The organism is Leucobacter luti (assembly GCF_019464495.1).
Classification (GTDB): domain Bacteria; phylum Actinomycetota; class Actinomycetes; order Actinomycetales; family Microbacteriaceae; genus Leucobacter; species Leucobacter luti_A.
In genome coordinates this window covers 287,417-1,210,162 of the sequence record NZ_CP080492.1, presented here as the reverse complement: position 1 = coordinate 1,210,162, position 922,746 = coordinate 287,417, and the positions used below count along the sequence as shown (strand labels likewise).

The following is a 922,746-nucleotide window of genomic DNA, read 5'->3' as shown; positions in this document are numbered from 1 at the left end:
GAGTTCAACCTGTGGGACTCAGCCGCACCTTACGCGACCCAGCTGCTCCGTGCAGAGGGCAGCAACCTCCTGGGAGATATTGCACAGCAGGCCCTCGCAATCGCGCGCGTCTCCCTGCGTCTTCCGCAGCGAGTCGACCGTCTCGTGACCCGGATCGAAGACGGCTCCATCGCCGTCTCGACCCCGAGCTTGGACCGCCGCATCGCGACGCTGGAGCGCACCGCGCGCCGGTTGTGGTCGGCGGTGCTCTTCGGCGGGCTCCTGATTGCGGGCGCGGTGCTGAGCGCGTCGCACCATGTGCTGGGCGCAACACTCATGGCGCTCTCCGTGCTCCCGTTGCTGCATACGCTGTTCTCCGGTCGCGGGCCCCGGTAACGGAGGCGGACGGTCAGCCGCGTTGGGGACCACTCGCGGCGTCAGCCGGAGGTCCCGCTGCCCTCAGCCGCCGCGAGCTTCGTGGAGCGCGCAGCTGCCTCGAACCGCGGCTTTCATCCCACGGTGCCAGGGCCAGTGCCAGTGGCCGTACTCGTGCCAATGCTAGCGCCGTCGGAGCCGCGAGCCGCGCTGCCCCCGACCATGTGCATCGCCGTCTGCACGAGCGTCGCTTCGATGCTGTTCGGCGTCATGAGCCCGGTGAGTGCGTGAGTTGCGAGTCCGTCTTCGAGCGCAACGAGATTGATGGCCACCGTGTTCGGGTCGAGCGTCGCACGGAATTCCCCGGTACGCACGCCGGCATCGATGATCGACCGAAACAGTGCCGTCTGGCGGCTGAAGAACTCGCGACTCCAGGTCGCGGCGTCGGCGTTGTTCAGAATGAGTGGCTGGAGTTCATAGAGCACGCGCGCCGCTTCTTCGCGGGCCCCAGGATACGGTGTGCCCAGCGCGAGGCAGCGCTGCAATTGTTCTGTCGGTGAGATTGCCTCGGTGAGCAAGAATTCGCGCTTCTCGAGGAACTCCTCGGTGGCCGTGCGGTACGCCGCCGCGAGGATCTCGTCCACGTCGGCGTAGTAGTACAGAATCAGCGCGGAGGAGAGGCCCGCCTGGTCGGCGATGCGCTTCAGGTTCACCCCGGTGACGCCGCGAGTGTGGATAACGGCCTTGGCGGCGCTGAGGATCTCGCTCCTGCGCTGATCCTGATTCTTCGGCCGCGCCACCTGCACCCTCCCAGCCTCACCCAAGTTCGGAACACCGTGTTGCGCGACGCTCGGCCAGCGCAAGCGACGCAACACGGTGCTCCGAATCCTATTGGGCGGCGCTGTCGATTGCGAGTTCGGGCGGTGCCTGCCGGAAGCCCCGCGTGAGCACCGCCAGGTACCCGACGCCGATGACAAGCCAGGCAGAGCCGAGCAGGAGCGCATGGCCATCGAGGCTGATGAGCAAATACAGCGTGACGACGGTTGCGAGTGCGGCGACGATGATCTTCAGTGTCCGCCAGCGATCACCTGCGCTGGAGCGCCAGGCGAGCACGATCGCAGAGACGTTCACTGCGGTGAACGCGGTGAACGCGCCGAAGTTGATGAACGAGGTGGAGGTTGCGAGGGTCATCTGCGTGGCGATGAGGCCGATCGCGCCGGTCAACGCGATATTGAGCACCGGGGTCTTGCGGGAGGGGGAGACGTAGCCGAAGAAGCGGCGCGGAAGCACCCCATCGCGCCCCATGGCGAGCAGGAGCCGTGAGGATCCTGCCTGCGCCGCAATCGCGGAGGCAAAGCCGCCGAGCACGAGCGCGGCAACGATCGCGGACGCCAGCAGGTTGCCACCAATGTGCGTGGCGATTTCGAACGCCGCTGAATCCTGCTCGGTGATTGTCGTGGTCGAGGCCCCCAGCTCGGCCGCAAAGCTGACGACGGTAAATACGGCGCCCATGATCAGCGTCGTGAGGATGATCGCGCGCGGGATCGAACGCTTCGGGTGCTGGGTTTCGCCCGTGAGGGTCGTGATCGCGTCAAAGCCAAGGAACGAATAGGCGGCGATTGCGGCGCCAGCGGAGATCGCGAGAAACGACGAGTCCGCGTTCCACAAGGGAGCGAGCACTGAAACGGGCTCTGCGCCGAGTGACCACTGCTGGAATGAGAGCGCGACGAACACCACGAGCACGATCGCGACGAACGCGAGCAGGACCGTGTTCAGGCGATCCGCCAGCTTGATCCCGAACACGTTGACCGTCGACACGATCAGCGCCTGCACCACGATCCAGACCCACATCGGCACTGCGGGGAACTGCGCCGTCAGGAATGAGGCACCGATCAGCCAGATCACCATCGGGAGGAACAGATAGTCCAGGATCAGCACCCACCCGGACAGAAAGCCGACGTGGGATCCGAGCACCCGACGCACGTAGCTGTAGGCAGAACCCGAGAGTTGATAGCGCCGGGATAGTGTGGCGTAGCTCGCCGCGGTGAGGATCATCGCGGCAGTGGCGAGGAGGTAACTGCTCGCACTCGAAGCGTGGCTCACCGCCGAGATGACGCCGAACGTTGCGAGCACAACGGCCGGTGCCATGTACGCGATTCCGAACAGCACCAGCGAGGTCGTCTTGAGGCGCGGGCCGCCTGAAGCTGCGGCGGACGGGGTGGGTGTGCCTGCGGGACCGGTTTCTGCGGGTCCGGGGGCAGCTGGTGGCTGGGCGGGTGGTGTCGACGGGGTCGGCGGGGTGGAAATCATGGTGCTCCTTTGCAACGGATGGTGGGAGGCGAATGAGACGAGTGAGTGGGTCAGGCGTCGCGGGCGATCGGCGAAGGCTGAATCACGCCACCCCGATACATCGGGAGGGCGATCGGGGAATGGTCGAGCTGTTCCCAGACCCGGTTGACTCCCGCGGTTCCGGTGCGGCGCACTCGTCGTGAATCTGCGAGGTCGATCGTGTCGACGAGTTCCTGGGGAGAAGCATCGACAGCGCGCACCCGGGGCCGTCCCTCGGCGTCGACGGCGATGCTCTGGCCCCGCGATCCCGGGCTCGCAGCGTTGACGCTGAGTACGCTGAGCTGATTGGCGATCGCCGTCGCTTGGCACAGGACGAGCTCCTGCTCCCGGTCGTTGGTGCCGGTGCGCACCACATTCACGAGGAGATCGGCGCCGAGCCAGGCGAGCTGGCGGGCGTGCTCGGGAAACCAGATGTCGTAGCAAATGGACAGGCCAACGCGGCCAAATTCGCCGAGCTGGAAGACGGTGAACTCGGAGCCCGGCGTCGACTGCTCGTACGGCTGCCACGGGAAAACCTTGCGGTAGCTCGCGACTCGCTCACCGGAGGGCGAGTAGGCCGAGACCGTGTTGAAGGCTGTCGCTTCTCCGCTGTGTAGAGTTGCCGCCGCTGCGTCCTGGATGTCCGGTCCCGGCGCCGCCTCGTAGACGCTGCCGGGGATCAGCCAGATGCCATGCCGCTGCGCGGCAGCGCGGAAGCGTTGATCGCGGGGGCCGTCGAGCGGCTCAATGAAGTGAGTGAGGCCCGCGAGTGCGCCGTCGGCCTCGCCGCCGCACACGTGCATCTCCGGGAACACGAAGAGCTGCACTCCCGGGTGCTCCGCCACGAGCGCCGCGAGTTCGTGCTCGAAGGCGTCGAGCGATGTCACTGGCTCGTGCTGGACGAGGCAGTAGCGCAGAGAAGTGGTGGACACGGTGCTCCTTCGGTAAGTTCTTTTAATAATATTCAAAGAATGAAGAAGCGCAAGTTGAGCGGTGTGTGCTCTGAGCGCAGGAGAGCGACGTTGGTAACGCTCCGACGAGGCCCCATGCGTTCGGGGTGGTCGAGTAGCCCGGAGGAACGGGCCTGGGCACATGGCGGGAGCTGTGACTGTGGCCACCGGCGCCAGGGTGTACCGGGGTTCTCTGGTCAGCGCCCGAGGTGGGGTGGGGAAGTGCTCACGGTGACCGTCTGGTCGGCACGTTCAGCACCGGGAGCAGGGGCAGGAGCGATGGTGGTGATGGGGTCGACGACGGCACGTGCTCCCGTTGTGGTTCTCTCGCTGGAATGGAGGGGTGTAGGTGTGGCGCGTGGGGAAGGGTGCGGGGCGGAGAGTGCGTCTCCGCGAAGCGGGGAGCGGGAGCTAACGAGCTTCGGTGAGGTCGCGTACCGCGCAGAGGAGTGGCTCTGGTGTGGGGGAGAAGTAGGCCCATTTGCCGCGCTGCTCCCGGGTGACGAGCCCGGCCTCAACCAGGATTCTCATGTGGTGAGAAACGGTTGGCTGTGAGAGGCCGACTGGTGCTGTGAGGTCGCAGATGCACATCTCGCCGGACGGTGAAGCTGAGACCAGGGAAAAGAGCTTCACGCGGGCCGGGTCGCCGAGTGCCTTGAATATGTGCGCGAGATCGGCAGTGCGCTCTGGGGTGAATGTCACCGGGGCGCTGGTGGTGCCTGGGGTCGTGGCGGGCTGCGAGCTGACTGCCGCGGCCGCAATTGCAGTCGCAGTTGTTGCACCCGCACCCGCACCGCACCCGCACCCGCAGCCGCAGGTGCAGGTGCGGGTGCAGATGCGAGCGCGGCTGTTGGTGGGTTTAGAGCTCGGGTCACCGTCCCAGTCTGCCTTACGTATTGACATTTGTCGATGTGTGCGAAAGTCTTTTCGCATCGAAGTTCATCGATATGAGGAGATTGTGATGGAATTGCCCGTCGTCGTGATTGGAGCGGGTCCACAGGGGCTTGCTGCGGCAGCTCATCTGCTGGAGCGCGGCATTGAGCCACTTGTGTTTGAGGCCGGCCAGCGCGCCGCGGCGTCAGTGTCGGCGTGGGGGCATGTGCGTCTCTTCTCGCCGTGGCCCGAGCTCATAGACCCTGCTGGCGCACGCCTCCTCGGATCCACCGGGTGGAACGCGCCGAAGTCCGGGTACCCCACAGGGCGCGAGTGGATTGACGGCTACCTTGCGCCACTCGCAATAGCCCTTGGTCACCGCGTGCGCACGGGTGCGCGCGTGGTGGGTGTGACGAAGAAAGGACGCGACGTATCAGTCGATGCGGGTCGCTCTGAGCAGCCCTTCATCGTGCACATTCAAGACGCCGACGGTGGGGAGTCGCTTCGAGAAGCGCGGGCGGTGATCGATGCGTCAGGCACCTGGGGGACTCCGGCTCCGGCCGGCGCGAGTGGGCTCCCCGCCCTCGGCGAGGGCGCGGCTCGCAACGCCGGACAGCTTTCGCATCGGATTCCAGACGCGGCGGAGTCAGGCTCTTGGGTCGGTGGGCACGTCGTAGTGATCGGGAATGGACACTCTGCCGCCACCGCGATTGTGCAGCTCGCCGAAGTAGTGCGCGCTACTCCCACAACGCGAGTGTCATGGGTGCTGAGGCGAGGGGCCGTGGGAAACACCTTCGGCGGTGGCAGCGCCGACGAACTCGTGGAGCGAGGCGCACTCGGCACGCGCGCGCACCAGGCCGTTACCGAGGGACTCGTCACACTGCTCACGGGATTCCGAACCGTTCAGATATCCGATGCTGGAGGCCGCCCCGTGGTGCACTCCGAGGACGGCAGACAGCTCGAGCCAGCGGACCACATCGTCGTCCTGACCGGCTTCCGTCCTGACTTCTCGTTCTTGTCAGAGATCCGCCTACACCTTGATGTGCGGCTTCAAGCGCCAGCGAGTGTCGCAGCCGAGGTTGATCCCAATGTGCACTCGTGCGGCTCCATCCAGGCGACCGGTGCAGCGGAGCTCGCCCACCCCGACACAGGTTTCTTCATCGTTGGTGCAAAATCGTACGGTCGAGCTCCGACGTTCCTCGCAATGACCGGATACGAACAGGTGCGAAGCGTGGTCGCGGCACTCGCGGGCGACACTGAGGCTGCTGCTCGCGTGGATCTCGCGCTCCCAGACACCGGCGTGTGCGGTGGATCGGGCCTGTTCGATGCTGTCCAAGCAGACGCGGGCAGCTGCTGCGGAGTCCCGCAACTGGCACGCGCGGGGGACAGCTCCGGGTCGGACCGCTAGGAACGGGGCGGGTGGTGGGATCCGCGCGCATCAATCGTGGCAAGCTCCCACCCTGCCTCTCCCGCGCTGTCTTTGAGCTGAGATACCTGACTGGGCGGCCGAGACAGCAGCGCCAGCACCGCAATCACGAGCGCGCAGGTGACCGCCGTCCACACGATCAGACCTGGTGTGAGCGGCCGCACGAGGAGGAGCAGCGCGGCGGCGGCCGCGGCGACGAGGAACCGCAGCGTCACCTGCCAGCGAGCCAGCCACACGCCGAAGCGGCCCGTGGTGATGCCCTGCTGTTCGGCCCGGCTTCGAAGCCTCGCGAATCCCGCCGCGAGAGTGCCGCGCAGCGTGTGCGCCCACCTCCACGGACCTGCGAACGCGGTGACCACCAGCACTGTGGCGGCGAGCACCGCCACGAGCAAGACCATGTTCGAAGCGAAGCCGAGAACGCCCGAGTACAGCACCAGCGCGGCGTCGTGCGGCACACTCGCGGCGACGGCGATGGCGAGAGCTCGCGGCCGACGACCACCCCGCTGCCCGTGAGCGCCATCGACGCGAGCAGCGCAGCGGATCCCCACACGAGCGCGACCGGGCGTCGCCGTGCCACGAGCACCCCGGCGGCAATCAGCAGCAGTGACGCCCACGGCAGCCAGGCCCCCACGGCGACCGCCACGCGATAGACGGTGAGCACCAGTTTGATCGAGTCGGACTCCGCGAGATCGATCGTGTGCGAGACCGCCGGGATCCGATCTGCCAGCGCAATACCGTTCTCCACGAGCTGCGATTTCACCGCCGCGACAATCGGGCCGAGCTGCAAGCTGATCACCTGGTCATCGCTCACGGTAATGGCCGCGTCCTGCTGCCCCGCGGCTGTCTTCAGGAACTGAGCGTGGGTGATCGTGAGCGTTTCTTTCCAGATCTGCGCGAAGGCATCGGAACGCACCAACTGGCCCACTGCATCGCTGATCAGTCCCTTGGCACCGGCGGCGGCTGGTGCCTGCAACAGACCGAGCGCGGCTCGCGCACGAGGCGCAAGGTCGAGTTCGTCGAGCCCAGAGAACACATCGTCAACGAGCTGGTCAATGTCCACCTGCGATTCGATCACCGTCACGGCTTCGTCCGCGAGGAAGCGCTGTACGGCAGGATCCTCCGCGAGCGGCGCAAACGTGTCAACGAAGTAGGCGGTGTCGCTCAGTTCGTGCTGCGCCCACACGGAAACGACGGCGACGGGCGCAAGCAGCACGCCGATCGTGATCAGCGCCGTCGAGAGCACGGTCCAGGCCCAACTGCGCGTGCTGCGGGGTGCGGATCCTCGACTGGGGGCGGTACGAGAGCGCTCGTGGGCGAGCTGCTGTCTGAGACTGGCAAGCTCGGCCTGCAGTTCTTCTCGGGTGAGATCCACGATTCTTTCTTCCTGCGGTGGTGCCGCGTCGGTGCGGCAGAGTCGGTGCGGCGGAGTCGGTGGAGCGGTGGCGGATCCGGCTGCGCGGGGCCCGCCACCGAAGTGCCGTACTAGCTGAGTAGCCGGGCCTTGGCGGACTCGAACTCGTCAGCACTCAGTATGCCCTGCGTCCTGAGCGCGCCGAGTTGTTGGAGCTTCGCCACGAGATCGCCGTCGGCTGCTGTTGCTGTTGTTGCTGTTGCTGTTGTTGCTGCTGCTGGCGCTGTCGGCCCCAAATCCGCAGCTGCATTCTGCTGAGCTGCCGCCTGAGGTGGCGTGGAGAGCTGCTGCACGCTCTGCCGCTGCGCCGCCTCGTACTGAGCGGCCTCATACGCGGTCTGCGCCTGCCGCTGCCGGTGCGCAAGAATCCCTCCGCTCACTGCGGTCGCGGTGCCAGCAACCACGGCAGTCCGTGCGGCGAGTCCGATCAATCCGGGTCGGCCAAATCTCCTGATCATGCGAGTCCTTCGGGGTCCAGTGCAAGCGAATCGATGAGGGCGTTGACGACCGGTGCGGGAATGCGCTCGTATCCAAGCAACGTCGCGCCAGACTCCACTGTGCGGGCAGCGAGCCTCCGCTGATACGCGAGTTCGACGGCGACGATCAGCGCAGCCGACCCCGCGGGAACCACCGTGGCAAGCTCAACCACGTCGTCCTCGCCGATAAGTCCCGGAGCCTTGAGTGCCCGAGCATCGATCCCGAACGCGGCCTGATCCGGCACCGCTGCGAGCTCAGTGATCGTGTGCTGTCCGTGATCATCCGTGGTGACCAGCACCAGATCCAGGAGGCGGAGCAGCCCGGAGTCGACGAGTTCGAGCAGCGCTGTGAGCGCTGCCGGATCGGGACGGGCACTCGGCAGGCCGATGACGTAGAGATCGACCGGCCCCAGCCAGGCGTCGCTCACGAGAGCGCCCGGGTCTTGAGTTGCTCGTACTCCTCGGCGCTGATCGATCCGGCCTCGAGCAGCGCAGCGGCGGCCGCAATCTCCTCACTGGGGCTCTTCCCTGCCACTGTGCGGATGTAGGACTCGGTGGCGTGCTCGGCGGCTCGTGCCGCCCTGTCGCTCCGCTCGGCCATGCCGTCGCCCCGAGCGATGAGGTAGACGAGGGCAGTGAGGAACGGGAGGAAGATCAGGAAGATGATCCAAAGCGCCTTCCACCAGCCGTTGAGCTGGCGATCACGGAACAGATCGCCAATGATTGCGAAGAGTGCAAACAGGTAGCCGATGAAGACGACTGACCAAAGCATCCAACCGAGGATTTCCCAAACGTTCATGTGGTTCTTCTTTCTCTCTGAGTGGGGGTAGAACTGGGTGGTGTGGGTGTGGGGGCGTGCCGCCGCCGGCCTGTGTGGGCCAGCCGCTGACCGCGCAGGCTACAAGCGGGGCCGAAACGCTGCGACGGCGGCTCGATTCGTGTCGAACACGATGTCCGTGGGCTGCACGATCTCGAAGTGCTCGAGGCGGCCGCGTGCCCCTGGCCGCACGCGGCTGAACGCGAGCGAGATTCCCGCGCGTTCGAGCCACTCGCGGAGCCCCGCGAACGCCTCGGCACCGGTAACATCGACATCGGTGACAGCCTCCATATCGATCACGAGGTGGCGTACAGAGGAAGCTCCGCCCACACGGGTGATCGCTACTTTCACGGCTCGCACGAAGACCGCACCGTTCGCGAAGAACAGCGGCGCGGCCATGCGCACCACGATCGTCCCGTCTGCGGTCATGTGGCCGGTCGGCGCATCCTCCAGGAGTGAGTCCGCCGGGTTGTCATCTTGCGCGAGCACATCGATCGCCGGCTGCGCTGCCCGCCGCGCCAGATTGATCAGAGCCAGCACAAATGCGACGAGGATCCCGGCGATTGCCCCGACCAGCAGCGTCACCGCAAAGCAGGTGGCCCCGATCCAGAACTCGAAGCGGGAGAGCCGCCACAGGCCGCGGAACTCCCGGAGCCCGAGCAGCGGCAGGACCGCAACAGCCACGATGGCGCCGATCGCTGGTGACGGGATCTCAGCGAGTAGGCCAGTGCCGAACAGCAGCAGGGCGAGCGTGCCGATCGCCAGTACCAGCGAGGGGAGCTGCGTGCGAGATCCGAGCTGATCCATGGCCGCGGTGCGACTGGTGGAGGCACCCATCGCAAAGGATCCGCTGGCGCCAGCCGCGACGCTCGCAGCGCCGAGCGCGAGGAGATCTCGGTTGGGCCGCGTGGGGTACCCGCGTTTCTCACCGTATGAACGCGCGACCAAGAGCCCCTCCGCAGACGCAACCATCGTGAGAGCAAGCGCCGAAGGGACGAGCGCGAGCCACTGCGCCCAGTCGAGCATCGGCCAGGTCAGCACGGGTGGGCCAGCGGGGATCTCCCCGAGCACGGTCACACCTGCCGCTCCCGCGTCGGTGAGCGCGACCACGACCGTGGTGGAGACCAGCGCGACGAGCGCCCACGGGACAGCGGGAGCGAGCTGACGACCGGCGAGCAGGAGGGTGACGGCTGCTGCAGCGATGAGGGCTGACCAGGGGTTCGTCGCACCGATCCCCGAGACGAGCCCCGTGAGTTTGTCGAGAAACTCGGTCCCAGGATCGAGATGCACCCCCAGCATTTTGGACACCTGTGACACCAGGATGTCGAGTGAGAGGCCGCCGACGAAGCCGATCAGAATGGGTTTGGAAAGAAAATCGGCGAGGAACCCGAGTTTGAATACCGACATCAGAAGGAAGACGCCGCCGCAGATGATGGCCTGTGCCAGTGCCATGGTCGCGTATCCTTGCGATCCGGCAGCGGCGAGCCCCCCAATCGAAGACGCAACGAGCGAGGCCGCTGCGGCGTCGGGCGATACGACGAGCTGCCGCGAGGAGGAGGCGATCGCCCAGACCAGCGTCGGCACCACGAGCGCGTACAGGCCCGCCGTAGCGGGGAGCCCAGCAATCTGCGCATAGCCGATGTTCAGCGGGACCGCAATGGCGATCAGCGTGACGCCAGCAAGTACCTCGCGACCGAGGTTCCGGCGCTCTAGGCCAGGCAGAAGTGCGTTCATGTGTTGCAATGGTGGCGCGAGACCGGGGGACTCGGGGCGAGCCTCATCCTCTGCGGATGAGGCGGAGCTGGGGGTTCGCGTGGTGGGCCGTGTGGTTTCAGCGGGGGAGGCGGCGTCAGCGAGACTGATTCAGTGCTGCGCTCCTGCATAGAGCCCTGCTCGGCTGCACGGCGCTGCGGACGAGTGCGAGGTAGGCTCGTCGAATGCCTCCCCGTTCTCCGCTTCCCCCGCGACTGGGGCTCGACGCCGCGTGGCTGTGCACTGAGGACAAAGACGGTGGGGCGCCCCGGCCCTGGCCGCTGATGCGAGACTGGCTCGTCCATCGTGTCGGTGCCCACATCGACGTTGACGCGTTCATCGCTGAGGGGCGTTTCGTTACCGAGTCTGGGGCGCCAGTCCGCGCGAGCGATCCCTACGCACCTCACACGTTCGTGTGGTTCCACCGCGAACTCCGGGAGGAGGCCGCAGTGCCGGGCGAGGTGCGCGTCATCGCCCGCGACGAGCGGATCGTGGTCCTGGACAAGCCTCCGTTCCTCGCCTCGATTCCGCGTGGCAGACACGTGAGTGAGAGCGTCGTGGTGCGCATGCGTCACGAACTCGGGCTGCCAGAACTCACGCCGATGCATCGGCTGGACCGCATCACCTCCGGACTGCTCCTCATGGCGACCGAGCGACGCTGGCGCGGTGCCTACCAGTCAATGTTTATGCGCGGAGAGGTGACAAAGACCTACCACGCAGTTGCCGCGATCCGGGAAGACCTCGCGTTGCCCGTGACCGTGCGAAATCACCTGACCAAAACTCGCGGCGTGTGGCAGGCCGCGGTGGATCCAGACGCAGCTCCCAACTCTGAATCGTTCATTGAGCTGGAGCGAGAGCTGAATCCAGCAGAAGAAGCGGTGCTGGGCGAGGGGCCGCGGCGAGGGATCTATCGACTCACTCCGCGCACCGGAAAGACGCATCAGCTGCGCATGCACCTGTGGGGTCTCGGGATTCCGATCGAGGGGGATCCGCTCTATCCGACAGTGCTGGACGCCCCCGTTGACGATTTCAGTACTCCATTGCAGCTGCTCGCTAGTGGGCTGCGCTTCACGGATCCCGTCGACGGCACTGCGCGAACGTTCGCGAGCACGCGCGAGCTGCCCGTGCAAGGAACCTCGCACACTACCTGACCAAAGATTCATCGGTGTCCCAGGCAGTGGACAGAGATCGTAGCCTCGGCGACTGCTTCATTCCGTTTCGAGGGAGAACCGACTACATGGCCGGCGTCAGTTCGCTGACCTCGGTTCGGCGGCGAGAGACGACTGTCAGCTTCGGCGCGACCGAGGGTGTCTCGAATCAGACTCGGGTCACGCGCAGATCCGGGCATCCCGCCGACGGTATTCTTGATTGGTGACAAGCTCCAGAGCTGAGGCCGCGTATCAGCGCGCGGTGGCAGCGTTCAAGAACCCAACGCTCGACCTGCTCCACGGCAGGTACGCGCCATTCGTCGTATCGGTGCTCACGATCATGTTCTCCGCTGAGCGGCCGACAGTTCCGATCTCAGACGCCCACATCGAAGTGGGGAATTTCGTCGATGAGCTCCGCTCTGCGGGCTACGACCGTGACGACCGCACACTGCCGAATGGCTCGGGGCGAGACATCTGCCGGTACTGGGCGCGAGTCGGCTGGCTGGTGCCGCAGATCCAGGATGGCGTCGAGCTGTATCGACTCTCCGCGCAGGCGGTGGGGGCCCTCGACATTGCCGGCCGCGCGGGTGGCGGCCGCGCGAAAGTCTCGCGCTCGCGCGTGCGTACTCTGCTTGAGTCCGTTGAACAGCTCACACAGAGCGCCGAAACGGATCCAGCGAAGCGCCTCGCAAGACTCCGCGAAGAACGCAACACGCTTTCCGTGGAGATCGCCCAGATCGAGGGCAACGACGGATCATTCGACCCAATCGACGATGACCAGCTCCTCGAAGACACCGAGAATGTGTTGCACCTCTCCCGCGAGCTCCCGGCTGACTTTGTGCGGGTTGCCGAGTCGATCAACGCCATGCAGCGCGATGTCATCGCAGAGCTGCGACGTGATGAACGCCCAGCGGGCGAGGTGCTCCGTGAGTATCTGCACCGTGGTGAACACGTGATGGACGCGACGCCAGAGGGTCGTGCGTTCTCCGGTGCGCTGAAACTGATTGGTGATCCGGAACACATCGATCACCTCACCGAACAGCTGCAGTCTCTCCTCGGACTCCCATTTGCCCGCCTCATGTCGGCGGAGCAGCGCGGTGAGCTTCGTGCCATCGCGAAGCGGGTGGAGCAGGGCGTACAGGAGGTCTTGAACGCGCAGCGTCGGGCCTCGCATGTCATCACCACGCAGGTACGCACACACGATCCGATCAGGGATCGCGAAGTCGATGAGCTGCTCCGAAGTGTCATGTCCGGGCTGCAGGCCTGGGTTCCGGAGTCGAAAGCCAGCGACCGCGTGACTCCGCTGCGCAGCTTTCCCACCGCGAAGATTCGACATCTGCGCCAAACGCTCAGCGATCCTCGCCCGCCCAAAGTGCCGGCGCCGCTGCACGATTTCGCGGATCAGGCCAAGTTCGCGGACGCCGACACTCGCGCATGGGGCGGCCCCAACTATCAGGAGCTCGAAGCCTACGTTGCTGGACTCGACGGGGAACGCTACGACCTTGGCACCGCTTTTGCGGGCATCGCGAACGAGGACACCCGGAGGCCTGCGGATCTCCTCGGGTTGCTGGAGATTGCGCACCGATCCGGCCTCATCGATAGCGACGAAGTCTCGGTCGTTGAGGCCCTCCGCCCAGACGGCACCTCCCGTCGCTTCGCCTTTGGCGCGGTCACCGCGCGCACACTGAAAGCAGAACCGAATGAGTGAACAGCTTGCATCCTCGGAGCCGATCGACGCGGGTCCCGGAACGGAACAGGGCGCGGAACCCGGCCGTGAGCAGAACACGGGACCCGGCAGTGAGCCCTTTATTGCGACCGTCGCGATGGAGGAAGACCCCGAAGAGTTCTTCGCGGGGGATCGTGGCGTGCTCGATCCTGAGGTTCGTCGTGTGCTCGCGCGCCTGCTCCAGCGGCGCGCGATCTTCGCAGATCGGCACGCCGATGATTGGTCGGTGCTGATGGAAAACCAGCAGGTGATCGAGTCGCGCCTCCACGACCTCTTCATCAGGCTGATCGTTGATCCCGAGCGCGGGGTCGCCTATAAGCAGCAGGTCCGCTCAGAAGAGCTCGAGGTGCCCGTGTTGCTGCGGGACGAGTCCTACAACCGCTCCGAGACGCTTGTGCTCGTGTACTTGCGCACGGTCTATCAGCGCGAGTCGACAGCGGGGGAGCCCTCGGTGCGCATCGATGTCGAGGAGATCGAGCAGACCGTGCTCAGCTACTTCAGCGAGAGTGAGGGGAGCACCGCGGCGCGGCAGAAGACGATTCGCGCTGCGCTCGGCAGGCTCAAGCAGGAGGGCATCATCGAAGAGGAGTCTGAGAGCCGGTATCGGGTGACTCCGCTGGTTGAGATCGTCCTCAGCGCGGACCGGATGCGGGAACTGCAGAGCTGGCTCCGCGAGCAGGTGGCGCAGGGCACCAACCCGGCGCCAGGGTCAGCCGCATCGGACCTCAGTCAGGATCAGGGGCACAGCCAGGGGCTCGCACCGGGGCAGGATCAGACCCAGGAGCAAGCCCAGGATCAGGCCCAGGATCAGGAGTTCACCATCACCGAGCAGGACCGAGAGGGCTCCGCATCATGACCATGCTTGACACGCTCTTTGGCCTCATCCCGGCCGCCTCGCGGGGGCAGCAGTGGGTTGCGGACGAACTCCAGCTTGTGAATTGGGGTGGCTACGACGGGGCCCACCGCGTTCGGTTCTCGCCTCAGGCGACGCTGCTCTGCGGCGGGTCCGGGTCCGGAAAATCGACACTCATGGACGCCTACATCGCACTCATGATGCCGCACACGACCCCCTTCAACGGAGCGTCGAACGGAGGGGTGACCGGACGTTCGCGTGGCGACGAGCAGCGCAACATCCTGTCCTACGGCCGCGGCAAGCTCGACGAATCGCGCACCGATGAGGGCACGCGCGTGCGGGTGCTGCGCGGGGACGGGGAGGACACCTGGACGGCGATCGCCATGACCTGGACGGACCACGATGGCTCGCAGTTCACGGCGGTGCGTGCCTGGTATATCCCGGCTGCTGCTCGCGTGATCGAAGACACCGTGCGCGTGCGCGCCACGATCGATGGCCCATTCAGCCTGGGCCAGCTTGAGGCCGCTGCCGGCCAGCGCCTCACCGACGCAGCAGTGCGCGCCGCCGGCCTGGAGTCGTTCACCACGGACCGTGAGTTCTCCGCCAAAATGCACTCGGTGCTGGGGATCGGGGCCGCTGGCGCAGGGTCGAAAGCGATGAGCTTGCTCGCCCGGATCCAGGCCGGCCAACAGATCACGACTGTCGACGAGCTCTACAAACGGATGGTGCTTGAGGAGCCCGACACGCTTTCCACCGCCGACGCTGTGGTGGAACACTTCGATGAACTCGAGACCACACGTATGCGGATGGTCACGGCGCAGCGCCAGGTGCGAGCGCTGCGCCCGATTCGGGAGTTGCGCGGCCGGATCGAGGCTGCGGCGGACCAGCTCCGCCTGATTGATGAGATCGGGAGGTTCTCTGATCCGGAGTCGCTGTCTGCGCTGTGGCGCACGGACCGACGGCTTGCGCTCTTGCGCGAGGTGGAGACCGAGCTGCAACAGGACAAGGCTCGCGCCGATGCTGAGGTGCGCACACAGCAAGCGCTCGCGTCCGCAGCGGAGGCCGAGCGTGACGGACTGATCGAGGTGCTGCGCAATTCAGGAGGGGATCGGGTGGAGCGCGCGGAGCGCGACCTGTCGATCGTGGAGAAACGGCTCGAAACCGTGCAGGAGGCGAGGCGTCGCTTTGACGCCGCGGCCGCTGAGCTGTTGGAGGACGCGACCACGGAGCGCGCGTTCCAGGCGCTCGCCGCCCGAGCTCGTGAAGCACTCACCGATCCAGCCGCCAAGGCCACCGCGCGCGACGCCTACGCTGACGCGCGCGGCGCGACAAGCGCGCTGCGTGCCGAGCTGAGCAGCCTCCAGTCCGAGGTGCGTCTCACTGAGGGTCTGCGCGGCAATATCCCGAGCGCCCTGCACGAGTCGCGGGAGTTGCTGGCACAGGCGGCTGGGCTCCCGGTGGAAGAGCTGCCGTTTGTTGGAGAGCTGGTGGAGGTCCGCACCGAGTTCGAGCCGTGGCGGGAAGCGTTCAACCTCGCGCTCGGCGGATTCGCGACGACGCTGCTGATCGACGCAGCCCACCTGCCGCAGTTCCGCGCAGCGATCAACGAGATCCGCACGCCCACGCGGCTGCGCTACGAGGGCGTCCACACGGGCCGGGAGCGGCACGCACGGCCGGATCCGCAGCAGCTGCCCGGCCGGCTCGACTACCGCGAGTCGCCGTTCACCGGATGGCTGACCGACCGGCTCGAGGAGCAGTTCGGGTTCGTCTGCGTTGAGAGCGCCGAGGCACTCTCTCAGCACCGGATGGCGCTGAGTATCACGGGTCAGATGTCGCAGGGGGCCAGGGGTGCGCACGGCGGACACGGGCGGAAGAACGTGCTCGGGTTCTCGAACCAGCGGCGCCTCACGGATCTCGCGGAGCAGATCGAAGCGCTTGAACACGAAGTTGAGGCCGCCGCTGCGGCCGAGCAGACCGCGGCCGCTGCGCTCGACGCGCTGGATGCCAGGCACGCGGCCTACGCAAAGATCAGCGAGCTGAGCTGGGACCAGATCGATGTTGGCTCGCTGGAGCAGCAGCGTGACAACTGGACGAAGATCGTCGGCGAGTTGATCACTGGGAGCCCGGAGATTGAGACGCTCACGAAGCAGATTGCTGGTCTGAAGCAGAAGATTGAGCTCCTGCAGCGGCTGGTTGGCCGCGCCGAGGAGCAGCAGGAGCACATCGCGGAGCGCTGGGCACGCATTACCGACGAAGTCGATGATGCGCAGCAAGCAATCGACGATGCTGAGCGCGCCGGACGCGAGCTCGCACCTCACCACATCGCCTACCTCGATGAGCGCTTCGATACGCCGGTGACCGCACGCGAGCGCAGCAGGGCGGAGACTCTGGCGAGCTTTGACGCGGCGCTCCACACCGCGTCGAAGCTGCTGCTCGACGATCAGGCCACCGCACAGGACACCCTGGAGCAGCAGCGTGACCACCTGCGGCGCGCGCTCGAGAGCTTCCTTGAGAGCTGGCCGAATCCGAACCTGCGCGCCGATCCGGATTCCTCACTGAAGGACTTCGAGCGGATCCTCGCGGAGCTCGAAACGAGCGGGCTGCACGAGCTGGAGACCGAGTGGAAGCACAGCCTGCTGAAGCTCTCCGGCAACGACCTCACGAACCTCGACTCGACGCTCAGCAGATCGCTGCGAGAGATCCGTGAGCGGATCGAGCCGATCAACGGGATCATGCAGGATCTGCCGTTCTATGACGATGAACACCGGCTGCAGATCACTCCGCGTGAAAACCAGTCAGAGGCCCGCCGCCGCTTCCGCAGTGAGCTGCGGGAGGTGCGCGGCCTGATCAGCGGCGCACAAACGGATCAGGATCGCGAGCAGGCGTACGAGCGGATGAAGAAGTTCATCAACAGGATCCGGCGCACGGCTCCCGATTTCGCCGAGCTTGTCGACGTGCGCAACCACGTCCGCGTGAGCGCGGAGAAGGTGCACGCTGAAACGAAGCAGCACGCCGCGCTTTACGATCACATCGGCGAGAAGTCGGGCGGTGAGTCGCAGGAGCTGATTGCGTTCATCGTGGGCGCGGCGCTGCGCTACCAGCTGGGCGACGCCGATGCGGAGCGCCCGCGCTACGCTCCGGTGTTCCTCGACGAGGCGCTGATCAAGGCGGACGCCCATTTCACCAAGCGGGCGATCGGCGCGTGGCGCGGCCTCGGATTCCAACTCGTGATCGGCGCCCCGAACGACAAGTACAGTGCGATCGAACCGCATGTCGACGTGGAATACGACATCCTCAAAGACACAAGCGGTCGTTCATGGGCGAAGCCGAAAGTGGGAGTCGCGTAGATCAGAGCTGCGGGGCTGCTCCTGAACGTGGTGCGGGCGGTGCGTCGCCGAAACGGCAGCGACGGGGGTATGCGGTGCGGCGGCGGTGCGGTGAACCCAACAGATCGCCTTCGCCGCGCGTGCCTTCCCGCTACTTTCCGCTACTCCCCGTCGAAGATCTCCGGGTGCGCGGCAAGCAGTGCTTCCTGCTCTCGCCAGGAGAGGCCCGCGATGCTGAGCACCACGTTGACCGCCGTTGCGACAGTGGTGGCGCCGATGACACGCCGCTCGCGCAGGGTCGCGCGGGCAGTCTCTTCGATCAGGAAGGCCAGCAGTTCGGGCGTCATATCAGCGCGGAACGCTCCGGACCCGACACCGGTCTGCGTCAGCTCCGTGAGTCGTCTCCGCAGTGGTTCAAGCGCCTGAGCCGTCTCCGCCTGGTACGCATCGTCGGCTGCGATGTTCGCCGACGCACGCACCGCCGTCGCCTCGCGCCACAACCTGGCCGCGAGGTGCGCGAGAGAGACCCGCGGATCATCGTCGACTGTGGCTTCCGAGATCGCGCTGAACTGGCTGGCGCCCACGGCGATCACTTCGCGCAGCAGCGCGTCCCGATCCGGGAAATGCCCGTACAGCGCGCGCCGTGAGAGCCCGGCGGCCTGCGCCACCGTGTCCAGCGACGCATTGGGGTAGTCGGCCAACGTCGCCTGCGCCGCGCGCAGCAGTGCCGACCGATTCTGCGCGGCGTCGCGTCGCTGCGCTCCGCCACCGCCGTGTGTGGCCGCTGGTCCATTGCCGATCTGAGCTGACACTGGTGACTCTCCCACTACATCAACTTCGTGGACTCGAGAGCCTCGCTGAGACCTCGGTTGAAGGAAATCATCGGTCGCCGCAGCACGATCCCGAGGAGCAGCGCCGGGAGCACGAACAGCGCAAGCGTGCCGAGTGCGATCCAGAAATCACCAGCGTAAATGCCTGCGACCGCGGCGCGGAGCGCCTCGATAGCGTACGTCGCGGGAAGGAATGGGCTGATGTTCTGGAACCACGCGGGCAGCAGCTGGAGCGGGTATGCTCCGCCGGATCCGGAAATCTGAATCACGAGCAAGAGCACCGCGAGCGCCTTGCCAGCATTCCCGAACGCCACGACAAACGTGTAGATGATGAGGGTGAACACCAATGAGATCACCCACCCTGCAAGCACGAGCAGCAGCGGATGCGCCGGCTGGATCTGAACGAATAGGATCAGGCCGAGCGTCAGCAGGGTGCTTTGAGCGAGCCCGACGAGCGCGAAGATCCCGTACCGGCCGAGGTATTTTTGTGTCGGCGTGAGCTCCGGCCGATCGGGGAGCGTCTGCTGATTGACATCGACACGGATCGTTACGGTCATGAGCAGCGCGCCAACCCACAGCGCGAGCACTGTGTACAGCGGAGCCATCCCAACGCCGAAGCTCGTCACCGGGAACACCGCGGTGCGGTCTACGCGAATCGGCTCGGCCAGCGAGGTCGCGAGCACACTGGGATCCGATCCGATGATCTCCGAGAGCTCGCTCAAGTCGCCGGTATCAGCCGCCTTCGCCAGCACTCCCTGCAGATCGCTGAACTTGTCTGCGGCGTCTGTCAGCGACTTGGACAGCTTCTGGGTAGCCTCCCGCGCGGTGTCCAGCCCAGAGATGACGGACCCGCCAGATCCTGACAGCCGTTCCTTGGCCGCCGCCAGATCAGCGCGGATCGAATCGACATCGGTGCCGATGGTTGCGAGCGTGGCCGCGAGCCGGTCGAGCTGCGGCTTGAGCCCGTCCGTGTAGGCGCCCTGCGCCTCGGTCACCGCCGCCTTTGCCTCAGCGATCGACGCCGCAATGGCCTCGCGTGACTGCTGTGCGGAGGCGTTGCCGTCGACGATGTCCTGCGCGGACTGTGTGAGTCGATCCCGCACTGATTCCTGCTTCGCGATCGAATCATCGAGTTTGGCAAGCACTCGGGACAGCGCCGCTTGACCGGACTCGGGCAGTCCGGGGCCCACTTCGGTTTCGAGCTTTGTGCGCAGCGCAGTCGTCTGGTCGATCTGCTGCTGGACAGAGTCCGCGAGTGTGGTGAGGAGCTGCGCCTGGCTCGCGCTCGTCTGATCCGCGTTCGCGAGAAGTTCGTCAACTCTCGTTCCCACGACGTCGTAGCTGCCGGCGGTTGCAGCGAGCGCGTTCGACAGTGCTTCTGTGGCGCCGTGCAATGCCGACTTCAGGTCGTCGGCAGCGGCAACGCCCCCTCCCACCGCGTGAGAGGTGTCGCTGAAAGCGCTCCCCGCTGTGGTGGTCAGCGCCTCGGCACCCTGCACGAGCGGGATGCTCGAATCGAGCAGTGTGGTGAGGGTGTCTGCGGTGCGCGCGCCAGAGCGCAGCTGCGTGCCGATACTGCCAACGCGGGCTTCGATCCGCGTCAACGCGGCCTGTGTGTCTGCATCGCCCAAGTAGTCAGAGACTGAGGTGATGAGGCCGAGCGCCACGTCGCCCAGCGTCACGGTGAAGGCCTCGCTGATTTGCGAGGAGACTCCCTCTGCGCCCTGATCGGTGATCTTGGGGGCGAGGGCGTTCTTCTTCTGGTTCGTGAAGTAGTCGATGCTGGTGCGCTCGGCGCCGTCGGCGTAGAAGGTCATCATGTCCGTGCTGAATGATGGGGGCAGCACGATCGCCGCATAGTATGCACCTGATTTGGTGCCGTCGATCGCGTCTTCTTTCGACGTGATCACCCAGTCCAGATCATCGTTTGCGCGCAGCTTGGAGAGCACCTGGTCGCCGACGTTGATCCGGATCGGCATGAGGTCGCTCTCGTACCCGGTGTCGGTGCTTGCGACGGCGACCTTCAAGTTGCTCGTATTCGCAAACGGATCCCAGCTCGCGATCACGTTGAACCAGGTGAACAGTGACGGAATGATGACGAGACCGAAGAGCACGATCGACGCCATCACGTTGCGGGTCGCGTGCCGCACATCGCGGCGGGTGAGGTCGAGGATGTTTCTCATGCGCGCTGCCCTCCGTTCGTGGTGTCGGTGTCGGTGTCGGTGTCTCGCGCGGTATCGAGCCGCGTCGTGTCAGTCGTGTCAGGGTCCTCAGTCGTGCCAGGGTCCTCAGCAGTGTCAGGATCCGGAACCGGATCGGGGTCTGGATCGGCGCCCGCCGAGGGCGAGGGGTCTCCGAACCAATCGCTCATCACTTCATCAATCGAGTCGGGCTCTGCGGGCGTCGTGATTTCACCCTGAGCGGATGCGTCTCTGGCTCGTGGGAGCACGGCGGTGGCCGTCGCCACACCGCTGAGCGTGGCGTTCGCACCCGAGTCGCGAGACCTCGCCCGCTCGCCAGGCTCACCAGTTCCGTTCGCGCCGGCAGTGCCATCAGTGCCGGCAGCGCCATCAGCGCCAAGCATCGTGTGCAGCCCGTCGCCCTCGGTGAGCATGGCGTCTCGCAGATCCGAGTCGTTCAGCTCGGCCACCTTCTGCGCGTTCGCGAAGCTCTGCTTGATGTATTCGATGACCACGAGGAAGCCCATGATGAGCAAGCACCATGCCACCCAGACGCCGAGCAGGGGTGCTTTCCCGCCGGGGAGCGCCCAGGCGATGATCGCGAGGACGACCAAGCCGACTCCTCCCACGAGCAGGGTGCCGCGGAGCAGGGCGGGGTAGTGCTGGGTGAACGGGCGGGAACGTCGTGCGAGGTCGTCCCGGTACTCGTGCCGGTTCTGCATGGCGTGGATCACGTCGGTCAGACGGTACCCGGATCCCACCACCTGCACCTTTTCGCCAATCATGAGGTCTGTCGACGCGATCTCTCGGTTGAACAACAGGTTGAAGTTGGCGAGCCTGCGGCGCAGCACGAGGCCGAGCACGAACGACAGGACCATCATGAGCGTCAGAACGCCCATGTACTTCCAATAGTGCCCGCCGTAAAAGCCGGCAATGGTTTCGCGCATTGCGTCGATGCCGTAGGAGAACGGGAGCAGCGGGTAGATCGCGCGGAAGAAGCCGGGCATGAGTTCGATCGGATAGAGCCCGGAGGCACCCGGAATCTGCATGATCACGAGGAGCACACACAGTCCGCGCCCGATATGCCCGAACGCCACGCAGAGTGCGTAGATGATACTCACATAGACGAGCGCGGTGAAGATTCCAGTGCCCACGTAGACGAACGGGTTGACGGTTTGCACCCCGATGATGAGGTTGCCGCTGCACACGATGAGGGCCTGCAGCATGGCCAGCGTGCCGAGCAGATAGAAGCGTCCGAGGTAGGCCTGGCGCACGGTGACGTTCTTGAATCCTTCGGTATCCACCTCGATCTTGAAGATCACCATGAGCACGAATGCGCCGATCCAGAGCGACAGGTTTGTGAACAGCGCTGCCATGGCTGATCCGTAGGAGGTGATGGGGAACACGACCTGCTCTTGCACGGTGACGGGAGCGGACACGAACTGAGCAATCTGATCCGGATCAAGCCCCGTGAGTGTGCTCAGCGCGTTCCATTCTGAGGCAGCGCCAAGCGCCAGCACATCCGCCTTTGCAGACTTCACTCCTCCGGAGATCCCACCGAGGTCAGCTTCAAAACTCTCGAGCGCTGTCGCGGTAGATCCGAGCTGCTCATCGATGCCGCCGAGCAGTGTGTCAGCCTCCGCAAGTACGGTTTGCTGAGATCCGATCGCTGACGCGAACTGGCCGGCACTCGCCGAAAGCTGTGACATGGCCGCATTGACCGCGGGCACTGTCTCGGTGATGACGGTGCGGAGTTGCGTTGCGGCACCACGCGTGTCCTGCGTCGCCTGTGTCAGGGCGTCGGACGCGTCCCGCACAGACTGCACCGCGGCGGCCGCGCTGGAGTTGAGATCGGAAAGCTGCGTGAGCACAGCTTGGTGCTGCGTGTTCTGGGCCTCAAGTGTGTTGAGTACGTCGGTGAGTTGCTGGGCGGTCGCGGGGTCGAGGCTGGAATCGGCGAGCAACTCGCGCAGTTGGGTGATCGAGGCCTCGTTTGATTCCACGACGGCGGTGACCGCCGTGATGGAGGAGCTGATCCGTGCCCCAGCCTGGTCGAGCCCCTGTGTCAGCTCGGTGATTGATACGTGCGCCGAAGCTGCCGCGTCGGACAGCAGCGTGGTGCCTTTGAGGTAGGCGGAAGTTGCAGCGTCGCTGAATGTGACGACTTGCTGCTGCGTTTCCAGGATGATGCCCTGTGCTTCCGTCACCGCCGTCTGCACATCGCTGAGTGTCGTGTCAACGCTCCTCAACGTGTCTCGCGCTGATGCGAGTTCGGTGCGCGACGAGGCGATGCCGTCCTGCAGCTCTGCGATATTGCTGCGCGAGGCGTCGAGGCTCTGTGCGGTCTTGTCGAACACGTTGAGCGTGTTGCTGCGTGCGTTGAGCAGGCGCAGCTCCGCCGAGTCTCCGGCGTCGGTGACGGCTTCGGTTGCGGCGTGCGCGACTTGCTCCTTGAACGCAGACGTGATCTGTTTGTCGAGCTGTGACGCGCCAACATCCGTGATCTTCGGAGCGATCGCACTGGCCTTTTCGTTCACGAAGTACTGCAGAGCGGGCTGCGTGAATGTTCCGGTGGTCATGCTCAACAGGTCTGCGCTGAAATCCGCAGGAATCACAATTGAGGCGTAGGCATCACCGCGCTTGACGGCCTGCATCGCGTCGGCTTTGTCCATGAACTCCCAGCCGAGCTGGTCATTGTCTCGGAGTTGCTCGACGACTTCCTCACCAATGTTCACCGGCCCGGTGAGCTCTGAATCCGCGCCCTCGTCGAGGTTCGCCACCGCAATGGTGATGTTCGAGGTATTGGCGTATGGATCCCAGAACGCATTGATGTTGAACCACGCGTAGAGGGCTGGTGTGATCAGAATGCCGATGACAATGACCCACGTTTTGCGTACGCGAAGAATGCGGGTGACGTCCCGTTTGAAAATCTGCCAGCTCTGTCTCACAGGAGAAGCTTACGCGCTAACTTGCACACGTGTGTGCAAGTTTGCTCAGAAAAGTGACTGGGCGCAGATTCTTCCGGAGGAAAAGCGCTGAGAGTGTGCCAAAAATCCCGTTATGTGGAATTTATGTTGGAAGATTCCAGAAATGGGTACATTCGGTGTCACCTCCCCATCGGTGTGCGAGGAGCTCGCTCACCGAGGGCCCACCTTGAAAGGACCCATCATGAGCGATTCACTTGATCCCCTCGGCCGCCCGTTCAAGCGGATCAGTGTGCAGCGCAAAGACGAGCTGCCCCTTGCTCCGGGACAGACGGCGAAAGCGAAGCGCTACTCCGGCGTCTCTGTCGAGAACACCGACGTGGTGGACCTCTGGTTCGGCCGCGTGCACACCGGCGTCGGAGAGCACTCGGATCCGCACCACCACGGGAAAGCCGAGACCGGTGGCTTCGTGTTGCAGGGCCGTGGCTACATTCGCTTTGGAGCACGCTACGAAGAGGTCATGTACTTCGAGCAGGGCGACTTCGTCTACGTGCCGCCATTTGTCCCTCACATCGAAGGCAATGCGAGCCGTTCACAGGAGCTGATCTGGCTCACCACCCGCAACCCGGACAATATCGTGGTGAACCTCGCCGACGAGGATGTTGTAGACCTCGAACTTGAATATACGGACTAGTTCTTCCATTTGTCCCGATCCGAGTATGGAATCTCCGCCCAGTTCCCCGATCCATTCGCTAGGATCGAGGCATGAGTGAGATGCAGCAGGCGGGAACCGGCGGTGTTGCCCTCTCGAAGGACGTGCTCGCGCCCAGCGTGCAGCGCATCGGGCGCCGCGACATCGAGATCACATTCCTCGGCACGAACGCGCAGGGGCTGCCGACCTGGATTATGTGGAACGCAGATGAACCGTACCTCATCGGCATGCTTTCGCAGGGCAAGATGGGATACCGCCTCGAGCAACGCACCAGCTCAGGAGCATACGTCCACGAGAATATTTCGCTGAGTCGCGTGCAGCGCGCCCTCGGCGGCTAACGCAGCCCGCAGACACAACAGCGGCCCACCCCATCGGGGTGGGCCGCTGTTGTGTGTGCACCAAAGCTACGTGTTTTTCCCGGATCCGTTCTGCTCCGCTGAAGATTACCGTGAGCCACATCCACGCGGGCGAAGAGGTCGTCTCAGGCATCGTCTGAGGGCTTCCTGCCCGGGGGATCGGGGATAGGACAACGCTGTGCTGCCCCGGAAGGATCCGGACAAAAGGTGGCAGTGCCATGACGAACCAGCGATCTCTCCAGACCAACTCGAACGCGCTTCAGTCTGGTCGCTGGCGCAGATTCCGTGGCGGCACGCTCCGCGGCAGCGCCGCGCTCGCCGTTGCCGCCGCCCTGCTGATCCCGAACCTCACCGCCCCCGCGTACGCCGCTGACGGTGACACTGCCCTGGTGGGAGCCGCAGCAGAAGCCGCAGCGCCTGCTCCACCTGAAGCCGCGCCAGCGCCCGTTCCTGAGCCCGCTCCGGTGGAGCCAGCTCCGGAACCCGTCGCCCAGCCAGAACCAGCCCCTGTGCCCGTTCCCGAACCGGTCGTGGTGCCTGAGCCAGCCCCGGTGGTCGTGCCAGAGCCGGCCCCGGAGCCCCAGCCGACACCGGTGGCGGAACCCGCGCCGGTCGAGCCTGCGCCGGTCGAGCCTGTCGCTGAGGCGCCAGCGGATCCGGAGCCGGCACCAGCGGCCCCTCCTGCCGCCACGAAACCGGCTGCCGCGCCAGCCGCTGCAGCGGCGAAGGAAGCCCCGAGTGCCGCTGCGAGCACGGCATCCACTGACACACGCGGGGGCAAGGACAAAGTCACGCTCTGTCACGCGACCTCCTCGACCAAGAACCCGTGGGTGCAGATCACGATTGCGCCTGACGGCTCCGCGAAGGGGCACGCCGGCTCGCACCATCAGTCGGGACGCGACATCATCCCGCCCTTCAGCTACACCGTGAACAAGGTGGTCACGCAGTTCCCCGGCCAGAACTGGGACGCCGCAGGCCAGGCGATCTACGCGAACGGGTGCACGCAGCCGCCGCAGGTGGATCCGGCACCGACCGTGACCCTGACTGTCGGAGCATGCGTCGCGAAGAGCACGTATCCTCCGGTGACGATCACTTTCGGTGGCCTCGTCGCAGGTCAGCCCTACGCCTACCGCGTGAACGGCGGCCAGCTCGTCAGCTTCACCGCAGGCTCCGCGACACAGGTTGAAACACTCAGCGCCGCTCCGGGGGCCTCGGTCACCGTGCAGGTCTGGGGCACCGGGACACGCGCCGCAACCGGAAAAGTGAGCGGATCGGTCGACGTCTCCAAGTGTGAGCAGCCACCTGAGCAGAAAGTGACGCTGTGTCACGCGACCAGCTCCGAATCAAACCCGTGGCAAGAACTCACGCTCCCTGTTGCCGGAGTGCTCAGTGGACACGCCGGAAGCGACCACCATGGTGGCGCCGACGTTATTCCACCGTTTACCTATGAGCAGGACGGTGCAACGCAACAATTCCCGGGCCAAAACTGGGACGAAGACGGGCAGCAACTGCTGCGCGACAACTGCTCCGGCACAATCCCCGAAGCCGATCCGCCACCGACGGTGAAACTCACTGTGGGTGAGTGCGTGGTCGATGCAGACGACACCGAGGTAACGGCGACGTTTGGCGACCTGGTCACGGGCCAGCCCTACAGCTACACCGTGAACGGGGGAACCGCGGTGACGTTTACCGCTGGATCCGGATCCGAAACGAAGACGCTCGGAGCCGCGCCAGGATCCTCGATCACCGTCGAACTCTGGGGGACCGGCCCGCGCGCCGAGCCAGGCACCGTAAGTGCGACCGCAGACGTGGGGACCTGTGAGGAACCACCGGACACCACGGTGACCTTCTGCCACGCGACAGAGTCCGAACAACACCCGTGGAATGAACTCACGCTCCCCGCTGCTGGGGTGCTGAACGGGCACGTTGGGGCTGACCACCACGACGGACGCGACGTGATCCCGCCCTTCGCATATGAGTCCGGCGGAGCAACGCTGCAGTTCGCCGGTCAGAACTGGGACGAAGACGGGCAGGCCCTGTTTGCGAACGGCTGTGAAGAGCCGCCGCCCACAGTGGATCCGCCGCCCACCATCTCGGTGACGCTCGGCGAGTGCCCGGTGCTCGGCGGATTCTCGCCGGTGACCGTACAACTCAGTGATCTCGTGGTGGGAGAGCCGTATCGGGTCGAACTCGACGGTGTAGCCGTGACGCAGACCTCGCCGATCGAGTTCACCGCGGACGCGACCACGAAGTCGATCTCGCTCAGCCCGACCGAGGAAGGCACGCTGCTCGTGTCCGTTCAGGGCACCGGCGCACACGCTGGCGACTCCGATGAGGCAACCGCAACCGTGGAGGAATGCCCTGCCCCCGAAGCGCCGACGCTGACGCTCTCGGTTGATCAATGCACCGCCTACGGTGAGCCGCTGCCGAATGAGCTCGTTGCAGTGCTGAGTGATCTCGTTGATGGGGTCGACTACACGGTGACGATCGCCGCAGCAGGCGGTGGTACACCGTACAGCACGCGCACCGTGCACGGCGGAGTGAGTGGGACCGCGGACGTGGACCTGGATCTCTCCGGAGCCGGCACGTACACGGTCACCGCGACCGTGGGTGAGCTGTCGGTGACCGAGGAGATCACCGTAGAGCCGTGCCCGGCAGGGGCATACGATCTGTCGCTCGTGAAGACCGCAACGGCGGGTGAAGAGGGAGTCGCCGAAGTGGGCGACACGATCCACTACTCGCTGGTGATCACGAACGCTGGCCCGGATGCCGCGCAAGACCCGGTGGTGACTGACACGCTGCCGACAGGGCTGACGCCGGTTGCCGGATCGGAATCCGCAGCGAGTGGCTGGGATGTTTCCTTCGCGGGGAACACGCTCACCGCCAGCTACAGCGGGGTATTCACCGGTGAGGCAACGATCTCCTTCGACGTGACGGTGACAGCGGCCCCGGCAAACGGTGAGCTGACCAACACGGCGTGTGTGGCGGCCTCCGGTCCGGCGTTCCCGCAAGCGGAGCGGAGAGTGAACCCTGAATCGGACCTCGTGGTGCTCCTCAACGGGGCTGAGGGGCCCGGTGATGAGGTTCCCGGCGAGGTGCCTGGTGAGAGTGACGGAGGTGACACGAACTCCGGCAATGACTGCGGATCCGCCACGACCACCGTTCGCGCGGTCGTCGTGACCGGCGGGGCCGTGTGCGTCAACGACACCCCGTGGTTCAACTTCGACATCACCCCGAGCGGGATCGGTGACACCGCTGACCTCCCCATCGTGATGATCTGGTGGACCGCTGAGGCGTACGCGAATCGCGACCCATCGATCCCAGCTGGAGACATTGCGGCGATCCTCGCAGACGGTGCATCGCAGGTGGACCCGATCGCGTACCCGGCCGGGTGGCAGAGCGGTGACGCGGTGACCGGGCAGATGCTGTGGCCAGGCGCCACAATCGATGCGGACGGCAACCCGACCGGATGGCCAGGCTGGACGCTGAAGAGCGACGGCACGTGGGTGCTCGACCCGAGTGCTCCGCACTACGACCTGCGAAGCCAGGCCGTAGTGGAGATCCGGATCAACCCGACCGCGAGTGAGACGACGGTGTACCCGCCGGCGACGCCCAACTGTGCGGCGCAGCCTCCGGTCACGCCGCCGGTGACGCCTCCGGTCACACCTCCTCCTGCGGCGGTGGTTCCTGGAGTGACACCGACAGTGGTGCCAGCGCCAGTCGCCGCGGCTCCGGCTCCGGCTCGTGCTGAACTGGCCCGGACAGGCGGGGATCCCAACCTCTTCGGAGGCGCTGGAATCGCCCTGGTGCTCCTGGGAGCGGCCGCTTGGACGCTGGCTCGCAAGCGCCACGAACGGGCATGACAGGCGGGCTCAGCGGCCTGCTGGCACACGCCCCGGTCCCCACGTCTCATCGCGTGCGGGGCCGGGGCGCTCCAGTGGGTGGGCTGGCTCGCCTCAGGGCGTGGGGCTGGGGGCGGGCGCGCGGCGGGCTGGCTGCGGGGCGTGGTTCGGGCCGCTCCGGGACGTGGGGCCGGAGTGCTGCGGGACGTGGGGCCGGGGTGCTGCGGGGCGTGGGGCCGGGGTGCTGCGGGACGTGGGGCCGGGGTGCTCTGGAGCGCAGGATTGTGGGCTCCCGTCTGCGGGGAGTCCGGGCGTGTGCGCCGCGCGGAGGGGCCGGGGCTCGGGGAAGGGGCTCTGCGACACGCCAGGGATACCGTGAAATGGGGCCACGATTTGCACAGGGGGTGAAAGTCAGCATAGTATTTCATCTCGGTAGCAAGCGCGAAAATCGCTTCGGCCCCATCGTTTAGCGGCCTAGGACACCGCCCTTTCACGGCGGCAGCACGGGTTCGAATCCCGTTGGGGTCACTAGATACTGAATACAACTAAATACAACAACACTATGGCCCTGTGGCGCAGTTGGTTAGCGCGCCGCCCTGTCACGGCGGAGGTCGCGGGTTCAAGTCCCGTCAGGGTCGCCAAGGTGGAGAAACCCTTCTTCGGAAGGGTTTCTCTGTCTCTGGTGATCGCCATAAGGTGAATACCAGGCTCTGTAGCTCAGTTGGTAGAGCGTTCGACTGAAAATCGAAAGGTCACCGGATCGATGCCGGTCGGAGCCACGTAGCGGAGATTACACCGCTACTGAACCCTCGCAGGGCTTCTACCTGCGGGGGTTCTTTTATTTCCTGGGAGCCTCGTCGTGCGTGCTCCACACGAACGCGGTGACGGTAACCTCCCATTGCGTGGAGGCGGCTCCTGCCCGCCACACACCCCACAGCGTCGCTGAGCTTGCGCTGAGCTTGCGCTGAGAAGCCAAGCTGCAGGTGGCCCCAGGGCGCGTTGCGGCGTCCCAACGGCGTACACTCGATCCCATGAGCTATCGAGAGCTGTATGCGCAGCGTCAGGAGGTCGTCGGCGAGGCACTTGCCGACGGTGAGTAGCTTCCCCGCTCCGGCCGCGCCCCTTCTGGAGGACGCGGCGAGCTTGGCGAACCTTCGATACATCTCTGAGGGGTGCGATCTGATCCCGCGGTGAATCCGCGAGGCTGATGTGCACCCTCGAAAGGCATACTCATGCAACCCCTGACTGAATCACTCATCCGTGCCTCCTTTATCAACGCCTCTCGCAGAGAGGTCAAGGAGCTGACTCTGCCGAGCGGACTGGAAGACTGGACCGAGGAGAGCTGGGCGCAGCTCGATTTCCTGGGCTGGCGCGATCCGAAGTTCGGGCGACGCGCTTACGTCGTGCTCCCACAACTGGACGGTGATCCCGCCGGCGTGCTCTTGACCCAGGCCGAAGCCTCTCCGCGGTCCCGTGCCATGTGCAACTGGTGCCAGGACGTGCGGCTTCCGAACGAGGTCGTATTCTGGAGCGCCAAGCGCGTGGGCGATGCAGGCAGGCGCGGCGATACCGTCGGCGTGCTGGTCTGCCGCGAGTTCCAGTGCTCCCGAAACGTGCGCAATGTCCCACCGCCAGCCTATGAGGGTTTCGACACGGCGGCGGCCCGCGAGCGGAGCATCGACAATCTGCGGCTCAAAGCAGCTGGCTTCGCCGATATGCTCCTGACCGGGCGCTAGCGGGTTGGGGTCGCGCGAGGGGCTCGAACGCGAGAACTACCGACGTAGCTCGCGCGTCATCGGGACGTCCTCCCGGAGCCCCGCGACCCGTGCGCCGAGCCCCGTGCGCTGTGACCCGCGACCCATGCGCCGTGACCCGTGACCCGTGCCCCGAAATCCGAGACTGGGCAGCGCTTGTGCGCAGGTCACAGGAGCTCCCATCGCCGCAGTGCGATGGGAGCTGAACGCCGCTCCGCCTCACGGAGCGGCGTACCTCCCGCGGGAATGGTGCTCTTCGGCAGAGAGCGGTGCTCCTCCGAGGAAGGAGCACCGCTCTCTGCGGGCACGCACCTTGCGGCGCAGGCAAGCCGTCCGCTACTCGGACGTGCCGTCTGCCTGATTGCGGCGCTTCGGGGCGAGGACGAGCGCGCCACCGCCCAGGATCAGAATTGCCAGGAACCCAATCGTGAGACCGACAGGCAGAGATGGTGCCCCCGTCGTAGCGAGCGCCGCCGCGCCAGCGACTGTCGGCTTCAAGGTATTGGAGATCGTCGGGCTGGTGGGCGGACCAACGGGAGGATCGACCGGCGGCACGACCGGTGGGGTGACCGGCGGATCAACCGGAGGCGTGACCGGGGGATCCACGGGTGGCACAACTTTCGCCGCATCGACAGTCACCGCATATGACCGGTCGATCATGTTGCCGAACGCGTCGGTGCGACGCACGTCGAGCGTGAACGTCCCGTCCTCGGCGGGCGTGCCAGCGAGCACGCCATCCTCGGCAAGTTCAAGCCCAGGGATCGACCCTCCGGTGAGCGTGAACGGCCCGTCCTCGAACCCGGAATCGACGGTGAACTGGAACGAGTATGCGGTGCCGACAGTTGCGGTGAGGAGGTCCCCATTCGTGAAATCGGCCCGGGTGAGCGGGTATGAGAGCAGCGCAGAGTAAGTCGCGCCGGAGCCGGGAAGCGGATCGCCCGAGACTGTCGCGGTGAGCTCGGTGGCGTCCTCAGCGATGTGTTCCCACAGGGTGAGCCCCTCGGCGGTGGTCGTTGCGTCGCCGCCTGCGGTCAGCACCACGTCTTCCAACATCCGGAACGGTGCGGTGACGGCCTGTGTGGTGCGATACGTCGATTCCGTTCGCGACGACACCACAGGGAAGCCAGTAACGCGCTGATTGAGGAACCCAACCTGCCGGAGGCCGGGCCAGGTGTTCACCATCGAAAGGTCAGAAACTCGCGCCCCATTGACATTCACAATCGCCAAGCGCGGGAGACCGGCAACGGGACTCAAATCCGAGATTTCAGTGTTCGGTGCCGAAAGAGTGTAGAGCTTCTCCAACTGCTGAAGCGGGGAAAGGTCGCTCACGGGTGTCTCTTGGAAATACAGCTCGCTCATGTTGATCAGACCACGCACCGGATCCAGATCCGACACCCGGGTGGCGGCCAGCTCGATCCGCCAGAGCTGGATCTTGTCGCGAACGGGCTCAAGATCAGACACGTCAGTCCAGTTGAACTGAAGATAGTTGATCTCCGGCATGGTCGCTACGGCCGAGATGTCCGTGATGAGTGTGCTGCTGACATTGAGCTGGCGGATCGTGCTCAGTCCGCGCAGCGGCTCGAGCGTCGTGATGGGGTTTCGGCTCAGGTCCACGATGCTCAGTTGAGAGGCATACTCGAGGCCGGTGAGATCGGCGATTCCACTGTTAGGGGCCTTCAGCGCTTGGAGCTTGCGGATCGAACCGCGGGTTAGCGTAGATCCACCACCCACCTGCGCGATGACCGCTGAACGAAGCGCGGCATCTGGCATCTCTACAATCTCATTGTCGTCGGGCAATGCTGCACGAGTGCTCCGTGAGGGGGTCTCAACAGTTGCAGCGGTTGTGGGGGAATGAGCAGTTTCGATCTGCGCTGGGTCGACCAGGTCGAGCGAGATGTTCTGCAGCGGTGCCGCAACGACGGCTCCGGCCGGCAGATCCGTCGCGAGAGCCGGAGCAGCGGGCGCGAGCAATCCGAGTGTGAGCGCAGCGGCGGTGAACGTGCGTATTGGGAGTGAGGTCATCGTCCGTTTCAAACTGTGAGGTGTGTGGATGTGGTGTGAGGCTTCTGAGCAGCGGCGTGTGCGGCGACGGGGCGCAGCACACGCGGCCTGGTGGCTGTCAGCGATTTAGACAGCGGCCGCGGAGGTGCGCTGGCGCCGGGCCCGGTGCCGGGTGAGCGCGAACGCCCCCAGCCCAAGTTGCAGCAGTCCGAGTGCCATGAGTACAGCGACCGTCGGCTCAACGGATCCTGTTGCCGCCAGCGTTGCTGCTTCGGTGCGCTGACTCCTCGGGGTCTCGGGCGTTGCCGGAAGTGCACCGTCCGGATCCGCACCGTCAGTGGGGTCCGGATTCACCGCCGGTTTCACCGCTGTGCCAGAGACCTCTGCCAGCACTGTGGTGTCGCTCGCGAGATCGGTAAACGACAAGTGTGCGCTGAGCGTTCCTGAACTGGTGGGGGACCAAGTGATCTCTGGTGAGACAGATTCGCCCGCCGGCACCACAACGGTCGCCGCAGTGGTGAGTCCCGAGCTCAGCGAACCCGGGTTGAGCGTGAGCGTGATCGGGTGATCGGCCGTGCTGGTGAAGGTGAGCCGCTCGACGCGACGCTCACCCACCGGGACCGTGCCGAAGTCCAGCTGAGAGACCTGCACCGCCGGCGCGGGAGAAACCGCCGTTCCTGTCACCTGCAGTGAGATCGGGGCGAGCGGGCCGTGAGTACCCGCGGGATCCACCCAGGGAGCGTGGGTGATCTCGATCGAGTCTGCAGGAATCGCACCCGCGCTCTCGGGCGTCCAGGTCACGGGTGTCGAGAGCGTTTCTCCGGCTCGCAGTGCGGTGCCGTCTTCCAAGCTCACTGAGATGCCTGACGCATCCAGCTCGAACCGATTCGAGATCGAGACGGTCGTGTCGGTCGCGCCGGTGTTCGAGAGCGTGAGGTCTTGGGTGCCCTGCGTTGCGATGTCAACGTCGCCAAAGCGAATGTCTTCGCCAGTGAGCGTGATGGCAGGCGCAGTTCCGATTCCGCTGAGACGAGCGAATGGATCCAGCAGGAGTGTGCCGGTGTTCATCGCGGTGTACGCCGGCACAGGGGAGCCGATGGCTTCGCCCAGCAGCGTTGGGGTGAACGTCACCGGGATCTCGATAGATTCACCCGGTTCGAGACCGTGAATGCCAGCTGCCACGGCAAACGGCCCCGCCTGGAGATGCATGGTGAACCCGTAAGGCGTTGGCGAGTACGCATTGGTGACACGGATGTTCCGCGTCGCGGTGGTGCCGATCTCGGTTTCGCCGAAGTCGGCTGTCGTGACTGCGAATGGATTCGGGTAGAACACCACCGCTTGCCGCCGAGCTTCTTCGATGGCGCCGGGAAGCGGAGCACCGAATTCATCCGTTGGGAGTGCGAAGTACGGGACGGTAGCGAACGCTATGGTGTACGCGGGAAACTCGTCGAACCCAAAGCGGAGCACGACGTCACAGCTCTCGCCCGCTGGCAGGAACGTCGCCCCCCGGAGTGAACACGTTGACTCAGATGAGATCCGGTAATCCGGCGAGCCGACGAAGTTGTCTTTGGCTCGAAACTGCACGTGAGATTGCGCGGTGAACGTGAACGCTGCCCGAACTTCGCTCCCTGGGGAGGCCGTCAAGTACGCCTTTGCCCCGTTGGTGCTTGCTCCGTGAGTATCGATGGTGACGAGTGGCGCGTCCGCTTCCGCAGGCGCATCCATTGTGATGAGTGCGCCTCCGCTGAGCGTGAGCACCGCGAGGACTATGCGTGCTGTGCGTGACACCAAGCTGGTCATGTAAGGCCCCCTGTTCAGATTTCATCTCCGCGGTTCAAGCCGGAGGTCGGCCTTACTCTAAGTTGGGCATCTCCAAATAGGGGGTCGTTTGAGTGCTTCTGTGCCTTGCTGGCGGGGCAAAATAGGTACTTGCGGTGCGTGATGAGCTTGAACTGAGTGTTTTGCCGGTTCACACTCAGTGATCACTGAGTGCGGGGTGCCACGCTGTTGCGCCGCTGTTCTCTGCAAAGCATGCGAAGCTGAGAAGCGTGGATCTTGAAGTGACAGCTGCGTTGATGATCCCGGCTGCTGAGCTGGGGTGGAGATTCTCGCGCTCTTCTGGCCCGGGCGGACAGCACGTGAACACCTCGGACAGTCGCGTCGAACTGAGTTGGTGCGTCGAAGACTCCGCGGCACTCACGGAAGCTCAGCGCGACCGACTCTTGGATCGGCTCGGTCCGCGCCTCATCGGAGGTGTCATCGTGGTGACTGCGTCAGAGCGGCGATCACAGCTGCGCAACCGGGAGATCGCCCGTGACAAGCTCGCCGACCTGCTGCGGCAGGCGCTCGCTCCCGGCGGCCCACAGCGTCGAGCCACTCGTCGCACGCGCGGGTCGAACCAGCGCAGGCTCACGGCAAAAGGGCAGCGCTCACAGACGAAGCAACAGCGAAAACGCCCCGCTTCCGAATAGAAGCGGGGCGTGAGCGGGTGGTCGCAGTGAACCCGCTAGCGCACCACGGAGACGCCGAGCGTGGCGAGCACCCCGAAAAGAACTCCCCACAGGATGATTGAGATGATCTGCCACAGAATCACCTGGTTCTTCGAGGCCCCGAACGACACCATGGCAGCCGAGGTGATCTGGCTCGGGAGCAGCGTCTGGCCGAGCAGGCTCACGCCGGGCACTCCGTAGCGGTCGAAACGCTGCTTCAGCTTTGCGCGCCGGGGACTCTGCGGGCTCGGGGCCGCGCTGGTCTTCACGCGTGACCGCACGCCGTGTGCGGCGAGCACCACGATCAGCATGGACAGAATGTTCCCGATGGTCGCCGCGATGACCGCGGCGACCGGGGTGACGCCAACGACAATGCCGAGCGCCGAACCCAGATATGACTCGACGAACGGGATCGCGCCGGCCAGAGCCACTCCGAGTAACTGAAGCACCTCGGGGAGCGAAGCGATGAATTCCTGGATGGTCGTCAGCATGGCGGCCTTTCGAAGCAGGGAGGAGTGTGTGGAAATTGGTGCTGCTTCGACTGTTCCGTAGCGGCGCCCGTCCCAGTAGTGGCACGGTGTCATCTCTGGGGGTGACACGCGGCACCCACGGATCGTGACAGATGTCACGGGTTTGGCGGATCCGCTGACCCGCTGCAGACCAGGGAACGTAGGCTGGATGCGATGTCTGCACACACGAAGGAGCCGACCCCCGGTGCGGGGGTGAACGCGACGTGGAATTACACGCTCGGTTCAATCGTGTTTCTCTTCGTTGCGATGGACCTGATCATTATTCTCGATCTGCTGGGGCGATTTTCTGAGACGCGCAGCGGCACGGATCTCGCGCTCGTTGCGGTATGTTCGCTGGCAGCCGCCGTGCGGATCCGGTTCTGCTGGTTCCTGCGTGATCGCAGAGACGGCGCGCTGCCCGAAACGTGGTGGACCGTCGCGCTATTCGCTCCCGCCCTCGTGGCGTGGGGGCTCGCGTTCGTTGCGCCCGAAACTGCACTGTTCGCTACAGTGCAGCTCTGGCTCTCCGGAGTGCTGTGGGCGTTCTTCGTGCGCTGGCGACTCCGTCTCGTGGCCCTCGCACTCCTGCTCGGAATGGTGGTGACGCCCGTAGCGGTGCACGCGGCACAGGGAATACCCCAGACGAGCCAGATATTTGGTGCGCTGAGTGGCTTTGTGCTCTTCTACGGAGTGATGCTGCCCGCCATGTTGTACGCGAGCTTGTGGATGTGGCGGGTCGTGTGGCGGCTTGACGAAGCGCGGCAGCTCGGCGCCGAGCTTGCCGTCACTCAGGAGCGGCTCCGCTTTGCCGCAGACTTGCACGACATTCAGGGACATCATCTCCAGGTGATCGCCCTGAAGGCCGAGCTCGCTGAACGCACGATGGGGAGCGCTCCTGAGCAAGCGGCGGCCCAGCTCAGTGAGATCCGGATTATTGCCAAAGAAGCGATGGAGGAGACCCGGTCGCTCGTGGCAGGTTTGCGAGAGGTCGGGCTGCAATCTGAGCTCGAGAACGCGAGTGAAGTGCTCACACTCTCCGGTGCGGCGTGCACGCTTGCCGTGAGCAGTGATCCGGCAGCGCCTGAGGCGCAGCGTGTGCTCGCGTTCGCCGTGCGGGAGGCGACGACGAATATCCTCCGGCACAGCAACGCGAGCTGGGCTGCGATCAGCCTGACTGATGTGCGCGGCGGAACGGAACTGGTGGTCACAAACGACGGGGTGGCTGGAACGCCTGAACGCGCGGGTGGGGGATCTGGACTCGTGGGTCTCCGCAAACGGGTGCAGGCCATCGGCGGGACGCTCGACGCGACTGCTGGCACTGAACGAGGTTCTGAACCGGCGCCACACACCTTCGAACTGCGAGTCTGGATACCCGAAGGAGTCTCAACGTGACCGAACGGACCACACCGCCGTCCAAGGCCGACAGGATCCGGCTCCTCATCGCCGACGACGAACACCTGATCCGTGGTGCGCTCGAGGCGCTCCTCGGGCTCGAGCCGGACATCGAAGTCGTTGCGGGTACGGACAACGGGACCACCGCCGCGGAGCTCGCTCTGGAGCTGAGTCCGGATATCTGCCTGCTCGATCTGGAAATGCCGGGTGCGGACGGGATCGAGGCCGCTACACGGATCCTCGCCGGGGCGCCCGACACACGTGTGATCATCGTGACGAGACACGCTCGCCCCGGGGTGCTGCGCCGGGCGCTGGCCGCGAAGATCGCGGGGTTCGTGCCGAAATCGACGCCGGCAGGGGAGCTTGCCCAAGTGATCCGCGACGTGGCGGCAGGCAAACGCTACATTGACCAGGAGATTGCCGCCGCAGCGCTCGCCGCAGAGCGCTGCCCGCTCACCGATCGCGAACTCGACGTGCTGCGTGCTACTCGAGCGACGTCGAGTGTGCAGGAGATCGCTGAGGAACTCTTCCTCTCCCCAGGCACGGTGAGAAACTACCTCTCGGCTGCAATGACCAAGCTCGGCGAAAGCAATCGTCAGGACGCCGCGAAGCACGCATGGCAGCAGGGCTGGATCTAGCGGCAATGCGGGACCCAGGGTCACGAGGGAAGGGGTGTTTTACGAGGGCATGGGCGTTTTGCGGGAAATGACCCATTCCCTCGTAAAACACCCATTCTCTCGCGGTGCGTCGCTGCTCACCGCGATCCGCTCCGCTCGAACGCCTACGGCACACCCGCACCGGAGGAGCCCGTACGCTTAACGGATGACTGCAACTCTGGTGGCACAGGCGATCGCTGGCGGCTACGCGCACCGCACGCTGTTCGAGGACCTCGACTTCACAGTCGCGCCCGGTGACGTCATCGGCGTCGTCGGCGTGAACGGGGCGGGGAAATCAACGCTGCTCGAGATCCTCGCAGGCGAGTTGCAGCCGCTGGGCGGCGCGATTCACCTCGCGCCAAGTGACGCCTTCGTGGGCTGGCTGCCCCAGGAGCACGAGCGCATCGAGGGTGAGACGGTCGCCGCCTACGTTGCGCGCCGCACTGGCTGCGCCCAGGCCACGATCGAGATGGATGCGGCCGCGGCCGCCCTGGGCGACGTTTCGCCACGGGCAGCGGGAGATCCTGATCCCTCCGATGTCTACTCAGCAGCCCTTGACCGGTGGCTCGCAAGCGGCGCAGCTGACCTTGAAGATCGCCTCCCGGCCGTGCTGGCAGAGCTGGGCCTGAGCCCAGCGGGGGACCCCAGTGACGTGAGTGCCCCCACGTCCGGTGTCTCTGAACACTCCCTCATGTCCGCGCTCTCCGGGGGCCAGGCTGCGCGCGTCGGCCTCGCGGCGCTCTTGCTCTCACGCTTCGATATCGTCTTACTCGACGAACCCACGAACGACCTTGATCTTGATGGGCTTGAGCGGCTTGAGCGTTTTGTGCAGGGCTTGCGTGGCGGCGTGGTCCTAGTGAGCCACGATCGTGAGTTCCTCGCACGCTGCGTGACCCGCGTGCTGGAGCTCGACCTCGCGCAGCACAGCACCCGGATGTTCGGCGGCGGGTACGATGCGTACCTCGAAGAGCGGGAGATCGTGCGGCAGCACAAGCGAGACGAGTATGAGCAGTTCGCGACGCAGAAGGCGGACCTCGTCGGTCGCGCACGGACACAGCGCGAGTGGTCAAGCCAGGGCACGCGGAACGCGTTGAAGAAAGCGCCGGACAATGACAAGATCCGCCGTCGCGCTGCGTCCGAGTCCAGCGAGAAGCAAGCGCAGAAGGTGCGGCAGATGGAAAGCCGGATCCGACGTCTCGAAGAGGTCGAAGAACCGCGTAAAGAGTGGCAGCTCGAGTTCACGATCGGTGCCGCACCGCGCTCAAGCGCCGTTGTCGCCACCCTGAACGCAGCCGTCGCGCAGCAGGGAGACTTCGTCCTCGGCCCGGTCTCGCTCCAACTGAATGCCGGCGAGCGTGTTGGCATCACCGGCCCCAACGGCGCAGGGAAATCGACACTGCTCCGGCTGTTGCTTGGCACACAGGATCCGGATGCCGGATCCGCCGCGCTCGGCTCCTCGGTCGCCATTGGCGAGATCGACCAGGCACGCTCGGCATTCGCTGGGGAGACCCCGCTCGCTGAGGCCTTCGAGGCGCTCGTGCCCGCAATGGCGTCGGGTGAGGTGCGCACGCTCCTCGCCAAGTTTGGGCTGCGGGCAGATCACGTGCTGCGACCGTGCGGTGAGCTCGCCGGGAGAACGCACCCGCGCTGGCCTGGCGCTGCTCCAAGCACGCGGCGTCAACGTGCTGGTGCTCGATGAGCCGACGAACCACCTCGATCTTCCCGCGATTGAGCAGCTTGAGCAGGCGCTCGAGAGCTATGCCGGCGCGCTGCTGCTCGTGACCCACGACCGCCGCATGCTCGGCACCGTGCATCTGGATCGCCGCTGGCACGTCGAGGCCGGTGCGGTCACCGAGCTGTAAGACGCGAGACAGCGTTGCGGCGTTGCGGCGAGGCAGTATTGCGGCGCCCGGGATGCTGTGCTGACCGGCCAGTGCGAGGTCCGCTAGGCGGACGGTATACATCGGATGAACACGCTTCGACTGTTAGTATTTGGCGGAGATAGGCGATGCCAGCTGTGCAGCCGAAGCTTGATCAGGAGAGTCAATGGCTACCGTGAACACCGTAACCGCGAGTCCGAGTGAGACTCCGGAGGTGGACCGACCCGCGGCAGATCGCTTTATGCGACGCTTGCTCCGGGTTGAAGGGGCGAAGAAGACGCCGTTCATCAACCGTGACGCGCACCGCAGCTTCCGGGTTGCGATCATCGTTTCGGGCGTGCGGTGCCTCATCACGTACCTCCTGATTCCCATTCTCGTGCCGATCATCGGGGTCGCCGGTGTGCTCGCCGCGCCGATCGGGATCGCCCTGTGTCTCGTTGCTGGAGTCAATGGCGTGATCAGTGTGCGCAGGTTCTGGGTGAGCGACTACCGCGGCAAGTGGATGTACACGTGGTTCATCGCGTTTGTGTTCGTGGTGCTCGCGATTTCTTTGGTCTCAGATATTTCCCGAATCGTGAGCGCGGCATGAGCGTGCCGCAGCCGTCACAAACGCCACCGGTGTCGGAGCGCGAAGGCCTCGCAGGGGAGTCCGCTGTTCCCGGGGCTCCCGAGGCTGAGTCTGAGCATCCGGAGAAGCTGCCGATGGGCACGTGGGTGACGCTCAGCATGTTTGCGCTCTTCGTCGTGGCGTTCGGGACCTGCGCCTCCACGTTCCTGTTCAACTAGCGACCGCTGGGCCGAGCAGCAGCTCCGCTGGGCTGTGGGTGACCCGCTTCGCGAAGCTCGTCGACCCGTCGTGCTCGACGAAGCCGAGCCGCTCATACAGGGTGTGTGCGCCGCTGGGGTTCTCCGCATCGACATCGAGGTCGACACTGGTGTGTCCGTTCCGCTGATGCGCGGCAAGTGCAGACGTGATCAGTGGTCGGGAGAGCCCGGTTCCGCGCCAGTCGCTCACGACGCCGATGGCGTCGAGGCGACCGACACGCTGTCCGTGAAGCGGCCACTCCGCCCGATTCACTTCTGACAAGACGAACCCGGCGACCCGGTGCGGGTTGCGCAGGGTCCCGCTGCCCGAAATGGCGAGGCGGGAGAGCCGGGCGACGAACAAGGGGTTGTGTCCTATCCGGCGCCACTCACGCGCACTCACCGGAGTGAAGCCCCAGTGGTCGCGGAACGCGTCATTGAGCGCGATCCGCGTCGCCTCGGAGAAGCGCAGTGAAAACGGCCTGATCCGAATCCCGTCAGGCACCGTGAGCTGCGGCAGTGGCGAGCCGAGCGCACGACGCATCGTGCGCCACTCCCGGACCGGAGCGTACCCGGCCGCGGCGTAGAGGCGCGCGGCGGAGGTGGCTGTTCGGTTGGCGTGTGTGGTGAGCAGCGCGGGCAGCGTCGTTCGGATACCCGTGAGGAGTTGGCGACCGCGCCACTCCTGCCATGCGAGGAGTGCGCGGCCGATTCCGCTGCCGCGCACGCGGGGGTGCACCGCGCCTTCGAGGTGCACGGCGACGTGGGGCTCAGGTGCACCGCCATGCTCGATCTGGGATCCCCCAGAGTGTTCACTCTGGGGTGCCGCGGAGTGATCGCCCTGCGGTGCCCCGCCGAAAGCCCCGCTGGGGAGGTGGGCTTCGGGGTGCGGCAGCTCGGTGACACACGCGCCGTAAGCGAGAGCTGTGCCGGCGGGATCGAGTGCGATCACGCCGTCAGTGTGCGGCGTGAAGCCGGGTGAGCGCAGCGTGCGTGAGAGCGCGGATCGGTCGTGGCGCGCGGTGGGATGGTCGTTTCGGTCGACGGCTGCGAGGAGCGGCATGAGGAGTCCCGCGTCGCGGGCGCGCAGTGGACGCCAGGTCACGGGAAGGCCGCCGGCGCTGTGGGGGAGCGGTGAGCGCTTGTGTGGTGGGTGCATGGAATCTGTGATCTGCGGAACGGTCGTCATGGTGTGGGTCTCTTCCGTGCGGTGTGGAATGGCCGAGCTGGGGTGGGGTGGTTGCGCAGGGCGGACACCTCACTTTCGTGAATCTATCTTTCTTGATACGATCGTGTCAAGAAAGATAGTTTGCGAGTCTGTGGGCACGCGAGAGAGTGGGGACACGATGGAATCGAGCGAGAATCTCGGAACCGGCACCGGGGCCACCGCCGGAACCAGAACCGGAACCGGGACGGGAACCGCGTCCACCTCCGGAGCCGATACCAATTCCGGGACCGGGACCGGGACCGGGGCCAGGGCCACCGCCGGAACCGGAGCCGGGACGGGAACCGCGGCCACCTCCGATTCCGATTCCGGGACCGGGACCGGGGCCAGCTCCAGCTCCAGCACCGGAACCGGGGCCGAGGCTGAGTCCGTGCTCCGCATGCAGCTCGGGACCAGGGTTGGTGTCTGGCTGGTGTGCAGCGGCGCAGGAGTCGCGCTGGGGTATGTGCTGCCCTGGGTGCTGCAGCACCTCTCCACGTGGCCCATTCCCTACCTCGATGTGCTCACCTTCTTGGGGTCATTCGAACACCCGGTCATGGTGATCGGCCGTCCTGCGGTGCTCGGACTTGTCGGGCTGATTTGTGCATTCGTGATCACCTCCCAGAGTGCGGAGCTCACCCTCAGCGCTGAGCGGATCCAGATTCGTGAGGGTGACGACGCGCGTGAGATCGCGCGCGAGAACGTCGGTGGGGTCTACCGGCACGGCAGCAAAGTGCGGATCGAGTCAGTTGCGGGCCGGGTGCTCTTCGACGATGACGTTGAGGGGGGACGGGAAGCCATCGCCGCAGCGTTCACGCGGCACGGATATCCGTGGGAGAGTGTTCATACCCGGACGAAGGGGGAATCAAAGTGACTGGCTCGACCATTGACGTTTCGGCGCGCACCGTGATTGAGGGGTGCTTCGACGCGACCGGGCAGGCCGAGCTCTCGTTGGTCTACGACGTCGGACTTGCTCTCGGGCTTCCCGAGCAGCGTGTGCGGCTCGCAATTCGCCGGCTTCAGGCCTCCGGCACACTGCAGCAGACAGGTCGGGGGCGGGCGGGTCGCCTTGAGCTGACTGCGGCGGGCCTCGCGCACTTCGAACGGGAACACGGGTATGTCGAGTTTGCCCGTGCGCAGGATGCTGGGTTGGCTCCCTGGGACGGCGGCTGGTGGCTGTACTCTTTTTCGATCCCAGAAACCGAGCGCGCGGAGCGGGACGCGGTGCGCGGTGCGCTTACGACGCTGGGGGCCGCCGCGCTCGCCGCAGGGCTGTACGCGTCTCCGCACGATCTTCGCACTGAAGTCGCAGGGATACTCGAGCCTCGGGGCTTCGCCCCACGATTGATCGTGGCGGCAACAACGCAGCTCACCGTCCCCGGCTGTGCCACCGCGCTCGAGATTGCCGAGCAGCTGTGGCCGGCCGCACGCACGCGTGCCGCATACGAGCCGCTCGCCGCTGTGCTCGCTGGCTACCGGCGGCCCACTCCAACTGATCCCGTGCAGGTTGCGGCTCAGGCGCTGCGACTCTCTGAGGGGCTTGATGTTGCGCTTCGGGTGGACCCGCTACTCCCTCCTGAACTGCGCCCGCTCGACTGGGAGCCCGCGGAAGTGCGGCGGCAGTGTTCGTTGCTCTGGGGGGAGCTGTCTCAGCTCGCACCTGAACTCCCGGTGTTCCAGGATCCTCCGGTGCGAGAAGCTAGCGCATCTCGGCGAGCTTGAGCTGCAGCCAGAGGGTGAGCATACGATCTGGATCGTCAAGATCGATGCCGAGACGGTTCGTGGCTTGGCGGATCCGGTAGCGCACGGTCTGCTCGTGCACATTGAGACGTTCCGCCACGCGTGGTGCGCTGCCGCGCTCTTCGAGCCAGGCGAGCAGAGTGGCGCGAGTCTCTGCTTCGCCCTCGGCAAGCAGCAGTGTCGCCTCCGGCAGCTCAAGATCCGTGGCACGCAGCGCGTCAGCGCACTCGCGCAGGATCAGTTGCGGTTGCACGTCATCCGGAGTTGCAACGGGCAAGCGCAGAGAGCTCGCGCACTCTGCGACTCGCACGGAGCGCTCGTAATCCTCGGAGAACGAGGTACTCGGACGCCGTGGCACGCTCAAGCCGCAGTAGCACGCGCTGCCCGTCAGCCGGAACAGTTCGGGCAGAAGCCGCTCGAGTGAGCGAGTGATCGGATCTGTCGCGCTGCTCGGCACGAGCGCGACCACTTTGCCTTCCAGTACCGTGCAGATGCTTCCCGGGAAGTACACCGAAAGATGCCTCGATGCAGCGGTGCGGATCTCGCTCAGATCGCCCTCCAGCACGGCCCCACTGTCAATCGCGAGCACGACATAGTTCTTGTCCGGGCGCACGCCGAGCACGGTGGTGTCGTTCTCGTGTGGGGTTCCAGCGAGCAGCCGGCGCAGCGCAGTCTCTTTCGACCGCTCGTCACCGTGATCAAACCGCCACGCATCGACGATGTAGCCGGCTGCGATCTCGGCTGCGCTCTCCAGCACCTCACGCTTTTCCGCTGAGAGCGGCGTGCCGAGCTCGTCTCCGTGTGGGTCGATCACCCAGATCGAACCGAGCGGGATGTTGCCTGCCCGGAGGGGGAGCGCGGCTCGCGGGGCGAACTGGTTCTCGGTGGGAAACCGGGAGATGCCATCGGTCGCGAACACCTGTCGGTACCGGATCTCGTTCAGCGGGCCGTCAGGCGTGCGGCGCGTCAGGATTCCGTTCGCGCGCAGGCTGTCGATCGCCTGGCCGGGCAGCGCGGAGTACGCGAGGATGTTCCTGCGGTGGTCCTCGATCGCGACTGAGCCGCCGAATGCCTGCGCCACCGAGTTCGCGAGCGAGAATAGCCGGTCCCCTGAGTTCGTGCCGAGCTGCAAGCCTGCGCCATGCTCGCCGAGCAGCCGACTCACGAGTGCATCGAATTCACGCCAGCCGACAGCGGAGGTGAGTCCGAGCAGCTGCACATCGTGCTGCGCGCACGCTGCGATGAGGCGTGCGCCCTCTGGGCCCTGCGCTGAGCGAGCCACGATCCCACTCGCCTGCGCTCGCCGCAGCTGCTCGCAAAGCACGTCGAGTCGCTCAGGGCTGAGCTCGGTGTGTGCGGTGAGCATGACGAGCTGGCCGGTGAACTGCTGATCGTCGATATCAGTGTCGTAGTAGGTGACGCCGAGCAGAGCTGCAGGGCGCTGCGGGGCGTGCAGCACCGTGAGCACTCCGCGCCCCATCTGCTCGATCAGGCTCTGGACGGGGAGTCCGTTCGAGATCGGAAGGAGCGCACTCGTGCGCGAAATTGATAAAGCCACCATCAAAGATTATCGAGTTCGACAACGGATCGGGGGGAATCGCTTTCTACAGTCGGTAGGGACAACAACAAAGGAGTTACGACGTGACAGCAAGCGGGTTCTACGATCCACGGTTTGAGCGGATCTTCCCATCGAACGCCGCCGTGCGCGCCGATGGCGTTCTCGAGGTCGGAGGCTGCTCAGTCCCCGCCCTCACCGAGGAGTTCGGCACCCCGCTGTACGTGATCGATGAGCAGGGCTTGCGAGATCGCATGCGTGCGTATCGCGAGGGCCTTGCCGCGCGCTGGCCGAACAGCCAGGTCGCGTTTGCTTCGAAGTCGTTCCCGGTGCTTGCGGCATACGCGATCGCCGCGTCGGAGGGGCTCGCGATCGATGTCGCTGGGGCAGGCGAACTTCTGCTCGCGCTCGAGTCTGGTGCCCCACCCGAGCTGATTCACTTGCACGGCAACGCAAAGAGTCACGAGGAGCTCGTTCTCGCGGTCGATGCGGGAATCGGCGCAATTGTGCTTGACGGCGAGGCCGACGTGCAGCGGCTCGATGCGCTGCTGACACGGCCGCAAGACGTGCTCGTGCGGATTATCCCAGGCGTTGACCCGCGTGTACCGAAGGCCATTTCGACGGGCGGCGCAACGTCGAAGTTTGGTCTCCCCATCCCGCAGGCCAAAGAGCTGATCGCACGCCTCGCGGCGCACCCGTTCATCAACGTGGTCGGGCTCCATCTCCACATCGGATCCCAGGTGCTCGAAGTTGAGCCATTTGAACGCGCGGTCGAGGCCGTACGCGAACTCGGCGAATTCCCCGTCTACAACATCGGCGGTGGCCTCGGAGTGAACTACAACGTGCGGCACAATGCGCCCACCCTCGACGAGTACCTCGATGGCATCACGGCGGCAGCCAGCCGCGTGCTCCCGAAGGGCAGCCGGCTCATTATCGAGCCGGGCCGCTCGCTCGTGGCACGCAGCGGGATGACGGCCTATCGGGTGAACAACGTCAAGCGCACCGGGGCAACGTTCGTTGCCGTTGACGGCGGGTTGGCCGACCAGCTGAATGTGGCGCTGATGAACATGGAGTTCACCCCCATCGTCGCGGATCGCGCGAGTACGCAGCCGGACACGACCGCGCAACTCGTCGGACGCCAGTGTGAGTCGGGTGACCTCCTCGTAGACCAGGCTGCACTCGCCGCACCTGCCCCAGGCGATACGATCGTCCTCGCCGCCACCGGCGCCTACGGGTACACCCTCTCGAATAACTACAACGGTGCACTGAAGCCTGCCGTCGTGTTCTGCCGGAACGGCGAGAGCCGACTGGCCGTGCGGCGCCAGACGTATGCGGAATTCCTCGGACATCACGTCGGCCCATCAGAGGAGTCTTGGGCGTCATAGCGCCGATTCACGCCTCCAGACCGCCCCGGCCTCAGCGACCCACTTATTTCATTCACCATCACATCCACTATTCCCCAAGGAAGAGGAACCACCATGAAGAAGATTGTTCAGATCTCCGCGGCGGCGACGCTCGCCGCACTGCTGGGACTCACAGCGTGCTCGAGCGGCGATGCGGCAGCACCGGCTGACAAGCCGGCCGAGCAGCTCACCTCCGGCGTTGACGACGCAGCGGCAGCCGCGTTGCCCGCTTCGATCCGCGAGGCAGGCGTCATTCGCGCCGCCGCCGGGATTCCCTACCCGCCGTTCATTCTCCTCGACGGAGAGACGCAGAGTGGGCTTGATCCCGATCTCGCGCAGGCACTCGGCGAGAAGCTCGGTGTCGAGTTCAAGATCTCGCACCAGGCGTTTGAAACCGTGATCCCCTCGCTCCAGGCGAAGAAGTTCGACATCATCATGTCGGGGATGAACGACACTGTCGAGCGCGAAGGCACCCTCAACTTTATCGAGGAGATCTACGCTGGGTTCACGATCGTTGTGAAAGCTGGGAACCCCGAGGGCATCACGACTCTGGAAGACCTCTGCGGCCACCCCGTCGCCGTGCAGAAAGCGAGCGCGCAGCTCGGTCTGCTCGAAGAACTCGCCGATACCTGCAAGTCGAGCGGGAAGGGCGAACTGACGATCCAGCAGCTGCCAACGGCACAAGATCCCCAGACGGCGCTGAAAGCCGGCCGCGTGGTCGCCTACCCGGTCGACGCACCCGTCGCCGCCTACACCGTTGCCACTGCTGGCGATGGCAAGGATTTCGAGATGATCGAGGATCCTGAGTTCCCGGCTGGCATCAACCCCGTCTACACGGGCATTGGCACGCTCAAGGAAAACACGGAGCTGACCGAGGCGCTGCGGCTCGCGCTGCAGGCTCTTATCGAAGAGGGCGTCTACCAGGACATTCTCGACAAGCACAACCTCGGCAGCTTTGCGACCGAAGAGGCGATCGTCAACGGCGCCTCCACGGAGGGATAGAACCACTTATGAGTACCTCAACTGTGACGGCGCCGGAGCAGGATCGGAGCTTCGACATTGAAGCTCTCCCGCTCCGGCGACCGGGGCGGTGGATCTGGGCCATCGCGCTCATTCTCTTCGCCGCCTGGTTTGTCCAGGCACTCTGGACGAACAAGAACATCGATTACGCCGTTGTCGGGCAGTACATGTTCAACCCTGAGATCGTCTCGGGCGTGGGAACGACGCTCCTGATCACCGCCATCGCAATGATCATCTCGACGGTGCTCGCCGTCGTCCTTGCGGCGATGCGCCTCTCGGGGAACCCCGTCGCAGTCGTGTTCTCGTCGTTCTACGTCTGGGTGTTCCGCGGTACCCCGCTGCTCGTGCAGATTGTCATCTGGGGCTACTTCGGCCTGATCTTTGAACAGATCTCCGTGGGAATCCCGTTCACCGACATCGTCTTCTGGCAGGTGGACACGAACGTTCTCCTCACCGCGTTTGTCGCAGGCATTATCGCGCTGACGCTCAACGAAGCGGCGTACTCCGCCGAGATCGTACGTTCGGGAATGCTGTCGGTCGACTCTGGCCAGAAGGAAGCCGCCGCGTCACTCGGGATGAGCCCGCTCGCGACGTTCGTGCGGATCCTGCTTCCGCAGGCGATGCGCGTCATCATCCCGCCGCTCGGCAACGAGTTGATCTCCATGATCAAGAACACGTCGCTGCTCTCGCTGATCGCGGTGATGGAGGTCTATACGCGGGCGACGCAGATCTCGGCGCAGAACCTCAAGCAGGTGGAGCTGCTCATCGTCGTGAGCATCTGGTACCTCCTGATCGTCTCCATTCTGTCGATCCCTCAGTTCTACCTTGAGCGGTACTTCGGGCGCGGGGTGGAGCGCAACGCTCCCACTTCGACGCTGCAGAAGGCGAAGCAAATGACGGGCGCGATCGCGGTGCAGTTCCAGGGCAAAAAGAAGGGAGCTCGCAATGACCGAGCTCAGTGATACCGCACTCGTTCAGCTCCGCGGAGTGCGCAAGCACTTCGGCAGCCTTGAAGTGCTGAAGGGCATCTCGATGGACGTGCAGGCCGGCGAGGTGTCGGTGCTCCTCGGGCCTTCCGGATCCGGCAAGTCGACGCTGCTACGGTGCATCAACCATTTGGAAACAATCGACGGAGGCCGAATCACGGTCGACGGAGAGGTCGTTGGCTACCGCGACCACGGCGACCGACTGCGCGAGATGCACCCGCGTGAGGTCGCGAAGCAGCGGCGCTCGATCGGCATGGTCTTCCAGCGTTTCAACCTGTTCCCGCACAAAACCGCGATCGAGAACATCATCGAAGCCCCGATGGTCGTGTCTCGGCTGAGCCGCTCGGACGCGATTGCGGAGGCGCGGCAGCTGCTACGCCGGGTAGGCCTCGAAGCGTGGGCTGATCACTATCCTTCGCAGCTCTCAGGTGGACAGCAGCAGCGGATCGCAATCGCGCGTGCGCTCGCGATGAAGCCGAAGCTGATGCTCTTTGATGAGCCGACCTCTGCGCTGGACCCGGAGCTCGTGGGTGAGGTGCTCGACGTGATGAAGGAACTCGCACATGAGGGAATGACGATGATCGTGGTGACTCACGAAATCGGCTTCGCTCGTGAGGTCGCGGATCAGGTGGTCTTCATGGACGGCGGTGTCGTCGTGGAAAGTGGCGCACCCGTCGATCTCATCGACAATCCGCAGCACGCCCGCACGCAGGGCTTCCTGCACAGCGTGCTGTAGCCGGCGCCCGATGCCTCCGGATTGCAGGCGTGGGGGAGTGCCGCGCCGGAGGGAACGGGGTCGTCGCAGCGACCGCAGGTGGGTGTTCGGAGACGGGGCGGGCTGCGGCGTTCGCGGGCGCGAGGGCGCGAGGGCGCTGCGCGTGCTACCGCTGGGTACTGGTGCGAGCGCCGCGCCAGATGTCGATGCCGCGATCGACAGCATGCAGATCGATCGCGGTGAGCTCTTCGTCCGAGAACGCGAGAGTGTTGAGCGCATCGAGGCTGTCGTCCAGTTGCTCCGGACGGCTCGCGCCAATCACGAGCGACGTCATCCGCTCGTCACGAAGCGCCCACGCCAACGCCATCTGAGCAAGCGATTGGCCACGCGACTGGGCGATCTCGTTGAGCGCACGCAGATGGCCCAGCGTCGTATCGTCCAGCATTTCGGCGGAAAGTGACTTGCCCTGGGTGGCCCGCGAGCCGCTGGGGATGCCTGCTAGGTAGGTGTCGGTGAGGAGGCCCTGAGCGAGTGCGCTGAACCCGATCACCCCGAATCCCTCTGCCGCCGCGACATCGAGCAGCCCCTCAGTTTCGATCCAGCGGTTCAGCATCGAGTAGGACGGCTGGTGAATCAGGAGCGGAGTGCCGAGATCGTTCAGAATGGCAGCCGCGCGTCGCGCATCATCTGGGCTGTACGACGAGATGCCGACGTAGAGCGCCTTGCCTGAGCGCACGATCTGATCCAGAGCCCCCAGCGTTTCCTCGAGCGGCGTCTCCGGATCTGGGCGGTGGGAGTAGAAGATATCGACGTAGTCAAGGCCGAGGCGGCTGAGTGACTGGTCGAGGCTCGCGATGAGGTACTTGCGGCTGCCCCCTACGCCACCGTAGGGCCCGGGCCACATGTCCCAGCCCGCCTTCGTTGAAACCACGAGCTCATCGCGGTGCTTCGCGAAGTCACTGCGCAAGATCTCCCCGAAATGGGTCTCGGCGGACCCGGGAGGTGGCCCGTAATTGTTCGCGAGATCGAAATGCGTCACGCCGCGGTCAAACGCGCGGCGCACGATCGCGCGCTGCCGATCCATGGGCACGTCTTCCCCAAAGTTGTGCCACAGGCCGAGAGATATGAGCGGGAGCTTCAGACCCGAATGGCCGACCCTGCGGTACTGCATCTCGTCGTAGCGGGAGGGTGCGGGGGAATAGCTCATCGGGATCCAATCGTTGTGCGCGGGAGGTGCTCCTGGTGCACCAGAATACGGGTCAGGCACCGAGAGTAGGCTTTGCGGATGACCGAACGTCGACCGTCACCGCTGGGTGGACGCAAGCCCACCCGCCAAGACCTGCCGCGATTTGCGAGTGCGAACGCGGACGCGCTCGACGATGTGCTCCCGGACCCTGCAGCGGGCCAGATGCGATTGCTCATCGTCGGGGTAAACCCGGGGCTCTGGACCGCTGCGGTCAACGCCCCGTTTGCGCGCCCGGGGAACCGATTCTGGCCGGCGTTGCACCGAGCAGGACTGACCGAGTGGCTCATTGATGCGTCTGCCGGGCTGCAGGCCGCTGATGAGCGTCATCTCGCTGAGCAGAAGATCGGCATCACCAATCTCGTGGGTCGCGCGACCGTTCGCGCAGACGAACTCACCAAGGATGAGCTCAGAACGGGAGCTGAACGCTTGGTGGAGCGGGTCGCACAGCTCCGTCCGCGCACTGTGGCGATCGCTGGAATCACCGCCTATCGCGTGGCTTTTCAGCAGCCGAAGGCGGTGCTTGGCGAGCAGCCAAGCGAGGCGTTGTCTGGCTGGCCAGCATCGACCGGCCTCTGGGTCGTGCCTCAGCCGAGCGGGCTGAACGCGCATGAGAACATCGCGACACTTGCCGAGAAGTGGCGCGCGGTCTGGCAGTGTTCGTAAGGGAGCACATACACCTGAGGTGAGCATCCTCACGAGCTCGTCCGGTCGGCCCGATCGGGCACTGGCACCGGCGCTGACACGGGCATGGCACGGGTCCGAATACGGGCGAGTTCACGGAGCCCCACGAACCGGGCACGGATCTCAGTGAGGCTGCGATCGACGGTCAACACCGTCGCCTCGACACCGTCACCTTGGCACCGTTGCCTTGACGTCGACCTCCGCACACCGGCCGAGGACCCGGGCTGGGTGTCCCTCGAACGCTGGTGCATGGCCTCCTTCGGGGCAGTCAGAGCGGACCGGTGTCTGATTCGTGGGGCTCGGGAAACACTGCCCGTCCGTCCGCTGGGCCGCGGGCGCTGCACCGGCCGGCGGGTGCAGCGCCCGCGGCACTAGTGCTCGCGGAGCATGCGAATGAGCTCAGCTTTCCGCGCGTTTGAGTACCTGGAGAGGCCGAGTTCTTTGGCCCGCTGTTTCAGCTCTCGTACGGTGCGATCCTCGTAGTCTTCCGCGTTCCCTCCGCGTCGGCCAACTGTCCCCCGTCCTTCGCGCGCCGCCGCATTCGAGATCCGGGCGGCTTTCTCCTCTGAGGCACCCTCTGCGCGCAGTCGATCGTAGAGTTCGGGATCTTTCAACTGCGGGGTCGTGCTGTGTGGCATAGTGCGGTACTCCTCTTCTTCTGGTGGTAGTGGTGGGATCGCGAGTGGGGCGGTGGAGTTGATGCGAGCGCGTGCGTGTGTGGCGGAGCGGTTCGCAGCGCGTGGTGAGACCATTCCCGCCCAATCGGGGACGTTCACCACCCGTCGTCGTGATGGCTCGCCCGGTAGAGTCTGGACAGCCCGGGGATTCCCTCATGCTCGAACGTGCGTCGTTGAACATCGGCCGGAGTGCCAGCGACACGAAGATGATCCAGGTACTGTCCAACCTGCTCAGCGTCTCCTGTCCGTGCAAGGGCCGGTTCGATCACAGTGAAGAGCTCGTCAATCCACTCGGAGGAGGCGATCTCCTGGCAGGGCTGCGGGTCGACGAGCACGCGCTGCAGCCCGTCTCGCGCTGCCGTCCACATCGACAGGTTCACCTCTTCGGCGAGCAGCGCTGGGGGAGCTAGGGCAGCCGGATCTCCCGGTGTCTCCGGCTCGGCACTCAGCGTGTCGACCAGCGCGCGGACGATGAGCGCGAACCCCACCGAGTGGCTCGGCGCGAGCTGCGCGTCAGCCACACGCAACTCAATCGTGGGATACCGGGACGAGAGCCGCGCGGTCCAGCTCACGAGCCCGCGGTCGAGGATCAGCCCGGAGCGCAAGAGGCGATCGACGCGCATGTCATAGTCATCGGCCGAGGTGAAGTGCGCCGGGAACGTGTTGAGCGGCCAGGCACACCCGATCACATGCCGCCAACTCTGGAACCCAGTGTCCGCCCCATCCCAAAATGGAGAGTTGCTTGTCATCGCCAGGAGCAGCGGTGCCCAGCGTCCGAGTCCGTTGAGTGCGCGGATCCCCTCCACCCTGTCGTGAATCGAAACGTGAACGTGGAGACCATTGATGTAGTGGGACTGCGCGATTTTGCGCACATCGCTCGCGATCGCAAGATATCGCTCATTCGGAGTCACATGGCCGCGCTCTGCGTGGGCGGGCATGCGCGGAGGCGTGCCTGTCGCGGCGAGCACGAGTCCGTGTGCTTGGGCGAGTTTCGAAGCGCGCGTTCTCATCTTCCGGAGGGAATCCTCGGCCTCGGCAGCCGAGGAGCACGGTGGCGTGGCGGTCTCCACCTGGCTATCCAGAAACTCGTGCTCGACGGGAGTCCGCGTGGTCAGTTCGTTGATGAGTGCGGCGGCCGACCCCGGAACAGGTGTCCCGGCCTCTTCGTCGAGGAGCACAAACTCTTCTTCGATACCCAACATGCGAGGCTGCTCACTGCTCATATGCATCCCTTCGTCAACTCGGGACCCGGGTCTGGGTGTCTGCGGCGTCCGTTCGTGGGGGATCACGGTGTGCGACTACCGTAGGGTGCCGAAGTACGCGGCGGTATCCCCTTGTCCTGATGCCATGAATGGGGTAATTGAACTCGAACGGTTTCGCGCCAGAAGACGACGGGCCGGTGCGGCCAGCTGCACAGTTGCACCAGTGCGCAGCCGCATAGCCGCACAGCTGAACAGCCGCATAGTCGCATAGCCGCACAGCTGAACAGTCGCATAGCTGCACAACTGCATGGCTGTGCACCGCTGAAGTCAGCCACACTTCCGGTTCCACAACGTATTTGTGACGAATTCTCCGCGGCACCCGTCTCAGTAGTGTCGAAGGTTTCGGCGGCACCGCACCACAGCGTGCGGTGTACACACAAAGGAGTTCCTCATGGCGAATGTTTCGAGTGCCGCACCTCAGCCCAAGATCCAGACCGCACAGACCGCGCAGCCCGCAGCCACGGACCCGACCGCGCTGGGCGGGAAGACCACGATTGAGGACGGTGTCGTCGCGAAAATCGCTGGTATCGCCGCTCGTGAGGTGGCGGGCGTCTATGCGCTGGGTGGCGGAGCCGCTCGCGTCGTTGGCGCGATCCGAGACGTATTGAACACGACTGACCTGTCACAGGGCATCAGCGTCGAAGTCGGCGAGAAGCAGGTGGCGGTTGATGTGACGATCGTGGCCGAATATCCGGCAGCGCTGCAGCAGGTCGCTGGCGAAGTGCGCGCCGCCATCTATCGCGCAATGCAGCACCTGGTGGGCATGGAAGTGACCGAGGTCAACGTCACGGTCAACGACGTGCACATTCCGTCGGACGATGATGACGCAGCGGTTGCACAGACGCAGGAGGCGCGAGTCCTGTGAGCAGCGCAACGACCGGCGCCGCAGTCGGCGCGGTACTCGGACTGACCTGGATCATCTTCGGGTTCTGGGCGGCTGTCCTCATTGCGGTGCTGATGCTCATTGGCGCAACAGTCGGCCGGGTGATCGATGGACGGATCGATGTCCGCGCGCTGGCCGACGTCTTCCGCGGTAGGCGTTCGTCACTATGACGATCCAGAGTCCGACCGGGGTTGGTGCGTCGCTCCCTCCCGGGCTCACCGTACTGACGGGGCGGGCGCTCCATCACCTTGCCCTCGGTATTGTGCGTGACGCGGCCCGAGTGCCCGCTCGTGCGGTGACCGTGTCACTCTCGGATAATGGCGGAGCTTTGCGGGCCACCGTGGTGGTCCCAGTGACTCTGAACGGATCCGAACACACGACACTGCGTGATCACGGGACAGCGTTGCGGGAGGCGCTGATCCAGGGGATGGATCAACTCGCTGGGCGGGTGGTCGACACCGTAGACGTGCGCTTTGCAGGGGTGCACCGTGCGCCCACAAGGAGGGTCACATGAGCGTGAATGACACCGTGTACCGGCGCGTGCTGCGCCGGGAAACACATGCCGCGCGTACCGGCCCGGCCGTGAGCGTCGCTGTAGTGCTCGCTGTCGTGTTGACTGCGGCGATCGTGGTGATCGTCTGGGGCCTGGTGGATCAGGACTTCCGCGCAGCGACGTTCGGAGCCGTCGCCTCCGCTCGACCCCTTCCAGGGGTGCTGATTGGCATCGGCGTTGGTCTGCTGGTGCTCGCGGTGCTCCTCATCTTCGCCGCGATCGCACCGGGGCGCCGCAGCCGTCGCGCGCGCACGACGGACCGAGTCGGGCTCGTGCTCGACGACGGGGTATTGGCGGATAGCGCAGCGGCAAGAATTGCTGCCGCGAGCGGACTCTCCATGTCCCAAGTCTCGGTCACCGCCGGGAAGCGGGTGGTCACCGCAGTGGTCACCCCGACAAGTGGCGTGCAGATCGATGAGGAAGCGGTCCGCAAGGATGTGCTCGGTGCACTCAGCGATGCTGGCTTTGCGGCGTCAGCGCGCGTCAAGATCGCAGAACGTGGGGTGGTGTCGTGAACTCAACGAACCGGATCGTGAACCGCGTGTTGTTGCTCGTGGTGGGACTCGCGCTCGCCGCCGTCGGTGCTCTGGCAGTGCTTGTCAGTGCTGGTCCCGAGCGATTGAGCACGATACTCCCCGGCGCTCCCGAGTGGGTGCACAGCGCCCGCACGATGCTCGCGGACTGGGCCGCCGGAAAAGCAGACACGGAGCTGGGATCCACGGCAGCGCTCATCGCGGTCGGTGCCGCTGCCATAGTGGTGATCTTGCTGGTGGTGTTCATCGCGACTCGGGGCGGGGGACGCACCGCCACGGTGATGCGGGCCACGTCTGAAACCGGAGCCACGACAGTCGACCGCAGTGTTGCTGACGCGGTCATTGCGGGAACGCTGCGCGAGCGCCCGGACGTCCTCGCTGCCAGCACCAGCAGCTACCGTGTGCAGCGACAGCCAGCGATCAAACTGACGGTCACGATGCGTCAGGGGGCGCAGTTGCCGCGAGTGCTCAACGCGGTGGAAGACGCCGTGCGCGAGTGGGATGCACTGACCGGGGCTGAGCTGCCCGTGGTGGTGCACCTTGCTGGGCGCGGCTGGCTCGACCGGTGGCGATCGGTCACTCGTGTGCAGTAGCGCGCAACGATCTGCTGGCCCACAGCACGTGCCGCGCTCGCAATGTGCAGCAATAGCGGCAACAATGGCGGCAGACGATCACGAAGCATCGGCGAAAGGGACGGGGTATGTACCGTGACCCGATTTATGAGGCATTGGCAACGGCCGACGACAGTATTGTCGCTGGCCGTGCCGCCGATGGCGACACCGCCGCGTTTGCGGTGCTGGTGCGCAGGTACACCCCGATGATGCGGGCTTACGCCAGACAAATCCTCCCGGGCACTGCAGATATCGACGATGTGCTGCAGGATGTCTTTCTCACTGCGTGGCAGCGGCTGCCCGAACTGGAGGATCTGGCGCGGGTGAAGCCGTGGCTCATGCGCATTACTGGCAGGAAATCGGTCGATCGCATTCGGGCCGGGCGTCCGCAGGTGAATATCGATGACATCGAGCCGCGGGCGGCCGAACGTGCCGCGCCTGCGCGGATCGTGGAAGCCCGCATGGGTACCGCAGCGCTCAGCTCGGCGCTGCGGGAGCTTCCCGATGGGCAGCGCGCCTGTTGGGTGCTGCGCGAAATTGGCGAGTACTCCTACGACGAGATCGCTGAGGAGTTAGAGCTGCCGCTTTCGACGGTGCGCGGACTGCTTGCACGTGCCCGGAAGTTCCTGCTGATTCGAATGGAGGAGTGGCGATGAATGAGGCACACGGTTTCCCCGAGTTGCGTGGGGCACTGTTTGAGCCGGATAGCTTGGACGGCTTTACTCTTGAGCAGCTTTCCGAATATCTTGATGCCGGACGTACTCCAGCGGATCCCGCAATTGAGACGTCACCTGGCTGCCAGTTGGCGCTTGACGCGCTGGCCAATCTGCGCGAATTTCGCGCCGATCTGCTCGCTCGCGACACCGCAGCTGAGGCTCCAGCGGACGAAAGCTGGGTGCAGGGGGTGCTTGCCGGAATCGCACTCGATGCTCGGGCTGGCAGGCGTGTGCCGGTGTCCGCTTCCGACGCAGGGGTTGACCTCGGCATTACGGAGGGAGCGGTGCGGGGGCTGATCCGGGCTGCGGAGGCCCGCGTGCCTGGCGTATTGGTCGGGGGGTGCCGGCTTGACGGCGACGTCACCGCACACGGCGCTCCGACGCGCATCAACGTCGACGCGAGCGTCCGCTACGGTATCCCCATCCCTGCGGTGGTCGCCCAGCTGCGCTCAGAGATTGCGGGGCGACTTGCGACGCACACCGAGCTGAACATCTCGGGGATCGACATCACTATTCGAGACATCCAATGGCTCCCACGAGCTCTCGAGGAGGACCAGTGAATACGCAGGCAGACGTTGCACTTGCGGCACGCATTGAGGAGACAGTGCGCGCCGTGCCAGGGGTGGTCACCGTCTACCGGCCCGGCTCGTTAGCCGCCCGTGCGGTGGCGGCCGGGGCTGCGGCGCTCGCTGGCCTCGCAGATCCGAGCTCCCTCGTGCATGTCGAACGCACGGCCCAGGGGCTGCGCGTCGAGGCTGCCCTCGGGGTGCATGAGGCCGAAAGTGCCGTCTCCGCGATGCGTGACGCGAGCGCCGCGGTGCTCGCGCTGCTCTCTGCGCCTGAGCGTGCAGTGGCCGAGGTCGTGCTCACGGTGGTCCATGTGGAGACTCGGCTGGGAGGCGCGGGGGAGTCGGCCAGTGGCGCGGGTTTGCTCGCGCCCGAAATGAACTGAAGGTACTCGCTGTGAATTCGGAAAGGACTCTCGCTCCATGACTTCCTATAACGTCGGCTTCCTGGTCGGCAGTATCTCCTCCACCTCGATCAATCGTCGTCTCGCACAGGCGCTCGTGAAGCTTGCCCCGCAGGCTCAGCTCTCCCTCACAGAGATCCCGATTGCTGGGCTGCCGTTGTACTCGGCCGATCACGATGCTTCGATTCCGGCTGAGGCTGCCGACTTTAAACGTGCCATTGAAGGCGCGGACGGAATGGTGATCGTGTCACCTGAGTACAACCGCTCGGTGCCCGGAGTGCTCAAGAACGCACTGGACACGGCGAGCCGGCCGTGGGGGCAGAACAGTTTCGCTGGCACACCCACCGCGATCATCGGCACCTCGGCTGGGGCGCTCGCAACGGCAGCAGCTCAGCAGCATTTGCGCCTGATCCTCTCGTTCCTTGATGCGCCGACGATGATGCAACCCGAGGCCTATGTTCGCACCGTCGACGGGCTCATTGCCGAAGACGGTCGGGTGACGGATCCGTCGCTGGCAGAGTTTCTACTCACCTGGCTGCGCGCGGTGCACGCCCATATCGCGAAGCAGGGCGACGCCGGCTGAGCGTGACGTGCGGGGCGGCGCCCTCGCGTTCCTGCTGGGATGAATGCGACCCTCGTCACTATCGGCGAGGGTCGCATCTGTGTTGCATGGGCGCAGGGCATGGCATGCGCTGCGTCGTTCGCATCTGTGTGTTCAGCAGTTGCAAGATACCCCTAGGGGGTATACAGTTGCGGATGTACGCCCCACGAGGGGACACAGGCGCGATCGGAGGGCACCTCATGCACAGCAACGTAGTCGCAGGATCCCGGGTGGTGCTGGCCGCATGAATACCGGTGCGCGCCTCGGACTCTACGGAGCTGGGCTGGTGGTCGCCTTTGGCGGCGCCTTTGGAATCGCCGGTGCACTCGTCCCGGACAGCGTCGTAACGAATTGGACGGAGCAAGCCAACATGCAGGAGCACTCAGAATCAGGTGGCGCGGCTGCACACGAATCGACACCCGCCGCCGCACCCGCAGCGCTTCCCGGCCTCGCGATCAGCGCGGGTGGCTTCGTCCTCGCCGACGTGACGGCGCCAGCGCGCACGGGGGAGCAGGGCCAACTCAGCTTCCAGATCCAAGACGCCAGCGGTGCCGCTGTGACCGAGTTCACGACCGCGCACGAGAAGGGGCTGCACCTCATCGTCGCGCGGTCTGATGGCAGCGAGTTCCGCCACGTGCACCCGGTGCTCGACCACGCCACCGGCACGTGGACGACTCCGTGGGAGTGGGATGCAGCAGGCAGTTACCGCGTCTTCACCGACTTCACCTCGGCTGCTGGATCAGCGCTCACGCTGAGCAGCATCGTCCAGGTTGCAGGCGACTTCACTCCCGTCGCACCACAGCCGACCGCTGTCTCCGAGGTCGATGGCTTCACTGTCAGCCTCGACGGAGAACTCGCGGCCGGCACGAGCAGCGAGCTGGTCATCTCTGTCAGCCGCGGCGGTGAGCCCGTGACAAGCCTCGAACCGTACCTCGGCGCCTTCGGCCACCTCGTCGCACTGCGCGAGGGCGATCTCGCCTTCCTCCACGTGCACGCCGATGGCGCTGATCCGGCACCCGGCCAGACCGCTGGCCCAGAGATCGTGTTCTTCGCTGAAGCTCCCACCGCGGGGCGTTACCTGCTGTACCTGGATTTCCAAGTCGACGGCAAGGTACACACCGCCGAGTTCGTGCTCGATGCCCCGCATGCTGCGCCAGACGCGGCTCCCAGCGCGGCTCCGGACGCGTCACACGGCGACGCGCACTGATCCGGCACACCCATCACGCTGTGAACACCGTAGAGAACAGGAAGAATGAGATGAGTACCTCAGCACCGTCCACCGCCGGCCCGGGCGTCGAGCTCGAAATTGGCGGAATGACCTGTGCTTCCTGTGCGATGCGGATCGAGAAGAAGCTCAACAAGCTCGATGGCGTCACCGCAACTGTGAACTACGCGACTGAGAAGGCCAAGGTCACAGTGCCAGCTGGCTACGATCCCGAGTTGCTCATCGCCGAGGTCGAGAAGACCGGGTACACGGCGGCGCTCCCGAAGCCGAAGCGCGGGAAGCCGGAAGCGGACTCAGACGAGGGCGCAGATCCGGAGCTGACCTCGCTGCGTACACGCCTGATTGTGTCGATCATTCTCACCGTTCCAGTGATTGCGATGGCGATGATCCCCGCGCTCCAATTCACTTACTGGCAGTGGGCTTCGCTTGCCCTCGCGGCCCCGGTCATCCTCTGGGGTGCGTGGCCGTTCCACCAGGCTGCGTGGGTCAACCTCAAGCACGGCGCCGCCACGATGGACACACTGATTTCGATGGGAACATCGGCGGCGTTCCTGTGGTCGCTCTACGCGCTGTTCTTCGGAACTGCCGGGGTGCCCGGTATGACACACCCGTTCGAGTTCGCGCTTGCGCCGTCCGACGGCGCCGCCAACATCTACCTCGAGGTGGGCGCGGGCGTCACCATGTTTATCCTCGCCGGCCGCTACTTCGAGAAGCGCTCGAAGAAGCAGGCGGGGGCCGCGCTGCGCGCTCTGCTGGAGCTCGGTGCGAAAGAGGTCGCGGTGCTCCGCGGCGGGGTAGAGACCAAGATCCCGGTTGAGGATCTGAGCGTGGGCGACGAGTTCGTCGTGCGCCCAGGTGAGAAAATCGCCACAGACGGCATTGTGATCTCGGGCACCTCGGCGGTTGACGCTTCAATGCTTACGGGGGAGTCGATTCCGGTCGAGGTCGCCGAAGGGGATACCGTCACCGGCGCGACCACGAACGCTGGTGGGCGCCTGGTGGTCCGCGCCACGCGGATCGGATCGGACACCCAGCTCGCGCAGATGGCGAAGCTTGTCGAGGACGCCCAGACGGGTAAGGCTGAAGTGCAGCGGCTCGCGGATCGGATCTCCGGGGTCTTTGTGCCGATCGTGATCGTGATCGCCGCCGCAGCGCTGGGTGGTTGGCTCGGTGCCGGCTTCCCCGTCTCGGCGGCGTTCACCGCCGCTGTCGCGGTGCTCGTGATTGCGTGCCCGTGTGCCCTTGGCCTTGCGACGCCGACCGCGCTGCTTGTCGGAACGGGCCGCGGTGCGCAGATGGGCGTGCTCATCAAGGGGCCAGAAGTGCTCGAATCCACGCGCAAGGTCGACACGGTCGTGCTCGACAAGACCGGCACTGTGACCACCGGAAAGATGACGCTTGTCGATGTCGTGCTTGAGCCGGGCACCGATCGCGCTGAGTTGCTGCGCCTCGCCGGTGCGCTGGAAGACGCCTCGGAGCACCCGATCGCCCAGGCGATCGCGAAGGGCGCAACACAGGAGGTTGGCACACTCCGTGTGCCGGAGGACTTCGCGAACATCGAAGGCAAGGGCGTGCAGGGCGTTGTCGACGGCCACGCCGTACTGGTCGGCCGCGAGTCGCTGCTCGCCGAGTGGTCGCAACAGCTGAGTCCCGAACTCGTGGCCACGAAGGCTCGCGCCGAGGGGGAGGGCAAGACCGTCGTCGCCGTTGGCTGGGACGGGGAGGCGCGCGGGATCTTGATCGTGTCTGACACGGTGAAGGCAAGCAGCGCCGAGGCCATTGTGCAGCTCACGGCACTCGGGCTCACCCCCGTGCTCCTCACCGGGGACAACGCTGCGGTGGCGCGCCACATCGCGGCGGAGGTGGGGATCGACGAAGTCATCGCTGAGGTATTGCCGAAGGACAAGGTCGACGTGGTGAAGCGCCTGCAGGCCGAGGGCAAAGTCGTTGCGATGATCGGTGACGGCGTCAACGACGCACCAGCGCTCGCGCAGGCCGACCTCGGGCTCGCGATGGGCACCGGAGCCGACGTGGCCATTGAGGCCTCCGACATCACGCTCGTGCGCGGCGATCTGCGCAGCGCGGTCGACGCAATCCGGCTCTCACGCAAGACGCTCGGCACGATCAAGACGAACCTGTTCTGGGCTTTTGCCTACAACGTGGCGGCGATCCCCGTCGCGGCGCTCGGGATGCTCAACCCCATGCTCGCAGGTGCCGCCATGGCGCTCTCCAGCGTGTTCGTGGTCGGCAATAGCCTGCGGCTGCGCGGCTTCAAGTCTGTCGCGCAGCTGTAGCACGCAGGCACTCCAACGTCACCTCACTCTCGACCATGCACCATTGAAGGGAATACCCACTCATGACAACCGGAACCCAGGCAGGCGCGAGCTGCTGCAGCACCGCCTCAGCTCCTTCAGCCGCGAACCCGGCAGCTGTGACTGCTGGATCGAAGAACTTGCTCGCCGACGACAGTGCCGAGATGACCACCTGCCCCGTCATGGTGGGATCGGCGGTCACCAAGGCTACGGCTGTCGCCGCGGGCCTGTTCCGTGACTTCGAGGGTGAACGCTACTACTTCTGCTGCGCAGGCTGCGGCCCGGCATTCGACTCGGATCCTGCGAAGTACGCGGCCAACATGGCGTAATCCGGGCAGAGCCCCGGTCCGCGCACGGACCCCGCCGAGTGCACAGAACTTGCATTTCTTCCAGCTGGTTGAGTGCAAATACTGTGCACTCGGCGGGGTCTTGGGTTTCGTGCGGGGCTTGGGCTAGGGAAGTTCGAGCTGGTGGATCGGCCCTGCTGCAGCCGAGTGCTCGCGCCAGCGCCGGTCGTGGGTGACCGTGACCACGAGTCCGGGGAAGTCCTGCAGCGCTCGCTCCAACTCCTCAACGAGATCCGGCGCAAGATGGTTCGTCGGCTCGTCCAGAAAGAGTACGTCACAGGGGGCGGCCACTGCCACGGCCAGTTCGAGGCGCCGCCGCTGGCCGGTGGAGAGTGTGCCCACCCGCCGCTCGAAGTCTTCCGGAGGGAAGAGCCCCAGCGTGAACAGCCGCTCCGCAGCGTCGACGAGATGCTGCTGTGTCTGAGTCGCGAAGGATTCACACAGTGAGAGTTCGCCTGCTGCCGCGAGCTCCTGTCGCAGCCACGCGATTCGCAGCTCGGATCGGCGCCAGACATCGCCACGGGCCGGGTGGATCTCCCCTGCGAGCGTGCGCAGGAGCGTCGTCTTGCCTGCCCCATTTGGGCCGGAGATCAACCATCGTTCTCCTGCGCGCAATTCCAGCTCGCGGAGCTCCTGGCGCGGGCCGCCGTTCATCCCGAGCCGGAGGCCTTTCGCGCGGATGAGCAGTGGAGCCTCCTCGCTCTCGTGCTCCGGCACGATCATGGCGTCTGCACCTGGCTGAGCCCCCGTGAATTCAGGCGCGAAGCGCAGTGGTTCGCGCGGCGGCGGTGCGGGATTCGCGCGCAGCTGAGTGATCTGCTGCTTGGCCTGCCGGATCCGGCTCATCGCGCCGTGATCGCGGTTGCGCGCACGGAACGCTCCGTGGCCGAAGCCTGATTTCTCCTGCTTGCGCGGGATCGCCGCGAGGCGAAACGCATTGCCCGAGACGAGGTCCTCACTGCGTGCCAAGTCCTGAAGCCACGTCTCGTGTGCCGCGGCGATCCGGCGCTGTTCTGACTCGCGCGCGGTGAGATATCCGGCGTAGCCGTTGCCCGTGCGCCGCAGCCCGCCGCAGGCGAGGCTGACGATGTCAGCGGCGAAGTGGTCGAGGAACGCTCGGTCGTGGGTCACTGCGACCACAGCGCCGCGGTGCTGTGCGAGTCGCTGTTCGAGCCAGGTGATTCCGGCGTCGTCGAGGTCGTTTGTCGGTTCATCGAGCAGCAGCAGCTCTGCGCCTGAGGTGAGTGCTGCGGCCAAAGCGAGCCTGGCCCGCTCGCCGCCAGAGAGCGTATCCACCCGGCGACTGCGGGTGAGCCGCCCCAGCGAGAGCTGTTCAAGCGCGATGTCGAGCTGATGTTCGACGGCTTCGCCGCCACGGGCATCGCGGCGATCCACCGCGGTGGCGAGTGCTTCGAGTAGCCGTGGCTGCTCAGCGGGCAGGGCAGTGGTGAGACGGTCGGTGATCTCAACTATCGCGGCCTCCAGCGCGCGGATCTCGTGCAGGACCTGATCAATAGCTTCAGCCACCGTGGCTCCTGCGGCGAACTCCGGTCGTTGCTCGGCGAGTGCGAGACCGCCAGGGAGCACGACGTTACGCTCGCCCATGGAGAGCGGAATCGTCCCGGCGAGCACTCCGAGGAGCGTGGATTTACCCGCGGCGTTGTCGCCGAGTACCGCTATGCGGTCGGTGGGCCCGACGGTCAGGGAGAGATCGCTGAGGACAGTGCGGTCAGCGAAGCGCACGGTGCCGCTGCGAATCATACAGGCTCGGTGGCTGGGGGATCGGGCTGGTGCTGGGGTGGACTGTGGGTGAGATGTGCGGGTCATCGGATGACTCCTCTCCGCGAGCGCGGGCGAATCAGCCCTGCAATCGCGGCTCGTGCGCAGCTGGCGCACAGGTGTACGGGAACCTCGCGGACGCGGCGGAGCGCCGCCCGGTGCTGAGGACCCATCGCGGAGCGAACTCGACGCGATGTCCCGAACTAGTGAATCAGCGTACCCATACGCCCCAGCCTACCTCGCCGGTATCCCGCCCGCACCCCGTGCGCACCGCACCCCGTGCGCACGTCCCCCAGAATCGCGCCCGGGAATCGCGCCCGGGAATCGCGCCCGGCAATCGCGCCCTGGAATCGAGAGATCCCAGACGGCTGCCTCATTCTTTCTCGAAACAGCCGTCTGGGTTCCTGGTGGTGCGCTCGTGCGCTCGTGCGTGCACGGGGGCGCACGGGGCCCTGGGTGGACGCACCGCGCACTCCTCGCGAACTACGCCGAGATGGGCGTCTCTGCTGGCGCCGGTGCTGGGCTGGGCGTGCGCATTGCGACTGCCGTGATCACCGCGCCGATGAGTGCGAGTGCGCTGGCGCCGATGAAGGCGGCCGAGTAGCCCTGCGTGAGTTCCACAGCCGAGGGAGCCGCACCAGAGACGCCGTACACGATCGCGGTGAGCACGGCGAGGCCGAGCGCCGAGCCGATCTGGTAACTCGTGCTCACGAGGCCGGACGCGACGCCGGTCTCGGCAGGCGGCGCCGCATTGATCGCGGTGCCGAGCGACGGCACGAACGCGAGCGACATCCCGAGCGCCGCGAGCAGAGAGGCGGGCAGCACGTCAACGGCGTAGCTGCCGTCCGGCCGTACGAACGAGAGCCACAGGAGGCCAGCGGCCAGAATAAGTAGCCCGCTCACGATCAGGGCCTTCGCGCCGAATCGTGCCTGCAGGCGCGGGGCGACAGCGATCATGATGATCACCACGAGTCCGGTCATAGGCAGCAGGGCGGCGCCAGCGGCGAACGCACTCGCCCCGAGCACCTGCTGGAGGTACAGATTCAGGAAGAACCACATCGATACCCACGCGGCCCCGAGCATCAGTTGCGCGTTGTTCGCCGCTGCGAGCAGCGGGGCGCGAAGCAGTCCGAGTCGCAGCAGCGGGTTCTTGCTGCGCGCTTGAATGATGAAGAACACGATGAGCAGCGCAACGCCTCCCGCACTCACGCCAAGGGTCTGCGCGGTGAGCCACCCGACCTCCGGCGCATTGACCACGGCGTAAACAATTGCCGCAAGGCCGAGTGTTACCGTGAGCGCGCCGCCGATGTCGATCGAACCGGCTGCCTTCCGTGGAGTGCGGGGGAGCGCGGTCGCGGTGAACGCGAGCACGAACAGTGCGATCGGCACCGTCACATAGAACACCCACGGCCAGCTCACGTACTCGGTCAGCACGCCGCCAAGGAAGACACCGGCGCTGCCGCCGATTGGAGCGGCAGCGCCGTACACGGCGAACGCCTTCGGGAGGTCGGACGTGCCTCCGAACAGCATCATGAGCAGCGTGAGTGCGGCCGGCGCGATCAATGCGGATCCGGCACCCTGCACCACGCGGCCCGCGATCTCGAGGCCGACCGTCGAAGCGGCACCGGCCATCAACGAGCCGGCGATGAGGATCACCCACCCGAGGGCGAAGATCTTGCGCGCGCCAAACAGATCAGAAAGCCGACCGCCGAGGAGCAGCAGCCCTCCGAATGTCACCACGTAGGCGTTGAACACCCAAGACAACGACTCGGGCGTGAAGCCGAGTTCGCGTTGGATGTCGGGAAGAGCGACGCCGATGATCGACGTGTCCATGATGACAACGAATTGCGCCGTCGCGATGAGCACGAGGCCGAGCCATCGCTTCGCGGCGGATATGGGCTGAGGGGTGGACATGGGATTCCTCCTGAGTGGGACGCGTCGGATACCCGACTGGGGTATACGTTATACCCCTGGGGGGTATCAACCAAACACGCATTTCCGAATATGTCGGCGCGCAAGCTGCGTGAGTCTGCGCGCGCTCGGGTCCCGCAGTGGGGCTGGGGGTGTGATGAGGAGCCCGTGAAGCCCGTAGGGCCCGCTCCAGACCACTGCTACGCTATTCATCTGATGAATCTGTACCAGGAGGCCGACTGGGCCGCGAGCGGGGCATACCCCTCCGCAGTGCGCGAGCCATACCTCATGGGGACCGGGGTGGTTTCCGGTGACGAGGCGAGTGTGCGCCCGATCTCGCCGCCGCACAGTCACCCAGAGGCGATGCTTGCCTGGTGTTATCGCGGTGCAGTCGCTGTGCACCTTCAGGATGCAGTGCTGGGCCTGACGCCCGGGCAGGGCGTGTGGATCCCGGCCGGCGTGCCCCACACTGCGCGCCACGAACGTGACTCTGTCGGGTGCTATACCTACGTGCCTGACGCGGCACTTCAGGCTTCGCTCACCGACGTGACCCGAGTCGTGGTGCCCCGCGCCGTCCAGGAAATGCTGCTGCACCTGGGTATCAACGACATGGATACGGCGCTTCGGATTCGGATTCAGAGTGTGCTGATCGAGATGCTCCAGGTGTCATCTCCGGAAGTGGTGGAGCAGTGGGGTGATGTGCCATTGCCTGGCGATGAACGGGTGCGCACTCTTGTGGAGACGGTGCTTGCGGATCCGGGGGAGGGGCGCACTGCGCGCGAGCTTTTCGCCGCGCACGGCCTGCATGAGCGCACCGTGCTCAGGGTGTTCAACTCCGAGGTGGGCATGAATTTCCGGCAGTGGCGCACGGGGGTGCGGATGAGCTATGCCGCACGCCTGATCACTGACGGGACGCCGATCGGTGCGGCGGCTCATCGCTCCGGGTACGCAACGACGAGTGCGTTCTCCGCGGCGTTCAAGGAGCGCTTTGGGGTGAGCCCGCGCCAGCACGTGACGCGAGTGCGATCGGACTCCGCGCAGCGCTCGTACTGGCGCTAGCGCGACCGGGTGTCGAGTTCGCGACACAACTCGTCTGTTTCGCGACACCACGAGCTGGGTTCCGGATCTACGATCGATCTGTTAGGTGACCCTTTCCTACATCAGATGACTGCGTGGCGGTGTGCTTTCGACACCGGCACGGGCCTGTGCGGGATCTCACCTACCCCCCCCGGGTCGCGGTGTCGCGACCACCGTCCCATTCTCGTAAGGAGAACCATGTCGCTCACCCATGCGCGCCCCCGAGCGAGGCGAGCATCAGCACTCGTTGCAGTTGCTGTCGCCGCGATCCTCACCATCACTGGCTGCTCCACCGGCGGCGGAGACTCCGCTGCTGTGCAGCCGGGCGCCGACGCCGTCGTGATCAAGCACGCACACGGCTCGACCACGATCCCGGAGAAGCCCCAGCGGATCGTCGCCCTCGGATGGATGTCGCCCGACGTCGTCGCGGCGCTCGGCACGAACCCGGTCGGCATCGAAGAGGTCTGGGGTGCTGGCGAGAGCGGCTACCAGCCCTGGTTCGAAGACTTCGTCACCCAGGAATACGGCGAGACTCCCGAAATTATTCCCTATGCAGAAGAAGGCCCGAACTACGAAGCAATTATGGCGCTCAAGCCGGACCTGATCCTCGGACTCTACTCCGGAATCACGGACGTTGAATACGAACGCCTGAGCGAGATCGCCCCGACGGTGCCGTACATCACTGGTCCGTGGAACCCGGGCACGTGGGAAGAAATGACCACCACAATCGGCAAGGCCATGTGGGAAGACGACAAGGCCGCCGAGCTTGTCGAGGAGACCGACGAACTCGTCGATTCATTGGCGGCGGAACACCCCGAATTCACGGACAAGACCTTTGTCTGGGGTCTCACCCTGAATGAGGGGGGCACCGAGCTGGGCGTCTACCTCGAGTACGATCCCCGCGTGCGCATCACCGAGGCGCTCGGCTTCACTTCAACGTCTGCGATGGACGATTTCCTTGCGACCGCAGAGGGCGACAACTGGTACACCGGCGTGAGTCTCGAAAAGCTGCCGGACGTGCAAGCTGACCTCTTCGCCGCCTGGGGGGCCAGCGCTGCCGAGGGCGAGTACACCGTATCGAACAAGGTGATCGCCAACTGGAATCCGGTCGCGAAGAACTCCTACGTGATCTACGCCGACGATGCGAAGGCCTCAGCCATCAGCGCGCCAACAGTGCTCTCGCTGAAATACATCCTTCCTGAGTATGTCGACGATCTCGCAGCAGCGCTGCAGGGCGAACCGACCATCGCAGGCAAGTGACCAGAAGACTGATCGGATTGCTCGTCGCGGGGGCCCTGCTGGTCCTCGCGACGCTGCTCTCTCTTGGCGTGGGACACCGGGCCATTGACCCCGCGACAGTGTTCGCTGCACTCACAGCTACTGACGAGACGAACCCCCTCCACGTGATGGTGCAAGAGCTCCGTGTTCCGCGCACCGTGTTCGCCATCCTCGTCGGCGCAGCGCTTGCGGTCTGCGGCGCACTGATTCAGGCGTTCACCCGCAACCCACTGGCGGATCCAGGAATCCTTGGAGTGAATGCCGGGGCCTCGTTTGCCGTGACCTTCGCCGTTGGCGTGCTGGGCCTCACCGCACCGGGAGCATACGTGCCATTTGCGCTGTGTGGCGCGCTTGTCTTGACGGTCCTCGTCTATGCGCTCGGATCCTTCGGCTCAGCCGGAGCGACCCCGATGAAGCTGACGCTGGCCGGTGTGGCCCTCGGGGCAGCGTTCACCGGGTTTACCACTGCGATCGTCTTGCAGAATCACAGCACGCTGCAGGTGATGCGTTTTTGGGGCGTGGGCTCCGTGGGTGGGCGCACGATCGATCAGCTCACTTGGGCGCTGCCCCTCATCCTTGCCGGCCTGGTGCTCGGACTCATGTGTGCACGCTCGCTCAACGCGCTCGCCCTCGGTGACGACCTCGCCCAGGCGCTCGGCGCTCGCGTCGCCGTCACGCGCATCCTCGTGATCGTTGCTGTGACGCTACTCGCAGGTACGAGCGTTGCGGCCGCCGGCCCCATCGCGTTCGTCGGCATCATGGTGCCGCACGTGGTGCGCTGGTTCACCGGTCCAGATCAGCGCTGGGTCCTCGCATACTCCATGATTGTTGGTCCCATTTTCCTGGTGCTTGCCGACGTCATCGGTCGTATTGCTCTCCCGAACGGGGAGTTGCGGGTCGGCATTGTCACCGGCTTGCTCGGCGCTCCCGTACTCGTCGCGCTGGTGCGCCGCAAACAGGCGAGTGCACTGTGACCGCGCCAGTGCCCGCCGTCGACTTCGGGCGCCGCTACGTCGGCTTTGAATCGCGTCGCTTTGCCGGTCGCGCTCCGCTTCGCACCGTGCTGGTGTGTGTCGCACTGGTGCTCGTGATTCTCGGCGCAGGGCTCGCGTCGCTCACGATCGGCGCGTACGAAGTGAGCTTCGACGCGGTGCTCCGCGCGATTGTCGATCCGGCCTCCGATCCAAACACCCGCCAGGTGGTGTTCGACTGGCGCCTCCCGCGTGTGCTGTTCGCAATGCTCTGCGGTGCGGCGCTCGCACTTTCCGGTGGGATCTTCCAATCCATCACCAGGAACCCGCTCGGCTCTCCGGACATCATCGGCTTCGGGATTGGCGCGCAGTTCGGCGTGACGCTCGTGATGATCGTGCTGAATCTCAACACGTACATGTTCAAGGCGGCGGGAGCCCTCGTGGGGGGTCTGCTCACCGCGCTGATCGTCTACGCACTCGCCACCAAGGGCGGCACCTCCGCATTCCGTCTGATTATCGTCGGCATCGGCGTCTCGGCGGGGCTCGGTTCGCTCACCTCCTGGATCCTGATCTCGGTGAGCGTCGAGAAAGCGATGATGGCCGCGACTTGGGGCGCCGGCTCCATTGCGTCGCTCGGCTTCGATCAGCTTGTGCCCGCAGCAACGGTCTTCGCGTGCATCTTGCTCCTCACGGTTCCGCTGAATCGGCGACTCCCCGTGCTGGAGATGGGCGACGATGCGGCGATCGCGCTCGGGATCAACGCTGGCCGCACCCGCTTCGTTGCGGTCGTGCTCGGTGTCGCGCTGATCGCGCTTGTTGCGGCGGCCGCCGGCCCCATTTCCTTTATCGCCCTCGCTGCACCGCAGATCAGTCAGCGGCTCACCCGCTCAAACACTCCGATGGGTATCTTCCCGGTGATGCTCACCGGTGCAGCCCTCGTGGTCGTCTCAGACGCAGCCGCTCAGCTGCTCATGGTGCCGGTCGGCGTCGTCACCGTCTCAGTAGGTGGCCTGTATCTCGCCTGGCTGCTCGCCGCACAGTACGCGCGCCGCGCATGAAAGGAACACTCGTGACCACCTCGCTGCTCGCCCGCGATATCACTCTTGGCTACGGGGATACCCCGATCATTTCAGAGCTGTCGCTCAAGGTGCCAGACGGCTCGTTCACCATCATTATCGGCCCGAACGCGTGCGGGAAATCGACGCTGCTGCGCGGCTTCGCTCGGTTGCTGAAGCCGAGCACCGGTGCGGTGCTGCTCAACGGAACTGACCTGCGCGGGCGGAAACCGAAAGAAGTGGCGCGCGAGCTGGGATTGCTGCCGCAATCATCGCTCGCGCCCGACGGCATCACGGTCGCTGATCTGGTCGGACGCGGGAGATTCCCGCATCAGAACGCAATGCGCACATGGAGTCGCGCCGACGAGATCGCCGTCGCTGAGGCACTGGCGGCCACGGGCACCACCGATCTCTCAAAGCGACTCGTCGAAGAGCTTTCTGGTGGCCAGCGCCAGCGCGTCTGGGTCGCGATGGCGCTCGCGCAGCAGACAGGCCACCTGCTGCTCGATGAACCAACCACGTTCCTCGACATCGCGCACCAGATCGATCTGCTGGAGCTATTTGCCGATCTGCACCGCGACGGAACCACACTTGTTGCCGTGCTGCACGACCTGAACCACGCTGCCCGCTACGCCACCCACCTGGTCGCGATGCGCGACGGTGAGATCGTGGCGCAGGGCGACCCCCGAGAGATCATTACCGCGGAGCTTGTTGAGCACGTGTATGACCTCCCCTGCACAGTGATCACTGACCCGGTGACCGGCACACCGCTCGTGCTCCCGCTTGGTCGGCGGAAGGCAGAAGGGCGCACCCCGTGACGCGCACCCCGGCGCAGCTGTTCGGGATCGCGCTCGCAGGTGCCGGACGCGGACGTGCACTGACCGCGGCGACGGTGCTGCTGATGGTGCATGCGCTCGCGGAAGCGGCGATCCCCGTGCTCATCGGCCTCACCATCGACCGCGCCGTGCTGCCAGCCGATCCGCTCGCGCTCGCGCTTTGGCTCGCCGTGCTGCTGGGCACTTTCACCGTGCTGACGACGAGCTATCAGCTGGCATCTCGGGTGATGGTGTCGGTCTACGGCTACGGAGAGCAAGCGTTGCGTCACCTGACCCTGTCCAGGATCCTGCGTCCACAGCTTTCGCGGATGCGGCTCACCTCAGGCGAGGCGCTCACCTTCGTGACGTCAGACACCTATCGCGTCGCCGGTGTCGCCTGGTCGGTCGCACAGCAGTGCGCCACGGTTGCCTCGATCGCCGGGGCCGCACTCGCGATGCTCGTGATCTCTCCGCTCGCCACAATTGCCGTCTTCGCAGCCACCGCGCTCATGATGTTCGTGATGCGCGTGGTCTCGAGCCCGCTGGAACGCCGCGGTCAGGCTGAGCAGCACGCGGCAACCGAGGCAGGCGCGGTCGCAGCCGATTTCATGAGTGGCTTCCGCGTACTGGTCGGCATGGGCGCACGCGCTGAGGCCACGAACCGCTACATCGCAGCAAGTGCACGTTCGAAGGCCGCTGCGACAACGGCTGGCCGCTCACTCGCGGGCTACGAAGCGGTCAGCTCAATCCTCGCCGCGCTCACCACGACCGGGCTCGTTGGTGCGTCCGCCTGGTTCGCCTCCGGAGGTCAGATTTCGATCGGTGAGCTGATCACGGTGCTCGGACTCGCGCAGTTCATCAGCGGATCCCTTGCCTTCGCCGGATCATTCCCCTCGAATTGGATCCACAAGCTTGCTTCAGCACGCCGTCTCGCCACGGTGATCAATGCGGAGGATCTCTTGCCGTCGCGCGGCACAGGCGCAGGCGCAGGGTCGGATGCGTCGTTCGGACCCGCAGGCGCAGGGTCGGACGCGTCGTTCGGACCCGCAGGCGCCGCGAGCGATCACGACGTCATCCTCAGCTTCAGCTTCGGCAGCGATGACGTTGAGGTGCGCCGCGGCGAACTGCTCGGGGTACGCCCGGCGGGCAGTGACTCCGCGCGAGAGCTTTCCCGCATGCTCGGAATGCGAACGGGAGCCACGCCAGGTGCAGTAACACTCTGGATCGACGGCGAGCAGCATCGCGCGAGCGACCTCGACCCGCTCGACTATCGTCGGCATGTGGTCGCGCTCCCGCACCGGCACGCCATCAGCAGCGGCACACTGCGTGAATCCGTCCGCGGTCGCGGCGCGGCGCACGAACCGCACACCGATGCGATCGTGGCGGCCGCGCTGCACGACACCGTGATGCAGATGGGTGGTTGGGACGCGCCGGTGGGGGAGGCAGGGAGGCGACTCTCAGGTGGCCAGCGCCAGCGCATCGGACTCGCGCGCGGATTGCACGCCGATGCGAGCGTGCTCGTGCTCGATGAACCCACATCGGCCGTCGACGCTCTCACCGAGACACACATCGCTGCTGCTCTCACCAGGCACGTTGGCACCATGATCGTGATCACGACATCGCCGGTGCTCCTTGCGGCCTGCGATCGCGTGATCGAGATTGGACGGTCTGACACGGGGAGGACTCCTGTGCACACTAGTGGTGGAGCGGCGCCATTGCCCATTGCCAGCGGTGCGAGCGTGCGCGCCGCGGTGCTCGGCCACGCTCGCCAGCACCGCGGCAGCGTGCTCGGCGTTGCGGTGTTGTTCCTCGCAGCTGCGGCACTCGGCCTGGTCATGCCGGCCAGTCTCGGGCGGATTGTTGATGCGGTCACAGCCGGGGCCGGGATCTCCGTCATCGGTTTCTGGGTGCTCAGTGTCGCGACCGGCTCGATTGCCGCCGCACTCGTCACGCTCTGGGGCACCCGGATCCTCGTGCGTCTCGTGCAGGAGATACTGGCCGGCCTGCGCGAGGAGGTATTCGCCGCTGCGATGCGGCTTCCCGCCCGCGGGGTAGACGATGGCGAGAGCGCCGACCTCCTGTCGCGCGTCACCGGCGATGTCGACGCGGTGTCGGAGGCTGGGGGGAACGTTGTGCCCGCGTTGCTTTCGGCAGCGTTCGCCATTGCCGTGTCACTCGTCGCACTGACCGCGCTGAACCCGTGGCTCGCACTGGCCGGGCTTGCCTGTGTGCCGTGCTACGTCCTCGGCACTCGTGTGTTCTTGCGCCGTTCCCGTGTGGTGTTCCGCGAAGTTCGCGAGCGGGAGGCGGCTCGCAGCCAGGCCGTCATCGAAGCAGTCGAGGGGCACGAAACACTCACCGCACTCAATGAGCAGGAACACGCGCTCGCGCTGGTTGCGCAGCGCGCGGACGAATCGATCAGGGTCCAGATCACCGGGGTGAAGCTGCGCAATCGCCTGTTCCTCGCCATCAACGGCGGTGAGGCAGCTGGGCTGATCGCACTCCTGGGCACTGGTTTCGCGCTGCACTCGTACGAAGCGATCACGATCGGTGCGGTCACCACCGCTGCGCTTGTGTTCCACCGCCTGTTCGGTCCCATCGGCCAACTTATTTTCGGACTGGACGATGTGCAGCGGGCCACGATCGGCCTCGCGCGCCTCGTCGGAGTCATCGACCTTGCTGCCACGTCTCCGATCCCGCTGGCCGTCACGCCTGCAGGGCCTGACCGCCAGCAGCCCAAGATCGAATTGCGGGAGATCACATTTCATTACCCGGGTACCGAGCGGGGCGTCGATGGGGTGTCATTCGATGTTTCCCCCGGCACGACAACGGCGCTTGTCGGAGCGTCGGGATCCGGAAAGAGCACACTCGCGCGGATCATCGCGGGGCATGACACCCCGACCGCTGGCACCATACGGATCGATCCGATCGCTGTCCCCTACTCGCTGTCCCAGGAGATTCACCTGTTCCGCGGGGGCATCGCAGACAACATGAGGCTCGTCGCCCCGCACGCGAGTGACGCCGAGCTGGTCAGGGTGCTCACTGATGCAGGAGCTCACTGGGCGGTAGCCGCGCTCGCGGACGCCGGGCACGCCGCTGCGCTCGACCTCGATGACGGGCAGATCCAGCAGCTCGCCGTCGCACGTGCGCTGCTTGCGGATCCGGCTGTCGTGATCCTCGACGAGGCGACTGCTGATATCGGGTTACAACACCGGCCAGCCGTTGACAGCGCTGTGACTGCGCTGCGGGCCGGACGCACCACTGTGCTGATCGCACACCAGCTGCACCACGCCGCGAGCGCAGATCAAATTCTCGTCTGTGCAGACGGTGGCATCGTGCAGCGCGGTGCGCACGCCGAACTGCTGGCGGACGCCGGTCCCTATCGCGCATTCTGGCGCGCTCAACACCCAGACCCCACGACTGATGGTTCGGCAGTGTCCCCGCCAGAACCCCCGACAGAAACGGAGACCCCGTGAGTATCTACCGCGGCATTGTCACCCACACCGACCAGCTGACCCCATCGCTGGTGCGCGTCACACTCGGCGGAGCAGGAGTGGCCGAGTACCTGAGCACGGGGATTGGCGACGAATACGTGCGCGTGTTCTTTCCGCACGGAGATGATCCAACCGACGTTTCGCTCCCGATCCCCGATGGAGACTGGTGGTCCACGCCCGAGGGCGCCCCTGACGCCCCCATGCGCACCTACACGATCAGCGGGGTCCGCCAGGAGCGCGGTGAGCTCGACATCGACTTCGTGGTGCACAGCTCGGGGGTCGCAGGTCCCTGGGCCGCCGCCGCGCGGCCCGGGCATGTGCTGGGTCTCAACGCCCCGACCGGCCTGTACGCGCCACACCCAGAGACCTCTTGGCAGGTGCTCGTCTCTGACCTCACCGGGCTCCCGGCCATCGCCAGGATCTTGGCGGATGTGCCGGAGACTATCCGCACTCGCGCCGTCATCGAAGTGGCGTCCGAGAAGGATCAGATCGAGCTTCCTGCCGGCCCGCACATCGAGGTGACCTGGGTGCGGGGCGGCAACGGGCACGGACCGAGCGCGCTCGGACAGATCGTGCGGAGCGTGGTCGACGATCGGCTGCCGCTTGGGGAGGGCTATATCTGGGTCGCAGGCGAGACGATCGCGCTGCGCGACGCGCGGAAGTATCTGCGGCGTGAACTCGAGCTGCCGGTGACGCACTTCAAAGTCGTGGGGTATTGGACCCCGATTGCACAGTGGGACTCGAAATTTGCCGCACTGCCTGCTGAGGTGCAGCGCGAGCTCGATGCGATTTGGACGGAGACTGCTGACGCCGATCCGGAGGACGTGCAACTGCGCTTTGAATCGCGACTCGACGAGCTGGGGCTGTAGCGCGAGGCGGGAGTCGAAACTCGTGTTCGGTCTTGCTCCAGCAGTCCGATCCGGATCCAGCACGCCGCGTGAAGTGCCAGAATGAGGACACGCTCCGTTGTCTCCACTGGAGGATCCCCATGTCTGATTCCCGCACAGCCGCCCCCGCAGCCAAAGTCGATTTCAAGAAGGCCCTCGCGAGCTACGTTGCTCCGCGCGGCACGTTCGAGATCATTGATGTGCCCGAGCGGCGCTACCTCATGGTCGACGGACACGGGGATCCGAATACGGCCCCCGAGTACAGTGCCGCGCTCGAGGCGCTCTACCCGGTGGCATACCGGCTGAAGTTCGCGAGCAAGACGCAACTCGGCCGAGACTATGTGGTGCCGCCGCTCGAAGGTCTGTGGTGGGCGGCTGACATGGAGGCATTTACCGCGGCGCGCGACAAATCGCAGTGGGACTGGACGATGATGATTTTGGTACCCGAGTGGATCGAGGACGCGCTCGTTGGCGCAACGATTGCCGGGCTCGCCGGGGCCGACGCGCCAGCGCGACTCGACGATGTGCGGCTCGCGTCGCTCGCCGAGGGACGCTGTGTGCAGACGCTGCATATCGGCTCCTATGACGATGAGGCGGCGGTGCTCGAGCGGATGCACACCGAGTTCATCCCAGCGCAAGGACTGCGCATGAGGGGCACCCACCATGAGGTGTATCTGAGTGACCCGCGTCGAGTTGCGCCGGAGAAGCTCCGCACGATCCTGCGGCAGCCGGTCGTGGGTCCCGATGAGGGCGCCGGTCGGGGCTGAGTGCTGGCGATGGGCGCCGCTTCGGCGTGACCGAGGCGCACGGCGTAGGCAGTCCCGCTCCCGGAGATAGGAGCGGGCTGCCGACGCATACGGCTCCGTCTCGGGGATCTGGAGCGCAACTCAGCGCGGTACACGCAATGTCAGGGCAAAGAGCGCACCGAGGATGCTCACCACTGCTGCGAGGGCAAATAGTGTGGTGAACGCCCCAGCCCCGGACGCTGCTGCTCCTGTGAGCACCGCAGTGGCAACGGGTGCACCGAGCGCTGATCCGACTGTGCGGAGCACGCCGTTCACGCCGAGCGCAGCGGCGATTTCGGTGCGCGGGACGAGGCCCGTAACCAACTCAGCGACGACCGCGAAGCCGATCCCGTTTCCGAGTCCGACAAGTGAGAAGAACGCGACGATCACGGTGAGGCTACCCGGGGCCGCGGCGATTCCGATGCTTCCGAGGCCCATGACCGCGAGGGCGAGTATGGCGGTGCGCTTCGCTCCTGCCCGGCGGATGAGCCAGGGGGCGAAACGTCCGCCGAGGAAGACGAGCACTGCACCTGGAAGAAGCGCGATCCCGGTTTGAGTGACGGTGAAGCCCTGGCCGAATCCGGACGCCGTGGTGGCCTGCAATAGCACGGGAAGCCCGATGTAGAACAGGTACGGCACGAAGCCGAGGAACAGGGTGAGACCGTTCGTGACGGCGAGTGCCGGGCGGGCGAGTGTGCGTACATCGATGAGCGGGGACGACGTGCGGCGTTCAACCACACCCAGCACCCAGAGCGCCGCCACGGCGAGCGCGAGTAGCGCAAGCACTGCCCAGGAGCCCCAGCCCCACTTCCCGCCCTGCGAAATGGCCAGCAGGAGGGCGAGAAGGCCGGTCGAAAGCAGGAGAGTTCCTGGCCAATCGGTGCGTGCCGCTTCGCCGCGGACGGAGGCCGGGACGAACGCGAGGATAAGGACGATGGAAATCGTACCCATGGCAGCACCGGTCACAAACAGCCAGTGCCAGGAGAGCGCTTCGACCACAATTCCGCCGATCACGAGGGCTGCGCCTGCGCCGAGGCCGAGCGTACCGCTGAGCCAGCCGATCGCGGCGCCCTGTGCGGGGCCAGTGGTGTGGCGGCGCACGATGGCGAGTGCAAGGGGGAACGCGGCGGTGCTTGCCCCCTGCAGGACACGCCCCACGAGCAGCACCGGCAGCGTAGCTGCGAGCGCGGCGATGATCCCCCCGAGCACAAAGATCGCGAGACTCAGGATCAGGATTTTGCGGTGTCCGTGCCGATCGCCGAGTGACCCAAGAATTGGCGCTGCGATTGCACCGCAGAGGAGGTAACTCGTGAGAATCCAGCCTGCGAGCGAGGCGTCGATGGTGAACTCGTGCATAAAGGTGGGGAGGGCCGGCACGAGCAAAGTTTGCATCATCGAGAATCCCAGCACCGCGATTGCGAGGGCGAAGACGAGAGCGCGGGTTCGCTGTGGCGGAGCGATGACGGGGGTAGGGGCAGTGTTCGTGGGTGCTGGACTCATGTGTGCTCAAATCTGTGACGGGTGATGCAACAACGGTTGATCGGACCGGAATGTTTCGTTCCGATAGAAGTCTAGGTGAATCGGCGGTACCTTGGAAGAGTGAGTTCTCCAGACACCGACGTCCCTCCGCTGCGCGGCCGCGCCCGCGAGGCGCAGAGCAACGATGAAGCGATTCTCCTCGCAGCCCATGATGTGTTCAGCGAGTACGGCTGGGGCGCGCCCATGGCGGAGGTCGCGGCGCGAGCGCACACGGGGGTCGCGAGCATCTACCGCAGGTATCCCAGCAAAACGGAGCTGGTGAACGCGATCCGGGAACTTACACTCGAGCAGATCTGCGTGCGCGCTGAGGAGTGCGTGGCTGAAGCTCGGGCCGCGCACCCGGGGATCTCAGCGGTGGCACTCTTCCTACGCAGGCACATTCTTTCGGCCACAGCGCCGATGGGCGTCACCTTCGGACGCTATGTGGAGACCACGCCTCAGATCGATGAGCTTGGGGAGCGACTCCACGCCGCGCTGCTCGACATTGTGGCGGTGGATCACGAACTGGGGCTGATCCCGCGCCACTATGGTCCCGCCGATGTGATGCTCACGATCACGCACCTACGGCCGTCGCTCGCCGTAGCCCCCGAGCGCGCGATCGAGATCCACCTACGCGAGCTTGACTATGTCTTGCACGGCTTGCGCGCGGTGGCCGCCCAAAATACCCCTGTTTCGGGGGAGCCATCGAACTGGCAGGAGTGGCTCCGACTCAATAGCACCAACGGGGGCATGGCATCAGAGCGCGCGGCAGACTAGTAGAACGAGCGGAGCAGCGCCTCATTTGACTCAGTGAGATGTTCAGCCATTGCTGCGGACGCGCGCTCCGCATCTCCCGCGATGATCGCGTCGAGGATCTCTCGGTGCGCGGCGAACTCAGTCTCCGAGGTGATGTGCTCGACGGCCTCCGGGAACAGGAAATGCATCCTGCTGGTCTCGTCAAAGTAGGTGCGTAGCAGGCCGTTCGCCCGCTCATTGCGCGCCACCGCTGCGATGAGGCGGTGAAACTCAGGCGCAGCAGCAAGGCGATCCGTGAGCTCGGCTGATCCGTCCCGCTGCAAGGCCAACGAGGCTTCGAGCTGCTCGAGCACCTCGGAGGAGCGCCGCTTCGCGGCAATCGCGGCGAGTGGTGGCTCGATGTAGCTGCGCAATGCCATCACATTCTGAAGGTCGGTAATGCCCACTGGCTTCACCATGTACCCACGGCGCGGGAACACCATCACGAAGTCCTCAGCGAGCAGCCGCTGCAGCGCCTCCCGGACCGGGGTTTTGGAGACGCGGAAGCGAGCTGCAACATCGGCCTCGCGGATCACGCTGCCCGGTGCGAGCTGCGCCGTGACAATTTCAGTGCGGAGCTCTTCGAGCACTCGCTGAGTCACTGAGAGGTCGCCAGCATTCGCGTCTGCCTCGTTCGGTGAGTGCCCCATGTTTGCGTCCATCCTGTGTGATCCTACCGGACAGTATCGCGGGAGGCGGGTGTCGATCCAGGTCCGTGTGGCGATGGCGACGAGTGCCTCATCGCCCCACGGACCTGTCATGTTCGTGCGCAGTCGTGCGCTAGGTGCGAGCTATCGGCCGTTGACGTAGAGATCAGCGGCCTGCGCTCCAATCTTGTTCTCTGTGAGCACGCGTGCGACGGTGCCATCCGCCTTTGCGCGCTCGTAGTAATCGTCGATAGCGGCGGTCATTGCCGTATTGCCCTTTGTGTGCGGCCAGTTGTTTTCGAGGAGAACCGTGAGCTCCGGGTACGCGGGTTCGTCACCCAGGATTTCGGTGACATAGTCCTCGTCACGATCAGTGAAGTTGAAGCCTTGGATGCTCTGCCACGCGACCGCGTCGATGCGGCCCGCCTTCAGATCCTCGAAGGCGTTCGAGTCGCTCTGGTACTCCTCGATGCTGTCCGCGCCGTAGGCGGCTTTCAACGGCTCCACATAGTACGAACCGGAAAGCGTCCCGATCCGCTTGCCCTTGAGGGAATCAATGGTGTCGTACGCGTCGTCTTTTGCCGAGGTAAAGCCGAGTGTTTCGTAGAGGATGCTGCCCTCGGACTGTGCGAAGACTTCTGCGCGCTCGGGGGTCTTCAAGATCAGGCCGCCGAACATATCGGATTTGCCCTCGCGCAGGTCAAGTTGCGCGGCCGCACCGGTCATCGGCTTGAACTTGACCTCCAGGCAGTTCTCGGCTGCAAACTCGGGGATGAGCGTGGCGTCGATGCCGGTGAATGGGCCGCTGTCTGAAAGCGCGTGGAACTTGGGCGCCGCGTTCATCGCGGCGACCGTGAGGACGCCATCCTGGATCGTGGGGAACTCGTGGAGCGGGGTGCAGTCCTCCGCGACAGCCCCACCGGCCTCCGGGGCGGGTTCAGTGGATGAGGCGCAGGACGTCAGCAGGAGCAACGCTGCTCCGGCCGCCGCGACCGTGGCGAGGGTGGCGCGCGAGCGCGTGCCGGGGGTGATCTTCATGGGTTTCTCCTTTGGGTGAACGAACAGGGAGTCTTACGGGTTGGCGGCTGCGATATTGACGACGCGTGTATTGGGGGCGACCCCCTCGGGCCGGCGCCGAGACCCGTCTCGCTTCTTGCGCGGCCTTCGATGCGCGGTGCTCCCGGTGATGCGCTCTGCGCGGCGGTCGGCGAGCACCTCCATCCACCCGAGCAGCGAGGTGACAAGCAGGTAGAGCAGGCCCGCCACGAGCAGCGGCTCGAGGACGCGCAGGTTGGTCATGCCGATCGAATAGGCGGACCCGAGCAGTTCCTTGCCGCCAATGGCATAGGCGAGCGCCGTGCCCTGGAATGTGATGATGACGATGCCGATGAGCGGTGGGACCGCGATGTTCAGCACGTGCGGCACGATGATGCGCAGGGTGATGTCGGTCTTGGAGAGTGCGAGCGCCTCAGCCGCTTCAATCTGTCCCTTCGGCACGCTCGCGATGGAGGCGCGGAAGATTTCGGCGGTGTACGCCGCGGTGGTGAGGCCGAACGCGACCATGATCGATGCGAAACGATCCAGCGTCACGAAGTTCGTGAGGCCGAAGTACACGAGATACAGCGTGAGTAGCGCGGGGAAACCGCGGAACGTTTCGACGAGCACGATCACGATGATCCGGAGCCACCGACGCTGATTGTTGAGGGCGAGGCCCGCGAAAAACCCGAGCGGGATCCCCACCGCGACGCTTGCCGCGGCCATGAGGATGCTTGTCCAGAGGCCAGGGAGCAGTGCGACAACGAGGCTGAAGAACTCCTGCATCAGTGGGCCACCTTCACAGTGCTGCGGGTCCCGAGGTGCCGGGCCAGGATTCCGATGGGGACGGTAACGAGGAGGTAGACGGCACCAATGGTGAGGAACGACAGCACCGGATCCGCGCCGACCTGCACCGCGTTATAGGCGTAGAACACGAGCTCGTTGGCGCCGATGATCGAGGCGATTGCCGTGTTCTTGAGGAGCGTGATCGAGTACGCGGCGATCGACGCGAGCATCACGGGAACGGCCTGAGGAAGCACGACCCGAATGAGGGTGTCCCAACGGGAGAGGCCCACAGAGGCCGCCCCCTCCCACTGGCCGTGGGGCACCGAGTCGAGGCCCGCGCGGATGCTGTCACCGATGTAGGCCGAGTTGATGATGCCGAGCCCAACGATGGCAGCGAGCACCGGCACCTCGGAGATGATGCCGAGGGAGAGTCCAAAATAGATAATGATGAGCCAGGCAATCGGTGGGATCCCGCGCGCAATCCAGGCCCAGAATGCTCCGATTGCCTGTGCCACGGGGTTGCCGGACCGCCGCAGCATCGCCACGGGAATCGCGAGCACGAGCGACACCGCGAGTGCGCCACCCCAGATTTGGAGGGTGATCAGGAGCCCCTCAAGCACATAGCGAGGGTCAAGCATCACACGACCCCGTTCAGCGCGTTGACGAAGCGGCGGATCCGCTCGTGCTCGGGATCCTCGAGCAGCGCTTCGGGGGTGCCGAGGCCCACGACCTCCCCGTCTGCGATGAACATCACGCGGTCCGCTGCCTCGCGGGCGAACTGGATTTCGTGCGTCACCATCAGCATGGTCATGCCGCCCTCGGCGAGTTCTTTCATCACCTTGAGTACTTCCACTCGCATTTCGGGGTCGATCGCGCTTGTGGGTTCGTCGAACAGGATGACTTCAGGATCGAGCGCGAGCGAGCGTGCGATCGCGACCCGCTGCTGCTGCCCGCCCGAGAGCTGTCTCGGGAGTTTGAGCATGTGCTCCCTCAGGCCCACACGATCCAGCAGCTCCTCGGAGCGCGCCGCCGCCTGCGCCTTGTCACGGCCGAGCACGCGGCGCTGGGCCAGGCTGACGTTCTCGAGTGCCGTGTGCGTCGCGAACAGATTGAAGGACTGGAACACCATGCCCACCCGCCTGCGCAGTTCGCGGACGGAAGCGACCGGGGTGCGGCGATCCGCATCGAACACGCGCTCGCCCTGCAGATCAATGGTGCCGGCATCGGGCGCTTCGAGCGCATTGAGGCAGCGGATGAATGTGCTTTTGCCTGATCCGCTCGGCCCGATGATGGCGATGTGCTCACCCTTGCGCACATCGACACTGATGCCGCGCAGGATCTCCTTGTCGCCATAGCTCTTGCGAATGTTGTGCGCGGATAGCGCGAGATCTGTGCTGGGGTTCGTCATGGGGAGGACGCTTCCTTACTGTCGAGCGGGCAGAGGCGCTGCCCCGGGGGCGCCGGGATCGCGGAGGAAATCGAAGTCGCAGCCGTATTCGGGCTGCAGTACGTGGCGGATATGGAGACTCGCGAAGCCGCGAGTCGGTCCGGGCGCCGCGCGGTAGGGCTGTCGTGCCGCAAACTCCTCGGGATCGACGCAGTGCGCGAGCACGCCGGCCTCAGCGTCGAGGATGACCTCGTCGCCGTCGCGCAGGTACGCGAGGGGGCCGCCCACGGCAGCCTCGGGAGAGACGTGCAGCGCGACCGTGCCTGTTGATGTGCCGCTCATTCTGGCGTCAGAGATGCGCACCATGTCGGTGACGCCCTGCCGGTGGAGCTTCGCGGGAATCGGGATATGTCCCACTTCGGGCATCCCGGGGCCCCCACCGCGCCGAGCCCGCGGAGTACGAGGATGCTGTCGGCGTGCACGTCGAGATTGGGATCGTCGATCCGGGCGTTGAGGTCGTCGAGTCCGTCGAACACGATGACCCGGCCACGGTGTGCCGTGAGGGCGACGTCGCTCGCGCCCGCGGTCTTGAGGATCGCGCCGCCCGGGGCGAGATTGCCCCGCAGCACGACGAGGGCGCCGCGTTCGGCGCGCGGGGTCGCGCGCTCCGCGATCGCGGGGGTCGGGGCGTCGCTCGCCGCGGCGAGTGTCTCGGCCCAGGATGTCCCGAGTGCCGTGCGCTCATCAAGGTGCAGCAGATCCTGGATGCGCGTGAGTACGCTGGGCACGCCGCCGGCTGCCGCGATCGCGGGCAGCGTCTCTGAGCCGCCCGGTCGGAGGTTCGCGAGGTACGGCGTGGAACGCGACCACTCCTGGAAATTGTCGAGTCCGATCATCTGGCCTACTCGCCCGGCGATCGCTTCGAGGTGGATCACCGCGTTTGTTGAGCCGCCGAGCGCGGTGACCGTGCGGAAGGCGTTCTCGAGTGAGCCTGGCGTGACGAGATCCCGGGGCGCGGTGCCGCGCTTGACCGCCGCGACCGCCGCGACGCCCGTCTGGTACGCGATCTCGCGGCGCGTGGCGCTCGTCGACTCAGCGAAGGCGCTGCCGGGGAGCGCGAAGCCGAGCAGTTCCGCGATCGCTGCCATGGTGCTCGCGGTGCCCATCACGTTGCAGGTGCCGACATCGGTGTTGAGGTTGCCCTCGAACTCCAGCCACTCGGCATCGTCGACCTCACCCACCCTGCGGCGGTCGCACATGGGCCAGGCGTCGTCTACGGTGACCGACGTGTTGTCGCGGTGGCAGGAGACGGGGCGCGGGCCGGCGACCACCATTGTCGCGGGCTTATTCGCGCTGATGGCGCCCATCAGCTGCGCTGGCACGGTCTTGTCGCAGCCGCCCATGAGTACCACGCCGTCGATGGGAGAGACCGAGATGACCTCCTCGACGTCGATCGACATCAGATTGCGGAGGTAGAGGCTCGTGGGTCGCGTGAACGGCTCGGAGATCGAGATTGTGGGGAACTCGAGGGGGAGGCCGCCCGCGTCGCGCACCCCGCGCTTGACCTCTTTCACGAGGTGGGCGAGTCCCTTGTTGCACGGGTTGAGGTCGGAGGCACTGTTGGCGATCCCGATCACCGGGGTGCGGCGGACATCCTCCGCGCTGGCGCCGCCACCGCGCAGAAACGCGCGGTGCATGAGGCCGTCCTGGCCGTCGTCGCTGAAGAGCGCTCCGCCCGTCCCAGTGATGCCACGTTGCGACATGAAACTCCCTTTGGCTCCCGAACGCGGTGTGCTCTGGACCGCCGCGCCGGACCGACTGCTCTGTCGGACATATAAGAATGTACCAACAAAAAAATCTCTTAAAACACATTAGAGATATATTCGAGATATATCAGTTGGGTCCCTACTCTGGGGGCGGGCCGCCGATCGCGGCCCGTGAGATGTCTTCACCAGTGACTGAGCGAAAAGGACCCAGCATGAACAGCACACCGGTGCGCGTGCACCTCATCGGCGACGCCTACCCCGAACTCCTCGCCGAGCTCGCGGAGACCGGCGCGTCGATCGTCGCTGACCCCGCCGTGGCCGACGGGGTGGTCTTCAGTTACGGCGGCCAGCCGCAGCAGCTCCTCGAGACTCTCGACGCGCACGCGGGCATCGGCTGGGTGCAGCTGCCCAGCGCCGGCATCGAAATGTTCTCCGCCGCGCTCGCGGCCCACCCTGACAAGCTGTGGACCAGCGCGAAGGGGGCCTACGCCCTGCCCGTGGCCGAACACGCCCTCGCCCTCACCCTCGCCCTGCTGCGCGAACTGCCCGAGCGCGTGCGCGCCACCTCGTGGGCGCCGGCAACGGGCACCTCGCTCCACGGGCTGCGCGTTGTCGTCGTTGGGGCAGGAGGCGTCGCCCAGGAGATCGTGCGGTTGATGAAGTGCTTCCGCACCGACGTGACGGTGGTGCGCCGCCGCGCGCTCCCCGCTTCGGGCGCCGACGAGACGATCACCGACGCCGAGTTGCTCTCGGCGCTGCCGACTGCCGACGTGCTGGTGCTGGCCGCCGCGGCGACCCCGGATACGCGCGGGCTCATCGACGCCGCCGCGCTTGCCGTGCTGCCGAGCCACGCGATCCTCGTAAACATCGCCCGCGGCTCGCTCGTCGACACCGACGCGCTGGTCGCGGCGCTCTCCGCGGGTCGGATCGCCGGCGCCGCCCTCGACGTCACGGATCCGGAGCCGTTGCCCGATGGGCATCCGCTCTGGACCGAGCCGCGCGCGCTCATCACCCCGCACGCCGCCGACACGATCGAGATGATCCGCCCGCTGTACGCAGCGCGGGTCGCGACGAACGTGGCGCGCTTTGGCGCGGGCGAGGAGCTCGACGGGATCGTGGAATCGGCGGCCGGATACTAGCCGCCGATTCGGGCGAGACCCGCGGTGCCGCTCAGGCCGCCGGGGCCTCGCCCAGTGCGGCGAGCGCGGTCAGATCGCGGTCGGACCAGCCGCGATCCCGCGCCTCGGCAAAGCGATCGGCGGCGCGCGCGAACACGGGCACCTCGACGCCCGCCGTCGTGGCAACGTCGGTGAGGAGGCGTTGCGCCTCCGCGAGCCCGCCGATCGTTGCGTCCGAAGGCGCGGCAAAGTCGCCGGCGAACACAAGCGGCAGTGCGCGTTCAAGCATCGCGCTCTGTGCCCAACCGCCCGACAGGACGCGGGTGGCGGCCTCCGGGTCGATGCCGAGGCTGCGCACCACGTTCGCCGCTTCCGTTGCGACGGCGACGTGTGTGCTCACCAGCATTTGGTTCACGAGCTTCAGCGCGAGTCCGCTTCCCACGGGCCCGAGCCACTCGACGACCCCGGCGTAGGCGCCCACTACGCGTCGGAACAGCGGCTCAGCCTCGGGCGGGCCCCCGCCATGACCGCGAGGGATCCGGCGGCGGCCGCGACCGCACCGCCGCTCACGGGGGCGTCCACGAAATACGCGCCGCGATCCGCCGCTGCCGCCGCGATCTCCGCGGCGAGGGCCGGGTCGAAGGTGCCGTGCTCCACGATGACGAGCCCGGGCCGCGCCCCCGAGAGGAGCCCGCCCGCGCCGAGGTACACCTCGCGGGTGACCTCGGTGCTGAGCAGGCAGCTGAGCACGATATCGCTCGATTTGGCCAGCTCGGCGACACTCCCCGCGACGCCGACACCGCGAGCTGCGAACGGTTCGGTGCGCGCGACGGTGCGGTTCCACACGCGCAGCGGGAAGCCCGCGTCACGGATGCGGTGCGCCATCGGGGCCCCCATTGCGCCGAGGCCCAGGTAGCCGACCCGGGGGAGCGCGGAGCGATGCGTCATGGTGAGATCCTCCTCAGACAAGTCGTTGCCCGCCGTCGACCGGGAGCACCGCTCCGGTGACGTAGTTGGTGTCGAGCAGTGCAAGGCAGGCGCGCGCGATATCGTTCGGGGTGCCGGATCGCCCGAGCGGGGCGCTCTCGATGACCTGCGTGCGGATCGCGTCCCAGCCAAGGGTGCGCTCGGTGTCGACGAGTCCGGGCGCGATCGCGTTGACGCGCACCTCCGGGCCGAGCGCGACCGCGAGCAGCCGGGTGAGGTGCTCGAGCCCAGCCTTGCTGACCGCGTAGGGGATCGAACTGCCACTCACCGTGGTCGCCGCCATCGAGGTCATGTTGATCACGTTGCCCGCCCCGCTTCGGGCGAGGTCCGCGGCGCACGCCTGGATCAGGTACCAGGGGCCCGCGAGGTTGACGCCGAGCATGCGCTGGAAGAACTCGGGGCTCACCGCGTCGAGGTCGCCGTGCGGCACCGGAATCCCGATCCCGGCATTGTTGATGACCACGTCGATGCGACCGAAGGCACCCCGCGCCGCCTCGGCAACAGCACCGGCCTGCGCGGGGTCGGAGAGATCGGCGTCGACATAGCGTGCGTCACGGAGCTCCGCTGCGAGTGCGGTGCCGGCTTCAACCGTGCCGGCACCGTGCGCGAGGATCCGGTAGCCGCGCGCGTCGAGCTGGCGCACGATGGCCTGGCCGATGCCTCCGGTTGCCCCGGTGACGATTGCCACCGGGGCAGTCGGACTCTCTGCGTGGTCTTTGGGTGACGCAGCTCGCAGGACATGCGTCGTGGGTGGTACGGGCAAGGCGGGCCTCGATCTTTGTCCGTTGTGCAGAAACCCGGATCCGGATCTCCGGCGCTCGGAGCACCTCGGCGAAGCGCTCCCGTACGCGTCACTTCACGATATCCGCATATCTACAGGAGGTAGAAAGATATTTCTTACAGATATCACACTCGGACTCGGAGTGGCTATTCACGGGTACACACCGGTTCGCTTCCACTGCTTGAGCGTCCCGCCGCTACCGATGAACTTCTAGACCCGTCCCACGCTCGTCTGCCCCCGGAGTGAGGAGTCGTGACGCTTCGAGCGGGGAGTCGTGACGCTTCGAGCGGAGGGACTGGATCCTCAACTGCAGATTTGGCGCATGCGGAAGCAAGCAAGCGTTGATTCTGGGACTCTGGCGAGATGAGCGGTAGGGTCCGCCTGCGCGTGCCATCCTCAAGATCTCCTCGTGCGGGCACTGGAAGTTCAATCCCGTCCGCCCCTGCCGGGATGCAGCTCCGTGTGAGCGCCATTCCTGAAGGAACTTGATTCGTTCGTTTTCCGTGCTGAGGCGCTTCGCGCGCACCTCAGGGGCGTGGCCGACGTGTGCCTCTGGATATGTATTCTCGCCGCCAATGCTGCGCGCAGACTGCCGCTATTGCGAGCGGGTGGGGTACCTTGCCACCCCGCCGGGGTCCAACGCCCTGCGCGAGTGAATGACCGGTGTCGCGGCACACCACTTCCGTTCCAGAGTAGGTGGAATCAGTCTCAACTTGAGTATTGCAAACATAAGACGATCGTCTTACGATACTCGAACGCGGCACACGTCGTGAACGAAACGTGAGGAGAAATCATGTCCCCAACGCTTGAAACCATTGATCTCGACGCAGAGCTCCAAGTTCTCTGTGACCCAGAAAGTAGCCGACTTGCTGAATTCACCAGCAAATTCCATGAGTTCCGCCGCTCTCTCAGCCCCGAAGAACAGGACTATCTGGACTTCATTCGCCGAGCGGCTGACGTTGCTGTCGCTGAACACGGTACTGCGCTGCTCAATGACATTGATTCATTCGAGGACCGCATCAGCGTGCTTCTTGGAGACGAGTACCTCGTCCCTGAGATGGGCGGAATCATCATCCGCACGACGGTTGTGCTTCGTTGCGCAACTTGGCTCTTGAAGTGCTGATCCGTTCTCGGAGGAAATCCCCGCTGAGTTCACTATCCAGATAGAACGAAGCAAAGGAGCAAGGAGTGAATCTCGAAGAACGAGTGGATTGGCAGGCGTACTGTAACCGTCTTGGAATCGAGGACCTTCAAGACCTGACCCGCGTGCAGAACGGACGAAACGAAGTAGTTCGCGCCCGACTGGCAAACGGGCGTGAATTGCTTTTTAAGCACGGGAGACAGCGTCTCGCGAACCGGGATGGGAGTTTGCTATCCGAAGGGCTCGCGTATCGCGCATTCAGTCAGCTCGGGCTGTCGGCCCTGCTGCCCCGGTGCATTCTTCACGATCGAAAACGGAACCTGCTGGTCCTCGAATGGGTTGGCGATACGAGCGCACGAGAAAAATGGGCAGGGCAGGAACAGGACTCGATCAAGTGGGCATCGCTGGGCGTCGCATTGGCGCGGCTCCACGGCGCGACCGACGCCACACCTGAATGGGCCGCGAGGCTCCTGGGCGACTTCACTGAACTGATCCCATCAGCAGATCCGGTCGTTCCAGATGACCTCGTTGACTACCCGAGTGCACATCTCCAGCTCATTGCAATAATCCAGGCTGATTCAGCTGTGATCCAGAATCTCAAGCGACTACGGACCCCCACTGCTGTATGCCTTATTCACGGTGACGTCAGGCTTGACAACATCATCGTCTCAGGTCAAGAACACCCTAAGTTCATTGACCTGGAACTCGCTCGCGTAGGAGATCCCTATTTTGATTTGGGCACGCTGTTGGGATCGATCGTTGAGCATGCAACCCGCCAGTTCCCGTTGGGCGAAGACACGAGGGCTTCCGAGTATGCCCGCGTCCTGCTCGAAAGGACAGCTATGGAGCTTCGATCAGTGATTGCCGGGTACCGTGCAGAAGCACGGGGTGCTCAAGACAGAACTGTGGGAGACGAAGCTTACCTTTCACGAGTGGCCGCCTTTGTTGGGGTCCACCTTTTGCATCGATCTGGGGCATTGGCGGAAGAATACTGTGCGGAGACACGTCTGGGGCGAGTACTCGCAATTATGGGCTGTTCATTTCTCAAAAACCCTTCATATTTCCTGCGCCCGCTGAGTCTTGACGCCTCTCATGCCTGGGTGCAGGAGGGGCGAGGTCTTCGTTGACGGAAAACACGATCGCGGCCCTCATCTCCTGCCTTCATCCACTGCTCGTACACGGCACTGTGGATGAGACTGCGAGAGAAATCTATCGCCGAGCTCACCTTCGGACGGGGTACTCGTCAGCCTCTCATGCCGACCCGGGAGAGCACCTGCGTGCGGAGGAGGTGTTCGGGAAGATTGATCGTACTGAGCTTGGGTGGACACTAGCCCGTGGCAGAAGTTCCGGCCACGGAGTTTTCGTGAAGGATGGTCTCCACCTAGAGGTGCCATCCCACCTCATCCAAGCCAGCGGCGCATTGCGGCTGCCAGCAATCCGCGATCGATTCACTCCGGGTTTCGCGGCCCTCCTCTCTAGTCGACCTGTTCCTGTAGAGGGGGTGCGCGTCTACATCCCAGTTCCCTACTCGGCGGCGCGTCAAGTAGGGCGGCTACTGGCACAAAAACTTCCAGATTTGATTGAGCGTTTTGTGCTGAAAGCGCTGACCCAGCCTTCGGAATATCCGAGGTCAGATGCCTTCACGCTTTTCATCTCTCCAGTTGACCTGGAAGTCGTTCTCAAATTCTTGGCGCTTGAGAACTTCGCTGAGCGATTCTGCTTTGCTCCACGATATTCAATGTTCGCTCGCGCGGAGACGAGTGGGGTCGCATGGCTGGAAGGTACTTCATCTCGGAGCAGCGGCTTTGAACGAGCCAATTGCATCGCGCGGGCTTACCACCTTTACTCCACGGACGAAGAGGAACTCGAACTTGAAGGACTCATTCGAGATGAGCTTGTGGACGCAGGGATCGATCCTGGCGCAATACACCTCTACAGGAGCCGGATAGGCCGATGAAGGTTCACATCCCACGGCTGCTACTCGGCATCTCCGCTTCCTCATCGGCGCTCTCGATCCTACCCGAACTGGCAAGACTGAAAGGAAACGTAATCGGGGATATCGATTGCATCATGACTCCCAATGCGGCAGGCCTTCTCTCACCGCTCCTGGTCGGTTCGGTTCTCAGCACGCCTGCATATTCGAGCTTCGCGGAGCTCGCAAAGGACGGGAGATCCTTTACCTCTCTCACCGCCACAGCCGACGCTCTGCTGGTTGCTCCCGCCACGGCAAACACCCTCATCGGTCTCTCGCTGGGCCTGGCAAACAATCTCCTGACGTCTTGCGTCAGCGCATTTGATGGACCGGTTGGGCTGCTTCCCGCGGTGAACGAAGGTGCCAGCGCAAAACCTGCGTTTCAGCGAGCAATCGAGATTCTTCGATCCGACGGTTTCATCCTCCCTGCGGAAGAAGCCGGAGCTGCATCCGACCTCCAAGGAGCCGCTCTTGCGGGGGTCAGCAAATTTGGGCTTCGCCGCTTGATTGTTGTCCTCTCTGCGCAAGTGAGGAGGGAACAGGTTGAGCACAGCACAGGGGGACCTTGACAGCGCGGATCTGCAGAGGCGATACCTCACTCCAGATTTGGTTCGGGGCGTCGCGATGCTGCTGCTTGTACTCACCAACACGCCGCTGATCCTCTCGACGGTGAGATATCAGCAAGCAACGGGCTTCAACCCCTTTCACGGATCCCTCTGGGACGATCTTGCGGCCATAGTCTTCGTAGCTGTGCCGCCGATGACGGGAATGGGATTGTTTGTTCTCGCAATGGGGCAAAGCTTGGTTTCCGCTTCGAGGGGCCAGTCAGCCTACCGAGCAGCACTTGTCCGGTTTGGGGTTCTGGGAACTGTTGGACTCGTTCATGGACTGCTTATCTGGTGGGGAGACATTCTCATGTACTACATGATTGCTGGTTTCATCGCACTGCAATTTCGTGGTTTTGGTCCACGCGCGCAAGCGCTTCTAGGAATCGCTTTTGTATTTCTCCCCTTGATACTGACGGCCTCAGACTTCTCCGCTCAATTGTGGGGTGTGAAAGCAGAGACAAGGGCGGCTCTCGCGCAACTCAGTAGCGGTTTGCAGAGTACTCAGTCGGCTGCTCAAGAGGCCTACACTTCTGGAGCACCGTTCGAGATCGCAGCTCAGCGACTTGTCGACTGGCTTTCGTATTTGCAGGACTTCGCGGTCGTGGGCGTCCCACAGTTGACCGGAGTCCTGCTCATCGGAATGGGAATCGCTCGGCTGCGTGTGCGTTTGAGCTCAGAAACCGGAAGACGCCTCTCGCGCACCGTCGGGTTCAAGTGGGTGTTGAGTATCGCGGCGGTTGGCTACTTTTGTCAGCTTGCCGTCCAGATCTTTGACCCAGCAAATTCGGGCCTTGTCTCCTCGTTCACTTCAAACTTACAGGTGGCTGTCCCACCAATTTTGGCAGTGGGGCTCTTTCTCCTGCTACTTGAGAGGGAGTCTGCGCTTGAGAGCAATCGTCTGGCTCGCTGGGTAGCGGTTTCGGGGCGCTACTCGCTATCGATCTACCTATTCACCAGCTTGTTCTGCGCCTCACTTGCATACGGGGTCCAACTTTTCGGACGCGTCCCTTTCGGCGTCGTTCAGGTCGTCGCAATGGGGATTTTTGTGGCAACGGTTGCGGTTGCCAATTGCCTCGCGAAGGCCAGTATTCAGGGTCCAGCAGAGTGGATGGTTCGTAGAATCACCGTCAATTTATGCGCGAAGCTTCAAACGGGCGAAGGGAAGTAATCACGTGTCTGCATTCAGGAATTTCAGGGCAACGATGCATGAGGCGGGAGTACTTGCTCGTGAGCGAAAGGAAGAACTCAGTGCCTTCCACATAGCGGTCGCATATGCAACGAGCGCAAATTGTATGGATCTGGAGGCAGTTTTGATTCGAAGAATCGGCAGGACGAAAGGCCGAAAGGAGTCTGGCCCGAGTGTCCCCTGGGGCAGGATGAGACCAAAACACTCTCGGGCTCTCCGCTTGGTTGTGAAGCAGGAGGCATCGGTAGGAACACTCTCGATTCCGCGAGCATTGCTCCGGCTGCAGCAACTCGGAGAACTCATCGAACTCGAACGATCCGTGGCTCTCGAAGGCGGCGACCTGCGGCGTTGGCTGGAACAGCATGTATAAGGGAGAGCGAATACGCGCGAAGCTCCAGGTTCGCAGCTTGTCCAAGAGCTTCGGAGCGTTCAGCATTCTTGATGAAGTTTCGTTCAGCTTGTTTCCCGGAGAAGTCGTGGGGCTCGTCGGCCCCAACGGTGCAGGCAAGAGCACCTTGATGAGAGTTCTTGCGGGGGTATTCACGCCGACCTCAGGGGAGGCTGCGATTGATGAGTATGCGGTAGGTACTCCGCCAGCGCGGCGGGCAATGAGTCTCATGCCAGAAGAACCAGATCTCTATCCCGGGCTCAGCGTTCTGGAACATATCAGCCTGATGGACCGGATCAATCTCGTCCCTCGCGCGGAACGAAGATCGCCACAACTGGACCTCGAACGCTACGACCTGCTCGATAAACGTGACGCACTCCCTCACGAGCTCTCACAGGGCATGAAACGAAAGCTTGCGCTTGTCCTCGCGCTCAGGAAGGGCGCAAATCTCTTCCTGTTCGACGAACCATTCAACGGACTTGACCCTCTTGCGTCAAGAGAGCTCCGGCGCGAGATTCGAGGACTGGGAAGTCAAGGAGCCACGATTCTGATATCGATGCATGGGCTTCGTGAACTTGAGGAAATTGCGGACCGAGTTCTCTTCTTGGACGCGGGGAAGCTCGTGCATTCTGCCGATATTCGAGGCCAAACTGCAGAGCCGAGGGGCTCACTGGAGGATCTCTATCTGAGAGTTATCGGGGTACGAAGTGAGCACCCGGGCCGCTAGTTCCGTTTTCATTGAAGTGAGTGTTGGCCTCACTGCTCTGGCAACAATGATGATCCGGTCAAAGCTTCGCGCCTCAGTCGTGCTGCTCCACAACCCACTCCTGTTCATGCTGGGTGCTGCTCTGATCGCGACGTATGTCGTCGTTCTGGTGCTCCACGGTTCTGAAATTGCGAGAGCTCCGGACTCTCCCAATTGGAGCAAGGGTGTTGCGTATGGGTATGGCGTGGTGCTGTGCCTCATCGCATGGAGTGCACAACGAGGATCACCTCTGCGAATCTCTCTTGCTGACGCGTCTTGGTTGCTCCAGAGCCCGCGCGGACCCCAAATTGCCCTCGTTTTTCACGGAATGCTCAGCGCTGTCCTGGCGTTCTTCGGAACGCTCGGGGCATCAACAGTGGCGCTTATCTTTCGCGGTGCACCAGCTATCCACTCCTTGACTGCTGCAACATCAGTTGTCTCGCTCGTATTGTTCGTGAGAGCTGTCTCGTTGCTCGCACATCTCATAGCTCAGAGTAGGTTCCTACTGGCGCGAAAGGCCCTCGCGTACGCCTGCCCAGTGCTCATCGCCGCGTGGACAGCCATCTGTGCCTGGCAAACGCTCACACCGGCTCACGGCAGTGCCCGACCAGTAGATCTCCTCGCACCAATTCGATCTGTCCTCTCTGGGGTCGTGTATCCGGAACTAGGAATACCTGCGATGAGTCTCGTGCTGATTCTTGCTTCGCTCGGACTCCTCGGCGTCGTTCTCAATGGTGCACAGAGGATCATGGAACCTGCGGTGGAAGAGAGCATCCTTGCGCACAAACTCGCGCTCGCTTTTTCTGGCACAGGAGACACACACACGATTCAAGCGCGGGGGTTCAAGACTGGACTTCGTTCCTGGGAACGGTGGCCCGAGGCGAGATCGCTCGCGGTGGCCGTTGGGCACTTCGCTCAGACACGACGTCGAGTGTTTCCCCTTTTGGGGCTCCTTATCGGTTCTCTTGCAATTGTCCTCGCGTCCTTTGTCGCCCGAGACCTCATTCCGATGTACGTTGGCCTGATCGCAGTGCTCTTGCTTGTCGCAGTCGCTGCTCCCGCTCAAGCACTGACTACGGACCTTGACCATCAACATTTGAGACTCTCTGGGGCTCCAGTTCGAGCAATCGGAGCAGTGGCCATATTCCTGAACGCAGTTGCGGATTGCTTGACCATCGCGCCTGCGGTCATGCTGTGGTCGGGGCTCCAATTCATGAGCTTCGGAGTTCCTTGGATTCTGCTCCCCGCGTTCTTCGGATATTGCGTCGTCGCTTCGATCGCTGGGATCGCGTCCCGCGCATTCGCGGATGCGCCGGTGGTCCGTGTCGTTTTCTCGATAGCGCTCTCGATGTTCCCGCTTCTGGCGGTACTCTCTTCGCTTGAGGCCTCCGAGGGCCTCCACGATGCGCTCCGCATCCTGGTGGCTGCCGGAGCAACCTTCGTCCTTGCCTCGGTAATCTATGTCGGGCTTGCCTGCATCGTCGTATCCGAAGCTACGGGAAGGTCACACTCGTGGGGCAAAACCTGAAGCCACTGGTCGGCAAGTTCTTCCGCGAGTGACTCTGCAATTTCCGTTGTGGCTGTAGGGTACCCACGTCGCGATGACGCTCTATCCTTGTTCCTGATGGGTGCTGTGCTTCCAGGGAACCCGGGGAGTCACAGCGCTTCTGGTGGGACGGGGAAACATTGGACGAGAATTGGTCAAATCCACGATGGGCGGGGATCGCCCATGCAGCAGCACGCGCTTTCGCCAACTACGGATATGAAGGCACAAGCATGTCTGCAATCGCTGCGGAAGCGGGCATCGCGAAAGGCGCAATATATTTCAGTTTCAAGACCAAGGCAGAGCTGGCTCAGGTCCTCGTGGAACGGCAACAGGACGCTGTCGAAGACCTGTTTGCAGAGTCGGCCTCGTGGGGGATCGGGCCGACGGAGCGAATAGGCCGAATTTGCGCGCGCCTTGCCCGCCAAGCTGCCACGGACCCGATTATGGGATCGGGAATCCGGCTCTCTCTCGAAATGCCGCGCTTTCAATCAAATCGGAAGCCCTACGAAACCTGGATGAAAGAGATTGTCCTGCTCGCAGAAGAAGGCAAAACCGTTGGAGAACTCAGGGAAGATATCGATCCTGTCACCTTTGCCAGAATCGCACTTTCACTCTTTGTTGGCCTGCAAGTAACAACGCTCACCTTGGAAGATCTCGAAACGCTGGAAACCCAGTCGCGCACCGCTTGGGAATTTCTTCTTGCTGGAGTGGCCTCCTAGCCTTGAGCGTGCCCCGCTCCCAATGAGTGACTTCGCTCCAGGGACAAGCCCAGTTCGAGGGAGGGGGCTCACACGTGGCACCGGGAACCCGATCTCATACGCATCAAGGCTCAGTTCGAGTCTGTTCCAAGCTCAGGTGCGAATCGTTACTGTGCCCCGCCCCTATCGGGTGCGAAAATACGGGAAGGCGGAGTGGCCAGTCAGAGTCGCCCCGAGGGATGGGAGACGATTCGAATGCATGCGTCGCGCGGAGTGCAGAGGTCCAGAACGCTTGTGCCGAGCAAAGTGCACAGCTCCCGAACGCATGCTGGTGTAGCTGCGCTCGCTGCCGTCGGCGTACTGTTCGCGGGGTGTACGTCGGGGCCCGGTGGTGCGTACAGCTCGCGGGATCAGCCTGAAACACCAGCGACTTCCGACGCGATCGAACGCCCTGCCGCACCGTCAGGCGAGCTCTCGGAAAAGCTGCAGGATCAGCTCCAGGCCGTGCTCGAAAAGACAATGGAGCAGTACGGTGTGCCGGGCGCCGCTGCGGGAGTGTGGCTCCCGGGGTCCGGGTCATGGACGACTACGTCGGGGCTCGCGGACATCGAAGCGAAAGCCCCGGTCACCGAGGATATGAGTTGGCCCATCCGAAGCATCACCAAGTCCTATACCGTGACGATGCTCTTGCAACTGGCGGATGAAGGCGCGCTCAGCCTGGATGACACGCTGGAATCGTACGTGCCCGGTGTGACGAACGGCGACCAGATCACACTGCTCGAGCTCGCGAACATGTCGAGTGGTGTGGCAGATTATGTCACCGAGGAGTTCCTCACTGAGTTCGCGAAAGATCAGTTCAAGGTGTACACCCTTGCAGAGTTGAACAGCGGCGTGCTGGGGCAGCCGGCACAGTTCGCGCCCGGCACGAAGCATGTGTACACGAACGCGAACACCAACCTGCTGGGGGCCGTGATCGAAAAAGCCACCGGCTCGGACTACGCGACAGCATTGCAGGATCAGATCCTTGACCCGCTCAGACAAGCCGACACGAAGTACATCACCGATGTGGCGGACTGGACGGCACCGCATGCGGTGGGCTACATGCCGGATCCCGACTCTGAGGAGCGTATCCCGGCAGATCAGAACCCATCGATTTTGGGGGCAGCCGGAGCGATGTTCTCGACGCTCGATGACGGCCGTGTGTGGGCGGAAACGCTCGGATCTGGGGCCCTGCTGCGTCCGGAGACGCAGGCGTTGCGCGAGGTCGGCAACACGATCGAGAAGCCGCCATATGACCTGTACGCGGTGGGGATGGGGGAGACCCATGGGTGGCTCGGGCACAACGGTGAAGGGCTTGGTTTCACAGCAGCGACGTTCCACAACCCTGACTCTGGTGCGAGCATCGTCGTATACATGAACACGTCGAATCTGCCCGATGGATCACACCCGGCAGATCAAGCATTCCGCGCGCTCGCTCAGGTGGTAGCCGATGCTGGATAGGGGGTGCGACCCCGATTGTTCGGGCATCGTGCTCTGGAAGTAGTTCGCGGTGCATCCACATGACAGGCGGTCACGGGCTTGGGTGCTGCGGCGCATCCTTGATGAGGTTCGTGATCCGCATCGTGCAGCAGCGCCTGCCGTCCTCGTCGGTCACCACGATCTCGTGCACGGCGAGTGTGCGGCCCAGGTGCACCGGAGTGCACACCCCGGTGACATACCCGGCCGTGGCAGACCGCGTGTGTGTCGCATTGATATCGACACCGACCGCGAGCCGCCCTGGCCCCGCGTGCAGATTTGCTGCCATCGAGCCGAGCGACTCTCCGAGCACCACATACGCTCCGCCGTGCATGAACCCCACAGTCTGGCGATTGCCGAGCACCGGCATGCGGCCAACGGTGCGCTCGACGGTGTACTCGGTGAACTCGATCCCCATTGCCTCCGCGAGTTCGCCTGCCCCGTTCGACGCGACCCAGTTGTCTGCGGTGGGATGCGCCGTTGCGGGCAGCTGTGCCTCTGCGGCCGCGCCGCTCACGCGTCGGCTCCTGCAGCGCCACCGGTAAACACCGGCGGTCGCTTGTCTTGGAATGCCGCGAAGCCCTCGCGGTAATCGTCGGTGTCGCACAGCGCGGCCTGTGCCCGGTTCTCCGCCGACATTGCAGTCCACAGCCCCACCCGTTCGTCGCGCAACTGATGCACGAGCGCCTTCGACGCGAGGAACGCCTGCGTCGCGCCGGTCGCCGCGGTGGCGGCTGCGGATCGCGTGGCATCAAGCGCTTCCTCGTCGGGGAAGGCCTGCGAGAACATTCCAGCGGCCACGGCCTCCGCTCCCGTCATGAGGCGTCCCGTGTAGATCAGGTCGAGCGTGCGGTGCGCGCCGAGACGCTCGAAGAACAGGGCGTGGCCGCCCGAATCAAGCGTAGCTCCGAGCTTTGCGAACGGGCTCCCGATCTTCGCGGTTTCGGCGACATAGACGACGTCGCTCGCGATGAGGAGCCCGAGCCCCACGCCGAGGCACGCGCCATGCGCGAGGGCAAAGGTGGGGGCGGGGAACGCGCTCATCTGCTCGAGCAGCGGCTGCACGAGTCCGTCGAGATAGCCGAGAACGTCGTCTTCGCGGGGGTCGACCCCGGAGATGTCGCGTCCAGCGCAGAATGCGCGGCCCTCACCGTGCAGCACCAGTGCGCGCACGCCCGCGTCGGCGGCCGCGGAGTAGGCACTTGAGAGCTCGCGGAGCATGTCGGGCCCCAGCGAGTTGAGACGGGAGGGCGCGTTCAGCGTGATCTCCGCGACTCCGTCTGCGATGCTGAGCAGAACGTCTTGTGTCATAGCTGGGTCTCTCTCGGTTACGCGTCGTAGTCGACGACGAGGCGCTCGGACTGCGGGTGTGACTGGCAGGTGAGCACGTAGCCGCGCTCGATCTCATCAGCTTCAAGGGCGTAGTTCTCGGTCATCGAGACCGAGCCTTCGACGACGCGGGCACGGCACGTGCCGCAGACACCCCCCGCGCACGCAAATGGCACATCGGGGCGCACCCGCAGGGCCGCGTTCAGCACGGTCTCATTCGCGGATACGGGGCTCTCGACAGAGGCCGAGGTGCCGTCGAGTGTGAAGTCAATGGTGATGGTCTTTTCACCGCTGCGCACCTCAACGGGGCGCGCGCGCGGTGCGGAGCCTGGTTCGCCTGTCGTGAACAGTTCGAATCGCACCCGTGAAGTTTCCACCTCGTGCTCGGCCAACAGATCGCGGCAGAGCTGCACGAGTTCGAACGGCCCGCACAATACCCACTCGTCGGTCATCGTCACCGGGATCACCGATTTCAGGATCGTGCGCAGCCGATCCTCATCGAGCCGGCCAGAAAGGATCGGGGCCGAGCGCTGCTCGCGCGACAGCACATGGTGCAGGGCGAAGCGCTGCGGAAAGCGATCTTTCAGATCTGCCAACTCTTCGACGAACATGACCTCGGTGCTCGAACGGTTGGTGAACAAGAGGTCGAACCGCGACGTCTCGCTTTGCTCCAGCACGCGGTGCGCCATGGTGATGATCGGGGTGATCCCTGAACCGGCTGCGATCCCCACGACGTGCCGGCCAGCGAGCTCATCGAGGTTCGACGTAAACGCGCCCTGGGGGGTCATCACCTGCAGCGTGTCACCCGGCTTCAGCTCATCATTGACCCAGCTCGAGAACACCCCACCGAAATCTCGCTTGACCGCAACTGAGATTCTGCCGTCGCTCGGTGGGCGGCAGATGGAGTAGGAGCGGCGCACATCTTCCCCATTGAGTGTCGTGCGGAGCGCGAGGTGCTGGCCGGCGAGGTAGTGGTAGTCACTCGCGAGCTCAGGGGGTACCTCGAAGGTGACCTCCACGCTCGAGTCGGTCAGCGGGCGCACCTCTGCTACGCGAAGTTCGTGGAACGTCGCGCGCTTCTTTGCGCCGAGGTTAGTGGCGGCCATGTCTGGTCCCTTCGGAAGACCTAGTGAGTCTTGAAATAGTCGAACGGTTCGAGGCACGCGAGGCACTCGTAGTGTGCCTTGCACGCTGTCGAACCAAAGCGTGCAACTTCGCGAGTACGGGTTGAATGGCAGCGTGGGCACTTGATCGAGAGCTGGAGCCGCACGGGGCCGTCCCCCAGTGCCGAACGCACGTGCGGGGGAGCGATCCCGTATTCGGCGAGCTTCTGCTTCCCCGCAGCGCTCATCCAGTCCGTGGTCCACGCGGGCGAGAGCGTTGTCGTGACGTCGACGCGCTCGTACCCGGCTTCGTGCAACCGGGAGGTTACGTCATCGCGCATCTGGTCGATCGCCGGGCATCCCGAGTAGGTCGGGGTCAGCACGACTCTGGCTCCGTCCTCGGTGACCGCAACAGCGCGGAGTACTCCGAGGTCCTCGATCGTGAGCACGGGCACCTCAGGATCGGGCACCTGTGCTGCGATGTCCCACACGCGCGCCGCCGCCGTGTCATTGGGGCGCAAGCTGGTTACCATGATGCTCCGGGATGGCGCCGCGCGAGCCACTGCATCTCAGCCAGAATGTAGCCCATGCGTGTGCTGTGCTCGCCGAGACGGCCGCGGCACCGGGCCGAGGGGAGCTGCGGCACGGAAAGCTCTGCCTCAGCGAACACGGTTGCGACGGCGTGCTCGAAGCCGGCGCGGAGCGACGATGGCTGCGGTACGACGCCGTCGAGCCGGTCGGTGAGCGGCTGATTGGTGAACAGCTCCTCGACGAATGGCCAGGCGCGGTCGAACGCCGCGATGAGGCGTTCTCGCGACAGCTCGGTGCCGCCGGCGAGTCGGAGCACCCACTGCGCGGCATGGTCGAGGTGGTAGCTGACCTCACGCTCGGCCTTGCCAGCGATTGCCTGCAAGGTCGCATCTGTGCTGCTGAGCAGGGCGCGGTGCAACTGCACTTGGTATGCGGAGAATATGAATAGGCGCGCCATCGTGTCAGCGAAATTCCCGTTCGGCTGTTCGACCAGCCAGCAGTTGCGAAACTCGGGCTCGTCGCGCCAGTAGGCGAGATCGTCCTCGGATCGACCGGAGGCGGTGCCAGCGTAGTGCAGCAGCGCGCGAGCGTGTCCGAGAAGATCGAGCGTCACGTTGGAGAGCGCGAGATCTTCTTCGAGCTCCGGTGCGCGGGAGATCCACCAGGCGAGTTGCTGGGACAGGATGAGCGCGTCGTCGCCAAGCCACATCGCGTACTCGGCGACATCTGCGCTCGCGGTCTCCCCGGTGCCGAGTAGCTCGTCTGACAGCCGCAGCTCATCAACGGTGACGTCACCGTGAACATCGCCGTGGGTATCCAGATCCTGGCTCACAGGTGCTTCACCCCCTCGGCGCGTGCGTAGTACACGGCGTGCCGGAAGTTCTTGCCAGCTGGCGACTCAAAGTAGGCGCCCTTCGAATCGGGGTCACTCGTGGTGATGGCCGCGGCGGGGACGACCCAGATCGAGACACCCTCATTGCGGCGGGTGTACAGATCGCGGGCATTTCGCAGCGCCATCGCTTCATCGGGAGCGTGCAAAGACCCTGCGTGGACGTGGCTCAGGCCGCGGTTGGCGCGGATGAACACCTCCCACAGCGGCCAGGCCTCGGTGCCGAGTTCTCCGGGTGTCGACATCGTCGTCTCCTTCGTTTGTTCTGGTCTAGGCGGCAAAGCGGGCGCGCTCGCGCTGCTTCCGTGCGTACTCTGCTGCAGCCTCGCGCACCCACGCGCCGTCTTCATGGGCGGTGCGGCGGTGGTCGAGGCGCTCGCCGTTGGCCGGCCCCCGGCCGTCGAGCACGGCCATGAATTCGTCCCAGTCGATCTCGCCGGAGATCCACTGTCCGGTCTCCTCGTCAAAGCGCAAGTCTTTGTCGGGGCATTCGAGCCCGAGTGCCTCGAATTGTGGCACGCACATCCCCACAAATCGCTGCCGGAGCTCATCGTTCGAGAATCGCTTGATCTTCCACGCCATCGACTGCGCCGAGTTGGGTGAGGCGTCGTCGGAGGGACCGAACATCATGAGTGACGGCCAATACCAGCGGTTCACCGCATCCTGTGCCATCTGCTTCTGCTCGGGGGTCCCGTGTGAGAGCTCGTAGAGGATTTCGAAACCTTGACGCTGGTGGAACGATTCCTCTTTGCAGATCCGCACCATCGCCCGCCCGTAGGGGCCGTATGAGGCGCGGCACAGCGGCACCTGGTTGCAGATCGCGGCACCGTCAACCAGCCATCCGATGGCCCCCATGTCAGCCCAGGTGGGCGTGTGATAGTTGAAGATTGAGGAGTAGCGTGCTTTGCCGTCGATCAGCTTCTGCGTCATTTCTTCGCGGGTAACGCCGAGCGTTTGCGCTGCAGAGTAGAGGTAGAGGCCGTGGCCGGCTTCGTCTTGCACCTTCGCAATTAGGATTGCTTTGCGCTTGAGGCTGGGCGCGCGGGTGATCCAGTTCGCTTCGGGCTGCATGCCGATGATCTCGGAGTGAGCGTGTTGCGAGATCTGTCGCACGAGGGAGCTGCGGTACTTGTCTGGCATCCAATCGCGCGGCTCGATCCGCTGATCAGCGGCAATAATCGCGTCAAATCGTGTCTGCTCGTCCGCGCTGCCCGCGGGTCCGTGCGTGGTGCGCTCCGGGGTGGTTGTGGGTGCCATCTGCTGCCTCCTTGCGTCAGGGCCCTGCCACTCCCTGGAACTCGGTGGCCCGGACTTTCGGGGCCGTGGCCGAGGTGGTAGAGTGGCGCTTGGGGAATTACTTACCGAACATTCAGTGAGTATAGTCACAGGATATCACGATCGCAACGGAGCGCACATGAGTTCACCGCTGAACCTGTCAACGGCAGCAGCCACCACCACAACCACGGTCGACGAGATCCAAATCGATCTCGATCCCACCTGGTCTGCGACCGCCATGCTCCGCAGCGACACTGCGAAAGCAGCGTTCGGGATCCGCGTCATAGAGCTTGAACGCGGACGAGCTGTGCTCACGATGACCGTGCGCGATGACATGGCGAACGGTTTTGGCATTGCCCACGGAGGCCTGGTGTTTACACTTGCGGACACCGCGTTCGCTTACGCCTGCAACGAGGGCGACACTGCGGTGGTTGCTTCGGGAGCCGAGATCACGTTCACGCGGGCAAGCCACACCGGTGACCTCCTCACCGCGGTCGCCACGCGGCGCTGGCTGTCCGGCCGCAACGGTCTCTACGACATCACCGTGTCGGATCAGAACGGCGAAGTCGTCGCCGAGTTCCGTGGCCGCTCGTTCGCAACGAACCGGCCGCTGCCCAATATCTCCTGACGCCGAGAGCGTCAGCCCCATCACGTGTCCATCGTCGTACACCAGAAAGAAGCCCCATGTCGCCCACACCACACACGCTGCTCGAGTCGGGACTCCATGCCGAGGAGCGGCTGACCAGGCCAGAATTGGAGCGGTTGCAACTGCAGCGCCTGCAGTGGACGGTGCGCCATGCATATGAGAACGTGCCGTTCTATCAGCGCCGCTTCGACGATGCGGGGGTACACCCGGAGGACATTCGTGAGCTGCGAGACCTCGAACGACTCCCGTTCACCACGAAGAACGACCTGCGCGAGCACTACCCGTTTGGGCTGTTCGCCGTACCGCGCAGCGAGGTGCGCCGCGTGCACGCGTCCTCAGGGACGACCGGGCGGCTCACCGTGGTTGGCTACACGGAGACTGACCTGAACAACTGGGCAGATCTGATCGCCCGATCGCTCTACGCTTCAGGAGTTCGGCCCGGATGGACCGTCCACAACGCGTACGGATACGGTCTCTTTACCGGTGGCCTCGGCGCTCACGCGGGCATCGAACGACTCGGTTGCACCGTGATTCCGATGTCGGGTGGCCAGACCGAGAAACAGGTGCAGCTGATCAACGACTTCCAGCCGGACGCGATCATGTGCACTCCGAGCTACCTCCTCACCATTGCGGATGGCTTCGAGCGTGCAGGACTTGATCCGCGAGCCTCCAGCCTGAAAGTGGCCATCTGTGGCGCTGAACCGTGGACCGATGCCATGCGCCAGGAACTCGAGGAGCGGCTCGACCTCAAGGCCGTCGACATTTATGGCCTCTCCGAAATCATGGGACCGGGTGTCGGCAACGAATGCGTAGAAACGCAGGACGGCCCACATATCTGGGAGGACCATTTTCTCCCTGAGATCATCGATGAGGACCTGCGCCAGGTCGCTGATGGCGCGACTGGCGAGCTCGTATTCACGACGCTGACCAAAGAGGCAATCCCGATGATCCGGTACCGCACCCGCGATCTCACGTCGCTGCATCCTGGCACCGCGCGCCCCGCGCACCGTCGCATCGCGAAGATTACTGGCCGCAACGATGACATGATCATTTTGCGCGGCGTCAACATCTTTCCGACGCAGATCGAGGAGATCGCGTGCGGAATCTCGGGCCTCACCTCACACTTCATCTTGGAGCTCTCCAAGCGCGGCACTATGGATCATCTCCACGTGAAGATCGAGCCCTCCGGTGGCGTCTCTCAGGGGGACGCCGAGATCGCGCTCGCGCTGCTCCAGAAGCGGATCAAGGACCGCGTGGGCGCATCGCTCGGTGCCGAGCTCGTGGTTCCCGGTTCACTGCCTCGGTCAGAAGGAAAACTGAAGCGGTTGTATGACCTGCGGTAACTTGGACCCGGGCGGTATTTCCCGCCCGTAGGCAATGCGTGCGGTCTCCAGGGGAGCCGCGCGGAAGGGGAACGCCGTATGGGAGCGATTGAGGTTCCGCAAGCGACTCGCCGAGGTCGACCGGGTCACGACCAGAACAGCATGCTCGAGGTGATTGTGCAGCTGTTCATGGATCGTGGCTATGACGCGTCATCCCTCGACATGATTGCGAAGCGACTCGGTCTCTCAAAATCTGCGGTGTACCATCACTTCTCCTCGAAAGCAGAGATGCTGGAGATCGCGCTTGAGCGCGCACTTGGCGAGCTGGAGCGTGTGTTTGACGAGGCTGAGGCTGAGGACCTCGACGCTGTAGCTCAAATTCGGCGTATCGTGCGCGAGGCCGTGCTCGTCGCCTGCGAGCGGCAGCAGTACCTCGTGCTGTTGCTGCGCCTGCACGGAAACTCCGAAGTTGAGCTGCGGGCGATGGAGCGGCGGCGTGCGCTCACGGCACGGCTCAGCCGGATCTTCGAAACGGCGAAAGCCGAGGGGGATCTGCGCGACGACATTGATCCGCCCCTTGCCGCGCGGCTCACCTTCGGCCTCGTGAACTCGCTCGTCGAATGGTATCGGCCGGACGGCCCCGATGAGCCGGAAGATCTCGCCGAGACCGTGCTCTCGTATGTGCGTTCGGGGCTGCGCGTGAACGAGGTGCGCGACTTCCGCTAATCAGTGAGGGGCGCCACCACTCCAAACGATGGCGCCGCTCACTCCGCCCCAGCAGCGCTATGCCTCAGCCAGCTCCGGCGTCTTCGACACGAGCGTCAGCACGTCGTACGTTGCGACGACCTCGTCGTTCTGGTTGGTGAGCACCGCGTCCCAGTGCACTTCGCCGTACTCGTCCGTCTCGCGCGGCACGATCTGTTTTGCCGTGAGTGCGACGCGCACGCGATCGCCAGGTGAGACCGGCGTGATGAAGCGCAGACTCTCGAGTCCGTAGTTCGCGAGCACCGGGCCAGGCTCGGGCGACACAAAGAGCCCGGCGGCGAACGAGAGCAACAGGTAGCCATGAGCCACTCGGCCAGGGAAGAACGGGTTGGCCGCCGCGGCCTCCTCGTCGGTGTGTGCGTAGAACGTGTCACCGGTGAACTCAGCGAAGTGGGTGATATCGGCGAGCGTCACCTCACGCGGCTCGGAGATGATCTGATCGCCGATGCGCAGCTCCTGCAGTGATTTCCGGAACGGGTGGACGTCCCCCTGTGTCGCCGCGCCGGCATGCCACACCCCGGTAATGGCGGTCAGCATCTCAGGGCTGCCCTGAATCGCGGTGCGCTGCATGTAGTGGAAGGCGCTGCGGACTCCGCCGAGCTCCTCGCTGCCGCCAGCACGGCCCGGACCGCCGTGCACCAGGTTTGGCAACGGGGACCCGTGCCCGGTGGAGGCTCGCGAGCTCGTGCGGTCGAGCGTCAGCACGCGCCCGTTACCCGAGGCGATCCGGCGGGTCAACCGCGCGACAAATTCTGGATCGGCCGATGCAACACTCGTGACGAGTGAGCCGCCGCCGAGCGAGACGAGTTCTGCGGCCTCGTCCGGTGAGTTGTAGCCGATAATCGACGAGACCGGGCCAAACGCCTGGTGTCGTGCACGCGTTCCGCGCGCGGATCGTCAAATCGGAGCAGGATCGGGGTCACAAACGCCGTGCCGTCGTCCGGATCCTGGCCGGCGCCGTGCACGATCCGACCTCCTCCGTCCACGAGGCGCTGCACCTGGCGGAGCACTTCAGTGCGCTGCTCTGTCGATGCGAGCGCCCCCATCGTGGTGCCCTCATCGCGGGGATCGCCCACGACCACCCGTGCGGCAACCCGCTCGATCACTGCGTCGGCGACCGCGTCTGCGAGCTCGGCAGGGACGATCGCGCGACGAATGGCGGTGCACTTCTGGCCAGCCTTCGACGTCATCTCGGTGACGAGCTGGCGCACATACGCGTCGAACTCGGGCGTGCCTGGAGCGGCATCGGGTCCGAGTACCGAGGCGTTGATCGAGTCAGTCTCAGCGCCGAAGATCACGCCACCGGTCTGCACCGCGGGGTGGAGGCGCAGCCCTGCTGCGGTGCTGGCTGAGCCGGTGAACGCAACGACGTCGCCGAGTTTCGCGTGGGTGAACACGTCACGGATCGAACCAGAGACGAGCTGGATCGCGCCAGCGGGCAACAACCCGGATTCGACGAGAATCCGCACCATGTGCTCGGTGAGGTACGCGCCCGGCGTGGCTGGTTTGATGATCGTCGGCATGCCGGCGAGGAACGTTGGTGCGAGCTTCTCGAGCGCGCCCCACACGGGAAAGTTGAAAGCGTTGATCTGCACGGCGACGCCCGGCAGCGTGGTGCGGATGTGACGGCCGAGGAACGAACCGTCCTTCGAGAGCGGTTCGACCGGCCCGTCGAGCTGCACCTTCGCGTTCGGGAGTTCGCGGCGGCCCTTGCCTGAGTAGGTGAAGAGCACCCCAATTCCGCCGTCGATGTCGACCCAGGAGTCGCTTTTCGTCGCGCCGGTTTTGGTCGAGAGTTCGTAGAGCTCAGCCTTGCGCTCTGTCAGCGCCAGCGCGAACTGCTTGAGGAGCACTGCGCGCTGATGGAAGGTCAGCGCGCCGAGTGCGGCCTGTCCGGTCTCTCGCGCGAACGCCATGGCGCCAGCGAGATCGAGCCCTGCACTTGACACATGTGTGACCACCTCGCCGGTGACGGCGTCGCGCACCTCAGCTGCGGGCGTTTGCGCGAGATCAGCTTCGCTCGGGGTCCACCAGGCATCCTTGATGTAGCTGGGAAGTGTGTGCGTCATGGCTGCTCCGTTCGGTGAGCTCAGGGTCACTGGGCTCTGGGGTGAATGTGCTCAGTGGCTCGTGGGGTGTGCGGGGTCGGACCAGTCGTAGAAGCCCTGCCCTGATTTCCGGCCGAGCGCGCCTGCGGCGACCATGTCGCGAAGCAGTTGCGGCGGGGCGAAGTGCTCGCCGAGGTCGCGCTGGAGCTGTTCGGCGATGCCGAGGCGGACGTCGAGCCCGACAATGTCGGTGGTGCGCAGTGGGCCAGTGGGATGGCGATACCCCAGCTCCATGGCGAGGTCAATGTCAGCGGCAGAGGCGACCCCCTGTTCGACCATGCGGATTGCTTCGAGTGCGAGTGCGACACCGAGCCGACTCGATGCGAACCCCGGCGCGTCGGCGACGGTGATTGGCGTCTTTCCGAGCGCGCGCACCCAACTGCGGGCGAGCTCCGGAAGCGCTTCGTCAGTTTGTGCGCAGACGACGACTTCGATGAGCGCCGATGCCGGCACCGGGTTGAAGAAGTGCAGTCCAATGAAGCGGCTGGGGAGACGGAGCGCGCCTGCGAGCTGCTCAAGCGGGATCGACGAAGTGTTCGACGCGATCACGGCTCGGTCTGCCACGATCTGCTCGATAGTGCTCAGCGCTTCGAGCTTCAGATCGAGAAGCTCGGGCACCGCCTCGATCACGAGCTCGGAACTGGCAAACTCGCCTGGTTCGGCGGTGACGCTGAGCGCGCTCCGAAGGGTCTCTGCGTCCCCCGCGAAGCCGCGAGCGAGCGATGCGTCGATGCTCTGCTCGATTCGTGCTCTGGCAGCGGCAGCTGCCTCGGTCGACTGCTCCACTACGGTGACGCTGGCACCAGCGAGCAAGAAGGCGTGCGCGATTCCGCCGCCCATGCGCCCGCCGCCCAGGACACCGACGGTGCCGGGCACCACGGGGTGGGCTCGGGGGTGGGTGCACTCTCTGACGCGGTCATGATGTCTTCTTCCGCTCAAGAAACTCGGTCATGCGCCGCATCTTCTCAGGGCTTTCGAACAGGATCGCCTGCTCGGCCAAATCAATCTCGGGGTGCGCGGATGCGGGAGCGCGGAGCACCCGCTTGCTCGCACGCGTCGCCTCCGGATCGAGTTTCGCGATCCGTGCAGCGATGGCTTCGGCAGCGGTGAACGCTTCGGCGCCGGTGTCGTGCAACTGGGTGATGAGCCCGGCGGCGTATGCTTCGTCTCCGGAGAGCACCCGCCCCGTGAGTAACATCTCCGTGGCGAGCGGTGTCCCGACCAGCTCGCGCAGGCGCCAGCTGGCGCCAGCTGCGGCGATGATCCCGAGTCCGGTCTCCGGGTTTCCCATCCGAAGCGCAGGCGTGCCGACGCGGATGTCTGCCGCGTAGGCGACTCGGCACCGCCGCCGAGCGCGAATCCGTCCAGAGCCGCAATCACGGGCATCGGGAGTTCGGCAACGCGGGTGAATGCGTGCGTGTTGATGCCGGCGCGTGCGTCTGCCGCGCGGCGTTCCCGCAGCTGCGCGATATCGGCACCGGCGGCAAAACTGCTGCCGGCGCCGCGGAGTACGAGCGTCCGGGGCACCTGCTCAAGCTCGGCGCAGAGTGCGTGTAGCGCATCGATCAGGTCCTGATCGATCGCGTTGCGCTTTTCTGGCCGGTCGAGTGTCGCGAGCACGTGAGTGCCACGATCTTCGATCAGAAGTGGGCCGCTCACTGGCTCATCCGTTCGATGATTGTCGCGGTGCCCTGGCCAACGCCGACGCACATCGTGGCGAGCCCGTAGCGCGAGTGCTCGCGCTCCATCCGACCAAGCAGAGTCACCAGTAAGCGTGATCCGGATGAGCCGAGTGGGTGCCCCAGCGCGATTGCTCCGCCGTCACTGTTGACTCGCTCCGGATCGAGCCCGAGCCGTCTGATGCACGCGAGAGACTGTGAGGCGAACGCCTCATTGAGCTCGATCGAGCCGATATCCGCAACCGTGAGGCCGGCGCGCATGAGGGCTTTCTCAGTCGCGGGCACGGGGCCGAGCCCCATGATCTCGGGCGCCAGAGCCGCCGAGACACTCGTCACAATTCTGGCGCGAGGCACCAAGCCGTAGCGCTCCACCGCTTCGCCGCTCGCCACTACCAGTGCAGAGGCGCCGTCGTTGAGTGAGGATGCGTTGCCCGCGGTTACGACACCTCCGCCTGTGACGACCGGGCGCAGCCCAGCAAGGACCTCCACAGAAGTATCCGGCCTGGGCCCCTCGTCGGTGTCGACGAGCCGGGTTTGGCGGCCATCCGGGGCGAGCACGGGCACGATTTCGTCGGCGAAGTGGCCTGCGGCGATCGCGCTGATCGCTCGGCGGTGGCTTTCCACGGCGAAGGCGTCCGCGTCTTCGCGAGTGATCCCGTCGACGCGGGCGACCTCCTCGGCCGTCTCTGACATCGAGAAGGTTGCCTTGTCTCGCGCAGAAAGACGAGGATTGGCGAAGCGCCAGCCAATCGAGGTGTCATACTGCTCGCCAGGCTTCGCCCATGGGCGGCTGGGCTTCTCCTGCACCCAGGGCGCGCGGGTCATGGACTCGACGCCGCCGGCAACGATGAGATCTGCGTCCCCAGCGCGGATCGCCTGCGCGGCGTTCGAAACGGCAGTCATCCCGGAGGCGCAGAGCCGGTTCACCGTGTAGCCAGGCAGCTCATCGGGAGGCCCGCGAGCAGCACCGCCATGCGGGCCACGTTGCGGTTGTCTTCACCGGCCTGGTTTGCCGCTCCGAAGATGACCTCGTCAATTGCGCCAGCCGCGATCGCCTCGGGGCTGAGCCCCGAACGGTCGACGGCAGCGCGGAGAACGAGCGCCGCGAGATCGTCGGGGCGCACGCCCGCGAGTGCTCCGCCGTAGCGTCCAACCGGGGTGCGAACCCCTCCCACGAGATATGCCTCTGGCATGGGCGATGACCTCCTCGTCTGCCCCGAACGCCCGCCACGCGAATTAGTGACTGATCGGTCGGTAATGAATTTCAGGATACGGTGCCACGGTGCCTCCGCGCAAACGCAGAGCCCGCGAGACCGTACTGTACGGCTGTGCGCTACACCCGGGGATAAGCGGTGAGCGGGTGCTCCAGGAGGTCGACGACCGCGCGGAGAAAGCCTGCCGCGTAGCCGCCGTCGCAGACTCGATGATCGAATACGAGCGAGAGCTGGGCAATACGGCGCGGCACTATCGCGCCCTCGACCACCCACGGCCGCTCCAAGATTCGTCCGATGCCCAGGATCGCGACATTCGGGTAGTTGATGATGGCGGCTGATCCATCCACACCGAAGCCGCCGTAGTTGTTTACGGTGAACGTCGAATCGCGCAGTCGCTCGGGCGGCATTTTGCCGTCACGCGCCGTCGCGGCCAGCTCGCGCAGTGCGCCATCAATGGCCGCGAGTGAGAGCGTGTCTGCGCGGGGGATCACGGGCACCATGAGGCCGCGCTCCGTGTCGACTGCAACACCCAGATGAACGCCGTCGAAAAGTGCGAGTTCGGTGCCACCGCCCACGATTCGCGAGGCCAGGAGCGGATACTGCTCCAGCGCGAGCAGGGCGTAGCGGGCGAACAACGCGGTCACCGATGGGGCGCGCTCGCCCGGGGCTGCCATATCCGAGCGGAGTTCCCACAGCCTGGTCACGTCGACGTCCACCCACACGGTGGCCTCTGGAATCTCCGAGCGGCTGCGGCTGAGGGTCGCACTGACCGCCTTCCGCAGTGGTGAGAATCGCTCGGACGAGATGACGGTGAGCTGGCTCGGCTCGGCTCCGAGCGGGGCAACGGGCTCCGATGCTTGTGATGCGGTGTTCTCTGCCGCGCGCAGCACGTCGGCGCGTGTCACTGCGCCATCCGTGCCACTGGGCGCAACTGTTGCAGGATCGATTCCGAGCTCACGTGCGAGGCGGCGCACGATGGGGAGCGTACCGCGACCGGGCGGTCGCCGCGGGGGCGCGCGGCCTCGGGAGCGGCTGAGGATGGTGTGGCGTTCGCTGGTGCTGCTTGCCGAACCGCAGTTCCTGCGCGGCGCCGTCGTCCCTGGCCGGGCCGGCGCCCGTGCCGTATCAATGAGCACGTTGCCCGATCCGGCCTGCTCCTCGGCGCGGTACGCCTCATGTTCGGCGGCGTGTGGCGCGGCTGCTGGGGTGTCTGGGGCTGCCGAGCCATCACCGACTTCGATCACTGGCGCGCCTGTGAGAATCGTCCCGCCTTCCTCGCCGTGTAGTGCGAGCACGGTGCCGGCGTACGGAGTGGGCAGGTCGACGATGCTCTTGGCAGTCTCGACTTCGGCGATGACCTGGTCGAGGACGATCTCGTCACCGACAGCGACGGCCCAGCGCACCAGTACGGCCTCGGTCAGGCCTTCGCCAAGGTCAGGAAGGTGGAACGTCTGCATTACGGTGTCTCCTCCGAGTGAGGTGCGTCATCCCAGTGCAAAGAATCGATAGCGTCGAGCACTCGATCGACATCAGGGAGGTGCCAGTGTTCGAATTTGGGGGAGGGGAAAGGGATGTCAAATCCGGTGACCCGGCGAACGGGGGCCTCGAGATACTCGAAGCACTGCTCAAACACGCGCGCTTGAATCTCAGAGGCGACGCTTGCGAAGCCCTGTGCCTCGGCGATCACGATGGCGCGACCGGTTCCGCGCACGGCTGCCGCAACGGTCTCGTCATCAAACGGGGTAAGCGTGCGCACGTCCACCACCTGCACGCTGCGGCCGTCTGCTGCGGCAGCCTCAGCAGCTGCGAGGGCGACCGGCATCGACGGTCCGTAGCTGATGAGCGTGACATCACTGCCCTCGCGCACCACCTCAGCTCGCCGCAACTCTGCGGTGAGTGAGGTGTCGACGGGCCCCTTTGACCAGTACAGCTTCTTCGGCTCCATGAACACGACCGGATCAGGGGACGCGATCGCGGCGCGTAGCAGTGAGTAGGCGTCCTGTGGGGTGGAAGGTGAGACCACGGTGAGCCCCGGCGTGTGTGCGTAGTACGCCTCGGAGGAATCGCAGTGGTGTTCGACCCCGCCGATGCCGCCGCCGTAGGGGATTCTGATCACGATGGGGAGCCGGGTGCCACCGCGAGTGCGGTTGCCGAGCTTTGCGACGTGGCTCACGACCTGCTCAAACGCGGGGAGAGCGAAGGCATCGAACTGCATCTCGACAACGGGGATGAGGCCATTCATCGCCATTCCGACGGCGCTGCCCATGATGCCCGATTCTGCCAATGGGGTATCGAAGCAGCGGGCCTCTCCGAACTGCGCGGTGAGGCCGTCGGTGATCCGGAACACCCCTCCGAGTGCGCCAACGTCCTCGCCGAAGATCAGGACGCGATCGTCGGCGGCGAGCGCGTCCGCGAGGGCGCGGTTGAGTGCGCCCGCCATGGTCATTGTCTCGACTGGGGGTGCCGGTGTCTGATCAGGAATCTGGTCGGACACACTGGACTCACGCGTGTGTGGGCGTTGGGTCAGCGTTGCGGTGCTCATGCGTCCGCCTCCGTTCGGTCGATCTCGTCTTGGAGCATGCGCCACTGCGCGTCGAGCATCGCCGGCTGTTCGGCAAACACGTGCCGGAAGAGGTCGGCGGGATCCACCTCGGGTTCCGCGTGCATCGTGGCGCGTAGGTCAGCTGCGGTGCGCTCGGCAGCCTCCGTGAATTGTGCTTCGGCCTCGTCGCTGAGGAGGCCGCGGTCGCGCAGCAGTGTGCGCACACGGTTGAGTGGATCCCGTCCGGTCCACGCCTGCACTGCCTCGTGCTCGCGGTACCGCGTGTCGTCGTCTGCGTTCGTGTGCGCGAGCATTCGGTAAGTGTGTGCCTCAATGAGTGTGGGGCCCGCGCCCGCACGTGCACGATCCACGGCCTCCCCGAGCACCGCGAGGAGCGCGGCGACATCATTGCCGTCTACGCGCTGTCCAGGCATGCCGTATCCGATCGCTTTGTGAGCCAGTGAGGGGGCTGCCGTCTGCCGCGACAGCGGCACAGAGATCGCGAACTCGTTGTTCTGGACGAAGAACACGACGGGTAGCTCGAACACCGCGGCGAAGTTCATCGCTTCATGAAAATCACCCTCGCTTGTCGCACCATCGCCGCACATCGCGAGTACCACCGTGTCTTCGCCGCGGAGCTTTGCGGCGTGGGCGAAACCGACAGCGTGCAAGAGCTGGGTGGCGAGCGGGGTGGCTTGCGGGGCGACGCAGTGCTCGTGCGGGTCGTAGCCTGAGTGCCAGTCACCGCGCAGCAGGACCATTGCTTCCGCGGGTGCGACGCCGCGAGAGATAATCGCCACCGAGTCGCGGTAGGTGGGGAAGAGCCAATCAGTTTCGCGCAGGGCGAGGGCCGCAGCAATCTGGCACGCTTCTTGGCCGTTTGACGAAGGATAGACCGCAAGCCGGCCCTGGCGCACCAGTGCATTGCACTGGTCGTTGATGCGGCGCCCAGTCACGAGGCTGGAGTACGCGCGGATCAGCTCGTCGTCAGTCGGTATGGCGTATGCCGGGTCCGGCGTGTGCTCTCCCGCGGCAGTGACGAGCTGAACCGGGGTGTCGCGAGGGAGCAGCGCCGTGGCTGACTCTGGTGACCTCAAGCGGGACATCGGCTCCTCCTTGAGCGATTTGCCTATCCCTTCTGAACGGGACAGAGCTGTGATGCCCTTCAGAGTAGTAATCGTCTTGTGTTTATGTGTATCCATTGGACGTATCGCACTATTCGTGTTAAAAATATGTACGATTGCCGTTTTTGGGGGATCGATGCGACGAATGGATCAATGTGGAACTGGACGTAATTGATCGCGCGATTATTGAAGTCCTGCGCAGAGATGCGCGCGCTTCAATGACCACGCTGGGTGAAGAGGTACATGTCTCACGGGCGGGAGCGCACGCGCGCGTGAAACGGCTGCGTGATGCCGGGATCATCACAGGCTTCACCGTGCGTACGGACCCCGTGCTCTCGGGGCTGCACGCGTCCGCCTATGTGTCGCTCTCTGTTGAGCAGCCGGCATGGCAGGAAGTGCGTGCGCGGCTGATGGAAATCCCTGAGATCGAGCACATCGCGCTCGTGGGTGGCGAGTTTGATGTGCTCCTGCTCATACGGGCACGCGACAATCGAGATCTCCGCCGAGTAGTGCTGGAAGAAGTGCAAGCGATTCCGTCGGTGCGCACCTCCCGTACGCTGCTCATTTTCGAAGATTTTCCGAACGCGCCTGTGGACTAAACCTGGTCGGAGTGTTCGTGTACACTCGCATACCATCCGACCGTTCGGTCAGGATATCGCGGAGGAATACACGAACGATGGAGTTCAGATGACGCAAACGACCCAGGCGACCGCGGCTCGCCGCACTGAAGAGCGGCGTGTGCTCGCTGGCACGGTGGTGGGCACCACGATTGAGTGGTACGACTTCTTCATTTACGCTCAGGCGGCCGGTGCAGTCTTTGCCACGCTCTACTTCGCGCCAGCCGGTGAGACGGTCGGCCAGATCGTTTCGTGGGCATCGCTCGGTATCTCGTTCCTCTTCAGGCCCCTCGGTGCGATCGTCGCTGGGCACCTCGGAGATCGACTGGGCCGCAAGAGGATGCTCGTGCTCACGCTCATCATGATGGGGATCGCGACTGCGCTCATCGGCGTGCTGCCGACCTACGCGCAGATCGGCGTCGCTGCTCCGGTGCTGCTTATCCTGCTCCGCGTGCTGCAGGGATTCTCGGCCGGAGGCGAGTGGGGTGGCGCGGCGCTAATGTCGGTAGAACACGCTCCGAAAGATAAACGCGGCTTCTTTGGGGCGTACCCGCAGATCGGTGTTCCGCTCGGCATGATCCTTGCGACCTCGAGTATGTGGATCATCACCACGGTGCTCACCGAAGAGCAATTCCTCACGTGGGGGTGGCGGATCCCGTTCCTCCTCTCGATCCTCTTGATCCTTGTGGGGTACTTCATTCGCCGTGCGGTCGAAGAGTCGCCCATCTTCATGGAGCTGCAGGAGCGCAAGGGTGAGTCCTCTGCGCCGATCAAGATCCTGTTCTCGAAACACACCCGTGAGGTCATCCTCGCTGCGCTCATTTTCATTGCGAACAACGCAGCCGGGTACCTGCTGATCGCGTTCTTCGCGACCTATGCGACGCGCGACGTCGCGGCCGGGGGGCTCGGGCTCGAGCGGCCACCAGTGCTGCTTGCAACGACGCTCGCGTCCTTCGGGTGGTTGATCTTTACGCTCTATGGCGGGATCCTCTCCGATCGCATTGGCCGCGTCCGTACCTTCCAGATCGGCTATGTGCTGCTCGGGTTGTGGGCGATCCCCATGTGGTTCATGATCGACACCGGCAATATCTTCATGTACTTCGGGGCGTTGTTCATCATGACGATCGGGCTGGGGCTGTCCTACGGCCCGCAGGCCTCGCTCTACGCCGAGATGTTCCCGGCCGACGTGCGCTACTCGGGTGTCTCGATCGGTTACGCGATCGGAGCAATTTTCGGTGGAGCGTTTGCGCCGATGATCGCCGACCTCGTCTTCGGTGCGACAGGAGCATCGTGGACGATTGGCGCCTACATCCTGGGTGTCACGATCGTGTCGTTGATCGCGGTGTCGCTTGTGAAAGAGACGCGTGGCGTCAACCTGAGCACGCGATCGAATGAGGTTGTTGCTCCATAGCGCCGGCGATGGAGTGCTCGCACAGTAGGGTGTTCGCATGACGAACACCGAGGTGCCGCGTGCCGCGGCTGATGCTGCGGCACGCGGCCTCGCGGTCGAGTTCATTCCGCGTGAGGGGAGTGGCCCACCTGCCGGAGGGCTCGTCGGCGGTGTGCGCATCGCGAAAACGGTTGTGGTGCAGCTCGGGAGCGAGTTCGTGTTCGTCATCGCCCCGCTTGCTGCCCAATTCTCGTGGCCAAAACTTCGCGCGCTGCTCGGGGTGAATCGGGTCTCGCTGCCCGATGCTGATGCGGCATTCGCCGCGACTGGCTACGAGCGCGGCACGATTTCCCCGCTTGGAGCCAGCACGCCGTGGCCGGTCTACATTGACCAGGGCCTGATTGGTGCCCGGATCGCGCTCGGGTCTGGCTCCCACGAGTTCGCAGCGCTGGTGGACGCCGCGGAGTTCGTGAGCGCCTATGGCGCGACGGTGGCCGACTTGTCCGCTCGCTAGACTGGCCGCGAACGAAGAGGAGCGCCATGACCGATCGGGAAACGCGGCACGCGGAGCTTGCTGAACGGTATCTCCCAGAGGGAGTGCTGGAACGGTTCAGGGCGCGGGCGGCGGAAACGGATCGCGCGAACGAGTTTTTCAGTGCCGACCTCGCCGAGCTCACCGAGCGGGGGTACCTCACTCTGTTCGTGCCGGAGGCGTGGGGTGGTCCTGGCCTGACACTGCACGAGGTATCACGGTTGCAGCAGCGCCTTGCGACAGCGGCGCCAGCGACCGCGCTCGCAATCAACATGCACCTGATGTGCACCGGAGTGGCACGCGCGATGCAGCAGCGCGGAGATGACTCGCTCACTCGTGTATTCGAGGAGGCGATGGCTGGCGAGATTTTCGCCTTCGGCATCAGCGAGCCTGGCAATGACTGGGTGCTGAGTGATTCGACGACGGTCGCGGCTCCCCAGCCTGACGGCGGGTATCTGCTCACGGGCACCAAGATTTTCACCTCGCTGTCGCCAGTCTGGACCAGGCTGATGACGCACGGCGTTGACGCGTCGACTCCCGAGCAGCCTGAGCTCGTGTTCGGCTTCGTCGAGCGTTCGGCGCCGGGTATCACCGTCTCCGATCGCTGGGACGTGCTCGGCATGCGCGCTTCACAGAGCCGGGCGACCCGCCTCGATGGCGTCCCCATGCGCGCGGAGCGCGTGATCCGGCGCCTGCCTGTCGGGCCGCAGCCCGATCTCTTACCGTTCGCAATTGCCGCGAACTTCCAGTTGCTCATCGCCTCGGTGTACGCCGGAGTGGCGCGGCGCGCGCTTGACGTTGCGGCGGCAGGGCTGAAGCAGCGGCGATCGGCGAAGGCGGGGACTACGCTCGCTGAGGTGCCTGAATCACGCGTGCGGCTCGCAGATGCACACCTCGACTACCTCGTGGTGCCCGCGCTCTTGGACTCAACCACGCGTGACTTCGATGAGCTGATTGACCACGGCGCTGCCTGGTCGCCGCGGCTCGTTGGGGCTCGGCTGCACGCGACCTCGGCCGCGCGACGCACCGCCGAGGTGGCGCTCCTGTGCACTGGCGGCTCCGGCTTCGACAGCGGACACGAGGCGAGCAGGCTCTACCGCGATGCAGCGGCAGGAATGTTTCACCCGCCTGCCGCGGATGCCGCTCGCCCGCTGTTCGCGGCTGCCCTACTCGACGAGGGGTAGCCGATCGGGGCGCCGCGGCAGTGCAGCCTAGTCGCGAGCCTTGCGGTCGCTGAAGTAGGGAATCAAGCCAAAGGCAACCCAGAGCCCCACAGCGTCCACCACGATGCCGCCGCCGAAGAGCCAGAATTCTGCGCCCGGCACGCTGAACGCCATGCCCATCATGTAGAACCCGCCGAACACGAGCGCCGCGGCGATGATGAAGCCGATCACGGTGCTGGCCGAAGCGGGCTCGTGCGGGTTTGGCACAAACGGGGCGTGCTGAGGTGCCTGGCTTTCGCTCGGCGCAGCTGGGGGCGCGGCCTTCGTGCCGGAAGCCTGGTTCGTCATGCTCGTCCTCCAAAAGTATATGCACCAATCATTAGGGCACGAATCAATGATACGCCACCGGTTGGAATCTGCGAAAATGGCGAAATGAGCTCGACTGATCCCCTGACCCTGGAACGACAGGTGTGCTTCGCGCTGACCGTCGCCTCGCGCGGAATCGTCGCGGCGTACAAGCCAGTGTTGGATCCGCTCGGCATCACCCACCCCCAGTACCTCGTCATGCTGGCGCTCTGGGAGCACCGCACCCTTGACCTCAGTACGCTCGCGCGCCTGCTGCACCAGGAAGCATCAACCCTGTCCCCGCTGATCAAGCGGCTTGAGGCGCAGGGCCTGGCGAAGCGGCAGCGAAGCATTGCCGATGAGCGGCGGCTCGAGATCACCCTGACCCCGGAGGGGGAAGCGCTGCGCACGCGCGCGGAGCAGGTGCCCATTCAGATGGCAGCCCGGCTCAAGATGACACCTGCGGAGCTGGGCGAGCTGCACGCATCGATGGTCACGCTGATTGAGGCGAGTCAGAACTCACTCGAAGATCACGACTGATCCCGCCTGGGCGGGTGGTTTTGCACTCAGTTCTGCCACTCTGCTCGTGCGTGTGCGGCAAATCGCACTGTTCCGTGGAACGGCGCCCCGCGTGTGCGTTCCACGAGTGCTACCGTAAACATGGATTATTCTGCCCGGAGTTGCGAAATCGACGCCCCGGGGACGGGAACTGGATGCGAGGCAATATGCAGAAGCGGAAGAACGGCTGGGGGAGACGCGCAGCCGGGGTGGTTGGCGTGTTCGCCATTGCCGCGAGTCTCCTAGTAGGAGGCCAGCTCGCCAGCACGCCTGCGCAGGCGGCAGAACTGCCCACCTGGGATGACGTGCAGGCTGCCAAGCAGAACCAAGCCACTGCGGCCAAGAAGGTCACTGAGATCGAGGGTCTGATCGCCGCTGGTGAAAAGGAACTTGAACGGCTCCGCAACTTGCACTCGACCAAGGTCGCAGAGCTGAACCAGGCGGAAGAGAACCTCGCAGCGGCTGCCGCGAAGGCGGAAACGCTGAACGCACAAGCCGTCGAGAGCCGGAAGCAAGCTGAAGACGCCGCGGATCGCGCGGGAGTGCTGGTGGCGCAGATGTATCGCTCGGGCGGCGTGGATCGCAGTATGGAGCTGTTCCTCGACGCCGACGCGGACACCGCCGATGCCCTCCTTGAGCGTCTCGCGTCGATGTCGAAGGCGACCGAGCGGAACACCCAGCTTTCCGAGGAAGCAGAGCAGGCCGCGAACACCGCTGACACTCTCAGCAAGCAAGCGAAGGCCGCAGAAGACGAGCGCGAAGCGTTGCGCGCAGATGTGAAGGCCAAAGAAGAGGCAGCAGCTGCCGCGATGGTCGGCCAGGGCGAGAAAGTCCAGGCGCAGGAGAAACAGCAGACCGAGCTGAGCGCCCAGCTCGCTGCGCTGAAGGACACCACAGCGAAAACCGTCGACGGCTACGAGCAACGCCTCCGAGAAGAGGAAGCGCGTCGCAAGGCCGAGCAAGAACGCCTCCGTAAGCAGGCGGAGGAGTACGCGAGGCAGCAGGCGGAACTGCTCCGCCAGCAGCAAGAGGCCGCCGAGAACGCGAATAACAGCGGCGGCGGCGGCGACGCTGGAGGCGGCGGTGGCGATGGCGGCGGCGGCGGCGATGGTGGCGGCGGCGATGGCGGCGGAAACAACGGCGGAGGTGGCGTCTCGAACGGCTGGGTGCTTCCCACGGCCTACAGCTACGTCTCTGAAGGTTTCGCGCCTCCCGGACGTCCAGACCACACGGGCATCGACCTCGCAGCAGGCTGCTACACGCCCATTGTTGCAGCTGCTGCCGGCACGGTTCGCGCGACCTACATGGAGTGGGGCGCAGGTGGCAATATGGTCACCATCAACCACCCGAGCGGGTGGCAGACGCGCTACGCACACATGGCTGAATGGGCGTCGGTCGCGCCGGGCCAGTGGGTGGAAGCTGGCCAGTTCATCGGCTACGTCGGTTCCACCGGTGCGAGTTCCGGCTGCCACCTCCACTTCGAGATGCGGTTGAACCAGGACGACGGCTGGTACGGCTTCGTCAACCCGGCCTGGTACATCAACTTCTAGGCGGGATACACAGAAACGGGCCCGGGATCGTGAAGATCCCGGGCCCGTTTCTGCAGTGCGGACCGCTCGCGGCCCGCGGAAATCGGGCTTAGTGCCCCTGCGCAGCGAGACGCTCCTGCGCCTCAACAATGAGAGTTTCCGCGTCCGCAGCCGAGCCCCACGCATCGACCTTGACCCACTTGCTGGGCTCAAGATCCTTGTAGTGCTCGAAGAAGTGCTCAATCTCCTTGCGGGTGTACTCCGGGATATCGGCGACGTCCTGGATGTGCGCCCAGCGCGGATCCTTGTGCTGCACAGCGATGACCTTGTCGTCGCCGCCTGCCTCGTCGCTCATCTTGAGCACGCCTACGGGGCGCACCTTGATCCCCACGCCGGGGTAGACCGGGTAGTCGAGGAGCACGAGTACGTCGAGCGGGTCCCCGTCCTCGCCGAGGGTGTCCTCGAAGAAGCCGTAATCGGTCGGGTAGACGAACCCGGTGTAGAGCACGCGGTCGAGGTACACCCGTCCGGTCTCGTGGTCGATCTCGTACTTGTTGCGGCTCCCCTTGGGGATCTCCACGACGGCGTCGAATGCTGCGGTCATGCGCGCTCCTTCGAATTGTGATTGCGGGTGGGCGGCGCCCGGCCCCAGCTCAATAGTGCAGGCACCAGGCTACCCGACGCGGGATAGCCTGAAGTAATGCACAGAGACCTGCCACTTCTCGACACCCGCCGCGCGGTGCGGCGTGTGCTGCGTGGGCTTGAGCGGAACGGTGAGGGGGAACCGCCGCTCGCACTCGTCGCGCTCTCCGGGGAGCTGACTCGCTTGCGCTCGCTGCTGCGCTCGCATATGAGGCGCCTCGGGTGGGAATCCGCGCGGGAGCCGTCATCGTGGACCACGGCTTGCAGGAAGGCTCAGCCGCTGTTGCTGCTCAGGCCGCGGATCGCGCGATTGAATTGGGTCTCGCGCCCGTGCTGGTGCGGCGGGTTTTCGTGCCGACGCCAGGAGGGAGACCGGAGCGGGGCCCGGTGCTTCGGGTGGAGGGCCAGAAAACGCGGCCCGTGAGGCACGATACGCCGCGCTGGCCACGGCGGCCACTGAGCTTGGGGCCAGCTGGATGCTCACTGCGCACACACGCAGTGACCAGGCGGAACAGGTGCTGCTCGGGCTCGCGCGCGGCTCTGGAACGCGAAGCGTTGCGGGGATCCCGGAAGAGCGGCCTCTCACGGCAAACTGCACGCTCCTGCGACCGTTTCTCGCGCGGGAGCCGGAGATCACGCGGGAGACCACGGTTGCAGCCTGCGCGTTGCAGCAGTTGCGCCCCTGGCAGGACCCGCACAATAGCGACCCAGCGTATACGCGAGTGCGAGTGCGAGATCGCGTGCTGCCGGTGCTCGAGGCGGAGCTTGGGCCGGGTGTGGCAGCGGCTCTTGCCCGCACAGCTGACTTGGCCGCAGAGGACGCCGCCGCGCTTGACGAACTTGCCTGCGCTGCCCTGGAGCGCCTGCGCATCTCGGCAGACCCGGTGACGCTCGACATCGACGGGCTCGCGGCGCTCCCGAGCGCACTGCGCAACCGAGTGATTCGACGGGCGGCGCGCGCCGACTTCGGGGCGCAGCTCGGGCGGGCACACACAGCCACCGTTGCCGCCCTTGTCACCGATTGGCGCGGCCAGGGCCCAGCGTTCGTGCCTGGTCTGACCGTCACACGCGAGGCCGGCGCACTCGTGTTCCGCGCGCAGCGCGGATCGCCTCGTACTGCGCTGTGACGCCGGAAACTGCGTCCGGCGCAGCAAAGAGTGAGGAAGCCGTCAGCGGTCCGGTCTAAAATAGGCACATGGACGCGACTCACCTGGGCAATGACCTCACCGTAGTACTGCACACCGAAGCTGAGCTGCTCGCTCGCCTGGCCGAGATGGCTCGCGAGATTGAGGCCGACTACCCCGAAGAGCCGCCGCTGCTTGTCGGCGTCCTCAAGGGCGCTGTGATGGTGATGGCCGATCTCGCCCGGGAGCTGCGTTTCCACGCGCAGATGGATTGGATGGCCGTCTCCTCGTACGGCGCTGGCACGAAGTCGAGCGGAGTCGTCAAGATTCTGAAGGACCTTGACGCCGACATCGCCGGACGTGATGTGCTGATCGTCGAAGACATCATCGACTCTGGACTCACGCTCTCGTGGCTGAAGGAAAACCTGGAGAGTCGCGGCGCGAAGTCGGTGCGCATCTGCACGATGCTCCGCAAGCCTGAGGCGCTGAAGGTGCAGGTCGACGTTGCGTATGTTGGCTTTGATATCCCTGTGCAGTTCGTGGTCGGCTACGGTCTCGACTATGCGGAGAACTACCGCAACCTCCGTGACGTGGCGGTTCTGGCCCCCCACGTGTACGGCGGCGAGGAGTAGCACCGACCCGGCCCGAGTGTCCCTCGGGCCGGAATCCGCGTGCGCCCTGAGCGGACAAACAGGCTTCACCAGCGTGAAGTCAGCGGTATTGGCTACGCTTGCATCGGCTGGAGATTTCCGGCACGCCTATTTCGAAAGGCCCTGACTTGGCAGAGAATTCCCCGAAGAGCGCGTCGAAGAGCAAGAAGCTGTTCCGCGGCCCGCTCCTCTATTTGGTCCTTGCACCGCTCATCGTGCTCTTGGGCTGGTCGCTGCTGTCCGGCGGCAACGTGCGCGAGGTCTCAACTCAGCAAGGCCTGGAACTGCTTGCCGATGGCAAGGCCAAGCAGGCTGAGATCATCGATGGGGATCAGCGTGTCAACCTCACGCTGACCAAGGCTGACAAGAAGGCCGGCAGCGATGAGGTGTACTTTTACTACGTTTCGCAGCGCGGCGAAGCGGTGGTTGACGCGGTTACTGATGCGAAGCTGAAGGATGGCTTTACCGACAAGGTGCCACAGCCGAACCCGCTGTGGTCCTTGCTCGGATTCCTGATTCCCCTGATCCTCATCGGCTTGTTGCTGTGGTGGATGCTCTCCTCCATGCAGGGTGGCGGCCGCGGTGTGATGCAGTTCGGCAAGTCAAAGGCGAAGCTCGTCTCGAAGGAGACCCCGCAGGTCACCTTCGATGATGTGGCAGGCGCAGACGAGGCCGTCGAAGAACTGCACGAGATCAAAGACTTTCTCCAGGACGCGACACGCTTCCAAGCCGTCGGCGCGCGTATCCCGAAGGGTGTGCTGCTGTACGGCCCGCCAGGAACCGGCAAGACCCTGCTGGCACGCGCTGTCGCAGGAGAAGCCGGGGTTCCGTTCTACACAATCTCCGGTTCGGACTTCGTCGAAATGTTTGTCGGCGTCGGCGCGAGCCGTGTCCGCGACCTCTTCAAAGAAGCCAAGGCGAACTCGCCCGCCATCATCTTCATTGATGAGATCGATGCGGTAGGCCAGCGCCGCGGGCAGGGCATGGGCGGTGGCCACGACGAGCGGGAGCAGACGCTGAATCAGCTGCTCGTCGAAATGGACGGCTTCGATCCGAAGACGAACGTCATCATGATCGCCGCGACGAACCGGCCGGACATGCTGGACCCAGCGCTGCTGCGCCCGGGTCGCTTCGATCGCCAGATCGGCGTCGATGCTCCGGACATGCCGGGCCGCCTCAAGATTCTGCAGGTCCACTCGAAGGGGAAGCCGCTCTCGCAAAACGTCGACCTTGCGGTCGTCGCGCGGAAGACGCCCGGGTTCTCCGGTGCTGACCTCGCGAACGTGCTGAACGAGGCAGCGCTGCTCACCGCGCGCTCGAACGCACAGCTGATCGACAACCGTGCGCTCGATGAGGCGATCGATCGAGTGATCGCTGGCCCACAGCGCCGCACCCGGGTGATGAAGGATCAAGAAAAGTTGATCACTGCCTACCACGAGGGCGGCCACGCCTTGGTGGCAGCTGCGCTGAACCACACCGACCCCGTCACGAAGATCACGATCCTGCCCCGTGGCCGCGCGCTCGGCTACACGATGGTGATTCCGCTCGAGGATAAGTACTCAATCACTCGGAACGAGCTGCTGGATCAGCTTGCCTATGCCCTGGGCGGTCGTGTCGCTGAGGAGATGGTGTTCCACGACCCGACTACGGGAGCGGGGAACGACATCGAGAAAGCCACGAGCACCGCGCGCAAGATGGTTACTGAGTACGGGATGTCCGCCTCGATTGGTCCTGTCAAGCTGGGTCAGGCCCAGCCAGGTGCCTTCATGGGCGAGTTCGGCCAGAGCCGCGACTACTCCGAGGGCGTCGCGGTGTCCGTCGACACCGAAGTGCGCGCGCTGCTCGAACAAGCGCACAATGAGGCGTACGACGCGCTCATGCAGAACCGCGACGTGCTCGATCGGCTCGCGCGCGAGCTTCTCGAGAAGGAGACGCTGGACCACAACCAGATCGCTGAGATCTTCCGCGATGTGCAGAAGTTGCCTGAGCGCCCGATCTGGCTCTCCCACGGGGATCGCCCGGTCTCGAACCGACCCCCGATCGACGTGCCGGCTGTGCTGCGCACAGACGGAGTACTCGCGATGGAGGATGCTCCGGCTGAAGGTGAGGCTGCGGCTGGTGCTGGTGCTGGTGCTGGTGCTGGTGCCGCCGAGTCTGCCCAGAGTGATGCGGGCGCAGGTGAGGCTGGCGCTACTCCTACTGCTGAGCCGGGTGTTGCCGCTCCGGCCGCGCCCGATGCTCCCGCCGCTCCCAGCTCGTCTGAACCGCCCCGCAACCTCGGCGTGCGCCCGGTCACGGACACCGAAGACGGCGGAGATTCCCGGTAACCACTATGAACGAGACCGTTGATCGTGAGCGGATCGCTGCGGCGGTCCGTGAGCTGCTGAGCGCGATCGGATCGGACCCCGATAGCCCGGAACTGGCGAGTACGCCGTTCCGGGTGGCCGACTCCTACGCTGAGTTTTTCGCGGGTGTCGGCCAGGATCCATCCGGTTTCCTCAGCGACGCGGTCCCGGTTGGCGAGGACACCGGAGAGCTGGTGCTCGTCCGCGACATCGTGTTGCGCTCGGTGTGCGAGCACCACCTGCTCCCGTTCCGCGGTCGCGCTCATGTCGCATACCGCCCGGGCGGTCGCGTGGTGGGGCTGAGCGCGATTCCGCGCATTGTTGATGTGCTCGCAGCTCGCCCGCAGGTGCAGGAACGGCTGGGGGAGCAGATTGCCCAGACCCTCGTTGACGGGCTGGATCCGCTTGGCGTGCTTGTGGTGCTCGAGGCGAGCCACGGCTGCGTTGCGGACCGCGGTGTGCGCCAGACGGAAGCGCTCGCCGTGACGGTTGCCTCGCGCGGCACGCTCTCGGATCCGCAGGCGCAGGCCGCAGTGTTCGCTCTGCTTGGCCGAGCCACTGCGCTCGGAAGCAGCTCGGCGTGATGCGTGGCGGCGAGGTGCGCCCCCTGCTACTCGGGGTGCTCAACGTCACGCCAGATTCGTTCAGCGATGGCGGGGTCTATCACGCCACCGAGCGCGCCATCGCGCGCGGGCACGAGTTGGTGGCGCAGGGCGCTGACATTGTGGACATCGGCGGCGAGTCGACCAGGCCCGGAGCGACGCCTGTGTCCCCAGCGGACGAACAGGCGCGCGTGCTCCCAGTGATCACCGCGCTCACCGCCGCCGGCATTGCGGTGTCGATCGACACGATCCACGCGACGACGGCTGCTGCAGCGGTGGCGGCGGGCGCTCGCTATATCAATGACGTGTCTGGTGGCCTGCACGATCCGGCCATGATGGGAGTCGCAGCGGAGGCTAGCCGCGACCACGGCGTGACATTCATTGTGGGCCATTGGCGGGGCATCCCGGACCGCGCACACCAGCGCTCTGACTACGATGATGTGGTCGCAGAGGTCCGCGGTGCCCTGGCCCAGCTCGCAGCTGCAGCTCGCGCCGCTGGCGTCGCCGCTGAGCACCTGGTGCTCGATCCAGGTCTCGGCTTCGATAAGACAGGCACGGATGGCTGGCGCCTCCTCGCCCAGCTCGATCAGCTCACGAGCCTCGGCTATCCGGTGCTCGTGGGCGCCTCGCGCAAACGGATGCTCGCTGAAGTGCTCGCTGAGCTTGCGCCGCAGGCGGGAGCAGGGTCGCACACCGGCGCAGATCCGCGCGATCTGGCGACCGCGGTGGTCAGCGCCCTCGCGGCCGGAGCTGGCGCCTGGGGTGTGCGCGTCCACGACGTGTCAGGCAGCGCGCAGGCCCTCGCAGTCGCCGGGGCGTGGGCGGCTGGCGCTGTCGCCGCTGGCCCCGCTGGCCCCGCAGTCGATCATGCTCCAGCACCCCACAACGCCGATCGCATCACTCTCACCGGGCTTGAAGTGTTCGCGCACCACGGCGTCTTCGACTTTGAGCGAGAGCGCGGCCAACGCTTCGTGATCGACGCCGAGGTGAGTGTAGACCTGAGCGCGGCCGCCGCGGGGGACGCGCTGGCCCAGACGGTGCACTACGGCGAGCTCGCCTCGGCGATCGTCGCTGCGGTTGAGCGCGATCCCGTCGACCTGATCGAGACCGTCGCCGAGCGGATCGCAGGCGTGGCGCTTCGCTTCCCAGGCGTGCGCGAAGCGCGTATTACCGTGCATAAGCCTGACGCCCCGATCGAGGCGACGTTCGCCGACGTCTCCGTTTCCATTGTCCGAAGGCCAGCGCTGTGATCGCACAGGTGGTTCCCATCCTGCTCGCGTTCGAGCGAATCTCGGGGACCGCGGTGAGACGATCCAGGCCGCCCAGGCTGCGCTCGCACGCGAGCCCGGGATCTCGAATCTGCGGGCCTCACCGCTGCGGGAGACCGTCGCGCTCACGACTACCGGGCCTGATCCGGATGCGCCGCGCTACCTCAACGGCGTTGCGACGGCCGAAACCACACTGACGCCGCATGAGCTGCTCGACGTGGTGCAACGGGTCGAAGCAGTGCACGGCCGCACGCGGGAGGTGCGCTGGGGGACCGCACCCTCGACATCGACATTATTCTTTTCGGCGGCCGCGTCATACAGGACGAGCGCCTCACGGTGCCGCATCCGCGCGCACACGAGCGCGACTTCGTGCTGGCGCCGTGGCTTGCGCTCGACCCCAACGCCGTGCTCATGGGTCACGGGCGGGTGGCCGAGCTGCTGCACCGGATTGGCGACACAACGGCCCCCACGCTCGACCGCGACCAGGAGGTTCCCGATGCGCAGTGATGAGCGTATGAATCCGCTCGTGACTCTCGCGGCTGCTGCGATGGGTATCGCGATCGGGCTGGTCGTGCAGTTCGCACTGTCCGGGCGCGGCGCGGCGCCGTTTGTGCCGCCGCTGTCGCTCGCGATCATGCTTGCGTTGATTGCAGGAGTCCTGCTGACGCTCGGGATCAGGCTGCGCCGAACGGTGCTGAAGCGCGCCGGCGCGGTCAACCCGTTCCTCGCGGTCCGGCTGCTCGCGACGGCGCGGGCCGGCCAGCTTGTCGGCGGGTTCCTCGGCGGCTTTGGAGGCGGGCTCGCGCTCTCGCTCCTCGGACGCAGCGTCCCTGCGCCCGTGAGTAGCTGGTTACCGATGGTGCTCGTGTTCGCGACCGGTGCTGCGCTCGTCGTGTGCGCTGCAATCACCGAGCACCTGTGCCGGATCCCGCCTGGCGATGGCGATACGCCTGAGGCCAGCGAGCCAGAGGCCGGCCCTAGCGGACAGACTGCGTACCGCAAACCGTAGCAAGGTGGCCTGCGTGGCCTAGGCTTGAACTGTGACTACAGAAGCCGTGCCGCAGGATGCCGCAACCCCGATTCCCGCGCCCGCAACCGAGTGGCCCCGGGGGCAGCCGAGTGGCAGCGCGTGTCGCCCTCGTATGCCTGGGCAGACCTCATCGTGAACCTCGTGCTCGTGCTCGTCGCAGGCGTCGTGCCCACCGTGCTGGTGTTGCTCAATGCGGAGGATCCGCTGATCCCGCTGTTGATCATCGGCGCGATTGTGCTTGTGCTGCTGGTGAACTCGCTGTTCGCGTTCCGCCGCGTGCGCGCGATCGGGTACATCCTGCGGGAAGATGATCTCCTGTTCCGGCGCGGGATCATGTTCGAGCGCATCGTCGCGGTGCCCTACGGCAGGCTGCAGCTCGTCGATGTGACGCGTGGCCCGCTGTTGCGCGCCCTCGGTCTCGCGACACTGAAATTCGTGACCGCCTCAGCTGCGACCGGTGTGCAGTTGCCAGGGTTGCGAGTCGACGAGGCAGAGGCGCTGCGGGACCGGCTCGTGGCGCTGGCCGAGACGCGGCGGTCCGGTCTGTGAGCGAGCACCACGAACCCGAGCGGGGTGCGGTCGACCCCGCTGCTGCTGATCCTGTAGCTGGTCCTGTAGCTGATCCCGCTGCTGCAGTTCCTGCTGGTGATCCTACAGCCGCCGCGGCTGCGACCGTTGCTCCCGCTGCCGCACTTCCCGGCACAGCGGACGCGGATGGCTGGCGCCGGATGCACCCGCTGTCGCCGCTGCTGCGTGGTGGCCTAGCGCTCGTTGTTGTTGCCGGCATTTTCATCGCGAACTTCCGTGATCGCTTCGTCGAGTTCTTTTTCGCCGATCGGTTCTTCGGTGAGGACAGCTCCTCGGAATTGATGAGCGAGCCTGACGCGATCGACTACATCTTCGAGCGCGGGCTCTTACTCGTGGTACTCGGCGGGATTCTTGCCATCGTCCTCGTGATTGTCGTGTTTTCTTGGGTCTCATGGCGGTTCACGACGTACCGGCTCGGCTCAGAGGCGGTCGAGGCGCGCAATGGCGTACTGTTCCGCAATCACCGCCGCGCTCCGCTCGAGCGAATCCAGAGCGTCAACCTGCAGCGTCCGATGCTTGCACGCGCGCTTGGGCTCACCAAGATTCAGGTTGTCACCGGCGGGCAGGGCGGCACGGTCGAACTCGCCTACCTCGGGCATCGTGACGCGAAGACCGTGCGCGAGCAGATCCTGCGCCGCGCGGCAGAGAAGCGCCGCGGAGATGAGGCGGCCGCGCTTCCGATCACTGAGATTCAGGCCCCTGGCGCCGTCGGATATGACGGTTACGTGCACGCGCCCGACACCGCGGGACTCGCGGGTCGCGCGCAAGAGTTCGCCGATTCGGACGTGGATCCGGAGGCGATCGCCGCGAACGCGCTCGTGAAAGTGCCGGTCGGCCGCCTGGTCGGCAGTATCGCGCTGAGCTGGGAGGCGGTCTGGCTGGTCATTGTGGTCGTGGTGCTCGTCGTTGGCGGCGCGATCATCGAACCCGCCATCATCATTGCGGTGATCCCGATGCTCATCGTGATGGCCGGCATCATGATCGGCCAGTTCAACAAGGGCTTCAATTTCATGCTCTCGCGCGGTCGCGATACGGTGCGCACTGGCGCAGGCCTCACCTCGACGATGACTGAGACGATTCCCTTCGGGCGAATCCACGCAGTTGTTGCACAGCAGCCGCTGTTCTGGCGGCCGCTGGGGTGGTGGAAGGTGCGGATTACAACGGCTGGGCACTCTGCGGCGCAGGCCGGTCAAAACGCCTCTCAGAACGTGGTGTTGCCGGTTGGCACCGAGGCCGATGTGCTGCGTGTGATTGACACGCTGCTGCCCGGGCTCGGCGACGACGAAGCTGAAATCGCCGGGCTGCGCGATGGTCTCACCGGACCAGCTACGGGGTACCTGCGCGCGGGGCGCCGATCCGCCTGGGTGCTGTGGCTGGGCCGTCGCCGCGCTGGGCTGAAAATCGAGGGACTCGGCAGCGAGGATGCGACGCTCCGGATCCGTCGCGGTGTGATGACCCGCACACTCTCGATCATGCCGATCGTGCGCACCCAGTCAGTGCAGTTGCGCCGGCCGCTCGTCCATCGGATGCTCGGTCTGGCCTCGATTCAGGCGCACACGCTGCTCGGGCCGGTGCAGATGACCATGCGCGGGCTCGATCTCGGCTCAGCGCGGGCGGCGTTCGACGCGCTCTCGGCGGCCGTGCTGCGGATCCAGGGCGCCGAGGCTGCGCGCCTTGCGCGGGCCCACGCGGTGGCCATGGCAGCTCCGGCTGTGCGTGAAACAGCCGGTGTTGCTGAGTCTCCCGCTGAGTCTCCCGCTGAGCCTCCCGCTGTGGCTGATGCTGCTGTGGAGGGTCACGCTGCTGCTGTGGAGGCTCACGCTGATGCTGCTCCGCCGAGCTCTCCCGGCAGGCACGCCGAGTGAGCACTGGCGTGCAGGAGTCGCGGCTCGGGGTCGGCATTATTGGTGCAGGCCGCGTCGGGCCTGTGCTCGCGCGAGCGCTCGCTGGCGCCGGACACGCGATCACCGGGATCTCTGCGGTGAGCGAGGAAAGTCGAGAGCGTGTCGAAAGCATGCTGCCCGGCGTTCCGATTCTCGACGTGCCAGAGGTGGTGCGACGATCTGAGCTTGTGCTGCTCGCGATCCCAGGGGACGAACTCGCGTCACTCGCCGCAGGTCTCGCGGCCACAGGATCGTGGCAGCCGGGGCAACTGGTGATTCATACCGCGCCGGAGCACGGCACGGCTGTGCTCGCGCCGGCGATGGCGGCGGGCGTCATCCCACTCGCTCTGCACCCCGCGATCGTGTTTACCGGCACCAGTCTTGACCTTGCCAGGCTGTCGGGCGCGACGATTGCGGTCACGGCTCCGGGGCCAGTGCTCCCGATCGGGCAGGCGCTCGCAGTGGAGATGGGCGCCGAGCCCGTGATCGTGCGCGAGCAGGATCGCGCGGCCTACGCTGACGCGATCACGGCGGCGGGAGAGCTCTCCCGCGCCGTCGTGCGTCAGGCGACTGACGCGCTGCGTGAGCTCGGCATCGAGCGCCCCGACCGGCTCGCTGGCGGAGTTGTGCGCGCAGCGATCGAGGAGGAACTGCTCGCCGCCGCGGCGCGCGACGGGGAGACGGCTTCCCGCCCGAGCCACTGGCGTAGGATGGGCCGGGTACGTCAACACCCACGGAGGATCCACCCGCATGAGCGATCAGAGTGCCGCAGGCGCACCGGCCCAGGCCACACCAGCCGAGGCCACCACTGCTGAGTCAACCCCGGCTATCAGTGCCGAGGAAATCTTCGAGCAGAAGCGCGTGCGCCTCGAGAAGCGCGACAAACTTAATGAGGGTGCTGAGCTCGCGGGCGGAGCCTATCCGGTCGTCGTTCCCGTGACCACCACGATCCCCGCCGTGCGGGCCGAGTGGGGCCACCTGGAGGAGCACCCGGATACCGTCTCCGGCGTGATCGTCGGGCTCGCCGGACGAGTCGTGTTCCAGCGCAACACGGGCAAGCTGTGCTTCGCCTCGCTGCAGGCAGGTGACGGTACCCGGATCCAGGCGATGGTGAGCCTCGCTGGTGTGGGTGAAGCATCGCTCGCGGCATACAAGGAGCTCGTCGATCTCGGCGATCACCTGTTTGTGAGCGGCGAGGTCATTTCGAGCCGTCGCGGCGAGCTGTCGATCATGGTCAAAGAGTGGCAGATCGCCGCAAAGGCGCTCGCGCCGCTGCCGAACATGTACGCGGAGCTGAGCGAAGAGACGCGGGTACGTCAGCGCTACCTCGATCTGATCCAGCGCGAACAGGCCCGCCGCAACGTGGTGACCCGCGCTCGCACCATGGCGAGCTTGCGGCACACCTTCGCCGAGCGCGATTTCATCGAGGCGGAGACTCCGATGCTGCAGACGATGCACGGCGGTGCGAGTGCCCGCCCGTTCGTCACGCACTCGAACGCCTTTGATACTGAGCTGTTTCTTCGGATTGCGCCCGAGCTCTACCTGAAGCGCGCGGTGGTCGGTGGCCTGGAGCGCGTCTTCGAGATCAACCGCAACTTCCGCAATGAGGGCTCCGACTCGACGCACAGCCCCGAGTTCGCGATGCTCGAGGCGTACCAGGCCTACACCGACTACCACGGGATCGCCGATCTCACGCAGGATCTGGTGCAGAACGCCGCGCTCGCTGCGAACGTCGGCACCGAGCGCGAGGGCACGCACGTTGTGGAGTGGGCCGATGGCACGCTCTTCGACCTGGGCGGCGACTGGGCGCGGATTTCGATGTACGGGACGTTGTCCGAGGCAGCCGGGCGCGAGATTACGCCTGAGACCTCGGTCGCTGAGTTGCAGGCGCTCGCCGATGCTGAGGGCGTGCAGGTGAAGCTCCCGAACCACGGCAAGCTCGTGGAAGAGCTGTGGGAGCACTTCGTCAAGGACGGGCTCACGAGCCCCACGTTCGTCATGGACTTCCCGCTCGAGACGAGCCCGCTGACGCGCCATCACCGCTCCATCCCCGGTGTCGTCGAGAAGTGGGATCTCTACATCCGTGGCTTCGAACTGGCGACAGGGTACTCCGAGCTCGTCGACCCTGTGGTGCAGCGCGAGCGCTTTGTACAGCAGGCCGCAGAGGCTGCCAGGGGCGATGACGAGGCGATGAGCGTCGACGAGGAGTTCCTGCGCGCGCTTGAGCACGGCATGCCGCCGTCTGGCGGCATGGGCATGGGCATGGACCGCCTGCTGATGGCGATCACTGGACTGGGGATCCGCGAGACGATCCTGTTCCCGCTGGTGAAGTAGCGACACGCGAGACACCGCAGCTGATCCGGGGGTGCTCAGCATTCCCGGATCAGCTGTCGCTAGACTGATCCCATGGACAATTGGTGGATGAACGCGGTCTGGTCGCTGACCCCGACCGTGTTGATCGGGCTCTTCTTCTGGATGGTGTTGCGCCTGATTCTGCGTGCGGATCGCACGGAGCGACGCATCTACTCGCAGATTGAAGCCGAGGAGCGCGCGAAAGCCGGGCTTCCGGTGCGCGAAGACTCTTAAGCAGCTCAGCGCCCGATACAGTACTTTCAGAGGTGCGTGTCGGTGCGTGCCCACACGAGACGCGACGCGGTCGCGGCGAGTGCGGAGGAAAGGGTGGGCATGGACTTCAGCTGGTTCGAACTGTCGTGGCCATTTGCCTGGACCCTGTTCATTCTCGTTGTCGACAATGTGGTGCGTGTGGTTGCCCTTTTCGTGGTGCCGCGGAACCGGCGCCCGACTGCAGGCATGGCTTGGCTGATGGCGATCTTCCTGGTCCCCGTGCCCGGGCTGCTGCTCTTTCTGATAATCGGGAGTAAGCGGCTGCCGCGGGAACGGGTCCAAAAACAAGAGGCGATCAACCAGTTCGTCGGAGTTATCGCGGAGCGGGAGCAGCGCGGGCTCGTGACACCAGATGAGCACCTTGAGGTTGATCTCCAGGGAGTGGTGCAGCTCGGGCGGTCGCTCGGCGCGCAGCCGATGTTGCGCGGCAACACCGCGAAACTCTGCATCGACTACGACCAGTCATTTGCGATGATGGCAGCTGCAATTCGCGAGGCGAAGGTGTACGTCCATATCGAGTTCTACATCTTGGTGCACGACGACGCCACAGATGAGGTATTTGTGGCAATGGCAGATGCGGTGAAGCGCGGCGTGCAGGTCCGCGTGCTGCTCGATCACATCTCCGCCGTGCGCAACCCGGGAACGAGGCGCACTGCGCAAAGTCTCGACTCAATGGGGGCCGACTGGGCCTACATGCTGCCGGTGCGACCGTGGCGCGGGGAGTATCAGCGTCCGGATCTGCGAAACCACCGAAAGCTCCTCGTCGTCGACGGCGAGGTTGGCTTCATGGGCTCGCAGAACCTCGTTGATTCGACGTACAACAAACCGTCAAACAAGCGTCGGGGTCTGCACTGGAAAGATCTCATGGTGCGCGTTGAAGGCCCGATTGTGCTCGGACTCGAAGCGGTGTTCCAGGGGGACTGGTATCTGGAGACAGGGGAGTACCTCACCCACCTTGCTGAGTCTCGGTTCGCAGTGGAGCGGCCAGGTGAGCTCGATTGCCAGATTGTGCCGAGTGGCCCAGGCTATGAGAGCGAGAACAACCTGCAGGTGTTCGTCTCCTTGCTCTACATGGCTCAGCACCGGATCAGCATCACGAGCCCATACTTCGTACCCGATGGCTCGATCATGAATGCGCTGCGGGCGGCGACGGCCCGTGGGGTGCACGTGGAATTGTTCGTATCAGAGACGGGCGATCAAGCAGTGGTGTACCACGCACAGCGCTCATATTATGAGGAACTCTTGCGTGCCGGGGTGCGGATCTGGATGTACCGCCCACCGTACATCCTGCATTCGAAGCACTTCACGATCGATGGCACCACCGCGGTGGTCGGCTCATCCAACATGGATCAGCGCTCCTTCGGGTTGAACATGGAGATCTCGATGGTGGTGCACGGCGAGAGCTTCATCAAGGATCTCGACGACATCAATGACTTTTACCGCGCGAATTCCCGTGAACTCACGCTCGAAGAGTGGCTGAAGCAGCCGCTCCGGTCACAGCTTCTCGACGGACTCGCCCGGCTGACCTCCGCATTGCAGTAGCGCTGAGGAGTCAACCGATCAGGGGGAGCTGCACACCGAGGTTGTTCGCAGCCATTCTGGCCAGCAAGAAGCCGAGCAGGCCGAGAATCCACGCGGTATTCTCTGAGCCCGTGCGCTGCATCCACGCCGTGAATCGCTGCAGCGGTGCCTCTGCACGCTCTGCGATTTGGATCCGGGCCACCAGCAGCAGCAGTGCGGGGAGGACCATGACGACGCAGTATCCCGCGAGCAGCGCTGCGCGCGAGATTGCAGCGATAGGTGCATCTGCGAGCATCGTCATCCCGACCACATAGGGCAGCATGCCAGCAAGCTCGATCGTGCCCGCCGCGATCGCCACGCCGGCCACTGCCGCACCGCTTGCGCGCTCATCCAGCAGCCGGGTGCGCCATCGCAGCAGTCGACCACGTGCGGGGGCGACCCCGGCGGCCTCTGTCCTGCGACGGCTCCCCACGACTCCGAGGGCGATCCCGGTGAGCAGGAGGGCGAACCCGGCAATCAAGACCAGAATCTGGCCTCCGGTGCTCTGGAGTGCCGTTCGAGCGGGTTCGATGATGTTCACCAGGCCCAGAGTGAACAGGATTCCGATGCCGAGATAGAACGCGGTGATCGTAGCGAGGTAGAGCAGGACCCTGCCAGTACGCACTCGGCCGGGGGCGATCAGGAGGAACAGTGGGATGAGTAGCGTACCGACGCTCAACCCATCGAGCAGCGCAAGCACTGCGAGGGACACCGGAAGCGGGAGCGAGAAGAGGAAGTCCATTGCTTCAGAATCGACTCCCACGGCGAACTCCGCATCGGAAGTCGGCATGAGAGCTCATCATCCCTTGGGAGGAGGCACAACCGGCGCACGCCTGCTTTGATAGACGATATGGACGGTGCGCAGGCCCACAGACGCGGCGAAACCCTGCGGCGCCGCCTCACCGAGCCCTGGGCCACAGCTCTGCTCTACGCCGCACTCGCGGTCATTCTCTCTGCGGTGGGTCTCACGGGACTGTGGCGCGACCTGTCGCTCCTGGCTGAGCGACCGTCACCCTGGTGGACCCTCGCGACCGCACTTCCAGCCGCCGCAACGGTGCTGCTGAAGCGGCGGGCACCCCGTGTTGGCCTCGCTCTCGCGGTGCTCGTCTGTGTCGCCGATGTGCTCGTGCTCGGTGGCCTCGTCCCACTCCTTGTCGTGCTCGAGCAACTGCACGCGGTCACGGTGGTGCGTTCGGTGCGCGAGCGTCGCACCGTGCTGTACTGGATCGCGGGGACTCTCGCCGCCATAGTGCTCTCCATCATCGCGCTGTTCGGGAACCTCGTCTTGGCTGTGATGATCGGCCTGCAGCTCGGGGCATTGCTCGGCATGACGTTCTGGTATGCGAATTCGGTGGCACAGTCGCGCGAGCTGGTCACCCTGTACCGGCAACGGGCGGAGGACCTCGCGCGGCTCGCTGAGCTCGACCGCGCGGTAGCGGTGCGGCACGAACGAGAACGTATGGCTAGCGAGCTCCACGATATCGTTGCCGGCCATGTTTCGGCAGTGGCGATCCGGAGCGAGGCCGCCCTGACCCAGAGCGGCGCCTGCACCGACGACTTAAGTCCCGCAGCGCTGTTCTCCGCGGAGCGCACCGCGCTGCGGGCGGTGCGAGACTCCAGCCTCCACGCGCACGAAGCGCTGCGCAGCATGGTGACCGTTCTGCGCGCAGGGACCGCGCCCGAAGCCGCGCCGCTCGGCCGCGCGCAACTCCCTGATCTCGTGTGCGAGGCGCGCCGTTCCGGTCTCCGCGTCGAGCTCGACGACACGTGGAGCGGTGCGCTTCCCGCCGCAGTGGATCATGGCATCGCCCGAGTCGTGCAGGAGGGCCTCGCGAACAGTGCAAAGCACAATGCTGGCGCTGAGGTGCTGGTGCGGATTGCGGAACACTCCGGCCGTGTGCAGGTCAGCGTAGTCTCGCGCGGCGGTCACCCGCTTCCGCACCCCGAATTGCGCGGCAGCGGGATCGGGCTGCAACTGCTCGAAGAGCGTGTGCGAACCCTGGGCGGCACGTTCACTGCCGGAGCGGAGGTCGACGGATGGAGCATCAGTGCCCTCCTCCCCGAGAAAGGAACGACATGAATCAGCTCGGGCCTGGGGGCCAGGAGTTCCCCGCGGCAGGGCCACCGTCCGCGAAACCCAGAGTGCTCATCGCGGATGATCACGCCATGATCCGCGAGGGGCTGCGCATGATCCTGGAGCAGCAGGGGATCGCCGTCGTTGGTGAAGCCTCCGAAGGCGCGACCGCGATCCGCAACGCTCGCGCGCTGCGGCCGGATGTCGTGCTCATGGATCTCCGCATGCCCGGCACTGATGGCGTTGCAGCCACCCGTGAGATCGTGGCCGAGGGCCTGGCCGATGTCCTCGTGCTCACCAGCTTCGATGAGGACGAGCTCGTGTTCGCCGCGATCCGCTCCGGTGCAGTCGGGTTTCTGCTGAAAACGACCGGAGCCGTCCAGCTCGCCGATGCGGTGCGACGGGTCGCGCTCGGCGAAGGCGCGCTCGATCCCCGCGTTACGAGGCGCGCTCTGGCCGCGCTCGCGAGCACCTCCGAGCCGGCTGCCCAGCCCCCACCCGGTCCGCCTGGGTGGGAACTGCTCACCGAGCGAGAACGCCAGGTGCTCGCCGCACTGGGTGAGGGTCAGTCGAACTCTCGGATCGGTGCGCGGCTGGGGATCGGCGTGCCGACGGTCAAGACGCACGTGTCGAATATTCTTACGAAACTGCGAGCCGAGAGCCGCACCCACGTCGTCTCGCTGCTGCGCGGTGGTGGCTCCGCAGGAGCGTGAGCGGCGGCAACGCTCGGGTGTTGCTGCGGCGCTGCGCCGGTGCAGACCCGCTGCTACGCATAGAATGGCTGGGTTGCGCCGATGCGAACGCTCGCCGCTCCCACCTCGAAAGGACCGTCGTGACCAGTCGTTTTCTTCGCTCGCTCGCCGTGACCGCGACGGCCGCCGCCGCGCTCACCATCGGCCTCACCGGGTGCGCAGCGCAGCCCGCAGCGTCCGACGGCGCTGGCGACACCACGGGCGAGGCAATCCGCATGGGCACGCAGCCATGGCTCGGCTATGGGCAGTGGTATGTCGCCGAGGACCAGGGCTTTTTCGCTGACCGATCGGTTGACGTGACGCTGTCGAGCTTTAACGCTGACGCCGACGTGAACGCGGCGCTCGCCGCAAACCGCCTCGATATGGCAAACGTCGGTGCGCAGGCCGCACTGCAGTTCATTGAGCAGGGCCTCGACGTCTCGATCGTGCTGATGCTTGACTCCGCCACCGAGGCTGATGCCATTCTGAGCGGCGAGGGAGTGAGCGAGGTCACGGACCTCGCTGGCAAGAAGGTCGCCTTCGAGCGCGGTGCCACGAGCGAGATCCTGCTCGCCGAAGCGCTCGACGCCGCAGGCATGAGCTTCGATGACATCAGCGTCGTGGAGTCCTCCGCCGACAAGGTCGCTCCCATGTTGCTCGCGGGCCGTGTCGATGCAGGAGTCACCTACGAGCCGTACGTGAGCGAGGCGCTCGGAGCCGAGAAGGGAATCTCCGCGCTTGTCACGGCGGGAGAGTTTCCCGGCCTTATTACCGACGTCCTCGTGGTGCGCAATGATGTGCTCGATGAGCGCCCCGACGAAGTGCGCGAGGTGCTCGGTGCCTGGGACGATGCCGTAGCGTTCACCACCGAGAACACCGACGAAGGCCGCGCGATCATTGCGAAGGGTGTCGGCTCAGACGTTGCCGATCTTGAAACCGCGTTCGACGGGGTGCACTACTACACGCTCGCGGAGAACCGTGAGCTGCTGACCGGCACCTACCTCACGGAGACGCTGCCAGCTCTCGTGTCCGTCTCGCAGCGGATCGGGCTCCTTACGGATGCAGTGGATGCGAAGACCGCTGTGCGCGCAGAGTTTCTCGGCGAGTAGTCGAACAGGTGAGCACACACTCCGACACCGTGGTGCGTCGGCCGCGACGACGGCTACGCATCGGTGACCGGCTCTCGCGCACCGCCTACCTCGGCACTGCGATCGCGACGTTTGTCGTGCTCATTGCGGTGTGGTGGCTGGTCAGCGCCGTGGGCCTCGTCGATCCCATGTTCTTGCCCGGTCCTGGCGAGGTGCTGGGTGCGCTCGTCGGACAGGCCGCATCGGGCGAGCTCTGGGCGGACATCGGCGTGAGCGCGTTCCGGATTCTCGTTGGCTTCTCCCTCGCCACCGTGATGGCGGTGCCGATCGGCACGCTCATGGGAGTCAACGCTAGGATCGAAGCGGCGCTGGAACCGCTGATGGACTTCATCCGGTATATGCCAGTGGTCGCGTTCGTGCCGCTCACCATCGTGTGGGTCGGGATCGATGAGAGCCAGAAATTCCTGATCATCTGGATGGGGACGTTCTTCCAGCAGGTGCTGATGGTCGCCGATGCCGTGCGTCGTACGCCGCGCACACTGGTGAGCCTCGGAGAGACCCTCGGGCTGAGCTGGGTCCAGCAGCTCACTCGGATCGTGGTGCCCGCCGCGCTCCCACGGATCTGGGACGCACTGCGAATCACCCTCGGCTGGGCCTGGACCTGGCTCGTTGTCGCCGAACTCGTTGCCGCCTCGAGCGGAATGGGCTTCCGGATCACTGTGGCGCAGCGCTTCTTTGAAACCGACCTGATCATCGGCTATGTCTTCGTGCTCGGGATCCTTGGACTGATCCTCGATCAGCTCATGCGCGCCGCTGGCCGCCGGATGTTCGCCTACCAGGAGGGTCGCGCGTGACCGCCGCTCAGTCTCACAGTGCTCAGACCCCTCGGAGCCCTCAGAACTCTCAGAGCCCTCAAAACGCTCAGAACACTCAGAACGACGCCCAGCCCCGGATCAGGGTCGCCGGCCTGACGAAGCACTTCGGTGACGTGGTCGCACTCGACGGCGTCGATCTCGAAGTCGGGGAGAACGAGTTCGTCTCCATTGTCGGTGCGTCCGGGTGCGGTAAATCGACACTGCTGTCGCTCATCGCTGGATTGGAGGATCCTACTTCCGGCACGCTCGAGGCGGCTGGAGTGCCGATCACCGGACCGGGCCGGGACCGAGGTGTCGTCTTTCAGCAGGCCACTCTGATGCCGTGGCTCACCGTGCAACAGAACGTGGAATTCGCGCTGCGCGGCGAGAGTGGACTCTCGCGCGGAGCGCGCGCGGATCGGGCCCGCGAGTTTATCGGGCTGGTTGGCCTCAGCGGCTTCGAACAGTCGCACCCGGCTCAGCTCTCCGGCGGCATGCAGCAGCGAGCAGCGCTCGCGCGGTCGCTGAGCTATGGTCCGAAGGTGCTCCTCATGGACGAGCCGTTCGGCGCACTCGATGCACTCACCCGCCGCACGATGCAGGAGTTGCTGCTCAGCGTGTGGGAGCAGCACCGACTCACAGTGTTGCTCGTGACGCACGATATTGATGAGGCCGTGGTCACGAGTGATCGCGTCGTCGTGATGAGTCCGCGACCGGGCCGAGTGCAGCGTGTGGTCGACGTGCCGATCCCGCGTCCACGCACGCTCGCCTCAGAGCGCACTCCAGAGTTCCGCGATCTCAGCGATGAGATTCTTGCCCTGATTCACGCGGGAGCCTGAACCGCTTGCCCGGTTCGGCAGAGTAAGCTTTCGCCAATGAGATCCTTGGTGACAGCGGTGATCGCGGCGATTGAGGCGGTCGCGGTCGCAGCCGTCGGATTCGCCAGTATCGTCGTGCCGGCGCTGCTGCTGTGGGCCGTCACGTTCACACTCGCTGCCGAGCCAAGCACCGTGTTCTCGGGTGTGGCGGCCACATGGTCGCTCGCCCATTTTGCGCCGCTCACGCTGGCCCTGACTCCCGAAGACGCGCTGTCGTTTGGGTTGGCGCCTACTGCAGTGTCGTTCGGCCTCACCTTGGCGCCGCTCGGAATCACGCTGATCACCGCGTCGCTTGCACTGCGCTCGGGCTGGCGGCTCGGGACGCGCGGCGGGGTTGGTGGCGCTGGCCTGCTTGGCGGCGCGGCCGGCTTTGGGGTGTCCGCCGCCGTGATCGCCGGCTTCGCGCAGCCGTTTCTCGTCTGGCCAGTCACCGGGGTCATCGCTGTTGCCGTGCTCGTATACGCGGTGCCAGCCACCTGTGGCTTCCTGCTCCGAGCAGCCCGCGAAGAACACCCGTGGTGGCGTGCCATGGTGCGCCAGATCCAGCGCGGGGTCGAAGCCCTCGGGCTCTCCGGTGCCGCCGCGCTCCCCGCCCGAGCCGCGGAAACGCTCCGCCTCGGAGGCGCGGCGATTGCAGGGCTCCTGCTGCTCGCCGGGATCGCCGTCGCCGTCGCGCTGCTCACCGGCTACGGTCAGGTCATCGCGCTGACCCAGCACCTGCAGCTTGACCCGCTCGGCTCGCTGTTGCTCTTCCTCGCGCAGCTTGCATTGCTGCCGGTCGCAGTCTTGTGGGGCATGTCTTGGCTCACCGGGGCTGGATTCAGCGTGGGCGCAGGCACCGCCGTGACCCCGTTTGAAACACTGCTTGGCCCGGTACCAGCGCTGCCAATCTTCGGGGCGATCCCGCAGGGGTGGGGAGCTGCCGGCGCGATCGTGCCAGCGATCGTCGTGCTCACTGGCATCGCGCTCGTCATCCTGCTCGGCCGCAACTCGGAGTTGCGCCGCGTGTCGTGGCCGGTCGCGCTCGCAATTCCGGCCCTCGCCGCGGTGATCGCCGGTCTCGTCGTCACGGGCCTTGCCGCACTGAGCACCGGGGCGATCGGCCCGGACCGGCTCGCGCTCACTGGGCCTGAGCCCTGGCTTGTTGGCGGCCTGGTGATGGCAGAGCTCGGCGCCGGGCTGCTGCTCGGCACCGTGGCGCTGCGCATCGACGCCTCACGCGTGCGGGCTGTGCTCCCAGACGGGCTGCCAGAGTCCCTGCGGAGCTTTGGTGCTGCTGGTGGGGCTGGCGCTGCTGCTGCTGCTGCTGCGAGCGCGACAGAGACCGCGGCAGCAGCGCCGAGTTCCAGCAGTGCCGATGATCATGAGACGGTGCCACTGGCGGACGTGCTCATCCCGTTCGAGGAAGAATGGGGTCGGCCCGACGAGATCACAGCGTCGGAGATTGCCGCGGCCGAGCTTGCTGCGGCGGAGAGTGCTCCGGCGGAGCTCGCTGAGGTTCAGACGGGCACACACGATGTCGAGAGTGCAGAGTTCGGCACCTCCGCGCTCGACACCGCGGAGTTCACTGCGGAGGCGCTCGACCCCGACGCCACGCAGCCCTTCGAGTTCCCGGGCCCGGCCGAGCCGGCCCCCCGCTCCACCCAGCTCTTCGACCAACACGAGGCCGAACTGGTCGAGGGTGCGCTGGCCGAGGCCGAGTATGCCGAGACCGAGCAGCTTGACTCGGACACCCTTGATGATTCAGAGGAAGTCGATGAGGCGTCCGCAACGGAGGCGCTTCGCGCGTACTCCTGGGACGATTCCGTCGATCCGGATCCGGATCCGGAACCCAAAGCTGAACGCCCAGGTTGGCGCCTCCCGCGCCCGTGGCGCTAAGGTAAGAGACGCAATCCACGGGAGTCCCGGCGCGCGGGGCTGAGAGGGAGCACGCGAGCTCCGACCGTTCAACCTGATCTGGGTCATACCAGCGGAGGAAGGGACTCTTCGATGATGCATACTCACGCCCACCCGGCTGCCCGGCGCGCGACGCGAACCGCGCTCCCCGTGCTCGGCACGGCACTCGCACTTGCCCTCGCCGGCTGTGCACCGGCCGCTTCTCACGACAACGGTGCTGGGGAGGGTGACCCGAAGACGGTCACCCTTGCAGTGCATTCCTCGTTCCCGAACGAGGAATTCGCGAAGGCGGCCAGCGCAGCCACCGGCTACGAAGTGTCGGTCATCGCAGCCGGTGACGGCGGCGAACTCACGAATAAGCTCGTGCTCACGAAGGGGGCGCCGATCGCGGATGCGTTCTTCGGTGTCGACACGATCTTCGCCTCACGCCTCGTGGCAAACGAGGTGGTGGAGCCCTACCGCCCCGCAGGGCTCGCTGAGAGCTTTGAAGATCTCGCGATCCTGCCGGAGGAGAGCTCTGGCGCCGCGGATTCGTCCGTCCCCTTCGCGCTCACCCCGGTGGATCAGGGCGCAACTTGCATCAACATCGATCCCGCATGGTTCGCGGAGCAAGGGCTCACCGAGCCCCAAAGCTATGACGACCTCACGAAGCCGGAATACCGTGATTTGACGGTGCTGCTTGACCCGACCGCATCGTCAACAGGCGCATCGTTCCTCGTGGGCACCGTGGCGAAGTTCGGTGAGGACGGCTTCGCCGACTACTGGCAGGCGCTGATGGACAACGGTGCACGGATCGAGCAGGGCTGGAGCGACGCGTACAACGGCCAGTTCACTCAGGGCGGCGGCGAAGGCACAAAACCGATCGTCGTTTCCTACGGATCCTCGCCAGCGTTCACGGTGAGCGAAGACGGCGCAGCGACCACTTCGAAGGCGCTCCTCGACACCTGTTCGAATCAGGTCGAATACGCTGGCGTGCTCGCCGGCGCAGCAAATCCCGAGGGCGCGCAGGCTGTCGTAGATTACCTCGTGTCGAGCGAGTTCCAGGCTACGATCCCGGACACGATGTACATGTACCCAGTCACTAGCGATGTCGAATTGCCCGAAACCTGGGCACGCTTCGCCCCGGTGCCGAGTGAAACGCAGCTCAATGACCTCCCGAGCGCTGATATCGAGGCTGGCCGCGAGGGCTGGCTGAAGACGCTGAGCGAGCAGATCGGACTCTAGGGTGCGCGGGGGGCGGCGCGGAAGCGGGCCATGGGCCGTTGCGGCCTGGACCCTGGCGATCACGCTGCCCCTTGCGTTCCTCGCACTCTTCTTCCTCTGGCCGGTGGTGTCGCTGATTGCGACCGGCTTTGTGGCAGATGGCCGCCTCGATCTGAGCGGGATTCCTGAGGTATTCGGATCAGCACGCACCTGGCACGTCATCGGCCAGACGCTCGCGCAGGCCAGCCTCGCGACCGTGCTGTCGGTCGCACTCGGAGTCCCCGCCGCCTTCGTGCTCTACCGGCTTGATTTCCCCGGGCGCACGGTGCTGCAGGGGCTGATGACGATCCCGTTCGTACTCCCCACAGTGGTCGTCGGTGTCGCGTTCTCGGCCGTGCTCGGACCAGGAGGTCCGCTCGCTGCGCTCGGGCTCGAGCGGAGCCTCACCGCGGTGATCGTCGCGCTCGCCTTCTTCAACGTCACAGTGGTTGCACGCACCGTCGGGACATTCTGGGCGCGGCTTGACGAGAGTGCGAGCCATGCCGCGCAGGTGATGGGTGCGAGCCCGGTGCGAGCCTGGCTCACCGTGACGCTCCCGGCGCTCGGACCCGCCCTGGCTTCGGCCGCGGCTCTCGTGTTCCTCTTCTGCTCCACCTCGTTTGGGATCGTCTTGATCCTTGGCGGCCGCGAATTTGCGAATGTCGAGACTGAGATTTACCGCATGACCGTCCAGTTCCTCGACCTGCGCGGAGCCGCGGTGCTCTCGCTCGCCCAGTTTGCGCTCGTTGCCGCGGTGCTCGTTGTCTCGGCCCGCCTGCGCAGCGCGGGTGAGCGGGCAGTGCAACTGTTGCCGGATGGGCGCTCCCTCCGGAGGCCAACGCTCCGGGATGTCCCGGTGCTCGCCGTGTTCGCCGCGACAATTGTGCTTCTGCACGCCGCTCCGATCCTCACCCTGGCCGCCCGCTCACTTCGAGACAGCTCAGGGGAGTGGTCCGTCGCCAACTACGTCGCGCTCGTGCAGCCGCCGCAGGAGTTCCCACTCTCGGGCTCGGTGCTGAGTGCGATCTGGCTGTCGTGTCGGATCGCGTTCGTCGCAGCGCTGATCGCGATGGTGCTCGGCATCCTCATCGCTCTCGTGCTGTCCCGGCGCCCTGCCTCGGCGACTGCCCGACGCGGGCAAAGTCTGTTCGACGCGCTCGTCATGCTGCCACTCGGCGTCTCAGCGGTCACGCTTGGCTTCGGACTGCTTCTCACGATGCACCGACCGCTGGGGATCGGGCTCGACTTGCGCACGTCCGCCGCCCTGATCCCCATCGCCCAGGCACTCGTTGCGCTGCCGCTCGTGGTGCGGATTCTGCTTCCTGTGCTGCGCGGGATCGACCCGTATCTCCGATTCGCAGCAACGACTCTCGGTGCGGCTCCGCTGGTGGTCTTGCGCACGATCGACCTGCCGCTGCTGGGACGATCCGCTGGGCTCGCGCTCGGGTTCGCCTTCGCCGCCTCGCTCGGTGAGTTTGGCGCAACCTCGTTCTTGGTGCGGCCTGGTGAGCAAACGCTGCCGGTGGCCGTAGCCGAACTGATCAGTCATCAGGCTCCTGGCGCCTACGGTGCGGGACTCGCGGGCGCGGTTGTGCTGGGGATGGTTACGGCCGGCGCTATGCTGATCGCCGAGCGGCTCCGAATTGACCGCTCAGCTTTGGGGAGTCGCGCGAGCGGCAGCTGGGCCGGTTCAAGAGCGGAGTGGTGATGGGACTGCACGAGTTGGACGCAGTGGTGATTGATGGGCGCTCGGGGTCAGGGAAGACCTCGCTCGCGGATCGCCTCGCGAGTCGACTGCGCGGAGTGGGGCGGAAGCCCCAATTGCTGCGCCTGGAAGATTTGTACCCTGGGTGGGACGGCCTCAGCACGGGATCACGCGCGGTCCCCGAAGTGCTGAGCTCGGGGAGCTATCGTCGCTATGACTGGAATCGTGAAGCGTTTGCCGAGCGCGTTGCCATTGAGGACGGCACTCCGCTCATCATCGAGGGCTGCGGCGCTGTGACGGCTTCGAACCTCGTTGCCGTGCGGGACTGGGTGACGGAGAACGGCACTCAGGCACCGGTTCGCGGTGACGTGCACGCCAACGCGATCTGGACGGTTTGGCTTGATCTGCCGCTGGCGGAACGGCGTATCCGCGCGCTCTCGCGTGACGGAGAAACGTACGCTCCGCACTGGGATCGGTGGGCGGCGCAAGAGGATGCACACTATGCGGACCATGAGCCGTGGGCACTGGTCGATGAGGTGCTGCGCGGATAGCGCGCACCCACAGCGGCCACCACGGGTAGACTGAGCGAGTGCTGAAACTCGCAGTTCTGATCTCCGGTGGCGGCAGCAACCTCAAAGCGCTGCTCGATGCAGCAGCTGACCCGGATTTTCCGGCGCAGATTGTGTGCGTCGGATCGGACACCGAAGCGCCTGGCTTGGCTTACGCAACAGCGGCGGGGATCCCGACGTTTGTGGTGCGCCCGAGCGACTACGATTCCCGAGAGGAGTGGGGTCAAGTGCTCGCGGCAGCGATTCAGGAGCACGGGATCGGGACCGGTCCGCACCCCGGGCTCGTGGTGTCTGCTGGCCTGATGCGAATTCTGCCTGCGGGATTCGTGCGGTCGTTCTCGCCTGACCTCATCAATACACATCCAGCGTTGCTGCCGGCCTTCCCGGGAGCCCACGCGGTGCGCGATGCGCTTGCCGCCGGCGCTACCGAGACCGGTGTGACCGTGCACGTGATCGACGAGGGCGTCGATACCGGGCCGGTGCTGCGCCAGGTCGCCGTCCCAGTGCTCCCCGGTGACACCGAGGACGCGCTGCACGAGCGCATCAAGCGTGAGGAGCGTCCGCTCCTCGTCCAAACGGTCCGCGATATCGCACGCGGCGAGCTCTCACTCGACGCTGCGACTTCGCGCTCCTAGCCACCACCACCTCAGAACCAAGGAGCCCGATGGCAGTCCAGAGCCACGACCCCAGCCTGTACGAGCACCGCGACCAGATCCCGGTCCGCCGTGCGCTCATCTCGGTGAGTGATAAGACCCGGTTGCTCGACCTTGCTGCCGCGCTCGCTGCCGCAGGGGTGGAGATTGTTTCGACGGGCTCGACCGCGTCGACGATCCGTGAAGCAGGGCATTCCGTCACCGACGTGGCAGACGTCACCGGTTTCGCCGAGGCGCTTGACGGCCGTGTGAAGACGCTGCACCCCGCTGTGCACTCCGGACTGCTCGCGGATCTCCGTCTCGCTGATCACCGCGCGCAGCTCGACGAACTCGGCTATGCGCCATTCGAGCTCGTCGTGGTGAATCTGTACCCCTTTGAAGAGACGGTTGCATCGGGAAAGCCGGCGGCCGACGTCATCGAGAATGTTGATATCGGCGGGCCGGCAATGGTCCGCGCAACCGCGAAGAATCACGCAAACGCAGCAATTGTCGTCTCGCCAGCACGCTACGATCAGGTCATCGCCGCGGTGACCGAGGGTGGGACCACGCTGGCGCTGCGACGCTCGCTCGCGACCGAGGCATTCGTGCACACTGCCCAGTACGATGCGGCAGTGGCGAATTGGTTCCTCGATCAGGAGGACCTGGGCTGGGATGGCGTGGAAGCGCAGCCGGCCGAGGAACCGGAAGCTGACGACGTCGACAGCATCTTTGCAGCGACCGAGGGGTACGTCGGCTACGAGGTCTTCGGCCTGCGCGAATCTGTGCTGCGGTACGGGGAGAACAGCCATCAGCGCGCCGCGCTGTTCACCGAGAACGAAGGCGCGGGCATCGCGCAGGCTGGTCAGCTCCACGGCAAGGAAATGTCGTACAACAACTACGTTGACGCCGATGCCGCGCTGCGCGCCGCGTTCGATCACGAGCGGCCCGCCGTCGCGATCATCAAGCACGCAAACCCGTGCGGCATCGCGGTCGCACCGGAGGGCGCAGCTGATCCCATCGCTGCCGCTCACCAACTCGCGCACGCCTGCGACCCGACCTCCGCGTTCGGTGGCGTGATTGCGGCAAACCGCGTTGTGACGCGTGCGATGGCCGAGACGGTCGCCGAGATCTTTACCGAAGTTGTCGTCGCCCCGGGCTTCGAGCCAGAAGCGCTCGCGATTCTGAGCCAGAAGAAGAACATCCGTCTGCTGGTGCTGCCGACCGACTTCACGCCGAATCCGGTCGAGTTGCGCCAGGTCTCGGGTGGTTTCCTGCTGCAGGATGCGGATCGCGCCTTCGCTCCGGCCTCCGAGTGGCAGCTCGCAACTGGCACCGCCGTTGACTCCGAGACACTCGCGGAGCTCGAGTTCGCCTGGCGTTCCTGCCGCGCGGTGAAGTCGAACGGCATCATCTTGACGAATGGGGGAGCGTCGGTCGGAGTCGGCATGGGCCAGGTCAATCGGGTCGATTCGTGCAGGCTCGCAGTCGAGCGCGCTGGTGAGCGCGCTGCCGGGGCCGTCGCGGCATCTGACGCGTTCTTCCCGTTTGCGGACGGTCTGCAGGTGTTGCTTGACGCCGGCGTGCGCGCCGTGGTGCAGCCGGGCGGGTCCGTGCGCGACCCTGAGGTCATTGCCGCGGCCGAGGCTGCCGGGGTCGCCATGTACTTCACGGGCGAGCGCCATTTCTTCCATTAGCCACGGAGAGCAGCACACTCCGTGACCACCAGCACACCGCGGTATCGAGAAACACCGCGGAGATAGGACACCACCATGGAAATCGTCAAGGGAATTCTCGTTGTACTGCACCTCGTCGGCTTCGGCGCGGTGTTCGGCAGCACGCTCGCGCAGCTGTCACTCGTGAAAGAAGCTCGTGCGCGCATCACGCCCGGCATCCTGCACGGGGCAAATCTGTTGTTCGTGACGGGGCTGCTGCTCGTTGCCTCGCTGTACATGCTCGGTGGTTCGCCGAACAACGTGAAGATCGGTGTCAAGACGCTCGTACTGATTGCGATCATCGTCGTGATCCTCGTGAACCGTAAGAAGGACAACGTCTCGGGCGGAGTGCTCGGCGCGATTGCCGGTCTGTCGCTCGTGAACGTCGCCCTCGCGGTGCTCTGGAACTAGCTCGGGAGCACACACAACGGCGGGCGTTGGATCAGAAGATGATCCAACGCCCGCCGTTGTGCGTGTTGCGCTAGCTCGCCTTTGCTGGGCGCTGCAGCGTGCCGATCTGCTTGCCCTGCTCATCGAGCACGGTGAGCGTTTTCCCGTCCATGGTGGCCGTGTGGGCCTGGCTCAGCCAGGCATCAACGCCCTCGCAGAACATCATCGTGGAGCGCATGACGCCGAACTCGATGACGTCATCTTTCACGGTGTAGCTTCCGCCGAGGACGTTGCAGCCGTCGTTCCCGCCGTATTCACCCCCGGCTTTGCCTTCCGTTGGCGTGAATTCGAGTGACGGCTCGCCTTTCGTCTCAGCGGGAGCACCCCATGCGCCAGCCACTGCTGCCGCAGTGTCGACCGGGCTCGCCGATGCCGAGCATGCGGCGAGCCCCAGCACCGAGGCAGTTGCGATGAGTGCGCCGGCGGCGCGTAGCTGAATCTTCATAGTTCCTATTTTACCGCTGTGAACAGCCACTCTCGGCTGTGAGTTCGCCCACGCTCGTGCCCGAGGTTGTCCGAGCCGGCTGGACAGGGAGCCACCGCGCCCGTCACGCCTCCGAGCGCCAGCGTGCTCCCCAGCTCTGCGATTCGCCCGCGGGCGAGATGTGCTGGGGAATACCTGCGGGGTTGGTGTCTTGGAGTGCATCGGGGAGGAAGGCCTGCGGGGCATTCTGGTAGGCGACGGGTCGCATAAAGCGGCTGATCGCTGCAGTGCCGACTGACGTGCTGGCATCGTTCGTCGTCGCGGGCCAGGGGCCGCCGTGCTGCTGTGCTGGGGTGACGGCGACACCGGTGGACCAGCCGTTGAAGAGTACCCGACCGACCTGCTGTGCGAGGGCTGCGACGAGGGCGCGGAGCTCTGGTGCGTTGGCGGTGGTGCCGGTGGCCTCTGCGGTGCTGTGATGGAGCGTGCCGGTGAGGTTGCCTTCGTAGAACTCGGGCATGAGTGCTGCGAGGTCGGTGTCTGCGGGGGTTTCGACGATGATGGAGAGCGGGCCGAAGGCCTCTTCGACGAGGGCCGCGGCGTTCGCACGGAAGTCATCGAGGGACACGGCGACCACCGTGGGGGTGGCCCACCCGTGCCCGTCGGTGTCGAATCGGATCCCGCCAGGAATAAGTGCGGTGACGCCCGGGGCTGCGAGGATCTCGGTCCGACGCTCGTCGAAGCTGCGAGCGATGCGGGGGTCGAGGAGTCGGTGCTCGGCGAGCTCTCCGGCTGCTTCTTGGATTGCTGCAGGCAGCCGTGTGCCGGCCGGCACGAACACGAACCCCGGCTTGGTGCAGAGCTGTCCGGCGGAACCGGAAACGCTCGTGAGGAAGCCGGTCGCGATTTCGCTCGCGCGTTCGGTGACGGCATCAGCGGTGATGAAGACCGGGTTGACGCTTCCGAGCTCACCGTAGAACGGAATGGGTGCTGGCCTGGAGGCTGCGATGTCTGCGAGAAGACGGCCAACGGCAATCGAACCCGTGAACGCACCAGCTTTGATGCGGCGGTCTTGCAGTACGGCAACTCCAGCCTCACGGCCGTGGATGAGTTGGAACGTGCCTTCGGGCATGCCAGCCGTGTGAAGCGCTGCAGCGGCGACGGCGGCGGTTGCGTCGGAGAGTTCGGGGTGGCCGGAGTGCGCCTTGACGATGAGGGGGCAGCCAGCCGCGAGGATCGCGGCGGAGTCGCCGCCCATGACTGAGAACGCGAAGGGGAAGTTTGAGGCCGAGAAATTGATGACGGGTCCGACGGGGAGATGGGTGCGGCGGATATCTGGGCGGACACCGAGGGCGAACGCGGTGTCTGCCGGGTCAATTCGCGCGTCGAGGTAGCCGCCGTCGACGAGAGTGTCGGCGAAGAGTCGGAGCTGGACGGCGGTGCGGGTGACTTCGCCAGTGAGACGCACTTCGGTGAGGCCGGTTTCACGCATCCCAATCTGCACCAGGTCGTTCTTGTGGGCTTCTAGTGCATCGGCGACTGCGACGATGGCGCGTGCGCGGGATTCCGGCGCGGTAGCGGCGAAGGCGGGTGCTGCGGCAGCGGCGCGCGCGACAACGGCCTCAAGTTCGGGCGAAAGCGACTCGGTCATGGGGGTCCTTCTCTGCTCGGGACGGGGCAACGGTTCGCCGCCCTGAATGCGGTCTGCAATGTGCAATTGTACAGCGATCATTGCTGTGATCCAGCACAGCTGAACCGCCAGTCTCCCACGCCGAGCTGGCGCAAGGTGCTGCCAAACTGAACAGTCCCGCACAGGTGAACTGTGCGGGACTGCTCGGGGGTGCAGTGCGCGCGGCGTGGCGCGCGAGCTCTGCTCGTGCTGAGCTCGCGGTTGGGGCTTACGCCACTTTTGGCTGCTGCTGCGTGATGCAGTGGATGCCGCCGCCGCGTGCGAACAGGGGTCGCGCGTCAATAGCGATGACCTTGCGGCCTGGGTAGACCTCGCGCAGTGTCGCGAGTGCGCGGTCATCGGCTGGATCATCGAAGGAGCACGCGAGTACCGCCCCGTTGATGACCACGTGATTGATGTAGCTGTAATCCACGAAGCCTTCAGCGTCGCGCAGCGTCTCTGGGGCGGGGAGATCGAGAATGTCGAAGCCTGCTGAGGTGTTGAGCCGATACTGTTCGGCCACCTCGCGGTTCGTTCGTGCGATGATGTGGTCCGGATGTGATTGTGCATCCTGACGGTGCATGAGCAGCACTTCTGGGGTGGTGAACGCCGCGAGGATGTCCGAGTGACCGCGTGTGCCAAAGGTGTCGTGGTCTCGGGTGAGCCCGCGGGGGAGCCACAGAGCGCTCTCCGCCCCGATCGTGCGCAGGAGTTCCGCCTCGACCTGCTCGCGGGTCCAGCCGGGGTTGCGGCCCGGATCGAGCTGCACGGTCTGTGTGATGACCACGCGTCCTGTGCCGTCGACCTGGATTCCGCCCCCCTCGTTCGTCATCTCCGAGTCAATGAGTTCGGCTCCGGCCGCCTCGGCCACGATGCGCCCGATGTGCTGATCGTGCTCCCAGCTTGCCCAGTCTTGACCGCCCCAGCCATTGAATCGGTAGTTCACGGCGCCCAACTTGCCGTCGTCGCCAATGACGAAGCTCGGGCCAATGTCGCGCATCCATGCGTCGTCGAGCGGCGCGCTGAGGCGATCGATCTGAGTTGACAGATAGCGTGCCGCGACGTCTTCGTCGCCCGGGTTCACCACCACCGTGACGTCCTCGTGCTCGCTCGCAGCGTTCGCCACAGCCGCCCAGGTGGTGCGGGCCTCTTCGACCTCGGACTCGGTTTCGCCGAGTGTGTACCCGCTTGTGGGCCAGGCGAGCCAGAGCCGTTCCTGCTCGTGTCCCTCGATCGGCATGCGCCAGGTCGTCATGTGTTGCTCCTCAAAGTCGTGGGTGTGCAGTCCTCATGTTACTGGGTGGGCGACCAATAGGCGACCCCCGAGCAATGGAAGAATCGCGCGGTGTTCTCAGCCTCGGGTCGGCGGGCCCTCGGTGCCGAATTGTAATCCGGCGGGGGTGGCGTTGAAATCTCTGCTGTGTAATATTGCACATGGCGCAGTGCTTGCGCCGCACTCACAGTCTTCCATGTGATTCAACGAAGCATCAGGAAAGGAAGAACGATGCCTGCACCCCACACTCGCTGGACCCAGAGGATCGCGACCGTAGGAGTTCTCGCCGCAACGGCGGCGCTCGTGCTCAGCGGCTGTTCCGGCGGCGTCGCCGGATCCGGCGACAGCGGATCGACTGACGGTCCGATCAAACTCGGTATGCTTGCCCCCTTCTCCGGCTCGGAGGCCGCGTTCGGTGACTACATGAAGAACGGCGCACAGATGGCTGTCGACGAAATCAACGCCGACGGCGGTGTCGATGGCCGTGACCTCGAACTCGTCGTCGAAGATGACGCGTGTGACGCTACGGCCTCCGTCGCTGCTGCGCAGAAACTTGTGACCGCCGGGATATCCGTCTCCGTTGGCGGCTACTGCTCGGGAGCTACACTCCCGACGCTGCCGATCTTTATGGAAGCCGGCATCTCGGTCGTGATCCCGGCGGCCAATTCGAACGCGCTTGTCGGACAAGGTGCCTTCCTCATCAACGGCACGGGTGCACAGCAAGCTGGCGCAACAGTGAAGTACATCAATAAGGTTGGGGCGAAATCGGTCGCTGTGATCGATGACAACACGGACTACTCCAAAGACCTTGCCAACTCGGTGATCGACCAGTCGAAGACTGACGGCGACTTCGAGATCGTGAAGACCGACTCGGTGAACCCGGACGAGAAAGACTTCGCGGCAAACGTGAATAACGTGCTCGGTGCGAACCCCGATTTCGTGGTCTGGACGGGCTACTACCAGGCAGGCGGACTGCTCGTACGCCAGCTTCGCGAGGCCGGCTATGACGGCCCGATCCTCGTCGGTGATGGTTCAGTTGACGCGCAGCTCGCCGCGATTGCCGGAGCGGAGTTCGTGGACAATGTGGTCGGCACGTTCACGCAGACCCCCGACATGCTTGAGGGAGCGGACACCTGGATCGCCGACTACACCGAGACCTTCGGCGAGGCACCGGGGCCATACTCAACGCAGAGCTATGACGCCGTGCGCGTGGCGGCCGAGGCGATCGCGCAAGCCGGGTCGACAGACGCCGATGCGGTCACTGCCGCACTCGCGGCATTCGACGGGTTCCCACTGTTCTCAGGACCGGCGACCTTCGCCGACGACGGCACGCTCGAGGGCAGCGGTGGCTTTGTCATCGTCGAACCGACCGGTGATGACGGCGCATTCGTCATGAAGGACAACCTGCAGGAGTAGGGCAGCGCGGGGTCGCCAGGTCCATTCCAGGCGGCCCCGCCACGTCGGACGGCCCTGACGCAGTGGGCCGTTCCAGCCACCAGCTTTCCCTCGAAACTGCAAAGGCGGAAACGTGTTTCAACTCATCTGGAACGGCCTCTTCGTCGGGTCGTTCTACGCGCTCGTCGCGCTCGGCTACAGCATGGTCTACGGGATCATCAAATTGCTCAACTTCGCCCACGGCGACCTCTATATGTTGGGATCCTTCCTCGCGTTCGTGATCCTTGGCGGCGCGACCGGATTGTTCGGCCTCGGGTCGATACCGATCCTGCTGCTCGTGCTCCTCATCACGATGCTGCTCACCGGCGGCATCGGTGTGATGATCGAGCGAGTGGCCTACCGTCCACTTCGCACGAGTCCCCGGCTCGCTGCGCTCATCACCGCGGTCGGTGTGTCCTTCACCCTCGAGTATGCGGTGCGGCAAATCTTCGGGGCGAGCCCGCTCGTGTTCCCGATCCGGCTCGCAGGAGCCCCGATCGAGGTCTTGGGCGCGCGGATCACGATGCCGCAACTCGTGCTCATGCTCGTGGCAGCGCTGCTGATGTTCTTCCTGCAGCGCTACATTATGCACTCCCGAGAGGGACGTGCGATGCGCGCCATCGCGCTGGATCAGAAGGCTTCCCTGCTCATGGGGGTCAATGTGAACCGCGTCATCTCGCGCACCTTTTTCATCGGCTCGGCACTCGCGGGAGCCGCCGGGGTCATGGCGGCGGCCTATTACGGCACGATTGACTTCCTCATGGGATTCGTGATTGGCCTCAAGGCCTTCACTGCCGCTGTGATCGGCGGCATCGGCAACCTCTACGGAGCGATGCTCGGCGGCCTCGTGCTCGGGCTCCTCGAATCTTTCGGCACCCACTGGCTTGGTGGCCAGTGGCGCGACGTCTTCGCATTTGGCTTCCTGATTCTCTTCCTGGTCTTCCGGCCAACGGGGATACTCGGCGAGCGCGTGGTGGAAAGGGTCTGATCATGGCACGACTCCAAAAACATCAGCTGCGGGTTCCGAAGCCCTATATCGAGCGGCCGCCCGCGGTCACCGGGATACTCGCACCCGAGCGCTTCATGAAGCTCGTTGGCCTGCTCCTCTTCATCGGGGCAGCAGTGCTCCCGTTCATTACGGCGACGCCGTACATGATCTCGATCCTGACCTCCGCCATGATCTATATCGTGCTCGCCATGGGGCTCAACGTTGTCGTCGGCTACGCCGGGCTCCTCGATCTCGGCTACATCGCCTTCATGGCGGTGGGGGCGTACACGAGCGGGATTCTCACCACACAGTTCGGCTTCTCGATGCTCGAGACGATTCCGATCGTCGTGCTGGCCTGCATCATCGCAGGGGTCGTGATTGGAGGGCCAACGCTGCGGCTGCGCAGCGACTACCTCGCGATCGTGACCCTTGGGTTCGGGGAGATCATCAGAATCACCGCCAACAACTTGCAAGTCACGGGTGGCCCAAGCGGCATCCACGGCATCCCGACCTGGTCGTTCTTCGGCTGGTCTTTCGCAGACGGACTCGAACTTTTCGGCGTGCACTTCGGCCCGAAGATCCTGTTCTACTACTTCGTGCTCTTCGTCGGTATCGGCCTCGCCGTGGTGGCCGTGTCCCGGCTCGGGCGGGGCAAACTCGGCCGCGCGTGGAAGTCGGTGCGTGACGACGAGGATGTCAGCGAGGCGATGGGGATCAATGGGTACAAGACGAAGCTCGCCGCCTACATCATCGGTGCCGTGTGGGGCGGCTTCGCTGGCACCCTCATGGCAGGGCACTTGAGTGCAATCTCGCCCAACAGCTTCGAGTTCCTCTACTCAGCGCTCGTGCTGATGGCTGTCGTGCTCGGTGGCATGGGATCGACTCCGGGCGTCATCATCGGCGCGCTGTTCGTCTCACTCGCTCCTGAGCTGCTGCGCGAATTCTCGGAGTGGCGCTTCCTGATCTTTGGCGTTCTACTCGTGGTCGCCATGATCTTCCGTCCGAAAGGAATCTGGCCGGCAAACGCGGTGCTGCCGTTCCTCAAGAAGCGAACCATCCCCGAGGTACCCGCCACCGAGGCCATCGAGGTCGCCGGAGAAACCGCTGGGCCAGACATTGAGGAGGAACGGCGATGAATGAGGCGCAGGGACAGTCACCCGTGGCGGCACCGGGGCTGCGACCGGAGGGGCGTGGCGAGGCGCTGCTCTCGGTGCGGGAGCTCGCGGTGTCATTCGGTGGAATCAAGGCCGTCGCTGGCCTGAGCTTCGAGGTACACGAGGGAGAAATCGTCTCCGTGATCGGCCCGAACGGCGCTGGGAAAACGAGCGCCTTTAACTGTATCTCCGGCTTCTATCGCCCGAACGAAGGCAGCGTGGTCTTCGCTGGGGAGGAAGTGACACGAAAGAAGCCCTCGGCGATCACGGAACGCGGCATGGCTCGTACTTTCCAGAACGTCCGCTTGTTCAGCGATATGACAGTGCTCGACAACGTGAAAACAGGCATGCACTCGCACCTCGGGCAGAACGTCTTCGATGCGATGCTGCACACGCCACGGTACACACGCAGCGAGGCGCAGTGCACCGAAGACGCACGTGGCTGGCTTGACTTCGTAGGTTTCCGGGCAGACGACGAACTGCTCGTGACGCAGTTGCCCTATGGGGAACAGCGTCGAGTCGAGATCGCCCGAGCCCTCGCAACGCAACCGAGACTGCTGCTGCTCGACGAACCGGGCGCTGGCCTGAACCACTCGGAGAAGAACGAACTCATGGCGCTGATTCGTCGCATTCGCGACCTCGGAGTCAGCATTGTGCTGATCGAACATGACATGGGGCTCGTGATGCAGGTTTCTGAACGCATTGTGGTGCTGAATTACGGCAAAGAGATCGCAGAGGGAACACCGGAACAGGTGAAACAGGATCCGGTGGTCATTGCCGCCTACCTGGGGGAGGAAGAAGCATGAGCAGTCTTAACCTCGAGAACGTCGAGCTGTACTACAACCGCGTGCACGCGTTGCGTGACCTCAGTATCGAGGTGCGCGAGGGCGAAATCGTCTCGCTCCTTGGCAACAACGGAGCAGGCAAGACGTCGACGCTCTCGCTCATCTCCGGCTTGGTTCGTGCGAAGAGTGGCACCATCACCTGGGGTGGCAAGAACCTTGCGAAGCTGCAGCCATGGGACATCGTCGGTGCCGGCCTGATCCACATCCCAGAGGGGAGACGGATCTTCTCGACGCTTTCCGTGCACGAAAACCTCCTACTTGGCGGCTACCTCGTGAAAGACCAGAAGCTGATCGCCGAGCGCGCGGCTCACGCGTACGAGCTGATGCCACGACTCGCTGAGCGTCGCGAGCAGCAGGGCGGCACTCTCTCAGGCGGCGAGCAGCAGATGCTCGCGCTTGGTCGGGCGCTCGTCGGTGGCCCACAGCTGCTCTTGCTCGATGAACCCTCGATGGGCCTCGCGCCGCTCATCGTGAAACAAGTGATGGACATCATTCGTGCGGTCAATAGCGAGGGCACCACGGTGCTGCTCGTCGAACAGAACGCTCGGGCAGCCCTCAAAATTGCTGATCGGGCGTATGTGCTCGAATCGGGGCGGGTGACCATGGCCGGGCCCGCCGCGGAGCTTGCGGCGGATCCGCGGGTGATTGAGGCGTATCTGGGAGCGTGATTGCAGAGTCCGTCGGTGCGTGATCGCCTCGGACCAATCCTGGTCGAGCAGACAGCAGATGCTGCTCACGGAACTCTCCGAGCGCGCTGCCGTGCTCGATCCTCGAACCGGTGCAACGGGCGCGCTGCAGGCTCGCGAGATTATCGAGCTTGCGGCGCGCTCATATCGCGGGGCGCTCATTTCGCGGGGCGAGGTGAGGGCTCGTCTGCCAGCATGCGTAGCGCTCCAAGGGGCAGCGGCTGAGCCACCGGGCGGTGCGCGTTCTGGGTGAGCGAGGCAGCGCTCGGCGTGGAGCTGCCCCCGGCGAGACAGGAGACCGCGAAGCCGCAGACGCGCCCCTGACACCAGCCCATGCCAGCGCGGGTGATGCCTTTCTGGCTGCGAGAATCATCGCTCGCCAGCTCGTCGCGGGCATGCCGCAACGACCCCGCGGTGACTTCTTCGCAGCGGCACACGAGCGTGTCGTCGCAGACGAGGTCCTCCCAGCCGGCTGGCACTGGGTGTGCGAGGTGCATCGCCGCCGCGAACGCGCGGTGGCGGCGAATCGCGCGCAATTCTGAGGTCGAAGCCGCTCGTACCCGAGCCGCACCACTTCCCGCTGCGACGCGACCCGCGATCCGGCCCTCAAGCACCGCGAGCGTCGCACCGCCGACCCCGGTGAGCTCGCCAGCGATGAGGAGGCCGGGCACTGAGGAGCGCTGTGCCGCGTCCACCACCGCGACGAGTGAGCCGTCAAGATCCACTCGCGTTTCGACGCCAAGTTGCACGGGGAGCTCCATCTGCGGAGTGAAGCCCCACCCCAGGCCGACGGCATCGACGCCGTCGATCACCCGTTCGGAACCCGGCACTGGGCGCCCCGCGCGGTCGACTCGCGCCGTGCGCACGGCCGTGACTCGGTCGGTGCCGATGATCTCGGTGATGACTGTGCGGCGGCGATAGGGGATGCGGTGTCGGAGGAAGGTGCCGACGTAGGCGGCTCCCTCGACGCCCTTGGTGGGAACCGCTGCCGCGCGGTGAGCGCGCGGCAGCCAGCCGGTAAGGTCGGTGGCCTCGCAGACCGCGGCAACAGTGCCACCGGACCGCGAGATTCCGGCCGCGACCGGGAGGAGAAACGGGCCAGTGCCCGCGATCACAAAGCGCGCGCCGGGCAGGCTCCCGTTTTGCTTCATGAATGACTGAATGCCACCGGCTGCATATACGCCGGGCAGCTCCCAGCCCGGCACCGGAAGTTGCCGGTCATAGCCCCCGGTCGCGAGAATCAGGCTGGTGGCGGTGACCTGCGCCGGAGCCTCTGGAGTCGTACCAGCAACCGGGGTCGTGGAGAGTGCGAAACGGCGCTCCAAGCGCCGCGCCTGCCACACACTCGTGCCCGGAAAATGCGTCAGTCGCCCGCTCGCGCGCCCGCGATCAAAGTCCGCGCGCAGTTCCTGATACTCGGCCCAGCCGTGGTGGAGCGCGCCGTCATCGGGCACCCCGGCTGCCTCCGAACGGTGTCGCCAGAATTGCCCACCCGGTTGCACCCCGGAGTCGATGATGCAGACGCTGACGCCAGCGGCGAGTGCGGACTGCGCTGCGGCGAGCCCGGCCGGCCCGGCGCCCACAATCGCCACGTCGAAGTGCGAGCTGCGATCCACCGCGGTGCCGCGGGGCGAGTGCAGTGCCGCGTTCATGCGTCTGCACTCGTGATGGTCATCCCGTTGGCGAGCGGGATCATGCACGCGCGCTGGCCGCTCTCGCCGTCGATGGTGACGATGCAGTCGAAGCAGACGCCAATCCCGCAGAACAGGCCGCGTGCTGCACCACCGCGCGTGGTGCGCCAGCTCTGGCGGCCTGAGCCAATGAGGGCTGCCGCGATCGTGGCGCCGGGTGCCGCGGTGAGCGGTGCGCCGTTGAACGTGGCAGCTGGCTGCATTGGCTGTTCCCCGTGTGCCTGTTGTGTCTGCTGTTCCCCCTGTGCCGGCTGCGTCGCCGCTGTCTGCAACTCCCCCTGTTCAGTCTGATCCTGTGGTGTGCGCGCCGACTCGTGAACTCGGTTCATGCTGGGGCCTCCTCGCTGAAGCGCTGCGGTCGAAACGGGAACAGCGGGAGCTCTGGCTCAGCACCGCTCAGTGCCTGAGCCAGGAGCTTGCCGGTTCCAGCGGACAACCCGATCCCGGCACCCTCGTGGCCAGCTGCATGCCAGAGCCCGGGGGCGCGCGGATCGTGCCCGATGACCGGCAGATGGTCAGGACAGTAGGGGCGGAACCCGTGGTAGTGGCGGAGGATTCTGGTTCGCTCGAGGAACGGGAAGAGCTCGATCGCGTTCTGCGCGATTGTCCGTAGCGCAGTCTGGCTCACACGGTCATCAAAGCCAACGCGCTCGCGGCTCGAACCGATCAGAATGGTGCCAGCTGGTGTGCCTTCGACCACGGGTGAGGCCTGCAGGCCCTCGTCTGAGCTCCCAACGTTGTCGACGTACTCAGCGGCGTAGACCTTGTGGCGCACCATCGGCGGCAGCGGCTCAGTGACGAGCACGAAGCCGCGGCGGGGGAGCACTGGCACGGAAACGCCCGCCATAGCGCCAATCTCGCTGGCCCAGGTGCCTGTGGCGTTGACGGTGTGTGCCGCGCTGAAGTCTCCGCGCGGCGTGCGGGCCCCGGTCACCCGATCCCCCGAGCGCAGGAGCGCAGTCACTGGTGCTCTGGTGACGAGTTGTGCTCCCGCGTCACGGGCCAATCGCAGTAGTTGGGCCGCGGCGAGTATGGGCTGCACCTGGCTGTCCTCAGGGTAGAACGCAGCCCCCAACGCGCGCTCGGTCACGAACGGCTCACGCTCACGTAGCGCCGCAGGATCAAGCCGTTCAGAGGCAATTCCGGAGCTGCGCTGCGCGCTCGAAACACGCTCAAGCGAGGCCAGACTGCTCTCGTGGGATGCGACGATGATCCCGCCCTTTGCTTGAAATTCCCACAGCGCGGCGTGCTCAGCGAGCTCGCCTTTCCAGATACTGAGCGAGTACTGGGTGAGTTCCAACTCCGGCCCGAGCTCCTTGTCGGAGACGAGGATGTTCCCCTCGCAGCGCGACGTCGTTCCGCCGGCAGGCAGATCCCGTTCGAGTATCGTGACTCGCAAGCCAGCGCGCGCGGCGAAATAGGCGGTGGCAGCTCCGATGATGCCAGCACCAATGATGAGAACGTCGGAGCTGCGGGTCATGTCACCGCGGATCCATCCGAAGTGCCGGTCGCATCGGTGGCTGAGGCTGACTCTCCGGTAGCCCAGAGTGAGCTCGCGTGGCCGATGTGTTCTCGCAACAGTGCCTCGGCAGCGTCGCCGTCGTCCTCCCCGAGCACCTCGAGCAGCCGCTGGTGCTCTCTGGCCGAGTCGCCAAGCTTGCCCTCGCGCGCCAGCGTGGCGATCCCGTAGAGCCGAGTCCGCGTGCGCAGCGAGGTGGCCAGTTCCACGAGTTGCGGGTTTCCCGTTCTCGCGAGCAGAAGTGCGTGGAACTCGCGGTCCGTTCGGAGGTACTCTTCCAGATCTTCGCGCTCGGCCGCTCGCACGCACTCCGCCGCAAGGGCATCAAGCTCCGCGCGGATCTCCGCGGGAATATTGCCGACAACGTACTGCATGGCAGGCGGTTCCAGCAGCAGTCGAATTTGAGTGAGATCCTGCAGATCGCTGGGGCTCATCCGCGTCACTCGGAAGCCCTTGTTCTTGATCGTCTCGACGAGCCCCTCGCGTGCGAGGTCCATCATGGCCTCTCTCACCGGGGTCGCCGAGACGCCAAGCGCCTGGCCGAGCGAGGGAGCTGACACCACTTCTCCCTCGGCGAGCCGGCCGGTGATGATGGCGGTACGGAGCTGCTCAAGTACCGTCTCGCGGAGGTTCAGCGGCCGCTCCAGTGGCGTCCACGGCGACACGGGTTCCGGGGTGTGTGGGTGCGTTGACATGGGTGCTCCTCAGCGACGGGTGCTCTGCTCGGCCGCGGAGAATACGGCAGCCGCACAGATCAGATCTTCCCACGACATTCCGACTCCGGTATACAAAGCCGGTCGTCCGGTGCGGCGTGTCACTTCGCCTGAGACCAGCTCGCGCAGGTTTCGTGGGGCGGTTGGTGCGGCCCAGTCTGCCTCGGTGAGCGCCGTCGCAAGGTTGCCGTTCTCCCGGGCAGCAGAGGCGCGGCCCTCGACGACGACGTCGGAGCGCCGCACGAGCACATCGTCAACCTCCCGCAGATCGCGGCCGTGCGTTCCGACGGCAGCGACGATGGCGGTCTCGCGCACGAGGGAGCCATCGAAGAGGGGAGCGCAGGCGCTGGTGGTGCACAGGATGATGTCGGCTGCGCTGACCGCGGTTTCCGGCATCGCTCCGTAGTCCGCGATGTCAAGCTTCGGAAACTCGGCGCAGAGGGCCGTGACCCGCTCTGGGCTACGGCCGATCACGGCGAAGCGGGCTGCGGGAAATACGGCTCGTGCGGCTCGGATGTGCCCTGCGGCCTGCACGCCGGCACCGTAGACGAGTACGAGCGGTGCCTGTGGCGTGAGGCCCGGCGCTGCCGCGGCGAGGTGGCTCACCGCGGTGAGCGTGACCGCTGGGGTGCGGATCGCGGTGAGGCTCGCGCCCTCCAACACTGCGACGGGCGCGAGCGTGTCTGAGGAGTACAGGATGTAGACGCCCTGGATCTTCGCAAGGTTGCGCGCGGGGTTCTGTGGTGCAACGGTGAGCGCCTTCACCCCGCTGAACTCGCTGCCTTGCGCTGGCATCAACAGGAATTCTCCCCCTGGGGCCGCACTGAACAGGCGCGGGCTGTCACACTCAGGGTCGACGCCCGAGCGAAGCCCCGCAGTGATGGCTGCGATCGCCGTGGTGTACGGGAGTGCCGAGCGGATCTCGTCGGCATCAAGATATGGGAGTGACGTCACAGTAAGAACCCCTGTGGAAACGGATCGCTCGGATCGAGGAAGTACTGCGCAGTACCGGTGAGCCAGGCCCGGCCGGTAATGGTGGGGATCACTGCCTGCCGACCCGCGACCTCGGTCTCGGAGATCAACCGACCGGTGAAACGCGAGCCGATATACGACTCGTTGATGAACTCCTGCTGGAGCGAGAGTTCGCCTCGCGCGTAGAGCTGCGCCATCCGCGCACTCGTCCCGGTGCCGCACGGTGAGCGGTCAAACCAGCCGGGAAAGATTGCCATCGCGTGCCTCGAGTGCGCTGCGGTGGATCCGGGCGCTTCGAGATAAACATGGTGGCACCCGCGGATATCGGTGCGCTCCGGGTGGACCGGCTCATCCGCTGCGTTGATTGCCGCCATGATGGCGAGACCAGCGTCGAGGAGCTCCTGTTGGTTGCTGCGGTCGGCCCGAAACTCGATCCCGAGCTCTGTGAGCCGCACGATCGCGTAAAAGTTGCCGCCGAAGGCGAGATCGTAGGGTACCGTGCCGATGCCCGGCACCGCGACGCTGGCATCGAGGCGTTCCACGAACGACGGCACGTTTGTGATCGTGACCCGCTCGGCCCGGCCGTCGGCCACCGCGACCTCGGCCACGACCAGGCCGGCTGGTGTATCGAGCCGGATGGTGGTGACAGGCTCGGTGACGTCCACCATGCCGGTCTCCACGAGCACCGTTGCGACCCCGATCGTGCCGTGGCCGCACATCGGGAGACAGCCGGAGACCTCGATGTACAACACGCCCCAGTCAGCGTCCTGCCGGGTAGGCGGCTGCAGGATCGCGCCGCTCATGGCGGCGTGACCGCGCGGTTCGAACATCAGGAGCTGTCGCAGCTCATCGCGGTTCGCAAGGAACCAGGCACGCCGCTCCGCCATGGTGTGACCTGGAAATACGCCAACCCCGCCGGTAATGACGCGCGTGGGCATTCCCTCGGTGTGCGAGTCGACGGCGTGATAGACGTTCGAGGTGCGCATCGGTCTCCTTTCGGCTCAGCCTGCGGCCAACGCTACTGAGCGTAGCCTTTTGCCACAGCCTCTACGGTGTCGGCAACGATGCGGTCTGCAATTGCTTGCGGCAGGGGCAGCCGCGGGGGCCGACTCGGACCGCCGTAGCGTCCGATGACATCCATCGACAGCTTGATTGACTCGACGAACTCGGTTTTCGTATCCCAGCGCAGCAGCTTGTGGAGATCACGGTAGATCACCTGTGCGCGCTCGAGATCCTGGACGTTCCCAGAGGTGCAGAGTCGGTAGAGCTCGACTGTGGAGCGGGGAATTGCGTTGGGGTAGCCTGCGACCCAGCCGACCGCGCCGGCGATGCCGACTTCGAGCACGCTGTCGTCGGTGCCGATAAGGATGTCGATGTCCGGCGCGAGTTCTTTGATTTCGTAGATTCGGCGCGGATCACCGGTAAATTCCTTCACGCCCACCATGTGGCCTGCCTCGTGGATCTCCGCGATGAGATCCGGGATCAGGTCGACTTTCGTGTCGATCGGGTTGTTGTACCCCACGATGGGGAGCCCCGCCTGGGCCACCGTCGCATAGTGGTGCTTCACCTGCTCGCGGTTCGCCCGATACGTGTTCGGGGGGAGCAGCATCACGCAATCGGCGCCGGCAGCGGCAGCCTGCTCGGCCCAGCGCAGTGATTCAAGGGCGCCGTACGCACCGCATCCTGCCATGACGGAGAAACCGGCTGGCGCAGCGTCAACGGCGACCTCAATGACTTTGGCGCGTTCCTCAGCTGTGAGGTTCTGGTACTCGCCGAGGGAGCCGTTCGGGGCAATACCATCGCAGCCGTTGTCTGCAAGGAATTGGACATGATCAGCAAATCGGTCGTAGTCGACTGCGAGGTCCTCGGTGAACGGGAGCGCGGAGGCGACGATGACTCCGTGCCATGGTTTCTGAGTGGTCATCGGTGATGGTCCTTTCTGGTGGGCCAGCGTGCGAGAATCATCGATATAACGTGTGACATTGCACACTGTAGCAAAGGTGCCGTGCGCCTGCAATGAGGTGGGCTATCGGAGCACGAAGCCTAGGCCCACCGGATCGTTTGGATCGAGAACGAACTGGTGTTCCCCGGTGTGGAAGGCCGTGCCAGTGACCTCCGGAATGATTGGCGAAGACGAAGACGAAGACGAAGGGGAAGTCGTGGTTGTTGCGGGCTCCCAGCGCGCGTGAAAAACCGTGTCGACGATCGAGCGGTGCTCGAGGGTCGCCCCGTGTGGGAGCGTGCCGTCGGCCGCCAAGAGTGCGACCCGTGCACCGGTGCCCGAGCCGCAGGGGAGCGGTCGACCTCGCCGTCGGCAAAGACGGTAACGTTGCGTTGGCGAGAGCGAACGGGGCTGGCGGGGGTGTGCCCCGTGCCGAGGTCTTCCCAGAGGATGGTTCCGTACACTCCCGAGAGGCGGGAGTCAGCGGCGTGCTGTGCTGCAGCAGTGTGGGTCAGCGCGGCCTTGATCTCGCGCCCGGCCGCGATCAGTTCCGTGTAGTGTGCGGGACTCACGCTGAGCCCCAGGTCCGCAGCGCGCACCGACGCGTAGATTGCCCCGCTGAAGCTCAGATCGGCCCGCACGTCGCCTCTGCTCGTCGCGACCGGGATCCCGCGCGCGATGACGTGTGAGGGAACGTTGCGGAACGTGGCCCGCACGAGTGTCCAGTTGCGACGCTCAACGAACGCGGCAACTCTTCCCGATGGCACGTCAATCCGCACCTCGGTGACCCCATTGGGGTCAGATGCAACGAGGCCGGTATCGGTGGCCCACACGCCAAGCGCGATGGTGCCGTGGCCGCAGGCGGTCGAGAAGCCATCTTTGTGCCAGAACAACACGCCGAAGTGTGCGCCTGAATCGTTGGCCGGCACAATAAAGCCGCCGTACATGTCCGCGTGTCCACGGGGCTCCTGACAGAGGAACTGCCGGATCCGATCTGCGTCAGCCGCGTTGTGCTGTGCCGCAACGCGCCGCTCTGCGACGGTGGCGCCCTGCGGCACGGGGGCATCGCCGTGCACGATCCGGAATGGCTCGCCCGCTGTGTGATAGTCAGATGTGGTGATTGTGAGAGCCGCAGATGGCGCGTCCGTGTCCGTGCTGAGTGCGATCATGCGGTGGGGCCTCCTCGATGAGCGCACGCCCCGTGTGGGCCGGTGGATGTACGCAGTATTGTGTGACATGGTATACCGAAACCGGCCCGTAGAATAGTGGAATGAGAAGCAGCGTGGAGGGGGCCCAGCAGAACACCAGTTCCCCGGGCGGTGCACTGCTCGTACTTGCCGCGGCTGTGCTGTGGGGCACGACCGGAACCGCGGCGACCTTTGCGCCGAGCGCCGGGCCGATCGCCATTGGTGCAGCGGCGATGGGAGTGGGTGGACTGCTTCAGGCCGCGGTCGCAGTGCGCGCCCTCCGGCGCGACGCCGTAATTCTGCGCGCACACCCCGTGCTGGTGTTGCTCGGTGCGGTGTCGGTCGCGATCTATCCACTCGCGTTCTATGCGGGGATGCACCTCGCGGGTGTGGCCGTCGGGACTGTGGTCGCGCTTGCTTCCGGGCCGCTCTTCGCGGCGATCCTTGAGCGGGTGATTGATAGGAGTCCGCTCGGCACACAGTGGCTCGTGAGCGCGGGACTCGGGTTGGCGGGCACGGTGCTGCTCACGATTGATGGCGCAGCGGGGCGGAGCAGTGGTGATGTTCCGCTCGGAGTGGGGCTCGCGCTCATCGCAGGCGCCACCTATGCGCTCTACACCTGGGTGGCGCGGCGACTCATGGGTGCCGGCGCGGGATCCCGTGCGGCTATGGGAAGCGTGTTCGGGATCGGCGGTCTGCTGCTCGTGCCGGTGCTCATTGTGAGCGGAGGCGTGTTCCTGACCGACTCGCGAAACCTCGCTGTGGGGGTCTATATGGCACTGGTGCCAATGTTCCTCGGGTACCTCTGGTTTGGTATGGGCCTGCGCACGGTGTCAGCGAAGACCGCAACGGCGCTCACGCTCGCCGAGCCGGCCGTCGCGGCCGTGCTCGCCTGGTGGATTGTGGGAGAGCGGCTCGGGGTGCTCGGGCTCGCAGGGATTGCGTGTATCGCGCTGTGCCTCGCAGGGCTGAGTTGGCGGAGGAGCTAGGACGGCAGCGGCCTCCCCAGCGCGGGCGATGCACCCGGGGATGCCTCCGATGTTGACCTAGCGCGAACAGGGGTTTTCTCTGCGCGCTGAGTTTCGCCATGCGGAGAATACCGGGCTAGCCTGAGGCTATGCACGAAGAAGTGAGAGCAGCGGTCCAGCGTTACGTCGATGGTTGCGTCGCGGCAGATCCTGCAGCGGTCGCCGCTGCATTTGACGCGCACGCGGTGATGTGGGGCTACCTTGGTCCGACGTACACGACGATGACGGGCGCCGAATTCGCAGCGAACGTCGTCGCGGCAGCTGCGCCTGCCGGTGCCGAGTACAGCGCTGACATTCACGACATCATCGTGACGGGTGATATTGCGCACGCCATTCTCGATGAGCGCGGCTTCCTCGGTTCCGACTTTCGCAACCACTTCGGGCTGCTCCGTCGTGACGGTGTCTGGCGCATCACCAGTAAGGTCTTCACAACGGTGTAGCGGGGTGACGCCAGAGCGCGGCTGTTCTCTGCTGCATGGCGCCGCTTACACAACGGCTCGTCAGCTGGATCCCTGCGGATCCGGCTGACGAGCCGTTGTAGTCGTGTGCTTAGTCTTCGAACCTGAGCGCAGTGGAGATCAACGTCTCCTGCTCAACTGCGTGCACCTTCGCCGAGCCTGTCGACGGAGCGGCGGACGCAGCACGCGACACCACGCGGATGCGATCGTTCGCGAGGTGCTTCGACAGCTCGAGCGAGATGAACGGCCATGCACCCTGGTTCTCCGGTTCGTCTTGTACCCACACGAGCTCCGAACCGGAGTACTGGGTGAGGATACGGCCGAACTCGACGAGCGGCATGGGGTAGAACTGTTCGACGCGGACGAGTGCAATCCGGGGGTCCGGGTTCTTGTCGAGTGCGACCCGGAGGTCGTAGTAGACCTTGCCCGAGACGAGCAACACGCGCTCGACCTTCGACGCGTCCGTCACGTGTGGATCATCGAGCACTGGCTCGAAGTGGCCCGTCGTGAAGTCCTCGACGCTCGAGGTTGCGCCGCGCAGACGCAGCATCGACTTGGGGGTGAACACGATGAGCGGCTTTCGCGGACGTGCGTAGGCCTGTCGGCGGAGCAGGTGGAAGTAGTTCGCCGGCGTCGATGGGCGAGCCACGATCATGTTGTCTTCTGCGCAGAGCTGCAGATAGCGCTCGATACGCGCTGAGGAGTGATCCGGCCCCTGTCCTTCGTAGCCGTGCGGGAGCAGCATGACCACGGAGGAACGCTGACCCCACTTCTGCTCAGCAGCAGCGATGTACTCGTCGACCACGGCCTGCGCCGTGTTCGCGAAGTCACCGAACTGCGCTTCCCACAGCACGAGTGCATCTTCGCGCTGGAGCGAATAGCCGTACTCATAGGCGAGCGCCGCATACTCCGAGAGCAGTGAGTCGTAGATCCAGAATCGAGCCTGCTCCTCGGAGAGGTTGAGTAGCGGGATCCACTCCTGGCCATTTGCCCGGTCATGGAACACCGCGTGCCGCTGCGCAAAGGTGCCGCGGCGTGCGTCCTGACCAGCGAAGCGCACCGCGGTGCCCTCCATCAAGAGGGAGCCGAGCGCCAGGAGCTCGCCAAAGCCCCAGTCGATGCCTCCGGAGCGGCTCATCTCCATGCGCTTGTTCAGCAACTGCTGCAGTTTCTGGTGCACGGTGAAGCCAGCGGGCTTGTTTGCGTGCGCATCTCCGATGCGCTCGACGACGCTGCGATCCACCGCGGTCTCGAGCGGCGCGGGGCCGGGGCCACCGACCTCCGCGATTTCGCCGATCCCGCTCTGATCAATGATCGGAATCGCTCCGGTCTGCGCCGCGTGGGTCTCTTGGAACGCAAGCTCCAGGCGATCCTGGAAGTCCTGCTTCGCCTTCTCGTACTCTTCTTCAGAGATATCTCCACGGCCAACGAGTGCACTGGTGTACAGCCGACGCGTCGAACGCTTGGCCTCGATCAGATCGGTCATCAGCGGCTGTGTCATCGAGGGATCGTCGCCCTCGTTGTGGCCGCGACGGCGGTAGCAGATCAGATCGATGATGACGTCGATGTGGAACCGCTGACGGAACTCATACGCGAGCTTCGCCACGCGCACGACGGACTCGGGATCATCACCGTTGACGTGGAAGATCGGCGCCTGGACAACTTTGCCGATGTCCGACGAATAGACCGCGGACCGGGAATCAAGCGGCAACGTCGTGAAGCCGACTTGGTTATTGATGATGATGTGGATCGTGCCGCCGGTGCGGTAGCCCCGCAGCTGCGACATCTGCATGATCTCGTAGACAATGCCCTGACCGGCCATCGCTGCGTCGCCGTGCACCAAGATCGGCAGTGTGGTGAACGAGCCAATCGGCTTCAGATCCTGCTTCGCGCGGACAATGCCCTCGAGCACACCGTCGACAGTCTCCAAGTGGGAAGGGTTCGCTGCAAGATGGATCGGCACCTGTGTGCCGTTCGGTGCGGTGAAGACGCCCGAGGTCCCCAGGTGGTACTTCACATCGCCCGAGCCCGCCTTCGACGACTGTGTGCCCTCGAACTCGCGGAAGATCTGGCCGTACGTCTTGCCAGCGATATTTGAGAGTACGTTGAGCCGGCCGCGGTGGGCCATACCGATGTCGACGCTGTCGACGCCATCCTCTGCTGCATCAATCAGCATCGCGTCGAGCAGCGGAATGACAGACTCGCCGCCCTCCAAGCTGAAGCGCTTCTGACCCACGTACTTGGTCTGCAAGAAGGTCTCGAATGCCTCAGCCTCGTTCAGCTTTTCGAGAATGCGCATTTGCTCGTCCCGACTGGGCTTCGCGTAGTTGACCTCAAGTTGCTCGCGCAGCCACAGGCGCTGCGCGGGATCCTGAATGTGCATGTACTCGATGCCGATCTTGCGGCAGTACGAGTCACGCAGCACTCCAAGAATATCGCGCAGCAGCATGCTGCGCTTGCCCCCGATGCCGCCGGTGACGAACTCGCGATCCAGATCCCAGAAGGTCAGCCCGTGGGATTCGATCTCGAGGTCAGGGTGCGTGCGCTGCACGTACTCGAGTGGATCGGTGTCGGCCATGAGATGGCCGCGCACGCGGAAGGAATTGATGAGCTCCTGGACGCGCGCTTCCTTGTCGATGGCGCCTGAGATATCGACGTGAATGTCGGACGCCCACTGCACCGGCTTATATGGGATACGGAGCGCGGCGAAGATCTCCTCATAGAAGTTGTGCCCACCCGTGAGGCGTTCGTGCACGAGCTTCAGGAACTCGCCCGATCCGGCGCCCTGGATCACGCGGTGATCGTAGGTGCTTGTGAGCGTGATCGTCTTTGAGATGCCAAGGCGGGTCAGCACATCTTCCGAAGCGCCCTGGAATTCTGCGGGGTACTCCAGCGCGCCTGCACCAATGATGCACCCCTGGCCAGCCATGAGGCGGGGAACCGAGTGCACGGTACCGATACCACCCGGGTTGGTGAGCGAGACCGTGCCACCCTGGAAGTCGCCTGCGGCGAGCTTGCCGCCACGGGCGCGTTTCACCAGGTCCTCGTACGCTGCGAGGTACTCGTTGAAGTCAAGCGTCTCCGCGCGCTTCACCGCGGGCACCATCAGTGAGCGAGAGCCGTCCGGCTTAGGCAGATCGATGGCGATGCCGAGGCCCACGTGCGCGGGCACGAGCACAGATGGTTTGCCATCGACCTCGGTGTAGGCCACGTTCTGGCTGGGGAACGCCTTGAGCGTCTGGATCAGTGCCCAGCCGATCAGGTGTGTGAACGACACCTTGCCACCGCGGCTGCGCCTGAGGTGGTTGTTGATCACGATGCGGTTGTCAATCAGCAGCTTTGCTGGGATCGTGCGAACGCTCGTGGCGGTCGGAACCGTGAGGCTCTGGTCCATGTTCTTCGAGAGCGTGCGCGCCATCCCCTTGAGCGGAGTCACCACGTCTTCGGCGGTATCGGCGCCTGCTGCGGTCGCAGCCGCCGGTGCTGTGCGCGGGGCATCGGCAGGGATGGGGGCTGTGCGTGGCGCAGCGTTCGTGGTGCGCGCAGGCTGCGCCGGCGTGGTGATCGGCGTGGTTGCCGGCCCCGTCGCCGCTGCTGGCACTGCCGGGGAAGCTGGCGAAGCTGCTGGCGGGTTCTGGGCCGCGACGCCCGGGGCCACACTGCCCGGTACGGCACCGTGTGGTGTCGCTGTGCCCGTTGAAACGCTCTGGCTGGAGGGTGCGGTTGCGCCGTACCGCTCCAGTACCGGCCACCAAGATTGGTCAACCGAATTCTTGTCGACCTGGAACTGCTTCCACAGTTCGTCGACTAGCCAAGCATTTGCGCCAAAATCTTCTGCGGGGCCTGCCTGATCGGCGGCCTCCGTGCGCTCTGCCAAAGCAACATCCTCTCGGTCGTGCCAACTCTGTGGCATGTTTCCTGGGGCGGGGTTCAGCACCGTAGCCGTACCACACACCAGCCTACGCCTTTCACGGTGAACTCGCGGCATCGCTCCGTGGAGCTTTCCCAGAACGCAGTGGTAAAATCGGAAAACTATGGATGCAGGCCCTGGAAGACCGTCAGACCCTCCGAGTAGTTGCCGCGTTCACACGCGGCCCTCCGTACTGGTGGGGAGATTCAGATGAACGACTGGATACTCCTTCTCATCGGCCTACTCCTTACCTTCGGCACCGGCATTTTTGTCGCGGCTGAGTTCTCCCTGGTCGCGCTCGATCGTCAAGATCTTGAGCGCCGCAGGGAATCGGGGGAGCGTGGCCTCGATCGAGTGATTCGCGGTCTCTCACGCACCTCGACACACCTTTCGAGCGCACAGCTCGGAATCACCCTCACGACTTTGCTTGCCGGCTACACGCTCGAGCCCGCGATCAGCGGCTTCCTTGACGCTCCTCTTGGGGCGCTCGGAGTGCCGGAGGATCTGCGCCGCACGATCAGCGCTCCCATCGCCATCGCACTTGCCACAGTGTTCTCCATGATCGTTGGCGAGCTCGTGCCGAAGAACTTCGCACTCGCCCGCCCCCTGGCCACTGCCAAGTTCGTGATGCCCGCGCAAGGCGCCTTCACCGCGACGTTCAAACCTGCGGTGGTGGTGCTCAACGGCAGCGCGAACGGCATGCTTCGCGGCATCGGAATCGAGCCGAAAGAAGAGCTCTCCGGCGCCCGTTCGGCTGAAGAGCTTTCTTCACTCGTGCGGCACTCCGCGAGCGCCGGCCTACTCGAGGCCGATACCGCGACCCTGCTCGGGCGCACGCTGCGTTTCTCCGAGCTCACAGCGGCCGATGTCATGACGCCCCGCCTGAAGATCGAGAGTGTGCAACGACTTGAGCCGGCACAGGCCGTGCTCGAACTCTCAGGCCGTTCTGGGTACTCCCGATTCCCGGTGATCGACGAGGACCGCGACGACATCGTCGGTGTTGTCCATGTCAAGCACGCTGTGGCCGTCCCGCGGGCTAAACGTGGCGAGGTCCCCGTTGCTGCGATCGCAGAAGAGGTTGTGCGTATCCCGGATACGATGCGCCTCGACCAGCTCCTCGGTGCGCTGCGCACGAGCGGTTTCCAGCTCGCGATCGTCGTTGACGAGTATGGCGGCACCGCCGGCATCGTGACGCTTGAGGACCTTGTCGAGGAGATCGTTGGTGAAGTCGCCGACGAGCATGACCGGGCAGCTGCGGGTGTCGTGGGTACCGCCGAGGAGATGACGTTCCCCGCGGATCTGCGCCCCGACGAGGTGCGTGATCAGACCGGAGTGGAAATCCCTGAGGACGACGACTACGACACGGTCGCCGGCTTCGTGCTTCGCGAGCTTGGCCGGATTCCTGAGCCAGGGGACGAGGTGACGCTCGCCGACGGCGGCACCCTGCGGGTCGAGCGGATGGAGGGGCGCCGGATTGCCCGCTTGCGGTACACGGGAGTGCCGATGCCAACCGACAGCGCAGACCAGAGCGAGGAGGCAGCCCGATGAGCGACTGGATGGGAATCGTGTGGCTCGTCGTACTGCTCGTAGCCAACGCCTTTTTCGTGGGAGCGGAGTTCGCCGTGATTTCGGCGCGTCGCTCACAGATCGAGCCGCGCGCTGAGGCGGGTTCGAAGCGCGCCAAGACCGCGCTCTACGCGATGGAGCATGCGACGCTGATGCTGGCGACGAGTCAGCTCGGCATCACGGTGTGCTCGCTGCTGATCTTGAATGTATCCGAGCCGGCCCTCCATCACCTGCTGGAGGGGCCGCTCGGGTGGACCGGGCTTTCCGCGCAGGTCGTGAGTGTCACCGCGTTTGTGCTGACACTGCTGATCGTCACCTACCTGCATGTCGTCTTTGGTGAGATGATTCCGAAGAACGCGGCGTTCTCGGTGCCCGATCAGGCTGTGCTGCTGCTTGCGCCGCCGCTCGTCGCGGTTTCTCGGGTACTCAAGCACATTATTGCGGCGCTCAACGCGATCGCGAACGGCGTGCTGCGCATGTTTGGTGTCGAGCCGAAATCGGAGACCAACAGCACCTACACGCTGGAGGAGGTCGCGAGTATCGTGAACCACTCCACGCGCGAAGGCGTGCTGGAGGATCGCAGCGGCGCGCTTACCGCGGCGTTTGAGTTCACGACGAAGCGCGCGGAAGATCTCCTGGTGCCGGCTGGCCGCTTGGTGGTGCTTCCCTCAGGAGCCACACCGGAAGACGTCGACGCCGCAGTTGCGAAGCACGGATTCTCACGGTACCCGATTGCCAGCCAGGAGGGCAGCCTGGAAGGGTACGTTCACATCAAGGATCTCGTGCGACTGGGCGAGGACCGGATTGCCGAACCCATTCCGGCGAAACGAATCCGTGAAATGGTTTCGCTCCATGCGGAGACCGAGCTGGAGGATGTGCTCGCCAGGATGCAGGCGCGGGGGATTCACCTCGCACGGATTCACGACAGTGCGGGAACGGAACTCGGCGTCGTCTTCCTTGAGGACGTCATCGAGGAACTCGTCGGTGAGGTGCACGACGCCACCACCCGGCAGCGACATCAGTAACTGAGGTGTGCGGTGCCCGCTGGCCGAAGGGCTAGCTGGCACCGCAGCCGCAGCTGAGACGCATCAAACGCTCATCTTCACGGGGACGAACGAGTACTCGCGCAGGATCGCTGAGCCGGTGCGCTAGCGAGCGCTGAGCACCACGTGTGCGGTCACTTCGTCGATGGGCATCCGCTCCGTTGCGAGGAACGGATTGTCCGGGATCGTGAACTCAACGTCGAATTCCACCGCGTCCTCGGAGAGCTCGGTCGGAGTGAGCTGCACTTTGATGCCGGGTCGCTCCACACCGTTGACGGAAATCGTGCCGATCGCCAGCACAGTGCTCGCGGAGCTGCCTGCTCGGCGCAGCACTGTCGGCTGCGTGAGCTCGAACGTTGCTTCAGGGAACTCAGCGAGTGAAAGCCCGATCTGGGCGTTCGTGATCACGCCGTCTTTCAGCACCAGGAAACCTGAAGACTGCAACTGGGCGTCGACCGCGCGTCCAAGGAATCCGCCGACGGGGGAGATCAAGCTCGTCTCGGCGACATCGTAGACACGCTCTTCAGGGAGCTGAAGGAGGTCTGAATCGGGAGACGCCTGGAGCTCGGCGGCGAAGACCGACGCGTCAGCAATCGGGGCACACCCGGTGAGGCAGAGCGGGATGCTCGCGGTCACTGCCGCAGCGAAACCGATCGTGCGCACGGCGCGGTTCGCGACAGTTCTGCTCGCGAACGAGCGATGTGTGGGGAACGCAGTCACAGCCCGGATTCTCCTCCCTGATAGACGACCGAGCATGAGCTTACGCGCGCAAAGTGAGAGCCGCCCGAATGCGAGGTGTGAACGCGATCAGGCATCGCGCAACGCGTCGACCGGCTCGACCCGGGCGGCCTTCATCGCAGGGTACCCTCCGGCAATGAGCCCCACGAGCGCGCCGACCACGACACCGACGGGAGCTGCCCACGGCGCGAGCACCGGTGTCCAACCTTGCACGAGACAGACTCCGATCAGCGCGAACAGGCCAACCACAACGCCGATGAGCCCGCCGAGTACGCCGATCGTGACTGACTCGAGCATGAACTGTTGCGCAATATCGCGAGTGCGGGCTCCGAGAGCACGGCGGAGCCCGATCTCACCGCGGCGCTCGGAGACGGACAGGAGGGTGACGTTGGCAATCCCAATTCCTCCGCCGATGAGTGCGACGATACCGATGGCAAGAAACAGCACGTTGACGTCCGACTCGACCTCCGATTGCAGCGCACTTGATCCAGCGGGGGCCGAGACTTTAAACGTGTCAGGACTGTTCGGGTTGAGCGCGATGGGCGCCTGGCGCCCCACCACGGGGCCGGCCCCGATATCGATTCTGATGTCCAGGCTCTCCGGCGATGCGAGTGCGAGTTCAGATCGCGCGGTCTGAACGGGCACGATCACGGAGTCGAGCAGATTGTTCCTGGTGCCGACGGAATCGATGATGCCAATGACCGTGTATGCGCGACCGTCGACGAAGACCGCGGGTTGGCCAGTGACACGGTTGATCCCGAGCCGTTTGGCGGCCTCGGCTCCGAGCACGACGACGCGGTCACGGCGCTCGTTGTGCCCCTCATCAAAGAAGCGTCCCGTCTGCAGTCCTCCTTTGACAACGCGGAGGAGATCGGGGGAGGCAGCGATGACCGGCGGTGAGGACTTCTGCGGTTCGGACGGATCCTGTACTTGCACCGCTTCGACCCGCACAGACGCAGGGAGTTTGCCGACGAGTGCGGCATCGACCACTCCGGCGAGCGGGGTCACCCGTTCAACCGCGTCCCAGGGCACGCGCGAAGTGGCGCGCTCCTTGCCCCCAGGCCCTTGTGTCGACCCTGGTTCCACGGTGACGCGCGTTGCCGCAAGCGCGTCGAACTGCTGGGAGATCTGCCCTGCAGCGGTCTGAGCGAAGCCGATAGTGGCCACGAGCGAGGCAATGCCGAGCACCGTGCCCAGCAGCGTGATGACCAGGCGTGACGGGCGCGAGCCGATGCCTTCGAACGCCTCGTGAACAAGCGCGCGGAGCGAAATCTGGCCGCTCATGCAAGCTCCGAGAGTTCGCCGTCGTTGATGCGCACTCTGCGTTCTGCCGCTGCAGCCACTGCGGCGTCGTGGGTAATCATGACGATCGTGAGGCCGTCCTCTCCAAGTTCAGAAAACAGTCGCATGATCGACTCCGAATTCGCGCGGTCGAGGTTCCCGGTCGGTTCGTCAGCGAGGAGGAGGCGAGGCGAGGTGCACACGGCACGGGCGATCGCCACGCGCTGTCGCTCGCCGCCGGAGAGCGTGGTGGGTGAGGCATCGACGCGGTGACCGAGGCCCACGCGATCAAGCGCAGCGCGGGCGAGCGGTTCGCGCTCGTCGCGGGTGAGGCCGGCGTAGGTTCCTGCGAGCATCACGTTTTCGAGTGTGCTGCGGGTGGGCATCAGGTGAAAGGACTGGAATACAAAACCGACGGCACGGCCGCGCAGTGCCGAGCGCTCATCATCACTCAAACTGGCGACGTCGATGCCCTCGAACAAAAAACGGCCAGTGCTTGGCCGATCGAGCAGGCCGAGCGTGTTCAGCATCGTCGACTTGCCTGATCCGGACGGGCCGACGATGGCGAGGTAGTCGCCGCGCTGTACAGCGAGATCGACACCGCGCAGCGCGTTGACCGGAGGCGGCCCTGGGAAGAATCGGGTGACGTCCTCGAGCTCAACGATCGGGCCAGGATAGTCGGGGTTTCCGGCGACCGTCTCCGGCATGACGGCTGGCGATGTGCGGCGGCGGAAACTCAGCCGCTTGCCGCGGACCGGCGGTTGCGCTCCGGCTGCAGTCTCGGCTGCGTGGGTGGTGTCACCGGCGTCTGCTGCTGTTTCTGCAGGCGTTTTTCCGGGCTCTTCTGCGTCCGCGAAGAGATCTTCGACCCGACTCATTCTCCGACCACGACCTGCGCTCCCGGTTCGATCCGTGGATCCTCCGAGCTGATCTCAACGAAGCCGTCAGCCGCGAGCCCCGCCGTGACCGTGATGTTCTCGGTTTTGGCGTCTGGTCCGTCACCCCTGGAGATCAGGAGCTCGACGCGATCTTCGCCTCCCGAACCTGCGGACAGCGCTGCGATGGGGACTGCAAGGACTTCGCCGTCAGTTGCTGCAACCGGGATCCTGACGCGCACGTTGTTGCCGCGGAGTGCATCGATCTGTTCGGGGGAGAGGTCTCCCGGGCTGAGCCGCACCGAATAGCGGCTGGAATCGCTGCCCTGACCGCTCCCGCCCTGGCCTTCTCCGGATTCTCCGTCAGTGCCTGAGCCGCTGCCTGAACCCGATCCGCTGCCCGAGCCACCGCTCTTGGGCGCGATGATCTTCTCGACTGTTGCCACGAGGTCCTCGCCGTCAGGACCGGGGAACGTCGCGGTGAGCCCCTCGCTCAGCAGATCGGCGTCTTCCTTTGAGATGGTGCCGATGATTGTCAGCTTCGCGCCGGAGACCGTCATGGGCGATCCAGACAGGATGTCACCACGTTTCACCGTAATATCGTCGACGCGACGGGGGAGGTCGTTCAGGAACAACGCTTCGCTCGATGGCAGCGTGGGCAGCACGCCCTCTTGTGCCGTTCCAAGCGCTTGCTGCGCGTCAAGCAGCGCATCGTTCGCGGATGTGACGGCCGCGCGCTCGGCGATCGGGTCTGTTGCGCCGCTGTCGATGGCCAACTGCAGGTCTGCCTGAGCCTGGGCGAGCTGCACACCGGCGTCGCGCGCCGCACGCTCAGCCTGCTGCAGGACTTCCTGCGCCTCTGGACCGCCAGCTGCAGCGGTGTAGCCGATCTGCTCGTACAGTGTGCCGAGCGCGGAGGCCGTGTCGTACTCGAACGTGTCAGAGTTGACATCGCCAGCCCAGTAGCCCATGGCGCTCAGAGCGGATTTCAGCTGAACCACATCGGGTCCGCGCATGCCGACGCTGAGCGAACGGTACGCGGGGAGATCTCCTGGGAGCACGATCACCGGCCTGCCTGCGACCTCAAGCGCGACGTTCCCTGCGTTGAACACGGTGCCGCTCTCGGGGACGTGGCCGGTGATCACGGGCCGCGCCTCGCCGCCGCCCGAATCGATGGTGACGTTCACCGCATCGGCGTAGGTCACATCGCCGCGCGCCACGACGGTGTTCTCGATCTCCCGCAGCTCGACCGGTGCGGTGACGGGACCGGCCTTGGGCGGCGCGGTGCGAGCCGCAAGCTCGGCGGGGGACACGATGAACTGCATCACGGCGATCCCAATCAGGAGCGACACGACGGCGACAGCAGCGATGACTGCAACGAGGCGGTCCCGGACAGCGTGCGCGACCGCTGAGCGAGGGGTGTCGTCTCAGGTGCGGCCGCCCCTCGGGGGTCCTGCACGCCTGCTTCTGGCGTCACATTGCTCTCGTCCGCCGCACCGTCAGGCAGCGCTGTTCGTGCGGTGGGGTCTGTTGCGCGTGAGCGCTTGCCGAACCCGGGGATCTTCACGGCGGCTAGCCTTTCTTCTGGAGCGCGTGCTGGGCGAGCGCGGCTGGGATCCGGTGTGAGCGCAGCTGCACCTCGGCTAGTCCTTCTGCTTTGTGCCGTGCTTGGCGATGAGCGCGTCCAGCGCTGCCTTGTTCTCGTCGACGAACTTCTGCTCGGCAATCACTGAGACGTCGTGTTGCTTCTCGTCGTACTGCAGCCCGTCACGGCACTTCCAGTCCGCAACTGCCATGTCGATCTCGCGCTTCTGGAAGGCGTCTTGCTCCTTCTTGCTGGGCTCCGTGTACTCCTCGGTTTCGCCTCCGGACATCGAGCCGTAGTACTCGTCTGCGAGCGCGGACTGTGCGGCCGTCGGGCTTGTGAGATCGGGGAACCCCGCCTCGGCCATGCAATCCGCCCAGTCGCGATTGAGCTGGGCGATTTCAGGGCTCGGATTTTCCTCGTCGTACGCAGCGTTCCAGACTTCGTTCATCGAGTCGAACAGCTCTGTGAACTCTGGATCCTCGTAGGGTGCCATTCCGCCAGGAGTGTCTTTCTGGATTTCGTGCTGGGCTTTCCCGTAGCAGCCCTGCGTGGTCCAGTCACTGGTGAATGAGCCGTCCCCCTCTTCCATCGCGGCCATCTCTTCTTCGCTCGGGCCGGGGCCGTAGAGCACCTCATAGAACGCCGTCTGCTCTGATTCGCTCAGCGAGTTGATGTAGTCCTGGTTCGGGTCGACATATTCTTCTTCTGGCGCGGAGTCCATGGCGCTCATCCCAGGAGAATCGATGATGCCGTACCCGTACTCCTTGGCGAACTCCTCGGTGCCCCAGTCGGGGCCAGCGTTCTCATCGTCTCCCGCGGCGTAGACCACGCCGCCGTTGCTCGTATTGGGCTTGTACTCGAAGCCCTCCTGCGTCATGCACTCGGCGACCAGATCTTCGATCTTGAGGTTGTCCTTGTCGAGTTGTTCCTGTGTCATTTCACCGTCGCTCCAGAGCGCGGACATGTATTTTGAGAGCGGGCCCTCCTCGGGCTCAGCTTTCGTTTTGCCGTCTGAGCTGCACCCGGTGAGCGCGAGCGCCGCGACCGCGAGGGCGGCGGGGATCAGGAATTTGACGGGGCTCGTACGTGAAGACATGGCACCTCAATCTGGAGAGTGTCGGAATCTGAAGAGTGGCGGCGCGGGGAGTCCCGAACCTCAGCGTTGAGTAATTCGTCAAGCTAGCACAGTGGCTCCTGAGGGCACCTGAGGATTCCCCAGGTGAGGTGGTGCTGAGCGCACGAAGGGTGTAATGGGGCAACGGCTGGTGTGCGGGGAGTCGTGGGGCGGAGAACGGTGCGCGGAGTCAGCGCCCTGGCGGTGCTGCGAGGCACCAGCCTGGGCAGCGCGGCACCGATCATGTGCGGATCGGCCTGAATCATGAGGTGTCCGCCCCGAGCAGTTGCTCGTGGCACCGCGGAGGAATGCCCGTGCGCGCGCAGCCTTGAGCGCAAACCTGAGTAGGCAATTCTACGTTTGAGTGCGCACGGACACTCTGACTGAGTAGATCGGTGTGCAGCTCCCGTGGCCGCACGCTCGCCGCACGCTCGCCGCACGCTCGCCGCGCGCTTGTGGCGGGACGTGCGCTGCTACTCCGCGAGCAACCGTGCGAGCTGCGCACCGACGCGCTCGAATTCGATAAGGAACGCGTCGTGCCCGAATGGCGACTCAATCCTGGTTGCTCGTTCCCCGTCCAGGCTGCCGGGCGTGTGCCTGGCGATTTCGTCTTGACCCTCAAGGGTGAAGAGTCGGTCGCTGGGGATGCCGAGCACGAGTGTGGGCAGATCCAGCGTGGAGAGCGCAGCACGCACCCCACCGCGGCCGCGGCCGACGTCGTGAGAGTTCATTGCCTGAACCAGGGTGACGTAGCTGCCGGCGTCGAAGCGCCGCGTGAACTTATTGCCGTGGAAATCGAGGTAGGACTCGACCGCGAAGCGGCCGCCACCGCCGAGAGGGCTCACCGCGGACTGCCAGGCGCGTCCGAAACGCTCGTCGAGCTCAGTGTTGCTGCGATAATTCAGCAACGCGAGCCGCCTGGCTGTCGCGAGGCCGTGATGCGGCCCAATCCCGTCGGGTGCGTCATAGTAGTTGCCGTCTCGGTAGGACGGATCCGAGCGAATTGCCTCGAGCTGCACGAGGTTGAGGCCGATTTGATCGGCCGTGGTGACAGGCGGAGCGGCGATCACCGCGAGGCGATCCACACGGTCACGCTGCGTGAGACCCCACTCGAGCGCGTGCATGCCGCCCATTGAGCCCCCAATGACCGCGCAGAAGCGATCGATCCCGAGCGCATCGGCAAAGCGCGCAGTTGCGGCGACCTGATCCCGGATCGTGAGGTACGGGAAGCTGCCGCCCCACTCCCGGCCCTCCGGGGAGAGTGAGGCAGGTCCCGTTGAGCCCTGGCACCCGCCCAGCACATTGGGGGCAACGATGCAGTAGCGGTCCGTGTCGAGGGGGCGACCGGGACCAACGATCTCGCTCCACCAGCCGTCAGTGGGATGGCCGGCGCCTGCCGCGCCGACGAGGTGGCTATCACCGGTGAGGGCGTGGAAGACGAGAATCGCGTTGTCGCGGCGTTCGTTCAGCTCGCCGAATGTTTCGTACGCGATCCGGACGTTTGGAATCTCGCCGCCGAACTCGGTCGTGAGATCGCCGATTGCGGTGAACTGGCGTTCACCAACGGGATCCCCGTCGCGCCACCCGCCGGAGATGGGAGGCCGACCCATGAGCGCGCGCAGCTGCGCGTCGGTAATGAAGTCAGTGGGGAACGAATCCTCGGGGGTCTGCCAGTCCATAGTTCCCCATTCTGCCCGGCTCGCAGAATCCTCGGGCGATTGTTACGCCCGGGGATTTCGCGGGCTCGAATCTTGTCCGGCGGATCCGACCCCAAGGATCCGGCCCCGCGGGGCCGGATCCTTGGTCGCGAAGTTACGCGCGGGCGGCCTCGACGACTTTGCGCGCAGCGGCGAAGCCCTTTTCCAGGTCGCTCGTGATGTCGTCGAGGTGCTCCAGGCCGACCGAGAGGCGCACAAGGCCGGGCGTGACGCCGGCCGTGAGTTGCTGCTCGGGGGTGAGCTGCGAGTGCGTGGTCGACGCCGGGTGGATGATCAGGCTGCGCACGTCGCCGATATTCGCGACGTGGCTGAACAGCTCGACATTCTCCACGACTGCGCGGCCGGCATCGACGCCACCCTTCAGCTCGAAGGAGAGCACTGCGCCCACGCCCTTCGGGGCGTACGTGTTGGCCGCGGCGTACCACGGGCTCGTGGGGAGGCCCGAGTAGTAGACCGTCGCCACGTCATCGTGCGAGTCGAGCCACTCGGCGACCGCCTGCGCGTTCTGCACGTGGCGCTCGATGCGCAGTGAAAGGGTCTCGATGCCCTGCAGCAGCAGCCAAGCGCTCAGCGGGGCGATCGAAGAACCGAGGTCGCGCAGCAACTGCACGCGCGCCTTGATGATGTACGCGATCGCGTCGCCAACTGCGCCCGTGTAGCTGACACCGTTGTAGGAGGGATCCGGCTCCGTGAGGCCGGGGAACTTGTCGACGTGCTGCGACCAGGGGAACGTACCGCCGTCGACGATGACGCCGCCGAGCGTGGTGCCGTGGCCGCCGAGGAACTTCGTTGCTGAGTGCAGCACGATGTCGGCGCCGTGCTCGAACGGGCGCACCAGGTATGGGCTCGCGACCGTGTTGTCCACGATGAGCGGCAGGTGGTTCTCGTGGGCCACGTCCGCGATTGCGCGGATGTCGAGCACGTTGGAGCGGGGGTTCGCGATGCTCTCCGCGAAGAACAGCTTCGTGTTCGGGCGGACCGCGCGCTGCCACGCTGCGGGATCGTCCTGATCCTCGACGAACGTGACCTCGATGCCCAGCTTCGCGAGCGAGTACTTGAAGAGGTTGTAGGTGCCCCCGTAGATCGAGCTCGACGACACGATGTGGTCGCCAGCATTCGCGATGTTGAGCACGGCGAACGTCGAAGCTGCCTGGCCGCTTGCAAGGAGCAGTGCACCTGAACCGCCTTCGAGCGCTGCGATGCGCTGCTCGGCCACCTCCTGAGTCGGGTTCGTGATGCGAGTGTAGATCGGTCCCAGCTCGGCCAGCGCGAAGCGGTTCGCAGCCTGGTCTGCATCCTCGAAAACGAAGGCCGTGGTCTGGTGGATCGGCAGTGCGCGCGAACCGGTGACGGGATCAGGCTGCTGGCCCGAGTGGATCTGCTTGGTCTCGAAACCCCAAGCGCTCTGTTCTGACATGAAAGCTCCTCGTGCGTGGTCCCGGGCCAGGCTGGCTCAGGAAGTGGTGAGTGGTGAAAGACACTGGTACAGCAAGTTCGTGGTGGTGCTGGATCCGAGCGTACGAGGTCTCTGCCCGATACAGCAACGGGCCGCGACACCCTGCGTAATGAACTGGGCGCCAACCCGCGAGCGCAGCAGGCGATGTGCTCCCGAAGTAGGCTGGCGAGTGAACCGCTGCAGACCCACGCGAGTGCGCAGGAACGAGTCAGCGGTGCGACGAGCGGAGACGGGGCGACGGCATGCTGAAACGAGTAGTGGTGACGGGGGCGAGCTCCGGTATCGGAGCTGCAAGCGTGCGGCGATTCGCCGAACTCGGCTGGCAGACAGTAGCGGTCGCGCGACGTGCCGACCGACTGCAGGCGCTCGCGGCCGAGACCGGGGCACTCCCGATCGCGTGTGACGTGACGGTCGCCGCGCAGGTTGCTGCGCTCGCAGCTGAAGTTGCCGCGACGGGTGGGGCTACCGCGCTCGTGAACAACGCTGGTGGTGCGCTGGGCACTGACTCGGTCGAGAGCTCGTCGAACGATGACTGGCGTCAGATGTTTGAGGTCAACGTGCTCGGGCTGCGCTCGGTGACTGCGGCAATGCTGCCAGTGTTGCGGGCAGGCGCCGCTGAGACCGGGTGGGCGTCGATCCTCAACCTCACCTCCACCGCAGGGTTGAGCGCCTATCCGGGCGGCGGCGGATACAACGCTGCGAAGTATGCAGCCCACGCCGTCACTGAGGTGCTGCGGCTCGAGCTTGCGGGAGAGCCCATCCGGGTCATGGAACTGGCTCCGGGATTGGTACACACAGAAGAATTCACGCTCAACCGACTGCGCGGTGATGCGACCGCGGCGGCGAAGCCGTACGCGGATGTGATTCCCCTGCAGGCTGAGGACGTTGCGCGGGTGCTCGTTGCCGCCTTCGAGCAACCGCCGCACGTCAATCAGGATCTGATCGTGCTGCGCCCAGTGGCACAGTCGAGCGTGTTCCACACGCACCGCGGCCCGCTCACTCCGAAAGGCTGAAACTTGGCAGGGCGACGGGCTGCGGAGAAAGCTGGGCGCGACAGTGCCGGACGCGGTGGTGCTGGCCCCGACCGCGGTGTGAGTGGCAGAGCAGCTGTTGACAGCGGTGGCGTGGATGACCGTGCGCTGGATCTGGCCGCGCTCGCCGCCGCTGGCCGCATCGCTCCCGACTGGGCTGAGGCGCTGGCCCCTGCTCAGGGGAGCTGACCGGGATCGCGGAGTTCCTCGCTGCGGAGGCCGCGGCGGGTCGGGAGGTATTGCCAGCAAGGGACCGGATCTTTGCCGCATTCGAGCGGCCGCTCGCGGATGTGCGCGTGCTGATCGTAGGGCAGGATCCGTATCCGACACCGGGGCACCCGATTGGACTGTCGTTCGCGACGGCGTCCGAGGTGCGGCCGCTGCCGCGCAGCCTGCAAAACATCTCGCGCGAGCTGCAGACGGACGTGGAGAGCGCGCCGCTCACCCACGGTGACCTCAGCGAGTGGGCCGATCAGGGGTGCTGCTGCTCAATCGCGTGCTGACAGTGCGTGCTGGAGCGGCCGGTTCACATCGTCAGCGCGGCTGGGAAGCGGTGACGGAGCTGGCTATCGAGGCGCTGGTGGCGCGCGGCGGACCGCTCGTCGCAATTCTGTGGGGCAATGACGCCCGAGCGCTGGCTCCGATGCTGGGTGAGGTGCCGCGGATCGAGAGCGCGCATCCATCGCCGCTGTCGGCTTCGCGCGGGTTCTTCGGCTCAACGCCATTTAGCCGGGCGAACGCTGCGCTCATGGCCCAGGGCGCTGCGTCGATCCACTGGGGCACGAGTCCGGCGCCCGACGCGCAGCTATCGCTCTGGGACTGAACGCCGCAACGCTGACGCGGGTGCAGCGAGACCCGCGGGTCGCAGTGCGGCGCTCCGCACCGCAGCCCCGTCGAGCTGCCGACCCCGAGCAACCACAGAGAGCCGATCTGATCTCCTCACCCGACACTGTCCGCACAGTGCATCGCCCGAAGGATGCCACACACCGAACGATCCCGAAGTGCTGCTGCTCCTTGAATGCCTCGCCGCGCGGAGCGAGAATCTTGCCGCTCCCGGATCGTGTAGACTTAGCCGCTGTACTTCGGCGAGGGGCGCGTGCGCCCGTTATCGACGCGGGACGGAACGCCTTTTGCGGGCCATCTTGCTGCGTTTCAATGCAAGTGCGAGACACCAATTCTGGCGGCCCTGCCGCCCCCATTGGGCGAAAGCCCGCAAGGAGAAAACCATGACGGATTCCAACAAGCTGGTAGCTTCCACCCGCGAGACCTTCGGCAAGGGCGTCGCCCGCAAGCTCCGCGCAATTGGCCAGACTCCGGTTGTCGTCTACGGACACGGCACCGATCCCGTGCACCTCTCGTTGGAGACGCACCCGCTGAGCCTCATCCTCCGCCAGGCAAACGCGCTCATCGAGCTCGACATTGACGGCAAGTCGCAGCTGGTTCTGGTGAAGGACGTGCAGCGCGATCCCGTACGCCAGATCATCGAGCACGTCGACCTGATCGTCGTGAAGAAGGGCGACGCCGTCGAGGTTGAGGTCCACGTTCACGTCGTTGGCGAGTCCTTCTCCGGCACGAACGCTCTGCAGGAGCTCAACACGCTCCGCCTGAGCGCAGCGGCGACGTCCATCCCCGAGAGCGTTGAGGTCAACGTTGAGGGCCTGGAGGACGGCACGCAGATCCACGCCGGTGACATCGAGCTGCCCAAGGGTGCGACCCTGCTCGACGATCCCGCAGCACTCGTCGTCAACATCGTCGCCCCGCGCGGCGTTGCTGAGGACGCCGAGGGCGAAGCAGCAGCGGAGTAACGCTCCCGCACATCCAGGCCCGTCGGGTCGGCTCATTCAGTCGACTCGACGGGCCGTTTGGCTCTCTGGGGCTCGTGCGCACTGCGATGTCAGTGGCCCTTGAGATGATGGTGTGCACGGAGGTGTTGATGTGTTCTGGCGAAAACGGAAAGTGGAGGAGCGCGTGTCTGAGGACAGCTGGCTCATCGTGGGTCTCGGGAACCCGGGGGCAAAGTACGAGGCGACCCGGCACAACGTCGGCCAGATGGCACTCGATGTGCTCGCAGCACGCATTGGCGGCAGGTACTCCGCGCACAAAGCGGGGGCTCGGATCGCCGAAGGTCGGCTGCGTCCCGGTGGTCCGAAACTGATCCTGGCCAAGTCCAATGGCTACATGAATACCTCGGGTGGCCCGGTCGCTGGTCTTGCAAAGTACTTCAGCGTGCCTCCCGAGCGTGTGATTGCGATCCACGACGACCTCGATCTTCCGTTTGACTCCATCAAGCTCAAGCGGGGCGGTGGTCACGGAGGTCACAATGGGCTGCGTGACATCGCGAAAGCACTCGGCACCCCGGAGTATTTCCGAGTGCGGGTCGGCATCGGGCGCCCTCCAGGGCAGCAAGACCCTGCAGATTTTGTGCTCAAACCCTTTGGCAGCACTGAGCGAGGCAACCTGGGCGTGCTGCTTGAAGATGCCGCGGACGCCGTTGAAGACCTCATTGCCGAGGGGCTGCTCGCAGCCCAGCAGAAGTTCCATGGTCGGAGTGGATCGTGAGTCTGCGCGGGATCGACCGCCTCCTCGAATCCTCGTCGTCGTTCGCACGTGCGCTTGAAGCGAGCGACACTGACGCCGAGTTCTCAGTTCCCGAGGGGCTCAGAGCGCCGCTCATCGCCGGCCTCGTGCGTCGTCGCCGGGCCGCCGGGGACCGGGGGCGTTGCTGCTGATCGCGGCCACAAGCCGCGAAGCAGACGCACTGCGCGCAGCGCTCGCCTCACTGCTTCCTGACGCTGTCACGGTCGAGTTCCCGGCATGGGAGACGCTTCCGCATGAGCGGCTGAGTCCGAGCGCAGAAACTGTTGGCCGCCGCGCTGCTGCGCTCCGCCTGATTCGTGATCAGGCTGTCGCTGCGAGCACATCGGAGGCTGATCTCCCGCCGCTTGTGGTGGTCGCATCGGTGCGCGCTGTGCTCCAGCCGGTGTCGCCGCACGCCGCGCTCGCCGAGCCGCTTACTCTCCGCGCTGGCTCGGAGTCAATCGGGCTCGAGGCCGTTGCGCGTGAGCTGGTTGCCCGTGCCTACACTCGTGTCGACATGGTGACGCGGCGCGGCGAGTTTGCCGTGCGCGGCGGCATTCTTGACGTATTCCCGCCGGAGGCCGCACAGGCGGTTCGCGTCGATTTCTTCGGAGACGAGGTGGATCAGATTCGTCGCTTCGCGGTTTCGGATCAGCGCAGCGCAGGCGACCCGCTCACCACCGTCGAGTTGTGGCCAGCCCGCGAACTCTTGCTCACAGACGACGTGCGGCTGCGCGCGGCCGAGTTGCTCCCGCGTTTTCCCGCACTCTCATCCCTGTTGGAAAAGCTCAGCGAGGGAATCCCCGTCGAGGGCATGGAGAGTCTGCTGCCGCAGCTCGTGCCCGGGCTGAAGCCACTCACCGCGCTGTTGCCGGAGGGTGGCGCGGTGCTGGTCGCGTCACCCGAGCGCATTGCTGGCCGCGCTGTGAGTCTCGCTGAGACGAACCGTGAATTCCTTGAAGCTGCGTGGCACGCAGCAACTGCTGGGGCAGACGCTCCTGTGCCCGTTGAGGACAGCGGGTTGCTCACTGTGGCGGAACTGCGCGCGGCGTCGGCCGGGCGTCCGTGGTGGACAGTCTCAAGCTTCGTGCGCGACGAGGCGGAAGCGCCGGGCGGCACCGCAGGGGAGGGAACCGAAGCCTCGATCACCGCTACTGACGCCACCGAGGCTCCCGACACCCTGGCGATTCCTGTCAACGGCGGCTCTTTGCCGCGCCCGCCACAGGGGGCCGATGCTCCGAGCTTTGCGATTCGGTTCATCGGAGAGCGTGTGCGTGAAGGCTGGCGCGTCGTCGTGACCGCCCAGGGGCGGGCCTAGTGGAGCGCGCACGCGATGTGCTCGCTGAAGCAGGGGCCGCAGCTCGGATCGTGGACGAGGTCCCCGAAGAGTTCGAGCAGGGCGTGGTGTACCTCGTCGCAGGAACCGCATGGTCCGGGTTCCAGAGCCCCGAGGCGCGGCTCGTGCTCGCCACCGAGACCGAGTTCTTCGGTCGCGCGGTCAGCGCGCAGGCTGCCACTGGGCAGAAGCTCGCGAAACGCCGCGGCAAAAACGTGGTGGATCCACTGAAGCTCGTTGCCGGCGACTACGTGGTGCATGAAACCCACGGTATTGGCCGCTTCGTCGAGCTCACTCAACGCATGGTGCCGACTGGGATGGGGCGCGATGCAGGCAAAGCGCTGCGCGAGTATTTGGTGCTCGAGTACGCGTCGACAAAACGCGGCATGCCCAAGGACAAGCTGTATGTGCCCACAGATCAGCTCGATCAGCTTTCACGCTACGTGGGAGGTGAGGCTCCCGCGCTGTCGAAGATGGGCGGCAGCGACTGGTCCACCGCGAAGACGAAAGCACGCAAAGCGGTCCGAGATATCGCAGTTGAACTCGTAAAGCTTTACTCGGCGCGTGTCGCGTCCACCGGTCACGCATTCTCGCCTGATACTCCGTGGCAGCACGAACTTGAAGAAGCATTCCCGTACGCCGAGACGCTGGACCAGCTCACCACGATCGACGAGGTCAAGCGCGACATGGAGAATCCGATCCCGATGGATCGGCTCGTCGCTGGCGACGTCGGCTTCGGGAAGACAGAAGTGGCCGTGCGCGCGGCGTTCAAAGCTGTGCAGGATGGGAAGCAGGTCGCGATGCTCGTGCCGACCACGTTGCTCGTCAATCAGCACCTTGAGACATTCCAGGATCGTTTTGCAGGGTTCCCCGTGCAGTTGCGACCGCTCAGCAGGTTCCAATCCGAGAAAGAGTCGAAGGACACGATTGACGGTCTTGCGGCGGGCACCGTCGATGTGGTGATCGGTACGCATCGATTGCTCTCAGAGAGTGTGCTCTATAAAGATCTCGGCCTCGTCATCATTGACGAGGAACAGCGTTTCGGGGTCGAACACAAGGACTCGCTGAAGAAGTTGAAGACCAACGTCGATATCCTCGCGATGAGCGCGACCCCCATTCCGCGCACGCTTGAGATGGCAGTGACCGGCATCCGGGAGATGTCCACGCTTGCGACGGCACCTGAAGATCGCCACCCCATCCTCACGTTCGTGGGGCCTCGCAGCGACAAACAGATCACGGCCGCTATCCGGCGTGAGCTGCTGCGAGAGGGGCAAGTGTTCTTTGTGCACAACCGGGTGAGCTCCATCAACCGCGTTGCGGCCCAGCTGTCAGAGCTGATTCCGGAGGCCAGGATCGCCGTCGCCCACGGCAAGCTTTCCGAACACCAGCTCGAACAGGTGGTCCAGGATTTCTGGGAGCGTAAGTACGACGTACTCGTTTCCACCACCATCATCGAGACTGGTCTCGACATCGCGAACGCGAATACGATCATCATCGACGCGGCAGACAAATACGGATTGAGCCAATTGCACCAGCTCCGCGGCCGTGTCGGTCGTAGCCGGGAACGAGCCTACGCGTACTTCCTGTACGACCCAGAGAAGCCACTTACCGAGCACGCACACGAGCGACTCGACACTCTCGCAGCGAACAACGAGCTCGGCTCCGGCATGCAGGTGGCGCTGAAGGACCTTGAGCTTCGTGGGGCGGGCAATCTGCTGGGAGGTGAGCAGTCCGGCCACATTGCCGGTGTGGGTTTCGATCTCTACCTGCGCATGATCGGCGAGGCCGTCAACACGTTCAAGGGTGAGGAAGTCTCGGGGAACATCGAGCTGGTGCTTGAGCTCCCGGTTGACGCACACATCCCAGAAGACTACGTGGAGAGTGAGCGGTTGCGCCTTGAGGCGTACCAGAAATTCTCGGCGGCCTCGCATCCGCAGGCGCCGGATGACCACGTCAAGCTGGTGCTGGAGGAACTCACCGATCGCTACGGCGAGCCCCCGGCCGAAGTGCAGCGACTTGCGGCGGTGTCTGCGTTGCGCCGCCGCGCTGCGAGACTCGGCCTCTCGAAGCTGGTCGCCGCTGGCCCTGCACTGCGCATCGAGCCGGTGAAGCTGCTCGACTCCCGCAAGATGCGGATGAATCGGATGTACCCGGGGTCTCGGTACACAGAGACCACCGGAGCGCTACAGATTCCGCTCCCCGGCGGCACGGCCAGCTCGCGCAGCCCACTTGCGGGTGTGGGGCAACCGAAGACCGGGGACGAGGGAGACATCGTTGCGTGGACTGGCCGCGTGCTGTCGACGCTACTGGAGGACGAACAGCCGGCGAGCTGAGCTGAGTGATCTGCCTGCGGCGCGGAGTCCGTGCCGCAGGTTCCGGCCTGCGCTTCGCGGGCGGCGAGCGCACTCAGTGCCTACTCCGCCCTGCACGCTCGCTCAAGCTGTGCACCGGACTCCTGCAGCGCGGGAAGACGTTCGGTATAGAGCTCAGCGAGGCGACCACCGTACTCCTGCAGCTGACCGAGCGAGGAAAGATCGCCAGCTGCGAGCCCGCTGACGTCGGGGGCGCCCAGCGCAGTGACATCGGCCGCAAAACCGCTCCACTCATGCTGCGCTTCATCGAGCGCGGTGAGCACCGCCGGATCGGTGATCGAGCCGGACGCAGCGTCGAGGGCTGCAATCACGGTCTCGATCATGGAACGCGGATCGATGGGCTCGCCAGCGAGGGCATCCGCCACAAGCTTCGGTGCACTCTGTTGGGCTTCAGCGGTCACTCGGTCGATCGCTTCCGTCGCCAGCTGGCACTGAGAGCTCGGGGATCCGGACCCTTTCTCGGTGGTGCTGGAACCTGCGGAACTGTCGGAGGCCCCAGAGCTGCTCCCGCCCGGGAGCCCCGGCAAGGCGATGCTGCAGCCGGTGAGCGCGATCGTGAGGAGCGCGAGCGCAGCAGTTGCTGCGTGAGCGCGGGGGCGAATCGACGTGGGAGTGCGAACCATCGAGGGTCCTTTCGGGCTGCGGGATGGGGATGTCATCACGCTAGTGGGTGCTCCCTGGCAGCTCCTGGGCGTACCCAGGCCGCACGGAGCTGCATCACGAGTCTCCGGTCCCGGGGCTCGTGCAGCGCGGAAGATGGTGTGGTCTCGGTCTCGGTGGCTCGGCTGCTGCACGCGTCAAGCCGGGTCCGTGGAACCCACTGATCTGCGTGAGCGCCTGCGGCCCTCGACACGCTGCAGGAGCGCGATTCTCTGGCCTGCTCAGTAGTTCCCGTCAGGCTGAGACTCGCGGGATGCCGCCGGGTTGTCCCGCCACGAACTGCGGGGGCACGCTCCCGAACCCCGGGCTTGTCCAGGCCGGGTGAGTACTGTTGATGTATGGAAAGCGCGAGCATTGAGGCCGACATCCACACGGACACCCCCGAAACTGCGGACGGCCTTGAGGCCGCAGCCGCGGCAGTTGCACGGGCTGCGCAGACGGTCAAGACGATGGTCTCGGCCGGTGGCTGTGCTTGGCACGAAGCGCAAACGCACGCCTCGCTGGTCCCCTTTTTGATCGAAGAATCGGCGGAGTTTGTGGACGCGATCGAGCGAGAGCTCCCGGCAGATGACGTGCGCTCGGAACTCGGCGATGTGCTCTACCAAGTGCTGTTTCACGCGGCGATTGCCGAACGGGATGGTGAGGGATATGACCTTGCCGAGGTTGCCGAGCAGCTCAATCAGAAACTGATCGCCCGCCACCCGCACGTTTTCGGAGACCGCGGATACATGAGCGTTGAAGAGCTCCATGCCGAATGGGAGCGCCTTAAAGAGGACGCCGCAGGCGAAGCCCGGGGTTCGCGCGGTGCGCTTGACGGGATCCCCGCTGGGATGCCGACGCTGGCGCGCTCCGCAAAGGTGGTTGAGCGGCTGAAACGGGCAGGCCTCGTCAATCCCGGAGCAGGGGAGGGGACACACGAGGATCCACTCGCCGCGGCGATTGGGCCCGATGAGCAACATCTCGCCGAAGTGGGAGTCGGTGACGGACTCCTGGCACTCGTCATGCGCGCAAACTCGGCGGGGGTTGATCCAGATCGGGCACTCCGGCTCGCTGTTGAGCGACTCTCTGCGCGCGTGATGCACGGCGAGGACTGACGCAGCAGAGACCTCGTGCGAGCGGAGAGCTCTCGATCCAACTGATGTTTCAGCATCTTGACATTCGAGAGTTTTGCGCGATATATTTGATTTTGCGCGAGCCCGTTCCTGCGGAGCTGGGCAGCGTGCTTGAGTGTTCTCGGCACCCGCGCTCGCGTCTCGCGCACTCGGCGCGCTGCGCTCATCCGATTGCCACAGGAGGGGGAACGAATGGATCTGACCAGCCTCGTCGCGTCTTCCGCGAGTGACTCCTTGGGGAGCGCCACCGCAGTGGGCCCCGCGCACGTCGGGGCCGCTGCCGAGATCGGTGGCCTGGTGCTTGTGGTTGTCGGGTTTGCCTATCTGATCTGCGCCGTGAGTCTCTTTGTGCGGCGCAGTCGCAGCCGTCGCGTGCTGTCCGGAGGGGCCACCAGTCGCGTGTACTGAGCGCCTGGCCTCCTTGTCAGCCGCATCCCGCGCCCGGTCGTAGCCAGCCTCAGCGGGCTCCACTGCCGGCCTGGACCGGCGGGGACACGCTACGGAATCACACCGAGTCTGCGTGCCGTCGCAACGGCAGCGTGCCGGGTGGAGGCTTCGAGCTTGCTCATCCCTGTCTTCACATAGCTTTTCACCGTGCTCTCGGTGAGTTGCAGCGCCTGCCCGATCTCGGCATTCGTGTTTCCACGCGCGACGAGGGAGAGCACATCGATCTCGCGCCGGGAGAGATGCACCTGCGCGGTCTCGGTGGCCGCCGGCGTGCCCATTCTGGCGAGCCGCTTCCCGAGCTCGGTGAGGCGGCCACGCACAGCAGGGTCTGACACCTCAGCGGTGAGTGTGCGAAGCTCGGCGTGGCCCACCCGCAGTTCCTCAAGGAGATCGCTGGGGATCTCAGTGATCGCCGCACGCTCGGGAGCCGTGGCCGCGACGGCAGTCAATTCGGCCTCGCGTGCCGCGAGCCGCCGCTCGACCTCGTCTTCGATGCGGATTTCGTGGGCGAGTTCACGGGCTACGGCAACCCCGGCTCGCAGAAAGGCCGGGCGAAGGCGCGAGTCGGAACGATTGCCGCCGTAGAGCACCGCACGCACCCTGCCGTCGACGATCACCGGCATCGCCAGCAGGGTCACAATATCCTCGGCGCAGATCTCTGAATCGTAGTCGTGTGTGATGAGCTGTGATCGCGTGTAATCGGGAGTCAACCGTGGCCGTGCCTCGTTCATTGCGCGGCCACCGAGCCCTCGCATGCGGTGCACCCGCAAGCCGAACAGGCTTCGGGTCCGGTTGCCGGAAACCGAGCTGACCGTGGTGATGTCGTCCGCTTCGAAGCCGCCGAATGCGAGCGGGAATGAGGTGACGCGGGCAAACTCAGCAACCGCATCATCGAGCAGGGTGCTGACGTGAGTCTGGGGCAGTTGCGTCATCGGAGCTACCAACTTTCGGGGGTATTTCAATCGTAACCCGCTCCCTAGCATCGGGGAAGCACATCGCAACGAGGCGATTTGTGTCGAAAGATTGCACAGGAGAATTATCGTGACTGCAAGCAATTCGAAAACTCAATACACGAGTTATCAAGAGGTGTGGGAACGCAGCCAGAGTGATCCAGCTGAGTTCTGGCTCAGTGAATCTGAGTACATCAACTGGATAACGCCCCCGGCGACTGCCCTCTCTCACCCGAGCGAGACCGAGTGGCGCTGGTTCCCAGACGGCACGCTGAACGTGTCGGCCAACGCGCTCGATCGGCACGTCGATGCCGGACGTGGCGACGCCATCGCCCTCATCGCGGATTCTGCAATGACGGGGACGCAGGAGCGGGTGAGCTACACGGAGCTGCGGGATCGTGTCGCTGTCTTCGCAGGAGCCCTCCGCGATCTGGGCGTCGAGAAGGGGGATCGGGTGCTCGTGTACTGCCCAATGACCCCTGAGGCGGTCATTGCGATGCTGGCGTGTGCACGGCTTGGAGCGATCCACTCCGTGGTGTTCGGCGGTTTCGCAGCAAACGAACTTGCAGCCCGCATCGATGACGCGAAGCCGCGGGTGATCGTGACATCCTCTGGCGGGCTCGAACCCGGTCGCCAGGTGCCATATCTTCCGCTCGTGCACCGCGCGCTTGAGATCTGCGGCGCAGAATCCTCCGGCGTGAGCGCAGTGGTTGTGGCCGACCGTGCGCACGTGCCGGGGACCGCCGCTGACTTCACCGGGAGCGCGGGCGCGGGCGCCACCTGGTATGACTGGGACACGATCGTCGCCGCGGCAACGCCTGCCGATCCCGTCCCCGTGCACGCCAACGACCCGCTCTACATCCTCTATACCTCGGGCACGACCGGGAGCCCGAAGGGAATCGTGCGCGATAGCGGCGGATACGCGGTTGCGCTGTCATGGGTCATGCGCGGAATATACGACTTCGGCCCCGGCGACACCATCTTCACCGCTTCGGACGTCGGCTGGGTGGTGGGCCATTCCTTCATCGTGTACGGTCCGCTGCTCGCTGGCGGCACGACGGTGCTGTACGAGGGAAAGCCAGTGGGGACCCCGGACCCAGGTTCGTTCTGGCGCGTACTCGCTGAAACTGGCGCAAAGATCCTGTCCACCGCCCCGACCGCGCTGCGCGCGATCCGGCGCGAGGATCCTGAACTGCGTGAGCGTGAGAAGTACGACCTCTCCCGGCTTCGCGCGATCTATCTGGCTGGTGAACGGATGGATCCTGAGACCTGGCACTGGGTGCGCGACGGGATCGGGGTGCCGGTGGTGGATCACTGGTGGCAGACCGAGACCGGATGGCCTATCTGCGCGAACCCGCTCGGCATTGAGGAGCTGACGGTGAAAGCAGGGTCGACTACCGTGCCAATGCCGGGCTTCGACGTTCGGATCGTTGACTCGGCCGGTGTGGACATCACCGCACCGGACGTCGAGGGCAATATCGCGATCAAGCTCCCGCTGCCTCCCGGTGGAATGCTCGAGATCTGGGGGAGCCGCCAACGGTTTCTCGACTCCTATCTCGCAGCGTTTCCTGGGTATTACGCGAGCGGCGACGCTGGACACTTTGACGAGGACGGGCATCTCTTCGTGATGGGACGCACTGACGACGTGATCAACGTCGCGGGTCACCGCCTCTCGACCGGCTCGCTCGAGGAGGTGCTCACGCAGCACCCAGCCGTCGCCGAGTGTGCGGTGATTGGGATTCACGACCCGCTCAAAGGGCAGCGCGCCGCCGGCTTCGTCACTGTGTCGCGCGGCACGCGGATCCCGAATGAGGAGCTCGCCGCCGCGCTGATTGCGCTGATCCGCGACCGCGTCGGCCCGGTCGCCTCGTTTCGTGACGTGACGGTCGTGAACCGGCTCCCGAAGACGAGATCCGGCAAGATTCTCCGCAAGACCATGCGCCAGATCGTCGACGGCGAGGCCTACACCGTGCCCGCGACGATCGAAGATTCCGGGGTGATCGACGAGTTCATCGCCGCGCTCGCACAGACGGTTTCGGCGCCGCCCACTCGGGCGGTCACGCTGCCGCGCTAGGCGCGTGAGCTCCCCCTGTTGGTTCCTGATGTTCCAGTTGTCTATCCGACCGTGTGGCAAGGAGGCCCCATGAATGCTGCTGTACCCCCTGATGTCGACGACGGCGCCGAACCGCGCAGCGACACCCCGATCGACTACGTCGCGTTCCAGGCGCACCCTGAATTCCAGGAGTTCAAACACCGATTTCGACGCTTCGTGTTTCCGATCGCAATTGCGTTCATCGTGTGGTTTCTCGCATTTGTGCTGCTCGCTGCATACAACCATGGCTTCATGGCAACCCCGTTTCTCGGGATGAACGTTGGGCTGTGGCTCGGCCTCGCCCAGTTCGTCACGACGTTTGGGATCACGATGTGGTACGTGTCTTTCGCCAACAAGCGGCTTGACCCCGCATCGACCGCGCTGCGTGCCGAGCTCGAAGCCATAGCAGCGGCTGGGGCCTCGCACGAGCCCCCGACGACAGGAGACCCACGATGAATCTCACCACGTCGTTTGTGACGCAACCGAGCGCTGAGCAAAACCCCGTGCTCAACATCTCGATCTTTCTCGCATTCGTTGCGGTCACGATGGTGATTGTGATCCGCGCGAGTCGAAACAACCGGAGCGCGGCCGATTTCTACGCCGGCGGTCGCTCGTTCACGGGCCGCCAGAACGGCGTGGCTATTGCGGGTGACTACCTCTCGGCCGCATCATTCCTCGGTATTTGCGGTGCGATCGCGATCTATGGGTACGACGGGTTCCTCTATTCGATCGGGTTCCTCGTGGCCTGGCTCGTTGCGCTGCTGCTCGTTGCTGAGCTGATGCGGAATACTGCGAAGTTCACGATGGCGGACGTCCTGTCGTTCCGGCTTCGTCAGCGCCCGGTGCGTATGGCCGCTGCGCTCACTACGCTCGCCGTGTCCTTCTTCTATCTCCTTGCGCAAATGGCGGGAGCTGGGGGACTCGTGTCGCTGCTGCTGGGCGTCGACGATGGTCTCGGTCAGTCGCTCGTGATCGCCGTGGTCGGTGTCGTCATGATCATGTACGTACTCATTGGTGGGATGAAGGGTACGACGTGGGTCCAGATCATCAAGGCCGTGCTACTGATCGCGGGTGCCGGCGTGATGACGGTGTGGGTGCTCGCGCTCAACGGCTTCAATTTCGGGGCCGTGCTCGACGCCGCGGTGAACAACCCGGAAAACGTGAACGGAGACGCGATCCTCTCTCCTGGCCTCCAGTACGGGGCAAACCCGCTTGACTTTGTATCGCTGGCGCTGGCGCTCGTGCTCGGCACCGCGGGCCTCCCGCACGTGCTGATGCGGTTTTACACGGTGCCGACCGCGAAAGAAGCGCGCCGCTCAGTGGTGTGGGCAATCTGGCTGATCGGGATCTTCTACCTCTTTACGCTCGTGCTCGGCTACGGTGCCGCGGCGCTCGTTGGCCCGGAGACGATCGTGAACTCGCCAGGAGGGCAAAACTCGGCGGCACCGCTGCTCGCGGCTGAACTCGGAGGACCGCTGCTGCTCGGCTTCATTTCCGCCGTCGCGTTCGCCACGATCCTTGCGGTGGTTGCCGGTCTCACAATCACTGCATCGGCGTCGTTTGCGCACGACATCTATAACAGTGTGATCAAGAAGGGGACGGCATCCGCCAAACAAGAGGTGCGGGTCGCCAAAATCACCACACTCGTGATCGGTGCGGCCGCGATCCTCGGCGGCATCGGCGTACAGGGGCAGAACGTGGCGTTCCTGGTCGCGCTCGCTTTCGCGGTCGCGGCGTCGGCGAACCTGCCGACGATTCTGTACTCGCTGTTCTGGAAGAAGTTCACGACGCGTGGCGCCGTGTGGTCGATGGTGGGTGGTCTGCTCGCGGCCGTGCTGCTGATCGCGTTGTCACCTGTCGTATCGGGGGATGAGACCTCGATGCTGGGCGCCGGTATCGACTTTGCAATCTTCCCGCTGAAGAACCCCGGTATTGTGTCAATCCCGCTCGGCTTCTTCCTCGGATGGCTTGGTTCTGTGACCGACCCCGGCCGCGAATCGAAAAGACTGGCCGCCGAAATGGAGGTGCGTGCGCTCACCGGCTATGGCGCTGAACCGCCGGTGAACCACTAGCGCATGACCTCAGGGCACTGATCCGCCTGGGCTTCGAACTGACGCACTGCGGGATGCGCACTGATCGGCTGGGGCGCGGCACGTGAACGGGGGCCGTGTCCCAGCGGTGTGTCCTTGTCCGGCGGGTCGAGGGCTGGGAGAATGGGGGAGCTACGGGGCGTGGCCCTGCACGGGATGTCCGCCCTCGGAATCGATGAACGGAGCTCGACGTGTCACGGATCAACATCTCGAAACAGCACCCCGATGTGTACCAGCAGACTGCCGCCTTGAGCCAGGCGGCCGAGGCTGCGGCGGCTGCGGCGGGTGTCGATCCGAAGCTCGTGGAACTCGTCAAGCTCCGGGTTTCGCAGCTGAATGGTTGCGCATACTGCTGTCGCCTGCATACGCGAGATGCCGTCGAACTGGGGGAGACCGTCGACCGGCTCGCAGTGCTGCCGGCCTGGTGGGAGTCGCAGTACTTCTCCGAACAGGAGAAAGCGGCGCTCGGGTTGGCTGAGGAAGTGACGCGGCTGTCAGTGCCCGAGCGCAGCGAGTGGGAGAACGGATCGCTGACGCCAGAGCAAGTCTCCGCGATCACGTGGCTGGCGATTGTGATGGGCGCATGGAACCGCATCGCGATCCGCAGTGGGTATCGGGTGGCACCGTAGAGGGCGGGCGACCCGGTGGCGGCCGAATCAGGCGCCGCTACGCGCTCGGGCCGCCCCAGAGCGCTCGTACGACTGCGACGGCGTCATCGACGCTGACGCCGGCGGCCTGTGCCGCCTCAGCAAATGCTCGTGCTCGTTCCACGACTGGTTGCGGGGCGCGCGAGGCGCCAGGGGCAACGCGGGTGCCCGCCGCGGTACGTGTGACGACCAGGCCATCCTGCTCGAGCACGCGGTAGGCCTTCGCCGCGGTGGCCTGCGCCACGTCGAAATCGCGCGCAGTCTGCCGCACCGTGGGGAGCCGTTCGCCGTCTCCAAGCTGGCCGGAGCTGATTGCGCCCCGATAGAGCTCGACGATCTCATCGGCAGTACGGGGGTGGGCAGACTCGCTGGACACGGTATTCATCGTGTCAGTTCAGTTGTGGCGTCCGCGCGCTGGGCGACGCTCGGAGGTTTTGAGGTTCCTGGTCCCTTGGCGGCGCGGGTCCTGGCGAGCGCTGCGCGGACCGTGTCCGTGGCGAGACGGAGCAGGATCGCGGCGCCGATGCCCTGCAGCACGAAGCCGCTCTTGTGCATCAGACCGGCGAAGGCCTGGTAGTTCGAGCCAAGGAAATACACCGGTGTCTCAGCGGTTGAATCACTGTCGATGCCCTGCGAATCAGTCAGGAAATCGGAGCCAACGCTGCGGTCTCCTGCGAACCCGACGTACGCCCACACAGCCCCGAGTGTGAGCAGCAGCGCGCCAAGGATAAGGAACACCATCACGCGGGCCGTAGCCGTGCGCTCGCTGCGCGTGTCTGCCGCGGTGATTCGCGCCGAGACTGGCCGGTGTGAGTCCTGTGCGAGGGCGAGTACCAGCACAACCGCGGCAAGGGCGACGGCGATCAACGTGGCGAGATGATTGGGCCAGCCGGCACCGGCCACATAGCCTGATCCGCCCAGCATCTCGAAGTACACGGGAAGGTCCGTCTGCTCGGGGACGTTGCCGAAGCGATTCGCATCGGCAGGGGCCGACACTCCAATCAGCGTGTGCCAGCCGGTCGTCGCCACGAGCGCGGCTGCGGCACCGGCCGTGATCCACGATGGCAGTGGCGGAGTGAATGCCCACCACTTGCGGCGGGGTGCGAGGGCGCGCTCGCCCGGTGCAGGGAGCGGTTCGCGCCACAGCACAGAGGCTCCGATCCCGATGATGAGTGATGCTGCGAGCAGTGGTGCGGGCCTGCGCAACCAGCCGTCGAAGCCGGTGGTCTCGAACGGGAAGCGGTATGCGAGCCAGTTCGTGAGGGTCGCGACGGCGAGGATCGCGAGCGCGCCGAAGATCCCGAGCCAGGTGAGCACGCTCGCCCGCCCGCCACCGGTGGGGAGGGTAACGAGTGGCCGGCGCACCACCCAGGAGAGCGCAAAAAACACGACGCCGAGGGTGAGCGCGATCTCGATCGGGAAGAGGTCTTTGGCCGTGCGCAGGGTGGAAATGAGCCAGTTCAGCGGATCCACGGTGGTTCCCTTCGTTCGCAACTTGTGGTGCGAGATTAGCACAACTTGTACCGCGATCGTAGATCAAGGTGTGCGCGACCTCGCTGAGGTGGAAGAATGGCTGACTATGGCCAACCCCGTGAACCCGCCGCGCGGCATGCGCGATTTCCTGCCAGCAGACAAGGCACGTCGCGAGCACGCGCTCGGAATCATCAAGAGCGTTTACCGTGCAAACGGCTTCGACGAGATCGAGACGCCAGTGGTCGAGGACTACGCGCGGCTGCACGCTGGCCTCGGAGGCGACAACGAGAAACTGTCCTTTTCGATCCTGAAGCGTGGGATCACGCCTGAGGCGCTCGCCGCAGCAGCTGAGGTTGGAGATGTTGAGCAGCTCGCCGACCTCGGGCTGCGCTTCGACCTCACGGTACCGCTCACCCGGTTCTACGCCTCGCACCGCGCCGAGCTCCCTCCCGTGTTCCGCTCGCTGCAGATTGCTCCGGTCTGGCGTGCTGAGCGCCCCCAGAAGGGGCGCTACCGCCAATTCGTGCAGGCTGACATCGATGTGATTGGGGAGCCGGGCATCCTCGCGGAGATTGAGTTGATCGCGGCGACCTCGCAGACGCTCGCAGAGCTTGGCCTCGAAGGCTGTGTGATCCGCGTCAACGACCGCAGGATCCTGTTTGGGTTGCTCGCGCACTGCGGCTTTGCCGCCGACACGCACGAGCGCGCGCTGATCACGATCGACAAGCTCGACAAGATCGGTGCCGAGGGCGTTGTGGCCGAGCTGCGCGAGATCGACGCCGCCGCGGCCGACAGTCTCGGCGAGGTGCTCGCCGCAGTGGAGCCCGCGATCTCGGGCGATGGGATCCCGCTCACCGGCGAACGCATCGCCGCTGTGTTGCCAGTGGGAGCTGCGGAGGAAGGCGCGACGAACCTGTCCGTACTGGGGGCTGCGCTCGAAGGCATGCTGCCGGAGGGAGTCACCGTGCGCTTCGATCCGACGCTTGTGCGCGGCATGGGCTACTACACCGGCACCATCTTCGAGATCGCACACCCGGGATCCGGCAGCTCTGTCGGGGGCGGCGGCCGCTACGACGGGATGGTGGGTCGATTCCTCGGTCAGGACGTGCCGGCCGTCGGCTTCTCGATCGGTTTCGAGCGCGTGGTTGATCTGATCTCGCTCCCGCAGTCCACGGGCGCCGAAGCAGTCGCGCTGGTATTCGACCAGGACGTCGAATATCCGCAGCTTGTCGCGCTCAAGCGCGAGCTGGTGGCGCGCGGGCACCGTGTGCGGCTCGAGAGGCGGCAGAAGAACATGAAGACGCTGCTCGCCCGCATCGCGGCCGAGGGCTTCACGAGTATCGCGAACGTGCGCCACGGCATCACCTCGGTGGACGAACTCGAGCTCCGCCCGCTCGCAGGCTAACACCACGACGCGCCCACCCGCCCCACCTCACGCAGTTCCGGCTGGTGACTTCGATGCACGCGAAGCACGCAGCCGAGACCCGTGGGGCGGGGGAGCGTGCGGGGCGGGGGATCGTGCGAGGCGGCTTCCCGCGGCTGGCGGGGTGCTCGAAGTTTTTGCTTGACCCGTGAACGGAGCGGTGGGAATCTATCCGCAGAGCCGCACCGCGCGGCTGGATGGGAGTACCACCATGAGCACTCAGATTTTCGTCAACCTCACCACCACCGATCTTGATCGTTCGAAGGCGTTCTACACTGCCCTCGGCTGTGAGATCAACCCGCTGTTCACCGACGAGAACGCCGCGTGCGTCGTGTGGGATGAACAGGTCTTCTTCATGGTGCTCACACACGAGCACTTCGGACAGTTCACCGAAAAGCCGCTCGCTGATCCCACGACATCCGCTCAGGTGATCGTTGCACTGTCCCGAGACTCGCGCGACGATGTCGACGCCACCCTGGTGGCCGGCCTTGCCGCTGGTGGACGCGAACCGCGCGAGCCGCAAGACTACGGCTTCATGTACTCCCGCACGATCGAGGATCCTGACGGGAATATTCTCGAGTTCCTTTACATGGATCCGGCCGCCGCGGAGCAAGGGCCTGAGTCGTACCTCGCTGACAACGCCTGAGCGTCAGCGGGGCGGCTCCGATCCGGTGGCCGCTAGAATGTGAGGGGTCGGCGATCCCGCCGGTTTTGGTTGCCGAATTGCCAGCAGTGGCAGACACCCGAGGAGCGCATAGTGGCATTTATCGACGCAGTGATCGCACGCGAGATTCTTGATTCCCGCGGAAACCCGACCGTTGAGGTCGAGGTCGGCCTGACTGACGACTCCGTGGGGCGCGCAGCCGTTCCCTCGGGCGCATCGACCGGGGCGTTCGAAGCGTACGAACTGCGCGATGGCGACGCGGAGCGCTACCTCGGCAAAGGGGTGACCAAGGCCGTCGACGCCGTGTTCGACGATCTTGGCCCAGCGATCGAGGGATTCGCAGCTGACGACCAGCGCGTCATCGACGGAGTGCTGCGCGAGGTCGACGGCACTGACAACAAGCAGCGAGTTGGAGCGAATGCGATCCTGGGCGTGAGCCTTGCCGTCGCACACGCCGCAGCCGCCGCAGCAGAGCTGCCGCTCTACCGCTACCTCGGTGGCCCGAACGCTTCGACGCTGCCCGTGCCGCTCATGAACATCATTAACGGTGGTGCACACGCAGACACCGGTGTGGACATCCAGGAGTTCATGGCGGTGCCGCTCGGCGCCGAAACGTTCTCCGAGGGGCTCCGCTGGGGCGTTGAGGTCTACCACGCGCTGAAGGCGCTGCTCAAGGAGCAGGGCCTCTCAACCGGGCTCGGCGACGAGGGTGGCTTCGCTCCGGATCTCCCCACGAACGCTGCGGCGCTCGACCTGATCGTCGAAGCCATCACGCGCGCAGGCTATGAGCCTGGCCGCGATATTGCGGTGGCGCTCGACGTGGCATCGTCCGAGTTCTGCGAGAACGGTGTCTACACGTTCGAGGGCAAGGAGCGTACCGCTGCTGAGATGACCGCGTACTACGCGGATCTGCTCGACCGTTACCCCCTCGTCTCGATTGAGGATCCCCTCGACGAGAGCGACTGGGATGGCTGGAAGCACCTGACCGACGAACTGGGTGCGCGCGTCCAGCTCGTCGGAGACGACCTTTTTGTGACGAACCCTGAGCGCCTCGCTGACGGTATCGCACAGGGGGTCGGCAATTCTCTGCTCGTGAAGGTGAACCAGATCGGCACCCTCACCGAGACGCTCGACGCGGTGCAGCTCGCACAGCGTGCGGGCTACACCGCGATCCTCTCGCACCGTTCCGGTGAGACCGAGGACGTCACGATCGCCGACCTCGCTGTTGCGACGGACTGCGGGCAGATCAAGACGGGCGCCCCCGCGCGCAGCGAGCGCGTGGCGAAGTACAACCAGTTGCTCCGCATCGAAGAAGAGCTCGGCGGGGCCGCGAAGTACGCCGGCCGCGCGGCCTTCCCCCGGTTCACCGCCTAAGCGCTCCGGCGCGCGGAAACGACGAGCACGGTGAAACGCTGGGCAGAAGATCTCGGGGCATGGGCCACGAGTCTGCGTTTCAGCGGATTCACCGTGCTCGTCGTTGTGCTGGTGATGGCGGGGGCCGTGATCGTCAGTCCAAGCCTCTCAACATATGTGCAGCAGCGGCGCGAGATCTCGGAGCTGCGCGAGAGCGTGCGGTTGCACCAGGAAGCAGTGAACGAGATCGACGCTGAGCGCGCGAAATGGAAAGACCCCGTGTACGTGCGTTCCCAAGCGCGTGACCGGCTGTTCTACGTGCTGCCGGGGGAGACCCAGCTCAATGTGATTGACGACATCGTGATGCCCGTCGAGTCTGATGAGGAAACCAGTGCAGAGCTATCGAGGATGAACGACAACTGGGCGCGAGGGCTCGCGAGTTCGTTCCTCAGCGCTGGCACGATGGAAGCCGATCCAGCAACAGCAGACGCCGCGGCGTCAGGATCGGACGCGGACGCGTCTGATCCCACACCCACCACAGATCCTGCCTCCGAAGGCACCGAGGAGACCACCGAATGAGCCGCCCTCCCTACACTGAGCCGACCGAGACCGACATCCTTGCCGTGAGCGAGCAACTGGGCCGCGAGGCACGCGGCGTGGTCGGGATCGCGGCACGAACTGCAGATGGCAGCCCGACTGTGGTTGCCACTGCACCGCGATTGCCTGATGGCTCGCCGTTTCCCACGTTCTACTACCTCTGCCACCCTGACGCCGTTGCGGCCGCTTCGCGGCTCGAGGCCGTCGGCATGATGGTCGAGTTCAACGAGATGCTCGCCGAAGACGAAGAAATGCGAGCGCAGTACGCGGCGGCGCATGAGCAGTACATTGCTGATCGCGACCAGGTCGGAGAGGTGCCCGAACTTGCGGGCGTCAGTGCCGGCGGTATGCCGACGCGGGTGAAGTGCCTGCACGCCCTGATCGGTCACGCACTCGCGGCCGGCCCAGGCGTCAACCCAATTGGCGACCTCGCGCTCGAGCGGAGCGGGTTCAAGCCGTAACCTCAGACTGTGAGAGCAGCGAGAAATCCCTGGATCATCGAATTTTCCACAGTTTTTGGCTGATTCCTCGTCGATGCGTCTGAGAAGGCGCTGAATGCGCGTTAGACTCAGTGCTAGGGCACCAGTTTGCCCGTTCCGCTGTGTCCTGACTAGGACAGTACCCGCACAAAGTACCAAGGAGACCGCCCCGTGGCGAAGAAGATTCTGATCGTTGGCGGTGGCTACGCCGGCTTCTACACCGCATGGAAGCTCGAGAAGCTTCTCCGTGCCGGTGAGGCCGAGATCACCATTGTTGATCCGCTGCCGTACCTCGCGTATCTGCCGTTCCTTCCCGAGGTTGCTGCCGGGTCGATCGAGCCGCGTCACGCGGTCGTCGCCCGTCGTCGTCACCTCAAGCGCACCGCAAATATCGCTGGCAAGGTGACCGGGATCTCGCACGCGACGAAGACGGTCACCATCGCCCCGAACGAGGGCGAGGTCTTTGACTTCGAGTACGACCAGATCGTGGTCACTACGGGCTCCGTATCCCGTACGTTCCCGATCCCCGGCATCGCCGACAACGCGATCGGCATGAAGACAATCGAAGAAGCTGTGGCCGTGCGCGACCGCCTCGTCGGCAACTTCGAGCGGGCGGCCTCGCTTCCGGCCGGCTCCCCAGAGAGAGCTCGCCTCCTGACCGTTACGGTCGTCGGCGGCGGCTTCGCTGGTATCGAGTCGATCTCAGAGCTGCGCTCCTTCGCGACCAGCCTGCTGCGCCGCTACCCGGAGATCACTTTCGACGAAACCAAGTTCCACCTCGTCGAGGCCATGGGCCGGATCATGCCCGAGGTCTCGCAGGAGACCGCGGACTGGGTCGTCAAGGACCAGACTCGTCGCGGCATTGATATCCACCTCGACACGCAGCTCTCCTCCGCGGTTGACGGCAAGATTGAGCTGTCCACCGGCGAGAGCTTCGAGTCCGACCTCATCGTCTGGACTGCCGGCGTGATGCCCCGCCCCTTCCTGCGTGGCACCGACCTCCCGATTGGCCCCCGCGGCCACGTCATCGGCAGCCCGACGCTGCAGATCACCACTGAGGAAGGCGACGTCGTTGAGGGCGCGTGGACCGCGGGTGACACCTCGCAGACTCCCGATATCTCAGCGACCCCCGGCCCCGGCGGCTTCTGCGTTCCGAACGCACAGCACGCTGTGCGCCAGGGACGCCTGCTCGCCAAGAACATCGCGGCATCGCTGCGGAACGAGGGCGTCGCAGAGTACAACCACAAGAATCAGGGTGCCGTCGCTGGCCTGGGCATGAACACCGGCGTGTTCCAGTCGGGCAAGTTCGCAATGCGCGGCTACATCGCCTGGCTCGCGCACCGCTTCTATCACGGCCTTGCGATCCCCACGTGGGAGCGCAAGTGGCGTGTGTTCGGCGGCTGGGTTGGCCACTTCTTCCTGGGCCGCGACGTCGTCAACATCGAGGCAACGCAGGAGCCCCGCGCGATCTTCGAGGAGTTCGCCTCGCGCCCCAAGGCTGCGGCGGAGTAAGCTCTCGCCCGCACACACGAATGCCCCGGAAGCCACTGGCCTCCGGGGCATTTGTGTGTGTGCGGTGCCGGTTTTGCGCAGTCCCGAGGGGTCCTTACACATTCCCAGGGCTCCTTGTACACTCCCAGGCCTCCTTGCGCATTGCTAGGGGGCCTTGCACGCTCCCAGGGGTCCCAGATGGCGGCTCCTGCGTGCGAGAAGCAGCCTTCTGGGGCCCCTCGATAGGGGGGGCGAGGTCCGCGGATCTCTCCAGGACGTCCTTCATGGGTCGATTTTTGGGCGTTCAGCCCGTCGAAGCCCCGAAAATCGACCCATGAACGCGAGTGGCGGGTTCGGAGAAGCGCACCCGGTCAGCCCGCCAGCACTCCCTACTCGGTGGCTGGCGCGTGCTTGCTCAGGAACTGGTACATCTCCGTGTCGTCGACGCCGGGGAAGGTGCCGGCCGGGAGCGGAGAGAGCACGTGCGCGTGCATGCGAGCGCTCGGCCACGCCTTCCCCTCCCACCGTGAGAGCATTCCGGGTTCTGGGGTGCGGCAGCAGGCCGGATCCGGGCATGTCGATGACTTCCGCACGCTCGTATCCCGCCCGCGGAACCACTTCGCATCGTCGAAGGCCACGCCACACGCGATCGCGAACGGGCCGAGCTCAGCATCGCCGGTCTGCACACTCGTCCAGAACGTGCCGTTCGGTGTGTCGGTGAACTGATAGAACTCGCTCGTGCGGTTGGTGCGGTTGAACGCCGTGCGGCCGCCCCACTTGTGGCACAGCACCTCGCCCTCGATCGAACCAGAGTCATCGCTCGGAAACGGGAGCTCGTCGTTCTCGTAGCCGCGCACCAGCGTGCCGGATCCGTCGGCGCGGTAGTGGTGCACGCGGAGACCGAGATGGGTCGTCGCGAGGTTCGTGAAGCGATGTGCGGCTGCTTCGTGGGTCACCCCAAATGCGTCCCGGAAGTCCTCAATCGCGAGGTTGCGATTGCGCTTGGCGTCCTGGAGGAAGTCGACAGCGCGTGCTTCTGGCATGAGGCAGGCCGCTGCGAAGTAGTTGATCTGGAGCCGCTGTTCGAGAAATTCTGCATAACTTGCCGGTTCGGAGTGGCCAAGGACGCGGTGTGCCATCGCCTGCAGCGCAAGGGAGCGCAGACCATGACCGCCGGGAATCGAGGCGGGGGGTAGATAGATGCGTCCATTCTCGAGGTCCGTGATGCTGCGGGTATTCGAGGGGAGATCGTCGACGAACATGAGGGTGAAGCCGAGGAGTTCGGCGAGCATCGCCACCTGCCGGTGCGTCACAGCGCCGGCGGTGTGCCCGATCCGGCGCATCAGATCCGACGCAATGAGCTCGATATCGGGGATGTAGTTGTCTTGCTCACGCATCTTGAGCCGAATCGCGGTGTTCACACGGCGCGCTTCCTCTGAAGTGGTGGCCGCGGCTCGGGACCGGCGTGCAAGTTCCCGGTGCAGACCAACGAGTGATTCGAGCGCTTCGTCACCGAGTGTGCGTGGCGTGCGCACATGGGGAAGTCCAAGCCGCTGGTAGCCCGGCGCCGCCTGCGCGCGCTCAAGTTCAATCTCGAGTGCGCTGCGCGGATCCGGAGCCTCGCCGGTGAGGAACAGGGCTGGATCGACGCTGAGTTCCCGCCCGAGTGCCTGCAGCAGACTGAGTTTGGGCTCGCGGCGCCCGTTCTCAATCAGGGAGAGCTGGCTTGCGACCACGCCGACACGTTCGCCCAGCTGATCGAGTGTCAAGCCGGCAGCTGTGCGGAAGTGCCTGAGACGCTTACCGAGCACAAGCCGGTCGAAATTCACGTCTGAGGCTGGAGAAGCGCTGTTCGGGGCCATAAGTTGACTATACGGCAAAAAAGACAAAAGTTTACGGCCGTTTTGGTGAATGGAGGATGAATTCGTTCCCCAGAATGGAGATGTCACCGATTCTTCACCAGAGTGATCCTGAGGAGCACGACATGGGCAGCAACCAGACCATCGAGACCGAACTCTCGATCGCGGATCTTGTATCCGCAGACGCGACGACGACGAACCCCGAAGTACTGCAGTGGGTGACCGAAGTCGCGGAACTCACGAGGCCGGACTCAGTCGTGTGGTGCACCGGCTCACAGGACGAGTGGAACCGCATCACCTCCGAGATGGTCGAAGCTGGAACGCTGATCCCGCTGAACAAGGATCTCCGTCCCGGCAGCTTCCTCGCTCGCTCGCACCCGGCGGACGTGGCCCGCGTGGAGGATCGCACGTTCATCTGCTCGGTCGATGAAGCAGACGCAGGCCCCACGAACAACTGGGTCGCCCCCGCGGAAATGAAGGCCGAGCTGATGCCGATCTTCGAGGGCTCCATGCGCGGCCGCACGATGTACGTTGTGCCGTTCTCGATGGGCCCCGTTGGTGGCGCCATCACCCAGCTGGGGATCGAGATCACCGACTCCCCGTATGCCGTGCTCAACATGCGGATCATGACTCGCATGGGCCAGACCGCGCTCGATGGCATCCTGCCCGGCGGCGAGTGGGTGCGCACCGTGCACTCGGTCGGTGCACCGCTTGAATACGGCGACGCGGGTGACGCCTGGCCCTGCAACGATCTCAAGTACATCACGCACTTCCCGGAGACCCTCGAGGTCTGGTCGTACGGCTCCGGCTACGGCGGGAACGCGCTGCTCTCGAAGAAGTGCTTCGCACTGCGCATCGCGAGCGTCATGGGAAAGAACGAGGGCTGGCTTGCTGAGCACATGCTCCTCCTCAAGCTGACGAACACCACGTCGGGCAAGGCGTACCACCTCTCAGCGGCGTTCCCTTCTGCATGCGGGAAGACAAACCTCGCAATGCTGCAGCCCACGATTCCCGGCTGGAAAGTCGAGACGATCGGCGACGATATCGCGTGGTTGCGCCCCGGACCCGATGGTCGTCTCTACGCGATCAACCCCGAGGCAGGCTTCTTCGGCGTAGCTCCGGGCACCGGCGAGACGACGAACCCCGTCGCGATGGAGACCCTCTGGGGCAACACCATCTACACCAACGTCGCGCTGACCGATGACGGCGACGTCTGGTGGGAGGGGAAGACCGATGAGGTCCCCGAGCACCTCGTTGACTGGCAGGGCAACGACTGGACGCCCGAGTCCGGCCGCGTGGCCGCCCACCCGAACTCGCGCTTCACCGTGCCGATCCAGCAGACGCCCACGCTCGCGCAAGATTGGTACGAGCAGAACGGCGTACCGCTCGACGCGATTCTGTTCGGTGGACGTCGCGCCACCAATGTTCCCCTTGTTGCGCAGTCCCTGTCGTGGGACCACGGCGTGTTCGTCGGTGCAACGATCTCTTCGGAGAAGACAGCAGCCCAGGAGGGCACTGTCGGCGAGCTGCGTCGCGATCCATTCGCGATGCTCCCGTTTTGCGGCTACAACATGGCCGACTACTGGGGACACTGGCTCGAAATGGGGGAGACGCTGGGCGACAAGGCGCCGAAGATCTTCCAGGTCAACTGGTTCCGGAAGGGTGCTGACGGTCGTTTCCTGTGGCCAGGATTTGGGGAGAACTCCCGCGTCATCGACTGGATCATTCGCCGCGTTGAGGGCGATGTGACCGGGCGCGAGACCGCGATCGGAACGGTTCCCGCCGATGGAGAACTGAACCTCGCAGGTATCGACGTTCCCGCCAGCGATCTTGCGGAGCTGTTTGCCATCGACTCCCAGTCCTGGCTCGCAGAAGCCGACCTCACAGAAGAGTTCTTCGCTCAGTTCGGCGATCGCCTCCCCGAGGCGCTGCAGAGCCAGCTCGCGGGCCTGCGCGCCCGCCTCAGCGCGTAGCACGCGCTCGCAGCACTGCACGCGCAGTACTGCCCTCAGACGGTAAACCCCGCCATTCTGCCCAATGGCGGGGTTTACTCATGTGCCCTGCCAGGCGCTCGCGGTGATCTGACACCACTTAAACGCAGCGTTTTCTCCCACAGGTGTTACTCACCGCGAGACGACCTCCTACTCAGGCTTTGAGTCCCTGCATAGCTTTGAACGTAGGGGGAATAAGCATGGGCCCCCTGAGCGCAGCGGACTCCCGCAGCGCTCCACCCCGCGGCCACATCCCGCGCGGTATCGGTGGCCCGGAAGGGCCTGGGGGAAGGAGTGCCTTTCGCATGGGCGCTGCACGACTATTGGAGAAGACTCAGACTCGCGCAATCATCGGGACTGCACTCGCGGGCGTACTCACGCTGACACTGGCAGCCCCCGCGTTTGCGCTCGACCGGCCGTCGGAGCCGAACGACGGCGCGCCTGGAACGCGCTCATCCGCGACGTCGTTTACCCCTGATCTTCAGACCGAGATCGAGATCGGCGAAGCAAGCCGTCCAAGCGACTTCGTCGCTTCGCCTGATGGGACCACCGGCTATGTGGTGGGAGACGAGCTCAGTGAGTTCGTTGTGATCGATATGGCGTCTCGGGAAGTCGTGCAACGGATTCCCTTGCCGTCCATTGGTGCTGGATACATTCGATTGAGCACTGACGGCACTCGTGCCTACTTCGCGCTCCAGGAGGAGTACTTCTCCACTGGAATCGGCGCTATCGACCTCACCACGGGGACGCTATTGCCTGAATTCGCAGCAGCCCCCGACCACATTCAGGAAATTGCGGTCTCTCGCGACGGCAATTCAGTGTTCGTGTTGGGACTCAACGGGTTGCTCCTGAAGCTTGATGCATACTCGGGCGAAGAACTTGCCCGGGTGCAACTCCAAGGCTCGAACGCTCACGCACTCGCACTGATCCAGGACGACTCGAAGATCCTGGTCGGAAGAGAATCCCACGTGCTCACGCTCGCGGCAGACACACTCGAGCTGCTCGAAGATGTCACGCTGCCGGGTATCAATTCAGTTGGAACGCTCCGGGTGGACGGCACCGACGAGCGCGTCTATTTCGCAGACAGCTCGGGGACACGCCTCGGTACGTTCAACCCAGTTTCGGACGAAATCATCGCCCAGGCGTCCGTGGGGAGCCCCATGCACGAGGTGATCGGCTTCGACACACTGGATCGTGCCTTCGGAAACGTGCCGTACTGGGATCTACTGATGGCAGCCGATCTCACGAGCGGGAAACGCTCCGAGAGCTTCCGTGCGACCCCCACGGCACCCTTCTCCATCAATAAGAATCCAGTTACGGGTGAATTGCTCTCTGCAAACGGAGGGTGGAGTAACGCGGAGAAGGGCAGCACCGTCACGATTGTGAATACGCCGAGCGTTGCAGATCCGTCCGATGTGCACATCACTGATCCCGGTGAGCTGGTGCGCTTTGAAACCAATGCCGTGGGCATCAAACGAGGCAATGGCGGCGGAGTGATGTGGCAGTCTTCTGCCGATGGAGAAACCTGGACCGACATCGAAGGGGCAGTGGATGAGCAACTGGAGGTGGTGGCGACCGCTGCAGCGGTTGAGCAGCAGTACCGTGTGCGTTGGCGCGACGATTTCTGGGGTCAGTCCGGGACCAGCGCGGCGGCACGAATCACGACACCAGCACCTCAGATCACGTTCGAGGGTCCGTTGGCTGACGGTATCGTTGGCGAGGCATACCCTGACACCGTGATTACCGCGACGGGGTACTCCGACCTGAACTGGGCCGTGCGTGACGCCGAAGCTCTGACCGCTTTGCCCGCGGGTATGCGCATCGATGCGGCCAGCGGAACACTGCATGGCACGCCAACTGCGGCCGGGAGCTTCACGTTCACCGTGGAAGTCACAGATGCGTTTGGGACCGACATGCGTGACTACACGCTTGTGGTCAGCGAAGCGGACGAACCGACGGGCCCGACAGATCCAACTGGCCCGACCGGCCCGACAGATCCCACCGGTCCGACTCTTCCATCGACCCCTGGCGATGGGACGGACTCACCGAGTCCCGCTCAACCGAAAGATCCTGCTGCCCAGGCGAGCGGTGCTGAGGGGCACACCGCTGCAGCGACGCTCAGCCAGACTGGTGCTGGGACGCCGCTCTTCGCCGCACTGATCGCCGCCGGTGCGATCGCACTCGGAAGCGCTGGAGTGTTCTTCGCGCGGAGGCGCAGCACCGCGTCCGAGGCCGGACGAGGACGCCGCGAGCGGTAAAACGAGGTCAGATCGGCGCTGGGCCGGGGAACAGGTGTCCTCGGCCCAGCGCCGATCAGCTCACACCGGGAGCGGAGCTTCGACGGTGCCGACTCGGCCCTGTCGTTCGTTCGGCCTCAGCGCGCGCCCACACGTCAGGGTGCCAAGCTCCCGGTGCGGACGAGCTCCGCAACGGCCACTCTGGTCGCCCATGGTGACCTGGCGTGACTGCTCACGAGGTCCGCGCTCACGACTGCATGAGCGCGCTGTCGGGAGCCGGCATGCCGCTTTCCCGAGAACCGAAACTGCGCCCGTACTCACGGCGGCGAGAATCTCGAGCCATGAGCCATGAGCCATGAGCCATGAGCCATGAATGGTCGCGGGCAGTGCGGTCCTCGACTTTGCGTGCACCGAGTGCTCCGCGAACCTGAGCTCACATGAGGCCTGTGTATCGCTCGTCTCCAAAGCGCCGAGTGAACGCTGACGTGGCACAGGCGACGACAGAGGCGCACTGCGTGCTGCCGCCCGAACGGCTGCCCGCCGTCCCCCCACAGGGATTCGAACCCTGACTGTGTCGATTTTAAGTCGATTGCCTCTGCCAGTTGGGCTATGGGGGGCCACTGCAATGCTCCCATAGCCGCGGGTCTCTCCTCCACTTGGCGCTACACCTCGCGTGTGCGGTCGCGTTGCGGAGCGTCACCGGGGTCAGCAGACGCCAGGGCACGCGCCCCGAGTACACTGCTCGCGTGGCCTTCGCGAAAATTCTGCTCATCATCGTCATTGTCCTGGTGGTGGCGCTGGCGCTGCTCATGCGGGTACGCGCTTGGCGCGCACGGCGCACGGCTGCGAAGCGTGCCTGGCAGGCAGAGGTCGATCGGGCTATCCGCGAGAGTTGAAGCGGTCGCTCGGACGGGGTTCGTGTCCCCGAGGGGAGTGCCTACGCAATTGCAGGGCGCTCACCCCACACGAAGCGCCGCCCGCTGCGAGAAATCCGAGTCGACGATCTGAACAGCATCGTGCTGAATCGCTCGAATCCGAAGAGCCTGGGCAGCGAGAACACTTCCTTCCCATGCGCCGTCTGGATGCGGATACACTGCGTTCATGACTCTGGATCTCACGGGGCCCGATGTAGTGGCCGCGGCGGCGCTGGCGCCCTGGTTGGATGCTGAACGCTACTGGAGCATGCTTGACGCTGCGACACAGGATCGGGCGGCCCCGGTCCTCGCTCTGAGCGTCGCCGCGCTCCGGCGCAACGCCGACGATCTCGCGCGGCGAGCAGGCGGACTCCCGATCCGGGTGGCGAGCAAGTCGGTGCGCTCCCGCGCCGTGCTCGATGCCGTGCTCGCCTTGCCCGGCTTCCGCGGCGTGCTCGCCTACACCGTTGCCGAGGCAAACTGGCTGGCTGAGACGCTTCCCGACGTGGTGGTCGCATATCCGAGTGTTGACCGTGCAGCGATTCGTGAGCTCGCGACGGGCGCCCCCGAACTCGCTGCACGCGTCACGCTTATGGTGGACAGCGTGGAACAGCTCGACCTGATCGACGCTGTGGCCGCGCCAGCGGAGCGGGCGCCGATCCGGATCTGTATCGATCTCGATGCCTCGTGGCGTTCGCGGGTGCTGGGGCACATCGGGGTGCGACGTTCGCCGCTGCACAGCCCGACAGAACTGAGCGAGTTCGCACGGCTCGTCGTTGGGAGACCGGGCTTCACGCTCGTGGGAATTATGGCGTACGAAGCACAGATCGCTGGGGTCGGCGATCGGCCGGGGAGCCGTGCCCAGGCTGCCCTGTTGCGCCGGGTGCAGCAGTCGAGCGGGGCAGAGCTTGCCGAGCGGCGCGCGCTCGCCGTCGCCGCGGTGCGCGAAATCGCAGATCTCGAGTTCGTCAATGGGGGCGGCACTGGATCTGTCGGCCAGACCGCAGCTGAGGCGGCGGTGACCGAGGTAGCCGCTGGCAGCGGGCTCTACGGGCCGCACTTGTTCGATCACTACTCGGCGTTTGATGTGGCGCCCGCGCTGGGCTTCGCGCTCGATGTCGTACGCAAGCCCACAGCTGACCGGGCAACGCTGCTCGGGGGCGGCTGGATCGCGTCGGGACCAGCGGCCGCGGATCGGCTCCCGCTGCCGGTGTGGCCCGTCGGACTGAGCTATGAGCCGCGCGAGGGCGCGGGCGAAGTGCAAACCCCGGTCCGAGGCGACGCAGCGACCGCGCTGCGTCCGGGGATCGTGTCTGGTTCAGGCACACCAAAGCGGGAGAGCCGCTTGAGCACGCGAGCGAGGTGGTCCCGGTGGGCGCGGACGGGGTGGCTGCCGATCCGGTGCTGAGCTATCGCGGTGAGGGGAAGTGCTTCCTGTGATCGGGCGAGTGAGGGGGAGTACGGCAGCACCATCTCGGTGGCACAACTGGGCGCGCACCGCATCTTCGCAGCCCGCAGTGAGCGTTGCTCCCACGTCGATTGAGCACGTGGTGCAGGCGGTGCAGCGCGCGCGAGAGACCGGTCACGTGGTGAAGCCGATTGGTGCCTCGCACAGCTTTACCGGGATCGGAGCGACCGATGGCGTTCGACTCACCATGGATCGGTTGAGCGGGCTGGTCGCAGCGGATCCAGCGACTGGCAGGGTGACGCTTCGCGGTGGCACGAGGCTGTGGCAGCTCCCCGCGATCCTCGGGCCGCTGGGGCTGGCGCTCCCCAATATGGGCGATATTGACCGGCAATCGATTATCGGAGCGACGCAGACGGGCACGCACGGCACCGGCCTCGGCACGGGGCTCGGGGGGATTGCGACCGGCATTGTCGGGTTGCAACTTGTTACCGGCACCGGTGACGTGCTTCGGATTGATGCAACGCACAACTCCGAGCTGCTCCCGGCGGTGGCGCTGGGGCTCGGGGCGCTGGGAGTGATTACCGAGGTGACGCTCCAGTGTGTGCCGAGGTTCTTGCTCGAAGCCGTGGAAGCCCCGGACTCGCTCGACGCCGTGCTTGAGAGCTTCGTTGCACGCTCCAGGGCAGCGGATCACTTCGAGTTCTTTTGGTTTCCTCACACCGACAGTGTGCGCACGAAGACCAACACACGGTTTCCGCTGGAGTACGGGTCCGAACCGCTGGGCAGAGTTTCACGGTTCATCGATGAAGAGCTCGCGAACAACTTCGCGTTTGGCGCCTGTGTCGGAGTCGGGGCCGTTGTGCCCCGCGCCACGCCAGCAATCAACCGTTTCGTCGAAACGATGTCGAGCCGGCGGCGCTACGTCGACGAATCACATCGGGTATTCGTGACGAATCGACGGGTGCGGTTCCGGGAGATGGAGTATGCGGTGCCACTCGAGGCGGTTGCCGATGTGATCCGAGAACTCCGCGCCATGATCGACCGCCGCGGGTATCGGGTGTCGTTTCCCATTGAAGTGCGCTCAGCTGCAGCGGATGAACTGATGCTCTCCACGGCCCACGGGAGGGACTCGGGATATATCGCGGTGCACCGCTACCACCGTGATCGAGATCTCGGCTACTTTCGGGATGCCGAGGCAATCCTTGCAGCGCACGATGGGAGGCCGCACTGGGGCAAGATGCACTCGCGTGTCGCTGCAGAGCTCGGGGAGCGCTATCCGGCTTTCGACCGCTTCCGCGCCATCCGGGAACGTCTCGATCCCGAGCGAGTATTCACGAACCCGTACCTTGCGCGAGTGCTCGGAGACTAGCTGAGACTCGCGGTGCTCTGCGGCGCTGGCTACGCTCGCGACGAGCCGGTGAACCCGCATCGTCGCCCACGAGATCGCGAGTCACACAGCGGTTTCATGGCGAAGCTGGATAGGATGCACGTATGTCTGGTGGATTGATTACCACGCTGATTATTGTCGGCGTCCTCGTTATTCTCGGTATCTATGTCTGGGCGACGTACAACTCGCTCGTGACCTTGCGTGTCCGAGTTGATGAGGCGTGGAGTGACATCACCGTTCAGCTCAAGCGACGTGCGGATCTGATCCCGTCGCTGATTGAAACGGTGAAGGGCTATGCGGCGCACGAGGCCGGCGTGTTCGACGCGGTGACGAAGGCGCGGGCCGAGACGATTTCTGCGCAGGGGCCGGCGGAGGCCTCGCAGGCAGAGAACCACATGCAGTCTGCGCTGAAGAGCATCTTCGCCGTCGCTGAGGCTTACCCGCAGCTCCAGGCCAGCCAGAACTTCCTGCAGCTGCAGAGTGAACTTGTTGACACTGAAAACAAGATCCAGGCCTCACGACGCTTCTTCAACGGCGGTGTGCGCGAGTACAACACCAAGATTCAGGTGTTCCCCAACACCATCTTTGCCCGGGGCATGGGCTTCACGGAGCGTGACTTCTTCGAGGTCGAAGACGTCGCCGCGATCTCAGAGCCGCCCCGCATTCAGTTCTAGTCCGGACCGACCGTGTATAGCGCCATACGACGCAACAAGGTCAACAGCTTCCTGATCATCCTGCTGTTCATCGGCATTGTCGGAGGGCTCGGTTGGCTGGCTGGTGCGATTTACCAGTCGCCAGGAATCGTCATCACGGTCGTGGTGATTTCGATCGGCTACGCCCTCTTCCAGTACTTCATGGCGGGGCGTCAGGCGCTGTCGATGAGCGGCGCGCAGCGGATCACGCAGGCGGACAACCCCCGGTTGTACCGGATCGTCGAGAACCTCTCGATCACCACGGGCACGCCCATGCCCGAGGTGTACATCGTGCACGATCCCGCCCCGAACGCGTTCGCAACCGGCCGCGATCCGGAGCACGCGGTGGTTGCAGCAACCACCGGTCTGCTCGACATCATGACGGACGCTGAGCTTGAGGGCGTCATGGCACACGAGCTCGGACACGTCCGCAACTACGACATTCGCGTCTCGATGATCGTGTACGGGCTGGTGGTTGCCGTCGGCATGATCGCCGATGTGCTTGTGCGGATGGCGTTCTTTAGCCGGAACAACAACAATGGCAACCCGATCGTGCTCGTGTTCGGGCTTGTCGCAATGCTCGTCGCTCCGCTCGTCGCGACACTCGTACAGCTCGCCGTCTCGCGGCAGCGCGAGTACCTTGCTGATGCCACTGGTGCGCTCACCACGCGTCACCCAGAAGCGCTCGCCAGTGCGCTCCACAAGCTTTCCGAGTATGGCCAGCCGCTGCAAAAGCAGCAGTCGAGCATGGCCCACCTCTGGATCGCGGATCCGCTGAAGCCCGGCATGATGCAGAAGCTGTTTGCCACACACCCGCCGATCCCTGAGCGCATCCGTCGCCTGCTCGACATGGGCGGTAAGTTTTAAGATCCTGTGGGCGCGCTGGTGTCTCTGGGCATCACCCGCGTGCGGCGGTATCGGCGCGCATCGTGACGAGCATCGTGGCGCGGATCGCAGCGCGTTATTGCCTGCGTCGGACTGTTCACGCGGATCCTCAGTTCTGCGCGTGGAGCGACAGCGACCTGCGCTGACTCGCGCGAGCACGGACAGGCAGCGATAGGGTAGGAGGAGCCAGAGGAGGTCGCCAACACCCGTGTCAAGCATGTTCCGCTCCCTCTCAGTGCGAAATTACCGCATCTGGTTCGTCGGGGCGCTCGTGTCCAATGTCGGCGCGTGGATGCAGGCCACCACCCAGAACTGGGTCGTGCTGACCGAGCTCACGGCCAACGACGCAGCGGCAGTCGGCACCACAATGGCGCTGCAGTTCGGGCCCCAGCTGCTGCTCGTCCCGTTCAGCGGAGCGGTGGCGGATCGCTTCGACCGGCGCAAGGTACTCCTCGTGACCCAGTCGCTGCTCATGCTGCTCGCATTCGGTCTGGGCGCCCTGCTCGTGTTCGGCGCGGCCGAGATCTGGCACCTCTACGGCTTCGCGCTTGCCCTCGGCATCGTCAACGCCTTCGACACGACCTCGCGCCAGGCGTTCGTTTCAGACTTAGTCGGCAACGACCAACTCTCCAACGCGGTCGCGCTGAACTCAGCCTCGTTCAACTCAGCGCGCCTCATCGGCCCGGCCGTTGCCGGCGTGCTCATCGCCGTGGTCGGGTCTGGGTGGGTCTTCATCATCAATGGTGTCTCCTTCCTCGCCGTGCTTGGCGCGCTGGTGCTCATCACCGCGCGCCGGGTGGCTCCGCCAGTCACGGCACAGCGTGAGTCTCAGCTGCACCAGCTCCTTGCGGGGTTCCGGTATGTACGGAAACGGCATGATCTCCTGGTGATCTTCATGATTGTGTTCCTCGTCGGAGCATTCAGCATGAACTTCCCGGTGATGTCGTCGACGATGGCCGTCGAGTTCGGCAGGGGTGCGAGCGACTACGGCTTGCTCTCCTCGATTCTCGCGATCGGTTCGCTCTCTGGCGCTCTGCTCTCCGCCCGGCGCCCGGCCGCCAGGATGCGAGTGGTGATCATCTCAGTCGGGGGGATCGGAGTCGTGAGCCTCATTGCAGCGCTCATGCCGTCGTTCTGGACGTTCGCGGCGACCCTCGTCTTTCTTGGCCTCGCGATCTCGACGATGCTCACCACGGCGAACGGTTTTGTGCAGACGACCGCGGATCCGGCAGTGCGCGGCCGCGTCCTTGCCCTCTACATGGCGATCCTGATGGGGGGCACTCCGATCGGCGCCCCGCTCGTGGGGGCCGCAGCAAACGCGCTGGGGGCCCGCTCCACACTCATCATCAGCGCCGTCGCCGCGCTGCTCGCGTTCGCGATCGGGATGACCTGGCTGCTCACTGAGCGTGGCCTCAGGTTCCACCGCGAAGGGTGGAATTGGCGCGTCACGCACGTCGGTCGACCTGGCCTCGACGACAACCCCGCACGGCAGTCGGAAACGCTGACCGCACCGATCTCGGTGCTGCGCCGTGAGCCAGATCCAGATCCGCTGGGCGAGTCAGCGCCACAAGAGGTGCCCACCGGAGTCATCCGGCTGGCTGAGCCAGCCGGGGCACGAAATCTCGCCGATGCCGATGCCGATGCCGCTGCCGCTGCCGGTACTGACGTCGAGTTCGAGCGGGGTATTGAGCCCGATAGTGCGGACGAGTCCGAGGCCGAGCCGGATCCCGAGCAGCCCCGGGATCGTCCCGGCCCTGCGCCGCGCTGAACCCGAAATCCCGCACTGTTGCATCCGGTTGCGTGTGCTTTCGTGGCCGGAAATGGATCCGGGGGAGACGCGGCCGCGATCGGCTGGCCGCGGCCTCTGAAGCGGGGTAGGCTGGGTCCGACCCGGCGGCAAGTCCGCACCCTTTCCGAACCTGGAGCAAGATAACCGGTGAGTGACTTTCTGTCCGCCCAGACTCGCACTGAAACGGATTCCCTCGGCAGCGTCGAGATCCCCGCTTCTGCATACTGGGGAGTTCATACTGCCCGTGCGCACGAGAATTTCCCGATCGCACGCCGACCCATCTCGGTGTACCCCGATTTCATCCGAGCCTTCGCGTGTGTGAAGCAGGCAGCAGCGCGCGCCAACCTTGAGATCGGGGCGCTCGACGAGCAGCGCGCCACGCTGATCGACCGTGCGTGCGAGGAAATCAAGACCGGGATGCTGCACGATCAGTTCGTTGTTGGCGTCGTCCAGGGTGGTGCCGGCACATCGAGCAACATGAACGCGAACGAGGTCATTACGAACCGGGCGCTTGAGCTTGCCGGCCACGCCAAGGGTGATTACTCGTACATCAACCCGAACGACCACACGAACCACAGCCAGTCGACCAACGACACGTACCCGACCGCGATCAAGATCTCGCTCGCGTTCTCGCTGGACAGTCTGCTCGAAGAGCTGCGCTTGCTCTCCGAATCGTTCGCCGCTAAGGGCCGCGAGTTCTCGCACATCATCAAGGTCGGGCGCACGCAGTTGCAGGACGCCGTGCCGATGACGCTCGGCCAGGAGTTCAACGCCTTCGCCGTGACGCTGCGCGAGGATATCGAGCGGCTGCAGGAGGCCGTTTCGCTGCTCGGCGAGGTCAACATGGGTGCGACGGCCATCGGCACCGGTATCAACGCGCCGAAGGGCTACAAGGAGGCCGTGATTCGGCACCTTCGTGAGATCACTGAACTCAACTTGGAGACCGCAGGTGACCTCGTGGAGTCCACGAGCGACACGGGCGTCTTTGTGACGTTCTCCGCTGCGCTCAAGCGCAGCGCACTGAAACTCTCGAAGATCTCCAACGACCTCCGTCTGCTGTCCTCCGGCCCGCAGGCGGGCCTCGGTGAGATCAATCTTCCTGCGCGCCAGGCAGGCTCTTCAATCATGCCGGGCAAGGTCAACCCGGTGATCCCGGAAGCTGTTTCGCAGGTGGCCTACGCGATCGCCGGCTCCGATGTCACGGTCTCGATGGCTGTTGAAGCGGGTCAGCTCCAGCTGAACGCATTTGAGCCGATCATCGCACACTCACTGTTCCAGTCGATCACGTGGCTGGAGCGCGCATGCCAGACGCTGCGCGTGAACTGCGTCGACGGGATCACCGCGAATGAGGAGCGCCTTGAGGACATGGTCGCTCGCTCGGTGACCGTGATCACCGCGCTCGCACCGGTCATCGGCTACGCGGAGGCTGCGAAGCTCGCGAAGGAGGCGCTCGCCACAAACGCGAAGGTCTCCGAGCTCGTGGTGTCGCGCGGCCTGCTCGACCAGGAGCAGCTCGACGACATGCTGCAGCCGCAGAAACTCGCTGGCCTCGCACCGGAGACCGGGACGATCGACATCATCCCAGGAGCTCCGCAGAAGCTCGAGTCGGGATCAGAAGCGGACGCTGACACGAACGCGTAGTCCGCAGCGGACCACACACGGTGCCACAGGGGCGGCGGGAGCATATTCCCGCCGCCCCTGTGGCGTGTACCGCTGAGCCGGTTCCCTGGCTCCAGTGCTGCAGTTGCAATCCCGGAATCTCGTGTTGACCTCCGACAACAGAACTCCCCCTCACCGTCACGACGCATTCGTCACAGTGAGGGGGAGTTCGTCACTTCCTGGGGTGCTCTCGGCCGTCGAGGTCGGAGAGCGCGCGGATCCGTGCCGGACTACGCCCTGGTGCAGTGCGAGGTGAGTACACCGACGTTCTCAATGCTGACCGTCACCTCGGTGCCGGGCACGAGATACAGCGGCGGCTTCCGCGAGCGACCGGCGCCGCCGGGGGAGCCGGTCGAGATGACCGTGCCGGGAAGAAGAGTCAGAGACTGCGAGATCGACGCGATGAGCTCTGCGACGGTGCGGACCATGAAACCGGTCGTTGAGTCCTGCACCCGCAGGCCGTCGACATCAGTCGTGATCGCCAGCGCCTGCGGATCCGGAATTTCATCGGCTGTCACGACGACAGGACCAACAGGGGTGAAGCCGTCGAAAGACTTGCAGCGTGACCACTGCGGCTCCTGAAACTGCACGTTGCGGGCCGTGATGTCGTTGATGACGGTGTAGCCAAAGACGTAGTCAAGTGCCTCATCGGCTGTGACGTTCTTGGCTGCTCGGCCGATGACCACTCCGAGTTCGCCCTCGTAGTCCACCTCTTCGCTGATGTGGACCGGGATCGGGACCTCGCCGTTGTGCGCGCCGAGCGAGTTCGGGAAGAGCGAGAACAGCACCGGACCGGAGTCGTTGTCGAGGCTCAGCTCGCTCGCGTGCTCGTCGTAGTTCAGGCCGACGGCGAGCACGATCGGTGCGCCAAGGATGGCGGGTCCGTAGCTCACGTTCGCGAGATCCTGCCAGGCATCGGCGGGGGCTGCGGCAGCGGCCGCGCGGAGCTGATCGACAGCCTCGCCACCAGCCTCGATGAGCTGCTGGAGCGTCGCGTAGTTCGCGCCGAGCGCGCGAGCGGCAACGTATCGCTCGTCGTGCACGACGACGAGCTCGGGGGCAGACGTAGGGGCGGGGATCAGATGCGCGAATCTCACGGTTCCAGGATATCTGACCTGGCGACTCACTGGGGGCGCCGCCCCACCCGGGATGTCCTGCCGGTTCCCTCTGAGCGAACTCGGAGGCACGGGCACCGCGAAATCAGAGAGAATGAGTTCATGACTGAAACACCGATGACGAAGCCGGAGATCGAGTTCCCCGACGGGCCTGCGCCCACGGAACTGCAGATCGTAGACATCGTAGAGGGCAGCGGCGAGGAGGCGCTCGCGAGCTCCACTGTCGATGTGCACTACCTCGGTGTAGAACACGACTCGGGGGAAGAGTTTGATTCATCCTGGAGCCGTGGCGAGTCCATCAACTTCCCTCTGCGTGCGCTGATCCAGGGCTGGCAGGTGGGTATCCCCGGCATGAAGGTTGGGGGGCGTCGGAAGCTCATCGTGCCACCTGCTCAGGCCTACGGCACCTCCGGCGGGCACCCGCTTTCCGGGAAGACCCTCATCTTCATCATTGATCTGCTCGGCGTGAGCTAACCTCTCTGCCACGCGAAACCACCCCGTCCGGATTCCCGGTCGGGGTGGTTTCGTTTCTGGTGCTGAATCCTCAGGCGAAATGAGCTGGCGACGCGTAGGTGATAGCGTACTGCTGTTCAGGAAACGCCCAGCTTGAGGGAAATGGAGCACCTGTGGCCAACGCCAAACAGGAAACGAGTCAGCAACCAGCCGCGGGGATGACGGGGGCGCTCGATCGCTTCTTCCATATCTCTGAGCGCGGATCCACCTTTGGCACCGAGATCCGAGGTGGCCTTGTCACCTTTGTGACGATGGCCTATATCGTCATCCTCAACCCGATCATCCTGTCGGGCAAAGAGGATGTCGCGGGGAACATCCTCGAATTCGGTCAGGTGAGCGCCGTAACGGCCCTCGCCGCCGGTGTGATGACGATTCTGTTCGGCATCGTCTCACGCCTCCCGTTCGCGTTTGCCGCTGGTCTCGGGATTAACGCCTTCCTGGCTTTCTCTGTCGTGCAGGAGGTGACCTGGCCGGAAGCTATGGCGATCGTGGTCATCAACGGTCTGCTCATCGTGCTGCTCGCAGCGACCGGACTCCGACGCATGATCTTTGACGCTGTGCCCGTGCAGTTGAAGCTCGCGATTACCGTCGGTATCGGTTTCTTTATCGCGTTCATTGGGTTTGTGAACTCCGGTTTCGTTGATGCGACCGGCCAGTCATCGCCTCCTGTGGGGCTCGGGCCAGCAGGCGTTGGCTTCATCGCAACGGTCCCGACCGTCATCTTCATTGTTACCCTGCTCCTCACAGGCATTCTCGTCGCGAAGAAGGTCAAGGGCGGGATCCTGATCGGTCTTGTCACCGGCACGGTGATTGCCGTGATCGTCGAGGCCATTTGGAAGATCGGTCCGAAGTTCGGCGCAGACGGCGCGGTCAACCCCGGGGGCTGGAGTCTCACAGAGCCGGTGCTGGGCGGCAACCCGTTCGCGGTACCGGATCTTGGCCTGGTCGGGGCAGTGAGTTTCGACTTTGGCAAAGTGGGCATCGTCACGGTGATCATGCTGGTCTTCACGCTGCTGTTCACCAACTTTTTTGATGCGATGGGCACCATGACGGGCCTGTCGCGCGAGGCAAACCTTGCTGATGCGAAGGGGAACTTTCCCCGCATCAAGTCGGCCCTGATCGTGGAGGGCGTCGGAGCCGTGGTCGGCGGTGGCACGTCGTCATCTTCAACGACCGTGTTCATCGAATCGGGTGCAGGGATCGGCGAGGGCGCGCGTACCGGGTTTGCGAATGTCGTGACTGGGCTCGTGTTCCTGCTCGCGATGTTCTTCACACCGCTCACCGAGATCGTGCCCACCGAAGTCGCGGCGGCGGCGCTGGTGATCGTGGGAGCCATGATGATGTCGCAAATTGCGAACATCGATCTCACCGACTTCCGCGTGCTGCTGCCGGTGTTCCTCACGGCTGCTGTCATGCCGCTGAGCTATTCGATTGCCAACGGCATCGGCGCTGGTTTCGTGTCCTGGGTGCTGGTGCACGCGTGCACGGGCAAGGCTAAGCAGGTGCACTGGCTGCTCTGGATCGTTTCGCTCGGCTTCGTGATCTTCTTTGCACGCGGCCCGATCGAGACACTGCTGGGGGTTTAGCCCGCCGGTGTGCCTCGCGGCCCGTGCAGCTCCCGCCCAGGGAGCAGCACGGGCCGCGCTGCGGGAACGCAGGGCGTGCATCGCAGCCAGGCACGATGCAGTGGCTCAGCGTCGCGGAGCATGCGGTGACGCGTCGGGCCCACCCGTGAGCTGTGCGAGTAAGTGGCCGAGCATCGGCTCCAATATCGCAAGCCCGTCCGCGACACCGCCGGGGAACCCGGAAGGGTCATCACAAAGCTCTGCCCCGTGCAGCCAGCAACGCCGCGTGTGAGCAGTGCGCCAGGCGTCGTCTGAGCCCCTCGGCGTCGCAGTTCTTCGATGATGCCGGGCAGTTCACACTCGAGCAGCGGAGCGACCGCCTCCGGCGTGCGATCGCTCGGAGTGATGCCGGTGCCACCTGTCGTGAGGATGACCGTGGTCGCTGCGGCGAGCGCCTGTCGTACCGCATGCCCGACAGGCTCACCGTCGGCAACGACTTCGGGTTCTGCCACGCTGAAACCGAGCTGGGTGAGCCACGCAGCTATCTGGGGTCCGGTGTGATCTTGCGTTGATCCTGCTGCCGCGCTCGTTGACGCCACGATAACGCGGGCCGTGCGCGCGTGTCCTACGGCTCCGACCTCACCCGCGCTCACTCGAGTTCCCAGTCACCGCTCTTGCCGCCGGATTTGGCGAGCACCCGCGTCCCGGTGATCACTGCGTGCTTGTCAACGGCTTTGATCATGTCGTAGAGCGTGAGTGCTGCGACGCTCACCGCGGTGAGCGCTTCCATCTCGACGCCGGTCACCCCGCGCGTCGTGACGGTGGCGAGGATCCGCACCCGGTCGGATTGCGGCTCGAAGTCGATCGCGAGCTTCGTGAGGGGGAGCGGATGGCAGAGCGGGATGAGCTCCCAGGTACGTTTGGCGGCCATAATGCCAGCGATGCGCGCGGTGCCGAGGGCCTCGCCCTTGGGGAGCTCGCCGGCGATCAGCTGCGCGACGACGTCCGTGCGCGTTTCCAACACCGCCTCTGCGCGCGCTGTGCGCTTCGTGACGGCTTTCTCCGTGACATCCACCATGTGGGCGCTTCCGTCGGCTCGCAGGTGCGTCAGCCCTCGGGTATCGTCAGTCATGAAGTCTCCAGATTTCAATCGGGGATCCTGCGGGGAGGTGTTCCACCCCGACCGGGACGTGTGCAAGCAGCTCCGCTGCCGCGAGATCAGCGAGCAGATGGGATCCGGGCGCCGTCACGTGCACGCGACCGTCCGCGTCGAGGTGACCACGCCGGACTTGGTGTTTGTGCAGTGGTGAGTGCAGTTCGTGTGCCAGCGTGCGCTGTTCGACGGGGAGGGCTTCGGGGCGCCCGGCGTAGCCGCGCAGGGCGGGGGCAACAAAGAGTTCCGCGGAGAGCGCCGAGCTGACGGGGTTCCCTGGGAAACAGAGCACGGGAACTGCGGAGCCATTGACCGCCCAGCGACCGAGCCCTTGTGGACCGCCCGGTTGCAGCGCGAGCCCCGCGAATTCGACGCCGTACTCAGTGAGCGCATCGCGGACCACCTCATATGCACCGGCGCTGATCCCGCCCGAGGTCACGATGAGGTCGACCGACTCAGCTGCTGCGGTGAGGATGTGCTGCAGTTCAGCGGCGGTGTCGCCGGTCCGTCTGGTCCGAACCTCGGCGCCGAGGCCGGTGAGGAGCGCGGCGAGCAGCGGAGTGTTGGCATCGTGGATCTGGCCTGCGGCGCGGATGGCGCCCGGGTCTGCTACCTCATCTCCCGTGGCCACGAGCAGGACGCGGGGACGCACGCGCACGGGCACCTCGGTAACTCCCGCTCCCGCGAGCAGCCCTATCCGTGCCGGAGTGAGGCGTGTCCCTGCGGTGAGCAGCGTCGCGCCTGCGGGAAGATCGGATCCTCGTGCGCGCACGAACTCGCCGCGTGGTGGTGTGGAAGCAAAGGTCACCGTGCCGCTGGGCTCCGGGTCTCCTGCTCGGGAGAGTTCCGTGAAGTGGGCGGGATTCGCGCGCTCGACAGGGATCACGGTGTCGGCGCCGACGGGCATTGCGGCTCCGGTCATGACGGGCGACGCGGTGCCAGGAGCGTGCGGGATCGGCGCATCGCCTGCCGCCACGGTGCGACCGATCGGGAGCGTGATGGACGCGGAGCGCGCGGCCGCGGGATCCGCCGGCTCGGCCGCTTCCGCCGCCTCGAGGAGGTCCCTGTGGCGCACGGCATACCCGTCCATCTGGGAGTTCTCGAACGGCGGCAACGGAGTTGCTGCGGTCAGATCGATGGCGATCACGCGCCCTGCAAGCTCTGGGTGCCCGATTCCCACGTGCTCGGGAGTGGCCTGTGCCAACTCTGCGAGCATGGGATCGAGGAGCCCGCGTACGAGCGCGGTGTGTGCAGTGACGGTGCGCATGACTATCCGCCAGCGAACGCGGGGAGCACATCAACAGTGCCCCCACCGATCGGGCCACCGTCGCGGCGCACCGTGCCATCAATGAGGAAGGATCCAGTACGCAGTACTCGCAGCATCCCGTCGCCGTAGCGACCAGCAAGCGCGGATCGAAGCTCGTCGAGCGTGGCCTCGGACGGGAAGGCCCATACTTCCTCCTCGCGTCCGGCGGCCTCGGCGGCGGCGGCGAAGTATCTGACGGTGATGCTGGCCATATCGCCATCGTAGCCTGCCGGGGTCACTGCACTCCCGACGGCACGGTGGGCCTCCTACAATGGGCATATGGATCAGTCCGCCGACGCACGTCCAGGTCCGCTCGTGGCTCCAGGGTCAGAGCTCGGAGGTGACGCTGCAATACGAGCCAGGCGCCAGATGACGCTGCCAGGGTTCGGTGAGATTGCGCAGCGTCGGGTGCAGGCCGCGCGAGTGCTCGTGATCGGTGCGGGTGGGCTCGGCAGTGCGGTCGTGCCGTATCTTGCTGGAGCTGGCATCGGCCGGATCGGTGTGATCGACGATGACACCGTCGAGCTGTCGAACCTGCACCGCCAGATCGCGCACGGCACAGCAGACGTGGGACGCCGCAAGGTGGACTCGATCGCCGAGACCGTGGCGGCGCTGACTCCGCATGTCGTGGTGGATCGCCATGCGGTCCGGCTGACTGCGGAGAACGCGCTCGAGCTATTTCGTGACTACGACCTTGTTATCGACGGCAGCGACAATTTCCCCACGCGCTACCTCGCCAATGACGCCGCGGAGCTTGCTGGGATTCCGCTTGTGTGGGGCGCGATCCTGCAGTATTCCGGCCAAGTGGGCGTCGCGTGGCACGCTCACGGCGCGGGCTACCGCGACCTGTTTCCTGAGGCGCCAGATCCGAGCCAGGTGCTCGACTGCGCGACAGGTGGCGTGCTCCCTGGATTGTGCGGCACCATCGGCTCGCTGCTGGCGACCGAAGCGATGAAACTCATCACCGGCATTGGGGAGCCGCTCATCGGTCGTGTGTTGTTGTACGACGCACTGAGCGCTCGTACGCGTGAATTGCGAGTCAATCGCGATCCGCTTGCCGTGCCGGTCACCACACTCGTCGACACGGCACTGTGGTGTGATGCCGGACGCGAGGGAACTGGCGTCGATGCGTCGGCCGAGCCTGCGGGATTTGCCGAGGCGGCAGAGGCGGCCGAGGCGGCCGAGGCGACCGAGGCGTCAGAATCAACTGCGGTTGTCGCGCTCGAGAGCGCCGAAGTTGCGGAGCTGCTGCGCTCGGGGGTGTGCGCCTGATTGATGTGAGATCAGCCGCCGAGCACGCGGAACGTCGAGTGCGCGGATCCGACTGGTTGCCCGTCGAGGAGATCGAAGCTGGTGCCGCTGTCATCGGCCCCGTCGTGCTGTACTGTGAACGGGATCCGCGTTCGGTGCGTGCCGCCACCGCGCTGCGCCGGAGCGGCACGGTCAGCGTCTCATACCTTCGGGGTGGGATTGACGCGTTCGCCCGGTTCGCGCCCGATTTGGTGGACCGTGGGCAGCGTCAGGAATAGCTCCGCCAGCGGCACCTTCCGAGCCGGACCCGCATTGGGATCCGTTGTCACACACTCACCGAGGAGCACTATGTCAGCCGCCCCGCTCGCCCACATCGTCGTGGAGCCCATTGACGAAGCACAGATCCGTGCTGCGGTTGATGCCGCCGACTGCGGTGCGCTCGTCATGTTTCACGGCATCGTGCGGGATCACGACGGGGGCCGCGGCGTGAACGCACTCGACTACCGCGCTCATCCGGACGCCGAGCGCTTCATCGCGGACTGCGTCGCATCAGAGAGCGAGCGCACCGGCTTGCGCTTGGCAGCTGTGCACCGGATTGGCTCGCTCGCGATTGGCGATGCCGCCCTCGTCGCGGCAGCCGCAGCGCCCCACCGGGCAGAAGCCTTCGCGGCGATCGAGCGCCTGGTCGAGCGAATCAAACAGGAGGTGCCGATTTGGAAGCGTCAACACTTCGGCGACGGCGCCAGCGAGTGGGTGGGGCTGTAACCGACGGCCGGCCTGGGCCGCGAAGCCGGGAGCCCTACCCGCCGATGTACGACATCTCAATGCGAGAGCGCGCCGGACGAGCACCGAGTGCGGCGCGCTGCTCCGAGTAGCGGTCGTCGCGCACGCCCCAGATCTCGGCGAGCGCCGTGCGGATCTCTGCGCCGCTCGCGCCGCCACGCACGAGGGCGCGCAGATCGAAGCCCTCGCTCGCAAACAGGCAGGTGTAGAGCTTGCCCTCCGCCGAGATCCTGGCCCGCGTGCAGCTGCCGCAGAAGGCTCCGGTGACACTCGAAATCACGCCGATCTCACCGGATCCGTCCCGATAGCGCCAGCGTTTGGCGGTCTCGCCCGTCCGGCTCGGCGCGGCAGGCTCGAGCGGGCGCACCGCAGAGATGCGCGCCACGATCTCTGCCGATGGCACCACGTCCTCAAGTACCCAACCATTCGATGCGCCAACGTCCATGTACTCAATAAAGCGCAGAGTCCAGCCGCGCTCGCGGAAGTACTCGGCGAGCGGTACGATCTCGTCGTCGTTCACCCCGCGTTTCACCACCGCGTTGATCTTGATCGGCCCGAGCCCTACCGCCTCAGCAGCAGCGAGTCCGTCGAGCACTCGACTCACCGGGAAACGCACATCGTTGATGGCCTGAAATCTGGTGTCGTCCAGGGAGTCGACGGACACCGTTACCCGGTCGAGTCCCGCGGCCTTGAGTGCGTCAGCTTTCACGCGCAGCGCGGATCCGTTTGTGGTCAGCGCGAGGTCTGGGCGTTTGCCCTCCGGGGTGCGCAGCTCTGCGAGACGTGCGATCAGATCCTCGACTCCACGCCGTAAGAGTGGCTCGCCCCCGGTAATCCGCAGTTTGTCCACTCCAAGCGACACCGCCGCAGTGGCGAGCCGTGTGATCTCGTCGAAGCTCAGCAGTTGCTCGCGATCCATGAACTGGTAGTCGCTGCCGAATATCTCCTTCGGCATGCAGTAGACGCAGCGGAAATTGCAGCGATCTGTGATTGAGATCCGCAGATCGCGCAGCTCGCGACCGCGTGCATCAGGAAACCCGGCCGAAGGCAGTTGGGCGGCGCGTCCGGGCTCGCTCGACCTCGGACTCAGTGAGAGCCGACTTCGCTGTGCCATCTGTGCACCCCCTGCGCCGCCACACTATCACCGGCGTGAGTCGCCCGGCCAGGCTGGCCGTTACGCGCGAGCTGCGCTGCTGGTCCGCCCCCGCAGCACCGCGAGCGCGGTCACTGCGACGGCGATGAGGATCAGTGAGAGCGCGAGGGCCGTGTCCTGTGTGACCCCGGCCCCATTGAACGCGGTGTAGATCGCCATCGGCACCGTTCGGGTTGTGCCAGCCGCGTTGCCAGCGAAAAGCGCAGTGGCGCCGAATTCACCGAGCGCACGGGTGAAACTCAGAATCGTGCCGGCCACCAAGCCAGGAGCGATCAGCGGAATCGTGATCCGAAAGAGCACGCTCGTGGGTGAGGCCCCGAGCGTCGCGGCGGCCTCCTCATATTCAGGATGCAGGCTGCGCAGTGCGCCCTCGACCGAAATGACGAGAAACGGGAGGGCGACAAACGTCTGCGCAATGATTACGGCGACGGTGGTGAACGGAATTCGTATCCCCAGCTCAGCGAGCCAGTCGCCCAGCACCCCGCCCCGCCCGAGCAGTGACAGGAGCGCAAGCCCCCGACGAGCGGCGGCAGCACCAGCGGGAGTGTGACGAGCGCGCGCAGCGCAGTGGCCAGCCACCCGCGCGCTCGCGCGATCACCAGTGCGAGGGGGATCCCCAGCACGAGGCACAGCGCGGTTGCGGTTGCGGCGGTGACGAGCGAGACTCTCAGCGCATTCGCCGTCTCTGGGGCGACGAGCATGTTCGGGATCGTCGCCCAATCGATTCGAGCGAGTAGCGCGATCAGCGGCAGGAGCAGCAGCCCGCCCCCGACAGCGGCCGGAATATACAGGCCTCCCGGGATCCCCGCTGCGCGCTCGCTCACGCCTGCCCGAACCCGAGCTCTTCGAACCGCGCCTGCACCTCCGGGCTGCGCATGAACTCTGCGAACGCGAGCGCGGCCTCAGGTGCAGCGGACTCGGCGATCGGCGCGATCACGTACAGGCCGGCCGCATCCGCCGACCCGGCGATCTCGATGCCCTCGACATCGCCGCCTGAGCGCAACACGTCGGAGCGGTAGATGAGGCCTGCGTCTGCCTCGCCAGCGGCCACTTTTGTGAGGACCGCCGTGACGTTTTGTTCTTCGCTGGCAGGAGTGAGAGCAACCCCATCGCGGTCGAGGAGCCGGTGTGACGCCGCACCGCACGGTACCTCTGCCGCGCAGATCACCACCACCGGTGCGTCCCCCGCCGCCCCCGCTCCAGCGAGCTGGGTCGGAGCGCCGAGATCTGCGAGCGTCGTGATCCCGAGCGGGTTGCCGGGGGCGACCGCGATTTCGAGACTGCTGCGTGCGAAGGGGATCGGGTCGCTTGCAAGCAACTGGGCATCTGCCACTTTTTGCATGTTGGCTTCGTCGGCCGACGCGAACACGTCGATGGGGGCGCCGGCAATGATCTGAGCGGCCAGCACCGAGGAGCCGTCGAACGTGAGCTGATCGACGGTGACGTCGGGGTGAAGCTTCGTGAACTCTGTTGTCAGCTCTTCGAACGCCGGCTGCAGCGATGCCGCAGCTGCGATAGTGAGTGTGCCCTGCACGTGATCCTCGACCGGACTCCGGTCTGTCGGTGTCGCGGCCGGCTCTGGCGTGGCACCCGGTGCTGCGGAGCAGCCGGTGAGGGCGATGCCCGCGAGGGCGGTGAGTGTGAGTGCCAGGAGTGCGGTGACCCGCTGCCGGCGCATCAGCGCCGCTCCGTCTCGATGATCACCGTCGTGGCCTTCACGAGCGCGGTTGCACGGGAGCCCACTTCGATGCGGAGATCGTCGAGTGCTTCTGAGGTCATGAGCGACACGACTCGGTTCGGTCCGCACTGCAGGCTCACCTGCGCGACGAGACCTGAGCGCTCGACTCCCGTGACAATGCCGGTGAAGCGATTGCGTGCACTGCGGCGCACGGGGGAGTCATCATCGCCCGTCGGGGCGAGCTCGATGGCGCGACGTGCGAGCGAAGCGCCGGACACGATGCGGCGTCCCGAGGCATCGTCTCGTGCGTCGAGGAGTCCATCTGCTGCCCAGCGACGCACAGTGTCGTCACTGACACCGATGAGGCGGGCAGCCTCACTAATCCTGAAATCTGTCATGTTCGGCAGTCTAGCCACGCAGATGCGTTCCTGGAAAGGAAGCGGTGCAGCACCTGCGGTTTTGCCTTAGAGCTGTCCGTGCCGTGCACCGTTGACGCCGTCCCTGCGAGGAGATACCGTCCAAGGAAGCGGGTGGGGCTCGATGCGAGTTTCCCCGCGCGAACGGGCCCTGGCCGTGGCTAGGGCCCCTCATCTCGCAGTGTCGCGACGACGAGAAGGACGGTGGGAATGCCGAACTACAGCTACCAGTGTGCGGAGGGCTGTCGCTTCGAAGCGCTCTTTCCCATGACTGAGGTTCCGTCCGAGATGGCGTGCCGCGGGTGCGCCGCACCAGCGAAGCGCGTGATTACCGCGCCGCACCTTTCGGCGGCTGGCAGCGCAGCATTTGGCCTGATGGACCGTGCTGCGGCGAGCGCTCACGAGCCCACCGTGGTGAGCGGGCCGCCACCGCGCGGCCCTGCGCGCACGCAGCCCGTCACCCACAACCCGTTGCACGCGAAGTTACCGCGGCCCTAGGACCCAGGGCGGCGCAGTTGTGAGCCGCCTGGCACTGGCTGGCGGCGCGGCTGTCGGCCTGTAGGACACATCGAGAATAAAGGAGCGCCAGATGCCCGAACACATTTTCACCCTGGATTCCGACAAGAGGTTCACCGAGCAGGCCCAGATCGGGCACAATCGATGGCACCCTGAAATTCCACCGGTGGCCACTGTGAAACCGGGCGACAGCTTCCGTGTTGACTGCCGCGAGTGGTTTGACGGGGCGATCAAGAACGACGATTCTGCGCAGGACATCCTCGACGCTCCGCTCTTGACAGTGCACACACTCAGCGGACCGTTTGCGGTCGAGGGCGCGAAACCCGGTGACCTGCTGGTCGTCGATATTCTCGACGTCGGCCCCATCCCGCAGGAGGACTCTGGCCCGCTTGCTGGGCAGGGCTGGGGCTACACCGGAATCTTTGCGAAGCAAAACGGTGGCAGCTTCCTGACCGATCAGTTCCCTGATGCATACAAGGCGATTTGGGATTTCAGCGGCCAGACTGCGACCTCGCGCCACATCCCAGGTGTCTCATTCACCGGCATCATCCACCCCGGCCTCATGGGAACTGCGCCGTCGAAAGAGCTGCTCGCGCGATGGAATGCTCGCGAGGGCGCGTTGATCGCGACCGATCCACTGCGAGTGCCTCCGCTGGCGCTCCCGCCCGAGGCAGAGCACGCAGTGCTCGGTGCTCTCCCCGAGTCGGAGCGAGCTCGCGTTGGCTCCGAGGCGGCTCGTACCGCACCTCCGCGCGAAAACGGCGGCAACCAAGACATCAAGAACTTGAGCAAGGGCAGTCGCATCTTCTATCCCGTGTTCGTCGACGGCGGGAACCTCTCCGTCGGAGATCTGCACTTCTCGCAGGGCGACGGCGAAATCACGTTCTGCGGCGCTATCGAAATGGGTGGCTTCATCGACCTCCGAGTCGACATCATTCGCGGTGGGATGGAGACCTACGGCGTGTCCGAGAACGCGATCTTTATGCCTGGCAATGTCGAGCCACAGTACAGCCAGTGGCTCGCGTTCTCAGGCACCTCGGTCACGCTCGACGGTGAGCAGCGCTATCTCGACTCGCATCTGTCGTACCAGCGCGCGTGCCTGCACGCAATCGACTACCTCACCAAGTTTGGCTACAGCCCGGAGCAGGCGTATCTGCTGCTCGGCGCAGCGCCGATCGAGGGCAGACTGTCCGGCGTCGTCGATATTCCGAACTCGTGTTCAACGGTGTACCTGCCCACGGGCATCTTTGACTTCAGCATCGAGCCGACGGCTGCGGGACCGGTGCAGATCGACCCGGGGATGGGAGCTCCACGCGCCTCCTTCGGATAGTCCGCGCGGAGCACAGCCCTGAAGCGGGGCGGCTGGCAGATCACGAATCACCAACCGTCCCGCTTCAATGCTGTGCCCAGCTACACGACGACCGGGCGCCCTACCCCAACGGGAGTGCTCGACGGCGCCATCCGAATCACGATCGCTTTCGACACCGGAGTGTTGCTCCCGAGCGCCGTGCTATCGAGCGGTACGAGCACGTTCGCCTCGGGGAAGTACGCTGCGGCGCACCCGCGTGCCGTTGGGAACGCGACCGTGCGGAAACCGCGCAGCACGCGATCCGGCTCGTCTTTCCACTCACTGAAGATGTCGACCGTCTGCCCGTCTTCGAGCCCGAGTTCGGCGAGATCGTCGGGGTGCACGAAGATCACCGATCGCCCCTTCTTGATTCCCCGGTAGCGGTCGTTCAAGCTGTAGATCGTCGTATTGAACTGGTCGTGCGACCGGAGCGTCTGTAGCAGCAGCCGCCCGGGCGGGCACTCGACCGGCTCCAACTCGTTGACGGTGATCCGCGCTTTCCCCGTTGCTGTGGGGAAGTGCCGGCTGTCGCGCGGCCCATTCGGCAATACGAAGCCTTCACGGCTGCGGGTTTTCTCGTTGTAGTTTGCGCAGCCCGGCACGACCCGTGAGATGTGGTCCCGGATCACATCGTAATTGTCGATCATGCCGAGCCAGTCGACGTCATAGCGATCACCGAGCGTTGCGTTCGCGATCCCCGCGACGATCGCCGTCTCGGAGCGCACCTCAGCAGAGATCGGTTCGATCTGCCCGTGCGAGGCGTGCACCGCGCACACGGAGTCCTCAACGGTGACATACTGCGGGCCCGAGCGCTGCATATCGACCTCGGTCCGACCGAGCACCGGGAGGATGAGTGCCTCCTCGCCCGTAATCACGTGCGAGCGGTTGAGCTTCGTGGACAGTTGCACGCTGAGCTTCGTCTTGCGCATCGCAGACTCCGCGAGGTTGGTGTCTGAGATCGCGCCGAGGAGGTTGCCACCCAAGCCCATCCACACTTTGAGCTTGCCGTGATCCAGTGCCCGGATCCCATGCACCGCGTCAACGCCGTGGTCGCGCGGAGGCTCGAAGCCGAACTCTGTGCCGAGGGCGTCGAGAAATGAGTCGGGCATCTGCTCCCACACGCCCATCGTGCGGTCACCCTGCACATTTGAGTGGCCGCGGATGGGAGAGGCTCCGGCCCCTGGCTTCCCGATGTTGCCGCGCAGCAGGAGCAAGTTGATAATTTCTTTGATCGTATCGACGCCGCGGCGGTGCTGCGTAATGCCCATCGCCCAGGCAATAATGACCCGCTCGGACGCCAGATAGCGGTCTGCGAGTTCATCGATCTCGGCCGCGCTCAGCCCAGTGGCCTGTTCGACTTCGCGCTCGTCAACGGCGTCGATGTGGGCGGCGAATTCCTCGAAGCCATCGCAATACTCCGCGATGAACTCCTGGTCCAGCACGGTGCCGGGGTGCGCACGCTCCGCAGCGAGCACACGCTTCGAGACTGCCTGCAGCAGCGCCATGTCGCCGCCGAGACGGATCTTCAGAAACTGATCAGCAATCTCGGTCGCCTTCCCGAGATACCCACGCACGCGCTGCGGGTCTTTGTAGCCTTTGAGTCCCGCCTCCGGCATGGGGTTCACCGCGACGATCCGGGCTCCGTTTTCCTTCGCCTCCTGCAGCGCTGTGAGCATTCGAGGGTGGTTCGTGCCAGGGTTCTGTCCCATGATGATGATCAGATCAGACTTGCCGAAGTCATCGTAGGCGATCGTCGACTTCCCGATCCCCACCGCGTACTGCATCGCCGTGCCTGTCGACTCATGACACATGTTCGAGCAATCGGGGAGATTGTTCGTGCCGAGCATGCGTGCGAACAGCTGATAGAGAAACGCCGCCTCATTTGACGCGCGTCCGCTCGTGTAAAACGCGGCCTCGTTCGGGTGCTCGAGTGCGTTCAGGTGCTCGGCAACGACCCCGTACGCTCGGTCCCAGCTGATGGGCTCATAGTGATCGCTGCCCCGTGGTCGGTAGACAGGCTCGGTGATGCGACCCTGCATCCCGAGCCAGTACTCCGTTTTGTCCTCGAGCGAGGTGAGCGAGTGCTCTGCCCAAAACTCTCGCGGCACGGTGACCGGTGTCGCCTCCCATGTGACGGCCTTGCTGCCATTCTCACAGAACTCCGCGATCTTGCGGTGCCCCGGGTCGGGCCACGCACAGCTCATGCAGTCGAAGCCGTCTTTCTGGTTAATTTTCAGCATCAGCTTGGCGGTGCGGACCAGCCCCAGCTCGGTGAGGGACGGCTTCATAGAGTGGTACACGCCCCCGAAACCGGCAGCGTAGTCTTTCGGCTCCGTCACCTCGAGCTCAGCGTCGGAGAAGTCTTCGATCGGGGCAGAAGGGGTCATGGCTGTCCTGCTTTCTCGCCGACGAGCGCTGGACCCTGTTCAGGGTCTGCGTCCTCGCCGAGGTTCGTGATGCGATCCGGGCGGCTGTAAATGACCATCGAATCGCCGCGAAGGAAGCCGACGAGCGTGAGCCCGGCTTCCTCAGCAAGATCGGCTGCGAGCGACGACGGTGCCGAGACGGCGCTGAGCATCGGGATGCCTGCCATCAAGGCCTTCTGCGTGAGCTCGAAGCTGGCGCGGCCAGAGACCATGAGAACGCATGAGCGCGCAGGAAGGAGATCGCGCATCAGCGCCCAACCCACGACTTTGTCGACGGCGTTGTGGCGGCCGACATCCTCGCGCAACACGAGCATCTCTCCGGTGGCGCCATCGAACAGCGCTGCCGCGTGCAGCCCACCCGTGCGCTCGAAGATCGCCTGTTCGGCGCGCAACGTGTCGGGAAAGCTGATGAGCGTGCTGGCGTCAATCGAGAGGGGATCGTCTTCGACGGTGAACTGGGTTTGGGTGTGGACCGCCTCGATGCTTGCCTTGCCGCAGAGGCCGCACGCACTGGTCGTGGTGAAGTTGCGGGCCAAGCTCGGATCGGGAGGGGCGACGCCCGGTGCCAGGGTGATGTCGAGCACGTTGTAGGTGTTCCCCTCGTCGGCCGTTGCGCCTGCGCAGTATCGCGCCGTGGTGAAGTGTTCAGCGGCGTGGATCACTCCTTCGGACACGAGGAAGCCTGCGGCCAATTCCACGTCGTAGCCGGGGGAGCGCATGGTGACCGCGAGCGACTTTCCGAGCACGCGAATTTCAAGCGGCTCTTCGACCGCGAGGAAGTCAACGCGTTGCGTGGACCGTGTCCCAGCCGTCAATCGAGTGACACGACGTCGTGCAGCGATACGAGACATAGTTCTTGGATAGCATCGAATCAAGTCGAGGGCAAGGGTGCACACGGAGTGCGCGGAGCGGAGGCGCCATGTCGGATACGCCGGTGGAGGGGTCGTTTCGAGCAGAATTGCCTCGCACAGCGCTCGCGCCCGAGGCGCATCTCTCTTGGATTCTCGCCAGAATCTCTGCGCTCCCGGCGGTCGAGCTGCCGTTGCGGGACGCGCGGGGGCACACGCTCGCGCAGGAGGTCACGGCGCCCCTGCCCCTGCCGCTCTGGGATAACTCCGCAATGGACGGGTATGCCGTGCGCGCCGCGGATCTCAAATCTGCGAGTGCCGCACACCCGGTGACCCTGCGCGTGTGCGGCGAGGTCGCCGCTGGGAGCGCAGAAGACCCCCGGTGCCAGTTGCGAGCGCCGTGCGGATCATGACCGGAGCGCCGCTGCCGAGCGCCGCAGACACGGTCGTGCCCGTCGAACACACCAGAGGCGAGGACCGGGAGCAGGCGTGGGCGGCAGCGCACGTCACGGTGCTGTGTGCGCCGCACCCCGGGGCGAACGTGCGCACTCAAGGTGAGGACGTCGCCCACGGTGCTGTGCTCGCGGGTGCTGGCGATGAACTCGGAGCGCGGCGACTCGCGGCACTCGCCGCAGCGGGGATTGAGCGGGTGAGCGTGCGGCGGCTCCCGCGAGTCGCGGTGATCGCGACCGGCTCGGAGCTGCGGAAGCCGGGGAGACGCTGCGCCGCGGCCAGATTCCGGAGTCCAATTCGGTGCTGTTGCAGAGCTTGCTCGCGGAGAACGGGATCACAGCCACTGCGGTCACGGTGAGTGCCGACAACGTGTCTGGGTTCCGCTCGCGGCTCGCTGAATTGGAGGGTGAGGTTGACATCATCATCACGACTGGTGGGGTGGGGCCAGGCCGACACGACATCGTGCGGATTGCGCTCGAGTCCGAGCCCGACGTGATCGCTGCGCGTATTGCGGTGCGCCCGGGGCAGCCGCAGTGCACCGGCCAGCTCGCGGGCGGGGCGTGGATGTTCGCGCTGCCAGGGAATCCTGTGAGCGCAGCGGTGAGTTTCGAACTGTTCGTGCGTCCGGCACTGCTCGCGGTACAGGGGCGCACCGTCATCGAGCGGCCTCGGGTCGCGACCACAGCCGAGGTCCCGTGGCGGGGCGTTGCGGGGCGGCTGCAGGTGCTGCCGGTGCGAGTCGCCGCGGGAAAGGAAGGCCTGCGCTGCCGTCCTGCTGTGGATCCCAGTGGGGTGTCCCACGCCGTCGGCGGGCATGGTGCCGCCGACGGGTACGCTCGTCCCGGCGGACCGAGGAGATGTCGCCGCGGGCGAACGAGTCGACGTGATCCTGGTGGGGCCGTGATGGGGCAGCTCGACGCGATTCTGTTCGCGGGCGGGCGCGGTTCGCGGCTTGGGGGCGTGGACAAGGCGGAACTGCGTCTCGGCGGTGCGCGCTTGGTCGACCGAGTCGTCGCGGGTGCCAGAGCTGCCGGTGCACATCGGATCGTGGTGGTTGGGCCAGCGCACGTGGTTCCCGCCGGGTGCAGAGCCGCGCGCGAGGATCCGCCATTCGGGGACCTCTTGCCGCGCTCGCTGCCGCGCTTGCGGCGCTCCCGGAGGAGTACGGGCCCGAGGGCGCCCGGTCAGCGCTGTTGCTGTCCTGTGACCTCGTGCATCCCGCAGCGGTCGCTGACAGGCTCGTGCGGGAGTCGTTGGGGGACAGTGAGGCCGTTGTGCTGCGAGACCCGGACGGGCGAGGGCAGTGGCTTGCTGGCCGCTACCGGCTCAGTGCGCTTCGTGCGGGTGCCGCCCTGGCGGGCGCCCCGACGGGCGGCCGGCTTCGCGCAGCATTGGCGGGCATGAGCATCCGGTTCGTTGATGTACCGGCGGAGCTCGTCGCGGACATCGATACCCCCGCTGACCTCGCGCATGCGCGCGCCACGACACTGGAACCTCCCAGCGCTCGTGATCCAGAATCCCCTGATCCTGACGACCTTGGAGCGGAGACCCTATGACGCAGCAGCCCCAGACGCACCAGCCACTTCCACCTGAGGCGCTGAACGCGTGGCTTGCCGCCGCTGCGGCAGAGCTGGGCTTGGACCCCACCGAGGTGGCGATCGGAGAATTGCTCGACGTCGCGCGGGATGTTGCGCACGACGTCGCTCGCCCAGCGGCACCACTCACGACCTTCTTACTGGGAATGGCGGTGGGCCGTGCCGATGATCCTGCCGTGTTTGCCGAGCTCGCAGCGCGTGTGAGCGCGCGCGCCGCGAGCTGGGCGGCCGAAACGAGCTAGTTGCCAAGCACCTTCTGGAAGGCTTGCGTGTAGCGGTTGTCTTCTTCTGCGGTGAGTGAACGCATATCGAAGATGCGCTGTGACATTTCCTCGTCGGGGAAGATGAGGGGGTTCTCCGCGAGCTCAGGGTTGGTCTTCGCCATGGCATCCTGCGCGCCGGCGACCGGGCAGACGTATTGCACGTATTCGGCGACTTGAGCGGCTACTTCCGGCTCATAGTAATAGTCGACGAGCTGGTGCACCTGGTCAAAGGCTTCGGTTGCTTTCGGCATCGAGAACGAATCCGTGAACACGGAGGCCCCGGCATCGGGAACGACGAACTTCCAAATCTCCTCGCCGGCCTCTTCGTTCAGGATCGCGATATCTCCCGACCAACACATCCCGGCCCACACGTTGCCCTGCTCGAGATCCTGTGTGTAGGAATTGCCCTTTACCGTGAGCACCTGGCCGCTCTCGATCTGCTGCTGTGCGATCGCGAGCGCAGCCTCGAACTCTGCATCCCCCCAGTCGCCCTCGATGTCCACACCCTGCTCGAGCATGATGAGGGCGAGCGTGTCGTCCTGCTCCGTGAGAAGGTTGACTTTGCCTTTCAGGTCTGAGGACCACAGATCGGACACCGATCGGATTCCCTTTGGGTAGAGCTGAGTGTTGTAGACGAGACCCGTCATACCCGCCTGGTAGGGAACCGACCAGACGCGATCCGGATCGAAACTCGCGTGCTGCACCATATCGATCATGTTCGTGTTGACGTTGGGCATCAGGCTGCGATCAAACTTGAGGAGCTGGTCCTGTTCAACCAACCGCACTGTGGTGGTGTCTGACGGCACAATCACGTCGTAGCCCGTGTCTTGCTCGAGCTTGAGCTGGTCTTTAATTTTCGCGATGAAGGTCTTGTTGTCATCGATATCTTCGAAGTAGTCGACCCTGATGTTGGTGCGCTTCATGAACTCGTTGAGCGAGGGCCAGTCACCCGCCTCCTCGTCATAGTCGAGGTAGTACGTCCAGTTGGCCCATCGCAGCGTCCCGCCTGATCCGTCACCCGGCCCGCTCTGGCCCGCACAAGACGTGAGCGCCCCTGCTCCGAGGAATGCGGCGCCCAGTGCGGTGCCTCTGAAGAGCTGCCTGCGGCTGAGCTGCGCAGCTCGTGCGCGGCGCACGAGCTCTTGGACGACGGGATCGGTCGACGAAAGGGGCATGTTTCCTCCTTTGGAAACGAGCAGCGTAAGCGGTATCGCTCAGCCCATCTTCACACACTTCGCGCGCGGGTGTCCACGCTTATGTCATGCGCGTTGACGTTACTCCGACGGGAGGCCAAGAACCACGGAGCGGAGCTCGTGGACGAGGCTGGGGGCCGCGGCGAACAGCAGCGGCTCGCCCGGAGGTGTCGAGTCATCCTGCCCGAGCAGCGCTCCGCCAGATTCACGCAGGATCAGTGCCGCCGCAGCGTAGTCCCATGGCTGGAGGCCGCGCTCGAAGAATGCGTCGAGCCGGCCGGCCGCATACGCGCAGAGATCATACGCAGCGGATCCGGAACGCCGGATATCGCGGATGCGGGGGAGGATCCGGGACACCATCGCGGCCTGCTCGATCCTCCGTTCGACCGTGTATCCGAACCCGGTGCCGACGAGGGCGGTTTCCAGATCCGACTTTCCGGAGATAGTGAGCGGAGCACCGTTCAGGCGCGCCCCTCCGCTTTCCCACGCCTCATACAGTTCGGCGAGGCGCGGGCAGTACACGGCTCCGGCGATCGCGCGCCTGCCGTCCGCCATCGCTGTCGTGTCCGCTACGGTCGCCGCAATGCTCACCGCGTACATCGGAATGTTGTACAGATAGTTGACGGTGCCGTCGATCGGGTCGATCACCCAGGTGATTCCGCTCGTACCGGCAATCCCCGTGCCCTCTTCTCCCAGTATCGCGTCGTGAGGGCGCGCGCCCTGGAGCGCGGTAACAACGAGCTGCTCGGCCTCTCGATCCGCCGCCGTCACCACGTCAGTGATGCTCGACTTGCTCGCCGCGACTGTTACGCCGAGTTCCCGCAGCTCCATAATGCGCGTGCCAACGGCGACGGCAATGTCGGCCGCGATCCGGGCAAGCTCGGCAGGTGAGGCGTCGAGGGCGTGTGTGTCAGTCATGCTTCGAAGCCTAACGGGGAGCGGGGCACTGGTGCCTGTGGGCTCCAGTGCCCCGCTCGAAAAGGTGCGGGTGGCGTGGCCGGCGTGGACGTTAGCGCGCCGACTCGTAGGCGTAGGCCTCCTCGCCGTGTACAGAGTCGATCCCTGCCTCCTCGACCTCCTGTGGCACTCTGAGCCCCGTGAGGCGTTTGACAGCGAGCGCGATACCCAGGGCCAAAACGAAGGAGTACACCGCGACGGAGACCACCGAGATCGTCTGGACAAGGAGCAGGCCGCCGTTGCCGCCAGTGAACAGGCCATCATCGAACGCGAAGAAGCCGAGGTAGAGCGAACCGATCACGCCCGCGACAAGGTGCAGTCCCACCACATCGAGCGAGTCATCGTAGCCCAGGCGGTACTTCCACTCGATCGCGAAGGCGCAGGCAATGCCGGCGAGGAGTCCGAGCAGCAGCGCCCAGACCGGGGAAAGGTTGGCCGCGGCGGGAGTGATTGCGACGAGGCCTGCGACAGCCCCAGATGCCGCACCTATCACGCCAGGCTTCTTGCCGCGCAGCACATCGACGAGGATCCACCCGACGATGCCGGCCGCTGGAGCACCGAGCGTGTTCACGACGATGAGACCAGCCTCACCGGCCTCGGTGGCGAGGCCCGAATTGAATCCGATCCACCCGAACCAGAGGAGCGCGGCGCCGATCGTGACGAGCGGGACACTGTGTGGCTTGTGCGAGCCGGGAGCGAATCCGACGCGCTGACCGGCGATCAGTGCAAGGGCGAGTGCGGCCGCCCCGGCATTGATGTGAATCACCGTGCCGCCTGCGAGGTCGATCACATCTGGTGTGCCGAGCGTTGTGCCGAGATTCTGGATCCAGCCGCCGCCCCACACCCAGGCCGCAACGGGGAAGTACCCGAGAGTGGCCCAGACGCCAGAGAACAAGACCCAGGAGCCGAGACCGACGCGATCGGCGATCGCGCCTGAGATGAGAGCGGTCGTGATCATCGCGAATACCGCCCCGAAGCCCACGCCAATGAAGCTCGCCGGATCCGTGTTGATCAGCCCGAAATCTTTGAAGGGGCTGCCCGCGAAGCCGCTCTCGCCCTCGGCGAAGTAGTTCATGCTGTAGCCGAACAAGATCCAGAGCATCCCGACGACACCCATTGCGCTGACGCTGAACAGCATCATGTTGACGACTGAGCGGACGCGTACGAGGCCGCCGTAAAATAGGGCGAGGCCCGGAGTCATGATGAGGACAAGCGCCGTGCTGGCGAGAGTCCACACGTCTTGCGGCGTGAGTTCCATGGTGTGCCACCTTCCTCCCGGAAACCCGGGAACGAGTCTTGGCTTCAGTGTGCGCGCCCCTCGTTTCGTGGTCGTCTCGCTGCGATTACTGCGGAGTCACGGTTGTGTTTCTGTGTGATCACAGGAAAGCGGAATACTCGAGCGTCGGCCCCGGGTGGGCGTGGGGCGCGAGAACTGCTAAGCTATCCAGGTTGCCGTTAGAACGGCCGCGGATAAAGAGAGCCCCAGCATCCCGCTGATGGCGCCGCGCAGCTACAGGAAGGGGATCCCTACATGGCACTCGAAGCAGACGTCAAGAAGGCGATCATCGATGAATACGCGACCAAGCCCGGTGACACCGGCTCCCCTGAGGTTCAGGTTGCAATGCTCACGCAGCGCATCAAGGATCTCACCGAGCACCTGAAGACCCACAAGCACGATCACCACTCGCGCCGTGGCCTTCTCCTGCTCGTCGGCCAGCGCCGCCGTCTCCTGGGCTACCTCTCGAACGTCGATATCACGCGCTACCGTTCGCTCATTGAGCGTCTCGGCCTGCGTCGCTAATCGCCGACTGACTTCCTGCGAGCGCCCGTCCCGGTTCCGGGGCGGGCGCTTTTGCGTGCGTGGAAGTTCATCGAGTGCCCGGGCAAGACGGTGAAGCGTTCGAATACTGGGCGTTCGGACCCTGAGACGTTCGGACACTGAGGAGTTCGGACACTGAGACGTTCGGACACCGGGGCGTTCGGACACTGGGTGGTCGGACACCGTGAGCTCCGGACGCACAACGGCCCCCGCGCCGAAGCGCGGGGGCCGTTCGCAGGCCGAAGACTAGATCTTCGAGGATGCGTCCTTCAGGACGCTCCGGAGGATTCCGCCGATTTCAGCGAACTCAGCCGGACCAATGGTCAGCGGCGGAGCGAGCTGGATGACGGGGTCTCCACGGTCGTCGGCGCGGCAGTAGAGGCCGGCCTCCCACAGCGCGGGGGAGAGGTAATCGCGCAGGAGGCGATCCGACTCCTCCGCGTTGAAGGTCTCCTTGGTGGCCTTGTCCTTGACAAGCTCGATACCGAAGAAGTAGCCCTCGCCGCGCACGTCACCGACGATGTCGATGTCGAGCAGCTTCTCAAGCTCGGCGCGGAACAGCGGGCTGTTCTCGCGCACGCGGCCGTTGAGGTCCTCTTCCTCGAAGATGTCGAGGTTCTCGAGAGCCGCAGCAGCTGCCGCCGGGTGACCGGCGAAGGTGAAGCCGTGGTAGAAGGTGTGATCCTCCGAGTTGAAGGGCTCCGACACCTTGTCCGAGACGATCATGGCGCCCAGGGGAACGTAGCCCGAGGTGATGCCCTTCGCCGAGGTGATGATGTCGGGCTCGTAGCCGAGCGCCTTCGAAGCGAAGAACTCGCCAACGCGGCCGTAGGCGCAAATGACCTCGTCCGAAACGAGCAGCACATCGTACTGGTCACAGATCTCGCGCACACGCTTGAAGTATCCGGGGGGCGGCGGGAAGCAGCCACCGGAGTTCTGCACGGGCTCAAGGAACACGGCAGCGACAGTCTCGGGGCCCTCGAAGAGGATTGCCTCTTCGATGCGGTTCGCTGCCCACTGGCCGAATGCTTCGATGTCGTTGGACGGTGCGCCCATTTCCTCGGCACGGTAGAAGTTCGTGTTCGGAACGCGGTGCCCACCCGGGGTCAGCGGCTCGTAGAACTTCTTCATGTCGGGGATGCCGGTGATCGCCAGCGCGCCCTGCGGGGTGCCGTGGTAGGCGACCGAGCGCGAGATGACCTTGTGCTTCATCGGCTGGCCCTTGATCTTCCAGAAGTGCTTCGCCAGCTTGAACGCTGACTCCACAGCTTCGCCACCACCGGTGGTGAAGAAGACCTTGTTCATCTCGCCGGGTGCGTACGACGACAGGCGCTCGGAAAGTTCGATCGCTGCCGGGTGGCCGTAGGACCAGATCGGCATGAAGTCGAGCTGCTGCATCTGCTTCGCAGCTGCCTGCACGATGCGCTCGCGGCCGTGGCCAGCGTTGACCACGAAGAGGCCTGCGAGGCCGTCGATGTATTCCTTGCCAGCCGCATCGTAGATGTGGTGGCCCTGCGCACGGGTGATGACGGGGATACCGTCGTTCAACACCTTGCGGTTCGTGAAGTGCGGCCACATGTGGCGCTTGGCCGAAGCCTGAAGCGCGGCGGTGTCCACCGCAGCAGTGGGATCGTATGACATGGTTATCTTGTTCCCCAATCGTATTTCTGTTTGGTGAGTTGGAGGTATACGAACGTCTCCGTAGCGGCCACCCCATCAACTGCGCGAATCTTTTCATTCAGCAGTTCGATGAGCCCGTCGTCATCTTCACAGACGACCTCGACAAGGATGTCGAAGGAGCCGGCGCTGAGGACCACGTAGCTGATCTCCGGCATTGCGGAGAGCTGGTCGGCCACGACACGGGTATCGCCGGAGACACGGATGCCGAGCATGGCCTGTCTGCTGAATCCGAGCCGCATGGGATCGGTGACAGCGACAATCTGCATGACCCCGGTGTCCGTAAGCTTCTGCACGCGCTGCCTGACGGCGGCCTCGCTGAGGCCGACCGCCTTTCCGATCTCCGCGTACGAACGACGACCATCGCGCTGAAGTTGCTCGATGATCGCTTTCGACGTTGCGTCGAGCGCTGGCGACGTGCGTTTGCTGCTCACATCACTGATTCTTGCAGTGGGAACCTGAAAAAGCAAAGGAATCCGAAGATAAGCGCGTCGAATGATGCTGATTTCAACACTTCGCGCATCATGGGAGCGCGAGACGCGACTGCCCAAACCTCAATCTAGCCCCCGATATTTGCCCGCACCGCTACGGAAAAGTAACTGTTCCGTGAAGAATTCGAATCGGGGTGCGGGTCAGCTTTGCATCGATACATACTCTGTGCCATTCTCAGATCACCACCCGGCAACGTCGCCGATATGTGCGCGATGTCGGATCGCCAATGAGAAACCAAGGGAGATCTCTCATGGTCCGTCAGTCTGATGACCCCATTGTTCGCAATATTGTCCAGCTGCTCCGCGGCGCACAGATGAATCGTCGCCAGGTCTTGCGCGGTGCGGCCGCTGGCGCAGCCGGAGTGGGGGCACTCAGCCTCGCCGCGTGTGCCCCAGGAGGCGGAGGCGGTGGCGGTGCTGGTGGCGAGGGCATCGTATGGGGAAACTGGACGTACTATCTCGACTTCGACGAAGACACTCAGAGCTTCCCGTCCCTCGACGCGTTCATGGACAAGGCCGGCTTCACCGTCGATTACATCGAGGACATCGATGACAACAACACGTTCTACGGCAAGATCAAGGACCAGCTGAAGCTGGACCAGTTCACCGGCTACGACACCATCACGTTTACTGACTGGATGAACGGGCGCCTGATCCAGGACAAGCAGATCCAGGAATTCGACTATGCGAACCTCGCCAATGTCACGGCGAACCTCGTTGATGCGCAGTGGGATGCACTCGACGTGGATCCGGGCCGGAAGTTCACGATCCCCTGGCAGCTTCCTGCCTCCGGGTGGGTGTGGAACTCGAAGGAGGTCCCACAGGGAATCAAGACCCTCGATGATTTCCTCCGTCCGGAGTTGAAGGGCAAAGTCGTCGTGTTGAGCGAGATGCGAGACACCATGGGTATGGTCATGGCTGGGCTCGGGACCGATCCGAACAGTGACTGGGGCGACGCTCAATTCGACGCTGCCCTTGCCTGGCTTGATGACGCGCTCCAGAGCGGTCAGATCGGCAACGTGAAAGGCAACAGCTATACGCAGGATCTGATCACCGGTGACGCACTCGTCGCGATGGCGTGGACCGGAGACGTCGTGATGCTGAACGCAGAGAATGACAACCAGTGGACGCTGGAGATCCCCGAATCGGGCGGCATGATCGCAGCTGATTCATTCACCGTGCCCAATGGCACGAGCGCCGAGGCGAAAGCCAAGGTGGAGGAACTGATCAACTACTACTACGACCCGGTCGTGATGGCGGAGGTCGCCAATTATGTGACGTTCGTGCCCCCCGTGAAGGGAACGCAGGAAGAGATGAAGAAGATCAATCCTGAGAACGCCGACAATCCGCTCATTTTCCCCACAGAAGAGGATTGGAAGCACCTCCACAATTTCCGCACACTCAGCCCGGAAGAAGACAAGAAGTACTCGACCGCATTCCAGAATGTGCTGGGCTTGTAGCCATGGCGGATCACGGCGCATTCGCTGAGGCCGGTGCCGACCTTGAGCTGGTCGGCATCCAGAAACGCTTTCCTGGCTTCACTGCGATCGAGGAGCTCGATCTCACGATCCCAGCTGGTTCCTTTTTTGCACTCCTCGGCCCGTCCGGGTGCGGCAAAACGACGACTCTGCGGCTCGTCGCGGGGCTCGAAGACCCGACTGCCGGCAAGATTCTCATCGGCGGCAAAGATGTCAGCGCGCTCAAGCCGCATAAGCGGCAGGTCAATACTGTATTCCAGTCGTACGCGCTGTTTCCCCACATGTCCGTGCTGGAGAACGTGGCGTTCGGACTCAGACGGCGCAAGATCGGAGACGCAGTAGCGAAGGCCCACGAGGCCCTGCGCCTGGTCGAGCTGGATCACATCTCGGATCGCAAACCGGCGCAGCTCTCGGGCGGACAGCAGCAGCGCGTCGCCCTGGCGCGGGCGGTTGTCAACCGGCCGGCACTGCTGCTGCTCGATGAGCCCCTCGGCGCGCTGGATCTGAAGCTGCGGCGCCAGATGCAGCAGGAGCTGAAGCAGATTCAGCAGGAGGTTGGCCTCACCTTCCTACACGTCACGCACGACCAGGAGGAAGCCATGACCATGGCGGACACCGTGGCCGTGATGAACAAGGGTCGGATCGAGCAGATGGGTGCACCTGAGGAGCTGTACGAGCTGCCGCGCACCGTGTTTGTCGCAAACTTTCTGGGCCAGTCGAACCTGTTCCAGGTCGAGGTGGCAGGAAGCACGGATCAGGTCATTCACACCGACTGTGCGGGGGCCAGGCTGTCGGTGCCGCGTGCGCGCAGTGAGCGTGACAGCGGAACGATCACGATCGGCGTGCGCCCGGAGAAGCTGATGCTGACGAAAGAACCACCAGCACCGGAGGCTGGCCGCAATGTGGTCGGCCCGGGGCGAATCATGGACGTCTCCTTCATCGGAGTCAGCACACAGTACACGGTCGATGTGCCCGGCTCCGCACCGGTGCACGTGTTCGCGCAAAACCTGCAGGCAGGGCCTGTTGCACACCTCGGTGAGGAGGTCTGGCTGAGCTGGCTGATCGAGCATACCTTCGGGCTTGCCGATGACCGCCTTGACACCGGGGCCCTGACCGCCGACTTCTCGACCCGGGCAATTGCGACCCGGGCGGCGCTCGCGGAGTAGGGGAGGCGCTCATGGCGTTTACCGCCTTCTCTGGGGGCCCGACGAAAACCGTCGACCAAGCCCCGCGCAAACGCAGCTGGATCGCACTACTCCTGCTTGCACCGGGCATCGCGTACATGCTGCTGTTCTTTGTCGCCCCGTTCGTGCAGCTTGCGATCACCTCGCTGCAGGCTCCAGCCGAGAGTGGTGGCATCGGACAGTACGTCGCTGCGATGCAGTTCTCCAATTACTGGGCTGCGCTGCAGGAGTACTGGCCCCACCTGCTGCGTTCCTTTATTTACGCGATCGTTGCGACGATCGTTGGCCTCTGCATTAGCTATCCGGTGGCGTATCTCATCGGCGTAAAGGTGCGGTCGCGGCCGATGCTGCAGGGGATCCTGCTGATCCTGGTCGTCGCTCCGTTCTTCATCAGCTTCCTGCTCCGCACGCTCGCGTGGAAGTCGATCCTGCCGAGCGAGCTCGTCGGCACGCACTTCTCCGTCATCTTCGGTCTGGTCTACAATTTCATTCCGTTCATGGTGCTGCCAATGTTCTCCTCACTGCAGGCGCTCGACTTGCGGCTCCTCGAAGCAGGATCGGATTTGTATGCCTCACCGGTGACGACATTCCGGCGGGTCACCCTGCCGCTGTCGATGCCCGGTATCGTCTCGGGCACACTGCTCAGCTTCATTCCGATGTCGGGTGACTACGTGAATGCGTCACGCGAGTTCCTGGGCGGGACCTCGACCACGATGATCGGCAACGTCATCGAATCGAACTTCTTGCAAACCCAGAACTATCCGATGGCCGCGACGCTCTCGATAATCCTGATGGTTGTGATCCTCGTGATCGTGGCGAGTTACGTGCGCAAGAGTGGGGCGGAGGATCTCCTGTGAAGGGTTTCAGCCTGGGGAAGGCCTTTGTCCCCGTCGTCGCAACGATCACGCTGGTGTACCTGCTCCTGCCGATCGCGCACGTCATTCTGTTCTCGTTCAATGACTCTGGTCGCAACAACATCATCTGGCGCGGGTTCACGCTCGACAATTGGCAGAACCCGTGTGGGGCGCCGCAGGTGTGCACCGCGTTCGGCAACAGCATCCTCGTCGGAGTCGTTGCCACGGTGATTGCCACCGTGCTCGGGACAATGATCGCGCTGGCGCTCGTGCGCTATCGCTTCAAATTCCGTTCAACGGTGAGTCTGCTGCTGTTCACGCCGATGGCGACCCCCGAGGTCGTGCTCGGCGCTGGCCTTGCCGCGCAGTTCCTGCTCGCGGGGGTGGAGAAGGGCCTCGGCACGATCATCCTCGCGCATACGATGTTCTGTATCTCCTACGTCGTAGTCGCGGTGAAGGCGCGCGTCGCCAGTCTCGATCCCGCGATCGAGGAAGCCGGGCGGGATCTGTATGCCCCACCGGGACAGGTGTTCTGGAGAATCACCTTCCCCATGTTGCTGCCGGGCATCATCGGCGCCGCGCTCCTGAGCTTCGCGCTGTCGTTCGATGATTTCATCATCACGAACTTCAACTCGGGCACTGCGACGACGTTCCCGAAATTCATTTACGTCTCCGCGCTCAAGGGCGTTCCTGCTCAAGCAAATGTGCTCGCGTCGATCGTGTTCATCGGCGCACTCGTCCTCGTGATCATCGTGCAGATGGTCAACATCAATAAACAAAAACGGGTGGCCAGGCAATAGCTCGTTCCTTGAGAGGCACACACGTTCGGTCCGCCGCAGATTATGCGACGGGCCGAACGTTTTTTTGCGTGGGGCCGCGATCGGGTGCAGGATAAACCCTTGGCGAGACTCGATCCCGCCGAAGTACAGGTCGCAGCGGTGCGCAGGTGCCGGGGTGACCCTCGTTCCGAGGAGAGCACATGACGAAGACGTTGATGCCGGCCGCAAAGCGCGGGGGGTCCCTGAAACGGAATCTCGGGCTGTGGGCCATTGTTGGCCTCGGCCTGGGCTACATGACCCCGACAGTGGTGTTCGACACCTTCGGCATGGTGGCGCGCGACACGAATAACGTTGTGCCGCTTGCCTATCTCGTTGCTCTGATCGTGATGATCTTTACCGCGGTGAGCTACGGCAAGATGGCGGGTGCGATCCCGAGCGCCGGCTCTGCATACACCTACGTGCGCGAGTCGATTCACCCAAACGTCGGTTTCATGGTCGGCTGGACGTCGCTGATTGACTACATGCTGCTGCCCATGGTGAACTGCTTGATCATCCGCAGCTACCTCGAGGCGGTCTTTCCCGGCATTCCCGGCTGGATCTGGGTCGTGCTCTACTGTGTGCTCGTGACCGGCGTGATCTACCTCACGATGCGCGGCACCTCCAACCTCAACATGATCCTGCTGGTGTTCTCGATCGTCGTGATGACGGTGTTTGTCGTCATGGTGTGGGCACAGCTCGCGGGTGGAGCAGGCGCTGGCACGGTCGCGTCTGTCCAACCGTTCATTCACGATGGGGTGACCATGGGGGCCGTCCTCATGGGCGCGACGATTGTCTGCTTCTCGTTCATTGGCTTCGACGCGGTGACGATGTACGTGGAGGAGGCGAAGAGCCCGAAGATCGTGCCCCGTGCAATCCTGCTCACCGTGATCCTTGGCGGCGCGATCTTCCTGATCGCTGGGTACTTTACCCAGCTGCGCTTCCCCGACTGGAACGTTTTTGCTCCCGAGGGTGACATGCAGTTTGTTGAGGACTCGACACTGCCGCTCATCGGCCAGTTCGTCGGCGGCCCGGTGCTGCAGGCCGTACTCACGGCCGCTGGCTTTGCCGCCACGCTTGCTTCTGGCCTCGCTTCTCACGCTTCGGTGTCGCGAATGCTCCTGGTGATGGGACGCAACAATGTGCTCCCCAAGAAGTTCTTCGGCTATATCAACCCGAAGACGCACACGCCAACGTTCAACATTGTGCTCACCGGTGCGATCTGCCTGCTTGCGATCGCATTTACGCTGGAGATGATCGCTGCGTTCATCAACTATGGAGCGCTGATCGCCTTCACGTTCGTGAACATTTCGGTGATTGCCTGGTTTGCGATCAAGCAGGGGCGGCGTCGCACATTCCCCGACATCTTCAAGTTCATCGTGATGCCGGGGATCGGCATGCTCCTCACCGGCGTGCTGTGGGCGAATCTCCACGTCGACGCACTGATCGGTGGCGTGGCATGGACGCTGATCGGCTTCATCTACCTGGTGTTCATGACCCGGGGGTTCAAGCGAAAGGCAGCGGCGTTCGATGAGTCGCAGCCGGTCACCGGATACAACAAGGTCCCGGAGAGCGAGTAGCCGAGCGGCTGCGGCTAGTGTGACGCCGGTGCAGCGAGCGGGGCGGTGGGATTCTCACCGCCCCGCTGGCGTGTCCGCCGCAGTTCGCGGTCGAACAGCGGCAATGTAATCCCGCAGAGGGGGCCGATCAGGATCGCGAATGCGACTGTGCCGAGACCGACATTGCCGCCGAGCATCCATCCGATTCCGAGTACGGCGAGTTCAACGCTCGTGCGGCCGAGCCAGATCGGTGCGCCGAAACGATGGTGAATGCCGGTCATGAGCCCGTCACGCGGGCCGGGGCCCAGTTTCGCCCCGATGTAGATTCCGCTCGCTACCGCGAGGAGCAACAGGCCGATGACAAAGAACGCGATCCGCAGCCATAACGCTTCCGGGGTGGGCAGGAGCCAGAGCCCGAGATCGATCCCGGGGCCGACGAGCAGGATGTTCAGCACGGTGCCGAGGCCCGGGCGCTGCCGAAGCGGAATCCAGAGCAGGAGCACACAGAGGCCGATGATGTTGGTCAGGATCCCGATGCTGAGTCCGCTGTGGAGCGAGACGCCCTGGGCGAAGACCGTCCAGGGGTCGACGCCGATAGCCGCGCGGATCATGAACGCGTCGGCGATGCCGTAGAGCAGGAGGCCCGGAATCAGGCGAAGAAGTCGAAGAGTCACGCTGAACAGTCCACCTGATTTTGGCCTGGTGCTCAAGATGCCAATTCACGTACAGTGGCCTCATGATTGCGCAGCGTCTCTCGGCACGCCGGCTCCACCAACTCCTCGGCGAGTGGCGCGGCGACGGCCACAGCTACCGCGAGCTCAGCGAGAGTATTGCGCTCCTCGTTCGTGACGGTGGGGTGCCGGCCGGGACGGTGCTGCCGGCTGAGCGGCCGCTCGCCGAGGAGCTTGCAGTCAGCCGTACCACGGTGAGTGCCGGATATGAGCACCTGCGTGACACGGGAATCGCGGTGTCACGGCGAGGCTCGGGCACCGTGATCCGAGCCCCGCGGCGCGGGGATGCCGCTGACTGGCGCACAGCGGCCGAAGGGGAACTCGATCTGAGCCGGGCCTCACCGCTGCCGTGGGAAGGCATGCCAGCGCTCGCGCAACGCGCACTGACCGAGCATGCAGATGCGTTCCGGCTCGATGGGTATGACACGATCGGGCATCCCGCGCTGCGTCTGCTCATCGCTGAGCGCTACACACAGCGGGGGCTTCCCACCGCCCCGGAGCAAATCATGGTGACGCTCGGCGCTCAGCACGCGATTCATCTGATCGCGCGCACCCTGCTGAGGCGTGGCGATCGCAGCCTCATCGAGTCTCCGAGCTATCCGCATGCGCGGGAGGCGCTCGCGGATGCGGGAGCTCTCGTCGCCGAGCTGCCCGTCAGTGTCACGGGATATGACGCGGCGAGCATTCTCGATATCGCCAGACACACTTCGCCGCGCCTGAGCTACCTCATCCCAGATCATCACAATCCCACGGGCATGAGCATGCCCAGCGACTTGCGCGAGCGACTGATCGCAACGCTTGCAGGGCAGGGCGGTTTCATCATCGCTGACGAGACGACGGCCGAACTAGTGCTCGGGGGACCGCGACCCGTGGTGCCATTCGCGGCCTTCGCGGCGCGCGACGAGCAGCGCGACCAGATTCTCACGGTCGGCTCGCTGGGCAAGACCCTGTGGGGCGGGCTCAGGGTGGATGGATCCGTGCGCGTGCTGACCTCATCGACCAGCTCGAATCCGCCAGGCGAGTGGGAGACCTCGGCACTGGGACATGGGAACAAGTGCTCGCCTCGGTGGCGTTGGAACAGTACGACGAGATTCTCGCCGTCCGGTCACGCGAACTCACCGCTGGTCATGCGGCGCTTTCCGGCGCGGTCGCGTCGTACCTGCCGCGGTGGCGATTGTCGCCCGCAGCCGGCGGGGTGAGCGTGTGGGCCGACCTCGGTGAAGCGAGCAGTACACGACTGAGCCGGGAGTGTGCACGGCTCGGGCTGAGGCTGCCTCCTGGGCCGAGGTTCGGGAGTCCAGGGGTGTTCGAGCGATTTGTGCGGCTGCCCTTCACCGCGCCGCCCAGCGAACTGATCCGCGCCGTTGCAATCCTCCGTGAAGCTTGGGACGGCCGTGAGCAGGCGAAAATGGGACAAGCGCTGTCTCGCGAAGCCGTCATCTGAGCGGCGTGCGGTGCGGCGGCATGCCATAGACTCTGAGGATCATGCTCGAACTTGATTTCAGTGCCCGCATCCGTGCGCTGCGCGCGACCTACGCCGACATCGCCGCTGTGATGGATCTGCCTCGTCTTGATCGGGAGATCGTCGAGTTGGAAGCACAGGCGTCCGCCCCCAATCTCTGGGACGACCCTGCGGCGGCACAGGTCGTCACGAGTGGGCTCTCCCACCGGCAAGCCAATGTAAAGCGCCTGCGGGGCGTCGAAGCCCGGCTCGACGATCTCGAAGTGCTGATCGAGCTCGCGCTTGAGGCTGAGGATGAAGAATCCGCCGCTGAGGCGACCGCTGAGCTCGCCGCGCTTGAGGGTGTCATTCAAAATCTTGAGGTTCAGACGATGCTGTCGGGGGAGTACGACGAGCGCGCTGCCGTCGTGACGATTCGTTCTGGTGCGGGCGGGGACGATGCCACCGACTTTGCGGAGATGCTGCTGCGGATGTACTTGCGCTGGGCCGAGCACCACGGCTACGCCACGAAGGTCATGGACACCTCATATGCGGAGGGGGCTGGCATCAAGTCCGCGACGTTCGAAGTTGACGCGCCCTACGCGTTCGGGACCCTCTCGGTCGAAGCAGGCACGCATCGACTGGCGCGGATCAGCCCATTTGGCTCAGCAGATAAGCGACAGACCAGCTTCGCTGGGGTCGAAGTGATCCCGCTCCTGGAAGAGGCGACAGCCGTTGAGGTTCCCGAGAGCGACATCCGCGTCGATGTCTACCGCTCTTCCGGACCAGGCGGTCAGTCGGTGAACACGACGGATTCCGCAGTGCGCATTACCCACCTGCGCACCGGCATCGTTGTGTCGATGCAGAACGAAAAATCCCAGATCCAGAACCGCGCAGCCGCAATGCGTGTGCTCCAGACGCGACTCCTCCTGCTGCAGCGTGAAGAAGAAGCAGCGAAGAAAAAAGAGCTCGCCGGAAGTATTACGGCGAGCTGGGGCGATCAGATTCGCTCCTACTTCCTGTACGGGCAGCAACTCGTGAAGGATCTGCGCACCGGTTTTGAGTCGACGCAGCCCGACGCCGTGTTCGATGGGGAGCTTGACGGCTTCATCGCCGCGGGGATTCGTTGGCGTTCGCTTTCCAGAGCGCAGTAAGCCGGTAAAGTCGCGGGGCGCAAAGCTTGCGGATCACAGCGCGCCTGCAGCCGCGGCGCGGACCCGAGGCGTAGGGTCGAGTCGTCATGATCCTCTTTGAGAACGTCACCAAAAAGTACCGGGGCACCGCGAAACCCGCGCTCGACGGTATCGACCTGCAGGTCGACCGCGGCGAGTTCGTGTTCATCGTTGGCGCCTCCGGATCCGGCAAATCAAGCTGCCTGCGGCTCATCCTCCGTGAGGATCAGCCGAGCGTCGGCAAGATTCATGTGCTGGGGCAAGACCTCAGCAAGATTTCTTCCCGCAAAGTGCCCTACTTCCGGCGCAACCTCGGGACGGTCTTCCAAGATTTCCGCCTGCTCACGAACAAGACCGTCTATGACAACGTCGCGTTTTCGCTGCAGGTGATTGGCAAGTCTCGAGGGTTCATCCAGGAAGCGGTGCCCGACACACTCGAGATGGTCGGACTCGCGAATAAGTCGAAGCGCTTCCCCCATGAGCTTTCCGGCGGTGAGCAGCAGCGCGTTGCCATCGCGAGAGCCATCGTCAACAAGCCAGCAATTTTGCTCGCCGACGAGCCGACGGGCAATCTCGATCCTGCGACGAGCCTGGGCATTATGCAGTTGCTGCGCTCGATCAACGCGGGTGGAACGACCGTGGTGATGGCGACGCACGAGGCGACCTTCGTGGACATTATGCAGCAGCGCGTGGTGGAGCTGTCGCAGGGGGTCATCGTGCGTGATGAGCAGGCGGGTGGCTACGGCGAGACGGCATCGATCCCGGTCGCTGATCTGTCGGAGGCTGGTGTGCGCGTGCTCCGCACCACGGAGGCCGTCGTGCGCGCGGCGCTTGAGCCAGAAGAACACGCGCGCGAATGCTGCTGCGACAGCGGGCGCCGCCGCGGTCGAGGAGGGGGCAGGCAGCGCTGCTGCCGTTGCCGCTGCTTCCGCTGAAGAGCGCGCCGTGAACGCGGCCGCTGCCGCAGCCGCAGGGGCCGCGGTAGCTGCGCCGCCCACTGCTCCGGATCTGCAGGCTCCCGAGGCCTCAGTGTACGAGGAACCGCGCCCGTTCGATGCGCACGACGCGGACATCGACGGTGACGAATTTGACGAGACGGTGCGCGCCGATGCGGGCCCACAGGGCAAGCGGATCCCCGGGTTCCTTGATCCCGGACGCCCCATTGACCCCGTGCAGATGTCCGAGACCGGCAACCTTGCCGCGCATCTCGGACTCAACCGCAAAACCGACGACGAGACAGATGTGGGGCCGGTTCGATGAGGGTTGGGCTCGTGCTCGGCGAGGTATGGAACGGCCTGCGCCGCAACATGTCCGTGGTGATTTCCGTGATCCTGGTGACCTTTGTGTCGCTGACATTCGTGGGCGCCGCGATCATTATGCAGCTGCAAGTGCAGCAGATGAAAACGTTCTGGTACGACCGCGCTCAGGTGGCGGTCTACCTCTGCACTGACTACGACCAGAGCGCGACCTGCGCAGGCACCGACGCAGGTGAGGCTGAGATTGCCGCTGTGGAGGAAGCGCTGAAGTCTGACACGCTTGCGCCCTACGTCGACGACTTCTTCTTCGTCGACCACGAGCAGGCGCTCGAAGAATTCACGAAGCAGTTCAAGGGCAACCCCATCGTGGAGATCACGAAGGCTGACCAGCTGAATCAGACCTTCTGGATCAAGCTCACGGATCCAGACCGCTCCGACATCATTACTGAGACCTTCAGTGGGATTCCCGGAGTGCAGAGCGTTTCGGACCAGCGCAGCTTGCTCGACCGAATATTCCTGTTCCTCGGTGTCGCGAGTTACACCGCGATCGCGATAGCCGGGTTGATGCTCGTCGCCGCGATGCTGTTGATTTCGACCACGATCAGGCTCTCCGCGTTTTCGCGGCGCCGCGAGATCGGGATCATGCGCTTGGTTGGCGCGTCGAACCGCTTTATTCAGACTCCCTTTATTCTGGAGGGGATCATTTCGGCGCTCATCGGTGCAGTGCTTGCGAGCGTGGCATCCGTGTCGATCGTGAAGTTCTTCGTGCAGGGCTTCCTCGCGAAAGAGATCCCGTTCACGAGTTACATCACCGTGGAGCAGTCTCTGATTGTGCCTCCGGTGTTGATACTCGTGAGCGTCCTGCTGTCCTCGATCGCGGCGAAGATCGCGATCACCCGATATCTGCGGGTCTAACCGGTGCTGATGCCGTCGGCCGCATTCCGCAGGGGAGTCCGGCCGACGGCTGGCATACCGGCCGGTCACTCCGCTAGGCTGGATCTTTGCGCACGCCCGGTGCGCTCCACCCACGAGAGGATGTGACCATGCCAAAGGAATCCGGCGAAAAGCTGATTGCCTCGAACAAGAAGGCTCGGCATGAGTACCACATCATCGATACCTACGAGGCCGGGATGGTGCTCACCGGCAGCGAGGTGAAGTCCCTGCGCATGGGGCGTGCGTCGCTCGTCGACGGGTACGTGTTCATCGAGCGCGGGGAAGCCTGGCTTGATGCCGCTTACATTCCTGAATACCTGAACGGCTCGTGGACGAACCACCGCCCGCGGCGCAAGCGCAAACTGCTGTTGCACCGGCAGCAGATCGACAAGCTCTATCAGAAGACTCGCGAGGGCGGCATGACGATCGTGCCGCTGAAGCTGTACTTCCTGGATGGCCGCGCGAAAGTCGAAATCGCGCTTGCGAAGGGCAAGAAAGAATACGACAAGCGCCAGACGCTGCGCGAGCGGCAAGACACTCGCGAGGCTGAGCGGGCAATGCGCTCGCGCAACCAGATGGGGGAGTAGCCCCGTGGCTGCGCCGCGCGTTCGGAAAGCTCCGGAAGAGCGGCGCTCCGAGATCCTCGAAGAAGCCGCCAGAATCGCGCTCGACGAGGGACTTGAGCGGATTACGCTGCGGGAGGTAGCCGAGCGCTTAGGGGTGCGGCCAGGGTTGATCGGCCACTACTTTCCAGTGATCGGGGATCTCGTCAATGCGGCATTCGCGTTGGCCGTGTCCCGTGAGCGAGATCGCTTGTTTGTGCCGTCTGGATCTCCGGTTGAGCGCTTGGCGGGGTTCGTGCGTCGAGTGGAAAGCGCTGAGGCTCGGAGTCTTGGCCGATTGTGGTTGAATGCGCGACACCTCGCACGATTTGCTCCCGGGCTCGCTGCTGCGATTGCTCAGCAAGAGCGCCTCGACGAAGAACGGCTGACCGCGCTGATCGAGGCGGGTGTCGTCGCCGGCGACTTCCGGGCGGAGCATCCCGCTGCCGCGTGTGTGCGGATCTGGATGGCGGTGGACGGCCTCGGCGCGTATGCGAACAGTCCAGCGGTGTTCGAGGCTGGCGCGTACAGCGCCTACGACGGATTCGTGGGTGACGTGTGCGCGTGGACGCTGGGACTCGAGCCTGGCGGCCTGGAGGCCGCAGTGGTAGGCTAAGTGTTCTGGCTTCGGCCGGACTGACAATTCCATAGTGCGTAATGTGAATGCCCCAGTGTGCATCGGAAACGGTGCATTGGGGGCCGATCGGATTCGACACGTCGATTTGAGACTGTGAGAAGCGGGTCGAGGACGCGGAGTTATCTCGTTAACGCCCTTCGCAAACCAATAGGTGCCACTTCAAAGCGCACCGACTTCGCTCTCGCTGCCTAAGCACGAGACCGAGTCCGTCAGGCCGGGTGTGCCTCTGCCCCGGTTTCCTGGCGTCATTTAGGGGGCTTGCTCGCACGTTGCGCCTCAGGGCGTGTGGGGACTTTTGCTGAGGCTGGGCCTGTCGCACTAGATGTTCGTGGCAAAGAGCGAGGCCGAGTAGAACGCATTTACGAACTACACCCGTAGAAGGCATGGAATCATCGAAGTGGACCGGGGTTCAATTCCCCGCGGCTCCACCAGCGTTCGCATTGCGTAGGAATTGGGAAACCCCCGGGCTCAGAGAGCCCGGGGGTTTCTGCGTTGGCGGAAGTCGTGGGGCTGCGCAGCAGAGCTCACACCGACGGGCACGATGCGGGTGAATGGGAGGAGAGATCTTTTCAGGGGCCTCACGCTCCAGGCTGCGAGGGTCGCACGTGACCAGCAGGAGATCGCATGCAGGGATACCCCGAGTGCGGCGCGCGTTGCACGCGCTGCGCCGCTCGCGAGCCGGGCTATGCCTCGACGCCGAACAGCGCGTTAGCCGCCGCCTGGGCCTCGGCGTGTTTACCCTCGCGCGCGAGGGCCCGAAGTCGCGTCGTTGGTTCGTGGAGCAGTCTGCCGGTAAAGCGCCGCAGTGCGGTCTCAACCTCCCCACCTGGCGTTGCGCTGGCGCCGCCGTGTGCGCGGCACAGTTCATCTTCGAGAATTGACAGCACGTGCCCGCGAAGCCCGGCGAGTGTCGGGCCGATGATCCGCTCAGCCTGATCGGTCGCGAACTCGGCAGCGGCGGCCTCAACCAGCTCGCGTGCCTCGGACTCCGCACTCAATTCAGGCACCGGCGCATGCCGCGCGATGGTGTCCAGATCCAGCAGTTCAATCCCTGGAAGCTCAGCCACTTCCGGGTCGATATTGCGTGGCATGCCCAGGTCCAGCAGGAGTTGTGGCCGGGCCTCGGACTCCGTCTCGCCAGATCCCATGCTCGAGGACTGAGTGCGTGCGGCAGCAGTATGGCCGGATCGCGCAAAGTCAGCTGCGTGCAGCAAGGGATCCTGTGTGGTGCTGCACGCGATCACGAGATCCGCCTCGGCCAGCGCCCGGTCAAGATTCTCAGGTGCGATCGCCGTGAGATCGTGCGACGCTGCGAAGGCAACGGCTCGGCCCGAGGGGGAGTGCACGAGGATGTCTTTCGCGCCTCGGTCACGCAGGGCCGCGACGGTTGCACCGGCATAGGCGCCCGTGCCGATCAACACGATTGATGCCTCGCTCCACGCGGGCACGCGCCGCTCGGCAAGCACCAGCGCGAGCCGCACCAGCGAGCGCCCAGCTGAATGGATGCCCGTGCGTTCACGAATCGATCGCGACGTCCGCGTTGCCGTCTGGAACAATCGCTCCAGCCCGTCGGTGACCGTGTTCGCCGCTCGCGCGGTCGTGTGCGCGCGCCGCACCTGGCCCGCAATTTCGTCCTCACCCAGTGCTGCAGACTCGAGCCCGCTGGCTACCGCAAACAAGTGCCGCGCGGCGGCTCCGTCTACAGCGACTTCGGCGGCAGCGGTGAGCTCAGCAAGTGGCAGCTCCGCGATCACGGCAAATTGCTGGAGTGCGGCGTCGGTAAACTCGGCCGATGCCTCTGAGGGGTGCTCCGGCGCGTCGAGGTACAGCTCGAATCGATTGCACGTCGCAAGCAACGCTGATCCGGGGGCAAACGACGCAAACGATGCGGCAATCCGCTCGGAGTGGCGCGAGGCCGACTCGAGGAGCGGAAGCGATGAAGCCCTGTGGTTCAGGGAAATGCAAAGCAGCATGGGGTGTAATGGAATTCCTGGTCGGTAGCGGAACGGCCGTGACAGAGTGCCCAGAGAGGGACACCCTGCATCGTAACTGACACATCTGATCTTTCACATCAGATGTGTGGGGTACGATCACGTCTGATGAACGACATCCGCATCCCCAACCCTGTCCCGCACGCCGATCAGCTGACACACACGCTGCCAGGAGGCACCGGCCCGCACACGCTTCCGAGCGCCCACCCGCTCGTTGACGGCCGTACTACCGCCGCACCGCTCGTGCGTGCGCTCCGCGGGGATCGCCCCGCCGAGGTGCCGGTCTGGTTCATGCGCCAAGCTGGGCGCTCGCTCCCCGAGTATCGTGCGATTCGCGCTGAGACCCGCATGCTCGACGCCTGCCTCGACCCGGCCGTTGCGAGTGAGATCACCCTGCAGCCGGTGCGTCGACATGGCGTCGACGCTGCCGTGTTCTTCAGCGATATCGTGGTGCCCCTCCTGCTTGCGGGCGTGGAGGTCGATCTCGTTGCCGGCCGTGGGCCCGTCTTCGAAACGCCGGTCCGCACTGCCGCAGACGTGGCCCGCTGCCGGGCCGAGTATCCCGCGGAGCGATTGCGCGCAGCGCTCGATCCTGTGCGCGACGCGGTGGCTCTCACCGTCAGTGCGCTCGGTGAGACGCCGCTCATTGGCTTCGCTGGAGCCCCGTTCACGCTCGCGGCATATCTCGTCGAAGGCGGCCCGTCACGCGATCACCTGCGGGCTCGCACGCTGATGCACGCCGAACCTGAGACCTGGCACGCCCTGCTCGACTGGGCGGCCGAGCTCAGCAGCGTCTTCCTCGAAGCGCAAGTCGCTGCGGGTGCCAGTGCAGTGCAGCTGTTCGACTCGTGGGCTGGATCCCTCAGCGCCGCCGACTATCGGGCCCATGTTGCCCCGGCATCGCAGCGCACACTCGCCGCCGTGCAGAGCATCGGCACTGCGGCAGACAGCGGCCCAACGGTGCCGACGATTCACTTTGCTGTCGGATCACGGCATCTACTTGAAGAGACAGCGGCGCTCGGCACCTCAGCTCTCGGCGTCGACTGGCGTACGCCACTCGATGAGGCGTCACAGATTCTGGGCGACCGACTCCCGCTGCAGGGCAACCTTGATCCCGCATTCCTCGGAGCGCCAGACGAAGTGCTGCGGGCGGCGCTCTCGGATGTGCTGCGACGTGGCGAGCGTGCTCCAGGCCACGTGCTCAACCTGGGGCACGGAGTGCCTCCTGAAACTGATCCGGCGGTGTTGACTCGGATCGTGGAGCTCGCGCATGCCCGATGACCGTGCGGGCGGGCGTCACGTCGCTGTAGTGGGCGGTGGCGTGTCAGGCCTCGTTCTCGCGCGTGATCTCGCCCAAGCAGGGGTGCGGGTCACCGTCTTCGAAGCCGCGGAGCGCTGTGGCGGGAGAATTCAAGCTGCAGATATCCGTGGCACCGCCATCATCGACATTGGTGCAGAGGCCTTCGCGACTCGTGGCGGCGCGGTCGCCGCGCTGCTCGGCGAGCTGGGACTCGCCGATCGCGTAATCCGGCCCGCGCCACTGGGGTCTTGGCTTGTCGCGGGCAGCGATGGTGCCGCTGTGCCCCTTCCTCCTGCGGGCGCGATGGGAATTCCCGCCGCGCCGCTGGGACGCGACGCTCGCCGCGCTTTGGGCCTCGCAGGGAGCGTGCGCGCTGCGCTCGAACCGCTGCTACCCGCACGAGTGGGGAGCGGAAGCACCACGCTCGCGCAGCTCGTCCGAGTGCGTGCTGGGAAGGCGGTGCTGGATCGGCTCGTGCGCCCCGTGACTCTCGGGGTGTCCTCCGCGGCGCCCGAGCTGATCCCACTCACGAGCACCCGAGCGCTGACCGCTGAATACGCGCGGACAGGATCGCTGATTCGCGCTGCGGGCCGACTCCGTGACAGCGCAGCCGCCGCAGGGGGAGCCGTCGCGAGCTTGCGCGGTGGCATGTCTGAACTCATCACCGCGCTGGTCGCCGATTGCGTGGCGGCGGGCGTGACCATCCGCACGAGCGCGCCGATCCACTCACTCACGGACGTCGGAGACGCACTCGAAAGCTCGGAGTCCGCCGCTCCCGCCGGCACGCCAGGCGCCTGGGGCCCCACCGACATCGTGCTCGCCGTGCCGGAGCTGGCCGCCCGCGCGATCCTCGGACACCCCGTGGCTGAGATCGTGACCACCCCAGTCGAGGTGATCGCCCTCGCGCTGGCGGCTGACCACCCCGCAGTCCGTCCGCTCGCCGAGGCCCCGCGGGGCACCGGCGCCCTCGTCACCGCAGGGGGTCCGAACGATGTGATCACCGCGAAAGCCGTGACCCACATCACGCGCAAGTGGCCGGATGCCGACCGCAATGGCCCGGTCGGCGCATCGAGCGCAGGCATGGAGATCGTGCGTCTTTCGTATGGTCGTGCGGGATCCTCGCCTGAGACCGCGGCGCTCGACGATGCGGCAGCGCAGCGCCTCGCGCTGCGCGATGCCAGTCGGCTGCTCGGGACTGAACTTCCTAACACGGCCGTGCTCGGCTTCACCCGGCAGTCTTGGGGAATGCCGGTCCATGGCGACCGTCCCAAGCCGCAGCCACCAGCTGGCGTCCACCTCCTCGGCGACTGGATCTCCGGCGTTGGCCTCGCAACACTGATCCCGGCCGCTCGTGAGCTTGCACAGCAGCTGATGCGTGCCCCGGTGTCTCCGAGTGCGCGCTTCACCGGGGCCCCACGGCCCCACCACCAGATTTCCGAAAGGCACTGACTCCATGTCGCTCTCCTCATCTCCCGCCGCTCGCGTCTTTCGGGCGGATGGGCCCGTGCCTGCACGCAACGGGCTGCTCCGGATCGGCACTCGTGGGAGCCGCCTCGCGATCGCTCAGACCACGACCGTCGCCGAGACCGTCGCCGCTGCGACAGGCTGCGAGGTTGCCCTCGTGACGATCACGACCCACGGCGATGTCTCGCGTGAGTCGCTCGCGCAGCTCGGCGGCACCGGTGTCTTCGTGAGTGCGCTGCGTGAGGCGCTCATGGCGGGCGAATGCGACCTCGCCGTGCACTCGCTTAAAGATTTGCCGACGGGACCGTGTGCCGGGATTGCGACCGGCGCGATCCCGCAGCGCGCCGACGCGCGCGACGCACTGTGTGCACGGGACGGCCTCACCCTCGCCCAACTTCCTGCCGGAGCGAATGTAGGTACTGGATCCCCGCGCCGCGCCGCGCAACTGCTCGCCGCGCGCCCCGATATCAGTGTGCACGACTTGCGCGGCAACGTCGACACCAGACTCGGCCGCGTGAGTGCCGATCTTGATGCGGTCGTGCTAGCAGCCGCTGGGCTTGACCGCTCGGGGCTCGCTGCCGCGATCACGGAGCGCTTCGACCTTGCCACCGTCCCGACAGCGCCTGGCCAGGGGGCACTCGGGATCGAGTGTCGTGACACTGACCGGGGTCGGGATCCCTACGCCGCCGCGTTCGCCGCGCTCGATGATCCGGAGACTCATGCATGCGCCGTGGCTGAGCGTTCGCTGCTGTCAGCGCTCGAAGCTGGCTGTGCAGCACCGGTCGGGGCAGCTGCAGCACTCCACGACGGGGTCCTCACCCTGAGCGCGACCGTGTACCGCCTCGATGGTGGCGCGCAGCTGACCGTCGAGCAGTCTTCTGGCTGGACTCTGGGGGACGCACAGACCCCCTCGCTCTCGGCGCAGCGGCCGCACGCGAACTTCTCGAACGTGGCGCCGCGGCGCTCGCCCCGCTGGGGAGCGCGCGGTGATGGCGCGGACCCAAGACCCGCGGAGCCCGCTCGCCGGTCTACGGATTGTCGTGCCGCGCGGCGGACCAGCTGGCGCGCGCGCGGCCGCCGGGATTCAGGCACGCGGCGGCACCCCGTCGTCGTACCGTTGATCGAGGCGCGACCGCCAGCCGATCCTGAACCGTTGCGCACCGCGCTCGCCGCCTGGCACAGCGGGTCCTACGATTGGCTCGTCGTGACGAGCGCTGCGGGGGCCGCGGCGATTGGGGAAGCGGGCGCCGCCCCGGTGCCGGGCTGCGGGATCGCGGCCGTCGGCCCGGTGACCGCGGCCGCGCTCTCGACCCGCGGTCTCTCGCCGACGCTCAGCCCCGCACATGCCTTCACCGGCGCAGCGCTCGGGGCGGCCTTGGTCGCCGAACTCTCCGCGGGCGAGCACTGTGAATCCGCGCGGGTGCTCCTCGCAGTCGCCGAGGCAGCAGGAGTTGACTTCGAATCAGCGCTTCGCGCGGCCGGCCATGAGGTCGACCGTGTTGCTGCATATCGCACCGTGCCGACGGCGGTTGATCCCGCAGCCGAGCGGGCCGCAGCTGACGCTGATGTGATCCTGCTGACGAGCGGATCGGTGGTTCGCGAAGTCGCCGCACGCCTCGCCCCAGTGCCTGCCACGACACTGCTTGTCGCGATCGGACCGCCGACCGCGAGCGCGGCCTCCGCCGAGCTCCGTCCGCCCGATATCGTGGCGGCGCGTCACACCGTGAGCGGAATGCTTGACGCGCTGGGACTGTATCTCGCGGCGCAGGACCCGAGCTCGCCTTCACACTCAGACTCAGACTCAGGCTCAGACCCAGGCCCAGACTCAGCCGCACCCATTCACCGCACTACAGGAGATCCCGCATGACGTTTACCCCAGCGATTCGGCCCCGGCGCTTGCGTCGCACTCCGGCGCTCCGGCGCCTCGTGGCAGAGACCAGGATTCACCCGGCTGAGCTGATCCTGCCCGTGTTTGTGCGTGAAGGCCTCGTGACTCCGCGTCCAATCACGGCGATGCCCGGCGTTCAGCAGCACACAATCGACTCGGTCCGACGAGCCGCGGTCGAGGCCGCGGAGGCCGGACTGGGCGGCATCATGCTGTTCGGTGTTCCGGAGACGCGTGACGCGCGCGGCTCGGCCGCGGATGATCCGAACGGGATCTTGAACGCTGCCACTGCTGCGGTCGCAAGCGAGGTGGGGGATGCGCTTGTGGTGCAGACCGACCTGTGCCTCGACGAGTTCACCGATCACGGCCACTGTGGGGTGCTTGATGCCTCTGGCGCTGTGGACAACGATGCGACGCTGGATCGCTATTGCGCCACCGCGATCGCGCAGGCGGAGGCCGGTTCTGCGCTGCTCGGGCTCTCTGGGATGATGGACGGCCAGGTGGCTGCGGTGCGCGATGCGCTCGATGCTGCCGGACACCATGGCACCGGGGTGCTCGCCTACTCTGCCAAGTACGCGTCTGCGTTCTACGGCCCGTTCCGCGAGGCAGTTGATTCACAGCTGAGCGGAGACCGGCGCAGCTACCAACAGGATCCCGCGAACCGCCGCGAAGGCGCGCGCGAGGCCGAACTCGATATCGCTGAGGGCGCCGATGTGGTGATGGTCAAGCCAGCGATGAGCTATCTCGACGTACTGTCCGATGTGGCTGCCTTCAGCCCGGTGCCCGTGTGGGCCTACCAGGTCTCCGGTGAGGCGGCGATGATCGAGGCTGCTGCAGCCAACGGCTGGATTGATCGGCGCGGCGCGGTGCTCGAATCCCTCACGAGTATCAAACGCGCGGGGGCCGATGCCATTCTGAGCTACTTTGCGACCGAGGTCGCGAGGTGGCTGCGATGAGCGCGGCGACAGCACCCCAGAGTGCAGCAGCGTCCGCGGGGTCGACAGCACGCAGCGCCGAGTATGCTGCGCGGGCAGCGCGCGTCATCCCAGGCGGCGTGAACTCACCCGTGCGTGCATACGGCTCAGTCGGAGGAACCCCGCGATTCCTCGTCGCAGGATCGGGCCCCTATGTCACCGACGTCGACGGCAACAAGTATGTCGACCTCGTTGTGTCCTGGGGACCCGCGCTGCTCGGGCACGCGCATCCCGAAGTGGTCGCCGCGGTGCAGGAGGCCGCGGCGCGCGGGCTCGGCTTTGGAGCATCGGTCCCAGAGGAGGCTGAACTCGCTGAGGAGATCATGCGACGTGTGCCGCTCGTCGAGCGCGTGCGGCTTGTCTCGACTGGCACCGAGGCCACGATGACCGCGATTCGGCTCGCCCGTGGCGCCACCGGACGCCCGCTCATTATCAAGTTCGCCGGCCACTATCACGGGCACTCCGACGGGCTCCTCGCGGAGGCTGGCTCTGGCCTCGCGACGCTCGCGCTGCCGGGCTCTGCCGGTGTTACCGCCGAGACGGCAGCGCAGACGCTGGTGCTGCCCTATAACGACCTCGCAGCGTTGGAAACCGCGTTCGCGGAACACGGTGACCGTATTGCAGGAATCATCGCTGAGGCGGCGGCCGCAAACATGGGAGTGCTCCCGCCAGAACCTGGCTTCACCCGCGGCATGATTGAGCTTGCCCACCGTTCCGGCGCACTCGTGATCCTCGACGAGGTGCTGACCGGCTTCCGGGCCGGCCCGGCGGGATACTGGGGGCTGCAGGCAGCGGAACTGCCCGACGGCATCGCACCCGGATCTGGTGACCTTCGGCAAAGTGGTCGGCGGCGGTTTGCCGCTCGCGGCCCTCGGCGGGCGCAAGGACCTCATGGAACAGCTCGCGCCTCTGGGGCCGGTGTACCAGGCGGGGACCCTCTCGGGGAATCCGCTCGCGGTCACGGCTGGACTCACGACGCTGCGGCTGGCCGATGAAGCCGCCTATGCGCGGCTCGGCCACGCTGCCGATGTGCTTGCGCTGACCGTGTCTGAGTCGCTGTCGCACGCGGGCGTCGCGCATCGTCTCGCTCGGGCTGGCACGCTGTTCAGCGTCGTGTTCGGCGACTTCGCGACTGCACCGCGGACCTATGAGGACATGAAGCGGCAGGAAGTGTTCAGGCATCGTGCGTTCTTCCACGCGATGCTCGACGGGGGCGTGAACCTCCCGCCGAGCGCGTTCGAAGCATGGTTCGTGACCGCCGCACACGACGACGCCGCGCTCGAGCGGATCGCTGCGGTGCTTCCGCGCGCTGCCGCTGCTGCTGCGCGAGCCACGACAGAGTAGCGCGCGCCGGTATTCCGGGGGAGCGGGGGCGCTGATTCGCCACCCGCTCCCGCGGTTAGTCTGCTGGGTGCACCACTGAGATTGGACTGGTCTCATCCACGAGCTGATGCGGCTGTCTGCCGCGCCCGCGCACGAAGGTGCGGTAGGCGAGGCCGAGCACGACGATCCAGATCACCCCGACGATGAGGGCTGGCCGCGTGCTGTCAACGATGCCGATCATCACGATCACGAACAGCACGAACGCGACTGCCGCATAGGACGCCGCTGGCCACAGGGGGACAGGGAACTCGCTCGGGAGCCGTCCGTCGCGCGCAATCTCGCGCTTCATACGGATGTGTGAGAGCAGGATCATGAGCCAGACGACGACGGTCGCAAACGTTGCAAGAGCGGCGATCAAGAAGAAGATCTGCTCCTGGAACCACACGTTGAGTAGGACGCCGACGAGCAGCGCTCCCACCATCGTCACGACGGTGAGCCACGGTACGCCCGTGCGCGTGAGCTTCGTGAAGGCTTTCGGCGCGTGTCCTTGTTCGGCGAGGCCGTGGAGCATCCGACCCGCTCCGAAGATATCGGCGTTGATCGCGGACACTGCTGCAGTGATCACTACGGCGTTCAGCACGTGAGCGGCACCAGTCAGCCCGAGTGAGTCGAAGATCGTAACGAATGGACTCGCGGAGCCGTCGATCGTGTTCCACGGCTGGATCGACATGATCACCGTCAGCGTCAGGACGTAGAACAGCAGAATGCGCACCGGAACAGAATTGATCGCGCGCGGGATCACCTGTTTTGGGTTTTGTGCCTCGCCAGCGGTGATGCCGATTACTTCGATCCCCCCGAACGCGAACATCACGATCGTGAAGCAGGCGAGAAAACCGAGTACTCCGGTCGGGAAGAAGCCGCCGTGTGTGAAGAGATTGCTGAGGCCGGCGGCGCCCTCGCTCTGGTTTCCGATGCCAAACGCGATGATCGCGATCCCACCGATGATCATCAGAATGATCGCCGTGATCTTGATCAGCGCGAACCAGAACTCCATCTCGCCAAACACCTTGACGCTGATGAGATTGATTGCGCCGATGAAGAGCACGAGCGCGAGAATCCATACCCAGCGGTCTACGTCGGGGAACCAGAATCCCATGTACACCCCGAACGCCGTGACATCTGCGAGCGCGACAACAAACATCTCGAAGGTGTATGTCCACCCGGTCAGGAACCCGGCGAACGGCCCGAGGTAGCGCGACGCGTACTGGCCGAACGAGCCCGAAACGGGATGGCGCACCGCCATCTCGCCGAGGGCGCGCATCACCATGAATACGGCAGCACCGCCGATCATGTATGCGAGCAGCACTGCAGGACCGGCCGCCTGGATCGCCCCGGCTGAGCCGTAGAACAGGCCCGTGCCGATCGCGGATCCGAGCGCCATGAACCGAATATGGCGCGCCGTGAGCCCGCGCTGCAGCCCGGGTTTCGGTGGGGGAGCTACGGCAGGCGCTGGCCGAGCTGCCGGTGCAGATCGCGCCGGCTGCGCAGAAGCTGCGCGGCCGCGATCGGTGTCCATCGGGTCCATATGGAGTGTCCCTTCAGCGGGGGATCGAGTGGGGGAATCACGCGGGGAATCACGGGGTGGGGGAGAGAAGGTCGGCGTCGAGCGGGGGATCACGCCCGGCGGGAAGAATTCACGGCGCCGTCGGTGGCGTGGCTCAGCGCCCCTGCTGCTGGCGCTGAGCCAGGCCGGCGGCAGCTTCAAGGACGAGGAGTGCCGCGAGCCTGACGGTGCGTGCGTCGGCGGTATCGGCCGTCGCATCGACCTCTGCAATGTCGATGCCGCGCACGCGCGTGTCGGCTGCGAGCAGGCGCGTCATCCGACGGAGCTCATGGGCCTGCAAGCCGCCGGGGATCGACGCTGGGCAGCCGGGTGCGACACTGCGGTCGCACACGTCAACGTCGAGGTCGACATGGATCGGCCCCCCGCCTGCCCCGGCAACCGCGAGTGCCTCAGCCACGACGTCGGCGAGTGGGCGGTCATGGAGCTCGTCGCGATGAATCACGGTGATCCCGAGTGATCGCGCGCGCTCGCGGTAGACCATGGAATTGGCGAAGTCCGCGATCCCGATCTGAACGATCCGGCGCGGGTTGAGGCCAGCCTCGATCAGGCGCCGCACCGGTGATCCGTTGCTGCGGCCGTCCCGCAGGTCATGGTGTGCGTCGATCGTGATGAGCCCGGCGTCTGCGAGCCGGGCTCCTGCAACTCCGAGCGCGGCTGGGACCGTGAGTGCGTTGTCGCCCCCGAGCGCCACGACGAGCGCCGCTCGTGCTGCGAGTTGGGTGACCCTGGCTGCCGCTGTGCGCTCCCCGGCGTCCGTGTCGGGATCCGCTACATCGCCAGCGTCCACGATCCTGAGCGCCTCATCGAGCACGAATTCGGCCTCTGCACCTCGGGTGTCTGGCCTGCCAGCGGCAACGACGTGACCGGAGTAGCGCCGCAGCGCAGCTCGAATCGCGGCAGGGGTCTCGTGTGCGTTTGTGGGCGACAGCGAGGTGGCCGAAGTCGGAATGCCGACGATCGCGAGGTCAACGGGATCGCTCGTATCGGCGGGGAAGTCTGGCCACCCGCCGGCTCGAGGCCAGGCGGGATCCTGTGAAAGGGCAACGGTGCTCATGCCTGCGACGCTACCAATGGCCGCGGTGGCGCGGTGGGCAGTTTGGGGCGAGTTGTCTGGTATCCCAGACAGGTCAGCGGCGTTGGCGCTATCGCACCGGGCGCGGATGCGCTGAAATCGAAGCATGGAAACTCGTACCCCTGCCCGCGTCGGCGATTCGGACGCCACCACCTCGGTCATCCTCGGAGCAGCGCCGCTCACCGTTGCCGACGTCGTCGCGGTCGCCCGCGCTGGCGCCCGCGTAGAGATCGCACCCGAAGCTCTCGCAGCGGTTGCGACGAGCCGAGCCATGATCGATGAACTCGCCAATGACAGCCGCCCGCACTACGGAGTCTCCACCGGGTTCGGGGCGCTCGCGAAAGTGCAGATTCCCGCGGAGAAGCGGCAGCAACTGCAGCGCAGCCTGATTCGCTCGCATGCGGCAGGCACCGGCCCCGAAGTCGAGCGCGAAGTGGTGCGCGCACTGATGCTCTTGCGTCTGAACACGCTCGCCACGGGCCGTACGGGCGTGCGCCCGGTCGTGGTCGAGACCTATGCTGCGATCTTGAACGCCGATATCGCCCCCGTGGTGCACGAGTATGGTTCGTTGGGGTGCTCAGGCGACCTCAGTCCACTCGCGCACTGCGCCCTGACCCTCATGGGAGAGGGGCAGGTGCGTGTGGATACCGATCCGCACGCCGCTCCAATCCCCGCGGCCGCCGCACTCGCCGCAGCCGGCATCGAACCGCTCGTCCTCGCTGAGAAAGAGGGGCTCGCCCTCATCAACGGGACCGATGGAATGCTGGGAATGCTCTGCCTCGCGCTGCACGATCTCTCCGCGCTCCTGCAAGTGGCGGATGTCGCAGCCGCGGCGAGCGTCGAAGCGCTGACCGGCACCGACGCCGTGTTCGCGGCAGACTTGCAAGCGCTGCGGCCGCACCCTGGCCAAGCGGCCGCCGCAATGAATATGCGCAACGTGCTTGCAGGATCAAGCCTCGTGCAGCGCCCGACTGAGGGTGAGTTCACGCGGGTGCAGGATGCATACTCGCTGCGCTGCGCGCCGCAGGTGCACGGAGCGGCGCGCGATACCGCGGAGCACGCCTCACGCGTTGCGGGCGCCGAGCTGTGTGCAGCAGTGGACAATCCTGTCGTGCTCCCCGACGGTCGGGTTGAATCAAACGGGAACTTCCACGGTGCCCCCGTCGGCTACGTGCTTGATTTCCTGGCCATCGCGGTGGCCGATGTCGCAAGCATGTCTGAGCGCCGCACGGACCGCTTCCTGGACGTATCACGCAATCATGGGTTGCCCCCGTTCCTCGCCGCCGATGCCGGGCTGGATTCTGGCCTCATGATCGCGCAATACACGGCGGCCGGGATCGTGTCAGAGCTGAAGCGGCTCGCCGCGCCCGCCAGCGTGGATTCGATCCCGTCGTCGGCGATGCAAGAGGATCACGTCTCCATGGGTTGGCACGCGGGGCGTAAGCTGCGTCGCGCTATTGATGGCCTCACCCGAGTGCTCGGGATCGAACTGCTCACGTCCACTCGCGCCCTCGATTTCCGGATCGCTGCGCACGCCGGCCGGCCAGGGGCCGCCACCGCCGCCGTGCACGAGTTGTTCCGCACCAGGATCGCCGCACCCGATGTTGATGCCTTCCTCTCTCCCGACATTACGGCCGCCTATGAGTTCGTGGAGACCGGAGCCGTACTCGAAGCTGTGGGGGCAGCGATTGCTGAACCCCTTCGCTGAGTCGTTCGCGCACGGAATCTCTGTCGTCCACCCCCTCGGGTACTAGAGTTTCCGAGTATGAAGGACGTGAAGGTGCCCGCTGCGGATCACACGCTGCGGATCCTCCGTCATCTCAGCACGGCGCGTGGGCCGCTGCCAGCATCGATGATCGCAACCCAGCTTGGCCTTCCCCGATCAACGGTGTACCACCTGCTCGCGACACTGCAGGAGCACGGCTTCGTGATGCACCTTCCGGATGAGCAGCGCTACGGGCTAGGGATCGCCGCGCTGGAACTGGGCTCGGCGTATGCGCGCCAGGAACCGCTGGCCCGCATCGGACGGCCGCTGATGTCGGGACTCGTTGATCGTGTGCAGGCGAGCGGGCACCTCGCAGTGCCGCACGGCAGAGATGTGCTGTACGTGATCGAGGAGCGCGTCCGTGGGGGTGCAGCGCTCGTCTCCGACGTTGATGTGCGGCTCCCAATGCATCTCACCGCGAGCGGGCGGGCGATCCTCGCCGCACTTCCCAAGGCGCAAGTGCGCGCGCTGTACCCGGATCGAGGCGCGTTCGTGCAGCGCCACGACGCCGCAGCTGAGCCAGTGATCGACCGCTACTCGAAGCTACGCTCGCTGCTCGACGCGACGCTGACCCGCGGGTATGCCATCGAGCGTGGCGCGGTGACCCTCGGGATCTCCTCGATTGCGGTTCCGGTGCTCGACCACCGCAGTTGGCCGGTCGCGGCAATTGCGCTGACCTTCCGCGATGAGGAGCTCACCGAAGCCGCGTTCAGCGGCCTCGCGGCTGAGCTCCACGAGGCCGCTGAATCGCTCTCGAGCCGGATCCACGGACGCCCGGCGCACTGACCGCCACCGCTGTGGAGGCCCGTGGCACTAGACGATGCGCGTCCCTGCTCGCCACACAGCCGCGGTGAGCGGCATGCCAGGGCGGTAGGCGAGGTGGGTGGCCGCAGGGGCATCGAGCAGGTGAAGATCTGCGCGGGCGCCCTCGGCGATCACGCCGACGCGCGGCTGTGCGATTCCCCGCGGATCGAGCCATCCGTCCTCGTGCATGCCCAGCGCGATCGCGCCACCCCGGGTTGCTGCATGCACGGCCTCCTGGATGGTGAGCCGCATCTGGAGGACAGCGGTGGCCACACAGAACGCCATTGAGCTCGTGTAAGACGTGCCGGGATTGCCATTCGACGCAATGGCGACCGTGACGCCTGCATCCAGGAGCTGCCGGGCCGGTGCGAGTGGCATCCGCGTGGAGAGATCGCACGCGGGAAGCACCGTCGCGACCGTACCGTGGCCGCCACCGCGCCAGGAGTCGGCGAGCGTGGCAACATCGGCGTCGTCGAGGAACCCCACGTGGTCGACGCTGAGGGCACCGTGTTCCACTGCGAGTTGCACACCAGGTCCGTGTCCCAGCTGATTGCCGTGCACTCGAGTCGCGAGCCCGCGTGCTCCTGCGGCCTCAAGCACGCGCGCGGAGGCGGCCCGGTCGAAGGCACCCGCCTCACAGAACACGTCCACGGCGGTCACATACGGGGCCACAGCATCGAGCATCGGACCCGTCACGAGTGCGAGGTAGTCCACGGGATCAGCCTCAGCAGGCACCACATGCGCGCCGAGGAACGTGACCGCGTCGACGATCTGGCCGGCAATCTGGGCAGAGCGCACCTCATCAGCGACAGTGAGGCCGTAGCCGGTCTTGGTTTCGAGCGTCGTCGTACCGCCGCGACGGGCCTCAGTGACGAGCCGATCGAGATTCGCCGCGAGCGCCTCGTCAGAGGCAGCTCGCGTCGCCGCGACGGTGACGTTGATTCCGCCCGCTGCGTAGGACTCACCCGCCATGCGCGCCTCGAACTCTGCAGTGCGGTCGCCTGCGAATACGAGGTGCGTGTGCGAATCGACCCAGCCGGGCAGGAGTGCCCGCCCGGCTGCGTCAAAGCGCTCGTCTGCCGCTGGAGCCTGTGACGCTGGCCCCACCCAGGCGATCCTGTTGTCCTCGATCACCACAGCAGCGCCACTGATTCTGCCTCCGATTCCGGCGCCCAACGACGGATCGTTGGTCGTGAGTTCGCCGATGTTGTCGATCAGCTGCGTGTGCGTCATAGTGTCGATTCTCCCAGGGCGGCGGACGTCGGCAAGCCCGCTCAGTGTTGGTCCTTGGTGTGCCGGATTACCAGGCCGTGTCGGTATTACGAATCACGGGAGCCATCGGGATTCGCACGCCGCGCTCGTCGGCGACGTCTGCCGCGCGCTGGTAGCCGGCATCCACGTGACGGATCACGCCCATTCCCGGGTCGTTCGTGAGGAGCCGCGCGAGCTTTTCTGCTGCGAGCGGTGTGCCATCGGCAACGGCAACCTGGCCGGCGTGGATGGAGCGGCCGATACCGACACCACCGCCGTGGTGGAGTGACACCCAGGTGGCGCCCGACGCCGTTGCCGTCAGTGCGTTCAACAGCGGCCAGTCGGCAATCGCGTCGGATCCGTCTGCCATCGCCTCGGTCTCGCGGTATGGCGATGCAACGGATCCGGAATCGAGGTGGTCGCGCCCGATCACGATCGGCGCCTTCAGCTTGCCCTCTGCGACGAGCTCGTTGAATCGCACGGCGGCCTTCGCGCGATCGCCGTACCCTAGCCAACAGATGCGGGCGGGGAGCCCCTCGAACTCAACGCGCTCTTGTGCGGCACGGATCCAGCGGTGCAGGTGCGCGTCATCGGGGAACAGCTCCAGGAGCGCTTCGTCCGTCACCCGGATGTCCTCAGGGTCGCCCGAGAGCGCGGCCCAGCGGAAGGGCCCGAGCCCCTCGCAGAACAGTGGTCGAATGTAGGCCGGCACGAAACCGGGGAACTCGAATGCGCGTTCGTAGCCGCCGTGTCGAGCTTCATCTCGGATCGAGTTGCCATAGTCGAACACCTCGGAGCCAGCGTCCTGAAACTCGACCATGGCCTGTACTTGCGCTGCCATCGCAGCGCGTGCATCGCGCGTGAACCCCTCAGGATCGGCTTCGGCTCGTGCGAGGCGATCCGCCACGTCGTAGCCGATCGGAAGGTATGAGAGCGGGTCGTGCGCGCTGGTTTGATCCGTGACGATATCGATCGTGAGCTCACCCGCGCGGTGGCGGCGCAGGATCTCAGGGAACACTTCGGCAGCGTTCCCGACGAGCCCGACGGACCAGCCCCGGCGCTCGGCTTTCGCGAGCTGCACCTTTGTGAGCGCGTCGTCGAGGTCAGTGGCGACCTCGTCAAGGTAGCGCTTGCTGACACGGCGCTGGAGGCGCGTCTCGTCGACGTCGACGATGAGGCACGCGCCGTCGTTCAGAGTGACGGCGAGGGGCTGTGCGCCGCCCATCCCGCCGCACCCACCGGTGAGTGTGATCGTGCCCGCCAGCGAGCCGCCGAAGCGCTTGCGCGCGATCGCAGCGAAGGTCTCAAAAGTACCCTGCAGGATGCCCTGGGTGCCGATGTAGATCCAGGACCCCGCTGTCATCTGGCCGTACATGATGAGGCCTTCGGCCTCGAGGCGGCGAAACTCCGGCCAGTTGGCCCAGTCGCCGACAAGGTTTGAGTTCGCGATGAGGACCCGTGGCGCCCAGGGGTTCGTGCGAAACACCCCAACTGGCTTGCCCGACTGCACGAGCAGGGTCTCATCGTCTTCGAGATCGCGGAGGGTGTCGACGATCGCGTCGAAGGCACCCCAGCTGCGGGCTGCGCGCCCAGTACCACCGTAAACGACGAGGTCGTCAGGGCGCTCAGCGACCTCGGGGTCGAGGTTGTTCATGAGCATCCGCAACGGAGCCTCGGTCTGCCAGCTCTTCGCGGAGAGTTCGGTGCCGCGCGGTGCGCGGACGGGACGGGCGCCGGGGAGAGACATGAGGGAGTCCTTTCAGGAGCGGCGCTGCAGCGGTGCAGCGCTCTGGATCCATCTCATCGTGCCGAGCTCTGCCGAACAACGCGCTCGCGGGCGGTCCTGTCTGGAATCCCAGACTCGTAGTGTCGGGCGTCGCCGTGGCGTCCGCTCAGCCGACGGGCAACAGGGGGCCAGCTGTGCTGAAACCCCGGTTTGGGCCGCGTCGAGCAGTGCGGCAACGACCAGTGTTCCCGTGCAGCCTCTACGCTGGACTCATGAGGCGAGTTGCTGTCGTGGTGCTGGAGGGGGCAAAACCCCTCGATGTCGGGATCCCGGCTCAGGTGTTTACCGCGCGGGCCAGCATGCCGTACACCGTCGACGTATGCGGTGTGCATCCTGGTCTGATCACAGGAGGCGACGGCCTGTCGTACCACGTTGAGCACGGTCTTGAGGCGCTCGAGACTGCCGACCTGGTCTTTGTGCCGGGCTATCGCGAGCCTGATCGGGAGCGACCGCCGCAGGCGCTCACTCGTGCGCTCCTGACAGCCCACGAGCGGGGTGCCAGGTTGGCGGCGATCTCGACAGGGGCCTTTGCGCTCGCGGAGACCGGGCTGCTCGACGGACGACGCGCCACCACGCACTGGCACTACTCACAGGCGCTCGCCGAGCGCTACCCCGAGGTCCACGTTGACGAGCGGGTGCTCTTCGTCGATGAAGGGTCCGTGCTCACCTCGGCAGGAGCCGCGTCCGGGATCGACCTCTGTCTGCATATACTGCGGAAAGAAGCAGGCATGGCGGTCGCGAACCACGCTGCCCGCCGGCTCGTCGCTGCGCCCTACCGCAGTGGGGGACAAGCGCAGTTCGTGCCACAGGGTGTGCCAGAATCCCACGGCGAACGCTTCACTGTGACCCGCGACTGGGCCCTATTGCACCTGGGTGAGCCACTCGGAATCGCGCAGCTCGCGGCGCATGCACGCGTCTCTTCCCGCACGTTCTCGCGCAGGTTCCGTGACGAAACCGGCTACGCGCCCATGCAGTGGATCATGCGTGCCAGGGTTGACCGCGCTCGTGAGCTGTTAGAGGAGACGGATCTTGGAATCGACGAGATCGCCTCCACTGTCGGGCTCGGCACCGCCACCAACTTGCGCCGGTACTTCCGTCGCGTGCTGGGTACCACGCCGTCGGACTATCGCAAGACCTTTTCCCGGGCAGGTGAGTCACCTGTAGTGGCTTGATGAAGCGTAGAATCGGCGCTATTCCGGCGGTGTCCGCCGTCGGTATCGTGTGCGAACGGGGGCCTCATGCGCCAACTCATCATTACCGCCTTTCTCTCGGCTGACGGTGTGGCCGAAGGGCCTGGCGACGGCGACTACCGCAATGCGGGATGGACGTTCAAAGATGTCGAGTTTGATCCGGCGGCCTATGAGATCAAGGGCCGGGAGCAGGGCGAGGCGGGAGCGCTGTTGCTCGGCCGCCGCAGCTACGAAGCCTTCGCGCCGGTGTGGCCGACGATGGACGACTTCGCCGGGTACAACGCGATGCCGCGCTACGTCGTTTCCTCCAGTCTGGAGCACGAGGACGACCGCTGGCCAGCGACGATCCTGCGCTCGCTGGATGAGGTCGCGGAACTGAAAGCCGGCGATGGCGGCCCGATTCTCGTGCATGGCAGTCTTGAACTGGGCCGCGCGCTTGCCGACGCGGGTCTTGTCGACCGGTACCACTTGCTGGTATTTCCCGTGCTGCTCGGCGCCGGAGAGCGCCTGTTTAGCGCGCGCGATCAGCCGACGCAGCGACTCACGGTGGCGGAGCACGAGATGTACGGCAACGGAGTGTCCAAAGTCGTCTACGACGTGGTGAAATAGCAGATCGTCACGCACGCTCCGTGTGTTTCGTCGCGATGACGAGACCTTGGCAAGATTGTTTCGAAGGATGGCATTAGCGCCACTGGTTCTCGGCTCTGAAGCAGGCCAAAGTAGATGCTGTAGGGCCCGCAGTGTGCGGCGGAAAGGAAACGGGGACTGATGACCGGTCGTGTGGCAATCAATGGGTTCGGACGAATTGGGCGAGGCGTGCTGCGCGCGATCCTTGACCAGGGAAGCGAACTTGAAGTGGTCGCAATCAACGACCTCACCGACAACGGAACGCTTGCGCACCTGCTCAAGCGAGACAGCCTGTACGGCGCACTGCCGTGGGACGTCGCAATTGACGGCGATGACCTCGTGGTCGGCGATCGTCGGATCAGGATCTTTGCCGAGCGTTCTCCCGCCAACCTGCCGTGGGGAGAACTCGGCGTCGACGTCGTACTCGAATCCACCGGCTTCTTCACCGCGGCCGACGCCGCTCAGCAGCACATTGACGCTGGCGCGAAGCGCGTGCTCGTGAGCGCCCCGTCGAAGGGCGCGGATCTCACCATCGTCGTCGGCGTCAACGATCACCTCTATGATCCCGCGCAGCATCACATCGTCTCGAACGCCTCGTGCACCACGAACGCACTCGCCCCACTCGCACAGGTGCTCGACAGCCTTGCCGGGATCGAATACGGTTCTATGAGCACGGTCCACGCCTACACGCAGGATCAGCGCCTCCAAGACGCACCGCACGACGATCTGCGCCGAGCTCGCGCCGCGGCCCTGAATATTGTGCCAACTTCGACGGGTGCGGCGAAGGCCATCGGCCTTGTGCTGCCGCAGCTCGACGGGAAGCTCTCGGGCAGTTCGCTGCGCGTGCCGATCCCCGTTGGCTCGATCGTTGAACTCCACGCCACCGTCGCTCGCGAGGTCACGCGCGACGAGGTGCTCGCCGCATATCGCACCGCCGCCACAGAAGGCCCGCTGCTTGGCGTGCTCGAGTACTCGGAGGAGCCGCTTGTATCGACCGATATCGTCGGCAACGCGCACTCATCAATCTTTGATTCGGAGCTCACCCACGTCGACGGCACACACGTCAAGGTTGTGGCCTGGTACGACAATGAGTGGGGATTCTCAAACCGCGCAACGGCGGCCCTCGAACTGCTGGCCGCGGGGTAGTCACACGCACGTGCACCGTCGGCTGTGCCCGGCCGGCGGTGCACACACCACAAGACCCCTCACCCAGCTCCGGCTGGGTGAGGGGTCTTGTGGTGTGTGCACGAGCCCCGCAGGGGTCGCGCTAGGCCCGCGGTGCGCGCAGCCGGATCACGAGGGCGGCAATCGCGCGCCAGCCGATCAGAAAGAGGCCGAGCGTGAGGAACGTCACGATCACGAACGGGAGCGCCACGCCCCGCCAGTCCACCACCGCAGCAGCAGGCCGATGCCGGCGGCGCCGATCCACACGGGAAGTCCGGAGTTCAGCACTGCGAGGGGCCGCTGTGAAATCCGCGCCGAAATCCACGTGATTGCGAGCCCTGCAAGGAACGGCCAGGCGGTTTCCAGCAGACCGAGCACGGTCGCCTCGCGCGCATGGCTGCCACGGCCGAGTCCGGAAAAGAGCAGCACGAGCGCTGCATCAGCCGCGAGCGCGAGAAGAGCAGCGCGGACGGGGTGGGCAAAGCGCTGCTGCGCTGCGGCGCGAGTCACAGGGCGCCTCACGCGTTGGCCTGGTGCGCGCCCGCGTCGCGCGCGTCAGTGACCACTGCGAGCACTGCGTCGTGCAGCGCGCCGTTTGTCGCGAGCGAGCTTCCGTTCCAAGCGCTGTCCGCACCGGAGATGTCTGTGAACCGGCCGCCCGCCTCCCGCACAATTGGCACGAGCGCCGCCAGGTCATACGGCTTGACATCGAACTCGGCGACGATGTCGACGAGACCTTCGGCGAGCAGCATGTAGGACCACATGTCACCGTAGGCACGATCCCGCCACACCGCGCGGCTGAGTGCGATCAGGGGTGTGAGGTACCCGGCGAGGTCCCACTGCTCAATACTCTGGAACGACAGCGATGCGTGCTCGATTTCCTGGACACCGGAGACGCGGAGACGCCGGGGCTCCGCCCCTCCCTGCTGACCCCAGGCGCCGCCGCCAGTCTCTGCCCACCAGCGAGCGCCGAACGCTGGTGCTGAGACGACGCCGACGGTCTGCACACCGTCAACTTCGAGCGCGATCAGCGTCGCCCAGTTGGGCACGCCGCGCAGGAAGTTCGCGGTTCCGTCAATCGGGTCGATGATCCAGCGCCGCGTGCCGCGCTCGTTCGTGCCAGACTCCTCGCCGAGAAAGCTGTCCTCTGGCATTTCGGCCTCGATACGCTCGCGGATCACGCGCTCGACGGCCTGGTCGGCGTCGGTGACGTATGTACGGTCCGGCTTCGTGGAGACTGCCAGATCAGCGGCCCGGAAACGCGGCAGCGAGACCGCGTCCGCGAGGTCTGCGAGTGCCAGTGCAAACGCGAGGTCACGGGACGCGGCGGGCAGTGTTTCCTGGAACGGAGTGGGGAGCGGAGCGGTCATTCGGGCGGCCTCCATGAACGGCAAGTGAAGTGTCAGTCCGGGTAAGAGAAAAGCCCGGCACAGAACGCCGGGCTTCGTGAATAGCTGATCGGTACAGGAATTCAGAGAAGCTCGTACCTTCTGAAAACGATAGCAGAGCTGGGCCTGCTGTCCGGTGTCCGGCCGAAGCTCGGGGAGCGGCGCTCGGGACCCGCGAGGAGGAGGCGCCCGGAACGCGAGCCGCGACCGCATACAACGCAAAAGGCCCGAGATCGCAATGATCTCGGGCCTGCCCTGTGCGCCCTCACGGGCTCGAACCGTGGACCCGCTGATTAAGAGTCAGCTGCTCTACCAACTGAGCTAAAGGCGCGTAACTGCTGTTCATCCGAGACAAACCCGGCTGCGCAACGGATGAAACTCTAACACGATCGCGACGCGGCGTTCAAATCCCGGCGGTTATCCCGCGCGCGTCGCGACCGTGGAGCGTTCAGAATTCCCGCGAAGCTCTGATGGGGTGGGCCCGTGCCTTGCGCACCAGGAATAGGGCAGAGACTCCGACAGCGATGAGGGAGCCGACCATCACTGCCAGCCGTGCGGTGTCTGCATCGCCGGGGTCGGAGAAGCTGAGATCCGTGACCAGGAGCGACACGGTGAACCCCACACCAGCGAGCGCGCCCACACCGATGAGCTCGCGCCAGCTCACCGCGGAATCGAGTTCAGCGCGCGTGAAGCGGGTGAGTATCCACGTCACGAGAGCGATACCGATGGGCTTCCCGATCACCAGACCCACCATGATGCCGATTGCAATCGGATCGAACGGGAACCTGGACGCTCCGCCGACGGCAACTCCGGCTGCGAAGAACGCGAAGATCGGCACGGCGATTCCGGTGGAGAGCGGGCGGAAACGATGCTCAAATGTCTCCGCAAGCTGGGTGCCCTGCCGCCCGTTGACTGGCACAAGGAACGCCAGCACGACGCCGGCGATCGTGGCGTGGATACCAGAAGAGTAGAAGAGCGCCCAAGCGACTATGCCGAGCGGAAGCAAGATCAACCACGGACCCCATGTCGAACGTGCGAGTCGTGCGGAGAACCGGTGCGCGATGAAGGCATATAGCGCGAGCGGGATGAGTGCCAGCGCGAGTGGCAAGAACTGAATGTTCTCTGTATAGAAGATCGCGATAATTGAAATCGCGATGAGATCGTCGACCACCGCGAGAGTGAGCAAGAACATGCGCAACGCCGGTGGAATCCGCGGCGCGATCAGGCCGAGCACGGCCACCGCAAACGCGATGTCGGTCGCCGTAGGAATCGCCCAGCCGTGCGCAGCTGGGGTGCCAGCGGTGAACGCAATGTAGGCGAGTGCCGGGAGTGCGACACCGCCAAATGCCGCCGCAACCGGCACGATCGCGGTGGAGAATTTGCTCAGGGCTCCCGAGACGAACTCGCGTTTGAGTTCGAGGCCGACCATGAAGAAGAAGATTGCGAGCAGGCCGTCTGACGCCCAGTGGCCGACACTGATGTGGAGCCCGAGCGTCTCGGGCCCGATCTTGGTCTCACGCAGGGCAAAATAGCCCTCAGCGAGCGGGCTGTTTGCGGCGATAAATCCAAGGAGCGCCGCGATCATGACAATCACGCCGCCCACCACTTCGGCGCGGAGGAGCCTGCTCACGCGCGCTGCCTCGCGTTTGCTCACCAACGAGAGTGTCCGGCGACGCCGTGCACGCGGCGAACGCGCCACAGACGGCGGTGCTGCGTCCGGTGCTCCCTCAGCCTGTGGCTGCGAATCGTGCGGTGCAGGGGACTGCGGAGAGTGGCTCATGTATTTGCCTTCGTTCGGGGACAGTTGACACCTTTGTCGACCAGACTTCCCGACGCACCGCGTGCCAGCCTACCGGTTCACGCGTGAGTTCGTCAGGCGGACTTTTGCCGCGCGTCCGCGTCGCGGTCTTCGTCCTGCATCGCAACGCTCGCAATTGCGAGAGCGAGACCGGCGAGCCAAACGCCCCACACGATGTAGCGACGCCAATCGCGACGCATGCTTCCTGCCCGGCGCGCAGTGCCCACGGCGCCGACGGCCGCACCCAGTACTCCGGGGTTGGTGATGTACTTTCCGATCGCCACGATGACTCCGTTCTCCTGCTGTGCAGCTCAGCCTAACGCGCAGCAGTGCCCGCGCGCTTGATTGCGATACCCTTGAGGAACGGACTTCGCGTGAGCGGAGCGTGATTCTTTGCGGGGGCACCCGCCAATCGAGTGAAGGAGTGAGTGGATGAGCTCGCAGAGTAATGGTGCGCTGTTCGAGGAAAGCTCGCGGGGCGGAGTAGGCGCCATCACGGCGATCGTGTTCATCCTCTCGATGGTGCTTTCCATCGGTGGCTTTGTGCTGATGAGCTATGGCTTTAACCCGACCCTGGGAGCCGCGGGGGAGCAGTTCTTCTTCATCGGAGGCCTGGCCGCCACGATTATCGGCTTCGCCCTGCCGTTCACGCTCCTGCCGGCAATCGGCAAGTAGCCAACCTCACGCGTGAAAGCGTCTCGGGCCTCGGCTCGCGGCGCTTTCACTGGTTTTCGGGCCGCATTCCGTCTCCGCTCCGGCATGTGCGAGGGCATAGACTGGGCGCATGGCAGAGATTGACATGAAGCCGCGGAGTCGCGACGTCACCGATGGGATCGAAAAGGCTGCAGCTCGAGGCATGCTTCGTGCAGTTGGCATGGGTGACGAGGACTGGGACAAGCCCCAGATCGGCATTGCGTCGTCTTGGAACGAAATCACCCCGTGCAACTTGAGCCTGGATCGCCTCGCACAGGGTGCGAAAGAGGGAGTCCACTCCGGTGGCGGCTACCCGCTGCAGTTCGGCACGATTTCTGTGTCTGACGGCATTTCAATGGGCCACGAGGGCATGCACTTCTCGCTCGTCTCCCGAGAGGTCATTACTGACTCGGTTGAGACTGTCGTGATGGCTGAGCGCCTCGATGGAACGGTGCTGCTCGCTGGGTGCGACAAGTCGCTGCCAGGCATGCTGATGGCTGCGGCGCGCCTCGATCTCGCCAGCGTCTTCCTCTACGCAGGATCGATTGCTCCGGGCTGGGTGAAGCTCACCGACGGCACCGAGAAGGAAGTCACGATCATTGACGCCTTCGAAGCGGTGGGGGCGTGCAAGGCCGGCACGATGTCTGAAGAAGACCTCAAGCGCATCGAGTGCGCGATTGCTCCGGGAGAGGGCGCCTGCGGTGGCATGTACACCGCCAATACGATGGCGTCGATTGCTGAAGCACTCGGAATGAGCCTTCCTGGCTCCGCTGCACCGCCTTCTGCTGATCGTCGTCGCGACTACTTCGCCCACCGCTCGGGCGAGGCCGTGGTAAACATGCTGCGCTTGGGTATCACCGCGCGTGACATTCTCACGAAGAAGGCCTTCGAAAATGCCATCACGCTTCTGATGGCCTACGGCGGATCGACGAACGCGGTGCTGCACCTGCTCGCCATCGCCCGCGAGGCAGAGGTCGACCTCACGCTGGAAGACTTCAACCGGATTGGCGAGAAGGTCCCGCACCTCGCGGACATGAAGCCCTTCGGCAAGTACGTTATGGCCGACATCGATCGCCAGGGCGGTGTGCCGGTGATCCTGAAGGCGCTGCTCGACGCTGGACTGCTGCACGGTGACGTGATGACGGTGACCGGCAAGACGATGGCCGAGAACCTCGCAGAGCTGAATCCGGATCCGATTGACGGCGAAGTGATCCACCAGCTCGATGATCCGATTCACGCGACCGGTGGCCTGACGATCCTCCATGGGTCGTTCGCTCCCGAGGGTGCCGTAGTGAAGACGGCGGGCTTCGATGCCGAGCAGTTCGAGGGCCCCGCGCGGGTGTTCGAGCGGGAGCGCGCAGCGATGGACGCGCTGACCGAGGGAAAGATCGGTAAGGGCGATATCGTTGTGATTCGCTACGAAGGGCCTAAGGGAGGCCCCGGAATGCGTGAGATGCTCGCCATCACCGGTGCTATTAAGGGCGCTGGGCTCGGAAAAGATGTACTACTATTGACGGACGGACGATTCTCAGGCGGCACAACCGGCCTGTGTATCGGACATATTGCGCCAGAGGCTACGGACGGCGGTCCGATTTCTCTGGTTCGCGACGGTGACCTGATTCGGGTCGATATCGCCGCACGAACGCTCGATCTGCTGGTAGAACCCGCTGAGCTAGAGGCCCGCCGAGCAAACTGGGCCCCGCTTCCACCGCGTTACACGCGTGGCGTACTCGCGAAGTACTCCAAGCTGGTGCGATCCGCCTCCGAGGGCGCCGTTACTGGCTAGAGCTGCGAGCAACTCTGCGTGACGGCTTCGTGCGTTTCGACCGCGGAGCCGTCGCCCGTGTATCGCGTCACCCCTTCGAACACGAAAGCAAGCTATGACCTTGGATTCGAGTACAACTTCACCCCAGCAGCCCGCAGCTGCGCGCGGCGAGCGGATGACCGGTGCTCAGGCGGTTGTCCGAAGCCTTGAGGCGCTCGGCGTGCCGAGTGTGTTCGGGCTGCCGGGCGGCGCAGTCTTGCCGCTCTACGACGCGCTGATGGATGCGGAACATCTGCGTCACATTCTGGTGCGCCATGAGCAGGGCGGTGGCCATGCGGCCGAGGGCTTCGCCTCGGCGAGCGGCGAGGTCGGCGTGTGTATCGCGACCTCAGGCCCTGGCGCAACCAACCTCGTCACCGCGATTGCCGATGCCTACATGGATTCCGTGCCGCTGCTCGCGATCACCGGGCAGGTGTTCTCGCACCTCATGGGCACGGACGCGTTCCAGGAAGCCGACATCGTCGGAATCACCATGCCGATCACCAAGCACTCCTTCCTCGTGAAGACAGCTGAGGAGGTGCCGGCTGCGCTCGCTGCCGCCTACCATCTCGCGTCCACCGGTCGCCCGGGCCCCGTGCTCGTCGACATCACGAAGGATGCGCAGCAGGGCGAGTTCGATTTCGTGTGGGATCCCCAGGTGGATCTCGCGGGCTACCGCCCCATCACGAAAGCGAACAGCAAGCAGATTCAGGCTGCCGCCGATCTCATTGCTGCGGCTGAGCGCCCCGTGTTCTACGTCGGTGGCGGAGTTGGCCGCGCGGGCGCATCTGAAGAACTGCTGCAGCTCGTCGAGCTCGTCGGTGCCCCCGTGGTCACCACGCTGATGGCGCGCGGAGTGTTCCCCGATTCGCACCCGCAGCACATGGGCATGCCGGGAATGCACGGCACCGTTCCCGCAGTGTTGGCTTTGCAAGAAGCCGACCTCCTCATCACACTCGGCGCCCGCTTCGACGATCGCGTGACCGGCAAGGCTGATCTCTTTGCCCCCGATGCGAAGGTGATTCATGCGGACATCGACCCGGCTGAGATCGGCAAGATCCGCGCCGCGGATGTGCCGATCGTGGGCGACGCTGCAGACGTGATTGCCGACCTGATCGCCGCTGTCTCGACCGAGAAGGTCAGTCGTGACTGCGCCGACACCTCGGCGTGGTGGAAGCGGCTTCGCGCACTGCAGGAGAAATTCCCGCTTGGGTACACCGAGACGAGCGACGGGCTCCTTGCGCCGCAGCGCGTCATCCAGCGCATCGGGGAACTCACCGGGCCAGAGGGCGTGTACGTCGCTGGCGTTGGTCAGCACCAGATGTGGGCCGCGCAGTTCATCAAGTATGAACGCCCGAACGCGTGGTTGAACTCGGGTGGCGCAGGCACGATGGGCTACTCAGTTCCTGCTGCGATGGGTGCAAAGGTCGCAGAACCCGAGCGCACTGTGTGGGCGATCGACGGCGACGGCTGTTTCCAGATGACCAATCAGGAGCTCGCCACCTGCGTGGTGAACAACATCCCCATCAAAGTCGCGGTCATTAACAACTCCTCACTCGGCATGGTGCGCCAGTGGCAGACGCTGATCTATGACGGCCGGTACTCGAACACTGAGCTCAACACGGGCCACGGCTCAAGCCGCGTGCCCGACTTCGTGAAGCTGGGTGAGGCGTACGGTTGCCTCGCGATCCGCGTAGAACGTGAGGATCAGCTCGACGACGCGATCAAGCTCGCTCTGGAAACGAACGATCGCCCCGTGGTGATCGACTTCGTCGTGAGCGCGGACGCGATGGTGTGGCCGATGGTCCAGCAGGGCACTTCGAACAGCGATATCCAGTATGCCCTTGAGCACGCCCCCGAGTGGGAGGAAGAGTAACCATGAGCCGTCACGTTCTCAGCCTCCTCGTAGAGGACAAGCCCGGTCTGCTGACTCGCGTCGCCGGCCTCTTCGCCCGCCGCGGCTTCAACATCGAGTCACTCGCGGTTGGCCCGACGGAGATGCGCGGCCTGTCGCGGATCACTGTCGTCGTCGATCAGGACGAGGTCCTGCTGGAGCAGGTCACTAAGCAGCTCAACAAGCTGGTCAACGTCATCAAGATCGTGGAGCTCGATGAATCGAGCTCTGTGCAGCGCGAACACGTGCTGATCAAGGTGCGCGCCGACAATCAGTCGCGGTCGCACGTGCTGGAAGCAGTGAACCTGTTCCGGGCGCGCGTCGTGGACGTCGTTCCCGACGCGGTCACCATTGAGGTGACGGGGGATTCCGGGAAAATCGACGCCTTCCTCAAGGTGCTCGAGCCTTACGGGATCAAGGAGATTGCGCAGTCAGGGCTCATCGCCATGGGGCGCGGATCCAAGTCGATCACCGAACGAGTATTTAAAAACTAACCGCGTGGTCGCGCCACGCGACCCGCTCACACGTGCGCGAACCGCGCAGAACCGAACCGAAAACAAAGGAGAAATCCAGTGGCTGAGATGTACTACGACGCTGATGCTGACCTGTCGATCATCCAGGGCAAGAAAGTAGCTGTCGTTGGCTACGGCTCCCAGGGACACGCGCACGCAATGAACCTGCGCGACTCGGGCGTTGAGGTTGTTATCGCCCTCAAAGAAGGGTCGAAGTCGATCCAGAAGGCCGAAGAGGCCGGGTTCACGGTGAAGACCGTTGCTGAGGCTTCGGCCTGGGCTGACCTCATCATGATCCTTGCTCCGGACCAGCACCAGCGCACCATCTACACCGAGTCGATCAAGGATCAGCTGACCGCTGGCAAGACCCTTGCGTTTGCACACGGCTTCAACATTCGCTTCGGCTACATCGAGGCGCCCGAGGGCGTCGACGTGATCCTCGTAGCCCCCAAGGCTCCCGGCCACACGGTGCGCCGCGAGTTCGAGGCCGGCCGTGGCATCCCCGACATCATCGCTGTTGAGACCGATGCAACGGGCACCGCGTGGGAGACCGCGAAGTCGTACGCAAAGGCAATCGGCGGCACCCGCGCCGGCGTCATCAAGACGACCTTCACCGAGGAGACCGAGACGGATCTCTTCGGCGAGCAGGCTGTCCTCTGCGGCGGCACCTCGCAGCTCGTCCAGTACGGCTTCGAGACGCTGACCGAGGCTGGCTACCAGCCCGAGATCGCCTACTTCGAGGTGCTGCACGAGCTCAAGCTCATCGTTGACCTCATGTGGGAGGGCGGCATCGCCAAGCAGCGCTGGTCGGTGTCCGACACGGCCGAGTACGGCGACTACGTCTCCGGCCCGCGCGTCGTTGATCCCTCCGTCAAGGAGAACATGAAGGCTGTTCTCGCGGACATCCAATCGGGTGCATTCGCGAAGCGCTTCATCGAGGATCAGGACAACGGCGGCACCGAGTTCCTCGAGCTCCGTGCGAAGGCTGAGAAGCACCCGATCGAGACGACGGGCCGCGAGCTGCGCAGCCTGTTCGCTTGGAAGCAGGCTGACTCGGACTACGTCGACGGTAGCGCAGCGCGCTAAGCAGTCGCAGTGACAGCGGGGCCCCGGGGAGTGATCCTCGGGGCCCCGCTGTGTTCCCCCGGTGTGCGTTGCGGTGCTTGTGCTGTGTTTCGGTGCTTGTGCTGTGTTGCAGTGCTCGTGCTGTGTGGCGGTGCTCGCCGGGGGCGGTGTCACCAGCACGCCATGCGTACACTGAGCGCATGGGTGATGTGAGTCGCTGGGTGCACGAGGTCGACGCGGCGCTGAAATCGCGCGCGACTCCGGAGCGGGCGGAGCGCGAGCGGGCCTATCTGAAGAGTGCGATCGACCACTACGGCGTGACGGTGCCGCAGATGCGGGTGGCGGTGCGCACCGCGCTGCGCGGCGCGGACATCGACCGGCCGGCACTGCTGGCGATGGTCAGGGAACTGTGGGCGCCGCCCGAGCCAGGCGCGCTTCCGGTGCACGAGCGCAGGGCGGCCGCGGCGGAACTGCTGGAGCGGAATGTTGCGCTGCTGGAGTTCGGCGACACCGCGCTGCTGGAACAGCTGCTGCGCGAGTCTGGCACCTGGGCGCTCGTGGACAGCCTGGCAGCCTCGGTCGTTGGCCCACTTGCTGAGCGAGAGCCCGGGTTCGGTCCGATTCTTGACCGCTGGGCGGACGATGAGGATTTCTGGATCCGCCGCTCAGCACTGCTCTCTCAGCTGATCCCGCTGCGGGAGGGGCGCGGCGACTTCGCGCGATTCGGACGCTATGCAGACGCGATGCTGCATGAGAAGGAGTTCTTCATCAGGAAAGCAATCGGGTGGGTGCTGCGCGACATGTCGCGCAAGCGCCCCGACGAGGTATATGAGTGGATCCTGCCGCGCGCGGCGAGCGCGTCCGGGGTGACGCTGCGCGAGGCAGTGCGACGCCTCGATGAGCGCCAGCGGGCGGCGGTGCTCGCCGCGCGGTGAGGCGGATGCAGCGGGAGAGCGCCGGTACGAAGCCGCCTCGTGCGCAGCTCAGCCCGGGCCGATCAAACTTCTGCCACCGCCACCACAGCGAGTGGGCGACCGCCCAGGTCTTCTCTTCCCGGCACGGGATACCCTGCCGCAGCGGCAACTTCGAGAGTCGTTGCCGTGCAGACGTCAGATCGAAGCGGCCACGATGCAGCGCATGCCCGCACTACGAAACGCCCGCACGAGGCCAAGCCCGGTTGGTCCCTCCTCGTACACAGAACCAGACTGGCTTTCCATCGTTTGCTTGGCGGCACCATCGCACCCGGCATTTTTCCAGCTGAACTCGGAACTGTCTCCGTCCCCAGAGCTCACCGCGTCTTCGGCGATCGTGCCGAACAACGTATCTGAGTGCGCTTTTTGCATCGATTCAGACAGTCCGGCGACACGATCACCATATTCGGAGTCCTCGCCCAGAGCCTTTCCCGGAAGACCCTCATCTGTCTGAAGGATCGCACCCCAGTAGGGGGAGAGCGGGAACTCCTCCTGCTGGGAAGGCTGGGGCTCCGCATCCGCACAACTCGTCAGGCAAACCAGGCTCGCGAGGACGAGGACGAGGACTCCTCCTTGCTTGCCAGTCATTCGTGGCCAATCTGTTCAGGGAGGTCATCAGATTCCTGCCAGGCCAACACGACCGTCCACTGCCCGGTCGCTGGTGGCCTGACGGTGAGTGTGTCTGGTTGCGCCGTGGCCGGGTCAAAGATCACCGTTGATCGATGCGTAACGGTGTCGCACGCGATCGTAAATGACTGGTTACCAAGATCTCCTGTACCTGCAACCGAAATGCCGAGTTCGCCGCCGCTGTCGCAGAGCGCATAGACGACATAGCGATTGCTCTCCACCCCCTCCATCCGCAGCTGTAGTGAATCAGGTGTGCTGGAGTCGAGTTGACCCAACTGGTGGTCGCCCGCAGTAACAGTGAGTGCTGCAGCGTCCTGTGCAGCTTGGCTCTCTTGAGGGTGTGAAGTACGAGCTACGCCGGAACCGCTTGGCTCATCCGTCTGCGAACAGCCCACCAAGGCAGAGAGAATTAGGGCGCATGTGACTGCGCTCAAGCGAATGTGCGTCACGAGTCCGCGCCTCTATGTGAGACGCCATTGAGCGGTATTCGGAGCGGTTCCGCGCACCACATTGCTCGAGGATGACGTGAAGACTCGTACACGATTTCGTGAATCGTAGAGATATCTCTTCGAAGGAACTGTGCGTGCTGTCGTCAATGATTTGGCCACCACGCCGCGGGTACAGGTGACTGCTTCTTTCGCAGGAACTCTCAATGAAACGGAGGTCTTGGAACCTGTGCTCCTCGAGTTCGAGCGTCCGCCAGACACACTTGCAGAAGCCTTCGCAAAGATCCAGGCGAAAGCTTCAACTCCCACACGTGCAGAAAGAGGGCGGGTCACGGTCTTCGTTCGCTCAGTCACGCAGCTCCCGCTTGCGGCACTCTTCAATCCGTTGGAGACGGAATCCGTGTGGCCAACTACACAGCCGGAGCCAGTACTGCGCGGATTCGAATAGCACGTCGTAGCCGTAGCGCGCAGCTTTCCAGCCGAGTACTGCTTACGCGTCTTCCATGGAGAAGCGCCTGCAGCACTCGCAGGAGTGCTCGTCGCAAGCGGAGCTCTAAGCGCCATGCCCACCAACAGGCCGCCGCAAAGAAGCGCGCGAAATCGTGTACGAGGATTGGGTTTCGTGTGGGTGGCAGAGGAATTGAGTGTTGTCATGCGTTGGTCCTATTTTGATCAGCAACTCATGTGCTGTGGCGAATCCACCCATCTCCACAGCAGACTCTATGCTCGAATGGGGTGTATTGCCACACAGTATGCGAAGTACGGGGTGGCATCAGCGATTCGGCAGCGACGTGAAGAATGACGCGATCATGGACAGGATCGTGCTGTGAACGGTCTGGATCGAGGCCTGAGACGCAAATATGCGAAAACACGCTGTGCTGACGCGACGGCAGAACAGGCGCGGCGAGTGGAAACCGGTCTTGGCTCGACGGGTGCTGCTCGCTCGTGCAACCGGGTGCTGCTCACAACATGTATCGGCCGCTGCTCATTGGCAGCTCCGCCGCTAGTTGAGCGCACGACTACTCAGAATCTTGAACGAGTCGTGTGGCGCTACTCGTGGGCCCGCTTCGTGCGCGCGGTCGCCTCGGCGGTCCACGGATCCTCTGGCCAGGGGTGCTTGGGGTATCTCCCGCGCATCTCCTTGCGCACGTCCTGGTACGGTCCGTTCCAGAACGAGGCGAGGTCGTCGGTGACGGCGAGCGGCTTGCGCGCTGGTGACAGCATGTGGAACAGGATCGGCACCCGGCCGTTGACGATCCGCGGGGTCTGAGCGAAGCCGAACAGCTCCTGCAGTTTCACGGCCACAACCGGCCGGCCTGCGGGATCGTCAGGATCGGGATAGCTGATCCGGATCCGGGATCCCGAAGGCACGGCCAACTGCTCTGGCGTGAGCGCGTCGAGCTGCGCGGCCTCCGGCCAGGGGAGTAGCCGCCGCAGCGCCGAGGTCAGGTCAATCCCGTGCAGCGAGGACTGCGGTCCGAGCCGCGCGAGATCCTGGCCCAGCCAGCTGTCGGCCCCCGCGAGCAACGCCGTATCGCTCACATCGGGCCAGGGTGCTCCGAGTTCGCGGTGCAGCAGGCCGAGCCTGCCGCGCAGAGACTCGGCGGTCTCTGTCCAGCGCAGCGCGGCGAGGCCTGTCTCGCGCAGGTGGGCTGCGAACGCCGGGCCGGTGTCCTTGGCGCGCGGGGCCACGGGACTCTCCGAGAGCAGGATCGCGCCGAGCGCGCGCAGTTCTTTCACCCGCACACGCCCATCGGTGACGCGCGCGATGCGCTCACTCCTGCGCAGTGCGCCGCCGATCCTGAGTGCATCCGTCTCGCTGAGCGCCGCAGCCAGACGGATCACCGCGCCCGTGCCGTCTGCGGCGCGACCTGCGGCGCGCTGCACCTCGCGCACGGCAAGCCACTCGCTCGCGACGAGGGCGCTCGACTCCGGCAGGGCGGCCCTCGTGCCGCTCGCGAGTAAGTAGCTGCGCGAGTGCTCGCCGGTGCGACGTGCGATCCACTCGGGCCGCGCAAGCGCCGTCACAATGCCGGTGGCGTCGGTGCTGGTTTCGGCGGCGGCGCTGTCAACGAGGTGGTCAGCGGGAGAAATCGCGCTGATCTCGGCCGCGGCGATCCCCGTGAGTCGGCGGCACTCCCGCCGCCAGCGCTCGACCCCGGGGCGCGGCCGGAACGCAGCTCACGGAGCAGGTGGCCGAGATCAGCGCCGGGATCGCGGAAGTCATCGGAGATCGCGGCAACGACCTCCGCGGTGCGCGCTGCGTCACCGAGCTGCGCTGCGCCCGAGAGTAGCGCGCGCGCCTCGCGCACCCCGATCGGGAGGCCAGCAACGTGGCGGCCGAGCGGTGTCGGCCTACCGGCCTCGTCGGTGAGTTCGAGTGCGCGGAGTTCGGTCGTGGCGAGCGCCATCGCTGCGGCGGGAGGCGGCGTGAGTAGCCGCATCCCCACGCCGCCCGGCGTGCCCCAGGCTGCGAGCAGCAGCGCGGCGTCGAGGAGATCGGCCGACATGATCTCGGCGGGAGCCGCAGCTGGCATCCGCGCGAACTCCGCCTCAGAGTACGCGCGCACCGCGCGACCCGGGCCCTGGCGTGCCGCACGACCAGCGCGCTGCTCTGCGCTCGCGCGCGATGCGCTCACCGTCACCAGCCCGGTCATATCGCGGCCGCGATCCCGCCGCACCTCACGCGACAGCCCTGCATCAATGACGAGCCGAACCCCTGGCACGGTGAGCGAGCTCTCCGCGAGCGAGGTACTCACGACGATGCGCTGCGGTTCGCTTTCGTGCCGGCCGGACACTGCGCGATCCTGATCTCGCGCGGGAATCCGACCGTGCAGCGGCAATGCCTCCAGCTGCTGAGCCGCTGGGCGGGCGGCAGTGCGATCCCGAATGAGCCGCACCACCTCGTCCACCTCGCGTGCCCCGGGTACGAACACGAGTGCGTCGCAGGCGGCGGCGGCCTGCTCGGCGACCGCGAGCTCAGCGACGTGAGCCAGAAAGCCGCGGGTCACGCCGCGCTCGTCGAGCCGGGCGGCGGCGGGGGCATACGCCACATCGAGCGGGTGCAGCACGGCTGGCACGGCGACGATGGGGGCACCGCCGAGCAGCTCGGCGATTCCGGTCGCGTTGAGCGTGGCAGACATTGCGATGACGATCAGCTCGGGCCGCAACTCGCGGAGCTCAGCGAGCATGCCGAGCAGCAGGTCGCCGTCCACTGATCGCTCATGGACTTCGTCGAGGACCACTGCGCTGACACCGTCGAGGGCCGGATCGGCGAGCAGCCTGCGCAGCAGCACGCCAGGGGTCAGCGCCTCAATCCTGGTGTTCCTGCCCACGGTGCGCTCGCCGCGCACAGTGAAGCCGACTGGGCCACCCAGCTCGCTGCCGTCGAGGGTCGCGAGTCGTCTTGCTGCCGCGCGCACCGCGACTCTCCGCGGCTGACTGAGCAATACGCGACCGGGGCGATCCACTGCAGCGTGGGGGTCACTCAGGTCGACGGCAGGCTGTTGTGCTGCGACGAAGTTGGCAACGAGCGGCGGCACATATGTGGTCTTTCCTGTGCCAGGAGGAGCAGTGACCACGGCGGCGCCGGTCGCAACCGCTTGCTCAAGTTCGACGCGGGCATTCGCGACGGGGAGGTCGGCACCGATCCGGTGGAGGTCGAAGAGATGCTGGCCCTCGCACACGTTACGCTGCTGGGGCGCTCTCAACTACGATCGGCGCCTTACTCGGATCCGACCAGACGGGGGCGGGGAGCGTGGTGGACGTACTGCCGTTCTGGATCTCCTTGAGCGCCGCCTCGATTTCTTCGGCATTCGTTGGCACATTCAGGTTGCAGGCCCGCAGCTCGCTCGCGAACTTGAGGGTGAGGCGGGATTTTCCTGCCTCGATCGCCTCAGCAGTGGTTCCGGTGCGCTTGTCGCTGCCGGTCTGAATATCCGAGACGTCCTCGCAGACGTGGTACACCTTGCCGCCGTCGACCCAGACGACCTCGTCCGAGCCGAGTAGCTGGATCACTGTCGACTGGTCTGCCGTGTACTTCTCCACCGACGGCGGGTTCAGATCGACGCCCACCGCTGCGGCGGCAATCGCGAGGACCACACCCAGAGCGCCCGCGATCCCCTTCTGCTTGCCGTCCATGTCCTTATTCGTGAAGATCAGGATGATCAACGGGAGGAACGCGACGATGGCGATGATCGCACCGAGCTGGTTCTGCACAAAGAAGCGCACGGTTTCGGATCGCTGGGCGGGATCCAGGCGGTTGGCCTTCTTCCACAGCACCGAGCCGGTGATCGCGAGAGCGGCGATCACGACGAGTGAAATGAGGAGCATCGTGAACGCCCACTGCGGGAATACTGCAGTGGCGTTCTGGGTCTCGAGGAGCCCCGTTTCTGGATCGCGGACCAGTGTGCCGTCTTCACCCACGAACTCACGCTGACGCAACAGCCAGAAGATCGCGACACCCTCGAGTGCGATTGCCACGAACCAAAGCGCAGCCGCGATCCACCGGAAGCGCGTGGCCTTTGCCTTCGCTTCGGCGGTGGGCGTCCACGCCGGTGCACCCAGCTGAGTGGCGTCGTCGCTCTTGTTCTTCCGAGATTCTGTCACTATCGTGAGTTCCTTTGTGCGTGCTGAGTGGGATCTTTCGCAATTGTAGTAGGAGCCGTGCCGCAGGAGAAGAGGAGCGGCCTGCCTTTGCATCTGCCGCCACACGCCAGGGACTCAGCTCCCGGGTGTCTCAGAGCGGAGCGAAGTTAAGCTGGAGACATGCGAAAAAAGACGGTCCCGGTGCCGCGTGAGAGCGGGCTCGCGAGCGGCTGGACAGTGGAAGCACCACAGGGGATCGGCGATCCTGCGGTCACTGCCCCGGCGGACTCCGCGGGCGCACTTGCTCACGCCTCAGCGGGCGATCCCGCAGGTGTGAAGGACCCGGACACCGCTGCGGAGACAGCAGAGGCAACTGCCCCACCCGGGACGCAGGTGTCGAATGGGGCCCTCGTGGCGCTCGGCGTCTTCGGTGGGCTGTACTTGCTCTACACCGTTGGCTGGGCCATCGTGGCGCAAGCGTATTCCGAGGTCAACGCGATCACGGCGGCTGGCAGTGGGTCCATCGGTGGCGTGCTGCAGCAGATCGTCTATTGGGCCGCACCGTTTGCGCCTGCGCTGTGGTTCTTCACGGCGCTCGTGCTGAGCCGCGGCGGGCGCACCGCCAGGCTCTCACTATTGCTCGCGATCGGTGCTGTGGTGCTGTTGCCATTGCCGATGCTCATTGCCAGAGGAGGCTAGGAACGTGGTCTCACGCATTCTCGCGTGGGGTGTTGGGGTGCTGCTGTGCGGCCTCTACCTCTACGCAACGATCACCGGCGTTGGCAACCTCACCGGCATGCTCGGCCTGAGCGGGGCGCTTGGCACCGGATTGAGTGTGACCGGGTGGATCTGGCTCAGCGTCGGTATCCTGCTTCCGCTCCTGGTGCTCGCCGCCGCGTTGGTACTCGGCCGTGGCAGAAAGCCAGGGATCCGCATTTTGCTGCTGGCAGCCGGGATTGCAGCAATCGCCGTGTGGCAGCTGGACCTGATGCATGTCATTCCTGAGTCGTCATATTTCGCATAGCGTTCTGAGTCGCCGTGGCACGGCAGTAGACTGAAGTCTCTGCGCGGATTCGCGTAGTTTCCTTATCGCTGACCCGAAGGATTCGCTTGATGTCTGCGCCGGTCGTGCTGATCGCCGAACAACTCTCGCCCGCCACTATCGCCGCGCTCGGCCCCGACTTCGAGGTGGTGCACGTCGACGGTACGGATCGTGACGCGCTGCGCTCGGCGCTCGCGACCGCCGACGCCGTGCTCGTGCGCTCCGCCACACAGATTGACGCGGAGGCGCTCAGCTGGGCGCCGAAGCTGAAGGTGGTCGCCCGCGCGGGCGTCGGCCTCGATAACGTCGACATCAAGGCCGCAACGCAGGCCGGTGTCATGGTGGTCAACGCGCCGACCTCGAACGTGATCAGTGCGGCTGAGCTGACCGTTGCCCATATTTTGGGCCTCGCTCGTCACCTGCAGCGCGCGCATGCGTCCCTGTCAGCGGGCCAGTGGAAGCGTTCTTCCTTCACAGGCACGGAACTCTACGAGAAGACCATCGGGATCATCGGCCTGGGCCGCATCGGTGCGCTCGTTGCCGAGCGTCTTCGCGGGTTCGGAGTCGAACTCGTTGCATATGATCCCTACGTCACAGCGGCCAGGGCACAGCAGCTCGGTGTGCAGCTGGTTTCGCTTGACGAGCTCGTTGCGCGGGCTGACTTCCTCACGATCCACATGCCGCGCACGCCGGAAACGCTCGGCATGATTGGAGCAGAGCAGCTCACGGCGATGAAGCGCACAGCGTACGTGGTGAACGTCGCCCGCGGTGGGTTGATTGATGAAGCCGCGCTGGCCGAGGCGCTGACCGCTGGCGAGATTGCGGGCGCTGCGCTCGACGTGTTCGTGCAGGAGCCTCCCGCTGATACGAGCCTGACCGGCCTGCCCACCGTCAATGTCACCCCGCATCTCGGCGCCTCGACGGAAGAAGCTCAGGAGAAGGCAGGCGTGTCGGTTGCGAAGTCCGTGCGCCTCGCGCTCGCAGGCGACCTGGTGCCGGACGCGGTCAATGTTGCAGGAGGCGTGATCGACGAGTACGTGCGCCCGGGGCTGCCGCTCACCGAGAAGCTCGGCCAGGTGTTCGCAGGTCTCGCTGCCGGCCCCCTTGCGTCGCTCGACATTGAGGTGCACGGGGAACTTGCAGAGCGCAACGTTGAGGCGTTGCGCCTCGCGGCCCTCAAGGGTATTTTCTCGAAGGTCGTGAGCGACCCTGTGTCCTATGTCAACGCACCGCTGCTCGCGGAGCAGCGCAACGTAGAGGTCCGCTTCACGGTCGACGCGAACTCGGAGAGCTATCGCAATGTGATCACGATCCGTGGCGCGCTCACTGACGGCACAGCGCTGTCTGTGTCCGGCACGTTGACCGGGCCGAAGCAGGTCGAGAAGATCGTTGAGGTCAACGGCTACGAGGTTGAGCTGCCCATTCCCGAGCACCTGGTGGTGTTTAGCTACACCGATCGCCCGGGCATCGTTGCCGCCTATGGTGCAGAGCTCGGCGAGGCCGGCGTCAATATCGCTGGCCTGCAGATCGCTCGGGACGAAAAGAAGGGGACCGCGCTGTCGGTGCTCTCTGTCGACTCGCCCGTTGCAGAGGACGTCATTGTCCGCCTGCGCGAAGCGATCGGCGCGGATGAGCTTCACACGATTGATATCGACGCGCTCTAGCCCACACGATCAACGCAGAACACCCCCGCCGGCTGGCGGGGGTGTTCTGCGTTGATCCGGCGAGTGCGGAACTGCTGCCGCTCGCGCTTGTGGGGCGGCGGCTGCCAGTGGAGTGGCGCGCTGGACCGGGGCAGCGCACTGTGGTGCGAGGGGCTTGCCGAAGAAAACACTGACCAAAACTTGTCGTGCGCGGGCTGCCGGAGTAGTGTGTTCGAGGTTCGGGTTAGGCTTACCTCACCAACATCACATCACTCCCGCGGAAGAGGCAGTACGAATGCTCGGTACCTTCCTGATCGGCTTGCGCGAGGGCCTCGAGGCCGCCCTTGTTGTCGGTATTCTGCTCGCGTACGTCAACCGCATCGGCCGCCGCGACGTAGCTTGGCGAATCTGGGCAGGTGTCGCGCTCGCAATCATCGTCTCGCTCACCGTCGGCGCTGTGCTGACATTTGGCGCCTACGGATTGTCGTTCCAAGCGCAGGAGATCATTGGCGGAACACTGTCTTTGCTCGCGGTCGCCCTTGTCACCTGGATGGTGTTCTGGATGCTGCGGACCGCGCGCGGAATGCGCGGCGCGCTTGAAGGGCAGCTCGGCGACGCCATCGCGGGATCCGGCTGGGGAATTGTGGCGGTCGGGTTTCTCTCGGTGGGTCGCGAGGGCCTTGAAACCGCACTGTTTATCTGGGCGACGACCCGGTCCTCAGGGGAGAGCCCACTCGTCGGACTGCTCGCGGCCGTCGGGGGTATTGTGCTCGCTGCTGCGCTCGGCTGGCTGATCTACCGCGGCTTGCTTCGCGTCAATCTTGCGCGGTTCTTTACCTGGACGGGCGCACTGCTGATCGTCTTCGCAGCAGGCGTTGTTGCGTATGCGATCCACGACCTGCAGGAGGCCGCGGTCCTGCCTGGCCCATTTGCGATGGCGCCAGAGGGCGCCAGTGCGTTCGTGCAGTCCTGGTATGGAGACGCAGCGTGGGCCTTCCGGATCCCGCACCTGATCGCCCCTGACGGCGTGCTCGGCAGCCTACTCAAAGGCACGATCGGCTTCGCACCCGAGATGACGAAGCTCGAACTCGTCGGATATGTGCTGTACCTCGTTCCCACGATGGCGCTGTTCCTCCGTCGGGCCTTGCGTCCGAAACCAGCGCCACGTCCCACTCTCGTTCCGCAACCAGCTACCTAGGAGCCACTGTGCACACCCGTAGACCACTCATCATTGCCGCAGCCGTTGCGACCGCTGCCTTCACGCTCACCGGCTGTGTGCCGAATGCCGGCTCCGGTGAAGCCGCCGCCCTCACCGTCGACTCGGGCGCAGACTCCTGCGCGGTCAGCGCCGACACTGCCGCGAGCGGGCCGATCACCTTTACGGTGACGAACTCGGGTGACCAGGTCACCGAGTTCTACGTTCTCGCAGAGAACAAGTTGAGTATCGTCGGTGAGGTCGAGAACATCGCACCCGGCGCAAGCCGCGATCTCACCTTGGTCGCCCAGCCGGGTGAGTACTTCACTGTCTGCAAGCCGGGAATGGTCGGGGCCGGGATCGGAACCACTCCGTTCACTGTGACGGGCGAAAGCGTCGAGGCGAACGCGGATGATGCCGAAGCCGAGGACGCAGCGGTCGCGAGCTACACCGCGTACGTGAAGAGCCAGGCAGCCGAACTGCTGCCGCAGGTGCAAGAGTTCGTTGATGCGTACGTCGCGGGAGAGGACGCTGAGGCAAAGCGCTTGTTCCCGTTGGCGCGCGTCAGCTACGAGCGGATCGAGCCGACCGCGGAGCAGTTTGGTGATCTTGATCCTTCGATCGACTACCGCAAGCCGGGCGCCGAGGCCGAGGGGCTGCCCTTCACCGGGTTCCACCGGATCGAAATGGATCTCTGGCTCGATGCGGCAGCCGAGAACTATCCCGACGAGAAGATCGTCGCGCTCACGCCCGCTGAGCGCGCGACCCTCGGGGAGCAACTCGTCACCGACATCACCTCGCTCTACGATCTTGTGCACTCCGATGACTTCACGCTCTCGCTGAGCGATATCACGAACGGGGCCATCGGTTTGCTCGACGAGATCGCAGCGCCCGACGGTAAACTGCCTGGTGAGGAAAATGAGTTCGCGCACACCGACCTCTACGACTTCACTGCCAACGTCGAAGGCGCGCAGGTGGCCTACGAGGCCGTGCGCGACATCGCGGCGGCGAAGGGCGACGAGGGTGCAGAGCTCACGAAGACGCTCGACACACAGTTCGCCGCGATGCTCGAGCTCCTCGCCACCTATGGTGACTACGAGGGTGGCTTCGTGGACTATTCAACTGTGGATCAGAACGCCCGAAACGAGCTCGGCGCTCAGCTCAACGCATTGAGCGAGCCGCTGTCGCAGCTGACCCACACCGTGCTGGGAGTCAGCGCTGCATAACCAGGAGTTGACGCCAGTGTCCGGCACCCCGAGTGGGGAGCCGGACACTGGCGCGCCCGAACCCAATCGTGTGAGCCGCAGGGGGCTCTTCGGTCTTCTCGGGAGCGGGGCGGTCGGCCTGGCTGTCGGTGGTGCCGGGGAGCAGCGCTCGCGACCGCTGCGGGGGCAGGCAACCCCGGCGGTTCGAGCTCCGGCGCGGTGCCGTTCCGCGGAGCTCACCAGGCAGGGATCGTCACTCCAGCGCAAGATCGCCTGCACTTCGCCAGTTTCCAGTTGCTACGCGGAGTCGACCGTGCAGCGCTCATTGAGCTTCTCTCCGACTGGACCGTCGCGGCCGAGGCGCTTACCCGCGGCGCGGAGCTCGGAGCAGGCGGTGCCGCATCCGGGCCACCGCTCGCACCACCGTCCGACACCGGTGAGGCGCTGGGCCTCGGGGCAGCGAAGCTGACGCTCACGTTTGGCTTTGGACGCAGCCTGTTCGAAACGAAAGACGGCGAGGATCGCTTCGGCCTCGCCGAGCGTCTGCCAGCCGAGTTCACTGAGCTGCCAGCGTTCGCGTTTGACCTGCTCGATTCGGCCACGACCGGTGGCGATCTCTGCATTCAGGCGTGCGCAGACGATCCGCAGGTCGCCGTGCACGCGATCCGGAATCTGAGCCGCATAGCGATGGGACGCGCGCGGATCGCGTGGAGCCAGCTCGGCTTCGGGCGCACCTCGTCGACCTCGCAGAGCCAGGACACGCCACGCAATCTGTTTGGCTTCAAAGACGGCACTGCGAACGTGATGGCCGAGGACCGGGAGGGGCTCGCGGAACACATCTGGGTCCCGGAGTCGCACCCGCAGGAGTGGTTGCGCGGGGGGAGCTACCTGGTCGCGCGCAAGATTGCTATGACGATCGAAACGTGGGATCGTGCATCGCTGAGCGAACAGGAACGGATCGTGGGGCGCACCAAGGGAGAGGGAGGCCCGCTCTCAGGAGGTGCCGAGTTTGACGCCCCGAATTTCGAGGCTGTCTCGACCGCAGGCGGTCCCGCGATTGCGACGGATGCTCACGTGCGGCTCGCGCACCCTGAGCAGAACGGTGGCGCGCGGATGCTGCGCCGCGGCTACAACTACGTGGACGGCTCGAACCCGCTCGGACAACTCGGAGCTGGCCTCTTTTTTATCAGCTTCCAGAAGGATCCGGCAACGTTTGTGCGCGTGCAGCAGAGCCTCAAGGCTGACAGCATGAACGAGTACCTGCGCCACGTCGGCTCGGGGCTGTGGGCGATCCCGCGCGGCATCTCGCCGGGGAGTACGTCGGTCAGGCGCTCTTCACGAAGTCTGCGTAGCCGCGAGGAGCCGCTCGCTGCGGCGCCTCGCGCTGCGCCCGCGGAGCCACATCGCGATCGCGATGAGCCCGCAGCTCGCGAGCAGTACCCCGGCGATCGCGCCGTCGCTGACGCTCAGAAACCAGGAAATCACGGGGTGTTCGGCAACGGCGTGCGGGGTCGGCTCCCACCAGTGGTCCGAGCCGCGCACTGCCGCACCTCGGCGGATCTCTTCTGCGTCGATGAACGTCGCGAGCCAGGGGCGCACGATTGCGTTCAGGAGCACGCCAATCGCGAGCGGGGACAGGATGATCGCGGTGTCGCGGCGCGCCCTGCGACGGATCACGGGATCCTGATCTGCTGGCATGAGCCTGGGCTCCGTTCGGTCCTGCGGAAGTATGCGCTCCAGTCTATGCGGCACCAGGGTTTTCACCCGCCATGGAGGGCCGCGGTGCTATCCTGAGAAGCGCGGGCGTTTGCTCGCAACAACGATGAAGCGAGCACACGGTGGCTGGTCTTCGGTGGTGGATCCCTCAGGGCGTGCCCGCAGCGTTCCCTGGGTGGCCCTCCACTGTTGATCAGCACTCGCGGGCCAATCGGCTCACGCGAGCAGTTGCTGCGTGCTCACCCGAAGTAAAGGAGTACCCGTGGAGGGTCCTGAAATCAAGTTCGCCGAGGCAGTCCTCGACAACGGCAAGTTCGGAAAGCGCACGATCCGCTTCGAGACCGGCCGTCTCGCGCAGCAGGCACAGGGCGCGGTTGCCGCGTACCTGGACGAGGAGACCATGCTCCTCTCCGCCACCAGCGCATCCAAGCAGCCGAAGGATCACTTCGACTTCTTCCCGCTCACGATCGATGTTGAGGAGCGCTCGTACGCTGCCGGCAAGATCCCCGGCTCGTTCTTCCGCCGCGAGGGCCGTCCCTCGACCGAGGCGATCCTCGTGTGCCGCCTCATCGACCGCCCCCTGCGCCCCTCCTTCGTGAGCGGTCTCCGCAACGAGGTCCAGGTCGTTATCACCGTGCTGTCGATCGCACCGGGCGAGTTCTACGACGCGCTGGCAATCAACGCGGCGTCCGCGTCGACCCAGATCTCGGGTCTGCCGTTCTCTGGCCCCATCGCCGGTGTCCGCCTCGCACTGATCGGCGATCAGTGGGTTGCGTTCCCGAACGTTGAGCAGCTGAAAGACGCGGTCTTCGATCTCGTTGTCGCCGGACGCGTCGTCACCGACAAGAACGGTGCAGAGGACGTCGCGATCATGATGGTCGAGGCTGAAGCAACCGAGCAGAGCTGGGAGCTCATCCGCAGCGGTGCAACGAAGCCGAACGAGGCAGTCGTCGCCGCCGGTCTTGATGCAGCCAAGCCGTTTATTGCTCAGCTGTGCAAGGCGCAGTCCGAGCTCGCCGCGCAGTCGGCCAAGGAGATCGCTGATTACCCGGTCTTCCTGCCCTACACCGACGAGGTGCTCGCCGCTGTTGACGCGATCGCCCGCCAGGAGCTCGCACCGATCTACCAGATCGCTGACAAGCAGGAGCGTCAGAACGCTGATGACGCGCTGAAGGCGCGCGTCAAGGAGCAGATCGCGGCGAAGGTTGCCGCAGGCGAGCTGCCCGAGTCCGCCAACAATGAGGTCTCGGCCGCGTACAAGTCGGTCACCAAGGACATCGTCCGCAGCCGCGTGCTCTCCGAGGGTGTCCGCATGGACGGCCGCGGCACGAGCGACATTCGCGCGCTCGACGCTGAGGTCCAGGTCATCCCGCGCGTGCACGGTTCGGCGATCTTCCAGCGCGGCGAGACCCAGATCCTGGGTGTCACCACGCTGAACATGCTCAAGATGGAGCAGCAGATCGATTCGCTGTCGCCAATCACGAGCAAGCGCTACCTGCACCACTACAACTTCCCGCCTTACTCGACCGGTGAGACCGGCCGCGTTGGCTCGCCGAAGCGTCGCGAGATCGGGCACGGCTTCCTGGCCGAGCGCGCACTCGTGCCGGTGCTGCCGAGCCGCGAGGAGTTCCCGTACGCCATCCGTCAGGTCTCCGAGGCACTGTCCTCAAACGGCTCCACCTCGATGGGTTCGGTGTGCGCTTCGACGCTGTCGCTGCTCAACGCTGGTGTCCCGCTGCGCGCTCCGGTTGCGGGCATCGCCATGGGGCTCGTCTCTGACGAGGTCAACGGTGAGACCCGCTACGCTGCGCTGACCGACATCCTGGGCGCAGAGGACGCACTCGGCGACATGGACTTCAAGGTCGCAGGTACGTCAGAGTTCATCACCGCGATCCAGCTCGACACCAAGCTCGACGGCCTCCCGGCTGACGTGCTCAAGGGCGCGCTGACTCAGGCGCACGAGGCTCGCCTCACGATCCTGAACGTGCTGAACCAGGCGATCGACGCCCCTGACGAGATGGCCCCGACCGCGCCCCGCGTGATCACGGTCAACATCCCGGTCGATAAGATTGGCGAGCTGATCGGGCCCAAGGGCAAGACCATCAATGGGATCCAGGACGAGACCGGCGCTGACATCTCGATCGATGATGACGGCACCGTCTACATCGGCGCGACTGACGGCCCCGCGGCTGAGGCTGCTCGTGCCCAGGTCAACGCGATCGCGAACCCGCAGAACCCTGAGGTGGGTGAGCAGTACCTCGGCACCGTCGTGAAGAACGCCGCGTTCGGTGCGTTCGTTTCCCTGCTTCCCGGCAAGGACGGCCTGCTGCACATCTCCGAGGTGCGCAAGCTCGCCGGTGGCAAGCGCATCGAGAGCGTCGATGACGTACTCTCCGTTGGTCAGAAGATCCTCGTGAAGATCACGAAGGTCGATGATCGTGGCAAGCTCTCACTCGAGCCCGTGCTCGAGGAGCAGGCAGCTGAGGCGCCCGCCGCCGATGCGGCCGAGCTCGCAGAGGCGCCGGCCGCGGAGTAATCTCCGCTGCGGCCCTGGCTCATCCCAGGGCACGCAACGCGCCCGCCGCTTCCGGTTTCACCCGGGATCGGCGGGCGCGTTTGCATCTGCGTGCAGACAGCGCGGTGTGAGCCTGTCAGACTGATGCCATGGCGGATACTCAGAACGGTCGCGTAGCGGTATATCTCGACTTCGACAACATCGTGCTCTCCTGGTATGACCGGGTGCACGGCCGCAACTCATTTTCGCGCGATCGGCAGCGCATCGCCGAGGACCCCTCGGCTCCCGACATCGCTGAGCGGCTGCAGGCCGCAGCGGTAGATGTCGGTGCCATCATTGATTTCGCCTCGTCATTTGGCACGCTCGTGCTGACGCGGGCGTACGCTGACTGGTCGTCGCACATCAACGCACAGTACCGCTCACAACTCGTCGCGCGCGCGGTGGATCTGGTGCAATTGTTCCCGGCTGCGGCGTATGCGAAGAACGGCGCGGACATCCGGCTCGCCGTGGACGCCGTGGAAGACATGTTCCGGCTGGACGATCTCAGCCACGTCGTGATCGTGGGCGGAGACTCCGACTACGTGCCGCTCGCGCAGCGCTGCAAACGACTCGGCCGCTACGTCGTCGGCATCGGAGTTGCGGGGTCCACTGCGAAGTCACTCACCGCCGCTTGCGACGAGTTCGCGAGCTATGACGCGCTCCCGGGCGTCAAGATGCCGGAGCCGCAGCAGCCGGCCGCACGCAGCCGCAGGGCACGTGCCCCGCAGCCGGATCGCGAATCAGGTGTCACGAAGGTGGCCGCAGACACCTCGAGCGCCGAGAATGCTGAGGGCGCTCTCGACGCCGCCGCGGAGGTGCTCGAGGCTGCCCTGGCTACCGTGCCCGAGAAAGCACCGCGGGGCCGTGGCTCGAGGCGCGGACGGGACGCGCGAGATGAGGCCCAGGCAAGCGCGGATCGCGATGCACCCGACGAGCTCGAAGAACTCGATCACCTCCACCACGATGACGAGGACGATGACGCGGATTCGGATCCGGAACTCGATGCAACCGGGCTGTTGATCCGGGCGCTCTGGCTGAGCCAGGATAAAGATGACTCTGGCTGGCTTTACAGCTCAGCGGTGAAGCAGCAGATGCGGCGCATGGACCCCTCCTTTAACGAGCGCGCGCTGGGGTTCCGCTCGTTCTCCGACTTCCTGAAGTCACGCGCAGATGTGGCCGAGCTGGAGGAGACTGGCCACGAGCGGCTCGTGCGGCTTAAAGATCAGAACAAGTAGGTACTGAACCACGCCGCCGACGTGGGCGCACATCCGCGCCGGATAGGCTGGGGGGATGCGCGAACCGATCCTCCTGCCCCTTGACCAGGCTGAACTCACCGTTGATCTGAGTGGCAGTCTGATGCGCCGCACGGTTCACCCGAGCGGGCTCAGGGTGCTTACCGAACTCATGCCGAGCGCCAGAAGCGCGTCGATCGGCTTTTGGGTGGGAGTGGGCTCCCGGGATGAGCAGGCGGAGCGCGGCGACGCACCGGGAAGTCTCGGCTCAACGCATTTCCTTGAGCACCTGTTGTTCAAAGGCACGCCGAGCCGTGATGCGTACGAGATCGCGACCACCTTCGACCGGATGGGTGCCGAGCACAACGCGCTCACCGCGAAGGAATACACCTGCTACTACGCGAAGGTGCGCGACGCGGACCTCACCGAGGCAGTCACCGTGCTCGCGGATATGGTGACGAACTCGGTGCTCGACGCCGAAGAGTTCGAGAACGAGCGCGGGGTCATCCTCGAAGAGCTCGCGATGGCGGCCGATGATCTCGCTGATGTCGCGAGTGAGCAGCTGTTCGAAGAGGTGCTCGTCGATCACCCGCTGGGCCGCCCAATCGGAGGCTTGCCTGAGACGATTCGCGGCGCCCAGCGAGATGACGTCGATCGGCACTATCGCAATCGCTACGACCCCTCGACGCTCGTCGTCACCGCGGCCGGTGCGGTGGATCACGACGCACTTGTGGCTCAGATCGTTGCAGCGTTGAACGCGTCGCCGGAGGAGCGGTGGCACACCGATCGCGAGCAGGCACCGGTGCGCCGCGCGCTGGCCGTGAGTGATCCGGTTCCTGCTGCCGCCCTGGCGGGTGTGGCGCCCACCGCACAGCGTGTCTGTGTCACCGAACGCCCGAGCGAGCAGATCAATCTCATGCTGGGCACGCCGGGCCTGCGCGGCAACGATCCGCGCCGCTTTGCGTTCGGCATCATGAACTCCGTGCTGGGGGGTGGGATGTCGAGTCGGCTGTTCCAGGAGATCCGCGAGAAGCGTGGACTCGCCTACACGGCGTACTCCTTCGGGGCGAGCTACTCGGACGCCGGCCTGTTCGGCATCTACGCGGGCACCGCGCCGGAGAAGGCCACAGCGGTGCTGGAACTGAGCCAGCTGGAACTGCAGAAACTCGCGGACGGCGGGATCACTGCGGATGAACACGAGCGTGCTCTGGGCCAGATCGCCGGGTCAACGGCACTCGCGTTGGAAGACTCGGAGACGCGAATGGGCCGCCTTGCGCGCGCCGAATTGGGGGCGGGTGAGCTGTATGACCTCGACACCTCGCTTGCGCGCTTCGGTGCGGTGACGCAGGATGAGATCCGCGCTGTTGCGGCGGCGATTGCTGAGCGGCCACTCACCGTGGTGGCCGTCGGTGACATCTCACGCTCTACGCTCAGCCCGACAGCGTAGCTGCGCCGGGGGCGCTGCCGGCGCACGAGCGCAGCGCGAGACGCGGTAGTTTAGGGGTATGTCGAATCGCGTTGCCGTCTCCGGAGCCACAGGCCGCCTTGGATCCCTCGTGTGCGAGGTGGTCGAGGAGCATCCGGATTTTGAGCTCGTCGCCCGACTGTCCAGCACCTCAGCTCCTGATGCAGGAGCCGACGCGGAAATCCTGATCGACGTCACCCATCCGGACGTGTCGGAGGACATCGTGTCGCGTGCGCTTGCGCGCGGTCAGCGCGTCATCGTGGGGACGAGTGGTTGGTCGTCCGAGCGGCTCGCTGTGCTCGAGCGGCGTGTGAGCGACGCCGACGGCGGCGCGATTGTCGTCCCCAACTTCTCACTCGGTTCGGTGCTGGGCACGGCACTCGCGCGTGCCGCTGCGCCGTACTTCGATGCAATTGAGATTATCGAGGCACACCACCCCCAAAAGGTGGACTCACCCTCCGGCACCGCCGTGCGCACCGCTGAGCTCGTGGCCGAGGCCCGGGCTGGTCGCCCAGTAGACGCGCCCTTCGCCGAGCAGCCTGCGCGGGGCGAGCTCGTCGCGGGCATCCCAGTGCACAGCCTTCGCCTTGCCGGAGTTGTCGCGAAGCAGGAGGTGCGGTTCGGGGGCCAGGCGAGGTGCTGACAGTGACGCACGACACACACTCGAATGACGCGTATCGCGCGGGGATCCGCGCCGCGCTGGAGTTCGTCACCACAGCATCCGGTCTCACGGTCGGGCTTGACCGGGCGCTCGGGCTCGGGGCCTCGGACGCGCGAACAGCTCGCACCCAGCGGAGGTCTCCGCGTGAACGCGCGGGTCCGCGCCATCATCGGCGTCTCAATCATGAGCCTTCTGCTCGCCCTCTACTTCGTGTTCGCGGGGATCCGGGCGATCGGCTTGCTCAGCTCAGGGGCGCCGCTGCCCGTGGTGATGGGTGTCGCGATGCTGGTCCTCCCGCTGATCGGCGTGTGGGCCCTGCTGCGTGAGCTCCAGTTCGGACGGCAGTCCACGCGCCTCGCGGACCAGCTCACCGCGGCCGGCATGATGCCGGAGGAGCCGGTCGCTACGCGGCCATCTGGGCGTCCGATGCGAGAGGACGCTGACGCGGCTTTCCCGCGCTATCGCGCAGAGGTTGAGGCCCATCCGTCATCGTGGAAAGCGTGGATGCGGCTGGGGATCGTGTACGACGCATGTGGAGACCGAAAACGCGCTCGTGCAGCGATTCGCGAAGCAATTGGGCTTGAAAAGAACGAAATCAGTGGCATAGCTCCCAAGGATTAGGGAAATCGCCATTGCGTGCATAGACTCGATGCCCGAAAGCCAGGGATCGGGGCCAGGATGACCTCGTGCGGATTCTGTCAAGGAATCACCTGTCGCCGACGATGCGCAACACCTCGCGCCAGAAAGCACGGTTGTCATGGCCAAATATGACCTCAACGCTCCCGAGCCACGAACTCGCACGCTTGATTCGGTCACCGGTATCAGCAAAAAGGGGCTCCCCTCGGGAACCGTGGGGGTCATGGGTGCGCTCGTGATCGGGCTCTCGGTGTGCGCTCCCGCATACACGTTGACGGCGGCCATCGGGCCCGCCGCCAGCGAGGTCGGGTATCAGACCCCCGCGATCTTCCTCATGGGGTTCATTCCCATGCTGCTGGTCGCACTCGGCTACCGCGCGCTGAACTCGGCGATGCCGGATTCCGGCACATCCTTTACCTGGGCCGCGCGCGCGTTCGGCCCGTGGGTGGGCTGGATGGCCGGCTGGGGGCTCATCGCGGCGACGGTGCTCGTGCTCTCAAACCTCGCAGGAATCGCGGTCGAGTTCCTCTTCCAGTCGATCAGCATTCTGATGAACAATCCGGAGATCGCAGAGATCTCGGACAACAAGTTCATCAACATCCTGGTGTGTCTCTGTTTCATGGCGGTGGCCACGCTGATCTCATACCGCGGCATGACATCGACCAAGATCTTCCAGTACATCACCGTGATCTTCCAAATGGCCATTATGGTGTGGTTCATTGTCGCCATGTTTGTGGGTGCCGCTGACCCCGCGAACGCTGCCGGGCAGCTGCCCGAACTGTCGTGGTTCAACCCGCTCGAAGTGGATAGCTTCAGCGCCTTCGCCGCCGGTATCGCTGTCTCCATCTTCGTGTACTGGGGATGGGACACCATCCTCACGATGGGCGAAGAGACGAAGCCCTCGAAGGGGCGGCTCTCAACGGAGAGCAAGGCCGCGATGATCCTCGTGCTGATCCTCGTCGTGCTCTACGTCGGCACTGCGGCGGCCACTGTGGCGTTTGCTGGTCTCGGCGAAACCGGCACCGGTCTGAACAACCCGTCGATTGCGGAGAACGTGTTCGCAGCGCTCGCGCACCCGGTGATGGGCCCGGCTGCGATCATGCTGTCGCTTGCGATCCTCGTGAGCGCGATGGCATCGATCAACTCGACCGCGATCTCGCCGGCACGCACGCTGCTCGCGATGTCCCACTACGGCGCGCTGCCTCCGGCGATCAAGAAGATCCACCCGAAGTTCAAATCGCCGTACGTTGCGCTCATGCTCTCTTCGATCGTGGCGTCGGTGTTCTACGCGATCATGCGCTTCATCAGTGAGGACGTGCTCTGGGACACCATCACGGCGCTCGGCATGATGGTCTGCTTCTACTACGGGATCACGGCGCTCGCGAGCCCCTGGTACTTCCGCAAGACCGCTCGAAAAGAGGGCTTCGGAGCCGTGCTCTCTCGTGTGATTCTGCCGGGCATCGGAGGCATTCTGCTGCTCATCGTGTTTGTGCAGACCACGATCGACAGCATGGATCCCGCCTTCGGCTCCGGGAGCAATGTGGGAGGGATCGGCCTGGTCGGCATCATCGGCGTCGTGGTGCTCGGCCTCGGTGTCGTGCTGATGTTCGTGCAGGCGCGCTCAACGCCGGCGTTCTTCCGCGGCGAGATCCTCGCGAAGGCGGACGCGGAGTCGGACACCTCGGCAATGCCGGTGTTCGATGACGGGCTCGGCTCCTAGCGTTTCGAATCCAGGGCGTCGTCGCGAAGTATCGCGACGGCGCCCTACGTCTTTTCTCAGCAGGAGTGCACGCGCAGCGGCGCGCCGGGAAGCGAATCTGTTTTAGAATTACCGGGAATTCGGGCCGCGCGGCGGGTGAGCGCGGCTCGACTCATTGGGGAGGGGAACCGCAGCGTGCGCACAACAACGGTATTTGGCACCTGGGCGCGTGGTGCGCAGTCTGAGCTCTCCATCGCCACCGGTTCATTCATGCTCGCTGGCGGGGTGTTCGCCACTGCGAACGCGACGCTGTTGCGCGCGTCGGCTGCCCCTCGCCCCGATCTGGTGATCATCGCGCTTCTGTGCTTTATCGCCGGCATCACTATTTTCATTGCGGGCCGTCGCTTCACCGGATTCGCCGCAGGCGCCCTCATGATCGGCGTGCTGTGTGTGGTCGTGCCGTCGGTATGGTTCACTCCGACTCCGCTGCGGGCGATCAATCTTGGACTGTTGTTTCTGCCGTTCTTCATCTATCTCGTGTGGTTCTTGCCGATGTGGTTCGCGCGCGTGCTCGGCTACACATGGATCGGACTGTACGCCGGACTCGTGCTGCTGCGCTTTGGCGGGGAGATCACCACGGTGCTGCTGACCCTTGCAGTCACGGGGGCCGTGCTCGGAGAACTGATCGGACACTTCAAAGCGAAGCTTGAGCGCGCCTCCATCACCGACCCACTGTGTGATGTGTGGAACAAACGTGGATTTGAGCGGCTGCTCGGCAAGCTCATTCCGACTGCCCAACGCGCAGGGCAACCGCTTTCGATGCTGTATTTGGATCTCGACGGGTTCAAAGCGGTCAATGACGAGCACGGTCATGCCGCTGGTGATCTGGTGCTGCAGCGCTTCGCCGCCGAACTGCAACAGCACACCCGTCCGCAGGATGTGTTCGCGCGCTTTGGCGGGGATGAGTTTGCGCTATTGCTTGTCGGCAGCGATGCCGAGGGAGCCACGCGGACCGGTGCGCGGCTCCAACGCAAGGTGCCGGATCCCCGATGGTCCTTCGGGGTATCCGAGTGGCGGGCCGGGGAAAGCCCGGGAGACTTCATCTCACGCGCGGACCTGCTGATGCTGACGGGCAAGCGAGGGCGCAAAGCTGAGCCGGTGAGTGGTGCAGGATAGCTGCCGCGCGAGGGCCGGGGTGCAGTGCTCACTCGCCGCGCTGACCCGGCGCAGCCCATTTGTCGGTGCCCGCGAGTAGACTCGCTCACGTGACTGCGAATCAGATTTCTACCCCATACGAGGACCTGTTGCGCGAGGTATTCGAGCACGGCGATCCGAAATCGGACCGCACGGGCACGGGGACACGCAGCCTGTTCGGACGTCAGATCCGCTTCGATCTCGCGGAGTCATTCCCGCTCATTACGACGAAGCGAGTGCACTTCAAGTCTGTCGCTGTTGAGCTGCTGTGGTTCTTGCGCGGTGAGGGAAACACGGCCTTCTTGAAAGAGCACGGCGTCACTATTTGGGACGAATGGGCCGACGAAAAGGGTGATCTCGGTCCGGTCTACGGCGTGCAGTGGCGCTCCTGGCCGACTCCGTCGGGCGAGCACATTGATCAGATTTCTCAGGTGGTCGAGCAGATCCGAGACAATCCTGACTCCCGCAGACTCATCGTCTCAGCGTGGAACGTCGCTGACCTTGGCGAGATGGCCCTTGCCCCGTGCCACGCGTTCTTCCAGTTCTACGTCGCAGACGGCAAGCTGTCCTGCCAGCTCTACCAGCGCTCAGCGGACATGTTCCTCGGTGTGCCATTCAACATCGCGTCCTACGCACTACTGACGCTCATGGTGGCGCAGCAGACCGGACTGGAGCCTGGCGAGTTTGTGTGGACCGGCGGCGACTGCCACATCTACGACAACCACGTTGAGCAGGTCGAGCGCCAGCTGACCCGCGAGGCGTTCCCGTACCCGAAGATCGCGATCCGCAAGGCCGACTCGATCCTTGACTACACGCTCGACGACTTCGAGGTGCTGGGCTATGAACACCACCCGGGCATCAAAGCTCCGGTGGCGGTGTGAGCGAGGCACCTGCTCCGCGGATCGGTCTGATCTGGGCGCAAGCCGAGAACGGCGTGATCGGCATGGACGGTGTGATGCCGTGGCACCTGCCGGGTGACCTCGCGCACTTCAAGCGGATCACGCTCGGCGCGCCCGTGATCATGGGCCGCCGCACCTGGGACTCGCTGCCCGCGCGGTTCCGGCCATTGCCCGGTCGCGCCAACATCGTGGTGACCCGCAACTCGGAGTGGGCCGCGGAAGGTGCGCTCGTCGCTGACTCGCCTGCGGCGGCGCTCATACTCGCGAGCGCTCCGGAGCACGAGGCCCCCGAGTGGGTGTGGGTCATGGGTGGCGGCGAGCTCTACCGGCAGACCCTGCCGCTCGCAGATCGGCTCGAGATCACGCGTATCGCGGCCGAGATCACCGGCGACACCCGAGCGCCGGAGCTCGGCCCCGAGTGGGTCGAAGTTCCTGGGGCGGACGACTCACCGCGGTTCGACGCGGCCTCCGGGCTCAGCTATCGCTTTGTCAGGTACGAGCGGGGGTAGGCTTAGCGGCTCGTGGTCTGCCGCTCACGCCCGGCATCCGGCCGTGCCTCGCTGCCGGCCCGCTGGGCAAGCTGCGCGGAGAGCTCGCGTGCGATGCCGGCAACGTATCTGCCTGCCGCGTCCAGGTGCTGACCGAGGCGCGCCTTCGGGGCCGATACGTTCAGTGCGGCGATGATCGCGCCGCGTTGGTCGATGACCGGCGCTGACACTCCGACCACGCCGGCCTCGAACTCTTCATCGACGCTTGAATACCCACGTTCGCGGATCCGCGCAATCTCCGCGAGCAGTGAGTCGATGTCGTGCACCAGCGCCTTGCCTGCGGCGGGCACCGGAGGGAGCACTGATCCGGCAGAGATTGCAGGCCGCGAGTTCACAACCGGATCGTCTGCCGCGTGGTCGCGATACCAAGCGCGCAATTCGGCCTCAGACCACCCGCTGATCAATACGCGCCCAGAAGAAGTGCGCCACGCTGAGGTGCTGACGCCCTGCCAGCCGAGGCCGCGGAACGCATGTTCGCTCAGCTCGCTGGCAAGGGTGAGTACGCTGCCACCACGAAGCACGCAGAGGTGTGTGGTCTCGTGGGTGCCAGCCACACACGCGCGGAGCGCTGGTGCTGCCTCGTGCACGAGCCGGGCCTCTGAAGTGCGTGCCGCCAGAGCGTAAAGCTGGTGGCCAAGCCGGTAACTGAGCGTGTCCGGGTCGCGCTCGACGAGCCCGATTTCGGCCATCGTCGCGAGCGTGCGCGAGACCTGGGCCTTATCGCGCCCGGTGAGCTCGGCGATCCGGAGTACGCCGAGGCCGCCGGAGGCGCGCGCGGCGGATCCTGCGAGTACTTCAAGGAGCGCGAAATCGCGGCGGAGGCCCGAGGCGTTTCGGCGGGAGGGCGCGGCAGGTGTCGCGTCAGTGCGGTCGTTCATAGACCCAATCTATCCGTCAGTTGACATACGCACAACCAAACTTGCCTTATTTGAAACCCCTTGCGTATGCTCGGAGCTGCCCGACAACCGGCGGGTCTCAACGACGAGGAAGGAGCACACCGACGTGACCTCATTTGACGCCTCGGGTCTGCTCACATTTTGGAGCCGGCGCTGGGACGACGTCCTCGAATTGGTGCTCGAGCACCTCGCAGTGGTTTCGCTCTCGCTGCTGATCGCGACGGCGATCGGTGTTGCGATCGGCCTCCTGGTGTGGAACAAACCTGTTCCGCGCTCGCTGGCAATCTCCGCGGCCGGCGTGGCAATCACGATTCCGTCACTTGCACTGCTCGCACTCCTGACTCCGGTGTTTGGGCTGGGCTGGGGACCGACGGTGTTCGCGCTGGTGTTCTATTCGCTGCTGCCCATCGTGCGCAACACTGTGGTCGGGCTCCGAGAAGTCTCCCCGGCGATTATGGAGTCGGCAAAAGGCATGGGCATGGGGCCAGCAAAGATTCTGGTCCGCGTGCAGCTGCCCATTGCCTGGCCCATCATCCTGACCGGTGTGCGCGTTGCCGCACAACTCACGATCGGAATCGCGGCGATCGCCGCCTATGTTGCTGGACCAGGGCTGGGACAGTACATCTTCCAGGGCCTGTCCTCCCTCGGCTCGAAGAACGCGATCAACTACGCCCTGACCGGCACCGTCGGCGTCGTGGTGCTCGCGCTCGTTGTCGATGCACTCTTCGTACTCATCACCCGCCTCACCACCTCAAGGGGTCTTCGTGTCTGAATCAACTGCCACCGGAATCACCCAGATCGCCCAGAACACCTCGGGCGTCGCCATCTCGCTTCGCGATGTCGTCAAGACCTACCCCGGTCAGACCACGCCGGCGGTCGACCACTTCACCATGGATATCGCGCCAGGGGAGTTGATTATGTTTGTCGGCCCGTCCGGCTGCGGCAAGACCACCACGATGAAGATGATCAACCGCATCATTGAACCGAGCTCCGGGAGTATCAGCATCGACGGCCGCGATGTACTCTCGCTCGATCCGAACGAGCTGCGGCGCCACATCGGCTATGTGATCCAGCAGATCGGGCTCTTCCCGCACATGACGATTGCTGAGAACATCGCGGTCGTGCCAACGCTGCTGGGTTGGTCGAAGAACCGCATTGCTGACCGCGTTGACGAATTGCTGCAGACCGTCTCCCTCGATCCGGGCACCTTTGCCGACCGCTATCCCAAACAGCTTTCCGGTGGCCAGCAGCAGCGTGTTGGTGTTGCCCGTGCGCTCGCGGCAGACCCACCGGTGATGCTCATGGATGAGCCCTTCGGTGCAACCGACCCGATCACGCGCGAGAGCCTGCAGGCCGAGTTCCTCCGCCTCCAGGACTCGATCGGGAAAACGATTATTTTTGTGACACACGACTTCGATGAGGCCGTGAAACTCGGTGACCGCATCGCGGTGCTGAGTGAGCGGAGTCAGATCGAGCAATTCGATACTCCGGCAAACATCCTCGCAAACCCGGCGAACGAGTATGTTGCTTCGTTCATCGGCCAGGGGGCAGCGCTGAAGCGACTTGGACTCCTGCCGGTGCGGAGCGCGCAGCTCAGCGCGGCTGCTGGTGGCCCCACGATTGATGAGCAGGAGAATCTGCGCGACGCGCTCAACCTGCTCGTGCTCACCGGGGCACCCGCGGTAGACGTCGTCAGCGGAGACCGCGTGCTCGGCTCTCTGACCGTGGCGGATGTCTCGGCCGCGCTCGGCGGTGAGCGGCCATGAGTACCCAGACCGAATTGATCCAGACGGCTGCAGCCCCCGCCGTCCCGGTCAAAGCAGAGCGACGCTGGTTGCGTCGGCTCACCACTCCTGCAGTGGTGCTGGTGGTGCTTCTCGCGCTCTGGGCATCGATCGCCGCGACGGATCTCGACTCGATTGAGCAGCGCACGCTGAACCAGCAGTATCTGTTGTTGCGCGTTGGAGAGCACCTGAGTCTCACCGTTGTCGCCTCCGCGATCGTCGCGATCCTCGCGATCCCACTCGGCGTGATGCTGGCGAAAACCCGATCGACCGCGGTGCGCGGAACCGTGCTCGCGATCGCCAATATCGGTCAGGCGACCCCCGCCGTCGGCGTGGTCATCCTGCTCGCGATCGTCTGGAAAACCGGATATACGACTGCGCTAGTCGCCCTCGTGATCTACGCTTTCCTGCCGGTGCTTCGCAACACGATGGTGGGCGTGCAACAGATCGACCCCAACATCCTTGAAGCGGCACGGGGGATGGGAATGACCGCACCGCAGGCGCTCGTCCGCGTCGAATTTCCGCTTGCAGTGCCCGTGATTCTCGCTGGTCTGCGCACCTCGCTCGTGTTTTGTGTCGGAGTGGCGACGATCGCAACGTTCATCAACGCTGGTGGCCTCGGCGACATGATCGTGAACGGCCTGAAACTGCAGCGGTTCCCAGTACTCGCCGTTGGGGCAGTGCTCGTCGCTTGTATTGCGTTGCTCATCGACTGGATCGCCGGGATCGCCGAAGACGTACTGACGCCAAAGGGCATCTGAGCGATGGAGCGATCCAGACATGTGCCGCCGGCGCGCGGCGAGGGCCTTGTTTCACCCTGAACTGTCCTGAAACTACTCAAGACCACCGCACCACCATGAGATCAAAGGAGACACCATGCTGAAGAAATCATCACTCGTCGTTGCGCTGCTCGCTGCTGGCAGCCTCGCGCTGACCGGCTGTGCCAGCGGAGGCGCCGCGGCAGGCAGCCAGGGCACCGAGCTTGAGGGACTGACCGGCGCGATCGGCGCCAAAGACTTCTCCGAGCAGCGCATCCTCGCCCACATTACAAGCCAGCTGCTGAACGCGCACGGCGCAGACACTGAGGCGAATACAAAGCTTGTCGGCTCGCAGAACGTGCGGCAGGCGCTCGAATCCGGTGAGTTCCTCGGATACTGGGAGTACACGGGCACCGCCTGGATCACCTACAACGGCAACACCGAACCCGTGCAGGGGGTTGAGGCGCAGTTTGCAGCGACCCAGGAGGCTGACGCCGCGAACGGCATCGCCTGGCTGGACCCCGCACCGCTGAACAACACCTACTCGTTCGCGATTCGCGCGGACAAGGCGAAGGAACTCGGCGTCAAAACGCTGAGTGACGTCGCGAAGCTGCCAGTGAGCGAGCAGACCTTCTGCATCGAGAGCGAGTTCTCCACTCGCGATGATGGCTGGCCAGGGCTGAAGGCGGCCTACGGCATCGATGTACCCGACAGCAACGTTGCGCTGCTGGACACCGGTGTGATCTACACGGCAACGCAGAAGGGCGAAGACTGCAACTTTGGCGAGGTATTCCAGACGGACGGCAGGATCCCCGCGCTGGATCTGGTCGTGATGGAGGACGATCTCGAGTTCTTCCCCGTGTACCAGGGTGCGCTCACCCTGCAGCAGAAGACACTCGACGAGTTCCCGGCGATCGCGGACATCTTTGCGGAGGTCTCGCCGCTACTCACGACTGAGCAGATGCAGGAGCTGAACGCTCTGGTCGACGTTGACGGCGAGGAACCGGAAGACGTCGCAACAGACTGGCTCACCGAGCAGGGCCTGATCTAGTGGGCGAGCGCGTGCAACTTGGCGAGTCCTTTGTCGGAGACGGCGTGAACGCCGCTCACATCAATACAGTGCTCGGTCACCGCGACGGTCCAACGGGGACCGCCTGGGCGACCGCGCTCGCTTCTCCGAGCGCCGGACACGTGCCCTTTGTGGCCGTGCTCCGACCTTCACTCCCGGTGAAACCACTCACCCTGTTTGTCACCAAGGCGGCGCCGGACTCGGACGAGCACGGACTGCTCATCTGGGGGCCGGCGCAGGCCGGAGTCGCGGCGGGCGTCGCCGATGCAGTCGCCGATGGCATCATCACCGCAGCTGAGGCCGATAGTCACGCACTCATCGCTGCGGTCTGGGTCAACCCCGGTGCAGATGATGCGGACGAGGTATACCGCAACAACCGCCGTTCGATCCGCGAAGCACTGGAAAACGGGGCGCGTGGCCTGCCAGCTACCGCAGATGTGCTCGCTGCCCGCGCTGCCCCGCGGAACCCGTTCTACACCGCCCCCGAGATTCCCGACGCATCCCTTCCGAGTACGAAAGCCTGACCAACACTATGAAGATCACCGCCATTTCTCTGACTCGGCTCGTGCTTCCGCTCGACCCGCCGTTCAACGCGGCATGGGACCCGGAGCCGCGCCGCAGCTTCCCGGCAACTCTCGTGACCGTCGAGACAGACGCCGGAGTTGTCGGCTACGGCTCGGGGGACACGATGGACGGCTTCGAGGCATACGAGCACCTGTTTCTCGGCACGGATCCGATGCAGATCCTGAACCAGGTCCGCAGGATCGAGACAATCAATTTCCACGGCGGTCGCTACTGGCCGCTCGAAGCTGCGTTGTGGGACATTATTGGCCAGGTTGCCGGCCTGCCGGTGAGCGTGCTGTTCGGCGGATCGCGGGACAGGCTGCCGGCCTACGCGTCAAGCGGTGAACTTAAAGCACCAGAGGCCAGGGCTGAGGCTGCGCTGCACGCTCAAGCGCTGGGCTTCCGCGCGATGAAGATTCGCATCGCGCGGGACCGGCTTACTGAGGGCATCGCCTCAGTACGCGCCGCGCGAGAAGCCGTCGGCCCCGAGTTCGAGCTGATGGTTGACCTGAACCAGATGTGGCGGATGTCCGGGGACATCGAGGCGGCGCTGCCGCTCGCAAAAGTGCAGCGGCTCGCGGCCGAGCTCGCCGAGCTTGGAGTGCTGTGGCTTGAGGAGCCGCTCCCTCAGGTGGACGTCGCTGGGGCGCGCCGCGTGCGCACCCAAACGGGGATGCAGGTCTCTGGCGGCGAGATGGTGCGCACTATGCCGGAAATGCTCGCGCTCATTGAGGCCGATGCATTTGACGTCTATCAGCCCGATGTTGCGCTTGCCGTGGGCATGTATCGCGCACGTCAGGTTGCGGACGCTGTCGGTCAGCGGCACCGGCTGTTCACACCCCACACGTGGAGTAACGGACTCGGGCTGCTGGCCAACCTGCACGTTGCCGCGGGTGTCGATGCAGGACCCTTCTTCGAGTTTCCGTTTGATCCGCCAGGGTGGACACCCGAGCGCCGTGACTTCTTCATGGAACCCATCCAGATTGACGCGGTAGGCGATGTCGTCGTTCCCGATCGTCCCGGCCTCGGCGCCACGATCGACTGGGACGCTGTCCGCCGGTTTACCGTCTAGTCACAGACCCCGACACAGGAGCAATCATGACCGATTGGATCGCCGCGGCGGCGGCACTCACCCCGGAAACGCGTTTGTTCATTGACGGTGAGTTTCGGCCAGCGGCCGATGACGCCACGTTCCCTACGTTCGCCCCGCGGGATGGCACCGAGATTGCGCGAGTCTCGAGTGCGGGGGAGGCCGATGTTGACGCGGCCGTCACCGCGGCGCATCGCGCCTTCACCTCGGGGATCTGGGCCCGTGCGGATCGGCGTGAGCGACAGCGCGTGCTGTTCCGGCTTGCCGATCTCATGGAAGAGCACCTCGATGAGCTCGCGCTGCTGGAATCCATCGATTCAGGGCATCCGATCTCGGACGCGCGCAATGTCGATGTCCCCAACGCGATCAGGGTGTTCCGGTGGTACGCCGAGGCCATTGACAAGGTATCTGATCAGGTGGCTCCGGCCCCGGAGCAGGCGCTCGCTTTGGTGACGCGCGAGGCGCTGGGCGTCATCGGGGCAGTCGTGCCGTGGAACTACCCGCTGATCATCACCGCATGGAAAGCTGCCCCCGCGCTAGCCACCGGGAACTCAGTGGTGCTGAAGCCCGCGGAGAACACCAGCCTGTCGGCGCTCAAACTCGCAGCGCTCGCCGCAGCGGCCGGCGTTCCCGCCGGTGTGTTCAATGTGGTGCCAGGGCTGGGGCCGGTCGCCGGTCAAGCCCTGGGCCGGCACTCGCTCGTTGACAAGATCACCTTCACCGGGTCTCCGAAGGTCGGACTCGGATTCCTTGGCTATGCCGCAGAATCCAACGGGAAGCTGGTTGCACTGGAACTCGGTGGGAAATCACCGCAGGTGGTGCTCGCGGACGCGCCGGATCTCGACGCCGCCGCGAGCGCAATAGCGTGGGGCATTTTCTACAACGCCGGCCAGACATGCCACGGTGGGAGCAGATTGATCGTCGAGGAATCGATTCACGATGAATTGCTCACCCGTGTCCTGGCACACGCCAGCGCATTCAACATCGGCGACCCACTGCTCGCTGACACGCAGATCGGTACGATTGCCTCTGCCACGCAGCTGGAGCGCGTGCTCAGTTACGTCGAGCTGGCACGCCGCGATCCGAGCGTGACCGTGTACGGCGGCGAAGTGCTGCAGCCTGACGGGCTTGCTGGGTACTACCTCGCTCCAACTGTGTTTGACGGCGTTGACAACTCCAGCCCGCTCGGGCAAGAGGAGATTTTTGGGCCAGCGTTGTCCGTTTCAACGGCCCGCAGTGCTGCCGAGGCCATTGCCCTCGCGAATGATTCCGAATACGGGCTCGCGGCGAGCATCTGGACGAGTGACCTTGCAACTGCGCACCGCGCCGCTCGCGAGCTGCGCGCCGGCACAGTGTGGGTCAACAGCTACGACGTTGCCGATGTGATTACCCCCTTTGGCGGGTTCAAGCGATCCGGCTCTGGCCGCGACCGCTCCATGCACGCGCTTGACGCGTACACCGCTCTGAAAACCACCTGGATCGATCTCGGCGGGGGCACCCTCTCGTCACACGCAGAAAGCGAATGAGTATGTCAGCACAGCGGCCACTGGTCGGATTCATCGGCCTCGGCAACATGGGATCCGGCATGACGCGGAACCTGCTTGCCGCGGGGTTCCCACTTATCGTCAACGACATTCGAAGAGAAGCCGCAGCGGAGCAGCTCGACGCTGGTGCCGAGTGGGCCGAGACGCCTGCCGCCCTTGCCGCGCGGGCGGATCTCGTGATCACAATGCTGCCGACACCGAAGCACGTCGACCTCGTGGTGAACGGGCCAGCAGGAGTTCTGGCCGGGCTCGCAGACGGCGGCACCTGGATCGACATGTCGACCTCGGTGCCTGAAGTTGCCGACCGCGTCCGTGTCGAGCACGCCGGGCGTGGCTTCAAGATCCTCGATGCCCCGGTGAGCGGAATGTCCGTTGGTGCTGCAGCTGGCATGCTTCAGATTTTTGTCGGAGGTGACTCCGCAGACGTTCTGCGAGTGCGGCCGGTGCTCGAAGCGATGGGGGATCCAGAACGGATCCTGCACGTTGGTGGCCACGGTGCCGGGTACGCCGTGAAGCTCATGATCAATCAACTTTGGTTCTCGCACCTGGTAGCCACGGCTGAGGTGCTCGCCGTCGGGACCAAGGCTGGTGTCGATTTGGAGGTGCTGCGACAAGCGCTGATCGCGAGTCCGGCAAACAGCGCGTTTGTTGAGCGCGACGTGCTGTCGGTGCTCCGTGACGGTGACTACGACGAGGGCTTTGCGATCGCGTTGGCGTGTAAGGACCTCGGGCTCTCGATCGATCTCGCACGCAGCGTTGGCGTGCCAACGGAACTCTCCGCACTCGTCGAGCAGGTGTATCGCCGGGCACGCGCGCAGTACGGGGATCTGGCAGGTGAGATGACTCCAGTGAAACTCTACGAGGACCTGATCGGCCAGGAACTGCGCGTTGCAGCGGGCACTGGACTCGCAGCGGGTGCCGAGCTCGCGGGTGCCGAGGTCGCGGCATGAGCGCCGCAACTGGAGTCGTGCCGGGCCCCGTTCCGCTCGATAGCGTGAGCCTCACCCTCGACCAGAAGCCGGTGAGTTACTTTGGTGTTGGCAGAGTCGTTGAGACCGGTGCCATCGTTGTCGGCCTCGGAGCCTCATCAGTGGTGATCGTGACCGATCCGTTCCTCGCAGCTTCACCCGTCGTCGCCGCCGTCCGCGCGTCACTGGAAGCGGCCGGAGTTGCCATCGCGGTGTACGACAGCGTCACACCGAATCCGACCACGCAAAACATCGATGAGGGGAGCGACCTCGCAGCGAGTACCGGGGCCGAGGCGATTGTCTCCGTTGGTGGCGGATCCTCGCTCGACGCTGCCAAAGGCATTGCACTCGGTGCTGTCAATCCTGAGCGGGGAGTTGGCCTTGACTACAGCACCCCATTTGGCAACGCAGCGCTTCCCATCGTCGCGGTGCCAACGACGGCGGGCACCGGGGCCGAGGTGAACGCGTTTGGCGTGGTTACGGACCCGGCAGCGCAGCGGAAGTTTTACGTTGGGCACGACAGCGCACTCGCACGGGCAGCGGTCCTCGATCCTGAACTGACCGTCGGCCTCCCCCCGAACGCGACGGCGGCGACGGGTTTTGACGCACTCACACACGCCCTCGAGTCCTATCTCTCCGTGCGGGCAAATCCGTATTCTGACGCGATTGCGCTGCAGGTCATTGCTACGGTTCATACCCATCTGCCGCGCGCGGTGGCTGACGGATCTGATCTTGAATCGCGCGCTGAGTTGTTGCTTGCGAGTCACACGGCAGGCGTAGGATTCTCGCACACCGGCCTCGGCCTCGTGCACGGGATCGCGCACCCGCTCGGCGGACGTTTCAATGTGCCGCACGGCCTCGCACTCGCGATCGTAATGGGCGGAGTGCTCGAACTGAATCGACCGCATCGCGAGGCGCGGTTTGCACGGGTGGCCTTCGCGCTTGAGGTGGGCGATACTGCGGCGAGCGATGCGGAGAATGCTGACGCAGCGCAGCGCGAGATCGTCGCCTTCGCCGAGCGGTTGGGCCTCGTCGGCCCGCTCGCGAAGTTTGGCGTCACTGAAGCAGATCTTGAGCGCCTTGCCGCGCGGACACACTCGCAGACGCGGTGACCGCGAACAACCCGGTGCACCCCACAGCGGCCGAGATTGTCGCCATTCTGCGCGGAGTGCTCGCGTGAGCGCCGGCATCCAGCGCGAAGTGGCTGCGGCGGAGCGTGCAGCGGCGGGTAGCCTGCTCGCTGACACGCCTACCGCGCTGCTACTGAATGGCGTGTGGTGCGAGGCATCCGATGGCGGCACGTTCGCGGTCGAAAACCCCGCGACGGGGGAAACTCTCGTGCGGGTAGCGAGTGCGACTCCTACTGACGGGGTCGCCGCGCTCGACGGCGCCGTGGCGGCGCAGGCCGCATGGGCTGCGACGGCTCCGCGTGAGCGCGCGGAGATTCTGCGTCGCGCTTTCGAGTTGCTCATTGAGCGCCGTGAGGAGTTTGCGCAGCTCATCACGCTGGAGATGGGCAAGCCGATCGCTGAGTCCCGCGGTGAGGTCACGTACGGGGCCGAGTTCCTGCGCTGGTTCTCTGAAGAAACCTCGCGGATCAGCGGCCGCTACGCTACGGCGCCGGACGGCAACAGTCGCCTGCTTGTGCTGCGCCGTCCAGTTGGCCCCTGCCTATTCGTGACTCCGTGGAATTTCCCGCTCGCGATGGCGACACGCAAGATCGCCCCAGCAATCGCGGCTGGATGCACTGCGGTGCTGAAACCGGCAGTGCTCACCCCTCTGACGGCACTGCGTTTCGCTCAGGTGCTGCAGGAGGCCGGGCTCCCCGACGGTGTACTCAACGTGATCCCGACGGCGTCAGCTGGCGCCGTGACCGGACCGCTGATCGCGGATCCACGGCTGCGCAAGCTCTCCTTCACCGGGTCAACACCAGTCGGCAAACGCCTCATCGCGGATGCCGCGCACGGCGTACTCCGGGTCTCCATGGAGCTGGGTGGAAATGCGCCGTTTCTGGTGTTCCCTGACGCGGACTTGGATCGCGCCGTCGACGGTGCGATGCTCGCCAAATTCCGCAATGGGGGAGAGGCCTGCACTGCGGCGAACCGGTTCCTCGTGCACGAGTCCATTGCCGCGGACTTCGCTGAGCGGTTGACCGCGCGCGTCGCGGCGCTTGCGGTTGGCGACGGTTCCGCTGCCGGGACCCAGCAGGGCCCACTCGTTGACCGGGCGACGCTCGAAAAGGTCTCCGAACTCGTGGAATCCGCGCGCGCCGAGGGCGCCGTCGCGACTACTGGCGGACATGCCCTGGAGGGCGCCGGGTACTTCTACGCACCAACGGTGCTCACCGGAGTGGCTCCCGGTGCGCGCATCCTTGGCGAGGAGATCTTCGGCCCCGTCGCCCCGATCACCGTGTTCGCTGACGAGGCTGAGGCGATCCGGCTCGCCAACGACACCGAGTACGGCCTCGTCGGGTACGCGTATACACGTGATCTGAACCGCGGGCTGCGGTTGGCGGAGCAACTGGAGGTCGGGATGTTTGGGCTGAACACGGGCATTGTGTCTAACCCGGCAGCGCCATTCGGCGGGGTCAAGCAGTCCGGCCTTGGCCGAGAGGGCGGCGCAGAGGGCATCGAGGAGTTCCTCGAGACCACGTACGTCGGGATCGCCGATCCGTTGTTGGACGCCGCAGCATAGCCCCGCTCGATCCCCTCCACTCCCAACTCTGAAAGTGAGCGCAGCATGCAGACACTGATCACTGGTGGCACGAGCGGGATCGGGGCGGCCATCGCCGTGGCACGTGCCGCGGCGGGGGACAACGTGTGGGTCACCGGCTCGAATCCGGAGCGGCTCGCGGCGTTTCTCGCCGCACGCCCTGAGATCCGCGGAATCACCGCGGATGCTGGGGACTGGGGCGATACAAGGCGGGCCGTCGCAGAAGTGCGTGCAGCGTGCGGCGGCCTCGACCTCGTGGTTGCCAACGCTGGCTTCTCCGCCCGCGGCGATCTTGCCTCGGGCGATCCGGTCGAGTGGGAGCGGATGGTCACCACGAACGTGCTTGGGCCTGCGTACCTGGTCAGGGCGGCCCTGCCTGCTCTGATCCTCGCTGCAGGACACATCGTGCTGATCGGATCCTCCGCCGGGAGGAAAGTGTTCCCTGGGAATCTGTACACCGCAACGAAATGGGCGGTCACGGCCTACGCGGAATCGCTGCGGCAACAACTCGTCGGCACTGGGGTGCGCGTCACCCTGCTCTCACCCGGGGCCGTGGAGACACCGCTCTGGGCGGAACGGCCTGACGCGTGGATGCCCCCGGAGCGAGTGGCGGCTGCGCTGGACTGGGCAGTCTCGCAGCCGGCAGACGTCGACGTGAGTGAACTCATCATCCGTGCTACCGGGCAAGCGTTCTGAGGCGTCACTCACAGCGCCGCGCGCACACCGAATGAGTGCGACGAGGCTTCGTCGGGTAACCTAGGGAAGTGGCAAATCAGGAGAATCCCTTCGGACAGGTACTCGTCGCGCTCGTTACGCCGTTCCAGGCTGACGGCGAGGTCGATTGGCCAGCCGTCGAGAAACATATTGATGAGTGCATTGTCAGCGGCGCTGACGGGATCGTCGTCACCGGAACCACTGGCGAAACCAGCACCCTGACCGACCCTGAGAAGCTCAAGCTCGTTGAGGTGGCGAAGTCGGTCTCGAGCGGCCGCGCGAAGATCATCACGGGCGGCGGATCCAACGAAACTGCCCACGCGATCGAGCTGTACAAGGCCAGCGAGAAGGCCGGCGCTGACGGGGTTATGATCGTGACGCCGTACTACAACAAGCCGACTCAGGCCGGTCTGCTGACCCACTTCCGCATGGTGGCGGACGCGACCGACCTCCCCGTAATCCTCTACGACATCCCCGGCCGCACCGGTGTTCCGATCAAGTACGAGACGATCCTCCGGCTCGCAAAGCACCCGAACATCCTCGCTGTCAAGGACGCCAAGGGTGACCTCAGCGAGGTCAGCCGCGTGCTCAACCAGACGGACCTCATGTACTTCTCCGGGGATGACCCGAACGTGCTGCCGCACCTGTCGATCGGCGCGACCGGGCTGATCGGGGTCACCGCGAACATCGCTGCAGCCCCGTACCGCGTGATCGTCGACGCGGTGAACGCAGGCGATCTGCATACCGCGCGCGAGGCGCACCAGAACCTTGAGCCGCTCGTGCGGGCCGTGATGACCCACGTGCCAGGCACTGTCGCGGCCAAATACATCCTGCACGGCCTCGGCCGCATTGGCAGCCCGCGCGTGCGGCTGCCGCTCGTTGGCCCAGAAGAGTGGGAGGCTGCCCTCATTGAGGACGAACTCGCACTCGTGAAGAACGTGCCAGGTGTCGATCTTTCAAACTTCAGGCCGGACCGCAATGCGGCTGCCGGCGGTGCCCTGCCCCAGATTGCAGGCACCACCCGCTAACAAACAGGAGGCTTTGTGCCCAACCCCGCTTACGCACCACCCGCCCTCGAATCGGGCACCCTTCGCATTACTCCGCTCGGCGGCCTCGGTGAGGTCGGGCGGAACATGACCGTCTACGAAATTGACGGCAAACTGCTCATCGTTGACTGTGGTGTGCTCTTCCCCGAGGTCCAGCACCCCGGAGTTGACCTGATCCTGCCTGATATCACCAAGATTCAGGATCGCCTCAGCGACATCGTTGCTGTCGTGCTGACGCACGGGCACGAGGACCACATCGGTGGCGTCCCCTACCTGCTGAAGATGCGCGAAGACATTCCGCTCGTCGGCTCCAAGCTGACCCTCGCATTTGTTGAGGCGAAGCTCAAGGAGCACCGGATCCGCCCCGTCACCCGTGTGGTGGCAGCGGATGAAGAAGTCAGCTATGGCCCGTTCGACCTTGAGTTCATCGCGGTCAACCACTCGATCCCTGACGCGCTTGCGGTCGCGATCCGCACGGACGCCGGTCTCGTGATTGGCACGGGCGACTTCAAGATGGACCAGCTCCCACTCGACGGCCGCATCACTGATCTGCGCGCATTCGCCAGGCTCGGCGAAGAGGGCGTTGACCTCTTCATGACCGATTCGACCAACGCAGACGTGCCAGGGTTCACCTCCCCGGAGAAGAACATCGGGCCCGTGATCGAGCAGGTTATTGGCAAGACCAAGGGCAAGGTCGTCGTTGCGAGCTTCTCGAGCCACGTGCACCGCGTGCAGCAGGTGCTCGATGCCGCGCAGGCGAACGGCCGCCGCGTCGTGCTGCTGGGCCGCTCGATGGTCCGCAACATGAAGATTGCTTCGGATCTCGGCTACCTCACCGTGCCAGAGGGAGTGCTCGTCGACCTCAAGAAGAGCGGCGACATTCCTGACCACCGGATTGTCTACATGTCGACCGGTTCACAGGGCGAGCCGATGGCAGTGCTGAGCCGCATGGTCAATCGTGAGCACCAGGTCGAGGTCGGTCCTGACGACACGGTGATCCTCGCCTCGAGCCTGATCCCGGGCAACGAAACCTCGGTGTACCGCGTGATCGACGGGCTCACGAAGCTCGGAGCCAATGTTGTGCACAAGGGCAATGCCAAGGTGCACGTCTCCGGCCACGCTTCAGCGGGTGAACTGCTCTACTGCTACAACATCGTGCGCCCAAAGAACGTGATGCCGATCCACGGCGAGTACCGCATGCTCGTCGCGAACGCCGCACTCGCGATCGAGACCGGTGTGCCGCAGAATCGCACGGTCATTGCCGAAAATGGCACCGTCGTTGACCTTGTCGACGGCGTCGCGCGCCCGGTTGGCCAGCTCGACATTGACTTCATCTACGTCGACGGCAAGAGCGTCGGCCGGGTGACTGAGGACGATCTGCGCGATCGCCGCACGCTCGCAGAAGAGGGCTTCATTTCCGTGATCACGGTCGTGGAGACCACACTCGGACAGATCGTGTCCGGCCCGGACATCCACGCGAAGGGTGTCGCCGAGGAGAAGCACGTCTTCGACAAGATCAAGCCGCAGGTTGCTAAGGCACTTGAGGATGCGATGAAGGACGGCGTGACGGATCACCACCAGTTGCAGCAGATCGTACGCCGCACAGTGGGCCGCTGGGTCGGCACCAAGCTGCGCCGCAAGGCGATGATCGTTCCTGTCGTGGTGGTGGTGTAGCGCGTGCTTTCGGGCTCAGGTACGGCGGCGGCTTCGGCCGTCGCCCGCCTCGCGAACTCCACTGAGGTTGCCAACTGGGACGCGCTCTGCGCGGCAAACCCGGGGGGCGGCGAAGTGTGGTCTGGCGACGCCTATTTGCGAGTGAAGTGCGCGGAAGGCCGGTACCGGCAGCACCGTGTGATTGTGGATCGAGCGGGCGAAAACCCGATTGCGGTGGGCGTGCTCGCGAAGCGTGTGCCGTTGCTCGGCGAGTGGTGGCACCTGCCGGCCGGCCCGGCTGGGGAGGATGCCAGCCGTGTGCTGGAGACCGCAGCGGCCGTCGCCGCACTCGCGCGCAGCCGCGGTGCGTTCATGCTCAAGATTGAGCCGCGCACTGGCCCCGACTCACGCACCGCAATCCACGCCGCCGGGTACCGGGATACGGTTCGCATCATCCCGAACCCGTCAACGATCCTCGTGGATGTCTCAGGCAGCGAAGCGGATGTGTTCAAACGCATCGGCAAGAAGGCGCGCAACTCGATCACGCGTGCGGCTCGCGACGGAATCGTCGTGACACGTGTAGCCGCGACAGAGGAGCACTGCGCCGCACTGTTCGGCCTGCTCCAGGAAACCGCAGAGGGCCGCTTCGTTTTGCGCGCTGAGAGCTACTACCGGGCGTTCTGGCAGACGTTCGAGGCCGCGGATGCTGGACAGATCTTCCTCGCGCACCGCGCCGATGAGGCCGGTCAGCTGCAACTTGTTGCGGGTGCATTCGCCATGGGCCTCGGGGCCAAGACCACCTACAAAGATGGCGCCTCGGTGCGCGCGAAAACCGCGTATGGTGCCTCGCACGCCTTGCAGTGGGAGGTCATTCGCTGGGCCAACGAGCGCGGTGCCATGCTCCACGACCTGTGTGGCGCACCGCCCTCGGATCGTGTTGACGATACGGACCACCCGCTGCATGGTGTCGGGCAGTTCAAACGCTCGTTTGCGCCGGAGATCATTGACTACGCTGGGGCATTTGACCTGCCGCTAAAGCCGTGGGCGTTCGCGTTCTGGGTCAAGCTGGGGGATCGGCTAGCACGCCGGCTGTCGCTCGCCATCCGGAAGGACCCGTACTACTAATGGCCGCTGGACTGATGCGCGCAAGCGCCGTTATGGCATCAGGCACGATGGTGTCGCGCTTGTTGGGGTTCGCGAAAGCGATGCTCCTCGTATTCGCGATTGGTCAGGTTTCGTCGGTGTCGGGAGACGCCTTCGCGAATGGCAATCTGCTCCCGAATACGCTCTACATGATTCTGCTTGGCGGAATGCTCAATGCCGTGTTGGTCCCGCAGATAGTGAAGGCTGCGAAGGACCCTGATGGTGGAGCCGGCTACATCAACAAGGTATTTACTCTGGTGATGACCGCGCTCGTGATCGTCACCGCGTTGGTGATTGCCGCTGCGCCCTGGATTGTGCACCTGTTCACGCTGTCCTGGGGTGATGAACAGCGTGGCCTGGCGCTCGCGTTCGCGTACTGGGCGCTGCCGCAGATCGTGTTTTACGGTCTGTACACGATGCTCGGCGAAGTGCTCAACGCTCGCAGTGTGTTCGGCCCGTTTACCTGGGCGCCAGTCCTGAATAACGTCATCGCTATCGCTGGCATCATCGCATTTATTGCGATCTACGGAGCCGACTCCCAGGGCACGCGCACACCGGGGGATTGGACGCCGACTGCGGTGGCGGTACTGGCCGGGAGCGCCACGCTTGGTGTGGTGGCGCAGTCACTCGTCCTGTTTATTTCATGGCGCAAAGCAGGCATCCGGTACCGGCCAGATTTCAAGTGGCGTGGGATGGGCTTGGCCCAGACCGGCAAGATCGCCGGTTGGAGCCTCGCGACGATCGTCGTGATGCAACTCGGCGGTATTGTGACCCAGAACGTCATCAATACGGCCTCCGGTGCGGGCGCCTCCGCGCTCGCCATGCAAAACGCGTGGCTGATCTTCATGCTGCCACACTCAGTGATTGCGGTGTCTCTCGCGACCGCCTACTTCACCCGCCTTGCCGGCTGGGGGCAGAGCGGCAAGATGGCAGAGTTCCGCGCTGACTTCTCCTCGTCCGCACGGCAAATTTCACTGGTCATGGTGCTCTCATCTGTCGTGGTGTGTAGCGCGGCGCCGTTCGTGAGTCGCGTGTTTAACCTGGGCGGAACCGAGGAGCAAGTTCAGCTCTTCACGCTCGTCTTGCAGTGCTACATGGTGGGGCTTGCCGCATATAGTTTCTTGTTTATTGTGCAGCGAGCGTTCTATGCGCTCTCGGACACCCGCACGCCGTTCGTGTTCACGTCAGTGCAGATTGGGCTGTTGATTGCCCTGTCCTTGGGACTCCTCGTGTTGCCTAAGGAGTGGATCGGCCCGGCCTACGGGCTTGCGTTCGGGGCGTCTACGATCGTCCAAGCCCTGCTCGCGGTACTGCTGCTTCGGAAACGTATTGGCCGGATCGACGGCACTCGAATCCTCGCGAGTCTTGCCCGGTTTGGCATCGCTGCGATACCCGCGCTGCTGGCAGGCTTTGGCTTTACCGTGTTTCTTGGCAGAGTTTTCCCGGGCTACGGCCCATTTGCCGCCGTCGGCCTTGCGGTGCTCGACGCGATGCTCGTGCTGCTCGTCTACCTCGGAGCACTGCGGCTACTGCGATCCCCTGATCTCGCGGAGCTCACCGGCTTCGTGGCTCGTAAACTCGGAAGGACCCGCTCGTGACCTCTTCGGCTCAGCCCAGCACGACGCTCACTGTCACGCCATGCACCGACCGCGAGCGCTGGGACGCCTCGGTGAAGGAGCTCGGAGGGCACCCGTTGCAGCTCTGGGGGTGGGGCGAACTGAAGTCTGCCCACCGCTGGAGTGCCGAGCGCGTCCTCGTGTCCGACGCATCCGGCGAGACGGTCGGGGCGTGCCAGCTCCTGACACGCACGCTGCCGGGCCCGCTCGGCGGCTTTGTGTACGCTCCGCGCGGACCAGTCGTGGCGCGGGACGAGCGGGATCCGGATCTGCCCGCCGCGGTGCCTGCTCCCGGTGAGGTTGCCGAGGCCGTAGCCACGTGGGTGCACGGCTCACGGAAAGCTGTCGCGGTGTCGATCGAGCCGGACGAGGACGCTGGCACGTTCTCGCTCGGGGAGAAGTGGCGCGAAGCGAAGACTCCGGTGCTGCCTGCGCGCACGCTGATCCTCGATCTGCGCAAGTCGGAGGATGAACTCCTCGCCGATATGTCGAAGAAGCATCGGCAGTACATCCGCAAGTCTGGCCGGGAAGAGACGATGGAGATCCGGCCCGTTGAGACCCTTGCACAGCTCGACGAGTGCCTTGAGGTCTACCGTGAGACGAGTGAGCGCGCCGATTTTGGCCTCCACGAGGATTCCTATTACCACGATGCGTTCACGATGCTCGGCGACGACGCTCCGGTGTGGGCGGCGTACGTCGAGGGCAAGCCAGTCGCGTTCCTGTACATGGCGAAGTCGGACCGCACCGCCTTTGAGCTCTACGGGGGCATGGACGAGACCGGGCAGCGGCTCCGGGCAAACTATGCGCTGAAGTGGCACGTGATCCGGCACATGAAGTCAATTGGGATTGAACGCTACGATTTTGGCGGCCTGATTAATGACGGTGTGACCACGTTCAAGACGGGTTTTGCCTCACACGAGAACCTGCTCGCTGGGTCCTGGGACCGGCCGGGCCCCGGCTACAAGATCTGGACCGAGGGGCTGCCGCTCGCGAAGAAGATCGTGCGCACGCTCCGCCGCGGCTAGCTGGGGGAGCACAGCGCCGGTGGTGGTGCCGATGTCCGATATTTGGCGCGCCGCCTCCGAACACCGCGTGTGTCAGTGGTGTCTTGTACCGTAGTGGACATGGCCAGTAAAGCTTCGTCGCGCTCGAAATCGAGTAGCCCTTCTGCGCGGGGATCCCGCGCAACGGGCACTCGTGCGACCGCAAAAACGAAGGTGCTCGTCGAGGCGCAGCCCACGGAGGGCGTCGTCACCCGCGTGTGGAACGGTCTGGCGCACGCCGTCGGCGGTGCCGCCCGTGCGTTCCGAGTGGAACCGCTTGCCCCGGAGGATCGCCGCGACGGCGTGCCGCTACTGCTCGTGCTGCTCGCCGTCACCGGTGCGGTGATCGAGTGGTTCCTGATTGGCCACCCCGTTGCGGTGCAATTGGACGCATGGAGTTTCGGGGGGTTGCTCGGCCGCGTGGCCTTCGGTCTCCCGATTATCATGATGGGCTTCGCGCTGTGGCTGTTTAACCACCCGTCCAGCGTCACCGACAATCGGCGCATTGCAATCGGCCTCTTCCTCGCGATCACGGCGATTGCCGGCCTCACGCACGTGTACGGTGGTCAGCCGAACCCGCGCGACGGCATGCCTGCGCTCGCGGAGGCTGGTGGCTTGCTGGGCTGGATGGTGGGCACTCCGCTCGCAGCGCTGACGCTGTGGTTCGCTGTGCCAGTGCTCTCGCTCGTGCTGCTGTTCTCGATCCTGATCGTCACGAAGACGCCGCCCGGCCGGATCGTGCGTCGCCTTCGTGAGGCGTACGCGTTCCTGTTTGGCGTCGTCGAGAGTGACGTGCCTGCGGAACCGCGCCCCGCAAAGAAGGACCGTAAGGGGAGCGACGCAACGCTGTTCGATATCGAGGATCAGCAAGCCGAAACGGGTGCGTTGCCCTGGTGGCGGCGCAACGCCTCCGGCCGGGAAGAAGATCCTGGCTATGCCAGTGACAACGCTGCGCTTGAGGAGATGCTCTCCGGAGCCGAAGAGGCACCTGCGCTTGATGCCCCGGCCCGCAAGGTCGCGTTTGACTCGGCCCTCGCTCCTGAGCCCGTCACCGAGGTGTTCCCCGCTGAGTTGTTCGATGAACTCGATCAGGCTGAGGCTGCGGTTGGTTCCGTGGCAGCGGCACCAGCCTCCGGGCTGGGCGATGACTCTTGGGACGACTTCTCGCCAGCGTCTGAGGCCGCAGATGAGCCGGTTGCCAGCACGGCACCGTTCCTCGTTGCGCCAGCACATGAACCGGCCCAGCAGGCCGACTACCGCCTGCCCGATGCGAGCGCCCTCTCCGCTGGTGACGCCCCGAAGGCGCACACTGACGCGAACGACACGATCATGGCCGCGCTCGCGCGCGTGTTCGAGGAGTTCAAGGTGGACGCGCGCGTCTCCGGCTTCTCACGTGGCCCCACTGTGACGCAGTATGAGGTCGAACTCGGCCCCGGCGTAAAAGTCGAAAAGGTGACTGCGCTCTCCAAAAACCTTTCGTACGCGGTCGCCTCGAATGAGGTCCGGATCCTCTCGCCGATCCCGGGCAAGAGCGCTATCGGTATCGAAATCCCAAACCAGGATCGCGAAAACGTCGCGCTCGGCGACGTGCTGCGCTCCAGCCGTGCGCAGCGCAGCACGCACCCGATGACGATCGCGGTCGGCAAAGACGTCAAGGGCGGCTTCGTCGTCGCGAACCTTGCGAAGATGCCCCACCTGCTCGTTGCCGGTGCCACCGGCTCAGGTAAATCGAGCTTTATCAACTCGATGATCACGAGCATCCTGATGCGCGCAACGCCTGCCGAAGTGCGGATGGTGCTCGTGGATCCCAAACGCGTGGAGCTCACGGTCTATCAGGGGGTTCCCCACCTCATCACCCCCATCATCACGAACGCCAAGAAGGCGGCAGAAGCGCTGCAGTGGGTCGTGAAAGAGATGGACATGCGGTACGACGATCTGGCGAGTTTCGGTTTCCGTCACATCGACGACTTCAACGACGCGGTCCGCTCAGGTGGGATCGTCTTGCCCGCTGGCAGCCAGCGCGTGCTGAAGCCGTATCCGTACCTCCTGGTGGTGGTCGATGAGCTCGCAGACCTCATGCTGATCGCCCCGCGCGACGTCGAGGATTCGATCCAGCGCATCACGCAGCTCGCACGTGCAGCTGGGATCCACCTCGTGCTCGCGACCCAGCGCCCCTCTGTGAACGTTGTCACCGGCGTGATCAAGTCCAACGTGCCGAGCCGATACGCGTTCGCCGTGGCATCTGGCACCGACTCCCGAGTCATCCTTGACGAGGTCGGTGCTGAGCGCCTCATTGGTCAGGGTGACGGCCTGCTGCTGCTCAACGGTGAGTCCACGCCGATGCGTGTGCAGGGTGCCTGGGTGAACGAATCCGAGATCGCGCAGGTCGTGGCGCACGTCAAGGCACAAGCGCAGCCAGAGTACCGCTCCGACGTCGCACAGACCGTCGAGAAGAAGGACATCGACGAAGACATCGGTGACGATCTCGAGGTGCTGCTCGCAGCCGTCGAACTCGTGGTGACCTCACAGTTCGGCTCTACGTCGATGCTGCAGCGCAAGCTGCGGGTCGGTTTCGCGAAGGCCGGTCGGCTCATGGACCTGATGGAGTCGCGCGACATCGTCGGGCCCTCCGAAGGATCGAAAGCACGCGACGTGCTTTTGACTCCCGAGCAGCTGCCAGAGATGCTGGCGCGGCTCAAGGGTGGCCCGGCCCCGTCGCAGCCGTTTGCCGCCCCCGCCGCGTCTGCTGCGCCCGTTGCCCCAGCGGTGCAGCAAGCTCAGACGGCCCCTGCCGATTCGGGCGCTGGGCACGGAGAAGGTGACCCGGAAACTTCGGTCCTGGAACCGCTCACTGAGGCGATGCCGACCTCGAGCTCACAGATGCACGATGACCGCTACGACGATCCGGTTGCCAAGTACCAGTCGACGCTTGAAGAAGTCGAAGGCGACGACGACGAAGACGCGTGGAACCTGACAGGACGAGACTGACCTCATGAGTGATGCCGCAGCGGGCGCGAAGCCAAGCAACTGGAATGCCCCGAATATCATCACGGGGGCGCGCATCGTCGCCACCCCGTTCTTCGTCTGGATGCTGCTCGCCGACAACGGTGAGAATGGCGCATTGCGCTGGGCCGCGGCCGTATTCTTTGTCGTGGCGATTGCTACGGACGCCTGGGACGGCTATCTGGCTCGCTCGCGCGGTCTGATCACAGACCTGGGCAAATTGCTCGACCCGATTGCCGACAAGTTCCTGACCGGGGCCGCGCTTGTCGGACTCTCGATTCTTGGTGAACTGCCGTGGTGGGTCACGATCGTCGTGCTGATTCGTGAGATCGCGGTCACGATCCACCGCCTCATGATCGTGCACGATGTGGTCGTTGCGGCGGCGTGGATGGGCAAGCTGAAAACCGTCGCACAGTCCGTGGCTATCACTCTTGCGCTGCTGCCGCTCGCTGACGTGCTCGGGCCCGCGGCCCCCGTGGCGATTTGGCTCAACATCATCACCATGACCATCGCGGTCGCGCTCACGATCCTGAGCGGCCTTGACTACGTGCTCGCATATGTGCGGTCGCGGCGGGACAGCGGTGCCCGCGGCTGAGACTCCGGAACGGGCGTTGGCCTCGGATGGGGGTCCGGCCCCGGACCGGTCTCCGCACGAACTCGCGACACAGGTGATCGAGCAGGCAGCCGAGCGTGGTCTCCGAGTTGCGGTTGCTGAGTCACTGACCGGCGGTGCTCTGCTCTCCGCGCTTGTGGCAGTGCCAGGGGCCTCGCGCGTGGTCGTCGGCGGAGTGGTTGCATACAACACTGCGCTGAAACACTCACTGCTGGGTGTGGAACAAGAGCTCCTTTCCAGGCGCGGGCCAGTTGACGGCACGGTCGCGGTGCAAATGGCGCGCGGTGTGCGGCGCGCGTGCGCACTCCCCGCGGAGGGGGCCCTGGAGCCGCCCGAGTGGGATGAGCCTGAACTCGGAATTGCGACAACGGGAGTCGCAGGGCCGGATCCGGATCCCCAGACTGGCCAGCCTGCTGGCACAGTATGGATCGGCGTGAGCGCGGGTGAGCACGATACATCGTTCCGCCTCGAAACGTTGCGCGGCGACCGGTCGGCGATCCGCACCGCGACTGTCCGTGCGGCACTAGAAGCGCTGCTCTCTGCAGTGAACTCTGCCTGAATCAATCATTTTCATCCTAAATTCCTGAAAGTTGAGTCGACCAGACTCAGGTTCAGGGAAGTTTCAGGAATAGAGAAGGTAGTGTCTGAGTTGTTCCCAATAACACCACTCATTCCGGGTGGGGTCCCCGCGGCGTAGAATCGCCTCCAAGCGGGTAGGGTGGACGCATGACCGGTGGTCGTGCGAGTGAAGGAGGGTCCACATGGTGCTGATGCGTCAAGAGATCGGCGACGTGCTTCGTGACTTCCGTCAACAGAAGGGCCGCACGCTGCGCCAGGTTGCCGGAGACGCGAGTGTCGCGCTGGGGTACCTGAGCGAAGTGGAGCGCGGGCAGAAGGAAGCTTCGAGCGAGATCCTCGCCGCAGTAGCCGACGCGCTCGATACACCGCTCTCGGTCATCATGGGCGAGGTGAGTGAGCGGCTCGCGATTGTTGAGGGGCTCACGCTCCCACTCGCGAACCGTGTTCCCGATACGGTGCCGGCAGATCTGGTTTCGGGCTACGCGCCCGAGCTCGTCTCCTAGGCTCGTGCCGGAAGGAAGCTTCCGCGCGCGAGCAGCGCGGTTTGAGCGCCCGACCCTTCGGGGTCGGGCGCTTCGCCGTTTGTGTGGGGCAGGTGATGTTGCGTGAGGCTGAGTGAGTTTCGTCTGGCGTGCGCCGAAGAGTTCGGCCCCGAATACGCTGGGGTGCTGCTGCGCGACCACTGGCTCGCTGCGGTCGGGGGCACGCCCATAGAAGCGCTCGAGCGTGGAGTCTCGCCGCGTGACGTGTGGGAGGCACTGTGTGTCGACCTGCAGGTGCCAGTGGAACGCCGCCACGGGCGTGGCTTGCGCGAAGCCCAGTAGCGGCCCCAGCGCCCCAGAGCTCGGTCCGGGGATTGCACGCACAGATGGCGCCGTGAGCGCGCTACGGATCCGGAGCGGCTCCCGTGCGGCTGCTGCGCAACACGCCGGAGCCGTATTCGAAAGTGTGTTCGATCGGTGCTAACTTCGTCCACAGGTGAGGTTCGTGGCGTTCTCATCCACATTGCCCCCATCGCATGTCCCAATGTCGGTGGTCGGTTCTATGGTGAGAAACACGAACACACCAGTGCCTTGTCTGCCCCACACGGGGTCGAGACAGTCGGTAGGCAGCAACGCCGCGGCGCAGCCGCACACACCAAGGAGCAAGAACATGGCAGCATCACCCAAAGATCGCGAAAAGGCCCTCGAAGCCGCGCTCGCGCAGATTGATCGAAACTTCGGCAAGGGCGCGATCATGCGCATGGGCAGCCAGGAACGTGCCGCTGTCGAGGTCATCCCCACCGGGTCAGTGGCGCTGGACGTCGCGCTCGGGATTGGCGGGCTTCCTCGCGGTCGCATCATCGAGATCTACGGCCCGGAGTCCTCTGGCAAGACCACGCTCACCCTGCACGCCATCGCCAACGCGCAGCGCGCGGGCGGCATCGCGGCGTTTATTGATGCCGAGCACGCGCTCGACCCTGAATACGCGAAGAAGCTCGGTGTTGATATTGACGCCCTGCTTGTCGCGCAGCCCGATACGGGTGAGCAGGCGCTTGAGATCGCTGACATGCTGATCCGCTCCGGGTCTGTCGACCTCGTCGTCATCGACTCCGTCGCGGCGCTCGTGCCGAAGGCGGAAATCGAGGGTGAGATGGGGGACAGCCACGTCGGTCTGCAGGCTCGTCTGATGTCGCAGGCGCTGCGCAAGATCACCGGCAGCCTCAACGCCACGAAGACCACCTGTATCTTCATCAATCAGTTGCGCGAGAAAATCGGAGTCTTCTTCGGTAGCCCGGAGACCACCTCTGGCGGGAAGGCGCTGAAGTTTTACGCCTCCGTGCGCCTCGACATTCGTCGCATTCAGACGCTGAAAGACGGCACTGACGCGGTGGGCAACCGCACCCGCGTCAAAGTAGTGAAGAACAAGATGGCCCCGCCCTTCAAACAGGCCGAGTTTGACATCCTGTATGGAATTGGCATCTCACGGGAAGGCTCGCTGATTGATTACGGCGTGGAGCAGGGACTGATCAAGAAGAGCGGCGCCTGGTTTACCTACGACGGCGATCAGCTCGGCCAAGGCATGGAGAACGCGCGGCGCTTCCTGATCCAGAACCCCGAGATGGCTGCTGAGATCGAGGAGAAGATCCTCACCAAGCTCGGCGTCAACGGACGTACAGAAGCTGCTGTTGCCGAAGTGACGCCCCCGGCGAAAGCTGGTGCCAAGGTGGACGCGGCGGCGAAGACTGCCCCCGCGGCAAAGGCCGCGCCGGCAGCGAAGGCCGACGCCGAGCAGCGCGCGAGCGCGTAGGCACATGGCCGTCCGCTTTCTCCCACCTCCTGGCGCACCCACTCCAGGAGGTGGGGAGGATCGTCCTGACCTTGCCGAGGTCATCGAGCTCCGAGGCATGCTGCGGCAGCGTGCCTGGGGCAACACCACCGCGGACGTTGACGGAGATGACGGCGATCGTGCCGGCCTCGAGGATGCTGATCCAGCACAGGACGTAGACACTGATCCAGCACAGGGCGTAGGCACTGATCCAGCACAGGGCGTAGGCACTGATCCAGCACAGGGCGTAGACACTGATCCAGCCGCAGCCGCAGCCGCAGCCGCAGCCGCAGACGTGGACGCGGAAGAGGGCTCAGTCGAGCAGTCCGCACCGCAGCGAGCGGTGCTCAGCCTCGTCCCGAGTGCTCCGGCGCCTCCGGAATCTGACGATACACCTGGATCTGGGATCGTGCCTGAGCCAGTCGCGGCACTCGCTCGCACCATTGAGGCGGCGCTTGTGAGGGACCGCGATGCGGAGGAGGTCGCGGAGGAGTCTGCAGGAGACGCCGCGCGTATCGCCTATGAAGACGGAGTGCGATTGCTCGCGAGGCGTGCCCGATCGAGCGGGGAGCTTCGTGAGGAGTTGCTGCGGCTCGAGCACTCGGCAAACGATGTCGACATCCTGATTGACGAGTTTCGCGACAGTCACTATCTTGACGATGTCGGGCTCGCCCGTACCGTCACCGAGAAACTGCGGACGAGCAAGCGCGCGAGCCGAGCCCAGATCCGTGTAAAGCTGCGCGATCGACGGCTGCCTGATGCAGTGATCGATGAAGTGCTCGGAGAGCTTGACGAGAGTGAAGAATACTCGTTGCTGCGTGACGCCGCGGAAGCGCGCGCTGCGAAGCTCGGAGGACTCGAACGTCAGGTGGCCGAGCGTCGACTGCTCGGCTTCCTCGCCCGCCGCGGCTGGTCAGGGGAGCCGGCGACCCGGGCGGTCAAGGCAGCGCTCGACGGTAGCGCGGGCAGCCGCTCAGGCAGGCCGGGCTCACCCGGTCGCTCCGGCGGTTCAGCCGGTGGCGTCAGATTCCGGTAGCTCCCCGTCAGGCTTCAGGAAACTGGCGTCCGACGCAGGGAGTCTGGCGTCCGACGCAGGGAGTCTGGCGTCCGACGCAGGGAGTCTGGCGTCCGGCCTGAGGAGTCCGGTATCCGGCCTAGTGAGTCTGGCGCCAGTCTCAGGGAGATCGGCGCACGCCTCCAGGGACCCGGCGTCAGCTTTTGGGAATCGGGTGTCAGGCGGCAGCCTTCAGTTAGCCGGCCTCAGCTTCCGAGAACCCGGCCTCAGCTTCCGAGAATCCGGCCTCAAGTTCGGGTTCCGGCCTTGGAGTTGAGTGGTAACGTTCGGCTGAAACCGCCTGTGTGTCGCTCCTCGCGGGGCATGCTGTGATGTGCAAAACCTGCTGCGCGCACAGTCGTGCGGGCTGTTCGCTGCGGCGAGCACTCCGCACGGCTGAGCGCCGAACCGTACTCAGATCACGCGGATACCTCGCCACGACCGCGCTGCGTGGTGAGCGGTCGAGACGTCGCCGGTAAACTGTGCATATGAGTCTTGCCTCCGCTGAACCTGTCCGGATCGCCCCGTCGCCCGCGGCGGTGCGACCCGACGGCAGCCCGCGCAGCTACAGCGTGCGCACGCTCGGCTGCCAGATGAACGTGCACGATTCCGAACGCCTCTCGGGCTCACTCGACGCGGCGGGCTACGTCGCGGCGAGCGACCCCGCAGATGCTGACGTCATCGTGATCAACACGTGTGCGGTCCGCGAGAACGCCGCCAACAAGCTGTACGGCAATCTCGGATATCTCGCCGGCGTGAAGCGCGAGCGCGAGGGCATGCAAATTGCGGTCGGCGGCTGCCTTGCACAGAAGGATCAGGGCACCATCGTTGAGAAGGCCCCGTGGGTGGACGTCGTCTTTGGTACGCACAACATGGGGTCTCTTCCCGCGCTGCTCGAGCGTGCACGTCACAACGAAGAAGCGCAGGTAGAAATCCTCGAAGCGCTCGAAGTGTTCCCGTCAACGCTTCCCACGAAGCGTGACTCGGCTTCGAGCGGCTGGGTGTCGATCTCAGTCGGCTGCAACAACACCTGCACGTTCTGTATCGTGCCATCGCTTCGCGGCACCGAGAAAGACCGCCGACCGGGCGATGTGCTTGCCGAAGTGCAGGCTCTTGTCGACGACGGTGCCATCGAGGTGACGCTGCTTGGGCAGAACGTGAACACCTACGGCGTCGAGTTCGGCGATCGCCAGGCCTTCGGGAAGCTGCTCCGGGCAATGGGCGAGATCGAGGGCCTGGAGCGCGTCCGCTTCACGAGCCCGCACCCCGCAGCATTCACCGGCGACGTGATCGCTGCGATGGCGGAGACCCACAATGTAATGCCCTCACTGCACATGCCCCTGCAGTCAGGATCCGACACGGTGCTCAAAGCTATGCGTCGCTCCTACCGGTCCAAGAAGTTTCTCGGGATCCTCGACGATGTGCGGGCCCAGATCCCCGATGCCGCAATTACGACCGACATCATCGTCGGCTTCCCCGGAGAAACCGAAGAGGACTTCCTAGAGACCATGCGCGTCGTCGAGGCGTCACGCTTCTCCAGTGCCTTCACCTTCCAGTACTCGATCAGGCCCGGCACGCCGGCCGCCACGATGGAACACCAGGTGCCAAAGGAAGTTGTGCAGGAGCGTTACGAGCGGCTGCACGCCCTGCAGGAACGGCTCTCCCTCGAAGAGAACCAAGCCCAGATCGGGCGCACGGTGCACGTACTCACTGGCGTAAGCGAGGGCAGGAAAGACGCGGCCTCCCGCCGGTTCACCGGACGGGCAGAAGACAATCGCCTGATCCACTTCGCAGTGCCCGAAGGCGCGGAGGAGCCGCGACCAGGCGATGTCGTCACCGTGCAGATCACGGCGGCGGCACCGCACTTCAATATTGCTGACGAGGTCCCAGGCGTCTACGCAGTGCGACGCACCCGCGCTGGAGATGCGTGGGATCGGCGCCAAGCGGAGAGCTGTGGGGTCCCAGCCCCGGCCGGTGCCACGACGCCGCGCGCCGTGAACCTCGGTCTGCCAACGCTCCGCATCCGATGAGCGGGGTCACCGCTCAGCCTCGCCTCTGGGCGGTGGTCGGGGCGACGGGCACCGGCAAGTCAGCGCTCTCGCTTGACCTCGCGGAAGCACTGGCACGAAGCGGACGGCCCGCCGAGATCGTGAACGCCGACGCCATGCAGTTGTATCGCGGCATGGACATCGGAACTGCGAAGCTCCCGCTGGGGGAGCGGCGCGGGATCCCACACCACCTCTTTGACGCGCTACGCCCTGCTACTGAGGCCACCGTCGCGTGGTACCAGCCTGCGGCCCGTGGCGCGATCGCCGAGATCCACGCACGAGGGGCAGATGCGATCCTCGTTGGCGGGTCTGGGCTCTACGTATCGAGTGCCATCTTCGACTTCCAGTTCCCGCCTCGCGATGAGGAACTCCGCGCGCGCCTCGAGAGTGAACTCGCAAGCGGTGGGACGGATGCACTCCTGGCGCGACTTGCAGAGCTTGCACCGGCTGCAGCTGCGACCGTCGACTCACGGAACCCGCGTCGCGTTGTGCGCGCGCTCGAAGTCGCGATGCTCGGCGGCGATGCTCAGACCACGCTGCCTGCAGCCCCCCAGCTGTGGCATACATCGACACGAATTATCGGTGTGCACTGTGATCGCCCCGAGCTGGTGGCCCGGCTCGACCAGCGAGTACTGGATATGTGGGCAGACGGGCTGGTGGAAGAAGTCGCCCGGTTGATTCCTGCAGGGATTACCGAGGGCAAGACCGCCTCGCGCGCCATCGGTTACGCCCAAGCACTGGCGCAGCTGCAGGGTCGCATGACCGAGCAGGAAGCGATCGCTGAGACGCAGGCGTTGACTCGTCGCTATGCGCGGCGGCAGGTGAGCTGGTTTCGGCGCTACGCCGAGGTGGCGTGGCAAGCAGCTGGCGAGCTGCCGGATCTCAGCTAAGCAGGGCTGGGCGTAGCCAGATCCGGCACTCGACGCGGCCACCCGCCTCAGCGGCGCTGATTCTTGCGGTACGTATCAAGTGCGCCCGCCCCTGCGGCAATCGCGCCGAATAGCACGGCACCTACTGGCCAGAGGATCCAGGACTGGTCCCAGGCGTTGCCGATGAAGCTCCAGCCGAGATAAATGGCGGTGAGAAGTGGCCAATAGAACGAGGCGATCACTCCCACAATTCCATGCTCTTCCGCTTTCGCCGCTTCTTGCGCAGCCTCCGCTCCGGTCAGGCGCTCCGCGACTGAGTATGCCCAGGCGTTCGGGAGGAGGACGAAGAGGCCGGTCGCGACGAACGCAAGCATGGCCGCGACGCCGCAGACGATCCAGAGATTCTCATTCGGGAGACCATCAAGGAATGAGAACGCAATGACCGGGACCGGTGAGAGAATCCAGAGCAGCACGGACACCTGCAGTGCGCGGGTTCGCGTGCGTTCGTGCTGCTGTCTCAGTTCGGTAGCCCAGGCTGAGACGACGGGGTCCGGGGTGAAGCGGCCCTCGGTGATGCGCGCGAATGCGGCCAGCTCGTGTGTGGTGCTGACAAGGGTCAGGACGCCAGCTGCAACGAACGCGAAGAGGGTGACGATTCCGATCAGGCTCGCGACACCGTCGGTGACCCCGGCTACTCCGGCGCGAGCGGCGGTGGGAAGCACGACAAGGGCGACCGGGGAGACCACAAACAGCGCGACTGCGAGCGCAACCCGGTACCGGATGCGTTGCCTCGCATCAGCGTACTCGCGCGCCTCGGACATGGTGACGGGTGGGTGCCGGGGCGGCTCTGGTGCTGCAGCGGGCGCTGATGCCGCGGGCATTGGTGCGGCAAGCGCTGGAGCGGCGATCGGGTTGAGCTCTGTCGTGATTCCGAGTTCAGGCGCGACTTCCGCCAGGTTGCCGAAATCACGAATGACTTGGCCCACTGCCTCGTTCTCGGAGCGCCCCTCGGCGAGGAGGCTCGTGTAGGCGTCCTCCATCATGCCTTGGAGCTCAGCCTTGGCCTCGAGGAGGCGAGGGGTCTCGGGGTATGCGCTGAACATGGTGTCTAGGTAACTGATGATGATGTTCACAGTTCGACTCCTTCGATGAATCGGTCGACGACGGACTTGGTGCGGTGCCACTCGGCGACCTTTTGATCAAGATGCTCAATGCCAGCGGTCGTGATTTGGTAGTAGGTGCGTGGTTTGCCTGAGGGGGACACGTTCGCGAAGGAGCTCACGAGTTCGCTCGCCTCGAGCCGTTTGACCGCGGAGTAGAGCGTGGTCTGTTTGATCGCGTAGTCCGCTCCGGTGACCGCGCTGATGCGCTGTGCGAGTTCGTACGCATACGACGGTCCCGAGCGCAGTAGCGATAGCACCATGAGATCCACGTACCCGCGGATCGCATCTGCTCCGATCATGGTGACTCCTGACGAGGTGGGGTGATTTGCTATGACGAACATACTACGTCAGTCATAGTACGTCAAGCGTCTGCTGTGGTCGTCCACCCTCGTCGAGCCCGCGGTGCACGCTCCGTGCCGCACACTATTGCGTGATGATGCCGTAGTGTGCGGCATGGAGGGCGCGTATGGCTGCAGTGAGCTCCGGGGCCGGGCCAGACACAGGTACGCCGGGAATCACGGTCTGGATCGAGAGCGCAGCGACAGGGCCTGGTGCGATGCCCCACTCGCTCATCCAGGCTGAGAGCTGTGCGGTACTCGCGGCGTAGACAATCCGGCCAAGACCCACCCAGCCGTGGGCTGCCGCGCACATCGGGCAGTGCTCACCCGAGGTATACACGGTGCTCGCCGCACGCTCTTCCGGAGTGAGGTGCTCCGCGGCCCAGCGCGCAATCTCGAACTCGGGATGCCGTGTGGCGTCGCCGCGAGCGACGCGATTGTGATCCTCGAAGCGGATCTCGCCCCTGTCATCGAGCAGCACCGACCCAAACGGCTCGTCCCCGTCAGTGAGCGCCTGCGCTGCGAGCGCAATGCAGCGCCGAAGAAGCCTCAGGTCGGTGGGTGAGAGCTGGGTGTTGTTGTGCGCTGCCGACGGGTTCATTGCCTCAACGTAACAGCTTGCGGGTGGTGTCGGATTGCTGCGCCTGCGCTGATACGCTCGGGGATCCGAAACCCCCGAGAGGACCCCGTATGCCGTTCACCATCCGCGAGTTCGTCGTTTCCGACACTGAACAGGTCATCGCGCTGTGGCACGCGCGCGGCCTCACGCGGCCCTGGAATGATCCGGCAGCAGACATCTTGCGTAAGCTCAGCGTGCAGCCGGAGCTCTTCCTCGTTGCCGCGGATCAAAACGCCGTTGTCGGATCCGTGATGGCCGGCTACGACGGCCATCGCGGCTGGCTCTACTACCTCGCGAGTGCGGCGGATCGCTCGGGCCAGGGGATCGGACTCGCGCTTGTCGCGGAGGCTGAGACCAGGCTCAGTGCGATGGGCTGCCCGAAAGTCCAGCTCATGGTGCGTTCCGAGAACGACGGCGTGCTCAGCTACTACGATGCACTCGGCTACGAGGACGCGGAGGTGCTGGTGCGCGGAAAGCGCCTCGACAGCTGATCCTGCAGCCGATCCAGCAGAGAGTCCCGGAGGCTCAGTCCCCGTAGACTGTCCACATGACGACGCTCGCCTTTACCAAGGGCCATGGCACGGGCAACGACTTCGTGCTTTTCACCGATCCCGACGGCGAGTGCGCGCTCACCCCAGCGCAGATCCGCTTCCTGTGCGATCGGCACACTGGTATCGGCGCCGACGGCGTGATCCGCGCAGTGCGCTCCCGTGCGCTGCCCGAGGGGGCGGCCAGTCTCGCGGAGGAGCCGGAAGCCGAGTGGTTCATGGACTACTGGAATGCCGACGGTACTCCCGCTGAAATGTGCGGGAATGGGATCCGGGTGTACGCGCACTACCTGATCACTGAGGGCCTTGTTGCGCCGGAGCGGCGTGACACACTGCCAATCGGCACACGTGCCGGAGTGAAGGACGTGCTCGCCGGAGTGAGCGGGTACACCGTGGACTTGGGCCGCTGGCGCCTCGCCGGAGAGCGACTTGTTGCCGCACAGGGTCTTGACGTTGCGCGGCCAGGGCTTGGGATCGACCTCGGGAACCCTCACGTGGTGACCGCGCTCGCGAATGCAAGCGAGCTTGACGGTCTCGATCTGCATCGGGCGCCGGCGCTTGAGCCTGCCGCTGCGGAGGGTGCAAACATCGAGTTTGTGGTGCCGGAAGAGCCGCTGATCGCAGACGGAGTCGCACGAATCCGGATGCGCGTGCACGAGCGCGGGGTCGGCGAAACGCTGTCCTGCGGCACGGGCACGGCTGCCGCGGCGCTCGCTTTCCGGCACTGGGGCGGCGAAGGGATGCCGAACCACTGGCGTGTTGACGTGCCAGGCGGGCGCCTCGCGGTGAGAATGTTCCCGACTGAGGAGGGCGAGCACGTCTCGCTCAACGGCCCAGCCCAGCTCGTCTACTCCGGCCAGATCGAACTCCCGGACGCTTAGCGGCGACGGACGGAGGCCATCAGCGCTCCGAGCGGACCGCCCGTATAACGTGGAAGCCCTTGTCGCGGGCGACGCGCTCGACAGCGAGTTCAGAGAAGGTCTCTGCGATCCAGCGCTGCAGCGAATCTGCGCCGAGGTGCTTCGCGACGACGAGGTGCGCCACACCGCCCGGGGCGAGGCGCGGCAGCCACTGGGTGAGGAGCTCGTGCAGCGCCGCTTTGCCGATCCGGATCGGCGGGTTGGAGCGAATCTCCGCAAACGTCACTGCTGCTGGGACCTCCTCAGGCGCGGCAACTCGCACCGTCGTGATCCCGAGCATCGCCGCGTTCGTGCGAGTGAGCTCACGTGAGCGCTCATTGATGTCGATCGCCCACACCTCACGTTCCGGAGTCTCAAGCGCAGCTGCGAGCGCAATCGGACCCCAGCCACAGCCGAGATCGAGCACCGCGCCACCGCGCAGCTCGGAGTCGGGATCGTGCTCGGCGGCGTGCTCTCGGCCCCGTTCGCGCTCGCGTGCGAGCGTCTTGAGTAAGATCTCCGTACCGCGATCGAGGTGCTCAGGACTGAAGACTCCGCCGGCAGTGCGGACCTTGCGTGGCGCGCCGGCGAGCTCGACCTCGATGTCTCGGGGGCGGAAGTCGCCTGCTGGGCTCTCAGAAAAGTAGTGCTGGGTCACGTGACCAGTATCGCAGGCCGCGGCCGTTGCTCCGGCCTGCGCCCACGGCGAACGACCCGTGCGCAGCTGACGCGCCCGGCGTACACTGAGAGGTCACATGACGAAACGCTCTCCTGTAGACCCAGACCAGACGACGACTGAGGATTCGACGGTCGAGGCCGCGGTGGAAACTGCTGCCCGTTCCTCCGATCCGTTGGATCGCGTGCTGTCGCGCGCCAGCGCGTCGGAATCGGCGACCGTGATCCGGGATCTCACCGGCGGGGCGCTGGCACTGGGCGACGAGTCACACGATCAGCTCGGCGCCGATCTCGACGCTATCCGGATGGAGCGCGAGGATCGCGCGTCGCTCCGCCGCGTTGTTGGGCTCTCCACCGAGCTCGAAGACGTGACCGAGGTGGAATACCGCCAGCTGCGGCTCGAGAATGTGGTGTTGATCGGGATTTACTCGCAGAAGTCGACCGATGACGCAGAGAACTCGCTCCGCGAACTGGCTGCGCTTGCGGAGACTGCGGGCGCTGAGGTGCTCGACGGCCTATTGCAGCGCCGCGCGAACCCCGATCCGGCCACCTACCTTGGCAAGGGGAAAGCGCAAGAACTCGCCGAGCTCGTCGCGGCGGTCGGCGCCGACACGGTTATCGCTGACACGGAACTCGCTCCCTCCCAGCGGCGCGCGCTTGAGGACGTCGTCAAGGTGAAGGTGATCGACCGCACCGCGGTGATCCTCGACATCTTCAGCCAGCACGCGAAAAGCCGCGAAGGCAAAGCTCAGGTCGAGCTCGCGCAGTTGCAGTATCTGCTGCCCCGTCTGCGCGGCTGGGGCGACTCGATGTCGAGGCAGGCAGGTGGCCAGGTCGGTTCTGCGGGCGCAGGTATGGGGTCCCGTGGCCCAGGCGAGACCAAGATGGAACTTGACCGGCGTAAGATCCACACGCGCATGGCGAAGCTCCGCAAACAGATCAAAGAAATGGGCCCTGCCCGCGCAGCGAAGCGCGCTAACCGGAAGCGTGCGGAGGTGCCCTCTGTCGCGATCGCCGGGTATACGAACGCTGGGAAGTCGAGTCTGCTCAACCGCCTCACCGGAACGCAGGAGTTGGTGCAGAACCAGCTGTTCGCCACACTCGACACCGCTGTGCGGCACGCCGAGACTGACGACGGGCGCCAATTCACCTTCACCGACACCGTCGGTTTTGTGCGAGCGCTGCCCCACCAGCTGGTTGAAGCGTTCCGTTCGACCTTCGAGGAAGTCGGGGAGGCCGACGTGATCCTCCACGTGGTCGACGGCTCCCACCCGGATCCGGAGGCACAGCTGCGCACCGTGCGCGAGGTCATCGCTGAGGTCGACGCACAGGGAATCCCCGAGATCGTTGCGTTCAACAAGGCCGATCTGATTGACGAGTCGCAGCGGATGGTGCTGCACGGCTTGGTGCCGGACGCGGTGTTCGTCTCGGCGCGGACCGGCGAGGGGATTGCGGAGCTCACCCGGAGAGTGCACAGTGCGCTCCCCATTCCGGACCGCGAGGTCACCGTGATCGTGCCGTATGACCGCGGTGAGCTCGTTGCTGAGATGCACGAGCGCAACCGAGTGATGGAGACTGAGTATGTTGCCGAGGGCACGCGGGTGCGCGCCTTCGTCACTGAGGAGATGCTCTCGAAGCTGACGGACTACCTGCAGTAGCGGGTGCTGCGGCTCACGCCACGTCAGCACCATCCGCACCTAGTGTCGTGGGGTATGGACCGGATCGATCCGCGCGACAAGACCCAACAGTTCCTCAGCGTCGCTCTCGGCGCCGATCCTGCCGCACAGGGACACCACGCCCTGGAGCTCTGCGAGCGTCTCACCGAGCTGCGTGATCGACTCGGTCACGTCGTGCGCAAGCCGCTGCATTTCTGATGAGAGCTCGATCCCGGCGAGCTGCTGGTTCCAATTCACCAGGAGTTCGCGAGGGATTGCGAGCACTGACTCCGACTTGGTGATTGCAGCGACGGTCTCGGCGGTGAGCGCACGGTGTGCAACTGCGTGTTCATTCATTTCTGTGAGTCCGAGGCGCAGCGACTCGGCAAGCAGCGAGATTGCCGTCGTCTGCGTTTTCTGTCGATCCGGTGCGTCGATACGTTCGATCACGAACGACGCCATCATTCGAGTGTGGAGCTTCGCGAGGGCGACCCGGAAGCGATGCTCCGCACTGTTCTCGTCGAGCCGGCGCAGCACCGCGATGAGGTCAACAGTGTAGCTCTGGATCAGCCCCTGCATCTGCGCCCAGATCGTCAGCGGCTCGAAGAGATCGGGCGGCGCCGTGCTCGACCCGGCGAGGGCCGTGATCTGCCCGATATTGCGCGAGGTTGCCTCGAGCTCGCGCTGCAGCTGGCTGCCGACGCGCTGCAGCGAGGTTGAGAGAGTGGCGAGGTGGCGCTGTTGCAGCGAAGATGAACTCAGCACCGCATCCACTTCGGTGACCGTCGCGAGAAGTTCCGCAACTTCTCCTGTGGCATCCGGGCGGTGGGGCAGTGGATCTGAGCGCCGCTCAAACCTCGCGACTTCCCGCGGAAGTGTGTGCTGCTGCAGCGCCGTGAGTGAGGGGAATCCAGCCACCGAGAGCAACTCGGTGAACTTCGCCGCCCCGCGCTCGGCGGCCGCGCGGCGCGTCACGCCAACCGCGCGCAATCCTGTCTCAAACGCCAGCAGATCTCGGTACAGGTCCCGCGCCATCGCGGCCTGAGCCTCGTCCATCGGGCGAATCCTGACCGAAAGAAAGCCCCCGGTACTGAGCGGTGTGACCGTTGCGTAGACCGAATAGGTGCTGCCGTCGGCCGCAAGGTTGGTGACGTGGCCGGCGAACGGCCGTCCGGCGAGCAGCGCGGCCCACATCTCGTGGAAGACGGCTCCTGGCATGTCAGGGTGCCGCATCATTGCGTGCGGGGAACCGATCAGTTCGACCCGTTCAAAGCGGGAAAACGAGACGAAGAGATCGTTCGCATGCTCAATCACACCGCGGCGATCCGTGGTGGAAAAGAAGATGTCTGCGATGCCGACTTCGTGAATTTCGCCGGTCGGGGCTGCCTGGTGTGCCATTGCTGTGCTTTCTTCGGCCCCCACGGTCAACACCGCTAGCCTAGCCGTAGTGGACACGCGAGTGGGCCTCGTGCCGACCCGATGTGACACTCGCTCCGTAACACTACGTAGTTCACACAGCGCAACATTCGTGCGGAGCGCGCCCGGGCAGGGTTAGCTGTGAGGTGCCCGGGATCACGCCGGGCCGTCGTCCGCCCCCGCACGATCCCGGAGGAACACCCCATGACTGCAACTTCGCAGCCTGCACCGTCCCAGACCGTCACGCCACTTCCCAACGCAACGATCCTCGGGTACCCCCGGATCGGTCGGCGCCGCGAACTGAAGCGCGCGATCGAATCGTTCTGGAAGGGCGCGACGGACGAAGCCCAGCTGGGAGAGACCGCACGCGAACTGCGTGCGGCAACGCGCACGCGCCTCGTTGAGCTCGGCCTGCCCGCGACCGGCGGTGCCGTGCCCGAGAGTTTCAGCTTCTATGACCAGGTGCTCGACGCGACGATCGCGCTCGGTGCGATCCCGCACCGCTTCGCTGACGCGGTGGGAAGCAGCGACCTCACGGCAACGTTCGCGCTTGCGCGCGGCGACAAGGATCACCAACCGCTCGAGATGACCAAGTGGTTTGACACGAACTACCACTACAGCGTTCCCGAGCTCGATGAACAGACCCCGCTCGCCGCGAACTCGGCAGCACTCGTCTCGTACCTCGCCGAGGCGAAAGAGCAGGGGATTGAGTCTCGCCCCGTGCTCGTCGGACCGGTGACCTACGCTCTGCTGGCGAAGGCGTCTGACGCCGCGGGAGAGGGCTTCGCTCCGCTCGATCGCCTCGACGAGATTGTTGCGGTGTATGCCCAGCTTCTCGCTGATCTTGCGGCGGCCGGAGCTGCTTGGGTGCAACTGGACGAGCCGGCGCTCGTTTCCGACTCGCTCTCCGTGCCACGCGCCGAGATCCTTGCTCTTGTTGAGCGGACGTACGCCACGCTCGGCGGTGCGTCGGCGCGCCCTGCGATCTTGCTGACCGCACCGTACGGCGACTCGGCCGCAGCGCTCAGCCGTCTTGCGGCGCTGCCCATCGAAGCTGTGCAGGCCGATCTCGTGCGGGGTTCCCTCCCGGAGTCCGAGCTCGCGGACGGCTCGCTCGCTGCCGCGTTCGAAGGCACACAGTTCGTTGCCGGCGTGGTCGACGGCCGGAACATCTGGCGGACGAACCTCCGCGCTGCGCTTGCCACCGCCACACGACTGCAAGACGCGGGCATCGCGACCGTGATTGGCACGAGCAACAGTCTGCAGCATGTCCCGCACGACGTCTCGGACGAGACGAAGCTTGACGCTCGGCTGCGCAGCTGGCTCGCGTTTGCCGATCAGAAGGTCGAGCAGGTGGCGATCCTCGCGAAGGGCCTGAACGACGCGGCATCGGTGGAAGCAGAACTGGCTGAAGTTGACGCGGTGCTCGCTGATCGTGCTGCTGCCCCCGGTGTCAGCACGGCCGCGATCCGGGATCGTGCTGCAGCGGTGACCGCAGCAGACCGAGACCGCGCCCCAGAGGGAGACCGCCGAGACGCGCAGCGCGCTCTGAACATCCCCGAGCTGGCCACCACCACGATCGGTTCCTTCCCGCAGACGTCCGAGATTCGTGTGGCCCGCGCGGCATTCGCTCGTGGAGAGATCGATCAGGCGGCTTACGACGGCTTCCTGCGCGCCGAGATCGAGCGTGTCATCCGGCTCCAGGAGGAGATCGGTCTCGATGTGCTCGTGCACGGCGAGGCCGAGCGCAACGACATGGTGCAGTACTTCGCCGAGTTGCTCGACGGTTTCGCAGTCACCGAGCACGGCTGGGTGCAGTCCTACGGCACGCGCGCCACGCGTCCCTCGATTCTGTGGGGTGATGTGTCCCGCCCGGCGCCCATGACGGTGGCGTGGTCAGTGTACGCGCAGTCGCTCACCGAGCGTCCGGTCAAGGGCATGCTGACGGGCCCCGTGACGATCCTCGCCTGGTCCTTCGTGCGTGATGATTTGCCGCTCGCAGACACCGCTAGCCAGGTCGCACTTGCGCTGCGTGACGAGATCAATGACCTCGTTGAGGCAGGGATCAAGATTGTCCAGGTCGACGAGCCCGCGCTGCGCGAGTTGCTCCCGCTCGACGCCGACCGTCAGGCCGCCTACCTCGACTGGTCAGTCGGTGCGTTCCGGCTCGCCACCGCTGGAGCCGCGAGCGAGGTGCAGATCCATACACATCTGTGCTACTCCGAGTTCGGTGAAATCATTGACGCGGTCGATGGTCTCGACGCTGATGTGACGAGTATCGAGGCCGCGCGCAGCCGCATGGACGTCGTCGAACCGCTCGGCGATCATGGCTATTCGCGCGGAATCGGGCCGGGCGTCTACGACATCCACTCGCCGCGCGTCCCGAGCGTGGCCGAGCAGACCGAACTGATCCAGCTCGCCGCTGCTCGGATCCCGGGAGAGCAGCTCTGGGTCAACCCCGACTGCGGGCTCAAGACCCGCGGCTACGAGGAGACCGTCGCGAGTCTCACTAACCTCGTGCAGGCGGCCCGCGCCGTCCGCGGAGCGTAGCGCCGTGACGCAGGGTGCAGCCGGGGAGCTTCCAGTGACCGACCAGGCGGAGACTCCGCAGGATCGGCCGGCCCCGGCCGCACCCTGGCCGGGTTCCGGCCTCCCCACGGAGGCCGTCGGGTCGCTCCCACGACCCTCGAATCTGCAACGCGTCGTGCTCGATGCGGAGACCGGACTTGCTTCTCAGGAGGAACTCACGGCGGAGCAGGATCGTGCCGTGGCCGATACTCTGGCTCGATTTGCAGCGACCGGTTCGCCGATCGTGAGCGACGGGGAGCAGCGCAGACAAAGCTTCGCGAGCTACCCGCTCGGCACCGCTGACGTCTCAGCCGGTCCAGTGTTCGCCGTGTTCGCCGATGGTCACCACCGGGTGATCCCAAGTCTGGCGCGCGCACCGTTCGCGTTCCAAGCTTGGGCAGCCTCTGATGTTGCTGCGGCGCGTGCACTGACGGAACTGCCGCTGAAACAGGCCGTGATCTCGCCATCAATGCTCTCATTGATGGTGCCCGCGGAGGGGCTTGGCGAGTATTCGCGCGAGGACTTCTTGGAGGACGTCGTCGCCGGCTGCGCAGAAGACATCAGACGGAGCTTTGCCGCGGGCGCATCACGCGTGTCGATTGATTTCACCGAGGGCAGACTCGCACTGCGGCGCGATGTGCGTGCTCCGTGGGCGGGGCCGGAAGCCCTCGGGGGTTTCATCGCGCTCATCAACAGGGTGCTGGATCGACTCACGCCCGAGCAGCGCGCCGCGGTGGGCGTGCACACGTGCCCGGGGAACGACAATGACTCAGCGCACAGTGCTGACGTCGACTATGCAGAGCTGCTCCCTGAGCTGTTCCAGATCGAAGCGGGGTATTTCCTGGTGCAGGCTGGGGGAGCGGGAGCCAGATCGCGTCGCGCGACTCGTTGGCCGCCAGCTGCGCGGACGGGCGCGCGGCGCTGGGCAGGCACCCCGAGTGCTGCTCGGCGTCACAAACCCCACGAACCCGAAGCTAGAAACAGCTGAGGGGATCCGGGACCAGCTCGTGCGGGCTGCGCGCTTCATCCCCGCAGAATTGCTCGGGTCGACCGACGATTGCGGGTTCTCTCCCTACCTGATCGATGAGAAGCCGCGGCACGGGTCGCCCGACTTCGCCAGAGATGTTGCGTTTGCGAAGATCGCTGCGCGCGTGCGCGGCACTGCGCTCGCGTCGACCGAACTTGCTGGCGCTGCCGCAGCAGAGCCGCTCTCCTATGCTGGCTATGGAGCGACAGGACAAGCGGTGCCTCGCGCTGCGACGCCGCACCAGGGTCCGGCGGCTGGCTCTGTGGCTGCCGAGGATTCGGTGCCCGGATCCGGGACCGCCCCACACCCGGCAGGAGGTGCTGCATGACCTCCCCGCTGCTCACCGGCAGTGCGCCGACGCGCGCCAGATTCTCGTTCGAGGTGTTCCCTGCGCGAAGCGGTGCTGCCGCGCTCGCACTCGGCCACGCCGTGCAGCACCTCTCGGCGGCCGGCCCGGACTTCATCTCGGTAACCTATGGTGCCAACGGTTCTAACCGTGATGCTTCAGTCGACCTCCTGAAGTACCTGCGAGATCACACGGACGCGCTTCCGCTCGCGCACCTCACCACAGTGGGTGAGGATCGAGCGACTGTGCGCGCTGCGATCCACAGCATCATGGATGCCGGGGTCCACGATTTCCTCGCGCTGCGCGGGGACCCACCGCGAGGACTGACGGAGGCGGATCCCGCAGTTGCTGGATCGCTCAGCTCGCTCGAACTGGTTGAGCTCGTGGCCGAGGCCCGCGCCGAGCGCCCCGCGCTGACAAGCGTCGGACGCACTGCGGTTGCCGCGTACCCGAACGGCCACCCGCTGGCTCGATCCCGCGCGGAAGACATCGACTGGCTGATCGCGAAACAGGAAGCTGGAGCACAGTTCGCGATCACGCAATTGTTTTTCCGTGCGGAAGAGTATCTCTCGTTTGTGAGTGACGCTCAGCGCGCCGGACTCCGGATCCCCGTGTTGCCTGGTCTGATGCCCGTCTCGACGAGTGCACAGCTGCGCAAAGTGGCCGAGCTCGCGGGAAGGCAGGCGCCGGAAGAGTTGACGCGCGAGATGGAAGCTGCCGGTGGATACGCACCAGAACTCGGCGTGGAGCACACGGTCGAACTGGCGCGCCAGTTGCTCGCCGGCGGCGCCCCGTCCGTGCACCTGTACACCTTTAACCGGCACGAGCGCGTGCTTGCAGTGCTGCGTGAACTCCACCTCCTGACCCCTGATCCGGTGGGGTAGCGACAGCGCTACACGGCTTGCGGGAACTCGGTCGCTGCGCGCTCTGACAGGTGTGTGAGAGCCTCCGGCACCGGCCTGCCCTGCTTTGCCATGGTGGCAGCCCAGAGCCTGCCGGCCCGATACGACGAGCGTACGAGCGGGCCGGCGAGCACGCCGGCGAAGCCGATTGCATCGGCCTCGGCCTTCAGCTCGACGAACTCCTCGGGGCGCACCCAGCGATCGATGGGGTGGTGCAACTGTGACGGGCGAAGATACTGGGTGAGCGTAAGGATGTCGCACCCTGCGTCGTGGAGCTCCTGCATAGTGTCAGTAATCTCGGCCCTGGTCTCGCCCATGCCCAGGATCAGGTTTGACTTGGTGACCATGCCGGCTGCATGGGCGAGGCTGATCACCCCGAGCGAGCGTTCGTAGCGAAAGCCGGGCCGGATCCGCTTGAAGATTCGTGGCACCGTTTCGATGTTGTGCGCGAACACCTGCGGTGCGGCATCGAACACCTGCTCCAGATCCTCGGGCCGTCCGCCGAGGTCATCCGCAAGCACTTCGACTCCCGAGCCTGGATTGAGCGCGTGGATCTGCCGGATTGTCTCGGCATAGAGCCAGGCACCCGTGTCTGGGAGATCGTCGCGCGTGACGCCCGTGATTGTGGCGTAGCGGAGCCCCATGGTGCGCACAGACTCGGCGACACGGCGTGGCTCGTCACGATCAAGTGCGAGCGGCTTTCCTGAGCTGATCATGCAGAAATCGCAGCGGCGCGTACAGATCGAGCCGCCGATGAGGAAGGTGGCTTCGCGATCCTCCCAGCACTCCGAGATATTCGGGCAGCCAGCCTCCTGGCACACGGTGTGGAGCCCGCCCGCTTGCACGAGCGATCGCACCTCCTGATACTCCGGCCCAAATCGTGCACGAGTCTTGATCCAGGGTGGCTTCCGTTCGATCGGCGTCTCTGCGTTGCGGGCTTCGATCCGGAGCAGTTTGCGCCCCTCGGGTTCTGGCCGAGTGCCCGTTGAGGGCAGCATTTGGGCGCTCACGCCACCACCTCCAGAAGTGTCGTGGCGAGTCGTGCCTGCAGAATCGGGGCGGCCTCAGCGGGAGAGATCGTGCGGCCGGCGAGCGCGCTGAGCGAGGTCACCCCGGCGTCCGAAATGCCGCAAGGCACGAACGAATCGAACGGGGTGAGGTCATTGCTGCAGTTGAGAGCGATGCCGTGAGTGACGATTCCGTCGGCTGTATGCAGGCCGATCTGAGCGAACTTGGCGGGCGCGTGTGGCAGGTGGCGGGAATCGCTCGCGCTCTGGGGCGGGTGCGCTGGGCTTTGAGCGTGCGCTGGGCGTTGCGTGTGCCCCGGGTCTTCAGCGTGCGCTCCGTCTCGGCCGTGCGCTCCGTCCCGGGCGTGCGCTGGGTTCTGGGCGTGCGCTGAGTTCTGGGCGGCTCCAGGGTGCGGGGCGTCGGGCTGGTCCGAGGCGACAGGGGGAGCCGGGGGTGCTGAGGGTGCTGAGCTGTCTTGAGCTGCCGCCCAGACGCCGGATCTGCCTGGGACGCGGAAGCCGGAGACTCCGAACTGCGCCGCGACGTCAATGAGGACCCCCTCAAGTGCCCGCACGAAGTCGACAACGCCGACTCGATCCGCGAGCCGAATCACCGGGTACACGACGAGCTGGCCGGGCCCGTGCCAGGTGACCTTGCCGCCGCGATTCACCGCTACGACCGGGGTGCCGTCTGTTGGATACTCCTCGGGGAGAGAGCGGCGTCCGGCAGTGTAGACCGGAGGATGCTCGAGGAGGAACACGGTGCCTCGGTCCGCTCCACTGCGGACGCGGTCCGCAGCCTCGCGCTGGAGCGAGAGCCCGTGTTCGTAGTCGATGAACTGCGGCGCGAGGCCTGCAATGTCGAATCTTGGCGAGGCAACACGGGGGCGCTGCGCGGGTGAAGCAGCCATGAGGAGATGGGGGGAGCTCATGCCGTCATCTTAAATAGACTCGGTGCAACAAAGCAAATTGGGTGCGTGTGAGGTGCTTGTCGATGATGTGGGAGGGGGCCGAGTTCGCGCAGGAAATTCGAGTTCTTTCGGCCCGAATTCGACAAAAGGATCCTGCGTGAGGTCGAATCTCCTGCGCGAACTCCACTTCGTTTGCGCATGGCGGTCGATGCTCGGGCTCCGCCAGGTGCTCAGGTTGCGCCAGGGGTGTGGTGTGGAAAGGCGGTTGGCGCGTGAGCGCGCACAGCACTCTGGCCCCGGACGGTGGTGTCCGGGGCCAGAGTGCTGTAGAGGAGCGTGCTGGGTTCTATTTCACCGAGCGGAAGACAGCCACGACGCGACCGAGTACCTCGGCGTGGTCGCCGAGGATTGGTTCAAATGCGCTGTTGCGGGGAAGGAGCCAGGTATGGCCGTCACGGCGCCGGAATACCTTGACAGTAGCCTCGCCGTCCAGCATCGCCGCAACGATGTCGCCGTTTTCTGCTTCGCGCTGCTGTCGAACGACCACAAAGTCGTCGTGGCAGATTGCCGCGTCGATCATGGACTCGCCCACGACCTTGAGCATGAAGAGCTGGCCGTCACCAACGAGCTGGCGGGGAAGTGGGACAACTTCTTCAACTTGCTGATCTGCCGTAATGGGGACACCCGCCGCGATTTGGCCAACGAGCGGCACAAAGGCGGTCTCCTGTGGCTGGTGCGCACCAGCATCGGCAATCGCACTGCTTGTGGAGGCGAGCTCAACCAGGATCTCGAGTGCGCGCGGCCGATTCGGGTCGCGACGAATGTATCCGCCGAGTTCCAGCCGGCTGAGCTGGTGGGTGACGCTCGAGAGTGACGACAGGCCAACGGCATCGCCAATTTCGCGCATGCTTGGCGGGTACCCGCGAGATTCAACTGAGCGCCCGATGAACTCGAGAATTGCCTGCTGCTTCTCGGTCAGTGGCTTCATGGAGTTCGGCGTGGCTGCATCGCTCATCGCTGTCCTTTCCGCCTCGGGAGGCCTGGTGTGGGGCTGGGGTCAGCGAATGTCAGTGGTACCTGATTCAGTGATCGCGTTGCTCGAAACCCTAGTCGCAACGTTCGAACGCCGGCAAACATGTGTTCGAGTGTCGCGGAAAAGATCGAAACATAGATTCGAACTCGCGGTTGCGGTTTCGATCTATCGAAGATATATTCGAAACAGATGTTCGCACGGATCTGGTATTCGCGAGCGTCACGAAGAAAGGAAGTCACCATGAGTGCCGTAGCGATTCAGGCAGTACAGCCGATTGAGTCCCGCACCCGGCTGCGCCTGACCCGGCGTGGTCGCGTCGTCTTGGGTGCCCTCGCCACAGTCTTCACCGCTGGAGTCCTCGCCTTTGTGGCAACCCTCGGTGCGCCGCAGGCGCTCGCAAGCGATGCACAGGGCGGGGGGCAGCAGTTCCACTACGTCGTGGTTCAGCCGGGCGCTTCGCTCTGGTCAGTCGCCACTGAGCTCGATGCGGGCGCGGACCCGCGCGACCTCGTTGCGGAGATCGTGCAGTTGAACCAGCTCGACGGTTCCGGTGTCGAAGCGGGTCAGCCCCTTGCGGTGCCGCTGCGCTTCTCGGATAGCCCGGCCGTGGTGTCTGCGGCAGACCTCGGCCTGTGAGAAGCTCTCTCTTCTGAGCTGGGCTGCGCGACTTGCGCAATAGGACTCGCTGAACGCGAGTGTCGTCCTGAACATGAGTGTCGGAATCGTCTTGAATATGAGTGTCGGAGTCGTCGGAGCCGAAGAACTCGATTGTTCCTTTCCCTCTCCCGTTCACCCGAGCCTGTGGCTTGAGTCTTCGCCCCCGCGCATGCAGCCTAAGCTTTCGCCCCCCCCCCGAGCCTGCGGCTTGAGCCTTCGCCCTGAATAGCGAGCTCAGATCTTGAAGCCAGCGGCTTCAGCCGCCCGATGCTGGCGCATCACGCCCGCCTCGCACCTCTCGGCTCTCCACCCTCATCTGTTGGCCCGTGACTGCCGGCTTACGGCTCTCGGCTCTCAGCTCACGGCCTGTAGTGCACGGCTCGCAGCTCACGGCCTGTAGTGCGCGGCTCGCAGCTCGCAGCTCGCAGCTCGCAGCTCGGAGCGTGTGACTGTCAGACTCAGGCCCCGGCCTGTCAGTGGGGGACTGCCTCCCATAGACTGGAGGGGTGACCAGCTTGAGCGACCTCCCACTCCGCGCAAACCTTGTCGGGAAGCAGCCGTACGGTGCCCCGCAAGATATGGTGCCCGTCAGCCTCAACGTCAACGAGAACACGCATCCGATCCCCGACGAAGTCGTCGCGGACATCGTCGCGTCTCTCGCTACTGCGGTCCGGAGCGTCAACCGCTACCCAGATCGCGAGTTTGATGAACTCCGGGCAGCGCTCGCCGGCTACCTCGGCCACGGGCTCACCCCAGCGCAACTCTGGGCTGCGAACGGCTCCAACGAGGTGCTGCAGCAGATCCTGCAGGCCTTCGGCGGGCCAGGCCGATCGCTCCTCAGTTTCACGCCCACCTACTCGATGTACCCCCTGCTCGCCTCCGGCACAGATACCACCTGGATCGACGTTCCGCGCCCAAGTGACTACGCGCTCACCCCCGAGCTCGTGGTGGCGGCGCTGGCAGAGCACCAGCCGGACATCGTGATCCTCTGTGGACCAAACAACCCCACCGGCACGCCTCTCGACCGCGAGGTCATTCTCGCGGCGTATGACGCGTTCGACGGCATCCTCATCGTCGACGAGGCATACCAAGAATTCGACACAGAACACGAGAGCGCGGTGACCCTCCTGCCCGGGCGGCATCGCCTCCTCGTGTCTCGCACGATGAGCAAGGCCTTCGCCTTCGCCGGTGTTCGGCTCGGCTATTTGGCTGCCGATCCCGCGGTCATCGACGCGCTGCGTCTCGTCCGACTTCCGTACCACCTCTCCGCGCTCACCCAGGCGGCTGCCACTGCCGCGCTCCGCCACGCAGACGCGATGCTTCGTGCGGTCGCGGATATTCGGATGCAGCGAGACCGCCTCGGCGCAGCGCTCACGGAACTGGGGTACGCAGTGCACCCCTCGGGCGCGAACTTCCTGCTCGTCGGTGGCTTCGCCGATCCAGCGGCCACCTTCGCGGCGCTCCGGGCGGAAGGCATCTTGATCCGCAACCTCAGCATCGACGGTCATCTCCGGATCACCGCGGGCACCGCAGCTGAAACCGACGCCGTGATTGCTGCGATTGCGGCGCTCGGGGCCGGCGGTGCCAGAAACGCTTGAGCACCGTCGCGCCTGCGGCCGCCAAACGTAGCTGCGCACCCGTCGGGCTCCGCATTCTGTGAACCAGCGGAGAGGCCGCGCCAGGGCCCCAGCTAGCCTGGGAGGTATGCCTCACGCCCCGGAGACTCTGCCCCGCCACGAACTCGAGCGCTCACTGCGGCGCTCCCGCACACTCAACGTCGTCCTTGCCGCCCTCGCAGTCGCGGGCCTGGTCTTCGGCGGTGTGCAGCTCGTGCGCGGGGACGCGAACGGCACGAAGGATGCCACCACTGCGGCCGGCGAAGCACGCCCACAGAGCGGTGACGGCAGCACCGGCACTCCCGCTGCAACGGTTGAGCGCCGCATCGACGGCGACACGATGGCGCTCGGCGCGCTCGACGCTCCCGTGGTGCTGAGCGAGTGGACCGACTTCCGTTGCCCCTTCTGCGCCGTGTACTCGCGTGACACCCTCCCAGTGCTCATCGAGGAGTACGTCGAGACCGGCAAGGTTCGGCTCGAAATCCATGACGTTGCCTACTTCGGCGAGGAATCCACTCGTGCGGCGGCCGCAGCGCGCGCCGCCGGGGAACAGGGCCACTACTTCGAATTCCTGAAGGCCGTCTACGATGCGGCCCCCGAGAGCGGGCACCCCGAGCTCACTCCGGACGAACTGCGTGCATTCGCGAAGACCGCTGGCGTCCCTGACCTCGCGCTCTTTGCCACCGACATGGAACGCGCTGATCTCCGCGCGGCCGTCGAGCAGAGCACTACGCAGGCCCAGCAGCTTGGAGTGAGCGGCGTGCCATTCTTCGTGGCGGACGGCAAAGCTATGAGCGGCGCGCAGCCGGTCGAGGCCTTCCGCACGATGCTCGACGAGGCCTTGGCCGCGGCCAAGCAGTAAGCCCCACTGTGAGCCTCAGTCTCCTCGGCGCCTTCCTCGGCGGAGTCCTCACTCTGCTGAGCCCCTGCTCGGTGATGCTGCTCCCGGCATTCTTCGCCTACGCCTTCTCCAGCCCCGGCGCGCTGCTTGCCCGCACGGGGGTCTTCTTCCTCGGCCTTGCCACCGCACTCGTGCCGCTTGGCCTGCTCGCTGGGACGCTCGGTGCATGGGTGAACCAGAACCGCTTCACTCTTGTCACCGTCGCTTCAGTGCTCGTGATCCTGCTCGGAGCCGCCATGCTGCTCGGGATCCGCCTGCCTGGCGTGATCCAGCAGCGCGGCGCCGAGAGCGCCTCGATCGCGTCTGTCTTTGCGCTCGGCACGGTGTACGGACTTGCGGGCGTCTGTGCCGGCCCCATGCTTGGAGCCGCTCTTGCATTCGCCGCGTTCGGTGGCAACGCACTCCTGGGTGGGCTGATCCTGCTCGTGTTTGCCGCTGGAATGACGGTGCCGCTCCTGCTGCTCGCCCTCCTCTGGGAACGGCTGCCTGCCGTGCGGAAGCTCGTGCGCCCCCGCGAGCTCGTGATCGGGCGGTGGCGCAACACCTGGACCAATATCGTCGGTGGCATCATCACGGTCGGCATCGGCGTGCTGCTCCTCGTCACTCAGGGCACCACATCGCTCGGTGGGGTGCTCGGCGCGACGGATCAGGCCAGGCTTGAGGCGGGCGTCATGCAATTCGCCAACGGAGTTCCCGACTGGGCCGTCGCTGTGCTCTTTGTTGCATTGGCTGGCACCTGGCTGACGGTATTCTTCGCACGCAGGGGCCGCGCACGTAGAGCGCAGGCGCTCGCCGAACTTGGCTAGACTGGGCCGCATGACTGCAGCCACACGCACCGTCTCACTCGAGCGTTCCACGAGCGAGTCGCAGATCAGCCTGAGCCTCGACCTCGACGGGACCGGCGCCTCTGACATCCAGACTGGCGTCCCGTTCTTCGACCATATGCTCACCGCATTCGCGCGGCACTCGCTGACCGACCTCACCGTGCGTGCGCAGGGCGATATTGAGATCGATGTGCACCACACCGTCGAGGACACGGGGATCTTGCTCGGCCAGGCGCTGCTTGAGGCGCTCGGAGACAAGCGGGGCATCTCGCGCTACGGTGACGCGCTCGTGCCTCTCGACGAGGCGCTGGCTCAGGCTGTTGTCGACATTTCGGGACGTCCGTACCTCGTGCACTCCGGCGAGCCCGCAGGCTTCGAGTTTCACCTCATCGGCGGTCACTTCACCGGCTCGATGGTGCGCCACTTTTTCGAGGCGCTGACGCTGAACGCGCGCCTCACCGTGCACCTGAAACTGATTGAGGGACGGGACCCGCACCACATCGCCGAGGCGGAGTTCAAAGCGTTCGCGAGGGCGTTTCGGCAGGCGAAGGCACTCGACCCGCTGGTCACCGGTGTGCCCTCCACCAAGGGCGCACTGTGACCGCAGCCGCCCCACGGGTCGCCGTCCTCGACTACGGTTCGGGCAACGTCCACTCGGCTGTCAAAGCGCTGGCTGCGGCGGGTGCCGAGGTCGAACTCACGAGGGATCCACGTGCAGTCCAGGCCGCTGATGGCCTGCTGGTACCTGGCGTCGGCGCGTTCGACGCCGTCATGCAGCAGTTGCGCGACGTCCGGGGTGATGAACTCATTGACCGCCGGCTCGCTGGCGGCCGCGCGGTGCTCGGCATCTGCGTCGGCCTGCAGGTGATGTTTGCGCGCGGAGTCGAGCGCGGTGTCGAGACCGAAGGGCTCGATCAGTGGCCAGGCACCGTGCGGGAGCTCGACGCCCCCGTGCTGCCGCACATGGGCTGGAACACCGTCACAGCGCCGGAAGATTCCCGCCTCTTCGCTGGCGTCGCGGACGAACGCTTCTACTTCGTGCACTCGAACGCGGCCACGGAGTGGACGATTGAGGGCCGCACCCCCTCGACGCGTCCGCGCGTAACCTGGGCAGAGCACGGCGAACGCTTTGTCGCGGCAGTGGAAAATGGCCCGCTCAGTGCGACCCAGTTCCACCCGGAGAAGTCGGGCGAGGCCGGGATTCAGTTGTTGCGCAACTGGATCGCCACGTTCTGACCCCCTGCGCACCACGATTTCACCAGACCCACACTTTTCACACGCACGAGGAGCACACCACACATGAGCGAGTTCGCTGAGGGCCCGAAACTGCAACTGCTGCCGGCGATCGACATGGTCGACGGGAAAGCCGTGCGGCTCACGCAGGGCGAAGCAGGAACCGAGACGAACTATGGCAGTCCGGTGGACGCCGCCATGGACTGGATCGACCAGGGTGCGGAGTGGATCCATCTCGTCGACCTCGACGCGGCCTTCGGGCGCGGCAGCAACGTTGCTGTGGCGCGCAAGATCGTGAAGCGCGCTGGCAATGCCATCGACATCGAGTTCTCGGGCGGGATCCGGGACGACGCGAGTCTCGAAGCTGCGCTTGAGATGGGTGCACGGCGGGTGAACCTCGGCACCGCAGCGCTCGAGAACCCTGAGTGGACGCGCTCCGTGATCGCACGCTTCGGCGATCAGATCGCGGTCGGCCTTGATGTGCGGGGCGAGACGCTCGCAGCCCGCGGCTGGACCGAAGACGGCGGCAACCTTTGGGACGTGCTGGATCGGCTGGAAGACGCGAACTGCTCGCGCTATGTGGTGACCGACGTGACAAAAGACGGCATGATGGGTGGCCCGAACGTCGAACTGTTGCGCCAGGTCGCGCTCCGCACTGACCGCCCCGTCGTGGCGTCCGGCGGTATCTCGAGCCTCGACGATCTCGTCGCGCTGCGTGCGCTCGTGCCGCTCGGCGTCGAAGGCGCAATCATCGGCAAGGCCCTCTACGACGGGGCATTTTCTCTGCCTGCGGCCCTCGACATCGCTGGCCGCCCCGCACGGGCGCACTCCTAGCCGGCACAAGCACCAGGCGCACGCGCACCATGGCGATCAAGAAACTGCCGTCCACCGGCGACGCACCTCGCACGACGGGTGTGCCAGAGAGCCTGGTGCCCGGCGGCGCTGTCGACTCCGCCGGGTTTCCGTGGGAAGGGCGGAGCTTCGACCATCACGGCACAGCGTTCGCCGACGATGATGGTGCGACACCTGAGCGGGTCGCCGCTGCGGTAGCTGAACTGCGTGCGGCTGCCGCCGACGCCGCGGCCGCCACGTCCGCCGCGACGCACTGGGAGGCCGTGGCGCGGATCGCGGACGCACACACCCGGGTGATCTTGGCGCTCGGCACCTCACGCGTGCTCGTGCCGATGCTTGCCGAGGCCGGTGACGTCGGAGTCACTCCCGAGGGCAAGACCGTGGAGAAAACGCAGGAGCTGTCGATCGTGACGGTCGCGGCTCCTGATGGCCGCCGAGTGCTGCCCGTGTTCAGCTCGGTCGAGACGCTCGGCCGCTGGCACGAAGAAGCCAGGCCGATCCCGGTGCCAGCAACGCAGGCCGCGCTCGCAGCGGTGCAGGAACTGACGGATCTGATTATTCTGGACGCCGCAACTCCGGAACTGGAGTACGGGATCCGGCGCCCCGCGCTGCGCGCCCTCGCGCTGGGCGAGACCTATGTGCCGGCCTGGGCCGACGAAGCGGTGCTCGCGGCATTTCGCGCTGCCGTCACCTCGGAGCCAGCAGTGGCGGATCTCTGGCTCTCACCAGGGGATCCGGAGGGCAGGCTGATTGCCCCCGAGGTTGATGTGAATCTGAAGCTCGCACCCGGGCTGGATCGTGAGGCCCTCACTGCGCTCCTCGAACGCGCGCAGTCCCGTTGGGCAGCATCCGAGACCATCGCCGAGCGTGTCGACTCGATGCGACTGCGTCCCATCGCGGATCAACCGAACGCGGGCAAGTAGCGCAACCCCTGCTACGCTCGCCTGATGCCTTCGGCCAGAATTCGGCCGCCGACGAAGCGAGAACGATGACGCAGACCACGACACCCACCAGCGCACCAGCACGCGCCGAATGGACCGGCCAGTTCGGGTTCATCATTTCCGCCATCGGCTCCGCGGTGGGCCTCGGCAATATCTGGCGCTTCCCCGGGGTCGCCTATGAGAATGGTGGCGGAGCATTTTTGATCCCGTACATCGTCGCGCTCTTGACCGCCGGGATCCCGATCCTGTTCCTCGACTATGCGATCGGCCACCGGTTCCGCGGCTCGGCCCCGCTCGCGCTGCGTCGCCTCGCGGGCAAGCTCGGCGAAGGGATCGGGTGGTTCCAGGTCATGATCTGCGTATTCATCGCGATCTATTACACGGCGGTGCTCGCGTGGGCCTCCAGCTACTTCGTTTTCTCCTTCGATCTGAAGTGGGGCGAGGATGCCGCACAGTACTTCACCGGTGAGTACTTGCAGCTTGCGGATGCACCGTTCACGCTTGACTTCGTACCCGCGGTGCTGGTGCCGCTCATCCTCATGTGGATCGTGGCGCTCGTAGTGCTCGGCGCTGGCGTCGTGAAGGGCGTCCAGCGGCTGAATATGATTGCGATTCCGCTCCTCGTCGCGGGCTTCCTCGTCCTCGTGGTGCGCGCGCTGTTTCTGCCGGGTGCGGCTGACGGCTTGAACGCCCTGTTCACGCCAGATTTTGCGGCGCTCGCGGATCCCTCAGTGTGGGTGGCAGCGTACAGTCAGATCTTCTTCTCGCTCTCAGTGGCATTCGGCATCATGATGACGTACTCCTCGTATCGCCGCAGACGCTCGAATATGACAGCGCCCGGTCTCGTAGTCGCGTTCGGCAACTCATCGTTTGAGATTCTGGCTGGCGTTGGCGTCTTCGCCACGCTTGGCTTCTTTGCGCATCAGCAGGGGGTCGCAGTTGCCGATCTGGAAGGTTTGAAGGGGGTCGGTCTTGCCTTCATGACGTTCCCGGCGATCGCCACCCAGATGCCGGGTGGTGAGATCTTCGGTGCGCTATTCTTCGGCGCGCTCACGCTTGCCGGATTGACGTCCATGATCTCGATCATGGAAGTGATCCTGGCCGGGGTGATGGACAAGTTCGGGCTGACGCGCAAGCGTGCGGTGTACGGGATTGGCGGAGTGCTCGCTGTGATCTCGGTGGTGTTGTTTGGCACGAGTTCGGGGCTCACTGCGCTCGACACGATCGACAACTGGGCGAACAACATCGGCATTGTGGCCTCCGCGGTGGTCATGACGATCACGGTGCTGTGGATCCGGCGGGCAGGCCGCGAACTCAGCGGACACCTGAGCGTACTCTCGACCTTCAAAGTTGGCCGCGTATGGCTCTTCTGCGTCTCGGTGCTCGGTCCGGTGGTATTGGGATACATGCTGATCGTCACCGTGATTGACCTCGTGCGGGAGCCGTTCTCCGGCTACGACGGCGGCTATCTGCTCATTGTTGGGTGGGGGTCGATTGCACTCATGATCATCGGCTCCGTCGTGTTGACCCTGAGTCCGTGGCGTTACAATCCGGATCGCTTCACGCCGTGGCCAGCACTGCCAGGCGCGAAAACGACGCGGGATCCCGTGCCAGCGCCCGCAAGTCATGCAGCGCCCCCAGCAGCACCCGAGTCGGAGGAGACGGCACGATGACGCCGATTGCGATCACCTTTCTGATCTTCGCCCTCGCCATCATTTGGGGTGGGCTGATCGCGAGCACAGTGTTTCTGATGCGCACACCCGAGGTGGCCGAGTACCCCGTTGGCGGGGAGGACGACGCGTTCGAGCGCCTGGAGTAGCGCTGCGTCTCGTCTAGAGCAGATTGATCAGCAGGATGTAGCAGGCGGTGCCGGCAGCGATGCTGAGCAGTGCACGGCGTTTGCCGAGCAGATGCACGGCGATCGTGACGGCTGCGGCCACGATTACCGCCCAGCTCTGATCCGGTCGTTGCACAAACTCGTCTCGGAGTACGACGACGGCGAGGATCAGCATGATGCCGACTGGCATCCAGCGTCCGAGCGCCTGCACGAACTTCGACTTTCGGAGCGGTTTGAGGATTGCGAACGGAAGCGCACGGAGCGCAAGCGTGATGAGCCCTGCGGTAGCGATGGCCGCGATGAGATAGCCGAGCTCAGGCACGAGCGGCCCCCGTTGTTGCGGCATAGCGGACGGCGAGGCCGCCGACGAAGATGAGCAGCGCCGCGAGCAGTGCCTGTTCGGGGAATGCGAACAGCGCGATAGTGACAGCGAGCCCAGCGAGCACGGCGGAGGGGATCTCCCTCCTGCTGCGGAGCGCGTCGAGGGTCATCACGATGAATAATGCGACGAGGGCGAACTCGAAGCCCTCGATGGGTGCGGGGAGCGCTGCGGCGAGCCAGACGCCGACGAGACCGCCGAACACCCAGTACGCCTGCATCGCGAGTTGGCCGGTCACCATCCGGGCCGAAGTGAGCTTCTCTGGCGGCATCAGCACGTAGGTCGCGTACGCCTCATCCACCATCGCGTAGATGGAGTATGCACGGGGCAGGCCGCGCGTCACTCTGGATACAGGGAACGACAGAGCGTAGAAGACATGCCGAAAGTTCACGGCGAGCACGGTGACTGCGATTGTGACGAGCGGAGTGGCGGCTGCAATCATCCCGACGAGCAGCAGTTCCACGGATCCCGCGAATACACCGATAGCGAGCGCGGGGGAGACCCACCAGGGGAGCCCGGCCTGAATGACGAGCACCCCGAGCGCGATCCCGAGCGGGAAGATACCGAGACCGACTCCGAGGGAGTCGCCGAGTCCCGCCGCGATCTGGGCTCGGCGTGAGGGTGGTGCACCCGATGGTGCGGCGTTGGAGACCGGCATAGGACTATATTCGCGGAGTTAGTGCGCAATGTGCATGCGAAAAGGTGCGCTCTTCTGCGAAATAGCGCAATATAGATGCATGGATGGACTCGATCGCGCAATAGTAGATGAGTTGGTGCGTGACGGTCGGGTGACCAACGTTGAGCTTGCGGCCCGGATTGGGCTCACCCCGGGCCCGTGTCTGCGCCGCGTGCAGCGGCTGGAGGCCGACGGCGTGATCCGCGGATACCACGCTGAGGTGGACCCTGGAGCGGTGGGCCGTGGCTTTGAAGTGATCCTGCACGTCGACCTCGTGACTCAGGAGGCGTCGGTTGTCACGAGCTTTGAGCGTGAGGCCGCCGCGCTCCATGAGGTGTCAGAGTTCAAGCGGTTGTTTGGGACGCCGGACTATTTTCTGCGGATCGCGGTCGCTGATCTCGCGGGGTACGAGGAATTCTTGACCGGCCGGATCATGTCAATTCACGGTGTCGGCAAAGTGAGCTCGCACTTCGCAATGAAGAACATTAAGGGCTGAGCTGGATGCAGCCAGTTCGCGGGTCACGCGAACAGCCCCGCACCGTGATGAACGGGGCGGGGCTGGAGCGGCGATGCTGACGCTGAGCGGTGTGGCGGGTTAGTTCACCGGGCCGGTGTACTTCTCGCCTGGCCCCTTTCCTGGAGCGTCGGGAATGACGGACGCCTCACGGAATGCGAGCTGCACCGAGCGCAGGCCGTCACGCAGGCTGCGGGCGTGCATGTCGCTGATTTCGGGGGCGCCTGCGGTGATGAGGCCGGCGAGCGCGTTGATGAGCTTGCGGCCCTCATCGAGATCGGTCTGGTTCTCCGGGTCGTCCGCAAGGCCCACCTTGACTGCTGCCGCGCTCAGCAGATGCACTGCTGCAGTGGTGATGACCTCAACCGCTGCCACGTCTGCGATGTCGCGGGTGGCCTGTGCAACGTCGTCTTGCTCCCGGCTGGAGTCCGGGGCGGCAGAATCGGTCTGCGGCTGATCGCTGGGGTTCTCGCTCATGCTGTCCTGACTGTTGCGACGGTGGTGTGCTAAGATAAGTGACGGTTCTCGGTGATCCACCGAGATGCGGAAGAGGAGATTCTCCCACCCGGCACCATTCCAAGGTTACCGGGTTGTTGGCACCCCGCCTTTCACGAGGCAGCATGAGGGTGTGGGACGGCGCGTGCGCGGTCCGGATCTTCCTCTCGCCGTGACTTCCCACAGGGAAGTGGCCACGGCCTCCCCCTCCGGGGAGTGCTCACACTGAAGCAGAGGAGCCGGCGATCAGCGATCCCCGTACGAATGACAGAATCCGCGTCACCGAGGTGCGACTGGTTGGTGCCAGTGGCGAGCAAGTCGGTGTCGTGCCGATTGAGACCGCACTGCGCATGGCGGCTGACGCCGATCTCGATCTCGTCGAGGTCGCACCGAACTCGAAGCCCCCGGTCGCCAAGATCATGGACTTTGGGAAGTTCAAGTACGAAGCTGCTCAGAAGGCCAAAGAAGCACGTCGTAACCAGGCGAACACGATCCTCAAAGAGGTCCGGTTCCGGCTCAAGATCGACAAGCACGATTACGAGACCAAGACGAAGCGTGCGATTGGGTTCCTCGCCCAGGGTGACAAGGTGAAGGCCATGATCCTCTTCCGCGGACGCGAGCAGTCGCGCCCCGAGCAGGGTGTTCGTCTCCTGCAGCAGTTTGCCGAGGACATTGCCGAGTTCGGCACAGTCGAGTCCTCGCCCCGGATCGATGGCCGCAACATGGTGATGGTCATCGCTCCGCTCAAGAACAAGTCCGAGGCCAAGGCAGAGCTCAACGCTCGCCGCGCCGAGGAAAAAGCCACGCGGAAAGCGGACAAGGCCTCCGAGGGTGACTCCTCGTCGGCCGAGCCCACCGCTGAATAACATCGGCCGCAGCTCACCCGGTGAGTTGCCGCCGTGCACAACGCAGCCTTCGGGCGCGCACACAACAAGGAGAAATCGATGCCAAAGCAGAAGACCCACTCTGGGGCCAAGAAGCGCTTCAAGCTGACCGGTACCGGCAAGCTGAAGAAGCAGCGCGCCGGCCTTCGCCACAACCTTGAGGTGAAGTCCTCGCGTCGCAAGCGCCGTCTCGGTGCTGATCAGATGCTCTCCAAGGGCGACGCCAAGCAGGCCATGAAGATGCTCGGCCACTAAGGCTCGAGTTCTGAAGCTTTTCATCACGGATTTTGTAAGGAAGAACTGAAATGGCAAGAGTAAAGCGGGCGGTAAATGCCCACAAGAAGCGTCGCGTAATCCTTGAGCGCGCCGAGGGCTACCGCGGACAGCGTTCACGCCTGTACCGCAAGGCCAAGGAGCAGGTTACTCACTCCCTCGTCTACGCGTACAATGACCGTCGCAAGAAGAAGGGCGATTTCCGTCGCCTGTGGATCCAGCGCATCAACGCTGGTGCTCGCGCCAACGGCCTGACCTACAACCGCTTCATCCAGGGCCTCAGCATTGCTGGCGTCGAGGTTGACCGCCGTATGCTCTCCGAGCTGGCGACCAACGAGCCCGCCGCATTCGCGACGCTCGTTGAGGTTGCGAAGAAGGCTCTGCCCGAGGATACCTCGGCACCGAAGGCTGCCGCGTAAGCTCGGCATCTCGCACCAGGTCAGAAGGCCCCGTCCGTTTGGACGGGGCCTTCTGCGTGCACGGGGGAGGGCGTATGAGGGAGCCTTCTCCGCCGTCGACGGGACAGGGGGAGGTGGGGAGACCCGCGCGCCGCGCCTCGGAGGCCGCCCGCGGCGGGGAGACAGGCCAGGTAGTGTGGGACCGTGATGGAAAACCCGAAGTCAGTTCGTGTCAAGAAGACCGCAGCTCTTGCCCGCAAGAAGGAACGTCAGGAGTATGGGCGCTTCCTCGTTGAGGGCCCGCAGGCCGTACGCGAGTTGCTCGCCTACCGGCCGGGCCTCGCTGAGGTCGTCTTCGCGACGACGGGAAACGAGCCGTGGCAGCACGAGATTGATCGTCTCGCCTCAGACGGAGGGATCGAGCTCGAACGAGTCACGCGCGAGGTGCTGACGGCCATGACCGAGACGGTGTCGCCGCAGGGCGTCGTCGCCGTGGCGCAGACCTGGGAGCTGAGCCTCGAAGAAGCGTTTACTGATGCCCGCCTCGTCGTCATCATGCACGAGGTGCGGGATCCGGGCAACGCGGGTGCGGTACTCCGCGCGGCCGACGCGGCCGGTGCCGATGCCGTCGTGTTCGCCGGCGAGAGCATCGACCCGTTCCACCCGAAAGTGGTGCGCTCTACGACCGGGTCTCTGTTTCACCTGCCCGTCGTGGTCGCCCCTGATCTTGCTGCGGTCGTAGCCGCAGCGAGCGCCGCTGGCCTGACCACACTTGCCGCAGATGTGCGGGGCACCGACCTGCTTGAGGCTCGGAGCGAGGGCGTGCTTGCTGGTCCGACCGCGTGGGTGTTCGGCAACGAGGCCCGCGGGCTCACCGATACGGAGCGCGAGCTCACCGATCGGTCAGTGAAGCTTCCGATCTATGGTCAGGCGGAGTCACTGAATCTCGCGACCGCCGCAAGCGTGTTGATCTACGAGACCGCGTTCGCGCAGCGCGCGTAAGCGAAGTCAGGCGCACCTCACTCGGTTTCGCCAGCCTCTCGATCTGAGGGTCCCGTGCCCGGACGGTCGACGGACGATGCGCTGCGGCGAGCTCGCTCATTTTCGGCGCCATGCTCGAGCACGGAACGGAGCTCTGTGCGGGGCGCTTCACAGTGCGCGAGCTCCGAGCGGGCGGGGGTGCGCGGGCTCCTGGAAGGAACTCGGGAGCAGAGAGCGGGCGCAGTAGGCGCCTATCGCGGGTGGGAGCCCGGTCTGCTTGCCACACGAAACATCTGAGGCACAGGACGACTCGACCCTGTGCCTCAGATGCTGGAGAGCGAGGCTGCGGCGCTACGTGAGGAGCGTCGCGCCCAGCCCGCGCTCTGGTGTGAAACCGGGCAGTATTGCGAACACCGCGGACCCCGTGTGTGTCACCCACTCGTTGAGGAGGTCGAGTTCGTCGAGCCGCTCTTGAATCGGAACATACTGCGACAGCGGATCGCGTTGATAGCAGGCAAACAAGAGCCCGGACTCGCCTCCGTCGTCGTAGTTCACCGCTCGGCGGAAGATTCGCTCTCCGGGGTCTTCCGAGCGTGCACGTCGGATGTGTGCGTATGCCGGGACGACGGGGAGACCGAACTCGTTCGTTGCCTCATAGTCCACCGGAGTGTGCTCGGAGCCTCCTGTCAGCGGACCCCCGTCACTGAGCGTACGACCGATCGTCTGTTCTCGCCCTGGGCGATCAATCTGGTCCCAGGTATCGAGCTCCATCCGGATTCTGCGGAACACCAGCGCGGAACCACCGGCAAGCCAGCCCGGGTTTCCGTCACTCGCGGTGCCGGATCCGGTCAACCACACGAGGTCAGCGAAGTCCTCATCCTTCGGCCGGGGATTGATGGTGCCGTCGACCTGACCCATCAGGTTGCGCATCGTGGTACCGTCCGCTTCGGCCTCGCGCGCCTGGCGGAATCCCTGCTGGGTCCAGGAGTGCGTCGCAAAGCTCCGCAGATCGCGATCGAGCATGCGCGCCGCGTGCGCGAGCGGCAATGGATCGTCGGCCTGCAGCAACACCAGGAGATCGCCCCCGTCATAAGAGCCTGAAAACCGATCCCTGCTGAACTTCGGCAGCGGCGCGAGCCACTTCGGCCGCAACTCAGGATCCACCCGTTCCACGAGTGTTTGCCCCACCCCGATGGTGATTGTGAGCCGTGCCGGCCGAGCCGCGAGTTCCGGCTCTGAATCGGCGAGTGGCGCGACCCCTGAGGTGAGTCCCTCAATGTCGCCAGTCAGAATCCGAAACATGCGCGTGAGCGCGTCTCGATCCGTCTCGGGCCTCAGCGTGTATGCGACATAGCGTTGGTGCGCGGTCGGAGGAGTGGTGATCCCAGCCTGGTGGACGCCGTGGCAGGGGAGCGATTCACCCCCGAACTCGACAGCACGAGCGGTAGGGGTGTCGCGGAGCCCGGGAATCCCGAGCGCGGCACCGAACCCCAGTGCTGCGCCAAGCCCGGCTCCTGCCGCACCGCCGGTCAGCAGGGCACGTCGCCCGAAGCGCCGCGATTCGCGGGCTTCGGGCGACGCTGCGGTCGGCTGGCTATCGGGAGACACGGTCACTCATTTGAGTCACCCTCGGTCATCCCAGAGGTGTCGCTGGACCCGTCATGATCCATGCTGGACGCATCCTCGCCCATGCCCTCCATGTCCTCGTAGTTCTCTTGTGCGCCCGCATAGTCCTTCACGATCACACTCGTCTCACCCACCGATCCGTCGTCGAACGTCAGCGTGAGTTCAACTTCCTCGCCGGCCACGAGCGGCTTCGGCATGTCCATAAACATGATGTGGTTGCCGCCGGGCACGAGCTCGAAGGAGCCACCGGCTGGAATCACAAAACCGCCATCGATCTCGCGCATCGTGGCAGTCGAGCCCGAGGTGACGGTCTCATGCAACTGAATGTCCTTCGCGGCGGGGCTCGCGACGCTCACGAGGGTGAGGTCCTTCGCACCGGAGTTTGTGAGAGTGCCGAAGACTCCGGTCATCCCGTCGCCCGACTTCGCCCAGCCGTCAGTGAGTTCAAACGCCGCCGCAGCGGTCTTCGTGGACTCGGAGTTCGCCCCGGTGTCTGTGGGCGCCGGAGCCGCTGAGCAGCCGCTGAACACGAGCGCCGCCGCGAGTGCAGCGCCTGAGAGCATGGTGATGCGTGTGGCGGTGCGGCGCACCACGCTGGAACTCTGGCTCATTTGGTGTCCCCTTCAGCTGAGGTGTTTCCGTCAACATGTTCTGGAGCCGATGACTCTGCAGCACGGGCCGCGTCTGCCGCCATGCCCTGCGCTCGGCGACGGTTGGCGAAGATCGCGGCACCGACGCCGCCTGCGACGACGATGAGGCCGCCGATGGACGCCGCGATGATGCCACCAACGGGGAGGCCTGCTCCCTCATTCGCAGCAGCGTCCGCATCCGCAGTGGATCCGTGGTCATCGTGCTCCGTGCCAGCCGCGTGCTCGTGATCGCCTTCTGCGTGCTCGTGATCCGCTTCGTCCTGAGTCGATTGGGGATCCGGCTCCGTAATCGCTGCGTCCGCGACGCCGTTCGCCGGGATCTCGATTCCAAAAGCGCCGTCGATCGGGTGGCCATCACTTGAGACGACGCGCCACGCTGCCGTGTACGAGCCGGGGGCGAGATCGGCGGTCAGCGGCTGAGTCACAACGGGGCCGGCGATCTGCGGAGCACCGTCTGAGATATCGGCTCCGTCAACGCTCGTCACGACAATCTCAGTGCCGACCTCAATGATGCTGTTGCTGAAGGTGAGTTGGAACGACTCCAGCTCGGTGCCTGCATCATTCAGAATAAGATCGGTGCTGAGTAGTTCATCGTGGGCAAGCGCAGGTGCAGCGATGCCGAAGGTGGCGGCTCCCGCGAGAAGCGCGACCGCCGTAGCGCTCACGAGACTGCGGCGCCTCGAAGTAAGCGAACGGGTGTGTGATGTGTGGGTAGTGCGAGACATGGGTCTCCTCAGGTATTCCGGCGTTCGCCGGGACGATGTGCGCCCGGGATGGTGCGCATGAGTGCGCGATCCCATCCGTGGAGTACCGGGCGCGAAATGGTGTGGGGTGCGATCAGGCGCAGCGCGGCGGGCCGCGGCGGGTGATCGCGGAGGCCGTGAGGAGACGGTCACGCAGCGTGACCTCGGCGAGGACTCCGAGGGCGCGCACGGGTCGCGCAAGCGGGGCAGGCGTGCGAGATGCTCGGTCAGGAAGAACACGGCGAAGGGCATGCCGCAGCGCGAGGAACGCGCGCTCACCCCGGTGCAGCAGCCCGATGGTGGCGATGGCAGCGATCGCGTGGCCGAGCCACATGGCAGCATCGGCGGCGCCTGCGCTCGCGAGATCTGGAGAGAAGCTCTGCAGCGTGGCGAGGTGCGCTGCGTGTGGGGCCGCGGGAATGCCGGCCTGGGGCCCAGCGCCGCTCGCGAGGCCCAGGCCCGCAAACATCCAGTGGTAGAGGAACTGAGCGGCTGCGACGGCAGTGGTGAGTCGCCAGAGAGAACCGACCTTGCCGGCAAACGCGACGCACAGCGGGAGTGTGAAGATGATGGTCGCTGCTACTGAAGCCCAGGTAATCACGCCACCCGCGAGGCCGTGTGAGGCTGCCGCGAGGAGTGTTGCGACCACGGCGCCGAGCGAGCCACGCAACACCCGTTGGCCACGGCTCACCCGAGGTGTCGGGTGAGCGCGCGTTGCGGGTCGCGTGCTCAGCATGTCGACCATTCTACGGCTACCGGGTCGCTGCCGTGCACCTGGCAGCACAGCGTGCGGTCTGGGATGCTGCGCAGCGCACCGCGATCTGGGGTGAGCGCAGCGCTGTGGCCGGCGTACAGGGTAGACTCACTCCCTGTGTCAGACCTCAATCCGATCACCCAGGAAGCCGCCGACGCGGCCGTCGAGGCGGCGCTCGCAGCGTTCGCCGCAGCGGACTCCGTCGCCGCGCTGAAAACCGCCCGCACCGAGCACGCAGGAGACGGCTCCGCCATCGCGCAGCTCAACGCCAAAATGCGTGACGTCCCGAAGGACGAGAAAGCAGCAACTGGCAAGGTGATGGGCCAAGCCCGTGGCCGTGTCGAGGGCGCCTATAAGGCCCGCGAGGCGGAGCTCGCCGAACAGGAAGCAGCCGCGCGGCTCGTCGCAGAAACCGTCGACGTCACCGCGGCCCCGTCGCGCCAGCGCGCAGGGTCACGGCACCCGCTTGCCCAGTTGCAAGAAGAAGCCGCCGATATTTTCGTCGGCATGGGGTGGAGGTCGCTGAGGGGCCGGAGATCGAGCACGAGTGGTTCAACTTCGACGCGCTCGGCTTCGATCCGGATCACCCGGCACGCGCGATGCAGGACACGTTCTTCGTGGAGCCGGCCGATCGGCACCTGCTGCTGCGCACACACACGTCGCCCGTGCAGATCCGCTCGCTGCTGGAGCGCGAATTGCCCGTCTACGTCGTGGCTCCCGGCCGCGTGTACCGCACCGATGAGCTCGATGCGACGCACACCCCCGTGTTCCATCAGATTGAGGGCATCGCGATCGATCGTGGCCTGACAATGGCGCACCTGCGCGGCACGCTTGAGCACTTTGCGCGCCAGATGTTCGGTGCGGAAGCCGAGATCCGGCTGCGCCCAAACTTCTTCCCATTCACCGAGCCGTCCGCTGAGATGGACGTGTGGCAGCCGAACGCCAAGGGCGGTGCGCGCTGGGTCGAGTGGGGTGGCTGCGGCATGGTTGATCCGCGCGTGCTCGCTGCGGCCGGCATCGATCCAGAAGAATTCCAGGGCTTCGCATTTGGAATGGGGATCGAGCGCACTCTGCAGTTCCGCCACGATATCAATGACATGAGAGACATGGTCGAGGGCGACGTCCGCTTCAACCGTCAGTTCGGAGGACTGGTCTAATGCGCGTTCCACTCAGCTGGCTCGGCGAGTTTGTCGAGCTTCCCGCGGATGTCACACCCGAGCAGGTGCACGCCGATCTGGTGCGTGTCGGCTTCGAAGAAGAAGATATCCGCCGCTTTGATGTCACCGGTCCCGTCGTGGTCGGCGAGGTCCTGTCGCGCGAGCCGGAGGAGCACTCCAACGGCAAGACGATCAACTGGTGCCAGGTGCGGGTCGCGCCTGCTGGCGAGCGCGCTGCCGACGGTGGCGAAGATGTGCGCGGCATTGTGTGCGGCGCTCACAACTTCGACGCGGGCGACCGCGTGGTCGTGAGCCTGCCGGGAGCTGTGCTGCCCGGTGGGTTCGAGATCTCCGCGCGCAAGACCTACGGCCACGTTTCAGACGGCATGATCGCTTCCGCGCGTGAGCTGACGCTTGGCGAGGATCACGATGGCATCATCGTGCTGTCGCGGCTCGGGATCGACGCTGAGCCCGGCGCAGACGCAAAAGCCCTACTCGGACTTGATCAGAGCGCGGTCGAGATCAACGTGACGCCGGATCGAGGCTATGCGTTCTCCATTCGCGGCGTGGCACGCGAGGTGTCCCACTCGACCGGGGCGGCATTCACCGATCCTGCGGCCGCCGTGACTCCGGTCTCCGGCTCCGGATTCTCAGTCGTGATTGATGATCAGGCGCCGATCCGGGGTCGTGTCGGTGCCGCTGGCTTCATCGCTCGCACGGTCCGGGGGATCGATCAGTCGCGCCCGACGCCGGCGTGGATGGTGGCGCGCCTGCAGCTTGCTGGTATTCGCAGCCTGTCGCTTGAGGTCGACATCTCGAACTATGTGATGCTCGAACTCGGTCAGCCGCTGCACGCCTATGACATTTCGAAACTGAGCGGTGGCATCACGGTGCGGCGCGCGGCCGCGGGCGAGACGCTGATGACGCTCGACGGCGCTGAGCGCACGCTGAGCGTTGAGGATCTGGTGATCACCGATGAGTCCGGTGTGATCGGCCTCGCCGGCGTCATGGGCGGCGAATCGACGAAGGTCGACGACACCACCACCGATGTGCTCATCGAGGCCGCCACATTTGATCCCGTGTCGATTGCGCGTACTTCGCGCCGGCACAAGCTGCCGAGTGAGGCATCGAAGCGCTTCGAACGTGGCGTTGATCCGCTCGTGGCCCGCGCGGCGGCGCAGCGCATGGTTGACCTGCTGGTCGAGCTTGCCGGCGGCACGCCCGATGCGCTCGGCGCAGAGTTGAGTGCACCCTGGGAGGCGCCCGAGATCCGGCTGCCGCTCGCGCGCATTAACGGCCTGATGGGCGCCGACTACACCGACGCTGAAGCGCGTGCCGCGATCGAGATGATCGGGTGCACCATTGTCGAGGGAGCGGCCGGCGAGATTCGTGTCACCCCGCCGAGCTGGCGCTCGGACCTCACTCGCCCAGCGGATCTCGTTGAGGAAGTCGCGCGCGTGGTTGGCTACGACCGGATCCCCTCGGTGCTGCCTGTTGCACCGCCAGGACGCGGGCTGACCCGAGCGCAGCGGCTGCGCCGTCGCGCGGCGAACGTCGTCACTGCGGCAGGTCTCGACGAGGTGCAGAGCTACCCGTTTGTGACCCGCACACAGCTCACGGACTTCGGCGCTGGCGTCGAGGCCGTCGTGCCCGTGATCGACGGGGTGGCGCAGGGCGACGATGCACAGACCGCAGCAGTTCCGGCTGTGAAGCTCGCGAACCCGCTCGACGGAGAGGCGCCGTTCATGCGGCGCTCGCTGCTGCCGGGGCTCGTGACGGCTGCGCAGCGGAATGTGTCTCGTGGTCTCACCGATCTGTCGCTCGTGGAGTTTGGAGCCGTCTTCGTACCTGGCAACAACCTCGGCACTGAGGGGGTGCCGCCGCTGGCTGAGAAGCCGGATGCCGAGACTCTCGCGGCACTGTACGCTTCAGTTCCCGCGCAGCCGCGCCGCGCCGCTGGTCTCCTCATCGGCGATGCAATTGCGAAGCAGCCTGGGGAGCATGCCCGGGAAATTGACTGGGCTGACGCGCTCGACGCCGCGAAGATCGCGGCGGGCGCGGTGTCTGCTGATCTTGTGGTGACGCAGGGCGCGCACCGTGCGTTCCACCCTGGTCGCACCGCAGAGCTGAGCGTGCGTGTTGCTGACGGCCTTGAAGTTGTCGGTGTGGCCGGCGAGCTGCTTCCCGAGCTCAGCGCGGCATACCACTTGCCCGGTCGAGTTGCGGCGTTCGAGCTGGATCTGGATCGGCTGATCGAGCTTGCTCCTCGCGAGCCCGAAACGCACCAGTTGTCAACGTATCCCGCGGCAACACAGGATCTGACGCTCGTGGTGGCTGCCGAGGTGCCTGCCGGTGACGTGTTGGCAGTCGTGGCTGCTGGTGCGGGTGAGCTGCTCGAAAGCGCACGGATCGTCGATGACTACCGTGGTGCGGGGATCCCGGATGAGCAGAAGGCATTGACGTTTGCACTGCGCTTCCGAGCAGTGGATCGCACGCTGAAAGCGGAAGAAGCGAGCGCTGCGAAGCTCGCTGGTGTGTCCGCCGCTGAACTCGCGTTCGACGCCAAGCTGCGCGAGTAGCGTCGCTGTGACCGAGCAAGCGGCGGCGCCGGTGTCCACGCTGGCACCGGCGTTTGCCGCGCTCGGGGAGATCGGTGTGCTTGCGCGCGAGGCGTTCCCCTGCTGCGGTTCGTGCGGTGATGCGGAGATCGGGGCTGCACGAGACGACTCTCGCGTGTGGCGCGGCTACCTGTTCTTCGACACGCAGGACGCTGGCAACATCGCGTGGGACGGAGATACTCACGTCAGCTATGGGGCATTTCTGGATGCCTATGTCACCGGGGACGAGTGGGAATCACTCCCGGAGGCAGCACAAGAGTCTCGCTACGCGGAATTCGTGACGGCACTGCTGCTCGACGAAGTCTTTCCCGTGCTGGAGCGTCACGGCGTTACGGTCACCTGGAATCGCGACCTCGCCACCCGGGTGTTGCTGAGCGGTGTCGCTCTGCTGGAGCCGTAGCACCCAGGGCTCCGCTCGACTCTGAGTTCATTCGGCTTTTTCCAGGCTGAGCATCCAGCGGGCGCCGAAGCGATCGACGAGCATCCCGAACGTGTCACCCCATGGCGCCTCGGCGAAGGGCTCAACGATGGTGCCGCCCTCGGTCAGCGCGTCCCAAGCGTCGCGGATACGCTCATCGGTTCCAGAGAGCGTGATCGACACCCCTCCGAGTGACGCGTCGGGCGAGTCTGCGAGTGAGGCTGGGAGGTCAGCTGCCATGAGGGTGAGGCCGTCCTCGGTGTCGAGTTGGCCGTGCATCACTTTGTCGCCCTCGTCCGCATCGCCCATCACGCCGGGAATCGAGTCGTAGTTCATGATATTCAGCGAGCCGCCGAGCACCGACTGATAGAACTCGAGCGCTTCCCGTGCGGTGCCGTGGAAGTTGAGGTACGGGTTGAGTCGGATCGTCATCATTGCACCTATCGTCGTGCGCGAGCATTGGACGCCTGCGTCACCGCTATTCTCCGCCTTCCGCGTATTCATGTCACTGGGAAATTTCCGCTTGTGGCGATGACTTGCGCAGGCGGATACTGAGGGCAGAGCGGTCACCCGATCGCGCGGCGGCGTGCCGTCAGAAGTGGGGGAGACATCATGGATACTCAAAGTCTGGCAGCACAGCGGATTGTGCCGAACATCTGGTGCAGTGGTACGGCGGGGGACGCAGGGAGCTTCTACTCGCAGGCTCTTCCGAATACCTCATTCGAGATCGAGTCGCGCTATCCCACGACCGGGCTGCTCCCATTCCAGGAGCCGCTTGCGGGGGAACCGCTCACGGTCGCCGTGAGCGTAGGAGGGTACCGACTGACGCTCGTGAACGCGGGAGATGAGTTTCGCCCGAACCAGTCAATCTCGCTGATGCTGAACTTCGACCCCCTGAACTACTCTGGCGGAGTCCTTGCTGCGCGCGCGGAGCTCGACGCCACCTGGGAGGCGCTTGCGGACGGTGGTGAGGTGCTGATGCCGCTTGGCGAGTATCCGTTCAGCGCACGCTACGGCTGGGTCGCCGATAGGTACGGTGTGAACTGGCAGCTGATGCTCACGGACCCGGCAGGAGACCCGCGTCCGTTCGTGATTCCCTCGCTGTTGTTTGGCGCGGGCGTGCAGAACCGGGCAGCCGAGGCGATCGACTTCTATGTGAGCGTCTTCTCGAACGCCGCGGCGGGGATGCGCGCACCCTACGGTGAGTCAACGGGTCCGGCCTCGGCTGATGCGCTCATGTTTGGCGAGTTCCGGATCGGGGAACAGTGGTTCGCAGCGATGGACTCTGGCGTGGAGCAACAGGAGTCGTTCAGCTGCGGTGTCTCGCTCGAAGTGAAGTGTGAGGATCAGGAGGAGATCGACCGGCTGTGGGAGGCGCTCTCGGCGGTACCGGAAGCAGAACAGTGCGGCTGGCTGGCAGACAAATTTGGGGTGAGCTGGCAAATCGTGCCGGAGAACATGGGAGAGCTGATGGAGCGGCCCGACGCCTTTCCGCACATGCTGCAGATGAAGAAGCTGATCATCGCCGAGATCTAAGCCCTGCAGTGGGAGCGCCGAGGCGACAGGGAAAGGCGTAGCGTATACACTCAGTGCAGAAATATGCAGACCGCTTGCTCCTAAATGCGATTATGTATACGCTGGGGGTGTCTGAGAGGGGATCCCATGCGAGCGAGTGATCGCGCCTACCGCGCTATCGTTGAGGAGATCCAGAGCGGAGAGCTCGCCCCTGGCGCCGTGATCGGCGAGGTTGAACAGTCCGCGCGCCTCGGTGTCAGCAGGACCCCGATGCGCGAGGCGATCGCCCGGCTCGTCGCAGACGGCCTCGTGCGGCAGCAGTCCGCCCGCGTCCTCGTCGTCGCGGGCTTCGACGCCGCCGATATCCGCGCCCTGTTCGAGACCCGCCGCGCCCTCGAAGAAACTGCGGCACGCCTTGCCGCCGCCCGCGGCAATCGCGCGCGGTTCGCCGCGCTCGCCGCAGACTTCCGTGCCGCCCGCCCAGAGGCAAACAACAGTGCGGCCGATGACTACTACGCGCTGATTGCCCGCTTCGACGAGGCGCTCGATACCGCTGTCGACAATGCCTACCTCACTCAAGCGTTGCGCCCCATCCGGGCCCACCTCGCCCGCGCCAGGCGCATCGCACGCGACAACGCGGATCGCTTGCGCGCGTCTGTCACCGAGCACGCGCTCATTGCCGACGCGATCGCTCGTGGCGACGCGGAGCTCGCCGCCCACGCCACCCACGTGCACCTGCACCACGCCCTCGCTGCGATTCTGAGTTCGATCGCCGCTTCGCCCGTTTCGGAAGGACCAGCATGACCACCACCCACCACGTCCGTGTGTACCGGAGTGACGAAGAGCTGCCCCGCACCGAACAGCTCGCCTGGAAGATCGCGGAGGTCGCCGTCGATCCCGTCGCTGTCGATGCTGACGTGGCTGACATGATCATCAACCGAGTGATCGATAACGCCGCTGTCGCCGCAGCATCACTCACTCGTGCCCCCATCATCGCTGCCAGGGCGCAAGCGCTCGCGCACCCCGTTTCCACTGGCGGATCAGGCGCGAGTATCTTCGGCATCGACGGCACCGCCGACGCCAGCGCGCGCACCAGTCCCGAGTGGGCCGCCTGGGCCAACGGCGTTGCCGTGCGCGAGCTCGACTACCATGACACCTTCCTCGCGGCCGAGTACTCCCACCCCGGTGACAATATTCCGCCGATCCTCGCGGTCGCCCAGCACGTTGGCAAGGATGGCGCCGCCCTCGTGCGTGGCATCGCCACGGGCTACGAGATCCAAATGGATTTGGTGCGCTCGATCTGCCTGCACGCGCACAAGATCGACCACGTCGCGCACATCGGCCCCTCCGCCGCCGCAGGGATCGGGACGCTGCTCGGCCTCGACGCCGAGACGATTTACCAGGCGGTCGGCCAGGGCCTGCACACCACGACCGCAACCCGCCAGAGCCGCAAGGGAGAGATCTCGACATGGAAAGCGCACGCCCCGGCTTTCGCGGGCAAGATGGCGATCGAAGCGGTGGATCGGGCGATGCGCGGCCAGACCTCGCCGAGCCCCATCTACGAGGGTGAAGACGGCGTGATCGCCTGGCTGCTCGACGGCCCGAACGCCTCCTACGACGTGCCGCTGCCAGTCGCGGGCGAGCCGAAGCGCGCAATCCTCGACAGCTACACGAAAGAGCACTCGGCCGAGTACCAGGCGCAGGCGTGGATCGACCTCGCCCGGAAGCTGCACGGTGAACGCCCCGAGCTCGCCGATCCCGCGAACATCGCGCGGATCGTGCTCCATACGAGCCACCACACCCACTTCGTGATCGGATCGGGTGCGAACGATCCGCAGAAGTATGACCCGACCGCCTCACGCGAGACGCTCGATCACTCGATCCCGTACATCTTCGCCGTTGCGCTGCAGGACGGGGGCTGGCACCACGTCGACTCCTATGCCCCAGCGCGGGCTGGCCGCGCGGACACTGTCGCGCTGTGGCAGAAGATCACGACCGCGGAGGACGCCGAGTGGACGCGGCGCTACCACTCTGAGGATCCTGCCGAGAAGGCGTTTGGTGGTCGCGTGGAGATCGAGCTGACCGACGGCACCACAGTCGTCGACGAGATCGCTGTGGCCGATGCGCACCCGCTGGGCGCCAGGCCGTTCGCCCGCGAGAACTACATCACCAAGTTCCGGATCCTGGCCGAGCCGGTGCTCGCCCCAGAAGAGATCGACCGCTTCCTTGAGCTCGTGCAGCGGCTGCCAGAGCTCACTATCGCGGAGGTGCGTGAACTCAACATCGTTGCACGACCTGGCCTCCTCGATCTCGCGGCGGCGCCGAAAGGACTGTTCTAATGCTGTACGCCACAACCACTCCCGCTGAGAAGCGTCGAATCTTCCGTGAGCGGCTCGCAACCGGCGAACTGCTCCGGTTCCCAGGCGCTTTCAACCCGCTCTCCGCCCGGCTGATCGAGCGCAAAGGCTTCGAGGGGGTCTACATCTCGGGTGCCGTGCTGTCTGCAGACCTCGGGTTGCCCGATATTGGGCTCACCACGCTCACCGAGGTCGCCGGCCGCGCGCAGCAGATTGCGCGGATGACTGAGCTGCCTGCGATCGTGGACGCCGACACCGGCTTCGGTGAACCGATGAACGTGGCCCGCACGATTCAGACCCTCGAAGACGCAGGGCTCGCTGGCGCCCATATCGAGGATCAGATCAACCCGAAGCGCTGCGGCCACCTGGACGGGAAGGCCGTCGTTGACGAGGGGACAGCGATCAAGCGGATCCGCGCGGCTGTCGATGCGCGCCGTGATGAGAACTTCCTGATCATGGCGCGCACTGATATCCGCGCGACGGAGCAGGGCGAAGCAGGTCTCCGGCTCGCGACAGACCGCGCGAAAGCGCTCGTCGACGCCGGCGCGGACGCGATCTTCCCCGAGGCGATGCGCACGCTCGCCGAGTTCGAGGCGATGCGCGCAGCAGTCGACGTTCCGATCCTCGCGAACATGACCGAGTTCGGCAAGAGCGAGCTGTTCTCGTCGCAGCAGCTCGCGGACATCGGCGTGAACATCGTGATCTGGCCAGTGTCGATGCTCCGGATCGCGATGGGGGCCACCGGGCGCGCACTCGACACGCTGAACGAGGAGGGCCACCTCACCGGCAAGCTCGACGAGATGCAGCACCGCGCCGATCTCTATGATCTCATCGATTACGAGGAGTACAGTCACTTCGACTCGAACATCTTTACCTTCGAAGTGGAGCGCTAGCCACTTTTTGGGATCCGGATCCGGGCGCGACTGTGGCGCTGTGCCGCGACGGGAGCTCGTGCCGCAGCTCCGGGATCCGGATCCACCGACCGACCTGCACCACGCCGCAAAGGAGCGCAAATGTCTGACACTGCAATCATGAAGGGTCTCGCCGGAGTTGTCGCCGACGAGACGGCGATCTCAAAGGTCAACCCGGAGTCCAATAGCCTGCTGTATCGCGGCTATCCGGTGCAGGAACTCGCGGCGACACAGTCGTTCGAGGCCGTCGCCTATCTGCTGTGGTACGGAGAACTGCCGACGCCTTCGCAGCGAGCGGAGTTCGAGCAGCTGGAGCGGTCCCTCCGGCCGCTCGATGCGCGCACCACAGCGCTGCTCGACACGATGCCGGTCGATGCGCATCCGATGGATCTGGTGCGCACTGCAGTGAGCCAGCTCGGCACTTTCGATGGCACGCTGCACCGGCCTGGCGGGTGGACGAATCGCGAGTTGGATCTGGGCCGTGCCGCATACCTGTTCGCGCAGCTTCCCACGATCGTGGCTGCCGTGCAGCGCCGCCGCCGCGGGCAAGACCCGATTCCGCCGCGCGAGGATCTCGATTACTCCAGCAACTTCCTCTGGATGACGTTTGGGGAGCTACCATCGGAGGCCGCGGTCGACGTGTTCCGAGTGTCGCTCGTGCTGTACGCCGAGCACTCGTTCAACGCCTCGACATTCACGGCGCGCGTGATTGCCTCCACCACGTCGGATCTGTACTCGGCGGTGGTTGGCGCAATTGGCGCGCTGAAGGGGCCGCTGCACGGCGGAGCCAACGAAGCCGTGATGCACATCTTCGAGGAGGTCGGCACCGCTGACAACGTGGTGCCGTGGCTGGAGCGGGCGCTCACCGAGAAGCGGAAAATCATGGGCTTCGGTCACCGGGTGTACAAACACGGCGACTCGCGGGTGCCGACGATGCACGCAGCACTGAACGTGCTCCTCGAAGAGAGCGGACGGACGGATCTCGCGTCGCTCTACGAGACGCTTGAAAAAGAGTTTGTAGCGCGCAAGGGGATCTACCCGAATCTCGACTATCCCTCTGGCCCGGCGTACCACCTGCTCGGCTTCGACACTGAGATCTTCACCCCGCTCTTCGTGGCAGCGCGGGTCACCGGCTGGACTGCGCACATCATGGAGCAGGCCGCGGCGAACGCGTTGATCCGGCCACTGTCCGCCTACAACGGGGTCGATGAGCGCCAGGTGCCTGGCGCGCGGTAGCGTAGGACGAGCAGCCCAGAGCACGCATGTGCTGGGCAAAGCCCCAGCGGCCCCAAGCGAGAGGATCAACGATGACCGAGCAGACGAGCGCGGAGTACACGACCATTCTGGCGGAGGCGCGCGGACGCGTGGGCTGGATCACGCTGGATCGGCCCGAGGCGCTGAACGCACTGAACTCGGTGCTCGTCACCGAGCTTATTGACGCGGCGATGATTTTTGATGCGTCGCCCGAGATCGGCTGCATCGTGATCACCGGCTCCGAGCGCGCATTCGCAGCTGGCGCGGACATCAAAGAGATGGCGGATCAGGGCTACGCCGAGATGCTCGTCGGTGGCCCGTTCCCCGGCTGGGGTGGCTTCGAACGGATGCGCACTCCGGTGATCGCAGCCGTGGCAGGCTTCGCGCTCGGCGGTGGCTGCGAACTCGCGATGATGTGCGACTTCATTCTCGCAGCGGACACCGCGAAGTTTGGCCAGCCCGAGATCAATCTCGGCGTGCTGCCGGGCTTCGGCGGCTCGCAGCGGCTGCCGCGCGCGATCGGCAAAGCGAAGGCCGCTGAGATGGTGCTCACCGGCCGCACGATGCGCGCGGACGAGGCGGAGCGCTCAGGCCTCGTCGCGCGGGTGATCCCCGCGGACGAGTTCCTCGCAGACGTCGAGCACACCGCCGCGACGATCGCCTCAAAATCGCTGCCGGCACTGTACGCCGCGAAGGACGCACTGCAGGCCGCGCAGGAGATGCCGCTCTCTGAAGGGCTGCGCTTCGAGCGCCTCGCCTTCGCAGCCGCGTTCGCGACGGACGACCAGAAAGAGGGCATGCGCGCGTTTACCGAGAAGCGGGAACCGAACTTCACTCACCGATAGGTGATCCCGGCCCACCTGTCCACCCCGGTCACCCGGCGCGCGCTGAGGTGCCAGAATAGAGGGGTTCGCATGCGGAAGGAGCGTCGATGACGTACAGCGTGGCGGTTGCAGGAGCATCTGGGTACGCCGGAGGTGAGCTACTGCGGCTGCTTGCAGGCCACCCTGAGTTCGAGGTGCGCACAGTGACCGGGCACTCGAGCGCTGGGCAGCCACTGATTGCCACGCAGCCGCATCTGCGCTCACTCGCACACCTCACGCTCCGCGAAACGACGCCAGAGGTGCTCGATGGCCACGACATCGTATTCTTTGCCCTGCCGCACGGTGCTTCCGGCGCTCTCACCGCGCAGCTGACGAATGTGCGGCTCGCAGTCGATTGTGGCGCGGATCACCGTCTCACGAACGCAGCAGACTGGGCGAAGTTTTACGGCGGCGAACATCACGAGGCCTGGAGCTATGGGGTGCCAGAGCTGCTTACCAGCACCACCGGATCTCGGCAACGTCAGGCACTCATCGGCGCAACGCGGATCGCGGCGCCGGGCTGCAACGCATCCACAGTCGCGCTGTCGCTCGCCCCAGGCATCGCTGCCGGCGTGATCGCAGCGGACGATATCGTTTCCGTGCTCGCAGTCGGCCCCTCGGGCGCTGGCAAGGCAGCGAAGACTCACCTGCTCGGGGCCGAGCTCATGGGCACCGCGAATCCCTACGCCGTCGGAGGCACGCACCGCCATATCCCCGAGATCCAGCAGGCTCTTCGCGGAGCTGGAGCCCGCGGTGATGTCACGCTGAGCTTCACCCCGGTGCTCGTGCCCATGAGCCGCGGGATCCTCGCCACATCGACTGCGAAGCTCGCGCCCGGTGTCACTGCCGCTGAGGTCCGCGCTGCCTGGGTGAATGCGTATGCCGAGGAGCCCTTCGTGCACGTGCTGCCCGAGGGGAGTACCCGCGCACAGCCGACACCCTCGGCGCGAATACCTGCCTGATGGGCGTCGTGGTCGATGAGGCAGCCGGCCGCGTTGTCGTGGTCGCAGCGCTCGACAATCTGGCGAAGGGCACGGCAGGCGCTGCGATCCAATCGGCCAACATCGCCCTTGGCCTGCCCGAGCGCACCGGCCTGAGCGTCGACGGTGTCGCACCGTAACCACGCTCCAGTCTCACCCCCGCTCGCACCCACTGCCCTACTCACCCACGAGGAGACACCGTGACCGTCACTACTCCCGCAGGATTCCGCTCTGCGGGGATCGCCGTTGGCCTCAAGAGCACCGGCAAACCAGACCTGGCGCTCGTCGTCAATGACGGCCCTGTGCCAGCCAGCGCCGCGGTGTTCACGAGCAATCGCGCCCAGGCGAACCCGATCCTCTGGAGCCGAAAGGTGGCCCAAGAAGGACCGGCGCGCGCGATCATCCTGAACTCGGGCGGTGCGAACTGCTTCACCGGAGACTTCGGATACGAAACCACCCGCCTCACCGCCGACGCTGTGGCTGCTGCGCTCACAGCGTCCGGCACGGCGACAGAATCCGAAGAGATTCTCGTGTGCTCGACCGGGCTGATCGGCACGGGTGATCAGGCGTTCCGCGACAAGATCGTCGGCGGCGTGCCCGAGCTGTTTAACCGCCTGAGCGCGACGGACACGACTGCTCCAGCCGCGATCCTCACGACTGACTCCGTCGAGAAAACCGCGACGCACACGGGGGCTGGCTGGACGATCGGCGCAATGGCAAAGGGCGCTGGCATGCTCGCGCCGGGTCTCGCCACGATGCTCGTCGTGATCACCACGGACGCGCAGCTCGACAGTGACGCGCTGGACCGTGCGCTGCGCTGCGCGACCGGCGCAAGCTTTGACCGGCTCGACTCCGACGGTTGCATGTCGACCAACGACCAGGTCACGCTGCTCGCCAGCGGGGCGTCAGGAGTCACCCCGGACGAGGCGGAATTCGCCGCCGCGCTCGCTGCTGTGTGCGACAGTCTCGCCGCGCAGCTGCAGGCCGATGCCGAGGGCGCGAGCCACGACATCGACATTGAAGTGCGCGGCGCCGCAAGTGTGGCAGACGCGATCGAGGTGGGGCGCTCAGTAGCCCGCAACAACCTTTTCAAAGCAGCGATTTTCGGCAATGACCCGAACTGGGGCCGCGTGCTCGCTGCGATCGGCACCACCGACGCCGCGTTCGATCCGTACCAGGTCGATGTTTCGTTCAACGGGATCCGGCTCTGCCACGCGGGGGCACCAGATCGGTCGATTGGTGAGTGCGACCTGACGCCGCGGCGCACACACGTCGAAATCGAGCTCTTCGCGGGGGAACACGCGGCAACGATCCGCACCAACGATCTCACGCACGACTACGTGCACGAGAACAGCGCGTACTCGAGCTAGGGGCCCACCACTATGACCACGACGACCGAGATCCTCGACCACGCGCGAGCATCCGAGAAGGCGCAGGTGCTCATCGAGTCGCTGCCCTGGCTGAAGAAGTTCCGCGACTCGATCATGGTGATCAAGTTCGGCGGGAACGCAATGGTCGATGACGCGCTGCTGCGCGCCTTCGCTGAAGATGTCGTGTACCTGCGGCACACCGGGATCCGCCCGGTGATCGTGCACGGCGGTGGCCCGCAGATCAACGCGATGCTGGCGCGCCTGGGAATCGAAAGCGAGTTTCAGGGTGGCTACCGCGTCACCACGCCAGAGACGATGGACGTCGTTCGCATGGTGCTCACCGGCAAAGTGAACCCCGAGCTCGTAGACGAGATCAACGCACACGGACCCCTCGCGGCAGGCACCACCGGTGAGGACGCCGGGCTGTTCGTCGGCCGCCGGCGCCCGCCGATCGAGGTCGATGGTGAACTCGTCGACCTCGGGCTTGTGGGCGACGTGGTCGACGTGCGCGTCGAGCCCGTCCTCGCGCTGTTGGAGGCTGGGCTGATCCCCGTTGTCTCCTCGATTGCGCCAGATGTGGACCGGCCGGGAGACTCACTGAACGTGAATGCTGATGCTGCGGCCGGCGCGCTCGCTGCAGCGCTCGGGGCGGAGAAACTCGTGATCCTCACCGATGTCCCAGGACTCTACGCTGACTGGCCGAACCGCGACTCGCTGGTGTCATCGATTACGGCTGAGGAGCTGAGCGCTCTGCTGCCGACGCTGGAGTCGGGAATGATCCCGAAGATGCGAGCGTGTCTGGAAGCTGTGCGTGGTGGCGTTTCAAAAGCAGCCATCATTGACGGGCGCGAGCCGCACTCTGTGCTGCTCGAAATCTTCACTGAGCGGGGGATCGGAACCGAAGTCGTGCCGTGATCCGCGCCGAACTCCGAGCGTTGCGCGGCGGGGACCGGTGGTGGCTCCTTGCCGGGGTCGTCGTGGGCGGCGCACTTGGCTCGCTCGGTGCGCTCGGCGTCTCCGGTGTCGGAAGCGCGGGAACCCCGCTCGCCCGAACGCTCGCGCTGATCGGGTTCGCGAGCTACGGCGGCTGGAGTGCGTGGCTCACGCTGTCTGACCTGCGCACCCAGCGGCTTCCCAATCCCACCGTATGGTGGGCCAGCTGCAGCGTGATCGGTGTGTTCGCGTCCGCGCTGCTCGTGGGCGGTGCGGGGGACACACTCAGGAGAGCACTCGCGGTGGCGGCTGTCGCCGCGGTGTGTGCCGCGGCGACCTGGTTCGTCTGGCCGGGGCTGTTCGGGGCCGGCGACGTGAAGCTGGTGCCGCTCACCGTATTCGTGGCCGCACTGCCCGATTCGTCCTTCGCAATCCTCATATTCATCGCCGGAGTCGTGTGCGCCTCGGCGATCTTTGCCGTGGTGACACTCGTGCGTCGCCGCGCAGTGTTTGCGTTCGGGCCGGTGCTGCTGCTCGCGAGCTGGTGTGCGGTCGGCGTCGGGCCCGCGGTGATCCACACGCGCTGGTGAGTCCCGGGCAGGGGAGCACACGCCGCCGCGGTAGACTGAAATCTGTTCCACATGCCGAGTGAAAGGTGGGGGTCGTGACCTATGTGATCGCGCTGCCGTGCGTCGACGTCAAGGACCGCGCGTGCGTGGACGAGTGCCCCGTCGACTGCATCTACGAGGGCGAACGCTCGCTCTATATCCACCCTGACGAATGCGTAGACTGCGGAGCCTGCGAACCTGTGTGCCCGGTCGAGGCCATTTACTATGAAGACGACCTGCCGAGCGAGTGGTCTGACTACTACAAGGCGAACGTTGAGTTCTTCGACGAGATCGGGTCTCCCGGCGGGGCGGCGAAAGTTGGCGTGTACAGCTTTGATCACCCGGTCATCGCAGCGCTCCCGCCGCAGGGAGACTAACCGCGATGCGTGGAGCCCTTCCTGACTACCCGTGGGACGCGATGGCGCCCTACGCGGCGGAAGCGGCGAGGCACCCGGACGGAGCGGTCAATCTTTCCGTCGGTTCGCCCGTTGATCCGAGCCCGGCTGGAGTGCGGGAAGCACTTGCCGCGGCGACCGATGCGCACGCGTATCCTGCCACTGCTGGTACCCCGCACTTGCGCGAGGCGATTTCAGAGTGGTTCCTCCGCCGTCGCGGCGTGCGCGTTGCTCCTGCAGCCGTATTGCCGACCGTGGGCTCGAAAGAACTCGTTGCCCTGCTGCCGTTCCTGCTCGGAATTGGAGCGGGGGAGGCCGTGGTGTTCCCGCGGATCGCATACCCGAGCTATGCGATGGGGGCGGCCCTTGTCGGCGCAGAGGCTCTCGCGTCGGATGATCCAGCCGAGTGGCCCGCGCACACTCGCCTCGTGTGGGTGAACTCGCCGTCCAATCCGGATGGTCGCGTGCGCGACGCTGAGTGGCTTCGTGCCGCGGTGACGCGCGCGCGTGAGCTCGGCGCGGTGATTGCTGGCGACGAATGCTATGCGGAGTTTGGCTGGGACGCGCCGTGGGACACGACCCAGATCCCGTCAATCCTTGATCCCGCTGTTGTGGGAGACGACCACACGGACGTGTTGAGTGTGTACTCGCTCAGCAAACAGTCGAACCTCGCCGGATATCGCGCGGCTTTCCTAGCTGGGGATCCCGAGCTGGTCGAGCGGCTGCTGACGGTGCGCAAGCACGCAGGGCTCATGTTGCCGGCGCCGGTGCAGGCCGCGATGATCGCGGCGCTTCGAGATGAAACGCACGTCGCCGCGCAGCGTGATCGGTATCGTGCGCGGCGGGCGGTGCTTCGTCCGGCACTCGAAGCAGCTGGATTCCGGATCGAAGGCAGTGAGGCTGGGCTCTATCTGTGGGCCACTCGCGGAGTCGACGCCTGGGAAAGCGTTGCATCGTTTGCCCAGCTCGGTATCGTGGTCGGCCCGGGCCATTTCTATGGGGACCACTCGCCGCAGCACGTGCGGCTTGCACTCACCGCGAGCGATGCAGATATTGCGGCGGCTGCCCGCCGCATCGCTGGGAGCACGGAGGCGGGCTAAGCCGATGTGGGTGAAGAAACCCTCGATAGCGCACGAGCGAACTCTCGGGGGCGGGACGCCCGAATCGACTTTTTGCTCGGCGTCAAGATATATTCTGAGGTGAGTGTGCGCGATGCAGCGCATCAGGCCTGGGCTCCGTGCGGAGCCGATAAGGTGTAAGAATGACGGCGTCGTACCCGACGCTTCGTCAGTATTGAGACCCCACGAGGAGACGACGTGACCGAATCGACTCAGGGCCAGGGCGCAGCCACGGCAAAACTGACGTTCCCCGGTGGCTCTGCAGAGTTCCCGATCCGCGAGGCCGTCGACGGCCACCCCGCGATCGATGTCAGCACGTTCACCAAGCAGAGTGGTCATACGGCGCTCGACTATGGCTTCGTGAACACGGCGTCGACGAAATCGGCGATCACCTACATCGATGGTGACGAAGGGATCCTGCGCTATCGCGGGTATCCCATCGAGGAACTGGCACAGCAGTCGACCTTCCTCGAGGTCGCATACCTCCTGGTCTATGGCGAGCTGCCAAGCGCCGACGAGCTGGGCGCATTCGACGAGGAGATTCGACGTCACACGCTGCTCCACGAGGACATGCGCTACTACTTCGAGGGAGTGCCGCACACAGCGCACCCCATGGCAGTGCTCTCCGGCGGCCTGCAGACGATGTCGACGTACTATGAGAGCTCACTCGACACGACGGATCCCGAGTTCGTTGAGGTCAACACGATTCGCCTACTCGCAAAGCTTCCCGTGCTGGCCGCGTATGCGCATAAGAAGTCGGTGGGTCAGGCGTTCCTGTACCCGGACAATAACCTGAACTTCGTTGAGAACTTCCTGCGGCTCAACTTTGGCAACAAGGCCGAAAAGTATGAGATGAATCCGGTGCTCGTCGATGCACTCGACAAGCTCCTGATTCTGCACGCGGATCACGAACAGAACGCATCGACCTCGACCGTGCGGCTTGTAGGTTCGACGGGAGCAAACATGTTCTCGTCGATTTCGGCCGGCATCAATGCACTCTCCGGCCCGCTGCACGGCGGTGCCAATGAGGCCGTGCTTGAGATGCTCGCGCAGATCCGCGACTCCGGGCAGAGCGTCGAGACGTTTGTCGAGAAAGTGAAGCGCAAAGAAGACGGGGTGAAGCTCATGGGCTTCGGCCACCGCGTCTACAAAAACTACGATCCGCGTGCCCGCATCGTCAAGGACAGTGCCGCTAAGGTGCTCGCGGAACTCGGCGTCAACGATCCGCTGCTTGGCCTCGCACAAGAGCTGGAGCAGATTGCGCTTGAAGATGACTACTTCAAGGAGCGGAAGCTCTACCCGAACGTCGACTTCTACACCGGCGTGATTTACAAAGCGATGGGTTTTCCCACGCGTATGTTCACGGTGCTGTTCGCGATCGGTCGACTCCCGGGGTGGATTGCGCAGTGGCGCGAAGCGCGCGAAGATCCGCAAACCAAGATCGGTCGCCCGCAGCAGCTGTACATTGGTTCGCCGGAGCGGCACCTGAACCGCTAGCCCCGGCTCCTGGGGTGGGCGCGAATCGGCCGCTAGGCTGAGAGGTATGGACACTGCAACGCTCCCGCCCGCCCTCGAACTGCGCGGCCTCGCCAAGCGGTTCGGGGAGAAGATCGCCGTCAACGGCATCTCGCTGACGATCCCCACAGGATCCTGTTACGGTCTCGTCGGCCCGAACGGGGCTGGCAAGACCACAACGCTGTCGATGGCGACCGGCTTGCTCAGGCCAGAGTTTGGTCAAGCCTTGATCGCTGGCGTAGACGTGTGGCAGCGGCCGACCGAGGCGAAGCAGCTCGTCGGTGTCCTCGCTGACGGTGTCAAACTGTTCGACCGACTCACCGGCGAACAGTTGATCACCTACAACGGACTGCTTGCAGGCCTCGATGCCGACACCGTGGCGCGTCGCGCAGCGGATCTGCTCGGAATGCTCGATCTGCAGCACGCGGGTACCACGCTCGTCGTGGACTACTCGGCGGGGATGACCAAGAAGATTGCGCTCGCGTGCGCGCTCGTCCACGCACCCCGGCTGCTGGTGCTTGATGAGCCCTTCGAATCTGTTGACCCGATCTCGGCGGCAAACATCCGTGACATTCTGCAGGGTTTCGTTCGAGGTGGGGGCACAGTCATCGTGTCGAGCCACTCAATGGACCTCGTGCAGCGCATGTGCGACCACGTCGCAGTGATTGCCGCGGGCCGCTTGCTCGTCGCGGGCACTGTTGACGAAGTGCGCGGGGCATCGACGCTCGAGGATCGATTCGTCGAGCTCGTTGGTGGGCGACACCACCAGGAGGGCCCGTCGTGGCTGAATCACTCCTGAGCCAGGACGTCGCGCCCGTCACACGGAGCGGGCCCCTCGCCCGCATCAGAGTGATGGTGCGGCTGCGATTCCGAGTGATGTGGAACACGCTCACGCGTCACCCGTGGCAGCTCGTTGGTGCCATTATCGGAGTGCTCTATGGCCTGGGGATCCTCACCATGGTGCTGATTGGGCTCGTGGCACTGTCCGTGGCAGATCCTGCGCCCGCGCGCATTGCGCTGATTCTGGCCGGGTCAGCGTTGGTCCTCGGCTGGATGATCGGGCCGATCCTGTTCTCGGGCATGGACCGCACACTCGATCCCGCGCGCCTCGTGATGTTCCCGATGCGGCCAGACACTCAGCTCGCCGGGATTGCCGTCTCCGGTCTGCTCGGAGTGCCGGGAATCGTCACCATTTTCGCGGCCGCGGCGACTGCCGTGACCTGGTTCCGCTCTCCGCTGGCGGTCGTCGCGGCGCTGCTGCTTGCCCCTGTCGCGGCCGTGACATGTGTGCTTGCCAGCCAGCTGCTCGTCACCGCGATGTCGCGCTTGGCAGGCAGCCGCAGATTCCGTGAGGTCATTGGCGCGGTCGTGCTGTTGCTGCTGGTGCTGATCGGCCCACTGATGGCCGGGATCGGAGCGGGAATCAGCGGGATCATGAACCTGCTTCCCGGGATCGCTGAGGGGCTGTCATGGACTCCGCTTGGCGCGGTCTGGGCGGTGCCTGCTGAAATTGCGGCCGGCCACGGGCTACTGGCGCTGGCGAAGCTCGCGATTGCCCTCGCTACGGTGCCCGCCCTGTTTGCCGCGTGGCGCCCGCTGTATTTGGCGAACATCGGAACCGTGTCGTCCGGGACTCGAGCGACGGCGCGTGCCGGCACCGGCTGGTTTGCGCGGTTCCCGGCGAGCCCGCGCGGAGCCATTGCTGCGCGAGCAATGACGTACTGGCTGCGCGATCCGCGGTATCTGCAGAACATCTTGATCGTGATTGTCATGCCGGTGGTGCTCGGCTTCGCTTCACGGGGGGCTGAGCTGCCAATCATGTTCACCGCCTCGACGGTGCTCGTTGCGGCGCTGCTGCCGCTCGCTATATTCACCGATCTTTCGTATGACGGAACCGCGTTCAGCACCCACGTGCTGCGCGGTGTGCGCGGCATCGATGACCGGCTCGGGCGACTCTGGGCGAACGCCATCATTACTGTGCCTGCGGTGCTCATCATCGCGGTGGTAACCAGCGTGATTGTGGGCCGCGTTGATCAGCTCCCCACACTGCTCGGGGTGTCCGGTGCCGTGATGCTCAGTGGATTCGGGATTGCGAGTGTGAGCTCGGCGATCTTCGTGATGCCGGTGCCGCAGTCGGGGGAGAACCCGTTCGCGTCAAAGCCGGGTGCTGGAGTCTTGAGCCTGGTGGGCACCGCGGGCTCCTTTGGCTCGTTGTTTGTGCTGACGCTCCCGACGACGGGGCTCGCGATTGCCGCTGGGATCACGAACCAGCCGCTGTGGGTGTGGCTGACCTTCGCCGTCGGACTGCTCACCGGCGGGCTGTTCTGCTGGCTGGGGGTGCGCCTCGGGGCGCGAATCTTCGATCGCAAGGCGCCCGACCTGTTGGAGCGGCTCAGCGCGCAGGGATAGGAGCAGCCGGGAGAAGTGACGCGCAGCGAGGATTCCTCGCTGCGTCACCTCCCGGCCATCTCCGCGCAGGATTCCGGCTACCCGTGACTGGTGCGATGAACTCGCACACATTTTCGCGAAGGAGCCCCAGTTGCCTCGAACACCCCGCCCGCTCGCCATGTTCGCCGCCTGCGCGATCGGTGCAAGCTGCCTGGCCCTCGGGCCTCTCACCCCCGCCACCGCTGCACCTCCCGAGCCCGCCACACCCGCGGCCCAGGGGCCCGCCGTCCCCGCAGGCGGGGTCCGAATCAACGAGGTGGAGTCGAACGGGGGAGTGCCGGGCGACTGGATCGAGCTGTTCAATGCGAGCGCCGCCCCGGCTGATCTCTCCGGTGTTGTCGTGAAAGACGGCGATGACTCACACGCCTTTGTGCTCCCTGCCGGAACCATGCTCGCGCCAGGGGGCTTCCTGGTGCTCGACGAGCGCGACAAGACCGGTGTCGGCGATTTCGATTTCGGTCTGGGCAAAGATGACCACGTGCGCCTCTTTGATTCAGCCGGTGTACTGCTCGATTCTGTGAGCTGGGGCCCGCACGCCGCGACCACGCTCGGACGCACGGGCGCGGGGGAGTGGCGCGAGACGAGCCAGGACTCGAAGGGAACAGCGAACGTGTTCGCGGCCGATCCCGAAGTGCCAGGAACGCCAGGCGCCGCGTCCTCGCTCCGCCTGAGCGAAGTGGATTCGCAGCCAGCCGACTGGGTGGAGCTCGTCAACACTGGCACTGAACCACTTGACATCGCCGGATTCGAACTGCGCGACAATTCCGACGATCACAGCTGGCGCTTTCCCGCCGGCTCCACGATCGCCGGAGGTGCGTACCTCGTGGTCGACGAAAACTCGGTGGGTCAGATAGGCGGGGGAACCGGGCTCTTCTCTGAGGCCATCGGGATCGGCAGTGCGGATCAGATCAGACTTTTCGACCAGACGGGCGGGCAGCTTGACGACAGCGGCGCGTGGACCGCGCACGCCGCGCTCGACGGCGATGCCGCGAAGGCGACGCTCGCGCGCTGCGCTGTGAGTGGCGGCCCGTTCGTGCTTGCGCACCCTACGCCTGGGGCCGCGAACCTGTGCGTCACCGACAGCGGTGAGGGTGGCACGGAGCAGCCTCCCCTCGTGACACGTGTGTGGCCGGGTTCTCCCTCGACCACCGCGATCGACACGACGCCCATGTTCCTTGAGGACAGCTCGGGCCTCGACACGCAGGTGACTTCGGACGGCGTTGTGCTGTGGGCCGTCGACAACGGCGAGGGGAGGTTCTGGAAGCTCAACGTTGCCGCTGACGGCACCGCGAAGATCGCCGATGGCTGGGCGGACGGAAAGCGGGCCCGCTTCCAGAAGGACGCGGCGAACCCGCGCGCTGCAGGACCGGATACTGAGGGCATCACCGCTGCGAACGACGGCTTCCTCTACCTCGCCTCCGAGCGCGACAACAGCGCGAAAGGTGTGAACTTCAACGCAGTGCTCCAGATCGACCCCGAGGCCGCCGGCCCTGATGTCGTCGCCACCGTCGAGTGGGATCTCACCGGCCTGCTGCCTCAGGTCAGCGCAAACCTGGGGATCGAGGCCGTCGAATGGGTCTCGGACGCTGATCTCGCGAACAAGCTCGTCGATGCGAACACGGGCGCAGGTTATGATCCAGAGATCTACCCGCTCCACGGCGATGGTCTGTTCTTCGTTGCGGTCGAGGACGGCGGCCAAGTGTTCGCCTTCGCGCTGAACTCAGACGGCACCGCACAGCGCGTGGCAGAGGTGCGGCCTGGTCTCCCCGGCGTCATGTCGCTTGACTACGACACCGTGCTCGGCGGGCTGTGGGCCGCCTGTGACGATGGCTGTGATGGCGCATCTGCCTTCATCACGTTGAACGGCACTGAGGTGCCGGCAGTGGCGCACTACGCGCGTCCGGCGAGCCTCCCCAACACGAACAACGAGGGGTTTGCCACGGCCCCCGCCGCGCTTGTCACAGCGGATCTCGCCGATGCTGCCGGTGCCGCCGCGGCTGTGAGCAGTCCAAGCGTCGCTGCCGCAGCCGCAGACGGGGCTGGTGCGGTGGCCGCCGGATCCCGGCCAGTCTGGTGGTTCACCGACGGCGTGCAGTCCGCCGCGTTGCACGCGGGTTCGCTCGACGTTTCCGCGGTGGATCCAGGTGAAGAAACGCCGGGCGGCGAGAACCCTGAGACTCCTGGCGGAGAGAACCCCGAACTCCCTGGCACGCCCAGCACGCCCAGCACCCCGGGGACGCCACCCGGGCAGGTATCCCAGCACCCGGGAGGCCCCTCAAGCGCGAGCCCCACAGCCGCCACGCTCGCAGAGACCGGTGGGATCTCCGCCACGCTCGGGCTGCTCGGGGCCGCGGCAGTCGCACTTCTGGGTGGAGCCGTGCTGGTGTTCGGGCGCCGCGGCGCACACACTCAGACGACCCCGCTGCCGGTGCTCGGGGAGTAACGCCTCAGACTACGCGTGCAGCGCGGCGTTGAGGACGATGCCCGAACCCTCTCGGGGCAGCGCCTCAACGCCGCCGGTGCGCGAGTTGCGACGGAACAGCAGCTTGGCCACGCCGGAGAGCTCGATTGCTTTGACCTCGACGGGAGCCCCAGCGGAATCGGCGGTGCCGTGCGGCAGGTTCACCTTGGTGCCCGCTGTGACATAGAGACCGGCCTCCACCACACTGTCGTCTCCGAGTGAGATCCCGATCCCGGAATTCGCTCCGAGCAGTGCGCGTTCACCAATTGTGATCCGCTGCGTTCCGCCGCCGGAGAGTGTGCCCATGATCGAGGCGCCGCCGCCGATATCGGATCCGTCGCCGACGACGACGCCCTGTGAGATTCGTCCCTCGACCATCGAAGCGCCGAGTGTGCCAGCGTTGAAATTGATGAAGCCCTCGTGCATGACCGTCGTGCCGGGAGCGAGGTGCGCTCCGAGTCGGACGCGCGACGCGTCAGCAATCCGCACGCCAGTGGGCACGAGGTAGTCGGTGAGACGTGGGAACTTGTCGACTCCCACCGCTGTGATGCCAGCGCGCTTGAGTTGCGGCAGGCGAGCGGCATATTCCTGTGGCTGCATCGGCCCCGCGGTGGTCCAGGCGTTGTTCGGGAGCAACGCGAAGATGCCATCGAGATTCAGCGAGTTCGGCAGTGCGAGGCAGTGCGAAAGAAGCTGGAGTCGCAAATACGCGTCCTCGGTACTTGCGGGCGCTGCATCGAGATCGATCTCAACGTTCACGAAGCTCAGCTCAACTCCGCGTGCCTGATCAGCCCCCGTGAGCCCAGCAAGCTCGGCAGGCGCGATCCACGGCTCACGAGCCTCGGGGCGACGTCCGAGCGCGGGAGCAGGGAACCAAGCGTCAAGGGTCGTGCCGTCGTCGGCGATTGTCGCAATTCCAGCGGCCCAGGCGTAGCGTGCTTCAGTCATAGGGTCAATCGTAGCGGCGACCTGGAACACCGATTGTCGTCAGCACCACGTAGGCTTGTCAGGTGAGCACTCAGGAGAGCCAGGCACCCAGCGAAGCGTCCACCCCGATCCTTGATCCGACAGCCGGTCCAGTCGCGCTGACACGCCAGTTGTGCAACATCCCTTCGGTGTCAGGGGACGAGTGCGCGATTGCCGACGCCGTTGAGGCAATGCTGCGCAGCCACGCGCCGCACTTGGTCATCAGCCGCGATGGTGACACCGTGATTGCCCGCACTGAGCTCGGGCGAGAGCGCCGTGTCGCGATCGCAGGCCATCTCGATACTGTGCCGATCAATGACAACCTGCCGGTGCGTGACGAAGTTGATCCTGTCACAGGCGAAGCGATTATCTGGGGTCGCGGTACCGTTGATATGAAAGCCGGTGTCGCTGTCCAACTCGCGCTCGCCGTCGAACTCGTGGCGCCAGCGGTCGATCTCACATGGATCTGGTACGACCACGAGGAGGTTGCCTCAGACCTGAGTGGACTCGGCCGCGCTATGCGGAACCACCCTGAGCTGTTCGGAGCGGACTTCGCGATTCTGGGAGAGCCGTCAAACGGCACGATCGAGGGCGGCTGCAACGGCACCTTGCGTGCACGCGTTGAATTGCACGGCACCCGCGCCCATTCAGCGCGCAGCTGGATGGGAGTGAATGCGATTCACCGAGCCAGTGTGATCCTGAGCCGGCTGGCCGCATATGAAGCCGAGCGGGTGACGGTCGACGGACTTGAATACCGGGAGGGGATGAACGCGGTGCGGATCGACGGGGGCGTCGCTGGAAACGTGATTCCGGACCGCTGCAGCATCGAGGTAAACTACCGCTTTGCTCCGAGCCGCAGCGCAGACGAGGCTGTCGAGTTCGTGCGAACCTTCTTCGCAGATGCCGACTCGGTCGAGATCGTCGACCTTTCTCCAGGCGCCCGTCCCGGCCTCGACGCGCCGCTCGCACAGCGGTTCGTGGCAGCGGTGGGGGCAGAGCCGACTGCGAAGCTCGGGTGGACCGATGTGTCGCGGTTCTCGGCACTGGGAATACCCGCCGTGAACTTCGGACCTGGCAACGCTCTGCTCGCTCACGCCGACGACGAGCGAGTGCCCGTTGCGCAGATCGAGTCGAGTTTTGCGGCACTTCACGCGTGGCTATCGGCGAGCCAAGAGCCCCCCGTGAAGTAACGACTTGTCTTACGAATTCGGTTTGTCCACTGCCGCCCGGTAAAATGGGAACGAACCACCAACTATGCGAGGAGGCGTCATGGCTGCAATGAAACCGAGGACTGGGGATGGACCCATGGAGGCGGTGCGTGAAAGCAGGCTGATCGTCGTGCGGGTACCGCTCGAGGGCGGCGGACGTCTCGTCGTGTCGGTCAATGACCAGGAAGCGGCGGAACTGCGAGACGTGCTCGCTGGCGTGCTGGATAGCAAGAAGTAACTTGTCCGGCGGACACGCCCCGGAACACCTCAGCACCCCGGATCTCTTGTGAGAGAGCCGGGGTGCTGCTGTCTGTGCAGGCGTGTGCGCTGAGGCGAGTGCGCACTCGCGCAACGTGTGCCCGCGTGTGGGGCGCGCCCGCGTGTGAGATGGGTCTGCGTGTGGGGGTCTGGCCACCCAGGCTCACTGGGCGAGGTCGCGAAGCGAAGACCTCGCCGAACTGCGGCGGTGACAGGCATCTGAGCGGCGCCCAAGTTGTGTGGACAACTGAACAGCGAGTGACCCGGTGAGGAAAGGTGCGTGACCCGGCAGCGTGTTCCTGCGCCGGCCGCGAGCAGCTCGGAGACTGAGAGCGGGCGCAGCTCAACTGGGCGGTGCCCGTTCGCTACTTCTCAAGACATCTTGGAGTGACTCACTGTGAGAACACACGCATTCGCAGCGTCGATTGGCGCAATCGCCCTGGGGGTGGTGGGAGTGTGCGCAGGCATCGCTCCCGCTGCTCACGCGCTGCCGGACCGAGCCGCCACACCGAAGACCCTCGTGATCGGCGTCGACGGTGCGGCGTTTGACGCGATGACCGGCGCCAGCATGCCGAACGTTCAGGCGCTGCAAGCGGGTGGGTTGACCGCTGCAAGCAATATGCCCGCGAATCCGATGGCACCCACCGTGTCAGGGCCGGGCTGGTCGAGTATCGCGACAGGGGTGTGGCCAGACAAGCATCGGGTCGTTGACAACAACTTTAGTGCCCCTAACTACGCGCAGTACCCCGACTATCTCAGCCGGATCGAGGCGGCAGCGCCGGATCGAAGCACCGCAACCATTGGCACCTGGGGACCGATCTCCACGACCATCTTTGGTTCCGCGGTCGACCTGCGTGCGCAGGGCTCAGGCGACGTCGACACGACGAGCCGCGCCGTGGCGCAGCTGCAGTTGCCAGAGACCGACGATCTGTTCGTGCACCTCGACGAAGTCGATGGCGCTGGGCACAGCTCAGGTTCGAGCTCACAGGCATATCGCGACGCCCTCACCGTGGCAGACGCGCAGATCGGCCAGATGGTCGCGGCCGTGGAAGCGCGGCCGAACTACGCCGCCGAGGACTGGTTGATCCTCGTCACCTCCGACCATGGTCACACGCCGGGTGGGGGTCACGGCGGCTCCACGAAGCTTGAACGCAAGACCTATGTCATCGCACAGGGATCCGAGTTCGCTCCCGGAACGGTGCGGCACGACGTGCGGATCTCGGACATCGCGCCAACGGTGCTCGCACACGACGGCCTCGCAATCGATCCGGCCTGGGACCTTGACGGAACCGCGGTGAACGCGCTGCATGCCGATGACTTCGACACGCTTCGGCCGCAACTCCGAACCGCGCAGCAGGAGTCTGGCCCCGGCCAGCTACTGGGCTGGACTGACCAGGCGCCCTCCGGCTGGTCAGTGGATAACTCACGCATGCCCTCTGGCGGTGCCCCGGAGTTCCACGGCTGGACATTCATGACCGATGACTTCTTCTCGAACGTCGAGCTCGGCCAGCACCGTGAGAACAATGTGCGCTCGCGTGATGTGTTTGCAGTTGCCGATTCAGACGAGTGGGCAGACGTCAGCCCGCGCGGTGGAAACACCTTCGACTCGACGCTCGTGAGCCCGGCCTACGAGCTGAACGGGGCAGACACCGCCCAGGTATCGTTCGTGTCTGATTACGCCGTTGACGGCCCACAGGGGGCGAGTGTGTGGGCGACGTTCGATGCCGCGTCCGGGATTCCGCGTCAGAAACTCGTTGACTACCAATCTGATGGAACCCGCGAAAACCCGGTCAACGCCGTCGAGCACATGACGATCGACCTCCCACGCGATGCCGCAGGCGCGCTTCCGCAGACGATGAGTCTGCAGTTCTCCTACTCCGGGAACAACAGTGCGTTCTGGGTGATCGATCAGGTGCGCTTCAGCCAGCCGGAGGCGCCGGTTGCCCCGGCTGAGTTCTCGATCTCCGAGAGCACCGTCGCGGCTGGCGGAACCGTGACGATTGCCGGTTCCGGGTTTGGTGCAGGAGAGACGATCGTTGCGGAGCTCCGCTCAACACCGCAGGAGCTGGGGCACGCGACGGCGGACGACACAGGTGCGCTGTCCCACGAGCTGATCATCCCTGAGGCAACCCCGGCAGGCGAGCACACCCTCGTCGTGATTCGCGCAGACGGTTCCGAAATCGCGCAGCCGCTCACGGTCACGACGGCTCCTGGCCCGGGGACTGATCCGGGCACTGACCCCGGAACGGACCCCGGAACGGACCCAGGTACGGACCCGGGCACGGATCCCGGGACGGACCCCGGCACTGATCCCGGAACGGAGCCAGGTGCGGACCCAGGAACCGATCCCAGCACTCCTCCTGGCGCGGAGAATCCAGCTCCCGAAACTCCTGGCACGGGACAGCCAGCAGGATCTGTCGCACGCGGCGGCGCACAACTCGCAGTGACCGGCGCTGCGGGGGCACCCGTAGTGCTCGTCGGTGCTGCCGCGATCGTCGTGCTTGCTGGGGCTGGAATGCTGCTGGCTCGGCGTCGCCGCTCGTCCTAGTACCCGCTCGATCTGGCGCAGCCCGGCTCACGAGCGAGGCTGTCCATTCCGGCGCGGAGTGAAGTGTGCACGAGCGAGCGGCTTCCAGTCGGCCAGGAAGCCGCTCGCCCGTCCGCGCGCAGCCGGAGCCTCCCATGGGCCCGCCCCAGCGCTACACTGACGGCATGCCAGCGATCCTCTGCTCCGCCGTGCTCGCGGCCCTCGCAGTGTTTCAGATTGCGCTCGCGTGTGGTGCGCCGCTCGGCGCGTATGCGTGGGGCGGTCAGCACGCAGGAGTCCTCCCAGTCCGTCTCCGGATCGGCTCCGCTGTCAGCGTGGTGCTCTACGCGATTCTGGCAGGGATCATGCTGTCACGAGCCGGAATCGTCACGCTGCTGCCCGACGCGGTTGCGCGGCCAGCGGCCTGGATCGTGTTCGGCTACTTCGTGCTCGGCGCGATCATGAACCTCATCTCGCGTTCGCCGAAGGAGCGGGCCGTGATGACGCCGCTCTCCGTCGTACTCGCGGTGCTCGCTCTGCTTGTGGCGCGTTAGCCAGGCCCCTCCCGCCCGCTCACCCCGGACAGCGGCAACTCAGCCTTCGTTAGCCGTCGAGGCGTACCAGCGTGAGCAGACCGTCGCCGGCAGGCGACAGCATCGGGGCGATCGCGGGTGACTCCGAGACGAGCGTCAAGAGATCCCGCACCGCCTGGGTCTCAGCGTCGCGTGCAGCGGGATCGGGTACTCGGCCGTGCGCAAAGGCTCCTGGCACGACGATGCAGCCGCCCTGGCGCACAATGCCGAGCGCATACTCGAAGTGTTCAAGCAGCTGCGCGGGGTCCGCATCGAGCAGCACGAGATCGTACGATGCGAGGTTGAGCCGCGGCATGACGTGGCGCGCGTCGCCTTCGATCGCGCGCAGCCGCGACGCAGGGATCCCGCCCTCGGCAAACATCGTGCGTGCCTCGCGCAGGTGCTCCGGTTCGATCTCGATTGACGTGAGCGTGGCCTCGGGGGCATGCCGGAGCAGAGAGAGCCCACTCACGCCGACCCCGGTGCCCACTTCGCACACGGCCTGTGCGCGCGTGAGCACTGCAAGGCCCGAGAGCTGCGCCCCGATCGACCGGCTGACCGGCTCGATCCCGAGCTCGAGCGAGAGTCGCCTGGCGCGCACGAGCGCCTCGGTCTCGCCCGGGTACTGTTCGGCGTACTGCCAATTGCGTTCGAGCTTGCTCAAGATTCCCTCCGAAATGATCCGCAACGAACCGTCAATCCCGGATTCCCGGAGCTGCCCGGTCGAGCGCTCTCCCTAGCGTAGAGCCAGAGTGCCGCGAGCCCTATGCTGCCACGCGTGGTTGCCTCGGATTCCACACATCGAACTTCCGCCATTCGGGGCTGGTCGAGCGCTACGATAGCTCCAATGGGCCTCAACTTTGAAAAGATACTGGTGATCCTCGTGATCGCCCTCTTTTTGCTGGGTCCGGAACGACTTCCGGAATACGCACGCAAGTTCGGTGAACTCGTGCGCAATCTCAAGCGGATGGCGGACGGGGCCAAGGATCGGCTCAAAGACGAAATGGGTCCGGAATTCGACGAGGTGGACTGGCGCCAGTTGGATCCGCGCCAGTACGACCCGCGCAGAATCATTCGTGACGCTCTCGTCGAGGACGAGCGTGAAGCGCACGCCGCAGCACGAAGAGCCCGAGTTTCAGAGGCGGCCGAACGCCGCGCGGCAGCAGCGGCGGCGGTTCCACCCGCTGGCGGTGTCTATTTCGACGAGGAAGCGACGTGATCGCGGGGGCTCGAACATGATCTTCCGCGCTGCACACGACCAGGGCGGGGATCACTCCAGGCCCGTGTCAGCGCAGCACCCGGCGCCGCAGCAGGTGCTCGACGAAATCATGTACGCGCTTGACACGACCTCGATTATCGCGATCACGGATCGCCGCGGCATCATTACGCACGTCAACGACCGATTCTGCGAAATCTCGAAGTACTCCCGCGAGGAGCTCCTCGGCCAAACGCACGGAATCATCAACTCTGGTCGGCACCCAAAAGAGTTCTTCAAAGAGATGTGGCGCGTGATTGGGCGTGGCGAGGTGTGGAAAAACGAGATCTGCAATCGCGCGAAAGACGGGTCGGAGTACTGGGTGGATACCACCATCATTCCCCTGCTCGATGAGCGGGGGAAGCCGGGGCGCTACGTGTCGATTCGCGCTGAGGAAACGAATCGCCACCTCGCTGAAGAGGAAGTACGCAGGCTCGCATACTTTGACTCGGTGACGGGGCTGGTCAACCGTGAATCGATGCTGCGCACGATTGAATCGGAACTGGCCGCCGGATCCGGGTCTGGATTCAACGCGTTCGTCTCGGTGAGCGTCGATGAACTCTCCGTCGTGAACGACGCATTCGGCTTCGAAGCCGGGGATCGACTGCTGCTCGAATCCTCTCAGCGACTGCAGCGAGTCGAGCGGGCCGGCGGCAGAGTCGGCCGAATCGGCTCCAACACCTTCGGGATCATGCTCCCCGAACTCGGGGCAGATGCTCGCGAAGCCGAGATTGCGTGTCTCGCGTTGATCGAACAGGTCCTCGCAGAACTCAGCGGCCCGCTTGAGCTCGGTTCCGGCGTGCAGATCGAAGTGTCGGCGAGCGTTGGGTACGTGCTCTGGGCGGCGCAGCCCGGGGCCGTGCGAGCAGACGGTGAGCCCGGCTGCCCGGCAAACGAGTTCATCGTGACCGACGATCCGCACGAGGTCGTGAAGTGTTCGGAGATCGCGCGCAAGCGCGCCAGACGCGAGGGCGGCTCCCGGAGGCTGAGACAGTTCCGACAGCGCATGCTGAGCGAGGCACAGGGTCGAGTCCAGCTGATCTCTGAATTGCACCGCGGCATCGAAAAAGGCGAGCTGCAGTTGTTTGCGCAGCCAATTGTGAACCGGGAGCGCCGCGTCATCGGCGAAGAAGGGCTGATCCGCTGGTTCAGCAGCGTGCTCGGGACTGTCGCACCCGACGATTTCATTCCGCTCGCGGAGCAGACCGGCGTGATCGTGGAGATCGGTGACTGGGTGCTCGAAGAAGCCTGTCGCACGCTCTCGGCGTGGAGTCTCGATCCTGCGCGAGCTGATCTCACCTTCTCCGTGAACCTCAGCGAGCGTCAACTGCGAGTTGACGGCTTTGGCGAGCGCGTACGCGAGATCATCGCGCGGCATGGTGTGCGGCCCGATCGGCTCACCGTTGAGCTGACGGAGAGCGTGCTGCACTCCGATCTCGACCGCACCGTCGGAGTGCTTGGCATGCTCCGCACCGAGGGCGTGCAGTCTTCGCTGGATGATTTTGGCACAGGCTATTCGTCGCTGAGCTACCTGCAGCACCTCCCGGTGCAGCAACTCAAGATCGACCGTTCCTTCGTTTCCTCCGTCGTGGAGGATCCGCACGCGGCGGCGATCGCTCAGACGATCGTGTGGCTGGGGCGCAACTTCCACCTGCAAGTGGTAGCCGAAGGGGTTGAAACCGAAGACCAGTTTTCGAAGCTGCGGGAGATCGGGGTCGACGCGTTCCAGGGCTACCTATTCGGCAAGCCGCGGCCGGTCGCCGAACGGCTGCTCAGCGCGTAGCTTCTGAGCGAGCGAGCGAGCGAGAGACCGAGCGACCGCCCACGGCGAGTGCTCAGGTCCTCAGCGGGTCGCGATCCCGAGTGAGCGACCAGCGAGCCCGCGGCCAAGCGCTGCCACCTCCGCCGCCACCCGAATCACTTCGGCGGCCGCAGGATCGGTGGGATGAGAGAGCACCGCGGGATCGCCAGCGTCCCCGCGTTCGCGGAACGCGGGGCTGAGCGGCACACTCCCGAGCAGGGGCACAGTGCCATGCTCCTCGTCGCTCAGTCGCTGGGCCACGAGGGAACCACCTCCGCTGCCAAAGACCTCGATCACGGTGCCGTCTGGCTGTGTGAGCCCTGCCATGTTCTCTACAACGCCGATCACGCGCTGCCCGGTTTGCCGTGCGACCAGAGCGCTCCGCACCGCAACATCCGCAGCGGCCTCCTGCGGAGTCGTCACCACGAGCACCTCAGCGTTCGGGAGCAGCTGGCCAACACTGATTGCGATGTCACCGGTGCCGGGCGGCAGATCCAGCAGCAGCACATCGAGATCACCGAACCACACATCGCGTAGGAATTGCTCGATGGTGCGATGGAGCATTGGGCCGCGCCATGACACCGCAGTGGTGCGCGGATCCGCATCGCCCAGGAACATGCCGATCGAGATCACCTTCACCCCGTGGGCGACAGGAGGCAGGATCATGTCATCGACTCGCGTCGGTTGTGCAACGGTCCCGTCGCGACTCAGACCCAGGATGCCGGGGATGGAGAAACCGAAGACATCAGCGTCAATCAGGCCGACGGAGAGGCCCTGTGCGGCGAGTGCGACCGCGAGCCCCGCCGTCAGCGACGACTTGCCAACGCCGCCCTTGCCGCTCGTGACGGTGATCACGCGAGTAAGGGAATCAGGGCCGAATTGCTGAGGCCGCACACCGCCAGGGCCCCGAACCCGCTCCGTGAACGCGTGGCGCTGTGCCGGGGTCATCACACCGACAGTGACTGCAGCAGACGTGACGCCGCGCGCGCTCGCCGCGGCGGCCTGCGTATCGCTTTCGATCCGACGTGCGGCAGGGCACCCAGCGATCGTGAGCAGAATGGACACGTGGGCGTGGCCCGCGTCATCGACTCGTACATCCTGCACCATGCCGAGCTGCGTGATCGGCTGCAGAATCTCCGGGTCTCGCACCCGGTCGAGCGCGTCCCACACCGCTCGCTCGGGGGCTGAACCGGATTCGCGTGCGGTCACGTGCGGTCCTCCTCGGAGTCTGCAGCTGGGGCATGGTTCGCTGTGAGCGGTGGATCCGACTCGCGCACAAGCTCGGGTGCCGGTTCCTGCGTTGGTGCCGGTGCCGGTACCTGCGTTGGTTCCGGTTCCGGTTCTCGTTCCGGTTCCGGTTTCTGCTCCGGTTCCGGCTCGTGTTCGAGCTCGGCGAGCAACGCGCGGAGCTCTGCGCGCAGGAAGTCCCGATCGGGCAGATCCTTCATAGCAAGCCGCAGCGCAACGACCTCGCGGGCGAGGAACTCCGTATCGGCCAGCGCGCGCTCAGCACGCTGGCGATCCTGCTCAATCTGCACGCGGTCTCGGTCGTCCTGACGGTTCTGCGCAAGCAAAATCATGGGAGCCGCGTAGGAAGCTTGGAGTGACAGGATCAGCGTGAGCGCAGTGAACCCGAGCGCGGCCGAGTCGAAGCGCCAATCCTGCGGACCCCACGTATTGAACGCGAGCCAGGCAATACAGAAAAATGTGAGGCAGAGCAGGAACCACGGGGTGCCCATACCGCGTGCAATGCCCTCAGTCCACCGACCGAACCGTTCGTTCCCGCTGACACGCTGCGCTGCGCTGCCGCTCGTTCGCGTCGCGCGCGAGCTTGCCACACGGGGCGCATCGAGGCCCGGATCGCGCTTGAAGAGCCTCATTGACGTGCCCCGTGCTCGATCTCATCGTCTGCGTGCCGCCAGTCATCGGGAAGCAGATGGTCGAGCACATCGTCGACGGTGACCACGCCGACGAGGCGGTTCTGGTCATCAACGACGGGGAGTGCGACGAGGTCGTAACTGGCGAGCCGGCGTGAGACCTCCGCAGCGCTCGCGTGCACGGTCACCGGCTCCATCTCAGTGTCGACGAGCGCGACGAGACGTTCGTGCGGCGGGAAGCGCAGCATGCGCTGGAAGTGCGCCATGCCAAGATACTCTCCGGTGGGCGTCTCGTATGGCGGGTGGGTGACGTACACGGCGGATGCCATGGCCGGAGGAATCTCTGCACGGCGGATCATCGCGAGGCCTTCGGCAACACTTGATTCGGCAGAGAGCACGATCGGTGAGGGGCTCATGAGTCCGCCAGCGGTATCCGCGTCGTACTCGAGCAGGCGGCGCACGTCCTCGGCCTCTTCCGGCTCCATCAGATCGAGCAGCTCCTCACCCTTTGCCGTAGGCAGAGCCGAGATGAGGTCGGCGGCGTCGTCCGGCTCCATCCGATCGAGGACGTCAGCCGTGCGGTCGGGGCGCAGGTTCGCGAGCAGCGCGAGCTGATCCGGCTCCGTCATCTCTTCAAGAGCGTCCGCGACGCGCTCGTCCGGGAGCTCACCGATGACCTCGATCATGCGTGCCTGCGGCAGCTCAAGCAGCGTCTCAGCGAGGTCGGCTGGCTTGAGATCGACCATGGTCTGAATGAGGAGTTCAGCGGACTGCGCGCCGGCTGCAGGAAGGCGGACGTCCGACCAGCGCACCGTGCGAGCGTCGCCGCGGCTAAAGGGTGCGGCGGGCTTCGGCAGCCGCACGAACACTTCTGACACCAGCCACTCGCCCGAGCGAGCGCGCTCAATCGCTGCATCTTCGATCCGCGCAGTGAGCGGGGGCGCGCCCGGCGATTCAGCCGCGAGCTGCACGTCACGCCCAATCAGTTCTGCGATCATCCGGGTCTCACCGCCGCGCTGCTGGAAGCGGCGCACGTTGATCAGGCCGGTGGTGATGACTTGTCCTGAGCCGATGGATGTGACGCGCCCAATCGGCACGAACACCCGGCGTTTCCCAGGAATCTCGACGATGAGACCGACAACGCGAGGCGCTGCCGCGGTACGGAACACGACGAGCACGTCGCGGACTTTCCCGATCCGGTCGCCGACGGGATCGAACACGCTGCGCCCGGCCAGCCGCCCCACAAATACCCTCGTAGTCCTCACCCCACTACGGTAGCGCGCTTGGATGACCGGCGGGGGTTGGAACGGCCAGAGTCGCGGCGCAGCCCGGATCCGGAGCTTGGATCTGCAGCTATGATCCGCAGGGCCTGATCAGGCAGCCTCGGGCAAACTATCCGCATGGCCCGATCCACAGTGACCCGACGGCTTCTTCTCGCCCTGCCAGCGCTCCTGGCGCTGGGCCTGCTCGGCTGCGCGCCTGAGCCGGTGCCCGAGGCCAAGCCGACGCCCACTCAGGAGCAACGGCGGCAGACGCCCGATCCGACACCGGATCCGGGATCCGATCCCGCCGCCCCCGAGTTGCTGCTGGCCTCGCTCGCGCACTCAGACGAAGTGGCAGTGATCGACCCGGCACGAGCAGAGGACGAAGTGGTGCGGCGCATCACCGTGGGCACAGCGCCGTGGGGCGTTGGGGTGCACACGGATGCGGCCGGCACCGCAACTGGCTACGCCGCGACGGCCGAGGGCCTGGCGATTGTGGATTTGGCGGCGGGGGAGCGGATCGCGCTCGTGCCGTTTGGGCACCCGGCGCCGAGTATCTCCTCCGGGGAGTATCGCCCTGGCGGCCTGGGGCTCGCGGTGTCGCCAGACGGCACGCGAGTGTATGTCGCGGTGACAGAGGGCTCAGGGCCTGCTTGGCTCGAGGTGATCGACACTGCGACGCGGAGCGTAGTGCAGAGCGTGCCTGTCGGGGTGCGTCCGTTCGACGTGCTCGTTGCGCCTGACGGTTCCTGGGCCGCCACCGTTGACCACGACAGTTTCACAGTGACCGTCGTCGACGCTGAAACGTTTGCGGCCACTACGTATGAGGTCGCCCCGTTCGGCACAGTTGGTGGGCTCGCATCGTGGGAGAAGGCGCACTACGGTGCGGTCGAAGCTGACGGCACGATCTGGCTGCCCTATCAGGGGGAAACAGTCGTGGGCCTCGATCCGCGCACTGGAGCGCAGCGCACGGTGGCCAGTGCTGCGAACTCGCACGCGCACGGCACGGCGCTCGCGGAGACGCGGCTGCTGACCGTTGGCACCGGCGCATTCGGTTCCGCGGACGGTACGCCCAATCTGTCGATCCTGGACCTCGAAAGCGGCGCCGAACAGGTGGTGCCGCTCGCATTGCCGCATGAGACCGTGGCTGTGTGGCGCGATGCAGATGGGGCAGAGTACGCGGCCGTTGCCGGGGGGAACACCCGTGACGAGGGGTGGGACGGCGTGACACTGGTCGTGCTCGACGGACTCGCGACGCGGGAGATTCCGGTGCCCGGTTACCCGCAAGTTGTGGTCACATATCCAGCTCCCTGAGGGGACCCGCCTCGGACTCTGCGTGAGCCCGTGGCGAACGGTGAGTGCGCTGGGGGCTGCAGAGTGGGAGAATTACAGTATGAGCAACTCTGGCCCCCTTTCCTCCTCCCGCGTTCCGACGATGCCGGAGATCCCAAAGGGTGAGATCGTCTCCACCTACGACCGCTACGAAGACGCGAAGCACGCTGTCGACGTGCTCGCACGCGCAAGCTTTCCGGTGCAGCAGATCAGCATCGTCGGCAACGACGTGCGGAGCGTCGAACGGGTCACTGGCCGTCTGACCTATGGTCGCGTCGCGCTGATGGGTGCCCTCTCCGGCGCCTACCTCGGCCTCTTCCTCGGTCTCCTCCTGTTCATCTTCCAGCCGGACAACACGGCTATCCTCGGGGTCTTCCTCGCCGCGGTCGTCATTGGCGCGGGCTTCGGCATGCTCTTCGGAGTGCTCTCCTATGCGATGAACCGGAACCGCCGCGACTTCTCGTCGGTGATGCAGATGGTCGCGAGCCGCTACGACCTCGTCACCACGGCTGAGCTCGTGCACGAGGCGCGCCGCGTGCTCACCGAGGCCCCGCAGAAGTAGCGCGCTGCCGCTCCTGCCGCATCCGCGGCTCGTGGGTTGCGGTCGCAGCGCTACTGCTGACCCTCAAGCTCACTACTGACCCCCAATTTCACGAGAAATAAGTGAAATCGGGGGTCAGTAGTTCACTTGGGGGTCAGTGGCGCGGGGTTCCTGCCGCAGCACGCCACCTCTACCCGGCCAGTAGCTTCTGGATCCGCTGCGCCGACACGGGTTCCGCGGTGCGCAGCTGCTGCGCGAACAAACTGACGCGCAGCTCTTCGATCAGCCAGCGCGCGCGCACCAGCTGCTGCGGTGCCTGGTCCGGAAGCGGGATCGTGCCGCCGGCCTGCGCGAAGAGCTCGCGCACCCGGTCGACCTCGTTCTGCCACGCACGGTCGCGGCCCGAGTTCTCAGTGAGCCCGCGCATGCGCAGCTGGATCGCCTCAAGGTAGACCGGGATCCGCTCGAGCTGCGTGAGCCCGGTGCGTGAGACGAAGCCGTCTGAGCTCGACGCCCACACGAGCCCGTCGATTTGCTGCGCCGCATCGGCCACCTGCCCGAGCACCTGGATCGACTTCGCCGCATCGATCGCCTTGCGCGCGAGCCGCACGCCGTCCAGCACGCGCGCCGTCAACGCGATCGCCGCGTAGATGTCATCGATGAGCGATCGCGCGTAGTCGTTCGCGATCGCTTCGAAGGTGTCTGCGCGCCACACGAGCCCGTCAGGGGCGTAGCGCTGGATGACGCGATCAGACACCGCGAGCGAGACGTCCGCAATTGCTTGGTCGAGCGAGCGATACGGCCCGGCGCCCAGCAGCAGCTTCTCCTGGTTTGACAGGTGCGAACGGATATAGCTCGCGGGCGATGGCGAACTGAGTGCAAGAAGGCGTCGGATCCCGCGCCGCGAGAGGCGTGCCTGCTCGGCCTCGTCGGCGACGAGCACGAGATCAACGCTCGTGCGGCGATCCCGAATCGCGGGATACGCGCGCACCACGCCAGCCCCGCCCGTGCGGTCCTTGGCGTACGCGGTATCCACGTGGCGCGGCAGATCCCCGAAGTCCCAGGTGGTCACCCCGGACTTCTCCAAGTCACTCTTGGGAAGCGCTGCGGCAGCGACCTTCGCGATGCCCTGCGTTGCCTGCTCTTTGTGCGCTGATTTCAGTTCGCCTAGATCTTTGCTCGTGCCGAGTGTGCGGCCGCGCGCATCAATCACTCGGAACGTCGGGGTGAGGTGCGCGGGCAGCCTGCTCGGATCAAAATCATTCGGAGAGACGGGCACGCTGGTGCGGCGCCGGATCTCGGTGGCCAGCAGTGCGGTGAGCTGCGGCGGCTGGGACCCTGCCGGCACGGGCGCATCGAGTTGCGGGCCGACGGCAGAGAGGAGCGTGCGCGCCCAGTCGCCGGCAGGAACGACGTGCTTCCGGATTGCCTTCGGAAGCGTCTTGATCAGGGCGGTGACGAGTTCCTGCCGCAAGCCAGGCACGAGCTTTTCGAAATCGGTGCCGTCGAGCCGGGGGAGCAGCGGCAACGGCACGTTGACCGTTACTCCGTCGTCCTCGGCCGTGGGGTCGAAACGGTAGCGCAGCTTCAACGACTGGTCGCCGTGCTGCCACTGCCGCGGATACTCGCTCTCGTCGGCCTGCTGGGTTTCGTCTTCTAACAGGTCGGCGCGGCTCAGGTGCAGCAGGTTTGGATCGGTGAGGCGCTGCTTTTTCCACCAGCCTTCGAAGCTCCGCGTGGAGTTCACGTCGGCCGGGATCTTCGCGTCGTAAAACTCGAACACCGCGTCGTCGTCGCCGACGATATCGCGGCGGCGCGTGCGCTCCTCCAACTGCTCCAGCTCGCGCCGCAGCTGCCGGTTCGCCCGGTCGAAGGCCTGCGGCGATTCCCAGTCGCCATCGACGAGCGCGTGCCGAATAAACAGCTCGCGCGCGTGCACCGGGTCGAATCGCGCAAGCTGCACGCGGCGGCGATCCACGATCGGCACACCGTACAGCGTGACGCGCTCATACGCGACGGCGGCGCCCTGCTTCTTCTCCCACCGTGGCTCGGACAGCTGCCGCTTCGCGAGTGGGCCAGCGAGCTCTTCAGCCCACGCGGGATCGACCACGGCGTTCGAGCGCGCGAACAGGCGAGAGGTTTCGACGAGTTCGACGCTCATAATGACCTCGGGTGGCCGCTTCGAGAGCACCGACCCCGGGTACAGCACAAAGCGAGTACCGCGCGAGCCGACGTACTCCTGTGACGGTTTCCGCTTTGCTGCGCCGGCAACACCCCGGCCCTGCGGCGGGGTGCGATCCTGCTTGTCATCGCGCACTCCGAGCTGCGAGAGCAGGCCGGCAAGCACTGAGCGGTGGATCGGCTCGCTGGCCCCGCCGGATTCGGAGCTGAGGTCGGCTCGGGCGTCGCCGCCGGATCCAGCGGGGCCGGATCCTGTAGTGCCAGATCCAGCAGCACGAGATTCTGACCCGCGCCCGTCTCCGCGCTTCACACCCGCGATCCGCGCAATCTGGCGGTACAGGTCCATCCACTCGCGCACACGTAGGAAGTTCAGATACTCCGCCTTGCACAACCGCCGGAACGCACTTGAGGACCGCTCGCGCTGCTCCTTCTGCAGATAGTTCCAGAGGTTGAGCAGCGTCATCAGATCGCCCTGCGGGTCGTTGAACCGTCCATGCAGTTCGTCAGCACGGCCGCGCTCCGCTTGGGGACGCTCGCGCACATCTTGGATCGTGAGCCCCGCCACAATCGCGAGCACCTGCGGCACGACGTCGTGGTTGCGCGCCTCGACCACCATGCGCGCGAACCGCGGTTCGATCGGGAGCCGCGACAGCTCGCGGCCAATCTTCGTGATGCGGTGGGTCGCACCGGAGCGGTTGCCGCGCTCGCCGCCGGCTCGAGCTCGTTTGCCGCCGCCCGTCTCGGGCGTGACCGCACCGAGCTCGGTGAGTAGCCCGATCCCGTCGGCGATCCCGCGCTGGTCGGGTGGAGTGAGAAACGGGAAGCCCGCGATGTCACCGAGGCCCAGCGAGAGCATCTGCAGGATCACGGAGGCGAGCCCTGTGCGCCGGATCTCCGGCTCGGTGTACTCGGGGCGCGACGCGAAGTCTTCTTCGCTGTAGAGCCGGATCGCGATACCGGGGCTCGTGCGACCCGAGCGGCCGGAGCGCTGATTGGCGCTCGCCTGGGAGACGGCCTCGATCGGGAGCCGCTGCACTTTGCTGCGGGCGCTGTAGCGGGAGATGCGCGCTGTGCCCGCATCCACCACATAGCGGATGCCCGGCACCGTCAGTGACGTCTCCGCGACGTTCGTGGCGAGCACGATACGCCTGGAGCCAGCGTTCGCGCCGCTGCGGCGCTCGAACACGCGGTGCTGTTCGGCCGCGCTGAGGCGGCCGAACAGCGGCAGAATCTCCGTGCGCGCCGCTCGATTCTGGGCGCGCAGGCGGCCGTTCAAGGCATCGGCGGCATCCCGGATCTCGGCCTCACCCGAAAGGAATACGAGCACATCGCCGGGCGCTTCCTTCGCGAGCTCGTCGACCGCGTCGCCGATCCCGTCAAACATGTCGCGCTCCGTGGTGCGCACTTTCGGAGCGCCGCCCTTGGGATCGGGGACCTCGACGCGCTCGATGAGCGGCCTATACCGGATTTCGACGGGGAACGTGCGGCCGGAGACTTCGATGATCGGGGCCGGCACCTGCGTCCGGGGATCTTCAAAGTGCTTCGCGAACGACTCGGGGTCGATCGTTGCTGAAGTAATGATGACCTTGAGATCCGGGCGGCGCGGCAGCAGCGTCCGAAGATAGCCGAGCAGAAAGTCGATGTTCAGGCTGCGCTCGTGCGCCTCGTCGATGATAATCGTGTCGTACGCTGTGAGATCCCGGTCGCGGTGGATCGCGTTGAGGAGGATCCCGTCGGTCATCAGGCGGATCTTCGTATCGGCCGAAACTTTGTCTGTGAATCGGACCTGATACCCGACCAGGCCGCCGAGCTCGGAGCCCAGCTCCTCGGCGATGCGCTCAGCAATCGTGCGCGCCGCGATCCGGCGCGGCTGGGTGTGGGCGATGCGTTCGCGGCCGAGGGTGAGCGCGATCTTGGGAAGCTGCGTGGTTTTGCCTGAGCCGGTCTCTCCCGCGACGATCACGACCTGGTGGTCGCGGATCGCGTCCGCGATTTCCTCCCGCATCTGCGAGACCGGAAGCTCCTCTGGGAACTCGATGCGTACTGCGGGATTCGACATAATCCCTCTATTCTTTCAGGTGATCAGGCAGCGTGGGGTCGCGGGCGTAGACTGCCGAATGTCCGAGTCTGAACCGCGACCCACACGGGGGAGTACATTGAGCACTGCACTGCCGATTCCGAACATTGAACTGAACGACGGCACCCAGATCCCGCAGGTGGGTCTCGGGGTGTTCCTGGTGGAGCCAGGCGAGACTGAACGGGTCGTCGCTGAGGCGCTTGAGGTGGGCTACCGCCACATCGACACCGCAGCGATCTATGGCAACGAGGCGGAGGTCGGTGCCGCGATCGCGAAGAGCGGAATCCCGCGCGAGGAGCTGTTTGTCACCACGAAGCTCTGGAACGACCGCCAGGGGGATGCGCGCGCCGCACTTGAAGAGAGCCTCGGCAAGCTCGGGCTGGATCGAGTCGACCTCTTCCTGGTGCACTGGCCAGTGCCGAGTCAGGACACCTTCGTTTCCGCGTGGGAGCAGGTGCTGGACCTCCGCGAGGCTGGGCTCACCACGGCCGCAGGCGTTTCCAACCACGAGGTCGAACACCTGGAACGAATCATCGCAGCGACCGGTGAATTCCCCGCGGTGAACCAGATTGAATTGCATCCGGAGCACCAGCGCCAGGAACTCACCGCCTTCTGCCGAGGGAACGGCATCGCGATCGAGGCATGGGGCCCGCTTGCGCAGGGCAAGAGCGACCTGCTGACGCAGCCGCGCCTTGTCGAGGTCGCCGAAGCACACGGCAAGAGCGTCGCCCAGGTGGTGCTGCGCTGGCATATTGAGAACGGCACGATCATCTTCCCGAAGACGAGCCGCCGCGAGCGCATGCTCGAAAACGCTGATCTCTTCGACTTTGAGCTCACGGAGACGGAGCACGCGTTCGTCACCGCGCTTGAGGCGGGCCGCAACTACGGTCCGAACCCGCGCGAATACGGAGCAAACTGATGACCGCGATGAATGCAACGCAGCCAATCACCGTCACGGTGACCGGAGCGGGCGGGCAGATCGGCTACGCCGCGCTGTTTCGGATCGCATCCGGCGCGATGTTCGGCGCGGATCAGCCTGTCGCGTTGCGGCTGCTCGAGATCCCGCAGGGCGTGAAGGGCGCGGAGGGCGCTGCGCTCGAGCTCATCGATGGGGCGTTCCCGCTGCTCGCCAGCATCGATATCTCGACCACGCCCGACGAGGGCTTCGCTGGCACAAATGTCGCGCTGCTCGTTGGTTCGCGCCCGCGCACGGCCGGGATGGAGCGCGCGGACCTGCTCGCGGCCAACGGCGCCATCTTCGGGCCGCAGGGCCGCGCGATCAATGAACACGCCGCAGATGATGTGCGCGTGCTCGTGGTGGGCAACCCGGCGAACACGAATGCGCTCATCGCGCAGCGCAATGCTCCCGACGTACCAGCGGAACGCTTCACCGCGCTCACCCGGCTGGATCACAATCGCGCGGTTGGCTTGCTCGCCGAGCGCGCCGGCGCCCGGGTCGTGGACATTTCGGGGGTCACGATCTGGGGCAACCACTCCACGACGCAGTACCCGGATCTCAGCCACGCCACGATCTCGGGACGTGCTGCGCTCGACGTGGTCGGCGAAACCTGGGGTCGCGGCGCCTATATCGAACGCGTCGCAAATCGTGGCGCCGAGATCATTGAGGTCCGTGGCGGATCGTCGGTCGCGTCAGCCGCGAACGCCGCGATCGATCACGTACGCGATTGGGCGCTCGGCACGGGGGAGGCGTGGACCTCGGTGTCTCTGCCCTCCACCGGAGCGTATGGCATTCCAGAGGGCCTGATCGCTTCGGTCCCGGCGCACGCCGTTGACGGCGGATGGCGAGTGGTCGAGGGGCTCGAGATCGACGCGTTCTCGCGCGCCAAGATCGACGCTTCGGTGGCGGAGCTTGCCGCCGAGCGGGATCAGGTAGCCGCAATGGGGCTGATTCCGGCGGAGTAGATTTCGGAGGGGGTCGACCGGAGAGGCGAGCCTGCAATCTGAGTGCTGGGGGTCCTCTTGAGGGCCGCTCACGCGGAAGCAATCCCGTCGGTTGCGACATTCCGCACCAGGAATCGCTCAGATGCGGCCGCATCTACCGTCGACCCCCGCTCCACACGCATACAGGTCGGCTCGGACGCGGATCGACTCGGACGCGGGTCGACTCGGACACGGTTCGCCACACATACAGTTCGACTCGGATACCGTCCCTCGTGAGCGCGAGAATAAAGCGGCGTTCTGCACGCCTGTGGTCACGTCTCGCACTCGCGCTTCCCCTGGCAGCAGGCTCGAACTGGCCCAGTCTCCTCGCCGGGGACGCGCAGGTGCAGGAGCAGGAGCTGCGGTGTCGCTTCTGGCGACGTGCACTCCGGACGCGCTGTGCTCTCCAGCGTTCCGAATGGGTTCCCGCAGCGTCACACGACGTACCCGAGAGGGACCGAGTGGGCTGGAAGCTGCGGGCTCCCAAGTGCTCCCTGTGTGCGCGACCCAACCCACATTCCACGTGCTGTCGTGGGGCGTTGCGGGGGAATTGACGCGATCTCTCGCCTGGTGTGGGGCGCCCAAGAGGCGCGGGGGTGAGCCAGGAGAGAGGCCGAGACAGTGCCCTGTGGCGCGGGCACCGCGTTCGGCGCTCTAGGATAGAGAGCATGTCCAAGGTTCTTTCTTCTCTTCCCGTTGGCGAGCGCGTCGGCATCGCTTTCTCCGGTGGTCTCGATACCTCGTGCGCGGTCGCGTGGATGCGCGAAAAGGGCGCTGTGCCCTGCACCTATACCGCTGACATCGGGCAGTATGACGAGCCCGATATTGATGGCGTTGCCGATCGTGCCAAGGAGTACGGCGCCGAGATCGCGCGCCACGTTGATGCCAAGCGTCCACTCGTCGAAGAGGGCTTCGTTGCGCTCCAGACTGGCGCATTCAACGTTCGCTCAGGCGGCAAGACGTACTTCAACACGACGCCGCTCGGCCGCGCCGTGACCGGCACCCTGCTCGTACGCGCCATGAAGGAAGATGGCGTCGACATTTGGGGCGACGGATCCACGTACAAGGGCAACGATATCGAGCGGTTCTATCGCTACGGTCTCATGGCGAACCCCGCGCTGCGGATCTACAAGCCGTGGCTTGACGCTGACTTCGTGCGTGAGCTGGGCGGCCGCCATGAAATGAGTGAGTGGCTCGTCGAGCGCGGCTACCCCTACCGAGACGCAACTGAAAAGGCATACTCGACGGACGCGAACATTTGGGGTGCCACCCACGAGGCGAAGACGCTCGAATTCCTGAACGCTGGGCTCGACGTGGTCGAGCCGATCATGGGCGTTGCCGCATGGCGCGACGACGTCGACGTGGCGACCGAGGAAGTGTCGGTGCGCTTCGAGGCCGGCCGTCCTGTCGCGATCAACGGCGTGGAATACACCGATCCCGTCGCGCTCGTGTTTGAGGCGAACGCGATCGGCGGCCGCCACGGCCTCGGTGTGTCCGACCAGATCGAGAACCGCATCATCGAAGCCAAGTCCCGGGGCATCTACGAGGCTCCAGGAATGGCCCTGCTGCACATTACGTACGAACGCCTCGTGAACGCGATCCACAACGAGGACACCCTCGCGAGCTACCACACAGACGGGCGCAAGCTTGGTCGCCTGATGTACGAGGGCCGCTGGCTTGACCCGCAGTCGCTCATGCTGCGCGAGTCGCTGCAGCGCTGGGTGGGATCCGCAATTACGGGTGAGGTGACGCTGCGCCTGCGCCGTGGTGACGACTACACGATCCTCAACACCGAGGGGCCTGCGCTGAGCTACCACCCCGAGAAGCTCTCCATGGAGCGCACCGTGGGGGCCGCGTTCGGCCCGGAGGACCGAATCGGTCAGCTCACCATGCGCAACCTCGACATTGCAGACTCACGTCAGCGCCTCGAGCAGTACGCCCAGATGGGCATGGTGGGCGGCGCGGTTGCTGATCTCGTGGGTGAACTCGAAAAGGGTGGCGCGGCTGAGATCGCTGAGGCCGTCACCGGGATCGACGAGAATGCTGACGAGCTGGGCTTGTCGGCCGCGTTCGACTCCGGCACCGACTAAGGCTCTGGCCGAACACCACAGCCCCGCACCTGTCGCAGGTGCGGGGCTGTGGTGTTCGTGGGCACTCGCGTGCGCACATGCTGCGCGCGGGGTGCTGGCTGCGGTGTGGGGTGGGGTGAGGCCCCTCGGTGCCCAGACTGTCGTGCCTGCGGTAGCCCCGCGCTGTGGTGCAGTCGCGTTGCGGCCCGGTGGCCCGGTGGCCCGGTGGCCCGGTGCCCCTGTGGCCCCGCCCGCTCCCCTGCATGCCAGGGGAGCGGGGCATGCGTTCTCCCACGCCAGGCTGTGTGGCGGGAACTCGCGTGCGAGACCGCAGGGATGTTCGCCTCGGAACCGGAGGGCGGAAACAGCAGTGGCCCCGAACCCTCACGGGTCCGGGGCCACTCACACAACCGCTTAGGAAGCGCGGCGGGCGCGTGCCGCGCGGCGCTTGAGAGCGCGACGCTCATCCTCGCTCAGGCCGCCCCACACGCCGGAATCCTGCCCGGTGTCCATGGCGTACTGGAGGCACATTTCTGTCACTGTGCAGCGCGCGCAGACGGACTTCGCGCGCTCGATCTGCTCTACTGCAGGACCGGTGTTCCCGACTGGAAAGAAGAGCTCGGGGTCTACAGTGAGGCACGCAGCCTGTTCACGCCAATCCATTTATGTTTCTCCTTAGTACGACGCACACGCGCGAATCACCAGAGACTGGATAGTCTAGAATTCGCGCCATAGTTACCTGATACGTGGCTGAGAATGCTCACGTCGGTGTGCGCGAAACTCGACGGAATATATAGTTTCACGGATATAGATGCAAATCAATAGTCAATCCGCAATTACCTGGAAAGAGACTCGAAATGACCGCGACACCCGCCGCTCATGTTCGTACACGTACGGGCTGGATCGCACTGCGGATCGTCCTCCTGCTCGAAACAGTGGGCGGAGCCTGGCTCGTCTGGAACGTGCTGCAGGGCATCCTGGGAGCGGAGGGCGACCCGATCGGGGATCTGATTGTGCTTCTGCTCGCCACTGTGCTCTTCTGGGGCTGGATCGCGCTCACCGCCTGGGGTGCCTGGAAGGGACGGCGGGGGTGGGTACGCGGTTCATCGATCACGATCCACGTGCTGCTTTTCGCCGCCGCAACGGGAATTCTGCAGGGGCTCATCGGCCCGGAAACCGCGCTCGGGCTTGAACTGCTGGTGCTTGCCTTCGCCGGGTTCGTTGCTGCCATTCTGGCGCGCCCAGACGCGCCAGAGGCGCTCGAGTCCTAGGGCAGCAGTTCCTTGGGCAGCAGCGCGGGCTTAGCCTGCGCTCACCCCGACCAGCTTCAGCACCCGGGCGACGTGTCCGGTGGCCTTGACGTTGTAGAGCGCGTGGCTGATCCGGCCTTCGGCATCAATGATGAATGTGGAGCGGATCACGCCCTCGACGATGCGGCCGTAACTGTTTTTCTCCCCGTATGCGCCGTACGCCACGTGCACCGCGGTGTCAGGGTCGCTCAGAAGCGGATAGTCCAGCTGGTCACGGTCTGCGAAACGTCGCAGGCGCTCGACCGAATCGCGGGAGAGTCCGAGCACGCGGTAGCCGGCGGCCGCGAGCGGGGTGGTGGACTCCTGGAACTCACACGCCTCTTTCGTGCACGCGGGGGTCATCGCCTGGGGATACACAAACAGAATCACCTGTTCGCCGCGGAACTCTGAGAGTGTGCGGGTGACTCCGTCTTGATCGAGGAGTGCGAAGTCGGGGGCGGGCTGTCCGGGCTCGAGAATCACGCGTTCAGTCATGAACCCAGCCTAGCGACCCGTCGTGGGCCGTTGCGAGCCGGGCGCTGCGGGAGCGCCCCGGCCAGCTGCTACTTCAGGAGCCGTCGCAATGACTCGACGCGCAGCGCACCCATGTCGTCCAACCTGCCATCCGCGATCGCGGCGTCGAGCTCGCAATCAGGCGCGTCGTCCTGGTGTGTGCAGCCGCGGGGACAGCGGTCGATGAGTTCCGCTAGATCTGTGAACCCGCGCAGAATTCCTTCGCTCGTGACGTGACCGAGCCCAAATGAGCGCACACCAGGCGTATCAACCACCCAGCCGGACTCCCCACCTGCGCACCCCGTCGTCTGCACACGCAGAGCGACAGATGATGAGGACGTGTGCCGCCCACGTCCGGTGACCTCGTTCACGTGTCCGGTGGCGCGCATCGCCTCCGGGACGAGGGCGTTAATCAGCGTCGACTTGCCGACTCCAGAGTGGCCAACGAAGACGCTCGTTTTGCCAGCCAATGCTTCACGAATCTGCTCCAGTGGCTCATCGCCCTGAGCCGATCGGAACACGGGCACTTCGAGCGCGGCGAAGTGCGCAAGGAACGGCTCGGGATCGGCCAGATCGACTTTCGTGATGCAGATGATGGGTTGGATCCCGGCGTCGTAGGCCGCCACCAGGTAGCGGTCAACGAGGCGAACCCGAGGTTCGGGGTTTGCTGCTGCGATGACGATGAACATCTGATCGACGTTCGCCACCATGATGCGTTCGACGAGGTCGCTGTCATCGGCACTGCGACGCAGCATGGTCCGTCGCTCCTCGATACCAACGATGCGGGACAGCGAGCCGTCCTCACCGCTGGTGTCGCCCACAAGCTGCGCCCGATCGCCAATCACGATCGACGTGCGGCGGAGCTCGCGCGCTCTGGCGGCTGTCACCTCGCGTTCGTCGTGATCGAGAGGATCTGCGCCTTCCGGGACGAGCACTGCGTACCGGCCACGATCTACGCCGGTGACCATGCCGATGACGGCATCGTCGTGATCGGGGCGGCGCTTCGTGCGTGGCCGGTTCGCCTTCGGGTTGGGGCGTTCACGCACTCGGTGATCGGCATATTCCCCGTAGGGAACATCTTCGTCTTCGTCGTCGGGAGTGAGCCAGCTCATGCCCAGAACCGCGTGTCGCTGCTGGGCGGAAGGACGAACGCGAGCGGATCGCTCGGCTCGGATCCACTGCTTTCGATGAAACCGCCAAACGCTGGGGCCGCTGTGCGCTCAGACTGCAGACCGAGCATGCGACGCCACAATTCAGGGAATTGGGGCAGCGTTTTGCCGGTGCTCGCGATGTCTTCGACGTCAACACCGGGGATCACCAGGCCGATGAGTGCTCCGGTGGTGGCCATACGGTGGTCCGCGTAGCTGTGCCAGACGCCGCCGTGCAGCGGCGCAGGATTGATCCGGATTCCGTCCGGGAGTTCTTCAGCGTCGCCGCCGAGCCCACGAATTTCGGCGACGAGAGCAGCGATTCGATCCGTCTCGTGGTGCCTGATGTGGCCGATCCCAGTGATCTCGCTGACCACACCGTCGCTGCCGTCTGATCCGTGTCCTGCCAGCGCTGCGAGCCCAATCAGTGTGGGTGCGAGTTCGCCTGCCTCGGGGATGTGTAGCGAGACACCGCGAATCGGGCCGTCGCCCGTCGCAGTCACCGAGCCGTCGGCGTGGGTGACGATCCGCGCACCGAACTCGGGGAGCAGCGTGCGCAATTGGTCGCCTACCTGAGTGGTCTCGGCGGGCCAGCCCGGCACGGTCACGCTCCCGCCGGCACCGAGCGCAGCGGCAAGAAACGGTGCGGCGTTCGAAAGGTCTGGCTCGATCACTGCATCGAGGGCACGGATTGGCCCCGGTGCGACCCGCCACTCGCCAGGAGCGGGGGAGTCTGCGGTAACCCCGCGGGCACGAAGCGCCGCCAGGGTCATCTCGATGTGGGGCACACTCGGGAGGCGGGAGCCCGTGTGCACGATGTGCACTCCCTCGTCGAATCTGGGGGCTGCCAGCAGCAGCGCCGAGACGAACTGGCTCGACAGTGACGCATCGAGCTCGACGCGGCCTCCGCGCAGCGACCCGGTGCCGTGCACGGTGAACGGGAGTGCTCCGCGACCCTCGTCAGCGATATCGGCGCCCAGCGAGCGTAGCGCATCGAGGAGCGGGCGCATCGGCCGCTTTCGCGCGTAGAGGTCCCCGTCGAACGCCACCGGGCCGAGCGCGAGCGCTGCGACGGGCGGTACGAAGCGCATGACCGTGCCGGCGAGCCCGCATCCGATGCTCGTAGAACCAGTGAGTTCCGCTGCGGGCTCGATGCGGAGATCTGCTCCGAAGACGTGATCGGTCGAAACCTCGGTGATGCCTGTTCCCAGGTCGCGTAGGGCGTCAACCATGAGCGCGGAGTCACGCGAGTGCAACGGCGCGTGCAACGTGCCTGGCCCGTCAGCGAGGGCGGCGAGGATGAGCTCGCGCCCCGTGAGCGACTTGGAGCCGGGCAGCGCGACGCGAGCGTCGATGGGCGCGGCGGCGGTGGGAGCCGGCCAGTGCGCTTCCTCTTCGGGAGTGCTCTCGCCGGAGCGTGCCTCGTCGCCGTCTTTGCCGGAGTTCATTTTTCCTACTAGCATCCCCACCGAGTCTACCCGGCTGCTCGGCCGCATCTGGGAACGCGCGCGGGGCCTCAGCGGCTGCCAGGGTGCCTCCCAGTAGTATCGAGAGCGTGACTGATACCGCAGATCAGGCGAAGCTTGAACGCCGCTTCACCGACGAGGCGCTCCCGTTGCTGGACCAGATGTACGGGGCCGCAATGAAAATGACGCGCAATCCGCAGGACGCGCAGGATCTCGTCCAGGAGACATTCGCGAAGGCGTTTGCTGCGTTCCGCTCGTTCGAGGAGGGCACCAACCTCAAGGCGTGGCTCTATCGAATTATGACGAACGCGTACATCAACACGTACCGCAAGAAGCAGCGCGAGCCCTACCTCGGCGTGGTGGAAGAGCTTGAAGACTGGCAGCTGGGTGGCGCGGAATCAACGACCGCCATGTCGTCGCGCTCCGCCGAGGCTGAAGCGATTGACCGTACGCCGGACACCGTGGTGACGGATGCGCTGAACGCGCTGCCAGAGGACTTTCGCATGGCCGTGTATCTCGCAGACGTTGAGGGCTTCAGCTACCAGGAAATTGCTGATATTGCCGAGGTCCCGATCGGGACAGTGATGAGTCGCTTGCACCGTGGCCGAGCGCGGCTGCGGAAATCTCTCGGGGAATACGCCAGAGAGCAGGGCGTTGGACTCAATACGAAAGAAAAGACACAGGCTGCCACAGCGGCGAAGGGAGACGCGGAATGAGCGACTGCGGTTGCGAGAAAGCAAAAGCGAACCTCTACGAGCTGTTGCGTGGTGAGCTGTGTGCGGAGGAGTCCGCGCCGATCCGGGAACACATTCAGACGTGCCCCGGGTGTCAAAACGAGGAGAGCGTGTGTATGCGCCTCACGGAGGTGGTACGTCGAGCCTGCGAAGATGAGCGGGAGGACAGTGCCCCCGTGGATCTGCGCGACGCGATCCTGAAGAGTCTGCGCGCGTAGCGACGTTTCGCGGCGCGCGGTGCGTGCTCTGGCCGCGCGCGGTGCGTGCCCTGAGCGAGCGCGCGGCTTCGTGGAAGTGCGTTACTTGACTCTGACGCCCGCGAGGTTGATGCGGGAGTTCGTGTTGACCGTGGGGAAGCCGGTGACATTGGCGCTGACAACGTTTGTCGGCGTGTAGTTGAACAGCCACTTGGCAGGGGCGTCCGTTGCTACCTGAGCCGCTGCGGCCCGGAGTAAGTGATCGGCAGCTGTCGGATCCGTGGTGGCGACGGCGCTTGCGTAGAGCCCCTGCACCGTCGCGTTGTCGTACCCGAAGTAGGAGTCTGGGTTCGCGTAGATCCCAAAGTTGCGCGCTTCTGCGTGATCCACGTAGCTGACCTGATAGTCGTGGTTCGTTGCGACCTGTTCGAGCCAGGTGGCGAACGGCACCTCTTTGACAGTGACAGCAACCCCGACCGCTGCAAATTGGCGCTTCACATGATCAATCGGTGCGGGGTCGTAGTGATCAGGCATGGTGATGGTCAAGCTGAGGTTCTCTTGCCCGGCCTCGCGCAGGAGCTCGCGAGCGGAGGCGGGATCGTACGCGTTCGTCTGCGTGAGGTCTGCGTAGCCAGGATCGAGCTTGGTGATCGGCCCTCCGAGCGGGGTGCCGCTGTTGTTCTGGGCCGCGATCAGGGCGTCTTCGTCGATGGCACGACTCAGAGCCGTGCGGACGCGCACATCGTTGAACGGCGCTTTCTGCGAGTTGAAGGCCAGTGTGAACACGTCAGTGCTGGTCGCCGCGACTGAGGTGAATTCGGGGTCGTTCTCGAACTCAGGACTCAACGAGGGCAGCAGCGCCGTGTGCACGTCGAGTTCGCCCGAGCGCAGCGCCGTCACGGCAGCGCGGCCGCGCGGCACGAATTGGAACACGGCTGAGTCGAGTGTGGCCGGTTCTCCCCAGTACGCCGCATTGCGTACCAGGGTGAGCCGCTTCCCACGCTCCCAGGTATCGAGTGTGTATGGGCCGGTGCCGATTGCGGAGACCGTGAGGTCGTTCTCGGCACCGGCTTTGCGGATCTGGCCAGGTGCGTTGGCCAGCTGCCACAGCAGCCCGGAGTTCGGCTCCGCCAGCTCGATTCGAATCGTCGAATCGTCCACTTCGATGATCTCTGAAGCGAATCCCACAGTTTCTGGGCGCATCGTCTCGCGCAGTGACACCACGACGTCGTGGGAGGTGAGCCGCGCGCCAGAGTGGAATCGGACGCCCGTGCGGAGCGTGAAGGTGGCCGTCCGTCCGTCAGGGCTCATTTCCGGGAGTTCGGTTGCGAGCACGGGAACCAGCTCTGCGACGGTGCCAGGTTTGATGCCAACCAAGCCCTGGTACACGTTGTCGATGAGGATCTGACTGGTGGCAATGCCCTGATTCGACGTGATGTCCAAACTTGTGGGTTCGAGAATCACCCCGATTGTTGCCGTGCCGCCCGCGCTGCCGGTCCCGGCTGCAGGGGGACCTGCTGGCCGGGCAAGCGAGGTCAATGCGGCACCGCACGCGACGACCGCCACACTCGCGGCCAACGCGATGAGCAGCGTCTTCCGGATCCGTCCCCGATGACGCGATGGGGATACGGAACGCCGGGCTGGTGCCGCGGCGGAAGGATCGGTCACGAGTGGGAGGCTCCTCAGGTCGAGCGCGCAGGAGTGCGGGCAGTGGATATCGCGAATCCACGCGCGACCGTGCGCGAGCATCGATAGCCGAGACTACGCGGCAGCGGCACTCGCAATCCAACTGAGCGGAGGCTTGTTGCAGGGTTGTTATGGACGCAGCGGTCGGATCGCCTCGGCGAGGGCGACCGGCGCAGCCTCATGTAAGTTGTGCGGACCAGCCACGACGCTGATCGTGCTGGAGGGCAGTTGCTCGGCCCACTCGGATGCCAGCTCATCGCTCACGATCCCGTCGCTTGCGCGGATCAGTTTCAGCGGGACTTCGAGTGTCTGGAGCGAGGCCCAGAGCTGCGCGTAGGGATGCGGATCGTCGCTCGGCGACAGCCCGTTCAGGTGCGCGAAATGATGGGTCCACTCCCAGCGTCCGTCAGGGCGGCGACGCGTGTTGAGCGAGACGCCTCGGGTGAGAGCATCGCGGTTCGAGCCGATCCCGAACTCCAGGGCGCGCTCCACGATCTCGTCGATCGTTGCGAAGTCCCGCTTGCCTGAGATGAACTCTGCGATCGCGCCGGTGTCACCCTGTGGCGAAACCCCAGGCGTGATATCGATGATCACGAGGGCGCGCACCAGCTCTGGCTTCGCCGCAGCGACGAGCGCCGCGGTGAGGCCGCCCAGAGAGTGGCCCAGCAACAGGACCGGCTCGGACGCGAGCGTCTCAAGGGCGGTCACCACATCATCAGCGAGGTGATCGGGCCGATAGTCGGCGTCCGCGCGCCAATCGCTGCGTCCGTGACCGGGCAGATCGAGGGAGAGCGCAGGCACATCGAGGGCGAGTAGCAGGGGGTCGAAGCTGTGCGCGTTGAGGCCAGCTCCGTGGAGGACCACCATGCGGGGCGGCTCGCTGGGGGTGAAGGAGAGTCCGCTCATCGTGCGGCCGTCGCCGACCGGCACTGAGACTCGCGTCACCTCCGGCACGGGAGCGCTGCGAGCGACCCGGGCGGCATCGCTCGCGAGGAATCTGAACTCTGGGTCGCTACTCATGCGCCCAGTGTAGGGGGAGCCTGATGTGGCGGGCGATCGGTGTGCGCCGCTGCGGTGCGCGGCACCGGACCGCGGAGGTAGCCGCCATCACGCAGTCCCGCCTCGACCTCAAAACGGTTGCGCAGGGGATCCCTCCCTGCGAGCGCGTACAGCAGCGGCATTGCGAGCCCGTACCGGCGCCACTGCTCGCGGTGCACGCACTCGTGCCGGAGCACCGCAGGGCCGGCGTTCTGATCAGTGAGGTAGCAAGAGCCGACGCAGCTGCCGCCCCGTCCGAAGGTCCACTTGGGCATGCCTCGGAACACCCATAGGCCGTCGTGACGCTCAATGGGCCCGGTGCTCCAAATGAGTCCCCAGAGGAACCCGACACCGGTGGCGTACCAGTAGCCGAGCCGCGCCAGCGGCAGGGCTCGGGGCCCAGCGCTCATGCGGTTGTCCGGGGGGACGCTGAGGTGAGCGCGGCGAGGATCCTGAGAACTGTCGGGAGGTCGTCTGCCGCCATCTCGTCGTCGTGCGGGGCGAACTCGCAGATCGAAGCACCCGCGAGTGGGAACGCTTCGACAGCGGCTCTGAGCGCCGTGGTGAGATGCCCGACGGGCAGACCGAAGGGCACGGACGTATGTACCGAGGTGAATTCCGCAGGATCGAGCACATCAAGATCGATGTGGATGTAGAGCCGATCCGCATCTCCGAGCAGTGTGATCAGGTGGGATGCGAAGACTGCTGGATCGTCGTGCAGCGCCGCCGTGCGAATTGAGCGCTCGGTCGCCTCCGCGTGTTCGTCTGGATCGATCTCGCGGGTACCGGCCAGGACGATGCGCCCCGGGTCGAGCGGGTGCTGTGAGACGAGGTCAGGGGATCCGTCGCCGAGGGCATGCCGGAGCGTCATCCCGGAGGCCGCACCCGACGGGGAGGTGCTGGGATGCTGCAGATCGGGGTGTGCGTCGAACCAGAGCACCGCGAGTGTGCCATCACCCGCAGCCGCATGCTCGAGGCCGGGGAGCGAGGTCGCACAATCGCCACCCACGATGATCGGCGTGCGCTGACCACGCGCAGCGTTCCCGGTGAGTGCGAGACGCGCTGCGTCTCGCGCTTGAACCAGGCTGCTCAACCGTGCAATCGGAGTGCCGAGGGCATCACCAGCCTCGAGCGGTACTTCGACATCGACGCGGGCTGATGACGGCAGATCCTCGCGCAGCAGTGCGGCACCCTCTGCCAGGCGCATGGCGCGTGACGATGGCGAGCCCTGCCACTGGGGCATCACCAGAAAAATGGGTTTCGACACGGTGGCCTCCCTGAACTCCTGTTCCCGAGGCTCATCGTAGTCCCGTATGGGTGAGAACACGCCGTATCTATGCGTCGACGGTGACGAAGTCAATCAGGTGCTCGACACGGCCGACGAGCTCAGGCTCAAGGTCGCGAAAATTGCGCACGCGGCCGCGGATCCGAGACCACGCATCGGCGATGTCGGCAGGCTCGTCGCCCGGCCACCCGAGGGCCAGGCAGATGCCTTTCTTCCACTCGATGCTGCGCGGAATCGTTGGCCAGGCCTCAAGGCCAACACGGCCCGGCTTGACGGCCTGCCAGATATCGACGAATGGGTGGCCGACGATGAGAACGTGTGCTCCGTGCGGTCCGCGTGCAATGGCATCCGCGATCCGTGATTCTTTGCTGCGTGGCACCAGATGGTCGAGCAGTACGCCGGCGCGACGCCCCGTGCCAGGCCTGAAGTCGGTGAGTACGTCGGCAAGATTGTCTGCGCCCTGGAGCATCTCGACGACCACGCCTTCAACCCGCAGATCATCGCCCCAGACCTGCTCGACGAGCTCGGCGTCATGTTTGCCCTCAACGAAGATGCGGCTGGGCATGGCGACCCTGGCGCGCTGGGGGGCGGCCGCAAACGATCCGGAAGCAGTGCGTTGACGACCGCTTGGCTTGCGCTGCGGCATCACGAGGCGGACGGGTTCGCCGTCAATGAGGAAGCCATCGCTGAGCGGGAACGCACGCACCTTGCCACGGAAATCCTCGAGCTGAACGAGTCCTTCGCGGGCGCCCACGACGGCGCCGCACCATTCGGTCTCGCTGTGCTCCACGACGAGATCGCGGGCAAGCGGGACCTCGCGCCGCTGAACCGGGCCTCGCCGCGGCTTCATTTTTGCCAGCGGATCGTCGTCATACCGAGCATCGAACACGACTCGAGTGTATCGGCCGCTCACCTGATAGCGTTCAGCGGTGGCACCTGATGACGACGGCAATCCCAAACGTACTTCCCGCTCAGTGTTTGTTGACATTACGCCGCTGCGGGCGAGTCCGGCGTTCGCGAAGCTGTGGACGGGGACTTCGATTGCTCAGATCGGGGCGCAGGTCACGATCGTGGCTGTCGGCCTCCACGTGTATGCGCTGACGGAATCGACGCTGGCAGTCGCGCTCGTGGCCCTCTGGGCACTCGGGCCAATGATCCTTGCCGGGTTCGTCGGCGGTGCGCTCGCTGATACCTATGATCGGCGCCTCGTCGCTCTCGTCACCGCGATCATCGCATGGGGCAGCATCTGTGTGATGGCGCTCATTGCGTTCCTCGACGTGAGCGTCACCTGGCCCTACTACGTGCTCGCGGCGGTCAATGCCGCCTCGGCGACGATTCTGGGTGCGACGCGTGGTGCGATCCTGCCGAGGCTGTTGAGCCCGCAGCTTCTCCCCGCGGCTGCGGCACTGAGCGGGATCACCATGGGGCTCGCGATCACGGTGGGCCCTGCGGTCGCAGGAGTGCTTGTCGCGAGTGTCGGCTTTCCGTGGACCTATCTGCTCGACGCGGTGCTGTTTACTGGCGCTTTCCTGGGGATCCTGAGCCTGCCGAAGATGGTGCCCGATGGCGAGCGGAAGGCAGCTGGGTTCGGCTCGGTCGTCGAGAGTATGCGTTTCCTGCGCACTGCCCCCAACGTTCGCGCCACGTTCGTGTGGGATCTGATCGCCATGATCCTGGGGACGCCTCGGGTGGTGTTCCCGGCAGCCGGAGCCCTGGTGCTGGGCGGCGGCCCCGTGACCGTGGGGATTCTCACTGCGTCCTTTGCCATCGGCGCGCTGCTCAGCGGCTTGTTTTCCGGTCCACTCGGCGGCGTGCGGAGGCAAGGCCGGGCGGTGACGGTGGCGATCGCAGCGTTCGGGGCATGCACCGCGCTCTTCGGAGTTGTGCTGCTGTGCACCGGCATCATTGCCGGTCCAGCGAGTCCGAATGAGCCGCTCGTGCCGGCGATCGTGCTCGCCGGTCTTGCGCTGGCGGGCACCGGCGCGGCCGACAACGTCAGTGCCGTGTTCCGCACCACGATCCTGCAGACCGCGGCGCCCGACGATGTGCGCGGACGCATGCAGGGACTGTTTTACGTGGTGGTGGCTGGGGGGCCTCGGATCGGCGATCTGCTGGCCGGCGGCATTGCGACGCTCATCGCATTGTGGGCCCCGCCGCTGTTCGGAGGGGTGCTGATCTGCGTGACGATGCTGATCCTCGCGCGCACCGCTCGCGGCTTCATGCGGTACGACGCACACGCCCCAACGCCCTGAGAGATCCCGGGCGCAGTAGCCCGTCTCGTCGAGCGCGGGGCAGCGCTGCTACGGTGCTGATATGAGCACCGAAGCCTCCGCGAACGATACGCCAACCTCTGGTGCAGCGCCGTCAGCTGTCCAGGCCGTCCCCGTCGTCCCCGCTGAGCCGCTCGTTCGGGTGCGGCACGAGGGAGCGATCACACACATCACGCTCAATCGTCCGCGGGCGATCAACGCGCTCTCGCAGGACATGTTCCGACTGCTTGCAGGTGCGCTCCGGGAGGCTCGTGAGGCGCACGACGAATCGAGCGAGTCCGCGAGCGGGACGGTGCCCCGCCGTATCCTGCTCGATGGGGCTGGGGAACGTGGCTTCTGCGGCGGAGGCGACATCAAAGAGCTCTCTGGCGATGACCCTCGTCCCATCCTCGCGCTCGAATATGCGGTGGATTATCGTGTGGCGACTTCACCTGTCCCCGTGGTCGCGATCATGGATGGGATCACCATGGGCGGGGGGATTGGCCTCGGCGGGCACGCCGCATACCGGGTCGTGACGGAGCGGAGCAGGCTCGCGATGCCTGAGGCACGGATTGGGATCGCCCCCGACGTCGGGGGGCACTTCTTGTTGGCGCGTGCTCCGGGTCGCCTCGGGGAATTGCTGGCGGTGACTGCAGGGGAGTTCGGGGCGGCTGATGCGATTGCGCTCGGCTTCGCAGACGTGTATGTACGAAGTGACCGGCTCGAAGCACTGCGCATCGCGCTCGCCGCAGGCGAGGACGTCGCTGAAGTGCTGGCCAGGCTTGCAGAGCCTGCTCCGGAGCGGAAGGACGGGCCGTCGCATCCGGTGATGGCGGCAGCACAGTGGTGGGATCCGATCGCGGAGTCCGCGCTCGGCGACGCGCACCCGCCCGCGAGTGTGGATCCGGCTGCTGCGGCTGTGCGCCTGATTGCGGCTCTCGAAGCGAGTGGTCACCCGGCTGCGGTCGAGACAGCCGCCACGGTGCGCGCGATGTGCCCGACCTCTGTGGCCGTGACGCTGGCCCAGCTTGACCGCACGCGCCGTGAAAGTCTGGATCTCGCCGCGGTGCTTACGGATGACTTGCGCGTGCTGGGCAGGATTGGGGCGCGCGCGGATTTCGTAGAGGGGTGCGCGCGCAGGTGATCGACAAGGACCGCACCCCAGCGTGGGTACCGGCGTCGATCGAGGAACTCAACCGCGAGGAGCTCATGGGCATCGTCGACCCGGCGCTGCTACCGGAGGAGACCGCGCTCGAGCTGAGCGCCGACGCAGCCTGACTCCCGCAGTACGGCTCGCGCGGCGTGGCCCGTGCGCTACGTGGCGGCTGCAGCGTGCTCTGGCCAGCCACGCGCAACCGGCGGTGCGGTGGACCCCCGTGGCTGAGGCGCGGCGTCCACCATCAGCACACCCAGCACGCTCCCGATGTCGCCGCTGGGGTCATTCCATCTCGTCGGGCCCCTGCCAGCCCAGCGTCACGTCGACCCACCCAGCCGCGCCGCTCAGCTGCGCGAGTTGCTCGACGGGGATCTCTACCGCCGATGTCGCGGTGCCTGCGGCCGGGAAGACCGTCTCGAACCGCCGCAGTGACGCGTCGAGGAAGACTCTGGCCGTCTCTGCCGGCGCAAACGGGCACACCCCACCAATGGGGTAGCCAGTGAGCGCAGGCACGTCGTCGCCCTGCAGCATTCGTGGTTTCGTGCCGAATACGCGCTTGAACCGGCCACCGTTGACGCGGGCGTCGCCCGCAGCAACCACCATGAGCGCTCGTGTGGGATCCTCCGGATCATAGAACCCAAGCGTCTTTGCGATGCGCGCAGGCTCAGTGCCGACCTTCTCCGCGGCGAGATCAACCGTGGCGCTGGACTCCGCGAACTCTAAGATCTCACCGTCCCAGCCGTGCGCGCGCAAGTGTGTGCGGACTCGAGTGGATGCCATGCTGTGTCCTTTCCGAAACAGGAAATTGTCAGTGCCGCACACGCTAGTGCGGATCTCCGATGCAGAATTCGTTTCCCGCGGGATCTGTGAACGTATCCCAGGAGAACCCCGCCTCGCCTCGGCGGCCGAGATGTGTTGCGCCCGCAGCTGTCCACTCCGTCACCATGGTGTCGCGATCGACGTCGGGAGTGCGATCGAGGTCGAGATGCAGCCGGTTCTTGCCCGTTGTGGGGTATTCCACCTTCTGGAACCCGAGTGCCACGGGAGCTGATGGTGCCTGCACCATGCAAAACCAGCCGTCAGCATCATGCACGATCTCGCCGCCCAATCGCTCGGCCCACCACGCCGCGAGCGGGCGAGGATCTTCGGTGTCAACGGTGATCATGCCGAGTCGAATCATCAGGGAGCTCCTTCGGTGCTGAGACGCAGGGGTACGCAGTCCAGCGTATCCAGCACACCACGGATACGCAGCGCACACCGGAACAACGCGAGCGTCCCACCGCCTGCCGGTACGCTGGAGAGATGCATGAGCGCTGGGATCCAACCGGCCCCGACGTGGTCTACGCGGGCGACAATCTGCCGATCTTGCGCAGCCTTCCCGGAAGCGCCTTTGCTGTGGTCTATCTCGACCCTCCCTTCAACACGGGTCGATCTCGGCAGGCTGAGCGGGTGCGTGGCGTGCGCGCTGCAGGGGGCCGGCTGGGCTTCCGCGGACAGGGCTACGAAGTGACCCGAGAACGAACCCTCGCCTATGACGACCGGTTCAGCGACTACTGGGACTTCCTTGAGCCGCGACTCGAAGAGGCGTGGCGCGTACTCTCTCCTGACGGACTCCTCTACCTCCACCTCGACTACCGGGAGGTGCACTATGCAAAAGTGCTGCTCGACGCGATGTTCGGGCCGGAGTGCTTCATCAACGAGATCATTTGGGCCTACGACTACGGTGCGCGAACGAAACGTCGCTGGCCAGCGAAACACGACAATATCCTGGTCTACGCCAAGCTGCCGGATTTTTACTACTTTGATGCCGCAGCCGTGGATCGCGAACCGTACATGGCTCCCGGCCTCGTCACGCCGGAGCAGGCCGAGCGCGGAAAACTCCCGACCGACACCTGGTGGCACACGATCGTGTCGCCGACCGGGCAGGAGCGCACCGGCTACCCCACGCAGAAACCGGTGGGGATCCTGCGCCGAATCGTGCAGGCCTCGTCGCGGCCGGGGGATTGGGTCCTCGACGCCTTCGCTGGCAGCGGCACGACTGGGGCGGCTGCTGCGGAGTTGGGGCGGCGCTTCGTGCTGATTGACGACAATCCGGAGGCGATTGACGTCATGCGCACGCGGTTCGAGAAGCAGCAGGTGGCGTTCGCGTGAGTGAGATCAGCGTCGCCGTGGGGAGCTTTCCCGTGCAATTGGACCGGACGGCCGATGTCCCGCTTCCGGTGCAGCTTGCCGCGGCGCTGCGCGAAGCGATCGACGCCGCCACACTGCGTCCGGGCGAGCACGTGCCAGCGACACGGGAACTCGCGAGAAGGCTGGGTATCGCTCGCGGCGTCGTGGTGGTGGCCTATGAACAGCTGGTTGCAGAGGGGTATCTCGCAGCCACGCACGGGCGGGGCACTCAGGTCAACCCGGCGCTCGAGCTGACTGAGCCAGCCGGGGTGGCCCGCGGTGAGATTTCGGCGGTGAGTGATCCGGAGCCTGAGGCCGCTGCGAGGCCAGAGCCCCTCGCGCCCGGTCTCCCCATCACCGACTCGGTCGTCGGCCCGGCATGGCGTTCCGCGTGGCGAGACGCCGCCGCGCACGTGGATGTCGTGCCGCCCGCACTGGGTGACCCGGCTCTGCGCCGTGAAATCGCTGAGCATCTCCGCCGCATGCGTGGCACAGCGCGAGCGGCGAGCGATGTCATCGTCACCGCCGGTACCCGTGACGGCCTCGGGGTGCTCCTCACGGCGCTGGGAGGGACGCGGGGGCGCGAGCTGGTCATCGGAGTTGAGGATCCGGGCTTGCCGTCACTGCGCGGCGCGGCGCAACGCTATGGAGCGAATATCGTCGCGCTTCCCGCTGACGCGGAAGGGCTCGACACGAGCCGCCTGCCTGACGGGCTGCTCGACGCCGTGATCGTGACGCCGAGCCATCAATACCCGCTCGGAGGATCACTCCCGCTGCCGCGTCGCCGGGAATTGCTCGCGTGGGCCAGGCGCACCGGGGTCGTCGTGGTGGAGGATGACTTCGATTCGGAGTTGCGATACACCGGCAGCGCGCTGCCAACACTTGCCGCCCTTGATGATCCGCAGCACGGATCAGTCGTGCTGCTGGGAACGTTCTCGCGGACCATCGCGCCGGGCCTGGCCGCAGGGTATTTGCTCGCCCCGGCTGGACTTCGGGCGCGTCTCGAGCCTCTGCGCCGGGAGCTGGGGGCCCGGTTTCGGGTGTGGTGCAGGCGGCGCTCGCTGGCTATCTCGCGAGTGGTGAACTGCGGCGGCACACCGCGCGAATGCTGCGCCGGTATGCCGCACGCCGGGACGCTGTATCGGATCGCCTCGCGGGGGCCCACGGCCTGCGTGTGCGGCCGATGGACGGCGGCCTGCACACGGTGCTCGAGTTCACCACTGAGGCCGGAGGAGATCGCGAATCCGCCGTGCTGGAAGCTGCCCAAGCCGAGGGGCTCGGCGTGCAGGGCCTTGCCCGCTACTGGCAGCGCAGGGAGCAGGCTCATGGTATGGCTGGGCTCGTGCTGGGGATGGGCGGGCCAGACGACGCAGAATTTGAGCGAGCACTGATCCGGCTTCGCGCGATTCTCGACACGCTGTAGCGATTGTCGCTGACCCGTTGGCGCCCTGGCACACAGAAGCCAGAACGGTCCTCCTGGCCCCTGGCGCGCCTGGCTGAACTGCGTGAGGCTTCGAGCTCGGGCGGCAGGCTATCCTGAGGGCGTGAGCGTGGACGATCTTTCCCCCAGTATGCAGAACTACCTCAAAGTGATTTGGGGGCTGCAAGAGTGGTCTGAGGCGCCCGTCTCAAACTCGGCGATCGCGGAATCAGCCGGGGTGCGCCTCTCCACAGTGTCCGATGCGCTTCGAAAGCTCTCAGACCTCGAACTGATCGGGCACGCTCGATACGGCAGTGTGACGCTGACGGAGCTGGGGCGTGAACACGCGGTGTCGATGATCCGTCGCCACCGGCTCTTGGAGACGTACCTGGTGCAGGCGCTCGGGTACGAGTGGGACGAGGTGCACGCGGAGGCGGATCGACTGGAGCACGCGGTCTCCGATGAACTCATTCACCGTGTCGATCGGGCGCTTGGATACCCGAAGCGGGATCCGCACGGTGATCCGATTCCCAGCGCTGATGGGCTGGTGCACCGTCCAGACGCCGTGATTCTGGCAGAGGTCACGGCTCCCTGCACGGTGCGGGTGGAACGTATTTCAGATTCGGACACCGCAATGCTGCAGTACTTCGCGAGTCGCGGCCTTGTCGTTGACGCCCAGCTCGAGCTCTTGCCGGGAGAACCCTACTCGGAAACGGTCACGGTGCGCGTCGGAGAAGCGGCCGACCCCGTCAGTCTGGGGCCGGCCGCTGCCGCCTCGGTATGGGTCGCGGTGGCCGCCAGCGCGGACTCCGCCGACCGCCCGTCGGCCTAGCGCGGGGCGACGGCGACAGGCTCGGCTGGATCCTTCGCGAATTTGAGGCCGATCACACAGCCGACGATTCCCGCCAGGAACACGAGCTTCAGCACCGAAGGTGCCTCGAGGCCCATCAGGATCGACGCCGCCACGGTGAGTGCTGCGCCGAGCCCAGTCCAGATCGCGTAGGCGACGCTGACCGGCAACCCTCGCATTGCGTAGCCCAGGCCAAAGAGGCTGATGGGATTCGCGATTGCGAACACGATAGTGGGGGCGAGCACGGTGAATCCATGCGACTCTTTGAGGGCGAGCGCCCACACAGCTTCGAGCACTGCGCTGGCAAACAGAATCACCCAGTGTCGTGTCGAGGCCTGTTTCGCGCCCGGGGCCGCTGCATCCCGGGGGACCTGGGCTGCGATCTGTGCGCGTGACGCCATCTCAGCTCACCGCCTTGAGACCGACGACGCAGGCGATCAGCCCGACCAGGAGGGCGACGCGGAGCACGGTGGCCCGGTCTTTCCGTGTGGCCATCGCCCATGCTGCGGTGAGTACTGCGCCGATGCCCACCCACACTGCGTAGGCGGTGCCGACGGGAATCTCGGTCATGCCGTACGCGAGCCCGGCCATGCTTGCGAGATACGAGACGAGAAATATGACGGTGGGCCAGAGTTTCCGAAAGCCCTTTGACGCGTCGAGCGCGGTGGCCCAGACGGCTTCGAGCAGGCCGCTCAGAATGAGCGCAATCCATGCGAGGGTCACAATGACATCTCTCTGGCAGTCGTCACTGTGCGGGTACTGCTCCCTCGTCCGCACCCCAGCGCCGGGGTCAGGTTCCAGTTTCTCACATGGGGCGCGCCGCAGTGCCCAGCTTGTGCACAGACTTAAGCGAAGAAGTCCTGACGAAGCGGTACGTCACAAGGCTGCCTTTCCAGTCTCGAATCCGAGATAATAGAAGGGTGCCCACCTGGGTGCGCGAGAGGAGCACAGTGTTCGGCTGGTCGAAGAAGCGCAAGCGGGGGAAGTCGCGCCCGCTGCGGCGGCTGCCGAAGCGGGTGCTCGCCCCGGTTGAGGAGATCGTCGAACAGGGGCTGCTGGTCGCAGATGTCGCGGTGCGCATGACCGTGAAGAACGCAATCATCATGAATGCGCTGCAGAAGCACGTCGACTACGACAGCGCGCAGATCGTTGAAATGGTGCGAGAAGCGACCGAAGATCTCGCGATTGAGCGGGAACGCGACGCGAAGCACATCGCGCGGATGCGCGGGGAGATTCGTGACACCGGCCGTAGTTCCTGGAGTGAATCGGACTACGGCAATGACGACAACCGTACGCTGCGACACCGGCAAGAGGTGTATGAGCGTGTGGCGGAGGAGCTGCACGCTCGCGCCGCTGATGACGAGTCGCTGCGGGCCACTGCTGAGCGGGCTCGGGCGATGGCCTGGGACGAAATTGGCGACTCATTGAAAGAACGGGCAACGCACCCGTACTACAGCGGCGGGGACTCCGAGGAATACCGAGGCGCCCGCGATAGCCGGATTCAGCAGCTCATCGAGAAGGATCTCACGGCTCTTATCCAGGAGCACGTCGCAGCCCCCGCCTCTGAGAAAGCGGACAAACCACGTCTGTTCAAGCGCAAGGATCGCGACTAGCAGACGTTCCGGGGCGGGCGGCGCCGCACGACCGCGTACCTCACGCCCCGGTTTTTCGTGCTCCGTGCCGCCCACGTGCCGACGATTCCGTCAGTGCGGCGGCCCAGTGTTGCCAGGAAGCGCCACAGTACCTCGCGAGCCTGATCTCTGGGGTCGGTGCGCGAGGTGCTGCGGCCGAGGGATGTTCTTGCTGACTGGTCAGTGATCGCTGTATAGTCAGTGCATGCTGACCATTGCTTCCCGGATTGATGCTCTGAACCGGCTGGGACGGGCAATGTCCGATCCCACAAGATCTCGGATCTTGCTCTCGCTGCTCGAGCGCCCGGGGTATCCGGCGCAGCTGGCGCGAGAACTTGAGCTGAGCCGCACGAATGTGTCGAACCACCTGGCGTGTTTGCGGGGCTGTGGAATCGTTGCCGCCGAGCCGGAAGGGCGGCAGACGCGCTACGAGATTGTGGACCCGCACCTCGCCGCGGCTCTGCATTCTCTCCTCGCCGTCACACTCGCAGTGGACGAGGGTGTGCCTTGCAGTGATCCTGGGTGTGGGGTGCTGGGGTGCTGCGCTGGGAGCGCCGAAGGGGCTGTCAGTCTGGGCCCGGGGGAGGAAGTGTGGCTCAGGTGAGCCCTCCGGTGTCCCCGGCAGGAAGCACCTGCCAAGAAGCCGTGAGTGGTGCCGCATGAGCGCAGAGTGCTGTGCTGCTGACGCGCACGTCTCGGAGGGTGGTGCGCGGCGCTCCCCGCCGCTGAAGTGGTGGCGAAACTTCGGGCTGGCGCTTCCAGCCGCGTCAGGCGTGATGCTCATTGCCGGCCTCATCCTGGAGTGGGTCGGGTCTGACCTGGCCAGTCAGGTGGCATTCTGGATCGGGTTGCTGCTCGGGGCCGCCACCTTTGTCCCCGGTGCACTCGTGGCTCTGTTCAGGCGCCGCACTGTTGGCATCGCGCTCCTGATGACCATCAGCGCAGTCGGCGCTGTCGTGCTCGGCTTTGTGGGTGAGGCGGCTGCGCTGGCGTTCCTCTATGCCCTGGCCGAGGCGCTGGAGGATGCCGCGATGGTCCGGGCGCGTGAGGGGCTTCGTGCAGTGCTGCACCTCGTGCCCGAGAGAGCGACTGTGCTCGATCGTGGCACTTGGGTGAATGTGCCTGCGAGTTCGATCCTGATCGGACAGCGGTTGCTCGTGCGCCCGGGGGAGCGGATTGCGACAGACGGTGTGGTGCGGGCTGGGCGTTCCGCGCTTGATACTGCGGTGCTCACCGGCGAGTCAATCCCGGTTGACGTGGGGCCGGGCGATCCGGTGTCCGCCGGCGCGATCAATGCCTCCGGGGTGCTCGAAATTGAGACGGTCGCTGCGGGCTCAGACAACTCGCTCACCACGATCGTGGAGTTGGTTGAGCGTGCGCACGCGGAGCGCGGGGCGCGTGCTCGGCTTGCCGATCGCATTGCACAGCCTCTCGTGCCGGGCGTTATCCTGCTCGCGATGCTCGTTGCGGGAATCGGGGCGTTGCTCGGGGATCCGGAAACGTGGATCACGCGCGCGCTCGTGGTGCTCGTGGCAGCTTCGCCATGTGCGCTTGCCATTGCGGTGCCGGTGACCGTAATTTCGGCAATCGGGGCTGCGACCCGCTTTGGGGTGATTGTGAAGAGCGGCGCTGCGTTCGAGCTGCTCGGGTCGGTTCGACACGTTGCGCTCGATAAGACGGGCACGCTCACGCGGAACGAGCCGACGGTGAGCAGCGTCATTGCAGGCGGCGATGTGGACGAAGCGCGAGTGCTTGAGCTGGCCGCCAGTCTGGAGCAGTTTTCGACGCACCCGCTTGCACGCGCAGTGACCCGTGCGTCGCCACAGCTGTTCGTCGCAGAGCAGGTGCGCGAGGAGGCTGGCTGGGGTGTATCGGGGCTGGTGGAGGGGCACTTCATCGCTGTTGGGAGCCCGCGGTGGATCGACGCCGGCCGGTTCCGGTCTGATGTCGCTGCCCTGGAGGCTGACGGGCAGACGTGCGCGCTCGTCGCACGCGACGGTGTTGTCGTGGGGGTAATCGGTGTGCGCGACGAGTTGCGGCCCGAGGCTGCGGCGATGGTGCGAGCGCTCAAGGATCGGGACATCCGCGTATCAATGCTCACCGGCGACAACCCGCGAACTGCGGTTGTGCTTGCGAAGCAGGCCGGTATTGCTGACGTGCATGCCGCGCTCCGCCCAGAAGACAAAGCGGAACTCGTGGCCGCATTCTCCGCCGCGGCACCCACGGCGATGATCGGCGACGGGGTGAATGACGCGCCTGCCCTCGCAGGGGCGACGGTCGGGATCGCCATGGGGGTGACGGGGTCCGATGCTGCGGTGCAGAGCGCCGAGATTGCATTCACTGGTCACGATCTGCGACTCATTCCGAAAGCTCTCGCGCACGCGCGACGGGGGCGGGCAATCATGAACCAGAACATCGTGCTGTCCATTGCCATTGTCGTCATCCTCGTGCCGCTCGCCGTTTCCGGGGTGCTAGGGCTGGCTGCGGTGGTACTGGTGCACGAGATTGCTGAGCTCGTGGTGATTGCGAACGGGCTGCGCGCGGCGCGCACGCACTGACTCCCGGGAGGGCGATGGCCGGGTGAGCTGCGGAGCACACCGCCTTGGACTCGCGCCCGTGTTTCCGCGCACCTCCCATTGCGGTGGGGCCTGTGGCTCAGATGTAGGCCCAGAAAAGTTTGGTACTTGGTGTTGCTATCTACCGGTACTTAGTGTTACTTTATAGCGGTAGTTAGTGACACTGAGTAGAAAGGAGTGCACCAGTGGCAACGCACATGACCGAGATGCTGAAAGGCACACTCGAGGGCATCGTGCTCGCGATCCTGACCGACCGCCCAGCTTACGGATATGAGATCACGACGAGGCTGCGAGACGAGGGTTTCGAAAGCATCGTGGAGGGCACTGTGTATGCGCTGCTCATCCGGATCGAGCAAAAGGGCTACGTCGACGTCGAGAAGGTGCCGTCCGAGAAGGGGCCTCCGCGCAAGGTGTATTCCCTCAATGTGAGCGGACGCGAGCAGCTGGCCGATTTCTGGCAGACCTGGGATTTCATCTCAGCACGTATCGAACACCTCCGCCCCGTGCCGACCGGATAAGAACGACACCGTTCCTCGGACCGCAGCGCCGCAGCATTGCCTGCTGCATCCCAGCATCCCCGCACCCCCCATCCCCCTGATATTTACAAGGAGCCACATCATGGCCGCACAATGGATCGAAGCCCTGACCGGCTCGCTCTCGCAGAAGAAGCAGTACAAGTCCGATATGGCGCGCGTTGAAGCGCTGCCCGAGCCTTACCGTGCCACCGTGAAAGCGCTGCACCGGTACTTCAACTATTACGCCGGAATCTCCGACGGAGACACGCTTATCCGTATGATCGGCGACCATGTCGATCTCTGGGAGCGTGCTGCGGTCGACGGTACCCCGGTGCACGACATCCTGGGCGAAGACCCCGTCGAATTCGCCGAGTCATTCAGTCGCGCATACATGGGCAAAGAGTGGATCGACAGAGAGCGGGCTCGTCTCACTCGCGCCATCGAGACCGCCATTGCCGAGGCTGGGGGAGGCGACGCATCATGACCGCCGCCGCACCCGCCGCACTCGCGATTCAGGTGGACGGACTCACAAAGTCGTTCGGTGAGCTCGCCGTGCTCCGCGGCGTCGATTTGAGCGTGCGTGCGGGCAGTATTTGCGCGTTGCTCGGCTCGAACGGAGCTGGCAAAACCACTCTGGTGAGGATCCTCGCCACACTGCTGCGAGCTGACTCCGGCTCGGCGATGGTGCATGGGTGGGATGTCCAAGCCGGCGCGGCTGACGTGCGACGCGCAATCAGCCTCACTGGGCAGTTCGCCGCGGTCGACGAGGTGCTCACCGGGCGCGAGAACCTGGTGCTGGTCGCCAGGTTGCGTCATCTGAAGCAGCCAGGGGTGATCGCGGATCAGCTGCTCGCTCGCTTTGCACTCACTGATGCTGGGGGACGTCGCGCAGGAACATACTCCGGTGGCATGCGCCGCAGACTAGACATTGCGATGAGCCTCATTGGGGACCCACCGGTCGTCTTCCTCGATGAACCCACCACCGGCCTTGACCCGCAGGCACGCGCCGAAGTGTGGCAGATCGTGTCCGAACTCGCGTCTGGTGGCACGACAGTGCTGCTCACCACGCAGTACCTCGAAGAGGCAGAGCGCCTCGCCACCCAGATCGCGATCCTGCACGAGGGCAGGATCATCCAGCAGGGCACCCTCGCGGAGCTGACTCAGCTCCTGCCTGCGGCGACCGTGGAATACGTCGAGAAACGACCGTCGCTGGAGGACATCTTCCTCGCCCTCGTCGGCAATACGGGAAAGGAAGACCGATGACCTCCCATGCACTGACCGACACACGGGTGTTGACGGGGCGCTCACTTCGCCACATCCTCCGGAGTCCTGACACCATCATCACGACTGCCGTGACCCCCATCGCGCTCATGCTGCTCTTTGTCTTCGTGCTCGGCGGTGCGATCAACACCGGCACGGACACGTCCTACGTGAACTACCTGCTGCCGGGTATCCTGCTGATCACGATCGCCTCTGGGGTCGCGTACACGGCCTATCGTCTATTCCTTGATCTGCAGGGAGGGATCTTCGAACGGTTCCAATCCATGCCGATTTCCCGCTCCAGTATCCTCTGGGCACACGTGCTCACCTCTCTGGCCGCAAATCTGGTGTCCGTTGCCATTGTGATCGGGGTCGCCGTACTGCTCGGGTTCCGCTCCGGCGCCTCGCCACTCGCGTGGCTCTTGGTGATCGGGATCTTGGTGTTGTTCACTCTCGCACTCACGTGGTTGGCGGTCATCGCGGGCCTTGCAGCGAAGACGGTCGACGGCGCAAGCGCGTTCAGCTACCCACTGATCTTCCTGCCGTTCATCAGCTCGGCGTTCGTGCCGACGGCGTCGATGCCGGGACCTGTGGCCTGGTTCGCGGAGCACCAGCCGGTGACATCGATCGTGAATACGATCCGTGCGCTGTTCGAAGGCACACCAGTTGGCGGCGAAATCTGGGTCGCGCTCGCATGGCTCGTCGGCATTCTCGCCGTGGCCTACGTCGCTGCGGGAGCCATGTATCGCAGACGCATCCGGTAGGCGGTGTGCGGTCGGGCGACAGCAACGACCGAGCGGAGCACGCTCGGCGACCTCATCGGTGGCCTGTGCCATTCAGCTCGGCTGAGCGGCACAGGCTTCGTGTGTGCAGGGGCGAGTGCGTTCAGGATCGAGTGTGGTGTGCAGCGCGCAGGCGCGGCTATCGATCTGTGAGCAGTTCGGGGTGCCGCGCCAGATACCCCTCGATGAACCAGCACGACGCGAGCACGCGGCGATCGCGCACGACGTCGTCAGTCACGGCACGGTGCGCGAGGAGGCCAGACACACCCGTGCCACGGTACTCTGGCCGCACCACGGTGTGGTCGAAATCAATGCTGCCGGCGATCCCAGCAGTTGCCTCCGTAAGGGAATAGTGCGCTTCGCCAACCAGTCGCTCAATGTCACCATTGCGGCGGTACACAGCGAAGCGGTGCTGCTCCGGCTCGTGCACAATGCTGAATCCGTCAGCCGCTGCCTCGGCTTCACTCGTGTATCTCGCCATGGGCACAGCCTAACCCCGGAACTCTCACTTCGCTCGGGCTATCCTCGAGAGGTGTACAAGTCGTTACGGCACGCCATCGTCGCGGGGGCCGGGATCGCGATGATCCTCACCCTCGCCTCCTGCAGTGCCCCGCCGCCCCCCGAACCCGAGGTGCTCACCGCGAGCCAGGCTGGAGGCGCGTACCTCGATGCGGTGTGCCCGGTGAATGCGGCGTGGGATCAGGCCGACGCCGAGCTTGAGCGGTTGCGCATTGCGGCCCTGCGCGGTCCAGCAAACGAGAGCGGTGTCACCGATGCTCTTGCAAAGGTCGCGAGCGCGAGCTCGCGTGCAGCGGCACAACTTGATCCCAAAGAAACGACGTGGCCAAAGCCGGCGCGAGCCGCTGTCGCCGACGTGCGGCGGACGCTGCTCGATGATCGTGAGCAGGCGCTCAAGCTCGTGAAACTCGATGCCACCGCACTGGTCGACTACTCCTGGAAGGGGGCGACGAGACCGCTGCCGCTGCGGCTGCCGCGCGCACTGCCCTCGCACTCCCGAGCGACCCAGATGTCGCGTGCGCCCAATGGGCCGCGTTGCGCGCGGAGGACGCTGCTACCGAAGAAGGCAAAGAGCTGGCCACGGTCACCCCGGACGTGGACGAGAAGCCAACTCCCGCTCCCACGAAATCAAAGGACTGAGCCGTTGACTGAGCACACCGATGGACCCCGACTGCTTGCTGTTGAACGCGCGCTCCGTGCTGCAGCCCGTGCGGGGAACCGAATGCTCGCCGGCGGCATCGCGAGTCTCGACGTCACAGACTCCGCATCGAGCGCAGCGCTCCGATCCTCCCTGACACGGATGGGCGTCCGGATCGTCGACGGCAGGGATCCACGGGTCGAGTTCGCGTTCGGCGACACCGTGGTGGACGGCCCCGAGGCGGTGATCCGCGCATCGCGCACGGAGGCGCCCAGGAGCGGTGCGGACGTCCCGGGCGCCCAGCTGCGCGCCGATCCACTCCCACGTGTCTCCGTCGGCCTCGACGGTACAATCGACTCACCTCGCGGGAGTGACGCCGCTGCAAAAATCGCGTGGGCGGCACGCGGCATGCCCACCACTGCCACCCTCGCTGCCGCGCTACGAACTGCCACAGGTGCCGCGGTGCCGCGGATTGCGGTGAGTCTCGTGCTCGAACCGAAAACCGCGGCGTTCACCCTTGCCCTCGCCGAGGCTGGCTGTGCGGTTGCGCTGTTTAGCGCGGTCAGTGAAACCGACCCTGAGGTGGCGGCTGCGCTCGCCGCCACCGGCAAGGTCGCCGTGTTTGCCCCGCTCGCGCCCGTGTCCGGGAACGGCGTCGCTCGGGCAATGGACGCCGCACATGCTGCCGCGGTGCTCGATTGGGCTCCTGAGCTGCTCATCGATGATGGGTCGCACCTCGTGCGCCTCGCGCACTCGGAGCGCCAGCTCGCACTGACGACGCTGAGGGCGGCCGCAGAGGAGACCACGAGCGGTGTGCGACCGCTCCACGAGATGGCCGCCACAGGCGAACTCAGGATCCCGGTGATTGCGGTGAATGATGCGCGCACGAAAACAGGCTTTGACAATCTGATCGGCACAGGACAATCCTGCGTGTTTGCGGTCGCGGACGTGTGGGACGCAGCGACTGCTGACTATCGCGGCATCGCGGGGACCCACTGGGCCGTGCTCGGCTACGGCCCCGTTGGCCAGGGTGTTGCGCGGTTCGCTGCTGCGCTGGGCGCGGAGATTACCGTGGTCGAGCAGGATCCGGTGCGCGCGCTTGCCGCACTGCACGACGGGTTCGGTGCGAACACTTCTGCTGCAGCGCTGCCGCAGGCGGACGTCGTGGTGAGTGCGACTGGTGTGTGGCACACGCTCGATGTCGAGGGGTTCGCGCTGCTGCGGCCCGGTGCGGTGGTGGCGGTGGCCGGAGGAATCGACGACGAGCTTGCGCTCGAAGCGCTTGCCGCTGCCGGCTGGTCGGTGACTGAGATCGCCCCCGCGTCGCTGAGTGGCGGGCGCCGGATTCGCACGAGACCCCCAGCGCGCAGCGCGCCGGTGTCGGGCGGCCCCCGGCTGGGCCGCTCGTGCTCGCCGAGGGGGCGGCGTGAACTATTCGGCGGGGGAGGGGAACCCCATCGAAGTGATGGACCTTTCTTTTGCGACGCAGCTCGCTGCGCTCCTGCGGCTGCTGACGGAGGAATTGCCGCCAGGCGTGCACACCCTGTCTGAAGCCGACGAAGTCCTGGTGGCACGCGCGGCTCTCGCAGCGCGCGGCGGCGAAGCTGATCCGACACCGCCGCGATCGCGTGCCGGCGGAGCAGCTCAGCCCTGGCACGTGCACCGCTACCGGGCAACTCCGGACCGAGGTCGTTAGACTCTCCTGGTGAGTAGTACAGCCGCGATTGTCGTTTACAGCGCCCCCCTCGTCTTTCCCGTCACCAGTCCTCGGATCGTCGACGGTGCGGTTGCCGTGCAGGGCGATCGCATCCTGCACGTTGGAGATCGCCGCTGGGTGCGCGAGGCGCTGGACGCACGCGGTGTCGAGTACCGCGAGGAACGCTGGGAGGGCGTGATCGCCCCGGGCCTCGTGAACGCCCACACCCACCTGCAGTACACCCACATGGCCGAGATCGCGGAACGCAGGTACACGGGCTTCGATCACTGGGGCGATGCATTCGATGTCGTCTACGAGCGCGGCAACCACAACTGGGCTGCGGCGGCAGCGGCGGGGGCGGCGATGAGCCTCGCAGCAGGTGTCACGGCCGCCGCAGATGTCATCACCGACCGGGAAGCGTTGAGCGCGCTGCACGATGCGGGAATGCACGGAATCGCCTACTGGGAGGTCTACGGCAAGAGCAACCAGGATTGGGATGAGGCCGCGCGCGAGGAAGTGCGCCAACAGATCAGGAGCATTCCTACGCCGCCAGGCGCAGGGGTGTCACCGCACGCTCCCTACTCGCTTGAGGTCCAGCCGCTGCTCGAGCTCCCCGATATCGTGCGCGAGGAAGGGCTGCGGCTCCACATTCACCTCGCGGAGGCGCACATGGAGCGCGAGTTCGACGGGATCGACGGCTACGCAGGGCCGGCGGGCCACGGGGAGTGGCCCGAGCTCGCCGCCGATAGCTTCCGTGCGCTCCGCTCGCACGGCATCGGCGTCTCGTCGACGCAGTTCGTCGATCACCTCGGCGTGCTCGGCCCAGACTGCCATATTGCCCACGGGGTCTATGTCAGCGCTGCGGATCGCGCACTGCTGCGCGCACGCGGCACGAGTGTTGCGCTCTGCCCGCGCTCGAACGAGGTCATCGGCCTCGATATGCCGCCTGTCGCAGCGTACCTGCGCGAGGGCAACCAGATTGCGGTCGGCACCGACTCGCTGTCGTCGTCGCCCTCGCTCGATCTGCTCGCTGACGTCGCTGCGCTCTACCGCGTCGCGCGCGAGCAGGGATATCGCGGCGATGATCTGCACCAGCGTCTGTTCGGCGCAGCCACGCTCGGAGGCGCCGCGGCGCTGGGTCTGCACGTTGGCAAGCGCCGGATCGGGCAGCTCGGAGTGGGCGCGCTCGCGGATCTTGCATTCTTCGCGACAGACTCGACGGACCCCGATGTGGCCCTCGCTGAACTTGTCGAAGACGGCGCCGGGCGGGCTCGGCGCACGATCGTCGCGGGTATCGAACGCTTCGCCTCCGACGGCGAGCCCCGGATCGAGTGAGCCCCGGAGCGATCGAGCTCCGGAGCGATCGAGCTCCGGCGCGATCGATCCGGGAATGGTGGTGGGTGCAGGCACGCCGCTTCCGTGTCCAGCGTGTGGGGCACGGCCGCGCTTCGGCTCCGCACGTCGCTCGGCCTGCTCCCCGACATTTCTCTGCGTGACGGCAGTGCGCGCAGAGTGGTCCGACATCTTCTACACTTGAGCGTGGTGCGCGCGCTGTGCGCGGCACCCCATACATTCTTCGCACCGTCATAGGAGTCCACATGTCCCGCACATCTCGCCTCGCCGCAGCGGTCGCTGTCGGCGCCGCCGCACTCCTCGCGCTCACCAGCTGCGCTGGCGGCACGGACGCCGCAGCGTCTGACACCGTGACGGCGGGCAAGCTCACCATTGCGACGGGCGAGCCAGCCTATGAGCCGTGGGTGCTCGGCGATGACCCCGAGAGCGGGGAGGGCTTCGAGGCCGCCGTCGCCTATGCGGTCGCTGACGAGCTCGGCTACGCCAAGGACGACGTCGTCTGGGTACGGACCACGTTCGACGCCGCGATCGCACCGGGGCCCAAGGACTTCGATCTCAATCTGCAGCAGTTCTCGGTGAGCGAGGATCGCGCGAAGGCTGTGGACTTCTCCTCGCCCTACTACGTGACAACGCAGGCCGTTGTGGCAGCTGGCGGCACCGACGCCGCGAAGGCCACGAGTATCGCCGATCTCAAGGACGCCGTCATCGGCGTCGCTTCAGGCACCACGTCGCTCACCGTCGCAGAAGACGTAATCGCGCCGACGCAAAAGCTCCAGGTCTTCAACAACGTCGATGACACGGTTGCCGCACTCAAGAACGGTACGATCGACGCGCTCGTCACTGACCTGCCTGGCGCGTACTACGTCCGAGACGCGCAGCTTGACGACGGTGTGATCGTCGGCCAGCTCGAGTCTGAGGCCGGTGGCGATGAGTTCGCGATCGTGCTGCCCAAGGATTCTGCCCTCACCGCGGATGTCACGAAGGCCGTTGACACGCTTCGCGAGAACGGTGAGCTCGACAAGCTCACCGAGAAGTGGATCGCGGATCAGGGCGCTCCGGTTCTGAAGTAACCGCACTCGAACGACGTAGGAACGCAGCCCCCAGGTGAGTCAACCGTACACACGCGAGGTCAGCTCGATTGAACTCGAGCGCCGAGGGTACCGGCGTACCCGGAAGCGCCAGTCGATCCTCGTCAGCGTCGGCAGCACACTGCTGTTCGCGGCCGTGATCGCGGTGCTGCTGATCAACAGCCCTGGCTGGAGCCGCGTCAGCGAGACGTTCTTCGATCTCGACGTCGCGGTGCAGGCCTTTCCGCGCGTGATCGAAGGACTCTGGCTGAACATCCAGGTGCTGTTCTTCGCCGTGATCGGTGTCGCCATCTTCGGCACACTGCTCGCGATCACGCGCACGCTGAAGGGGGCGGTGTTCACCCCGATCCGGCTTCTGGCCGCGGGATACACCGACCTCTTCCGGGGTATCCCGGTGCTGCTCGTGCTGTACCTCGTCGGGTTCGGGATCCCGGGGCTCGAACTCACCGGACGCATGCCAGCGCAGTTCTGGGGCGCGATCGCCCTGATCCTGTGTTACTCGGCGTATGTGGCTGAGGTACTGCGGGCCGGCATTGATGCCGTGCACCCCTCGCAGCGGCTCGCGGCGCGCTCACTCGGGCTGAGCCACAGCAAGACGCTGCGCCTGGTGGTGCTGCCGCAGGCCGTGCGTAAGGTGACGCCAGCGCTGATGAATGACTTCGTTTCGTTGCAGAAGGACGTCGGCCTCATCTCGGCGCTCGGTGCCGTTGACGCGATCCGTGCCGCGCAGATCGAGGTCGCGTCCGCCTATAACTTCACGCCGTATGTGCTCGCAGGTGTGCTGTTTGTCCTGCTCTCGCTGCCGTTCATTCGGTTGACAGACTGGGTGACGGCGCGGGCGCAGAAACGCGAGCAGATCGGGGGAGTCGTATGACCGGGCTGGCCGCTGGGAACTCTCGGAACACGAGCACGAGCACGACCGTTCCCGTGCTCGATGTGCAGGCGGTGCACAAACGCTTCGGCGATCAGCCAGTGCTCCGTGGCATCGACCTCACCGTTGCCGCCCACGAGGTGGTCGTGCTCATCGGTGCCTCCGGATCAGGAAAGTCGACGCTGCTCAAGACCGCGAACCTGCTGGAGCAGGTTGACGACGGGCGGATCCTGCTCAGCGGCGAAGACATCACGGATCCACGCACGAAAGTCGACGCGGTGCGCGCGCGGATCGGCGTCGTGTTTCAGCACTACAACCTCTTCCCTCACATGTCGGTGATCGACAATGTGACGCTGGCCGCCCGCAAAGTCGTCGGCACCCCACGGGCCGAAGCCGAGGCCACCGGCATGTCGCTGCTCACGCGGATCGGCCTTGCTGACAAAGCACAGGAGTTCCCGGACCGGCTCTCGGGCGGACAGCAGCAGCGCGTTGCCATTGCCCGCGCGATTGCGACGGATCCGGAACTGCTGCTGCTCGACGAGATTACGAGCGCGCTGGATCCGCAGCTTGTCGGCGAGGTGCTCGATCTCGTGCGCGAGCTCAAGACCGCAGGGTCCACGATCGTGATGGCGACCCACGAGATGTCGTTTGCGCGCCGCGTTGCGGATCGTGTGGTCTACCTAAAGGATGGCGTGATCGTGGAGTCGGGCACTCCGGAGCAGATCTTCGTTGATCCGCAGCAGCCGGAGACGCGCGAGTTTTTGCGCCGCTTGCAGGATCCCTTCGCCTAAAGCTTCCTGCGCTCGGGCCGCAGCGCGGCCGGGATCCCGAACTGAGATATATCGGAGAAGAAAGTTTCACTGATCCGGGAATGTCTGTGCACGAACGGAGTTAGACTAATACGTCTGCCTCCGACTCAGCTTCGCACGCTCAGCTCCCGGGGCAGATCCGTCTTCCAGTAGGAGCTTCACTTCGTGACCCCTGATACCTCACCCGTTCGGACGCCGAACGCGCACGACACCACCATTGACCCCGCAGGAATGCGTGTGATCTGGTTGCTGCTCGTCGCCGCATTCGTCGCGATCCTCAACGAGACCACGATGGCGATTGCCATCCCGGCGCTCAACGTCTCGCTCGGCATTCCACCTGAGCTCGGGCAGTGGCTCACGAGCGCATTCATGCTGACCATGGCCGTCGTGATTCCCACGACCGGGTTCATGCTGCAGCGCTTCACGACTCGGCAGGTCTTCCTCGCCGCCATCATCACGTTCATTATCGGCACGGCGATCTGTCTGGTCGCTCCTGGCTTCCCGGCGCTGCTCGCTGGCCGTGTGGTGCAGGCTGCTGGTACCGGCATCATGATGCCGCTCCTCATGACGACCGTGATGAACGTGGTGCCCCCGCAGTCCCGCGGGCGCATGATGGGCCGCGTCGGTCTGGTCATCAGCCTGGCCCCTGCGCTCGGCCCGACCCTCTCAGGCGTCGTGCTCGACTCTCTCGGCTGGCGTTGGCTGTTCGGGATCATTCTTCCCATCGCGATCATTGCCATGCTGCTCGGGCTCAAGTGGATGACCAATCTCGGCGAGACGAAGCACGCGCCGATTGACGTGCTGTCCATTGTGCTTTCGGCGTTCGCGTTCGGCGGGATCGTATTCGGGCTGAGTCAAATTGGCGGCCATGGCGCAAGTTCCGGCGGAGTCCATCCGGTCGTCGTGATCGTCGGCGGCGCGGTGTTCCTTGGCCTCTTCGTGTGGCGCCAGCTGGTGCTTCAGAAGAAGGATGACGCGCTGCTCGATCTGCGGATTTTCCTGTCGCGGAACTATGTGATCGCGGTCATCATCATGGCCATCGTGTCGCTATCGATGTTTGGCACGTTCTCACTGCTCCCGCTGTATCTGCAGAACGTCGCGGGACTTGATCCCACTGAGGCGGGCCTCGTGCTGCTGCCGGGCTCCGTGATTATGGGCCTCATGGGGCCGGTCATGGGGCGCATCTACGATGCGCGCGGACCGAAGACACTGCTCGTGCCCGGCACGATCCTGATCGCCGCTGCGATGTTCGTCTACTCGACAGTCGGAACCCACACGCCGATGTGGTTCCTCATTGTCGTGCAGATCGCTATGTCGCTCGGGCTCGCAGGATCCTTCACACCGCTGTTCTCAGCCTCGCTCGGGTCGCTAGATCGCTCGCTGTACTCGCACGGCTCCGCAGCGCTGAACACGCTGCAACAGGTCGCCGGTGCCGTTGGCACTGCCGTGCTGATCACGATCTACTCAGGCTACCTGCACGCAGGGGAGCAGGTCGGGCTCTCGATCGAAGACGCTGGCGCGCCAGGCACTCAGGCCGCGTTCTTCACGGCGGCGTGTATCGCGCTTGTGCCGGTGGTGCTCGCCTTCTTCATTCAGAAGCCGGCGGACCAGCAGGTGGGAGCGGGGCACTAGCGGTCGCGCCTGCCGGTTCGGCGCTCGATCAGCCCAGTGCGCTGATCGAGCGCCGAACTGCTTCTGCCAGTTGCCGCACGGCGGCCGATGGGCCGCTGGGTCCGGCTGGCGCGGCGAGGAGAAGCTCACGCGCGAAGCGCGGATCGTCGATCGGACGGAGCACCACCCCTTCGGGAGGGTGATAGCTTGCCAGGCTCGGCACGAGTGCCACAGCCATTCCTGCGGCAATGAGGCCGAGCACCACCGAATAGTCGTCAGTGCGGATCGCAACATCCACTTTGTGGCCCTCTGCGAGGAAGACCTCGCGCACCAGATCGTCGAGTGTGTCGCCTGGCGTCGAGCCCATCACCCAGCTGTCACCGGAGAGCGACAACAGTCGTTCGCGGTCAAAGCTGCGAAAGTGGGCGGCCGGGTGGGTCGACGGGAGGGCGAGCAGCATTGGATCGGTAAACAAGTGTGTCGTGTGCACTTCGGCGCGGAACGGCAGTTTGTAGCCGCCGGCGGCATACACCAGCGCGGCGTCGAGCGTGTGCTGGTTGATCCGGGTGACGAGCGGGGAAAGCTCTTCGAGTGTGGCATCCAATTCGATCCCGAGCTCTGCAACACGGCTCGTAATCCCGGGCAATAGCCTCGCCGCGGCTGTGGGGAACGTGCCGAAACGCAGGCGGATCCTGCCCAGCTGCGCCAAGTCTCGCACGTCGGTTAGGGCGCGATCGGAGAGCCCGAGGATCTCCTCGCCGCGTTCCAGCATGAGGGTGCCGGCGGTCGTGAGTTTGCTACCGCGTGTACTCCGCACCGTCAGATCAGCGCCGACCAGTCGGTCGAGATTGCGGAGGTGATAGTCGACAGTGGGTTGGCTCCAGCCGAGGCGTGTAGCCGCTCTCGCGACCGAACCCTCGGCGGCGACGGCACTGAGCGCCTGGAGCTGTCGCAGATCGATCATGAGTATCCCCTTGTCGTATGGACCATACCCGCCCAAGTGCCCGGCAGTGTTCAATACTGTATATGGTCCCAGGGAGTCGATCAAGGGGTTCCCGCGCGCGGGAGAAGCGGGCACTCTGGCACCATGCTGCTTCAGGACTCACGCTTCGTGGACCCCCAAGACCAAACCGCTCGCCACGCAGGTGTGCGGGATTCGCAGGCGACTGAAGGTCAGAGTGGAAGACGTGTAGCCCCGAATTTTGGGCCAGAGCACGAACGCGCACCCTATGCCGAAGCCCTTCAGCGCTTCGCGGATTCCGAGCCGCGCTCATTCATGGTGCCGGGGCACGGCAATGACCCTGCGCACGGAGGGGTGCACCTCGCTGAGCTGTTCGGAGACCGGGTCCCTGAACTCGACGTGCCGCTCATGTTGCCAGGCATTGACCTGGGGGACGATTCTCCGCTCGTGCAAGCGCAGCGCCTTGCCGCTGATGCGTGGGGAGCGAAGCGAACCTGGTTCCTGACCAACGGGGCGTCCCAAGCGAACCGCACGGCGGCAATTGCTGTGCGTGGCCTGGGCGAGCGGATCATGATCCAGCGCAGCATGCACTCAAGCCTGACCGATGGCGTGCTCTTGGCCGGGTTGCTGCCCGCGTTTGTGTCCCCGAACATTGATGAGCACCACGGGATCGCGCACGGCTTGACTCCAGAGAAGCTTGACGAAGCCCTCACCCGTGAAGCGGAAGCGGGCCGGCCGGTGTCGAGCGTGCTTGTGGTGTCGCCGAGCTACTTCGGCTCAACCGCGGATGTTGCTGGCCTTGCAGAAGTCGCGCATGCCCACGACGCCGCGATTATTGTCGACGGAGCGTGGGGTGCGCACTTCGGGTTCCACCCCGATCTGCCGGAGTCGCCGGCGCGGCTTGGCGCCGATCTGGTGGTCTCGAGCACACACAAGCTTGCCGGATCGCTCACGCAGTCGGCGATGCTGCACTTGGGGGACACCCGCTTCGCTGAGCAGCTCGAGCCGCTCGTGGCGCGCGCCTACTCGATGACCGCGTCGACCTCGATGAGTGGCATCCTGATGGGATCGCTTGACGTTGCGCGGCGCGCCCTCGTGCAGGGGGGCGAGCAGATCCAAGGTGCCGTCGACGCCGCCGAGCAGCTTCGTGAGCGTCTCCGTGAGGACCCGCGCTTCACCGTGATCAGCGATCGCTTCCCGGAGTACCGGGACATCGTCGCCACGGACGCGCTCCGGATTCCCGTGGACGTCACGGCTCTGGGACAGAGCGGGCACTGGGTGCGCTCTCGCATGATGGAGGCGCACGACACCTACTTGGAAATGTCCACGGCAACCAGTGTGGTGCTTGTGGTGGGAGCGCTCCGCACAGTGGACGTCGACCGCTTCATGCGGGACCTTGGTGCCGTCGCTGACGAGGCTGCCACGCTGCCAGCGGCTGACGCGATTGCGTTCCCGCCGCTGCCGGAAGCCGGTGAGCTGCGGATGCGCCCGCGCGAGGCATTCTTCGGTGAGAGCGACGTGGTGGCGGCTGGCGCAGCGGTCGGCCGTATTTCCGCGGACACTCTCGCTGCGTACCCGCCAGGGATCCCGAATCTCCTGCCAGGAGAGGCGATTACCGCGGAGACCGTTGCGTTCCTGCAGGCCGTGGCAACTTCCCCGACGGGCTATGTGCGCGGTGCGTTGGATGCCGAGGTCGCCACACTCCGCGTCGTACGCGAGTAGGGCGCTCCGGCGCACGTGCGCAGCCAGGCCCTGCTTCAGGCCCTGCTTCAGGGCGCCATCCGGCTTCAGCGAGTTGGATCAGGACGATTTCATCTCGCTGAAGCTGGACCCCTGCCCTGATGCAGAGCGCAGAGCAGGGCCGAAGGGGGCCTCATATACGCACAGGGGCGGCGATCCACTCGGATCGCCGCCCCTGTGTGTATATGAACTGAGGTGCTACTTCTTCTCGAAGAGGTTCCCGACCAGCGTCGAGCCGATCAGGATCACGGCGAGCAGGATCACGCCGACGATCGAGATTGCGACCACATCGACGGGCTGCCCCGCCGACGAGAACATCGAGTCCCCGGTGTTGTCGCCGCCGGAAGCGAACGCGGGCGCGGCCACGAACACCGATGCAAGCGCTACGGTCACGGCGGTGGCGATACGGGTACGGATCTTCACGTTTGTTCTCCTCGCGAGTCTGTGCGGCAGACGAGCCCAGAGCCCGTGCACCAATGTCCCCATCCTAGCGTGCATCGAAGCGTTCGCCAGCCGGCGGGTCGCGCGCCGGCGCATCGTAGGCTGGGAGCATGACAAATCCGCGGCAGCAGACTCCCATCGACCGCGTCGCCGAGGCCTGGGTCAATACCCTGGTCACGCACGACCCCACTATCGGCACGTATATCGGTCGCACGGGCGGAGGGCTGCCTGACTACTCACCAGAGGGCGGGGACGCGTTCGCCGACGCTCAGCGCACCACTCTCGCCGAACTCGAAGCCGCCACCCCGGTGGACGATGTCGACCGCGTCACCCGCGCTGATCTCGCGGCGGAGCTGCGGCTCGGACTCGCGCAGCACGAGGCGGGTGAGGACTTGCGTGATCTGAACGTGATCGAGTCACCGTTGCAGCAGATGCGGGACATCTTTGACCTCATGCCCACATCGAACGACGCGGACTGGGCTGATATTGGGGAGCGGTTGCGCGCGATTCCCGCCGCCCTGCACGGCTACCGAGCGGCACTCGAACTCGGCGTCGAGCGTGGGCTGGTTCCTGCGCTGCGCCAGGTTACCGAGGTCGCCGCGCAGACCAGGCGCACCGCGGGCACTCCGGGTACGCCCGGCTTCTTCGGGCTCCTCGTGGCAGGCCAGGATCCGGCGCTGGAGGTGGCCGCGACCGCTGCCGCGCGAGCCTATGACGAGTTCGCTGACTTCCTCGACCGAGATCTGGCGCCGCGCGCGCCGGCGACCGACGCCTTTGGGCGGGAACGCTACACACTCGCGTCAGAAGCCTTTCTGGGCGCGCGGGTCGACCTCGACGAGACCTACGAGTGGGGCCTCGAGGAGCTCGCACGCATGGTTGACGAGCAGGAGCGGATCGCGGCGGAAATCGTTGGCGGGTCACGCCATCCGGGAATCGTCGCAGAGGCGATCGCGCAGCTCGAGCAGGACGAGTCGCGCAAGCTGCGCGGCACTGATGCGCTGCAGCGCTGGATGCAGGAGACGAGCGACCGCGCGGTTGCGGAGCTCGGAGAGACGCAGTTCGACATCCCAGCGGAGATCCGGGCGCTCGAGTGCATGATCGCGCCGACTCAGGAGGGTGGGATCTACTACACGGGCCCGAGCGATGACTTCTCGCGCCCCGGCCGCATGTGGTGGTCCGTGCCGGAGGGGGTCACCGAGTTCGATACCTGGCGCGAACTCACCACGGTGTTCCACGAGGGCGTGCCTGGGCACCACCTGCAGATCGGTCAGGCGGTGGTGAATCGCAGCACGTTGAATGAGTGGCGCAGGCAACTTGCCGGGACCTCAGGCCACGCTGAGGGCTGGGCACTCTATGCTGAGCGCCTCATGGAACAGCTGGGCTACCTCGATGATCCGGCGGATCGTCTCGGCATGCTCGACGGACAGCGCATGCGCGCGGCGCGCGTGGTGCTCGACATTGGCGTGCACCTCGGCAAGCCGCACCCTGACGGTGGCACGTGGGACGGCGACGCCGCGTTCGCGTTCATGGCGCAGCACGTGAACATGAATGACGGCTTCGTGCGCTTCGAGGTGCTGCGATATCTCGGCTGGGCGGGCCAGGCGCCCTCCTATAAGGTGGGGCAGCGGATCTGGGAGCAGCTGCGTGACGAGGCGGCGGCACAGTCGGGAGCGGGGTTCGACGTGCGCGACTTCCACCGCAGCGCGCTCGCGCTTGGCGGTGTTCGACTGGATACGCTGCAGCGGGTGCTGCGCGGCGAGCTCGGTCAGAACTGAGCAGCCGAATCACCTGATCTCGCACACTGATCCGTGGCGCCCGAAGGCCAGCCCCGAAGAGTAGTGTTACCGCATGGATATGCAAGCAACGCTCGATGAAATCGCCGAGGCTGTGGGCCCCCAGATTGGCTCGGGTGTGGTGGCCGAGTACATCCCTCGGCTGGCTGCGGTGAACCCGGACCAGTTCGGCATGTCCGTGGTGATGAACGACGGATCGAGCTACGGCGTTGGCGACTTCGAGGTGCCCTTCTCAATCCAGAGCATCTCGAAAGTGTTCACGCTGGTGCTCGCGCTTCAGGCGTCTGGCGATGCGATTTGGGATCGGGTGGGGCGCGAACCGTCGGGTGCCGCGTTCAACTCGCTCGCTCAGCTCGAATTCAAACGCGGGATCCCGCGCAATCCGTTTATGAACGCCGGAGCGCTCGTGGTGACAGATCATCTCCTCGGGGTGAGTGGCACAGACGCGAATCCGCTGCTGGATCTGCTGCGCACTGAGGCCGGAAACCCGGAGATACGGCCCGACGCACTCGTCTCGACCTCGGAGGCCGGGCACTCGGACCGGAACCGCTCCATCGCGTATCTGCTCTCGAGCTTCGGGAACCTCCGCAACGAGGTCGGTGCGGTGCTGGACCGGTACTTCGATCAATGTGCGATTTCGATGAGCTGTGCCGAGCTCGCGGCTGCCGGTGCGTTCCTATCGCGCGGCGGAGTGCGCGCTGACGGCACTGAGCTGATCAGCCCGCTCCAGGCAAAGCGTGTGAACGCCGTGATGCTGACAGCCGGCTTCTATGACGCTGCTGCGGAATTCGCTTACCGGGTTGGACTGCCTGGCAAAAGCGGCGTTGGAGGCGGGATCCTCGCGATCGTGCCTGGGAAGTGCTCGATCTGCGTGTGGGCACCCGGGCTCGACAGCGCGGGCAACTCGCTTGTCGGCATGGCGGCGCTGGACGAGTTCACCTCCCGCACCGGCTGGTCGGTCTTTTGAACACGGGTTGGCGCACAGATGGTCCATGCCCGTGCGGCAGCGGAGCGGCCTACTGTGCCTGCTGTGGTCCGCTGCATGCTGGCGAGCCGGCACCATCGGCCGAACGTTTGATGCGCTCACGGTTCAGCGCATTCGCGCTCGGACTGCCCGAGTATCTCTTGCGCAGTTGGGATCCGCATACGCGGCCGGATCGAAGCGATTTCGACCTCGACGACACGGTGGAGTGGCGACGGCTGTTCATCGCGGACACGACCGGGGGTGGGCCGGACGATGATGCAGGGTTCGTGACATTCACGGCAATCGGGCGCGGCCAGGACGGTCGTTTCGAGCAGCGTGAACGCAGCCGCTTCGCGCGTGGTGCTGACGGGCACTGGCGCTACGTCGACGGCGACGCAGCATAGCCCCACCGGGCAGACGACGCAGAGTGGGGCCTCAGTCGTTCTGAGGCCCCACTGTGGCTCGCACCAAGGTCCAGCGAGCTGCTTGAGGCGCGGAGCCGGAGCTGGCGCCCGGGCGCGCAGCACCGGCGCACGCGTCGTGGGGTGCAGGCTGGCTAGGCCCCTGCCTGCGCGTCGCGGATCCAGGCCTCCACGGCGTCGGCCGTGCGCGGGATATCTGCCGAGAGATTGACACAGCCGTCCTCGGTCACGACGATGTCGTCTTCGATTCGCACACCGATGCCGCGGAACTCTTCCGGAACTGTGAGGTCGTCCGGCTGGAAGTACAGCCCCGGCTCGATGGTGAACACCATGCCCGGCTCCAACATCCCGTCCATGTACATTTCGCGTCGCGCCTGCGCACAGTCGTGCACGTCGAGACCGAGGTGATGGCTCGTCCCGTGCACCATGTAGCGGCGATAGTACGCGGTGCCGTCATCCTCAGGGAGCAATCCCCACTCGCGGGTGCGGCGCTCGATGACCTCCATCGCGGCCGCGTGCACGTCGCTGAAGCGGATTCCGGGGCGCACGATCGCCCGTGCCGCGTCCGCTGCCTCGAGCACTGCTTCGTACACCCGGCGCTGCACCTCGCTGAAGGTGCCCGAGACCGGCACGGTGCGAGTGATGTCTGCGGTGTACAGGCTGTCGAGCTCCACACCTGCATCGAGCAACAGGAGATCGCCGGTCAACACGGGGCCGTCGTTGCGGATCCAATGCAGCGTGCACGCGTGCGGGCCAGACGCGGCGATCGTCTCGTAGCCCACGGTGTTGCCATCGAGCCGAGCGCGCTGGTTGAACACCCCCTCAACGATGCGCTCGCCGCGCGGGTGGGCACTCGCGGCCGGGAGCGCAGCGAGCACCTCAGTGAAGCCCGTTGCCGTTGCATCGACGGCGGCTTGCATCTGGGCGAGCTCGTATGCATCTTTCACGAGGCGCAGTTCCGAGGCGGCTCGTGCCAGCTCAGCATCCTCAACGGTGCGGTCCGTCTGGGTCGCCTCGAAGTCAGCGAGATGCGCGGTAGAAATGCCGAGCGCCGCGGCGACCTGGCTGAGCGAGGGCCGTGCCCCGATCCAGAATTCACCAATTTCGGGGTTTGCAAAAAACTCGTCGCTGTCCCGGCCAGCGCGCTCGCGGAAATACAGCGTCGCCTCGTGGCTGTCTCCCACGGGGTCGAGCACCAGGACCGCGCCTGGTTCGCTCTCCGCGCCCCACCCGGTGAGATGCGCAAACGCACTGTGGGCTCGGTACTGGTAGAACGTGTCGTTGGACCGCTGCTTCATTGCACCCGCTGCAATCACGAGTCGTTCGCCAGGAAACTGCGCCGCGAGCGCGCTGCGGCGGGCCGCTGCGTACGGGGCCACGGGAAGCTCAGTCGGTAGCGGCTCGGGCCGGTCCGCCCACTGGCTGGAGATATACGCCGCAAACGTACTCGTCTGCGGTGTCGTGCTCCGATTGCTGTTGTCGATTTCCACCTCGTGAGTGGTCTGCGCGCGCTCAGTCATACGCCCATCATCTCACCTCGCGATGGAGAATGCCGGTGACCCATAGACTGAAGCGCATGACACACAGTGGGGCGGGGCGGGGATTCGATCTGCACACCCACTCAGTGCACTCCGACGGTACGACGCGCCCAGACGCGATCGCGCGCGAAGCGGCAGACATCGGGCTCGCCGGGTTCGCGCTCACCGATCACGACACGATCGCCGGCTGGGACGAGGCGCGCGCCGCAGCTGCCGGGGCAGGGATCGCGTTTCTGCCCGGCATGGAGCTGACCACCCAACACGACGGTCGATCCCGGCACCTGCTTGCGTATGGGATCGATCCCGGCGCTACAGAGCTCTTCACCGCGCTTTCGCTCGTCCGCAGCGCACGTCTCGATCGTGCCCGTGAGATGGTGCGCCGCGTGTCACGCGACTATACGATTCGGTGGGAGGACGTAGTCGGAGAAGAAGACGCGCGCACCGTCGGACGACCACACATTGCCGATGCACTCGTCGCCGCTGGGTACTTCGTTGACCGGAGCACAGCATTCGAAATGGTGCTCTACCCCGGTTCCGCGTACTACATTGGCACGTACGCGATCGAGACGCTTGACGCGATTCGGATGGTGCGAGAAGCCGGTGGACGCTCCGTGCTCGCGCACCCGGCAGCGACGAGGCAGCGCAGGGCTACGACCGGGGGTGAACTCACGGCGCTCGCGGCAGCTGGCCTGTGGGGCGTTGAGCTGAACCATCCTGAGAATCGGGCTGACTGGCTGCCCCCGCTCGTCGCGGCAGTCGCGGCACTGGGCCTCGAGACGACCGGGGCCAGCGACTACCACGGCGCTGGGAAAGCGAACCGATTGGGGGAGCGCACCACCCCGGAACCCGTGATGCGACGGCTCTGTGCAGGGCTCGCCACCCCTGCCTAGCCCAGGAACGCTGTCAGCCGTGCGTTGAACGCGGCGGGCTCGGTGAGGAATCCGGCGTGCACCGGGATCGTTGCGAACTCGGCTCGCGGCAGCTGAGTAGTCACCCAGCGCTCTGCGGCCTCGGCCCAGGCCTCTTTCGCGAAGAAGAGCACGGGCTTGCCCGTTTCGTGGAACGCGAGCGCGGGCGCAGACAGGTCCGTTGAGAGCCCCTCCGCGCCGGTGATGATCGCGATGTGCTCAGGCGTGCGCGCTCCGTCGGCAATGAGTTTCGCGACGGCAGGATCGCTGTCGGCGGCTGCCGGATCAACTCCGAGGGCATCCGCTGCAATGTAGGCAAGGAAGCCTGCGCGATCGGTCGACAGGAATTGTACGTACGCCGGGAGCCCGTCGTGGCTGAGCGCGGCTTCGCCCCATTCGGCAGCGTTGGCCGGGTCGAACGGCACACGCGGCGGCTCATCAATGAGGATCAGCCGCGCCACTCGGTCGTCGCCGAATTGCCCGAGGTACGAGAGAACATCAAGGACGCCGAATGACCAGCCGGCCAAGGCGATCGAACGGAGATCGAGCGCCTCGATGACGGCAGCGAGATCGCGTCCGCGCTGCGGGAAGTTGTTCCCGGTAAGTGGCTTGCTCGACTCACCGTGCCCTCTCGGGTCGAGCGCGATTACTTCGTAGTGGGCTGCGAGCTCAACGAGCTGGTGCACGAACACCTCGCCAGAAAAGTTCCAGCCCGGGACCAGGAGCAGAGGTGCACCGCTGCCCGCTCGGAGTACGCGCAGCTGCACGTCTGCGGCGACGGTGATTCGCTCGGAAGTGATGGACGCTGGCAGGGCTGGGAAGTCGATGCTCATGTCAGCCAGGCTAGGAGCGTTCGCGCGATTCGTGGGCGAAGGTAACGAAGTGTGACTGGCGGAGCTGGGCACCTCAGCCGATGTCAGAGATCTTCGTGGGGCTGTTGAGCGACACGGTGAGGTGTGTTGTCACATGCTGCACCACGCCTCCGACCCCGATCCATCCGTTTGCGGCGACCTCGAGCAGCTCGGCGAGATCGCCGTCGAGCCGCGTCGCAAAATGGTCGGAACCGGAGTACACGCCCGCCGTCTTCGCGTCTGCAATAGCCGCGTAGATCGGCGTCATGTGGTCACCGGTCGATCCGCCGTCGAGGAGTGGGTAGAGCGACCAGTGGGCGCGCGCTCGCACCCCGGCGGGGGCCAGCGCGATCGGTGCAGCGCCCAGCGCTGCCACGCCGGCGGGCAGCTCACATGCAAGCTCTCCAGGGCAGCCTCGGGAGAGCAGGATCCCAGCCGAAAGGTGAGCGCCGCTTCGGGCTGCAGTGGTGATCACATCGCGCAGAAACTCGAGTACGCGTTGTTCTGACCCGCCGACGAAGGTCGAGATGTCAGTGGTCTCGATCGTGAGCTCACTGGCGTCAGCCGCGGAGAGTGCTTCGAGGATGATCCGCACGTAATCCGAGTCATACACGGACAGGGTGAAGCGGGCGCCGACGCCGTACTGGCTCGGTGTCATCGGAGCAGGCGAAACAACGTCGGTGGCCGCGGTTCCCGCGGCAGCTGGTGTCTGGGTCACGGCCCCACCCTAGAAGATTCCGGGGCCGTCTCGCACCTCTGCAACGCGGCGAGGCGCGTGCGGCAGCGGCGCGTTCCTGTCTGCTACGGTGTGGAGCACACGGGAGTCCGGTAGGCCGGGCTGAGAGGAAAGTACTCAACTTTCGACCGTCGAACCTGATCTGGATCATGCCAGCGCAGGGAGACACTCTTCACTACCCGTGCCCCCTCAACGATTGAAAGGGCACGCTCATGCGTCACCACATCTCTGTTCACACGCCGCCTCGCACGGCTCGCATCCTGGCCACGGCCGCCGCGCTCGCTGCAGGGGCGCTCGCGCTGGCCGGTTGTAGCGCGCCGGGTGTGGCAGGCTCAGGGTCCGGATCCACCACTGAGCCGGTCCGCGAACCCATCACCTTTGCGCTCGACTGGGCACCCAACACGAATCACATCGGGCTCTATGTCGCGGAGGCAGAAGGATACTTCGCCGACGCTGGGCTTGACGTCGAGATCCTGCCGTACGGTTCGACACCAGCGAGCCAGCTCGTCTCGGCTGGCGAGGCCGACTTTGGAATCGGGGGGCAATCCGGTGTGCAGATGGCGCGAACCGCGGGACTCGACGTGGTGTCGGTGTACCGGATCACCCAAACAGACACAGGCCGGCTCGTCGTACTGGGAGATCGTGACGACCTCACCAGACCGAAAGACCTCGACGGCCGGACCTTTGGTGGCTTTGGGGCCCCGCTGTTTGGAGCGCTCGCCAGTTCTACAATCCAGGGTGATGGGGGAACGGGTGACTTCGAAGAGGTGGTGCTCGACACCGGTGCGTACGAGGCGCTGTCGCAGCATCGAATCGACTTCACACTCTCTGTTGCGACCTGGGAAAACCTGCAGATGGAGATCGATGGTCACCCCTATCGCGCGTGGCGGTACCAGGACTTCGGGGTGCCCGAGCAGCAGTCGACCGGCATCATCTCAAGCGATGCGTATCTCGCGGAACACCCTGAGGAAGCCGCGGCATTTGTGCGCGCAGTTGCGCGAGGCTACGCCTTTGCCGTCGAGCACCCTGACACGGCCGCAGACGTGCTGATCGCCGCGAACCCGGACACGCTTGGAACGGCAGAGAACCTCGTGCGACGCAGCGCGAAACTGATGGCGGAAGAGGGATACCTCGCATCCGCTGAGCGAGAGATTGGCGCAGTTGACCCGGAAGCTTGGGACGCATTTGGCGCATTCCTGTTTGCGGGTGGCTTTCTCACGGATGCCGAGGGGAAGCCGGTCGAGGAGGAACCCGATTGGTCCGAATACTATGTCGATGACCTGCGAAAGTGACCGCGGACCTTTCCGCGCGGCTGCGAGGGGTGAGCGCGGCACGAGCACGCACCGCCGCAGCATCGCTGACGCGGACCGCCCAGCTTCTGGCGCCGCCGGTCATCGCGGTGGCGCTGTTGCTCACGGTGTGGCAGTGGGCGACGACGGCTGGCCTGGTGCCAGCTGAGCTGCTGCCCTCACCCATGCGGGTGCTGGGCTCCGGGATCACTGAACGTGAGGCTTTGCTTCGCCACGCAGTGCCCACGCTCACGGCGACGCTCACTGGGTTCTCGCTCTCGGTGGCCGTCGCGTTTCTCGTGGCGACCATCCTGGACTTCTCGCTCGTGTTGCGACGGGCGATTCTGCCGGTGCTCGTGGTGAGCCAGACGCTGCCGCTGGTCGCGCTCGCGCCGCTCGTGGTGTTGTGGTTTGGGTTCGGACTGCTCCCCAAGATCCTGCTTGTCGCCTTCGTGACATTCTTCCCGATGGTCGTGGGGCTGCTGCGAGGATTCGCCGCCGCAGACCCCGACGCGGAGCAATTGTTGCGCTCGATGGGGGCCTCGCGATGGCGGGTGTTCGGCCTGCTCCGCCTTCCTGCGGGCATCCCATCGTTCTTCTCGGCGCTGCGGATCTCAATCACCTATGCCGTCGTGGGCACGATATTCGCCGAGTACGCCGGTGCAGTGGCCGGTCTCGGCGTGTATATGCAATCAGCGAAACACGTGTTCCGCACAGACCTCGTGCTCGCTGCGGTTGCCGTCAGCTCGGTGCTCACGCTCGCGCTGTTCGGCTTCGTCGCGCTGCTCGAGCGGGTTGCGGTGCCGTGGGTGCGGGTCGAACAGGGAGTTGCACGTTGAAGGCGCTGGAACTGACTGGGCTGCGGAAATCGTTTGGCGATCACGCGGTACTGGACGGAGTGTCACTGACCGTCGGAGCTGGGGAGATCGTATCGCTCGTCGGGGCGAGTGGGAGCGGGAAGTCCACGCTGTTGTCGCTGCTCATCGGAGCGCTGCGCCCGGATGCTGGGGAGATCCGCTACGAGGGTGAACTCATGGACTCCAGCGCGAGGGGCCGGGACCGGCCATTCGCCTATATGCCACAGCGAGACGTGCTGTTTCCGTGGCGACGGATCCTCGACAACGCCGGAATCGGGCTCGAAGTGTCTGGGCTGTCTCGCCGCGTTGCGCGCGGGCGGGCGAAGGAACTCTTCGCGCCGTTTGGTCTCGCTGGAACTGAGCAGCGCTATCCGCGACAGTTGTCCGGCGGTATGCGGCAGCGGGTGTCGTTCCTGCGCACGGTCGTGCAGGGGAAACCGGTCCTGCTGCTGGATGAGCCGTTCGGCGCGCTCGACGCGATCACTCGAGATGAACTGCAGCGCTGGCTACTGGAGATCTGGGGTGTGCACGGTTGGAGCATCCTGCTGATCACCCATGACATCCGCGAAGCTGTGCGTCTGAGCGATCGCGTGCTCGTGCTCGGGAGCGGGCCAGGGCTTGAATTAGGGGAGTCGTGTAATGCTCAGCTGGACGCTCAGGGGCCGCTTAACGCTGGGCAGCGCATCGCTGGCTCGCGCACGAGTGTGGCGACTGGGCCGAGCCGGATTGCGGGCGAAGTGGCGATTCCGCGGACCATCCCGCGTGGCACTGCGTTCCTGCGCGATCCACGAGTCCCGCTGCTCGAAGCTGATCTGCACGAACTCCTAGTCGCGGCCGCGGGAGTGACTTCGAGCTCCGCTCATACGTAGGCCAGAGCGGGCTGCTTCAGCGAGTTCGAAGCAGCCCGCTCGGGCCAAACTGCGGGGTACGTGCGATTAGGCTGCGGGGGCCTCGGCGATCGGAGCAGCAGACGCCTGCTCGCCCGCCTGCTCGGCTCCCGACGGCGTGCCGGCTGAGTCGGCACCGCGACCCGCGCCGCCCCGACGTCGGCGACGTCGGCGGGGCGCCTCGCCTTCGGTGTGGAGGGGAGCTCCCGGCTCGCCGCCGCCCTCAGCGTCGTGGCCGTGCGCCTCGTGGCTGTGTGTTTCGTGACGACCCGGACCCTTCGGGTTCGCATCGCGGGTGCGGCGGCGCGTGCGCGTACCCTCGGAGCCGCGCTCCTCGCGCGTTCCGGCGTCGCGGTTACCCTCGCGTGATCCAGCGCTGCGTCCGCCGGCTCGTGCGCCCTCGCGCGCCGGTCGCTCCTTGACTGGCGTTGCCTTGAGTCGACCCTTCGTGCCCGCGGGGATCTTGAGATCCTCGAACAGATGTGGTGAGGACGAGTACGTCTCGACGGGCTCAGGCACTCCGAAATCGAGCGCCTTGTTGATTAGCGCCCACTTGTGCAGGTCATCCCAATCAACGAAGGTCACGGCGATGCCGGTGCGGCCAGCGCGACCGGTGCGGCCCACGCGGTGCAGATACGTCTTGTCATCGTCCGGCACTGTGTGGTTGATCACGTGCGTGACATCGTCAACGTCGATGCCGCGGGCGGCGACATCGGTAGCGATCAGGATGTCTTTCTTGCCTGCCTTGAACGCGGCCATTGCCCGCTCGCGCTGCTCCTGGTTGAGATCGCCGTGCACGGCAGCCGCATTGAAGCCGCGGTCGGTGAGCTCTTCGGTCAGCTTCGCCGCAGCGCGCTTCGTGCGCATGAAGACGACGGTCTTGCCCCGGCCCTCGGCCATGAGGATCCGTCCGATGACCTCGTCTTTGTCCAGCGAGTGAGCGCGGTAGACGATGTGCTCGATGTTGGCCTGTGTGAGCCCTTCATCCGGATCTGTCGCACGAATGTGGATCGGGTTCGACATGAAGCGACGGGCGAGCGTCACGATCGTGCCGGGCATCGTCGCCGAGAACAGCATCGTGTGCCGCACAGGCGGGGTCAGCGAGAACAGCTTCTCGATATCAGCGAGGAACCCAAGATCGAGCATCTTGTCGGCCTCATCGAGCACCATCTCACGGACCTTCGTGAGATCGAGCAGGCGCTGATTGGCGAGGTCGAGGAGCCGACCGGGGGTGCCAACCACGATCTGAGCGCCAGCCTTGAGCTGCTCGATCTGACCTTCGTAGGCTTTGCCGCCGTAAATTGAAACGAGCGTGGCCGCGCGATTCTGCGAGGCGATCTCAAGGTCTTCCGTAACCTGGACGGCGAGCTCGCGGGTCGGCACCACGATGAGTGCCTGCACGCCGGGCTCGGGGTTTGCGCCGATCCGCTGGAGCAGTGGGAGCCCAAAGCCAAATGTCTTGCCGGTGCCGGTCTTTGCCTGGCCGATGATGTCCTGCCCGGTCAGTGCGAGCGGGATGGTCTGTTCCTGGATCGGGAAGGCTTCGAGGATGCCCTTGCCAGCGAGTGCGTCGACCATGTCCTGGTCAACGCCGAGTTCGAGAAATGTCGTCACGTGTGCGTCCTTTAACGGTGTGTGCAGTGCTGCGCGCGGTGTCAAAGGCGCAGCGGCCGAACGCTCCTTCGGCGTCGGCGGTGAATACGTACGCTATTCAGTCTATTCGCGCGCGCCGCAAATGCTGTGGAGGTCAGCAGGAATTCACTCCGGCGTGCATGCCGCGGTTGGTGTCGTGCGGCGCTAAGCTGACAGGGTGTTCGAGTGGATCCGAGGGCTGCGCCGCAAAACTGCCCCTGCGCGGAAGCTGCGCTCCCGCGGTGATGGGGCGGATACCGAGCGCGTGGAACTCTCGGAGTTCGCGCCTGGAATCCTCCCATTTCTGGGGCTCACCGCATATCTGCAGCTTGAGCTGTACGAGGCGGCGACACGCGCAGTATCCGGCGCGCCGACGCTCGAAGCGAAGAACGTGCTCGCCGAGATCGCAGGCCAGACGCTCTCGAAGCATCAGCTGCTCACCACGGAAATCCGGGATCGCGGCCACGAGCCACACATCATCATGGCCCCGTTCTCGCCCGTGATTGACGAGTATGTGGAGCGCATCGACACGCCCGATTGGCATCAGCACGTGCTCTCGCTGTACCTCGTGGGTGGCCTCTTTGATGATTTCTTCGCGACTCTGGCCGAGGGGCTGCGTGACAGCTATCGCACCGAAGCGATCCGCATCCTGCGCAACGATGCTGGGCGTGCTGAGCTGAAAGCTCTGCTCGAAGCCGCATTGGCTGACGACGAAGCGCTCGGCAGCTGGCTTGCGCTCTGGGGCCGTCGTCTCGTGGGGGACACGCTTCTCGTATCTCGTGCCGTTCTCGGACTGAGCGAAAACCGCGAGTTTGACGCGCATGAAGTAGAACCGGTGTTTACCGAGCTCATTGCGGATCACATTCGACGCATGGACGGGTTGGGCCTCACCGCCTAATGGTGCGCTCCATGATCACTCCGAGCTGCGAGTACTTCGAAGCCGGGCGCTGCCGCTCCTGCGCGCTCATTGAGACGCCAATAGCGGAGCAGCTTCACGCCAAGGACGTGCGCTGCCGCACGCTACTCGCTCAAGTGCCGCAGACGGCCTGGCTACCGATCGTGAGCGGTGGCGAACGAGACTTTCGCAATAAAGCCAAGCTTGTCGTAGGGGGCGAGGCTGGCGGCGTGACCCTTGGGATCCTGGGCCCGGGGGGTATCGGCGTTGATTTGCGGGACTGCCTGATCCAAGTGCCCGCGATCCGCCGTATGATTCCGCGCCTTGCTGAGTTCCTTGATGGAACTGGCCTGGCTCCGTACGACGTGCCGCGCCGCAGCGGTGAACTGAAATATGTGCACGTGACCGCGGCGCCCTCCGGTGACCTCATGCTGCGCTTCGTGGTGCGGAGTGAACAGACCCTGGCTGCGCTGCGACGCGCGCTCCCTCGGGTGCAGGCCGCGGTGCCCGAGGCGACGGTGATCTCGGTGAACGTGCTGCCTGAGCATGTCGCGCTGCTCGAAGGAGAGCGAGAAGAGCTGCTGCTCGGGTCTTCACTGACCATGGAGTTGGGGAGTTCGCAGCCGGGCGCTGGCGCGGGAGGTGCCTCATCGAGTGTGACGCTGCATCTGCGGCCGCAGAGCTTCTTTCAGACAAACACGGTTGTCGCACGAGAGCTCTACGCCCAGGCCGCACAGTGGGTCGCGCGCCTCGACCCAGCCTCGATCTGGGATTTGTACTGCGGCGTTGGTGGATTTGCGCTGGCATGCGCGCCGCGTTCAGACGTCGGGATCGGCGGTGTCCGAGCGGTGCTCGGAGTCGAGGTGTCGGCTGAAGCGGTGCGCTCCGCCGAACGCAGTGCGGAAGAAGCCAGCATCGCCGCGCGCTTTGTGGCTGCGGATGCGACAGCATTTGCGCTGAGCGCCCACCCCGAAGACGTGCCTGAATTGGTGATCGTGAACCCGCCGCGGCGGGGGATTGGTGCCGAGCTGGCTGCCTGGCTGGACGAGTGCGGGGCACAGCGCGTGATCTACTCCAGCTGCAATCCGGAGAGTCTCGCCCGCGACCTCGCGGCGATGCCGGGATTCGCGGTTCGCGAGGCCCGCGTGTTCGACATGTTCCCGCACACGCAGCACCTTGAGGTCATGGTGCTGCTGGAGTGCGTCACCGTCTGAGCGGGCTGGCAGCGTGCCCCTGGCCGCATGCGCCGCACCGCTACGCTCGGTGGTCCCCGGAGTGAAAGGTGGGGTTCCCCCAGGTGCCAGGCGGATCAAATTCCGCCCAGTCGAGTGCGACACCGCTCTCATCGATCTCAGCGAGACACGCGAGCAATGAGAGCGTGGGGAACCCATGGACGGTGTTGTCGCGCACGATCGCGCGATCATCGTCCGGCCCGAGTTCGGCGGAGCGCGCGAGGAGCTCGAGCCACGCCTCGCGCCAGGCGTCGTCCGGTGTGCCAGCGAGTGCTTGAAACTCGGGAAGCCACCGGGCGATTCGGGGTGATGCCTGGTCATTCACGTCGTGGTGGGCGATCATGTGCACGCCTGGCGCGAGCAGCTTGCGGCGCAGAGAGATGCCGTCCCACGACACAGCCGCCGCGGTCCCACCGTGAACGTCGAGGAGGGTGAACGCGGGTGTGGAAGGCGGATCCTGCAGCACCGATCCAGCAATAGTGTCGAGCACCAGGGTGCCGCGTGAGGTGAAACCTGCGCTCGGCTCCACGACTTCGGCCGCGCGATTGAGCACCACTGCGAGCCGTCCTGGCTGATTCGCATAGGCCAACCACGCGCCGTTCGCGCGTCGATCCCGCACGCCCCAGGTATTTGGGAAACCCGTAGGCCACCACTGTCCTGGGGGATCCCACGCGCGTGCGGGATCTTCGTCGCGCACCGCAAGGAGGCGAATCGGAGTGGCTTGGTCGCCCGGAACCTCAATCACGACAGTGCACATTGCCTCCGAGTGTAGTGAGGTGTGATCCATTCCGGTCACGGACAGCTGAGAGTGGGAGGATGGGGGCGTGAACATTGTGCTGGGAGTCAGCGGCGGTATTGCCGCCTACAAGTCCGTTGCCCTTGCCCGCCTGCTGGTGGAGGCCGGGCACGAGGTCCACGTCGTGCCCACCGCAGATGCACTGCGTTTCGTGGGCAAACCGACCTGGGAAGCCATCAGTCGCAACCCTGTGACGACGTCGGTGCACGAAGACGTCCCCGAGGTGCGGCATGTGGCGCTCGGACAGCGCGCCGACCTGGTGATTGTTGCTCCTGCTACAGCGAACACGCTCGCACGGATGACGGCTGGCCTCGCCGACGATCTCCTCGGTACCACGCTGCTCGCCACGCGCGCACCGGTGCTCGTAGCCCCGGCGATGCACACCGAAATGTGGCAGCACGCTGCGACGCAGGATAACGTCGCAATCTTGCGATCCAGAGGAGTCGTCTTTGTGGGTCCGGAGAGTGGCCGTCTCACCGGCGATGACACTGGCCCTGGACGGATGAGCGAACCTCAGGTCATTGGTGAGCGGGCCGCCGCAATCCTCGCGGCGGGGGTCGCTGAGGAATCAGCCGACGCCGCAGGGGTCGCCCCGCCAACGGGGGTGTTTGGCCGCGTTGCAGGAGATGATCCAGGGACCTCCGAAGTCGACGATGACTCTGACGCGACGGTGATATCCGGAGCGGTCTCTGGATCCATCGGACAAGCCGAGGGCGACTTGGTCGGGCTGAGAGTATTGGTGACCGCTGGTGGAACGCGCGAGCCGATTGATCCGGTTCGCTATCTCGGGAACCGCTCGAGCGGGAAACAGGGCGTCGCCGTGGCACTCGCTGCCGCGGATCGCGGCGCAAAAGTTGTTCTCCTCGCGGCGAACATCGATGATGCGGTCCTCTCTGAGGTCGCTCATCGTGCTGAAGTGCGAGTGGTTCCCGTCGGCACGACGGCTGAGCTGGAATCTGCGGCGCACGCTGCGTCGGCTGGCGCTGAGGCAGTGATCATGGCTGCCGCCGTCGCCGATTATCGCGTTGCTGACGTGGCTGACCAGAAGATCCGCAAAGAAGACGCTCCCGGTGAGGCCCCCACGCTCACGCTCGTTGAAAACCCAGACATCCTGGTTGGACTCGTGCGGGATCGCCGCCCTGGTCAGGTGATCGTCGGGTTTGCGGCTGAGACGGTGTCGACCGAGGAGGAGCTGCTGGAGCGGGGCAGGCGAAAGCTGTTGCGCAAGGGGGTCGACCTGCTCGCGCTGAATGCCGTGGGCTGGAGCGAAGGCTTCGAATCTGGGGACAATGACGTGCGTGTGCTTGATGCCGATGGCACAGTCGTGAGCTCAGTCTCCGGAACAAAACGTGAGGTTGCCGAGCGCCTCCTCGATGCAGTGCGCCACGAGCTCGATGCCGCTGCGCGCTGATTCGTGCCTGCCGCGCTCATGCTGAAGACGTGAAGTGACTGTGGCTCGGTGCCTCGCGTTACAGAGTGATCTCGTGTCCGTTTGTCGGATCCGTCCTCGGTCAGCTCGCTGAAGCGAGCCTTCTCCGCGGAGCATTGCGACAGGAGGGGGATGTTCACGGGCCAGGTGAGCGCAGTCGTCCGTACCACGCATCACGGGGGCCTCGGATCGCACGATCCGAGGCCCCCGTGATGCGTTCCGAGGTGCTAGCTCACAAAGCCTACGCGGCGTCCTGCTTCGCCGCCGAGTTCGACATACGTGACGGAGTCGGCGCTGACGAGGTACTGGCGGCCCTTGGTGTCGACGAGTGCGACGAGGCCGGAGTCCTTCGCAGCAGCGGTTTCGAAGAGCCCGCGAACTTCTTCGGCGCTCGCGTTGGTTTCGAATGCGAGCTCACGGGGTGACTGCTTGATGCCGATGCGAACTTCCACGGGGGCCTCCTCAGGTGCGGTGGCACAGGGCCACAGAATTGAAACTGATCCGAGTCTATGGCTGTGGGCTGTGCCATGCCCCGGATCTGGGCGCACGTTCGCCGTGAGCGCAGACCCGGGTGTTCTGTGCATGTGCTCTATCCGGGCGCGGGGAGCAGCGCCCGCCTCCGGAGGCTGCTCCCCGCGTCCGGCTCCGGGGAGGTGTGCCCGGGGCAGGGGGAGGTGTGCCCGGCTCCGGCCGCAGCGCCCGGCTCCGGTCGCAGCGTCCGGCTCTGGGGGAGGCGCGTCCGGCTCCGGGGCCACAGCGTCCGGCTCCGATCAGGAACTCGTAGGGGCGAGTATGAGTTCGTCGGTCGCCGCCGCCGCGACAGCTCGTGGTGAGAACGCCCACGCATACTGCTCGCCGTGTGCCCACCCCTCGGTCTGATCGGTGTAGTTGGGATGGAACGCGTGTCCGCTCGCCCCCGTGAGGTTTTGCCAGGTCGAGGCATCCCAGTCTGAGACATCAATGACCATCCGCATCGACGGCACAGTCGTCGTTGCGTAGCCTTCGTCGAGGCCCCACCCGGTCGCGTTCACTACGCCGGAGCCACCGCCGACCGAGAAGGGGCCGCGGTTGAAGAGCGCTTCGATGGGGGCGATCCCACTCGTACCGAAGGTGCCATTCGTGAGCGTAATGGCGTGCAGTGTGCCCCAGTTCCACTTGCTTGGGTCCGCACCCTGCAACTCCGAGAGTTCAGTCTGGGCCTGTTCTGCGGCGAGGATAAGGAATTCGTCCTTCGTTGTTGCGAGACCATTCAGCGTACTTCTGAACCACTCCGAGTCGGGCTGGTCTATCAGCAGTTCGAACGCTCGCGCGAAACGGGACTGATCATCACGGGGAATGCGAACAGCCTGCTCGTCGACCAGCTGGGCGGTGATGTGCTGCCACAGCACATTTGCGAATGCCGCTGCGGGGGAGTCGGGATCGTTCTGGCCGTCCCAGCCCGACAGCAGCTTCAGTGACTCGGCAACATCCTGGTTTTCTACGGTGAGACCCTCATACGCTCGCTGCAGTGTCGCAGCAACCGGGAACTGGTTGTCCATTTGGATCTCAGCCATGTCCAGAGCAGTGATGGGACCGGCCGCGATTCGCTCGTCGAGGAGTTCCTGAATGCGAGCGGCGCGGTACCCGTAGTCCCAATCCCGGCTGAGGAAGTACTGGTAGTCGTCAGTAACGATGGCGTTGTTCGCGGTGACAATGATTCCGGATTCCGGGTTGTAGGTCATCGGCTGATCGGTGAACGGGATGAAGCCCTGCCAGTCGTACGCGCTGTCCCAACCAGGCTGTGGCAGCCAGCCATCGCCCGCGCCTCTGATTGGGAGCTTGCCAGGCGCTTGGTACCCAATATTGCCGTCGGGGTCGGCATAGATCAGGTTCTGTGCGGGAACATCGAACTGTGAGGCCGCGAGTCGGAAGTCTGCGAAATTCTCGGCCCGGTTCAGGGTGAAGATTGCCTCGGCGGTGCGGCTCACGTCGAGCGCCGTCCAGCGGAGGCTGAGCGCGAACTCTCCTGGCGGAAGCGCCGCATCATCTGCGGGGTCCAGCGTAGAGTTGGAGTTCGCGGTGTTCGGCGTCGTTGGTGCTCCGAGACGTGGATTCTCCGCGATCGCGGTGAAGTCTGATTCGAGTCCCGACAGGATGGGGCCGTGCCCGGTCGACTTCACTTCAATCTTGACGGGATCGCCCCCAGCGACGTTGATCGTCTCTGAGCGGGTCACAAAGGGCTGCTTCTCGCCGTCGATCCAGTAGCCATCATCTTCGATGCGCTCGACATACAGATCCGCGACGTCGGTCGTGAGGTTGGTGAAACCCCACGCCACCTTCTCGTTGTGACCGATGACGATTCCTGGCAGCCCCGAGAAGCTGTAGCCAGCCACATCGAACGGGCACGCAGGCGACACCGTCTCGCAACGCAACTGCATCTGTGTCCACACCGAGGGGAGCGCAGCACTCAAGTGCGGATCGTTGGCGAGCAGCGGTTTTCCGGTCTCAGTGTGTTCGCCGGACACCACCCACGAGTTTGAGCCGACGCCCTCTCCCTGTCCTGCAATCAGTGTGTCGACACGGTCGAGGAGGGTTCCGAGGGCTGCGAGTTTCGGGAGTGCGGCTGCGTGAGCGGTGCCCGCAGCACTCCCGAGATCGGCGCTGCGCGCGACGGCTCCTGCGGCCGCCTCGGAGCCGGGATCGGGAGCGGACCCTGAACCGGCAAGGGAGCCGGGAGCGGCACTGGATCCGCGCTCCGCTGCCGCTGCGGGGGTGGGGAACGGTGCCGCCAGTGTTCCGTCGGTGACGGCCGTGCCCGCGGGATCGTCGGCGAGAATGACGGGGTGCTCCTCGAACGGGTATCCGGGGTAGAGCTCTCCCAGCTGCGTGGCACTCAGTCCTTGCGCCTGAAGGGCGCGAGCTGTTTCGTCTTCAATGTTCGTGCGGAGATCCCAGGCCATTGCCTTGAACCAGGCGACAGAATCCGCCGGGGTCCACGGCTCCGGTGAGTAGTCAGGGTTCTGCAGACCGAGCACGCTGTACTCGAGCGAGAGACCGCCCCCGGCGCGTTCGTTCAGATAGGCATTCACACCGGCTGCGTATGATTCGTAAAACGCACGGGTCTCAGCCGGTAGTTGCTGGACCTCGGTTTCAGCGGTGCGGTGCCACCCCAGAGTGCGGAGGAATGTGTCCGTGCCAAGCTGTGATTCGCCGAAGAGCTCGGATAGCCGAGCGCTCGTCAAATGTCTGCGGAAGTCCATCTCCCAGAACCGATCTTGCGCGTGCACGAACCCCTGTGCAAAGAAGAGATCGGCCGATGAGCTCGCGGTGATTGTCGGAATGCCGCGTGCATCCCGCTGCACGCTCACGGAGTTGGTCACTCCAGGGACCTGCAGCGTGCCGTTTGCCTGCGGAAAAGCACGCGTGACGGTCCAGATTCCGAGGCCACCTGCGAGCAACGCGATCGCTACGATGATCGCGAGGATCCACAGTACGACGCGCCGGAAGCGACCTCGTCTCGGGTGCGCGCTGCGTGGAGGTGCTGCGGGCGGCGCACCGTTCGGTGGGGCGGTCGGTGGGCGCATTTCGGCTGCGGTAACTGCCATGGCGTGATCCTCCACTCTGAGGCGACTGATGTGTTGGCGGGTATCCCCGCGAAGCGTGGTTCGAGTTTGGCATGAACCGCCGACACTGATCCGATGTGAGTCTGGCATGATGCGCGCTCGGATCGCGTCAAAGTGTGACAAGTCACAGCGCGGGGCCCGGATCTCGGGGGAGTTCTGAGCTCCGCCGACAACATTGTCTGAGGTGCTCAGTAGGCTTGCCGCATGCTTTCATTTGACCCGTCTCAGACCCGGGCGCTTGCTCTGGATCCGTCGCGTCACGCACGCATCCTCGGGGCAGCAGGAACCGGGAAGACGGCTGTCCTCCGTGAGGCCTTCTGCCGCACTCTCGGGTTACCAGGGTGGGAAGAGACCGATGTTCTGGTGCTTGCCACCAATCGTCTCGTGGCGACGTCGCTTCGCGCGGCGATCGAGCGCGATCTTGGGCGCGCCTTTGGTGGTACGCCGGTGCGCACCGCCGCCTCGTTGGCCTTTGCTGTGCTGTCCCGCTCGGCGGCACTGGCGGGCAATGAAGCACCACGGCTCCTGACCGGCACGGTCCAGGACGAGGCGATTGCAGACGTCGTGAGTGCCGGCACCGCGGCTCACGGCGCGGAGATCGCCGGAGTGCCGCCAGAGGTGCTGCACAGTCCGGCTTTTCGCGCCGAGCTGCGCGAACTGTGGCGCGTGGCTGACGATTTCGGAGTCGCCCCGATGGAGCTCGCCGCACAGCTGCGTGAACTTGAGACCGCGGCAGTACGTGAGCAGCATGCTCGGGTGCCGGATCCTGAGCTGAGCGCCCGCTGGCGTGATGGATTTGCGCTCATCGCTGCGGTTGCCCAGCGACTCGAAGTGGAGCGACCTGGTGAGTTGAGCTCCAGCTCGCTGCTGCACGCGGCTGCCGGTGCAGTGCGTCGCGACGGAGGCATTCGCGCGGGCTCAGGCCACGTCGTCGGCTCTGAATCAGGGCAACCCACTGGTTCGGAGGCTCAGCTTGCGATGCCGCGGCTGATTCTCATCGACGATGCGCAAGAGCTTGGTGAGGGAGAACTCGCGCTCCTCGCTGCCTGCGCCGAGGTGGGCTCCAAGATCTGGGTCTTTGGCGATCCGGATCTCGCAACGGGCGCATTCCACGGAGAGCGCACTCGAGTGCTTTCTCGGCTCGACTCCGAGTTGGCCCGCAGAGCTATTCGCCCGGCCGCGCGCACGCCGCAGGAACCGGCTCAGTGTGTCGTGCTCACGCGGGCGCATCGACATGGTCCTCAGCTCAGATCAGCCGTTGCGGGGCTCGCGGCTCGAGTGGGCGCGGCAGGCCTCGGTGAACAGCGCGAGGCGATTGCCAGGCCTGTGCAACCCGCCGATCCAGATCCCGCTGTGCAGTTCGCGGTTGTCGGGTCGGGCGCGGAGCAGCTTGGGGCGATTGCGCACCGCATGCGCTCCCGACGGCTCGGACTCGGAGGCGCTCCCGCGGTGCCGTGGAACGAGATGGCGGTGCTGTGCCGCAGTCGCGGGGAGGCCGTGCGCGTCGCGCGTGCGCTGGCAGCGCACCAGGTTCCGACGGGGATTGCGGCGGGCGGCATCGTGTTGCGAGAGCATCAGATTGTCCGCGAACTCGTGCGCCTGCTGCAGCACGCTCTCGGCCTGCATGCGATCGCGCCCGAGGAGATTCTTCCCCTTGTCGGCGGCACCATTGGTGGCCTCGACCCGGTCGCACTGCGGCGATTGCGAAGCGCGCTGCTGCTCCAGGAGCGACGTGATGCCCGCGAGGAAGAGCGTGAAACTCGCAGCATCGATGAGCTCGTCGCAGAAGCCTTCGCATTCCCAGGTCCCGTGCCAGTGGTGGACAGCGCCGGCGGCCGTGCACTACGCAAGCTCGGCCAGATCGCCGGTGCTGCGATGACCGTGCGCGAAGCCGGCGGCACCGCGCGCGAAACACTGTGGATGATCTGGGACAGAACGAAGCTCGCGAGCGACTGGCAGCGTGATGCGCTCGATGGCCGAGGCGCTCGTTCGGATGACGCTCATCGGTCGTTGGATGCCGTGATGGGCCTGTTCTTCGCTCTGCAGCGCCACGAAGAGCAAGACAGCACGCAGCCGATCGAAGAACTGCTTGATGAGATCCTCTCGAGTACGGTGCCTGAGGACTCGCTGGCGCAGCGCAGCCAACGTGCGTCGGTGACTGTGACGACCCCGCAGGGTGCGCTCGGACGAGAATTTGCACTTGTTGCGATCGTGGGGCTCCAAGATGGCTCGTGGCCGAATCTCCGGGCGCGCGGTTCATTGCTGGGCGCTGCGGCGCTCGAGCGATGGTTGCGCGGAGATGAAGCAGTTCCTCCGTCGCGTCGCGACACCATTCACGATGAATTGCGGCTACTCGTGCATGCCTGCGCGCGAGCGAGTTCTGAACTGCTCGTCGTGGCCGTCTCCGACGAGGATCAGCATCCGAGTGCTCTGTTCTCGCTCGGGCGAGAATTCCGCGCTGATGGGCTCCCGAGCTCCAGGATTACGCTGCGTGGCATCACGGCCGATATGCGCAGGCGACTCGTGCGTGATCCAGCTGACCAAGCTGCATTGCGTGCGCTGAGCGAGCTTGCGCGTGCCGGTGTCCCAGGCGCGCCTCCCGATGAATGGTATGGCGTGCGGCCGCCCAGTACCCAGGCGCCGCTGGTCCCGCTCGATGAGGATCCCGAGGCAACGGTTTCAGTGAGTCCTTCGCAGTTGGAGCGCGCGGAGTCTTGTCCGCTCGACTGGGCTATTGCACACCTGGGCGGCGGCACTGGAAGCGTGCAAGCGAGTATTGGCACGCTCGTGCACCATGCGCTCGAAACGGCGCAATCGCCAGACGCAGACGAGCTCTTGACCGCCGTCATGTCGGAGTGGCGCAAACTCGATTTCGATGCCCAGTGGGAATCAGTGCGCGCAAAACGCCTTGCTGTCACGATGACCGAAGGCCTCGCTACGTATTTGCAAGAGTTCGCGGCCTCTGAGCGCACGCTGATCGGGAAGGAAGCGAGTTTCGCCGTGCCCATCGATCGAGCGGTGTTGCGAGGGATCGCGGACCGGCTCGAGCGCAGGGAACTCGCAAATGGTGAGGCGGAGGTCACCGTGTTGGACCTCAAGACCGGGCGAACCCCGCCGAGCAAAGCCCAAGCCGAGACGCATGCACAGCTGCGCGCATACCAGCTCGGGGTCACGCTGGGAGCATTCACCATCGATGGCCCGCCGGCCGACTCCGAAGACACCGTCGACAATTCGGTACCGGCCCCGGACATCGAAACTCGCAGTGGAGGCGCTCGTCTGCTCTACGTGCATCCGGATGCGACAGGGGGATCAGGATTTATCGAGCGGGTGCAAGCCCCGATTGACGCTGAGGCAATTCAGGAAATGGAGGAGCGTGTGTCGAACATTGCGCGTGTGATGGCTGCGGGGGAGTTCACCGCAAGGATTGAGCACCACTGCTCTGACCCGCACCAGCCTGGGAACTGCCGGTTGCACATCATCCCGGCGGTGAGTCAGGGATGAGCACCATACCCGACAGCGATCAGCACGCCGGCACTGCTCGTGAGACACAAGGAGTGACGCCACCGGTGTTCGCTGCGGCGCGAATCGCCGAGTTGCTGGCGGTGCCGCCTGCACCAGTTCTCACTCCCACACCGGAGCAGCAAGCCGTCATTGAACAGCCGCTTGGCGGCAGCACACTTGTGGTGGCTGGAGCTGGCAGCGGCAAGACTGAGACGATGGCCAACCGCGTCGTGTGGCTTGTGGCGAACGAGCTCGTGGCCCCGGACGCGGTGCTTGGACTGACCTTTACCCGCAAGGCTGCCGGCGAACTGCGGGAGCGCATTACGGGACGGCTCGCGGTCTTCATCGATCGCCTGCGTGACGCAGCAGAGCGCGGAACGCTTGCTCCGGCCGAATTCGGCGCGTTCGAGCGGCTCGACGTGCTGCTCGCCGACGGTCTCGACATTCCAGAGGTCAGCACGTACAACTCATTCGCCGCTGGAGTGCTCCAAGAATTTGGTATCGCCGCGGGGGTCGCACCGGGTGCTGCGGTCATCGACGAAGCGACGGCGTGGCGGCTCGCGCGCGACGTCGTCATTCGTAGCGCTGACAGTGAGCTTGCCGAGAGCGACATGCGCATTCCAGAACTGATCAGACACATCCTAAGCATTGATCACGCGGTCGCGGACAACCTCACATCCTTGGATCGGGTCGATCAGGTCGTGTCCGAGTTCGGGCGCGTCATCCAGCTCCCATACAACGAGAAAGAACTCGGGACGGAGCCCAGCGGTCGAGTGTACGCGCCCGTGCGCGACGCAGTCGCGGCGCTGACGGGGACGCCACTGATTACGCGGCTCGCGCGCGAGTATGCCGCGGCGAAAGAAGAACGTGGTCTCATCGAGTTCCCAGACCAACTCGCCCTCGCCACGCGCGCACTCGAACACTCACCCGACGCGATTGCTGCGTTGCGCCGGCGACACCGCGCAGTGCTCCTCGACGAAGTGCAGGACACCTCGGTCGGGCAAACACGGTTCCTCTCGATGATCTTTTCTGGTGCGTCCGTCATGGCAGTCGGGGATCCGCACCAGTCGATTTACGGTTGGCGTGGCGCATCTGCCGAGGGGCTGCGTTCCTTCCATACCGATTTCGCACCTCGAGGGCGCGCACTGCGAACGCAGCACGAAGCCCCGGCGACGCTCACACTTTCCACCAGCTGGCGCAATCCTTCCAGAGTGCTGGATGCCGCAAACACCATTGCCGGAGCGCTTGCCGAAACAGCGGCAAGCACCGTTCCGAAACTCACTGCCCGGCCCGGCGCTGGCAGCGGCACCGTCGAGTGGGCCTACCCGGAGACCGTGCATGAAGAACGGCTCGCCGTTGCTGAATGGATGCGAGACGCGCGCGTTGCTCACCTGCGAGAGCACGGAGAACTCCCCAGCGCAGCCGTGATCTTCCGCACGCGCAAACACATGGCAGCGTTTTCCGCGGCACTCAGCGATGTGGGCGTCCCGAACCGCATTGTCGGTCTGGGTGGGCTCCTCACAACGCCGGAGGTGACCGATGTCGTGTGCACCCTCCGCGCACTCTGGTACGCAGACGCTGGTGGTGAACTCATCAGACTGCTCGCCGGCCCGCGGTTCCGTGTCGGAGTCGCGGATCTTGCAGGTCTCAAAGAGGCCGCGCGCTGGTTTGGCGAACGCGACCTCGCACAGCAACCGCTTTCCGAAGCCGACCGGGTTGCCGACCAGGTGCTCCCAGACCCGGATCGCCAATTCACGTTGCTCGACGCGCTCGACCAGATCGCTCACATGCGTGAACTCGACCACCGCGCGCTCCGCAGTATCAGCGTTGCAGGGCGTGAGCGGCTGAGTGAGGCCGGCCGAATGCTCGCCAGCCTCAGAACCCTCGTCGGCGGAGACATCGGAGAGCTGATCGGGGCGACGGTGCAGGCGCTTCGGCTCGATATTGAACTCGACGCCAACGAACAGCGAGAGCACGCTGGAACTTCCGCGGCATACGCCAACCTTGATCTGTTTGGCGATTTGGTTGATTCCTACCTCGCCATAGACACCCGCGGCACGCTCGCGTCGGTGCTGGAATGGATCGAGCGCGCGATTGAAACTGACGAAAGCGCAGAGCACGTTGCGGCGCCCGTGCCCGGAACGGTGCACCTCATCACAGCGCACGGTTCGAAGGGGCTCGAGTGGGATCTCGTGGTCGTGCCACGACTCGTCGCTGGAGAATTTCCCGGATCCGCGCGAGCTGGGGCTGGCTGGCTACGCACCGGACAGATCCCTGACGAATTGCGCGGCGATGCAGCGGCCCGGCCAGAGCTCAACTGGCGCATTGCTGACACACAAGATGAACTCCGTGGGCGGATCGCCGAATACAAGACAGCGCTGAAAGAGCGGCACGCCGAAGAAGAACGCCGGCTCGCCTACGTCGCGATCACGCGTTCAGCGGATCGGCTCCTGCTGACCGGCTCGTTCTGGGGCGGGCAGACTCGGGCACGCGTTCCTTCGGTATTCCTCACAGAGCTGGGCGAAGCTGGAATTATCACGGGACTGCCTGAGGAGAGCGCCCACGAAACCGACCCGAGCGTGGCTGAAGAGCTGGTTGCGCAGTGGCCGCTTCACCCACTCGGCGCGCGCGAGGGAGCTGTGCTCGCGGCGGCTGAGGTGTTGCGCACTGCGTTGGCGGTGGCGCAGCGCCCTGATGCATCGGACGTTGACAGGGAGAGCCCGCCACACGCGACGACGGGTAACGTAGCTGACACACTCGGTGGGAGGCAAGATCGGGACGCTCAATGGCATACTCAGGGTGACGCGGCCACCGTTGAGCGCAACGAGGCTGCGCAGGCGCGTGACGAGCGACTGACCCCGCTTGATGAAACCGTTGCGCTGCTCCTCGCAGAACGCAATGCCGCGCTCGCGGGCGAATCGTTGATCCGTAAGCCGGAGGATCTCCCCGCACGCATTACTGCGTCGACGTTCCATGAGTTCATTGAAGATCCGACGCGATCTGAGCGCTTCCGCCTGCGACCAGTACCGCAGCGGCCGTATCGACGCACCCGCGTCGGCAACCGCTTTCACGAGTGGGTGGAACGCCGGGCAACCACGGCGATCGGGACCGCGCTTCCGCTCGCCGGACTCGAAGACGCCCTCGACGGCGAGCTGTTCCAGCCCGAGCGGACCTTCAGCCTGGAGGTCACCTCGGACAGCAACTCCAAGGTGGGCAGCGAACTTCCGCAGGCTGCTGAACGTGCTGAAGCTGCTGGAGGCGCTGAGGCTGTTGAGGTTCAGACGGGTGCCGAGTTGCCGGCCGCTCCTGAGGGTCAGCGGAGCGCCGACGGATTCGGGACCTCAATTTCTGATCTCGATGGGGGAGGAGACGAGGCCGAGCTGCGGCCTCTCATCGAAGAGTTTGAGCGATCGCGCTGGGCTCTGCTCGCGCCCATCGCTGTCGAACTCGAAGTCACGCTCCCATTTGCGGGTCGCACGCTCGTGTGCAAGCTCGACGCTGTGTACCGGCAGAGCGATGATCGAGGAGGTGCTGAGCGGACGGAGATCGTCGATTGGAAATCCGGTCGCTCACCGCGCACCGACGCCGAACGCGAGTCGCGCTTCTTTCAGCTCGACCTGTATCGGCACGCGTACGCCCAGTGGGCAAGAGTTTCACCAGAACTCATTGACGTGTCGCTGTTCTACGTCGCTGAAGGCATCGAGCTCCGCAGCGGGGCCCCGCGCTCACTCGCTGAGCTCGAAACAATCTGGCTTACCGCTGCCGAGCGACTCAGCGATCCCGCTCGGGCGGCGACGGCAGATCATCGGAGTCATATGGTTCAGTGAGCTGATCATCCGCGGGGTCGGCCGCCGTGCTCGCACGCTCGGCGCGATTCGAAGAAGCAACGCCACCGGTCGCTTCGTCCGCAGCACGTGCTCGGGGAGGCGTCTCTTGGCCCGCGCCCGAAGCTGAGTCTCGAGACTTCGGCCAGACGGGCCACTTCGCCTCCGTGCGGGTCGCGGCAGCCCGTACCGCCGCATCCCGGGCCCTGGCTTCGCGTTCGGCTGTATCATGCGCTGTGGGAGCGCGGTCTGCAGTATCTCGGGACGTAGCCTCACCGCGCGCACCTGCGGCTTCGGCAGTCCGATCGGCACCACCGCCCTGCCTGCCCCCAGCGCCATTCGCATCTGTGTTCGCAGCTTCCGCAGCGGCCGCCTCCGCAGCGGCCGCCTCCGCAGCGGCCGCCTCCGCGGCGGCTGCGAACGACGAAAGATCGAAATCGGGCACGATCCCGGTGTCGGCCTGCAGCGCAGCGAAGCCTTCAGTCTCGGGGACGAGATCCCGGGCGGAATCCGAACCAGAACCAGAACCAGAACCAGAACCAGAACCAGAACCAGTATTGCCTTCGGACTCAGCCCTCGACTGCCCCCTACTCTGCAACGGCTCGATGAAGTCGGTCTCGTTTCCGAACATCCGGTCTTCGTCGAGCGCCTCGACAACGGCGGTCTCCGAGAGGTGGCTCGACACGAGCGGAGTCTCGTCCAGCATGGCCTCGACTTCCTGGTCACTCAGCGGGGCGCGATCCTGCGTCACCGCGTACGCGACACTCAGGGCTCCGCCCACACCGACCATGCGATCCAGCATCGCGACGGCATCGTCGATCACCGACTGATCATGGGACTCAATGCCGTGGAGCAGCCACCGCGCGACCTCCAGCTCATGGTAGAGCGCTGCTCGGGTGCGCAGGTGTGCGAGCGAACCCGTATTGCGCTGCGCTGCGTAGCGCGCGAGCACCGCTTCGAGTACGTCATTCCCAGGTGCGAGCAGCCAGGCCAAATCGGCAGCTGGATCGCCCACCGAGAGTTCAGACCAGCCGACAATCCCCACCACCCGATCCTCAGCAACCCGCAACTGTTCTGCATCGAGCGAACCGTGCACCGTTGTAGGCGCAAAGTCCCACAGCTCCGCCGCTTCGACGGTGCGTTGCCAACGCTGAAGCACGGTTTCGGGCACCATCCGCGTCGCCTCGGCGCGATCAATGAGTCTGGTCGCGATCAGCCGCAGATCCTGCGCCGTCGATACCGGCAAGCCGCCACTCTGCGCGACGCTCAGGGGGAGCTCATGGATTGCGGCGATCGCGCACGCGATTGGCTCGAGTAGAAGCGCATCGGTCAGTAAATCTTCGGCGGAGAAGTGATCCCCGTCCACAAAAGTGGTGACCACGGCCCGCGTCTCGCCCGCCCGGGTCATGCCAAGGGTCTCGGGCACCGCGAACGGAAGCTTCCCTCGCGGTCCCGCGGTCAAAGCGGCAAGGCCGAGCACCGTGGCCGACTGTTGCACCTCCGCCGCCTGTGTGCGCGGCACCCGCACGAGCAGCTCAGCGTCCTCGCTCACGATCACCGCCTCAGCAAACCGTGAATCCTCTTCGTGTTCGCGCACTCCGAACACCACGAGACCCGGCACCGCCGAGGTAGCGAGCGCGGCTAGAGTGAAAGGGATGCTGGCCATGTACATCAGGGTATGCAGGCTCGAGGCGCTGGCGGCGACGCCACGCGCACCTCGCGGCACACCGGCTGCTGCGAACGAGTGACACGCCGTCTGCTGAACGCCGAGCCAGCGAAACCACGAAGGAGAACCCATGATCGACGATCGGCCACCGCTCGCGAGCGGCGCGCTGGACCGTGACGCGGCGACCCGAGCAACCCCGAACTGCTCGACGCCGCCTGGCGTGAACCGGGCACGCGCGTGCTGATGATGCGCGGGGTCGAGATCCCCGTTGTTGCGGGCTCGCAGCCGCTGCGGCTTGCACTCCGTCCCGCAGTGGGGGAACGTCCGGCCCCCACTGCCGACGCGCCAGCGGGCTACGTCTACCTCGGACGTATGGCTGGAACGGCGGTGTTCGCCGCCGCTGAGCAGGACGCAGCCGTGGCAAGCGGCGTTCCGCCAGTTACCTGGGTCCACCCGTTTGCGACCGTCCACGAGCTGGAAGACACCGAGCGCGAGCTTGTCGCGGTTGCCTCCGCACTGCTCCGCTGGCACGAAGCTGCGGCGTTCTCTCCGCGCGACGGCCAGCCGACCGAGGTCGTTCTCGGCGGTTGGGGACGGCGCGACACCCACGGGGGAGAGCTGTTTCCTCGCACCGATCCAGCGGTCATCGTGCTCATTGAACACGAGGACCGGATTTTGCTCGGCTCAAACGCGCTCTGGGAGGACGGCCGCTTCTCCTTGCTTGCGGGCTTTGTCGAAGCCGGTGAAGCGCTGGAGCAGACTGTGGCGCGAGAGGTGTTTGAGGAAGCTGGGGTGCGGCTCGACAACATACGATATGTGACTTCACAGCCCTGGCCCTTCCCGCGCTCGCTGATGCTTGGGTTCCGCGCCACGTTGGCAGCGGGATCGGACCCAGAAGATCTCTGCCCCGACCCGGAGGAAATCTCTGAGCTGCGGTGGTTTTCCCGTGATCAGCTGCGCCATCCTGAGCCGGGAATCGTGTTACCGACGGCGGTGTCGATCGCGCGCTGGTTGATCGACCGCTGGGTTGCCGAGGGCGACACCGGTGGCCACTGAGGCAGAGCTTGTCCTGGCCGGGCTCGATCCCGAACAGCGACTGATTGCAGAGCATCTTCGTGGCCCGATCTCCGTCCTCGCCGGGGCAGGAACCGGCAAGACCCGGGCCATCACGCACCGGATCGCCTACGGTGTGCGCACAGGGGTCTACGCCCCGGAGCGCGTACTCGCGGTGACCTTTACCCGCAAGGCTGCAGGAGAACTCCAGGGGCGGCTCCGTGCTCTTGGCGCTGACGGCGTGCGTGCGCAGACGTTCCATGGCGCCGCCCTGTCGCAACTCGGTCATTTCTGGCCCGATGTAATCGGCGGGAGTGCGCCGCAGATTCTGCCAGGGAAGGTTGCTGCGCTCTCGCAGACCGTCGAGGCAGCCGGCATGCGGCTCGGCGGGGAAGCCCTGCGTGATCTGGCCGCCGAGATCGAGTGGCGAAAGACGTCGATGTTGAGCATCGATGACTACGCGGCCCGTATTGACCAGCGACCGATCCCCACAGGCCTGACGCCCGAGCAGTTGATTGATCTGCACACTCGCTACGCCGGGCTGCTTGAAGAACGCCGCCAGATCGATTTTGAAGACGTGCTCGTATTACTCACGGGCATGCTCGAGAGCGAGCCCCGGGTGGCACTGCAAGTGCGGGAGCGCTACCGCTTCTTCACTGTCGACGAGTATCAGGACGTTTCGCCACTGCAGCACGCACTGCTCAAGGTGTGGCTGGGGGATCGCGATGATGTCTGTGTCGTCGGCGACGCGAGTCAGACGATCTACTCCTTCGCCGGTGCATCGAGCTCCTATCTCTTGCGGTTCGGTGTGGAACACCCCAACGCGCGTCAGGTGCGATTGGAACGCAACTATCGCTCCGTGGAGCCGATCGTGCGGATGGCAAACCGGTTGATGCGGGATCGGCCAGGTGCGCTGACGCTGACGGCAATGCGTGCCACGCAGGATCCGGCACCGGAAGTCGGGGCGCCGCTCACCTCGGCCACCCCCTGGCCAAACGCCAGGCCAGGCCCGGGGCGAAGCCTCCGACCCAGACGGGGCCAGCTGCACCCACTTTCGAATGGTTCGCGAGCGAGGGCGACGAAGCGCAGGCCGTCGCGGGCTCGATTGCGGCCGCGATCCAGACGGGCACCCCGGCTTCCGAGATCGCCGTGTTGTATCGCACCAATGCCCAGTCGGCCAGGTTCGAAGATGCCCTGCGTAAGCGTGGCGTTGGCGTGCGAGTGCACGGTGCTCAGCGTTTTTTCGAACGGGCAGATGTGCGTCAGGCCGTAATGCTGATCCGTGGAGAAGCAAAGGTGGCCCACGACCGCCCACTGTTCCAGATCGTGAGCGACGCGCTTCGCGCGGGCGGCTGGTCAACTCGACCTCCGGAGGGTGCTGCAGAACGCGACAAGTGGGAAGCCCTGAGCTCGCTGCTTTCCCTCGTCGACGAGATGCCGCCCGGAGCCGGTATCAGGGAGTTCAGCGAAGAACTGCTCGCGCGACAACGCACACAGCATGAACCGACAGTAGATGCCGTCACGCTGAGCGCGGTGCACGCTGCGAAGGGGCTGGAATGGTCGCTCGTGCACGTGGCAGGGCTCAACGAGGGGCAGTTTCCGATTGTCCACGCCGTTGACGAGGCCAGCATTGACGAGGAGCGCAGGCTTGCCTATGTCGCCTTCACGCGGGCGAGGGATATGCTGCGGCTCTCCGGCGTCGCAGGCGGTACGCGTGCGAACCGGCAACCGTCACGCTTCGTGGGAGAGTCCGGTCTCATCTAGCGCGCTGCCACAGGGGCCGGCGGTCCTTGTGGCAGGAGCCAGCACGCGCACTCCCGGTGCGGGTGGACTGCGTGCGTGGCCGGCCAGCCCACCACCCGGCCGGCAGCGACTGGAAAGGTCAGTTCGGTGTGGTGCGGATAGGGATCCCCGCGGCGCCAGGCGACGATCAGTTCAGTGGCTGTCGCCGCCGCAACAATGCTGACCAGGTGGGTCTCGCTGGCGGGTCTCGTGCCAATGAGCTGAGCTGCGATGACGGGAACCGCGCTGTCCCGTTCTAGGACCGCGAGCGTTGCACAGCTCTGACACGGTGCCCCCGGCGGAATGACGAGGGGCCCGACAATGAGCGAGGTGTCCGTGAATCGGATGCGGAGATGCGGTGTACCAGCCATGAGCCAGGTCTGTGCCCGCTCGAGTGGTTCGACAAACCGTTCGGCATAGATGACAAGCTCTGGTGGCTGCGTGCCCTTCGCAAAGTCGCAGAGGCCGGAACCGGAGAGCGTGCCGCTGAGCCCGGGCAGGCGCCGAGCTCCGTCGCTCATCTGGGTCCGGATCGGAAATCCTCGTGGCGGGTGAGTGCGGGGTGTGCTTCCGGCCGCACCCGGTCCGGCATTCGGCGTGGCCTCAGTATCCACTGCGGAGTCCATCGCGGGGCCGGGCATGTAATCCTGTACGGACTCCAGTGCGGGTCCGAGCGCCGCAAGCAACGCGTGTGTCTGCTGTTTCGTCGCGCCAACGGCGCGTGCGTGATCCGTGAGGTCAGATACGGGAAACCCCTCGACGAGTCTGCCAATGAGTCGCTGCTGACTCGGCGTTGGATCGACGACGCGAGCGACTGCGCGGTCGAACCCTACGCGCAGAAGCTCGGTGGTCTCCCAACACACGGGGAGCCCTGGCCGCAGCCGCAGCCACGATTCGGTGGCGGTCGGGGGTGCTGTCTCAGAGACGTGCGGGGTCATGTCAGCAAGTGTGAGCGAAAACCACAGGCCGAGCGCGTCATCCACAAGCAAACAACCCCGGGCGGCAATAGCCAAAAAACCCGGGGCTGTGAGCGAAGTGAGGAAGCGCGATTCGCAGAACGCGCCACCACGGGCAGCGAACTACGGAGTGCGGGGCGTCTCCCCGTCTTCGCCGCCCTCGTGCGGGGGCAATTCGCCGTCGAGGAGCTGCGCGAGTGCTGCGTCAAAATCGTCGGCCTGGGCGTCCACCGCCGCCTCAACCAATCCGAGTCGAGTGAGCACCAGCGTCGGGTCGTCGAGCTCTTCGGACGTTGGCAGGAGATCGGGGTGCGCCCACAAGCCGTCTCGTGTGGCGACGTCACTCCGCTCGGCGATGAGTCGCCACAGTGCCGCGGCCTCGCGAAGCCGGCGCGGACGAAGTTCGAGGCCGGCGAGAGCGGCAAATGCGTGCTCGGCCGGGCCGCCGGTTGCGCGACGTCGGCGAACCATCTCAGCGATGGCATCTGCGCCAGGGATCCGCTTCGCGGCGTCCGCGGTGACCACGTCGACCCAGCCCTCGATCAACGCGAGCATCGTCTCGAGCCTCGCGTGCGCAGCCTCCTGCGCCTCAGTTTTCGGCGGGATCAGCGCGCCGTTCGTGATCAGTTCCTGAATCTGCTCGGGGTGCGCAGGATCGAGATCCCGTGCGAGATCTTCAATGCGATCAGTGTCGATCCGGATCCCTCGCGAGTAGTCGGTGATCGCCGAGAGCAGATGCAGCCTGAGCCACTTCGCGTGTCGGAACAGCCGTGCATGCGCGAGTTCGCGAACGGCGAGGTAGAGTGTCACGGCTTCCGGGTCCTGGTCGAGCCCCTCAGCGAAGGCGGCTGCGCCGCTGGGAAGAAGCGCACCACCCTCTCGGCCCGGCCCCGAAAGCAGCGGAATTCCAATGTCGCCAGCGGAAACAACTTCGCCAGACAGTTTGCCGATGATCGTGCCGAGCTGCACCGCGAAGAGTGCGCCGCCGACACTCTTGAGCATCGGGGCGGCACCCTGGAGCGCGCTGCTGAGCTCTTCCGGCATCTGCGTTTGCAGAGCGTGCATCAGCGCCCCGGTAATGGAATCGGCGACGGGCTCGGCGAGGCCGACCCACGTGTCGACGGTCTGCTGCACCCACTCAATACGGCTGAGCGTGCGCGGGGCGTCCGGGGTTGCGCCGATGTCGGTGACCTCATCGAGCCACAGCGTCGCGACAGGAAACGCCCGCATCGCGGGCGCGGGATCCACCGCGGCGCTGCCGTCCGAGGCCACCTCAATCGCGGTGCGCCTCGTCACCGACCAGTCGATGTCCTCAGTGGGGTTGTGCATGGCGCCTTGCAAGGTCGAGAACAACCCCTGCAGTGTCTGAGGATCGACGGGGATCCCGGCGACTTTCGCGAACTCCGCCGGGTCGAGTGCCGCACTGCCGCCCTCGCCGGAAAGCATCTCGGAGAGGATCCGTTGCAGCTCCTCGAAGTCGTTTCGGCCCTGGTCGTCGGAGCTCTCCTGCTCGTTCGCGCTCATCGCTGCTCCCTCGGTCGTACGTGTCATTCCACGCTACGGCACACTGGTCAGTTCTGCCTGCTAGATTGGCGCACGCTCGTCGATTTCCATTGCGCCGAGTGCGAACAGGGCTGATGCCGAAGACACCAGGGAGTGAGTTGGGCGACTACGGAGATGTCGAGAATTCGAGCGAGGTGGGGCGGGCTCGACGCCGGTCACGCGGATCGCTGCTCATCGCTGCTGCGGCGTGCGCGCTGCTCCTTGCCGCGGTGATTCCGTCACCGTACACAATCGAGCGGCCTGGGCCCGTCGTGAACACGCTCGGGGACGTGCAGATCGAGGGCGAGACGAAGCCAGTGATCTCCATCCCGGACGCCGAAACGTTCCCGACTGACGGAGCACTCAACCTGCTCACAGTCTCGCTCGTGGGCAGCCCCGAACGTCCGGCGAGTTGGCTCTCGCTCGTGCCAGCACTGTTCGACCCGTCGCAGCGGATCGCCCCGCGCACCGACTTCTATCCGGAGGGTAGCTCGCTCAAAGACCGGGAGGCGCAGGGCACTGTGCAAATGCAGTCCTCGCAGGCGCAGGCCGCCGCCGCCGCATTTCGGCAACTGGGGGAGCCGGTTACCGCAGAACTCGCCATTGCCGCAGTCACGGCGGACGGGCCCGCCGATGGTGTGCTGCGCGAGGGTGATGTGCTGCAGCGTGTGAACGGAGAACCCATCGCAGATTTCGCCGAGCTCCGAGCAGCGATCGTCGAGTCGGGTGCGGAACACGAGCTCCGCATCACCGTGCTCCGAGACGACGCTGAAGTGAACCTTACGCTGCGCCCCGCTGTGCCGGAGGGAGGGAAGGATCCACTGATCGGCGCCATCATCACGACGTACTACGAGCTTCCGGCCGAAGTAGACATCAGCCTCTCCGAAATCGGAGGCCCGAGTGCAGGCATGATGTTCGCGCTCGGCATCATTGATCAGCTCACCCCGGGGGCGATGCTCGACGGAAAAGCCGTCAGCGGAACTGGGACGGTATCCGACACGGGGGCCATCGGCGCGATTGGGGGGCTCGAGCAGAAGATCTGGGCCGCGAAACGTGCCGAGAGCGATCTCTTCCTCATGCCGCTCGACAACTGCGGCGATCTTCCGGCCCGTCTCCCCGGCGGGCTCACCGTCGCGCCGGTGGCGACGCTCAGTGAGGCGGTGGCGGCGATCGAGGACACAGTCGCTGGCAAGGAAGTCGCCGGCGTCGAACGCTGCTCCGTAGCAGATCAGTGACACGCGGACCCGGATGATTGTCAGCGCGGAACGGTAGGCTGTTCCGCGGAACCCGCCCGGCACCTTTTGGTGCACCCAGGACAGGAAAGTACTCAGAGACGTGACCGACCAGAACGCAGAAGCTCAGGCCGCCCGTCCGCGCCGTATCTCCCCACTCGCCGCCACCATCATTTTGGTGGTGATCCTGATTCTCGGCTTCCTCGCGGTTGCTGCGGTGACGGCTGAGGTGCTGTGGTTTCGGCAGACCGGATATCTCCCCGTATTGACGACACAGTGGATCGCCGCGGCGGTGATGTTCGTCATCGGTTTCCTCGCAATGGCGGTCCCGCTGTTCTTCGCGATCGACATCGCGTATCGCAAACGGCCCGTCTATGCTCGCCTCACGGCGCAGCTCGACCGCTACCAAGAACTCTTTGAGCCGCTGCGGCGCCTCGTCAAGTGGGGTCTGCCGGCTGTGATCGGCCTCTTCGCTGGTGTCAGCACTGCTGCGCAGTGGCAGAGCGCACTGCTGTGGCTCAACAGCTCTCCGACGGGCGAGAAAGACGCCCAGTTCGGGTTTGATATCTCGTTCTTCCTCTTTGACCTTCCGATGCTCCAGGGCATCGTGAGCTTCGCCTCAGCGGTCACCATGATTGCTCTCCTCGCAGGCGTCGCCACAAGCTACCTGTACGGTGGCATTGCGTTCGCGGGCCGCGACGTGCGTGTCTCGAAGTCCACTCGGATCCAGGCGGCCGTCTTGGCGACGGTGTATCTGTTGCTGCAGGCTGTGAGCCTCTGGCTGGATCAGTACCGCTCCCTCACGAACACCACCGGTCTCCGCACCGGCGCAATGTTCCAGGATGTCCACGCTGTGATCCCGGGCAAACAGATCCTCGCGGGAATCGCGATCATTGTGGCGATCCTGTTCCTGATCACAGCATTTACCGGCAAATGGCGGCTCCCCGTCGTGGGCACCGCGCTGTTCCTCGTGTCGAGTATCGTGCTCGGCATCGGCTACCCCTGGGCTGTGCAGCAGTTCCAGGTGCGCCCAGACGAGAAGAGTCTGGAGTCCGAATACATCGAGCGCAATATCGCCGCCACCAGGGTGGCGTACGGGATCGATGATGTTGACGTTGAGCGCTACGACGCGGTAACCGACGCTGAGCCGGGTGCACTGCGTGACGATGCTGTAGCGACCGCGAATATTCGTATCATCGACCCCGAGGTCGTCTCGCCGACGTTCTCGCAGCTCGAGCAGATCCGCCAGTACTACCAGTTCCCGACGTCGCTGAGCGTTGACCGCTATGAGATCGACGGCCAGGTTGAAGACGCGGTGACTGCGGTGCGTGATATCAACATCACGGACCAGGCTGGCTGGTTCAACCGCACGCTCGTCTACACTCACGGCTACGGTCTTGTCGGGGCATACGGCAACCAGCGCTCGCCAGGCGGCGAGCCGGTGTTCCTTGAAAACGGAATCCCCACGAGTGGCAAGCTCGGCAAGTTTGAGCCCCGTGTGTACTTCGGCATGAATTCGCCGACCTACTCCATCGTTGGCGGAGAACGGACCAAGTCGATCGAGCTGGACTTCCCGGCCGATGCAGAGAGCGGCGCAGAAGCCACGGCGGATGATCCGACGCCCGCCGATCCCGCAGCTGATGATGCTGCTGCTGCCGGCGAAGCTGAAGTGGTGGACGAGCCGGCTGAGGGTGGGCGTCAGAACATGACGACCTTCGCTGGCGACGGTGGCCCGGAGCTCGGCAATATCTTCACGAAGCTGATCTACGCGCTGAAGTTCCAGGACATGGAGGTACTCCTCTCCGGTGCCGTGGTCGACGGATCGCAGATCCTCTACGACCGCAACCCGGTGGAACGCGTGCAGAAAGTTGCGCCGTACCTCACCCTCGACAAAGCACCGTATGCGTCCGTGGTTGACGGCCGGATCGTCTGGATCATTGACGGGTACACGACCTCGGACAACTACCCATACTCCGAGTCCAAGGACATGAACGCCCTCACAGTTGACGCATCGAGCGGCGCGCGTGACCCAATGCCGAAGCCGATCAACTACATCCGCAACTCTGTCAAAGCGACCGTTGACGCTTATGACGGCAAGGTATCGCTCTATGCGTGGGATTCCGAGGATCCGCTGCTGAAGTCGTGGGGCAAGATTTTCCCCGGCACACTCAAAGATGTTTCGGAGATGAGCGGACAGCTGCTCAGCCACGTCCGCTACCCGGCTGACATGTTCAAGGTGCAGCGCGCCATGCTCGGTGAGTACCACGTTACCGACGCAGATGCGTTCTACTCGGCAGAGGATCGCTGGCGCACGCCGAACGATCCGGTATCGACCGCCACGGCCGACGCCACGAAGCTCGCTCAGCCTCCGTACTACCTGACGCTTGCGGCAGGGGCAGATGCTGATCCGAACTTCTCGATCTACTCGACCTACATCCCAGACGCCAGTGGCGAGGGTCAGCGCGATATCCTCACCGGGTATCTCGCGGCGAACTCGAACGCCGGCTCGAAGGACGGCACTGTTTCGGAGGACTACGGCACGCTGAAGCTGCTCACCCTGCCGAAGAGCAACTCGATCCCCGGTCCCGGCCAGGTGCAGAACAGCTTCACGACCGATTCGAAGGTCTCAAACCTGCTGAACATCCTGCGCCAGGGTGAGAGCAAGGTCATCAGCGGGAACCTGCTGACGCTGCCGGTTGGCGGCGGCCTGCTCTACGTGCAGCCTGTGTACGTGAAGGCGTCCTCCGGTACGAGCTTCCCGATCCTACAGAAGGTGCTGGTTTCGTTCGGCGATGAAATCGCGTTCGAGGACACACTCGATGCAGCGTTGGACGAGCTATTCGGCGGCAACTCGGGCGCGAACGCCGGCGACGGTGATGTGCCGATCGTTCCTGGTGATGACGCGGGGACGGGGGACACCGGCGATTCGGGCGCATCGGACGGTGGCTCTTCGGATCCGCTGTCACCGGTGCTGCAGGAAATGCAGCAGGCCATCCAGGATCGTGACAAGGCGATGAAGGACGGCGACTGGACTGCGTACGGTGAGGCGGATGAGCGCCTCCGCGATGCGTTGGAGAACGCGCTGCAGGGCAGCTAGCACTCAGGCGGGAATACAGCGGCCCGGCACACGATTCGAGGATCGAGTGCCGGGCCGCTGTGTGTGTATTGGTGTGTGTTGGTGTGGGTCTGGGTCTGGGTCTGGGTCTGGGTCTGTGTCTGGGTCTGGGTCTGTATGTGTTGGCGCTGGTGTTGGCGCCGGTGCTCGTACCGGTGCCGGTGTTGGTGCCGTTACCGGTGCCGGTGTTGGTGCCGCTACCGGTGCCGGCGTGTGTGTGTGTTGGCGTTGGTGATCCGGCTAGCGTTTCGGCCAGTGCCAGGCGGGCCCCTCGAACCGGAGCTGCCCTTCTATGTGGGTGTCTCCGCCGGGTTTCAGTAGTTTGATCTGTTTCGATTCGTCGGCGAGCGCGCGCACGAGCGGTTCGGCGTGGGTGACCACGATGATCTGGCTCTCACGCGCCGCATTGATGATCAATCTTGCCAGGGCCGGGAGGAGGCTCGGGTGCAGGCTGCCCTCTGGCTCGTTGAGCACGAGGAGCTCGGGCGGGCGGGGAGTGAGGAGTGCCGTGGCCAGCAGGATGAAGCGGAGCGTGCCATCGGAGAGTTCAGCTGCGCTGACCGAGCGTTTGAGTTCCGGCTGGTGGAAGCACACGCGCCCGATCCCGAAGTCGTCGCCCTCGAGTGTCACAGAGGCACCGTCGAACGCATCGGAGATCGCACGTTGCAGCCTGTCCCCGTCGCCGATGCCGAGCACAGTTGCGAGCGCACCCGGCAGGTTTCCCCCGAGGGGGTCAAGAACCGGGGTGAAGCTCACCGGGCCCGGCCGGCGCGCGGGGGCATCGGGGTCGGTTCTGAGATGATCGTAGAACCGCCATCGGCGCGCCGATTCTCGCAGCGCAAAGAGCTCAGGCGTCTCCGTCGGCGACGCGAGTGTCGCGAGCATGGATTCGCTCTCTCGCACGCGCCAATCACTCACCGCGAGCGCGCCTGCGTCGTTCCTGAGCCGGACTGCGAGCGAGCGGCGCTCAGCGAAAATGGCGGAAGGGCGAAGGATCGGGCCGTGCCACGCGGTTTCGTTCTTGACCTCAGGATCCAGGACTCGCGAGACACCCGGCACGCTGAGGGCTGGCAGTTGCGGAAGCCCCAGGTCGATCGCGTACGAGAGGTCGTCTGTCGCGATCCCGAGGCGGAGTGCGACGGGTTTCGAAGTGTCTCGGTCGCCGGCGTAGAGAGCGCTGCGGAGCCCGCCTTCTGCCACCAGAGAGTTGAGGGCACCCTCGCGAATCACGTCGGCGAGGAGCCGCAGAGCGCGATATACGTTTGATTTCCCGGTGCCATTCGCGCCAGTGACCACGGTGAGTTGGGCAAGATCGAGCGTGACCTCACGCAGTGAGCGGTAGTTCTCAATGGCCAGAGTCCGGATCATGCCACCACTGTATTGCGGGCCTCTGACATTGTGCGATGTGGGTGGGTGCGACGTGTGAGCCCCTGTCTGACGCTGGAGCGCGTGCTGGGTATCTCGGCAGCGCTCATTCTCGCGCAGGGGGCTCTGCCGCTGGATAGGGGTTCGTTTCGTTGCGCAAGTGCGCCACCAGCTACTGCTGCGCCACGTCCGCTCGGGTGTGAGCGCGTTCGCCATGTGGGCCAAAGAGGCTCAGCACCTCAGCGGGCTCTGAGCCGGTGCTCCCGAACCAGTGGGGCTCGCCCGTATCGAATTCGGCGACTTCGCCAGTACCGAGTTCGAGATCACGGTCGCCGAGCACGAGGCGCAGCCGTCCGCTGAGCACATACAGCCACTCGTAGCCGTCATGGGCTTTCGGATCAGGAACGCTGGCCTGTGCGGGGATCACGATTTTCCAGGCGTGTTGCCCGCCAGAGTGCTGTGTGAGTGGCACCACCACGCGTCCGTTGACGAGCCGCGGACGCAGTCGGATACGAGGATCGCCTGTGGGCGGAGCCCCCACGAGTTCGTCGAGCGGCACCCGATACACCTGTGAGAGCGGAAGAAGGAGCTCAAGGCTCGGACGGCGTTGGCCCGTTTCCAACCGGGAAAGTGTGCTTTTCGAGACGTCGGTGAGCGCCGAGAGCTCTGACAGGCTCATGCCGCGTTGTTCACGAAGCAGGCGCAGCCTGGGGGCGACTCTGTCCAGGGCGTCAGCGACGACGTTCGGAAGTGTAGTCATATGCTGAACTTCATCACACTGTCCCCAAATCAGCAACGAGTATTGCTGAAATCGCACCACATTGCGCAAGCTGAAGGCGTGAATGCCGCATCGAACCACAGCCCGCAAGCTGCGCCCAGCTCGCCTCCCCACTCGCCGGTGCCCCACGTGCCGACTCGGCAGCAGCTGCGAGCCAAGAGGCGCAGTATTGCGGGGTTGACCCTTGCAGCCCTGCTCGCCGCTCTCGGTACGAGCATCGCGAACGTGGCGCTGCCCTCGCTCGCACGCGAGTTCGCCGTCGCACCGGCCCAAGCTCAGTGGGTGGTCCTCTCCTACCTGCTGACGATGACGGCAACAGCAGTACAGGTCGGGCGCCTCGGTGACCGGCTCGGGCGACAACGCACACTTGTGATGGGGATGGGTGTTTTTCTCATTGCCACACTCGCGTGTGCAGCGGCACCCTCTTTCGCGACTCTCATCGGCGCACGAGCGGTCCAGGGGGTGGGAGCCGCGGTCCTTGTTGCGCTCCCGCTGGCACTCGCACGTGATCTGGGAGGCACCACGCGCCTCGGCGCCTTCATGGGTGCGCTGGGCGCCGCCGCCGCAGTCGGCACCTCGCTCGGACCCGCTGCGGGCGGTCTCCTGCTTGAACTCTGGGGGTGGCAGTCGATGTTCTATGGAGTGGTCCCCGTGGGGCTTGCAGCACTTGCGCTCCTGAGTCGTCCGCTTGCACTCGCTCTGCCGGACACGGGGACGCCGGGTTCGAGCGCAATTGTCCGCGGTCCTGTTCGCTTGGGAACGCTCGGGCTGCTCCGCGACTGGCCCTTCACTGCGGCGCTCATTATGAATCTGCTCGTGGCAACCGTGATGATGAGCACGCTCATCGTGGGCCCCTTCTTTCTCGCAGCAGGACTGGGGCTCTCAGTTGGGTCCATCGGCCTTGCAATGGCGCTCGGCCCTGCGGTCGCGGCAGTCTCGGGGGTGTTCGCTGGTCGAGTCGTCGATCGACGAGGGGCGACATGGAGCACCGCAGTGGGCCTGGGGATCATGGTTGCGGGAATGCTCGCACTTGTCTCATTGCCCATGCTGCTTGGCCTCGCGGGGTATCTCATCGCCCTGGTCATATTGACTCCCGGCTACCAGCTCTTCCTCGCGGCAAACAACACTGCGGCGCTGATGAAGGCGAGTCGCGAGACCCGTGGCGCAGCGTCTGGACTGCTGAGTCTGTCGCGCAACTTGGGTTTGATCGCAGGAGCCTCAGTTATGGGTGCGCTGTACGGAGCAGTGTTCGACGATGTCGTCGCATCAGGGGGAGGGGCGACCGGAGCCGCGTTCGGAGGGGCCCAGATGGCCTTCGCGCTGGGGGCCGGTTTCGTGGGGCTTGCGCTTGCCGTCGCCTGGAGTGGCGCTCGCACAACGCGGCTCGCTACGGGAGAAGTGCGGTGACATGATCTCGTGCACCAGGCTGCGGCCATCATCTGCTCGGAAGAAACTGAGGCGGGGCGCAGCCCGCGTCACCTCAGACGCAGCGAGCTGACACCGTTCGGTGCCACCTGTAGGCCCCCGTAGATGAGTCGGCGTGCCATACCGCTTCGTGCGAAACGAATTGCCCGCGGGCAGGCAGTGGCGGTTTCGCACACTCGGTGCTTCATGCAATTGCTCGCAAAAAAGCACCCGGTCCCACTTCATGTGGGCCCGGGTGCCGTGGCGGTGCAACGACCGCATTTCAGTTGCGGGGGCAGGATTTGAACCTACGACCTCCGGGTTATGAGCCCGGCGAGCTACCGAACTGCTCCACCCCGCGATACGTTTATTAGCCTACAGGGTGCACCCTGGAGGCAGCGAACTGGCGGGTTTGGGGGCGTGTTGCGGCCCGCGCTATCTTCGTCCACAGGTGGATCCAGAACGCTTTCTCACGCCAACTATCGAAGCTCGAGGCACGAGTACTGCTGCTCAGGCATGAGCCCGGGGGAGCGAGGCCCGAGCCGAGCATCGGCGTCCGGAGCGCAGGCGAGTGGACTCGAGCCGAAATGTGAGCGCGCGCAGGGAAAGCGAAAGGCCCCTGATCTTGGAACGAATTCCAGATCAGGGGCCTTTCTCATGGTTGCGGGGGCAGGATTTGAACCTACGACCTCCGGGTTATGAGCCCGGCGAGCTACCGAACTGCTCCACCCCGCGGCACATCAATTACTGTAGCACGACCGTTCAGAGAGCACGAATCGAGGCCGCTTTCCGTCTGTGGATGGCGTGTCGCGCTGGCCCTCGGAGCAGCCCATCATCGGTGGACAAGCTCCGCACGAGGTGGGGCCCGCGCACCACTCAGGTGCTGGATCGAAGGGAAAAGCTGTGACAGGTGTGCAGTGCCGGAGCAGTGGTGCGACTTGGTTCCAATGGCGAGAACGAACGCGTCTCTGCCCCCGCGATACGTCCCGGTGGCAATGGTGCAAGCGGGAGAAACAGCGCCGGGCTCGGACGAGACGACTGGTGTGCGGAGCGCTGATCGGAGTCGTGATGATGACCGGGGGAATCGTGGCGGATGAGCGGCCCGCTACTGCCGTTCCTCGCGGAGAGGCCGTCACCTTTCCCGGAGGACTCACGATCTCGAACTACGTGATGCCGAACGGCACACGCGCCTATTGCATCGAGATCCAGCTGGGGGAGCCGTCGGGGTACATGTCTGAGGCGGGGAGAGTGCGCGAAATGCCTGGCCGGTCGGGCAAGTTCCATTCCTGGGGTGACGTGAATGGAATGCGCCAGATCAACTACCTCATGGATGGACCTGGTCAGCGCAAAGACGCATGGACCGCCGCAGCAGTGCAGCTCACGATCTGGCGCATGCGCGAGAATTTCAAAGCCGGAAACCCGTTCCTCAATGCGAAGATCGACACGCTCCAGAGGTCGGCCAAAGGCCGCGCGCTGATCGCTGCGTCCGACGCACTAACCACCGAGGCTCGGAGAGAAGCGAAAGCGCCAGGGAGTCCCCAAAAGGTCACGGGCAAGCTCGTCATTGCCCCAGACCCCGCGGGCAAAGCGGGGAAATACCGAGTGGCATACCCCGCGGGCACCCGCGACCTCTCGGTACGTGGCGGCGTGTTTCTCCGGACCGGCACAGCGACGGTCGATGTTGCCGATACCGGCGCAAGCGCACGATATGTCCAAGCCGTGCCTGGTGCTCGGAAGATTGAGGTCACCGGTTCCTGGCGTACCCAGGGCACACGAGGCTGGGAACCAATCATCGATATATACAACACCTCGACTGCGAGCGGAGCGGTCGGGCAGCGACTTGCAGTTGCCACTGGTCGCTCGAATGGCACCCATGCCCGAGGTCGATTCGACACCGTGGCTCGGACCATCCCGCCGCCGTTCGCGGATCCCGATGCTGCCTCGCAGGCCCAAGCATCTGCGGAGATTGGCGGCACGATGCGTGACACCCTCATCGTGACCGAAATGCAAGACACTCGCGCCAGAATCTGGCCTAACGCTGTCGCGGACTTCACTGCGTACCTGGAGCCCGTCGCCGGCAGCGTGAAATATGGTCCGGATTGGGAACCGTTGTTGGGTGAGCCGCACATGGTGCAGGCGCGGGATCCTGAGACGCAGGAGCTGCTGTGGACCGAACTGCCGGGCCGGGGTCCAATTCCCGGCGGTTCTGGGGCCAGCGATGGTACCGGCGACTCAGTAGAAGGGGACGACGGAGCGCCTGGAGGCGCGGTCGGCGATGAGGGCGGCGACGCAAGCGTTCGCACCGGAGACGGGTCGCCTCCTCGGCGCGAGCCCCTCATGGAAGAGCGGCGCGAACCGCTGGTGTGGTCCGCGGAGGAGATCGCCAATATGAGCGCCGCGCAGCGCTGTGTTGCACAGCCCGTGTATCGCGAAGGCGGGATTGTGGTCTCGCGCGTCGGGGAATACCACACGAAGCCAGTCACGGTGCGCTCAGCGGGCACGGTGAACTGGGTGGAGCGAATCCGTTCTGGTGGGCGCACTGTGCATCAGGGCAAGTGCGGCGCCGCGAATGAGCGCACCGCAATTGAACAGCCCGGCGTGACCACGGCTGCTGTTGCGTCAGTGATGCTGGGTGAGGTGGTGACCGATGTTGCAACCGTCACTGGGCGTTTTGCCCCGAACGCCAGCTACAGCCTGCGTTTCGAAGCGTATCGTGCCGCGGAATCTGAGGTAGGCGAGCCTCTGTGCGCTCCGGGGAACCGGATCTTCCGCTCTGAGCGATTGCCCGTAGAAGGCCCGGGAGAGGTTACGTCCCCAGGGTTTGTCGCGCGGTGGGAGCACGGCACACAGATTTGGTGGGTAGAAACCCTCTACTGGGAAACTCCTGCCGGGCCAAAAGCGTTGCACCGAGGGGCGTGTGGGCTCGAAACCGAAACGAGTGTGGTTGGCCGGCCAGAAGTGTCGACCCTCGCACCCGAAACTGCCGTCGTGGGCGATCGCATTGGCGATACTGCGATGGTGACGGGTGATGTGAAGAGTTCTTCGGACGCGCGGTGGGAACTCACCTTTGCTGCCTACCGCGGCCCGACCGCGTCGCACGAGACTCCGGGCTCAGAGGTCGTGGGGCAAGCGCTTGAACCGGCGGAACTGGACGATAACCCGGGGAAGGCCGATAGTCCGGGGAAAAAGAGCCTGAACGAGGACCAAAACAACGAGGTGCCGTTGTGCACCCCGGAGAATCTTCTGTTTGAAACGGCGGCAACACCGGTCACCGGCCCGGGGAAGTATCGTTCTGAGGAACACACGGTGCCATTCGACTGGATTGGCACGGTGTGGTGGGTGGAGACGCTCTGGCTCATTGAAGGTGAGGAGCGGATCCCCGTAAGCGTCGGCGAGTGCGGGGCCGTCGACGAGACCACGGTGATCAGCGGGCCCGAGCTCAGCACGCGGGCAAGTGCGGTGGCCGCGATCGGGGAAGCGATGGAAGATGTTGCGGAGATCACCGGGGAACTGTCGCAGCGTGATGGCGTCTCCCACGAGCTGGTGTTCGAGGGGTACCGAGGCGTAGCCAGCGAAGGCGCGACCTCCGCTGCGCTCTGCGTCCCCGAGAATGAGATCTTCAAGACCGACCCGATCGCTATCACCCAGGCAGGCGAATACACCTCGTCAGAGGTGACCGCTCTTCCCGAGTATGGGGACACGGTGTGGTGGGTGGCAGTGCTGCTGCAGCGCAGCGAGGGCAACGTCGTTGAACTCGCTCGCGGCACGTGCGGTGACCCCAGCGAGACCACGACGATCCAGCCGCCGCGTGTGCGCACGGAATCCGCGGGAACCGTGACTCTGGGAGAGGAACTGTACGACGCGGCGATTGTGGAGGGGCGTCTCGGGAAGCGTGCGGGGGTGAGTTTTCGAGTCACCTTCACTGCGTACGCTGAAGGCGCCGACGGGGTGCTCGCCTGCGTGCCAGATCGCGTGATCGAGTCCCTCTCAGACTTCGAGGGAGTGCCTGTCTCGGGACCAGGAAGGTACACCTCGAAACGGACAGTGACAACAGCTGAACACGTCGGGGCAGGGGGCTTTGTGGAGACGCTGCTGATGCGCGAAAACGATCAGGACTACATCGTCCACGTCGGCGAGTGCGGCGCCGCGAGTGAGCGCTTTACAGTCAGTGCCATACCGCCGGTGGAGACCCGCCCCGAGTCCCCAGATCGTCCGGCGCTGCCGCCGGCTCCGCTCGCCATGACCGGAGGAGCAGTCATACTTCCCGCGTTGCTCGGAGCAGGCCTGTTGCTGCTCCTGGGGCTGGCGATCGGCTGGGGCGTGATCGTGCGTCGGGAGTCACAGCGGAAGGAAGAGTAGCGCGGTGGCGGGGCCGGCAGAGCGGCGGAGTTCTGCCGGGCTCGCGGCCGTGATCGAAGGCCCGGGGCTCAGGACCGCCCAGAAGTTCCTACCGCCACGGCGTGGGGTTGGGACTTCTCGTTCCTCCAGCGCCTCCCTCTCCCTGCAATCGAGCCGCGACGCCCCAGGCTGTTGGCTGCCGGCGACCGCGCTCTGGGGATCCTGGTTCCTGCGGTGCGGTCGCCGGAGCGATCAACGCAGCGCGCACTCGGTGGCGCGCGCGTGGCTCTTTCGGAGCTCTCGACACTGCTCGGGTGAGCGGTGCAGGTGGTGTCGCTTCCGCTCAGTAGGATCGAGGCGAATGAATCTCCAGCTGACGTGCAGAGTCCACTTACGGAATTCATAGACTGCCTCGCCAAGCTGGAGCCATAAGAAGGGAGCTCACATGACCACCACCCCAGAGCACCAGAATACTGACCGCGAAGATGCGCCGAAGCAGCCCGTTGAGGGTCGCGCTGAAGCAGCGTTCCCCGCGGAAGCCTCAAATACGGGCGGAGCATCGAACGATCAGCTTCCTGCCGCCCCGCAGGTGCCTGAGTTTCTTGCGCCCGAAGCAGTGCAGCCTCCTGCGCCGCACCACACAGAAGCAGCCGCGCCTGCTGCAGCGGCACACCCTGCCGCAGCGGCACACCCTGCCGCAGCGGCACACCCTGCCGCACCAGCAGCGCAGGTAGCGCCTGCAGCAGCCGCAACAACGCCCCCGGTGGCTCCGACATTTACTGCTCCTTCGGCGGCGGCGCCAACCTCGGATGCCGCTGCGGCTCAGGCTCAGGCACCGCAGCACGTTCCGGGCAGCGCCCACCCACAGAATGCGGGATACGAGGCCGCGGCTCCCGGCAGCCAGCCCGCCCATCAGCCAACGGCCAACCAGCCGACTGTCCAGCTGGGTGATGTCTCCCAGGCTCCCGGTGCGGCTCACGGCGTTGCCCCCGGCACTCCGCACAACATGGGCGCCACGCCAGGACAGCACCATGACGCAAGCCAGCCCGGCGCGGCGTTTGGTGCGGCCCCCACAGCCCAGGCGACCAAAGACAACCACCCGAAGAGTCGCACGGGCGCGCTGCTCGCCGGACTTGCGATTGGCGCGCTCTTAGGCGGAGTCGTCGGCGGCGGCGTCGCTGCGGTTGTGGCCTCGAACGTGTCGCCGCAGAGCGTAGCGCAGGGCAACAGCGCAATCACACTGAACAACGCAGAGAACGCGACTGCGATCTCGGGCGTTGCCGCGGTGGCTACGCCAAGCGTCGTCACCCTCGAAGTAGCAAGTTCTACGGCCAGCGGCTCAGGCTCCGGCGTGATCTACAGCGAAGACGGCTACATCGTCACCAACGCTCACGTCGTCACTCTTGACGGTGCAGCGCTCGAGGGCGCAACGGTTCGCGTGAAGCTCAGTGACGGTCGAATCCTTGATGGCAATGTCGTTGGTGTCGACCCGTACGCAGACCTCGCGGTGGTGAAGGTCGACGCAACCGGCCTTCCTGCGATCAAAGTCGCGGATTCGGACAAGCTTGATGTCGGTGACCTCACCGTCGCGATCGGTGCCCCGCTGAACCTTGCGAACACGGTCACGAGCGGAGTCGTCAGCGCGCTGAACCGTGGGATCTCAGTGGGCAGCCCCTTGATCCCGCAGGATCAGGCACAGCAGCCAGACGGTCAGGGAGACCAGGGGAGTGAGCCGAGCAATCCTTGGGACTTCCGTTTCGGTCTCCCCGACGGGAGCGAGCAGCAGCAACAACAGCAGCAGCAGACCACCGGCGGCTCTGTGACGCTGCCCGTGATCCAGACTGACGCCTCGATCAACCCTGGCAACTCAGGTGGAGCACTGCTGAACGGCTCAGGAGAACTGATCGGAATCAACGTGGCGATCGCGTCTGCCTCGGCCTCAAGCGGTACCGCAGGAAGTAACGGGCTTGGCTTCGCGATCCCCTCGAACCTCGCAGCGCGTGTTGCTGACGCGATCATCGCAGGCGAGCAGCCGTCCCACGGCTTGCTCGGGGCCTCGGTCGCTGATTCGAGCCAGGACGACGATGAAGACGCGAACCACGCAGGTGGCCTCCTCGTGGACGTCACGAAGGATGGCGCGGCGGCGAAGGCCGGTCTCAAAGCCGGCGATGTCATCACCGCAGTTGACGGCGTCTCGGCAGTGGATGGTACATCTGTCTCCGCTCTGATCCGTATGCATGAGGGCGGCAGCAAAATCACCATCGACTACACACGCGGCGGCAAGCCGGGGCAGGTCGAAGCAACGCTCGGCAACCTCGAATGGTAACTCGCACCTAGGCTGGCGCTTCCGCCACCCAAAGTCACAGTTCTCTGCCACGCCGCGGAGGTGATCCCACGGGAAGGGATCACCTCCGCGGCGTTCTGCCGTCTCCATCCTCTACAGTGGTGAGCGATGAGTACCGCTGGCTTTACCTTCGCGCAGGGCAATCTCTCAAAATTGCTCGCCATCCCCAAATACCTGCTTTCGATTCTGTTCTCCTGGTGCGTGCCTCGGGACGGGAACCGGTGGGTGTTCGGCAGCGGAATCGGAGTGGGGGAGGGCGCGCTCGCCGTCGCCCGTGCGCTGCGCGATCAGGACAGTGACGCCGAGATCGCCTGGCTCGTGAGCAGCGAGCGTGAAGCAGACGATGCGCGCGCGGCCGGGTTCACCCCAGTGCTCCGCACCGGGTGGGCCGGATACATGAGCACCCTGCGCGCTGGTCAGATCGTCGTCACCCACGGACTCGGTGACGTCAACAGGTTCGGAATCCGCGGTGCACGTGTGATCCAACTCTGGCATGGCGCCCCGCTCAAACGGCTTCACCTCGACTCCCCGGTCACCACGACCGTGCGCGGTCCGGCGCCGGTGCGAGCTCTGCTGCGCAAAATGTACCTTGCAGGCGCGCAGGAGGTCGACCTCTATGTTGCGGGCTCCCCGCTCGCAGCAGACCGACTGCGATCGGCATTCCGAGTTGCTCCGGGCAAAGTGCGCGTGCTCGGCGACCCCGCGACGACGTACTGGCCCAGCACGCCGCTGACCCCGAGAGCAGCGCTGCAGCGCGCACGGCCCTCGACACTGCTCTCGAAGCTGGTGGTCGCATTGCCGCGAGCCCGACCATCATCCTCTATGCACCCACCTGGCGAGACGGTGCACCGGATCCCGCGGTACCGAGCGCCACAGAAGCTGCGCAGATCACTGCAGAACTCGAACGCCTCGATGCGCATCTACTGATCCGTTCCCATCCACTTGGCCTCGGAGGGTACGACGGCCTGCTCGGGGAACGAGTACACCTGGCCGGTGCTGATCTGATCAGGGATATTACGCCCGTGCTCGGTGGAATTGACCTTCTTGTCACTGACTACTCTTCGATCGCTCTCGACTACTCCCTGCTCGGGCGACCGATTGTCTGGTTCGCGCCGGATCTGGCACGCTACACGTCGAGTCGTGGCCTGTACGAACCCCTTGAAGTGACGAGCGGAGGTCGCGTCGAACAGGACTGGGCCGGCACGCTGCGTCGTCTGACCGAGCTGCTGTCGAGCGCGACTGTCCGCCGTGCTGCGGAGAGCGAAACGCGCGCGCTCGCAGCACGGTTCCACGCCTTCCCGGACGGAGGTGCCGCACACCGAGTGCTCACCGCAGCTCGGCGGCTTGCACTCCCGGCCAGTGAACTTGTTGCACAGAATGGTGTCTTTTTCGAGAGTTTCTACGGCAGGCAGGTGAGCTGCAATCCACTCGCACTTGACCGAGAAATCGCGCAACAGCACCCTGAGCTGCCGCGCTATTGGAGTGTCACGAGCGAGCGCCAACGCGTGCCAGAGGGCGCTGTTCCGGTGCTCGTTGGCGGCCCTGAGTGGCACGCGGCCCGTCGGTCCGCCCGGCTGCTCGTCGTGAACGACTGGCTGCGCTACGGTTTTCGTCGGCGTCGCGGTCAGGTTGTGCTGCAAACGTGGCATGGCACGATGCTCAAGCACCTCGCACTTGGACGCCCAGGAGTAGGAATTCGCACGAGAATTGCGATCCGCCGCGAGAGCCGCAGATGGAGTCTGCTGCTATCCCAGAATCCGCACGCCACTGAGCAGTTCCGCAGTAGCTACGCGTATCGCGGAGAGATCCTGGAAACGGGATACCCGCGCACCGATCGACTGGCCCGCGCCGTGGTCGCCGAGGGGCGGCACCCGATTGCGGTGCGCACCGCGCGGTCTGTGCTGGGGATTCCCGCCGAGGCTCATGTCCTCGTCTATGCGCCGACGTGGCGTGACGGCGGCGTGACAGTCATCGACGAGCTCAACGTGCAGCGTCTCGCGGAGGAGCTCGGTGAAGACTGGGTGGTCGTCGCGCGCGGGCACACGAGAACCCACAGTTTCGGAACGTACGGCTCCGCCTCGGCGCGCGTCATCGATGCCTCAACGCACGATGACGTGAACGACGTGATTCTCGCGGCAGATCTGCTCGTGACCGATTACTCGTCGATTATGTTTGATGCCGCTGTTGCGCAGGTGCCGATGCTGTTCTTCGTTCCAGATCTTCCCGCGTACCGCGATCGCGAGCGTGGTTTCACCTTCGATTTTGAACGTGAAGCCCCGGGCCCACTGCTGACCACGCGCGCTGAGCTCGTCACGCTTGCGCACGACTGGGCCGAGCACGGCGCCAATGCTGCGTGGGCAGTCGCCTCGGCACCTGCCGCTGAGGCTTGGCGGGAGCGTTTTACCCCGCACGATGATGGACACGCTGCCGAACGCGTGGTCGCAGCCCTCGTTGAGCGCGGAGCTCTGAGCTCCTGAAGCGCTGATTCCCTCAGGCGCTGAGCTTCCCAGGCGTTGATTTGCTCAGGCGCTGAGATTCTTGGAAGGTGAGTTTTCAGACGGTGAGCCCTGGGCCGCTGGGGTCCTGTGCTCCCGCAGTGCTCGGCCGCTGGGGCGCTGTGGTCCTAGGATTCTGGCGCGCTGAGCTCCGCAGGCGAGCTGCGTGCAGCGCAGGCGGTGGCTGTCGAACTCACGCAGGAGATTCGAGATAGGGCAGGACAGACAAGCTAGATGTTTCCTGCGTGAGCTAGGAATTCCTGCGTGAGTTCGAGTCCGACCCAGTGCTGCACTTTCGGGAAGGGCCGTGCAGTCTTGGCTCGTCGGGGTGCTGGGCCAAGTCTCTTGGGCTGCTGGGCCAGTCTCCCGTGGTCAGCTGAGCCGCATAGGGGTGAGGGAGTGCGGCCCGGCAGAGCGTGTGCGGATGGTTCTGCGGCAGCGGCAGCGATCGCGGTAGCGGCAGTGGCAAGGGCAGTGGCAGCGGCAGCGGCAGCGCATCCCGGTGCACTCCAGCGCCGGGCGGAGTGCGCACGGAAGGACTGAGGCCCGGCCGTACAGGCGAGTCGTCGAGCTCACGCAGGAGATTCGAGTTCGTGCACCGCAGGAGCCCTCAACGCCTCCTGCGTGAGCTCGAATCTCCTGCGCGAGTTCGGGTCGCGATGCGGGCTCGAATCTCCTGCGTGGGCTCACACCCCGAGCGAGACCGAGCCCCCTGCGCGAGCTCGGCCCCAGCGTGAGCTCAGCTCGGTGCAGCCACTCAGAGCTCCGGGGTGTGTCCGAACATGAGACCAGGCAAACGACCTGAGAGTCGGAGCGAGCGCCGGGACCTGGACGACCTGAGAGTTGGAGCGAGTGCCGTGACCTGGAGGACCTGAAAGCCGGAGCGAGCGCCGGGACCTGTACTACCCGCGCGACGGAGCGAGCGTCGCGAGCTGGCCGAGGAGCGAGTCTGGCACGAACGCTGACTCTGGCACTCCGTCGCGCACCGATGCTGCGATCCGGGCGCCCACTTCGCTCGTGCTCATGCCCATTTCAGCTCCGGCAAGCGCAGGCAGTTCGCCGAGCACCTGCACCGTCGCTGCCTCGACTGCGCGCGCGGCGTCGCCTTCTCCGAGATGGCCGAGCAGGAGGGCGAGTGACAGGATCGCTCCTGAGGGGTTCGCCCAGCCCTTCCCAGCGATGTCGGGGGCGGATCCGTGGATCGCCTCGAACATGCTCGGCGCGGTGCCGTCGAGGTTGAGATTCGCGCTCGTCGCAACGCCGAGGCCGCCCTGAATCACTGCGCCAAGATCCGTGATGATGTCGCCGAACAGGTTGTCAGTTACGACCACATCGAAGCGCTCGGGCGTGAGCGGCAGGTGGAAGCACATCGCGTCGACGTGCACGTAGTCGGTCTCGACCTCCGGGTAGCGTGCTGCAAGGTCGGTGACGACCTCCTGCCAGAGCTGGCCGGCCGCGACGAGGATGTTTGTTTTGTGGCACAGCGTCAGTTTCTTTCGCCGTCCGAGCGCGAGGCGGAAGGCGAAATCGACGACTCGCTCGATCCCGGCTCGGGTGTTGAGCGATTCTTGCATCGCAACCGTGTTCGGGGTGCCGGCGTGAACGGTGGATCCGCGGCCGACATAGGCCCCCTCGGTGTTCTCGCGCACGATCACCATCTCGCAGCGATCGGGTGTGAGGCCGGCGATGGGCGTCGGCACGCCAGGGTACAGCCGCACGGGACGCACATTTGCCGCCTGCTGGAAGCGCTGCCGCATCTCAAGAATGAAGCCGCGCTCGAGGATCCCTGGAGTGACTGCCGGATCACCCATGGAGCCGAACAGGATCGCTTCGTGGCTGCGGAGTGCGTCTTCCACTTCGGCAAAGAGCTCTCCGGTAGCGAGGTAGTGCTGTGCGCCGGCAGCGATTTCGGTGCGGTCCGTGGCGAAGCCGTAGCGTGCTTCGGCTGCGTCGAGCACCTGGAGTGCGCAGTCGACCACCTCGGGCCCAATGCCGTCACCCGGCAGTACGGCGAGGGAGTAGCGGTTCGTCATGGTGTGAATCCTTCCGGCGAGTGCGCCCGGCCGAGCGGCGTTGCGTTGGCGAACGGGCGATGTTGAACTATATTAACTGGTAAGGCCACTCGTTGGGTGGCCGCAGCACCAGGTCATTTCGTTGCACCGCGGCACGCGAACCCTCGCCGCGGCGTCAGCCCGCACGCAAGGACACCACGATGAGCGACACGCTTTCCCTGATCGCACCGGCCGGGCAGCTCCCGATCGGCACCGCATGGCGCGAGGTGCCCGGGGCGCAAGACGTCGTGTTTCCTTTCGATGGCACTGCCGTCGCACAGGCACCGGTCAGCACGGTCGCTGATTCACGAGCCGCACTCGACGCCGCTGAGGCTGCTCGCACTGAGGTCGCCGCACTCACCACTGCGCAGCGCAAGTCCATCTTGCTCGACGTGCACGATCGTCTGCGCGCCGATGCTGAGCGCTTCGTTGAACTCCTCATTCTTGAGACCGGCAAGCCACGAGTTGACTGCCAGACTGAGGTCAACCGTACGATCGTGACGCTGCAGGCGACGGCCGAGGAAGTCTCGCACATTCACGGTGAGACCGTTCCGCTCGATCTTCAGGAACTCGGGCGCGGCATGATCGGCTACTACACACGCAAGCCAGCCGGGGTCGTGATCGGCATCGCCGGCTTTAACTACCCCCTGCTCCTCGCCACTCACAAGCTTGCTCCCGCCATTGCTGCCGGTTGTCCAGTCATCATTAAGCCAGCGCCGAACACCCCACTCGCGACGCTCGAACTGGTAGCGATCGTGCGCGAAGTCCTCGCAGCGCACAGCGTGACCGGCGCCGCAGTGCAGCTCGTCAACGGTGCCCCGGAGATCGGGGAACAGCTGATCAGGGATCCGCGCGCGAAGGTGGTCTCCTTTACGGGATCGGCGAAGATTGGCCACCTGATTGCGCAGCAGGCAGCGCCTCGCAAGGTGTTGCTGGAGCTGGGGTCCAACACCGGGTTCATTGTCGCGGCCGATGCGAATCTCGACGCTGCCGTCGATGCCGTGCTTCGCGGCGGCTTCTACGCGAACGGACAGGCTTGCATTTCGGTGCAGCGCGTGGTGCTCGAGCGTCCGATCGCCGAGGCGTTTACAGCGCGCCTGCTTGCCCGCATGGGTGAGGTTGTGGTGGGGGATCCTCGTGCCGCTGAGACCACCGTTGCCCCGGTGATTAACGCGGCATCGGGGGATCGGATCCGTGGCACCATCGCGGCGGCGGTCGCAGCGGGTGCGACCGTGCTGGTCGGTGAGGACGGCTCAGCTGCTGGCTCCAGCGGTCGCAGCGATGCCGACGCCAACCCGGCCCTCGTCCGCCCGACGGTGCTCAGCAACGTCCCTGCCGATGCCGACGTGTGGGCCGAGGAAATCTTCGGACCCGTGGTCTGTCTCACGAGCGTTGATTCGATTTCTGAGGCAATCGATCTCGTCAACGCTTCGCGCTACGGCCTGCAGGCCGCGATCTACACGGCATCGCTGGAGAGCGCGTTTGCCGCGGTCGAGCAACTCGAAGTTGGCGGCGTCGTCGTCAACGAAATCCCTGGTTTTCGCTCCGACATCATGCCCTATGGCGGCGTCAAGGATTCCGGTATTGGCCGCGAGGGTCCCCGCTACGCGATCGAAGACTTCACGGTCACCCGCATGGCGATGATCCGCCCCACAGCACGTAACTAACCGCGCCCCTCATTCTTCCCACGCACGCTCATTCGAAGGACACCGCAGACATGACGCAGCCCACTGTTTCCCCCGACTACACCCAGCTGTTCCGCCTCGATCACCGCACAGTGGTAGTGATCGGCGCAGGATCGGGGATCGGCCGTGAGGCCGCGCAGGCGCTTGCGGCGCAGGGCGCGCATGTCGTCGTCGCAGACTGGGCGCTGGAAGCAGCCGAAGCTACCACCGCACTCATCCAGGAGCATGGGCTGTCAGCCGAGGCGTACCGGCTGAACGTGCTCGACGACGCTGAGGTGGAAGCCGCCGCCGAACGCTTCGGGACGGCGTCCGCGCTCGTGTTCACGGCGGCAACGAATGTGCGCAAGCGCATGGACGACTACACGATGGATGAGTTCGACCGTGTGGTGAATTTGAACCTGCGTGCGTCATTCCAGCTGATCCGCCACTTCGGTCGCCGCTTTGCGGACAACGGGGGGGGATCGATCATTGGCTTCGCCTCGATCCGTGCCCAGGTTGTTGAACCAGGCCAGGGCGTGTACGCCGCGAGCAAGGCTGGACTCGTGCAGCTCGCCAAGACCGCAGCCGCCGAGTACGGCGCCCAGGGCGTGCGCGTCAATGTGGTCGCTCCCGGGGTCGTGGAGACCCCGCTCACCGCCCAGATCAAGGCGAACGCCGAGTGGTACGACGCATATGCACAGAAGAGCGCGCTGGGCCGCTGGTCGCGCCCCGACGAGCTCGCTGGCGCGGTTGTATTCCTTGCTTCTGACGCCGCGTCATTTGTGACGGGCACCACGCTCACCGTTGATGGAGGCTGGACTGCCATCGACGGGCGCTTCACCCCGCCGGCATCCTAGGCAAATCCGCCGACAAGGGGTCGCAGGTTCAAATCCTGTCAGCCCGACCAAAAAGTCGCGGAAACTCAAGGGTTTCCGCGATTTTTTAGGTTGTGAGATTTGATCCGGTCATCACATTGCCATCTTTTTGACCTCTCAGCGGCCCTTCCCAGCCGCTCCGCTCCGGCAGCCGCGCGTTGGTGGCGGTCGTGCTCGGTCCTCTGCGACGCACCTGTTCGGCATGGATACCGAACGCACCGCAGAGAACCCGTGGGGGCTGGAGCCCCTGCTCGATGTCGGCGAGCTCGCCGCCTCTCTGGGCGTACCCGTCTCGACGGTCTACGACTGGCGCACCCGCGGGCTCGGGCCGCGCGCGTACCGCTTCGGCAAGCACCTGAAGTTCGCCGTCTCCGACGTGCGCGTCTGGATCGAGCAGCAACGCGACGCGCCTCCTTCGGATGGGAGGTGACGCGATGAGTCGGCAGCGACTGACGATCGGCACCTTCGGCGACATCGGGTTCCTCACGAGCGCGAACGGCCGCGTCGTCGCGCGCGCTCGCTATCGCGACTGGGACGGTAAGAATCGGCTCGTGCAGGCGACGGGAGACACCCAGCGCGCTGCGGAACTCGCGCTGAAGGCCAAGCTCGCCGAGCGCAGTCTGTTTCAGCCAGGTGGTTCCGCGCTCACGCCCGACAGTCCGTTCCCTGATCTGGTCGCGTACTGGTTGGAGGATCTCGAGCTCGAGGATCGACTCTCGAAGACCACCCTGCAGCTCTACGAACGCAACATGCGCACGCTCGTGCTCCCTGCGTTCGAGCATCTCACCCTGCGCGAGATCGGCGTCGCCCGCTGCGATCACTTCTTGAAGCAGCTCGCGAAGCTGAGCTACAACCGTGCCAAGCAGGCCCGCGTGGTGCTGCGGCTCGCGCTCGGGCTGGCGGTGCGGCACGAGGTGCTGCCGCGTAATCCGATGGATCATGTCTCGCGCCTACGTCGGCCAGCCTCGACGCCAAATGCGTTGACGCCTGCTGAGGTGAACGCGATCCGTGCGGCGATCGCGTATTGGGAGGCCGGGCGCTCGCCGTCGGGGCCGAAGCCGGATGGGCAGCTCGGCGCGATCGTCGAGGTGATGCTCGGCACATCCGCGCGCATCGGCGAGGTGCTCGCGATCCGGCGGCGCGACATCGACGTGACGAGCCCCGTGCCGTCGATCCGCATCAACGGCACCATCGTCACTCATCGAGGTGAGCCCGTGCAGCGGCAGGATCACCCGAAGACGGCGAAGTCCCGGCGCACGGTCGCGATCCCATCGTTCACCGCAGAAGCTGTGCGGCGCAGGTTGACACGGCTAGAGGGTACCTTGCTCGACGCTCTGCTGTTCTGCAATCGAGAGGGGACGCCGCTGACGACGAACAATGTGCGTAGGCAGCTGCGCCATGTGCTCGACCTCGCCGAGATCAGCGGCGTCACTCCGCATATGTTCCGGCGTACAGTCGCGACCGCGATCAATGAGCAGGCCGGTGTCGACCTCGCCGCTGAGCTGCTGGGGCATACCGACCCGAAGACCACCATTCAGCACTACATTCGCCGCAATGAGATGGTGAACCCGGTGACCGCTGAGATGCTCGACCGCGTCTTCAAGAAGGCATCGTGAGCTCTTCGACTCTTGGATTGTCTGTAGATTCATGTCACAACACTTCCCAAGTAGGAAGTTTTCTGACAATGGTGGATCTGACCGCAACCCAACTGGCCGAACGCCTCGGCGTCACGACACGTCGAGCGCGTGATCTGCTGCGCTCGGAGGAGATCACCGCTCGTCAGCTCGCGAACGGGATGTGGCTCGCCGATAGTGACGCCGTCGCTCGATACGAGGTGTCGACCAGCCGGGGCTCTGGCCGCACGCTCGACGCGGCGACCGCATGGGGCTGCTCTGGGAACTCTCCGGCCTCGATCCAGACTGGCTGAGCGCGAGCACTCGGGCCCGCGTGCGACGCCGCATCCGCAACTCGGGCGCCGAAGCACTCGCCGCAGCGGCGTCGAAACGAACGAGGGCGCATCGCTTCACTGCGGCGAACGCGGAGCGCGCCTCGGCCGGGCTCATCCGCACGGGTCGCACGGCGGTGAGCGTGCTCGATACCGACCTGATCCAGGACTCGCGCCAGGTTGCTGGCTATGTGCGCTCGGGCATCATTGACGACTACTCGAAGAGCCACTTCATGATCCCCGCTGCGGTTGGGCACGATGTGATCTTCGAAAACACGCTGCCGATCGACTACGCGGGCGAGACCATGCCCGCAGGGGTTGTCGCAGCCGATCTCGTGATGAGTACGGACACTCGCGAGCGAAGTGCTGGGCTTCGGGCGCTCGAGGAAATGAGGCTGCGATGGCTGGCCGCACACTGACGGTAGATATGGCGGATGATGATCTCATCCCGGCCTGGCGCACCGTCATCGAGCTCGCCGAGAATGGCGTCTCCGAGGAATGGACGCTCGTCGGCGGTCTGATGGTCGCAGCTCATGCCCGGCGCGCTGGTGTCGTCATGCGCCGCCCGACCGATGACGTGGATGTGCTCGTCGACTACATGGCCAACCGTTCGAGTCTGGCTCAGGCCCGCACGGCGCTCCTGCAGATCGGCTTCGAACTCGGCAATGACGAGAAGCATGCTTACCGGTTTCGGCACGAGGACGGTCGCAAGCTCGATCTCATGGTCGCCGACCACCTGCCTTCGCGAATGGAACCGCGCATGAATCGCCGATTGGCGTTCGCCGCACCGTCGGGCGAGCAGGCAATCCGGCGACGCGACTCCAACCTGCTGCAGTTCGTTTCTGGAGCGGATGCTCGTGTCGGGGTGCCGGATGAACTCGGTGCCCTCGTTGCGAAGGGCGCGGCCTGGCTGGTCGATCGACGAGACCGTAGGCGGCATCTCGACGACTCCGCTGTCCTCCTCGCGCGTGTGCTCGATGCCTCTGACCTGGACTACGAGTCAATGAGCAAGAACGATCGCAAACGCATCCGTGCGGTGACGGACGAGCTTCTGGATTCGGCGCACGTCTCTTGGGTGAACGTCGACCCTGCGGACAGGGAACGCGGAATGTTCAATCTTCGCCCGATTCGCCAGGTGCTCGGATTCACTGATTTAGGCCGGAACTGAGCTCTCGATAGGCCCGCTCTACGGACTGAATAGCTTCATAGAGTTCTGGATGTTCCTGAGCAAGAAATTCCAGGTACGCTTGTGCGTCTTCAAGCGTCGGGTTTCGCGGGATCGCGACGGTCGAAACGATGCCGCGGTCGTGGAAAATATTCATAGCGATGGATCCTTTCAAGTAGGGCGTAATCTCTGCCATAGATGGCGCTTCGCTCCATTCGTCAACAAGGTGGAGAGGAGGCACCAAGCGGTGGTGATACTGGCTTGAGCTAAGGCCGTTGCCTAAAGCAGATGTCGGAGGTTCGATTCTCGTTAGGTGCACCTGGACGCGCCTATACGAACACCCTGATGGCATGGAAGAGGTCGTGGGTTCGAGTCCCCTTAGGTCCACTCAAATCCGGTATAGGAACACCAGCCGCGCGGCTTTATTCAGCCAGGATCTCGGTGACCTTGCCCCGCAGTTTGACGCACAGATCCTCATCGTCCGGGCCGATGAGGATCTGGCTGAGCAATGCGTTGTTCATCTGCTTCCGTGCATCAGGTGTAGCAGCGAGGTAGCGCGTGTGCGCGCCGTCGAGGAGATCCAGGACCTCCGTTACGCGTCGCACAGTAGAAGTCGTATCCTCTTCGAGCCGGGCTCGTTCTTCGTTGACCCGCGCTAGCTCCTGTGAAAGTTTCTTCTGCTCTCTTACGAGCATTTCGCGGGGGATGCCGTTCGAGTAGTAGAGATCGAGTAACTTCTCTTGGCGTGAATTAATCGTTTCGGATTGAGTGATGAGTTCGGCCACTCGTTCCTCCCTGCCGCTGGCGTCGCGCGAAATGCGTTTCCGATTCGACCGTTCGATCCGTTGTCGGCGAACGGCTGTGATCTCGATCGATGCGTACGCATCTTCGATCCGGCGTTCAACGCCTGTGATCGGCAGCGCCCTCTGTCCGCATTTGGACGTTCCTGCTTGTCTCCCGGAACAGACGAAGTAGTCATAGATGCGACCGCTCTTCGAGCGGGCTTTGTGAACAATGAGACGTCGATGACAACTGAAGCAGTAGACCGTGCTCTTGAGGTAATGAGTGTGAATGCGACTGCGCTCGCCGCTGCGTCGAGCCTTGAGAAGCCGCTGCACTGTATCCCAAGTTGCCGCCGAGATGAGTGGTTCGTGTGATCCCGCGTGCTGAGCTCCGTTCATCGTGACGATGCCCTTGTAATACGGATTGGTCAGAACCCGGTGAAAGCTCGTGACCGTGGGAACAGCAGCTGGTCGTGCTGGGGTGGGTCGCGTTCTCAGCCCTCGCTTCTCTAGTTCAACTAAGAGTTGAGTAACGCTCCAACCGCCAGCTGCATAGGATTCGAACGCCCACGCGACATGCGGTGCTCGCTCCGGATCGATCACGACAGTGCGGAATTCTCGACCCTCGTCGGTCTGTTGTCGGACGTTGAGATATCCAATTGGTGCGCGACTCGGTGTCCCGCCCTGGATAACTTTCTGACGCATGCCCTTCATGACTTCCTGAGCGAGATTGCGAGAGTAGAACTCAGCAATCGACGCCATGATCCCGTGGAGTAAGGTGCCGTTCGGAGAGGCATCGATGCTTTCGGAGCTGGATACCAGTTGTGCGCCAGTGTCACGAATTGCTTGGGTGATAGCGATGTCGTCGGCTCGGGACCGTGCAAGTCGATCAAGCTTGTGCACGATCACGTAGTCGATCGAATGCTCTCGCAAGTACGAGAGCATTCGTTTGAGTGCAGGCCTGTCGCAGCTTCGCCCGGAGTGCCCACGATCGACGAACTCTGCCGCGATGAGTGATCCCAATCCATGAGCCTGTCGTAGGTTTGCCTCGCGCTGTGCAGGGATGGAGAAACCATCTCGTTCGCTCCCTCTTTCCGCTTGACGCAGAGTGGATACGCGAATATACGAGACAGCAGACAGTGACGAGAACGCAGCATAGATCGAGTTTGGAACATGGGAAGGTTTGAGAAGTTGAGTCATTTACTCAACGTTGACGGTTGCATATCGACCTGGGGTGTATGGGAATATCGAAGGCCGGAGTTGGTGTGCTGTTTCTCGCTGAGGCTCCCAAGATCACTATTGCACCCCGTGTAGCGGACACCGTCTGACGTGATTCTTGAGAGCACTGGCTGTCTCATGTGAGAAATATCCTGCGGGATATCCAATGTGCACTCGCGAATAGGTAAGTTCTGCCTGGTCAAAAGCAACTCATTTGACGTTCTGAACCTAGTGGTTGTGTACGAAAGGCGGCTGCTAAGTGGGAATGTGAGACAGCGGTGCCTACCTGGCACCATGACCCAGCCTCATGCCACAATGAGGCATGGGTGATTTGGAGAATCCGTCAGGTGCGGGCCACAGAGAGCAAGCACTAGCTGGTGCAATCGTCGGTGCGAAATGGTGGAGTCTTGACATTCACGCCCACTCTCCCAAGTCGTTCGATTACGGAGGCTTGGAAGGCGATGAGAGCACCGAACCGGCGCCTTCCTTCGAGGAGTGGGTCCGTTCCTACATTGATGCTGGTGTCGATGGCATCGTCGTAGCTGATCACAACTCGCATGAAGGAATAGACGCTGCACGTCAAGCTCTCGAATCACTTAGAGCAGCAGACCCAGACCTGCCATCATTTGTCATCTTCCCAGGAGTTGAGCTGACTCTTAGTGGTGGTTATCACGCTCTAGCAATTTTCGATCACGAGAGCGAAGCAGAGATTGTGCTCGAGACGCTGGCGCTCTGCAAGTTCACCGGGACACGAGGACGAAGTGACCACGTCGCAAACTTGACGGCTAACGCGGCGGCTGAAGTAGTCCATAACAAGGGTGGACTGTTTATTCCTGCGCACATCGACCAAGCCCGCGGGGTACTGCTGCTGGATAGCCGCGAGCTGAAAGCCCTTAGTGAATCCCCTCATATCATCGCAGCTGAGGTTGCAGACGACGCCAAAGTAGACGAAGCAACCAAGCTCGGTTGGGTACCTATTCTGGGATCTGATGCCCATCACCTCACCACCGAGGGTGCTCCCGACCCTGCTGTCGCAAAAGCACCCGGCACTCACCTCACGATGGTGAAGGCGGAAGCTCTGACGCTTGAAGGTATTCGACTAGCGCTTGCCGAGCCGTCTGAGTCGATTCGTCGGGCGCGACGCGGTGATCCTGACTTAAACGAAGTCAAACACGATCACATCAAGGCCATCACCGTGAGGCATAAGGACGTAGTTCGTGAGTATGCTCTCGGCCCCTGGATGAACTGCCTGATTGGTGGTCGCGGAGTGGGGAAGTCCACGCTCGTTGAGTTGCTTCGTCTCGCTCATGGCCGCGCAGAGGAGCTCCCAGCGGCTCTTGCGGCAGATCTAGTGCGATTCTCGCCGATAGCTGACTCGGGCGAACGTTGGTGGAACGACCAGACTGAGATTGAGGTTACCTACTGGCGCGGTGGTCAACTGCTGAGGATTGTGTGGGCCGGTGCCTCGCCCGCAAGCTCGACGATTGAACTGTGGGACGGTTCGGCATGGACACGCCAATCAGGGCGAGTAGTCGATCGTGCTCCGGTGCGAGTGTTCAGCCAAAAGCAGATTTATGAGCTGGCGTCTAAACCACAGAGCTTCCTCCAAATGCTCGACGACATGCCTGAGATACGCAAGGCTGAGTGGGAGGAGCAGTACGAGGAACTTCGTCTCAAATTTAAGAACGAACGCAATAACCTCCGGCAGCTACTTGCGGAGTCGGAGAAAGCGGATCGCCTGAACGGGGAGCTCCAAGAGGTTCAGGCGCGACTTCGTCATCTAGACACGATCCGCGCTAGCGCGGAGTACGCAGAGCTATCTCAGCTCGAGGCGAAGATTCAGTCCATTGCGTCGTCGAAAACTGCGATTAGTTCCGTAGAAAGCACTGTGACGGATCAGGCAGCAGCTCTTCGAGCTTTGCCAACCGGCGGTGACTCCAGTCCTGAGTATCTGGCTTACGTGAGCTCATTTGGCAAGGCAGCTGCGCTCCTCGAGCAAGCCGCTGGGATCATTGGTGCTGCTCGACAAGCTTGGGCGGCAGCCGACGTTGAAGAGGGCTGGCGTGCAGAGCTATCCCGCCTCAGTGCGTGGGTAAACGAACAAGGTGGAGCTTCAACAACGTCTGTAGAACAAACGAGCCAGGATCGCCAGCGCGAAACTGAATTGAGGGCGGAGCTGGAACAGTTTGAGAACGCCGAGGCCAGGCGAGATGCGCAGGAGAAAGTTATCGCCGGGATTCGCCAAGAAGTTCAGACCAAGCGGAATGAACTCTTTGAGCGCAGAAAAGGCTGTGCAGATCGGCTCAACACAACCCAAGGCACACGCACGAAGTTGCAGGTCTTCGAACAGGCAAGTGTTGTCGAGGTCGGTGATGAGCTACGAACCTTGCTCCAGACGCCAGATTCGTTTGAGAGCGCCTTCGCTCAAGATGGTCTCCCGTCTTTGATCAGTAACAAGGTCCCGCAGGATCCGCGGTTCTCGAAAGATGTACCGACCTTCAAAGAAAAGTTGGTTGCGTTCGTTGAACTTGGCCAACAGTCCGAACTGGCGGCCGAGGTGAAGATCAATGCTCGGTTCTACACCAGGCTCGCCTCGGTCGATACCTTCGATCTGGTTACGGACATCATGCTGTGGTTCCCGGAGGATCTTATTCGAGTCATGTATCAGGCAAACGGGAAAGCCGATTTCATTGCCGTTGACCGAGGTTCGCCGGGCCAAAAGACAGCAGCACTTCTCGCTGTCATTCTTCAGATGGGAAACGAGCCACTGCTGCTGGATCAGCCCGAAGACGATCTTGAGAACAAACTGATCAGGTACCTCGCAGTAGAGACGCTCAAAAAGATCAAGCAGGGTCGGCAGCTGATTGTGTCTACGCACAACGCCAACGTGGTTGTTACCTCTGGTGCAGAGAACATTTTGGTTCTGGAGCATAAAGACACGTTGCCTGCAATCGAAGCTTCTGGCACTTTGCAGCAGGCTGTCGTTAAGGAGAACGTTCGCGAGATCCTCGAGGGCGGGGAAGAAGCGATTCGAACCAGGTTCTTGCGCTTGGTCGGTGACCCCAACTAGACGCTTCTTCGGACGGCCGAGTTCTATTCGCGTAGACGGCTGGTGGCATGTGACCGTCGCGTCTCATAGAGGTGTGCGCCAGCTAGGTCGTGGTGATCGTGAGCACTCGGTTTCATACCCACTTCGTAGCTGACAGTTGACTGGCGTCAATTCTGCCGAAGGAGGCGTTCCCGGAATTGCTGATGCCTCGGCGGTGGCGAGCCTGGTGCCGATGAACGGCCATTTGCTGTAGAGAGCAGTCACGAGCAGGGCAAGATGTCAGTCGATAAGCTACGCCCATGGCGACTCTTCTGGATCAGATCATCGACGGCAGTAGCGATGAGAGCATGAAGACACCCGATTTGCTAAGGAAAGTACAGGTCGCTGCAACACGGATTGGTGCTCCAGGGGTGGTTGCCTGGGTAAAGCAAGAGCTTCAAGGCTACCCCGACGACGCCGAACTTCCTGACTACAGGAAGATGGCTACCAGTGTAATGGGTCATTTTACTGGCCCGATGCAGAGCCAGATCAAGAAGCAGTTGCCGCCGTATCCGGGGTTCGAGGATGACTTCACGATCGATATGCGCCAGCCGCTCATTACGCTTCAGTCGTTCGCTGAATCTGACGAGGATGCCCAAGTGCAGTGGCCGGCTTGGAGGGTCAGGCAATACGAAGAAACCGGGGCATTTGCTATACAGTTCCATGGCTTGTTTGGTGCATGGAACGTAGTAACGCGCCAGTCGCTGCTTGGGGTCATTGACACTGTGCGTTCAAAGGCAATGGAGTTCGCTCTCGAGCTTCAAGAGAGCTTTCCTGATGCGGGCAGCATGGACGGCCCGTCTGTTGCGAAGAACACGGCAGTTGCGCCCGTTGTCTTCAACACCACCAACAATATTTACGGGCACGGCGCGAATATCGCTACCGGTTCTGACATTGCACAAAAGAGCATCATCAAGGGGAACCTTGAAGAACTCGGACGTCAGGTTCGCGCCCTCGGGCTCAACGATGCCGAAGTTACTGAGTTCACTGCAATCATTGAAGAAGAAAAGTCCGTAGACAAGCCACGAGGTAAGGCCTTCTTGGAAAAAGTTCGGGCGGGGTCGGTCGCAGTCGGGGCAGCGGTTCCGTCCAACGTCATAGCGGGTTCGCTTATCGAGCTAGCCAAGATGTACCTCGGTGTCTCCTAGCAAGATCCGTACCGCAACGAATTCTTCCTCTTGGACGCGCCGATTGATGGTGCCATTCCTCAAACTCCGCGAGCCGCGAGTCAAGAGAACCCGTGGCTCGCATGACGAAGCATAAGTAACAGACCCCCTTGCAGCCCCAGTTCGCCAGGAACGTCCCTTCGCAACTACTCTCTCCGAGAGCCCAGCGCTCTCCTCCATAGTGTGCTCACTCGGTGTTTCAAGCCGCTGTCGGGTCGTGGTCTGTCGCGATTGCGGTGCATGCGGCGTCCTGGTGTGACACGTAGGTTTGACAGGCGCCCAACTGAAGCATCCGAGTGTAAAACCTTGCTCGAGCGGTGGGAATCCCGCCTACTTGCGCTTTCGCTTTGGCATCGTGAAGAGGAACGCTGCCTCGCGGCGTTGGTTCAATCGTTCCCCAATGGCGGGGCTGATGGCCCCGACCAGTCCGAGTGCCGCACCCGCGAAACCCGCCACACCACCCGCTGAGCCCACGACTAGACCCATGCCGCCAGCGATCACCGGCGCGGTGAGGGCAAAGCTGCGATACGTTCCCATGCGCTTGTTCAACACTCGCGAAGCTTGTTCTATGTCGGAGGCTACAGCACGGATGGAGGAGATCTGAGAACCGAAGTCTGGGGCGCTCTCCATTGCGATGCGCACTCGCACTCGCAGGTCTTCCACTGCGTCCTCAGCCGACAGCATGCGCGCGAGGTCCTTCGATCCGAGGTTCGCCAGCGAAGGTACATCTGCCCACAGCGCTGTATTCGCAAGACTGGGCCTACTGCTATCTCTGCGTTGGAGCATGCGCGCTTCGAAAGGAGAGGCGGCAATGTACTCGGACCCGAGCACGTCGGCTACTGCTAGCCGCCGCTCCGTGCGTTGCAGATAGTTCGCTAGAGCGGTGTCTGACTCCTTCTTGATCCAGGCTGAATAGTCGTGTTTCGGGTCATAAGGCTGGAGCATTCGAAAGCCAATGGATCTGTCAGCCTCAGTGATCGATTCAGGATCCGTATGGCCGTAGAACCACATACCCGGGCTGTGCTCGATGTCATCCACAGCGTTGATGAACAAGACCTCACGGGCGCTGGGTCCTTCCACCACGAGCTGAGACCGGACAAACCGCACCAGGGAGTCGTTAGCGAGAGCAAGTTCGGTCGCGTCGTGGATCGATCTGCCGCCGATGAATTCGGCGACGCTGTCCGGCATTGGAAGCACGTGCCCGCCGCGCAGAAGGTGCTGAAACTCCATCTCTTCGTTGGCGAGCGCTCTCACCCTCCGCGCCGTCGGCGTGGATCGAAGCTCACGGAGCAGACTGTCTGGGTAGAGAACATGGTCAGCGAGAAGCATGGTGCGTCCGATGAGCTTGTTGACTGCCAACTCCTCATTCCAAAGGATGGTCCGGTGCGGCATCAGTTGACGGAGCGAGCTTGACGTCTTCCACGCGTCCACCGCAAACGACGCAATCGCTTCGATGTATCTGTCCTTCAGGGGTTCATCGCTTTCGGGGAGGGCAGCGAGTTCGCGCAATAGAGCAACTCGTGTGCGTCCTAACTCCTGAGCCGTCGCTGGGTCATCGTCGGGCCTGGAGGATGCCACAGCTCGGTCGAACGCGGTAGCTCCCAGAGGTCGCTGGGTAGGCCCGTCCGGCGGCAGGGTGAGTGGGGTGCCGGCAGGCATCATCGAAGGGATAGCAGTCCGCGCTAGCTGAACATCCGGACTCAGACTGATGAATTCATCGTCGTCAGGCCTGACAGGCGCTCCTGGTGGATGACGTGGTGCTGCGAATCGCTTGTGGCATAGACGATACGTCTTTCCGGACCCGCACCAACATGGGTCCTGGCGGTCGAACGGAGCAAGCGGATTCACCTACTCAGGATATCCGGCTGAGGCACTAGTCCTCTGCGTCGTCGCGCCGCACGAGGGGGACAAGTAACACCTCTCTCGTTTTCGGGAGCCGTCCCGAAGCAAAACGCGTTCTGGCCTTGACCACCGCCTTGCACTTGCCGTGGAGTGGCTGGCTCAGTCCCAAAGCACCCCGCGATGCGCCAGCCGTTGGTATCGGCGGCGTGGCGGACATCACTGCGTCTGCGCATGCCGTAGAACGACCTCCAGGAGAACCGCGAAAGCAGGCGGACGCTCAGTGATCCTCACGTCATTCGGATCCCGCTCACGCCCGTTAATTGTTCTTGTCGTGAGCGCCCAATGCCTGACCCATCAGAAACCCACCTAAATCACCCGCCAAGAACCGCCACCAACCGACTACACTCGTACTAAGTGAACCGCCCGGTTCCCTGTAAACACAAGGGAATCCGTGAGTTCTCGAGACGATCGGCGGAGACCGGAAATCAACCGGATCCTCCAAGCGGCCTCCTGGTCTCGACCCAAACTGCGTCCCCCCCCGGGCGCTTTCGATCGTTCCCGAGATCCAGCTCAGCCCTCGGTGAGGGAACGTCACAACTCTTCATCGGCTCATGCAGGTGTCGGCTCACAGCGTCATCGGCTCATACAGACATCGGCTCAAACAGGCATCGGCTCACGGTGTGACCGCTTCGCGGTGTCATCGCTTGGCGGCGTCATCGACTCACAGTGCCACCGGTTCATCGCTCCGCAGGACTGTCGGCTTCTCGGCCTGAACGCCTGAACGCCTGAACGCCTGTCGCCCATCGGATCGAGGGGTGATTGCGAGGGTGCGGGACGCGTGTTCGGGCGCGGGGTGTGCTGTGCTGACTCCCTGCGGGGCGCTACGCACTCCGATGAACTTATTTCATGGACACTTGTCTATGAAGGGCGTAGTCTGGCCGCATGGTCGACGACGCACCGCACAGCGCTCCAGCCGCGCAGCGCCGCGCTGATCCGGCCCTTCCTCCGTCGGATCCGCGCAGCGCCGCAGTCCACGCAAAGCTCTACGCCGCGGCTGAGAGGCTCAGCGCGGGCGGGCTCACCTGCTCGGTGAGCTCGCTCACGCGTGAGGCTGGGGTGAGCCGGTCAGTGTTTTATGTGCATTTCGCCGACCTCCCGGATTTCGCGCTCCATCTGCAGCAGTCCCGGATCCACGAGATCGCTGAGGCCGCAGCCATTGAGCGCGGCACCAACCCACTTCACGCGATGCTGCAGGCGCACCACCGGCTCGTCGCTCACTTCAGCGCGAATCGAGCGCTGTACCTCGCAGCGCTCGCGCTCGGAGGTGGGGCAGCGGCCGCGCACAGCACCGCCACCGCGGTTCGCGCCGCTCTCCTCGACCACATGGCCACACTCACGCCTCCGCCGGGCATCCATCCGCAGTTCGTGGCGAACTACCTTGCGCACGCGGTCACCGGGACGCTCACCGATTGGCTGCAAGCGCCAGGAGACCTCACGGACGACGCGCTCGCGCAGCAGCTCTTCGCGATGCTGCCGACCTGGTTGTACCGCGATCCCGAGACCGCCGTCGGATCTCCCGACGGAGAATGAAGATGAGAGGTGCACGATGAAAGCATCATTGGTTCGTGAACTGGGCACAGGCTTCGAGCTCGCCGAGATCGAGATTGCGGATCCCATCGGCCGCGAAGTGCTCGTCGAGGTGAAGGCCTCGGGGCTGTGCCACTCGGACGAACTCGCTGCCAACCACGATCTCGGCTATCAACCGCCGATGTTGCTCGGGCACGAAGTTGCCGGCGTGGTAACGGCAGTCGGTCCGGACGTGACGCAGTTCGTGCTCGGGGACCACGTCGTTGGCTGCCTTGTGCAGTACTGTGGCGCCTGCGGCAAGTGCATCGAGGGACGCACAGGGCTGTGCGAGAACCCCGCTGCAACGCTGCGCGGAGCGGATGAGGCGCCGCGGCTCAGCGAGAACGGTGCGGCCGTCGCGCAGGGGATGGGGTTGGGCGGCTTCGCTCAGCAGGTGCTCGTGCACGAGAATCAGCTCGCAGGCGTACCAGAGGAAATGCCATGGCCGCAGGCAGCCTTGCTGGGGTGTGGCGTGGTCACCGGTGCTGGCGCCGTGCTCAATACGGCGAATGTCCAGCCCTCAGACGCGGTCGTCGTGATCGGCCTGGGCGGAGTTGGACTGAACGCAATCAACGGAGCCGTGACCGCAGGCGCCGCGACGATCATCGCGATCGACATTGCAGACGATAAACTCACCCGGGCGCAGGATTTCGGGGCAACGCACGTCATCAACTCCCAGACGTCTGATCCGATCGCCGAAGTCATGGCGATCACGGGAGTCGGCGCGGATGCGGTGTTCGACTTCGTCGGTGTCGGCCCGGTGACGGAGCAGGGATTGCAGATGGTGGCACCCGGCGGTGGGTTGTACCTGATCGGACTGCTGGATCCGACGACCACCGTCGCAGTGTCCTCGCTTGAGATGCTGAGCAACAAACGCCGGATCGAGGGCGTCTACATGGGATCGACGACCGCGAAACGGGATATCCCGCTCTACGCCAAGCTGTACCTTGAGGGCCGGTTCGAACTCGATTCGCTGGTGTCGAAGGAGATCTCGCTCGGGGAGATCAACGAAGGGTACGCGTCGCTGAAAGACCCGAAGATCGCCCGAGTGGTGGTCACGAATCTGGCATAGTTCAGAAGCTGTCTGGCTCTGCCTAGTGCGCGGGGCAGAGCCAGGCGATCTGCCGGGCGCGGCACGGACTGCCGCTATCCACTCTGGTGGTGCGAGTACCCAGGCGTTGACGGGTGCTCCACCCACACATCGGGCTGTCCGAATTGCAGCGGGGAGACGAACCAGGTGACGGCCACCACGCTTGCGATGAGGGTGCCGCCTGAGCACAGTCGTACCAGCAGGCTCCGGCTCCCACTGCTGCGTCCCAGCGCGGCGCACACTGCGAACCCCACGAGCCCTCCAGCGGTGTTCATGATCACATCGGTGGTGTCTGAAATGCCAACATCGAGGATGAACTGCAGCGATTCGAGTCCCAGACTGGCACAGGCGAGCGCGGTGGCCGCACGCCACCACGGCCAGGCAGGCGCGAGGAGCCGGAGGAACACCCCGAAGGGCGCAAACAGGAGTGCGTTGGCGAGGACCTCCAACGGGACGCTGGCGCCGGTGTAGCCAGACGAGACGAATGGGATCAGCTTGATCCGGCGCACCCCGTGTCCGCCGAAGTCGGGCATCCCGAGCTTCCACACGATAGTCCAGATCAGTAGCGCTACATAGACACTGAACGCGAGCCGGAGTGCGGCAGGCATGCCTGGGGCGTGTGTGGTGTCGGTGTCGGAGCCGATGTCCGTGTGAATCTGACGCATTGCCATAGTCAACACGGCAGGGTGTTGTGGCACCGTGTGCGTTTTTTCATACGCGGACAATATGCCTGCGCACAATGCACAATGCACAATGCACAATGCTTGCGGCTTGCGGCTTGCGGCTTGCGGAGGGTGGTGGGCGACGCAGGAGGCGTGCTCGTGCGTGGGTTCGGGCTCGCGGCCCGGTCTTTGCCCCGGGCCCTCAGCTCGCGGCGGCGTCCGCTATGGCGAGCTGAATTGCAGCCCGAAGCTGTGCAGTCGCCTCGTTACCAGGGGTGCCAGCGGCCTGAAGCCTCGCACCCACCCGGTCTGCGAGCTCGTTCAGATAGCCAGTGACCACACCGATTCCGCCGTGCTCCAGTTCGGAAGCTGGAATCACGATGTTTGCTGTGATGCGGCCGTCACTGCTGCGGCGCCGCAGATTATGCACACCGCCGTCGCCCTCCGCTGGGGTGATGAGGCCACCGACGCGGATCATCACATCGAGCGTGTCGATGCCGATGAGCTGGACCTCGGCGAAGCGATCTCGCAGTGCATGCTTCAGTTCCAACGGAAAGCGCGCCACCGCGTCAGGCCCGCCATAGACCATCGACGTCGTCAATTGCATACTGCCGAGACTAGCGGAACTCCTCGTCGGCGCGGCGCACACGCTGGTGCGAGCTTCAGCCCTGCGCGATACGCTGCCAGGAGACCGCGGACACGAGCACGACGGGGGAGAGCCACCATGACCGAGCACAGCAGTGGAACGAGCAATGGGAGCGATGCCACACACACGACGGCGCACAGCCTGAGCCCGGACGGTTCGGCAGAGCGCCCCGACGAGACCGCGATGGCGACGACGCTCGCCATCGCGCTCGGCAAGCCCGACCCGCAGGAGCGCTTGAACGCCGCGCTCAAAGCAGGCACCTACCCTGAGCCGGCGGATGTGCCGGTGCTGGTCGCCAGGTGCGAGATCGAGCCTGATTTCCAGGTGCGGGAGATGCTCACGTGGGCACTCGTGCGCCACCCGCCGGAGGCGACACTCCCACTGGTGCTCAGCGCCCTGCGCTCGATCGCGGCGCAGGGCCGCAGTCAAGCGCTGCACACGCTCTCAAAGATCGGCGATCCGGTGGCTTGGGAACACATCACTCCGGAGCACCTCCACGACACCGACGACGAAGTGGCCCGCGCTGCCTGGCGTACCGCAGTCGGCTTCGTGCCAGCAGATGAAGCAGCAGCGCTCGCACAGGATTTGGCGCGAGAGCTGGGCCGCGGAGATATTGACGTGCAGCGCAGTCTGGCGCGCGCCTTTGTCGCGCTTGGGGAGGCCGGCACTCCCGTCCTCGAAGCCGCCACACGAAGCGGGGATGCGAGCGTGCGCGCGCATGCAGCCGCCACGCTCCGGATCGCCGAAGATCCTGAAAGCACCTTCTACCTCAACGACTAGTGGCGTGCTGAGGGGCGGGGCCTCGCAGCACGCGTGTGCCCCGCCCCGGCGCCCAGTTCATGCAGTGTTCTCCCGGCGTTCCATTCTGAGTCCGCCGGTCTCGTAATTCCCGGACACCTTCCGGAGCTTGAATACAGGTGATCTCGAAATTCCCGAGCTCACCCGTAGCAAGCTTTGAAAGGTTCTCATGCGTCGCATCACTCTCCCAGCGGTTGCAGTGCTCAGTCTCGCCGCGCTCGCCCTCACCGGGTGTCAGTCGGGTACCGGTACCAGCTCGGCAGGCGCCGAGGTGGCCTCGGACGCAGACGCCCCAATCACGATCGCGACGCTCCCCGTCTCCGACGATCCCACTCAGGCGAACCCGATCGAGGCGCTCGTCGATCTGCTCGAACAGGAGACTGGCCGCACCGTCGAGGTCACTGATGTGCCCGACTACCTGAGCGTGGTCGAAGCGATCCGCGCAGATCACGTTGACATTGGGATTATGAGTGGCTTCCCTTCCGCGCTGGCGGTTAATACTGGAGAGGTGGACGCCCTGCTCGCGTGGAAGGGCAGCGCGGATCCAGTCTCCACGTGTGTGGTGCTCGACGGTTCGCCGGTACAGCAACTCGAGGATCTCGCGGGGCAGACGATCGCATTCGCCGATCAGGCGTCAAGCTCCGGCTACTTCATGCCCGTGTATATGTTGCACGAGGCCGGTCTCGAACAGGGCACCGACTACGAGGCGGTCTTTGCGGGCGGCCACGAGGGGAGCTTCGCTGCGTTGGCGCAGGGGCAGGTTGACGCGGCTTGCACTGCGATCATGCTCACCGAGATGGGCGCACCAATGTTCCCCTTCGCTGAGGGGGAGTGGCGCGGCATCGGCGAGAGCCCAGCGATGGATGTGATGGGCACCGTGCTTGCGCGCCAGTCCCTCGACGAGAGGACGCGCTCGCAACTGGAGGAGGCGATTCCGAAGGTCTTCTCACCGGAGAACGCTCAGGCGCTCGCCGCATATGGATCGTTTATCGGCCTCGACGTGGAGATCGCGCCCAAGCCGGACGTGTTCTCCTCGTTCGCTGACATTGCTGCGGTCGCGGGTGTTGAACTCCAGGATCTCACGTGAGCGGCCCGTCCACAGCTGAGCTGCGCGCCGCGATGCCGCTCGTCACCGTGCGTGGCTTGCGCGTCTCCTACGAAGAACGGGCCGTACTGGCCGGGGTCGATCTCGACCTGTTCCCAGGCGAGACTGTCGCGCTGCTCGGGGCTTCTGGATCCGGGAAGTCCACGCTGATGAAGAGTCTCACCGGGTTCGCTCCCATCTCAGCCGGCGCCGTGCGGGTGGCCGGACACGACGTCACGAACCTCGCGCGCGGGGAAATGCGCACACTGCGCTCAAAGACCGGTCAGGTGTTCCAGCAGTTCAACCTGATCCCACGCTTGAGCGTGCTCACGAACGTGCTCACCGGTGCGCTGCACGGAGCGGGCGCAATCAACCTGGTCGGCGGTTTCTCGAGTGCGCACCGCCGACAGGCGCTTTCGCTGCTCGATCGGGTGGGGATCGCGCACAAGGCCAACGAGCCTGCCCGTTCGCTCAGCGGTGGGCAGCAGCAGCGTGTGGCGATCGCGCGGGCACTGATGCAGCAGCCGAGCATCATTCTTGCGGATGAACCGGTGGCGTCGCTCGATCCGAAGCTTGCGGGAACTGTGCTTGAACTGCTGCGGGGGATCGCGCGAGAGGACGGGATCCCCGTGCTCGTCAGTCTGCATGTGCTGCCACTCGCGCTGGAGAACAGCGACCGGATTGTCGGGCTGCGGCACGGAGAGATCGTGGTCACCGGACGCACCGCACACCTCTGCTCCGCTGATCTCGCCGGGTTATATGCGGATGACGCACGCGACTCCGCTCCCGCCTCACCACCCCACCCTGGGAGCGCGCATGTCCGCCTCAGCGTCTAACCGCCAGGACGCTCCTGAACGCACTGGTTCAGCGCTCGACCCCGCTGACCGCGCTCGCATGGAACGAGCGTTCACGGTACCGCGGGCCAGGTTCATGCTCGGCATCCCGCTCGCGGTGCTGCTACTGATCTGGTCGTTCACGGGTGCCCAGTTCAACTTCGCGAAACTTGGGGCTGGTGCCGTGAACATGGGAGAGTTCCTCTCCCGACTGTTCCCACCAGACTTCTCGAAGTTCGGCACGATCGTTGAGCTGCTCATCGAGACGTTCCAGATGGCCGTGGTCGGTACGGTGCTCGGCGCCGCGCTGTCGCTCTTCGTGGCGTTTGCAGCGGCATCGAACCTCTCACCGCGCTGGCTGTACTACCCGGCTCGCTGGATGATGAACATCATTCGCTCAGTACCGGATCTCGTGTTTGCCCTGATGTTCGTCTCGGCAGTGGGTCTGGGCCCATTCGCCGGCATCCTGGCCATGACACTCGGCTCCCTCGGGTCGATCGGCAAAATCTTCGCGGAGGCCATGGAGTCCGTCGACGAGGGCCCGATCGTCGCGATGCAGGCAGTGGGTGCCTCCCCGCGCCAGGTCATCCAGTATGGCGTGCTCCCGCAAGCGGCCCCGCTGCTCGTCTCATACACGCTGCTGCTGTTCGAGGGCAACGTTCGTGGTGCCACGATCCTTGGCCTCGTTGGAGCGGGCGGTATCGGCCTGGAACTCACCACCGCCATGCGAATGTACGACTACGGCCACCTCAGCGCGATCATCATCTGCATCATCGTGCTCGTGACCGCGATTGACCAGGGCAGCGCCCTCATCCGAAGGAGAATCTCATGACCAGCATCACGCTCAGTGCACCCGTCAACCTGCGGGATCTCGGGGGCATCCCGATCACGGGCGGACGGCTGCGCCCGCGAATCGCGATTCGCGCAGACGATCTCGCCACGATCACCGAGACGGCGGCGGCGGCCCTCGTTCGTGACGGACTCACCGCAGTCATCGACCTACGCTCGGACACCGAGGCCGCAATCACGGGCCGCGGCCCGCTGGCGGGCTACCCGGTGAGTTACCACCACCTCCCACTGATCGCACACGTCGGTGCATCGATGCCGAAAGACTCTCTGGCGCTCAACCACGAGCACATGGGCAGGATGTACACGTCGATGGTCTCCGAAGCGGCTTCGCAGCTCGTAGCCGCGCTGACTGTGATTGCGGATGCGGAGGGCAGCACAGCATTTCACTGCTCCGCGGGGCGGGACCGCACGGGTGTGCTCGCCGCAGTCCTCCTCCTCACGCTCGGCGCTACCGACCAGGAAATCGTTGCAGACTACGGGCGCACCGGGCCGAATATGCCGGCGATCGTCGCGCGGACCAGGCCGGTGATGGCCGAGATGTTCGCAGCGCTCGAACTGGGCTACGACCCGACCGGGGCTGACAGGAGGGAGGGGATGGGAGACCTGCTCGAGGCCGGAATGGAAGAGTCGATGCGAATGCTGCTCACCGCGCTCCGTGCTGAACACTCCGACCCGCTCGCGCCGCTCTACGCGGCGGGCCTCACCGACGCGACGGTCACGCGGCTGCGGGACCGGGCGCTCGGCGCATGAGTCTCACGGGACTGGCTGCACCGCTCGCACCGAGTCACGGAACCGTATCTGCTGCAGCATCCGGATCAGGGCTCGAACCCAGCTCCCGCAGCCTCACAGCGCGCGAGGGGGCCAGGCCGCCCGCGCGACGAGGAATTGGACGAACGCCTCCGAACGGCAACGCTCGCGCTGATCGACGCAGAGGAGGAAGTGACGGTCTCCAAGGTGCTCGCGGAAAGCGGGGTGAGCCGTGCGGGGCTCTACCGGCGTTGGCCCTCGCTCGCCACACTGATCGCGGCCGCGCTCGACACTGGCCGCGTGATGCCGCCAGATCTCCCGGAGACGGGAAATCTCAGAGAGCTTGTGGTCGAGTCGATGTTCGGGGATCCGATCCTGACCGCTTCAGATCGTGCCGTGGAGGCGCGCATGCGGCAGCGGATCAGGCTCGTGATGGCGGATCGGGAGTTGCAGCGCACGTACTGGGAGGGGCACGTGTCGCGTCGCAGAGTGCCGCTTGAGCGAGCGCTCGCCGCAGCGGTGGCGCGGGGTGAGCTGCGCACCGACCTCGATCCGGCAGCTGCGTTCGATGCGATCGCGGGGGTCGCGTACTACCAGATCGTGGTGCGAGGTGAGAGTCTCAGGGAGCCGGAGGTGCAGGAGCGGGTGCGCACGGCGTTGGAGCTCGTGTGGCGAGGGATGTTGGCCTAGGTGCGAGCCGGTATGCCGGTGGTGTGAGCGCGTGTGGCTGCAGACACCCGTCTCTTCAGCCACACGCGCTCACCCGACGAGTGATCTAGGACGGGTGGTGTTCCCCTGCCGTCTCAGCCGATCGCGCAGAACTCATTGCCCTCGGGATCCTGCATGATCCACCACCGGCCGATGGGGCCCTCGTCAATGAACTCGACGCGAGTCGCGCCGAAGGCCTCAAGTCTCGCTGCGAGGGTGTCAGGGTCCCCGCCCCCATTATGGACGTCGATATGGAGCCGGTTCTTCCCCTGTTTGTGTTCGGGCACGCGCTGGAACAGGATCCGTCGGCCAAGCCCAGCACCCGAGTGCGAATCGAACGGATCGTCGGGGTGGCGCACCGCGGCAAGGGCGGCGAAGCGCTGCGTGCCAAGGTGTGTGACGGCATCGGCCTCAGGCAAGCGGCCGAGGTGCAGCAGTTCAGACACGAGCGCGCCCGGATCTTCGACGTGGTAGTCAAGAGCGGCGGCCCAGAAATCTGCCTGAGCGTGCGGATCGGTGCTGTCGACGACGAGTTTCCAGTGCAGGGCCATGCCCTCAGCGTACGCTGGAAGGCGGCGAAGGTGAAGGTCGAGCGTGCGCAGATGCGCCGAGCACACATCAGCGCCGTGCCGGCTCGAATACACTGCTCACAGAAGAGCTCCCACGCTGAGAGAAAAGAGCCGCTATGCGTCGCACCCCGTTGTACATCGCCACTGCGAGTATCGCCGCTGCCGCGCTCTTGGGGCTGTCGGGCTGCGCGGCAGGAGCATCGTTTTCCGGGACCTGGGAAGGTTCGGGGGATCAGCCTCCATCTCTCGAGATCACTGCAGACGGGACGTTCTCCGGATCTGACGGCTGCAACACGATGGTTGGCACGGGTGAGATCGCCGAGGACACGTTCTCATTTGGACAGTTCGCCACCACACGCAAAATGTGCGAGGGCGTCGATACTTGGCTTTCCACCGCTGCGAGCGCCACCGTGGACGGTGACACGCTCGTGGTGTTCGATGCCGAGGGGGCGGAGATTGGCGCACTGAGGCGTGCGTAGCGCCTGTGGCGTGGGCTGCGGTGGCGAGGTGATTCAGCGACTGACTCCCAGCACCCGGCGCAGCTGCGGCCGCAGCACCGCTCGAATACGGGCGGTGCTCGTCTCAGTGGGGGCTCCTCCGGCAGCGTCGCCGAAGTCACCGTGCGGCGTGATGGCATCGAGTGTGAGCCCGGCGATGAGTGAAGCAAGAAACCGGGCATCACCAGTCGGGTCCGCGGCACCGAGGGCGTGGAGTGCTGCGGCAAGCGTGTCGCGCAGATCGCGCCCCATCTGTGCTGCCGCCGCGGCGAAGGGCGCCCGGGTTCGGGAGGCGACGACGAGTTCGAGCACCGCGATGGTTTCGGTCCTGCGCTGCTCATCACCGGGGAGGAGCTCTTCAATCAGTACCAACAACGCCTCGACGGCGGCCTCGCCACGAAGGCCATGCAGCCGCTCGATGGTGCTGCCATCGATCCGCGCCTCGATTCGCTTCGCCGCCTCCGCGGCCGCCGCGGTGAGCAGCGCGTCGGCGCCGTCAAAGTAGTGCCGCACGGAACCGACGTTGATCCCGGATTCGCCTGCCACTTTGCGCAGCGACAATTCTGCGATTCCGCCGTGTGCGATGCGCCGCAGAGCAGCGTCCAGAATCCGCGCTCGCTGCACATCGGCGTTCACTCGGGTGGCCATGATGCTAGCCGCGCTTCCGCACCACGCGCCCCTCATCCCACACCGCAGTGTCTGATTCGTAGACCTCGCCGTCTTCTCCGAACACCCAGAACCGGTCGAAGTCCCGCGCAAACCAGCGGTCGTGAGTTACCGCGAGCACGGTGCCATCGAACGCCGCGAGCGCCTGCTGCAACGCCTCGGCGGAGTCGAGATCCAGGTGGTCGGTAGGCTCATCGAGCAGCAGCAGCGTTGCCCCGCCGAGCTCAAGGAGCAGGATCTGGAAACGCGCTTGCTGTCCGCCGGAGAGCGAGTCGAACGTTTGCTCGGACGACTGGGCAAGTTCATAGCGGGCGAGTGCCCTAGCGGCTTCCTCGCGTGCTTTGCCTGCCCGGTGTTCGTCCCCGCGGTGCAGGATCTCAAGCAGGGTGCGGCCGGAGAGATCCGGCCGACGTTGGGTCTGCGCAAACCAGCCGGGTCGTACGCGCGCGCCGAGCCGGGCGGTGCCCTCGTGTGCGACGGGATCGATGGGGAGATCGCCCACAGGCTCGTGTTCGACGTCGGGATCACTGCCGCCGGCGGCGAGGAGGCGCAGGAAGTGAGACTTGCCTGATCCATTCGCGCCCAGCACCGCGATGCGATCCCCGTACCACGCCTCGGCATCGAACGGGAACATAAGGTTCGTCAGCTCAAGCTGCTCACACACCACCGCGCGTTTGCCAGTGCGGCCACCCCGCAGCCGCATCTCAAGTTTCTGCTCGCGGGGCTGCTCGTGCGGCGGGCCCGCATCTTCGAAGCGGGCGAGGCGGGTCTGTGCGGCGCGGTAGCGCGAGGTCATGTCAGAGTTATAGGCTGCCTTGTCTTTGTACATCTGCACGAGGGCGCGCAGTTTGACGTGATCCTCGTCCCAGCGGCGGCGCAACTCGTCAAGCCTGGCGAAACGTGCCTCGCGGGCGGCATGGTACGTGCGGAAGCTGCCAGCGTGAACCCACGCTGTGCTGCCGGCTGCGCCGAGCTCTAGCGTTGCGATTTGCGTGGCTGAACGTGCGAGGAGTTCGCGGTCGTGGCTCACGAATAGCACGCTTTTCGCTGACTCGCGGAGTCGATCTTCGAGCCAACGCTTCGCTGGGACGTCGAGGAAGTTGTCTGGTTCGTCGAGGATGAGGAGATCGTCAGGACCGCGGGTGAGCGCTTCAAGCACGAGCCGCTTTTGTTCGCCTCCTGACAGCGTTTCAAGGGCCCGCTCGGCTGCTTGGTCATACGAGAGGCCCAGCGCAGAGGTGGTGCACACGTCCCAGAAAACCTCGGCGTCGTAGCCGCCGGCCTCGCCCCACGCGGTGAGCGCACGGGCGAACGCCATTTGCCTGGCTTCCGTACCCTCCGCGATCATGGCCTGCTCTGCCGCATTGAGTCGCGCGGCTGCAGCGCGGACGGCGGGGGCGAAGTGCCGAGGAGGAGGCCGCGCACGGTGTCTCCCGTGATGAACTGGCGCATCACGCCGACGCTGCCGCTGCGAGCGACCGCGCCCTCCTCGGGAGTGAGCTCGCCGAGTGCGATCTTGAGGAGGGTCGACTTGCCCGCGCCATTGGCGCCGATCAGTGCAACGCGTTCCCCAGCGCCGACGCGCAGCGAAACGTCGTTCAGCAGCGGTCGGCCGTCGGGGAGCGTATAGCTGATGCCTGAGAGATCGAGGTGGGCCATCTCCCGAAATTATCACAGCTGTGATAGCAGTGGAATGAGGGCCGCAAACGTGCGCGGTGGCGAAGCGGTGCGGCCGGAGCGGCGCACGCAGCGATCGGCCGGGGAGCCACACACCCTGGATCGTCGTGTCTGTCTCCCCGGACCGGCCGCTCTGCATCACACCGCACTCATCGCTTGCAGCGGGGACTCACCCCTCTCGCGGTCAGCCACCCCGTACACGCGGTTCGCTGCGCGAACCACGGCGGAGAGGCTGGCGCCCAACACTGATGGCGAGGATCCGGCGGCCCACTGCGGAGCCCCATCGGCGCCACGGTACTCGAGCAGGGTCAGTGCCGCGCTGTCGGCCCCCGTGCCGACGCTCGTCTGGTGCAGGCTCAGGACTTCGATCCCTACGCTGCGCCGAGACAGCACCGCTGCAAGCGCCGCGACTGGTCCGCCCTCACTCAGTTCGTGAGTGCTGGAGAGCCCGTCGACACTCAGCGTGACGCGGGTGCAGGTGCCGCTGGGGTCGGACGTCGTTTCGTGGCTGGTGAGGGCAATCCGGTCCCCGCGTGCGCCCTCCCGCTCGCCGCCGGCGGGATTGCTGCTGCTCTGATCTGCGCCACTCACACCAGCATCGAGATACTCCCGCCCCAAGATCGCGAGCAACTCAGCAGCGTCCACCTCGGCACCGTGCTCATCCGTGTGCGTTTGCACCCGCCTGGCAAACTCGATCTGGAATCGGCGCGGGAGCTCGATCCCGTATTCCGTTTCCAGCAGGTAGGCGATGCCCCCTTTGCCTGACTGCGAATTCACCCGAATGACCGCGTCGTAGCTCCGCCCAATATCTGCCGGATCGATGGGCAGGTAGGGGACGCGCCACTCGAGTTCACTCTCGCTGACGCCGGTGGACTCGGCGCGGGAGCGGTGCTCGGCGAAGCCCTTCTTGATCGCATCCTGGTGGGTGCCGCTGAATGCCGTGTGAACGAGATCCCCAACGTAGGGGTGCCTGGGGTGGATTTCGATCCGGTTCGCGTGTTCGACGGTGCGACGGATCTCATCAATGTCCGAGAAGTCGATCATGGGGTCAATACCCTGAGCGTGGAGGTTCAGTGCGAGCGTCGCGATGTCGACGTTGCCGGTGCGTTCCCCATTGCCGAAAATGCAGCCTTCTACTCGCTGAGCCCCTGCCAGCACGGCGAGTTCAGCACAGGCGATCCCGGTCCCGCGATCGTTGTGCGGGTGCACTGAAAGGATGACACTGTCGCGCCGCGCCAGGTTGCGGTGCATGTACTCGATTTGATCGGCGTAGACGTTCGGCGTCGCAATCTCCACAGTGGCGGGCAGGTTCAAGATCACGGGGCGCTCGGGAGTCGCGTCCCACAGCGTCGTCATCGCATCGCACACCTCCAGCGCGTAGTCGGGCTCCGTGAGGTTGAAGACCTCCGGTGAAAACTCGAAGCGCATGTTCGGCGCATCGCCCGCGAATTCCCGCACGTCACGGCCTCCGGCGAGGATCAATTCGGTGAGCACGTCCCGGTCCTTCCCCAGTACCGTGTCGCGCCAGGTGGGAGCCGTTGCCGTGTACATGTGGATGACCACGGGGTTCCGGATCCCGCGCACCGACTCAACGGTCCGCTCGATAAGGTCACGTCGTGCCGGCGTGAACACCACGATCGTGACATGCTCCGGTGCGATATCCGTGTCCGCGATCAGGCGCACAAAGTCGTAGTCGGTCTGTGAGGCTGAGGGATAGCCCACTTCGATCTCGGTATATCCCATTGCGACCATGAGCTCGAAGAAGCGGCGCTTTCGAGCGGGATCCATTGGCTCAGCGAGTGCCTGGTTGCCGTCCCGCAGATCAACCGGGACCCAGAGTGGCGCAGCAACGAGTGTGTTGCTGGGCCAGCTGCGCTCTGTGAGCGGGATTTCCACACGTGAGTAGGCATCGCGGTAGCGGTGCGAGGGCATCACGGACGGACGCTGCTGGTTCCAAAATGGTGAGTGGGGCGGCACAGGTCCTGCCGGTGTGGTGATTCCGGGGAACGTCGTGGCTGCATGGGAAGCGTGCGGTGTCTCCCGTGACTGTGGTGCCTGTGCTGCCTGTGCTGCCTGTGGTGCGAAGTTCATGGTCTGCTCCTGGGTGCTGGTCTTGGGTGACCGGCGTGCTCGACACCACGACGGGGAGCCGGTCGGTCAGGCCCCGTCGTGGCGAAGAAGGAGGAGAGTGCGCGTTCGCATGGAGAAACCGTAGCACAACTCCTCAGACAAGTTGAGGAGTGATACGGTTTCTGGAGTGCACATCTGAGGAGGAGTCATGACTGAACTGCGCCGCGCACCACTCGCGGATCAGGCCGCCGAGCATCTGCTGAAGCGCATCCGCGAGGGCGAGTGGCAGCTCGGTGAGAAACTGCCGGGGGAGACGACGCTCGCGCCGCAGCTGGGAGTCGGACGCTCCACAGTGCGCGAAGCGATCCGCCAGCTGGCCGGCCGCGGGGTGCTGGCTTCGCGGCAGGGTTCCGGGGTGTTTGTCACGGCCCTCAACGTCCGTGAAGACTGGGATTCCGTGTTGCTCCGCTCGGACATTGTGTCGGTGATCGAGGCCCGCGCGGCGATCGAGACCGAGGCTGCAACACTCGCGGCCGAGCGTCGCACGCCAACTGACGTGCGCGCTATCCGCCGCGCTCTTGCGCACCGTGCAGAGCATCGCACCGATCTGGCAGCACACGTTGACGCGGACACCGCGCTGCACCGCAGCATCGTCGCCGCAGCGCACAACCCGATCCTGCTCGACCTCTTCGATGGTTGTACTCCGCGAGTGCGGCAGGCCATGATCGAGATGCTCCGGATCCGTGTCGATTTCGGCAGCGCAGCCGATCACGCGGCCCACGAAGACCTCGCCACCGCAATCATCGAGCGGGACTCGGACGGCGCTGCCGCACTGAGCCGGAATCACCTGCGATCGCTCAAGGAGGCTCTCGCATGAACACCGCCGCCGTTCCTGCACCGTCTCCACCCGTCATCGAACTCATCGACGTGGGATTTCGCCGCAACGGCGCTGACATTCTGCGCGACATTACGCTCACGGTACATGCGGGGGAGCGCTGGGCGTTGCTCGGACCGAACGGAGCTGGCAAGAGCACCATCCTCGGATTCTGCGGTGCACTCTCGCACCCGAGCACCGGAACAGCTCGTGTGCTCGGGCATACGCTCGGACGCGTCGATATGCAGGCGCTTCGCCATGAAATCGGTCACGTCAATCCGCGCCACCCGCTCGACTCACCGCTGACGCTGCATGAGGTGGTGCTCACCGGAATCACCGCGACGATCGAAATCGCTCTGCGATGGGAGCCGAGCGGCGCAGAGATTGCCGCGGCCGACGCCGCGATTGCACAGGTCGGTCTCGCGCACCGCCGCAACGCACGCTGGACCACGGTGTCGCAGGGCGAGCGCGGCCGAGCATTGATTGCCCGTGCGCTCGTTGCCGAGCCGCAACTGCTCCTGCTCGATGAGCCCACCACAGGCCTCGATGTTGCTGCTCGAGAACAGTTCCTCGAAACCGTGGATGCACTTGCGGGGTCTGCGCCGGAGCTCACCACGATTTTGGTCACGCATCACCTCGAAGAGCTCCCGGAAAGCACCACTCATGCCGTGGTGATCGCGCACGGAGGCATCGTGGCCGCGGGGTCTGTGGACGACGTCGTGACGACTGAGGTGATCTCGCACGCGTTCGAGCACCCGATCCGGGTCGCGCGTGAGGACGGGCGCTGGTCGGCGCGTGCCGGGCGAAGCGGTGCCGCGGTAGCCTAAAGCGCAGCTGCTTCCCCGTCGCAGCCGCTCCTGCGAATCGCAGCGGTGTGCGGGCTCCGCGCTACGCTCCGCGCTACGCTCCGCGCTACGCTCCGCGCTACGCTCCGCGCTACGCTCCGCGCTACGCTCCGCGCTACGCTCCGCGCTACGCTCCGCGCTACGCTCCGCGCTACGCTCCGCGCTACGCTCCGCGCTACGCTCCGCGCTACGCTCCGCGCTACGCTCCGCGCTACGCTCCGCTCACCTCTGCGACGGCCGCCGCGATCCTTCGTTCACGCGTCTCGGGACGCTTCGCCGAGTGAACTGCGCGAGCGAGCTCCTTCCGCCTGGAGTAGGAGAGCGCATCGTACTTCGCGCGCAGCCCCGGTGTGGAGTCCAGCGCTGCGGCAAGGTCCGTGGGGACGTCGACGGTGCGTTCCGCGGTGTCGAGTGCGATCTCGGCAGTGATCGTGTCACCGATTTCGACGTTGAAGGCGGCACGCACGGCCTTCGAAAGGCCGATGCAGTTGAGCCCGCCCATCCGTGCAAGCCGAAGGCGTTCTGTGCGTCCCGCCACTGTCACGAGCACCGCTGCACGGGGCCCGCCACCCAGCTCACCCACCTTCGGATCGGTGAGCAGAATTGCCGTGGCGGGTCCCTGGGGCGCGAGCGTCGTCTCAATCGTGAGTGCCATGCCGGTATCGTACGCCTGCGCGGCGGACTACAGTGTGAGCATGTGCGCTAGCTACGGGCTCGGGGGTGGGCCGCACGACCTGGAACTGACGTTCGATCTGCCGCCGATGCATGAACCGGAGAGTCGCGAACTGATCGCGAAGTGGGCGCGTGAGCAGCGCAATACCGCCCGGATCACCGGACGCAACGCACGAAATCTGAACCCGCTCATTCACGCCGGATTCGGTGCGCCGCGAGTCGACCTCGCCTGGTGGTGGATCCACATCGGTGGTGCGCCGGCAAAGTTCGCTGCGTTCAACGCCCGATCCGACACCCTCACCACGAAGTGGCGAGATCCGCTGCAGCGACGCGCGATTATCCCGGCGCAGTGGTACATCGAGAAAGGGCAGACCTTCGCGCTGCCAGGAGACGAACTCTTCGGGATCGCCGCGGTGGTAAATCCGGTGCCGTTGCCGGACGGCAGCACCATGCTGAGCTACGCGATGGTTACGCGGGACGCGGTGGGCGCAGGGGCCAGCGCCGTGCACCCCAGGATGCCGCTCATCTTGGCGCGTGAATCGCACGCTGAGTGGCTCGACCCGCAACGTGCGGGCGACGCCGAGCTGGTGGCGACCGTGGTCATCGCGTCCGAGCCGCTTGCACGCACCGTCACGTCGATCGACGCCACGACGGCGATAGGCTGAAATCACGTACACCAGAGGGTCGCGGTGCACCGCGACGAGGGAGGAACGACGCTTATGAGTCAGGATCAGACAGCCATCGAGACGGGGATCCGTGCCGCCGTCGATGCGCAGTTCGCGCGCACGATGGAGGACCTCCAGGAATTGGTGCGTATCCCATCGGTGTCCTGGCCCGCGTTTGATGCAGCGCACGTCGCTCACAGCGCCGAAGCCATCGCGGCGCTGTTGCGTGAGACCGGCGTGTTCGATGTCGTTGACGTCAGGCGCGCCCCCATTGAGGGCGACACCGCACTCGGGCAACCAGCAGTGGTCGCTCGACGTGAACCACGCAACGGTCGCCCCACCGTGCTGCTCTACGCCCACCACGACGTGCAGCCGCCAGGCAAGGATGAGGACTGGGATACTCCGCCATTCGAACCGACCGAGCGCAATGGCCGGCTCTACGGCCGCGGTGCGGCCGACGATAAAGCAGGCGTCATGGCCCACCTGGGCGCCATACGTGCATTCGCCGCTGCCGCTGAGCAGGAGGGGAATGAGCTCGATCTCGGCATCGCCCTGTTCATTGAGGGAGAAGAAGAGTGGGCCTCGCAGTCATTCGGGAACTTCCTGCGTGAGAACCGCGATCTGCTTGCCGCTGACGCGATCATCGTTGCGGACTCAAGCAATTGGGATGAGCACACCCCAGCGCTCACCGTTGCACTGCGCGGAGCCGTGGCATTCAACCTGCGCGTCGACACGCTTGACCATGCCTCGCACTCCGGGATGTTCGGAGGTGCGGTGCCTGACGGGATGCTGGCGGGGATCCGCACACTCAACGCGCTGTGGGACGCCGAAGGCGCCGTGGCCGTGCCAGGACTCATCACCGCTGAGCTTGAGCTGCCGGAATATGGAGAGGCGAGACTTCGCGAAGAGGCCGGACTCCTCGATGGCGTGAGCCCGATTGGTCGCGGTGCGATCCTGTCGCGGCTCTGGGCGCAGCCCGCGATCACTGTGACTGGGATTGATGCTCCTGACGTCGCCAACGCGTCGAACACGCTGATCCCGGGGATCCGGGTGCGCGTGAGCGCGCGGATCGCGCCAGGCCAGGATCCTGCGGCAGCGTATGAGGCGATCTCAGCGCACCTCTCGGCGCACGCCCCGTTCGGCGCACGCCTCACCTTCGAGGATCCCGATTTCGGGCAGGCGTTTCTCGTTGACACGAGCGGTTGGGCGGTCACGGAGGTGCGAGGCGCTATGGCAGACGCGTGGGAGCGCGATCCTGTCGATATCGGCGTTGGCGGGTCGATCCCGTTCATTGCGGAACTCGTTGAGGAGTTCCCTGGCGCGCAGATCCTCGTCACCGGGGTGGAAGACCCTGACGGGCGAGCGCACAGTCCGAATGAATCGCTGCATATCGCGTCGTTCCGTAAGTCGCTGCTGACCGAGGCCCTGTTTCTCGCGCGGCTGAACGCCCGCGGCGCGTAGCGCGGAGACAGACTGACGGAGGCCCCGAACACGCACGTGTCCGGGGCCTCCGTCAGTCGAGCGGAACCCTAGTGGCGGTGCGCTCCAGGCGTCTCCGTACCCGGGGTGGCATCCGGCGTTGCTGCGGCCGGTGCAGGCAGCGCGGCGGCGGCCGGAGCAGCTTGAGCCTGAGCTCGAAGCAGATCTCGGATCTCGGACAGCAACTCCTGCTCAGTCTCGACTTCTGGCTCGCGCTCAGCTTCACCAGCGATCTTCGTCGAAGCTTCGCGCAGCTTGTTCATTGGCAGCACGAACACGAAGTACACCACAGCGGCGACGATGAGGAAGTTGATGACCGCACCGATGAGCGCGCCGAACTCAATCGCGCCGCCGTTCGGCAGGCCAACCATGAGCGCCTTATCGAGTGAATCCGCCTTGAACACCATTCCGATGATCGGATTGATGAGTGAGTCGACGACCTTCTGCACTACGGCGTTGAACGCAGCACCGATGACCACAGCGACGGCCAAATCGACGACGTTGCCGCGGAGTAGAAACTCCTTGAACCCCTTGAACATACGTATTCCCTCCCTCTGAGTACCTGCTCCAACGTTAGCGGGCGCTGTGGGAAAACGCGTAGTGCACCGAGGAAAAACGTAGGGCCCCGCACGAAGTTCTCGTGCGGGGCCCTACGGCATGCGACGGGCGATTACGCGCAGGCCAGGTAATCGTCGTACATGGCAGTGGAGAATGCTTCCATCGCAGCAGAGAAGTCCGAGCTTGCGGCATCCGGCATCGGCTGCTCTGCAAACGCAAGGAAGTCTGCGTACACCTGCTGGTTCGGGCTCTCGATCGCGGCGAGCTCACGGTACGCATCCAGCTCACTTGCCTCGAAGTCAGGCTGAGTTGACGCCTCGGTGATCTCCGTTGCCTTCGTGAACGCAGCGCAGAACTCGGCCGAGCGCGGATCGCCTGCGCTCTCAGACGCACCAGGCGCGAGCTCACTTGAGTCGGGAAGCTCAGCTTCAAGTTCCTCGAGCTGTGTCGTGGCATCATCCAGCTGAGAGACCGTGGATGAACCGACCGCGGCAGCAAGGCCTCCGATGACGACGAGCGCGATGATCGAGATCACGGTGATTGCGAACGACACGTAGCCGATGATCGTGCCGGCAAGTGCGAGGCCGCGGCCACGCTCACCCGTGCGCTTGATCTGGCTGAGCGCGATGTGGCCGCAAATGATGCCAGCGACGCTCACGAAGAAGCTGGCGATGAGTGCCACAATCGCGAGCGTGTTTGTTGGCGCCTGCTGCGGTGCTCCAGGCCCCGCCTGGTAGGGAGCACCAGGGCCCTGCGGGCCGGCTGGTGGGGCGGGAGGTGCTGCAGCGTACACGGGCGGCTGCTCGGCGTTCTGCGCTGCAGGGGTGCCTGGAGTGCCGGGCGTCGCAGGGAACTCCGGAGCGGCGGGAGCTGCGGCCGGCGGGACCTCGGCCGCGGCAGGGAATTCTGGGGCTGCCGGGAACGCGGGAGTGGCAGCGGGCTGCTCCGAAGCCGGTGGAACAGGCAACGGCGCATCAGGCTGCGTTGAATCAGGGCCAGGGGTGTTCGGGTCAGTCATGCGTAGGAGCTCCTAATCGGGGGGGCAAGGTGGGAACGAAGCCGCACCGGGGGGATCGGCGCAGGCGAGCCCGCGTGCCGCCCATCATTGGCAGCACATAGCCAAGTCTACTCAGCCAAGCCAGATGCTGGAACTGCGCGCATGGCCTAGCGTTGCAACTATGGAGTTTCTCGGGAGTCAGCCCTCAGTCGATCTCACCTACGCAGATGTGTTTCTCGTACCGCGGCGCTCTGCCGTGACGAGCAGGCTCGACGTGCAGTTGCGCCCTGGCGATGGCACGCCAGCAACGATCCCGCTTGTCGCAGCGAACATGAACTCGGTGACCGGGCCACGGCTCGCCGCAGTGCTTGCGCGCCGTGGCGGGCTGGCCGTGCTGCCACAGGATCTCGCGCTGGCGGACACTGAGGCGGCGATTCGCTGGGTGAAAGCGCAACCTGTGGCGGTGGATTCGCCACTCGTGCTGGATCCCGGAGCCACGGCCGATGCTGCGCTCCGTGTGATCCCCAGGGCGCCGGGGCAAATCGTGGTGGTGGCCGAGCGCAGCGGAGACGACGTTGCGATGGGGCGAGTGCGCGTTGCCGGGGTGCGTGGGATTGTGTCGGCTGATCGGCTGGCGGCCGTGCCCGGTGACGCACGTCTCGGGGACCTCGTCCACGGCGAGACACCGTTGCTGCCGCTGTCGGAACTGGGAGATGCTCGCAGCGCGTTCGACGCGGTTGCAGCGGTGACGGGGAGGGCGCCGCTGCCGGGCCCGCAGCAGACGCGGTCGGCGTGACCGACGGGGATGCTCTCATCGGCACGCTCACGCGACGATCAGCCCTGCGCCGCACGATCTACAGTCCTGCTCTCGACCCGGACGGCAGGCTCGCCGTCGCCGCCGCAGTGGGGATCAACGGCGATGTCGCAGCGAAGCGCGCGCGCTCGTTGCAGCTGGGGCGGATGTGCTGGTGGTAGACACGGCGCACGGTCATCAAGAGGGCATGCTGCGCGCACTGCGCACGATCGGCGCGTTGGGGCTCGGCAGACCTATTGTCGCGGGCAATGTCGTGACGGCAGATGGAGTACACGACCTGGTCGACGCGGGTGCGACGATTCTCAAAGTCGGAGTTGGCCCGGGGGCGATGTGCACCACGCGCATGATGACTGCGGTTGGTCGCCCCCAGTTCTCGGCCGTGCTCGAAGCGGCCACCGCTGCCCGCGACCTCGGCGCACACGTGTGGGCGGACGGGGGCGTGCGCTACCCGCGCGACGTCGCTCTCGCGCTCGCCGCAGGGGCCGCGTCAGTGATGATTGGATCATGGTTCGCAGGCACCGCCGAGTCGCCCGGTGAGCTGCTCACCGACGCCGAAGGGCGGCAGTACAAAGAATCGTGGGGGATGGCTTCCGCGAAGGCAGTGCAGGGGCGATTCGGGAGCCTCGATGCCTACGAGCTGGCACGCAAAGAACTGTTTGCTGAGGGGATCTCCTCCTCGAAGATCCTGCTCGATCCACAGCGCCCGAGCGTGGAAGATCTCGTGGATATGATCACCTCCGGTGTGCGTTCTTCCTTTACCTACGCCGGTGCGACCACTCTGAGTGAATTCCACGCGCGCGCCAGAGTCGGCCTGCAGTCCGCAGCTGGGTATGAGGAAGGGAAAGCGCTCCCGGTGAGCTGGTAGCCCCGTGGTGCGGCGCTCTCCGGAAGCGCCCCGCGACGATCTGACGCCCGACCTGAATAGAATGGTGGCGGCACCAACGACGAGGAGCAAAGTTGAAGTACATTTCGACCCGCGGCGGCATGGCGCCGGCATCGTACAGCGAGATCCTGCTGGAAGGGCTGGCGACTGACGGCGGTCTTGTCGTACCGGAAACGGTTCCCCAGCTCAGTAGCGAACGCATTGAGGCCATGCGTGGCCTGAGCTATCCAGAGCTCGCAACGGAAATCCTGAGCCTCTACGCCACGGATATCCCGCGTGAGGACCTGGCCGAGATGTGCGCCGCAGCGTACCGCGCCGAGAGCTTTGTTGCCGATGAGATCGTGCCGCTCACGCCCCTTGATGGCCAGCTCTCGCTTGTCGGACTCTCGGAAGGGCCAACGCTCGCCTTCAAAGACATGGCGATGCAGTTCCTCGGCCAGGCACTCGAGTATGTACTTGCGCGCACCGATCGCACGCTGAACATCATCGGGGCCACCTCGGGTGACACCGGGTCTGCGGCTGAGTACGCGCTGCGTGGGAAAGACGGGATCGCAGTATTCATGCTGTCGCCCCAGGGGCGCATGAGCGACTTCCAGCGCGCGCAGATGTACTCGCTGACTGACGAGAACATCCACAACATCGCGATCGAAGGCGTCTTTGATGACTGCCAGAACTTGGTCAAGGAGCTCTCGGGGGATCTTGACTTCAAGCGTGCACACACGCTCGGTACGGTGAACTCGATCAACCTCGGCCGGATCAGCGCGCAGATGGTGTACTACTTCTGGGCGTGGCTCAGGGCGACGGACGCAGTGGCGGAGGCGGAGCGGGCGAGCACTGCAGTCTCCTTCACCGTGCCCTCGGGCAACTTCGGCAATATCCTGTCCGGGCACCTCGCCCGCGCCATGGGACTGCCGATCAGGCGCCTCGTGCTCGCGGCGAACGAGAACAACGTGCTGGACGAGTTCTTCCGCACCGGCATCTACGCACCGCGTGGATCCGCTGAGACCTATCTCACCTCCAGCCCGTCGATGGACATCTCAAAAGCCTCGAACATTGAACGCTTCATCTTTGACGTGCTCGGACGTGATGGCGATCGGCTCGCGAGCGCCTGGGCCGAGCTGGCTGAGACCGGACGTATTGATCTCACTGCTGAGCTTGGACGCCTGGAAACAGACTTCGGGTTCCAGAGTGGCACGAGCACGCATGCGGACCGGGTTGCCACCATCCGTGACATCCACGCCACGGCCGGGATCATCATCGACCCGCACACGGCTGACGGAGTGAAAGTGGCCCGCGAGCACCTCGAAGACGGTGTTCCGATGCTCGTGTTGGAGACCGCAAAGCCCGAGAAGTTCCCGGAGATCGTCTTCGAAGCGACAGGGGAGCGGCTCGGGATGCCAGAGCACCTGGCGGAACTGCTCGATCTTCCACAGCACGTCACGGAGATGGCTGATGACGCGGCGCAGCTGCGCGAGTTCATCGCGGCGCGGGCGGTGCGCTCCACGATTGTCCCCAGCGCCCCCTAGACTGCTGGCACATCGCTTACGCCACGGCGACTGACTAGGGGAGGCACACGTGTTCGGACGACGATCATCGCGAGAGCTTGAGTATCGGGTCGCCGTGCTCGAAGAGCACACGGGAGCTCAACCGTTCCCCTCCACCCCCGCATCCGGCTCCGGAAGCCCGGTAAAGCGCCGCGGCACCTGGTCAGACGGGTTTGGCTTGATGGCGACGCGCTCGCTGCAGATCATTATCGTGCTCGCTCTCACCGCGATCGTGGTGCTCGGCATGCGTCAGCTCAGCACGGTCGTGATCCCGATCTTGCTCGCACTCATCCTGGCGAGCACGTTTTCGCCGGTGATGCGCTGGCTCCGTGCGCGCAACGTCCCGGCTCCGCTCGCAACGGTGCTCGTGCTATTCGCGATCGCCCTGCTGCTGACCGGCGTGGGGTGGCTGATCGTCTGGGCGGTCCAGGACGAATGGGACGAACTCGCGAGCCAGGCGCAAGATGGCTTTGGGCAGGTGCTCGAGTGGGTGCAGACACTGCCATTCGCTCCGAGCGCTGAGCAGATCTCCGAGTGGCAAGACACCGTTGTTGATTTCCTGACGAGCTCGCAGTTTGGCTCTGGGGCGCTCGCGGGAGTTGGGGCGATCACCTCGTTCGTTACCGGCCTCATTCTGATGATCGTTGTGCTGTTCTTCTTCTTGAAAGACGGGCCGAAGATCTGGCACTTCATGCTCCGGCCCTTCACAGGCTCAGCACTTGCGCGTGCCGAGCGAGTGGGCGACAAGACCGTCGCGACGCTCGGCTCATATGTCCGGGGGACCGCTGGCGTTGCTGCGGTCGATGCGATCGGGATCTGGATCGGCTTGATGATCTTGCAGGTTCCGCTTGCGCTTCCGCTGTCTGTGCTCGTGTTTCTGCTCGCCTTCATCCCGATCGTGGGCGCCACGCTTGCGGGAATACTGGCGGCGCTCGTTGCGCTTGTCGCCAACGGGCCGATCAGTGCGATCCTCGTGGTTGGCGTGGTGGTGCTGGTGAACCAGCTCGAGGGCAACTTCTTGCAGCCGGTCCTGATGGGCCGCGCGTTGAAACTGCACTCACTCGTGATCTTGCTCGCATTGACGATTGGCACCGTGCTGAGCGGTGTGCTCGGAGCCGTGCTCGCAGTGCCCATCGCCGCCGTGGCCTGGGGCGTCATCCAAGTTTGGGATGGTCCCAATCTCCCGGCGAAGTGGTTCCGGCCGAAGCCAACAGAGCTCTAGCGCGAGTGCACTGACGCCGTGGCCTGGCGCGTCAGGCTGCGGCGTCCGTTCCTGGCCGGTGCGGCCGCGCGCTGCTGTGCTCGCCTTCGGTTTGCCGCCTGCGCTAGCCTGGCTCTAGCGGTACTGGCCGCGGCGGACAAAGGGGTGTCATGCGGTTCCTACTTCAGCTTCTCGCGCAGATCGTCTTGGGGGCGATCGCGCTCATCGTGATCCATATTGCGCTTCCGGGAGTCACGCTGCACGTTGCAGGCTTTTTCATTGCGCTCGGAGTGTTTACCCTTGCACATGCGCTGCTCGGGCCGTTCGTCTTGAGTATCGCGCAACGCTACGCGGCGCCGCTCGCGGGCGGCGTTGGCCTCGTTGCGACCCTGCTCGCGCTCTGGGTCGCGACGCTGTTCCAGGGTGGCATCGAAATCCACGGAGTGGATTCATGGGTGCTTGCGCCGATCATCGTTTGGGTGATCACGGCGCTCGGCGGCTGGCTCATCATGGCGTTCTGGATCGACAAACGACTTGCCAAGCGCAAAGCAGCAAAGCTGCTCAAGGGAGCGCGCTGAACGTTGGCTGTCGACCGCGGACCTGGATCCGGATCTGGAGGTTCGGCCCGTGCATCGAGCACGGTGCCGGTCTTGCAGGCCAGCAATGTTGGCGTGAGTCTCAGTGGCGCTGAGCTGCTGCCTGCGACCTCTATCTCGCTCCGAGCTGGCAGCTCCACCGCTGTGCGCGGCGAGAATGGCGCAGGCAAGACCACTCTCCTACGCGTGCTGGCCGGGCGGCTCCGGCCGAGCAAAGGCAGCGCCACGTTGCTCGGTCACCCGCTCGACGAGCGCGGAGTGGCTATCCGGCGTCATGTTGCAGCGCTCATCGAGCCGCCAACGCTGTACCCAGACCTCACGCTGCGCGATCAGATCACGCTCATCGTGGCGGCATGGGCTGGTGATGCCGGTTCGCGCGGCGACACCGAGCCAGCTGCATGGGTCGGGTTCGGCACCGAGGCGATTGAGCGCTTCGGCATCGGGCACCTCGCGGATCGATTCCCGCATGAGCTTTCGAGCGGCCAACGCCAGCTCGTCTCGCTCGCCGTCACGTTCGCGCGCCCCGGTAGCGTGCTGCTGCTCGACGAGCCGGAGCAACGGCTTGACCCTGATCGCCGCGGACTCGTCGCTGAGGCACTCAGTGAAGCGCGCGCGCAGGGTGTCGCGATAGCGTTCGCTTCGCACGATTCGCAACTCGTGGCCCGAGTCGCCGACACCGAGCTGCGCGTCGGGGAGCCGTCAAGCCGTGAGCGAAGCGAAAACCGCGGTTCGCACCGCTGAGCGTGCCGTCATCCGGGGCCCGGTGGCGAGGCTCAGAGCCGTGCGGCTGGTGCGGCGCGGCCGCGGCGATCGGCTGAGCGCTGGCGATGTTTCGTATCGGATCTACCTTGCGGTCATGCTCGGGATCATTGTGGTCGCGCCACTCGTGCGGTCCAGTGTGCTCGCCGCCGCGACGGTTCTCCCAAGTATCGGCCGTGACTCGGCGCCGCTGCTCGCCGCAGGCATGACACTGCTCTGCGCGGGCGCCGCGCTGCTCGGCAGTAAGGGCGGCCCGGCGAGAGCCGGCCTCCCGCAGCTGGACCTGCTCTTCACCGCCGCGATCCCGCGCTGGCTCCTGCTCCTCGGCACAGTCGCGCGATGGTACGGCTCCGCCGCGCTCGGCGGTGCAGTGCTCGGCGGCATGTGCGCGGTGGCGCTGGCGCTGGGGCTCGCTGACACACCGAGCGCACAGATCTCTCTGGGCACCGGTTTCGCGCTGCTCGGCGTAGGAGCGTGCCTGGGCGTGCTCATGAGTGGCGCGCAGCTCCTGGGGCAAATTGGGATTCGCGTGCGCACCTGCGTGGCGCTCAGCCTCGTGGCCCTGGCCGCGGCGCAGCTGGCCTGGGGTGCCGGGCAATCGGGGCGAACGCTCTGGGACCCGTGGTCGGGCGCGGCGCAGATCTGGGGGCATGCAACTGATGGAAGTGCGCCGGTGCCTGTGCAGCTCTGGATCCTCGGCGGGTCGGCCGCGATCGTGCTGCTCTGTGCCCTTCCGCTAGCCTCGCGTCTCGATCGTGATGGGCTCCGCGCGCAGGCCGCCACGTGGGACAGTGCGAAAACCTTCGCAGTCACTGGTGACCCGACCGCGGCGCTCGCACGGTTCGGAACGCCCGTGCGGGTGGGGCGCAGCCTCACGCTGAAGCTGGGCGCCGAGCCCGCTCGCGACGTGGATACGCGAGCTGGATCGAAGCCAGCTCCTCCCGGGCTCTGGGTCGCTCTCGTGAAGCGCGATCTCCTCGGCATACTCCGGACACCGGCGCGCAGCCTCGCTGCGCTGCTCGGCATCGTGACGGCCGGGCTGATCTGGGCGAGCCTGTTCGTCGAGCCGCGCGATATGCTCAGTTCCGCGCTCCTCGGTGCGGTCGTTGTGCTCGGCACAACACTGTCACTTCCAGCGTGGTGCCGGGGGATTGCCACCTCGGCGGCCGGGGCAGGGTCTCCGTCACTTTTCCCCATTGCACCAGGGGGCCTGATCCTGCGCCATACGATCGCCCCGCTTCTGCTCTCCGTGGCTGCGCTGGGAGCCGGTGCCGCAGTTGCCGCAGCGGTGTGGCCGGGTGACGCTGCGTGGAGTGCCAGTGCGACGGTGCCGCTGATCGCAGTCGTCGCCGTGATGCTGCGCGTCGCCGCCGCGCTGAAAGGCACGATCCCACTCCGGTTGCTCGCGCCAGTGCCCACCCCGGCGGGTGACATGTCCGGGCTGAACGTATTCATCTGGAGCCTCGATGGGCCGGTGATTGCCGTGCTCGCAGGGGCGGCACTCGGCGCGCTCTGGGGCCGTGCTGGCGCGGGAGGCGGGGCCGTCGCCCCGATCCTCCTCAGCGCTGCCCTGCTCGCCGTGCTTGGAGGGTGGGCGTACAGCCGACTGAGGCCGAGCTTGTCCGCACAGATAACCGAGGAGTAGCGCCGCGAAAATGTGTGTGACACACCCGGGATTCTTGGCTAAATTTGCTGAGCTTGGTCGCTCGTGTCAGAATATATGAGTTGCCACGGCAGCGGGGGAAGCCCCGAGGCTGAGTAACACATCCGGCCCCATCGTATAGCGGCCTAGTACGCTGCCCTCTCACGGCGGTAACGCGGGTTCGAATCCCGCTGGGGTCACCGGATGCAGAAGCCTCACCTTTGGGTGGGGCTTCTGCTGTTTCTATCAGGGTTGGCCGCCCGGTTCTGGCGCTGGTCCCGAGGTTCACCAGCGGCCGCTCACCAGAGGCCCTCGAAGCGCGTCAGTCGCTGCCCCGATCATGCGGGCAGCGATGCTCCCGGGAATTCTCCGCCGGGAGCATCGCCGTGCCTGCACGTGCCTGCACCAACTCACGCAGTGATTCCAGCGCCCATGCCTGCGCTCATCCCTGTGCTCATCCCTGTGCCAATCTCTGCGCCGATCCATTCGCGGGTGGCGCTGGCGCACCGTGCGAACGCCCGAGTGTGGCCCCTCGGAGGCTCCCCGCAGTGTGAAGGACCCGTCTGCCACCCGCGGCGAGCAGATAGCGACTGATCCACGCCGCAGGCTTCTCGGCGAGCGCGCTGCGCAAAGTATGCTGGAGGGAGTTCAATCCAGGCATATAGAGGAGCGCTCAGTGACCCGCACCATCAAGCTCGCAGTCATTCCCGGCGACGGCATCGGCCCGGAAGTTATTGAGCAGGCGAATCGCGTGCTCGATGCCGTTCTGGCTGGCGGCGAGGTCGAGCTTGCGCGCACCGAGTTCACACTCGGCGCAGACCGTTTCCTCGCAACGGGGGAGACGCTGCCGCCGGCGGAGCAGCAGGCGATCGCGGAGCACGACGCGATTCTTTTTGGTGCGGTGGGCGGTGTTCCGGGCGATGCACGGCTGAAGCACGCGAATATTGAGCGTGGACTGCTGCTCAAGCTCCGGTTCGACTTCGAGCACTACGCAAATGTGCGCCCCTGCACGCTGTTCCCCGGTGTGGAGTCGGCCCTGCGGGATCCGGGCGCCGTTGATTTCCTCGTGGTCCGCGAAGGCACTGAGGGGCCATATGCCGGCAACGGCGGAACGCTCCGTGGCGGCACCCCGAATGAGGTCGCGACCGAGGTGTCGGTCAACACCGCTTTTGGCGTGGAGCGAGTGGTGCGGTACGCCTTTGAAGCAGCGCAGGCCCGCCCGCGCAAGAAGCTCACCTGGGTGCACAAGACCAATGTGCTGGTGTACGCGGGGTCGATGTGGCAGCGCATCGTTGGTGCCGTCTCCTCTGAGTATCCGGAGATCGCGGTCGACTACATGCACGTCGACGCAGCAACGATTCACATGGTGCAGGATCCGTCGCGCTTTGATGTCATCGTCACTGATAACCTGTTCGGAGACATCCTCACTGACGTCGCCGGAGCTATCGGCGGCGGAATCGGGCTTGCTGCCTCCGGAAACATCAATCCGGACGGCACATTTCCGAGCATGTTCGAGCCCGTACACGGCTCTGCTCCCGACATCGCAGGGCAGCAGAAAGCGGACCCGACCGCGGCGATCCTCTCCGCGGCACTGTTGCTCGACCACCTGGGCCTCACCACTGAGGGCGACCGCGTTCGAGACGCGGTCCGATCCGACCTCGCTGCCCGGGGATCAGCACCCCGACCGACCGTGGCCATCGGCGACGCGGTGATTGCAGCGATTCCCGCTCGCGTGTGAGCGATCTGCAGCGGCACCGCACCCATTCTTGATTCAGCACTCGCGAGAAAGTATTCCCATGACTGAACTGGCATTCACCCACACCGAAGCCGAACGGATGTCCGCAGCCGCGCGCGACGCGCTGCTCGCGGATCCAGGGTTCGGCAATGTTTTCACCGAGCACATGGTGTCGGTGATCTGGACGAAAGACGCCGGGTGGCACAACGCTGAGGTCATTCCATACGGCCCGATTCCGATGGATCCGGCGTCCTCGGTGTTGCACTATGGCCAGGAAATCTTCGAGGGCATGAAAGCGTATCGTCGGGCAGACGGCTCGATCGTCACGTTCCGGCCCGAGGCGAACGCGCGCCGCCTGAACGAGTCGGCGGTGCGACTCGCACTGCCGGAGATCCCGGAGGAGCTGTTCGTGGCAGCCGTCCAAGCACTCGTGAGCGTCGACGCTGACTGGGTGCCGAGCGGAGCCGATCAGAGCCTGTACCTGCGCCCGTTCATGATTGCTGATGAAAGCTTCCTCGGTGTGCGCGCCGCGGAACGCGCACGCTTCATGATCATCGCGAGCCCGGCAGGTCCCTACTTCTCTGGTGGCGTCAAACCGGTATCGATCTGGCTCTCACAGGACCTTTCCCGCGCTGGCCGCGGTGGAACGGGAGCCGCCAAATGCGGCGGCAACTATGCTGCCTCGCTGCTTCCCCAGCAGGTGGCGGCGGAAAACGGTTGCCAGCAGGTGCTGTTCACTGATTCAGCCACGGTCGACACGATCGACGAACTCGGTGGCATGAACCTATTCCTCGTGCGCGCCGATGGCACTCTGCTGACTCCGCGCTTGAACGGGAACATTCTGGACGGGATCACCCGACGCAGTTTGATCCAGCTCGCGGAGGATCGTGGACACACCGTCGAGCAGCGTGATATCACGGTGTCAGAGTGGCGTGAGGGCGTCGCGAACGGTTCGATCACTGAGGCGTTCGCGTGCGGCACCGCCGCGGTGATCACCCCAATTGGACAGCTGAAATCGACTGGCTTTGCGATCGACTTCGGAGCGGGCGCACCGGGAGCCCTGACCATGTCGCTCCGCGAGGAGCTCACGGGTATCCAGTTCGGCACTCGCGAAGATCGGCACAACTGGCTCACCGAGATTCCCACCGCGGCGGTGGCACGATGAAGGTCGCACGGTTCCAGGTCGAGGGCGAGATCTCATTTGGCGTCCTCGACGCTGCCGAGAGCGGTGAAGGGGTCGACGTCGTCGAGTTGACGAACGATCCCATCGTCGCCGGATACGACACGACTGGACGCCGCTTCAAACTCGAAGAAGTTCGCTTGCTCGCGCCGGTGATCCCGCGCTCGAAAGTTGTTTGTGTGGGCAAGAATTACGCCGATCACATCGAGGAAATGAAGAGCCTCACCGGGGGTGAGACCCCGGCCGAGCCACTGCTGTTCCTGAAGCCCAATACCTCCGTGATTGGGCCGGGGGACACCATCGTGCGTCCCGCAATCTCTGAGCGTGTTGAGCACGAGGGGGAGCTTGCCCTCGTCATCGGGGCGGTCGCGAAGGACGTGGCAGAGGAAGACGCGATGAAATACGTCTTCGGCTACACCTGCGCGAACGACGTCAGCGCCCGCGATCTGCAGATCAAAGACGGCCAGTGGACGCGTGGTAAAGGGTTCGACACCTTTTGCCCGCTCGGACCCGTGATCGAGACGGATCCGGCCTTCGCGGATGCGCGGATCATGACCCGCGTCAATGGAGAACTGCGCCAGGACGGGAGCACTTCACAGCTCATTCATTCGCTTGCGCGTATCGTGTCCTACGCGTCTCAGGCGTTCACTCTGCTGCCTGGCGATGTGATCCTCACCGGCACTCCCGCCGGTGTGGGGCCGCTGGAAGCTGGCGATAGCGTCGAAGTCGAGATCGACGGGATCGGGATCCTCCGCAACCCGGTGCGGAACGCGGGGGACTAGGCGGTCCGTTCCGGGGTTCTCACGGACGACGCAGTCCTCGGCTTCCGCGAATCCACTGGATTCACACGCTCAGTTCTCCCCTGCGCGCTCGCGCTCGGGTACGCTCGGGAGAACTGAGAGCCGCGAGGAGGAGGTCCGGTGTGCCGAGCGTATGGCAAGCCCTGGGGCGCGGTGAATCCGTGCGTGACCGGCGGCGGCAACTGGAGCTCGCGCACGAACGGTTCCTCGGCTATCTCGGCGTCGCCGGCCCGGAGAGTGCAGCAGCTGAGACCGAGCTCCGAGAGCGCTTCGGGCGATCGCCAGCGCTTCGCCCGGTCGTCCTTGAATCGTGGCTCCGATCCCAGCGCGGCACGATCGACCCGAACCGCGTGCTGGAGCGGCCAGCTCTTGACGCGGAGGAACTGGCGGAACTGCGCCGCACCCACCCGATATCGCAGGTGTTGCCCGTCGTGCGCAAGCTTCTCTTCGACGAGGCACGCGAGACGGGGCTGATTGTTGCTGTGGGTGACGCGGCGGGGCGTCTGCTGTGGGTCGACGGTGACTCCGGGCTGCGCACGCGGGCGGCCGAGATGGGCTTTCGTGCCGGCATGGACTGGTCGGAGCGCTCGATCGGCACGAGCGCACCCGGGAGCGCACTCGCACTGGACCATGCCATGCAGGTGCTCGGGGCCGAGCACTTTAACCGTGCTGCGCATGAGTGGAGCTGTACTGCGGCCCCGGTCCATGACCCGCGAACCGGGGCGATCATCGGTGTCGTTGATGTGACCGGGGGCGACAATGCCGCGTCGCCACACCTGCTCCCGCTCCTCCAAGCCACACTTGCCGCAATTGAGGCGGAGTTGCAGCTCGCGTCCCTGCGCGCACTGCTCGACCGGCCGCGACCGGTGGGAGATGCGGGCGCGGGCGAGGACGCGGGCGAGGGCGCGGGCGAGGGCGAGGGTGCGGGCGCAGTCTCTGACACCGAATCTTGCGTGAATCGTGACCCCAGCGCGGGGCCACTCGCACTCGATGAGCTGAGCCGGCTTCATATCCACGATCAGGGCCCGAGCTCTGACTCGGGCTTGGACCAGCAGCGGGAGCCGCACAGGGACCAGATTCACGTCCCGGTTCGGGCATCGCGCCGGCGCGACGCCTCGGGAGCGCACGCGCAGCCCGACCGCTTCGTGCCGCGGCTGCTCGTGCTTGGCCGAGATCCCGCCTTGCTGGAGTGGGCTGATGGCGTGGCCTCCCTCACCGGCCGCCACGCCGAGATCCTGCTGTGCCTCGCTGCGTCACCTCAAGGGTGGGCCGCGGCCGCCCTAGCCGAGCAGGTGTATGGGCGGCGCAGCTCTGAGCAGACGCTGCGCGCCGAACTCGTGCGCCTGCGGCGGTGGCTGACGTCCGAGCATGTGCCGCTGAAACTGGGCTCTCGCCCGTACCGGCTCGAGAGGCCGCTGCGTGTTGACGCGACGGACACGCTTGACGCGCTCGGAAGCGGATCGAATCAGCTTGTCCTCGCGGCCTACTCGGGGCCGGTCCTGCCGGGATCCACTGCGCCGCTCGTGGAATCCCTGCGCGCTGACGTCGATGCAACGCTGCGGGAAGCGATGCTCGAGTACGCGAATCCCGATGCGCTGTATGACTATGCGCAACACTGGGCCCCAAACGACGCACACGTGTGGGAGACCCTGCTGCAGGTGCTGCCGCCGCAATCACCGAAACGCGCGCGTGTGGTCGCTCGGCTCGAAGCACTGAGCGCCTCCATCGTGTAGCGCTGCTGCAACGACCGCGCCGCGACACAGCTCGGAAACAGCGATGCAACGGAGATGCAACGGTTGGCGCGTTAGCGTCGGGCACATCGGGGATCACCCCGACAGCCGACACCGACGTCAAAGGAGACGTGCCATGACCGTATACGCAGCCCCGGGCCAGCCCGATTCGCTCGTGACTTTCAAGAGCCGCTACGAGCACTACATCGGGGGAGACTGGGTTCCTCCTGTCTCCGGCCAGTACTTTGAAAACGTCACTCCCGTCACGGGCAAGGCGTTCTGCGAGATCGCTCGCGGCACCTCCGGTGATATCGAGGCCGCGCTCGACGCCGCACACGCTGCCGCCCCCGCGTGGGGCAGCACGAGCCCAGCTGAACGCGCAATCGTGCTGAACAAGATCGCCGATCGCATGGAGCAGAACCTCGAGATGATCGCCGTCGCCGAGTCGTGGGACAACGGCAAGGCGGTCCGCGAAACGCTGAACGCCGATATTCCCCTCGCAATCGACCACTTTCGCTACTTCGCGGGAGCGATTCGCGCGCAGGAGGGCGGCCTCTCTCAGATCAACGAGGATATGGTCGCCTACCACTTCCACGAGCCGCTCGGCGTCGTCGGGCAGATCATCCCGTGGAACTTTCCGATCCTCATGGCGACGTGGAAGCTGGCGCCCGCGCTCGCGGCCGGAAACGCGGTCGTGCTCAAGCCCGCTGAGCAAACTCCCGCCTCCATCCTGGTCCTCTTTGAGTTGATTGGTGATCTGCTGCCAGCTGGCGTTGTCAACATCGTCAATGGGTTTGGTGCAGAAGCTGGGAAACCGCTCGCATCGAACCCGCGGATCCGCAAGATCGCCTTCACCGGTGAAACGACCACGGGGCGCCTGATCATGCAGTATGCCTCGGAGAACATCATCCCGGTCACACTCGAGCTCGGAGGAAAAAGCCCCAACCTGTTCTTTGAGGACGTCATGGCACAGGACGACGGCTACCTCGACAAGGCGAAAGAGGGCTTCACGATGTTCGCCCTCAACCAGGGTGAGGTCTGTACCTGCCCGTCGCGCGCCCTCATTCAAGAATCGATCGCTGGCGATTTCCTTGATGCTGTCGTCGAGCGTACGGAGCGCATTACCCGCGGCAACCCACTCGACACCGACACGATGATGGGTGCTCAGGCCTCCAACGACCAGTTCGAAAAGATCAAGTCCTACCTCGATATCGGCAGACAGGAGGGCGCGCAGGTGCTCACCGGGGGTGACGTAGCGGATCTCGGCGGCGAATTTGCCGGGGGCTTCTACATCCAGCCGACGATCTTCCGCGGCGACAACTCGATGCGCATTTTTCAAGAGGAGATCTTCGGTCCGGTCGTGTCCACGACGACGTTCACGGACTTCGACGATGCGATCAGGATCGCAAATGACACGCTCTACGGGTTGGGCGCCGGGGTCTGGAGTCGCAGTGGAAACACGGCATACCGAGCCGGTCGTGCGATTCAGGCGGGCCGTGTCTGGGTGAACAACTACCACGCTTACCCGGCGCATGCCGCCTTCGGTGGCTACAAGTCGAGCGGTATTGGGCGTGAAAACCACCTGATGATGCTCGACCATTACCAGCAGACGAAGAACCTGCTGGTGAGCTATCGGGAGTCGGCCGATGGCTTCTTCTAAACCGCGCCGCACCGGCACTTCACCCACGACTGAAAGGCACTCCCACGATGACTACTGACACTATGCGCGCGGCTTCCGTACCCGCGTTCGGCCAGCCGCTTGACGTTGCAACGCACTCCGTCCCGAGCCCCGGCCCGGGACAGGCGCTCGTGCGTGTATTGACCACGGGCGTGTGCCACACCGATTTGCACGCAGTCGAGGGTGACTGGCCGGTGAAGCCGAACCCGCCGTTCATCCCGGGCCACGAGGGCGTTGGCGTGGTCGAAGCGGTAGGCGAGGGAGTCACGAACATCGCTGTGGGTGACCTGGTGGGGAATGCGTGGCTGTGGTCAGCCTGCGGAAACTGTGAGTACTGCCGGACAGGCTGGGAGACGCTCTGCGAACGTCAGCAGAACGGCGGGTACTCGGTGGACGGTTCCTTCGCGGAGTACATGCTCGTAGCCGCTGAGTACGCAGCGGTGCTGCCAGCTGGCTCGGATCCAGTCGAAGTGGCTCCGGTGCTCTGCGCTGGCGTGACGGTCTACAAGGGCTTGAAGCAGACCGGGGTGATTCCGGGCCAGTGGGTGGTGATCTCCGGAATTGGAGGGCTGGGCCACATTGCAGTGCAGTACGCCGTGGCGATGGGGATGCGGGTCGCGGCGGTGGACATCGCGGACGACAAGCTCGCGTTGGCCACGAAACACGGCGCCGAAGTCGTCGTGAATGCACGCGAGACGGATCCGGTTGCCGCAATTCAGGAGGCAACGGGTGGCAGCCACGGCGTGCTCGTCACCGCGGTGCACCCTGCAGCGTTTGGGCAGGCGATCGGGATGACCCGGCGCGGCGGCACCATTGTCTTCAACGGTCTTCCCCCAGGGGATTTCCCTGCGCCGATCTTCGACATCGTGCTCAAAGGGCTCACGATCCGCGGCTCAATCGTCGGCACCCGCCAAGACATGATCGAGGCGCTCGACTTCTACGCGCGCGGCCTGATCCACCCCACAGTCGCCGAACGTCCGCTGGAAGATGTCAACGCGGTGCTCGATGAGATGCGCGCAGGCAAGATCGATGGCCGGATCGTGCTGCGGCTCACGGCGAATTAGCACGTGTGCGTGAGCCGGGGCTCGGCGCGAACTCGGGCCCCGTCTCACGCTCTCGCCGATCGGCTGGGGGAAGCGTACTCTGGAACTACGCGGCGCTGCGGCCGCGGAAAGGATGTGCAACATGTCCGAAGACTCGCGAGCGAGCGCTCCCGGGCCGAGCGCCCGCGACCTGAGCGATTCCGCATGCGACAGCACCAGCCCACAGCTTCCTGCGCCGGCGAAGCCGATCCCCGGTACGATTGCCGCCCGTCCCGAGATCGCGGGCGAAACCGCGAGTCGGCTCGCGTTCACTCCTGCCGCAATTGAACTGATCGACCGGCTGTGGGCGATGCACGGTCCGCTGATGTTCCACCAGTCGGGCGGCTGCTGCGACGGGAGCGCTCCCATGTGCTACCAGGCGGGGGAGTTTCGTACGGGCGGACAGGATGTGCTGCTCGGAACGCTCGCACTGCCGCCACTCACAGAAGCTCAGGAAACCACAGCGCGTGAGATCCCGTTCTGGATATCGCGCGAGCAGTTTGGCGTCTGGGCGCACACGCACCTCACGATCGATGCGGTGCCCGGTCGTGGCGGGGGCTTCTCGCTCGAAGCGCCAGAGGGGCTGCGCTTCCTCATCCGCTCGCGGTTACTGGAGTTTTCCGCTGCGGATTGAGGGGCGTGTGCCACAGTTGCGTGCGGCAGGAGCGACCTCGCAGTTCGACCTGCGAGAATAGTGCAGTGGATCCCAACAAGCTCAATCACGATCTCGGCGCCGAACTGCCCAAACTGATCAAAACCCGCCCGAACACGGGCGGCCTGGCGGCGCGCCCGCAGGTGCGTCCGAAGACGGAGGGCTGGAAGCAGCTCACGACGCCAGATGGTCGCCCGACTCTGCAGTTCGCTTCCCCGCGCGTGAAGCAGCCGGACACCCACCTCGCAGATTTGCCCCTTGCGGAGCGCGAGGCAAAGATCAGTGAACTGGGGCTGCCAAAGTTCCGTGCGAAGCAGATTTCCAAGCAGTACTTCGACCACTATGTCTCGGATGCACTGCAGATGACTGACCTGCCGAAGGATAGCCGGGAGCAGATCGCTGAGACGTTCTTCCCGCCCCTGCTGACCGAGGTGAAGCGGCTCGTGACGGACGACGGGCGCACGATCAAGTTCCTGTGGCGCTTGTTCGATGGGGCGCTTGTCGAGTCTGTGCTGATGCGCTATCCGGGCCGGATCACGCTCTGCGTCTCGAGCCAGTGCGGCTGCGGTATGAACTGTCCGTTCTGCGCTACCGGCCAAGCTGGGCTCACGCGGAACATGTCCACGGCTGAGATTCTGGACCAGATCGTGCAGGCCAACCGCGTCATCGCCGAGGGTGGACTGGGGCGATATCGCGAAGAAGGCAATGGTGCTGAAGCGGAACGCGTGAATAACGTGGTCTTCATGGGGATGGGAGAGCCCCTCGCGAACTACAAGCGCGTCATGAACGCGGTGCATCGAATGGTGGCGCCGTCGCCCGAGGGGCTCGGTATGTCCGCGCGCGGAATCACCGTGTCGACCGTTGGCCTGGCCCCTGCGATCCGCAAGCTCGCCGATGAGGACCTCGCGATCACCTTCGCGCTGTCGCTGCACGCTCCCGACGATCTCCTCCGCGATGAGCTCATCCCGGTGAACAGCCGGTGGAAGGTCGACGAGGTGCTTGATGCCGCCTACAACTATTACGAGAAGACCGGGCGCCGTGTCTCGATCGAGTACGCATTGATTAAGGACATGAACGATCACGGGTGGCGGGCCGATCTGCTCGCTGAGCGCCTGAACTCACGCGGCCGCGGCTGGGTTCACGTGAACCCCATCCCGCTGAATCCGACTCCGGGCTCGATCTGGACGTCATCGACTCGGGAAGTCACCCGCGAATTTGTTGACCGCCTGAACGCGGCTGGGATTCCCACTACGCTGCGCGATACGCGCGGCAAGGAGATCGACGGCGCATGCGGACAGCTCGTCGCTACTGAGGAGGATCGCCGCCAGGCAGAAGCGATTGCTGGCGCCCGCTAGCTCCTCGTTCTGCATTCCCGCGAACGATGCGGGTGGCGCGTCCCTGCGGCGGCAGTGCGGTGGCGCTGCTGCCGCAGGTGCGTCTGTCACGTCGGCCCGTTCGAACCGAGAGCGTTGAGCGCGCCACACCTGGCTGGATCGTCCGGGGGAGGGCGTCATTCGCGGTTCGCGTGTAGCTCGGCCCGACTTACCGCCCGAGCGCTGCGGCGAGCAATTGCACGTCCTCCGCGGTGTTCCATAGGTGGAACGAGATTCGCGCATTCCCAGCCCGACCCGAAGCGATGATCCCGCCTGCCCGCATCGCCGCAAGATCCGTACCCTCCGGATCCGCCCACGTCACGATCGCGGAGTCTCCCGCAGGCAAGCCGAGTGCCACGCGTGCTTCGTTGGCGAGCCCAACAGCGTGGGCGTGAACGGCCGCAGCGTCCCGAGCAAGGCATTCGCGCAGCGCTGTCTCCGTTCCGCCCAAGACGGGCCACGCGGGCGAGACGTCGAAGCGGCCAGCCCCGGCAGCGAGCGGAGTGTGCCCGGCGTAACAGGAGGACCAGACGTCGTCGGCTGAGTACCAACCAGCCGCGAGCGGACGGAGCAGATCGTCGAGACCCTCACGCACGGTGAGGAACGCGGTGCCGCGCGGCGCACACAGCCACTTGTAGGCATGGCACACCGTGAAGTCGAAATCGGACGCACCGACGGGCAGCCAGCCGAGCGACTGTGTCAGATCGACGACCGTGTGGGCGCCAACGCGCCGTGCTGCTGCGACGATGGCGGCGTGATCGGCAACTTCGCCGGTCGCGGACTGCACGAGTGAGAATGCGACAAACGCTGTGTTCGGCTCGATCGCAGAAGCAAGTTCAGCCACGGGCACGTAGCGCACGCGCACGCCGCGCGAGGCGAGCTGCTCGAATGGGTGCGTCAACGAGGAGAAGTCGCCAGCGACGCACAGCACTTCGGCGTCATCGGGGACCGCGGTGGCGACTGTCGATACCAACTGTGAAATCTGGGATCCGATCGCCACGCGGGACGCGTCGACTCCCACGAGTTCTGCGTAGAGTTCCCGACACGTCTCTGCCGTGTCGCCGAGGGCCTGCGCATCAAGCCCGCCGCCGGCCCAGCGGGCCACGAACGCTTGCATCGCATCGACCGTTGCATCACTCGGGAGGCCGCCAGTGCAGGCTGAGAGGTACCCGGGACCTGCAGCGAACTGCGCGGCCCACTCGGGTGCAGCGGGGACCGGGTATGGCGTCGGAGTAGTCATGCGCCCAGAGTAGGAGACTGCGACACATAATGAAAGGGAATCATTCTTATGTTTTGCCTCACCGTGGATTATGTTTCGATGTACAATCGTCGCATGACGAGCACACGTACGGCCGATCCGCTCGGCTCCATCGATTCCACCGAACTTCGAATCTTGGACGCCCTCGCGACGACCGGATCGCTCACCGCGGCGGCGGCGAGCCTCGGACTCAGCCAGCCCGCAGTGAGCCAGCGCATCAAACGCGTCGAAACGCGGCTCGCCGTTCCGCTCATCGAGCGCAGCGGGCGCGGAATCCGGTTGACGCCGGCCGGGCGAATCCTTGCGGATCACGGCCGCACCGTTGTCACCGAGATCGACGCCGCGCTGGCCGCCATCGACGATCTGCGTGGTGAACGCGCTGGAACGCTGCGGCTTGTGGGGTTCCCCTCGGCCTCAGCTACGCTCGTCCCAGCGCTCATGCGCGAGCTCGCGGCCGAGGCCCCCGACGTCGCGCTGCAGTACCGCGAAGCAGAACCGCCGGCTGCGACCGCGATGCTCCGAGAGGGCGAGGTCGACTGTGCGCTCATTTTCGACTACGAGGGTGCCGGAGAGCTGCCGGCCGGCAGCGCGTTCCTCCCGCTCTGGCGTGAGGAAGTGCGTCTGGTGGTCTCCGAGGACCGGCTCGCCGGAACCGACAGTGCACGACTCGCTGAGTACTCCGAAGAACACTGGATTGCGGGCTGTGAGAAATGTCGCGGTCACCTGCTCTCCGCTGCAGGCGAAGCCGGTTTCGAGCCGGACATCATCCAGGAGACCGACAACGTGCCGGCGATGCTCGCCATGGCAGCGGCGGGTGGCGCCGTCGCCCTGGTTCCGGGGCTTGCTCTCGCAGCGGCGCGCACGCTGCCTGACGACGCGCGTGCGGTGAAACTCGACCCGCCACGTTTTCGCACGATCGGTCTGGTCTCGATGGCTACGGCAAACGAGAGCCCGCAGGTTCGCCTCGCGAAGCGGCTCCTCGCGACCGTGGACGGGGCGCGCTGGGGCCTGGAGCCCGTGGCGTGAGCACGGCAGAACCGCAGAAGCGGGACCGCACGGCTTCTGCCGAGCAGCTGAGCCGGGCACCCAGTGTGCACAACCCGCTCCAGCGTCGCATGGTGATCGTGCTTTCGCTTGCAACGATTCTCGGCGGCCTCGGAGTTGGCGCCTCGCTCTCGGCGGGCGCGCTCCTGATTGCCGAGATCACCGGGAATCCAGCGCTCTCAGGCTTCGGCTCGACTATGAACGCGGTCGGCGCTGCCCTGGCAGGGATGCCGCTTGCCAAGCTCGCGGCCAGTCGCGGGCGCAGGGTTGCGCTCGCCACGGGAAACGCAATAGCGGTGGTGGGGGCGGTGCTCGTCGTCGTTGCCTCGGCGCTGCACTGGTCGGTGCTGCTCTTCTTCGGGCTCGCAGTGCTGGGGATCGCGGTCGCCGTGCAACTGCAGTCGCGGTTCGCGGCGGCAGATCTGGCCGTCCCGGAGCGCCGTGCGCGCGACCTGTCGCTCGTGGTGTGGTCGATCACGATCGGTGCCGTCACCGGCCCGAACTTGATTGGGCCGGGCGAGGTGCTCGGCGAGGCGCTCGGCCTTCCTGGCCTCGCTGGAATCTTTTTCTTCACGATTGCCGCACAGATCGCCGCGGGTCTCGTGGTCTGGATCGGGCTGCGCCCAGATCCGCTGCTCGAGGCGCGCAGGCTCGAAAGGCTCTCCGTGACGAACCTCTCGGTCGCCGAGGCCTCTGCGGCTGCTGAGACGGCGCAAGCGGAAGCCGCGGTCGCCGCAGCAGAAAGCCCCGCCGAGCGCGCAGCGAGCGCTGCCACCGCCACGTCGAAGGCCCGCGCTGCTGCGCTGCCGCAGTTCCTCGCGATCAGCCTCGTCGCCCTGGGGCACGCGGTGATGGTCGGTCTGATGGCGATGACTCCGCTGCATCTCACTGGCCACGGCGGCAGCATCACACTTGTCGGCCTCACGATCAGCCTGCACATTGCCGGAATGTACGCGCTGTCGCCGGTGTTCGGCATGCTCACGAGCAAGTGGGGCGCAACCCCGGTCATCCTCGGCGGATTCGGAGTGCTGGGGATCGCTGCCCTCGGCACGGGCTTCGGCGGTGAGTCTGTGCCGGTGATCCAAGGCGCGCTCATCCTGCTCGGGATCGGCTGGTGCATGGTCACGGTCGCTGGCGCCGCGCTAGTAACCGAACTCACCCCGAGTGGTGACCGTCCGAGGAGACAGGGACAGTCCGACACGAGCATGAACGCGGCAGGTGCCCTCTTTGGGGCTGCATCGGGAGCGTTGTTCGCCGCGGGGGGCTTCCCGCTCGTTTCGATGGTGGCCGGAGTGCTCATCGTGGCCGGCGCGGTGGTGGCGGTTCGCCTGTTTGTGCTCCGGCGAGGATAGGATAGCTGCGATGTCACACACTGATGCCCCCAAGTTTTCCACCGCGACCGGCTCCGATGTTCGCGTTCGTTTCTGCCCCTCGCCGACCGGGACTCCCCATGTCGGCATGGTGCGCACTGCGCTGTTCAACTGGGCGTATGCGCGCCACACCGGCGGCACCTTCGTGTTCCGGATTGAGGACACCGACGCAGCGCGCGATAGCGAGGAGAGCTACGCTCAGATCCTCGATTCGCTGCGCTGGCTGGGTCTTGACTGGGACGAGGGGATCGACGCTGGCGGAGCGCACGGCCCGTACCGCCAGTCACAGCGCGGCGAGATCTATCAGGAAATCATTGCGCGGCTGACCGCGGCTGGCCACCTGTACGAGAGCTTCTCCACCGCCGAAGAGATCGATGCGCGCAATGAGGCGGCTGGCCGCCCGAAGCAGCTCGGCTATGACAACTTCGACCGCGACCTCAGCGATGCGCAGCGTGCTGCGTTCCGCGCCGAGGGCCGGCAGCCTGCGCTCCGTTTCCGGGTGCCCGATGTCGACCTCTCATTCACCGACTTGGTGCGCGGAGACATCACGTTCCCTGCCGGCTCAACAATTGACTTCGTCGTGGTCCGCCCGAACGGTGCACCCCTGTACACACTCGTGAACCCGGTGGACGATGCCCTGATGGGAATCAACCACGTATTGCGCGGTGAGGATCTGCTCTCGTCGACACCCCGTCAGATCGCGCTGCACGCCGCGCTCGTTGAGTTGGGCATCGAAGAGGCGATCCCACAGTTCGGCCACTTGCCGTACGTTCTGGGCGAGGGGAACAAGAAGCTCTCGAAGCGGGACCCCGAGTCCAACCTGCTGCACCATCGCGAACGCGGTTTCATTCCCGAGGGACTGCTGAACTACCTCTCGCTACTCGGGTGGTCGCTGTCGGCCGACCGGGACGTGTTCACGAGCGCCGAGATGATCGCGGCGTTCGACGTGCGCGATGTGAACCCGAACCCGGCGCGCTTTGACCAGAAGAAGGCCGACTCGATCAACGCGGACCACATCCGCTTGCTCACCGAGGAAGATTTCGAGTCCCGGATCCTGCCGTACCTGATTGCTGGCGGTGCGCTTCCGATCGAGCCGAGCGCGGCGCAGTTGGAGACGATTCGCCGGGCGGTGCCGCTCGTGCAGAGTCGCGTGACGGTGCTGTCCGAGGTAACGCCGATGCTTGGTTTCCTCTTTACGTCCACCGAGAATCTGCAGTACGAAGACGATGCACTGAAGTCGTTGAAGGGCGATGCGCCGCAGGTGCTTGAAGCCGGTATCGCGGCTCTCGAGGCGGTCCCAGAAACTGAGTGGACCACTGAGCGCATTCAGAACGCCCTGCAGTCAGCGCTGATCGACGGCCTTGCACTGAAGCCACGCGTGGCGTTTGGTGCGCTGCGCGTTGCCGCCTCCGGGCGCCGTGTCTCGCCTCCGCTCTTTGAGTCTTTTGAACTGTTGGGCCGCGATGAGTCGCTGGCGCGCCTCCGCAAGCTGGAAGCGCACCTCGCCACTCAGGCGACGAACGGCGAGTAACGAAGAAGAGGAGTGGGCGTGTCTGAGAGTGGGCGGGAGGCGCCAATCGGCGTCGCGATTATCGGTGGCGGCCCCGCGGGTCTGTCGGCGGGGCTGCAGCTCGTTCGCGCGAACCGTCGGATCGCGATCCTGGACAGCAATCGACCGCGGCACTCCGCGACGCTGCAGTCACACGGCTTCCTGACCCGTGATGGCGCGCCTCCACTCGAACTCCGCAGACTCGGTCGCGAGGAGTTCGAGGCGTATCCGACTGCGCAATTTGCGCAGGCGGTCGCGCAGGAAGTCGTGCCGCTGAGCCCCGATGAAGCCGTAGCTGCTGGCTTTCCCGACGGGATCGGTTTCCGGATCGTCGGGAACGGGATCCGTGGTTCCGCCGATGTCGAGTTCATCGCGCGCCGCGTGCTCATCGCGACCGGACTCACCGAGCAGCTTCCCGAACTGCCCATGATCCGTGCCTACTACGGCACCGCACTCCACAGCTGTGTTGAGTGCGATGGCTTCGAGAAAACCGACAAGCCGCTCGTGCTGATCGGGGAGACTTCCGATGTGTTCTCTCGAGCGCTCCTCATTAGTCGCTTCAGCTCGGATCTAGTGGTCTTCACGAATGGCGCAGACACGATCCGGCCAGACCAGGAATCACAGCTTGCTGCGATCGGTATTCGCGTGGAACGCCGGCCCATCGACGACATTGTCGGAGATAAGGCCGATATGACCGGAGTGCGCCTTGCCGATGGTGAGGTCATCCAGCGAGTCGGTGGGTTTGTGCGCCCGCGCTGGCACGCGCCGGTCGAGTTCATGGGGGAGCTGCCCGTCGAGCGCGACGACTGGGGGCTCGTGGTGACCGATGACCGCGGAGAAACGGCCGTTCGTGGTGTGTACGCCGTGGGTGACATTGTGCCTCCCGGCCCGCAGCAGCTCATCATTGCTGCAGGCAACGGCGCTCGGGTCGCGGCAAAGCTGAATATGGACATGATCCGTGGCGCGCTGGGCGTCGGGCTCGTCGATGAGTGAGCCAGGGATTCAGATGACTCAGGCGAACTCGTCGCACCCGCGCACTGACGTTGACACGCCAGGTGGGCGGGCGGCTGCTGCCGGCGCACGCTACGCCGTGGTGGTTGCCGTGTTCGTTGGCCTGCTGCTGATCTCGAATATTGTCGCGGTGAAGCTCATCGCGTTTGGGCCGGTGCAGTGGGGGAGTGTTGCGCTCGGGCCGTTCATTGTGGACGGCGGGGTGTTCCTCTTTCCGCTCGTATACATCGTCGGTGACGTGCTCGCCGAGGTGTACGGATTGCGCGCGGCCAGGCGAGCCATCTTTACCGCGTTCGCGCTTTCGCTGCTCACATCACTCACGATCTGGGTGACGCAGCTGTCGCCTGCAGCGCCCGGGTGGGAGAATCAGGCCGCCTTTGAATCTGTGCTCGGCTTCGTGCCGCGGATTGTGGCCGCGAGCCTCGGAGCGTTCCTCGCGGGCCAGCTCATCAACGCTTGGCTCCTGGTGTGGCTGCGTCGACGCACTTCGGGGCGCTTCCTGCGAACCAGACTGATCGCGTCCACAGTCGTGGGGCAAATCGTCGACACGATCGTGTTTTGCACTATTGCGTTCTGGGGTGTGCTGGAGGGCTGGGACTTTATCGGGTACACGGCCCTGGGATATGGGATCAAGGTGCTCGCAGAGGTGGTGCTCCTTCCCGTGACCACCCGGGTGATCTCGAAGGTGCGGGCGCTGGAAACTGCGAATCACTCGTCGACGTAGCTCATGCGGTAGCGCACTCAACAGGAATGGCCGGGACAGTTTGCCCCGGCCATTCCTGTTGTGTGCGGTTACGCGTGCTTCGCGGCGGCCGCGCGTGCAAACTCGGGGCTATAGAACCGGCCGAGTACTTCCTCGCGGAGCTCAGTGAAGGTGCCATCGATGATGCTTGCCCGGATCCGCTCGACCAAGCGCACGATATAGCGCTCGTTGTGAATCGTGGCGAGCGTCGAAGCGAGCATCTCCTTCGCCTTAAACAAGTGATGCAGATATGCAGCCGTGTAGTTCTCACAGGTGTAGCAATCGCACTCGGGATCAAGAGCTTCAAAGCGGCGCCGCTGCCGCGCGGCTTTCGCGTTGATCCGTCCTGTGGCGGAGTACATGCTCCCACCCCGGGCCTGACGAGACGGGGCAACGCAGTCGAATGTGTCTGCTCCGGCGGCGATCGCAGCGAACAGATCGTCTGGTTCGGAGATCCCGAGCAGGTGGCGGGGCTTGGAATCGGGAAGCTCATCTGAGACCCAGGACACGATCGTGCCGAGCTCGCTTTTCTCGAGTGCACCGCCGATGCCGAACCCGTCAAACTGCTGATCCGTTGCCTGAGCGCCGGTCATGTCGGCGAGCCCGCGGGCGGCCGAGCGGCGCAGATCCTCATACTGCGCGCCCTGCACCACTCCGAACAGCGCCTGGTACGGGCGGTGCGAGCGGTCGCTCGTCTGCCTGGCGTGCTCGTCAAGGCACCGCACTGCCCACCGCGCGGTGCGTGCGACAGAATCCTCCTGGTACGCGCGAGTATTCAGCAGCGTCGTGCACTCATCGAAGGCAAAGATGATGTCGGCCCCGAGCTGGTGCTGAATCTCCATCGAGACCTCAGGGGTGAACCGGTGTTTGTCGCCGTTAATGAAGGACTTGAATGTCACCCCTTCTTCATCGACGTGGGCGAGGCGCTCCTTGTTCTTCGCGATGACCTCGGCATCTGAGTGCGCCGTCTCGGTCATGGAAATGACCTTTTTGAACCCCACGCCCAAGGACATCACCTGGAATCCACCAGAGTCGGTAAAGGTGGGGCCGCTCCAGTTCATGAAGCGGCCGAGTCCGCCGGCCTCGTCGACCAGATCGGAGCCGGGCTGCAAGAACAGGTGGTACGCGTTCGCGAGCACCGCCTGGCCTCCGAGCTGTCCCACGGTTTCGGGGAGCAGCGCCTTCACGGTGGCCTTCGTGCCCACAGGGATGAAGGCGGGCGTCTGGATCTCCCCGTGCGGGGTGCGAATCGTGCCGGCACGACCGAGCGGTGCACCGTCACTTCCTGGCACTCCACTCGCGAGCTGGTGATCGACGGTGAAGCCAAAGTCTGTCGGGCTGGGCGGGGGAGTCAAAGGGATGCGCTCGTTCACCCGTCTATCTAAGCACTGCGGCATGCGCGGTCGGGGAGCGCGCTGGGAACTGCGGTCCCGTGGCACATCTCCGCTGGGCGCCTGGGCTTCCCCAGCTGGGGCTCGAACTCCACGCGACGCGCCCGAGAAACGCGAGTTGCGGGTGGAAACAGGCCAGTTTCCACCGTTTCTCGGGGAGCCGGGCCACACGGGGACAGTCAGCGGCGCAGACAAAAACCCCGGAAACATGCGGAGGCGCGCCCGAGATTCGACGGTGGTTTGCGGCACCTGCGAAACCTGCGTAATGTAATCCCTTGTCAGCGCGACAGTGCGGGAAGCGAAAGCCCCCGACACCGACGCGGACAGCGAATCTGCTCCAGATCGCCTGAATCGGAATTTGAAAGTTCTTATTCGAGCGTGTAGAGTGATATTCCTGTCAGGCCGCATGGTGAACATCGTTCCCAATCCGACATCACTTGGGGTAATCCGGAGTGTAAGGAAAAGCGGCACAAGACAGTTGCTGCTCGAAGCCCTCGGAAGAGGTCAACGGGTGGTGTCTGGTCTTTGAGAACTCAATAGTGTGCACTTTATTGTCAAGTGCCAATTTTATCCCGTCGCCAAGTTTTCTTGGTTGATGGCGATTCCTTTTGGACAAATTATATGAACGTCAGTAATGATGTTCGTTTTGTCAGGTTGAACTCGTTCATGGGTGGCTTATTCCGCTGCTTGTGGGCATGTAATTTTTTACGGAGAGTTTGATCCTGGCTCAGGACGAACGCTGGCGGCGTGCTTAACACATGCAAGTCGAACGATGAAGCCTAGCTTGCTAGGTGGAAGAGTGGCGAACGGGTGAGTAACACGTGAGCAACCTGCCCTTCACTCTGGGATACGCACTGGAAACGGTGTCTAATACTGGATATGACCCATCACCGCATGGTGTGTGGGTGGAAAGATTTATCGGTGAAGGATGGGCTCGCGGCCTATCAGCTTGTTGGTGAGGTAGTGGCTCACCAAGGCGACGACGGGTAGCCGGCCTGAGAGGGTGACCGGCCACACTGGGACTGAGACACGGCCCAGACTCCTACGGGAGGCAGCAGTGGGGAATATTGCACAATGGGCGCAAGCCTGATGCAGCAACGCCGCGTGAGGGATGACGGCCTTCGGGTTGTAAACCTCTTTTAGTAGGGAAGAAGCGAAAGTGACGGTACCTGCAGAAAAAGCACCGGCTAACTACGTGCCAGCAGCCGCGGTAATACGTAGGGTGCAAGCGTTGTCCGGAATTATTGGGCGTAAAGAGCTCGTAGGCGGCTTGTCGCGTCTGCTGTGAAAACCCGAGGCTCAACCTCGGGCCTGCAGTGGGTACGGGCAAGCTAGAGTGCGGTAGGGGAGATTGGAATTCCTGGTGTAGCGGTGGAATGCGCAGATATCAGGAGGAACACCGATGGCGAAGGCAGATCTCTGGGCCGTAACTGACGCTGAGGAGCGAAAGCATGGGGAGCGAACAGGATTAGATACCCTGGTAGTCCATGCCGTAAACGTTGGGAACTAGATGTAGGGCCTGTTCCACGGGTTCTGTGTCGTAGCTAACGCATTAAGTTCCCCGCCTGGGGAGTACGGCCGCAAGGCTAAAACTCAAAGGAATTGACGGGGGCCCGCACAAGCGGCGGAGCATGCGGATTAATTCGATGCAACGCGAAGAACCTTACCAAGGCTTGACATATACGAGAACGGGCGAGAGATCGTCAACTCTTTGGACACTCGTAAACAGGTGGTGCATGGTTGTCGTCAGCTCGTGTCGTGAGATGTTCGGTTAAGTCCGGCAACGAGCGCAACCCTCGTCCTATGTTGCCAGCACGTTATGGTGGGAACTCATGGGATACTGCCGTGGTCAACACGGAGGAAGGTGGGGATGACGTCAAATCATCATGCCCCTTATGTCTTGGGCTTCACGCATGCTACAATGGCCGATACAATGGGCTGCGATACCGCGAGGTGGAGCGAATCCCAAAAAGTCGGTCTCAGTTCGGATTGGGGTCTGCAACTCGACCCCATGAAGTCGGAGTCGCTAGTAATCGCAGATCAGCAACGCTGCGGTGAATACGTTCCCGGGCCTTGTACACACCGCCCGTCAAGTCATGAAAGTCGGTAACACCCGAAGCCGGTGGCCTAACCCTTGTGGAGGGAGCCGTCGAAGGTGGGACTGGTGATTAGGACTAAGTCGTAACAAGGTAGCCGTACCGGAAGGTGCGGCTGGATCACCTCCTTTCTAAGGAGCACTCACACCCTTTGGGTGTGCAGAATGGATTGTTCATCACCGAATGTGTGATGCAGTCTGCTCATGGGTGGAACATTTGACAACGTGGATTGTTGTTTGTGGCAGTGTTTTGAGTACGCCGGTGACGGTTGGAAAGAAATGGTGTTGTGGATGATGGTTTCTAGAGTGCATACTATTGGGTCCTGAAGGACCAGCCGGCTTGAGCATCTTTTGGGTGTTTGGGTGGACTGCCTTCTGACTCTTGGGCGGGGAACGTGTTGTTCTCGTTTGGGAGATCGACCGTACGTTGAGAACTACACAGTGGACGCGAGCATCTTATAACATCCCTTTTTTGGGGTGTTATTGATACTAATAATTTCATTGGTCACACATGACTGTGATTGGTCTTTCGGGACTGGTTGTGGTGGTGTGTGTTTCTGAATACTTATGTGATTTCAAGTTTATAAGAGCAAACGGTGGATGCCTTGGCATCTGGAGCCGAAGAAGGACGTAGTAATCTGCGATAAGCCTCGGGGAGCCGATAAACGGGCTGTGATTCGAGGATTTCCGAATGGGGAAACCCCGCCAGGGCGCGTGCGTACCTGGTGACTCCCGCCTGAATATATAGGGCGGGTAGAGGGAACGTGGGGAAGTGAAACATCTCAGTACCCACAGGAAGAGAAAACAACAGTGATTCCGGTAGTAGTGGCGAGCGAACCCGGATGAGGCTAAACCGATTATGTGTGATACCTGGCAGGGGTTGCATAGTCGGGGTTGCGGGACATACCGTGAGGCGCTGCTGAGCCTCGAACGTGAGAGTGAAGCTATAGGAGAACCGCTTGGAACGGCGGACCGGAGTGGGTGAGAGTCCCGTATCCGAAATGGTTTTACCGCGTGGTGTGTATCCCAAGTAGCACGGGGCCCGAGAAATCCCGTGTGAATCAGTCAGGACCACCTGATAAGCCTAAATACTTCCAGATGACCGATAGCGGACTAGTACCGTGAGGGAAAGGTGAAAAGTACCCCGGGAGGGGAGTGAAATAGTACCTGAAACCGTTTGCTTACAATCCGTCGGAGCACCCTTGTAGGTGTGACGGCGTGCCTTTTGAAGAATGAGCCTGCGAGTTAGCGATATGTGGCGAGGTTAACCCGTGTGGGGAAGCCGTAGCGAAAGCGAGTCTGAATAGGGCGATTCAGTCGCATGTCCTAGACCCGAAGCGAAGTGATCTATCCATGGCCAGGTTGAAGCGCGTGTAAGAGCGCGTGGAGGACCGAACCCACTTAGGTTGAAAACTGAGGGGATGAGCTGTGGATAGGGGTGAAAGGCCAATCAAACTTCGTGATAGCTGGTTCTCTCCGAAATGCATTTAGGTGCAGCGTTGCGTGTTTCTTGCCGGAGGTAGAGCTACTGGATGGCCGATGGGCCCTACAAGGTTACTGACGTCAGCTAAACTCCGAATGCCGGTAAGTGAGAGCGCAGCAGTGAGACTGTGGGGGATAAGCTTCATAGTCGAGAGGGAAACAACCCAGATCACCAACTAAGGTCCCAAAGCGCGTGCTAAGTGGAAAAGGATGTGGAGTTGCTGTGACAACCAGGAGGTTGGCTTAGAAGCAGCCACCCTTGAAAGAGTGCGTAATAGCTCACTGGTCAAGTGATTCCGCGCCGACAATGTAACGGGGCTCAAGCACGCCACCGAAGTTGTGGCATTCATATAACAGGTAGGCCTTCGTGGTCCAGCCGTATGGATGGGTAGGAGAGCGTCGTGTGGCGAGTGAAGCGGCGGTGTGAACCAGCCGTGGATGCCACACGAGTGAGAATGCAGGCATGAGTAGCGAAAGACGGGTGAGAAACCCGTCCTCCGGAAGACCAAGGGTTCCAGGGTCAAGCTAATCTTCCCTGGGTAAGTCGGGACCTAAGGCGAGGCCGACAGGCGTAGTCGATGGACAACGGGTTGATATTCCCGTACCGGCGGTAAACCGTCAAAGACCTAACTAGTAGTGCTAAGCAATCCAAAGCTGACTGGATCCTTCGGGTGATGGTTTGTGGCGGCTGCGAACCCGAACTGGGGTGGTGAGCGTGAGGTGTGACGCAGGAAGGTAGCCTGTGCCGGGCGATGGTTGTCCCGGTGTAAGTGCGTAGGCTGAGGGATAGGCAAATCCGTTCCTCGTGAAGGCTGAGACACGACGCGGACCCGTATGGGGAAGCAGGTGATCCTATGCTGCCAAGAAAAGCATCGACGTGAGGTTTGCTGTTGCCCGTACCCCAAACCGACTCAGGTGGTCAGGTAGAGAATACTCAGGAGATCGAGATAATCATGGTGAAGGAACTCGGCAAAATGCCCCCGTAACTTCGGGAGAAGGGGGGCCATCCACTTATACGGATTTACTCCGGAAAGGGTGTGGTGGCCGCAGAGACCAGTGGGAAGCGACTGTTTACTAAAAACACAGGTCCGTGCTAACACGCAAGTGGACGTATACGGACTGACGCCTGCCCGGTGCTGGAAGGTTAAGAGGAGAGGTTAGACCTTTGGGTCGAAGCTTTGAATTTAAGCCCCAGTAAACGGCGGTGGTAACTATAACCATCCTAAGGTAGCGAAATTCCTTGTCGGGTAAGTTCCGACCTGCACGAATGGCGTAACGACTTCCCAGCTGTCTCCACCGTGAACTCGGCGAAATTGCAGTACGAGTAAAGATGCTCGTTACGCGCAGAAGGACGGAAAGACCCCGTGACCTTTACTACAGCTTGGTATTGGTGTTCGGTGTGGCTTGTGTAGGATAGGTGGGAGACTGTGAAGCGGGCACGCTAGTGTTCGTGGAGTCGTTGTTGAAATACCACTCTGGTCATATTGGATATCTAACTACGAACCCTGATCGGGTTTTAGGACAGTGCCTGGTGGGTAGTTTAACTGGGGCGGTTGCCTCCTAAAAAGTAACGGAGGCGCCCAAAGGTTCCCTCAACCTGGTTGGCAATCAGGTGGCGAGTGTAAGTGCACAAGGGAGCTTGACTGTGAGACTGACAGGTCGAGCAGGGACGAAAGTCGGGACTAGTGATCCGGCAGTGGCTTGTGGAAGCGCTGTCGCTCAACGGATAAAAGGTACCTCGGGGATAACAGGCTGATCTTGCCCAAGAGTCCATATCGACGGCATGGTTTGGCACCTCGATGTCGGCTCGTCGCATCCTGGGGCTGGAGTTGGTCCCAAGGGTTGGGCTGTTCGCCCATTAAAGCGGTACGCGAGCTGGGTTTAGAACGTCGTGAGACAGTTCGGTCCCTATCCTCTGCGCGCGTTGGAGATTTGAGAGGATCTGACCCTAGTACGAGAGGACCGGGTTGGACGGACCTCTGGTGTGCCAGTTGTTCTGCCAAGGGCATGGCTGGTTGGCTACGTTCGGGATGGATAACCGCTGAAAGCATCTAAGCGGGAAGCCGGCCTCGAGATGAGATCTCCTTACACCTTTGAGTGTGTGAGGCTCCCAGTAGATGACTGGGTTGATAGGCCAGATGTGGAAGCACTGTAAGGTGTGGAGCTGACTGGTACTAATAAGCCGACGACTTGATTTCATCCCCACTATTGTGTGGGGGCATGAGTTCTTCAGTAACGATGTATTCGCGTCCACTTTGTGGTTCCCAACGGGCGGCCACACACTTTCCCTGATGGGCGGTTGAACCGTTCGTGGGGGTGGTGTGGTTGACAAGTTGATAGAGTTACGGCGGCTATAGCGTCAGGGAAACGCCCGGTCACATTCCGAACCCGGAAGCTAAGACTGACTGCGCCGATGGTACTGCACTCGGGAGGGTGTGGGAGAGTAGGACACCGCCGGACACCTTTTAGAAAGGCCTCAGAAGAACACGCACCAGTGATGGTGGGTGTTCTTCTGGGGCTTTTCGCATTTTAGGGACCCAACCCCCGTGCCACACCAGCAAAAATCAGTGTGCGATGGACTAGATTCTTCGCTCGAAACACGCCATTCTTGTCCTACTGAACGGCCACTGGCGGAGTGGTGATCCCCTCACTCTGCCCGGTTCACCGGATGGGGGAGGCATGTTCGAAGCTCATGTACAAGATGTCGCCCAGGAAACCTCAACAGGAGGCTTGCCTGGCGATGCGAGAATCGATGCGCTGCTTGCCGCTGCGCACGAGCGCTATCGGGACCACGATGAGGGCGTTGTGGCCGACTATATCCCGATTCTCAGCACCGCCAACCCGGCCTGGTTCGGGCTCTCACTGACTGAGCTCAACGGCAGCATGCACAGTCTCGGAGACAGCGAGATCGAATTCTCCATTCAGTCCATCTCCAAAGCGTTCGTCTTCGCGCTCGCGTGTGACGCCAGGGGGCACCGGGACGTCCACGATCGCATCGGAGTGAACAACACCGGCCTGCCGTTCAACTCGGTCGTGGCGATTGAGCTGAACGACGGCAGCCCGATGAACCCGATGGTCAACGCTGGTGCAATCGCCACGACAGCGCTGCTCCCCGGCCAAACCGCGGCAGAGATTTGGGAGAGTGTACTCACCGGGCTCTCTCGATTCGCGGGGCGACAACTGGATGTCGACGAAGAGGTGTATCGCTCAGAGTCCGCAACGAATCAGCGAAACCGGGCCATTGCTCGCCTGCTCGAAAGCTACGACCGGCTCGAAGGCGATCCGCTTGAGATCGTTGATGTGTACACCCGACAGTGTGCGGTCTCGGTGACCGCGAGTGATCTCGCAGTGATGGGCGCCACACTCGCCAGTGGGGGAGTGAACCCCGTCACCGGTCTTCGTGTGGTGTCAGCGGAAGCTGCGCGTGACACGCTTACAGTGCTCGCCAGTTGTGGCATGTATGAGCGCTCAGGCGAGTGGCTCTTCGAGATCGGGCTGCCGGCGAAGTCGGGAGTTTCTGGTGGCATTGTCGCGATCGTGCCTGGCAAGGGCGCACTCGGCGCGTTTTCGCCTCCGTTAGACACCGCAGGCACGAGCATCCGCGGCCAGCGCAGTTGCGCGTATTTGTCGCGCGCGCTCGGTCTCAATCTCTTCGCTTCGGCTCCGAATTCGGCTGGGAAAGTCGTCTCGGACCGTGCGTTGCGCCATCAGGCCGATCCCACTCCGTCTCGGAAGGCGGCATAGACCATGTCTCACGTCACCGCGCCCCCAATTTCCGTTGCCGAGCGCCGCTCCTGGGGCCCCATGGTGGGCCTCTTTCTCGCGCAGGTCCTCATGTCGTTTAACGTTGCGGCGCTGCCGATCTCGCTGGGCGGCATGGTTGAGGACTTCGGGGTCCCTCCGACAGTCGCGAGCACCACGATCGTGATGTACGGCGTCGCTGTTGCCGCATTCGTCATGACGGGCGCCAAGCTCGGGCAGCGCCTGGGGTGGGTTGCGATCTTCCGTGTGGTGATCATCGTGTTTGCGGCGTCCTCGCTCATGATGATTCTGTCGCCGACGGTCGGCTGGGCGATTGCGGGGCAAGTGCTCGCAGGGGTGGCGGCGGCGATCATCGTTCCTGCGCTGGTCGCCCTCATCGCAGAGAACTACCGTGGTGAGCAGCAGGCGACGGCTGTGGGATCGCTGGGCTCCGCACGCGCGTTCTCAGGGATGAGCGCATTCCTCATCGGCGGTACGCTCGGCACGCTCGTCGGCTGGCGTCCGATCTTTATGATTACGCTGGGGATCGCGGCCGCGGTGTTCATCTTGAGCTTTGGCCTCCGCTCAGACACAGGCGACCCCAGAGTGCGGATTGACCTGCTCGCGTCCGGGCTGATCGGTGCCGCGATCGTTCTCTTGACACTCGGCTTCAACAACCTCAACGGCTGGGGGCTGCTGTTCGCGTCTGACAGCGCACCGTTCTCGGTTGCGGGCCTGTCGCCTGCCCCTGTCTTCGTCGTGGTGGGCATCATCCTGGGCCAACTATTCTTTCTGCGCACGCGGCAGCGGAAAGCGCAAGGCCGTGTGCCGCTCGTTGACCTCGATGTGCTGCGGCACCCCACGGAGCGCGCGGCCGTCTATGCGATGTTCGTGATTGTCGCAATGGAAGCCGCGGTGAACTTCACCGTGCCCACCTATATTCAGGTCGTGCAGGGTCGCACACCATTTGACACGTCACTCGCGATGATGCCATTCAACCTCACCGTGTTTCTCACGGCGACGCTCATCGTGCGCTTCTACAAGCGCTACCCGCCTCGCACGATCGCGCTTTTCGCGTTCGGGCTCACCACGGCGGCGCTTCTCTGGCTGGCGTTCGTGGTGACAAACAACTGGGAGACCTTCCCCACCATCCTGGGCCTTATCGTTTTCGGCATCGGGCAGGGCGCGCTCGTGACCCTCGTGTTCAACGTGCTCGTGACGTCTGCGCCGAAAGAACTCGCAGGGGATGTCGGCTCACTTCGCGGCACTACGCAGAACCTGGCATCGGCGGTCGGCACAGCCGTGATGGGAGCCATGCTCGTCACCACATTGAGTGTCGGAGTGGCTCAGGCGGTGGAGGAGCAGCCGGACCTCCCACCCGCGCTCGCTGCCCAAGTTGATCTCGGAAATGTGAATTTCATCAGCAATGATGATCTCCGTGAGGCGCTTGCCGAGACCACGGCAACGCCTGAGCAGGTTGACGCAGCTGTCGCCCTGAATGAAGAGCAGCGGCTGCGAACGCTGAAGCTGGGCTTCTTATTCCTCGCGGGGATCAGCGCGGTCGCGGCACTCCCGGCTTCCCGCTTGCCGAAGTACCGGCCGGAGGAGATTCCCGAGTAGGCGTCACCTGGCGGAGCGCGGCACGGAAGTTTCGCGCTCCGCTGATTCCGGGGCAAACCGGGGTCATCTGGCAGTCTCGCAGTTCGGTGTCTAATAGAATATGTCGGAGAAGACGACACGACGACCGATCGAGCTGGAAGCGGGCCGCCAATGGGAGCACTGACGAGCGTGCTGGTCATTCTCGCACTCGTTGCCGTCGTTGCTCATCCACTCGTTCGTCGCTACAGCCGCAACGCGTTCTTCGTGCTTGCCGCAGTGCTGGGCGCTGCGTTTGTCGCACTTCTCGTGATCGCACAACCCGTCTTCGCGGGCGAGACGCTTGTTGAAGCGTTCCCGTGGGTGCCCCAGCTCGATCTGACCTTTACGTTCAGGCTCGACACACTCTCGACGCTCTTTGCGTTGCTCGTCACGGGCGCCGGAGCCCTGGTGCTGCTGTACTGCGCGCGATACTTTGACGAGGGAGAAGCAGGCCTTCCGCGCTTTGCGGCAGTGTTCATGGGGTTCGCTACATCTATGCTGGGCCTCGTCCTTGCGGATGACGTCTACCTGCTCTTCATCTTCTGGGAGGGGACCACAGTCTTCTCCTTCCTCCTCATCGGCCATGTCACCAGGCTTCGCACATCGAACGCGGCGGCGTTGCAAGCGCTTATTGTGACCACGCTCGGTGGACTCGCAATGCTCGTCGGGTTCGTGCTTCTTGCGCACGCCGCTGGGAGCTCACTGCTTTCGGAGATCGTCGCAACGCCGCTGAGCGGCCCGGTCACCACGACGGCCGTGTTCCTGGTGCTGGCTGGTGCACTCTCAAAATCGGCGATCTTCCCGTTCCACTTCTGGCTGCCAGGAGCCATGGCTGCGCCCACACCTGTCAGCGCGTATCTCCATGCTGCCGCGATGGTCAAAGCCGGGATCTACCTCATTGCCAGGATCACGCCCGGCTTCGAAGACGTGGCCGGGTACCAGGAGACCCTGGTGATCCTGGGTGCGATCACGATGCTCAACGGTGGAATCCGGGCTCTCAAGCAATACGACATCAAGCTGATCGTGGCACACGGCACCGTCAGCCAGCTCGGTCTGCTTGTGATGGTGTTCGGGGTTGGCGATCCCCGTGCCTCGTTTGCGGGGCTCGCGCTCCTGTTCGCCCACGCCCTTGCCAAGGCACCGCTGTTCCTCGCCGTTGGTGTGATCGATCACGCCACTGGCACGCGTGATCTGCGTCGGCTGAGTGGCCTGGGGCGTCAGCTGCCGTGGCTCACCGCGATCACGGTGGTCGCTGCCGCTTCGATGGCGGGCGTGCCACCGCTCGTCGGCTTTGTTGCCAAGGAATCTGCGTTCACGGAGTTGCTCGAGATCGGGGCGTCAGAGCCGCTTGCCCTGCTTGCGTTCTGGGTTGCGTTGATCGGCAGCATGCTCACCGTGGCATATATGGTTCGGTTCCTCTGGGGCGCGTTTGCGCGGAAGCCAGGTGTCGCTGACTGCGGCATCGCTCACCGCCCCGGCCCCATCTCGCTGATCGCGCCTGCGGCGTTTGTACTTCTCACCGTGCTCGGCGGGTTCCTTGCGCCCGCCTTTGACTCACTGCTGCAGCGCACCATTGTCGGTTCGGAGACCCCTGAGCATCTCGCGCTGTGGCACGGGTTCACGCCGGCGCTCGGTGCATCGGTGGTTGTCCTGCTCGTCGGGCTAGCGCTCGGCGCGTTGGTGTCACGGCCTTCGTTCCGGATCGCCGTAATCCCGGAGCGGTTCTCGGCATCGCACGCTTATTGGGTGGTGACACACAAGGTTGATAGCCTCGCGGTGAAGCTGACCACCCTCACACAGCGTGGCTCGCTGCCCTACTACCTCTCGGTGATCCTGATCGTGATGGTGCTCGCGGTCGGGGGTACCATGCTCACGACTGCGGAGTGGCCGACAGAGTTTGAACTGGTGAGCTCGCCGGTCCAGATCCCGATCGCGGTCATCATGATTGTCGCTGCGATTTTCTCGCTCCGCGCGCGCACTCGATTCCAGTCGGTCGTGCTCGTGGGAATCACGGGCTACGGCATGGCGGCGATCTTTGCGATGCACGGTGCACCGGATCTCGCGCTCACCCAAGCACTGGTCGAGACGGTCACGCTCATTGCCTTCGTGCTCGTGATCAGACGACTGCCACAGCGGATCGGCTCACCCCCCACCACGCGGGTGCGCTGGGGGCGTGCGCTGATCGGCATCTCGGTCGGCCTCGTGCTGGGCGCGGTCGCCGTGATTGCGCTGGGTTCTCGGATTGCAGATCCCATCTCGCTGCAGTTGCCCGAGATGGCGTACGCCGGCGGGCACGGCACCAATACCGTCAACGTGATGCTTGTCGACATTCGCGGGTGGGACACCATGGGTGAACTCTCGGTGATCCTCGCGGCCGCAACAGGAGTCGCGTCCCTCGTGTTCCTGAACACGCGTGCCGATCTCCGCCCGAAGCTCAGCCGCAGAGACGCTCGCTCACAAGCTCGCACGCACTTGCAGCATGTTGCCGACCCGAGCCATCCGGCCAGCCGCGTCTCCTGGCTGCTCGCAGGCCGACAGCTGAACCCGGCGCGCCGTTCAATCATCCTCGAGGTGGTGGTGCGTCTCATGTTCCACGCACTGATCATCCTCTCCATCTACCTGCTGCTCACGGGGCACAATACCCCGGGCGGCGGCTTCGCAGGTGGGCTCGTGGCAGGACTCGCGCTCGTCGCCCGCTATCTCGCGGGCGGCCGGCACGAGCTCGGCGCGACCGTTCCCCTTGACGCAGGCCGTATTTTGGGTGCCGGCCTGGCACTCGCGGTTTCGATGGCGATCATCCCGATGCTGTTCGGGCAATCGGCGCTTGCGTCGGCCTGGGTCGATGTTGACCTCGGCCCGTTCGGTACGCTGCCCCTCGTTACCTCGACCCTGTTCGACATTGGCGTCTACCTCGTGGTGTTTGGCCTGATCCTCGACGTTCTCAGAAGCCTCGGGGCCGAGATCGATGAACACGAGGAAGCGGAAGCAACAGCATTTGAAGAAGAGGAGGTGAGCCGCTCGTGACAATGCCCCTCGTGCTGGTCGCGGTCATGGTCGTCATGTACGCCTGCGGCGTCTACCTCATGCTTGATCGCACGCTCACCAGGCTCCTGCTCGGATTCCTGCTGGTCGGCAATGCGACAAACCTGTTGATTTTCCTGATGTCCGGGTCCTTCGGCAACGCCCCGCTGTACGGATCGAGTGATGTCGAAGACATGAGCGACCCGTTGCCGCAGGCATTCATCCTGACCGCGATCGTGATCACCTTCGGAGTGAGCGCTTTCTTGCTTGCGCTGATCTACCGATCCTGGCGACTGGCTCAGGATCGCGATGACACAGTGCGTGATGATGACACGGACCTCGAACCCGTTGACGCTGATGAGCTCAGCTCCGATGAAGTCACGGAAGAAGGCCTGGCAGGCACCCCTGACTACACGGATGACGACGATATCCCCGATGATGATCCGGGATCCCAGCCTCGCGAGGTGGGGTTCCCGATTGTGGACGTTCGTCCGCTGCGTGAGACCGGCAGCGCCGGGCCAGATTCCGAGGGGGAGGTGCGTTCATGACCGTGCTCATTCCACTCGTCGTGCTGATCCCGCTCGCGGGCGCAGCCCTCGCCCTTGCGGTCCCCGGCCACCGTCGCCTCCAGCAGGGCATCACCCTTGTTGCGCTGAGTTCGGTGCTCGTGCTCAGCGGCACGCTCATGTGGCTCGCGGACTCGCAAGGTGCCATGGTCATGGAGGTGGGCGGCTGGGCGGCCCCGTTCGGCATCGCGCTCGTGGTAGACCGGGTCTCGGCTCTCATGCTCACGATCTCGTCGATTGTGCTGCTCGGCGTCTTCCTGTTCTCCATTGGGCAGGGCCTCGCTGACGGAGACGAGGACACTCCCGTCTCGATCTACTACCCGACGTATCTCGTGCTCGGTGCAGGCGTCTTCAACGCGTTCATCGCCGGGGATCTGTTCAACCTCTACGTCGGCTTCGAAATCCTGCTGGTGGCGAGCTATGTGCTGATTACGCTGGGTGGGACTGCGCAGCGGATTCGCGCCGGAGTCACATACGTCATCGTGTCGCTCGTCTCTTCGGTGCTCTTCCTTGCGGCGATCGGGCTCATCTACGGTGCCACCGGCACGGTAAATATGGCCCAGCTCACGCTCCGGATCGCCGAGTTGCCCAGCGAAGTGCAGTTGCTCCTGAACCTGATGCTGCTCATCGCGTTTGGCATTAAGGCTGCGGTGTTCCCGCTGTCGTTCTGGCTTCCTGATTCCTATCCGACGGCGCCCGCTCCCGTGACCGCGGTGTTCGCTGGGTTGCTCACGAAAGTCGGCGTCTACGCAATCATCCGCACGCAGACCCTGCTGTTCCCCAACTCGAGCGTTGACCTGTTATTGCTGATCGTTGCGGGACTGACCCTCATTGTCGGAATTCTCGGGGCGGTCTCGCAGCTCGACATCAAGCGGCTGCTCTCATTCACACTGATCAGCCACATCGGGTACATGATCTTTGGCATCGGTATGGCGAATGCTGCGGGGTTCGGCGCCACGATTTTCTATATCGCGCACCACATTATTGTGCAGACCACACTGTTCCTTGCGGTCGGGCTGATTGAGCGCCACGGCGGGACTACTTCGCTCTCTGGCCTGGGCGGCATGCTCCGCACAGCGCCCGTGATCGCCGTGCTGTTCTTCATCCCGATGCTCAACCTCGGTGGTATTCCTCCGTTCTCTGGATTCATCGGCAAACTCGGGCTGTTCACGGTGGCGGCCGAGCTCGCGACACCTGCCGCATACTGGCTGATGGGGATCGGCGCGCTCGTCTCGTTGCTCACTCTGTACGCATTGGCTCGGGCTTGGGTGTTCGCGTTCTGGCGGCCGCGCAAGCGGGCCGACGCGGCCGCGGACACCGGCAAAGGAAAGAGCCCGAGCACCGAGGCCATGATGCTGCGTGAGCGGGAAGAGGCGTTGTTCGAGCAACTGCACGACGCGCCTGACGCAGTGCCACAGCAGGAGCAGAAGGAGATTCCGCGGCTCATGATCGCGGCGACCGCGGGTATGGTCGTTGTGAGTGTCGCACTGACGGTGTTCGCAGGACCGCTGTACGCCTACGCTGATCGCGCGGGCGAAAACATGGCGGAGCCGGGCCGGATGGTCGAATTGGTGCTCGGGGATTCACCTGGCCAGCTCGGTGGCGGCAGCGGAGTCACCCGACCGGGGGAGGAGGCGCAGGATGAGTGAGACCAGTACACCCCCTGCCGGTCGGAGGCTCGAGTGGGGCGTGCGGCTGCATGAGTTGCCGCTCCTGCTCGGACTTGTTGCGCTCTGGATGATGCTGTGGCATGAAGTGTCGCTGCTCTCGCTCGTGAGCGGTGTGGTGATCGCGATCGTCGTGATGCGTGTCTTCTACTTGCCGCCCGTCGAGCTCGCTGGCCGCTTCAACCCCTGGTATGCGCTGCGCTATCTCCTCTATTTTTTCTGGCACCTCGCGGTCGCATCGTGGCAGGTTGCGTGGCTCGCAGTGCGGCCCGGCCCGACGCCACCCACTTCGATCATCGCTGTGCGGCTGCGCACGCGCAATGACTTTATTCTCACCGTGGTGGGACTCACGATTTCGCTCATTCCTGGGTCACTCGTCGCTGAGGTTGACCGGTTTGAATCGACCCTGTATCTGCACGTGCTGAATACTCCCACGCAACGCTCGATCACGCAGATGCGGCACGATGTACGTCACATTGAACGCCTGCTGATCCTGGCGCTGGGATCAAAGCAGGAGATCGGGGCACTCACATGAGCACTGCGATGACGCTTCTGCTGATTGCATCAGGCGTGGGACTCACGATCACCGCGCTTGCTGCGATCGTCCGGATCGTCCGCGGACCGACCATCCTCGATCGCATGGTCGCCTCCGATGTGCTTCTGACCACGCTGATGCTGGCTGTCGGCACCGACATGGTGGTTCGTGGGCACACCGAGTCGATCCCGCTGATGACGGTTATCGCCGCCACCGCAACGTTCGCGACGATTGTTGTGGCACGATTCGTGAAGCGGCGCGCTGAACAACCCGTGCTTGATGCGCCGACGACGGAGGTGCCACATGTCTGATCTGACGATCTGGGAACAGCTCATGGATCTCGCAGCGGTCGTGTGCGTGTTTCTGTCGGCCGTGCTCTCCGTCGCGGCGGGCATCGGACTCCTGCGGTTCCCGGACGCTCTGAGCCGGTTGCACGCCGCCACGAAGCCACAGATTTTCGGCCTATTGCTGGTGATCGCGGCGATCGCGCTCGACCAACGGTCCTTCGCCACGCTGCTCGCGCTGATTCCCGTGTTCGTGCTGCAGTCGCTCACCGCACCCGTCGCCGCCCATATGGTGGGTCGTGCCGCCTACCGTACGGGGCAGCTCGACTCCGACTCGCTCGTTGTCGACGAACTCGGGCCGGCAATCGAGCGCAGCGACACACTCTACGGATAGCAGAGCCCGCGGCTCCTGCGGCCATCACGTCCGTGCGAACGCACGCGCGCTCGCAGGGGCTGCGCAGGTAAGCTCGTTCGTGCTCGCGCACGGACTGGCGCAGGTGCTCGCGCACGAACTATTGCGCGAGCTGTTCGACGATCGCGTCTGCCTGCTCAGGGAGTCCGGCCGCTCGCAGGAGCACAATCAGCTCGCTGGCTACTGCGACGCGTTCCTCAGACACTCGTGCCACGGTAAAGCCCTCGAATGCGGACTCCAGTGCCCAAATGGCCTCGACTGTTGCGCTAGTGTCGCGTTGGATGCGACCGGCGAGCCAGAACGCGTGAGCGGCGTCCGCAATGTGCCCGAGCTGTGCGTACTCGGTGCCGGCTTCCAGCGCTTCCGCAACCGCGCGTGCGGTGTCGAAGCCGTCGGGGAGTTGCGCTGCTGCGGCGCTCGCGATTGCGCGTGCAAGCGTGTCACGAAGGTGGGCACGGCGCAGCAACCATTCGCTGTGGCGCCGCGCTGCAAGCTCTTCGCTCAGGCCCTCGGCGGTGAACTCGTCGTAGCTCGCGAGTTCGTCCCGGGTGAGTCCGAGGTGCTCGGCAGGATCCGACATTCGCGCCGCGATCGGGGCCCACGCGGTGAGCACGGCGACCACGACGTCCGGATCAGCGTGTCCGGCACGCAGGCGCTGCACTGCTGCGGAGAACAGGGCGTGCGCTTCGGCGTCCTCATGATCGAGAGCCGTGGCCTGGGCCGCTTCCGCGTAAGCCAGCCCAGACTGTTCGAGCCATCCCTCACGCTCGAGCTGTTCGGCGGCGGCGAGGTAGCTGCGCACAGCGGCAGCGCCTGCACGGCGCGCTGCGAGGTGCTCCGCGAGCGCTAGGAGTTCAGCGCCTGTGGGTTCAGCGCCTGTGGGTTCGGTGCCTGCGGGTTCGAAGTCGGCGGGTTCGGTGCCTGCTGGTTCGGCGCCTGCGGATTCGGTGTCTACGGGATCGGAGCCAACTGGGACCACGGCCATGGTGCCGGCTTCGGAGGCGCGGGGTGCCGGATCTGAGCGGGGTTCCGGGTCGGACGTGGTGATCCCAGCGAGGCCTGTCGGTGCAAGCTTCGGTGGCGCCGGGAGCTGCTGGACCACGCGTGTAGCGTCCATGGCGCGCGCGAGCTGGCTCCCATGCATGTCTGAGCCGTTTCGCGCGTCGAGGGGTCCAGCGAGCCGCGCTGCCGCGGTGCCGACCCACTGGTAGAGATCTGCGATGGTGCGCCACTCCGGCTCGGCAAACCCGGTCTCGAGCTCACCCTGATCGAGGTTCGCTGCGAGCCCGGCAAGCACACCTAAGAGGAATCTCAGGTGCAGGGCCGGGCTGGGGCCGGTGCGGAGCGCGCCAGGGTAGTCGCTGCGAAGGATCCGCAACGCCTGGTCGATACGCCCGCCGCGCCCGAGCATCGCGAAGGCCTGGCCGCGCCCCGCTGGTGAATCTGTGGTCTCGCCGTCGTCCCCGGCGAGTGCACGCTTGTGCGCGGCCAGAGCGAGCTCGGTGTCGCCGGTCATGAGAGCTGCGAGCGCCAGGGCGTAGTTTGTGCGCGTTGGCTCGATGTTGCAACTGCTGTCCTGGGTCCGGCCTAGGGCAACGGCTTCAGCATAGCGCTCGGTATCAACAAAGAAGTCGACCTGCTGGCCGATGGTGCACGCACGGCAATCTTCGTATTCGTCGCGCAGCCCGGTGACCCACGCCACGCGTGCGGCCTCTGCGTCAGCGCGTCCGGCATGCCAGGCCCACCTGAACCAGCTCATGCGCACCGAGGAGAGGCCGTGCCCTGCAATCTCAAAGCGCCGCTCCATGTCTGCGAGAAACGCCTCGGCCTGCGTCGACGTGATCTGTGGGTACTCCGAGAGATCGCCCGCGACCCACTTGAACTCCCAAAACAGGTTGCGCTGGTCTCCGGCGTCAAACAGCTCGGGGTTGTCGTCCCAGAGCCGCAGTGCACGCGCAAACGTCACGAAGGATTTGTCGCCCTGATCCGCGAACGAGTATGCCTCAACGAGGTCAAGGAGCGCCTCGGCCAGCCGCTCACGTGGGCCCTCGCGCTCGATCCGCCGTGTGGTCGCTTCGCTCGCGGCGATGCGTGCCGCACCATAGGGCATATCGCGGTTGGCCCTGAGTTCGTATTCGACGCTGCGGGTCACGCTGGATCCTCCTGAGTGGGGTGGGCAAGTGCGGATTCGAGGAGCTGCCCCAGCGCATCCGCCAGGGCTGCGGATTCGGAAGAACGAAGGCCATCGCCGGCGAGCATCACGGCCGAGAGATACAGCGCACGGAGCCCTGAAGCGAACACCGCACCGGGCGGTGCGGCGAGCAACCGCCTGGCCACCGCGGAGGTATCGTTCAGCACGAGCGTGCGGGTGCGCGAGGTCGTGTTCTCAGCGAATGAGTCGAGGAGGCCGCCCCAGAGTTCAGGGGATGCACTGCGCTCTCGATCTCGGTCTCGACGGTGCTCGCCTTCGGGGTCTCTGAGGAGAATGGCAGGCACAGTCTCTGGTGAGAAGCTGCGGACGATAACATCGCAGTCGTCGGGAGTGAGCAGCTCCCGGGCACGCGCGACGGCATCCGCGAGCTCCCACTCTCGGTCGACGCCGGGGAGGCCAAGCGCTTGCACGAGATCCGCGCTCGCGAGTTCGCGGACGCTCCAGCCGGGGCGCTGGCCGAGCCGCGCGAGCAGATCAGCATCGTACACATACCCCGCGTTGAGCACCACGATCCCTTGCGCCCGTGCGACAGCTGCGACACGGCGATACGCCTCAGTGGTCGTCGTGTACACCACTTCGCCAGCTGCGCCCAGCTGTGCAAGCGTGAGCGGACCATCCGTGGTTTCGAAGGGCAGCACCTCGGTGACGAGATCGAGCATGCTCTGATCGGTGAGCGCGAGCCCGCGGAGCGCGAGGTGGTGCGTGCCGATCACCAAGCGGGCGAGCCGAGAATCGCTGCGCAGCTCACGCAAGGCCCACTGTTGGAGTTGCACGCCTATCGCCTCACGCACGCCAAACAGGACCTCGTCATCGTGCAACTGCTCGCGAGACGCGGTCGGAGTGAGTGCGTCGGTGTCGAGCACGGCGCGAACGAAGAAGGCCCAATCGGGGAGTACCCGATCAACGCGTGCGCCCAGCAGCATCCGTTTCGTGTACACCCGGTGCTGCCCTGAGCCAGGCGAAACAGACTGAGGCAGAATGAACGCCACACCGCTCACCCCCGCTACGGGCAGCTCCAGGTCGATGTGCCCGAGCGGCGTGAATCCGAACGTTCGCTCGCAATACGCGGCGAGCGCGCGGCTGCGGTCCCGATCAGAGGCGTGCGCCACGCGCCATGGCAGCTCCGGCTCGGAGACGCGGTGCCAGACGGGGTCCAGCGAGTCCGAAACAGAGACGCTCACGGCGATATCGAAGGGCAGCAGTGAGCCATATTCGCGGGCGAGGCCGAGAACGGTGTCTTCAGAAAGCCAGTGGCCAGTGTCGCGCCGCGCAGTCAGTCGAACAGTGGTCCCGAGGGGAACGGTGTCAGACGTCGTGAGCTCGTGGACGTCGAACGTGCCGTCTGCGTGCCCTTCCCACCTGATTGCCTGAGCCCCAGGGGTGAGCGAGCGAGAGGTGACTTCGATCCGGTCTGCCACCATAAAGGCGGCGAGCATGCCGATCCCGAACTGCCCGATAAACTCGTTCCGGCCCAAGCCGAACGTCGCATCGCGTTTCGAGGAACGACCAATTGTCGCAAGCAGCTCGCGCGCCTCGGCGGTCGTGAGTCCGATGCCGGAGTCGGTGATCTCGAGTGTCGGATCGCCGGCAGCGTTTACCCCGGGACTCAGCCGAATCGTCGCTGGCGCCCCAGGATCCACGTTCTGTCGAGCGGTCACCGCGTCCACCGCATTCTGGATCAGCTCGCGCAGATAGACCTGCGGGCCGGAATAGAGATGCCGCGAGAGCAGGTCGACCATTCCGGAGAGGTCGACCTGAAACCGTTCAGCCACGGGCGCGGATCAGTCTTGTGGCTTGTACTCGGCCCAGACAGCCGGGAACAGCTCATTGAGGTGCTCGTAGAACGACATCCCCGTGTTGATCGCGCAGACGAGTTGCTGGGAGAGTTGGCCATCAGTGATGCCCTGCTCGTAGTCGACATTGTGCTCGGTATGGATCCGAATCATGCCCTCTTCGTCCGGACGAGCATACGTTTTTGGCCACAGCTTCTCAGCGTTCCAGGAGTTGCAGGCTTGGAGCGCGAGTCCCATATCTGACGCCTCAAGCTTGCCGCGCCAGCTCCCACGGATGCACAGGAGCTCGCCCTGCTCGCCGTTCGTGAAGAAGTAAAACGAGCCGTACTCCCAGCCCCCGCCGATATCCCCGTCTGAGTCGACACTGTACGACCACCCCTCGCTTTCCAGGGCTGCCTTAATGCGGTCCTTTGACAGCGGTGCGAGGCCATCAGGGCCACCGGCCACCGGTGTCGTGTCTTTCGTGAAGAATCCCATGTGCGTCGCGTCCTCTCAGTGGATTGTTCTCCCAGCAGGATGGCATACTCATGGGCCGCACGGGCGCTCAATCAGAGAGTCGAAGTGGATTTGCAGTAGCCGCGGGGCCAAGAATGAGTGAGGGCCTCGGATCGAATGTGATCCGAGGCCCTCACCGGAGGTGGCTTATGCGTCGACCAGATAGCGGCTGTATGCCGGTACCGTGAGGAATGTCGGGAAGTCATCTCCCAGTGCTACGTCTGCGAACAGCTCTGCCGCATCATCGTAGCGATCGCCTGCGAAGCGTGCGAACCCAGCGATGGCCTCGCGCATCAGCTCACCCACCCACTCCCGGGTGATGCGCGTGCCCTCTGCGGTGGACTGATCCTGGTGGATCCACTGCCAGATCTGCGAGCGGCTGATCTCTGCGGTCGCCGCGTCCTCCATCAGGTTGTCGATGGCGACCGCGCCATTGCCTCGCAGCCACGCCTCGATGTAGCGCAAGCCGATCGAGACATTTTCGCGTACTCCGGCCTCGGTGATGTCGCGACCGATGTGCACATCGAGCAGTTGAGCAGCGGTGACCTCAACATCATCACGCTGGCGATCCACCTGATTCGGACGATCGCCGAGCACAGCGTCGAACTCCGCCTGTGCCACGCTGATCAGATCGGGGTGTGCGACCCACGTGCCGTCGAAACCGTCTCCTGCCTCACGCTGCTTGTCGGCGCGCACCTTCTCCTCTGCCCGGGCGGTCACTTCAGCATCGCGGCGATTCGGAATGAATGCACTCATCCCGCCAATCGCGTGAGCTCCACGCTTGTGGCACGTCTTCACGAGTAGCTCGGTGTACGCACGCATGAACGGAACCGTCATCGTCACTTCGCTGCGATCCGGGAGAACGAAACGGGCACCACGGCCACGGTAGTTCTTGATGATCGAGAAGATGTAGTCCCAGCGGCCAGCGTTCAGCCCGGCGATGTGATCGCGCATCACATAGAGGATCTCCTCCATCTCAAACGCGGCAGGCAGCGTCTCGATGAGGACGGTTGCGCGGATCGTCCCGTGGGGGAGCCCCAGCTCCTGCTCGGTGAACGTGAAGATGTCGTCCCACAGCTTCGCCTCTTCGCTCGACTCGAGCTTGGCGATGTAGAAGTAGGGGCCGCGGCCGCGTGCGACGAGCTCACGCGCATTGTGGAACGCATAGAGGCCGAAGTCGACGAGACTGCCAGAAGCCGCCCCGGACTGCCCCTGGCTGTCCACGAAGCGCATGTGCTTCTCGACCAGGTGCCAGCCGCGCGGCCGCATCACGATCGTCGGGGTGTGCTCCGCGGTGACGCGGTACTCCTTGCCCTCCGGGCTCGTGTACTCCAGCTGTTCCCGAATAGCGTCAAACAGTGACAGCTGGCCGCCGATGACGTTCGCCCACGTGGGGCTCGTCGCGTCCTCCTGATCCGCCAGCCACACGCGAGCGCCGGAGTTCATTGCATTGACGGTCATCTTCGGATCGGTGGGCCCAGTGATCTCCACGCGTCGGTCCTCAAGCCCCGGCCCTGCCCCTGCGACCTGCCAGTTCGCGTCCTCGCGGATCTGGCGGGTGTCCTCGCGGAACTTCGGGTCGCGGCCATTGCCGATCTCGTAGCGGCGACGCTGCCGGTCAGCGAGCCGCTCGTGGCGAGTGCTCGCGAAGCGATCGTGCAGCTTTGTGAGGAACGTGAGTGCCTCGGCGGTGAGGATCTCCTCGCTGCGTGAGAACGGGCGGCCGGTGACCTCGATGCGGGGGCCGAAAGCTGAGGGGGTGGCGGTCTGCGACTGCTGCGGGGCCGCCTGCGTGGTGGTCATGATGAGTCCTTACGTGAAAGGTGCGGGAGGGGTTCCTGCGGTGTAATTCCATCTTGGACCCGGGAGAAGCGCACAAACCGGCATATGTGGGGGTGAAGATTCGCGATATTTCTGCTTGTCGGAAGAATCGTGCTCTGGCAGGATGAGTGACATGACTCTCGTGACTTCTGATCTGACCGCAACTGCCAGCGCGGTTGGTGGTGCCGACGCTGACGTCGAAGACGGGGGAGACGCCCTCACCCTGGGGCGCAGGGTGCGCGAACACCGCATTCAGCGCGGCATGACGCTGGAGCAGCTCGCCGCGGCGGTCGACCGCGCTCCCTCGCAGCTTTCCGCAATTGAGAACGGCAAGCGAGAGCCTCGACTGCCGCTGCTACGTGCGCTCGCCGCAGCGCTCGGGGTGACTGTGGACGAGCTTCTGATCGACGAGGCGCCGAGCGAGCGCGCAGCGCTCGAGATCGCCGTCGAGCGCGCGCAACGAGGGACGGTCTTCGGGTCGCTCGGGATCCAGCCGATCCGCGTCTCCAAGGCCACGAGCGATGAGACGCTGAAGGCGTTGCTCGGACTGCACCAGGAAGTGGAGCGCCTGCACCGCGAGCGTGCGGCAACCCCGGAGGAGGCGCGGCGGGCGAACACCGAGCTGCGCGCGGAGATGCGCGTAGCGGGAAATTACTACCCTGAACTCGAGCGCGCAGCGCAGCAGCTGCTCGACAGCGTCGGCTACACCGGTGGGCCGGTCTCGCAGCAGACGATCGCCAACGTGGCTGAGAAGCTCGGCTTCAGCCTGCACTATGTCTCGGACATGCCCCACTCGACGCGCTCGGTGATCGACCGCCGCAACGGACGCATCTACTTGGGGAGCAATCTCCCATCGCGAGATGCCCGTGCTCCGATCCTGCGCGCGCTTGCCAGCCTGGTGTGCGGACACGAGGAACCGCGCAACTATGCTGACTTCCTCCGCCAGCGTGTCGAGGCGAACTATCTCGCAGGCGCCGTGCTGCTGCCCGAGGGCGCCGCAGTGGATCTGCTTGCCGACGCGAAGAAGCAGCGACAGATCTCGATGGAGGATCTGCGCGACGCATTCGGGGTCTCCTATGAGATGGCGGCACACCGGTTTACAAACCTCGCGACCGAACGACTCGGGCTGCAAGTGCACTTCATGAAGGCGCACGAGTCAGGCACGCTGATCAAGGCGTATGAGAACGACGGTGTGCGCTTCCCGTCTGACGCGCTGGGCAACTTCGAGGGTGCGATGGTGTGCCGCAACTGGACAGCGCGCACCGTGTTCGCACAGTCTGATCGCTTCAACCCCTGGTACCAGTACACCGACATGTCTGCTGGCGGCACGTACTGGTGCACCTCACGGGTTGAGAAAGCGAAAGAGGGCTGGTACTCCGTCAGTGTGGGCGTGCGGTTCGAAGACGTGAAGTGGTTCCGCGGCCGCGAGACGACTCATCGATCGAAGTCATTCTGCCCGGATGATCGTTGCTGCAGGCAAGCGTCGAGCGAACTCACCGCGAAGTGGGCCGCAGCGGCTTGGCCAGAGGCAGCGACACCGACGAGTTTGCTCGCAGCGCTCCCGACCGGCACGTTCCCCGGCGTCGACTCAAACGAGGTGTACGCGTTTTTGGAACAGAACGAGCGCCGCGGATAGTCGCAGGCGTGGCGCGGGATGCACGGGAAATGCACAGTTGTGTGCAGTGCGTGTCAAACCGGAGTGAAATTGTGAAGCGGAGCTCCTGATTCGCTCCAGCAGGGTGCGAGCGGATGCCTCGCTGCGATAGCGTAGAGCTATTGAGCCAGCTGGCTCGCCGAAGCCCCGAGAGCAGGAGTGGGTGAGCACGTGAACACCGAGAATCACGCCCGTCGCGCCGACAACACCGAAGTGCGTGCAACGCAGCAGTTCCGCGATGACCTCGGGGCTATGATCCGCAGCCGTGCAACAGACCTCGCGATCGATGAGCGCGACGCCGTCGAAGCGCTGCCGTCCGGTGCTGCGCTGCTCGTGGTCCGCCGTGGGCCTGATCAGGGAGCGCGCTTCCTACTGGATCAGGATGTCACCGTGGCCGGGAGGCACCCCGCTGTCAGCATCTTCCTTGATGATGTCACTGTTTCGCGGCGGCACGCCGAGTTCCGTCGCACAGGAACTGCCTTTACGGTGTCGGACCTCGGCTCGCTGAACGGCACGTTCTGCGATGGCTCACGTATCACTGGCGAAGTGCCGCTCGAAGACGGTGTCGAGGTGCAGGTGGGCAAGTTCCGCTTCACGTTCTTCGCTTCGCGCTTCGATCTGGCGGAAGGCGCCTAGCGTGACGGGCGCGGTGGCCCGTCAGCACACCAGCGGTCTCCTGAGCATCGGGCAGGTGCTCGCCCGACTGCAGGATGACTTCACTGACCTGTCGCCGTCGAAGCTCCGCTTCCTCGAAGAGCAGGGGCTCGTGACCCCTGAGCGCACGAAGTCCGGGTACCGCAAGTTTTCGCAGGCGCACATCGAGCGCCTCCGGCTGATCCTGACGCTGCAGCGTGACCACTACCTGCCGCTAAAGGTCATTGCTGAAGTGCTCGAAGAACTCGATCAGGGCCGCGATCCGATCATTCCCGGTGCCGCGCCACGCAGTGCGTCGAGCATTCTCGCTCCGAAACGCGTACTGAGTAGCGAGGAGCTGTGCCGCTCGACCGGGGCGAATGTCCGCTTCCTCGGTGAGGCGATTGCCGCGGGGTTGCTGCCGGCTGCAGAGGTGTTCCCGCACGATGCTGTGGCGCAGCTCACCGCGCTGATGCGGCTCGCGGAGCGCGGCATCACACCGCGGCACTTGCGCTCCCTGCGCCTGGCAGCTGAGCGCGAGGCCGAATTGATCGCGCGCGCGGTGTCAACTCGCGGCGTGAAGCAGGGCACTCCGGCCGGCGCAGAGGACGCGCTGGAGTTTGCTGGCTACCTCGACACGGTGCGCTCCGGCGTGTTGCGTCGGCGTGTTTCCGGAGCCTGATTTGGGCGCCTGAATCTGGGTAAATCCGCACCAATTCAACCTTCAAGTTCAACTTGAGAGCGACACGGCGAAAATCAGGTCCGCAGGTCGTTGCACGGGGGAGTGTCGGTCGGTACCGTTGACAGGAGTTCGGCGCACTGCGCCACCGAGATAGGAGCACAATGAAGGACACGCAGCACCCGTCAGGGGAAGACGGTTCTTCAGCTCCTTTTGGGGAGTCGCTCGATGCTGAGCTGCTCTTTGATGACGGGCTTCCCCGGCCGAATCAGGACGGCGGATTCAAGGGTGCAACTGCCGCTCGTGCAGCAGGCATCAGCTATCGCCAGCTCGACTACTGGGCTCGCACAGGCCTCGTCGAGCCGACAGTCCGCGGTGCGGCAGGCTCCGGCTCACAGCGGCTCTACGGCTTCCGGGACATTCTCGTGCTCAAGCTCGTGAAGCGCCTGCTTGATACAGGGATCTCGCTCCAGCAGATCCGTACGGCAGTCGCGCAGTTGCATGAGGCAGGCGTCCACGATCTTTCCCAGACGACGCTTATGAGCGATGGCGCGAGCGTTTATCTGTGCACCTCGAGTGATGAGGTCATCGACCTCGTCAGTCGCGGACAGGGCGTGTTCGGCATTGCCGTCGGCAAAGTGCTCCGTGAAGTTGAGACCTCGCTCGTCGACATGGACGAGCACCGCGTGCAGTCCAGCGAGGTCGATGAACTCGCCGTTCGTCGCAAGACCCGCAAGATCTCCTAGTCGATCAGAGCTAAAAGGGGCCTCAGCGTTGCGCTGAGGCCCCTTTTGGGCATCCTGCGCCGCGTCTCGTGAGGGAGCGGGCGGGTGCGGTGCTCGTCGTGCGGGAGATCCGAGGCCGTGCGGGAGATCCGAGGTCGTGCAGGAGATTCGAGGTCGTGCAGGGCGATGCCGTCGAGAGCATCCTGCGTGAGCTCGAATCTCCTGCACGAGCGCGAAGGCGCGCTGGCGCCTGAACGTGACGGTGTGCGGCTTCGGCTCCCGGCTGTGGGCGTCTCCCTCAGTGTTGCACGCGGCGTCGGAGCGGGGCCGGGGCAGGGGTGCCGACGGGGTGAACCTGCTGTGCTGGCCGACGAGTATTCGACTTCGTGCAGGAAATCCGAGGTTGTGCAGGGCGATGCCGTCGAGAGCATCCTGCGCGAGCTCGAATCTCCTGCACGAGCGCGACGCCGCGCTGGCGCCTGAACGTGACGGTGTGCGGCTTTGGCTCCCGGCTGTGGGCGTCTCTCTCGGTGGTGCACGCGGCGTCAGATCGGGGCCGGGGCCGGGGCGCCAAAGGGGTGAACCTGCTGTGCTAGCCGACTGCGTGTTGACTTCACGCAGGAGATTCCACGCCCTGCAGGGAGATGTCGTCGGGAGCATCCTGCCCGAGCTCGAATCTCCTGCACGAGCGCGAAGGCGCGCTGGCGCCTGAACGTGATGGTGTGCGCTCGTGTGGGCGTGCCAGAACGCACAAGATTCGGGCGGCCAGGTGGGACTGTAGAATGTCTTGCTGCCTCACGCACTGCCCAGCGGATCCGTGCAGTGTCGTGCTGACTGGTCCACTGCATAAGTGATGCGTACAGCACCCTGCGGGCTCACGCAACGCCGGGCCGCAGAGCGTCCTGCCGGCTCAAACAACGCCCTGCCGGCTCAAACAACGCCCTGCTGGCCCGCGCAGCGTGCAGCGCCCGGGGACCAGGGGAGGGGAAGGGGCCTAGTCGGTGACGGTGGTGGCCTGTGTCGGCGCACTCGCCGCGCGATCGGCCTCCATGCCGGCTGAGCGGAGGACACGATCGAGGATCGTGTCGAAGTTCGCGGCCATTTCCTGCGACGGCTCGCCCGGCCACATGTGCACCGGCTTCGCGGCGCCCTGCGCCTGCTGGAGTGACGGACGCTCAGGCAGCTGTGGGGTGAGCACCAGCGGGCCGAACATCTCGCGCAGCTCACGGATCCGGAACTGGTGCTCCATCGACTGAGGCTGGGTGCGATTGATCAGGATGCCAAGCGGCTGCAGTCGCGGGCTCACACCGCGGCGGATTTCCTCGATGGCGCGCAGCGCGCGGTCGGTCGCTGCGACAGCGAACAGGCTGGGTTCAGCGACGACGAGCACGCGGTCACTAGCGGCCCACGCGGTGCGCGTGAGGGCGTTCAGGGACGGCGCGCAGTCGATGAGCACAAGATCATATTCGGACTCGACTACGGCAAGCGCTTCTTCGAGCTTCCAGATGTCGCGCGCGGACGGGTGCGGGCCGTCAAAGTTGATCGAGGAGGGGCTGCCAACCATCAGGTCGATGGTGCCGCCCTCGTGGTAATCGTTCCAGCCGCTGTGCGCAATCGCGGCGCGCACCGTTTTCTCCTTGGGGCTCTCCAAGACATCGGCGACGTTAAGGAAGCCCTCGGGGCTGACTGCCAGTCCAGTGGAGACGTCCGACTGCGGGTCGAAGTCCACGACGAGGGTCCGCAGACCGCGTGAAAACGCAGCCGAAGCGAGACCGAGGGTCACGGTGGTCTTGCCTACGCCGCCCTTGAGGGAGCTCACACTCAATACATGCACACCCCGAGTTTAGTGGATGTGGGCTGGAGGGTTGCTAGTCCGAATACGAAGTGTTCGCGCAGAACGGAAGAACTGCCGTCCAACCGGGCGATTTTGCTCGGCGCACAAAACAGCGGCCGGTGTGCCACGCAGGAATACTCCCGCGTGGCACACCGGCCGCTGGGCGCGTACTACGCGCTGCGCTGCCTGCGGCGAGAGGCGAGCACGAGCGCGCCTCCCAGCAACAGTGTCGCGCCGAGCGCGGCCCCGACGAGCGGCAGGGTGCCGCCGGTCGTAGCGAGTCCGCGTGCCTGAAGCAGAATCGGGCCCCAGCCGATCACGCTGCCATCTGCGTTCGCGATCACAAGCCGGTGAGGGCCGGTTGCGGCATCATTCGGCATCGTGATCTGAACGTAGCCCTGTGCATTCACGGTGAGTGTGCTCAGGTGGCGTGGCGTCGAGAAGAGCCAGGCCTCAACGGACTTCCCTGCGTGCTCGGTGCCCACACCGACGCTGAAGCGCTGGCCTGGGGCGACCGTGCCAGGGAAGGTGATCGCGCCCTTCAGCGCATCAGTGAGCGCCGATTCTGCTGGCGCGATCGGGCGCCACTGCCCGGCTCCGTGCTGGGCTCCGTCGTGCCGGGATCGGTGGATCCTGGGTCTGTCGTGCCTGGCTCGGTGCTGGGGTCGGTGCCTGGATCCGTGCCAGGGTCGGCCCCCGGATCAGTGCTGGGATCCGTGCCCGGATCCGTGCCCGGATCAGTACCTGGATCCGTGCCCGGATCTGATCCCGGGTCGGTGCCCGGCTCAGTGCCCGGGTCGGTGCCGGGCTCAGTGCCAGGATCCACCTTGGCAGGCTGCACAGCCACTGTGGGGTCGCTCGTCACGGTGACCGGGAGGAACTGGTCCTTGGCGCCTGTCACGGTCACCGTCACCGTCTTGCCCTCGGCTGAGGCCGGGATATCGAAGGTCTCGGCCGTGGCGTCTGCCACGGTGGTGCCGTCGATCGCCCATTCGTAGCTGAAGGAGGTGCCCTCCGGCCAGCCGGCGGTGCCCGCAGTGAGTGTTTCGCCCACGCGAGCGTCGCCGCTGATCGTCGGCGCGGGAGCCGGGGCCAGCTCGTACTCCGTCACGTCGAGCGACGTTGAGCACTCAGTGCAGGTGCCACCGAGCGTTGCGACCTGTGCAGCGGCGTCGATCGTGCCGCCAGACGCGGTGTCAGACACCACGGCCTTGAGTGTTACTGCGGCAGCGGCGCCGGGCGCCGTTGCCGGAACCGCCCAGCTCAGCGTGGTGCCATCGAGCGTGACGCTCTCGGGCAGCGGGGTCGCGAGCGTTGCGCTGGCGAGCAGCGAGGTGGCGTCAACGGTGATCACGGAGGTCGCGAGCGGCACCTTGCCCGTGTTCGTCGCCGTCAGTGAGTACACGATTTCGTCGCCGCGCTTTGCAGGCTCGGTGCGCTCGGGCGTCGTGAGGCTCGCGGTGAGCTTCTCGGGCCAGGCCGGCTTCGCGGGGGTCATGATCCACGCGTTCCAGAAGGCGGTCAGGTCGTGACCCGAGAGCTCCTCCGCGAGTGCCTTGAGCTCTGCGCCCGAAACGCTGAGGCCGCCGTAGCGGGCCTGCCACTCGGGAACGAGCTTGAAGAACGCCTCGTCACCGATGGAGATCTTGAGCGCCTCCCAGAACTGCGCGCTGCGCGTGTAGGTCTGGTAGCCGTATAGCTCGGCGGAGTTGTTCTGCAAGCCCGGAGCAATCGTCCAGTCAGGGGAGTTCGCGGCCTTGCTGTTCCACGAGTTGAAGTAGGTCTGCTCGGTGGAAGCGCCGGTGCCGAAGCCAGCCTGGCTGTTGTAGTGCGTCGGCCCCCAGGTGGCCATGCCCTCACCGATCCAGATGTCGGTCCAGGTCGACGGCGCCACATTGTCGCCGTACCACTGGTGAATCAGCTCGTGAATGAGCGTGTTGCCACCGACCGAGCTCGCGGATGGGAAGAATGAACGATCCTGCGTCTCGAGCGCGTAGTTGATCGCTGAGGGCACGGTGTCGACGACCACACCCGTGCTATTGCCCGGATACGGCCCGTAGACCTTTTCCAGGTTCTGCGTGATGGTCTGCAACTGCGCAAGCCGGTTGGTTACCGTTGTCTTGTTCGCTACCGACAGTGTTGAATCGATGAATGACCAGCTGGGGATGGTGCGACCATCGCTGAGCACTATGGAGCTCTCGATTACGTCGTAGCGGCCGATTCCGATGATTGCGAGCTCGGAGGCCATCTGCTTGTCCTGGCGCCACACCCAGGTGGTGCGCGAGCCGTCAGCTGACGGTGTGCGCGACTTCAGCTCGCCGTTGCTGACGGCGGCGGCGGGCGCCGCTCCGGTGCCGTTGGCGGCCGAATGCGTCGACGGGATGTCGATCGTGAAGGTGTATGTCGCCTTGTCTGCCGGCGTGTTGTTGTGCGGGTAGCCCGCCATCATGCCGATGGGCTGGCCGAGCAGCATCGCGCCGTCACTGGTGCGGCTCCACCCCTCGGCTGCGCCGTCGAGGTCGATGTGCGTGACGGGCACACCGTGGTACTTGATCGTGGTCGTAAAGTCCCCGGAAACCGGGGTCGCCGGTGTGATCACGAGCTTGTACTTGATCGCAGCGGCATCAATGTCGCGAGTCCACGTGGCAGGCTGGCCGTTGACCGTGATCGAGTCAATCTCCATGCCCTCGAAGTCGAGGGAGAATGTGCGCAGCGGCTGTGCTGCGCGCGCGGTCATCGTCGTGGTGGCAGCCCCCATGCTGCCGGCGACGAGGTTCGTGGTTTGCTGAGCGTCTGGCGTCCACGCCAGCGAAACGTCGTAGTCGAGTGCGTCGTAGCCGCCGTTGCCGACGTTCGGGAAGACGCTGTCTCCCGAAGTCTGCGGGCCGTCGATGGCGTCATCGGCGAATGCGGCGGTGGCCGGCAGCATCAGCATGCTGGCGGCGAGGGCGAGTGTTGCGGTGGTGGCGACGTGGCGGCGAGCGCGCACACCACCTCCCGGTCTGGTGACGGTCATTGGTTCCTTCGGCATTGTGAGACGGACGAAAGGTGCCCGGCGGTGTCAACAGCGACAGAACGCACAGGTAGCGATAACTGTATTCCGGCACTGTTACAGGCGGAAGTCCCAGTTCTGCCTGCGCGTATGCACCCCTCAAGACGGTGCCTGGAGGCGCGCGCAATCGTATGTGCCTCTGCGCGATACGTTTCCATGTATCTTGATATCGAACGATTCGCGCGGTCTGGGCAACCGGCGTTGGCCTAATACAGAGGAGTGTTTCTGCATGTTCACGAAGGTTTTGGTTGCCAATCGTGGTGAAATCGCGATTCGCGCGTTTCGCGCGGCGCACGAGCTGGGAGCGCTGACGGTCGCGGTTTTTCCCTACGAAGATCGGAATTCGCTGCACCGGCTCAAGGCTGATGAGGCATACCTCATTGGTGAGGTTGGGCACCCTGTCCGGGCGTACCTGGACGTCGCCGAGATCATCCGCGTTGCACTCGAGTGTGGCGCAGACGCCATTTACCCGGGCTATGGGTTCCTCTCTGAAAATCCAGAGCTCGCGGCAGCGGCAGCGGCGAATGGCATTCGGTTCATTGGGCCGGGCAAGACCGCGCTGGAGATGGCTGGGAACAAAGTGGCCGCGAAAGAACACGCGATCGCTGCTGGAGTGCCGGTGCTGCGCTCCACTCCGCCCTCACAGGACATTGAGGCGCTCGTCGCAGGCGGCGCAGAGATCGGCTACCCGCTGTTCGCCAAGGCCGTAGCTGGTGGCGGCGGGCGCGGGATGCGCCGCGTTGAGCGGCCGGAGGATCTGCGCGATGCGCTGGAAGCGGCGATGCGCGAGGCCGAATCGGCGTTCGGTGACGCCACGATGTTCATCGAGCAGGCTGTGCTGCGCCCGCGCCACATCGAAGTGCAGATCCTCGCGGATGCCACAGGTGGCACGGTCCACCTCTACGAGCGCGACTGCTCAGTGCAGCGCCGCCACCAGAAAGTGGTTGAGATCGCACCGGCCCCCAACCTCTCAGAGGCGAAGCGTGCGGAACTGACGCGCGACGCGATCGCGTTCGCCAAATCCATTGGCTACGAAAACGCCGGCACTGTGGAGTTTCTGCTCGATACCGAGGGCGACCGTGCTGGCGAGCATGTGTTCATCGAGATGAACCCTCGAATCCAGGTCGAGCACACGGTGACCGAAGAGGTCACCGACGTCGACCTCGTGCGCGCGCAGATGCGGATCGCGGCCGGCGCCACGCTCGAGGAGCTTGAACTCACGCAGGACAAGATCCAGCTCCGCGGCGCGGCCTTGCAGTGCCGGATCACCACAGAGGATCCCGCGAACGGGTTCCGCCCCGACCTCGGCCGGATCACTGCCTACCGCTCACCGGGTGGCGGCGGCGTGCGCCTCGACGGCGGCACGATCAACGCCGGCGCGCAGATCAGCCCGCACTTCGATTCGATGCTCGCGAAGCTCACCTGCCGCGGACGCACCTTCGAGGACGCTGTGGTGCGCGCCCGCCGCGCGCTCGCCGAATTCCGGATCCGTGGTGTCGCGACGAACATCCCGTTCCTGCAGGCCGTGCTCGCGGATCCCGCGTTCCAGGCAGGCGATGTTGCCACCTCGTTCATCGAGGAGCGGCCAGAGCTGCTCAATATGAACAAGCCGAAGGACCGCGCCACCCGCCTGCTGCAGCATGTCGCGAACGTCACCGTGAATCAGCCGAATGGCGTGCGCCCGAACGGGATCGATCCAGCGGCGAAGCTCCCGGCCGTAGACCTGTCGCAGCCAGCGCCTGCCGGTCAGCGCAGCCGCCTGCTCGAGCTTGGCCCGGAGGGCTTCGCACAGTCGCTGCGCGCACAGACCGCGCTCGCCGTGACGGAGACCACGTTCCGCGACGCGCACCAGTCGCTGCTCGCGACCCGCGTGCGCACGAAGGATCTGGCGCGCGTTGCGCCGCACGTTGCGCGCCTGACGCCGCAGCTGTGGTCGGTCGAGGCCTGGGGCGGGGCAACGTATGACGTCGCACTGCGATTCCTCGGTGAAGATCCGTGGGAGCGCTTGGCGACGCTGCGCGAAACGCTCGGAGATATCCCGATCCAGATGTTGCTGCGCGGCCAAAACACTGTGGGCTACACGCCGTACCCGGCGAACGTCGCCAGCGCGTTCGTGCGCGAGGCTGCGGCCACTGGCGTTGACGTCTTCCGGATTTTCGACGCACTCAACGACGTGAACCAGATGCGCGTCGCGATCGATGCGGTGCGCGAAACCGGCACGGCGGTCGCCGAAGTCGCGATGGCGTACACCGGCAACCTGCTTTCACCTGCTGAAGACAAATACACGCTCGACTACTACCTCGGCCTCGCCGAGCAGATTGTCGACGCTGGTGCGCATGTGCTCGCGATCAAGGACATGGCCGGCCTCTTGCGCCCGGCCGCTGCGGCGAAACTCGTCACCGCTTTGCGCGAGCGCTTCGATCTGCCGGTGCACCTGCACACTCACGACACGCCTGGCGGGCAGCTCGCGACGCTGCTCGCAGCATCCGCTGCAGGCGTCGACGCGGTGGACGTCGCATCGGCCCCGATGTCTGGCACGACGAGCCAGCCGTCACTCTCCGCGCTCGTCGCGGCACTCGCGGACACCGAGCGCGACACCGGTCTCGACGCAGACGCGGTGTTCGCACTTGAGCCGTACTGGGATGCCGTGCGCGCTGTCTACAAGCCGTTCGAGTCGGGCCTGCCGTCGCCGACAGGGCGCGTATACACGCACGAGATCCCCGGGGGCCAGCTTTCGAACCTGCGCCAGCAGGCGATTGCGCTGGGGCTCGCGAACGACTTCGAGAAGATCGAAGACATGTACGCTGCGGCGAATACGATGCTGGGCCGGATCCCGAAAGTGACGCCCTCGTCGAAAGTGGTGGGCGATCTCGCTCTCCACCTTGCGGCCGTCGACGCCGATCCGGCTGATTTTGAAGCGCACCCTGAGAACTACGACATCCCCGATTCGGTCGTCGGGTTCCTCGCGGGCGAGCTGGGGGAGATCCCCGGCGGGTGGCCTGAGCCGTTCCGATCGAAGGTGCTTGCCGGTCGTACGGTGAACATCGAGGTTGCGCCGGTCACGGAGGAGGACGCCGCGCTGCTGGCTGGCGAGAGCCTGGAGCGGCGCCAGACGCTGAATCGCTTGCTGTTCCCAGCGCCGACGCGGCAGTTCGAGCAGGATCGCGAACAGTTTGGCGATCTCTCCGTGCTCGACACAGCCGACTATCTGTACGGGCTGGAGGCGGGCACGGAACGCGCGATTGATCTCGCGAAGGGCGTGCGGCTCTACGTCGGACTCGAAGCAATTGGCGAGGCTGATGGCAAGGGCGTGCGCACGGTCATGGTGCGCGTCAACGGCCAGCTGCGCCAAGTGTTCGTCAAGGACGAGAGTGTGGCGGTCTCGACCCCAGTCGCCGAGAAAGCTGACCGCACTGTTCCCGGACAAGTGTCTGCGCCGTTCTCCGGCACGGTCACGGTCAAGGTGGCCGTAGGTGACACCGTCGAGACCGGACAACCGATTGCCGTGATCGAGGCGATGAAGATGGAGGCCGCGATCACAGCCCCCACCAGTGGCACGGTCGAACGGATCGTGTTCACCGGCACTCGCGGGCTTGAGGCAGGCGATCTGATCGTCGTCATCGCCTAGGATTGACGAGTGGCAGTACGAGAGATCCGCCTGTTTGGCGACCCAGCCCTTCGCACAGTGTGCGACCCCATCACCGACATTGATGAGGGGGTGCGTGCGCTCGTTGAAGACCTCTGCGATACGGTGGCTTTCGACGGGCGCGCGGGGTTGGCTGCCACGCAGATCGGACACTTGCAGCGCGCGTTCTCGCTGAACATTGATGGCGAGGTCAGCTATGTGCTGAACCCGGAGTTGGTCGCGCTCGAGGGAGAACCGGTACCCACCGGTGAGGGCTGTCTCTCGGTGCCAGACCTCTGGTTCCCGGTGCTGCGCTACCCTCGAGCAACGGTGCGGGGGATTAACCTCGACGGAGACGAGATCGAGATCTCAGGTGAGGGCCTGCTCGCGCAGGCACTGCAGCACGAGTGTGATCATCTCGACGGCAAGCTCTACATCAACCGTCTCGATCGTGAGGCGCGCGGAGAGGCCATGCGCCAGATCCGCACGTCAAGCTGGTTCTAGCGGCCCTGCGGGGTGACTGAACGGGAAGTCGAGCGGCGAGGGCAGCCCACTACGGTGTGACCGTGCGGTATTTTCCGTCAGTCTCGAACACGGAACCGTCCTCACGGGTGATCTTGATGTCAACGTCGAGATCTTTTCCTGCGAGGAAGAGACGCTCGTATTCTTCCGCCTGCTCCGCGTATTCGCGCAGCTGCTCAGCGTTCTCCGCAGAGGGCGGCACAAAGCGGGCCGCGCTGCGCAGATCGGTGAGCATATAGAGGAATGCCGCGAAGTAGTCGGGATCGACGTTCGCGCCATCAGGCACAAGCTCGCGAATGCTGCCGTCTCTGCTCGCCGCGAGGTACTGATCGTACATGCCGATGACGTACTCGGCGTCGCGGGTGGCTTGAGCCGCCGCCGTGCCCTCCGTCGCGTCAGCGCCCGGGTCTGTATCGCTCGGATCCCGCGGTGTGCCCGGCGCCGTGGGCGCTGAAGAGACGTGCGGTGATGAGGAGAGCGCATCTGAGAGTGCGCCGCTGATCAGACGGAGCCCAACGAACCCCCCAACGAGAAGCAGGAGGAGGAGTGCACTGATGCCGACAATGAGCCCGATCGCCCAGCCGGGAAGCCCGCGCTGCGGCGTGGTCACTGCACGGTCCCTCGTGTCTCGACCTGGGAATGCGTCACAGTGGTCCTCCTTGCAGTGTTGCTTCCGGCGCAACCGCCGGCCAGCGCCCACGATACCAGCGCCCAGGCACGGGCAGCTCGGCGGACGGCAGCGGCGCTCAGTCTGCTGCACCGGTCCACGCGCGTGGGAAAGGGCCCCGGTGGTGCGCGCAGGGCATGCGAGCTTCTGCGTGCTGCACCGCCCGCCGGTGATGTCTCTGGGCCTACTGCCGTGGGAAATCGGTGAACGTGCGCGAGTATTCCCCAGCATCGAGGTGCGTCACCAGGGAACGACCAGGGGTGTCCAGTCTGAACGTGCCCACCTCGGAAGTTGACCCAACGCGAGCTGAGCCCCGCTGGAACAGGGGGAGGCGCAGCCTAGGGACCGGAACTGTCGCTTCGTGCACTCTGTGGCCCCCGGGAGTTCCGGAGGCCACAGGATGCACGAAGATTACGCCTGCGTGTTCACGAGCTCCGTCTGCGGGTTGGGGCCGTAGAGCTTCGCGATCTCGCCGGCGAAGTCGCGGAGGATAGCATCACGCCTGATGCTCATCTTCGGAGTCAGGTGCCCGTTCGCCTCGATGAACTCCGTCGGCAGGATCACAAACTTGCGAATCGATTCGGCGCGGGAGACGTACTTGTTCCCGCCATCGATCGCACTCTGCACCTCGGCAAGCACCTTCGGATTCCGGACGGCTTCCTCGAGCGACATGGATGGATCCTCGCCCTGATTGTTCAGCCACGCCGGGAGCATCTCTGGATCGAGCGTCACGAGCGCCGAGATGAAGGGTTTCTGGTCGCCGACTACCACGACCTGGCCGATGATCGTATTGGCACGGATGGGATCCTCGAGCGCGGCAGGCGAGACGTTCTTCCCGCCAGCGGTCACGATGATCTCCTTTTTGCGGCCGGTGATCGTGAGGTAGCCGTCGTCATCGAGGCTTCCGAGGTCTCCGGTGCGGAAGAACCCGTCGTCGGTGAACGCCGCACGCGTCGCCGTTGGGTTGTTCCAGTACTCCTTGAACACGTCGATGCCCTTGATCTCGACTTCGCCGTCGTCTCCGATCCGGATGGTGTGTCCCGGCAGCGCAGGGCCGACGGTACCGATCTTGAACTTGTCTGGCAGATTCACCGAGACCGGGGCGGTTGTTTCTGTCAGGCCATAGCCTTCGAGGATCTTCACTCCGAGGCTGCGGTAAAAGTGGCCAAGGTAGTGGCTGAGCGGTGCCGATCCGGACACCGCGTAGCGGACGTTGCCGCCCAGCTTTTCACGCAGCTTCGCGTACACGAGTTTATCGAATACCTTGAATTTCAGCCCGAGCATGAACGGCACCTTGCCGGTGTCGAGCGCCTCGGAGTGCTCCACGGCGACCTTGGCAGCGGTGCGGAAGATCTTTCCCTTGCCATCGGCCGCAGTGCTTTGTTCCGCGGAGTTGTAGACCTTCTCAAATACGCGCGGCACGGCGAGCAAGAAGGTGGGCTTGAACGACCCGAGCGACGGGAGCAGCTGAGTGGTGTCGGGCTGGTGGCCCACACGAACGCCAGCGTGCACGGCGAGCACGGAGATGAATCGAGCGAACACGTGCGCCAGGGTCACGAACAGGAGCGTGGAGGCACCCGGCTGCACGACCTCGTCGAGCGCGCTGCCAGCGTTGCGGGCGAGATCGACGAAGTTTGAGTGAGTGAGCACGCAGCCGCGCGGGCGGCCCGTCGAGCCCGAGGTGTAGATCAGCGTCGCCATGTCGCTGCCAACTGCGAGACTGCGGCGACGCTCGATTTCCTCATCTGAAATCTCTGCTCCGCCAGCGCTGAGCGCATCGATCGCACCCTCGTCGAGGCGCCAATCAAGCTCCAACGCCGGGAGGTCGCTCCGCACTTCAGCGACGCGGGCCGCGTGTTCAGCGGACTCCGTGATGATGGCGCGGGCACCCGAGTCCTCGAGAATCCAATGGATCTGCAGCGGCGAAGACGTCTCGTAGACCGGGACCATAACGGCCCCGGCGTAGTGGAGGGCGAAATCCACGAGCGTCCATGGGTAGCTCGTCTTGCAGATGAGCGCGACCCGGTCACCGGGTTCCACGCCTGCGGCGGCCAAGCCTTTCGCGAGCGTGATCACCTGCCTCCGGAACTCGGTTGCGCTAATGTCGCGCCATCCGTCCCCGACCGGGACCGAGAACAATGGGCGGTCTGGTGTCGCAGCAACACGCTGTTCCAGCAGGTCCGAAATGTTGTCCTCGGGGACGGGGGGAATCAGAATGGGCGTATGAGACTGTTTCACGGCAGCTCCCTTGATACCTCGTACAGGCCTTCACGGTGTGCGGCATCCCTCTGCCGCAACTTCACGTATTCAGCCTATACGCATACCCGTGGCGGACCCTGAGTCGGCTATTGTGGTGAGCGTCGAGAGGAAACCACCGACTGTGCTCTACTGGATATTTAAACACCTGATCATCGGGCCGTTATTGAAAACGCTCTATCGCCCGTGGGTGGAGGGTGCCGAGAATATTCCGGCCACTGGGCCCGTAATTCTTGTGGGAAATCACCTCTCCGTCGTTGACTCCTTTTTTCTTCCAGTCATGATTGATCGGCGCGTCTACTTCCTGGCGAAGAGCGATTACTTCACCGGCAAAGGGCTCAAAGGGTGGATCGTGAAGACCTTTATGACGGCCGTGGGGCAGCTCCCCATTGACCGTTCGGGCGGGAAAGCCTCAGAAGCCTCGCTCAACACGGCGCTCGGAGTGCTCGATCGTGGTGAGGTGCTCGGCATCTACCCCGAGGGCACGAGAAGCCCTGATGCGCGTCTCTACCGCGGACGCACGGGTGTTGCGCGCATGGTGCTGGAGTCGGGGGCCGTCGTGGTCCCTGTTGTGATGATCGACACCGAGAAAGCGATGCCGATCGGGGCAAAAATTCCGAAGATTCGGCGCATCGGCACGGTCGTCGGGAAGCCGCTCGACTTCACCCGTTTCGCTGGCATGAGTGCCGATCGCTTCGTGTTGCGGAGTGTGACAGACGAGATCATGCTGGAGATTCAGAAGCTCAGCGGCCAGCGCTACGCAGACGTTTACGCGTCAAGCGTGCGCGCCAAAGCGTAGCGCCACACACGCGGGCGTAGCGCCACACACACGCGAATGTGACGGCCTCGGTGTGCGTTCCAACGACGCCGAGAAGCGCGGGTGTGTTCGCCCTGCGCGTGCGGGCCGGATAAGTGCAGCAGCGAGTAGTAAGCTGAGGATTTGCGGCATTCCGCCGTGAGTGAGGCGTACCCACCCCAAAAATATGAGGGATCAAAGATGACGAGTCAGCACACCGAGACTGCAGAAACGCGAGCGTTCGCGAGGCTTGATGCCTATCGTGCGCTTGAGGCGAAGCAGCAGCCGGTCTGGCCGGATCCCGAGGCGGCAGCGCGCGCATCAGCCGATCTTGCGACGCAGCCTCCGCTTGTGTTTGCGGGAGAAGCTGATCAGCTCCGCGCGCGCCTCGCAGCTGCGGCCCGGGGCGAAGCCTTCCTGCTCCAGGGCGGCGATTGTGCGGAGACCTTCGCGGCCGCCACGGCGGACAAGATTCGAGATCGGGTGAAGACACTGCTGCAGATGGCAGTGGTGCTGACCTACGGTGCAGCGATGCCGGTGATCAAGGTGGGCCGCATGGCTGGCCAGTTCGCGAAGCCTCGGTCAAGCACCACTGAGACGCGCGAGGGTGTCACGCTGCCGGCGTACCGCGGCGATATCGTCAATGGCTACGACTTCACGCCCGAGTCCCGGGAAGTGGATCCGGAGCGGCTGGTGCGTGGGTACCACGTGTCCGCTTCGACACTGAATTTGATTCGCGCATTCACGCAGGGCGGCTTTGCTGATCTGCGCCTGGTGCACGAGTGGAACAAGGGCTTCGTGTCGAATCCGGCGAACCAGCGCTACGAGTCGCTTGCCGCAGAAATCGACCGCGCACTGAAATTCATGGACGCATGCGGCGTTGACCACGCGGCGCTCGCGCAGACTGAGTTCTATGTCAGTCACGAGGCGTTGCTGCTCGACTACGAGCGCCCGCTCACCCGCGTCGACTCCCGTACGGGGGATCTGTACGACACGTCGGGGCACATGCTTTGGATCGGCGAGCGCACGCGCGATCTCGATGGCGCACACGTTGAGTTCCTGTCTCACGTTCGGAACCCGATCGGCGTCAAACTTGGCCCGACGGCGACCGTGGATGATGCGCTGCGACTGATCGACAAGCTTGATCCAGAGCGCGAGCCCGGCAGGCTCACGTTCATCACTCGCATGGGTGCAGGGAAGATCCGCGATGTCCTTCCGAGCTTGCTCGCTGGGGTGCGGGATGCGGGAGCGACTCCGCTGTGGGTCACCGACCCCATGCACGGCAACGGTATTACGACCGCGACTGGGTACAAGACTCGCCGCTTCGATGACGTGATGGACGAGCTGCGGGGGTTCTTCGAAGCGCACCGCGAAGTCGGCACCTTCCCGGGGGGCATTCATGTCGAACTCACGGGAGACGACGTCACGGAGTGCCTCGGCGGCTCCGAGAATATTGACGAGGCAACGCTCGCGACCCGCTACGAGTCGCTGTGCGATCCTCGCTTGAACCACATGCAGTCACTTGAGCTCGCGTTCCTCGTTGCGGAAGAACTGAAGCAGACAAGCCGATAGAGACGAAGGAGCGGAGGCGCTGGGATTGTCCCCGCCTCTGCTCCCGCAGTTCCGGCGAGCGTGCGACGTTGCGCTCGAGCCTCAGACTCGACCGCAACCTTCGTCGCCTGGATCACTCGCGCTCTCACGCCACCGCGACCTTGGGTGCGCGGGGCTCCCCGGCAGGCGGCGCCTCGGCGCATTCCGCGCTAGAGCGAGATTGTGCTTTTGATTCTGATCTCGGTGCCGGCCTCGACCTGTTTGCCCGCTGCGGGATCCGTCCCCGTGGCCTTCGCGAGCCCGCGAAGGGCTTCTGGTACGAGTGTGCTGGGGGAGAAGCCGGCCGCTGTGAGCGTGTCCATTGCCTCTTGCAGTCCGAGCCCCGACACATCGGGGATCTCAAACAGCTCGGGCCCCAGCGATACCTGGAGGCCCACCGCATCACCGGGGCGCACAGGATCTGTCGAGGTGCTCAGCGAGAGCACCGTGCCCTTGGAAGCATCGCTGCTATACGCCTCGCTTCCGAGGTCCGGATCGACCGTGAGCCCAGCGTCGGACAGCGCAGCCGTCGCCTCATCAGCGCTCACACCGACCACGTTCGGGATCGGTCCGGCCGAGAGCACGAGATTGATGCTCGACTGCTCTGGGTATTGCGCACCCAGCTCGTCTCCCTCGGGAGTGAGCGCTGCGAGCACCGTGTCTGCCCCGGCATCATCGAACCGCGTATCGGTCACTTCGCCGAATGTGAAACCCGCGCGCTCAATCTCCGACTTCGCGTCGTCGAGTGACAGCCCCACGATCGTGGGGACGGGCTTGAGCGCTGGACCGGTCGACTGACACAGGCTAACCGTCGTGCCGCGGTCGAGGCGGGTGCCGCTCTTCGGGTCTGTGCTCGCAGCCTTTCCTGCCGGGACGGTCAAGCTTGCGCATTCAGTGACGTCGACGAGGAGGTGCTGCTGCTCGATGGCCGCCTGGGCTGCGGTCATTTCAGTGCCCGCCACGTCAGGCACCATGACCTGCGAGCCGGGTCCCTGGCCAAACCACCAGCCGATGCCGCCCGCGAGCACCACAAGAAGAACAAGCAGCAGCGCAAGCACTCTGCCACGACGCGCGCGGCGCTGCACGCCGGCAGCTGCGCGATCGATGGCCGTAACTGGCTCCTCGGGGGGAGCCTCGACGTGTGAGTCGGTGTCGAACGGCGAGTCAGGAAGGACGGTCGTGCCACCCGCGAGCGCGTCTCGCTGCACGTCACTCAGCACCGACGTCGAGGGGGTGGGTGATCCTCCGCCAAAGTCCAAGACCCGTGTTGCCCCAGCCGGAACGGACTGCCCAGTTCGCATCGCGCTGACGAAGTCAAGCGCTTCCTCGGCGTCGCGCGGTCGAGCATCGGGCTCACGCTGCGTGGTCCATCTCACGAACTCGTCGAATTCTGGCGTGGCGTCTGCAGTCTTCAGCGACGGCATTGGCACCTCGGAGTGCGCGTGCTGATACGCAATCTGCATCGGCTGCTCTCCGGTGAACGGCTGCGTCCCCGTGAGCATCTCGTAGAACATGATCCCGAAGGCGTAGATATCGCTGCGCGCGTCTGCGACGCCGCGGGTCACGAGCTCGGGGGAGAGATACGCGATGGTGCCGAGCAAAGCCTGGCCGGTGGTCGTGTTGGCGCTGACCGCTCGGGCAAGGCCGAAATCGCCGAGCTTGATCCGCCCATCGTCCGCAAGCATCACGTTCTCGGGCTTCAGATCACGATGCACGATGTCGGCGCGGTGAGCGGCTGCGAGGCCCGACAAGACGGCCTCACTGATCTCGAGCGTCTGCTCGGTCGTGAGGCGCTGTTGCTGCTTCAGGAGATCGCGCAGCGTGATGCTCGGCAGATATTCCATGACGAGGTAGGTGCGCCCCGCGTCGTGGCCCTGATCGAACACATTCACGAGGTTCGGGTGCGACAAGCGGGCTGCGCTCCGAGCCTCCTGCTCGAAGCGGCGCGTGAAGTTCTCGTCCTCCGCGAGGTGATCGTGCATCACCTTCACCGCCACACGGCGCTCCAAGCGGAGGTCTGTCGCGAGGTACACGGTCGCCATGCCACCGCGGGCGATTCGCGAGCGGATCGCGTATCGCTCGTCGAGCGTGTGCCCGATCAACGGGTCGGTGGGGGGAGCTGTCACACACAAAGTCTACGGAAGATTGAGACGCTGCCACCGACGCGCGCCGCAGACCCATGGATTGCGCTTCTGCTCGTGCGCTGGCACAGTTAACGTGTGGCTGAGAACATCGCGCGAAACACGACCTATTACACGATCCCCGAGCTGGTTGAACTCTTCGACCTCACCCCGGGCAAAGTGCGTCGCCTGATCGAGGATCATCATCTTGCCGCGGTGCGCGTCGACGGAGTGCTGAGCGTCCCCACGGAGTTCGTGCAGCACAATGAGCCGCTGGTGCCATTGCGCGGCACGCTGCTGGTGCTTCTCGACGCCGGATTCTCGGACGATGAGGCAGTCGACTGGCTCCTCACGGAGAACGACGAGCTGGGTGAACGCCCGGTTGATTCGCTCATCTCCGGGCGCAAGAGCGCGGTGCGTCGCGCAACGCAGTCGCTCGCTTTTTAAGCTCGGGCGAAGCACCGGCACGCGTGCTTTGCCTGGCTTCCCAGCAGTCCACGGATTTGTGGCGGTGACGTCTACCCGTGCGGCGCTCCGAGTTTGCTGGGAGGCTCGGCTAAAACGTGCGTCGTGCTGAGCGCTCAGCGAGCGCGGTGAGCTGCGCCGCAGCATCCGGCCGAATCGAGGTGCCGATCAGCGCATCGGTGGCACGCTCGACGTTCCGCGAGATCATGTCTTCGACCTGCTCGACCGCACCGCTCTCGCGAATCGTGCGCTGCAGGATCGCAACCTGCTCGGAGTCCAGGTCGGTGCCGAGCAGATCATCGAAGATGCGGCGCTGTGTGTTCGGCAGGTTCTCTCGTGCGAGAGTGACGAGCACCGTGCGCTTGCCCTCGATCAGATCGTCTCCGATGGGCTTACCAGTGATCTCTTCGTCGCCAAAGACGCCCAGCTGATCGTCCCGGAGCTGGAAGGCCACGCCGATCGGCAACCCGAAGCTTGAGAGCGCAGTTTCGAGTTCTTCGCTCGCGCCGGCGAGCGCCGCTCCGATGAGAATCGGAGCCTCGACGCTGTACTTTGCAGACTTATAGACGAGCACGCGCGTTGAACGCTCAAGCTGCTCATCGTGATCCGCGAATTCCGGGTGCTGCTCTTCGAGGACGTCGAGGTACTGCCCGACAGCGACCTCGCTCCGCATCCGGTTGAAATGCGCGCGGGCTCGGCGGGCAGCGACGCGATCCGGTGTGTTGTCACACGCCGTCTGCATCAGCTCGTCTGCCCACGACTGCAGGAGATCTCCGAGCAGGATTGCGCCCGCCAGGCCGAAGTGATCAGCGGCGCCGCGCCAGTTGTGCTGCTGATGCATCGCGCTGAAGAGCCGGTGCACGGCAGGTCGGCCGCGACGGGTGTCTGAGCGATCGATCACGTCGTCGTGGATGAGCGCAGCCGCGTGGAAAAACTCAAGTGCACAGGCGGCATCCAGAATTCTTTCGAATTCCTCGGTCACCTCGCCACTCGTATCGAGCTCGCGGGCAGCACGGTAGCCAAGCACCGCGAATTGCGCGCGGAAGCGTTTGCCGCCGGAGAGAAAGCCGAGCGCCTCATCCAATAGGGGGAGCGCGTCGGTTCCGAGGGGGGCGAGGGCTTCCCGGTGACGAGAGAGCGTATCACTGATTCGCTCCTGAATGAGGCCTGCGAGTCGCATCGTTTCTTGCACACAACTAGCCTAGTCGCGGCTGGGCGAAGTAGACTGGTCTCCACAGATGGTTTGAGGTCGGGAGGATCGTCATGGCGCTGTCAGAACACGAGCAGCGGCTGCTTGACGAGATGGAACGCGGTTTCTATCAGAGCGAGGCCGATGTCATGCAGACGGGCTCAGTGAGCCGCCGTCGCGTGAATTACCGATCGCTCGTGCTGGGCATCATCGTTGTGCTCGTTGGCATTGGTGTGCTCATTGGTGGAGTGGCCGCGCAGTTGCTCTGGTTGGGCTTGATCGGCTTTGCCGTGATGATCGGTGGCGTGACGCTGATGCTGTCGCGCGGATCAGACACGGTGACAGTCGAGGACGTGCTCAACGGCGGCAGCTCATCACGGAGCGGCTCAACACGCGAGTCTTTCAGCGAGCGTGCGGAACGCCGCTGGGATGAGCGTATGGAGGGCGAGCGCTAGCAGCTTCGCCCGCGTGCACCGCACGCACCCACGCAGGAAAAATACGGCCGCGGATCCCAGCGATCCGCGGCCTTTTTCGTGCCCAAAATCTTTTCTGTGCCTGTGCCTGTGCCTGTGCCTGTGCCTGTGCCTGTGCCTGTGCCTGTGCCTGCGCCAATACCTGGCCGGTGAACTGAATCTTCTGGCAGCTCCAGCGCTGGGCGGCAGGGGAGCTGGCGGTCTGAGGCGACGAGGCTGGGCGGCCTGGCGGCGGGTCTGGGCGTCTTGGTGACGAGCCGGGCGGCCTGGCGGGGGAATCTGGCGGGGGAGCTTGGCTGGGGAGCCTGGCCGCGCTGTCACTCAGACAGGCCGAGCCATTCGTGAAGCGAACGGTCTCGCTGCTCAGTCGACCGGTTCGCGCTGAGCAGTTGCTCGGGTGGCCCGTGTCATAGCGCGCTCAGGCGGGGTGAAGTGGTGTGGGCGCTCCGGTGCGTGACCTGACTCCACTTTCCTCCACAATTCGCGAGAATTCTCAGAAAATGCGGTTCTTTGCCCGCTGGACATCGCTTCGGAGCCCCGGTGAGCGTCCCTGTGACCTGCGCCGACTGCGTCCAGGAGTGTTGAAAATACGAGGATGTGACACGCCGGGGGAATAAAGTGGAGGGGAAAGCCAGCTGTGTGGAGGAAAGTGGAGTAGTCTGGACCCCAATCGGGCTGGCGAGAGGAGGACTCCATGTTTCTGGGGACCTTCACGCCCAAGCTCGATGACAAGGGACGGCTGATCCTTCCCGCCAAATTTCGCGACGAACTCTCCGAAGGGCTCGTCATTACCCGAGGGCAAGAGCATTGCCTCTACGTCTTTAGCGAGCAGGAGTTCACCGCCATGCACGAGCGCATCAGCCAAGCGCCGATGACCTCGAAGCACGCGCGTGACTATCTGCGTGTATTCCTTTCCGGCGCCCATCCTGAAACTCCTGACAAACAGCACCGTGTCACCATCCCCCCGGGGCTGCGTGAGTACGCGGGCCTAGACCGCGATCTCGCCGTGATTGGCACCGGCTCGCGGGCAGAGATTTGGGACGCGGAAGCCTGGGACACCTACCTGCGAGAGCAAGAAGCCGCATTCTCTGAAACCGATGGGGAGGTGATTCCGGGCATGTTCTAGCCCGGACGCCACGATGACTGAAGACACTCGCGACCCCAGTGAGTTGCACGTACCCGTGTTGCTCGACCGTTGCCTTGAACTTCTCGCACCTGCTGCGAGCCGTGAAGGTGCGGTGATCGTCGATGCCACGCTCGGCATGGGCGGACACAGCGCTGCCCTGCTCGACGCCCACCCCGGCCTCACCCTGGTGGGCCTCGACCGTGACACGGAAGCTCTCGCGCTTGCCGGCTCGCGTCTGGCCCGCTTCGGCGACCGCGCGATTCGCGTGCACGCCGTGTACGACGACATTGCCGACGCAGTGCGCAGGGCGGGATTTTCGAGGATCGACGGAGTCCTATTTGACCTCGGTGTTTCGTCACTGCAACTTGATGAGGCCGATCGTGGATTCGCGTACGCGCAGGACGCCCCGCTTGACATGCGGATGGACCAGAGCCGAGGCGAGACTGCCGCAGATGTCCTCAAAGAAGCCCCGGAGGGCCGCCTGCGGGCCATCTTCGAGCGATACGGCGAAGAGCCGCTCGCGGGACGCTATGCCCGCGCGATCATCGCTGCCCGTGAGGTCACGCCGATCGAACGCAGCGGCCAACTGGTCGAGGTGCTGCAGCAGGCCACGCCAGCAGCGGTGCGGGATCAGCGCCACCCGGCGAAGCGCGTTTTCCAGGCGCTGCGGATCGAAGTGAACGGCGAACTGTCGGTGCTCGAACGCGCGATTCCAGCCGCCCTTGATCTGCTCAATATGGGCGGACGCGCGGTGATCATGTCGTACCAGTCGCTCGAGGATCGCCTGGTGAAGCGCGAACTTGCCAAGCGCAGCAAATCCACGGCTCCGGCCGGGCTACCCGTCGAACTGCCAGAACATAAGCCGGAGTTCAAGCTGCTCACGCGCGGCGCCGAACTTGCGGGAGATGAGGAGCGCGTGCGGAACCCGCGTGCGATTCCCGTGCGGCTGCGCGCCGCAGAACGAACGAGGGATGTGCGATGAACAACACTGTTCCGATCGACTTCGATCTCGCTTCTCTCGATGCGGCACCGGACACCCCGTTTGGGGCCGCTCCCGCGATCCAGCCGCCTCCTGGTGCACCGGCCGAACGGCACCTCCGGATCGCACCGGAGCAGCCGGGGAGTGCGAAGCGTGCTGGTCTCAGCCCACTCCTTGGCTCACTCGTCGCGGTCGGTGTGATCCTCGTGATCCTCGCCACACAGCTGGGTCTCAGTATTGCAATCTCTCAGGGGGCCTATGAGTCGCGTGCCCTCGAGATCGAGCAGCGCGACCTCAGCCGGGTTGAGCGGGTGCTGTCGCAAAACGTCGACAAACTCGCTTCGCCGCAGAATCTTGCGGAAAACGCGGCGGCGCTCGGAATGGTGCAGAACGCGCGCCCCGCGACGCTTCGGTTGAGCGACGGCGCGGTGCTCGGTGCGCTCGATTCTGAGACGACTGAGGCACGGGGCAACCTGGTTGCGAATGCCACGCTGGACTCGATGCCTGTGGTGGACGCAGCTGGACTTCTTGTGCCGCGGAACGGACAGGCCGCCGGTGCTCAGGGTGAGAACACCACTCCGCCGGTACGGTTGAAGGGCAAGCTGCCGGCACCAGAGACTCACTAGTCGGCGAGAATCGACGAGAGGAACATCATGCGGAGTTTGCGCGCCGGATGGATGCGCCGAGTGATCGCACTGGTCATCGTCGTACTCGCCGCAGCGGTCTTTCTATTCCGTCTCGTTGACGTTCAAGTGGTGTCCGCTGCAGCGCTGAACGAGGATGCGAAGGGGAAACGCGCCGTTCCCCAGACAATCTTGAGCTTGCGCGGCGACATCGTCGACCGGAACGGTGAAGTGCTTGCGACCACCGATGAGCGCTACGACGTGCAACTCTCGCCGAAGAACACGAAGTTGAACGACGGGAAATTCCCGCGCTCCGATCCCGAGCGGGGTGGGATCGCGACTGTTTCGGTCACTGCGGAGCAGGCATTCGCCGAGATCGGGGAGATCACGGGACAGACCGGCGCCGAGATCCAGAAGATTGTCGATGACGCGCTCGAGGTCAATCCGAAGTCGGACTTCGCCTACGTCAAGCGCTCAATCGACCTCCCCGCGTTGAACGCGCTGAAAGAGCTGAATATCCCCTGGCTCACCTTCGAGAGTCATCACACTCGCACCTACCCGAACGGCGCAGTGGCCGGGAACATCATTGGCTTTTCCGGCTTTGAGGACGTGCCGCAGTCCGGTGTTGAAGTGTCGCAGAATGAGTGCCTCACTGGCACGGACGGCTCGGAAACCTATGAGCGCGGCGCCGATGGCGTGCCACTGCCAGGCAGTGTGGTGGTCGATCGCAAAGCGGAAAATGGCGGCACTGTTGAACTGACGATTGATCGGGACCTGCAGTGGGAAGCGCAGCAGACGATCAACGCGCAGGTGCAGGCCGTGGCCGCAGAGTACGGCTACCTCGTCATCATGAATATCAAGACAGGCGAGCTCGTCGCCGTCGCGGAGGACGGCTCGGTCGACCCGAACGACGTGGATGCCTCGGATCCGCTCAAGCGCGAGGCGCGCTCCTTCGTGTCGCCCTACGAGCCAGGCTCGACCTTCAAAGCCATCACAGCGGCCTCGCTCATCGAGGAGGGCGCCGCCACGCCGCTGACGCAGAACCTCACCCCTGACTACCTGGAACCGGAGCCGAATGTGCGCTTCGGAGACGCGTTCCCCCACCCGCCGATCCAGTGGACGCTGGCCGGAATCCTGACGCAGTCATCGAACGTCGGCACCGCAACGCTGGGCAATGTGCTGAGCCCGGAGGTGCGCTACGACTACCTCACAAAGTTTGGGATCGGCCAGCCCACCAATGCTGGGATGCCGGTCGAAGACACCGGCCTGTTGATCCCGGTCGAGGACTGGGATAGGCAGACGTCCTACAACACGATGTTTGGTCAGGGGCTCTCCTCCACGATCATCCAGACCGCGGGTGTCTATCAGGCGCTTGGGAACGGCGGTGTTCGCGTACCGCCCAGCATTGTGAAGGGCTGTGTCGCCCAAGACGGCACCGAGCAGGTGCTCGATCACGGCGATGACGTGCGTGCGGTATCTGAAGAGACCGCCGCCACGATGATGCAGATGCTCGAAACGGTGACATCGGAGGCGTGGTTCGCTGATCAGCTCGCGATCCCCGGGTACCGGCTTGCAGGGAAAACCGGCACGGCAGAGCAGTCGGACGGTCAGGGCGGCTATCGCACGGACTACGTGCACTCCTTCGCCGGTATCTTCCCTGCCGACGACCCGCAGTATGTCGCGGTAGCATCTATTGGGTTCCCGTCGGATGGGGACGGCAGCACCGCTGCGCTGACCACGTTCCGCGAGGCGGCCGAGGCCACGATCCGCACCTTCCACATACCGCCATCCACTGGGGAGCCAGATCCGTTCCCCACGGAGTATTAAGACACGCCTGCAGGAGGCACACCCACGTGAGTACCGGAGCGCAGAGCATTCGCCCGCAGACCCCCACCCCGATTTCGCTCCGCGACCTTGCAGAGCGCTTCCGGTTGGAGGCGATCGGCGCGGGAGATGACGCTGCCGTCACGGGAGTCTCCCTCGACTCGCGCGACGTGCGCGAGGGAGATCTCTACGTCGGGATGCCGGGCGCCAAGCGCCACGGCGCAGACTTCGCGCCCCAGGCCGCCAGTCTTGGCGCTCGCGCGATCCTGACCGACGCCGCGGGCGCCGCGCTCGTGCGCGCTGCTGGTGTGGCGCTGCCCGTGCTCGTGTCTGAAGTGCACCCTCGCGAGTTGCTCGGTGAGGTCTCCGCCGCTGTCTATGGCACCGCGGAGTACACTGCCAAGCTCTTTGGAGTGACCGGCACCAATGGCAAGACGAGCGTGGTCTACCTCCTTGCAGAGCTGCTGCGTGCCGCGGGTCTCGTCACGGGACTGAGTTCTACGGCCGAGCGCCGCGTTGGTGACGAAGTGATCACCGCAAACCTCACGAGTCCCGAAGCGTCAGAGTTGCATGGCCTCCTCGCTCGCATGCGCGAGCGTGAGGTCGCCGCAGTCGCGATCGAGGTGTCAGCGCAGGCGGTGGTGCGGCACCGGCTCGACGGCGTGCACTTTGACGTCGTTGCATTCAACAATTTCTCGCAGGACCACCTCGATGAGTTCGGGGACCTGGAATCATACTTCGCGGCAAAGCTCGCACTGTTCACCCCCGAACGCGCCGCCCGCGGGGTCGTCGTGGTCGACACGCCGTACGGCCAGCGGATCGCGCGTGAGTCGCAGATTCCCATCACCCGTCTCGCTACGGCGTACGGACAACAGGCCGATTGGCATCTCGCGGTGACGGCGCAGACCCTCGACGGCGTCTCGTTCGTGCTCCAGGGCCCCGAAGGCGCGCACTTCCGCGGCAGTGTTCCCGTTTTCGGACGGTTCATGGCTGAGAACGCGGCACTCGCGCTCATCATGTTGCACGAGGCAGGCATTCCGCTTGAGCAGGTAGCCGCCGGATTGGACCACGGTCGGATCCCCGTCTATATTCCGGGCCGGCTTGAGGAAATGAGCCAGCCGGGCTCGAACGGGCCGCGCTTCTTCGTGGATTACGGACACACACCCGGTGCGTTCGAGGCCATGCTCGACGCGCTCGGCGAGGTTGCCCCGGGCAAGATCATCTTCATGTTCGGTGCGGACGGCGACCGCGACACCACCAAACGCGAGGAGATGGGACGGATCGCTGCCGCGGGCGCCGACACCGTCATCATTTGCGACTATCACCCGCGCTCCGAACCACCGGAGGCGATCCGCGCTCAGCTGCTCGCCGGGGCGCGTTCCGCTGGGCACGCTGAAGTGGTGGAGGAGGGGGATCCGCGCAGCGCGGTCCGCCTCGCCATTTCGCTTGCCTCGCCGGGGGACGTTATTCTGTATGCCGGTCCCGGACACGAGGACTACCAAGAAGTTGCCGGGCAGTACATTCCCTACTCGGCGCGTGATGAAGTACGCGGGGCGCTCCGCGAGGCAGGATTGCTCCCGTGATTGAACTTTCGCTCGCAGAGATCGCGACGGCTGTCGGCGGCCGGCTCGTGCTGAGTCCGGCCGGTGGCTCGCAGGAGGACCGGATCTCGGGGGAGTCACAGACTGATTCCCGCGAAGTGCAGCAGGGCCAGATCTTCTTCGCCCGCCGTGGCGAAGAAACGGATGGACACCGATTTGCCGCACAGGCGGTTGACGCAGGCGCAGCGCTCATCGTCGCCGAACGCGAGACCGATGATCGGGTGCCGCAGATCCTCGTCGCCGATACGACAGAGGCTCTCGGTGCACTCGCAACTGAGGTCGTGCGTCGTGTGCGCGCAGCCGGTGTGCTCAAGATCGTCGGGATCACCGGGTCCAACGGGAAAACCACAACAAAGAACCTGGTTGCGGCCATGGCGGAGCGCGTCGGACCGATGGTGGCGTCCGCGAAGTCGTTCAATAACGAGGTGGGCGGGCCGCTCACCATGCTGCGGGTTGAGGAAGATACGCGCACGCTCGTCGCTGAGATGGGCGCGAGCGCCGAGGGGGAGATCGCCAGACTCACCGCGATGGCGCCGCCGCATATTGGTGTGGTGCTGACCGTTGGTCTCGCGCACGCCGGTGAATTCGGTGGCATCGAGACCACGTTCCGGACCAAGAGTGAGATGGTCCGCGATCTTCCAGCTGAGGCCGTGGCCGTGCTGAACCGCGACGACGCGTATGTGACCCGCATGGGAGACTTGACCGCCGCCCGCGTGGTCTGGTTTGGCCGGAACCCCGAGGCCGATGTGCGCGCGAGCGACATCGACTCGGATGCTTCAGGCACACGCTTCACCCTGCACATCGCCGGTGACTCGCTGCCGGTCGTGTTCCGCGTGCTCGGCGAGCACCACGTGACCAACGCGCTGGCTGCCGCAGCCGTGGGCCATGAGCTCGGCCTGTCGCTCGCAGATATTGTCGCGGCGCTCGAGGGGGCAACGCGTGCCGCACGCTGGCGTATGGAAGTGCTGGGCGGCCGCGACGGTGTGACGATCATCAACGACGCCTATAACGCGAGCCCGGATTCGATGAGTGCCGGACTGCGCACACTGGCTCAGATCGGGAAGCCGGAGGGACGCACAGTTGCCGTGCTCGGCGCGATGAGCGAGCTGGGCGAGTACTCGATCGAGGAGCACCTCCGTATCGGCCTGCAGGCGGTGCGGCTGCGAATCTCGGAGCTCGTCGTCGTGGGTGTTGAGGCGCGCAATTTGCACATCAGCGCGATCAATGAGGGATCCTGGGATGGCGAGAGCGTGTTTTTTGCCGAGCAGGATGAAGCCTTCGACTACCTCGCACGCACGCTGCAGCCGAACGACACCGTACTTGTGAAATCATCGAACGCCGCGGGACTCCGCTTCCTCGGCGATCGCCTGGGGGAGGCCTTCGCATGATCGCTCTGTTGATCGCCGGCGGGTTCTCGCTGCTCTATTCTCTGCTGCTCACGCCGCTATTCGTGCGCATCTTCAACCGACTCAAGTGGGGCCAGCCGATTCGCGTTGACGGCCCGAAGGAACATGAGATCAAGCGCGGAACGCCCACGATGGGCGGCCTGATCTTCATCTCCGGCTCGGTGATCGCGTATTTCGTCGGCAAACTCGTCATGGGCGAGCAGCCGACTCCCTCTGCACTGCTCGTCATTCTCATGGCAGTCGGTGCCGGTCTCGTTGGATTCATCGACGACTTCATGAAAACTAGGCAGCAGAAATCTGCGGGGCTCGGCGGCTGGGCGAAGATAGCCGGACAGATCATCATTGCAGTGTCCTTTGCGTTGTTGGGACTCCAGTTCGCAAACGACGCCGGTTTGACTCCGGTCTCAACGCACATTTCGATCTTCCGCGACCTGCCCTTCGACTTCATGGTGCTCGGCCCGATAGCTGGCATCATCTTGTTCATCATCTGGGTGATGGTGATTGTCACGGCGACCACGAACGCAGTCAACGTCACGGACGGTCTTGACGGTCTTGCGGCCGGTGCTTCAATCTTCGCGTTTGGTGCATACCTGGTCATCGGCTTCTGGCAGTCGGCGCAGAACTGCGCCTCGACGGCTGGGGAAGCCGGGTGCTACGAGGTGCGAGATCCGATGGACCTCGCTGTGATCGCGGCAGCGTTCCTCGGCGGTGTCGCAGGCTTCCTGTGGTGGAACACGAACCCGGCACAGATCTTCATGGGTGACACCGGATCGATGGGGATCGGAGGCGCGATTGCTGCGCTCGCGATCCTCACACATACCGAGATCCTGCTTCTGCTCATTGGCGGCCTGTTCATCATTGAAACCGGCTCTGTGATCCTGCAGCGGATCTATTTCAAGGTGACGAAGGGCAAGCGCATCTTCCTGATGAGCCCGATCCACCACCACTTCGAGCTCAAAGGGTGGGCCGAGGTGACAGTTGTGGTCCGATTCTGGATCATTGCTGGCCTCTTCGTGATCGCTGGTGTCGGAGCGTTCTACGGTGAATGGCTGCTACAGCAGTGACGGATCTGACGCAGAACGGAGCGGATGTGACCGAGGCGAATATTTACGCGAACATGGTCGCGGAGCGGGTAGCTGGGCTGACGAGCTGGCACCACGATTGGTCACGCCTGCGCGTCGCAGTGCTGGGACTCGGGGTGACCGGCTTCTCCGTCGCTGACACGCTCGTCGAGCTCGGCGCTCAGGTCCGCGTAATCTTCGGTGCGCCGGATCCCGAGCGCGAGCGACTGCTTGACGTGATCGGCGCTGAGCGTTTCTCTGACGCAGCAGACGCCGCGCAATTGGCAGACCTTGAGCGCTTCGACCCTGAGCTCGTGATCGTCTCTCCTGGCTACCGTCCCGACCACGTCTTGACGAATTGGGCGAAGGCGCGAGGGGTGACGGTCTGGGGAGACATCGAACTCGGGTGGCGGCTGCGTGACAAGACGCCTCGCATCGCAGACTGGATTTGTATCACCGGGACCAACGGTAAAACGACCACGACGCAGCTCACTGCGCACATGCTTGCCGCTGCGGGGCTCCGTGTAACGCCTGCTGGCAACATCGGCACCCCGATCCTCGATGCGTTGCGCGATCCCCAGGGCTATGACGTGATTGTGGTGGAACTCTCGAGCTTCCAGCTGGAGCGCCTCGGAGAAATCTCCCCGTACGCAAGTGCATGCCTGAACTTCGCAGACGATCACCTCGACTGGCATGGCAGCGCTGACGCGTACTGGGCGGCCAAGGCAAAGGTCTACTCGGGCACACAGATCGCGTGCGTGTACAACCGCACGGACCCCGCGACCGAGCGCATGGTCGAGGAAGCAGACGTCGTCGAGGGCGCGCGCGCCATCAGCTTTGGGCTTGATACCCCGCCTCCGAGCGGGTTTGGCGTGGTTGAGGGCATTCTTGTTGATCGCGGTTTCCACGCTGATCGTCGGGGCGAAGCGTTTGAGCTTGTGACGGTTGCTGAGCTTGCGGAGCGTGATCTTGCGGCGCCGCATATGGTGCAAAACGTGCTCGCCGCAGCTGCCCTCGCACGTTCGCGCGGCGTGGAGCCAGCGGAGATTGCACGTGCGATTTTGAACTTCGTTCCGGATCCGCACCGCACCCAGCGTCTGGGTGCGCACGCCGGAGTGCAGTGGATCGACGATTCAAAAGCGACGAACGCGCACGCGGCTGATGCATCGTTGCGTGCACTGCACGATGTGGTGTGGATTGTCGGTGGGCTGCTGAAGGGCGTCGATATCGAAGCGCTCGTTGCCACACACGCGCACCGGCTCCGCGGCGCTGTCGTGATCGGTGTCGACCGCGCCCCCGTGCTCGCAGCGCTCACGCGGCACCTGGGAGAGCGCCCTGTCACTGAGATCGACGCTGGATCAGAGGTCATGGCCGCTGCGGTCACCGCAGCGTTGGCGATCGCGCAGCCGGGAGATACGGTGCTGCTCTCGCCCGCCGCCGCCTCAATGGATCAGTTCGACAGCTACGGTGATCGCGGTCGCCGCTTCCAAGCGGCCGTGCTCGATCTGGAGTAACCGAATGTCTCAGGGACAGGCAGAATCCGAGCGCGGGGCCCTCGGCCAGGCGCGGATCAGCCTGGGCGCCGCGTTGCGGCCCGGCTCCGACCGCACGGTGATCGCGCTCTACGCGATCACGATTCTGCTCGTCGGATTCGGGCTGATCATGGTGCTCTCCTCATCGTCGATCACCTCCTACCTCGATGATCAGGGCTTCTTCGGCGGGTTCTGGCGGCAGGCGACGTTCGCGATCATCGGCCTGCCGATTATGCTGCTCGCCGCCGCCCTGCCTGTCACGTTCTGGAAGCGCTGGGCCTGGTGGCTGCTCGGGCTCGGGATCGTATTGCAGCTACTGGTATTCACCCCGCTCGGTGTCGAGGTCTGGGGGAACCGAAACTGGATCCAGATCGGCGGATTCAGTGCACAGCCTTCTGAAGCACTCAAACTCGCACTCGTCGTGTGGGTCGGTGCAGTGCTGCTGCGCAAGGAGCCACTGCTCGGGCAGATGAAACACGAGTTGATCCCGGTGATCATCCCCGGAGCCGTGCTCGCCCTCGGTGTGGTGCTGCTCGGGCGGGACCTCGGCACCGTGCTCATCATGGCGGCCATGGTGTTTGGCGCCATGTACTTCGGCGGGATCAGCGGGAAAACACTCGCGGTGATTGCTGCTGGCGGCCTCCTCGCGGTGTTCTTCTTCGTGATAACGAGCCAGAACCGACTCGACAGGCTCTTCGGCCATGCCGGCGGCAACACCGACTACAGCGGCCTCGCGTGGCAGCCGCTCCACGGGCTGTGGGCACTTGCTGGTGGCGGACTCTTCGGTGTCGGTCTCGGCGGCTCGAAAGCGAAATGGTCGTGGCTGCCCGCCGCGGACAATGACTACATTTTTGCCATCATCGGCGAAGAGCTCGGACTCGTTGGCGGGCTCTTGGTGATCGGATTGTTCGTCGCACTCACCGTCGTAATGTTGCGAGTGATCACCCGAGCGCGCGATCGCTTCGGCAAGGCTGTGGTTGGTGGGATCCTCGTCTGGATTGTCGGCCAGGCCTTCGTGAACATCGGCGTTGTGATCGGGATCCTGCCTGTGCTGGGCGTGCCCCTCCCGCTGATTAGCTCGGGAGGTACCGCGCTCATCGCGTGTCTTGCAGCGATCGGGGTGGTCGTATCGATCGCCCGAGACGGAACGATGTACCAGGCGGAACTTGCCGAGGCAGAAGCCGGACGCACCAACCCCAGAAACTCGAGGACGCGATGACCCGCTACTTACTCGCCGGTGGAGGCACTGCCGGACACGTCAATCCGCTGCTCGCGCTTGCTGACCTGATCCGGGCGACCGAGCCAGACGCCGAGATCGTGGTGCTCGGCACGAGGGAAGGGCTCGAGGCGCGGCTGGTGCCAGAGCGCGGCTACGAACTCGTCTTCATCGAACGGCTCCCGTTCCCGCGCCGCCCGAACCTGGCGGCGCTCAAGTTCCCCGCCCGCTACGCCCGCGCGGTGCGTGAGGTGCGTGAGCTGATCCGGAGCCGGGGGATTGACGTGGTGGTTGGATTCGGCGGCTATGCAGCCGCTCCCGCTTACCGCGCCGGAGCGAAAGCGGGCGTGCCGGTCGTCGTGCACGAGGCAAATGCCAGGCCGGGCATGGCAAACAAGCTCGGTGCGCGCAGCACACCCTATGTTGCGGTCACCTTTGCCGGCACGCCGATCCAGCACGCGCGTCACAGGGATGCCGCTGCGCCCCGAGATTACCGGGCTCGATCGGGGAGCCCTGCGCGGCTCCGCGCGCGAACACTTCGGGCTCGATCCTGATCGGCGCACGCTACTCGTGACCGGCGGTTCGCTCGGCGCCCGCGCGATCAACCGCGGCATTTCCGGCTCCGCCGTGGAGATCGTCGCAGCCGGCGTGCAGGTGCTGCATGTCTGGGGTGGGCTCACGGAGATCGAGGATCCTGGCGTCGACGGCTACCACGTAATCCCGTACTGCGATCGCATGGATCTCGCGTTTGCGGCCTGCGACCTTGCAGTGTCGCGTGCTGGATCTACGACGGTCAGTGAACTCGCGGGACTCGGTGTACCGGCCGTGTTCGTCCCCTACGCGGTCGGCAACGGTGAGCAGCGCTTCAACGCTGCTGGGGTCGTTGCCGCAGGAGGGGCCTTGCTCGTGGAGGACGGGGAACTCACACCGGATTGGGTGACCGGCACTCTGCTGCCACTGCTCGCGGATGATGCGCGACTCGCGGAGATGTCGGATCGCTCGCGCGGCGCTGGCACGCTCGATGGAACAGAACGGCTGCTTGATCTGGTGCACGAGGCCACCGGGGCGCGCTAGACTCGGGCGCATGCCACGGATGCTTCTCCTTCGAAGCCGCGGCGGGGTCTGACGCCGACCGGCGCCCCGTAGCGGCTTCGCTGTGCTGCGCCGGTCCCCGCTTTCGCTGCTCGGAGACCCACCATGCACGTCGTACCCTCCTCACTGTCCGCTCCTGTTCGAGTTCCTGTTCGGCTCTGGTTCCTCCTGGGGGCGATGGTGCTCGCGCAGGCAGCCACCACGGTGGTCGCCGCGGCGCCCGCGTTCCTGATCCCCTATTTGCACGAGCACGAGGGGCTCAGCCTCGCGACAGCCGGGCTGCTCGCTGGGGCCCCGAATCTGGGCCTCGTGCTCGCGCTCGTCGCCTGGGGCGCTGCGACCGACCGCTTTGGTGAACGGCGGGTGATCCTGATCGGGCTCGCGCTCACCGGTGCAACTGTTGCGGCCGCTATGCTCGCTGACGGGCTCGGGGCACTCGGGATCGCGCTCGTCGCGTGCGGGGCGGCCTCCGCGTGTACGAACAGCGCGAGCGGACGGCTGATCACCGGATGGTTCCCCACTGAGCGTCGTGGGCTCGCGATGGGAATTCGCCAGACATGTCAGCCCCTGGGCATGGCAATCGCTGCGCTCGGGGTGCCGCCGCTCGCCCTCGCGTTCGGGGTGTCGGCGGCACTCGGCCTGGGTGGTGCGCTCGTCGTGCTGAGCTTCGTGGTGTGTGTGCTGCTGGTACGGGATCCAGCTCGCCCGCCGCGCGCTGCGGCTGCGGAGTCAGGCAGCCCGTACCGCGCGTCGAACTCGCTTGTGCGGATCCATGCAGCCTCGATGCTGCTCGTAGTGCCGCAGTTCGCGCTCTCCACCTTCGGGCTTGTCTGGTTCACTGTTGGGTTTGGCTGGAGCGCGCTTGCGGCTGGTGCCTTGGTCGCGTTCTCGCAGTTTGCCGGGGCAGCTGGCCGTATCGTGGTCGGGATCTGGAGTGATCGCGCTGGCTCCCGCTTGCGTCCGCTGCGCATCGTAGCGATAGCCGGGGTGGTGACCCTCGCCGCCGCGGCCGGCTTCAGGTGGCTCGAATGGGGGATCCCCGCCGCTGTGCTGTACGTGATCGCGAGCTGTGTGAGTGTCGCGGACAATGGCCTCGCCTTCACCGCGGTGGCTGAGATTGCTGGCCCCAGCTGGGCCGGTCGTGCGCTCGGGTTCCAGAACACTGGCCAGTTCCTCGCCGCTGCCGCCGTCGGCCCTGCGGTCGGCGCGGCCATTGGGGTGATCGGTATACCGGCCGCACTCGCGCTTGTCGCGCTGACCCCCGCGCTCGCAGTGCCACTCGTGCCGAAGCCATCGGCGGAGCTGGTGCGAGCGTAGCCAGGGGCTGTTCGGGTCTCGGATCGTCGCGGCCGTCATGAGCTCAGTGAAACCGACGTGAGCTCACCCGGTTTCGCGCGAGCTCATTCCCGCCGAGCCAGGCCCGCCCCCGCTGAAGCGACGCAATTGCGCACGTCAGAAGCGTTCGCGGTCCGGTTTGGGGGCGTCAGGAGACCGGGTGAGGAGCCGCCCGCGGCGGAGCCAGCATAGGGTCTGGGAACACGCCGGGGCCGCTCGCACCCGCGTCGCAGGGCACGCGCGGTACGCTTGACTGTCGACCCGCAAGGAGGATCCATGATCTACCCCGATCTCGAAATGACCATCCCCGATGAGCTCGGGAAGGTGCACTTCGTTGGCATCGGCGGATCCGGCATGAGCGGGATCGCGCGCATGATGCACCAGGCCGGAGTGCGGGTGACCGGATCCGACCGCAGTGCAAATTACTCGACCGTGGCGCTCGAAGCGCTCGGTATCCCGGTTGCAGTGGGCCATAGCGCGGAAAACGTGGGCGATGCCGACACGCTTGTAGTGACAGGCGCACTGTGGGAGAACAACCCGGAGTACCAGCGTGCGCTCGCTCAGGGCCTGCCTGTGCTGCATCGCTCACAAGCGCTTGCCTGGCTCGCGCGAGGCAAGCGTGTGGTGTCCGTCGCTGGCGCGCACGGCAAGACGACTTCTACCGGCATGATTGTCACCGGCCTCCTCGGTCTGGGCACTGATCCCTCGTTTGTGAACGGCGGCATCATCGAGACGCTCGGAGTGAGCTCTGGGCCTGGCAACGACGAGTTGTTCGTGATCGAGGCGGACGAGTCTGACAAATCATTCTTGCTCTATGACACGTCGGTTGCGTTGATCACCAACGTCGATCCCGAGCACCTTGACTTCTATGGCTCCCGCGAGGCGTTCATGCAGGCCTTCGTGGATTTCGCGCGCGCTGCACGCGATCTCGTCGTGATCTCCTCTGATGATCCCGGTGCACTGGAAGTCCTCACGGCGCTGCGCGCTGACGCCGCTGCGGGGGAGACGACCCCCATTCGCACCTTCGGCGAGGCCACCGATGCAGATGTTCGGATTGTGTCGATCGACGACTCCGGTCCGGTCCGTTTCACCGTTGAGATCGATGGCGCGCAGCATTCAGCGCAGCTTGAGGTCTACGGTCGGCACAACGCCATCAACGCAGTGGGCTCGCTCGCCGTGCTCACCGGGCTCGGGTATGAAGCTGGCGCTGCGCTCGCTGCGATCGCAGGGTTCGGCGGTACAAAGCGCCGCTTCGAGTTCCACGCTGAGGTCGGCGGCGTCCGAGTGTATGACGACTACGCCCACCACCCCACTGAGGTTGCAGCGCTGCTCGACTCTGCGCGAGCCGTTGTCGGCGAGGGGCGACTCGTGGCGATCCACCAGCCCCATCTCTATAGCCGCACCAGCATGTTCCATCGCGAGTTCGCTGAGGTGCTTGAGCACGGCGCCGACTACACGGTCGTCCTTTCGGTCGACGGTGCGCGCGAGGACCCGGTCCCTGAGGTTACCGGAGCGCTCGTCTCCAACGACTTCACTGACCAGGAGCGCGTTGCATACATCGACGATTGGCAGCGCGCTGCTGACCACCTCGCGGAGATCGCGCGTCCGGGGGACGTGATGGTCACTATGAGCTGCGGCAGCGTGTACCGGATCATTCCGCAGGTCGTCGACGCACTGCGCGGCCGGTTTGAGGCCACAGGGCAGTGAAACGGCCGAGCGGGTTCGATCGGGGCGCAGAGGGCCCTGAATCGGACGCGCCTGACACGCAGGCTCCCGAGTGGGACACTGCGGGCGGTGACGGCGTGGCCGATCACCCGGACGCCACCGCCGCCGACTCGCCCGCCCGGCCAGGGCTGTTTGATCGACTGCGCTCGCGCACTGCGCGTGAAGCTGCGGCCGCTCGAGCCGCGAATCAGGGCGGCGCGGAGAGCAACGCTGCGGGATCGGGGAGGGCCTCGGGGCGGCGGAGGACGCTGCCGCGCCCGGTGGCGGTTCAGGCGACGCTCTCGCGCCGACAGTCGACCTCTCTGCCGTGCGCCGTGCGCGAGCAGAAGTCGAAGACGGCGAAATTGAGCTCGTCGATGACGTACCAAGTGCCCGCTCGGCCGTGACGAGGTGGCGCGCTGCACGCCAGGCGGATCCCGTACGCGCTGCAGAACGTCGCGTGCGCGAGGCCGGCAAGCAGCGCAAAGCCCGGTTCCGGCGCGAGCGCCAGCGCTTCACGCTGGCCGCTCGCAGGCGCAGGCGCACCTGGCTGATCGTCATCAGCGCGGTTGCCGCGCTCGCGCTGTTTGTGGTGGTTGGCGTGTTCACTCCGCTCATGGCGGTGCGTGAGGTGAACATCGAGGGGGCCTCCGCGGTCAATGCCGAAGAGGTGGGCGCTGCGCTCGCCCGCTTCGAGGGTGTTCCGCTGGCGCTGGTGGAGGATCGGGATGTGCATCGCGCGCTCGAGCCGTTCCCGCTCATCCAGCGCTACGCCGTAGAGCGAACTCCGCCGCACACGATGACCGTGCGCATTGAGGAGCGCGTTCCTGTCGTCTCGCTCCCGAGTGCAGGCGGCGTCGGGCTGTACGATGCTGCTGGCGTATTGCTTGGATCGGCCGAGGCCGCGCCTGCTGGGGTGCCGCTGGGGAGCGGATCTCTGACAGACCGCTCCTCTGATGCATTCCGCTCTGCGAGTCGCGCGCTCCGGGACATGCCGGCCGAGCTACGTGCTCAGATCACGAGCGTGACAGCCTCGAGTGGTCAGGACGTGACCTTCGTATTGTCGAGCGGCGTGCAGGTGCTGTGGGGCGACTCTGATCAGACCAGACGTAAGTCGACGGTGCTGACCTCGATGCTAGCCGCGCTGGCGGATCGCCCGATTTCGCAGATTGATGTTTCGTCCTCTGAAGCCCCGGTGTTCCAATAGCCGCATTCCGGGTGCTGTTCTAGGCGATGCCCGCGGTTTTGCGGCGTGTCTGCCGCAGTGGGGCGGACCCTGCCCGTAGCGTGGACCACAAGAAACGTATTCAGCAATACTAACTTTGAACTTCAGGTAGAGGTTGAGGGTTACGGGCGGAGGATCCAGGTGTCAGGGAACCAGAACTACCTCGCGGTAATCAAGGTCGTCGGTGTGGGCGGCGGCGGTGTCAACGCGGTCAACCGGATGATCGAACTTGGCCTCCGCGGCGTCGAGTTCATCGCCGTCAATACCGATGCGCAGGCGCTGCTGCTCAGCGATGCAGATGTGAAGCTCGATGTCGGCCGTGAGCTGACGCGCGGTCTGGGCGCTGGTGCCGACCCCGAGGTTGGACGTCGCGCTGCAGAGGATCACGCAGAAGAAATCGAAGAGGCGCTGACCGGCGCGGACATGGTGTTCGTCACCGCCGGTGAGGGTGGCGGAACCGGCACCGGTGCCGCTCCTGTTGTCGCGCGCATCGCGAAGTCCATCGGTGCGCTCACCATCGGTGTGGTGACCCGCCCGTTCAGCTTCGAAGGCAAGCGCCGCGCTGCGCAGGCAGACGCTGGTGTCAGCACCCTGCGCGAGGCCGTCGACACCCTGATTGTCGTCCCGAACGATCGCCTGCTCGATATCAGCGAGCCTGGTATCAGCATGATCGAGGCGTTCGCGTCTGCCGATCAGGTGCTGCTCGCAGGCGTCTCCGGCATTACGGACCTCATCACCACCCCCGGTCTCATCAACCTCGACTTCGCCGATGTGAAATCCGTGATGCAGGGCGCTGGCGCTGCGCTCATGGGAATCGGCTCCGCCCGCGGTGCTGACCGCGCCATCAAGGCGGCAGAGCTCGCGGTCGCGTCACCGCTGCTGGAGGCATCTGTCGAGGGCGCGCACGGTGTACTGCTGTCGATCCAGGGCTCTTCGAATCTCGCCTTGAGTGAGATCTACGAGGCGTCCACGCTGGTGCAGGATGTCGTACACCCAGAGGCGAACATCATTTTTGGCACCGTCATTGACGACACGCTCGGTGACGAAGTGCGCGTGACGGTGATTGCGGCCGGGTTCGACGCGGATCAGGTGCCCACGGTCCCGACGTCCGAGCGAGGACGCCGCGGCAGCCACGTCGAGAGCCTCGATCAAGTGCCAGGAACGCGCACCTCCACGGCCCCGGCTGAGGCGACGGGCCTGGGCTTCCCCGGCTTCAACGCTGGCGGCGATCGTGCGGCGGAACCGGCTCCGGTAACGGGGCAGTTCGGAGAGGTGCTCTCAAATCCGCCGGTGGAAGCGCAGCTGAAGGATCCTGCGTTCGACGGCGATGACGATGATGATCTCGACATCCCCGAGTTCCTGAAGTAGTCGCCATGGCGGAGCTGTCGGAGTGGAACGACCCAGGTCTGGCTGACCGACTTGCCGCGGTGCGCGGAGGTGTGGCGGACGCCTGCCGGTCCGCAGGGCGTGCGTCGGAGGACGTCACACTCATCGTGGTCACCAAGTTCCACCCGGCGGAACTCGTTGCGGCGCTCGCGGCACTTGGCGTGCGCGACGTGGGGGAGAACCGCCACCAGGAGGCACAAGATAAGTCGCAGGCGCTCGCCGGTCTCGACCTGAATTGGCACTTCATTGGTCAGCTTCAGACGAAGAAAGCGCGGCAGGCTGCGCGCTACGCGCACGCGATTCATTCGATTGACCGTGAGCGCCTCGTTGACGCGCTCACGGATCTGGAGCGCCCTGTTGAGGCCTTCCTGCAAATCAACCTCACGGACGATCCTGGGCGCGGGGGAGTCGCACCCGCAGACCTCGAGTCGTTGGTCGAGCGCACGCTCACCAATCCGTCCCTGAAACTGCGCGGGGTCATGGCAGTCGCACCGCTCGACGAGCCGCCCGCCAGCGCGTTCGAACGGCTTGCAGGATACTCGCAGCGTGTGCGGGCCATCGCGCCTGAAGCCTCTGCAATTTCTGCCGGAATGACTCATGACTACGTCGAGGCCATCGCGGCCGGAGCGACACACCTGCGAATCGGCAGCGCAATCACGGGCAATCGGCCCGAGCCCAGATAGTCTCGAACTACAGCACCGTTGGGAGAAAAAATGAGCAACCCGCTGAAGAAGACCATGGTGTTCCTGGGCCTCGCTGAGGAGGAGCTCGAGGAACAGAACGCGTCAACGCAGCAGCAGGCGAGCGCCGCACCACGCACTGAGCGCGCCACTCCGGCCGCACAAGCGACGCCTGCCGTGAAGCCGGAACCGAGTCGTCCTGCTCCGCAGCGCGCCGCCGTTACCCCTCTCCGCCGGGTCACCCCGACGAAGCAGCCCGTCGCACAGGCACTCAATGAGATATTGACGGTCCACCCGACGGAGTACCGGGACGCCAAGGTTCTCGCTGAGAGCTTCCGCGACGGGATCCCGGTCATCATTAACCTCTCTCGTATGGACGAGGGGGACGCGAAGCGCCTGATCGACTTCGCGAGCGGGCTCACAATGGGGCTGCACGGCCGCATTGAGCGTGTCACGAGCAAAGTGTTCCTGCTGTCGCCGGAACACATTGAGGTCGCAGGCGACGATTCACGCCAGAACGACAGCGGGTCGTTCTTCGTGCCGCCGACGGCGTAATCTTGGAGTTCGTACTCGTCGTTGGGGGCATCCTCAAACTGCTCCTCCGCATCTACACGCTGGTGCTGTGGGTGCGTTTCGTGCTCGACTGGATCATGGTGCTGAATCGACGATTCCGACCGCGCGGCCCACTCGCCGTGGCGATCGAGCTCGTGTATACGGTGACTGATCCACCGATCAGGATGTTTAGAAGGTTGCTTCCTCCGATCCGTCTCGGCCAAGTATCGCTTGATCTGGGCTGGATGTTGACGATGCTCGCCTGCTGGATTCTGATCGCAATTATTCCCGGTTGGTAGGTCGGGTTCTGCGAGAATCCGGCATTGTTTGCTAGCGTGGTTCCAGACCACGTGCTTGTGAGCGTTTTTCACAGACCACGCAGTGGTCCCGAAGCGAAAGAGACGTAACGATGGCCCTGACTCCCGAAGACGTCGTGAACCAGAAGTTCACGATCACCAAGTTCCGCGACGGCTACGATCTCGATCAGGTCGACGACTTCCTCGACACTATCGTCGAGGAGCTTCGCCAGTTCGAGGAGGAGAAGGCTGCGCTGCGTGCGCAGATCGACGAGCTCACCGCGAAGCTTGAGGCGTGCGAGTCGGGCGCTCAGTCCGCCCCCGCAGCGTCCGAGCAGACGATCGTTGTCGACGCTCCTGCGCCCGCTCCGGCACCCGCAGCGCCGGTGACCGTCGCAGCTGTCGCTGGTGGCAGCCAGCCAGACGCAGTGAAGTCGAGCGCCATGCTCCAGCTCGCGCTCGAACTGCACGACAAGCACGTGCACGAGGGCGAGACGACTCGCGATCAGCTGATCAGCGAGGCGGAGTCGAAGCGTGATCAGATGATCAAGGACGCTGAGCGCACCGCGAAGCAGCTCGTCGAAGAGGCTCAGCAGCAGCGTGCAGATGAGCTGCGCGAGCTGGGCGAAGAACGCGGTGACCTGCAGTTCAAGATCAAGGATCTGCGTCAGTTCGAGAGCGAGTACCGCTCGACGCTGCGCTCGTACATCCAGTCGCAGCTGCGCGGCCTTGACGGCTCACCCGAGCCTGCTGGCGCGCCTGACGGCCTGCAGTAACCAGGAGCGTGAACGACGTCACTGGATCGGCAGACGACCACGTGACCCCCGACGCCACGGCCACTCGGCCGTGGCGTCGCTGGGTCCCGGCGATCGTGTTTGCTGTTGCGCTGGTGGTCCTCGCGGCTGACCAGAGCGTCAAGAACTGGGTAGTGTCCCACCTAGATGAGGGCGTTACGGTGCAGGTGATCGGCGACGTGTTGCGCTGGCACTTCGTGCGAAACCCGGGCGCGGCCTTCTCGATGGCGAGCGGATCGACGTGGATCTTCACGATCCTTGCCGCAGTAGTGGTTGTGGTGATCCTGTGGCAGATCCGGCGGTTGCGCTCCGTGCCGTGGGCTCTATTCCTCGGCCTGTTGCTCGGCGGTGTGCTGGGCAACCTCACGGACCGGCTGACGCGAGAACCCGGTTTCCCTGAGGGCCACGTGATCGACTTCATCTCGACCCCGTGGATGTGGCTTGGGTTCAATGAGGCGATCTACAACATCGCTGACATTGGCATTGTGTCTGGCATGATCCTGTTCATCCTGATCACGTTGCTCGGGCTTCCGATTGACGGGCGCAGCCGTGCGCAGGCTAAAGCAGATGAAGCCGCGGCCGAAGCTGCGAAACATGCCACCGCTGTCGCTGGAACGGATCCTGCAGTGAGCGGATCTGCCCGGCCGAACGACGAGTCCCCAGAGGAGCCAGGCAATGCAGCATCGTAGTTTTCCGGTGCCAGATGGGCTCTCCGGAGAACGCGTGGACGCCGCGCTCGCAAAGCTGCTCGGATTCTCGCGGAGTTTTGCGGCCGAGATTGCTCAGGCTGGTGGCGTGAGCCTTGACGGCGTTGAGCTGGGCAAGTCTGATCGGCTTTCCGCCGGAGGCTGGCTTGAGGTCACGTGGGCTGAGAAACGTGGGCCCGAGATTGTCCCAGTGCACCTCCCAGAACTGGGAATCGTGCATGATGATGACGACATTGTCGTGATTGACAAGCCCGCGGGCGTCGCTGCGCATCCGTCGCTCGGCTGGGAGGGCCCGACGGTGCTCGGGGCGCTCGCGGGTGCTGGATATCGCATTGCGACTTCTGGTCCGCCGGAACGGCAAGGCATCGTGCATCGTCTGGACGCTGGCACGAGCGGGCTCATGGTGGTTGCGAAAAGCGAGCGGGCTTACAGCACGCTCAAGCGCGCGTTCAAGGAGCGCGAGGTGTCGAAGATCTACCACGCAGTAGTGCAAGGCCACCCGGACCCGTTTTCCGGAACAATTGAGGGACCCATCGGTCGTCACCCCGGACACGAGTGGAAGTTTGCGGTGACCCGCGATGGGAAGCCCTCGGTAACGCACTACGCGACGCTTGAAGCCTTTCCCTATGCGACACTCCTAGAGATTGAGCTCGAGACCGGTCGGACACACCAGATTCGTGTGCATATGTCTGCCCAACGCCACCCCTGCGTAGGAGACGGCATGTATGGCGCCGACCCGACGCTCTCGGACCGTCTCGGGCTGACGCGGCAATGGTTGCACGCGATGCGGCTCGGGTTCCGCCATCCTGGCTCTGGCGAGCCCGTCGAGTTTAGCTCGGTGTACCCGGCGGATCTACAGCACGCCCTCGACGTGCTCGCTGGCACTGATCCGGGCGCCTAACACCCTCCGCGCAGCGCCGTCGATGCTGCGCTGCCCTGCGGCCCCGTGACAGCCGAAATTTCGGACACGAGCTGGACCACGGGGTCCGGGAGTGCAAGGGGCATGGCCGGCTCGCAGGATCAAGATCTCACCCCGGAAACCACCCTGCCCGGTCGAGCTGAACTGCTATACACATGTATATGACAATTTCGAGGCCCGAGCGCGACAGCGATTCTGTTGCGAGTTTTGCGGCGGGTCTTCGCGAATTACGGCTCGGTGCGGGTGACCCGAAGCTCCTTGCGTTGAGTGAGCGGACGGGGGTGTCGAAAACCGTCCTGTCAGAGGCTTTCCTCGGGAGGAAGCTCCCCACAGAGCGCACCGTCGCAAAGCTCGTCGAGGAGTTCGGTGGCGATCGGACGGCGTGGGTATCGCGCCGCGCGGCGCTTGACCCGCGCTACGGCGCCGCCTCCGTTGCCGTGACCGCTCCTGCCGCAGCGGAGGTACCGAATCCCGGCCGTCGTTTCTCGCTCGTGCAGACGCTGCTCATCGCTGCTGTGGCGGCGGTGATCGCGGTGGGGGAACGAGCCTGTTCTGGGCCGGCCAGGTGGGCAAAACTGCGGCAGTCATCGAGGCGCCTGAACTTGCGGCGGGTCCCTAACTCACCCGTCTGCGGACGCGGGCAGGGGGGGGGGCATGTGCGGATGTGTGGTCTGTGCTGGCGCAGCACGCGCTCCGTCCGCCGGAAGCGTAGAGCATTCACCCGGGGTGTATGGCACGGAGGGGCAAGCCGGCTCGTTCTCGGAAGCTGCCGTGTGTCCAACCCAGCGTGTGGCTGACCCGGGTGCTCGTCGGCCAGATGAGCACCCGGGTCTGCGCCGGTCAGATGCACGACCGTGAAAAGGGTGAGGTCCGGTCCGTTGCTGACTACTCCGGGCGTATTTCGTGGGCCTGGGTCGAGTGCCGCCGTGGGCGAACGACCCGGAGCAGTCAGCCGGTGGAGACGCTACTTGACGCGGTAGAGGAAGGCGGCCATTGCCTCACGCGAGACCGCGGTCTTCGGGGCGTATTTGGGCTTCCCTGAGGGCTGTTCCACTCCCGTGGATACCTTCGTGTCATACATCCAAGCGATCTCACGGTAGAAATTGTCACCAGGCTCGACGTCCGCGAATGGTGAGGCGATCGGAGCGGTGTAGCTCCGTGGCTCGAGACGGTAGATGAACGCCGCCATTGCCTCGCGGGACACTGGAGCTTTCGGAGCGTATTTCGGCTTCCCGCTCGGCTGTGTGATCCCCGTCGAGATGCCCTCGTGGGCCATCCACGTGATCTCGTTGTAGAACTTGTCGCCGGGTTTGATGTCCGCGAACGGGGAGACTGCGGGCCCCTGATAGGTGGCCTTGCTCGAGCGATACAGGAACGCGGCCATGGCCTCGCGCGATACGGCCGCCTTCGGCTGGTAGACCAAGCCTTCCTGCGTAGCAATGCCGGTCGAGAGCCCGGTCTCATACATCCAGGCGATCTCCGTGTAGAACTTGTCTCCCTGCTTCACATCGATAAAAGGGAGCACCGCAGGCGTAGCCGGTGCGATCGCGGCCGTGGCTGCGGACGTCTGCGTGTTGGGGGAGTATCCGCTCTTCGTGCCAGTAACGGCGACGGTGAGTGTCTTTCCTGCGTCTGCGGCGACCGGAGTGTACGTCGCTTGTGTCGCGCCGCTGATCGGTGCACCTGCGCGCTGCCACTGGTAGCTGAGCGCAACAGGGGCTGGGGCCCAGGTGCCTGCGTTGGCTGTGAGCGTGGCGCCAACCTTGGGCGTGCCGGTGACCGTGGGCTTCGGAGTGGCGGTGAGCGCCGCGGTCGTCACCGCGGCGGTCGCCTCAGAAGGGGCGCCCCAATCTGAGTACCCCTGCCGGGTGCCGACAGCGATCACGTACAATCGCTTTCCGACGTCTGCTGCCGTCGGCACGTAACTGGCTGCCGTCGCGCCCGCGATCTCAACGGCTCCCGGGCCGTTCGGGTCCCCCTGGTACCACTGGTAGGTCACCTTGGTGGCGGCAGGAACCCAGCTGGTCGTGGCAGCGGAGAGCGTGGAGCCAACAGCGGGTGTGCCCTGCACGGTCACCGTGGGGCCAGACGTGAACTGGCGCAGGAACACCGTGTCAACGCCTGTGCGAATCTCGCCCTCCGCCAGCGTGATGGGCGTCGCTTGTTCTTCAACACCCGTCCCTTCCCACCACTGCTGCCGTTCGTACGGGTAATCGCCAGCGAGGGCGACGAACACTGCCTTGTAGGTGCCGGCAGCGAGACCATAGGTCGCGAAGTCAATTGGGGCTGCACCAGATCCGCTCCACGCGGAGTTCATCGAGATCCATTCACTGCCGACCTTTTGTTTCAGGATCACCTGCACTGCACTTGAACCATCGAGCGTGATGTGGCCGCTGATCTTTGCGGTCGCAGGCTTCATGGTGAAGTTCTGGACCTTCGTTTCACCCCCGGCAATCGTGACCCCGGCTGTGGTGGGCGTCGGCAGGAGCAACTGCTCGTGCACGTTGGGGTTTGGGTACCCCTGTCCGGTATAGACAAACGCTGAAACAATGAACTCAGCGTCCGGGAGCCCCGTCACCTCGTACGCGCCGTTCGGATCCAGACCGAAGTCCGTGTAGACGGCACCAGTGTGAATCCGCGGGGTCACCGCGATATTCACCTTGGTGAGATCCGTTCCAGCCGGGACCGCGATCGTGCCTTTCAGCACCCCAGTCCCGTCGGCGGCGAGCGCCGGCGCCGCCACTCCAGCAACCAGAGAGGTCGCTGCGAGCGTGAGCGCAATTGCGATGGCCGCAATACGCCTCCCTGCTCGGGTGAAGCGGAGCGATCCCGCGCGTCCGTGTTCGTCGATACCGATTTCTGCCGTCACTGGACTACCCCCATGGTTTCCCCAAAACATGGGGTAAGCATAATCGCGATCTTTCGACGGCGCACCCCGTGCGTCGCGCAACGTCACGGTCACAATCAGTCGTCCGGATATTCCGGATGTGTTCGGTTGTGTCCGGAATTGCCCCAGACACTGTGCCAGGGTGCTTCACTCGAAGGCAGCGGGACTCGTTGCACGCAACGTCCGCGAGGGGTGAATGGAACCGAGACAGTGAGGACGAATCGTGCAATCGCGAACGATGACGGCACCCGCAGCGCCGATGCGGTCTGAGGTGCTTCCGTTGACCATGCGAACACGCGCGGCCAAGGTGAGTAGCGAGCTCTGGGAACTTCGGGCGATTTGCACACAGTGGCACACCGTGTTCAAGCGGATGAGCCACCCCGACGTTGACTACGCATGCCCCTGGTGCGACGCAGACGTGCGCTAGCTCCTTCGCAGCGTGGCGGCGAGCGATCGTGAGGCGCAACTCGGTGTTCGTCATGATCGAGCTCGACACATGCACCACCGACGGAATGGTGACGTGGCATGTTTGCTGCGTTCCGTGCACACGTCGATCCGGTGGATGCTGACCGAATCCCGACAGATCGTTACAGGCGTGTCGCCGATCGAGCGTGGTGCAGAGGTGCGGCCGCGTGGCGGAACGACCCGCCCATGAACGTCCCTCCCGGGAGCGATACAGGCGCACTCGGGGTACCCTTGACTCGTCGGTGAAAGGGGCCCATTCGGTGTCAGAAAAAGACGGTTTCGTACATCTGCACGTGCACAGCGAGTACTCGATGCTCGACGGTGCGGCTCGCGTAAAACCGCTCATCGACGCAGTTGCAGCGCAAGGCATGCCGGCGATTGCGGTGACTGACCACGGCAATACGTTCGGCGCGTTCGACTTTTGGAAGACGGCGCGCGACGCTGACGTGAATCCGATTATCGGGATCGAAGCCTATGTGACGCCTGGCACACACCGCGGGGATCGCACGCGTGTGCGTTGGGGTGACGGAGGCGGCGACGACGTGTCTGGCGCGGGCGCATACACGCATATGACGCTCCTCTCCGAGACCACGGAGGGGATGCACAACCTGTTCCGGCTTTCGAGCCGGTCCTCGATCGAGGGCTACTACTTCAAACCGCGCATGGACCGTGAGTTGCTGCAGCAGTATTCGCAGGGCCTGATCGCAACCACAGGCTGCCCGTCGAGTGAAGTGCATACCCGGCTCCGGCTCGGGCAGTACGCCGAGGCGCGGCAGGCCGCCGCAGAATTCCAGGACATTTTCGGCAAAGAGAATTACTTCTGCGAGATCATGGATCACGGCCTCGAAATCGAGCGCCGTGTGCAGAAGGATCTCGTTGCAATCGCAAAGGATCTGGGGATCCCGATGCTTGCGACCAACGATCTGCACTACGTGCACGAGAAAGACGCTGAGGCGCACTCTGCGCTGCTCTGCGTGCAGTCTGGATCGCGGCTCGACGACCCCAACCGGTTCCAGTTCAGCGGCTCGGGCTACTACCTGAAGTCTGCTGCAGAGATGCGCCACATCTTCCGCGAGATGCCCGAAGCGTGTGACAACACGTTGCTGGTCGCCGAGCGCTGCCACGCCGAGTTCAACACCTCGGCCAACTACATGCCCCGCTATCCCGTTCCCGAGGGGGAGAACGAGGAGAGCTGGTTTGTCAAGGAGATCGAGAAGGGTCTGCACTACCGCTACCCGAACGGAATCCCTGATGCAGTGCGCAAGCAGGCCGAGTACGAGACCGGCGTGATCGTGCAGATGGGGTTCCCCGGCTACTTCCTCGTCGTTGCTGACTTCATCAACTGGTCGAAGGACAACGGGATCCGCGTCGGCCCTGGCCGAGGCTCGGGCGCAGGTTCGATGGTGGCGTACGCAATGCGTATCACCGACCTTGATCCGCTACAGCACGGTCTCATCTTTGAGCGCTTCCTGAACCCTGATCGAGTCTCGATGCCTGACTTCGATGTCGACTTCGATGATCGTCGCCGCGGCGAGGTCATTCGGTACGTGACGGAGAAGTACGGCGATGAGCGCGTGGCGCAGATTGTCACCTACGGCACGATCAAGTCAAAGCAGGCATTGAAGGATGCCTCGCGCGTGCTTGGTTTCCCATTCGGGATGGGCGAAAAGCTCACGAAGGCGATGCCGCCGGCAGTCATGGCGAAAGACATTCCGCTCGCGGGCATCACCGATCCGGATCACCCGCGCTACAAAGAAGCCGCGGAGTTCCGTGCCGTGCTCCAGGAAGACGCCGAGGCCAAGCAGGTGTATGACACCGCACTCGGGCTGGAGGGGCTGAAACGGCAGTGGGGCGTGCATGCGGCTGGCGTGATCATGTCGAGTGATCCACTCATCGACATCATCCCGATCATGAAGCGTGAGCAGGATGGCCAGATCGTCACGCAGTTTGACTATCCCACCTGTGAGGGCCTCGGCCTGATCAAGATGGACTTCCTCGGTCTACGAAACCTCACGATCATTTCGGACGCGCTCGAGAACATCCGTGTGAACCGCGGCGAAGAGCTGGACCTCGAGCGGCTTGAGCTCGATGACACGGAGTCTTACGAACTGCTGGCGCGCGGCGATACGCTCGGCGTGTTTCAGCTCGACGGGGGCCCGATGCGCGGCCTCCTCCGTCTGATGAAGCCTGACAACTTCGAAGACATTTCGGCAGTGCTCGCGCTCTACCGTCCGGGTCCCATGGGAGCGGACTCCCACACGAACTATGCGCTCCGAAAGAATGGGCTGCAGCCCATCACCCCGATCCACCCCGAGCTGGAAGAGCCACTTCAGGAGGTGCTGAGCACCACCTACGGTCTCATCATCTACCAAGAGCAGGTGATGTCGATCGCGCAAAAAGTGGCAGGGTTCTCGCTCGGTGAAGCCGATATTCTGCGCCGCGCGATGGGGAAGAAAAAGAAGTCGGAGCTGGACAAGCAGTACGCGGGCTTCTCGAGTGGAATGGCAGAGCGTGGGTTCTCGCCGCCTGCGGTGAAAGCACTGTGGGATATCCTGCTGCCGTTCTCTGACTATGCGTTCAACAAGGCCCACTCTGCCGCCTACGGGGTCGTGTCGTACTGGACTGCGTACCTCAAAGCGCACTACCCGGCTGAATACATGGCTGCTCTGCTGACAAGCGTCGGGGATTCTAAAGACAAGCTCGCGATCTACCTCAATGAGTGCCGCCGCATGGGTATCAAGGTGCTGCCGCCTGCCGTAAACGAGTCGTTCGCAAACTTCTCGGCCGTTGGCGAGGATATTCGCTTTGGGCTGGGCGCCATCCGCAACGTCGGCACGAACGTGGTCGAGGGGATTCGCGAGGCACGTGAGGCGAACGGTGGGTTTGAGAGCTACCATGACTTCCTCAAGAAGGTTCCGCTCGTCGTGCTGAACAAGCGCACGATCGAATCGTTGATCAAGGCGGGGGCCTTCGACGGACTTGGCGGCACACGCCGCGCGCTCGTGGAGATTCACGAGCAGACCATCGAGAGTGCCGTCAAGGACAAGCGGGACGCCGAGAAAGGCAACGTCGGGTTCGACTTCGACAGTCTTTTCGCTGAGGCAGCTGAGGCGGACGGCGAAGAAGCAGACGCGGCACTGCTTGTGCCGGATCGCCCGGAGTGGACCAAAAAGGACAAGCTGTCGTTTGAGCGTGAAATGCTCGGGCTCTATGTCTCGGACCACCCGCTGCGCGGGCTCGACTCGGCGCTCGCGAAAGAAGCGAGTGCGACGGTACTGCAGATCACGAACCCCGACTCCACCTCGACGTTTGACGGTGAGATCGTGACGGTGGCGGGTCTTCTTACGAGCGTGCAGCATCGCACCGCGAAATCCGGCAATCTGTACGGCATGGTGACGATCGAAGACTTCACCGGTGAGATCCAAGCATTGTTTATGGGGAAGTCGTACCAGGAGTTTGGGAGCCTGTTGCAGCCGGACTCGATCGTGGCGCTGCGCGGCAAGCTCAACGCTCGCGACGACGGAATGTCGATGCACGCGTACGGTGTGCGGCCGATTGACGCTGGCGTGCAGGAAGACGCTGAGACACTGATGCTCACGATTTCGGACGCGCGCGCGACCGAGGATCTCATGGACGAGCTCAAACGCACCCTGCTGCGCCACCGCGGAGAGAGCGAAGTGCGACTGAACTTGATGACCTCAACAGCGATTCGGGTGTTTGAGCTGCCGCTGCAGGTGCGAGTTTCCGCGGATCTGTTTGGTGAGCTCAAAGGACTCCTCGGGCCGCGGTGCTTGCTCCCGATTGAAGAGCTGATTTCTTGACCCCCGTGTGGCATACCTCGCCCCGGCATTGCTGCACCTGGCCGGAGTAGAGTGTGGGTGTGAGCGAGATGCAGCAAGAGATCATTCGAGCGCTGCGGCCAGTCCCAGCAATCGACCCCGCGGCTGAACTGGAGCGTCGTGTGACGTTCTTGGCGGACTACGCGAGAGCGATCCCAGGGGTGCGTGGCTTTGTGCTGGGCATCTCAGGGGGGCAAGACTCTTCGCTTGCGGGCCGCCTCGCGCAGCTGGCAGTTGAGCGCTTGCGCGGCGAGGGGCGGGACGCGGAGTTCATTGCCGTGCGGTTGCCATATGCGGTGCAGCGCGACGAAGACGACGCACAGCTCGCGTTGGCGTTCATTCAGCCGGATAGCACAGTCACCGTGGACATTGCAGCGGGAACTGACGGGATTGTGTCGCAGGTGTCTGCTGCTACGGGAACTCCGGTCTCGGATTTCACGCGGGGAAACGTCAAAGCGCGGATGCGGATGGTCGCGCAGTATGCCATCGCGGGAGACCGTGGTCTGCTCGTGATCGGCACGGATCACGCCGCTGAAGCGATCACTGGGTTCTTCACGAAGTTTGGTGATGGCGCAGCCGACATCATTCCGCTTTCTGGGCTCACGAAGAGCCAGGGGGCAGAACTGTTGCGTGAACTGAATGCGCCGACTCGGCTGTGGGAGAAAGTGCCGACTGCTGATCTGCTTGACGAGCAGCCAGGGCAGTCCGACGAATCCAGCCTTGGCGTCACCTATCCCGAGATCGACGGGTACCTTCGCGGGGAGCAGGTTGCCGCCGCCGCGGCGGAGAACCTTGAGCGGCGCTACCGCGCCACGGAACACAAACGACGGCTTCCTGTCGCCCCTGGTGATACCTGGTGGCGCGGCGATGCTGAACGAAGGGCGGAAGCATGAGTACCACGTTTGTTCTTGCCGGTGGCTGCTTTTGGTGCCTTGATGCTGCATATCGACAGCTTCGTGGCGTCACAGAGGTGCTGTCGTGCTACACCGGCGGCGTGACGCGGCAGCCCAGCTACGAACAGGTGTGCACCGGCGCGACGGGCCATGCTGAGGCTGTCGCGGTCACCTTTGATGAGTCGGTCATTCCCGCCTCGGTCATTCTTGACGCTTTCTTCACGATGCATGATCCGACTCAGCTGAATCGTCAGGGTCACGACGTCGGCACTCAGTACCGCTCGGCGATGTTCCCGGCTGACGCTGCTCAGGCCGCAGTGTTCGAGTCAGCACGGGCGCGCGCCGCAGAGTGGTGGCCCGGCGATATCGTGACGACACTGGAGCCATTGGGTGAAGTCTTCCCTGCCGAGGACGCGCATCAGGATTTCTTCGCAAAGAACCCGACCCAGGGATATTGCCTCGCGGTGGCGGTACCAAAGGTCAACAAGGTGCGCGCCGCATTCTCGGAGTACTTGCGGTAGGAGAGCGCACCACTTCGGTGCACGGAAGCCAGGCGCGGTCACTCTCATGCGCTGCGGCTGCGCCATTTCCGGCCCGGCCCGTGTGGTGCGATTGTGCCAAGCCCGACGCGGCCCGGCCCAGTCCGCCTCGCGCTGGCCCGAGTGCGGTGACCTGGGCCCGGGCCGTCGCGCTCGGCCGAGCTGGCCGCATACTCGCCCCGGGATGCGCGGCCTCCAGCGATGCCGCGTACTGTCCCGCCGAGTTCGATGGGGCCGCACCGAGCGCGACTACGCCGCATCCTCCATGTGCTGCACCGCGCTGCTGCTCGGCTCACCGTTTCCGGTCCCAGTGAATAATCCGACACCTTCGTCGGTGTCCTGAGTCGTCTCAGTCGCGAGGGTGGGCTCCGTGGGCTCCGAAGGGTGTTCAGGGGTGTGAGCGTCCCGATTCTGCCCGGCGCTACCCGAGTCTAGGCCGCCGTGCGCGGTGCCCGCCCGTTCGGAATGCGGCGGCACCGTGCTGGGACCAGAAGGTGCCCCCGCTTCATCCGGAGTGAATTCGGTGGTTCCCCAGCGGAGATCGTGTCCGAGCGCGTCTGCCTCGACTTCGACGCTGACACCTGAACGGCCATCCTTCTCCCACTGTCGCACGCGCATTCGGCCGGACACGACCACGCGGTCACCGCGCGCGAACGAGGCTTTCGCGTGCTCTGCGAGCCCGCGAAAAGAGTTGACGGTGTACCAACTTGTCTCGCCGTCAGACCACTGGCCCGAGGTGCGATCAAAGCGACGCGTCGTGCTCGCGAGCCGAAACGTGCAGAAAGCCGTTTGCGGAGTGGACTGGATCAGGCGCGGGGTCGTGCCGATCGTGCCGACAATGCTGATTGCGGGGGACATGAGCTGCTCTCTTTCGGTTCGTGTGCCTGCAGTGGCGTGATCTGAAGGTGGCGAGTGGCCGGCAAGTGCCAGGTTGAGGCACCTGCCGCCCGCTCGGAACCAGCATCCGTGATCGGGGCCGCTCACGGCGCGGAAGAATCGCCAGTGTGGATGGACTGCCCCGATTTCCTGGAAAAGTGGAGTTGTGAGCGAAGCGCGCTGCTGGCCCATGAAACCCAGCGAGCCACCAGCAAGCGGTCTCGGGTGATGCGTAGACTGAACGGGTGTTCTCAGGAGTGAAGTTCCGTACTCGATCCATGGCGATCGCTGTGCTCGCGGTGTCCCTTCCGCTGCTTGCCGGGTGCTCGCTCCTCGAAGGTCCGACCCCGGAAACGCCGCAGCGGGAGACACCAGCGGCACCCGAAGTTGCGCCGGAGCTCATCCCCGGTGGCAGCGCCGAGGACAATCTCCCGTACTTTACCGAGGTCCTGCGCAGCTATACGGCTGGGGACGGCCCAGTTCAGGGGGCCCCGATCGTCGCAGCTGTTGCTGCGGCTGGATTCGATCCGGCACTGATGCAGGTGAGTTTTGACGAGACAAAGACCAACCTTGTCGCCGACAATATCTTCGTGTCCGTTCGCGTGAATGAGAATTGCCTCATCGGCCAAGTGGTCACGGAGGACCGCAGCTTCGTCGCCGAGACAGCGCCCGCGATCGGCCCGAACGGCGACATCTGCCTGATCGGTACCACCGCCCCGATCGCACTGTAGCGAGGCCGCGGGCTCCGCCGAACGCTGCGCCTGCGCAGCCCAAGCTAGCTCAGGTCCCAGAGCAGCCGATAGTAGCTGATGCGTGCGGGATCCCGCTCGATACCGTAGCCTTCGTACACCAAATCTTCGAATCCGGTGCCGTAGTTCCACTCGGTGCTCCACGCCGCGATCGCCAGGTCAGCCCATGGATCCGCGACTCCGAGCGTGCCAAGGTCGACATGGGCGGTGAACCGGCCAGTCGCATCCAGGAGCGTGTTTGGGGCGCACGCATCACCGTGGCACACCACCGGGTGCGCGAGATCCGGGATGTCCGCGAGCCGCGCACGCGCGTCTGCGAGCGTGAGGTGGCGGTGCGCGGGATCCCATTCGCTGGGCCCGGAGCCAGTGCGCAGGCGTTGCTCGAACTGTTCGATGCGTTCTGCCGCTGACCACGAGTAGGGGCATTCGGCTACGGGAAGGGTGTCATGCAAGATGCGGAGGCCAGCACCGATCGCGCGCGCTGCGGTGACGGGCTCGGCGATCCAGCGGGGTGCGACAGCTGATTCGCCAGCGAGTGCCGCGGTGATGAGCCAGGAGCCTGACTCGTCTGCACCGCTGGCGAGCACTCGTGGAACCAATGCTCCATGCTCGTCCGCCCACGCAAGTCGCTCCGCCTCGGCTTCGAGATCGAGCTCGGGCGTGCCGGCGGGGACCCATTTGATGAACCTGGGGGACGGGCGTGAATCGGGATCATGAAAGGTACTGCCTCCCAAACCGTTCACCCACACGGGCACGAGTGCGCGGCCACCAGTGAGTTCGCGCACCCGCAGCGGCACCGCAACTGGGCCGGTTGGGATTGCGGCGAGGGGGGCAGAGTTGCTGTGCATGGGCCCGATTCTGGCACACTCCCGTTCTCTGCGAACCCGCGGAACCCTCGACACCGACGCACGGTAGAGTGGAGATATCCAACATTGACTTCGAGCAGGGAGTTCGGGGCGTCTCAGGCGCCCGGAAAGCATATGGCTGAGTACATTTACCAGATGGTTCGCGCGCGCAAGGCGCACGGCGACAAGGTGATCCTCGATGACGTGACCATGGCATTCCTGCCTGGTGCGAAGATCGGCGTCGTCGGACCCAACGGGGCAGGTAAGTCCACGATCCTCAAGATCATGGCGGGTCTCGATACGCCCTCGAACGGCGAAGCGATCCTCACTCCGGGGTACACGGTCGGCATCCTGATGCAGGAGCCGGAACTCGATGAGGACCAGACGGTCTTGGCAAACGTGCAGCAGGGCGTTGCCGAGATTAAGGGCAAGCTCGACCGGTTCAACGAGATCTCCGCGGAGATGGCCAACCCGGACGCGGACTATGACAAGCTGCTGCCTGAGATGGGGGAGCTCCAGGAGGCCATTGACGCCGTTGACGGCTGGGATCTCGACAACCAGCTTGAGCAGGCAATGGACGCGCTCCGCTGCCCGCCGCCCGAGGCAATCGTGTCGAACCTCTCCGGAGGTGAAAAGCGCCGCGTTGCACTCTGCAAGCTGCTGCTTGAGAAGCCCGACCTGCTGCTGCTCGACGAGCCCACAAACCACCTGGACGCCGAGAGCGTGCTGTGGCTTGAGCAGCACTTGTCGAAGTACCCCGGTGCCGTCATGGCCGTCACGCACGACCGGTACTTCCTCGACCACGTCGCCACCTGGATCTGTGAGGTTGACCGAGGGCGTCTCTACGCGTACGAAGGTAACTACTCGATGTACCTCGAGCAGAAATCCGCGCGCCTTGAAGTCCAGGGCAAGAAGGACCAGAAGATGCAGAAGCGTCTGAAGGAAGAACTCGAGTGGGTCCGCTCCAACGCGAAGGGGCGCCAAGCGAAATCGAAGGCGCGTCTTGCGCGCTACGAGGAGATGGCCACCGAAGCGGAGCGCACGCGGAAGCTGGACTTCGAAGAAATCCAGATTCCGGCTGGTCCGCGACTCGGCAACGTGGTGCTCGAAGCGAAGAACCTGAATAAGGGCTTTGACGGGCGAACGCTGATCGATGGCCTGTCCTTCACGCTGCCACGCAACGGCATTGTGGGCATCATTGGCCCGAACGGTGTGGGTAAGACGACCCTGTTCAAGACGATTGTTGGTGTCGAGCCGCTCGACGGCGGCGAGTTGAAGATTGGCGATACCGTCAAGCTCAGCTACGTCGACCAGACCCGTGGAGGCATTGACCCGAAGAAGACCGTGTGGGAGGTCGTCTCCGACGGCCTTGACTACATGAAGGTCGGCAACGTCGAAATCCCGTCGCGCGCCTACGTGTCGACGTTTGGGTTCAAGGGTCCGGATCAGCAGAAGCCCGCCGGTGTGCTCTCCGGCGGTGAGCGCAACCGCTTGAACCTCGCCCTGACGCTCAAGCAGGGCGGCAACCTGCTGCTGCTCGATGAGCCCACCAACGACCTCGACGTCGAGACACTGTCGAGCCTCGAGAACGCGCTGCTTGAGTTCCCCGGCTGCGCCGTGGTGATCACTCACGATCGCTGGTTCCTTGACCGGATCGCGACCCACATTCTCGCGTACGAGGGCACCGAGGAGAACCCGGCGAACTGGTACTGGTTCGAAGGCAACTTCGAGTCCTACGAGGCGAACAAGATTGAGCGGCTCGGGGCAGACGCGGCGAAGCCGTCGCGTGTGACCTACCGCAAGCTCACCCGCGACTAGCGGATCTGAGGCCCGGCTCTCGCGAGCCGGGCCTCTTCGCTTGTGTGGCCTCCGTGCCGAACGGGCATACTGAGCGACAACGCTGATTGGAAAGGGGCGCGTACATGGCCCGCACACACATTGACTTGGAGCTCCGCTGGGGCGATCAGGACGCGTACGGTCACGTCAACAATGTTGCCTACGCACGATTCCTTGAGGAAGCTCGCGTGCGCACGTTTTGGCTCGGATCCGGCCGGGAGTCCACCGGCATGGAGCACCACTTCCGCGGTGATGACCCTGCGGGCCCGAAGATGCTCGTCGCGAGCCAGCAGATCGAGTTCCTGCGCGTGCTGGAGTACAGCGAGCAGCCCGTGACAGTTGAGCTCTGGATCGGAAGACTCGGCGGATCAAGCCTGGAAGTGCACTACGAACTTGTCGATGGCGCAGCCGCGGAACGAAGCGTTGTCGCCAAGGCAATCTCGCACATCGTGATCGTCGATGGTGAGACGATGCGTCCGATTCGGTTGTCTGATGCGGGCCGTGCGTCCGTCGAAGCGTGGATGGATGAGCCCGTGCAGCTGCGGCGTAGCTGAGCACACTCGGCTTGCTATCGGGCTCGGGTGTTCGCGTCGGGCTCGGGGTGTTCCTGTTGGGCTCGGGGTGTTCTTGTCGGGCTCGGAGAGCTTCTGCCGGGTTCACGACCGAGAGATCGCACGGCGGAGCAGTGTTCTGCTGCGGTGACGCTACACCTGGGTGCTTCGTTCGCGCGGTGAATGGTCCGCGCGAGGAGCCCGCGGCGGTCCGGCGATTTCGCCGTGCGATCCCGCTACTCCTGCGAGGGGAGGCGGATCATCCCCTCCTGTGCCACGCTGGCGACCAGTGCGCCGCTGCGGTCGTAGAATCGGCCGTGGGTGAGGCCCCGTCCACCCTGCGCCGTCGGTGAGTCGAGTTCGTAGAGCAGCCACTCGTCGACCCGGAATGGCCGGTGAAACCACATCGCGTGATCGAGGCTTGCGAATCGCATCCCCGGTGTTGCCCACGGGATGCCGTGCTGTCGCGCGATGGGTTCGAGCAACAAATAGTCACTGGCGAAGGCGAGCGCCGCCGAGTGCAGCAGCGGAGGCGCATCGAGGGTGTCTCGGCTCCGCATCCAGACGCGTTGCCGGTTGGTGTGTTCGGCGACATTGAGGATGATATCCGACTCGACGTAGCGGAAGTCGAACGGCCGATTCAACACCCATGAGGCCTGGCCGTCACTCGCGAGATGGCCGTACTTTTCCCACACCGTCGGGAGCGATTCAGGATCCGGGAGCGCGGCAATGTCGATGGTGTCCTGATGCTCGAGCCCCGTGTCAGGAGCCTGGAACGAGGAGATGAGGGACATCAAGACCTGGCCCTCTTGGTACGCCTGGACGCGGCGGGTAGAGAAGGAGCGCCCGTCATAGAGGCGATCCACTTCGAAGGTCATCCCTTCACTGCTGTTGCCCGGCCGCAAGAAATAGCCGTGCATCGAGTGGATCGTGCGGCCCTCGGGAGCCGTCGTTCCCGCGGCAGCGAGCGCCTGTCCCAAGACTTGGCCGCCAAAGGAACGTCCGTGTGGTGTCGGGAGCGCAGGTCCGGTGAGAATGTCCTCGCGGGTACGGGCCCCGGAATCGAGGACCGAGAGCATCATGAGCAGATCGGCGGCGGTCATGGGTCCTCCAGGCAGCGACTCGGTGCGGGATACTGCACCAAGTCTATGGCGGTGCACCCCGCGCCTGGCCAGGGCTCGCCCGAATGGTGTGCGTCCGACTGGCGCACGAGCGCGGTCCGCTCAGCACCCAGCTGTGCGCCGCTAGGCTGGAGGAGATGGCTGCCACACTGCTGCTCGCGGATCACGCGACGCGAGACGATCTCCGTATTTTTCTTGAACGCCTGCAGAAGGTGGGACAAGAAGAAGTGCGGCTGGTGACCCGCGGGGCAACACTTGCGGTGTACGGCTGCACGCAGGCACCTCGCGGTATTACGGACACCGTTCCTGTCGTGCTCGTGATGCGTGCGTTTTCCCTCTCAGCTGAGCCTGACATTGCCATTGATGAAACAGTGCTCGGTCGTTCGCTCCTGGATCGGATTGCGAGGCTGGGGATCATTGGGCTCGCGCTCGAGGTGCCCGATGTGACGGCAATGGCGGCCTGGACGGGGGTCTTGCCACCGGTTTCCGGGTGGCATGTGACGGGCTCCGTCGACACTCCATCGCTCACAACGGTTGCCGCCGAGGGGATTGCCCGCGTCGCTGAGCTCCTGCCTGCCGATCCCGGTGAGGCAGTGGTGCACAAAGTCCGAGCTTCAGTGTGGGGGATCGAGATCGCACCGGGGATCCCGGCTGCCGCTGCCTTCGCGGGAGAGGCCATGGGGTTCTTGCGTGGAGAGGATCCGGTCCGGGTGTCGCGCTCGCTCACCTGGACCAGGCTGTCGTCGGGCAGTGGTCACGTGCTTGTGCGCTCGTTGCTCGGATAGCTTCGATCTTCGGTGGCATCTCTGAGGTGCCAGATCAGTCGCTGGAGCTCCACGTGAGTGTGCCGAGCCGCGGCGCGGTGCAGCAGGATTCAGAAACCTCAGCTAGGATAGTGAGGTCAACCGGAGGAGTATTTTCATGGCAAATGTCAACGGCATTATCGATCCGCCCATCGACGATCTGCTCGAGAAGGTCGATTCGAAGTACGCGCTGGTGATTTTCGCCTCGCAGCGTGCTCGCCAGATCAACGACTATTACACGGATCTGCACGACGGCAACCTGTTCGACAACGTGGGGCCGCTCGTCGACTCCACAGTCGATGACAAGCCGCTGTCGATCGCGCTGCACGAGGTCGTTGAGGGCAAGCTCACGATGACCAAGCGCCCCGCGGAGGTCGTTGCGTAATCTTTTGCTGCACAAGCAGCAGTGTCGGTGGCGTCGGATACCCTGAAAGGGACCGACGCCACCGGCGTTTTCGGGGGTCGGCCCTCGCTTATTCGTTCACTCAACCGCTCAAGGAGCCTCATCGTGTCGCTGCGCCAGTTCACCTCGGAGTCTGTCACTGAGGGGCACCCGGACAAGATCTGCGACCGCATTTCGGATTCGATCCTCGACGCCATGCTTGCGCAGGACCCTGGGGCACGGGTCGCGGTCGAGACGCTTGTCACGACGGGTCTCGTGCACGTCGCGGGCGAAGTATCGACGAGCGGGTATGTCGAGATCCCGCAGATTGTGCGCAACGCGGTGCGAGATATCGGCTACACGAGCTCCGATATGGGCTTCGACGGCTCCTCCTGTGGGGTGTCGGTGTCGATCGGTCAGCAGTCTCCTGACATCGCTGGCGGCGTTGACAACTCCCTTGAGCTTCGCAGCGGCGCGCTCGACGACGAACTCAGCCGCCAGGGCGCAGGAGATCAGGGCATCATGTTCGGGTACGCGACTGACGAGACGCCTGAGTTGCACCCGCTCCCGAGCTGGATCTCACACCGTCTGGCTGAGCGCCTTTCCGAGGTGCGCCGAAACGGGCTCATCCCTGAGTTGCGCCCTGACGGCAAGACTCAGGTCACCATCGGCTACGACGGGGATCGTCCCGCCAGTATTGAGGCCATCGTCGTTTCGACGCAGCACCAGGGCAGTATTTCCCAGCCTGCGCTGCGTGAAGCGGTCGAGCGTGAGGTGATTCGTCCGGTGCTGGATCGGGTGAACCTGCCGAGTGAGAATGCTCAGCGCTTCATCAACCCTGCCGGCCCCTTCGTGGTGGGCGGCCCGATGGGCGATGCCGGCCTGACTGGCCGCAAGATCATCATCGATACCTATGGCGGTGCGAGCCGGCACGGCGGCGGTGCCTTCAGCGGCAAGGATCCGTCGAAGGTTGATCGCTCTGCTGCGTATGCCATGCGCTGGGTCGCGAAGCACGTGGTGCGCGCTGGGCTCGCGACGCGAGCTGAACTGCAGGTTGCATACGCCATCGGTCGCGCACACCCAGTGGGGCTGTATGTTGAGACCTTTGGGACCGAGACAGTGCCGCGCGAACGCATCGAAGAGGCGGTGCGTCAGGTCTTCGATCTGCGGCCGCTGGCGATCATCCGTGACCTCGCCCTGCTGCGCCCCATTTATGCGCAGACAAGCGCGTATGGTCATTTCGGGCGCGAGCTCCCCGATTTCACCTGGGAAGCCACGCCCCGCGTCGCGGAGCTGCAGGCTGCCGCCGGCCTGTAGAGACTGGTGGCCACCGCATTCGAGCGTGCAGAAGGCGCGAACGGTCGCGCCGTGGCGCGCGTGCTGCTCGATTCGGCGTTGCCGCAGCTTGATCACCTCTTCGACTACTCGGTCCCGGCCGAACTCGCCGACGAGGTGCGGGTGGGGCAGCGAGTTCGGGTGCCGTTCCGCTCCAAAGATCGCAAGAGCTTTGGGTACATTATCGAGTTCGTTTCGCGCAGCGACTTCGGAGGAGAGCTCGCGCCAATTGCGGACATCGTTGCCGCGGTGCCGCAGCTCACGCCAGACGTGTGGCGGCTCGCGCGCGCAGTGGCGGACCGGGCGGGAGGCTCGGCTGGAGATATTCTGCGGCTCGCGATTCCTGCGCGGCAGGTCCGAGTAGAAAAGAAGCATCTCGCAGCGGAGGCGGAGGCGGAAGCCGAGGCGGAAACAGAAGCCGCAGCGGAGGCGGAAGCGGAAACAGAAGCCGCAGCGGAAGTGGAAGCCGCGGCGGAAGCAGAAGCCGCGGCGGACCCAGGCGCTGCCGTGGAAGCGGAGGGGCTGCGCGAAGCGCTGATCCGCGAGAGCAGACGAGCCCAGCAACGGCCGCGGCCTCCGCATCGACATCGGAGGAGGCGATCGCTGCTGAGCTTGTCACGGGTGCCCGGCTCGCCATGACGCCGTCACACGGCCCAGAGCGCTTGCACACGGGCGAGTGGGTTGGCGGCTGGGCGGCGCAGCTCGCGCGCATCGCGATTTCCGTGCACGAGCGTGAGCGCAGCGTGATCCTTGTCGCGCCTGACTATCGTGACCTCGATCAGCTTCGTGATGCGTTGGCGGCGCTCGGGCATCCGGCAGCCGTTCGGGTAGATTCACGCCAGTCGAATGGCGAGCGATACGCCAGTTTCCTGCGAGCGCTCGATGGTGTGCCGCGGATCATCCTTGGCAACCGGTCCGCGGTGTATGCTCCGGCGCATGATCTCGGTGCGATCCTGCTGTGGGATGACGGCGATCCAGTTCTCGCCGAACCGCTGACTCCGTACGTGCACGCCCGCGACTCAGCCTTGGTCCGTGCTGAACAATCGGGAGCCGGCCTCTTCTTTTCCGCTCACGCGCGGAGCGCCGAGGTGCAACGCCTGGTCGAAATCGGGTATGTCCGCGCGCAAGAGCATCCGCCACGACGCACCCGGATCGTGCACGCAGACGCCTCCATTGCGCCCGAAGCCTTTGCTGGCCGCGTCCCCGAGTTTGCCGCTCGTACCATCCGCGAGGGTCTCCGCACCGGGCCGGTGCTCGTGCAGGTGGCGACTCCTGGCTATGCTCCTGTCGCAGTGTGCGGCGAGTGCGGTGAACTGGCGCGCTGCCAGGCCTGCGCCGGCCCGATCGGGTTTCGTGTGGTCGGGCGCGCCTCGTGTCGCTGGTGCGGTGAGTACGCGACTCACTGGCACTGCAGCACCTGTGACAGCACCACACTCGTGGAGCGCGGTATGGGATCTGCGCGCACCGTCGAACAGTTCGAGCAGCAGTTCTCCGGCACACGCGTGATCCTCAGTGACGGGGAGCACCCGCGCGAGCGCGTAGACGCACGGCCTGCCCTGGTCGTTGCCACTCGAGGCGCTGAACCACTCGCGGCAGGCGGCTATCGCGCGGTCGTGCTGCTTGACGCGGAACGCCTACTCAGCATCGAGACCCTCCGTGCGGGTGAAGATTGCTTGCGCTGGTGGGAGAATGCCGCGGCACTCGCTGCTCCTGACGGGATCTGCCTCATGGCCTCCGGCGGTGGCCCTGTGGTGCAGTCCTTCGTGTACGGACGTTCGGACGAGTGGTTGCGGCAAGAACTGCGAGATCGTCAGTCGCTGCGATACCCGCCGGCGGTGCGCGTTGCGAGTGTCAGCGGCGGCCCGGACGAGGTCGAGCGTGCACTGCGCCACCTCGACGGCTTGCGAGGGGTCGACTTCCTCGGGCCGACGTCCATCCCGGCCGGCGGAGCAGCGCGCACCCCACCGGGTCTCGTGCGCGCAATCGTCCGGTTCGACTATGGCCAGGGGGCAGAAGTGGCGAGCCGCCTGCGCGGGGCACTGGTGGCCGACGCAGCCGGCGCGTCCTCTCGTACGCGATCTCGGACCCCTGGACGCGCGCGGCCTGAAGCGTTGCGTCTCCGCTTCGACGATCGAGGCGTGTTCGACGCGTAACTATCGCTCAGTAGTCTGCGGACAGCTTCATCGGGGCGCCCTCTTCCGTGCGTCGTGAGGAAGTGGCACAGCGATGCGTCACTCAGCAGGCTCCGGGCCCGGCACCCAATCGGGGGCGGGCGCGGGCGGCTCGAGGACGCTCGGATCCCGTGCAGCTGGAGTAGATATCACCCACGCCACCGGCTTTTCCCTCTGAAGTGCGCATTTCAGCCCGCAGCTGGAATACGCTGAGCACATGGATGGGCTGAACGATTTCGTACTCGCTGCCGGGGATTCGCTCTGGACCTGGGCGGTGCTGCCCATACTCGTACTCCTCGGTCTGTACTTCACGATCCGCTCGGGGGTTGTCCAGTTCCGCTGGCTGCCCGAGATGATCCGCACGCTGACGAACAAAACGCCGCAGAACCCGGATGGATCACCGCAGTCGGTGTCGGCGTTCCAAGCGTTCACGATCTCGGCGGCCTCACGCGTGGGCGTTGGCAACATCGCAGGTGTCGGCACAGCGATCGCAATCGGGGGTCCAGGTGCCGTGTTCTGGATGTGGACGATGGCGTTCATCGGAGGCGCGTCGAGCTTTGTCGAGTCGACACTCGGCCAACTTTTCAAGGTGAAGGACCCGAGTGGCTTCCGCGGGGGCCCTGCGTACTACATGCTGCACGGTCTGCGCTCGCGGTGGATGGGCACCGTTTTCGCGGGGATCCTGATCGTCTGCTTCCCATTCGCGTTTTCGTCACTGCAGGCGAACACGATCAGCGCAACTCTGGTCTCGGGTATGGGCGTCAGCAGCGGCACCGCCACGACCGTCACTGTCGTCGTGGGAATCGTCCTCGCGGTGCTCACCGCGTTGGTCGTCTTCGGCGGTGTGCGCCGGATCGCGAGCGTCACGCAGGCTGTGGTCCCCGCGATGGCCCTCAGCTACCTGCTGCTCGGTCTCGTGATCGTGTTCATGCACATCGACCAGCTGCCCGCCGTGTTTGCCTCGATCTATACGCAGGCATTCGGGTTCAACGAGGTCGTGGGAGCAGCGTTCGGCATGATCCTCATGACCGGCATCAAACGCGGGATGTTTTCGAACGAGGCGGGCCTCGGATCCGCCCCAAACGCTGGCGCGAGCGCCGCTGTCACCCACCCGGTCAAACAGGGGCTCGTGCAAACGCTCGGCGTTTACTTCGATACCTTTCTGATCTGCTCGATTACCGCGTTCATCATCCTCGTCACAGCGCCAGATCTTGCCACCGCAACGCGCGGTATCGGTCTCACCCAGGACGCCATCGTGGGCACGCTCGGGCCGTGGTCGAACGTGCTGCTGAGCGTCATCATCTTCTTGCTCGCCTTTAGCTCGATTCTTGGCAACTACTACTACGGTGAGTCAAATATCGAGTTCATCTCGACGCGGCCGCGGGTGCTCTTCGGGTACCGTGTGCTCGCCGTCGCCGCGATCTTCGTCGGTGCGATCGCTTCGGCGGATCTCATCTGGAACACCGCTGACGCCATCATGGGACTGATGGCGCTCGTGAACCTTGTGGCCATCGGATTGCTGTCTGGGCTCGTGTTCCGACTCATGAAGGACTACGCGAGGCAACGCAGTGCTGGCCGTGATCCAGTGTTCACCCGTGATGTGATGCCCGATGTCGCGGGCATCACCTGCTGGGAGGATGAACAGAGCGTCACCGGGCGGATTCCCGTCGCAGACGGCCGCGCTGGCTAAGCGCGGGTCGCGTGCCCAGTCGGATCCGGCCCGGCGCGGCAGCAGCTATAGGAACCTGATGCCGCGCCGGGGTGGGCCAGAAACCTGGCAGTTTCTTCACTCTCCGTGAATCAGCTCCGCGACGTAGTCCACGTCTTTGTCGCCACGGCCCGAGAGGTTCGCGATGACAATTGCGTCAGCAGGCAGCGTGGGGGCGAGCTGCATCACGTGCGCGAGCGCGTGGGACGATTCGAGCGCCGGGATGATGCCCTCGACGCGCGACAAGGTGCGGAAGGCTGCGAGTGTTTCTGCGTCCGTGACCGAGACATACTGGGCTCGCCCGAGCTCGGCGAGGCGTACGTGCTGCGGCCCGACGCCTGGGTAGTCGAGTCCTGACGCGATCGAGTGCACGGGCGCGGGTTCGCCGTCCGAATCCTGCAGCACACGTGTGTGCATGCCGTGCAGCGTGCCGGGGGTGCCGAGCGTCATCGTGGCTGCGTGACGGGTGCCGTGAAGCCCCTCGCCACCGGGTTCGACCCCCACGATCCGCACTGACTCGTCTGTGAGGAACGCGTCGAACAGGCCCATGGCGTTCGATCCGCCGCCGACAGCGGCCACCAAGACGTCGGGGAGCCTCCCTTCCGCTTCTAGGATCTGGGCCCGCGCCTCGCGCCCGACGACTGACTGGAAATCGCGCACCATGGACGGGTACGGGTGTGGGCCGACCACTGATCCGATCGCGAAGAAGTACTCCTCTGGTGCACCGGCGTAGACGGCGAACGCGGAATCGACGGCTTCTTTGAGTGAGCGCCCTCCGGCGCTCACTGGGATGACCTTCGCGCCGAGCAGTTCCATACGCACCACGTTTGGGTGTTGTTTAGCGATGTCGATCTCTCCCATGTGGATCTCGCACTCGAGCCCCACGAGCGCCGCGGCGGTCGCGAGGGCGACGCCGTGCTGGCCAGCACCCGTTTCTGCAATCACCTTCGTCTTGCCCATCCGCTTCGCGAGCAGCGCCTCACCCAAGCAGTGGTTGATCTTATGTGCGCCCGTATGGTTGAGGTCCTCGCGTTTGAGGTAGACGCGGGCACCGCCGAGCTGGCGCGTGAGATTCTCAGCGAAGTACAGCAGCGACGGGCGGCCAACATACTTTGACAGCAGCGCTTGAAGCTCCTCAAGGAAATCTGGGTCCTGCGACGCTTCGGCGTATGCCGTCGCGACCTCCGCGATCGGCTCGACGAGAAACGGGGGGAGTGCGGCGCCGCCGAACTCGCCAAAGAAGCCGTTCGCGTCGGCGCGATACGGAGAGGTGGGAGAGCTGTAAGACATGCGAGGAGTCCTTCGGATCGGATGCCCCTCGCAGACAACAACACCGCCTACGAGGAGGCGGTGTCGGGATGCATGCAGATGCGAAAGAGTGACCGCCCTCAGGCGGTCCACCACTGATTCGCACGCTGCATGTGGCGACTATAGCACCAGGCCAGCTGCGTTGCAGTGGCGGTGAGCGAAGTGATGACCTGCGGGAGGTGCGAGAATAGTCGGATGAAGATTGTCTTTGCCGGAACCCCCGAGTTCGCCGTCCCGAGCCTGCGCGCACTCGTCGCGGCAGGCCACGAGGTCGTCGGCGTCATCACCCGGGAGGACGCACCGCACGGACGCAAGCGTGTGTTGACGCCCTCACCGGTCGCCACAGCGGCCGAGGAGCTCGGGCTTCCCGTGCTCCGCGCGAACACACTCGACGACGCGGCGACCGCGTGGGCGGCGGCGCTCGCACCAGACCTTGGCGTGATCGTGGCCTACGGCGGCCTCGTGCGCGAGCCGTTGCTGAGTCTGCCGTCACACGGCTGGATCAACCTGCACTTCTCCGAGTTGCCGCGCTGGCGCGGGGCTGCCCCGGTGCAGCGCGCGCTCGAGGCCGGGGAGCAGACACTCGGGGTGACCGTATTTCGCTTGGTGGCTGCGCTTGACGCCGGTGATGTGCTGACGCGCGATGCGCGCGAGTTCGCGCCCGGCACCTCGGCAGGTGCGGCGCTCACCGAGCTGGCTGACTTTGGCACAGCGGCTGTGCTCGAAGCCGTCTCGCTGCTCGCCTTGGATCCCGCTGCAGGTGAGCCGCAGCGCGGCGAGGAGACGTACGCCAGGAAGTTGACGCGCGAGGACGGCAAGATCGATCTCGCACGGCCCGCAGCGGTCGTGCTCGCGCACTGGGCGGGAGTCACCCCCGAGCCAGGCGCCTACGCCCTCCACGAGGGACAACCGCTGAAACTGTTGGAGCTCGCTCCGCTCGCTGAGACGTCTGATCTGGGCGCTACTGACGTGGATCTGGCAGCCGCTCCTGGCACAGTGACGCTGATCGGTGGTGCCGCCGTGCTCACCACGAGTGACGGGCCCCTCCTTCTACGGCGCGTGCAGCCGGCAGGCAAACCGGCGATGGAGGCAGCCGCCTGGTTACGTGGCCGCGATGGACAGGCGGTGCTCGCGTGAGCGGCGCAGATCGCGAGAGACGCGAAGAGCGTGGCCGAGGCGAGCAGGGTCGCACGCAACAGGGGCGGAGTGGCAATGCCCAGGGCGATACGGGCGGCCGTGCTCGCGGTGCTGCCTCCCGTCGGGGAACGGGCCGTGGCAGCCAGGGCCGTCCCGCCCAGGAGCAGCGACGCGCCCAGCGCCCGAGGATTTCGGCTCCGCGGCTCGTGGCGTATGACGTGCTGCGGGACGTTGAGGAGCGGGAATCGTATGCGAACCTCGCGTTGCCGTCGCGAATCCGGGACGCGAATCTTGATGGGCGCGACGCAGGGCTCGCCACGGAGCTCGTCGCAGGCGCACTGCGCTGGCGCGGCCGCTACGACCGGATCATCGAGTTGGCTGCCGGGCGCGCGATCGATGAGATCGATTCGCGCACGCGCAACGTGCTGCGCCTCGGCGTGCACCAGGTGCTCGGCATGCGCACTGCAGCACATGCCGCGGTGAACGAGAGTGTGGAACTGCAACGGCGTGTGGGGAACCAGAACGCCGCCGGGTTCGTGAACGGGGTGCTGCGCACGGTGGGGCGCAGCACGAACGAGGAGTGGGACGCCGCCATCACTGCCGAGGCGCGTACTCCTGACGAGGCGCTTGCCGCGCGGACCTCGCACCCCGCATGGGTGCTGCGCGCGCTGCGAGATGCGCTGCGGCACGAGGGGCGCGACGCGGAACTTGAGGATCTGCTCGCAGCGGACAATGATGCGCCGCGCGTGAGTCTCGCTGTGCTGCCAGGAAGTGAACGGACTCCAGCTGAGGCCGCGTCCGCCATGGCGCAGAGTGACGGAGCTGCCGCCGATGCGCCGGACGAGGAGCCGCTCGACGGTCCGTCGCTGAGCGCGGCGGGGCCGTCACCACTCGGACTCGAGCTGTCTGGCGGCGACCCAGCCCGCGCAATCGCCGCAATCGGGGAGCCGGAGGGGCTGGTGCGCGTGCAGGACCAGGGTTCGCAGCTCGCCGCACTTGCGCTCACGCGTGTGCGGCCGGTGCGCTCTGGGGAGCGCTGGCTTGACCTGTGCGCCGGGCCAGGCGGGAAGACGGCGGTGCTGGGCGCCGAGGCGATCTTGGGCGGGGCACGTGTGCGCGCCAACGAAGTCTCCGAGCACCGCGCAGAACTGGTGCGCCGCTCAGTTGCGGCGGTGGCCGATGCGGTGGAGGTCGTCTCACATGATGGCCGTGATGCTGCAGCGTACGGCGACGAGTTGTTTGACCGGATCTTGGTCGACGCGCCGTGCACCGGGTTGGGTGCGCTGCGGCGGCGACGCCCTGAGGCCCGCTGGCGCAAACAGCCGTCCGACCTGCCTGGGCTGACGGCGCTGCAGGCCGAGCTCTTGGATGCAGCGGCGGCCCGGCTCGTGCGAGGCGGAATTCTCGCCTATGTGACCTGCTCGCCGCACCTCGCCGAAACGCGGATCGCAGTGGATCGACTGCTCACACGAACGCCAGAGCTCACCGAGCTGGACGCGCGGGCGGTGTTGCGCACTGTGGCGCGCGGCGAGCTCGATGTGGCTGGGGAGGCGCTCAGCGCGCAGCTCTGGCCGCACCGGCACGGCACGGACGCGATGTTCGTGGCGCTGTTCCAGCGCTCCTGACGCGGGGCTCCGAGCGGCCCCCATCGTGGGGCGCTGCGGAGGATCGGGCCTGGATGAGGGAGAGCTCCGGGCCATTCGTAAGTTTTTTTCTAGCGCATGAGTGCGTGTGGATTTACGCTGTGCGTATGGATGGTGGGGGAGGGCAACGACCCGGCGTGACGGGTGCGCAGCCCGCGCCTGCAGCGTCACCTTCGACACCGCAGGCAGCGAACGCCGGGACGCGCGCGTTCATGCACGTGCTCATCAACACCGCGGTCGCGGGGCTCACCACGAATTTTCTCTGGTTCGCTGTGGTGTTCTGGGTGTACTTGGAGACGCGCAGTATCCTCGCGACGGGTGTCCTCGGCGGCGTCTATATGATCCTGATTGCTGCGTGCTCGATGTGGTTCGGCTCACTCGTCGATCGAATGCGCAAGCACCGTGTGATGCTGATCAGCGCGTGGGCAACGCTCGCCTCGTTCATCCTGGGCTGTGCCATCTACTTCACTGTTCCGAGCGCGGTACTGCTGCGTCTCGATAGACCGTGGTTCTGGATCTTCACCCTGATCGTACTTGCGGGCTGTGTCGTTGAGTTGCTGCGCAATCTCGCGCTTTCCACGACCGTCACGCTGCTCGTACCCGTGGAACGCCACGCGAACGCCAACGGACTCGTCGGAACTGTGCAGGGGCTCGCATTCATCGCGACGAGTGTGTTCAGTGGCCTCTCGATCGGCCTCCTCGGTATGGGTGCCACGATCGTGATCGCGACCGTGTTCGTCGCCGTGCCGCTCGTGCATCTGCACCTGCTCAAGATCCCTGAGCCGGTCGTGGCACGAGATCCGGATCGCAGCGCGGTTGATTTTCGCGGCGGTATGGCCGCAATGCTCGCCGTGCCAGGCCTGTTCGCACTCGTGATCTTCAGCATGTTCAACAATCTCTCGAGCGGCGCGTTCATGGCGCTACTCGATCCCTACGGCCTCACGATGTTTTCCGTTGAGGTGTGGGGGCTCGTGTTCGGCCTTGCGTCGACCGGGTTCGTGGTGGGCGGCCTACTCGTGGCGAAGTTTGGGCTGGGCAAGAACCCCGTCCGCACGATGCTGCTGCTTGTTGGTGTGCTCGGCGTGCTCGGCATGGTGTTTACGATTCGCGAGTGGCCGTGGTTGTTTATCGCGGGAATCTGGTTGTTTATGGTGATCATGCCAGCGGTCGAGGCTGCAGAGCAGACGGTGATTCAGCGCGTCGTGCCGTTCGAGAAGCAGGGACGGGTGTTTGGGCTCGCGATGACCTTTGAAGCAGCGGCCGCTCCCATCACCTCGCTCTTGATCGCGCCGATTGCGGAATTCTGGATCGTGCCGTATATGGCGGGGCCTGCGGGGCAGCATGACTGGGGCTGGCTGCTGGGTGAGGGCGAGAGCCGCGGGATCGGCCTCATCTTTTGGTGGTCCGGGGTCGCAATGGTGCTCCTCGCCGTGGGGGCCTCGCTCACACGTTCCTACCGCACGCTGTCGCGCAGCTACGCGACGGCGCAGCCGGCCGGACCGCCAGCTGCGGAGCCAGCCGTGCCGCCAGCCGAGTCGCCCGGAGCGTAGACTAGCCGAGTGACCGCGCAGCGCATCAACCCCAGCATTTTGTCCGCCGACTTTGTGAACTTGCAGGCCGAATTGGAGGCGATCCGCTCGGCGGATCTCGTTCACGTCGACGTAATGGACAACCACTTCGTGCCGAACCTCACAATGGGCCCGCCCATCGTGGAGCGGATTCAGGCGGTCTCGCCGATTCCGCTCGACGTGCACCTGATGATCGCTGACGCGGATCGCTGGGCGCCGGGCTACGCAGAGCTCGGCGCGTACTCGGTGACATTCCACGCCGAGGCGACGGCGGACCCGGTCGCCCTTGCGCGCCGCATTCGCGAGATTGGCGCCCGCGCGGGCATCGCGCTCAAGCCGGGCACCGATCCTGAGCCATACCTCGAGCTACTGCCCGAGTTTGACCAGGTGCTCGTGATGACCGTCGAGCCCGGCTTCGGTGGGCAGTCGTTCATGCCCGACATGATGCCGAAACTGCGCCGTTTCGCAGAGGCGAGAGCCAAATTCGGGCTGGATGTGTGGCTGCAGGTAGATGGCGGGATCACGGTCGACACGATTGGGATTGCGGCTGAGGCCGGCGCCGATACATTCGTGGCCGGATCCGCCGTGTACGGCGGAGTGCCGGAGGATCGGATCGCCGCCCTCCGCGCCGCCGCGGCGACCCACGCGCACTAGGGGAGCAGCGGGGGTGGGCCGCTCGCAAATGGCAGAACCCACCCCGTCGCACTGCTACGCTGTTCCTGTGAAGTCGTTCGATGAGCTGTTCGCGGAACTCAGCGCGAAGGCAATCTCCCGCCCGGAGGGGAGCGACACTGTTGCGCGCCTCGACGCTGGCATCCACTCGATCGGAAAGAAGATCGTGGAGGAGGCCGCCGAAGTCTGGATGGCCGCGGAGCACGAATCCGACGCCGAGTGCGCCGAGGAAATCAGCCAGCTGCTGTACCACCTGCAGGTGCTCATGCTCGCGAAGGGTCTGACCCTCGAGGATGTATACACGCATCTGTAGCGTCGGTGCCCTTCGTGCGCCGACGCTTGCCGCTGACCTCGTCATCACCCGGCACGCTGCAGATTCGGCTGCCACCACGGAAGGAACCCCTCCACATGCTTCGTATTGCCGTCCCCAATAAGGGATCGCTGTCCGAGATCGCAGCCGAAATGCTGGCCGAGGCCGGATACTCCGGCCGTCGCGACAGCCGCAAGCTGGTCCACACTGACACGCGCAACGACGTTGAGTTCTTCTACTTGCGTCCGCGCGATATCGCTACTTACGTTGGTTCAGGCGCACTCGACGTTGGGATCACCGGCCGCGATTTGCTGCTCGATTCTGGCTCCTCCGCGACCGAGATTGACTCGCTCGAGTTCGGCGATTCAACGTTCCGCTTCGCCTCGCCAGCTGGCGGCGCGATTCAGGAACTGGGCGATCTCGCCGGTAAACGGATCGCCACGAGTTACCCGCAGCTCGTCGATGATTTCCTGCGCGCGCGCGGAGTCGAGTCCGTGCTCGTGAAGCTCGACGGCGCCGTTGAATCTGCCGTGCAGCTCGGCGTCGCTGATGCCGTGGCCGACGTCGTCTCAACCGGAGCAACGCTGCGGGCGGCCGGTCTGGAAATCTTTGGCCCGGTCATCCTTGAGTCGACCGCCGTGCTCATCGGCGGGCCGAACGAGCACCCCGGTATCGCCCGACTGCTGCGGCGCCTCCGCGGTGTCCTCGTTGCCCGGAAATACGTGCTTATGGACTACGATCTGCCGGTGGACCAGCTCGAGGCTGCCTCGCAGGTGGCCGGCGGCATGGAATCGCCGACGGTGTCCCCGCTGAAAGATGAACAGTGGGTGGCCGTGCGCGTCATGGTGCGCGCCGAAGAGGCAAACACGATCATGGACGAACTGTACGAACTGGGCGCGCGCGCAATTCTCGTCACCGCGATCCACGCTGCACGGCTGTAGGACGCGCGATGACTCTCGCAACTCGAGTGATCCCGTGTCTTGACGTCACCGCTGGGCGTGTGGTGAAGGGGGTCAACTTCCTGAACCTGCGCGACGCAGGCGATCCCGTCGAGCTGGCGGCGAAATACGCAGAACAGGGTGCTGACGAACTCACTTTTCTCGACGTCACGGCGACCGTCGACGACCGATCCACGACCTATGACGTGGTGCAGCGCACTGCGGAACAGGTATTCATTCCGCTCACGGTGGGCGGCGGGGTGCGCGGCGTCGAGGATGTCGCGCGGCTGCTGGGCGTCGGGGCAGATAAAGTCGGCATCAACAGCGGAGCGATCGCGCGGCCCGGAGTCATCAACGAGATCGCGGATCGCTTCGGCGCCCAGGTGCTGGTGCTCTCGCTCGATGTGAAGCGCAGTGCACGGATGCCGTCTGGCTTTGTCGTGACCACGCACGGCGGCAAGCGGGAAACCGATCTCGATGCGCTTGCGTGGTGCGCCGAGGCAATTGATCGTGGCGCGGGCGAGTTGCTCGTGAACTCGATGGATGCCGACGGGACGCTCGCCGGGTTCGATCTCGAACTGGTGCGGCTCGTGCGCGACATTTCTCCCGTCCCCGTGATCGCCTCAGGCGGTGCGGGCAAACTGGAGCACTTCCCGCCGGCCGTCGACGCCGGTGCCGATGCGGTGCTTGCCGCTTCGGTGTTCCATGACGGCACCTTCACCGTCGGTGAGGTCAAACAAGCGCTCGCGGATGCCGGTCACCTCGTCAGGCTGCCTGGCGGATCGCGGCCCACCGCGGCAGCGGTACTCACCGAGGGAGACTGAGCATGAGCGACATCGATCCCGTACCGGCTGATGTGAAGTTTGGTCATGACGGATTGCTTCCCGCGATCATCCAGGATGATGTCTCCGGTGATGTCCTGATGCTTGCGTGGATGGACCACGAGGCGCTGCGGCGCACGCTCACGACCGGACGCGTCACCTTCTGGTCCCGCTCGCGGGGGGAGTACTGGCGGAAGGGCGACACCTCTGGGCATCGCCAGTACGTGCGCAGCGTTGCCCTGGACTGCGACGGTGACACGGTGCTGGTGCGCGTTGAACAGATCGGCGCGGCTTGCCATACAGGCACCCGCACCTGCTTCTCCGGGCGCGAAGTTCCCGCGCTCGTGGGAGATCCAGGCGCGTCCGATACGCCGAGCGCGATTCACACGCCAGACGCGACGCAGTCATGATCCGGATCACTGCTGATCTGCGCAGACACGACGCGCGATAGGCTGAGAGAGTGACCCTGACGACCACCCGCGCGGCGTTCGACGCTGTGCGAGATACCCACGCTGTCATTCCTGTCTGTCGAGAGGTGTTCGCGGATGCGGATACCCCGGTGAGCATCTACCGCAAGGTGGCTGCGTCGAGGCCGGGAACGTTCCTGCTCGAGTCTGCGGAGCAGGGTGGCGTGTGGACGCGATTCAGTTTCGTCGGCGTCGGCAGCTTCGGCGTGCTCGGAGAACGCGGCGGGAAAGCGCACTGGGATCCGGCTCCAGGATCTGACGTCACCGCCGAGCGCTTGCTGCCGGGTGGCGTGGCAGAGCTGGGCCCCGTCGCGGCTCTCCGTGCCGCGTACGAACGCTGGCGCGCCCCGCAGGTCCCAGGCCTTCCCCCGCTCGCGAGTGGTTTTGTGGGGTATCTGGGCTGGGACACGGTGCGGCAGTTCGAACGTCTGGAGCACGGTCCTGTTGATGGGCCAGGTCTTCCGACACAGGGCCTCAGCTTCGTTTCCGAATTGGTCGTCATCGATCACCGTGAGGGCAGCGTCGTGCTGCTCGCCAATGTCTTGAACGATGGGGCGCTTGATACGCCCGGTGTGAGCGCCTCCGCGGATGCGCAGTGGGCCGATGCTCAGGCGCGGCTCGACGCGCTGCAGGCCGCACTCGCTGCCCCGGCGGCCTCCCCACTGGGAGCGCTGGACCGGGATGCAATGCCCGATCCTACGCGGCTCACCACCACGCCGCAGTACATGGCCGCGGTGGAGACCGCGAAGCGATTCATTGTCGACGGCGACATCTTTCAGGTGGTGCCCTCGCAGCGGTTTGACCAAGCGTGCACCGCGGATCCGCTTGACGTGTATCGCGTGCTCCGGCACCTGAACCCGAGCCCGTACCTCTATTTGCTGCAGCTCGAGGATTCCGAGGGTGTCCCATTCTCGGTGGTCGGATCCAGCCCTGAGGCGCTCGTGACAGTGCAGGAAAACGGGCATGTGATGACGCATCCGATCGCTGGATCGCGCCCTCGCGGCGCATCTGTCGAAGAGGATCAGCAGCACGAGCGCGATCTCCTCGCTGATGAGAAGGAGCGCGCGGAACACCTCATGCTCGTAGACCTTGCGCGGAACGACCTCTTACGCGCGTGCGAGCCGGCATCAGTCGAGGTCACTGAGTTTATGCGGGTCGAGCGCTTTAGCCACATCATGCATATCGTCTCCACCGTGGAGGGTCAGTTGCGCGAGGGAGAGACACCCATCGACGTATTCCGTGCGACTTTCCCGGCAGGCACGCTCTCGGGTGCCCCCAAACCGCGTGCACTGGAGATCATTGATGAGCTGGAGCCCGTGCAGCGCGGAGTATACGGGGGAGTTGTCGGGTACTTCGGGCTGGGCGGCGCAGCGGATCTCGCGATCGCCATCCGCACCGCAACGATTAAGGCCGGTGTCGCAATGGTGCAGGCCGGGGCAGGGATTGTCGCTGATTCGGTGCCGGAGTCGGAAGACGCTGAGTGCCGCAGCAAAGCCGCAGCGCCGCTGCGCGCGATCGCGATCGCGAACACACTGCACGAGCTGAAGGGAGCCGTCGATGCGCACTAAGCTGCTCTCGCTCGGAGGAGTCGCAATTGCCGGAGGCGGCGGCTTGCTCGCAGGCGCCCAGACCTGGGTGTCGTTCATGCTCGACGGCACGCACGAATTGGTGGAGGTGACGGGGCATGCGGCCAATGCCGCACTCTCACCGGTTGCTATCGCGCTTGTGGCAGCCGCGCTCGCGCTCACGATTGCTGGCCCGATTTTCCGACGCGTCCTCGGTGCGCTCGTCGCGCTCCTCGGCGTCGGAATGATCGCTCTGACCGCAAACGTGATCGCTTCGCCGCTGGGCGCGGTATCCGGGCGCATCACTGAGCTCACCGGCATTGCCGGCGGCGCGAGCACCAACATGGTGGTGTGGAGCCAACTGTCCGTGTGGGCGTGGGTGAGTCTCGCCGCGGGCGTGCTCGCAGTGCTGCTCGGCCTCGTGATCATCGTCTTCGGTGGTCGCTGGGTCGCTGGCGGCAGGAAGTACGACACGGCAGGCGCCGCAGCGGCTCCTGCCGGGGGCACCGACCGGATCTCGGACTGGGACGCGCTGAGCGACGGCGACGACCCGACCGCGGATATCCGGTAGGCTTAAATCGTTCACGCTTGTACAGAGGAGATTCATGAGTACCCAGCACGGAGACCCCGGTCACGGTGATTCGCCAGCCGCATGGACGGCGGTCGTGGTGATGCTGCTTGGCATCGCAGCCGGAACCGTTTTCTTCTTCCTGCATATGGCAACGATGGTGTGGGTCTGCGCCGGCATCGTCGTCGTCGGTGCGCTGCTCGGTTGGGTGCTCAAGAAGGCCGGACTCGGCGTCGACGGCCCGAAGTACAGCCCCAAGACGCACGACTAACGTGCTCGAGCAACTGCTCGCGGGCTCCCTCGAAGACGCGCAGGCCCGCCAAGCGCTTCGCTCCACCGCACAGGTGGAGGCGGAAGCGCTTGGCCGTGCCCCCGCGCTCGACGCGCTCGCGTCGCTTGCCCCGGCTGACCACATGAAGGTCATTGCCGAAGTCAAGCGTGCGAGCCCTTCGCGCGGAGACCTTGCGGAGATCGCTGAGCCCCAGACCCTCGCAGCTCAGTATGAGTCGGGTGGCGCCAGTGCCGTCAGCGTTCTCACTGAGGAGCGCAAGTTCAAAGGCTCCCTCGCAGATCTGGAGGCCGTCCGCAAAGCGGTCAGTATTCCGGTGCTGCGCAAAGACTTTATCGGCAGCGAATATCAGGTGCTCGAGGCGCGTGCCGCCGGAGCCGACCTCGTGCTGCTCATTGTTGCGGCGCTCCCGCAGGAACGTCTGATCACCCTGCATGAGATGATCCGCGAGCTTGGGATGACCCCGCTCGTTGAAGCGCACTCTGCCGACGAGGTGGCGCGTGCCGTCGATCTTGGCTCCCAGCTGATCGGTGTAAATGCGCGAGACCTCCGCACCTTCGAGCTTGATCGCGACCTCTTCGGTCGTGTCGCAGACCAAATCCCCGCTGGCGTGATCCGGGTGGCAGAGTCCGCCGTCCTGAACGTGTCCGATGTGCAGCACTATCGTGAGGCTGGTGCCGACGCGGTGCTCGTAGGCGAAGCACTCGTGACCAACGATCCCGTCGCAACGCTGCAGTCTTACCTCAGCGTTTGACCCTGAGGAAGCCATGACAGACCAGCCCGTGCCAGCAGCGTCGCCCACCGGGAACGAGGGCGAGCGCATCACCAGCCTGCGAGACCAGCATGGCCCGTTTTTCGGAGACTTCGGCGGCCGGTTCATGCCGGAATCACTGATCGCCGCGATCGACGAGCTCACCGTTGCGTATGAGGAGGCTCAGGCCGATCCTGTGTTCCGCACGGAGCTTGTTGAGCTGCTTGAGACGTATGCAGGACGGCCATCACCCATCACTGAGGTGCCGCGATTTGCGGAACACGCAGGTGGCGCACGTGTGTTCCTGAAGCGTGAGGACCTCAACCACACCGGGTCACACAAGATCAACAACGTGCTGGGACAGGCGTTGCTTACCAAGCGCCTCGGCAAGACGCGCGTGATCGCCGAGACCGGAGCGGGTCAGCACGGCGTTGCGACCGCGACAGCCGCTGCCTTGTTCGGCCTTGAATGCACGATCTACATGGGCGAAGTCGACACTGAGCGACAGGCTTTGAATGTGGCTCGAATGCGGTTGCTTGGTGCTGAGGTGATTCCGGTCACGGCCGGTTCCCGCACCCTGAAAGACGCCATCAACGAGGCCTACCGTGATTGGGTCGCGACGGTAGAACACACCAATTACATTTTCGGCACCGCGGCTGGCCCGCACCCCTTTCCCGCGATGGTGCGCGACTTTCAGAAGATCATTTCCGAGGAGGCGCGTGAGCAGCTGCTCGCGCGAGTCGGCCGCTTGCCGGACGCCGTGGTTGCGTGCGTGGGTGGCGGATCCAACGCGATTGGCATGTTCGATGCGTTCCTTGATGACGGAGACGTCAAGATCTATGGCGTTGAGGCGGCAGGTGATGGCGTTGACACGGATCGCCACGCTGCATCGATCGAGCGCGGACGCCCCGGCATCCTGCACGGAGCAAAGACCTACGTGCTGCAGGATGAAGACGGCCAGACGATCGAGTCACACTCCATTTCGGCGGGACTTGACTACCCGGGAGTCGGCCCAGAACATGCGTGGCTCGCGGACATCGGACGTGTCAGCTACATTCCAGCCACCGACGACGAGGCAATGCACGCGCTGCGCCTCCTGAGCCGCACCGAAGGCATCATTCCCGCCATTGAGTCGGCTCACGCGCTCGCGGGTGCGATGCGGCTCGGCCGCGAACTCGGACCCGACGCGGTGATCGCCGTGAGTTTGTCCGGGCGCGGCGACAAAGATATGGCAACGGCAGGCCGATACTTCGGTCTGCTCGACGGTGAAGCGGGGGTCGAAGGATGAGCGGGACGCATTCGCCTGTCGCTGACGCGATCCGCGCGGCGCGGACCGAGCGCCGGGGCGCGCTGATCGGGTACTTGCCCGTTGGATTCCCCGATCTGGACACGAGCATTGAAGCTGCCATCGCGATGGCCCGATCCGGTGCGGATGTGCTGGAACTCGGAGTGCCGTATTCCGACCCCGTCATGGACGGTGCAGTGATTCAAGAGGCGACGCAGACGGCCCTCGCTGATGGCTTCAAGCTGGCGCACGTGTTTGAAGCAGTTCGCCGGGTTCGAGACGCTGTCGATGTTCCGGTGCTCGTAATGACCTACTGGAACCCCGTGCTGCAGTACGGAGTTGAGCGCTTCGCTGCCGACCTCGCAGCGGCTGGGGGAGCCGGACTGATCACGCCCGACATTACCCCAGATTCTGCGACGGACTGGATCGAGGTGAGCGAGCGCCATGGCCTCGATCGCGTCTTCCTGGCTGCGCCGAGTTCGAGCGATGCGCGGCTGCGACTCGTGTCAGAATCGAGCACCGGATTCATCTACACCGTATCGACGATGGGGATCACCGGGGAGCGGGCCCAGCTCGATGCCGCCGCCCGTGGACTCACGGAGCGCTTGCGCGCTCAAGGCGCTGACCTGGCCTGTGTGGGCATTGGCATCTCGACCGCTGAGCAAGTCGCAGCGGCCCTCGACTACGCTGACGGCGCCATTGTTGGCACGGCATTTGTGCGCGCCCTGCGCGAGGGCGGCGTGCCGCAGCTTGCCGAGACCGTGCGACAGATCGCAGCGGGAACCGCGCCGCGCTAGGATTGACCCCGACGCTCGTGCCGGATCGGCGCGACACCACCAGCAGCTTCCAGCGGCATTGCCGCAGGCGAAAGAGGAGTGAATGATTCTCCCACTGAGTATCCCGAGCCCTGACATGCAGTTCCTCCAGATCGGACCGCTGCGGATTTACTTCTACGCGCTCTGCATCATCGTGGGCATTGTGCTCGCGGCGATCTGGACTGCGCGACGCATTGGCCAGCGCGGCGGAGAGCGCGGGGCAGTCTTTGACTTCCTCGTGTGGTCGCTCGTGCTCGGCATCGTCGGAGCGCGCCTGTACCACGTGGTGACCCACTGGGGTGACTACTTCGGTGCAGGCAAGAATCCGATAGAGATCCTCGCATTCTGGAACGGCGGCATCGCGATCTTCGGTGCGCTGATCGGCGGCGGTATCGGCGTGCTGATCGCCTCGCGCATCTCGGGGATCCGGTTCTGGTCCTTCGCCGACGCCCTGGTGCCCGGCCTCCTACTCGCGCAGGCCGTTGGCCGCCTCGGCAACTGGTTCAACCACGAGCTCTTCGGTGGTCCCACCACGCTGCCGTGGGGTCTTGAGATCGAATCGACGAACCCGGCCTTCCCGATTGGGCTGCCCGAGGGTACGCTCTTCCACCCGACGTTCTTGTATGAAGCGTTGTGGAACCTGCTCGGTATCGTGGTGCTCCTTGCGATCGAGCGCAAGCTGCGCCCGCGCTGGGGAACCTTCTTCGCGATGTACCTCGTCTGGTACGGCATTGGTCGCGCCTTCACCGAGTCGCTTCGCGTGGACCCCAGCCTGCTCTTCCTCGGGATCCGCACCAACGTGCTCGCAGCGCTGCTTGCGATCGTCGCGGGCATCGTCATCTATATCGTGCAGCGGAAGCGTCACGTAGGCCTCGAATCTTCCGTGTATCTGCCGGGTCGCAGCAACCCCCTCGACTCGATTCTGAGCGATACTGCGAACCGTGACGAGTTCTTCCACGTGATTGACCGCGGTGATGCCGCACCGGTGGCTGAAGCAGAGACTGTTGCCGACGATGCTCCTGCTGATCCAGAACCGGCCGGAGCCACTGAGACCTCGAAGTCCCTTTAACGCAAGGAGTGTAGATGCGCCACGCCAAGATCGTTGCAACCTGGGGGCCCGCAGTCTCCAGCTACGACCACACGCTCGAACTGATCAGGGCGGGCGTCAACGTGGCGCGGCTCAACATGTCGCACGGCACGTACAACGTGCATGAGGGCATCTACCGCAACATCCGGCGTGCCGAAATCGAGGTCGGGCGACCGATCGCGGTGCTTGCCGACCTGCAGGGTCCCAAGATCCGCTTGGGGAAATTTGAGGGCGGCCCGTACGACCTCGAGGTGGGCGACGAATTCGCGATTACGACGCGCGACGTCGTCGGCACCCGCGAACTCGCAGGCACCACGCACAAGGGGCTTCCCGGTGATGTGAGGCCGGGCGATCCACTGCTCGTGGATGACGGCAAAGTGGGATTGCGCGCGGTCCGCGTGACCGAGGATACGGTCTATACGGTGGTCGAGGTTCCCGGGGCGGTCTCCAACAATAAGGGAATCAACCTGCCGGGTGTTGCCGTCAACGTGCCAGCGCTCTCCGAGAAAGATGAGCAGGATCTCCGTTGGGCACTCGCGCTCGGGGCCGACTACATCGCGCTCTCCTTTGTGCGTGACGCTGACGACATCACTCGGGTACACGAGATCATGGACGAGGAAGGCATTCGCCTCCCGGTGATTGCAAAGATCGAGAAGCCGCAAGCGGTCGATAATCTCGAGGAGATCGTTGCCGCATTTGACGGCATCATGGTTGCCCGCGGCGATCTTGGCGTGGAGATGCCACTCGAACGCGTTCCCGTGGTGCAGGCTGAAGCCGTTGCGCTTGCGCGCCGGAACGCGAAGCCGGTCATCGTTGCGACCCAGGTGCTGGAATCCATGATCGAGAATCCACGGCCCACGCGCGCAGAGGCATCTGACTGCGCGAACGCAGTATTGGACGGCGCTGACGCAGTCATGCTTTCCGGTGAGACGAGCGTGGGTGCGTATCCTGTCGAGGCCGTTGCCACGATGGCGCGGATCATTGAATCGACAGAGGAGCACGCGCTCGATCGCATCGAGCCGCTCGGAGCGGCCCCTCGCACGCAGGGCGGTGCGCTGACGCTCGCGGCTTCCGAAGTCGCAGACTTTATCGGTGCGCGCTACATCTGCGTCTTCACTGAGTCAGGAGACACGGTTCGGCGCATGTCGCGTCTGCGCCGGCCGATCCCGATTATCGGATTTACGCCGGATCCGGAGACGCGCCGTCGCATGGAACTCACATGGGGTGCCCGCAGCTATCTCGTGCCGCGCGTCGAGAGCACCGACGAAATGTTTGCGCAGGCCGACGAGTTGCTCCTGGAACACTCCCGGGCCGAGCTTGGCGACAAAGTCGTGATGATTGCAGGATCACCCCCTGGGATCGTCGGCACGACAAACACGTTGCGGATTCATCGCATGGGAGAGTCGACTGGCAAGCTGCCGGAGGCTGGCCCCCGTAAGCACACTCTGGGTCGCGGCTCGAACTAGCGTGAATCAGAAAGCCCCGCGGAGCACTGGCTCTGCGGGGCTTTCTGCGTGTTCCCCGTGTTGTGTACGCTGAACCCCAGGGCTGATCTTTCGAACGAAAGCGGGGAACTCAGTGGAGACCACAGCGATGATGAGTGAGCACACCAGCAGCTGCGCCTCAGGCCCTCACGCGCGCACCAGGCTCTGGGCCAGCGTGGCGCTTGGTGCGGCGATTCTGCTTACGGCCACCGGCTGTGCTCCTGAGGCGGATGTCACGGATGCGAGCTCTGGAACGACACAGTCTCCGAGCGCGACGCCAAAACCGACGAAGACGCCAACGAAAACGCCTGCCACCCCTGCGCCGACGACGGAGCAGCCCGCCGCCCCGATCGTATTGCCGGCGTGCGCGGATCTCGTCACGGAGCAGCAAGCGCGTGAACTTGGCGGCCAGGACAGCTATGTGCTCCTCGACGATGAAGTCGTCGCGAGTATGAGTGACTTCCTCACGCAGAACACGCTCGGAGCGGCAGCGAACGCTGCTCTCGGCGGGGCTTCCCAGACGGTGTCGTGCGGATGGGGAATCCCAAACAGTGGGGCATACACGCAGGCATACGCGAGCGTGCTCGACCCCGCAGTGCAGTCTGCGCTCCGCACAGAACTTGATGCATCGGACTTCGTGCGTGGGACCGAGGGGAGCGCCACGACGTACGCGCTCGCGATCCCTGGCGGGATCGCGAATCAGTTCGTCTGGTATGCATTCGACGGAGAGGTCTGGGTTGCTGAGATCGGAGTGATCGAGCAGCCAGGCTTTGGCCGCGCGGTGCTCGCTTCGGTGCAGGCGGCGAACCCCAACGGCCTGGCGCAGTAGCTCAGTTCCGGAGTTGCGTCTCCCGGATACACGTCACCCCTCGGACTGGGCACTCGCCAAGTCCGAGGGGTGACGTGTAGTTGCGACGTGCGCGCCTGAGCTGCGAGCTAGCGCGACCGACCGTGTTGCGCCGCGATGGGGCAATCAAAGGGATCGCGCGCTGCGAGGCCGACGCGGTTGAGGTAGTCGATGACGATCGAGTACGAGCGGATGAGCGAGGTTTCTGTGTACGGCACATCGTGCGTGGCGCAGAACTCCTTGACGATCTCGCTGGCCTTGGCAAGGTGAGGTCGCGCCATGCTCGGGAAGAGGTGGTGTTCAACCTGGTAATTCAGGCCGCCCATCAGGCTTGTCGCCCACCATCCGCCGCGGATATTGCGACTGGTGCGGACCTGCTTGGAGAAGAAGTCAAGCTTGGCATCGTGCGCCACGATCGGCATTCCCTTGTGGTTTGGCGCGAACGAGGCGCCCATATAGACGCCAAACACCGCAAACTGCACACCGAGGAAGGCAAACGCCATGCCGAGCGGCAGGAACATAAAGACTGGGATGAGGAGCGCAGCGAAACGGAACGCGATGATTCCGAGCTGAGCCCACCGCCACTTGACTGGCTCACGGCTGAAGAGGTGGATGAAGCTGTGCATGTGGAGGTTCAGGCCCTCAAGCGTGAGGAGGGGGAAGAACAGCCAGCCCTGGTACTTTGTGATCGCTCGAATGAAACCCCGCGACTGTGCAGCGTCTTCTTCGACGAAAGAGATCGTGTCGACCTCGATGTCAGGATCCTTGCCGACACGGTTCGGGTTTGCGTGATGGCGGGAATGCTTGGAGTCCCACCAGGTATAGCTCATGCCGATCAGGCCCGCGAGCACCAGCGAGAGCCGGTCGTTTGCGGGGCCGGTCGCCAAGATGACCCGGTGCGCGGCCTCGTGAGCGAGGAAAGCGATCTGCGTGAAAATAATGGCGAGTGCGCCGGCAATGAGGAGCTGGAACCAGCTGTCTCCGAGCAAGACGAAGCCAGTGATGGCTCCTCCGAGAGCGAGTGCGATTGCGACGCCCACGAGTGCATAGAACCAGGGGGCACGCTTGAGGAGGCCGGACTCACGTGCGACCTGGGACACCTGGATGTACGCTTTCGCGACAGGAGGGAACTCCTTGGATCCAGCGCGAGTGGGGCGAAGCGGCCCCAGGCCCGACAGTGTCGGGGTGTGCGTAGTCGTCATTACACGGCCACCGTTCAGTTGGACGAGTCCGCGTGCGGACTCGACAGGCATGAAGCCAAAGGCGGCTGCCGATCGCTGTTTCGACTCTATCCGCTGGAGCATGGAGGGAGCGGTATACGTCTGCTACTGATGGCGACGAGGCTCCGAGCTTGAGGTGAGTTGCGTGGCCACCGCGTGGAGCCTTGAGGTTCGCGAACAGCATCGTGCACACTCACGATTCAGCAAGAAATCCCAGATGTTGTGACACCGGGCGCGTGAGTGCCTATATGTAGTGCCTGGGGGTCGGCGGGGTGTGCTGCAGCGGGGCCCGATGCCGGGCTCGCGCCGATGATGCGCGCGGCTGTTTCGACTGTGCGAACTCTCAGCTGAGTGAACGCTGGCATTCAGTTTCGCCGTGCAATTCGACAGCGCCAGACGGTGTCTGTGCGGCGCTGTCGTGGCTGGTGCGTGGCCCGGCACGGCGTACCCTAGGAGTATGAGTGAGCAGAAGGACCAGGGCCGCGGCAAGAGTATTGCGTGGATGGCCGGTGGCCTCATCGTCGGCGGGGGAGTCGGGCTGTGGCTCGGCATTCTGGGCGGATTGATTGGACTGGGGCTTGCCCTCGGGATTGGCGTTGGGGCAGTCGTCGGATATATCGGCGGCGCGCCAGCGGGGCAGGGAGACGACCAGTAGCTGAGGCTCGTATGGCGCTGAACCCGCTGGCGTGCATCGCGGCTCGGGGCGCTACGTCTCTGGCTCAGTCTGCCGGCTCGGCTTCCTCAGTCTGTGTGAGAGATCCGTGGAGTGGTCCAACGGCAGCATATTCGCGGGCATTCTCGAGGTCGTGTTTGGCGTCACTACGCTGAACAGGGGCAGCCAATGGGCCTGTGATCACGGGAATTGCCCTCGGTGCTATGGGTGCCGTATTAGGGAGCGCCGAGATCACTTAGAAGCTCATCTTCGTCGGAGCGATCCCGATCGAGCCCAATCGTCCTCCCTTGAGCAACGGCACGATGTAGTGCTCGCAAGGTTTCCGGCGCTTCGTGAAACCACTGCTGCAGCTCACCTGCGGGCTCACCGGTCGGCTCGGCCAGCTTGGTATCGTCCTGTCATGGGTTTTTCCTGGCTCGGCCTCGCTGTGAGCGTCAGCATGATGCTCCCGAACCTGCTGCTCCTCGTGTTGCCGCCACGACCACCCGTGCCCAGGGTGAGCGTGTCGGCCCCGCTCTCTTGGACAGAACGACTGGGGCAGGCGCTGTGCGTGGCCGTGCCGGTGTGCACAGCGCCGGGAAGTATCGCGGTGGGTTGGGGAGTGGTGCTCGGTGTTGCAGTGCTCGGGTACTGGCTGCTGTGGGCAAGGTATGCGCGGCACCGCACTCCATTCGCGCTATTCGGGCGGGTGTGGGGAGTGCCGGTACCTATGGCGGTGCTCCCAGTGGTCGCCTTCCTGTCCACCGGGCTCTTCCTCGGAGCCTTCTGGATCTGTGCCGCCGCGGTCGTGCTCGCGATCGGGCACATCCCGATTTCTCTGCAGCGCGCTCGGGCGCTCGCCCTCGCCTGAGCGGGCACGCGTGCATGTGGGTGACGCGGCGCCGAAGTTAGCGAGTGTTGCCGCACGACGTACTCCCGATTCGTCGGGGGATCGGACGCACGCACCGCCCCGCTGCTGAGTCGTCCCGCCAGCATATGGAGTGATGAACGTGTGCCGTGCGCGCAAGACGTATCCCTTGGATGCGACAGAAGCCCCACTGGAGCGTGTGCACGAGGAGGTGCATGGGCCACGCGGCGCAGCGGCTCTTGGCCTGGCCCGTATCGAGCGCGAAAGGCATCAGCTTGGAATGCCCATGCTGCGTCCGGCATCAGTGGGCGTGGATCCCAGCAGCGGCCACTTGTCAGCGGGGCCGACGTGTGCTCAGGGCAAGAGAGCTGCGATCGGGATCCGGGGCTGCAGGGCCGCCGAGCGTGTGTGCGAGGCCACAGTGCAGGCAGATGGGCAGGTGGGAGGTAGTGCGTGCCCTCAACGCAGAAGGCCCCGACTCCCCAGAGTTTTGTAGGGGAGCCGGGGCCGTTCCAATCGGTGCCGGATGCGGGACTTGAACCCGCACGTCTTTCGACAACGCATTTTGAGTGCGCCGCGTCTGCCAATTCCGCCAATCCGGCCGAATCACCGATGCCGCCCACTGCGGTGCAGCACAGCGACAGAGACAACCTTAGCGCAGCTTGCGACGAGAAATTGCACGCGCCACGAATCGATTGGCCAGAGCACCCGGATCGCAATCGAGTCCGACGCACCGGCGGATTCAGGGTGTGACTGGTCGACATGACGTAAGCTGGAGAGGTGAATGACCAAAGCACTGCACCGAACGCCCCGCGCCGCGTCGTCGTCGCGGAAGACGAGTCCCTGATCCGTCTCGACATCGTCGAGACGCTGCGAGACAACGGGTTTGACGTGGTCGGTGAGGCCGGCGACGGCGAGACCGCTGTCAAGCTGGTCGAAGAACTTCGCCCTGACCTCGTTGTCATGGATGTGAAGATGCCGCAGCTGGACGGGATCTCCGCCGCTGAGCGCATCAATAAGAACCACCTGGCACCTGTCGTGCTCCTCACCGCCTTTAGCCAGCGTGAGCTCGTTGAGCGCGCGAGCGAAGCCGGTGCACTGGCCTATGTGGTGAAGCCCTTCACTCCAGCCGACTTGCTGCCCGCGATTGAGATTGCGCTGTCTCGCTTCCAGCAGATCGTCACCCTCGAGAATGAGGTCGCAGATCTGGCCGAGCGGTTCGAAACGCGCAAGCTCGTTGATCGTGCCAAGGGCATCTTGAACGACAAGATGGGCTTGAGCGAGCCTGAGGCGTTCCGCTGGATCCAGAAGGCATCGATGGATCGTCGCCTCACCATGCAAGACGTGGCGAAGACGATCATCGACCAGCTCGGCCCGAAGAAGGACTAGCTTCCGCAACTCACGCGTCGTTGATGCGACACGCTGTACACACCGAACGCCCCGGAACCGCATCGGATCCGGGGCGTTCGGTGTGTGCCTGCCAGCGGCACAATCCTTCTGCTACTGGGAGATGCGCTTGTAGAAATTCGTGATCCGGATGGTCGAGCAGCGCATCCCCTGATCGTTCGAAACGACGATCTCATGCACTGCCACGGAACGGCCGAGCTTGATCGGAGTGCACACTCCGGTAACGGTGCCGGACACCGCAGAACCCGTGTGTGTGGCATTGATGTCGAGACCGACTGCGACGTGACCGTCTGGTGCGACGAGGTTGGCGTGCATTGAACCAAGCGTCTCGCCGAGCACGACGTACGCACCTCCGTGGAGGAGCCCGATGGGCTGCGTGTTGCCCTCAACCGGCATGGTGGCGACGGCTCGCTCGGCGGTGAACTCGGTGAACTCAATCCCCATGCGCTCTGCGAGCGCCCCGCTGCCCCTGCTGCGGATGTAGCCGAGGGCGTCGGCGGGAGCCTGTGCTGCGCTGGTGTCGTGCTGGGTCATGTTCTCGCGAAGGGCCTTCCGGGTTGGAGAATGGGGGATCGCACCGCGCCCGCGTGCAGATTCACCGTGTGAACGTCGGTGGTGGCTTGTAGGCTGGGCCTGTGTCGAATACGCATCAGCCTACCCTCATGATCATCGATGGCCACTCGCTGGCCTTCCGTGCCTTCTACGCGCTCCCCGTCGACAGTTTCCAGACCCAGACCGGTCAGCACACGAATGCGATCCACGGCTTTATCGCGATGCTGATCAACCTGCTCAGCAATGAAACTCCGGACTCTCTCGTGGTGGCCTTCGATATTTCCCGGCACTCCTTCCGCACGGAGGAGTACCCGGAGTACAAGGGCACCCGAGGAGAGACACCGCCCGAATTCAAAGGGCAGATCCCGCTGCTCCAGGAAGCCTTGCATGCGATGGGCATTCGCACTCTTGAAAAGGAAAATTACGAGGCTGACGACATCCTCGCGACGCTTTCCACGCGAGGGGCTGCAGCTGGGTATCGCGTACTCGTGGTCAGTGGTGACCGCGACACGATCCAGCTTGTCGACGACAACGTCACGCTGCTGTATCCCTCCAAGCAGGGGGTCAGCGAGCTTACGCGCTACGACGCCGACAAGGTCATGGAGCGCTATGGCATTCGTCCGGAGCAGTACCCGGAGATTGCAGCGCTCGTTGGCGAGACCAGCGACAACCTGCCGGGCATCCCGCGCGTTGGCGAGAAGACAGCCGTGAAGTGGATCAACCAGTTCGGCTCGCTTGAGGAGATCCTGCGGCGCCAGGACGAGATCGGTGGCAAAGTCGGCGAGAGCCTGCGGGAGAATGCGCACCTGGCAGAGCGGAACCGCCGGCTAAACCGATTGGTGCGTGATGTCGAACTCGACATCACGCTCGACGAACTCAAACGCGGTGACGTCGACATGGCAGCGGTGCAAGAGGTGTTTGCCAAGCTCGAGTTCCGCACGTTGCTGCAGCGTGTGGGCAAGCTCACGGGGGCTGAAGTGCCCACTGGTGGTGCCACATCCGCCACCCCGCTCGCACCGGAAAAGCCGGTTGCGAAGCTCCTGATCGACGAGGAGCTGGGTGATTGGCTCGCGAAGTCTGCGCAGCCAGCAGTGGTGCTGCAGCAGAGCGAAGCCGGCGTCACAGTCGGCCTGGCAACCGCGGATTCGGCTGTGCAGTTCCATTGGATCCCAGGTGGTCGCGACTACGCACAGTTTGAAGCGTGGCTCGCCTCTGACGCGCCCAAGGTGTTCTTCGACGCGAAGCACCAGTTCCGTGTCGCAGCGGCGGCCGGAGTCCGTCTTGGGGGAGTCACCGGAGACCTGCTCATTGCGGCCTGGTTGCTGCGTCCGTCCACTCCAGAAAAGAGCATCGCCGACGCGGTGTTCCGCTTCCTCGGCGAGCAGGTGCCGGTGGGGGATCCGAATCAGCTCGTCCCGGATGAGGGAAGCGTTGCGGACGCGGCAACGCTTGCCTGGTATGTCGTGCGGGCCCACGCCGCGGCGGTCGATCGCTTCCCGGATCGCACAGGCGAAATCTACGCAGATATTGAACTGCCGTTGCTCCCCGTCCTCGCTGATCTCGAGGCGCGCGGTGTGCAAATTGACCTCCCGCTCTTCGAAGCGCACCACGCAGAGCTTACTGAGCGCGTGACCGGGCTTGAACAAGAGGCGTTCGCGGCGATCGGGCACGAGGTCAACCTCTCCTCGCCGAAACAACTCCAAGAGGTGTTGTTCGAAGAGCTCGACATGCCGAAGACACGCAAGACGAAGAGTGGCTACACGACCGATGCAGCAGCGCTCGCAGACCTGCAGCAGAAGAAGCCGCACCCCTTCCTCGTCGCCCTGCTCGCTCACCGCGATGCGAATAAGTTGCGCCAGATGGTGGAGACGCTCATCAAAGCGGTGCAGCCGGATGGCCGGATCCACACCACGTTCGTCCAGACCGGATCGAGCACGGGGCGTCTCGCCTCGACGGACCCGAACCTCCAGAACATCCCGGTGCGTTCGGAAGAAGGCCGCCGGATCCGCGAGGGCTTCATCCACTCGGGCGACTACGAGACGCTGATGACCGCCGACTACTCTCAGATCGAGATGCGGATCATGGCCCACCTCTCGGGTGACGAGGGGCTCATCGAAGCGTTCAACGCTGGTGAGGATCTGCACCGCTTCGTCGGATCGCGGATCTTTGGCGTGCCGCCAGAGGAAGTCTCGAACGAGATGCGTTCCAAGGTGAAAGCTATGTCATACGGGCTTGCATATGGGCTCTCGGCATTTGGGCTTTCGAAGCAGCTCGGTATTTCCGCCGCTGAGGCGAAGCAACTCATGACGGACTACTTCGAGCGTTTCGGCGGGGTGCGGGACTACCTGCGTTCAGTCGTTGACCAAGCCAAGCGGGATACCTTCACCGAGACAATCTTCGGCCGGCGTCGTCCGTTCCCCGACCTCGCCAGCCCGAATCGGGTGCTCCGGGAGAACGCGGAGCGCGCAGCCCTCAACGCCCCGATTCAGGGTTCAGCGGCCGACATCATCAAGATCGCGATGATCGGGGTCGAGGGACGAATGCGCTCCGCGGAACTCAAATCGCGGATGCTGCTGCAAATCCACGATGAGCTCATGTTTGAGGTCGCTGACGGTGAGTGGGATCAGCTTGAGGTGATCGTGCGTGAGGAGATGGCCGGCGCAGCCGAACTCTCGGTGCCGCTGGAGGTGCAGGTGGGCCACGGCGCGAACTGGAACGCCGCAGCGCACTAGTCGGGTTGGTGCGGCGGTGCGCAGCACCACGACCGCACCGCTGCAGCACCGCACAATAACCCCCGCTGCACCGCAGCACCACCCGAAATCCGCGTATTTCCGGGACTGGCCGAACGGTCGAGTCTCGGAAATACGCGGATTCGTGGTTGTGACCCGCTCCGACGTGGTGTCATACAACTATGAACACGGAGACCCTACTGATGAGCCCAGACATTACGCGCCGCGATCTCGGTCGCTTCGTGACCGAGCGCCGGCGCGCCACCGGTCTCACGCAGCGCGAGCTTGCGGCTCGGCTCCACGTCACTGAGTCCGCCGTCTCGAAGTGGGAGCGCGGCCTCTCCTACCCGGATATCACGATGGTGCAGGCGCTCGCCAAGGAACTCGGCGTCACCGGCCAGGAGCTGCTCGGCGCGAGTGAAGACCACGAGGGGCGCGCGGACAAACGCGACGCGAAAGCGTACCGCGGCTGGCGATCCGCGATTCTCTGGAGCACCGGGATCGCGTATGCGGCAGCGATCCTGAGCTGTTTCATCGTGAATATATCGGTCTCTCACACGCTCAGCTGGTTCTGGATCGTGCTCCCCGCTGTCGCGCTCGCGTTTTGCCTCACCACGCTGCCGCTGCTGAAGGTTCCGCAGCGGGGGTGGGCCGTGCTCGGGGGAGCCCTCGTGAGTTTTGTCGTGTTGATGACTGTGGTGTGGGCGCAGTTCTCGCGCGGGCCGTGGATCTGGCTCGTAATCACCGCGGTGCTGTTTGGCCTGCTGCTCATTTTTGTGCCGATTCTGCTTCGGATCGCGCCGCTGCCTGCGCCGTTGACTCGCCACCGTACAGTGCTCTCGCTCGCGATCGACACCGTAGCGCTTGTGCTGTTCCTCGGTGTTGTCGCCCTGGCGACCGGGCAGCCTGAAGCGTGGCCGAGCGTCATGCTGCCGCTCGCAGCGATCGGCGCGATCCCGCTCTGGCTGTCTGCGCTCATCATTCGCTACCTGCCTGGCTCACCGCTCTGGGCCGCAGCGCTCGTTTCGGTCGTGGCGGCTGCGACCGTGCCGACGATGCAGTGGGCGGTTTCGCGCGTGGTCGGTGAGCCCTGGAGCTGGAATCCTGAGCTGCTCATCTGGAGCACCGACACCATTCAGTCGAACATTCAGGTGATCCTGGTGCTGTCGTTCGTGCTGATCGCGGTGGTCCTCGCTGTGGCCGCTCTGGTGGCCCAGAATCGCCGCAATTCAGCGCTTGCTCAGCGATCCTGAATCGAGGTAGACTGAACCGTCACATTTGTGGCGACTCAACCATGTCCATATGCGGGACGTGCCTCACTTCTCACGTCGAGACCCGAGGGTCAACGCGCTCCCGCCTGACTATCCTGTCCATTCTGGAGACCAATTACATGACGAACGCAACGACCACGAGCAAGCAGGTCGCAGTAAACGACATCGGCTCAGCCGACGACTTCCTTGCAGCGGTCGAACTGACCATTAAGTCCTTCAACGACGGAGACCTCATCGAGGGCACCGTTGTGAAGATTGACCGCGACGAGGTGCTCCTCGACGTCGGATTCAAGACCGAGGGCGTCATCCCCTCGCGCGAGCTGTCCATCAAGCACGACGTCGACCCCGATGAGGTCGTCCAGGTCGGTGATTCGGTCGAGGCACTCGTGCTCCAGAAGGAGGACAAAGAAGGTCGCCTGATCCTGTCCAAGAAGCGCGCTCAGTACGAGCGTGCTTGGGGCGACGTGGAGAAGATCAAGGAGAACGAGGGTGTCGTCACCGGCACCGTCATCGAGGTCGTCAAGGGTGGCCTCATCGTTGACATCGGACTCCGCGGCTTCCTCCCGGCTTCGCTCATCGAGCTCCGCCGCGTGCGCGATCTCACCCCGTACCTGGGCCAGGAGATCGAGGCCAAGATCCTCGAGCTCGACAAGAACCGCAACAACGTTGTGCTTTCGCGTCGTGCACTCCTCGAAGAGACGCAGTCCGCAACTCGCTCCTCCTTCCTCGCCGAGCTCAAGCCCGGCCAGGTTCGCAAGGGTGTTATCTCCTCGATCGTCAACTTCGGCGCGTTCGTTGACCTCGGCGGCGTTGACGGCCTCGTGCACGTCTCCGAGCTGTCCTGGAAGCACATCGAGCACGCCTCCGACGTGGTCGAGGTGGGCCAGGAAGTCACCGTCGAGGTGCTCTCCGTCGAGCTGGATCGCGAGCGCGTTTCGCTCTCGCTGAAGGCTACGCAGGAAGATCCCTGGCAGGTATTCGCTCGCACCCACGCGATCGGTCAGATCGCCCCGGGTGTTGTCACGAAGCTCGTCCCCTTCGGCGCGTTCGTTCGCGTTGCAGACGGCATCGAGGGCCTCGTGCACATCTCCGAGCTGTCGGGTCAGCACGTTGAGCTCGCTGAGCAGGTCGTTTCGGCCGGCCAGGAAGTCTTCGTCAAGATCATCGACATCGATCTGGATCGTCGCCGCATCTCGCTCAGCCTCAAGCAGGCGAACGACGGCGTTGACCCCGAGGGCACCGAGTTCGATCCCGCACTCTACGGCATGACCACGGAGTACGACGAGAACGGCGAGTACAAGTACCCCGAGGGCTTCGATCCTGAGACTCAGGAGTGGAAGGAAGGCTTCGAGACTCAGCGCGAGAAGTGGGAGCTGGAGTACGCAGCTGCACAGGAGCGTTGGGAAGCACACAAGAAGCAGGTTGCTACCTCGCTCACCGAGGTCATCGCGGCCCCGGCTGTGTCCGAGGCTGGCGGCTCGAGCTTCTCGAGCGACTCGGCTTCGTCCGGTGCGCTCGCTGACGACGCGGCACTCGCCGCGCTGAAGGCGCAGCTCGAGGGTAACTAACCCCCAGTAGTTCGAAGGCCCGGTCACCGTTCGCGGTGGCCGGGCCTTCGGCGTTCCCGGGCGTTAGGGGCGGGATGTCCGAGTCTCGAGGCGCGAGGTGTGAAGCTTGACTCCGGCGATCCCCGGCGGATCCTCGGCGATCCCCGTGATCCCCGTGATCCCCGCGATCCCGCGATCCCGGAGATCTCCGCGCCGGCGATCTCAGCGAGCCTGAGCAGTGTGCCGATGTTTCTCAGACAGGCCCGCCAGGCCTCCGTCGGGCCTCCGGCGGCCCCCTCCCCGGCGACCAGCTGGGGCCCGTCAGGACGAAGGTGAGAAATCGAGGGGGGAGTGCGGAAGGGAGGGAAGGGGAGACGGGGTGCTAGACAGGGGGCGAGATCGGCATGGCGCGCTGGGCGGCACGCTCTCGGAGCCCGCGACTCAGGCGGCGGATGAGCAGCACGAGAATGAGTGCCACACCGGCGAGTGCGACAAGCGGCACGATCACAGCAAGCACGGTCAGCAGCATCGCCCCGACGTCTTCGAAGAAGCTCACAACTGCGGCGCCGGCGCCGGCACTCAGCGCGTTCAGCACCGGTCGGGCAATCGTTTTGAGCAGGTGCGGCACGAGCGCGATTGCGATGCCAAGCACGAACGGCCAGAACTGGGCTGAGGTGACGAAGCTCGCCGGATCCGGAACAGCAAAGGTGTCGCTCGCGGATCCTGCCGCGAAGACCATGCCACCAGAGGCCGGGCGGACCACCGTTTGCAGCACGTCATTCACCGTGTCGAGGGCAGGCACCTTGTCGACGAGCACTTCGATGAGGAGCAGCACACCCAGGATCCCGAGTGCCCACCCGTTCTCAAGCCAGGACCATCCCGCTGGGAGTTGGACCACGTCGGTGAACCGGGAGAGGAGCCCGAGACCCAGGAGTGGAATATAGGCATTCAGCCCTGCGGACACCGCGAGTGTTGCGCCGGTCACGAGTTCGAGCATGCCTGCCTCCGGTGGTGGGGAGTATCGGGGACGTCCCGCTACGCTAGCACCATGAAGGTGATCGGGCTCACCGGGGGCATTGCCTCTGGGAAATCAACTATCGGACGCAGGCTCGAGTCGCTCGGCGCGATCCGGATTGATGCGGATCAGCTCGCGCGCGACGCTGTCGCTCCTGGCTCTCCCGGCTTGGCATGCGTAGTGTCTCGGTTCGGAGCTGATCGAGTGCTCGACGAGCGCGGTGAGCTGGATCGCGCCGCACTGGGAACCATCGTGTTTGAGGATCCGGAGGCTCTCGCGGCCCTCAACCAGATTGTGCACCCTGAGGTGCGGCGGCTCTACGAGCGCGCGCTCGCTGACGCCAGCGCGCAATCGGGAGATGCCGTCGTGGTCTACGAGATTCCGCTGCTTGTTGAAGCCGCGCGGGAGATGGAATTCGACCTTGTCGTCGTCGCCGATGCTCCCGCGGACCTGCGTGTCGAGCGGCTCGTGCAGTTGCGAGGTATGGCGGAGACAGACGCTCGGAGCCGAATCGCCAATCAGGCGAGCGACGCCGAGCGCCGGGCGGTTGCTGACGTGCTCATCGACACCTCTGAGAGCGAAGCGCACACACTTGCGCAGGTCGACGCGCTCTGGGCGCGGCTCGTGGGGGACTGACCGACAGGAGCTTCCGAGCAGAGCGACCGGTCTCGCCTACGCGCGAGAGAACTCCGCGAGCCAGTCGAGCTGGATCTGCGCGATGAACGCAAGCACGAGTACGACCAGGAGCACGATCACCCAGGTCCACGACGAGAGCTGCGTGAACACGCTCCGCGCACGCTCGGACACCGGAATGTCTCCGACGGCGTAGGGGCGGAACGCAGTGAACCACCACAGTGGGATCATGACTGACCACACCACCATGCACCAGGGGCACAGCGTACCGAGGGAGAACACGCTCTGCGTAAACAGCCAGCAAATGAACACGAATCCGCCGAGCAGACCGAGCTGGTAGACCCGCCAGAACCACGGCGCGAATGTTGCCCCTGCGAGGAGCGCGACGCCCACGAAGATCGGAGCCATGAAAGCAGCGACGCCAATGATGGTGTTGCTGAACCCAAACACCGAGCCCTGCCACGAGCCCATGTTGGGGCCGCACGTCACGAGAATGCTGACTGCACAGTTGGGCACGTACCCCGGTTGCTGCAGCGTCTTGATGTACTCCGTGAGGAGCTCCCAGGACGCGAATAGACCGATCGCGCCAGCAATGATGGTGAAGATGGCAAAGCCGACTGGGCGCGATGCGACGCGGGGTTCAGTGCTCATATGCCTGATCCTACTTGTGGCGCCTGCGCATTCCCGTGAGTGCGCGGTGAATGGCGTCTGTGGCGTCCGGTTCGGCGACGTGCGCTGTGGTGCTACTGCGCATTCCCAGTAGTCCGTGACATAATGAAGTGCGGTGCTGGGCACCCTGAACAGGGCCTGCACGCACAGTCTTTTGGCGGCCTCCTGGTCGTCACCGGTCGAAGAACGACCGAGCGCGGATGGTTGGCATCCGCGGAGAACAGGATTCGCGGGTTCCCCGCAAGAAGAATTGCCGGAGCGAGCAAGACTTTCTCCGGGTATAAGGAGACACCAGGAATGGTGAAGCAGACCACATCAGAACCGAACGAAGAGCCGCAGCGCGATGCGGGCTCAGAAGCGCCCGAGGAGGTCGGGGCGGGAATCGCTCCGGCAACGCAGGCGGACGAGACACCGACCGAGTTGACGGACGTCGTCCCCGACGCAGCTGCCGACTCGGATGAAGCCACAGCGGACGCAGCTGACGCGGGTGTTGAGGCGCCCGCCGATGTGACTCAGGATGCAGCCGATGCCTCGGCCGCACCAGAGAGTCCTCAGGCGTCGGCTCATCCGCAGCTCGTGTTGCCGCTCGCCGACATGTCGCCGCAGGAACGTTTCCGTGCGACGACCCGGCTGATCTTTCTCGCGCCTGACGTGCCGCCGGTTCCACCGCGCCCCCGCCGCAGCGAGCTCCGCCCCAGCGAGCTGCGTCAGCTCGACGACATTCTCGACCAGCACATGCAGCCAGAGGTCGAGCAGGAAGAACGCGAGCAGCGCTCTGAGAATCGCCGCACCCGCCGTCGTAGCGGTGGCAGCGAGCAGCAGCACTCCGAGGACGAGGCTCCTCGCCGCCCGCTCCGCCAGGCGCCGCTGATCACCGAGCCCCAGAAGGTGAAGGGCTCGACGCGTCTCGAAGCGAAGAAGCAGCGTCGCCGTGACGGCCGCGATGCCGGCCGCCGCCGTATGGTGATCACGGAATCCGAGTTTCTCGCGCGCCGTGAATCAGTCGACCGCGAGATGATCGTTCGCACCACGGCGGATCGCGTGCAGATCGGTGTGCTCGAGGACAAAGTTCTTGTTGAGCACTACGTGGCACGCTCGAGCGAAAGCTCGCTCATTGGCAACGTCTACCTTGGTCGCGTGCAGAACGTGCTCCCGAGCATGGAAGCGGCCTTCGTTGATATCGGCCGAGGACGCAACGCCGTGCTGTACTCCGGCGAGGTGGACTGGTCTGAATTCGAGGGCGGCAACACCGCACGCAAGATCGAGAATGCGCTCAAGCCGGGCGATCAGATTCTCGTGCAGGTCACGAAAGATCCCGTGGGCCACAAGGGTGCGAGGCTCACGAGCCAGATCTCGCTGCCAGGTCGCTTCCTGGTTTACGTGCCCGGTGGGGCCATGAACGGGATCTCGCGCAAACTGCCCGATACCGAGCGTGCGCGCCTGAAGAAGATCCTCAAAGAGGTGCTCCCTACCGGCGCAGGCGTGATCGTCCGCACCGCGGCCGAAGGAGCCACCGAGGATCAGCTCACGCACGATGTGCAGCGTTTGACCCGTCAGTGGGAATCGATCCAGAAGCGTGTTGCGAAGGGTGGCGGGCCCGTTCTGCTGCACTCCGAGCCAGACATGCTGATCAAGATCGTGCGAGACGTCTTCAACGAAGACTTCCAGCGCCTGTTGATCTCGGGCGAGGACACCTACACGGTGATCGAGAACTACCTGTCGCAGGTCGCCCCAGATCTGTTGCCGCGCGTCGAGCGCTTCACCGGTGAGCGGGACGTGTTCGACGAGTATCGCGTCACGGAGCAGATCGCCAAGGCGCTCGATCGCAAGGTCTGGCTTCCCTCTGGCGGATCGCTCGTGATCGACCGCACCGAGGCCATGACCGTGGTCGACGTGAACACCGGGAAGTTCGTTGGCTCGGGCGGTAACCTCGAGGAGACGGTGACGAAGAACAACCTGGAGGCCGCCGAGGAGATCGTGCGTCAGCTTCGGCTACGCGACATCGGTGGCATCATCGTCGTCGACTTCATCGACATGGTGCTCGAATCGAATCGGGACCTTGTGCTTCGCCGCATGGTGGAGTGCCTGAGCCGTGATCGTACGAAGCATCAGGTCGCCGAGGTGACCTCGCTCGGCCTCGTGCAGATGACCCGTAAGAAGCTGGGTCTGGGGCTGCTTGAATCGTTCAGTGAGCCGTGCGACGTGTGCGCGGGCCGCGGTGTCATCGTGCACCATGAGCCCGTGACGAAGCATCGCAGCGAAGCACCGGTTCGGAGTTCAAAGCGCAGCGGTCGCAATGGCCAGCAGCAGCATCAGCAGACCCCGCAGCCGCAGCAGCACCATCAGGACGCAAAGACTGCGGCGCAGACGCACGCGATTTCTGATGGCGCGAAGAATATGCTCGCTCAGGTTGCAGCTTCTACGATCCCGGCCTCGAAACACGAGGAAGATTCCGAACGCCACGTGTCCGAGCCTGAGCAGCCGGCGCAGCAGCAGCGCGGCCAGCGCGCCACGGGCCGAGTTCCTGCCCGCTCAGCGCGGAACGTCGAAGCTGAGCATGACGCGGGTTCATCATTCACAGCTCCCGTGCAGCACGCACAGCCGGCGTCGGGCGGAAACCTGCTCGATTCTGTGCTGAATGCGCTGCCCGACGCCCCGAGCGCGGGAACCGGACGGGCGCGGAATCGCCGCGTCTCAACGGCTCCGCTGCGTACCGGGAACGATGCGCGTCCCGATGACGCCCAGGCGGCGCAGCTCGCGCTCGCCGAGGCGCTGGAGGCGACGGTGCGTCGCAAGGAGCACGAAGAAGAGTGACACGCGGGTGCGCCTATTTGACCATCACAGGTGCATCAAGATATTATTGAGCGTTGGTGCTGCTCCGGCGGCGACACCTCAGACTTCGAAGTCGGCGCGGCCGCTCTTCGACACGAAAGACAATCCTCAAGAAAAGGGTGACAAGTGGTTTACGCAGTAGTGCGCACAAGCGGCCGTCAGGAGAAGGTCGAGGTCGGCTCGATCATTACCGTCAATCGCGTTGCAGGTGACGCAAAGGGCAAGCTTGAGCTTCCCGCCGTCCTGCTCGTTGATGGCGAGAAGGTCACGACCGACGCGGCAGCGCTCGCCAAGGTGAAGGTCACGGCAGAGGTCCTCGATGATCTCCGCGGACCGAAGATCGTGATCCAGCGATACAAGAACAAGACCGGTTACAAGAGCCGCCAGGGGCACCGTCAGGATCTGACGCGCCTCAAGGTCACCGGCATCAAGTAACGCTTACCTACGATTCAAGGAGTAGAGACTCATGGCACATAAGAAGGGCGCCAGCTCCACCCGCAACGGCCGCGACTCGAACGCGCAGCGCCTCGGCGTGAAGCGTTTCGGTGGCCAGCAGGTCAACGCAGGCGAAATCATCGTGCGTCAGCGCGGAACCCACTTCCACCCCGGCGTCAACGTCGGCCGCGGCAAGGACGACACACTGTTCGCCCTTTCGGCGGGCGAAGTCGAGTTCGGCGCGAAGGGCGGCCGCAAGGTCGTCAACATCGTTTCCGCAGCCTAACCACAGGCTTTTCGACGGCGAGGCGGGCTTCGGCTCGCCTTTTGCCGTATCTACCGAAGGATTTTCTCAGCATGGTGACATTCGTTGACCAGGTGCAGGTGCACCTCCAGGCCGGACGAGGCGGGAACGGGTGTGTATCGACCCGGCGTGAGAAGTTCAAGCCGCTCGCGGGCCCCGACGGTGGTGCTGGAGGCAACGGTGGCGACATTGTGATCGTTGCTGATCCGCAGGTCACCACGCTGCTGGAGTACCACCGCCGCCCGCACCTTACGGCTGAAAACGGTGGCTACGGTGCAGGCGGGTACCGCGCAGGGACGAACGGTGAGGAGTTGATCCTCTCAGTTCCGATCGGCACAGTGGTGAAGGATTCGGCGGGGGAGACCCTGATCGATATGACCGAGCCCGGCATGCGCTATATCGCGGCCAAGGGCGGCTTGGGTGGCCTCGGGAACAACGCGCTCTCGAGCGCAAAGCGTGTAGCCCCCGGGTTTGCACTGCTCGGCACTGAAGGCTGGGCCGGTTCTCTGACGCTGGAATTGAAGACGATCGCCGATGTTGCGTTCGTCGGCTACCCGTCCGCCGGGAAATCGAGTTTGATCGCGGCGATGAGCGCGGCCAAGCCGAAGATCGCCGACTACCCATTCACCACGCTGCACCCCAATCTCGGTGTCGTTCAAGCGGGCGAGGCACGGTTCACCGTCGCTGACGTTCCCGGGCTCATCGAGGGCGCGAGTGAGGGTAAGGGGCTCGGACTCGACTTCCTGCGCCATGTTGAGCGTTGCAGCGCGCTGTTGCACGTACTCGACTGTGCGACGCTCGAATCGGATCGGGATCCGCTCTCAGATCTTGACGTCATCCGCGCAGAGCTGGGCGCTTACCCCGTTCCCGAGGGCCAGACACCGCTGCTCGAGCGGCCTCAGTTTGTGGCCCTCAACAAGATCGACGTGCCCGAAGCGCGTGAGCTCGCGGAGTTTGTTCGCCCCGAACTCGAAGCGCTTGGCTACCGTGTGTTCTTGATCTCGACTGTCTCACATGAGGGGCTCCGTGAGCTGGGCTATGCACTCGGTGAACTCGTTGAGGAAACACGGGCGAAGCAACTGGCTGAGACACCAGAGCAGCCGCGCATTGTGCTGAAGCCGCGCGCCGTGAACGATGGCGGATTCCGCATTGTCACGGAGGGTGGCACCTACGGAACGATCTTCCGGATCCTGGGTGAGAAGCCTGAACGGTGGGTGGCGCAGACTGACTTTACGAACGACGAGGCCGTGGGCTACCTCGCTGATCGTCTGCAGAAACTCCGCATCGACGACGCACTCGTCAAGGCTGGTGCCGTGGCCGGATCTGCTGTGGTGATCGGGCCGGGCGCAGGCGTCGTGTTCGACTGGGAGCCGACTCTCACGAGCGCTGCCGAGGTACAGATGGGTGCGCGCGGATCGGACGCTCGGTTCGAGGCGACTCCACGTCGCACGAACAAAGAGCGCCGTGACGAGTATCACGGCATGATGGACGCGAAGGCTGAAGCTCGCGCTCAGCTCGAACGAGAGCGGGAATCGGGGATGTGGAGCGAAGAGTCGTGAGCGTCGGGGACGAACTCCTCGGCGCACGACGGGTCGTCGTCAAAGTCGGCTCTTCTTCGGTCAGCGGCGACAACGCCGCCCAGATCCCGACTCTGGTCTCATCGCTCGCACGCCTGCACGCTGCCGGAGCCGAGGTGATTCTCGTCTCGAGCGGGGCGATCGCCACCGGAGTTCCGTTTCTTGATCTTGCGGCCAGGCCTGATGACCTCGCGACACAGCAGGCTGCTGCCGCGGTCGGCCAGAACATTCTGGTCAATCGCTACCAGCGTTCGCTGAGTAGCCACGAGATCATCGCAGGGCAGGTGCTCCTCACGGCGCACGATATGGAGAACCCGACGCACCGTGGGAACGCGAAGCGGGCGATCGAACGACTGCTGCAGCTCGGAATTCTCCCGATTATCAACGAGAACGACACCGTCGCCACCCACGAGATCCGCTTTGGCGACAATGATCGCCTTGCGGCTCTCGTCGCGCGGCTGATCGGAGCGGACCGGCTCGTGCTGCTTTCAGACGTTGACGCGCTGTACACGGCACCTCCGACGGTGGTCGGCGCGGAGCGAATCCCGCACGTCCCCTATGGGGATGCGCTCGACGGAATCGAAATTGGGGCAGTGCAATCAGGCTGGGGCACGGGAGGTGCCGCCACAAAAGTTGAGGCCGCACGGCTCGCTGCGGACGCCGGTACGCATGTGCTGCTCACAGAGACGAAGCTGTTCCCCGCTGTCCTTGATGGGGCGACGCACGGAACCCGCTTCGACGGGCGGCCGGATCCTGCGTAGCTGAGTCTCCAAGCTCAGACGTCACTGCGCGTCTGGACTGGGGCGCACCATAGCGCATGAAAGACTCGGTGGCCGGCGAGCCGCTAAGGTGGGATCATGACCAACGCTGATCCCTTCCTTGCACAGCTTGAGCGCGCCCGGGTGGCCGCCAAGTCGCTCGCGACCGTCACCACCGCGCAGAAAAACGCCGCGCTGGAGGCCATTGCTGCTGCGCTGGAGTCGAGCGTCCCAGAGATTGTGGCGGAAAACGCCAAGGATCTCGCTCTGGGGGCCCAGAACGGAATCGGCGACGGCCTGCTCGACCGCCTGCGGCTCGACGAAACACGCCTCTTTGGGCTGGCGGCAGCCGTGCGCACCGTGATCGCCCTCCCTGATCCAGTTGGGGAGGTGCTGCGAGGTTCAACGCTGGCAAATGGAATCCGCATCAATCAGGTGCGGGTACCGTTTGGCGTCGTCGGAGCAATCTATGAGGCTCGTCCCAATGTCACGATCGACATTGCCGCACTCGCGCTCAAGAGCGGCAACGGGGCGGTGCTGCGTGGGGGCACCGCTGCCGAGAACAGCAACCGGGTACTCGTCAACCTGATCCAGCGCGCACTCTCAAGTGTGGGCTTGGACGGCGACGCCGTGCAGACGATCGACGAGTTCGGACGTGAGGGTGCGTCGCGTTTGATGCGCGCTCGCGGCTACATCGATGTGCTCATCCCGCGGGGGAGCGCCGGCTTGATTTCGACGGTGGTGCAGGAGTCCACGGTGCCGGTCATTGAGACTGGATCGGGCATCGTGCACGTGTTCGTCGATGCGACCGCAGACGAAGAGATGGCGGCCGCGATCGTGACGAATTCGAAGACGCATCGGCCGAGCGTGTGCAATGCAGCAGAAACGCTGCTCGTGCACCGGGATGCGGCAGCGCGCATGCTGCCACGACTCGCCCGAGAACTGCAGGAATCCGGTGTGGCCCTCAGCGGAGACGGCGCCGCTCGCGCAAGCCTTGACGGGATCGCCGAGGCAGATGACGAGACCTGGGCGACCGAACACCTTGCGCTCGAGATGGGGATCCGTGTGGTGGACTCACTCGATGAAGCGATTGCCCACATCGCGCGATACTCCACCCATCACACGGAGTCGATTGTGACGCAGGACTACGCGAATGCCGAGCGCTTCCTCGCAGAAGTGGATTCTGGGGTGGTGATGGTGAATACCTCGACCCGCTTCACAGACGGTGGCGAATTCGGATTTGGTGCCGAGGTCGGAATCTCGACGCAGAAGCTGCACGCCCGCGGCCCGATGGGGCTCGCTGAACTGACGAGCACCAAGTGGCTGGTGCGTGGCGGCGGGCAGATCCGCTAAGCAGACGCGGTACACTGAAGCGTAGTATCCAATACCGTCACGAATGCAGGGGTTTCCATGTCACTTCTCGCCACGATCGCCGTAGCCTCGGAAGAGGGCGCCCACATCGTCAACGAGCTGCCGTTCCCGGCCCCCGTTTTCGGCCTGATTACTTTTGCTGCCTTCACCGCGCTCGCGATCGTTACGTTCGCATTCCGCGACGTTGCGAACCGTCACTCGCCGAAGGCTGAGGCGTACGCGCGCGAGCACGGCGCTGACCAGCACTAACCACCCCACCAGACTGTGACTTCGAAGCGTCGCATTGGGGTGATGGGCGGAACGTTTGATCCGATCCATCACGGACACCTCGTCGCGGCAAGTGAAGTCGCACAGAGCTTTCGGCTCGACGAGGTCATTTTCGTGCCAACTGGGCGGCCGTGGCAAAAGACCAATGTGTCGCCCAGTGAGCATCGATACCTGATGACGGTGATCGCGACGGCATCGAACCCGCGATTCACCGTGAGTCGCGTGGACGTCGACCGCTCCGGAATGACCTACACGGTCGATACGCTCCGCGATCTCAGGCAGATGTATCCCGAAGCCGAGCTGTTCTTTATCTCGGGCGCGGACGCTGTTGAGCAGATTCTGAGTTGGAAAGATGTAGACAAGCTGTGGGAATTGGCCCACTTCATTGCTGTGTCTCGGCCGGGACATGAGCTCTCGCTTTCAGGATTGTCTGGTGAGCACGTAAGCTTGTTAGAAGTTCCCGCGTTGGCGATCTCGTCAACAGACTGCCGTGCGCGGGTAGCGAGGGGGTATCCGGTGTGGTACCTCGTGCCGGACGGTGTCGTGCAGTACATTGCAAAGCACGAGCTGTACACCGAGGAAGCGACTGAGGATGAGTGAGCAGGACCAACAACGACCGCTGACGCGCCGTGAGCTGCGTTTGCGGGAGATGGGCGAGACTGGCGCGCTTGATCTCTCAGAAGTTACTGAGCTCGCGCCCGATAGCCCCTCCGCGGCGGAGGCCCCAGCGCCGAGCGCCACGGAGCAGGGCGAGATTGAGATCTCCCCGTTCCACGAGGATGGAACGCCGCGCAGCCGGCGCGAGATGCGTCAGCTGCGCGAGGAAGCACTTGCAGCGCAGAGCGCCGAATCGGGAACTCCGCAGGAGACCAAAGCGCCCGCCGTTGAGGCGGAAGCTCCCGCCATTGAGGCGGAAAGCGCGGCTGAGGAGCCAGCTGCCGAGGAGCCCGCCGTCGAGGTTGCCGCGGTGGAGGAGCCCGCTCAGGCTCCTGCCGAGCGCGAGGACATCGTCGCTGACGCACCCGTTGCGGAGTCTGCGGATAACCGGGTTGAGGCCGAGCTTGCGTCCGAACCGGTCGTGGTGAAGCCGCTGACCGGTGAGATGGACTTCGACTCACTGATGTCGCCTCCCACCGAGCCGTTCACCGTTGAGGAACTGCGGGCCGCTGAGAAGCAGGCCGAAGCAGCTGCTGGGACTGACGGCCCCGCTGATGCGGTGGCTGAGATCCAGGCGGACGCCGCCGAGGCTGAACTGCCTACTCCAATTGCGGCGCCTGTCGCGCCTTCGGCCGAAACGATTGATTCGGCCGAGGACTCGGAGACGGCTCCGGCCGCCGAAGAAGCCGAGCCCGCCGCGAAGACGAAGCGTCGCTTCCCCTGGAAGCGCAGCCGTGGTGCCGATGAGTCCGCCGCGGGAGACGCTGCTGCGGTCGAAGACGCTGCTGCCGCCGATGCTCCTGCGGAAGCTGCGGAAGCTGTGGACGTCGCTGATGAGGCAAGCCGTGAGACCGATCCTGCGCCCGCTGCCGAGGTGATCGTGGAAACGGTCGAGGCTGTAGTCGTGGAGGAAGCACCCGAGGTTCCGGCAGCTGAGCCCATCACGGCCGAGGTCGTGCCGGAGCCCGTTACGGGGCCCGTGGTTCCCGATGAGACGATCGCGTTTGCCGCGGTCGCCGAGCCCGAGGCCGCTCCGGCGAAGCCCGAGCCCGAGACCGCACCCAAGACGAGCTACTCGTTCCCGGATATTGCTCCGCCAGAAGAGTGGCGATCCGTCTTTGATGATCCCGCGACTCGCAATCTCACTGCGCCTGGGACACCCGAAGAACAGGGCGACTTCGACGACCTCATCTCGCGAGCGGTCGCGCAAGAGGGCTCTGCCGGTGGAACCAACACCTCAGCCTTGATCCTGCCGACAATGCCTGAGGATACCGGCGGGCTCACCGGTCCGCTCGGTGGTACCGGGGAACTGTACGTCACAGGTTCACTGAAACTGCCGAAATCGTTGGGTGAGACGGGCGGCCACTCGGCGCTGCACGACTCCATCGAGATGGATCCGATCACCGGTGAGCTGACTGGGGATCCGCAGATCACTGGTGAAGGCCCGGCGCCCATTTCCGCCCGCCGCGCAGTCAGCGCACGGATGGACTCCAGCATTCCCGTCGTCGCAAAACCGGCGAAGGAACACAGTAAACTGCCCCTCGTGCTCTCGCTCACCGGTGGCGGGCTCCTGCTCGCTGTCGTGGCGCTCGGGATTTGGGGTGCGAGCAACGGGATGTTCGGTTAGCCGATCCTCGCTCGCTCGCTCGACGACCAATCAAAGGAAACACACTGAACACGCAGACCACTCCACGGCGCGACTTTCTGGCCGATCTTCAGTTGGCGGTTCGCGCTGCCGATGAAAAAGGCGCAGTCGCACCCGTCGCGCTCGAAGTTACTGAGCACTTCGGCCTCGCTGACGCGTTCCTGATCGTTACTGGCAGCGTTGAGCGCAATGTCCAGGCGATCTCGGACGCCATCGAGGATGAGCTCAACGAAGCCGGGGTGCGCACGATCCGCCGCGAAGGGCGCGAAAGTGGCCGCTGGGTGTTGCTCGACTTCGGTGACATCCTCGTGCACGTCTTCCACCAGGAAGAACGTGACTTCTACCAGCTTGAGCGGCTCTGGCAGGACTGCCCGGTCATTGATATTTCTGCCATGATCGAGACCCCAGCGGTGGCAACCGCCCCCGTCTCGATCAACGAATAAGTCTACGCTGCTGGGGCACGCCCGGGATCGCACAATTTGCGGCGCCGTGGGGTGAATATAGTAGAGTAGAGGAGTTGTCGGGGGAGTATTCCTCCGACTTCCACGGGTCTGTGGCGCAGTTGGTAGCGCACCTGCATGGCATGCAGGGGGTCAGGGGTTCGAATCCCCTCAGATCCACTCGTGTGAACAGCCCCGCTTCGGCGGGGCTGTTTTGGTATTGGCGGTGCCAGGCAATTTCTGTGAACACCGCGCATTCACTCCGAGGGAATCGTGCCCCTCAGATCCCCAGGATTTGCTGGTCAGCAGGGTCGGCGAGGCGAGGCGAGGCAGGCGCGCAGGATTTCGCGCTCAGTGATGCCGAGCGGAGCCAGGAAATCGACCTTGGCGTAGAGCAGAACCGCTTTTCCGGTGGCCTAACTCGGGCCGAGAATCAGCGCTCTTACCTGCTGCCGGCGTCCACCACGTAGCGGGGATCCCGGGTGCCAGGGGATCGTGCCCGCCAGATTGGTGGAGAGAATGACCCGGCGAGCTCCCTGCGTGCGGTCCCTCTCGAACACCTGGTGTTGCCTCACCGCGGTGGGGCGACCGTAGAGCGGAAGTGCCGCGGCAGGCGCGCCAAACCCTGGTCCCTGAAGCTCACCTGGGAACCGACGATCCTGCTGAGCTCGTCGACCAGCTCCTCTGCGATTCGTTCGGAGATCGAGCGGGCCTCAAAGCGGGGTAGCGGGGTGTGCACGATCCGGGCGCGGCCGAGCGAGAGCGCGATCTTGGACCGCTATGTGGTCTTGCCTGAACCAGTTTCGCCCGCAACGATCAGCACACCGTTCGCCCCGATCACCGCGGCGAGTAACTCGCGCATCTGGCTGACAGGAAGCTCCGGCTGGAATTGGTTGTGCGGTAGAGACGGAGTTGTGGCGTAGCCATTTTGCCCCAGCTTCGCCGTGGTGCAGGCGCACCGGCTTTTCTGAGGTCTCCCCGGTCGCATCACTACTTACGGTGTCGGCTCGCACCATGGACACATGCGGCTCGGGGTACGCAGATCGGTGGCCACGACTCGGCTTCGTCCCCGCGGCAGGACCGCTCCGGGTATTCCCGCCCCACACTGGGAGAGCGAAGGGGCGCCGCCCAGACCAGATCGTGGTGAGGCGATGTCCACTGAGAGTCACCTCCCGCGTCGCGGTTCCCCCAAAAGAATCGAGGCCCGAGAGGTCAACTATCCCAGCTGGTGAAGGTGACTCCGTGCAGGCTCCGGGGTTGATTCTCACCGGTGGGATCCGGTCCCAGACTGGGTCCCACCGCGTTCACGACCGGCCATAGCGATGAGGAGGCACCCATGTTCAGACCGTCCCGAATCCTTCGGGGACGCGAACCGGAGCTGCGCCGTGCCTGCGCCGTCCTGCACACGGGACGCAGTCTCGATGTGCTCGGATCCCGCGGCATCGGAAGCAGCCGCTTTCTGCAGGAGCTGGCGCACCGGGCCGAAGAACAAGGCTGGCGGATAATCCGGCTGCGGGGAGTAGCCGCGCTTCGGGAGACCCCATACGGGAGTCTGTTTGCCTCCGGGTTTCGGTTCCCTCATGGCATCGTGCCCACGCTGGGGCAGAGCATCGAAGAGGTACTCGGCACCTCTCAGCAGCGCTCTGCGGTGATTATTGACCAGAGCGACTGGGTCGATGCGGCCTCCTGGTCGGTGATTGAAGCGATGCGCAGCATGCACGGAACGCCGGTCGTGCGCGGCATCGCTCAGATCGGCGGCGCTCCGAAGCGGCGCCGTGGTGGCGCCTCGCCTTCCTCGCAGCCGGCGATCACCCTGGAGCTGGCGGGACTGGACTTTGAGGATCTGAGGCTCGTATTGAGTGATCGCCTGGGCGGTGCCGTCGACCCTGGGACCACAGCGCGCATCCTAGTCAAGTCGGGTGGCATCGTCGGACTGGCCCTGCGCATCGTAGACGCAGCCCTGGAGAACGGCCGGCTCAGCGAGTTGCGCGGTGTGTGGACGGTCACCGGGGACCTCTGGGATCCCTCCCTCCGCGGAGTTATCGACACCCTGCTGATCTCGCTCACTGCGGGACTCCGAGAGGACGCGGAGACCCTCTCCCTCGCGGAAACGGCAGACGGCGACGCTCTGGCAGCGCTCATCGGCTGGGACAGCATCGAGCGGCTCGAACAGCGGGGTCTGCTCCGCATCGCGACAACCGATCGACGCCGTCTCATCACAGTGTTCCCCCCGCTTCTGGGCGAGTACTTTCGCCAGCAGCCGTTTACTGTGCGACGGCTTCGGTTACAGGAACGCATCGCGCGCGGAACCGGCGCCCCGGACAGCGGTCGACGCTTCCTCCCGGGCGATCGGACTCCGGGGTGGCCGCCCTCCTCGGAGCACAACCTGGTGCATGCCCGATTGGTTCAGGAACAGGAGCAGAACCGTGCCAGAAGTGCTGGCGCTGCCTGGGAGCTTCTGCAAGATGCTGGATCCGCAGTCCGCTTCGCGAGAGCGCTGGCGAGTGCGGACGCTCCAGCCGCTCAGATTGAGGCCGTACTGCTGCACGCGGGTCGAGGGAGTAATGCCGAGGACACCGCGAAGCTGGTGATGCTCCGGGCCGAGTGGCGTGTCACCAGCTCCGGGGACCTCTCGGGCGCCCTCTCGGAACTGGAGGCGGAGGGCGCGGTCCTCGGCCCGTGGGCGCGGGCGACCGCGGCCGCCGCGGTGATGCTCCGAATCCGTTTTGACCGGGTGCCGGCGGACGCTGAGCGCACACTGGCCGACGACGAAGCGCTGTCCGACGGGGTGCGTGATGTGTTGCGGCGCGGCCGGGTGCTGCTCTTCGTGGTCACGGGGCGCCTGGGATTGGCACGAGACGAGCTCACCCGGTCTCGGCCCAGCGGGGACGGCACCGATGGTGTCGACGCGGAGCTCGAGGCGCTCGACGCGGTCGCGGCGATCGGCCTCGGAGAGGCTCGCGCTGCGGAGAGCTGGGCCCGGGCCGGGTTGGAGCAGGCCCGGAGAGCATTGTCTGCGGACCGCGAGCGAACCCATGCCGCTGTGCTCGCCCTCTGTCTGTTGGGAGACGGTCGACTCGAGGCTCTGGAGCGGCTCCTAGCCTCAGTGTTCGCGCTCGGGGGACCCCGCGATTCCTCGAGGCAAGCACCGCCGGATTCATGCTGGAAAGCGTGGCTGCGGCGCTCTCGCTCCGGCTTGGACACCCTGATCGGGCAGAGGGCCATCTCGCCACGATGCGACAGGCGCGGCTCCCGGAAGGCGCCCTCCCTATGCAGGGGCGGGCGTGGGCGAAGGCCACCCAAGCCGTGCACCAAAACCGGACTCAGGGGGCGGCGGACGCCCTGTGGGACACGGGCGAGGCGCTCTGGGCACGGGGCGCGAGCTACGCCGCAGTCTTCCACATGCTGAGCTCGGTTGAAATCGCCCCGTCCGTTTCTAGGCGCGATGCACTCGGTGCCCGTCTGGCTGAGACGGATGTCACCGCAGGTCGGCTCGTCCTGGCCGCGCTCGGAGCGCTGGAGCGGCGCTCGGCCACGGAGGTTCCCGCGCTCGCCGTGCAGTTGCGCAACGCTGGGCTGAGCGGCCTCGCCCTGCACCTCTACGATCAGGCGAACAGCTGGGACGTGGACGCCTTCCCGGACGGGGGAGACCCCGTGGTGGCCGGACACCGCAGAGCGTTCGAACGAACGCTCACGGATGGTCCCTACCGATCGGTGCGCTTTCGAACTCAGGTGCAGCTCACAGAGCGTGAGAATCATGTTGCTCTGCTCCTGGGCGCGGGGCGCAGCAACCGGGAGATCGCAGAGACCCTGGTGCTCAGTATTCGCACCGTGGAAACCCACGTACATCGCATCCTGCGCAAGACGGGCGCGCGCAACCGGGCAGAGGTATCCAGCGTGCTCTCCGAGTGACCCCTCGGCCTGCCCCCGACCACCACAGACAGAATAGGTTGACACGATGCACACCCGAAACTTCTTGCCACCAGAAAGCGCCTCCTCGGAGCCTATCCCGGTCACGGCGCGTTCGGAGATCCTCGGCGCGGGGGACATCGCCGTGGTGTTCGGGACACGCCCAGAAATCATCAAGCTCGCCCCGGTGATCCGCTTGCTCGGGTCGCGGGCTCGGCTCATCCACACCGGTCAGCACTACGACGCGGAATTGTCCGCTCAGCTTTTTACTCAGCTCCGGCTACCCAACCCGCACCTGTTCATCTCGGGTGTGGGAGGCACGAGCCGGGGCATGCAGATTGCCACGGCACTGGCCGCCCTTTCCACCGAGTTTGCCGAGCGACCGCCCGCGGTGGTTGTCGTGCAGGGGGACACGAACTCGGTGTCGGCCGGGGCACAGGCGGCGCACTACGCTGGGGTTCCCGTGCTCCACGTGGAGGCGGGCCTGCGCTCCCAAGACCGAGCCATGCCGGAGGAGGTGAACCGTCTCGTCACGGGCGTGATCGCCGATGTGCACTGTGCCGCGACGGAGCATAACGCGCAGAACCTGCGTGCTGAGGGGATCAACCAGGCGCGCGTGCTGGTGACTGGGAACACGATTGTGGAGTCGACCTGGGAGTCACTCGCGGATCTCGACTCGGGCCGTGAGGGCAGCCGGGCCGCAGCCGAGGCGGCCCCGGATGTGCTTGCGACGATTCACCGTCCAGAGAACACCGATTCGGCCGCGGCGCTCGGCCGCATCTTGGACGCCCTCGCGGCGCTGTGTGATCGGGGATTTGGAGTCCGTCTGGTGGCTCACCCCCGGACTCGGGCGGCCATCACCCGATTCGGGTTGGCGGAACGAGCAACTCTACTGGACGTGGTTCCCTCGGTGTCGCATGCGGAGTTCCTTGAGAGCGCACGCGAAGCTCGGCTGCTGCTCTCGGACTCGGGCGGTCTCCAAGAGGAGTGCACCGTCCTTAAGAAACCGCTGTTGGTCGTTCGACGCAGCACCGAACGGCCGGAGTCAATCGAGACGGGATTTGCTCGATTGGTGCCCCCTGAAGCCGATTTGCTGGCGGAGGCACTGGCGATCCTGGCAGATCGGAACCGGGAGCGTGAGCTCCGACGGACTGCGTCCCCCTACGGGGACGGTCGGGCGAGCGAGCGCATCGCGGAACTCTGTCTGGCGCTCGCGGCTGGCGCGACGCCGGAGCAAGCGGTCGCGGCAGTGTCCGTCCAACACCCCGCAAGCCGGTTCAGGAGAGAATCACCGGAAAGCGCTGCTCCGGTGGCCTAGCCCAGGCCGAGAATCAGCGCTCTTACCTGTTGCCGGCTCCCGCAGTTCAGCTTGCGCATGATGCGGTGGACGTGCGTCTCCACTGTCCGTACACTCAGCACCAGGAGGTCAGCGATTTGGGCGTTGCCGAGTCCCTGCGCGATCAGCCGGGCGACCTCTCCCTCACGGCCTGTGAGGGTGGTGTGTCGGGGGTGCACCCGGGCGGTCTCGTAGACCCGCTCGGGCGCCCGTGACAAAATCTCGGCGGAGAGCCGTTCCCTGAGCGCGGCGGCGGCGGGATCGCTGTCCGAGCTGCTGCGCTGGAGGAGCGATAGGGCGAGTCCGGTCCGCCCGGAGCGGACCAAACGCTCCGCGACCTCGACGAGTTCACCTGAACGCTGTTCCCGGTCATGCTGCAGTGTCACCGCTGCGAGATATCCGTGCACAAATTCCCCGTCGAGCATCTCAGCCAGTTGGGTCACCTCGCGGAGTTGCTCCGGATCTGGTGTGATTTCGAGTGCAGTCAGCAGGAGCAGGATCCCGGGGAACCGGTAGCCGCGCTCGAACAGGTTCTGTCCCCGCCGCCAGAGCAGCTCTTTGGCTTCCGAGATCCGGTTTTCCCCGATGAGTAACTGGGCCCGCAGCAGGGGCACGCAGTCATGGAGCACTGGGACATCAGGCAAACCGAAGCTCTCGGCCACCTCGGCGTGTCGAATGGCCTCCTCCCTGCGGCCGCGTCGCGCAGCGATCAAACCGGCGCAGCCGTGTAGGGCGACCTCCGTTGCCGTGACCTCCAGGGTCCGCGGTGCGCTATTCAGAGGGAGCGCCACGGCCAAGATCGCCTCGGCTTCCGCGTAGCGCCCGTCGGCCTCGAGGGCATACACCAGCGCCGCTGCATGCCCCCGCAGGGCCTGGACATCAAGTGCGGTCAGTGCCTCCTCGTACCCGCGTCGCGACCAGGTCATCGCCTGCTCGCTGTGGCCGAGCCCCAGGAGCACCACGCCGCGCAGCGAGTCAATGCTAAACCCCAGTTCCTCCTGGGAAAAGCGCTCCGCACCGTCGATGGCCTCGAGGGCCGACTCGAAACGACCCAGGGTTGTGAACAGGTTGGTCCTCACTCGGAGCAGGCTGATTCGCAGTGAATCGGGCAGCTCCTCGTCCAGATCGAGCGCCCCCGAGAAGTTCTTCGGAACATCGCGCAGGGTGTGCTGCAGCGATACGGACCACACCTCGGCCATCCGATGCAGGGGTGCCCAGGCCTCTGGGATCTCGTGCAGCAGCCGTAGCGCTCCGACCAAATCAAGCTGGGCAAATGCTTGCCACTCCGCGCGTAGCCGAATCAACCACACCATGTCCACACGGTCCTGCGCACCGGGAAGCTCAGTGCCCAGCACTGCCTCGATCTCGGCGGAATCGGCACCGCTCACGATGAGCGCCTGCGCGTAGCTGGCTGTGCTCGCTGCGCTCGGGGTGCGCTGCCAGTCTGCACGAGCCACCAGCGCACGGGTCCGGTTTTGCTCGTACACGAGACGGCTGATGACGGCAGCTTGCCGCCGGGTCTGCGAAGCCCCGCCGAGGACGAGGTCCCCGTGGGAGGGGTCGCCGAGCGTGGAATGCGGGGAGAGCACTTCCGGCTCCGCACCCAGCTTGCCGCGCAGATTCTCCGTGAGTCGAATCGTTCGGATGGCACGCGGGCGGTGACGATAGTACTCCACCAGGAGCGGCGGTTGTGCGGTGACGAGTACCCGGCTGCCCGCGGAGTGCACGCGAACCAGCTCCGTAGCTTCTAACGATTCCAAGGTTGGCCAGTCCGCAAAGCGGCGCACGGTCTCCAGCTCGCAGATCCCGGCGAGCGCGAGCATTTCATGGGCATCCCGCTGCTCGGAGCTGAGAAATTCCAGCCACGACTCGGCAACCCCGATCAGCTCGGGGCTCCACAGGTCTCCCTCGGAGGTCCAGAGCCCCTCCACTTGGACGAGTCGACCCGTGAGGCGTGCCACCTCAACCAACTGGCAGGCCACCCCAATGAGCCCGCCAGCCTTTGCGAACAGCTGGGTGAGGGTTGTATGGTCGATCGGGCCGCCCAGCCGTCGCTCCAGCTCCCCTCGCATCTCCCGAAACGTAAGCGCGGGGATTCGCGCCACGAGCGCGTTCCCGGGTGTGGCCGGGTAGACCCCCTGCGCGCTCAGCCGAGGCGCCCTGCCCAGAACCCGGGAGAGCACAATGCCGGAGTCCGAGCGCTGCCGAAACGCGAGGATGGCGCCCCAGGAGGCCTCATCAAGGTCGTCCCAGTCATCGATGAGCAGGACGCTCTGCGATGAAGGTGCGGCGGCGGCTAGAGCATCCACGGCGAGCGGCAGGGTCGGCCGAAGCTGTCCGGGGGTGCTCTGCGTGAGGAATCCGGCGGCCATCAAGATCCCGAAGGGGGTCCCGGACAGCGACGCATTCCCCCGCACCCACACGACCTGCCAGCCGTCCTCGGACAGCCGGTCACCAACTTCGGTGAGATACGAGGTTCGTCCGCTGTAGCGGACACCCACGACATCGATCGGGAGCCCTGCGCGCACCGCCTCGACCGAGCGCTGAATCGATGGCTCGAGTGTTCATGCTGCCCCCTTGTGTGGTGTTCTCATGCTAGTGCGCGAATCCGCCGGGAACGGGAACTCGCTCACAGCGGGATACGTAGATCACCTATCCCGCTACGTATCCACGGTGGCAAATCGCCGATCTTGTTCGGAAGGGGCACGTCCCAACCGGGAGGGGCCGCGGATTCGGCGAATCCGCGGCCTAGCTTGGGGATATCTCCAGGATGATTGCCCACGGATTGGACCAGAAAGATGTATCAGCTTCCCCCGCTCGGATTCGGTGCTATCGGAGGTGCCGCGCTCGCCGCAACGGGCGGAACGGCCACTTGGCTCACCATCGGCATCACCCTCACGATGATGTGCCTGGTCGTTGGGGGACTGCTGCTGCTCCGAGAGGCGCGGAGCCGGAGGTTCTTTGCGCAGCCTACCGTTTCCCCCTTGGTGCGGGGAGACGGTTCCGGGTTTCTTTCCTGATGGCCCGCGCTGTTCATCAAGAGACGACGTTCGGTAGCGATGACCCTGTGGAACTGATACAGCCAACAGAACCGGGCAGGAATCGGCGGTCCCCAGCCTCGGAACGCCGTGTCGCCCGGGACGAGAAGTTCCCGCGTTTTGGGAGAGCTCTACACGTGAGTTGTGCGCTGCTTTTTGCCGCCCTGGGCTTGCTTATCCTGATGCAGGAGTCAACGATACGGGTAGGGGAAGCCCGTCTGGCGAGGATGATCCTGGACCGCTTTTTTGCGGAGGACACGATGTTCGTCACCAGTGCGGGAAGTCCTGCGATCGGATTCACCTTTGGTGAGGAATGGTTGGTGGCCCGAGTGACCATCCAGTGCGCGATCGCGCTGTACCTGGGGCCGGTGGCGTTTCTCGCCGCAGCGCTCTCGCTCAGTCCACGTACTCACCTCCTTCGCGTGCTCGGAGCCACCGTGGTCGGGATGTTCGCGATGATCATCCTGAACCAGCTCCGGCTGCTGGCGATTTGCCATGCCTGGGGCACCGGCGGGCACGCCGCATTCGGGTGGGTGCACGGTCCGTTTGGGACCGCATTCATGCTGCTGGGGCTGACCGGTGTGCTGCTGCTGTTCTTCCGCATCGTAATGCGCCAGCCCTCAGCCGGATAAGCCTCAGAGAGACGCGCGCTCACCTCAACTGTTCCAGCCTGATTCATCAGGACCACAGAACCGGGCTAGGCCACACAGTGGGGCCCACATCAGAAAGGCATGCACATGCAGAAAGTTTGGAAGGGACTGACCGTGATTGTCACGATCGGTGCGCTGACCGCGGTGGGAAGTGGCGCGGTTTACGCGGCATTCCTTGCGGAGGAAGCGGGGCCGCTGCACTCGAAGCAGGAGCAGAGCTCCGAGGTTTCGACTACCCCGAAACTCGGTGGGATCCGGAGCGGGGTGACTCCCTACGAAGACCCCATTGTCAAAATGTCGTTCACGAGCCCGGCTCTCAACAGCAACGTGGCCTCGGAGAACCAGGTCTTTACCGGCAAGGGATATCCGGGTGCCAAGCTCGTTCTGAAGACCATCGACGATCTCGTGCTCTACGAGGGCATGGTCGAGCCAGACGGAACCTGGTCGGCGAAGGTTCCGAAAATGGCCCTGGGTATTATCCGAATAAACGTGGTCAACTATGTCAACAATAAGAGCTACACGCTGACCCCCGAGTGGTTCAATGTGGTCAAGGTCTACAAGAACTCGCTGAACACCCCCGCCAAGGGGGCGACAACGATCACGGGAACGGCGAACCCGTACGCAACCGTCATTGTGTATGCCCAGGACGGCACCAAAATCAGCGAGGCGCGGGCCACCGTGGACGGTGACTGGTCGCTGAAGGCTCCGGCCTCGACGGGTACGTACTACCCGACGTATAACGGGACCCGTGGGGACGACTTCTCCTACAAGGCTGCCGATCGGGAGTTTGTGGTGGCGTCTCCGGCGGTTGGCAGTGATCTGTCACCGAAGAGCCAGGTGTTCTCCGGTACGGGAACGCCCGGGTCGACCTATGTCCTGAAGAATGCCGCGGGAACGCAGTTGCACAGCGGGACGGTTGCGGCAAACGGGTCTTGGTCGGCGACGCTGACCGGGCTGGCTGAGGGCACGCTGAAGCTCACGGTAGTCAACACGATCGATGGCACCGTGAAGACAGTTGACGGCGGTCAGTTCACGGTGTTGAAGGATCATAAGAACTCGCTGAATACTCCGGCCAAGGGTGCGACGACGATCACGGGCACCGGGATTCCGGGCGAGACCGTGGCGATTCTGAGTGCTTCCGGGTCGAAGGTCAGTGAGGTGAAAGTTGCTGCGGACGGCTCATGGTCGCTCAAGGCTCCGGCCTCGACGGGTACGTACTACCCGACGTATAACGGGACCCGTGGGGACGACTTCTCCTACAAGGCTGCCGATCGGGAGTTTGTGGTGGCGTCTCCGGCGGTTGGCAGTGATCTGTCACCGAAGAGCCAGGTGTTCTCCGGTACGGGAACGCCCGGGTCGACATATGTCCTGAAGAATGCCGCGGGAACGCAGTTGCACAGCGGGACGGTTGCGGCAAACGGGTCTTGGTCGGCGACGCTGACCGGGCTGGCTGAGGGCACGCTGAAGCTCACGGTAGTCAACACGATCGATGGCACCGTGAAGACAGTTGACGGCGGTCAGTTCACGGTGTTGAAGGATCATAAGAACTCGCTGAATACTCCGGCCAAGGGTGCGACGACGATCACGGGCACCGGGATTCCGGGCGAGACCGTGGCGATTCTGAGTGCTTCCGGGTCGAAGGTCAGTGAGGTGAAAGTTGCTGCGGACGGCTCATGGTCGCTCAAGGCTCCGGCCTCGACGGGTACGTACTACCCGACGTATAACGGGACCCGTGGGGACGACTTCTCCTACACGGCTGCGGATGCGGCGTTTGTGCTGGACACTCCGTCGAAGGGGAGCACCCTGAACGCGAAGGATCAGGTGTTCGCTGGGACGGGTGAGCCCGGCTCGACCTATGAGCTGACGAACGCATCGGGCACGGTGCTACATCGTGGAACGGTTGCTTCGAACGGGAACTGGTACGCGAAGGTTGCTTCGCTGCCGGAGGGCTCGTTGAAGCTGACGATGCTGAACACGATTGACGGGAAGACCTCCTCGATCGATGGCGGCAGCTTCACCGTGCGGGCGGCGTACAAGAACTCGCTGAATACTCCGGCCAAGGGTGCGACGACGATCACGGGCACCGGGATTCCGGGCGAGACCGTGGCGATTCTGAGTGCTTCCGGGTCGAAGGTCAGTGAGGTGAAAGTTGCTGCGGACGGCTCATGGTCGCTCACGGCTCCGACCTCGACGGGTACGTACTACCCGACGTATAACGGGACCCGTGGGGACGACTTCTCCTACAAGGCTGCCGATCGGGAGTTTGTGGTGGCGTCTCCGGCGGTTGGCAGTGATCTGTCACCGAAGAGCCAGGTGTTCTCCGGTACGGGAACGCCCGGGTCGACCTATGTCCTGAAGAATGCCGCGGGAACGCAGTTGCACAGCGGGACGGTTGCGGCAAACGGGTCTTGGTCGGCGACGCTGACCGGGCTGGCTGAGGGCACGCTGAAGCTCACGGTAGTCAACACGATCGATGGCACCGTGAAGACAGTTGACGGCGGTCAGTTCACGGTGTTGAAGGATCATAAGAACTCGCTGAATACTCCGGCCAAGGGTGCGACGACGATCACGGGCACCGGGACACCGGGCGAGACCGTGGCGATTCTGAGTGCTTCCGGGTCGAAGGTCAGTGAGGTGAAAGTTGCTGCGGACGGCTCATGGTCGCTCAAGGCTCCGACCTCGACGGGTACGTACTACCCGACGTATAACGGGACCCGTGGGGACAACTTCACCTACACCGAGGCCGATCCGGTGCTGACGTTCGAGCATCTGACGCCCAAGGTGGGCAGTGATATCTCCGAGTCGGATCAGACGTTCACTGGGCGGGGGACTCCAGGCGCGACCTACAGTCTGCGTGACAGCCGCAACGTGGTCTTGGCCAGGGGCACGGTCTCCGGAAACGGGAACTGGTCTGCGACCGCTACCACGCTGCCAGTGGGTACGCTGAAGCTCACTGTGCTGATGACGCTGAGCGGGGCAACCCAGTCCTACGAAGTGGGCAACTTCACGGTGTTGAAGGATCATAAGAACTCGCTGAATACTCCGGCCAAGGGTGCGACGACGATCACGGGCACCGGGACACCGGGCGAGACCGTGGCGATTCTGAGTGCTTCCGGGTCGAAGGTCAGTGAGGTGAAAGTTGCTGCGGACGGCTCATGGTCGCTCAAGGCTCCGACCTCGACGGGTACGTACTACCCGACGTATAACGGGACCCGTGGGGACAACTTCTCCTACACCGAGGCCGATCCGGTGCTCGCGTTCGAGCTGCTGACGCCGCAGGCCGGCAGTACCCTGTCCGAGCTGAAGCAGGCCTTCACCGGAACGGGAACTCCGGGTGCGGAGTACACGCTGCGGGACGGCAGGAATGTGATTGTTGCCAGCGGAACGATCCCCGCCAGTGGCACCTGGTCAGTGACGGCCGATGACCTTCCGGTAGGCGCTCTGACTCTCACCGCGCAGATGACGCTTCGGGGTGAGACTCACACTGAGGGTCTCGGTTCATTCACAGTGGCCAAGGACTACCCGAACTCTCTGAACACTCCGGCGAAGGGCGACGAATCGATCACCGGAACTGGCACTCCCGGGGAAATCGTCTCACTACACGCCGCAAACGGATCCAAAGTGAGCGAGTCCACGGTGGCACCTGACGGTTCCTGGTCACTCACCGCACCGGCTGAATCGGGATCTTACTACCCGAGCTACGGGGGCGAGCGCGGAGAGGACTTCGGCTACGAGGTCGCCGACCCGGTGTACGAGTTCGGCCTGCTGACCCCCTCGGCCGGCAGCGAAATTTCGATGGAGAATCAGGAGTTCACCGGAACCGCGACTCCCGGTTCTACGGTGGTGCTCAAGGATGGAAACGGCAACGTTCTCTATGAAGGTAAGGCTGACGAGGCTGGCAATTGGTCCGGCACCGTTCCGAAGCTCCCCGAAGGTCCGCTACACCTCACCATCGACAACACCTTAGAGGGGGTCACTACCACCATAGATGGAGGGGAGTTCCTCGCCGTCGCGGAAGGGAACGGCGAGGACACTCCCGTCCTCAGTCCCGCGATCGCCGGAGGGTATGGCCTGCTGCTCGCGGCAGGAACCGCTCTGGGGTTGCGCCGGAATCGGAGTTCCAAGGGTTAGGCCGTCGGGGCTGAACACTCGCTGATCTCCCCGCTCTCACCTCGCACCGCAGTCACGGGTCGATCGCCTCACCGCGACCGGCACGCGACTGCGGTGTTCCGGCTTCCCAGCGAGGCAGAGACTCTCCATAGGGAAAGTGGGCCGGCGCGACGCACGCGACGAGGCCGGCCTACGTACGATGCCCGGGAACCGCACGCACGCTCAGCGCTCCAGCTCGCATCCGTGCGTGAGCGCCGCGTATTGCGCCGCGCTGAGACCTAGCGTGAATACCGGAATGATGTGGCCGACCCCGCCTCACTGCCCGCACTCCTCGCCCAAACTCTTCAAGGAACCGCTCCCATGATTGTTTTTCTCGCTACCACGGCAACCGTCGTGATCTGCGTCTCATTTGCGTATCTCTGGGTGTTGTTTTTCGCCGGGTTGCGGACTATCAAACAGTCCGGGGCGACGCTTTCGACGCTGCGTGGTGCGCGCTACGAAGAACCGTTCCGAGACGAACCGGGGACCTTTCACACCTATTTTCTGATCCCGTGCTTGAACGAGGAACGGGTGATCGGGGCGACGGCGCGGGCCCTCGCCGGTTCCCCAAACGCCACCACGATCGTGATTGATGACGCCTCTGATGATCGGACTGCCGAGGTGGCCCGGGAACGCGGCGGCAGCAGTCTGCTGGTCCTCGCGCGCACGCTCCCCAATGCCAGGATCGGGAAGGGTGAAGCGCTCAACGACGCGGTGCGACTGGTCCGGGAGCTGGTCGCCTCACGGGGGCAGGACGTGGATCGGGTGCTGGTCGCGGTGATGGACGCTGATGGTCGTCTTTCCGACGGTGCGATGTCTCACATTCTGCCTCTCTTCGACGAGGAACGCGTGGGCGCGATCCAGCTCGCCGTTCGGATTCGGAACCGCGACTCCTTTCTCACCCGGTACCAAGACTTCCACTTCTGGTCGACCACGGCGGTCACTCAGCTCGGACGCGTGCAAACCGGAACCGTTTCGCTCGGAGGCAACGGTCAGTTCAGCCGGCTGTCCGCGCTGAACGACGCCGGAGAAAAACCCTGGTCGAAGTCGCTGACCGAGGATCTTGACTTGGCCGTGACCCTGGCTCTGGTCGGCTGGGAACTCTCGAGTACCCCGCACGCCGCGGTAGAGCAACAAGGCGTGGAGACGATTTCCGCGCTGTTCCGGCAGCGGCGCCGCTGGTTCCAAGGACACATGGCGATGGCCTCGCGACTCCCGGAGATCTGGAACAATCAACGACTGACGCACAAGCGCGCGCTAGAGCTGTCCGCTTATATCCTGACCCCGTGGGTCACGATCCTGCCATGGTCGATCCTGTTCCACTGGGCAATTGTTGGGATGATCGTTGACGGCGGAGCGTTTTTTGCCTTTGTCACGAGCTCGCTGACCCTGCTGATTGGCGTTGTGCTCTGGTACCTGATGACGCTCGGCCCCGTCTTTGTGAGCGCATGGGTGTACTACCAGCGGGACGAGCAGCGAGAGTTCTGGGTGTCTCTGCTGCACGCACACTGTTTTCCGCTCATCAACTATCTTGCCTTCGCCGCGGTGTGGAGCGCGCTCGCTCGGATACTAAAGGGCCAGCACAGTTGGGAAAAAACGCAACGCGTGGACGAGGGTCTCCTCTCAAATGTCTTGGGTGACGCCGTCGACGACGCCGTCGACGACGCCGTGGGCGGGGCTGCCCAGTGACCCGGGGGGTGAGGAATGCCCAGCCCGGCCGGCAATGGGAAGCTGGGCTGAGTGAGCTCGAGGCTCTGTTCGGGGAGCCGCTCTCAGAGTTCACCCCTGAAGCGGGCACAGAGCCGAGCCCTGCACCTGTCGCGGGGGGAGCTCACGGGTCCCGCCCGAGCCAGCCGAAGTGCTCGAAGCGCCCAGGTGACCCAGAAAGTTCAGACTGCGTAGATGGCTCAGGCGAGACCGGCGGCGCCCCGGGGCGGCAACTCGGGCGGCACGGCGACCGCGTCGCAGCCGCCCAGGGCAGAAGCACGCAGCGCACCGAACTCAGCCAGACCCGGAACCCCTGCTCCTCGCAGCCTCCTACTATCCCGCGGTGGACGGGATGCGTGCGGTGGCAATCCTGAGCGTGCTTCTATTTCACACCGGCCTGTACAGCAACGGGCTGTTCGGCGTGGACCTGTTTTTCCTCCTCTCCGGTTTTCTGATCACGCTGACAATGCTGCGCGAGTACCATCGCACTGGGATCGTGCACCTTGGCCGGTTTTACTCCAGAAGAGCAAAGCGGCTTCTTCCCCTGCTCGCGCTGACCCTCGGGGCCACGCTCCTCGCAGTGTATATCTGGGGGAGCCGGGCGGAACTCACTCGGTTTGGGGAGCAGGCGCTCGCTTCCCTCGTTTACCTGACGAACTGGGAACAGATTGCCTCGGGACAGGAATACTGGGACGGTTTTGGCGCGCTCAACCCGCTGGGGCACATGTGGTCGCTCGCGATTACCGAGCAGTTTTATCTGGTGTGGCCGGTCCTGCTGCTCAGTGTCCTGCTGCTGGGGCGTATGCTGTCTCGGCGGGGCAGCGGCGGGCTCCGGTGGCAACGCTCACCCATCAGCGCTCTGCTCGTGCTGCTCGTTGGGGGAATAGGAGCGATTGTTGCCGCAGCACAACCCGCGCTCCGCTTTGACGGCACAAACGCGGACCGCATGTACCTCGGTACCGACACCCACACGGTCGGACTTTTCGTCGGCGCGGTCATGGCGGCGATCAGCTATCTGCTCCTGCAGTATTCGGGGAAGAACGGCCAGCGTGCCCGAACCGGCGCTGGGGTGGTTTGGGGTCGCGTGATTACGTGGGTGCTCATGAGCACGCTCTCCCTGGCAGCGCTGCTCGGAATCATCATCCTTTCAGTGCGGGCGACGTCCTACGAAGAGCCTTGGTTGTATCGTTTCGGCTTCACCGCGGTGGCGCTGCTCGGCGGTATCCTGGTGCTCACGCTCACGTGCCGACGCAATCTGATCAGCCGCTTGTTTGCGTGGCCCCCGCTCGTGGAAACCGGGAAAATTTCTTACACGCTCTTCCTGGTGCACCTGCCTGTGTACTGGACGATTCAGGCCGTGGATCCCACCGTGTCTCCGGCGGACATTGCCATTCTGGGCATCCCCCTCTCGCTGGGCTTGGCGAGCGGTCTCCACCACTTGGTTGGGGAGCCGATTCGGCTCCGCCACTGGGCACGCCGAGGAACGGCGTTGTTTACCGGGTTGATGGTGACCGTGACCGCCGCGGTGCTGGTGGTCCCGGAGCTGGTACAGCGAACCCCGGAGGGGCACGGGGAGACCCGGGTGTTGACCCTGGGGGACTCACTCGCCAACGACCTCGCATCGGCCTTGTCTCGGAACGCCTCTGCCGCCTTTACTGTGACGGACGGCGGCATCCCCGGCTGCGGTATATCGGGCAGTAGCGCCCAGCGTACCCGCGCGGGCATTGAGCAGCCCTCTCCCCGGGGCTGTCTCCCTTGGCAGGAGCGCTGGCGGGAGGAAATCCGGTCAACCCGGCCCAGCATAATCGTGGTGCACATCGCCTGGGACGCCGTCGAGCAGGAGATTGACGGGGTTTGGACGGATCTCACTGACCCGGGATTTGCAGACCGCTATCGGAGTGCCCTGGAGGAGGCCATCGAAGTGACAGCGATGCCGGGAACTCGGGTACTGCTGGCCAACGCTCGACTGCACAACGGCATCCTGAGTCCGGAACAGGGACTGGCCTTCAACCGGATCTTGGCGGCGGTGCTGCGGGATCACCCAGGGATCGAACTCCTGGATCTCCAGGGGCAACTCTGCAGCGACGAGGAGTGTGGCACCCAAACTGAGGAGGGCGAGGACCGGTACTTGGACGACCGAGTGCATTTCTCCCCCGCTGGAAAACGCGAGATTGCCCCCTGGCTGAGCCAGGAACTGTTGCGGGCTCCGGCTGGTGAGGGCAGCGACGACTGAGTGCGCCGGGGGCCTGCGCGGACTTCCACCCGAGGGTAGAAGTCCGCGATTTCCTCGAACTATTCCTCGGGATCTCGCTGTGACCAGGAGTTGGACTCGCGTTGCGCCCGTCTGTCGTCACTGACACTCCCGATGGATAGTGTCGACGTCACAGGAACCATCCTCCGGAAAAAGCCACTGGGGCACGCACGGCAAGACCACGCCACACCGCATCTCTCGATCCGCTGCATCCTCGTCGCCCATCTTTCGGTAAAGTCTTCCGGGCACGACTCGCAGCCGAGCAGGCGCTCTCGCCGGAGTCGACCATCTTCCACAAGAGAAGACGTGAGCCTTTCAAACCACACAATGTGCGGCCCACGTTCCGTGATTTGCTTCTTGACGCTGGCTTGCAAGAATCCGGACAACCCTCCGCTGGTGCCGCCCGACCTGAGCGACCGTCATCACCGGTGGGTTCAGTGCTGAATCTGTTGGGGTCTGGTGCTCTTTGAGGAGACTGATTGACCTGATCCACGGTTTGGTTTCCACTTGTCACCAGAACGTACATCTGACCCCAACGGCTGGTAGGGCGTGCACGCCTGCAACAAGGCTGCACCGGACCTAGACTGATGCAGTGCTGAAGAACCGTCGAAAACTGTCGTTCACGCTCACCGGCCGATCGGCGACCCTGACGAGGTCGAGGCTGCGATCTGATCGCTTCGAGCTGAGTGTTGACGGAATCGCGCAGTCCATCGTCTCGCTGGCTGACCCCACCAAACTCGCATACCCATACACCCGCCATATCGCCAGGGCGATCGACGCGGCGGCCCCATCCGGCTCTCGCCTCCGTTTCGTGCATCTCGGAGCTGGCGCGCTCACGCTCGCGCGCTATGTCGAAGCAACCCGCGCCGGCTCGCCTCAATTGGTCGTTGAGTTCGAGCCTGAACTGTACGCCGAGATGCTCGAGGCGCTCCCGCTGCCGCAGGGGAACGATGTGCGCGTGATTTTCGGTGACGCTCGCGACGTCGCGGACACTGCTCTTCCCGATAGTTCTCTGCGGTCGCTTCAGGAGGCTGCGGTGGCAACCGCGTCGCCAGTGGCCTCACGGGGCGGTGCGCCGGCTGCTGTCGTGCGCACCGCCGTCGCGGCCGAGTGGGCCGAAGCTCAGTTTACGATTGTGGATCTCTGGGACGCCGCCGTGATTCACCGGCGCGTTGCCAGCCGAGAGTTCTTCGCTCGGGTCGCGGAGCGTTCCGCTGCAGACGGGATCGTTGTGGTGAATCTGCTCGACGGCCACCCGTTTGAATACGCGCGTCGACAGGCGGCTACTTTGGCCACCGTCTTCGCCCAGGTTGCCGTTGTGCTCGATGCGGATCCGAATGACGCAGACGGGCCTCTCGGCAACGTCCTCATCTTCGCGAGCGATGCGCCCCTCGACATCGTGGCGCACCCCGATGTGCTGGGCGTGCCGGGCCCGAACCTCCTCCACGACACCGAACTCGCTTCATGGATCGGCGCCGCCCGCGTCATGACCGACAGCGACGGGACCGACTCTCCCGACCCGAACGACCCTCGCTGGGGGTAAACGCGCAGGAGTGAGATGAGTGGCCACCAAGCGGCCCACGTGGGTGGTGGCATCGTTGACATGAAGCTGATCTCGCATGATCTGGGTAGGCGCATCATCGGCAGCGCGCTCGTCCGAGCACCTGCCCCAGGGGAGCCTCGGCCGTGTGCACGCTGAGGTGAGCCGTCGAACGTGTTCGTCTGAGCGCTCGGCTCGCTCCAGGACGGTGGATAACTCTGCGTCCCACTGCCACAGCAGGATCGTGAGCGCCGCACACAGTCCTGTCAGCAGTGGGGTGCGGCGTCGCACCCCGTCTAAAGCGCCGGCCAGGTCCCAGTCACTTCGCCTGGCAGCGGCCTCCCTCACGGCGAGGCTCGCCCCGGCCCGGAAACTCCGGCGTGGCGAGAAGCACATCGCAGCGGTCGTCGAACTCGTCACCGGTGCCGAGCAACGGGGCCGGGCAACGGTGCGCTCGCGATCGTGTCGATCCGCCCGTGGATCCTGAGCGGCGACAACAGGCGCTGCATCAATGCGAACAGGGGAGCACGCACGAGGACTGTCGCCTCGGCCACGAGTCTGGGCAGCATCGCGAGCTCGCGTTCGCGGCGCATCTCAGGTGCAGTTGGAATGAACACTCTCCCCGGGTCGCGGTTCTCAGATGGAACTCTGCTCCAGCGTGCTGCGCTACTCAGATACGCAGTGGGCCTAAGATCTGGGACCCGACGTGACAGATGTCACCCTTTGGCGTGACGTGGCGACACTACCCGCATCGTCCTGAGCCCGATGTACTGAGGTGACAATACACGGGCTGACCTTACAGCCGCACCGGAAACGAGCACTATGCGGAAACCCCTCAAGATCACCCTGACGGTAATCGGAATCATCGTGGCGCTGCCAATTGCGCTCCTCAGCACCACCGCAATCGTGAATGCCGTGGCGACGAAAGCCGAATTGGAGGCGATCACACCCTACGGCACGCTCATCCCGGTTGCCGGGAAACAGATGAATGTTGTCGACACCGGCGTTCGCGAGGGGGATGCCACCGACTCCGAGACGATTGTCCTGTTGCCTGGGCTGGGTACGGCCGCGCCTGCGCTCGATTTTGCGCCGCTGATCTCGGAACTCGAAGACACCCATCGCGTGATCGCGATCGAACCGTTCGGTACCGGACTGAGCGATCAGACCGACGTGCCCCGCACTGCGGAGAACATCACGCGCGAGCTCCACGAGGCCCTGCAGCAGCTGGGAATCGAGCGCTACGTGCTGATGGGGCATTCGATCGCGGGAATCTACGCGCTTGAGTACAGCCGGGTATTTCCGGATGAACTCATCGCATTTGTCGGCATCGATAGCAGTGTGCCAGACCAGCCGGGGTGGGACGAACCTGTTCCAACGAGCGGGCTTGCTGAGCTTCGCGACCTCGGGATACTGCGCGCGTTGACTGCCCTGTCGGGGGACGCGAACACCGCGCTGCCCCACGATGAGAAGACGAAGGAGCAAATGCGGCTGCTCACTACGAAGAACTCGGTTGAGAGCACGCTGCTCGACGAAGTCACCCGTTCGAGCGAGAACTTTGCGAACGTCAGTGGTGAGTCCTTTCCTGCAGATCTGCCGCTCCTCCTCTTTGTCGCCGACGACGCGAGTGGCGACGATGTAGCTGGCTGGCTGGAGCTCCACGAGCGTCAAGCGGCGAGCGTGGCTCACGGGCAGGTGGTTTCCCTCGCGGGCGAGCACTATCTGCACTACACCCAGTCCGTCCGTATCGCGAGCGAAACTGCGGAGTTCCTGGCGGCCCTCGCGACGCGCTGAGCTTGAGTGGGTGCGGGGTGCGAGTTGTTGCGGGCTACGGGCTGCGTGCTGCGGGGTTTGGGCGGCGGTGTCTGTGCTCCGGGATGGCCTTCGCACCCACTGAGCGGCCTGCTTTGCGGGGTCGCGCGTGGGCCACTTCGTTGATGGGTCGAAAACTGGGGCTTCAGCGAGGGGAAGGCCCAAAATTCGACCCATGAACGCGGGTGCGGCGAGAGTGACAGGGGAGAGGCCCGCTCCGCTGGAATGCGGAGTGCCGGCACCTTGGGGAGCAAGGGAGCTCCGGTCACTCCAGCACTCAGGGGAACCGCCTGAGCGCCCCAGGAGCCCCTCATCCCGTCAGCGGCCGCGTGCGCACCAGCTGACCAGCCACCATCGCTGCGAGTGCGATGGCAAATCCTATGAGCTGGACGAGCGTGAGTGCCTCTGCAGCGAGGGCGGAACCCAGGATCGCCGCGACGAGCGGTGACAGGAGCCCCAGGAGTGCCGTGGAGGTCACGGGCAGTTTCCGGATCCCGGAGAACCAGATCGTGTAGCTCAGGAGTGCGCCGACGAGCCCGAGCCAGAGGTAGCCTCCGAAGGCTGCAGGGTCCAACTCAGCAGGAACGCCATCGATGAGGAGCGCGGGGAGGAGGAGCACGAGGCCGGCCGCGGTGAGCTGCCACCCGGCAAGCGCAATGGCTGAGACGCCCTCGGGTCGTCCCCATTTCTTCGTCAGGACTACGCCGACGCCCATCGAGACTGCGCCGCCGAGTCCGGCGAGGATCCCGATCAGATCGAGTCCTGCGCCTGGCCCGAGCACGACGAGGGCGACGCCGAGCATGCCCGCAACTCCCCAGCCGAGCCGCCAGGGTGAGAGTCGCTCGTGCAAGAGCGCGACGGCGAGGAAGGACACCACAATGGGTTGGGCTGCGCCGAGTGTCGCCGCGACCCCGCCAGGGAGATGCTGCGCAGAGATGAAGAGCAGTGGGAAAAATGCGGCCATGTTCAGGGTGCCGAGCACGAGGCTCTTCCACCACCAGGATCCGCGCGGGAGCTGGCGCGCGATCAGCAGCGCAATGATCCCGGCGGGCAACGACCTCATGAGGGCTGCGAACAGGGGGTGCCCTTCGGGAAGGAAGCGCGTAGTCACAATGTAGGTCGTGCCCCAGATTGCCGGGGCGATCGCGGTCATGAGGATCCACGCCGCCTGGTGTGTTCCGCGCGCGGTCGGGAGAGCTGCTGTCGTTGTGGTCACACTGTGTAGTGTGAACTTCTTTGATTCATGAGTCCAACACATTGTTGTCATTTCACACATGAGCTGCAATCATGAGTGTGTGGAATTGCAGCAGATGCGATACGTCGTTGCGGTGGCGGAGGAGGGCAGCTTCACGCGTGCGGCTGAGCGCTGTCGTGTGGTGCAATCCGCACTCAGCCACCAGATCAAGTCTCTCGAGCGCGAACTGGGGGTGCAGTTGTTCGCGCGCACGAGCCGGCGAGTGGAGATCACGGCGGCGGGCACGGCCTTCCTCCTCGCCGCTCGGGCAAGTCTGGCAGCAGCGGATCGCGCGATCAACGATGCAGTGGCTACCACCGGCGAGATTCGCGGCACGCTCACGATCGGGATCATCCCCACAGTCACCGCGGTCGACTTGCCCGCTGCGCTTGGTGCCTTTCATCGCGCACATCCTGAGGTACGGATCCGGTTGCGCGGTGGAGCGAGCAATGATTTCATCACCGCCATTCGGCACGGGCATATGGACGTTGCCGTGCTGGGGCTCCCAGACTCCATGCCACCGCAGGGCGTGAGCTCGAGCGTGCTGGCACGGGAGCGCCTTGTCGCGGTGACCTCCTCCCAGCACGCGCTCGCGGAGAAAGCGAGTCTCAGCCTCTCGGAGCTGCGCGAGGAAAGGTTCGTCGATTTCCCTGAGAACTCTCCCGGCCGGATACCCTCAGACCTGGCGTTCCAAGCGGCAGGTGTCCACCGTGAAGTCGCGTTTGAAGCGATGGACACGAATCTGATCCTCAGTCTCGTCGCTCAGAACCTTGTTGTGGCGCTCTTGTCTCCTGCTGTGGTCCCCGGCAACAGTGCACTCCGCACGATCCCGATCGTCGATGGACCCACCCGGATCGAATACTTGGCATGGAGCGGCTTCAACCCATCGCCTGCGGCGCAAGCGTTTCGCGAGTATCTCATTCCCGAATAGCGGGTGGCTCACCCCCGGGGAGCACGCAACAGGCGAAGTGGACCCCAGCCCAAAGCCAGGCGGAGAAAGCGCTCGCGAGATTCAGGGCCTCCGCAGCACCAGTGCCCCAGCGCCCCGAGCCCTGCAGTGTCGCCGGGGAGATTAGCGTGCCAGCGACTCTGCTCCTGTTCTCGTTCTCGCACCCCGCCGGTGGGACGGACCATCACTCGCTGCACTGTCCCGAGCGCAGTGCGGGCTGAACCACCATCCGCGGGTCGAAGTCCCACGCGTTCCACCCGTGGGTGGTGGTCGCGCAATGTCCAGACCCCTAGCGTGAAAACAGGGGGCGGAACGCCCGCCCGTGTACGACGCCTCTGAGGAGAGCATCTGTGGACACCACCAGGGTCGATCCCACCACCAGCCCACCAGCGCAGTCACGGGAGCAGCGCTGGCTGCTCCAGGCGCGGGGTGCTGGGAAATCGTTCGGGGGTACGCGAGCTCTCATCGATGCAGCCGTGAGTATCGCGCCGGGTGAGTCCGTGGCGATCACCGGGCCGAGCGGATCTGGAAAGTCCACGCTGCTGCACGTGCTCGCCGGTATCCTTCCCGCCGAGCACGGTGGGGTCTTCCTGCGGCGCGGTGATGGCAGCGGCTCAGACAACCTGGTGGCCCTCTCAGACGCGGCACGATCGGCGATCCGGCTGCGGCGGTTCGGGTTCGTGTTCCAACAGGGGCTGCTGTTGCCCGAGCTCACCGCGACGGAGAACGTCGCGCTGCCGCTGCTGCTCGCGGGCGCCTCCCGCGCCGTGGCGAACACTCGCGCTGTGGCGGAGCTGCAGCGCTTGGGCCTCGCAGGCCTCGAAGCGCGCAGAATTGGGCAGCTCTCCGGGGGACAGGCGCAGCGTGTCGCGATTGCCCGAGCCCTCGTCGCTGATCCCAGCGTGATCTTCGCGGATGAACCGACTGGCGCGCTAGACTCACACACCGCCGAGGAGGTCCTTGAGGTGTTGCTCGCCACAGGGCCCGATGCGCACCGGGCACTCCTCATTGTCACGCATGACGCGCAAGTTGCCTCGAGGTGCGACCGGGTGATTCGCCTGCGCGACGGACGGATCGAGGGCGCGGCATGAATCCCCACGCCGCGTTGCTCCTCATCCGTCCCAGCCGGGCCTCGGCAAGGATTGCGGCGCTGCAGATCGTCGCGTCCTGCATCACCACTCTGCTGACGTTTGGCGTCGCAATGCTCGCATCGGCGTTCTGGACGGCCCGCACTGACGAGATTGGGTATCGGGCTCTCGCGTTCGGGCTCGTCGTGTTGCTGGTTGTGCCACTGATCACTCTCGGCGCCGCGTCAGCGCGTCTCGCTGTCCGCAGTAGGGACGCTCGCCTGGCGACGCTCAGGTTGCTCGGCGCGACCTCGCGGAGTGTGCGGCTACTCGCGCTCGCAGAGGTCGGGGTGATCGCCGCGCTCGGAGTGTTGGCCGGGACGGTGCTCGCGCTCGGGCTGCCGTTCGGGTTGTCGCTGCTCACGGTGCACGGAGCACCGTTGCGAGCATCAGAACTGTGGTTGCCCTGGGGAGTCTCGGCGTCGATCCCGCTCGCGCTCGTGGCGATCGCCGTGTTGAGTGCGCTGCTCGGGTTGCGCCGGGTCGTGCTCTCCCCACTGGGGGTGCGCACGCGGCAAGAGGCGCCCACGATGAGCTGGATCAGACTCGTGGTCGCCGTTGTCGTTGTGGGCGCAGCAGCGCTCGTCACCCATCTCGTATCGCCCGGGTGGGGTTTGGTCGTGCTGCTGGGAGCGCTCACCGCGGTCGTGCTCGCCGTGATGGGAGTGCTGGGACTGGTGGGGCCGTTCGTCGTCGCCCTCGTTGCGCGGTGGATCGTGGAGCGGACTTCTGATCCGGCATGGCTCATCGCTGCACGTGGTCTCCTCGAAGATCCGCGCGCCGCCTGGCGGAGCGTGTCCACGCTTGCGCTGACCACGTTTATCCTGATCCCGGCCGTCTCCCTGCTCGGGTATGTCGACACGATCAGCAGGAGCATTAGTCGCGAGGTGATGCGCCCAGATCAGCTGCTGTTGATCTCAGACGCCCGTGTACTGCTGCTCGCGCTCGCCGCAGTGTCGTTTCTCGTGGTCGCGTATCAGGCGGCGATGACCCAGACCGTTGAAGTCTTGGAGCACGAAGAGCTGTATGTTGCGCTCGACCGGATCGGTATGCGGCGGCAGGCGATCAACGTGATGCGGCGGCGTCGCGTGGCGGCCGCAGCGAGCGTCGCCGTCGTGGGCGCTACCGTCGCGTCAGTCGTGCTTGCGTTCCCCGTGGTCGCCACCGGGATCGCGACGGCACCGGTGTTCAGCGCGGCGATCCTGCTCGTACTCTGCGTCGGTCTGCTCGTGTGGATGGGGGGTCATGCTCACTGAACCGGTGCTGACAAGGGTGCTGGGTGCGCCGGGGCGGGGAGAATGACGCCACTGCTTGGCCGACACGCACGCAGCGCGTCTGCTGCGGCCAGCGGACTCTGGCTGGCCGCAGCAGACGCAGGATGAGGCCGCTCGCTACTTCACATCTCCGTCGACGAAAGCGCGCGCTACTTTCTCGGGATCCTTCTTTTCGATCTCGACCTCGCGATTCATCTGGATCAGATCCTCGGTGGTCAGCTTCGCAGAGACGGCGTTGAGTGCCTGAACCACGGTGTCTGATGCCTGATCCTCGCGCACGATCGGCACGATGTTCTCGGCGAGTGACATGTTGTTCGGATCTTCCAGTGAGACGAAATCGTTCTCCGCAATCGCCGGCTGCGTCGTGAACATCAGACCGACGTCGAGGTCGCCGTTCTTCAACCCGCCAACGGTGAGGGGGCCGCCCAGGTCGACTGACTTGAACTCCTTGAACACCACGTTGTAGAGGGTCTTGAGGCCGGGGATCCCCGCGCGGCGATCCTTTGTCTCGGGTGGCCCACCGAGCACCAGCTCTCCGGCAACGGGCTCAAGGTCGGCGATCGATTTCAGCTTGAATTTCTGTGCCGTCTCCGCGGTCACCACCAGGGTGTCCTTGTCTTCGGCAGGGCTCATCTCGAGCATGGTGAGTCCCTCAGGCAGGACCTCTCCGAGTGACTCGTAGACCTCCTCAGAAGCGAACACGTCATCAATCGACGGATCGAGGAAGGCCATCAGCGCGCCGCTGTACTCCGGGATCAGGTCGATCGAACCGTCTTCGAGCGCAGGCACGAAGACTTCGCGGCTGCCAATGTTGGGTTTGACGGTGGTTTCGATACCGGCGTCATTCAGCGCTGCCGCGTAGATGTGCGCCAGGATGACGTTTTCGGAGAAGTTTGCCGAGCCAATGGTGAGCGTCTCGCTCGAGCCGCCAGCGGGATCCTCGCCGCTGAGGGCATCCGGGCTGCTGCAGGCAGCGAGCGTGCCGACGAGGGCGAGTGCAGCGAGCCCCGCCGTGGCGGTAGTCAGTGTCCTTTTCATGATTCCTTTTCACGTGTGAGTATCAATTGGGTGGTGGTTTCGGGTGCCTTCTGCGCCGGCTTCGGCTTCCGGGTTCCGAAGGCGAGGAAGAGCAGGTCAATCGCGATCGCGAGCGCTGCGACCAGAATCGCGCCCACGGCCATCTGGCCGTAGTCGCGGAGCGCCAGGCCATCGAGGAGGAATCTGCCGAGCCCGCCGAGCGCGATGTACGCGGCGACGGTCGCGGTGGCCACGACCTGCAGGATCGCGGAGCGGAGCCCACCGAGCACGATCGGCATTGCGATCGGGAGCTCGACGGTGAGGAGGATCTGCCATTCCGGCATGCCCATACCTCGCGCGGCATCGACGACTGTGGGGGAGACGCCACGGATGCCGGCGTAGGTTGCAGTGAGGATCGGCGGAATTGCGAGGATCACGAGCACGATCACCGCGGGTAGGAAACCGAGTCCGAGGAGCAGCACCATGAGCGTGAGGAGCCCGAGTGTTGGCAGCGCGCGTGAGGCGTTCGCCACTCCGATCACGAGCCACGCACCGCGGCGGGTGTGGCCGATGATCGCGCCGAGCGGAAGTGCGATGGCGAGTGCGATCAGGATCACGATCGCCGTGTAGCCGAGATGCTCGAGCAAGCGCACTGGAATACCCTCTGGTCCTGACCAGTTCACCGGGTTCGAGAGGAACGCCCAAATCTGTGTGAAGATCATCGTGCTTCTCCCGCCCGAACCCAAGGCGTGGCCAGTCGCTCCAGCACGACGACCACCAGGTCAACGAGCAGCGCGAGCACCACGGTGAAGATGATGCCCCACACAATCGGCACGAGGTAGGAGCGCTGGAATCCCTCAGTGAACAGGTCGCCGAGGCCACCAACGCCGATGAGGGCGCCGACGCTGACGAGGCTGACGTTTGACACCGCTGCCACTCGAAGGTTCGCGGCAATCACTGGGATCGCCATCGGAAGCTCGATCTGGAACAACCGCCGGACAGGTCCCATGCCCATCGCTGCTGATGCCTGCATGGTCTCCTCTGGCACGGAGTGCAGCGCCTCAATGACTCCGCCAAACAGCAGTGCGAAGGTGTAGACCGTGAGTGCGATCACGATGTTCTGGGGATCTAAGATCTGGGTGCCGATGATCAGTGGGATGAAGATGAAGAGCGTCAGCGAGGGAATCGTGAACAGGACCCCGCTTGCGGTGAGGAGCACGCCGGAGATTCGCGGGCGGCGCGCCACGAGTGATCCAACGACGACTGCGAGGAGCAGTCCGATCACGGTGGCGGCGAGCGCGAGCGTTGCGTGCAATCCCGCGAGCTGTGCCACGCGAGCGGCGTTGTCAGCAAGCCACTGGATCATGCGTGTGCCCGAGTGAGGCCCGCCGCGACGAGCTCTTCAATGCCCACACTGCCGAGGGGGCGTCGCGCCTCATCGACGTGCACCGCGCGGCCAGAGGGGCTCATGAGTACGGCGTCTAGAATCACGCGCATCGAGTCACCGTTGCGGTAGACGGCTGCGGATCCGTAGGCCGATTCGAAGCGAGGGGGATCCTCTCTGCGCATCCATCCCAGCGTGCGGTCTGCGGCATCGCAGAGCACCACCCAGTCGCGGGGGTTGCCCGGCGTCGGTGCGTCATCCACTCGCACTGATGTGACCGGGGTGGCGACGAGAGCGGCGTCTCCGGCGAATGACAGCCCGCGGTATCCGCGATCGCGACCGACAAAGTCTGCGACGAACTGATTCGCCGGCTGGGTGAGGATCTTGGCTGGGGTGTCGAACTGGGCGAGCTGGCCACCCTTGGCGAAGACCGCGATACGATCTCCGACCTTCACCGCTTCATCGATGTCGTGGGTCACGAACACGATCGTGGTCCCCAGTTCGGCCCCGAGTCGCATGAACTCGTCCTGTAACTCGGTGCGCACGATGGGATCGAGTGCTGAGAAGGGCTCGTCCATGAGCAGCACTGAGGGCTCCGCGGCGAGCGCCCTGGCCACCCCGACGCGCTGCTGTTGTCCGCCTGAGAGCTGCGTGGGAAACTTGTTCGCGAACGACTCGTCAAGACCTACGGTGTGCATGAGTAGTCGCGCTCGCTCGGCGGCTTGTGCTTTGGGGACACCGTTGAGTCGCGGCACGGTCATGATGTTTTGCAGCACGGTGCGGTGTGGAAACAGGCCGGCGTTCTGGATCACGTAGCCGATGCTGCGCCGCAGCTCACCGGTGTTGATCTGGGCAGCGTCAGTGCCGTCGATCATGATCTGACCGGAGCTCGGCGCGATCATCCGATTGATCATCCTGAGGCTCGTGGTTTTGCCGCAGCCGCTGGGACCCACGAAGACCGTGGTCTTCCCGAATGGAATCTCTAAGTTGAGGCGCTCGACAGCGAGAGTGCCGTCCGGGTAGCGTTTCTCGACATTTCTGAACTCGATCATCAGCGGGAGCCTTTCTGTCGGGCGGAGCGGCCTATGAGCGTGGCCAGAAGTCGCGCGAGGGTGAGCGATGTGGTGTCGCGTATGTCGAGGCCGGGGAAGTGCTCAACGACGTCGATGGCTGCGAGCCGATGTCGATCGCCAAAAGCGCTGAGCAGTGTTTCGGCCTGGAGATAGCTGAGTCCGCCGGGGAGCGGGCAACTGGTGCCCGGGGCGATCGTCGGGTCGAGCCCATCTACGTCGAGGGTGATGAGCCAGGGGAGCGTCGTATCCATGGCTTCAAGCACCGTTTCGATGCCGTTTTGGTGCACGCTGGCGGCAGGGAAGAGGAGGTTTCCTGCTGCCACCGCGTCCGTGAGATCCTGTGGTGTCGCGCTGCCGGTGCCGCGTGCGCCCACTTGCACGATCTGCCCGATCCAGGGCATTTCGCGTATGCGTCGCACTGGGCTGGAGTAGCCGTCGTCGATTCCTCCGACGACGTCTGCGAAGTCGATGTGCGCGTCGATCTGGAGGACATTCACGCGTGGGGACGCAGCTTCGAATGCGCGCGCAAGCAGGATCGGGACACTGTCATCGCCCCCGAGCACGAGTGGCACGCCACCTCGAGAGACGATCCCTGCGAGGAAGGCGGTCGCGGCTCGTCCATTGCCGTCAATGTCGCGCGGGTCTCCGTCAAGATCACCGACATCGATGAGCGTGCAGCCTGTGTCCCCAAGCATTGTGCCGCCAAGCGCGAAGTCGTAGCGGTTCCCATGCTCGGCGAAGCGGGTGGCAGCGCGCTCTCTGAACTTGGCGGGCGCGTTCGCAGCGTCGGAGTGCACTCCGCTCATGCGGTAGGGCGAGCCGTAGGGGACGCCGACGACGACGAAGTCGGCGGGGGTGCCTGGCTCTGCGGGCGTGGCTCCGGGAAACGGTGGACAGGCTGGCCGGATCGCGCGCGTGGGGACGCTGATCATGACTGCCACCCGACTACGGCATTGATCCCGCTCGTCGGGAGGTAGGCCGCCGACTCCGGGACGCCGGCGGTGAGATGCCGGATCACGCCAATGGCGGGATCGTTTTCGAAGCAGATCGCCGCGCGCTGCGCTGACAATTCGGAGCCATCGAGCACCACGGTCATGCCGGCGGAGGCGGAGCCGCCAATGACGCCAGCATTCTGGTGCACCGCGACGAGGTCGGCGCCGCCGGCAACGTTGAGCATGGCATTCAGATAGGGCCAGTCTGCGATGGCATCGGAGCCATCGGGCATGAGCTCGGTCTCCCTGGTGGGATAGGCGCATGAGCCTGAATCGAGGTGATCGCGGGTGATCGCAACGGGCCCGGCCAGCTCCCCAGACGCGACCAACTCGTTGATGCGCGCTGCCATCAGCGCGCGCTGTCCGTGACCGAGCCAGCAGATGCGCGCGGGGAGCCCCTCGACGGGCGTTTCGCCGCCGGCTTTCTCGAGCCACGTTGCGAGTTTCTGGTCGGTGGGAAAGAGTGCGCGAGCTGCGGTGTCGAGGACATCCCGGTCAGCGAGTTCACCGCTCAGGCACACCCAGCGAAATGGGCCGCGACCGACGGCGAAGGAGGGGCGGATGAATTCGGGCACAAAGCCGGGAATGTCCATCGCGTGCGTGTGCCCAATGCGCTGAGCCGCCATGCGCAAGTCGTTGCCGTATTCGAAGACCACGGATCCGGCCTTCGCAAGCCCGAGCAGCGCGTCGACGTGCCGGGTGAGGGTGAGTGCTGAAAGCTCGCGATACCGCTCAGGGTCTGTGTCGCGAAGCACTGCGGCCGACGCAGCGTCGTGGCCGCTTGGCACGTACCCGCGCAGCAAATCGTGTGCACTCGTCTGGTCGGTGGCGAGGTCAGGGATACGGCCCTCGGCGAGGAGCCACTCGGCGACGTCTGCAGCGTTCGCCGCGACAGCGACCACCAGTGGAGTGTGCATTGCTGCTGCCTTGGCTGCCCGTTCCCAGGCGGCTGGGATTGACGCTGCGAGTTCGTCAACGGCCCCCGTGTCAATTCTGTCTCGGATCCGATCGGCGTCGACATCGGCAATGAGGGCCACCCCGCCGTTCATGCGTACGGCGCGGCCCTGGGCTTGGCCCATCCCGCCGATCCCGGCGGTGAAGACAATGCGACCCGTGAGGTCGCCCCCGAAGTGACGCTCGGCTGCTGCAGCGAACGTCTCGAATGTGCCCTGCACGATGCCCTGGCCGCCGATATACGCCCAGCTGCCAGCGGTGTATTGGCCGTGCATGGTGAGGCCAGCATCGCTCAGCGCGAAGAACTGCTCAGGGGTGGCAGCGCGCGGCACCACGTTTGCGTTGGCGATGAGCACCATGGGGGCGGCAACTGTGGTCCGCATCACGGCAATGGCGCGGCCCGACTGCACGATCAGTGACTCGTGCTCCTCAAGTTGTTTGAGCTCATCTACGATGCCGTGCAGACTCGGCCAATCGCGTGCGGCTTTGCCAATTCCGCCGTAGATGACGAGGTCTTCCTGGCGCTCGGCGTTGGCGAGAGTGTTCTCGAGCATGCGCAGGATCCCCTCCTGGCGCCACCCCTTGCAGCGCAGCTGCGATCCGGTAGCCGAGACAATACGGTTCATTCCAGAAACTCCCTTGTTTGCCATCTAATGAAACCATTAGTATTCACTACATGAAACAGAATCTCGACCCGGCTGTCAAGAGCCAGCCGCAAATCGCGCCGCCTGGTGCGGAAAGGGCCACCGTGAAGATCAACGTCGACCTCCTCGTCATCCACGCCGCAGAACTCCTGACGGCCCGCACTCCTGACTCCCTGCCAGCCCGCGCCACGCAGCTCGACACGCTCGAGCTCATCCCGGACGGTGCGCTCGCGGTCGTGGACGGCCGCATTGTCGCGGTCGGCACGACTGCGGAGCTCAGTGCGACGTACACCGCGTCACGGGTCGAAGACGCGAGCGGACGGCTTGTGAGCCCCGGATTCGTGGATCCGCACACCCATCTGCTGCATGGAGGCACGCGACACGAAGACTGGGAAGGGAAAGTGCTCGAAGCGCCGTCACTCGGCATCGGTGGCGGGATTCTCTCCACGATTACCGGTACGCGCGAGGCGAGTGACGGCGCGCTCCTGGCTGGCGGGCGGGCGGTGCTGGACGATCTGCTGGTGAATGGCACCACCACTGTCGAGGTCAAGAGTGGCTACGGCCTTGCGCGAGCGGAAGAGGTGCGGCTCGTGCGCTTGGCCAGCGAACTGGGCCACCCCGTTCGCATCGTCTCATCGTATCTCGGTGCCCACATGGTGCCAGACGAGTTCCGCACCGATCGCGCCGGCTATGTCGACGAGGTGATCGCGACGCTCCCGGAGATCGCGGCTGACGTCGACTCGATCGATATCGCGTGCGATCCGATCTCATTTACAGCGTCTGAAAGTCGGAGGATCGCCGAAGCCGCCCGTGCACTCGGACTGGCGCTCCGCTTCCATGCGGACCAAACCGGTGATGCCGGCGGGACCGCACTCGCGGTGGAGTTCGGCGCGCTCTCCGTCGATCACCTCGACGAGGTCAGCGATGCGGGGCTGTCCGCACTCGCGGCCAGCGGCTCTGTTGGCGTGGTTTTCCCCACCGCCAATGCACACCTGCTCGATATGACCAGTTCGCTCCAACCCGGCGGGCGACCCGCCAAAGACCTTGCTGCGTGGGCGCAACGGGTGCGTGATTCTGGCGCCGCACTCGCCCTCTCGACCGACTACAACCCGGGCACCTCTCCCTGCTCATCCATGCAGATCGTGCTCCAACTTGCTGCACGTCTGTACCGGTGGTCCTATGCCCAGGTCTGGCAGATGGCCACGATCAACGCTGCCGCGGCACTCGGCCTGGCTGCTGAGATCGGGAGCCTCGGCGTTGGCAAGCGAGCGGACTTTGTGCTGTGGGACGTGCCGAGCCACGGCGCTGTGGTGCACCGAATCGGCTCCAATCTGGTGCACCAGGTCTATCGCGATGGGGAGCTGGTCGCGGAGCGCGGTCGAGTGCGAACTCGCGTCGCAGCAGAGGTCGGGGCGGTCTCGTGATTACGATCGGTGCAGCGGGGCTGAGCCTCGCAGAAATCGAAGCAGTGGCAACCGGAGGCGAAACTCTCTCGCTCGATCCGGCTGCTGAGGGGCGCGTCGCCGCGGCGCACGAACTCCTGTGCTCGCTGGCAATCGAACGCCCGGTGTATGGCCTGTCAACTGGCGTCGGCGCAAAGCGAAGTGTCGCTGTGCAGCGTGACGTGGACTCCTGCCTGCGGCTTTGGCGCAGCCACGCGCTCGGTTCCGGCGAGCAGGCGGGGGAGGATCGTACACGCGGCATGCTCGCGGTGCGTGCGGTCCAGGTGTCGCGGGGAGGATCCGGAGTAAGCCTTCCCGTCGCCCGTGCATTTGCTGATGCGGTGAGTGCGCCAGCGGCTTCGCTCCCGATTGTCTGGCACGGATCGTCGATCGGCACTGGAGACCTTGCCCCACTTGCGACCGCGGCTCTGCACCTTCACGATTCGGGGGCGATGCAGCCGGCCCCAAGTGATGGACTGCCGGTGATGAGCAGCAGTGCCCTGACTCTCGCGGACGCCGCGCTGACGCTGCGGAGTATCGAGCGCACGCTGCTCGCGAGCGTGCACATTAACGCCGCGCACATCCACGCTCTCGGTGGCAATCTGGAGCATCTCTCCGCGTCGGCGCTCGCCAGGCAGGCGCAGGCGGTCCAAGATGTCGCTGCCGCGATTCGAAATCGAGTGCAGCGGCCCTCGGGGGTGGCGCCCGCTCGGATCCAGGATCCATTCGCGCTGCGTCTCATTCCGCAATCCCTCGGGGCCGTGATCGCCGCCTGGCGGAACGTCTCTGAGGAGACGCTGCGCGGGATCAACGGCGCACATGAGAACCCGCTCATCGACGTACCCGGTCGAGATGTCGTGCACGTGGGCAACTTCTACACGATCGCGCTGGCGCTGTCAGTGCAGCAGCTCCTGGGGGCGATCTCGAATGAAGCCGCGCTGATGGTGAACCGGCTCACGATGCTGCTTGACGGGAGCGTCACTGGGGCCCCCGACTTCCTGACCGATGGCACGCCCGACGCGACCGGTGCGATGATGCTTGAGTACGCGGCAGCATCAGCGCTCGCAGAGATCCGCGCGGCTTGCGGCACAGCAGCATCTCATGGGATCCACATCTCCCGCGGCGTGGAAGAACATGCCCCGTTCACCCCCATGCTGGTGCGCGAGCTGGGACGTGTGGATCGGGCATTTGCCACCATCCAGGCGGCGTTGCTGCTCGCGCAGGCGCGACTCTGGATCAGCCGCGGCGAGCTGACAAGCTCAGCCGCACGCCACCTGACGCAGACGTACACGCCCGACCCCGACTTGAGTGATCGTGACCTAACATGGGATTTAGCCGAGGCCACGCGCGCGCTGGCCGCCATCGCCACCAGTGGCGACACGGCTCTCGTGCAGGGAGGAAAACAACCGTGGTGAGTTCAGAACTCGACAACCTCATTCTGCCGTCGGCCGACACGTCTCAGGCGGAGAGCGCCAATGGCCCCCGCTCAGTGCACCGCGCCTTACGTGTGCTGACACACGTGGTTGAGCACGGTCCGCAAACGCTCAGTGTGCTCGCGCGCAACGTGGCACTGCCCGCGAGTACTGTCTTGCGCCTCTTGCGGGCGCTCGAGGAGTGGGGTTTCGTGGCCAAAGATGATGAGGGCCAGTACGAAATGGGTGCGCGATTCGCCAATACGCGGCTGGCTTCGCAGCCGGTCCTCCCGCCCAGTCTGGTCGATCTCTCGGTGCCGGTGCTCACTGAACTGATGCAGCTGACAGGGGAGTCAAGCTACCTCAGCGTGCCAGGGCCAGCGCAGAGCTACCTGTACCTCCGTGAGGTGCAGAGTGACCAACCCATTCGACACGTCGGACTCTCCGGCTGGGCAGGGCGATTCGTGCCGATGGAGGGCTCTGCCGTGGGCCTCGCCCTGCGGGGTGAGGTGCCAGCGGGGGAGTACTCTGCCCTGCAAGCGGTCATCACGAAAGATGCGACGGTGATTGCTGCGCCTGTGCGCGACGCAAGCGGTGAAATCGTTGGCGCACTGAGCATTGTGGGTCCGTCGTTTCGGCTCTCGGGGGCGAGCGAGGCAGAGTGCGGCAGGATCGTGGTGGAGGCTGCCGCGCGGCTCGAAGCGCAGCTGGGAGACGCGACGCGCATCGCATAGGGCCACTGCGTGCCTGATGCCGGGAGGCAGAGGCTGCATCAGGCTGGGCCTGCGCTGACTCGAGCCGTGCACCTCTCCGGGCGCGCTTGCCGCTGCGCGCGCTGCTCCGTGCGTTTGCCGCTCCGTGCGCGCGCCGTTGAGCCGCGCGCTGGGAGACCCCGGGCGCGCGGACGAATCCCGGCCCTGCCGAGGAGCGCGCGGCGAGCGTGAACGCAGCATTCCCGGCTGACTTCGCCGCCTAGCTTGGTGCGGCGGGGCGTCGGGGTGGGCAGCGACCACCTCAGGCCACGCATCGGCTGGTTGACGCACGGGCATCTGAAGCGTTGGCACTCGCACTGACGATAGGGACCCGTCCACGGTCCCGCCCCGATGTGCCACGGAGGCAAGGTCTCGGGCAGGCGTCAAAGCACTCCGGAGTCACTGGAAAACCCGGGAAGCCCATTTGCGGGGCACAGGAAAATCACAAGATAGAGGAGTACATCCACAGCTCCGACAGAAATGATGATCTTGCTTCCTCGCTTCCTCCCGATACGTCGCGTACTCACGGCCGTCCGTGAGCGGCGCGCGGGCGGTCCTCGAAATCGGGGCGTCCGCCCCACGGGACTCATTCGCGGAGTCGTCGCGATAGCCATGGCCGCGGCAGTCGGAGCGAGTGGAGTCTCCTCATCTGTCGTGTCGGACGCAGCCCTGCAGGATGCAGCCTGGCTGAACACCTCTTTCGCCCCCGATCAGTTCGACATTCAGGTCGCAAGGATCGTTGATGGGCTATTCCTGCAAGACGGGAGCCGGTGGAGCCAAGCGGAGGCCGCTGCAGGAGAAACCGCCGAACGCCAGTGTCTGCAGCCGTTGCGCCCGGGCGGACCAGCGTGCGAATTCGATGTGAAATACATCAATGCTTCGGGACGCTATCTGGCCTCTTTCCAATTCGCGCTCCGTGCACAGCCGGGTTCAACTCCGAGCCCCGCGCTGCTCGACGCACTTCGTTTCAACCTCTCGTCGCCTGACGGAGCCTATGCGGTGTCGAACCAAACGTGGGAGCAGATGCAGACAATGCGCTCCTACCAGGGCAACCGCACCATCGCGCCCATGGAACAGTTCCCCATGACCGTGAAAATGTGGATCCCGCAGAGCGAAAAGAGCCCGGTACAAGACTGGACTCTCCTCGCGGACAAAACGTTGCGACTCGGCAATGGCAACTGTCTCGACGACGTGACACAGAATGCCGTCAACGGGTCACAAGTGCTGAGTTATGAGTGCCACGGCTTCGCGAATCAACAGTGGACCTATAACGCCACGACGAAAGCGATCCAGAACGTTGCCTCTGGAAAATGCCTGGCCTGGGGCCCCGGCGGTTTTGCGGCGGGAGTGACCGTCGTGAGCTGGGCTTGTAATGGGGCTCTCTCGCAGCAATTCGACCTACCGGGCATGCGTACGAAGAACGCCACAGGCGATGTCCTGGTGGCTCAGGGCGGAAACAGTAACTCCGGTGTCACCCTGCAACCGATCGCGGCGTACGCGGGTGTCGGCCCGACTCAGGACTGGCAGCACTGGGGCGACGGAACCGTGCGGCTCGGAAACGGCATGTGCGTTGATGATCCCACGAAGGTCGGCGAGAACGGCATCAAGCTCCTGTCCTATGACTGCCACGGTGGCGACAACCAGCGCTGGATATATACGGCTGCGACTGGCGCGTTGAAGAACGTGGCCACCGGAAAATGTATGGCCTGGGAAGACGGCTTGCATGCCGTTGGGAAGGCTTTGGTGAGCTGGGGCTGCAACGCCTCGCTCTCTCAGAACTACCGCATGCCGGGGCTGCTCGCGGTGAACAATGCGGGCGCCGTGCTCAGCGTGCAGGGCGGTCCGAGCAACTCGGTCCTGACCCTGCAAAAGCCGAACGGGGCTACGGGCTACGGCTTACACGGGACTCAACTTGTTGTGCAATTACACGCCAGAGCAAGCGGCTCGATCGAGTAGCCGCGCATGGCGCCGCGCGCCCATCCACAGACTTCGTTTCCGCTTCGGCGAAACGACGGCCGCTCAGCCAGATCGGCCACCTCCGGTTCCTGAACTCTCGGGAACCCACCCGGATCCCCGGGAACCACAGCCCCGGATCCCCGGGATTTATATCACACACCCGAAAGGTTCATTCCCATGACGGAAATCACCCCCACGAAGAAGCGCGCCTCGGGCCGCAAGCGGGCCATGGTCACCGGTGCCATCGCCCTGACGATTGCCTCGGCCGCGACTTTCGCTGCGTTCCAGGATGCCGCATGGCTCAACTTCGGCAACGGCGACAAGGGCTTCTCGACCGCCAAGGAGGTCGACATCCAGGTGATCAAGACCGACAACCAGGGCAACCCGGTGAAGGCAACGTTCGCACAGGCGACGAGCAACACGGACTGGCAGGAGTCGGATATCAAGGGTGCTGCAGCGTACATCAACTTTGATGGCCTGCAGAGCCTCGTTCCGGGTGACGCGGTCAACATGTCGATCCCGTTCCGTCAGGCGTTGAACTCAACCACCACCCACGGCCCATCAAAGATCACCTGGGCGATCGAGGAGACCCCGGGCAAGGAGACCGCTAACGGCACGACCAATGCCACGCTCCTGAACGCGCTCCGGTTCCAGATCCCGGGTGGGAACTGGAAGACCTGGGCCGCATTCAACGGCGAGGTCACCAATGGCCTCGAAGGGAACCGCTGGAACCCGGGCGAGGGCGGCGACCTCAAGATCAACGTGAAGATCGAGGACGGCACGCCTGCTGCTTCGATCCGCGGCATGAACGTACACCTCCAGGTGGCGTTCGATTCGACGGTCGCGAACTAGCTGACCCAGTGTGGGGCGGTTTTTGCGGACCGCCCCACACTCCCAGAAATCTTCTGTTCAGCACCCACACACTACTCCGCAGCACTGGCGAAAGGATCACCTCGTGACGCGCACTCACCCCGGCTTCAAACGGAGCTTGCTCAGCGCGGGGGCCGTGTTAGCGGTCGGTGCCGCAGTAACTGTCGCTGCGGTCACTTCTTCCGTGCAGACTTCGGCGCTCTTTGACGGCACTCGGAACACACTCGATATCCGAGCACAGGCATCGTTCGACCCGGCATGGACGCCAACGCCGGTGCAGCAGATGAGCGGAGATCCGATTTCCGTGCACGATGAAGATCTTGGCACGCTTGCCGCTGGCGAAAGCCGCACACTCTTCGTCGCTGTCGCGAACGCGAGTCCGCGCAACCCCGCGAAGGTGACCATGCGCATCGTTGATCCCGATGATCTGACCGGTATTCCCGGGGATGAAGGTGAGGTCGCCGAGTTGTTCCGAGACCTCCTGTTCACCGTTGAGGAAGACGGCAATCTCTTGCTCGATCGTGTCCCAGGCGCCACAGCCGCTGACCTCATCCACACGTGGTCGCTGCCGTTGGAGGCTGAGCGCACGCGATTCTTGACCGTCACCATCACGCTTGATCCCGATGCTCCGGATCCGCACACATTTGCGCACAGCGGGATGTCCATCCAATTCGACGGCGTGAACGCGCCGCGCTAGCACGGGATCGGCGTCATGTGCGCTCAGCACCCCACCTTCGTATCCCGTGCGTGCGTGCTCTCGCGAGCATCCCGTCCAGGGCCAGAGCCCTCAAATCCAGGAGGATCCAGATGAATATCGCCTCACCTCTGATCGCCATCGCCCTGGCGCTCGGGACCCTGGGTGGCCCAGTTTTGCCGGTCGCTGCCATGGTCGATTCGGAAGTCTCCGATCGCGGCCCGCTTGATCTTCCCCTGCAACAGGTTTCCATTGAGATGCCTGCGCCAGGGGAGTCCGTGCTCACTGAACTGAGCGTCTCGAACGTGAGCGGCCGTTCGATTCCCCTGTCCGTAGCGGTGCCCGAGCTCGGTGGCCCGGCGACCCAAGGAACCACCCCGGTTGAACTCCGAGTGCTGGGTGATTCCGGAGCCGAACTGCTCTCAACCTCCGAGCTGACCGCCGGCTCGGGAGCGTTCGTTGGTGAACTCCCTGCTGGGGGAACGAGCACCGTGATCCTGGAAGCTGCTCTCCCGCTTGCTGCTGAGAATGAGTACCAGGCGAAAGATGCGAGGGCTGTGGTGCAGTTCACCGCAACCGAGCCTGACAGGCCTGGCGTCACCCCGCCGCACACCAGCACGCCGAACCTCATCCAACGTCTTGCTGAGACCGGCGCAGCGCTGTCGATCGCGGCGGTTCTCGCCCTCGGCGGCATCACCGCAGGCATCCTGCTCACCGCGCGGGCACGACGAAAGAATCACGCATCATGACGCACCTCCTCGACCCTCCACAGCGTTTCGGTGCGCAGGCCCCCGACGCAGAAGCTTGCGAGCGTGAGGCGAAGCAAAACCAGGTGTCCACACAAGAAGAGCTCACCCGAGGCTGGCGGATTTACCGTGGCGTGCGTAACACGCTGCTGACTATTGGATCGGTGATTGGTACGGTCGTGCTGCTGGCCTTTGGCGCAGCGATTCTCACGAACACCCAGCCGACGGTCGTGCTCTCCGGATCAATGGAACCCGGGATGCCAGTTGGCTCGATTGTTCTCGGGCAACTGCGGGATCACGGTGAACTGCGCGTCGGCGACGCCGTCACCGTCGCGCGACCCGACGACAAGGGGCTGATTACGCACCGGGTCGTCGACATTGCTGAGGGGCAGCGTGCAGGAACAAGTGCACTCACATTGCGTGGAGATGCCAACAAAGTTGATGATCCCTACCCTTACACCGTCACTGAGGCGCGCGTGATCGTCGGGACGATTCCCCTCGCGGGGTATGCCGCCCTCGCAATGCAGGGCCCGGCAGGAATCGCTACCCTCGCCTTCTTTCTGTGTGGCGTGGTCTGCTTGGTGCTGATCGACCCTCAGCGGATTGGCGAGACTGACGTCGAGCGTACACAGCGGCTCGCGGATCGCGATGAGCGTCGCGCCCGAAAGAACGGAGTCCGTGGTGAGCGGTAAGTCCCCCCGTTTCCAACTTCCGCGCCGACCGCTTTCCGGCCGTGCAGTCGCGGGGCTGACGCTGAGCGCAGCAGTGCTCCTGGGGGCGGCGCTCCCCATAGCGCTGACCGCCGCTGAAGTTGTGGATGAAGCGCACGTGAACTGGCCTGTCGCCTCAGACTATGAGCGACCGAACTCGCGGGACTTCACTCCGGGGCCGACGACGCCCATCACGCCCCCCACCACCACGCCCCCCACCACGACTCCTCCGACCACCGCACCCACTGGGGGTGGAGTGCCCGTGTCGAACTTTGAGAATCGTTTCGGTCTCTACCGTGCAGGTGGCACGTGGTACGGCTACGGCATGAACACTGCTTGGGAACAAGGGCACCAATCGAACCCGGTGACGAATCCGGTCGCCGTTGCCGCGCTGAATCAGGCAGGGATCGTCGAGGTCTCGATTGCCGGCCAGAACGGCCTCGGCCTCGATGCGCAGGGGCGGCTCTGGAGCTGGGGCGGAGCCAACGCCGTGCTCGGTGTCAACCCGACCGGCTCTCGGCTGCCCGGGTTGGTGCCGAATCTCGGCAGCACAACATTCAAGAGCATCAGTCTCGGCGGAATGCCGAACAACGCTGCGACCTCCCACTCCTTTGTCGCCGCGGCAATCGACTCCAATGGCGACCTCTGGACCTGGGGCAAACCGACTGACAGTCGCAACACCAACACCTATATGCTCGCCGACAACGGCGGAGCGCGGTTCCTGCCGACGAAGGTGCAGAGCGGATACAAGTTCACCCGCGTGGTCCTGGGTGCCCAGACAGGCTCGGCAATCGACAGCAACGGACGGGTCTGGACCTGGGGCAAAAACACCTGGGGTGGTCTCGGAAACACGACCGACATGCTCGCGACTCGGTCAACACCACAGATGGTCAGTACGCTCTCCAACATCGTTGATCTGAGCTATGGCCACTATACGAGCCACGCGCTCGATGCCTCGGGGGCCGTGTATTCCTGGGGTAAGAATAGCCACAACGCCGTCGGTACGACTGCCACATGTGGGTTTACTGACGGAATCTCGACGTGCCCGATCAAGCTGGGCGGAGGCCTCCCTGCGGTCGCGCAGATGAGTTCCGGCTTTGAGCACACGGTGATGCTCACCAAGGGTGGCGAGATCTGGACCTTCGGTTCAAATGAGAACGGTGAGCACGGTACGAACTCGGAGTCAACGGGTGGCAATGGTCCCAGCGGCCCGGTGCGCACGAACTTCCCCGCCGGCGCGGGCAACATCATCGGCGTGCTCGGTCTGTACGCGGGAAGCTACGCGCTCGACGCAAACGGCAACCTGTTCACCTGGGGCAGCAACACAGGTACCAGCAACGCGTTGACCGGACAGAACTCGTCTCAGCTGGGCAACAAGCTCACCCAAGCGTGCAACCAGCTCATCCCACAGAAGCCGCAGGATCAGACCTTCAACGGGAACTGCAAAACCCCCAAATAGGCGCCTTGGACGGTCAGCCGCGAGGAGAGGAATCTCACACGTGTCATCGAGTTACGCAGTCAATCGGCCGCCCAGCCGCCGCGTGTTCCGGGGCTTCGCAGTTGCCGCCCTGGCGGCCCTCGTGGTGCTTCCATTGGTGTGGCCCGCGGGTGCCAGCCCCGCTCGCGCAGAAGATCCAGTATTTCCAGAGGTGCACGAGCTCTATGAATTCCGGGACGACTCGGTGAAGGGCACTGCGCGCGGATTGGCCATGGACCAGGAGTACATGGCCGTCACTCGCCGCGCGAACACGGTCGACGATCCCACTGGCGCGACCGGGGACATCGAAGTGATCCGCTTCAATGACGCGAACGAGGTGATCGAGGAGAAACACGTCCGCGCCCCGAAAGCGGGCATGGAACTCGGCGATCAACTGTTGCTGAATATGGATCGGGGCATGCTGATCACCAACGTGCAAGGAGGCGAGCTCGAGATCAACGGTGAGATGCGCAAGGTGGCGCTGCTGATTTACGAGCTTGACGCTACAGGCGAGTGGGCACTCTCCCGAGCGGTCGCGCGCCCCGAAGGGCTTGAGATTGGGCCCTACTACGGGTTTACGGACACGTTTGGCGACCACATCGCTTGGGAAGGCGACACGCTCATTCTGGGTGACAACCGCTCCACCCGACGAGCGGAGGCACCTGACTGGGCGAGTGGGTCTGGGTCTGGGTCGATGTTCATGGTTGACGTCACGACCGGAGTGATGCAAGCCATCGTGCCGCGCGATGAAAACGGCAACCACATGTTCGTCGGGATGCTCGGGATCGGATCCAGCTTTGCGATGAGCAAGGACTACATCGTCGCGGCCACGACGTTGCGACGGACCCCGATTGACGGCGTCACGACGAGTGACCAGAACCTCTTCATCTGGGACCGCAATGATCCCTTCGGCACACCCCGTGTGGTGACGCAGCCGTGGGCAGATGGCACAGACTTCGGGAGGATCGGTTCAATCCCCGCGTTTGGGTATCGCATGAAAATCGACGGCGACCGGCTCTTCGTCGCCAGCCCAATGGAGTACAACTATTTTGGCGCTTCGAAAGATGATCCAGAACAGGGGGTGAATAACGAGAGTATGGTGTATGGCACGACCACCCGTGGGGCCGTGTACACCTACAGTCTCGTGACGGGGGAGCAGATCGCCCCGAAGCTTCTCCCGCCAAGGCACACGCAAAACTTTGGCTCAGGCTTTGCTTTGCAGGGCAACGCGCTGCTCGTGAGTAGCTACTCGTACCTCTTCGATGATGCCGGAGTCCCGCACGTCGCTGAGGGTGAAGTGCACGTGTTCGATACACGGCAGATCGTTGCCCCCGCAGGGCCCGAGGTCGTGGCAAACCGCCGTGAGGTCGAGCCGGTGCAGGTGCTGCGTGCGAAGAACCCGCAGGCTGAGGGATACCTCGGGGTCGAATGGGGTGGCGGAGGCGTGTACGTGAGCGGATCTCGAGCCGCAGTATCCAACCACGGCTACTACGGCAGTATGCCGGATCCGGCTGGAGGGTCGGAACCCGTGTGGAACCTTTCTTCCGCCTACATGTTCGGCACTGTGGCGCCAAACATTGTTGAGTTGCCAGCTGAGGTCGAGGCTCCGGCGATCGAGTATGGGCAGACCGGGACAATCCGACTCCTGGTACCCAGCGCGTCAACCGAGGGAACAGTGACGATGACACTCGAAGGGGTCCAATCTCAGACCCCCTTCAATCTGGCGAACCGCTGGGGCGAGTTCACGACCCCCCGCATTGCACGCGACGCCGGTGACTACCCGGTGGCGATGCATTACGAATCCAGCGAGAATGGCCAGTTTGCAGACGCGGTGGGCACGCACACTGTGAACCGAGCACCAACTGAGATTACCGTCAGCGTACCCACCGTGGGGCGAGCAGCGAGCGCACAGGAGGACAACGAATGACCGATCACCACAGCCCCCGTCCAAGTCGCACGAGCGAGAGTTCATCTTCACAGCGACCCACCTCGCTGCGTCGCGCAGCGATTGCGGGCGTGCTCGCAGTAGGTCTCGTGGGGACGCTGTCTTGGATCGGTGTGTCTGCGTCGGGAGCGACCTCGCGCATAGCCGATGAAGCGTACCTGAACATTGCGTTCGCAGTAGCGGACGTGCGCGAGATCACTGTGAGTGGCAAGATCGACGGCATACACGGCACCGTGCCAACTGGAACGGTCGCGTTGCGTTGCGGCACCGTTGAGCTCGGCACCCAAGAACTTGCCAACGGAACGTACACCTTCACTTTTGACGAGCGAGATGAGTGGGGCTCGGCTCAGATCGAATGCCGCATTGCGTACGCAGGCGACCACAACCATCAGCCAAGCGAAATCCTGCAATTGGTAGATCTGACTCGCTGACGAAGCACCGCAGCGCGAGAGCCGCGCCCCACCCGGCACAATAGAACCACCATGGACCTGCTTCGCGATCCCGCAGCACCGAACCACCACGACCGAGCCCACTCTGTCGTGGTGGTCGGTGCCGGGATCCTCGGAGCCGCTGCTGCGTTCGAACTTGCGGCCCGTGGGCACCGTGTCACCGTGATCGACGAGCAGGCGGAGACCCCCTCGGCGAGTGACGCAGCCTTCGGATGGGTGACGCGGGCGGGGAGCGCTGCAGCCGGACCAGCCAGGTCAATTCCCGAATTGGAGCGCGCTCTGGCTGATACGAGAGCACTGCTGGAGCGATTGGTCCCAACCCCATGGGTGAGCTGGAGCGGCGCTGCGAGCTGGGCTGAGACCGCCCAGGAGACTCGCGCTCGCATCGCACAATCCCGATCAGGGATGCAGCTGATGCCCAGTGGGGTGCGCTCTCTTACTCTGCCCGGATTACGGGGCCACGCGAGTGCCATCGCGTGGGCCGCCGATGAAGCGATTCTCGACGCCGCCCAGTATCGGAGCGCGATGCTGGATCAGGCGGTTGTGCTGGGTGCAACGCTTCGCCCGGGACGGGTTCTGCATGTCACGCCGCTGCCGCTGAACAGCTACCGTGTGCTCGAGGAGTCAGGGGCTGCGGTCGAGTGCGACAGCCTCGTGCTCGCGTGTGGTGTTGGTATACCGAAACTCGCTGCCCAGCTGGGCGGGAGTGTAGTGATTGACTCGAGCCCGGCCGCGCGCTTCACGTTCACTGCGCCAGACCTCGAAGTGACCGCAGTCGTGTCGACGCCGCAGTTTGAGATTCGTCCGGACGGCACCGGCCGTTTCGTCGCAGCCGAAGATGTGGTGGCTGGGGAACCGGAAGAAACGACCGTGATGCGCGCACGAGCATCGCTGACCGCAGTCCGCAAGGCGTTCGGGCTTGCCGCGACCCCGGAGCCAGAAGCCCTCACGATCGGGTGGCGCCCGATTCCGGCCGGCCGCGCACTCGTGTGCGAGGCGCTGCCGGACCACCCTGGCGCCCTTGTGCTCGCCGCCCATCCGGGAATCACCCTCGCCGCAACACTTGCGCTCCGAGTCGCCGATTGGGCAGCGGACCGCGCACACGTATCCTGACCAGATCGTTCTAGGCCTCGCTCGCTCCGCGACACCTCGGATGCTGGGCCGGTCTGCCTGCGCGCACTGGAACGGTTGCGATCGCTCGGTGCAGCGGTCGTGGGTGCGAAAAGCATCACACGGTGCCATCTCATGCTGCATGTGGCCACGCACCGAGGCGCCGTTCCGGATCGCTGCCACGGGCTGATGCCCGGCGCCCACACACCGGTACCTGTACTACACGGGACCGGAGCTGGAGCCAGTTCCAGAGCGCATGGCGAGCGCTCACTTCATACCTCTGCACTCTTTTGTTTGCGCAAGTGATTGAATGTTGGTACGGTGATGGAAGCGCTTCGTTCGGTGAGGCTCTTGCACGAACACAGGCCACTGATCTGCAGGCATCGAGAGATGTTCAAGATCAGGACAGGTGCCCTCGGATTAAGGGGGTATCCCAAGTGGCTGCCATCTGGCTACGTCGTGCAATGCCGAAGCTCTGACATGGAAGCGCCTGTCCACTATCCCTAGCCGCCTCGACGAGGCGTGAGAGGAAGCTGAGCCATGCCCAGAGACTTCCGCGAACCCATCCTGTTCTGGCAGGTCCATCAGCCGAATGTCGCGCAACGCGGCGTCCGCGGCCGCGGCCCGAGTAGCGGAGCTCCTGCCGAAGAACACTGGCACAGCCACGTTTTTGCAGGATCGACGTCAGCGGTGAGGAAGCGCCGAGTCACCCGCTACGAGAAGTTCACCACCCGCATGGTGCTGCTGAGTGCCGCCCTCACCCTCGGGGTGACCGCCGGGCTACACGCCCTCAACTACGGGCTCGAAACGAAGACCTCCTCGACGTCGGGAACCCACAGCACCTTCTACAAAGACGACGAGTAGGGCACGAGCCTCCCCACGAGATGGCCTCCTACCCGCGCGAAACGAGAGACACGATGAAGACCACAGAACCACAATTCGCTCGACAGGGCCACGTCGATTCGCTGTGTGAGGGGCGCTGGCAGCGCGTCCTTGGCGGCGACCTCGAAGTGCTGGAACGGCTGCGCGGTGACTACGGCGCTGACCTCCGCGAGGCAGTAACCACCCCGTTCAATTCCGGCGGTGACTTCGTCACCATCTCGGTCTCATGTGTGGATCGTGACGCCGGATCGTACCGAGAGACGAGCATTGTGCTCGTGGTCGGGAAAGACGTCGTCATCACGATCGAGCCGTTCAGCGGCTGCGCACCCCTCGACCTTGCGCTCGCCCGCATGGAGCGCGATGGGCGAGCGGGCGATAGCCCGATCGAGATCGCCGCGTGCGTCCTCGAGAGTATCGCCGATACGACGGACGAACTGGTCACGAACCTGAGCGGCAGCACCGAGCGGATGATGACGCAGACCAGCTCGATCCTGCGCAGCCTCGAAACGAAGCGGGCGCGCGAGTTCGGCGTGAGCGACGTCACAGCAACGCAGCAGGAGCTCGCCGACATGGAAGAACTCCTGTCCTACTGCATGGAGAGTCAGCTTGTGCTTGCCGAGGGCGGACGCCACCTCCGGACGCTCACCCGAGGCCGCGGCTGGGAGAACCGCACCGATCTCGAACGGCTCCTCCAAGATATCGAGGCGATCGAGCCGCACATCGATTTCGTGCACGACCGCGTGCGGTTACTCCAGCAGACTAACAACCTCGCATTGAACGTGAAGCAAAACCAGATCATCAAGGTGTTCTCGGTCGTCACCGCGGTATTCCTGCCGGTGATGCTGCTCTCGACCTACTACAGCATGAACTTCGAGCTCATGCCGATCCTCAATTGGCAGTACGCGGAGCCCATGATCATCGTGCTGAGCTTCATCTTTGCGATGCTCCCGCTGCTCTACGTCCGCTGGCGCGGGTGGCTGCGCTAGCTCGCTTGACCCAAACCCATCACCCCTCTGACACTCATCAGGAGCCCGCTATGTCACCGCAGAACTTACAGCCCACCCGCACCTCGCCCAATGTTTGGAGTTCACGACTCGAGTTGAACAGCCTCGGCGCTGAAACCCCCGGCATGGAGCAGGCGCAAGACGACTCATCGCGTCCGCGCAGCTCGAAAATCGAGCGCGAGATCATCTGGGCGGTCGTCGTGCTCTACGCAGGCATCATCGCCTGTTTCGCCGGCCTCCACATCTTCGGCCTCACCCTTGGGTAGCCGGCACCACACCGTACGGGCGGGCCTCACTTCGCACTCGTCCCACCACTTCACGAAAGACGGTCGAAATGACTGAGAACACCACCGCGACAGCGCAGCCGAACCCCGTGACGGGGGCCGAACTGCCGCGCACCGGCTGGCTGCGCGTGCGCGCCTCCGATCGGGCCATGCTGGCGAGCATCCAGGGCACATACGGGGTGCATCTGGATCGGGACAACAGGCACCCCACTTACGAGCAGGGGTGTGTTGTGCTGCCGCTCGATCTCCCTCTGCCAGATTTCCCGCACCACGTCGTTCCTGACGGAGGCACCGTATTCATGGGAGCTCGGATACTGCTTGCCCTCACCGACGATCTGCTCATCACGGTCGAACCGGATCACCCGATCGAGGCCCTCGCCGCCGCCCAGTCTCGTATCGGCAGGCTCCCAGAGACGGCGACGAGCCGCGAGGCGCTACTGATCATCTTGGAAGGCCTGAACGACGCGCTGCAAGATACCGTCGATCGGATCTCCCACGTACTCAATCGCCTCGCGGACGACGCAGTGGACAGTAGCGGCGGCTACAGACTCGAGGGGAGGCAGGTCGGTGTCGCAGATATCGCGCAGACAGCGGTGTCACTCGGCGGTGCAGAAGAGCTCATCGCCCGCACCGTGCAGGGGCAGCTGATGCTGGAGCGTGCCGCCCGCAGGGTGCGCCGGGCGAGCGGCCATGCACAGCAGGAGTATTCCACGCTGCTCTCCGATATCCAGGGAGGACGGCGCCACGCACGGTTCCAGCACGCGAAAGTGCGCAATATTCAACAGTCGCTCATGACCACGCTGGATCTGAAGCAGAATCAGATCATCAAGGTGTTCACCGTTGTCACAGCGGTGTTCACGCCGCCAACTCTGATCGCCGCATACTACGGCCAGAACTTCGCGAACATGCCGGAGCTCGCGTTGGAGTGGGGTGAGTGGTTCGTGATGGGCACTACTGCGGTGTTCGCGCTCGTGCCGCTTGCCTACATCAAGCGCAAAGGGTGGCTGCGATGAGTGTCCGGAGTGTGTCGCAGCGCAGCTGGACGCGGGTGTGTGCCGCAGCTGAGGGTACAGACGAAGTGACCGCGCCGGATGCGTTCCCGCTCCGCTTCGTGACGCCCGATCCCGAGGGTGCGCGGGTGTGGGACGTCTCCGTTGTGATCCGGCCCGGAGAAATCATGACGATTGAGCCGGGCGTCGGTGTTCCGTTGCTGCAGGACGTCGAGGCGCGACTGCAGTGGGACGACGCTGCGAATCGGGGCGCCGCCGGAGCGGGCACCGCCATCGTGCGTGCCGGCTTCCGTGCGAATGCGGAAAGTCTCGGACTCATCGAAGCTGATCTTCGCTTCGTGCGAGGATCCGTCGCCGGGCTCGCCGCGGAGCTGGGACCTGCACGCGGGATTGGACTGAGTGATCTCCCTCACGTGAGTGAGATCCTCACCGACGTCGACGCCATGCTCTCGCACGTGTCGTACTCGGTTGGGCGGCTCACGCAGCTTGCCAGACTGATGCGGCGCGAGGCTGCCGAAACAGGTGCGGTCCCACGCGAGGAGCTCGACGCGCTGATCCAGCAGGGCGACGCGCTCTCGAATCGAGTTGAGTTCTGTATCGACCGGCACCGATTCCACGCGCGCGACACCGCACAGCAGATCGCCACCAGTGACCTCAACATTGTGAAGATATTTACCGTGCTGTGGGCGATCCTGATTCCTGGGACGACGCTGATCAACTGGTACGGGCAAAACTTCGAGTTCATGCCCGAGCTGAGCTGGGAGTACTCCGCTTGGGTGCAGATCATCGGGGTCTTTTGCCTTGCGGTGATCCCGATCTACACGGTGAAGCGCGCCGGGCAATTGCGCTGAGTGTTTGCCCCCTGAGCACTGAGCGCTACCGAGCGCTACCGAGCGTTCCGTTGCACCGCGCCTGCGGCCGGATCGCGGGACCGAGTCCTAGCTGGGATCGGACCCGCGATCCGGCTGATCTCCCTCCAGCCAGTCCGCGAGGCCCGACGCCACCTCGGCGAGCACGAACTCGCCGGCGTTGGCATCGTAATCGAAGAGCTCGCCGTAGCGGCCCCAGTCGATCGCGAGCTCAAGCTGGCGTTGCGCGTCATCCGCGGTGAAACCGCGTCGCAGCAGATCACGGAAGAAGTCGTCGCGCAGCGCGCCGTCGTTGCTGTGTTCGAGTGCGCGGACAATCGTACTCACGAGCGGAGCGCCGGCCACCGCTAGCTTCGCGAACTGCCGCTTGCTCGCTTGCATATCAGCGGACTGCCACGCCCAACCGGTTTCGGTGAGGAACGCCTGGGCGCCAGCCACTTCCAATAGCCCGAGCATCTGTGCTGCGTCGACCAGCGGCAGCAGATCATCAACGTCAAACGCCAGCTGATCAGCAAGATCCGGCAGGTCTGTCTGGCCGCCGTGCGCGACCACGATCTGTACGAGGCCGGCCAGCCCGCCGACCGTAGCTTCTGGCAGCGGGTGGGTGAGCGGACCGGGAACCAGGTGTGCACGGGCCCCCTCCTCACGCCCCGTGAGCAGCCCGTACAAGTGATCGACCGCGGCGTCGAACGTGGGGCTGCGCCGGTCCCGCGGGCGCGGGAGCACGATTGGCACCTCGGCGGTGATCCTGGCGGGGCTCCCGCCCAGCACGAGCACGCGGTCGGCGAGCTGCACCGCCTCGTCAATGTTGTGGGTCACGATGCAGATGGAGCGTGTGGGGAAGTCAGCTGCGCCCCACATCGAGATCAACTCACCGCGCAAATTCTCCGCGGTGAGCACGTCGAGTGCGGAGAATGGCTCGTCCATAAGCAGGACGTCAGGGTGCTGCACGAAGGCGCGCGCGAAGCCGACACGCTGCCGCATGCCGCCCGAGAGTTCGCGCGGATACGCAGATTCGAAGCCGTCCAGTCCGATCGCATCGATCGCATCCAGAGCCAGTGCGCGTCGCTGGGCCCGGGGGAGTCCGGTGCCTCTGATCCCGAGCTCGACGTTGTCGAGAACTGTGAGCCACGGCATCAGCGCGAACGATTGGAACACCATCGCTGCCCCGGGATTGGCCCCGTTCAGGCGCTCACCGCGGTAGCGCACTGATCCGGAACTGGGCTCTATGAGCCCGGCGAGCAGCCGCAGCAGAGTTGATTTTCCGGATCCGGATTTGCCGAGCAGGGCCACGATCTCGCCGGGCCGCAGGGCGAGGCTGACCTCGGTGAGCACGTCATAGGCTCCGCCGTCGGCGGCCGGGAACGATAGCGACACGTGATCTGCGAGGATCAGCGCGTCCTCATCGGGCGCCGTGGGGACCTGCCCGGAACTGGATGCCGGGGGAAGCTTCTCGAATGACATGAGGGGACTCCAGGGACCTAGGTGAATGAGAAACGCTGCTCAGCGAGCGCGTAGAGTCGGCGCCACAGCAACCGGTTGAGTGCGACGACATACACGCTCATCACGAGTACGCCGACCAGCACCTGTCCGAAGTCGCCGTGGCGAGTCGCCTCGGCGATGTACGCGCCGAGGCCGGTGGCGGTGAGGGTTTCGCCGCCGTAGCTCACAACCTCCGCGACAATCGAGGCGTTCCACGCGCCACCGGCCGCGGTGAGTGCGCCGGTCACCCAGGAACCGAAGACGGCCGGAAGGATCAGTTTGCGCCAGGTCTCGGCGCGTGTCAGCCGCATGCTCTGGGCTGCCTCGCGCAGGTCGATCGGGATCGCGGCAGCTCCTGCGATCACGTTAAACAGGATGTACCATTGCGCGCCGAGCGACATCAGCAGGATCCCGCCCCAGTTGAGACTGATCCCAGTGGAGAGCAGCACGATTGCGGCGAACGGGAACAGGAAGTTGGCGGGAAAGCTCGCGAGTACCTGCACGATCGGCTGGGCCACGCGAGTCACGCGCGGGTTGAGGCCGATCCAGACCCCGATCGGCACCCACACAACCGTGCCAAGTACGAGCAGTACGAGGACGCGCGCAAAGGTGACGAGGCCCAGCCCCGCGGCGGTGGCGAACTGGCCGAGGCCGGCTTCGCGCGAGATGTAGCTCAGCATGGCGATCACACCCCAAGCGAGCACAGCAGTGACGAGCGTGGTGATCGTGATGTCCGCGGCGCGGTGACGGCGGCGGTGCGCCCGCGGGTGCCTGCGAGAGCCGCGGCGCCTTGTTGCGCGATCCAGCACCTCCCACACCGGATGCAGCAGCCGCGCCAAAAGTCCGGGAACGGCGGAGCGCCGCAGGAGATCGAACACCACACTGCGCTGTGGCTCGGCGGTGTCAGTGTCGCCCGCGCGGAAGCGCTCGGCCCACGCGGTGAGCGGCCGCCAGAACACGAAGTTCACCCCGACGACCAGGACGATCAAGACGATCGCGGCGAGCAGCAGCCGGCTCGGTTCGGCGCGCGCAGCCGCCGCGGCCGCGTAGGATCCGAGCCCCGGCAGAGCGTATGTGCGGTGATGGACCGTGATCACCTCTGATGCGATGAGGAAGAACCAGCCGCCGCCGAAGCTCATCATGCCGTTCCACACGAGCGGGAACGCGCCGTGCGGCGCATCGAGCTGCCAGAAGCGTTGCCACTGACTGAGCCTCAGCATGCGCGAGGCCTCGTCGAGATCCCGTGGTTGCGTGATGAGTGATTGGTAAAACGCGAACGTCATGTTCCACACCTGGCTCGTGAAGATCGCAAAGATCGCCGCGATCTCCCGCCCGAGCGAGGTGCCGGGAAACAGCGTGAGCCAGAGCCCGATGGTGACCGAGAGGAACCCGAGCACGGGAACGGACTGCAGCACGTCGAGGGCTGGGATGATGACGCGCCCGGCTCGGGGGAGTCTGGCTGCTGCTGTGGCGACCACGAATGCGAAGAGTGTGGCGGCGGCAAGTGCGAGAAACATCCGGAGGAGTGAGCGGCCAGCATAGTAGGGCAGCTGACTCGGGTCAGTGGAGACCTGGGCAGGTGCGAGCTCCGGACCGACGGGAGTCGCGGCGCCTCGGGTGAGCACGATGAGTAGCCAGAACAGCACGGCGACGCCGGCGAGCACAGCGATATCGGCGACACGCTGATCGCGGGCGCGCAGGGCTGGCCCATATCCGCTGAAGGGGCCGATCGGCGAAACGGTCACGGGTGTCACCCCCTCGGCTGCGTCCATTGGCTTGTGCATGCGGTGAGGTGCGCGCGCGGTTTGCGAGCGCATCACCTCAGCAAGCCTAACCAAAATACAGAATGACTTGCGCAAGTTTCAGAATGCGAGATCATTGAAGGATGGACGATCACCCAGCCCCGACGATTACTGACGCCCAGCTCGAAGCGGCGGCTGGCACCTTCGACATGCTTTCCACGCCGAACCGGCTGCACATTGTCTGGCTGCTCGCTGAGCAGGAGTGTGACGTCACGACGCTCGCCGAGCGCTCGGGTGCGAGTGTGCCGGCCACCAGCCAGCATCTCGCGAAGCTCCGGGCCGCCGGTATGGTCGCCTCGCGCCGCGATGGCAGGCGGCAGCTGTACCGGATCGAAGATCCCCATATCCTCGCCGTGGTCGAGCAAATGTTCAGTCACATCGCGCCGGACGGCACACTCGCCGGTGAACTCGATCCGCGCCGTCCGCCCCGCGCGCCGCGGTTTGCGGCCGCCATTCGCCAGTAGGCGCGGCTGACAGCTGACAGCTGTCACTCGCTTGCCGATGCCGGCTGCGATCGAGCTGACAGCGAAGGTGGGGTGTCCCGGTGGGCGATCGAGCCGCCAGGCGCTTCGAGCGGGCGTGCGGGTTGCGCGAGGGCCTATCTCGAGCGGTTCGTGAGAGCTGCCCGAGTACACTCGTGCGATCTGGAACTAGGGTGGGAACATGGCTGCACCCCTTGATCGCGATGCTCGCAAGGCTCACCTTGCCGAGGCGGTGTGGCGCGTGGTCCTCACCCGCGGGATCTCCGCAGTATCCGTGCGCACTGTGGCCGAGGAGGCCGGAGTGGCGGTTGGCTCGCTCAGGCACCTTTTCCCCACGCGGTCAGAGCTCGTGCAGTTTTCGGCTGAGCTGATGCTGCGGCGCGCGACCGAGCGGATCCAGGCCACGCCCTTGCGCGATGACCTCGACGAGTATGTGCTCGACGTGATCGCCCAGCTGCTGCCGCTCTCACCCGATTCACGGGCTGAGCTGGAGATCAACCTCGCGCTGATGGCCGAGGCTGTCGCGGTGCCCGAGCTGGTCGCGATCCGGAACGAAACGCAGGCGCAGCTTGCCGGGCTCGCCCTCCGCATGGTTGAACTCGTCTCTGGGCGGAGCCGCGAGACCGCTGACCTGATGTTGGCCGGGCGCCGACTGCACGCGCTGATCGATGGACTCGCGATCCAGCTGCTCCATCAGCCCGAGGGCGCCGACTCGCAGTGGGCGCTCGAAATCCTGCGCGCGGAAGTCGCTGGGGTGCACAACAGTGGGCGCTCGGTCTCGTCAGAGTGATAGTGCTGGAGTGCCGAGTCGCACGGCCCGGGCTGAGTCAGGTGCGGCGCCGAGCGCCCCGGTGAGATCCGCTTGTGACGTTCGGACGCGGGGTGGGCTGGTGGTCTGAGGAGGCCATCTGCCTACCCCTCATGCCTCGCCCGAAACGCCTCGCGCACGAGCTCTTCGGCGCGAGTGACATCGAGCCCGAGTCCCGCGATCCGCGCGACATACTCTTGTGCCGCCGCACGAGCGACTTCGTCGCCTTGTGCTCCGAGCGTGATGAACGTGCCAGCTCGGCCGCGGCCCTCAATGATGCCGTCGGCGTCGAGTGCGCGGTACGCACTCGCGATGGTGTTTGCGGCGAGCCCGCTCGCGGTTGCGAGTGCGCGCACCGTCGGAAGTCGCTCACCCGGCACGAGTGCACCGGATCGGATTCCTGCGAGCACGAAGGCTCGCAATTGTTGGAAGGGCGGCTCGGCGCTCCGCGCGTCTGCGCGGAAGCTCAGGAGATCTGCAGCGGGCTGGGCGTCGTCGGTCACGTCGCTAGCCTAGCCGCGGAGCTGGTCTTGCAGCACGCCCTCAAGAATCGCGGCAGCCTCTGGAAAGCGCTCGGGCTCTGGTCCTGCGAAATTCAGGCGCAGGTACGGGCCGGAGGGTTCGGTGGGGAACCAGGCATCGCCAGCGGCAAGGGCCACGCCGCTCGATGCACACGCGCGGGCGGTTGCTCGGGCGTCGACGCCATCGGGGAGTCGAAGCCACACATTGAGGCCGCCTTGCGGGAGCGCGGCGACGTGCGCAGACGGAGTGTGCTTGGCCAGGCTCGCAAGCAACAGATCGCGGCGCCCGCGGAGTTGCTCAGGCAAGGAGCGGAGGTGGGATCGCCAGCCCGAACTCGTTACGACGTCGAGCGCTGTGGCCTGCAGCAGGGGGCTCACATACATGGAGTCGGCGGCGCGGTCTGCGAGGATTCGATCACGCGCTGGCCCTCTCGCAACCACCGCACCAATGCGAATTGCGGGGGACAGGCTCTTCGTGAGCGACCGCACGTAGACCACTCGCCCCTCGGCATCGTCTCGGGCCAGCGGTGCGGGAGCGTGATCGATTGCGAAATCGCGCGCCCAGTCATCCTCAATCAGGAACGCTCCGTGTTCCCGCAGTGTCGCGAGGATCGCCCGCCCGCGCTCGGGGCTCCAGCTGCCACCGAGCGGGTTTGCGAACGTGGGTTGCGCATAGAACGCCCGGGCTCCTGAGTCGCGCAGTGCGCGGTCGAGCTCGGCGGGATCCGGGCCGGCCGGTGTCGTCGCGATTGGCACGAGCGTGATTCCGAGCTGTGCTGCCGCCAGCAGAGCGCCCCAGTAGCTCGGTGACTCGATCACCAGCGCGCCACCCTGGCCCACCAGTGCGCGGAATACTGATCCGAGCGCGTTCTGGGTGCCCGGCACAATAATCGCGTCGCGCGCTGCGTGTGGCGCAGCCGATCCCGCACTGACCTCAGCTGCAAACCAGGCCTGGAGCTCCGGGACCCCTGCGGCCGGCGCTCGCGTGAGTGCGTGGTGGGTGCGGGCGGCGCGCACGGAGGCAGCCTGCACGATCGGTCCGGGAAGCAATGCTGGGCACGGATACCCGGAGTGGAGCTCGATACTTCCTGGCACGACGTCACGCTGGCTTTCTGGAAGTGCCTGTGGTGCGGGAATCGCGGGTCCGAGTGCGCCGGTCTGCCAGCTGTAGTCGGCGGGGTGCGTGACAGGTGGCCGCCGCACGAACGTGCCAACGCCAGGCTTGGTATCGATGAGTCCGAGCCCGGTGAGTGTGTGCATCGCGCGCTGCACGGTGACGGGGCTGGCACCGTACTCGGCGGCGAGTGCGCGGCTCGATGGAAGCCGCGTTCCGGGGGCCGACTGCGCAATCCACGCGCGGAGTCCCGCGACAATCCGATCAGTGCTACTCTCGTTCATGAAAAGCAATAGTAGCGCTATCGTAGATTCGCCCCAAGTGCTATCTCAGAGGGCGCCGCGCCGCGCCGGTCTCTGGTGGGGTCTGCTCGGCGTGGTGGCGTTCTCGTTCACGCTTCCGTTCACGCGGATCGCGGTCGAGGGACTGCCGCCCCTGTTCGTCGGCGCAGGTCGCGCGGTCGTTGCAGCGATGCTCGCGGCGACGGCTCTCGCGTTCACGCGCCAGACGTTGCCGCGCGGTCGCCAGTGGTGGAGGCTCGCGGTGGTCGGCCTGGGAGTTGTTGCGGGGTTCCCGCTCCTCACATCCGTGGCACTTGCCGCGGTGCCAGCGAGTCACGGTGCGGTTGTCATTGGGGTGCTGCCCGCGGCCACCGCTGTGGTGACGGTGCTCCGAACCGGAGAGCGTCCGAGCCGCGGATTCTGGATCTGCTCCGGGCTCGGCGCGCTCGCGGCGATCGGCTTCGCAGGGGTGCAGGGCGGTGTGGGCGTGCTCGGCGGTGCGGCTTTCGTGTTCGCAGCTCCCAGCTGGGCCGATCTCCTGCTCTTCGGTGCCGTGCTGCTCGCCGCGATCGGTTACGCGGAGGGCGGGCTGCTGGCGCGTGAGCTCGGCGCGTGGCAGACCGTATCCTGGGCGCTGGTGGTGTCGTTCCCCGTCATGCTCGCGGTGACACTTGCAGCGATCCCCGACGGATTTCCCAGCGCGACACCCGCGCAATGGCTCGCCTTCGCGTATCTTGCAGCGGTCAGCATGTTCCTCGGGTTTTTCGCCTGGTACCGTGGGCTCGCAATCGGCCCCATGGCGCGCGTCAGTCAGGTGCAGCTGGTGCAACCGGTGCTCACATTGATCTGGGCGGCTGCTCTCCTGGGTGAAGAGATCAGTGTGCCCACTGTGCTTGGCGGCACCGCGGTGATCCTGTGCGCCGGGCTCGCCGTGCGCGCCCGGATTACGCGCTGAGCTGAGTTCGTGCAGCCCGACCGCGCGCGCGATCTCGCAGCTTGCCCACGAGTCCATGCCGGGGGCTGCACACATACACGAGACCGAACACTGCACCCTGTACCAGTACCACGAGGCCTCCAGATGCGGCGTCGAGCCAGTAGCTCAACAGAATCCCGAGTGAGGCACACCCCACGGAGAGTGTCGGCGCAATGATCAACATCCGTCCGAAGCGATCGGTGAGGAGGTAGGCGGTTGCACCGGGGATGATGAGCATTGCCACCACAAGGATCACTCCGACGACCTGCAGCGCAACCACGGCGGTGAGCGCGAGTAGGCCGAGCAGGAGTGCGCCGAGGAGGCGAGGGTTCAATCCGATCGCGTGGGCATGTGTTGGATCGAATGCGAACAGGGTGAGATCGCGCCGCTTTGCAATCAGCACGACGAACGCAATGCCGGCCAAGACCGCAATTTGTGTGAGATCTGCGGGGGACACCCCCAGAATATTGCCGAACACGATGTGGTTGAGGTCGGTGTCGCTCGGCGTCACAGAGATCAGCACGAGCCCCAGCGCGAACAGTGTGGTGAACACGATCCCGATCGCCGCGTCCTCTTTCACTCTGCTGGTGTTCCGGATCGCTCCGATCAGCGCAACGGCGAGAAACCCGAACACGAGCGCTCCCAGCGCAAACGGGGCGCCGAGCACATATGCGATCACGACACCGGGCAGCACCGCGTGTGACACTGCATCGCCCATCAGCGACCACCCGATCAGTACGAGCCAGCAGGACAGGAGTGCGCAGACTATCGCAGCGATCGCGGTGGTCAGCAGAGCCCGGATCATGAACTCGTACTGTAACGGTTCGAGAATGAAGTCGAGCGGGTTCATGCGTTGCTCCTGGGGATGGGACTCGGTGCGGACGTGGCGGCGGGCTTGGCGGAGGCGGGATCCGGATCGGGGTTGGCGGGATCCGGATCGGGGTTGGCGCCGCGATCTCCGGGGGCAGCCAGCCCGGAGTCTGCTCCGAGCCCGAATGCGAGTGCCAGTCGCTCCGGTGTGAGCGCCTCGTGTACCTGGCCGTGAAACAGCACGCGGCGCTGCAGCAGTGCCGCTTCGTCGGCAAGAGCGGGGAGCGCGTGCAGATCGTGCGTGGAGACGAGGATTGTGCGACCGGCCTCGGCGAGCTCTCGCAGCAGCCGCACGATCGTCCCCTCTGAGCGCTTGTCAACGCCGGCAAAGGGTTCATCGAGCAGGAGGATGTCCGCCTCCTGAGCGATGCCTCGTGCCACGAACGCGCGCTTTTTCTGGCCGCCGGAGAGTTGTCCGATCTGTCGTTCGGCGAACTCGCTCAGTTCCACTCGCTCGAGCGCCGCGGCGACAGCCGCGTGATCCCGCTGCGCGGGCGTCGCGTGGGGCCGAGGTGGCCGTAGCGCCCCATCATCACGACGTCGCGCACCGAAACGGGAAATGCCCAGTCGACCGCCTCGCTCTGCGGCACATAGCCGACGATTCCGCGCCTCCTGGCCATCGCGGGGGTGAGGCCGGCGAGGCGGACCTCACCGCGGTCGGGTCGCACGGCCCCCATGAGCGCTTTGAACAGCGTCGACTTCCCAGATCCATTCATCCCGATGAGGCCGGTGATGCGCCCGGCGGAGACGGTCAGCGTCGCTCCGTCGAGCGCCAGGACCTCGCCGTAGCGCACGGTGACGTCGGTAACCGTGATGCCGGGGTGTTCCGCTTGTGTCGGGGTGGGAGGTGCCGCGGCACTGGTGGCCCCTGTGTCGCTCACTGCGCTGCCTTCGTCAGCGCAGTGGCAATGGTCTCGGCGTCGTAGCGAATGAGCTCGAGATACGTGGGCACTGGCCCGTCGGGTTCCGACAGGGAATCCACATACAGTGTCCCGCCGAAGCGGGCGTCCGTCGCCTCGACGACTCGCTGCATGGGAGCGTCCGAAATTGTCGACTCGCAGAACACTGCTGGCACGTCGTGCTCACGCACGAACTCGATCGTCCTGGCGATCTGCTGTGGAGTGGCCTGTTGCTCGGCGTTGACGGGCCAGATGTACTGTTCAGTCAGCCCAGCGTCGCGCGCGAGATAGCTGAACGCCCCCTCGCAGGTCACCAGTGCGCGCTGTGATTTCGGGAGCTCGGCGAGCTCGGCGACCAGTTCGTCCTGCACTGCTTGCAGCTCAGAGCTGTAGTGCGCGGCGTTGTCCGCGAAGTCGTCCGCGTGCTCGGGGTCAAGTTCCGCGAACGCTTCAGCGATTGTAGCGGCGTACTGCTGCACCACACGGGGGCTCATCCACGCGTGCGGATTCGGCTTGCCGTCGTACGCATCGCCGGTGATGGGGAGGGGCTCGACCCCGGCGGTGACAACGACGTGCGGCACGTCGAGCTCCGCCACGAACTTCGCAAACCAGGCCTCGAGGCCAAGCCCATTGTCGAGGATGAGATCGGCTTCCGAGGCCCGCACGATATCGCCCGGCGTTGGCTCGTAGCCGTGGATCTCGGCACCGACTTTCGTGATCGACTCCACACGAATGTGCTCGCCCGCGACATTCTGCGCGATGTCCGCGAGCACGGTGAATGTGGTGAGGGCGACGGGGCGGGGATCGGGCTTAGCCTGAGACTGCCCGTGCGTCGGCCCCTGTGCTGAGTGCGATGTCTCAGCGGCGGCTGCGCAGCCACTCAGGGCGAGGCCCGCGCTCAGTACCAGCGCCGCCGTGCGGATCCGGGGGTGCGAGAACATTCAGCTCCTTCGGTTCAGTGAATAAATAAGTTCGGCTAGACGAACATAGCGTAGCGCACCATCGAATTTATCGGTGTATCGCGCGTGACACTCGGGCAAGCTGCGGTTCGAGATGGCCAACGCGTGGGAAGATGGCCCCTACTGGCGGCGGCCAAGCGGAAGGCGATCATGGGGACTGAAGTGACGAGTGCCGCCGCGCGTGTCACGCTCGCCGGGATTGGCCTGGTGGCACTCGGCGGCGCGCTCGGTTCGCTCGCGCGGTACGGGGTATCGGCGCTCATCGGGGAGACCGGAGGCTGGCCGCTCGGAACGCTCAGCGTGAATCTTCTGGGGCGCTGCTGCTCGGTCTGCTGGTCGAGGTGCTGCCAGGCGGAGGGGCTGGATCGCGCGCGCGGCTCTTGCTGGGGACAGGCATCCTCGGGGATTCACCACGTACAGTCTGCTCGCCACGCAGCTGGCCGAGCAGATTCTTGCTGGCGAGGCCTGGCTCGCCGGGAGCTACGCGGCCGCGACGCTGTTGGGCGGCTTCGTGGCGAGCTGGGCCGGAGTGCTGCTCGGCGGAGGCTGGCGGCGGGCGCAGGAAGCGCGTGGCGCTCGTCATGTTGACGCCAGCGCTGGGGATGGCGTGGGATCCCGATCCGACACGGACGGTGGGAGGTGAGCGGGGTCCTCGTCGCGCTCGGTATCGGCGCCGCTGGCGGCCTTGGTGCCGCGGCCAGGTATCTCCTCGATCAGGGGGTTCCCGAGCGATGGCGAAAGCGGTTCCCGTGGGGGATTCTCGTGGTCAATCTCAGTGGATCGTTCGCCCTCGGAGTCGTCACGGGTGCTGCGCTCGCAGAGCCGCTCACCGCGATCCTCGCGACCGGTTTCCTGGGTGGCTACACGACGTTTAGCACCGCGAGCCTCGATACGGTGCGACTATTCCGTGAGCGCCGCTTCGGCGCGGCCCTGCTGAATGGGCTCGGCATGCTCTGTGCCACGATTGGGCTTGCCGTGCTCGGGATTATGCTCGGGCAAAGCTAGCTGCGCGCCCAGCAGCTATCGCACGCGCTCCACGGCAAATCGAGCGCGTGGCGCCACGTACGACTCTTGCGCGGCAACAAGCTGCAGCTCGCGCTCCCCTGAGGCGAGCGTGCGCTCCAGCAGTTCGAACACGCTCGCCGCCGTGCTGGCGAGGGCGTCAGCGGCGGAGCCGGTGCTTCGCAGGTGTGCCGTGAAGAGTGCAGCCGTCACATCGCCAGAGCCGTTCGCCTTGAGCGGTAGGTGCGGCGTCTGCACGATCCACGCGCCCTCCGGCGTCACCGCCAGCATCTCGATCGTACCCTCGGGGGCTTCTGGCCGCTCGACGCTCGTGACCAGCACCGTGCTCGGCCCAAGTGCCCGGGCAGCGTCCACCGACGCCAGCGTCGATTCGAGCGTGTCCGGCGTGGTGCCGGTGATGAAACCGAGCTCAAATTGATTCGGCGTGATCAGATCGGCCGCCGGCACCACTCGGTCCCGGATCAGGTTCTGCACCTCCGGCGCAACGTGGCAACCGGACTTGGCGTTTCCGAGCACCGGATCACACGCATAGATGGCGTCGGGGCTGTGCTGCTTCACCCGCGCCACGGCGTCGAGAATCGCATCGCCGATGCTGTCGCTGCCCTGATAGCCGGAAAGCACCGCATCTACGCCCGCCAGGCCGCCGCGCTCCTCGATCCCCATCACCACCTCGCGCACATCGTCGCCGCTCAGCAGTGGCCCGCGCCACGCCCCGTACCCGGTGTGGTTCGAGAAGCAGACCGTGTACACCGGCATCACGTCGACGCCGAGCCGCTGGAGCGGAAACACGGCAGCCGAGTTGCCCACGTGCCCGTACGCGACGGCGGACTGGATCGAGAGAATACGCATGCGACAATTCTGTCCTTGGTCTACGAGCTAGACCAGTTCACCTGAAGTCTAATGAACCACTAGGGCGTGCGCGCTGCTTCAGCGAAGCGGGCGACGAGGGCCGCGATTCTGCGTTCCCGTGTCGCCTCACTCGGGGCAGTGAGGATTGGGTGCAGCGCGCTGTAGCGATCAGTGCTGTTCAGTGCGGCGAATATGGCCTCCGCTTCGGGTGCAGCCGCGAGTGCGGTGGTGAGCGCCGCAGGCGCAACGGCGGTGGCGGATCCGGCATACGCCCGGTCCCACCGCCCGTCCGCCTGCGCCCGCTCAATCTCTCGGATCCCACCGGCGCGCAGTCTGCCTTCCGCCTCCAGCCTGGCCGTGATGTCCACGTTGCGGACGGACCACAGCGACCGCGCCCGCCGGGGAGTGAAGCGCTGCATAAACGTATGCTCGTCGCGGCTCTTGCGCTGGCCATCGATCCACCCGCTGCAGAGCGCTTCTTCGAGCGCCTCCTGATAATTCAGTGTGGTGGGTGACACCGTGCCCTTTTTCGCGAGCACGATCCACAGCCCGTCCGAGCTCGTGTCATTGGCGAGCAGCCAGCTTTGCCACGCCTCTACGTCGGCGAAACAGTGCGGCGATGGGGGAGTAGCGGCGGTCATGGGTCGATTCTCTCAGGTGAGTGGGACGGTGCGGGAGGGGCGGCACCCGCGAACCCGGACAAAAGCTGCGGCGCGCCACGATTCCGTACGGCGCCCACCGTCGTGGTGGGGCCAGAGCGAGCTGAGCATCAGGAGTCACAGCTGCGCCGAGCACTCCCGGACCGCCTCTGCCGGAGTCGCCGAGCTCACCGAGTATCGCGCAGGCCTCAGTGCCGAAGCCGAGATCATCACCGAGCGCTCGGCGTCCGAGTGGAGGCCAGGCTTCGGGATGCTCATCGATCGCTTCGGCGTGACCGGGATGCTCATCGATCGCTTCGGCGTGACCTGGATGCTCGACGTCACCGCGTAGTTGGTGCCCGATCGTGGGCGGGACGCGTTAGATCGCCCGCCCTGGCGTCAGGATCCCACGCGGATCGAGCGCGGCCTTGATCGCGCGCTGCACGTCGAGCGCAGCCTCATCCAGCTGCCACGGTAGCTCGTGCCGCTTCACTGATCCGATCCCGTGTTCCCCTGAGATCGTGCCGCCGAGCGAGATCGCCAGCTTCGTGATGTCGTCGATCACCGCGTCGGCCTCGGCGATGCCCTCGGGAGTATCGGGGGACTCGACAGTGCTGTGCAGGTTGCCGTCGCCCGCGTGCGCCACGGTCGAAACGCGCTTGTCATGCCTGGCCGAAATCTCCGAGATGCCGTGGAACACGTCGGCGAGGGCAGCGACAGGGACGCCCACGTCGCAGCTGATCTTCAGGCCGCGCGCATTGAGGGCGGGGTTTGAGAGTCTGCGCGCCTCGAGCAGGGAGTCCGACTCCGAAATCTCGGTGTCGGTCGCCCCGGTTGCGCGGCACGTCGCCGTGATCGCCTCTGCCTTCGCTGCGGCGTCGAGCCCGACGGTCTGGCCAACGAGCATCGCGCCAGCAGGGACCGTGAGCCCGCTCGGGTGGAACGACTCGATAATCTCGACGCTCAGCGCATCCATCAGCTCGAGCACTTCGGGCTGTGCCGCGCCGTTCACGATCGCGGTAACGGCACGACCGGCATCTTCCAGCGTGTCGAAGCTGGCCCGGAACGTTCGCGGAGTGCCGGGCGGCACCGGCTTGAGCCGCACAGTGGCCTCAGTGACCACTCCGAGCGTGCCCTCTGATCCGACGAAGAGGCTCGTGAGGTCGTAGCCGACGACGTTCTTCCGTGTGCGGCTGCCGGTGCGCATCACACGACCGTCGGCCAGCACCACGACGAGCGCTGCAATCGAGTCGTTCGTCACCCCGTGGGCTACGCAGCGCAGGCCACCAGCATTGGTTGCAATGTTGCCGCCAACGGTGCAGGTGCGGGCGCTTGCGGGATCTGGTGGGAAGAATAGTCCGACGGTGCGCGCGTGCGCGTCGAGCTCGGCGGTGATCACCCCGGCCTGCACCGTAGCGGTGCGGTTCTCCCGATCAATCTCGATGATGTCGGTCATGTCGGCGAGTGAGACGATGAGCCCACCGTTGTAAGCATTCGCACCTCCCGTGAGGCCGGTGCCAGCACCTCGAACGCTGACCGGCACTCCGTGCGTATGCGCCCAGCTCAGAGCCGCGGCAATATCCTCAGTGCGTTCCGCGCGTACGAGCGCGAGCGGCGTGCCCTCCGGACTGACACGCGAGGTGTCGTGAGCGTAGGCCGCCATGACTTCTCGATCTGTGATGAGGCGGTCACCTAATTGGCGCTTGAGGGGATGCAGATCAGCCATGGTGGTCTCCTGTGTCGTCACGGTCGCAGAGGCGTGCTCCCACGAGTCTATGGATCGCACCGGCGTGTCGCGCAACCGATCGAGCGTGCTCACGAGGCGCGGCCGTGGCAGGATAAAGGAATGCCAGAGCGACGAGCCGGGGCCGGGCGATACGCGCCGAGCCCCTCGGGAGACCTGCACCTCGGCAATCTGCGCACTGCGCTACTCGCGTGGCTGTTCGCGCGCACGACCGGTCGTGACTTCCTCATGCGGATCGAGGATCTCGACCGTGCTCGCGACGCTGGCAGTGCTGAGCACCAGCTCACCGACCTGACCAAGCTGGGTATCGACTGGGATGGTCCCGTGATCCTGCAATCAGACTGTGCTGCGGCGCATGAAGCGGCGATTGCGCAGCTCGCAGCCGCTGATCTGGTGTACGAGTGCACGTGCACGCGGAAGGACATTCTCGCCGCGCCGAGTGCGCCGCATGCTCCGCCGGGTGCCTACCCCGGAACGTGCCGCAACCGGACTGCGGCGGAGCGAGCTGCCGCACGACACGCAATCGCTCCGCGGTTGCCAGCGCTCAGGCTGCGCGCGCCTGCCGCCGTGAACACGGGGGGATTCACAGACCTCGTGCTCGGGGAGACCCGCGGCGACATTGATGATTTTGTGCTGCGCCGAGGCGACGGGACGATTGCCTATAATCTCGCAGTGGTCGTCGACGATGCGGAGATGGGAATCGACCAGGTCGTCCGGGGAGACGACCTCGCCTCATCGACGCCGCGACAGATCCTGCTGCAGCGCTTGCTCGGTCTGCCTACCCCGCCCACCGTCCAATACGCTCACGTGCCGCTCGTGCTCGGTCCTACGGGAGCACGGCTAGCGAAGCGTGACGGCGCGGTGACGCTGTCGGATCTCGCGGCGGGCGGTATGGATACTGCAGCCGTGCGCGCTGCTTGCGCAATCGCTTGGGCTTGCGGCCCCGGGTGAAGCGGTCACCCTGCAGCAACTCGTTGCCAGGTTTGACCCGGCTCACCTGCCTCGGGAGCCGTGGACCTGGCGAGCCAGCTAGCGCCTGCAGCGAGCCGACTAGGGCCTGCAGCGAGCCGACTAGGGCCTGCAGCGAGTCCGGCTAGCGCTTCAGTGCGCGGATGACACGCGCAAGCGCTCGACCCGCGACCCACACAAACGGAGCGCCAACGACCAGCAGCGCAACGACATTCGGTTCAAAGCGAGTCGCGCCGTCACGGGTCACGTACGCGCCAACCGGGATCGAGATCCCGCCCCCGCCGCCGCCAGAGCCCTCGCCCTGCGTGGCCTCCTCAGAGACACCGCCCGCCCCAGTCCCCTCGCCGGCGCCAAAGCCGTACCAGGTCGTGGCGACGGGCATGATCGTGGTGCCCCCGGTCTCGACGGGTTCGCCGTAGGCGGAGTGCACCCCGACCTGCGTCACGGTGTCTGCAAGCTGCTTCGTGAGAGATGCCATGGCGCCAGCCTAGCGCGTCGACCTGCGCCGCGGCAGGGGGTGACGCGAGTTCGGAGTTTTTCCGAGAACCAGCGGGTGAACGGTTCGTGTTACGCGTCGCTCCCGCCGTGACGCGGCGGCCGCAGCGTCTGCGGCTGAGGTCGCTTTGCTTCGAGTCCGTCACCAGACGACACATGCTTGATGCGGCGCAGCACCCAGGGCACGAGGTGCTCGCGCGCCCACACCACATCTTCTTTGCGAGCCTCGCGCCAGTTTCGCACGGGCAGCGGCGGCGGATCCATTGCGGGGAGCTCATGCGGCACATTGAGCACGTCGAGCGCCGCTCGGGCGATCGTATTGTGCCCGAGCGCGTTCAGGTGCAAGCGGTCACCTGCCCAGAAGCGGCTGTCTTGCAACTCGGGAATTGCCCACTGATCGACCACGACGCAGTCGTATTTCTGCGCCACCTTCCGCACGTTCTCATTGAAAATGGCAACTTTGCCGCGAATGCTGCGGAACACGGGCTGGAAGGCGGTGTCGACCCCGGTGAACAACATGATGGTGGCTCCGGTCTCGCTGAGCCGCTCCACAATGCGATCGAGCTTCGCCGCGACCTCGTCAGGATCAGTCCCCGGCCGAATCACGTCATTGCCCCCGGCGCACACGCTGATGAGATCCGGGCGCAGGTCCTGGGCCACCGCAACCTGTTCCTCGGTGATCTGCTGGATCAGCTTTCCGCGGACTGCGAGGTTCGCGTAGGCAAACTCGTCGTCGTACTCGGCGAGTACCTCCGCGAAGCGATCTGCCCATCCGCGCAACCCGCCCGGGCTGTCAGCATCGGGATCACCCACACCTTCAGTGAAGGAATCCCCGATGGCCACGAAACGTGACCAGGGAAGCTCGATTCCCGCCCGATCCTCTGCCATACGAAGCTCCGATCATCCAGGGCGCTCCAGGTCTGGTGCGCACGCAGTACCGATAGTCTAGGGCGCTGTGACAGATTCGGACCCGGGCCTCCACCTGCCGGGGACCAGCGCAGCCGAACATTTGCCGCCCGCCTATCCAGAGCGAGCGGCGCACGGCACCGCCGGCACGCTGCGCGCTTGGCAGGAGGAGGCGATAAAACGCTATCTCGATGCCTCGCCTCGAGACTTCCTCGCTTCGGCGACCCCTGGAGCAGGGAAGACCACGTTCGCCTTGCGCCTCGCTTCGATCCTTCGCGCCAACCACACGGTGCGTCAGATCATCGTGGTGGCCCCCACTGAACACCTCAAAACTCAGTGGGCCGATGCGGCGATGCGCGCCGGCATCAGGTTGAACCCCAACTACGCCAATAGTGACGGATTCGGCTACGGCAGCCATTTTCATGGAGTGGCAGTGACCTACGCACAGGTCGCGATGAAGCCGGTGCAACACCGCTTGCTCACTGAGTACACCGACACGCTCGTGATCCTCGATGAGGTCCACCACGGAGGTGACGCGCTGAGCTGGGGCGACGCGATCCGTGAGGCCTATGGCTCGGCGACGAGGCGGCTCTCACTCACCGGAACGCCGTTCCGCTCGGACGACGCGCAGATCCCGTTCGTGGAATACGCGCCCCAGCCCGATGGAACGACGGTGTCCCTGACGGACTACGACTACGGGTACGGCCGTGCGCTCGCTGACGGCATCGTGCGCCCGGTGATCTTCATGGTCTACGCAGGCAAAATGCGGTGGCAGACTTCTGCTGGCGAGGAGATGGAAGCGAGTCTCGGCGAGGGGAACACGAAGGACATCACCTCGCAGGCCTGGCGCACGGCGCTTGATCCTGCTGGTGACTGGATTGGGAAAGTGCTCAAGGCAGCGGATCGGCGCCTCACCGAAGTGCGTGAGACCGTGCCCGATGCCGGCGGGCTGGTGATCGCGACGGATCACGCCTCGGCGAAGTCCTACGCGCGCCAGCTCCGTGAGATCACGGGGGAGCAGGTCGCACTGATCCTGTCTGACGACACGGGGGCGAGCGAGCGCATCGACGAATTCTCCAAGGGGGATTCGCGCTGGATGGTGGCCGTCCGCATGGTATCTGAGGGCGTGGACGTGCCCCGGCTTGCTGTTGGCGTGTACGCCACGAGCTCTTCGACGCCGCTGTTCTTCGCTCAAGCGATTGGCCGCTTCGTGCGCTCGCGCCGCCGGGGCGAGGTCGCTTCCGTGTTTATCCCGAACGTGCCAGCACTGATGCAGCTTGCCTCCGAGCTGGAAAAGGAACGCGGCCACGTGCTCGAAGGTCCAGCGAGCGCGGAAGAGATGTGGGATGCCGAAGCCGCGCTCATGTCCGAGGCTGAGCGGGAGGACAAGGCTTCGTCCGAGCTGCTTGAGGGAGAAGGGTTCGTGTATCAGGCGCTTGCGTCTGATGCGCACTTCGATCGTGCAGTGTTTGATGGTGCCGAGTTTGGCGGCTACGCCGAAGTGGAGAGCGAAGAGGAACTTGACTTCCTCGGCTTCCCGGGGCTCTTGGAGCCTCAGGAAGTGAAGGCGCTTCTCCAACAGCGTCAGGCGCGTCAGGCAAAGCGCAGCGCCTCGAAGCAGGGGATCTTGGAACATGCACCGGACCGTTCGGAGGCGCCTGAAGCGCTGCACCGCACGCTGGGTGAGCAGCGCAAGCTGCTGTCGAGCCTGGTCGGGATGTACTCCAAAGTATCGGGGGAGCCGCACAAGGACATCCATACGGAACTCCGGCGGGTCTGCGGCGGTCCTGCGGTGCCACAGGCATCAGTGACGCAATTGCAGAAGCGGATCGATCTATTGCGCCGGAGACTGCGGCCGTAGCCTCCGGTGTGGGGCGCGGGATGCCGGTGCGTGTGGCGCCGCCGCCGCGTATTCTGGAGCGATGGCGAAGAAGACTGCCGGATCCCAGCGCTCTGGATCCACCCCAGCGACTGTGGCGTTGCGGGCGATGGGGATCGCGTTCTCCGAGCGCAGCTACGCGCACGACCCCGCGGTCACGGACTTTGGGGGAGAAGCAGCGCGCGCGTTGGGCGTCGCGCCCGAGCGGGTGTTCAAGACCCTGCACGCGGATGTAGACGGCGCGCTCGCAGTGGCGATCGTGCCGGTCTCAGGCACGCTTGACCTCAAGGCTCTCGCAGCGGCACTGGGCGGAAAGCGGGCGGCCATGGCGGATCCTGCGATGGCTGAGCGACGCACCGGCTATGTCGTCGGCGGGATGAGCCCGCTTGGACAGCGCAGCCGCCTCCGGACCGTCCTCGATGCGTCCGCGATGGCGCACGCGACGGTACTGGTGTCTGGCGGGCGGCGCGGCCTTGATCTTGAGTTGCGCCCCGACGATCTGCTGCAGGCGACGTCTTCAGTGCTTGCCGAGATCGGGCGTGTCGGGTGAATCAGCGCTCAAAATCGAGTGCGACGCGCGCGAGTTCCCGAACGAATTGGTTCGGATTCAGCGTTCCATGCTAAGTTATTCTCTGTTCGGCCGGTGAGAAACTGAAAGAACGAAACGTGAGCGCGGGTGGCGGAATGGCAGACGCGCTAGCTTGAGGTGCTAGTGCCCGTATTAGGGCGTGGGGGTTCAAGTCCCCCTCCGCGCACGTGGAGTAAGAAAGCCCCCTTCTTTGGAAGGGGGCTTTTTCGTGCCCGCAACGGGCTCCGGGTTCGGGTCATCAGTGTCAGTCCCCGCGTATCCGCGACCTCAGGCTACAGCTCTCGCCCCATCGTGAAGACAACCGGGCCGTGCTCAATCTCCGTGCGATGGGTCACCAAGAAGCCGTGCCGCTCGTAGAGTGCGACGTTGCTGGCCGCTGATGTTTCAAGGGAGACGCAGGGGTGTGCTGAGCTCGCAACTGTCGCCAATGCTGCGCCGATGAGCGCGGACCCGAGGCCGCGTCCCGCGTGGGACGGATGCACGCCGAGCGTCGCGAAGTCCCAGGAATCCGGCAGTCGAGGCGGCAGCTCGAGCTCGAACAGCGCAGCGAGACGACTGCCCAGCAGCGCGCCGATCTCCTGTTGAACGTGCGCAGCTGGCTCTGGGCTGTCCGGTGGGAGCAACGCAGCAACTCCGGCACAGTTGTCGCTGACAATCACGATCCCGTGTTCCAGCGCGTGCGTGAGGTAGGCCGCCTGGAGGCGCTCCAGGCGGCTCTCGTACTCGTCTTCTGGAATGCTCCAGCGCGTCCAGGGGTAGTTGGTGAACGCGCTGCTGAGCGTCGCCGCTGCGGCGGAGATGTCGGCCAGTGTGGCCCTGCGAAGTGAAGTCGTCACCGCATCAGCCTACGAGATGCCTCCGCGCTCGGTTCCTGCCGCGGGCAGCGTCTGTCGAGTATGCGAATGTCGGGGGTGAGCAGCGCGATTGCCCACAAGGTGGGCACACTCGACGAGAGGGGCCGATGGGCTCCCCGTTTGATGCTTACTGCGCCGACCAGCCACCGTCTGAAGCGAGGATGACGCCGTTCACGTTCGCGGCGTCGTCGCTCAGCAGCCACGTGATCGCGCTCGCGAGTTCCTCAGGCGTCGCGGGAGCAAGCCCGATCGCTTGGAACGCGGGGCCCATGAGCTTCGCGGCGTACTCGGACTGAAACGAACCGTCGACGTTTGTTGCGACGCCACCAGGAGCGACCGCGTTCACGCGGACGCCCTGGCGTCCATACATGTACGCAGAGTGCTTCGTGAGGCCGACGACCGCGTGCTTGGAGGCGGTGTAGGCCGCACCAGCGGCGTTCCCGCGCAGCCCGGCCGCGCTCGCGGTGTTCACGATTGCGCCAGAGCCGCGCTCGACCATACCGGGAAGAACAGCGCGCGAGAGTCGCATCACTCCGGTGACGTTGATATCGAAGACTCGCTGCCACACGTCATCTGGAACCTCGGCTACCGGGTAGAAACCATCCATGATCCCTGCATTGTTTGCAACCACGTCGACCACGCCGCCTGCAGCGTCAATAAGCTGTGCGATGTCAGCTTCGACGGTGACGTCACTGACCACAGTGCGGAGGCGGTCAGTCTGGGCCTCCGCAGCAAACTCGGAGAGTCGCTCGGCTGAGACATCGGAGGCGATGACGGTGCCGCCCTCGGCGAGGAGCCGCTGCGCGATCGCCTTCCCGATACCGGATCCGGCGCCGGTGACGATCGCTGTCTTGCCGTCAAACCGGCCGGGAACTACCTGAGTGCTCATGGAATACTCCTACCTGTGTTGCTTCTGGATGCGAGGCCACCGGCCTCCCTACGCCTCAGTGTGGACCTCCTACCTCAGCTGCGCAGCGGGGTGAACTCTCAGGCGATTCTGATCACCTGGGACCTCTCTCACCTCACCGGGGGCGTCTCGCGCCTCGGGTTTTTCCCCGCCTCGTCACACTTCGTGATCCCCTCCCGAAAGTCTGAGGTGGCCGATACTCTGGGGGCATGAGTATCGAATCGTCAGAGCCCGAGCTCTCAGAGACCGCCCGTATCGCCCGCGATCTGATCAGGATCGACACGTCGAACCGAGGGGGAGGGGACGCCGAAGCGGAGCGTCCCGCTGCTGAGTACGTCGCGGCGTATCTGCGAGAGCTCGGTCTGGAACCGACGATCATCGAGTCGGAGCCGGGTCGGGCGAGCGTGGTCGCCCGTGTGACCGGGGCGGATCCCGAGCTCCCAGCACTGGTGCTGCACGGTCACCTCGACGTTGTGCCCGCTGACCCAGCGAACTGGAGTGTGGACCCGTTCGCCGGTGAAATCCGCGATGGCATGTTGTGGGGCCGTGGGGCGGTCGATATGAAGGACATGGATGCCATGATTCTGACTGCGACGGCGGAGCTGCTGCGCGCAGGCGAGCGCCCGCGACGCGACGTGATCCTCGCGTTCTTTGCCGATGAGGAGAACGGTGGCGTGTACGGCTCCCATCACCTGGTTGCTCACCACCCTGAGCTCTTTGCCGGGGCTGGCACTGCGGTGAGCGAAGTGGGCGGCTATTCGATCGACGTCGAGGGCACACGCGCCTATGTGATTCAGACCGGTGAGAAATCACTTGATTGGATCCGGCTCCGCGCCCGTGGCACAGCAGCGCACGGTTCGCGCGTCTGGCAGGACAATGCGATCACCCGGCTCGCGGAGGCGATCGCGGCGCTCGGCCGCCACGAGTGGCCGCTGGCGCTGTGCGACACCACACGCGAGCTTGTGGGTGAAATCGCTGCAATCCTCGGCGAGGATCCCCAGGAAGTCGCTCCTGATGAACTCGTGCTCCGCCTCGGAAAGAGCGGTGGGTTCATCCAGGCGAGTCTGCGCAACACGAGTAACCCGACAGTGCTCACCGCGGGGTACAAGCACAACGTGATCCCTGACACGGCCGAAGCGCTCGTGGATGTGCGGTCGCTCCCAGATCAACAGGCCGACGTCCTGGCTGAAGTGCAGCGCATCGTGGGCGATGACATCGAAATTGAAACGGTGCACTCCGACATCGGGCTTGAAGTGCCGTTTGCGGGTGAGCTCGTCGATGCCATGACGGCGAGCCTGAAACGCCACGATCCAGAGGCGCGCGTGTTGCCGTATCTGCTTTCAGGCGGCACCGACAACAAGGCGCTTTCGCTGCTCGGGATCACGGGCTACGGCTTTGCCCCGTTGCGCCTCCCAGCAGACCTCGATTTCCCTGGGATGTTCCACGGCGTCGACGAGCGGGTACCGCTCGACGCGCTCGACTTCGGGCACCGTGTGCTCGCGGACCTGCTCCGCAGTTACTAGTGCTGGTGCACCAGCACCAGTACCAGTACCAGTACCAGCACCTGGGCCTGTGAGTGCCACTTGTGCCCGGGAGCGGCGCAGCACGTACTCCGAAAGCCTGTGAATTCGGGGGCGGCCTGACGCGAGCTGGGGTGCCCGGGTGAGCTAGTCTGGACGGCGGCCCGAATCGACGAGGTGCGCTCAGCGTGCCTGCCCAGAAAGGAAACCATGGGAATCTTCGAGGCGATTCTGCTCGGCATTATTCAGGGACTGACCGAGTTCCTGCCGATTTCATCGAGCGCGCACTTGCGAATCGCGAGCGAACTCATGGGGATCGGGGATGCGGGATCGGCGTTCACCGCGATCACCCAGATCGGCACGGAGGCCGCGGTGATCGTGTTCTTCTGGCGTGACATCGTGCGGATTATTGGAAGCTGGGCTCGATCCCTGACTGGCAAGATCTCCCGCAAGGATCCTGACGCTCTGATGGGCTGGTGGATCATTCTCGGAACTATCCCGATCGTCGTGCTTGGGCTGCTGTTCCAGGACCAGATCGAGGGCTCGCTGCGCTCGCTGTGGTTCGTCGCAATCAGTCTCATCGTGTTCGGCATTCTGCTCGGCGTTGCGGACCGTATCGGACGCAAAGCGCGTCCGCTGGATCAGCTGACCTGGAAGCACGGCATCGGCTTCGGTTTCGCCCAGGCGCTCGCATTGATCCCCGGAGTCTCGCGCTCGGGCGGCACGATCACCGCCGGTCTGCTCATGGGATACACGCGTGAGGCAGCGGCCCGGTATTCCTTCCTGCTGGCCATTCCTGCGGTGTTCGGATCGGGTTTTTACCAGCTCGTGAAGGCGCTCAAAGCACCGGCAGGCGAGACCCCCATGGGCATGACGCTGATCGCGACCGTCGTCGCGTTCGTCGTGGCCCTGTTCGTCATCGGGCTGTTCATGCGCTACATCTCAAAGCGCAGCTTCATGCCATTCGTCATCTACCGCGTGCTGCTCGGCGCGCTGATCATCGTGCTGCTCGGCACCGGCGTCCTCACCGCTGAGGGCGGCACCGCAGCAGCACAGGCGGCTGTGACCGTCGGAGGGAGCGCGCTGTGAGGACTTGGACGCCGCCTGAGCTGCCAGAACTGCCAGGCACCGGAACTGTCCCGAAGCTGTTCAACACGGCGACGGAGCGGATGGAACACCCAGCAATCCCTGATGGCAAGGCGCTGCTCTACGTGTGCGGCATCACGCCGTACGATGCGACCCACCTCGGACACGCCTTCACCTATCTCACCTTCGACATCATGCAGCGTGCCTGGCGTGACGCCGGGATCGAGACTGTCTACGCGCAGAACATCACCGATGTCGATGATCCGCTGCTCGAACGCGCCACTGCGACTGGTGTGGAGTGGCGAGATCTCGCGGACGAACAGATCGGGCTGTACCGCTCCGACATGCACCGGCTGGGGATGCTGCCGCCCGAACACTTCATTGCGGTCACGGAGCAGATTGACGAGATTGCTGCGGCCGTGCTCGAACTCCGAGAGCGCGGATTCGCCTACTCGGTACCGACGGAGAACGCCGCAGGCGATGACCTGTACTTCGATACCGCTGCCGCTGAGCGCAACTCACAGTGGCGGCTCGGCGACGTCGCGCCCTACGATCCCGAACTCATGCGCCGTTTGAGCGCCGAGCGCGGTGGCGATCCCGATCGCCCTGGTAAGCGCGGGCCGCTGGACCCACTGCTGTGGCGCGCAGCGCGACGGGGAACCGAGCTGGGAGTCACCCGTTGGCCCCGGGCGGCCCGGCTGGCACATCGAGTGTTCCGTGATCGCCACTGGTGCGCTCGGCGGCGCATTTACCGTGCAGGGTGGGGGATCGGACCTGATCTTCCCGCACCACGAATTCACCGCTGCGCACGCTACGGCGCTCTCGGGCACTCCGCTTGCGCACGCCTACTGCCACGCCGCGCTCGTCGCCTACCAGGGGCACAAGATGTCGAAGTCGCGCGGCAACCTCGTCTTTGTCTCGAAGCTGCTCGACAGTGGTGCGGATCCGTCGGCGATTCGGCTTGGCCTGCTCACGCACCACTATCGCACGGAGTGGGAGTGGGCCGATGCTGACCTCGCAACGGCGACGCGTCGCCTTGAGGCATGGCGTGCCGGCCTCGTGCGACCGTGTGATGACCCGGTGCTCGCCGCCACAGTTGTGCAGCAGCTGCGGGCCGCCTTGGCAAACGATCTCGACACTCCAGTGATGCTGGCGACTCTCGACGCCGCGCTCGATCGTGGTGTTGACGATCCAGCGCTCATCGCTGATGCGGTGCTCGCACTGCTCGGAGTGCGGCTGTAGCAGCTTAGGGCGTCGTCGGGCTGGCTCCACCAGGAGTGTCTCCGTCACCGGGAGCGCTTGGCGGATCAGTCTCGCCGGTCTCGCTGGCGGCCGCCGGGTCTGCTCCCTCAGCCGGGTCCTGAGACGGGGCGGTCGGGGCGGTCGGGTCGGAATCGGCCTGACCGGCTTCGGCCTGTCCTGGGTGCACGCCTGCTGCCTCGGCCCCACCCGGCTCCTGCGCTGCGTTGCGGCGCGAGCCATCCTCGAGGAACTTCTCGAACTCGGCCGCGATCGCGTCGCCTGTTGTTTCCGCAGCGAGCGCTTCATCGCGAGTCTCTTCCAAGCCTCGGATATAGCGGGACATGTCCTCGTCGGCCGCCGCAATGCGATTGATGTTCGATTCCCAGTCGGTGGCCTGATCAAGGAGCTCGCCGCGGGGAATCACAATGTCGAGCAACTCTTCGAGCTTGTCGAGCAGCGCAAGCGTCACCTTTGGCGACGGCGTACTGTGCACGTAGTGCGGCACTTGCGCCCAGAGCGACACCGGTGGAATGCCTGCCTCAGTGAGCGCCATGTCTACCACGGTCGCGATACCCGCAGGCCCCTCATACGTGCTGCGAGTCGCGCCAGTCGCCTCTCGGCGCGCGGCATCCTCGCTCGTGATGGTCGTGACGACGGGGCGTGAGTGCGGCGCGTCGGAGTACATCGAGCCGAGGATGATGACGTTGTCGATCGCCCAGACATCGACGAGCTCAACGATTTCGTCTGCGAAACTCTGCCAATCGCGTGCCGGTTCTACGCCAGACAGCAAGAACAGTTCGGTGACGCGACCGCCATCAATTCGACGCACCGTTTCGGCCGCGGATTCGGCTTCCACATCATCTTCTGCGCCTGGGCGGCGTACCGTGCCGAGCAGGCGCGTATCCGGCCACTCCAACACGCGATCTCCCGCATCGTCAAGCGAAATCTTGGGCCGGTGCACTTGGTAATCGACGTAGCCTTCTGAGCCGATCACGTGCAACACTTCAGCGTCAACCAGCGCTCCGAGGTGCTGCAGCACCTCGCTGGTGGCATCGCCGGCGTCGCTCCAGCCCTGGAAGGCTGCGATGAGTACGCGGGGGTAGCCGGGGGAGGCGTCGGTCACGACGGGGTGCTCCTTGGAAGTCGACGGTGGGGCCGTGAGAACAACGGTCGTTCACCAGGATATCGACTGTGGCTCGGTAGGATGGTGCGGATGAGTGCGAACCTCTCCCCGAGAACCCCCGCGGCAGTGCTGTGGGACATGGATGGAACCCTGATTGATTCGGAGCCGCTGTGGCTCGACACTGAGATTGCGATGCTCGATCGCTACAGCATTGAGTTGACCGACGAGGTCCGCAATAGCCTGATCGGATCTGGACTGCGTGCGGCAGCCCAAGTGTTCCAAGAGCTCGGCGTTCCACTCACCGCTGACGAGATCATCACCGAATGGAAGAACGGCGTCATCGACCGGCTGCGCGCAACGGCGCCACAGTGGCGTCCGGGCGCGCTCGAACTGCTGAGCTCGCTGAACGCTGCTGGGATCCCGTCTGGCCTCGTGACGATGGCGGTGCGTGAGATCGCTGACACCGTCATGGACCTCCTGCCGAGCGATATCGCGTTCGCGTCAGTGCTCGGCGGTGACGAGGTGCAGCACGAGAAGCCGCACCCCCAGCCCTACCTGCTGGGCGCTGCGCAGCTCGGCGTGCAGATTGCGGACTGTGTTGCGCTTGAGGACTCGATCAACGGACTGCGCTCAGCACACGCTTCGGGGGCAGTCGCCATTGGGATCCCGCACACGATCCCACTCGATGGCGTGCCTGCGCACGAGCTCTGGTCGACGCTGGCCGGGGTGGACGCCGATAGACTTTCTGAGCGTTTTCGGTTCCATGCGGGTGCCGTCGCCACAACTGGAATGGGAGAACTCGCGTGAGCGAACTTGATACGGACACCGGAGCCTCAGCGGGCACCCCAGCGAAGAGCGGGCCGCTCGGCTACGGCGACCGCGTGCAGCTCACCGGCCCGAAAGGGCGTCTGAACACGATCACACTCGTGCACGACGGTGAATTTCACAGCCACCGCGGCGTCATCGCGCACGCCGACCTCGTCGGGCTCCCTGACGCCTCGGTCGTTGAAAACAGCAGCGGTGAGGAGTACCTCGTGCTCCGCCCGCTCCTGTCAGACTTTGTCATGTCGATGCCGCGCGGTGCCGCAATTGTGTACCCGAAGGACGCGGCCCAGATCCTCTCCCTCGCAGACATCTTCCCGGGTGCGCGAGTGGTCGAGGCGGGCGTCGGATCCGGTGCGCTCTCGCTGCACCTGCTCCGGGGGATCGGCGAGCAGGGCGAGCTCTTCTCCTTTGAGCGCCGCGAGGAGTTCGCTGATGTGGCGCGTGCGAACGTCGCTGCGTTCTCGGGTGCGGCCCCTGACAACTGGACGCTCTCAGTCGGAGATCTGCAGGACACCCTGCCCGCCGTCTGCCCGACTGACTCAGTGGACCGGGTCGTGCTCGACATGCTCGCGCCGTGGGAGTGTGTCGGTGTGGCGGCTGAGGCCCTGAAACCGGGCGGCGTCCTGATTTGCTACGTCGCCACGGTGACGCAGCTCTCCCGTACTGCAGAGGAGATTCGCCGGAGCGGACTCTTCACACACCCGCAATCCAACGAGACGATGGTGCGCGGCTGGCATGTTGAGGGCCTTGCAGTGCGCCCGGATCATCGGATGGTCGCCCACACCGGCTTCCTCATCACGGCCCGCCGCCTCGCGCCGGGAACGGTGCTGCCGAGCCTCAAGCGGCGCGCATCAAAGGGCGAGTTCACTGACGCCGATCTCGCGAGCTGGCTCCCGGATCTCGCAGGCGAGGTCGAGAGCTCTGAAATGTGGAGCCCCGAGGTGGTCGGCGATCGGGTGAAGAGTGACAAGGTGCTGCGTAAAAAGGTCCGCGAGGCGCGCGCGCTCGCGGACGAACGCGGGGTCGAGACCGCCCCGGAAGCTGAGCAGGCCGCGTCAGCAGCCCCGGGCCAGCAGGCTACGAACACGGCGGAGTAATCCGGTCGACGTTCATCTGCGCGCCCCGCTGCATCGCGGCGGGGTGCGCAGACCATCAGCCGCCGTTCGATAGGATGGCGGAGTTCACACAGAGGCTTCCGCGAGAGGTGCATATGCTTCGTCGAATCATTCCCGCAACCGCAGTGACGGCGCTGCTCATCGCCGGGGTGACCGGGTGCAGTGCGCAGCAGAACGCTGCCGCCGACTGCACGCCCTCGATGGGCCCCGGTGCGCTCAGCGACAATGTGGTGGTGCTTGGCGAGTTCGGGCATGCCCCGCAGGTGTCCGTGCCGAAGGGCACCGATATTCTCACGTCGCAGCGTACCGTGGTGTCCGAGAACCCTGATCGCAGTGATATCGCTGCGGAGCAGACGATCGTGGGCGTCAACATGGCCTTCTACGACTCGGAGAGCGCTGACACGCTCTACGCCAGCCCCGGTTTCACTGATCCGAAGCTTCCCTCCGAGTACCTGCTTGTGTCTGAGGCAGCAGCGAACCCGCTGAGCGAAGCCGTGCGCTGCGCTGCAGCCGGCGATCGTGTGGTGCTCGCCCTGTCGCCTGAGGAGGGAGCCCAGCTCGGGTCTCAACTGGGCAGCACCGGCAACGGGACGGTTGTCGGCGTCATCGACGTCGTCTCAGCGAGTCCGCTCGCGGCCCAGGGGAAGACGCGAGGCTTGCCCAACGGGTACCCAGCCGTTGTGACGAACGAGAACGGCATCCCCGGCGTTGTGCTGCCGCCGAGCGCTCCACCAACGGGCACCACGTCCGCAACCCGAATTGAGGCTGATGGCCCGAAGGTCACGGCTGAAGACGGGGTCATCGCTCAGGTGCTCAGCGTGAGCTGGGACGGTACGACGGAACTCAACACCTGGGAGACCGGTCCACAGGTGCTCGGCACCGAGGCCCAGATCCCTGAGTCGGGCAACACCTTCCGCACTGAGCTGACGGGGGCCGCCGTGGGCTCGCAGGTCGTCGTACTCGAGAACGAGGGCGAACAGCCCCGTGTCGTCGTCGTCGACATCCTCGGAGTGAACTGAGGTCACACGTGGCGGACCGGTCAACGGTGCCAAGCGAGCAGCGAGTGTTTAGCCTCGTGCTCGCACTCGTGGTGAGCCCCGAGGGGCTCACCAAACGCGAGCTGCTGTCGACGGTGTACGGCTACTCTGAACGATTCCGCAGGGGCGACGAAATATCGCCGGCTCTCGATCGTCAGTTCGAACGCGACAAGGAGCAGCTGCGAGGTCTCGGTATTCAAATCGAGACTCGCGACTCTCCTCTCGAACCCGGGAACAACCAGCTCGTCCGCTACCGGATATCGAAGGAACGGCTCGAATTCCCGAGCGACCTGCGATTCAGTGAGCGGGAGCTCGTGCTGCTGCGACTCGCCGCGCTCGCGTGGCAAGACGGCAGCCTGAGCGCCGAGTCGCGCCGCGCCGCGATGAAGCTGGAGGCCCTCGGGGCGGGCCTCGATGTGCAGCATCTGGGAGTGGCGCCCAGCCTTGGCACTGCCTCGCCGGCCGCCGCGCGGTTGCAGGGCGCAATCGACACCGGCAATATCGTGCGCTTCGGCTATACACTGCCCGGCCGCGATGCTCCGCTGGAGCGCCGAGTGGCTCCGCTCCGGTTACATCGCGCCGATGGGCGGTGGCACTTGCTCTCATGGGATCTGGATCGAGCAGCCGATCGAGTGTTCCTGCTGGCGCGAATTGACGGCCCGGTAACTGTCGAGCGAGCAACGTTCGATCCGGCGCTGTTCGAGCGCGCCGAAGGTGCGGTCGCTGAACTCCTCAGGCTCCGTGATGCTCAGCGCGCGACGGTGCGGGTGCGTCGCGGGTCGATCGCGGAGGCGAGGCTGGCTCCGCGTGCGCTTGAAACTGCGGCAGTTCCCATCGCCGAAGGAGCTCTGGAAGCGCCGGATGCCGTACTCACTCTGGGCATGCTCGATCCGCACTTGTTTGCGACAGAGCTGATCGGGTTCGGCGCGGATGCTGCGGTCGTGTCCCCAGATTCGCTCCGGGCACTCGTGGCTGAGGGATTGCAACGGATCGCAGACACTCATGGCGGGGGTACCGATGCCTAATCCAGTGCTGGGCCCAGATCGGGTATTGCTGCTGCTCGCGCTCGTGCCGTATCTGCGTGAGCACGGCGCGGTCTCTGTGACTGAACTTGCGGCGACGTTCGATGTGACGCCGAAGCTGCTCCGCGAGCTCGTGCGCTTTCTCGGAACGGCTGGTGTGCCGGGCGAGACGATGAGCTACCAGCACGAGGATCTCTTCGATATTGATTGGGACGCGCTCGAGCGCTTCGACGAAGTGAGTCTCACTCGCACGGTGGCCGTCGAGGAAGCCCCGCGCTTCGCACCGGCCGAGACGGCGGCACTCGTTGCGGGGCTGCACGCGCTCACAGCCGTGTTGCCTCCACAAGACGCGGAACTCGCGCGAGCCACCGCCGCCAAGTTGGGTGCGGCACTCGGTGCTGGCGCGACCCCCGCGGTGTCGGTGAGTGTCGACCCCGAGGATCCGCGAATTCCAGTGCTCGTGACCGCGATCGATACCCAGCGGTCCGTACGCTTTGTCTACCGCGATGCCTCGGGTGTCGAGACGCAGCGTACGGTGGATCCCATCGCGCTTACCCAGGGCGGGGGCGGGTGGTACTTGCGCGCATTCTGCCTCGACCGAGATGCCGAGCGCACCTTCCGAGTGGACCAGATTGCGGAACTCACCCTCTCAGAACTGTCGCGCACCGTCCGCACAACGCAGTCTCAGGGATCGCCGCCGCGTGCGTCCGATCCCGATCCTGAAGCGGGCCCGAAATCTCGTGTGACTCCCGCTCCGGTATCTGTTGCGCCCGTGACTGGGATCACACTGCGGGTAACGTCGCGCGCGCTGCCCCGGCTGTCCGGCTTCGCGCCCGAGATTGTGAGCGAGACCGCGGATGGCGGGGTAATCGTGCGTGTTGACGCGTGGCACCGCGACACCGCGATCAACCTCGTTCAGCTCGCCCCCGGTGAGATCTCGATTGAATCGCCTGCCGCCGCGCGCGAGGCAGTTCGTGTATGGGCGGAGCGAGCCCTCGCGGCCTACGGGGAGTAAGGGTGGCGGAGCAATTGCCCTGCTGTCCTGAGATACACTGAGCGAATGGCACGAGAGCCGCGGACCAAGCGCAACCCAGACGGGCGTATGAGCCTCGGTGACCACCTCGTAGAGTTCCGGAAGCGGCTCATGTACTCCGCGATCGCGATCGCGATCGCTCTGGTTGCTGGCTGGTTGTTGTCTGACCTGGTGTGGGACATGCTGCGCGTCCCAATCGAGCGACTCGGAGAGCAGGGGCGTGAGGCCGTCATCGCCTACGGCGATATTACGGGCGCCTTTGACACGAAAGTGCAGATCTCGCTGTTCATTGCCGTGTTGATCGCATCGCCGGTGTGGCTCTACCAGATCTGGGCGTTCTTGGCGCCCGGTTTGACGCGCCGCGAGAAACTCTACGGTGTGGGCTTTCTCGCCGCTGCGGTGCCGCTGTTCCTCGGCGGCGCCGTCGCAGGATGGTTCGTGTTGCCCAACATTGTGCGTCTCATGGCGAGCTTCCAGCCGGAGGAGGACGCGTTTTTCCTGCAGGCTCGGCTCTACCTCGACTTCACCATCAAACTCATGCTCGCTGTCGGCATCGGCTTCGTGCTGCCAGCGTTGCTCGTGATGCTGAACTTCATGGGGATCCTGCGCGGGAAGTCCATCTTGAAGAGCTGGCGCGTCGCGATCCTGTGCATCATTCTTTTCGCGGCGATCACGACGCCGGCTGCCGACCTCATGAGCATGTTCCTCCTCGCGATACCGATGATCGTGCTGTACTTCAGCGCTGCAGGGATTGCGCTGCTGCACGACCGCAGGGTGGATAAGCGACGGAGCGCTGAGCTCGCCGAATACGACCTCGAAGACGCATCGACGAAGGACGAGGAATGACCGAAACTGCAGTGCCCGCCACACCACCCACTGAGACGGCGCTGCAGTTTTTTGCGAACCGGCTCGCCTACCCGCTCGACACCTTCCAGATCACAGCCTGTGAGCGGCTCGAAGAGGGGCGCAGCGTCTTGGTGGCCGCCCCCACGGGATCGGGCAAGACCACGATCGCTGAGTTTGCGGTGTATCTTTCACGACGCGAACGGGACGCGCGGATTTTCTATACGGCCCCCATCAAGGCGCTCTCGAACCAGAAGTTTCGAGAGCTCTGCGACGAGTATGGGGAGGACGAGGTCGGCCTCCTCACCGGCGACCTCAATATCCGCGGCGACGCGCCGATAGTGGTCATGACCACTGAGGTGCTCCGCAACATGATCTACGCAGAGTCGAGCGCGCTCACGGACCTCGCGTTCGTTGTGCTCGACGAAGTGCACTTCCTTGGCGATCGATTCCGTGGTGCTGTCTGGGAAGAAATCATCCTCCACCTGCCGCGGCACGTGCGGCTCGTCGCGCTCTCAGCGACAGTCTCGAACGCTGAAGAGTTCGGCGATTGGATGCACGCCGTGCGCGGAGACACAGACGTCATACTGTCCGAGCATCGCCCGGTGCCGTTGTACCAGCACGTGCTCACGCCGAAAGAACTGTTGCCGCTGTACGTTGGCCGCGACGGCGAACTTGCCGCGCGTGGCAAGTTGAACCCAGAACTTCGCATGCTTGAGGGCGGCAGGGGCAGTGGTCGCGGTGGACGTGACGGGCGGGAACGCTCGCGCGGTCGTGCGCCGCAGCGTCGCACCCGGCGCGTCTCACGGGCCGACATCGTGCGCGCGCTCGATGAGACAGAGCTGTTGCCGGCGATCGTGTTCGTGTTCAGTCGCAATGGCTGCGATCAGGCCGTGCGGCAGTGTCTGTTCGAAGGCATCACACTGACCTCGCGCGAGGAGCGTGAGGAGATCCGTCGGATCGCTCGCGCTGAGGTGCGGGACATGAGCGAAGAAGAGCGCAGAGTGCTCGGGGTGCGGGAGTGGCTCGCGGGCCTTGAACGGGGCGTTGCCGCGCACCATGCCGGGTTGTTGCCGGCGTTCAAAGCCGTTGTTGAGCGACTGTTCCAGCGCCGGCTCCTGAAGATCGTGTTCGCGACTGAGACACTCGCGCTCGGTATCAACATGCCAGCACGCGCAGTCGCGATTGAGCGGCTCGACAAGTTCAATGGCGAGCAGCGCGTGCCGTTGACCTCGGGGGAGTACACCCAGCTCACCGGCCGCGCGGGCCGGCGCGGCATCGACGTCGAGGGGCACGCCGTCGTGGTGTGGAGTGACGGCGTCGACCTTGAGGAGCTTGCCCATCTCGCTGGTGCACGCTCATTCCCCGTGAACTCGAGCTTTCGGCCGACCCCGAACATGGCGGTGAACCTGCTGCAGCGGATGGACGAGGAGCATGTGCGGGAGACACTTGAACTCTCCTTCGCGCAGTTCCAGGCGGACCGGGCAGTGGTGGATCAGGCACGGGAGCTGCGCGCCGAGCAGGAGTCGCTCGCTGGTTACGACGCAGCGGCCTCCCGCGCGCAGGGATCCGATCAGCGGCGCTGGGAGGATCGAGCACGGAAGCTGCGGCGCAAGATCGAGCGCGGACGGCGGCAGATTGCCTCGCGCACTGGCACCATTGCGCGCACCTTCGACCGTGTGGTCGAGATGCTTGTCGAGCTCGGCTATCTCGAGCGCGTTTCGGGCGAGCCCCAGGTGACAATCTGGGGTGAACTGCTGCGCCGGATTTACGGTGAGCGCGACCTGCTGGTCGCCGAGTGCCTGCGCGAGGACGCATTCCGAGGTCTCGATGCTCCAGCGCTCGCAGCGATCTGTTGCCTGCTCACGTACGAGCCGCGGCGCGACGACGAAGGGGCGCCACGGTTGCCAGGAGGTGCGGCGTTTATCGCCGCGCATGATCGTGTGCTCGAGACCTGGGTGCGACTTGACGATCTGTCCGAGCGGCAGCGACTGCCGCGCAGCGAGATGCCGCATGCCGGCCTCGCAGCTACGATGCACGCGTGGGCGTCCGGCCAGCCAATCGAGCGGGTGCTCGAAGAGTCCGGCCTCGGCGCGGGCGACTTCGTACGCTGGACGAAGCAGACGATCGACCTCCTTGACCAGGTGTATCAGGCCTGTGAAGCGGGAGCGCGGCTCGGGGTCGAAGCGGATCGGCTGGACACGCTCGCTCAGCTCGCACGGTCCGCCAAACGCAGCGTACGGCGCGGCATCGTCGAGGCGTCGAGCACGTCGTGACGGACCCGATCGACCCAGCTGCCGGGCCACGCCGGCTGAACTGGTGGCTCTCGTTGCTTTCCGCACTTGCCGGAGGGCTGCTGCTCGATGTGGCCGGGCCAGGTATCGGTTGGTGGCCGCTCGCGTTTCCTGCTGCTGCGCTGATCCTGCTTGCCGTGTGGCAGCAACGCCCGGCGTGGGGACTGCTGACTGGCGCAGTCGCCGGCCTCGCCTTCTGGGGGCCGCATATTTCGTGGCTGACGCTCTACCTCGGGCTCGTGCCGTGGGCGGGCCTGACGGCAGTGATGACGGCCTGGTTCGCGCTGCAGGGAATCCTGATTGCGCTGGCCACACGCGGCCTGGCTCGAGTGCGCTGGCTGCAGCCTCGGTCGAGCGCACTGCTCGCCGCACAAGCGGTCGCGGCCTCGGGGCTGTGGCTGCTCCGCGGGGGTGCAGAGCACCTGGCCGTACGGGGGCTTCGCATGGGGCCGCCTGGCGCACACCCAGGCGAACGGCTGGTTTGCTGAATCAGTCTCGTGGCTCGGGTTTGCGGGGCTTTCCGGCGTAGTGGCGCTCATTGCAGCGCTCGCTGCGGGGATCGTGTGTGCCCCGCGCAGGCTTCCCGATCGCGTGCGTCACTGGCGGCTCGGCGTCGCCGGAGTTGGTGTCGCGACGCTGCTGCTACTCGCGCTGGTACCCGCGGCGCCGCTGCAACAGGACGGCACGCTGCGCGTCGCAGCGATCCAGGGTAATTCGAAGTCGGGAATCTTCGACGACCGCGAGTCGGGCGATGTCTACCGCGATCACGCTGAGGGAACTGAGCGGCTCCTCGACGAGCTCGAGGCAGCAGGCGAATCGGTCGATCTCATCGTGTGGCCGGAGAACAGTGCCGAGTTTGATTTGCCTGGCAACACACTGCGTGACTTCGAGATAGCGGGACTCGCGAAGCGGGCAGGGGCTCCGATCGTTGCCGGGTCGATCCTGCAGGATCCTGACGGCAGCTACACGAACAGTGCGGTGGTGTGGGACGCAACGGGAGCTACGGGGGCGCGCTACGACAAGCGCTTCCCGGTTCCGTTTGCTGAGTACATGCCAAACCGCGAGTTCTTCCACCTGTTTGCGCCAGATCTCGTTGACCTCGTGCAGCTGGAGTACCAGGCGGGCGAACGCCCCGCCGTACTTGATATTGAGACCAACGCTGGCGCGATCGCGGCGGGTATCGCCATCTGCTTCGACATCACGTTTGATGAGCAAGCCGAGGCGATGGTGGATGGCGGGGCACAGCTGATCCTCGCCCCGACAAATAATGCCGATTTCGGTCGCACTGACGAGAGCGCGCAGCAGTTGCAGATCGCACGGCTGCGCGCGATTGAGACCGGGCGCGCACTCGTGAACATTTCCACCGTGGGCACGAGCGCGGTGGTGGCGCCGACTGGGGCGATGCTCGACGAGCTCACTCCGTTCACTGCGGACGCGCTCGTTGCCGAAGTGCCGCTCGTCTCCGGCAAAACACCCGCGCTGCAGTTCGGCGGGGCGCTGGCCGGATTCTGGATGTTGCTTGGCGCAGCGTGCGCCATGTGGGGAGCGCTGGCTGGCTACGAGCCGCGTCGGGCGCGTAAAAGCTGAAGCCGTTCCTCAAGGAGTTCTTCCAACTCTTCGCGGGAGCGGCGCTCAATCAGCATGTCCCACGGAGTGCGCTGCGAGGATTCTTTCTCTTCGAACTCAGCCCGGGCCGTGCGGCCAGCCTCGTCGTCGAGAAAGCCGAGCTCGCCGCTCTTCTGATCGGCCCACTCGGGCGGCGGCTCTGCGTCGGCGTCGAACAGAACGCTGAAGCGGTTGCCGCGATCGGTGAGGTATTCGACTGTGCGGCGCGGAGATAGCTCCACACCTTCTTCTCCCTGCAGGCTCGTCGCACCGATACGAGTCCCGCGAAGTGTTCGATCGGCCATGGTTGGACCTCCTCGCAAGTGGGGCCCGGTTTCGGACGTGCCCCTACCGTTCTTTCGCAGCCTACCGGGTTCGGCTGGATCCCCGATACCCCTGATTGCGACGATGCCATGCCGGGAATGCGGTGGCGCCTCCACTACCCTTAAGAGAGTTCACTTCGTCGATGTGAGGAGCACTAGTGACACAGATTCTTGAGCCGGGCAGTCTGGCCGGCCGCCGCGCGCTTGTAACCGGGTCGTCCCGTGGCGTGGGCGCGGACACCGTCCGGTACTTCGCCGAAGCCGGCGCTGACGTGGTGGTCAACTTCCGCAATAAAGCCCCTCGGGCGGAAAAGCTCGCGACAGAGCTTCGTGAACTTGGCGTTCGCGCACTCGTACAGGGCGCAGATCTCACCGATCCCGAGTCCGTCGCCGGAATGATGGGCGCGGTCTCAGAGGAGTTTGGTGGGCTCGACATTCTCGTGCTGAACGCCTCGGGCGGCATGGAGGGCGGTATGGCGGAGGACTACGCCCTGCAACTCAACCGTGACGCGCAGCTGTCGGTGCTCGACGCGGCGCTGCCGCTGCTGAGCGAGGGCGCACGCGTGGTCTTCGTGACGAGTCACCAAGCGCACTTCATCCGCACCACGCCAACGATGCCGGAGTACACGCCGGTTGCGCTGTCGAAGCGCGCAGGCGAGGACGCGCTGCGCGAGCGCATTCCCGCACTTGCTGAGCGCGGAATCGAGTTTGTCGTCGTGTCAGGTGACATGATCGAGGGCACCGTCACCGCGACGCTGCTCAACCGGATGAACCCCGGTGCGATCGAGGAGCGCCGCGAGCAGGCAGGGCGGCTGTACAACGTGGCCGAGTTCGCGGCCGAGGTGGCCCGGGCCGCCGTCGCACCCGTGCCGGCTGACCACACGCACCTCGTGGGAGACACCTCGAGTTTCGGGGCGTAGCACTCCCGCATCGGGAGCTTCGTGTCCCGATTTCGGGAACATAGAGCCCGATCACGCCCGCAGCACCCCGCGCCGGAGTTCGATAGTTGGAACGCATGTTCACGCGTTTTCGACTGTTGAACTCCGGCGTTGCTGTCTCCAGAAATCACTCGGTTTCGGTGCGGCGACGCATGTGTTTCGATCGCGTTACAGGGCGATGTCCTGTTCGGCGAATGTCACAAGAACCCGCATGATGTTCGGTGTTACTGCGGAACTCACCGAATTGCATGTAGAAAGTGCGACGGTCGATTCGTTTCACCGAAGAAACGAGTGGTAGATTCAAGTTCCCGCCTTCGGGGATGCAACTGCAATCGGGCCGGCGCGAGCCGGCGCCGTCGTCCTCCCCTCCGGCTCCGCACGGGTCGCCGACGTCCCGCCGAGAGAAAGGACGTCGATGAACGCTCGCACCGCACTTCCGTCAGCCTCCACCGCCGTCACCGGATTCCCGCTCGCACAGGGCCTGTACGATCCCGCCGATGAGCGGGACGCCTGCGGCCTCGCATCGGTGGTCTCGCTCACGGGTGAGCCGAGCCACGAGATCGTGCGGCTGGCCCTCGAAGCGCTGGAGAACCTTGAGCACCGTGGCGCCGTCGGATCCGATGCTGGCACGGGTGACGGTGCAGGGATCCTGAGTGACCTGCCGGATGCGTTGATCCGCAGCGAACTCGCGGCGCAGGATCCGTCCCTTATGCTGCCGCCGCTCGGAGGCTACGCAGCCGGACTCGCTTTCCTGCCGCAGGCCTCAACGGAACGCCAGGCTGTGCGGTACCGGATCGCAGCGATCGCCGCAGAGGAAGGCCTCTCCGTGCTCGCGTGGCGCGCCGTTGCAGTGCGACCCGAAGTGCTGGGGGGCAGCGCACTGGATGCGGCCCCCGTCATCGAGCAGCTCATCGTGGTTCCCGCTGCCGGATCAACGCTGGATACCGACTGGCTTGAGCGCCGAGCATTCCGTACCCGCAAGCGGGTGCAGCACGAGACCGGCTGCTACATGCCCTCATTCTCTGCCCGCACCATCGTCTACAAGGGCATGGTCACCACGCTGCAACTGCCCGGTTTTTACCTGGAACTGAGCGACGAGCGCTTTGCCTCGCGGTTCGCGATCGTGCACTCGCGCTACTCCACGAACACCTTCCCGTCGTGGCACCTGGCGCAGCCGCTGCGCATGGTCGCGCACAACGGCGAGATCAACACGGTGCGCGGAAACCGGAACTGGATGCGCGCCCGCGAGGCGCAGCTCGAGTCCGAACTGCTCGGAGATGTGCGGCAGTTGTTGCCCATCTGCTCAGACGGTGGCAGCGACTCGGCGAGCTTTGACGAGGTACTTGAGCTGCTGGTCATGGCGGGCCGCTCCCTGCCACACGCGCTGTCTATGATGGTGCCCGAAGCGTGGGAATCCGAGACCGGGCTCGCGCCGGAACTCGTCGACTTCCTTGAGTACCACTCGCTGCTGATGGAACCATGGGACGGGCCTGCCGCGATGATCGCGACCGATGGCTCTGAGCTGGTGGCGTTGCTCGATCGCAACGGCCTGCGCCCCGGGCGGTACCTCGTGACCACTGACGGCCTGCTCGTGATCGCGAGCGAGACCGGGGTCCTCGACGTCGCGCCCGAGCAGGTCGCGCATCGTGGACGGCTGCAACCCGGCCGCATGCTCGCCGTCAACCTCACCACCGGGGTGATCCGCGATGACGAAACCGTCAAGGCAGAGCTCGCGGGGGCGCACCGTGGGGTGAATGGCTTGACCAAGGCCGGATCCGGCTCTCGGAGCAGCCCGAGCGTGAGCACCTCGTACACCCACCAGCCTCAATCGCCCGCCGCCAGCGCACCTTTGGCTACACCGAAGAGGAACTGCGCCTCCTGCTCACGCCGATGGCGCGCGACGGGATCGAGCCGCTCGCAGCGATGGGCACCGACACGCCGATCGCTGCGCTCTCGGCCAGGCCACGGCACCTGCACGATTACTTTGTCCAGCAGTTCGCCCAGGTCACCAATCCGCCGCTCGATGCGCTCCGCGAGGAGTTGGTGACGAGCCTGCGCGCCGGCATGGGCCCACAGGAGAACCTCCTCACTCAGTCGGCGGATCATGCGCGCCAGGTGATCCTTGACTTCCCAGTGATCGACAATGATGCCCTCGCCAGGATCCAGCACTTTGGCGACGATCCCGAGAAAGAGCGTGCCGTCACTATTCGCGGGCTGTATGCCGTCGACTACGGCGCCTCCGGGCTTGCTGACCGGCTAGAGGCGATGTGCCGCGAGGCGAGCGCGGCGACGGCGGCAGGCGCCGAGTTTCTCATTCTCTCGGATCGCGACTCCAATAAGGATCTCGCTCCGGTGCCCTCGCTGCTCGCCGTCTCCGCGGTGCACCACCACTTGATCCGCGAGGGCCAGCGTATGCGCGTCGCGCTGATCGCCGAGTCGGGGGATGTACGCGAAGTGCACCACGTGGCGGCGCTCATCGGCTACGGCGCTGCAGCGGTCAACCCGTACCTCGCCATGGAGACTGTCGGCCTACTCGTCCGTGACGGGTCGATCGCCGGACTGACTGAAACCGAGGCGATCGCGCGGCTGATTAAAGCGCTCGGCAAGGGCATGCTCAAGGTGATGAGCAAGATGGGGATCTCAACGGTCGCGTCCTACTGCGGCGCGCAGACCTTCGAAGCAATTGGCCTCGCCCAGCCGCTCGTCGATCGCTACTTCACCGGCACCACCTCCCGGCTCGGTGGCGTCGGCCTCGACGTGCTTGCGGCAGAAGTCGCGGCGCGGCACCGCGCAGCATACCCGGATGATCCGGCAACGCTCGCGCACAAGGTGCTCGAAACCGGCGGCGAGTACCGCTGGCGCCGCGGTGAAGAACCGCATCTCTTCGATCCGCAGACGGTGTACAAGCTGCAGCACGCCACCCGCACAGGGAAGCGCGAGATTTTCGCCGAGTACACCGCGCGGGTGAACGAGCAGCAGGAGCGCCTGATGACCCTGCGCGGCCTCTTCCGGTTCGCGCCGCAACGGCCCCCGGTGCCGCTCGATGACGTCGAGCCTGTCTCGGAAATCGTTCGCCGCTTCGCAACGGGCGCAATGAGCTACGGCTCAATCTCACCCGAAGCGCACGAGACGCTCGCGATCGCGATGAACCAGCTCGGTGGCCGTTCCAACACCGGCGAGGGGGGCGAAAGCGAGGAGCGGCTCCTGGATCCGGCACGGCGCAGTGCGATCAAGCAGGTCGCGTCCGGCCGCTTCGGCGTGACAAGCCTGTACCTCACGAGCGCTGACGAGATCCAGATCAAGCTCGCACAGGGCGCAAAGCCGGGCGAGGGCGGACAGCTGCCGCCGGCGAAGATGTACCCGTGGATCGCACGCACCAGACATGCGACGCCCGGTGTCGGCCTTATCTCGCCGCCGCCGCACCACGACATCTACTCGATCGAGGATCTGAAGCAGTTGATTTTCGATCTGAAGCGCGCAAACCCTGCGGCGCGGATCTCCACGAAGCTCGTTGCACAGAGCGGGATCGGCCCCGTTGCGGCCGGTGTCGCGAAAGCGCTCTCCGATGTGATCCTGATCTCCGGTCACGACGGTGGTACCGGCGCGAGTCCCATGAACTCGCTGAAGCACGCTGGCTCGCCATGGGAACTCGGCCTCGCTGAGGCACAGCAGACGCTGATGCTCAACGGCCTCCGCGAGCGCGTGGTGCTCCAAGCAGACGGCCAGCTGAAGACGGGCCGCGATGTGGTTATCGCCGCGCTGCTCGGCGCGGAAGAGTTTGGCTTTGCGACGGCTCCACTCGTCGTGTCGGGCTGCATCATGATGCGCGTGTGCCACCTCGACACCTGCCCGGTCGGCGTTGCCACACAGAATCCCGAGCTGCGGGAGCGGTTCACCGGCCAGGCGGCACACGTAGTGAACTTCTTCACTTTCATCGCCGAGGAGGTGCGCGAAATCCTGGCGAGCCTCGGCTACCGCTCAATCTCGGAGGCAGTGGGCGATACTGCCGCGCTCGACGTCGCAGATGCGATCACGCACTGGAAGGCGGCAGGGCTCGACCTGACACCAGTGCTGCGCGGCCCCAGCTTCGCGGCGGACGAGCCTCGTAAGTACGGTCGGGCGCAGGATCACGAGCTGGAAACGCACTTCGACGTGCAGCTGATTGAGATGGCCGCCGACGCACTCGCCGAGCGCAACCCGGTGGCGATCGACCTGCCGATCCGGAACGTTGACCGCGCCGTTGGCACGCTGCTTGGTCACGAGACCACGAAGCGCTTTGGCGCTGCCGGGCTCGCGCCAGACACGATCGGGGTGAGCCTGACCGGCTCAGCCGGCCAATCGCTCGGCGCATTCCTGCCGTCCGGCATTTCGCTCCGGCTGATCGGCGACGCGAACGACTACGTCGGCAAAGGCCTCTCGGGCGGCGAGATCGCGATCCGGCCCCACCCGGACTCGGCACACGCCGCGACCGGAAACGTGATCGCCGGCAACGTGATCGGATACGGCGCGACCAGCGGTGCGCTCTGGATCGCCGGTGTCGTCGGCGAGCGGTTCCTGGTGCGCGGCTCAGGAGCGACCGCGGTGGTGGAGGGCACGGGCGATCACGCGCTCGAGTACTTCACCGGTGGCTTTGCCCTCATCCTTGGCCCGACTGGCCGGAACATCGGGGCGGGCATGTCTGGGGGCGAGGCGGTGCTGCTGGATCTCGATCCGGCGAACGTCAACGCGGCTGAGCGCGCCTCCGGTGCGCTGTTGCTGCAGCGACTGGGCGGCCCGAGTGAGCCGGGGGCCGGCGAACTCGTGCCGGACGGAGATGCTCCGGGGCTGCGGGCGCGGATCCGGGAGCTGCTGCAGCGCCATGCTGAACACACCGGATCTGAACTCGCGGAGGCGCTCCTCGAAGCGTTGGCCACCGATCCAGAGCGCACCTTTGCCCGGTTCACGCGGCTGATCCCACGCGGCTACTCGCGGGTGCTGGAAATTCGAGAGCGCGCCAATGCGCAGGGCATCGACCCTGACGGCGAGCGGGTCTGGACTGAAATCTTGGAGGCGACTCATGGCTGATACCCACGGATTCTTGAAGGTGCGCGAGCGCGAGCTCGCGGCCAAGCGTCCCGTCGCAATTCGACTCAAAGACTGGCGCGAGGTCGTCGATCCCGCGAATCCTGCCGTCGTGGCACGGCAGGCCTCACGGTGTATGGACTGCGGCGTCGCGTTCTGTCACCAGGGCTGCCCGCTCGGCAACCTCATTCCTGAATGGAACGACCTCGTCTATCGTGAGCGCGGACGTGAGGCGATCGATCGACTCCACGAGACCAACAATTTCCCGGAGTTCACCGGACGTGCGTGCCCGGCGCCGTGCGAATCGGCGTGTGTGCTGAACATCAATCAGCCGGCGGTCACGATCAAGCAAATCGAGAACAGCATTATCGATCAGGCGTTTGAGCGGGGCTGGGTGGAGCCGCAGCCTCCCTCACGGCTGTCTGGCAAGACTGTCGCCGTGGTCGGGTCCGGCCCTGCCGGCCTCGCTGCAGCGCAGCAGCTTACTCGCGCTGGTCACACAGTTGCCGTCTACGAACGTGATGAGACACCGGGCGGGCTCCTAAGCTTCGGCATTCCCGATTTCAAGCTGGAGAAAGCGCTCGTGGAGCGCCGCATCGAGCAGCTCAAAGCTGAGGGAACCCGGTTCCGGTGCGGCATCGAGATCGGCCGGGACATGAGCTGGGTGGAGCTGCGTCGCCGCTTTGACGCGGTCGTCGTGGCGACCGGGGCGACGGTGCCGCGCGAACTGGCGCTGCCCGGACGGGAACTGGCTGGGGTGATGCCCGCCATGGACTACCTCACTGCGTCGAACCGGGTGCAATCCGGTGCTCTGGATGCGACCCCATTCGATGCCGCAGGGAAACACGTGATTGTGATCGGCGGGGGTGACACCGGGGCTGACTGCGTTGGCACTGCGCATCGTCAGGGTGCTGCCTCAGTCACGAATCTGGCGATCGGTCGGCAGCCGGGTGAGACACGGAGCGAGTCCCAGCCCTGGCCCGTGCACCCCACGCTCTTCGAACTCACCAGCTCGCATGAAGAAGGCGGAGAACGGCGCTATCTCGCGGCAACCGTTGAATTCGTGAGCGGGGACCGCGGGGGAGTTTCCCACGATTCCGGAGTGTCTGACGCGGCAGGAACCGTGACTGGGATCCGTGTTGCGGAGACTGGCTTCACCGAACAGGGTCGGGGGCCGATCCCCGGGACTGAGCAGTTGCTGCCGGCCGATCTTGTGCTGATCGCCATGGGCTTCACCGGACCGGAACCGATCACGGACCCTGGCTTGACGCTTGAGGTCGACGCGCGCGGGGCGTTTGATCGCGCAGCCGACTTCTCGACACCGCTTCCCGGTGTCTTCGTTGCTGGTGACGCCGGGCGTGGACAATCGCTGATCGTCTGGGCAATCGCGGAGGGGCGCGCCGCCGCAGCCGCCGTGGATCGCTTCCTCACCGGCGACACGGTACTCCCCAGCCCCGTGACCGCAAAAGATCGCGCATTCTCCTAATTGCCTGTTCCGGGGAATAGGGTGACGCTCACCCGGGTTTCCCCGGAACAGAGCCGCATGAATTGCGGATCGCAGTGACGAAGGGAATGAGCATGACGAAGGTAACCATCATTGGTGGCAGTGGATACGCTGGCTCGCACATTGCAGAGGCGGCAGCGGTGCGAGGGTTTTTCGTCACGAGTGTGAGCCGAGGTGAGGTGGCCCAGCAGCTGGGCGGAGTGAACTACACGACAGGCTCGGTGCTCGATCCGGCCGATCGTGCACGCCTGTTGGCCGATTCTGACGTGGTGATCGTTGCGGTCTCGCCGCGCGGAGACATGGCCGGCAAGGTGCGCCAGGCGATTGCAGAACTCGCCGTCGAAGCACAGGCCGCCGGGGTGCGCCTGGGCGTCATCGGTGGGGCAGGCTCGCTGCTGCAGGAGGAGGGTGGTGACCTCGTCATGAACGGTGCCGGATTCCCCGACGAGATCAAGGCAGAAGCCGCCGAAATGGGCGGTGTCCTGGATGATCTGCGTGCGACGCCTGAGGCTCTCGACTGGTTCTATGTCAGCCCGGCTGGCGGATTCGGGCCGTGGGCCGCTGGCGAGTTCACGGGCGATTTCCGTGTGGGCGGGGACGTGCTCCTCACTGATGCCGCAGGAAACTCTGCGATCTCAGGTGCCGACTTTGGCGTGGCGATCGCCGACGAGATCGAAACGCCGACGCACTCGCGCCAGCGCTTTACCGTCGCGTACTAACTCGGAAATCACCCTCTACCCTAGAGGGATGGAATCTGCGCTTCTGCACCGGCTTCGTGCCGACCTCGCCGCTGCTGAGTATCAGGTGACGAGTGTCACAGCGCTGCTCGGAGACGCCGCGGACGCCGCCCGGCTCCGCGGCGTCTTCGTGCCGGCGCAGCGCGCGCTTGCGGAGCGGGAACACACACCGCTCGCGCTGCTCGTGCGGCTCTTCCTCCTCGGAGAAGCCGTCACCCCTATTGCGCTCGACATGGCGCTGCCCGAACTGGGCGCAGCGGGCGCGCAAGAGCTCGGGCTGGTTGAGGAAGTGACGGATCCCGATCCTGCCCGTACACACTTTCGCGCCGCACTCTCACTCAACCCGGTCACGATCGTGGATTCGCGCGAGGCCGCGCCGCAGCAGTGGTGGGTACTCTCAGATCTCGACGATCAGCTCCGCCGAGGGCCGGCACGTCCAGATCACGTGATGGGGGTCGGGGGAGCGACCCGCTCACTGATCGCGCAGGCACCGGTCGGAGATGTGGCTCTGGCGCTTGATCTCGGCACCGGCTGCGGAATTGTCGCCCTGCACCTCACGCTTCGCGGCGGCAGAGTCATCGCCACCGATATCTCGGAGCGCGCGCTCATGCTTGCCGCGGCGAACGCGGTGCTCAACGGAGTCGAACACTCAATCGAGTTCAGGAAGGGGAGCCTCTTCGCCCCGGTGAGCAGCGAGCGCTTTGACCTGATTCTTTCAAACCCGCCGTTCGTGATCACACCGCGCACGGGGGACGGCCCAGTGTACGAGTACCGCGATGGCGGCATGGTCGGGGACGCCCTCGCAGCTGCGGTTGTCGAGCACGGCCCAGCGCAGCTCGTGCCAGGGGGCACCATGCTCTGCCTCGCGAATTGGGAGACTCCCTGGGGCGGCAACGGCCTCGGGAGAGTTACCGACTGGATCAACGCCTCTGCGGCGGGTCCGCTCACGGCGTGGGTGATCGAGCGGGATCGTTTGACGCCGGTGCAGTACGCCGAAACCTGGGCCAGGGACGGGGGCGCGCGCCCCGGATCTGCCGAGTTCGATGACCTGTTGGGTGCCTGGCTCGATGACTTTGCGATGCGCCGCATTGTCAGTGTGGGACTCGGTGCGATCCGGATCCGACGCGAGCCCGAAGAAGCCGCTCACACTTCGACGACCACCCAGCCAGGAACGCTCACGCACACGATCGTGCACGTCGAGCAGGCCACCGGGGCGCTCAGCACCGACGCGCTGGGGCGTGAGCTCGAGGCGGCATTCACGGCTGGCGCAATTGCGGCACGCATGAGTGATGAGGAAGTCCTTGCGACGCGCTGGGTCGTCTCGAACAGCGTGTCAGAGGAGCGGATCCACGAGCCTGGTCAAGAATCCCCGAGCGCGTTGACGCTCGTCACGGACCGCCCGATCGCACGTCGCGTCGCTGCCGACCCGTTGCTCGCTGCCGCGGTCGGAGCGAGCGACGGAGAGTTGACGCTCGGACAAATTGCGGACGCGCTTGCGACACTCCTCGAAGTGGATCCTTCCGCCGCGAGCGAGGCGGTGATTGCCGGAGCGCGCGAACTCGCCTGGCTGGGGATGCTCGCCCCACACGCCTAGTGGCCGTCGCAGTCACGCAGGAAAACCTCGCTCGTGCAGGGTGAGGTCGCGGCGGCCCCTCCTGCGCGAACTCGGATCTCCTGCCTGAGCTCGAAACGCGGCTGGCGCCGGTGCCCCCCTACCGCGGCCGCACACTCAGGCGAGCAGATCGATGAGGCCCCGTACGAGGGAGGCGGTGGCGCCTGCGAACGCAAGGATGATCACGAACCGGCGTACCTGGCTCGGGGTCACCAGCTTGAGGAGCCGCTCGCCAGCCGCAATGCCACCGAGCACGGCGAGCAGCACGACGACCCAAAACCACCACTCGGTTGGGGGCAACCCGCCCGGATCCAGCACGAGTTTGGAAATCGCCGAAGTCCCGCCGGTCAGAATGAAATAGGGCTGCAGCGTCGCGGCGAACGCGGTCTGTGGCCACCTGGTCAGCACAGCGTAGGCGCTTACGGCGGGGCCGCCCACTCCCGCCAGCGAATTGGTGAGGCCCGAAAGGAATCCGGCTCCCGCTCGGGGCCAGCGCAGCTCGGTCGAGAACTTATTGCCTGACAGGGTGAGAGACGCGCCGAGCGCAACGATCACGATCACACCGACCGCGACCGCCATCACCGCGGGGGAGAACAACTGCGCAACCCACGACCCGAGCAGTGCGCCCACCACGGCGAACGCGCCGAGCCAGCGGAACATGACCCAGTCAATGGACCGCCACACGCGCGGCAAAATCAGTGCGCTTGAGATCACCCCGAGCACGTTCACCAGCATGACTCCGGAGTGAGCGCCAAGCACGAGGGTCATGAACGGCGCTACCAACAGCGCGAATCCGAGACCCGCCATCCGCTGTGCGGCGGCCCCAATGAGGATGAGTCCGAGAATCAGCACCCCGGTCGTGATCGTCACGTGCACCTCCTGTGCAGAGCAGTGGACCCGAGCGCCGGGGTACTGCAGCGGGCGTGGCCTGCGCCGTGAACTGTGCCGCGCATGCGCCGCCTCTCGTCGGGGATCATCCCATCCTCGCAGACGCGCGCGGGGAAGCCGACCAGGCTCAGTAGAATGAGAGGGTGATGCGTACGACTGATCTCAGAGGGCGCGAGCTCTCCCGCAGCGATCTCCTCCAACTGGTGCCACGGGCAGCGCTCAGCGCCGACGTTGCCGTCGAACAGGTGCGCCCGCTTGTCGCCGCGGTTGCGGCACACGGCGAAATCGCCCTGCGCGAGCAAGCGCGCGACTTCGACGGTGTCTCCGGACATGCGCTCCGCGTACCAGCGGCGGCGATCACGGAGTCGCTCGAGGCGTGCCCGCCCGAGGTGTCCGCTGCGCTCACCGAGCTCATCGAACGTCTCCGCCGTGGTTCAGCCGCACAGGTTCCCGCATCGCAGGAGACCACACTCAGCGACGGCGCGGTGATCCGGCAGCGCTGGCAACCGGTGTCTCGCGTTGGCCTGTACGCACCGGGTGGCAAAGCAGCGTACCCCTCGTCCGTCATCATGAACGCCGTCGCCGCGCAGGTGGCAGGAGTTCCGAGCCTTGCGCTCGCGTCACCCGCACAGCGCGACAACGCTGGTCTGCCACACCCCGCAGTGTTGTGGGCGGCCGCACTCTGCGGGATCGACGAGGTCTACGCGATCGGCGGGGCTGGCGCAATTGCTGCCTTCGCACACGGCGTGCCCGAGATCGACCTCGAACCGGTCGATGTCGTCACCGGTCCGGGCAACGTTTTTGTCGCTGCAGCGAAGCGTGTCGTCAGTGGGCTCGTCGGCATCGACTCTGAGGCAGGCACGACGGAGATCCTCGTCATCGCCGACGACAGCGCAGATCCCCGCTTTGTTGCTGCCGACTTGATTAGCCAGGCGGAGCACGACGAGGCAGCGGCGTCGGTGCTCGTGACAGACTCCGCAGCGTTTGCTGAGCGTGTTCAGGCGGAGATCGCGTCGCGTGCACCCCGTACCCGGCACGCCGAGCGGGTTGCGACGGCATTGAGCGGGCCGCAGTCGGCCGTGATCCTCGTCGACAGCATTGATGTCGCCATTCGCGTGAGCAATGCCTACGGCCCGGAACACCTTGAGATCCAGACCCGCGACGATGAGCTCACGCTCGCCGGAATCACCGACGCTGGCGCTATTTTCATGGGTGGGTATACACCCGTGAGCCTGGGGGACTATCTCGCGGGATCCAATCACGTGCTTCCAACTGGTGGCACCGCGAGATTCGCCGCGGGACTCGGCGCACACACCTTCTTGCGCCCCCAGCAAATCGTCAGCTATGACCGACACTCGCTTGCCATCGCCGAGGCGCCACTGCTCGCGCTCGCCGGAGCTGAGGGGCTGCCCGCGCACGGCGAGGCCGTGAGTGCCCGCTTTGAAGAGGAGACTGCCTAGTGCACTGCCCATTCTGTCGCCACACTGACTCTCGCGTGATCGATTCCCGGACCGCAGACGACGGTCTCTCAATTCGACGCAGGCGCCAGTGCCCCGAGTGTGGTCGTCGTTTCACTACGACCGAAACCGCCAGCCTCACCGTGATCAAGCGGTCAGGCGTCGTTGAACCCTTTAGCCGTGAGAAAGTCATGAGCGGTGTCCGCAAGGCGTGCCAGGGCCGCCCGGTGACGGAAGCGGATCTCGCCGTCCTTGCTCAGCAGGTTGAAGAATCGGTGCGCTCCAGCGGGATCGCGCAGTTCGACGCCAATGAGATTGGTCTCGCGATCCTGCCACACCTGCGCAAACTCGACGAAGTTGCGTACCTGCGCTTCGCCAGCGTCTACCAGGCGTTTGAATCCCTCGCCGATTTCGACGAAGCCATCGCGGAACTGCGTGAACACCCCGAGGTTCAGCCGAATCCGGCTTCGATCATCCCCACCCCGTCACAGGAGTAATCCGAATGCGTTTCTACCCGCTGCTGTTCTCCACCGTGCTGCGACGGATGGATCCAGAACCCGCGCACCACCTCGCGTTTCGGGTGATCCAAGCGACGCCGCTGCTGGGCGGTATCGTGCGTCGTTGGTGTGGTGCCGATCCCTCGCTTCGGGTGCGCACGCTCGGACTCGAGTTCCCGAGCCCCTTTGGGCTTGCCGCCGGCTTCGATAAGAACGCCTCGGGCATCGCAGGTCTTGGGGCGATCGGATTCGGCCACGTCGAAGTTGGCACGCTCACGAGACACGCGCAGCCCGGCAACCCCAAGCCGCGCATGTTCCGGCTCGTGGGGGATCGTGCGCTCATCAACCGGATGGGATTCAACAACGGCGGCTCCGCCGCGGCTGTCCCGCGGATCGAGCGTGCGCGGCTCTCCCGACATCGGCCAGTGATCGGTGTGAACATCGGGAAGAGCCGGATCACCGAGGTCGAGAATGCCACGCAGGACTACGTGTGGAGCACCGAGCGGCTCGCGCCGATCGCTGACTACCTCGCGGTCAACGTGAGTTCACCCAACACGCCAGGGCTGCGCGGTCTGCAGGAAGTGGAGCTGCTTGAGCCGCTGCTCGCGGCCGTGCGAGAGGCCTCCGGACGCACTCCGCTGCTGGTGAAGATCGCTCCCGATATGGACGACGAGCAGATCGACGGGATCGTCGCTCTTGCGGTGCGACTCGGGCTCGACGGGATCATCGCAACAAACACGACGGTGTCGCGCTCGGGACTCGAAGCACCCGTGGCTGAGATTGAACGTATGGGTGCTGGCGGTCTCTCAGGTGAGCCGCTCAGGGCCCGCTCACTCGAGGTGCTCCACCGCATCCGGCGCGCCGAGCCCAACCCGGAGTTCTGTGTGATCTCAGTTGGGGGAGTGAATACCGCCGAGGATGTGCACGAGAGGCTGCGAGCTGGTGCAACGCTGGTGCAGGGGTTCACTGCGTTTATCTACGAAGGGCCGCTGTGGGCGCGGGCGATCAACCGCGGCCTCGTGCGCGCAGGTTTTCGGGGCAACGCAGCGGCATAGCCCCACTGCCGTACACACAGCTGAGGCCCGCGATTCGCTCTCGAATCGCGGGCCTCAGCTGTGTGTAGATCGTTCTAGCTGGGGCGGTTGCCGCGCTTGACCTGTGGCTTCGGCATCCGTAGCGGGCGGAACTGGAACGCGCGCATCGCGGCGTACCAGCGGTAGCCCGGCTGGATCTTGTCGACACCGAACTTCGTGCCGAGCAGGCGTTTGAGCTTCAGACCGAGGAGGAACGCGTCGAGGATCGCCAGTGCGACGAAGGCCCAGATGACGATCAGGCTGATGACCTGCACCACGCCCGGGATGAACGTCATGACGAGCACGACGAGCATCATGGGGATCAGCATCTCTCCGACGTTCCAGCGCGCGTCGACATAGTCGCGTACGAAGCGCCGCTGGGGGCCACGATCACGGGCGGTGAGGAAGCGCTCATCGCCCTCCATCATGCCGAGGCGCGCGCGCTCCCGAGCATCGGCCTGCTGCTTACGCTGCTCCTTCTGGAGTGTCTTGTCCTTTGACCCAACAATAGGTCGCGCGTTTGCGGCCTGGGCCTGTTTGCGCGACGGCGTCGGACGTCCCTTACCGACGTTCTCGTCGGTGGTGTCCTGCTCGTTCGTGCCCGCCGCATCAGCGGCGTCCTTCTTCGACACGCCTGTCCTCTCGATCTGGTGCGCACGAGTGCGCCCGGTGTCTGCCCCGCACAGCGGGCGTGATGCCCTTCAGAATACCGTGTCTCAGCCGAGGCTTGTGCTCGGGTCTCTCGCGGTAGACTGAGAACGTCTGACTTATACGGACGCGAGCGAGGGAGAAGTCATGAGCACTGAGACGATCGCGGCAGAATCCGCCGCACCGGCCACGGACGCGGCGCACGGGGTTGCCCTGAGCAGCGCAGCACAGGAAAAGGTGCGCAGCCTGCTTGCTCAGGAAGGGCGGGACGATCTGCGCCTGCGCATTGCTGTGCAGCCGGGAGGGTGTTCCGGGCTGATTTACCAGCTCTTCTTCGACGAGCGCGAGCTCGACAACGACGCCATCGTTGATTTCACCGGGGTGCAGGTCGTCGTAGACCAGATGAGTGTTCCGTACCTGAGTGGCGCCACCATCGATTTCGAGGACACGATCCAGAAGCAGGGCTTCACGATCGATAACCCGAATGCTCAGGGGAGCTGCGCCTGCGGCGACAGCTTTAGTTGAGCTTTTCGCGACATGAGATTCCACGACACCCGGAGTTGGTTCGGGGAACCCTCAGGTTCGCGCTAAGCTAACAGGGAGTCATCAGCTTCGCCTGTTTTCGGGCGGCACGAAACATTTCGAAAGGTATGCGGTGCGTTCCAATCGTCGAATGAAATGGGTTGCGGCCCCAGTAGCGCTCTCGGCAGCGCTGCTCTTGGCAGGCTGCACCCCGGAGCAGCAGCGAGGCTTCTTGCCCGCGGGTTCTGAGGGAGCAACTAACCACACGGACGGCATCACCGGGCTGTGGGTGACCTCGTGGATCGTGCTGCTCGCCGTCGGCGTGCTCACGTGGGGCCTGATCATCTGGGCCACGATCGCCTACCGCCGTCGTAAGGGCCAGACGGGCCTTCCGGTGCAGTTGCGGTACAACATGCCAATTGAGACCTTCTTCACCGTTGTCCCGGTGATCCTGGTCCTCGGCTTCTTCGCGTTCACCGCGCAGGAGCAGAGCAAGATTGAGTCGCGCTACGACAACCCGGAGAACGTTGTCGAGGTCATCGGCAAGCGTTGGGCCTGGGACTTCAACTATGTTGACGAGGACGTGTACTTCCAGGGCGTCCAGGTGCAGACCGATGAGGACGGCGAGGCGAAGGAAGAGACCATGCCGGTGCTCTACCTGCCCGTTGACAAGACCACCGAGATCCGTCTCGAGACCCGCGATGTCATTCACTCCTTCTGGGTAGTGGAGTTCCTTTACAAGAAGGACATGATTCCGGGTCAGACCAACTACATGAGCTTCACGCCGACGAAGACCGGCACTTTCATGGGGAAGTGTGCCGAGCTGTGTGGCGAATCGCACTCGATGATGCTCTTCGAAGTCAAGGTCGTTGAGCAGGACGAGTACGACGCGTACATCAAGTCGTTGCGCGAAGCAGGCAACACCGGTCAGGCCACCCTGGAGCTGAACCCGAACCAGGGTCGCTTCTACGGTGACCAGTCCAAGGCCCAGAACGAGTAACGAGGGATAGCAGAAACATGAAGAAGGGCAACGTCATTGTCTCGTGGCTGACGTCCACGGACCACAAGGTGATCGGGTACATGTACCTGATCAGCTCCTTCGTGTGGTTCTTGATCGGCGGCCTCATGGCTCTCGTCATCCGCGCGCAGCTGTTCGCTCCCGGCCTTGAGGTCGTAGCGACGAAGGAACAGTACAACCAGCTGTTCACCATGCACGGCACCATCATGCTGCTGATGTTTGCAACTCCGCTCTTCGCGGGCTTCGCAAACGTCATCATGCCGCTCCAGATCGGCGCTCCCGATGTCGCGTTCCCGCGACTGAACGCGTTCGCCTTCTGGCTCTACACCTTCGGTTCGCTGATCGCGGTTGGTGGCTTCCTCACCCCGCAGGGCGCGGCATCCTTCGGTTGGTTCGCATACGCCCCGCTTTCAGATATGACGTACTCACCAGGTGTGGGCGGGAATCTCTGGGTGCTCGGGCTTGGTGTGAGCGGCTTCGGAACGATTATGGGTGGCGTGAACTTCATCACCACCATCATCACGATGCGCGCTCCGGGCATGACCATGTGGCGCATGTCGATTTTCACCTGGAATACGCTGATCACCTCGATCCTCGTCCTCCTGGTATTCCCCGTGCTTGCCGCAGCCATGTTTGGCCTCGCAGCAGACCGTATCTTCGGTGCGCAGATTTATAGCGGAGAAGGCGGTGCCATCCTCTGGCAGCACCTGTTCTGGTTCTTCGGTCACCCAGAGGTGTACATTATCGCGCTGCCGTTCTTCGGTATCGTCTCGGAGATCTTCCCCGTATTCAGCCGCAAGCCGATCTTCGGCTACAAGACGCTGATTTACGCAACGATCGCCATTGCTGCGCTCTCTATGACGGTGTGGGCACACCACATGTACGTCACGGGTTCCGTGCTGCTGCCGTTCTTCGCCCTGATGACGATGCTGATCGCGGTTCCGACCGGTGTGAAGATCTTCAACTGGCTCGGCACGATGTGGCGTGGCTCGATCACGTTCGAGACACCGATGCTCTGGTCGCTCGGCTTCCTCGTCACCTTCGTCTTCGGCGGTCTGACCGGTGTCATCCTGGCTTCGCCAGCGCTTGACTTCCACCTGTCCGACACTTACTTCGTTGTTGCACACTTCCACTACGTGGTCTTCGGGACCGTGGTGTTCGCGATGTTCGCAGGCTTCTACTTCTGGTGGCCGAAGTGGACCGGAAAGATGCTCGACGAGCGTCTGGGGAAGATCCACTTCTGGGTGCTCTTCATCGGCTTCCACATGACCTTCCTCGTGCAGCACTGGCTGGGCGTAATGGCCATGCCGCGTCGGTACTACACCTACCTGCCGTCTGATGGCGTGACCTGGGGCAACCAGCTCTCGACCATCGGTGCAATCATCCTCGGCGCCTCGATGATTCCGTTCCTCTTGAACGTCTACATCACGGCTCGACGCGCGCCGAAGGTCACCGTCAACGACCCGTGGGGCTATGGCCGCTCACTCGAGTGGGCGACGTCTTGCCCGCCGCCACGTCACAACTTCACGTCGATCCCGCGTATCCGTTCGGAGTCCCCAGCCTTCGACCTCAACCATCCTGAGGTCAGCGGTGTGGAACAGCCGAAACCGGCGCGCGAGCTCTCCGAGCAGAAGTGATCTGAGGAGCATTCAGCTATGAAATCCAATATCGTCATCTTCTGGATCCTCACGGTCTACCTGGTGCTGCTGGCCGGCGTCTATACCGTTTGGAACCTGATCGCGCACGGTGTGCCCGAGTGGGCCGGATCGACCACGATCCTGCTCTCAGGCGGACTCACCGCATTCATTGCCGTGTACCTCATGCTTGTTCAGCGCAAGCAGGGGGGCATCCTCACTGAGGATCTGGACGATTCGGACATCGACGATGGGGATCCTGAGCTCGGCGAGTTCAGCCCCTGGAGCTGGTGGCCCATCTTCCTCGCGTTCGCGTGCTCGATCATCATTCTGGGCATCTGCATTGGCTTCAACTTCTGGTTGACGTTCATTTCAGCACCGCTGTTGATCATCGCGATCGTCGGCTGGGTGTACGAGTACTACCGCGGCAACTTCGCCCGGTAGTGAGGACTGACGCGTGAGCATCATCATCCGCCGCGGCAAGAGCGAGGACGGCCGAGCTGTCCTCGCCCTTGCGCGGCAGTTCACCACCGGTCGTGAGACCATCGGCAGCGACGAGTTCCTCGTCGCGTATGACAACATTCTGCGCCACCGTGATCAAGAGACCAATGTGCTCTTCGTCGCGGAGCTCGAGGACCGCGTCGTGGGGTACTCTCTGATGACGGTCTCACGGCTTCTGCACGCTCCCGGTCTCACCGCTCACCTGCAGGAGATCGTCGTGGACGAAGCCTCCCGAGGTCACGGTGTTGGCGATCGCATCATGCAGGCCAACGAGCACTACTGCATGGGACGCGGCGTGCGGCAGCTTTCTGCCTCCACCGCTCGCATCGGCTCGTTCTACAATCATCGCGGCTTCGAGCCGGTCGGTGAGCACTATCGTAAGATTCTCGAACTGGGATAATCGCCATGACCGAGCGTCGTGCCAGGCGGCGACCCGGCGAGAATCGCGAACGCCTGATTGAGGCCGGACTCACTGAGTTCGGCCTCTCCGGCTATCACGGCACCAGCACTGCTCGGATTGCAGCGCGCGCAGGCGTACCGCAGCCGCATGTCTACGCGAACTTCCGCACGAAACAAGAGCTCTTCTTTGCGTGCGTTGAGAGCGCGGCACGGAGAATACGAGATCGGGCGGCATCCGGTGGGTCTTTGGCATTCGGATCCGACCGCCTCGGTGCCACCTCAGATTCCTCCGTGGCCCTGACCGACAGCTCCGATGCTCGCCTCCTGCTTCAGGCCAGTGCAGCCGCGGCAGTTCCCGAATTGCGGCCGCTGCTGAACGCCGAGCTCGGCGCACTTCACCTCGCACTGGGGGAGCACGCCTACGCTGTGGTCTTGGCGCAGGGTGCGGCCGCATTGCGCAGCGGGTTCACCGCTGCGGAATGAGCGCCGCGGAATGAGCGCCGGAGACTCTTCCGCTCAAGCCCGTCTCTGAGCTGCCTCATTGCGAAGTAGGGCCCGGAGGCCGAGCGATGAAAATTGTTCGAGTAGTCTAACTCTATGACCCGGAGGCGCGAAGTTGATCCCGTTGATGTGTCAACATCGCGGCACCAGACTGGAAAGCGCCTCAGTAGAAGACGCCTGAGCGGAAAACGCCCAAGCGGTGTTGGGCTGCTCGGCCCGGCGTTCGTCGCCGCAATCGCCTACGTCGATCCGGGCAACGTGGCAGCAAACCTGACCGCGGGCGCGCAGTACGGCTACCTCCTGTTATGGGTGCTCGTGGCTGCGAACGTCATGGCGATGCTCGTGCAGTACCTGTCCGCGAAGCTCGGACTTGTCACCGGGCGCAGTCTCCCCGAGCTGTTGGGGGATCGGATGCGCACGTGGCCGCGTCGGCTCTACTGGGTGCAGGCCGAGCTCGTCGCCGCGGCAACCGATGTCGCTGAGGTCATCGGAGGCGCGCTCGCGCTGTACCTGCTTTTTGGCGTCCCGCTCCCACTCGGAGGACTGATCGTTGGCCTTGTCTCGATGCTGCTGCTGTCGCTGCAATCCCGGCACGGCCAGCGCACCTTTGAGTTCGTGGTCATCGGCTTGCTCGCAATCATCACAGTCGGGTTTCTCGCGGGCCTGTTCTTCAGCTCCCTCGATGGCCAGGGAATGCTCGAGGGTCTCGTGCCGCGCTTTGAGGGCACGCAAACGGTGTTGCTCGCCGCGAGTATGCTCGGCGCGACTGTGATGCCCCACGCGGTATATCTGCACTCGGCGCTCGCGCGCGATCGCCACGGAAGCGTGCACTCGCAGACTGGACTCCGCCGGCTCCTCATCGTCACCCGCTGGGATGTTGCGTTGTCACTGCTCGTGGCCGGAGGCGTGAACATCGCAATGCTGCTCTTGGCGGCCGCGAGCTTGCCTGGGGTTGCAGGCACGGACACGATCGAGGGCGCGCATGCGGCAATTGCACACGCCCTTGGCCCCACGATCGGGGTGGTGTTCGCTCTCGGACTGCTCGCCTCAGGCCTCGCCTCCACATCAGTCGGCTGCTACGCTGGCGCCACAATCATGTCCGGCCTGTTGAACATCCGGATCCCCATGGTCTTGCGCCGCGCGATCACGCTTGTCCCTGCACTACTCCTGCTCGCGTCCGGCATCGATCCGACCTGGGCACTCGTGCTGAGCCAGGTGCTGCTCTCGCTGGGGCTCCCGTTCGCGCTCATCCCGCTCGTGCGGCTGACCGAGAACCGGGCGGTGATGGGAGCGTTTCGCAACGGGATAGTGCTCCGTGGCGTCGCCTGGGTCGTGGTGCTCCTCATTGTGGCACTCAACTTGATCTTGATTTGGCTCATCTTCACGGGCCAGTCGTAGTGCTGCGAGCGTCGCGATGAGATCGTCGCGATGCGAGCGTCGCGCAGGAGTGCCGTTCAGAGCTCGCTGCACGTGCATCGCTGACCGCGTCGCACGTGACGTGGATCGTGCAGTCTGGCCGAAGCTGACCGAGCCGAGTTGATCGGAGCTCGAGTTCCGGCGCGATACGTTCGGGGCTAGCGAGGCAGCCTACATACGCTGTTTCGGCTTCCGGGAGCGTCTAGGAGATCTCAGCACAACTCCAGGAGGTCCGGCAGCCCCAGGAAGCTCCAGGAGCTCCAGCAACGTGCCTGCGACCGGCCGTGTGTCGTTCACGGTACGCCAGATACGGAGTGTGTGCCGAGCTGAGTGGAACAGTGTGCACGGCTGTGCGCTGGGGGAGCAGGCCACGCAGCCGTGCCCGCAGCGGAACTCGACCGCCTTGAACGCCCTCGACGCGACTCTCGGGTGCGATTGCCTTGGGCCACCGACGCCCAGGGCGCTCAGGCAGGGTGTGTGGTGCACTCCCGTGCGAAACGGGAACCATCGCCGCGAGTGTCACTCCCGCCGAGGAACAGGAAGCCGTGACGGTGTGAGGCAGGCCGTGCATCACAGGCTCGGTGGCCAGGAGCACCTGCTCGGAGGGACAAATAGACCGGTGGCCCGCAGGAAAAGTTTCCTGCGGGCCACCGGTCTGAAGCTGGGGGACTAGTGTCCCTCGTGCTTGCTCTGTTCGATCTCGCCCTTGGACGGGGGAACGATCCTATCCTCGAAGAACCAGCGGGTGAAGCCCGCGCGGAGGCGCTTGGAGAAGGGGATGCGGCCATCGTCGTTCGGACGGAGCATGAGCGGCGCGTAATCGTGGTAGCTCACGAGCTCCCAGGACTCGTACTCGTCGAGTGGCTTGTGCACCTCGACGAACTCGCCGCCCGGCATGCGGACAATGCGTCCGGACTCGTAGCCGTGGAGGGCGATGCTGCGATCCTTCTTCTGCAGTGCGAGGCAGATCCGCTTTGTGACGATGTACGCCACGATCGGACCAACAATCAGCAGTGCCTGCAGTGCATGGATCACACCCTCCATCGAGAGCTGGAAGTGCGTGGCCATGAGGTCGGAGCTTGCGCCCGCCCACATCACTGCGTAGAAGGTGACACCTGCCGCTCCGATTGCGGTGCGGGTAGGAGCGTTGCGCGGGCGATCCAGGATGTGGTGTTCGCGCTTATCGCCGGTGACCCAGGCTTCGATGAACGGGTAGATCATCACGAGAACGATGAAGAGACCGATGATTGCCAGCGGCAGCAGCATGTTCCAGGACCAGGTGTAACCGAACCACTCAGTCTCAAGGCCCGGCGGGACGAGACGGAGCATGCCGTCCGCGAAGCCGATGTACCAGTCAGGCTGGGTACCGGCGGACACCGGCGACGGATCGTACGGACCGTAGGCCCAGATCGGGTTGATCCCCACGAAGGAAGCGATCAAGACGATCACGCCGAACACGATGAAGAAGAACCCACCAGCCTTCGCCGCGTAGACGGGGAGGACGGGGAAGCCAACGACGTTCTGCTGGGTCTTGCCGGGGCCGGGGTACTGCGCATGCTTGTGAATGACCACGAAGGCGAGGTGCAGCGCCACGAACAGGATGACGAGTGCAGGCAGCAACATGATGTGCAGCATGTACAGACGGCCAACGATGTCGGTACCCGGGAACTCGCCTCCGAAGAAGAAGTACGAGAGGTAGGTGCCGATGACCGGGATCGCCTTGATGATGCCATCGATGATCCGAAGACCGTTGCCGGAGAGCACGTCATCGGGGAGTGAGTAGCCGGTGAAGCCCTCTGCCATCGCGAGGATGAAGAGCACGAAGCCAATGACCCAGTTGAGCTCACGCGGCTTGCGGAACGCACCCGTGAAGAAGATGCGCAGCATGTGCAGGCCAATAGAGGCAACGAAGAGCAGTGCGGCCCAGTGGTGCACATGGCGCATCAGGAGGCCACCGCGGACAGAGAACGAGATATCAAGTGTCGACGCCATAGCGCCGGACATCTCGACACCCTTCATCGGCACATAGGGGCCGGTGTAGTGGGTCTCGATCATCGTCGCCTGGAAGAAGAGCGTCAGGAACGTGCCCGACAGCAGGATGACGATGAAGCTGTAGAGGGCGACCTCACCAAGCAGGAAGGACCAGTGGTCGGGGAAGACCTTGCGTCCGAATTCCTTGACGGCGACACCGATCTTGGTGCGCTCATCGATGTAGTTCGCCGCCGCTGCGGTGAAGCGGCTCGAGCCGTTCTGCGCGGGGGATTCGGTTACGGTGCTGCTCACTTGAGGCGCTCCCAGTAGCTCGGGCCGACAGGTTCATGGAAATCGCTCTGTGCGACGAGGTAGCCCTCTTCGTCCACAGCGATGGGCAGCTGCGGCAGGGGCCGCTTTGCGGGTCCGAAGACGACCTTGGCGTGCTCCGAAACGTCGAACTGCGACTGGTGGCAGGGGCACAGCAGGTGGTGCGTGTGCTGCTCGTAGAGCGCAACGGGGCAACCGACGTGCGTGCACACCTTCGAGTAGGCGACGATTCCATCGTAGGACCAGCTCTCGCGCTCGGGAAGCTCCTTGAGCTCCTCCTGGTCCAGACGCATCAGCAAGACGATGGCCTTGGCCTTGGCGTCGAGGAGAGTGTCACTTCCGCCACGCTCGTCCAGGCTCATCTTCGCGAAGTCGTCGTGATTCAGCGTCTCGGGGATGACATGGAACGCCGAGCCGATGGTGACCTCGCTGGCCTTGATCGGGACTCCGGAGGGATCGCGTGCGAGTCGCACACCCTTCGTCCACATCGTGTGCTTGAGCAGCTGTACCGGATCGCGATCCTGCGGAGCAAGGCCACGCAGGAGGGTGATGCCCGGAAGGGGGAACGCGATGAGCGCACCGATCAGGCTGTTGCGCACGAGCGAGCGGCGGGAGAACCCGGACTCTTCGTTTGCCAGCGTGAATACCTCAGCTGCTGCCTCGCGGGTGGGCTCGTCGCTGGGGACCGGGTGGCGCTCATCGATCGACTCGTGGTCGGCCATGAGCGCCTTGCCCCAGTGCACCGCACCGATGCCGACGGCGAGCAGGGCAAGTGCCATACCCAGGCCGACGAACATCGTGTGGATGCGGATCGCCATGGGATCGCCCGACTCAATCGGGAAGAACATGTACGCGAGCACCGCTCCGAGGCTGCCTGCGATCGAGATGTAGAAGAGGGTGTAAACAGTGCGCTCAGCACTCTTTGCCTTCTTGGGATCCAGATCCGTGACGCGCTTGCGGTGCGGCGGAAGGCCCGGATTCTGCACGGCGTCGGACGAAATAACTGCGGTTCCTGCTGCAGCTTCGACCGAGCCGTGGCCCTGGGCGGCGACAACGGCGCCATTGTGGCCGTTGTTCTTCGCTTCCTCTGCCATGTTGCTCCTTGACTCCTGACTCATGAACTCTGTGCGGGCCGAAACTAGTTCGACTTCGCGGTAACCCAGACCGTGAGGCCGATGATGGCGCCCAGTCCGATTACCCAGATGAAGAGGCCCTCAGCTACGGGGCCGATCGACCCGAGGGTCAGGCCGCCAATTGCCGGCTTCTCCTCGATGTACTTGAGGTACGAGATGATGTCGGCCTTTTCCTGCGGCGAGATGTTCGCATCGCTGAAGACAGGCATGTTCTGCGGGCCGGTGACCATGGCCTCGTAAATGTGGGTCGGGGCGACGCCCGTCAGCTTCGGCGCAAACTTGCCCTGTGTCAGCGCGCCACCTGCGGCGGAAACGTTGTGGCACATGGCGCAGTTGATGCGGAAGAGCTCGCCACCGTTTGCGATGCCCTCATCGTCGCTGTCGGCCTGCAGGTACTGCGTCTCGGGGAGCGCCGGTCCTGGAGCGAGCGAGGCAACGTACGCTGCCATCTGCAAGGTCTGCTCCTCGGTGAACTGCGCGGGCTTCACCATGCCCTGGGGGCCCTGGAAGGCGAGCGGCATACGTCCGGTACCGACCTGGAAATTCACCGAGGCGGCACCCGCACCGACGAGCGAGGGGCCTTCCGGCGTGCCCTGAGCGCCTGCACCGTGGCAGGTTGCACAGTTGGCTCCGAAGAGCTTCTCGCCTGCCGCGATAGTCGCGGGAGCATTGAGATCGATTTCCGCGGTGGCGGACGTCTGACTGACACCCGCATACGCGGCGCCGGTCACGAGCAGTCCGACCGCAACGAGTGCAGCGGTAGCAAGCGGGTGCCGGCGGCCGGTCTTACGAACGTTCTTCTTGGCGCGAGCCATGATGTCGATTACTCCTGACCCTATTTAAGGACGTAGATGACGATGAAGAGGATGATCCACACGATGTCGACGAAGTGCCAGTAGTACGACACGACGACAGCGGTTGTCTCTTCCTTGTGGGTGAAGTTCTTCACCGCGTAGATGCGGCCAATCACGAGGAGGAAGGCCACGAGGCCCAATGACACGTGAATGCCGTGGAAGCCTGTGGTCATGTAGAACGCAGAGCCATACGGATCCGATGCGAGGGTGATGCCCTCTGACACGAATGTCGCGTACTCGTAGGTCTGGCCTGCCACGAAGATGGCGCCCATGAAGAAGGTGAGGAAGAACCATTCCACCGTGCCCCAGTTGCGTGGGCTCGCTCCGGTGGCGCGTGGCTGACCGCGTTCGGCGGCGAACACGCCCGCCTGAGCGGTGAACGAGGAGGCGACCAGGATCAAGGTGTTGATCAACGCGAAGGTGAAGTTGTGCTTCGCAGTCTGTTCGGCCCACAGTTCAGGGTTCATTGCGCGCAGCGTGAAGTAGATCGCGAAGAGGCCCGCGAAGAACATGACCTCGCTGCCGAGCCACACGATCGTGCCGACGGCGACGAGATTCGGTCGCTTCACCGAAGGCACGGCTGACTTGGTATTCATAGTGGTCGTTGTCACCCCTCCATTATGGCTGAAAGTTTGGTGTGCGTTTTCACTCGTTAGCGGCGCGCCGAACTTTCTGCGAGATTCCTGACAAGCCTACCGCTTCGCGGGGGTGATTTCGGACAGCACGCCGTGCTTCGTGAGTCGTTTGGCCGATTTTCGTTGTGGATCGACCTGGCGATTGGCGGCGTGAGTTGTGGAATCATGGCGCGCTCCGCGCGTGGCGGTGAGCGTCGCTAGAATTGCGGAATGATCGATGAGCGAAACTGGCCGACGGTTCTCACGGCGCTGCTTGATGGTGCAGACCTCAGTGTCTCCCAAGCGGAGTGGGCAATGTCCCGGTTTATGACCGGCGAGGCCAGCGGTGCACAGGTCGGGGCCTTTCTCGTCGCGCTCCGGTCGAAGGGCGTCACGGTCGATGAGGTGATTGGCTTCCGCGACGCGATTCTTGCTGAGGCAATGCCGCTCGAGTTGCCGGCGATGTCGCTCGACATTGTTGGTACGGGAGGCGATCGTTTCGGGACGGTGAATATCTCAACGATGGCATCGATTACCGCGGCCGCGGCCGGCGTCCCCGTTGTCAAACACGGCAACCGCGCCGCGAGTAGCCAGTCCGGTTCCTCAGATGTGCTGAGCGCGCTCGGGGTCAATCTCGACCTCGATGCGGCGGCGCTCACCCGAGCCTTCGAGCAGGTCGGGATCGCGTTCGTGCACGCGGCGAAGTTCCTTCCAGGGTTCCGGCACGTCGCTCCGGCTCGCGCCGAGCTCGGGATTCCGACTGTGTTCAACTTCCTCGGTCCGCTCTGCAACCCGGTGCGGCCTGAGGCGTCTGCGGTTGGCGTCGCTGATATTGACCGAGTCCCCATCTTCGTGGGGGTGTTCCGCCTGCGCGGGGCATCTGCGCTCGTGTTCCGAGGCGATGACGGGCTCGACGAGCTCACCACGACGGGGCACTCCAGGCTTTGGGAGGTCAGCCGCGGCGGGCTCACCGAGCACGATATCGATCCGCGCGATCTTGGTATTCCGCGCTCCGAGATGAGCGATCTTGTCGGTGGCACCCCTGATGAGAATGCCGCGGTTGTGCGTCGCGTCTTCGCCGGGGAGCGTGGCCCGGTGCGCGATATTGTGCTGCTGAACGCCGCTGCAGGACTGGTGTCCTTCGATCTCGCCAAGCATCCGGAGTCAGTTGAGCGTGCTCTGCTCGAACGACTGGGTGAAAAGCTGAAGATCGCCGAGGACGCGATCGATTCTGGCCGTGCCGCGGCGAAGCTTGCCGACTGGTCGTCTGCGACTTCCGCGGCGCACGCCTAGCGGCCGCTGACGGGCGTAGGCCGGCGCCTAGCGCTCCCCGGGCACTGGGGTGCCGACGGTGGGTGCGGGTGAGGTCTCGCCCCGGGTCGTTACCTTCTGGGCATCCCGGTCAACGCGGCTGTACTTCGCGAGGAACGGCATCGGATCGACAGGCTCATCGTCGACTCGCACCGCCATGTGCAGGTGTGCGCCGAACGCCATTCCAGTCGCGCCCACTTTGCCCACGAGGTCGCCCATCTTCAAGACATCGCCGACCTTGTACGTGTGCGACGCATCCTGCATGTGGCAGTAGCGGCTCGTGACCTCTTTGCCGTCAATATCGTGCTCCAGCTTGAGCCCGAACCCGCAGCCGTCACTTGCAAAGCCGGCTTCGAGGACGGTGCCGTCAGCAATTGCCTGGATTGGCGTGCCTGCGGCGGCGCCGAAGTCCTGTGCATCGTGGAACTGAGCGACCGGCGCCGTGCGGTAGCCGAATGGATCGGTGAGCAGCACGGACTGAGCGAACGGGTAGTTGACGAGCGCGTTCGCTCGGAAGGTGAAGTTGCCCTCGACGACCTCATCGACTGCGACAGCGGTGATGTCGCTGAGCGACGCTGGGACCTCCGCCGCAGACACCTCAGAGAAGAGTCCTTGCTGCGCCGCCGCAGTCTCCAGCTCGGTGCTGCTTTGCACGAGCGGGACCGCTGCCGTGAGAACGAGCCCCCGACGCAAGCGACCGCCGCGGCGCCCGCGATTCTGCGCCGGAGCGAGCGTTTCGGCTGCTCGTGTGCCGCTGCGCGTTCCGGGGCGGTCGCGGGCACATGCTCAAGCACGGGCACGCGAACATACTCACCTGCGCTGATACCCGGGGCAAGGGCAGCGGTGCCAGCTGACACCGGCATCATCGTCGGGGGCGCTGTCTGAGAGGTGGTGGCGGAAGCGGATTGGGGAGCGGTCGCGCGGAGCGACTTGCGAGACGGAAGTTCGGTCCGTTTCGCAGGGAGGGTCTCGGGCATGCGTACTCTCGGTCAGGGCATTCGGCCGGTTGGCCGAATGGAAGATAACGAATAGGTTACAGTCGGGAAGCTGGAAATGCCAGCTCTCTCCAGGAAACCCAGTTCACGTGCGCTATCGCGGTGGGGTGTCAGCGTCCGGGTCCGCCGGGATATCGCCATCCGGCCGGGGCGGGGTGTTCTGGTCTGCGTCCGGTGTTTCCGCGACGCGTTCCCCCACTGTGAGTGATGCATCACCGGATGCTGTGTGATCCAGGCGCTCGGGGCCCCTGGGCTGGATCTTGCCTGGCTCCAGCGTGCGCTGGACATCCGTGGGGGTGACGAAGGCGATTGGGCCAGTGGTGGCGTCGATGTACCACTCAGTCAGGAGCGGATCGGTGCTATCGAATCCGGCTCCTGCGCCCTCGTCTGCTGGTACCTCGCTGGTGCCGAACACAAAGTCATCGCCATACTCGTCGATGCCGCGACGCACGCCCTGTGCGATTGCGGCCTGTGCGTACTTGCGGCGGATGATGAACGGATCCGTGCGCAAATCCTTGGCCCAGGCGATCATGATTCCGATGACCACGATCGCGAATGGGAGTGCGGACACCACCATCAGAGACTGCAGGCCGGAGAGCGTGTTGCGACCGCCAGCGAGGAGCAGGGCGATCGCGATCAGGCTCAGCAGCAGCCCCCAGAGGATCGTCACCCAGCGCGATGGCTCGGGACGCCCGCCCTGCGACATCGAGGCCATGACGATGGACGCCGAATCGGCGGCCGTCACGAAGAACACGACGACGGCGACCATAGCGACCACGGAGGTGAGCATCCCGAGGGGGAGGCGCTGCAGCAGGTGAAACAGGACCTCTTCGCCAGCCTCGCCGCTCTGCAGGTTCACCCCGTTGAGGGTCATGTAGATCGCGGTGCCGCCGTAGACGACGAACCACGAGATGACGATGGCTGAAGGGACGAGCACGACGGTGGTGACGAACTCGCGCAGGGTGCGACCGCGCGAAATCTTGGCGATGAACATGCCAACGAAGGGCGTCCAGGAGACCCACCAGGCCCAGTAGTACGTGGTCCACGAGGCCAAGAACTTGGCCGTTTCCGGCCCCTGGTTCGGGTTGCGCGCGAGCATGAGGCCGAGCTGCTCGAAGAACTCGACGAGAGACGACGGAACGAAGTTCAGCAGAAACACCGTAGGGCCGGCGATGAGCACGAAGAGGCCGAGGCTGCCGGTGAGCACCATGTTGAGATTTGAGAGACGGCGGATCCCGCGTTTCACCCCCGATACTGCCGACGCGATAAACAGCGCCGTGAGGATCGCGATGGCACCCACGAGAAACGTGTTGCCCAGCGGCCCGACTCCGGTGACCATGCGGAAACCGCTCTCGATTTGCAGGGCGCCGATTCCGAGTGAGACCGCGGTGCCAAAGAGGGTGACGATAATGGCAAAGATGTCGATCGTGCGTCCGAGTGCGCGGTGGCTGCTGCCGGGGAACACCGGCTCGAACAGTGCCGAAATGAGCGGAGCGCGACCGCGACGATACGCGCTGTATGCGATCGCCCCTCCGACAAGCGCATAAAAGGCCCAGGCGATCGGGCCCCAGTGCAGGATCGTTTGTGCGAGGGCTGGCAGCGCGGCGTCTGCGGTACCGGCTGCCTCCGTTACCCCAGGAGGAGTGTCGAGGAAGTATGTGAGCGGCTCGAGCGGTCCATAGAAGAGGAGTCCGATCCCAAGGCCTGCGGCGAACAGCATGGAGATCCACGACGGTGTGGAGAACTCGGGAGCCTCATCGTCTGCGCCAAGCCGAATGCCGCCTGTGCGGCCGTATCCCACCACGAGCATGAAGAGCACGACTGCAATTGCGAGCGCGCCAAACAGCCAGCTGAAATTCTCAGTGACCCAGGCGAGTGAGACAGCGCCTACGTCAGCAAGGTGATCGGGTGCGATAAAGGCCCAGGCGATCACTGCGACGGTGAGAGTGAGCGCGACGGAGAGCACCACCCAGTTGGTGGGGAATCGGATTCCCGTCTGCTCGACACCGATTCCCGGAAGCAGGCCGGGGTGGGGCAGTGGGGGTGGTGTTGGCACCGTGATTTTGATCGTGCGTTTTCCACCCGGTTTTGACTGAGGCATGAGTGTTCGGTCTCCGTTTCTGACGCAGACGGGCCCGGAACTGCTGGTCCCCAGACTTACGCTAGTGACGTCGCATCCACTTGCGCGAGTATGAAAGCGCGACGCTCAGGAATTTTCCCCGCAAAATCCCGTTTGATCGGCTCTTTTGTTCGTTATTGGATCGTGATGTGTGCTTGGCGTGCCGCGCTGATGAACTGCGCGATGCGCTCCGGGTCCTTCACCCCTGGAGCAGACTCAACGCCGCTCGAGACGTCAACCCCGCCAGGGGCGGTCGCCGTGATCGCGGCGGCGACGTTCTCAGGATCCAATCCTCCTGCGAGCAGCCACTCCGTGCCGAGTCGGTGCGTGTCGAGGCTCGTGAGGTCCCAGGGCTTGCCGGAGCCGGGAATTGCGCCATCAACCAGCAGACGCTCTTCACCCCGCTCGCCTGCGCGCAGCTCGGGGTCGTCCGCGATTGAGGTGGCTCGCCATACGCGAGGAATGATCCTGCGTGCGGCCGCGAAGTCCGCCACGGTGTAGGTGCCGTGCAATTGCAGCACATCGAAGCCAAGCTCGGTGGCGAGTTGAGCTGCCTCCGCGGCATCCATGCGATTTACGACGAGCGCCGTATCGACGCCGCTCGCCACCGCGAGCACTGCGGCAGCTTCCGTGAGAGTGGCGTGTCGCGAGCTCCGGGGGCTCATCACAACGCCTATCGCGTCGGCCCCGCACGCGATGGCGTGCTCGGCATGCGCAGGATCACGCAGGCCACAGATCTTGACGTACATGGTGAGACTCCTCGCTCGGGTATTCCGCCAGCGCAGACGCTCCAGCCTAACGCGCCACGGCCTTGGCCCGGCCAGGAGTGGTCGGGCCAAGGCCGTGAGTGTGAGCTGCGAGTTAGCGCGCTGCGGCAGCGATCAGGCCGGTGGGCTGTTGCTGAGCAGCAGCGAATCGACGGGCGACGTCCTGCCAGTTCACGACGTTCCAGAACGCCTTGATGTAGTCGGCACGCACGTTGTGGTAATCCAGGTAGTAGGCGTGCTCCCAAACATCAAGCTGGAGCAGGGGGACGACGCCCAGCGGTGCGTTGCCTTGCTGGTCGAATAGCTGGAACACCACGGGGCGAGCGCCCAGCGAGTCCCAGGCAAGGACGGACCAGCCAGAGCCCTGTACGCCCAGTGCTGTGGCCTCGAAGTGGGAGCGAAACCCCTCGAGCGAACCAAAGCTGGCACCGAGTGCCTCAGCGAGCTCGCCCTCAGGGTCGCCGCCTCCGTCAGGCGACATGTTCTCCCAGAACACACTGTGATTGATGTGGCCCCCCAGGTTGAACGCGAGGTCCTTTTCGAGTTTGTTGACGTTGCGCAGGTCGCCGGCCGCACGGGCTTCCGCGAGTTGCGCAAGTGCGGTATTGGCGCCGGTCACATAGGCCTGGTGGTGCTTGGAGTGGTGGAGCTCCATGATCTTGCCCGAAATGTGCGGCGCAAGCGCAGAGTAGTCGTAGGGGAGATCCGGCAGAGTGTATTCAGCCATGGCTGGGTCCTTTCGTTGGGGAATCAGGTCAGGAGGAGGGTGGTGTGGAGTGCTCGTGTGCCGGGCCAATCGAGTGGAAGGTGCGATCGCGGTAGATGAGCGGTTCCGAGGGAGTGCCGAGGTGCACCTCTCGGACTTCGGCGAGCACCAGCGTCGATGCGCCAACGGTGATGGACTGGATCGTGCGTGCGCGAAGTGCGGCTCGCGCGGCCGGGAGATATGGTTCACCCGTCGCGAGCCGATCCCAGCCCTGTGCGGACGTAAAGCGTTCTCCACCGCTGATCGCGAACTGCTGCGCAATCTCGAGTTGCGCGTGGTCCAAGAGATGCACCACGTAGCTCTCGGCCTGCAGGATCCCGCCCGCACTGCCGGTAGCCCGGGTGACTGAGAATGCGAGCGCCGCGGGCTCGAGGCCGACCGAGGCGACGCTGGACGCGGTGAGCCCGACCGGGCCATCCGGAGTTTGCGCGGTGATGAGCGCAATCCCTGCTGGATGGGTGCGGAACGCGTCCTTGAAAGCCGCCGTGAGATCGGTGGCTGACGCTGTGGTGCTGGGCATTGCGTGACTCCTGAAGTTAGTGCGCTTCGACGGGCTGGGGTGGTAGTGCGGCGATTACGGGATGGTCGAAGTCGTATGCCCCGACCTTGGCCGCGCCACCAGGTGAGCCGATCTCATCGAAGAACTCGACGTTCGCTCGGTAGTAGTCGGACCATTCGGCGGGGAGGTCGTCTTCGTAATAGATCGCCTCAACCGGGCACACGGGTTCACAGGCACCGCAGTCGACGCACTCGTCCGGGTGGATGTAGAGCATGCGGTCACCCTCGTAAATGCAGTCCACGGGGCACTCGTCGATGCACGCCCGATCTTTGAGATCTACGCAGGGGAGCGCGATGACGTACGTCACAGAACACGATCAATTCGGAGAGCCATGGCTCCACCATAGAACCTCAAGTATGCTTGAGGTCAAGTTGGAGGAGGTCCTCATGAGTGAAGGAGCAGGTGCCACGCAGCCTCAGAACGAGGCGCAGCATCACGCGCAGCATCTTCCTGATCAGCTGCTGACAGTGGGGGAGATGAGCCGTCGCACAGGTGTTGCGGTGTCCGCCCTGCACTACTACGAGCAGCTGGGGCTGATCGCCTCGCGCCGCACCCCGGGCAATCAACGCCGTTACCCGCGCTACATGCTGCGCAGAGTGGCGCTCATTGCAGTCGCGAAGCGGCTGGGCATCCCGCTCTCGGACGTACAAGAGAGCTTTGCGGATGTTCCCCTCGAATCCACGCCCAGCCACGAGGACTGGCAACGGGCATCACGACGGTGGAAAAAGGCGCTCGAACTGCGTCGGCAAGGGATCGAGCAGCTCGAGCGTGAGCTCACCGGATGTATCGGCTGTGGTTGCCTGTCGATGAAGGCGTGCACGCTGCTCAACCCAGATGACGAACTCGGCGACAGCGGCTCCGGCGCGCGGCGGATCCGGGTGTGAGTCAGGGGGCAGATCCGGGACGGCGCAGTCGCGCGATATCGACGGGTTGTTCCACTCACGATGCAGCACAGGAGGCGTCGAGCGGTGCCCCGCGCCTCTCGACGCTTCAGCGCTACTCAGTGGGAATCGGGTGCGGAAACTCCGGTGCACGGTGCTGGAACTCGAGAATCGCCGGATTGACGATCACGCCGTCTCGAATCTCGATCGCCGCCGAAATCGTGGGGTCCGCATCCCACGCCTCCGGCCCAGTCAGCACGGTGTCAAGGAAGGGGAGCAGCGCCGCGCTATTCTCCCAGCTCGCTGAATTCCAGAGATACGAAGGCGTGTGATCCACGGCATAGTAGGTGACCCCGTGGTTGAGCTGCACAGTCGGCTCGGCAAATGTGGTCGGACGGGCCCAGCTAAACCCCATGCCTTCGTCGCAGGAGACATCGACGATGAGGCTGCCCCGACGAAACAGTGGCAGATCCTTGTCGTGTAAGTAGAGCAGCGGCGTGTTCGGATCCTGCAGCGTGCAGTTGACGACGAGGTCGCTCTCGGCCAGGAACGGGGCAAGCGGCACGCGCCCGTTCTCAGTGATGACCTCACTCAAGTACGGGCCTTCTTCGTGGTCGAACTGCACGATTTCGACCGAGTGGATGGGGGAGGCGACCGCTGCAACCTCTCGGTTGGTGAGCACGCGGACGTCCGTCACCCCGTGGGCGCTGAGAGCGGTGATGGCTCCACGGGCGGTCGCGCCGAATCCGATCACAGTTGCGCTCAAGCGGCGGCCATAGTTGCCGGTGATGCCCTGCAGCTGGAGGGAGTGCAGCACCGAGCAGTACCCCGCGAGCTCGTTGTTCGCGTGGAACACATGCAAGCTGAACGAGCCATCGGCGTGCCAGTGGTTCATCGCCTCGAACGCGATCAGGGTGAGTCGCTTGTCGATCGCAATCTGGGTCAGCTCCGCATCCTGCACACAGTGCGGCCAACCCCACAGTGTCTGTCCGTCGCGCATCGCCAGGAGATCCTCGTGCTGCGGCTTCGGGATCAACACGATGTCGGCCGCTGTAAGCACCTCGTTGCGGCTCGCGACTTGAAAGGACTGCGCGGTGAGATCCTCGTCAGTGAGCCCGAAGCGGTGCCCGTATCCGGTTTCGATGAGGATTCGGCAGCGGATCTCTGGCGGGATGCGGTCGAAGTGATCTGGATGCAACGGAACTCGTCGCTCATCGGTTTTGAGGGAGGTCGCGATCACCCCGAGTGTGGATCCTGGGCCCGTGGGCTGCATGGTGGCGTGGGACAGGGCGTCGTGCGCGTTCATTGCGTCCGTTCAGGGGTGCCGCCGTGGCACCCTCATCACTCGTGACGCTACACCACCCAGCTGCGGAAGCCACCGGCTGGCTCTACCGGCTCGCGACTCCGGCTGGCCTCGCCGACTCGCGACACCGGCTCGCGCAGAGAACGCTGCGTCGAAGTGTCAGCCTTGCGCGCGGGAGCCTGGGGGTGCAACCGGGGTGCAACCGGGGTGCAACCGGGGTGCCTCGGGCCCGTGAGTGTTTGCGTGCCGTAGCATCGCGGGTGACCCTGCAATTTGGCTCGGCGATCGCTTGATGCGGCTTCCGCGCGATCGCAACTGGATATGAAGGACACCACTATGGGCGTCAAGACAGACCTTGAAACGGCACAGCCGAACGCGATGAAAGAGCGGGCTTCAGCTGCGGGAGAGGCGCGCCAGCTTGCTGAGTTGCGGCTGCTCGCGATTCGCGGGGCGCTCGGTGCCCTGGGTGAGGCCGAGACCGCCGGGAAAGCGCGCGTCGAGCTGAGTGACGCCGAGCAGCTTGCGATCGTCAAGAAAGAAGTTTCGAAACGCGAGCAGAGCGCCGGGATCTATGACGCTGCGGGGGAGCCGGAGCGTGCCGCCAACGAGCGGGCAGAAGCAGATGCCCTGCGGGAATTCTTGCCGGCAGAAACCTCCGAAGTTGAGATCCGAGCTGCGGTCGAGCGCATCATTGCTGAGCGAGGTCTGGCAGGCCAGGGCGGACGTGCGATCGGTGTCGTGATGGCAGAACTCAAAACGCAGTTCGAGAATTTCGACTCGCGGTCTGCCTCCGCGCTGGTGAAAGAACTCGTCGCTTAGAGCGGCTCCCCGCAGGGGAGCGCCCAGGTGACGGCACGACCCGGGTGTGACCGTTGGGCGCCGACGCGCTGTCCGCACCCGTGTAAGTAAGGCTCCCCTTGGTTACATCAGACATAATGTGTATGTGGGGATGCTGAACCGGGGACAGATGGGAGCCGCATTCGGCAATGCGGTCGCGACGATGGGCGCCGCCGGGTTGCCGGTGACCGGGGCGACCGTCCCGGAAGGCTATCTGCTGCGCACGAGGTACTTGAAGTTTGTCTACGAGGATGAGCAAAACTCGTGCACGTCTCGTACGCATGCCCACCCTGAACATGTGGTCTTCTGGCCGGAGCGGAGTTTCGGAGCGGTTGAGGTGCGTGGTGAATTGCGGACGGTCTCACTGGGAGAGGGGCTCTGGGTGCCCGCGGGCACCCCGCACGCGGTTCCAGAGCGAGACGGAGATCTCCTGGCGCTGCACATCACTCCCGCGGCCGTGCCGGGGCGGGGGAGCAGCGTAGCGATCGTGCAGATGATCGTCGCGGCTCGAGAGCTCCTGCTGTATCTCGCGGACGCCGGCATGCCGCGGGAGGAGCGCATCCAGGCCCAGCGCGTCTGCTTGAATCTGATTGCAACGGATCCCACCCCGAAGATCCATCTGCCGATCCCACACGACCCGCGCATTGCGCAGATCTGTCGCCGTATCCTCGTGGATCCGGCCGACGACCAATCGATCGAACACTGGGCGCTGCAACTCTCGGTCAGTAGCAGGACGCTTGCCCGGGCATTTCGCGTCAGCACCGGAACGACGTTTGGTCAGTGGCGCACTCTCGCCAGAATGGAGCTGGCCGTGCGCCTGCTTGATCAGGGTGTCGCAGTCGGCGATGTGGCCCGGCGGGTCGGGTACCGCACGATGAGTGCGTTCAGTGTCGCTTTTCAGCGAGAGCTTGGGACGACGCCGAAGGAATTCCACCCCTCGCTCGTTCGGTGAGCAAGGTCGGCGTTCGTTCGGAATCCGTGCAGGGTGTCCGTGGCGCACAAATTGTTGTCTGCCACGTGAATGAAAAACATCCTATGTTGGTGAGGTAAGCCTTGCTTTGCTGGTGATGCAAGGAGCCACTGACTAGAAAGACCGTGTATGCGCTTGAAGAAGCCCGTTTCACTCGTTGCTGTGCTGCTCGCAACGGCTGCTCTACTGAGCGGTTGCACTGGTGCGCAGGAGCGGCAGGGGAGTGTGGAGCCAGGGCACGACGCACACAGCGTTGCCACCGACACATTTCCCGTGACCATCACTCACGCCCTCGGGGAGACCACCATAGAATCAGAACCGCAGCGAGTCGTCACTCTGGGGTGGGCGGCAGAGGACGCGGTCGTTGCACTTGGTGTTGTGCCCGTCGCCGTTCCCTCGTACGGCTGGGGCGCGGACGAAGATGGATACTTGCCTTGGTTCCGCGACGCCGTCGAAGACATGGGTGCGCCACTTCCTGAGACTCTTGACGCAGAAGAACGCAGTGGTGAGGTGAACTTCGAACAGATTCTCGGGCTCGCACCCGACGTGATCCTCGCACCGTTCTCTGGGATCTCAAGTGAGGACTACCAGCGTCTCGCTCAGATTGCACCGACGGTGGCATACGCGGAACAGCCGTGGGCCTCGAACTGGCAAGATCTGACCCACACGGTCGGTGTGGCATTGGGGCGCACGGAACAGGCAGAGAAGCTCTTGGAATCTACCGAGAAGCTATTCGCCAAGCACGCAGCCGAACATCCCGAATTTGACGGGGTGCGTCTCGCCTACGGCATGGGGCTGACGGATGGATCAACCGACCTCACGTTCTACTTCCCAGCGGATCCTCGAGTGGAGTTCGTTGAAGCCTTGGGGTTCCGCACGCCGCAATCCATCCTTGATTTCGCCGAGCGCAGTACGCTCGGGTCGAGCGATAGTGTCAGCGTCGAACTGCTCAATGAGTACGATGACGTCGATGTGTTCCTCGCCTGGGCAGGGAATGAGGAGGATGCGCAGCGCACGGTCGGAAACCCAGTAGTGCGTCTGTGGGGGCCTGTGGCTGACGGCAAGGATCTGGTACTCACCGAGCCGTCACTCGTGTGGGCCACCTCATCACCAACGGCGTTGAACATTCCCTGGGCACTGGACACACTCGTGCCAGAGCTTGCTGAACTCGTAGCCCGCTAGTGCGCCTCGGCACCCCAGGGATGCGGAGTGTTCCGGATCCCAGCATCTCGCGCTCGGGAGCAGGCGCACGCGACACTCGACGTGAAGGAGCAGCACGTGGCATTTTGTGAGCCAGCAGAGGTGACCCAGGTCACTCGCGTTTCGCCATCCCTGATTCGCATTCGCCTGCGAGCCATCGGATCCTGGCGCTGGTTCGTCGAGGGGCGGGGCGACGAACGGATCGACCTCGCGTTTCCGCACCCGGGGGAGTCGGTCGCTGACGTGTCGTATTTCAATGACGAGCGCGCTGGCAGGATACGGCAGGATGCCACGCCGCCCTGGCGGCACTACACGGTCAGGAAAGTCCATGGTGATGGCACCGAGTTTGACGTGGACTTTGTTGTGCACGACGAGGGGATCGCCGCAGCTTGGGCGCAGTCAGCCGCACCAGGACAGGTGCTTGGCGTCTTTCTCGGCTCGTCAGTGTCCCGTGCCTACTACGCGGCTCCCGCAGACGCCGAGTGGCAGCTCCTCGTTGCCGACGCTACTGGGCTGCCCGGCCTCGCCCGGATCGTCGAAGAACTGCCCGCGGGGGCGGTCGTCCAAGCCGTTGTTGAGGTGCCTACGCACGAGGACCGGCAAGAGATAGCGAGCAAGGGCGACGTCTCCTGGACGTGGGTCGTCAGCAGCGCAGGAACAGCGAGCACGCTTCCCAGCGTCGTTGAGCGGGCCACCTTGCCGCGCAGCCCCGGGTACGCATGGGTTGCGTGCGAAGCGACGGTCTCGCGGCAAGTGCGAGACGTCTTGCGGCGCGTCCATGCTCAGCCGCGCACGAGACATCGCGCGATCGGGTACTGGACAGCCGGCGTGGCAGGCCACGTAGAACAGCCGCGCGAAGAAGTGGCGTGATCTGAGCGCGTCCACTGTGCGTACTCAGCGGACCCCGTGTCTTGAAGAGCGCACTGAGGGGTATTCTGGCTCGGGGAGCAGCGGCAGCCGAGACGACGCCTGAGTCGGGGAGCTCGCAGCTCGACCGTCTGGAAGGTCCGCGCTCAGAGAAAGAGGCGCTGTGTATATCGCGTGTGCTGTGCTCGTCCTTCTCGCGGGGTGCGTGCTGTGGGTAGGAATTCGCCTGCGAAGGCTGGTGCCGAAGCGCTGGATGATCGCTCAGGGGGAGTGGTTGGGGCCGGCGTTGCGCTTCGCCCCGCACCACTATCGATATCGCACGCCCGACGGCGTCGAGCGCGTGGGGCAGACCGCGGTGCAAGTCCTGTGGCGCGCTCCGTTCGGGGGCAAGTGCCTGGTTGCCTATGACCCAGAAGATCACTCTCGCTCGCACCCGGCGCAAGTACGGTCGGGCGGAACGCTCCTCACTGTGGTGGGGGCGGGCGCAGCCGTGTGCGGGGTGGTGCTTCTGGTGCTTGCCCTGTCATAATCTCGCGTTCAGAGTGCGGGAGCTTCGTCGCCGCCGGAAGCTGTGGAAAGCGATTCGCGAGAGTTCGTGCGGGAGCGACACGTGCCGCGCACGGTGGCGCCAGAGCAAACACCCGCGGGTTCACGATGCGCCGCATGCGACGAGACAATCTGCTGCGGAAAGGGGACGGGCGCGGACGGGACGCAGGGGCTGGGCGGCGCCAAGATCCAAGTGCTGACGCGGTCCCGAGAACAACGAACTGACATAATATAGATTATCAACGAGTGGGGCGAGTGAAGCATCGGGTTCTATGTGGCGAGGCTCGGTGGAACGTTCCGGTGTCACAGCGCCCGGCGCACTGGCACTAGGGTTGGTCTGTCCTGCACCTACAGACGGAGAGAATCTATGGCTCTGGCCGCACCCAGCGCGGATGTACGTTCGCACGCGCCCACTGATCACTCGGTGCTCACCGCGCTGCGCAGTCCGCGGCTCATGACGCGCGAGGTGCTGGCAGGTTTGGTCGTCGCTGTGGCGCTGATCCCAGAAGCAATCTCATTCTCGATTATTGCCGGCGTCGATCCGAAAGTCGGCCTGTTTTCATCGTTCGTGATGGCGGTAACCATTGCGTTCGTTGGCGGGCGCCCGGCCATGATTTCCGCAGCGACCGGCGCGGTTGCCCTGGTCATCGCTCCCGTGGCTCGTGAGCACGGCATGGATTACTTCATCGCGACGGTGCTGCTTGCCGGCGTGTTCCAAATCGTGTGTGCGCTCCTCGGCGTGGCAAAACTCACGCGGTTTATTCCGCGAAGTGTGATGGTGGGGTTCGTCAACGCGCTCGCGATTCTGGTGTTCATATCGCAGCTCCCCCACCTCATTGGCGTTCCGTGGCTCGTGTATCCCTTGCTCGCGATCGGACTGCTGGTGCTGTGGCTCATGCCGCGGATCACGAAAGTCGTTCCTGCTCCCCTGGTGTCCATCGTGCTTGTCACTGCGCTGGTGTTCGTTTTTGCGATCACTGTCCCGACTGTGGGTGATCAGGGCGAACTCCCCCGCAGCTTGCCGGAGCTCTTCGTGCCGAATGTGCCCCTGACCTGGGAAACATTCGCAATCATCGCACCCTATGCGCTCGCTATGGCGCTCGTCGGCCTCCTAGAATCCCTGATGACAGCGAAACTTGTCGACGATATCACCGACACTCACTCGAATACACAGCGCGAGAGCTGGGGGCAAGGCATCGCCAACATCGTGTCGGGCTTCTGCGGCGGTATGGGCGGCTGCGCCATGATCGGTCAGACCATGGTAAACGTGAAGGTATCTGGCGCGCGCACTCGGATCTCCACGTTCCTTGCGGGCGCGTTCCTGCTGGTACTGATCCTGGTGCTGGGTGACCTCGTCGCCATGATCCCGATGGCCGCGTTGGTCGGAGTCATGATTATGGTGTGCATCACTACGTTTGACTGGCATTCGATCCGGCCCAGCACTCTCCGGCGTATGCCGTGGAGTGAGACCGCGGTGATGGTGATCACAGTGGCAGTTGTCGTCGCGACACACAACCTCGCGATTGGTGTTGTCGTGGGCGTGTGCGCCGCCTCGGTGCTGTTCGTGCGCCGCGTGTCCAAGCTCGCTGCGGTCGAGCGACGCATTATTGACCGTGATGGTGCCGCACATGCACGGTACACGGTGCAGGGCGAGTTGTTCTTCGCCTCAGTATCCGATCTCGCGGCGAACTTCGAGTTTGCTGCGGATCCCGAACGAGTGGTGCTCGACCTGAGCCAGTCTCACATCTGGGACGCGTCGACTGTGGCGGAGCTCGATGCAATCGTGCAGAAGTATGTGCAGCACGGCAAGCGTGTCGAGCTGCTCGGAATGAACGCGCACACGGCGACGCTGCACGCGAGGCTGACGGGTGAACTTGGGGCGGCGTAGTTGCAGCCCTCTGCCCGCGCTCGGCATCGCTTAGCCGCGTGAGGGAATCACGGCATCGCAGAGGGGTATGGGCCCCGCTGCTCGTGGCTACGTTAGTCGCGCCCGACGCTGAGGAGCAGCAGCGCCCGAGCGGCGAGCGCGCTCGCGCCGACTCCTCCGAATTCTCCCGCACTGAGCATGAGGTCCGCGTTGCCGCTCACCCCCGCAATCGCGGCGAGTGTGAGAGCCGCGGCCACCATGATCCACCCGAGCAACACGAGGCCGATCGAGATCGTGGCACCGAGTGTCACCGTGCCTCGTGTGCGCGCCGGACGGATCAAGCCCGCGAGGGCAAACGCTATGACGCCCAGGGCGAGCGCGCCCAGCACGTCGCTCGGCCGGTGCCACCCATAGGCCAAAAGCTGCCACCCGACGGCCCCGAGGAGTCCTGCACCCGCGAGCGCCACAAACGCTCGAATCTGCGCGGGCACCGCCCAGATCAGCGCGGCAGTGAGGGCCGTGAACACGGTCATATGGCCACTCGGGAAGGTGTTGGGCGCGTCTAGTTCGAAGAGCTCTGGCCGTGTCAGCACATGCAGTTTGAGAAGCTGGGACGTTGCGATCGCGGCGGCAGGGAGCAGCGTGACGACGAGCGCTCGCTGGATCCCGTGCGCGAAGAGGGCGAGTACGCCGAGCAGGAGCAGTGCAATCGCGATCGAAGGGATTGACACCAGGTTCAGCGGCGCCGGAGGGTTCGTGGTGAACTCCGCCGCGTCCAGCAGAATGTCCTCTGCGCGCTGCCCGATCGGGTTCTGCACACCGAGTACGAATGAGGCGATGCCCACACCAAGCCAAAAGATCGTGAACCATAACGCGCGGCGGCGGCCCCCGGCTGCGATCCCGTTCACCGTCTGGCTCCCAGGGCAGCCGCTGGTGCGTTCGCCACCAGCGGCGCACCAGCGGGGTCAGTCACCGAAGCTCGGCTCCCCCGCCTGTCTCCGGTGCGCACCGCCCACATCGCGAGCGCCGCCGCGGTGGCAACGTTGAGCGAGTCGACGCCGTGCTCCATCGGAATCAGTACGGTGCGCGAGGCTGAGGCCAGCGCGCGGCGAGTGAGGCCGGGGCCCTCGGTGCCAAACATGAGCGCGAGACGCTCCGGAATGTCCTCGACGAAGTCTGCGAGGTCCTCTGCGTCATCACGCAGCGCGAACGCAGTGAGCTCGAACCCGGTCTCCCGAAAGAGGGGGCCGGCCTCACGCCAATCGGGCAAGCGAGCCCAGGGCACCTGCAGCACTGCGCCCATGCTCACTCGCACAGCACGACGGTAGAGCGGGTCCGCACAGCCTGGGGTGAGCAGGACCGCATCGGCTCCGAGCGCCGCGATCGAGCGAAATACGGCTCCAACGTTTGTGTGATCCGCCAGGTCTTCGAGCACGACGACGCGCTTCGATGAGCGCAGCAGCTCCGCGGGGTCGAGCGGAGTGGGGCGGTGCATCGAGGCCATTGCGCCGCGGTGCATATTGAAGCCGGTGAGCTGTTCCAACTGCTCGGGCTTGCCGATGTAGACGGGTACCTCAGGAAAATCGGCGAGCAACGGCTCGACTCGCGGCAGCCACTCTTCCACCATGAGCAACGAACGCGGCCGGTGGCCGACGCGCAACGCGCGTTCGATCACCTTCGGCGACTCTGCGAGATAGAGGCCTTCAGCAGGCTCGCGCACCCGTCGCATCGCGACATCCGTCAACTGCGTGTAATCGGAGAGCTCCGGCGAGGCGATGTCGTCGATCCGAATCAGCTTCACGCGGAGTTCTCCTTGGCTGATTCGGCTGCAGCAGGTGGCGTGATGGACGTCGCGGCACTGGATGAATCTGTGCGCAAAAACTGGGCGATCTCGGCTACGGCGTCAGCCACGGCCTCGTAGTGGACAAGGTGACCTGTTCCCGGCAGGATCCGGAGCCGGGACTCCGGGATCCTGCGCTGGAGCTCGAGCTGCTTGGCAAGCGGGGTAATGTCGTCGCGATCTCCGGCGATCAGCAGCGTTGGTGCAGTGAACGCCGCGGCAAACTCGGGCACGGTGTGCGAAACCGAGGCACGGAATGCCTGCAACAGTGTTGACGGATCAGAAAAGGAGCTGAAGTAGCTGGAATGCTGGGCATGGATCCAGGCACGCAGCTCTCGGTCGCGTGTTTTTGCCATGACCTCGCTCATCACCCGCACAATGAGCGGGTTGCTGAGTAGGCCACGTGCGGCGCGCTCGGGCAGCAGATCCGCGGTGCGATAGTACGCGATGGCAAGCTGCGTCATGAGGGCCTGTGGTCCCTCGAGAGCGGGGGCCGAGATGGGGTTGATGAGAATTGTGCGTGCCGGATTGAGGCCACCAGCGAGTGAGGACGCCACCACCAATGAACCGAAGGAATGGCCCAAAATCGCGAAGCCATCCGGTGCGACACTGGACGTGAATGCGCGCAGCCACTCGCCGTACATGGCGAGGTCGTGGTTCCTCCCTGGGAGCGCAGGAGACTCACCAAATCCTGGCAGATCCGGCACGATCACGCGCAGTTCTGGGGCCGCGACCACGAGATCTCGTGCAATGCCCTCAAGCCCATGGTGGTCCCCGCGGAATCCGTGCACCAGCACGAGCGTCGGTCCGTCTTGCGCGCCGTAGTGCCACGCACGGGTGTCTGCACCGAGCGTCGCGACTGAAAAGGAAGTGGGGACGTAGCTCACAGAGCGATCTTACCGGCGGGGGCTGGCAAGCGCCCGAGGCGCACGGTCCCGCGCGAGCCGCTCCGGGTCGGTACGATCAAGGGAAACGAAAGGAGCGCCGTGACCGCTCAACTCCCCCTCTGGGCCGCAAACCTCGCCGTGTTCGATACCGAAACGACCGGGATTGATACGAATGAGGCACGCATCGTCAGCGCAACGATCGCGCTGCTGGGGCCGGCAGGCGATGTCGTGGAACGCTACGACTGGCTCTTGGACCCCGGCGTAGAGATTCCCGAAGCCGCGATGCGGGTGCACGGGATCAGCACTGAGATTGCCCGGGCAAGTGGAATAGACGCCGCCGTCGGCGTGCAGCAGATCGCGACCCAGCTTCTGGAGATGATCGAGCGCGGGTTCCCCGTGGTCGCCTACAACGCACCCTACGATCTGTCTCTGCTCGTCGCAGAGGCTGCCCGCTACCGTGTGCCCCTCCCGGGTGATCTCGCGCCCATCATCGATCCGCTGATTCTCGACAAGCAGTTCGATCGCTACCGCAAGGGGAAGCGCACGCTTGAGGCTGTGTCTGCACACCACGGCGTCGAGATTGGGAATGCGCACGACGCGGGCGACGATGCGATCGCGGCAGGCCGGGTGTTGCAGGTGATTGCCCGCAAATACGCAGACGTGATCCCGGGTGAGCTCGACGAACTGCACCGTTCCCAGGTTGCCTGGGCTGCGCAGCAGGCCGCGAGCTTCCAGGAATATATGCGGAAGGCGCGCGATCCAGCTTTCGTGGCTGATGGGCGCTGGCCCGTACGTGAGTGATGCGGGTCAGCGAGTCAGCGCGGTAGCGGCCGTGCTGACCCGTCGATCCGCAACTTCGCTGGTACAGCAAACGGGCGGCGAGGATCCGAAGATCCTCGCCGCCCGTTTGCGAACCGCAGTGCTTAAGCGCCGAAGCCCTTGAAGCGCTGGTTGAACTTCTCGACGCGACCGGCGGAGTCCATGATGCGCTGCTTGCCCGTGTAGAACGGGTGCGAAGCGCTGGAGATCTCGACGTCGAGAACGGGGTAGGTAACGCCCTCAAGCTCGATGGTCTTCTCGCTGGTCAGCGTGGAGCGAGTGAGGAACGTCTCCCCCGACGCCAGGTCGCGGAACACGATTGCGTTGTACTCGGGGTGGATGTCGGTCTTCATGAGTGTCCTTATTTTCGCGTGATGATGATGCGTCAAGCGCATCGAAGCCTTGCGGAACTACCGCGCCAAGGATCAACTTTAGCAGACCTTGCCGGTGAGTACGTGATTGAAACGTTAGGGGCGCGCCACAGCGGCAAATCTGCCTGCGGTCACGGTGAGATCAAACGGCATTCCGAACGTTGCCTCAAGATTCTCTGCCGTCAGCGTGTCGCTGATTGGACCAGCAGCCTGAATTTGGCCCTCGCGCAGCATGAGCACGTGGGTAAACCCTGGCGGCACTTCCTCGACGTGGTGCGTCACCATGACCATCGCGGGCGATGCAGGCGACTCTGCGAATCCGGAGAGCATCTGCAGGAGGCGTTCACGTGCGCCCAGATCGAGACTCGCGCTCGGCTCATCGAGCAGCAGCATCTCTGGATCCGTCATGACCGCACGCGCAATCAGTGCGCGCTTGCGCTCTCCGTCGCTCAAGGTGCTGAAGGTGCGGTCGGCGAAACCGTCAAGATCCCACTCGGCCAGGATGCGCTCGGCCTGGCGTACGTCAATGTCCTCATACACTTCGTTCCACCGCCCCTCGACGGAGTAGGCAGCGGTGAGCACGAGGTCGCGTACCGTTTCGCCCGCGGGAATGCGTCGCCCCGTGGCGGAGGATACAAAGCCGATCCGGTTGCGCAGTTCGAACACATCGATCTTGCCGAGCTGTTCGTCGAGCACTTCGACGGTGCCGCTGGTGGGGTGGTCCGTTGAAGTCGCGAGCTTGAGCAGTGTTGATTTTCCGGCGCCGTTTGGGCCGAGGATCACCCACCGTTCCGTATCATCGACCGACCAGTTGATCCCGTCAAGGATCGGCCGGCGGTCACGCACATAGGACACATCGGTGAGGCGCAGGACATTGACCATGGCTCACAGCCTAACGAGTACCGCCGTGAGCGCGATCACGGCGCGCCACGCGACTGCCATGCTGCAGTGTTACAGGCACCAGCGACGTGATGCACGCCTGCTATGCCTAGACTGGAAACCATGACCGTCGCTCCCCTTGTTGTGCTCGATTGTGATTCCACGACCATTCAGGACGAGGTGATCGAGCTCCTCGCCGAAGTTGCCGGCACCAGAGCCGAGGTCGCAGCGGTCACTGAGCGTGCGATGCGGGGTGACCTCGATTTCTCAGCGAGCCTGAGCGAGCGGGTGGCGACCCTCTCTGGCACCCCAGATTCGGCGTTTGCTGACGCGTATGCACGCGTGCGATTGACGCCTGGGATTCGCGAGCTCGTTGCGGCCGTGCATGCCAGGGGCGGAAAAGTGGGCGTTGTCTCGGGCGGCTTCCACGAGGTGCTGGATCCGATCGCAGCCGATCTGGGGCTCGACTTCTGGCGCGCAAACCGTCTCGAAGTGCTCGACGGGAAACTCACCGGGCGCACAGTCGGACCCATCGTGGACGCAGCCGCCAAAGCGGCTGCGCTGCGCGAGTGGGCTGCCCAGGCAGGCATACCACTCTCAGCGACTGTCGCGATCGGGGATGGCGCGAACGATCTTGACATGATGGCCGTCGCCGCTATCGGGGTGTCCTTCGATGGGAAGCCCGTGGTGCGTGAGCGTGCCGATGTGTCGATCGAATCTGACCTCGCGCACGCCATTCCCCTGCTGGATCGCCTCACTGCCTAGTGTGAGCCGAGCGCGGGAGCGACTCTCGCGGATACCGTGCCACTCCCGCCGCGACACTAGAAGTTGTTCAGCTGTTCCGTCTCTGAAGGGATCACACCGTCGCCGTGCAGCGACTCCCCCAGTCGCTTGAGCGCGGTGAGAGCAACGTTTTGCGGCATGGGCCCGTATGAGATGCGGGCAACGCCGAGCGCCTCATACTCGGCGGCTGTCAGAGCGCCAGGCAGTCCGATCACGCTGATTCGCTGTTCGCCGATGCCCGCCACGAGGGTCCGCGTATCCTCAGCGGTGAGCACTCCTGGCACGAACACGCAGGTCGCACCAGCATCAAGGTAGGCGCGTCCCCGTGTGATCGCTTCTGCGAGCGCCTCTTCGCGCGGGCGCTTGCGGTCTGCGATCAAGGCATCGGTGCGCGCGTTCAGCACGAACGAAACCTCTTCCTGCGCGCCCGCCTCCACGGCGGCGCGCATGATGGCGACTGACTCCTCAAATGGGCGCATTCGATCCTCGATGTTCGCCCCAGAGACGCCGACCCCGATCGCGCGGCGCACCGTCTCGTCGGCATTGCCGTACCCGCCGTCCAGATCCGCGGTCACCGGAAGGTGCTCGGCTGCGCCCACGATTCGTTCGATTGCGCTGAGCATGAGCTCGAGCGGGATCTTCTCTCCGTCTGGGTACCCAAAGCTCGCCGCAATGCCGTGACCTGCGGTCGCGATCGCCGAGGAGCCGGGGAGCTCCGAGATCACGCGGGCGCTCGCGGCGTCCCACACATTCACAACGCGGAGAATCTCTGGCGCTGAGTACAACTCTGCTAGCGCCTGCGCGTCAACCGCCACACGGGTAGGGGTCCTGGGGTGCTCGTGAGTGTTCATACCCTCAGGCTACGCGTGTCGCGCCCGCGACTGTAGAGGGCCGCCGGAATTAGTGGCCCATACCCAGGCCGCCATCGACGGGGATCACGGCGCCCGAAATGTAGCCAGCCTCATCACCCGCGAGGAACGAAGCAACGCCCGCGATCTCCGCTACCTGGCCGTATCGCGCGGCTGGAATTGTGGCGAGATACTGCTTCTGCTGAGCGTCAGAGAGCTCGGCGGTCATGTCAGTCTCGATAAAGCCCGGTGCGATCACATTGGCGGTGATCCCGCGGGATCCCAGTTCACGCGTGAGCGAGCGGGCGAAGCCGACGAGTGCTGCCTTCGAGGAGGAATAATTGATCTGTCCGGGTGAGCCGTAGAGTCCCACCACGCTGGACAGCAGGATCACCCGGCCAAAGCGCCCCTTCAGGAGTCCTTTTGCAGCGCGCTTGACGACGCGGAAGGTTCCGGTCAGATTCGTGTCGACGACACTCGTGAATTCCTCCTCCGTCATGCGCAGCAGGAGGGTGTCCTTCGTGATACCAGCATTTGCGACGACGACCTCTACCGGCCCAAGCTGCGCCTCGACCTCGGTGAACGCCGCGTCGATCGACGCGGAATCGGTCATCTCGGCGCGGACGGTGAGCGAGCCTGCGGGGCCCGCACCAGAGCGGGAGGTGACGGCGACGCGGTGGCCGTCGGCAATCATGCGCTCAGCAATGGCGTAGCCGATGCCGCGGTTGCCGCCGGTGACCAATACGGTGCGGGGGGTGCTCATGGGGATCCTTCCATCCAGACAGTCGTTCTACCCTACGGGAGCGCACTGGACGCGGTCTGGTGGCGCGCGGAGTGCTCGAAATGAGCTGCGCCTCAGGCGGACGAAGTAGGGTGGAGGGGTACTGAGAAGGAGCGCATGGCCAAGAGCTACAGTGTGACGTCGGCAGGGGTGAGCCCCGCCGACGATCGAGCGCACCGAATGCGAATGTATTTCTTCGCAATGGCTCTGCGCGTGCTGTGCGTCGTCTCCTTGTTCTGGGTGCGGGGATGGTGGATCTTGCTGGTTGCAGCAGGTGCCGTCCTGCTTCCCTGGTTCGCGGTGATGGTGGGCAACGCAGTAGCCCATAACAGCGGCGAAGCTCCCGACGCGCCTGCCCCGCAGCAGCTGACTGCGGCAGAGGAACGCACGGGCGACGGTGCTCCGGCTGCTGGCGCTGAGCTGATTGTGATCGATGTGGAGCCAACGCGTCGCTCGACAGCTGCACCGCCCGAGCCTGGCGCTCGCGAGAGTTTCGACGCCGAGTCCGTGAACGAGGCAGGCTCCGGATCGATTTCTGGCGAAGCCGCGAAAGGTGAGTTGTGAGCGGCATCGGGGTCCCGACAGTGACCCTCGGACGAGCGCCCGAGCATCAGTTCTCGTGTTCTCGTGCTGGCTGTCGCGATGAAGCGCTGTGGGCGATCCGCTGGCGAAACCCGAAGATCCACACCGCGGATCGGCGCAAGACCTGGTTGGCCTGTGAGCCACATCTCGAAACGCTGCGTGAGTTCCTCGCAGCGCGCGACTTCCCACTCGAAGTGGAGTCCGTTGCAACGCTCGCGGATCCCGAACCCACCCAATCCACCAATGAGTGAGAGACGCATGCAGACAACGCAGGAACACCCACCCACGCCGAACTCGGTGGCGTCCGATCCGGTGGGCCGGCCCGTGGGCTGGAGTTTCTTGCGATCAGGGCGCTGGTTTGGGTACTTCACCATGCTGCTCATCTTCTCGATTGCCTGCGTACTGCTCGGGAACTGGCAGTTCGACCGGCGGGCTGAAGCGCGCGCCGAGATCGACCGTCTGGACGCGAACTACGGTTCAGCTGCCGCCCCCTTGGCTGAGGAACTGCCCACGCTTGACGCGTTCGATGAGGCGACTCAGAAGTGGCGGACGATCTGGGCAAGTGGCGAATACATCGGTGATCCGTTCCTCGCCCGGAACCGACCCGGCCCGGAAGGGGTTGGCTCGGATCTGATCCAGGCCCTGCGCACCACTGATGGCCATGTCTTCTTCATTGATCGCGGCTGGGTCCCAGTCGACGGTGGAAGCGCTGATAGCGGAGAAGTGGGGCTTGCCGACTTGCCGCAGGCTCCTTCCGGCCAGGTGCGCGTGGAAGCACGGCTCCGCGCCTCAGAGCCCGTGGTCTCCGGGCGCACGAGCTCGGGGATCACCGTAGCGAGTATCGAAGTACCCGAGCTTGCGGAGCTGACCGGGACGTCCGGGCAGGCGTACACGGCCGCCTACGGCATGCTGGTTTCGGAGGATCCCGCCGGTGAGCACGGAGTACTCCCCCGTGAGCCGGAGCGAGATGAGGGGCCGCACCTGTCGTACGCCCTGCAGTGGTACGTATTCATCATCATCGCAGGAATCGGTGTCGTGGTCGCCGCGCGTCGTGAGTACCGGAGCTTGAATGCGGACAGTCAGCTGGTGCGGGATCAGGATCGCCGTGCGGCGGCCCGCCGCACGAAGCGCGGTCCCACGGACGCTGACGTCGAAGACGCGCTCTACGACGCGTAAATGGCAGCGGCGCCTCGTTCACAGCGAAGGGGAACTGGGCACCGTCAGCACACCGAATCGCGGGTGTAGCACGATCGTGCTACACCCGCGACACGCTCGTACTAGGCGAGCTCGATGAGCTCGAGGTAGTCCTTGGACCAGTGGTCCTCAGTAGCCTCGGGCATGATCAGTACGCGCTCAGGGTTGAGCGCCTCGACGGCGCCCTGATCGTGCGACACGAGCACCACGGCTCCCGTGAAGTGTGCCAGCGCGTCCAGGATCTCCTCGCGGCTCGCGGGATCGAGGTTGTTGGTTGGCTCATCGAGCAACAGCACGTTCGCGCTGGACACCACGAGCATCGCGAGCGCGAGGCGAGTCTTCTCGCCACCGGAGAGCACCCCGGCCGGCTTCAGGACATCGTCCCCGGTAAACAGGAACGAGCCAAGCACGCGCCGCGCTTCCATCTCGGTGAGATGCTGCGACACCGACACCATGTTCTGCAGCACACTCGCCTTGACGTCGAGCGTCTCGTGCTCCTGCGCGTAGTAGCCGACTTTGAGCCCGTGCCCCGCGATAATCTCGCCGGTATCCGCCTCATCCACCTGCGCGAGCAGCCGGAGCAGTGTCGTCTTGCCAGCACCGTTGAGGCCGAGGATCACGACCTTCGAGCCACGGTCGATCGCGAGATCAACTCCGGCAAAGATCTCCAGCGAACCGTAGGACTTCGACAGGCCCGTCGCCATGAGCGGGGTCTTGCCGCATGGGGAGGGATCCGGGAAGCGGAGCTTCGCGACCCGCTCGACCTGGCGCACATCATCCAGGCTGGAGAGCATTCGCTCGGCTCGCGCCACCATCTGGTGCGCCGACGCCGCCTTCGAGGCTTTCGCGCCGAACTTTGCGGCCTGCAGCTGCAGTGCGGAAGCCTTCTTTTCGACGTTGGCGCGTTCTTTGCGGCGGCGCTCCTCGTCGGCCGCGCGCTGGCGCAGGTACAGCTTCCACGTCATGTTGTACGTGTCGATGACCTGGCGGTTGGCGTCGAGGTAGAACACGCGGTTCACTGTCTCGCCCACGAGATCGATATCGTGACTGATCACGATCACGCCGCCCTTGTACGTCTTCAGGAACTCGCGCAGCCAGACGATTGAGTCGGCATCCAAGTGGTTGGTCGGCTCATCGAGGATCATCGTATCGGCATCGGAGAACAGGATCCTGGCGAGCTCAATGCGGCGGCGCTGACCGCCGGAGAGCGTGCCAAGCGGCTGATCCAGGATCCGATCCGGCAGCCCGAGGTTGTTCGAAATCGATGCAGCTTCTGACTCAGCGGCGTAGCCACCAAGTGCCTGGAACCGATCGGTCAGGTTGCCGAAGCGTTTCATGGCTTTCTCGGCCACCACGGGATCCTCGGACGCCATGTCCATCGACGCCTTCGCGAGGTTCTGCGTGATCGTGCCGAGGCCACGAGCATCGAGGATGCGATGGCGCGCGAGCTGATCCGGATCCCCGGTGCGCGGATCCTGCGGCAGAAAGCCAAGCTCCCCCGAAATGGTGATCTTGCCCTCGGCGGGCTGCAACTCCCCCGACAGGGTGCGGGTGAGCGTTGTCTTGCCAGCGCCGTTGCGCCCGACGAGACCGATCTTGTCGCCCGGGTTCACCCGGAACGTGACACCCGACATGAGGCGGCGGGCGCCGACATCGATCGCGAGGTCCTCGACGGTAATCATGGGTCCTTCTTCTGTATTCGGTGCGTACCAGATTCAGTACGCGCTTCGGCCCGGGGCGAGAAATCGCGCCCCGGGCCGAATCGTGGTGTTGCTGGGTTAGATTGAGAAACCCAAAGCTCTCATCATATCCCGGCCATCATCGGTAATTCGCTCAGGCGTCCACGGCGGCATCCACACCCAGTTGATGCGGAAGGCAGTGACAAGACCATCAAGCGCCTCAGCGATGTCGTTCTCGATCACATCGGTGAGCGGGCAGCCCGCGCTCGTCAGCGTCATGCTGATCACGAGCGCGTCGTGCTCCTCGTCGAAGGCAAGATCGTAAATCAAGCCGAGATCGACGATGTTTACGCCGAGTTCCGGATCCGAGACGTTCTTGAGTGCCTCAAGCGACTGCTCACGGAAATCCGGGTCAATCGACTGCGGAATGGTGACTGCGTCCTCGCTCATAAGACCAGCCTACGCCCTAGGCCGTCTTGAGGAAACGGTCGTAGCCCTCTTCCTCAAGACGATTCGCGAGCTCGGGTCCGCCCTCTTCAGCGACGCGGCCGTCAACGAAGACATGCACGAAGTCGGGCTTGATGTAGCGCAGGATGCGCGTGTAGTGGGTGATCAGGAGTACACCGAGGCCGGTGTTCTCCTTGGCGCGGTTCACACCCTCCGACACAATCTTGAGCGCGTCGACGTCGAGGCCAGAATCGGTCTCATCGAGCACTGCAAACTTCGGACGCAGCAGCTCGAGCTGCAGGATCTCGTTGCGCTTCTTCTCGCCGCCCGAGAAACCCTCGTTGACGTTGCGCGCCGCGAAGGACTCGTCCATGCGGAGGTTCGCCATAGCTTCTTTAACGTCCTTCATCCAGGTGCGGATGGCGGGCGCTTCGCCGTCGATCGCGGTCTTCGCAGTGCGAAGGAAGTTGGCGTTGGTCACACCGGGGATCTCCACCGGGTACTGCATGGCGAGGAACAAGCCTGCCTGCGCACGCTCGTCCGGTCCCATCTCGGTGATGTCCTCACCGTCGAGCAGCAGCTGGCCGCTCGTGATCTCGTAGCGAGGGTGCCCGGCGACCGCATAGGCAAGGGTCGACTTGCCCGAGCCGTTGGGGCCCATGATCGCGTGTGTCTCGCCCTTGGGGATGCTGAGGTTCACGCCCTTGAGGATGGGCTTGGGCCCCTGCTCAGTCTCAACGCTGACGTGCAGGTCCTTGATTTCAAGCACAGAAGTCATACGGCAATCTCTTTCGTAACGTGGGGATCAATGTATACGACGCCGTCTTCGATTTCGACGACGTAAACGGGTACCGGTTCGTAGGCCGGAAGGTTGAGCGGCTTGCCGGTGCACAGCGAGAATGCGGAGCCGTGGGCCCAGCACTCCAGCGTGTCACCGTCAACGAAGCCCTCGGAGAGGCTGATTTCGCCGTGCGTGCAGGTGTCGCCAATAGCGTGGACGTTGCCCTCGCTGTCGAGCACAACTGCCATCGGTACATCGTCAAGGACGACACGTGTCGCCTGGTCTTGGACAAGATCGCTCAGATCGAGCGCCTTCATTCGAGACATTAGGCAAGCACGCTCTGCGACAGCTCAGCTTCAATCGCGGTCTGGAGACGCTCCTCGATCTGCTCGTTGCCGATGCGCTGGATGACCTCGAAGAGGAAGCCGCGCACGACAAGCTTGCGCGCCTCATCCTCAGAGATGCCGCGGCTCTGCAGATAGAAGATGTGCTCTTCGTCAAAGCGGCCAGTGGTGGAGGCGTGCCCCGCACCAGCAATGTCACCCGTTTCAATTTCGAGGTTTGGGATCGAGTCTGCACGTGTGCCCTCGGTGAGGGTCAGGTTGCGGTTCTCCTCGTAGCTGTCGGTACCAGCAGCGACCCGGCGGATGAGGACGTCGCCGATCCATACCGCGTGTGCACCCTCGCCCTGCAGCGCGCCCTTGTAGGCGACCCGGCTGCGCGTGTTGGGGGCGTTGTGGTCGATGTAGACCTGGTGCTCGAGGTGCTGGCCGGCGTCCGCGAAGTATGCGCCGTACGCCTCACCGTTTGCGCCCGGTCCATCAAGATGGATCGACGGGTTCACGCGCACGACTTTGCCGCCGAGGGAAACCACAATGTGCTGCAGATTGCCGTCGCGCGCGACGACGGCGTTGTGGCTCGCAACATGGATTGCGTTCTCGTCCCACTCCTGGATCGAGACCACCTTCAGGTTTGCACCCGCCCCAACGACGATCTCGACCGTCTCAGTGAGGTTCGCGGAGCCCGTGTTCTCGAGGATCACGACGGTGTCTGACTGCGGTGCCGCCTCAATGATCGTGTGCGCCGCCGTAGGCGTTTCGCTGAGCGAGGTGCGCTTGACAACAATCGTCTGACGCTCCTCGCTTGTGAGGAAGATTCGCTGTGCGGTAGCAATCTGGCCCCACGCGTTGGCAGCTGCCTGGTCTTCCGGCAGGCCACCACGCCCCACGAGTTCAGAGTCCATCGGAACCGAGGACACCTCGACTCCTGGAGCCTCGGAGATTTCGAGGGCCGAGGTACCATCGGTGAGATCGCCCGAGATGAGCGACTTGATTGTGGCAACTGGTGTGTACTTCCAGTTCACCTCGCGGCCAGTAACCTCGGGAAAATCGGCGATGCTCGCAGATTTCGGGCGATCAGAGCGAGTCTGTACCGGAACCAGGTTCGCCCAGTCGCCGTCACTGTGAGCCTTGAGGCCGTGCTGAGCGGTCTCCGCAGATTCCGCGCCGTGCTGTTCAGTCTGAAGCGTTGTCATCGTTAACCGACGGATCCTTCCATGCTCATCTCGATGAGCTTGTTCAGTTCAAGCGCGTACTCCATGGGGAGTTCGCGAGCGATCGGCTCGATGAAGCCGCGGACGATCATCGCCATCGACTCCTCTTCCGAGAGGCCACGGCTCATGAGATAGAACAGCTGCTCTTCGCTCACGCGGGTGACCGTCGCCTCGTGGGCAAGCGTCGCATCATCGGTGCGAATATCGATTGCCGGGTAGGTGTCTGAGCGCGAAATCGTGTCAACGAGGAGCGCGTCACACACCACTGAGTTGGCGGCGTGATGGGCGTTTGCCTCAACACGGACCTCGCCGCGATAGCCACTGCGGCCGCCGCCACGGGCGATCGACTTGGCGAGGATCGAGGACTTCGTGTGCGGCGCGAGGTGGATCATCTTCGCACCAGTGTCCTGGTGCTGACCGGGGCCTGCGAAGGCGACGGAGAGCGTCTCGCCCTTGGCGTGCTCGCCAGTCAGGTAGATCGACGGGTACTTCATCGTGACCTTGGAGCCGATGTTGCCATCGACCCACTCCATGGTGGCGCCCTCTTCAGCGATCGCACGCTTGGTGACGAGGTTGTACACGTTGTTCGACCAGTTCTGAATCGTCGTGTAGCGCACGCGAGCGTTCTTCTTCACGATGATCTCGACGACGGCCGAGTGGAGCGAATCCGACTTGTAGATCGGTGCGGTGCAGCCCTCGATGTAGTGGACGTAGCTGTCCTCGTCAGCGATGATGAGCGTTCGCTCGAACTGGCCCATGTTCTCGGTGTTAATCCGGAAGTAGGCCTGCAGCGGGATCTCGACGTGGACGCCCTTCGGGACGTAGACGAAGGAACCGCCGGACCAGACCGCCGTGTTGAGCGCGGCGAACTTGTTGTCGCCTGACGGGATGACGGTGCCGAAATACTGCTGGAAGATCTCGGGGTGCTCGCGAAGCGCGGTATCGGTGTCCAAGAAGAGCACGCCCTGCTCCTCCAGGTCCTCACGGATCTGGTGGTACACCACCTCTGACTCGTACTGTGCCGCAACGCCAGCAACGAGACGCTGACGCTCTGCCTCGGGAATCCCGAGCCGCTCGTACGTCTCCTTGATCTCCTCAGGAAGCTCTTCCCAGGTGGTCGCCTGCTTCTCAGTGGAGCGGACGAAGTACTTGATGTTGTCGAAGTCGATGTCCGACAGATCTGCACCCCAGGTGGGCATCGGTTTGCGGCCGAAGATCTGGAGCGCTTTCAGGCGCCGCTCGAGCATCCATTCGGGTTCGTTCTTGAGAGCGGAGATGTTGCGCACAACATCCTCACTCAGACCACGCTTGGCGGTCTCACCGGCTGTGTCGCTGTCGTGCCAGCCGAACTCATATTGGCCGAGGCCTTCAAGTTCGGGGCGGTCGATCAGTACCTCAGGCATGATCATTCCCTCTTCCTCTTCTTCGCAACCGAGAACCAATCGCCGATACGTACTCTCGGAGGGTTCCCTGCGGTGGTGCAGTAGTCTGGGCGTCGGGCGCACCCGGCCGCTGATGAAACGTCAGACGATCAGGTTGCCTCACTAAACCACAGCTTCCGAGTCTACAGGTTTTCGCTCCGAATCGGGCGAGACCGGAGTGTTTCACCGGGAGCTCGCATGATTGGAGTCCCCTGTGCCCGGCACAATTCCCGCGACCGTCTCCGAGAAGGCCCGAACGAGGCTCCCCCGGTTCTTACCGTTTGCGGCGTGGGCTTCGTTCGTTCTCAATGTGCTCATCATCGCCACTGGCGGGGCCGTGCGGCTCACCGGCTCTGGTCTCGGCTGTTCCGAGTGGCCGCTCTGCACGCCCGGCTCGCTGGTCCCTACTCAGGAGACGAGCTATCACGCGCTGATTGAGTTTGGCAACCGCACGATCTCGGGGCCGCTGCTGTTGGCCGCGATCGCCGTTGTGGTGCTCGTGTGGCGTCGCCGGCGCGAGCGCCGGGACCTGTTCGTGATCTCCCTGCTCGTGCTGGCGCTCGTGCTCATTCAAGCGTTCGTGGGTGGCGTCATTGTGTGGGAGGAACTCGCGGCAGCACTGGTGGGATTCCACTACACAGTGTCGCTGATCATCGTGTGTATTACTGCAGCCTTCCTCGTGCGCATGTATGAACCCGCCGGCGCCCGGGTGCGTGCAGTGCCCAAGGGTTTCGCCATACTGACGCACGTGTCAACGCTCGCGATGGCTATCGTTATCATCCTTGGCGTCATCACCACGGCGAATGGGCCGCACTCCGGGGACGAGAGCGTCGTCCGGGCCGGAATCGATGCAACGCTGCTCAGCCACCTGCACGCGTGGCCCGGATACATCACGCTTGCGCTCGTGCTCGCCCTGCTGAGTTGGGCCGCTGTCGGCAAATTGCGTCCGCTGCGCTGGGTGATCGCGCTACTCGCTGTGCTCGTCGTCCAGATCATTGTGGGGATCTATCAGGCGCGCCACGGGCTCCCGCCAGTGCTCGTCGGCGTGCACATGGTGCTTGCTTCATTGACCGCAGCAACAATGACCGTGACCGTGCTCCGGCTGAAGCGCCCCGCTGCCGCAGGGGAAGCCCCCTCAGGCGCCTAGGCGCAAAGCGCGTTGAATGCCAGAGCCCTTCCGCAGATCGCACTGATCCGCGGAAGGGCTCTGGCATTTCCGGGGTCGGGCCGAGGCATGCTTGTGCGCACCCCGGCGCCGAAGATTAGAACGGCAGCAGCGGATCGATGGCGATCGCGAGGGACAGCACGGACAGGTACGTGATCGAGCCGTGGAACACCTGCATCGGCTTGCCCTCGGCGCCTCGGATTGCGCTGCCGTAGAGCCGGTGCGCCTGGAGAATAAAGTAGCCGCCTGAGAGTACCGCGACGACGGTGTAGAGCCAGCCGATCCCAGCGGCGGGGATCAAGAGCAGGCTTGATACGACGGTGGCCCACGCGTACAAGATGACTTGCAGGCCGACGGTCGCGCGGCCGCGCACGACGCCGAGCATCGGCACGCCGGCCGCAGCGTAGTCGTCGCGATAGCGCATCGACAAAGGCCAGTAGTGAGCTGGAGTCCACAGGAAAATGACCAGGAAGAACACCCAGGCGGGCCAGTCGAGGCTGCCAGTGACGGCAGCCCATCCGATGAGGACGGGGAAACACCCGGCGATCCCGCCCCAAATGATGTTCTGCTCGCTGTGGCGCTTCAGCACCAGTGTGTAGATCACGACATAGAAGAAAATCGCCGCGGCCGACAATGCGGCAGCGAGCCAATTCGTCGTGACTGCGAGCCATCCGACCGAGAGCACGCCGAGCACCCAGGAAAAAATCAGCGCATTGCGATCGGAGATTTCTCCGGTCACAAGCGGCCGGTTCGAGGTCCGCTTCATCTTGCGATCCATATCGCGATCGATGTAGCAGTTGAACGCCCCTGCCGAGCCCGCGCTCATCGCGCCGCCCAGGAGTGTGGCGAGAACGAGCCACACACTCGGAAAGCCGCCCTGCGCGAGAATCATGGCAGGCACGGTGACCACCAGCAGCAATTCCATGACGCGCGGCTTGGTCAGCGCAACGTAACTTTTGATCGTGCGTCCGAACGAACGGCTGCTTCGGTCATTCTTGGTCGAAAGTTGGCTCGATGTCACCTGGTCATGGTACCCCGTCTGACTAAGATTGAACCGGGGTCGCCATGCGGTGTTCCCTTCTCTTCCCTTTCGAAAGGTCAGTCTTGGGAAACGAACTGCAGTGGAACGAGCTCGATGATCTCGCGGTGAATACCGCTCGAGTGCTAGCGGCGGATGCCGTCGAGAAGGTCGGTAACGGCCACCCGGGAACGGCGATTAGCCTTGCCCCCGTCTCGTATCTGTTGCACCAGAAGGTGATGCGCCACGATCCCGCGGATTCCGCGTGGGTCGGCCGCGACCGTTTCATCCTCTCCGTCGGCCATTCCTCCCTGACGCAGTACGTCCAGCTCTACCTGGGCGGATACGGCCTCGAACTCGAGGATCTGAAAGCACTGCGCACCTGGGGCTCGAAGACCCCGGGTCACCCGGAATTCGGGCACACAGATGGCGTTGAGATTACGACAGGACCGCTGGGCCAGGGACTCGCCTCCGCGGTCGGTTTTGCCTACGCTGCCCGCTACGAACGCGGCCTCTTCGATCCGGCAGCGGCGCCGGGAACGAGCCCGTTTGACCATTTCATCTACGTTGTCGCGGGCGACGGGGATCTGCAGGAGGGGGTCACGAGTGAGGCCTCCTCGCTCGCGGGGCACCAGGAGCTGGGCAACCTGATCGCGATCTACGACTCCAATCAGATTTCGATTGAAGATGACACGGACATTTCATTCTCCGAGGACGTGGCGAAGCGCTACGAGTCCTACGGATGGCAGGTACTCCAGGTCGACTGGAAGAAGACCGGTCACTACGTCGAAGACGTCGCTGAGCTGAACCGGGCCATCGCGGAGGCACAGGCTGAGTCAACAAAGCCGAGTCTCATCATTCTCAAGACCATCATCGGATGGCCCTCCCCCGGGAAGCAGAACACCGGCGGGATCCACGGCGCCAAGCTCGGCGCTGAAGAACTCGCCGGCTTGAAAGAGGCGCTTGGCTTCGACCCTGCTGAGCACTTCGCCGTTGCCCCCGAGGTGATCGCGCACACACGTGAGGCCGTCACACGAGGCGCCGAGACGCGTGCGGCCTGGCAGGAAAGCTTCGACGCCTGGGCTGCCGCCAACCCGGAGCGTAAGGAACTGTTCGACCGCCTGGAGGCGCGCGAGCTTCCCGCAGGCGCACTCGAGGCGCTCCCCACCTTTGAACCTGGCGCGAGTGTGGCAACTCGCTCTGCGAGCGGCAAGGTGCTTGCGGCACTCGGCCCGATCATGCCGGAACTCTGGGGCGGCTCCGCCGACCTCGCAGGATCGAACAACACGACAATCCCCGGTGTGCCCTCGTTCGTACCCGCCGGCCACTCGACTTCGAGCTGGTCCGGAGACCAGTATGGTCGCGTGCTGCACTTCGGGATTCGTGAGCACGCCATGGGAGCGATCCTGAATGGCATCCAGTTGCACGGGAAGACGCGCAGCTACGGCGGCACGTTCCTCATCTTCAGCGATTACATGCGACCGGCGGTGCGTCTCGCGGCGCTCATGAATGTGCCGAGTGTCTTTGTGTGGACGCACGACTCGGTCGCACTCGGTGAGGACGGGCCCACGCACCAGCCGATTGAGCAGCTTGCCACGCTCCGCGCGATCCCGAACCTCGCGGTGGTGCGCCCCGCCGACGCGAACGAAGTTTCCATTGCCTGGCACGAGATTCTGACCCGCACCGCGGCCCCGCGGGGCTTGCCCTGACCCGCCAGAACGTGCCGGTGCTCCCCCGCGGCGGCGATTTCGCCTCAGCCGAGCAGGCTGCCGAGGGCGTGCGCCGTGGCGCATACGTGCTTGCAGACTCGCCCACCGATTCCGTTGACGTGCTGCTGATCGCCACGGGTTCTGAGGTGCAGCTTGCCGTTGCGGCGCGCGAGCAGCTGGCGGCCGAGGGCGTTGGCGCACGCGTGGTCTCCGCTCCCTGCCTCGAATGGTTTGCCGAGCAGACCGCTGAGTACCGCGAGAGCGTGCTGCCCACCGCGGTGACCGCGCGCGTGAGCGTCGAAGCCGGTCTCAGTCTCGGCTGGGATCGTATCGTCGGCGATCGCGGACGCTCCGTGTCGATCGAGCACTTTGGCGCTTCAGCTGACTTCGAGACGCTGTTCCGCGAGTTCGGTGTCACCACAGACGCCGTCATCGCTGCTGCGCGCGAGTCACTCGCGGCGTAGCTCACGAGACACGCCGTCCCCCACTTCTAGGCAGAGGAGCCATTCCCTATGACCACCACCCCCACCGCCGAGCTCAGCCGTGCCGGCGTGAGTATCTGGCTCGACGACCTCTCGCGGAATCGCATTGAAAGCGGTGAACTCGCCGAGTTGCAGGCGAGCCATGACGTCGTCGGGGTCACCACGAATCCGACGATCTTCGCCGGTGCTATCGGCGGTGGGATCGGCTACGGAGAGCGAATCGCCGCTTGCGCGGCACGCGGGCTCGATACCGCGGCAACGATCGTCGAACTCACGACAGCCGATGTAGCGGACGCCTGCGATCTCTTCGCGAACGTGTATGCGGAGTCGGGTGGGCGTGACGGGCGGGTTTCAATCGAGGTTGAACCCGGTCTTGCACGAGACACTGCCGGAACGATCGCACAAGCGATTGACCTCTGGAAGCGTGTGAATCGCCCCAACGCGATGATCAAGATTCCAGCCACTGTTGAGGGGCTCGAAGCGATTACTGCGGTGATTGCCGCAGGTATCAGTGTGAATGTGACGCTCATCTTCAGCCTCGAGCGATACCGCCAGGTCATCAATGCATATTTGACTGGGCTCGAGCAGGCACGCGCCGCCGGGATCGATATTTCTCAAATCCACTCGGTTGCCTCGTTCTTCGTTTCTCGCGTTGATACTGAAATTGATGCGCGCCTCACCGCGGTCGGTACTCCAGAAGCTGCGGCACTCACCGGCCAGGCAGGCGTCGCGAACGCTCGTCTCGCCTACGAGGTCTACACGCAGGCGTTCGGAAGCGAGCGGGCTCGCCATCTGCGCGAATTGGGCGCGAACCCGCAGCGTCCGCTCTGGGCCTCGACGGGTGTGAAGAACCCGGCGCTTCCCGACACGCTGTACGTCTCCGAGCTGATCGCTGCAGACGTGGTGAACACAATGCCCGAGGCCACGCTGCGCGCGTTTGCCGATCACGGCGTGGTTCGCGGCGATACGATTTCGTCGGAGTTCCTCGAGTCGAATCAGGTCCTCAACCAGATCGACGGCCAGGGCATCGACTATGTCGAGGTGACGACACAGCTGGAGCGTGAAGGCCTCGAGAAGTTCGACGCGTCCTGGGCCGAGCTCTGTGAGACCGTTGCGCAGGCCCTCGAGGGAGCGCGCGCGTAGTGTCGATCACCCTCAGCTTCGGCGCCGATTCAGGCCCGGATACCGCACAGGTCGACGCCATCATGGCTCGTCTTGTCGACACTCGGGTTGCGAGCCGACTCTTCGCTCGCGATGCGACCCTGTGGGGGCCCGACGCCAACGTTGAAGAGCGGCTGGGGTGGACGGATTTCGAGGCCAACGCACTGACCGCGATTGTGGGCGCCGAACACATTCGCGCGGAACTGCACGCGGCGGGTGTCGACCGGGTCATGCTGTGCGGGATGGGCGGATCGAGCCTCGCACCAGAGGTCATTGCCCGCTGGGCAAATGTCCCACTCACCGTGATTGATTCGACCCACCCGAGCTTTCTGACAGCCGCTCTGAGCGGAGATCTCTCACGCACACTGGTGGTCGTCAGTTCGAAGTCTGGCAGCACGATCGAGACGCTGAGCCACCGTGCGGCATTTGCTGCGGCGTTTACGGCGGCTGGCATTGATCCTGCGGCTCGAATCATCGTCGTGACGGATCCCGGATCGCAGCTCGAAGCAGATGCCAGGTCTGCTGGGCAGCGTGTCTGCTTTGCCGATCCCGACGTTGGGGGACGGTTTTCTGCGCTGACTGCATTTGGTCTGGTCCCGACTGCGCTCGCCGGCGCCGATGTGCGCGAGCTCCTCGCGGACGCCTGTGGGGTCCGCACCCTGTTGGCGTCGGACACGGCGGACAATCCTGCGCTGCGTCTCGCAGCGGTGATCGCTGCGGGGCTGCCCGACCGCTACGTGCTTGGTATTGCGGAGGCGCCGGGAACCGATTGGGGACTGGGATCCTGGATCGAGCAGCTTGTCGCGGAATCGACCGGCAAAGCTGGCCATGGTGTGCTCCCCATCGCGCTGCAAGACTCGGCCCCCGAGTTTGTGGCGCACCCCGCGAACCTCATGCGGGTTCGGCTGGGAACCAGCGCGGCTGTTGCCGCTGCACCCGGGCCGAGCGAACTCACGGTGAGCGGCGCGCTTGGCGCACAGTTCCTCCTGTGGGAGACGGCTACGGCTGTCCTGGGTCATCTCCTCGGAATTGACCCCTTTGATCAACCAGACGTTGAATCCGCCAAGATTGCCGCGCGGGCCGTGCTCTCACAAGACTCCGAGCCGGTGTCAGAGACCGGTGCTCCGATCCTGTATGACGCACCTGCCCAGCTTCTCGCTGCTCCCTCGGGGGTGGCGCCTGAGACCACCGTTGAGCTGATGACCTCGCTCCGCGACGTGGTCCCACGCAACGGGTACCTCGCGATCCAGGCCTACTTGGATCCGAGCGGTCCATACGCTGCAGAGCTCGAAGTGTTCCGCGATGCGCTTGCGCGAGCGCTTGGGGTCCCGGTCGCCCTCGGGTGGGGGCCGCGCTACCTGCACTCCGTGGGCCAGCTCCACAAGGGCGGGCCGGCGCTGGGGGCGTTCTTGCAACTCTGCGACTCTTCAGCTCCCAAGCTTGAGATTCCTGGCTCGGAGTCTGGCTTCGGCACTCTCATTGCGGCTCAGTCGCGCGGCGACCGGGATGTGCTGACCTCCCGCGGTCGGCCGGTTTTTGCGCTCAGGACCGGCGCCCCTGGTGTGCTGATTGCCGCACTGACAGCGGCCGCCCGCTCGATCTCACCCTCCTGACGCGGGAGTTCCCGGATTCGTTGGGACCATTCCTGACGCAGGCTGTCAGTGCGATAGCGCAAGCAAAACGCCCCTGGACCGACTGAGTGTCGGGGCCAGGGGCGGATTTCCTTGCGAAGGCTACGCGGATGCGCGCGCAGTGCCGCGACGCTTCCGCAGCTTCTGCAGCGCTGCCTCGAGGAGCTCGTCGGCTTCCTCGGGGGTGCGTCGCTCCTTCACATACGCGAGGTGCGTCTTGTAGGGCTCATTCTTCGGGAGCAGGGGCGGGTTCTCCTTGTCCCGTCCGGCCGGAAGGCCGGAAGTCGGTGAATCGATCTGCTCAGGGATCTCATCTTCGGCAACGTCAGCCGCGAAGTAGCGGATGGTCTCATTGCCATGAGCGTCCCAGTACGAAATCTGGGTGCGGTCTGCGCGAGCGCCGTGATCCTTCTCCCCCATGGGGCCGGATCCAACACGGGCGCCCCGAATGGCGTTACTGCCTGCCACGGATTACCTTTCTAAAGCAGTTGACGAGTGCGGAGTGCTTAGACGACCGAGAACCGGGCGATGAGGCCCAGGCCGACGATCGAGACGCCCCACACAATCGACACAACCACGGTGATGCGATTGAGGTTACGCTCTGCCACGCCTGACGAGCCGAGGCTCGACGTGACACCGCCGCCGAACATGTCGGAGAGACCACCGCCACGTCCCTTGTGCAAGAGGATGAACAGGGTAAGCAGCAGACTCGTGATCACGAGAATGACGACCAGAGCGATCTTGAGAATAAGCACGCAGATCACCTTTCCGGGGTTGAGGGCGTGATGCGCCAGCGTCCAGTATAGCGGCGCAAAAGCGAAACAGGGTTGCGGCAGGCTCAGGCCGCAGTAACGTGCTTCCGAAACTGCACGATACGGCTGAACTCATCGGTCTTGAGGCTGGCCCCACCGACAAGTGCGCCGTCAACGTTCGGCTGCTTCAGGAATGCTGCGACGTTCTGGCTGGTTACTGACCCGCCGTAGAGGATCCGTGTGGCAGCGGCAGTCTCGTCGTCACGGAGATCCCGCAGCGCCTCACGGATCGCGCGAGCCACGTCCTCAGCCTGCTCAGGAGTCGCAGCCTGACCGCTTCCGATCGCCCAGACGGGCTCGTAGGCCACGACGAACGTCGCACCCTGGGGCAGCTGGGCAATAGCGGCGGCAAGCTGTGCGAGCGGAATCGCTGCTGCGCCGTGCTCGGCGAGGTCTTCGGCCGTCTCACCGACACAGATCATCGGGACGAGGCCGGCACGGTGGGCGGCCAGAGTTTTGGCCCCGACCAACTCGTCGGATTCGCTGTGGCCGTGACGGCGCTCCGAATGGCCGACAAGCGCGTACGTCACGTCGAGCTTCGCGAGCATCTGTCCTGAGACGTCCCCCGTGTAGGCGCCAGACTCGTGCGGTGACAGGTCCTGGGCGCCGAGCACGAGCGCCAGCTTGTCAGCCGCGAGCAGGGTCTGCACTGAGCGAAGATCTGTGAAGGGCGGGAACACCGCAACTTCGGTGTCGCCGTAATCGTGGCGTGCATCCTTGAGCGCCCAGGAGAGCTTCTGTACCAGCGCGATGGCCTGGAGGTGATCCAGGTTCATCTTCCAGTTGCCCGCAATGAGCGGTGTGCGCGTGGTCAGCGGGAGTGGCTCGCGCTGTTGGGTCGTCGGATCGTTTGCATCGCTCATGCGAGCACCTCCAGTCCGGGCAAGGCCTTGCCCTCAAGGAATTCAAGGCTCGCACCGCCGCCCGTTGAAATGTGGCCAAACTGTGTGTCATCGAAGCCGAGTGCGCGGACGGCGGCCGCGGAGTCTCCCCCGCCAACCACGGTGAACCCGGACGTCTCCGTCAGTGCCTGAGCGACTGCACGGGTTCCGTGAGCGAACGCCTCCATTTCGAACACGCCCATGGGGCCGTTCCAGAAGACCGTCTGCGAATCGGCGATCACGGCGGCGAACGCAGCGGCGGAGTCCGGCCCGATGTCGAGGCCGAGGCCGCTTGCGCCGAAGCGTGCTGACTCGATCGCTTCGGCAGGCACAATCTCGTGCGGGGCATCAGCGGCAAACCCACCGGCCACGACGATATCGGTGGGCAGCACGATCCGCACACCGCGCCGTTCAGCCTCTGCGAGGTACCCGCGCACCGTGTCGAGCTGATCGGCCTCCAGGAGGCTCGCTCCAACACGGTGGCCCTGTGCTGCAAGAAACGTGAAGAGCATTCCGCCGCCGATGAGCAACGTGTCGACGCGCTCGAGGAGGTGGGAAATGACGCCGAGCTTGTCGGAGACCTTCGACCCGCCGAGCACGACCGTGTATGGGCGCTCCGGGGTGTCCGTGAGGCGCCGAAGCACCTCAAGCTCAGCGGCGACGAGGCGCCCCGCCGCACTGGGCAACAGCTCTGCGAGATCTGTGACGCTCGCCTGGCGGCGGTGCACGACCCCAAAGCCGTCGGAGACGAGGGCGTCTCCGAGCATTGCAAGCTGTTGCGCGAACGCACCACGCTCAGCGTCGTCCTTGCTCGTCTCTCCAGCGTTGAACCGGAGATTCTCGAGCAGGACGACATCCCCCGGGCTCAAGGCCGCGACTGCCGCACTCGCCTCAGTCCCCACGGTCTCCCCAACAAACTGCACGGGAGCGCCGAGCAGTTCCGCCATGCGAGTAGCCACAGGACGCAGCGAGAACTGCGCCTCCGGCTCTCCCTTCGGGCGGCCCAGATGGCTGATGAGGACGACCTTCGCGCCAGCATCGCGGAGTTCGCGGATGGTGGTGAGCGAAGCGCGGATGCGCCCGTCATCGGTGATCACGCCGTCGGCGAGTGGAACGTTCAGGTCGCAGCGAACGATGATCGTCCGGTCTGAGAGTGACCCCAGGGATTCGATGGTGCGCATGTGTGCGGCGGGCTCCTCAGTCGTGAACTAGATCAGGCCGGGCGTCTGAGTACGAGCTGCCTCAAAGCGCTTCGCGACATCCTGCCAGTTCGCGATATTCCAGAACGCCTTCACGTAGTCCGCGCGCACATTGAGATAGTCGAGGTAGTACGCGTGCTCCCACACATCGAGCATGAGGAGCGGTGTGGTGCCGGCAGGAAGGTTGCCCTGCTGATCGAACAGCTGCACGATGTTGGGGCGCTGACCGAGTGAATCCCACGCAAGAACAGCCCAGCCGGAGCCCTGGACCCCAAGAGCTGTTGCGGTGAAGTGCGCCTGGAACTTCTCGAAGCTGCCGAAGTACTCATCGATCGCGGATGCGAGCTCGCCCTCGGGACGCTCGCCGCCCTCGGGCGACAAGTTGTTCCAGAAAATGGTGTGGTTGACGTGTCCGCCAAGGTTGAATGCGAGATCCTTTTCGAGCTTGTTCACCGCAGTAAGGTTCTCGGAGTCACGCGCCTCTGCGAGCTGGTCAAGCGCAGTGTTTGCGCCCGTGACATATGCCTGGTGGTGCTTGTCATGGTGCAGCTGCATGATCTTGCCGCTGATGTGCGGCTCGAGAGCTGCGTAATCGTACGGAAGTTCAGGAAGTGAATAGGCGGCCATGAGGCGCTCCAATCTCTACGATCATCAGTGGTCAATCTCAGTCTAGCGACGCGCCGCTTGACGGCGCGAGCGAATCCGCTGGGCGCATAATTTGCGTCGCGCGCAGCAGCTCCCCACCCCGAGGCGCGGGTCGCACGAAGGCCGAATGCACGCGGGGCTCGATTTACGAACTGGGTGCTGAGCATTGCCCAGCCCCCAGTCCAGCGCGCTACATGCGGTCGAGCTCCTCCGGCAGACTCGCCTCGGTACCCGGAATCCCGCGGGTGGTGGCTTCCTTATCCGCCATGGCAAGGAGGCGCCGAATACGTCCGGCAATCGCGTCCTTGGTGAGCACCGGCTCAGCACGCGCCCCCAGATCATCAAGACTGGCTTCACGGTGAGCAAGGCGAAGCTCGCCCGCATACTTGAGGTGCTCCGGGATGTCGTCGCCGAGGATCTCAAGTGCGCGTTCCACGCGAGCGCACGCAGCCACAGAGGCCTGCGCTGAACGGCGCAAATTCGCGTCATCGAAGTTGACGAGGCGGTTTGCCGTAGCGCGGGTCTCACGTGCGCGGCGAAGCTCATCCCAACTGGTGCGCGCCTGCTCGGCACCCATGGCACCCAGCATCTCGCCGATGGCTTCACCATCACGGATCAGGACTTTGTTCTGGCCCCGAATCTCACGGCTCTTCGCGTCGACGCCAATCCGGCTCGCTGCTCCGACGAGTGCCATAGCGACCTCGTTGCTCGGGCAGACGATCTCGAGGCTGGCGGAGCGGCCGGGGGCTGTGAGCCCTCCGCGGGCCAAGAACGCACCGCGCCACACGGCCGCGAGCTCCGGCTGCGCGCCTGTGGTGAGACGGTTCGGGAGGCCACGAATCTGGCGACGACGAGGATCAAGCAGTCCGAGTTGCCGAGCGAGGGTTTCACCATCGATCACGCGGACAAGGAACTGGGGCGCGCCTGGGCGCGTGCTGGAGGGCGGGAGCTGCTTCGCTTCGGATCGGACACCGTAGAGTTCGGCAAGATCTTTGCGGACGCGCTGCACAATTTGCGGGGTGTGCAGCTCAGCTTCGAGCGCAATGCGCCCGGAGATGGTGTGCAGCCCGCCGGCCAAGCGGAGGATCGTCGCGACCTCAGCAATACGCTCTCCGGTGCGCTGCACCGGGAAACGTACGAGCTCACTCTTCACCTCAAGGGTCGACAGCACGAATGGGTCCTCTCAGATATCAGGAATAAAAAACGACGAAGCGGCTTGGCAGCGCTGCAGATTACTCGCGACCGAGGTCGCGGTGGCGCAGACTCACACTTACGCCAGGAAGGCCAGCGAGTCGATCAGCGAGCTCGCGTGCGGTGGCGACAGAACGATGTTTGCCGCCTGTGCATCCTACCGCGAGTGAGGCGTGTCGTTTATTCTCACGCTGGAAGCCGGCGAGCACTGGCGTCAGGGCTGCGACATAGTGATCGAGGAATTCGGCCGCACCTTCGCGGCTCAACACATAATCCTTGACTTCAGTGTCAACTCCGGTCAGGGCGCGGAGTTCTGGCTCCCAGAAGGGGTTGGGAAGGAAACGCATGTCGACCATAAGATCCACGTCCGTCGGAGCACCGTACTTAAAGCCGAAGCTCAGGACTGACAACTGCAGCCCGGGCGTGTTGTCGTCCGAGAAGAGCTCACGTGTGGCAGTGGAGAGATTGTGGACGTTGTAGCGTGACGTGTCGATCACGACATCGCTTGACGCACGCAACTCTTGGAGCCGGTCCCGCTCAAGCCGGATGCCCTCGAGGAGGCTGCCAGCCTCAGCCTGGAATGGATGCGGACGGCGCACCGATTCGTAGCGGCGCACGAGAATCTCATCGGTGGCGTCGAGAAACACGACGCGAACGGTGGCACTTTCACGCAGCTCGGTCACCGTGTGCTGGATATCCGCGAACAGGTCGCGACCGCGCACATCGACCACGGCTGCGATTTTCGGGAGCGCGCCCCCTGAACGGTCTGCCATATCTGCGAGCGTCTTCAACATCGACAGTGGCAGATTATCAACGACGTACCACCCCAAATCCTCGAGAGTGTTGGCGACGGTACTGCGACCGGCCCCCGACATCCCCGTCACGATGAGGATCTCCTGTGTGGACACCACTTCGTTCATTGGCCATCCTCCTCGCCTTGCGCCGCATCGGCCGCTGTGTCCAGCTTAGCGTCAGGCGCGTCGCCGGGCAGATCGGGAATCTCTGGGTCAGAGCCGGGATCTGGCACCGTCTCCCCCTGCTCAGGCGCACCGAGGTGTGCGAGGACCTGTTCAGCGAGTTTGGGCCCCATCCCGGGAGCCGCGGAGAGCTCCGCAACCGAGGCTGAGCGGAGTCGCGTCACGGATCCGAAATGCCGGAGCAACCCCTGTACGCGCTTCGGCCCCAAGCCAGGCACCTCGGAGAGTCTGCTGGCAATTGAGGTGCTTCTCCGCTGGCGCTGGAACGTGATGGCGAAGCGGTGGGCTTCGTCACGGACGCGCTGCACGAGAAACAGCGCCTCGCTGGTGCGCGGCAAGATAACGGGGAACGGATCGCCTGGCAGCCAGAGTTCCTCGAGTCGTTTGGCAACACCGCACAGGGCGATGTCTGTGATTCCGGCCGCCGCGAGGGCGCGTGCTGCTGCCTTGACCTGTGGCTCGCCGCCGTCGACGATCAACAGCTGTGGCCGGTCACGATAGATGCCACTGGGCTGTTCCCCAGTCTCTTTCGCAAGATTGAGCTGGGCTGCGCGGCGCGAGACGACCTGGAAAATAGAATCCGTATCGTCGGTCGTTTCCTCAATGCGGTACTTGCGATAGGCACCCTTCGCGGGGAGCCCATCTTCGAACACCACGAGTGATGCCACCACGCCGGTGCCCTGCAGGTGCGAGACGTCGATGCACTCAATCCGCAGTGGGGCCTCAGTCATATCGAGCGCACGCTGGAGTTCCGCGAGCGCGTCGGTGCGCGCTGTGAGATCCGCCGCGCGCTTCATCTTGTACCTGATCAAGTGCTCGCCGGCGTTGAGCACAGCGCGCTCCATGAGCTGCGCTTTGTCGCCCCGTTCGGGCACGCGCACCCGGACGCGACCGCGCCGGGGCCGGCGTGCGCTGAGGGCTTCTTCGAGCGCGTGATCCCCCTCAGGCAGGAGCGGAACAAGGATTTCGGGCGGTGGCTCTCGGTCTCCCTCATACGCGGACTGGATCACCTGCTCCAACAGCGTGCCTGGCGAATCATCGAGTTCGACGTCAACGATCCAGCTTCGCTCGCCGCGAATCCTGCCTCCGCGGATGATGAACTGGTGTGCGGCGGCCGCAAGCTCATCGGCCCGGAGCCCGAACACGTCAAGGTTGACGTCGTGGCCGAGCACCACCGCGTTCTTCTCCAAGACATGCTCGACAGCTTGCACCTGATCTCGCAACCGCGCCGCGTCCTCGTAGCGCTGCTCTGCGGCGGCGTCTCGCATCTCGCGCTGCAGTGTGCGCAATTGACTGGAATCTCCCCCGGCAAGAAACGCGACGAGTTCTTCAGCCCGCGTGCGGTGATCCTCGATCGAAATGAGCTGGGAGCAGGGGCCGTGGCAGCGTCCGATTTGGCCTGCAAGACAGGGCTTCCCACTCGACATTGCGCGCTTATAGTCGGCGTCATTGCAGGTGCGAATAGGGAACGCCTGCTGCAGCAGCGACGTGGTCTCGCGCAGCGCCCACACTTTCGGATACGGGCCGAAATAGCGGGCACCGCGAATCTTCTCGTTCCGCGTAATGATGAGTCGTGGCGACTCTTCCCGCAAGGTAACTGCGAGATAGGGGTAGGTCTTGTCGTCTTTGAACTGGACGTTGAAGGGGGGCTTAAACTCCGTGATCCACGTATGCTCCAGCACAAGCGATTCGGTGTCGGTCGCGACAACGGTCCAGTCGAGCTTGGCCGCGAGCGTCACCATGCGGCGGGTCCGCGGCATCAGCGAGTGCATCGGCTGGAAATAGTTGGCGAGCCGCGCGCGCAAATTCTTCGCCTTGCCGATGTACAGCACCCGGCCGTACTTGTCGCTAAAGCGGTACACGCCTGGCGCTGTGGGAATCTCACCCTGGGCCGGACGGAACACAGCGCGAGAATCAGGCAACGCTCCGGAGACTGCCGAGCTCACCGTGGTGGCTCCCACGTCTCCTGGCGCAGCTTCTCCTGTGCCGCCAGATTCCTGGATCAAGCGCTCTCCTTCGCGCTCGCCTCCAGCGCACGAGCAGACTTCGCGGCCCAGCCGCCCAGTACCTCGGACAGGAACTGACCGGTAAAGCTGTCAGGGTGCTTTGCGAGCTGTTCGGGGGTGCCCTCAGCGAGAATCGTTCCCCCGCCGGATCCCCCCTCAGGGCCGAGATCGATGACCCAGTCTGCGCTACGGATCACATCGAGATTGTGCTCGATCGTGATGACCGTGTTGCCCTTGTCGACCAGGCCATTGAGCACGAGGAGAAGCTTGCGCACGTCCTCGAAGTGGAGGCCGGTTGTCGGCTCATCGAGCACGTAGATGCTGCGGCCATTCGAGCGCTTCTGAAGTTCGGTGGCGAGCTTGACGCGCTGCGCCTCGCCACCGGAGAGCGTCGTGGCGCTTTGCCCGAGACGGACGTATCCGAGCCCGACATCGACCAGCGTCTTCATGTAACGGTGAATGCTCGAAATTGGGGCGAAGAACTCCTCTGCCTCAGCGATCGGCATATCCAGCACCTCGGAGATGTTCTTGCCCTTGTAGTGCACCTGCAGCGTTTCGCGGTTGTAGCGGGAGCCCCCACAGACCTCACACGCGACGTAGACGTCAGGCAGGAAGTTCATCTCGATCTTGAGCGTGCCATCGCCCGAGCATGCCTCACAACGGCCGCCCTTGACGTTGAAGCTGAAACGGCCGGGGAGATAGCCCCGAGTCTTCGCTTCAGGGGTTTCGGAGAAGAGATTGCGGATCTTGTCGAATACCCCGGTGTAGGTGGCGGGGTTGGACCGTGGCGTGCGGCCAATCGGCGCTTGGTCGACGTGCACCACCTTGTCGAGGTGCTCAAGTCCAGTGACGCGGGTGTGCTTCCCTGGCACGAGCCGCGCACCGTTGAGCTGGTTGGCGAGCACACGGTAGAGAATGTCGTTCACGAGCGTCGACTTCCCTGAGCCGGAGACTCCTGTGACCGCAGTCATGATCCCGAGCGGGAACACGGCGTCGACGTTCTGCAGGTTGTTGGAGCGCGCGCCGACCACCTTGAGCTCCCGTTTGCGGTCGCGTTTGCGGCGCTTCTTCGGTGTCTCGATACTCCGCCTTCCAGCAAGGTAGTCACCGGTGATGGACTCCGTGTTCGAGATCAGGTCGGCATACAGTCCGGAGTGCACCACGGTGCCACCCTCGACGCCAGCACCGGGCCCGATATCAACGATCCAGTCAGCGGCCTCGATGGTCTCCTCATCGTGCTCAACCACGATGAGGGTGTTGCCGAGATCTCGCAACTTGATCAGCGTCTCGATCAGACGACGATTGTCGCGCTGATGCAGTCCGATCGATGGCTCATCGAGCACGTAGAGCACCCCGGTGAGCCCGGATCCGATCTGCGTTGCGAGCCGGATGCGCTGCGCTTCGCCGCCCGATAGCGTGCCCGCTGCACGTGCCAGTGTGAGGTATCCGAGGCCCACCTCGATCAAGAAATCGAAGCGGAGCCGGATTTCACGCAGCACCTGAGCCGCGATCTTTGCCTCCCGCTCGGTGAGTGACACCTCATCGAAGAAGCGCTTGGCGTTGAGGAGGCTGAACTCCCCCACGGCCGCGATAGATTCTGAATTGACGGTGACCGCGAGCACTTCGGGCTTGAGCCGCTGGCCCTGGCATGCGTGGCACGGCACTTCGCGAAGGAACTCGGACCAGCGATCGCGCTTCGTGTCGGACTCGGCCTCGGCGTACTGCCGCTCGATGAAGGGAATGACGCCTTCAAAACCAGACGAGTACTTGACCTCTCGACCGAATCGGTTCTTCCACCTGACGTTGACCTTGAAGTTGTTGCCGTAGAGCACGGCCTCGCGCACGTCTTCCCCCAGTTTGCTCCAGGGGGTCTTCAGGGAGAAATTCAGGTCGTCTGACAGGCCGATGAGCAGTTTCTCGTAGTACTGGTAGAGGCTCTTGCCCTGGCTGGTCCACGGAATGATGACACCCTCTGAAATCGAGAGCTGCGGATCACCCAGCACCAGATCCTCGTCAACGGACATGCTCGTGCCGAGGCCAGAGCACGTGGGGCAGGCGCCAAACGGTGCGTTGAAGGAGAAGGTGCGCGGCTCAATCTCCGTGAGCTGCACAGGGTGTTGATTTGGGCACGAGAGGTGCTCGGAAAAGAGCTGAGTGCGATCATCAGCCTTCTCGTCGCGATCGACAAAGTCAACGGTGACGAGGCCACCGGAGAGCCGCAAAGCGGTCTCCAGCGAGTCGGTGAGACGGCCGAGGACGTCTGGCCCCGCAACGAGCCGGTCGATGACCACGGAGATGTCGTGCTTGATCTGCTTCTTGAGCTTGGGGGGATCCGAGAGCTGGATCAGTTCACCGTCGACGTGCGCGCGTGAGTATCCGCTCGCAGCAAGCTCCTGGAAGAGGTCGACGAACTCGCCCTTCTTCTTGCTCACGACCGGCGCGAGGACTTGGAACCGGGTGCGCTCTTCGAGCTCCATGAGCTGATCTGCAATCTGCTGCACGGTCTGAGACGCAATCCGTTCGCCGCAGATCGCACAGTGGGGCACACCGATGCGGGCCCAGAGCAGGCGCATGTAATCATAGATCTCAGTGATTGTGCCAACGGTCGAGCGCGGGTTGCGGTTCGTCGACTTCTGGTCGATCGACACTGCTGGGCTCAGTCCCTCGATGAAGTCGACGTCTGGGCGATCGACCTGTCCCAGGAACTGGCGCGCGTAGGCACTCAGTGACTCAACGTAGCGGCGCTGTCCCTCGGCAAAGATGGTGTCGAACGCAAGACTCGACTTGCCGCTCCCGGACAGGCCGGTGAAGACGACCATGGAGTCTCGCGGGATCGCCAGATCGACGTTGCGCAAGTTGTGCACCCGCGCTCCCTGCACGCTGATGTGTGCGTGTGCGGCGGAGGAACGGATCGGGGTGGGGCTGTTCGTGGTCACCAGACCATCTTATGGCCCGCAAGCTGAATATTCGAACGTATCTACGAATATTTGGTGTTGATTCACTCCGCACGAGCCGCGGCCGGCAAGTGGGTGGCTAGCGGGTCGCCCAGCTTTGTGTCAGGCTGGCAGCAGTCGTAATTCGTCTGATGATTGAGGTTTGTGATGCCCGCACCGCAGGGAGCCGGCTCTGGCCGTCCTGTTCGCCCCGTTCGCCCACAGATCGTGCTCGAGGTGCGAGAACGCATTCAGCTGAGCCCCCACCTTGTTCGCATCGTCGCTGGCGGCCCCGGCTTCGCGGCGCTCGAAGCCACTCCGCACACCGACGCCTATAGCAAGATGCTGTTCACCCCGCCGGGGTCTCAGTTGACGCCACCCTACGATCTGGACGCGCTGCGCGCTGCGCTGCCACCCGAGCAGTTGCCGTCCACTCGCACCTACACGGTGCGGCGGATCGACACGGTGAGAAGTGAGCTGTGGATCGAATTCGTGACGCACGGATCCGACGGAATCGCGGGTCCCTGGGCGGAGCGCGCCGAAATCGGTGACTCCGTGGTGCTGCGCGGAATTGGCGGAGGTTATGCTCCCGATCCCACAGCAGACTGGCACCTGCTCGCCGGCGATGAATCCGCACTCCCCGCGATTGCGTCGGCGCTTGAGGCGATGCCCAGTGATGCTCGCGGGGTGGCGTTGATCGAGGTCGGGAGCGAGACGGACCGGCTTGAGCTGCGGGTTCCTGATGGTGTTGAACTGCGCTGGCTGTTCCGTGGCGCCGATGAGGCTGGCACATCCTCTGTGCTCGTGGATGCGGTCCGGGGTGCAGAATGGGGGCCCGGCCGTGCGCAGGTGTTCGTGCACGGTGAGCGCGGTGCGATGAAACTGCTGCGGCCTTACTTCACCGAAGAGCGCGGAATCGAGCGAGCGCAGCTTTCGCTCTCTCCGTACTGGGCATACGGTCGGCGTGAAGATGCGTTCCAGGCCGAGAAGCGCGAACCTGTCGGTCAGATCTAACGGTGTCGTGAGGCGCCGTGGATCTGTCCGAAACGTTCAAGCGGATGCGGTAACTGGCGTCGTACGCTACGTACATGACACTCGCATTTAACTTCATTGGTATCGCCACGAACGATCTCGGCGCATCGCTGAGCTTCTATCGCCAGCTCGGGCTGGACATCCCGACGGGGCTCGACGACGCTCCGCACGTTGAGGTTGCCCTCGGCGGTGGCGTGACACTTGCTTGGGATCCCGTCTCCACGATCCAGGGCTTCAAGCCTGGGTTTGAACTCCCACGGGGTGAAGGGCGGATCGGCTTTGCCGTTGAAGCGGAATCGCCAGCGGACGTGGATCGAACGTACGCCGCGATCGTCGCCAAGAATCCCCAGGCGGCTCACACTGCTCCGTGGGATGCGCCGTGGGGACAGCGCTATTCCACAGTGCTGGATCCGGACGGCAATTCCATCGATGTATACGCGGCTCTGCCAGCAGCGGCGGAAGCAGCGGCAGCAAACTGAGCGGGTGTCGTCCCGACGAGCACGCGAAACTCTCGTGTGAGATGTGACTGATCGCTGTAGCCGGCCAGACGAGCTGCAGCGATCGGGTTCAGATGGGACCGCAGGAACTGCTGGCTGCGCTCGGCGCGGAGCACCCGGCGCAGTGCGGTGTACCCATATCCAAAGTGGTCGAGCATGCGGCGTTGCAGCTGGCGCTCAGAGTACCCGAGATGCTGTGCGGCGGCGTATTTCGGGGCGCCCGAGCTGGCCAAGTGGCGCACCTCGATCGTCCACGGCGCGGCGGCCCGAGCGAAGCCGGAGTCGGCGGACGCGCGGATCAGTGGGACGAAGTCCTGGAACGTCGTGAGAGCTTCTGGTCGTCCAGGCTGCATCAGGTCTGCGTCGCGCAGTCGGCGTAAGAGTGCGGCGGCCCGGTGTGCAACCGGCTTCGGGACGACTTCGGACGCGCACAGCTGCTGATCGCGGAGTGGGGCTGGGTTGGTGCGCAGTGCGAGGCCGGCAGCCCCCGGAGCGAAGCGGAGGCCAACGGTGTCCCCGTGGACGCTGCCGTGTCCCGTGAGCGCTCTCGTGGAGGGACCGGCAATAATCAATTCGTCATCTCGCAGAATCACGTCTGCGCTGCCGTCCGCCGGGATCACGGTGGGCGCTCCCCCGGCGCTGGAGCGCCACAGCACTCCCAGCTCGGGGATGCCCCATTCGCGGTACATCGGTCACTCTTCCGAGATTTTGTTTCGGCTAGAGATGTCCGGCTGCTTCCATGCTGCGGAGCTCCCGCTTCATCTCGGTGAGCTCGTCTCGTAGCCGTGCCGCGAGTTCGAACTTGAGCTCTTCCGCTGCGGCGAGCATCTGTTCGGTGAGCTCGGCGATGATCTCCTCGAGCTTCGCCGACCCCTCCTCCGCGATCGCACCGGCGCGTGCGGCTGCCTTGCCCTTGGTCTTCTGCGGGCTGGCTCCTTTTCGCTGGGAGTGCGCTCCGCTGCGGGACAAGATGTCCTCGGTGTCCGCCGCCTCGCGCGAGAGCATCGCGGTGATGTCTCCGATCTTCTTCCGAAGCGGCTGCGGATCGATGCCGTGCTCGGTGTTGTAGGCGACCTGGATCTCGCGGCGACGAGTCGTCTCGTCGATCGCCTCGCGCATCGAGCGCGTGATCTTGTCTGCGTACATGTGTACCTGGCCAGAGACGTTTCGCGCAGCACGTCCGATGGTCTGAATCAACGAGGTACTTGACCGCAAGAAGCCCTCTTTGTCTGCGTCGAGGATCGCGACGAGCGAAACCTCTGGCAAATCCAGACCCTCGCGCAGGAGATTGATGCCGATCAGTACGTCGTAGACACCAGCGCGCAGTTCCGTAAGCAGCTCAACGCGGCGCAGGGTATCGACATCAGAGTGCAGATAGCGCACGCGCACGCCGGCCTCTTCCATGAAGGTCGTCAGCTGCTCTGCCATTTTCTTCGTGAGCGTGGTGACCAGGACACGTTCGTTCCGCTCGGCACGAACACGAACCTCTTCGAGCAAATCGTCGATCTGCCCCTCGCTGGGTTTCACGATGATCTCGGGATCGACCAGGCCGGTGGGGCGAATGATCTGTTCCACCACGCCGTCAGCCTGCGCCATCTCGTATTTGCCTGGAGTGGCAGAAAGGTACACCACCTGGCCCACTCGATCTTTGAACTCCCCAAACTTCAACGGCCGGTTGTCGAGCGCACTTGGGAGTCGGAAGCCGTGATCCACGAGCGTACGTTTGCGTGACGAGTCGCCCTCAAACATCGCGCCGATCTGCGGCACCGTCACGTGCGATTCGTCGATGACGACGAGGAAGTCATCAGGAAAGTAGTCCAGGAGACAGTGCGGAGCTTCGCCAGGCACGCGACCGTCCATATGCATCGAGTAGTTCTCGATCCCTGAGCAGAAGCCAATCTGCTCCATCATTTCGAGGTCGAACGTGGTGCGCATGCGGAGACGCTGTTCTTCAACGAGCTTGTTCTGGCTCTTCAGCTCTTTCGTGCGGGTTTCGAGCTCGGCAGAAATCTGCGTCATTGCACGATTCATCACCTCACGGCTCGCAACATAGTGCGATCCCGGGAAGACCGACACGGCATCAACTTGCTGAACCACGTCCCCGGTGACCGGGTGGAGATAGTAGAGCGCTTCGATCTCATCACCGAAGAACTCGATTCGGATCGCCAATTCCTCATACATCGGAATGATCTCGACGGTGTCACCGCGCACGCGGAAGTTGCCACGGACAAATTCGATGTCGTTCCGCTGATACTGCATATCCACAAAACGCCGCAGCAGCACGTCTCGGTCGAGCCGATCTCCCACGATGAGCGGCACCATAGCCTCGTAGTACTCCTCGGGCTTTCCGAGGCCGTAGATGCACGACACTGTCGACACCACAATGACGTCGCGACGGCTCAACAAGGAGTTCGTGGTCGAGTGTCGCAACCGCTCGACCTCAGCATTGACCGACGAGTCTTTCTCGATGAACGTGTCAGTTTGCGGAACATACGCCTCAGGCTGGTAGTAGTCGTAGTAACTCACAAAATACTCGACCGCGTTGTTCGGAAACATCTCGCGAAACTCGCTTGCAAGCTGCGCCGCAAGGGTCTTGTTGTGCGCCAGCACGAGTGTGGGCCGTTGCACCTGTTCGACCAACCACGCTGTGGTTGCGGACTTGCCAGTGCCCGTGGCACCCAAGAGCACAATGTCGGTTTCACCGGCGTTGATGCGGTCCGTCAGCTGCGCGATTGCAGCCGGCTGATCGCCGCTGGGCTCGTACCCAATGACAACTTCAAACGGGCGCACACTACGGGTGGGTTCCATGATTCTCAGTGTAGCTTTGACCTCTGACATTGGGCCTGGGACCCGTGCTTCACGGGTACTGCGCACAGCGCCTAGCGTAGACTCGGGGCGGTTCCTCGACTTTCGGGGAGATGCGCCGAGCCAGAAACGAGGCACAGAATGTCACAGGATCACTCAGCAGAGCAGGCTGACCAAGAATCAACTGAGACTCCGGCGGAGGACATGCGGGCGAAGTTCCGCGAAGCCCTTGCCAAGAAAAACGCCAGGAACCAGGGTGGCCGCGCCAATCTGGACGGGAAGAGTGCCGTCCGCGGCAGCTCATCCGGTCCGGTTCAGCAGCGCGAATTCCGTCGGAAGAGCGGCGGCTAATTCACGCGGCCCGCTCCGCTTTGAGCACTAGCAGAGACGCCGGGGGCTGCACACAGCGCCAGGGCAGGTGAGACCACGTGCCGGCCTTCGCGATCGTGCTACTCTGGCGTCTCCTCCACCACAATCGTCACGAGAGTGAGGTGCCGGGTGAAACTGGCAGAAGCACTGGCGCTGCGCGCTGATACTCAGAAGCGGATCGCCCAGCTGCGCGTCCGGATTGCTGCGAATGCGCGGTTCCAGGAGGGTGATGAGCCCGCGGAGAACGCCACCACACTGCTTGCAGAAGTTGAGTTGGCCGTGGATGAGCTTGAACAGCTCGTGCGAGGGATCAATGCGACGAACTCGGTGATCGAACTCGAACTCGCTCCGAGGCCTGCACGTGGCACCGGAGGGCGCCGCCGGGAGGTGGGAGCCGCGGGTGGACAGACTGGCACCATGACAGATGCGCTTGCACGTCGCGACACCCTCCGACTGCGGCATGCGATCATCGTGGAGAGCGCTGCGGCCGCCCAGGATTCCGGCGTGTATCGCCAGATGCGCTCTGAGCTGCGCGAGATTTCTGCGCTCTCCGTGGGCGAATTGCACGCACAAGCCACTTCTCTGGCGCAGGAGCTTCGGGAACTCGACTCGCGGATCCAACAGGCGAACTGGTCGCACGATCTGATCGATCACTAGCGCGCCACCCAGACAACTTCACACAGGCGGAGTCGGTACCGGCTCGACCAGCGGGCACACCCCGCGCCAGACGGGTAAATCTGGCTCTTGTAGGGTGGCGGGCAACCCACGCAATGCACAGTGCAGCCCAGCACTGCGTACACGTCACTGCCCACCGCGCACAGTGCATTACCGCGTGCCGGGGTCGGATCGGGAGGGCGGGAACGGGGACACTCCGCCTGTGTGTAGGGGAAAGTTCTTGGACGGACCGGCTGAGGGTTCGGGCGACCGGGTGACTGGGCGCCGGGGTGACAGGGCGCTGGAGCGGCTGTGCAGCTGAGTGTCGGGTCCCTTGGGTCCCGGAGTGCCTGGGCGCCGGAGTACCCGGAGGGCGGGCAGGACGTGAGCGGCCGTTTCCTGAGCTGCATCCCCGACTTGTCTCGAGCCTGCGCTGGATGCGGCTGAAGCGGGAGCGGGGCTGCCTGAGCAGATCGGCTCCGATCATTCGCTCACTTAGAGCTTGACGCCTCGATACGGCCGGGAAGCGGAAGGTTTCCAACGCCCGAGACCGATACCTCCTCCAGCCCTTGCCATGCCGCAGCTTGGGCGAGAAGGGCGGTGGCTGCCTCGACGGTCCGCGACGGGGCCCGATCTTCCTGCCAGGCCGCCTGCACGAGAAGCCGCTTGCCCGCGCGATCAGCTTCCAGGTCGATCCGCCCCACGAGTGATCCGCCCACCATGAGCGGGAGACAGTAGTAGCCGAACTTGCGCTGTTCTCGCGGGGTGTAGATCTCAATGCGGTAGTGGAAGTTGAACATTCGTTCTGCGCGCGGCCGGAACCACACCACCGGATCGAACGGCGTGAGCAGCGCGTCAGGGGCGAGCCGGGAAGGCAGCTTTGCGTCGCGATGCAACCACGCCTGTTCAGGAGCCCCAGACCCCCGATTCCAGCCGGCGACCTGCACTGGGAGGAGTTCGCCAGTTTCTTCGAGAGCGGCGACAGCCACCCGGGCTTCCGAGGGTTTCAGCCGGTGGTAGTCTGCGAAGTCGGCTAAAGTCCCCACTCCGAGTGACCGCGCTGCCCGCGCAATGAGCGCCCGCTGCGCCTCAAGACGCGGTGGGATGTCGAGCGCCGCAGCGGGAAGCGCGTGCGCGGCGAGGGCGTAGCGTCGCTGGAAACCCTCGCGCCCCACCGAGACGACCTCTCCCTGCGCGAATAACAGCTCGACCGCGTGCTTCGTGTCGCTCCAGTCCCACCACGGTCCCCGGTTGCCACGCGGCCCCTCTTCGAGTTCGCGTACGAACAGTGCGCGCCCCTCACTGAGTTGATCCCGGACGCGCGCAATGGACGCGGCGAGGGAATCAGCTCGGCCAGTCCTCGCGTTGCGGGCAGCGAAATCCGCCATGCGCCAGGAGAAGAGCGCGCGATCGTATACCGGGATAAACGCGGCCTCATGTGCCCAGTACTCGGTGTATTCCCCGCTGTGCCAGAGCTGTCGATCGAGTGCAATGTCTGAGTAAGGTCCGTGCCGCGAGAACACCGGCAGATAGTGGCTGCGCGCGAAGACATTCACCGAGTCGATCTGGAGCACGTGGAGCTTCTCCAGCGCCGGGTCGAACGGCCGCCGCTGCCGCAACCGGGCAGTGTTCGCAAAACCCTGTGCTGCGAGCGCAATACGGCGCGCTTCCGCGGGGCTGAGAGTGTCGGGGGTGCGCGAGGTCATTCTTCCACGCTAGCGGCAGCCTCCGACATTGCATCGGAGTCTAGGCGCTGCGTTCCCCAAGGGAGGGGGCCGCTCCCCCGGGTGCGAGCGGCACGTACATCACGACGTGCAACTCGGCCGCGTCTGATGGGACGAGGCGGTGATGTTCGAACACGAGTTCGCCAGCATCTGGATGCACGAAGATACGTCGTCGCGAACGGAAGCGGTCGATGGTGTGCTCAGCCCATTGTGCGCGGAAGTCTGCGCTGTGCTCGCTCAGTGCAGCCACGACTGCCCGGTGCCGCTCTGAGCTGAGACGCACGCCAGATTCCGCTCGGAACTCGGCAAGGAAATTTCGGCTGTCACGCTCCCAGTTCGGAAGGATTTCGCGCAGTCGCGGATCCGTATAGACAAGGTGGAGCAAGTTGCGCTCGTGCTGAGGGGTCACGGCGATGGATCCATACAGCCACTCGTACCCCGCGTTCCAGCCCACGATGGTCCAGTCGCTCGCCAAGATGAAGGCCGGGAAGTCGAGCGCATCGATCATGCGCAGCAGCTGCGCAGACGCCTGGTCCGGGAGTGTCGCCGCAACTTCTTTGCCAGGGCCAGCCAACGCAAACACGAACTCGGCCTCGGAATCTGTGAGCTGGAGCACACGGGCGACCGCGGTAAGTACCTGGCGAGAGGCATTGATGTCCCGGCCCTGCTCAAGCCAGGTGTACCAGCTCACGCTGATCCCTGCGAGTGTGGCGACTTCCTCCCGACTGAGGCCAACGGTACTGCGCCGGCTGCCCGGCGGGAGCCCGTGCGCTGCGCGGGAGTTGGCGCGGCGCCGGGCCGTCAGGAACTCTCCCAATTGAATGCCGCGTGGTGTGCGTGGGCGAATCATCAGATCATAGTAGCGCGGGTACTAGTAGTGACACTCTCTTCCGCATATCGGAGCTCTCTGACTCACTGGGTTCATGCCCACCTATCGTTCTTTCACTGTCACCCATGGTCGGAATATGGCCGGCGCCCGTGCACTCTTCCGTGCGGCAGGCGTCAACGGTGCTGACCTCGGACGCAAGCCGATTATCGCCGTCGCAAACTCATTCACCGAGTTTGTGCCCGGACACACCCACCTCGCGCCGGTTGGTCGGATCGTGTCCGACGCAATTTCCGAGGCAGGAGGGATTCCACGCGAGTTCAATACGATCGCGGTGGATGACGGAATCGCGATGGGGCACTCGGGGATGTTGTACTCACTCCCCTCACGGGATCTCATCGCAGACTCGGTGGAGTACATGGTCAATGCACACTGCGCTGATGCGTTGATCTGCATCTCGAATTGCGACAAGATTACGCCGGGCATGCTGCTCGCGGCGCTGCGCTTGAACATCCCCACCGTGTTCGTTTCGGGTGGCCCGATGGAGTCCGGGCGCGCGGTGCTCGCGAACGGCATGGTGCGCACGCTTGACCTGGTTGACGCGATCTCGGAGGCCGTGAACGAGAGCGTCTCGGATGAGGACATTCAGACAATCGAAGAAGCGGCCTGCCCCACGTGCGGTTCGTGCTCTGGCATGTTCACTGCGAATTCGATGAACTGCCTCACCGAAGCGATCGGACTCTCACTTCCGGGCAACGGATCGACGCTCGCCACCCACACTGCACGGAAGTCGCTGTACGAGAACGCCGGTGCGCTCGTCGTGGATATCACCCGCCGCCACTACGACGACGATGACTTCAGCGTGCTCCCGCGCAGTATTGCAACGCCGGCAGCATTTGAAAACGCGATGGCGTTGGACATTGCGATGGGGGGATCGACAAATACGATCCTCCATTTGCTCGCTGCCGCCCACGAAGCCGGAGTAGATTTCGGCCTGGCAGAAATTGACGCGGTCTCGCGGCGGGTGCCGTGTCTCGCGAAAGTGGCACCCAATGTCGCGAATGGCAAGACCTACTACATGGAAGATGTTCACCGTGCGGGAGGGATTCCAGCACTGCTTGGCGAGCTTCGTCGCGGCGGTATGCTCGACGACTCCGTGCATACTGTGCACTCGAAAACCCTAGGTTCATGGCTGGACGAGTGGGATGTGCGGGGCGGTCGCGCGAGCGACGAAGCGATCGAGCTGTGGCACGCTGCGCCGGGTGGTGTGCGCTCCTCAACCGCCTTCTCGCAGTCGGAGCGCTGGCGAGAGCTCGATCTCGATGCCGAGAACGGCTGTATCCATAGCGTTGAGCACGCGTATTCGCGAGATGGAGGCCTCGCCGTGCTGCGTGGCAACATTGCCGTCGACGGCGCAGTCGTGAAGACTGCAGGCGTCGACGAATCGATTTGGACGTTCTCTGGTCCGGCCGTGGTGTGTGAGTCCCAAGACGAGGCCGTGGAGAGGATTCTGAACAAGCAGGTCGTTGAGGGCGACGTTGTCGTAATTCGGTATGAGGGTCCCCGAGGCGGCCCAGGCATGCAGGAGATGCTGTACCCCACCTCGTTTTTGAAGGGGCGCGGCCTCGGGAAAACCTGTGCGCTGATCACCGATGGCCGATTCTCGGGCGGCACCTCAGGACTCTCGATCGGGCATGTCTCCCCCGAGGCTGCGCGCGGAGGAACAATCGCGCTTGTCGAGAACGGGGACATGATCTCGATCGACATCCCAACTCGGGCGATCACGCTGGAGGTGCCCGATACTGAACTCGAGCGCAGGCGCCTCGCGCTCGAAGCGGCGGGCGGCTATCGACCCCAGAACCGGGTGCGGCCCGTCACTGATGCTCTGCGGGCGTACGCTGCATTCGCGCAGTCGGCAGACAAGGGCGCGGTTCGAGTCATCCCAGCGCAGTTCTAGTGTGGGACACGTGCCACTGGGAAATACGGAGGGCCCACGTTCCGGCACAAACCGGAACGTGGGCCCTCCGTCGTGAGATGGGTCCTTATGCGAACCAGAGAGAGAGCTCGCGCTCAGCCGAGAGTGTCGAATCAGAGCCGTGCACCAGGTTCTGCTGCACTGCAACGCCCCAGTCGCGGCCGAGGTCACCGCGAATCGTGCCGGGCGCCGCGGTGGTCGGATCGGTCGTGCCGGCCAGGGCTCGGAACCCTTCGATGACGCGGTTGCCCTCGGCGCGTACTGCCACGATCGGGCCGGACGACATAAATTCGAGCAGTGGCTCGAAGAACGGCTTGCCCTCGTGTTCGGCGTAGTGTTCTGCGAGCAGCTCACGGCTTGCCGAGAGCATCCGCAGATCAGTGACGCGGTACCCCTTCGCTTCAATGCGGCGCAGAATTTCGCCGGTGAGGCCGCGGGCAACCCCATCGGGCTTCACTAGGATGAGAGTTTCTTCAGCGGGCATACACGCTCCTCGTGTCAGGTGAGTCTGTGGGCCAAATCCGCCCAACTCCCCAGTCTAGTCATCAGTGCCGTGGGTGATCATGTGTGCGGCGTGCCCTGCGGTGTCCTGCGGCATACCAGGCCGTAGGGTGAAGAGTGCCAAACGGTTGCGTAGAAGAAAGCGGGGGCATGATGCCCGAGAAGATCATGGGTGGGCCGGTGCCCCGGCGCGGCGGTGTATTCAGGGGCCGTGCTGGTTCGGGCGTATCGTCTGCTGAAGGCTCGACGCATCGCACGCGCTATGTGCTCGACGGGAAGCTGACTCCTGCGCCTCCTGGAATAGCGATTGCTGACGCACTCCGCTTCGCAGAACAGACGCCTGCTGGGATGGCGCTCTTCCTGTTTCCGAAGCCAAACGTCACGCAGATCGCTGAACTTGCAACAGCATGGGATTTGCATCCCCTGTTAGTCGAGGATCTGCTCGAAGCGGGTCAGCGCCCGAAATTGGAACGCTATGGCGATGTGCTCTTCATCGTGGTGCGTTCCGCCCGGTATCTTGACGAGACTGAAGACGTTGATTTCTCGGAATTCCACGTCGTAGTTCGGCCGGCTGGGATCGCGGTCCTGTGCCAGGACGGCCGTTGGATTGATGGTTCCGATGAATCGACACTCCCGGAGTACTCCGCCGACGCGGCGAACCCGGGCGATGACACCCTGCTCGACAACGAAGCACTGCTGCGATTGGGGCCCGAGGCGGTGCTCTACCGTTTACTCGACGCAGTGGTCGATGGGTACGAGCCGGTGCTTCGAGGGCTCAGGATCGATCGTGAGCAGATTGAGCGACAGGTCTTCAGCGGCGACGCCGCTGTGGCAGAACGCATTTATCGTTTGAGCCAGGAGGTGATTGATCTCCAGCACGCGACGGCTTCGCTGACCGACGTGATTGCCGCACTTCGGAGCGGCTTTGAGCGGCATGCGATTCCCGATCAACTGCAGAGCTATTTGCAGGATGTTGCCGACAACCTGATGCGGGTCTCGATCAGGGTCACCGAATTGCGCGAGGCGCTTTCTCAGATCCTGAATGTGAATGCGACACTGGTTGCGCAGCGTCAGAACGAAGATATGAAGAAGATTTCAGGCTGGGCTGCCATCCTCTTCGCCCCGACACTGATCGGCGCGATCTACGGGATGAATTTCGACAGCATGCCTGAACTGCACTGGGCGCTGGGGTATCCACTAGCGGTGGGAGCAATGGCGGGATTGGCAGCAACGCTGTACGTGATCTTCAAATGGAAGAAGTGGATGTAGCCGCTGCGCGCGGCGCAGGAAGCTACTCCCCCTGCGCCGCGATCCAGGCTGCGCGGTCACGATCCATTTGGCTCCCCTTGACCATGCAGTAGATCCAGAGCGCGGTGAAGAGCAGGCTCACGATGAGCGACATCGGGAGCAAGATCGCGGTTGCGAGCATCAGCCCGTGGGCGATCCAGCCAATCACGATGCCGATGTTCTCACGCCGCATGAGCGCGAGCCCGAAGATTATGACGAGCGCGAGTCCACCGCCGAGATAGAGTCCCAGCTCGCGCGGTTCCAGTGTGCCCAGGCCAAACATCGTGAGGCCAAAGAGCACGACCACGATGAGCTCAAACCCCAGCACGATCGAGGCAAGCGCCTTCTGCGTCGACTGGGGCCCGCGGCGGGCACCGGAGATCCGCATTGCGGAGTTGTGAGCCATCGTCTCGGATGGCGACAGTTGGAGCTCTGGATCCTCCGCCGCGCCATCGTTGTTCAGGTGATGGCTCATGCGATTCCCCAGCCTTCTGAGCGGGCGAAGGCGATGGCTTCACCCGCGAGGAGTACGGACCCTACGACCAGCACGCCGCGATTTGGGGCGCGGCCTGCCCATGCGCGGGCCTCATCGAGCGCTTCCGGGAGCGATTCTGCGATTTCAACCGGTGTTCCAGGCACCTCAGTATCCGCCATCGCCGCGAGCTCGGCAGCCGCGATGGTGCGCTCAGAATCAACGGGCGTAAGCGTGATGCGGTGCGCGATCGGCGCGAGGGCCGCAAGCAGGCCAGCGGCGTCCTTCTCCGCGAGCACACCAACCACGAGTGCCAGCTCGTCAAAACTGAATGACTCGGCAACGGCGCGTGACAGTGCTTCAGCACCGTGTGGGTTATGCGCCGCATCGACGTAGATCATGGGATCGGTGCCAATGAGTTGCAGCCTGCCGGGAGAGGTGAGCTGGCCGAAGCCCTCCTCAAGGACCTCTTCGGCAATGGCGCGGCCTCCTCCGAAGAACGCTTCTACCGCAGCGATCGCGAGCGCCGCATTTTGCGCTTGGTGATGTCCAAATAGCGGGACGAACGTTGGGGCATACGATCCCCCGGTGAGTCCAGCGACCGTGATCATGCGTCCGCCGACGGCCAAGCGGTCATCGGTGAGCTGGAAATCGCGGCCTTGGAGGAGCAGTGGTACACCATGGCGTTCTGTCGCGGCTTCGAGTTCTGCGACGGCGTCCGGATCCTGTTCGGCCGAGACGACAGCGGTGCCAGGCTTGACGATCCCTGCCTTGGTGCGAGCAATGGACTCGATGTCGGGGCCCAGGATCGCGGTGTGGTCGAGATCGATGGGCGTGAATACCGCCACTTGGGCGTCAGCAATATTCGTTGCATCCCACTCGCCGCCCATGCCGACTTCAATGATGGCAACGTCGACAGGAGCGTCGGTGAAAGCGGTGAACGCTAAGACTGCGAGTGCTTCGAAGAACGTGATCGGCCCGTTGCCTGCAGCGACCAGTTCCGCATCGACGATTTCGAGCGGCGGCTGAAGCTCCTGCCACGCAGCCGTCAGTGCTTCTCCGGAGATCGCCTCGCCGCCGATCTGGAAACGCTCAGTGAAGTCAACGAGGTGTGGGCTCGTGAAGAGCCCGGTGCGGAGACCGTGAGCACGCATCAGGGACTCGATAGCCCGGCTCGTTGAGGTCTTCCCGTTCGTTCCCGCGACCTGGATCACTGGAAACGAGAGCTGCGGTGAGCCAGCGAGCTCAGCCAGTCGGCGCACCGGTTCGATCCGGGGTCGCGGTTTCGCTTCGCCGACGCGCTGCAGGAGCTCGGCGTATACCGCTTCGGACGTCGTCGCACTCATTCTGCTTCTCCAGGTGTCCAGCTCGCCGGTGCATCGAGCCCGGTCGTGTCGATGGTGATCATGATCGGGGTCTTGTCGACGCCAATTGCGCGGGAGGCAGTGACGTGGACACCGCCTCCGGGAGAGACAATGTCGTCGACGATCGCGTCAAGGCCAACGGCTTCCTGCACCATGATCCCTTCAGCGAGCGTCTCAGCGGCGATGAGAGCCGAGTGGGTCTGCAGCGCCTCGACGTGCATCGGGTCTGCGTTGAGGGCGAGTACGATCCGGTCGGAGACCTCGAGTCCCGCATGCTTTCGTGCCTCTTGCACGGCACGGATGGCGTCGCGCGCGACTCCCTCGGCCTCGAGCTCAGGCGTCGTTTCCGTTTCCAAGAGCACAAAGCCGCCACCGGGGATCAAGCCGAGCGCTGGGCCGGTATCGCTGTCTGCGCCGACGCGCAGTGTGAGCTCGTACTCGTGCGGTTCGAGTGCAATGCCCCCGGCGACAACGACTCCGTCGGTCTCGGCCCAGTCGCCAGCCTTTGCTGCCTTGATTGCCGCCTGCACCTGCTTGCCCAGACGTGGACCTGCCGCGCGGGCATTGACCGAGAGCGTCTGCACAACGCCGTGGTCCGCCGCGCTCGTCTCAGTCTGTGCGACGAGGGTCACGGCCTTGACGTTGAGCTCCTCGCGCAGGATATCCGCGAATGGGGCGACGGCCTCAGGGCGTGCCGTGACGACGGTCAGCTCTGCGAGCGGGAGACGGACGCGCAGGCGACGCGACTTCCGCAGCGCAAGCGCCTGCGAGGTGATCTGACGAACCTCATCCATAGCGGCGACCAACTCAGGATCTGTGGGGAACTCTGCCGCGTCCGGCCAGTCGGTCAGGTGCACTGAACGCCCGCCGGTCAGCCCGCGCCACAGCTCTTCGGTGACAAGCGGGGCGAGTGGCGCAGCAACGCGAGCGACGGTCTCGAGCACGGTGTACAGGGTGTTGAACGCGTGTGCGTGCTCCGCTTTGCCGAGTGAACCAGACGTGCCCTCCCAGAAGCGGTCGCGTGAGCGGCGCACGTACCAGTTCGTGAGCACTTCAGCGTATCCGCGCAACGCGTCGGCCGCCGAAGTGGTGTCGAGGCCCTCGAGATGGCGCTCGACGTCGCGCACGAGGTCGCCAGTCTTCGCGAGGATGTAGCGATCGAGCGGGTCTGTGGAGTCCGTGCGGCGTTCAGCGGAGAAGCCGTCAGCGTTGGCGTAGAGGCTGAAGAAGTACCAGCTGTTCCAGAGCGGCAAAATGAATTGGCGCACTCCTTCGCGGATTCCTTCTTCAGTGACGATGAGGTTGCCGCCGCGTACGACCGGGGACGCCATAAGGAACCAGCGCATCGCGTCGGATCCATCCCGGTTGAAGACCTCGTTCACGTCCGGGTAGTTCTGCAGCGATTTTGACATCTTGTTGCCGTCAGAACCCAGCACAATGCCGTGGCTGATGACGTTCTTGAACGCCGGGCGGTCGAACAGTGCGGTCGCAAGGACGTGCTGCACGTAGAACCAGCCTCTGGTCTGCCCAATGTATTCCACGATGAAATCGGCTGGCTGGTGCGTGTCGAACCAGTCCTGGTTCTCGAACGGATAGTGCGCCTGTGCGAACGGCATCGAGGCGGAGTCGAACCAGACGTCGAGCACATCTTCGATGCGCCGCATCGTCGATTTGCCGCTCGGATCGTTCGGGTTCGGGCGCGTCAACGAGTCGATGTAGGGCCGGTGCAGGTCGATTTCTCCAGCGGCGTTGCGCGGCAGCGCACCGAAGTCTTTCTCCAACTCGGCAACAGAACCGTAGACATCGACGCGCGGGAACTCCGGATCGTCGCTCTTCCACACCGGGATCGGGCTGCCCCAGTAGCGATTGCGACTGATTGACCAGTCGCGTGCCCCTTCGAGCCACTTCCCGAATTGCCCGTGTTTCACGTTCTCCGGCACCCAGGTGATTTCCTCGTTCACCTCAAGCATGCGCTCCTTGATGTCCGTGACGCGCACAAACCAACTGGAAACGGCCTTATAGATCAGTGGGTTGCGGCACCGCCAGCAGTGCGGGTAGGAGTGCTCGTAGCTCGCCTCGCGCAGCAGTCGACTCCGTTCGCGCACGAGCCGGATCAGGGGCCGGTTGGCGTCCATCCAGAGTTCGCCCGCAACGTCGGTCACGGCACTCAAGAAGCGACCGCCGTCGTCAACGCTCACGATCGTGGGGATACCAGCGGCGGAACCGATGCGCTGATCGTCCTCACCGTAGGCCGGGGCCTGGTGCACAATGCCGGTGCCGTCGCTGGTTGAGACGTAGTCATCGGCGAGAATCTGCCAGGCCTGTTCAGTTCCCCACACCTCGGTGTCCGAGTAGTACTCAAACAGCGGCTCATAGCGCACGCCCGCGAGGGTTGCGCCGGTCACGGTGCGGGATACCGCCTCGGTGGCCGCAGGAGCGGACTCGTATCCGAGATCCTTCGCGTGCGCTCCAACAAGATCAATCGCCAGCAAGTAGGCGGACTCCCCTGGCGTGCCACCGTCAGCAGCGCCCGCCGGACCCGCCGGGATGACCGCATACTCAATTGTCGGGCCAACGGCCAGCGCGAAGTTCGTGGGCAACGTCCACGGCGTCGTCGTCCAAGCAAGCGCCCGCACGCCAGTGAGGTCGAGCGCGTCGGCTGCGGCGCCGATCATCGGGAAGGTTACCGTGACCGAGGGGTCCTGGCGCATCTGATAGACGTCATCGTCCATCCGGAGCTCGTGGTTCGAGAGCGGAGTCTCGTCGCGCCAGCAATACGGGAGAATGCGCTGTCCCTCGTAGGCCAGCCCCTTCTCATGGAGTTGCTTGAATGCCCAGAGCACGCTTTCCATGTAGCTCAGGTTGAGCGTCTTGTATCCGTGCTCGAAGTCGACCCAGCGTGCCTGGCGGGTGACGTAGTCTTCCCACTCATCGACGTAGCGCAGGACTGACTCCCGCGCTTTCTCGTTGAACGCAGCAACACCCATCTCTTCGATCTGGGCCTTTTCTGTGATGCCGAGCTGCTTCATCGCTTCGAGCTCGGCGGGAAGCCCGTGGGTGTCCCAGCCGAAGCGGCGCTCCACTTTGCGCCCGCGCATGGTCTGGAATCGTGGGAACACGTCTTTCGCGTAGCCGGTCAAGAGGTGACCGTAGTGCGGCAGACCGTTGGCAAACGGAGGGCCGTCGTTGAAGACCCACTCGGGGGCGTGCTCACGCTGCCGGATCGACTCCTGGAACGTATCGTCGTCCTGCCAGAACTGGAGCACACGCTCTTCAACACTCGGGAAGCTGGGCGATGGTGCAACGCCGAACGCGGCTCCGCCCTGCTGTTGAGCGGCGGCGTCCGCAGCGGAAGCACCTGTGGGCTGCTGGGGGTACGGCATGTGAGTCCTTTGGTCCGGCGTGGGTTATTCACTCGCTGCCGGGACGAGCCTCACGGCCCGCGGTACCACCCTGCTTGCCGGATCCACAACCTGCGCAAGATCCAGCCCCTTCGTTTGGCTGTGACGGGCCGTCCCCGTTCGGTTCTACTGCGTGCGCCCTCGAGGATGCACGGTTCTTCCGAAGACTCCCCGGTGATGGCCGGATCGCAGTCGCTCCTGTCAGTGTACCGCAGGCCACCCGTGAGTCACATGGACTGGGGTGTTGACGCAAAATCGGGTGAAATCGGCGCATTAGGTAACGAAGGGGTAACGAAGTGGTTTTTCGAAAATACCTGTTCAGCGCAATATTTATGCGCTCGTCGGGCGGCATATGCTCCGGCAGAACCTTGCAGTATCCACTGAAAGCTTGTTAGCGTCAATACCAGCGTTGAGTGCGACTCAGCATTTTCGCGCCGCCCTGTTCTCAGGAGAATCGTCGAGATCCGACGGCCTGAGTGAGTTCCTAACTCGTCCCGACACAAGCGGCGCGCCCTGAGTTCCGCTCCGCAATACGAGATCTGGCCTTTCGAATGGCTATCTGGGGAGAGTGTGCCCACGAGAGCACCCCCGGCGGGTTTTGGTAACCCGCGGATCATCGCGCAACATCTGAGGAGTACTGAGTGACCCACACAACTGAACAGTCCGGGAAACCGGATTCGCGGGGATCGGCTCCTGTCGACACCCCCACGGACACCCCTGCAATCTCTGTCGCAGGCGCCTACAAGGTATTCGGCCGGCGCCCGCGCGAGGTCGTGAAGCGCCTCCGCAACGGCCTGAGCCGTGAGCAGCTTCGGAGCCAGGGCACGGCCGCCGTCATTGACGCCAGCTTCGATGTGCAGCCAGGCGAGATCTTTGTCGTGATGGGCCTCTCCGGCTCGGGTAAGTCAACGCTTATTCGAATGCTGAACGGCCTGAACGATACGACTGACGGGTCCATCAAGGTGTTTGGAACCGAGGTCGTCGGGCTCGGCACCGCTGAACTCCGCGACCTGCGGCGCGACCGGATGTCGATGGTGTTCCAGCACTTCGCGCTCCTCCCGCACCGCACAGTCATTGATAACGTTGCCTACGGCCTGGAACTGCAAGGCGTCGCTCCGGTCGACCGGCGCGAGCGCGCACAGCACTGGCTGGAGCGCGTAGGCCTGAGCGGCTGGGAAGAGCGCCTGCCCGGCGAGCTCTCCGGTGGGATGCAGCAACGCGTGGGTATTGCACGAGCCTTTGCCGCCGACACGGACGTCCTGCTGATGGATGAGGCATTCTCCGCTCTTGACCCGCTGATTCGACGCGAGATGCAGGAACAGCTCGTTGAGCTCCAGCAGGAGCTCAAGAAGACCATTGTCTTTATCACGCACGACTTGAATGAAGCAATGTTCCTCGGAGACCGCATCGCCGTCATGCGCGACGGCCGCATCGTGCAGGTCGGCACCCCGAACGACATCCTCACTGATCCTGCCAATGACTATGTGGCACAGTTCGTGCAGGATGTCGACCGCGCTCGCGTGCTGACGGCAGGCGACGTGATGGAGCCACCGCGCGCAGTTGTCCCCGGCTCAGCTGGCCCGCGTACGGCGCTGCGCACGATGCGCGACCTCCAGACCTCAGCGTGTTTCGTCACCACCGGAGCTCGCACCCTGCTCGGTGTCGTGCGAGACAAGGATGTGCTGCGTCAGGTGCGCGAGGGTGGCACCGACCTGAAAGACGTGCTGCGCCCAACGCCTTCCGTGGTCCGCCCGGATCAGGTGATTTCAGATCTCTTCGAAATGGCGGTCGAGAGCCCCCTTCCCGTCGCCGTCATCGACGACCAGGATCGACTCATTGGCGTGGTCCCACGCGTGACCCTGCTCGCTGCCCTCACTGACCTCCCCGCTATCACGACGGAGATTCCGGTGATTGAGCCGCTCCCGACCGTGACCTCGGCGATGATCACCGAAACCCTGGCAACGACCCACCTCGAGAGCGCCGCTGAAGCGGTTGCCGCCGGTTCGGAGGAAGCACTGTGAAGACTCAGGACAGCATTATGGATCTGATCCGAGTTCCTGTTGGGGACTGGGCAGCGGCGGCACTTGACTGGTTCAAGAACGCGTTCGACGGTTTCCTCGGCGTCGTGGGTTTCGTCATGAACTGGCTCGTATCCGAGCTCAGTGACGTACTCATCGCCACGCCGTTTCTGCTCCTCATTCTCGTGCTGGCCCTCATTGGGTGGTTGGTGCGCTCGTGGCAGTTTGCGATCGGGACTGTCGTGACGTTGCTCGCCATCGTCGCAATGGGGCAGTGGGAAAACGCGCTCTACACACTCGCTCTCGTGCTGATCGCGACCGTGATCGCCGTGGCAATTGCAGTGCCGCTTGGCATCTGGGCAGCGCGAAACGACCGGGTGAGCGCGACGATCAAGCCGATCCTCGACTTCATGCAGACGATGCCGGCATTCGTCTACCTCATCCCCGCGGTGATCTTCTTTACGATCGGATTCGCGCCGGGCGTCTTCGCGACGATCATCTTCGCGCTCCCGCCGGGGGTGCGCTTCACCGAGCTCGGAATCCGCGGTGTGGATTCTGAAACCGTTGAGGCAGGCTATGCCTTCGGGGCGAAACCCGGAGCAATCCTGCGCGGAATTCAGCTCCCGCTCGCGATGCCGACCATCATGGCCGGGATCAACCAGGTCATCATGCTTGCCCTGTCGATGGCCGTCGTGGCCGGCATGGCCGGCGCAAACGGACTGGGCAAAGAAGTGATCGCCTCGATCTCGACGCTGAATGTCAGCAAGGGTGTTGAAGCTGGTCTCGGTGTTGTGCTGCTCGCCGTCTACCTCGACCGTGTGACCGCGGCGCTCGGCGCTCCTGCCGATTTCAAGCGGTCGCTGCGTTCCATGCTGCGGACGCGGCGCCAAGGCGCTGCGAAGGCCGCTGCGAAGTCCGCGGCCAGGCCAGCACCCGCGGCAGCTGTCTCACACTAACTCGCCCATACACCTGCACGACCCGGGGGCACTCGCCTCCGACTCCAGACGACCCGCGCTCAGCGCGGGCAGAAAGGAAGACGCATGATGCACAAGCGACACCTCACCGGAATTCTCGCACTCGGAGCCGCGGCAACGCTCGCCCTCGCCGGATGCAGCCCGAGTTCCGACAACGGCGGCGGCACTGATGAGGCCGACAAGACGATCACGCTCGGCTTCCTCCCCTCGTGGACTGACGGACTGAGCACTGCATACCTGCTCGAAAACCAGCTCGAGCAGCTCGGCTACGAGGTCGAGATGGAAGAGCTCACCGAGGCGGCAGTGCTGTACACCGGTCTTGCATCAGGTGACATCGACATCTACCCGTCGGCATGGTCCGAGAAGACCCACGCCTCCTACATGGAGAAGTACGGTGATGACATCGAGGATCTCGGTGCGTACTACGACAACGCGGTACTGACGATTGCTGTGCCGGACTACGTGGACATCGATTCCATGGACGAGCTGGCTGCGAACGCTGATCGTTTCGACGGCAAGATCTATGGCATTGAGCCGAGCGCGGGCCTCACCGAACAGACCGAGACGGTCATGATGCCCGAGTACGGCCTCGAGGACAGTTACGAGCTGGTGACGTCTTCAACGGCCACGATGCTCGCGACGCTGAAAGACAAGATCGATAAGAAGGAAGACGTCGTTGTCACACTGTGGCGTCCCTTCTGGGCCAACGACGCGTTCCCGGTGAAGGATCTCAAGGATCCGAAGAAGGCAATGGGCGATCCCGAATCGCTCCACTTCCTCGCGAATAAGGGCTTCACCGAGCGCTTCCCGGATGCCGCTGAACTCATTGGGGGCATCACGCTCGATGACGCGCAGTACGGTGCCCTTGAGGATCTCGTGGTGAACGAGTACGGCGAGGGCAAGGAACCGGAGGCAGTCACCGCGTGGCTCGCCAAGTTCCCGGACGCCTTCCCGACCGAGGTCACGAACTAGCGGGTACGCGCTGACCCGCAAAGGCGGTGTGATCACGCGGCGGTGCACTTTCGAGTGCGCCGCCGCGTGCGTGTTTCCTCGGCTCTGGACCTGCCGGAGATCCCATGAAAAGATGCACCCATGAGCATCGACACTCCTGCATCTGACAGCCCCGAATTCCCTGCTCCAGAACTTGTTGAGCAGCCAGAGATACACCTCGCCGTGGTCCGTGACACCGTCGCGTTTGACGCCATTCCAAGTCTGTACGACCGGGCGTATCCGCTCATATTTGCGGCGCTGGGCAGCGCAGGGATCCAGCCTTCCGCTCCCCCGATGGGCGTCATCCACGGCGCGCCGGGAGACACACTCGATCTTTCGGTCGCGGTCCCCATTGCCGCACCGATCGCCGCAACGGGTGAGGTGCACGGTGAGACCCTTCCCGCGTCGCGTGCAGCAACACTACTGGTGCGTGGTGACTACGCACTCCTCGGGAGCGCCTACGGATATCTCTATGGCTGGATTGCGGAGCAAGGGCACGATGTCAGCGGTATCGCCTGGGAACAGTACCTGACCGAGCCTGTCCCAGGCGGCGATCCAGCATTGAACGAAACGTTGCTCGCGGTCTACCTCGCCTGAGCGACACGGGGGCGGTCCTGGGACCATGCCTCGCTGCGACGACGGCTAGACTTGCTGTGTTGACCATCAGGCACCAGGGCTTTCGCGATGACACGCGCACGCCCGACTACGCGGTGCCGCCCACATCGAACCCGACCTCGCGTCGAGACACGGAGCAGCCAAGTATGAGCGCGATTCCTGACAAGCCGGCACTCGAAGGCCTCGAAGCGAAGTGGGGGGCTGTCTGGGAAGAGTCAGGTACCTACGCGTTCCAGCGCGAGGGCGCCACCGCTGCCGACGTGTACAGCATCGACACGCCTCCGCCCACAGCCTCCGGCTCTCTCCATGTCGGCCATGTCTTCTCGTACACACACACGGACACGGTCGCGCGGTATCAGCGCATGCGGGGCAAACGCGTCTTTTATCCGATGGGCTGGGACGACAACGGCCTGCCCACCGAGCGCCGTGTGCAGAACTACTACGGCGTGCGCTGTGATCCGTCGCTCCCCTACGTCGAAGGATTCACTCCGCCGCACGAGGGCGGCGACGGCAAGAGCATCAAGGCCGCCGACCAGCAGCCGATCTCTCGCCGCAACTTCATCGAGCTGTGCGAACGCCTCACGGTTGAGGACGAGAAGCAGTTCGAGGACCTCTGGCGAAGCCTCGGACTCTCGGTCGACTGGACGCAGAGCTACCGCACCATCGGCTCCGAGTCGCTCCGCGCATCGCAGTTGGCGTTCATCCGCAACGTTGAGCGCGGCGAGGCCTATCAGGCCCAGGCGCCGACCCTGTGGGACATCACATTCCGAACGGCAGTCGCGCAAGCGGAGCTCGAAGACCGGGAACAGCCGAGTGCCTACCACACGCTCGCTTTCCACCGCACTGACGGGGGCGACGATATCCTCATCGACACCACGCGCCCTGAGCTACTCGCGGCGTGTGTTGCCCTCGTTGCTCACCCGGACGATGAGCGCTTCCAGCCGCTGTTCGGCACGACCGTGCGCACCCCCATCTTTGACGTCGAGGTGCCGATTGTGGCGCATCACCTCGCGAAGCAGGACAAGGGCACTGGCATCGCTATGATCTGCACGTTCGGAGACGTCACCGATGTCGTGTGGTGGCGCGAGCTGGACTTGCCGAACCGCGCAATTCTCGGCTTCGACGGCCGTGTGCTGCAGGAAGCTCCCGCTGTGATCACCTCTGAGTCTGGTCGCGAAGCCTATGCCCAGATCGCGGGCAAGACCGTCTTCAGCGCGAAGCAAACGATGGTGGAACTGCTTCAGGCGTCGGGCGAGCTTACGGGCGAGATTCGCAAGATCACTCATCCGGTGAAGTTCTTCGAAAAGGGCGACAAGCCGCTCGAGATCGTCTCGACCCGTCAGTGGTACATCGCGAACGGTGCCCGCAACGAGGGGCTCCGTGAGCGTCTCCTCGCGCACGGCAAAGAACTGAACTGGCACCCTGACTTCATGCGCGTGCGCTACGAGAACTGGGTTGAGGGGCTCTCCGGCGACTGGCTCATCTCCCGTCAGCGCTTCTTCGGCGTCCCGCTGCCCGTGTGGTATCCGCTCGATGCTGAGGGTAACCCGGTGTTCGACGAACCGATTCTCCCTTCTGTTGACCAGCTCCCGGTCGACCCCTCCAGCGATGTGCCGACCGGCTACACCGCCGAGCAGCGCGGAGTCGCCGGCGGCTTCCAGGGTGAAGTGGACGTCATGGACACGTGGGCGACCTCATCGCTCACCCCACAGCTCGCCGGCGGCTGGGAGCGAGATCCCGAGCTGTTCAAGCTTGTGTACCCGTACAGCCTCCGCCCGCAGGGGCAAGACATCATCCGCACCTGGCTGTTCTCTACGCTCCTGCGCTCGGAGCTTGAGTGTGGGCAGCTCCCGTGGGAGAACGCTGGTATCTCCGGTTGGATCTTGGATCCAGACCGCAAGAAGATGTCGAAGTCCAAGGGCAATGTGGTGACTCCAGCGGGCATGCTTGAGCAGCACGGCTCCGACGCCGTGCGCTATTGGGCTTCATCCGCGAAGCTCGGCACGGACGCGTCGTTTGATCCGCAGAACCCGACCCAGATCAAGATCGGGCGACGCCTCGCGATCAAGCTGCTCAACGCCGCGAAGTTCACGCTCGGCTTTGACGCCACAGGTGTCGGCAACGTGACCGAGGCGCTCGACAAGTCGATGCTTGCCGGCCTTGCGCGCGTGATCGAGGATGCAACGGCCGCGTTCGAGGCCTACGATCACGCACGAGCTCTGGAGCTTACGGAGTCCTATTTCTGGACGTTCTGCGACGACTACTTGGAGCTCGTCAAGGAGCGCGCGCACGGCGCAGTTGGAGACGACGGCACCGGCCAGCCGCGTGCCTCTGCAGTGACCGCGCTACGTGCCGCGCTATCGGTGTTCGTGCGGCTGCTCGCGCCATTCCTGCCGTTCGCTACCGAAGAGGTCTGGTCATGGTTCGGTGAAGGCTCCGTGCACCAAGCGGCGTGGCCCACGGCGGATGAGCCGCTTCAATTGGCTGGCACAGACGCTGACGCCGGGCTTCTCAGCCTGGTAGGCGGCGCACTGATCGGTGTGCGCGGTGCGAAGACCGCCGCGAAGGCATCGCAGAAGACGCCGGTCACTCTCGCGATTGTGCACGCACCGGCTGCAGACCGGGATCGCCTGCAGGCGGCCGCAACGGATCTCGCCGCTGTTGGGCGAATCGTGGAACTCCGGATTGAAGCGGGTGAGGTCGACGCAGTCGTGGTCGCAGAGATCCAGCTCGAACAGACCGAGGCGTAGGCGATGCAGCTCGGGGCACGCTGGTCGGTTGGGCAGACGCCGCACCGCGGCGTGCCCCTGAGCTGCACGCAGAAATCGCCGCGCAGGAGGCTCGCTTTCCGGCTGCCGGGTCCTGGACGCTGACCTGGCTTGAAGGGCGGCCTCGGTGCGCGTTGGACGAGCTGGTGCTCGTGTCGCAGGATGCCGCGGGTGACGTGACTGTGCGGGAGCTTGCTGCTGAGCAGGTTCACAGTGCGATCCGGGAGGATGAGCAGGGAGCTGGTGCGCGCGCGAGTGACGTCTCCGGCATTCTTGATGACGATGATGACTGGCTGAGCTGAGAGGAATGCCGATGCTGGGTAAGTGGGCATGGGGTGTGCGGAGACCAGCTTCCGTGAAGCTGCGACGCCTCGGTGTCGCGGCCGGCTCACTGCTCGTCGGCGCGGCATTGCTGGGTTCGCTCACCGCCTGCGCGCCTGATCCGCCGGCGCCGCAGTCATCTGAGAGGGGCACGAAGACTCCGTCTGGATCGAGTACGCCGAAGCCCTCCGCCAAGCCCTCCGCGAAGCCGGGCGCCTCGGCGGGAGACAGCTCCGGGAAACCTGCTCCCGTAGATGATCTTGCAGGCAAGGGCGGCACGAGTACTGGCGAGAGCTGGCCAGAGCAGAACGACCCCGCGGTCGAACAGAAGGACGCGCAACTCCCTGCGTCGTTCCCGAGCGAACGCTTCGTGGTTCCGCCCGGCGCGACGGTGGATGACGCCGGCGAACGCTCGGCGACCGACTGGTTCGTCGTGCTTCGAGCTGCGAACCAGGCTGAAGCCGATCAGCTGTGGCAGAGCATTATTGCTGAGAGTGGCTTCGCCGCGACAGAGGTCACTGCGAGCGCGGATGGCGGTCTCTCCGCCCTGCTCAGCAGCGCCAGTACCACCGCTGTGGCGGTGACCATCCCTCAGAGTGACGGCTCAGTGCTCCTGAGCTACGACGTTACCGCTGAGTAGCTCGAAGAGGTGCCCACGTCAGCCTCGCTGATGTGGGCATTTTCCCTGCATGCACTGTGCGGGAGCGAAGTGGCTGAGGCTGTCTGCGTGACCGTGACTCACGTGTGCCGAAACACCGCTGTGGGGCGAACGCGTCGTATTCGTGCGGGTAGTCGCGGATCGAAGTGCCGTCTCAGCACTCCCCGCCTCCGCGTTTCGCACGTGGGAGAGCGTTGTGCTGGCGCGATTCCGAAGCACTGCGTCAACGTGCGCTTGTCCAGGCGCGGGCAGCGAGAACAAGACTCCCGTCAATTCGCGCGCACGCTCCCAGCGTCGCCCGAGCGGGTAGGCGAGGATTTCGCGTGGGCGCAGCTTGGAGCGGTTGGCGAGGCTACCGTGTTTGGCGAGGCTGGAGCGTTTTGCGAGGCTGCCTTGTGTAGCGAAGCTGGAGCGTTTGGCGAGGCCGCCTTGTGTAGCGAGGCTGGAGCGTGGGCCCGCTTGGAGTGCGTGGGCGGTGTCCGAAGGGCAGACTCCAGCGATTGCGGGACCGGACAGTCGGCTCCCTAGGCGCTTTCGCGACCGCCTCGGGCCTGCAGCACACGCGGGCCGGTCTCCCCCAGCACAGATTCGCGAGTCACGATGACTTTGGTGACCTCGTCGCTCGAGGGCACCTCGAACATCACAGAGCCCAGGACGCGCTCCAGGATCGAGCGCAGGCCTCGGGCGCCTGTCTTGCGCTCGACGGCGAGTTCGGCGATCGCTTCGAGCGCCGCCTCCTCGAACTCAAGACCGACGCCGTCCAGCTCAAACATGCGCTGGTATTGCTTCACGAGCGCATTGCGTGGTTCGGTGAGGATCCGGGTGAGGGCCGGCACGTCGAGTGGGTCGACCGTCGCCACAACGGGGAGGCGGCCAATGAACTCGGGGATCAATCCAAACTTGTGTAGATCCTCGGGTTCCACTTTGGCGAAGAGGTTTTCGTCGTTGCGCCGAGTGGTCACCGGGGCTCCGAAGCCAATGCCGCCCTTCCCGAGGCGCGAGCCGATGATCTCTTCAAGCCCGGAGAACGCACCGGCAACAATGAACAGCACATTGGTGGTGTCGAGCTGCAGGAATTCCTGGTTCGGATGCTTGCGGCCGCCCTGCGGCGGAATTGAGGCGACGGTGCCCTCGAGAATCTTCAGCAGCGCCTGCTGCACGCCTTCTCCCGACACATCGCGAGTAATTGACGGGTTCTCAGCCTTGCGCGAGATTTTATCGATCTCGTCAATGTAGATGATGCCGGTTTCAGCGCGCTGGATGTCGAAGTCTGCTGCCTGGAGCAGCTTGAGGAGAATGTTCTCGACGTCTTCGCCGACGTACCCCGCCTCTGTGAGGGCCGTAGCGTCCGCCACCGCGAAAGGCACTCCCAGCTGCCGTGCGAGCGACTGTGCGAGGTAGGTCTTGCCACAACCGGTCGGCCCGATCATGAGGATATTGGACTTTTCAATCTCGACTTGCTCAGCCACAACATCTGCGCTCGTGAGCGTAGCTGCGGCACGCACCCGCTTGTAGTGGTTGTACACAGCAACCGCAAGGGACTGCTTCGCGCGATCCTGCCCGATGACGTACTCGTCGAGGAAATCAGAGATCTCACGGGGCTTGTGAAGGGTGAAATCAGAGGACTCGCTCGTCTGTGTCTCGGCAAGGCGCTCTTCGATGATCTCATTGCACAACGCAACGCACTCGTCACAGATGTAGATCTGGGGTCCCGCAATAAGCTGCTGCACTTGCTTCTGCGATTTGCCGCAGAAGGAGCACTTGAGCAGCTCGCTGCTTTCGCCGATCTTCGCCATGCTGAGGCTCCTTCACACTCTGTCGGGGAACTCTTTAGAGACTAGCGGCCACCCCCGACAATTGGCCGCGGCACGCCGCGGGCCCCGGGGCGTACCCCGGGGCCCGACAGTCAGTTACGGGAGAACTGGCTGCGGGTTCTTCCGACTGGTGAGTACCTGATCAACGAGACCGTACTCAAGCGCTTCCTGCGCGCTGAGGATCTTGTCACGATCAATGTCCTTGTGGACCTCTTCGATCGAGCGCTTTGAGTGCTTCGAGAGCGTCTCTTCGAGCCACTCACGCATGCGCAGAATCTCGCGCGCCTGAATCTCGATATCTGAGGCCTGGCCGTGCCCACCCTGCCCTGAGGACGGCTGGTGGATCAGCACGCGGGCGTTGGGTAGCGCGAGCCGCTTCCCCGGCGATCCACCTGCAAGGAGCACCGCAGCAGCGGAAGCCGCCTGGCCAAGGCATACCGTCTGCACATGCGGGCGGATGTACTGCATCGTGTCGTAGATCGCCGTCATCGCTGTGAATGAACCACCTGGCGAGTTGATGTACATGGTGATGTCACGCTCAGGATCCTGGCTCTCCAACACGAGCAGCTGTGCCATGACGTCGTCAGCCGATGCGTCGTCGACCTGCACCCCGAGGAAAATGATGCGGTCCTCGAAGAGCTTGGCGTAGGGATCCTGGCGCTTGTACCCATAAGCGGTGCGCTCCTCGAAGGACGGGAGCACGTAGCGCGAGCCGGGCACCTGGAGAGTGCTTCCGCCAGCGGTGGGCATGTGTGAGGTCATCATCGAATTGTTTGCTTCCTGTCCCATGATTTAGCGCTTCGTCCCGCCGCCGCCAACGACGTCAGTTGCGGAATCGCGGATGAAGTCGACGAAACCATACTCGAGCGCTTCCTGAGCGGAGAACCAGCGGTCGCGGTCTCCGTCCTCGTTGATCTGCTCGACCGTCTTGCCGGTCTGCGCAGCGGTGATTTCAGCCAGGCGGTTCTTCATCGAGGTGATGAGCTGGGCCTGCGTCTGAATGTCGCTTGCCGTGCCGCCAAAGCCGCCGTGGGGCTGGTGCAGCAACACTCGAGCGTTCGGAGTGATGTACCGCTTGCCCTTGGTGCCCGCAGTGAGGAGGAACTGCCCCATGGAGGCCGCCATGCCGATTCCAACCGTGACGATGTCGTTCGGCACGAAGGACATCGTGTCGTAGATCGCCATACCCGCGGTGATGGATCCACCCGGCGAGTTGATGTACAGATAGATATCTGCCTCGGGGTCCTCGGCCGCGAGCAGAAGAATCTTGGCGCAGATCTCGTTTGCGTTGTCATCGCGCACTTCGGATCCGAGCCAAATGATGCGATCCTTCAGCAGGCGTTCGAACACACTGTTCGGTGGCGTCTGTTCTGCCATTCGGAGCTCCAATCGTTGTTTCTTGATTCGAGAGTATCGAGTTGCCGGGCGGCTTGTGCGATTGTTCGCCGTCGGCGCATGCGCACCCGCGGCGGGTGTCCATGCGAGCGCACTGAGACAAACGAGCGGAGCCCCCCACCCCGAAGGGTGAGGGGCTCCGACTCAGTGCGGGCTCAGAAGCTTACTCTGCTGCCTCAGCAGCGGCCTTCTTTGCTGCGCGGGTCGCTGCGGCCTTCTTTGCTGCGGCGGAGCGTGCGGCCTTCTTGGCAGCCTCGTCATCGTCGAGAGCGGGCTCCTCGGTCGCTGCAGGCTTGTCGGCCTTCTTTGCAGCGGCCTTCTTCGCGGGTGCCTTCTTGGCGGGCTTCTCGGCAGGCGCATCCTCGGCGCCCTCTGCCTCTGCCTCGTCTTCGACGTCAACCGCGGTGAACTCGCTCAGATCAACGGCGTTGCCGTCCTGATCGACAACAGTTGCCTTGGCGAGCGCGAGCGCGAGCGCCTTGTTGCGGGTGACCTCGCCGAGGATGACACCCATCTGGTTGCCCTGGCTGATCGCCTGCAGGAACTCCGTGGGCTCCATGCCGTACTGCTGTGCCGACTGGAAAATGTACTGCGAGAGCTCGTTCTGGGTCGGGGTGACTTCCTCGGCCTCAACAATTGCGTCGAGCAGCAGCTGCAGCTGGATCTGCTTCTCCGACGAGATGCGGACCTCTGCGCGGTGCTCGTCGTCTTCGAGACGGCCTTCGCCCTCAAGGTGACGGTGGACTTCTTCTTCGACGAGCTCCTCGGAAACCGGGATGCCGGCCTTCTCGATCAGCGTGTCGGTGAAGAGGTCGCGTGCCTGCTGGCCCTGTGCGAACACACCGGCGCGGCCGACCTGCTCCTTGAGGCTCTCTCGGAGCTCATCGATAGTGTCAAATTCACTCGCGAGCTGTGCGAACTCATCGTCAGCTTCCGGAAGCTCGCGCTCCTTGACAGCGGTCAGCGTCAGCGCCACTTCAGCGTCGCGGCCCTCGTGCTCGCCGCCGAGCAGCTGCGAGGTGAAGGTGGTGGACTCACCGGCGGTGAGCGTCTCAACTGCCTCATCGGTGCCTTCGAGCAGGTTGCCTGCTCCGACCTCGTAGGAGACGCCGGAAGCCTGGTCGACCTCTTCGCCGTCGACCGTTGCGACGAGATCGAGCTCGACGAAATCACCGGTCTTCGCGGGGCGATCGACCGTGACGAGCGTTCCGAAGCGCTCGCGCAGCTTCGTGAGCTCTGCCTCGACAGCGTCGGCGTCGATCTGCGCGTTGTCGACGGTCAGCTTGATTCCGTCGTACTTGGGCAGCGTGAACTCGGGACGAACCTCAACCTCGAACACGAGGCTGAGCGTGCTCTTCGGGTCCTTCGCATCGGGCCATGCAGCCACGTCTGCAGTCGGGCGACCCATCGGGCGCTCGTTCGACTCGCCGAGTGCGACCTGGTAGAAGTTATCGAGTGAAGCGTTGACGGCTTCCTGGATGACTGCTTCGCGGCCGACGCGCTGATCGATGATCGGTGCCGGAACCTTGCCCTTGCGGAAGCCAGGAATCGAAACCTGCTCGGCAATGGTCTTGTACGCCTGCTTGAGGTAGGGCTCCAGCTCGTCGAGCGTGACGTCAACGCTCAGCTTGACGCGGGTCGGAGTGAGCTTCTCAGCTGTCGTCTTCGGCAATTTGGCCTCTCAATGATCGAAAATCGTGCTGCATATCAGCCTGTGTGGACCGGTTAGTCCTCGTCGGGGCGACAGGATTCGAACCTGCGACCTCCCGCTCCCAAAGCGGGCGCTCTAGCCAAGCTGAGCTACGCCCCGAAAAACCCGAGGGTTTCACAGACGGAACACGCATTACGCGCGCAACCTGAGCAAGTCTAGCTGAAACTCCCCGGGTGAATGCACACTGGCGCTCCGCGTGGCGGGTCATTGGGTGTTTTCGGCATGAGAATCCCCTGCTCTGCGCCAGGGCATCGCCCACTGAGCGCGGGTGCCCGTTCAGAGGGGATGACGGGAATCGAACCCCGCCTGGCCGCATGGGCGACGCGCAGCGTTGCGCGGCTGTGGCGCTGGCTGAGCCTGCGAAGCCAGGTTCGGGTTCATTGGGATTCGCGGAGTGGTGAACGCAAAGAACGGGCCTTCTCGTGGAGGAAAAGGCCCGTTCAGAGGGGATGACGGGAATCGAACCCCGCCTGGCCGCATGGGCGACGCGCAGCGTTGCGCGGCTGTGGTGCTGGCTGAGCCTGCGAAGCCAGTTCCGGGTTCATTGGGATTCCCGGAGTGGTGAACGCAAAGAACGGGCCTTCTCGTGGAGGAAAAGGCCCGTTCAGAGGGGATGACGGGAATCGAACCCCGCCTGGCCGCATGGGGCGACGCGCAGCGTTGCGCGGCTGTGGTGCTGGCTGAGCCTGCGAAGCCAGTTCCGGGTTCATTGGGATTCCCGGAGTGGTGAACGCAAAGAACGGGCCTTCTCGTGGAGGAAAAGGCCCGTTCAGAGGGGATGACGGGAATCGAACCCCGCCTGGCCGCATGGGGCGACGCGCAGCGTTGCGCGGCTGTGGCGCTGGCTGAGCCTGCGAAGCCAGTTCCGGGTTCATTGGGATTCACGGAGTGGTGAACGCAAAGAACGGGCCTTCTCGTGGAGGAAAAGGCCCGTTCAGAGGGGATGACGGGAATCGAACCCGCGTAATTAGTTTGGAAGACTAAGGCTCTACCATTGAGCTACATCCCCGCAGCACTTGAAAGCGCCTCCACGATCATAGTGGATTTGGCTGGGCGTGTTCCACCTGGGGGTCCGCGCCGCGTGTCGCGGCGCGGTGGTCTGCGGTATAACCCAGGTATACGGCGGCGTTTTCGCGCACGTGCTCCCGCTCGTCTGGGCGGAGTTCTCGAATCACTCTTCCTGGCACGCCCGCGACGAGCGAGTGTGGTGGGATGGTCACGTTTTGGGGAACGAGTGCGCCTGCGGCGATGAGTGTGCCGGTGCCCACGACTGCGCCGCTGAGCACGGTTGAGCTCATGCCGATGAGGCAACCGTTTTCGATCGTGGCGCCGTGTACAACCGCGTTGTGTCCGATGGAGACATCATCTCCGATCACAGCGGGGTCCCCCCGCTGGGTGTGGATCACGACCCCGTCTTGCACGTTGCTGCGTTGGCCAATCCGCACCGTGTCGGAGTCGCCGCGGACGACAGCGTTGTACCAGACGCTGGTGTCGGCGGCGATGCTGACGGCACCAGCAATGACTGCGCCTGGGGCGAGCCATACGGTGGCGTGGAGTTCGGGGGTGTGCTCGGGATCGAGACTCACGATGATGCCGTGCCCCTGTGTGTCAGCGGCGGTGGGGGCTGCGGGGGGCTCTTGATCGGGCGGAACGATGGAATGTGGCACGTCAACTCCCTCGGTAAAATGCGAACAGCCCCCACCATAATGGTGAGGGCTGTGGTCGCTCCCCCGGCTGGGTTCGAACCAGCGACATCCTGATTAACAGTCAAGCGCTCTGCCAGCTGAGCTACAGGGGATCATTGCGTTGCAACCTGAATATCGTACCAAGCTGGCTGAAGCGGTTGCAAATCCAGTCTGCCCCGCCGGGCGCGCCGCCTACTCTTCTGCGATCTCGTCGTAGGCGGTGGCTCGCAGGGCCTGGGCCAAGCGCTGCACGTAGCCATGATCCGCGTTCCTGAAAATTTCGTTGATATCACCGTGACCGACGAGGCGCCCCTCCTGGAGCACCAGCACGTCGCGCACCAGTGCTTCGAGCATGCCGATGTCGTGACTGATCAGCAGCATGGTCGCATTCGTGCGTGCTCGGTACCAGCGCAGGAGTTCGACAATTCGAGGCCGATTGTTGGCGTCGACGCCGAGCGTCGGTTCGTCTGCGACCAGGAGTGTCGGATCCAACATGAGTGAGCGCATCACGGCAACGCGCTGGCGCTGGCCTTTCGAGAGTTCGTAGGGGTATTCCTGCAGTTTGGCGAGTGGCAGCGCGACGATGTCCATCATTTCGGCTATTAGCTCGCCGAGTGCGTCGCGGTCAAAGTTCTTGTTGCGCTCTACGATCGGCTCAAACAGAATGTCTCCGACGTTGAGCTCAGGTGTCAGCGTGGCACCTGCATCTTGGGCGAGGTGCCCCACGTATGCGGTGAGTCTGGTACGGGCGCGTCTTCCGAGCCGGCGCATGGGGAGGTCAAACACTGAGGCCTCACCACCGGTGAGTTTGATCCGGGCCGACTTCTCCCCCGCGTCCGTTGCGCGGCCTGCAAGGAACCTCGCGAGTGTTGATTTACCGGATCCGCTCTCGCCGAGGAGCGCGACGACGTCACCTCGTGGCACATCAAAGCTGAGGCCCTCCACCGCGGCGAACTCGCGCCCGCCGGCGTGAGCCGGGTAAGACAGCGAGAGATCTGACACGCGGATCGTGGGGTTCGCTTCGAGGTCGGGGTGGGCCATGCGTCGTGCTCCTCGGGGGTGGGATCAGGTGCGTACTGCGGTTTTGGCGTCAGCCTAGAGCATTGGAGGGCGCTGAAACCGGGCGGCCCGCCGCCTCGGCTATTCTTCGCGTAGCCCGCGTCTCGCTGCCTCGAGTGCCACGAGTTGTTCCTGTAAGCGTCTGGACGCCGCATCAGAGGAATCGCCAATGCGCTGCATCCGTGCCAACAGTTCTTGCTTGAGCCCGACGAGGTCGCGGTCCAAAAGGGAGACGATCACGTCCTTGGCGTAGATCGCGAGTTGGTCGGGCCGGCGTTCCGGCATCGGCACGACCGCGAGTTCACGGAGCAATCCCTTGTGGGTGTCAGGCGCCGCGGCCACCACGGTGTCGATCCAGCCGGGGGTGCCGAGCGCTGGCAGGGCCGCGGCGATCGCATCTCGGGCCACGCGAAGATGCGGCTCCGATACTTGCGCGGTTGCCGCCTGCTGGAGCAGCTCCGCGCCGACCGAGTCACCGAGCTGGAGCATCGCCATGAGCGCGTCGCGCTCGAGCCTCGTGGTTGGTGTGTTGCGCAGCATTGACAACTTCACCGCTGTCGGCGCTGGCTGCTGCTGAGGCGCGCCCTGCCACTGTGGATCCTGTGACATCGGGCTTGAGTCTTGGTACGCGCCTCGGGGTTCGTGCTGGCCTCCACGTGGGGCTTGCGGCGCGCGCTCCGCTGTGCGGACTGCGTGTTGAACTTCACCGAGCTCGACGCCCAGCATCCGTGCGAGTTCCCGGGCATACCCGGGTCGCAGCGACGGGTCCTTGATTTCCGCAACGATCGGTGCGGAGGCGCGCAGCGCCGAAACGCGGCCTTCAACGGAGTTCAGATCGAAGCGTGACACGGCCTGCCGCAGTGCGAATTCGAACAGCGGCTGCTTCCGGGTAAACAGCTCGCGCACGGCCTCATCTCCGCGGTGGAGACGCAGATCGCAGGGGTCGAAGCCCTCCGGAGCTACGGCGACGTAGGTCTGGGCGGTGAATCGCTTTTCCTCGCTGAATGCCCGCAGCGCAGCTTTTTGGCCGGCTTCATCGGGATCGAACGTGAAGATGACCTCGGCGGCCGAGTCATCGCCCATGATCCGACGCAGAATTGAGATGTGGTCCTTGCCAAACGCGGTGCCGCAGGTGGCGACCGCGGTGTCGATACCTGCGAGGTGGCACGCCATCACATCGGTGTAGCCCTCCACAACCACGGCGCGTTTGCCGCGCGAGATTGCTCGCTTGGCAAGGTCGAGCCCGTAGAGCACCTGGGACTTGTGATAGACCGGAGTCTCCGGAGTGTTGAGGTATTTCGGACCGTTGTCATCGTCGTAGAGCTTCCGTGCGCCGAAGCCCAGGGTTTGCCCGCTTGTGTCGCGGATCGGCCACACCACGCGGCCACGGAACCGGTCGTAAACGCCGCGCTGTCCTTCAGATACGAGTCCCGCCTGTGCGAGTTCAGCCGGTGTGTACCCCTGCGATTTCAAGGCATCGGTGAGGTGACTCCACCCGCGCGGCGCATAGCCGACTCCGAACAGCGTTGCAGCTGCCGGGTCAAAGCCCCGCTGCTCAAGGAAAGCGCGGCCAGCGGCGCCTTCTTCGCTGGCAAGCTGAGCGACATAGTAGGCGGCGGCGGCCTGGTTCGCGGCGAGCAACCGGGCACGGTTGGGACCCTCTTCGCGTGTGTATCCGCCCTCTTCATAGGTGAGTCCGTAGTGAATTCGGGCCGCGAGCCGCTCCACTGACTCTGCGAAGGTGAGGTGATCCATGCGCTGCAGGAACGAGAAAGCGTCGCCAGATTCGCCGCACCCAAAGCAGTGGTAGTAGCCGAGTGCTGGGCGCACGTGGAAGCTCGGGCTGCGCTCGTCGTGGAAAGGACAGAGCCCCTTCATTGAGTCGATTCCAGCGCTTTTCAGCGTGACGTAGTCTCCCACGAGGTCACCAAGGTTCGTGCGTCGCTTCACTTCCTCAACGTCGCTCGCGCGGATCCGGCCTGCCATAGCTGCCAGCTTAGCGCCGTCGTGTGTGCTGCTGCGCCGGGCTAGACGAGTGGGATGTCGCAGAACTGTTTGTGCCAGGAGATCGCGGACTGGTCTGTCAGCGAAGCGACCTGGTCGACGACCGCGCGCCGCGCGCCGGCCTCGTCTTTCGCGGCGCGGTAATCGGCAGCGAATGCCGGTTCCAGGCTTGACTCCCCCGCTGCCCACAGCGCTTCGAGGAGATCCGTGAGGAGTTCGCGTTGCCGTCGATAGGTGGGTTGTCTGCGACCGCTCGCCATGACGAACGCCGCGACAATACCTTTCAGCACCGCGATTTCGGCGCGGATCTCGACTGGCACCACGATGCTGGCGCCATAGCGCGCAAGGGGCACGCCATCGGCCGCTGCGAGAGTCGCGGAAACTGCCGTCCGTGCGAAGCGGCCAATCATGTCGCTCGTGAAATTCTTCAGTTGTGCTTGGTGCGCACGGGATCCATCCCAGCGAGTGAGCCACGTTGCCGTCTCGGAGATCCGATCGAAGGCCGCGCCAAGTTGATCGCTGGTAAAGTCGCCACTGGCCCACTCCGATACGGCGCGGATGAGGGAGTCGTGGCCTGACCGGGACGTCAAAATCTCAGGATCGATGTACTCGCTCACCACAGCGTCTTCGAAGTCGTGCACTGAGTACGCGATGTCATCGGAGAGGTCCATCACCTGTGCCTCCGCGCACTTGATGCGATCCGGAGCGCCAGACCGGAGCCAGGCGAAGACCGGCTCATCGTCGGCGAAGTACCCGAACTTCATGCTTCCAGGCGCTGCCTCGGGCAAGCTCCACGGGTACTTGCAGCTGGCATCAAGGGTGGCGCGGGTGAGGTTGAGGCCAATACTCGAGCCGTCAGCAGCGAACCGCTTCGGTTCGAGTCTGGTGAGCACCCGGAGGGTTTGCGCATTGCCTTCGAAGCCACCTGCGTCGGCGGCCCAGGAGTTCAGCGCCTTTTCGCCATTGTGCCCGAACGGCGGGTGGCCGAGATCGTGCGCAAGGCACGCAGTGTCTACGACGTCCTGCGCGAGTCCGAGTGACACTGCGAGCTCGCGGCCGATTTGCGCAACTTCGAGCGAGTGGGTGAGCCGGTTGCGTGCGAAATCGATGCCCGCCGTCGGGCTGAGCACCTGGGTCTTCGCGGCGAGCCGGCGCCAGCCGCTCGAGTGCAGCACGCGGGCGCGGTCACGCGCAAAATCGCTGCGCGCACCCCCGTGGGTCTCCGGGCTGAAGCGCTCGGCATCGGCCGGTCCATACCCCGCTGGCAAGCCGTGATCAACCACCGGAATCGTCTCGCTCGGCCTCTGCGAGGTCGGCGTAGTCGATGCCCTCACTGGTGCGGGTATTCAACCATCCGTCTGGCAAGTGCACGCGCTTGGGTGAACCAGCACGGCCGCGCTGCCCCTCAGCCCCTTCACCCGGGTAAGGCATGCTGCGGTCCATCGTGCCAAAGATCTCGTCCATTTGTGTGATCGACTCGACGGTCGCGAGAGCACGCCGGGTATCGCCTCCCACACCGTACCCCTTGTAATACCAGGCGACGTGTTTGCGGATATCGCGGCAGGCGTGTGGCTCATCGCCGTCATAGAACTCCACGAGCAACTCAGTGTGTCGACGCATCGCCTCCATGACGAAACCAAGCGGGGGTCGCGCGATCGCGGCCTCTGCCTCATCCTGACTGAGCTCGCCGGCCTCCGCACGAAAAGCCGCGGCAAGATCACCGAAGAGCCAGGGGCGTCCCAGACAGCCCCGACCGACGACGACGCCGTCGCAGCCCGTTTCCCGGACCATCCGGATCGCGTCTTCCGCTGACCAGATATCGCCGTTGCCGAGGATCGGGACGCTCGTGATGGTCTCCTTGAGCGTCGCGATCGACGACCAATCGGCTTGGCCAGAGTAGAACTCGTTTGCGGTGCGTCCGTGAAGCGCGATGGCTGCGACGCCCGCGTCTTCTGCAGCTCGCGCTGCGTCGAGGTAGGTGAGGTGATCTTCGTCGATCCCCTTGCGCATCTTGATGGTGAGCGGGATCGTACCGGCGGCTTTGACTGCGCCAGAGACGATCGCCCGGAAAAGATCACTCTTCCAGGGAAGCGCGGACCCGCCCCCCTTGCGGGTCACCTTCGGGACCGGGCACCCGAAATTGAGATCGATGTGATCGGCGAGGTCCTGATCCACCAAGAAACGCACGGCTTCGGATACCGTCTTCGGATCGACTCCGTAGAGCTGGATCGAACGCGGGGTTTCGCTCTCGTGATGCTTGATGAGCCGCATCGAATCCGGCGTGCGTTCGACCAGCGCGCGGCTCGTGATCATCTCGCTGACGTAGAGCCCGGCGCCGTACTCGCGGCAGAGCCTACGAAACGCAGTGTTCGTGATCCCGGCCATCGGGGCAAGGATCACGGGCACGTCAAGTTCAAGCGGCCCGATGCGAAGCGGGGATTCGCGAAGAGTCTGGGAAGTCATAACCTCCCTATTCTCTCACGCGCCAGCGCGAACGACGCAGCTCACCGGTTCGGCGCGTCAGGGGTGTCAATTGCGCCGCCAAAGCGGCGATCTCGATCGTGGTAGACCTGGATTGCGCGCCAGAGTTCAGCGCGCCCGAAATCTGGCCACAGCGTGTCCAAAAACACCATCTCTGCGTAGGCGGACTGCCACAGCATAAAGTTGCTCGTGCGCTGTTCTCCCGAGCTGCGCAGGAACAGATCGACGTCCGGGAGTTCGGGAACATACAGGTGCCGCTCGAGCGTGCGCTCAGTGATGCCTCCCGGTGTGAGCCTGCCCGACTCGACATCTGCTGCGATGGCGCGAACTGCATCTACGAGCTCATTGCGGCCGCCGTAGTTCACGCACATGGTCAACGTGAGTCCCGTGTTGTTGGCGGTGGCGCGCTCAGATGCTCGCAGCTCGTTGATGACCGAGCCCCAGAGCTTCGGCTTGCGGCCAGCCCAGCGCATCCGCACGTTCCAAGCGTCGAGTTGGGCGCGCCTGCGACGCAAGACGTCGCGGTTGAAGCCCATCAGGAACCGCACTTCGTCGGGCGAGCGGCGCCAATTCTCGGTGGAGAACGCGTAGACGCTGAGGTGCGTCACGCCGGCCTGGATTGCTCCGGCAACCACGTCGAGGAGTGCTTGCTCTCCCATGCGATGTCCTTCGACTCTGGGGAGGCCGCGCTGGTTGGCCCAGCGGCCATTGCCGTCCATCACGATTGCTACGTGTTTCGGAGCCGGACCACGGAACTGCGGTGGGTGCTCCCCCGTCCAGTCGACCGGAACGAGGGAGTCAGGTGCGGCGTGCATGGGCAAAAGTCTAGTGTTCGATTAGAGCCGGGGAGTGCTGAACGAGCGTAGGCCGCGCTCGATGTGCCACTGCGTGTAGGCGGCGACGATTCCCGCGGCTTGCCCACGCTCGCGCTCCGGTGCCGCGACTGCGGTATCCCAATCGCCGGCCAGGAGCGCTTGGAGCAGCAGAATGCTGCCGGGATCGAGGCGCGGTACGCCAGGCGGGCGACAGTTTTCGCACACGACACCGCCTAACTGCACGGCGACCGAGGTGTGCGGCCCAGGAGTGCCGCAGCGCACACAATCGACGAAGCCGGGCGTCCAGCCGGCGTGTGCCAGGGCACGCAGCAGATAGCCGTCTCGCACCAGTTCAGCAGGAATTCTGGCTGCGGCAAGTGTGCGCAGTGCGCCGACGAGCAGGGTGTAAAACGCGGGAGTAGGATCGCCCTCGGCGAGCCGCTCTGCGGTTTCCACCATCACGCTGCCTGCGCGATAGCGCTCGTAGTCTGAACTGATTGATGCCCCGTATGACCCGAGCGTCTCCGCTTGCGTCACGGTGTCCAGGGTGCGGCCCTCAAAACACTGGAAGTCTGTCACCATGAACGGCTCGAGCCGGGCACCGAACTTGGAAGACGTGCGGCGTACGCCTTTGGCGACGGCACGCAGCAGCCCACGGCCGCGCGTCAGAAACGTGACGATGCGGTCGGCTTCGCCCAGTTTGTGCGTGCGGAGCACAACGCCTTGTTCGCGGTAGAGGGGCACGTCATCATTATCTCGCACACCGCTGACAATGCCGCGCGGAGTAGTTCTGCCCCTCTATCGCTCCTCCGGGCAGCACGCGATCAGCGGAGGTACGAGAGAATAGGAGCGTGCTCGACGAGACTTTCCGTACTCCGCTGCCCATCGACCTGATCGCGGTCGGAGTGGGCAGCCTCCAGGGAGCCATGTTTGCTGCCGGGTTCAAACGGATCGATCTGCTCGGAGTCGCAATTATCGGCACGGCTTCCGGAATCGGTGGCGGGTTTCTCCGTGACATTCTGCTCGGCGTCACTCCGGCATCATTCAGTGAAAACCTCTACCTCATTGTCGCCACCGGGGCAGCCTTCATTGGGATGCTGCTCTCGCGTCTGCTGGAAAAAGTTGACCCGTTGATCACCGTGCTCGACGCCCTCAGCATTGGCATGTTTGGCGCGATTGGCACAACGAAAGCGCTCGCGATGGGGCTTCCCGTGGTGCCCGCGCTGTTCATCGGCACAGTTTCAGCCGTGGGCGGTGGTGTGCTGCGAGACGTGATGTTGAATATCCCAATCGCGCTCATGCACGTCGGATCGCTCTACGCAGTGGCGAGCCTCGTTGGAGTATCAACGCTGGCGGCACTGCTCGCGCTCGGGGTGCCCGTGATGATCGCAGGAGTGGCGTGTGTGATCGTGACTGCAGTGCTCCGGCTGCTTGCTGTGCGCTTTGGGTGGAGCCTGCCGGAGCAGCGGGCATTGAGCCGGATCCGCCTGCGGCGTCAGCGTCAAGTTGAACAGGTTATTGAGGAAGCGTTGCACACGGGTGCCATCACTGTAGAACTGGACCTGCGAGAACTGCGGGATCCAGACCTTGATCCGCCCAGCGGTGGCGGGCCCGAGGCGCCGTCACGCGGCTGAATCGGGACCGGTCGCCGCTGCGTAGTGTCACGGTGATTACGCTCGCGGACCACTTCGCCGTCTACCGGCCTTCGCCTCCGCCTCGCGCCATGCGCGCTGCGCCGGAGTCTCTGCCCCTGGCACAGCGTCACCGCGCTGCCGGTCCATCGCGCCGCCGCGGCCGAGGTGCCATGCGTGGGTAATCGCGAGCGCGAGCGCGTCGGCGGCGTCAGCGGGCTTCGGCGGCGACGCGAGCCGCAATAGCCGCGTCACCATCGTCGTCACTTGCGCTTTGTCAGCGGAACCGTAGCCGGTGACCTGAGACTTCACCTCGTTTGGCGTGTACATCGCAACGGGGATTCCCCGTTCCTGTGCCAGGTACATCACGACGCCGCTGATCTGTGCAACGCCCATGACGCTCGCGACATTGGCCTGCGCAAACACGCGCTCCAGTGCGATTGCGTCCGGCTTCTCCCCATCCAGGAGACGCTGGATACTCGACCCCAGGAGATGCAACCGCGCGGGCAGCGGTGCCGTCGAGGAACTGGTGAGCACCTCAACGTGCTGAAACTCGACCGTTCGGCCTGCACCCGCTGTGACAATACCGATGCCACAGCGGGTCAGGCCCGGGTCGATGCCGATGATGCGCATCGTGTCGCGGTGCACCGCCTAAGCGGAGCGGCTACTCGTCGTTCGCGAGTTCGGCCTGCACTTCTGCGGTGAGGTCGAAGTTGGAGAATACGTTCTGCACATCGTCGCTGTCTTCGAGCGCGTCGATGAGGCGGAACACCGTGCGGGCCGTGTTCGCGTCGATTTCCACCTTCAGGTTCGGAACAAACTCGGCGTCGGCCGAGTCATAGTCAATGCCGGCGTCAACGAGAGCGGTACGCGCTGCAACGAGATCGGACGGATCGGTCAGCACTTCGAATGCTTCACCATTGGGGGTCGGGTTGACTTCCTCAGCGCCGGCCTCGAGCACCGCTACGAGGACGTCGTCCTCAGTCGTGTCCGCCGCTGGAACCGTAATGACACCCTTGCGCGCGAAGTTGTACGCGACACTGCCTGGATCGGCGAGAGTTCCACCGTTGCGGTTCAACGCAGTGCGCACCTCTGCTGCCGCTCGGTTCTTGTTGTCGGTCAGACACTCGATCATGAGCGCGACACCGTTGGGTCCGTAGCCTTCATACATGATCGTGGTGTACTCAACGGCCTCGCCGTCGAGGCCCGCCCCGCGCTTGATTGCCCGGTCGATGTTGTCACCGGGAACCGAGTTCTTCTTTGCCTTTTGCACTGCGTCAACAAGAGTCGGGTTCCCCGACATGTCGGCGCCACCGATCCGAGCCGCCACCTCAATGTTCTTGATGTACTTCGCAAAGGCCTTCGCGCGGCGCGAATCGATGATGGCCTTCTTGTGCTTCGTGGTTGCCCACTTGGAATGTCCGGACACTTCGGACTCCTAACGTTTCGGGAAAGTCTACTTTCAGAGTACTCGGGAGGAATCGACGCAACGACGCAGAGAGCGCGTGCGCGCTAGACCCCGTCAGGAGGATCGGCCCACGCAGTCGCCAGCTTCTCTCTGACCTCGCCGAGGAGCTGCGGCAGAGCTTTGGTTCTCGCGATGATCGGGAAGAAGTTTGCGTCAGATGCCCACCGTGGCACGATGTGCTGGTGCAGATGCGCGGCTACACCCGCGCCCGCGATCGCGCCCTGGTTCATGCCGAGGTTGAATCCGTCGCACCCCATCACCTCGCGTGCGATCCGCATCGCGCGCTGTGTGAGCTCGCCGATCTCGGCAACCTCTTCGGCAGTCGCCTCGTCATACCCTGCGATGTGGCGGTACGGGCACACCAGCATGTGGCCCGTGTTATACGGAAACAGGTTCAGGATGACATATGCGGTGGTGCCGCGTGCCACGATGAGGGCATCCTCGTCGGTCTTCGACGGCGCTTCACAGAACGGGCAGTCCCGGTGATCAGGCTGGTGGTGATCCTTGACGTACACCATACGGTGGGGCACCCACAGCCGCTCCATGTCGTCCGGGGTGCCCACCGCGGCGGTGGTGTTGAGATCTTCTACGCGGTCCACGCCGTCGACACCTGCTCATGCGACTCGATCGAGCCCACGATCCGCTCGATGGCCTCGGAGACCGGAACGCCGTTGAGCTGCGTGCCATCCCGGAACCGGAAGGAAACTGCGCCGGCGGCGCGGTCCTCCTCGCCTGCAATGAGCTGGAACGGGATCTTGCCCTTCGTGTGCGTACGAATCTTCTTCGGCATGCGATCGTCGCTGTGGTCGACCTCGGCGCGAACACCTCGGGCACGCAACTGCGCGATCACGTCGTCGAGATATGGACCGTACTGCTCGGCGACCGGAATCCCAACGACCTGGGTTGGAGAGAGCCAAACGGGGAACGCGCCGGCGTAGTGCTCAAGCAGGATCGCGAAGAATCGCTCCACTGATCCGAGCAGCGCACGGTGAATCATGACCGGCTGCTTGCGGGTACCGTCGGCTGCCGCGTACTCGAGCTCGAACAGCGCTGGCTGATTGAAGTCAAGCTGCACGGTCGAAAGCTGCCATGTGCGCCCAATCGCATCCCGCGCCTGGACCGAGATCTTGGGTCCGTAGAACGCCGCACCGCCGGGATCGGCGACGAGCTCGAGGCCCGATTCCTCACCGATCTCGCGCAGCGTCTGCTCCGCGTCAGCCCACTGCGCTTCGGTGCCCACCGACTTTTCAGGGTCACGGGTGGAGAGCTCGAGGTAGAAATCGTTCAGACCGTATGCGCGCAAGGTGTCGAAGACAAACTCCAGTTGCTTCTTGATCTCGCCCTTGACCTGTTCATCGGTGACGTAGATGTGCGCATCGTCCTGCGTCAAGCCGCGCACGCGGGTGAGGCCGGAGAGCGTGCCCGATTTCTCGTAGCGGTACACCGTGCCGAACTCCGCGAGACGCAGCGGCAACTCACGATAGCTGCGGGCCCGCGCACGGAAGATCAGATTGTGGAAGGGGCAGTTCATCGGCTTCAGGTAATAGTCCTGGCCCTGCTTCGTGACGTTGCCGTCCGCGTCCTTGACCTCGTCGAGGTGCATGGCCGGGAACATTCCGTCCTTGTACCAGTTCAGGTGCTGGCTCGTCTCGAACAGCGAACCCTTCGTGATATGCGGGCTATTGACGACCTCGTAGCCGTTCTTCAACAGCTCCGTGCGCATGTAGTTTTCAATCTCGTGGCGGATGATGCCACCCTTCGGGTGGAACACTGCGAGACCCGAACCAATTTCATCGGGGAAACTGAACAGATCAAGTTCGACGCCGAGCTTGCGGTGGTCGCGCTTTGCCGCCTCCTCTAAGCGTGTCTGGTAGGCGCGAAGCTCATCCTTCGTGGGCCAAGCGGTGCCATAGATGCGCTGCAGCATCGGGTTTGCCTCGCTGCCGCGCCAGTAGGCCCCTGCGCTGCGCATGAGCGCCCAGCCGTTGCCGATGACTCGTGTGCTCGGAACGTGGGGCCCGCGGCAGAGATCCTTCCAGCAGACCTCGCCGGTCTTCGGGTCAACGTTGTCGTAGATCGTCAGTTCGGCGCCGCCGACCTCAACGTTCTCGTTGTCGCCCCCCTCAGCGGCGCCGCCCTTGAGCCCAATGAGCTCGAGCTTGTATGGCTCGTTCGCGAGCTCGGCACGTGCCTCGTCTTCGGTCACGACACGGCGCACGAAACGCTGACCCTGCTTGACGATTTTCTGCATTTCAGCGGAGATCGCCTTCAGGTCTTCCGGCGTGAACGGTTCGGCCGGATCGAAGTCGTAGTAGAAACCATCGGTGATGGGCGGGCCAATCCCGAGTGTGGTTTCCGGGTTGATGCGCTGCACAGCCTGTGCCAGTACGTGTGCGGCTGAGTGCCGGAGAATGTTCAGCCCGTCTTCCGATTCGATGGAGACGGGCTCAACCGTGTCCGTGTCAGTGACCTCTGTTGCCAGGTCGCGGAGTTCGCCGTTGAGGCGGATTGCGACGATCGAGCGATCAGTGAACAGGGAGAAGCCATCGGCCACGTGGGCACACTCCTTCGGGGTGAGGATACGGACCCGTCAATTCTAGCGTTTGCCGGACGTCCAGGAAACGCAGGGGTGCCCGGCACGAGGCCGGGCTCCCCTGCCGCCCGGAGTTAGGCGCCCGGAGTTGCCTCATACGTGACCCAGCTCGTGCGCGTGGCGAGCGTGTTGTACAGAGCCTGTGCCTGGTGATTGTCCTCGGCAGTGACCCACTGCACGAAGCCGCTCCCCTCGGCAGCGGCAATCTCACGCAGTTTGGTGATGAGCGCGCGTCCAACGCCCCGGCCACGCGCTGCAGGATCTGTGAAGAGATCATCGAGGAAGCGGGCGGTGACACCGAGCGATGGTGCCACCACAGGGCGGTGGTGCGCGAACCCGACGATTTCGCCGTGCACCTCAGCGACGAGGGCGTTGGAGGTGTGCGCGGGATCCATGAACCACTCCCAGGCCCGAGTCACGATCTCCTCTGACTCCGGCAAAAGGTAGAACGCGCGGTACTCACGAAACAGTTGGCGCCAGCGGGCCTGGTCTGCAGGCTCGATCGGGCGGACGATGGCGGTAGGCGAAGTCATGTGTTGTTCCTTGTGTCAGTGTGTGATGGTGTGTGCGGGGCAAATATGCGCACGTGGGAGGGCCGCGGGGACCGGATTTCATCAGTAACAACTTGCCGAAAAGGTGGGTAACGTTATTGACTAGCCTCATGATTCAGAATAACAGGTCGGCTGAGATTGCCGCTGCACTCAGTGCGCGGCTGTTGGAGATGTCGGCTGGCACCAAACTTCCAGGCGTGCGCGAACTCGCAGCGGAGTTCCGCGCGAGCCCCGCGACGATCTCGGCGGCGCTGGCGGAGCTCACCGCGCTCGGGAAAGTGCGGGCTGAGCCCGGGCGCGGCACCTTTGCACTGGGCCGGCAGCGTGTGTCCGAGCCGGACTTCGCCTGGCAGTCACAGGCACTCGGCCCCGTGCGTGTCGATCCAGACCGTGCCTCACGACTGGGGAACTACGGGTCCCCACACCTCATCCCGCTCTCCTGGGGCTATCTCGCTCCTGAACTCCAGCCCGGACCAGAACTGCACCGGATCGGCGCACGGGCCGCAAAGTCACCGCGCACGTGGGCCATGACTCCCCCGGCCGGATCCGTCGAACTCCGCCGCGTACTCGCTGCCGAATACCGAGCCGACCCCTCCGAAGTGCTCGTGGTGGCGGGCGGACAGCAGGGACTCGTGTACGCGATGCGTACACTCGCAGAGCCCGGGAGCACCGTTATTACGGAAAGCCCGAGTTACCCCGGTGCGATCCTGGCGGCTCAGAGCGCGGGCTTGCGGATCGCCGCAGTGCCGAGCGACGACCACGGGATCCTCGTTGACCAACTCGCTGCAGAGCTCGAGCGTACCCGTGCGCGAGTGATCTACCTGCAGCCGAGCTACGCGAATCCGACAGGGGTCGTGCTGAGTGCGGAGCGCAGACGCGCGGTCGTGGCGCTCGCCGTCGCCCACGGAGCGTTCATCATCGAGGATGACTGGGCGCGGCAACTCAGCATTGACGAGCCCGCGCCAGCACCCCTCTTCGCTTCAGCCCCTGACGGACACGTTGTGTCCGTCATGACGCTGTCAAAGCCGATCTCTCCCGGGCTCCGTCTTGGTGCGATCATCGCGCGCGGGCCGGCTGGCGAACGCCTCAGAGCGGCACGGGTCGCCGACGACCTCTGCGTCGCTCCGGTGCTGCAAGAGACGGCGCTGGAACTCCTCACCTCCGGAGCGTGGCAGCGGCACCTGAAACGAGTGCGCAGCGAGCTTGCGGTGCGAAGAGACGTGCTTGTCGAGGCGGTCACGAGCTCACTCCCAGCAGCTCGAATCCCCATGATTCCTCGCGGTGGACTGCACCTGTGGCTCCGCCTGCCACACGGGACAGACACGCGCGAAGTGGTCACCGCTGCGCACGCTGCTGGAGTGCTCGTCGGAGACGGTCGGCATTTCTACGCTGATGAGCCACCCGCGCCGTATGTGCGACTCTCCTTCGGAGCTGCCGCGGAACCAGAGTTGCGCGAGGGAGTGCGGCGGCTCGCGAGCTTGCAGCAGCGCTAAAAACCGGACAGTCAGCTCAGAGAAACACAAAAACCCCCGGGAAGGCCGGGGGTTTGTTTGTGGGCGATACCAGACTCGAACTGATGACCTCTTCCGTGTGAAGGAAGCGCGCTACCAACTGCGCCAATCGCCCGTTGCGTGTGCCCTTTCGGGCCGTGCCAACTTGATCGATAGTACACGGATTCAGGGCCACGCGTGACATGAGGGGTGCGTGCCGCGGATTCACGGGCCGAGTCCCCTATTCGGTCGGGCGTGTCGTGACAGGGGCAAGATCGCTGTTGAGCTGCTGGTCGAGATCCGAGCTCACCTCACTGAGTGCGGTGAGCTGGTCCCGGAGCGCGTTGTAGCGATCAATATCCGCTTGCAGTCCCGTGAGCGTCACCTCGAGATCGCCGCGGCGCCACTCAAGCTCTGCTCGGATGCGCTCAAACTCATCTGGTGCTGCGGAGAACTCGAAGCGCTCGTTTCGCGCACCAAAGTCGGCCGCATCTGCGTTGAACTGATCGACCGCGTCTCCATAGGCCACCTTGCGTGCTTCGACGTCGGCACGCAGCGCTTTCATCTCGGAGCGAATGCTGTCAGCCTGGTTCTGAAGGTCGACAAACACTGCGTGATAGGAGGCGAACGCGTCCACAATTGAGCGGCGATCACGAAACCACTGCTCATAGTGGCGCTCGAGCCAACCAGGGAGCTCGCGCACCTCGGTGCCGAGCACCGAGTGCAACTCATTCGCAAACGCAGTGTCGGAGAGGTGCTCGTACACCGACATGCGCTCTTTCAGATCCGGATCCGTTGCAGACATCCGGTCATACTCCTGCCGCAGTTTCGCGCTGAGGGCCGCGCGATCCCCCTCCCCGAGCCTCGCAAATGTTGCGTGCAGCAGCTCGTGTGCCGCTGTCACCTCAACGATTCCCGTCACCCGGTCATCAGTCACGTCGTAGAGGTGGATGCGGTCGTGAGTGAAACACCCCAGCACGTGCCCCTCCTCGGAGTGGTCCACCTCCGCGCACTGCTCGTTGAAGTTCTGGCTGCCGTCGACCGTCGGGTGCGTTGCGAGAAACACTCGCTCCCCAGCCTCGGAAAGGCGCAGCGAAGAAAGGACCTCGGTGACTCTCTGGCTGGGTTCGAATCCTGCCGCCGAGAAGTGATCTTTGATCTCCTGGCGATACGTCGCCGCGAAGACAACCGCGCCGATGAGCAGCAAGAAGAACACGATCCACAGGCCGCGCTTGAGCGGGGAGCGGGTGTTCTTCGCCATGTGTCCACAGTATCCGCCACCACCCGCATCCTTCGCCCCGAATCGGCAAACAAGTCGAAAAACGGCGGAAAAATGCGGCTCAACGCAGCGGCGCGCCCGGGGACGCCGGGCTAATTTGCGCGGTATGCCAAAACCCCTCTATAGTCATTCAAGTACACGGAACAACGTGAACATGCGGATGTAGCGCAGTGGTAGCGCATCACCTTGCCAAGGTGAGGGTCGCGAGTTCGAATCTCGTCATCCGCTCTGGTAATTGACTTCGGTCAATTGCTGCAATTAATTGAATAGGTGGCAACACCATACGGTGGCGTGGCCGAGAGGCGAGGCAGCGGCCTGCAAAGCCGTATACACGGGTTCGAATCCCGTCGCCACCTCTCTACAACAAAATAGCCTGTATAGGCGCGATTGGCGCAGCGGTAGCGCGCTTCCCTGACACGGAAGAGGTCACTGGTTCGATCCCAGTATCGCGCACAGACAAAACCCCCGGTCACGCCGGGGGTTTTTCCGTTTGTGGCTCGCTTCACATATAGGTGTGGGTCGCAAACGGGGCGCAAGTGATAATTGCGGGGCGCTTCGCGGGGCTACGCTATAGCCATGTTTGCTCGTGGTCGTATTGCTCTCGGTGCCGCCATGGTCGAGGACCCCACCACTCGGGACATTTCGAAGTTCGAGATCATCGAGGTGGTGGGTGAAGGTCCCGACTGGGCGTCCGCGAAAGCTGCATGCCAGATCCCTGACGGCGCGCTGCTCCTTTCGTGGATGCCGAGAGGAATGATCGATCGCATCATGGCGCTGCGGGAAATGACCGCCCCTGACCGGGCGTATCCCCGCACGCGCAGAAGTGGAACGGCAGAACTCAATCCACCCGGAATTACCCTGCCAGGATCTCGAAACAGCTGCGAGCGTCGCCCGTGCTGTGTGGGGTGCTGCACTAGTCGCACGAACGCGTGAGCAGATCGCAGATGTGGTCGCACAATTCTAGGCAGACGACGATACGCCTGAAGATGTGGCTCAAGCGCTACTCGCACTTCTACACCAACTCCCAGGGAGCTGTTGCCGTACCTTAAGCAAGCAATCGAAGACCCTGAGGGGGACGTATCGGATCTTGAAGCCTTCAGGTATCGTGACTCCCATGAAAATCTTGCCGACAGTTCATGCCGAGCCTGAATACACAACGTCATCCCCGGTGTATCGGGTGAACTTGTGGGAGGAGTCAGGCGAGGCATGGGCGCTGGACGCATATGTGCTTTTGGAAGCGTCCGATGTGTTTGAAGCACTCAGTTGGCTGAACTCAAAAAGACACGACGGGCCGTACGAGTTGTTCGTAGAAGCAGATGAATCAGATGAAACTGGATTTCTCGAACCTAGGGCTTCCAGCCTTTTGCGCCTTGCCGGGACAAACCCCAACGAGGGTGAGGTCGTAGAGATAGGTCGTTTTGCTCCTCTCGTGTGACGTGGACTCCGAGTGTTCCACGTCACACGAGGGCGCAGCATCTCTACGGAGCGCTTAGCTACTCCGAAATATCGTTACGCACAAAGGTAACGGTGAGCGTCTCTGCATTCTCAGGAGTCTCGACGGCCGCACGTTTCGCTCCACCACACGCTACTTGGAGCGTCTTGCCCCACTTGTTTGATGTCGCATCCCCAAGGACTTGGTATCCAGCAGGAGGCGTGAGCTGCCCTTGCGCCCAGCCCTGGAACTTAGCAGGGCCGTTGCTGCATGGCACACCCTTGTTGTTCTGAATCGTCTTCTTGCCCGCATTCGACTTAGACGGTGCAGCCCATTGCTTGTTATTTGGCGAAACTCGGATCAATGAGTAATGCAGCGTCAAACTACCCGCTGCCGCATCACAGGTGATCTTTGCAACACCGTTAATCGTCCCGGATACGTGCGCAGAGGGGTGGACATTCTCGACGTTGAGGTTGCAAGTGATGTAGCGCGCCTTTGCCGCCAACTCAGCCGCCGTTGGTTCAGGGGCAGTTGACGGGAGTACCGTGAGCTGTGTTTGATCTGACTCGAATGTCACTTTCCCGTCTATTTGCTCGGCGCCTTCAATTTCCTCAGTTATAACTGGGACGTTATCTGCGAACGCGCTATCTTCGTCGCCCGCCAGTGCCGCTGAGGTTGACGTTGATACGAGAAGCAAGGCTGCGGCGCAGCCCGTAATAATGTTTCTAATTTTCAAAACGTTCCTTTCATTAAGATTAATCACAGCAATTCTGAGTCTAAGCATGAGCAGTACAATTGGCTATTGCCTAGAGCGTTCTGATCACCCCACTACTCCGAGTGTTTTGAGCACCGAAACCCCACAATGCGGCGCCGTACGCTACATAGTCATGAAGTGGGAACTCAACCCCGCTGCACGCAGAATGGTTGGCATCTACACTTCCCTACGCGAAGCCGGCGATGCAGTCCCCTGGCTCAAGCGACACGAACCAGACGGCAACGGTTACCCACCAGGAAGCCGACAGTGGCATGAGGCTAGGCAGAAGCTCGCACAGCAGGCCCCACCCAACGCCGCCCATACCGCGGGACAGCGACCTGAGACAGCGGGCCAGGCACCAAGGTCAAGCGGGCAGAATTAGCTCCGGCCCATCACCACGCAACGGCTTCACCGCATACTCGCGCAGCTGCTCACTGATCGGCAGCGACGCCTCCGAGACAGCATCCATCAATAGCTGATCACCGGAAGTCTCCGGGTCCAGCCAGTCCCCCAGCAGCTCGTCTGACATGAAGACCGGCATTCGGTCATGCAGCGGTTCCATCACACCAGAAGATGCACGTGTAAGGATCGTCGCGGTGAGATGCCATCCCTCATCATCACCGGCGTCTGGTTCGTGCCACCAAGAGTAGAGGCCGGCCATGGGGATGATTGGGTCAGGGCCGAAGATCGCGTGCGAAGTCCGACTCGTTTTCGGGCCCGTCCATTCGTAGAATCCGGTGACCGGGATGATGCAGCGCCGGTTCTTCACCGACGCTTTGAAGCTGGCCTTTTCCGCTGCCGTCTCAGAGCGTGCGTTAAACGTGGGGAACTTCGTCTTGAGTTCCTTCGACCAGATCGGGACAAGCGACCAGTACGCATACTCGAATCGGTGCTCGCCGTCTTTATGGTCAGTGAAACGCTACAGGGATAGGCTGCGTCGGCTTCAAGTTCCAGCTCGGCTGATAGCCCGCCGGCCGCTCAGTAAGCCAGCCCGCGAGCTCAGTCCCCTTGGCCACGCCCATGTTCTCGTCGTAGTCGACAATGACTCTCCCGCACATGAGCACAGCGTACGCGCATCCACCAACGACAAAAGCCCCCTCACCCACCCGTGAAGGGCAAGTGAGGGGGCAGTCCTCTCACCGACAAGACCTGAATTTGCCGCCTCGACTAATCATGACCAACTAGTGTCGATCTCCCCAGGCAAGTAGGAAAACTCACAAGTGATGTCACCAGACTGAATGAAAGAGCGCATGTACGCCGCGAAGGACCAGAAGAACCCGTGAACTTGGTCACATCGACAAAAGTGCTGAAAGCACACCTAGACGCCCAACCAGACAAGGGCTCGTTTGTCTTTCAATGATTTCCGCAATTCGCGAACTGCGCGTCGAGCACGCCTAGATATCGTTGAACCTCTCGACCGCAAGAAGGCTCCAAGAAGGAACGACAATAGAGATATTGGTAGCCCCCATACGGACGCAGCGCGGATGATCCCTTGGCCGGCGTCACGGAAGGACTCTGAAAACGCTTCCACCTCCCAAATCCATCCCCACACCACAAGCGCGGCAAGAATGATCAAGAAGCTTGAGAATGCCAGCTTAAATACCACTCCTCCAATGCGGCTCAACCTTAGGTTCAATGCGGTCGGGAATCTCTTTTCTCTGGAGACCGACCGAATAGCCTCAACGTTAGCTATCTCGGCTCTAACGTGATGAGTTGGCCTGCCATCTGTTACAAATCGAGCATGATAAACGCCGTTGTGTCTAATTAGCATCGGGTGCATCGTGAGTTTGCCGTCCTCGGAAGCGACAAATGATCCCTCAGCGATGTGCCTGTATTCACCGTCAGTTAACTCACCCAGCAGTGGAACCTTCAAGTCGAAGGCGACCGTGTTGCCACCAAACATATCCGCGGTGATGTCCCTTTTCCCGGCACTCCAGAAATACACATCAACGACATGAGGATTGTCGACAAGCTTGTCGCGCCATCGATACTCTAGGTCAGCTAGAGCGTTGTGGCTCTTCGCTTTCAGACTGACAGCTCGAAGATCAGCCCATAGCTCATAGTCATCACCAACGTGACGAATTTTCTCACCAAGAACTTGAACTATGTAGCCGATAAGGGCTCCCGCGAGGAGAAGGAGGACATCCTTGATCACGGACCAATGATATGGCTTAGGCCCCACTACGCGAAACCCAGAAGTAACTCCAGCCTTGCCAACGTCGGTATTGTGCAGAGCGTCAGTGATCAGGCCTCAGGCTGGTAATCATCCGGAATCCCTGACCCGAGGATGGAAAGGTAGGACTGTGCACCATTTACAGCCGCCCCAATGATCAGGCTACAGAGCCCCACTATGCAGGCAAGTAGCGCGTCTCCCGTGAACGCGATCGTAACGCCCGCCGGAAAAGTAAACGATGTAGCAAGCGACTGAGCTGCTGTACGAATGAATCCGCGTTTCGCTGCAAGATGTGTACGGTCGGGAATCAAATTATTCATCAGTGTTCCTTTCGAAATTCATGGCGCGCTCTATCGTTCTGACTCTGGTGTCCAGATCCGCATCGCCGTTTTCCATGAGTGACTGCATGGCATCGACTTTGTTCTCGATCCGGACCGTCGCATCTTTGATTGACGTGCCCGAGTTGAAGTGCGTCTCGTGGTGGATGTCTTTGACCTGCGCTTCGATCCGCACCACTTTCTGCTCGATGCCCGCGATAGTTCCGAGCTTCGACGGCAGGTCAGCGAGAGCGTTGACCGTGGCAACGAACCTGTTCAGCCACGGCCACATCTTCACCACGAAGAACGCAATCGCCATGAAGGCGAACGCCCAAAGGCCAAGCTGAACAGCACTCAGGTCGCCAAGGAGTGCCCGCAGCTGGTCCTCACTCACTTGGCTCCGAGGGTCTTCGCGATCTTCGTGATCGCGGTCGACATGGCGGGGCCGGACTTCGCAAGCCATTCCAGCGGGCGTTTGATGCTCGCCCACTGGTGGTCGTTCCAAGCGATCAGCTGCCGGAGCGTCTTGGTCTGCCCCTTCTTGCTGCCCTCCATCGGAACCTTGGCATCGAGCACCTGGCCGGGGAGTTTCGCGAAGAGCCCGTTTTTCGGGTCTGTGATCTGCCAGAGTGCGGCGTGTACTTCGGTGAGCAACTTGCGCTCTGCTGGTGTCATGTCTTCGTCTCCTTCAATGAGTGCGATCGGGCGGAGGTAGCCAAGCAACCCCGCCGTCGTGAGTGATTCGTGTCGGGTGGCGCCGGGGTTCTGGGTCCAGCACGGCAGCATTCCGTCGACTGCTGGCCCCGTGGCGATTGCGATATGGGTGGCGGGGTAGCTCCATGAGCGCGCCCACACGGCCACATCCCCAGCCTGTGCTGGTTCGTGCCTGCCGACCTGCACGAAGTACTGCGACAGGTCCCCCACACGCGGAGTTGGGAAGAACAGGAACATCGAGGACGCAAGGAAATGGTCCGGGTGGCCCGGCCTGTTCACGGTGTACGTCCACCCGATCGGGACACCAACCGCCCGCTCCGCGTAGTCCGCCCACAGGTCCGAGCACTGCGCTCCAGCGCTACCATCACGATCGATGAGCTGCCCATCGACGGACCGGCCCCACGCTTCAAGAGTCATCTTCATAGTTCCTCCTGGAATGAAAAAACCCCGCTACTCGGCGGGGCTCGTGTCGATCGGATCGGGTGTGGGCGATCACAACAGCCGCGTAACGCGGTAGAGAGGAGCCACATCGTGGCTAAGAGCATGACCGAGGCGACGCTGAAGGCTCGCCACGCCAAGGAGCTGGAAGAGCTGCGTGAGGCGCGGCGCGCCGAGTGCCGCGACGACCGCGACGAGAAGCACCTCGCGAAGTGGCTGCGCAGGCACCACTACGAGGAGTTCCGCGAGCTGGCGGGCCGCCGCGACGCCGAGGTCGCAGCACGCCGCGAGCGGACGCGGAGCCGCGTCGAGCGGCATCGCGCAGCGGCTGACGAGCCCGATGTAACGCACGCGGTGAGCGAGCGCTGCACGGACGAGGAGCTCACCGACGAGACTCCGTCTGACGGGTGGCTCAGCGGGTTGCCCGGTCGCGATTCCGAGCACCGCTCGGAGGCGTGACCGTGGCCCGTGGTGGGGTGCTCGACGCATCGCGTCGGGCAGCTCTGCCGCGCGGGCAAAGCGGAGGGTGGGGCGAATCAGCGCCACCCGAAGCGGAGCCGTCCGCGCAGCGGCTCCCGGAGGGCGACCTGGGAACCTTTCGAGCGCAGCGAGAAAGTTCCTAGGTCGTTTAATGAAGTTTTCGTATCGGGAGGGCGCAGCAGAGGCTCCGGGTACGAAAACTTCAGCGGCGCAGCATCGCGTTGAGGGCGGAGCCCGAGGCTCCACGCGATGCGGAGGCGCAGCGACAGGCAACCGCGCGAGGGGCGAAGCCCAAGGCTCGCGGGGGTGCATGGAGCACTACGAGACGATTCTGAGACGAGGAGCAAGACATGAGCGAAGCGAAGGGCCGTGCAGGCTTCAAGGGCGTGCACACGAAGGCCGGGGGCAAGTACCCCGGCGACAAGAAGACGGGCACGCCGTCCACCAAGGGCGGGTCGAACCTCGCGATCGCGAAGGAGGCGCTGCGCTCGCTCGATGCCGCTCAGTCGGCTCGCGAGGCGGTGAAGAACCCGAACATTCTGCTGAGCGAGGAGCAGCTCAACGAGAACTGGGTCAGCGATGGCGTCGGAGGGTTGAAGACCGCGACACGGTTCGAGGAGGTCGAGGAGTCATTGGCGGCACGCAACGCGCAGCTCTACAGGAAGCAGGCGGCGAAGGACTACGAGCTGTCGCTGCTGGTAGTGCAGCTGCCGGAGAACATGTGCAGGGTCGATCCGGTGAACGTGAGCTAAGTCATGCGCAAGCGCGAAGACGGGTCCGAAGAGCAGGTCATCAGTGAGGCCACGGGCGAGCCGCTCACGAAGCCGCGCCTGATTCCGCGCGATGCTGACGAGGCACGCAGGTACTTCGACGATGCACTCGCGTTCATGGTCGAGCGCGGGCTGATCGCGGACGGCATGGATGCGCTGCACTTCCGCAGCGACCAGTACAGCGAGCACCGACCCCACATGCAGGTCGGCTTCGACAACTACGCGGCGGACCCGAAGCACCCCGGGCACCTCCGCACCTTCCATGGCGAGACGTGGTTCACGCACGACACCGTGTGCTACCCCGATGGGAACCCGAAGGCCGGGAAGAAGATCGGAGGCGCGGTGAAGCTCTCGAACTACCAGGAGCAGATGCGCGAGTTCATGATCGCCAAGGGCTGGCCAGTTGAGAAGGACATCAACGAGAAGACCAAGGGCAACAGCCAGGGCAAGGACCTCTATGCAGCGACGGACGACGCACGCATCATCGCAGAGGACCGGCTCGCGGCGGCGGAGGCCCAGGAAGCGGGCATTAAGCAGCGCGCCCGCGAACTGGAGCGTGCCGAGAACATCGCCGATGCCGACCGCGAACTGGACAGGCTGGCGATGCTCGCGGAGCAGGAGAACACAGCGAACGCGATGGAGGAGTACTTCGACGCTGAGCGGGCTGTGGTCGCCAAGCGTCGGCGCGAAGACGACGCGCTGCACCTCGACCGAGTCACGCGCTACAGGACGGCCAAGGAGCGGCAGGCCAAAGCAAGCAGGCGCTCGACGCGAAACAGCGCGACATCGCTGAGCGGCAGCGGGACGCAGTGCAGCGCGGCTATGCCGAGGGCGTCGAGCAGGGCAGGGCTGCGGCTACGGCGCGTCTGAACGAGCTCCGCGATGCTGACGAGCAGGAGGTCGCACAGCGCCTCGCGAAGGCCGACGCAGCAGCGACCCTGTTCGAGGCTAACGCTCCCAACGGGGTCTACGGAGCGAGGAAGCAGGACGGCACGGGGCGCACGGTGGGCGATGTGCTTGCAGCTCGGCAGCGGCAACGCGGCGACGGGCTCCGCACGCACGACGCAGCAGTCCAGCATCGAGGCAGTGTACAGCGAGACGGCTTCGAGAGGTGATTGCGACGCCAACGCCCTCAACTGCTTGGTAGTGAGAACACAAGCTGCCACGCAGATGAAGAACAAGCGCGCCCCAGGCCGGGGTGATGTCCGCTAAAAAGGGGTGTCTTCGTCGCTCTTGACGGCCTCTGGGGCTTTGTCTAGTTCCATTCTCCGGATGAACTTGAGCAACTCCTGTCCGAGCTCGGTCAGCGTCCAATACTCGTTTTTATCGGAAACAGGGTGACGCAGAGACGACGGCTGCATCAGATCGAGCGACATGAAGTCCGCGAGCATTTCGTCTCGCGTGTTGGTCGGGACGTGACGGACTCGCGCCTCGTTAGCTTGAGCAGAAGCATGCAGGACAAGGAGCTCGGAGATGCTGTCCTTCGTCATTTCGATAACCATGCCCGGGGAAAGTATTTCAAAAATGAGGCGAAGGTTAATGGGCTCGCCCTCAAGCCATTCATCGTTACCGACGACTCGAACGCTGTGGGACCACTCCATGTCTGACAGACGATCGTAGACTGCTTGCAAATGAGCGGTGCGATCCTCAATCGCTGCGGTCGTTGCCTCTTTGAGGGCGCGCCTCAGCTCAGCATTCTCTGCGCTCAACCTCGTCATCTCCGCAACGGTCTCAGTGCCAACCGCAGCGTCGGCCCTTACCCAGCCAGTTCGAGGATTCGTATTGGCTGCCTTCACAAGTGCGACTGTTGCCTGACCGTAGAGGTCATCTGCGTTCTGCCAGAACCCAACGAGCTTGGAAGTAACGAGCGCTTTGAACTCCCTTAGGCCCGTCGTGTGTGGAGCTTCAGTGTCCACGAAGGCAGGGGGCCAGGTTGCATCCGGATCTACAACGAATCCAATAATGGGAACCCCGCACGCTACTGCATACTCATACTCCTTGCGCGTGTAGCTTATGTCACCAGACATAGAGCCATATCTGTGGGCGACGATGACGACATAGTAATCGCTCTGCTCAATGTTCCTGGCAATGACTTTCCACTGCTCTTCATCGCCCGCGCTGAACATCTCCATTCCAACAGGTATGTGGCCAAGCTCAAGGATTCCCTGAATTACTCGGTTTCGTTCAACCTTAAGGTCCTCGTAGGTCGAACTTACGAAAATCTGGTACTTCTTGGTCATTGATTCCCCTGTGAACTCGCGACGGCTTGTGCTCCTCATGCAGCCTAGTGACATGAAAGCCAGGTTGTTGGCAAGGCTCGCGCAGCGAGGTGCGGCAGCCTGACGAACAGCGCCCCGGTCGAGCGTGAAGCTCGACCGGGGCGCTGAATGGTGTTCTGGGTGGCGCGCTCGGCTACTGCTGGGCGAGCACCTGGAGGCCCACCACGAGGGCCTCCAGGTGTTCGGGGCTCTTCGCCTGCAGATCCATCATGGCGTCCTCGTCCGCGGCGAGGTTCTCCAGCATCTCCGCTGCGGTGATGCCGTTCTTCTGGAGTAGCGGCTCGAGGACTGCCGTGTCGCCGGTCTCGACCGACCCCGTGAGTATGAACGCGTCGATGACCTTGGTCGCTGCGGCCTCGTACTGGGAAGTCACGGCCTCGGCCTCGGCCTGCTTCTCCTTGGCATTGGCTTTGCGCGCCGCATCGGTGGCTGCGCTCTCGCCGCAGTACTCGGCCCATGCTGCTCGCGCCTCGTCGGTGGCTTCGGTGCCCTCGCGGTAGAACGTGCCCTTGTTGATCTGGAGAACATTCTTGTCGTCGGAAGCAACGACTCCGTGGGTCTGGTGCTCGCCGGTGTTGAAGTGCTCGCCCTGCTCGCCCCAGTTGACCTGCGTCCGGTCCTCGTTCAGGAGGCTCACGCTCACATACTCCTCGCTGTCCACGACCTCACCGGCCTCGCAGTCCCAAGAAGTCATGGTCACCGTTCCGCCGTCCACGACGACGGTGCCCTTGGAGTGCGAGTCGAGGTTCGATTCGCCGTAATAGGTGCCCGAGAGGTCAGAGGAGCTGGAGCAGCCGGTGAGGGCCACGGTGGCGACTGCGAGCGGGACGAGCACGGCGAATGGGCGGCGGGTGTTCTTCATCAAGTCTCCTTAGAAGTGCGCGCCGCGAAATGGCGTGGTCAGCGGTAAATCTAAATGAAACTCATATGTCCGTGTACTTATGCGTCTTCCCGTCCCACGCTTGAAGCATGGACAAGAAGGGCACCCTGAATAGGCGCGTCGGTGTGAACCTGCGCCGCATCAGGATCGCGCAGGGCGTGGGTCAGGAGGCCTACGCGCAGGTGCTCGGCTGGGATCGGACGTACGTTGGCGGGTTGGAGCGAGGCGAGCGCAATCTCACATTGGACACTCTCGAAGAGCTAGCGGAGCGCGTCGGAGTCGATCCTCTTGAACTCTTGCGTGGTGTGGGAGATGCCAGGTCTTAATGGAGCGAGAACGGCAGCATAGCTAGCTTGGTTCAGGGACATAAGCTCTATCCCTACCATTGCCAGCAGACCTGCGCGGGCAACGGCTTGATGCGTGAGGTAAAGCAGCGAGAACAACCGGAATGATGGAACTCGAGGCAGCGCATGGGCCACACCCCTCGGGAACGAATATTTCGAACTGGCTTGGAGCCTCTATCGTATTGCGGTCAGGTCAATGTTGTGAATCCGTCAATGAGCCTAGGCTTGCTCAACAATAAAGAAGACGTCATCAAATCTACGAAACCGGACACCATCAGCCACTCGCTCTACGCGGACCCTTCCCTCGGGAAAGAGTTTTAGCCCTTCTGGAAGTGCTGAATAGCGCTCAGTGCTCTGAGAAAGAAGCTGTGCTGCTTCGCCCCATGAGATTTCCCTATAGAAAAACTCTGCGCCGGGGTGGCTCTCGAACCATACTCGATCCTCCTCACACTTGTTCTCTATGTCTTGGATAATCGGGCATTCATCAGTGTGAACAACAGTCAGACCGTCAACAGAAGGAGCACACTCAGAACACGGATGTTCTGGGACTCCAACTGGGCGAAGTTGTTCAATCAGCTCGAGATGTTCATCGCTTATTCGCTGTTCCATGGGTTCCATCTCTCGTCTTCCATCAATCTCTCAGCCCGTCTCCGAGCCAACTTCTATGTTGATAGAGAATCGTCAAGTGCTACGCGGTTCAATAATCACTCCAAGGTCGCCAAGCTCAATCCGGACGCCCTCGTGGTTTGCGATCCTCTGCAATCCCTCAATGTCGGGCTTTGCGTCAACCGGGACAGAAACAGCCACAGTTGGTCCAGAAGTGCCCACCTTGATTCCACCTCGGAGTTCTTCGTTGTTCGGTGTGGCTATATAGCTGAAGACTAGATCCACCAGCTTGTGTTCTTGTTCCCGGGAGAGTCCCGTCGGGCCGAAGCGACGTCGCTCAGGAATCGAGCGACGTTCTATGTTCCGAACTCGGAAAAGAACTTCATCGAGGATCTCGTCAGCAGGTCGCGAAGTCTTGGTCGGGCCGGATCCTTTTCGGGCTTCCTGGACTGCGAGCTCGAAAGCTGGCCATTCCTTATCAAAAAGAGTACGCATAGCATCTTTCGGGACGGGGTTGTCTACCAGAGCGTTGATGTCCGTAAGTAGCTTCCAAACGTCATCCCTATCGGAGAGGCTAGTCATCTGAAACTGCTGAATTGGGCCGCTTACATCAGCCTGCGTAACATCGACGAGCACGGGAGATACGCGTGACTCTCCCAGCGATTTCCCCAGTGCACCTGCTTCGAAGTTGAGCCAAGGCGCGTTTTGTGTCTCCTGGGTAAGAATGATGATTCCGTAGTCGGTGTCCTCAAGGTTGCTAGCGATTACGCTCAGCCCCCTTGAGCCCTTCTCGATGTCCTGGCTAGAAACGAAGGCACTGACGTTCTGAAGAAGTATGCTTGGCAACCACTCTCTGATTTTCTCAGCGAGCTTCTTGCTTTCATTGCCAGACCAGCTTACAAAAACCTTCATTGGTCCCCCCAGTTCGTTTACTAGCCAAATCATATCAATGCCAGCCAATTGCAGATTGCCTAAGTGCTTGGAGACACTCGTACACGCGTTCAGCACACACCTAATCCTCCCGCCTACCGAGTAGCCTGCTTCTTATAGCCGCGAGTGCACCGGAGCGCGCCTACTGGAGAGTTGCTAAGCGCGAACCGAGCTCATTCCGCACCCCTTGCCACAAGGTCAGACCTTGTTCATGCGCCGCTTCCTTCCTGCCTTCGTTGCCAGTTCGATGCGCCGTGCTTCGTCTGCATCATGCTGGTAGCGCAGAGCGGCACTGGGGCTCGAATGTCCGAGTCTGGCCATGATTTCTTTGAGTGTTGCGCCAGTCTGCGCATAGCGGGTTCCGGCGAAGTGCCTGAGATCGTAGGGGCGGGTGTTCGGCATACCCGCTGCCTTGCGCGCTCGGTCATAGTGGCGGTCGAATGTTGACCGCGAAAGCGGCCTACTTGGATCCGTGCGCGCAGGGAAGAGCCGCTCACGGCCAGTACGACCCTCGACTCGTTCGGCGATTATCTCGGCATCCTCTCCAGACACAATGACCGAGCGAACGCTCTCGGCCTTAGGTAGGATCTGGTGCACGATGCCGTCGATGATCTGTACTTGACTATCGATAGTTACGGCAACGTACTCAATCTCGCCCTCCCAATCGCGAAGCGCTGTAATGTCGTCAGCTCGCAGGTCCACTGCTTCGCCGAAGCGACAAGCAGCGGCAGCGAACACGACGACCAGCGCCTTGTACTCGTCCGGCATCTCTTCGAGGAGCTTCTCGAATTCGGCATCGCTTCTTGGCGGCGCAATCTCGATGCCGGTGCGCTGTGACTTGCCGCCAACCACGACGCAGGGGTTCACATCGATGAGGCCTTCAGCGAGCGCCTCCTTCATGATCGGCTCCAACAGCTCATACGCTCGCGAAGTCTGAGTCCTTTTGCCCGTTTCGATCCCAGCAGCGTGACATGCGGCAACGCGGGCCGTAGTAACTTCGCCGAGTTTGAGATCCAGGAGCTCCGAGAGGGGACCTCCTGGATCGTTTGGGCCTTTGGTGCCGGCTTGCCGAAGCATCCGCGTCCGCTCGTGCACAGACTTCGGTGATAACGGCCTGCCTGTCCTGCGGTTGTTAGGGTGGCGCTCGGCCCATTCTGTTGCGTAGGCACCCAGCATGATGTCGCGTCGCTCGCGACGCTCGGCCTCCTGCGCTTCCCGTTCCGCGACGATGTCAGGATGCTCCCAAGAGCCACCCGACATCCTTGCGTGCGTTCTTGTTAGCCAAGCATCTGCAGCTGCCGCGGTCGGGAACGTCGTGGGGGCTGAGCACCGGACACCCTTCACTACGTAGTGAGCCCTGTAATTCTTGCTCGGCAGCTTCGAAACCTCGCCGAAGCCTCTGGGGCGCTTTCGCGCTTTCTGTGTCGTGAACGTCTCCGTGGGGTCAGCGTGGGGTCGTGAGTGCCCCTTTAGGCTACTTCAGGCACCCTGGCCTGGTCATCCATGGCGGAAACTTTGCCGTAATTATGCCAAAATTGACTCCTGGCGAGGCCTTGAACAAACCCACGAAACTGGTTCGATCCCAGTATCGCGCACAGCAAAGACCCGGCTTCGGCCGGGTCTTTTTTTGTGCGCTCCCGCCAGGAGTTCACGCAGTGACCTCGGAAGAATTGCGAACGCTTCGCGTCCGCTTGGAAATTCTTCCGCTGGTTCGATCCCAGTATCGCGCACAGCTAAGACCCTTGTGCGTTCATCGAGAGGGGGAAGCGTTCAGGCACGCTGGGCCCGATCGAGAGATGCACCCCCGGTGTCGCTCGAAGTCACCAAGAGCGCACGCAACCCTGTCAAGAAGATGCGCTCAGGATCCAAGTGCTGCGTCGCATGAAGTGCTGCGTAGCGCGGAGCAAGCTCAGCGGGGACCGCCGCAACGCGCTCACTGCCCGCCATGGGCGTCGTGCTCGCACTGCCCGTGACGAAGTTCGACAGCGCATATGCGGCCGTGAGTGGATCGGCGTGCCCTCCCTGTTCGAGCAACACCACCATGCGCTCGGAAAGAGCGAGGTAGTTGGGGCCACGCGGCGCACGCATCGCAATCACCCGGCTCGCCCACGGATGCTGCACCAGGTGCCGGTAGTAGGCGATCATGAGTTCTTCGAGCGTCACTCCCCGCTCTGCGAGGCGAATGTTCATGTCCTCACCCAGCGTCGCGTCAAGGGCGATGTCAAACAGGTCATCTGCCGCGGTGATGCGTGAGTACAGACTCGCGGGGGCCACCCCCAACTCACGTGCAACTGCGCGCACGGTCACAGCTCCCGTGCCGCCGAAGTCCAGTAACTTCGCAGTAGCTGCCGCGAGGTTCGCGGTGCTGATGGCACGCGTGCGATGCACGGGCCGCTCATGCTCCCAATAGCTCACGGCACCACCCTAACCGATCTATGTTAGTTTTACAGCCATGCTGGATCTCTCATTGCTCCCGTTCGTCTCGGAGCGCGCGACACTGCGACGCATGTCCTCCGCTGACGCTCCCCTCTACACTGCCGGAACCGCCGATCCCGAACTGCGGAGCTGGCCACCTCTCCCAGTATCTGAGCACCACTCTGCGCCACCGGCGCTCTCCAACGCTGAAACCGATGAACAGCGCATGGGCCGCGAAGATTTGACGGTCTTGACGATCGCACATCCTCAGACCGACGAATTCATCGGCAGCCTCATGCTGTTCAATGTGACACACGACTCGGCCGAGATTTGCTGGTGGCTTGTGTCACGGTACCGAGGAAGCGGCCGAGCCGAAGCGGCGCTCGCCCTCGCGAGCGAACTTGCCAGGAGAGGTGGCTTCGTCGCACTGCGTGCACAGGCCTCCGCCGCAAACGTCGTGGCGCACCGCGTTCTCGAGAAGGCGGGCTACCTCGATCAAGGCTGGAAACCTGGACGGACGGGAGCTCGCGAGCAGGTCGAGCTGCGCCGATATGAGCTCGCGGTTCCGGCCGATCTCACTCCGACGCTGCGCACCGAACGCTTGCGGCTTCGCGGGTACGAACGACGTGATCGCGACGCGCTGCAGCGGATGTACGGTGACCCTGAATCGGCCAAGTATCTCCTTGATGAACCGTGGTCAGACAGCTTCGCCGAACTCCAGATCAATCAGCGGCTCCCCCGCACCAGCTTGACGAGAGCCCCGCATTCGCTCGGGTGGGTGGTCGAGCATGAAGGCGCCGTAGTCGGCGAGGTGCTGCTCTGGTTGACTGACGTTGCAGGCAAGGTAGCCGAAATCGGCTGGGTGCTGGATCCTTCTGCGAGCGGCAAAGGCTTCGCGACAGAAGCGGTGACTGCTGTGCTGCGGCTCGCATTTGAGGACTATGAGCTGCATCGAGTCGTCGCGCAGCTGGACCCTCGCAACGAGGCTTCGGCCCGCCTGGCTCAGCGCGTGGGATTGCGCCAGGAGGCGCACCTGCGACAAAACTGGTGGAGCAAGGGCGAGTGGACGGACACGCTGATATTTGCGGCGCTCCATTCAGACCCGGGGTTTATGCCAGAACAGCGGTAGCCAGAACAGCGGTAGCCAGAACAGCGGTAGCCAGGACGTTTTGCGGATTCGACGTGGGACTCCCGCGCCGAGACGGCTGAACGTCCGACGCTCCAAAGGTGTTCACGCACGCGCGGCACTGACGCTCAGGTTGCAACACGGGGAGGACGTGCAGGAGCCCCGGACAGCAGAAACGGGCCGATCCTCACGAAGGATCGACCCGTTCGAAGATCAGTACCTTACTGATTGCCGATCTTGCCGTCGAGATTGTCACGGACTTCCGCGATCTTGTCGGCGTGGCTACCGCCAGTCACCTTGTTTGCGAGGTCAGCGGCGCCGTCAAGGATCTTGTCGCTGATGGATTCGGCCTGGTCGCTCTTCAGCGCCTCGCCCACCTTGTCAGCGTTCTCCTTTGCGAACTCCCCCACCTTGCCAGCAACCTCGGTTGCCTTCTTACTCAGATCTTCGATGCTCATCTTGAATCCTTCGCATATGACGTGCCGCCGAACAATTCGCTCAGCTGAGGCCATTATGGCGTGTTCACGGTCCCGCGGATAGAGTCTCGCGCAGAAAAGGGCATTGTGTGACAGGTCAGAGATGCCCTTGGAACACACGGTGATCGCTCTGCGCTCGCACTGCGATAGCTCTTCACTACTACGGAGCCATGCTGAGCTCGCGCTATGGTTGGCTGATGTCTGCGCGCGGTTCACGAGAGATTCCACTTCGCTTCGACGACGGCTTCCGGGCCGGAATCGCGCTCCTGCTCACGTGTCCTGTTCCTGTGGCGTTCGCCATTCCGGTGCTGCTCTCCGATCACTTCGGGCAGGCGGAGCTGCGGCTCTTGTTTGCGCTCATGTGCGCGATGTTCTCAGGCTTCTTCCTCGTGTACCTACTCTGGTCCCATCATCTGTTCGTGCGCACAGACCATGGGGAGCTGGTCGAGATTGCTAGCACGCAGCAACTCAGGGGGCCGAGCAGGCTCTCTCGAATGCTGGGGGTCGCGCGCACGAACGATTGGGTGATCCTGAGCGCAGCGAGCGCGCTCATCGTCTCCATTTCCGCCGTGGTCATCGGTGGCGACGGCGGGGGCATATGGCTCGCGTTCCTCGTGCTTGTCACCACGGCATGCGCCTGGGCGACACTCGTCTATGCCTACGCTTTCAGATACTTCCGACTCCACGCGAGCGGGGATCACATCGAGTTCGAGATCGATGATGAGCCAAGGTTCATCGACTTCGTGTCGATGGCGGTGATGGTTTCTTCAGTGGGGGCGCTCTCCGCTGGGTCGCCGCGTACTCGTGCCGGGCTTGGCGCCGTGCGATCCCATACGGTCGTCGCGTTTGCATTCAATGCGCTCGTCGTGGCGATGATTGTGTCGCTCGTCGGCGGCTTCATCACTGCGCCCTGAGCTTCGAGTCGTAGTCGGACCGCGCAAATCAGGGGATGACGTGGGCCGGAATTCCCGCCAGACTGGACGCACGCAGGTCTCGAGGAGAGGAACACTCATGAGTGGCGCACCACCGATTGGCTCACTCTACGGCGTCGTATTTGATTGCCCTGACCCAGCGGCTCTCGCTGAGTTCTACCGCGGTGTTCTGGGCGGTGTACTCGATCCTGACGACGATGACTGGGTAGATCTCGTGCTCCCCGGTGGCGGGCTCCGCATCGGCTTTCAACTCGTGCCCGAGTACGTACCACCGGTATGGCCTGGCACTGAGGGCGCACAGCAGATGCATCTCGATATCGCAGTGGGGGATCTCAACGCCGCGGAAGAGCACCTGCTTGAGCTGGGAGCAAGACTCGTCGATATGCAAGCGACGTTCCGGGTCTACCTAGATCCGGTGGGTCACCCGTTTTGCACGGTTCACTAGGCGGAAATGCCGTGTTCGCGGAGTACTGCCGCCACTGCCGGTGCGAAGCGCTCACGTGAGAGTACGGTGCCCTCTCGTCGCATGCCGGCGTGACTCACGAGCAGGACGCGCTCGGGCGAGAGGAAGCTTTCGCGTCCCTGGCTGTCCCAGGGGCCCGTGCCAATCGAGACAAAACCGCGGTGCGCTTTCGTGCTGAGGTAGCACCCAGCCGTAGTGTCGGCGTCAATGCGCGCAATGATCAGCACCGGGCGATCCTTGCCACGCCCGTCGTGCTCCTCGTAGGGCACCCAGGTCCACACGATTTCACCGGGATCGGGATCCCCATCAGCCCGGGGGGCATAGCTCGGCTTGAGGCGTTGAATTTCGGTCCGCGTGAGGTCGCGAGTCGCGCCTGGGCCGAATTGCCCGGGGCTTACTTCGCCATTGTTGGCAGAGGCACCGCGCGATGTGGCTCCGGGTCCGCGCCCGGCTCCTTCCGTCGCCGGTGCTCCCGAACGTGACCCTGGCTTCCCGCTTGGCCTGGATTTTGTATCCTGACGAGGGCGTGGCTGTGCGGTGCCGCCTGAACGGGATCCAGATCCCGTGCCGCCTGAATTCTTCCGAGAAGCCCTCACGAAGGCGTCGATGAACGAGCGGAGGAAGTCCGCCCACCCCCGTGAGGACTTATTCACGCTGAGATCTCGCTCGCCGTCAACGCGTTCAGACGCGAAATGCAGCGGAGGTACTTCTTGCGATAGCCGCCGTCAATCATGCCGCCGCCGAAGATCGAGGTCAGCGAAAGGCCAGTTGCGCGAATCGGGATCTGGGCGTCGTAGACGCGGTCGATAAACGCAACGAAGCGAAGTGCAGCAGACTGATCAGTCAACTCGTGCACGTCGCGCAGGCCAATGCACTGCACGCCGGCCAGCAACCCTGAGTACGCGGAGGGGTGCACGGTGGCGAGGTGTTCTGTCAGCTCAGTGAAGTCGTCGTCAGTCATACGTTCACCGGAGGCAGCAACGTCCGCAAGCGCAAAACGGTACGCGTCGTCGCTCAGCGCGCGCGCATCGCCCTCGATGTCGCGCTGACGGTAGTCAACGCCATCGATCCGGATCGTGCGGAAACGGTCAGCCATGGCCTGGATCTCTCGCATGAAGTCCGAAGCCGCGAACCGTCCCTCTCCCAACGCGTTGGGTGGGGTGTTGGACGTCGCGACGATGCGTGATCCGGTCGAGGTGAGATCGCCAATAAGCCGAGTCATCAACATGGTGTCGCCCGGGTCATCGAGTTCGAACTCGTCGATGCAGATGAGCCGCGCACCCTGCAACACGCCCACAGCACCCGCGTAGCCGAGCGCCCCGACCAGTGCGGTGTACTCGATGAACGTGCCAAAGTATTTGCGCCCGGCAGTTGCGTGCCAGGTGGCAGCAAGCAGGTGGGTTTTGCCGACGCCGAATCCTCCGTCGAGGTACACTCCTGGCTTTGCTGGGGCAGTCGGGGCCGCCTGCTTCTTCCGCCCAAAGCCAAAGAGGCCGCCGCCGCCGCGTCCTGCGGGAGTTCCCGGCCCAGCGAACGCCTGAAGCAGGTCGCGCGCTTCAGCTTGCGAGGGGTAATCGGGATCTGGGCGGTACGACTCAAACGAGGCATGATCGAACTGCGGAGGCGGCACGAGGGTCGCAACGAGTTCGGTTCCGGAAATGCTGGGCCGGCGGTCAACGAGGCGCGCGGCGCTGTGCTGCTTGTCAGAGGACATCGCAGATTAGTCTAGCCGCACCGGCGGGACGAGCAGGTCCCCACGCCAGCCGGGTTTGGGGAGGGCCCGTGCGAATTGCTCTGTTGCCGCTTCCCACCCCTCCGGATCCGTGTTCCAGAGCTTGACATGCTCACCCTCGTCCTGCAGGCGCAGCTGCACGAGATCCGGGCGGCTCGCTGCCAGCGCTTCGGCCCCCGCGCAGGGGACGAAGCTATCTCCACGACTCGCATGGAGAAGCACAGGCACCTGCAACGCTCGACCGACAGTCTGTGGGCGCAGGCTCGGGAAGTCGATCCCGCCAGGCTCTCCCCCGCGCACCACACCGCGCTTCAGGAGGGTAATGCCGAGGTCAGCCAGCGGCCGCGGCGCTGCCACAGCGGCCGCCTGGTGTCGCAGGAGTGCGGGCCAGTCTACGGCGGGCGAGTCCAAAATGAGGCCATCGACGGCTGCAGCATACCGGCCAGTCGTGCCGGAGCGGAGAACTGCCGTGCCCCCCATGGACCACCCGAACAGGGTCACGCGCTGAGCCCCTCGTCGAAGGGTCTCAGCGATTGCCGCGTCGACGTCGCGGCTTTCCGCAACTCCCATTCCGTAGCGACCATAGTCGCCAGCTGGTGCGCCAGGATCATTGCGATAAGAGATCACGAGACTCGTGATCCCAGCACGAGCGAGCGGCAGCACTCCTCGCAGGGTTTCCTCGGGAAGCGCACCCCGGCCGTGCACGTGCACGGCCCAGCGGCCTCGCTGAGAACGACGGACCTTCGGAGGATGGAGGATCCAGGCCTCTGCGGCCCCGAGTTCCGTCTCATAGTGGATGCGTTCCGTGCGCAGTCCAACGGCCTCGGGAGTCGCATACCACCAGCCCGTCAGGCGTCCTCGTGCTCCTGCCTGCAGCACGCCGCGATCGACCTGCAGCACCTGCCTGGAGACTGCGCCACGATCAATCGCGAGGACCGGGCCGACGCGCGCGTGGCCGGCGTCACCGTTGAACAGCAGCGAGTACTGGCCGGGCAGATCAGCGTGCCTGCCGCGTAACCAGACGATGATCCGATCGTCCTCCCGTTCAATGCGATCGAGCAGGACAGGCTCAGCGGGAGAAAGATCGGGTGTGACGACCCGGCGCGCCAGGGCGGTACCCCCCGCAACCACCCCTGCAAGGCCGAGGGCCGCCGCACCCAACCCATACCCCACTGCTCGACTGAGCTTGCTCTCCCAGCGCTGCATTGGATGCCCCTTCCTGCCGCGATCCGGGCGATCCCGGCGTGGCTTCGCAAGATGATTCACAGGAAACTCTAGTGTCACGGGTGTGATGGCAATGATCGGCGGGACATCGATCGAGTTCAGCGTCGCGGCCGAACAGATCCGAAATGCGCGGCTTCGTAGTGAACTCGTGTCTCAGGAGATCCCCGCTCCTGAACGGATCGCACCGGACTCAGTCGCGCTCGCCGCGGGAGTCTCGCGCGGGCCGAAGCGCGGCGACGACGCTGAAACCGCCCTCGACTCGGCCTACGGCGCGGGGCGGCTCTTGCTGCTGCACGACCCTGATTCCGTTGAGGAATGGGGCGGGCCGTTCCGCGTCGTGTGTTTTGCACACGCGCCACTCGAGATGGAGATTGGCGTCGATCCATTCATTTCGGATGTTGCTTGGTCGTGGCTCGTTGACGCTCTCGATACCCGGGCGGCTCAGTACACGTACCTTTCTGGCACTGCCACGAAGACGATCTCCAGCGGGTTCGGTACGCTTGAATCGAGGGGCGATGCCGCTCAAATTGAGCTGCGGGCCTCGTGGACGCCGCTCGGAGCCGATTTCTCCGCTCATGCAGAGGCCTGGTCGGAGCTGCTGTGCTTGCTCGCTGGACTCCCACATGAAGAAGGAATCGACTCGCTCGCGGCGCGACGGGCGCGCCCGACCTCTGAGGGAGTCTAGAAGTCTTGGTTGAACAGTCAGAACTCGACACCCAGTGGTCGCTGATCACCGACGATGCTGGTCTTGCTCACGCTGCAGCCCTGCTCGCCGACGCTACCGGGCCAATTGGTGTCGACGCTGAGCGCGCTTCAGGGTTCACTTACGGCGCCGAGGCGTATCTCGTGCAGGTGTATCGACGCGGCGCCGGTCCATTCCTCTTCGATCCAATCGAAATCACGAGTTTCGCTCCACTCGCCGCAGCGTTGGATGGTGAAGAGTGGATTCTGCATGCCGCCAGCCAGGACATTCCCTGCCTTGATGAACTCGGACTGCATCCTGACCGCCTCTTCGACACCGAGCTCGCGGCACGCTTGCTCGGCTACGACCGAGTGGGGCTCGGTGCGATCGTGGAGCAGCTGCTCGGGATCCACCTGGAGAAGGCTCACTCGGCGGCCGACTGGTCGCAGCGCCCGCTTCCCGAGTCGTGGCTTGAGTACGCCGCGCTTGATGTTGCGCTGCTCCCGGATCTCCGCGACGCGATCGCGGATGACCTCGATGCCCAAGGCAAGCGCGAGTACGCGGTGCAGGAGTTTGAAGCGGTGCGCACTCGGCCGCAAAAGATCAAGAGCCCGGAGCCGTGGCGAAAGCTCTCCGGTGCGCATGTATTGAAGACACCGCGAAGCCTGGCGCTCGCGCGCGAGCTCTGGGAAGCGCGCGACGCGCTTGCACGAGAACGGGATATCGCGCCAGGGCGACTCATCCCAGACTCGTCGGTGGTTGCGGCGGCCGCGGCAAATCCACGTTCCAAGGGTGATCTCGCACGGATTCCGAATTTTAAGGGGCGCGCGAGCCGCACTGAGATCGACCGGTGGTGGAAAGCGATCCTCGTCGGAAAGACCACCGGAAATTTGCCTGGATCGAAGCCCCGGGATCCTGACGCGATCCCTCACCATCGCGGCTGGGGCCAGCGGAACCCGGAGGCAGCCGAGCGGCTGGTCGCCGCGCGTGCCGCGGTGGAGGCCGAGGCGGAGCGTCAGGGGATCCCCATTGAGAATCTGCTGACTCCGGATCATCTGCGCCGTCTGGTGTGGCGTCCACCCGCTGATCGCTCGGCAGAGAGCATCGCACTCCGTCTCAAAGAGCTCGGAGCCCGTGAGTGGCAGCTTGGAATAGTTGCACCAATACTTGCGGCTGTTTTTGTAGATCTGCGATAAGTGAGGCCCCGGAATTCCGGGAAGTTGCGGCGAACTCACACGGGTTGTCCACGGATTGAGACTGAGTCTCTAATATGGTGGAAGACAGATCACATACCTGATGGAGGCGAAGTGGCCGCAATGAGAGATGTTGTGTTCGTAGACGGGGTTCGTACCCCCTTCGGACGCGCAGGCGACAAGGGCATGTATGCGGGGACCCGCGCCGACGACCTCGCGGTCAAGGCGCTGCAGGGTCTCCTCGCCCGCAACGAAGGACTCCCGCTCGATCGCATCGACGACGTTGGCATTGCCGCGACGACCCAGCAGGGCGATCAGGGTTTGACACTCGGTCGCACCGTTTCGATTCTCTCGGGAATCCCCGTCACCGTTCCTGGCTTCGCGCTGGACCGCATGTGCGCCGGTGCCCTGACCGTGGCGTCCTTTATGGGCGCCGCGATCGGATCCGGCCAGTACGACATTGCCGTCGCCGGCGGCGTAGAGCACATGGGACGTCACCCGCTCGGTCTGGACGCCGATCCGAACCCTCGCTTCGTCGCAGAAAAGCTCGTCAGCCCAGACGCGCTCAACATGGGACTCACCGCTGAGCGACTCCACGATCGCTTCCCAGCGCTCACCAAAGAGCGGGCAGATCGCTTCGGCATGCTGAGCCAGCACAAAGTGCAGGCCGCCTATGACCGCGGCGATATTCAGCCGGATCTGATCCCCGTCGCCACACGTTCCGCCGCTGGCTGGGGCCTTGCAACCGAAGATGAGGGCCGACGCCCGCAGACGACGATGGAGGGGCTCGCAGGCCTCAAGACGCCGTTCCGCCCGCACGGACGCGTCACCGCTGGCACGTCTTCCCCGCTCACTGACGGCGCGACGATGTCGCTGATGGCTGGTGCCGATACCGCGCGCGAGCTGGGGCTGACCGCGAAGATGCGGCTCGTTGGATTCGCCTTCGCCGGTGTTGAGCCCGAAGTCATGGGCCTCGGCCCCGTTCCCGCGACGGAGAAGGCGCTGAAGCGCGCTGGTCTTAGTATCACCGACATCGGACTGTTTGAGCTGAACGAAGCATTTGCGGTGCAGGTGCTCTCGTTCACCGATCACTTCGGCATCTCCGACGAGGATCCTCGCGTGAACCCGTGGGGCGGCGCAATCGCAGTGGGCCACCCGCTTGCCGCTTCCGGTGTTCGGCTCATGATTCAGCTCGCGCGTCAGTTCGAGCAGCGTCCAGACGTGCGCTACGGTGTCACGGCGATGTGCGTCGGCCTGGGTCAGGGCGGCACTGCGATCTGGGAGAATCCCCACTTCGACGGCAAGAAGGGCAAGTAATACGCCATGACTGATTACCGCAGTATCGATTTCGCCCCGCTTCTCGCGGCCTCCGCTGACGAAGTCATCACTGAGTCCTTCGTCAGAGACGTCACCCTCCCCTCCGGCGGTACGCTCGCGCTCATCACCCTCGACAACGGCAGGGACCACACTCGCCCGAACACGCTCGGGCCCCGCACGCTTGAGCGTTTTGGCGCGGTACTGGACGAGCTCACTGCACGAGCAGCCGCTGGGGAGATTGCGGCTGTCGGTGTCACCGGCAAGCAGTTCATCTTCGCCGCTGGTGCAGACCTCTCCAAGGTCTCGACGCTTGCCACCGCAGAGAACGCTCGTCTGATGGCGCAGTATGGCCACTACATCCTGGGCAAGCTCAGCACCGTTGGCGTTCCTTCGTTCGCGTTTGTGAACGGGCTCGCGCTCGGCGGCGCCATGGAGATCGCGCTGCATTGCAGCTACCGCACCGTAGATTCGTCTGCCGCGGCGCTCGCGTTTCCCGAAGTGTTCCTCGGCATCATCCCAGGATGGGGCGGCGCAACGATTGTCCCCAACCTGATCGGGATCGAGCAGGCGCTCGAAGTAGTTGTGTCAAACCCGCTCAAGAACAATCGCATGCTGAAGCCGAAGCAGGCGACCGAAATGGGTCTGTTCGACCAGATGTTCGGAGCGGCAAGCTTCCTTGAAGAGTCGCTCGCGTGGGCGGATCGCGTACTCACCGGTAAGACCAAGGTTGAGCGCCCGCATGTACCCGGCAAGCTGGAACGCCTCACAAAATGGCCAGCGGCGATCAAGATCGCCCGGGACATGCTCAAGGCCCGGATTGGCACGGCTGCGAAGTCGCCGTACGTTGCGCTCGATCTTCTGAGCGCGGCGAAGGACAACGATCTCCAGCGCGGCTTCGAACGCGAAGATGACGCACTTGCTGAACTCATTGCGGGCGACCAGTTCGTCGCGTCAATCTATGCCTTCGATCTCGTCCAGAAGCGCGCGAAGCGGCCAGCCGGAGCTCCGGACAAGTCGCTCGCGAAGCCGGTTCAGAAGGTCGGCGTGATCGGCGCCGGCCTCATGGCGAGCCAGTTCGCGCTCCTGTTCGCGCGAAAGCTCCGCGTCCCCGTGATCATCACCGATATTGATCAGGCACGCGTCGACAAAGGCATTGCGCATATCCGCGGTGAAATCGACAAAATGCAGGAGAAGGGACGCCTGACGCAGGACGACGCGAACCAGGTCAAGGCCCTCGTCAGTGGCACCACGGACAAGACTCTGTTCGCTGATTGCGACTGGGTGATCGAGGCCGTCTTCGAGGAGCTCGGCGTGAAGCAGCAGGTGTTTGCCGAGATCGAGCCGATCATCTCCGAAACGGCCGTTATGGCGACGAACACTTCGTCGCTATCAGTCGAGGAAATCGGCGCAAACCTGGCACACCCCGAGCGCCTCGTGGGCTTCCACTTCTTCAATCCAGTCGCCGTGATGCCACTGATCGAAGTCGTCAACACGCCGGCGACGGACGACGAGACGCTTGCCACCGCTATGGGCGTAGCGCGCAAGCTCGGGAAGAGCGCCGTGATTACGGCCGATCGACCCGGCTTCGTGGTCAACCGCCTCCTCGCCAAAGTGATGGGCGAGGCGGCGCGCGCACTCGACGAGGGGACGCCACTGCCAGTCGTTGAGCGCTCACTCGCCGGGATCGGGCTGCCGATGGGTCCGTTCGAACTCATCGACCTCGTCGGTTGGAAAGTTGCGGCGCACGTACAGGACACCATGGTTGCGGCGTTCCCGGAGCGCTTCTACGCCTCTCCGAACCTCCACGCTCTCGCAGAGATCGATAGCGCGCTCGTGAAGACGAAGCAGGGCAAGGTCGAGGACCTCTCGAAGGCCGCGAAGAAGGCACTGAAGTTCGGAAACTCCCCCGTTACTGAGTCCGACATCCTGCGTCGCGTTGAAGACGAGCTCGCGGGCGAAATCAAGATCATGCTGGACGAGGGGGTCGTGGCGGCCGCCGAAGACATCGATCTCTGCCTGATTCTTGGTGCTGGTTGGCCGTTCCAGGCAGGCGGGGCAACGCCCTATCTTGATCGTGTGGGTGCGAGCGAGCGTGTCTTCGGAGCAACGTTCCACAATCCACGGATCGCTGCGGCTGGCTAACTCAGCGCATCGATGCAGCGTGTGGCCGCGTCCCGTATTCACGGGCCGCGGCCACACGTCTGTCTGCACTGGCACGCATCTGATTGAAGCGCACGGAGCACACGTATTCAGTCCTCGACTGAGATGCCCAGGTGTGAGGCGAACACCCGCGTCAGTTCTGCTGCCTGCTGCGAGGAGATCGTCGCGCCCCGCAGATTCTGGGCATCGCTGATGCTGCCAATGATTGTGAGGCCACGCAGATCGACGTCTGACAATCGTGCGCCATCAATCTGCAGCGTGTCCACTCGGCAATTCTCGAATGAAACACCCGCAAGCGTCGCGCCGCCGAAATCAAGTTCGCTAAACACGCAGTCGCGAAACACCACCCGTTGTAACTGTGCGGCACGGAAATTCACCCAGCCGAACTTGCTCTCCGCAATGAGCGTGCCTCGGAACTCGCCATCGTGTACCTCCATGGCGCCGACGCGTGAACCCAGGAGCTCAGCGTCGCGAAACAGCACTCTCGAACCCCGCAACGTGGGAACGTTGAGGCCCGTGATTCGAGTCTCGGAAATTCGAGCACCGCGGAGCGACAGCTCCTCCCCCGTGATGCCATTGAGCACACACTCCGAAAACGAGGCGCCGTCGAGCGAGTCCTCATGCGCGGTAGCATCG

796 protein-coding genes, 18 tRNA genes, 3 rRNA genes, 1 other RNA gene, 33 pseudogenes and 3 riboswitches (2 of these 854 only partly in view) are annotated in these 922,746 nt (G+C 64.6%); of the genes and pseudogenes, 548 read left to right on the top strand and 303 right to left on the bottom strand.

The genetic code is table 11. The features are described 5' to 3' along the window. On the top strand, positions 1 to 375 hold the 3' end of the coding sequence (locus K1X41_RS05530; RefSeq protein ID WP_258566664.1) for an ABC1 kinase family protein. Its footprint begins 1,320 nt before the window's first position; the window shows 375 of its 1,695 coding nt (coding positions 1,321-1,695); its start codon lies beyond the left edge, outside the window; it ends in the stop codon at positions 373 to 375. 113 nt (positions 376 to 488) lie between these two features. Here K1X41_RS05530 and K1X41_RS05525 read toward each other — a convergent pair whose 3' ends face one another. The 4 genes from K1X41_RS05525 to K1X41_RS15405 form a co-directional block, all read right to left on the bottom strand. Next, positions 489 to 1,229 carry a TetR/AcrR family transcriptional regulator gene (locus K1X41_RS05525; RefSeq protein ID WP_220175519.1) on the bottom strand — a complete coding sequence of 247 codons (741 nt, stop codon included), beginning with the start codon at positions 1,227 to 1,229 and terminating at the stop codon, positions 489 to 491. Between the two features lie 13 nt (positions 1,230 to 1,242). Next, a complete protein-coding gene (locus K1X41_RS05520) occupies positions 1,243 to 2,664 on the bottom strand; it encodes an APC family permease (protein WP_220175518.1) in 1,422 nt (473 codons plus the stop codon). Positions 2,665 to 2,714: 50 nt separating this feature from the next. After that, positions 2,715 to 3,614 carry a carbon-nitrogen hydrolase family protein gene (locus K1X41_RS05515; RefSeq protein WP_208107847.1) on the bottom strand — a complete coding sequence of 300 codons (900 nt, stop codon included), beginning with the start codon at positions 3,612 to 3,614 and terminating at the stop codon, positions 2,715 to 2,717. Positions 3,615 to 4,043: 429 nt separating this feature from the next. Beyond that, positions 4,044 to 4,334 carry an ArsR/SmtB family transcription factor gene (locus tag K1X41_RS15405; RefSeq protein WP_133615819.1) on the bottom strand — a complete coding sequence of 97 codons (291 nt, stop codon included), beginning with the start codon at positions 4,332 to 4,334 and terminating at the stop codon, positions 4,044 to 4,046. A gap of 259 nt (positions 4,335 to 4,593) precedes the next feature. On the opposite strand from K1X41_RS15405, the gene K1X41_RS05505 reads away from it, so the two are divergent. Next, complete coding sequence (locus K1X41_RS05505) at positions 4,594 to 5,913, top strand: NAD(P)-binding domain-containing protein (RefSeq protein WP_220175516.1); 1,320 nt, start codon at positions 4,594 to 4,596, stop codon at positions 5,911 to 5,913. Here K1X41_RS05505 and K1X41_RS05500 read toward each other — a convergent pair. The 6 genes from K1X41_RS05500 to K1X41_RS05475 all read right to left on the bottom strand — a co-directional run bounded on the left by K1X41_RS05500 (position 5,910) and on the right by K1X41_RS05475 (position 10,369). Next, positions 5,910 to 6,146: a hypothetical protein gene (locus K1X41_RS05500; RefSeq protein ID WP_220175515.1), complete on the bottom strand. Its 237-nt coding sequence runs from the start codon at positions 6,144 to 6,146 to the stop codon at positions 5,910 to 5,912. The genes K1X41_RS05505 and K1X41_RS05500 overlap by 4 nt on opposite strands. Next, on the bottom strand, positions 6,143 to 7,303 hold the full coding sequence (locus K1X41_RS05495; protein ID WP_220175514.1) for a hypothetical protein: 1,161 nt from the start codon (positions 7,301 to 7,303) through the stop codon (positions 6,143 to 6,145). The genes K1X41_RS05500 and K1X41_RS05495 overlap by 4 nt, the downstream gene beginning before the upstream one ends. A 110-nt stretch (positions 7,304 to 7,413) precedes the next feature. After that, positions 7,414 to 7,800 carry an SHOCT domain-containing protein gene (locus K1X41_RS05490; protein WP_220175513.1) on the bottom strand — a complete coding sequence of 129 codons (387 nt, stop codon included), beginning with the start codon at positions 7,798 to 7,800 and terminating at the stop codon, positions 7,414 to 7,416. Next, positions 7,797 to 8,246 (bottom strand): DUF6325 family protein, encoded by a 450-nt coding sequence (locus K1X41_RS05485; RefSeq protein WP_220175512.1) that lies wholly within the window; start codon positions 8,244 to 8,246, stop codon positions 7,797 to 7,799. The genes K1X41_RS05490 and K1X41_RS05485 overlap by 4 nt, the downstream gene beginning before the upstream one ends. Then, positions 8,243 to 8,617: a PLD nuclease N-terminal domain-containing protein gene (locus K1X41_RS05480; protein ID WP_133615835.1), complete on the bottom strand. Its 375-nt coding sequence runs from the start codon at positions 8,615 to 8,617 to the stop codon at positions 8,243 to 8,245. The genes K1X41_RS05485 and K1X41_RS05480 overlap by 4 nt, the downstream gene beginning before the upstream one ends. Before the next feature lie 99 nt (positions 8,618 to 8,716). Further along, a complete protein-coding gene (locus K1X41_RS05475; RefSeq protein WP_220175511.1) occupies positions 8,717 to 10,369 on the bottom strand; it encodes a SulP family inorganic anion transporter in 1,653 nt (550 codons plus the stop codon). A 203-nt stretch (positions 10,370 to 10,572) separates the two neighbouring features. Here K1X41_RS05475 and K1X41_RS05470 point away from each other — a divergent pair, with 203 nt between their 5' ends. From K1X41_RS05470 to K1X41_RS05455, 4 genes are all read left to right on the top strand, one after another. Beyond that, positions 10,573 to 11,538, top strand: coding sequence for a pseudouridine synthase (locus K1X41_RS05470; protein ID WP_220175510.1), 966 nt, complete (start codon positions 10,573 to 10,575; stop codon positions 11,536 to 11,538). A gap of 220 nt (positions 11,539 to 11,758) precedes the next feature. After that, the gene (locus tag K1X41_RS05465) at positions 11,759 to 13,243 is read left to right on the top strand and encodes a DUF3375 domain-containing protein (protein WP_220175509.1); all 1,485 of its coding nucleotides are present in this window, start codon (positions 11,759 to 11,761) and stop codon (positions 13,241 to 13,243) included. Next, positions 13,236 to 14,117 (top strand): DUF4194 domain-containing protein, encoded by an 882-nt coding sequence (locus tag K1X41_RS05460; RefSeq protein WP_220175508.1) that lies wholly within the window; start codon positions 13,236 to 13,238, stop codon positions 14,115 to 14,117. The genes K1X41_RS05465 and K1X41_RS05460 overlap by 8 nt, the downstream gene beginning before the upstream one ends. Next, the gene (locus K1X41_RS05455; protein ID WP_220175507.1) at positions 14,114 to 17,461 is read left to right on the top strand and encodes an ATP-binding protein; all 3,348 of its coding nucleotides are present in this window, start codon (positions 14,114 to 14,116) and stop codon (positions 17,459 to 17,461) included. Before K1X41_RS05460 ends, K1X41_RS05455 begins: the two co-directional genes overlap by 4 nt. A 140-nt stretch (positions 17,462 to 17,601) precedes the next feature. Here K1X41_RS05455 and K1X41_RS05450 read toward each other — a convergent pair whose 3' ends face one another. Genes K1X41_RS05450 through K1X41_RS05440 form a run of 3 tightly spaced genes read right to left on the bottom strand, consistent with a single transcriptional unit; the run spans position 17,602 to position 23,398 of the window. Continuing rightward, on the bottom strand, positions 17,602 to 18,252 hold the full coding sequence (locus tag K1X41_RS05450; RefSeq protein WP_243642871.1) for a TetR/AcrR family transcriptional regulator: 651 nt from the start codon (positions 18,250 to 18,252) through the stop codon (positions 17,602 to 17,604). Positions 18,253 to 18,266: 14 nt separating this feature from the next. Further along, on the bottom strand, positions 18,267 to 20,453 hold the full coding sequence (locus K1X41_RS05445) for a YhgE/Pip domain-containing protein (RefSeq protein ID WP_220175506.1): 2,187 nt from the start codon (positions 20,451 to 20,453) through the stop codon (positions 18,267 to 18,269). Beyond that, positions 20,450 to 23,398, bottom strand: coding sequence for a YhgE/Pip domain-containing protein (locus tag K1X41_RS05440; RefSeq protein WP_220175505.1), 2,949 nt, complete (start codon positions 23,396 to 23,398; stop codon positions 20,450 to 20,452). The genes K1X41_RS05445 and K1X41_RS05440 overlap by 4 nt, the downstream gene beginning before the upstream one ends. Positions 23,399 to 23,618: 220 nt before the next feature. On the opposite strand from K1X41_RS05440, the gene K1X41_RS05435 reads away from it, so the two are divergent. The 7 genes from K1X41_RS05435 to K1X41_RS05405 all read left to right on the top strand — a co-directional run bounded on the left by K1X41_RS05435 (position 23,619) and on the right by K1X41_RS05405 (position 30,020). Then, positions 23,619 to 24,068 (top strand): cupin domain-containing protein, encoded by a 450-nt coding sequence (locus tag K1X41_RS05435; RefSeq protein ID WP_220175504.1) that lies wholly within the window; start codon positions 23,619 to 23,621, stop codon positions 24,066 to 24,068. Positions 24,069 to 24,139: 71 nt separating this feature from the next. Continuing rightward, a complete protein-coding gene (locus K1X41_RS05430) occupies positions 24,140 to 24,424 on the top strand; it encodes a hypothetical protein (protein ID WP_132204249.1) in 285 nt (94 codons plus the stop codon). A 236-nt stretch (positions 24,425 to 24,660) separates the two neighbouring features. Beyond that, on the top strand, positions 24,661 to 28,305 hold the full coding sequence (locus K1X41_RS05425) for a DUF11 domain-containing protein (RefSeq protein WP_220175503.1): 3,645 nt from the start codon (positions 24,661 to 24,663) through the stop codon (positions 28,303 to 28,305). 434 nt (positions 28,306 to 28,739) lie between these two features. Then, positions 28,740 to 28,812, top strand: a tRNA-Glu gene (locus K1X41_RS05420). A gap of 36 nt (positions 28,813 to 28,848) precedes the next feature. Next, positions 28,849 to 28,925: transfer RNA gene (locus K1X41_RS05415), tRNA-Asp, on the top strand. 65 nt (positions 28,926 to 28,990) lie between these two features. Next, positions 28,991 to 29,063 (top strand) — tRNA-Phe (locus K1X41_RS05410). 453 nt (positions 29,064 to 29,516) lie between these two features. Further along, entirely contained in the window at positions 29,517 to 30,020 is a 504-nt protein-coding gene (locus tag K1X41_RS05405; RefSeq protein WP_133615852.1) for an FBP domain-containing protein, read from the top strand. Between the two features lie 354 nt (positions 30,021 to 30,374). On the opposite strand, the gene K1X41_RS05400 is transcribed toward K1X41_RS05405, so the two are convergent. Together K1X41_RS05400 and K1X41_RS05395 are read right to left on the bottom strand one after the other, a co-directional pair. Further along, positions 30,375 to 32,060 (bottom strand): leucine-rich repeat domain-containing protein, encoded by a 1,686-nt coding sequence (locus K1X41_RS05400; RefSeq protein WP_220175502.1) that lies wholly within the window; start codon positions 32,058 to 32,060, stop codon positions 30,375 to 30,377. A gap of 105 nt (positions 32,061 to 32,165) precedes the next feature. Next, positions 32,166 to 33,839: a choice-of-anchor D domain-containing protein gene (locus tag K1X41_RS05395; protein ID WP_220175501.1), complete on the bottom strand. Its 1,674-nt coding sequence runs from the start codon at positions 33,837 to 33,839 to the stop codon at positions 32,166 to 32,168. Between the two features lie 248 nt (positions 33,840 to 34,087). On the opposite strand from K1X41_RS05395, the gene arfB reads away from it, so the two are divergent. After that, positions 34,088 to 34,510, top strand: coding sequence for an alternative ribosome rescue aminoacyl-tRNA hydrolase ArfB (arfB, locus tag K1X41_RS05390; protein ID WP_220175500.1), 423 nt, complete (start codon positions 34,088 to 34,090; stop codon positions 34,508 to 34,510). 35 nt (positions 34,511 to 34,545) lie between these two features. On the opposite strand, the gene K1X41_RS05385 is transcribed toward arfB, so the two are convergent. Continuing rightward, positions 34,546 to 35,019, bottom strand: a complete 474-nt coding sequence (locus K1X41_RS05385) for a hypothetical protein (RefSeq protein ID WP_220175499.1) — start codon at positions 35,017 to 35,019, stop codon at positions 34,546 to 34,548. A 192-nt stretch (positions 35,020 to 35,211) separates the two neighbouring features. On the opposite strand from K1X41_RS05385, the gene K1X41_RS05380 reads away from it, so the two are divergent. The 5 genes and pseudogenes from K1X41_RS05380 to K1X41_RS05360 all read left to right on the top strand — a co-directional run bounded on the left by K1X41_RS05380 (position 35,212) and on the right by K1X41_RS05360 (position 39,751). After that, positions 35,212 to 36,429, top strand: a complete 1,218-nt coding sequence (locus tag K1X41_RS05380; RefSeq protein ID WP_220175498.1) for a sensor histidine kinase — start codon at positions 35,212 to 35,214, stop codon at positions 36,427 to 36,429. Continuing rightward, the gene (locus tag K1X41_RS05375) at positions 36,426 to 37,067 is read left to right on the top strand and encodes a response regulator transcription factor (RefSeq protein WP_258566663.1); all 642 of its coding nucleotides are present in this window, start codon (positions 36,426 to 36,428) and stop codon (positions 37,065 to 37,067) included. The genes K1X41_RS05380 and K1X41_RS05375 overlap by 4 nt, the downstream gene beginning before the upstream one ends. Before the next feature lie 184 nt (positions 37,068 to 37,251). Then, positions 37,252 to 38,947: pseudogene (locus K1X41_RS05370) on the top strand (ABC-F family ATP-binding cassette domain-containing protein). A 184-nt stretch (positions 38,948 to 39,131) separates the two neighbouring features. Further along, a complete protein-coding gene (locus tag K1X41_RS05365; protein ID WP_132204385.1) occupies positions 39,132 to 39,554 on the top strand; it encodes a hypothetical protein in 423 nt (140 codons plus the stop codon). Beyond that, the gene (locus K1X41_RS05360; RefSeq protein WP_165875632.1) at positions 39,551 to 39,751 is read left to right on the top strand and encodes a hypothetical protein; all 201 of its coding nucleotides are present in this window, start codon (positions 39,551 to 39,553) and stop codon (positions 39,749 to 39,751) included. The genes K1X41_RS05365 and K1X41_RS05360 overlap by 4 nt, the downstream gene beginning before the upstream one ends. Here K1X41_RS05360 and K1X41_RS05355 read toward each other — a convergent pair. Beyond that, positions 39,744 to 40,958, bottom strand: coding sequence for a GNAT family N-acetyltransferase (locus K1X41_RS05355; RefSeq protein ID WP_220175497.1), 1,215 nt, complete (start codon positions 40,956 to 40,958; stop codon positions 39,744 to 39,746). The two genes, K1X41_RS05360 and K1X41_RS05355, sit on opposite strands and share 8 nt — an antisense overlap. Before the next feature lie 157 nt (positions 40,959 to 41,115). Between K1X41_RS05355 and K1X41_RS05350 the strand changes: the two genes are divergently transcribed. Further along, complete coding sequence (locus K1X41_RS05350; protein ID WP_220175496.1) at positions 41,116 to 41,847, top strand: YqeB family protein; 732 nt, start codon at positions 41,116 to 41,118, stop codon at positions 41,845 to 41,847. Next, positions 41,844 to 42,695, top strand: coding sequence for a PaaX family transcriptional regulator (locus K1X41_RS05345; RefSeq protein ID WP_220175495.1), 852 nt, complete (start codon positions 41,844 to 41,846; stop codon positions 42,693 to 42,695). Before K1X41_RS05350 ends, K1X41_RS05345 begins: the two co-directional genes overlap by 4 nt. Here K1X41_RS05345 and K1X41_RS05340 read toward each other — a convergent pair. Then, entirely contained in the window at positions 42,673 to 44,274 is a 1,602-nt protein-coding gene (locus tag K1X41_RS05340; RefSeq protein ID WP_220175494.1) for a PucR family transcriptional regulator, read from the bottom strand. The two genes, K1X41_RS05345 and K1X41_RS05340, sit on opposite strands and share 23 nt — an antisense overlap. Before the next feature lie 80 nt (positions 44,275 to 44,354). Here K1X41_RS05340 and lysA point away from each other — a divergent pair, with 80 nt between their 5' ends. The 4 genes from lysA to K1X41_RS05320 all read left to right on the top strand — a co-directional run bounded on the left by lysA (position 44,355) and on the right by K1X41_RS05320 (position 48,413). Continuing rightward, positions 44,355 to 45,653: a diaminopimelate decarboxylase gene (lysA, locus tag K1X41_RS05335; RefSeq protein ID WP_133615876.1), complete on the top strand. Its 1,299-nt coding sequence runs from the start codon at positions 44,355 to 44,357 to the stop codon at positions 45,651 to 45,653. Between the two features lie 93 nt (positions 45,654 to 45,746). Continuing rightward, on the top strand, positions 45,747 to 46,673 hold the full coding sequence (locus K1X41_RS05330; RefSeq protein ID WP_220175493.1) for an ABC transporter substrate-binding protein: 927 nt from the start codon (positions 45,747 to 45,749) through the stop codon (positions 46,671 to 46,673). Between the two features lie 8 nt (positions 46,674 to 46,681). After that, positions 46,682 to 47,653 (top strand): amino acid ABC transporter permease, encoded by a 972-nt coding sequence (locus K1X41_RS05325; protein ID WP_133615880.1) that lies wholly within the window; start codon positions 46,682 to 46,684, stop codon positions 47,651 to 47,653. Further along, a complete protein-coding gene (locus K1X41_RS05320; protein WP_132204403.1) occupies positions 47,637 to 48,413 on the top strand; it encodes an amino acid ABC transporter ATP-binding protein in 777 nt (258 codons plus the stop codon). The genes K1X41_RS05325 and K1X41_RS05320 overlap by 17 nt, the downstream gene beginning before the upstream one ends. Before the next feature lie 145 nt (positions 48,414 to 48,558). On the opposite strand, the gene mgrA is transcribed toward K1X41_RS05320, so the two are convergent. Then, positions 48,559 to 49,599: an L-glyceraldehyde 3-phosphate reductase gene (mgrA, locus tag K1X41_RS05315; RefSeq protein WP_220175492.1), complete on the bottom strand. Its 1,041-nt coding sequence runs from the start codon at positions 49,597 to 49,599 to the stop codon at positions 48,559 to 48,561. Positions 49,600 to 49,677: 78 nt separating this feature from the next. On the opposite strand from mgrA, the gene K1X41_RS05310 reads away from it, so the two are divergent. Then, positions 49,678 to 50,301, top strand: a complete 624-nt coding sequence (locus K1X41_RS05310) for a mismatch-specific DNA-glycosylase (protein ID WP_220175491.1) — start codon at positions 49,678 to 49,680, stop codon at positions 50,299 to 50,301. A gap of 389 nt (positions 50,302 to 50,690) precedes the next feature. Here K1X41_RS05310 and K1X41_RS05305 read toward each other — a convergent pair whose 3' ends face one another. Together K1X41_RS05305 and K1X41_RS05300 are read right to left on the bottom strand one after the other, a co-directional pair. Beyond that, positions 50,691 to 50,957, bottom strand: a complete 267-nt coding sequence (locus tag K1X41_RS05305; RefSeq protein ID WP_220175490.1) for a DUF7218 family protein — start codon at positions 50,955 to 50,957, stop codon at positions 50,691 to 50,693. 134 nt (positions 50,958 to 51,091) lie between these two features. Next, complete coding sequence (locus K1X41_RS05300) at positions 51,092 to 52,219, bottom strand: carboxylate-amine ligase (RefSeq protein ID WP_220175489.1); 1,128 nt, start codon at positions 52,217 to 52,219, stop codon at positions 51,092 to 51,094. Between the two features lie 430 nt (positions 52,220 to 52,649). Between K1X41_RS05300 and K1X41_RS05295 the strand changes: the two genes are divergently transcribed. The 12 genes from K1X41_RS05295 (at position 52,650) to K1X41_RS05240 (ending at position 60,991) form a co-directional block, all read left to right on the top strand. Further along, positions 52,650 to 53,123 (top strand): Asp23/Gls24 family envelope stress response protein, encoded by a 474-nt coding sequence (locus K1X41_RS05295; protein WP_132204413.1) that lies wholly within the window; start codon positions 52,650 to 52,652, stop codon positions 53,121 to 53,123. Then, positions 53,120 to 53,311 (top strand): DUF2273 domain-containing protein, encoded by a 192-nt coding sequence (locus K1X41_RS05290; protein WP_132204415.1) that lies wholly within the window; start codon positions 53,120 to 53,122, stop codon positions 53,309 to 53,311. The genes K1X41_RS05295 and K1X41_RS05290 overlap by 4 nt, the downstream gene beginning before the upstream one ends. Beyond that, the gene (locus K1X41_RS05285; protein ID WP_133615888.1) at positions 53,308 to 53,655 is read left to right on the top strand and encodes a hypothetical protein; all 348 of its coding nucleotides are present in this window, start codon (positions 53,308 to 53,310) and stop codon (positions 53,653 to 53,655) included. The genes K1X41_RS05290 and K1X41_RS05285 overlap by 4 nt, the downstream gene beginning before the upstream one ends. Further along, positions 53,652 to 54,209 (top strand): hypothetical protein, encoded by a 558-nt coding sequence (locus K1X41_RS05280; RefSeq protein WP_220175488.1) that lies wholly within the window; start codon positions 53,652 to 53,654, stop codon positions 54,207 to 54,209. The genes K1X41_RS05285 and K1X41_RS05280 overlap by 4 nt, the downstream gene beginning before the upstream one ends. Continuing rightward, positions 54,206 to 54,820 carry a hypothetical protein gene (locus K1X41_RS05275; RefSeq protein WP_220175487.1) on the top strand — a complete coding sequence of 205 codons (615 nt, stop codon included), beginning with the start codon at positions 54,206 to 54,208 and terminating at the stop codon, positions 54,818 to 54,820. The genes K1X41_RS05280 and K1X41_RS05275 overlap by 4 nt, the downstream gene beginning before the upstream one ends. Before the next feature lie 107 nt (positions 54,821 to 54,927). After that, entirely contained in the window at positions 54,928 to 55,494 is a 567-nt protein-coding gene (locus K1X41_RS05270; protein WP_133615893.1) for an RNA polymerase sigma factor, read from the top strand. Beyond that, positions 55,491 to 56,114 carry an Asp23/Gls24 family envelope stress response protein gene (locus K1X41_RS05265; RefSeq protein WP_133615894.1) on the top strand — a complete coding sequence of 208 codons (624 nt, stop codon included), beginning with the start codon at positions 55,491 to 55,493 and terminating at the stop codon, positions 56,112 to 56,114. The genes K1X41_RS05270 and K1X41_RS05265 overlap by 4 nt, the downstream gene beginning before the upstream one ends. Next, entirely contained in the window at positions 56,111 to 56,506 is a 396-nt protein-coding gene (locus K1X41_RS05260) for a hypothetical protein (RefSeq protein WP_133615897.1), read from the top strand. Before K1X41_RS05265 ends, K1X41_RS05260 begins: the two co-directional genes overlap by 4 nt. A 37-nt stretch (positions 56,507 to 56,543) precedes the next feature. Beyond that, positions 56,544 to 57,107, top strand: coding sequence for an NADPH-dependent FMN reductase (locus K1X41_RS05255; protein WP_133615899.1), 564 nt, complete (start codon positions 56,544 to 56,546; stop codon positions 57,105 to 57,107). Positions 57,108 to 57,369: 262 nt separating this feature from the next. Beyond that, on the top strand, positions 57,370 to 58,332 hold the full coding sequence (locus tag K1X41_RS05250; protein WP_220175486.1) for a heavy-metal-associated domain-containing protein: 963 nt from the start codon (positions 57,370 to 57,372) through the stop codon (positions 58,330 to 58,332). Positions 58,333 to 58,382: 50 nt separating this feature from the next. Then, on the top strand, positions 58,383 to 60,644 hold the full coding sequence (locus tag K1X41_RS05245) for a heavy metal translocating P-type ATPase (protein ID WP_220175485.1): 2,262 nt from the start codon (positions 58,383 to 58,385) through the stop codon (positions 60,642 to 60,644). A 62-nt stretch (positions 60,645 to 60,706) separates the two neighbouring features. Then, a complete protein-coding gene (locus K1X41_RS05240) occupies positions 60,707 to 60,991 on the top strand; it encodes a YHS domain-containing protein (protein ID WP_220175484.1) in 285 nt (94 codons plus the stop codon). A 123-nt stretch (positions 60,992 to 61,114) separates the two neighbouring features. Here the strand turns inward: K1X41_RS05240 and K1X41_RS05235 are convergent, their stop codons facing one another. Together K1X41_RS05235 and K1X41_RS05230 are read right to left on the bottom strand one after the other, a co-directional pair. Beyond that, positions 61,115 to 62,770, bottom strand: a complete 1,656-nt coding sequence (locus K1X41_RS05235) for an ABC-F family ATP-binding cassette domain-containing protein (protein ID WP_220175483.1) — start codon at positions 62,768 to 62,770, stop codon at positions 61,115 to 61,117. Positions 62,771 to 63,271: 501 nt separating this feature from the next. Further along, entirely contained in the window at positions 63,272 to 64,702 is a 1,431-nt protein-coding gene (locus K1X41_RS05230; protein WP_220175482.1) for an MFS transporter, read from the bottom strand. 213 nt (positions 64,703 to 64,915) lie between these two features. Between K1X41_RS05230 and K1X41_RS05225 the strand changes: the two genes are divergently transcribed. The 8 genes from K1X41_RS05225 to K1X41_RS05190 all read left to right on the top strand — a co-directional run bounded on the left by K1X41_RS05225 (position 64,916) and on the right by K1X41_RS05190 (position 75,043). Beyond that, positions 64,916 to 65,758, top strand: a complete 843-nt coding sequence (locus tag K1X41_RS05225; RefSeq protein WP_133615911.1) for a helix-turn-helix transcriptional regulator — start codon at positions 64,916 to 64,918, stop codon at positions 65,756 to 65,758. 216 nt (positions 65,759 to 65,974) lie between these two features. Then, positions 65,975 to 67,036: an ABC transporter substrate-binding protein gene (locus tag K1X41_RS05220; protein ID WP_220175481.1), complete on the top strand. Its 1,062-nt coding sequence runs from the start codon at positions 65,975 to 65,977 to the stop codon at positions 67,034 to 67,036. Then, entirely contained in the window at positions 67,033 to 68,028 is a 996-nt protein-coding gene (locus tag K1X41_RS05215; protein WP_133615912.1) for a FecCD family ABC transporter permease, read from the top strand. The genes K1X41_RS05220 and K1X41_RS05215 overlap by 4 nt, the downstream gene beginning before the upstream one ends. After that, positions 68,025 to 69,083, top strand: a complete 1,059-nt coding sequence (locus K1X41_RS05210; protein WP_220175480.1) for a FecCD family ABC transporter permease — start codon at positions 68,025 to 68,027, stop codon at positions 69,081 to 69,083. Before K1X41_RS05215 ends, K1X41_RS05210 begins: the two co-directional genes overlap by 4 nt. Further along, positions 69,080 to 69,898: an ABC transporter ATP-binding protein gene (locus K1X41_RS05205; RefSeq protein ID WP_132204447.1), complete on the top strand. Its 819-nt coding sequence runs from the start codon at positions 69,080 to 69,082 to the stop codon at positions 69,896 to 69,898. The genes K1X41_RS05210 and K1X41_RS05205 overlap by 4 nt, the downstream gene beginning before the upstream one ends. Continuing rightward, positions 69,895 to 73,371 carry an ABC transporter transmembrane domain-containing protein gene (locus K1X41_RS05200; protein WP_220175479.1) on the top strand — a complete coding sequence of 1,159 codons (3,477 nt, stop codon included), beginning with the start codon at positions 69,895 to 69,897 and terminating at the stop codon, positions 73,369 to 73,371. Before K1X41_RS05205 ends, K1X41_RS05200 begins: the two co-directional genes overlap by 4 nt. Continuing rightward, the gene (locus K1X41_RS05195) at positions 73,368 to 74,258 is read left to right on the top strand and encodes a siderophore-interacting protein (RefSeq protein ID WP_220175478.1); all 891 of its coding nucleotides are present in this window, start codon (positions 73,368 to 73,370) and stop codon (positions 74,256 to 74,258) included. The genes K1X41_RS05200 and K1X41_RS05195 overlap by 4 nt, the downstream gene beginning before the upstream one ends. 119 nt (positions 74,259 to 74,377) lie before the next feature. Beyond that, entirely contained in the window at positions 74,378 to 75,043 is a 666-nt protein-coding gene (locus K1X41_RS05190; protein ID WP_220175477.1) for a GyrI-like domain-containing protein, read from the top strand. Between the two features lie 120 nt (positions 75,044 to 75,163). On the opposite strand, the gene K1X41_RS05185 is transcribed toward K1X41_RS05190, so the two are convergent. Next, positions 75,164 to 76,561 (bottom strand): MFS transporter, encoded by a 1,398-nt coding sequence (locus tag K1X41_RS05185; protein ID WP_220175476.1) that lies wholly within the window; start codon positions 76,559 to 76,561, stop codon positions 75,164 to 75,166. Positions 76,562 to 76,660: 99 nt separating this feature from the next. Here K1X41_RS05185 and K1X41_RS05180 point away from each other — a divergent pair, with 99 nt between their 5' ends. Beyond that, the gene (locus tag K1X41_RS05180) at positions 76,661 to 77,356 is read left to right on the top strand and encodes a TetR/AcrR family transcriptional regulator (protein WP_166644246.1); all 696 of its coding nucleotides are present in this window, start codon (positions 76,661 to 76,663) and stop codon (positions 77,354 to 77,356) included. Here the strand turns inward: K1X41_RS05180 and K1X41_RS05175 are convergent. From K1X41_RS05175 to K1X41_RS05150, 6 genes and pseudogenes are all read right to left on the bottom strand, one after another. Then, a complete protein-coding gene (locus K1X41_RS05175; RefSeq protein ID WP_220175475.1) occupies positions 77,353 to 78,036 on the bottom strand; it encodes a GntR family transcriptional regulator in 684 nt (227 codons plus the stop codon). The genes K1X41_RS05180 and K1X41_RS05175 overlap by 4 nt on opposite strands. A gap of 129 nt (positions 78,037 to 78,165) precedes the next feature. Beyond that, the gene (locus tag K1X41_RS05170; RefSeq protein ID WP_220175474.1) at positions 78,166 to 79,059 is read right to left on the bottom strand and encodes a substrate-binding periplasmic protein; all 894 of its coding nucleotides are present in this window, start codon (positions 79,057 to 79,059) and stop codon (positions 78,166 to 78,168) included. A gap of 33 nt (positions 79,060 to 79,092) precedes the next feature. Then, complete coding sequence (locus K1X41_RS05165) at positions 79,093 to 79,842, bottom strand: amino acid ABC transporter permease (RefSeq protein WP_132204463.1); 750 nt, start codon at positions 79,840 to 79,842, stop codon at positions 79,093 to 79,095. Next, complete coding sequence (locus K1X41_RS05160) at positions 79,842 to 80,480, bottom strand: amino acid ABC transporter permease (RefSeq protein WP_132204465.1); 639 nt, start codon at positions 80,478 to 80,480, stop codon at positions 79,842 to 79,844. The genes K1X41_RS05165 and K1X41_RS05160 overlap by 1 nt, the downstream gene beginning before the upstream one ends. Beyond that, positions 80,480 to 81,250 carry an amino acid ABC transporter ATP-binding protein gene (locus tag K1X41_RS05155; RefSeq protein ID WP_220175473.1) on the bottom strand — a complete coding sequence of 257 codons (771 nt, stop codon included), beginning with the start codon at positions 81,248 to 81,250 and terminating at the stop codon, positions 80,480 to 80,482. The genes K1X41_RS05160 and K1X41_RS05155 overlap by 1 nt, the downstream gene beginning before the upstream one ends. 15 nt (positions 81,251 to 81,265) lie before the next feature. Further along, a pseudogene (locus K1X41_RS05150) lies at positions 81,266 to 82,926 on the bottom strand (dihydroxy-acid dehydratase). Positions 82,927 to 83,207: 281 nt separating this feature from the next. On the opposite strand from K1X41_RS05150, the gene K1X41_RS05145 reads away from it, so the two are divergent. Then, positions 83,208 to 84,134 (top strand): NAD(P)-dependent oxidoreductase, encoded by a 927-nt coding sequence (locus tag K1X41_RS05145; RefSeq protein WP_258566661.1) that lies wholly within the window; start codon positions 83,208 to 83,210, stop codon positions 84,132 to 84,134. 31 nt (positions 84,135 to 84,165) lie between these two features. Here the strand turns inward: K1X41_RS05145 and K1X41_RS05140 are convergent, their stop codons facing one another. Genes K1X41_RS05140 through K1X41_RS05130 form a run of 3 tightly spaced genes read right to left on the bottom strand, consistent with a single transcriptional unit; the run spans position 84,166 to position 85,788 of the window. Beyond that, entirely contained in the window at positions 84,166 to 84,594 is a 429-nt protein-coding gene (locus K1X41_RS05140; protein ID WP_220175471.1) for an NAD-binding protein, read from the bottom strand. Beyond that, on the bottom strand, positions 84,594 to 85,061 hold the full coding sequence (locus K1X41_RS05135; protein ID WP_220175470.1) for an NAD(P)-dependent oxidoreductase: 468 nt from the start codon (positions 85,059 to 85,061) through the stop codon (positions 84,594 to 84,596). Before K1X41_RS05135 ends, K1X41_RS05140 begins: the two co-directional genes overlap by 1 nt. 13 nt (positions 85,062 to 85,074) lie before the next feature. Then, positions 85,075 to 85,788 (bottom strand): SDR family NAD(P)-dependent oxidoreductase, encoded by a 714-nt coding sequence (locus tag K1X41_RS05130; RefSeq protein ID WP_220175469.1) that lies wholly within the window; start codon positions 85,786 to 85,788, stop codon positions 85,075 to 85,077. Between the two features lie 886 nt (positions 85,789 to 86,674). Here K1X41_RS05130 and K1X41_RS05125 point away from each other — a divergent pair. From K1X41_RS05125 to K1X41_RS05085, 9 genes are all read left to right on the top strand, one after another. After that, the gene (locus K1X41_RS05125) at positions 86,675 to 87,004 is read left to right on the top strand and encodes a hypothetical protein (RefSeq protein ID WP_220175468.1); all 330 of its coding nucleotides are present in this window, start codon (positions 86,675 to 86,677) and stop codon (positions 87,002 to 87,004) included. A gap of 65 nt (positions 87,005 to 87,069) precedes the next feature. Then, positions 87,070 to 88,149, top strand: coding sequence for an aminoglycoside phosphotransferase family protein (locus K1X41_RS05120; RefSeq protein ID WP_220175467.1), 1,080 nt, complete (start codon positions 87,070 to 87,072; stop codon positions 88,147 to 88,149). A gap of 236 nt (positions 88,150 to 88,385) precedes the next feature. Next, positions 88,386 to 88,979 carry a T3SS effector HopA1 family protein gene (locus K1X41_RS05115; RefSeq protein ID WP_220175466.1) on the top strand — a complete coding sequence of 198 codons (594 nt, stop codon included), beginning with the start codon at positions 88,386 to 88,388 and terminating at the stop codon, positions 88,977 to 88,979. Further along, a complete protein-coding gene (locus K1X41_RS05110; RefSeq protein ID WP_220175465.1) occupies positions 88,976 to 89,563 on the top strand; it encodes a flavoprotein in 588 nt (195 codons plus the stop codon). Before K1X41_RS05115 ends, K1X41_RS05110 begins: the two co-directional genes overlap by 4 nt. 55 nt (positions 89,564 to 89,618) lie before the next feature. Next, on the top strand, positions 89,619 to 90,770 hold the full coding sequence (locus tag K1X41_RS05105; RefSeq protein ID WP_220175464.1) for a DUF418 domain-containing protein: 1,152 nt from the start codon (positions 89,619 to 89,621) through the stop codon (positions 90,768 to 90,770). Between the two features lie 494 nt (positions 90,771 to 91,264). Further along, the gene (locus K1X41_RS05100) at positions 91,265 to 91,903 is read left to right on the top strand and encodes an ABC transporter ATP-binding protein (protein WP_220175463.1); all 639 of its coding nucleotides are present in this window, start codon (positions 91,265 to 91,267) and stop codon (positions 91,901 to 91,903) included. 697 nt (positions 91,904 to 92,600) lie between these two features. Beyond that, positions 92,601 to 93,449, top strand: coding sequence for a hypothetical protein (locus tag K1X41_RS05095; protein WP_220175462.1), 849 nt, complete (start codon positions 92,601 to 92,603; stop codon positions 93,447 to 93,449). Positions 93,450 to 93,697: 248 nt separating this feature from the next. Next, the gene (locus tag K1X41_RS05090; RefSeq protein WP_258566660.1) at positions 93,698 to 94,186 is read left to right on the top strand and encodes a TetR/AcrR family transcriptional regulator; all 489 of its coding nucleotides are present in this window, start codon (positions 93,698 to 93,700) and stop codon (positions 94,184 to 94,186) included. A gap of 285 nt (positions 94,187 to 94,471) precedes the next feature. After that, entirely contained in the window at positions 94,472 to 95,665 is a 1,194-nt protein-coding gene (locus tag K1X41_RS05085) for a serine hydrolase domain-containing protein (RefSeq protein WP_220175460.1), read from the top strand. A gap of 70 nt (positions 95,666 to 95,735) precedes the next feature. Here K1X41_RS05085 and K1X41_RS05080 read toward each other — a convergent pair whose 3' ends face one another. The 7 genes from K1X41_RS05080 to paaA all read right to left on the bottom strand — a co-directional run bounded on the left by K1X41_RS05080 (position 95,736) and on the right by paaA (position 100,789). Continuing rightward, on the bottom strand, positions 95,736 to 96,098 hold the full coding sequence (locus K1X41_RS05080) for a PaaI family thioesterase (RefSeq protein ID WP_220175783.1): 363 nt from the start codon (positions 96,096 to 96,098) through the stop codon (positions 95,736 to 95,738). A gap of 95 nt (positions 96,099 to 96,193) precedes the next feature. After that, positions 96,194 to 96,991: an enoyl-CoA hydratase/isomerase family protein gene (locus K1X41_RS05075; protein WP_220175459.1), complete on the bottom strand. Its 798-nt coding sequence runs from the start codon at positions 96,989 to 96,991 to the stop codon at positions 96,194 to 96,196. Between the two features lie 17 nt (positions 96,992 to 97,008). Beyond that, on the bottom strand, positions 97,009 to 98,115 hold the full coding sequence (paaE, locus tag K1X41_RS05070) for a 1,2-phenylacetyl-CoA epoxidase subunit PaaE (RefSeq protein ID WP_133615930.1): 1,107 nt from the start codon (positions 98,113 to 98,115) through the stop codon (positions 97,009 to 97,011). Between the two features lie 20 nt (positions 98,116 to 98,135). Beyond that, entirely contained in the window at positions 98,136 to 98,645 is a 510-nt protein-coding gene (gene paaD / locus K1X41_RS05065) for a 1,2-phenylacetyl-CoA epoxidase subunit PaaD (protein WP_132204497.1), read from the bottom strand. Further along, the gene (paaC, locus tag K1X41_RS05060; protein WP_133615932.1) at positions 98,639 to 99,475 is read right to left on the bottom strand and encodes a 1,2-phenylacetyl-CoA epoxidase subunit PaaC; all 837 of its coding nucleotides are present in this window, start codon (positions 99,473 to 99,475) and stop codon (positions 98,639 to 98,641) included. The genes paaD and paaC overlap by 7 nt, the downstream gene beginning before the upstream one ends. After that, entirely contained in the window at positions 99,472 to 99,777 is a 306-nt protein-coding gene (paaB, locus tag K1X41_RS05055; protein ID WP_132204501.1) for a 1,2-phenylacetyl-CoA epoxidase subunit PaaB, read from the bottom strand. Before paaB ends, paaC begins: the two co-directional genes overlap by 4 nt. A gap of 25 nt (positions 99,778 to 99,802) precedes the next feature. Further along, positions 99,803 to 100,789 carry a 1,2-phenylacetyl-CoA epoxidase subunit PaaA gene (paaA, locus tag K1X41_RS05050; protein WP_220175458.1) on the bottom strand — a complete coding sequence of 329 codons (987 nt, stop codon included), beginning with the start codon at positions 100,787 to 100,789 and terminating at the stop codon, positions 99,803 to 99,805. 157 nt (positions 100,790 to 100,946) lie between these two features. On the opposite strand from paaA, the gene paaI reads away from it, so the two are divergent. The 3 genes from paaI (at position 100,947) to K1X41_RS05035 (ending at position 103,501) form a co-directional block, all read left to right on the top strand. Beyond that, positions 100,947 to 101,435, top strand: a complete 489-nt coding sequence (gene paaI, locus K1X41_RS05045) for a hydroxyphenylacetyl-CoA thioesterase PaaI (protein ID WP_220175457.1) — start codon at positions 100,947 to 100,949, stop codon at positions 101,433 to 101,435. 56 nt (positions 101,436 to 101,491) lie between these two features. Then, on the top strand, positions 101,492 to 102,796 hold the full coding sequence (gene paaK / locus K1X41_RS05040) for a phenylacetate--CoA ligase PaaK (protein ID WP_220175456.1): 1,305 nt from the start codon (positions 101,492 to 101,494) through the stop codon (positions 102,794 to 102,796). Between the two features lie 78 nt (positions 102,797 to 102,874). Beyond that, complete coding sequence (locus K1X41_RS05035) at positions 102,875 to 103,501, top strand: TetR/AcrR family transcriptional regulator (protein WP_132204509.1); 627 nt, start codon at positions 102,875 to 102,877, stop codon at positions 103,499 to 103,501. A gap of 57 nt (positions 103,502 to 103,558) precedes the next feature. Here K1X41_RS05035 and paaZ read toward each other — a convergent pair. The 7 genes and pseudogenes from paaZ to pdhA all read right to left on the bottom strand — a co-directional run bounded on the left by paaZ (position 103,559) and on the right by pdhA (position 112,189). Then, positions 103,559 to 105,609: pseudogene (gene paaZ / locus K1X41_RS05030) on the bottom strand (phenylacetic acid degradation bifunctional protein PaaZ). 51 nt (positions 105,610 to 105,660) lie between these two features. Continuing rightward, positions 105,661 to 106,488, bottom strand: a complete 828-nt coding sequence (locus K1X41_RS05025) for a 3-hydroxyacyl-CoA dehydrogenase family protein (RefSeq protein ID WP_220175782.1) — start codon at positions 106,486 to 106,488, stop codon at positions 105,661 to 105,663. Positions 106,489 to 106,564: 76 nt separating this feature from the next. Beyond that, positions 106,565 to 107,307 (bottom strand): annotated as a pseudogene (locus K1X41_RS05020) (enoyl-CoA hydratase/isomerase family protein). Beyond that, a pseudogene (locus tag K1X41_RS05015) lies at positions 107,304 to 108,520 on the bottom strand (thiolase family protein). The pseudogenes K1X41_RS05020 and K1X41_RS05015 overlap by 4 nt, the downstream one beginning before the upstream one ends. A 140-nt stretch (positions 108,521 to 108,660) precedes the next feature. Beyond that, on the bottom strand, positions 108,661 to 109,998 hold the full coding sequence (locus K1X41_RS05010; RefSeq protein ID WP_220175455.1) for a dihydrolipoamide acetyltransferase family protein: 1,338 nt from the start codon (positions 109,996 to 109,998) through the stop codon (positions 108,661 to 108,663). Continuing rightward, complete coding sequence (locus K1X41_RS05005) at positions 109,998 to 110,987, bottom strand: alpha-ketoacid dehydrogenase subunit beta (protein ID WP_132205218.1); 990 nt, start codon at positions 110,985 to 110,987, stop codon at positions 109,998 to 110,000. Before K1X41_RS05005 ends, K1X41_RS05010 begins: the two co-directional genes overlap by 1 nt. 92 nt (positions 110,988 to 111,079) lie before the next feature. Further along, positions 111,080 to 112,189 (bottom strand): pyruvate dehydrogenase (acetyl-transferring) E1 component subunit alpha, encoded by a 1,110-nt coding sequence (gene pdhA / locus K1X41_RS05000; RefSeq protein ID WP_133615949.1) that lies wholly within the window; start codon positions 112,187 to 112,189, stop codon positions 111,080 to 111,082. A gap of 179 nt (positions 112,190 to 112,368) precedes the next feature. Between pdhA and K1X41_RS04995 the strand changes: the two genes are divergently transcribed. The 4 genes from K1X41_RS04995 to K1X41_RS04980 all read left to right on the top strand — a co-directional run bounded on the left by K1X41_RS04995 (position 112,369) and on the right by K1X41_RS04980 (position 115,930). Continuing rightward, a complete protein-coding gene (locus tag K1X41_RS04995) occupies positions 112,369 to 112,806 on the top strand; it encodes an Lrp/AsnC family transcriptional regulator (RefSeq protein WP_133616234.1) in 438 nt (145 codons plus the stop codon). A gap of 88 nt (positions 112,807 to 112,894) precedes the next feature. After that, positions 112,895 to 114,235, top strand: coding sequence for an MFS transporter (locus K1X41_RS04990; RefSeq protein ID WP_132204523.1), 1,341 nt, complete (start codon positions 112,895 to 112,897; stop codon positions 114,233 to 114,235). 37 nt (positions 114,236 to 114,272) lie between these two features. After that, on the top strand, positions 114,273 to 114,728 hold the full coding sequence (locus K1X41_RS04985) for an aminoacyl-tRNA deacylase (RefSeq protein ID WP_220175454.1): 456 nt from the start codon (positions 114,273 to 114,275) through the stop codon (positions 114,726 to 114,728). Positions 114,729 to 114,754: 26 nt separating this feature from the next. Next, the gene (locus K1X41_RS04980) at positions 114,755 to 115,930 is read left to right on the top strand and encodes an acyl-CoA dehydrogenase family protein (protein WP_132204527.1); all 1,176 of its coding nucleotides are present in this window, start codon (positions 114,755 to 114,757) and stop codon (positions 115,928 to 115,930) included. Between the two features lie 27 nt (positions 115,931 to 115,957). Here the strand turns inward: K1X41_RS04980 and K1X41_RS04975 are convergent, their stop codons facing one another. Further along, positions 115,958 to 116,257, bottom strand: coding sequence for a hypothetical protein (locus K1X41_RS04975; protein ID WP_132204529.1), 300 nt, complete (start codon positions 116,255 to 116,257; stop codon positions 115,958 to 115,960). Positions 116,258 to 116,341: 84 nt separating this feature from the next. On the opposite strand from K1X41_RS04975, the gene K1X41_RS04970 reads away from it, so the two are divergent. Then, entirely contained in the window at positions 116,342 to 116,794 is a 453-nt protein-coding gene (locus K1X41_RS04970; protein WP_133615952.1) for a MarR family winged helix-turn-helix transcriptional regulator, read from the top strand. A 185-nt stretch (positions 116,795 to 116,979) separates the two neighbouring features. Then, on the top strand, positions 116,980 to 118,362 hold the full coding sequence (locus K1X41_RS04965; RefSeq protein ID WP_220175453.1) for a M23 family metallopeptidase: 1,383 nt from the start codon (positions 116,980 to 116,982) through the stop codon (positions 118,360 to 118,362). 88 nt (positions 118,363 to 118,450) lie between these two features. Here the strand turns inward: K1X41_RS04965 and ppa are convergent, their stop codons facing one another. After that, a complete protein-coding gene (gene ppa, locus K1X41_RS04960) occupies positions 118,451 to 118,945 on the bottom strand; it encodes an inorganic diphosphatase (protein ID WP_132204535.1) in 495 nt (164 codons plus the stop codon). 96 nt (positions 118,946 to 119,041) lie between these two features. On the opposite strand from ppa, the pseudogene tilS reads away from it, so the two are divergent. The 14 genes and pseudogenes from tilS (at position 119,042) to cls (ending at position 132,640) form a co-directional block, all read left to right on the top strand. Then, positions 119,042 to 120,110, top strand: a pseudogene (gene tilS / locus K1X41_RS04955) (tRNA lysidine(34) synthetase TilS). A 68-nt stretch (positions 120,111 to 120,178) separates the two neighbouring features. Beyond that, the gene (hpt, locus tag K1X41_RS04950; RefSeq protein ID WP_132204539.1) at positions 120,179 to 120,739 is read left to right on the top strand and encodes a hypoxanthine phosphoribosyltransferase; all 561 of its coding nucleotides are present in this window, start codon (positions 120,179 to 120,181) and stop codon (positions 120,737 to 120,739) included. A gap of 146 nt (positions 120,740 to 120,885) precedes the next feature. Beyond that, on the top strand, positions 120,886 to 123,084 hold the full coding sequence (ftsH, locus tag K1X41_RS04945) for an ATP-dependent zinc metalloprotease FtsH (RefSeq protein ID WP_220175452.1): 2,199 nt from the start codon (positions 120,886 to 120,888) through the stop codon (positions 123,082 to 123,084). Between the two features lie 5 nt (positions 123,085 to 123,089). Next, positions 123,090 to 123,686 (top strand): GTP cyclohydrolase I, encoded by a 597-nt coding sequence (gene folE, locus K1X41_RS04940; protein ID WP_132204543.1) that lies wholly within the window; start codon positions 123,090 to 123,092, stop codon positions 123,684 to 123,686. Next, entirely contained in the window at positions 123,686 to 124,954 is a 1,269-nt protein-coding gene (gene folP, locus K1X41_RS04935) for a dihydropteroate synthase (RefSeq protein ID WP_220175781.1), read from the top strand. Before folE ends, folP begins: the two co-directional genes overlap by 1 nt. Beyond that, positions 124,932 to 125,290 (top strand): annotated as a pseudogene (gene folK / locus K1X41_RS15400) (2-amino-4-hydroxy-6-hydroxymethyldihydropteridine diphosphokinase); the annotation flags it as partial. The gene folP and the pseudogene folK, both read left to right, overlap by 23 nt. Continuing rightward, positions 125,264 to 125,479: a 2-amino-4-hydroxy-6-hydroxymethyldihydropteridine diphosphokinase gene (locus tag K1X41_RS15395; protein WP_396426511.1), complete on the top strand. Its 216-nt coding sequence runs from the start codon at positions 125,264 to 125,266 to the stop codon at positions 125,477 to 125,479. The pseudogene folK and the gene K1X41_RS15395, both read left to right, overlap by 27 nt. Then, positions 125,469 to 125,981: a DUF3180 family protein gene (locus K1X41_RS04925; protein ID WP_133615962.1), complete on the top strand. Its 513-nt coding sequence runs from the start codon at positions 125,469 to 125,471 to the stop codon at positions 125,979 to 125,981. Before K1X41_RS15395 ends, K1X41_RS04925 begins: the two co-directional genes overlap by 11 nt. 120 nt (positions 125,982 to 126,101) lie before the next feature. Continuing rightward, complete coding sequence (locus K1X41_RS04920; RefSeq protein ID WP_132205224.1) at positions 126,102 to 126,551, top strand: PH domain-containing protein; 450 nt, start codon at positions 126,102 to 126,104, stop codon at positions 126,549 to 126,551. Continuing rightward, positions 126,548 to 128,455, top strand: coding sequence for a PH domain-containing protein (locus K1X41_RS04915; protein ID WP_258566659.1), 1,908 nt, complete (start codon positions 126,548 to 126,550; stop codon positions 128,453 to 128,455). The genes K1X41_RS04920 and K1X41_RS04915 overlap by 4 nt, the downstream gene beginning before the upstream one ends. Further along, a complete protein-coding gene (locus tag K1X41_RS04910) occupies positions 128,452 to 129,288 on the top strand; it encodes a DUF2520 domain-containing protein (protein ID WP_220175450.1) in 837 nt (278 codons plus the stop codon). Before K1X41_RS04915 ends, K1X41_RS04910 begins: the two co-directional genes overlap by 4 nt. Then, positions 129,224 to 130,807 (top strand): lysine--tRNA ligase, encoded by a 1,584-nt coding sequence (lysS, locus tag K1X41_RS04905; RefSeq protein ID WP_220175449.1) that lies wholly within the window; start codon positions 129,224 to 129,226, stop codon positions 130,805 to 130,807. Before K1X41_RS04910 ends, lysS begins: the two co-directional genes overlap by 65 nt. A gap of 72 nt (positions 130,808 to 130,879) precedes the next feature. Further along, a complete protein-coding gene (locus K1X41_RS04900) occupies positions 130,880 to 131,059 on the top strand; it encodes a hypothetical protein (RefSeq protein ID WP_132204553.1) in 180 nt (59 codons plus the stop codon). Positions 131,060 to 131,158: 99 nt separating this feature from the next. Continuing rightward, positions 131,159 to 132,640, top strand: coding sequence for a cardiolipin synthase (gene cls / locus K1X41_RS04895; protein WP_132204555.1), 1,482 nt, complete (start codon positions 131,159 to 131,161; stop codon positions 132,638 to 132,640). Positions 132,641 to 132,650: 10 nt separating this feature from the next. Here the strand turns inward: cls and K1X41_RS04890 are convergent, their stop codons facing one another. Next, the gene (locus K1X41_RS04890) at positions 132,651 to 133,448 is read right to left on the bottom strand and encodes a GAP family protein (protein ID WP_258566658.1); all 798 of its coding nucleotides are present in this window, start codon (positions 133,446 to 133,448) and stop codon (positions 132,651 to 132,653) included. Between the two features lie 60 nt (positions 133,449 to 133,508). Between K1X41_RS04890 and K1X41_RS04885 the strand changes: the two genes are divergently transcribed. The 12 genes from K1X41_RS04885 (at position 133,509) to K1X41_RS04830 (ending at position 146,450) form a co-directional block, all read left to right on the top strand. Then, the gene (locus tag K1X41_RS04885) at positions 133,509 to 134,738 is read left to right on the top strand and encodes a sensor histidine kinase (RefSeq protein ID WP_220175448.1); all 1,230 of its coding nucleotides are present in this window, start codon (positions 133,509 to 133,511) and stop codon (positions 134,736 to 134,738) included. Then, on the top strand, positions 134,735 to 135,445 hold the full coding sequence (locus K1X41_RS04880) for a response regulator transcription factor (RefSeq protein WP_220175447.1): 711 nt from the start codon (positions 134,735 to 134,737) through the stop codon (positions 135,443 to 135,445). The genes K1X41_RS04885 and K1X41_RS04880 overlap by 4 nt, the downstream gene beginning before the upstream one ends. Before the next feature lie 119 nt (positions 135,446 to 135,564). Further along, positions 135,565 to 136,572: an aliphatic sulfonate ABC transporter substrate-binding protein gene (locus tag K1X41_RS04875; protein ID WP_220175446.1), complete on the top strand. Its 1,008-nt coding sequence runs from the start codon at positions 135,565 to 135,567 to the stop codon at positions 136,570 to 136,572. Between the two features lie 8 nt (positions 136,573 to 136,580). Then, on the top strand, positions 136,581 to 137,405 hold the full coding sequence (locus K1X41_RS04870) for an ABC transporter permease (RefSeq protein WP_220175445.1): 825 nt from the start codon (positions 136,581 to 136,583) through the stop codon (positions 137,403 to 137,405). Further along, positions 137,402 to 138,244, top strand: coding sequence for an ABC transporter ATP-binding protein (locus K1X41_RS04865; protein WP_220175444.1), 843 nt, complete (start codon positions 137,402 to 137,404; stop codon positions 138,242 to 138,244). The genes K1X41_RS04870 and K1X41_RS04865 overlap by 4 nt, the downstream gene beginning before the upstream one ends. A gap of 36 nt (positions 138,245 to 138,280) precedes the next feature. After that, a complete protein-coding gene (locus K1X41_RS04860; protein WP_220175443.1) occupies positions 138,281 to 140,161 on the top strand; it encodes a cell division protein PerM in 1,881 nt (626 codons plus the stop codon). 7 nt (positions 140,162 to 140,168) lie between these two features. Beyond that, a riboswitch (TPP riboswitch) is annotated at positions 140,169 to 140,279 on the top strand. Next, complete coding sequence (locus K1X41_RS04855; RefSeq protein WP_220175442.1) at positions 140,273 to 141,403, top strand: thiamine ABC transporter substrate-binding protein; 1,131 nt, start codon at positions 140,273 to 140,275, stop codon at positions 141,401 to 141,403. Its footprint overlaps the riboswitch before it by 7 nt. Before the next feature lies 1 nt (position 141,404). Next, the gene (locus tag K1X41_RS04850; protein WP_258566657.1) at positions 141,405 to 143,129 is read left to right on the top strand and encodes an ABC transporter permease; all 1,725 of its coding nucleotides are present in this window, start codon (positions 141,405 to 141,407) and stop codon (positions 143,127 to 143,129) included. Beyond that, entirely contained in the window at positions 143,129 to 143,677 is a 549-nt protein-coding gene (locus tag K1X41_RS04845) for a nucleoside/nucleotide kinase family protein (protein WP_133615980.1), read from the top strand. The genes K1X41_RS04850 and K1X41_RS04845 overlap by 1 nt, the downstream gene beginning before the upstream one ends. 38 nt (positions 143,678 to 143,715) lie before the next feature. Then, positions 143,716 to 144,330, top strand: coding sequence for a phosphoribosylglycinamide formyltransferase (gene purN / locus K1X41_RS04840; protein WP_132204569.1), 615 nt, complete (start codon positions 143,716 to 143,718; stop codon positions 144,328 to 144,330). A gap of 29 nt (positions 144,331 to 144,359) precedes the next feature. Beyond that, entirely contained in the window at positions 144,360 to 146,021 is a 1,662-nt protein-coding gene (gene purH, locus K1X41_RS04835; protein ID WP_220175441.1) for a bifunctional phosphoribosylaminoimidazolecarboxamide formyltransferase/IMP cyclohydrolase, read from the top strand. Positions 146,022 to 146,096: 75 nt separating this feature from the next. Then, on the top strand, positions 146,097 to 146,450 hold the full coding sequence (locus tag K1X41_RS04830) for a hypothetical protein (protein ID WP_132204573.1): 354 nt from the start codon (positions 146,097 to 146,099) through the stop codon (positions 146,448 to 146,450). A gap of 70 nt (positions 146,451 to 146,520) precedes the next feature. Here the strand turns inward: K1X41_RS04830 and K1X41_RS04825 are convergent, their stop codons facing one another. The 3 genes from K1X41_RS04825 to K1X41_RS04815 form a co-directional block, all read right to left on the bottom strand. Further along, the gene (locus K1X41_RS04825) at positions 146,521 to 146,934 is read right to left on the bottom strand and encodes an META domain-containing protein (RefSeq protein WP_258566656.1); all 414 of its coding nucleotides are present in this window, start codon (positions 146,932 to 146,934) and stop codon (positions 146,521 to 146,523) included. Between the two features lie 103 nt (positions 146,935 to 147,037). Beyond that, positions 147,038 to 148,564, bottom strand: coding sequence for an aldehyde dehydrogenase (NADP(+)) (locus K1X41_RS04820; protein WP_220175440.1), 1,527 nt, complete (start codon positions 148,562 to 148,564; stop codon positions 147,038 to 147,040). 247 nt (positions 148,565 to 148,811) lie between these two features. Next, positions 148,812 to 149,837: an agmatine deiminase family protein gene (locus tag K1X41_RS04815; protein ID WP_220175439.1), complete on the bottom strand. Its 1,026-nt coding sequence runs from the start codon at positions 149,835 to 149,837 to the stop codon at positions 148,812 to 148,814. 249 nt (positions 149,838 to 150,086) lie between these two features. On the opposite strand from K1X41_RS04815, the gene K1X41_RS04810 reads away from it, so the two are divergent. The 5 genes from K1X41_RS04810 to K1X41_RS04790 all read left to right on the top strand — a co-directional run bounded on the left by K1X41_RS04810 (position 150,087) and on the right by K1X41_RS04790 (position 154,944). Continuing rightward, the gene (locus K1X41_RS04810; protein WP_133615990.1) at positions 150,087 to 151,271 is read left to right on the top strand and encodes a branched-chain amino acid ABC transporter substrate-binding protein; all 1,185 of its coding nucleotides are present in this window, start codon (positions 150,087 to 150,089) and stop codon (positions 151,269 to 151,271) included. A 112-nt stretch (positions 151,272 to 151,383) separates the two neighbouring features. After that, the gene (locus K1X41_RS04805) at positions 151,384 to 152,277 is read left to right on the top strand and encodes a branched-chain amino acid ABC transporter permease (protein ID WP_132204583.1); all 894 of its coding nucleotides are present in this window, start codon (positions 151,384 to 151,386) and stop codon (positions 152,275 to 152,277) included. A gap of 2 nt (positions 152,278 to 152,279) precedes the next feature. Then, positions 152,280 to 153,413, top strand: a complete 1,134-nt coding sequence (locus tag K1X41_RS04800; RefSeq protein ID WP_220175438.1) for a branched-chain amino acid ABC transporter permease — start codon at positions 152,280 to 152,282, stop codon at positions 153,411 to 153,413. Further along, positions 153,410 to 154,237, top strand: a complete 828-nt coding sequence (locus K1X41_RS04795; protein ID WP_220175437.1) for an ABC transporter ATP-binding protein — start codon at positions 153,410 to 153,412, stop codon at positions 154,235 to 154,237. Before K1X41_RS04800 ends, K1X41_RS04795 begins: the two co-directional genes overlap by 4 nt. Then, positions 154,234 to 154,944: an ABC transporter ATP-binding protein gene (locus K1X41_RS04790; RefSeq protein WP_132204587.1), complete on the top strand. Its 711-nt coding sequence runs from the start codon at positions 154,234 to 154,236 to the stop codon at positions 154,942 to 154,944. Before K1X41_RS04795 ends, K1X41_RS04790 begins: the two co-directional genes overlap by 4 nt. A gap of 176 nt (positions 154,945 to 155,120) precedes the next feature. Here the strand turns inward: K1X41_RS04790 and K1X41_RS04785 are convergent, their stop codons facing one another. The 8 genes and pseudogenes from K1X41_RS04785 to K1X41_RS04750 form a co-directional block, all read right to left on the bottom strand. Then, positions 155,121 to 156,614: an FAD-dependent oxidoreductase gene (locus K1X41_RS04785; protein ID WP_220175436.1), complete on the bottom strand. Its 1,494-nt coding sequence runs from the start codon at positions 156,612 to 156,614 to the stop codon at positions 155,121 to 155,123. After that, positions 156,611 to 156,982: a 2Fe-2S iron-sulfur cluster-binding protein gene (locus tag K1X41_RS04780; protein WP_309478071.1), complete on the bottom strand. Its 372-nt coding sequence runs from the start codon at positions 156,980 to 156,982 to the stop codon at positions 156,611 to 156,613. The genes K1X41_RS04785 and K1X41_RS04780 overlap by 4 nt, the downstream gene beginning before the upstream one ends. Beyond that, positions 156,979 to 158,133: an NAD(P)/FAD-dependent oxidoreductase gene (locus K1X41_RS04775; RefSeq protein ID WP_220175435.1), complete on the bottom strand. Its 1,155-nt coding sequence runs from the start codon at positions 158,131 to 158,133 to the stop codon at positions 156,979 to 156,981. The genes K1X41_RS04780 and K1X41_RS04775 overlap by 4 nt, the downstream gene beginning before the upstream one ends. Continuing rightward, complete coding sequence (locus tag K1X41_RS04770) at positions 158,130 to 158,867, bottom strand: GntR family transcriptional regulator (protein ID WP_220175434.1); 738 nt, start codon at positions 158,865 to 158,867, stop codon at positions 158,130 to 158,132. The genes K1X41_RS04775 and K1X41_RS04770 overlap by 4 nt, the downstream gene beginning before the upstream one ends. A 9-nt stretch (positions 158,868 to 158,876) precedes the next feature. Then, the gene (locus K1X41_RS04765) at positions 158,877 to 159,839 is read right to left on the bottom strand and encodes an ornithine cyclodeaminase family protein (protein WP_220175433.1); all 963 of its coding nucleotides are present in this window, start codon (positions 159,837 to 159,839) and stop codon (positions 158,877 to 158,879) included. Next, positions 159,836 to 160,843 carry a proline racemase family protein gene (locus tag K1X41_RS04760; RefSeq protein ID WP_220175432.1) on the bottom strand — a complete coding sequence of 336 codons (1,008 nt, stop codon included), beginning with the start codon at positions 160,841 to 160,843 and terminating at the stop codon, positions 159,836 to 159,838. Before K1X41_RS04760 ends, K1X41_RS04765 begins: the two co-directional genes overlap by 4 nt. 32 nt (positions 160,844 to 160,875) lie before the next feature. Continuing rightward, positions 160,876 to 161,781, bottom strand: a complete 906-nt coding sequence (locus tag K1X41_RS04755) for a dihydrodipicolinate synthase family protein (protein ID WP_220175431.1) — start codon at positions 161,779 to 161,781, stop codon at positions 160,876 to 160,878. Between the two features lie 102 nt (positions 161,782 to 161,883). After that, positions 161,884 to 162,968: pseudogene (locus K1X41_RS04750) on the bottom strand (proline racemase family protein). A gap of 101 nt (positions 162,969 to 163,069) precedes the next feature. Here K1X41_RS04750 and K1X41_RS04745 point away from each other — a divergent pair. Continuing rightward, the gene (locus K1X41_RS04745; protein WP_220175430.1) at positions 163,070 to 163,975 is read left to right on the top strand and encodes a DMT family transporter; all 906 of its coding nucleotides are present in this window, start codon (positions 163,070 to 163,072) and stop codon (positions 163,973 to 163,975) included. A 128-nt stretch (positions 163,976 to 164,103) separates the two neighbouring features. After that, positions 164,104 to 164,454: a nuclear transport factor 2 family protein gene (locus K1X41_RS04740; protein WP_132204605.1), complete on the top strand. Its 351-nt coding sequence runs from the start codon at positions 164,104 to 164,106 to the stop codon at positions 164,452 to 164,454. Positions 164,455 to 164,563: 109 nt separating this feature from the next. Here K1X41_RS04740 and K1X41_RS04735 read toward each other — a convergent pair whose 3' ends face one another. After that, positions 164,564 to 168,349: a multifunctional oxoglutarate decarboxylase/oxoglutarate dehydrogenase thiamine pyrophosphate-binding subunit/dihydrolipoyllysine-residue succinyltransferase subunit gene (locus K1X41_RS04735; protein ID WP_258566655.1), complete on the bottom strand. Its 3,786-nt coding sequence runs from the start codon at positions 168,347 to 168,349 to the stop codon at positions 164,564 to 164,566. 243 nt (positions 168,350 to 168,592) lie between these two features. Here K1X41_RS04735 and K1X41_RS04730 point away from each other — a divergent pair, with 243 nt between their 5' ends. Continuing rightward, positions 168,593 to 169,930, top strand: a complete 1,338-nt coding sequence (locus tag K1X41_RS04730; protein WP_133616015.1) for a hemolysin family protein — start codon at positions 168,593 to 168,595, stop codon at positions 169,928 to 169,930. Beyond that, positions 169,927 to 170,973, top strand: coding sequence for a hemolysin family protein (locus tag K1X41_RS04725; RefSeq protein WP_132204611.1), 1,047 nt, complete (start codon positions 169,927 to 169,929; stop codon positions 170,971 to 170,973). The genes K1X41_RS04730 and K1X41_RS04725 overlap by 4 nt, the downstream gene beginning before the upstream one ends. A 123-nt stretch (positions 170,974 to 171,096) precedes the next feature. Here K1X41_RS04725 and K1X41_RS04720 read toward each other — a convergent pair whose 3' ends face one another. From K1X41_RS04720 to K1X41_RS04690, 7 genes are all read right to left on the bottom strand, one after another. Next, positions 171,097 to 171,711 (bottom strand): hypothetical protein, encoded by a 615-nt coding sequence (locus K1X41_RS04720; RefSeq protein WP_132204613.1) that lies wholly within the window; start codon positions 171,709 to 171,711, stop codon positions 171,097 to 171,099. 87 nt (positions 171,712 to 171,798) lie between these two features. Further along, on the bottom strand, positions 171,799 to 173,013 hold the full coding sequence (locus K1X41_RS04715; protein ID WP_220175428.1) for an ABC transporter permease: 1,215 nt from the start codon (positions 173,011 to 173,013) through the stop codon (positions 171,799 to 171,801). Then, positions 173,010 to 173,717 (bottom strand): ABC transporter ATP-binding protein, encoded by a 708-nt coding sequence (locus K1X41_RS04710; RefSeq protein ID WP_132205240.1) that lies wholly within the window; start codon positions 173,715 to 173,717, stop codon positions 173,010 to 173,012. The genes K1X41_RS04715 and K1X41_RS04710 overlap by 4 nt, the downstream gene beginning before the upstream one ends. A 167-nt stretch (positions 173,718 to 173,884) precedes the next feature. Next, entirely contained in the window at positions 173,885 to 175,237 is a 1,353-nt protein-coding gene (locus K1X41_RS04705) for a hypothetical protein (protein ID WP_258566654.1), read from the bottom strand. Positions 175,238 to 175,528: 291 nt separating this feature from the next. After that, positions 175,529 to 176,569, bottom strand: a complete 1,041-nt coding sequence (locus tag K1X41_RS04700; RefSeq protein WP_220175427.1) for a hypothetical protein — start codon at positions 176,567 to 176,569, stop codon at positions 175,529 to 175,531. A gap of 491 nt (positions 176,570 to 177,060) precedes the next feature. Next, positions 177,061 to 178,266 carry a homoserine O-acetyltransferase MetX gene (metX, locus tag K1X41_RS04695; RefSeq protein WP_220175426.1) on the bottom strand — a complete coding sequence of 402 codons (1,206 nt, stop codon included), beginning with the start codon at positions 178,264 to 178,266 and terminating at the stop codon, positions 177,061 to 177,063. A gap of 133 nt (positions 178,267 to 178,399) precedes the next feature. Then, positions 178,400 to 179,722 carry a bifunctional o-acetylhomoserine/o-acetylserine sulfhydrylase gene (locus K1X41_RS04690; protein ID WP_132204621.1) on the bottom strand — a complete coding sequence of 441 codons (1,323 nt, stop codon included), beginning with the start codon at positions 179,720 to 179,722 and terminating at the stop codon, positions 178,400 to 178,402. 281 nt (positions 179,723 to 180,003) lie between these two features. Here K1X41_RS04690 and K1X41_RS04685 point away from each other — a divergent pair, with 281 nt between their 5' ends. The 5 genes and pseudogenes from K1X41_RS04685 (at position 180,004) to mfd (ending at position 187,038) form a co-directional block, all read left to right on the top strand. Continuing rightward, positions 180,004 to 180,774 carry an SDR family NAD(P)-dependent oxidoreductase gene (locus K1X41_RS04685; protein ID WP_133616023.1) on the top strand — a complete coding sequence of 257 codons (771 nt, stop codon included), beginning with the start codon at positions 180,004 to 180,006 and terminating at the stop codon, positions 180,772 to 180,774. A 111-nt stretch (positions 180,775 to 180,885) separates the two neighbouring features. Beyond that, positions 180,886 to 181,615 (top strand): annotated as a pseudogene (locus K1X41_RS04680) (uracil-DNA glycosylase). 403 nt (positions 181,616 to 182,018) lie between these two features. Further along, entirely contained in the window at positions 182,019 to 182,597 is a 579-nt protein-coding gene (locus K1X41_RS04675) for a 50S ribosomal protein L25/general stress protein Ctc (protein ID WP_132204625.1), read from the top strand. Positions 182,598 to 182,760: 163 nt separating this feature from the next. Then, on the top strand, positions 182,761 to 183,351 hold the full coding sequence (gene pth / locus K1X41_RS04670) for an aminoacyl-tRNA hydrolase (RefSeq protein WP_133616025.1): 591 nt from the start codon (positions 182,761 to 182,763) through the stop codon (positions 183,349 to 183,351). Beyond that, a pseudogene (gene mfd, locus K1X41_RS04665) lies at positions 183,348 to 187,038 on the top strand (transcription-repair coupling factor). Before pth ends, mfd begins: the two are co-directional and overlap by 4 nt. Positions 187,039 to 187,118: 80 nt before the next feature. On the opposite strand, the gene K1X41_RS04660 reads toward mfd, so the two are convergent. Next, positions 187,119 to 187,700 carry a hypothetical protein gene (locus K1X41_RS04660; protein WP_220175425.1) on the bottom strand — a complete coding sequence of 194 codons (582 nt, stop codon included), beginning with the start codon at positions 187,698 to 187,700 and terminating at the stop codon, positions 187,119 to 187,121. Positions 187,701 to 188,075: 375 nt separating this feature from the next. Here K1X41_RS04660 and K1X41_RS04655 point away from each other — a divergent pair, with 375 nt between their 5' ends. Then, a complete protein-coding gene (locus K1X41_RS04655; protein ID WP_220175424.1) occupies positions 188,076 to 188,831 on the top strand; it encodes a MazG nucleotide pyrophosphohydrolase domain-containing protein in 756 nt (251 codons plus the stop codon). Between the two features lie 210 nt (positions 188,832 to 189,041). Then, a complete protein-coding gene (locus tag K1X41_RS04650) occupies positions 189,042 to 189,257 on the top strand; it encodes a hypothetical protein (protein WP_133616034.1) in 216 nt (71 codons plus the stop codon). 89 nt (positions 189,258 to 189,346) lie between these two features. Here the strand turns inward: K1X41_RS04650 and K1X41_RS04645 are convergent, their stop codons facing one another. Beyond that, a complete protein-coding gene (locus K1X41_RS04645) occupies positions 189,347 to 190,228 on the bottom strand; it encodes a LuxR C-terminal-related transcriptional regulator (RefSeq protein WP_132204637.1) in 882 nt (293 codons plus the stop codon). A gap of 109 nt (positions 190,229 to 190,337) precedes the next feature. Here K1X41_RS04645 and K1X41_RS04640 point away from each other — a divergent pair, with 109 nt between their 5' ends. The 4 genes from K1X41_RS04640 to K1X41_RS04625 all read left to right on the top strand — a co-directional run bounded on the left by K1X41_RS04640 (position 190,338) and on the right by K1X41_RS04625 (position 195,057). Further along, the gene (locus tag K1X41_RS04640) at positions 190,338 to 192,320 is read left to right on the top strand and encodes an AMP-binding protein (RefSeq protein WP_220175423.1); all 1,983 of its coding nucleotides are present in this window, start codon (positions 190,338 to 190,340) and stop codon (positions 192,318 to 192,320) included. A 69-nt stretch (positions 192,321 to 192,389) separates the two neighbouring features. Continuing rightward, positions 192,390 to 192,794, top strand: coding sequence for a DUF485 domain-containing protein (locus K1X41_RS04635; RefSeq protein ID WP_220175422.1), 405 nt, complete (start codon positions 192,390 to 192,392; stop codon positions 192,792 to 192,794). Beyond that, positions 192,791 to 194,410 (top strand): solute symporter family protein, encoded by a 1,620-nt coding sequence (locus K1X41_RS04630; RefSeq protein WP_220175421.1) that lies wholly within the window; start codon positions 192,791 to 192,793, stop codon positions 194,408 to 194,410. The genes K1X41_RS04635 and K1X41_RS04630 overlap by 4 nt, the downstream gene beginning before the upstream one ends. Positions 194,411 to 194,619: 209 nt before the next feature. Then, complete coding sequence (locus K1X41_RS04625; protein WP_133616042.1) at positions 194,620 to 195,057, top strand: carboxymuconolactone decarboxylase family protein; 438 nt, start codon at positions 194,620 to 194,622, stop codon at positions 195,055 to 195,057. Positions 195,058 to 195,094: 37 nt separating this feature from the next. Here K1X41_RS04625 and K1X41_RS04620 read toward each other — a convergent pair whose 3' ends face one another. Further along, positions 195,095 to 195,460, bottom strand: coding sequence for a GntR family transcriptional regulator (locus K1X41_RS04620; RefSeq protein WP_220175420.1), 366 nt, complete (start codon positions 195,458 to 195,460; stop codon positions 195,095 to 195,097). Continuing rightward, positions 195,457 to 196,548 (bottom strand): hypothetical protein, encoded by a 1,092-nt coding sequence (locus K1X41_RS04615; RefSeq protein ID WP_220175419.1) that lies wholly within the window; start codon positions 196,546 to 196,548, stop codon positions 195,457 to 195,459. Before K1X41_RS04615 ends, K1X41_RS04620 begins: the two co-directional genes overlap by 4 nt. 106 nt (positions 196,549 to 196,654) lie before the next feature. Here K1X41_RS04615 and hisS point away from each other — a divergent pair, with 106 nt between their 5' ends. The 6 genes from hisS to K1X41_RS04585 all read left to right on the top strand — a co-directional run bounded on the left by hisS (position 196,655) and on the right by K1X41_RS04585 (position 202,576). Further along, complete coding sequence (gene hisS / locus K1X41_RS04610; RefSeq protein ID WP_220175418.1) at positions 196,655 to 197,953, top strand: histidine--tRNA ligase; 1,299 nt, start codon at positions 196,655 to 196,657, stop codon at positions 197,951 to 197,953. 229 nt (positions 197,954 to 198,182) lie between these two features. Further along, positions 198,183 to 198,617 (top strand): VOC family protein, encoded by a 435-nt coding sequence (locus K1X41_RS04605; protein ID WP_133616048.1) that lies wholly within the window; start codon positions 198,183 to 198,185, stop codon positions 198,615 to 198,617. A 111-nt stretch (positions 198,618 to 198,728) separates the two neighbouring features. Continuing rightward, positions 198,729 to 200,009: a phosphopyruvate hydratase gene (gene eno / locus K1X41_RS04600; RefSeq protein WP_132204653.1), complete on the top strand. Its 1,281-nt coding sequence runs from the start codon at positions 198,729 to 198,731 to the stop codon at positions 200,007 to 200,009. A 30-nt stretch (positions 200,010 to 200,039) separates the two neighbouring features. Next, positions 200,040 to 200,567 (top strand): FtsB family cell division protein, encoded by a 528-nt coding sequence (locus K1X41_RS04595; RefSeq protein ID WP_132204655.1) that lies wholly within the window; start codon positions 200,040 to 200,042, stop codon positions 200,565 to 200,567. Beyond that, positions 200,564 to 201,046, top strand: coding sequence for a DUF501 domain-containing protein (locus K1X41_RS04590; protein WP_220175417.1), 483 nt, complete (start codon positions 200,564 to 200,566; stop codon positions 201,044 to 201,046). Before K1X41_RS04595 ends, K1X41_RS04590 begins: the two co-directional genes overlap by 4 nt. Before the next feature lie 189 nt (positions 201,047 to 201,235). Next, positions 201,236 to 202,576, top strand: a complete 1,341-nt coding sequence (locus K1X41_RS04585) for an NAD(P)/FAD-dependent oxidoreductase (RefSeq protein WP_133616050.1) — start codon at positions 201,236 to 201,238, stop codon at positions 202,574 to 202,576. 368 nt (positions 202,577 to 202,944) lie between these two features. Here K1X41_RS04585 and K1X41_RS04580 read toward each other — a convergent pair whose 3' ends face one another. Continuing rightward, a complete protein-coding gene (locus tag K1X41_RS04580) occupies positions 202,945 to 204,417 on the bottom strand; it encodes a helix-turn-helix transcriptional regulator (protein ID WP_133616052.1) in 1,473 nt (490 codons plus the stop codon). A 122-nt stretch (positions 204,418 to 204,539) separates the two neighbouring features. On the opposite strand from K1X41_RS04580, the gene K1X41_RS04575 reads away from it, so the two are divergent. Next, on the top strand, positions 204,540 to 206,387 hold the full coding sequence (locus K1X41_RS04575) for a phosphoenolpyruvate carboxykinase (GTP) (protein ID WP_220175776.1): 1,848 nt from the start codon (positions 204,540 to 204,542) through the stop codon (positions 206,385 to 206,387). Positions 206,388 to 206,710: 323 nt separating this feature from the next. After that, on the top strand, positions 206,711 to 208,663 hold the full coding sequence (locus K1X41_RS15920) for a putative Ig domain-containing protein (protein ID WP_220175416.1): 1,953 nt from the start codon (positions 206,711 to 206,713) through the stop codon (positions 208,661 to 208,663). A 522-nt stretch (positions 208,664 to 209,185) separates the two neighbouring features. Here K1X41_RS15920 and K1X41_RS04565 read toward each other — a convergent pair. Next, positions 209,186 to 209,259, bottom strand: a tRNA-Leu gene (locus K1X41_RS04565). A 129-nt stretch (positions 209,260 to 209,388) separates the two neighbouring features. Between K1X41_RS04565 and K1X41_RS04560 the strand changes: the two genes are divergently transcribed. The 7 genes and pseudogenes from K1X41_RS04560 (at position 209,389) to K1X41_RS04530 (ending at position 217,358) form a co-directional block, all read left to right on the top strand. After that, complete coding sequence (locus K1X41_RS04560; RefSeq protein ID WP_220175415.1) at positions 209,389 to 209,538, top strand: hypothetical protein; 150 nt, start codon at positions 209,389 to 209,391, stop codon at positions 209,536 to 209,538. A 205-nt stretch (positions 209,539 to 209,743) separates the two neighbouring features. After that, positions 209,744 to 210,996: pseudogene (locus tag K1X41_RS04555) on the top strand (alanine racemase). 77 nt (positions 210,997 to 211,073) lie between these two features. Further along, a complete protein-coding gene (locus K1X41_RS04550) occupies positions 211,074 to 212,333 on the top strand; it encodes a D-arabinono-1,4-lactone oxidase (protein ID WP_258566653.1) in 1,260 nt (419 codons plus the stop codon). Between the two features lie 122 nt (positions 212,334 to 212,455). Continuing rightward, positions 212,456 to 213,025, top strand: a complete 570-nt coding sequence (locus tag K1X41_RS04545) for a LemA family protein (protein ID WP_132204669.1) — start codon at positions 212,456 to 212,458, stop codon at positions 213,023 to 213,025. Positions 213,026 to 213,037: 12 nt separating this feature from the next. Beyond that, positions 213,038 to 213,910, top strand: a complete 873-nt coding sequence (locus K1X41_RS04540; RefSeq protein WP_132204671.1) for a M48 family metallopeptidase — start codon at positions 213,038 to 213,040, stop codon at positions 213,908 to 213,910. Positions 213,911 to 214,145: 235 nt separating this feature from the next. Beyond that, positions 214,146 to 215,696, top strand: a complete 1,551-nt coding sequence (locus tag K1X41_RS04535) for an MFS transporter (protein ID WP_220175775.1) — start codon at positions 214,146 to 214,148, stop codon at positions 215,694 to 215,696. A 168-nt stretch (positions 215,697 to 215,864) separates the two neighbouring features. Continuing rightward, on the top strand, positions 215,865 to 217,358 hold the full coding sequence (locus K1X41_RS04530; RefSeq protein ID WP_132204673.1) for an aspartate ammonia-lyase: 1,494 nt from the start codon (positions 215,865 to 215,867) through the stop codon (positions 217,356 to 217,358). A gap of 248 nt (positions 217,359 to 217,606) precedes the next feature. Here the strand turns inward: K1X41_RS04530 and K1X41_RS04525 are convergent, their stop codons facing one another. Beyond that, the gene (locus K1X41_RS04525; protein WP_132204675.1) at positions 217,607 to 218,473 is read right to left on the bottom strand and encodes a fumarylacetoacetate hydrolase family protein; all 867 of its coding nucleotides are present in this window, start codon (positions 218,471 to 218,473) and stop codon (positions 217,607 to 217,609) included. 120 nt (positions 218,474 to 218,593) lie between these two features. Between K1X41_RS04525 and K1X41_RS04520 the strand changes: the two genes are divergently transcribed. Both K1X41_RS04520 and K1X41_RS04515 read left to right on the top strand, forming a co-directional pair. Next, positions 218,594 to 218,965 carry an FKBP-type peptidyl-prolyl cis-trans isomerase gene (locus tag K1X41_RS04520; RefSeq protein ID WP_279388393.1) on the top strand — a complete coding sequence of 124 codons (372 nt, stop codon included), beginning with the start codon at positions 218,594 to 218,596 and terminating at the stop codon, positions 218,963 to 218,965. A gap of 197 nt (positions 218,966 to 219,162) precedes the next feature. Beyond that, positions 219,163 to 220,590, top strand: coding sequence for an NCS2 family permease (locus K1X41_RS04515; protein WP_132205252.1), 1,428 nt, complete (start codon positions 219,163 to 219,165; stop codon positions 220,588 to 220,590). Here K1X41_RS04515 and K1X41_RS04510 read toward each other — a convergent pair. From K1X41_RS04510 to K1X41_RS04495, 4 genes are read right to left on the bottom strand one after another with little or no spacing between them, the layout of a single operon-like run. Next, positions 220,587 to 221,222 carry a MogA/MoaB family molybdenum cofactor biosynthesis protein gene (locus tag K1X41_RS04510; protein ID WP_309478070.1) on the bottom strand — a complete coding sequence of 212 codons (636 nt, stop codon included), beginning with the start codon at positions 221,220 to 221,222 and terminating at the stop codon, positions 220,587 to 220,589. The two genes, K1X41_RS04515 and K1X41_RS04510, sit on opposite strands and share 4 nt — an antisense overlap. Beyond that, positions 221,219 to 221,701 carry a cyclic pyranopterin monophosphate synthase MoaC gene (moaC, locus tag K1X41_RS04505; RefSeq protein ID WP_220175413.1) on the bottom strand — a complete coding sequence of 161 codons (483 nt, stop codon included), beginning with the start codon at positions 221,699 to 221,701 and terminating at the stop codon, positions 221,219 to 221,221. The genes K1X41_RS04510 and moaC overlap by 4 nt, the downstream gene beginning before the upstream one ends. Further along, positions 221,694 to 222,989: a molybdopterin molybdotransferase MoeA gene (locus K1X41_RS04500; RefSeq protein WP_220175412.1), complete on the bottom strand. Its 1,296-nt coding sequence runs from the start codon at positions 222,987 to 222,989 to the stop codon at positions 221,694 to 221,696. Before K1X41_RS04500 ends, moaC begins: the two co-directional genes overlap by 8 nt. A gap of 2 nt (positions 222,990 to 222,991) precedes the next feature. Then, positions 222,992 to 223,240: a MoaD/ThiS family protein gene (locus tag K1X41_RS04495; RefSeq protein ID WP_132204683.1), complete on the bottom strand. Its 249-nt coding sequence runs from the start codon at positions 223,238 to 223,240 to the stop codon at positions 222,992 to 222,994. 67 nt (positions 223,241 to 223,307) lie between these two features. Between K1X41_RS04495 and K1X41_RS04490 the strand changes: the two genes are divergently transcribed. The 3 genes from K1X41_RS04490 to K1X41_RS04480 all read left to right on the top strand — a co-directional run bounded on the left by K1X41_RS04490 (position 223,308) and on the right by K1X41_RS04480 (position 225,044). Next, positions 223,308 to 224,300 (top strand): HesA/MoeB/ThiF family protein, encoded by a 993-nt coding sequence (locus K1X41_RS04490; RefSeq protein ID WP_220175411.1) that lies wholly within the window; start codon positions 223,308 to 223,310, stop codon positions 224,298 to 224,300. After that, positions 224,291 to 224,557 (top strand): rhodanese-like domain-containing protein, encoded by a 267-nt coding sequence (locus K1X41_RS04485; protein WP_220175410.1) that lies wholly within the window; start codon positions 224,291 to 224,293, stop codon positions 224,555 to 224,557. Before K1X41_RS04490 ends, K1X41_RS04485 begins: the two co-directional genes overlap by 10 nt. A 70-nt stretch (positions 224,558 to 224,627) precedes the next feature. Then, positions 224,628 to 225,044: a molybdenum cofactor biosynthesis protein MoaE gene (locus tag K1X41_RS04480; protein ID WP_220175409.1), complete on the top strand. Its 417-nt coding sequence runs from the start codon at positions 224,628 to 224,630 to the stop codon at positions 225,042 to 225,044. 34 nt (positions 225,045 to 225,078) lie between these two features. Here the strand turns inward: K1X41_RS04480 and moaA are convergent, their stop codons facing one another. The 4 genes and pseudogenes from moaA to K1X41_RS04460 form a co-directional block, all read right to left on the bottom strand. Further along, positions 225,079 to 226,176 (bottom strand): GTP 3',8-cyclase MoaA, encoded by a 1,098-nt coding sequence (gene moaA, locus K1X41_RS04475; RefSeq protein ID WP_220175408.1) that lies wholly within the window; start codon positions 226,174 to 226,176, stop codon positions 225,079 to 225,081. A 60-nt stretch (positions 226,177 to 226,236) separates the two neighbouring features. After that, positions 226,237 to 227,039: pseudogene (locus K1X41_RS04470) on the bottom strand (ABC transporter permease). Further along, entirely contained in the window at positions 227,036 to 227,893 is an 858-nt protein-coding gene (gene modA, locus K1X41_RS04465) for a molybdate ABC transporter substrate-binding protein (protein ID WP_220175407.1), read from the bottom strand. The pseudogene K1X41_RS04470 and the gene modA overlap by 4 nt, the downstream one beginning before the upstream one ends. After that, a complete protein-coding gene (locus K1X41_RS04460) occupies positions 227,893 to 228,291 on the bottom strand; it encodes a TOBE domain-containing protein (protein WP_132204695.1) in 399 nt (132 codons plus the stop codon). Before K1X41_RS04460 ends, modA begins: the two co-directional genes overlap by 1 nt. A 228-nt stretch (positions 228,292 to 228,519) precedes the next feature. On the opposite strand from K1X41_RS04460, the gene K1X41_RS04455 reads away from it, so the two are divergent. After that, the gene (locus tag K1X41_RS04455; RefSeq protein WP_133616074.1) at positions 228,520 to 228,807 is read left to right on the top strand and encodes an FmdB family zinc ribbon protein; all 288 of its coding nucleotides are present in this window, start codon (positions 228,520 to 228,522) and stop codon (positions 228,805 to 228,807) included. Positions 228,808 to 228,898: 91 nt separating this feature from the next. Continuing rightward, complete coding sequence (gene fmdA, locus K1X41_RS04450) at positions 228,899 to 230,155, top strand: formamidase (RefSeq protein ID WP_132204699.1); 1,257 nt, start codon at positions 228,899 to 228,901, stop codon at positions 230,153 to 230,155. 80 nt (positions 230,156 to 230,235) lie between these two features. Here fmdA and K1X41_RS04445 read toward each other — a convergent pair whose 3' ends face one another. Then, entirely contained in the window at positions 230,236 to 232,560 is a 2,325-nt protein-coding gene (locus K1X41_RS04445; RefSeq protein WP_220175406.1) for an FdhF/YdeP family oxidoreductase, read from the bottom strand. Further along, on the bottom strand, positions 232,557 to 233,450 hold the full coding sequence (gene fdhD / locus K1X41_RS04440; protein ID WP_220175405.1) for a formate dehydrogenase accessory sulfurtransferase FdhD: 894 nt from the start codon (positions 233,448 to 233,450) through the stop codon (positions 232,557 to 232,559). Before fdhD ends, K1X41_RS04445 begins: the two co-directional genes overlap by 4 nt. A 68-nt stretch (positions 233,451 to 233,518) precedes the next feature. Here fdhD and K1X41_RS16095 point away from each other — a divergent pair. The 4 genes and pseudogenes from K1X41_RS16095 to K1X41_RS04420 all read left to right on the top strand — a co-directional run bounded on the left by K1X41_RS16095 (position 233,519) and on the right by K1X41_RS04420 (position 235,737). Further along, positions 233,519 to 234,258 (top strand): annotated as a pseudogene (locus K1X41_RS16095) (MoeA family protein). Next, positions 234,201 to 234,947: pseudogene (locus K1X41_RS16090) on the top strand (molybdopterin-binding protein); the annotation flags it as partial. The pseudogenes K1X41_RS16095 and K1X41_RS16090, both read left to right, overlap by 58 nt. A 35-nt stretch (positions 234,948 to 234,982) precedes the next feature. Continuing rightward, positions 234,983 to 235,456, top strand: a complete 474-nt coding sequence (locus K1X41_RS15370; RefSeq protein WP_258566754.1) for an NTP transferase domain-containing protein — start codon at positions 234,983 to 234,985, stop codon at positions 235,454 to 235,456. Further along, a complete protein-coding gene (locus K1X41_RS04420; protein ID WP_133616084.1) occupies positions 235,453 to 235,737 on the top strand; it encodes a DUF6457 domain-containing protein in 285 nt (94 codons plus the stop codon). The genes K1X41_RS15370 and K1X41_RS04420 overlap by 4 nt, the downstream gene beginning before the upstream one ends. Here the strand turns inward: K1X41_RS04420 and K1X41_RS04415 are convergent. The 3 genes from K1X41_RS04415 to K1X41_RS04405 form a co-directional block, all read right to left on the bottom strand. Next, entirely contained in the window at positions 235,734 to 236,933 is a 1,200-nt protein-coding gene (locus K1X41_RS04415; RefSeq protein WP_220175402.1) for an ABC transporter substrate-binding protein, read from the bottom strand. The two genes, K1X41_RS04420 and K1X41_RS04415, sit on opposite strands and share 4 nt — an antisense overlap. A 99-nt stretch (positions 236,934 to 237,032) precedes the next feature. After that, positions 237,033 to 237,869 (bottom strand): inositol monophosphatase family protein, encoded by an 837-nt coding sequence (locus K1X41_RS04410; RefSeq protein WP_220175401.1) that lies wholly within the window; start codon positions 237,867 to 237,869, stop codon positions 237,033 to 237,035. Positions 237,870 to 237,960: 91 nt separating this feature from the next. Next, entirely contained in the window at positions 237,961 to 239,166 is a 1,206-nt protein-coding gene (locus K1X41_RS04405; protein WP_132204715.1) for an ammonium transporter, read from the bottom strand. 273 nt (positions 239,167 to 239,439) lie between these two features. On the opposite strand from K1X41_RS04405, the gene rpsO reads away from it, so the two are divergent. Continuing rightward, positions 239,440 to 239,709 (top strand): 30S ribosomal protein S15, encoded by a 270-nt coding sequence (rpsO, locus tag K1X41_RS04400; RefSeq protein WP_132204717.1) that lies wholly within the window; start codon positions 239,440 to 239,442, stop codon positions 239,707 to 239,709. A gap of 264 nt (positions 239,710 to 239,973) precedes the next feature. On the opposite strand, the gene K1X41_RS04395 is transcribed toward rpsO, so the two are convergent. Together K1X41_RS04395 and K1X41_RS04390 are read right to left on the bottom strand one after the other, a co-directional pair. Next, on the bottom strand, positions 239,974 to 241,368 hold the full coding sequence (locus tag K1X41_RS04395) for an aspartate aminotransferase family protein (RefSeq protein WP_132204719.1): 1,395 nt from the start codon (positions 241,366 to 241,368) through the stop codon (positions 239,974 to 239,976). A 2-nt stretch (positions 241,369 to 241,370) separates the two neighbouring features. Then, positions 241,371 to 241,838, bottom strand: a complete 468-nt coding sequence (locus K1X41_RS04390; protein ID WP_132204721.1) for an Lrp/AsnC family transcriptional regulator — start codon at positions 241,836 to 241,838, stop codon at positions 241,371 to 241,373. Positions 241,839 to 242,146: 308 nt separating this feature from the next. Here K1X41_RS04390 and K1X41_RS04385 point away from each other — a divergent pair, with 308 nt between their 5' ends. The 5 genes from K1X41_RS04385 to K1X41_RS04365 all read left to right on the top strand — a co-directional run bounded on the left by K1X41_RS04385 (position 242,147) and on the right by K1X41_RS04365 (position 247,806). Next, positions 242,147 to 243,355: an ABC transporter substrate-binding protein gene (locus K1X41_RS04385; RefSeq protein WP_132204723.1), complete on the top strand. Its 1,209-nt coding sequence runs from the start codon at positions 242,147 to 242,149 to the stop codon at positions 243,353 to 243,355. A gap of 2 nt (positions 243,356 to 243,357) precedes the next feature. Next, positions 243,358 to 244,539, top strand: coding sequence for an ABC transporter ATP-binding protein (locus K1X41_RS04380; protein WP_132204725.1), 1,182 nt, complete (start codon positions 243,358 to 243,360; stop codon positions 244,537 to 244,539). A gap of 11 nt (positions 244,540 to 244,550) precedes the next feature. After that, positions 244,551 to 245,414, top strand: a complete 864-nt coding sequence (locus K1X41_RS04375) for an ABC transporter permease (RefSeq protein ID WP_132204727.1) — start codon at positions 244,551 to 244,553, stop codon at positions 245,412 to 245,414. After that, entirely contained in the window at positions 245,411 to 246,211 is an 801-nt protein-coding gene (locus K1X41_RS04370; RefSeq protein WP_132204729.1) for an ABC transporter permease, read from the top strand. Before K1X41_RS04375 ends, K1X41_RS04370 begins: the two co-directional genes overlap by 4 nt. A gap of 179 nt (positions 246,212 to 246,390) precedes the next feature. Continuing rightward, entirely contained in the window at positions 246,391 to 247,806 is a 1,416-nt protein-coding gene (locus K1X41_RS04365) for an APC family permease (protein WP_207907431.1), read from the top strand. A 14-nt stretch (positions 247,807 to 247,820) separates the two neighbouring features. Here K1X41_RS04365 and yczE read toward each other — a convergent pair whose 3' ends face one another. Further along, positions 247,821 to 248,459: a membrane protein YczE gene (yczE, locus tag K1X41_RS04360; RefSeq protein WP_220175400.1), complete on the bottom strand. Its 639-nt coding sequence runs from the start codon at positions 248,457 to 248,459 to the stop codon at positions 247,821 to 247,823. Positions 248,460 to 248,521: 62 nt separating this feature from the next. On the opposite strand from yczE, the gene K1X41_RS04355 reads away from it, so the two are divergent. From K1X41_RS04355 to ssrA, 9 genes are all read left to right on the top strand, one after another. Further along, positions 248,522 to 249,715 carry an aminotransferase-like domain-containing protein gene (locus K1X41_RS04355; protein ID WP_258566651.1) on the top strand — a complete coding sequence of 398 codons (1,194 nt, stop codon included), beginning with the start codon at positions 248,522 to 248,524 and terminating at the stop codon, positions 249,713 to 249,715. 104 nt (positions 249,716 to 249,819) lie between these two features. Further along, on the top strand, positions 249,820 to 249,960 hold the full coding sequence (locus tag K1X41_RS15365) for a hypothetical protein (RefSeq protein ID WP_258566650.1): 141 nt from the start codon (positions 249,820 to 249,822) through the stop codon (positions 249,958 to 249,960). A gap of 41 nt (positions 249,961 to 250,001) precedes the next feature. Further along, the gene (gene prfB, locus K1X41_RS04350; protein ID WP_133616090.1) at positions 250,002 to 251,111 is read left to right on the top strand and encodes a peptide chain release factor 2; all 1,110 of its coding nucleotides are present in this window, start codon (positions 250,002 to 250,004) and stop codon (positions 251,109 to 251,111) included. Between the two features lie 86 nt (positions 251,112 to 251,197). Next, complete coding sequence (ftsE, locus tag K1X41_RS04345; RefSeq protein WP_396426503.1) at positions 251,198 to 252,064, top strand: cell division ATP-binding protein FtsE; 867 nt, start codon at positions 251,198 to 251,200, stop codon at positions 252,062 to 252,064. 10 nt (positions 252,065 to 252,074) lie between these two features. Next, positions 252,075 to 252,389 (top strand): hypothetical protein, encoded by a 315-nt coding sequence (locus K1X41_RS04340; RefSeq protein WP_220175399.1) that lies wholly within the window; start codon positions 252,075 to 252,077, stop codon positions 252,387 to 252,389. Further along, positions 252,386 to 253,300, top strand: a complete 915-nt coding sequence (gene ftsX / locus K1X41_RS04335; RefSeq protein WP_132204739.1) for a permease-like cell division protein FtsX — start codon at positions 252,386 to 252,388, stop codon at positions 253,298 to 253,300. Before K1X41_RS04340 ends, ftsX begins: the two co-directional genes overlap by 4 nt. A 128-nt stretch (positions 253,301 to 253,428) precedes the next feature. Next, positions 253,429 to 253,905: an SsrA-binding protein SmpB gene (gene smpB, locus K1X41_RS04330; RefSeq protein WP_132204741.1), complete on the top strand. Its 477-nt coding sequence runs from the start codon at positions 253,429 to 253,431 to the stop codon at positions 253,903 to 253,905. A 4-nt stretch (positions 253,906 to 253,909) separates the two neighbouring features. Beyond that, entirely contained in the window at positions 253,910 to 254,536 is a 627-nt protein-coding gene (locus tag K1X41_RS04325) for a TetR/AcrR family transcriptional regulator (RefSeq protein ID WP_133616093.1), read from the top strand. Positions 254,537 to 254,615: 79 nt separating this feature from the next. Continuing rightward, positions 254,616 to 254,988: a transfer-messenger RNA gene (gene ssrA, locus K1X41_RS04320) on the top strand. A 252-nt stretch (positions 254,989 to 255,240) separates the two neighbouring features. Here the strand turns inward: ssrA and K1X41_RS04315 are convergent. Further along, positions 255,241 to 256,530 carry a glutamyl-tRNA reductase gene (locus K1X41_RS04315; RefSeq protein WP_132204745.1) on the bottom strand — a complete coding sequence of 430 codons (1,290 nt, stop codon included), beginning with the start codon at positions 256,528 to 256,530 and terminating at the stop codon, positions 255,241 to 255,243. Positions 256,531 to 256,656: 126 nt separating this feature from the next. On the opposite strand from K1X41_RS04315, the gene hemE reads away from it, so the two are divergent. From hemE to K1X41_RS04285, 5 genes and pseudogenes are all read left to right on the top strand, one after another. Further along, positions 256,657 to 257,829 (top strand): uroporphyrinogen decarboxylase, encoded by a 1,173-nt coding sequence (hemE, locus tag K1X41_RS04310; protein ID WP_220175398.1) that lies wholly within the window; start codon positions 256,657 to 256,659, stop codon positions 257,827 to 257,829. After that, complete coding sequence (locus K1X41_RS04305; RefSeq protein ID WP_220175397.1) at positions 257,819 to 259,297, top strand: protoporphyrinogen/coproporphyrinogen oxidase; 1,479 nt, start codon at positions 257,819 to 257,821, stop codon at positions 259,295 to 259,297. Before hemE ends, K1X41_RS04305 begins: the two co-directional genes overlap by 11 nt. A gap of 55 nt (positions 259,298 to 259,352) precedes the next feature. After that, positions 259,353 to 261,179 (top strand): hydroxymethylbilane synthase, encoded by a 1,827-nt coding sequence (hemC, locus tag K1X41_RS16085; RefSeq protein WP_396426502.1) that lies wholly within the window; start codon positions 259,353 to 259,355, stop codon positions 261,177 to 261,179. Next, complete coding sequence (gene hemB / locus K1X41_RS04290) at positions 261,176 to 262,153, top strand: porphobilinogen synthase (protein WP_133616105.1); 978 nt, start codon at positions 261,176 to 261,178, stop codon at positions 262,151 to 262,153. The genes hemC and hemB overlap by 4 nt, the downstream gene beginning before the upstream one ends. Further along, positions 262,150 to 263,515 (top strand): annotated as a pseudogene (locus K1X41_RS04285) (glutamate-1-semialdehyde 2,1-aminomutase). Before hemB ends, K1X41_RS04285 begins: the two are co-directional and overlap by 4 nt. Before the next feature lie 55 nt (positions 263,516 to 263,570). Here the strand turns inward: K1X41_RS04285 and K1X41_RS04280 are convergent. Both K1X41_RS04280 and K1X41_RS04275 read right to left on the bottom strand, forming a co-directional pair. Beyond that, a complete protein-coding gene (locus tag K1X41_RS04280) occupies positions 263,571 to 264,935 on the bottom strand; it encodes an amino acid permease (RefSeq protein ID WP_258566648.1) in 1,365 nt (454 codons plus the stop codon). Between the two features lie 277 nt (positions 264,936 to 265,212). Further along, positions 265,213 to 266,172 (bottom strand): arginase family protein, encoded by a 960-nt coding sequence (locus K1X41_RS04275; RefSeq protein WP_133616111.1) that lies wholly within the window; start codon positions 266,170 to 266,172, stop codon positions 265,213 to 265,215. A gap of 124 nt (positions 266,173 to 266,296) precedes the next feature. Between K1X41_RS04275 and hutH the strand changes: the two genes are divergently transcribed. Both hutH and K1X41_RS04265 read left to right on the top strand, forming a co-directional pair. Continuing rightward, positions 266,297 to 267,898, top strand: a complete 1,602-nt coding sequence (gene hutH / locus K1X41_RS04270; RefSeq protein WP_133616113.1) for a histidine ammonia-lyase — start codon at positions 266,297 to 266,299, stop codon at positions 267,896 to 267,898. 57 nt (positions 267,899 to 267,955) lie between these two features. Beyond that, positions 267,956 to 268,741, top strand: coding sequence for an IclR family transcriptional regulator (locus K1X41_RS04265; protein WP_220175394.1), 786 nt, complete (start codon positions 267,956 to 267,958; stop codon positions 268,739 to 268,741). Positions 268,742 to 268,768: 27 nt separating this feature from the next. On the opposite strand, the gene hutI (K1X41_RS04260) is transcribed toward K1X41_RS04265, so the two are convergent. Further along, entirely contained in the window at positions 268,769 to 269,992 is a 1,224-nt protein-coding gene (hutI, locus tag K1X41_RS04260) for an imidazolonepropionase (RefSeq protein ID WP_220175393.1), read from the bottom strand. A gap of 67 nt (positions 269,993 to 270,059) precedes the next feature. Then, on the bottom strand, positions 270,060 to 271,757 hold the full coding sequence (gene hutU, locus K1X41_RS04255; RefSeq protein WP_133616119.1) for a urocanate hydratase: 1,698 nt from the start codon (positions 271,755 to 271,757) through the stop codon (positions 270,060 to 270,062). A gap of 251 nt (positions 271,758 to 272,008) precedes the next feature. On the opposite strand from hutU, the gene K1X41_RS04250 reads away from it, so the two are divergent. The 3 genes from K1X41_RS04250 to gap all read left to right on the top strand — a co-directional run bounded on the left by K1X41_RS04250 (position 272,009) and on the right by gap (position 274,759). Next, the gene (locus K1X41_RS04250; RefSeq protein WP_132204771.1) at positions 272,009 to 272,968 is read left to right on the top strand and encodes a GlxA family transcriptional regulator; all 960 of its coding nucleotides are present in this window, start codon (positions 272,009 to 272,011) and stop codon (positions 272,966 to 272,968) included. 66 nt (positions 272,969 to 273,034) lie between these two features. Next, entirely contained in the window at positions 273,035 to 273,595 is a 561-nt protein-coding gene (locus tag K1X41_RS04245; protein WP_220175392.1) for a dihydrofolate reductase family protein, read from the top strand. A 159-nt stretch (positions 273,596 to 273,754) separates the two neighbouring features. Then, positions 273,755 to 274,759, top strand: coding sequence for a type I glyceraldehyde-3-phosphate dehydrogenase (gene gap, locus K1X41_RS04240; protein WP_132204775.1), 1,005 nt, complete (start codon positions 273,755 to 273,757; stop codon positions 274,757 to 274,759). 210 nt (positions 274,760 to 274,969) lie between these two features. Here gap and K1X41_RS04235 read toward each other — a convergent pair whose 3' ends face one another. The 5 genes from K1X41_RS04235 to K1X41_RS04215 form a co-directional block, all read right to left on the bottom strand. After that, positions 274,970 to 275,287: a DUF3054 domain-containing protein gene (locus K1X41_RS04235; protein WP_309478069.1), complete on the bottom strand. Its 318-nt coding sequence runs from the start codon at positions 275,285 to 275,287 to the stop codon at positions 274,970 to 274,972. A gap of 8 nt (positions 275,288 to 275,295) precedes the next feature. Next, positions 275,296 to 276,147, bottom strand: coding sequence for an inositol monophosphatase family protein (locus K1X41_RS04230; protein WP_220175391.1), 852 nt, complete (start codon positions 276,145 to 276,147; stop codon positions 275,296 to 275,298). A gap of 276 nt (positions 276,148 to 276,423) precedes the next feature. After that, positions 276,424 to 276,496 (bottom strand) — tRNA-Lys (locus tag K1X41_RS04225). Positions 276,497 to 276,613: 117 nt separating this feature from the next. Then, positions 276,614 to 277,819 (bottom strand): Na+/H+ antiporter NhaA, encoded by a 1,206-nt coding sequence (nhaA, locus tag K1X41_RS04220; RefSeq protein WP_258566647.1) that lies wholly within the window; start codon positions 277,817 to 277,819, stop codon positions 276,614 to 276,616. 218 nt (positions 277,820 to 278,037) lie between these two features. Next, positions 278,038 to 278,247 carry a hypothetical protein gene (locus K1X41_RS04215; RefSeq protein WP_132204781.1) on the bottom strand — a complete coding sequence of 70 codons (210 nt, stop codon included), beginning with the start codon at positions 278,245 to 278,247 and terminating at the stop codon, positions 278,038 to 278,040. A gap of 148 nt (positions 278,248 to 278,395) precedes the next feature. Here K1X41_RS04215 and K1X41_RS04210 point away from each other — a divergent pair, with 148 nt between their 5' ends. The 6 genes from K1X41_RS04210 to K1X41_RS04185 all read left to right on the top strand — a co-directional run bounded on the left by K1X41_RS04210 (position 278,396) and on the right by K1X41_RS04185 (position 284,866). Continuing rightward, the gene (locus tag K1X41_RS04210) at positions 278,396 to 278,638 is read left to right on the top strand and encodes a hypothetical protein (protein ID WP_132204783.1); all 243 of its coding nucleotides are present in this window, start codon (positions 278,396 to 278,398) and stop codon (positions 278,636 to 278,638) included. 109 nt (positions 278,639 to 278,747) lie between these two features. Next, a complete protein-coding gene (ilvD, locus tag K1X41_RS04205; RefSeq protein ID WP_132204785.1) occupies positions 278,748 to 280,442 on the top strand; it encodes a dihydroxy-acid dehydratase in 1,695 nt (564 codons plus the stop codon). Positions 280,443 to 280,536: 94 nt separating this feature from the next. Further along, positions 280,537 to 282,336, top strand: a complete 1,800-nt coding sequence (locus K1X41_RS04200; RefSeq protein WP_132204787.1) for an acetolactate synthase large subunit — start codon at positions 280,537 to 280,539, stop codon at positions 282,334 to 282,336. 2 nt (positions 282,337 to 282,338) lie between these two features. Next, positions 282,339 to 282,848, top strand: a complete 510-nt coding sequence (ilvN, locus tag K1X41_RS04195) for an acetolactate synthase small subunit (RefSeq protein WP_132204789.1) — start codon at positions 282,339 to 282,341, stop codon at positions 282,846 to 282,848. A gap of 87 nt (positions 282,849 to 282,935) precedes the next feature. Next, positions 282,936 to 283,952: a ketol-acid reductoisomerase gene (ilvC, locus tag K1X41_RS04190; RefSeq protein ID WP_396426510.1), complete on the top strand. Its 1,017-nt coding sequence runs from the start codon at positions 282,936 to 282,938 to the stop codon at positions 283,950 to 283,952. A 179-nt stretch (positions 283,953 to 284,131) separates the two neighbouring features. After that, positions 284,132 to 284,866, top strand: coding sequence for a DNA alkylation repair protein (locus tag K1X41_RS04185; RefSeq protein WP_220175389.1), 735 nt, complete (start codon positions 284,132 to 284,134; stop codon positions 284,864 to 284,866). A 174-nt stretch (positions 284,867 to 285,040) separates the two neighbouring features. Here K1X41_RS04185 and K1X41_RS04180 read toward each other — a convergent pair whose 3' ends face one another. The 4 genes and pseudogenes from K1X41_RS04180 to K1X41_RS04165 all read right to left on the bottom strand — a co-directional run bounded on the left by K1X41_RS04180 (position 285,041) and on the right by K1X41_RS04165 (position 290,583). Beyond that, positions 285,041 to 285,490: a hypothetical protein gene (locus K1X41_RS04180; RefSeq protein ID WP_220175388.1), complete on the bottom strand. Its 450-nt coding sequence runs from the start codon at positions 285,488 to 285,490 to the stop codon at positions 285,041 to 285,043. Continuing rightward, positions 285,487 to 285,750, bottom strand: coding sequence for a hypothetical protein (locus tag K1X41_RS04175; RefSeq protein WP_220175387.1), 264 nt, complete (start codon positions 285,748 to 285,750; stop codon positions 285,487 to 285,489). The genes K1X41_RS04180 and K1X41_RS04175 overlap by 4 nt, the downstream gene beginning before the upstream one ends. A gap of 1,275 nt (positions 285,751 to 287,025) precedes the next feature. Then, positions 287,026 to 289,661: pseudogene (hrpB, locus tag K1X41_RS04170) on the bottom strand (ATP-dependent helicase HrpB). Between the two features lies 1 nt (position 289,662). Beyond that, entirely contained in the window at positions 289,663 to 290,583 is a 921-nt protein-coding gene (locus K1X41_RS04165) for a hypothetical protein (RefSeq protein WP_243736006.1), read from the bottom strand. Positions 290,584 to 290,742: 159 nt separating this feature from the next. On the opposite strand from K1X41_RS04165, the gene K1X41_RS04160 reads away from it, so the two are divergent. The 15 genes from K1X41_RS04160 to K1X41_RS04085 all read left to right on the top strand — a co-directional run bounded on the left by K1X41_RS04160 (position 290,743) and on the right by K1X41_RS04085 (position 308,212). Then, complete coding sequence (locus tag K1X41_RS04160) at positions 290,743 to 291,261, top strand: hypothetical protein (RefSeq protein ID WP_220175386.1); 519 nt, start codon at positions 290,743 to 290,745, stop codon at positions 291,259 to 291,261. A gap of 4 nt (positions 291,262 to 291,265) precedes the next feature. Continuing rightward, entirely contained in the window at positions 291,266 to 291,586 is a 321-nt protein-coding gene (locus tag K1X41_RS04155) for a hypothetical protein (protein WP_132204799.1), read from the top strand. An 89-nt stretch (positions 291,587 to 291,675) separates the two neighbouring features. Next, a complete protein-coding gene (gene serA, locus K1X41_RS04150; protein ID WP_132204801.1) occupies positions 291,676 to 293,268 on the top strand; it encodes a phosphoglycerate dehydrogenase in 1,593 nt (530 codons plus the stop codon). Positions 293,269 to 293,542: 274 nt separating this feature from the next. Then, positions 293,543 to 294,445 carry an iron uptake transporter permease EfeU gene (gene efeU / locus K1X41_RS04145; protein WP_133616132.1) on the top strand — a complete coding sequence of 301 codons (903 nt, stop codon included), beginning with the start codon at positions 293,543 to 293,545 and terminating at the stop codon, positions 294,443 to 294,445. Positions 294,446 to 294,453: 8 nt separating this feature from the next. Continuing rightward, complete coding sequence (gene efeO, locus K1X41_RS04140) at positions 294,454 to 295,668, top strand: iron uptake system protein EfeO (protein WP_132204805.1); 1,215 nt, start codon at positions 294,454 to 294,456, stop codon at positions 295,666 to 295,668. Between the two features lie 198 nt (positions 295,669 to 295,866). Further along, positions 295,867 to 297,441: a Dyp-type peroxidase gene (locus K1X41_RS04135; protein WP_396426501.1), complete on the top strand. Its 1,575-nt coding sequence runs from the start codon at positions 295,867 to 295,869 to the stop codon at positions 297,439 to 297,441. Positions 297,442 to 297,625: 184 nt separating this feature from the next. After that, entirely contained in the window at positions 297,626 to 299,899 is a 2,274-nt protein-coding gene (locus K1X41_RS04125; RefSeq protein ID WP_220175384.1) for a polyribonucleotide nucleotidyltransferase, read from the top strand. 128 nt (positions 299,900 to 300,027) lie between these two features. Continuing rightward, positions 300,028 to 301,152 (top strand): NYN domain-containing protein, encoded by a 1,125-nt coding sequence (locus K1X41_RS04120; RefSeq protein WP_220175383.1) that lies wholly within the window; start codon positions 300,028 to 300,030, stop codon positions 301,150 to 301,152. Positions 301,153 to 301,207: 55 nt separating this feature from the next. After that, entirely contained in the window at positions 301,208 to 302,596 is a 1,389-nt protein-coding gene (locus K1X41_RS04115; protein ID WP_132204815.1) for a M16 family metallopeptidase, read from the top strand. Positions 302,597 to 302,654: 58 nt separating this feature from the next. After that, on the top strand, positions 302,655 to 303,257 hold the full coding sequence (locus tag K1X41_RS04110; protein ID WP_309478068.1) for a 4-hydroxy-tetrahydrodipicolinate reductase: 603 nt from the start codon (positions 302,655 to 302,657) through the stop codon (positions 303,255 to 303,257). A 162-nt stretch (positions 303,258 to 303,419) separates the two neighbouring features. Next, a complete protein-coding gene (locus K1X41_RS04105; protein ID WP_243642892.1) occupies positions 303,420 to 303,896 on the top strand; it encodes a hypothetical protein in 477 nt (158 codons plus the stop codon). A gap of 136 nt (positions 303,897 to 304,032) precedes the next feature. Next, on the top strand, positions 304,033 to 305,631 hold the full coding sequence (locus K1X41_RS04100) for an APC family permease (RefSeq protein ID WP_132204819.1): 1,599 nt from the start codon (positions 304,033 to 304,035) through the stop codon (positions 305,629 to 305,631). 174 nt (positions 305,632 to 305,805) lie between these two features. Continuing rightward, the gene (locus K1X41_RS04095; protein WP_220175382.1) at positions 305,806 to 306,786 is read left to right on the top strand and encodes a GGDEF domain-containing protein; all 981 of its coding nucleotides are present in this window, start codon (positions 305,806 to 305,808) and stop codon (positions 306,784 to 306,786) included. A gap of 89 nt (positions 306,787 to 306,875) precedes the next feature. Next, positions 306,876 to 307,685, top strand: coding sequence for a thymidylate synthase (locus K1X41_RS04090; RefSeq protein ID WP_132204823.1), 810 nt, complete (start codon positions 306,876 to 306,878; stop codon positions 307,683 to 307,685). Further along, entirely contained in the window at positions 307,682 to 308,212 is a 531-nt protein-coding gene (locus K1X41_RS04085) for a dihydrofolate reductase (RefSeq protein ID WP_396426500.1), read from the top strand. The genes K1X41_RS04090 and K1X41_RS04085 overlap by 4 nt, the downstream gene beginning before the upstream one ends. A gap of 2 nt (positions 308,213 to 308,214) precedes the next feature. On the opposite strand, the gene K1X41_RS04080 is transcribed toward K1X41_RS04085, so the two are convergent. Next, positions 308,215 to 309,129 (bottom strand): IclR family transcriptional regulator, encoded by a 915-nt coding sequence (locus tag K1X41_RS04080; protein WP_220175381.1) that lies wholly within the window; start codon positions 309,127 to 309,129, stop codon positions 308,215 to 308,217. Between the two features lie 148 nt (positions 309,130 to 309,277). On the opposite strand from K1X41_RS04080, the gene K1X41_RS04075 reads away from it, so the two are divergent. From K1X41_RS04075 to miaA, 25 genes are all read left to right on the top strand, one after another. Continuing rightward, a complete protein-coding gene (locus K1X41_RS04075; protein WP_220175773.1) occupies positions 309,278 to 309,919 on the top strand; it encodes an ABC transporter permease in 642 nt (213 codons plus the stop codon). Next, positions 309,912 to 310,913: an ABC transporter ATP-binding protein gene (locus K1X41_RS04070; protein WP_258566646.1), complete on the top strand. Its 1,002-nt coding sequence runs from the start codon at positions 309,912 to 309,914 to the stop codon at positions 310,911 to 310,913. The genes K1X41_RS04075 and K1X41_RS04070 overlap by 8 nt, the downstream gene beginning before the upstream one ends. Further along, entirely contained in the window at positions 310,910 to 311,692 is a 783-nt protein-coding gene (locus tag K1X41_RS04065) for an ABC transporter permease (RefSeq protein WP_220175379.1), read from the top strand. Before K1X41_RS04070 ends, K1X41_RS04065 begins: the two co-directional genes overlap by 4 nt. Before the next feature lie 115 nt (positions 311,693 to 311,807). After that, positions 311,808 to 312,740 carry a glycine betaine ABC transporter substrate-binding protein gene (locus K1X41_RS04060; protein ID WP_220175378.1) on the top strand — a complete coding sequence of 311 codons (933 nt, stop codon included), beginning with the start codon at positions 311,808 to 311,810 and terminating at the stop codon, positions 312,738 to 312,740. Between the two features lie 44 nt (positions 312,741 to 312,784). After that, entirely contained in the window at positions 312,785 to 313,282 is a 498-nt protein-coding gene (gene fae, locus K1X41_RS04055; RefSeq protein WP_258566645.1) for a formaldehyde-activating enzyme, read from the top strand. Between the two features lie 8 nt (positions 313,283 to 313,290). After that, positions 313,291 to 314,394 (top strand): mandelate racemase/muconate lactonizing enzyme family protein, encoded by a 1,104-nt coding sequence (locus K1X41_RS04050; protein WP_220175376.1) that lies wholly within the window; start codon positions 313,291 to 313,293, stop codon positions 314,392 to 314,394. A gap of 26 nt (positions 314,395 to 314,420) precedes the next feature. Continuing rightward, positions 314,421 to 315,938 (top strand): aldehyde dehydrogenase family protein, encoded by a 1,518-nt coding sequence (locus K1X41_RS04045; protein WP_220175375.1) that lies wholly within the window; start codon positions 314,421 to 314,423, stop codon positions 315,936 to 315,938. A 2-nt stretch (positions 315,939 to 315,940) separates the two neighbouring features. Next, positions 315,941 to 316,906 carry an NAD(P)-dependent oxidoreductase gene (locus K1X41_RS04040; RefSeq protein ID WP_258566644.1) on the top strand — a complete coding sequence of 322 codons (966 nt, stop codon included), beginning with the start codon at positions 315,941 to 315,943 and terminating at the stop codon, positions 316,904 to 316,906. Next, positions 316,903 to 318,036, top strand: coding sequence for an iron-containing alcohol dehydrogenase (locus K1X41_RS04035; RefSeq protein WP_258566643.1), 1,134 nt, complete (start codon positions 316,903 to 316,905; stop codon positions 318,034 to 318,036). The genes K1X41_RS04040 and K1X41_RS04035 overlap by 4 nt, the downstream gene beginning before the upstream one ends. A 64-nt stretch (positions 318,037 to 318,100) precedes the next feature. Continuing rightward, positions 318,101 to 319,618 (top strand): NAD-dependent succinate-semialdehyde dehydrogenase, encoded by a 1,518-nt coding sequence (locus K1X41_RS04030; protein WP_396426499.1) that lies wholly within the window; start codon positions 318,101 to 318,103, stop codon positions 319,616 to 319,618. Between the two features lie 45 nt (positions 319,619 to 319,663). Beyond that, positions 319,664 to 320,332, top strand: a complete 669-nt coding sequence (locus K1X41_RS04025; protein WP_220175373.1) for an SDR family oxidoreductase — start codon at positions 319,664 to 319,666, stop codon at positions 320,330 to 320,332. Positions 320,333 to 320,400: 68 nt separating this feature from the next. Continuing rightward, the gene (gene dapA / locus K1X41_RS04020; protein WP_132204827.1) at positions 320,401 to 321,378 is read left to right on the top strand and encodes a 4-hydroxy-tetrahydrodipicolinate synthase; all 978 of its coding nucleotides are present in this window, start codon (positions 320,401 to 320,403) and stop codon (positions 321,376 to 321,378) included. A gap of 15 nt (positions 321,379 to 321,393) precedes the next feature. Beyond that, on the top strand, positions 321,394 to 323,070 hold the full coding sequence (locus K1X41_RS04015) for a ribonuclease J (protein ID WP_132204829.1): 1,677 nt from the start codon (positions 321,394 to 321,396) through the stop codon (positions 323,068 to 323,070). A gap of 3 nt (positions 323,071 to 323,073) precedes the next feature. Beyond that, positions 323,074 to 324,174 (top strand): lipid II:glycine glycyltransferase FemX, encoded by a 1,101-nt coding sequence (locus tag K1X41_RS04010; protein WP_220175372.1) that lies wholly within the window; start codon positions 323,074 to 323,076, stop codon positions 324,172 to 324,174. Beyond that, on the top strand, positions 324,174 to 325,790 hold the full coding sequence (murJ, locus tag K1X41_RS04005; protein ID WP_220175371.1) for a murein biosynthesis integral membrane protein MurJ: 1,617 nt from the start codon (positions 324,174 to 324,176) through the stop codon (positions 325,788 to 325,790). Before K1X41_RS04010 ends, murJ begins: the two co-directional genes overlap by 1 nt. After that, complete coding sequence (locus tag K1X41_RS04000; protein WP_220175370.1) at positions 325,787 to 326,833, top strand: lipid II:glycine glycyltransferase FemX; 1,047 nt, start codon at positions 325,787 to 325,789, stop codon at positions 326,831 to 326,833. Before murJ ends, K1X41_RS04000 begins: the two co-directional genes overlap by 4 nt. A 99-nt stretch (positions 326,834 to 326,932) precedes the next feature. Continuing rightward, positions 326,933 to 329,839, top strand: a complete 2,907-nt coding sequence (locus tag K1X41_RS03995) for an FtsK/SpoIIIE family DNA translocase (RefSeq protein ID WP_220175369.1) — start codon at positions 326,933 to 326,935, stop codon at positions 329,837 to 329,839. Positions 329,840 to 329,843: 4 nt separating this feature from the next. Continuing rightward, positions 329,844 to 330,449, top strand: a complete 606-nt coding sequence (gene pgsA, locus K1X41_RS03990) for a CDP-diacylglycerol--glycerol-3-phosphate 3-phosphatidyltransferase (RefSeq protein ID WP_220175368.1) — start codon at positions 329,844 to 329,846, stop codon at positions 330,447 to 330,449. 73 nt (positions 330,450 to 330,522) lie between these two features. Continuing rightward, positions 330,523 to 331,026, top strand: a complete 504-nt coding sequence (locus tag K1X41_RS03985; protein WP_258566642.1) for a CinA family protein — start codon at positions 330,523 to 330,525, stop codon at positions 331,024 to 331,026. 202 nt (positions 331,027 to 331,228) lie between these two features. After that, positions 331,229 to 331,549: a helix-turn-helix domain-containing protein gene (locus tag K1X41_RS03980; protein WP_132204843.1), complete on the top strand. Its 321-nt coding sequence runs from the start codon at positions 331,229 to 331,231 to the stop codon at positions 331,547 to 331,549. Positions 331,550 to 331,651: 102 nt separating this feature from the next. Beyond that, positions 331,652 to 331,870, top strand: coding sequence for a DUF3046 domain-containing protein (locus K1X41_RS03975; RefSeq protein ID WP_220175366.1), 219 nt, complete (start codon positions 331,652 to 331,654; stop codon positions 331,868 to 331,870). Between the two features lie 328 nt (positions 331,871 to 332,198). Continuing rightward, complete coding sequence (gene recA / locus K1X41_RS03970) at positions 332,199 to 333,335, top strand: recombinase RecA (protein WP_220175365.1); 1,137 nt, start codon at positions 332,199 to 332,201, stop codon at positions 333,333 to 333,335. A 4-nt stretch (positions 333,336 to 333,339) separates the two neighbouring features. After that, positions 333,340 to 334,389, top strand: coding sequence for a regulatory protein RecX (locus tag K1X41_RS03965; RefSeq protein WP_220175364.1), 1,050 nt, complete (start codon positions 333,340 to 333,342; stop codon positions 334,387 to 334,389). Between the two features lie 506 nt (positions 334,390 to 334,895). Then, entirely contained in the window at positions 334,896 to 336,437 is a 1,542-nt protein-coding gene (miaB, locus tag K1X41_RS03960) for a tRNA (N6-isopentenyl adenosine(37)-C2)-methylthiotransferase MiaB (protein ID WP_133616150.1), read from the top strand. Further along, positions 336,434 to 337,345 (top strand): tRNA (adenosine(37)-N6)-dimethylallyltransferase MiaA, encoded by a 912-nt coding sequence (gene miaA, locus K1X41_RS03955; RefSeq protein ID WP_133616151.1) that lies wholly within the window; start codon positions 336,434 to 336,436, stop codon positions 337,343 to 337,345. The genes miaB and miaA overlap by 4 nt, the downstream gene beginning before the upstream one ends. 47 nt (positions 337,346 to 337,392) lie before the next feature. Here the strand turns inward: miaA and K1X41_RS03950 are convergent, their stop codons facing one another. From K1X41_RS03950 to K1X41_RS03940, 3 genes are all read right to left on the bottom strand, one after another. Continuing rightward, positions 337,393 to 338,457 carry a permease prefix domain 1-containing protein gene (locus tag K1X41_RS03950; protein ID WP_220175363.1) on the bottom strand — a complete coding sequence of 355 codons (1,065 nt, stop codon included), beginning with the start codon at positions 338,455 to 338,457 and terminating at the stop codon, positions 337,393 to 337,395. Further along, the gene (locus K1X41_RS03945) at positions 338,454 to 338,786 is read right to left on the bottom strand and encodes a PadR family transcriptional regulator (RefSeq protein ID WP_220175362.1); all 333 of its coding nucleotides are present in this window, start codon (positions 338,784 to 338,786) and stop codon (positions 338,454 to 338,456) included. Before K1X41_RS03945 ends, K1X41_RS03950 begins: the two co-directional genes overlap by 4 nt. Positions 338,787 to 338,910: 124 nt before the next feature. Beyond that, positions 338,911 to 339,426: a nucleoside deaminase gene (locus tag K1X41_RS03940; RefSeq protein WP_133616153.1), complete on the bottom strand. Its 516-nt coding sequence runs from the start codon at positions 339,424 to 339,426 to the stop codon at positions 338,911 to 338,913. Positions 339,427 to 339,515: 89 nt separating this feature from the next. Between K1X41_RS03940 and K1X41_RS03935 the strand changes: the two genes are divergently transcribed. Both K1X41_RS03935 and dapF read left to right on the top strand, forming a co-directional pair. Continuing rightward, entirely contained in the window at positions 339,516 to 339,935 is a 420-nt protein-coding gene (locus K1X41_RS03935) for a GNAT family acetyltransferase (protein WP_133616154.1), read from the top strand. Between the two features lie 56 nt (positions 339,936 to 339,991). Next, positions 339,992 to 340,873, top strand: a complete 882-nt coding sequence (dapF, locus tag K1X41_RS03930) for a diaminopimelate epimerase (protein WP_132204863.1) — start codon at positions 339,992 to 339,994, stop codon at positions 340,871 to 340,873. A gap of 19 nt (positions 340,874 to 340,892) precedes the next feature. Here dapF and K1X41_RS03925 read toward each other — a convergent pair whose 3' ends face one another. Next, positions 340,893 to 341,549: a class I SAM-dependent methyltransferase gene (locus K1X41_RS03925; protein ID WP_220175361.1), complete on the bottom strand. Its 657-nt coding sequence runs from the start codon at positions 341,547 to 341,549 to the stop codon at positions 340,893 to 340,895. 97 nt (positions 341,550 to 341,646) lie between these two features. Between K1X41_RS03925 and hflX the strand changes: the two genes are divergently transcribed. Next, the gene (hflX, locus tag K1X41_RS03920) at positions 341,647 to 343,224 is read left to right on the top strand and encodes a GTPase HflX (protein WP_132204867.1); all 1,578 of its coding nucleotides are present in this window, start codon (positions 341,647 to 341,649) and stop codon (positions 343,222 to 343,224) included. A 39-nt stretch (positions 343,225 to 343,263) separates the two neighbouring features. Here hflX and K1X41_RS03915 read toward each other — a convergent pair whose 3' ends face one another. Next, complete coding sequence (locus K1X41_RS03915) at positions 343,264 to 344,619, bottom strand: PAS domain-containing protein (RefSeq protein WP_220175360.1); 1,356 nt, start codon at positions 344,617 to 344,619, stop codon at positions 343,264 to 343,266. 222 nt (positions 344,620 to 344,841) lie between these two features. Here K1X41_RS03915 and metE point away from each other — a divergent pair, with 222 nt between their 5' ends. Genes metE through K1X41_RS03900 form a run of 4 tightly spaced genes read left to right on the top strand, consistent with a single transcriptional unit; the run spans position 344,842 to position 349,462 of the window. Continuing rightward, complete coding sequence (metE, locus tag K1X41_RS03910) at positions 344,842 to 347,187, top strand: 5-methyltetrahydropteroyltriglutamate--homocysteine S-methyltransferase (protein ID WP_220175359.1); 2,346 nt, start codon at positions 344,842 to 344,844, stop codon at positions 347,185 to 347,187. 34 nt (positions 347,188 to 347,221) lie between these two features. Beyond that, complete coding sequence (locus K1X41_RS03905; protein ID WP_258566641.1) at positions 347,222 to 348,193, top strand: uroporphyrinogen decarboxylase/cobalamine-independent methonine synthase family protein; 972 nt, start codon at positions 347,222 to 347,224, stop codon at positions 348,191 to 348,193. Beyond that, positions 348,144 to 348,560 (top strand): hypothetical protein, encoded by a 417-nt coding sequence (locus tag K1X41_RS15360; RefSeq protein ID WP_258566640.1) that lies wholly within the window; start codon positions 348,144 to 348,146, stop codon positions 348,558 to 348,560. The genes K1X41_RS03905 and K1X41_RS15360 overlap by 50 nt, the downstream gene beginning before the upstream one ends. After that, complete coding sequence (locus K1X41_RS03900; protein WP_133616158.1) at positions 348,557 to 349,462, top strand: methylenetetrahydrofolate reductase; 906 nt, start codon at positions 348,557 to 348,559, stop codon at positions 349,460 to 349,462. Before K1X41_RS15360 ends, K1X41_RS03900 begins: the two co-directional genes overlap by 4 nt. 8 nt (positions 349,463 to 349,470) lie before the next feature. On the opposite strand, the gene lipA is transcribed toward K1X41_RS03900, so the two are convergent. From lipA to lexA, 3 genes are all read right to left on the bottom strand, one after another. After that, a complete protein-coding gene (lipA, locus tag K1X41_RS03895; RefSeq protein ID WP_133616247.1) occupies positions 349,471 to 350,478 on the bottom strand; it encodes a lipoyl synthase in 1,008 nt (335 codons plus the stop codon). A gap of 8 nt (positions 350,479 to 350,486) precedes the next feature. Continuing rightward, on the bottom strand, positions 350,487 to 351,419 hold the full coding sequence (gene lipB, locus K1X41_RS15355; protein WP_258566639.1) for a lipoyl(octanoyl) transferase LipB: 933 nt from the start codon (positions 351,417 to 351,419) through the stop codon (positions 350,487 to 350,489). 325 nt (positions 351,420 to 351,744) lie between these two features. Continuing rightward, entirely contained in the window at positions 351,745 to 352,413 is a 669-nt protein-coding gene (gene lexA / locus K1X41_RS03885) for a transcriptional repressor LexA (protein WP_132204875.1), read from the bottom strand. Positions 352,414 to 352,671: 258 nt separating this feature from the next. Between lexA and K1X41_RS03880 the strand changes: the two genes are divergently transcribed. From K1X41_RS03880 to K1X41_RS03835, 10 genes are all read left to right on the top strand, one after another. Beyond that, positions 352,672 to 353,067, top strand: a complete 396-nt coding sequence (locus K1X41_RS03880) for a LysM peptidoglycan-binding domain-containing protein (protein ID WP_132204877.1) — start codon at positions 352,672 to 352,674, stop codon at positions 353,065 to 353,067. Positions 353,068 to 353,594: 527 nt separating this feature from the next. Continuing rightward, the gene (locus tag K1X41_RS03875; protein ID WP_220175358.1) at positions 353,595 to 354,686 is read left to right on the top strand and encodes a histidinol-phosphate transaminase; all 1,092 of its coding nucleotides are present in this window, start codon (positions 353,595 to 353,597) and stop codon (positions 354,684 to 354,686) included. A 106-nt stretch (positions 354,687 to 354,792) separates the two neighbouring features. After that, positions 354,793 to 355,566 carry a DsbA family protein gene (locus K1X41_RS03870; protein ID WP_258566638.1) on the top strand — a complete coding sequence of 258 codons (774 nt, stop codon included), beginning with the start codon at positions 354,793 to 354,795 and terminating at the stop codon, positions 355,564 to 355,566. A gap of 8 nt (positions 355,567 to 355,574) precedes the next feature. Beyond that, a complete protein-coding gene (locus K1X41_RS03865; RefSeq protein WP_220175357.1) occupies positions 355,575 to 356,411 on the top strand; it encodes a cytochrome c biogenesis CcdA family protein in 837 nt (278 codons plus the stop codon). Positions 356,412 to 356,421: 10 nt separating this feature from the next. Further along, on the top strand, positions 356,422 to 357,030 hold the full coding sequence (gene hisB, locus K1X41_RS03860) for an imidazoleglycerol-phosphate dehydratase HisB (protein WP_133616163.1): 609 nt from the start codon (positions 356,422 to 356,424) through the stop codon (positions 357,028 to 357,030). Continuing rightward, positions 357,027 to 357,665: an imidazole glycerol phosphate synthase subunit HisH gene (hisH, locus tag K1X41_RS03855; RefSeq protein WP_133616164.1), complete on the top strand. Its 639-nt coding sequence runs from the start codon at positions 357,027 to 357,029 to the stop codon at positions 357,663 to 357,665. The genes hisB and hisH overlap by 4 nt, the downstream gene beginning before the upstream one ends. A gap of 63 nt (positions 357,666 to 357,728) precedes the next feature. Further along, complete coding sequence (gene priA, locus K1X41_RS03850) at positions 357,729 to 358,496, top strand: bifunctional 1-(5-phosphoribosyl)-5-((5-phosphoribosylamino)methylideneamino)imidazole-4-carboxamide isomerase/phosphoribosylanthranilate isomerase PriA (RefSeq protein WP_132204889.1); 768 nt, start codon at positions 357,729 to 357,731, stop codon at positions 358,494 to 358,496. Positions 358,497 to 358,525: 29 nt separating this feature from the next. Beyond that, positions 358,526 to 359,437, top strand: coding sequence for an SseB family protein (locus tag K1X41_RS03845; protein ID WP_133616165.1), 912 nt, complete (start codon positions 358,526 to 358,528; stop codon positions 359,435 to 359,437). 65 nt (positions 359,438 to 359,502) lie between these two features. After that, positions 359,503 to 361,128: a sodium-dependent transporter gene (locus K1X41_RS03840; protein ID WP_220175356.1), complete on the top strand. Its 1,626-nt coding sequence runs from the start codon at positions 359,503 to 359,505 to the stop codon at positions 361,126 to 361,128. Then, on the top strand, positions 361,125 to 361,274 hold the full coding sequence (locus K1X41_RS03835; RefSeq protein WP_133616167.1) for a MetS family NSS transporter small subunit: 150 nt from the start codon (positions 361,125 to 361,127) through the stop codon (positions 361,272 to 361,274). The genes K1X41_RS03840 and K1X41_RS03835 overlap by 4 nt, the downstream gene beginning before the upstream one ends. 13 nt (positions 361,275 to 361,287) lie before the next feature. Here K1X41_RS03835 and K1X41_RS03830 read toward each other — a convergent pair whose 3' ends face one another. Both K1X41_RS03830 and K1X41_RS03825 read right to left on the bottom strand, forming a co-directional pair. After that, positions 361,288 to 361,614: a branched-chain amino acid transporter permease gene (locus K1X41_RS03830; protein WP_132205266.1), complete on the bottom strand. Its 327-nt coding sequence runs from the start codon at positions 361,612 to 361,614 to the stop codon at positions 361,288 to 361,290. After that, on the bottom strand, positions 361,607 to 362,329 hold the full coding sequence (locus K1X41_RS03825; RefSeq protein WP_133616168.1) for an AzlC family ABC transporter permease: 723 nt from the start codon (positions 362,327 to 362,329) through the stop codon (positions 361,607 to 361,609). The genes K1X41_RS03830 and K1X41_RS03825 overlap by 8 nt, the downstream gene beginning before the upstream one ends. 79 nt (positions 362,330 to 362,408) lie before the next feature. Between K1X41_RS03825 and K1X41_RS03820 the strand changes: the two genes are divergently transcribed. Beyond that, positions 362,409 to 362,843: an Lrp/AsnC family transcriptional regulator gene (locus K1X41_RS03820; protein ID WP_132204899.1), complete on the top strand. Its 435-nt coding sequence runs from the start codon at positions 362,409 to 362,411 to the stop codon at positions 362,841 to 362,843. Between the two features lie 99 nt (positions 362,844 to 362,942). Here K1X41_RS03820 and K1X41_RS03815 read toward each other — a convergent pair whose 3' ends face one another. After that, complete coding sequence (locus K1X41_RS03815; RefSeq protein ID WP_132204901.1) at positions 362,943 to 363,338, bottom strand: DUF1844 domain-containing protein; 396 nt, start codon at positions 363,336 to 363,338, stop codon at positions 362,943 to 362,945. Positions 363,339 to 363,643: 305 nt separating this feature from the next. Between K1X41_RS03815 and infC the strand changes: the two genes are divergently transcribed. From infC to K1X41_RS03795, 4 genes are all read left to right on the top strand, one after another. Then, on the top strand, positions 363,644 to 364,222 hold the full coding sequence (gene infC / locus K1X41_RS03810) for a translation initiation factor IF-3 (protein WP_243736011.1): 579 nt from the start codon (positions 363,644 to 363,646) through the stop codon (positions 364,220 to 364,222). 78 nt (positions 364,223 to 364,300) lie between these two features. Then, positions 364,301 to 364,495, top strand: a complete 195-nt coding sequence (rpmI, locus tag K1X41_RS03805) for a 50S ribosomal protein L35 (protein ID WP_132204905.1) — start codon at positions 364,301 to 364,303, stop codon at positions 364,493 to 364,495. Positions 364,496 to 364,545: 50 nt separating this feature from the next. Beyond that, positions 364,546 to 364,932: a 50S ribosomal protein L20 gene (rplT, locus tag K1X41_RS03800; protein ID WP_132204907.1), complete on the top strand. Its 387-nt coding sequence runs from the start codon at positions 364,546 to 364,548 to the stop codon at positions 364,930 to 364,932. Between the two features lie 183 nt (positions 364,933 to 365,115). Then, a complete protein-coding gene (locus K1X41_RS03795; RefSeq protein ID WP_132204909.1) occupies positions 365,116 to 365,913 on the top strand; it encodes a TrmH family RNA methyltransferase in 798 nt (265 codons plus the stop codon). Positions 365,914 to 366,243: 330 nt separating this feature from the next. Here K1X41_RS03795 and K1X41_RS03790 read toward each other — a convergent pair whose 3' ends face one another. The 4 genes from K1X41_RS03790 to K1X41_RS03775 all read right to left on the bottom strand — a co-directional run bounded on the left by K1X41_RS03790 (position 366,244) and on the right by K1X41_RS03775 (position 369,647). Next, a complete protein-coding gene (locus tag K1X41_RS03790) occupies positions 366,244 to 367,500 on the bottom strand; it encodes a Dyp-type peroxidase (RefSeq protein WP_220175355.1) in 1,257 nt (418 codons plus the stop codon). A gap of 2 nt (positions 367,501 to 367,502) precedes the next feature. Next, on the bottom strand, positions 367,503 to 368,129 hold the full coding sequence (locus K1X41_RS03785; RefSeq protein ID WP_258566637.1) for a copper chaperone PCu(A)C: 627 nt from the start codon (positions 368,127 to 368,129) through the stop codon (positions 367,503 to 367,505). Then, a complete protein-coding gene (locus K1X41_RS03780; protein WP_220175354.1) occupies positions 368,126 to 368,893 on the bottom strand; it encodes a copper resistance CopC family protein in 768 nt (255 codons plus the stop codon). The genes K1X41_RS03785 and K1X41_RS03780 overlap by 4 nt, the downstream gene beginning before the upstream one ends. A gap of 112 nt (positions 368,894 to 369,005) precedes the next feature. Then, entirely contained in the window at positions 369,006 to 369,647 is a 642-nt protein-coding gene (locus K1X41_RS03775; RefSeq protein ID WP_220175353.1) for a hypothetical protein, read from the bottom strand. Between the two features lie 135 nt (positions 369,648 to 369,782). On the opposite strand from K1X41_RS03775, the pseudogene pheS reads away from it, so the two are divergent. The 3 genes and pseudogenes from pheS (at position 369,783) to K1X41_RS03760 (ending at position 373,840) form a co-directional block, all read left to right on the top strand. Beyond that, a pseudogene (gene pheS / locus K1X41_RS03770) lies at positions 369,783 to 370,822 on the top strand (phenylalanine--tRNA ligase subunit alpha). Beyond that, positions 370,822 to 373,401, top strand: coding sequence for a phenylalanine--tRNA ligase subunit beta (gene pheT, locus K1X41_RS03765; RefSeq protein WP_220175352.1), 2,580 nt, complete (start codon positions 370,822 to 370,824; stop codon positions 373,399 to 373,401). Before pheS ends, pheT begins: the two are co-directional and overlap by 1 nt. Before the next feature lie 7 nt (positions 373,402 to 373,408). Continuing rightward, on the top strand, positions 373,409 to 373,840 hold the full coding sequence (locus K1X41_RS03760; protein ID WP_220175351.1) for a DUF6891 domain-containing protein: 432 nt from the start codon (positions 373,409 to 373,411) through the stop codon (positions 373,838 to 373,840). A gap of 27 nt (positions 373,841 to 373,867) precedes the next feature. Here K1X41_RS03760 and K1X41_RS03755 read toward each other — a convergent pair whose 3' ends face one another. Further along, complete coding sequence (locus K1X41_RS03755; protein WP_309478067.1) at positions 373,868 to 374,293, bottom strand: VOC family protein; 426 nt, start codon at positions 374,291 to 374,293, stop codon at positions 373,868 to 373,870. Between the two features lie 177 nt (positions 374,294 to 374,470). Between K1X41_RS03755 and K1X41_RS03750 the strand changes: the two genes are divergently transcribed. The 16 genes and pseudogenes from K1X41_RS03750 to K1X41_RS03675 all read left to right on the top strand — a co-directional run bounded on the left by K1X41_RS03750 (position 374,471) and on the right by K1X41_RS03675 (position 392,568). After that, positions 374,471 to 375,394, top strand: a complete 924-nt coding sequence (locus tag K1X41_RS03750) for a VOC family protein (RefSeq protein WP_220175350.1) — start codon at positions 374,471 to 374,473, stop codon at positions 375,392 to 375,394. Positions 375,395 to 375,520: 126 nt separating this feature from the next. Next, entirely contained in the window at positions 375,521 to 376,177 is a 657-nt protein-coding gene (locus K1X41_RS03745) for a GntR family transcriptional regulator (protein WP_132204923.1), read from the top strand. Then, positions 376,174 to 377,712: an MmgE/PrpD family protein gene (locus K1X41_RS03740; RefSeq protein ID WP_220175349.1), complete on the top strand. Its 1,539-nt coding sequence runs from the start codon at positions 376,174 to 376,176 to the stop codon at positions 377,710 to 377,712. Before K1X41_RS03745 ends, K1X41_RS03740 begins: the two co-directional genes overlap by 4 nt. Beyond that, entirely contained in the window at positions 377,712 to 378,623 is a 912-nt protein-coding gene (prpB, locus tag K1X41_RS03735; protein ID WP_133616174.1) for a methylisocitrate lyase, read from the top strand. Before K1X41_RS03740 ends, prpB begins: the two co-directional genes overlap by 1 nt. A gap of 120 nt (positions 378,624 to 378,743) precedes the next feature. Continuing rightward, positions 378,744 to 379,877 (top strand): bifunctional 2-methylcitrate synthase/citrate synthase, encoded by a 1,134-nt coding sequence (locus K1X41_RS03730; RefSeq protein ID WP_220175348.1) that lies wholly within the window; start codon positions 378,744 to 378,746, stop codon positions 379,875 to 379,877. A 71-nt stretch (positions 379,878 to 379,948) separates the two neighbouring features. Continuing rightward, positions 379,949 to 380,740, top strand: a complete 792-nt coding sequence (locus K1X41_RS03725; protein WP_220175347.1) for an enoyl-CoA hydratase-related protein — start codon at positions 379,949 to 379,951, stop codon at positions 380,738 to 380,740. 86 nt (positions 380,741 to 380,826) lie between these two features. After that, positions 380,827 to 381,878: pseudogene (argC, locus tag K1X41_RS03720) on the top strand (N-acetyl-gamma-glutamyl-phosphate reductase). A gap of 60 nt (positions 381,879 to 381,938) precedes the next feature. After that, positions 381,939 to 383,108, top strand: coding sequence for a bifunctional glutamate N-acetyltransferase/amino-acid acetyltransferase ArgJ (gene argJ / locus K1X41_RS03715; RefSeq protein ID WP_220175346.1), 1,170 nt, complete (start codon positions 381,939 to 381,941; stop codon positions 383,106 to 383,108). 12 nt (positions 383,109 to 383,120) lie between these two features. Then, a complete protein-coding gene (gene argB / locus K1X41_RS03710; protein WP_132204937.1) occupies positions 383,121 to 384,023 on the top strand; it encodes an acetylglutamate kinase in 903 nt (300 codons plus the stop codon). After that, positions 384,020 to 384,631, top strand: coding sequence for a prepilin peptidase (locus K1X41_RS03705; protein WP_220175345.1), 612 nt, complete (start codon positions 384,020 to 384,022; stop codon positions 384,629 to 384,631). Before argB ends, K1X41_RS03705 begins: the two co-directional genes overlap by 4 nt. 74 nt (positions 384,632 to 384,705) lie before the next feature. Beyond that, positions 384,706 to 385,026 carry a ferredoxin gene (gene fdxA / locus K1X41_RS03700; protein ID WP_132204941.1) on the top strand — a complete coding sequence of 107 codons (321 nt, stop codon included), beginning with the start codon at positions 384,706 to 384,708 and terminating at the stop codon, positions 385,024 to 385,026. A 5-nt stretch (positions 385,027 to 385,031) separates the two neighbouring features. Then, positions 385,032 to 386,144 (top strand): succinyldiaminopimelate transaminase, encoded by a 1,113-nt coding sequence (gene dapC / locus K1X41_RS03695; RefSeq protein WP_133616178.1) that lies wholly within the window; start codon positions 385,032 to 385,034, stop codon positions 386,142 to 386,144. A gap of 216 nt (positions 386,145 to 386,360) precedes the next feature. Further along, a complete protein-coding gene (locus K1X41_RS03690; protein WP_132204945.1) occupies positions 386,361 to 387,659 on the top strand; it encodes a citrate synthase in 1,299 nt (432 codons plus the stop codon). A 46-nt stretch (positions 387,660 to 387,705) separates the two neighbouring features. Further along, entirely contained in the window at positions 387,706 to 388,476 is a 771-nt protein-coding gene (locus K1X41_RS03685) for an ABC transporter ATP-binding protein (RefSeq protein ID WP_132204947.1), read from the top strand. Continuing rightward, entirely contained in the window at positions 388,458 to 390,086 is a 1,629-nt protein-coding gene (locus tag K1X41_RS03680) for a transporter (protein ID WP_220175344.1), read from the top strand. The genes K1X41_RS03685 and K1X41_RS03680 overlap by 19 nt, the downstream gene beginning before the upstream one ends. A gap of 130 nt (positions 390,087 to 390,216) precedes the next feature. Next, positions 390,217 to 392,568, top strand: coding sequence for a lamin tail domain-containing protein (locus K1X41_RS03675; protein ID WP_220175343.1), 2,352 nt, complete (start codon positions 390,217 to 390,219; stop codon positions 392,566 to 392,568). A 9-nt stretch (positions 392,569 to 392,577) separates the two neighbouring features. Here K1X41_RS03675 and dapD read toward each other — a convergent pair whose 3' ends face one another. After that, positions 392,578 to 393,534, bottom strand: a complete 957-nt coding sequence (gene dapD, locus K1X41_RS03670; RefSeq protein ID WP_220175342.1) for a 2,3,4,5-tetrahydropyridine-2,6-dicarboxylate N-succinyltransferase — start codon at positions 393,532 to 393,534, stop codon at positions 392,578 to 392,580. A gap of 62 nt (positions 393,535 to 393,596) precedes the next feature. On the opposite strand from dapD, the gene dapE reads away from it, so the two are divergent. From dapE to K1X41_RS03650, 4 genes are all read left to right on the top strand, one after another. Next, entirely contained in the window at positions 393,597 to 394,742 is a 1,146-nt protein-coding gene (gene dapE / locus K1X41_RS03665) for a succinyl-diaminopimelate desuccinylase (RefSeq protein ID WP_396426498.1), read from the top strand. 79 nt (positions 394,743 to 394,821) lie between these two features. Further along, positions 394,822 to 394,998: a DUF3117 domain-containing protein gene (locus K1X41_RS03660; protein ID WP_132204955.1), complete on the top strand. Its 177-nt coding sequence runs from the start codon at positions 394,822 to 394,824 to the stop codon at positions 394,996 to 394,998. A 417-nt stretch (positions 394,999 to 395,415) separates the two neighbouring features. After that, on the top strand, positions 395,416 to 397,566 hold the full coding sequence (locus K1X41_RS03655; RefSeq protein ID WP_133616182.1) for an alkaline phosphatase family protein: 2,151 nt from the start codon (positions 395,416 to 395,418) through the stop codon (positions 397,564 to 397,566). Positions 397,567 to 397,730: 164 nt separating this feature from the next. Continuing rightward, on the top strand, positions 397,731 to 398,099 hold the full coding sequence (locus K1X41_RS03650) for a hypothetical protein (RefSeq protein WP_220175341.1): 369 nt from the start codon (positions 397,731 to 397,733) through the stop codon (positions 398,097 to 398,099). Positions 398,100 to 398,148: 49 nt separating this feature from the next. Here K1X41_RS03650 and K1X41_RS03645 read toward each other — a convergent pair whose 3' ends face one another. Further along, on the bottom strand, positions 398,149 to 398,781 hold the full coding sequence (locus K1X41_RS03645; protein ID WP_132204957.1) for an O-methyltransferase: 633 nt from the start codon (positions 398,779 to 398,781) through the stop codon (positions 398,149 to 398,151). Between the two features lie 183 nt (positions 398,782 to 398,964). On the opposite strand from K1X41_RS03645, the gene K1X41_RS03640 reads away from it, so the two are divergent. Then, positions 398,965 to 399,336 (top strand): twin-arginine translocase TatA/TatE family subunit, encoded by a 372-nt coding sequence (locus tag K1X41_RS03640; protein ID WP_132204959.1) that lies wholly within the window; start codon positions 398,965 to 398,967, stop codon positions 399,334 to 399,336. A 64-nt stretch (positions 399,337 to 399,400) separates the two neighbouring features. Further along, positions 399,401 to 401,155 carry a putative bifunctional diguanylate cyclase/phosphodiesterase gene (locus K1X41_RS03635; protein ID WP_243642897.1) on the top strand — a complete coding sequence of 585 codons (1,755 nt, stop codon included), beginning with the start codon at positions 399,401 to 399,403 and terminating at the stop codon, positions 401,153 to 401,155. Between the two features lie 60 nt (positions 401,156 to 401,215). Here the strand turns inward: K1X41_RS03635 and K1X41_RS03630 are convergent, their stop codons facing one another. From K1X41_RS03630 to K1X41_RS03620, 3 genes are read right to left on the bottom strand one after another with little or no spacing between them, the layout of a single operon-like run. Beyond that, complete coding sequence (locus K1X41_RS03630; protein ID WP_258566636.1) at positions 401,216 to 402,382, bottom strand: Mrp/NBP35 family ATP-binding protein; 1,167 nt, start codon at positions 402,380 to 402,382, stop codon at positions 401,216 to 401,218. Further along, positions 402,379 to 403,053 (bottom strand): DUF1003 domain-containing protein, encoded by a 675-nt coding sequence (locus K1X41_RS03625; protein WP_220175340.1) that lies wholly within the window; start codon positions 403,051 to 403,053, stop codon positions 402,379 to 402,381. The genes K1X41_RS03630 and K1X41_RS03625 overlap by 4 nt, the downstream gene beginning before the upstream one ends. Further along, positions 403,050 to 404,315 (bottom strand): magnesium transporter MgtE N-terminal domain-containing protein, encoded by a 1,266-nt coding sequence (locus tag K1X41_RS03620; protein WP_132204965.1) that lies wholly within the window; start codon positions 404,313 to 404,315, stop codon positions 403,050 to 403,052. Before K1X41_RS03620 ends, K1X41_RS03625 begins: the two co-directional genes overlap by 4 nt. 135 nt (positions 404,316 to 404,450) lie before the next feature. Here K1X41_RS03620 and K1X41_RS03615 point away from each other — a divergent pair, with 135 nt between their 5' ends. Together K1X41_RS03615 and K1X41_RS03610 are read left to right on the top strand one after the other, a co-directional pair. Beyond that, positions 404,451 to 405,626 carry a YncE family protein gene (locus K1X41_RS03615; protein ID WP_220175339.1) on the top strand — a complete coding sequence of 392 codons (1,176 nt, stop codon included), beginning with the start codon at positions 404,451 to 404,453 and terminating at the stop codon, positions 405,624 to 405,626. 79 nt (positions 405,627 to 405,705) lie between these two features. Then, positions 405,706 to 406,206 carry a YflT domain-containing protein gene (locus tag K1X41_RS03610; protein ID WP_258566635.1) on the top strand — a complete coding sequence of 167 codons (501 nt, stop codon included), beginning with the start codon at positions 405,706 to 405,708 and terminating at the stop codon, positions 406,204 to 406,206. A gap of 169 nt (positions 406,207 to 406,375) precedes the next feature. On the opposite strand, the gene hrpA is transcribed toward K1X41_RS03610, so the two are convergent. Next, positions 406,376 to 410,425, bottom strand: a complete 4,050-nt coding sequence (hrpA, locus tag K1X41_RS03605) for an ATP-dependent RNA helicase HrpA (protein ID WP_220175338.1) — start codon at positions 410,423 to 410,425, stop codon at positions 406,376 to 406,378. A 97-nt stretch (positions 410,426 to 410,522) separates the two neighbouring features. On the opposite strand from hrpA, the gene K1X41_RS03600 reads away from it, so the two are divergent. The 3 genes from K1X41_RS03600 (at position 410,523) to argG (ending at position 414,474) form a co-directional block, all read left to right on the top strand. Continuing rightward, on the top strand, positions 410,523 to 411,362 hold the full coding sequence (locus K1X41_RS03600) for an aldo/keto reductase (RefSeq protein WP_243642899.1): 840 nt from the start codon (positions 410,523 to 410,525) through the stop codon (positions 411,360 to 411,362). A gap of 8 nt (positions 411,363 to 411,370) precedes the next feature. Next, complete coding sequence (locus tag K1X41_RS03595; RefSeq protein WP_220175767.1) at positions 411,371 to 412,366, top strand: malate dehydrogenase; 996 nt, start codon at positions 411,371 to 411,373, stop codon at positions 412,364 to 412,366. A gap of 686 nt (positions 412,367 to 413,052) precedes the next feature. Beyond that, positions 413,053 to 414,474 (top strand): argininosuccinate synthase, encoded by a 1,422-nt coding sequence (gene argG, locus K1X41_RS03590; protein ID WP_133616200.1) that lies wholly within the window; start codon positions 413,053 to 413,055, stop codon positions 414,472 to 414,474. 393 nt (positions 414,475 to 414,867) lie between these two features. On the opposite strand, the gene K1X41_RS03585 is transcribed toward argG, so the two are convergent. Further along, complete coding sequence (locus tag K1X41_RS03585) at positions 414,868 to 415,116, bottom strand: WhiB family transcriptional regulator (RefSeq protein WP_010156721.1); 249 nt, start codon at positions 415,114 to 415,116, stop codon at positions 414,868 to 414,870. 194 nt (positions 415,117 to 415,310) lie between these two features. Here K1X41_RS03585 and K1X41_RS03580 point away from each other — a divergent pair, with 194 nt between their 5' ends. Further along, positions 415,311 to 415,724, top strand: coding sequence for a hypothetical protein (locus K1X41_RS03580; protein ID WP_220175337.1), 414 nt, complete (start codon positions 415,311 to 415,313; stop codon positions 415,722 to 415,724). A 30-nt stretch (positions 415,725 to 415,754) separates the two neighbouring features. Here the strand turns inward: K1X41_RS03580 and bcp are convergent, their stop codons facing one another. The 3 genes from bcp to aroA all read right to left on the bottom strand — a co-directional run bounded on the left by bcp (position 415,755) and on the right by aroA (position 418,866). Beyond that, the gene (gene bcp / locus K1X41_RS03575; RefSeq protein WP_220175336.1) at positions 415,755 to 416,237 is read right to left on the bottom strand and encodes a thioredoxin-dependent thiol peroxidase; all 483 of its coding nucleotides are present in this window, start codon (positions 416,235 to 416,237) and stop codon (positions 415,755 to 415,757) included. 68 nt (positions 416,238 to 416,305) lie between these two features. Then, complete coding sequence (rsgA, locus tag K1X41_RS03570) at positions 416,306 to 417,367, bottom strand: ribosome small subunit-dependent GTPase A (protein WP_133616203.1); 1,062 nt, start codon at positions 417,365 to 417,367, stop codon at positions 416,306 to 416,308. Continuing rightward, complete coding sequence (gene aroA, locus K1X41_RS03565; protein WP_220175335.1) at positions 417,364 to 418,866, bottom strand: 3-phosphoshikimate 1-carboxyvinyltransferase; 1,503 nt, start codon at positions 418,864 to 418,866, stop codon at positions 417,364 to 417,366. Before aroA ends, rsgA begins: the two co-directional genes overlap by 4 nt. An 83-nt stretch (positions 418,867 to 418,949) precedes the next feature. On the opposite strand from aroA, the gene K1X41_RS03560 reads away from it, so the two are divergent. Beyond that, a complete protein-coding gene (locus K1X41_RS03560; RefSeq protein ID WP_279388394.1) occupies positions 418,950 to 419,585 on the top strand; it encodes a sigma-70 family RNA polymerase sigma factor in 636 nt (211 codons plus the stop codon). Continuing rightward, a pseudogene (locus tag K1X41_RS16080) lies at positions 419,582 to 419,653 on the top strand (alpha-ketoglutarate decarboxylase); the annotation flags it as partial. The gene K1X41_RS03560 and the pseudogene K1X41_RS16080, both read left to right, overlap by 4 nt. A gap of 249 nt (positions 419,654 to 419,902) precedes the next feature. On the opposite strand, the gene K1X41_RS03550 reads toward K1X41_RS16080, so the two are convergent. The 5 genes from K1X41_RS03550 to K1X41_RS03530 form a co-directional block, all read right to left on the bottom strand. After that, positions 419,903 to 421,468 carry an ABC transporter substrate-binding protein gene (locus tag K1X41_RS03550; RefSeq protein WP_220175334.1) on the bottom strand — a complete coding sequence of 522 codons (1,566 nt, stop codon included), beginning with the start codon at positions 421,466 to 421,468 and terminating at the stop codon, positions 419,903 to 419,905. 147 nt (positions 421,469 to 421,615) lie between these two features. Next, positions 421,616 to 422,506 (bottom strand): alpha/beta fold hydrolase, encoded by an 891-nt coding sequence (locus K1X41_RS03545; protein WP_220175333.1) that lies wholly within the window; start codon positions 422,504 to 422,506, stop codon positions 421,616 to 421,618. Next, positions 422,503 to 422,934, bottom strand: a complete 432-nt coding sequence (locus tag K1X41_RS03540; RefSeq protein WP_258566634.1) for a Fe-S oxidoreductase — start codon at positions 422,932 to 422,934, stop codon at positions 422,503 to 422,505. The genes K1X41_RS03545 and K1X41_RS03540 overlap by 4 nt, the downstream gene beginning before the upstream one ends. Continuing rightward, on the bottom strand, positions 422,931 to 423,791 hold the full coding sequence (locus tag K1X41_RS03535; RefSeq protein WP_132204993.1) for an arginase family protein: 861 nt from the start codon (positions 423,789 to 423,791) through the stop codon (positions 422,931 to 422,933). The genes K1X41_RS03540 and K1X41_RS03535 overlap by 4 nt, the downstream gene beginning before the upstream one ends. 67 nt (positions 423,792 to 423,858) lie before the next feature. After that, positions 423,859 to 424,698, bottom strand: a complete 840-nt coding sequence (locus K1X41_RS03530) for a DUF3097 family protein (protein WP_132204995.1) — start codon at positions 424,696 to 424,698, stop codon at positions 423,859 to 423,861. 40 nt (positions 424,699 to 424,738) lie between these two features. Here K1X41_RS03530 and K1X41_RS03525 point away from each other — a divergent pair, with 40 nt between their 5' ends. Both K1X41_RS03525 and K1X41_RS03520 read left to right on the top strand, forming a co-directional pair. Continuing rightward, positions 424,739 to 426,061: an MFS transporter gene (locus tag K1X41_RS03525; protein WP_220175332.1), complete on the top strand. Its 1,323-nt coding sequence runs from the start codon at positions 424,739 to 424,741 to the stop codon at positions 426,059 to 426,061. A 61-nt stretch (positions 426,062 to 426,122) separates the two neighbouring features. Continuing rightward, a pseudogene (locus tag K1X41_RS03520) lies at positions 426,123 to 427,336 on the top strand (enoyl-CoA hydratase/isomerase family protein). 160 nt (positions 427,337 to 427,496) lie between these two features. On the opposite strand, the gene K1X41_RS03515 reads toward K1X41_RS03520, so the two are convergent. Together K1X41_RS03515 and K1X41_RS03510 are read right to left on the bottom strand one after the other, a co-directional pair. Then, positions 427,497 to 427,994: a YbaK/EbsC family protein gene (locus tag K1X41_RS03515; RefSeq protein ID WP_220175331.1), complete on the bottom strand. Its 498-nt coding sequence runs from the start codon at positions 427,992 to 427,994 to the stop codon at positions 427,497 to 427,499. Between the two features lie 43 nt (positions 427,995 to 428,037). Next, entirely contained in the window at positions 428,038 to 428,394 is a 357-nt protein-coding gene (locus tag K1X41_RS03510; protein WP_220175330.1) for a VOC family protein, read from the bottom strand. Between the two features lie 122 nt (positions 428,395 to 428,516). On the opposite strand from K1X41_RS03510, the gene K1X41_RS03505 reads away from it, so the two are divergent. The 3 genes from K1X41_RS03505 to K1X41_RS03495 all read left to right on the top strand — a co-directional run bounded on the left by K1X41_RS03505 (position 428,517) and on the right by K1X41_RS03495 (position 431,635). Further along, complete coding sequence (locus K1X41_RS03505) at positions 428,517 to 429,365, top strand: DNA-methyltransferase (protein WP_132205003.1); 849 nt, start codon at positions 428,517 to 428,519, stop codon at positions 429,363 to 429,365. Continuing rightward, a complete protein-coding gene (locus tag K1X41_RS03500; protein ID WP_258566631.1) occupies positions 429,362 to 430,774 on the top strand; it encodes an aminotransferase-like domain-containing protein in 1,413 nt (470 codons plus the stop codon). The genes K1X41_RS03505 and K1X41_RS03500 overlap by 4 nt, the downstream gene beginning before the upstream one ends. A 153-nt stretch (positions 430,775 to 430,927) precedes the next feature. Beyond that, positions 430,928 to 431,635, top strand: a complete 708-nt coding sequence (locus K1X41_RS03495) for a metal-dependent transcriptional regulator (RefSeq protein WP_132205282.1) — start codon at positions 430,928 to 430,930, stop codon at positions 431,633 to 431,635. Here the strand turns inward: K1X41_RS03495 and K1X41_RS03490 are convergent. Continuing rightward, on the bottom strand, positions 431,632 to 432,054 hold the full coding sequence (locus K1X41_RS03490; protein WP_132205015.1) for a DMT family transporter: 423 nt from the start codon (positions 432,052 to 432,054) through the stop codon (positions 431,632 to 431,634). The two genes, K1X41_RS03495 and K1X41_RS03490, sit on opposite strands and share 4 nt — an antisense overlap. 1 nt (position 432,055) lies before the next feature. Then, a complete protein-coding gene (locus K1X41_RS03485; protein ID WP_132205017.1) occupies positions 432,056 to 432,376 on the bottom strand; it encodes a DMT family transporter in 321 nt (106 codons plus the stop codon). A 197-nt stretch (positions 432,377 to 432,573) separates the two neighbouring features. On the opposite strand from K1X41_RS03485, the gene K1X41_RS03480 reads away from it, so the two are divergent. From K1X41_RS03480 to K1X41_RS03450, 7 genes are all read left to right on the top strand, one after another. After that, on the top strand, positions 432,574 to 433,266 hold the full coding sequence (locus K1X41_RS03480) for an asparagine synthase (RefSeq protein WP_243642902.1): 693 nt from the start codon (positions 432,574 to 432,576) through the stop codon (positions 433,264 to 433,266). 223 nt (positions 433,267 to 433,489) lie between these two features. Next, complete coding sequence (gene cmtR / locus K1X41_RS03475) at positions 433,490 to 433,888, top strand: Cd(II)/Pb(II)-sensing metalloregulatory transcriptional regulator CmtR (protein WP_220175329.1); 399 nt, start codon at positions 433,490 to 433,492, stop codon at positions 433,886 to 433,888. A 55-nt stretch (positions 433,889 to 433,943) separates the two neighbouring features. Further along, positions 433,944 to 435,842 carry a heavy metal translocating P-type ATPase gene (locus K1X41_RS03470; RefSeq protein WP_220175328.1) on the top strand — a complete coding sequence of 633 codons (1,899 nt, stop codon included), beginning with the start codon at positions 433,944 to 433,946 and terminating at the stop codon, positions 435,840 to 435,842. 203 nt (positions 435,843 to 436,045) lie between these two features. Continuing rightward, positions 436,046 to 436,378, top strand: coding sequence for a PadR family transcriptional regulator (locus K1X41_RS03465; protein ID WP_133616214.1), 333 nt, complete (start codon positions 436,046 to 436,048; stop codon positions 436,376 to 436,378). Positions 436,379 to 436,478: 100 nt separating this feature from the next. Next, on the top strand, positions 436,479 to 436,859 hold the full coding sequence (locus tag K1X41_RS03460; RefSeq protein ID WP_132205025.1) for a DUF1048 domain-containing protein: 381 nt from the start codon (positions 436,479 to 436,481) through the stop codon (positions 436,857 to 436,859). Then, complete coding sequence (locus K1X41_RS03455) at positions 436,856 to 437,638, top strand: ABC transporter ATP-binding protein (RefSeq protein ID WP_133616215.1); 783 nt, start codon at positions 436,856 to 436,858, stop codon at positions 437,636 to 437,638. Before K1X41_RS03460 ends, K1X41_RS03455 begins: the two co-directional genes overlap by 4 nt. Continuing rightward, the gene (locus K1X41_RS03450; RefSeq protein WP_132205028.1) at positions 437,635 to 438,399 is read left to right on the top strand and encodes an ABC transporter permease; all 765 of its coding nucleotides are present in this window, start codon (positions 437,635 to 437,637) and stop codon (positions 438,397 to 438,399) included. Before K1X41_RS03455 ends, K1X41_RS03450 begins: the two co-directional genes overlap by 4 nt. A gap of 157 nt (positions 438,400 to 438,556) precedes the next feature. On the opposite strand, the gene K1X41_RS03445 is transcribed toward K1X41_RS03450, so the two are convergent. After that, complete coding sequence (locus K1X41_RS03445) at positions 438,557 to 438,898, bottom strand: GNAT family N-acetyltransferase (RefSeq protein WP_133616216.1); 342 nt, start codon at positions 438,896 to 438,898, stop codon at positions 438,557 to 438,559. A 51-nt stretch (positions 438,899 to 438,949) separates the two neighbouring features. Between K1X41_RS03445 and K1X41_RS15345 the strand changes: the two genes are divergently transcribed. The 6 genes from K1X41_RS15345 to K1X41_RS03415 all read left to right on the top strand — a co-directional run bounded on the left by K1X41_RS15345 (position 438,950) and on the right by K1X41_RS03415 (position 447,022). After that, positions 438,950 to 441,124: an adenosylhomocysteinase gene (locus tag K1X41_RS15345; RefSeq protein ID WP_258566630.1), complete on the top strand. Its 2,175-nt coding sequence runs from the start codon at positions 438,950 to 438,952 to the stop codon at positions 441,122 to 441,124. Between the two features lie 154 nt (positions 441,125 to 441,278). Then, positions 441,279 to 442,604 (top strand): amidohydrolase family protein, encoded by a 1,326-nt coding sequence (locus K1X41_RS03435; RefSeq protein ID WP_133616218.1) that lies wholly within the window; start codon positions 441,279 to 441,281, stop codon positions 442,602 to 442,604. A 263-nt stretch (positions 442,605 to 442,867) separates the two neighbouring features. Then, a complete protein-coding gene (locus tag K1X41_RS03430) occupies positions 442,868 to 443,692 on the top strand; it encodes an ABC transporter substrate-binding protein (protein ID WP_220175327.1) in 825 nt (274 codons plus the stop codon). Positions 443,693 to 443,726: 34 nt separating this feature from the next. Further along, positions 443,727 to 444,584: an amino acid ABC transporter permease gene (locus K1X41_RS03425; RefSeq protein WP_220175326.1), complete on the top strand. Its 858-nt coding sequence runs from the start codon at positions 443,727 to 443,729 to the stop codon at positions 444,582 to 444,584. Then, a complete protein-coding gene (locus K1X41_RS03420) occupies positions 444,581 to 445,372 on the top strand; it encodes an amino acid ABC transporter ATP-binding protein (protein ID WP_220175325.1) in 792 nt (263 codons plus the stop codon). The genes K1X41_RS03425 and K1X41_RS03420 overlap by 4 nt, the downstream gene beginning before the upstream one ends. A 183-nt stretch (positions 445,373 to 445,555) precedes the next feature. Continuing rightward, the gene (locus K1X41_RS03415) at positions 445,556 to 447,022 is read left to right on the top strand and encodes an MDR family MFS transporter (RefSeq protein WP_133616222.1); all 1,467 of its coding nucleotides are present in this window, start codon (positions 445,556 to 445,558) and stop codon (positions 447,020 to 447,022) included. Between the two features lie 28 nt (positions 447,023 to 447,050). Here the strand turns inward: K1X41_RS03415 and K1X41_RS03410 are convergent, their stop codons facing one another. After that, positions 447,051 to 447,965 (bottom strand): LysR family transcriptional regulator, encoded by a 915-nt coding sequence (locus tag K1X41_RS03410; protein WP_132205044.1) that lies wholly within the window; start codon positions 447,963 to 447,965, stop codon positions 447,051 to 447,053. Between the two features lie 123 nt (positions 447,966 to 448,088). Here K1X41_RS03410 and K1X41_RS03405 point away from each other — a divergent pair, with 123 nt between their 5' ends. Beyond that, positions 448,089 to 449,684, top strand: coding sequence for an aminotransferase class I/II-fold pyridoxal phosphate-dependent enzyme (locus K1X41_RS03405; protein WP_133616223.1), 1,596 nt, complete (start codon positions 448,089 to 448,091; stop codon positions 449,682 to 449,684). A gap of 216 nt (positions 449,685 to 449,900) precedes the next feature. Here K1X41_RS03405 and K1X41_RS03400 read toward each other — a convergent pair whose 3' ends face one another. Next, the gene (locus K1X41_RS03400) at positions 449,901 to 450,125 is read right to left on the bottom strand and encodes a hypothetical protein (RefSeq protein WP_132205048.1); all 225 of its coding nucleotides are present in this window, start codon (positions 450,123 to 450,125) and stop codon (positions 449,901 to 449,903) included. A 128-nt stretch (positions 450,126 to 450,253) separates the two neighbouring features. Between K1X41_RS03400 and K1X41_RS03395 the strand changes: the two genes are divergently transcribed. From K1X41_RS03395 to K1X41_RS03385, 3 genes are all read left to right on the top strand, one after another. Continuing rightward, on the top strand, positions 450,254 to 451,918 hold the full coding sequence (locus K1X41_RS03395; RefSeq protein WP_220175324.1) for a DUF885 domain-containing protein: 1,665 nt from the start codon (positions 450,254 to 450,256) through the stop codon (positions 451,916 to 451,918). Positions 451,919 to 451,991: 73 nt separating this feature from the next. Continuing rightward, a complete protein-coding gene (locus K1X41_RS03390) occupies positions 451,992 to 452,903 on the top strand; it encodes a glutaminase (protein ID WP_220175323.1) in 912 nt (303 codons plus the stop codon). A 110-nt stretch (positions 452,904 to 453,013) separates the two neighbouring features. Further along, entirely contained in the window at positions 453,014 to 453,304 is a 291-nt protein-coding gene (locus K1X41_RS03385) for a YchJ family protein (RefSeq protein WP_166644387.1), read from the top strand. Between the two features lie 152 nt (positions 453,305 to 453,456). On the opposite strand, the gene K1X41_RS03380 is transcribed toward K1X41_RS03385, so the two are convergent. Then, positions 453,457 to 454,842 carry an aminopeptidase P family protein gene (locus tag K1X41_RS03380; protein WP_132205056.1) on the bottom strand — a complete coding sequence of 462 codons (1,386 nt, stop codon included), beginning with the start codon at positions 454,840 to 454,842 and terminating at the stop codon, positions 453,457 to 453,459. 56 nt (positions 454,843 to 454,898) lie between these two features. On the opposite strand from K1X41_RS03380, the gene K1X41_RS03375 reads away from it, so the two are divergent. After that, positions 454,899 to 455,750 (top strand): PHP domain-containing protein, encoded by an 852-nt coding sequence (locus tag K1X41_RS03375; RefSeq protein ID WP_220175322.1) that lies wholly within the window; start codon positions 454,899 to 454,901, stop codon positions 455,748 to 455,750. On the opposite strand, the gene K1X41_RS03370 is transcribed toward K1X41_RS03375, so the two are convergent. Both K1X41_RS03370 and K1X41_RS03365 read right to left on the bottom strand, forming a co-directional pair. Beyond that, positions 455,747 to 456,601, bottom strand: coding sequence for an alpha/beta fold hydrolase (locus K1X41_RS03370; RefSeq protein ID WP_220175321.1), 855 nt, complete (start codon positions 456,599 to 456,601; stop codon positions 455,747 to 455,749). The two genes, K1X41_RS03375 and K1X41_RS03370, sit on opposite strands and share 4 nt — an antisense overlap. Before the next feature lie 73 nt (positions 456,602 to 456,674). Next, on the bottom strand, positions 456,675 to 457,337 hold the full coding sequence (locus K1X41_RS03365; protein ID WP_258566628.1) for a Ykof family thiamine-binding protein: 663 nt from the start codon (positions 457,335 to 457,337) through the stop codon (positions 456,675 to 456,677). 89 nt (positions 457,338 to 457,426) lie between these two features. Beyond that, positions 457,427 to 457,537, top strand: a riboswitch (TPP riboswitch). A gap of 30 nt (positions 457,538 to 457,567) precedes the next feature. On the opposite strand from K1X41_RS03365, the gene K1X41_RS03360 reads away from it, so the two are divergent. Genes K1X41_RS03360 through K1X41_RS03350 form a run of 3 tightly spaced genes read left to right on the top strand, consistent with a single transcriptional unit; the run spans position 457,568 to position 460,370 of the window. Further along, positions 457,568 to 458,647 carry an ABC transporter substrate-binding protein gene (locus K1X41_RS03360; RefSeq protein ID WP_220175320.1) on the top strand — a complete coding sequence of 360 codons (1,080 nt, stop codon included), beginning with the start codon at positions 457,568 to 457,570 and terminating at the stop codon, positions 458,645 to 458,647. After that, positions 458,644 to 459,483 carry an ABC transporter permease gene (locus tag K1X41_RS03355; RefSeq protein WP_258566627.1) on the top strand — a complete coding sequence of 280 codons (840 nt, stop codon included), beginning with the start codon at positions 458,644 to 458,646 and terminating at the stop codon, positions 459,481 to 459,483. The genes K1X41_RS03360 and K1X41_RS03355 overlap by 4 nt, the downstream gene beginning before the upstream one ends. Further along, entirely contained in the window at positions 459,480 to 460,370 is an 891-nt protein-coding gene (locus K1X41_RS03350) for an ABC transporter ATP-binding protein (protein ID WP_220175319.1), read from the top strand. Before K1X41_RS03355 ends, K1X41_RS03350 begins: the two co-directional genes overlap by 4 nt. Positions 460,371 to 460,436: 66 nt before the next feature. Here K1X41_RS03350 and K1X41_RS03345 read toward each other — a convergent pair whose 3' ends face one another. Continuing rightward, positions 460,437 to 461,966 carry a DEAD/DEAH box helicase gene (locus K1X41_RS03345; RefSeq protein WP_132205292.1) on the bottom strand — a complete coding sequence of 510 codons (1,530 nt, stop codon included), beginning with the start codon at positions 461,964 to 461,966 and terminating at the stop codon, positions 460,437 to 460,439. Between the two features lie 232 nt (positions 461,967 to 462,198). Here K1X41_RS03345 and K1X41_RS03340 point away from each other — a divergent pair, with 232 nt between their 5' ends. Continuing rightward, positions 462,199 to 462,918 (top strand): ferritin-like fold-containing protein, encoded by a 720-nt coding sequence (locus tag K1X41_RS03340; RefSeq protein WP_132205066.1) that lies wholly within the window; start codon positions 462,199 to 462,201, stop codon positions 462,916 to 462,918. 11 nt (positions 462,919 to 462,929) lie between these two features. Then, a complete protein-coding gene (locus K1X41_RS03335) occupies positions 462,930 to 464,129 on the top strand; it encodes a class I SAM-dependent methyltransferase (RefSeq protein WP_220175318.1) in 1,200 nt (399 codons plus the stop codon). A 40-nt stretch (positions 464,130 to 464,169) separates the two neighbouring features. Here K1X41_RS03335 and K1X41_RS03330 read toward each other — a convergent pair whose 3' ends face one another. After that, positions 464,170 to 464,904: an NRDE family protein gene (locus tag K1X41_RS03330; RefSeq protein WP_220175317.1), complete on the bottom strand. Its 735-nt coding sequence runs from the start codon at positions 464,902 to 464,904 to the stop codon at positions 464,170 to 464,172. 67 nt (positions 464,905 to 464,971) lie between these two features. On the opposite strand from K1X41_RS03330, the gene K1X41_RS03325 reads away from it, so the two are divergent. Further along, positions 464,972 to 466,354 (top strand): bifunctional phosphopantothenoylcysteine decarboxylase/phosphopantothenate synthase, encoded by a 1,383-nt coding sequence (locus K1X41_RS03325; RefSeq protein ID WP_220175316.1) that lies wholly within the window; start codon positions 464,972 to 464,974, stop codon positions 466,352 to 466,354. Between the two features lie 245 nt (positions 466,355 to 466,599). On the opposite strand, the gene K1X41_RS03320 is transcribed toward K1X41_RS03325, so the two are convergent. Together K1X41_RS03320 and K1X41_RS03315 are read right to left on the bottom strand one after the other, a co-directional pair. After that, positions 466,600 to 466,824, bottom strand: coding sequence for a DUF3107 domain-containing protein (locus K1X41_RS03320; protein WP_132205074.1), 225 nt, complete (start codon positions 466,822 to 466,824; stop codon positions 466,600 to 466,602). A 318-nt stretch (positions 466,825 to 467,142) separates the two neighbouring features. Beyond that, complete coding sequence (locus K1X41_RS03315) at positions 467,143 to 469,956, bottom strand: penicillin acylase family protein (protein ID WP_258566626.1); 2,814 nt, start codon at positions 469,954 to 469,956, stop codon at positions 467,143 to 467,145. Positions 469,957 to 470,178: 222 nt separating this feature from the next. Between K1X41_RS03315 and K1X41_RS03310 the strand changes: the two genes are divergently transcribed. Together K1X41_RS03310 and K1X41_RS03305 are read left to right on the top strand one after the other, a co-directional pair. Then, entirely contained in the window at positions 470,179 to 473,475 is a 3,297-nt protein-coding gene (locus tag K1X41_RS03310) for a UrvD/REP family ATP-dependent DNA helicase (RefSeq protein WP_220175315.1), read from the top strand. Beyond that, positions 473,472 to 477,302, top strand: a complete 3,831-nt coding sequence (locus K1X41_RS03305) for an ATP-dependent DNA helicase (RefSeq protein WP_258566625.1) — start codon at positions 473,472 to 473,474, stop codon at positions 477,300 to 477,302. The genes K1X41_RS03310 and K1X41_RS03305 overlap by 4 nt, the downstream gene beginning before the upstream one ends. Here K1X41_RS03305 and K1X41_RS03300 read toward each other — a convergent pair. Next, positions 477,247 to 478,965, bottom strand: a complete 1,719-nt coding sequence (locus K1X41_RS03300) for a phosphotransferase (protein ID WP_220175314.1) — start codon at positions 478,963 to 478,965, stop codon at positions 477,247 to 477,249. The genes K1X41_RS03305 and K1X41_RS03300 overlap by 56 nt on opposite strands. A gap of 243 nt (positions 478,966 to 479,208) precedes the next feature. Between K1X41_RS03300 and nudC the strand changes: the two genes are divergently transcribed. The 4 genes and pseudogenes from nudC (at position 479,209) to K1X41_RS15330 (ending at position 481,782) form a co-directional block, all read left to right on the top strand. Continuing rightward, positions 479,209 to 480,021, top strand: a complete 813-nt coding sequence (gene nudC / locus K1X41_RS03295) for an NAD(+) diphosphatase (protein ID WP_258566624.1) — start codon at positions 479,209 to 479,211, stop codon at positions 480,019 to 480,021. Next, positions 480,011 to 480,766 (top strand): annotated as a pseudogene (locus K1X41_RS15340) (UvrD-helicase domain-containing protein); the annotation flags it as partial. The gene nudC and the pseudogene K1X41_RS15340, both read left to right, overlap by 11 nt. Next, positions 480,751 to 481,245: pseudogene (locus K1X41_RS15915) on the top strand (hypothetical protein); the annotation flags it as partial. The pseudogenes K1X41_RS15340 and K1X41_RS15915, both read left to right, overlap by 16 nt. Before the next feature lie 69 nt (positions 481,246 to 481,314). Continuing rightward, entirely contained in the window at positions 481,315 to 481,782 is a 468-nt protein-coding gene (locus K1X41_RS15330) for a 3'-5' exonuclease (RefSeq protein WP_258566623.1), read from the top strand. Here the strand turns inward: K1X41_RS15330 and K1X41_RS03285 are convergent. Both K1X41_RS03285 and K1X41_RS03280 read right to left on the bottom strand, forming a co-directional pair. Beyond that, positions 481,779 to 482,738, bottom strand: a complete 960-nt coding sequence (locus tag K1X41_RS03285) for a hypothetical protein (protein WP_220175313.1) — start codon at positions 482,736 to 482,738, stop codon at positions 481,779 to 481,781. The genes K1X41_RS15330 and K1X41_RS03285 overlap by 4 nt on opposite strands. 141 nt (positions 482,739 to 482,879) lie before the next feature. After that, on the bottom strand, positions 482,880 to 484,280 hold the full coding sequence (locus K1X41_RS03280; protein WP_132205088.1) for a zinc-dependent metalloprotease: 1,401 nt from the start codon (positions 484,278 to 484,280) through the stop codon (positions 482,880 to 482,882). 113 nt (positions 484,281 to 484,393) lie between these two features. Here K1X41_RS03280 and K1X41_RS03275 point away from each other — a divergent pair, with 113 nt between their 5' ends. Then, positions 484,394 to 485,533: a YlbL family protein gene (locus K1X41_RS03275; RefSeq protein WP_133617894.1), complete on the top strand. Its 1,140-nt coding sequence runs from the start codon at positions 484,394 to 484,396 to the stop codon at positions 485,531 to 485,533. Between the two features lie 100 nt (positions 485,534 to 485,633). Then, positions 485,634 to 488,627 carry a UPF0182 family membrane protein gene (locus K1X41_RS03270; protein ID WP_220175312.1) on the top strand — a complete coding sequence of 998 codons (2,994 nt, stop codon included), beginning with the start codon at positions 485,634 to 485,636 and terminating at the stop codon, positions 488,625 to 488,627. Between the two features lie 258 nt (positions 488,628 to 488,885). On the opposite strand, the gene K1X41_RS03265 is transcribed toward K1X41_RS03270, so the two are convergent. Continuing rightward, positions 488,886 to 490,013: an AAA family ATPase gene (locus tag K1X41_RS03265; protein WP_220175311.1), complete on the bottom strand. Its 1,128-nt coding sequence runs from the start codon at positions 490,011 to 490,013 to the stop codon at positions 488,886 to 488,888. A 169-nt stretch (positions 490,014 to 490,182) separates the two neighbouring features. Further along, positions 490,183 to 490,770 carry a helix-turn-helix domain-containing protein gene (locus tag K1X41_RS03260; protein WP_133617891.1) on the bottom strand — a complete coding sequence of 196 codons (588 nt, stop codon included), beginning with the start codon at positions 490,768 to 490,770 and terminating at the stop codon, positions 490,183 to 490,185. 195 nt (positions 490,771 to 490,965) lie between these two features. Between K1X41_RS03260 and K1X41_RS03255 the strand changes: the two genes are divergently transcribed. Then, positions 490,966 to 492,195 carry an MFS transporter gene (locus K1X41_RS03255; RefSeq protein WP_220175310.1) on the top strand — a complete coding sequence of 410 codons (1,230 nt, stop codon included), beginning with the start codon at positions 490,966 to 490,968 and terminating at the stop codon, positions 492,193 to 492,195. 284 nt (positions 492,196 to 492,479) lie between these two features. On the opposite strand, the gene K1X41_RS03250 is transcribed toward K1X41_RS03255, so the two are convergent. Beyond that, positions 492,480 to 492,553: transfer RNA gene (locus K1X41_RS03250), tRNA-Met, on the bottom strand. A 297-nt stretch (positions 492,554 to 492,850) separates the two neighbouring features. Beyond that, a tRNA-Met gene (locus K1X41_RS03245) sits at positions 492,851 to 492,927 on the bottom strand. Positions 492,928 to 493,260: 333 nt separating this feature from the next. Between K1X41_RS03245 and K1X41_RS03240 the strand changes: the two genes are divergently transcribed. The 4 genes and pseudogenes from K1X41_RS03240 to K1X41_RS16070 all read left to right on the top strand — a co-directional run bounded on the left by K1X41_RS03240 (position 493,261) and on the right by K1X41_RS16070 (position 501,351). Continuing rightward, positions 493,261 to 496,551 (top strand): hypothetical protein, encoded by a 3,291-nt coding sequence (locus tag K1X41_RS03240; RefSeq protein ID WP_220175309.1) that lies wholly within the window; start codon positions 493,261 to 493,263, stop codon positions 496,549 to 496,551. 424 nt (positions 496,552 to 496,975) lie between these two features. Continuing rightward, positions 496,976 to 498,856: a S1C family serine protease gene (locus K1X41_RS03235; RefSeq protein WP_258566622.1), complete on the top strand. Its 1,881-nt coding sequence runs from the start codon at positions 496,976 to 496,978 to the stop codon at positions 498,854 to 498,856. A gap of 126 nt (positions 498,857 to 498,982) precedes the next feature. Further along, positions 498,983 to 500,145: pseudogene (locus K1X41_RS16075) on the top strand (CDP-glycerol glycerophosphotransferase family protein); the annotation flags it as partial. A gap of 51 nt (positions 500,146 to 500,196) precedes the next feature. Continuing rightward, complete coding sequence (locus tag K1X41_RS16070) at positions 500,197 to 501,351, top strand: CDP-glycerol glycerophosphotransferase family protein (RefSeq protein WP_396426509.1); 1,155 nt, start codon at positions 500,197 to 500,199, stop codon at positions 501,349 to 501,351. A 920-nt stretch (positions 501,352 to 502,271) separates the two neighbouring features. Here K1X41_RS16070 and K1X41_RS03225 read toward each other — a convergent pair. Further along, entirely contained in the window at positions 502,272 to 503,402 is a 1,131-nt protein-coding gene (locus K1X41_RS03225) for a 3-isopropylmalate dehydrogenase (protein WP_133617887.1), read from the bottom strand. A 179-nt stretch (positions 503,403 to 503,581) separates the two neighbouring features. Between K1X41_RS03225 and K1X41_RS03220 the strand changes: the two genes are divergently transcribed. The 7 genes from K1X41_RS03220 to K1X41_RS03190 all read left to right on the top strand — a co-directional run bounded on the left by K1X41_RS03220 (position 503,582) and on the right by K1X41_RS03190 (position 509,072). Beyond that, on the top strand, positions 503,582 to 505,087 hold the full coding sequence (locus K1X41_RS03220; RefSeq protein ID WP_220175308.1) for an aldehyde dehydrogenase family protein: 1,506 nt from the start codon (positions 503,582 to 503,584) through the stop codon (positions 505,085 to 505,087). Between the two features lie 50 nt (positions 505,088 to 505,137). Next, positions 505,138 to 505,941, top strand: coding sequence for an SDR family NAD(P)-dependent oxidoreductase (locus tag K1X41_RS03215; protein WP_133617885.1), 804 nt, complete (start codon positions 505,138 to 505,140; stop codon positions 505,939 to 505,941). A 220-nt stretch (positions 505,942 to 506,161) separates the two neighbouring features. Next, entirely contained in the window at positions 506,162 to 506,389 is a 228-nt protein-coding gene (locus K1X41_RS03210; protein ID WP_220175307.1) for a helix-turn-helix domain-containing protein, read from the top strand. A gap of 4 nt (positions 506,390 to 506,393) precedes the next feature. Continuing rightward, positions 506,394 to 507,575, top strand: coding sequence for a tyrosine-type recombinase/integrase (locus K1X41_RS03205; protein ID WP_220175306.1), 1,182 nt, complete (start codon positions 506,394 to 506,396; stop codon positions 507,573 to 507,575). 68 nt (positions 507,576 to 507,643) lie between these two features. Next, on the top strand, positions 507,644 to 507,886 hold the full coding sequence (locus tag K1X41_RS03200; protein WP_220175305.1) for a hypothetical protein: 243 nt from the start codon (positions 507,644 to 507,646) through the stop codon (positions 507,884 to 507,886). Further along, positions 507,841 to 508,323: a hypothetical protein gene (locus K1X41_RS03195; RefSeq protein WP_220175304.1), complete on the top strand. Its 483-nt coding sequence runs from the start codon at positions 507,841 to 507,843 to the stop codon at positions 508,321 to 508,323. The genes K1X41_RS03200 and K1X41_RS03195 overlap by 46 nt, the downstream gene beginning before the upstream one ends. After that, complete coding sequence (locus K1X41_RS03190; protein WP_220175303.1) at positions 508,305 to 509,072, top strand: hypothetical protein; 768 nt, start codon at positions 508,305 to 508,307, stop codon at positions 509,070 to 509,072. Before K1X41_RS03195 ends, K1X41_RS03190 begins: the two co-directional genes overlap by 19 nt. On the opposite strand, the gene K1X41_RS03185 is transcribed toward K1X41_RS03190, so the two are convergent. Both K1X41_RS03185 and K1X41_RS03180 read right to left on the bottom strand, forming a co-directional pair. After that, on the bottom strand, positions 509,050 to 509,226 hold the full coding sequence (locus K1X41_RS03185) for a hypothetical protein (RefSeq protein WP_220175302.1): 177 nt from the start codon (positions 509,224 to 509,226) through the stop codon (positions 509,050 to 509,052). The genes K1X41_RS03190 and K1X41_RS03185 overlap by 23 nt on opposite strands. 265 nt (positions 509,227 to 509,491) lie before the next feature. Further along, positions 509,492 to 511,051 (bottom strand): recombinase family protein, encoded by a 1,560-nt coding sequence (locus K1X41_RS03180; RefSeq protein WP_220175301.1) that lies wholly within the window; start codon positions 511,049 to 511,051, stop codon positions 509,492 to 509,494. 340 nt (positions 511,052 to 511,391) lie between these two features. Between K1X41_RS03180 and K1X41_RS03175 the strand changes: the two genes are divergently transcribed. Together K1X41_RS03175 and K1X41_RS03170 are read left to right on the top strand one after the other, a co-directional pair. After that, on the top strand, positions 511,392 to 514,139 hold the full coding sequence (locus K1X41_RS03175) for a TrlF family AAA-like ATPase (protein ID WP_220175300.1): 2,748 nt from the start codon (positions 511,392 to 511,394) through the stop codon (positions 514,137 to 514,139). Positions 514,140 to 514,417: 278 nt separating this feature from the next. After that, the gene (locus tag K1X41_RS03170) at positions 514,418 to 515,305 is read left to right on the top strand and encodes an AbiTii domain-containing protein (RefSeq protein WP_220175299.1); all 888 of its coding nucleotides are present in this window, start codon (positions 514,418 to 514,420) and stop codon (positions 515,303 to 515,305) included. Positions 515,306 to 515,653: 348 nt separating this feature from the next. Here K1X41_RS03170 and K1X41_RS03165 read toward each other — a convergent pair whose 3' ends face one another. Beyond that, positions 515,654 to 516,682 carry a hypothetical protein gene (locus K1X41_RS03165; protein ID WP_258566621.1) on the bottom strand — a complete coding sequence of 343 codons (1,029 nt, stop codon included), beginning with the start codon at positions 516,680 to 516,682 and terminating at the stop codon, positions 515,654 to 515,656. A 435-nt stretch (positions 516,683 to 517,117) separates the two neighbouring features. Beyond that, a pseudogene (locus K1X41_RS16065) lies at positions 517,118 to 517,171 on the bottom strand (SEC-C metal-binding domain-containing protein); the annotation flags it as partial. A gap of 936 nt (positions 517,172 to 518,107) precedes the next feature. Here K1X41_RS16065 and K1X41_RS03160 point away from each other — a divergent pair. Beyond that, positions 518,108 to 518,755 (top strand): TetR/AcrR family transcriptional regulator, encoded by a 648-nt coding sequence (locus K1X41_RS03160; RefSeq protein ID WP_220175297.1) that lies wholly within the window; start codon positions 518,108 to 518,110, stop codon positions 518,753 to 518,755. 16 nt (positions 518,756 to 518,771) lie between these two features. Further along, positions 518,772 to 519,863 (top strand): zinc-binding dehydrogenase, encoded by a 1,092-nt coding sequence (locus K1X41_RS03155; protein WP_220175296.1) that lies wholly within the window; start codon positions 518,772 to 518,774, stop codon positions 519,861 to 519,863. 74 nt (positions 519,864 to 519,937) lie between these two features. Here K1X41_RS03155 and K1X41_RS03150 read toward each other — a convergent pair whose 3' ends face one another. Together K1X41_RS03150 and K1X41_RS03145 are read right to left on the bottom strand one after the other, a co-directional pair. After that, the gene (locus K1X41_RS03150) at positions 519,938 to 520,546 is read right to left on the bottom strand and encodes a VanZ family protein (RefSeq protein WP_220175295.1); all 609 of its coding nucleotides are present in this window, start codon (positions 520,544 to 520,546) and stop codon (positions 519,938 to 519,940) included. Between the two features lie 199 nt (positions 520,547 to 520,745). After that, entirely contained in the window at positions 520,746 to 521,150 is a 405-nt protein-coding gene (locus tag K1X41_RS03145; protein ID WP_132205112.1) for a hypothetical protein, read from the bottom strand. 117 nt (positions 521,151 to 521,267) lie between these two features. On the opposite strand from K1X41_RS03145, the gene K1X41_RS03140 reads away from it, so the two are divergent. From K1X41_RS03140 to K1X41_RS03115, 6 genes are all read left to right on the top strand, one after another. Continuing rightward, positions 521,268 to 521,969 (top strand): HEAT repeat domain-containing protein, encoded by a 702-nt coding sequence (locus K1X41_RS03140; RefSeq protein WP_243642909.1) that lies wholly within the window; start codon positions 521,268 to 521,270, stop codon positions 521,967 to 521,969. 187 nt (positions 521,970 to 522,156) lie between these two features. Beyond that, positions 522,157 to 523,074 carry a phosphate/phosphite/phosphonate ABC transporter substrate-binding protein gene (gene phnD, locus K1X41_RS03135; protein ID WP_220175294.1) on the top strand — a complete coding sequence of 306 codons (918 nt, stop codon included), beginning with the start codon at positions 522,157 to 522,159 and terminating at the stop codon, positions 523,072 to 523,074. Next, the gene (locus K1X41_RS03130; RefSeq protein ID WP_258566620.1) at positions 523,071 to 523,907 is read left to right on the top strand and encodes a phosphonate ABC transporter ATP-binding protein; all 837 of its coding nucleotides are present in this window, start codon (positions 523,071 to 523,073) and stop codon (positions 523,905 to 523,907) included. Before phnD ends, K1X41_RS03130 begins: the two co-directional genes overlap by 4 nt. After that, positions 523,888 to 524,736: a phosphonate ABC transporter, permease protein PhnE gene (gene phnE / locus K1X41_RS03125; protein WP_132205114.1), complete on the top strand. Its 849-nt coding sequence runs from the start codon at positions 523,888 to 523,890 to the stop codon at positions 524,734 to 524,736. Before K1X41_RS03130 ends, phnE begins: the two co-directional genes overlap by 20 nt. Beyond that, positions 524,733 to 525,503 (top strand): tyrosine-protein phosphatase, encoded by a 771-nt coding sequence (locus K1X41_RS03120; protein WP_220175293.1) that lies wholly within the window; start codon positions 524,733 to 524,735, stop codon positions 525,501 to 525,503. Before phnE ends, K1X41_RS03120 begins: the two co-directional genes overlap by 4 nt. A 135-nt stretch (positions 525,504 to 525,638) precedes the next feature. Beyond that, on the top strand, positions 525,639 to 526,190 hold the full coding sequence (locus K1X41_RS03115; protein ID WP_258566619.1) for a TetR-like C-terminal domain-containing protein: 552 nt from the start codon (positions 525,639 to 525,641) through the stop codon (positions 526,188 to 526,190). Positions 526,191 to 526,303: 113 nt separating this feature from the next. Here the strand turns inward: K1X41_RS03115 and K1X41_RS03110 are convergent, their stop codons facing one another. Continuing rightward, a complete protein-coding gene (locus tag K1X41_RS03110; RefSeq protein WP_133617877.1) occupies positions 526,304 to 526,759 on the bottom strand; it encodes a VOC family protein in 456 nt (151 codons plus the stop codon). Between the two features lie 134 nt (positions 526,760 to 526,893). Between K1X41_RS03110 and K1X41_RS03105 the strand changes: the two genes are divergently transcribed. Beyond that, a complete protein-coding gene (locus tag K1X41_RS03105) occupies positions 526,894 to 527,256 on the top strand; it encodes an META domain-containing protein (RefSeq protein ID WP_220175292.1) in 363 nt (120 codons plus the stop codon). Positions 527,257 to 527,289: 33 nt separating this feature from the next. On the opposite strand, the gene K1X41_RS03100 is transcribed toward K1X41_RS03105, so the two are convergent. The 3 genes and pseudogenes from K1X41_RS03100 to K1X41_RS03090 form a co-directional block, all read right to left on the bottom strand. Then, on the bottom strand, positions 527,290 to 527,922 hold the full coding sequence (locus tag K1X41_RS03100; protein ID WP_220175291.1) for a TetR/AcrR family transcriptional regulator: 633 nt from the start codon (positions 527,920 to 527,922) through the stop codon (positions 527,290 to 527,292). 4 nt (positions 527,923 to 527,926) lie between these two features. After that, a pseudogene (locus K1X41_RS03095) lies at positions 527,927 to 529,599 on the bottom strand (ATP-binding cassette domain-containing protein). Positions 529,600 to 529,755: 156 nt separating this feature from the next. Next, positions 529,756 to 531,549 (bottom strand): 2-isopropylmalate synthase, encoded by a 1,794-nt coding sequence (locus K1X41_RS03090; RefSeq protein ID WP_243736153.1) that lies wholly within the window; start codon positions 531,547 to 531,549, stop codon positions 529,756 to 529,758. Between the two features lie 346 nt (positions 531,550 to 531,895). On the opposite strand from K1X41_RS03090, the gene K1X41_RS03085 reads away from it, so the two are divergent. Beyond that, positions 531,896 to 532,564 (top strand): FadR/GntR family transcriptional regulator, encoded by a 669-nt coding sequence (locus tag K1X41_RS03085; RefSeq protein ID WP_132205128.1) that lies wholly within the window; start codon positions 531,896 to 531,898, stop codon positions 532,562 to 532,564. Further along, complete coding sequence (locus K1X41_RS03080; RefSeq protein WP_220175289.1) at positions 532,561 to 533,388, top strand: ABC transporter ATP-binding protein; 828 nt, start codon at positions 532,561 to 532,563, stop codon at positions 533,386 to 533,388. The genes K1X41_RS03085 and K1X41_RS03080 overlap by 4 nt, the downstream gene beginning before the upstream one ends. Before the next feature lie 229 nt (positions 533,389 to 533,617). Here K1X41_RS03080 and K1X41_RS03075 read toward each other — a convergent pair whose 3' ends face one another. After that, entirely contained in the window at positions 533,618 to 534,061 is a 444-nt protein-coding gene (locus K1X41_RS03075; RefSeq protein ID WP_220175288.1) for a YdeI/OmpD-associated family protein, read from the bottom strand. Positions 534,062 to 534,101: 40 nt separating this feature from the next. Between K1X41_RS03075 and K1X41_RS03070 the strand changes: the two genes are divergently transcribed. Together K1X41_RS03070 and K1X41_RS03065 are read left to right on the top strand one after the other, a co-directional pair. After that, positions 534,102 to 534,743 carry an SOS response-associated peptidase family protein gene (locus K1X41_RS03070; RefSeq protein WP_133617869.1) on the top strand — a complete coding sequence of 214 codons (642 nt, stop codon included), beginning with the start codon at positions 534,102 to 534,104 and terminating at the stop codon, positions 534,741 to 534,743. 54 nt (positions 534,744 to 534,797) lie between these two features. Next, on the top strand, positions 534,798 to 536,204 hold the full coding sequence (locus tag K1X41_RS03065) for a dipeptidase (RefSeq protein ID WP_220175287.1): 1,407 nt from the start codon (positions 534,798 to 534,800) through the stop codon (positions 536,202 to 536,204). Between the two features lie 68 nt (positions 536,205 to 536,272). Here the strand turns inward: K1X41_RS03065 and mscL are convergent, their stop codons facing one another. Both mscL and K1X41_RS03055 read right to left on the bottom strand, forming a co-directional pair. Further along, positions 536,273 to 536,761: a large conductance mechanosensitive channel protein MscL gene (mscL, locus tag K1X41_RS03060; RefSeq protein ID WP_132205138.1), complete on the bottom strand. Its 489-nt coding sequence runs from the start codon at positions 536,759 to 536,761 to the stop codon at positions 536,273 to 536,275. Positions 536,762 to 536,892: 131 nt separating this feature from the next. Next, entirely contained in the window at positions 536,893 to 537,798 is a 906-nt protein-coding gene (locus tag K1X41_RS03055) for a DUF4190 domain-containing protein (protein ID WP_132205140.1), read from the bottom strand. A 160-nt stretch (positions 537,799 to 537,958) separates the two neighbouring features. Between K1X41_RS03055 and guaB1 the strand changes: the two are divergent. From guaB1 to rlmN, 15 genes and pseudogenes are all read left to right on the top strand, one after another. Then, positions 537,959 to 539,456 (top strand): annotated as a pseudogene (gene guaB1, locus K1X41_RS03050) (GMP reductase). A gap of 92 nt (positions 539,457 to 539,548) precedes the next feature. Further along, positions 539,549 to 541,000, top strand: a complete 1,452-nt coding sequence (thrC, locus tag K1X41_RS03045) for a threonine synthase (RefSeq protein WP_220175286.1) — start codon at positions 539,549 to 539,551, stop codon at positions 540,998 to 541,000. Between the two features lie 49 nt (positions 541,001 to 541,049). Then, positions 541,050 to 542,240 (top strand): AI-2E family transporter, encoded by a 1,191-nt coding sequence (locus K1X41_RS03040; protein WP_258566618.1) that lies wholly within the window; start codon positions 541,050 to 541,052, stop codon positions 542,238 to 542,240. Between the two features lie 149 nt (positions 542,241 to 542,389). Continuing rightward, positions 542,390 to 542,797: a phage holin family protein gene (locus K1X41_RS03035; RefSeq protein WP_132205146.1), complete on the top strand. Its 408-nt coding sequence runs from the start codon at positions 542,390 to 542,392 to the stop codon at positions 542,795 to 542,797. A gap of 93 nt (positions 542,798 to 542,890) precedes the next feature. Beyond that, positions 542,891 to 543,556, top strand: coding sequence for an ABC transporter ATP-binding protein (locus K1X41_RS03030; protein ID WP_220175285.1), 666 nt, complete (start codon positions 542,891 to 542,893; stop codon positions 543,554 to 543,556). Further along, positions 543,522 to 545,219 (top strand): hypothetical protein, encoded by a 1,698-nt coding sequence (locus K1X41_RS03025; RefSeq protein ID WP_220175284.1) that lies wholly within the window; start codon positions 543,522 to 543,524, stop codon positions 545,217 to 545,219. Before K1X41_RS03030 ends, K1X41_RS03025 begins: the two co-directional genes overlap by 35 nt. Before the next feature lie 124 nt (positions 545,220 to 545,343). After that, positions 545,344 to 545,416 (top strand) — tRNA-Glu (locus K1X41_RS03020). 476 nt (positions 545,417 to 545,892) lie between these two features. After that, positions 545,893 to 546,954, top strand: coding sequence for a 3-isopropylmalate dehydrogenase (locus K1X41_RS03015; RefSeq protein WP_132205152.1), 1,062 nt, complete (start codon positions 545,893 to 545,895; stop codon positions 546,952 to 546,954). A 58-nt stretch (positions 546,955 to 547,012) separates the two neighbouring features. After that, entirely contained in the window at positions 547,013 to 548,116 is a 1,104-nt protein-coding gene (locus tag K1X41_RS03010) for a branched-chain amino acid aminotransferase (protein ID WP_220175283.1), read from the top strand. After that, positions 548,113 to 548,913 carry a fumarylacetoacetate hydrolase family protein gene (locus K1X41_RS03005; RefSeq protein WP_133617860.1) on the top strand — a complete coding sequence of 267 codons (801 nt, stop codon included), beginning with the start codon at positions 548,113 to 548,115 and terminating at the stop codon, positions 548,911 to 548,913. The genes K1X41_RS03010 and K1X41_RS03005 overlap by 4 nt, the downstream gene beginning before the upstream one ends. Positions 548,914 to 549,053: 140 nt before the next feature. Beyond that, the gene (locus K1X41_RS03000; RefSeq protein WP_220175282.1) at positions 549,054 to 550,664 is read left to right on the top strand and encodes a GAF domain-containing protein; all 1,611 of its coding nucleotides are present in this window, start codon (positions 549,054 to 549,056) and stop codon (positions 550,662 to 550,664) included. 133 nt (positions 550,665 to 550,797) lie between these two features. Then, on the top strand, positions 550,798 to 552,321 hold the full coding sequence (exaC, locus tag K1X41_RS02995; protein WP_132205160.1) for an acetaldehyde dehydrogenase ExaC: 1,524 nt from the start codon (positions 550,798 to 550,800) through the stop codon (positions 552,319 to 552,321). Positions 552,322 to 552,368: 47 nt separating this feature from the next. Further along, complete coding sequence (adhP, locus tag K1X41_RS02990; RefSeq protein ID WP_133617858.1) at positions 552,369 to 553,403, top strand: alcohol dehydrogenase AdhP; 1,035 nt, start codon at positions 552,369 to 552,371, stop codon at positions 553,401 to 553,403. A gap of 121 nt (positions 553,404 to 553,524) precedes the next feature. Further along, positions 553,525 to 554,055 carry a DUF779 domain-containing protein gene (locus tag K1X41_RS02985; protein WP_220175281.1) on the top strand — a complete coding sequence of 177 codons (531 nt, stop codon included), beginning with the start codon at positions 553,525 to 553,527 and terminating at the stop codon, positions 554,053 to 554,055. Between the two features lie 65 nt (positions 554,056 to 554,120). After that, complete coding sequence (gene rlmN, locus K1X41_RS02980; RefSeq protein WP_132205166.1) at positions 554,121 to 555,428, top strand: dual-specificity RNA methyltransferase RlmN; 1,308 nt, start codon at positions 554,121 to 554,123, stop codon at positions 555,426 to 555,428. A 187-nt stretch (positions 555,429 to 555,615) separates the two neighbouring features. On the opposite strand, the gene K1X41_RS02975 is transcribed toward rlmN, so the two are convergent. Then, positions 555,616 to 556,686 carry an aminotransferase class V-fold PLP-dependent enzyme gene (locus K1X41_RS02975; protein ID WP_220175280.1) on the bottom strand — a complete coding sequence of 357 codons (1,071 nt, stop codon included), beginning with the start codon at positions 556,684 to 556,686 and terminating at the stop codon, positions 555,616 to 555,618. Positions 556,687 to 556,779: 93 nt separating this feature from the next. On the opposite strand from K1X41_RS02975, the gene K1X41_RS02970 reads away from it, so the two are divergent. Genes K1X41_RS02970 through K1X41_RS02950 form a run of 5 tightly spaced genes read left to right on the top strand, consistent with a single transcriptional unit; the run spans position 556,780 to position 562,402 of the window. Beyond that, on the top strand, positions 556,780 to 557,730 hold the full coding sequence (locus K1X41_RS02970) for a LysR family transcriptional regulator (protein WP_132205170.1): 951 nt from the start codon (positions 556,780 to 556,782) through the stop codon (positions 557,728 to 557,730). Next, on the top strand, positions 557,727 to 559,100 hold the full coding sequence (locus K1X41_RS02965) for an MFS transporter (protein WP_243736145.1): 1,374 nt from the start codon (positions 557,727 to 557,729) through the stop codon (positions 559,098 to 559,100). The genes K1X41_RS02970 and K1X41_RS02965 overlap by 4 nt, the downstream gene beginning before the upstream one ends. 10 nt (positions 559,101 to 559,110) lie before the next feature. Then, the gene (gltX, locus tag K1X41_RS02960) at positions 559,111 to 560,649 is read left to right on the top strand and encodes a glutamate--tRNA ligase (RefSeq protein WP_220175279.1); all 1,539 of its coding nucleotides are present in this window, start codon (positions 559,111 to 559,113) and stop codon (positions 560,647 to 560,649) included. Positions 560,650 to 560,667: 18 nt separating this feature from the next. Then, a complete protein-coding gene (locus K1X41_RS02955) occupies positions 560,668 to 561,660 on the top strand; it encodes an NAD(P)/FAD-dependent oxidoreductase (protein WP_133617854.1) in 993 nt (330 codons plus the stop codon). 13 nt (positions 561,661 to 561,673) lie between these two features. Next, positions 561,674 to 562,402: a queuosine precursor transporter gene (locus tag K1X41_RS02950; RefSeq protein ID WP_133617853.1), complete on the top strand. Its 729-nt coding sequence runs from the start codon at positions 561,674 to 561,676 to the stop codon at positions 562,400 to 562,402. 68 nt (positions 562,403 to 562,470) lie between these two features. Here the strand turns inward: K1X41_RS02950 and tgt are convergent, their stop codons facing one another. Continuing rightward, complete coding sequence (gene tgt / locus K1X41_RS02945; RefSeq protein WP_220175278.1) at positions 562,471 to 563,817, bottom strand: tRNA guanosine(34) transglycosylase Tgt; 1,347 nt, start codon at positions 563,815 to 563,817, stop codon at positions 562,471 to 562,473. A gap of 698 nt (positions 563,818 to 564,515) precedes the next feature. On the opposite strand from tgt, the gene K1X41_RS02940 reads away from it, so the two are divergent. The 11 genes from K1X41_RS02940 (at position 564,516) to mnhG (ending at position 579,234) form a co-directional block, all read left to right on the top strand. Next, positions 564,516 to 566,038, top strand: a 16S ribosomal RNA gene (locus K1X41_RS02940). Between the two features lie 441 nt (positions 566,039 to 566,479). Then, a 23S ribosomal RNA gene (locus tag K1X41_RS02935) occupies positions 566,480 to 569,586 on the top strand. A 145-nt stretch (positions 569,587 to 569,731) separates the two neighbouring features. After that, positions 569,732 to 569,848 (top strand): 5S ribosomal RNA (gene rrf, locus K1X41_RS02930). The 16S, 23S and 5S rRNA genes sit together here, the layout of an rRNA operon. A gap of 219 nt (positions 569,849 to 570,067) precedes the next feature. After that, positions 570,068 to 571,132 (top strand): glutaminase A, encoded by a 1,065-nt coding sequence (gene glsA, locus K1X41_RS02925; protein WP_220175277.1) that lies wholly within the window; start codon positions 570,068 to 570,070, stop codon positions 571,130 to 571,132. A gap of 3 nt (positions 571,133 to 571,135) precedes the next feature. After that, positions 571,136 to 572,749, top strand: a complete 1,614-nt coding sequence (locus tag K1X41_RS02920; RefSeq protein ID WP_220175276.1) for an MFS transporter — start codon at positions 571,136 to 571,138, stop codon at positions 572,747 to 572,749. Between the two features lie 150 nt (positions 572,750 to 572,899). Then, complete coding sequence (locus tag K1X41_RS02915; RefSeq protein WP_220175275.1) at positions 572,900 to 575,791, top strand: Na+/H+ antiporter subunit A; 2,892 nt, start codon at positions 572,900 to 572,902, stop codon at positions 575,789 to 575,791. Positions 575,792 to 575,793: 2 nt separating this feature from the next. Then, positions 575,794 to 576,336 (top strand): Na(+)/H(+) antiporter subunit C, encoded by a 543-nt coding sequence (locus tag K1X41_RS02910; protein WP_396426508.1) that lies wholly within the window; start codon positions 575,794 to 575,796, stop codon positions 576,334 to 576,336. Then, complete coding sequence (locus tag K1X41_RS02905) at positions 576,333 to 578,003, top strand: Na+/H+ antiporter subunit D (RefSeq protein WP_132203817.1); 1,671 nt, start codon at positions 576,333 to 576,335, stop codon at positions 578,001 to 578,003. Before K1X41_RS02910 ends, K1X41_RS02905 begins: the two co-directional genes overlap by 4 nt. Continuing rightward, on the top strand, positions 577,996 to 578,556 hold the full coding sequence (locus tag K1X41_RS02900) for a Na+/H+ antiporter subunit E (protein WP_132203815.1): 561 nt from the start codon (positions 577,996 to 577,998) through the stop codon (positions 578,554 to 578,556). Before K1X41_RS02905 ends, K1X41_RS02900 begins: the two co-directional genes overlap by 8 nt. Then, a complete protein-coding gene (locus tag K1X41_RS02895; RefSeq protein WP_207907396.1) occupies positions 578,553 to 578,867 on the top strand; it encodes an MrpF/PhaF family protein in 315 nt (104 codons plus the stop codon). Before K1X41_RS02900 ends, K1X41_RS02895 begins: the two co-directional genes overlap by 4 nt. Continuing rightward, positions 578,860 to 579,234 carry a monovalent cation/H(+) antiporter subunit G gene (gene mnhG / locus K1X41_RS02890; protein ID WP_132203811.1) on the top strand — a complete coding sequence of 125 codons (375 nt, stop codon included), beginning with the start codon at positions 578,860 to 578,862 and terminating at the stop codon, positions 579,232 to 579,234. Before K1X41_RS02895 ends, mnhG begins: the two co-directional genes overlap by 8 nt. A gap of 118 nt (positions 579,235 to 579,352) precedes the next feature. Here mnhG and K1X41_RS02885 read toward each other — a convergent pair whose 3' ends face one another. From K1X41_RS02885 to aceB, 4 genes are all read right to left on the bottom strand, one after another. Beyond that, positions 579,353 to 581,404, bottom strand: a complete 2,052-nt coding sequence (locus K1X41_RS02885) for a hypothetical protein (protein WP_220175274.1) — start codon at positions 581,402 to 581,404, stop codon at positions 579,353 to 579,355. Next, positions 581,401 to 583,236, bottom strand: coding sequence for an HSP90 family protein (locus tag K1X41_RS02880; protein ID WP_220175273.1), 1,836 nt, complete (start codon positions 583,234 to 583,236; stop codon positions 581,401 to 581,403). The genes K1X41_RS02885 and K1X41_RS02880 overlap by 4 nt, the downstream gene beginning before the upstream one ends. A 9-nt stretch (positions 583,237 to 583,245) precedes the next feature. Further along, on the bottom strand, positions 583,246 to 583,734 hold the full coding sequence (locus K1X41_RS02875; protein ID WP_132203805.1) for a type III secretion system chaperone family protein: 489 nt from the start codon (positions 583,732 to 583,734) through the stop codon (positions 583,246 to 583,248). 165 nt (positions 583,735 to 583,899) lie between these two features. Further along, on the bottom strand, positions 583,900 to 585,555 hold the full coding sequence (aceB, locus tag K1X41_RS02870) for a malate synthase A (RefSeq protein ID WP_133616823.1): 1,656 nt from the start codon (positions 585,553 to 585,555) through the stop codon (positions 583,900 to 583,902). Between the two features lie 151 nt (positions 585,556 to 585,706). Between aceB and K1X41_RS02865 the strand changes: the two genes are divergently transcribed. The 4 genes from K1X41_RS02865 (at position 585,707) to K1X41_RS02850 (ending at position 589,285) form a co-directional block, all read left to right on the top strand. Then, positions 585,707 to 587,209: a helix-turn-helix domain-containing protein gene (locus K1X41_RS02865; RefSeq protein ID WP_132203801.1), complete on the top strand. Its 1,503-nt coding sequence runs from the start codon at positions 585,707 to 585,709 to the stop codon at positions 587,207 to 587,209. A 189-nt stretch (positions 587,210 to 587,398) separates the two neighbouring features. Next, on the top strand, positions 587,399 to 587,863 hold the full coding sequence (locus tag K1X41_RS02860; RefSeq protein WP_243642848.1) for an FHA domain-containing protein: 465 nt from the start codon (positions 587,399 to 587,401) through the stop codon (positions 587,861 to 587,863). A gap of 1 nt (position 587,864) precedes the next feature. Further along, positions 587,865 to 588,542 (top strand): transcriptional regulator FtsR, encoded by a 678-nt coding sequence (gene ftsR / locus K1X41_RS02855; RefSeq protein ID WP_258566617.1) that lies wholly within the window; start codon positions 587,865 to 587,867, stop codon positions 588,540 to 588,542. A 161-nt stretch (positions 588,543 to 588,703) separates the two neighbouring features. Further along, positions 588,704 to 589,285, top strand: coding sequence for a MerR family transcriptional regulator (locus tag K1X41_RS02850; RefSeq protein WP_243642846.1), 582 nt, complete (start codon positions 588,704 to 588,706; stop codon positions 589,283 to 589,285). A gap of 973 nt (positions 589,286 to 590,258) precedes the next feature. On the opposite strand, the gene K1X41_RS02845 is transcribed toward K1X41_RS02850, so the two are convergent. The 3 genes from K1X41_RS02845 to K1X41_RS02835 form a co-directional block, all read right to left on the bottom strand. Then, positions 590,259 to 591,098, bottom strand: a complete 840-nt coding sequence (locus K1X41_RS02845) for a ParA family protein (protein WP_132203797.1) — start codon at positions 591,096 to 591,098, stop codon at positions 590,259 to 590,261. 170 nt (positions 591,099 to 591,268) lie between these two features. Next, positions 591,269 to 591,583, bottom strand: a complete 315-nt coding sequence (locus tag K1X41_RS02840) for an LPXTG cell wall anchor domain-containing protein (RefSeq protein ID WP_220175271.1) — start codon at positions 591,581 to 591,583, stop codon at positions 591,269 to 591,271. Positions 591,584 to 591,639: 56 nt separating this feature from the next. After that, complete coding sequence (locus K1X41_RS02835) at positions 591,640 to 594,114, bottom strand: M1 family aminopeptidase (protein ID WP_220175270.1); 2,475 nt, start codon at positions 594,112 to 594,114, stop codon at positions 591,640 to 591,642. A gap of 265 nt (positions 594,115 to 594,379) precedes the next feature. On the opposite strand from K1X41_RS02835, the gene K1X41_RS02830 reads away from it, so the two are divergent. Both K1X41_RS02830 and def read left to right on the top strand, forming a co-directional pair. Then, entirely contained in the window at positions 594,380 to 597,778 is a 3,399-nt protein-coding gene (locus K1X41_RS02830) for a pyruvate carboxylase (protein WP_220175269.1), read from the top strand. Between the two features lie 9 nt (positions 597,779 to 597,787). Beyond that, positions 597,788 to 598,279, top strand: a complete 492-nt coding sequence (gene def / locus K1X41_RS02825) for a peptide deformylase (protein WP_132203791.1) — start codon at positions 597,788 to 597,790, stop codon at positions 598,277 to 598,279. 49 nt (positions 598,280 to 598,328) lie between these two features. Here the strand turns inward: def and K1X41_RS02820 are convergent, their stop codons facing one another. Together K1X41_RS02820 and K1X41_RS02815 are read right to left on the bottom strand one after the other, a co-directional pair. After that, positions 598,329 to 598,907 (bottom strand): hypothetical protein, encoded by a 579-nt coding sequence (locus K1X41_RS02820; RefSeq protein WP_132203789.1) that lies wholly within the window; start codon positions 598,905 to 598,907, stop codon positions 598,329 to 598,331. Between the two features lie 468 nt (positions 598,908 to 599,375). Next, on the bottom strand, positions 599,376 to 601,202 hold the full coding sequence (locus tag K1X41_RS02815; RefSeq protein ID WP_220175268.1) for an AMP-dependent synthetase/ligase: 1,827 nt from the start codon (positions 601,200 to 601,202) through the stop codon (positions 599,376 to 599,378). A 142-nt stretch (positions 601,203 to 601,344) separates the two neighbouring features. Here K1X41_RS02815 and K1X41_RS02810 point away from each other — a divergent pair, with 142 nt between their 5' ends. After that, positions 601,345 to 602,019: a lysophospholipid acyltransferase family protein gene (locus K1X41_RS02810; RefSeq protein WP_132204117.1), complete on the top strand. Its 675-nt coding sequence runs from the start codon at positions 601,345 to 601,347 to the stop codon at positions 602,017 to 602,019. Positions 602,020 to 602,217: 198 nt separating this feature from the next. Continuing rightward, on the top strand, positions 602,218 to 603,588 hold the full coding sequence (locus K1X41_RS02805) for a class II 3-deoxy-7-phosphoheptulonate synthase (RefSeq protein WP_133616819.1): 1,371 nt from the start codon (positions 602,218 to 602,220) through the stop codon (positions 603,586 to 603,588). Between the two features lie 188 nt (positions 603,589 to 603,776). Here the strand turns inward: K1X41_RS02805 and pknB are convergent, their stop codons facing one another. Next, entirely contained in the window at positions 603,777 to 605,732 is a 1,956-nt protein-coding gene (gene pknB / locus K1X41_RS02800) for a Stk1 family PASTA domain-containing Ser/Thr kinase (RefSeq protein WP_133616818.1), read from the bottom strand. 93 nt (positions 605,733 to 605,825) lie between these two features. Here pknB and K1X41_RS02795 point away from each other — a divergent pair, with 93 nt between their 5' ends. Beyond that, a complete protein-coding gene (locus K1X41_RS02795; RefSeq protein ID WP_132203781.1) occupies positions 605,826 to 606,173 on the top strand; it encodes an Rv2175c family DNA-binding protein in 348 nt (115 codons plus the stop codon). A gap of 109 nt (positions 606,174 to 606,282) precedes the next feature. Here K1X41_RS02795 and K1X41_RS02790 read toward each other — a convergent pair whose 3' ends face one another. Further along, the gene (locus tag K1X41_RS02790) at positions 606,283 to 607,383 is read right to left on the bottom strand and encodes a polyprenyl synthetase family protein (protein WP_220175267.1); all 1,101 of its coding nucleotides are present in this window, start codon (positions 607,381 to 607,383) and stop codon (positions 606,283 to 606,285) included. A 71-nt stretch (positions 607,384 to 607,454) separates the two neighbouring features. On the opposite strand from K1X41_RS02790, the gene K1X41_RS02785 reads away from it, so the two are divergent. From K1X41_RS02785 to K1X41_RS02685, 21 genes and pseudogenes are all read left to right on the top strand, one after another. Then, positions 607,455 to 607,835 carry a DUF3040 domain-containing protein gene (locus tag K1X41_RS02785; protein WP_132203777.1) on the top strand — a complete coding sequence of 127 codons (381 nt, stop codon included), beginning with the start codon at positions 607,455 to 607,457 and terminating at the stop codon, positions 607,833 to 607,835. Between the two features lie 712 nt (positions 607,836 to 608,547). Continuing rightward, complete coding sequence (gene mraZ / locus K1X41_RS02780) at positions 608,548 to 608,979, top strand: division/cell wall cluster transcriptional repressor MraZ (RefSeq protein WP_132203775.1); 432 nt, start codon at positions 608,548 to 608,550, stop codon at positions 608,977 to 608,979. A 13-nt stretch (positions 608,980 to 608,992) separates the two neighbouring features. Next, positions 608,993 to 609,961, top strand: a complete 969-nt coding sequence (gene rsmH, locus K1X41_RS02775) for a 16S rRNA (cytosine(1402)-N(4))-methyltransferase RsmH (RefSeq protein ID WP_220175266.1) — start codon at positions 608,993 to 608,995, stop codon at positions 609,959 to 609,961. Continuing rightward, the gene (gene ftsL / locus K1X41_RS02770; protein ID WP_220175265.1) at positions 609,958 to 610,584 is read left to right on the top strand and encodes a cell division protein FtsL; all 627 of its coding nucleotides are present in this window, start codon (positions 609,958 to 609,960) and stop codon (positions 610,582 to 610,584) included. Before rsmH ends, ftsL begins: the two co-directional genes overlap by 4 nt. A gap of 27 nt (positions 610,585 to 610,611) precedes the next feature. Beyond that, the gene (locus K1X41_RS02765; protein ID WP_133616813.1) at positions 610,612 to 612,408 is read left to right on the top strand and encodes a peptidoglycan D,D-transpeptidase FtsI family protein; all 1,797 of its coding nucleotides are present in this window, start codon (positions 610,612 to 610,614) and stop codon (positions 612,406 to 612,408) included. A gap of 26 nt (positions 612,409 to 612,434) precedes the next feature. Next, complete coding sequence (locus tag K1X41_RS02760) at positions 612,435 to 613,988, top strand: Mur ligase family protein (RefSeq protein WP_220175264.1); 1,554 nt, start codon at positions 612,435 to 612,437, stop codon at positions 613,986 to 613,988. Next, positions 613,985 to 615,394 (top strand): UDP-N-acetylmuramoyl-tripeptide--D-alanyl-D-alanine ligase, encoded by a 1,410-nt coding sequence (locus K1X41_RS02755; protein WP_220175263.1) that lies wholly within the window; start codon positions 613,985 to 613,987, stop codon positions 615,392 to 615,394. The genes K1X41_RS02760 and K1X41_RS02755 overlap by 4 nt, the downstream gene beginning before the upstream one ends. After that, positions 615,391 to 616,476 carry a phospho-N-acetylmuramoyl-pentapeptide-transferase gene (mraY, locus tag K1X41_RS02750; RefSeq protein ID WP_132203763.1) on the top strand — a complete coding sequence of 362 codons (1,086 nt, stop codon included), beginning with the start codon at positions 615,391 to 615,393 and terminating at the stop codon, positions 616,474 to 616,476. Before K1X41_RS02755 ends, mraY begins: the two co-directional genes overlap by 4 nt. A 53-nt stretch (positions 616,477 to 616,529) precedes the next feature. Then, positions 616,530 to 617,987, top strand: a complete 1,458-nt coding sequence (gene murD, locus K1X41_RS02745) for a UDP-N-acetylmuramoyl-L-alanine--D-glutamate ligase (protein ID WP_207907414.1) — start codon at positions 616,530 to 616,532, stop codon at positions 617,985 to 617,987. A 4-nt stretch (positions 617,988 to 617,991) separates the two neighbouring features. Beyond that, entirely contained in the window at positions 617,992 to 619,224 is a 1,233-nt protein-coding gene (locus tag K1X41_RS02740) for an FtsW/RodA/SpoVE family cell cycle protein (protein ID WP_132203761.1), read from the top strand. Next, positions 619,221 to 620,295, top strand: a pseudogene (locus K1X41_RS02735) (UDP-N-acetylglucosamine--N-acetylmuramyl-(pentapeptide) pyrophosphoryl-undecaprenol N-acetylglucosamine transferase). Before K1X41_RS02740 ends, K1X41_RS02735 begins: the two are co-directional and overlap by 4 nt. A 123-nt stretch (positions 620,296 to 620,418) precedes the next feature. Further along, a complete protein-coding gene (locus K1X41_RS02730) occupies positions 620,419 to 621,630 on the top strand; it encodes an MFS transporter (protein WP_220175262.1) in 1,212 nt (403 codons plus the stop codon). 294 nt (positions 621,631 to 621,924) lie between these two features. Further along, positions 621,925 to 623,355 (top strand): UDP-N-acetylmuramate--L-alanine ligase, encoded by a 1,431-nt coding sequence (gene murC / locus K1X41_RS02725; protein ID WP_133616808.1) that lies wholly within the window; start codon positions 621,925 to 621,927, stop codon positions 623,353 to 623,355. Positions 623,356 to 623,680: 325 nt separating this feature from the next. Continuing rightward, positions 623,681 to 624,559 carry a cell division protein FtsQ/DivIB gene (locus K1X41_RS02720; protein ID WP_220175261.1) on the top strand — a complete coding sequence of 293 codons (879 nt, stop codon included), beginning with the start codon at positions 623,681 to 623,683 and terminating at the stop codon, positions 624,557 to 624,559. A gap of 159 nt (positions 624,560 to 624,718) precedes the next feature. Continuing rightward, positions 624,719 to 625,945, top strand: coding sequence for a cell division protein FtsZ (ftsZ, locus tag K1X41_RS02715; RefSeq protein WP_132203751.1), 1,227 nt, complete (start codon positions 624,719 to 624,721; stop codon positions 625,943 to 625,945). 5 nt (positions 625,946 to 625,950) lie between these two features. After that, positions 625,951 to 626,646 (top strand): YggS family pyridoxal phosphate-dependent enzyme, encoded by a 696-nt coding sequence (locus K1X41_RS02710; protein WP_133616806.1) that lies wholly within the window; start codon positions 625,951 to 625,953, stop codon positions 626,644 to 626,646. Between the two features lie 30 nt (positions 626,647 to 626,676). Then, the gene (locus tag K1X41_RS02705; protein WP_132203747.1) at positions 626,677 to 627,198 is read left to right on the top strand and encodes a cell division protein SepF; all 522 of its coding nucleotides are present in this window, start codon (positions 626,677 to 626,679) and stop codon (positions 627,196 to 627,198) included. Positions 627,199 to 627,200: 2 nt separating this feature from the next. Next, positions 627,201 to 627,494, top strand: coding sequence for a YggT family protein (locus K1X41_RS02700; protein ID WP_132203745.1), 294 nt, complete (start codon positions 627,201 to 627,203; stop codon positions 627,492 to 627,494). Positions 627,495 to 627,604: 110 nt separating this feature from the next. Then, positions 627,605 to 628,267 carry a DivIVA domain-containing protein gene (locus K1X41_RS02695; RefSeq protein WP_132203743.1) on the top strand — a complete coding sequence of 221 codons (663 nt, stop codon included), beginning with the start codon at positions 627,605 to 627,607 and terminating at the stop codon, positions 628,265 to 628,267. 8 nt (positions 628,268 to 628,275) lie between these two features. After that, on the top strand, positions 628,276 to 628,974 hold the full coding sequence (gene lspA / locus K1X41_RS02690; RefSeq protein WP_243642844.1) for a signal peptidase II: 699 nt from the start codon (positions 628,276 to 628,278) through the stop codon (positions 628,972 to 628,974). Beyond that, entirely contained in the window at positions 628,961 to 629,893 is a 933-nt protein-coding gene (locus K1X41_RS02685) for an RluA family pseudouridine synthase (RefSeq protein ID WP_220175260.1), read from the top strand. Before lspA ends, K1X41_RS02685 begins: the two co-directional genes overlap by 14 nt. Before the next feature lie 982 nt (positions 629,894 to 630,875). Here the strand turns inward: K1X41_RS02685 and K1X41_RS02680 are convergent. Beyond that, on the bottom strand, positions 630,876 to 632,810 hold the full coding sequence (locus K1X41_RS02680; RefSeq protein ID WP_133616803.1) for an S-layer homology domain-containing protein: 1,935 nt from the start codon (positions 632,808 to 632,810) through the stop codon (positions 630,876 to 630,878). A 764-nt stretch (positions 632,811 to 633,574) separates the two neighbouring features. Here K1X41_RS02680 and dnaE point away from each other — a divergent pair. Genes dnaE through msrA form a run of 3 tightly spaced genes read left to right on the top strand, consistent with a single transcriptional unit; the run spans position 633,575 to position 638,516 of the window. Next, entirely contained in the window at positions 633,575 to 637,084 is a 3,510-nt protein-coding gene (dnaE, locus tag K1X41_RS02675) for a DNA polymerase III subunit alpha (protein WP_396426507.1), read from the top strand. A 59-nt stretch (positions 637,085 to 637,143) separates the two neighbouring features. Then, positions 637,144 to 637,995: an ammonia-dependent NAD(+) synthetase gene (gene nadE, locus K1X41_RS02670; protein WP_396426497.1), complete on the top strand. Its 852-nt coding sequence runs from the start codon at positions 637,144 to 637,146 to the stop codon at positions 637,993 to 637,995. Beyond that, positions 637,992 to 638,516: a peptide-methionine (S)-S-oxide reductase MsrA gene (gene msrA, locus K1X41_RS02665; RefSeq protein WP_132203733.1), complete on the top strand. Its 525-nt coding sequence runs from the start codon at positions 637,992 to 637,994 to the stop codon at positions 638,514 to 638,516. The genes nadE and msrA overlap by 4 nt, the downstream gene beginning before the upstream one ends. A gap of 267 nt (positions 638,517 to 638,783) precedes the next feature. Here msrA and K1X41_RS02660 read toward each other — a convergent pair whose 3' ends face one another. Beyond that, positions 638,784 to 639,392 carry a single-stranded DNA-binding protein gene (locus K1X41_RS02660; RefSeq protein ID WP_133616802.1) on the bottom strand — a complete coding sequence of 203 codons (609 nt, stop codon included), beginning with the start codon at positions 639,390 to 639,392 and terminating at the stop codon, positions 638,784 to 638,786. Positions 639,393 to 639,655: 263 nt separating this feature from the next. On the opposite strand from K1X41_RS02660, the gene K1X41_RS02655 reads away from it, so the two are divergent. Next, the gene (locus K1X41_RS02655) at positions 639,656 to 640,141 is read left to right on the top strand and encodes a DUF6993 domain-containing protein (protein WP_258566616.1); all 486 of its coding nucleotides are present in this window, start codon (positions 639,656 to 639,658) and stop codon (positions 640,139 to 640,141) included. Between the two features lie 44 nt (positions 640,142 to 640,185). Here K1X41_RS02655 and K1X41_RS02650 read toward each other — a convergent pair whose 3' ends face one another. After that, positions 640,186 to 641,007: an aminoglycoside 3'-phosphotransferase gene (locus tag K1X41_RS02650; RefSeq protein ID WP_133616800.1), complete on the bottom strand. Its 822-nt coding sequence runs from the start codon at positions 641,005 to 641,007 to the stop codon at positions 640,186 to 640,188. Between the two features lie 132 nt (positions 641,008 to 641,139). Here K1X41_RS02650 and ettA point away from each other — a divergent pair, with 132 nt between their 5' ends. Together ettA and K1X41_RS02640 are read left to right on the top strand one after the other, a co-directional pair. Next, the gene (gene ettA, locus K1X41_RS02645) at positions 641,140 to 642,822 is read left to right on the top strand and encodes an energy-dependent translational throttle protein EttA (protein WP_133616799.1); all 1,683 of its coding nucleotides are present in this window, start codon (positions 641,140 to 641,142) and stop codon (positions 642,820 to 642,822) included. Positions 642,823 to 642,926: 104 nt separating this feature from the next. Then, positions 642,927 to 643,394: an acyl-CoA thioesterase gene (locus tag K1X41_RS02640; RefSeq protein WP_220175259.1), complete on the top strand. Its 468-nt coding sequence runs from the start codon at positions 642,927 to 642,929 to the stop codon at positions 643,392 to 643,394. Between the two features lie 233 nt (positions 643,395 to 643,627). Here the strand turns inward: K1X41_RS02640 and K1X41_RS02635 are convergent, their stop codons facing one another. Then, positions 643,628 to 644,494, bottom strand: coding sequence for an acyl-CoA thioesterase (locus K1X41_RS02635; RefSeq protein ID WP_132203723.1), 867 nt, complete (start codon positions 644,492 to 644,494; stop codon positions 643,628 to 643,630). 155 nt (positions 644,495 to 644,649) lie between these two features. On the opposite strand from K1X41_RS02635, the gene K1X41_RS02630 reads away from it, so the two are divergent. The 6 genes from K1X41_RS02630 (at position 644,650) to K1X41_RS02610 (ending at position 650,893) form a co-directional block, all read left to right on the top strand. Further along, the gene (locus K1X41_RS02630) at positions 644,650 to 645,297 is read left to right on the top strand and encodes a hypothetical protein (protein ID WP_132203721.1); all 648 of its coding nucleotides are present in this window, start codon (positions 644,650 to 644,652) and stop codon (positions 645,295 to 645,297) included. A 136-nt stretch (positions 645,298 to 645,433) separates the two neighbouring features. Then, positions 645,434 to 645,700 carry a DNA-directed RNA polymerase subunit omega gene (gene rpoZ / locus K1X41_RS02625; RefSeq protein WP_132203719.1) on the top strand — a complete coding sequence of 89 codons (267 nt, stop codon included), beginning with the start codon at positions 645,434 to 645,436 and terminating at the stop codon, positions 645,698 to 645,700. Between the two features lie 123 nt (positions 645,701 to 645,823). Next, the gene (metK, locus tag K1X41_RS02620; protein WP_132203717.1) at positions 645,824 to 647,014 is read left to right on the top strand and encodes a methionine adenosyltransferase; all 1,191 of its coding nucleotides are present in this window, start codon (positions 645,824 to 645,826) and stop codon (positions 647,012 to 647,014) included. A 6-nt stretch (positions 647,015 to 647,020) separates the two neighbouring features. Beyond that, positions 647,021 to 647,671, top strand: a complete 651-nt coding sequence (locus K1X41_RS15320; protein ID WP_258566615.1) for a primosomal protein N' family DNA-binding protein — start codon at positions 647,021 to 647,023, stop codon at positions 647,669 to 647,671. Beyond that, positions 647,668 to 649,185 carry a hypothetical protein gene (locus tag K1X41_RS02615; protein ID WP_258566614.1) on the top strand — a complete coding sequence of 506 codons (1,518 nt, stop codon included), beginning with the start codon at positions 647,668 to 647,670 and terminating at the stop codon, positions 649,183 to 649,185. The genes K1X41_RS15320 and K1X41_RS02615 overlap by 4 nt, the downstream gene beginning before the upstream one ends. 235 nt (positions 649,186 to 649,420) lie before the next feature. Further along, on the top strand, positions 649,421 to 650,893 hold the full coding sequence (locus tag K1X41_RS02610; protein ID WP_132203713.1) for an alanine/glycine:cation symporter family protein: 1,473 nt from the start codon (positions 649,421 to 649,423) through the stop codon (positions 650,891 to 650,893). A 96-nt stretch (positions 650,894 to 650,989) separates the two neighbouring features. On the opposite strand, the gene trpB (K1X41_RS02605) is transcribed toward K1X41_RS02610, so the two are convergent. Further along, positions 650,990 to 652,201 carry a tryptophan synthase subunit beta gene (trpB, locus tag K1X41_RS02605; RefSeq protein ID WP_133616796.1) on the bottom strand — a complete coding sequence of 404 codons (1,212 nt, stop codon included), beginning with the start codon at positions 652,199 to 652,201 and terminating at the stop codon, positions 650,990 to 650,992. A gap of 213 nt (positions 652,202 to 652,414) precedes the next feature. On the opposite strand from trpB (K1X41_RS02605), the gene K1X41_RS02600 reads away from it, so the two are divergent. The 17 genes from K1X41_RS02600 to K1X41_RS02520 all read left to right on the top strand — a co-directional run bounded on the left by K1X41_RS02600 (position 652,415) and on the right by K1X41_RS02520 (position 668,448). Then, positions 652,415 to 653,356 (top strand): methionyl-tRNA formyltransferase, encoded by a 942-nt coding sequence (locus K1X41_RS02600; RefSeq protein WP_220175258.1) that lies wholly within the window; start codon positions 652,415 to 652,417, stop codon positions 653,354 to 653,356. 188 nt (positions 653,357 to 653,544) lie between these two features. Beyond that, entirely contained in the window at positions 653,545 to 654,981 is a 1,437-nt protein-coding gene (locus K1X41_RS02595; protein WP_220175760.1) for an RsmB/NOP family class I SAM-dependent RNA methyltransferase, read from the top strand. Positions 654,982 to 655,106: 125 nt separating this feature from the next. Beyond that, entirely contained in the window at positions 655,107 to 656,549 is a 1,443-nt protein-coding gene (locus K1X41_RS02590; protein WP_166644305.1) for an MFS transporter, read from the top strand. A gap of 9 nt (positions 656,550 to 656,558) precedes the next feature. Continuing rightward, a complete protein-coding gene (gene rpe, locus K1X41_RS02585; protein ID WP_133616794.1) occupies positions 656,559 to 657,221 on the top strand; it encodes a ribulose-phosphate 3-epimerase in 663 nt (220 codons plus the stop codon). Between the two features lie 67 nt (positions 657,222 to 657,288). Then, the gene (locus K1X41_RS02580) at positions 657,289 to 657,552 is read left to right on the top strand and encodes a phosphoribosyl-ATP diphosphatase (protein ID WP_132203705.1); all 264 of its coding nucleotides are present in this window, start codon (positions 657,289 to 657,291) and stop codon (positions 657,550 to 657,552) included. 95 nt (positions 657,553 to 657,647) lie between these two features. Then, positions 657,648 to 658,490 carry an ATP phosphoribosyltransferase gene (gene hisG / locus K1X41_RS02575; protein WP_220175257.1) on the top strand — a complete coding sequence of 281 codons (843 nt, stop codon included), beginning with the start codon at positions 657,648 to 657,650 and terminating at the stop codon, positions 658,488 to 658,490. 8 nt (positions 658,491 to 658,498) lie between these two features. Beyond that, complete coding sequence (gene hisF / locus K1X41_RS02570; protein WP_220175256.1) at positions 658,499 to 659,311, top strand: imidazole glycerol phosphate synthase subunit HisF; 813 nt, start codon at positions 658,499 to 658,501, stop codon at positions 659,309 to 659,311. A 2-nt stretch (positions 659,312 to 659,313) separates the two neighbouring features. Next, the gene (gene hisI / locus K1X41_RS02565; RefSeq protein WP_220175255.1) at positions 659,314 to 659,718 is read left to right on the top strand and encodes a phosphoribosyl-AMP cyclohydrolase; all 405 of its coding nucleotides are present in this window, start codon (positions 659,314 to 659,316) and stop codon (positions 659,716 to 659,718) included. A gap of 50 nt (positions 659,719 to 659,768) precedes the next feature. Continuing rightward, the gene (locus K1X41_RS02560) at positions 659,769 to 661,343 is read left to right on the top strand and encodes an anthranilate synthase component I (protein ID WP_220175254.1); all 1,575 of its coding nucleotides are present in this window, start codon (positions 659,769 to 659,771) and stop codon (positions 661,341 to 661,343) included. Then, positions 661,333 to 661,911 carry a Trp biosynthesis-associated membrane protein gene (locus K1X41_RS02555; RefSeq protein ID WP_133616789.1) on the top strand — a complete coding sequence of 193 codons (579 nt, stop codon included), beginning with the start codon at positions 661,333 to 661,335 and terminating at the stop codon, positions 661,909 to 661,911. The genes K1X41_RS02560 and K1X41_RS02555 overlap by 11 nt, the downstream gene beginning before the upstream one ends. 34 nt (positions 661,912 to 661,945) lie before the next feature. After that, complete coding sequence (locus tag K1X41_RS02550) at positions 661,946 to 662,179, top strand: DUF6704 family protein (RefSeq protein ID WP_132203693.1); 234 nt, start codon at positions 661,946 to 661,948, stop codon at positions 662,177 to 662,179. A 1-nt stretch (position 662,180) separates the two neighbouring features. Beyond that, the gene (trpC, locus tag K1X41_RS02545; RefSeq protein WP_133616788.1) at positions 662,181 to 662,951 is read left to right on the top strand and encodes an indole-3-glycerol phosphate synthase TrpC; all 771 of its coding nucleotides are present in this window, start codon (positions 662,181 to 662,183) and stop codon (positions 662,949 to 662,951) included. Between the two features lie 13 nt (positions 662,952 to 662,964). After that, on the top strand, positions 662,965 to 664,236 hold the full coding sequence (gene trpB, locus K1X41_RS02540; protein WP_133616787.1) for a tryptophan synthase subunit beta: 1,272 nt from the start codon (positions 662,965 to 662,967) through the stop codon (positions 664,234 to 664,236). Further along, a complete protein-coding gene (gene trpA, locus K1X41_RS02535) occupies positions 664,233 to 665,030 on the top strand; it encodes a tryptophan synthase subunit alpha (protein ID WP_132203687.1) in 798 nt (265 codons plus the stop codon). The genes trpB (K1X41_RS02540) and trpA overlap by 4 nt, the downstream gene beginning before the upstream one ends. Before the next feature lie 82 nt (positions 665,031 to 665,112). Beyond that, positions 665,113 to 666,117 carry a prolipoprotein diacylglyceryl transferase gene (gene lgt / locus K1X41_RS02530; RefSeq protein WP_220175253.1) on the top strand — a complete coding sequence of 335 codons (1,005 nt, stop codon included), beginning with the start codon at positions 665,113 to 665,115 and terminating at the stop codon, positions 666,115 to 666,117. Positions 666,118 to 666,131: 14 nt separating this feature from the next. Next, the gene (pyk, locus tag K1X41_RS02525; RefSeq protein ID WP_220175252.1) at positions 666,132 to 667,601 is read left to right on the top strand and encodes a pyruvate kinase; all 1,470 of its coding nucleotides are present in this window, start codon (positions 666,132 to 666,134) and stop codon (positions 667,599 to 667,601) included. Between the two features lie 127 nt (positions 667,602 to 667,728). Next, positions 667,729 to 668,448, top strand: a complete 720-nt coding sequence (locus K1X41_RS02520; RefSeq protein WP_220175251.1) for a hypothetical protein — start codon at positions 667,729 to 667,731, stop codon at positions 668,446 to 668,448. A gap of 107 nt (positions 668,449 to 668,555) precedes the next feature. Here K1X41_RS02520 and K1X41_RS02515 read toward each other — a convergent pair whose 3' ends face one another. Beyond that, positions 668,556 to 669,668, bottom strand: a complete 1,113-nt coding sequence (locus K1X41_RS02515) for a fatty acid desaturase family protein (protein ID WP_133616783.1) — start codon at positions 669,666 to 669,668, stop codon at positions 668,556 to 668,558. 475 nt (positions 669,669 to 670,143) lie between these two features. Between K1X41_RS02515 and K1X41_RS02510 the strand changes: the two genes are divergently transcribed. Both K1X41_RS02510 and K1X41_RS02505 read left to right on the top strand, forming a co-directional pair. Then, on the top strand, positions 670,144 to 670,341 hold the full coding sequence (locus K1X41_RS02510; protein WP_133616782.1) for a hypothetical protein: 198 nt from the start codon (positions 670,144 to 670,146) through the stop codon (positions 670,339 to 670,341). Positions 670,342 to 670,759: 418 nt separating this feature from the next. Beyond that, positions 670,760 to 671,209 carry a hypothetical protein gene (locus K1X41_RS02505; protein WP_133616781.1) on the top strand — a complete coding sequence of 150 codons (450 nt, stop codon included), beginning with the start codon at positions 670,760 to 670,762 and terminating at the stop codon, positions 671,207 to 671,209. Positions 671,210 to 671,726: 517 nt separating this feature from the next. Here the strand turns inward: K1X41_RS02505 and K1X41_RS02500 are convergent. Beyond that, positions 671,727 to 671,808 (bottom strand) — tRNA-Leu (locus tag K1X41_RS02500). A gap of 178 nt (positions 671,809 to 671,986) precedes the next feature. On the opposite strand from K1X41_RS02500, the gene K1X41_RS02495 reads away from it, so the two are divergent. Next, the gene (locus K1X41_RS02495; RefSeq protein WP_132203669.1) at positions 671,987 to 672,595 is read left to right on the top strand and encodes an ANTAR domain-containing response regulator; all 609 of its coding nucleotides are present in this window, start codon (positions 671,987 to 671,989) and stop codon (positions 672,593 to 672,595) included. A gap of 111 nt (positions 672,596 to 672,706) precedes the next feature. Here the strand turns inward: K1X41_RS02495 and K1X41_RS02490 are convergent, their stop codons facing one another. Then, the gene (locus K1X41_RS02490; RefSeq protein WP_220175250.1) at positions 672,707 to 673,147 is read right to left on the bottom strand and encodes a hotdog fold thioesterase; all 441 of its coding nucleotides are present in this window, start codon (positions 673,145 to 673,147) and stop codon (positions 672,707 to 672,709) included. A gap of 128 nt (positions 673,148 to 673,275) precedes the next feature. Between K1X41_RS02490 and polA the strand changes: the two genes are divergently transcribed. From polA to rpsA, 3 genes are all read left to right on the top strand, one after another. Beyond that, complete coding sequence (polA, locus tag K1X41_RS02485) at positions 673,276 to 675,897, top strand: DNA polymerase I (RefSeq protein ID WP_208107894.1); 2,622 nt, start codon at positions 673,276 to 673,278, stop codon at positions 675,895 to 675,897. Positions 675,898 to 676,076: 179 nt separating this feature from the next. Then, complete coding sequence (locus K1X41_RS02480; protein WP_133616778.1) at positions 676,077 to 677,147, top strand: helix-turn-helix domain-containing protein; 1,071 nt, start codon at positions 676,077 to 676,079, stop codon at positions 677,145 to 677,147. A 137-nt stretch (positions 677,148 to 677,284) separates the two neighbouring features. Further along, positions 677,285 to 678,733, top strand: a complete 1,449-nt coding sequence (gene rpsA / locus K1X41_RS02475; RefSeq protein WP_132203661.1) for a 30S ribosomal protein S1 — start codon at positions 677,285 to 677,287, stop codon at positions 678,731 to 678,733. A gap of 361 nt (positions 678,734 to 679,094) precedes the next feature. Here rpsA and K1X41_RS02470 read toward each other — a convergent pair whose 3' ends face one another. Beyond that, entirely contained in the window at positions 679,095 to 679,709 is a 615-nt protein-coding gene (locus tag K1X41_RS02470) for a DUF4126 domain-containing protein (protein ID WP_220175249.1), read from the bottom strand. A gap of 51 nt (positions 679,710 to 679,760) precedes the next feature. Between K1X41_RS02470 and coaE the strand changes: the two genes are divergently transcribed. Beyond that, positions 679,761 to 680,363 (top strand): dephospho-CoA kinase, encoded by a 603-nt coding sequence (coaE, locus tag K1X41_RS02465; protein WP_220175248.1) that lies wholly within the window; start codon positions 679,761 to 679,763, stop codon positions 680,361 to 680,363. Positions 680,364 to 680,399: 36 nt separating this feature from the next. Here coaE and K1X41_RS02460 read toward each other — a convergent pair whose 3' ends face one another. Next, the gene (locus tag K1X41_RS02460) at positions 680,400 to 681,011 is read right to left on the bottom strand and encodes a vitamin K epoxide reductase family protein (protein ID WP_132203655.1); all 612 of its coding nucleotides are present in this window, start codon (positions 681,009 to 681,011) and stop codon (positions 680,400 to 680,402) included. Between the two features lie 315 nt (positions 681,012 to 681,326). Here K1X41_RS02460 and K1X41_RS02455 point away from each other — a divergent pair, with 315 nt between their 5' ends. The 14 genes from K1X41_RS02455 (at position 681,327) to wecB (ending at position 696,542) form a co-directional block, all read left to right on the top strand. Continuing rightward, complete coding sequence (locus K1X41_RS02455) at positions 681,327 to 683,843, top strand: Rne/Rng family ribonuclease (protein ID WP_220175247.1); 2,517 nt, start codon at positions 681,327 to 681,329, stop codon at positions 683,841 to 683,843. Between the two features lie 144 nt (positions 683,844 to 683,987). Then, on the top strand, positions 683,988 to 684,296 hold the full coding sequence (gene rplU, locus K1X41_RS02450; protein ID WP_132203653.1) for a 50S ribosomal protein L21: 309 nt from the start codon (positions 683,988 to 683,990) through the stop codon (positions 684,294 to 684,296). Between the two features lie 31 nt (positions 684,297 to 684,327). Beyond that, positions 684,328 to 684,582 carry a 50S ribosomal protein L27 gene (gene rpmA, locus K1X41_RS02445; RefSeq protein ID WP_130455255.1) on the top strand — a complete coding sequence of 85 codons (255 nt, stop codon included), beginning with the start codon at positions 684,328 to 684,330 and terminating at the stop codon, positions 684,580 to 684,582. A gap of 71 nt (positions 684,583 to 684,653) precedes the next feature. After that, the gene (obgE, locus tag K1X41_RS02440) at positions 684,654 to 686,159 is read left to right on the top strand and encodes a GTPase ObgE (RefSeq protein WP_132203651.1); all 1,506 of its coding nucleotides are present in this window, start codon (positions 684,654 to 684,656) and stop codon (positions 686,157 to 686,159) included. Then, on the top strand, positions 686,156 to 686,938 hold the full coding sequence (gene proB, locus K1X41_RS02435) for a glutamate 5-kinase (protein WP_220175246.1): 783 nt from the start codon (positions 686,156 to 686,158) through the stop codon (positions 686,936 to 686,938). The genes obgE and proB overlap by 4 nt, the downstream gene beginning before the upstream one ends. A gap of 96 nt (positions 686,939 to 687,034) precedes the next feature. Beyond that, the gene (locus K1X41_RS02430) at positions 687,035 to 688,288 is read left to right on the top strand and encodes a glutamate-5-semialdehyde dehydrogenase (protein ID WP_220175245.1); all 1,254 of its coding nucleotides are present in this window, start codon (positions 687,035 to 687,037) and stop codon (positions 688,286 to 688,288) included. A 57-nt stretch (positions 688,289 to 688,345) separates the two neighbouring features. After that, positions 688,346 to 688,555, top strand: a complete 210-nt coding sequence (locus K1X41_RS02425) for a hypothetical protein (protein WP_132203645.1) — start codon at positions 688,346 to 688,348, stop codon at positions 688,553 to 688,555. A gap of 42 nt (positions 688,556 to 688,597) precedes the next feature. Further along, positions 688,598 to 689,173 (top strand): nicotinate-nucleotide adenylyltransferase, encoded by a 576-nt coding sequence (gene nadD / locus K1X41_RS02420; RefSeq protein ID WP_132204099.1) that lies wholly within the window; start codon positions 688,598 to 688,600, stop codon positions 689,171 to 689,173. Then, positions 689,166 to 690,857: a hypothetical protein gene (locus tag K1X41_RS02415; RefSeq protein ID WP_220175244.1), complete on the top strand. Its 1,692-nt coding sequence runs from the start codon at positions 689,166 to 689,168 to the stop codon at positions 690,855 to 690,857. The genes nadD and K1X41_RS02415 overlap by 8 nt, the downstream gene beginning before the upstream one ends. Positions 690,858 to 690,949: 92 nt before the next feature. Continuing rightward, on the top strand, positions 690,950 to 691,318 hold the full coding sequence (rsfS, locus tag K1X41_RS02410; protein ID WP_309478066.1) for a ribosome silencing factor: 369 nt from the start codon (positions 690,950 to 690,952) through the stop codon (positions 691,316 to 691,318). Positions 691,319 to 691,422: 104 nt separating this feature from the next. Continuing rightward, positions 691,423 to 691,495: transfer RNA gene (locus K1X41_RS02405), tRNA-Ala, on the top strand. Positions 691,496 to 692,651: 1,156 nt separating this feature from the next. Further along, positions 692,652 to 694,724 (top strand): hypothetical protein, encoded by a 2,073-nt coding sequence (locus K1X41_RS15315; protein WP_258566612.1) that lies wholly within the window; start codon positions 692,652 to 692,654, stop codon positions 694,722 to 694,724. Beyond that, positions 694,718 to 695,227 (top strand): helix-turn-helix transcriptional regulator, encoded by a 510-nt coding sequence (locus K1X41_RS02400; RefSeq protein ID WP_258566611.1) that lies wholly within the window; start codon positions 694,718 to 694,720, stop codon positions 695,225 to 695,227. The genes K1X41_RS15315 and K1X41_RS02400 overlap by 7 nt, the downstream gene beginning before the upstream one ends. A gap of 46 nt (positions 695,228 to 695,273) precedes the next feature. Continuing rightward, positions 695,274 to 696,542, top strand: a complete 1,269-nt coding sequence (wecB, locus tag K1X41_RS02395; protein WP_220175242.1) for a non-hydrolyzing UDP-N-acetylglucosamine 2-epimerase — start codon at positions 695,274 to 695,276, stop codon at positions 696,540 to 696,542. Here the strand turns inward: wecB and K1X41_RS02390 are convergent. Next, positions 696,539 to 699,088 (bottom strand): helix-turn-helix transcriptional regulator, encoded by a 2,550-nt coding sequence (locus K1X41_RS02390; RefSeq protein WP_220175241.1) that lies wholly within the window; start codon positions 699,086 to 699,088, stop codon positions 696,539 to 696,541. The genes wecB and K1X41_RS02390 overlap by 4 nt on opposite strands. A 242-nt stretch (positions 699,089 to 699,330) precedes the next feature. Between K1X41_RS02390 and xrtR the strand changes: the two genes are divergently transcribed. The 5 genes from xrtR (at position 699,331) to K1X41_RS02365 (ending at position 709,898) form a co-directional block, all read left to right on the top strand. After that, positions 699,331 to 700,230 carry an exosortase R gene (gene xrtR, locus K1X41_RS15910; RefSeq protein WP_309478065.1) on the top strand — a complete coding sequence of 300 codons (900 nt, stop codon included), beginning with the start codon at positions 699,331 to 699,333 and terminating at the stop codon, positions 700,228 to 700,230. Between the two features lie 105 nt (positions 700,231 to 700,335). Further along, complete coding sequence (locus K1X41_RS02380) at positions 700,336 to 704,379, top strand: Ig-like domain-containing protein (RefSeq protein WP_220175240.1); 4,044 nt, start codon at positions 700,336 to 700,338, stop codon at positions 704,377 to 704,379. 339 nt (positions 704,380 to 704,718) lie between these two features. Next, a complete protein-coding gene (locus K1X41_RS02375) occupies positions 704,719 to 706,086 on the top strand; it encodes a glycosyltransferase (protein WP_133616765.1) in 1,368 nt (455 codons plus the stop codon). Between the two features lie 370 nt (positions 706,087 to 706,456). Further along, positions 706,457 to 708,337 carry an acyltransferase family protein gene (locus K1X41_RS02370; protein WP_258566712.1) on the top strand — a complete coding sequence of 627 codons (1,881 nt, stop codon included), beginning with the start codon at positions 706,457 to 706,459 and terminating at the stop codon, positions 708,335 to 708,337. A 610-nt stretch (positions 708,338 to 708,947) separates the two neighbouring features. Then, positions 708,948 to 709,898 (top strand): spermidine synthase, encoded by a 951-nt coding sequence (locus K1X41_RS02365; RefSeq protein ID WP_220175238.1) that lies wholly within the window; start codon positions 708,948 to 708,950, stop codon positions 709,896 to 709,898. A gap of 413 nt (positions 709,899 to 710,311) precedes the next feature. Here the strand turns inward: K1X41_RS02365 and K1X41_RS02360 are convergent, their stop codons facing one another. Beyond that, entirely contained in the window at positions 710,312 to 710,512 is a 201-nt protein-coding gene (locus tag K1X41_RS02360; protein ID WP_133616762.1) for a hypothetical protein, read from the bottom strand. A gap of 205 nt (positions 710,513 to 710,717) precedes the next feature. Between K1X41_RS02360 and K1X41_RS02355 the strand changes: the two genes are divergently transcribed. Then, positions 710,718 to 711,686, top strand: a complete 969-nt coding sequence (locus K1X41_RS02355; RefSeq protein ID WP_220175237.1) for an alpha/beta fold hydrolase — start codon at positions 710,718 to 710,720, stop codon at positions 711,684 to 711,686. 328 nt (positions 711,687 to 712,014) lie between these two features. Here K1X41_RS02355 and K1X41_RS02350 read toward each other — a convergent pair whose 3' ends face one another. Then, positions 712,015 to 712,920, bottom strand: coding sequence for a DMT family transporter (locus K1X41_RS02350; RefSeq protein ID WP_258566610.1), 906 nt, complete (start codon positions 712,918 to 712,920; stop codon positions 712,015 to 712,017). A 79-nt stretch (positions 712,921 to 712,999) separates the two neighbouring features. On the opposite strand from K1X41_RS02350, the gene K1X41_RS02345 reads away from it, so the two are divergent. From K1X41_RS02345 to K1X41_RS02335, 3 genes are all read left to right on the top strand, one after another. Beyond that, complete coding sequence (locus K1X41_RS02345; protein WP_220175236.1) at positions 713,000 to 713,869, top strand: LysR family transcriptional regulator; 870 nt, start codon at positions 713,000 to 713,002, stop codon at positions 713,867 to 713,869. Positions 713,870 to 714,237: 368 nt separating this feature from the next. Beyond that, the gene (locus K1X41_RS02340) at positions 714,238 to 714,978 is read left to right on the top strand and encodes an ABC transporter ATP-binding protein (protein ID WP_243736056.1); all 741 of its coding nucleotides are present in this window, start codon (positions 714,238 to 714,240) and stop codon (positions 714,976 to 714,978) included. Beyond that, positions 714,975 to 716,270, top strand: coding sequence for an ABC transporter permease family protein (locus K1X41_RS02335; RefSeq protein WP_220175235.1), 1,296 nt, complete (start codon positions 714,975 to 714,977; stop codon positions 716,268 to 716,270). Before K1X41_RS02340 ends, K1X41_RS02335 begins: the two co-directional genes overlap by 4 nt. Before the next feature lie 135 nt (positions 716,271 to 716,405). On the opposite strand, the gene K1X41_RS02330 is transcribed toward K1X41_RS02335, so the two are convergent. From K1X41_RS02330 to K1X41_RS02305, 6 genes are read right to left on the bottom strand one after another with little or no spacing between them, the layout of a single operon-like run. Then, positions 716,406 to 717,326: an ABC transporter substrate-binding protein gene (locus K1X41_RS02330; protein WP_132203633.1), complete on the bottom strand. Its 921-nt coding sequence runs from the start codon at positions 717,324 to 717,326 to the stop codon at positions 716,406 to 716,408. Continuing rightward, the gene (locus K1X41_RS02325; RefSeq protein ID WP_132203631.1) at positions 717,323 to 718,027 is read right to left on the bottom strand and encodes an ABC transporter permease; all 705 of its coding nucleotides are present in this window, start codon (positions 718,025 to 718,027) and stop codon (positions 717,323 to 717,325) included. Before K1X41_RS02325 ends, K1X41_RS02330 begins: the two co-directional genes overlap by 4 nt. Continuing rightward, positions 718,024 to 718,671: an ABC transporter permease gene (locus tag K1X41_RS02320; RefSeq protein ID WP_132203629.1), complete on the bottom strand. Its 648-nt coding sequence runs from the start codon at positions 718,669 to 718,671 to the stop codon at positions 718,024 to 718,026. The genes K1X41_RS02325 and K1X41_RS02320 overlap by 4 nt, the downstream gene beginning before the upstream one ends. After that, positions 718,668 to 719,741, bottom strand: coding sequence for an ABC transporter ATP-binding protein (locus tag K1X41_RS02315; RefSeq protein WP_166644299.1), 1,074 nt, complete (start codon positions 719,739 to 719,741; stop codon positions 718,668 to 718,670). The genes K1X41_RS02320 and K1X41_RS02315 overlap by 4 nt, the downstream gene beginning before the upstream one ends. Then, entirely contained in the window at positions 719,741 to 720,694 is a 954-nt protein-coding gene (locus tag K1X41_RS02310; protein ID WP_133616757.1) for an arginase family protein, read from the bottom strand. Before K1X41_RS02310 ends, K1X41_RS02315 begins: the two co-directional genes overlap by 1 nt. After that, complete coding sequence (locus tag K1X41_RS02305; protein ID WP_220175234.1) at positions 720,691 to 722,334, bottom strand: urocanate hydratase; 1,644 nt, start codon at positions 722,332 to 722,334, stop codon at positions 720,691 to 720,693. Before K1X41_RS02305 ends, K1X41_RS02310 begins: the two co-directional genes overlap by 4 nt. A 50-nt stretch (positions 722,335 to 722,384) precedes the next feature. On the opposite strand from K1X41_RS02305, the gene hutI (K1X41_RS02300) reads away from it, so the two are divergent. The 17 genes from hutI (K1X41_RS02300) (at position 722,385) to K1X41_RS02220 (ending at position 739,946) form a co-directional block, all read left to right on the top strand. Further along, positions 722,385 to 723,776 carry an imidazolonepropionase gene (gene hutI / locus K1X41_RS02300; RefSeq protein ID WP_220175233.1) on the top strand — a complete coding sequence of 464 codons (1,392 nt, stop codon included), beginning with the start codon at positions 722,385 to 722,387 and terminating at the stop codon, positions 723,774 to 723,776. Further along, positions 723,773 to 725,209: an aromatic amino acid lyase gene (locus K1X41_RS02295; RefSeq protein WP_220175232.1), complete on the top strand. Its 1,437-nt coding sequence runs from the start codon at positions 723,773 to 723,775 to the stop codon at positions 725,207 to 725,209. The genes hutI (K1X41_RS02300) and K1X41_RS02295 overlap by 4 nt, the downstream gene beginning before the upstream one ends. Then, positions 725,203 to 725,940, top strand: coding sequence for an IclR family transcriptional regulator (locus K1X41_RS02290; RefSeq protein ID WP_166644297.1), 738 nt, complete (start codon positions 725,203 to 725,205; stop codon positions 725,938 to 725,940). Before K1X41_RS02295 ends, K1X41_RS02290 begins: the two co-directional genes overlap by 7 nt. A gap of 672 nt (positions 725,941 to 726,612) precedes the next feature. Then, a complete protein-coding gene (locus K1X41_RS02285) occupies positions 726,613 to 727,914 on the top strand; it encodes an RICIN domain-containing protein (RefSeq protein ID WP_220175231.1) in 1,302 nt (433 codons plus the stop codon). Positions 727,915 to 728,091: 177 nt separating this feature from the next. Beyond that, positions 728,092 to 728,766: a hypothetical protein gene (locus K1X41_RS02280; protein ID WP_220175230.1), complete on the top strand. Its 675-nt coding sequence runs from the start codon at positions 728,092 to 728,094 to the stop codon at positions 728,764 to 728,766. 103 nt (positions 728,767 to 728,869) lie between these two features. Next, positions 728,870 to 729,481, top strand: coding sequence for a hypothetical protein (locus K1X41_RS02275; RefSeq protein ID WP_220175229.1), 612 nt, complete (start codon positions 728,870 to 728,872; stop codon positions 729,479 to 729,481). Positions 729,482 to 729,591: 110 nt separating this feature from the next. After that, positions 729,592 to 730,227, top strand: a complete 636-nt coding sequence (locus tag K1X41_RS02270; RefSeq protein ID WP_220175228.1) for a hypothetical protein — start codon at positions 729,592 to 729,594, stop codon at positions 730,225 to 730,227. Further along, positions 730,224 to 730,916 carry a signal peptidase I gene (locus K1X41_RS02265; protein ID WP_220175227.1) on the top strand — a complete coding sequence of 231 codons (693 nt, stop codon included), beginning with the start codon at positions 730,224 to 730,226 and terminating at the stop codon, positions 730,914 to 730,916. The genes K1X41_RS02270 and K1X41_RS02265 overlap by 4 nt, the downstream gene beginning before the upstream one ends. Next, positions 730,906 to 732,393 (top strand): RCC1 domain-containing protein, encoded by a 1,488-nt coding sequence (locus K1X41_RS02260; RefSeq protein ID WP_220175226.1) that lies wholly within the window; start codon positions 730,906 to 730,908, stop codon positions 732,391 to 732,393. Before K1X41_RS02265 ends, K1X41_RS02260 begins: the two co-directional genes overlap by 11 nt. 40 nt (positions 732,394 to 732,433) lie before the next feature. Continuing rightward, the gene (locus K1X41_RS02255; RefSeq protein ID WP_220175225.1) at positions 732,434 to 734,338 is read left to right on the top strand and encodes a hypothetical protein; all 1,905 of its coding nucleotides are present in this window, start codon (positions 732,434 to 732,436) and stop codon (positions 734,336 to 734,338) included. Then, complete coding sequence (locus tag K1X41_RS02250) at positions 734,335 to 734,787, top strand: Ig-like domain-containing protein (RefSeq protein ID WP_220175224.1); 453 nt, start codon at positions 734,335 to 734,337, stop codon at positions 734,785 to 734,787. The genes K1X41_RS02255 and K1X41_RS02250 overlap by 4 nt, the downstream gene beginning before the upstream one ends. Positions 734,788 to 734,838: 51 nt before the next feature. Further along, positions 734,839 to 735,918: an NAD(P)/FAD-dependent oxidoreductase gene (locus K1X41_RS02245; RefSeq protein ID WP_220175223.1), complete on the top strand. Its 1,080-nt coding sequence runs from the start codon at positions 734,839 to 734,841 to the stop codon at positions 735,916 to 735,918. A gap of 324 nt (positions 735,919 to 736,242) precedes the next feature. Continuing rightward, positions 736,243 to 736,408: riboswitch (M-box (ykoK) riboswitch) on the top strand. Positions 736,409 to 736,455: 47 nt separating this feature from the next. Next, a complete protein-coding gene (locus tag K1X41_RS02240; RefSeq protein ID WP_133616751.1) occupies positions 736,456 to 736,779 on the top strand; it encodes a hypothetical protein in 324 nt (107 codons plus the stop codon). Between the two features lie 53 nt (positions 736,780 to 736,832). Further along, a complete protein-coding gene (locus tag K1X41_RS02235) occupies positions 736,833 to 737,783 on the top strand; it encodes a CorA family divalent cation transporter (RefSeq protein ID WP_220175222.1) in 951 nt (316 codons plus the stop codon). Positions 737,784 to 737,833: 50 nt separating this feature from the next. Further along, positions 737,834 to 738,067 carry a hypothetical protein gene (locus tag K1X41_RS02230; protein WP_133616750.1) on the top strand — a complete coding sequence of 78 codons (234 nt, stop codon included), beginning with the start codon at positions 737,834 to 737,836 and terminating at the stop codon, positions 738,065 to 738,067. A 68-nt stretch (positions 738,068 to 738,135) separates the two neighbouring features. Continuing rightward, complete coding sequence (locus K1X41_RS02225; RefSeq protein WP_220175221.1) at positions 738,136 to 739,098, top strand: CorA family divalent cation transporter; 963 nt, start codon at positions 738,136 to 738,138, stop codon at positions 739,096 to 739,098. Beyond that, positions 739,095 to 739,946, top strand: coding sequence for a CorA family divalent cation transporter (locus K1X41_RS02220; RefSeq protein WP_220175220.1), 852 nt, complete (start codon positions 739,095 to 739,097; stop codon positions 739,944 to 739,946). Before K1X41_RS02225 ends, K1X41_RS02220 begins: the two co-directional genes overlap by 4 nt. Before the next feature lie 87 nt (positions 739,947 to 740,033). On the opposite strand, the gene K1X41_RS16215 is transcribed toward K1X41_RS02220, so the two are convergent. The 3 genes and pseudogenes from K1X41_RS16215 to K1X41_RS02210 form a co-directional block, all read right to left on the bottom strand. Beyond that, positions 740,034 to 740,825 carry an AAA-associated domain-containing protein gene (locus K1X41_RS16215; RefSeq protein ID WP_463674516.1) on the bottom strand — a complete coding sequence of 264 codons (792 nt, stop codon included), beginning with the start codon at positions 740,823 to 740,825 and terminating at the stop codon, positions 740,034 to 740,036. A gap of 111 nt (positions 740,826 to 740,936) precedes the next feature. Next, positions 740,937 to 741,272 (bottom strand): annotated as a pseudogene (locus tag K1X41_RS16210) (ATP-binding cassette domain-containing protein); the annotation flags it as partial. A gap of 173 nt (positions 741,273 to 741,445) precedes the next feature. Then, the gene (locus tag K1X41_RS02210) at positions 741,446 to 743,263 is read right to left on the bottom strand and encodes an ABC transporter permease (protein WP_258566711.1); all 1,818 of its coding nucleotides are present in this window, start codon (positions 743,261 to 743,263) and stop codon (positions 741,446 to 741,448) included. Between the two features lie 68 nt (positions 743,264 to 743,331). On the opposite strand from K1X41_RS02210, the gene K1X41_RS02205 reads away from it, so the two are divergent. After that, positions 743,332 to 743,712 carry an ArsR/SmtB family transcription factor gene (locus K1X41_RS02205; protein ID WP_132203601.1) on the top strand — a complete coding sequence of 127 codons (381 nt, stop codon included), beginning with the start codon at positions 743,332 to 743,334 and terminating at the stop codon, positions 743,710 to 743,712. A gap of 199 nt (positions 743,713 to 743,911) precedes the next feature. Then, positions 743,912 to 744,520 (top strand): TetR/AcrR family transcriptional regulator, encoded by a 609-nt coding sequence (locus K1X41_RS02200; protein WP_220175218.1) that lies wholly within the window; start codon positions 743,912 to 743,914, stop codon positions 744,518 to 744,520. Positions 744,521 to 744,642: 122 nt separating this feature from the next. Here the strand turns inward: K1X41_RS02200 and K1X41_RS02195 are convergent, their stop codons facing one another. Together K1X41_RS02195 and K1X41_RS02190 are read right to left on the bottom strand one after the other, a co-directional pair. Next, positions 744,643 to 745,041 (bottom strand): GntR family transcriptional regulator, encoded by a 399-nt coding sequence (locus tag K1X41_RS02195; protein ID WP_243642835.1) that lies wholly within the window; start codon positions 745,039 to 745,041, stop codon positions 744,643 to 744,645. Positions 745,042 to 745,050: 9 nt separating this feature from the next. After that, complete coding sequence (locus tag K1X41_RS02190; RefSeq protein ID WP_132203597.1) at positions 745,051 to 746,457, bottom strand: aminotransferase-like domain-containing protein; 1,407 nt, start codon at positions 746,455 to 746,457, stop codon at positions 745,051 to 745,053. Between K1X41_RS02190 and K1X41_RS02185 the strand changes: the two genes are divergently transcribed. Continuing rightward, positions 746,456 to 747,409 carry a DMT family transporter gene (locus K1X41_RS02185; protein ID WP_220175217.1) on the top strand — a complete coding sequence of 318 codons (954 nt, stop codon included), beginning with the start codon at positions 746,456 to 746,458 and terminating at the stop codon, positions 747,407 to 747,409. The genes K1X41_RS02190 and K1X41_RS02185 overlap by 2 nt on opposite strands. Here the strand turns inward: K1X41_RS02185 and K1X41_RS02180 are convergent. From K1X41_RS02180 to K1X41_RS02170, 3 genes and pseudogenes are all read right to left on the bottom strand, one after another. Next, complete coding sequence (locus tag K1X41_RS02180; protein ID WP_132203593.1) at positions 747,399 to 748,277, bottom strand: metal ABC transporter permease; 879 nt, start codon at positions 748,275 to 748,277, stop codon at positions 747,399 to 747,401. The genes K1X41_RS02185 and K1X41_RS02180 overlap by 11 nt on opposite strands. Further along, positions 748,274 to 749,112 (bottom strand): annotated as a pseudogene (locus K1X41_RS02175) (metal ABC transporter ATP-binding protein). Before K1X41_RS02175 ends, K1X41_RS02180 begins: the two are co-directional and overlap by 4 nt. 62 nt (positions 749,113 to 749,174) lie before the next feature. Beyond that, complete coding sequence (locus tag K1X41_RS02170; RefSeq protein ID WP_220175216.1) at positions 749,175 to 750,137, bottom strand: metal ABC transporter substrate-binding protein; 963 nt, start codon at positions 750,135 to 750,137, stop codon at positions 749,175 to 749,177. Positions 750,138 to 750,794: 657 nt separating this feature from the next. Here K1X41_RS02170 and crcB point away from each other — a divergent pair. Beyond that, a complete protein-coding gene (gene crcB, locus K1X41_RS02165) occupies positions 750,795 to 751,160 on the top strand; it encodes a fluoride efflux transporter CrcB (protein WP_220175215.1) in 366 nt (121 codons plus the stop codon). Between the two features lie 15 nt (positions 751,161 to 751,175). On the opposite strand, the gene pdxY is transcribed toward crcB, so the two are convergent. After that, positions 751,176 to 752,027 carry a pyridoxal kinase PdxY gene (gene pdxY, locus K1X41_RS02160; protein ID WP_133616730.1) on the bottom strand — a complete coding sequence of 284 codons (852 nt, stop codon included), beginning with the start codon at positions 752,025 to 752,027 and terminating at the stop codon, positions 751,176 to 751,178. Positions 752,028 to 752,086: 59 nt separating this feature from the next. Beyond that, positions 752,087 to 752,668: a YdeI/OmpD-associated family protein gene (locus tag K1X41_RS02155; RefSeq protein WP_220175214.1), complete on the bottom strand. Its 582-nt coding sequence runs from the start codon at positions 752,666 to 752,668 to the stop codon at positions 752,087 to 752,089. Here K1X41_RS02155 and K1X41_RS02150 point away from each other — a divergent pair. Continuing rightward, positions 752,667 to 753,017, top strand: coding sequence for a VOC family protein (locus K1X41_RS02150; RefSeq protein ID WP_220175213.1), 351 nt, complete (start codon positions 752,667 to 752,669; stop codon positions 753,015 to 753,017). The two genes, K1X41_RS02155 and K1X41_RS02150, sit on opposite strands and share 2 nt — an antisense overlap. Before the next feature lie 27 nt (positions 753,018 to 753,044). Here K1X41_RS02150 and K1X41_RS02145 read toward each other — a convergent pair whose 3' ends face one another. Then, positions 753,045 to 754,391, bottom strand: a complete 1,347-nt coding sequence (locus tag K1X41_RS02145) for an FAD-binding oxidoreductase (RefSeq protein ID WP_220175212.1) — start codon at positions 754,389 to 754,391, stop codon at positions 753,045 to 753,047. A gap of 120 nt (positions 754,392 to 754,511) precedes the next feature. Between K1X41_RS02145 and gluQRS the strand changes: the two are divergent. Then, positions 754,512 to 755,442 (top strand): annotated as a pseudogene (gluQRS, locus tag K1X41_RS02140) (tRNA glutamyl-Q(34) synthetase GluQRS). Between the two features lie 60 nt (positions 755,443 to 755,502). Here the strand turns inward: gluQRS and K1X41_RS02135 are convergent. Both K1X41_RS02135 and K1X41_RS02130 read right to left on the bottom strand, forming a co-directional pair. After that, positions 755,503 to 755,856 (bottom strand): spore germination protein GerW family protein, encoded by a 354-nt coding sequence (locus tag K1X41_RS02135; protein WP_220175211.1) that lies wholly within the window; start codon positions 755,854 to 755,856, stop codon positions 755,503 to 755,505. A gap of 89 nt (positions 755,857 to 755,945) precedes the next feature. After that, entirely contained in the window at positions 755,946 to 756,761 is an 816-nt protein-coding gene (locus tag K1X41_RS02130) for an SGNH/GDSL hydrolase family protein (RefSeq protein WP_132203575.1), read from the bottom strand. A gap of 67 nt (positions 756,762 to 756,828) precedes the next feature. Here K1X41_RS02130 and K1X41_RS02125 point away from each other — a divergent pair, with 67 nt between their 5' ends. The 3 genes from K1X41_RS02125 (at position 756,829) to K1X41_RS02115 (ending at position 759,413) form a co-directional block, all read left to right on the top strand. Further along, on the top strand, positions 756,829 to 758,640 hold the full coding sequence (locus tag K1X41_RS02125) for a DEAD/DEAH box helicase (RefSeq protein ID WP_132203573.1): 1,812 nt from the start codon (positions 756,829 to 756,831) through the stop codon (positions 758,638 to 758,640). 61 nt (positions 758,641 to 758,701) lie between these two features. Beyond that, positions 758,702 to 759,208 (top strand): Cys-tRNA(Pro) deacylase, encoded by a 507-nt coding sequence (gene ybaK / locus K1X41_RS02120; protein WP_220175210.1) that lies wholly within the window; start codon positions 758,702 to 758,704, stop codon positions 759,206 to 759,208. 120 nt (positions 759,209 to 759,328) lie between these two features. Beyond that, positions 759,329 to 759,413, top strand: a tRNA-Leu gene (locus K1X41_RS02115). A 106-nt stretch (positions 759,414 to 759,519) separates the two neighbouring features. Here K1X41_RS02115 and K1X41_RS02110 read toward each other — a convergent pair. After that, positions 759,520 to 760,083, bottom strand: a complete 564-nt coding sequence (locus K1X41_RS02110; protein ID WP_132203569.1) for a GNAT family N-acetyltransferase — start codon at positions 760,081 to 760,083, stop codon at positions 759,520 to 759,522. A gap of 145 nt (positions 760,084 to 760,228) precedes the next feature. After that, positions 760,229 to 760,990, bottom strand: a complete 762-nt coding sequence (locus K1X41_RS02105) for an SDR family NAD(P)-dependent oxidoreductase (protein WP_220175209.1) — start codon at positions 760,988 to 760,990, stop codon at positions 760,229 to 760,231. Positions 760,991 to 761,217: 227 nt separating this feature from the next. On the opposite strand from K1X41_RS02105, the gene K1X41_RS02100 reads away from it, so the two are divergent. The 3 genes and pseudogenes from K1X41_RS02100 to mshC all read left to right on the top strand — a co-directional run bounded on the left by K1X41_RS02100 (position 761,218) and on the right by mshC (position 764,856). Continuing rightward, a complete protein-coding gene (locus K1X41_RS02100; protein WP_220175208.1) occupies positions 761,218 to 762,531 on the top strand; it encodes a M20/M25/M40 family metallo-hydrolase in 1,314 nt (437 codons plus the stop codon). 207 nt (positions 762,532 to 762,738) lie between these two features. After that, positions 762,739 to 763,617: an undecaprenyl-diphosphate phosphatase gene (locus tag K1X41_RS02095; protein WP_132203563.1), complete on the top strand. Its 879-nt coding sequence runs from the start codon at positions 762,739 to 762,741 to the stop codon at positions 763,615 to 763,617. Next, positions 763,614 to 764,856: pseudogene (gene mshC / locus K1X41_RS02090) on the top strand (cysteine--1-D-myo-inosityl 2-amino-2-deoxy-alpha-D-glucopyranoside ligase). Before K1X41_RS02095 ends, mshC begins: the two are co-directional and overlap by 4 nt. Before the next feature lie 4 nt (positions 764,857 to 764,860). Here the strand turns inward: mshC and K1X41_RS02085 are convergent. Next, positions 764,861 to 765,979 (bottom strand): PAC2 family protein, encoded by a 1,119-nt coding sequence (locus K1X41_RS02085; protein ID WP_220175207.1) that lies wholly within the window; start codon positions 765,977 to 765,979, stop codon positions 764,861 to 764,863. A 90-nt stretch (positions 765,980 to 766,069) separates the two neighbouring features. Here K1X41_RS02085 and K1X41_RS02080 point away from each other — a divergent pair, with 90 nt between their 5' ends. The 9 genes from K1X41_RS02080 (at position 766,070) to lnt (ending at position 775,735) form a co-directional block, all read left to right on the top strand. Beyond that, positions 766,070 to 766,786, top strand: a complete 717-nt coding sequence (locus K1X41_RS02080; RefSeq protein ID WP_258566609.1) for an HAD family hydrolase — start codon at positions 766,070 to 766,072, stop codon at positions 766,784 to 766,786. Further along, positions 766,783 to 767,901: a tRNA (adenine-N1)-methyltransferase gene (locus K1X41_RS02075; protein ID WP_220175206.1), complete on the top strand. Its 1,119-nt coding sequence runs from the start codon at positions 766,783 to 766,785 to the stop codon at positions 767,899 to 767,901. Before K1X41_RS02080 ends, K1X41_RS02075 begins: the two co-directional genes overlap by 4 nt. A 113-nt stretch (positions 767,902 to 768,014) precedes the next feature. Then, a complete protein-coding gene (locus tag K1X41_RS02070) occupies positions 768,015 to 768,938 on the top strand; it encodes a peptidylprolyl isomerase (protein ID WP_220175205.1) in 924 nt (307 codons plus the stop codon). A gap of 8 nt (positions 768,939 to 768,946) precedes the next feature. Next, complete coding sequence (locus K1X41_RS02065) at positions 768,947 to 769,981, top strand: helix-turn-helix transcriptional regulator (protein WP_132203553.1); 1,035 nt, start codon at positions 768,947 to 768,949, stop codon at positions 769,979 to 769,981. Continuing rightward, positions 769,974 to 770,993 (top strand): helix-turn-helix transcriptional regulator, encoded by a 1,020-nt coding sequence (locus K1X41_RS02060; RefSeq protein ID WP_220175204.1) that lies wholly within the window; start codon positions 769,974 to 769,976, stop codon positions 770,991 to 770,993. The genes K1X41_RS02065 and K1X41_RS02060 overlap by 8 nt, the downstream gene beginning before the upstream one ends. Positions 770,994 to 771,038: 45 nt before the next feature. Continuing rightward, positions 771,039 to 771,857 (top strand): twin-arginine translocase subunit TatC, encoded by an 819-nt coding sequence (gene tatC, locus K1X41_RS02055; RefSeq protein WP_243642832.1) that lies wholly within the window; start codon positions 771,039 to 771,041, stop codon positions 771,855 to 771,857. Next, positions 771,854 to 774,130, top strand: coding sequence for a DEAD/DEAH box helicase (locus tag K1X41_RS02050; RefSeq protein WP_220175203.1), 2,277 nt, complete (start codon positions 771,854 to 771,856; stop codon positions 774,128 to 774,130). Before tatC ends, K1X41_RS02050 begins: the two co-directional genes overlap by 4 nt. Beyond that, a complete protein-coding gene (locus K1X41_RS15310) occupies positions 774,127 to 774,636 on the top strand; it encodes a hypothetical protein (protein ID WP_258566608.1) in 510 nt (169 codons plus the stop codon). The genes K1X41_RS02050 and K1X41_RS15310 overlap by 4 nt, the downstream gene beginning before the upstream one ends. Further along, positions 774,560 to 775,735, top strand: coding sequence for an apolipoprotein N-acyltransferase (gene lnt / locus K1X41_RS02045; protein WP_258566607.1), 1,176 nt, complete (start codon positions 774,560 to 774,562; stop codon positions 775,733 to 775,735). Before K1X41_RS15310 ends, lnt begins: the two co-directional genes overlap by 77 nt. Here the strand turns inward: lnt and K1X41_RS02040 are convergent. Continuing rightward, entirely contained in the window at positions 775,705 to 776,058 is a 354-nt protein-coding gene (locus K1X41_RS02040) for an RNA polymerase-binding protein RbpA (RefSeq protein ID WP_132203547.1), read from the bottom strand. The genes lnt and K1X41_RS02040 overlap by 31 nt on opposite strands. A 176-nt stretch (positions 776,059 to 776,234) precedes the next feature. Between K1X41_RS02040 and K1X41_RS02035 the strand changes: the two genes are divergently transcribed. From K1X41_RS02035 to K1X41_RS02015, 5 genes and pseudogenes are all read left to right on the top strand, one after another. Further along, positions 776,235 to 776,996, top strand: coding sequence for an SDR family oxidoreductase (locus K1X41_RS02035; RefSeq protein WP_132203545.1), 762 nt, complete (start codon positions 776,235 to 776,237; stop codon positions 776,994 to 776,996). A gap of 433 nt (positions 776,997 to 777,429) precedes the next feature. Then, positions 777,430 to 782,078, top strand: a pseudogene (gene gltB, locus K1X41_RS02030) (glutamate synthase large subunit). After that, on the top strand, positions 782,071 to 783,561 hold the full coding sequence (locus tag K1X41_RS02025) for a glutamate synthase subunit beta (protein WP_220175202.1): 1,491 nt from the start codon (positions 782,071 to 782,073) through the stop codon (positions 783,559 to 783,561). Before gltB ends, K1X41_RS02025 begins: the two are co-directional and overlap by 8 nt. A gap of 92 nt (positions 783,562 to 783,653) precedes the next feature. Next, positions 783,654 to 784,298: an NAD(P)-dependent oxidoreductase gene (locus K1X41_RS02020; protein ID WP_220175201.1), complete on the top strand. Its 645-nt coding sequence runs from the start codon at positions 783,654 to 783,656 to the stop codon at positions 784,296 to 784,298. Between the two features lie 28 nt (positions 784,299 to 784,326). After that, on the top strand, positions 784,327 to 785,910 hold the full coding sequence (locus K1X41_RS02015; RefSeq protein WP_220175200.1) for a DUF7059 domain-containing protein: 1,584 nt from the start codon (positions 784,327 to 784,329) through the stop codon (positions 785,908 to 785,910). Positions 785,911 to 786,045: 135 nt separating this feature from the next. Here the strand turns inward: K1X41_RS02015 and K1X41_RS02010 are convergent, their stop codons facing one another. Continuing rightward, the gene (locus tag K1X41_RS02010; RefSeq protein WP_132203535.1) at positions 786,046 to 786,798 is read right to left on the bottom strand and encodes a sulfite exporter TauE/SafE family protein; all 753 of its coding nucleotides are present in this window, start codon (positions 786,796 to 786,798) and stop codon (positions 786,046 to 786,048) included. 164 nt (positions 786,799 to 786,962) lie between these two features. On the opposite strand from K1X41_RS02010, the gene hisD reads away from it, so the two are divergent. From hisD to K1X41_RS01995, 3 genes are read left to right on the top strand one after another with little or no spacing between them, the layout of a single operon-like run. After that, on the top strand, positions 786,963 to 788,276 hold the full coding sequence (gene hisD / locus K1X41_RS02005; protein WP_133616844.1) for a histidinol dehydrogenase: 1,314 nt from the start codon (positions 786,963 to 786,965) through the stop codon (positions 788,274 to 788,276). Further along, positions 788,276 to 788,770, top strand: a complete 495-nt coding sequence (gene nrdR, locus K1X41_RS02000) for a transcriptional regulator NrdR (protein WP_132203533.1) — start codon at positions 788,276 to 788,278, stop codon at positions 788,768 to 788,770. The genes hisD and nrdR overlap by 1 nt, the downstream gene beginning before the upstream one ends. 5 nt (positions 788,771 to 788,775) lie before the next feature. After that, positions 788,776 to 789,825 carry a quinone-dependent dihydroorotate dehydrogenase gene (locus K1X41_RS01995; protein WP_133616710.1) on the top strand — a complete coding sequence of 350 codons (1,050 nt, stop codon included), beginning with the start codon at positions 788,776 to 788,778 and terminating at the stop codon, positions 789,823 to 789,825. A 74-nt stretch (positions 789,826 to 789,899) separates the two neighbouring features. Here K1X41_RS01995 and K1X41_RS01990 read toward each other — a convergent pair whose 3' ends face one another. Beyond that, complete coding sequence (locus tag K1X41_RS01990; RefSeq protein ID WP_133616709.1) at positions 789,900 to 790,475, bottom strand: DUF3043 domain-containing protein; 576 nt, start codon at positions 790,473 to 790,475, stop codon at positions 789,900 to 789,902. A gap of 163 nt (positions 790,476 to 790,638) precedes the next feature. On the opposite strand from K1X41_RS01990, the gene K1X41_RS01985 reads away from it, so the two are divergent. From K1X41_RS01985 to K1X41_RS01955, 7 genes are all read left to right on the top strand, one after another. Further along, a complete protein-coding gene (locus K1X41_RS01985; RefSeq protein WP_132203527.1) occupies positions 790,639 to 791,016 on the top strand; it encodes a HesB/IscA family protein in 378 nt (125 codons plus the stop codon). A gap of 148 nt (positions 791,017 to 791,164) precedes the next feature. Further along, the gene (gene ctaC / locus K1X41_RS01980) at positions 791,165 to 792,013 is read left to right on the top strand and encodes an aa3-type cytochrome oxidase subunit II (RefSeq protein ID WP_132203525.1); all 849 of its coding nucleotides are present in this window, start codon (positions 791,165 to 791,167) and stop codon (positions 792,011 to 792,013) included. A gap of 17 nt (positions 792,014 to 792,030) precedes the next feature. Beyond that, the gene (ctaD, locus tag K1X41_RS01975) at positions 792,031 to 793,668 is read left to right on the top strand and encodes an aa3-type cytochrome oxidase subunit I (protein WP_132203523.1); all 1,638 of its coding nucleotides are present in this window, start codon (positions 792,031 to 792,033) and stop codon (positions 793,666 to 793,668) included. Positions 793,669 to 793,686: 18 nt separating this feature from the next. Then, entirely contained in the window at positions 793,687 to 794,109 is a 423-nt protein-coding gene (ctaF, locus tag K1X41_RS01970) for an aa3-type cytochrome oxidase subunit IV (RefSeq protein ID WP_132203521.1), read from the top strand. Between the two features lie 13 nt (positions 794,110 to 794,122). Beyond that, complete coding sequence (locus K1X41_RS01965) at positions 794,123 to 794,566, top strand: GNAT family N-acetyltransferase (protein WP_132203519.1); 444 nt, start codon at positions 794,123 to 794,125, stop codon at positions 794,564 to 794,566. A gap of 5 nt (positions 794,567 to 794,571) precedes the next feature. After that, the gene (locus K1X41_RS01960) at positions 794,572 to 795,048 is read left to right on the top strand and encodes a TetR/AcrR family transcriptional regulator (RefSeq protein ID WP_220175199.1); all 477 of its coding nucleotides are present in this window, start codon (positions 794,572 to 794,574) and stop codon (positions 795,046 to 795,048) included. A 114-nt stretch (positions 795,049 to 795,162) separates the two neighbouring features. Further along, on the top strand, positions 795,163 to 796,464 hold the full coding sequence (locus K1X41_RS01955) for an Nramp family divalent metal transporter (protein WP_220175198.1): 1,302 nt from the start codon (positions 795,163 to 795,165) through the stop codon (positions 796,462 to 796,464). A gap of 687 nt (positions 796,465 to 797,151) precedes the next feature. Here the strand turns inward: K1X41_RS01955 and qcrB are convergent. Genes qcrB through ctaE form a run of 4 tightly spaced genes read right to left on the bottom strand, consistent with a single transcriptional unit; the run spans position 797,152 to position 801,366 of the window. After that, positions 797,152 to 798,765 (bottom strand): cytochrome bc1 complex cytochrome b subunit, encoded by a 1,614-nt coding sequence (qcrB, locus tag K1X41_RS01950; protein WP_132203513.1) that lies wholly within the window; start codon positions 798,763 to 798,765, stop codon positions 797,152 to 797,154. Beyond that, entirely contained in the window at positions 798,762 to 799,877 is a 1,116-nt protein-coding gene (qcrA, locus tag K1X41_RS01945; protein WP_132203511.1) for a cytochrome bc1 complex Rieske iron-sulfur subunit, read from the bottom strand. The genes qcrB and qcrA overlap by 4 nt, the downstream gene beginning before the upstream one ends. Positions 799,878 to 799,921: 44 nt before the next feature. Further along, positions 799,922 to 800,731, bottom strand: coding sequence for a cytochrome bc1 complex diheme cytochrome c subunit (gene qcrC / locus K1X41_RS01940; protein ID WP_132203509.1), 810 nt, complete (start codon positions 800,729 to 800,731; stop codon positions 799,922 to 799,924). A gap of 20 nt (positions 800,732 to 800,751) precedes the next feature. Next, complete coding sequence (gene ctaE, locus K1X41_RS01935; RefSeq protein WP_132204077.1) at positions 800,752 to 801,366, bottom strand: aa3-type cytochrome oxidase subunit III; 615 nt, start codon at positions 801,364 to 801,366, stop codon at positions 800,752 to 800,754. Between the two features lie 249 nt (positions 801,367 to 801,615). On the opposite strand from ctaE, the gene trpD reads away from it, so the two are divergent. Continuing rightward, positions 801,616 to 802,677, top strand: coding sequence for an anthranilate phosphoribosyltransferase (trpD, locus tag K1X41_RS01930; RefSeq protein ID WP_220175197.1), 1,062 nt, complete (start codon positions 801,616 to 801,618; stop codon positions 802,675 to 802,677). 27 nt (positions 802,678 to 802,704) lie between these two features. On the opposite strand, the gene K1X41_RS01925 is transcribed toward trpD, so the two are convergent. The 6 genes from K1X41_RS01925 to fdxA (K1X41_RS01900) all read right to left on the bottom strand — a co-directional run bounded on the left by K1X41_RS01925 (position 802,705) and on the right by fdxA (K1X41_RS01900) (position 808,208). Beyond that, a complete protein-coding gene (locus K1X41_RS01925) occupies positions 802,705 to 803,349 on the bottom strand; it encodes a M23 family metallopeptidase (RefSeq protein WP_258566606.1) in 645 nt (214 codons plus the stop codon). A 435-nt stretch (positions 803,350 to 803,784) separates the two neighbouring features. Continuing rightward, a complete protein-coding gene (locus tag K1X41_RS01920) occupies positions 803,785 to 805,746 on the bottom strand; it encodes a BCCT family transporter (protein WP_258566605.1) in 1,962 nt (653 codons plus the stop codon). Positions 805,747 to 805,943: 197 nt separating this feature from the next. Beyond that, on the bottom strand, positions 805,944 to 806,558 hold the full coding sequence (locus K1X41_RS01915) for a phosphoribosylanthranilate isomerase (protein ID WP_220175194.1): 615 nt from the start codon (positions 806,556 to 806,558) through the stop codon (positions 805,944 to 805,946). Between the two features lie 112 nt (positions 806,559 to 806,670). After that, on the bottom strand, positions 806,671 to 807,303 hold the full coding sequence (locus K1X41_RS01910; protein WP_220175193.1) for a superoxide dismutase: 633 nt from the start codon (positions 807,301 to 807,303) through the stop codon (positions 806,671 to 806,673). A gap of 28 nt (positions 807,304 to 807,331) precedes the next feature. Continuing rightward, a complete protein-coding gene (locus tag K1X41_RS01905) occupies positions 807,332 to 807,862 on the bottom strand; it encodes a flavin reductase family protein (RefSeq protein ID WP_220175192.1) in 531 nt (176 codons plus the stop codon). A gap of 16 nt (positions 807,863 to 807,878) precedes the next feature. Continuing rightward, positions 807,879 to 808,208 carry a ferredoxin gene (fdxA, locus tag K1X41_RS01900; RefSeq protein ID WP_133616704.1) on the bottom strand — a complete coding sequence of 110 codons (330 nt, stop codon included), beginning with the start codon at positions 808,206 to 808,208 and terminating at the stop codon, positions 807,879 to 807,881. A gap of 169 nt (positions 808,209 to 808,377) precedes the next feature. Between fdxA (K1X41_RS01900) and soxR the strand changes: the two genes are divergently transcribed. Continuing rightward, a complete protein-coding gene (gene soxR, locus K1X41_RS01895) occupies positions 808,378 to 808,785 on the top strand; it encodes a redox-sensitive transcriptional activator SoxR (RefSeq protein ID WP_243642860.1) in 408 nt (135 codons plus the stop codon). 112 nt (positions 808,786 to 808,897) lie between these two features. Here soxR and K1X41_RS01890 read toward each other — a convergent pair whose 3' ends face one another. Continuing rightward, complete coding sequence (locus K1X41_RS01890; RefSeq protein WP_258566604.1) at positions 808,898 to 810,088, bottom strand: N(5)-(carboxyethyl)ornithine synthase; 1,191 nt, start codon at positions 810,086 to 810,088, stop codon at positions 808,898 to 808,900. Positions 810,089 to 810,421: 333 nt separating this feature from the next. Here K1X41_RS01890 and K1X41_RS01885 point away from each other — a divergent pair, with 333 nt between their 5' ends. The 6 genes from K1X41_RS01885 (at position 810,422) to K1X41_RS01860 (ending at position 816,393) form a co-directional block, all read left to right on the top strand. Beyond that, entirely contained in the window at positions 810,422 to 810,904 is a 483-nt protein-coding gene (locus K1X41_RS01885) for a GatB/YqeY domain-containing protein (protein WP_220175191.1), read from the top strand. Positions 810,905 to 811,034: 130 nt separating this feature from the next. Next, complete coding sequence (locus K1X41_RS01880) at positions 811,035 to 811,874, top strand: helix-turn-helix transcriptional regulator (RefSeq protein WP_220175190.1); 840 nt, start codon at positions 811,035 to 811,037, stop codon at positions 811,872 to 811,874. Between the two features lie 147 nt (positions 811,875 to 812,021). After that, a complete protein-coding gene (locus K1X41_RS01875) occupies positions 812,022 to 813,074 on the top strand; it encodes an iron-siderophore ABC transporter substrate-binding protein (RefSeq protein WP_220175189.1) in 1,053 nt (350 codons plus the stop codon). A 96-nt stretch (positions 813,075 to 813,170) separates the two neighbouring features. Further along, entirely contained in the window at positions 813,171 to 813,962 is a 792-nt protein-coding gene (locus K1X41_RS01870; protein WP_220175188.1) for a siderophore-interacting protein, read from the top strand. Between the two features lie 235 nt (positions 813,963 to 814,197). After that, positions 814,198 to 814,488: a hypothetical protein gene (locus K1X41_RS01865; protein ID WP_220175187.1), complete on the top strand. Its 291-nt coding sequence runs from the start codon at positions 814,198 to 814,200 to the stop codon at positions 814,486 to 814,488. A gap of 384 nt (positions 814,489 to 814,872) precedes the next feature. Beyond that, positions 814,873 to 816,393, top strand: coding sequence for a SulP family inorganic anion transporter (locus K1X41_RS01860; protein WP_132203439.1), 1,521 nt, complete (start codon positions 814,873 to 814,875; stop codon positions 816,391 to 816,393). Positions 816,394 to 816,485: 92 nt separating this feature from the next. Here K1X41_RS01860 and K1X41_RS01855 read toward each other — a convergent pair whose 3' ends face one another. From K1X41_RS01855 to K1X41_RS01845, 3 genes are read right to left on the bottom strand one after another with little or no spacing between them, the layout of a single operon-like run. Then, entirely contained in the window at positions 816,486 to 817,280 is a 795-nt protein-coding gene (locus K1X41_RS01855) for a phosphatase PAP2 family protein (RefSeq protein ID WP_132203437.1), read from the bottom strand. Further along, entirely contained in the window at positions 817,277 to 818,173 is an 897-nt protein-coding gene (locus tag K1X41_RS01850; RefSeq protein ID WP_220175186.1) for a TrmH family RNA methyltransferase, read from the bottom strand. Before K1X41_RS01850 ends, K1X41_RS01855 begins: the two co-directional genes overlap by 4 nt. Further along, the gene (locus K1X41_RS01845) at positions 818,170 to 819,099 is read right to left on the bottom strand and encodes an alpha/beta fold hydrolase (RefSeq protein WP_220175185.1); all 930 of its coding nucleotides are present in this window, start codon (positions 819,097 to 819,099) and stop codon (positions 818,170 to 818,172) included. Before K1X41_RS01845 ends, K1X41_RS01850 begins: the two co-directional genes overlap by 4 nt. Positions 819,100 to 819,198: 99 nt before the next feature. Between K1X41_RS01845 and K1X41_RS01840 the strand changes: the two genes are divergently transcribed. Beyond that, complete coding sequence (locus K1X41_RS01840) at positions 819,199 to 819,900, top strand: exonuclease domain-containing protein (RefSeq protein ID WP_133616694.1); 702 nt, start codon at positions 819,199 to 819,201, stop codon at positions 819,898 to 819,900. A gap of 122 nt (positions 819,901 to 820,022) precedes the next feature. Here the strand turns inward: K1X41_RS01840 and K1X41_RS01835 are convergent, their stop codons facing one another. Together K1X41_RS01835 and K1X41_RS01830 are read right to left on the bottom strand one after the other, a co-directional pair. Continuing rightward, positions 820,023 to 820,271, bottom strand: a complete 249-nt coding sequence (locus K1X41_RS01835; protein ID WP_132203429.1) for a type B 50S ribosomal protein L31 — start codon at positions 820,269 to 820,271, stop codon at positions 820,023 to 820,025. 114 nt (positions 820,272 to 820,385) lie between these two features. Then, positions 820,386 to 821,171, bottom strand: a complete 786-nt coding sequence (locus K1X41_RS01830; RefSeq protein ID WP_220175184.1) for an ABC transporter ATP-binding protein — start codon at positions 821,169 to 821,171, stop codon at positions 820,386 to 820,388. Between the two features lie 120 nt (positions 821,172 to 821,291). Here K1X41_RS01830 and serB point away from each other — a divergent pair, with 120 nt between their 5' ends. Then, positions 821,292 to 821,933 carry a phosphoserine phosphatase SerB gene (serB, locus tag K1X41_RS01825; RefSeq protein WP_220175183.1) on the top strand — a complete coding sequence of 214 codons (642 nt, stop codon included), beginning with the start codon at positions 821,292 to 821,294 and terminating at the stop codon, positions 821,931 to 821,933. Between the two features lie 56 nt (positions 821,934 to 821,989). Here serB and K1X41_RS01820 read toward each other — a convergent pair whose 3' ends face one another. Both K1X41_RS01820 and fabG read right to left on the bottom strand, forming a co-directional pair. Beyond that, positions 821,990 to 822,802, bottom strand: a complete 813-nt coding sequence (locus K1X41_RS01820) for an isocitrate lyase/PEP mutase family protein (protein ID WP_220175182.1) — start codon at positions 822,800 to 822,802, stop codon at positions 821,990 to 821,992. Positions 822,803 to 822,851: 49 nt separating this feature from the next. Beyond that, positions 822,852 to 823,562: a 3-oxoacyl-ACP reductase FabG gene (gene fabG / locus K1X41_RS01815; protein ID WP_133616690.1), complete on the bottom strand. Its 711-nt coding sequence runs from the start codon at positions 823,560 to 823,562 to the stop codon at positions 822,852 to 822,854. Between the two features lie 135 nt (positions 823,563 to 823,697). Here fabG and K1X41_RS01810 point away from each other — a divergent pair, with 135 nt between their 5' ends. The 3 genes from K1X41_RS01810 to K1X41_RS01800 are packed head-to-tail and all read left to right on the top strand — an operon-like array spanning position 823,698 to position 825,338. Continuing rightward, positions 823,698 to 824,144 carry a DUF3099 domain-containing protein gene (locus K1X41_RS01810; protein WP_220175181.1) on the top strand — a complete coding sequence of 149 codons (447 nt, stop codon included), beginning with the start codon at positions 823,698 to 823,700 and terminating at the stop codon, positions 824,142 to 824,144. Continuing rightward, a complete protein-coding gene (locus K1X41_RS01805) occupies positions 824,141 to 824,413 on the top strand; it encodes a hypothetical protein (protein ID WP_207907391.1) in 273 nt (90 codons plus the stop codon). The genes K1X41_RS01810 and K1X41_RS01805 overlap by 4 nt, the downstream gene beginning before the upstream one ends. 7 nt (positions 824,414 to 824,420) lie before the next feature. Beyond that, positions 824,421 to 825,338: an SURF1 family cytochrome oxidase biogenesis protein gene (locus K1X41_RS01800; protein ID WP_132204069.1), complete on the top strand. Its 918-nt coding sequence runs from the start codon at positions 824,421 to 824,423 to the stop codon at positions 825,336 to 825,338. Between the two features lie 101 nt (positions 825,339 to 825,439). Here the strand turns inward: K1X41_RS01800 and K1X41_RS01795 are convergent, their stop codons facing one another. From K1X41_RS01795 to sufB, 6 genes are all read right to left on the bottom strand, one after another. Continuing rightward, a complete protein-coding gene (locus K1X41_RS01795) occupies positions 825,440 to 827,038 on the bottom strand; it encodes an ABC-F family ATP-binding cassette domain-containing protein (RefSeq protein WP_132203417.1) in 1,599 nt (532 codons plus the stop codon). A 96-nt stretch (positions 827,039 to 827,134) separates the two neighbouring features. Beyond that, positions 827,135 to 827,485: a metal-sulfur cluster assembly factor gene (locus K1X41_RS01790; RefSeq protein ID WP_243642828.1), complete on the bottom strand. Its 351-nt coding sequence runs from the start codon at positions 827,483 to 827,485 to the stop codon at positions 827,135 to 827,137. Positions 827,486 to 827,501: 16 nt separating this feature from the next. Beyond that, positions 827,502 to 828,260, bottom strand: coding sequence for a Fe-S cluster assembly ATPase SufC (gene sufC, locus K1X41_RS01785; protein WP_132203415.1), 759 nt, complete (start codon positions 828,258 to 828,260; stop codon positions 827,502 to 827,504). Then, entirely contained in the window at positions 828,257 to 828,589 is a 333-nt protein-coding gene (locus K1X41_RS01780; RefSeq protein WP_132203413.1) for a non-heme iron oxygenase ferredoxin subunit, read from the bottom strand. The genes sufC and K1X41_RS01780 overlap by 4 nt, the downstream gene beginning before the upstream one ends. Then, the gene (sufD, locus tag K1X41_RS01775; RefSeq protein ID WP_220175180.1) at positions 828,589 to 829,797 is read right to left on the bottom strand and encodes a Fe-S cluster assembly protein SufD; all 1,209 of its coding nucleotides are present in this window, start codon (positions 829,795 to 829,797) and stop codon (positions 828,589 to 828,591) included. Before sufD ends, K1X41_RS01780 begins: the two co-directional genes overlap by 1 nt. 2 nt (positions 829,798 to 829,799) lie before the next feature. Beyond that, positions 829,800 to 831,218, bottom strand: a complete 1,419-nt coding sequence (gene sufB, locus K1X41_RS01770) for a Fe-S cluster assembly protein SufB (protein ID WP_132203409.1) — start codon at positions 831,216 to 831,218, stop codon at positions 829,800 to 829,802. Between the two features lie 232 nt (positions 831,219 to 831,450). On the opposite strand from sufB, the gene K1X41_RS01765 reads away from it, so the two are divergent. Further along, a complete protein-coding gene (locus tag K1X41_RS01765) occupies positions 831,451 to 832,383 on the top strand; it encodes a COX15/CtaA family protein (RefSeq protein ID WP_220175179.1) in 933 nt (310 codons plus the stop codon). A 115-nt stretch (positions 832,384 to 832,498) separates the two neighbouring features. Here K1X41_RS01765 and K1X41_RS01760 read toward each other — a convergent pair whose 3' ends face one another. Further along, on the bottom strand, positions 832,499 to 833,422 hold the full coding sequence (locus K1X41_RS01760; protein ID WP_132203405.1) for a heme o synthase: 924 nt from the start codon (positions 833,420 to 833,422) through the stop codon (positions 832,499 to 832,501). 44 nt (positions 833,423 to 833,466) lie between these two features. On the opposite strand from K1X41_RS01760, the pseudogene tkt reads away from it, so the two are divergent. From tkt to K1X41_RS01745, 3 genes and pseudogenes are all read left to right on the top strand, one after another. Next, positions 833,467 to 835,592, top strand: a pseudogene (tkt, locus tag K1X41_RS01755) (transketolase). A gap of 48 nt (positions 835,593 to 835,640) precedes the next feature. Then, positions 835,641 to 836,753, top strand: a complete 1,113-nt coding sequence (gene tal / locus K1X41_RS01750; RefSeq protein ID WP_133616684.1) for a transaldolase — start codon at positions 835,641 to 835,643, stop codon at positions 836,751 to 836,753. Beyond that, on the top strand, positions 836,753 to 838,384 hold the full coding sequence (locus tag K1X41_RS01745; protein ID WP_220175178.1) for a glucose-6-phosphate isomerase: 1,632 nt from the start codon (positions 836,753 to 836,755) through the stop codon (positions 838,382 to 838,384). Before tal ends, K1X41_RS01745 begins: the two co-directional genes overlap by 1 nt. A gap of 120 nt (positions 838,385 to 838,504) precedes the next feature. On the opposite strand, the gene K1X41_RS01740 is transcribed toward K1X41_RS01745, so the two are convergent. From K1X41_RS01740 to uvrA, 9 genes are all read right to left on the bottom strand, one after another. Then, positions 838,505 to 838,822, bottom strand: coding sequence for an RNA polymerase-binding protein RbpA (locus K1X41_RS01740; RefSeq protein WP_243642859.1), 318 nt, complete (start codon positions 838,820 to 838,822; stop codon positions 838,505 to 838,507). A gap of 86 nt (positions 838,823 to 838,908) precedes the next feature. Further along, positions 838,909 to 839,157, bottom strand: coding sequence for a preprotein translocase subunit SecG (gene secG / locus K1X41_RS01735; RefSeq protein ID WP_132203397.1), 249 nt, complete (start codon positions 839,155 to 839,157; stop codon positions 838,909 to 838,911). Between the two features lie 83 nt (positions 839,158 to 839,240). Then, the gene (tpiA, locus tag K1X41_RS01730; RefSeq protein ID WP_133616683.1) at positions 839,241 to 840,077 is read right to left on the bottom strand and encodes a triose-phosphate isomerase; all 837 of its coding nucleotides are present in this window, start codon (positions 840,075 to 840,077) and stop codon (positions 839,241 to 839,243) included. After that, complete coding sequence (locus K1X41_RS01725) at positions 840,074 to 841,276, bottom strand: phosphoglycerate kinase (protein WP_220175177.1); 1,203 nt, start codon at positions 841,274 to 841,276, stop codon at positions 840,074 to 840,076. The genes tpiA and K1X41_RS01725 overlap by 4 nt, the downstream gene beginning before the upstream one ends. 27 nt (positions 841,277 to 841,303) lie before the next feature. Beyond that, positions 841,304 to 841,921, bottom strand: coding sequence for a superoxide dismutase (locus K1X41_RS01720; protein WP_220175176.1), 618 nt, complete (start codon positions 841,919 to 841,921; stop codon positions 841,304 to 841,306). Positions 841,922 to 842,129: 208 nt separating this feature from the next. Then, positions 842,130 to 843,110: a DNA-binding protein WhiA gene (gene whiA / locus K1X41_RS01715; protein WP_132203389.1), complete on the bottom strand. Its 981-nt coding sequence runs from the start codon at positions 843,108 to 843,110 to the stop codon at positions 842,130 to 842,132. A gap of 61 nt (positions 843,111 to 843,171) precedes the next feature. Beyond that, the gene (gene rapZ, locus K1X41_RS01710; protein WP_132203387.1) at positions 843,172 to 844,050 is read right to left on the bottom strand and encodes an RNase adapter RapZ; all 879 of its coding nucleotides are present in this window, start codon (positions 844,048 to 844,050) and stop codon (positions 843,172 to 843,174) included. Beyond that, a complete protein-coding gene (uvrC, locus tag K1X41_RS01705; RefSeq protein WP_132204063.1) occupies positions 844,047 to 846,029 on the bottom strand; it encodes an excinuclease ABC subunit UvrC in 1,983 nt (660 codons plus the stop codon). Before uvrC ends, rapZ begins: the two co-directional genes overlap by 4 nt. An 80-nt stretch (positions 846,030 to 846,109) precedes the next feature. Continuing rightward, complete coding sequence (uvrA, locus tag K1X41_RS01700; protein ID WP_220175175.1) at positions 846,110 to 849,049, bottom strand: excinuclease ABC subunit UvrA; 2,940 nt, start codon at positions 849,047 to 849,049, stop codon at positions 846,110 to 846,112. A 165-nt stretch (positions 849,050 to 849,214) separates the two neighbouring features. On the opposite strand from uvrA, the gene K1X41_RS01695 reads away from it, so the two are divergent. Together K1X41_RS01695 and K1X41_RS01690 are read left to right on the top strand one after the other, a co-directional pair. Next, the gene (locus K1X41_RS01695; protein WP_133616680.1) at positions 849,215 to 850,060 is read left to right on the top strand and encodes a siderophore-interacting protein; all 846 of its coding nucleotides are present in this window, start codon (positions 849,215 to 849,217) and stop codon (positions 850,058 to 850,060) included. A 74-nt stretch (positions 850,061 to 850,134) separates the two neighbouring features. Beyond that, positions 850,135 to 850,557, top strand: a complete 423-nt coding sequence (locus K1X41_RS01690) for a VOC family protein (protein ID WP_133616679.1) — start codon at positions 850,135 to 850,137, stop codon at positions 850,555 to 850,557. On the opposite strand, the gene K1X41_RS01685 is transcribed toward K1X41_RS01690, so the two are convergent. Further along, the gene (locus K1X41_RS01685; RefSeq protein ID WP_220175174.1) at positions 850,470 to 851,264 is read right to left on the bottom strand and encodes a helix-turn-helix transcriptional regulator; all 795 of its coding nucleotides are present in this window, start codon (positions 851,262 to 851,264) and stop codon (positions 850,470 to 850,472) included. The two genes, K1X41_RS01690 and K1X41_RS01685, sit on opposite strands and share 88 nt — an antisense overlap. A gap of 28 nt (positions 851,265 to 851,292) precedes the next feature. Further along, positions 851,293 to 853,383, bottom strand: coding sequence for an excinuclease ABC subunit UvrB (uvrB, locus tag K1X41_RS01680; RefSeq protein ID WP_220175173.1), 2,091 nt, complete (start codon positions 853,381 to 853,383; stop codon positions 851,293 to 851,295). Between the two features lie 138 nt (positions 853,384 to 853,521). Between uvrB and K1X41_RS01675 the strand changes: the two genes are divergently transcribed. Both K1X41_RS01675 and K1X41_RS01670 read left to right on the top strand, forming a co-directional pair. Next, positions 853,522 to 853,731: a DUF5302 domain-containing protein gene (locus K1X41_RS01675; RefSeq protein WP_132203375.1), complete on the top strand. Its 210-nt coding sequence runs from the start codon at positions 853,522 to 853,524 to the stop codon at positions 853,729 to 853,731. 147 nt (positions 853,732 to 853,878) lie between these two features. Beyond that, positions 853,879 to 854,406, top strand: a complete 528-nt coding sequence (locus tag K1X41_RS01670) for a DIP1984 family protein (RefSeq protein WP_133616676.1) — start codon at positions 853,879 to 853,881, stop codon at positions 854,404 to 854,406. A 488-nt stretch (positions 854,407 to 854,894) separates the two neighbouring features. Here the strand turns inward: K1X41_RS01670 and K1X41_RS01665 are convergent, their stop codons facing one another. Both K1X41_RS01665 and K1X41_RS01660 read right to left on the bottom strand, forming a co-directional pair. Beyond that, positions 854,895 to 856,109 (bottom strand): winged helix-turn-helix domain-containing protein, encoded by a 1,215-nt coding sequence (locus K1X41_RS01665; protein ID WP_220175172.1) that lies wholly within the window; start codon positions 856,107 to 856,109, stop codon positions 854,895 to 854,897. A gap of 40 nt (positions 856,110 to 856,149) precedes the next feature. After that, on the bottom strand, positions 856,150 to 856,977 hold the full coding sequence (locus K1X41_RS01660; protein ID WP_220175171.1) for a helix-turn-helix transcriptional regulator: 828 nt from the start codon (positions 856,975 to 856,977) through the stop codon (positions 856,150 to 856,152). Between the two features lie 73 nt (positions 856,978 to 857,050). Here K1X41_RS01660 and ilvD (K1X41_RS01655) point away from each other — a divergent pair, with 73 nt between their 5' ends. Further along, positions 857,051 to 858,910, top strand: coding sequence for a dihydroxy-acid dehydratase (gene ilvD, locus K1X41_RS01655; RefSeq protein ID WP_220175170.1), 1,860 nt, complete (start codon positions 857,051 to 857,053; stop codon positions 858,908 to 858,910). Between the two features lie 85 nt (positions 858,911 to 858,995). On the opposite strand, the gene ndk is transcribed toward ilvD (K1X41_RS01655), so the two are convergent. Then, complete coding sequence (gene ndk / locus K1X41_RS01650; RefSeq protein ID WP_220175169.1) at positions 858,996 to 859,412, bottom strand: nucleoside-diphosphate kinase; 417 nt, start codon at positions 859,410 to 859,412, stop codon at positions 858,996 to 858,998. Positions 859,413 to 859,579: 167 nt separating this feature from the next. Here ndk and K1X41_RS01645 point away from each other — a divergent pair, with 167 nt between their 5' ends. Further along, positions 859,580 to 860,698 carry a magnesium and cobalt transport protein CorA gene (locus tag K1X41_RS01645; RefSeq protein ID WP_166644292.1) on the top strand — a complete coding sequence of 373 codons (1,119 nt, stop codon included), beginning with the start codon at positions 859,580 to 859,582 and terminating at the stop codon, positions 860,696 to 860,698. A gap of 22 nt (positions 860,699 to 860,720) precedes the next feature. Here K1X41_RS01645 and K1X41_RS01640 read toward each other — a convergent pair whose 3' ends face one another. Genes K1X41_RS01640 through ileS form a run of 3 tightly spaced genes read right to left on the bottom strand, consistent with a single transcriptional unit; the run spans position 860,721 to position 865,935 of the window. Continuing rightward, positions 860,721 to 861,191 (bottom strand): DUF4233 domain-containing protein, encoded by a 471-nt coding sequence (locus K1X41_RS01640; protein ID WP_220175168.1) that lies wholly within the window; start codon positions 861,189 to 861,191, stop codon positions 860,721 to 860,723. Continuing rightward, the gene (locus K1X41_RS01635) at positions 861,188 to 862,534 is read right to left on the bottom strand and encodes a bifunctional folylpolyglutamate synthase/dihydrofolate synthase (RefSeq protein ID WP_133616672.1); all 1,347 of its coding nucleotides are present in this window, start codon (positions 862,532 to 862,534) and stop codon (positions 861,188 to 861,190) included. Before K1X41_RS01635 ends, K1X41_RS01640 begins: the two co-directional genes overlap by 4 nt. Further along, a complete protein-coding gene (ileS, locus tag K1X41_RS01630; protein ID WP_220175167.1) occupies positions 862,531 to 865,935 on the bottom strand; it encodes an isoleucine--tRNA ligase in 3,405 nt (1,134 codons plus the stop codon). Before ileS ends, K1X41_RS01635 begins: the two co-directional genes overlap by 4 nt. A gap of 659 nt (positions 865,936 to 866,594) precedes the next feature. On the opposite strand from ileS, the gene K1X41_RS01625 reads away from it, so the two are divergent. The 7 genes from K1X41_RS01625 to K1X41_RS01595 all read left to right on the top strand — a co-directional run bounded on the left by K1X41_RS01625 (position 866,595) and on the right by K1X41_RS01595 (position 874,279). Further along, the gene (locus K1X41_RS01625; RefSeq protein ID WP_396426496.1) at positions 866,595 to 867,974 is read left to right on the top strand and encodes a glycine betaine/L-proline ABC transporter ATP-binding protein; all 1,380 of its coding nucleotides are present in this window, start codon (positions 866,595 to 866,597) and stop codon (positions 867,972 to 867,974) included. 17 nt (positions 867,975 to 867,991) lie between these two features. Beyond that, positions 867,992 to 868,927, top strand: coding sequence for an ABC transporter permease (locus K1X41_RS01620; RefSeq protein WP_220175753.1), 936 nt, complete (start codon positions 867,992 to 867,994; stop codon positions 868,925 to 868,927). 87 nt (positions 868,928 to 869,014) lie between these two features. Continuing rightward, the gene (locus K1X41_RS01615; protein ID WP_133616837.1) at positions 869,015 to 869,917 is read left to right on the top strand and encodes a glycine betaine ABC transporter substrate-binding protein; all 903 of its coding nucleotides are present in this window, start codon (positions 869,015 to 869,017) and stop codon (positions 869,915 to 869,917) included. A gap of 120 nt (positions 869,918 to 870,037) precedes the next feature. After that, positions 870,038 to 870,532 (top strand): GyrI-like domain-containing protein, encoded by a 495-nt coding sequence (locus tag K1X41_RS01610; RefSeq protein ID WP_132203357.1) that lies wholly within the window; start codon positions 870,038 to 870,040, stop codon positions 870,530 to 870,532. Positions 870,533 to 870,696: 164 nt separating this feature from the next. After that, positions 870,697 to 873,300 carry a valine--tRNA ligase gene (gene valS / locus K1X41_RS01605; RefSeq protein WP_220175752.1) on the top strand — a complete coding sequence of 868 codons (2,604 nt, stop codon included), beginning with the start codon at positions 870,697 to 870,699 and terminating at the stop codon, positions 873,298 to 873,300. A gap of 152 nt (positions 873,301 to 873,452) precedes the next feature. Then, on the top strand, positions 873,453 to 873,620 hold the full coding sequence (locus K1X41_RS15305; protein WP_258566603.1) for a hypothetical protein: 168 nt from the start codon (positions 873,453 to 873,455) through the stop codon (positions 873,618 to 873,620). 11 nt (positions 873,621 to 873,631) lie between these two features. Beyond that, a complete protein-coding gene (locus K1X41_RS01595; protein ID WP_220175166.1) occupies positions 873,632 to 874,279 on the top strand; it encodes a hypothetical protein in 648 nt (215 codons plus the stop codon). Positions 874,280 to 874,821: 542 nt separating this feature from the next. On the opposite strand, the gene clpX is transcribed toward K1X41_RS01595, so the two are convergent. The 14 genes from clpX to recO all read right to left on the bottom strand — a co-directional run bounded on the left by clpX (position 874,822) and on the right by recO (position 888,005). Further along, on the bottom strand, positions 874,822 to 876,093 hold the full coding sequence (gene clpX, locus K1X41_RS01590) for an ATP-dependent Clp protease ATP-binding subunit ClpX (RefSeq protein WP_133616668.1): 1,272 nt from the start codon (positions 876,091 to 876,093) through the stop codon (positions 874,822 to 874,824). A 114-nt stretch (positions 876,094 to 876,207) separates the two neighbouring features. Then, positions 876,208 to 876,876, bottom strand: a complete 669-nt coding sequence (locus K1X41_RS01585) for an ATP-dependent Clp protease proteolytic subunit (RefSeq protein ID WP_133616667.1) — start codon at positions 876,874 to 876,876, stop codon at positions 876,208 to 876,210. Positions 876,877 to 876,903: 27 nt separating this feature from the next. Further along, the gene (locus tag K1X41_RS01580; RefSeq protein WP_243642826.1) at positions 876,904 to 877,488 is read right to left on the bottom strand and encodes an ATP-dependent Clp protease proteolytic subunit; all 585 of its coding nucleotides are present in this window, start codon (positions 877,486 to 877,488) and stop codon (positions 876,904 to 876,906) included. A gap of 181 nt (positions 877,489 to 877,669) precedes the next feature. Next, a complete protein-coding gene (tig, locus tag K1X41_RS01575) occupies positions 877,670 to 879,178 on the bottom strand; it encodes a trigger factor (protein ID WP_133616666.1) in 1,509 nt (502 codons plus the stop codon). 63 nt (positions 879,179 to 879,241) lie between these two features. Next, a tRNA-Pro gene (locus K1X41_RS01570) sits at positions 879,242 to 879,316 on the bottom strand. An 839-nt stretch (positions 879,317 to 880,155) separates the two neighbouring features. Further along, positions 880,156 to 880,226 (bottom strand) — tRNA-Gly (locus K1X41_RS01565). Positions 880,227 to 880,251: 25 nt separating this feature from the next. Next, positions 880,252 to 880,884 (bottom strand): gamma carbonic anhydrase family protein, encoded by a 633-nt coding sequence (locus K1X41_RS01560; protein WP_309478061.1) that lies wholly within the window; start codon positions 880,882 to 880,884, stop codon positions 880,252 to 880,254. A gap of 58 nt (positions 880,885 to 880,942) precedes the next feature. Continuing rightward, positions 880,943 to 881,015 (bottom strand) — tRNA-Asn (locus K1X41_RS01555). 79 nt (positions 881,016 to 881,094) lie between these two features. Further along, positions 881,095 to 881,943: an ATP-binding cassette domain-containing protein gene (locus K1X41_RS01550; protein WP_133616665.1), complete on the bottom strand. Its 849-nt coding sequence runs from the start codon at positions 881,941 to 881,943 to the stop codon at positions 881,095 to 881,097. 99 nt (positions 881,944 to 882,042) lie between these two features. Continuing rightward, positions 882,043 to 883,947 carry a DNA primase gene (gene dnaG, locus K1X41_RS01545; RefSeq protein WP_220175165.1) on the bottom strand — a complete coding sequence of 635 codons (1,905 nt, stop codon included), beginning with the start codon at positions 883,945 to 883,947 and terminating at the stop codon, positions 882,043 to 882,045. Between the two features lie 41 nt (positions 883,948 to 883,988). Further along, the gene (locus K1X41_RS01540) at positions 883,989 to 885,248 is read right to left on the bottom strand and encodes a deoxyguanosinetriphosphate triphosphohydrolase (RefSeq protein ID WP_133616663.1); all 1,260 of its coding nucleotides are present in this window, start codon (positions 885,246 to 885,248) and stop codon (positions 883,989 to 883,991) included. Continuing rightward, complete coding sequence (dusB, locus tag K1X41_RS01535; protein WP_132203339.1) at positions 885,241 to 886,428, bottom strand: tRNA dihydrouridine synthase DusB; 1,188 nt, start codon at positions 886,426 to 886,428, stop codon at positions 885,241 to 885,243. Before dusB ends, K1X41_RS01540 begins: the two co-directional genes overlap by 8 nt. Positions 886,429 to 886,469: 41 nt before the next feature. Further along, complete coding sequence (locus tag K1X41_RS01530; RefSeq protein ID WP_132203337.1) at positions 886,470 to 887,261, bottom strand: isoprenyl transferase; 792 nt, start codon at positions 887,259 to 887,261, stop codon at positions 886,470 to 886,472. 21 nt (positions 887,262 to 887,282) lie between these two features. Further along, entirely contained in the window at positions 887,283 to 888,005 is a 723-nt protein-coding gene (gene recO / locus K1X41_RS01525; protein ID WP_132203335.1) for a DNA repair protein RecO, read from the bottom strand. Positions 888,006 to 888,112: 107 nt separating this feature from the next. Here recO and K1X41_RS01520 point away from each other — a divergent pair, with 107 nt between their 5' ends. After that, complete coding sequence (locus K1X41_RS01520; protein WP_133616661.1) at positions 888,113 to 888,895, top strand: trimeric intracellular cation channel family protein; 783 nt, start codon at positions 888,113 to 888,115, stop codon at positions 888,893 to 888,895. A 36-nt stretch (positions 888,896 to 888,931) separates the two neighbouring features. On the opposite strand, the gene ruvC is transcribed toward K1X41_RS01520, so the two are convergent. From ruvC to K1X41_RS01495, 5 genes are all read right to left on the bottom strand, one after another. After that, complete coding sequence (gene ruvC / locus K1X41_RS01515) at positions 888,932 to 889,525, bottom strand: crossover junction endodeoxyribonuclease RuvC (protein WP_132204047.1); 594 nt, start codon at positions 889,523 to 889,525, stop codon at positions 888,932 to 888,934. Between the two features lie 31 nt (positions 889,526 to 889,556). Next, on the bottom strand, positions 889,557 to 890,321 hold the full coding sequence (locus K1X41_RS01510) for a YebC/PmpR family DNA-binding transcriptional regulator (RefSeq protein ID WP_132203331.1): 765 nt from the start codon (positions 890,319 to 890,321) through the stop codon (positions 889,557 to 889,559). Between the two features lie 83 nt (positions 890,322 to 890,404). Further along, entirely contained in the window at positions 890,405 to 890,959 is a 555-nt protein-coding gene (locus K1X41_RS01505) for an HIT family protein (RefSeq protein WP_396426495.1), read from the bottom strand. Further along, entirely contained in the window at positions 890,947 to 892,914 is a 1,968-nt protein-coding gene (thrS, locus tag K1X41_RS01500) for a threonine--tRNA ligase (RefSeq protein ID WP_220175164.1), read from the bottom strand. Before thrS ends, K1X41_RS01505 begins: the two co-directional genes overlap by 13 nt. Positions 892,915 to 893,027: 113 nt before the next feature. Further along, complete coding sequence (locus K1X41_RS01495) at positions 893,028 to 893,486, bottom strand: GNAT family N-acetyltransferase (RefSeq protein WP_220175163.1); 459 nt, start codon at positions 893,484 to 893,486, stop codon at positions 893,028 to 893,030. 128 nt (positions 893,487 to 893,614) lie between these two features. On the opposite strand from K1X41_RS01495, the gene K1X41_RS01490 reads away from it, so the two are divergent. Then, positions 893,615 to 894,997, top strand: a complete 1,383-nt coding sequence (locus tag K1X41_RS01490; RefSeq protein ID WP_220175162.1) for an aminotransferase-like domain-containing protein — start codon at positions 893,615 to 893,617, stop codon at positions 894,995 to 894,997. Between the two features lie 60 nt (positions 894,998 to 895,057). Here the strand turns inward: K1X41_RS01490 and K1X41_RS01485 are convergent. Continuing rightward, positions 895,058 to 895,130: transfer RNA gene (locus tag K1X41_RS01485), tRNA-Val, on the bottom strand. A 105-nt stretch (positions 895,131 to 895,235) separates the two neighbouring features. Next, a complete protein-coding gene (locus tag K1X41_RS01480; protein ID WP_133616659.1) occupies positions 895,236 to 896,255 on the bottom strand; it encodes a hypothetical protein in 1,020 nt (339 codons plus the stop codon). A gap of 174 nt (positions 896,256 to 896,429) precedes the next feature. On the opposite strand from K1X41_RS01480, the gene K1X41_RS01475 reads away from it, so the two are divergent. From K1X41_RS01475 to K1X41_RS01460, 4 genes are all read left to right on the top strand, one after another. After that, positions 896,430 to 896,501 (top strand) — tRNA-Gly (locus tag K1X41_RS01475). Positions 896,502 to 896,558: 57 nt separating this feature from the next. Then, positions 896,559 to 896,629 (top strand) — tRNA-Cys (locus tag K1X41_RS01470). Between the two features lie 25 nt (positions 896,630 to 896,654). Further along, a tRNA-Val gene (locus K1X41_RS01465) sits at positions 896,655 to 896,726 on the top strand. Positions 896,727 to 897,387: 661 nt separating this feature from the next. Next, positions 897,388 to 897,708, top strand: coding sequence for a hypothetical protein (locus tag K1X41_RS01460; RefSeq protein ID WP_220175161.1), 321 nt, complete (start codon positions 897,388 to 897,390; stop codon positions 897,706 to 897,708). A 58-nt stretch (positions 897,709 to 897,766) separates the two neighbouring features. On the opposite strand, the gene K1X41_RS01455 is transcribed toward K1X41_RS01460, so the two are convergent. From K1X41_RS01455 to K1X41_RS01430, 6 genes are all read right to left on the bottom strand, one after another. Continuing rightward, entirely contained in the window at positions 897,767 to 898,468 is a 702-nt protein-coding gene (locus tag K1X41_RS01455; protein ID WP_220175160.1) for a hypothetical protein, read from the bottom strand. Positions 898,469 to 898,823: 355 nt separating this feature from the next. Then, positions 898,824 to 899,315: an SOS response-associated peptidase gene (locus tag K1X41_RS01450; protein ID WP_220175750.1), complete on the bottom strand. Its 492-nt coding sequence runs from the start codon at positions 899,313 to 899,315 to the stop codon at positions 898,824 to 898,826. Between the two features lie 52 nt (positions 899,316 to 899,367). After that, positions 899,368 to 899,517: an SOS response-associated peptidase gene (locus tag K1X41_RS01445; RefSeq protein WP_220175159.1), complete on the bottom strand. Its 150-nt coding sequence runs from the start codon at positions 899,515 to 899,517 to the stop codon at positions 899,368 to 899,370. 260 nt (positions 899,518 to 899,777) lie between these two features. Continuing rightward, complete coding sequence (locus K1X41_RS01440) at positions 899,778 to 900,614, bottom strand: hypothetical protein (protein WP_220175158.1); 837 nt, start codon at positions 900,612 to 900,614, stop codon at positions 899,778 to 899,780. Between the two features lie 330 nt (positions 900,615 to 900,944). Further along, on the bottom strand, positions 900,945 to 901,343 hold the full coding sequence (locus K1X41_RS01435) for a hypothetical protein (protein WP_220175157.1): 399 nt from the start codon (positions 901,341 to 901,343) through the stop codon (positions 900,945 to 900,947). Further along, positions 901,340 to 902,086, bottom strand: a complete 747-nt coding sequence (locus tag K1X41_RS01430; RefSeq protein WP_220175156.1) for a hypothetical protein — start codon at positions 902,084 to 902,086, stop codon at positions 901,340 to 901,342. Before K1X41_RS01430 ends, K1X41_RS01435 begins: the two co-directional genes overlap by 4 nt. A 108-nt stretch (positions 902,087 to 902,194) precedes the next feature. Here K1X41_RS01430 and K1X41_RS01425 point away from each other — a divergent pair, with 108 nt between their 5' ends. The 3 genes from K1X41_RS01425 to K1X41_RS01415 all read left to right on the top strand — a co-directional run bounded on the left by K1X41_RS01425 (position 902,195) and on the right by K1X41_RS01415 (position 904,221). Beyond that, positions 902,195 to 902,560: a hypothetical protein gene (locus K1X41_RS01425; protein WP_220175155.1), complete on the top strand. Its 366-nt coding sequence runs from the start codon at positions 902,195 to 902,197 to the stop codon at positions 902,558 to 902,560. Between the two features lie 371 nt (positions 902,561 to 902,931). Further along, positions 902,932 to 903,333: a hypothetical protein gene (locus tag K1X41_RS01420; protein WP_220175154.1), complete on the top strand. Its 402-nt coding sequence runs from the start codon at positions 902,932 to 902,934 to the stop codon at positions 903,331 to 903,333. 3 nt (positions 903,334 to 903,336) lie between these two features. After that, on the top strand, positions 903,337 to 904,221 hold the full coding sequence (locus K1X41_RS01415; RefSeq protein ID WP_220175153.1) for a hypothetical protein: 885 nt from the start codon (positions 903,337 to 903,339) through the stop codon (positions 904,219 to 904,221). Positions 904,222 to 904,559: 338 nt separating this feature from the next. Here K1X41_RS01415 and K1X41_RS01410 read toward each other — a convergent pair whose 3' ends face one another. Together K1X41_RS01410 and K1X41_RS01405 are read right to left on the bottom strand one after the other, a co-directional pair. Continuing rightward, a complete protein-coding gene (locus K1X41_RS01410) occupies positions 904,560 to 905,591 on the bottom strand; it encodes a DUF4062 domain-containing protein (protein WP_220175152.1) in 1,032 nt (343 codons plus the stop codon). 172 nt (positions 905,592 to 905,763) lie between these two features. Beyond that, the gene (locus tag K1X41_RS01405; protein WP_220175151.1) at positions 905,764 to 906,492 is read right to left on the bottom strand and encodes a hypothetical protein; all 729 of its coding nucleotides are present in this window, start codon (positions 906,490 to 906,492) and stop codon (positions 905,764 to 905,766) included. Between the two features lie 107 nt (positions 906,493 to 906,599). Between K1X41_RS01405 and K1X41_RS01400 the strand changes: the two genes are divergently transcribed. Then, positions 906,600 to 906,836, top strand: coding sequence for a helix-turn-helix domain-containing protein (locus tag K1X41_RS01400; RefSeq protein ID WP_220175150.1), 237 nt, complete (start codon positions 906,600 to 906,602; stop codon positions 906,834 to 906,836). 699 nt (positions 906,837 to 907,535) lie between these two features. On the opposite strand, the gene K1X41_RS01395 is transcribed toward K1X41_RS01400, so the two are convergent. The 3 genes from K1X41_RS01395 to K1X41_RS01385 all read right to left on the bottom strand — a co-directional run bounded on the left by K1X41_RS01395 (position 907,536) and on the right by K1X41_RS01385 (position 910,805). Further along, entirely contained in the window at positions 907,536 to 908,372 is an 837-nt protein-coding gene (locus K1X41_RS01395; RefSeq protein ID WP_220175149.1) for a toll/interleukin-1 receptor domain-containing protein, read from the bottom strand. A 216-nt stretch (positions 908,373 to 908,588) separates the two neighbouring features. Beyond that, entirely contained in the window at positions 908,589 to 909,290 is a 702-nt protein-coding gene (locus K1X41_RS01390; RefSeq protein WP_220175148.1) for a tyrosine-type recombinase/integrase, read from the bottom strand. Between the two features lie 870 nt (positions 909,291 to 910,160). Next, entirely contained in the window at positions 910,161 to 910,805 is a 645-nt protein-coding gene (locus K1X41_RS01385; RefSeq protein WP_258566602.1) for a TetR/AcrR family transcriptional regulator, read from the bottom strand. Between the two features lie 37 nt (positions 910,806 to 910,842). Here K1X41_RS01385 and K1X41_RS01380 point away from each other — a divergent pair, with 37 nt between their 5' ends. Beyond that, positions 910,843 to 911,934 (top strand): GNAT family N-acetyltransferase, encoded by a 1,092-nt coding sequence (locus K1X41_RS01380; RefSeq protein WP_220175147.1) that lies wholly within the window; start codon positions 910,843 to 910,845, stop codon positions 911,932 to 911,934. A gap of 218 nt (positions 911,935 to 912,152) precedes the next feature. Here the strand turns inward: K1X41_RS01380 and K1X41_RS01375 are convergent, their stop codons facing one another. Beyond that, entirely contained in the window at positions 912,153 to 912,389 is a 237-nt protein-coding gene (locus K1X41_RS01375; RefSeq protein ID WP_132203313.1) for an Rv0909 family putative TA system antitoxin, read from the bottom strand. Positions 912,390 to 912,604: 215 nt separating this feature from the next. Between K1X41_RS01375 and K1X41_RS01370 the strand changes: the two genes are divergently transcribed. Then, complete coding sequence (locus K1X41_RS01370) at positions 912,605 to 913,321, top strand: DUF1345 domain-containing protein (RefSeq protein WP_220175146.1); 717 nt, start codon at positions 912,605 to 912,607, stop codon at positions 913,319 to 913,321. Between the two features lie 97 nt (positions 913,322 to 913,418). Then, positions 913,419 to 913,784 (top strand): VOC family protein, encoded by a 366-nt coding sequence (locus K1X41_RS01365; protein ID WP_132203309.1) that lies wholly within the window; start codon positions 913,419 to 913,421, stop codon positions 913,782 to 913,784. Here the strand turns inward: K1X41_RS01365 and K1X41_RS15300 are convergent. From K1X41_RS15300 to K1X41_RS01350, 3 genes are all read right to left on the bottom strand, one after another. Beyond that, positions 913,781 to 914,083 (bottom strand): hypothetical protein, encoded by a 303-nt coding sequence (locus tag K1X41_RS15300; protein WP_243642824.1) that lies wholly within the window; start codon positions 914,081 to 914,083, stop codon positions 913,781 to 913,783. The genes K1X41_RS01365 and K1X41_RS15300 overlap by 4 nt on opposite strands. Positions 914,084 to 914,451: 368 nt before the next feature. Next, complete coding sequence (gene zapE / locus K1X41_RS01355) at positions 914,452 to 915,516, bottom strand: cell division protein ZapE (RefSeq protein ID WP_133616656.1); 1,065 nt, start codon at positions 915,514 to 915,516, stop codon at positions 914,452 to 914,454. 6 nt (positions 915,517 to 915,522) lie between these two features. Next, positions 915,523 to 916,740: an alpha/beta hydrolase gene (locus tag K1X41_RS01350; RefSeq protein WP_132203305.1), complete on the bottom strand. Its 1,218-nt coding sequence runs from the start codon at positions 916,738 to 916,740 to the stop codon at positions 915,523 to 915,525. An 85-nt stretch (positions 916,741 to 916,825) separates the two neighbouring features. On the opposite strand from K1X41_RS01350, the gene K1X41_RS01345 reads away from it, so the two are divergent. The 4 genes from K1X41_RS01345 (at position 916,826) to K1X41_RS01330 (ending at position 922,092) form a co-directional block, all read left to right on the top strand. Next, the gene (locus tag K1X41_RS01345) at positions 916,826 to 917,443 is read left to right on the top strand and encodes a DUF3000 domain-containing protein (RefSeq protein ID WP_132203303.1); all 618 of its coding nucleotides are present in this window, start codon (positions 916,826 to 916,828) and stop codon (positions 917,441 to 917,443) included. A 5-nt stretch (positions 917,444 to 917,448) separates the two neighbouring features. Beyond that, positions 917,449 to 918,636: an HRDC domain-containing protein gene (locus K1X41_RS01340; RefSeq protein WP_220175145.1), complete on the top strand. Its 1,188-nt coding sequence runs from the start codon at positions 917,449 to 917,451 to the stop codon at positions 918,634 to 918,636. A gap of 111 nt (positions 918,637 to 918,747) precedes the next feature. Beyond that, positions 918,748 to 919,950 carry a thiolase family protein gene (locus tag K1X41_RS01335; protein ID WP_133616654.1) on the top strand — a complete coding sequence of 401 codons (1,203 nt, stop codon included), beginning with the start codon at positions 918,748 to 918,750 and terminating at the stop codon, positions 919,948 to 919,950. A gap of 6 nt (positions 919,951 to 919,956) precedes the next feature. After that, complete coding sequence (locus tag K1X41_RS01330; protein ID WP_220175144.1) at positions 919,957 to 922,092, top strand: 3-hydroxyacyl-CoA dehydrogenase NAD-binding domain-containing protein; 2,136 nt, start codon at positions 919,957 to 919,959, stop codon at positions 922,090 to 922,092. Positions 922,093 to 922,199: 107 nt separating this feature from the next. Here K1X41_RS01330 and K1X41_RS01325 read toward each other — a convergent pair whose 3' ends face one another. Further along, on the bottom strand, positions 922,200 to 922,746 hold the 3' portion of the coding sequence (locus K1X41_RS01325; RefSeq protein WP_133616652.1) for a pentapeptide repeat-containing protein. 119 nt of this gene lie beyond the right edge of the window; only the last 547 of its 666 coding nucleotides appear in the window; the start codon falls outside the window, past its right edge — the gene reads right to left on this strand; it ends in the stop codon at positions 922,200 to 922,202.

Excerpts from the sequence above, each read along its gene's own strand:
- sufD (WP_220175180.1), bottom strand. The coding sequence starts at position 829,797 with ATGACAACGCTTCAGACTGAACAGCACGGCGCGGAATCTGCGGAGACC.
- K1X41_RS05470 (WP_220175510.1), top strand. The coding sequence starts at position 10,573 with ATGCCTCCCCGTTCTCCGCTTCCCCCGCGACTGGGGCTCGACGCCGCG.
- K1X41_RS01350 (WP_132203305.1), bottom strand. The coding sequence starts at position 916,740 with ATGCAGCGCTGGGAGAGCAAGCTCAGTCGAGCAGTGGGGTATGGGTTG.
- K1X41_RS03490 (WP_132205015.1), bottom strand. The coding sequence starts at position 432,054 with ATGGCGTCACGCGCACAGATCGCAGCCCAGGTCCCCCGGGATGCAGCG.
- K1X41_RS04365 (WP_207907431.1), top strand. The coding sequence starts at position 246,391 with ATGACGAAGACGTTGATGCCGGCCGCAAAGCGCGGGGGGTCCCTGAAA.
- K1X41_RS04575 (WP_220175776.1), top strand. The coding sequence starts at position 204,540 with ATGGGCAGCAACCAGACCATCGAGACCGAACTCTCGATCGCGGATCTT.
- qcrC (WP_132203509.1), bottom strand. The coding sequence starts at position 800,731 with ATGGCTCGCGCCAAGAAGAACGTTCGTAAGACCGGCCGCCGGCACCCG.
- K1X41_RS03820 (WP_132204899.1), top strand. The coding sequence starts at position 362,409 with ATGGATGGACTCGATCGCGCAATAGTAGATGAGTTGGTGCGTGACGGT.
- hisD (WP_133616844.1), top strand. The coding sequence starts at position 786,963 with ATGCGTACGACTGATCTCAGAGGGCGCGAGCTCTCCCGCAGCGATCTC.
- K1X41_RS01835 (WP_132203429.1), bottom strand. The coding sequence starts at position 820,271 with ATGAAGACCGACATCCACCCCGAGTACAACGCAATCGTGTTCCGCGAC.
- K1X41_RS01415 (WP_220175153.1), top strand. The coding sequence starts at position 903,337 with ATGCGCAAGCGCGAAGACGGGTCCGAAGAGCAGGTCATCAGTGAGGCC.
- K1X41_RS03265 (WP_220175311.1), bottom strand. The coding sequence starts at position 490,013 with ATGATCCGGACTCTGGCCATTGAGAACTACCGCTCACTGCGTGAGGTC.
- K1X41_RS02415 (WP_220175244.1), top strand. The coding sequence starts at position 689,166 with ATGAGTGAGCAGGACCAACAACGACCGCTGACGCGCCGTGAGCTGCGT.
- phnE (WP_132205114.1), top strand. The coding sequence starts at position 523,888 with ATGTCCGCCTCAGCGTCTAACCGCCAGGACGCTCCTGAACGCACTGGT.
- serA (WP_132204801.1), top strand. The coding sequence starts at position 291,676 with ATGTCTGCGCCGGTCGTGCTGATCGCCGAACAACTCTCGCCCGCCACT.
- K1X41_RS03260 (WP_133617891.1), bottom strand. The coding sequence starts at position 490,770 with ATGACTACACTTCCGAACGTCGTCGCTGACGCCCTGGACAGAGTCGCC.
- K1X41_RS04405 (WP_132204715.1), bottom strand. The coding sequence starts at position 239,166 with ATGGAACTCACGCCGCAAGACGTGTGGACTCTCGCCAGCACGGCGCTT.
- murJ (WP_220175371.1), top strand. The coding sequence starts at position 324,174 with ATGGCCGCTGGACTGATGCGCGCAAGCGCCGTTATGGCATCAGGCACG.
- K1X41_RS05225 (WP_133615911.1), top strand. The coding sequence starts at position 64,916 with ATGAATCTGTACCAGGAGGCCGACTGGGCCGCGAGCGGGGCATACCCC.
- modA (WP_220175407.1), bottom strand. The coding sequence starts at position 227,893 with ATGCGCCGGCAGCGGGTCACCGCACTCCTGGCACTCACACTCACCGCC.
- K1X41_RS04700 (WP_220175427.1), bottom strand. The coding sequence starts at position 176,569 with ATGTCTTCACGTACGAGCCCCGTCAAATTCCTGATCCCCGCCGCCCTC.
- polA (WP_208107894.1), top strand. The coding sequence starts at position 673,276 with ATGATCATCGATGGCCACTCGCTGGCCTTCCGTGCCTTCTACGCGCTC.
- K1X41_RS04110 (WP_309478068.1), top strand. The coding sequence starts at position 302,655 with ATGTCGAATCGCGTTGCCGTCTCCGGAGCCACAGGCCGCCTTGGATCC.
- K1X41_RS02245 (WP_220175223.1), top strand. The coding sequence starts at position 734,839 with ATGGACCTGCTTCGCGATCCCGCAGCACCGAACCACCACGACCGAGCC.
- K1X41_RS04605 (WP_133616048.1), top strand. The coding sequence starts at position 198,183 with ATGAGCACTCAGATTTTCGTCAACCTCACCACCACCGATCTTGATCGT.
- K1X41_RS02950 (WP_133617853.1), top strand. The coding sequence starts at position 561,674 with ATGACTCAGGCGAACTCGTCGCACCCGCGCACTGACGTTGACACGCCA.
- K1X41_RS03205 (WP_220175306.1), top strand. The coding sequence starts at position 506,394 with ATGAGTCGGCAGCGACTGACGATCGGCACCTTCGGCGACATCGGGTTC.
- K1X41_RS04795 (WP_220175437.1), top strand. The coding sequence starts at position 153,410 with ATGAATGAGGCGCAGGGACAGTCACCCGTGGCGGCACCGGGGCTGCGA.
- K1X41_RS01530 (WP_132203337.1), bottom strand. The coding sequence starts at position 887,261 with ATGCACGCCGCACCTGACTCCCTCGTTCCGGTCGACTGGACGGGGGAG.
- K1X41_RS03640 (WP_132204959.1), top strand. The coding sequence starts at position 398,965 with ATGGGCCTCAACTTTGAAAAGATACTGGTGATCCTCGTGATCGCCCTC.
- K1X41_RS02470 (WP_220175249.1), bottom strand. The coding sequence starts at position 679,709 with ATGCTCGAACTCGTGACCGGCGCAACACTCGCGGTGTCCGCAGGGCTG.
- K1X41_RS03010 (WP_220175283.1), top strand. The coding sequence starts at position 547,013 with ATGACTGAACTGGCATTCACCCACACCGAAGCCGAACGGATGTCCGCA.
- gap (WP_132204775.1), top strand. The coding sequence starts at position 273,755 with ATGACCGGTCGTGTGGCAATCAATGGGTTCGGACGAATTGGGCGAGGC.
- K1X41_RS05475 (WP_220175511.1), bottom strand. The coding sequence starts at position 10,369 with ATGAACGCACTTCTGCCTGGCCTAGAGCGCCGGAACCTCGGTCGCGAG.
- K1X41_RS03035 (WP_132205146.1), top strand. The coding sequence starts at position 542,390 with ATGCGGTTCCTACTTCAGCTTCTCGCGCAGATCGTCTTGGGGGCGATC.
- K1X41_RS01910 (WP_220175193.1), bottom strand. The coding sequence starts at position 807,303 with ATGGCTGAATACACTCTGCCGGATCTCCCCTACGACTACTCTGCGCTT.
- dapC (WP_133616178.1), top strand. The coding sequence starts at position 385,032 with ATGCGTGGAGCCCTTCCTGACTACCCGTGGGACGCGATGGCGCCCTAC.
- K1X41_RS02510 (WP_133616782.1), top strand. The coding sequence starts at position 670,144 with ATGAGTGAGCAGAAGGACCAGGGCCGCGGCAAGAGTATTGCGTGGATG.
- K1X41_RS05280 (WP_220175488.1), top strand. The coding sequence starts at position 53,652 with ATGAGCGTGAATGACACCGTGTACCGGCGCGTGCTGCGCCGGGAAACA.
- K1X41_RS02280 (WP_220175230.1), top strand. The coding sequence starts at position 728,092 with ATGACGGAAATCACCCCCACGAAGAAGCGCGCCTCGGGCCGCAAGCGG.
- K1X41_RS04160 (WP_220175386.1), top strand. The coding sequence starts at position 290,743 with ATGCGAAAAAAGACGGTCCCGGTGCCGCGTGAGAGCGGGCTCGCGAGC.
- K1X41_RS03210 (WP_220175307.1), top strand. The coding sequence starts at position 506,162 with ATGGATACCGAACGCACCGCAGAGAACCCGTGGGGGCTGGAGCCCCTG.
- K1X41_RS03200 (WP_220175305.1), top strand. The coding sequence starts at position 507,644 with ATGGTGGATCTGACCGCAACCCAACTGGCCGAACGCCTCGGCGTCACG.
- trpD (WP_220175197.1), top strand. The coding sequence starts at position 801,616 with ATGATCGATGAGCGAAACTGGCCGACGGTTCTCACGGCGCTGCTTGAT.
- K1X41_RS05295 (WP_132204413.1), top strand. The coding sequence starts at position 52,650 with ATGGCGAATGTTTCGAGTGCCGCACCTCAGCCCAAGATCCAGACCGCA.
- K1X41_RS02610 (WP_132203713.1), top strand. The coding sequence starts at position 649,421 with ATGGATGGGCTGAACGATTTCGTACTCGCTGCCGGGGATTCGCTCTGG.
- K1X41_RS01800 (WP_132204069.1), top strand. The coding sequence starts at position 824,421 with ATGCAGACAACGCAGGAACACCCACCCACGCCGAACTCGGTGGCGTCC.
- K1X41_RS05490 (WP_220175513.1), bottom strand. The coding sequence starts at position 7,800 with ATGATCAGGAGATTTGGCCGACCCGGATTGATCGGACTCGCCGCACGG.
- K1X41_RS02805 (WP_133616819.1), top strand. The coding sequence starts at position 602,218 with ATGACGAGTCAGCACACCGAGACTGCAGAAACGCGAGCGTTCGCGAGG.
- K1X41_RS03375 (WP_220175322.1), top strand. The coding sequence starts at position 454,899 with ATGACACACAGTGGGGCGGGGCGGGGATTCGATCTGCACACCCACTCA.
- mnhG (WP_132203811.1), top strand. The coding sequence starts at position 578,860 with ATGTCTGATCTGACGATCTGGGAACAGCTCATGGATCTCGCAGCGGTC.
- K1X41_RS05135 (WP_220175470.1), bottom strand. The coding sequence starts at position 85,061 with ATGACGCATCGCTCCGCGCTCCCCCGGGTCGGCTACCTGGGCCTCGGC.
- paaI (WP_220175457.1), top strand. The coding sequence starts at position 100,947 with ATGAGTTCACCGCTGAACCTGTCAACGGCAGCAGCCACCACCACAACC.
- K1X41_RS05445 (WP_220175506.1), bottom strand. The coding sequence starts at position 20,453 with ATGAGAAACATCCTCGACCTCACCCGCCGCGATGTGCGGCACGCGACC.
- K1X41_RS02040 (WP_132203547.1), bottom strand. The coding sequence starts at position 776,058 with ATGGCCGATCGAACACTTCGCGGGACTCGTATCGGTGCGACGAGCCTG.
- K1X41_RS04100 (WP_132204819.1), top strand. The coding sequence starts at position 304,033 with ATGGCCAAATATGACCTCAACGCTCCCGAGCCACGAACTCGCACGCTT.
- K1X41_RS04745 (WP_220175430.1), top strand. The coding sequence starts at position 163,070 with ATGAGAAGCAGCGTGGAGGGGGCCCAGCAGAACACCAGTTCCCCGGGC.
- K1X41_RS04800 (WP_220175438.1), top strand. The coding sequence starts at position 152,280 with ATGGCACGACTCCAAAAACATCAGCTGCGGGTTCCGAAGCCCTATATC.
- dnaG (WP_220175165.1), bottom strand. The coding sequence starts at position 883,947 with ATGGCAGGCCGGATCCGCGCGAGCGACGTTGAGGAAGTGAAGCGACGC.
- K1X41_RS02695 (WP_132203743.1), top strand. The coding sequence starts at position 627,605 with ATGGCCCTGACTCCCGAAGACGTCGTGAACCAGAAGTTCACGATCACC.
- K1X41_RS04880 (WP_220175447.1), top strand. The coding sequence starts at position 134,735 with ATGAATCAGCTCGGGCCTGGGGGCCAGGAGTTCCCCGCGGCAGGGCCA.
- K1X41_RS01330 (WP_220175144.1), top strand. The coding sequence starts at position 919,957 with ATGACTGATTACCGCAGTATCGATTTCGCCCCGCTTCTCGCGGCCTCC.
- metE (WP_220175359.1), top strand. The coding sequence starts at position 344,842 with ATGACTGCAACTTCGCAGCCTGCACCGTCCCAGACCGTCACGCCACTT.
- K1X41_RS05435 (WP_220175504.1), top strand. The coding sequence starts at position 23,619 with ATGAGCGATTCACTTGATCCCCTCGGCCGCCCGTTCAAGCGGATCAGT.
- K1X41_RS04860 (WP_220175443.1), top strand. The coding sequence starts at position 138,281 with ATGAGATCCTTGGTGACAGCGGTGATCGCGGCGATTGAGGCGGTCGCG.
- K1X41_RS05185 (WP_220175476.1), bottom strand. The coding sequence starts at position 76,561 with ATGAGTCCAGCACCCACGAACACTGCCCCTACCCCCGTCATCGCTCCG.
- K1X41_RS02325 (WP_132203631.1), bottom strand. The coding sequence starts at position 718,027 with ATGATCTTCACACAGATTTGGGCGTTCCTCTCGAACCCGGTGAACTGG.
- trpA (WP_132203687.1), top strand. The coding sequence starts at position 664,233 with ATGAGCGGGACGCATTCGCCTGTCGCTGACGCGATCCGCGCGGCGCGG.
- uvrB (WP_220175173.1), bottom strand. The coding sequence starts at position 853,383 with ATGGAACCCACCCGTAGTGTGCGCCCGTTTGAAGTTGTCATTGGGTAC.
- K1X41_RS04445 (WP_220175406.1), bottom strand. The coding sequence starts at position 232,560 with ATGACCCCTTCTGCCCCGATCGAAGACTTCTCCGACGCTGAGCTCGAG.
- K1X41_RS02025 (WP_220175202.1), top strand. The coding sequence starts at position 782,071 with ATGGCTGATACCCACGGATTCTTGAAGGTGCGCGAGCGCGAGCTCGCG.
- sufB (WP_132203409.1), bottom strand. The coding sequence starts at position 831,218 with ATGCCTGAGGTACTGATCGACCGCCCCGAACTTGAAGGCCTCGGCCAA.
- rpoZ (WP_132203719.1), top strand. The coding sequence starts at position 645,434 with ATGGCAAATGTCAACGGCATTATCGATCCGCCCATCGACGATCTGCTC.
- K1X41_RS02095 (WP_132203563.1), top strand. The coding sequence starts at position 762,739 with ATGGGAATCTTCGAGGCGATTCTGCTCGGCATTATTCAGGGACTGACC.
- K1X41_RS01490 (WP_220175162.1), top strand. The coding sequence starts at position 893,615 with ATGATTCAGAATAACAGGTCGGCTGAGATTGCCGCTGCACTCAGTGCG.
- K1X41_RS01595 (WP_220175166.1), top strand. The coding sequence starts at position 873,632 with ATGCTGGGTAAGTGGGCATGGGGTGTGCGGAGACCAGCTTCCGTGAAG.
- K1X41_RS01395 (WP_220175149.1), bottom strand. The coding sequence starts at position 908,372 with ATGAAGGTTTTTGTAAGCTGGTCTGGCAATGAAAGCAAGAAGCTCGCT.
- tatC (WP_243642832.1), top strand. The coding sequence starts at position 771,039 with ATGGCACGAGAGCCGCGGACCAAGCGCAACCCAGACGGGCGTATGAGC.
- K1X41_RS01820 (WP_220175182.1), bottom strand. The coding sequence starts at position 822,802 with ATGAACACTCACGAGCACCCCAGGACCCCTACCCGTGTGGCGGTTGAC.
- K1X41_RS01375 (WP_132203313.1), bottom strand. The coding sequence starts at position 912,389 with ATGAGCATCGAAGATCTGAGTAAGAAGGCAACCGAGGTTGCTGGCAAG.
- K1X41_RS02145 (WP_220175212.1), bottom strand. The coding sequence starts at position 754,391 with ATGGCTGATCTGCATCCCCTCAAGCGCCAATTAGGTGACCGCCTCATC.
- K1X41_RS02240 (WP_133616751.1), top strand. The coding sequence starts at position 736,456 with ATGCCCAGAGACTTCCGCGAACCCATCCTGTTCTGGCAGGTCCATCAG.
- K1X41_RS03510 (WP_220175330.1), bottom strand. The coding sequence starts at position 428,394 with ATGATTCGACTCGGCATGATCACCGTTGACACCGAAGATCCTCGCCCG.
- K1X41_RS04810 (WP_133615990.1), top strand. The coding sequence starts at position 150,087 with ATGCCTGCACCCCACACTCGCTGGACCCAGAGGATCGCGACCGTAGGA.
- K1X41_RS01370 (WP_220175146.1), top strand. The coding sequence starts at position 912,605 with ATGTCTGCGCGCGGTTCACGAGAGATTCCACTTCGCTTCGACGACGGC.
- K1X41_RS04120 (WP_220175383.1), top strand. The coding sequence starts at position 300,028 with ATGGCGGATACTCAGAACGGTCGCGTAGCGGTATATCTCGACTTCGAC.
- K1X41_RS02380 (WP_220175240.1), top strand. The coding sequence starts at position 700,336 with ATGCAGAAAGTTTGGAAGGGACTGACCGTGATTGTCACGATCGGTGCG.
- ruvC (WP_132204047.1), bottom strand. The coding sequence starts at position 889,525 with ATGCGCATCATCGGCATCGACCCGGGCCTGACCCGCTGTGGCATCGGT.
- soxR (WP_243642860.1), top strand. The coding sequence starts at position 808,378 with ATGAGCCGTCGCACAGGTGTTGCGGTGTCCGCCCTGCACTACTACGAG.
- K1X41_RS04580 (WP_133616052.1), bottom strand. The coding sequence starts at position 204,417 with ATGGCCCCGAACAGCGCTTCTCCAGCCTCAGACGTGAATTTCGACCGG.
- hutH (WP_133616113.1), top strand. The coding sequence starts at position 266,297 with ATGGAAACTCGTACCCCTGCCCGCGTCGGCGATTCGGACGCCACCACC.
- ileS (WP_220175167.1), bottom strand. The coding sequence starts at position 865,935 with ATGCCGTACCCCCAGCAGCCCACAGGTGCTTCCGCTGCGGACGCCGCC.
- K1X41_RS02425 (WP_132203645.1), top strand. The coding sequence starts at position 688,346 with ATGTCACTTCTCGCCACGATCGCCGTAGCCTCGGAAGAGGGCGCCCAC.
- K1X41_RS01445 (WP_220175159.1), bottom strand. The coding sequence starts at position 899,517 with ATGTGCGGGAGAGTCATTGTCGACTACGACGAGAACATGGGCGTGGCC.
- bcp (WP_220175336.1), bottom strand. The coding sequence starts at position 416,237 with ATGACTGAACGCGTGATTCTCGAGCCCGGACAGCCCGCCCCCGACTTC.
- ftsL (WP_220175265.1), top strand. The coding sequence starts at position 609,958 with ATGAACAACACTGTTCCGATCGACTTCGATCTCGCTTCTCTCGATGCG.
- K1X41_RS02660 (WP_133616802.1), bottom strand. The coding sequence starts at position 639,392 with ATGTCCCCCGCAATCAGCATTGTCGGCACGATCGGCACGACCCCGCGC.
- K1X41_RS01410 (WP_220175152.1), bottom strand. The coding sequence starts at position 905,591 with ATGACCAAGAAGTACCAGATTTTCGTAAGTTCGACCTACGAGGACCTT.
- K1X41_RS04970 (WP_133615952.1), top strand. The coding sequence starts at position 116,342 with ATGAGCTCGACTGATCCCCTGACCCTGGAACGACAGGTGTGCTTCGCG.
- K1X41_RS01460 (WP_220175161.1), top strand. The coding sequence starts at position 897,388 with ATGAAAATCTTGCCGACAGTTCATGCCGAGCCTGAATACACAACGTCA.
- K1X41_RS03370 (WP_220175321.1), bottom strand. The coding sequence starts at position 456,601 with ATGAGCATCGACTTCCCAGCCCTGCCAGCGTCCATCACTTCCGAGCGA.
- K1X41_RS04375 (WP_132204727.1), top strand. The coding sequence starts at position 244,551 with ATGGCGTTTACCGCCTTCTCTGGGGGCCCGACGAAAACCGTCGACCAA.
- K1X41_RS05270 (WP_133615893.1), top strand. The coding sequence starts at position 54,928 with ATGTACCGTGACCCGATTTATGAGGCATTGGCAACGGCCGACGACAGT.
- K1X41_RS02060 (WP_220175204.1), top strand. The coding sequence starts at position 769,974 with ATGCCTAATCCAGTGCTGGGCCCAGATCGGGTATTGCTGCTGCTCGCG.
- K1X41_RS03220 (WP_220175308.1), top strand. The coding sequence starts at position 503,582 with ATGAGCGACACGCTTTCCCTGATCGCACCGGCCGGGCAGCTCCCGATC.
- K1X41_RS04775 (WP_220175435.1), bottom strand. The coding sequence starts at position 158,133 with ATGACCCGCAGCTCCGACGTTCTCATCATTGGTGCTGGCATCATCGGA.
- K1X41_RS03055 (WP_132205140.1), bottom strand. The coding sequence starts at position 537,798 with ATGACTGACCCGAACACCCCTGGCCCTGATTCAACGCAGCCTGATGCG.
- hemE (WP_220175398.1), top strand. The coding sequence starts at position 256,657 with ATGAACGACATCCGCATCCCCAACCCTGTCCCGCACGCCGATCAGCTG.
- K1X41_RS05230 (WP_220175482.1), bottom strand. The coding sequence starts at position 64,702 with ATGTCCACCCCTCAGCCCATATCCGCCGCGAAGCGATGGCTCGGCCTC.
- K1X41_RS05250 (WP_220175486.1), top strand. The coding sequence starts at position 57,370 with ATGAATACCGGTGCGCGCCTCGGACTCTACGGAGCTGGGCTGGTGGTC.
- K1X41_RS02865 (WP_132203801.1), top strand. The coding sequence starts at position 585,707 with ATGACTCTCGTGACTTCTGATCTGACCGCAACTGCCAGCGCGGTTGGT.
- K1X41_RS03915 (WP_220175360.1), bottom strand. The coding sequence starts at position 344,619 with ATGGCACACCAGGCAGCCCCGACCGGCGAAATTCACGAAGTCGGCATC.
- K1X41_RS01660 (WP_220175171.1), bottom strand. The coding sequence starts at position 856,977 with ATGATTCGCCCACGCACACCACGCGGCATTCAATTGGGAGAGTTCCTG.
- sufC (WP_132203415.1), bottom strand. The coding sequence starts at position 828,260 with ATGACTTCTGTGCTTGAAATCAAGGACCTGCACGTCAGCGTTGAGACT.
- K1X41_RS02355 (WP_220175237.1), top strand. The coding sequence starts at position 710,718 with ATGCGGAAACCCCTCAAGATCACCCTGACGGTAATCGGAATCATCGTG.
- K1X41_RS02430 (WP_220175245.1), top strand. The coding sequence starts at position 687,035 with ATGACCAACGCTGATCCCTTCCTTGCACAGCTTGAGCGCGCCCGGGTG.
- K1X41_RS01695 (WP_133616680.1), top strand. The coding sequence starts at position 849,215 with ATGCCCGCACCGCAGGGAGCCGGCTCTGGCCGTCCTGTTCGCCCCGTT.
- K1X41_RS03380 (WP_132205056.1), bottom strand. The coding sequence starts at position 454,842 with ATGACTGAGCGCGCGCAGACCACTCACGAGGTGGAAATCGACAACAGC.
- K1X41_RS03610 (WP_258566635.1), top strand. The coding sequence starts at position 405,706 with ATGAGCAACTCTGGCCCCCTTTCCTCCTCCCGCGTTCCGACGATGCCG.
- K1X41_RS04590 (WP_220175417.1), top strand. The coding sequence starts at position 200,564 with ATGAGCCGCCCTCCCTACACTGAGCCGACCGAGACCGACATCCTTGCC.
- hrpA (WP_220175338.1), bottom strand. The coding sequence starts at position 410,425 with ATGTCGAATCCCGCAGTACGCATCGAGTTCCCAGAGGAGCTTCCGGTC.
- K1X41_RS02250 (WP_220175224.1), top strand. The coding sequence starts at position 734,335 with ATGACCGATCACCACAGCCCCCGTCCAAGTCGCACGAGCGAGAGTTCA.
- K1X41_RS04965 (WP_220175453.1), top strand. The coding sequence starts at position 116,980 with ATGCAGAAGCGGAAGAACGGCTGGGGGAGACGCGCAGCCGGGGTGGTT.
- K1X41_RS01480 (WP_133616659.1), bottom strand. The coding sequence starts at position 896,255 with ATGGCGAAGAACACCCGCTCCCCGCTCAAGCGCGGCCTGTGGATCGTG.
- K1X41_RS05505 (WP_220175516.1), top strand. The coding sequence starts at position 4,594 with ATGGAATTGCCCGTCGTCGTGATTGGAGCGGGTCCACAGGGGCTTGCT.
- K1X41_RS03880 (WP_132204877.1), top strand. The coding sequence starts at position 352,672 with ATGAGTGCCGTAGCGATTCAGGCAGTACAGCCGATTGAGTCCCGCACC.
- K1X41_RS04065 (WP_220175379.1), top strand. The coding sequence starts at position 310,910 with ATGAGTACCCAGACCGAATTGATCCAGACGGCTGCAGCCCCCGCCGTC.
- K1X41_RS04210 (WP_132204783.1), top strand. The coding sequence starts at position 278,396 with ATGAGCTCGCAGAGTAATGGTGCGCTGTTCGAGGAAAGCTCGCGGGGC.
- K1X41_RS02020 (WP_220175201.1), top strand. The coding sequence starts at position 783,654 with ATGACGAAGGTAACCATCATTGGTGGCAGTGGATACGCTGGCTCGCAC.
- K1X41_RS03225 (WP_133617887.1), bottom strand. The coding sequence starts at position 503,402 with ATGACGAACCGCTACTCCCTCGCCGTACTGCCGGGTGACGGCATTGGG.
- K1X41_RS03585 (WP_010156721.1), bottom strand. The coding sequence starts at position 415,116 with ATGGATTGGCGTGAACAGGCTGCGTGCCTCACTGTAGACCCCGAGCTC.
- K1X41_RS03305 (WP_258566625.1), top strand. The coding sequence starts at position 473,472 with ATGAGCACCATACCCGACAGCGATCAGCACGCCGGCACTGCTCGTGAG.
- K1X41_RS01495 (WP_220175163.1), bottom strand. The coding sequence starts at position 893,486 with ATGACTTCGCCTACCGCCATCGTCCGCCCGATCGAGCCTGCAGACCAG.
- K1X41_RS03285 (WP_220175313.1), bottom strand. The coding sequence starts at position 482,738 with ATGACCCCGCACGTCTCTGAGACAGCACCCCCGACCGCCACCGAATCG.
- fabG (WP_133616690.1), bottom strand. The coding sequence starts at position 823,562 with ATGAGCACCCCCCGCACCGTATTGGTCACCGGCGGCAACCGCGGCATC.
- K1X41_RS04490 (WP_220175411.1), top strand. The coding sequence starts at position 223,308 with ATGGATCAGTCCGCCGACGCACGTCCAGGTCCGCTCGTGGCTCCAGGG.
- K1X41_RS04885 (WP_220175448.1), top strand. The coding sequence starts at position 133,509 with ATGGACGGTGCGCAGGCCCACAGACGCGGCGAAACCCTGCGGCGCCGC.
- K1X41_RS05320 (WP_132204403.1), top strand. The coding sequence starts at position 47,637 with ATGACCGAGCTCAGTGATACCGCACTCGTTCAGCTCCGCGGAGTGCGC.
- K1X41_RS04045 (WP_220175375.1), top strand. The coding sequence starts at position 314,421 with ATGACCGATTGGATCGCCGCGGCGGCGGCACTCACCCCGGAAACGCGT.
- K1X41_RS03420 (WP_220175325.1), top strand. The coding sequence starts at position 444,581 with ATGACCGGGCTGGCCGCTGGGAACTCTCGGAACACGAGCACGAGCACG.
- tpiA (WP_133616683.1), bottom strand. The coding sequence starts at position 840,077 with ATGAGCGATGCAAACGATCCGACGACCCAACAGCGCGAGCCACTCCCG.
- K1X41_RS03005 (WP_133617860.1), top strand. The coding sequence starts at position 548,113 with ATGAAGGTCGCACGGTTCCAGGTCGAGGGCGAGATCTCATTTGGCGTC.
- K1X41_RS02230 (WP_133616750.1), top strand. The coding sequence starts at position 737,834 with ATGTCACCGCAGAACTTACAGCCCACCCGCACCTCGCCCAATGTTTGG.
- K1X41_RS15315 (WP_258566612.1), top strand. The coding sequence starts at position 692,652 with ATGTTCAGACCGTCCCGAATCCTTCGGGGACGCGAACCGGAGCTGCGC.
- miaB (WP_133616150.1), top strand. The coding sequence starts at position 334,896 with ATGAGTCTTGCCTCCGCTGAACCTGTCCGGATCGCCCCGTCGCCCGCG.
- trpB (WP_133616796.1), bottom strand. The coding sequence starts at position 652,201 with ATGTCTTACAGCTCTCCCACCTCTCCGTATCGCGCCGACGCGAACGGC.
- K1X41_RS04855 (WP_220175442.1), top strand. The coding sequence starts at position 140,273 with ATGATGCATACTCACGCCCACCCGGCTGCCCGGCGCGCGACGCGAACC.
- K1X41_RS02370 (WP_258566712.1), top strand. The coding sequence starts at position 706,457 with ATGCGTGCGGTGGCAATCCTGAGCGTGCTTCTATTTCACACCGGCCTG.
- K1X41_RS02320 (WP_132203629.1), bottom strand. The coding sequence starts at position 718,671 with ATGATCCAGTGGCTTGCTGACAACGCCGCTCGCGTGGCACAGCTCGCG.
- K1X41_RS02550 (WP_132203693.1), top strand. The coding sequence starts at position 661,946 with ATGAGTACCCAGCACGGAGACCCCGGTCACGGTGATTCGCCAGCCGCA.
- ctaD (WP_132203523.1), top strand. The coding sequence starts at position 792,031 with ATGAAGAAGGGCAACGTCATTGTCTCGTGGCTGACGTCCACGGACCAC.
- K1X41_RS03160 (WP_220175297.1), top strand. The coding sequence starts at position 518,108 with ATGGTCGACGACGCACCGCACAGCGCTCCAGCCGCGCAGCGCCGCGCT.
- prpB (WP_133616174.1), top strand. The coding sequence starts at position 377,712 with ATGCTGTACGCCACAACCACTCCCGCTGAGAAGCGTCGAATCTTCCGT.
- K1X41_RS04740 (WP_132204605.1), top strand. The coding sequence starts at position 164,104 with ATGCACGAAGAAGTGAGAGCAGCGGTCCAGCGTTACGTCGATGGTTGC.
- K1X41_RS04280 (WP_258566648.1), bottom strand. The coding sequence starts at position 264,935 with ATGGCGCTCGGATCCGCGATCGGCACGGGCCTGTTCTACGGCTCAGCC.
- K1X41_RS05175 (WP_220175475.1), bottom strand. The coding sequence starts at position 78,036 with ATGGACGCAAACATGGGGCACTCACCGAACGAGGCAGACGCGAATGCT.
- K1X41_RS05245 (WP_220175485.1), top strand. The coding sequence starts at position 58,383 with ATGAGTACCTCAGCACCGTCCACCGCCGGCCCGGGCGTCGAGCTCGAA.
- K1X41_RS03405 (WP_133616223.1), top strand. The coding sequence starts at position 448,089 with ATGCTGCTTCAGGACTCACGCTTCGTGGACCCCCAAGACCAAACCGCT.
- K1X41_RS03215 (WP_133617885.1), top strand. The coding sequence starts at position 505,138 with ATGACGCAGCCCACTGTTTCCCCCGACTACACCCAGCTGTTCCGCCTC.
- K1X41_RS05240 (WP_220175484.1), top strand. The coding sequence starts at position 60,707 with ATGACAACCGGAACCCAGGCAGGCGCGAGCTGCTGCAGCACCGCCTCA.
- dapD (WP_220175342.1), bottom strand. The coding sequence starts at position 393,534 with ATGACTGAAGCACGCTACGCCTGGGCCGCTGGAATTGCGACAATCGCC.
- hisF (WP_220175256.1), top strand. The coding sequence starts at position 658,499 with ATGACTCTCGCAACTCGAGTGATCCCGTGTCTTGACGTCACCGCTGGG.
- K1X41_RS02985 (WP_220175281.1), top strand. The coding sequence starts at position 553,525 with ATGTCCGAAGACTCGCGAGCGAGCGCTCCCGGGCCGAGCGCCCGCGAC.
- K1X41_RS03075 (WP_220175288.1), bottom strand. The coding sequence starts at position 534,061 with ATGGCACTCACGATTGAGACGACGCTCGCGCCCCAGGGACCCGCCACG.
- hutU (WP_133616119.1), bottom strand. The coding sequence starts at position 271,757 with ATGTCTCTCCCCGGCGCCCGTCCCGTCCGCGCACCGCGCGGCACCGAA.
- ilvC (WP_396426510.1), top strand. The coding sequence starts at position 282,936 with ATGTACTACGACGCTGATGCTGACCTGTCGATCATCCAGGGCAAGAAA.
- K1X41_RS05220 (WP_220175481.1), top strand. The coding sequence starts at position 65,975 with ATGTCGCTCACCCATGCGCGCCCCCGAGCGAGGCGAGCATCAGCACTC.
- K1X41_RS01645 (WP_166644292.1), top strand. The coding sequence starts at position 859,580 with ATGATGCCCGAGAAGATCATGGGTGGGCCGGTGCCCCGGCGCGGCGGT.
- K1X41_RS03310 (WP_220175315.1), top strand. The coding sequence starts at position 470,179 with ATGCTTTCATTTGACCCGTCTCAGACCCGGGCGCTTGCTCTGGATCCG.
- aroA (WP_220175335.1), bottom strand. The coding sequence starts at position 418,866 with ATGCTAGTAGGAAAAATGAACTCCGGCAAAGACGGCGACGAGGCACGC.
- K1X41_RS03545 (WP_220175333.1), bottom strand. The coding sequence starts at position 422,506 with ATGAGTAGCGACCCAGAGTTCAGATTCCTCGCGAGCGATGCCGCCCGG.
- K1X41_RS02615 (WP_258566614.1), top strand. The coding sequence starts at position 647,668 with ATGACGCCGTCACACGGCCCAGAGCGCTTGCACACGGGCGAGTGGGTT.
- K1X41_RS04985 (WP_220175454.1), top strand. The coding sequence starts at position 114,273 with ATGACGAACACCGAGGTGCCGCGTGCCGCGGCTGATGCTGCGGCACGC.
- lipB (WP_258566639.1), bottom strand. The coding sequence starts at position 351,419 with ATGAGCTCCCCCCATCTCCTCATGGCTGCTTCACCCGCGCAGCGCCCC.
- efeU (WP_133616132.1), top strand. The coding sequence starts at position 293,543 with ATGCTCGGTACCTTCCTGATCGGCTTGCGCGAGGGCCTCGAGGCCGCC.
- paaE (WP_133615930.1), bottom strand. The coding sequence starts at position 98,115 with ATGGCCGCCACTAACCTCGGCGCAAAGAAGCGCGCGACGTTCCACGAA.
- K1X41_RS02270 (WP_220175228.1), top strand. The coding sequence starts at position 729,592 with ATGAATATCGCCTCACCTCTGATCGCCATCGCCCTGGCGCTCGGGACC.
- K1X41_RS02520 (WP_220175251.1), top strand. The coding sequence starts at position 667,729 with ATGATGAGTGAGCACACCAGCAGCTGCGCCTCAGGCCCTCACGCGCGC.
- K1X41_RS02070 (WP_220175205.1), top strand. The coding sequence starts at position 768,015 with ATGCTTCGTCGAATCATTCCCGCAACCGCAGTGACGGCGCTGCTCATC.
- hutI (WP_220175393.1), bottom strand. The coding sequence starts at position 269,992 with ATGACGCACACGCAGCTGATCGACAACATCGGCGAACTCACGACCAAC.
- metX (WP_220175426.1), bottom strand. The coding sequence starts at position 178,266 with ATGGACTGGCAGACCCCCGAGGATTCGTTCCCCACTGACTTCATTACC.
- K1X41_RS02150 (WP_220175213.1), top strand. The coding sequence starts at position 752,667 with ATGGGTCGATTCTCTCAGGTGAGTGGGACGGTGCGGGAGGGGCGGCAC.
- murD (WP_207907414.1), top strand. The coding sequence starts at position 616,530 with ATGGTCGCGGAGCGGGTAGCTGGGCTGACGAGCTGGCACCACGATTGG.
- K1X41_RS03235 (WP_258566622.1), top strand. The coding sequence starts at position 496,976 with ATGACCACCACCCCAGAGCACCAGAATACTGACCGCGAAGATGCGCCG.
- K1X41_RS03580 (WP_220175337.1), top strand. The coding sequence starts at position 415,311 with ATGACCGCGACACCCGCCGCTCATGTTCGTACACGTACGGGCTGGATC.
- K1X41_RS04620 (WP_220175420.1), bottom strand. The coding sequence starts at position 195,460 with ATGAATACCGTGTCCAGCGAGTCTGCCCACCCCCGTACTGCCGATGAG.
- K1X41_RS03845 (WP_133616165.1), top strand. The coding sequence starts at position 358,526 with ATGGCGATCAAGAAACTGCCGTCCACCGGCGACGCACCTCGCACGACG.
- K1X41_RS05325 (WP_133615880.1), top strand. The coding sequence starts at position 46,682 with ATGAGTACCTCAACTGTGACGGCGCCGGAGCAGGATCGGAGCTTCGAC.
- K1X41_RS03455 (WP_133616215.1), top strand. The coding sequence starts at position 436,856 with ATGACCGCCGCCGCACCCGCCGCACTCGCGATTCAGGTGGACGGACTC.
- K1X41_RS04770 (WP_220175434.1), bottom strand. The coding sequence starts at position 158,867 with ATGTCAACGCACCCACACACCCCGGAACCCGTGTCGCCGTGGACGCCA.
- K1X41_RS04500 (WP_220175412.1), bottom strand. The coding sequence starts at position 222,989 with ATGCGCACCGTCACTGCACACACCGCGCTCGTACGCGGGCTCCTCGAT.
- K1X41_RS04315 (WP_132204745.1), bottom strand. The coding sequence starts at position 256,530 with ATGCTGCTTTGCATTTCCCTGAACCACAGGGCTTCATCGCTTCCGCTC.
- recA (WP_220175365.1), top strand. The coding sequence starts at position 332,199 with ATGGCAGCATCACCCAAAGATCGCGAAAAGGCCCTCGAAGCCGCGCTC.
- K1X41_RS03175 (WP_220175300.1), top strand. The coding sequence starts at position 511,392 with ATGGGTGATTTGGAGAATCCGTCAGGTGCGGGCCACAGAGAGCAAGCA.
- K1X41_RS04730 (WP_133616015.1), top strand. The coding sequence starts at position 168,593 with ATGAACGACTGGATACTCCTTCTCATCGGCCTACTCCTTACCTTCGGC.
- msrA (WP_132203733.1), top strand. The coding sequence starts at position 637,992 with ATGAGTACCACGTTTGTTCTTGCCGGTGGCTGCTTTTGGTGCCTTGAT.
- hemB (WP_133616105.1), top strand. The coding sequence starts at position 261,176 with ATGACGTTTACCCCAGCGATTCGGCCCCGGCGCTTGCGTCGCACTCCG.
- fmdA (WP_132204699.1), top strand. The coding sequence starts at position 228,899 with ATGCCCGAACACATTTTCACCCTGGATTCCGACAAGAGGTTCACCGAG.
- K1X41_RS02310 (WP_133616757.1), bottom strand. The coding sequence starts at position 720,694 with ATGATCAGCGTCCCCACGCGCGCGATCCGGCCAGCCTGTCCACCGTTT.
- K1X41_RS02830 (WP_220175269.1), top strand. The coding sequence starts at position 594,380 with ATGTTCACGAAGGTTTTGGTTGCCAATCGTGGTGAAATCGCGATTCGC.
- K1X41_RS03815 (WP_132204901.1), bottom strand. The coding sequence starts at position 363,338 with ATGAGCGAGAACCCCAGCGATCAGCCGCAGACCGATTCTGCCGCCCCG.
- K1X41_RS01955 (WP_220175198.1), top strand. The coding sequence starts at position 795,163 with ATGACCCGGAGGCGCGAAGTTGATCCCGTTGATGTGTCAACATCGCGG.
- K1X41_RS03460 (WP_132205025.1), top strand. The coding sequence starts at position 436,479 with ATGGCCGCACAATGGATCGAAGCCCTGACCGGCTCGCTCTCGCAGAAG.
- K1X41_RS02590 (WP_166644305.1), top strand. The coding sequence starts at position 655,107 with ATGGATGGTGGGGGAGGGCAACGACCCGGCGTGACGGGTGCGCAGCCC.
- K1X41_RS01995 (WP_133616710.1), top strand. The coding sequence starts at position 788,776 with ATGCGTTTCTACCCGCTGCTGTTCTCCACCGTGCTGCGACGGATGGAT.
- pdhA (WP_133615949.1), bottom strand. The coding sequence starts at position 112,189 with ATGTCCCGCTTGAGGTCACCAGAGTCAGCCACGGCGCTGCTCCCTCGC.
- K1X41_RS05300 (WP_220175489.1), bottom strand. The coding sequence starts at position 52,219 with ATGAGCAGTGAGCAGCCTCGCATGTTGGGTATCGAAGAAGAGTTTGTG.
- K1X41_RS03840 (WP_220175356.1), top strand. The coding sequence starts at position 359,503 with ATGACGCAGACCACGACACCCACCAGCGCACCAGCACGCGCCGAATGG.
- K1X41_RS03390 (WP_220175323.1), top strand. The coding sequence starts at position 451,992 with ATGGATATGCAAGCAACGCTCGATGAAATCGCCGAGGCTGTGGGCCCC.
- K1X41_RS04200 (WP_132204787.1), top strand. The coding sequence starts at position 280,537 with ATGACCTTGGATTCGAGTACAACTTCACCCCAGCAGCCCGCAGCTGCG.
- K1X41_RS02895 (WP_207907396.1), top strand. The coding sequence starts at position 578,553 with ATGAGCACTGCGATGACGCTTCTGCTGATTGCATCAGGCGTGGGACTC.
- serB (WP_220175183.1), top strand. The coding sequence starts at position 821,292 with ATGACCGTCGCTCCCCTTGTTGTGCTCGATTGTGATTCCACGACCATT.
- K1X41_RS03940 (WP_133616153.1), bottom strand. The coding sequence starts at position 339,426 with ATGAACCCGTCGGCAGCGCACAACAACACCCAGCTCTCACCCACCGAC.
- K1X41_RS03870 (WP_258566638.1), top strand. The coding sequence starts at position 354,793 with ATGCCTCACGCCCCGGAGACTCTGCCCCGCCACGAACTCGAGCGCTCA.
- K1X41_RS04495 (WP_132204683.1), bottom strand. The coding sequence starts at position 223,240 with ATGGCCAGCATCACCGTCAGATACTTCGCCGCCGCCGCCGAGGCCGCC.
- murC (WP_133616808.1), top strand. The coding sequence starts at position 621,925 with ATGATCTACCCCGATCTCGAAATGACCATCCCCGATGAGCTCGGGAAG.
- rpmI (WP_132204905.1), top strand. The coding sequence starts at position 364,301 with ATGCCAAAGCAGAAGACCCACTCTGGGGCCAAGAAGCGCTTCAAGCTG.
- K1X41_RS05425 (WP_220175503.1), top strand. The coding sequence starts at position 24,661 with ATGACGAACCAGCGATCTCTCCAGACCAACTCGAACGCGCTTCAGTCT.
- pgsA (WP_220175368.1), top strand. The coding sequence starts at position 329,844 with ATGAGTGATGCCGCAGCGGGCGCGAAGCCAAGCAACTGGAATGCCCCG.
- K1X41_RS02710 (WP_133616806.1), top strand. The coding sequence starts at position 625,951 with ATGGCGGAGCTGTCGGAGTGGAACGACCCAGGTCTGGCTGACCGACTT.
- K1X41_RS03190 (WP_220175303.1), top strand. The coding sequence starts at position 508,305 with ATGGCTGGCCGCACACTGACGGTAGATATGGCGGATGATGATCTCATC.
- ndk (WP_220175169.1), bottom strand. The coding sequence starts at position 859,412 with ATGCCCGCTGAAGAAACTCTCATCCTAGTGAAGCCCGATGGGGTTGCC.
- K1X41_RS03395 (WP_220175324.1), top strand. The coding sequence starts at position 450,254 with ATGACAAATCCGCGGCAGCAGACTCCCATCGACCGCGTCGCCGAGGCC.
- K1X41_RS01685 (WP_220175174.1), bottom strand. The coding sequence starts at position 851,264 with ATGTACCGCGAATGGGGCATCCCCGAGCTGGGAGTGCTGTGGCGCTCC.
- K1X41_RS03105 (WP_220175292.1), top strand. The coding sequence starts at position 526,894 with ATGCGTCGCACCCCGTTGTACATCGCCACTGCGAGTATCGCCGCTGCC.
- K1X41_RS02705 (WP_132203747.1), top strand. The coding sequence starts at position 626,677 with ATGAGCAACCCGCTGAAGAAGACCATGGTGTTCCTGGGCCTCGCTGAG.
- coaE (WP_220175248.1), top strand. The coding sequence starts at position 679,761 with ATGAAGGTGATCGGGCTCACCGGGGGCATTGCCTCTGGGAAATCAACT.
- lgt (WP_220175253.1), top strand. The coding sequence starts at position 665,113 with ATGATTCTCCCACTGAGTATCCCGAGCCCTGACATGCAGTTCCTCCAG.
- hisS (WP_220175418.1), top strand. The coding sequence starts at position 196,655 with ATGGCCAACCCCGTGAACCCGCCGCGCGGCATGCGCGATTTCCTGCCA.
- K1X41_RS04305 (WP_220175397.1), top strand. The coding sequence starts at position 257,819 with ATGCCCGATGACCGTGCGGGCGGGCGTCACGTCGCTGTAGTGGGCGGT.
- hpt (WP_132204539.1), top strand. The coding sequence starts at position 120,179 with ATGGACGCGACTCACCTGGGCAATGACCTCACCGTAGTACTGCACACC.
- rapZ (WP_132203387.1), bottom strand. The coding sequence starts at position 844,050 with ATGAACGAAGTGGTGTCCACACAGGAGATCCTCATCGTGACGGGGATG.
- K1X41_RS03595 (WP_220175767.1), top strand. The coding sequence starts at position 411,371 with ATGAATGCAACGCAGCCAATCACCGTCACGGTGACCGGAGCGGGCGGG.
- K1X41_RS05205 (WP_132204447.1), top strand. The coding sequence starts at position 69,080 with ATGAAAGGAACACTCGTGACCACCTCGCTGCTCGCCCGCGATATCACT.
- K1X41_RS04975 (WP_132204529.1), bottom strand. The coding sequence starts at position 116,257 with ATGACGAACCAGGCTTCCGGCACGAAGGCCGCGCCCCCAGCTGCGCCG.
- K1X41_RS03825 (WP_133616168.1), bottom strand. The coding sequence starts at position 362,329 with ATGCCGGTCTCCAACGCCGCACCATCGGGTGCACCACCCTCACGCCGA.
- folP (WP_220175781.1), top strand. The coding sequence starts at position 123,686 with ATGCGTGGCGGCGAGGTGCGCCCCCTGCTACTCGGGGTGCTCAACGTC.
- K1X41_RS05430 (WP_132204249.1), top strand. The coding sequence starts at position 24,140 with ATGAGTGAGATGCAGCAGGCGGGAACCGGCGGTGTTGCCCTCTCGAAG.
- K1X41_RS04025 (WP_220175373.1), top strand. The coding sequence starts at position 319,664 with ATGCAGACACTGATCACTGGTGGCACGAGCGGGATCGGGGCGGCCATC.
- dapF (WP_132204863.1), top strand. The coding sequence starts at position 339,992 with ATGACGACGCTCGCCTTTACCAAGGGCCATGGCACGGGCAACGACTTC.
- K1X41_RS03065 (WP_220175287.1), top strand. The coding sequence starts at position 534,798 with ATGAGTCAGGATCAGACAGCCATCGAGACGGGGATCCGTGCCGCCGTC.
- K1X41_RS04925 (WP_133615962.1), top strand. The coding sequence starts at position 125,469 with ATGCGCAGTGATGAGCGTATGAATCCGCTCGTGACTCTCGCGGCTGCT.
- K1X41_RS03775 (WP_220175353.1), bottom strand. The coding sequence starts at position 369,647 with ATGCTGAGCACGCGACCCGCAACGCGCGCTCACCCGACACCTCGGGTG.
- ctaE (WP_132204077.1), bottom strand. The coding sequence starts at position 801,366 with ATGAATACCAAGTCAGCCGTGCCTTCGGTGAAGCGACCGAATCTCGTC.
- miaA (WP_133616151.1), top strand. The coding sequence starts at position 336,434 with ATGAGCGGGGTCACCGCTCAGCCTCGCCTCTGGGCGGTGGTCGGGGCG.
- K1X41_RS02235 (WP_220175222.1), top strand. The coding sequence starts at position 736,833 with ATGAAGACCACAGAACCACAATTCGCTCGACAGGGCCACGTCGATTCG.
- K1X41_RS03120 (WP_220175293.1), top strand. The coding sequence starts at position 524,733 with ATGACCAGCATCACGCTCAGTGCACCCGTCAACCTGCGGGATCTCGGG.
- hflX (WP_132204867.1), top strand. The coding sequence starts at position 341,647 with ATGACGAAACGCTCTCCTGTAGACCCAGACCAGACGACGACTGAGGAT.
- K1X41_RS03180 (WP_220175301.1), bottom strand. The coding sequence starts at position 511,051 with ATGACTCAACTTCTCAAACCTTCCCATGTTCCAAACTCGATCTATGCT.
- prfB (WP_133616090.1), top strand. The coding sequence starts at position 250,002 with ATGCTCGAACTTGATTTCAGTGCCCGCATCCGTGCGCTGCGCGCGACC.
- K1X41_RS04780 (WP_309478071.1), bottom strand. The coding sequence starts at position 156,982 with ATGAACCGAGTTCACGAGTCGGCGCGCACACCACAGGATCAGACTGAA.
- rpmA (WP_130455255.1), top strand. The coding sequence starts at position 684,328 with ATGGCACATAAGAAGGGCGCCAGCTCCACCCGCAACGGCCGCGACTCG.
- K1X41_RS04115 (WP_132204815.1), top strand. The coding sequence starts at position 301,208 with ATGCGCGAACCGATCCTCCTGCCCCTTGACCAGGCTGAACTCACCGTT.
- qcrA (WP_132203511.1), bottom strand. The coding sequence starts at position 799,877 with ATGGCAGAGGAAGCGAAGAACAACGGCCACAATGGCGCCGTTGTCGCC.
- K1X41_RS02375 (WP_133616765.1), top strand. The coding sequence starts at position 704,719 with ATGATTGTTTTTCTCGCTACCACGGCAACCGTCGTGATCTGCGTCTCA.
- K1X41_RS04830 (WP_132204573.1), top strand. The coding sequence starts at position 146,097 with ATGGAAATCGTCAAGGGAATTCTCGTTGTACTGCACCTCGTCGGCTTC.
- K1X41_RS05255 (WP_133615899.1), top strand. The coding sequence starts at position 56,544 with ATGACTTCCTATAACGTCGGCTTCCTGGTCGGCAGTATCTCCTCCACC.
- K1X41_RS01690 (WP_133616679.1), top strand. The coding sequence starts at position 850,135 with ATGACACTCGCATTTAACTTCATTGGTATCGCCACGAACGATCTCGGC.
- K1X41_RS03185 (WP_220175302.1), bottom strand. The coding sequence starts at position 509,226 with ATGAATATTTTCCACGACCGCGGCATCGTTTCGACCGTCGCGATCCCG.
- K1X41_RS02335 (WP_220175235.1), top strand. The coding sequence starts at position 714,975 with ATGAATCCCCACGCCGCGTTGCTCCTCATCCGTCCCAGCCGGGCCTCG.
- moaA (WP_220175408.1), bottom strand. The coding sequence starts at position 226,176 with ATGGCACAGCGAAGTCGGCTCTCACTGAGTCCGAGGTCGAGCGAGCCC.
- K1X41_RS03170 (WP_220175299.1), top strand. The coding sequence starts at position 514,418 with ATGGCGACTCTTCTGGATCAGATCATCGACGGCAGTAGCGATGAGAGC.
- ctaF (WP_132203521.1), top strand. The coding sequence starts at position 793,687 with ATGAAATCCAATATCGTCATCTTCTGGATCCTCACGGTCTACCTGGTG.
- K1X41_RS02850 (WP_243642846.1), top strand. The coding sequence starts at position 588,704 with ATGAAGGACACGCAGCACCCGTCAGGGGAAGACGGTTCTTCAGCTCCT.
- K1X41_RS04790 (WP_132204587.1), top strand. The coding sequence starts at position 154,234 with ATGAGCAGTCTTAACCTCGAGAACGTCGAGCTGTACTACAACCGCGTG.
- rsmH (WP_220175266.1), top strand. The coding sequence starts at position 608,993 with ATGACTGAAGACACTCGCGACCCCAGTGAGTTGCACGTACCCGTGTTG.
- folE (WP_132204543.1), top strand. The coding sequence starts at position 123,090 with ATGAACGAGACCGTTGATCGTGAGCGGATCGCTGCGGCGGTCCGTGAG.
- K1X41_RS03280 (WP_132205088.1), bottom strand. The coding sequence starts at position 484,280 with ATGAGCGCGAACGAGCAGGAGAGCTCCGACGACCAGGGCCGAAACGAC.
- K1X41_RS02490 (WP_220175250.1), bottom strand. The coding sequence starts at position 673,147 with ATGACCCAGCACGACACCAGCGCAGCACAGGCTCCCGCCGACGCCCTC.
- K1X41_RS02185 (WP_220175217.1), top strand. The coding sequence starts at position 746,456 with ATGAAAAGCAATAGTAGCGCTATCGTAGATTCGCCCCAAGTGCTATCT.
- K1X41_RS05395 (WP_220175501.1), bottom strand. The coding sequence starts at position 33,839 with ATGACCAGCTTGGTGTCACGCACAGCACGCATAGTCCTCGCGGTGCTC.
- K1X41_RS01400 (WP_220175150.1), top strand. The coding sequence starts at position 906,600 with ATGGACAAGAAGGGCACCCTGAATAGGCGCGTCGGTGTGAACCTGCGC.
- pdxY (WP_133616730.1), bottom strand. The coding sequence starts at position 752,027 with ATGCGTATTCTCTCGATCCAGTCCGCCGTCGCGTACGGGCACGTGGGC.
- K1X41_RS02170 (WP_220175216.1), bottom strand. The coding sequence starts at position 750,137 with ATGTTCTCGCACCCCCGGATCCGCACGGCGGCGCTGGTACTGAGCGCG.
- dnaE (WP_396426507.1), top strand. The coding sequence starts at position 633,575 with ATGCTCGACGGTGCGGCTCGCGTAAAACCGCTCATCGACGCAGTTGCA.
- K1X41_RS01790 (WP_243642828.1), bottom strand. The coding sequence starts at position 827,485 with ATGAGCGAGGACGCAGTCACCATTCCGCAGTCGATTGACCCGGATTTC.
- K1X41_RS02210 (WP_258566711.1), bottom strand. The coding sequence starts at position 743,263 with ATGCGCTCGCAAACCGCGCGCGCACCTCACCGCATGCACAAGCCAATG.
- K1X41_RS05350 (WP_220175496.1), top strand. The coding sequence starts at position 41,116 with ATGGAATCGAGCGAGAATCTCGGAACCGGCACCGGGGCCACCGCCGGA.
- K1X41_RS03615 (WP_220175339.1), top strand. The coding sequence starts at position 404,451 with ATGGCCCGATCCACAGTGACCCGACGGCTTCTTCTCGCCCTGCCAGCG.
- K1X41_RS05310 (WP_220175491.1), top strand. The coding sequence starts at position 49,678 with ATGACCGAACGTCGACCGTCACCGCTGGGTGGACGCAAGCCCACCCGC.
- K1X41_RS05265 (WP_133615894.1), top strand. The coding sequence starts at position 55,491 with ATGAATGAGGCACACGGTTTCCCCGAGTTGCGTGGGGCACTGTTTGAG.
- K1X41_RS03150 (WP_220175295.1), bottom strand. The coding sequence starts at position 520,546 with ATGCGTCAGATTCACACGGACATCGGCTCCGACACCGACACCACACAC.
- paaB (WP_132204501.1), bottom strand. The coding sequence starts at position 99,777 with ATGTCGACACCCGGAGAACTCGGCACCGAGGCCTGGCCGCTGTGGGAG.
- K1X41_RS05170 (WP_220175474.1), bottom strand. The coding sequence starts at position 79,059 with ATGAAGATCACCCCCGGCACGCGCTCGCGCGCCACCCTCGCCACGGTC.
- K1X41_RS03330 (WP_220175317.1), bottom strand. The coding sequence starts at position 464,904 with ATGTGCACTGTCGTGATTGAGGTTCCGGGCGACCAAGCCACTCCGATT.
- K1X41_RS03625 (WP_220175340.1), bottom strand. The coding sequence starts at position 403,053 with ATGAGGCTCTTCAAGCGCGATCCGGGCCTCGATGCGCCCCGTGTGGCA.
- K1X41_RS01675 (WP_132203375.1), top strand. The coding sequence starts at position 853,522 with ATGTCACAGGATCACTCAGCAGAGCAGGCTGACCAAGAATCAACTGAG.
- K1X41_RS03240 (WP_220175309.1), top strand. The coding sequence starts at position 493,261 with ATGATGACCGGGGGAATCGTGGCGGATGAGCGGCCCGCTACTGCCGTT.
- K1X41_RS02555 (WP_133616789.1), top strand. The coding sequence starts at position 661,333 with ATGCGCACTAAGCTGCTCTCGCTCGGAGGAGTCGCAATTGCCGGAGGC.
- K1X41_RS03470 (WP_220175328.1), top strand. The coding sequence starts at position 433,944 with ATGAGCGCAGAGTGCTGTGCTGCTGACGCGCACGTCTCGGAGGGTGGT.
- gltX (WP_220175279.1), top strand. The coding sequence starts at position 559,111 with ATGTCACACACTGATGCCCCCAAGTTTTCCACCGCGACCGGCTCCGAT.
- K1X41_RS04675 (WP_132204625.1), top strand. The coding sequence starts at position 182,019 with ATGACGGATTCCAACAAGCTGGTAGCTTCCACCCGCGAGACCTTCGGC.
- K1X41_RS01960 (WP_220175199.1), top strand. The coding sequence starts at position 794,572 with ATGACCGAGCGTCGTGCCAGGCGGCGACCCGGCGAGAATCGCGAACGC.
- clpX (WP_133616668.1), bottom strand. The coding sequence starts at position 876,093 with ATGGCGAAGATCGGCGAAAGCAGCGAGCTGCTCAAGTGCTCCTTCTGC.
- K1X41_RS04660 (WP_220175425.1), bottom strand. The coding sequence starts at position 187,700 with ATGGTTCGCACTCCCACGTCGATTCGCCCCCGCGCTCACGCAGCAACT.
- K1X41_RS02130 (WP_132203575.1), bottom strand. The coding sequence starts at position 756,761 with ATGGCAGAGGATCGGGCGGGAATCGAGCTTCCCTGGTCACGTTTCGTG.
- K1X41_RS04035 (WP_258566643.1), top strand. The coding sequence starts at position 316,903 with ATGAGCGCCGCAACTGGAGTCGTGCCGGGCCCCGTTCCGCTCGATAGC.
- K1X41_RS05305 (WP_220175490.1), bottom strand. The coding sequence starts at position 50,957 with ATGCCACACAGCACGACCCCGCAGTTGAAAGATCCCGAACTCTACGAT.
- ftsE (WP_396426503.1), top strand. The coding sequence starts at position 251,198 with ATGATCCTCTTTGAGAACGTCACCAAAAAGTACCGGGGCACCGCGAAA.
- lipA (WP_133616247.1), bottom strand. The coding sequence starts at position 350,478 with ATGCTGCCCTCAACGGGCACTCGGCCAGAACCCGAGGGGCGCAAACTG.
- K1X41_RS04545 (WP_132204669.1), top strand. The coding sequence starts at position 212,456 with ATGTCTGGTGGATTGATTACCACGCTGATTATTGTCGGCGTCCTCGTT.
- K1X41_RS04715 (WP_220175428.1), bottom strand. The coding sequence starts at position 173,013 with ATGAGCGGCCAGATTTCGCTCCGCGCGCTTGTTCACGAGGCGTTCGAA.
- K1X41_RS01390 (WP_220175148.1), bottom strand. The coding sequence starts at position 909,290 with ATGAAGGAGGCGCTCGCTGAAGGCCTCATCGATGTGAACCCCTGCGTC.
- trpB (WP_133616787.1), top strand. The coding sequence starts at position 662,965 with ATGACAGACCAGCCCGTGCCAGCAGCGTCGCCCACCGGGAACGAGGGC.
- K1X41_RS03740 (WP_220175349.1), top strand. The coding sequence starts at position 376,174 with ATGACCACCACCCACCACGTCCGTGTGTACCGGAGTGACGAAGAGCTG.
- zapE (WP_133616656.1), bottom strand. The coding sequence starts at position 915,516 with ATGTCCTCTGACAAGCAGCACAGCGCCGCGCGCCTCGTTGACCGCCGG.
- K1X41_RS02685 (WP_220175260.1), top strand. The coding sequence starts at position 628,961 with ATGCAGCATCGTAGTTTTCCGGTGCCAGATGGGCTCTCCGGAGAACGC.
- K1X41_RS04245 (WP_220175392.1), top strand. The coding sequence starts at position 273,035 with ATGCGCCAACTCATCATTACCGCCTTTCTCTCGGCTGACGGTGTGGCC.
- rpsO (WP_132204717.1), top strand. The coding sequence starts at position 239,440 with ATGGCACTCGAAGCAGACGTCAAGAAGGCGATCATCGATGAATACGCG.
- K1X41_RS02785 (WP_132203777.1), top strand. The coding sequence starts at position 607,455 with ATGGCGCTGTCAGAACACGAGCAGCGGCTGCTTGACGAGATGGAACGC.
- hisG (WP_220175257.1), top strand. The coding sequence starts at position 657,648 with ATGCTTCGTATTGCCGTCCCCAATAAGGGATCGCTGTCCGAGATCGCA.
- K1X41_RS04380 (WP_132204725.1), top strand. The coding sequence starts at position 243,358 with ATGGCGGATCACGGCGCATTCGCTGAGGCCGGTGCCGACCTTGAGCTG.
- mgrA (WP_220175492.1), bottom strand. The coding sequence starts at position 49,599 with ATGAGCTATTCCCCCGCACCCTCCCGCTACGACGAGATGCAGTACCGC.
- K1X41_RS04060 (WP_220175378.1), top strand. The coding sequence starts at position 311,808 with ATGCTGAAGAAATCATCACTCGTCGTTGCGCTGCTCGCTGCTGGCAGC.
- K1X41_RS05235 (WP_220175483.1), bottom strand. The coding sequence starts at position 62,770 with ATGATTCGCAGCGGCACCGTGCGCTTCGCTGACCGCACTGTCCTCAGC.
- K1X41_RS05165 (WP_132204463.1), bottom strand. The coding sequence starts at position 79,842 with ATGCAGGAGTTCTTCAGCCTCGTTGTCGCACTGCTCCCTGGCCTCTGG.
- K1X41_RS02920 (WP_220175276.1), top strand. The coding sequence starts at position 571,136 with ATGTCTCACGTCACCGCGCCCCCAATTTCCGTTGCCGAGCGCCGCTCC.
- K1X41_RS04420 (WP_133616084.1), top strand. The coding sequence starts at position 235,453 with ATGACGCAGCAGCCCCAGACGCACCAGCCACTTCCACCTGAGGCGCTG.
- K1X41_RS04480 (WP_220175409.1), top strand. The coding sequence starts at position 224,628 with ATGTCAGCCGCCCCGCTCGCCCACATCGTCGTGGAGCCCATTGACGAA.
- K1X41_RS04080 (WP_220175381.1), bottom strand. The coding sequence starts at position 309,129 with ATGAACGACCGCACTGACGCGACACCTGCCGCGCCCTCCCGCCGAAAC.
- K1X41_RS01830 (WP_220175184.1), bottom strand. The coding sequence starts at position 821,171 with ATGGTCAATGTCCTGCGCCTCACCGATGTGTCCTATGTGCGTGACCGC.
- K1X41_RS02015 (WP_220175200.1), top strand. The coding sequence starts at position 784,327 with ATGGAATCTGCGCTTCTGCACCGGCTTCGTGCCGACCTCGCCGCTGCT.
- K1X41_RS02970 (WP_132205170.1), top strand. The coding sequence starts at position 556,780 with ATGACGAGCACACGTACGGCCGATCCGCTCGGCTCCATCGATTCCACC.
- K1X41_RS02515 (WP_133616783.1), bottom strand. The coding sequence starts at position 669,668 with ATGACGACTACGCACACCCCGACACTGTCGGGCCTGGGGCCGCTTCGC.
- K1X41_RS03780 (WP_220175354.1), bottom strand. The coding sequence starts at position 368,893 with ATGTCTCGCACTACCCACACATCACACACCCGTTCGCTTACTTCGAGG.
- K1X41_RS03430 (WP_220175327.1), top strand. The coding sequence starts at position 442,868 with ATGTCCCGCACATCTCGCCTCGCCGCAGCGGTCGCTGTCGGCGCCGCC.
- purH (WP_220175441.1), top strand. The coding sequence starts at position 144,360 with ATGGCAGTCCAGAGCCACGACCCCAGCCTGTACGAGCACCGCGACCAG.
- K1X41_RS03090 (WP_243736153.1), bottom strand. The coding sequence starts at position 531,549 with ATGCCCTCGCACCGCTACCGCGATGCCTACTCACGTGTGGAAATCCCG.
- K1X41_RS04710 (WP_132205240.1), bottom strand. The coding sequence starts at position 173,717 with ATGCCGGAGACGGTCGCCGGAAACCCCGACTATCCTGGCCCGATCGTT.
- K1X41_RS02630 (WP_132203721.1), top strand. The coding sequence starts at position 644,650 with ATGGCTGCCACACTGCTGCTCGCGGATCACGCGACGCGAGACGATCTC.
- K1X41_RS04355 (WP_258566651.1), top strand. The coding sequence starts at position 248,522 with ATGATTGCGCAGCGTCTCTCGGCACGCCGGCTCCACCAACTCCTCGGC.
- K1X41_RS03410 (WP_132205044.1), bottom strand. The coding sequence starts at position 447,965 with ATGATCGATCTGCGACAGCTCCAGGCGCTCAGTGCCGTCGCCGCCGAG.
- K1X41_RS03660 (WP_132204955.1), top strand. The coding sequence starts at position 394,822 with ATGGCTGCAATGAAACCGAGGACTGGGGATGGACCCATGGAGGCGGTG.
- K1X41_RS02105 (WP_220175209.1), bottom strand. The coding sequence starts at position 760,990 with ATGAGCACTCAGGTAGTTCCCGGCCGGTTTGACGGCAAGACAGCGATC.
- hisI (WP_220175255.1), top strand. The coding sequence starts at position 659,314 with ATGAGCGACATCGATCCCGTACCGGCTGATGTGAAGTTTGGTCATGAC.
- K1X41_RS03315 (WP_258566626.1), bottom strand. The coding sequence starts at position 469,956 with ATGGCAGTTACCGCAGCCGAAATGCGCCCACCGACCGCCCCACCGAAC.
- K1X41_RS01550 (WP_133616665.1), bottom strand. The coding sequence starts at position 881,943 with ATGGCCCACCCCGACCTCGAAGCGAACCCCACGATCCGCGTGTCAGAT.
- K1X41_RS03945 (WP_220175362.1), bottom strand. The coding sequence starts at position 338,786 with ATGATCGGAGCAGATGCGATCCGCGGGTACGTGGATCTCATGGTGCTA.
- K1X41_RS04460 (WP_132204695.1), bottom strand. The coding sequence starts at position 228,291 with ATGACAGATTTCAGGATTAGTGAGGCTGCCCGCCTCATCGGTGTCAGT.
- K1X41_RS03335 (WP_220175318.1), top strand. The coding sequence starts at position 462,930 with ATGATCACTCCGAGCTGCGAGTACTTCGAAGCCGGGCGCTGCCGCTCC.
- K1X41_RS03995 (WP_220175369.1), top strand. The coding sequence starts at position 326,933 with ATGGCCAGTAAAGCTTCGTCGCGCTCGAAATCGAGTAGCCCTTCTGCG.
- K1X41_RS02835 (WP_220175270.1), bottom strand. The coding sequence starts at position 594,114 with ATGACCGTCACCAGACCGGGAGGTGGTGTGCGCGCTCGCCGCCACGTC.
- K1X41_RS02330 (WP_132203633.1), bottom strand. The coding sequence starts at position 717,326 with ATGAAAAGGACACTGACTACCGCCACGGCGGGGCTCGCTGCACTCGCC.
- K1X41_RS05360 (WP_165875632.1), top strand. The coding sequence starts at position 39,551 with ATGAGCGTGCCGCAGCCGTCACAAACGCCACCGGTGTCGGAGCGCGAA.
- rpsA (WP_132203661.1), top strand. The coding sequence starts at position 677,285 with ATGACGAACGCAACGACCACGAGCAAGCAGGTCGCAGTAAACGACATC.
- xrtR (WP_309478065.1), top strand. The coding sequence starts at position 699,331 with ATGATTGCCCACGGATTGGACCAGAAAGATGTATCAGCTTCCCCCGCT.
- K1X41_RS02505 (WP_133616781.1), top strand. The coding sequence starts at position 670,760 with ATGGGTTTTTCCTGGCTCGGCCTCGCTGTGAGCGTCAGCATGATGCTC.
- K1X41_RS05090 (WP_258566660.1), top strand. The coding sequence starts at position 93,698 with ATGTCTGCAATCGCTGCGGAAGCGGGCATCGCGAAAGGCGCAATATAT.
- K1X41_RS03345 (WP_132205292.1), bottom strand. The coding sequence starts at position 461,966 with ATGGTCGACGCACTCGCTGGCAAGGGCATCCTCGAAGCCTTCCCGATC.
- K1X41_RS01985 (WP_132203527.1), top strand. The coding sequence starts at position 790,639 with ATGAGCACTGAGACGATCGCGGCAGAATCCGCCGCACCGGCCACGGAC.
- K1X41_RS03935 (WP_133616154.1), top strand. The coding sequence starts at position 339,516 with ATGCCGTTCACCATCCGCGAGTTCGTCGTTTCCGACACTGAACAGGTC.
- argB (WP_132204937.1), top strand. The coding sequence starts at position 383,121 with ATGACCACGACGACCGAGATCCTCGACCACGCGCGAGCATCCGAGAAG.
- K1X41_RS02640 (WP_220175259.1), top strand. The coding sequence starts at position 642,927 with ATGGCCCGCACACACATTGACTTGGAGCTCCGCTGGGGCGATCAGGAC.
- K1X41_RS01430 (WP_220175156.1), bottom strand. The coding sequence starts at position 902,086 with ATGAAGATGACTCTTGAAGCGTGGGGCCGGTCCGTCGATGGGCAGCTC.
- K1X41_RS04655 (WP_220175424.1), top strand. The coding sequence starts at position 188,076 with ATGGAAAGCGCGAGCATTGAGGCCGACATCCACACGGACACCCCCGAA.
- K1X41_RS05010 (WP_220175455.1), bottom strand. The coding sequence starts at position 109,998 with ATGCAGACGTTCCACCTTCCTGACCTTGGCGAAGGCCTGACCGAGGCC.
- K1X41_RS02135 (WP_220175211.1), bottom strand. The coding sequence starts at position 755,856 with ATGGCATCTCTCACGAAGCAGCTTGCAGACACCGTGACGCAGGTCGGG.
- ppa (WP_132204535.1), bottom strand. The coding sequence starts at position 118,945 with ATGACCGCAGCATTCGACGCCGTCGTGGAGATCCCCAAGGGGAGCCGC.
- K1X41_RS04980 (WP_132204527.1), top strand. The coding sequence starts at position 114,755 with ATGACCGATCGGGAAACGCGGCACGCGGAGCTTGCTGAACGGTATCTC.
- K1X41_RS05095 (WP_220175462.1), top strand. The coding sequence starts at position 92,601 with ATGAGTCTCGTGCTGATTCTTGCTTCGCTCGGACTCCTCGGCGTCGTT.
- K1X41_RS02975 (WP_220175280.1), bottom strand. The coding sequence starts at position 556,686 with ATGACTACTCCGACGCCATACCCGGTCCCCGCTGCACCCGAGTGGGCC.
- K1X41_RS03140 (WP_243642909.1), top strand. The coding sequence starts at position 521,268 with ATGACCGAGCACAGCAGTGGAACGAGCAATGGGAGCGATGCCACACAC.
- phnD (WP_220175294.1), top strand. The coding sequence starts at position 522,157 with ATGCGTCGCATCACTCTCCCAGCGGTTGCAGTGCTCAGTCTCGCCGCG.
- K1X41_RS02680 (WP_133616803.1), bottom strand. The coding sequence starts at position 632,810 with ATGTTTTGGGGAAACCATGGGGGTAGTCCAGTGACGGCAGAAATCGGT.
- K1X41_RS05105 (WP_220175464.1), top strand. The coding sequence starts at position 89,619 with ATGCTGCTGCTTGTACTCACCAACACGCCGCTGATCCTCTCGACGGTG.
- K1X41_RS05080 (WP_220175783.1), bottom strand. The coding sequence starts at position 96,098 with ATGGGGATCGAGTTCACCGAGTACACCGTCGAGCGCACCGTTGGCCGC.
- K1X41_RS01380 (WP_220175147.1), top strand. The coding sequence starts at position 910,843 with ATGCTGGATCTCTCATTGCTCCCGTTCGTCTCGGAGCGCGCGACACTG.
- fdhD (WP_220175405.1), bottom strand. The coding sequence starts at position 233,450 with ATGTCTCGTATCGCTGCACGACGTCGTGTCACTCGATTGACGGCTGGG.
- K1X41_RS05480 (WP_133615835.1), bottom strand. The coding sequence starts at position 8,617 with ATGAACGTTTGGGAAATCCTCGGTTGGATGCTTTGGTCAGTCGTCTTC.
- glsA (WP_220175277.1), top strand. The coding sequence starts at position 570,068 with ATGTTCGAAGCTCATGTACAAGATGTCGCCCAGGAAACCTCAACAGGA.
- K1X41_RS04990 (WP_132204523.1), top strand. The coding sequence starts at position 112,895 with ATGACGCAAACGACCCAGGCGACCGCGGCTCGCCGCACTGAAGAGCGG.
- K1X41_RS02455 (WP_220175247.1), top strand. The coding sequence starts at position 681,327 with ATGGTGAAGCAGACCACATCAGAACCGAACGAAGAGCCGCAGCGCGAT.
- dusB (WP_132203339.1), bottom strand. The coding sequence starts at position 886,428 with ATGACTTCCCAGACTCTTCGCGAATCCCCGCTTCGCATCGGGCCGCTT.
- ctaC (WP_132203525.1), top strand. The coding sequence starts at position 791,165 with ATGAAATGGGTTGCGGCCCCAGTAGCGCTCTCGGCAGCGCTGCTCTTG.
- K1X41_RS05380 (WP_220175498.1), top strand. The coding sequence starts at position 35,212 with ATGTCTGCACACACGAAGGAGCCGACCCCCGGTGCGGGGGTGAACGCG.
- K1X41_RS04040 (WP_258566644.1), top strand. The coding sequence starts at position 315,941 with ATGTCAGCACAGCGGCCACTGGTCGGATTCATCGGCCTCGGCAACATG.
- K1X41_RS04275 (WP_133616111.1), bottom strand. The coding sequence starts at position 266,172 with ATGAGCACCGTTGCCCTTTCACAGGATCCCGCCTGGCCTCGAGCCGGC.
- obgE (WP_132203651.1), top strand. The coding sequence starts at position 684,654 with ATGGTGACATTCGTTGACCAGGTGCAGGTGCACCTCCAGGCCGGACGA.
- K1X41_RS05405 (WP_133615852.1), top strand. The coding sequence starts at position 29,517 with ATGCAACCCCTGACTGAATCACTCATCCGTGCCTCCTTTATCAACGCC.
- ilvD (WP_132204785.1), top strand. The coding sequence starts at position 278,748 with ATGGCAGAGATTGACATGAAGCCGCGGAGTCGCGACGTCACCGATGGG.
- K1X41_RS04760 (WP_220175432.1), bottom strand. The coding sequence starts at position 160,843 with ATGCGCACCTCGAACGTCTATCACGCCGTCGACTCGCACACCGAGGGA.
- ilvD (WP_220175170.1), top strand. The coding sequence starts at position 857,051 with ATGCCCACCTATCGTTCTTTCACTGTCACCCATGGTCGGAATATGGCC.
- K1X41_RS02155 (WP_220175214.1), bottom strand. The coding sequence starts at position 752,668 with ATGACCGCCGCTACTCCCCCATCGCCGCACTGTTTCGCCGACGTAGAG.
- K1X41_RS04825 (WP_258566656.1), bottom strand. The coding sequence starts at position 146,934 with ATGAAGATTCAGCTACGCGCCGCCGGCGCACTCATCGCAACTGCCTCG.
- K1X41_RS02905 (WP_132203817.1), top strand. The coding sequence starts at position 576,333 with ATGACCGTGCTCATTCCACTCGTCGTGCTGATCCCGCTCGCGGGCGCA.
- K1X41_RS03145 (WP_132205112.1), bottom strand. The coding sequence starts at position 521,150 with ATGCAATTGACGACGTCGATGGTCTATGGCGGGCCTGACGCGGTGGCG.
- K1X41_RS05160 (WP_132204465.1), bottom strand. The coding sequence starts at position 80,480 with ATGCTTGACCCTCGCTATGTGCTTGAGGGGCTCCTGATCACCCTCCAA.
- K1X41_RS03445 (WP_133616216.1), bottom strand. The coding sequence starts at position 438,898 with ATGGCGAGATACACGAGTGAAGCCGAGGCAGCGGCTGACGGATTCAGC.
- rplT (WP_132204907.1), top strand. The coding sequence starts at position 364,546 with ATGGCAAGAGTAAAGCGGGCGGTAAATGCCCACAAGAAGCGTCGCGTA.
- K1X41_RS16215 (WP_463674516.1), bottom strand. The coding sequence starts at position 740,825 with ATGTGGGGCGCAGCTGACTTCCCCACACGCTCCATCTGCATCGTGACC.
- tal (WP_133616684.1), top strand. The coding sequence starts at position 835,641 with ATGACCACCACCCCCACCGCCGAGCTCAGCCGTGCCGGCGTGAGTATC.
- K1X41_RS02915 (WP_220175275.1), top strand. The coding sequence starts at position 572,900 with ATGGGAGCACTGACGAGCGTGCTGGTCATTCTCGCACTCGTTGCCGTC.
- K1X41_RS01665 (WP_220175172.1), bottom strand. The coding sequence starts at position 856,109 with ATGACCTCGCGCACCCCCGACACTCTCAGCCCCGCGGAAGCGCGCCGT.
- paaK (WP_220175456.1), top strand. The coding sequence starts at position 101,492 with ATGTCGCCCACACCACACACGCTGCTCGAGTCGGGACTCCATGCCGAG.
- K1X41_RS05025 (WP_220175782.1), bottom strand. The coding sequence starts at position 106,488 with ATGGGCGGCGGAATCGCGCACGCCTTCTTGCTCGCTGGTGCCAGCGTC.
- K1X41_RS04755 (WP_220175431.1), bottom strand. The coding sequence starts at position 161,781 with ATGACCACTCAGAAACCATGGCACGGAGTCATCGTCGCCTCCGCGCTC.
- K1X41_RS05400 (WP_220175502.1), bottom strand. The coding sequence starts at position 32,060 with ATGACCTCACTCCCAATACGCACGTTCACCGCCGCTGCGCTCACACTC.
- K1X41_RS01635 (WP_133616672.1), bottom strand. The coding sequence starts at position 862,534 with ATGAGTGCGACGACGTCCGAAGCGGTATACGCCGAGCTCCTGCAGCGC.
- K1X41_RS03085 (WP_132205128.1), top strand. The coding sequence starts at position 531,896 with ATGACTGAACTGCGCCGCGCACCACTCGCGGATCAGGCCGCCGAGCAT.
- K1X41_RS01725 (WP_220175177.1), bottom strand. The coding sequence starts at position 841,276 with ATGCGCACCATCGAATCCCTGGGGTCACTCTCAGACCGGACGATCATC.
- K1X41_RS01640 (WP_220175168.1), bottom strand. The coding sequence starts at position 861,191 with ATGAGCCATCACCTGAACAACGATGGCGCGGCGGAGGATCCAGAGCTC.
- cmtR (WP_220175329.1), top strand. The coding sequence starts at position 433,490 with ATGCTGACCATTGCTTCCCGGATTGATGCTCTGAACCGGCTGGGACGG.
- K1X41_RS04230 (WP_220175391.1), bottom strand. The coding sequence starts at position 276,147 with ATGACCGCTCCGCTCCCCACTCCGTTCCAGGAAACACTGCCCGCCGCG.
- K1X41_RS01405 (WP_220175151.1), bottom strand. The coding sequence starts at position 906,492 with ATGAAGAACACCCGCCGCCCATTCGCCGTGCTCGTCCCGCTCGCAGTC.
- K1X41_RS03100 (WP_220175291.1), bottom strand. The coding sequence starts at position 527,922 with ATGGCCACCCGAGTGAACGCCGATGTGCAGCGAGCGCGGATTCTGGAC.
- K1X41_RS02200 (WP_220175218.1), top strand. The coding sequence starts at position 743,912 with ATGGCTGCACCCCTTGATCGCGATGCTCGCAAGGCTCACCTTGCCGAG.
- K1X41_RS04180 (WP_220175388.1), bottom strand. The coding sequence starts at position 285,490 with ATGACTGGCAAGCAAGGAGGAGTCCTCGTCCTCGTCCTCGCGAGCCTG.
- K1X41_RS05110 (WP_220175465.1), top strand. The coding sequence starts at position 88,976 with ATGAAGGTTCACATCCCACGGCTGCTACTCGGCATCTCCGCTTCCTCA.
- K1X41_RS04415 (WP_220175402.1), bottom strand. The coding sequence starts at position 236,933 with ATGCCCCTTTCGTCGACCGATCCCGTCGTCCAAGAGCTCGTGCGCCGC.
- K1X41_RS03195 (WP_220175304.1), top strand. The coding sequence starts at position 507,841 with ATGGGGCTGCTCTGGGAACTCTCCGGCCTCGATCCAGACTGGCTGAGC.
- K1X41_RS03540 (WP_258566634.1), bottom strand. The coding sequence starts at position 422,934 with ATGAGCGCTGGGCCCCGAGCCCTGCCGCTGGCGCGGCTCGGCTACTGG.
- K1X41_RS04050 (WP_220175376.1), top strand. The coding sequence starts at position 313,291 with ATGAAGATCACCGCCATTTCTCTGACTCGGCTCGTGCTTCCGCTCGAC.
- K1X41_RS02205 (WP_132203601.1), top strand. The coding sequence starts at position 743,332 with ATGGACGATCACCCAGCCCCGACGATTACTGACGCCCAGCTCGAAGCG.
- K1X41_RS03965 (WP_220175364.1), top strand. The coding sequence starts at position 333,340 with ATGGCCGTCCGCTTTCTCCCACCTCCTGGCGCACCCACTCCAGGAGGT.
- lysS (WP_220175449.1), top strand. The coding sequence starts at position 129,224 with ATGAGCGATCAGAGTGCCGCAGGCGCACCGGCCCAGGCCACACCAGCC.
- lexA (WP_132204875.1), bottom strand. The coding sequence starts at position 352,413 with ATGAGCGATGCAGCCACGCCGAACTCCATGAAGCCACTGACCGAGAAG.
- K1X41_RS04900 (WP_132204553.1), top strand. The coding sequence starts at position 130,880 with ATGGACAATTGGTGGATGAACGCGGTCTGGTCGCTGACCCCGACCGTG.
- K1X41_RS04725 (WP_132204611.1), top strand. The coding sequence starts at position 169,927 with ATGAGCGACTGGATGGGAATCGTGTGGCTCGTCGTACTGCTCGTAGCC.
- aceB (WP_133616823.1), bottom strand. The coding sequence starts at position 585,555 with ATGACCACCACGCAGGCGGCCCCGCAGCAGTCGCAGACCGCCACCCCC.
- K1X41_RS01720 (WP_220175176.1), bottom strand. The coding sequence starts at position 841,921 with ATGGCCGCCTATTCACTTCCTGAACTTCCGTACGATTACGCAGCTCTC.
- K1X41_RS04650 (WP_133616034.1), top strand. The coding sequence starts at position 189,042 with ATGGATCTGACCAGCCTCGTCGCGTCTTCCGCGAGTGACTCCTTGGGG.
- K1X41_RS03980 (WP_132204843.1), top strand. The coding sequence starts at position 331,229 with ATGGTGCTGATGCGTCAAGAGATCGGCGACGTGCTTCGTGACTTCCGT.
- K1X41_RS04785 (WP_220175436.1), bottom strand. The coding sequence starts at position 156,614 with ATGAACGCGGCACTGCACTCGCCCCGCGGCACCGCGGTGGATCGCAGC.
- K1X41_RS03300 (WP_220175314.1), bottom strand. The coding sequence starts at position 478,965 with ATGGCCAGCATCCCTTTCACTCTAGCCGCGCTCGCTACCTCGGCGGTG.
- K1X41_RS05285 (WP_133615888.1), top strand. The coding sequence starts at position 53,308 with ATGACGATCCAGAGTCCGACCGGGGTTGGTGCGTCGCTCCCTCCCGGG.
- K1X41_RS05355 (WP_220175497.1), bottom strand. The coding sequence starts at position 40,958 with ATGACGACCGTTCCGCAGATCACAGATTCCATGCACCCACCACACAAG.
- K1X41_RS01585 (WP_133616667.1), bottom strand. The coding sequence starts at position 876,876 with ATGATGACCTCACACATGCCCACCGCTGGCGGAAGCACTCTCCAGGTG.
- K1X41_RS04845 (WP_133615980.1), top strand. The coding sequence starts at position 143,129 with ATGGGACTGCACGAGTTGGACGCAGTGGTGATTGATGGGCGCTCGGGG.
- K1X41_RS02635 (WP_132203723.1), bottom strand. The coding sequence starts at position 644,494 with ATGACCGCCGCCGATCTGCTCATGATGCTCTCGGTCCTCGATTCCGGG.
- cls (WP_132204555.1), top strand. The coding sequence starts at position 131,159 with ATGGACTTCAGCTGGTTCGAACTGTCGTGGCCATTTGCCTGGACCCTG.
- moaC (WP_220175413.1), bottom strand. The coding sequence starts at position 221,701 with ATGACTGACGATACCCGAGGGCTGACGCACCTGCGAGCCGACGGAAGC.
- K1X41_RS03155 (WP_220175296.1), top strand. The coding sequence starts at position 518,772 with ATGAAAGCATCATTGGTTCGTGAACTGGGCACAGGCTTCGAGCTCGCC.
- K1X41_RS04520 (WP_279388393.1), top strand. The coding sequence starts at position 218,594 with ATGACTGAAACACCGATGACGAAGCCGGAGATCGAGTTCCCCGACGGG.
- K1X41_RS01365 (WP_132203309.1), top strand. The coding sequence starts at position 913,419 with ATGAGTGGCGCACCACCGATTGGCTCACTCTACGGCGTCGTATTTGAT.
- K1X41_RS05455 (WP_220175507.1), top strand. The coding sequence starts at position 14,114 with ATGACCATGCTTGACACGCTCTTTGGCCTCATCCCGGCCGCCTCGCGG.
- paaD (WP_132204497.1), bottom strand. The coding sequence starts at position 98,645 with ATGGTAACCAGCTTGCGCCCCAATGACACGGCGGCGGCGCGCGTGTGG.
- mraY (WP_132203763.1), top strand. The coding sequence starts at position 615,391 with ATGATCGCTCTGTTGATCGCCGGCGGGTTCTCGCTGCTCTATTCTCTG.
- ybaK (WP_220175210.1), top strand. The coding sequence starts at position 758,702 with ATGGCGAAGAAGACTGCCGGATCCCAGCGCTCTGGATCCACCCCAGCG.
- K1X41_RS04685 (WP_133616023.1), top strand. The coding sequence starts at position 180,004 with ATGCTGAAACGAGTAGTGGTGACGGGGGCGAGCTCCGGTATCGGAGCT.
- K1X41_RS03745 (WP_132204923.1), top strand. The coding sequence starts at position 375,521 with ATGCGAGCGAGTGATCGCGCCTACCGCGCTATCGTTGAGGAGATCCAG.
- priA (WP_132204889.1), top strand. The coding sequence starts at position 357,729 with ATGAGCGAGTTCGCTGAGGGCCCGAAACTGCAACTGCTGCCGGCGATC.
- K1X41_RS02080 (WP_258566609.1), top strand. The coding sequence starts at position 766,070 with ATGAGTGCGAACCTCTCCCCGAGAACCCCCGCGGCAGTGCTGTGGGAC.
- K1X41_RS05340 (WP_220175494.1), bottom strand. The coding sequence starts at position 44,274 with ATGGTGGCTTTATCAATTTCGCGCACGAGTGCGCTCCTTCCGATCTCG.
- K1X41_RS05075 (WP_220175459.1), bottom strand. The coding sequence starts at position 96,991 with ATGACACAAGACGTTCTGCTCAGCATCGCAGACGGAGTCGCGGAGATC.
- rsgA (WP_133616203.1), bottom strand. The coding sequence starts at position 417,367 with ATGAGCTGGCTCACTCCCGACGACGAAGACGAAGATGTTCCCTACGGG.
- K1X41_RS15920 (WP_220175416.1), top strand. The coding sequence starts at position 206,711 with ATGGGCGCTGCACGACTATTGGAGAAGACTCAGACTCGCGCAATCATC.
- mscL (WP_132205138.1), bottom strand. The coding sequence starts at position 536,761 with ATGTTCAAGGGGTTCAAGGAGTTTCTACTCCGCGGCAACGTCGTCGAT.
- K1X41_RS01905 (WP_220175192.1), bottom strand. The coding sequence starts at position 807,862 with ATGCCCAGCACCACAGCGTCAGCCACCGATCTCACGGCGGCTTTCAAG.
- K1X41_RS04410 (WP_220175401.1), bottom strand. The coding sequence starts at position 237,869 with ATGACTGACACACACGCCCTCGACGCCTCACCTGCCGAGCTTGCCCGG.
- K1X41_RS02265 (WP_220175227.1), top strand. The coding sequence starts at position 730,224 with ATGACGCACCTCCTCGACCCTCCACAGCGTTTCGGTGCGCAGGCCCCC.
- K1X41_RS01620 (WP_220175753.1), top strand. The coding sequence starts at position 867,992 with ATGGATCTGATCCGAGTTCCTGTTGGGGACTGGGCAGCGGCGGCACTT.
- K1X41_RS05520 (WP_220175518.1), bottom strand. The coding sequence starts at position 2,664 with ATGATTTCCACCCCGCCGACCCCGTCGACACCACCCGCCCAGCCACCA.
- K1X41_RS02480 (WP_133616778.1), top strand. The coding sequence starts at position 676,077 with ATGAACACGGAGACCCTACTGATGAGCCCAGACATTACGCGCCGCGAT.
- K1X41_RS03750 (WP_220175350.1), top strand. The coding sequence starts at position 374,471 with ATGGATACTCAAAGTCTGGCAGCACAGCGGATTGTGCCGAACATCTGG.
- hisB (WP_133616163.1), top strand. The coding sequence starts at position 356,422 with ATGACTGCAGCCACACGCACCGTCTCACTCGAGCGTTCCACGAGCGAG.
- K1X41_RS01885 (WP_220175191.1), top strand. The coding sequence starts at position 810,422 with ATGGGCGTCAAGACAGACCTTGAAACGGCACAGCCGAACGCGATGAAA.
- K1X41_RS03275 (WP_133617894.1), top strand. The coding sequence starts at position 484,394 with ATGCCGAAGACACCAGGGAGTGAGTTGGGCGACTACGGAGATGTCGAG.
- K1X41_RS04690 (WP_132204621.1), bottom strand. The coding sequence starts at position 179,722 with ATGTCAGAACAGAGCGCTTGGGGTTTCGAGACCAAGCAGATCCACTCG.
- ilvN (WP_132204789.1), top strand. The coding sequence starts at position 282,339 with ATGAGCCGTCACGTTCTCAGCCTCCTCGTAGAGGACAAGCCCGGTCTG.
- K1X41_RS02190 (WP_132203597.1), bottom strand. The coding sequence starts at position 746,457 with ATGAACGAGAGTAGCACTGATCGGATTGTCGCGGGACTCCGCGCGTGG.
- K1X41_RS04185 (WP_220175389.1), top strand. The coding sequence starts at position 284,132 with ATGGGTGATGTGAGTCGCTGGGTGCACGAGGTCGACGCGGCGCTGAAA.
- tgt (WP_220175278.1), bottom strand. The coding sequence starts at position 563,817 with ATGCCGCAGTGCTTAGATAGACGGGTGAACGAGCGCATCCCTTTGACT.
- K1X41_RS02600 (WP_220175258.1), top strand. The coding sequence starts at position 652,415 with ATGAAGATTGTCTTTGCCGGAACCCCCGAGTTCGCCGTCCCGAGCCTG.
- K1X41_RS01810 (WP_220175181.1), top strand. The coding sequence starts at position 823,698 with ATGGCCAAGAGCTACAGTGTGACGTCGGCAGGGGTGAGCCCCGCCGAC.
- K1X41_RS03755 (WP_309478067.1), bottom strand. The coding sequence starts at position 374,293 with ATGATGACGATCCGACTCAACCCGTACCTCAACTTCCACGGCACCGCA.
- K1X41_RS01580 (WP_243642826.1), bottom strand. The coding sequence starts at position 877,488 with ATGGCAGAACAGACGCCACCGAACAGTGTGTTCGAACGCCTGCTGAAG.
- paaA (WP_220175458.1), bottom strand. The coding sequence starts at position 100,789 with ATGGCACCCACAACCACCCCGGAGCGCACCACGCACGGACCCGCGGGC.
- ettA (WP_133616799.1), top strand. The coding sequence starts at position 641,140 with ATGGCTGAGTACATTTACCAGATGGTTCGCGCGCGCAAGGCGCACGGC.
- K1X41_RS01610 (WP_132203357.1), top strand. The coding sequence starts at position 870,038 with ATGAGCATCGACACTCCTGCATCTGACAGCCCCGAATTCCCTGCTCCA.
- K1X41_RS05190 (WP_220175477.1), top strand. The coding sequence starts at position 74,378 with ATGTCTGATTCCCGCACAGCCGCCCCCGCAGCCAAAGTCGATTTCAAG.
- K1X41_RS02650 (WP_133616800.1), bottom strand. The coding sequence starts at position 641,007 with ATGCACAGCAACTCTGCCCCCCTCGCCGCAATCCCAACCGGCCCAGTT.
- K1X41_RS03515 (WP_220175331.1), bottom strand. The coding sequence starts at position 427,994 with ATGGCATCCACTCGAGTCCGCACACACTTGCGCGCGCACGGCTGGGAC.
- pyk (WP_220175252.1), top strand. The coding sequence starts at position 666,132 with ATGCGCCACGCCAAGATCGTTGCAACCTGGGGGCCCGCAGTCTCCAGC.
- nadD (WP_132204099.1), top strand. The coding sequence starts at position 688,598 with ATGGGCGGAACGTTTGATCCGATCCATCACGGACACCTCGTCGCGGCA.
- K1X41_RS04515 (WP_132205252.1), top strand. The coding sequence starts at position 219,163 with ATGACGGGGGCGCTCGATCGCTTCTTCCATATCTCTGAGCGCGGATCC.
- K1X41_RS03785 (WP_258566637.1), bottom strand. The coding sequence starts at position 368,129 with ATGAGCCAGAGTTCCAGCGTGGTGCGCCGCACCGCCACACGCATCACC.
- K1X41_RS03685 (WP_132204947.1), top strand. The coding sequence starts at position 387,706 with ATGGACACTGCAACGCTCCCGCCCGCCCTCGAACTGCGCGGCCTCGCC.
- K1X41_RS04250 (WP_132204771.1), top strand. The coding sequence starts at position 272,009 with ATGAGGCGAGTTGCTGTCGTGGTGCTGGAGGGGGCAAAACCCCTCGAT.
- K1X41_RS05005 (WP_132205218.1), bottom strand. The coding sequence starts at position 110,987 with ATGACCATGGCGGGCGCACTCAACCGCGCCCTCGCGGACGCGCTCGCC.
- K1X41_RS04635 (WP_220175422.1), top strand. The coding sequence starts at position 192,390 with ATGAATGCTGCTGTACCCCCTGATGTCGACGACGGCGCCGAACCGCGC.
- K1X41_RS02900 (WP_132203815.1), top strand. The coding sequence starts at position 577,996 with ATGAGTGAGACCAGTACACCCCCTGCCGGTCGGAGGCTCGAGTGGGGC.
- K1X41_RS05330 (WP_220175493.1), top strand. The coding sequence starts at position 45,747 with ATGAAGAAGATTGTTCAGATCTCCGCGGCGGCGACGCTCGCCGCACTG.
- K1X41_RS04815 (WP_220175439.1), bottom strand. The coding sequence starts at position 149,837 with ATGACGACCTGGCGCATGCCGATCGAGGGACACGAGCAGGAACGGCTC.
- K1X41_RS03725 (WP_220175347.1), top strand. The coding sequence starts at position 379,949 with ATGACCGAGCAGACGAGCGCGGAGTACACGACCATTCTGGCGGAGGCG.
- K1X41_RS02050 (WP_220175203.1), top strand. The coding sequence starts at position 771,854 with ATGACCGAAACTGCAGTGCCCGCCACACCACCCACTGAGACGGCGCTG.
- K1X41_RS05460 (WP_220175508.1), top strand. The coding sequence starts at position 13,236 with ATGAGTGAACAGCTTGCATCCTCGGAGCCGATCGACGCGGGTCCCGGA.
- argG (WP_133616200.1), top strand. The coding sequence starts at position 413,053 with ATGTCCAAGGTTCTTTCTTCTCTTCCCGTTGGCGAGCGCGTCGGCATC.
- K1X41_RS05035 (WP_132204509.1), top strand. The coding sequence starts at position 102,875 with ATGGGAGCGATTGAGGTTCCGCAAGCGACTCGCCGAGGTCGACCGGGT.
- K1X41_RS02765 (WP_133616813.1), top strand. The coding sequence starts at position 610,612 with ATGCGGAGTTTGCGCGCCGGATGGATGCGCCGAGTGATCGCACTGGTC.
- K1X41_RS02225 (WP_220175221.1), top strand. The coding sequence starts at position 738,136 with ATGACTGAGAACACCACCGCGACAGCGCAGCCGAACCCCGTGACGGGG.
- K1X41_RS01860 (WP_132203439.1), top strand. The coding sequence starts at position 814,873 with ATGGCTCTGGCCGCACCCAGCGCGGATGTACGTTCGCACGCGCCCACT.
- K1X41_RS03450 (WP_132205028.1), top strand. The coding sequence starts at position 437,635 with ATGACCTCCCATGCACTGACCGACACACGGGTGTTGACGGGGCGCTCA.
- K1X41_RS01420 (WP_220175154.1), top strand. The coding sequence starts at position 902,932 with ATGAGCGAAGCGAAGGGCCGTGCAGGCTTCAAGGGCGTGCACACGAAG.
- K1X41_RS04630 (WP_220175421.1), top strand. The coding sequence starts at position 192,791 with ATGAATCTCACCACGTCGTTTGTGACGCAACCGAGCGCTGAGCAAAAC.
- K1X41_RS05125 (WP_220175468.1), top strand. The coding sequence starts at position 86,675 with ATGTCCCCAACGCTTGAAACCATTGATCTCGACGCAGAGCTCCAAGTT.
- K1X41_RS04820 (WP_220175440.1), bottom strand. The coding sequence starts at position 148,564 with ATGACCGAGTCGCTTTCGCCCGAACTTGAGGCCGTTGTCGCGCGCGCC.
- K1X41_RS05385 (WP_220175499.1), bottom strand. The coding sequence starts at position 35,019 with ATGCTGACGACCATCCAGGAATTCATCGCTTCGCTCCCCGAGGTGCTT.
- K1X41_RS01890 (WP_258566604.1), bottom strand. The coding sequence starts at position 810,088 with ATGAACGCGCACGACGCCCTGTCCCACGCCACCATGCAGCCCACGGGC.
- adhP (WP_133617858.1), top strand. The coding sequence starts at position 552,369 with ATGACTACTGACACTATGCGCGCGGCTTCCGTACCCGCGTTCGGCCAG.
- K1X41_RS05145 (WP_258566661.1), top strand. The coding sequence starts at position 83,208 with ATGAACAGCACACCGGTGCGCGTGCACCTCATCGGCGACGCCTACCCC.
- K1X41_RS03360 (WP_220175320.1), top strand. The coding sequence starts at position 457,568 with ATGCGTCACCACATCTCTGTTCACACGCCGCCTCGCACGGCTCGCATC.
- K1X41_RS04645 (WP_132204637.1), bottom strand. The coding sequence starts at position 190,228 with ATGACGCAACTGCCCCAGACTCACGTCAGCACCCTGCTCGATGATGCG.
- K1X41_RS02730 (WP_220175262.1), top strand. The coding sequence starts at position 620,419 with ATGCACGTCGTACCCTCCTCACTGTCCGCTCCTGTTCGAGTTCCTGTT.
- K1X41_RS01780 (WP_132203413.1), bottom strand. The coding sequence starts at position 828,589 with ATGTCTCGAATGAAGGCGCTCGATCTGAGCGATCTTGTCCAAGACCAG.
- K1X41_RS02910 (WP_396426508.1), top strand. The coding sequence starts at position 575,794 with ATGCCCCTCGTGCTGGTCGCGGTCATGGTCGTCATGTACGCCTGCGGC.
- K1X41_RS03835 (WP_133616167.1), top strand. The coding sequence starts at position 361,125 with ATGACGCCGATTGCGATCACCTTTCTGATCTTCGCCCTCGCCATCATT.
- K1X41_RS03070 (WP_133617869.1), top strand. The coding sequence starts at position 534,102 with ATGTGCGCTAGCTACGGGCTCGGGGGTGGGCCGCACGACCTGGAACTG.
- K1X41_RS02305 (WP_220175234.1), bottom strand. The coding sequence starts at position 722,334 with ATGAACCGTATTGTCTCGGCTACCGGATCGCAGCTGCGCTGCAAGGGG.
- K1X41_RS04395 (WP_132204719.1), bottom strand. The coding sequence starts at position 241,368 with ATGTCATACGATCCCACTGCTGCGGTGGACACCGCCGCGCTTCAGGCT.
- K1X41_RS02740 (WP_132203761.1), top strand. The coding sequence starts at position 617,992 with ATGTCTCAGGGACAGGCAGAATCCGAGCGCGGGGCCCTCGGCCAGGCG.
- pheT (WP_220175352.1), top strand. The coding sequence starts at position 370,822 with ATGCGCGTTCCACTCAGCTGGCTCGGCGAGTTTGTCGAGCTTCCCGCG.
- K1X41_RS01880 (WP_220175190.1), top strand. The coding sequence starts at position 811,035 with ATGCTGAACCGGGGACAGATGGGAGCCGCATTCGGCAATGCGGTCGCG.
- K1X41_RS04535 (WP_220175775.1), top strand. The coding sequence starts at position 214,146 with ATGTTCCGCTCCCTCTCAGTGCGAAATTACCGCATCTGGTTCGTCGGG.
- K1X41_RS02400 (WP_258566611.1), top strand. The coding sequence starts at position 694,718 with ATGCTGAGCTCGGTTGAAATCGCCCCGTCCGTTTCTAGGCGCGATGCA.
- K1X41_RS03505 (WP_132205003.1), top strand. The coding sequence starts at position 428,517 with ATGCATGAGCGCTGGGATCCAACCGGCCCCGACGTGGTCTACGCGGGC.
- K1X41_RS02315 (WP_166644299.1), bottom strand. The coding sequence starts at position 719,741 with ATGATCGAGTTCAGAAATGTCGAGAAACGCTACCCGGACGGCACTCTC.
- K1X41_RS05365 (WP_132204385.1), top strand. The coding sequence starts at position 39,132 with ATGGCTACCGTGAACACCGTAACCGCGAGTCCGAGTGAGACTCCGGAG.
- K1X41_RS02220 (WP_220175220.1), top strand. The coding sequence starts at position 739,095 with ATGAGTGTCCGGAGTGTGTCGCAGCGCAGCTGGACGCGGGTGTGTGCC.
- K1X41_RS02100 (WP_220175208.1), top strand. The coding sequence starts at position 761,218 with ATGAGTATCGAATCGTCAGAGCCCGAGCTCTCAGAGACCGCCCGTATC.
- mraZ (WP_132203775.1), top strand. The coding sequence starts at position 608,548 with ATGTTTCTGGGGACCTTCACGCCCAAGCTCGATGACAAGGGACGGCTG.
- K1X41_RS04265 (WP_220175394.1), top strand. The coding sequence starts at position 267,956 with ATGAAGGACGTGAAGGTGCCCGCTGCGGATCACACGCTGCGGATCCTC.
- hutI (WP_220175233.1), top strand. The coding sequence starts at position 722,385 with ATGAAACAGAATCTCGACCCGGCTGTCAAGAGCCAGCCGCAAATCGCG.
- K1X41_RS01875 (WP_220175189.1), top strand. The coding sequence starts at position 812,022 with ATGCGCTTGAAGAAGCCCGTTTCACTCGTTGCTGTGCTGCTCGCAACG.
- K1X41_RS02875 (WP_132203805.1), bottom strand. The coding sequence starts at position 583,734 with ATGGGATTCTTCACGAAAGACACGACACCGGTGGCCGGTGGCCCTGAT.
- K1X41_RS05155 (WP_220175473.1), bottom strand. The coding sequence starts at position 81,250 with ATGACGAACCCCAGCACAGATCTCGCGCTATCCGCGCACAACATTCGC.
- K1X41_RS01615 (WP_133616837.1), top strand. The coding sequence starts at position 869,015 with ATGCACAAGCGACACCTCACCGGAATTCTCGCACTCGGAGCCGCGGCA.
- wecB (WP_220175242.1), top strand. The coding sequence starts at position 695,274 with ATGCACACCCGAAACTTCTTGCCACCAGAAAGCGCCTCCTCGGAGCCT.
- K1X41_RS03385 (WP_166644387.1), top strand. The coding sequence starts at position 453,014 with ATGCGCTCACGGTTCAGCGCATTCGCGCTCGGACTGCCCGAGTATCTC.
- K1X41_RS03080 (WP_220175289.1), top strand. The coding sequence starts at position 532,561 with ATGAACACCGCCGCCGTTCCTGCACCGTCTCCACCCGTCATCGAACTC.
- valS (WP_220175752.1), top strand. The coding sequence starts at position 870,697 with ATGAGCGCGATTCCTGACAAGCCGGCACTCGAAGGCCTCGAAGCGAAG.
- K1X41_RS04455 (WP_133616074.1), top strand. The coding sequence starts at position 228,520 with ATGCCGAACTACAGCTACCAGTGTGCGGAGGGCTGTCGCTTCGAAGCG.
- K1X41_RS03110 (WP_133617877.1), bottom strand. The coding sequence starts at position 526,759 with ATGGCCCTGCACTGGAAACTCGTCGTCGACAGCACCGATCCGCACGCT.
- K1X41_RS01795 (WP_132203417.1), bottom strand. The coding sequence starts at position 827,038 with ATGATTACCGTCGAGGACCTCGCGATCGATGTCGGCGCCCGCCGCCTC.
- smpB (WP_132204741.1), top strand. The coding sequence starts at position 253,429 with ATGCCAAAGGAATCCGGCGAAAAGCTGATTGCCTCGAACAAGAAGGCT.
- K1X41_RS02180 (WP_132203593.1), bottom strand. The coding sequence starts at position 748,277 with ATGAACCCGCTCGACTTCATTCTCGAACCGTTACAGTACGAGTTCATG.
- K1X41_RS03650 (WP_220175341.1), top strand. The coding sequence starts at position 397,731 with ATGCCAGCGATCCTCTGCTCCGCCGTGCTCGCGGCCCTCGCAGTGTTT.
- K1X41_RS03730 (WP_220175348.1), top strand. The coding sequence starts at position 378,744 with ATGTCTGACACTGCAATCATGAAGGGTCTCGCCGGAGTTGTCGCCGAC.
- K1X41_RS01740 (WP_243642859.1), bottom strand. The coding sequence starts at position 838,822 with ATGGGGGAGAAGGATCACGGCGCTCGCGCAGACCGCACCCAGATTTCG.
- K1X41_RS02460 (WP_132203655.1), bottom strand. The coding sequence starts at position 681,011 with ATGAGCACTGAACCCCGCGTCGCATCGCGCCCAGTCGGCTTTGCCATC.
- ftsX (WP_132204739.1), top strand. The coding sequence starts at position 252,386 with ATGAGGGTTGGGCTCGTGCTCGGCGAGGTATGGAACGGCCTGCGCCGC.
- K1X41_RS04890 (WP_258566658.1), bottom strand. The coding sequence starts at position 133,448 with ATGCCGACTTCCGATGCGGAGTTCGCCGTGGGAGTCGATTCTGAAGCA.
- nudC (WP_258566624.1), top strand. The coding sequence starts at position 479,209 with ATGATGCGCGGGGTCGAGATCCCCGTTGTTGCGGGCTCGCAGCCGCTG.
- K1X41_RS03900 (WP_133616158.1), top strand. The coding sequence starts at position 348,557 with ATGACCTCCCCGCTGCTCACCGGCAGTGCGCCGACGCGCGCCAGATTC.
- K1X41_RS04385 (WP_132204723.1), top strand. The coding sequence starts at position 242,147 with ATGGTCCGTCAGTCTGATGACCCCATTGTTCGCAATATTGTCCAGCTG.
- exaC (WP_132205160.1), top strand. The coding sequence starts at position 550,798 with ATGACCGTATACGCAGCCCCGGGCCAGCCCGATTCGCTCGTGACTTTC.
- K1X41_RS01345 (WP_132203303.1), top strand. The coding sequence starts at position 916,826 with ATGGCAATGATCGGCGGGACATCGATCGAGTTCAGCGTCGCGGCCGAA.
- K1X41_RS01915 (WP_220175194.1), bottom strand. The coding sequence starts at position 806,558 with ATGTACGTCAAGATCTGTGGCCTGCGTGATCCTGCGCATGCCGAGCAC.